The 922,746-nt window shown below is 71.6% G+C and carries 794 protein-coding genes, 10 tRNA genes, 3 rRNA genes, 1 other RNA gene, 34 pseudogenes and 1 CRISPR repeat array (2 of these 843 cut by a window edge); of the genes and pseudogenes, 513 read left to right on the forward strand and 329 right to left on the reverse strand.

Annotation, left to right across the window (positions count from 1 at the left end; translation table 11 throughout):
* Nucleotides 1-1,772: the 5' portion of a bifunctional diguanylate cyclase/phosphodiesterase gene (locus LJB74_RS14540; protein WP_259309216.1), read on the reverse strand. Its footprint begins 565 nt before the window's first position; 1,772 of the gene's 2,337 nt are visible here — the first part of the coding sequence; it begins with the start codon at nucleotides 1,770-1,772; the stop codon falls past the left edge of the window.
* A 121-nt stretch (nucleotides 1,773-1,893) separates the two neighbouring features.
* Between LJB74_RS14540 and LJB74_RS20920 the strand changes: the two are divergent.
* Nucleotides 1,894-2,244: pseudogene (locus LJB74_RS20920) on the forward strand (hypothetical protein); the annotation flags it as partial.
* A 210-nt stretch (nucleotides 2,245-2,454) separates the two neighbouring features.
* On the opposite strand, the pseudogene helR reads toward LJB74_RS20920, so the two are convergent.
* Nucleotides 2,455-4,684: pseudogene (gene helR, locus LJB74_RS14545) on the reverse strand (RNA polymerase recycling motor ATPase HelR).
* A gap of 294 nt (nucleotides 4,685-4,978) precedes the next feature.
* Here helR and LJB74_RS14550 point away from each other — a divergent pair.
* From LJB74_RS14550 to LJB74_RS14560, 3 genes are all read left to right on the forward strand, one after another.
* On the forward strand, nucleotides 4,979-5,587 hold the full coding sequence (locus tag LJB74_RS14550) for a TetR/AcrR family transcriptional regulator (RefSeq protein ID WP_259309217.1): 609 nt from the start codon (nucleotides 4,979-4,981) through the stop codon (nucleotides 5,585-5,587).
* Nucleotides 5,588-5,733: 146 nt separating this feature from the next.
* The gene (locus tag LJB74_RS14555; RefSeq protein WP_259309218.1) at nucleotides 5,734-6,270 is read left to right on the forward strand and encodes an FAD-dependent oxidoreductase; all 537 of its coding nucleotides are present in this window, start codon (nucleotides 5,734-5,736) and stop codon (nucleotides 6,268-6,270) included.
* Nucleotides 6,186-7,391, forward strand: a complete 1,206-nt coding sequence (locus tag LJB74_RS14560; RefSeq protein WP_259309219.1) for an FAD-binding protein — start codon at nucleotides 6,186-6,188, stop codon at nucleotides 7,389-7,391. The genes LJB74_RS14555 and LJB74_RS14560 overlap by 85 nt, the downstream gene beginning before the upstream one ends.
* 13 nt (nucleotides 7,392-7,404) lie before the next feature.
* Here LJB74_RS14560 and LJB74_RS14565 read toward each other — a convergent pair whose 3' ends face one another.
* From LJB74_RS14565 to LJB74_RS14575, 3 genes are all read right to left on the reverse strand, one after another.
* A complete protein-coding gene (locus LJB74_RS14565) occupies nucleotides 7,405-8,283 on the reverse strand; it encodes a dioxygenase (protein ID WP_259309220.1) in 879 nt (292 codons plus the stop codon).
* 67 nt (nucleotides 8,284-8,350) lie between these two features.
* Nucleotides 8,351-8,722, reverse strand: a complete 372-nt coding sequence (locus LJB74_RS14570) for a DoxX family protein (RefSeq protein WP_259309221.1) — start codon at nucleotides 8,720-8,722, stop codon at nucleotides 8,351-8,353.
* 39 nt (nucleotides 8,723-8,761) lie between these two features.
* Nucleotides 8,762-9,664, reverse strand: a complete 903-nt coding sequence (locus LJB74_RS14575) for an NADP-dependent oxidoreductase (RefSeq protein WP_259309222.1) — start codon at nucleotides 9,662-9,664, stop codon at nucleotides 8,762-8,764.
* A gap of 104 nt (nucleotides 9,665-9,768) precedes the next feature.
* Between LJB74_RS14575 and LJB74_RS14580 the strand changes: the two genes are divergently transcribed.
* Entirely contained in the window at nucleotides 9,769-10,272 is a 504-nt protein-coding gene (locus LJB74_RS14580) for a MarR family winged helix-turn-helix transcriptional regulator (RefSeq protein ID WP_259309223.1), read from the forward strand.
* 80 nt (nucleotides 10,273-10,352) lie between these two features.
* On the opposite strand, the gene gap is transcribed toward LJB74_RS14580, so the two are convergent.
* Entirely contained in the window at nucleotides 10,353-11,348 is a 996-nt protein-coding gene (gene gap, locus LJB74_RS14585; RefSeq protein ID WP_259309224.1) for a type I glyceraldehyde-3-phosphate dehydrogenase, read from the reverse strand.
* A gap of 138 nt (nucleotides 11,349-11,486) precedes the next feature.
* Between gap and LJB74_RS14590 the strand changes: the two genes are divergently transcribed.
* Both LJB74_RS14590 and LJB74_RS14595 read left to right on the forward strand, forming a co-directional pair.
* The gene (locus tag LJB74_RS14590; protein WP_259309225.1) at nucleotides 11,487-12,056 is read left to right on the forward strand and encodes a TetR/AcrR family transcriptional regulator; all 570 of its coding nucleotides are present in this window, start codon (nucleotides 11,487-11,489) and stop codon (nucleotides 12,054-12,056) included.
* A 42-nt stretch (nucleotides 12,057-12,098) separates the two neighbouring features.
* Nucleotides 12,099-13,802: an alpha-glucosidase gene (locus LJB74_RS14595; protein WP_259309226.1), complete on the forward strand. Its 1,704-nt coding sequence runs from the start codon at nucleotides 12,099-12,101 to the stop codon at nucleotides 13,800-13,802.
* A gap of 39 nt (nucleotides 13,803-13,841) precedes the next feature.
* Here the strand turns inward: LJB74_RS14595 and LJB74_RS14600 are convergent, their stop codons facing one another.
* The 4 genes from LJB74_RS14600 to LJB74_RS14615 all read right to left on the reverse strand — a co-directional run bounded on the left by LJB74_RS14600 (nucleotide 13,842) and on the right by LJB74_RS14615 (nucleotide 22,104).
* Entirely contained in the window at nucleotides 13,842-14,327 is a 486-nt protein-coding gene (locus tag LJB74_RS14600; RefSeq protein WP_259309227.1) for a hypothetical protein, read from the reverse strand.
* Entirely contained in the window at nucleotides 14,324-17,485 is a 3,162-nt protein-coding gene (locus LJB74_RS14605; RefSeq protein ID WP_259309228.1) for a DUF4157 domain-containing protein, read from the reverse strand. The genes LJB74_RS14600 and LJB74_RS14605 overlap by 4 nt, the downstream gene beginning before the upstream one ends.
* Before the next feature lie 91 nt (nucleotides 17,486-17,576).
* Entirely contained in the window at nucleotides 17,577-19,508 is a 1,932-nt protein-coding gene (locus LJB74_RS14610; protein WP_259309229.1) for an AAA family ATPase, read from the reverse strand.
* A 169-nt stretch (nucleotides 19,509-19,677) separates the two neighbouring features.
* Complete coding sequence (locus LJB74_RS14615) at nucleotides 19,678-22,104, reverse strand: glycoside hydrolase family 31 protein (protein WP_259309230.1); 2,427 nt, start codon at nucleotides 22,102-22,104, stop codon at nucleotides 19,678-19,680.
* A 137-nt stretch (nucleotides 22,105-22,241) separates the two neighbouring features.
* On the opposite strand from LJB74_RS14615, the gene LJB74_RS14620 reads away from it, so the two are divergent.
* The 4 genes from LJB74_RS14620 to LJB74_RS14635 all read left to right on the forward strand — a co-directional run bounded on the left by LJB74_RS14620 (nucleotide 22,242) and on the right by LJB74_RS14635 (nucleotide 26,989).
* Complete coding sequence (locus tag LJB74_RS14620) at nucleotides 22,242-23,246, forward strand: LacI family DNA-binding transcriptional regulator (protein ID WP_259310369.1); 1,005 nt, start codon at nucleotides 22,242-22,244, stop codon at nucleotides 23,244-23,246.
* A gap of 125 nt (nucleotides 23,247-23,371) precedes the next feature.
* Nucleotides 23,372-24,802, forward strand: a complete 1,431-nt coding sequence (locus LJB74_RS14625) for a GGDEF domain-containing protein (RefSeq protein WP_259309231.1) — start codon at nucleotides 23,372-23,374, stop codon at nucleotides 24,800-24,802.
* Nucleotides 24,803-25,057: 255 nt separating this feature from the next.
* Nucleotides 25,058-26,578, forward strand: coding sequence for an aldehyde dehydrogenase family protein (locus LJB74_RS14630; protein ID WP_259309232.1), 1,521 nt, complete (start codon nucleotides 25,058-25,060; stop codon nucleotides 26,576-26,578).
* Nucleotides 26,579-26,629: 51 nt separating this feature from the next.
* The gene (locus LJB74_RS14635) at nucleotides 26,630-26,989 is read left to right on the forward strand and encodes a DUF779 domain-containing protein (RefSeq protein WP_259309233.1); all 360 of its coding nucleotides are present in this window, start codon (nucleotides 26,630-26,632) and stop codon (nucleotides 26,987-26,989) included.
* A gap of 15 nt (nucleotides 26,990-27,004) precedes the next feature.
* Here LJB74_RS14635 and LJB74_RS14640 read toward each other — a convergent pair whose 3' ends face one another.
* The gene (locus LJB74_RS14640) at nucleotides 27,005-29,341 is read right to left on the reverse strand and encodes a glycoside hydrolase family 3 N-terminal domain-containing protein (protein ID WP_259309234.1); all 2,337 of its coding nucleotides are present in this window, start codon (nucleotides 29,339-29,341) and stop codon (nucleotides 27,005-27,007) included.
* 99 nt (nucleotides 29,342-29,440) lie between these two features.
* Nucleotides 29,441-30,432: pseudogene (locus LJB74_RS14645) on the reverse strand (NAD-dependent epimerase/dehydratase family protein).
* Nucleotides 30,433-30,576: 144 nt separating this feature from the next.
* Between LJB74_RS14645 and LJB74_RS14650 the strand changes: the two are divergent.
* The 3 genes from LJB74_RS14650 to LJB74_RS14660 all read left to right on the forward strand — a co-directional run bounded on the left by LJB74_RS14650 (nucleotide 30,577) and on the right by LJB74_RS14660 (nucleotide 33,390).
* On the forward strand, nucleotides 30,577-31,212 hold the full coding sequence (locus LJB74_RS14650) for a TetR family transcriptional regulator (protein WP_259309235.1): 636 nt from the start codon (nucleotides 30,577-30,579) through the stop codon (nucleotides 31,210-31,212).
* A 170-nt stretch (nucleotides 31,213-31,382) separates the two neighbouring features.
* Nucleotides 31,383-32,303 (forward strand): sugar phosphate isomerase/epimerase, encoded by a 921-nt coding sequence (locus LJB74_RS14655; protein ID WP_259309236.1) that lies wholly within the window; start codon nucleotides 31,383-31,385, stop codon nucleotides 32,301-32,303.
* Nucleotides 32,304-32,424: 121 nt separating this feature from the next.
* The gene (locus LJB74_RS14660; RefSeq protein WP_259309237.1) at nucleotides 32,425-33,390 is read left to right on the forward strand and encodes a 3-hydroxyacyl-CoA dehydrogenase family protein; all 966 of its coding nucleotides are present in this window, start codon (nucleotides 32,425-32,427) and stop codon (nucleotides 33,388-33,390) included.
* Between the two features lie 97 nt (nucleotides 33,391-33,487).
* Here LJB74_RS14660 and LJB74_RS14665 read toward each other — a convergent pair whose 3' ends face one another.
* The gene (locus LJB74_RS14665; protein ID WP_259309238.1) at nucleotides 33,488-34,264 is read right to left on the reverse strand and encodes a GntR family transcriptional regulator; all 777 of its coding nucleotides are present in this window, start codon (nucleotides 34,262-34,264) and stop codon (nucleotides 33,488-33,490) included.
* A 185-nt stretch (nucleotides 34,265-34,449) separates the two neighbouring features.
* Here LJB74_RS14665 and LJB74_RS14670 point away from each other — a divergent pair, with 185 nt between their 5' ends.
* Genes LJB74_RS14670 through LJB74_RS14680 form a run of 3 tightly spaced genes read left to right on the forward strand, consistent with a single transcriptional unit; the run spans nucleotide 34,450 to nucleotide 37,396 of the window.
* Entirely contained in the window at nucleotides 34,450-36,195 is a 1,746-nt protein-coding gene (locus LJB74_RS14670; protein ID WP_259309239.1) for a dihydroxyacetone kinase family protein, read from the forward strand.
* Nucleotides 36,192-36,659 (forward strand): ribose-5-phosphate isomerase, encoded by a 468-nt coding sequence (locus tag LJB74_RS14675; protein ID WP_259309240.1) that lies wholly within the window; start codon nucleotides 36,192-36,194, stop codon nucleotides 36,657-36,659. The genes LJB74_RS14670 and LJB74_RS14675 overlap by 4 nt, the downstream gene beginning before the upstream one ends.
* Nucleotides 36,656-37,396: a triose-phosphate isomerase gene (locus LJB74_RS14680; RefSeq protein ID WP_259309241.1), complete on the forward strand. Its 741-nt coding sequence runs from the start codon at nucleotides 36,656-36,658 to the stop codon at nucleotides 37,394-37,396. The genes LJB74_RS14675 and LJB74_RS14680 overlap by 4 nt, the downstream gene beginning before the upstream one ends.
* Nucleotides 37,397-37,499: 103 nt before the next feature.
* Here the strand turns inward: LJB74_RS14680 and LJB74_RS14685 are convergent, their stop codons facing one another.
* Both LJB74_RS14685 and LJB74_RS14690 read right to left on the reverse strand, forming a co-directional pair.
* The gene (locus LJB74_RS14685; RefSeq protein ID WP_259309242.1) at nucleotides 37,500-38,456 is read right to left on the reverse strand and encodes an SMP-30/gluconolactonase/LRE family protein; all 957 of its coding nucleotides are present in this window, start codon (nucleotides 38,454-38,456) and stop codon (nucleotides 37,500-37,502) included.
* Between the two features lie 93 nt (nucleotides 38,457-38,549).
* Nucleotides 38,550-39,311 carry an IclR family transcriptional regulator gene (locus LJB74_RS14690; RefSeq protein WP_259309243.1) on the reverse strand — a complete coding sequence of 254 codons (762 nt, stop codon included), beginning with the start codon at nucleotides 39,309-39,311 and terminating at the stop codon, nucleotides 38,550-38,552.
* Nucleotides 39,312-39,697: 386 nt separating this feature from the next.
* Here LJB74_RS14690 and LJB74_RS14695 point away from each other — a divergent pair, with 386 nt between their 5' ends.
* From LJB74_RS14695 to dgoD, 7 genes are all read left to right on the forward strand, one after another.
* The gene (locus LJB74_RS14695) at nucleotides 39,698-40,756 is read left to right on the forward strand and encodes an ABC transporter substrate-binding protein (RefSeq protein ID WP_259309244.1); all 1,059 of its coding nucleotides are present in this window, start codon (nucleotides 39,698-39,700) and stop codon (nucleotides 40,754-40,756) included.
* Nucleotides 40,757-40,850: 94 nt separating this feature from the next.
* On the forward strand, nucleotides 40,851-43,379 hold the full coding sequence (locus tag LJB74_RS14700) for an ATP-binding cassette domain-containing protein (RefSeq protein WP_259309245.1): 2,529 nt from the start codon (nucleotides 40,851-40,853) through the stop codon (nucleotides 43,377-43,379).
* On the forward strand, nucleotides 43,376-44,452 hold the full coding sequence (locus tag LJB74_RS14705; RefSeq protein ID WP_259309246.1) for an ABC transporter permease: 1,077 nt from the start codon (nucleotides 43,376-43,378) through the stop codon (nucleotides 44,450-44,452). Before LJB74_RS14700 ends, LJB74_RS14705 begins: the two co-directional genes overlap by 4 nt.
* Before the next feature lie 165 nt (nucleotides 44,453-44,617).
* Entirely contained in the window at nucleotides 44,618-44,851 is a 234-nt protein-coding gene (locus tag LJB74_RS20925; protein ID WP_396125177.1) for a 2-dehydro-3-deoxygalactonokinase, read from the forward strand.
* Entirely contained in the window at nucleotides 44,821-45,672 is an 852-nt protein-coding gene (locus tag LJB74_RS14710; protein ID WP_396125178.1) for a 2-dehydro-3-deoxygalactonokinase, read from the forward strand. Before LJB74_RS20925 ends, LJB74_RS14710 begins: the two co-directional genes overlap by 31 nt.
* A complete protein-coding gene (locus LJB74_RS14715; protein ID WP_259309247.1) occupies nucleotides 45,656-46,300 on the forward strand; it encodes a 2-dehydro-3-deoxy-6-phosphogalactonate aldolase in 645 nt (214 codons plus the stop codon). The genes LJB74_RS14710 and LJB74_RS14715 overlap by 17 nt, the downstream gene beginning before the upstream one ends.
* Nucleotides 46,297-47,445 (forward strand): galactonate dehydratase, encoded by a 1,149-nt coding sequence (gene dgoD / locus LJB74_RS14720; protein ID WP_259309248.1) that lies wholly within the window; start codon nucleotides 46,297-46,299, stop codon nucleotides 47,443-47,445. The genes LJB74_RS14715 and dgoD overlap by 4 nt, the downstream gene beginning before the upstream one ends.
* 97 nt (nucleotides 47,446-47,542) lie before the next feature.
* Here the strand turns inward: dgoD and LJB74_RS14725 are convergent, their stop codons facing one another.
* The 4 genes from LJB74_RS14725 to LJB74_RS14740 all read right to left on the reverse strand — a co-directional run bounded on the left by LJB74_RS14725 (nucleotide 47,543) and on the right by LJB74_RS14740 (nucleotide 51,838).
* Entirely contained in the window at nucleotides 47,543-48,058 is a 516-nt protein-coding gene (locus LJB74_RS14725; protein ID WP_259309249.1) for a mycothiol transferase, read from the reverse strand.
* Between the two features lie 131 nt (nucleotides 48,059-48,189).
* The gene (pntB, locus tag LJB74_RS14730) at nucleotides 48,190-49,572 is read right to left on the reverse strand and encodes a Re/Si-specific NAD(P)(+) transhydrogenase subunit beta (RefSeq protein WP_259309250.1); all 1,383 of its coding nucleotides are present in this window, start codon (nucleotides 49,570-49,572) and stop codon (nucleotides 48,190-48,192) included.
* Entirely contained in the window at nucleotides 49,572-51,131 is a 1,560-nt protein-coding gene (locus LJB74_RS14735; protein WP_259309251.1) for a Re/Si-specific NAD(P)(+) transhydrogenase subunit alpha, read from the reverse strand. Before LJB74_RS14735 ends, pntB begins: the two co-directional genes overlap by 1 nt.
* 458 nt (nucleotides 51,132-51,589) lie before the next feature.
* Nucleotides 51,590-51,838, reverse strand: coding sequence for a hypothetical protein (locus LJB74_RS14740; protein WP_259309252.1), 249 nt, complete (start codon nucleotides 51,836-51,838; stop codon nucleotides 51,590-51,592).
* A 111-nt stretch (nucleotides 51,839-51,949) separates the two neighbouring features.
* Here LJB74_RS14740 and LJB74_RS14745 point away from each other — a divergent pair, with 111 nt between their 5' ends.
* From LJB74_RS14745 to LJB74_RS14755, 3 genes are read left to right on the forward strand one after another with little or no spacing between them, the layout of a single operon-like run.
* Complete coding sequence (locus tag LJB74_RS14745) at nucleotides 51,950-52,354, forward strand: HNH endonuclease (RefSeq protein ID WP_259309253.1); 405 nt, start codon at nucleotides 51,950-51,952, stop codon at nucleotides 52,352-52,354.
* A 39-nt stretch (nucleotides 52,355-52,393) separates the two neighbouring features.
* Nucleotides 52,394-53,113 carry a DsbA family protein gene (locus tag LJB74_RS14750; protein WP_259309254.1) on the forward strand — a complete coding sequence of 240 codons (720 nt, stop codon included), beginning with the start codon at nucleotides 52,394-52,396 and terminating at the stop codon, nucleotides 53,111-53,113.
* Complete coding sequence (locus tag LJB74_RS14755) at nucleotides 53,110-53,277, forward strand: hypothetical protein (RefSeq protein ID WP_259309255.1); 168 nt, start codon at nucleotides 53,110-53,112, stop codon at nucleotides 53,275-53,277. Before LJB74_RS14750 ends, LJB74_RS14755 begins: the two co-directional genes overlap by 4 nt.
* A 10-nt stretch (nucleotides 53,278-53,287) precedes the next feature.
* On the opposite strand, the gene LJB74_RS14760 is transcribed toward LJB74_RS14755, so the two are convergent.
* Together LJB74_RS14760 and LJB74_RS14765 are read right to left on the reverse strand one after the other, a co-directional pair.
* Nucleotides 53,288-53,923, reverse strand: a complete 636-nt coding sequence (locus LJB74_RS14760) for a hypothetical protein (protein ID WP_259309256.1) — start codon at nucleotides 53,921-53,923, stop codon at nucleotides 53,288-53,290.
* A 67-nt stretch (nucleotides 53,924-53,990) separates the two neighbouring features.
* Nucleotides 53,991-55,736, reverse strand: a complete 1,746-nt coding sequence (locus LJB74_RS14765; protein WP_259309257.1) for a pyruvate dehydrogenase — start codon at nucleotides 55,734-55,736, stop codon at nucleotides 53,991-53,993.
* A 210-nt stretch (nucleotides 55,737-55,946) separates the two neighbouring features.
* On the opposite strand from LJB74_RS14765, the gene LJB74_RS14770 reads away from it, so the two are divergent.
* The 7 genes from LJB74_RS14770 to LJB74_RS14800 all read left to right on the forward strand — a co-directional run bounded on the left by LJB74_RS14770 (nucleotide 55,947) and on the right by LJB74_RS14800 (nucleotide 64,641).
* The gene (locus LJB74_RS14770; protein ID WP_259309258.1) at nucleotides 55,947-56,312 is read left to right on the forward strand and encodes a hypothetical protein; all 366 of its coding nucleotides are present in this window, start codon (nucleotides 55,947-55,949) and stop codon (nucleotides 56,310-56,312) included.
* Entirely contained in the window at nucleotides 56,309-56,674 is a 366-nt protein-coding gene (locus tag LJB74_RS14775; protein WP_259309259.1) for a GntR family transcriptional regulator, read from the forward strand. Before LJB74_RS14770 ends, LJB74_RS14775 begins: the two co-directional genes overlap by 4 nt.
* Nucleotides 56,675-56,763: 89 nt before the next feature.
* Nucleotides 56,764-57,411, forward strand: coding sequence for a bifunctional 2-polyprenyl-6-hydroxyphenol methylase/3-demethylubiquinol 3-O-methyltransferase UbiG (locus LJB74_RS14780; protein ID WP_259309260.1), 648 nt, complete (start codon nucleotides 56,764-56,766; stop codon nucleotides 57,409-57,411).
* 179 nt (nucleotides 57,412-57,590) lie between these two features.
* Entirely contained in the window at nucleotides 57,591-58,190 is a 600-nt protein-coding gene (locus LJB74_RS14785) for a SigE family RNA polymerase sigma factor (protein WP_259309261.1), read from the forward strand.
* On the forward strand, nucleotides 58,187-59,488 hold the full coding sequence (locus tag LJB74_RS14790; RefSeq protein WP_259309262.1) for a hypothetical protein: 1,302 nt from the start codon (nucleotides 58,187-58,189) through the stop codon (nucleotides 59,486-59,488). Before LJB74_RS14785 ends, LJB74_RS14790 begins: the two co-directional genes overlap by 4 nt.
* 413 nt (nucleotides 59,489-59,901) lie before the next feature.
* On the forward strand, nucleotides 59,902-64,308 hold the full coding sequence (locus tag LJB74_RS14795; protein WP_259309263.1) for a hypothetical protein: 4,407 nt from the start codon (nucleotides 59,902-59,904) through the stop codon (nucleotides 64,306-64,308).
* A 12-nt stretch (nucleotides 64,309-64,320) separates the two neighbouring features.
* The gene (locus tag LJB74_RS14800; RefSeq protein ID WP_259309264.1) at nucleotides 64,321-64,641 is read left to right on the forward strand and encodes a hypothetical protein; all 321 of its coding nucleotides are present in this window, start codon (nucleotides 64,321-64,323) and stop codon (nucleotides 64,639-64,641) included.
* Nucleotides 64,642-64,801: 160 nt separating this feature from the next.
* On the opposite strand, the gene mscL is transcribed toward LJB74_RS14800, so the two are convergent.
* From mscL to LJB74_RS14815, 3 genes are all read right to left on the reverse strand, one after another.
* On the reverse strand, nucleotides 64,802-65,257 hold the full coding sequence (mscL, locus tag LJB74_RS14805; RefSeq protein WP_259309265.1) for a large conductance mechanosensitive channel protein MscL: 456 nt from the start codon (nucleotides 65,255-65,257) through the stop codon (nucleotides 64,802-64,804).
* 38 nt (nucleotides 65,258-65,295) lie between these two features.
* Nucleotides 65,296-65,982, reverse strand: coding sequence for an SAF domain-containing protein (locus LJB74_RS14810; RefSeq protein WP_259309266.1), 687 nt, complete (start codon nucleotides 65,980-65,982; stop codon nucleotides 65,296-65,298).
* Between the two features lie 86 nt (nucleotides 65,983-66,068).
* Nucleotides 66,069-66,446 carry an FmdB family zinc ribbon protein gene (locus tag LJB74_RS14815; RefSeq protein ID WP_259309267.1) on the reverse strand — a complete coding sequence of 126 codons (378 nt, stop codon included), beginning with the start codon at nucleotides 66,444-66,446 and terminating at the stop codon, nucleotides 66,069-66,071.
* Between the two features lie 210 nt (nucleotides 66,447-66,656).
* On the opposite strand from LJB74_RS14815, the gene LJB74_RS14820 reads away from it, so the two are divergent.
* A complete protein-coding gene (locus LJB74_RS14820) occupies nucleotides 66,657-69,224 on the forward strand; it encodes a penicillin acylase family protein (RefSeq protein ID WP_259309268.1) in 2,568 nt (855 codons plus the stop codon).
* Here the strand turns inward: LJB74_RS14820 and LJB74_RS14825 are convergent.
* On the reverse strand, nucleotides 69,202-69,852 hold the full coding sequence (locus LJB74_RS14825; protein ID WP_259309269.1) for a 5-formyltetrahydrofolate cyclo-ligase: 651 nt from the start codon (nucleotides 69,850-69,852) through the stop codon (nucleotides 69,202-69,204). The two genes, LJB74_RS14820 and LJB74_RS14825, sit on opposite strands and share 23 nt — an antisense overlap.
* A gap of 118 nt (nucleotides 69,853-69,970) precedes the next feature.
* On the opposite strand from LJB74_RS14825, the gene LJB74_RS14830 reads away from it, so the two are divergent.
* From LJB74_RS14830 to LJB74_RS14855, 6 genes are all read left to right on the forward strand, one after another.
* Nucleotides 69,971-70,879 (forward strand): UTP--glucose-1-phosphate uridylyltransferase, encoded by a 909-nt coding sequence (locus tag LJB74_RS14830; protein ID WP_259309270.1) that lies wholly within the window; start codon nucleotides 69,971-69,973, stop codon nucleotides 70,877-70,879.
* Complete coding sequence (locus LJB74_RS14835) at nucleotides 70,876-71,310, forward strand: hypothetical protein (protein ID WP_259309271.1); 435 nt, start codon at nucleotides 70,876-70,878, stop codon at nucleotides 71,308-71,310. Before LJB74_RS14830 ends, LJB74_RS14835 begins: the two co-directional genes overlap by 4 nt.
* Nucleotides 71,249-72,124, forward strand: coding sequence for a gephyrin-like molybdotransferase Glp (glp, locus tag LJB74_RS14840; protein ID WP_259309272.1), 876 nt, complete (start codon nucleotides 71,249-71,251; stop codon nucleotides 72,122-72,124). Before LJB74_RS14835 ends, glp begins: the two co-directional genes overlap by 62 nt.
* Nucleotides 72,125-72,173: 49 nt before the next feature.
* On the forward strand, nucleotides 72,174-72,830 hold the full coding sequence (locus tag LJB74_RS14845; protein ID WP_259309273.1) for a GNAT family N-acetyltransferase: 657 nt from the start codon (nucleotides 72,174-72,176) through the stop codon (nucleotides 72,828-72,830).
* 75 nt (nucleotides 72,831-72,905) lie between these two features.
* Complete coding sequence (locus LJB74_RS14850; RefSeq protein WP_259309274.1) at nucleotides 72,906-73,946, forward strand: hypothetical protein; 1,041 nt, start codon at nucleotides 72,906-72,908, stop codon at nucleotides 73,944-73,946.
* 51 nt (nucleotides 73,947-73,997) lie between these two features.
* Nucleotides 73,998-74,073: transfer RNA gene (locus LJB74_RS14855), tRNA-Ala, on the forward strand.
* A 102-nt stretch (nucleotides 74,074-74,175) separates the two neighbouring features.
* On the opposite strand, the gene LJB74_RS14860 is transcribed toward LJB74_RS14855, so the two are convergent.
* Complete coding sequence (locus LJB74_RS14860) at nucleotides 74,176-74,745, reverse strand: XRE family transcriptional regulator (RefSeq protein WP_259309275.1); 570 nt, start codon at nucleotides 74,743-74,745, stop codon at nucleotides 74,176-74,178.
* 40 nt (nucleotides 74,746-74,785) lie between these two features.
* On the opposite strand from LJB74_RS14860, the gene LJB74_RS14865 reads away from it, so the two are divergent.
* Nucleotides 74,786-75,319, forward strand: a complete 534-nt coding sequence (locus LJB74_RS14865; RefSeq protein WP_259309276.1) for a GNAT family N-acetyltransferase — start codon at nucleotides 74,786-74,788, stop codon at nucleotides 75,317-75,319.
* Between the two features lie 13 nt (nucleotides 75,320-75,332).
* Here the strand turns inward: LJB74_RS14865 and LJB74_RS14870 are convergent, their stop codons facing one another.
* From LJB74_RS14870 to LJB74_RS14880, 3 genes and pseudogenes are all read right to left on the reverse strand, one after another.
* Complete coding sequence (locus tag LJB74_RS14870; protein WP_259310370.1) at nucleotides 75,333-75,794, reverse strand: methylglyoxal synthase; 462 nt, start codon at nucleotides 75,792-75,794, stop codon at nucleotides 75,333-75,335.
* An 82-nt stretch (nucleotides 75,795-75,876) separates the two neighbouring features.
* A complete protein-coding gene (locus LJB74_RS14875) occupies nucleotides 75,877-76,089 on the reverse strand; it encodes a hypothetical protein (protein WP_259310439.1) in 213 nt (70 codons plus the stop codon).
* Between the two features lie 260 nt (nucleotides 76,090-76,349).
* A pseudogene (locus LJB74_RS14880) lies at nucleotides 76,350-76,469 on the reverse strand (TetR family transcriptional regulator); the annotation flags it as partial.
* Nucleotides 76,470-76,545: 76 nt separating this feature from the next.
* Between LJB74_RS14880 and LJB74_RS14885 the strand changes: the two are divergent.
* Nucleotides 76,546-77,568, forward strand: a complete 1,023-nt coding sequence (locus tag LJB74_RS14885; protein ID WP_259309277.1) for an NADP-dependent oxidoreductase — start codon at nucleotides 76,546-76,548, stop codon at nucleotides 77,566-77,568.
* 25 nt (nucleotides 77,569-77,593) lie between these two features.
* On the opposite strand, the gene LJB74_RS14890 is transcribed toward LJB74_RS14885, so the two are convergent.
* Nucleotides 77,594-78,535 (reverse strand): DUF4349 domain-containing protein, encoded by a 942-nt coding sequence (locus tag LJB74_RS14890; protein WP_259309278.1) that lies wholly within the window; start codon nucleotides 78,533-78,535, stop codon nucleotides 77,594-77,596.
* Nucleotides 78,536-78,670: 135 nt separating this feature from the next.
* Here LJB74_RS14890 and LJB74_RS14895 point away from each other — a divergent pair, with 135 nt between their 5' ends.
* Nucleotides 78,671-79,075: a DUF1304 domain-containing protein gene (locus LJB74_RS14895; RefSeq protein ID WP_259309279.1), complete on the forward strand. Its 405-nt coding sequence runs from the start codon at nucleotides 78,671-78,673 to the stop codon at nucleotides 79,073-79,075.
* A gap of 175 nt (nucleotides 79,076-79,250) precedes the next feature.
* Nucleotides 79,251-80,723, forward strand: a complete 1,473-nt coding sequence (locus tag LJB74_RS14900; RefSeq protein ID WP_259309280.1) for a beta-N-acetylhexosaminidase — start codon at nucleotides 79,251-79,253, stop codon at nucleotides 80,721-80,723.
* A 53-nt stretch (nucleotides 80,724-80,776) separates the two neighbouring features.
* Here LJB74_RS14900 and LJB74_RS14905 read toward each other — a convergent pair whose 3' ends face one another.
* Nucleotides 80,777-82,672, reverse strand: coding sequence for a dolichyl-phosphate-mannose--protein mannosyltransferase (locus LJB74_RS14905; RefSeq protein WP_259309281.1), 1,896 nt, complete (start codon nucleotides 82,670-82,672; stop codon nucleotides 80,777-80,779).
* A 58-nt stretch (nucleotides 82,673-82,730) separates the two neighbouring features.
* Between LJB74_RS14905 and rsmI the strand changes: the two genes are divergently transcribed.
* Together rsmI and LJB74_RS14915 are read left to right on the forward strand one after the other, a co-directional pair.
* Nucleotides 82,731-83,567: a 16S rRNA (cytidine(1402)-2'-O)-methyltransferase gene (rsmI, locus tag LJB74_RS14910; protein WP_259309282.1), complete on the forward strand. Its 837-nt coding sequence runs from the start codon at nucleotides 82,731-82,733 to the stop codon at nucleotides 83,565-83,567.
* 164 nt (nucleotides 83,568-83,731) lie between these two features.
* Nucleotides 83,732-85,417: an EAL domain-containing protein gene (locus LJB74_RS14915; RefSeq protein ID WP_259309283.1), complete on the forward strand. Its 1,686-nt coding sequence runs from the start codon at nucleotides 83,732-83,734 to the stop codon at nucleotides 85,415-85,417.
* 133 nt (nucleotides 85,418-85,550) lie between these two features.
* On the opposite strand, the gene LJB74_RS14920 is transcribed toward LJB74_RS14915, so the two are convergent.
* Nucleotides 85,551-86,135 (reverse strand): isochorismatase family protein, encoded by a 585-nt coding sequence (locus tag LJB74_RS14920; RefSeq protein WP_259309284.1) that lies wholly within the window; start codon nucleotides 86,133-86,135, stop codon nucleotides 85,551-85,553.
* 78 nt (nucleotides 86,136-86,213) lie between these two features.
* On the opposite strand from LJB74_RS14920, the gene LJB74_RS14925 reads away from it, so the two are divergent.
* The 10 genes from LJB74_RS14925 to LJB74_RS14970 all read left to right on the forward strand — a co-directional run bounded on the left by LJB74_RS14925 (nucleotide 86,214) and on the right by LJB74_RS14970 (nucleotide 100,169).
* On the forward strand, nucleotides 86,214-87,398 hold the full coding sequence (locus tag LJB74_RS14925; protein WP_259309285.1) for an aminotransferase class I/II-fold pyridoxal phosphate-dependent enzyme: 1,185 nt from the start codon (nucleotides 86,214-86,216) through the stop codon (nucleotides 87,396-87,398).
* Nucleotides 87,399-87,839: 441 nt separating this feature from the next.
* The gene (locus tag LJB74_RS14930; RefSeq protein ID WP_259309286.1) at nucleotides 87,840-88,817 is read left to right on the forward strand and encodes a DUF559 domain-containing protein; all 978 of its coding nucleotides are present in this window, start codon (nucleotides 87,840-87,842) and stop codon (nucleotides 88,815-88,817) included.
* Between the two features lie 228 nt (nucleotides 88,818-89,045).
* Nucleotides 89,046-90,665 carry a methionine--tRNA ligase gene (gene metG / locus LJB74_RS14935; protein ID WP_259309287.1) on the forward strand — a complete coding sequence of 540 codons (1,620 nt, stop codon included), beginning with the start codon at nucleotides 89,046-89,048 and terminating at the stop codon, nucleotides 90,663-90,665.
* 3 nt (nucleotides 90,666-90,668) lie between these two features.
* Nucleotides 90,669-91,592 carry a TatD family hydrolase gene (locus LJB74_RS14940; protein WP_259309288.1) on the forward strand — a complete coding sequence of 308 codons (924 nt, stop codon included), beginning with the start codon at nucleotides 90,669-90,671 and terminating at the stop codon, nucleotides 91,590-91,592.
* A gap of 239 nt (nucleotides 91,593-91,831) precedes the next feature.
* On the forward strand, nucleotides 91,832-93,103 hold the full coding sequence (locus tag LJB74_RS14945; protein ID WP_310650856.1) for a ubiquitin-like domain-containing protein: 1,272 nt from the start codon (nucleotides 91,832-91,834) through the stop codon (nucleotides 93,101-93,103).
* A gap of 726 nt (nucleotides 93,104-93,829) precedes the next feature.
* Complete coding sequence (locus tag LJB74_RS14950; protein ID WP_259309289.1) at nucleotides 93,830-94,645, forward strand: transglycosylase family protein; 816 nt, start codon at nucleotides 93,830-93,832, stop codon at nucleotides 94,643-94,645.
* Nucleotides 94,646-94,693: 48 nt separating this feature from the next.
* Nucleotides 94,694-95,596 carry a 16S rRNA (adenine(1518)-N(6)/adenine(1519)-N(6))-dimethyltransferase RsmA gene (gene rsmA / locus LJB74_RS14955; protein ID WP_259309290.1) on the forward strand — a complete coding sequence of 301 codons (903 nt, stop codon included), beginning with the start codon at nucleotides 94,694-94,696 and terminating at the stop codon, nucleotides 95,594-95,596.
* Nucleotides 95,593-96,531: a 4-(cytidine 5'-diphospho)-2-C-methyl-D-erythritol kinase gene (locus LJB74_RS14960; RefSeq protein WP_259309291.1), complete on the forward strand. Its 939-nt coding sequence runs from the start codon at nucleotides 95,593-95,595 to the stop codon at nucleotides 96,529-96,531. The genes rsmA and LJB74_RS14960 overlap by 4 nt, the downstream gene beginning before the upstream one ends.
* 156 nt (nucleotides 96,532-96,687) lie before the next feature.
* Nucleotides 96,688-98,508, forward strand: coding sequence for an ABC-F family ATP-binding cassette domain-containing protein (locus LJB74_RS14965; RefSeq protein ID WP_259309292.1), 1,821 nt, complete (start codon nucleotides 96,688-96,690; stop codon nucleotides 98,506-98,508).
* Nucleotides 98,509-98,513: 5 nt separating this feature from the next.
* Complete coding sequence (locus LJB74_RS14970; RefSeq protein WP_259309293.1) at nucleotides 98,514-100,169, forward strand: hypothetical protein; 1,656 nt, start codon at nucleotides 98,514-98,516, stop codon at nucleotides 100,167-100,169.
* A 37-nt stretch (nucleotides 100,170-100,206) separates the two neighbouring features.
* Here LJB74_RS14970 and LJB74_RS14975 read toward each other — a convergent pair whose 3' ends face one another.
* On the reverse strand, nucleotides 100,207-100,728 hold the full coding sequence (locus LJB74_RS14975) for a MarR family winged helix-turn-helix transcriptional regulator (protein WP_259309294.1): 522 nt from the start codon (nucleotides 100,726-100,728) through the stop codon (nucleotides 100,207-100,209).
* A 73-nt stretch (nucleotides 100,729-100,801) separates the two neighbouring features.
* Nucleotides 100,802-101,400 (reverse strand): annotated as a pseudogene (locus tag LJB74_RS14980) (TetR/AcrR family transcriptional regulator).
* Nucleotides 101,401-101,516: 116 nt separating this feature from the next.
* On the opposite strand from LJB74_RS14980, the gene LJB74_RS14985 reads away from it, so the two are divergent.
* The 9 genes from LJB74_RS14985 (at nucleotide 101,517) to LJB74_RS15025 (ending at nucleotide 111,641) form a co-directional block, all read left to right on the forward strand.
* Nucleotides 101,517-101,588 (forward strand) — tRNA-Gln (locus LJB74_RS14985).
* Nucleotides 101,589-101,706: 118 nt separating this feature from the next.
* Nucleotides 101,707-103,383, forward strand: a complete 1,677-nt coding sequence (gene glmU, locus LJB74_RS14990; protein ID WP_259309295.1) for a bifunctional UDP-N-acetylglucosamine diphosphorylase/glucosamine-1-phosphate N-acetyltransferase GlmU — start codon at nucleotides 101,707-101,709, stop codon at nucleotides 103,381-103,383.
* Complete coding sequence (locus LJB74_RS14995) at nucleotides 103,380-104,360, forward strand: ribose-phosphate diphosphokinase (protein ID WP_259309296.1); 981 nt, start codon at nucleotides 103,380-103,382, stop codon at nucleotides 104,358-104,360. The genes glmU and LJB74_RS14995 overlap by 4 nt, the downstream gene beginning before the upstream one ends.
* Before the next feature lie 195 nt (nucleotides 104,361-104,555).
* Nucleotides 104,556-105,131, forward strand: coding sequence for a 50S ribosomal protein L25/general stress protein Ctc (locus LJB74_RS15000; protein ID WP_259309297.1), 576 nt, complete (start codon nucleotides 104,556-104,558; stop codon nucleotides 105,129-105,131).
* Between the two features lie 189 nt (nucleotides 105,132-105,320).
* Entirely contained in the window at nucleotides 105,321-105,929 is a 609-nt protein-coding gene (gene pth, locus LJB74_RS15005) for an aminoacyl-tRNA hydrolase (RefSeq protein ID WP_259309298.1), read from the forward strand.
* A 123-nt stretch (nucleotides 105,930-106,052) separates the two neighbouring features.
* Nucleotides 106,053-107,633, forward strand: a complete 1,581-nt coding sequence (locus LJB74_RS15010) for a sugar transferase (protein WP_259309299.1) — start codon at nucleotides 106,053-106,055, stop codon at nucleotides 107,631-107,633.
* Nucleotides 107,634-108,232: 599 nt separating this feature from the next.
* On the forward strand, nucleotides 108,233-108,811 hold the full coding sequence (locus LJB74_RS15015; RefSeq protein ID WP_259309300.1) for a glycosyltransferase: 579 nt from the start codon (nucleotides 108,233-108,235) through the stop codon (nucleotides 108,809-108,811).
* Complete coding sequence (locus tag LJB74_RS15020) at nucleotides 108,808-110,469, forward strand: CpsD/CapB family tyrosine-protein kinase (protein ID WP_259309301.1); 1,662 nt, start codon at nucleotides 108,808-108,810, stop codon at nucleotides 110,467-110,469. The genes LJB74_RS15015 and LJB74_RS15020 overlap by 4 nt, the downstream gene beginning before the upstream one ends.
* The gene (locus LJB74_RS15025) at nucleotides 110,466-111,641 is read left to right on the forward strand and encodes a glycosyltransferase (RefSeq protein ID WP_259309302.1); all 1,176 of its coding nucleotides are present in this window, start codon (nucleotides 110,466-110,468) and stop codon (nucleotides 111,639-111,641) included. The genes LJB74_RS15020 and LJB74_RS15025 overlap by 4 nt, the downstream gene beginning before the upstream one ends.
* On the opposite strand, the gene LJB74_RS15030 is transcribed toward LJB74_RS15025, so the two are convergent.
* Genes LJB74_RS15030 through LJB74_RS15055 form a run of 6 tightly spaced genes read right to left on the reverse strand, consistent with a single transcriptional unit; the run spans nucleotide 111,601 to nucleotide 118,482 of the window.
* Complete coding sequence (locus LJB74_RS15030) at nucleotides 111,601-112,128, reverse strand: glycosyltransferase (RefSeq protein WP_259309303.1); 528 nt, start codon at nucleotides 112,126-112,128, stop codon at nucleotides 111,601-111,603. The genes LJB74_RS15025 and LJB74_RS15030 overlap by 41 nt on opposite strands.
* A complete protein-coding gene (locus LJB74_RS15035; protein ID WP_259309304.1) occupies nucleotides 112,029-112,871 on the reverse strand; it encodes a hypothetical protein in 843 nt (280 codons plus the stop codon). The genes LJB74_RS15030 and LJB74_RS15035 overlap by 100 nt, the downstream gene beginning before the upstream one ends.
* Nucleotides 112,868-113,917, reverse strand: coding sequence for a glycosyltransferase family 4 protein (locus LJB74_RS15040; protein WP_259309305.1), 1,050 nt, complete (start codon nucleotides 113,915-113,917; stop codon nucleotides 112,868-112,870). The genes LJB74_RS15035 and LJB74_RS15040 overlap by 4 nt, the downstream gene beginning before the upstream one ends.
* Nucleotides 113,914-115,095 (reverse strand): glycosyltransferase family 4 protein, encoded by a 1,182-nt coding sequence (locus LJB74_RS15045; RefSeq protein WP_259309306.1) that lies wholly within the window; start codon nucleotides 115,093-115,095, stop codon nucleotides 113,914-113,916. The genes LJB74_RS15040 and LJB74_RS15045 overlap by 4 nt, the downstream gene beginning before the upstream one ends.
* 7 nt (nucleotides 115,096-115,102) lie before the next feature.
* Complete coding sequence (locus LJB74_RS15050) at nucleotides 115,103-116,425, reverse strand: O-antigen ligase (RefSeq protein WP_259309307.1); 1,323 nt, start codon at nucleotides 116,423-116,425, stop codon at nucleotides 115,103-115,105.
* Nucleotides 116,422-118,482, reverse strand: a complete 2,061-nt coding sequence (locus tag LJB74_RS15055; RefSeq protein ID WP_259309308.1) for a glycosyltransferase — start codon at nucleotides 118,480-118,482, stop codon at nucleotides 116,422-116,424. Before LJB74_RS15055 ends, LJB74_RS15050 begins: the two co-directional genes overlap by 4 nt.
* A gap of 156 nt (nucleotides 118,483-118,638) precedes the next feature.
* On the opposite strand from LJB74_RS15055, the gene LJB74_RS15060 reads away from it, so the two are divergent.
* Both LJB74_RS15060 and LJB74_RS15065 read left to right on the forward strand, forming a co-directional pair.
* A complete protein-coding gene (locus tag LJB74_RS15060; RefSeq protein ID WP_259309309.1) occupies nucleotides 118,639-119,670 on the forward strand; it encodes an NAD(P)-dependent oxidoreductase in 1,032 nt (343 codons plus the stop codon).
* Nucleotides 119,671-119,745: 75 nt separating this feature from the next.
* A complete protein-coding gene (locus tag LJB74_RS15065; RefSeq protein ID WP_259309310.1) occupies nucleotides 119,746-120,927 on the forward strand; it encodes a methyltransferase C-terminal domain-containing protein in 1,182 nt (393 codons plus the stop codon).
* Between the two features lie 20 nt (nucleotides 120,928-120,947).
* Here the strand turns inward: LJB74_RS15065 and LJB74_RS15070 are convergent, their stop codons facing one another.
* On the reverse strand, nucleotides 120,948-121,499 hold the full coding sequence (locus tag LJB74_RS15070) for a dTDP-4-dehydrorhamnose 3,5-epimerase family protein (RefSeq protein WP_259309311.1): 552 nt from the start codon (nucleotides 121,497-121,499) through the stop codon (nucleotides 120,948-120,950).
* A 223-nt stretch (nucleotides 121,500-121,722) separates the two neighbouring features.
* Here LJB74_RS15070 and LJB74_RS15075 point away from each other — a divergent pair, with 223 nt between their 5' ends.
* The 5 genes from LJB74_RS15075 to LJB74_RS15095 are packed head-to-tail and all read left to right on the forward strand — an operon-like array spanning nucleotide 121,723 to nucleotide 125,796.
* On the forward strand, nucleotides 121,723-123,135 hold the full coding sequence (locus LJB74_RS15075; RefSeq protein ID WP_259309312.1) for a glutamate-1-semialdehyde 2,1-aminomutase: 1,413 nt from the start codon (nucleotides 121,723-121,725) through the stop codon (nucleotides 123,133-123,135).
* Nucleotides 123,132-123,986 carry a sugar phosphate nucleotidyltransferase gene (locus LJB74_RS15080; RefSeq protein WP_259309313.1) on the forward strand — a complete coding sequence of 285 codons (855 nt, stop codon included), beginning with the start codon at nucleotides 123,132-123,134 and terminating at the stop codon, nucleotides 123,984-123,986. The genes LJB74_RS15075 and LJB74_RS15080 overlap by 4 nt, the downstream gene beginning before the upstream one ends.
* Nucleotides 123,983-124,621 (forward strand): PIG-L deacetylase family protein, encoded by a 639-nt coding sequence (locus tag LJB74_RS15085; protein ID WP_259309314.1) that lies wholly within the window; start codon nucleotides 123,983-123,985, stop codon nucleotides 124,619-124,621. The genes LJB74_RS15080 and LJB74_RS15085 overlap by 4 nt, the downstream gene beginning before the upstream one ends.
* 15 nt (nucleotides 124,622-124,636) lie before the next feature.
* Complete coding sequence (locus tag LJB74_RS15090) at nucleotides 124,637-125,314, forward strand: polysaccharide pyruvyl transferase family protein (RefSeq protein ID WP_259310372.1); 678 nt, start codon at nucleotides 124,637-124,639, stop codon at nucleotides 125,312-125,314.
* Nucleotides 125,314-125,796: a hypothetical protein gene (locus LJB74_RS15095; protein WP_259309315.1), complete on the forward strand. Its 483-nt coding sequence runs from the start codon at nucleotides 125,314-125,316 to the stop codon at nucleotides 125,794-125,796. Before LJB74_RS15090 ends, LJB74_RS15095 begins: the two co-directional genes overlap by 1 nt.
* A gap of 110 nt (nucleotides 125,797-125,906) precedes the next feature.
* On the opposite strand, the gene LJB74_RS15100 is transcribed toward LJB74_RS15095, so the two are convergent.
* Nucleotides 125,907-126,467 carry a hypothetical protein gene (locus LJB74_RS15100; protein WP_259309316.1) on the reverse strand — a complete coding sequence of 187 codons (561 nt, stop codon included), beginning with the start codon at nucleotides 126,465-126,467 and terminating at the stop codon, nucleotides 125,907-125,909.
* 13 nt (nucleotides 126,468-126,480) lie between these two features.
* Nucleotides 126,481-126,825 (reverse strand): annotated as a pseudogene (locus LJB74_RS20930) (glycosyltransferase family 2 protein); the annotation flags it as partial.
* 223 nt (nucleotides 126,826-127,048) lie between these two features.
* Here LJB74_RS20930 and LJB74_RS15105 point away from each other — a divergent pair.
* Entirely contained in the window at nucleotides 127,049-128,038 is a 990-nt protein-coding gene (locus LJB74_RS15105; RefSeq protein WP_259309317.1) for a glycosyltransferase family 2 protein, read from the forward strand.
* Between the two features lie 53 nt (nucleotides 128,039-128,091).
* Here the strand turns inward: LJB74_RS15105 and LJB74_RS15110 are convergent, their stop codons facing one another.
* The 9 genes from LJB74_RS15110 to LJB74_RS15150 form a co-directional block, all read right to left on the reverse strand.
* Nucleotides 128,092-128,769, reverse strand: coding sequence for a GNAT family N-acetyltransferase (locus tag LJB74_RS15110; protein ID WP_259309318.1), 678 nt, complete (start codon nucleotides 128,767-128,769; stop codon nucleotides 128,092-128,094).
* A gap of 27 nt (nucleotides 128,770-128,796) precedes the next feature.
* Nucleotides 128,797-129,936: a GNAT family N-acetyltransferase gene (locus LJB74_RS15115; RefSeq protein WP_259309319.1), complete on the reverse strand. Its 1,140-nt coding sequence runs from the start codon at nucleotides 129,934-129,936 to the stop codon at nucleotides 128,797-128,799.
* A 118-nt stretch (nucleotides 129,937-130,054) separates the two neighbouring features.
* Nucleotides 130,055-131,248, reverse strand: a complete 1,194-nt coding sequence (locus tag LJB74_RS15120; protein ID WP_259309320.1) for a glycosyltransferase family 4 protein — start codon at nucleotides 131,246-131,248, stop codon at nucleotides 130,055-130,057.
* Nucleotides 131,249-131,300: 52 nt separating this feature from the next.
* Nucleotides 131,301-132,281 carry a glycosyltransferase family 2 protein gene (locus tag LJB74_RS15125; protein ID WP_259309321.1) on the reverse strand — a complete coding sequence of 327 codons (981 nt, stop codon included), beginning with the start codon at nucleotides 132,279-132,281 and terminating at the stop codon, nucleotides 131,301-131,303.
* Entirely contained in the window at nucleotides 132,278-132,466 is a 189-nt protein-coding gene (locus LJB74_RS15130) for a hypothetical protein (RefSeq protein WP_259309322.1), read from the reverse strand. Before LJB74_RS15130 ends, LJB74_RS15125 begins: the two co-directional genes overlap by 4 nt.
* 25 nt (nucleotides 132,467-132,491) lie before the next feature.
* Nucleotides 132,492-133,130, reverse strand: coding sequence for a hypothetical protein (locus tag LJB74_RS15135; protein ID WP_259309323.1), 639 nt, complete (start codon nucleotides 133,128-133,130; stop codon nucleotides 132,492-132,494).
* Between the two features lie 19 nt (nucleotides 133,131-133,149).
* Nucleotides 133,150-133,968, reverse strand: a complete 819-nt coding sequence (locus LJB74_RS15140) for an ABC transporter permease (RefSeq protein ID WP_259309324.1) — start codon at nucleotides 133,966-133,968, stop codon at nucleotides 133,150-133,152.
* A gap of 5 nt (nucleotides 133,969-133,973) precedes the next feature.
* Nucleotides 133,974-135,191 carry an ABC transporter ATP-binding protein gene (locus tag LJB74_RS15145; protein WP_259309325.1) on the reverse strand — a complete coding sequence of 406 codons (1,218 nt, stop codon included), beginning with the start codon at nucleotides 135,189-135,191 and terminating at the stop codon, nucleotides 133,974-133,976.
* Between the two features lie 139 nt (nucleotides 135,192-135,330).
* Nucleotides 135,331-136,377 (reverse strand): glycosyltransferase family 1 protein, encoded by a 1,047-nt coding sequence (locus LJB74_RS15150; protein WP_259309326.1) that lies wholly within the window; start codon nucleotides 136,375-136,377, stop codon nucleotides 135,331-135,333.
* Between the two features lie 95 nt (nucleotides 136,378-136,472).
* Here LJB74_RS15150 and LJB74_RS15155 point away from each other — a divergent pair, with 95 nt between their 5' ends.
* Nucleotides 136,473-137,624, forward strand: a complete 1,152-nt coding sequence (locus LJB74_RS15155) for a glycosyltransferase family 4 protein (protein WP_259309327.1) — start codon at nucleotides 136,473-136,475, stop codon at nucleotides 137,622-137,624.
* Here LJB74_RS15155 and LJB74_RS15160 read toward each other — a convergent pair.
* Together LJB74_RS15160 and lhgO are read right to left on the reverse strand one after the other, a co-directional pair.
* On the reverse strand, nucleotides 137,597-138,262 hold the full coding sequence (locus LJB74_RS15160) for a phosphatase PAP2 family protein (RefSeq protein WP_259310373.1): 666 nt from the start codon (nucleotides 138,260-138,262) through the stop codon (nucleotides 137,597-137,599). The genes LJB74_RS15155 and LJB74_RS15160 overlap by 28 nt on opposite strands.
* 201 nt (nucleotides 138,263-138,463) lie before the next feature.
* Entirely contained in the window at nucleotides 138,464-139,651 is a 1,188-nt protein-coding gene (gene lhgO / locus LJB74_RS15165; protein WP_259309328.1) for an L-2-hydroxyglutarate oxidase, read from the reverse strand.
* A 211-nt stretch (nucleotides 139,652-139,862) separates the two neighbouring features.
* Between lhgO and LJB74_RS15170 the strand changes: the two genes are divergently transcribed.
* The 12 genes from LJB74_RS15170 to LJB74_RS15225 all read left to right on the forward strand — a co-directional run bounded on the left by LJB74_RS15170 (nucleotide 139,863) and on the right by LJB74_RS15225 (nucleotide 155,026).
* Nucleotides 139,863-141,014, forward strand: coding sequence for a GNAT family N-acetyltransferase (locus LJB74_RS15170; protein WP_259309329.1), 1,152 nt, complete (start codon nucleotides 139,863-139,865; stop codon nucleotides 141,012-141,014).
* 62 nt (nucleotides 141,015-141,076) lie between these two features.
* Nucleotides 141,077-141,754, forward strand: coding sequence for a DUF4038 domain-containing protein (locus tag LJB74_RS15175; RefSeq protein WP_259310374.1), 678 nt, complete (start codon nucleotides 141,077-141,079; stop codon nucleotides 141,752-141,754).
* Nucleotides 141,664-142,506, forward strand: a complete 843-nt coding sequence (locus tag LJB74_RS15180; protein WP_259310375.1) for a DUF4038 domain-containing protein — start codon at nucleotides 141,664-141,666, stop codon at nucleotides 142,504-142,506. Before LJB74_RS15175 ends, LJB74_RS15180 begins: the two co-directional genes overlap by 91 nt.
* A 125-nt stretch (nucleotides 142,507-142,631) precedes the next feature.
* Nucleotides 142,632-146,303 carry a transcription-repair coupling factor gene (gene mfd, locus LJB74_RS15185; RefSeq protein WP_259309330.1) on the forward strand — a complete coding sequence of 1,224 codons (3,672 nt, stop codon included), beginning with the start codon at nucleotides 142,632-142,634 and terminating at the stop codon, nucleotides 146,301-146,303.
* Nucleotides 146,304-146,440: 137 nt separating this feature from the next.
* Nucleotides 146,441-148,072: a diguanylate cyclase gene (locus LJB74_RS15190; RefSeq protein ID WP_259309331.1), complete on the forward strand. Its 1,632-nt coding sequence runs from the start codon at nucleotides 146,441-146,443 to the stop codon at nucleotides 148,070-148,072.
* A gap of 126 nt (nucleotides 148,073-148,198) precedes the next feature.
* Nucleotides 148,199-148,807, forward strand: coding sequence for a SurA N-terminal domain-containing protein (locus LJB74_RS15195; protein WP_259309332.1), 609 nt, complete (start codon nucleotides 148,199-148,201; stop codon nucleotides 148,805-148,807).
* 7 nt (nucleotides 148,808-148,814) lie between these two features.
* Complete coding sequence (locus tag LJB74_RS15200) at nucleotides 148,815-149,555, forward strand: YabN family protein (RefSeq protein WP_259309333.1); 741 nt, start codon at nucleotides 148,815-148,817, stop codon at nucleotides 149,553-149,555.
* Between the two features lie 209 nt (nucleotides 149,556-149,764).
* A complete protein-coding gene (gene eno / locus LJB74_RS15205; protein WP_259309334.1) occupies nucleotides 149,765-151,048 on the forward strand; it encodes a phosphopyruvate hydratase in 1,284 nt (427 codons plus the stop codon).
* 133 nt (nucleotides 151,049-151,181) lie between these two features.
* Nucleotides 151,182-151,889, forward strand: coding sequence for a septum formation initiator family protein (locus LJB74_RS15210; RefSeq protein WP_259309335.1), 708 nt, complete (start codon nucleotides 151,182-151,184; stop codon nucleotides 151,887-151,889).
* A gap of 32 nt (nucleotides 151,890-151,921) precedes the next feature.
* The gene (locus tag LJB74_RS15215) at nucleotides 151,922-152,440 is read left to right on the forward strand and encodes a DUF501 domain-containing protein (RefSeq protein WP_259309336.1); all 519 of its coding nucleotides are present in this window, start codon (nucleotides 151,922-151,924) and stop codon (nucleotides 152,438-152,440) included.
* A gap of 72 nt (nucleotides 152,441-152,512) precedes the next feature.
* Nucleotides 152,513-153,463 carry a Ppx/GppA phosphatase family protein gene (locus LJB74_RS15220; protein ID WP_259309337.1) on the forward strand — a complete coding sequence of 317 codons (951 nt, stop codon included), beginning with the start codon at nucleotides 152,513-152,515 and terminating at the stop codon, nucleotides 153,461-153,463.
* 129 nt (nucleotides 153,464-153,592) lie between these two features.
* Nucleotides 153,593-155,026, forward strand: coding sequence for an NAD(P)/FAD-dependent oxidoreductase (locus LJB74_RS15225; RefSeq protein ID WP_259309338.1), 1,434 nt, complete (start codon nucleotides 153,593-153,595; stop codon nucleotides 155,024-155,026).
* Between the two features lie 48 nt (nucleotides 155,027-155,074).
* Here the strand turns inward: LJB74_RS15225 and LJB74_RS15230 are convergent, their stop codons facing one another.
* Nucleotides 155,075-155,515, reverse strand: coding sequence for a MarR family winged helix-turn-helix transcriptional regulator (locus LJB74_RS15230; protein WP_259309339.1), 441 nt, complete (start codon nucleotides 155,513-155,515; stop codon nucleotides 155,075-155,077).
* 200 nt (nucleotides 155,516-155,715) lie between these two features.
* Between LJB74_RS15230 and LJB74_RS15235 the strand changes: the two genes are divergently transcribed.
* Nucleotides 155,716-155,789, forward strand: a tRNA-Leu gene (locus LJB74_RS15235).
* Nucleotides 155,790-155,811: 22 nt separating this feature from the next.
* Nucleotides 155,812-156,270 carry a hypothetical protein gene (locus LJB74_RS15240; protein ID WP_259309340.1) on the forward strand — a complete coding sequence of 153 codons (459 nt, stop codon included), beginning with the start codon at nucleotides 155,812-155,814 and terminating at the stop codon, nucleotides 156,268-156,270.
* 153 nt (nucleotides 156,271-156,423) lie between these two features.
* On the opposite strand, the gene LJB74_RS15245 is transcribed toward LJB74_RS15240, so the two are convergent.
* Entirely contained in the window at nucleotides 156,424-156,846 is a 423-nt protein-coding gene (locus LJB74_RS15245) for a MarR family winged helix-turn-helix transcriptional regulator (protein WP_259310376.1), read from the reverse strand.
* Nucleotides 156,847-156,965: 119 nt separating this feature from the next.
* Between LJB74_RS15245 and LJB74_RS15250 the strand changes: the two genes are divergently transcribed.
* Nucleotides 156,966-157,745, forward strand: coding sequence for an alpha/beta fold hydrolase (locus tag LJB74_RS15250; protein WP_259309341.1), 780 nt, complete (start codon nucleotides 156,966-156,968; stop codon nucleotides 157,743-157,745).
* A gap of 142 nt (nucleotides 157,746-157,887) precedes the next feature.
* On the opposite strand, the gene LJB74_RS15255 is transcribed toward LJB74_RS15250, so the two are convergent.
* The 7 genes from LJB74_RS15255 to LJB74_RS15285 form a co-directional block, all read right to left on the reverse strand.
* Nucleotides 157,888-158,856, reverse strand: a complete 969-nt coding sequence (locus tag LJB74_RS15255; protein WP_259309342.1) for an SRPBCC family protein — start codon at nucleotides 158,854-158,856, stop codon at nucleotides 157,888-157,890.
* Nucleotides 158,857-158,893: 37 nt separating this feature from the next.
* Nucleotides 158,894-159,232 carry a metalloregulator ArsR/SmtB family transcription factor gene (locus LJB74_RS15260; protein WP_259309343.1) on the reverse strand — a complete coding sequence of 113 codons (339 nt, stop codon included), beginning with the start codon at nucleotides 159,230-159,232 and terminating at the stop codon, nucleotides 158,894-158,896.
* 33 nt (nucleotides 159,233-159,265) lie between these two features.
* Nucleotides 159,266-159,877: a histidine phosphatase family protein gene (locus tag LJB74_RS15265; RefSeq protein ID WP_259309344.1), complete on the reverse strand. Its 612-nt coding sequence runs from the start codon at nucleotides 159,875-159,877 to the stop codon at nucleotides 159,266-159,268.
* A gap of 61 nt (nucleotides 159,878-159,938) precedes the next feature.
* Nucleotides 159,939-160,643 (reverse strand): response regulator transcription factor, encoded by a 705-nt coding sequence (locus LJB74_RS15270; RefSeq protein ID WP_259309345.1) that lies wholly within the window; start codon nucleotides 160,641-160,643, stop codon nucleotides 159,939-159,941.
* A gap of 7 nt (nucleotides 160,644-160,650) precedes the next feature.
* Nucleotides 160,651-161,979, reverse strand: a complete 1,329-nt coding sequence (locus LJB74_RS15275; RefSeq protein WP_259309346.1) for a sensor histidine kinase — start codon at nucleotides 161,977-161,979, stop codon at nucleotides 160,651-160,653.
* 22 nt (nucleotides 161,980-162,001) lie between these two features.
* Nucleotides 162,002-162,880 (reverse strand): ABC transporter permease, encoded by an 879-nt coding sequence (locus LJB74_RS15280; protein WP_259309347.1) that lies wholly within the window; start codon nucleotides 162,878-162,880, stop codon nucleotides 162,002-162,004.
* Nucleotides 162,877-163,845, reverse strand: coding sequence for an ABC transporter ATP-binding protein (locus LJB74_RS15285; protein ID WP_259309348.1), 969 nt, complete (start codon nucleotides 163,843-163,845; stop codon nucleotides 162,877-162,879). Before LJB74_RS15285 ends, LJB74_RS15280 begins: the two co-directional genes overlap by 4 nt.
* Nucleotides 163,846-164,101: 256 nt before the next feature.
* Between LJB74_RS15285 and LJB74_RS15290 the strand changes: the two genes are divergently transcribed.
* Both LJB74_RS15290 and LJB74_RS15295 read left to right on the forward strand, forming a co-directional pair.
* Nucleotides 164,102-164,932 (forward strand): Bax inhibitor-1/YccA family protein, encoded by an 831-nt coding sequence (locus LJB74_RS15290; RefSeq protein WP_259309349.1) that lies wholly within the window; start codon nucleotides 164,102-164,104, stop codon nucleotides 164,930-164,932.
* A gap of 269 nt (nucleotides 164,933-165,201) precedes the next feature.
* Complete coding sequence (locus LJB74_RS15295) at nucleotides 165,202-166,188, forward strand: acetylxylan esterase (RefSeq protein ID WP_259309350.1); 987 nt, start codon at nucleotides 165,202-165,204, stop codon at nucleotides 166,186-166,188.
* A 73-nt stretch (nucleotides 166,189-166,261) separates the two neighbouring features.
* Here the strand turns inward: LJB74_RS15295 and LJB74_RS15300 are convergent, their stop codons facing one another.
* Nucleotides 166,262-166,855, reverse strand: coding sequence for a TetR-like C-terminal domain-containing protein (locus tag LJB74_RS15300; protein WP_259309351.1), 594 nt, complete (start codon nucleotides 166,853-166,855; stop codon nucleotides 166,262-166,264).
* Nucleotides 166,848-167,726 (reverse strand): alpha/beta fold hydrolase, encoded by an 879-nt coding sequence (locus LJB74_RS15305; RefSeq protein ID WP_259309352.1) that lies wholly within the window; start codon nucleotides 167,724-167,726, stop codon nucleotides 166,848-166,850. Before LJB74_RS15305 ends, LJB74_RS15300 begins: the two co-directional genes overlap by 8 nt.
* Before the next feature lie 109 nt (nucleotides 167,727-167,835).
* Here LJB74_RS15305 and LJB74_RS15310 point away from each other — a divergent pair, with 109 nt between their 5' ends.
* Nucleotides 167,836-168,240, forward strand: a complete 405-nt coding sequence (locus tag LJB74_RS15310; protein WP_259309353.1) for an FKBP-type peptidyl-prolyl cis-trans isomerase — start codon at nucleotides 167,836-167,838, stop codon at nucleotides 168,238-168,240.
* 85 nt (nucleotides 168,241-168,325) lie between these two features.
* Here the strand turns inward: LJB74_RS15310 and LJB74_RS15315 are convergent, their stop codons facing one another.
* Entirely contained in the window at nucleotides 168,326-169,966 is a 1,641-nt protein-coding gene (locus LJB74_RS15315) for an MFS transporter (protein ID WP_259309354.1), read from the reverse strand.
* A 138-nt stretch (nucleotides 169,967-170,104) separates the two neighbouring features.
* Between LJB74_RS15315 and LJB74_RS15320 the strand changes: the two genes are divergently transcribed.
* Nucleotides 170,105-170,716, forward strand: a complete 612-nt coding sequence (locus tag LJB74_RS15320; protein WP_259309355.1) for a TetR/AcrR family transcriptional regulator — start codon at nucleotides 170,105-170,107, stop codon at nucleotides 170,714-170,716.
* A 135-nt stretch (nucleotides 170,717-170,851) separates the two neighbouring features.
* Nucleotides 170,852-172,123 (forward strand): methyl-accepting chemotaxis protein, encoded by a 1,272-nt coding sequence (locus LJB74_RS15325; protein ID WP_259309356.1) that lies wholly within the window; start codon nucleotides 170,852-170,854, stop codon nucleotides 172,121-172,123.
* 15 nt (nucleotides 172,124-172,138) lie between these two features.
* Here LJB74_RS15325 and LJB74_RS15330 read toward each other — a convergent pair whose 3' ends face one another.
* The 3 genes from LJB74_RS15330 to LJB74_RS15340 all read right to left on the reverse strand — a co-directional run bounded on the left by LJB74_RS15330 (nucleotide 172,139) and on the right by LJB74_RS15340 (nucleotide 173,903).
* Nucleotides 172,139-172,642, reverse strand: a complete 504-nt coding sequence (locus LJB74_RS15330) for a GNAT family N-acetyltransferase (protein WP_259309357.1) — start codon at nucleotides 172,640-172,642, stop codon at nucleotides 172,139-172,141.
* Between the two features lie 58 nt (nucleotides 172,643-172,700).
* Nucleotides 172,701-173,408 carry a HEAT repeat domain-containing protein gene (locus tag LJB74_RS15335; protein ID WP_259309358.1) on the reverse strand — a complete coding sequence of 236 codons (708 nt, stop codon included), beginning with the start codon at nucleotides 173,406-173,408 and terminating at the stop codon, nucleotides 172,701-172,703.
* A 114-nt stretch (nucleotides 173,409-173,522) separates the two neighbouring features.
* Nucleotides 173,523-173,903, reverse strand: a complete 381-nt coding sequence (locus LJB74_RS15340; protein WP_259309359.1) for a DUF5997 family protein — start codon at nucleotides 173,901-173,903, stop codon at nucleotides 173,523-173,525.
* 147 nt (nucleotides 173,904-174,050) lie between these two features.
* On the opposite strand from LJB74_RS15340, the gene LJB74_RS15345 reads away from it, so the two are divergent.
* Nucleotides 174,051-174,902, forward strand: a complete 852-nt coding sequence (locus LJB74_RS15345) for a LysR substrate-binding domain-containing protein (protein WP_259309360.1) — start codon at nucleotides 174,051-174,053, stop codon at nucleotides 174,900-174,902.
* Nucleotides 174,903-174,949: 47 nt separating this feature from the next.
* On the opposite strand, the gene msrA is transcribed toward LJB74_RS15345, so the two are convergent.
* The gene (gene msrA / locus LJB74_RS15350; RefSeq protein ID WP_259309361.1) at nucleotides 174,950-175,615 is read right to left on the reverse strand and encodes a peptide-methionine (S)-S-oxide reductase MsrA; all 666 of its coding nucleotides are present in this window, start codon (nucleotides 175,613-175,615) and stop codon (nucleotides 174,950-174,952) included.
* 220 nt (nucleotides 175,616-175,835) lie between these two features.
* On the opposite strand from msrA, the gene LJB74_RS15355 reads away from it, so the two are divergent.
* Together LJB74_RS15355 and ilvA are read left to right on the forward strand one after the other, a co-directional pair.
* Nucleotides 175,836-177,047 (forward strand): AI-2E family transporter, encoded by a 1,212-nt coding sequence (locus LJB74_RS15355; RefSeq protein WP_259309362.1) that lies wholly within the window; start codon nucleotides 175,836-175,838, stop codon nucleotides 177,045-177,047.
* Nucleotides 177,044-178,255 (forward strand): threonine ammonia-lyase, encoded by a 1,212-nt coding sequence (ilvA, locus tag LJB74_RS15360; RefSeq protein ID WP_259309363.1) that lies wholly within the window; start codon nucleotides 177,044-177,046, stop codon nucleotides 178,253-178,255. The genes LJB74_RS15355 and ilvA overlap by 4 nt, the downstream gene beginning before the upstream one ends.
* A 75-nt stretch (nucleotides 178,256-178,330) precedes the next feature.
* Here the strand turns inward: ilvA and greA are convergent, their stop codons facing one another.
* Nucleotides 178,331-178,816 carry a transcription elongation factor GreA gene (greA, locus tag LJB74_RS15365; RefSeq protein ID WP_259309364.1) on the reverse strand — a complete coding sequence of 162 codons (486 nt, stop codon included), beginning with the start codon at nucleotides 178,814-178,816 and terminating at the stop codon, nucleotides 178,331-178,333.
* Nucleotides 178,817-179,047: 231 nt separating this feature from the next.
* Nucleotides 179,048-179,458, reverse strand: a complete 411-nt coding sequence (locus LJB74_RS15370; RefSeq protein ID WP_259309365.1) for a DUF4307 domain-containing protein — start codon at nucleotides 179,456-179,458, stop codon at nucleotides 179,048-179,050.
* Between the two features lie 176 nt (nucleotides 179,459-179,634).
* On the opposite strand from LJB74_RS15370, the gene mca reads away from it, so the two are divergent.
* The 4 genes and pseudogenes from mca to LJB74_RS20935 form a co-directional block, all read left to right on the forward strand.
* Complete coding sequence (gene mca / locus LJB74_RS15375) at nucleotides 179,635-180,492, forward strand: mycothiol conjugate amidase Mca (protein ID WP_259309366.1); 858 nt, start codon at nucleotides 179,635-179,637, stop codon at nucleotides 180,490-180,492.
* Complete coding sequence (locus LJB74_RS15380) at nucleotides 180,492-180,752, forward strand: hypothetical protein (RefSeq protein WP_259309367.1); 261 nt, start codon at nucleotides 180,492-180,494, stop codon at nucleotides 180,750-180,752. Before mca ends, LJB74_RS15380 begins: the two co-directional genes overlap by 1 nt.
* Nucleotides 180,752-181,570 (forward strand): nitrilase-related carbon-nitrogen hydrolase, encoded by an 819-nt coding sequence (locus tag LJB74_RS15385; RefSeq protein ID WP_259309368.1) that lies wholly within the window; start codon nucleotides 180,752-180,754, stop codon nucleotides 181,568-181,570. The genes LJB74_RS15380 and LJB74_RS15385 overlap by 1 nt, the downstream gene beginning before the upstream one ends.
* Nucleotides 181,571-182,182 (forward strand): annotated as a pseudogene (locus LJB74_RS20935) (GDSL-type esterase/lipase family protein); the annotation flags it as partial.
* 111 nt (nucleotides 182,183-182,293) lie between these two features.
* Here the strand turns inward: LJB74_RS20935 and LJB74_RS15390 are convergent.
* Complete coding sequence (locus LJB74_RS15390) at nucleotides 182,294-183,010, reverse strand: hemolysin III family protein (protein ID WP_259309369.1); 717 nt, start codon at nucleotides 183,008-183,010, stop codon at nucleotides 182,294-182,296.
* A gap of 213 nt (nucleotides 183,011-183,223) precedes the next feature.
* Here LJB74_RS15390 and LJB74_RS15395 point away from each other — a divergent pair, with 213 nt between their 5' ends.
* Both LJB74_RS15395 and LJB74_RS15400 read left to right on the forward strand, forming a co-directional pair.
* Nucleotides 183,224-183,985, forward strand: coding sequence for an isoprenyl transferase (locus tag LJB74_RS15395; protein ID WP_259309370.1), 762 nt, complete (start codon nucleotides 183,224-183,226; stop codon nucleotides 183,983-183,985).
* 351 nt (nucleotides 183,986-184,336) lie between these two features.
* Nucleotides 184,337-185,710 carry a PhoH family protein gene (locus LJB74_RS15400; RefSeq protein WP_259309371.1) on the forward strand — a complete coding sequence of 458 codons (1,374 nt, stop codon included), beginning with the start codon at nucleotides 184,337-184,339 and terminating at the stop codon, nucleotides 185,708-185,710.
* An 84-nt stretch (nucleotides 185,711-185,794) separates the two neighbouring features.
* Here LJB74_RS15400 and LJB74_RS15405 read toward each other — a convergent pair whose 3' ends face one another.
* From LJB74_RS15405 to LJB74_RS15415, 3 genes and pseudogenes are all read right to left on the reverse strand, one after another.
* Nucleotides 185,795-187,210 (reverse strand): aspartate ammonia-lyase, encoded by a 1,416-nt coding sequence (locus LJB74_RS15405; RefSeq protein ID WP_259310377.1) that lies wholly within the window; start codon nucleotides 187,208-187,210, stop codon nucleotides 185,795-185,797.
* A 111-nt stretch (nucleotides 187,211-187,321) separates the two neighbouring features.
* Nucleotides 187,322-187,897 (reverse strand): annotated as a pseudogene (locus LJB74_RS15410) (carbonic anhydrase); the annotation flags it as partial.
* A gap of 172 nt (nucleotides 187,898-188,069) precedes the next feature.
* The gene (locus LJB74_RS15415; protein ID WP_259309372.1) at nucleotides 188,070-188,300 is read right to left on the reverse strand and encodes a DUF2892 domain-containing protein; all 231 of its coding nucleotides are present in this window, start codon (nucleotides 188,298-188,300) and stop codon (nucleotides 188,070-188,072) included.
* Between the two features lie 77 nt (nucleotides 188,301-188,377).
* Between LJB74_RS15415 and LJB74_RS15420 the strand changes: the two genes are divergently transcribed.
* A complete protein-coding gene (locus LJB74_RS15420) occupies nucleotides 188,378-188,785 on the forward strand; it encodes a rhodanese-like domain-containing protein (RefSeq protein WP_259309373.1) in 408 nt (135 codons plus the stop codon).
* A 120-nt stretch (nucleotides 188,786-188,905) separates the two neighbouring features.
* Here the strand turns inward: LJB74_RS15420 and LJB74_RS15425 are convergent, their stop codons facing one another.
* Genes LJB74_RS15425 through xseA form a run of 3 tightly spaced genes read right to left on the reverse strand, consistent with a single transcriptional unit; the run spans nucleotide 188,906 to nucleotide 191,416 of the window.
* On the reverse strand, nucleotides 188,906-189,868 hold the full coding sequence (locus LJB74_RS15425) for a carbohydrate kinase (protein WP_259309374.1): 963 nt from the start codon (nucleotides 189,866-189,868) through the stop codon (nucleotides 188,906-188,908).
* Nucleotides 189,865-190,140, reverse strand: coding sequence for an exodeoxyribonuclease VII small subunit (locus LJB74_RS15430; protein ID WP_259309375.1), 276 nt, complete (start codon nucleotides 190,138-190,140; stop codon nucleotides 189,865-189,867). The genes LJB74_RS15425 and LJB74_RS15430 overlap by 4 nt, the downstream gene beginning before the upstream one ends.
* A gap of 22 nt (nucleotides 190,141-190,162) precedes the next feature.
* Nucleotides 190,163-191,416, reverse strand: coding sequence for an exodeoxyribonuclease VII large subunit (gene xseA / locus LJB74_RS15435; RefSeq protein ID WP_259309376.1), 1,254 nt, complete (start codon nucleotides 191,414-191,416; stop codon nucleotides 190,163-190,165).
* A gap of 41 nt (nucleotides 191,417-191,457) precedes the next feature.
* Between xseA and LJB74_RS15440 the strand changes: the two genes are divergently transcribed.
* Nucleotides 191,458-192,534: a 4-hydroxy-3-methylbut-2-enyl diphosphate reductase gene (locus LJB74_RS15440; protein WP_259309377.1), complete on the forward strand. Its 1,077-nt coding sequence runs from the start codon at nucleotides 191,458-191,460 to the stop codon at nucleotides 192,532-192,534.
* Nucleotides 192,535-192,557: 23 nt separating this feature from the next.
* Here LJB74_RS15440 and LJB74_RS15445 read toward each other — a convergent pair whose 3' ends face one another.
* Complete coding sequence (locus tag LJB74_RS15445; protein WP_259309378.1) at nucleotides 192,558-193,892, reverse strand: DNA recombination protein RmuC; 1,335 nt, start codon at nucleotides 193,890-193,892, stop codon at nucleotides 192,558-192,560.
* Between the two features lie 163 nt (nucleotides 193,893-194,055).
* Between LJB74_RS15445 and LJB74_RS15450 the strand changes: the two genes are divergently transcribed.
* From LJB74_RS15450 to LJB74_RS15465, 4 genes are read left to right on the forward strand one after another with little or no spacing between them, the layout of a single operon-like run.
* Nucleotides 194,056-194,847 carry an ABC transporter ATP-binding protein gene (locus LJB74_RS15450; RefSeq protein WP_259309379.1) on the forward strand — a complete coding sequence of 264 codons (792 nt, stop codon included), beginning with the start codon at nucleotides 194,056-194,058 and terminating at the stop codon, nucleotides 194,845-194,847.
* Nucleotides 194,829-196,403 carry a hypothetical protein gene (locus tag LJB74_RS15455; protein WP_259309380.1) on the forward strand — a complete coding sequence of 525 codons (1,575 nt, stop codon included), beginning with the start codon at nucleotides 194,829-194,831 and terminating at the stop codon, nucleotides 196,401-196,403. The genes LJB74_RS15450 and LJB74_RS15455 overlap by 19 nt, the downstream gene beginning before the upstream one ends.
* Nucleotides 196,404-196,445: 42 nt before the next feature.
* On the forward strand, nucleotides 196,446-197,531 hold the full coding sequence (gene ychF, locus LJB74_RS15460; protein WP_259309381.1) for a redox-regulated ATPase YchF: 1,086 nt from the start codon (nucleotides 196,446-196,448) through the stop codon (nucleotides 197,529-197,531).
* A 54-nt stretch (nucleotides 197,532-197,585) separates the two neighbouring features.
* Nucleotides 197,586-197,924 (forward strand): hypothetical protein, encoded by a 339-nt coding sequence (locus LJB74_RS15465; protein ID WP_259309382.1) that lies wholly within the window; start codon nucleotides 197,586-197,588, stop codon nucleotides 197,922-197,924.
* Nucleotides 197,925-198,027: 103 nt separating this feature from the next.
* On the opposite strand, the gene LJB74_RS15470 is transcribed toward LJB74_RS15465, so the two are convergent.
* A complete protein-coding gene (locus tag LJB74_RS15470; protein ID WP_259309383.1) occupies nucleotides 198,028-198,672 on the reverse strand; it encodes a dihydrofolate reductase family protein in 645 nt (214 codons plus the stop codon).
* A 184-nt stretch (nucleotides 198,673-198,856) separates the two neighbouring features.
* Entirely contained in the window at nucleotides 198,857-199,861 is a 1,005-nt protein-coding gene (locus tag LJB74_RS15475) for a DMT family transporter (RefSeq protein WP_259309384.1), read from the reverse strand.
* A 41-nt stretch (nucleotides 199,862-199,902) separates the two neighbouring features.
* Here LJB74_RS15475 and LJB74_RS15480 point away from each other — a divergent pair, with 41 nt between their 5' ends.
* From LJB74_RS15480 to LJB74_RS15525, 10 genes are all read left to right on the forward strand, one after another.
* Nucleotides 199,903-200,400, forward strand: coding sequence for a MarR family winged helix-turn-helix transcriptional regulator (locus tag LJB74_RS15480; protein WP_259309385.1), 498 nt, complete (start codon nucleotides 199,903-199,905; stop codon nucleotides 200,398-200,400).
* Between the two features lie 500 nt (nucleotides 200,401-200,900).
* Entirely contained in the window at nucleotides 200,901-202,523 is a 1,623-nt protein-coding gene (locus tag LJB74_RS15485; protein WP_259309386.1) for an ABC transporter substrate-binding protein, read from the forward strand.
* Between the two features lie 151 nt (nucleotides 202,524-202,674).
* Nucleotides 202,675-203,601 (forward strand): ABC transporter permease, encoded by a 927-nt coding sequence (locus LJB74_RS15490; protein WP_259309387.1) that lies wholly within the window; start codon nucleotides 202,675-202,677, stop codon nucleotides 203,599-203,601.
* Nucleotides 203,594-204,541 carry an ABC transporter permease gene (locus LJB74_RS15495; protein ID WP_259309388.1) on the forward strand — a complete coding sequence of 316 codons (948 nt, stop codon included), beginning with the start codon at nucleotides 203,594-203,596 and terminating at the stop codon, nucleotides 204,539-204,541. The genes LJB74_RS15490 and LJB74_RS15495 overlap by 8 nt, the downstream gene beginning before the upstream one ends.
* On the forward strand, nucleotides 204,538-206,541 hold the full coding sequence (locus tag LJB74_RS15500; protein ID WP_259309389.1) for an ABC transporter ATP-binding protein: 2,004 nt from the start codon (nucleotides 204,538-204,540) through the stop codon (nucleotides 206,539-206,541). Before LJB74_RS15495 ends, LJB74_RS15500 begins: the two co-directional genes overlap by 4 nt.
* 133 nt (nucleotides 206,542-206,674) lie before the next feature.
* Complete coding sequence (gene typA / locus LJB74_RS15505; RefSeq protein ID WP_259309390.1) at nucleotides 206,675-208,603, forward strand: translational GTPase TypA; 1,929 nt, start codon at nucleotides 206,675-206,677, stop codon at nucleotides 208,601-208,603.
* A 4-nt stretch (nucleotides 208,604-208,607) separates the two neighbouring features.
* Nucleotides 208,608-209,675: a PIG-L family deacetylase gene (locus LJB74_RS15510; RefSeq protein WP_259309391.1), complete on the forward strand. Its 1,068-nt coding sequence runs from the start codon at nucleotides 208,608-208,610 to the stop codon at nucleotides 209,673-209,675.
* A gap of 5 nt (nucleotides 209,676-209,680) precedes the next feature.
* On the forward strand, nucleotides 209,681-210,115 hold the full coding sequence (locus LJB74_RS15515) for a hypothetical protein (RefSeq protein ID WP_259309392.1): 435 nt from the start codon (nucleotides 209,681-209,683) through the stop codon (nucleotides 210,113-210,115).
* Nucleotides 210,099-210,587: a flavin reductase family protein gene (locus tag LJB74_RS15520; protein WP_259309393.1), complete on the forward strand. Its 489-nt coding sequence runs from the start codon at nucleotides 210,099-210,101 to the stop codon at nucleotides 210,585-210,587. Before LJB74_RS15515 ends, LJB74_RS15520 begins: the two co-directional genes overlap by 17 nt.
* Nucleotides 210,588-210,681: 94 nt before the next feature.
* Nucleotides 210,682-212,859 (forward strand): VanW family protein, encoded by a 2,178-nt coding sequence (locus tag LJB74_RS15525; protein ID WP_259309394.1) that lies wholly within the window; start codon nucleotides 210,682-210,684, stop codon nucleotides 212,857-212,859.
* A 23-nt stretch (nucleotides 212,860-212,882) separates the two neighbouring features.
* On the opposite strand, the gene LJB74_RS15530 is transcribed toward LJB74_RS15525, so the two are convergent.
* A complete protein-coding gene (locus LJB74_RS15530) occupies nucleotides 212,883-213,113 on the reverse strand; it encodes a hypothetical protein (RefSeq protein ID WP_259309395.1) in 231 nt (76 codons plus the stop codon).
* 93 nt (nucleotides 213,114-213,206) lie between these two features.
* Here LJB74_RS15530 and fdxA point away from each other — a divergent pair, with 93 nt between their 5' ends.
* The 3 genes from fdxA (at nucleotide 213,207) to LJB74_RS15545 (ending at nucleotide 216,148) form a co-directional block, all read left to right on the forward strand.
* Nucleotides 213,207-213,533, forward strand: coding sequence for a ferredoxin (fdxA, locus tag LJB74_RS15535; RefSeq protein ID WP_259309396.1), 327 nt, complete (start codon nucleotides 213,207-213,209; stop codon nucleotides 213,531-213,533).
* Nucleotides 213,534-213,540: 7 nt separating this feature from the next.
* Nucleotides 213,541-214,662 carry a succinyldiaminopimelate transaminase gene (dapC, locus tag LJB74_RS15540; protein ID WP_259309397.1) on the forward strand — a complete coding sequence of 374 codons (1,122 nt, stop codon included), beginning with the start codon at nucleotides 213,541-213,543 and terminating at the stop codon, nucleotides 214,660-214,662.
* A 187-nt stretch (nucleotides 214,663-214,849) separates the two neighbouring features.
* Nucleotides 214,850-216,148 (forward strand): citrate synthase, encoded by a 1,299-nt coding sequence (locus tag LJB74_RS15545; RefSeq protein WP_259309398.1) that lies wholly within the window; start codon nucleotides 214,850-214,852, stop codon nucleotides 216,146-216,148.
* Between the two features lie 55 nt (nucleotides 216,149-216,203).
* Here the strand turns inward: LJB74_RS15545 and LJB74_RS15550 are convergent, their stop codons facing one another.
* Both LJB74_RS15550 and dapD read right to left on the reverse strand, forming a co-directional pair.
* The gene (locus LJB74_RS15550; protein WP_396125179.1) at nucleotides 216,204-217,103 is read right to left on the reverse strand and encodes a hypothetical protein; all 900 of its coding nucleotides are present in this window, start codon (nucleotides 217,101-217,103) and stop codon (nucleotides 216,204-216,206) included.
* Between the two features lie 51 nt (nucleotides 217,104-217,154).
* Nucleotides 217,155-218,129, reverse strand: a complete 975-nt coding sequence (gene dapD / locus LJB74_RS15555) for a 2,3,4,5-tetrahydropyridine-2,6-dicarboxylate N-succinyltransferase (RefSeq protein WP_259309400.1) — start codon at nucleotides 218,127-218,129, stop codon at nucleotides 217,155-217,157.
* An 85-nt stretch (nucleotides 218,130-218,214) separates the two neighbouring features.
* Here dapD and dapE point away from each other — a divergent pair, with 85 nt between their 5' ends.
* The 6 genes from dapE to LJB74_RS15585 all read left to right on the forward strand — a co-directional run bounded on the left by dapE (nucleotide 218,215) and on the right by LJB74_RS15585 (nucleotide 224,467).
* The gene (gene dapE / locus LJB74_RS15560; protein WP_259309401.1) at nucleotides 218,215-219,405 is read left to right on the forward strand and encodes a succinyl-diaminopimelate desuccinylase; all 1,191 of its coding nucleotides are present in this window, start codon (nucleotides 218,215-218,217) and stop codon (nucleotides 219,403-219,405) included.
* A 9-nt stretch (nucleotides 219,406-219,414) separates the two neighbouring features.
* Nucleotides 219,415-220,236, forward strand: a complete 822-nt coding sequence (locus LJB74_RS15565) for a TIGR00730 family Rossman fold protein (protein ID WP_259309402.1) — start codon at nucleotides 219,415-219,417, stop codon at nucleotides 220,234-220,236.
* A gap of 77 nt (nucleotides 220,237-220,313) precedes the next feature.
* Nucleotides 220,314-221,246, forward strand: a complete 933-nt coding sequence (folP, locus tag LJB74_RS15570) for a dihydropteroate synthase (protein WP_259309403.1) — start codon at nucleotides 220,314-220,316, stop codon at nucleotides 221,244-221,246.
* Nucleotides 221,243-222,487 (forward strand): hypothetical protein, encoded by a 1,245-nt coding sequence (locus LJB74_RS15575; protein WP_259309404.1) that lies wholly within the window; start codon nucleotides 221,243-221,245, stop codon nucleotides 222,485-222,487. The genes folP and LJB74_RS15575 overlap by 4 nt, the downstream gene beginning before the upstream one ends.
* A 187-nt stretch (nucleotides 222,488-222,674) precedes the next feature.
* A complete protein-coding gene (locus LJB74_RS15580) occupies nucleotides 222,675-222,842 on the forward strand; it encodes a DUF3117 domain-containing protein (RefSeq protein ID WP_259309405.1) in 168 nt (55 codons plus the stop codon).
* Between the two features lie 56 nt (nucleotides 222,843-222,898).
* Nucleotides 222,899-224,467 carry a M17 family metallopeptidase gene (locus LJB74_RS15585; RefSeq protein WP_259309406.1) on the forward strand — a complete coding sequence of 523 codons (1,569 nt, stop codon included), beginning with the start codon at nucleotides 222,899-222,901 and terminating at the stop codon, nucleotides 224,465-224,467.
* Nucleotides 224,468-224,531: 64 nt separating this feature from the next.
* On the opposite strand, the gene LJB74_RS15590 is transcribed toward LJB74_RS15585, so the two are convergent.
* Complete coding sequence (locus LJB74_RS15590) at nucleotides 224,532-225,191, reverse strand: O-methyltransferase (RefSeq protein ID WP_259309407.1); 660 nt, start codon at nucleotides 225,189-225,191, stop codon at nucleotides 224,532-224,534.
* A gap of 326 nt (nucleotides 225,192-225,517) precedes the next feature.
* Between LJB74_RS15590 and sigE the strand changes: the two genes are divergently transcribed.
* The 8 genes from sigE (at nucleotide 225,518) to LJB74_RS15630 (ending at nucleotide 232,812) form a co-directional block, all read left to right on the forward strand.
* The gene (gene sigE, locus LJB74_RS15595; protein ID WP_259309408.1) at nucleotides 225,518-226,096 is read left to right on the forward strand and encodes an RNA polymerase sigma factor SigE; all 579 of its coding nucleotides are present in this window, start codon (nucleotides 225,518-225,520) and stop codon (nucleotides 226,094-226,096) included.
* Nucleotides 226,093-227,073: a zf-HC2 domain-containing protein gene (locus LJB74_RS15600; RefSeq protein ID WP_259309409.1), complete on the forward strand. Its 981-nt coding sequence runs from the start codon at nucleotides 226,093-226,095 to the stop codon at nucleotides 227,071-227,073. The genes sigE and LJB74_RS15600 overlap by 4 nt, the downstream gene beginning before the upstream one ends.
* Nucleotides 227,070-228,503, forward strand: coding sequence for a S1C family serine protease (locus tag LJB74_RS15605; protein ID WP_259309410.1), 1,434 nt, complete (start codon nucleotides 227,070-227,072; stop codon nucleotides 228,501-228,503). Before LJB74_RS15600 ends, LJB74_RS15605 begins: the two co-directional genes overlap by 4 nt.
* A gap of 20 nt (nucleotides 228,504-228,523) precedes the next feature.
* Nucleotides 228,524-228,937, forward strand: coding sequence for a twin-arginine translocase TatA/TatE family subunit (locus LJB74_RS15610; protein ID WP_259309411.1), 414 nt, complete (start codon nucleotides 228,524-228,526; stop codon nucleotides 228,935-228,937).
* A 70-nt stretch (nucleotides 228,938-229,007) separates the two neighbouring features.
* Nucleotides 229,008-230,057, forward strand: coding sequence for a tryptophan--tRNA ligase (gene trpS / locus LJB74_RS15615; protein WP_259309412.1), 1,050 nt, complete (start codon nucleotides 229,008-229,010; stop codon nucleotides 230,055-230,057).
* The gene (locus tag LJB74_RS15620; RefSeq protein WP_259309413.1) at nucleotides 230,054-230,635 is read left to right on the forward strand and encodes a 2'-5' RNA ligase family protein; all 582 of its coding nucleotides are present in this window, start codon (nucleotides 230,054-230,056) and stop codon (nucleotides 230,633-230,635) included. The genes trpS and LJB74_RS15620 overlap by 4 nt, the downstream gene beginning before the upstream one ends.
* Before the next feature lie 9 nt (nucleotides 230,636-230,644).
* The gene (locus LJB74_RS15625; protein WP_259309414.1) at nucleotides 230,645-231,844 is read left to right on the forward strand and encodes a YihY/virulence factor BrkB family protein; all 1,200 of its coding nucleotides are present in this window, start codon (nucleotides 230,645-230,647) and stop codon (nucleotides 231,842-231,844) included.
* Nucleotides 231,829-232,812, forward strand: coding sequence for an endonuclease domain-containing protein (locus LJB74_RS15630; protein ID WP_259309415.1), 984 nt, complete (start codon nucleotides 231,829-231,831; stop codon nucleotides 232,810-232,812). The genes LJB74_RS15625 and LJB74_RS15630 overlap by 16 nt, the downstream gene beginning before the upstream one ends.
* Before the next feature lie 111 nt (nucleotides 232,813-232,923).
* Here LJB74_RS15630 and LJB74_RS15635 read toward each other — a convergent pair whose 3' ends face one another.
* From LJB74_RS15635 to sdhC, 4 genes are all read right to left on the reverse strand, one after another.
* Complete coding sequence (locus LJB74_RS15635) at nucleotides 232,924-233,694, reverse strand: succinate dehydrogenase iron-sulfur subunit (RefSeq protein ID WP_259309416.1); 771 nt, start codon at nucleotides 233,692-233,694, stop codon at nucleotides 232,924-232,926.
* On the reverse strand, nucleotides 233,694-235,535 hold the full coding sequence (gene sdhA / locus LJB74_RS15640; protein ID WP_259309417.1) for a succinate dehydrogenase flavoprotein subunit: 1,842 nt from the start codon (nucleotides 235,533-235,535) through the stop codon (nucleotides 233,694-233,696). Before sdhA ends, LJB74_RS15635 begins: the two co-directional genes overlap by 1 nt.
* A gap of 64 nt (nucleotides 235,536-235,599) precedes the next feature.
* Entirely contained in the window at nucleotides 235,600-236,064 is a 465-nt protein-coding gene (locus tag LJB74_RS15645; protein WP_259309418.1) for a succinate dehydrogenase hydrophobic membrane anchor subunit, read from the reverse strand.
* Nucleotides 236,064-236,444 (reverse strand): succinate dehydrogenase, cytochrome b556 subunit, encoded by a 381-nt coding sequence (gene sdhC, locus LJB74_RS15650; protein ID WP_259309419.1) that lies wholly within the window; start codon nucleotides 236,442-236,444, stop codon nucleotides 236,064-236,066. The genes LJB74_RS15645 and sdhC overlap by 1 nt, the downstream gene beginning before the upstream one ends.
* Before the next feature lie 207 nt (nucleotides 236,445-236,651).
* On the opposite strand from sdhC, the gene LJB74_RS15655 reads away from it, so the two are divergent.
* From LJB74_RS15655 to deoC, 11 genes are all read left to right on the forward strand, one after another.
* Complete coding sequence (locus LJB74_RS15655; RefSeq protein ID WP_259309420.1) at nucleotides 236,652-237,764, forward strand: mannose-1-phosphate guanylyltransferase; 1,113 nt, start codon at nucleotides 236,652-236,654, stop codon at nucleotides 237,762-237,764.
* Entirely contained in the window at nucleotides 237,761-239,053 is a 1,293-nt protein-coding gene (locus LJB74_RS15660) for an amidohydrolase (RefSeq protein ID WP_259309421.1), read from the forward strand. Before LJB74_RS15655 ends, LJB74_RS15660 begins: the two co-directional genes overlap by 4 nt.
* A gap of 148 nt (nucleotides 239,054-239,201) precedes the next feature.
* Entirely contained in the window at nucleotides 239,202-240,323 is a 1,122-nt protein-coding gene (locus tag LJB74_RS15665; RefSeq protein WP_259309422.1) for a BMP family protein, read from the forward strand.
* A gap of 180 nt (nucleotides 240,324-240,503) precedes the next feature.
* Nucleotides 240,504-242,084: an ABC transporter ATP-binding protein gene (locus LJB74_RS15670; protein WP_259309423.1), complete on the forward strand. Its 1,581-nt coding sequence runs from the start codon at nucleotides 240,504-240,506 to the stop codon at nucleotides 242,082-242,084.
* Entirely contained in the window at nucleotides 242,081-243,349 is a 1,269-nt protein-coding gene (locus LJB74_RS15675; RefSeq protein WP_396125180.1) for an ABC transporter permease, read from the forward strand. The genes LJB74_RS15670 and LJB74_RS15675 overlap by 4 nt, the downstream gene beginning before the upstream one ends.
* Nucleotides 243,346-244,647, forward strand: a complete 1,302-nt coding sequence (locus LJB74_RS15680) for an ABC transporter permease (protein WP_396125181.1) — start codon at nucleotides 243,346-243,348, stop codon at nucleotides 244,645-244,647. Before LJB74_RS15675 ends, LJB74_RS15680 begins: the two co-directional genes overlap by 4 nt.
* The gene (locus LJB74_RS15685; RefSeq protein WP_259309424.1) at nucleotides 244,644-245,072 is read left to right on the forward strand and encodes a cytidine deaminase; all 429 of its coding nucleotides are present in this window, start codon (nucleotides 244,644-244,646) and stop codon (nucleotides 245,070-245,072) included. Before LJB74_RS15680 ends, LJB74_RS15685 begins: the two co-directional genes overlap by 4 nt.
* A gap of 67 nt (nucleotides 245,073-245,139) precedes the next feature.
* Complete coding sequence (locus LJB74_RS15690; RefSeq protein WP_259309425.1) at nucleotides 245,140-246,438, forward strand: thymidine phosphorylase; 1,299 nt, start codon at nucleotides 245,140-245,142, stop codon at nucleotides 246,436-246,438.
* Nucleotides 246,435-247,391: a hypothetical protein gene (locus LJB74_RS15695; protein ID WP_259309426.1), complete on the forward strand. Its 957-nt coding sequence runs from the start codon at nucleotides 246,435-246,437 to the stop codon at nucleotides 247,389-247,391. The genes LJB74_RS15690 and LJB74_RS15695 overlap by 4 nt, the downstream gene beginning before the upstream one ends.
* Nucleotides 247,388-248,524: an adenosine deaminase gene (locus LJB74_RS15700; RefSeq protein ID WP_259309427.1), complete on the forward strand. Its 1,137-nt coding sequence runs from the start codon at nucleotides 247,388-247,390 to the stop codon at nucleotides 248,522-248,524. The genes LJB74_RS15695 and LJB74_RS15700 overlap by 4 nt, the downstream gene beginning before the upstream one ends.
* Nucleotides 248,525-248,708: 184 nt before the next feature.
* Entirely contained in the window at nucleotides 248,709-249,422 is a 714-nt protein-coding gene (gene deoC, locus LJB74_RS15705; protein WP_259309428.1) for a deoxyribose-phosphate aldolase, read from the forward strand.
* Nucleotides 249,423-249,562: 140 nt separating this feature from the next.
* On the opposite strand, the gene LJB74_RS15710 is transcribed toward deoC, so the two are convergent.
* Together LJB74_RS15710 and LJB74_RS15715 are read right to left on the reverse strand one after the other, a co-directional pair.
* Nucleotides 249,563-251,395, reverse strand: a complete 1,833-nt coding sequence (locus tag LJB74_RS15710; protein WP_259309429.1) for a phospho-sugar mutase — start codon at nucleotides 251,393-251,395, stop codon at nucleotides 249,563-249,565.
* Nucleotides 251,396-251,397: 2 nt separating this feature from the next.
* A complete protein-coding gene (locus LJB74_RS15715) occupies nucleotides 251,398-252,237 on the reverse strand; it encodes a purine-nucleoside phosphorylase (RefSeq protein ID WP_259310380.1) in 840 nt (279 codons plus the stop codon).
* A 98-nt stretch (nucleotides 252,238-252,335) separates the two neighbouring features.
* On the opposite strand from LJB74_RS15715, the gene LJB74_RS15720 reads away from it, so the two are divergent.
* The gene (locus LJB74_RS15720) at nucleotides 252,336-253,805 is read left to right on the forward strand and encodes an NAD(P)H-quinone dehydrogenase (RefSeq protein ID WP_259309430.1); all 1,470 of its coding nucleotides are present in this window, start codon (nucleotides 252,336-252,338) and stop codon (nucleotides 253,803-253,805) included.
* Nucleotides 253,806-253,932: 127 nt separating this feature from the next.
* On the opposite strand, the gene LJB74_RS15725 is transcribed toward LJB74_RS15720, so the two are convergent.
* From LJB74_RS15725 to LJB74_RS15755, 7 genes are all read right to left on the reverse strand, one after another.
* A complete protein-coding gene (locus LJB74_RS15725) occupies nucleotides 253,933-255,939 on the reverse strand; it encodes an endonuclease/exonuclease/phosphatase family protein (RefSeq protein WP_259309431.1) in 2,007 nt (668 codons plus the stop codon).
* A 17-nt stretch (nucleotides 255,940-255,956) separates the two neighbouring features.
* Nucleotides 255,957-257,291, reverse strand: coding sequence for an iron uptake transporter deferrochelatase/peroxidase subunit (gene efeB, locus LJB74_RS15730; RefSeq protein ID WP_259309432.1), 1,335 nt, complete (start codon nucleotides 257,289-257,291; stop codon nucleotides 255,957-255,959).
* Nucleotides 257,288-258,466: an iron uptake system protein EfeO gene (efeO, locus tag LJB74_RS15735; RefSeq protein WP_259309433.1), complete on the reverse strand. Its 1,179-nt coding sequence runs from the start codon at nucleotides 258,464-258,466 to the stop codon at nucleotides 257,288-257,290. Before efeO ends, efeB begins: the two co-directional genes overlap by 4 nt.
* Nucleotides 258,463-259,320, reverse strand: coding sequence for an iron uptake transporter permease EfeU (gene efeU / locus LJB74_RS15740; protein ID WP_259309434.1), 858 nt, complete (start codon nucleotides 259,318-259,320; stop codon nucleotides 258,463-258,465). The genes efeO and efeU overlap by 4 nt, the downstream gene beginning before the upstream one ends.
* A 213-nt stretch (nucleotides 259,321-259,533) precedes the next feature.
* Nucleotides 259,534-260,058: an NUDIX domain-containing protein gene (locus LJB74_RS15745; RefSeq protein WP_259309435.1), complete on the reverse strand. Its 525-nt coding sequence runs from the start codon at nucleotides 260,056-260,058 to the stop codon at nucleotides 259,534-259,536.
* A gap of 90 nt (nucleotides 260,059-260,148) precedes the next feature.
* Nucleotides 260,149-261,933 carry a biotin carboxylase N-terminal domain-containing protein gene (locus LJB74_RS15750; protein WP_259309436.1) on the reverse strand — a complete coding sequence of 595 codons (1,785 nt, stop codon included), beginning with the start codon at nucleotides 261,931-261,933 and terminating at the stop codon, nucleotides 260,149-260,151.
* A gap of 192 nt (nucleotides 261,934-262,125) precedes the next feature.
* Nucleotides 262,126-262,833, reverse strand: a complete 708-nt coding sequence (locus LJB74_RS15755; RefSeq protein WP_259309437.1) for a nucleoside triphosphate pyrophosphatase — start codon at nucleotides 262,831-262,833, stop codon at nucleotides 262,126-262,128.
* 71 nt (nucleotides 262,834-262,904) lie between these two features.
* Between LJB74_RS15755 and LJB74_RS15760 the strand changes: the two genes are divergently transcribed.
* On the forward strand, nucleotides 262,905-263,588 hold the full coding sequence (locus LJB74_RS15760; RefSeq protein WP_259309438.1) for a vitamin K epoxide reductase family protein: 684 nt from the start codon (nucleotides 262,905-262,907) through the stop codon (nucleotides 263,586-263,588).
* A gap of 13 nt (nucleotides 263,589-263,601) precedes the next feature.
* Here the strand turns inward: LJB74_RS15760 and LJB74_RS15765 are convergent, their stop codons facing one another.
* The 4 genes from LJB74_RS15765 to LJB74_RS15780 are packed head-to-tail and all read right to left on the reverse strand — an operon-like array spanning nucleotide 263,602 to nucleotide 267,869.
* The gene (locus LJB74_RS15765) at nucleotides 263,602-265,377 is read right to left on the reverse strand and encodes a DUF885 domain-containing protein (RefSeq protein WP_259309439.1); all 1,776 of its coding nucleotides are present in this window, start codon (nucleotides 265,375-265,377) and stop codon (nucleotides 263,602-263,604) included.
* Between the two features lie 46 nt (nucleotides 265,378-265,423).
* On the reverse strand, nucleotides 265,424-265,663 hold the full coding sequence (locus LJB74_RS15770) for an acyl-CoA carboxylase epsilon subunit (protein WP_259309440.1): 240 nt from the start codon (nucleotides 265,661-265,663) through the stop codon (nucleotides 265,424-265,426).
* A complete protein-coding gene (locus LJB74_RS15775; protein WP_259309441.1) occupies nucleotides 265,660-266,253 on the reverse strand; it encodes a hypothetical protein in 594 nt (197 codons plus the stop codon). Before LJB74_RS15775 ends, LJB74_RS15770 begins: the two co-directional genes overlap by 4 nt.
* The gene (locus LJB74_RS15780) at nucleotides 266,250-267,869 is read right to left on the reverse strand and encodes an acyl-CoA carboxylase subunit beta (RefSeq protein ID WP_259309442.1); all 1,620 of its coding nucleotides are present in this window, start codon (nucleotides 267,867-267,869) and stop codon (nucleotides 266,250-266,252) included. Before LJB74_RS15780 ends, LJB74_RS15775 begins: the two co-directional genes overlap by 4 nt.
* 154 nt (nucleotides 267,870-268,023) lie before the next feature.
* Here LJB74_RS15780 and LJB74_RS15785 point away from each other — a divergent pair, with 154 nt between their 5' ends.
* Both LJB74_RS15785 and LJB74_RS15790 read left to right on the forward strand, forming a co-directional pair.
* Entirely contained in the window at nucleotides 268,024-268,911 is an 888-nt protein-coding gene (locus LJB74_RS15785) for a biotin--[acetyl-CoA-carboxylase] ligase (protein WP_259309443.1), read from the forward strand.
* A gap of 14 nt (nucleotides 268,912-268,925) precedes the next feature.
* The gene (locus tag LJB74_RS15790) at nucleotides 268,926-270,185 is read left to right on the forward strand and encodes an adenylate/guanylate cyclase domain-containing protein (RefSeq protein ID WP_310650858.1); all 1,260 of its coding nucleotides are present in this window, start codon (nucleotides 268,926-268,928) and stop codon (nucleotides 270,183-270,185) included.
* Here the strand turns inward: LJB74_RS15790 and LJB74_RS15795 are convergent.
* Entirely contained in the window at nucleotides 270,158-270,883 is a 726-nt protein-coding gene (locus tag LJB74_RS15795; RefSeq protein ID WP_259309444.1) for an SOS response-associated peptidase, read from the reverse strand. The genes LJB74_RS15790 and LJB74_RS15795 overlap by 28 nt on opposite strands.
* A gap of 108 nt (nucleotides 270,884-270,991) precedes the next feature.
* Between LJB74_RS15795 and LJB74_RS15800 the strand changes: the two genes are divergently transcribed.
* On the forward strand, nucleotides 270,992-272,146 hold the full coding sequence (locus LJB74_RS15800) for a multidrug effflux MFS transporter (RefSeq protein ID WP_310650859.1): 1,155 nt from the start codon (nucleotides 270,992-270,994) through the stop codon (nucleotides 272,144-272,146).
* A gap of 85 nt (nucleotides 272,147-272,231) precedes the next feature.
* Here the strand turns inward: LJB74_RS15800 and LJB74_RS15805 are convergent, their stop codons facing one another.
* From LJB74_RS15805 to LJB74_RS15825, 5 genes are all read right to left on the reverse strand, one after another.
* Nucleotides 272,232-272,363 carry a molybdopterin oxidoreductase gene (locus LJB74_RS15805; RefSeq protein ID WP_259309445.1) on the reverse strand — a complete coding sequence of 44 codons (132 nt, stop codon included), beginning with the start codon at nucleotides 272,361-272,363 and terminating at the stop codon, nucleotides 272,232-272,234.
* A gap of 149 nt (nucleotides 272,364-272,512) precedes the next feature.
* Complete coding sequence (locus tag LJB74_RS15810; RefSeq protein ID WP_259309446.1) at nucleotides 272,513-273,013, reverse strand: hypothetical protein; 501 nt, start codon at nucleotides 273,011-273,013, stop codon at nucleotides 272,513-272,515.
* 144 nt (nucleotides 273,014-273,157) lie between these two features.
* Entirely contained in the window at nucleotides 273,158-275,932 is a 2,775-nt protein-coding gene (gene adhE, locus LJB74_RS15815; protein ID WP_396125235.1) for a bifunctional acetaldehyde-CoA/alcohol dehydrogenase, read from the reverse strand.
* A 180-nt stretch (nucleotides 275,933-276,112) separates the two neighbouring features.
* Nucleotides 276,113-277,753, reverse strand: coding sequence for a Na+/H+ antiporter (locus tag LJB74_RS15820; RefSeq protein ID WP_259309448.1), 1,641 nt, complete (start codon nucleotides 277,751-277,753; stop codon nucleotides 276,113-276,115).
* 150 nt (nucleotides 277,754-277,903) lie between these two features.
* Nucleotides 277,904-278,188, reverse strand: a complete 285-nt coding sequence (locus LJB74_RS15825) for a DUF427 domain-containing protein (protein ID WP_259309449.1) — start codon at nucleotides 278,186-278,188, stop codon at nucleotides 277,904-277,906.
* A 179-nt stretch (nucleotides 278,189-278,367) separates the two neighbouring features.
* On the opposite strand from LJB74_RS15825, the gene LJB74_RS15830 reads away from it, so the two are divergent.
* From LJB74_RS15830 to cas2e, 9 genes are all read left to right on the forward strand, one after another.
* Nucleotides 278,368-278,757 (forward strand): NIPSNAP family protein, encoded by a 390-nt coding sequence (locus tag LJB74_RS15830; protein ID WP_259309450.1) that lies wholly within the window; start codon nucleotides 278,368-278,370, stop codon nucleotides 278,755-278,757.
* A 224-nt stretch (nucleotides 278,758-278,981) separates the two neighbouring features.
* The gene (cas3, locus tag LJB74_RS15835) at nucleotides 278,982-281,948 is read left to right on the forward strand and encodes a CRISPR-associated helicase Cas3' (RefSeq protein WP_259309451.1); all 2,967 of its coding nucleotides are present in this window, start codon (nucleotides 278,982-278,984) and stop codon (nucleotides 281,946-281,948) included.
* Nucleotides 281,938-283,575 carry a type I-E CRISPR-associated protein Cse1/CasA gene (casA, locus tag LJB74_RS15840; protein WP_259309452.1) on the forward strand — a complete coding sequence of 546 codons (1,638 nt, stop codon included), beginning with the start codon at nucleotides 281,938-281,940 and terminating at the stop codon, nucleotides 283,573-283,575. Before cas3 ends, casA begins: the two co-directional genes overlap by 11 nt.
* Nucleotides 283,576-283,703: 128 nt before the next feature.
* Nucleotides 283,704-284,288 (forward strand): type I-E CRISPR-associated protein Cse2/CasB, encoded by a 585-nt coding sequence (gene casB, locus LJB74_RS15845; RefSeq protein WP_259309453.1) that lies wholly within the window; start codon nucleotides 283,704-283,706, stop codon nucleotides 284,286-284,288.
* Nucleotides 284,285-285,415, forward strand: a complete 1,131-nt coding sequence (gene cas7e, locus LJB74_RS15850) for a type I-E CRISPR-associated protein Cas7/Cse4/CasC (protein WP_259309454.1) — start codon at nucleotides 284,285-284,287, stop codon at nucleotides 285,413-285,415. The genes casB and cas7e overlap by 4 nt, the downstream gene beginning before the upstream one ends.
* Nucleotides 285,416-285,423: 8 nt before the next feature.
* The gene (gene cas5e / locus LJB74_RS15855) at nucleotides 285,424-286,128 is read left to right on the forward strand and encodes a type I-E CRISPR-associated protein Cas5/CasD (protein ID WP_259310381.1); all 705 of its coding nucleotides are present in this window, start codon (nucleotides 285,424-285,426) and stop codon (nucleotides 286,126-286,128) included.
* Complete coding sequence (cas6e, locus tag LJB74_RS15860; protein WP_259309455.1) at nucleotides 286,128-286,781, forward strand: type I-E CRISPR-associated protein Cas6/Cse3/CasE; 654 nt, start codon at nucleotides 286,128-286,130, stop codon at nucleotides 286,779-286,781. Before cas5e ends, cas6e begins: the two co-directional genes overlap by 1 nt.
* A gap of 261 nt (nucleotides 286,782-287,042) precedes the next feature.
* The gene (cas1e, locus tag LJB74_RS15865; protein ID WP_259310382.1) at nucleotides 287,043-287,726 is read left to right on the forward strand and encodes a type I-E CRISPR-associated endonuclease Cas1e; all 684 of its coding nucleotides are present in this window, start codon (nucleotides 287,043-287,045) and stop codon (nucleotides 287,724-287,726) included.
* A 4-nt stretch (nucleotides 287,727-287,730) separates the two neighbouring features.
* On the forward strand, nucleotides 287,731-288,132 hold the full coding sequence (gene cas2e, locus LJB74_RS15870; RefSeq protein WP_259309456.1) for a type I-E CRISPR-associated endoribonuclease Cas2e: 402 nt from the start codon (nucleotides 287,731-287,733) through the stop codon (nucleotides 288,130-288,132).
* Nucleotides 288,133-288,192: 60 nt separating this feature from the next.
* A CRISPR array of direct repeats spans nucleotides 288,193-292,003; the repeat unit is 28 nt; unit sequence GCCGTCCCCGCGCGAGCGGGGGTGATCC.
* A gap of 129 nt (nucleotides 292,004-292,132) precedes the next feature.
* Here cas2e and LJB74_RS15875 read toward each other — a convergent pair.
* Nucleotides 292,133-292,208 (reverse strand) — tRNA-Arg (locus LJB74_RS15875).
* 74 nt (nucleotides 292,209-292,282) lie between these two features.
* Nucleotides 292,283-292,942 carry a FadR/GntR family transcriptional regulator gene (locus LJB74_RS15880; RefSeq protein ID WP_259309457.1) on the reverse strand — a complete coding sequence of 220 codons (660 nt, stop codon included), beginning with the start codon at nucleotides 292,940-292,942 and terminating at the stop codon, nucleotides 292,283-292,285.
* A 72-nt stretch (nucleotides 292,943-293,014) separates the two neighbouring features.
* Here LJB74_RS15880 and LJB74_RS15885 point away from each other — a divergent pair, with 72 nt between their 5' ends.
* The 26 genes and pseudogenes from LJB74_RS15885 (at nucleotide 293,015) to LJB74_RS16010 (ending at nucleotide 319,769) form a co-directional block, all read left to right on the forward strand.
* The gene (locus tag LJB74_RS15885; RefSeq protein ID WP_259309458.1) at nucleotides 293,015-294,364 is read left to right on the forward strand and encodes an MFS transporter; all 1,350 of its coding nucleotides are present in this window, start codon (nucleotides 293,015-293,017) and stop codon (nucleotides 294,362-294,364) included.
* Nucleotides 294,351-296,033 carry an arginine--tRNA ligase gene (argS, locus tag LJB74_RS15890; RefSeq protein WP_259309459.1) on the forward strand — a complete coding sequence of 561 codons (1,683 nt, stop codon included), beginning with the start codon at nucleotides 294,351-294,353 and terminating at the stop codon, nucleotides 296,031-296,033. The genes LJB74_RS15885 and argS overlap by 14 nt, the downstream gene beginning before the upstream one ends.
* A gap of 5 nt (nucleotides 296,034-296,038) precedes the next feature.
* The gene (gene lysA / locus LJB74_RS15895) at nucleotides 296,039-297,412 is read left to right on the forward strand and encodes a diaminopimelate decarboxylase (protein ID WP_396125182.1); all 1,374 of its coding nucleotides are present in this window, start codon (nucleotides 296,039-296,041) and stop codon (nucleotides 297,410-297,412) included.
* Between the two features lie 173 nt (nucleotides 297,413-297,585).
* On the forward strand, nucleotides 297,586-298,917 hold the full coding sequence (locus LJB74_RS15900) for a homoserine dehydrogenase (protein WP_259309460.1): 1,332 nt from the start codon (nucleotides 297,586-297,588) through the stop codon (nucleotides 298,915-298,917).
* Nucleotides 298,917-299,987, forward strand: coding sequence for a threonine synthase (gene thrC, locus LJB74_RS15905; protein ID WP_259309461.1), 1,071 nt, complete (start codon nucleotides 298,917-298,919; stop codon nucleotides 299,985-299,987). The genes LJB74_RS15900 and thrC overlap by 1 nt, the downstream gene beginning before the upstream one ends.
* 17 nt (nucleotides 299,988-300,004) lie before the next feature.
* Nucleotides 300,005-300,954 (forward strand): annotated as a pseudogene (thrB, locus tag LJB74_RS15910) (homoserine kinase).
* 213 nt (nucleotides 300,955-301,167) lie between these two features.
* Entirely contained in the window at nucleotides 301,168-303,270 is a 2,103-nt protein-coding gene (rho, locus tag LJB74_RS15915) for a transcription termination factor Rho (RefSeq protein WP_259309462.1), read from the forward strand.
* 166 nt (nucleotides 303,271-303,436) lie between these two features.
* Complete coding sequence (gene prfA, locus LJB74_RS15920) at nucleotides 303,437-304,528, forward strand: peptide chain release factor 1 (protein WP_259309463.1); 1,092 nt, start codon at nucleotides 303,437-303,439, stop codon at nucleotides 304,526-304,528.
* Nucleotides 304,525-305,463, forward strand: a complete 939-nt coding sequence (gene prmC / locus LJB74_RS15925) for a peptide chain release factor N(5)-glutamine methyltransferase (RefSeq protein WP_259309464.1) — start codon at nucleotides 304,525-304,527, stop codon at nucleotides 305,461-305,463. The genes prfA and prmC overlap by 4 nt, the downstream gene beginning before the upstream one ends.
* A gap of 17 nt (nucleotides 305,464-305,480) precedes the next feature.
* Nucleotides 305,481-306,142 (forward strand): annotated as a pseudogene (locus LJB74_RS15930) (L-threonylcarbamoyladenylate synthase).
* Complete coding sequence (locus LJB74_RS15935; protein ID WP_259309465.1) at nucleotides 306,139-307,260, forward strand: glycosyltransferase family 4 protein; 1,122 nt, start codon at nucleotides 306,139-306,141, stop codon at nucleotides 307,258-307,260. Before LJB74_RS15930 ends, LJB74_RS15935 begins: the two are co-directional and overlap by 4 nt.
* Complete coding sequence (locus LJB74_RS15940; protein WP_259309466.1) at nucleotides 307,257-307,763, forward strand: hypothetical protein; 507 nt, start codon at nucleotides 307,257-307,259, stop codon at nucleotides 307,761-307,763. The genes LJB74_RS15935 and LJB74_RS15940 overlap by 4 nt, the downstream gene beginning before the upstream one ends.
* Before the next feature lie 86 nt (nucleotides 307,764-307,849).
* Entirely contained in the window at nucleotides 307,850-308,701 is an 852-nt protein-coding gene (gene atpB / locus LJB74_RS15945; RefSeq protein WP_259309467.1) for a F0F1 ATP synthase subunit A, read from the forward strand.
* A gap of 89 nt (nucleotides 308,702-308,790) precedes the next feature.
* Entirely contained in the window at nucleotides 308,791-309,021 is a 231-nt protein-coding gene (gene atpE / locus LJB74_RS15950) for a F0F1 ATP synthase subunit C (protein WP_259309468.1), read from the forward strand.
* On the forward strand, nucleotides 309,018-309,587 hold the full coding sequence (locus LJB74_RS15955) for a F0F1 ATP synthase subunit B (protein ID WP_259309469.1): 570 nt from the start codon (nucleotides 309,018-309,020) through the stop codon (nucleotides 309,585-309,587). Before atpE ends, LJB74_RS15955 begins: the two co-directional genes overlap by 4 nt.
* Complete coding sequence (locus LJB74_RS15960; RefSeq protein ID WP_259309470.1) at nucleotides 309,587-310,399, forward strand: F0F1 ATP synthase subunit delta; 813 nt, start codon at nucleotides 309,587-309,589, stop codon at nucleotides 310,397-310,399. Before LJB74_RS15955 ends, LJB74_RS15960 begins: the two co-directional genes overlap by 1 nt.
* A 69-nt stretch (nucleotides 310,400-310,468) precedes the next feature.
* The gene (gene atpA, locus LJB74_RS15965; protein ID WP_259309471.1) at nucleotides 310,469-312,097 is read left to right on the forward strand and encodes a F0F1 ATP synthase subunit alpha; all 1,629 of its coding nucleotides are present in this window, start codon (nucleotides 310,469-310,471) and stop codon (nucleotides 312,095-312,097) included.
* Nucleotides 312,098-312,099: 2 nt separating this feature from the next.
* A complete protein-coding gene (locus LJB74_RS15970) occupies nucleotides 312,100-312,993 on the forward strand; it encodes a F0F1 ATP synthase subunit gamma (RefSeq protein ID WP_259309472.1) in 894 nt (297 codons plus the stop codon).
* A gap of 85 nt (nucleotides 312,994-313,078) precedes the next feature.
* A complete protein-coding gene (atpD, locus tag LJB74_RS15975) occupies nucleotides 313,079-314,560 on the forward strand; it encodes a F0F1 ATP synthase subunit beta (protein ID WP_259309473.1) in 1,482 nt (493 codons plus the stop codon).
* A gap of 48 nt (nucleotides 314,561-314,608) precedes the next feature.
* Complete coding sequence (locus LJB74_RS15980) at nucleotides 314,609-314,893, forward strand: F0F1 ATP synthase subunit epsilon (protein WP_259309474.1); 285 nt, start codon at nucleotides 314,609-314,611, stop codon at nucleotides 314,891-314,893.
* 13 nt (nucleotides 314,894-314,906) lie between these two features.
* Entirely contained in the window at nucleotides 314,907-315,359 is a 453-nt protein-coding gene (locus LJB74_RS15985; protein WP_259309475.1) for a DUF2550 domain-containing protein, read from the forward strand.
* A 64-nt stretch (nucleotides 315,360-315,423) separates the two neighbouring features.
* Nucleotides 315,424-316,119 (forward strand): endonuclease NucS, encoded by a 696-nt coding sequence (nucS, locus tag LJB74_RS15990; protein ID WP_259309476.1) that lies wholly within the window; start codon nucleotides 315,424-315,426, stop codon nucleotides 316,117-316,119.
* Nucleotides 316,120-316,257: 138 nt separating this feature from the next.
* Nucleotides 316,258-317,703, forward strand: coding sequence for a GH1 family beta-glucosidase (locus LJB74_RS15995; RefSeq protein WP_259309477.1), 1,446 nt, complete (start codon nucleotides 316,258-316,260; stop codon nucleotides 317,701-317,703).
* A 55-nt stretch (nucleotides 317,704-317,758) separates the two neighbouring features.
* A complete protein-coding gene (locus LJB74_RS16000; protein ID WP_259309478.1) occupies nucleotides 317,759-318,064 on the forward strand; it encodes a hypothetical protein in 306 nt (101 codons plus the stop codon).
* 89 nt (nucleotides 318,065-318,153) lie between these two features.
* Nucleotides 318,154-318,888: an alpha/beta hydrolase gene (locus LJB74_RS16005; protein WP_259310384.1), complete on the forward strand. Its 735-nt coding sequence runs from the start codon at nucleotides 318,154-318,156 to the stop codon at nucleotides 318,886-318,888.
* A 17-nt stretch (nucleotides 318,889-318,905) separates the two neighbouring features.
* Nucleotides 318,906-319,769 (forward strand): alpha/beta hydrolase, encoded by an 864-nt coding sequence (locus LJB74_RS16010; RefSeq protein WP_310650860.1) that lies wholly within the window; start codon nucleotides 318,906-318,908, stop codon nucleotides 319,767-319,769.
* A 102-nt stretch (nucleotides 319,770-319,871) separates the two neighbouring features.
* On the opposite strand, the gene LJB74_RS16015 is transcribed toward LJB74_RS16010, so the two are convergent.
* Nucleotides 319,872-320,303, reverse strand: coding sequence for a hypothetical protein (locus LJB74_RS16015; protein WP_259309479.1), 432 nt, complete (start codon nucleotides 320,301-320,303; stop codon nucleotides 319,872-319,874).
* A 35-nt stretch (nucleotides 320,304-320,338) separates the two neighbouring features.
* A complete protein-coding gene (locus LJB74_RS16020) occupies nucleotides 320,339-322,567 on the reverse strand; it encodes a hypothetical protein (protein ID WP_259309480.1) in 2,229 nt (742 codons plus the stop codon).
* Between the two features lie 185 nt (nucleotides 322,568-322,752).
* Here LJB74_RS16020 and LJB74_RS16025 point away from each other — a divergent pair, with 185 nt between their 5' ends.
* The 6 genes from LJB74_RS16025 (at nucleotide 322,753) to rrf (ending at nucleotide 332,163) form a co-directional block, all read left to right on the forward strand.
* Nucleotides 322,753-324,312, forward strand: a complete 1,560-nt coding sequence (locus LJB74_RS16025; RefSeq protein WP_259309481.1) for a hypothetical protein — start codon at nucleotides 322,753-322,755, stop codon at nucleotides 324,310-324,312.
* The gene (locus LJB74_RS16030; RefSeq protein WP_259309482.1) at nucleotides 324,309-325,361 is read left to right on the forward strand and encodes a hypothetical protein; all 1,053 of its coding nucleotides are present in this window, start codon (nucleotides 324,309-324,311) and stop codon (nucleotides 325,359-325,361) included. Before LJB74_RS16025 ends, LJB74_RS16030 begins: the two co-directional genes overlap by 4 nt.
* A gap of 78 nt (nucleotides 325,362-325,439) precedes the next feature.
* The gene (locus LJB74_RS16035; RefSeq protein ID WP_259309483.1) at nucleotides 325,440-326,381 is read left to right on the forward strand and encodes a tetratricopeptide repeat protein; all 942 of its coding nucleotides are present in this window, start codon (nucleotides 325,440-325,442) and stop codon (nucleotides 326,379-326,381) included.
* A gap of 545 nt (nucleotides 326,382-326,926) precedes the next feature.
* Nucleotides 326,927-328,450 (forward strand): 16S ribosomal RNA (locus LJB74_RS16040).
* 413 nt (nucleotides 328,451-328,863) lie between these two features.
* A 23S ribosomal RNA gene (locus LJB74_RS16045) occupies nucleotides 328,864-331,969 on the forward strand.
* Nucleotides 331,970-332,046: 77 nt separating this feature from the next.
* Nucleotides 332,047-332,163 (forward strand): 5S ribosomal RNA (gene rrf / locus LJB74_RS16050).
* Together the 16S, 23S and 5S rRNA genes form the textbook arrangement of a ribosomal RNA operon.
* A gap of 176 nt (nucleotides 332,164-332,339) precedes the next feature.
* Here the strand turns inward: rrf and glgB are convergent.
* From glgB to LJB74_RS16065, 4 pseudogenes are all read right to left on the reverse strand, one after another.
* A pseudogene (glgB, locus tag LJB74_RS16055) lies at nucleotides 332,340-334,786 on the reverse strand (1,4-alpha-glucan branching protein GlgB); the annotation flags it as partial.
* A 1,021-nt stretch (nucleotides 334,787-335,807) separates the two neighbouring features.
* Nucleotides 335,808-336,089 (reverse strand): annotated as a pseudogene (locus tag LJB74_RS20940) (hypothetical protein); the annotation flags it as partial.
* 67 nt (nucleotides 336,090-336,156) lie between these two features.
* Nucleotides 336,157-337,901: pseudogene (gene treS / locus LJB74_RS16060) on the reverse strand (maltose alpha-D-glucosyltransferase).
* Nucleotides 337,898-339,947 (reverse strand): annotated as a pseudogene (locus LJB74_RS16065) (alpha-1,4-glucan--maltose-1-phosphate maltosyltransferase). Before LJB74_RS16065 ends, treS begins: the two co-directional pseudogenes overlap by 4 nt.
* Before the next feature lie 200 nt (nucleotides 339,948-340,147).
* Here LJB74_RS16065 and glgP point away from each other — a divergent pair.
* Nucleotides 340,148-342,718 (forward strand): alpha-glucan family phosphorylase, encoded by a 2,571-nt coding sequence (gene glgP / locus LJB74_RS16070; RefSeq protein WP_259309485.1) that lies wholly within the window; start codon nucleotides 340,148-340,150, stop codon nucleotides 342,716-342,718.
* Between the two features lie 63 nt (nucleotides 342,719-342,781).
* Here glgP and LJB74_RS16075 read toward each other — a convergent pair whose 3' ends face one another.
* Both LJB74_RS16075 and glgX (LJB74_RS16080) read right to left on the reverse strand, forming a co-directional pair.
* The gene (locus LJB74_RS16075; protein WP_259309486.1) at nucleotides 342,782-344,452 is read right to left on the reverse strand and encodes an FAD-binding dehydrogenase; all 1,671 of its coding nucleotides are present in this window, start codon (nucleotides 344,450-344,452) and stop codon (nucleotides 342,782-342,784) included.
* A gap of 16 nt (nucleotides 344,453-344,468) precedes the next feature.
* Nucleotides 344,469-346,718, reverse strand: coding sequence for a glycogen debranching protein GlgX (glgX, locus tag LJB74_RS16080; protein ID WP_396125183.1), 2,250 nt, complete (start codon nucleotides 346,716-346,718; stop codon nucleotides 344,469-344,471).
* Nucleotides 346,719-346,929: 211 nt separating this feature from the next.
* Between glgX (LJB74_RS16080) and LJB74_RS16085 the strand changes: the two genes are divergently transcribed.
* On the forward strand, nucleotides 346,930-347,730 hold the full coding sequence (locus LJB74_RS16085; protein WP_259309488.1) for an electron transfer flavoprotein subunit beta/FixA family protein: 801 nt from the start codon (nucleotides 346,930-346,932) through the stop codon (nucleotides 347,728-347,730).
* Nucleotides 347,731-347,794: 64 nt separating this feature from the next.
* Entirely contained in the window at nucleotides 347,795-348,787 is a 993-nt protein-coding gene (locus LJB74_RS16090; protein ID WP_259309489.1) for an electron transfer flavoprotein subunit alpha/FixB family protein, read from the forward strand.
* Between the two features lie 19 nt (nucleotides 348,788-348,806).
* On the opposite strand, the gene LJB74_RS16095 is transcribed toward LJB74_RS16090, so the two are convergent.
* Nucleotides 348,807-349,790, reverse strand: a complete 984-nt coding sequence (locus tag LJB74_RS16095) for a phosphotransferase family protein (RefSeq protein WP_259309490.1) — start codon at nucleotides 349,788-349,790, stop codon at nucleotides 348,807-348,809.
* Between the two features lie 37 nt (nucleotides 349,791-349,827).
* On the opposite strand from LJB74_RS16095, the gene LJB74_RS16100 reads away from it, so the two are divergent.
* From LJB74_RS16100 to LJB74_RS16110, 3 genes are read left to right on the forward strand one after another with little or no spacing between them, the layout of a single operon-like run.
* Nucleotides 349,828-351,033: a cysteine desulfurase family protein gene (locus LJB74_RS16100; protein WP_259309491.1), complete on the forward strand. Its 1,206-nt coding sequence runs from the start codon at nucleotides 349,828-349,830 to the stop codon at nucleotides 351,031-351,033.
* Nucleotides 351,033-352,190: a tRNA 2-thiouridine(34) synthase MnmA gene (mnmA, locus tag LJB74_RS16105; RefSeq protein ID WP_259309492.1), complete on the forward strand. Its 1,158-nt coding sequence runs from the start codon at nucleotides 351,033-351,035 to the stop codon at nucleotides 352,188-352,190. The genes LJB74_RS16100 and mnmA overlap by 1 nt, the downstream gene beginning before the upstream one ends.
* Nucleotides 352,187-353,212: a hypothetical protein gene (locus tag LJB74_RS16110; RefSeq protein ID WP_259309493.1), complete on the forward strand. Its 1,026-nt coding sequence runs from the start codon at nucleotides 352,187-352,189 to the stop codon at nucleotides 353,210-353,212. Before mnmA ends, LJB74_RS16110 begins: the two co-directional genes overlap by 4 nt.
* A gap of 7 nt (nucleotides 353,213-353,219) precedes the next feature.
* On the opposite strand, the gene LJB74_RS16115 is transcribed toward LJB74_RS16110, so the two are convergent.
* Complete coding sequence (locus LJB74_RS16115; RefSeq protein ID WP_259309494.1) at nucleotides 353,220-353,540, reverse strand: hypothetical protein; 321 nt, start codon at nucleotides 353,538-353,540, stop codon at nucleotides 353,220-353,222.
* A 111-nt stretch (nucleotides 353,541-353,651) separates the two neighbouring features.
* On the opposite strand from LJB74_RS16115, the gene ligA reads away from it, so the two are divergent.
* The 9 genes from ligA (at nucleotide 353,652) to LJB74_RS16160 (ending at nucleotide 362,900) form a co-directional block, all read left to right on the forward strand.
* Complete coding sequence (ligA, locus tag LJB74_RS16120; RefSeq protein WP_396125184.1) at nucleotides 353,652-355,922, forward strand: NAD-dependent DNA ligase LigA; 2,271 nt, start codon at nucleotides 353,652-353,654, stop codon at nucleotides 355,920-355,922.
* 31 nt (nucleotides 355,923-355,953) lie between these two features.
* Nucleotides 355,954-357,456 (forward strand): N-acetyltransferase, encoded by a 1,503-nt coding sequence (locus LJB74_RS16125; RefSeq protein WP_259309496.1) that lies wholly within the window; start codon nucleotides 355,954-355,956, stop codon nucleotides 357,454-357,456.
* A 105-nt stretch (nucleotides 357,457-357,561) separates the two neighbouring features.
* Nucleotides 357,562-357,984, forward strand: coding sequence for a pilus assembly protein CpaE (locus LJB74_RS16130; protein WP_259309497.1), 423 nt, complete (start codon nucleotides 357,562-357,564; stop codon nucleotides 357,982-357,984).
* Nucleotides 357,985-358,082: 98 nt separating this feature from the next.
* The gene (gene gatC, locus LJB74_RS16135) at nucleotides 358,083-358,379 is read left to right on the forward strand and encodes an Asp-tRNA(Asn)/Glu-tRNA(Gln) amidotransferase subunit GatC (RefSeq protein ID WP_259309498.1); all 297 of its coding nucleotides are present in this window, start codon (nucleotides 358,083-358,085) and stop codon (nucleotides 358,377-358,379) included.
* Nucleotides 358,379-359,893, forward strand: coding sequence for an Asp-tRNA(Asn)/Glu-tRNA(Gln) amidotransferase subunit GatA (gatA, locus tag LJB74_RS16140; protein ID WP_259309499.1), 1,515 nt, complete (start codon nucleotides 358,379-358,381; stop codon nucleotides 359,891-359,893). Before gatC ends, gatA begins: the two co-directional genes overlap by 1 nt.
* Nucleotides 359,890-361,404 (forward strand): Asp-tRNA(Asn)/Glu-tRNA(Gln) amidotransferase subunit GatB, encoded by a 1,515-nt coding sequence (gatB, locus tag LJB74_RS16145; protein ID WP_259309500.1) that lies wholly within the window; start codon nucleotides 359,890-359,892, stop codon nucleotides 361,402-361,404. Before gatA ends, gatB begins: the two co-directional genes overlap by 4 nt.
* 25 nt (nucleotides 361,405-361,429) lie before the next feature.
* On the forward strand, nucleotides 361,430-361,963 hold the full coding sequence (locus LJB74_RS16150; protein ID WP_259309501.1) for a GNAT family N-acetyltransferase: 534 nt from the start codon (nucleotides 361,430-361,432) through the stop codon (nucleotides 361,961-361,963).
* Complete coding sequence (locus tag LJB74_RS16155; RefSeq protein WP_259309502.1) at nucleotides 361,960-362,229, forward strand: hypothetical protein; 270 nt, start codon at nucleotides 361,960-361,962, stop codon at nucleotides 362,227-362,229. The genes LJB74_RS16150 and LJB74_RS16155 overlap by 4 nt, the downstream gene beginning before the upstream one ends.
* Before the next feature lie 20 nt (nucleotides 362,230-362,249).
* Nucleotides 362,250-362,900, forward strand: coding sequence for an NAD(P)-dependent oxidoreductase (locus tag LJB74_RS16160; RefSeq protein WP_259309503.1), 651 nt, complete (start codon nucleotides 362,250-362,252; stop codon nucleotides 362,898-362,900).
* A 14-nt stretch (nucleotides 362,901-362,914) separates the two neighbouring features.
* Here the strand turns inward: LJB74_RS16160 and LJB74_RS16165 are convergent, their stop codons facing one another.
* Complete coding sequence (locus LJB74_RS16165; protein ID WP_259309504.1) at nucleotides 362,915-363,919, reverse strand: LacI family DNA-binding transcriptional regulator; 1,005 nt, start codon at nucleotides 363,917-363,919, stop codon at nucleotides 362,915-362,917.
* 98 nt (nucleotides 363,920-364,017) lie between these two features.
* On the opposite strand from LJB74_RS16165, the gene ilvD reads away from it, so the two are divergent.
* From ilvD to LJB74_RS16215, 10 genes are all read left to right on the forward strand, one after another.
* Nucleotides 364,018-365,730: a dihydroxy-acid dehydratase gene (ilvD, locus tag LJB74_RS16170; protein WP_259309505.1), complete on the forward strand. Its 1,713-nt coding sequence runs from the start codon at nucleotides 364,018-364,020 to the stop codon at nucleotides 365,728-365,730.
* Between the two features lie 351 nt (nucleotides 365,731-366,081).
* Nucleotides 366,082-367,944, forward strand: coding sequence for an acetolactate synthase large subunit (locus LJB74_RS16175; RefSeq protein WP_259309506.1), 1,863 nt, complete (start codon nucleotides 366,082-366,084; stop codon nucleotides 367,942-367,944).
* A gap of 4 nt (nucleotides 367,945-367,948) precedes the next feature.
* Nucleotides 367,949-368,476, forward strand: coding sequence for an acetolactate synthase small subunit (gene ilvN, locus LJB74_RS16180; RefSeq protein ID WP_259309507.1), 528 nt, complete (start codon nucleotides 367,949-367,951; stop codon nucleotides 368,474-368,476).
* A gap of 7 nt (nucleotides 368,477-368,483) precedes the next feature.
* Nucleotides 368,484-369,617 (forward strand): ketol-acid reductoisomerase, encoded by a 1,134-nt coding sequence (gene ilvC / locus LJB74_RS16185; RefSeq protein ID WP_259310386.1) that lies wholly within the window; start codon nucleotides 368,484-368,486, stop codon nucleotides 369,615-369,617.
* A gap of 169 nt (nucleotides 369,618-369,786) precedes the next feature.
* Nucleotides 369,787-370,329 (forward strand): ASCH domain-containing protein, encoded by a 543-nt coding sequence (locus tag LJB74_RS16190; RefSeq protein WP_259309508.1) that lies wholly within the window; start codon nucleotides 369,787-369,789, stop codon nucleotides 370,327-370,329.
* Between the two features lie 93 nt (nucleotides 370,330-370,422).
* Nucleotides 370,423-371,484, forward strand: a complete 1,062-nt coding sequence (locus LJB74_RS16195) for a 3-isopropylmalate dehydrogenase (protein ID WP_259309509.1) — start codon at nucleotides 370,423-370,425, stop codon at nucleotides 371,482-371,484.
* 100 nt (nucleotides 371,485-371,584) lie between these two features.
* On the forward strand, nucleotides 371,585-372,709 hold the full coding sequence (locus tag LJB74_RS16200; protein WP_259309510.1) for a branched-chain amino acid aminotransferase: 1,125 nt from the start codon (nucleotides 371,585-371,587) through the stop codon (nucleotides 372,707-372,709).
* A 318-nt stretch (nucleotides 372,710-373,027) separates the two neighbouring features.
* A complete protein-coding gene (cimA, locus tag LJB74_RS16205) occupies nucleotides 373,028-374,644 on the forward strand; it encodes a citramalate synthase (protein ID WP_259309511.1) in 1,617 nt (538 codons plus the stop codon).
* Nucleotides 374,645-374,794: 150 nt separating this feature from the next.
* On the forward strand, nucleotides 374,795-375,844 hold the full coding sequence (locus tag LJB74_RS16210; RefSeq protein ID WP_259310387.1) for a biotin/lipoate A/B protein ligase family protein: 1,050 nt from the start codon (nucleotides 374,795-374,797) through the stop codon (nucleotides 375,842-375,844).
* Between the two features lie 127 nt (nucleotides 375,845-375,971).
* Nucleotides 375,972-377,309: an LCP family protein gene (locus LJB74_RS16215; protein WP_259309512.1), complete on the forward strand. Its 1,338-nt coding sequence runs from the start codon at nucleotides 375,972-375,974 to the stop codon at nucleotides 377,307-377,309.
* Between the two features lie 78 nt (nucleotides 377,310-377,387).
* Here the strand turns inward: LJB74_RS16215 and LJB74_RS16220 are convergent, their stop codons facing one another.
* The 8 genes and pseudogenes from LJB74_RS16220 to LJB74_RS16255 all read right to left on the reverse strand — a co-directional run bounded on the left by LJB74_RS16220 (nucleotide 377,388) and on the right by LJB74_RS16255 (nucleotide 386,162).
* Nucleotides 377,388-378,107: a YggS family pyridoxal phosphate-dependent enzyme gene (locus LJB74_RS16220; protein ID WP_259309513.1), complete on the reverse strand. Its 720-nt coding sequence runs from the start codon at nucleotides 378,105-378,107 to the stop codon at nucleotides 377,388-377,390.
* Nucleotides 378,108-378,112: 5 nt separating this feature from the next.
* On the reverse strand, nucleotides 378,113-378,610 hold the full coding sequence (gene ybaK, locus LJB74_RS16225) for a Cys-tRNA(Pro) deacylase (RefSeq protein WP_259309514.1): 498 nt from the start codon (nucleotides 378,608-378,610) through the stop codon (nucleotides 378,113-378,115).
* Nucleotides 378,611-378,619: 9 nt separating this feature from the next.
* Nucleotides 378,620-381,139, reverse strand: a pseudogene (locus tag LJB74_RS16230) (DEAD/DEAH box helicase).
* A gap of 118 nt (nucleotides 381,140-381,257) precedes the next feature.
* Nucleotides 381,258-382,613 (reverse strand): PAS domain-containing protein, encoded by a 1,356-nt coding sequence (locus LJB74_RS16235; RefSeq protein WP_259309515.1) that lies wholly within the window; start codon nucleotides 382,611-382,613, stop codon nucleotides 381,258-381,260.
* 121 nt (nucleotides 382,614-382,734) lie between these two features.
* A complete protein-coding gene (locus LJB74_RS16240) occupies nucleotides 382,735-383,700 on the reverse strand; it encodes an FAD:protein FMN transferase (protein WP_259309516.1) in 966 nt (321 codons plus the stop codon).
* Complete coding sequence (locus LJB74_RS16245) at nucleotides 383,697-383,945, reverse strand: hypothetical protein (RefSeq protein WP_259309517.1); 249 nt, start codon at nucleotides 383,943-383,945, stop codon at nucleotides 383,697-383,699. Before LJB74_RS16245 ends, LJB74_RS16240 begins: the two co-directional genes overlap by 4 nt.
* A gap of 109 nt (nucleotides 383,946-384,054) precedes the next feature.
* On the reverse strand, nucleotides 384,055-384,600 hold the full coding sequence (locus LJB74_RS16250; RefSeq protein ID WP_259309518.1) for a GNAT family N-acetyltransferase: 546 nt from the start codon (nucleotides 384,598-384,600) through the stop codon (nucleotides 384,055-384,057).
* A gap of 59 nt (nucleotides 384,601-384,659) precedes the next feature.
* Nucleotides 384,660-386,162, reverse strand: coding sequence for a glutamate synthase subunit beta (locus LJB74_RS16255; RefSeq protein WP_259309519.1), 1,503 nt, complete (start codon nucleotides 386,160-386,162; stop codon nucleotides 384,660-384,662).
* A 278-nt stretch (nucleotides 386,163-386,440) separates the two neighbouring features.
* On the opposite strand from LJB74_RS16255, the gene LJB74_RS16260 reads away from it, so the two are divergent.
* The 4 genes from LJB74_RS16260 to LJB74_RS16275 are packed head-to-tail and all read left to right on the forward strand — an operon-like array spanning nucleotide 386,441 to nucleotide 393,651.
* Nucleotides 386,441-389,314 (forward strand): ABC transporter permease, encoded by a 2,874-nt coding sequence (locus LJB74_RS16260; protein ID WP_259309520.1) that lies wholly within the window; start codon nucleotides 386,441-386,443, stop codon nucleotides 389,312-389,314.
* An 11-nt stretch (nucleotides 389,315-389,325) separates the two neighbouring features.
* Nucleotides 389,326-392,001 carry an FtsX-like permease family protein gene (locus tag LJB74_RS16265; RefSeq protein ID WP_259309521.1) on the forward strand — a complete coding sequence of 892 codons (2,676 nt, stop codon included), beginning with the start codon at nucleotides 389,326-389,328 and terminating at the stop codon, nucleotides 391,999-392,001.
* 4 nt (nucleotides 392,002-392,005) lie between these two features.
* The gene (locus tag LJB74_RS16270) at nucleotides 392,006-392,911 is read left to right on the forward strand and encodes an ABC transporter ATP-binding protein (RefSeq protein ID WP_259309522.1); all 906 of its coding nucleotides are present in this window, start codon (nucleotides 392,006-392,008) and stop codon (nucleotides 392,909-392,911) included.
* Entirely contained in the window at nucleotides 392,908-393,651 is a 744-nt protein-coding gene (locus LJB74_RS16275) for an ABC transporter ATP-binding protein (protein ID WP_259309523.1), read from the forward strand. The genes LJB74_RS16270 and LJB74_RS16275 overlap by 4 nt, the downstream gene beginning before the upstream one ends.
* A gap of 37 nt (nucleotides 393,652-393,688) precedes the next feature.
* Here the strand turns inward: LJB74_RS16275 and LJB74_RS16280 are convergent, their stop codons facing one another.
* Nucleotides 393,689-394,585, reverse strand: coding sequence for a 3-methyladenine DNA glycosylase (locus LJB74_RS16280; protein ID WP_259309524.1), 897 nt, complete (start codon nucleotides 394,583-394,585; stop codon nucleotides 393,689-393,691).
* Nucleotides 394,586-394,648: 63 nt separating this feature from the next.
* On the opposite strand from LJB74_RS16280, the gene LJB74_RS16285 reads away from it, so the two are divergent.
* The 7 genes and pseudogenes from LJB74_RS16285 (at nucleotide 394,649) to LJB74_RS16315 (ending at nucleotide 399,866) form a co-directional block, all read left to right on the forward strand.
* Nucleotides 394,649-395,374 (forward strand): maleylpyruvate isomerase family mycothiol-dependent enzyme, encoded by a 726-nt coding sequence (locus LJB74_RS16285; RefSeq protein ID WP_259309525.1) that lies wholly within the window; start codon nucleotides 394,649-394,651, stop codon nucleotides 395,372-395,374.
* Nucleotides 395,375-395,438: 64 nt separating this feature from the next.
* Nucleotides 395,439-396,288: pseudogene (locus tag LJB74_RS16290) on the forward strand (methyltransferase domain-containing protein).
* 22 nt (nucleotides 396,289-396,310) lie between these two features.
* Complete coding sequence (locus LJB74_RS16295) at nucleotides 396,311-397,096, forward strand: fumarylacetoacetate hydrolase family protein (RefSeq protein ID WP_259309526.1); 786 nt, start codon at nucleotides 396,311-396,313, stop codon at nucleotides 397,094-397,096.
* A gap of 72 nt (nucleotides 397,097-397,168) precedes the next feature.
* Nucleotides 397,169-398,674, forward strand: coding sequence for a glutamate--tRNA ligase (gene gltX / locus LJB74_RS16300; protein WP_259309527.1), 1,506 nt, complete (start codon nucleotides 397,169-397,171; stop codon nucleotides 398,672-398,674).
* A 2-nt stretch (nucleotides 398,675-398,676) separates the two neighbouring features.
* Entirely contained in the window at nucleotides 398,677-399,453 is a 777-nt protein-coding gene (locus LJB74_RS16305; RefSeq protein ID WP_310650861.1) for an HAD family hydrolase, read from the forward strand.
* A 171-nt stretch (nucleotides 399,454-399,624) separates the two neighbouring features.
* Nucleotides 399,625-399,696 (forward strand) — tRNA-Gln (locus LJB74_RS16310).
* Nucleotides 399,697-399,793: 97 nt separating this feature from the next.
* Nucleotides 399,794-399,866: transfer RNA gene (locus LJB74_RS16315), tRNA-Glu, on the forward strand.
* Between the two features lie 86 nt (nucleotides 399,867-399,952).
* On the opposite strand, the gene LJB74_RS16320 is transcribed toward LJB74_RS16315, so the two are convergent.
* The gene (locus LJB74_RS16320; RefSeq protein WP_259309528.1) at nucleotides 399,953-400,672 is read right to left on the reverse strand and encodes an IclR family transcriptional regulator; all 720 of its coding nucleotides are present in this window, start codon (nucleotides 400,670-400,672) and stop codon (nucleotides 399,953-399,955) included.
* 102 nt (nucleotides 400,673-400,774) lie between these two features.
* Here LJB74_RS16320 and leuC point away from each other — a divergent pair, with 102 nt between their 5' ends.
* From leuC to LJB74_RS16350, 6 genes are all read left to right on the forward strand, one after another.
* Nucleotides 400,775-402,184 carry a 3-isopropylmalate dehydratase large subunit gene (gene leuC / locus LJB74_RS16325; protein WP_259309529.1) on the forward strand — a complete coding sequence of 470 codons (1,410 nt, stop codon included), beginning with the start codon at nucleotides 400,775-400,777 and terminating at the stop codon, nucleotides 402,182-402,184.
* A 24-nt stretch (nucleotides 402,185-402,208) separates the two neighbouring features.
* The gene (gene leuD / locus LJB74_RS16330; RefSeq protein ID WP_259309530.1) at nucleotides 402,209-402,847 is read left to right on the forward strand and encodes a 3-isopropylmalate dehydratase small subunit; all 639 of its coding nucleotides are present in this window, start codon (nucleotides 402,209-402,211) and stop codon (nucleotides 402,845-402,847) included.
* Between the two features lie 104 nt (nucleotides 402,848-402,951).
* Nucleotides 402,952-403,656 (forward strand): HU family DNA-binding protein, encoded by a 705-nt coding sequence (locus tag LJB74_RS16335; RefSeq protein ID WP_259309531.1) that lies wholly within the window; start codon nucleotides 402,952-402,954, stop codon nucleotides 403,654-403,656.
* A 91-nt stretch (nucleotides 403,657-403,747) separates the two neighbouring features.
* On the forward strand, nucleotides 403,748-405,070 hold the full coding sequence (gene murA / locus LJB74_RS16340; RefSeq protein WP_259310388.1) for a UDP-N-acetylglucosamine 1-carboxyvinyltransferase: 1,323 nt from the start codon (nucleotides 403,748-403,750) through the stop codon (nucleotides 405,068-405,070).
* Nucleotides 405,071-405,188: 118 nt separating this feature from the next.
* Nucleotides 405,189-406,067: a lysophospholipid acyltransferase family protein gene (locus LJB74_RS16345; RefSeq protein WP_396125185.1), complete on the forward strand. Its 879-nt coding sequence runs from the start codon at nucleotides 405,189-405,191 to the stop codon at nucleotides 406,065-406,067.
* Nucleotides 406,064-407,122 (forward strand): NAD(P)H-dependent glycerol-3-phosphate dehydrogenase, encoded by a 1,059-nt coding sequence (locus tag LJB74_RS16350; protein WP_396125186.1) that lies wholly within the window; start codon nucleotides 406,064-406,066, stop codon nucleotides 407,120-407,122. Before LJB74_RS16345 ends, LJB74_RS16350 begins: the two co-directional genes overlap by 4 nt.
* 84 nt (nucleotides 407,123-407,206) lie before the next feature.
* On the opposite strand, the gene LJB74_RS16355 is transcribed toward LJB74_RS16350, so the two are convergent.
* Complete coding sequence (locus LJB74_RS16355) at nucleotides 407,207-408,358, reverse strand: PLP-dependent aspartate aminotransferase family protein (protein ID WP_259309532.1); 1,152 nt, start codon at nucleotides 408,356-408,358, stop codon at nucleotides 407,207-407,209.
* A 57-nt stretch (nucleotides 408,359-408,415) separates the two neighbouring features.
* On the opposite strand from LJB74_RS16355, the gene LJB74_RS16360 reads away from it, so the two are divergent.
* Nucleotides 408,416-409,558, forward strand: coding sequence for a D-alanine--D-alanine ligase family protein (locus LJB74_RS16360; RefSeq protein ID WP_259309533.1), 1,143 nt, complete (start codon nucleotides 408,416-408,418; stop codon nucleotides 409,556-409,558).
* Nucleotides 409,559-409,592: 34 nt separating this feature from the next.
* Here the strand turns inward: LJB74_RS16360 and LJB74_RS16365 are convergent, their stop codons facing one another.
* Nucleotides 409,593-410,123, reverse strand: coding sequence for a DUF3515 domain-containing protein (locus tag LJB74_RS16365; protein WP_259309534.1), 531 nt, complete (start codon nucleotides 410,121-410,123; stop codon nucleotides 409,593-409,595).
* Between the two features lie 54 nt (nucleotides 410,124-410,177).
* On the opposite strand from LJB74_RS16365, the gene LJB74_RS16370 reads away from it, so the two are divergent.
* The gene (locus LJB74_RS16370; protein ID WP_259309535.1) at nucleotides 410,178-411,167 is read left to right on the forward strand and encodes a thiamine-phosphate kinase; all 990 of its coding nucleotides are present in this window, start codon (nucleotides 410,178-410,180) and stop codon (nucleotides 411,165-411,167) included.
* A 6-nt stretch (nucleotides 411,168-411,173) separates the two neighbouring features.
* On the opposite strand, the gene LJB74_RS16375 is transcribed toward LJB74_RS16370, so the two are convergent.
* Complete coding sequence (locus tag LJB74_RS16375) at nucleotides 411,174-411,701, reverse strand: GNAT family N-acetyltransferase (RefSeq protein WP_259309536.1); 528 nt, start codon at nucleotides 411,699-411,701, stop codon at nucleotides 411,174-411,176.
* Nucleotides 411,702-411,934: 233 nt separating this feature from the next.
* On the opposite strand from LJB74_RS16375, the gene LJB74_RS16380 reads away from it, so the two are divergent.
* The 11 genes from LJB74_RS16380 to LJB74_RS16430 all read left to right on the forward strand — a co-directional run bounded on the left by LJB74_RS16380 (nucleotide 411,935) and on the right by LJB74_RS16430 (nucleotide 423,128).
* Nucleotides 411,935-413,536: a DAK2 domain-containing protein gene (locus LJB74_RS16380; RefSeq protein ID WP_259309537.1), complete on the forward strand. Its 1,602-nt coding sequence runs from the start codon at nucleotides 411,935-411,937 to the stop codon at nucleotides 413,534-413,536.
* Nucleotides 413,533-415,740, forward strand: coding sequence for an ATP-dependent DNA helicase RecG (locus LJB74_RS16385; protein WP_259309538.1), 2,208 nt, complete (start codon nucleotides 413,533-413,535; stop codon nucleotides 415,738-415,740). Before LJB74_RS16380 ends, LJB74_RS16385 begins: the two co-directional genes overlap by 4 nt.
* A gap of 98 nt (nucleotides 415,741-415,838) precedes the next feature.
* Nucleotides 415,839-416,657, forward strand: a complete 819-nt coding sequence (locus LJB74_RS16390; protein ID WP_310650862.1) for an ABC transporter ATP-binding protein — start codon at nucleotides 415,839-415,841, stop codon at nucleotides 416,655-416,657.
* Nucleotides 416,654-418,444 carry a DUF6297 family protein gene (locus tag LJB74_RS16395; RefSeq protein ID WP_259309539.1) on the forward strand — a complete coding sequence of 597 codons (1,791 nt, stop codon included), beginning with the start codon at nucleotides 416,654-416,656 and terminating at the stop codon, nucleotides 418,442-418,444. Before LJB74_RS16390 ends, LJB74_RS16395 begins: the two co-directional genes overlap by 4 nt.
* Nucleotides 418,441-419,061: a 16S rRNA (guanine(966)-N(2))-methyltransferase RsmD gene (gene rsmD / locus LJB74_RS16400; protein WP_259309540.1), complete on the forward strand. Its 621-nt coding sequence runs from the start codon at nucleotides 418,441-418,443 to the stop codon at nucleotides 419,059-419,061. The genes LJB74_RS16395 and rsmD overlap by 4 nt, the downstream gene beginning before the upstream one ends.
* 4 nt (nucleotides 419,062-419,065) lie before the next feature.
* Nucleotides 419,066-419,581: a pantetheine-phosphate adenylyltransferase gene (gene coaD, locus LJB74_RS16405; RefSeq protein ID WP_259309541.1), complete on the forward strand. Its 516-nt coding sequence runs from the start codon at nucleotides 419,066-419,068 to the stop codon at nucleotides 419,579-419,581.
* On the forward strand, nucleotides 419,578-420,084 hold the full coding sequence (locus LJB74_RS16410) for a hypothetical protein (RefSeq protein ID WP_259309542.1): 507 nt from the start codon (nucleotides 419,578-419,580) through the stop codon (nucleotides 420,082-420,084). The genes coaD and LJB74_RS16410 overlap by 4 nt, the downstream gene beginning before the upstream one ends.
* A 77-nt stretch (nucleotides 420,085-420,161) precedes the next feature.
* Nucleotides 420,162-420,719, forward strand: coding sequence for a YceD family protein (locus LJB74_RS16415; RefSeq protein ID WP_396125236.1), 558 nt, complete (start codon nucleotides 420,162-420,164; stop codon nucleotides 420,717-420,719).
* The gene (gene rnc, locus LJB74_RS16420; protein WP_259309544.1) at nucleotides 420,716-421,423 is read left to right on the forward strand and encodes a ribonuclease III; all 708 of its coding nucleotides are present in this window, start codon (nucleotides 420,716-420,718) and stop codon (nucleotides 421,421-421,423) included. Before LJB74_RS16415 ends, rnc begins: the two co-directional genes overlap by 4 nt.
* A gap of 18 nt (nucleotides 421,424-421,441) precedes the next feature.
* The gene (mutM, locus tag LJB74_RS16425; RefSeq protein WP_259309545.1) at nucleotides 421,442-422,356 is read left to right on the forward strand and encodes a bifunctional DNA-formamidopyrimidine glycosylase/DNA-(apurinic or apyrimidinic site) lyase; all 915 of its coding nucleotides are present in this window, start codon (nucleotides 421,442-421,444) and stop codon (nucleotides 422,354-422,356) included.
* Nucleotides 422,357-422,501: 145 nt separating this feature from the next.
* On the forward strand, nucleotides 422,502-423,128 hold the full coding sequence (locus LJB74_RS16430) for a response regulator transcription factor (protein ID WP_259310391.1): 627 nt from the start codon (nucleotides 422,502-422,504) through the stop codon (nucleotides 423,126-423,128).
* 93 nt (nucleotides 423,129-423,221) lie between these two features.
* Here the strand turns inward: LJB74_RS16430 and LJB74_RS16435 are convergent, their stop codons facing one another.
* The 5 genes from LJB74_RS16435 to LJB74_RS16455 are packed head-to-tail and all read right to left on the reverse strand — an operon-like array spanning nucleotide 423,222 to nucleotide 431,033.
* Nucleotides 423,222-424,967, reverse strand: coding sequence for a GAF domain-containing protein (locus LJB74_RS16435; protein ID WP_259309546.1), 1,746 nt, complete (start codon nucleotides 424,965-424,967; stop codon nucleotides 423,222-423,224).
* Entirely contained in the window at nucleotides 424,931-426,823 is a 1,893-nt protein-coding gene (cydC, locus tag LJB74_RS16440; RefSeq protein ID WP_259309547.1) for a thiol reductant ABC exporter subunit CydC, read from the reverse strand. Before cydC ends, LJB74_RS16435 begins: the two co-directional genes overlap by 37 nt.
* Nucleotides 426,820-428,520, reverse strand: a complete 1,701-nt coding sequence (cydD, locus tag LJB74_RS16445) for a thiol reductant ABC exporter subunit CydD (protein ID WP_259309548.1) — start codon at nucleotides 428,518-428,520, stop codon at nucleotides 426,820-426,822. The genes cydC and cydD overlap by 4 nt, the downstream gene beginning before the upstream one ends.
* A 13-nt stretch (nucleotides 428,521-428,533) precedes the next feature.
* The gene (gene cydB / locus LJB74_RS16450; protein WP_259309549.1) at nucleotides 428,534-429,562 is read right to left on the reverse strand and encodes a cytochrome d ubiquinol oxidase subunit II; all 1,029 of its coding nucleotides are present in this window, start codon (nucleotides 429,560-429,562) and stop codon (nucleotides 428,534-428,536) included.
* A gap of 13 nt (nucleotides 429,563-429,575) precedes the next feature.
* Nucleotides 429,576-431,033 (reverse strand): cytochrome ubiquinol oxidase subunit I, encoded by a 1,458-nt coding sequence (locus LJB74_RS16455; RefSeq protein WP_259309550.1) that lies wholly within the window; start codon nucleotides 431,031-431,033, stop codon nucleotides 429,576-429,578.
* Nucleotides 431,034-431,468: 435 nt separating this feature from the next.
* On the opposite strand from LJB74_RS16455, the gene LJB74_RS16460 reads away from it, so the two are divergent.
* The 13 genes from LJB74_RS16460 (at nucleotide 431,469) to LJB74_RS16520 (ending at nucleotide 445,065) form a co-directional block, all read left to right on the forward strand.
* A complete protein-coding gene (locus tag LJB74_RS16460) occupies nucleotides 431,469-434,633 on the forward strand; it encodes an Rne/Rng family ribonuclease (RefSeq protein ID WP_259309551.1) in 3,165 nt (1,054 codons plus the stop codon).
* A gap of 180 nt (nucleotides 434,634-434,813) precedes the next feature.
* Entirely contained in the window at nucleotides 434,814-435,122 is a 309-nt protein-coding gene (gene rplU / locus LJB74_RS16465; protein ID WP_259310392.1) for a 50S ribosomal protein L21, read from the forward strand.
* A gap of 66 nt (nucleotides 435,123-435,188) precedes the next feature.
* Nucleotides 435,189-435,443, forward strand: coding sequence for a 50S ribosomal protein L27 (rpmA, locus tag LJB74_RS16470; RefSeq protein ID WP_259309552.1), 255 nt, complete (start codon nucleotides 435,189-435,191; stop codon nucleotides 435,441-435,443).
* Nucleotides 435,444-435,554: 111 nt separating this feature from the next.
* Nucleotides 435,555-437,078, forward strand: a complete 1,524-nt coding sequence (gene obgE / locus LJB74_RS16475) for a GTPase ObgE (protein WP_259309553.1) — start codon at nucleotides 435,555-435,557, stop codon at nucleotides 437,076-437,078.
* Nucleotides 437,079-437,180: 102 nt separating this feature from the next.
* Entirely contained in the window at nucleotides 437,181-438,335 is a 1,155-nt protein-coding gene (proB, locus tag LJB74_RS16480; protein WP_259309554.1) for a glutamate 5-kinase, read from the forward strand.
* 80 nt (nucleotides 438,336-438,415) lie between these two features.
* On the forward strand, nucleotides 438,416-439,741 hold the full coding sequence (locus LJB74_RS16485; protein ID WP_259309555.1) for a glutamate-5-semialdehyde dehydrogenase: 1,326 nt from the start codon (nucleotides 438,416-438,418) through the stop codon (nucleotides 439,739-439,741).
* A 132-nt stretch (nucleotides 439,742-439,873) separates the two neighbouring features.
* A complete protein-coding gene (locus LJB74_RS16490) occupies nucleotides 439,874-440,017 on the forward strand; it encodes a hypothetical protein (RefSeq protein WP_259309556.1) in 144 nt (47 codons plus the stop codon).
* A gap of 22 nt (nucleotides 440,018-440,039) precedes the next feature.
* Nucleotides 440,040-440,645, forward strand: a complete 606-nt coding sequence (gene nadD / locus LJB74_RS16495; RefSeq protein ID WP_259309557.1) for a nicotinate-nucleotide adenylyltransferase — start codon at nucleotides 440,040-440,042, stop codon at nucleotides 440,643-440,645.
* The gene (locus tag LJB74_RS16500; RefSeq protein ID WP_259309558.1) at nucleotides 440,638-442,113 is read left to right on the forward strand and encodes a hypothetical protein; all 1,476 of its coding nucleotides are present in this window, start codon (nucleotides 440,638-440,640) and stop codon (nucleotides 442,111-442,113) included. The genes nadD and LJB74_RS16500 overlap by 8 nt, the downstream gene beginning before the upstream one ends.
* 69 nt (nucleotides 442,114-442,182) lie before the next feature.
* Entirely contained in the window at nucleotides 442,183-442,611 is a 429-nt protein-coding gene (gene rsfS, locus LJB74_RS16505) for a ribosome silencing factor (RefSeq protein WP_259309559.1), read from the forward strand.
* Complete coding sequence (locus LJB74_RS16510) at nucleotides 442,608-443,267, forward strand: histidine phosphatase family protein (protein ID WP_259309560.1); 660 nt, start codon at nucleotides 442,608-442,610, stop codon at nucleotides 443,265-443,267. The genes rsfS and LJB74_RS16510 overlap by 4 nt, the downstream gene beginning before the upstream one ends.
* Nucleotides 443,268-443,425: 158 nt before the next feature.
* Nucleotides 443,426-444,850 carry an FAD-binding oxidoreductase gene (locus LJB74_RS16515; RefSeq protein WP_259309561.1) on the forward strand — a complete coding sequence of 475 codons (1,425 nt, stop codon included), beginning with the start codon at nucleotides 443,426-443,428 and terminating at the stop codon, nucleotides 444,848-444,850.
* Between the two features lie 139 nt (nucleotides 444,851-444,989).
* Nucleotides 444,990-445,065: transfer RNA gene (locus tag LJB74_RS16520), tRNA-Ala, on the forward strand.
* 88 nt (nucleotides 445,066-445,153) lie between these two features.
* Here LJB74_RS16520 and LJB74_RS16525 read toward each other — a convergent pair.
* A complete protein-coding gene (locus LJB74_RS16525) occupies nucleotides 445,154-446,029 on the reverse strand; it encodes a hypothetical protein (RefSeq protein ID WP_259309562.1) in 876 nt (291 codons plus the stop codon).
* A 696-nt stretch (nucleotides 446,030-446,725) separates the two neighbouring features.
* On the reverse strand, nucleotides 446,726-447,133 hold the full coding sequence (locus LJB74_RS16530; RefSeq protein ID WP_259309563.1) for a hypothetical protein: 408 nt from the start codon (nucleotides 447,131-447,133) through the stop codon (nucleotides 446,726-446,728).
* A gap of 5 nt (nucleotides 447,134-447,138) precedes the next feature.
* Between LJB74_RS16530 and LJB74_RS16535 the strand changes: the two genes are divergently transcribed.
* A complete protein-coding gene (locus LJB74_RS16535; RefSeq protein WP_259309564.1) occupies nucleotides 447,139-447,528 on the forward strand; it encodes a hypothetical protein in 390 nt (129 codons plus the stop codon).
* A 26-nt stretch (nucleotides 447,529-447,554) separates the two neighbouring features.
* Here the strand turns inward: LJB74_RS16535 and LJB74_RS16540 are convergent, their stop codons facing one another.
* Nucleotides 447,555-447,689, reverse strand: a complete 135-nt coding sequence (locus LJB74_RS16540) for a hypothetical protein (RefSeq protein ID WP_259309565.1) — start codon at nucleotides 447,687-447,689, stop codon at nucleotides 447,555-447,557.
* 403 nt (nucleotides 447,690-448,092) lie between these two features.
* Entirely contained in the window at nucleotides 448,093-448,842 is a 750-nt protein-coding gene (locus LJB74_RS16545; protein WP_259309566.1) for a hypothetical protein, read from the reverse strand.
* A 264-nt stretch (nucleotides 448,843-449,106) separates the two neighbouring features.
* Between LJB74_RS16545 and LJB74_RS16550 the strand changes: the two genes are divergently transcribed.
* Nucleotides 449,107-449,598, forward strand: a complete 492-nt coding sequence (locus LJB74_RS16550; protein WP_259309567.1) for a SecDF P1 head subdomain-containing protein — start codon at nucleotides 449,107-449,109, stop codon at nucleotides 449,596-449,598.
* A gap of 41 nt (nucleotides 449,599-449,639) precedes the next feature.
* Here LJB74_RS16550 and LJB74_RS16555 read toward each other — a convergent pair whose 3' ends face one another.
* Nucleotides 449,640-450,377, reverse strand: a complete 738-nt coding sequence (locus LJB74_RS16555) for a Gmad2 immunoglobulin-like domain-containing protein (protein ID WP_259309568.1) — start codon at nucleotides 450,375-450,377, stop codon at nucleotides 449,640-449,642.
* Between the two features lie 156 nt (nucleotides 450,378-450,533).
* Between LJB74_RS16555 and LJB74_RS16560 the strand changes: the two genes are divergently transcribed.
* The 4 genes from LJB74_RS16560 to LJB74_RS16575 all read left to right on the forward strand — a co-directional run bounded on the left by LJB74_RS16560 (nucleotide 450,534) and on the right by LJB74_RS16575 (nucleotide 456,701).
* The gene (locus LJB74_RS16560) at nucleotides 450,534-450,983 is read left to right on the forward strand and encodes a hypothetical protein (RefSeq protein ID WP_259309569.1); all 450 of its coding nucleotides are present in this window, start codon (nucleotides 450,534-450,536) and stop codon (nucleotides 450,981-450,983) included.
* A gap of 2 nt (nucleotides 450,984-450,985) precedes the next feature.
* On the forward strand, nucleotides 450,986-452,707 hold the full coding sequence (locus LJB74_RS16565; protein ID WP_259309570.1) for a DUF5671 domain-containing protein: 1,722 nt from the start codon (nucleotides 450,986-450,988) through the stop codon (nucleotides 452,705-452,707).
* A 301-nt stretch (nucleotides 452,708-453,008) separates the two neighbouring features.
* The gene (locus LJB74_RS16570; RefSeq protein WP_259309571.1) at nucleotides 453,009-456,080 is read left to right on the forward strand and encodes a hypothetical protein; all 3,072 of its coding nucleotides are present in this window, start codon (nucleotides 453,009-453,011) and stop codon (nucleotides 456,078-456,080) included.
* 144 nt (nucleotides 456,081-456,224) lie between these two features.
* A complete protein-coding gene (locus tag LJB74_RS16575; RefSeq protein ID WP_259309572.1) occupies nucleotides 456,225-456,701 on the forward strand; it encodes a PPOX class F420-dependent oxidoreductase in 477 nt (158 codons plus the stop codon).
* Between the two features lie 36 nt (nucleotides 456,702-456,737).
* On the opposite strand, the gene LJB74_RS16580 is transcribed toward LJB74_RS16575, so the two are convergent.
* Nucleotides 456,738-457,265, reverse strand: a complete 528-nt coding sequence (locus tag LJB74_RS16580; RefSeq protein WP_259309573.1) for a hypothetical protein — start codon at nucleotides 457,263-457,265, stop codon at nucleotides 456,738-456,740.
* A gap of 115 nt (nucleotides 457,266-457,380) precedes the next feature.
* Between LJB74_RS16580 and LJB74_RS16585 the strand changes: the two genes are divergently transcribed.
* Entirely contained in the window at nucleotides 457,381-458,622 is a 1,242-nt protein-coding gene (locus LJB74_RS16585; RefSeq protein WP_259309574.1) for an NAD(P)/FAD-dependent oxidoreductase, read from the forward strand.
* Between the two features lie 56 nt (nucleotides 458,623-458,678).
* On the opposite strand, the gene LJB74_RS16590 is transcribed toward LJB74_RS16585, so the two are convergent.
* Entirely contained in the window at nucleotides 458,679-459,326 is a 648-nt protein-coding gene (locus LJB74_RS16590) for an NADPH-dependent F420 reductase (RefSeq protein WP_259309575.1), read from the reverse strand.
* A gap of 160 nt (nucleotides 459,327-459,486) precedes the next feature.
* Between LJB74_RS16590 and wecB the strand changes: the two genes are divergently transcribed.
* From wecB to LJB74_RS16615, 5 genes and pseudogenes are all read left to right on the forward strand, one after another.
* Nucleotides 459,487-460,848, forward strand: coding sequence for a non-hydrolyzing UDP-N-acetylglucosamine 2-epimerase (gene wecB / locus LJB74_RS16595; protein ID WP_259309576.1), 1,362 nt, complete (start codon nucleotides 459,487-459,489; stop codon nucleotides 460,846-460,848).
* 114 nt (nucleotides 460,849-460,962) lie between these two features.
* Nucleotides 460,963-462,882, forward strand: coding sequence for a hypothetical protein (locus tag LJB74_RS16600; RefSeq protein ID WP_259309577.1), 1,920 nt, complete (start codon nucleotides 460,963-460,965; stop codon nucleotides 462,880-462,882).
* A gap of 88 nt (nucleotides 462,883-462,970) precedes the next feature.
* Nucleotides 462,971-463,870: a VOC family protein gene (locus LJB74_RS16605; protein WP_259309578.1), complete on the forward strand. Its 900-nt coding sequence runs from the start codon at nucleotides 462,971-462,973 to the stop codon at nucleotides 463,868-463,870.
* An 85-nt stretch (nucleotides 463,871-463,955) separates the two neighbouring features.
* Nucleotides 463,956-464,075 (forward strand): annotated as a pseudogene (locus tag LJB74_RS16610) (LLM class F420-dependent oxidoreductase); the annotation flags it as partial.
* 76 nt (nucleotides 464,076-464,151) lie between these two features.
* Entirely contained in the window at nucleotides 464,152-465,039 is an 888-nt protein-coding gene (locus tag LJB74_RS16615) for a hypothetical protein (RefSeq protein WP_259309579.1), read from the forward strand.
* 449 nt (nucleotides 465,040-465,488) lie between these two features.
* Here LJB74_RS16615 and LJB74_RS16620 read toward each other — a convergent pair whose 3' ends face one another.
* The gene (locus tag LJB74_RS16620; RefSeq protein WP_259309580.1) at nucleotides 465,489-465,983 is read right to left on the reverse strand and encodes a hypothetical protein; all 495 of its coding nucleotides are present in this window, start codon (nucleotides 465,981-465,983) and stop codon (nucleotides 465,489-465,491) included.
* A 257-nt stretch (nucleotides 465,984-466,240) separates the two neighbouring features.
* Between LJB74_RS16620 and LJB74_RS16625 the strand changes: the two genes are divergently transcribed.
* Together LJB74_RS16625 and LJB74_RS16630 are read left to right on the forward strand one after the other, a co-directional pair.
* Nucleotides 466,241-467,014, forward strand: a complete 774-nt coding sequence (locus tag LJB74_RS16625) for an LLM class F420-dependent oxidoreductase (protein ID WP_259309581.1) — start codon at nucleotides 466,241-466,243, stop codon at nucleotides 467,012-467,014.
* An 11-nt stretch (nucleotides 467,015-467,025) separates the two neighbouring features.
* Nucleotides 467,026-468,813, forward strand: a complete 1,788-nt coding sequence (locus tag LJB74_RS16630) for a metallophosphoesterase (protein WP_259309582.1) — start codon at nucleotides 467,026-467,028, stop codon at nucleotides 468,811-468,813.
* Between the two features lie 17 nt (nucleotides 468,814-468,830).
* On the opposite strand, the gene LJB74_RS16635 is transcribed toward LJB74_RS16630, so the two are convergent.
* Both LJB74_RS16635 and LJB74_RS16640 read right to left on the reverse strand, forming a co-directional pair.
* Nucleotides 468,831-469,691, reverse strand: a complete 861-nt coding sequence (locus tag LJB74_RS16635) for an FAD:protein FMN transferase (RefSeq protein ID WP_259309583.1) — start codon at nucleotides 469,689-469,691, stop codon at nucleotides 468,831-468,833.
* The gene (locus LJB74_RS16640; RefSeq protein ID WP_259309584.1) at nucleotides 469,684-470,115 is read right to left on the reverse strand and encodes a hypothetical protein; all 432 of its coding nucleotides are present in this window, start codon (nucleotides 470,113-470,115) and stop codon (nucleotides 469,684-469,686) included. Before LJB74_RS16640 ends, LJB74_RS16635 begins: the two co-directional genes overlap by 8 nt.
* 96 nt (nucleotides 470,116-470,211) lie before the next feature.
* On the opposite strand from LJB74_RS16640, the gene LJB74_RS16645 reads away from it, so the two are divergent.
* Nucleotides 470,212-470,898, forward strand: a complete 687-nt coding sequence (locus LJB74_RS16645; RefSeq protein WP_396125187.1) for an iron dependent repressor, metal binding and dimerization domain protein — start codon at nucleotides 470,212-470,214, stop codon at nucleotides 470,896-470,898.
* Nucleotides 470,899-470,976: 78 nt separating this feature from the next.
* On the forward strand, nucleotides 470,977-472,326 hold the full coding sequence (locus tag LJB74_RS16650) for an MFS transporter (RefSeq protein ID WP_259309586.1): 1,350 nt from the start codon (nucleotides 470,977-470,979) through the stop codon (nucleotides 472,324-472,326).
* Here the strand turns inward: LJB74_RS16650 and LJB74_RS16655 are convergent.
* Nucleotides 472,225-474,105: a DUF853 domain-containing protein gene (locus LJB74_RS16655; protein ID WP_259309587.1), complete on the reverse strand. Its 1,881-nt coding sequence runs from the start codon at nucleotides 474,103-474,105 to the stop codon at nucleotides 472,225-472,227. The genes LJB74_RS16650 and LJB74_RS16655 overlap by 102 nt on opposite strands.
* 203 nt (nucleotides 474,106-474,308) lie before the next feature.
* Between LJB74_RS16655 and LJB74_RS16660 the strand changes: the two genes are divergently transcribed.
* The 6 genes from LJB74_RS16660 to holA all read left to right on the forward strand — a co-directional run bounded on the left by LJB74_RS16660 (nucleotide 474,309) and on the right by holA (nucleotide 484,025).
* The gene (locus tag LJB74_RS16660; protein WP_259310393.1) at nucleotides 474,309-475,364 is read left to right on the forward strand and encodes an acyl-CoA desaturase; all 1,056 of its coding nucleotides are present in this window, start codon (nucleotides 474,309-474,311) and stop codon (nucleotides 475,362-475,364) included.
* Between the two features lie 15 nt (nucleotides 475,365-475,379).
* Nucleotides 475,380-478,325: a leucine--tRNA ligase gene (gene leuS / locus LJB74_RS16665; protein WP_396125188.1), complete on the forward strand. Its 2,946-nt coding sequence runs from the start codon at nucleotides 475,380-475,382 to the stop codon at nucleotides 478,323-478,325.
* Between the two features lie 45 nt (nucleotides 478,326-478,370).
* Nucleotides 478,371-479,249: a DegV family protein gene (locus tag LJB74_RS16670; RefSeq protein WP_259309588.1), complete on the forward strand. Its 879-nt coding sequence runs from the start codon at nucleotides 478,371-478,373 to the stop codon at nucleotides 479,247-479,249.
* A 147-nt stretch (nucleotides 479,250-479,396) separates the two neighbouring features.
* Nucleotides 479,397-480,278 (forward strand): helix-hairpin-helix domain-containing protein, encoded by an 882-nt coding sequence (locus LJB74_RS16675; RefSeq protein ID WP_259309589.1) that lies wholly within the window; start codon nucleotides 479,397-479,399, stop codon nucleotides 480,276-480,278.
* On the forward strand, nucleotides 480,275-482,953 hold the full coding sequence (locus tag LJB74_RS16680) for a ComEC/Rec2 family competence protein (RefSeq protein ID WP_259309590.1): 2,679 nt from the start codon (nucleotides 480,275-480,277) through the stop codon (nucleotides 482,951-482,953). The genes LJB74_RS16675 and LJB74_RS16680 overlap by 4 nt, the downstream gene beginning before the upstream one ends.
* Nucleotides 482,954-483,005: 52 nt before the next feature.
* The gene (gene holA / locus LJB74_RS16685) at nucleotides 483,006-484,025 is read left to right on the forward strand and encodes a DNA polymerase III subunit delta (RefSeq protein ID WP_259309591.1); all 1,020 of its coding nucleotides are present in this window, start codon (nucleotides 483,006-483,008) and stop codon (nucleotides 484,023-484,025) included.
* A 151-nt stretch (nucleotides 484,026-484,176) separates the two neighbouring features.
* Here the strand turns inward: holA and rpsT are convergent, their stop codons facing one another.
* The 4 genes from rpsT to LJB74_RS16705 all read right to left on the reverse strand — a co-directional run bounded on the left by rpsT (nucleotide 484,177) and on the right by LJB74_RS16705 (nucleotide 486,343).
* Complete coding sequence (gene rpsT, locus LJB74_RS16690; protein WP_259309592.1) at nucleotides 484,177-484,437, reverse strand: 30S ribosomal protein S20; 261 nt, start codon at nucleotides 484,435-484,437, stop codon at nucleotides 484,177-484,179.
* A 145-nt stretch (nucleotides 484,438-484,582) separates the two neighbouring features.
* On the reverse strand, nucleotides 484,583-485,104 hold the full coding sequence (locus LJB74_RS16695; protein WP_259309593.1) for a type II toxin-antitoxin system PemK/MazF family toxin: 522 nt from the start codon (nucleotides 485,102-485,104) through the stop codon (nucleotides 484,583-484,585).
* A complete protein-coding gene (locus LJB74_RS16700; protein ID WP_259309594.1) occupies nucleotides 485,101-485,382 on the reverse strand; it encodes a hypothetical protein in 282 nt (93 codons plus the stop codon). The genes LJB74_RS16695 and LJB74_RS16700 overlap by 4 nt, the downstream gene beginning before the upstream one ends.
* Nucleotide 485,383: 1 nt before the next feature.
* Nucleotides 485,384-486,343: an SPFH domain-containing protein gene (locus LJB74_RS16705; RefSeq protein ID WP_259309595.1), complete on the reverse strand. Its 960-nt coding sequence runs from the start codon at nucleotides 486,341-486,343 to the stop codon at nucleotides 485,384-485,386.
* 152 nt (nucleotides 486,344-486,495) lie between these two features.
* Between LJB74_RS16705 and LJB74_RS16710 the strand changes: the two genes are divergently transcribed.
* From LJB74_RS16710 to LJB74_RS16745, 8 genes and pseudogenes are all read left to right on the forward strand, one after another.
* A complete protein-coding gene (locus LJB74_RS16710) occupies nucleotides 486,496-488,103 on the forward strand; it encodes a circularly permuted type 2 ATP-grasp protein (RefSeq protein ID WP_259309596.1) in 1,608 nt (535 codons plus the stop codon).
* Nucleotides 488,097-489,026: an alpha-E domain-containing protein gene (locus LJB74_RS16715; protein ID WP_259309597.1), complete on the forward strand. Its 930-nt coding sequence runs from the start codon at nucleotides 488,097-488,099 to the stop codon at nucleotides 489,024-489,026. Before LJB74_RS16710 ends, LJB74_RS16715 begins: the two co-directional genes overlap by 7 nt.
* 13 nt (nucleotides 489,027-489,039) lie before the next feature.
* Nucleotides 489,040-489,879, forward strand: a complete 840-nt coding sequence (locus LJB74_RS16720) for a transglutaminase family protein (RefSeq protein WP_259309598.1) — start codon at nucleotides 489,040-489,042, stop codon at nucleotides 489,877-489,879.
* Between the two features lie 138 nt (nucleotides 489,880-490,017).
* Entirely contained in the window at nucleotides 490,018-491,094 is a 1,077-nt protein-coding gene (locus tag LJB74_RS16725; RefSeq protein WP_259309599.1) for a 2,3-butanediol dehydrogenase, read from the forward strand.
* Nucleotides 491,095-491,308: 214 nt separating this feature from the next.
* Nucleotides 491,309-493,198, forward strand: coding sequence for a translation elongation factor 4 (gene lepA / locus LJB74_RS16730; protein ID WP_259310395.1), 1,890 nt, complete (start codon nucleotides 491,309-491,311; stop codon nucleotides 493,196-493,198).
* Nucleotides 493,195-494,435, forward strand: a pseudogene (gene hemW, locus LJB74_RS16735) (radical SAM family heme chaperone HemW). The gene lepA and the pseudogene hemW overlap by 4 nt, the downstream one beginning before the upstream one ends.
* Before the next feature lie 289 nt (nucleotides 494,436-494,724).
* On the forward strand, nucleotides 494,725-495,447 hold the full coding sequence (locus tag LJB74_RS16740) for a hypothetical protein (protein ID WP_259309600.1): 723 nt from the start codon (nucleotides 494,725-494,727) through the stop codon (nucleotides 495,445-495,447).
* Nucleotides 495,448-495,479: 32 nt separating this feature from the next.
* Nucleotides 495,480-495,935 carry a DUF2510 domain-containing protein gene (locus tag LJB74_RS16745; RefSeq protein WP_259309601.1) on the forward strand — a complete coding sequence of 152 codons (456 nt, stop codon included), beginning with the start codon at nucleotides 495,480-495,482 and terminating at the stop codon, nucleotides 495,933-495,935.
* 21 nt (nucleotides 495,936-495,956) lie between these two features.
* Here LJB74_RS16745 and LJB74_RS16750 read toward each other — a convergent pair whose 3' ends face one another.
* Complete coding sequence (locus tag LJB74_RS16750) at nucleotides 495,957-496,847, reverse strand: DUF3097 domain-containing protein (RefSeq protein ID WP_259309602.1); 891 nt, start codon at nucleotides 496,845-496,847, stop codon at nucleotides 495,957-495,959.
* A gap of 203 nt (nucleotides 496,848-497,050) precedes the next feature.
* Here LJB74_RS16750 and hrcA point away from each other — a divergent pair, with 203 nt between their 5' ends.
* The 3 genes from hrcA to LJB74_RS16765 all read left to right on the forward strand — a co-directional run bounded on the left by hrcA (nucleotide 497,051) and on the right by LJB74_RS16765 (nucleotide 500,073).
* Nucleotides 497,051-498,082: a heat-inducible transcriptional repressor HrcA gene (hrcA, locus tag LJB74_RS16755; RefSeq protein WP_259309603.1), complete on the forward strand. Its 1,032-nt coding sequence runs from the start codon at nucleotides 497,051-497,053 to the stop codon at nucleotides 498,080-498,082.
* Between the two features lie 65 nt (nucleotides 498,083-498,147).
* Nucleotides 498,148-499,272: a molecular chaperone DnaJ gene (gene dnaJ, locus LJB74_RS16760; protein ID WP_259309604.1), complete on the forward strand. Its 1,125-nt coding sequence runs from the start codon at nucleotides 498,148-498,150 to the stop codon at nucleotides 499,270-499,272.
* A 33-nt stretch (nucleotides 499,273-499,305) separates the two neighbouring features.
* Nucleotides 499,306-500,073, forward strand: a complete 768-nt coding sequence (locus LJB74_RS16765; protein ID WP_259309605.1) for a 16S rRNA (uracil(1498)-N(3))-methyltransferase — start codon at nucleotides 499,306-499,308, stop codon at nucleotides 500,071-500,073.
* 27 nt (nucleotides 500,074-500,100) lie between these two features.
* Here the strand turns inward: LJB74_RS16765 and LJB74_RS16770 are convergent, their stop codons facing one another.
* Nucleotides 500,101-500,637, reverse strand: a complete 537-nt coding sequence (locus tag LJB74_RS16770; protein WP_259309606.1) for a Gmad2 immunoglobulin-like domain-containing protein — start codon at nucleotides 500,635-500,637, stop codon at nucleotides 500,101-500,103.
* Nucleotides 500,638-500,837: 200 nt separating this feature from the next.
* Here LJB74_RS16770 and LJB74_RS16775 point away from each other — a divergent pair, with 200 nt between their 5' ends.
* The 21 genes and pseudogenes from LJB74_RS16775 (at nucleotide 500,838) to LJB74_RS16875 (ending at nucleotide 526,272) form a co-directional block, all read left to right on the forward strand.
* Nucleotides 500,838-501,935, forward strand: coding sequence for a PhoH family protein (locus tag LJB74_RS16775; protein WP_259309607.1), 1,098 nt, complete (start codon nucleotides 500,838-500,840; stop codon nucleotides 501,933-501,935).
* Entirely contained in the window at nucleotides 501,932-502,384 is a 453-nt protein-coding gene (gene ybeY / locus LJB74_RS16780) for an rRNA maturation RNase YbeY (RefSeq protein WP_259309608.1), read from the forward strand. Before LJB74_RS16775 ends, ybeY begins: the two co-directional genes overlap by 4 nt.
* The gene (locus LJB74_RS16785) at nucleotides 502,381-503,691 is read left to right on the forward strand and encodes a hemolysin family protein (RefSeq protein WP_259309609.1); all 1,311 of its coding nucleotides are present in this window, start codon (nucleotides 502,381-502,383) and stop codon (nucleotides 503,689-503,691) included. Before ybeY ends, LJB74_RS16785 begins: the two co-directional genes overlap by 4 nt.
* A 28-nt stretch (nucleotides 503,692-503,719) precedes the next feature.
* A pseudogene (gene era, locus LJB74_RS16790) lies at nucleotides 503,720-504,631 on the forward strand (GTPase Era); the annotation flags it as partial.
* 32 nt (nucleotides 504,632-504,663) lie between these two features.
* Entirely contained in the window at nucleotides 504,664-506,190 is a 1,527-nt protein-coding gene (locus tag LJB74_RS16795; RefSeq protein WP_259309610.1) for a S9 family peptidase, read from the forward strand.
* A gap of 74 nt (nucleotides 506,191-506,264) precedes the next feature.
* A complete protein-coding gene (locus LJB74_RS16800) occupies nucleotides 506,265-507,125 on the forward strand; it encodes a PP2C family serine/threonine-protein phosphatase (protein WP_259309611.1) in 861 nt (286 codons plus the stop codon).
* Nucleotides 507,097-508,098, forward strand: coding sequence for an FHA domain-containing protein (locus tag LJB74_RS16805; protein ID WP_259309612.1), 1,002 nt, complete (start codon nucleotides 507,097-507,099; stop codon nucleotides 508,096-508,098). The genes LJB74_RS16800 and LJB74_RS16805 overlap by 29 nt, the downstream gene beginning before the upstream one ends.
* A complete protein-coding gene (locus tag LJB74_RS16810) occupies nucleotides 508,098-509,687 on the forward strand; it encodes a serine/threonine-protein kinase (RefSeq protein ID WP_259309613.1) in 1,590 nt (529 codons plus the stop codon). The genes LJB74_RS16805 and LJB74_RS16810 overlap by 1 nt, the downstream gene beginning before the upstream one ends.
* The gene (locus LJB74_RS16815) at nucleotides 509,684-510,589 is read left to right on the forward strand and encodes a hypothetical protein (RefSeq protein ID WP_259309614.1); all 906 of its coding nucleotides are present in this window, start codon (nucleotides 509,684-509,686) and stop codon (nucleotides 510,587-510,589) included. The genes LJB74_RS16810 and LJB74_RS16815 overlap by 4 nt, the downstream gene beginning before the upstream one ends.
* A gap of 8 nt (nucleotides 510,590-510,597) precedes the next feature.
* Entirely contained in the window at nucleotides 510,598-514,173 is a 3,576-nt protein-coding gene (locus tag LJB74_RS16820; protein WP_259309615.1) for an Ig-like domain-containing protein, read from the forward strand.
* Nucleotides 514,166-515,239: a fibronectin type III domain-containing protein gene (locus LJB74_RS16825; protein WP_259309616.1), complete on the forward strand. Its 1,074-nt coding sequence runs from the start codon at nucleotides 514,166-514,168 to the stop codon at nucleotides 515,237-515,239. Before LJB74_RS16820 ends, LJB74_RS16825 begins: the two co-directional genes overlap by 8 nt.
* A complete protein-coding gene (locus tag LJB74_RS16830) occupies nucleotides 515,236-515,538 on the forward strand; it encodes a hypothetical protein (protein WP_259309617.1) in 303 nt (100 codons plus the stop codon). The genes LJB74_RS16825 and LJB74_RS16830 overlap by 4 nt, the downstream gene beginning before the upstream one ends.
* An 82-nt stretch (nucleotides 515,539-515,620) precedes the next feature.
* The gene (locus LJB74_RS16835; protein ID WP_259309618.1) at nucleotides 515,621-516,583 is read left to right on the forward strand and encodes a MoxR family ATPase; all 963 of its coding nucleotides are present in this window, start codon (nucleotides 515,621-515,623) and stop codon (nucleotides 516,581-516,583) included.
* Nucleotides 516,584-517,738, forward strand: a complete 1,155-nt coding sequence (locus LJB74_RS16840) for a DUF58 domain-containing protein (RefSeq protein ID WP_259309619.1) — start codon at nucleotides 516,584-516,586, stop codon at nucleotides 517,736-517,738.
* On the forward strand, nucleotides 517,735-519,672 hold the full coding sequence (locus LJB74_RS16845; RefSeq protein ID WP_259309620.1) for a transglutaminase family protein: 1,938 nt from the start codon (nucleotides 517,735-517,737) through the stop codon (nucleotides 519,670-519,672). The genes LJB74_RS16840 and LJB74_RS16845 overlap by 4 nt, the downstream gene beginning before the upstream one ends.
* An 8-nt stretch (nucleotides 519,673-519,680) precedes the next feature.
* On the forward strand, nucleotides 519,681-520,001 hold the full coding sequence (locus LJB74_RS16850; protein ID WP_259309621.1) for a DUF4129 domain-containing protein: 321 nt from the start codon (nucleotides 519,681-519,683) through the stop codon (nucleotides 519,999-520,001).
* 11 nt (nucleotides 520,002-520,012) lie between these two features.
* Nucleotides 520,013-520,912, forward strand: coding sequence for an FHA domain-containing protein (locus tag LJB74_RS16855; protein WP_259309622.1), 900 nt, complete (start codon nucleotides 520,013-520,015; stop codon nucleotides 520,910-520,912).
* Between the two features lie 233 nt (nucleotides 520,913-521,145).
* Entirely contained in the window at nucleotides 521,146-522,891 is a 1,746-nt protein-coding gene (leuA, locus tag LJB74_RS16860; RefSeq protein WP_259309623.1) for a 2-isopropylmalate synthase, read from the forward strand.
* Between the two features lie 50 nt (nucleotides 522,892-522,941).
* The gene (locus tag LJB74_RS16865) at nucleotides 522,942-524,573 is read left to right on the forward strand and encodes a diguanylate cyclase (protein ID WP_259309624.1); all 1,632 of its coding nucleotides are present in this window, start codon (nucleotides 522,942-522,944) and stop codon (nucleotides 524,571-524,573) included.
* Between the two features lie 71 nt (nucleotides 524,574-524,644).
* Nucleotides 524,645-525,376, forward strand: a complete 732-nt coding sequence (gene recO, locus LJB74_RS16870) for a DNA repair protein RecO (protein ID WP_259309625.1) — start codon at nucleotides 524,645-524,647, stop codon at nucleotides 525,374-525,376.
* On the forward strand, nucleotides 525,376-526,272 hold the full coding sequence (locus LJB74_RS16875; protein WP_259309626.1) for an isoprenyl transferase: 897 nt from the start codon (nucleotides 525,376-525,378) through the stop codon (nucleotides 526,270-526,272). Before recO ends, LJB74_RS16875 begins: the two co-directional genes overlap by 1 nt.
* Before the next feature lie 106 nt (nucleotides 526,273-526,378).
* Here the strand turns inward: LJB74_RS16875 and LJB74_RS16880 are convergent, their stop codons facing one another.
* A complete protein-coding gene (locus LJB74_RS16880) occupies nucleotides 526,379-527,293 on the reverse strand; it encodes a metal ABC transporter permease (protein ID WP_259309627.1) in 915 nt (304 codons plus the stop codon).
* Nucleotides 527,290-529,044: a metal ABC transporter solute-binding protein, Zn/Mn family gene (locus LJB74_RS20670; protein WP_310650863.1), complete on the reverse strand. Its 1,755-nt coding sequence runs from the start codon at nucleotides 529,042-529,044 to the stop codon at nucleotides 527,290-527,292. Before LJB74_RS20670 ends, LJB74_RS16880 begins: the two co-directional genes overlap by 4 nt.
* A 212-nt stretch (nucleotides 529,045-529,256) precedes the next feature.
* Here LJB74_RS20670 and LJB74_RS16895 point away from each other — a divergent pair, with 212 nt between their 5' ends.
* On the forward strand, nucleotides 529,257-530,642 hold the full coding sequence (locus tag LJB74_RS16895; RefSeq protein WP_259309628.1) for a glycine--tRNA ligase: 1,386 nt from the start codon (nucleotides 529,257-529,259) through the stop codon (nucleotides 530,640-530,642).
* A 102-nt stretch (nucleotides 530,643-530,744) separates the two neighbouring features.
* On the opposite strand, the gene LJB74_RS16900 is transcribed toward LJB74_RS16895, so the two are convergent.
* Complete coding sequence (locus LJB74_RS16900) at nucleotides 530,745-531,983, reverse strand: YibE/F family protein (protein WP_259309629.1); 1,239 nt, start codon at nucleotides 531,981-531,983, stop codon at nucleotides 530,745-530,747.
* 163 nt (nucleotides 531,984-532,146) lie between these two features.
* Between LJB74_RS16900 and LJB74_RS16905 the strand changes: the two genes are divergently transcribed.
* From LJB74_RS16905 to LJB74_RS16930, 6 genes are all read left to right on the forward strand, one after another.
* Nucleotides 532,147-533,097: an ABC transporter ATP-binding protein gene (locus LJB74_RS16905; RefSeq protein WP_259309630.1), complete on the forward strand. Its 951-nt coding sequence runs from the start codon at nucleotides 532,147-532,149 to the stop codon at nucleotides 533,095-533,097.
* Nucleotides 533,097-533,903 (forward strand): ABC transporter permease, encoded by an 807-nt coding sequence (locus LJB74_RS16910; protein WP_259309631.1) that lies wholly within the window; start codon nucleotides 533,097-533,099, stop codon nucleotides 533,901-533,903. The genes LJB74_RS16905 and LJB74_RS16910 overlap by 1 nt, the downstream gene beginning before the upstream one ends.
* Before the next feature lie 44 nt (nucleotides 533,904-533,947).
* Entirely contained in the window at nucleotides 533,948-535,087 is a 1,140-nt protein-coding gene (locus LJB74_RS16915) for a sensor histidine kinase (RefSeq protein WP_259309632.1), read from the forward strand.
* Nucleotides 535,084-535,704, forward strand: coding sequence for a response regulator transcription factor (locus LJB74_RS16920; protein WP_259309633.1), 621 nt, complete (start codon nucleotides 535,084-535,086; stop codon nucleotides 535,702-535,704). Before LJB74_RS16915 ends, LJB74_RS16920 begins: the two co-directional genes overlap by 4 nt.
* 104 nt (nucleotides 535,705-535,808) lie before the next feature.
* On the forward strand, nucleotides 535,809-536,999 hold the full coding sequence (gene dusB / locus LJB74_RS16925; protein ID WP_259309634.1) for a tRNA dihydrouridine synthase DusB: 1,191 nt from the start codon (nucleotides 535,809-535,811) through the stop codon (nucleotides 536,997-536,999).
* Between the two features lie 99 nt (nucleotides 537,000-537,098).
* Nucleotides 537,099-538,589: an alpha-amylase family protein gene (locus tag LJB74_RS16930; protein WP_259309635.1), complete on the forward strand. Its 1,491-nt coding sequence runs from the start codon at nucleotides 537,099-537,101 to the stop codon at nucleotides 538,587-538,589.
* Nucleotides 538,590-538,676: 87 nt separating this feature from the next.
* Here the strand turns inward: LJB74_RS16930 and LJB74_RS16935 are convergent, their stop codons facing one another.
* Both LJB74_RS16935 and LJB74_RS16940 read right to left on the reverse strand, forming a co-directional pair.
* Nucleotides 538,677-540,491: a glycoside hydrolase family 13 protein gene (locus tag LJB74_RS16935; protein ID WP_396125237.1), complete on the reverse strand. Its 1,815-nt coding sequence runs from the start codon at nucleotides 540,489-540,491 to the stop codon at nucleotides 538,677-538,679.
* 62 nt (nucleotides 540,492-540,553) lie between these two features.
* Nucleotides 540,554-541,567 carry a LacI family DNA-binding transcriptional regulator gene (locus tag LJB74_RS16940; protein ID WP_396125189.1) on the reverse strand — a complete coding sequence of 338 codons (1,014 nt, stop codon included), beginning with the start codon at nucleotides 541,565-541,567 and terminating at the stop codon, nucleotides 540,554-540,556.
* Between the two features lie 205 nt (nucleotides 541,568-541,772).
* On the opposite strand from LJB74_RS16940, the gene LJB74_RS16945 reads away from it, so the two are divergent.
* The 13 genes and pseudogenes from LJB74_RS16945 to LJB74_RS17005 all read left to right on the forward strand — a co-directional run bounded on the left by LJB74_RS16945 (nucleotide 541,773) and on the right by LJB74_RS17005 (nucleotide 559,408).
* Entirely contained in the window at nucleotides 541,773-543,014 is a 1,242-nt protein-coding gene (locus LJB74_RS16945) for an extracellular solute-binding protein (RefSeq protein WP_259309637.1), read from the forward strand.
* A gap of 125 nt (nucleotides 543,015-543,139) precedes the next feature.
* On the forward strand, nucleotides 543,140-544,759 hold the full coding sequence (locus LJB74_RS16950; RefSeq protein WP_259309638.1) for an ABC transporter permease subunit: 1,620 nt from the start codon (nucleotides 543,140-543,142) through the stop codon (nucleotides 544,757-544,759).
* 1 nt (nucleotide 544,760) lies between these two features.
* Complete coding sequence (locus tag LJB74_RS16955) at nucleotides 544,761-545,648, forward strand: sugar ABC transporter permease (protein WP_259309639.1); 888 nt, start codon at nucleotides 544,761-544,763, stop codon at nucleotides 545,646-545,648.
* Entirely contained in the window at nucleotides 545,645-547,504 is a 1,860-nt protein-coding gene (locus LJB74_RS16960) for a glycoside hydrolase family 13 protein (protein ID WP_259309640.1), read from the forward strand. The genes LJB74_RS16955 and LJB74_RS16960 overlap by 4 nt, the downstream gene beginning before the upstream one ends.
* A gap of 43 nt (nucleotides 547,505-547,547) precedes the next feature.
* Nucleotides 547,548-548,831 (forward strand): deoxyguanosinetriphosphate triphosphohydrolase, encoded by a 1,284-nt coding sequence (locus LJB74_RS16965; RefSeq protein ID WP_259309641.1) that lies wholly within the window; start codon nucleotides 547,548-547,550, stop codon nucleotides 548,829-548,831.
* Nucleotides 548,832-548,931: 100 nt separating this feature from the next.
* A complete protein-coding gene (dnaG, locus tag LJB74_RS16970) occupies nucleotides 548,932-550,932 on the forward strand; it encodes a DNA primase (protein ID WP_259309642.1) in 2,001 nt (666 codons plus the stop codon).
* Between the two features lie 208 nt (nucleotides 550,933-551,140).
* Nucleotides 551,141-551,224: pseudogene (locus LJB74_RS16975) on the forward strand (LacI family DNA-binding transcriptional regulator); the annotation flags it as partial.
* Between the two features lie 229 nt (nucleotides 551,225-551,453).
* Entirely contained in the window at nucleotides 551,454-552,158 is a 705-nt protein-coding gene (locus tag LJB74_RS16980) for a LacI family DNA-binding transcriptional regulator (RefSeq protein WP_259309643.1), read from the forward strand.
* 86 nt (nucleotides 552,159-552,244) lie between these two features.
* A complete protein-coding gene (locus tag LJB74_RS16985; protein ID WP_259309644.1) occupies nucleotides 552,245-553,507 on the forward strand; it encodes an extracellular solute-binding protein in 1,263 nt (420 codons plus the stop codon).
* A 43-nt stretch (nucleotides 553,508-553,550) separates the two neighbouring features.
* Nucleotides 553,551-554,537 carry a carbohydrate ABC transporter permease gene (locus tag LJB74_RS16990; RefSeq protein WP_259309645.1) on the forward strand — a complete coding sequence of 329 codons (987 nt, stop codon included), beginning with the start codon at nucleotides 553,551-553,553 and terminating at the stop codon, nucleotides 554,535-554,537.
* Nucleotides 554,534-555,352, forward strand: coding sequence for a carbohydrate ABC transporter permease (locus LJB74_RS16995; protein WP_259309646.1), 819 nt, complete (start codon nucleotides 554,534-554,536; stop codon nucleotides 555,350-555,352). Before LJB74_RS16990 ends, LJB74_RS16995 begins: the two co-directional genes overlap by 4 nt.
* Nucleotides 555,353-555,446: 94 nt before the next feature.
* Nucleotides 555,447-557,444 (forward strand): TIM-barrel domain-containing protein, encoded by a 1,998-nt coding sequence (locus tag LJB74_RS17000; RefSeq protein WP_259309647.1) that lies wholly within the window; start codon nucleotides 555,447-555,449, stop codon nucleotides 557,442-557,444.
* A gap of 23 nt (nucleotides 557,445-557,467) precedes the next feature.
* A complete protein-coding gene (locus LJB74_RS17005; protein WP_259309648.1) occupies nucleotides 557,468-559,408 on the forward strand; it encodes a glycoside hydrolase family 127 protein in 1,941 nt (646 codons plus the stop codon).
* A 111-nt stretch (nucleotides 559,409-559,519) separates the two neighbouring features.
* Here the strand turns inward: LJB74_RS17005 and LJB74_RS17010 are convergent, their stop codons facing one another.
* From LJB74_RS17010 to LJB74_RS17025, 4 genes are all read right to left on the reverse strand, one after another.
* The gene (locus LJB74_RS17010; protein WP_259309649.1) at nucleotides 559,520-561,028 is read right to left on the reverse strand and encodes an FGGY-family carbohydrate kinase; all 1,509 of its coding nucleotides are present in this window, start codon (nucleotides 561,026-561,028) and stop codon (nucleotides 559,520-559,522) included.
* Nucleotides 561,025-562,038 (reverse strand): zinc-binding dehydrogenase, encoded by a 1,014-nt coding sequence (locus tag LJB74_RS17015; protein ID WP_259309650.1) that lies wholly within the window; start codon nucleotides 562,036-562,038, stop codon nucleotides 561,025-561,027. The genes LJB74_RS17010 and LJB74_RS17015 overlap by 4 nt, the downstream gene beginning before the upstream one ends.
* 269 nt (nucleotides 562,039-562,307) lie before the next feature.
* Nucleotides 562,308-562,383, reverse strand: a tRNA-Asn gene (locus LJB74_RS17020).
* Between the two features lie 23 nt (nucleotides 562,384-562,406).
* On the reverse strand, nucleotides 562,407-562,934 hold the full coding sequence (locus tag LJB74_RS17025; RefSeq protein WP_259309651.1) for a hypothetical protein: 528 nt from the start codon (nucleotides 562,932-562,934) through the stop codon (nucleotides 562,407-562,409).
* Between the two features lie 110 nt (nucleotides 562,935-563,044).
* Here LJB74_RS17025 and LJB74_RS17030 point away from each other — a divergent pair.
* A tRNA-Ile gene (locus tag LJB74_RS17030) sits at nucleotides 563,045-563,118 on the forward strand.
* A 237-nt stretch (nucleotides 563,119-563,355) separates the two neighbouring features.
* On the opposite strand, the gene LJB74_RS17035 is transcribed toward LJB74_RS17030, so the two are convergent.
* Nucleotides 563,356-563,586: a hypothetical protein gene (locus LJB74_RS17035; RefSeq protein ID WP_259309652.1), complete on the reverse strand. Its 231-nt coding sequence runs from the start codon at nucleotides 563,584-563,586 to the stop codon at nucleotides 563,356-563,358.
* Between LJB74_RS17035 and LJB74_RS17040 the strand changes: the two genes are divergently transcribed.
* On the forward strand, nucleotides 563,585-564,442 hold the full coding sequence (locus LJB74_RS17040; protein WP_259309653.1) for a nucleotidyltransferase domain-containing protein: 858 nt from the start codon (nucleotides 563,585-563,587) through the stop codon (nucleotides 564,440-564,442). The two genes, LJB74_RS17035 and LJB74_RS17040, sit on opposite strands and share 2 nt — an antisense overlap.
* A 152-nt stretch (nucleotides 564,443-564,594) precedes the next feature.
* The gene (locus LJB74_RS17045) at nucleotides 564,595-565,806 is read left to right on the forward strand and encodes a L,D-transpeptidase family protein (RefSeq protein WP_259309654.1); all 1,212 of its coding nucleotides are present in this window, start codon (nucleotides 564,595-564,597) and stop codon (nucleotides 565,804-565,806) included.
* 29 nt (nucleotides 565,807-565,835) lie between these two features.
* Here the strand turns inward: LJB74_RS17045 and LJB74_RS17050 are convergent, their stop codons facing one another.
* From LJB74_RS17050 to LJB74_RS17060, 3 genes are all read right to left on the reverse strand, one after another.
* Nucleotides 565,836-566,450 carry a TetR/AcrR family transcriptional regulator gene (locus tag LJB74_RS17050; protein WP_259309655.1) on the reverse strand — a complete coding sequence of 205 codons (615 nt, stop codon included), beginning with the start codon at nucleotides 566,448-566,450 and terminating at the stop codon, nucleotides 565,836-565,838.
* A 13-nt stretch (nucleotides 566,451-566,463) separates the two neighbouring features.
* Entirely contained in the window at nucleotides 566,464-568,473 is a 2,010-nt protein-coding gene (locus LJB74_RS17055; protein ID WP_259309656.1) for a YhgE/Pip domain-containing protein, read from the reverse strand.
* A 116-nt stretch (nucleotides 568,474-568,589) separates the two neighbouring features.
* The gene (locus LJB74_RS17060; protein WP_259309657.1) at nucleotides 568,590-569,360 is read right to left on the reverse strand and encodes an ATP-binding cassette domain-containing protein; all 771 of its coding nucleotides are present in this window, start codon (nucleotides 569,358-569,360) and stop codon (nucleotides 568,590-568,592) included.
* 217 nt (nucleotides 569,361-569,577) lie between these two features.
* Here LJB74_RS17060 and def point away from each other — a divergent pair, with 217 nt between their 5' ends.
* Both def and LJB74_RS17070 read left to right on the forward strand, forming a co-directional pair.
* Nucleotides 569,578-570,063 (forward strand): peptide deformylase, encoded by a 486-nt coding sequence (gene def / locus LJB74_RS17065; RefSeq protein ID WP_259309658.1) that lies wholly within the window; start codon nucleotides 569,578-569,580, stop codon nucleotides 570,061-570,063.
* A 163-nt stretch (nucleotides 570,064-570,226) separates the two neighbouring features.
* Nucleotides 570,227-570,727, forward strand: coding sequence for a DUF3145 domain-containing protein (locus LJB74_RS17070; RefSeq protein WP_259309659.1), 501 nt, complete (start codon nucleotides 570,227-570,229; stop codon nucleotides 570,725-570,727).
* 151 nt (nucleotides 570,728-570,878) lie between these two features.
* Here the strand turns inward: LJB74_RS17070 and LJB74_RS17075 are convergent.
* From LJB74_RS17075 to LJB74_RS17095, 5 genes and pseudogenes are all read right to left on the reverse strand, one after another.
* Nucleotides 570,879-572,124: pseudogene (locus LJB74_RS17075) on the reverse strand (beta-ketoacyl-[acyl-carrier-protein] synthase family protein).
* Between the two features lie 102 nt (nucleotides 572,125-572,226).
* Nucleotides 572,227-572,475, reverse strand: coding sequence for an acyl carrier protein (locus LJB74_RS17080; RefSeq protein ID WP_259309660.1), 249 nt, complete (start codon nucleotides 572,473-572,475; stop codon nucleotides 572,227-572,229).
* A 162-nt stretch (nucleotides 572,476-572,637) separates the two neighbouring features.
* Entirely contained in the window at nucleotides 572,638-573,642 is a 1,005-nt protein-coding gene (locus LJB74_RS17085) for a beta-ketoacyl-ACP synthase III (protein WP_259309661.1), read from the reverse strand.
* Nucleotides 573,639-574,634, reverse strand: a complete 996-nt coding sequence (locus tag LJB74_RS17090) for an ACP S-malonyltransferase (protein WP_259309662.1) — start codon at nucleotides 574,632-574,634, stop codon at nucleotides 573,639-573,641. The genes LJB74_RS17085 and LJB74_RS17090 overlap by 4 nt, the downstream gene beginning before the upstream one ends.
* A 136-nt stretch (nucleotides 574,635-574,770) precedes the next feature.
* Nucleotides 574,771-575,943, reverse strand: a complete 1,173-nt coding sequence (locus LJB74_RS17095) for a CdaR family transcriptional regulator (RefSeq protein WP_259309663.1) — start codon at nucleotides 575,941-575,943, stop codon at nucleotides 574,771-574,773.
* A 148-nt stretch (nucleotides 575,944-576,091) separates the two neighbouring features.
* Here LJB74_RS17095 and LJB74_RS17100 point away from each other — a divergent pair, with 148 nt between their 5' ends.
* Nucleotides 576,092-576,757: a hypothetical protein gene (locus LJB74_RS17100; protein ID WP_259309664.1), complete on the forward strand. Its 666-nt coding sequence runs from the start codon at nucleotides 576,092-576,094 to the stop codon at nucleotides 576,755-576,757.
* Nucleotides 576,758-576,959: 202 nt separating this feature from the next.
* Here LJB74_RS17100 and aceE read toward each other — a convergent pair whose 3' ends face one another.
* Nucleotides 576,960-579,701: a pyruvate dehydrogenase (acetyl-transferring), homodimeric type gene (aceE, locus tag LJB74_RS17105; RefSeq protein ID WP_259309665.1), complete on the reverse strand. Its 2,742-nt coding sequence runs from the start codon at nucleotides 579,699-579,701 to the stop codon at nucleotides 576,960-576,962.
* 330 nt (nucleotides 579,702-580,031) lie between these two features.
* Between aceE and LJB74_RS17110 the strand changes: the two genes are divergently transcribed.
* The 7 genes and pseudogenes from LJB74_RS17110 (at nucleotide 580,032) to LJB74_RS17140 (ending at nucleotide 585,322) form a co-directional block, all read left to right on the forward strand.
* Nucleotides 580,032-580,454, forward strand: coding sequence for a DUF3052 domain-containing protein (locus tag LJB74_RS17110; RefSeq protein ID WP_259309666.1), 423 nt, complete (start codon nucleotides 580,032-580,034; stop codon nucleotides 580,452-580,454).
* Nucleotides 580,451-580,927, forward strand: a complete 477-nt coding sequence (locus LJB74_RS17115) for a peroxiredoxin (protein WP_259309667.1) — start codon at nucleotides 580,451-580,453, stop codon at nucleotides 580,925-580,927. Before LJB74_RS17110 ends, LJB74_RS17115 begins: the two co-directional genes overlap by 4 nt.
* A gap of 37 nt (nucleotides 580,928-580,964) precedes the next feature.
* Nucleotides 580,965-581,038, forward strand: a tRNA-Val gene (locus tag LJB74_RS17120).
* A 69-nt stretch (nucleotides 581,039-581,107) separates the two neighbouring features.
* Nucleotides 581,108-582,165, forward strand: a pseudogene (locus tag LJB74_RS17125) (zinc-dependent alcohol dehydrogenase family protein).
* Nucleotides 582,166-582,189: 24 nt separating this feature from the next.
* Nucleotides 582,190-583,425, forward strand: coding sequence for a Nif3-like dinuclear metal center hexameric protein (locus tag LJB74_RS17130; protein WP_396125190.1), 1,236 nt, complete (start codon nucleotides 582,190-582,192; stop codon nucleotides 583,423-583,425).
* On the forward strand, nucleotides 583,422-584,165 hold the full coding sequence (locus LJB74_RS17135) for a zinc ribbon domain-containing protein (protein ID WP_259309669.1): 744 nt from the start codon (nucleotides 583,422-583,424) through the stop codon (nucleotides 584,163-584,165). Before LJB74_RS17130 ends, LJB74_RS17135 begins: the two co-directional genes overlap by 4 nt.
* On the forward strand, nucleotides 584,162-585,322 hold the full coding sequence (locus LJB74_RS17140) for a bifunctional RNase H/acid phosphatase (RefSeq protein WP_259309670.1): 1,161 nt from the start codon (nucleotides 584,162-584,164) through the stop codon (nucleotides 585,320-585,322). Before LJB74_RS17135 ends, LJB74_RS17140 begins: the two co-directional genes overlap by 4 nt.
* A gap of 6 nt (nucleotides 585,323-585,328) precedes the next feature.
* On the opposite strand, the gene LJB74_RS17145 is transcribed toward LJB74_RS17140, so the two are convergent.
* Nucleotides 585,329-586,114, reverse strand: a complete 786-nt coding sequence (locus LJB74_RS17145) for a YaaA family protein (protein WP_259309671.1) — start codon at nucleotides 586,112-586,114, stop codon at nucleotides 585,329-585,331.
* Between the two features lie 47 nt (nucleotides 586,115-586,161).
* On the opposite strand from LJB74_RS17145, the gene rnpB reads away from it, so the two are divergent.
* Nucleotides 586,162-586,546: RNase P RNA component class A (gene rnpB / locus LJB74_RS17150), an RNA gene on the forward strand.
* A gap of 331 nt (nucleotides 586,547-586,877) precedes the next feature.
* Here the strand turns inward: rnpB and LJB74_RS17155 are convergent.
* The 7 genes and pseudogenes from LJB74_RS17155 to map form a co-directional block, all read right to left on the reverse strand.
* Nucleotides 586,878-587,393: a phospholipase domain-containing protein gene (locus LJB74_RS17155; RefSeq protein WP_259309672.1), complete on the reverse strand. Its 516-nt coding sequence runs from the start codon at nucleotides 587,391-587,393 to the stop codon at nucleotides 586,878-586,880.
* A 132-nt stretch (nucleotides 587,394-587,525) separates the two neighbouring features.
* On the reverse strand, nucleotides 587,526-588,878 hold the full coding sequence (locus tag LJB74_RS17160; RefSeq protein WP_259309673.1) for an alkaline phosphatase family protein: 1,353 nt from the start codon (nucleotides 588,876-588,878) through the stop codon (nucleotides 587,526-587,528).
* Between the two features lie 47 nt (nucleotides 588,879-588,925).
* A pseudogene (locus tag LJB74_RS20675) lies at nucleotides 588,926-589,360 on the reverse strand (hypothetical protein); the annotation flags it as partial.
* A 21-nt stretch (nucleotides 589,361-589,381) separates the two neighbouring features.
* The gene (locus LJB74_RS17170) at nucleotides 589,382-589,702 is read right to left on the reverse strand and encodes a DUF6191 domain-containing protein (RefSeq protein WP_259309674.1); all 321 of its coding nucleotides are present in this window, start codon (nucleotides 589,700-589,702) and stop codon (nucleotides 589,382-589,384) included.
* A 111-nt stretch (nucleotides 589,703-589,813) separates the two neighbouring features.
* A complete protein-coding gene (locus tag LJB74_RS17175) occupies nucleotides 589,814-590,584 on the reverse strand; it encodes an MBL fold metallo-hydrolase (RefSeq protein ID WP_259309675.1) in 771 nt (256 codons plus the stop codon).
* Between the two features lie 10 nt (nucleotides 590,585-590,594).
* On the reverse strand, nucleotides 590,595-591,398 hold the full coding sequence (ppgK, locus tag LJB74_RS17180; protein ID WP_259309676.1) for a polyphosphate--glucose phosphotransferase: 804 nt from the start codon (nucleotides 591,396-591,398) through the stop codon (nucleotides 590,595-590,597).
* Nucleotides 591,395-592,267 (reverse strand): type I methionyl aminopeptidase, encoded by an 873-nt coding sequence (map, locus tag LJB74_RS17185; RefSeq protein ID WP_396125191.1) that lies wholly within the window; start codon nucleotides 592,265-592,267, stop codon nucleotides 591,395-591,397. Before map ends, ppgK begins: the two co-directional genes overlap by 4 nt.
* A 159-nt stretch (nucleotides 592,268-592,426) precedes the next feature.
* On the opposite strand from map, the gene LJB74_RS17190 reads away from it, so the two are divergent.
* On the forward strand, nucleotides 592,427-592,621 hold the full coding sequence (locus tag LJB74_RS17190; protein ID WP_259309677.1) for an SPOR domain-containing protein: 195 nt from the start codon (nucleotides 592,427-592,429) through the stop codon (nucleotides 592,619-592,621).
* 84 nt (nucleotides 592,622-592,705) lie between these two features.
* Here the strand turns inward: LJB74_RS17190 and panB are convergent.
* Nucleotides 592,706-593,537 (reverse strand): annotated as a pseudogene (gene panB / locus LJB74_RS17195) (3-methyl-2-oxobutanoate hydroxymethyltransferase).
* A 98-nt stretch (nucleotides 593,538-593,635) separates the two neighbouring features.
* Nucleotides 593,636-595,291, reverse strand: coding sequence for an NAD+ synthase (locus tag LJB74_RS17200; protein ID WP_259309678.1), 1,656 nt, complete (start codon nucleotides 595,289-595,291; stop codon nucleotides 593,636-593,638).
* A gap of 115 nt (nucleotides 595,292-595,406) precedes the next feature.
* Between LJB74_RS17200 and LJB74_RS17205 the strand changes: the two genes are divergently transcribed.
* Together LJB74_RS17205 and LJB74_RS17210 are read left to right on the forward strand one after the other, a co-directional pair.
* Nucleotides 595,407-596,744: a glutamine synthetase family protein gene (locus tag LJB74_RS17205; RefSeq protein WP_259309679.1), complete on the forward strand. Its 1,338-nt coding sequence runs from the start codon at nucleotides 595,407-595,409 to the stop codon at nucleotides 596,742-596,744.
* Entirely contained in the window at nucleotides 596,741-599,824 is a 3,084-nt protein-coding gene (locus LJB74_RS17210; protein WP_259309680.1) for a bifunctional [glutamine synthetase] adenylyltransferase/[glutamine synthetase]-adenylyl-L-tyrosine phosphorylase, read from the forward strand. Before LJB74_RS17205 ends, LJB74_RS17210 begins: the two co-directional genes overlap by 4 nt.
* Nucleotides 599,825-599,916: 92 nt before the next feature.
* Here LJB74_RS17210 and LJB74_RS17215 read toward each other — a convergent pair whose 3' ends face one another.
* From LJB74_RS17215 to glnA, 5 genes are all read right to left on the reverse strand, one after another.
* Complete coding sequence (locus LJB74_RS17215) at nucleotides 599,917-601,731, reverse strand: ABC transporter ATP-binding protein (protein WP_259309681.1); 1,815 nt, start codon at nucleotides 601,729-601,731, stop codon at nucleotides 599,917-599,919.
* Nucleotides 601,728-602,807, reverse strand: coding sequence for an ABC transporter permease (locus LJB74_RS17220; RefSeq protein ID WP_259309682.1), 1,080 nt, complete (start codon nucleotides 602,805-602,807; stop codon nucleotides 601,728-601,730). The genes LJB74_RS17215 and LJB74_RS17220 overlap by 4 nt, the downstream gene beginning before the upstream one ends.
* A complete protein-coding gene (locus LJB74_RS17225) occupies nucleotides 602,807-603,850 on the reverse strand; it encodes an ABC transporter permease (protein WP_259309683.1) in 1,044 nt (347 codons plus the stop codon). The genes LJB74_RS17220 and LJB74_RS17225 overlap by 1 nt, the downstream gene beginning before the upstream one ends.
* Nucleotides 603,851-603,952: 102 nt before the next feature.
* Nucleotides 603,953-605,575 carry an ABC transporter substrate-binding protein gene (locus LJB74_RS17230; protein ID WP_259309684.1) on the reverse strand — a complete coding sequence of 541 codons (1,623 nt, stop codon included), beginning with the start codon at nucleotides 605,573-605,575 and terminating at the stop codon, nucleotides 603,953-603,955.
* A 291-nt stretch (nucleotides 605,576-605,866) separates the two neighbouring features.
* A complete protein-coding gene (glnA, locus tag LJB74_RS17235; protein WP_259309685.1) occupies nucleotides 605,867-607,291 on the reverse strand; it encodes a type I glutamate--ammonia ligase in 1,425 nt (474 codons plus the stop codon).
* 154 nt (nucleotides 607,292-607,445) lie between these two features.
* Here glnA and LJB74_RS17240 point away from each other — a divergent pair, with 154 nt between their 5' ends.
* Nucleotides 607,446-607,880: an RDD family protein gene (locus LJB74_RS17240; RefSeq protein WP_259309686.1), complete on the forward strand. Its 435-nt coding sequence runs from the start codon at nucleotides 607,446-607,448 to the stop codon at nucleotides 607,878-607,880.
* A gap of 9 nt (nucleotides 607,881-607,889) precedes the next feature.
* On the opposite strand, the gene LJB74_RS17245 is transcribed toward LJB74_RS17240, so the two are convergent.
* From LJB74_RS17245 to LJB74_RS17260, 4 genes are all read right to left on the reverse strand, one after another.
* On the reverse strand, nucleotides 607,890-608,603 hold the full coding sequence (locus LJB74_RS17245; protein ID WP_259309687.1) for a DUF4191 domain-containing protein: 714 nt from the start codon (nucleotides 608,601-608,603) through the stop codon (nucleotides 607,890-607,892).
* 52 nt (nucleotides 608,604-608,655) lie between these two features.
* Nucleotides 608,656-609,657, reverse strand: a complete 1,002-nt coding sequence (gene lipA / locus LJB74_RS17250; RefSeq protein ID WP_259309688.1) for a lipoyl synthase — start codon at nucleotides 609,655-609,657, stop codon at nucleotides 608,656-608,658.
* A gap of 103 nt (nucleotides 609,658-609,760) precedes the next feature.
* Entirely contained in the window at nucleotides 609,761-610,459 is a 699-nt protein-coding gene (gene lipB, locus LJB74_RS17255; protein ID WP_259309689.1) for a lipoyl(octanoyl) transferase LipB, read from the reverse strand.
* A 9-nt stretch (nucleotides 610,460-610,468) separates the two neighbouring features.
* Nucleotides 610,469-610,933 carry a MarR family winged helix-turn-helix transcriptional regulator gene (locus LJB74_RS17260; RefSeq protein WP_259309690.1) on the reverse strand — a complete coding sequence of 155 codons (465 nt, stop codon included), beginning with the start codon at nucleotides 610,931-610,933 and terminating at the stop codon, nucleotides 610,469-610,471.
* 78 nt (nucleotides 610,934-611,011) lie between these two features.
* On the opposite strand from LJB74_RS17260, the gene LJB74_RS17265 reads away from it, so the two are divergent.
* The 3 genes from LJB74_RS17265 to LJB74_RS17275 all read left to right on the forward strand — a co-directional run bounded on the left by LJB74_RS17265 (nucleotide 611,012) and on the right by LJB74_RS17275 (nucleotide 616,059).
* Nucleotides 611,012-613,231, forward strand: coding sequence for an MMPL family transporter (locus LJB74_RS17265; protein ID WP_259309691.1), 2,220 nt, complete (start codon nucleotides 611,012-611,014; stop codon nucleotides 613,229-613,231).
* A 41-nt stretch (nucleotides 613,232-613,272) separates the two neighbouring features.
* Nucleotides 613,273-614,313: a Gfo/Idh/MocA family protein gene (locus LJB74_RS17270; RefSeq protein ID WP_259309692.1), complete on the forward strand. Its 1,041-nt coding sequence runs from the start codon at nucleotides 613,273-613,275 to the stop codon at nucleotides 614,311-614,313.
* Between the two features lie 162 nt (nucleotides 614,314-614,475).
* Nucleotides 614,476-616,059, forward strand: a complete 1,584-nt coding sequence (locus LJB74_RS17275; RefSeq protein WP_259309693.1) for a protein kinase domain-containing protein — start codon at nucleotides 614,476-614,478, stop codon at nucleotides 616,057-616,059.
* Nucleotides 616,060-616,080: 21 nt separating this feature from the next.
* Here the strand turns inward: LJB74_RS17275 and LJB74_RS17280 are convergent, their stop codons facing one another.
* The 3 genes from LJB74_RS17280 to lpdA all read right to left on the reverse strand — a co-directional run bounded on the left by LJB74_RS17280 (nucleotide 616,081) and on the right by lpdA (nucleotide 620,273).
* Nucleotides 616,081-616,971 (reverse strand): TIGR01777 family oxidoreductase, encoded by an 891-nt coding sequence (locus tag LJB74_RS17280; RefSeq protein WP_259309694.1) that lies wholly within the window; start codon nucleotides 616,969-616,971, stop codon nucleotides 616,081-616,083.
* 129 nt (nucleotides 616,972-617,100) lie between these two features.
* Nucleotides 617,101-618,843 carry a 2-oxoglutarate dehydrogenase, E2 component, dihydrolipoamide succinyltransferase gene (gene sucB, locus LJB74_RS17285; RefSeq protein WP_259309695.1) on the reverse strand — a complete coding sequence of 581 codons (1,743 nt, stop codon included), beginning with the start codon at nucleotides 618,841-618,843 and terminating at the stop codon, nucleotides 617,101-617,103.
* 44 nt (nucleotides 618,844-618,887) lie between these two features.
* Nucleotides 618,888-620,273: a dihydrolipoyl dehydrogenase gene (gene lpdA / locus LJB74_RS17290; protein ID WP_259309696.1), complete on the reverse strand. Its 1,386-nt coding sequence runs from the start codon at nucleotides 620,271-620,273 to the stop codon at nucleotides 618,888-618,890.
* Between the two features lie 234 nt (nucleotides 620,274-620,507).
* On the opposite strand from lpdA, the gene LJB74_RS17295 reads away from it, so the two are divergent.
* Nucleotides 620,508-620,900, forward strand: a complete 393-nt coding sequence (locus tag LJB74_RS17295) for an oxidoreductase (RefSeq protein ID WP_259309697.1) — start codon at nucleotides 620,508-620,510, stop codon at nucleotides 620,898-620,900.
* A gap of 72 nt (nucleotides 620,901-620,972) precedes the next feature.
* Here LJB74_RS17295 and LJB74_RS17300 read toward each other — a convergent pair whose 3' ends face one another.
* Nucleotides 620,973-622,475: a leucyl aminopeptidase gene (locus tag LJB74_RS17300; RefSeq protein ID WP_259309698.1), complete on the reverse strand. Its 1,503-nt coding sequence runs from the start codon at nucleotides 622,473-622,475 to the stop codon at nucleotides 620,973-620,975.
* Nucleotides 622,476-622,515: 40 nt separating this feature from the next.
* On the opposite strand from LJB74_RS17300, the gene LJB74_RS17305 reads away from it, so the two are divergent.
* The 4 genes from LJB74_RS17305 to LJB74_RS17320 are packed head-to-tail and all read left to right on the forward strand — an operon-like array spanning nucleotide 622,516 to nucleotide 624,700.
* Nucleotides 622,516-622,875, forward strand: a complete 360-nt coding sequence (locus tag LJB74_RS17305) for a hypothetical protein (RefSeq protein WP_259309699.1) — start codon at nucleotides 622,516-622,518, stop codon at nucleotides 622,873-622,875.
* The gene (locus LJB74_RS17310; RefSeq protein ID WP_259309700.1) at nucleotides 622,872-623,375 is read left to right on the forward strand and encodes a hypothetical protein; all 504 of its coding nucleotides are present in this window, start codon (nucleotides 622,872-622,874) and stop codon (nucleotides 623,373-623,375) included. Before LJB74_RS17305 ends, LJB74_RS17310 begins: the two co-directional genes overlap by 4 nt.
* A 36-nt stretch (nucleotides 623,376-623,411) precedes the next feature.
* Nucleotides 623,412-624,473: a quinone-dependent dihydroorotate dehydrogenase gene (locus LJB74_RS17315; protein WP_259309701.1), complete on the forward strand. Its 1,062-nt coding sequence runs from the start codon at nucleotides 623,412-623,414 to the stop codon at nucleotides 624,471-624,473.
* Nucleotides 624,470-624,700: a hypothetical protein gene (locus LJB74_RS17320; protein WP_259309702.1), complete on the forward strand. Its 231-nt coding sequence runs from the start codon at nucleotides 624,470-624,472 to the stop codon at nucleotides 624,698-624,700. The genes LJB74_RS17315 and LJB74_RS17320 overlap by 4 nt, the downstream gene beginning before the upstream one ends.
* Here the strand turns inward: LJB74_RS17320 and LJB74_RS17325 are convergent.
* Nucleotides 624,697-625,704 carry a PLP-dependent aminotransferase family protein gene (locus LJB74_RS17325; protein WP_259309703.1) on the reverse strand — a complete coding sequence of 336 codons (1,008 nt, stop codon included), beginning with the start codon at nucleotides 625,702-625,704 and terminating at the stop codon, nucleotides 624,697-624,699. The genes LJB74_RS17320 and LJB74_RS17325 overlap by 4 nt on opposite strands.
* Entirely contained in the window at nucleotides 625,620-626,177 is a 558-nt protein-coding gene (locus LJB74_RS17330; RefSeq protein WP_310650864.1) for a GntR family transcriptional regulator, read from the reverse strand. The genes LJB74_RS17325 and LJB74_RS17330 overlap by 85 nt, the downstream gene beginning before the upstream one ends.
* A 62-nt stretch (nucleotides 626,178-626,239) precedes the next feature.
* Here LJB74_RS17330 and LJB74_RS17335 point away from each other — a divergent pair, with 62 nt between their 5' ends.
* Nucleotides 626,240-626,947, forward strand: a complete 708-nt coding sequence (locus tag LJB74_RS17335) for a YitT family protein (protein ID WP_259309704.1) — start codon at nucleotides 626,240-626,242, stop codon at nucleotides 626,945-626,947.
* Between the two features lie 89 nt (nucleotides 626,948-627,036).
* Here LJB74_RS17335 and LJB74_RS17340 read toward each other — a convergent pair whose 3' ends face one another.
* Nucleotides 627,037-628,053: an aldo/keto reductase family protein gene (locus tag LJB74_RS17340; protein ID WP_259309705.1), complete on the reverse strand. Its 1,017-nt coding sequence runs from the start codon at nucleotides 628,051-628,053 to the stop codon at nucleotides 627,037-627,039.
* Between the two features lie 78 nt (nucleotides 628,054-628,131).
* Nucleotides 628,132-628,737, reverse strand: a complete 606-nt coding sequence (locus LJB74_RS17345; protein WP_259309706.1) for a DUF3043 domain-containing protein — start codon at nucleotides 628,735-628,737, stop codon at nucleotides 628,132-628,134.
* A gap of 41 nt (nucleotides 628,738-628,778) precedes the next feature.
* Here LJB74_RS17345 and LJB74_RS17350 point away from each other — a divergent pair, with 41 nt between their 5' ends.
* Nucleotides 628,779-630,200, forward strand: a complete 1,422-nt coding sequence (locus LJB74_RS17350; RefSeq protein ID WP_259309707.1) for a dipeptidase — start codon at nucleotides 628,779-628,781, stop codon at nucleotides 630,198-630,200.
* Between the two features lie 88 nt (nucleotides 630,201-630,288).
* Here LJB74_RS17350 and nadA read toward each other — a convergent pair whose 3' ends face one another.
* A complete protein-coding gene (gene nadA, locus LJB74_RS17355; protein WP_259309708.1) occupies nucleotides 630,289-631,491 on the reverse strand; it encodes a quinolinate synthase NadA in 1,203 nt (400 codons plus the stop codon).
* A 74-nt stretch (nucleotides 631,492-631,565) separates the two neighbouring features.
* Between nadA and LJB74_RS17360 the strand changes: the two are divergent.
* The 3 genes and pseudogenes from LJB74_RS17360 to erpA form a co-directional block, all read left to right on the forward strand.
* A pseudogene (locus tag LJB74_RS17360) lies at nucleotides 631,566-631,967 on the forward strand (glycerate kinase); the annotation flags it as partial.
* 82 nt (nucleotides 631,968-632,049) lie between these two features.
* Entirely contained in the window at nucleotides 632,050-632,739 is a 690-nt protein-coding gene (locus LJB74_RS17365) for a glycerate kinase (RefSeq protein WP_259309709.1), read from the forward strand.
* Between the two features lie 164 nt (nucleotides 632,740-632,903).
* Nucleotides 632,904-633,254 (forward strand): iron-sulfur cluster insertion protein ErpA, encoded by a 351-nt coding sequence (gene erpA / locus LJB74_RS17370; RefSeq protein ID WP_259309710.1) that lies wholly within the window; start codon nucleotides 632,904-632,906, stop codon nucleotides 633,252-633,254.
* A 48-nt stretch (nucleotides 633,255-633,302) separates the two neighbouring features.
* Here the strand turns inward: erpA and LJB74_RS20680 are convergent, their stop codons facing one another.
* Nucleotides 633,303-633,680: a sulfurtransferase TusA family protein gene (locus tag LJB74_RS20680; protein WP_310650865.1), complete on the reverse strand. Its 378-nt coding sequence runs from the start codon at nucleotides 633,678-633,680 to the stop codon at nucleotides 633,303-633,305.
* Entirely contained in the window at nucleotides 633,677-634,843 is a 1,167-nt protein-coding gene (locus tag LJB74_RS17380; protein WP_259309711.1) for a cysteine desulfurase family protein, read from the reverse strand. Before LJB74_RS17380 ends, LJB74_RS20680 begins: the two co-directional genes overlap by 4 nt.
* Nucleotides 634,844-635,104: 261 nt before the next feature.
* Between LJB74_RS17380 and coxB the strand changes: the two genes are divergently transcribed.
* The 4 genes from coxB to LJB74_RS17400 all read left to right on the forward strand — a co-directional run bounded on the left by coxB (nucleotide 635,105) and on the right by LJB74_RS17400 (nucleotide 639,007).
* A complete protein-coding gene (gene coxB, locus LJB74_RS17385; RefSeq protein ID WP_259309712.1) occupies nucleotides 635,105-635,974 on the forward strand; it encodes a cytochrome c oxidase subunit II in 870 nt (289 codons plus the stop codon).
* The gene (gene ctaD / locus LJB74_RS17390; RefSeq protein WP_259309713.1) at nucleotides 635,974-637,710 is read left to right on the forward strand and encodes a cytochrome c oxidase subunit I; all 1,737 of its coding nucleotides are present in this window, start codon (nucleotides 635,974-635,976) and stop codon (nucleotides 637,708-637,710) included. The genes coxB and ctaD overlap by 1 nt, the downstream gene beginning before the upstream one ends.
* A gap of 2 nt (nucleotides 637,711-637,712) precedes the next feature.
* Nucleotides 637,713-638,111 carry a cytochrome c oxidase subunit 4 gene (locus LJB74_RS17395; protein WP_259309714.1) on the forward strand — a complete coding sequence of 133 codons (399 nt, stop codon included), beginning with the start codon at nucleotides 637,713-637,715 and terminating at the stop codon, nucleotides 638,109-638,111.
* Nucleotides 638,112-638,209: 98 nt separating this feature from the next.
* A complete protein-coding gene (locus tag LJB74_RS17400; protein ID WP_259309715.1) occupies nucleotides 638,210-639,007 on the forward strand; it encodes a GNAT family N-acetyltransferase in 798 nt (265 codons plus the stop codon).
* A 70-nt stretch (nucleotides 639,008-639,077) separates the two neighbouring features.
* Here the strand turns inward: LJB74_RS17400 and LJB74_RS17405 are convergent, their stop codons facing one another.
* From LJB74_RS17405 to LJB74_RS17425, 5 genes are all read right to left on the reverse strand, one after another.
* Nucleotides 639,078-639,704: a superoxide dismutase gene (locus tag LJB74_RS17405; protein WP_259309716.1), complete on the reverse strand. Its 627-nt coding sequence runs from the start codon at nucleotides 639,702-639,704 to the stop codon at nucleotides 639,078-639,080.
* Between the two features lie 122 nt (nucleotides 639,705-639,826).
* A complete protein-coding gene (locus LJB74_RS17410) occupies nucleotides 639,827-641,542 on the reverse strand; it encodes a cytochrome bc complex cytochrome b subunit (RefSeq protein ID WP_259309717.1) in 1,716 nt (571 codons plus the stop codon).
* The gene (locus tag LJB74_RS17415) at nucleotides 641,539-642,579 is read right to left on the reverse strand and encodes a ubiquinol-cytochrome c reductase iron-sulfur subunit (RefSeq protein WP_259309718.1); all 1,041 of its coding nucleotides are present in this window, start codon (nucleotides 642,577-642,579) and stop codon (nucleotides 641,539-641,541) included. Before LJB74_RS17415 ends, LJB74_RS17410 begins: the two co-directional genes overlap by 4 nt.
* The gene (locus LJB74_RS17420; protein WP_259309719.1) at nucleotides 642,576-643,355 is read right to left on the reverse strand and encodes a c-type cytochrome; all 780 of its coding nucleotides are present in this window, start codon (nucleotides 643,353-643,355) and stop codon (nucleotides 642,576-642,578) included. Before LJB74_RS17420 ends, LJB74_RS17415 begins: the two co-directional genes overlap by 4 nt.
* Before the next feature lie 73 nt (nucleotides 643,356-643,428).
* On the reverse strand, nucleotides 643,429-644,055 hold the full coding sequence (locus LJB74_RS17425) for a heme-copper oxidase subunit III (RefSeq protein WP_259310401.1): 627 nt from the start codon (nucleotides 644,053-644,055) through the stop codon (nucleotides 643,429-643,431).
* A gap of 319 nt (nucleotides 644,056-644,374) precedes the next feature.
* Between LJB74_RS17425 and LJB74_RS17430 the strand changes: the two genes are divergently transcribed.
* The gene (locus tag LJB74_RS17430; protein ID WP_259309720.1) at nucleotides 644,375-644,815 is read left to right on the forward strand and encodes a hypothetical protein; all 441 of its coding nucleotides are present in this window, start codon (nucleotides 644,375-644,377) and stop codon (nucleotides 644,813-644,815) included.
* Nucleotides 644,812-645,879, forward strand: a complete 1,068-nt coding sequence (trpD, locus tag LJB74_RS17435) for an anthranilate phosphoribosyltransferase (RefSeq protein WP_259309721.1) — start codon at nucleotides 644,812-644,814, stop codon at nucleotides 645,877-645,879. The genes LJB74_RS17430 and trpD overlap by 4 nt, the downstream gene beginning before the upstream one ends.
* A 26-nt stretch (nucleotides 645,880-645,905) precedes the next feature.
* On the opposite strand, the gene LJB74_RS17440 is transcribed toward trpD, so the two are convergent.
* Together LJB74_RS17440 and LJB74_RS17445 are read right to left on the reverse strand one after the other, a co-directional pair.
* Nucleotides 645,906-646,187: an Lrp/AsnC family transcriptional regulator gene (locus LJB74_RS17440; protein ID WP_259309722.1), complete on the reverse strand. Its 282-nt coding sequence runs from the start codon at nucleotides 646,185-646,187 to the stop codon at nucleotides 645,906-645,908.
* A gap of 7 nt (nucleotides 646,188-646,194) precedes the next feature.
* Nucleotides 646,195-647,997: a DEDD exonuclease domain-containing protein gene (locus tag LJB74_RS17445; protein WP_259309723.1), complete on the reverse strand. Its 1,803-nt coding sequence runs from the start codon at nucleotides 647,995-647,997 to the stop codon at nucleotides 646,195-646,197.
* 40 nt (nucleotides 647,998-648,037) lie between these two features.
* Between LJB74_RS17445 and LJB74_RS17450 the strand changes: the two genes are divergently transcribed.
* On the forward strand, nucleotides 648,038-648,268 hold the full coding sequence (locus tag LJB74_RS17450) for a hypothetical protein (protein ID WP_259309724.1): 231 nt from the start codon (nucleotides 648,038-648,040) through the stop codon (nucleotides 648,266-648,268).
* 97 nt (nucleotides 648,269-648,365) lie between these two features.
* Here the strand turns inward: LJB74_RS17450 and LJB74_RS17455 are convergent, their stop codons facing one another.
* Nucleotides 648,366-650,189: a long-chain fatty acid--CoA ligase gene (locus tag LJB74_RS17455; RefSeq protein ID WP_259309725.1), complete on the reverse strand. Its 1,824-nt coding sequence runs from the start codon at nucleotides 650,187-650,189 to the stop codon at nucleotides 648,366-648,368.
* Nucleotides 650,190-650,388: 199 nt separating this feature from the next.
* Between LJB74_RS17455 and LJB74_RS17460 the strand changes: the two genes are divergently transcribed.
* Nucleotides 650,389-651,333, forward strand: coding sequence for an ROK family glucokinase (locus LJB74_RS17460; protein ID WP_259309726.1), 945 nt, complete (start codon nucleotides 650,389-650,391; stop codon nucleotides 651,331-651,333).
* Between the two features lie 9 nt (nucleotides 651,334-651,342).
* Here the strand turns inward: LJB74_RS17460 and LJB74_RS17465 are convergent, their stop codons facing one another.
* The gene (locus LJB74_RS17465; protein WP_259309727.1) at nucleotides 651,343-651,879 is read right to left on the reverse strand and encodes a hypothetical protein; all 537 of its coding nucleotides are present in this window, start codon (nucleotides 651,877-651,879) and stop codon (nucleotides 651,343-651,345) included.
* Nucleotides 651,880-651,988: 109 nt separating this feature from the next.
* Here LJB74_RS17465 and LJB74_RS17470 point away from each other — a divergent pair.
* The 3 genes and pseudogenes from LJB74_RS17470 (at nucleotide 651,989) to LJB74_RS17480 (ending at nucleotide 655,435) form a co-directional block, all read left to right on the forward strand.
* Nucleotides 651,989-652,761 (forward strand): annotated as a pseudogene (locus LJB74_RS17470) (lysophospholipid acyltransferase family protein).
* Between the two features lie 110 nt (nucleotides 652,762-652,871).
* The gene (locus tag LJB74_RS17475) at nucleotides 652,872-654,086 is read left to right on the forward strand and encodes a pyrophosphate--fructose-6-phosphate 1-phosphotransferase (protein WP_259309728.1); all 1,215 of its coding nucleotides are present in this window, start codon (nucleotides 652,872-652,874) and stop codon (nucleotides 654,084-654,086) included.
* Nucleotides 654,083-655,435, forward strand: coding sequence for a class II 3-deoxy-7-phosphoheptulonate synthase (locus LJB74_RS17480; protein ID WP_259309729.1), 1,353 nt, complete (start codon nucleotides 654,083-654,085; stop codon nucleotides 655,433-655,435). The genes LJB74_RS17475 and LJB74_RS17480 overlap by 4 nt, the downstream gene beginning before the upstream one ends.
* Nucleotides 655,436-655,535: 100 nt before the next feature.
* Here the strand turns inward: LJB74_RS17480 and pknB are convergent, their stop codons facing one another.
* Both pknB and LJB74_RS17490 read right to left on the reverse strand, forming a co-directional pair.
* Nucleotides 655,536-657,533, reverse strand: a complete 1,998-nt coding sequence (gene pknB / locus LJB74_RS17485) for a Stk1 family PASTA domain-containing Ser/Thr kinase (RefSeq protein ID WP_259309730.1) — start codon at nucleotides 657,531-657,533, stop codon at nucleotides 655,536-655,538.
* Nucleotides 657,534-657,568: 35 nt separating this feature from the next.
* Entirely contained in the window at nucleotides 657,569-658,747 is a 1,179-nt protein-coding gene (locus tag LJB74_RS17490) for a LysM peptidoglycan-binding domain-containing protein (RefSeq protein ID WP_259309731.1), read from the reverse strand.
* A 207-nt stretch (nucleotides 658,748-658,954) separates the two neighbouring features.
* Here LJB74_RS17490 and LJB74_RS17495 point away from each other — a divergent pair, with 207 nt between their 5' ends.
* Nucleotides 658,955-659,377: an Rv2175c family DNA-binding protein gene (locus LJB74_RS17495; protein ID WP_259309732.1), complete on the forward strand. Its 423-nt coding sequence runs from the start codon at nucleotides 658,955-658,957 to the stop codon at nucleotides 659,375-659,377.
* A gap of 13 nt (nucleotides 659,378-659,390) precedes the next feature.
* Here LJB74_RS17495 and LJB74_RS17500 read toward each other — a convergent pair whose 3' ends face one another.
* Both LJB74_RS17500 and LJB74_RS17505 read right to left on the reverse strand, forming a co-directional pair.
* Nucleotides 659,391-660,512 carry a polyprenyl synthetase family protein gene (locus tag LJB74_RS17500; RefSeq protein ID WP_259309733.1) on the reverse strand — a complete coding sequence of 374 codons (1,122 nt, stop codon included), beginning with the start codon at nucleotides 660,510-660,512 and terminating at the stop codon, nucleotides 659,391-659,393.
* A 26-nt stretch (nucleotides 660,513-660,538) separates the two neighbouring features.
* On the reverse strand, nucleotides 660,539-661,135 hold the full coding sequence (locus LJB74_RS17505) for a hypothetical protein (RefSeq protein ID WP_259309734.1): 597 nt from the start codon (nucleotides 661,133-661,135) through the stop codon (nucleotides 660,539-660,541).
* A gap of 119 nt (nucleotides 661,136-661,254) precedes the next feature.
* Here LJB74_RS17505 and LJB74_RS17510 point away from each other — a divergent pair, with 119 nt between their 5' ends.
* The 12 genes from LJB74_RS17510 to LJB74_RS17565 all read left to right on the forward strand — a co-directional run bounded on the left by LJB74_RS17510 (nucleotide 661,255) and on the right by LJB74_RS17565 (nucleotide 670,978).
* Nucleotides 661,255-662,439, forward strand: coding sequence for a DUF4192 domain-containing protein (locus tag LJB74_RS17510; protein WP_259309735.1), 1,185 nt, complete (start codon nucleotides 661,255-661,257; stop codon nucleotides 662,437-662,439).
* A gap of 115 nt (nucleotides 662,440-662,554) precedes the next feature.
* Entirely contained in the window at nucleotides 662,555-662,953 is a 399-nt protein-coding gene (locus LJB74_RS17515) for a universal stress protein (RefSeq protein WP_259309736.1), read from the forward strand.
* 229 nt (nucleotides 662,954-663,182) lie between these two features.
* Nucleotides 663,183-664,709 (forward strand): RNA polymerase sigma factor, encoded by a 1,527-nt coding sequence (locus tag LJB74_RS17520; protein ID WP_396125192.1) that lies wholly within the window; start codon nucleotides 663,183-663,185, stop codon nucleotides 664,707-664,709.
* A 114-nt stretch (nucleotides 664,710-664,823) separates the two neighbouring features.
* Nucleotides 664,824-665,729 carry a tyrosine-type recombinase/integrase gene (locus LJB74_RS17525; protein WP_259309738.1) on the forward strand — a complete coding sequence of 302 codons (906 nt, stop codon included), beginning with the start codon at nucleotides 664,824-664,826 and terminating at the stop codon, nucleotides 665,727-665,729.
* Between the two features lie 227 nt (nucleotides 665,730-665,956).
* Nucleotides 665,957-666,259, forward strand: a complete 303-nt coding sequence (locus LJB74_RS17530) for a hypothetical protein (RefSeq protein WP_259309739.1) — start codon at nucleotides 665,957-665,959, stop codon at nucleotides 666,257-666,259.
* A 125-nt stretch (nucleotides 666,260-666,384) separates the two neighbouring features.
* On the forward strand, nucleotides 666,385-666,588 hold the full coding sequence (locus LJB74_RS17535; protein ID WP_259309740.1) for a hypothetical protein: 204 nt from the start codon (nucleotides 666,385-666,387) through the stop codon (nucleotides 666,586-666,588).
* The gene (locus LJB74_RS17540) at nucleotides 666,585-667,997 is read left to right on the forward strand and encodes a DUF3631 domain-containing protein (protein ID WP_259309741.1); all 1,413 of its coding nucleotides are present in this window, start codon (nucleotides 666,585-666,587) and stop codon (nucleotides 667,995-667,997) included. Before LJB74_RS17535 ends, LJB74_RS17540 begins: the two co-directional genes overlap by 4 nt.
* On the forward strand, nucleotides 667,994-668,260 hold the full coding sequence (locus LJB74_RS17545) for a hypothetical protein (RefSeq protein ID WP_259309742.1): 267 nt from the start codon (nucleotides 667,994-667,996) through the stop codon (nucleotides 668,258-668,260). Before LJB74_RS17540 ends, LJB74_RS17545 begins: the two co-directional genes overlap by 4 nt.
* A 146-nt stretch (nucleotides 668,261-668,406) precedes the next feature.
* Nucleotides 668,407-669,093, forward strand: coding sequence for a hypothetical protein (locus LJB74_RS17550; protein WP_259309743.1), 687 nt, complete (start codon nucleotides 668,407-668,409; stop codon nucleotides 669,091-669,093).
* Entirely contained in the window at nucleotides 669,090-669,536 is a 447-nt protein-coding gene (locus LJB74_RS17555; protein ID WP_259309744.1) for a hypothetical protein, read from the forward strand. Before LJB74_RS17550 ends, LJB74_RS17555 begins: the two co-directional genes overlap by 4 nt.
* A gap of 30 nt (nucleotides 669,537-669,566) precedes the next feature.
* Entirely contained in the window at nucleotides 669,567-669,845 is a 279-nt protein-coding gene (locus LJB74_RS17560) for a hypothetical protein (RefSeq protein ID WP_259309745.1), read from the forward strand.
* On the forward strand, nucleotides 669,842-670,978 hold the full coding sequence (locus LJB74_RS17565) for a hypothetical protein (protein WP_259309746.1): 1,137 nt from the start codon (nucleotides 669,842-669,844) through the stop codon (nucleotides 670,976-670,978). The genes LJB74_RS17560 and LJB74_RS17565 overlap by 4 nt, the downstream gene beginning before the upstream one ends.
* A gap of 537 nt (nucleotides 670,979-671,515) precedes the next feature.
* Here the strand turns inward: LJB74_RS17565 and LJB74_RS17570 are convergent.
* The 4 genes from LJB74_RS17570 to LJB74_RS17585 all read right to left on the reverse strand — a co-directional run bounded on the left by LJB74_RS17570 (nucleotide 671,516) and on the right by LJB74_RS17585 (nucleotide 674,288).
* Entirely contained in the window at nucleotides 671,516-671,986 is a 471-nt protein-coding gene (locus LJB74_RS17570) for a hypothetical protein (RefSeq protein WP_259309747.1), read from the reverse strand.
* 138 nt (nucleotides 671,987-672,124) lie between these two features.
* Nucleotides 672,125-672,799, reverse strand: coding sequence for a DUF2510 domain-containing protein (locus tag LJB74_RS17575; RefSeq protein ID WP_259309748.1), 675 nt, complete (start codon nucleotides 672,797-672,799; stop codon nucleotides 672,125-672,127).
* Nucleotides 672,800-673,357: 558 nt separating this feature from the next.
* Entirely contained in the window at nucleotides 673,358-673,744 is a 387-nt protein-coding gene (locus LJB74_RS17580) for a hypothetical protein (RefSeq protein WP_259309749.1), read from the reverse strand.
* A 343-nt stretch (nucleotides 673,745-674,087) separates the two neighbouring features.
* Entirely contained in the window at nucleotides 674,088-674,288 is a 201-nt protein-coding gene (locus tag LJB74_RS17585; protein ID WP_259309750.1) for a hypothetical protein, read from the reverse strand.
* Nucleotides 674,289-674,496: 208 nt separating this feature from the next.
* Between LJB74_RS17585 and LJB74_RS17590 the strand changes: the two genes are divergently transcribed.
* Complete coding sequence (locus LJB74_RS17590; RefSeq protein WP_259309751.1) at nucleotides 674,497-676,626, forward strand: type IIA DNA topoisomerase subunit B; 2,130 nt, start codon at nucleotides 674,497-674,499, stop codon at nucleotides 676,624-676,626.
* A 62-nt stretch (nucleotides 676,627-676,688) separates the two neighbouring features.
* On the opposite strand, the gene LJB74_RS17595 is transcribed toward LJB74_RS17590, so the two are convergent.
* Nucleotides 676,689-679,157 (reverse strand): DNA topoisomerase (ATP-hydrolyzing) subunit A, encoded by a 2,469-nt coding sequence (locus LJB74_RS17595; RefSeq protein ID WP_259309752.1) that lies wholly within the window; start codon nucleotides 679,155-679,157, stop codon nucleotides 676,689-676,691.
* A gap of 131 nt (nucleotides 679,158-679,288) precedes the next feature.
* On the opposite strand from LJB74_RS17595, the pseudogene LJB74_RS20685 reads away from it, so the two are divergent.
* From LJB74_RS20685 to LJB74_RS17615, 5 genes and pseudogenes are all read left to right on the forward strand, one after another.
* Nucleotides 679,289-680,725, forward strand: a pseudogene (locus LJB74_RS20685) (GNAT family N-acetyltransferase); the annotation flags it as partial.
* A gap of 439 nt (nucleotides 680,726-681,164) precedes the next feature.
* On the forward strand, nucleotides 681,165-682,052 hold the full coding sequence (locus tag LJB74_RS20690; protein WP_310650896.1) for an acetate--CoA ligase family protein: 888 nt from the start codon (nucleotides 681,165-681,167) through the stop codon (nucleotides 682,050-682,052).
* A gap of 47 nt (nucleotides 682,053-682,099) precedes the next feature.
* Nucleotides 682,100-682,675, forward strand: coding sequence for a DUF5998 family protein (locus tag LJB74_RS17605; RefSeq protein ID WP_259309753.1), 576 nt, complete (start codon nucleotides 682,100-682,102; stop codon nucleotides 682,673-682,675).
* Complete coding sequence (locus LJB74_RS17610; RefSeq protein WP_259309754.1) at nucleotides 682,676-683,842, forward strand: alkaline phosphatase family protein; 1,167 nt, start codon at nucleotides 682,676-682,678, stop codon at nucleotides 683,840-683,842.
* A gap of 9 nt (nucleotides 683,843-683,851) precedes the next feature.
* Entirely contained in the window at nucleotides 683,852-684,547 is a 696-nt protein-coding gene (locus LJB74_RS17615; protein WP_259309755.1) for a thymidine kinase, read from the forward strand.
* 99 nt (nucleotides 684,548-684,646) lie between these two features.
* Here LJB74_RS17615 and sepH read toward each other — a convergent pair whose 3' ends face one another.
* The gene (gene sepH / locus LJB74_RS17620) at nucleotides 684,647-685,720 is read right to left on the reverse strand and encodes a septation protein SepH (protein ID WP_259309756.1); all 1,074 of its coding nucleotides are present in this window, start codon (nucleotides 685,718-685,720) and stop codon (nucleotides 684,647-684,649) included.
* Between the two features lie 152 nt (nucleotides 685,721-685,872).
* Between sepH and LJB74_RS17625 the strand changes: the two genes are divergently transcribed.
* Entirely contained in the window at nucleotides 685,873-686,682 is an 810-nt protein-coding gene (locus LJB74_RS17625; protein ID WP_259310402.1) for an inositol monophosphatase family protein, read from the forward strand.
* A gap of 151 nt (nucleotides 686,683-686,833) precedes the next feature.
* Nucleotides 686,834-687,133, forward strand: coding sequence for a DUF4193 domain-containing protein (locus LJB74_RS17630; protein ID WP_259309757.1), 300 nt, complete (start codon nucleotides 686,834-686,836; stop codon nucleotides 687,131-687,133).
* A 44-nt stretch (nucleotides 687,134-687,177) separates the two neighbouring features.
* On the opposite strand, the gene LJB74_RS17635 is transcribed toward LJB74_RS17630, so the two are convergent.
* The gene (locus tag LJB74_RS17635) at nucleotides 687,178-687,663 is read right to left on the reverse strand and encodes a DUF3093 domain-containing protein (RefSeq protein ID WP_259309758.1); all 486 of its coding nucleotides are present in this window, start codon (nucleotides 687,661-687,663) and stop codon (nucleotides 687,178-687,180) included.
* Between the two features lie 42 nt (nucleotides 687,664-687,705).
* Here LJB74_RS17635 and dut point away from each other — a divergent pair, with 42 nt between their 5' ends.
* The 4 genes from dut to LJB74_RS17655 all read left to right on the forward strand — a co-directional run bounded on the left by dut (nucleotide 687,706) and on the right by LJB74_RS17655 (nucleotide 690,059).
* A complete protein-coding gene (dut, locus tag LJB74_RS17640; protein WP_259309759.1) occupies nucleotides 687,706-688,185 on the forward strand; it encodes a dUTP diphosphatase in 480 nt (159 codons plus the stop codon).
* 95 nt (nucleotides 688,186-688,280) lie between these two features.
* Nucleotides 688,281-689,033 (forward strand): DUF3710 domain-containing protein, encoded by a 753-nt coding sequence (locus LJB74_RS17645; protein WP_259309760.1) that lies wholly within the window; start codon nucleotides 688,281-688,283, stop codon nucleotides 689,031-689,033.
* Entirely contained in the window at nucleotides 689,030-689,395 is a 366-nt protein-coding gene (locus tag LJB74_RS17650; protein ID WP_259309761.1) for an OB-fold nucleic acid binding domain-containing protein, read from the forward strand. The genes LJB74_RS17645 and LJB74_RS17650 overlap by 4 nt, the downstream gene beginning before the upstream one ends.
* Before the next feature lie 4 nt (nucleotides 689,396-689,399).
* Nucleotides 689,400-690,059 (forward strand): DUF3159 domain-containing protein, encoded by a 660-nt coding sequence (locus LJB74_RS17655; RefSeq protein ID WP_259309762.1) that lies wholly within the window; start codon nucleotides 689,400-689,402, stop codon nucleotides 690,057-690,059.
* Here the strand turns inward: LJB74_RS17655 and LJB74_RS17660 are convergent.
* Together LJB74_RS17660 and LJB74_RS17665 are read right to left on the reverse strand one after the other, a co-directional pair.
* Nucleotides 689,992-690,666, reverse strand: coding sequence for a TrkA family potassium uptake protein (locus LJB74_RS17660; RefSeq protein WP_259309763.1), 675 nt, complete (start codon nucleotides 690,664-690,666; stop codon nucleotides 689,992-689,994). The two genes, LJB74_RS17655 and LJB74_RS17660, sit on opposite strands and share 68 nt — an antisense overlap.
* Nucleotides 690,666-691,313 (reverse strand): TrkA family potassium uptake protein, encoded by a 648-nt coding sequence (locus LJB74_RS17665; protein ID WP_259310403.1) that lies wholly within the window; start codon nucleotides 691,311-691,313, stop codon nucleotides 690,666-690,668. Before LJB74_RS17665 ends, LJB74_RS17660 begins: the two co-directional genes overlap by 1 nt.
* A gap of 82 nt (nucleotides 691,314-691,395) precedes the next feature.
* On the opposite strand from LJB74_RS17665, the gene LJB74_RS17670 reads away from it, so the two are divergent.
* Nucleotides 691,396-693,399 carry an APC family permease gene (locus LJB74_RS17670; protein WP_259309764.1) on the forward strand — a complete coding sequence of 668 codons (2,004 nt, stop codon included), beginning with the start codon at nucleotides 691,396-691,398 and terminating at the stop codon, nucleotides 693,397-693,399.
* 88 nt (nucleotides 693,400-693,487) lie between these two features.
* Complete coding sequence (locus LJB74_RS17675) at nucleotides 693,488-694,759, forward strand: class I SAM-dependent RNA methyltransferase (protein WP_259309765.1); 1,272 nt, start codon at nucleotides 693,488-693,490, stop codon at nucleotides 694,757-694,759.
* A gap of 6 nt (nucleotides 694,760-694,765) precedes the next feature.
* Here LJB74_RS17675 and LJB74_RS17680 read toward each other — a convergent pair whose 3' ends face one another.
* Nucleotides 694,766-695,254 carry a flavodoxin domain-containing protein gene (locus tag LJB74_RS17680; protein WP_259309766.1) on the reverse strand — a complete coding sequence of 163 codons (489 nt, stop codon included), beginning with the start codon at nucleotides 695,252-695,254 and terminating at the stop codon, nucleotides 694,766-694,768.
* Nucleotides 695,255-695,373: 119 nt separating this feature from the next.
* On the opposite strand from LJB74_RS17680, the gene LJB74_RS17685 reads away from it, so the two are divergent.
* On the forward strand, nucleotides 695,374-697,782 hold the full coding sequence (locus tag LJB74_RS17685) for an HAD-IC family P-type ATPase (protein ID WP_259309767.1): 2,409 nt from the start codon (nucleotides 695,374-695,376) through the stop codon (nucleotides 697,780-697,782).
* A 153-nt stretch (nucleotides 697,783-697,935) separates the two neighbouring features.
* The gene (gene acnA / locus LJB74_RS17690; protein WP_259309768.1) at nucleotides 697,936-700,704 is read left to right on the forward strand and encodes an aconitate hydratase AcnA; all 2,769 of its coding nucleotides are present in this window, start codon (nucleotides 697,936-697,938) and stop codon (nucleotides 700,702-700,704) included.
* Nucleotides 700,705-700,788: 84 nt separating this feature from the next.
* On the opposite strand, the gene LJB74_RS17695 is transcribed toward acnA, so the two are convergent.
* From LJB74_RS17695 to LJB74_RS17720, 6 genes are all read right to left on the reverse strand, one after another.
* On the reverse strand, nucleotides 700,789-701,481 hold the full coding sequence (locus LJB74_RS17695) for an NUDIX hydrolase (RefSeq protein WP_396125193.1): 693 nt from the start codon (nucleotides 701,479-701,481) through the stop codon (nucleotides 700,789-700,791).
* Entirely contained in the window at nucleotides 701,478-702,932 is a 1,455-nt protein-coding gene (locus LJB74_RS17700) for a GuaB1 family IMP dehydrogenase-related protein (RefSeq protein WP_259309769.1), read from the reverse strand. The genes LJB74_RS17695 and LJB74_RS17700 overlap by 4 nt, the downstream gene beginning before the upstream one ends.
* Before the next feature lie 65 nt (nucleotides 702,933-702,997).
* Nucleotides 702,998-703,906, reverse strand: coding sequence for a carbohydrate ABC transporter permease (locus LJB74_RS17705; protein WP_259309770.1), 909 nt, complete (start codon nucleotides 703,904-703,906; stop codon nucleotides 702,998-703,000).
* Nucleotides 703,903-704,985, reverse strand: coding sequence for a carbohydrate ABC transporter permease (locus LJB74_RS17710; protein WP_259309771.1), 1,083 nt, complete (start codon nucleotides 704,983-704,985; stop codon nucleotides 703,903-703,905). Before LJB74_RS17710 ends, LJB74_RS17705 begins: the two co-directional genes overlap by 4 nt.
* 81 nt (nucleotides 704,986-705,066) lie before the next feature.
* Nucleotides 705,067-706,350, reverse strand: a complete 1,284-nt coding sequence (locus LJB74_RS17715) for an extracellular solute-binding protein (protein WP_259309772.1) — start codon at nucleotides 706,348-706,350, stop codon at nucleotides 705,067-705,069.
* 71 nt (nucleotides 706,351-706,421) lie between these two features.
* Entirely contained in the window at nucleotides 706,422-707,453 is a 1,032-nt protein-coding gene (locus tag LJB74_RS17720; protein WP_259309773.1) for a LacI family DNA-binding transcriptional regulator, read from the reverse strand.
* Nucleotides 707,454-707,679: 226 nt separating this feature from the next.
* Here LJB74_RS17720 and LJB74_RS17725 point away from each other — a divergent pair, with 226 nt between their 5' ends.
* From LJB74_RS17725 to pflA, 5 genes and pseudogenes are all read left to right on the forward strand, one after another.
* The gene (locus tag LJB74_RS17725) at nucleotides 707,680-709,773 is read left to right on the forward strand and encodes a glycogen debranching N-terminal domain-containing protein (protein ID WP_259309774.1); all 2,094 of its coding nucleotides are present in this window, start codon (nucleotides 707,680-707,682) and stop codon (nucleotides 709,771-709,773) included.
* A gap of 101 nt (nucleotides 709,774-709,874) precedes the next feature.
* The gene (gene dxs, locus LJB74_RS17730) at nucleotides 709,875-711,785 is read left to right on the forward strand and encodes a 1-deoxy-D-xylulose-5-phosphate synthase (protein ID WP_259309775.1); all 1,911 of its coding nucleotides are present in this window, start codon (nucleotides 709,875-709,877) and stop codon (nucleotides 711,783-711,785) included.
* Between the two features lie 200 nt (nucleotides 711,786-711,985).
* Nucleotides 711,986-713,787: pseudogene (locus tag LJB74_RS17735) on the forward strand (pyruvate formate lyase family protein); the annotation flags it as partial.
* A 150-nt stretch (nucleotides 713,788-713,937) separates the two neighbouring features.
* Nucleotides 713,938-714,273, forward strand: coding sequence for a glycine radical domain-containing protein (locus LJB74_RS17740; protein ID WP_259310405.1), 336 nt, complete (start codon nucleotides 713,938-713,940; stop codon nucleotides 714,271-714,273).
* A gap of 59 nt (nucleotides 714,274-714,332) precedes the next feature.
* The gene (gene pflA, locus LJB74_RS17745; RefSeq protein WP_259309776.1) at nucleotides 714,333-715,172 is read left to right on the forward strand and encodes a pyruvate formate-lyase-activating protein; all 840 of its coding nucleotides are present in this window, start codon (nucleotides 714,333-714,335) and stop codon (nucleotides 715,170-715,172) included.
* Nucleotides 715,173-715,248: 76 nt separating this feature from the next.
* Here pflA and LJB74_RS17750 read toward each other — a convergent pair whose 3' ends face one another.
* From LJB74_RS17750 to LJB74_RS17770, 5 genes are all read right to left on the reverse strand, one after another.
* Nucleotides 715,249-717,375: a 3-hydroxyacyl-CoA dehydrogenase NAD-binding domain-containing protein gene (locus LJB74_RS17750; RefSeq protein WP_259309777.1), complete on the reverse strand. Its 2,127-nt coding sequence runs from the start codon at nucleotides 717,373-717,375 to the stop codon at nucleotides 715,249-715,251.
* Nucleotides 717,372-718,592 carry a thiolase family protein gene (locus LJB74_RS17755; RefSeq protein ID WP_259309778.1) on the reverse strand — a complete coding sequence of 407 codons (1,221 nt, stop codon included), beginning with the start codon at nucleotides 718,590-718,592 and terminating at the stop codon, nucleotides 717,372-717,374. Before LJB74_RS17755 ends, LJB74_RS17750 begins: the two co-directional genes overlap by 4 nt.
* Before the next feature lie 90 nt (nucleotides 718,593-718,682).
* Nucleotides 718,683-719,960, reverse strand: coding sequence for a ribonuclease D (locus LJB74_RS17760; RefSeq protein ID WP_259309779.1), 1,278 nt, complete (start codon nucleotides 719,958-719,960; stop codon nucleotides 718,683-718,685).
* Nucleotides 719,961-720,016: 56 nt separating this feature from the next.
* The gene (locus tag LJB74_RS17765; RefSeq protein WP_259309780.1) at nucleotides 720,017-720,514 is read right to left on the reverse strand and encodes a LuxR C-terminal-related transcriptional regulator; all 498 of its coding nucleotides are present in this window, start codon (nucleotides 720,512-720,514) and stop codon (nucleotides 720,017-720,019) included.
* A gap of 116 nt (nucleotides 720,515-720,630) precedes the next feature.
* Nucleotides 720,631-721,203, reverse strand: a complete 573-nt coding sequence (locus LJB74_RS17770) for a DUF3000 domain-containing protein (protein ID WP_259309781.1) — start codon at nucleotides 721,201-721,203, stop codon at nucleotides 720,631-720,633.
* A gap of 210 nt (nucleotides 721,204-721,413) precedes the next feature.
* Between LJB74_RS17770 and gndA the strand changes: the two genes are divergently transcribed.
* Nucleotides 721,414-722,868 carry an NADP-dependent phosphogluconate dehydrogenase gene (gene gndA, locus LJB74_RS17775; RefSeq protein WP_259309782.1) on the forward strand — a complete coding sequence of 485 codons (1,455 nt, stop codon included), beginning with the start codon at nucleotides 721,414-721,416 and terminating at the stop codon, nucleotides 722,866-722,868.
* Between the two features lie 122 nt (nucleotides 722,869-722,990).
* Here the strand turns inward: gndA and LJB74_RS17780 are convergent, their stop codons facing one another.
* Together LJB74_RS17780 and LJB74_RS17785 are read right to left on the reverse strand one after the other, a co-directional pair.
* Nucleotides 722,991-723,476: a hypothetical protein gene (locus tag LJB74_RS17780; RefSeq protein ID WP_259309783.1), complete on the reverse strand. Its 486-nt coding sequence runs from the start codon at nucleotides 723,474-723,476 to the stop codon at nucleotides 722,991-722,993.
* 9 nt (nucleotides 723,477-723,485) lie between these two features.
* A complete protein-coding gene (locus tag LJB74_RS17785) occupies nucleotides 723,486-724,325 on the reverse strand; it encodes a dihydrofolate reductase family protein (protein ID WP_259309784.1) in 840 nt (279 codons plus the stop codon).
* Between the two features lie 130 nt (nucleotides 724,326-724,455).
* On the opposite strand from LJB74_RS17785, the gene zapE reads away from it, so the two are divergent.
* The 3 genes from zapE to LJB74_RS17800 all read left to right on the forward strand — a co-directional run bounded on the left by zapE (nucleotide 724,456) and on the right by LJB74_RS17800 (nucleotide 728,932).
* Entirely contained in the window at nucleotides 724,456-725,553 is a 1,098-nt protein-coding gene (zapE, locus tag LJB74_RS17790; protein WP_259309785.1) for a cell division protein ZapE, read from the forward strand.
* Nucleotides 725,554-725,653: 100 nt separating this feature from the next.
* Nucleotides 725,654-727,477 (forward strand): GNAT family N-acetyltransferase, encoded by a 1,824-nt coding sequence (locus LJB74_RS17795; protein ID WP_259309786.1) that lies wholly within the window; start codon nucleotides 725,654-725,656, stop codon nucleotides 727,475-727,477.
* A 9-nt stretch (nucleotides 727,478-727,486) separates the two neighbouring features.
* Entirely contained in the window at nucleotides 727,487-728,932 is a 1,446-nt protein-coding gene (locus LJB74_RS17800; RefSeq protein ID WP_259309787.1) for a PQQ-binding-like beta-propeller repeat protein, read from the forward strand.
* 79 nt (nucleotides 728,933-729,011) lie between these two features.
* Here the strand turns inward: LJB74_RS17800 and LJB74_RS17805 are convergent, their stop codons facing one another.
* Nucleotides 729,012-729,728 (reverse strand): SDR family NAD(P)-dependent oxidoreductase, encoded by a 717-nt coding sequence (locus tag LJB74_RS17805; RefSeq protein ID WP_259309788.1) that lies wholly within the window; start codon nucleotides 729,726-729,728, stop codon nucleotides 729,012-729,014.
* A 102-nt stretch (nucleotides 729,729-729,830) separates the two neighbouring features.
* Between LJB74_RS17805 and LJB74_RS17810 the strand changes: the two genes are divergently transcribed.
* Entirely contained in the window at nucleotides 729,831-730,703 is an 873-nt protein-coding gene (locus LJB74_RS17810) for a helix-turn-helix transcriptional regulator (RefSeq protein ID WP_259309789.1), read from the forward strand.
* Nucleotides 730,704-730,776: 73 nt separating this feature from the next.
* Here the strand turns inward: LJB74_RS17810 and LJB74_RS17815 are convergent, their stop codons facing one another.
* From LJB74_RS17815 to LJB74_RS17870, 12 genes are all read right to left on the reverse strand, one after another.
* Nucleotides 730,777-731,592, reverse strand: a complete 816-nt coding sequence (locus LJB74_RS17815; protein WP_259309790.1) for an isocitrate lyase/phosphoenolpyruvate mutase family protein — start codon at nucleotides 731,590-731,592, stop codon at nucleotides 730,777-730,779.
* A 237-nt stretch (nucleotides 731,593-731,829) separates the two neighbouring features.
* Entirely contained in the window at nucleotides 731,830-734,241 is a 2,412-nt protein-coding gene (locus LJB74_RS17820) for an ATP-binding cassette domain-containing protein (protein ID WP_396125194.1), read from the reverse strand.
* Between the two features lie 34 nt (nucleotides 734,242-734,275).
* Complete coding sequence (locus tag LJB74_RS17825) at nucleotides 734,276-735,136, reverse strand: polyphosphate kinase 2 family protein (protein ID WP_259309791.1); 861 nt, start codon at nucleotides 735,134-735,136, stop codon at nucleotides 734,276-734,278.
* Nucleotides 735,137-735,175: 39 nt separating this feature from the next.
* Entirely contained in the window at nucleotides 735,176-737,032 is a 1,857-nt protein-coding gene (treZ, locus tag LJB74_RS17830) for a malto-oligosyltrehalose trehalohydrolase (RefSeq protein ID WP_259309792.1), read from the reverse strand.
* Nucleotides 737,029-739,545, reverse strand: coding sequence for a malto-oligosyltrehalose synthase (gene treY / locus LJB74_RS17835; RefSeq protein WP_259309793.1), 2,517 nt, complete (start codon nucleotides 739,543-739,545; stop codon nucleotides 737,029-737,031). The genes treZ and treY overlap by 4 nt, the downstream gene beginning before the upstream one ends.
* A complete protein-coding gene (gene glgX / locus LJB74_RS17840) occupies nucleotides 739,542-741,788 on the reverse strand; it encodes a glycogen debranching protein GlgX (protein ID WP_259309794.1) in 2,247 nt (748 codons plus the stop codon). The genes treY and glgX (LJB74_RS17840) overlap by 4 nt, the downstream gene beginning before the upstream one ends.
* Before the next feature lie 64 nt (nucleotides 741,789-741,852).
* Entirely contained in the window at nucleotides 741,853-742,644 is a 792-nt protein-coding gene (locus tag LJB74_RS17845) for a sirohydrochlorin chelatase (RefSeq protein ID WP_259309795.1), read from the reverse strand.
* A complete protein-coding gene (locus LJB74_RS17850; RefSeq protein ID WP_259309796.1) occupies nucleotides 742,641-743,339 on the reverse strand; it encodes an alpha/beta fold hydrolase in 699 nt (232 codons plus the stop codon). Before LJB74_RS17850 ends, LJB74_RS17845 begins: the two co-directional genes overlap by 4 nt.
* A gap of 160 nt (nucleotides 743,340-743,499) precedes the next feature.
* Nucleotides 743,500-744,237: an arsenite methyltransferase gene (gene arsM / locus LJB74_RS17855; RefSeq protein WP_259309797.1), complete on the reverse strand. Its 738-nt coding sequence runs from the start codon at nucleotides 744,235-744,237 to the stop codon at nucleotides 743,500-743,502.
* A gap of 139 nt (nucleotides 744,238-744,376) precedes the next feature.
* Complete coding sequence (locus LJB74_RS17860; protein ID WP_259309798.1) at nucleotides 744,377-746,308, reverse strand: ABC transporter ATP-binding protein; 1,932 nt, start codon at nucleotides 746,306-746,308, stop codon at nucleotides 744,377-744,379.
* Between the two features lie 82 nt (nucleotides 746,309-746,390).
* Nucleotides 746,391-747,677: an alpha/beta fold hydrolase gene (locus LJB74_RS17865; RefSeq protein ID WP_259309799.1), complete on the reverse strand. Its 1,287-nt coding sequence runs from the start codon at nucleotides 747,675-747,677 to the stop codon at nucleotides 746,391-746,393.
* A gap of 54 nt (nucleotides 747,678-747,731) precedes the next feature.
* On the reverse strand, nucleotides 747,732-748,439 hold the full coding sequence (locus tag LJB74_RS17870; protein WP_259309800.1) for a lysoplasmalogenase: 708 nt from the start codon (nucleotides 748,437-748,439) through the stop codon (nucleotides 747,732-747,734).
* Nucleotides 748,440-749,172: 733 nt separating this feature from the next.
* Here LJB74_RS17870 and LJB74_RS17875 point away from each other — a divergent pair.
* Nucleotides 749,173-750,483 carry a DUF6421 family protein gene (locus LJB74_RS17875; RefSeq protein WP_259310407.1) on the forward strand — a complete coding sequence of 437 codons (1,311 nt, stop codon included), beginning with the start codon at nucleotides 749,173-749,175 and terminating at the stop codon, nucleotides 750,481-750,483.
* A 64-nt stretch (nucleotides 750,484-750,547) separates the two neighbouring features.
* Here LJB74_RS17875 and LJB74_RS17880 read toward each other — a convergent pair whose 3' ends face one another.
* On the reverse strand, nucleotides 750,548-752,053 hold the full coding sequence (locus LJB74_RS17880) for an SDR family NAD(P)-dependent oxidoreductase (RefSeq protein ID WP_259309801.1): 1,506 nt from the start codon (nucleotides 752,051-752,053) through the stop codon (nucleotides 750,548-750,550).
* Between the two features lie 188 nt (nucleotides 752,054-752,241).
* On the opposite strand from LJB74_RS17880, the gene LJB74_RS17885 reads away from it, so the two are divergent.
* The 6 genes from LJB74_RS17885 (at nucleotide 752,242) to LJB74_RS17910 (ending at nucleotide 755,397) form a co-directional block, all read left to right on the forward strand.
* Entirely contained in the window at nucleotides 752,242-752,949 is a 708-nt protein-coding gene (locus tag LJB74_RS17885; RefSeq protein ID WP_259309802.1) for a YgjV family protein, read from the forward strand.
* A gap of 9 nt (nucleotides 752,950-752,958) precedes the next feature.
* On the forward strand, nucleotides 752,959-753,327 hold the full coding sequence (gene trxA, locus LJB74_RS17890; protein WP_259309803.1) for a thioredoxin: 369 nt from the start codon (nucleotides 752,959-752,961) through the stop codon (nucleotides 753,325-753,327).
* Between the two features lie 104 nt (nucleotides 753,328-753,431).
* Complete coding sequence (locus tag LJB74_RS17895) at nucleotides 753,432-753,695, forward strand: metal-sensitive transcriptional regulator (protein WP_259310408.1); 264 nt, start codon at nucleotides 753,432-753,434, stop codon at nucleotides 753,693-753,695.
* Complete coding sequence (locus LJB74_RS17900) at nucleotides 753,692-754,324, forward strand: class I SAM-dependent methyltransferase (RefSeq protein WP_259309804.1); 633 nt, start codon at nucleotides 753,692-753,694, stop codon at nucleotides 754,322-754,324. Before LJB74_RS17895 ends, LJB74_RS17900 begins: the two co-directional genes overlap by 4 nt.
* Before the next feature lie 306 nt (nucleotides 754,325-754,630).
* Nucleotides 754,631-754,978: a hypothetical protein gene (locus tag LJB74_RS17905; RefSeq protein WP_259309805.1), complete on the forward strand. Its 348-nt coding sequence runs from the start codon at nucleotides 754,631-754,633 to the stop codon at nucleotides 754,976-754,978.
* The gene (locus tag LJB74_RS17910) at nucleotides 754,975-755,397 is read left to right on the forward strand and encodes a hypothetical protein (protein WP_259309806.1); all 423 of its coding nucleotides are present in this window, start codon (nucleotides 754,975-754,977) and stop codon (nucleotides 755,395-755,397) included. The genes LJB74_RS17905 and LJB74_RS17910 overlap by 4 nt, the downstream gene beginning before the upstream one ends.
* Nucleotides 755,398-755,536: 139 nt before the next feature.
* Here the strand turns inward: LJB74_RS17910 and LJB74_RS17915 are convergent, their stop codons facing one another.
* From LJB74_RS17915 to LJB74_RS17950, 8 genes are all read right to left on the reverse strand, one after another.
* Nucleotides 755,537-757,267, reverse strand: a complete 1,731-nt coding sequence (locus tag LJB74_RS17915; protein ID WP_259309807.1) for an FAD-dependent oxidoreductase — start codon at nucleotides 757,265-757,267, stop codon at nucleotides 755,537-755,539.
* Entirely contained in the window at nucleotides 757,264-757,656 is a 393-nt protein-coding gene (locus LJB74_RS17920; protein ID WP_259309808.1) for a rhodanese-like domain-containing protein, read from the reverse strand. Before LJB74_RS17920 ends, LJB74_RS17915 begins: the two co-directional genes overlap by 4 nt.
* A 107-nt stretch (nucleotides 757,657-757,763) precedes the next feature.
* The gene (locus tag LJB74_RS17925; RefSeq protein ID WP_259309809.1) at nucleotides 757,764-758,285 is read right to left on the reverse strand and encodes a flavodoxin domain-containing protein; all 522 of its coding nucleotides are present in this window, start codon (nucleotides 758,283-758,285) and stop codon (nucleotides 757,764-757,766) included.
* Nucleotides 758,286-758,375: 90 nt separating this feature from the next.
* On the reverse strand, nucleotides 758,376-759,284 hold the full coding sequence (gene ligD / locus LJB74_RS17930; protein ID WP_259309810.1) for a non-homologous end-joining DNA ligase: 909 nt from the start codon (nucleotides 759,282-759,284) through the stop codon (nucleotides 758,376-758,378).
* Nucleotides 759,285-759,446: 162 nt separating this feature from the next.
* A complete protein-coding gene (locus LJB74_RS17935) occupies nucleotides 759,447-760,622 on the reverse strand; it encodes a GGDEF domain-containing protein (protein ID WP_259309811.1) in 1,176 nt (391 codons plus the stop codon).
* 93 nt (nucleotides 760,623-760,715) lie between these two features.
* Entirely contained in the window at nucleotides 760,716-761,759 is a 1,044-nt protein-coding gene (locus tag LJB74_RS17940; RefSeq protein ID WP_259309812.1) for an NAD(P)/FAD-dependent oxidoreductase, read from the reverse strand.
* Nucleotides 761,756-762,304 carry an isoprenylcysteine carboxyl methyltransferase family protein gene (locus LJB74_RS17945; protein ID WP_259309813.1) on the reverse strand — a complete coding sequence of 183 codons (549 nt, stop codon included), beginning with the start codon at nucleotides 762,302-762,304 and terminating at the stop codon, nucleotides 761,756-761,758. Before LJB74_RS17945 ends, LJB74_RS17940 begins: the two co-directional genes overlap by 4 nt.
* Before the next feature lie 3 nt (nucleotides 762,305-762,307).
* The gene (locus LJB74_RS17950; RefSeq protein WP_259309814.1) at nucleotides 762,308-763,378 is read right to left on the reverse strand and encodes a type III polyketide synthase; all 1,071 of its coding nucleotides are present in this window, start codon (nucleotides 763,376-763,378) and stop codon (nucleotides 762,308-762,310) included.
* A gap of 109 nt (nucleotides 763,379-763,487) precedes the next feature.
* Between LJB74_RS17950 and LJB74_RS17955 the strand changes: the two genes are divergently transcribed.
* Nucleotides 763,488-764,351 carry a UbiA family prenyltransferase gene (locus tag LJB74_RS17955; RefSeq protein ID WP_259309815.1) on the forward strand — a complete coding sequence of 288 codons (864 nt, stop codon included), beginning with the start codon at nucleotides 763,488-763,490 and terminating at the stop codon, nucleotides 764,349-764,351.
* On the opposite strand, the gene LJB74_RS20695 is transcribed toward LJB74_RS17955, so the two are convergent.
* From LJB74_RS20695 to LJB74_RS17975, 5 genes are all read right to left on the reverse strand, one after another.
* Nucleotides 764,341-765,357: a molybdopterin-dependent oxidoreductase gene (locus tag LJB74_RS20695; RefSeq protein WP_310650866.1), complete on the reverse strand. Its 1,017-nt coding sequence runs from the start codon at nucleotides 765,355-765,357 to the stop codon at nucleotides 764,341-764,343. The two genes, LJB74_RS17955 and LJB74_RS20695, sit on opposite strands and share 11 nt — an antisense overlap.
* Nucleotides 765,358-765,365: 8 nt before the next feature.
* The gene (locus tag LJB74_RS20700) at nucleotides 765,366-765,947 is read right to left on the reverse strand and encodes a hypothetical protein (RefSeq protein WP_310650867.1); all 582 of its coding nucleotides are present in this window, start codon (nucleotides 765,945-765,947) and stop codon (nucleotides 765,366-765,368) included.
* Nucleotides 765,940-769,398, reverse strand: coding sequence for an EAL domain-containing protein (locus LJB74_RS17965; RefSeq protein WP_259309816.1), 3,459 nt, complete (start codon nucleotides 769,396-769,398; stop codon nucleotides 765,940-765,942). The genes LJB74_RS20700 and LJB74_RS17965 overlap by 8 nt, the downstream gene beginning before the upstream one ends.
* 218 nt (nucleotides 769,399-769,616) lie before the next feature.
* On the reverse strand, nucleotides 769,617-770,483 hold the full coding sequence (locus tag LJB74_RS17970) for a Cof-type HAD-IIB family hydrolase (RefSeq protein WP_259309817.1): 867 nt from the start codon (nucleotides 770,481-770,483) through the stop codon (nucleotides 769,617-769,619).
* Between the two features lie 88 nt (nucleotides 770,484-770,571).
* On the reverse strand, nucleotides 770,572-771,387 hold the full coding sequence (locus LJB74_RS17975) for a DUF2202 domain-containing protein (RefSeq protein WP_259309818.1): 816 nt from the start codon (nucleotides 771,385-771,387) through the stop codon (nucleotides 770,572-770,574).
* Between the two features lie 162 nt (nucleotides 771,388-771,549).
* On the opposite strand from LJB74_RS17975, the gene LJB74_RS17980 reads away from it, so the two are divergent.
* The gene (locus LJB74_RS17980; RefSeq protein ID WP_259309819.1) at nucleotides 771,550-772,242 is read left to right on the forward strand and encodes a response regulator transcription factor; all 693 of its coding nucleotides are present in this window, start codon (nucleotides 771,550-771,552) and stop codon (nucleotides 772,240-772,242) included.
* Entirely contained in the window at nucleotides 772,242-773,678 is a 1,437-nt protein-coding gene (locus tag LJB74_RS17985) for a HAMP domain-containing sensor histidine kinase (RefSeq protein WP_259309820.1), read from the forward strand. The genes LJB74_RS17980 and LJB74_RS17985 overlap by 1 nt, the downstream gene beginning before the upstream one ends.
* On the opposite strand, the gene LJB74_RS17990 is transcribed toward LJB74_RS17985, so the two are convergent.
* On the reverse strand, nucleotides 773,584-774,138 hold the full coding sequence (locus LJB74_RS17990; protein WP_259309821.1) for a hypothetical protein: 555 nt from the start codon (nucleotides 774,136-774,138) through the stop codon (nucleotides 773,584-773,586). The two genes, LJB74_RS17985 and LJB74_RS17990, sit on opposite strands and share 95 nt — an antisense overlap.
* A gap of 145 nt (nucleotides 774,139-774,283) precedes the next feature.
* On the opposite strand from LJB74_RS17990, the gene LJB74_RS17995 reads away from it, so the two are divergent.
* From LJB74_RS17995 to gtfA, 4 genes are all read left to right on the forward strand, one after another.
* Nucleotides 774,284-774,607 (forward strand): rhodanese-like domain-containing protein, encoded by a 324-nt coding sequence (locus tag LJB74_RS17995; protein WP_259309822.1) that lies wholly within the window; start codon nucleotides 774,284-774,286, stop codon nucleotides 774,605-774,607.
* Between the two features lie 63 nt (nucleotides 774,608-774,670).
* Entirely contained in the window at nucleotides 774,671-776,047 is a 1,377-nt protein-coding gene (locus LJB74_RS18000; protein ID WP_259309823.1) for a rhodanese-like domain-containing protein, read from the forward strand.
* 80 nt (nucleotides 776,048-776,127) lie between these two features.
* Complete coding sequence (locus LJB74_RS18005; RefSeq protein ID WP_259309824.1) at nucleotides 776,128-776,949, forward strand: sulfite exporter TauE/SafE family protein; 822 nt, start codon at nucleotides 776,128-776,130, stop codon at nucleotides 776,947-776,949.
* A 246-nt stretch (nucleotides 776,950-777,195) separates the two neighbouring features.
* On the forward strand, nucleotides 777,196-778,701 hold the full coding sequence (gene gtfA / locus LJB74_RS18010) for a sucrose phosphorylase (RefSeq protein ID WP_259309825.1): 1,506 nt from the start codon (nucleotides 777,196-777,198) through the stop codon (nucleotides 778,699-778,701).
* Between the two features lie 108 nt (nucleotides 778,702-778,809).
* Here gtfA and LJB74_RS18015 read toward each other — a convergent pair whose 3' ends face one another.
* On the reverse strand, nucleotides 778,810-779,751 hold the full coding sequence (locus tag LJB74_RS18015) for a Gmad2 immunoglobulin-like domain-containing protein (RefSeq protein ID WP_259309826.1): 942 nt from the start codon (nucleotides 779,749-779,751) through the stop codon (nucleotides 778,810-778,812).
* Between the two features lie 117 nt (nucleotides 779,752-779,868).
* Nucleotides 779,869-780,510 carry a hypothetical protein gene (locus LJB74_RS18020; RefSeq protein WP_259309827.1) on the reverse strand — a complete coding sequence of 214 codons (642 nt, stop codon included), beginning with the start codon at nucleotides 780,508-780,510 and terminating at the stop codon, nucleotides 779,869-779,871.
* Between the two features lie 194 nt (nucleotides 780,511-780,704).
* Here LJB74_RS18020 and LJB74_RS18025 point away from each other — a divergent pair, with 194 nt between their 5' ends.
* The 6 genes from LJB74_RS18025 (at nucleotide 780,705) to LJB74_RS18050 (ending at nucleotide 785,403) form a co-directional block, all read left to right on the forward strand.
* Nucleotides 780,705-781,367, forward strand: coding sequence for a hypothetical protein (locus LJB74_RS18025; protein ID WP_259309828.1), 663 nt, complete (start codon nucleotides 780,705-780,707; stop codon nucleotides 781,365-781,367).
* Between the two features lie 285 nt (nucleotides 781,368-781,652).
* Nucleotides 781,653-781,844, forward strand: coding sequence for a hypothetical protein (locus LJB74_RS18030; protein ID WP_259309829.1), 192 nt, complete (start codon nucleotides 781,653-781,655; stop codon nucleotides 781,842-781,844).
* Nucleotides 781,845-782,035: 191 nt separating this feature from the next.
* The gene (locus LJB74_RS18035) at nucleotides 782,036-782,878 is read left to right on the forward strand and encodes an IclR family transcriptional regulator (RefSeq protein ID WP_259309830.1); all 843 of its coding nucleotides are present in this window, start codon (nucleotides 782,036-782,038) and stop codon (nucleotides 782,876-782,878) included.
* A complete protein-coding gene (locus tag LJB74_RS18040) occupies nucleotides 782,875-784,071 on the forward strand; it encodes a thiolase family protein (RefSeq protein WP_259309831.1) in 1,197 nt (398 codons plus the stop codon). Before LJB74_RS18035 ends, LJB74_RS18040 begins: the two co-directional genes overlap by 4 nt.
* A 4-nt stretch (nucleotides 784,072-784,075) precedes the next feature.
* Complete coding sequence (locus LJB74_RS18045; RefSeq protein ID WP_259309832.1) at nucleotides 784,076-784,768, forward strand: 3-oxoacid CoA-transferase subunit A; 693 nt, start codon at nucleotides 784,076-784,078, stop codon at nucleotides 784,766-784,768.
* Entirely contained in the window at nucleotides 784,765-785,403 is a 639-nt protein-coding gene (locus LJB74_RS18050) for a 3-oxoacid CoA-transferase subunit B (protein WP_259309833.1), read from the forward strand. Before LJB74_RS18045 ends, LJB74_RS18050 begins: the two co-directional genes overlap by 4 nt.
* Before the next feature lie 61 nt (nucleotides 785,404-785,464).
* On the opposite strand, the gene LJB74_RS18055 is transcribed toward LJB74_RS18050, so the two are convergent.
* Nucleotides 785,465-786,145, reverse strand: coding sequence for a glycoside hydrolase family 3 N-terminal domain-containing protein (locus tag LJB74_RS18055; protein WP_259309834.1), 681 nt, complete (start codon nucleotides 786,143-786,145; stop codon nucleotides 785,465-785,467).
* A pseudogene (locus LJB74_RS18060) lies at nucleotides 786,124-786,447 on the reverse strand (glycoside hydrolase family 3 protein); the annotation flags it as partial. The pseudogene LJB74_RS18060 and the gene LJB74_RS18055, both read right to left, overlap by 22 nt.
* A 485-nt stretch (nucleotides 786,448-786,932) precedes the next feature.
* On the opposite strand from LJB74_RS18060, the gene LJB74_RS18065 reads away from it, so the two are divergent.
* From LJB74_RS18065 to LJB74_RS18135, 15 genes and pseudogenes are all read left to right on the forward strand, one after another.
* On the forward strand, nucleotides 786,933-788,138 hold the full coding sequence (locus LJB74_RS18065) for a S9 family peptidase (RefSeq protein WP_259309835.1): 1,206 nt from the start codon (nucleotides 786,933-786,935) through the stop codon (nucleotides 788,136-788,138).
* A 53-nt stretch (nucleotides 788,139-788,191) separates the two neighbouring features.
* A complete protein-coding gene (locus LJB74_RS18070) occupies nucleotides 788,192-789,574 on the forward strand; it encodes an ABC transporter ATP-binding protein (protein WP_259309836.1) in 1,383 nt (460 codons plus the stop codon).
* A complete protein-coding gene (locus tag LJB74_RS18075) occupies nucleotides 789,567-790,772 on the forward strand; it encodes an ABC transporter permease (protein ID WP_259309837.1) in 1,206 nt (401 codons plus the stop codon). The genes LJB74_RS18070 and LJB74_RS18075 overlap by 8 nt, the downstream gene beginning before the upstream one ends.
* Complete coding sequence (locus LJB74_RS18080; RefSeq protein ID WP_259309838.1) at nucleotides 790,675-791,847, forward strand: cation:proton antiporter; 1,173 nt, start codon at nucleotides 790,675-790,677, stop codon at nucleotides 791,845-791,847. Before LJB74_RS18075 ends, LJB74_RS18080 begins: the two co-directional genes overlap by 98 nt.
* A gap of 224 nt (nucleotides 791,848-792,071) precedes the next feature.
* Nucleotides 792,072-792,704 carry an acetate uptake transporter gene (locus LJB74_RS18085; RefSeq protein ID WP_259309839.1) on the forward strand — a complete coding sequence of 211 codons (633 nt, stop codon included), beginning with the start codon at nucleotides 792,072-792,074 and terminating at the stop codon, nucleotides 792,702-792,704.
* Between the two features lie 54 nt (nucleotides 792,705-792,758).
* Nucleotides 792,759-793,513, forward strand: a pseudogene (locus LJB74_RS18090) (response regulator).
* Nucleotides 793,510-794,655, forward strand: coding sequence for a cell wall metabolism sensor histidine kinase WalK (locus LJB74_RS18095; protein WP_259309840.1), 1,146 nt, complete (start codon nucleotides 793,510-793,512; stop codon nucleotides 794,653-794,655). The pseudogene LJB74_RS18090 and the gene LJB74_RS18095 overlap by 4 nt, the downstream one beginning before the upstream one ends.
* A gap of 156 nt (nucleotides 794,656-794,811) precedes the next feature.
* Nucleotides 794,812-795,114, forward strand: a complete 303-nt coding sequence (locus LJB74_RS18100; protein ID WP_259309841.1) for an SHOCT domain-containing protein — start codon at nucleotides 794,812-794,814, stop codon at nucleotides 795,112-795,114.
* Nucleotides 795,111-795,698, forward strand: a complete 588-nt coding sequence (locus tag LJB74_RS18105; protein ID WP_259309842.1) for a hypothetical protein — start codon at nucleotides 795,111-795,113, stop codon at nucleotides 795,696-795,698. Before LJB74_RS18100 ends, LJB74_RS18105 begins: the two co-directional genes overlap by 4 nt.
* Nucleotides 795,699-795,880: 182 nt before the next feature.
* Nucleotides 795,881-799,648, forward strand: coding sequence for a helix-turn-helix domain-containing protein (locus LJB74_RS18110; RefSeq protein ID WP_259309843.1), 3,768 nt, complete (start codon nucleotides 795,881-795,883; stop codon nucleotides 799,646-799,648).
* 407 nt (nucleotides 799,649-800,055) lie between these two features.
* Nucleotides 800,056-801,156, forward strand: a complete 1,101-nt coding sequence (locus LJB74_RS18115) for an ABC transporter substrate-binding protein (protein WP_259309844.1) — start codon at nucleotides 800,056-800,058, stop codon at nucleotides 801,154-801,156.
* Nucleotides 801,157-801,161: 5 nt separating this feature from the next.
* Complete coding sequence (locus tag LJB74_RS18120) at nucleotides 801,162-802,940, forward strand: iron ABC transporter permease (RefSeq protein WP_259309845.1); 1,779 nt, start codon at nucleotides 801,162-801,164, stop codon at nucleotides 802,938-802,940.
* Between the two features lie 45 nt (nucleotides 802,941-802,985).
* Nucleotides 802,986-804,137: an ABC transporter ATP-binding protein gene (locus LJB74_RS18125; RefSeq protein WP_259309846.1), complete on the forward strand. Its 1,152-nt coding sequence runs from the start codon at nucleotides 802,986-802,988 to the stop codon at nucleotides 804,135-804,137.
* Nucleotides 804,134-804,952 (forward strand): COG4280 domain-containing protein, encoded by an 819-nt coding sequence (locus LJB74_RS18130; protein WP_259309847.1) that lies wholly within the window; start codon nucleotides 804,134-804,136, stop codon nucleotides 804,950-804,952. The genes LJB74_RS18125 and LJB74_RS18130 overlap by 4 nt, the downstream gene beginning before the upstream one ends.
* Complete coding sequence (locus tag LJB74_RS18135; protein WP_259309848.1) at nucleotides 804,949-805,149, forward strand: hypothetical protein; 201 nt, start codon at nucleotides 804,949-804,951, stop codon at nucleotides 805,147-805,149. Before LJB74_RS18130 ends, LJB74_RS18135 begins: the two co-directional genes overlap by 4 nt.
* Before the next feature lie 13 nt (nucleotides 805,150-805,162).
* On the opposite strand, the gene LJB74_RS18140 is transcribed toward LJB74_RS18135, so the two are convergent.
* From LJB74_RS18140 to LJB74_RS18150, 3 genes are all read right to left on the reverse strand, one after another.
* Nucleotides 805,163-805,771 (reverse strand): Chromate resistance protein ChrB, encoded by a 609-nt coding sequence (locus LJB74_RS18140; protein WP_259309849.1) that lies wholly within the window; start codon nucleotides 805,769-805,771, stop codon nucleotides 805,163-805,165.
* Between the two features lie 131 nt (nucleotides 805,772-805,902).
* Entirely contained in the window at nucleotides 805,903-806,712 is an 810-nt protein-coding gene (locus LJB74_RS18145; protein WP_259309850.1) for a hypothetical protein, read from the reverse strand.
* Between the two features lie 177 nt (nucleotides 806,713-806,889).
* Nucleotides 806,890-807,714: an NAD-dependent epimerase/dehydratase family protein gene (locus LJB74_RS18150; protein ID WP_396125195.1), complete on the reverse strand. Its 825-nt coding sequence runs from the start codon at nucleotides 807,712-807,714 to the stop codon at nucleotides 806,890-806,892.
* A gap of 295 nt (nucleotides 807,715-808,009) precedes the next feature.
* Between LJB74_RS18150 and LJB74_RS18155 the strand changes: the two genes are divergently transcribed.
* From LJB74_RS18155 to LJB74_RS18165, 3 genes are all read left to right on the forward strand, one after another.
* The gene (locus LJB74_RS18155) at nucleotides 808,010-808,885 is read left to right on the forward strand and encodes a MerR family transcriptional regulator (RefSeq protein ID WP_259310409.1); all 876 of its coding nucleotides are present in this window, start codon (nucleotides 808,010-808,012) and stop codon (nucleotides 808,883-808,885) included.
* Entirely contained in the window at nucleotides 808,882-809,496 is a 615-nt protein-coding gene (locus tag LJB74_RS18160) for a GyrI-like domain-containing protein (RefSeq protein ID WP_259309852.1), read from the forward strand. The genes LJB74_RS18155 and LJB74_RS18160 overlap by 4 nt, the downstream gene beginning before the upstream one ends.
* Nucleotides 809,497-809,683: 187 nt before the next feature.
* Complete coding sequence (locus tag LJB74_RS18165) at nucleotides 809,684-810,382, forward strand: hypothetical protein (protein ID WP_259309853.1); 699 nt, start codon at nucleotides 809,684-809,686, stop codon at nucleotides 810,380-810,382.
* 160 nt (nucleotides 810,383-810,542) lie between these two features.
* On the opposite strand, the gene LJB74_RS18170 is transcribed toward LJB74_RS18165, so the two are convergent.
* A complete protein-coding gene (locus LJB74_RS18170) occupies nucleotides 810,543-810,971 on the reverse strand; it encodes a nitroreductase family deazaflavin-dependent oxidoreductase (protein ID WP_259309854.1) in 429 nt (142 codons plus the stop codon).
* A gap of 209 nt (nucleotides 810,972-811,180) precedes the next feature.
* Between LJB74_RS18170 and LJB74_RS18175 the strand changes: the two genes are divergently transcribed.
* Nucleotides 811,181-812,212: an aldo/keto reductase gene (locus LJB74_RS18175; protein WP_259309855.1), complete on the forward strand. Its 1,032-nt coding sequence runs from the start codon at nucleotides 811,181-811,183 to the stop codon at nucleotides 812,210-812,212.
* Between the two features lie 52 nt (nucleotides 812,213-812,264).
* On the opposite strand, the gene LJB74_RS18180 is transcribed toward LJB74_RS18175, so the two are convergent.
* Nucleotides 812,265-813,122 (reverse strand): polysaccharide deacetylase family protein, encoded by an 858-nt coding sequence (locus tag LJB74_RS18180; protein WP_259309856.1) that lies wholly within the window; start codon nucleotides 813,120-813,122, stop codon nucleotides 812,265-812,267.
* Nucleotides 813,123-813,362: 240 nt separating this feature from the next.
* Here LJB74_RS18180 and LJB74_RS18185 point away from each other — a divergent pair, with 240 nt between their 5' ends.
* Nucleotides 813,363-815,132, forward strand: coding sequence for a SulP family inorganic anion transporter (locus tag LJB74_RS18185; protein WP_259309857.1), 1,770 nt, complete (start codon nucleotides 813,363-813,365; stop codon nucleotides 815,130-815,132).
* Between the two features lie 74 nt (nucleotides 815,133-815,206).
* Nucleotides 815,207-816,721, forward strand: a complete 1,515-nt coding sequence (locus LJB74_RS18190) for a CYTH and CHAD domain-containing protein (protein WP_259309858.1) — start codon at nucleotides 815,207-815,209, stop codon at nucleotides 816,719-816,721.
* Between the two features lie 41 nt (nucleotides 816,722-816,762).
* Here LJB74_RS18190 and LJB74_RS18195 read toward each other — a convergent pair whose 3' ends face one another.
* Together LJB74_RS18195 and LJB74_RS18200 are read right to left on the reverse strand one after the other, a co-directional pair.
* Nucleotides 816,763-817,494 carry a glutamine amidotransferase gene (locus LJB74_RS18195; RefSeq protein WP_259309859.1) on the reverse strand — a complete coding sequence of 244 codons (732 nt, stop codon included), beginning with the start codon at nucleotides 817,492-817,494 and terminating at the stop codon, nucleotides 816,763-816,765.
* Between the two features lie 144 nt (nucleotides 817,495-817,638).
* On the reverse strand, nucleotides 817,639-818,346 hold the full coding sequence (locus LJB74_RS18200; protein WP_259309860.1) for a DUF2993 domain-containing protein: 708 nt from the start codon (nucleotides 818,344-818,346) through the stop codon (nucleotides 817,639-817,641).
* A gap of 74 nt (nucleotides 818,347-818,420) precedes the next feature.
* On the opposite strand from LJB74_RS18200, the gene LJB74_RS18205 reads away from it, so the two are divergent.
* The 5 genes from LJB74_RS18205 (at nucleotide 818,421) to LJB74_RS18225 (ending at nucleotide 823,184) form a co-directional block, all read left to right on the forward strand.
* Nucleotides 818,421-819,812, forward strand: coding sequence for an MBL fold metallo-hydrolase RNA specificity domain-containing protein (locus tag LJB74_RS18205; RefSeq protein WP_259309861.1), 1,392 nt, complete (start codon nucleotides 818,421-818,423; stop codon nucleotides 819,810-819,812).
* Between the two features lie 18 nt (nucleotides 819,813-819,830).
* Complete coding sequence (locus LJB74_RS18210) at nucleotides 819,831-820,211, forward strand: YchJ family protein (protein ID WP_259309862.1); 381 nt, start codon at nucleotides 819,831-819,833, stop codon at nucleotides 820,209-820,211.
* Nucleotides 820,212-820,223: 12 nt separating this feature from the next.
* Nucleotides 820,224-820,847 carry a uridine kinase gene (locus LJB74_RS18215; protein WP_259309863.1) on the forward strand — a complete coding sequence of 208 codons (624 nt, stop codon included), beginning with the start codon at nucleotides 820,224-820,226 and terminating at the stop codon, nucleotides 820,845-820,847.
* Between the two features lie 208 nt (nucleotides 820,848-821,055).
* On the forward strand, nucleotides 821,056-821,607 hold the full coding sequence (locus LJB74_RS18220; RefSeq protein ID WP_259309864.1) for a MarR family winged helix-turn-helix transcriptional regulator: 552 nt from the start codon (nucleotides 821,056-821,058) through the stop codon (nucleotides 821,605-821,607).
* The gene (locus LJB74_RS18225; protein ID WP_259309865.1) at nucleotides 821,604-823,184 is read left to right on the forward strand and encodes an MDR family MFS transporter; all 1,581 of its coding nucleotides are present in this window, start codon (nucleotides 821,604-821,606) and stop codon (nucleotides 823,182-823,184) included. Before LJB74_RS18220 ends, LJB74_RS18225 begins: the two co-directional genes overlap by 4 nt.
* Here the strand turns inward: LJB74_RS18225 and LJB74_RS18230 are convergent.
* On the reverse strand, nucleotides 823,139-823,693 hold the full coding sequence (locus tag LJB74_RS18230; protein WP_259309866.1) for a Fur family transcriptional regulator: 555 nt from the start codon (nucleotides 823,691-823,693) through the stop codon (nucleotides 823,139-823,141). The two genes, LJB74_RS18225 and LJB74_RS18230, sit on opposite strands and share 46 nt — an antisense overlap.
* Nucleotides 823,694-823,825: 132 nt before the next feature.
* On the opposite strand from LJB74_RS18230, the gene cbiM reads away from it, so the two are divergent.
* Genes cbiM through LJB74_RS18250 form a run of 4 tightly spaced genes read left to right on the forward strand, consistent with a single transcriptional unit; the run spans nucleotide 823,826 to nucleotide 827,419 of the window.
* Entirely contained in the window at nucleotides 823,826-824,926 is a 1,101-nt protein-coding gene (gene cbiM, locus LJB74_RS18235) for a cobalt transporter CbiM (protein WP_259309867.1), read from the forward strand.
* The gene (gene cbiQ / locus LJB74_RS18240) at nucleotides 824,923-825,876 is read left to right on the forward strand and encodes a cobalt ECF transporter T component CbiQ (protein ID WP_259309868.1); all 954 of its coding nucleotides are present in this window, start codon (nucleotides 824,923-824,925) and stop codon (nucleotides 825,874-825,876) included. Before cbiM ends, cbiQ begins: the two co-directional genes overlap by 4 nt.
* A 22-nt stretch (nucleotides 825,877-825,898) precedes the next feature.
* Nucleotides 825,899-826,636 carry an energy-coupling factor ABC transporter ATP-binding protein gene (locus LJB74_RS18245; RefSeq protein ID WP_259309869.1) on the forward strand — a complete coding sequence of 246 codons (738 nt, stop codon included), beginning with the start codon at nucleotides 825,899-825,901 and terminating at the stop codon, nucleotides 826,634-826,636.
* A gap of 33 nt (nucleotides 826,637-826,669) precedes the next feature.
* Nucleotides 826,670-827,419, forward strand: a complete 750-nt coding sequence (locus LJB74_RS18250) for a dienelactone hydrolase family protein (RefSeq protein WP_259309870.1) — start codon at nucleotides 826,670-826,672, stop codon at nucleotides 827,417-827,419.
* Nucleotides 827,420-827,480: 61 nt separating this feature from the next.
* Here LJB74_RS18250 and LJB74_RS18255 read toward each other — a convergent pair whose 3' ends face one another.
* The 8 genes from LJB74_RS18255 to LJB74_RS18290 form a co-directional block, all read right to left on the reverse strand.
* The gene (locus tag LJB74_RS18255) at nucleotides 827,481-829,169 is read right to left on the reverse strand and encodes a long-chain-fatty-acid--CoA ligase (RefSeq protein WP_259309871.1); all 1,689 of its coding nucleotides are present in this window, start codon (nucleotides 829,167-829,169) and stop codon (nucleotides 827,481-827,483) included.
* 102 nt (nucleotides 829,170-829,271) lie between these two features.
* A complete protein-coding gene (locus LJB74_RS18260) occupies nucleotides 829,272-830,447 on the reverse strand; it encodes a 4Fe-4S dicluster domain-containing protein (protein ID WP_259309872.1) in 1,176 nt (391 codons plus the stop codon).
* Complete coding sequence (locus LJB74_RS18265; protein WP_259309873.1) at nucleotides 830,444-830,695, reverse strand: hypothetical protein; 252 nt, start codon at nucleotides 830,693-830,695, stop codon at nucleotides 830,444-830,446. Before LJB74_RS18265 ends, LJB74_RS18260 begins: the two co-directional genes overlap by 4 nt.
* On the reverse strand, nucleotides 830,692-832,419 hold the full coding sequence (locus LJB74_RS18270; protein ID WP_259309874.1) for a CoB--CoM heterodisulfide reductase iron-sulfur subunit A family protein: 1,728 nt from the start codon (nucleotides 832,417-832,419) through the stop codon (nucleotides 830,692-830,694). Before LJB74_RS18270 ends, LJB74_RS18265 begins: the two co-directional genes overlap by 4 nt.
* Nucleotides 832,416-835,157, reverse strand: coding sequence for an FAD-dependent oxidoreductase (locus tag LJB74_RS18275; RefSeq protein ID WP_259309875.1), 2,742 nt, complete (start codon nucleotides 835,155-835,157; stop codon nucleotides 832,416-832,418). The genes LJB74_RS18270 and LJB74_RS18275 overlap by 4 nt, the downstream gene beginning before the upstream one ends.
* A 46-nt stretch (nucleotides 835,158-835,203) precedes the next feature.
* Nucleotides 835,204-835,683: a DsrE/DsrF/DrsH-like family protein gene (locus LJB74_RS18280; protein WP_259309876.1), complete on the reverse strand. Its 480-nt coding sequence runs from the start codon at nucleotides 835,681-835,683 to the stop codon at nucleotides 835,204-835,206.
* A 32-nt stretch (nucleotides 835,684-835,715) separates the two neighbouring features.
* Nucleotides 835,716-836,141, reverse strand: coding sequence for a hydrogenase iron-sulfur subunit (locus LJB74_RS18285; RefSeq protein WP_259309877.1), 426 nt, complete (start codon nucleotides 836,139-836,141; stop codon nucleotides 835,716-835,718).
* Nucleotides 836,142-836,148: 7 nt separating this feature from the next.
* Nucleotides 836,149-836,409 carry a sulfurtransferase TusA family protein gene (locus LJB74_RS18290; protein WP_259309878.1) on the reverse strand — a complete coding sequence of 87 codons (261 nt, stop codon included), beginning with the start codon at nucleotides 836,407-836,409 and terminating at the stop codon, nucleotides 836,149-836,151.
* A gap of 727 nt (nucleotides 836,410-837,136) precedes the next feature.
* Between LJB74_RS18290 and LJB74_RS18295 the strand changes: the two genes are divergently transcribed.
* Both LJB74_RS18295 and LJB74_RS18300 read left to right on the forward strand, forming a co-directional pair.
* Nucleotides 837,137-837,883, forward strand: a complete 747-nt coding sequence (locus tag LJB74_RS18295) for an alpha/beta hydrolase (RefSeq protein ID WP_259309879.1) — start codon at nucleotides 837,137-837,139, stop codon at nucleotides 837,881-837,883.
* Nucleotides 837,884-838,016: 133 nt separating this feature from the next.
* On the forward strand, nucleotides 838,017-838,961 hold the full coding sequence (locus LJB74_RS18300) for a glycosyltransferase family 2 protein (protein ID WP_259309880.1): 945 nt from the start codon (nucleotides 838,017-838,019) through the stop codon (nucleotides 838,959-838,961).
* Nucleotides 838,962-838,963: 2 nt separating this feature from the next.
* Here LJB74_RS18300 and LJB74_RS18305 read toward each other — a convergent pair whose 3' ends face one another.
* Both LJB74_RS18305 and LJB74_RS18310 read right to left on the reverse strand, forming a co-directional pair.
* On the reverse strand, nucleotides 838,964-841,120 hold the full coding sequence (locus LJB74_RS18305) for a hypothetical protein (protein WP_259309881.1): 2,157 nt from the start codon (nucleotides 841,118-841,120) through the stop codon (nucleotides 838,964-838,966).
* Between the two features lie 14 nt (nucleotides 841,121-841,134).
* Nucleotides 841,135-842,130 carry a flippase-like domain-containing protein gene (locus LJB74_RS18310; RefSeq protein ID WP_259309882.1) on the reverse strand — a complete coding sequence of 332 codons (996 nt, stop codon included), beginning with the start codon at nucleotides 842,128-842,130 and terminating at the stop codon, nucleotides 841,135-841,137.
* A gap of 57 nt (nucleotides 842,131-842,187) precedes the next feature.
* Here LJB74_RS18310 and LJB74_RS18315 point away from each other — a divergent pair, with 57 nt between their 5' ends.
* Nucleotides 842,188-843,279, forward strand: a complete 1,092-nt coding sequence (locus LJB74_RS18315) for a glycosyltransferase family 4 protein (protein WP_259309883.1) — start codon at nucleotides 842,188-842,190, stop codon at nucleotides 843,277-843,279.
* Between the two features lie 105 nt (nucleotides 843,280-843,384).
* Here the strand turns inward: LJB74_RS18315 and LJB74_RS18320 are convergent, their stop codons facing one another.
* On the reverse strand, nucleotides 843,385-844,119 hold the full coding sequence (locus tag LJB74_RS18320; protein ID WP_259309884.1) for a CPBP family intramembrane glutamic endopeptidase: 735 nt from the start codon (nucleotides 844,117-844,119) through the stop codon (nucleotides 843,385-843,387).
* A 130-nt stretch (nucleotides 844,120-844,249) separates the two neighbouring features.
* Complete coding sequence (locus tag LJB74_RS18325; protein WP_259309885.1) at nucleotides 844,250-845,110, reverse strand: hypothetical protein; 861 nt, start codon at nucleotides 845,108-845,110, stop codon at nucleotides 844,250-844,252.
* A gap of 283 nt (nucleotides 845,111-845,393) precedes the next feature.
* On the opposite strand from LJB74_RS18325, the gene LJB74_RS18330 reads away from it, so the two are divergent.
* Both LJB74_RS18330 and LJB74_RS18335 read left to right on the forward strand, forming a co-directional pair.
* Complete coding sequence (locus LJB74_RS18330) at nucleotides 845,394-848,426, forward strand: EAL domain-containing protein (RefSeq protein ID WP_259309886.1); 3,033 nt, start codon at nucleotides 845,394-845,396, stop codon at nucleotides 848,424-848,426.
* A 79-nt stretch (nucleotides 848,427-848,505) separates the two neighbouring features.
* Complete coding sequence (locus tag LJB74_RS18335) at nucleotides 848,506-849,747, forward strand: hypothetical protein (protein WP_259309887.1); 1,242 nt, start codon at nucleotides 848,506-848,508, stop codon at nucleotides 849,745-849,747.
* Nucleotides 849,748-849,817: 70 nt separating this feature from the next.
* Here LJB74_RS18335 and LJB74_RS18340 read toward each other — a convergent pair whose 3' ends face one another.
* From LJB74_RS18340 to LJB74_RS18360, 5 genes are all read right to left on the reverse strand, one after another.
* The gene (locus tag LJB74_RS18340) at nucleotides 849,818-850,864 is read right to left on the reverse strand and encodes a kelch repeat-containing protein (RefSeq protein WP_259309888.1); all 1,047 of its coding nucleotides are present in this window, start codon (nucleotides 850,862-850,864) and stop codon (nucleotides 849,818-849,820) included.
* Nucleotides 850,865-851,010: 146 nt separating this feature from the next.
* Complete coding sequence (locus LJB74_RS18345) at nucleotides 851,011-851,634, reverse strand: TetR family transcriptional regulator (protein WP_259309889.1); 624 nt, start codon at nucleotides 851,632-851,634, stop codon at nucleotides 851,011-851,013.
* Nucleotides 851,634-852,530, reverse strand: coding sequence for an ABC transporter ATP-binding protein (locus LJB74_RS18350; protein ID WP_310650868.1), 897 nt, complete (start codon nucleotides 852,528-852,530; stop codon nucleotides 851,634-851,636). The genes LJB74_RS18345 and LJB74_RS18350 overlap by 1 nt, the downstream gene beginning before the upstream one ends.
* The gene (locus tag LJB74_RS18355) at nucleotides 852,527-853,369 is read right to left on the reverse strand and encodes an ABC transporter ATP-binding protein (protein WP_259309890.1); all 843 of its coding nucleotides are present in this window, start codon (nucleotides 853,367-853,369) and stop codon (nucleotides 852,527-852,529) included. The genes LJB74_RS18350 and LJB74_RS18355 overlap by 4 nt, the downstream gene beginning before the upstream one ends.
* The gene (locus tag LJB74_RS18360; RefSeq protein ID WP_259309891.1) at nucleotides 853,366-854,451 is read right to left on the reverse strand and encodes an ABC transporter permease; all 1,086 of its coding nucleotides are present in this window, start codon (nucleotides 854,449-854,451) and stop codon (nucleotides 853,366-853,368) included. Before LJB74_RS18360 ends, LJB74_RS18355 begins: the two co-directional genes overlap by 4 nt.
* A 163-nt stretch (nucleotides 854,452-854,614) precedes the next feature.
* Between LJB74_RS18360 and LJB74_RS18365 the strand changes: the two genes are divergently transcribed.
* The 4 genes from LJB74_RS18365 (at nucleotide 854,615) to LJB74_RS18380 (ending at nucleotide 858,233) form a co-directional block, all read left to right on the forward strand.
* Nucleotides 854,615-855,460, forward strand: coding sequence for a PhzF family phenazine biosynthesis protein (locus tag LJB74_RS18365; protein ID WP_259309892.1), 846 nt, complete (start codon nucleotides 854,615-854,617; stop codon nucleotides 855,458-855,460).
* Between the two features lie 53 nt (nucleotides 855,461-855,513).
* A complete protein-coding gene (locus tag LJB74_RS18370) occupies nucleotides 855,514-856,293 on the forward strand; it encodes an IclR family transcriptional regulator (RefSeq protein ID WP_259309893.1) in 780 nt (259 codons plus the stop codon).
* A gap of 129 nt (nucleotides 856,294-856,422) precedes the next feature.
* Nucleotides 856,423-857,046: a bifunctional 4-hydroxy-2-oxoglutarate aldolase/2-dehydro-3-deoxy-phosphogluconate aldolase gene (eda, locus tag LJB74_RS18375; protein WP_259309894.1), complete on the forward strand. Its 624-nt coding sequence runs from the start codon at nucleotides 856,423-856,425 to the stop codon at nucleotides 857,044-857,046.
* 83 nt (nucleotides 857,047-857,129) lie between these two features.
* Nucleotides 857,130-858,233, forward strand: coding sequence for a sugar kinase (locus tag LJB74_RS18380; protein ID WP_259309895.1), 1,104 nt, complete (start codon nucleotides 857,130-857,132; stop codon nucleotides 858,231-858,233).
* Nucleotides 858,234-858,276: 43 nt separating this feature from the next.
* On the opposite strand, the gene LJB74_RS18385 is transcribed toward LJB74_RS18380, so the two are convergent.
* From LJB74_RS18385 to LJB74_RS18405, 5 genes are all read right to left on the reverse strand, one after another.
* On the reverse strand, nucleotides 858,277-859,812 hold the full coding sequence (locus tag LJB74_RS18385) for a SulP family inorganic anion transporter (RefSeq protein ID WP_396125238.1): 1,536 nt from the start codon (nucleotides 859,810-859,812) through the stop codon (nucleotides 858,277-858,279).
* Nucleotides 859,813-860,058: 246 nt separating this feature from the next.
* A complete protein-coding gene (locus tag LJB74_RS18390; protein WP_259309897.1) occupies nucleotides 860,059-861,435 on the reverse strand; it encodes a ribulose-bisphosphate carboxylase in 1,377 nt (458 codons plus the stop codon).
* 10 nt (nucleotides 861,436-861,445) lie between these two features.
* A complete protein-coding gene (locus LJB74_RS18395) occupies nucleotides 861,446-862,207 on the reverse strand; it encodes an HAD family hydrolase (RefSeq protein ID WP_259309898.1) in 762 nt (253 codons plus the stop codon).
* A gap of 101 nt (nucleotides 862,208-862,308) precedes the next feature.
* A complete protein-coding gene (locus LJB74_RS18400; RefSeq protein ID WP_259309899.1) occupies nucleotides 862,309-863,532 on the reverse strand; it encodes a GAF domain-containing sensor histidine kinase in 1,224 nt (407 codons plus the stop codon).
* Entirely contained in the window at nucleotides 863,529-864,197 is a 669-nt protein-coding gene (locus LJB74_RS18405; RefSeq protein ID WP_259309900.1) for a response regulator transcription factor, read from the reverse strand. The genes LJB74_RS18400 and LJB74_RS18405 overlap by 4 nt, the downstream gene beginning before the upstream one ends.
* Nucleotides 864,198-864,373: 176 nt before the next feature.
* On the opposite strand from LJB74_RS18405, the gene rpe reads away from it, so the two are divergent.
* From rpe to LJB74_RS18425, 4 genes are all read left to right on the forward strand, one after another.
* Nucleotides 864,374-865,081, forward strand: a complete 708-nt coding sequence (rpe, locus tag LJB74_RS18410; protein WP_259309901.1) for a ribulose-phosphate 3-epimerase — start codon at nucleotides 864,374-864,376, stop codon at nucleotides 865,079-865,081.
* Entirely contained in the window at nucleotides 865,081-866,154 is a 1,074-nt protein-coding gene (locus tag LJB74_RS18415; protein ID WP_259309902.1) for a class 1 fructose-bisphosphatase, read from the forward strand. The genes rpe and LJB74_RS18415 overlap by 1 nt, the downstream gene beginning before the upstream one ends.
* A gap of 43 nt (nucleotides 866,155-866,197) precedes the next feature.
* The gene (locus LJB74_RS18420) at nucleotides 866,198-867,079 is read left to right on the forward strand and encodes a phosphoribulokinase (protein ID WP_259309903.1); all 882 of its coding nucleotides are present in this window, start codon (nucleotides 866,198-866,200) and stop codon (nucleotides 867,077-867,079) included.
* Nucleotides 867,080-867,172: 93 nt separating this feature from the next.
* Nucleotides 867,173-867,697, forward strand: a complete 525-nt coding sequence (locus tag LJB74_RS18425; RefSeq protein ID WP_259309904.1) for a flavodoxin domain-containing protein — start codon at nucleotides 867,173-867,175, stop codon at nucleotides 867,695-867,697.
* A gap of 101 nt (nucleotides 867,698-867,798) precedes the next feature.
* Here the strand turns inward: LJB74_RS18425 and LJB74_RS18430 are convergent, their stop codons facing one another.
* The 3 genes from LJB74_RS18430 to LJB74_RS18440 are packed head-to-tail and all read right to left on the reverse strand — an operon-like array spanning nucleotide 867,799 to nucleotide 869,974.
* The gene (locus tag LJB74_RS18430; RefSeq protein ID WP_259309905.1) at nucleotides 867,799-868,572 is read right to left on the reverse strand and encodes an ABC transporter permease; all 774 of its coding nucleotides are present in this window, start codon (nucleotides 868,570-868,572) and stop codon (nucleotides 867,799-867,801) included.
* Entirely contained in the window at nucleotides 868,572-869,354 is a 783-nt protein-coding gene (locus LJB74_RS18435; protein WP_259309906.1) for an ABC transporter ATP-binding protein, read from the reverse strand. Before LJB74_RS18435 ends, LJB74_RS18430 begins: the two co-directional genes overlap by 1 nt.
* Nucleotides 869,355-869,407: 53 nt before the next feature.
* Nucleotides 869,408-869,974 (reverse strand): TetR/AcrR family transcriptional regulator, encoded by a 567-nt coding sequence (locus LJB74_RS18440; protein WP_259309907.1) that lies wholly within the window; start codon nucleotides 869,972-869,974, stop codon nucleotides 869,408-869,410.
* Nucleotides 869,975-870,070: 96 nt separating this feature from the next.
* Between LJB74_RS18440 and LJB74_RS18445 the strand changes: the two genes are divergently transcribed.
* The 8 genes from LJB74_RS18445 to LJB74_RS18480 all read left to right on the forward strand — a co-directional run bounded on the left by LJB74_RS18445 (nucleotide 870,071) and on the right by LJB74_RS18480 (nucleotide 877,195).
* Nucleotides 870,071-870,676, forward strand: coding sequence for a helix-turn-helix domain-containing protein (locus tag LJB74_RS18445; protein WP_259309908.1), 606 nt, complete (start codon nucleotides 870,071-870,073; stop codon nucleotides 870,674-870,676).
* On the forward strand, nucleotides 870,673-871,977 hold the full coding sequence (locus tag LJB74_RS18450) for an MFS transporter (protein ID WP_259309909.1): 1,305 nt from the start codon (nucleotides 870,673-870,675) through the stop codon (nucleotides 871,975-871,977). Before LJB74_RS18445 ends, LJB74_RS18450 begins: the two co-directional genes overlap by 4 nt.
* Before the next feature lie 174 nt (nucleotides 871,978-872,151).
* Nucleotides 872,152-872,862 (forward strand): HAD family hydrolase, encoded by a 711-nt coding sequence (locus LJB74_RS18455; protein WP_259309910.1) that lies wholly within the window; start codon nucleotides 872,152-872,154, stop codon nucleotides 872,860-872,862.
* Entirely contained in the window at nucleotides 872,859-873,893 is a 1,035-nt protein-coding gene (locus LJB74_RS18460) for a phosphate/phosphite/phosphonate ABC transporter substrate-binding protein (protein ID WP_259309911.1), read from the forward strand. Before LJB74_RS18455 ends, LJB74_RS18460 begins: the two co-directional genes overlap by 4 nt.
* 9 nt (nucleotides 873,894-873,902) lie before the next feature.
* Nucleotides 873,903-874,727 carry a phosphonate ABC transporter ATP-binding protein gene (phnC, locus tag LJB74_RS18465; protein WP_259309912.1) on the forward strand — a complete coding sequence of 275 codons (825 nt, stop codon included), beginning with the start codon at nucleotides 873,903-873,905 and terminating at the stop codon, nucleotides 874,725-874,727.
* Nucleotides 874,724-875,524, forward strand: coding sequence for a phosphonate ABC transporter, permease protein PhnE (phnE, locus tag LJB74_RS18470; protein WP_310650869.1), 801 nt, complete (start codon nucleotides 874,724-874,726; stop codon nucleotides 875,522-875,524). The genes phnC and phnE (LJB74_RS18470) overlap by 4 nt, the downstream gene beginning before the upstream one ends.
* Nucleotides 875,521-876,354, forward strand: a complete 834-nt coding sequence (gene phnE, locus LJB74_RS18475) for a phosphonate ABC transporter, permease protein PhnE (RefSeq protein ID WP_259309913.1) — start codon at nucleotides 875,521-875,523, stop codon at nucleotides 876,352-876,354. Before phnE (LJB74_RS18470) ends, phnE (LJB74_RS18475) begins: the two co-directional genes overlap by 4 nt.
* On the forward strand, nucleotides 876,332-877,195 hold the full coding sequence (locus LJB74_RS18480) for a MurR/RpiR family transcriptional regulator (protein WP_259309914.1): 864 nt from the start codon (nucleotides 876,332-876,334) through the stop codon (nucleotides 877,193-877,195). Before phnE (LJB74_RS18475) ends, LJB74_RS18480 begins: the two co-directional genes overlap by 23 nt.
* A 141-nt stretch (nucleotides 877,196-877,336) precedes the next feature.
* Here LJB74_RS18480 and LJB74_RS18485 read toward each other — a convergent pair whose 3' ends face one another.
* From LJB74_RS18485 to LJB74_RS18495, 3 genes are all read right to left on the reverse strand, one after another.
* Nucleotides 877,337-877,900 carry a hypothetical protein gene (locus tag LJB74_RS18485; protein ID WP_259309915.1) on the reverse strand — a complete coding sequence of 188 codons (564 nt, stop codon included), beginning with the start codon at nucleotides 877,898-877,900 and terminating at the stop codon, nucleotides 877,337-877,339.
* A 155-nt stretch (nucleotides 877,901-878,055) separates the two neighbouring features.
* Nucleotides 878,056-878,877, reverse strand: a complete 822-nt coding sequence (locus tag LJB74_RS18490; protein WP_259309916.1) for a phosphoenolpyruvate hydrolase family protein — start codon at nucleotides 878,875-878,877, stop codon at nucleotides 878,056-878,058.
* Nucleotides 878,878-878,879: 2 nt separating this feature from the next.
* The gene (locus LJB74_RS18495; protein ID WP_259309917.1) at nucleotides 878,880-880,124 is read right to left on the reverse strand and encodes a Tm-1-like ATP-binding domain-containing protein; all 1,245 of its coding nucleotides are present in this window, start codon (nucleotides 880,122-880,124) and stop codon (nucleotides 878,880-878,882) included.
* A gap of 174 nt (nucleotides 880,125-880,298) precedes the next feature.
* Between LJB74_RS18495 and LJB74_RS18500 the strand changes: the two genes are divergently transcribed.
* Nucleotides 880,299-881,711: a PLP-dependent aminotransferase family protein gene (locus LJB74_RS18500; RefSeq protein ID WP_259309918.1), complete on the forward strand. Its 1,413-nt coding sequence runs from the start codon at nucleotides 880,299-880,301 to the stop codon at nucleotides 881,709-881,711.
* Between the two features lie 188 nt (nucleotides 881,712-881,899).
* The gene (locus tag LJB74_RS20705) at nucleotides 881,900-882,841 is read left to right on the forward strand and encodes a cold shock domain-containing protein (RefSeq protein ID WP_310650870.1); all 942 of its coding nucleotides are present in this window, start codon (nucleotides 881,900-881,902) and stop codon (nucleotides 882,839-882,841) included.
* Nucleotides 882,842-883,651: 810 nt separating this feature from the next.
* Here LJB74_RS20705 and LJB74_RS18520 read toward each other — a convergent pair.
* The 4 genes and pseudogenes from LJB74_RS18520 to LJB74_RS18535 all read right to left on the reverse strand — a co-directional run.
* Nucleotides 883,652-883,879: pseudogene (locus LJB74_RS18520) on the reverse strand (transposase); the annotation flags it as partial.
* Nucleotides 883,880-883,881: 2 nt separating this feature from the next.
* A complete protein-coding gene (locus tag LJB74_RS18525) occupies nucleotides 883,882-885,876 on the reverse strand; it encodes a tyrosine-type recombinase/integrase (RefSeq protein WP_259307424.1) in 1,995 nt (664 codons plus the stop codon).
* Nucleotides 885,873-886,931: a tyrosine-type recombinase/integrase gene (locus tag LJB74_RS18530; RefSeq protein ID WP_259307738.1), complete on the reverse strand. Its 1,059-nt coding sequence runs from the start codon at nucleotides 886,929-886,931 to the stop codon at nucleotides 885,873-885,875. Before LJB74_RS18530 ends, LJB74_RS18525 begins: the two co-directional genes overlap by 4 nt.
* A 61-nt stretch (nucleotides 886,932-886,992) precedes the next feature.
* A pseudogene (locus tag LJB74_RS18535) lies at nucleotides 886,993-887,403 on the reverse strand (transposase); the annotation flags it as partial.
* 345 nt (nucleotides 887,404-887,748) lie between these two features.
* Here LJB74_RS18535 and LJB74_RS18540 point away from each other — a divergent pair.
* The gene (locus LJB74_RS18540; RefSeq protein WP_168631449.1) at nucleotides 887,749-888,477 is read left to right on the forward strand and encodes a metal-dependent transcriptional regulator; all 729 of its coding nucleotides are present in this window, start codon (nucleotides 887,749-887,751) and stop codon (nucleotides 888,475-888,477) included.
* A gap of 11 nt (nucleotides 888,478-888,488) precedes the next feature.
* Here LJB74_RS18540 and LJB74_RS18545 read toward each other — a convergent pair whose 3' ends face one another.
* The 4 genes from LJB74_RS18545 to LJB74_RS18560 all read right to left on the reverse strand — a co-directional run bounded on the left by LJB74_RS18545 (nucleotide 888,489) and on the right by LJB74_RS18560 (nucleotide 891,830).
* Entirely contained in the window at nucleotides 888,489-888,722 is a 234-nt protein-coding gene (locus tag LJB74_RS18545; protein WP_168631448.1) for a hypothetical protein, read from the reverse strand.
* A 53-nt stretch (nucleotides 888,723-888,775) separates the two neighbouring features.
* Nucleotides 888,776-888,922, reverse strand: coding sequence for a hypothetical protein (locus tag LJB74_RS18550; protein WP_168631447.1), 147 nt, complete (start codon nucleotides 888,920-888,922; stop codon nucleotides 888,776-888,778).
* 87 nt (nucleotides 888,923-889,009) lie between these two features.
* The gene (locus tag LJB74_RS18555; protein WP_168631446.1) at nucleotides 889,010-891,319 is read right to left on the reverse strand and encodes a heavy metal translocating P-type ATPase; all 2,310 of its coding nucleotides are present in this window, start codon (nucleotides 891,317-891,319) and stop codon (nucleotides 889,010-889,012) included.
* A 193-nt stretch (nucleotides 891,320-891,512) separates the two neighbouring features.
* Complete coding sequence (locus tag LJB74_RS18560; RefSeq protein WP_168631445.1) at nucleotides 891,513-891,830, reverse strand: helix-turn-helix transcriptional regulator; 318 nt, start codon at nucleotides 891,828-891,830, stop codon at nucleotides 891,513-891,515.
* A gap of 365 nt (nucleotides 891,831-892,195) precedes the next feature.
* Between LJB74_RS18560 and LJB74_RS18565 the strand changes: the two genes are divergently transcribed.
* From LJB74_RS18565 to LJB74_RS18600, 8 genes are all read left to right on the forward strand, one after another.
* Nucleotides 892,196-892,864, forward strand: coding sequence for an NRAMP family divalent metal transporter (locus tag LJB74_RS18565; protein ID WP_259309919.1), 669 nt, complete (start codon nucleotides 892,196-892,198; stop codon nucleotides 892,862-892,864).
* Nucleotides 892,864-893,847, forward strand: a complete 984-nt coding sequence (locus LJB74_RS18570) for an NRAMP family divalent metal transporter (protein ID WP_259310413.1) — start codon at nucleotides 892,864-892,866, stop codon at nucleotides 893,845-893,847. The genes LJB74_RS18565 and LJB74_RS18570 overlap by 1 nt, the downstream gene beginning before the upstream one ends.
* Before the next feature lie 46 nt (nucleotides 893,848-893,893).
* The gene (locus LJB74_RS18575) at nucleotides 893,894-895,141 is read left to right on the forward strand and encodes a magnesium transporter MgtE N-terminal domain-containing protein (protein ID WP_255596441.1); all 1,248 of its coding nucleotides are present in this window, start codon (nucleotides 893,894-893,896) and stop codon (nucleotides 895,139-895,141) included.
* A 6-nt stretch (nucleotides 895,142-895,147) separates the two neighbouring features.
* On the forward strand, nucleotides 895,148-895,729 hold the full coding sequence (locus LJB74_RS18580) for a flavodoxin domain-containing protein (protein WP_168631442.1): 582 nt from the start codon (nucleotides 895,148-895,150) through the stop codon (nucleotides 895,727-895,729).
* A complete protein-coding gene (locus tag LJB74_RS18585) occupies nucleotides 895,726-895,956 on the forward strand; it encodes a hypothetical protein (RefSeq protein ID WP_168631441.1) in 231 nt (76 codons plus the stop codon). The genes LJB74_RS18580 and LJB74_RS18585 overlap by 4 nt, the downstream gene beginning before the upstream one ends.
* A 244-nt stretch (nucleotides 895,957-896,200) precedes the next feature.
* On the forward strand, nucleotides 896,201-896,797 hold the full coding sequence (locus tag LJB74_RS18590) for a recombinase family protein (protein ID WP_259309920.1): 597 nt from the start codon (nucleotides 896,201-896,203) through the stop codon (nucleotides 896,795-896,797).
* A gap of 7 nt (nucleotides 896,798-896,804) precedes the next feature.
* A complete protein-coding gene (locus tag LJB74_RS18595) occupies nucleotides 896,805-898,205 on the forward strand; it encodes a Mu transposase C-terminal domain-containing protein (RefSeq protein ID WP_259309921.1) in 1,401 nt (466 codons plus the stop codon).
* Nucleotides 898,202-899,020: an AAA family ATPase gene (locus LJB74_RS18600; protein ID WP_259309922.1), complete on the forward strand. Its 819-nt coding sequence runs from the start codon at nucleotides 898,202-898,204 to the stop codon at nucleotides 899,018-899,020. Before LJB74_RS18595 ends, LJB74_RS18600 begins: the two co-directional genes overlap by 4 nt.
* 59 nt (nucleotides 899,021-899,079) lie before the next feature.
* Here LJB74_RS18600 and LJB74_RS18605 read toward each other — a convergent pair.
* Nucleotides 899,080-899,736: pseudogene (locus tag LJB74_RS18605) on the reverse strand (transposase); the annotation flags it as partial.
* Nucleotides 899,737-900,018: 282 nt separating this feature from the next.
* Here LJB74_RS18605 and LJB74_RS18610 point away from each other — a divergent pair.
* Complete coding sequence (locus tag LJB74_RS18610) at nucleotides 900,019-902,544, forward strand: bifunctional lysylphosphatidylglycerol flippase/synthetase MprF (RefSeq protein ID WP_259309923.1); 2,526 nt, start codon at nucleotides 900,019-900,021, stop codon at nucleotides 902,542-902,544.
* On the forward strand, nucleotides 902,541-903,854 hold the full coding sequence (locus LJB74_RS18615) for an esterase family protein (RefSeq protein ID WP_259309924.1): 1,314 nt from the start codon (nucleotides 902,541-902,543) through the stop codon (nucleotides 903,852-903,854). Before LJB74_RS18610 ends, LJB74_RS18615 begins: the two co-directional genes overlap by 4 nt.
* A 52-nt stretch (nucleotides 903,855-903,906) precedes the next feature.
* On the opposite strand, the gene LJB74_RS18620 is transcribed toward LJB74_RS18615, so the two are convergent.
* From LJB74_RS18620 to LJB74_RS18635, 4 genes are all read right to left on the reverse strand, one after another.
* Nucleotides 903,907-904,050, reverse strand: a complete 144-nt coding sequence (locus LJB74_RS18620; protein WP_259309925.1) for a hypothetical protein — start codon at nucleotides 904,048-904,050, stop codon at nucleotides 903,907-903,909.
* A 100-nt stretch (nucleotides 904,051-904,150) separates the two neighbouring features.
* Nucleotides 904,151-904,369: a substrate-binding domain-containing protein gene (locus LJB74_RS18625; RefSeq protein ID WP_396125196.1), complete on the reverse strand. Its 219-nt coding sequence runs from the start codon at nucleotides 904,367-904,369 to the stop codon at nucleotides 904,151-904,153.
* A gap of 109 nt (nucleotides 904,370-904,478) precedes the next feature.
* Nucleotides 904,479-905,729: a magnesium transporter MgtE N-terminal domain-containing protein gene (locus LJB74_RS18630; RefSeq protein ID WP_259309926.1), complete on the reverse strand. Its 1,251-nt coding sequence runs from the start codon at nucleotides 905,727-905,729 to the stop codon at nucleotides 904,479-904,481.
* Between the two features lie 40 nt (nucleotides 905,730-905,769).
* Nucleotides 905,770-907,413 (reverse strand): NRAMP family divalent metal transporter, encoded by a 1,644-nt coding sequence (locus tag LJB74_RS18635; RefSeq protein WP_259309927.1) that lies wholly within the window; start codon nucleotides 907,411-907,413, stop codon nucleotides 905,770-905,772.
* Nucleotides 907,414-907,763: 350 nt separating this feature from the next.
* Here LJB74_RS18635 and LJB74_RS18640 point away from each other — a divergent pair, with 350 nt between their 5' ends.
* The 4 genes from LJB74_RS18640 to ftsW all read left to right on the forward strand — a co-directional run bounded on the left by LJB74_RS18640 (nucleotide 907,764) and on the right by ftsW (nucleotide 913,836).
* Nucleotides 907,764-908,144: a helix-turn-helix transcriptional regulator gene (locus LJB74_RS18640; RefSeq protein ID WP_259309928.1), complete on the forward strand. Its 381-nt coding sequence runs from the start codon at nucleotides 907,764-907,766 to the stop codon at nucleotides 908,142-908,144.
* Between the two features lie 126 nt (nucleotides 908,145-908,270).
* Nucleotides 908,271-909,062 carry a HEAT repeat domain-containing protein gene (locus LJB74_RS18645; RefSeq protein ID WP_259309929.1) on the forward strand — a complete coding sequence of 264 codons (792 nt, stop codon included), beginning with the start codon at nucleotides 908,271-908,273 and terminating at the stop codon, nucleotides 909,060-909,062.
* Between the two features lie 375 nt (nucleotides 909,063-909,437).
* Nucleotides 909,438-912,065, forward strand: coding sequence for a magnesium-translocating P-type ATPase (gene mgtA / locus LJB74_RS18650; RefSeq protein ID WP_259309930.1), 2,628 nt, complete (start codon nucleotides 909,438-909,440; stop codon nucleotides 912,063-912,065).
* A 520-nt stretch (nucleotides 912,066-912,585) separates the two neighbouring features.
* Nucleotides 912,586-913,836 carry a putative lipid II flippase FtsW gene (gene ftsW / locus LJB74_RS18655; protein WP_259309931.1) on the forward strand — a complete coding sequence of 417 codons (1,251 nt, stop codon included), beginning with the start codon at nucleotides 912,586-912,588 and terminating at the stop codon, nucleotides 913,834-913,836.
* A gap of 78 nt (nucleotides 913,837-913,914) precedes the next feature.
* On the opposite strand, the gene LJB74_RS18660 is transcribed toward ftsW, so the two are convergent.
* From LJB74_RS18660 to LJB74_RS18670, 3 genes are all read right to left on the reverse strand, one after another.
* Nucleotides 913,915-914,415, reverse strand: a complete 501-nt coding sequence (locus tag LJB74_RS18660) for a hypothetical protein (protein ID WP_259309932.1) — start codon at nucleotides 914,413-914,415, stop codon at nucleotides 913,915-913,917.
* Nucleotides 914,416-914,451: 36 nt separating this feature from the next.
* Nucleotides 914,452-914,658: a hypothetical protein gene (locus tag LJB74_RS18665; RefSeq protein WP_259309933.1), complete on the reverse strand. Its 207-nt coding sequence runs from the start codon at nucleotides 914,656-914,658 to the stop codon at nucleotides 914,452-914,454.
* 67 nt (nucleotides 914,659-914,725) lie between these two features.
* Nucleotides 914,726-915,385 carry a metalloregulator ArsR/SmtB family transcription factor gene (locus tag LJB74_RS18670; RefSeq protein WP_259309934.1) on the reverse strand — a complete coding sequence of 220 codons (660 nt, stop codon included), beginning with the start codon at nucleotides 915,383-915,385 and terminating at the stop codon, nucleotides 914,726-914,728.
* Between the two features lie 102 nt (nucleotides 915,386-915,487).
* On the opposite strand from LJB74_RS18670, the gene LJB74_RS18675 reads away from it, so the two are divergent.
* From LJB74_RS18675 to LJB74_RS18685, 3 genes are all read left to right on the forward strand, one after another.
* Complete coding sequence (locus LJB74_RS18675) at nucleotides 915,488-916,012, forward strand: OsmC family protein (protein ID WP_259309935.1); 525 nt, start codon at nucleotides 915,488-915,490, stop codon at nucleotides 916,010-916,012.
* Nucleotides 916,013-916,176: 164 nt separating this feature from the next.
* The gene (locus LJB74_RS18680; protein WP_259309936.1) at nucleotides 916,177-916,527 is read left to right on the forward strand and encodes a DsrE/DsrF/TusD sulfur relay family protein; all 351 of its coding nucleotides are present in this window, start codon (nucleotides 916,177-916,179) and stop codon (nucleotides 916,525-916,527) included.
* A gap of 28 nt (nucleotides 916,528-916,555) precedes the next feature.
* Complete coding sequence (locus LJB74_RS18685; RefSeq protein WP_259309937.1) at nucleotides 916,556-917,731, forward strand: cysteine desulfurase family protein; 1,176 nt, start codon at nucleotides 916,556-916,558, stop codon at nucleotides 917,729-917,731.
* Between the two features lie 74 nt (nucleotides 917,732-917,805).
* Here LJB74_RS18685 and LJB74_RS18690 read toward each other — a convergent pair.
* A pseudogene (locus tag LJB74_RS18690) lies at nucleotides 917,806-918,015 on the reverse strand (mercuric reductase); the annotation flags it as partial.
* Between the two features lie 226 nt (nucleotides 918,016-918,241).
* Between LJB74_RS18690 and LJB74_RS18695 the strand changes: the two are divergent.
* The gene (locus LJB74_RS18695) at nucleotides 918,242-919,036 is read left to right on the forward strand and encodes a hypothetical protein (RefSeq protein WP_259309938.1); all 795 of its coding nucleotides are present in this window, start codon (nucleotides 918,242-918,244) and stop codon (nucleotides 919,034-919,036) included.
* A 342-nt stretch (nucleotides 919,037-919,378) separates the two neighbouring features.
* On the opposite strand, the gene LJB74_RS18700 is transcribed toward LJB74_RS18695, so the two are convergent.
* Both LJB74_RS18700 and LJB74_RS18705 read right to left on the reverse strand, forming a co-directional pair.
* Nucleotides 919,379-920,320, reverse strand: coding sequence for a M56 family metallopeptidase (locus tag LJB74_RS18700; protein ID WP_259309939.1), 942 nt, complete (start codon nucleotides 920,318-920,320; stop codon nucleotides 919,379-919,381).
* Nucleotides 920,317-920,706, reverse strand: coding sequence for a BlaI/MecI/CopY family transcriptional regulator (locus LJB74_RS18705; RefSeq protein ID WP_259309940.1), 390 nt, complete (start codon nucleotides 920,704-920,706; stop codon nucleotides 920,317-920,319). Before LJB74_RS18705 ends, LJB74_RS18700 begins: the two co-directional genes overlap by 4 nt.
* Nucleotides 920,707-920,852: 146 nt before the next feature.
* On the opposite strand from LJB74_RS18705, the gene LJB74_RS18710 reads away from it, so the two are divergent.
* The 4 genes from LJB74_RS18710 to LJB74_RS18725 all read left to right on the forward strand — a co-directional run.
* Nucleotides 920,853-921,500: a DedA family protein gene (locus LJB74_RS18710; RefSeq protein WP_259309941.1), complete on the forward strand. Its 648-nt coding sequence runs from the start codon at nucleotides 920,853-920,855 to the stop codon at nucleotides 921,498-921,500.
* A complete protein-coding gene (locus LJB74_RS18715; protein WP_259309942.1) occupies nucleotides 921,497-922,003 on the forward strand; it encodes a phosphatase PAP2 family protein in 507 nt (168 codons plus the stop codon). The genes LJB74_RS18710 and LJB74_RS18715 overlap by 4 nt, the downstream gene beginning before the upstream one ends.
* Nucleotides 922,004-922,090: 87 nt before the next feature.
* Nucleotides 922,091-922,390, forward strand: coding sequence for a hypothetical protein (locus LJB74_RS18720; RefSeq protein ID WP_259309943.1), 300 nt, complete (start codon nucleotides 922,091-922,093; stop codon nucleotides 922,388-922,390).
* A 92-nt stretch (nucleotides 922,391-922,482) separates the two neighbouring features.
* A protein-coding gene (locus LJB74_RS18725; protein ID WP_259309944.1) for a response regulator transcription factor crosses the window boundary here: on the forward strand, nucleotides 922,483-922,746 show its 5' end (the start). It continues 411 nt past the right edge of the window; the window shows 264 of its 675 coding nt (coding positions 1-264); its start codon is at nucleotides 922,483-922,485; its stop codon lies off the right edge, out of view.

Below are 922,746 nucleotides of genomic sequence, written 5' to 3' on the forward strand. Positions count from 1 at the left end.
TCGAGGTCCAGCGGGCGGCTGATCAGGTAGCCCTGCGCGAAGTCGCAGCCCATGCCGCGGAGCAGCTCGAGCTGCTCGGCCGTCTCCACGCCCTCGGCGACGGCGAGGACTCCCACGCTGTGCGCCAGGGCGATCGTCGAGGCGACGATCGCTGTGTCGGCGACGCGGGTGCCGAGGCCGGACACGAACTCGCGATCGATCTTGATCCGATCGACCGGGAAGTGCTTGAGGTGCAGGAGCGAGGAGTACCCGGTCCCGAAGTCGTCGAGGTCCAGGCCGATACCGAGCGCCTTGATGGCATCGAGGGCGGCGCCGACGGCGCCGAGGTCGGGGAGCAGGACGGACTCCGTCACCTCGACGGTGACCGTCGCCGGCGCGCAGCCGGCGTCGTGCACGGCCTCGCGCAACATGTCCACGAGGCCAGGCTCGCTCAGCTGGCGAGCCGACACGTTGATGCTCACGGACCGGGGCCCGCTGACGGAACGACCCAGCTGCGCGGCCGCGAGGCACGCGTTCCTGGCGACCCAGCTCCCCAGCAGCACGATCTGCCCGGTGCGCTCGGCCACCTCGATGAACGACACCGGCATGAGCAGCCCGACGCCCGGCCGTTCCCAGCGGACCAGTGCCTCCACACCGGCCACGTCGTCGGTCGCCAGGTCCACGATGGGCTGGAAGTGCAGACGGAGCTCGTCGTGCACGATCCCGTGATGGAGATCGTTGGCCAACCGGAAACCGGTCGTCGCACCCGTGCGCATCTCCGGGGTGTACCAGACGGCGCGGTCGCGCCCGGTACCCTTCGCGGCGCGCAGCGCATCGAGCGCGGACGGGAGCAGGTCGTCGACGCTCGACGGTGGATCAGCGACCAGGCCCGAGCTGACGGTCAGTCGCACGTCGTCGTCGCCGGCCCGGAACGGGGTCTGGAGCGCCTTCGCTGCGCCGGCGAGCCACGACGAGAGCGCGGCGACGGGGTCGTCGACGTCGGCGACCCACACGAACGTGTCGGCCTGCCAGCGGCCCAGGATCCCGGGACCCTGTGCAGGCAGCAGCCGACGAGCGAGCTCGGAGAGGATCTCGTCGGCCACATCCGGTCCGTAGGTCTGGTTGACCAGGGCGAACGCATCGACATCGATCGCGGCGACTCCCCGCAGCAGCCCCGGGGGGACCGGCTGGGCCAGGCGGCGCTGGAGCCAGCGCCGCCCCGGCAGCCCGGTGAGCTCGTCGCGCTCCAGGACGCCCAGCAGCGGCCTCGGGTCGCTGGGTGATCCCTCCACGGGTGGGATCACCGACTCCGGCCCGGCGGCCGGGTCGAGGGTGGTCGAGGTCTCGCCCCCGGTGACGGTGCGCAGGATCGCCACCGCTCCGGCGAGGCCGCCACTGGCGCGGATCGGTGCGACCGTCACGGCGAGGGTGGTCCACGAGCCGTCGCGACGTTCCCAGCGGGACTCGAAGGGCGGCACGGCCTGCGTGCCGAGCAGCCGTTGCCAGACGGTGTCGAACTGCTCGCGGTGCGAGGGCGACAGGATCTGACGGGCGAGTGTTCCGACCGCCTCGGAGCGCTGCAGCCCGAGCAGGCGCTCGGCCGCGGGGTTCCACTCGCACACCGACCCAGTCCCATCGAGCACGACGGTGGCGTCCGGCGAGTGCTCGAGCAGCGTGGCGAGCTGCCGCCGCCTCGCCTCGCCGACGGAGGCCGCGGTGACGTCGGGGCGTCGGTGCCCGTCGGCCGGCGCCGCCGCGCGGCTGTCGGACGGGGTTTCCTCGCGATTCGCCATGCCGGGCTCCCGTTCGGGGCAGCTGGGACCGGGATCGTTTCGCGGTCCGACGGCTGACTGCTCGAACATACGCTCAGCCTGAGCTTCGCGCGGGCGACTCGCGTCGTGAGTATCGGTCGTCATGCTCGAGAGCGCACCGGGTGCCAGGATCCCGCAACGATGCCACGACCTGGGGAGGTGGGCGATCACGATCTCGACGGCGCCGCTCATCCTGCTGTCCGAGAACCGCCAGGACGACCGCGACCGGACCACTCTCGCGCGGGAGCTGCGGTCGCGCCGGCCGGGGGTCACCTCTCGGACTCCCGGATCGACCGTCCTCCGTGGTCGGTGGTCGCTACCCTCGACCCCTGGGTCGGTTCAGGGGGGCGTCCCTTCGCCCAGACTGCCATTGTCCGCGGCCGACGTTCGCAGCGCGAAGTTCCTCCCCGCCAGGTTTCGGGACGGGTACAGCCCGGACCAGGTGGACGCCCTCCTCGACCAGGTGGACGCCCTCCTCGACCAGGTGGCGGCGACGCTGGAGGGCACCGCCGCCTGCGCCTCGTGCTCTGGCGGTGTCGATGACGCGCCGAGCGATGTCGGCGCAGCTCGAGCTGGCACGGGCCTTCGAGAGGATCGCGACACCGGTCGCGCAGGGAGCTGGTCCGATGACCAGGGGGAGCCGTGCGCCCCACCGGGTCGCCGGTCATGGCTCGGGGATCCCGGGGGTCGTGAGGATCACGAGCTGCTGGGTCGCCCGGGTCATCGCGACGTACCGGTCGACAGCCCCCTCGATGCCGGCGCCGAACGTGTGCGGGTCGACGAGGACGACGAGGTCGAACTCGAGCCCCTTGGCCAGCTCCGGTGCGAGCGACGAGACCCGTGGTCCCGGCGGGAACGTCGGGTCCCCGATGACGCACGCGATCCCGTCCGCATGGGTGGCGCGCCAGGCGTCGAGGACGGGACCGAGGTCCGACGCCGGTCCGCGGCCGACAGGCACACCGGTGCGCCGGACGGACGTCGGCACGTTCGCGTCCGGCAGCGCCGCGCGGATGACGGGCTCGGCCTCGACCATGACCTCCGCGGGCGTGCGGTAGTTGAGCGTCAGCGAGGCCACGGTGCTCCGCGCGAGCCCGATCCTCGCGAGCCGTTCCGGCCAGGTCTCGGTGAAGCCGTGCCGGGCCTGGGCGCGGTCCCCGACGATCGTGAAGCTGCGCGACGGGCACCGCACGAGGAGCATCTGCCACTCCGCGTCGGTCAGCTCCTGCGCCTCGTCCACCACGACGTGGGCGAACGGCCCGGCGAGCAGGTCCAGCCCGGTGCGGGGTGACGTGACGTCCTCGGCCAGGGCGTGCTGCAGGTCCTGACCGCGCAGCATCGACATGACGTGCAGCTCGGAGTCGTCGGTCGCGATGAGGTGGTCCACGACGTCGGCCCTGCGCTCGCGGTCGGCGGCGTCGGCGGCCTCCTGGCGCCGTCGGCGCCGCGACGCCTCCGGATCGCCCAGGCGGTGGCGCGCCGCGTCCAGGAGCGGCAGGTCCGACACCGTCCAGGCGCTCGGGTCCTCGCGCTGCAGCGCCCGGAGCTCCCCGGGGGGTGAGCCACGGCGCGCACAGGCGCAGGTAGGCCGGTACCGACCACAGGTCGGCCACGAGCTCGGTCGCCTCCAGCAGCGGCCAGGCGCGCCCGAAGGCCCGTGCGAGGTCGCGGTTCGCCGCGAAGGACCGGCGGTACACCGCGAGCGGGTCCTCGACGCCCAGGCCGTACGCGTCGAACCCGGGCTCGTCCGGGTCGTCGCCCTCCTCGTCGTCGAGCTCGCTCCTGACCTTGTCCACCAGGATCCCGAGGAGCGCCTCCCACACCTGGTCACGGGCATCGTTGTGCGGGGTGCCCGGTTCCGCAGCCGCGAACGCCTCGGCCCAGTCGGCGGCGTCGAGCCGGACGTCGGCCCACGGCGTGACGACCTCGATCGACGACGTCGGTGGCTTCTCGTAGAACGCGACGGCGGGCTCGATCGACCCGACCATGCGGGCGTCCGCCTTGAGGCGCCGGACCTCCGGGTCCGTCTCCGCGCCGGCTGTCGCGCCCTCGGGGACGAGGTCGCGCAACGTGCAGGTCTGCACGCCCTCCTCACCGAGACTGGGCAGGACGTCAGAGACGTACGCGAGGTAGGGCTCGTGGGGTCCGACGAACAGCACCCCGCCCCGGCGATGCCCGAGGCGCGGGTCGGAGTACAAGAGGTAGGCGGTGCGGTGAAGGGCGACGACGGTCTTGCCCGTCCCCGGGCCGCCGTCGACGACCAGGGCGTCACGGGACCCGGCGCGGATGATGGCGTCCTGATCGGCCTGGATCGTGGCGAGCACGTCACGCATCCGCGGTGACCGACTGGCGCCGAGGCTCGCGACGAAGGCCGACTGGTCGTCGAGAGCCGCGTGCCCCTCCCACGCGTCCGCTGCGAAGACCTCGTCCCAGTAGTCGCTGATCCGGCCGCCGCTCCAGCGGTACCGACGGCGGCTCACCAGACCCATCGGGCGGGCGTGGGTCGCACCGAAGAAGGGCTCGGCCGCGGGGGACCGCCAGTCGATCAGCAGCTGCCGGCCCGCGGCGTCCTGGAGCCCCAACCGTCCGACGTAGACGGGTGCGGGGTCGTCCGCGGCGACCATGCGCCCGAGGCACAGGTCCAGCCCGAAGCGCCGCAGGGTGCGCAGGCGCGCGGTCAGCCGATGGACCTCCAGGTCGCGGTCGAGCGCCTGCTGGCCCGTGCCGCCCGGCGCCCTGCGCTCGGCAACGAGACGGTCGGACAGCTCGGCGATCGACTGCTCGAGGCACTGCGCGATGGCCGCGAAGTGCCGCTCGTCATCGGCGATGAGCGTCGGGTCGTCCTTGGCTGCGAGGTGGTCGGGGAGAGCGAACGCGCGAGCTGCTCGGGTGTCCACGTCACCGGCTCCGATCCGAGGTCGCGGTCAGACGCCCCGGACGGCTGGTCAGCACCCACCACCCGTCGTCCCCGCAGGGACCTTCTGTCACCACATGCATCGGCACCTCCGTCGTCCGCAGCTCCTGCCCAGGCCGGCGATTCTGCGCCACGAGCAGGGCCTTGCCGCAAGACCCCCACTGCGCTATATCGTGAAAGTGGAGGGACGCGGGAGGTCACCTCGCCGGCCACGACGTCACGGCCCTGGCGGACGGGCGGCGGCGCCGATGACGGGCGCCGGGCTAGTCTCCGGATCATGGCGCAGCGGCAGGACGCGAGGCGGAACCGGGAGCGTCTCGTGGTGGCCGCCCGCGAGGTCTTCCAGGAGAGCGGGGCAGCGGCGCCGCTCGATCTCGTCGCACGCCGTGCCGGTGTGGGTCGCGCCACCCTGTACCGCAACTTCCCCGACCGCGTCGCTCTGCTTGCCACGCTCTTCGAGGAACGGCTCGCAGAGCTCGAGGAGCTCGTCACCTCCTACCGCGGTGACGACGTCTTCGAGCGCCTTGTGGTCGAGCTCTGCCGGTACGAGCTCGGGATCCCCGGCTTCGGTGCGCTGCTGAGCGGTCTCGCGACCGTGGAGCGGTCAGCGCTGGCTCGGGTCGACGCTGCTGCCGAGAGTCTTCTGTCGCGGGCGCTCGAGCGCTCGGCCGGCGCCGGCCTGCTGCGTGCGGACCTGCGCGCCGGGGATGGGGTGATGATCGTCGCGATGCTCAACGGTGTCCTGATCGCGCACGCGGGGGAGGCGCCGCGGGAGGCTGTGGGCCGCGCGCTCGGGCTCGTGCTCGACGGCGTGCGCGCGCCGGCCCGGATCGGCGCCCCGGTTCCCGCCCCGATCCCCGGAGCGACCCACGACGGGCCGTCGTGACCGCGTGCGCCGTCTCGCTGGCCGCGGCCGGTCTCGCCACGGCTCGGCCGGTGCGCGCAGGTGGTCCTTGTCGGCTGTCGGTGCGGCCGTCCGAGCGCTAGCGTCGTAACGGACACGGTGTCCGGTACGCGCGGCTGGAGGTTCTCATGGACCAGGTGGATGTCGTCGTCGTCGGTGCGGGGACGGGGATGCTCGCAGCGATCACCGCGGCCGAGGAGGGCCTCCGGGTCCTCGTCGTGGAGAAGGCCGCGTACGTCGGCGGCTCGACGTCGCTGTCCGGTGGCGGCTTCTGGGTGCCGGGGAACTCGATCCTCGCCGAGAACGGCCAGCGGGACGACCCCGCGAGGGTGCGTACGTACCTGCGGGCCGTCACCAAGGGCGAGGTCCCCGACGAGCGATGGCGTTCGCACGTCGAGCACGGTCCGGCGGCGGTCGAGGTGCTGCGGCGACGGACCCCGCTGAGGTTCCAGTTCATGGCCGAGTACGCGGACTACTTCCCCGAGCTTCCCGGCGGCTCGGCGACCGGCCGGGCGTGCGAGCCCAGGCCGTTCGACCTCAAGCGCCTGGGACCCGACCGCGACCTCCTTCTCCCCCGACGATGGCGGCCCCGTTCCCGATGCCGATCACGGGTCGCGGCTACAAGTGGACCAACCTCGTGGCCAGGTCGCCCAAGGGGTTCGTGACCAGTGCCCTGGCAGTCGCCCAGGGCGTGGGCGGTGCGGCGATCCGACGTGAGTACGCGGCCGGTGGTCAGGCGCTGGCCGCGGGCCTCCTCGCGGGGCTGCGGTCGATGAACGTCCCGGTGTGGACCTCGAGCCCCCTCACGGACCTGGTGGTCGAGGACGGCCGGGTGGTCGGCGTCGTGGTCAACCACGACGGCAAGGACACCACCGTGAGAGCCCGCGCGGGCGTGGTCCTCGCATCCGGGGGCTTCGACCGGGACGCCGCGATGCGGCGGACCTACCAGTCGGAGTCGATCGACGGACGCTGGAGCCTGGGGGCTGCCGCCGACACCGGAGAGGTGATCCAGATCGCCGCGTCGCACGGCGCCGACCTCGCCTTCATGGACGCGGCCTGGTGGTTCCCGGTCATCCCGCTGCCGGACGGCACGACCGGTCCGATGCTCGCGGAGCGCTCGTTGCCGGGACAGATCATCGTCAACGGGCACGGCAGGCGGTTCATGGACGAGGCCGTGAACTACATGACCGCCGGCCAGCTGATCATCGCCAAGCACACCGCGGACGACCCGCACATCCCTGCCTGGATCGTCTTCGACCAGCGCTACCGCAACCGCTACCTCTTCGGCGGCGCGCTGTTCCCACGCCAGCCGCTGCCGCCGTCCTGGTACGACGCCGGCATCGCGAAGAAGGGGGCGACGGTCGCGGCGCTCGCGGACGCGCTCGGCATGCCCGACCTGCCGACCACGGTCGACCGGTTCAACCTGCTCGCGGCCGCCGGTCGTGACGACGACTTCGGTCGTGGCGACTCGGCCTACGACCGGTACTACGGCGACCCCAGGGTCAGCCCGAACCCGTGCCTGGGCCCGATCGACAGAGGCCCGTTCTACGCGGTCCAGGTGGTGCCCGGCGACCTCGGGACCTGTGGTGGTGTCCGGGCGGACGCGTTCGCCCGCGTGCTACGCCCGGACGGGTCGGTGATCCCCGGGCTCTACGCGACGGGGAACGCGGCCGGGAACGCATTCGGCCGGGTCTACCCGGGGCCGGGCGCGACCGTGGGTCAGGGGCTGAGCTTCGGGTACGTCGCCGCTCGGCACCTGGCCGGGAGGTTCGGCGCTATGGAGTAGCAGCGTCGGCAGGTCAGGCGACCTGGACCGAGCGGATCGAGTTGCCGAACCAGAACCGCTCGATCGCGGTGGTCGGCGGCGCCTCGGGGTCCGTGGCCGCGCCGAGCGTGAGCAGGAGCGGCACGTAGTGGTCGGCCGTCACGTGCGCGATCGCTGCGCCAGGTGCCTTGGCCCGGTAGTCGGTCAACGCGTCGACGTCGCCCCGGGCGAGGGCGTCGGCGGCCCACTGGTCGAAGGCGCGGGTGTGCCCGGCGAGGGCGGGGTCGGCGAACACCGCGAAGCTGTGGGTCATGAACCCCGACCCGATCACGAGGATCCCCTCGTCGCGCAACGGTCGCAGGCGCTCCCCGAGGGCGAACAGGGCCTGGGGGTCGAGCGAGGGCATGCTCACCTGGACCACCGGGACGTCGGCCGCGGGGAACATGGCCATCAGCGGGATGAACGCGCCGTGGTCCAGGCCGCGGCCGGTGTGCTGGTGCAGCGGTGTGGTGGAGCCGAGGGTGGCGGCGATGCGCTGGGCGAGCCGCGTCGCGTCGGGGGTGGGGTAGCGCAGCGTGTAGTACCGCGGGTGGAAGCCGCCGAAGTCGTAGTACAGCGGCGTGCCGGCTGCGCTCGCGGAGATCGCCACGGGGGCGTTCTCCCAGTGTGCGGACACCACCACGATGCCCCGCGGCTTCGGCATGGTCTGCGCCCAGGCGAACAGGTCGTCGAGCCACTGCGGGTCGTCGAGGACCGGTGGCGCTCCGTGGCTGAGGAACAGCGCGGGCAGCCGACCGTCCGCCGGCTCCCAGGTGCGCTGCGCGCGGGCCAGGGGGAGGACCCGCGCGAGCAGGTCGTCGTACGCCCCGGCCGGGACGGCGGGGTCGAACGGATCGTGGCTGGTGCCGGTCATGGTCGGTGCTCTCCTCCGCAGGTGATGGCGTCGCAGGCCGGGCCCGCGGACCCGGCCCGCGACCGTACTAGAAGCTCCAGGAGCCGAAGCGACCCCAGGCGATCACGACCGCGATCGCGAGCAGCACGACGTTGACGACGATCTGCTGCGGCTCCGAGCGGCGGGCGTGGGTGACGGCGGCGCCGACCATGACCAGGCCCAGGCCCACCGCGGCCAGCGGGGTCAGCACGGTCGCGATCCCGGTGGCGGCGGGCAGGATCAGCCCCAGGGCACCGAGGACCTCGACGGTGCCGATGAACCTGACCATCGGTGCCGAGACGTCGGCGACCCAGCCCATGGTCGTCTCGAGCCTCTCCTTCGGCTGGCTGAGCTTCATGCCTCCGGCGGCGAGGAACGCGAGCGCGAGCAGGGACTGCAGGATCCACAGGACGGTGTTCACGGGTCTCCTTCGAGAGGGGTGGTGGGTCGCGGGCCCTGCTCAGACCGTGAGGACGACCTTGCCCTGGGCGTGCCCGGCCTGGACGTAGGCGTGGGCCTCGGCGGCCTGCCTCAGGGGGTACGTGGTGTCGATCCGCGGGGTGTAGGAGCCGGCGGTCCCGAGCTCGGCGGCAAGGGCCAGGTTCGCGGGGGCGTTCGCCGCGCCCTGCACCATCGTGACGCCCAGCGCGGCGGCACCGAAGTCGGCGACGGTCGCGACCTTCGCCGGGTCGCCGACGATCGCGACGAGGTCGGCGAGCGAGCCGGACCCGGCGAGGTCCAGCGCGACGTCCACGCCGCCGGGTGCCACCGCGGCGACCCGGGCGGCCAGACCCTCGCCGTAGGTGACCGGCGTCGCGCCGAGCGAGCGCAGGAAGTCGTGGTGCCGCTCGCTCGCGGTGCCGATCACGGTCGCGCCGCGGGCGACGGCGATCTCGACGGCGGCCGAACCCACGCCGCCGGCGGCACCCTCGAGGAGGATCGTGCGACCGGCGAGGTCACCGAGCGCGTCGAGACCGGCGATCGCGGTCGTGGACACCAGGCCGGCGGCGGCCGCCTGCTCGACCGACCACGTGGAGGGGACGGGTGCCCAGGCGCCCAGCACCGCAAGATCCGACGCGCTGCCGGACACGGCGAGACCGAACACCTCGTCGCCGACCGTGACGCCTGTCGTGCCGTCGCCGACCTCGTCGACCACCCCGGCGGCGTCGCTGCCGGGGACGGCCGGGAACGTGGTCGGCATCATCTCGGCGAGGTACCCGGCGCGGATCTTCCAGTCGATCGGGTTGACGCTGGCGGCCCGGACCCGGATGCGGACCTGTCCGGGTCCCGCGTGCGGCTCGGGGGCGTCCTCGAGCGTCAGCACCTGGGGGTCGCCGTACTGGTGGAAGCGCACTGCGCGCATCGTGTCTCCTCCGTCCGGGTCCGGTGCTCGACCGTGACCGCGATTACTTGATATGGAAACCATCCTGACTGGCATTTACTTCCCGTGTCAAGTAATCTCGAGGCATGGACGACGACGCACCCCCTCGGTGGCTGACCGACGAGCAGACGCGGGCCTGGATCGCGCTCGTCTCGACGACTGTCTGGCTGCCCGCCGCGCTCGACGCCCAGCTCCAGCGCGACGCGGGCGTGAGCTTCGTCGAGTACACGGTGCTGTCGTGGTTGTCGATGCGCCCGGGGCGCGCGTCGCGCATGAGCGAGATCGCCGCGTTGGCCAACGTCCGGTTGTCCCACCTGTCCCGCATCGCTGCCCGGCTGGAGGGCCGCGGGTGGATGCGCCGCGAGCCAGATCCCGACGACGGCCGCGCGACGCTCGCGATCCTCACCGACGCCGGGTGGGACAAGGTCGTCGCGACCGCGCCCGGGCATGTCGCCGAGGTCAGACGTCTCGTGTTCGACGGTCTCACGCCGGCCCAGGTGGACCAGCTCCAGCAGATCGGCACACGCATCGTCCACGCCGCCCAGCCGGACCTGTGCCTGCCGGAGCCTGTCCAGGACGTCCCGGGCTGATCGCGGCGTGATCGCGTTCCGGTCGCGGCGTGCGGAGGGTCCGCCTCGTCTCCCGGGGCGGACCCTCCGTGCGCGGTTCCTCAGGCGTGGGCGATGAGCTCCGCGGTGTCGATCAGGCGGTTCGTGAAGCCCCACTCGTTGTCGTACCAGCCGAGCACCTTGACCGTCCGCCCGACCACCGTGGTCAGCGGCGAGTCGAGGATCACGCTCGCCGGGTTGCCGACGATGTCGCTCGAGACGATCGGGTCCGTGCTGTAGGCCATCACCCCGGCGAGCGGTCCGGCCGCGGCGGCGCGGAACGCGTCGTTGATCTCCTCGACGGTGACGTCGCGCGACGCGGTGACGGTGAGGTCGGTGATCGACCCCGTGAGCACCGGGACGCGCAGCGCGAAGCCGGACAGGCGACCGTCGAGCTCGGGGAGCACCTTGCCGATGGCCTTCGCGGCACCGCTGGACGTCGGGACGATGTTGTTCGCCGCCGCGCGGGCGCGCCGGAGGTCGCGGTGCGGGCCGTCCTGGAGGTTCTGGTCGGCGGTGAAGGCGTGGACGGTCGTCATGACGCCGTCGACGATGCCGACCGTGTCATGGAGCACCTTGGCCATCGGCGCGAGGCAGTTGGTGGTGCACGAGGCGTTCGAGACGACGTGATGGGTCGCCGGGTCGTAGGAGCCCTCGTTCACGCCGAACACGACGGTGAGGTCGTCCCCGGTGGCCGGGGCGCTGACGAGGACCTTCCGGGCGCCGGCCGCGAGGTGCTGCGCCGCGTGCTCGCGCGTCGTGAACCGCCCGGTCGACTCGACGACCAGCTCGACGCCGCGGTCGCTCCACGGGAGCCGGGCGGGGTCGCGCTCGGCGATCACCTCGATCCGCCGTCCGTCGACGACGAGGGCGTCGCCGTCCACCTCGACCTCGGCCGTGAGCCGGCCGTACGCGGTGTCGTAGCGGAGCAGGTGGGCGAGGGTCGCGGCGTCGGTGAGGTCGTTGACCGCGACGATCTCGAGGTCGCTGCCGCGCTGGAGGGCGGCCCGGAGGAAGCTGCGTCCGATCCGGCCGAAGCCGTTGATGGCGATGCGCACGGGGCGTGTCCGTTCTCTTCGTGGGCGGCGTCACGGACCGGGGCTCGCGGCCACCCGCACCAGACGGAACCGATCGGTTCCGTTTCTGTACGGTACCGATCGGTTCCGTCTGGTGCAAGGACGACGTAGCCTTCTCACGTGCCGACCAACGCCCGCGAGCGCCTCCTCGCCACTGCGGAGGACCTCTTCTACGCGCAGGGCACGCGCGCGACCGGGGTCGAGCAGATCCTCGCGGCGAGCGACGTCGGCCGCGCCTCGTTCTACCGGCACTTCACCAGCAAGGACGACCTGATCGTCGCCGTGCTCGAGCGTCGACGACAGTACTGGCGGGACGTCGTCGTCCCCGACGTCCGGGCGCGGGGCGGGCACCCGCTCGACGTGTTCGACCTGCTCGCCGACCGGCTCGAGGAGACCGGCTACCGCGGCTGCGCGTTCCTCAACACCCTCGTCGAGATCCCCGACCCGCAGTCGCCCGCGCACCGGTGCGCGATCGAGCACAAGGAGGACCAGCGGAGGCTGTTCGCCGAGCTGCTCGCCGAGAACGGCTACGCCGACGCCGACGGCCGGCTCTCCACCCGGCTGCTGATGCTCTACGACGGAGCGAGCGTCACCGGTCTGCGGGAGAGATCACCTCAGGCCGCGCTCGATGCGCGCGCGGTCGCAGAGCTCCTGCTGTCGGCCGCCGCGCACCGGCAGCCGGGGACCTAGAGTTCCGTGCGTGGACGGTCAGAAGCGACACGGAAGGTCGAGATGACGATCGACGAGACGCTCCCGGCGACCGCCGACCGGGCCGCTAGCCCGTGGTGGAAGGACGCCGTCGTCTACCAGGTGTACCCACGCTCGTTCCTGGACTCGAACGGCGACGGCATCGGCGACCTCAACGGCATCACCGCCAAGCTCGACTACCTCCAGACCCTGGGGATCGACGTCGTGTGGCTCAGCCCGCACTTCGACAGCCCGAACGCCGACAACGGCTACGACATCCGCGACTACCGCGCGGTGATGGCCGAGCTCGGCACCATGGCGGACTTCGACCGGATGCTCGCCGGCATGACGGAGCGCGGCATCCGGCTCGTGATCGACCTGGTGGTGAACCACACGAGCGACGAGCACCGCTGGTTCGTCGAGAGCCGCCGCGACCGGGACAACCCGTACCGCGACTTCTACATCTGGCGCGACGGTCACGACGGCGGCCCCCCGAACAACTACTCGTCGTTCTTCAGCGGCTCGGCCTGGGAGCACGACGACGCCACGGACCAGTACTACCTCCACTACTTCGCCGCCAAGCAGCCGGACCTCAACTGGGAGAACCCGACGGTCCGCGACGAGGTCGTCGACCTCATGCGGTTCTGGCTGGACAAGGGCGTGGCCGGGTTCCGCATGGACGTGATCCCGTTCATCTCCAAGCCGGACGGGCTCCCGGACCTGACGGCCGACGAGCTCGCGCACCCCGAGGTCGTCTACGCGAACGGCCCGCGCCTGCACGAGTACCTGCAGGACCTGAACCGACGGGTCCTCGCGCCCTACCAGGCGATGTCCGTCGGCGAGGCATTCGGCGTGGGACTCGACCAGGCGGCGCTGTTCACCGACGCGCGGCGCGGCGAGCTGAGCATGATCTTCCACTTCGACATCGTCCGCATGGACCGCGACGGCTGGCGGCAGACGGGCTGGACCCTCCCGCAGCTCAAGGCGCTCCACACGATGATCGACGGCGTGGCTGGCGAGCACGGGTGGACCACCAGCTTCCTCGGCAACCACGACAACCCGCGCACGGTCTCGCACTTCGGCGACGACAGCCCCGCCTGGCGCGAGCTCTCCGCCAAGGCACTCGCGACGATGCTGCTGACGCAGCGGGCGACCCCGTTCGTGTACCAGGGTGACGAGCTCGGCATGACGAACTACCCGTTCGAGCGGATCGAGCAGTTCGAGGACGTCGAGATCAGGGGCCAGTGGCGCACGCTCGTCCAGACGGGCGACGTCCCGGCGGACGAGTTCCTGGAGCACGTCCGCCGGACCAGTCGGGACAACGCCCGCACCCCGATGCAGTGGACCGCCGACGCCCAGGGCGGTTTCACGACCGGCACGCCGTGGCTCGCCGTCAACCCGAACCACGTCGAGATCAACGCAGCCGCGCAGGTCGCCGACCCGGACTCGGTGTACCACCACCACCGCCGGCTCATCGCGTTGCGCCGGGAGGTCCCCGCTCTCGTGCACGGCGCGTTCCTCGACGTGGACCCTGAGCACCCGACAGTGTTCGCCTACACGCGGACCCTCGGCGAGGACCGCTGGCTCGTGCTCGTCCACGTCGGCCACGACGTCCTCGACTACCGCCTCCCAGCCGGGCTGACGATCGTCTCGACGGCGTTGGACAACGGTGCGGGCCCGACCGCTGCGGCAGGCGCGCAGCAGGTGCATCTCGCGCCCTGGCAGGCGACGGTCTACCGGGTCGAGTAGCGCGAGGACGGCTGCGCCGGCGGACCGTGCCCGGTGCGATCAGCCGTCGAGCTCGGCCGCGAGCGCCTCCACCGGGGCGCGCCGCACCGCCGTCGACGCGGTCCGTGGGTCGGCACCGGCGAGCACGTCGTCGATCGCTCCCGTGTACTGCTCCGCCGCGGTCTCCACAGTGTCCAGGGCGGCGTCGAGGAGCGCCGCGAGGCCGTCCTCGTCGAGCACGAGCTCGCCGAGCACCACGCCGAACCGGACCGCGACGGCCCCGGTGGCCAGGTCGAGCTCGAGCGACGCGTCGACGAGGTCGGCAGTCGCCCGCACGACCAGCTCGCTGACGCCGGCGACGGTCACGGCCGGCACGAGCACCGGGTGGACGACGTAGAACGTCACGGCCCGGGCGACCGGCCGCACGACCGCGAGCACCTGCTCGGCGGATGCCGAGGAGACGTCGATCGTCGACAGCGCAGGGTCGACCTCGAGGCTCCGGCCGGCCCGCACGAGCGCAGCGGCGACCTCGTCGAGGAACGTCATGACCCGACCACCCCGGCGGAGGAGGCCGCCGCCATCACCTTGGTCCGGAGCGCCTCACGCAGGAACTCGATCCATTCGGGCGAGTTCCGACGCGGTGTCCGCTTGAGCTCGGCCTCGATGGCCTCGACCGTGAGGGCGTCGGTGAACTTCTTGATGTCCGGCGGGCTCGCCTGGTCCTTGAGCTCGAGGTCGCCGACCGCGCAGACCACGCCCGCCGGCAGGGACTCGCCGGTGCGGAGAGCGTTCGTCTTCTGCTGGAGCTTGCCGCGCTTGCTCGAGCTGAACATCTTCTGGATGCGCCACCCGAGACCGCGATCGGTCTTCGTGTTGGCCCCGAGCTTGCCGGTCTTCGCCTGCTCGTTCCGTTGGGTGGCCAGGTCGCCGGACTCGGTCCACGCATCCGCGATGCCGCCCAGGATCCCGGTGACCGGCTTCACCTTCTTCTTCATGTCCTCGAACACCGACTGCGGGTCGGCGTTGGTGTCCATGCCTGCGAGCACCACCGCGCGGATCTTCAGCAGCAGCGCGTCGTCGCTGGTCTGCGCCGAGTCGGTGTCCGGCTTCGCCTTCGGGTCGAACGGCTTGACCGGCTTCAGCTTGATCCGCTTGACGTAGTCGGCGGTGATCGGCTTGCCGTCGATCCGGTAGTTGCCGAGGAACATCAGCGCCGTCGGGTCGCCGGCGGCCGCCTTCATGATGATGCCGTCGACGGCCATCTTCGGGTGCCGGCGCAGCTCGTCCTCCGCGCCGCCCTCGACGTGCATGACGGCCGACTCCTTCTCTGCCTTCTTCGCCATGAGGTTGAGGATCTTGCTCGCGATGTAGTGCGCGATCTTGTGCAGGTTGTCGACCACCGTGGTCGCCGCCTTGATCGCCGCGGGGATGCCGAAGCCGCCCGCGGAGGCCACCTGGGCGACCGAGACGCTGAAGTTCATGATGTTCACTCCCAGCGACCAGCAGGTCTGCTCGAGGTGCTTGGTGTAGACCTGCGACACCTTCATCAGCGGGTACACCATGACGTTGACCTTGTCGGTGCTCCCGGCGCGGGCCTCGAACATGGACAGGTCGGTCTCGCGCTGGCGCATGCCGGCGGTCGCCACCTCGGTGACGCCGCGTGCCATCCCGAGGGCCGACGCCGCGATGTCGAGCCCGGGGATGACCTGCTTGACGCCCTCGGCGACGCCGCTGTCGATGAGCTTGGCCAGGTTGGCTGAGTTCTTCGCGACGCTGACCAGGCCGTTGAGGCCCGTCGCACCGGCCTTCGCCGCCTTGAGCCCCTCGTAGGGGTCCTTCGAGTCCCACGACTTCTCGATCGAGTCGACCATCTGGAACGCCGACTGCACCGCACTCATGAGGCCGGACAGGATGCCCGTCACCTGGCCGATACCCGTCTTCGCCTTGGTGGCGTCCGACTCCGGCAGGACCTGATCCTTCCAGGTCCGCTGTCCCGTCTTGAGCTGCTTGTCGGCGCGCATCCCCTGCTTGACCGCCGTGCCGACCCCCTGGTCGACGAACCCCGGCAGGTGGTCCGTGAACTCCTTGTCCTTGGTCACGCCCTGCTGGTCGCGCAGCGTCTTGTCCTGCTTGCTGCCCACCATGCCCGCGATGCCGCCGGAGATGCCGCCGACGATCGTCGTGCCGAGGTTGACCTTGCTGCCGACACCCGAGACTGCCTCCGAGGCCTCGGACGTGCCGGTGCCGCGACCCTTGGGCTGGGGGCCGATCCGCTGCTCCTCGGGCAGCAGCGCGAGGTTCGCCTCGAGCGACGAGGCATCGCGCTTCTTCTGCTGGTTGCGGGCCTTCACACGCACCTCGGCCTGCTGCCACGCGGCGAGGTCGAGTGCGCCGTCCCGCGGCGGGAACCCCGCGAGCTCCTTGGGTGCCATGCCCTTGCGGACCGCTTCCCAGGCCTCGTCCTGCGCGAGGGCCTCGGAGCGCTTCGGGTTCTGCGCCATGAGGTCGTCGCGGTGCGTGACCATGCGCTCGTACGCCTGCTCGATCGCCTTGGGCAGCATCTTCACCTTGAGCGTCGCCTTGTCGACCTCCTCCGCGGTCGCACCGGCCTCGGCCTCGGAGCGGGTCTGGCGGACCTGGATGACGAGTCGCTCCGCGGCGGTCTCGCGCGGCGGGCGGACGGCGTTCAGCTGCGGGAACTCGGTGTACCAGACCTGCTGGTAGGCGAGCTCGGCACGCTTCTCGTCGCTGCCCCCGAGCTTCTTGGCCTTCAGCTCCTCGAACACGGCCTTCTCGCGTTCGAGGGCCTGCTCGAACTCGGCGTGCAGGGACATCGCGCGCTTCTGCGGGCCGGACTGCTCCATCGGCACGTGACCGACGTCGTTGACCTTGCCGGCGACGGTCACGTCGGTGTCGCCGCTCGTGTCGTAGACCGAGTCGGTCAGCGTCGCGCGACCGGCCTCGCCCTTCTTGCGCGACTCCTTGAGCCCGGCCAGCTCGGCCTTCTCGGTCTTCTTGCTCTTCTTGACGGCGGCGGCGCGCTCCTGCTCCTTCTTCTTCTTCTCCGCCTTCGCCTGCTTCTCCTCGGGCGTCTTCTTGCGGAAGGGGTTGCTCAGCCGCCGGATGCTGTGCGGCTCGGTGAGCACGTGCGCGATCTCGTGGGCGAGCACCTTCTCGCCGTCGGGGGTGTCGGGTGCGAACCGCCCGGCACCGAAGAAGATGTCGCTGCCGGTGGTGAACGCCTCGGCGCTCATCGCCGCGCTGAGCCGGCCGGCCTTCGGGTCGTCGTGCACCCGCACGTGGCCCAGACCCGCACCGAACCCCGTCTCCATCCGACGGCGGACGTCCGGGGGCAGCGGCGTCCCGCTCCCGCGGGCGGCCTCGATCTCGGTGCTGCTCTCCGGGTCGAGGGCGCCGCCCTCGGCGCCGATGGTCGCGCCGGGCGTGGGTTCGCTCGAGCGGCGCAGGTGCCCGCAGCCGGACGTGTGGGCGTGCGGGCCCTCGGGCTCCAGCCGCGCGAGGGCCCGGTCCGCCATGCGGTCGGCGTCGTGCTCCGCGGAGTCGTCCGCACGCCCGACGGTCAGGCCGGCGACGGGGCTCGGTGACGACGGACCCGCGGTGGCCGTCGTCGGTGGTGCGGTCTCGAGGCCGGCGCCGGGCTGCGCCGAGGAGGGGACCAGGACGCGGGCGTCACGACTTCTCATGCTGACCTCCGGGAGTCTCCGTGCGCGGCCGGGCACAGTGCCCCCACCTGTTCATCGTGCCGTGGCGAGGTCCGCCGGGAATCCGTAGCCGCTACGCAGGTTCGCCGGTGCCCCAGCGGGCATCGCTGACACGGCGGCCGAGCTTCGCGAGCTCGCGAACGGTTGCCGTCCGGACGTCACGCATCCCGACCAACCGGCGCTCGGCGACCGCGTCGTACGCGGAGGCGAGGACGACGTTGCGGATGTCGCCGCCGGCCAGCTCGATCGATCCGGCGAGGAACGCGACGTCGACGGGGTCGTCCGGGTCGGTGCCCGGGAGCTGGTCCAGGTGGTGCTGCCACAGCAGCCGACGGGTCGGCTCGTCCGGGTCGGGGAAGTGCACCATGAAGTGCAGCCGCCGCGCGAACGCCGGGTCGAGGTTGCCGCGCAGGTTCGTCGCGAGCACCGTCACGCCCTCCGAGGCCTCCATCCGCTGCAGCAGGTAGGACACCTCCTGGTTGGCGTAGCGGTCGCGTGCGTCGGTCACCGAGGAACGACTGCCGAACAGGGAGTCGGCCTCGTCGAAGAACAGCACCGCGTTGAGGGACTCGGCCTGGGTGAACACCCGCTCGAGGTTCTTCTCCGTCTCCCCGATGTACTTGTCGACGACGCTGGACAGGTCCACCTGGAACAGGTCCATGCCGAGCGAGTCGGCCACGACGTGGGCCGCCAGCGTCTTGCCGGTGCCGGGGCTGCCCGAGAACAGGGCGGTGATGCCGGTGCCCTTGCCGCCCTTGCCCTGCAGGTCCCCGAGGGCCATCACCTCGTCGCGGTCGCGCGCCCACCCGATCAGCCGCATGACCTCGCGCCGGGTGTGCGCCGGGAGCACGAGGTCGTCGAGCGTGGCCGGGGTTCCCGAGGTGCGCAGCCGCGGGTCGCGGGTGCCGCCGAGGCGTCGCGCGGCGAGCCGGACATCGTCCGAGGTCACCGGCCGTCCGGCGCGCGCCGCGTCGGCCTCGGCCCGGCGCCCCACCGCGGTGATCTCCTCGGGGGTCATGCGCAACGTCAGCACGTCGCGGGTGGTCGCGGCCTCCCCGACGACCCGGTACCACTGGGCGGCGCGCTCGTCCTGGTCCAGCCGGGTGGCCATGACGGCGGGTGGCAGCGCCTCCGACCAGCGCGGGTCCCAGCCGGTGCGCCCGACGGCGACGACCGGTACCGCGGCGTGGAGGTCACCGAGCTGGTCCGCCGCGAGGTGCGCGCCTGCGAGCACGAGCACCGTGCCGCCGAGCCCGGCCTCGAGGACGAGCGCCTGGACGGTCCGCCGGACGAGCGCGGGGTCCGGGCCGAGGCCGGGGGTGACCGGCAGTCGTTCGAGGTCACCGACGAGGCAGACGACGTCGAGCTCACGGCAGGCGGCGACCGCGAGCGCCGTGCCGGCGGCGCCGACGGGGGAGTGCACCCAGATCAGGGGTTCGCCCGCATCCAGTGCCGCAGCGACGTCCGCGTAGCCGTCGAGGTCGACGGCCTCGGGGTCCCGCAGGACCGCGGCGGCCTCCGCGGAGACTCGGTGCGAGCCCAGGAGCCGGGCGGTGACACGGTCGGGCAGCCGCAGCCGGCGGGCGAGGAGCACGTCGTCCCCGTCGAGGGCGAGCAACCCGTACCGGACCAGCGGGCCGTCGGGCGCGAGGCGCTCGCGGGCGGCGGGGTCCACGACGGAGGCACCGACCAGCTCGAGCGCGAGAGCGACGGTGGGCCGCCCGGGACCGCTGTCTCCGGAGAGCAGGCCGCACAGCAGGTGGGCGGACGGGTGCAGCTCGGCGAGGAGCGCGACGAGCAGGAGGTGCTCGTCGACGGGTGCCAGGCCGAACACGTCGCGAACCGCGGCGAGGTGCTCGAGCGCCGGGGCGACCGGGTCGTCGGCGGTGAGGACGTCGAGCGCGGCGAGGGCCTGGTCGCGCGCGGGCCAGCCGACGCGGCGGTCCACTGCCGTGCGGAGGGCGGCATCGATGGCCGACGACGGCGTGGGGGCGGTCGTCGTCATGGTCAGTACTCTCGCGCGCCAGGGCGCCACGGGTCGAGGCCCACGCCGGAAGTCCGGTAGCGACTACGGAGGGGAACGCCGCCCGGTGCAGTCGAGAGGCCCGGTGCCGTCGAGAGGCTGGGTGCCGTCGAGAGTCCCGGTGCTGTCGGGGTGCCGCGGCGCGCCGGGGTCAGCAGGTCTCGGCCTGGGCGAGGAGCACCTCGGCGACGGCACTGGCGAGCGCGGGCTCGAGCTCGAGGGCCATCACCTGGGCTGCGCGGAGCGCGAGCGGCTGGGCGGTGGTCGCGATCTCGAGGATCCGGCTCTTGAGTGCGTACTCGATCTGGGCGCGGTCGAGCAGGGCGAACAGGCGCGAGCGGACGTCGTTCGCGGCCAGCCGGGGTCCCGGTCCTGCCTCGACGCCCGGCTCCACGCCTGCCCCGACGCCCGACCCGACACCCAGGTAGATCCGCAGCTCGGCGCGCACGGGCACGTCCGCCACGCCGACCTGCAGGCGGGTCGTATGCCGGCGGACGCTGACGGCGACGTCCCGACCGTCGACCGTGGCCGTCGGCGTGACGTCGCCGTCGAGGGCCGGGAAGGTCAGCGTCCAGTCGCGCGCCGTCGGCAGGTGCCCCACGTCTCCGGACGGAGGCAGCACCGTCACCGTGCCCGCACCCTGGTCGAACCGGATCGTCGTCCGTGACGCCGCCCCGTCGCGGGTGCCGTCGTCCTCGACGAGGTCGAAGGCCCCGTCGGCGCCGACGACCACGAGGACCTCGAGGTGTCGCGGGTTGACCGGCTCGTTCGCGGGGACCTGGTCGCCGTCGAGCGGGACGATCGCTCCGGCCCGTGCGAGGACCGGGATCGAGGTGAGGTCGCGGTGGAGGTGGATCTCGCGGTCACCGTCGTAGACGAGGTCGGTGAGCAGGTCGACCCAGCGGCCCTCGGGCAGCCATGCAGCGACCCGGCCCAGCAGGGTGCGCCGGTCGGCCGGCTCGGTGATCGCGGCGACGACGAGCTCGCTGCCGAACACGTACTCGTTCGGGACCCGGTAGGCCTGCGCGTGCTCGGGCCAGCGGTGGTACAGCGGCAGGACCAGCGGCGTCCCGTCGGCGGCTCGGTGGTTCATGGTGTGCAGGTACGGGACGAGCCGGTGCCGCAGCCGCAGGTGCTCGGTCATGATCCGCGCGGGTTCCGCGGCGAAGGTCCACGGTTCCTTGGTGGTGAACTCGTTCGCGCCGGAGTGCAGCCGCAGCACCGGCGAGAACGTGCCGAGCTGCAGCCACCGGGTCGCGAGCTCGTCGTCCTTGGTCCCGAAGAAGTGCCCGCCGATGTCGTGGCTCCACCAGCCGTAGCCGATGTTGCTCGCGGTCGCGGTGAAGTGCGGCTGGAAGGCGAGCGACGCCCAGGAGATCACGGTGTCCCCGGAGAACCCGACCGGGTAGCGGTGGCTCCCGGGTCCGGCGTAGCGCGAGAAGGTCAGCGCCCGGCGTCCGTCGCGGCCGTTGTCGAGGTAGTGGAAGTGGTTGAGCATCCACAGCGGATCGATGCCGGCGATGCGCGAGTGCGGTCCGGACTGCCAGTCGAGCCACCAGAAGTCGACGCCCTGGGCCTCGAGGTCGTGGTGCAGCACGTCGAAGTACGCGGCGAGGAACTCCGGGTCGGTCACGTCGAACGAGATCGGCTCGCCCGTGGACGCGTCCCGCCCGAGCGCGGCCGCCATGGCCGGGTAGGCGTCCTCGAAGGACCGCACGCCGTCGGCCGGGTGCACGTTGAGTGTCACGCGCAGCCCGTGCTCGTGCAGCCAGGCGAGGAGCGCCTGCGGGTCGGGGAACAGGTCGCGGTTCCACGTATAGCCCGTCCAGCCGCTGCCGTGCGACGGGTCGATGTCGACCAGGTGCCAGTCCATGTCGATGACGCTCACCGAGAACGGGATCCCCTCGTCCCGGAACCGCGTCATGAGCCGGACGTACTCGTCGGCCGTGTATGCGTAGTAGCGGCTCCACCAGTTGCCGAGCGCCCAGCGCGGCAGGACGGGGGTGCTCCCGGAGACGGCGTAGAACGCGTGCAGCGCCTCGGGGTAGTCGTGCCCGTAGGCGAAGACGTAGAGGTCCTGGCGGTCGCCCGTGCGCGGGGCGACCCAGCCGTCGGCGTCGAAGAGGAACGACTGCGAGTCGTCCACGACGGCGTACCCGTACCGCGACACGACGCCCGGCTCGAGGGGGATCGCCCCGTCGGCCGTGTCGAGGGTGCGGGCCGTGCCGCCGAGCTCGCCGCCCGTCGAGCCGTACCGCCAGACCGAGTGGTACGACGTCACGCCGCCGCCCACGGCGAGGCTCAGCCCGCTCGTCGTGAACGGCCCCTTGTCGTAGCTGAGCCGGAACCGCGCCGTGACGACCTCGAGGTGGTCGCCGTGGTCGCGCACCGTGAAGTCGGGCACGGGCAGCTCGCGGTGGAGGGCGAACGTGGACGCACGGTCCTCGAACCTGCCGTCCTCGGCGTACTCCAGGCGCACCAGGCCCTCGGTGAGGACGGTGATCCGGTAGCGGTCACCGACGACGACGGCCCGGGGGTCGGCGACGGGGTGGGAGTCGAGGCGGTCGACCGGCGTCATGCGGGGTTCTCCCTGGTCGGGCGGGGTGGAGCGCGAGACCTTTAACGCTAAACCGGCTACTGTGCGAGGGTCAAGCGCCCGGCCCGTGCCGGACCCCGGGGAAGGAGAGCCCGCTGCCTCGCATCACGCTCAAGGACATCGCCCACGAGGTGGGCGTGAGCGTCATGACCGTCTCCAACGTCGTCAACGGCAACCTCGACCGGGTCTCCCCGGAGACCGCGCGACGCGTCGACGAGGCGGTCGAACGGCTCGGGTACGTCCCGAACGCAGCAGCGCGCAGCCTCGCCGGGCAGCGCAGCCGGCTGGTGGGAGTCCTGGTGCCGGAGGCGCGCGACGACCGCAGCCTGCTCGCCAGCCCGCACCACGTCGACGTCATCGGCGCCGTCGAGGCCGAGCTGCGCCGCCACGACCACCACCTCCTGCTCCGCGCGGTCGCGACCCGCCAGGACGTGCTCGAGTCCGTCCGTCGATGGGGGCTCGACGGTGTCGTGGTGCTCGGCTGCACCGAGGCCGTGCTCGCGACGCTCGACCTGCCGTCCGGGGTGCCGGCCGTCGTCGTCGACTCGTACGCCGACGACCCCCGCCTCGGCTACATCCGGTCCGACGACCGCACCGGCGGCCGGCTCGCCGGCGAGCACCTGCTCGACCTCGGCCACGAGCGCGTCGCGTTCGCCGGCCCGCTCGGCTCGGGCAGCCGGGTGGTCCACGAACGCCTCGCCGGGCTGCAGGACGCGCTCGCGGACAGGGGGATCGACCCGGCCGCGGTGGTGACCCTCGACGCCCCGACGACCTACGCCGACGGGGTCACCACTGGCACCCGGATCGCCGCGGCGCACCCCCAGGTCACCGCCGTGTTCGCGACGGCGGACATCCTCGCCGCCGGTCTGTGCCGCGGGCTGGGCCGGGCCGGGCGGCAGGTGCCGCGCGACGTCTCGGTACTCGGGTACGACGACGCCGACCTCGCCGAGATGGTGACGCCGCAGCTCTCCACGGTGGCGCAGGACAGCGTCGGCAAGGGGGTTGCGGCCGCCCGGCTCGTGCTCGCGATGATCGACGGCGACGGACCACGAGCGGTCGCGCCGGGAGCCCTGACGCTCGTGCACCGGGAGTCCACCGGACCGCGCCGCTCGGTGACCGGATGACCCGCCCGCGCGGGTGCCGTCCACCCCATGACCGCCGATTGCGCGATGCCCCCGGGGGTGTCCGCGGTACCCTCTCAAGACCATCCGCGCGCTGCCGATGAGAGGACCAGGGGAGGCGCGAGGCCATGGAATCGTCGCAGGCACGCGCGGCCGGCCGCATCGGCGTGGTAGCCGGTGCCGTGGCGTGCGTGCTGGTGGCCCGGCTCGCCCTCGGTGACGCCGGTGCCCCGCTCGACGGCCTGATGGCGCTCGTGGCCGCCTGGGGTGCGCGGAGAGCGAGTCGTCTGGCGCGCACGACGCGCAGCAGGCGTGCATGGCGCTTCCAGTGGATCGCGCCGGTGGTCTGGGCGGTTGCGCCGATCGTCTGGATCACCGGCGCCCCGCCTGTCGTGGCGGCTGCGGCGCGCGTCGCGTTCCTCGTCCTCGTCGCCACCGCCTGGTGGCTCGCGTCCCACTCCGCGGACACCTGGTCGCGCGTGCGCCTCGTGGTCGACGGTGGTCTCGCCGCCGCCTCCGGGTTCGTCGTGGGTCGGGCCTTCCTGCTCCACCCTTCGGGGGACGCCGCCGGTGCCGAGGGAGTCGTCGCCGTCGCCCTTCCCCTGGGTGCCGTCGCGGTGGCCACGTTCCTCGTCGGCCTCGCGTTGACGGAGATGCAGGGCCGCCACCGCCTGATGCCGGCCGTGTACACCGTGGGAACGATGGTCATCATCTGGTCCGACGTGGCGCAGTCCAGGGGTAGCACGCCGCTCTGGGCCGTCGGCTTCGCCCTGTACGCCGTCGCGACCCGGACCTACCGCGGGACGTCGCGTCGTCGTGACCTGGTCAGCACGGGCTGGACGACGGCCTACGCACCGTACCTCCTGGTCGCCCCGGCGGCCCTGACGCTCGGCGTCCAGGGTGCGCACGGGACGATCCCCGGCCCGGAGATCGCGGCCGCGGTGGCGATGGTCGCGCTGCTGCTCGTCCGTCAGCACGTGACGTCGGCGGAGAACCGGGTCCTGGTGCATCGGCTCGCGACGACCGAGCGGCTCCTGCGGCACCAGGCCACCCATGATGCCCTGACGGGGCTGCCGGGCCGTGTCGTCCTGTGGGAGCGGCTCGAGGAAGCCGCCCGGCGCCGGACCACCGAGCCGTTCGCGGTCGCGGTCGTGTTCGTCGACCTCGACGACTTCAAGGCCGTCAACGACGGGCACGGGCACGCGGCCGGTGACCATCTGCTCGTCGAGACGGCGCGCCGGCTCCGGGGCGCCCTGGAGGACCTGGGCGGCGACGCGCTCGCCGTGCGCATGAGCGGCGACGAGTTCGCCGTCCTGCTCGTCGAGGGTGCTGCCGAGCGGGCCGCCGACGTCGCACGCCGGATCCTCATGGCGATCCAGCGCCCCGTGACCGTCAACGGGATCCAGATCACGGTGGGCGGCAGCGTCGGGGTCGCCTCGACGGAGAGCGGCGACCTCAACCCGTCGGCCCTGCTCCGGGCCGCCGACGTCGCCATGTACGACGTCAAGCACCAGGGGAAGGGCGGCGTCCGGGTGGCCGAGGACACGGGGCGACGCTGAGCCTCGCGGCCTCGCAGCGCCACGGCCTCGCGGCCTCGCAGCGCCACGGCCTTGCGGCCTCACAGTGCCGTCATCGCCCCCGCACCTGCGATGTCCAGCCCGCCGTCGTCGGCGCCTGGTCGGGGCGGTCGGGACGGGCGTTCCTCCGGTTGCCGCGGCCGATCCCCGGGTGTTCAGTCGAGGAGACGCTCGTCGCGGTGGGAGCCCGACACGATGCCGGCCCGCGACGTCGCGGTCGTGCAAAGGAGCACTGACATGAAGTACGTCCCACCAGGACAACCCGGAAGTATCGTCTCGGTCAAGCCGAGGTACGAGAACTTCATCGGGGGAGCATGGGTGCCGCCGACGAAGGGCAAGTACCGGGTCAACGTGACCCCCGCGACGGCCCAGCCGATCACCGAGGTCGCCGAGTCGACGCCGGAAGACGTCGAGCTCGCCCTCGACGCCGCGCACGCGGCGAAGGACGCCTGGGGTGAGGCCACCGCGACCGAGCGCGCCGTGGTGCTCAACGCCATCGCCGACGCGGTCGAGAAGAACGCGGAGATGCTCGCCGTCGCCGAGAGCTGGGAGAACGGCAAGCCGGTCCGCGAGACCCTCAACGCCGACATCCCGCTCGTCATCGACCACTTCCGCTACTTCGCCGCCGCGGCACGCATGGAAGAGGGTTCCTCGACCGAGATCGACAAGGACACGGTCGCGTACCACTTCCGCGAGCCGCTGGGCGTCGTCGGGCAGATCGTCCCGTTCAACTTCCCGCTGCTGATGGCGGCATGGAAGCTCGCCCCGGCGCTCGCCGCGGGGAACTGCTCGGTGCTGAAGCCCGCGTCGCCGACGCCGTGGTCGATCATGAAGCTGATGGAGGTCATCGCGGACGTCGTGCCGGCCGGCGTGATCAACGTCGTGACCGGACCGGGTGCGGAGATCGGCAAGGCGCTCGCGGCGAACCCGCGCATCGCGAAGATCGCGTTCACGGGCGAGACCGTGACCGGGCGCCTGATCATGCAGTACGCCGCGCAGAACATCATCCCGTCGACCACCGAGCTCGGTGGCAAGTCGCCGAACATCTTCTTCAGCGACGTGATGGACCACGACGACGACTTCCTCGACAAGGCGATCGAGGGCCTCGTGCTCTACGCGTTCAACAAGGGCGAGGTCTGCACCTGCCCGTCGCGGGCGCTCATCCAGGAGGACATCTACGAGAAGTTCATGGAGCGGTGCCTGGCCAGGATCGCGGCGATCAAGCAGGGCGACCCGCTCGACACCGAGACCATGATCGGCCCGCAGGTCTCCAAGCAGCAGATCGACAAGATCTCGTCGTACGTCGACATCGGCCGCGCCGAGGGCGCCGAGGTGCTCATCGGTGGCAAGCGCGCCGAGATGCCGGGCGACCTCGGCGGTGGCTACTTCTACGAGCCGACGGTGCTCAAGGGCGACAACAAGATGCGGGTGTTCCAGGAGGAGATCTTCGGCCCGGTGCTTGCGGTCACCACGTTCAAGGACGACGCTGAGGCGTTGGCGATCGCGAACGACACGCTGTACGGGCTCGGTGCCGGGGTCTGGACCCGCAACGGGAACCGGGCCTTCACGATGGGTCGCAAGATCAAGGCCGGTCGTGTGTGGACCAACTGCTACCACCAGTACCCGGCCGGTGCGGCGTTCGGCGGCTACAAGATCTCCGGCGTCGGTCGCGAGAACCACCGGATGATGCTCGACCACTACAGCCAGACGAAGAACCTGCTGGTCAGCTACAGCACGAAGCCGCTGGGCTTCTTCTGAGCCGACCCGTGCCGGCTCGTTCAGGGTCGGAAAGCAGGACCGAGGAGGGTGATGTCCGAGACGACGGTCCCGGCACGCATCACGGCCACCCCGGCGGCACGCGAGGCGATCGCACGCCTGTGTGCCGACCGGGGCGGCCCGGTGATGTTCGTGCAGTCCGGAGGGTGCTGCGCCGGCAGCACGCCGATGTGCTTCCCGTTGGGGGAGTTCATCCTGGGTGACGTCGACGTGCTGCTCGGCGACATCGACGGCTGCCCGTTCTACATCGACAAGCGGCTCGACGAGGCGTGGCACCAGGACGTGTTCCTGCTCGACGTCGCCGAGGGCGGTCCCGAGGACTTCTCGCTGCCGGCGGGGGAGGACCTGCACTTCGTCACGCTCTCGCCGGCGTGCGTCGTCCCGACGGACTGACGGCGGCTCCTGCGGTCACCCGAGCCGGCGGACGGTGTCCTCGTCCACGGTGAACGGTGCCCGCAGGAGCGCATCCGTGCGGCTCGACGGGCCGACGAGCAGCTCGAAGTCGCCGGGCTCGACGACGCGGCGTCCGTGCGCGTCCACGATCGAGCACGCGGAGAGCGGCAGCTCGACGGCCACGGTGCGGGACTCGCCGGGGGCGAGGTCGACCTGCCGGTACGCCTTGAGCTCCCGGTCGGCCCAGCTGGCCGACGTGACGAGGTCACGCACGTAGACCTGGACGGTCTCCCGGACCGGCCGGGTCCCGGTGTTGTGCACCGTCACCTCGGCACGGACGGTGCCGGTGCCGAGGGTGCCGGTGACGGACACGTCGAGCAGCCGCAGGTCGGTGTACGTGACGCTGGTGTAGGAGAGCCCGTCGCCGAACGCGAACGCGGGCGACTGCGTCAGGTCGGCGTAACGGTCCCCGTGCTGCCCACGGACCTGGTTGTAGTACGTCGGCTGCTGCCCGGCGTGCCGCGCGAACGAGATCGGCAGCCGACCCGACGGCTCGATCCGCCCCAGGAGGAGCTCGGCGATCGCCTGGCCGCCGCGCATGCCCGGGTTCGCCGCCCAGACCACGGCCGAGGCCGTGAGCGCCGATGTGGGGAGCACGAGGGGCTTGGAGGCGAGGAGCACCACGACCATCGGGGTGCCCGTCGCGGCCACCGCGTCGAGCAGGGCCACCTGACCGCCGACGAACTCGAGCGTCGCGGTGGAGCGTCCCTCGCCCACGAGCTCGATCCGGTCCCCGACCACGACGACGGCGACGTCGGCGGCGCGGGCCCGGGCGACCGCCTCGTCGAGGAGCGCCTGGTCCGGGCGGGAGGGCACGACCACCGGAGGTCGCGGCTGGCCGTCGGGGAAGGTCGCGCCGTCGGGGTCCGCGGCCAGCGTGAGGATGTCCGCGCCGCGTGCGTGCGTGACGCTCCACCCCTCCGGCACCGTCGCGCGCAGCCCGTCGAGGACCGTGGTGATCAGGTCGCGCGGCTGCCCGTCGGGGAGCCAGTCGACCTGGCCGGAGCTGCCCGCCCAGTCCCCGAGCTGGGTCTGGGCGTCGTCGGCCAGCGGTCCGAGCACGGCGATCGTGCGCGCTCGGCGGGTGGAGGCATCGGCGGGGTCGCCGTCCGGGCCCGCGCTGCCGTCGACCTGGCCCGCGCCACCGTCGAGCGGGAGCACGCCGTCGTTGCGCAGCAGCACGAGCGACCGCCGCGCGACCTCGAGGTTGAGCGCGGTGTGGCTCGCGCGGCCGACCACGGCCCGCTGCGCGGCGGCGTCGGGGCGGCGCGGGTTCTCGAACAGCCCGAGCTCGAGCTTGAGCGTGAGGATGCGGGCCACCGCGCGGTCGATCTCCGCCTCGTCGAGCAGCCCGCGCGCGACCGCCTCCTGGGCGCCGGCGAAGAACTGCGGCGTGGTCATCACGAGGTCGTTGCCCGCGCGGACGGCCGCCGCGGCGGCGCGGACGTGGTCGGGCTGGACGTGCTGCTCCCAGACCATCCGGCCGACGTTGTCCCAGTCGGTGACGAGCGTGCCGGTGTAGCCCCACTCGCCACGCAGCACCTCGTCGAGCAGCCATGCGTTGACCGTGATCGGGACGCCGTCCATCGTCTGGTAGCCGAGCATGAACGTCCGGCAGCCCTCGCGTGCCACGCGCTCGAACGGCGGCAGGAACCACGAGCGGAGCTTGCGACGGGAGAGGTCGGCCTCGGAGGCGTCCCGGCCGCCCTGCGTCTCGGAGTACCCCGCGAAATGCTTCGCGGTCGCGAGCAGCGCGGTCGGGTCGTCGAGACCGTCGCCCTGGTAGCCGCGGACCATCGCGGAGGCGAGCTCGCCGATGAGGAACGGGTCCTCGCCGAACGTCTCGCCGACGCGCCCCCACCGCAGGTCGCGGGCGATGCACAGGACGGGGGAGAAGGTCCAGTGCACGCCGGTCGTGGACGCCTCGACGGCCGTCGCCCGGGCCACCTGCTCGATCAGGTCGCCGTCCCAGGTCGCCGCCATGCCGAGCTGGGTCGGGAAGATCGTCGCCCCGTCGCAGAACGAGTGGCCGTGGATGCAGTCCTCACCGACCAGGAGCGGGATGCGCAGCCGCGACTGCTCGACGAGCCGGTGCGCGAGCTCGAGGCGCTCGGGCGAGGTGTGCAGCAGCGACCCGGCATGCATGACCGTGAGGTGCTCCTCGACGCCCTCCCGTGCGTCGAGCTGCATCATCTGCCCGACCTTCTCGGGGAGGGTCATCCGGGCCAGGAGATCCGCGACGCGGTCGGCCACGGAGAGGTTCGGGTCCTCGTACGCGAGGGGGGTGCTCATCGGCATGACTCCGTGGTCGTCGGTCGTCGGTCGACGGCCGGACCGCCGTCGTCGGGGTGGGCGCTGACCCGCGCGAGGGGAGCGGGGCGCGAGGGTTCGTCAGCGCACCCGGAACCGCTGGACGAGGTCGTCCATCAGGGCGTCCATCCGCGCGTCGACCCGGCGACGCGCCGGATCCCCGTCGTACCAGTCGATGATCTCGCGGGCGCCCTGCTCGAACGGGATCGTCGCCCGGAAGTCGGGGACGACCGTCCGCAGCTTGCTGTTGTCGAAGGTCATCGAGTGCGCCTTGTCGCCGAGCAGGCCGGCGCCCCAGGTCGGGTCTGCGGCGGCGATGACGTCCGAGGGCACGTGGACGATGCGCGCCTCGACGCCGGCCGCGGAGGCGAGCGCCCGGGTGATCTGGTCCCAGGTCGGGGCGTCGTCCGAGGTGATGTGGAACGCGTCACCGATGGTCCGGGGATGTCCGAGCAGGGGGACGAACCCCTTGGCGAAGTCGGCGTGGTGGGTCAACGTCCACAGCGACGTCCCGTCCCCGTGCACCACGACCTCCTTGCCGTCGCGCATCCGCTGCACGGCGGTCCAGCCGCCGTCGAGCGGGATCAGGGTCTTGTCGTAGGTGTGCGACGGCCGCACGATCGTCATCGGGAAGCCCGACTCGCGGTAGGCCCCGACGAGCACGTCCTCGCAGGCGATCTTGTCGCGCGAGTACTGCCAGTACGGGTTGCGCAGGGGGTGGACTCCACCACCGGCACGTGCGCCGGTGGCGTCTGGTAGGCGGAGGCCGAGCTGATGAACACGTACTGACCGGTGCGGCCGGTGAACAGGTCGATGTCGGCGCGGACGTGGTCGGGGGTGAACGCCACCCAGTCCACGACTGCGTCGAACTCGAGACCGGCGAGGGCCGTGCGCATCGAGGCCGGGTCGCGGACGTCGGCGCGCAGCACCGTGACCCCCTCCGGCAGCGGACGCGTCGTGCTCGTCCCGCGGTTGAGGACGTGCAGGTCGATCCCCCGCTCGACGGCCAGCCGTGTGCTCGCCGAGCTGATGGTGCCGCTGCCGCCGATGAACAAGACCTTGAGTGCGCTCATGCGACGAACGCTAGTCGCGAGTGTGCAGGTCGACGATCGACTCTCCGGACCGGCCCCTGAGAAGGTCCTGACGATCGACGCGCCCGAGCGGGTCGACTCTGGCACTTGGTGTCGAAAGCGCCCGGGCGACGCTACGCTCGGAGCGTGCCATCGACAGAGACGACCTTGCGTGACCGAGCCCGGCGAGCCGTCAAGGTCGAGCTCGTCGACGCGGCGCTGGACCTCTTCCGCGAGAACGGTTTCGACCAGACCACGATCGACGACATCGCCCACGCCGTCGGCATGTCTCGACGCAGCTTCTTCCGCTACTTCTCCTCCAAGGACGATCTCGTTCTCGGCACCTATGAGCAGTGGGCGGAGCGGCTCGCGCGGGCCATGGCGGAGAGACCGCTCGACGAGCCGGTGTGGGAGTCGCTCCGGCGGGTCTTCGAGATCGTCGTCGACCCGATGATCGGCGAGCCGGCGACGGAGCACAGCCTGGCGATGGACCGCATCGTGTTCTCGACGACCGCGCTCAAGGCGGCGTACCTCGAGAAGCTGGATCACGCGCAGGGCCGGGTGGTCGCGGTGGTCGGCAAGCGTGCACGGCTGCGCGGGGTGCCGATCGCCGAGCACGACGTCGCCACCCGTGCGGTCGTCGGCGCGGCATTCGCCTGCCTCCAGGTGGCGCATCGAGCGGTCCTCGACGCCGATGACGCGTCCGCCTACGGTCACGCGCTCGGCACAGCGATGGCGGCGATGGCGACGGTGGCCCAGGAGCGGTCCGCGACGCCCGAGTAGAGGATCCGGGCGGCCGCTCCGCCCGTCGCCGGCGGGCCCGAACGCGTGCCTCGCGACGTGGTCGCGGAAGGGGACGGCGCCTGGCGGGTCATCCCGGGCGCACACCATTGACCGTCTCAGACGCTCGGTATATCCTATAGGAACCACGATGACGAGGACCGAGGACGCTGATGTTCACTGCGGAGAACTGGCCGATTGCCTGCAACATGCTCTCGTTCGGGAGCACGGCTCCCGATGGGCGTCCGATCGCGGTGGCTCCCGCATCGGTCTGGGCCGCGCAGCTGCGTCAGGTGCGCGAGCTCGGGTTCGACTACATCGACCCGACCGACGGGTGGGTCCCGCTGGCGGCTCTGAGCGAGGCGCGGATCCGCGAGTTCGAGCAGGTGCTGGCTGACGAGGGCCTCGCGATCTCCTCGATCTCGATGACGCGGAACAGCGTCGTCGACGTCGAGCGCGGCGAGGAGAACCTCGCGATGGCGCACCGCCTGATCGACCTCGCCCCCCGGCTCGGCGCCACCGTCGTCAACACCGGTTTCATGCAGGCGGTGACCCCGGAGCAGCAGAAGGCGCTCTGGTTCTGGCTCGCCGAGGGGCACAAGGACGACCCCGCGCTGCGCCCGCTGGCCATCGAGCGCATCCGTGAGCTCGGCGAGCACGCCGCGAGGAACGGCATCCAGATCAGCCTGGAGATGTACGAGGACACCTACCTCGGTACCGCGGACGACGCGGTGGCCTTCGTGACCGAGGTCAACCACTCGGCCGTCGGGCTCAACCCCGACATCGGCAACCTGGTGCGCCTGCACCGGCCGATGCCCGGGTTCATGGAGATGTTCGAGAAGGTCCTGCCGCACGCGAACTTCTGGCACATCAAGAACTACCTGCGTGACGAGGACCCGCAGACCGGCTCCTACGCCTCCGCTCCGATGCCGCTCAAGACCGGCATCATCAACTACCGGGCAGTGATCCGCCGTGCGCTGGAGCTCGGCTACTCGGGCCCGTTCTGCTGCGAGCACTACGGCAGCGACTCGCTCGGCGTCTGCGCGGAGAACCGCGAGTACATCACCCAGGTGCTCACGTCCGCGTTGAGGTGACGGCGCGACCTCCGTGCCCACGAGGGGTACCCGGGGCGGGCCACCTGGTCACCCGTTCCTGCCGCCCCCGGTTGTCCCGTTCCACGTCCCATCCTGATCAGACCGAGTGGAGTCATCTGCCATGAGCATCCCCATCTCCCGTGTGACCGTCGTCGGCGCTGGCTACATGGGCGGTGGCATCGCCCAGAGCCTGGCGTTGGCGGGCTTCACCGTCCAGATCGCCGACGTCGACGTCGCCGCGTCGCTCAAGGGGCTCGAGCGCCTGCTCACCGAGGTGCAGGAGTTCGAGGCCGAGGGCCTGTACCCGCCGGGCAGCACCGAGGTGGTCAAGAAGAACCTCACGGCCGGCAAGACGATCGAGGAGGCCGTGGCCGACGCGGACTTCATCGAAGAGGCCGTCTTCGAGGTGCCCGAGGTCAAGCACGCCGTGCTCCGAACGATCTCCGAGTTCGCCCGCCCCGACGCCATCATCGGGACCAACACGTCGACCATCCCGGTCCATGAGCTCGTCCCCGCCGTGACCGGTCCGGAGCGCTTCCTCACCGTGCACTTCTCGAACCCCGCACCGTTCATCCCGGGGGTCGAGCTGGTCGCGGGCGAGGCCACGAAGCCCGAGGTCATCGCGGCCGTCAAGGATCTTCTTGCGCGTGCCGGCCGCCAGGGCGCGCAGGTCGCCGACACCCCCGGCATGGTCCTCAACCGGCTGCAGTACGTGCTCCTGAAGGAGGCGACGGCCATCGTCGAGGAGGGCGTCGCGACGGTCGAGGACGTCGACACGATCGTGCGGACGACCTTCGGCTTCCGGCTCGGGTTCTTCGGACCGTTCGCGATCGCGGACCAGGCCGGGCTCGACGTCTACGCCAACTGCTTCACGACGTTCGAGAACGCCTACGGACCGCGCCTGGCGACACCGAAGCTGCTGACCGACGCAGTCGCGGACGGTCGCAAGGGCACCAAGAACGGCAAGGGTCTGACCGGCGAGTTCGACGAGGAGACGCGGGCCGCGCTCATCGCCTACCGGAACAAGGCGTACTCGCGCATGGGTGACCTCCTGCGCGAGCTGGGCCCGGCGCCCAAGGGCGCCTGAGCGTAGCGGCGAGGCACGTCGCCTCGCTCTCGTCCGCCTGGACCGCGGCGGGGTCCTGCCAGGGTGCGGACCCGCCGCGGTGCCGGTCCGCGGTGGGCTAGCTCCCGTCGGCCTGCGGGTCGTTGTCGTGCGCGTGCAGGATCTGCTCGGTCGCCTTGTCCGCGAGCGAGCGTGAGCGGACCGCCGTGAGGTGTGCGCGCAAGGCCGCGCGCATCGCCACGGGGTCGTCGTTCTCCAGCGCGAGCAGGATGCGTCCGTGCTCGAGGAGTGCGTCGCCCATGTCGGTGAGGCCGAGCTCCACCGTCTGGCGCAGCCGGTGGATGTGTGATCCGAGGGAGTCGGCCATCTGCAGGATGAACCGGTTGTTCGCGTGGCGCATGATCGCGAGGTGGAAGGCCCAGTCGGCCTCGAAGTAGCGGCGGTACGCGGCGATGCGCTCGGCCTTGTCGGTCAGGGCGGGGGCTTCTCTGATCGCCTCCACCATCTCGCGATGGTGCGCCTGCGCGGCCTCGAGGAGCGGCTTCAGCGAGTCGGGCTCCTGGAGCGCGATGTCGAGCGCGCCGAGCTCGACGATCATCCGTGCATCGTTGAGCTGGCCGATCTCCTCGGTGGTGAGCGGCGCCGACACGCGGTAGCCACGGAGGGCGACCCGTGAGATCAGACCGGTGTGCTCGAGCTGTACCAGGGCCTCGCGGACCGGTGTGGGCGAGACGCCGAGCTCGCGGGCCAGGCCGTCGATGTTGAGGCTCGCCCCGGGGGCGAAGCGCTCGCCGAGCAGCATCTCGACGAGCTGGTTGAAGACGCCGTCCCGGAGCACCTTGCGGTCCACCTGGACGCGAGGTTGCGATCGCCAGGCGGGGGCCGATTCGCTCATGGTGTCACCTTACCGAACCCGGAATCCATTGATCCTCCACCGCGCATCCTATAGGATACGGGATTATTGACATCGTCGTCATACGGCTGAGGAGACCCCATGTCACGTGATCTGCGAACCAGCGCGGCAGGACGTGCCGAGAACGCGGGCCGTCAGTCGGTACGCGTCGACCCGTGGGGGGAGTCATGACCCGGCTCGTCAACTCCGTCGGCGACTTTCCCGTCGAGGCAGTACGCGGCTTCGCCCTCGCGCATGCGCGATACGTCCAGCAGGTGCACGGCGGAGTCGTCCGCTCGACCGAGTCGCCCGCCGGGCAGGTCGCCGTCGTCCTGGGTGGCGGCTCGGGCCACTACCCGGCGTTCGCCGGTTGGGTCGGACCAGGGATGGCGCACGGAGCCGTGTGCGGGAACGTGTTCGCCTCGCCGTCCGCCTCACAGGTCGAGTCCGTCGTCCGTGCCGCGGACAACGGCGGGGGCGTGCTGATCGGCTTCGGCAACTACGCCGGTGACGTCCTGCACTTCGGCCAGGCCGCCGAGCGGCTCCGGGCGGAGGGGATGGACGTCCGGATCGTGACCGTGACCGACGACATCGCATCCGACACCCCCGCGAACGCTGCCCAGCGACGCGGGATCGCAGGCGACCTGCTCGTGTTCAAGATCGCGGGCGCAGCGGCCGAGGCCGGTCTCGACCTCGACGAGGTCGAACGCGTCGCGCGCCGGGCGAACGCGCAGACCCGCTCCCTCGGGGTGGCCTTCGGCGGCTGCACGCTGCCCGGGGCGGACCACGCGCTGTTCGAGGTCGCCGACGGTGTCATGGCGCTCGGTCTCGGCATCCACGGCGAGCCCGGGGTCTCCGAGGCTCCGCTCGGCACCGCGGACGAGGTGGCCGACGCGCTGCTCGACGGCGTCCTCGCAGAGGAGCCGGAACGCGGCACGGACGGCTACGACGGCCGCGTGGCGGTCCTCGTGAACGGGCTCGGGGCGACGAAGTACGAAGAGCTCTTCGTGGTCTACCAGCGGATCGCGAAGCGCCTCGAGGAGCTCGGGCTGACGGCGGTGGACCCGGAGGTCGGCGAGCACGTGACCAGCCTCGACATGGAGGGGCTGTCCCTGACGATCACGTTCCTCGACGACGAGCTCGAGCGGTACTGGACCGCACCGATCGACACCCCGGCGTTCCGCCGCGGAGCCGTGACAGGTCGAGCGCCTCGCACCGCGGTGACCCAGACGGCCGAGGCCGCAGCGATCGTCCCGGGAACGCCGGAGTCGCAGGCGCTCGCCGGCCGGCTCGTCGAGGCCATCCGAGCGATGGCCGCGTGCGCCGTCGAGAACGAGGCCCGGCTCGGTGATCTGGACGCGATCGCCGGTGACGGCGACCACGGGCAGGGCATGGTGCTGGGAACCTCCGGTGCCGCCTCGGCCGCGCAGGCCGCGCAGGCCGCAGGTGCAGGCGCACGGACGCTCCTCGTGCGCGCCGGCGCCGCGTGGTCCGAAGGCGCCGGGGGCACCTCGGGCGCGTTGTGGGGAGCAGCGCTGACCGCGATGGGCAACGCACTGAGCGACACCGACGGTGCCGACCCGGACGCGCTCGTCGCCGGCGTCCACCAGGCCGCGGACGCGATCCTCCGGCTCGGCGGGGCGACGGCGGGGGACAAGACGATGGTGGACGCCCTCGTCCCGTTCGACGAGACCCTCGCCGCGGAGCGGGCCTCCGGCGCCTCGTTGGGCGACGCGTGGACCGCCGCCGCAGCCGCTGCCGCGACGGCCGCCGAGGCGACGGCCCGGATCGTCGCCCGTCGTGGACGCGCGCGGACCCACGGAGAGCACAGCCTCGGTCACCCGGACCCCGGAGCGACCTCGTTCGCCCTCCTCATGGCCGCGGTGGCGGCCGAGATCGACCCACCCACCCCGGAGAGCGGAGACCTCTCGTGACCTACCGCATCGCCATCGGATCCGACCTCGCGGGATACGAGTACAAGGAGGCGCTCAAGAAGGACCTCGAGAAGGACGACCGTGTGAGCGAGGTGATCGACGTCGGCGTCGCAGCCGGCGGCGAGACCGCCTACCCGCACGTGGCCGTCGCGGCCGCCCGGCTGGTGGCCGCTGGCGACGCAGACCGGGCGCTCCTGATCTGCGGCACCGGCCTGGGCATGGCGATCGCCGCGAACAAGGTCGCCGGGATCCGCGCGGCGACCGCGCACGACGGGTACTCGGTCGAACGCGCCGTGATGTCGAACAACGCCCAAGTGCTGACGTTCGGTCAGCGGGTCGTCGGCCTCGAGCTCGCGCGTCGCCTCGCCAAGGAGTGGCTCGGCTACGAGTTCGACGAGACGTCGCACTCCGCGGCGAACGTCGACGCTATCCGGTCCTACGAGCCGGGCCTCTCCCAGACATGACGACCTGGGTCGGCACGAGCTGGAAGATGAACAAGACGCTGAGCGAGGCGCGCGACTACGCACGGACGCTCGCGGCGACCGATCAGGGCCGCTGGCCCGGAGTCCAGCCGTTCATCATCCCGCCCGCCACCGCGCTGTCCGCCGTGAGCGAGGTGCTCGGACCGCGCTCGCACGTCCTCGTCGGGGCGCAGAACGCCCACTGGGAGGACGCCGGTGCATGGACGGGGGAGGTCTCCGTTCCGCAGGTGGCCGACGCCGGGGCGCAGATCGTGGAGATCGGTCACTCGGAACGGCGGGAGTTCTTCGCCGAGACCGACGAGACGGTCAACCTCAAGGTGAGAGCGACGCTGCGGCACGGTCTCACGCCACTCGTGTGCGTCGGTGAACCGGCGGACGTCTTCGCGAGCGGCGGGTCGGTGCCCTACGTGATCCGGCAGGTTCGCGCCGCCCTGGACGGAGTCGGTGACGTCAGCGCCGTGCTGGTGGCCTACGAGCCCATCTGGGCGATCGGCGCACGCGGCCGGCCGGCCGCGCCGTCCGACATCGGCGACGTGCTCGCGGCACTCAGGACCGAGTGGGGCGGGAGCGTCCGGGGGCTCCTCTTCGGCGGCTCCGTCGACCGCTCGAACGCGCGGAGCATCCTCGGTGTCGACGGAGTCGACGGGCTCTTCGTCGGACGCGCGGCATGGGAGGTCGACGGACTCCTCGAGCTGCTCGACCTCGTCGCCGGTCGCTGACCCTCACCGGACCCTCGCTGCCGGTCGCCTCGTCACCGGCGTTCTCGTCCCTCGGGCTGTCGACGGAGCGCATGCCGTCGACGGCCCGAGGGGTCGGCGTGGGTCAGACGCAGCCGCTGGTGTTGACGTACAGCGAGTAGATCGACTGGCTCGCCGCCATGAAGAGCCGGTTCCCCTTGCGACCGCCGAACGTCATGTTGGCGCACTGCTCCGGGAGAAGGACCTGCCCGATGAGCGTGCCGTCGGGGGCGAAGACGTGCACGCCGTCGTAGCCGTCGCCGCCGCCCGCGGCCGAGGCCCAGAGGTTGCCGTCGACATCGCAGCGGACGCCGTCGCTCGATCCGGGACCCATGTCCGCGAAGACCCGCCCGTTGCGCACGGTCGGCCCGTCGACGTCGAACACGTGGATGAGGCCGGGGGACGTGCCGGAGTCGACCACGTACAGCAGCTGCTCGTCGGGCGAGAAGCACAGGCCGTTCGGCTGCACGAGGCCGGTGACGACGGCCGTGAGGGTTCCGGTGTCCGGCGCGAGCCGGTACACGGCGGTCGGCAGCTCCGGTTCGGCGCGGTTCCCCTCGTAGTCGTACACGATCCCGTAGGTGGGGTCGGAGAACCAGATCGCGCCGTCGGTTGCGGTGATCACGTCGTTCGGCGAGTTGAGCCGTCGGTCCTGGAAGCGATCGGCGAGGACCGAGACGCTGCCGTCGTACTCGGTGCGCGTGACGCGGCGCTCGAGGTGCTCGCACGTGACGAGCCGCCCTTGACGGTCGCGCGTGTTGCCGTTGGAGAAGTGGGACGGAGACCGGAACGGCGTCACCTGGCCGGAGAGCTCGTCCCAGCGCCACATCGTGTTGCCGGGCACGTCGCTCCAGACGAGTGCGTGCTGGTCGCCGAACCACACGGGCCCCTCGACCCAGCGGAAGCCGGTGGCCAGGCGCTCGACCGCGGCGCTCACGATGCGGTAGCGGGAGAAGCGTGGGTCGAGGACCTTGACGGCGGGGTCCGGGTACCGGACCGGAGGATCGGTCCACCGTCCTGGCGGCTCAGCGTCGAACGCCATGATTCCCTCCTCGAACTTGTTGACTGGGCCCGGACCGTCTGGTCCGGGAACCCGCTCGTCGGGCCGGACGGACCGGCACGCCCGGGGGTGCGGTCACACGGCCGCGAGGCTCCCGTGCACGCCCCGGACCTCCCTCGAGATCGCCTCGCACGTCCTGATGAGGTCGGGGACCAGGTCCTCGAGCTTGGTCAGGTCGGAGATGGCACGCAGGGCCGTGATCGAGACCGCGCCGACGACCCCACCGGAGGCGTCTCGCACCGGGTAGGCGATGCAGTTGACGAAGTCCTCGAACTCGCCGTCGTCGACCGCCCAGCCGCGCCGCTGCGCGCGGTCGAGCTCGGCGAGCAGCGCGGCCTGCGAGGTGATCGTCGTCGAGGTGTACACCCGGTACTCCCACCCCTCGAGGAGCGCGAGGGTGCGCTCGCGGGGCAGGTGGGCGAGCACCGCCTTGGCCGCGCTCGCGGTGTGCAGCGGGACCGGCTTCCCGATCTCGCTGTAGAGCCGTACGGACCCCTTGGCCTCCACCTTGTCGATGTAGACGATGTCGACGCCCTCCAGGGCGGCGAGGTGCGTGGTGAACCCGGTGATGCCGGTGAGGGCTGCCAGGTGCGGGTGCGCGAGGGCTTGGAGGTCGAACTGGTCCGTGGCGCGCTGCGCGAGGCCGACCAGGCGGTAGCCGATGCCGTAGCGGCCGTCGGGTCGGCGGCGGGTCAGACCGCCGCTGGTGAGCGTCTGAAGCAGTCGAAGCGCGGTCGACCGGTGCACGTCGAGGAGGTCGGCGACCTCACCGAGCGTGCGCGGGCCGGAACTCACGAATTCCAGGATCTCGATGGCGTTCGACACCGTCTGAGCCACGTCGCTCTCCCCTCCCTGAAGCGTCACTCGCCGTTCGTGGCTTCGTCACCCGTCCGTCCGGCCGGGTCACGGAGCCGATCTCCCGAAGTGTACGTACGGCGCACGGCGGTGCCGGGATGCCCCGACATGCCCCGTCATGCCCTGTTCGTGCCCGCACGCACGGCGTCGCCAGCTCACCTCTTGACAGATGGCACGCCGTGCCACAGGATGTGCACGTACGGCATCAGTGTTGCACATGTTGCACCAACGTCGACAGTCTCCACGGCGACGACGCCCGCGAGACACCGTCGGCACCGGCATGAGAACGACTCTGTGAGCGGCACGATCGGCCGCACCTGATGCGTTCTGCTCCCCCGATCGACCATGACACAGTGAGGTGGCATCACATGAGATCCAGGCGCGAAGTGCGTGGGCGGCTGACCCTGGCAGTTATCGGCCTTGTGGCGGCGATCGTCCTGTCTGCCTGTGGCAGCAGCTCCAACTCCTCCAGTACGGCCGGCTCAACCTCCGGCACCGCGGCCAAGCCCGTCATCGCGCTCAGCAACTCGTTCATCGGGAACAGCTGGCGCAAGCAGATGGTCGCCGCGTTCACCGATGTCGCCACCAAGGCGAAGGAGAGCGGCGAGATCGCCGACTTCGTCGTGACGAACGCCGACGGGACCGTCGAGCAGCAGATCTCGCAGATCAACGGGCTCATCCTGAAGAAGGTCGACGTGATCCTCGTCGACGCCGCGTCGCCGACCGCCCTCAACGGCGTCATCACCAAGGCGACCAAGGCCGGCATCGCCGTCGTGACCTTCGACGGCACGGCGACCAGCACGGACTCGTACAACCTCAACTACGACTTCATCACCTTCGGTGCCCACATGGTCAAGGTCGTCGCGGACGGCATCGGCGACAAGGGCAACGTCCTGATCGTCCGCGGGGTCACCGGCACCGTGATCGACCAGCAGATGTACGACGGAGCCAAGCAGGAGCTCGCGAACCACCCGAACCTGAAGGTTGTCGGCGAGGTCTACGGCGACTGGGACGACGCGACGGCACAGTCGGCTGTCGCACGGCTGCTGCCGACGCTGCCGAAGGTCGACGGCGTCATCATCGACGGTGGCGGCTACGGCGTCGCGCAGGCCTTCGCGGCGGCGAACCTCCCGACCCCGCTGATCTACTTCGGGAACCGCGGCTACGAGCTCAAGTGGTGGGCCGAGCAGCTCGCCAAGGGCCCCTACCCGAGCGAGTCGGCCTCGACCGACCCGTCGATCAGCACCGCGGCGTTCTGGCTCGGCGTGAACGTGGCCAAGGGCGTCAAGGTCAACCACGACCTGAAGATGCAGTTCCTCACCATCACCGCGGCGGACCTCCCCACGTACAAGGACCTCCCCGTGGACGGGGTCGCCTCGATGGTCTACGACGACGCGTGGGTCAAGGCGAACCTGCTCAACCAGTAAGGAACCGGTCCCAGGGCGTTCACCGTGCCCCCGCACGGTGAACGCCCTGGAGGCCCCCTGAGCCCAGACACAAGGCGCAACGAGGAGCAGGACGATGTCGAGCGAGTCAGAGACGGTCCGCGCGGCGACCGGGGTCGCCACCGCGACCTGGGCGATCGACGTGGACCGGGTGAGCAAGTCGTTCGGGCTGACCCGAGCCGTCGACGACATGAGCCTGTCGGTGGCGCCCGGGCACGTCGTCGGCGTGATCGGGCCGAACGGTGCCGGCAAGAGCACGCTCATGCGGCTGGCCGCCGGTGAGGTCGCCGCCGACACCGGCCGCCTCACCATCGGGGGCGAGCCGGTGGACCTCAGCCACTTCTCACCGCGCCTGGCCCACGAGCGGGGCGTCCGGACCGTGCACCAGGAGCTCTCGCTGTGCACCAACCTCCGCGTGTTCGAGAACTTCCTGGTCGAGTTCGGCCGGGAACGCCGGGTCGGGCTGCGCGCCGCGATGAAGGAGCGCGCGGCTGCCGCGCTCGAGCTCGCATTCCCGGGAAGCGGGATCTCTCCCGACTCCGAGGTGTCCCGGCTCTCGCTCGCCCAGCAGCAGATGGTCGAGATCGCGCGCGCGGTCAGCAGCACGGACCTGCGGGTGCTGATCCTCGACGAGCCGACCTCGGCGCTCCCCGCGGACCGGGTCGAGCAGCTGCGTGACCTGCTCGCGACCGTGCGGAGCCGCGGCGTCGCGACGATCCTCATCACCCACCGTCTGACGGAGGTGCTCGACCTCACCGACAACGTGGTCGTGATGCGCAACGGCAGCGCGGTGTGGCGCAGCGCGACGGCGGACGTCACGCGCGACCAGCTCGTCGCGATCATGAGCGGTGGGACGGGGTTCGAGGTCGCCGAGAAGACCGCCGAGACCGCGACCACGACTGAGCCGGGCACCGACGGGCACCGACGTCTCCTCGAGGTGTCCGGACTGACCCGAGGACCGTTGCGCGACGTCAGCGTGCACGTCGACGCGGGGGAGATCGTCGGCATCTACGGACTCGAGGGCAGCGGACAGCGCGAGCTGCTGCGCACGGTCTTCGACGCGCGGCGCCGAGACCACGGCTCGGCCGTCCGCCTCGGCGGCGAGGTCTCGTTCGTCAGCGGTGACCGCCGACGCGAGGGCCTCTTCCCGCTGTGGCCGATCGCCGGCAACCTGACGCTCTCGAGCCTGCCGCGGCTCGCCCGTGCCGGGGTGATCAAGCGTGCGGCGGAGAACGAGTTCATCGCCCACTGGTTGACGCGGCTCGCGGTCAAGACCGCCGGCGCCGACGACCCGATCACGGCGCTCAGCGGCGGGAACCAGCAGAAGGTGGTCATCGCCCGAGCCCTGGGCACCGAGGCGGACCTCGTGATCCTCGACGACCCGACCCGCGGCGTCGACCCCCGGACCAAGGGCGAGGTGTTCGAGCTCCTCCGGGAGTCCGCGCACCGGGGCCGCGCCGGACTGATCTACAGCACCGAGGAGCTCGAGCTCCTGGCGTGCGACCGGGTGTACGTGCTGTCGGTCGGCGCGGTCGTGGCCGAGCTGTCCGGTGAGCAGCTCACCCGCGAGAACCTCGTCACGGCCGCGTTCCAGGGGCAGCGCCAGCTCGACAGGACGGCGGAGTCGGAGAGCGCAGCGGCACCCGACAGCGGCCTGCACCGCGTGGCGACCGCGATCCGGACCCGGATGCGCGGCCAACGCTGGCCCGTCCCGGTCGCGGTCGTCGCGGTCATGCTCGGCGTCCTGCAGACCCTGAACCAGGACGTGCTCGCAGCCAACGGGCTGAACCTGTTGATCGGTTCCAGCCTGCCGCTCGTGCTGGCGGCGATCGCCCAGATGTTCGTCGTGGCGGTGGGCGACATCGACCTCGGCCTGGGTTCGCTCCTGGGCCTGGTGAACGTGATCGGCGTGACGTGGCTGACGAAGAGCCCGTTGCTCGGAGCCCTGAGCCTCGTCGCCGCGGTGCTGGCGTACATGCTGCTCGGAGCTCTCGTGCACGTGCGGCGCCTGCCGGCCATCGTCGCGACGCTGGGTGCGTCGTTCGTCTGGCTGGGACTGGCGCAGACGGTGCTGCCGATGGTGGGCGGTGAGGCGCCGTCGTGGCTGATCGACGTCTACTCGCTCTCGTTGCCGGTCGTGCCGGAACCCGTCCTGCTCACCGTGATCGCAGCCGGCACCGGGTGGTGGGTGATGATGCGGACGCGGTTCGGCGTGCTGCTCCGCGGCTTCGGGAACAACTCGGTCGCCATCTCGACGGCCGGCTGGTCGACGTTGGCCATCCGGAGCATGGCGTTCGGGATCGCCGGGGTGTTCGGGGTGCTGGCCGGTCTCGCCCTGACGGCCGTGACCACGTCGGGCGACGCGAGCGCAGCGCAGTCCTACACGCTCCTCAGCGTCACCGCCGTGATCATCGGCGGCAGCGAGTTCATCGGCGGCGTCGTCGAACCCGTCGGCGTGGTCGCCGGTGCCGTGACGCTCTCGCTCGTCGGTGTGCTGCTGAGCCTGCTCGGCGTCGACCCCAACTTCACAGCGGCCGTCGAGGGCCTGATCCTGATCCTCGTGCTCGCCGGGCGCAGCCTGGCCAGGAAGGTGCGGACATCATGACGACGTCGAGTCGGATGCAGACGGCATGGGCGACGCGCGGAGCGTTCCTCAAGCGTGCGCCCTGGGTGTGGGCCATCCTCGGGTCGCTGATCGCCTGGGTGCTCATCGGGGTGGTCACGCAGCGGTTCTCGTTCGGGTCGCTGACGATCAACGCGACCGCCGCCTCGTTCCTCGCCTTCGTCGCGCTCGGGCAGATGCTCGTGATCACCGGTGGCGGCGGCGGGATCGACCTGTCCGTGCCGTTCGTGATCACCCTGAGCGCGTACTGGTCCTCCGGTGTCATGAACGGGAGCGACTCGCGGCTGGTGACCGGGATCGCCGTCGCCCTCGGGCTCGGGCTGGTGGTCGGGCTGACGAACGCCACGGTGATCATCGGGCTCGGCATGCCTCCGATCGTCGGCACGCTGGCGGTCGGCTTCCTCGCCGACTCCGCGGTGAACGTGTACGCGAGCCATGCCACGCAGGGTGCACCGAGCCCTGCCCTCGCGGACTTCGTGCGCGGGACGTTCCTCGGCGTCCCTCGGCTGGTCGAGATCGCCGTGCTCCTGACGATCGCCGTCGCGCTCGGCATGCGCTGGCTGGTGCGCGGGCGTCAGCTCGTCGCCGTCGGCCAGGGCGAGCAGGCGGCACGCCTGAGCGGTGTGCCGGTCGGGGTCATCCGGGCCGGGACGTATCTCGCGAGCAGCGTGCTCGCGGGGTTCGCGGGCCTCGCGCTCGCGGGCTACAACAACTCCGCGTTCCTCAACATGGGGCGCCCGTACCAGCTTGCGTCGATCGGTGCCGTCGTGCTCGGCGGCAGCCTCATCGCCGGTGGCCGGAGCACGGCCGTCGGCACGGCAGGCGGCGCGCTGTTCCTGACGCTCGTCCTGACGCTCATGCAGTCCTCGAAGCTCGACATCGGCATCCAGAACGTCGGGGAGGGCATCCTGATCATCGCCGTCCTCCTCGTGGCGGGTGGCGGCTCAGGAGGAGAGGCCCGCCGTGGCCGGCTGCGGCGCGGTCGACAGGGACCGGCGGTTCCAGCGGCCACCGGGGATCCGGTCGGCCCGTCACCCCAGGGCGCGCAGACGTGACAGCAGGCCGACGACCCTCCGGCCGGATGCCGGCCGAGCTGGTCCCGGCCGCACCGGGAACGACGAGCCGGGCGAGGGCGTAGGCCCCGCGGGCCGACGGCGACGCACGAACGGCGGCGGTGACGCCCGGCCCCCGCTCCCACGGCGATCAGACGGGATCAGGACATGACGGAACTGACGAGGGCACGTGCCGTCGCCCTGGACTGGGGCACGACCCGCTGCCGCGCGTACCTGCTCGGCGACGGCGGGACGGTGCTGTCGGAGCGGCAGAGCCCCTCGGGGATCATGGCCGTGTCCGCGCGTGCGGTCGCCGCCGGCACCCCGGCGCAGGAGGTGTTCGAGCAGGTCTTCGACGAGCTCTGCGGCGGGTGGCTGGCTGCCGCCCCCGGATCCCGGTGATTGCGTGCGGGATGGTCGGGAGCAACCGTGGGTGGGCCGAGGCCGCCTACCGCGAGGTGCCCGCGGACCTCGCGTCGCCCGGGCCGGCGCTCACGCAGGTGCGCACCAGCGCGGGCGTCGTCGTGCACATCATCCCCGGGCTGATCTCCTCGGCGGCGCTGCCCGACGTCATGCGCGGGGAGGAGTCGCAGATCCTCGGGGCGCTCGCCGGACCCGACGGCGTCGTCGCGGCCGACGGGACGAAGGAGCGGATCGTCGTCCTTCCCGGGACGCACTCGAAGTGGGTGCGGGTGGTCGGCACCACGGTGACGGCCTTCACGACCTGCATGACCGGTGAGCTCTACGCCCTCCTGATGAAGGACAGCACGCTCGCCCTCCTGGCGGAACGACCGGACCTCCCGGACTGGACCGCGTTCGACAAGGGGGTGGAGGTCGCGACGTCACCGGCCGGGAGCGGCGGGATCCTCACCACGGCGTTCTCCGCCCGCACCATGGTCCTGACGGGCATGCTCGCGCCGCACCAGGTGGGCGACTACGTGTCCGGCCTGCTGATCGGTCACGAGCTGGCCGGGATCGGGGCCGCCTGGCTCGAGGGGTACGCGAGCGACGTCCTCCTGTGCGGGAACGCGCAGCTCAACGAACGCTACCGACGTGCCCTCGCGCGTCGAGGTGTCCCGGCCGAGCTCGCCGCGCCGCGTGCGGCGGCCGCAGGGATGTGGCACGTCGCCGTGGCCGCCGGCCTGGTTCAGGACGAGGTCGTCGTCGACGACCGGCCCGGTGGTCGCGACGCGAGAAGGGGCGAACGTGAGAACGTCAACTGAGAACGCGGCCCCGCCGCTCATCGCGATCCTCCGCGGGGTGACGGAGCGAGAGGCGGCCGATGTCGGCCGGTGCCTCTACGACGCGGGGTTCCGGGCGCTCGAGATCCCGCTGAACTCGCCGGACCCGCTCCGGTCGATCGAGGCGTTCCGGGCGGCGGTGCCGGACGACTGCGCCGTCGGCGCCGGGACCGTGCTGACGGTCGAGCAGGTCCGGCAGTGCCGTGAGGCGGGGGCGGAGATGATCATCTCGCCGAACACCGATCCCGCGGTGATCCGCGAGACGGTGCGGCTCGGCATGGAGTCCTTCCCGGGTGCGGCGACCCCGACCGAGGCCTTCGCCGCCCTCGCGGCCGGGGCCCGGAGCATCAAGATCTTCCCGGCCGACCAGGTGGGCACGGCCGGGCTCCGGGCGTGGACCGCCGTCATCCCGCGCGGGACGGGACTGCTCCCCGTGGGCGGCGTGGACGCGTCGAACCTGGCGGCGTGGCGGGCAGCCGGGGCCACCGGGTTCGGGATCGGGTCCTCGCTGTATCGCGCGGGCCTCGAGATCGACGAGCTGCGCCGTCGTGCCGCCGGGATCCTCGCGGCATGGGCGGCAACGACCACCACCTCAGGAGGCACCGCATGAAGATCACCGCGCTGACCACCTACGCGGTACCGCCGCGCTGGCTGTTCCTCAAGATCGAGACCGACGAGGGGATCGTCGGATGGGGTGAACCGGTGCTCGAAGGGCGTGCCGCGACGGTCGCCGCCGCCGTCGAGGAGCTCTCCGACTACGTGATCGGCCAGGATGCCCGCAACATCGAGGACATCTGGACGGTTCTCTACCGCGGGGGCTTCTACCGGGGCGGACCGATCCTGATGAGCGCGATCGCCGGGATCGACCAGGCGCTGTGGGACATCAAGGGGAAGGCGCTGGGCGTCCCCGTGCACGAGCTCCTCGGCGGGCGCGTCCGTGACCGGATGCGGGTGTACTCGTGGATCGGCGGCGATCGCCCGGCCGAGACGGCGGCCGCCGCGCGCGATGCTGTCGATCGAGGCTTCACCGCAGTGAAGATGAACGGGACCGAGGAGCTGCAGTACATCGACACGTGGGACAAGGTCGAGCTCTGCCTCTCCAACGTCGCTGCCGTCCGCGACGCGGTGGGTCCGAACGTCGGCATCGGCGTCGACTTCCACGGCCGCGTGCACAAGCCGATGGCGAAGGTCCTGATCGCCGAGCTCGAGCCGTACAAGCTGATGTTCATCGAGGAGCCCGTCCTCAGCGAGAACGTCGACTCGATGCTCGACGTGCTCCGGAACACCCCGACGCCGATCGCGCTCGGGGAGCGGCTCTTCTCACGCTGGGACGTCAAGGAGATCCTGGCGAGCGGCGCGGTCGACATCATCCAGCCCGACCCGTCGCATGCCGGCGGGATCACCGAGACGCGCAAGATCGCCGCCATGGCGGAGGCCTACGACGTCGGGCTCGCGCTCCACTGCCCGCTCGGGCCGATCGCCCTTGCCACGTGCCTGCAGATCGACGCCGGCTGCCACAACGCGTTCATCCAGGAGCAGAGCCTCGGCATCCACTACAACACGTCGAACGACCTCCTCGACTACGTCGTCGACCCGGCGGTGTTCGCCTACGAGGACGGCATGGTGGCCATCCCGGACGGGCCCGGGCTGGGGATCGAGGTCAACGAGGAGTACGTCGTGGAACGTGCTCGGGAGGGGCACCGGTGGCGCAACCCGATCTGGCGTCACGCCGACGGGTCCGTCGCCGAGTGGTGAGCCGGTAGCGAGCGGCGACCTGCTGCCGAGTGGCGAGCCGGTACCGAGTCGTGATCCGGCGACCGGGTTGCAGCGCGTGCCGGCGACCAGGCGACGTTCAGTGCTCGCGCCGCGACAGCATCCCGCGGACGAAGGCCGCCTGCCCGGCGTGCTGGAGGTCGTCGGCCGTCACGCTGACGAGCCGCACGCCGAGGCTCACCGGCGGGTCCCAGGACTCGTCGACGATGCGGTCGAGGTCGGCGGGCTCGAGCTCGGCGAGCAGCGCGACGGTCTGCGCGTGCACGGCGTCGAGGTAGCCGGTCAGCAGCTCGCCGGACGACACGGTGACGGCGGCGACGTCGGCGGACCGGTGGCCGTAGCCGGTCGCGGCCGTCGGGAGCGGGAGGGCGAAGCGTTCCGCCCATCCCTGCGCCGTCCAGACCTGCTCGACGCCGAACGCGTCGGCGACGTGGTCGTCCTGGACCCGGGTCAGGTGCCACACGAGCCAGGCGATCGAGTTGGCGTCCTCGTCGACCCGGGAGGAGAGCTCATCGGGTGTGAGGCCCTCGACCACGCGGTGGACGACCTCGCGCACGCGCCCGAACTCGTCGATCAGCAGGTCTGCCACGTCCATCGTGCTCCGCCCCTCGCTCCACGCCGCTCCTGACCGTCACCTCACGGTAACCCTCGAAGGGCCGGATCCGAGGGCGCCAGTGTCGAGACACCGGCGCCCTCGCGCGTGGACCAGGAACCGCTGTGCGACGCCTACAGTGCCGCGAGGATGGCCTCGACCTGCACCTTCGCGTCGCCGAAGAGCATCGCCGTGTTCTCGCGGAAGAACAGCGGGTTCTGCACGCCGGCGTACCCGGTGGCCATCGAGCGCTTGAACACGATGACCTGCTTGGCCTTCCACACCTCGAGCACGGGCATCCCCGCGATCGGGGAGCTCGGATCCTCCAGGGCGGCGGGGTTGACGGTGTCGTTGGCCCCGATGACGAGGACGACGTCGGTCGAGGGGAAGTCACCGTTGATCTCGTCCATCTCCAGGACGATGTCGTACGGCACCTTGGCCTCGGCGAGCAGCACGTTCATGTGGCCGGGGAGACGACCGGCGACCGGGTGGACGCCGAACCGCACCGTGACCCCGGCGTGCCGGAGCCGGGCTGTGAGGTCCGCGACCGGGTACTGGGCCTTGGCGACGGCCATGCCGTAGCCGGGGGTGATGATGACGGAGCTGGCGTTCCTGAGCATCTCCGCCACCTCGGGCGCGAGGACCTCGCGGTGCTCCCCGTAGTCGACGTCGCCGGCGGCGACCGTGCCGCCCTCGACGCCGAAGCCGCCGAGGATCACGCTGATGAACGAGCGGTTCATCGCCCGGCACATGATGTAGGACAGGATCGCACCGGAGGAGCCGACGAGCGCACCGGTGACGATGAGCAGGTTGTTGTTGAGCATGAAGCCCGCTGCCGCGGCCGCCCACCCGGAGTACGAGTTCAGCATCGAGACCACGACCGGCATGTCCCCGCCGCCGATCGAGGCGACGAGGTGCCAGCCGACCAGCAGGGCGATCACGGTCATGACGGCCAACGGGACGACCGAGTTGGTGGCCAGGAACCAGCCCATCAGGCCGGCGGACACCACGAGGGCGCCGAGGTTGAGCATGTTGCGCCCGGGGAGCATCAGCGGCGCGCTCTTGATCTTCGCGGAGAGCTTCAGGTACGCGACGATCGAGCCGGTGAAGGTGACCGCACCGATGAGCACCCCGAGGAAGACCTCGACCTGGTGGACGGTCTCGGCCGGCTCGGTGATGAACGAGTTGTAGCCGACGAGCACGGCCGAGGCGCCGACGAAGCTGTGCAGCATCGCGATCAGCTCGGGCATCTGCGTCATCTCGACGGTGCGAGCCCGCCAGATGCCGATCGTGGCGCCGATCGCGAACACGAGCACGACCAGGATCAGCGTGACGATGATCGGCCGCTGGCTACGGTCCAGCGCGAGCGCGACGGTCGCGGCGAGGGCGAGGCCCATGCCGACCATGCCGATGATGTTCCCCTGCCGGGCGGAGCTCGGCTTGGACAGCCCCGCGAGGGACAGGATGAAGAGCACCGCGGCGATCAGGTAGACGCCTTGAACGAGAGACGTGAGCATCAGGCGTCCTTCCGGAACATGCCGAGCATCCGGTACGTGACCAGGAAGCCACCGAAGATGTTGATGCTGGCGACCGAGGCGGCGAGGAACGCGATCACGGTCACCAGGGTGTTGTCCGACCCGAGCTGGAGGAGCGCGCCGACCAGGATGATCCCGGAGATCGCGTTGGTCTGGGACATGAGGGGCGTGTGCAGCGAGTGCGACACGTTGGAGATCACGTAGTACCCGATGAACACGGCCAGGGCGAACACCGTGAAGCTCGTCTGGAACACCGTCGGTGAGTAGGTCATCGCGAGGGTCACCAGGACCACGCCCAGACCGGTCCACACCATGCGGCGCATCGACTTGCGCCTGGCCTCCTCGGCCTCGCGGCGGGCCTTCTCCACCGGGTCGACCGTCGGTGCGGCCGCCACGGCGGGTGCGGGTGCCGCGGCCGAGACCTGGATCGGTGGCGGCGGCCAGAGGATCTCGCCACCGCTCGCCACGGTCATGCCGCGCTGCACCTGGTCCTCCAGGTCGAGCACGAACGCCCCGTCCTTGGCCGGCGTGAGCAGCGTCATGAGGTGCACGATGTTCGTGCCGAACAGCTGCGACGTGTGCTGCGGCATCCGGCTCGTGAGGTCGGTGTAGCCGATGATGATCACACCGTTGTCGGTGACGATCTTCTCGCCCGGCACCGTGAGCTCGCAGTTGCCGCCGCCGGAGGCCGCGAGGTCGACGATCACCGAGCCGGGCTTCATCGCGGCCACCATGGCCGCCGTGATGGTCCGTGGCGCCGAGCCGCGCACGAGGGCGGTCGTGATGACGATGTCCGCCTTGGCGGACTCCTCGGCGTACATGGCCTGCGTCAGCTGCTCCTGCTCGGCGGTGAGCTCGCGGGCGTACCCGTCCGCCGACACCTCCTGCTGCGCCGTGGCCGCCTGGACGAACGTGGCCCCCATCGACTCGATCTGCTCGCCGACCTCGGGGCGAACGTCGAACGCGCGCACCTGCGCGCCGAGGCTCGCCGCAGCGCCGATCGACGACAGGCCCGCGACGCCGGCGCCGATGACGAACACCGTGGCCGGAGCGGTCTTGCCGGCTGCGGTCACCTGGCCGGTGAACATCCCGCCGTACTCCTCGGCGGCCTCGATGACCGCGCGGTAGCCCGCGACGTTCGACATCGTCGACAGCACGTCGAGGGCCTGCGCGCGCGAGATGCGCGGTACGGCGTCGAGGGCGAGCGCCGTCACGCCCCGCGCGGCGAGCGCGGCGACCAGGTCGCCGCGTGCGTGCGGGCTGAGCATCGCGACCAGGGTGCTCCCCTCGTGCAGGGAGGCGACCTCGGTATCCGACGGCGGGTTCACGGCCGCGACGAGGTCGGCTCCCCAGACGGTCGGCGCATCGCCGATGGTCGCGCCTGCGGCCTCGTAGACCGCGTCGGTGAAGCTGGCGCCGAGCCCGGCCCCGGACTGCACGACGACCTCGTGGCCGAGCTTGCGGAGCTGGGTGACCGTCTTGGGGGTCGCGGCGACGAGCCGTTCACCCGTGCGGGTCTCCTTGGGTATGCCGATGAGCATCAACTACTCCTCGTCCGGGTGCGCGCAGAGCACACCCCTGTGGTGAAAACAGGACGGCACGGACCCGCGGGCAACGCTGCCCTCGACGGGAAGATCACGCATCTGCGTCGCCATCGACGAGACCGCAACCCATTCGGCACCGAATGACCCTTTGTGACACGGACCGACGATAGTGGTGCCCTGACGAGCATGGATGGGCCGTTGGTCCAGACGCGCCGACGTGCGGGACCTCTCGACCCGCACACGACCACACCCTCTCCCGACCGCGGCCCCGACCTGCTCGTCCACGAGGCGCGGCCCGCGTTCAATGTAGACCGCGCGCCCGGTGCCGCAGCGAGCCGTGCGGGGGTGTCGCCGACGCGGCGGCGGAGCGCCCGATGCCCTGGTTGCGTCGCCGTCCTCGTTCCCGATCGCCTGGGTCCGTCACCGCCAGACCGTGGCGCCGCGTCGACCGTCGCTCAGCGTCGAGTCGAGCGCACGAAGCGATGCGCGGCATAGACCCCGACGACGAGGCTGATCACCGCGAAGACCCACTCTCCCGGTCCGGGGCCGACCGTGCAGGTGCTCTGACCGGCGGCGGCCCCGGCGTAGTCGACGCACTCACCACGCTGCACGCCGAGGAGCAGCGCGTCGAACACGATCAGGATCGCGATCAGGACGAGCCAGCGCCACTGCGGCCGCCGGTGTGAGAGCGGGGTGTCGGCCATCCGCCGACACTAGCCTCGGCGGCGGACCGGATGGTTCGAACCGGTCAGAACCGGGCCGGGCCCGGCGAGGCGCGCGACGGCGGCAGCGGCTGAGGTCCGTACGCTGGAACGGTGGCCGTCGACAGAAGTCGCAGGGCGCGGGCCGCACGCCGGCGCAGGCGTCGGATGGCGCGCGTCGAGCACGACCTCACCGACGAGCAGTGGACGGCGCTCCAGGAGGCGTGGGGCGGGTGCGCCTACTGCGGGGCGACGGATCGGCCGCTGCAGCGTGACTGCGTCCTGGCGCTCTCTCGTGGTGGGCGCTACACGCTCGACAACATCGCGCCGGCCTGTGGACCCTGCAACGCGAGCAAGTGCAACGACGAGGTCACGAGCTGGCTGCGGCGCAAGCACCTCGACGAGCGGGCGTTCCTCGTGCGGCACCTCGAGGTCTCGGCCGCGCTGGCCCGGAGGTTCGCCGTCGAGCCGGCCGGGCCTGCCGAGGCATCCGCGCCGTCGGAGCAGGGTGTGGGCTGACCGGACGGATACCGACAGCGATGGAATGTCGGAGCGTTCATGCCGGTTGGACCCGGCGTGAACATGACGGAGAACAGCCCGGTTGAGGTGCACATCTGGTCCGACGTCGCCTGCCCGTGGTGCTTCATCGGGAAGCGCCGGTTCGAGAGCGGCGTGCGGCAGTTCGGCGGGAAGGTGGAGGTCGAGTACCACTCGTACGAGCTCGCGCCCGACACCCCCGTGGACTACGAGGGCAGCGAGGTCGAGTTCCTCGCGGCCTACAAGGGTCTGCCGGAGTCGCAGGTCACGCCCGTTCTGGGCCACCTGACCGAGCTCGCCGCGGCCGAGGGGCTGAGCTATGACTTCTCGGCGGTGCGTCACACCAAGACGCTGCTGGCCCATCAGGTGATGCACCATGCCAAGGCCGAGGGCAAGCAGCTCGAGCTGGTCGAGCGGCTGTTCCGTGCGTACTTCGAGGAGGGCCGTCACCTCGGGCATGCCGACGGGCTCACGGCGCTGGCCGCCGAGGTCGGGCTCGACCCGGACGACGTGCGCCGGGTCCTCGCCGACGGCACGTATGCGCAGGCCGTCCAGGACGACATCGACCTCGCCCGGGAGATCGGGATCACCGGGGTGCCGTTCTACGTCATCGGCGGCCGGTACGGGGTGTCGGGCGCGCAGAGCCCGGAGGTCTTCGCGACGACCCTGGCCCGGGCGGTCGCGGACGCCGCGAGCGAGGCGTCGGCCGACGACGCGACGACGAGCGGACCGGCGCGATGAGCGCGACCCCGGGTGCGGACGAGGCTGTCGAGGATCGGCGGCCGGGCATCCGGCTGCTCGGGGGCCTCGAGTCGATCGGAGGTCTGGAGACGGTCGGCGACGAGGACGCGGGGCTGTGCGTCGACGGGGTCTGCGAGATCCCGGTGCGGGAACGGGGCCGCTGAGCCGAACCCCTCAGCGGTGGCCCTCGACATTCGCGCGGGTGGTGGTCCACGCCGTGGCGGTCGGGGTGACGACGGCACCGAGCGCGACTCCGGCGACCAGGGCCAGTGCGACGGCGCTCGTCCGGATGCCGCGTCCGGGCACCGGGCGCGCGGGGTCGGGGCGACGGACGTCCTTGGCGGCCAGGACGACGGTCTCGCGCACGTGGGCGAGGACGTGGATCGCGGTCAGACCGAACCAGATCACGAAGCTCGCCTTGTGCGCCAGGAGGATCAGCCCGGCATGGTCCGGTCCGACGACGATCAACCAGACACCGGTCCCGAGCAGGACCGCGGTCATGGCGATCAGCACCGGGCCGATCAGGCGGAGGATCGTGTGGGGCGGCCCGCGGCGGACGTACGGGGCCGCGTGGGTGTAGTAGCGGGCGAACCGGTAGCCCGTGGTCACGATCTTCAGCGCGACCGGGGGCACCAGCAGCAGCCCGATGAACAGGTGCAGCGTGATCAGCCCGCGGATGCTCAGGATCGTCAGACCCTCGGCGAACAGCAGGATCAGCAGCAGGACGCCGACCGTCCCGGTCAGCCGGCTGTTTCCCTCGACGCCCGCGTCGCCGGACCTCACGTCGGCGGCCTCAGCCCGATGACTCATGCCGGGAACGGTAGGCACGTTGGCTGGACGTTCGCTGGACGCGGGAGGCATCCGCGCGTCGGTGCACCTACAGCCGCGGCACGTTCCGGAGGTTCGAGCGCGCCATCGCCATGACCTCGCCCATCCCGCCGCCGAGGATCTCCTTGCTCATGGCGGCGGTGAACCCGGCGACCTGCTTGCGGGTGATCTTGGGCGGCAGGGACAGCGCCCGCGGGTCGGTGACGAGGTCGACGAGCGCCGGTCCCCGGTGGGCGAGCGCCTCCTGGATCGCGCCGCGGATGTCGGTCGGCTGCTCGACGCGCACCGCGTGGATGCCGACGGCCCGGGCGACCGCGGCGTAGTCGATCGCGGGGGAGTCGGTCGCGAAGCTCTGGAGACCCTCGACCATCATCTCCAGGCGCACCATGCCGAGGGTCGCGTTGTCGAACAGGATGATCTTGACGGGCAGGTCGTAGTGCTGCAGGGTCACGAGCTCGCCCAGCAGCATCGAGAGACCGCCGTCGCCGGCCATCGCGATGACCTGACGGCCGGGGAAGGCCTTGGCGGCGCCGATCGCGTGCGGCACGGCGTTCGCCATCGAGCCGTGCAGGAACGAGCCGATCACCCGGCGCCTGCCGTTCGGGGTGACGTAGCGCGCGGCCCAGACGTTGCACATGCCGGTGTCGACCGTGAAGACGGCATCGTCGGCGGCGACCTCGTCGAGCACCACCGCGGCGAACTCGGGGTGGATCGGCAGGTGGTGCTCGACGTCCTTGGTGTACGCGCCGACGACGGTGCCCATCGCCTTCGCGTGCTTGGAGACCATGGCCTCGAGGAACGTGCGGCTCGAGGCCTTGCGGACCAGCGGCAGCAGCGCGCGCACCGTCTCGCCGACGTCGCCCAGCACCGCGAGGTCCATCCGGGTGCGCCGTCCGAGCCGGGTGGGCTCGATGTCCACCTGAGCGGTGCGCACGCCCTCGGGGAGGAACTGGTCGTACGGGAAGTCGGTGCCGAGCATCAGGAGCAGGTCGGCACCCTCCATGGCCGCCTGGCACGCGCCGTAGCCGAGGAGGCCGCTCATGCCGACGTCGAAGGGGTTGTCGTACTGGATGTGCTCCTTCCCGCGCAGGCTGTGGCCGATCGGCGCGGCGAGCTTGTCGGCGAGGGCGATGACGTCGTCGTGCGCGCCGCGGGTGCCCGCCCCGGCGAAGATCGTGACCTTGCCGGCCGCGTTGATCGCGTCGGCGAGCGCCTGGACGTCCTCGGCGGCGGGGACCACGCGCGGAGCGTTCGGGCGGGTGAGGATGTCCGGTGCGGGGGCGGTCGTCTCGAGGTCGGCGACGTCTCCCGGCAGGGTCAGGACGGCGACGCCGGGAGCGCCGTAGGCGTGGTGGATCGCGCTGCGGATGACGCGGGGCGCCTGCTCGCCGTTCGAGATCATCTCGGAGTACACCGAGCACTCGGTGAAGAGCCGGTCGGGGTGGGTCTCCTGGAAGTACTGCGTGCCGATCTGGGTGCTCGGGATGTGCGAGGCGATCGCGAGCACCGGGACCCGGGACCGGTTGGCGTCGTAGAGGCCGTTGATGAGGTGCAGGTTGCCCGGTCCGCAGGACCCGGCGCAGACGGCCAGCCGCCCGGTGAGCTCGGCCTCGGCTGCGGCGGCGAACGCGCCGGCCTCCTCGTGCCGGACCTGCACCCACTCGATGCCCTCGGTGCGACGGACCGCGTCGACCACCGGGTTCAGGCTGTCGCCGACGATGCCGTACACGTGGCGGACCCCGGCGGCGACGAGCTGGTTGACGAGCTGATCGGCGACGGACTGCGCGCGGGACATGACGACTCCTCAGACGGAAACATGGGATGATTCCATTGTGCGCCTGGGACTGAAGTCCTGCTGACGGATTCGGGCCGGGTGTGACGGAGGAGACGTCCCTGAGGACGCCGACGCGCAACGGCTCACCGCGCCGGGCAGACGCCGGCCGCGCGGCCCGACCTGGTCCTGGCGGCCAGGCTCCTTGCCGGTGTCGCCTTGCTCGTCGGCGTCGTGGCTGTCGTGACCGGTCAGGGGCTTGCCCTCCTGTCGATCGCGCTCGCGGGCCTGGTCCCGGCGGCCTTCGCCGAGGCGACCCGGGCGGCGATCGTCGGGAGGCGACGGCCCGTGCTCTCCGACGGCGCGCGGGTCGTCGACACGCGGATCCGGGAGTTCGCCGGCGTGTCCGTCGCTCGGCTCCAGCTGGCGTCCGCCGTGCTCGTCGCGACCTGGATCCTGGCGATGATCCCCGGGCCCCACGCCGCTCCGGTGACGGCAGCGCAGGCGGTGGTGGTCCTCGGCGGAGCCCTGACCGCGATCGTCCTGCTGCACCGGGCCTCGCCCCGACCCCCGCGCCGGTGGCGAGGCGTGCTGCCGTGATCGTCCACATCGACGCGCGCTCGCCGGTGCCGGTCTTCGAGCAGCTCCGGTCCCAGATCGCCCGGCTGATCACCTCCGGTCAGCTCGGCGCCGGCACGAGGCTCCCGCCGATCCGCCACCTCGCGACCGACCTCGGGCTCGCGCGCGGAACGGTCAACAAGGTCTACGAGGCGCTCGCGCGGGACGGACTGGTCGCCTCCGCGGGCCGCCACGGCACCGTCGTGCTGGACGGCACGCACGCGACCGCCTCGGCGGAGGACCTCACGTCCGCCGCTGACTCCCTCGCGATGGTCGCGCGCCAGCTCGGCCTCGATCCCACGGCGGCGCACCGCGCGCTCGACGGTGCGTTCAGCCGGATCTGACATGCTGACCCGCGCGGCGCCGGCGGCTCCGGCGTCGGAACGGCCGGTGTCGGAACGGCGAGCGCGGTCGTCAGGAAGAGGGAGTCGACATGTCGGAGCTGACCGCTCAGGAGATCTGGGACGAGCGGTACCGGTCGCGTCCCGCCGTCTGGAGCGGCGTACCCAACCGCCACCTCGTCGGTGAGGCCTCCGACCTGCCTGTCGGGTCAGCCCTGGACGTCGGGGCCGGGGAGGGCGCCGACGCGATCTGGCTGGCCCAGCAGGGTTGGCAGGTCACCGCGGTCGACGTGTCCGTCGTCGCGCTCGAGCGCGGTGCGGAGCGTGCCGGCCGGGTCGGGGCGGACGTCGCCGACCGGATCGCGTGGACGCAGGCCGACCTCACCGCCTGGGAGCCTGGCCGCGAGGCCTACGACCTCGTCTCCGCCCAGTACATGCACCTCCCGCAGGCCCAGCGCGAGGAGCTGTTCCGGCGTCTGAGCGAGTCGGTCGCGCCCGGCGGTTCCCTGCTCGTCGTCGGTCATCACCCGTCGGACCTGGAGACCACGGTGCGACGACCGTCGTCCGCGGGTCTGCTCTACACGGGTGACGACGTCGCGGCCCTGCTGGATCCGGAGCAGTGGGAGATCGTCACCAACGCCACGGTCGGACGGACCGCGACCGACCCCGACGGCCGAGAGGTCACGATCCACGACGCCGTGCTGCACGCGCGCCGCAGCGTCTCGGACGCGGAGGCGTAGCCGAACCCTCGTGCGACGGCGGCGGGGCCGGCAAGATGCCGCTCGTCACCGCCCCCGTGGGGCGACCTGAATCCCGAGCCCTCGCCTACAACCCTGCGGCCCCGCCATTCGTCAGTATCGTGAGGGACGGCTCGCCGCACGCGCTCCGACGCGGGCGATGAGCGGGGGAGGGGCTCGCGATGCCAGAGAGTCACGGCGACGAGGTGCTCAGCGATCTGGTGCGTCGGCGTGGTCGCCAGCTGACGGGCTACGCCTATCTGCTCACCGGCGACGTAGCCTCGGCCCAGGACCTCGTTCAGGACGCGTTGGTCAGGGTGTTCGTGCGGACCCGGACCGGGTTCACCCCCGATGTCGCTGAGGCATACGTCCGACGCTCGATCGTCGGGGTGTACGTCGACGGGTTCCGTCGGCGCCGGAAGTGGGCGTCGGTGCGTCACCTCGTCGCGGTGGCAGAGGCCGGCGACGGCCCTGATCCGACCATCGCCGATCGGATCGACCTACGCGCCGCGCTGGCGACCCTCTCGCCGCAGGAGCGGGCCTGCGTGGTGCTGCGGTACTACGAGGATCTGACGATCGCGGCCGTCGCCGACCAGCTGCATCTGGCGCCCGGGACCGTGAAGCGATACCTGAGCAATGCCGTCCACAAGCTGCAGACCCGACTGGGGCCGATCGACCTGCCTGAGGTAGAGGAGACCGTCGCCGTCGTGTCACCCCGCCACGTCGGTGCGCCCGGGCCACCGTCGCAACCGTCCGGCACCTCGTCTGGGGGTCGATCATGAACTACGACCTGCATCGCGGCATGGACGACATGGCGGGCGATCCGATCACGGACCGCGAGCTTCCGCTGTCGCAGATCCTCGGGCGTCTGCATCATGCTCGTCGGGTACGCACGGCGCAGTACTCGATCGCCGGTGTCGCGGCCGCCGCTGTGGTCGCGCTGGCGGTCCTGGCGTCAGGCGTCGCACGCACGGATGAGCCGGTCCTCCCCATCGTCACGCCGAGCCCGAGTCCGACGTCGGGGCCCACCCTCACGCCCACGCCGACCCCCGAACCGGTGTTGACGCCCGGTTCGGAGCCGACACTCGTACCGACGACGTCTCCGACGACCGTCCTCCCGTCGGTGTGGGATCCGTCGCACGTGTGCGGGACGACCATCGATCTCCGCTCTCCGGCAGTGCCGTCCTACTTCCTGTGGTCCTACGGCTACGCGGGAGGGCAGGCGTCGTCCGATCCCAACGCCGAGTTCAGGACGGCAGTCACCGTGGTCCCGTTCGGGAGCGCGGAGCCTGTGGCACGAGCGCGCGTCGTGAACGTCGCTGCGGCGACCGGCGATGGCGTGACCCTCACGGTCAAGGGCCTGCCGACGGCGGCTCCTGACCCGGTCTCGCAGCTGCCGGCGGATCCGGACGGGTTCCCGGCCGCTGCTGACGTGCGACTCGCCTCGTGCGACGGGTCGCCGCTGAACGACGGCGCCGGAGAGGGTTACTACCTGGTGGTGACTGTCGAGGTGACGGCCACGTCGGGGCGCGTCGTCACGGTGGTCGCCTCGACCGGGCTCCACATCGGGGACATCCCGGTGGAGAGCCCCATGCCGGCACCTCAGGTGACGGGTGACAGGATCGCCGAGCTGAGCTCGGACCAGCGGGCCCTGGCGGGGCTGCCGACCTGCGGCGCTACCTACGACCGCGGGCCGGTGCCGGGTGCAGGGCTGAGCGTGGCGGGCCACGCAGCGTACGCAGGCAACCGGATCGGGGTGACGGTCACGCTGTCGAGCACCGGGATCGTGATAGCCGACGGCATGTTCGTGGGTCCGACCCTGACCGTGACCCAGCACGGGGTGGTGGTCGGGCAGACCCAGAACCTGCCGTACAGCCCGAGTGCGCTGCTGAGCTGGGGTCCCGGACAGACGTACGTGAGCTACGGGGCGCTCATCGACTCCGCATGCGACCCGATGGATGCAGCGCTCCCCTCCGGGGACTACGACGTCTGGGTGATGTACACCGTGTGGGACGGCCCGAGCCGCGTCACCGCGCCGCAGTTCTTCTACGGGGGGCCGTGGCCGGTCACGATCCCCTGACGTGGCGACCATCTCGGCGACCGACGACGCGACCGTGCGGAATGCGCGTCGACAGATCCGGAGCGACCCGGAGGAGTGCTGGGTGCCGGCGGGCGAGGAACTGTAACCTCGTCGAGACCGACATCAGGCGGCCTCCGAGGCTCGCTCCATCGCCTCACCAGGCACGATGCGCGAACCAGGACAAATTCACCCAAACGGTCGAGTCTGGACGTTTGACCAAGAGGGGTTCGAGCCGTCACACTCGTACCTGACAGTGCGCATCGCCTGCCCCCTGCGCGGTGCGCACTGTCTTCACGTCCGGCCCGGCTGACCGCTCGCCCTGAGGCCAGGAAGCACCGAGACACCCGGAGAAAACCCGGGGCTTCGGCGTGCCACGGCAAGCCCTGACCGCGATCACGACTAGCGTGCCAAGCGTGATCGTTCCCGCCCGAACCCCAGGATCGGGAGCCGACGGGCACCCGTCCGCCTCCTCGGACGGCGTCCCGGTCGCGCCACCCGCGGTCGTCGGCCCCCCGTCGACCGTCGAGATCGTCGACGGAGCCGTCGCCGGCTGGCGCGCTGCCCTCGTCGAAGCCGCCGGCGGTTCCACGCTCAGCGACGTCGACCTCCTGGGCGAGGCAGCGCTCGACCTCTCGGCCGCGCACCCCTCGGGCATCGCGCAGCTCTTCGCCGGCCGGGAGACCCGGCTGTCCAACCTGGTCCGCGAGGGCGCGGCCCTGGCGACCGCGAAGCGGCGTGCGCGTGCCGTCGGCGCGCGGGCCGAGCAGTATGCGCAGCGGTACGGGATCGCCCCGACCTACCTCGCGATCGGAGTGGCGACCTGGGTCGAGCGCAACGGCGGTGAGCACGGGGCCGACGACGTCGCCGCGCTGGCGTCGGTGACGCGCGAGCCGTCAGCTGCCGTGCCGGGTCAGCGCAGTGCGCCCACGATCTCGACCCAGTTCCCCGCCGTCACGACGCAGCAGCGCACCCCCGAGCACCCGGCACCGCGCCCACCGGCGGTCCGGACGGTCCGCGCGCCCGTCCTGCTGCGCCCGGTGGCCATGCGGGTGCGTGGGAGCGGCGGCAGCGACTACGAGCTGAGCCTCGAGCCCTCGCTCGAGGTCAACCCGGTGCTCGCGCGTGCGCTGCGGGGCCGAGGCGCCCTGCTCGACCCGGTCGCGCTCGCCCGCGGTGCGTTCGCCGGGTCGGGGTTCGACCCACGGACGGCGCTCGACCGGCTCAGCGCCCTCGGCGAGGCGATCCTCGAGGACTTCGAGCTCGTCGAGCGCCTCGTCGTGGGAACGTTCGTCCATCCGGGACAGGTGCTCGTCGACGACCTCGACCAGCTCGCCGGCACGCTCGACCGCCACGAGGTGGTCGCCGCTCTTGCCGGCGACCACGAGTGCCAGGAGGCACTGCAGGCTCCCTTGCCCGAGCGTGTCCGCGGGGACCGGGACCCGGCCGAGGAGCGCGGCGTCGGCGATCTCGACGCGGCTCAGCAGCACGTCCTCGACGTCCTGGCCTCGGGTGCGCACCTGTTCATCGACGCCCCGGCCGGGTGCGACATCCCCGGGACCGTCGCCGCGATCGTGTCCGATGCCGCGGCCCACGGGCGGAGCGTCCTCTACGTCCCCGGGCACCGGCGTGCCGCCGCGGCGATCGCGAGTCGCATGGCTGATCTCGGGCTGGACGACCTCGTGCTCGACGTCGCCCCCGACGCGGGCTGGCGCACGGCTGCAGCGCGACGGCTCCTCGGTGCGATGACGCTCGAGGCGACGGAGGTCGACCCCGGCTCCACCGAGGCCCTGCGCCGCGATCTCGTCATGCGCAGGGAACAGCTCCGTGGCTACGTGTCCGCGCTGCACGCCCCTCGTTCACCGTGGGGTGCGTCGGCGTACGACGCGTTGCAGGCCCTCGCCCAGCTGTCGTCCACACGCCCGGCGCCGAGCACCACGGTGCGGCTCGCGCCCGACGTCGCCCGCGTGATGGACCCCGACCGACGCGGCACCCTCGCCGGCGACCTGGCACGCGCCGCGTCGCTCGGCGCGTTCACCGTCCGGCCCGGGGACACCCCCTGGTTCGGTGCGGACCTGCGCACCGACGCCGATGCCGAGCGGGCGCTGGCCCAGATCGACATGCTCCTGACCACCGGTCTGCCGACCCTCTCCGCGCGGATCGCCCACGTCGCGGAGGCGACCGGGCTGTCGGTCGCGGTGACCGTCCACGCCTGGGTCGAGCAGCTGCACATGCTGGCCGGCATCCGGGGCGCCCTCGACACGTTCCAGCCCATGATCTTCGAACGGACGGCGGCCGATCTCGTGGCCGCGACCGCCAGCAAGGCCTGGCGGCAGGCGCACGGCATCGAGATGGGGCGCGTCGTGAGGCGGCGTCTGCGGCGCCAGGCGAAGGACATGGTCCGACCCGGCCGACCGGTCGCTGACCTGCATGCCGCGCTCGTCGAGGTGCAGAAGCAGCGCACCGTGTGGCAGGCGCACTGCCCTGCCGGCGGCTGGCCGCGTCTCCCGGAGGGGCTGGCGGCGATCGAGGCGGAGTGCCGAGAGGTGGTCGCGACCCTCGACGCCCTGGAACCGGTGCTCGCCGGGACCCCCGCCGGTGGGAACCTCCAGGACCTCCCGCTCGACGCCCTGCTGGACCGGCTGCGTCGCCTGCAGACGGACCGCGTCGCCCTGACGACCCTCCCGGAGCGCACCGCGCTGCTGCACTCGCTGCGGTCGGCCGGCCTCGGTGACCTGCTCGACGACCTTCAGCGGCGCCGGGTCGGTGCCGCGATGGTCGGGGTCGAGCTCGAGCTGGCCTGGTGGAGCGGGGTGTTCGAGCAGATCCTCTCGGCCGACCCCGCTCTCGCCGGGTACGACGGCAACGCCCTCGGACGGCTGTCGGCCGAGTACCAGGAGCTGGACCGTGCGCACGTCGCCGGCCTCGCCACCCCGGTCCGCAACGCGGTCATCGCCCAGGTCGGGACCGCGCTGCGCAACCACCGGGAACAGTCCGAGGCGTTGTTCGCCGAGCTCGTCGAGGAGCGCCTGACGAGCCTGCGCGAGACCGTCACGCGCTACCCGGACCTCGTCCGGCACCTGCGTCCGGTGCTGATGGCGGCGCCGATGCTCGTGCCGCAGGTGCTCCCGGCGAACCGCACGGTCGACGTCGTGGTGCTGGACGCGGTTCAGCACCTTCCCCTCGAGGTCGCGCTCGCGGCCATCGCCCGGGGGCGGCAGGTCGTCGTCGTCGGTGACGCACGATGCGCGTCCGGTTCTGCGGTGCGCGAGCTCGCCGCCGTGCTCCCACGCGTCGCGCTGCGCGCCGACGCGACGCGACGTGACCCGCACCTCACGGCGTTCCTCGCGGACCACGGCTACGACGGTGTCCTCTCGCCGACCCCGCTCCCGCAGTCCGAACCGCTGGTGCGTCTGGACGTGGTGCCCGGCACCGGCATGCCCGACGCGACCACGGGGTCGGTCGACAGCACGCGCGCGGAGGTCGACCACGTGGTCGACCTCGTGATCAGCCATGCGCTCACCAACCCCGACGAGTCGCTCGCGGTCATCACCCCGTCCGCCGTGCACGCCGACCACGTCCGTGAGGCGGTTCTCGCGGAGGTGCGTAACAACCCGGCACTCGCGGCGTTCTTCGACGCAGCCCGGCCGGAGCCTTTCGTCGTCGCCGACCTGGCAGGTGTCGCGGGTCTTCGCCGTGACGCGATCGTGCTCTCGGTCGGGTTCGGCCGCACCCCGCACGGGCGGGTCCTGCACCGCTTCGGTCCGCTCAGCGGCCCGGGCGGCGAGGCTCTCCTCCTCGACGCGCTCGGGGCGACGCGGCACCGGCTCGGCGTCGTCTCGTGCTTCGGCGCGGAGGACCTCGACCCGGAGCGCCTGCGCGGGGGTGGTTCGCGTCTGCTCGCCGACCTCCTCGTGTTCGCCGCAGCCAGAGGAGGCGCCGAGGAGGCGTCCGACTCCCCGGCGGCCCGTCGCGCGCACCAGGGCGTGAGCGGGACGATCTCACCGGACGACGGGGTCGATCGCCTGGTCCTGGACCTCGCCGAACGGTTGTGGCGGCACGGGTTGACCGTCGAGGTCGACTACGGGCTTCCCGGTGGCACACGCATCCCGCTGGCGGTCGGACACCCCGACCTGCCCGGCGAGCTCCTGGTCGCCGTGCTCACGGACGACGCGGCCTATGTCGCCGAGCCGAGCGTGCGCGTGCGGGACCGGAAGGTCGCGGACCGTCTGACAGCGCTCGGCTGGTCGGTGATCCAGGTCTGGTCCGCAGCGGCCTTCCTCGACCCGCAGGCGGAGGTGGACCGGATCCGACGCGTGGTGCACGAGCAGGTCGACGCCCGGCCGCGGATGGAGCCGGTCCCGACGGTCGCCGAGATGGACGGCGGTCGCCCGGAGGTCCCGGTCGACGAGGTCGTCGAGGACGTCGTACCTCCGACGACGGGCGCAGACGTCGAGGCCCCGACGGCCGGCGAGGTCGCGGAACCTGCGGCGGTCGGTGCTGAGATCGAGGAGCCGCGCGCGGCGGGGCCCCGTCGCCCCGGTGGCCGGGTGTCGGTGCCACCGGTCACGCGGTCGGCGACGGCCGAGCAACCGGTGCTCCCGTTCGTCACGGGCCCGCGTCCGCCCGTAGAGGCCGGTCTGCCGATCCGCGCGTACACCGACGACCAGCTCGACGACCTGCTCGCCTGGCTCCAGTCGGACGGTGTCGTGCGTGACCGTGAACAGCTCGCCCGCGCGCTGCGTGCCGATCTCGGCGTCACCCGGCGCAACGCCCATGTCGACGCGGTGATCGGTGCGGCCGTCCGCCGGGCGCTCGGATGAGTCGGGCCGCTGATGAGTGAGACGGCGGTGAGCGGGACCCCTGGGGAGCCGTCGTCGACCGACCCGTCGAGCGGGCTGCAGGACGCCGCCCCGGCGCAGGACGACGCGACCTCTTCCGGCGGTCAGCCGTCGGTCGCCCGCGCAGCGACGGATGCCCCGGTGAAGGAGGGCGATGCCGGAGCGGCCGGGACGGCCGGTCGGCGGCGGCATGTCGTGCCCGACGACGCGCCGGTGATACCGGACCGAAGTGCGGACGACTCCGACCTCGGGTGGGGCGACGGTCCGGACTCGAACGACGACCGCCTGCGACGGGACGTACCGCCGCACTGGTGACGGGCACGTGGGCCGGGCGTAGGTTCCCGTGCCGGACCTCGCGGCACGAACCTCGGCGGCACGGGGCGTGGCCGGACGTGTGCGACATCCGACACCGGACATGACAGGACCCGATCTCCCTGCGGAGACCGGGCCCCGTGCGCACGACGCTGTGCGCCGATCAGGACGTCGGTGGTCCCGCCGGACCGCTCGACCCGCCGGGGCCACCGACGTTGCGCTGGGCCAGCAGGTCGCGGATCTCCTGCAGCAGCACGACGTCCGCCGACGGCGGTTCGGGTGACGGGTCCTCCGGCTCGATCCCCTTCGCGCGACGATCGTTGATCGCCTTGACCGGGAGCACGATGAAGAAGTACACGGCCGTCGCGACGAACAGGAACTGGAGCACCGCGTCGAGGAACCCGCCCACGGAGATCGTCGCGTTGTTGATCGGTCCGATGTCCCAGACCTTCGCGAGGCTCGCCTTGCCGAAGACCATCCCGACGAACGGGGTGATGATGAAGGTCACGAGCGCCTTGACGACGGCGGTGAAGGCCGTCCCGATGACCACGGCAACGGCCAGGTCGAGGATGTTGCCGCGCATGAGGAAGGCCTTGAAACCGGCGAGAGCGTCGCGCATCCTGTGTCCTTCTGACGGGTCCTGGTGGCCGCCTCGGATCATTGCACAAAGACCGGGCTGAGGCTCGCCCACCCGACGGCGCCGGCGAGCGCGGTGGCCTCGTCCGGGGCCACCGCGAGTAGGACCACAGGCGAGGTGGAGTCGTCGGTGCCGAGCAGGCTCGGCGAGGTGACGCCGCGCCCGTCCGGCACGAGCTGCAGGACGAGCGCGCCCCGTGCGAGCCGCTCGCCGACCCCGGCTCGGCCGTCGAGCGTGCCGGCAGCCGCGAGCACGTCGACCCGGTCGCCGACGTGCACCAGGGAACGGACCCCGAGGTCGGCGAACCGCACCGGCACGACGACGGTGCCGGGTGGCCCCTGGGGTGCACCGTCGGCAAGCAGCGGGTCGACCACGGGGAGGCCCGCCGGGACGGCGATCGCGAGGGTGCGACCCGCGAGCTCGTCGACCGCGCCGTGGGCACCGTCCGGCACGGCGCCGTCCGGCATCGGCACGACCCGGAGGTCGGCGGGCGAGAGCTCCGTCCCGGCCGACAGAGCGTGACGGGTGAGGACGACCGACGTGCTCGGCTCCGGTGGCGGGGAGAGGTGGTCGACGACGATCCCGCCCGCTGCAGCGAGGGCGAGTGCGGCGAGGGCGAACCGGGCGCGCCACAACCGGGCGCGCCAGCGGACCGGGAGACGGCGGGGGTGGCGGGTTGGCCGACGGGCGGGCGCAGGAGAGGTCACCCGGTGACGCTAGGGACCGCGTGACGGTCGCGTCGGCCAGCAGGCGGCTCCCTGTGGAGTGCGCAGAGGCCTTGGTGTGCCTGTGGTCAGCTCGCTGCTGCGCCTGCGGTGGCCTTGGCCGTCGTCGAGCCGGACGTGCTGGAGCCGGACGAGGTCGCCCCGCTCGTCGTCGGGCTCGCAGGCGTGCCGGCCGACCCTGCGGAGTCGCCGGAGCCGGACGTCGAACCCGTCCCGGCACCGTCGGACTTGCGCGCGGGGTTCGCGGTGGTGCCCGCCGTGACGGCGCCTGCACGTGCGTCGTTGCGGTAGAAGCCGGACCCCTTGAAGACCACGCCGACGCTCGCGAAGACCTTGCGCAGGCGGCCGTCGCACTCGGGGCACACGGTCAGGGCGTCGTCCGCGAACGACTGCTGCACGTCGAATCGGTGCTCGCAGGCGGTGCACGCGTAGGCGTAGGTGGGCACGGGGTTCCTCCTTGCACGGGCACGGTGGGCGTCAGGTCGACGGGACGCGCGGTGCTCGTGCACCGGGCGATCGGCCTGGCACTCCTTCTCTCCGAGTGCCAACGATACCCGGGTGCCCCGGCATTCCCCGCCGGGCGGCCGGATCCGCATCGCCGAGGACGACCCGCGCGGGTCGGCCGCCGTGCTGCGCCGAACGGATACTCTCGCCAGGTGACCCGTCGACGTGCACTCCGTCTGTCCCTCGCGATCGTCGCCGGCGTCGTCGTCCTCGTCCTGGTGGTCGCGGTCGCGGCCGCGGCGATCGTGATCAGGCGTCCGTTGCCGCAGACCTCGGGGAGCCTGACGCTCGCGGGGCTGAGCGCCGACGCGACGGTGACGCGCGACGCCCGCGGCGTCCCGTACATCACCGCCGCCACCCCGGAGGACCTCTTCCGGGCGCAGGGGTACGTGCAGGCGCAGGACCGGTTCTTCGAGATGGACTACCGGCGGCACGTCACAGCAGGTCGGCTCTCCGAGCTCGTCGGGGCCAACTCCGATGCGCTCGCGGCGGACAAGGTGATCCGCACCTTCGGGTGGCGTCGGGTCGCCGAGCAGGAGCTGCCCCTGCTCGCGCCCACCACACGGGCGTACCTGCAGGCCTACGCCGACGGCGTCAACGCGTACCTCTCCTCGCGGAGCACCGCGTCCCTCGCGGTCGAGTACACCGTCCTCGGGCTGCAGGTGGACGTCACGCGCCCGGAACCCTGGTCACCCGTGGACTCGCTCGCGTGGCTCAAGGCGATGGCCTGGGACCTGCGCGGCAACTACGACGAGGAGCTCGCGCGCGCGGCCACCTACAGCTCGGTCCGCGACGTCGCCCGCGTCGACGAGCTCTTCCCGCCGTACCCGTACGAGCGCAACCAGCCGATCATCACCCCGGAGGCCGCGACCGCGACCACGGCAGCGCACGCGACGACGTCGGGCCTGGACCTCGCGTCCGCGGACCTGCAGGCCGCGATCGCGTCCGCGACGCAGGCGCTCGCCGCCGTCCCGCACCTGGTCGGGAAGGGCGACGGGGTCGGCTCCAACTCGTGGGTGGTGTCCGGGGCCCACACCGCGACGGGGTCACCGATCCTCGCGAACGACCCGCACCTGTCGATCTCCGCACCGGGGGTCTGGGCGCAGGTGTCGCTGCAGTGCCGCGACGTCACGGCGGCGTGCCCGTTCGACGTCAGCGGGTTCTCCTTCGCCGGGCTCCCGGGTGTGATCATCGGGCACAACGGCCGGCTCGCGTGGGGCCTGACGAACCTCGGCGCCGACGTCACGGACTTCTTCCTCGAGCGGGTCACCGACACGACCTACCAGCGTGACGGCACCCAGGTGCCGCTCGAGGTCCGCACCGAGACGATCAAGGTGAACGGCGGCGCGGACGTCCGCCTGACGATTCGCTCGACCGTGCACGGCCCGATCGTGTCGGACGTGCTGCCTCTCGACACGGTGGCCTCCGCACCGGTGCCGGAGGACGCGCCGTTCGGGCGCTACGCCGTCGCCCTCGACTGGACCGCGCTGACCCCGGGCCGGACGGCGGACGCGATCTTCGCGCTCGACACCGCCTCCGACGCAGCCGGTGTGAAGAGCGCTGCGGCGCTGTTCGACGTCCCGTCCCAGAACATCGTCTTCGCGACGACCTCCGGCGACATCGGGTACCAGGCGCCGGGCCGGATCCCGATCCGGGCGACCGTCCCCGGCGTCGTCCCGTCCGACGGCACGTGGCCGCGCCCGGGCTGGGACAGCGCCTACGACTGGAAGGGCTACGTCCCCGCGGCGGACATGCCCGCCGAGCTGAACCCGCCGGACGGCATCATCGTCGCGGCGAACCAGGCCGTGACCCCCGCCGGTACCGGGCCGTTCCTCACGTCGGACTGGGACTACGGGTACCGGGCACAACGGATCCGGACCCTGCTGACCGAGAGCATCGCCGCCGGGACCAAGATCACGACCGCGCAGACCAGCGCGATGCAGCTCGACGACCTCAACCCGTACGCGCAGATGCTCGTGCCGGCGCTGCTCAAGATCTCCCTGCCGACGGCGTTCGACGCCGACGGTCAGAAGCTCCTGCGCACGTGGGACATGCGGTCCGGCACGGACTCGGCGGCCGCGATGTACTTCTCAGCGGTATGGGCGAAGGTCCTCGAGCTGACCTTCTGGGACGAGGTGCCGGACGCGTACCGCCCGACGGGCGGCAGCCGCTGGCTGGAGGTCGTCCGCGGCCTCCTGGAGCGACCGAACGACCCGTACTGGGACGACCACAGCACGGTGGGTGTGGTCGAGGGCCGGGACGAGATCCTCGCCCGGGCGCTCATCTCCGCACGTCTCGAGCTCACGGCGTCTCTCGGCAAGGACCCGAAGGACTGGTCCTGGGGCCTGCTCCACACGGCGGCGCCCCAGCACCCCGTGCTCGGTGGACCGAGCGTCCCCGGCCTGATCCGTCGCCTCGTCAACCCGACGCCGCTCGCGGTGCCGGGCAGCGGGTCGATCGTCGACGCCACCGCGTGGGACGCCGCGAGCGGGTCGTTCACCGTCACGTCGGCACCGTCGATGCGCATGGTGGTCGACCTCAAGGACCTCGACCGTTCGACGTGGGTCACCCTGACCGGAACCTCCGGCCACCCGGGGAGCGTCCACTACACCGACCAGTTCCAGGCCTGGGCCGACGGACGGACGTTCCCCTGGCCGTTCACCCCGGCCGCGCAGACGGCGGCGGCCGATCAGCAGCTCACGCTGCGTCCCGCCTCCTGAGCCGCTGCCAGCCGTCGGGCGTGGCGACGGCGTCGACATGGCGGTCGTGCGACTCGTGCGGGAGTGGTCGCGTCCCGGCCTCGTAGACCTCTTCGGGGAACGTCAGCGCGATCACGAGCACACCGTCGCGCGCATGCTCCAGGGCACGGTCGTACCAGCCGCCGCCCTGACCGAGGCGCGCGCCCGAGGTGTCCACCGCGAGCGCCGGGACGATGATGACGTCCGCGTCGGCCAGCGCCTCGGGTCCGAGCCCGGGGCCCCCGGGCTCGGGCGGACGTCCGGGCGAGCGCTGCTGGAGGTCCTCCGGGCCCACGTACTCCGCCCAGTCCCGCTGGAGACCGCTGCCGAGGACGGGCAGCAGCACGCGGACCCCGCGCGCGGCCATCCGATCGAGGATCGGGAGGGTCCCCGGTTCGCTCTCGCGGGCGACGTACACCGCTGCGCAGCGCGCGTACCTGACCTCGGGGATCGTCTCCAGGACGTCGGCCAGGGCCTCGGCAGCCTGCTCGCGGCGACGACCCGACCGCTCGGCCCGGGTGCTCCGGATGCCCCGGCGGAGCCAGTCCTTGGCGTCCTCAGGATCGTGGATCTCGACCGGGCTGGGGTAGGGCTGCACATCTGCGGGCATGGTCACAGTCTCGCAAAGAAATCGGCGTGCTCGCGCATCGGCGTCCCGCATGCGTGTCCGCAGGCCCCTCACAGGGCGTCCCTGAGCGGATCAGGAGCGGCTTCGTTAGCCTTCGCAGATGACCATCCACAAGGCAGTCATCCCCGCCGCAGGACTCGGTACCCGATTCCTCCCCGCCACGAAGTCGACCCCCAAGGAGATGCTCCCGGTCGTCGACAAGCCGGCGATCCAGTACGTGGTCGAGGAAGCCGTGTCCGCCGGTCTCGACGACGTGCTCATGATCACCGGTCGCTCGAAGCGCACGCTCGCCGACCACTTCGACGCCGCGCCCGAGCTCGAGGCCGCGCTCGAGAAGAAGGGAGATCTCGAGCGGCTGGCTGCGGTCCGGGCGTCGACCGACCTCGCGGACGTCCACTACGTGCGGCAGGGCCAGCCGAAGGGGCTCGGGCACGCCGTGCTCTGCGCCAAGCACCACGTGGGCGACCAGTCGTTCGCGGTGCTGCTCGGCGACGACCTCATCGACTCCCGCGACCCGCTGCTCCCGGCGATGATCGCCCTCCAGGAACGCACCGGCGGCTCGGTCATCGCGCTCCTCGAGGTCGACCCCGACCAGATCCACCTGTACGGCTGCGCAGCCGTCGCACCGGTCCCGGACGGCGACGGCACGCAGTATCGCGAGGTCCGGGTCACCGGGCTGGTCGAGAAGCCGGCCCGGGCCGAGGCGCCGAGCAACCTGGCCGTGATCGGGCGGTACGTGCTCCACCCGGCCGTGTTCGAGGTGCTCGAGCACACCGCGCCCGGCCGTCACGACGAGATCCAGCTCACCGACGCGCTCGCGACCCTGGCCACGATGGCGCCCGAGGACGGCGGCGGCGTGTACGGCGTCGTGTTCACGGGCCGTCGCTACGACACGGGTGACCGGCTCGACTACCTCAAGGCCGTCGTCCGCATCGCGGCGGACCGCGAGGACCTCGGGCCGGAGTTCCGTTCCTGGCTCGCGGAGTTCGTGCCTACGCTCAGGTCGTGAGATCAGTCCAGGAGCAGCTCGCCGCCGTCCTCGAGGTGGCGACCCCGGTCGCGCCGCTCGACGTCGTCCTCGCGGACGCGGCCGGGTGCGTCCTCGCCGCTGACGTCACCGTGGCGACCGACATCCCCGCCGCGACCGTCTCGGCGGTGGACGGCTACGCCGTGCTGGCGGACGACACCGCCCTGGCCTCGCCGGACGACCCGGTCGTCCTCCCGGTCGCGCACGACGTCCTCGCGGGGGCGAGCCGGCCGCTCCGTCTCGCGCCGGGGCAGGCGATCCGGATCGCGTCCGGCGGCGTGCTGCCGATCGGCGCCGACACCGTGATCCCGGCCGGCGACACGGACCGTGGCGAGGTACGGGTCACGGTCCGTGGCCCTGCGGTGGCGGGGGGCGTACCTGCGCGGGGTCGGCTCGGACGCCGGGGTCGGTGAGGTCGCGCTCGCGGCCGGGACGCGGATGGGCGCCCGTCAGATCGCCCTCGCCGCTGCCCTCGGGCGCGGGCGGGTCAGGGTGCACCCAGCGCCGCGCGTGGTCGTCATCGCGGTCGGCGACGAGCTCGTGCTGCCGTCGGACCCGCTGCGGGAGGGGGCGCTGCACGACGCGAACAGCCACGCGCTCACCTCGGCGATCGCGGACGTCGGCGCAGCGGCGGTGCGCGTCGGCGTCGTGAGCGACGATCGCGCCTCGCTGCGCGAGTGCCTCCAGGACCAGCTCGTCCGGGCGGACGTGATCGTCCTGACCGGAGGGCTCAGCGAGTACGCCCGCGACACCGTCAAGGACGTCCTGGGCCCCCTCGGCACGGTGCGGTTCGACCATGTGGCGATGACACCGGGCGGACGGCAGGGTTTCGGCACCGTGCACGGCGACGTGCGTGCGGACGACGGCGACGACTCCCCGGGCGTCCCGATCTTCGCGCTGCCCGGTCATCCGGTGGCCGCCCAGATCTCGTTCGAGGTGTTCGTCCGGCCGGCTCTGCGGGCGATGGCCGGCGAGGTGGACCTCTACCGTCCGTCGGTCGCGGCGCAGTCGACCGACGGCTGGCCGTCGCCGGCCGGGGTGCGGCAGTTCGTCCCGGCGACCCTCGTCGGGAGCCCGGCGGACGGCTACCACGTGACCCCGATCGGCACTCCCGGCTCGCTGTCCCTGACGGCGTTGGCCCAGGCGAACGCGCTCGCGGTGATCCCCGAGCGTGACGTGGTCGTGCACCCGGGGCAACGGGTCCACTGCCTGGTCCTCGACGGGTGAGTCAGCGGCGGGTCGCGCGCGACTCACGGTACGGTCGGCGAGTGGTCACATGGTGACGGGGTGGCCGGTCCGCCTCGAGGACGGCGACGTGCGCCTGCGCCCGCTCGGAGGGCGCGACCAGGACGCATGGCTCGCCCTGAGAGCAGGGAACGCCGACTGGCTCGAGCCGTGGGACGCGACCTCGCCCGTCCCGGTGCTCGGTCCGAGGCCGTCGTTCCGGCAGTACGTGCGCGCGCTGCGGTCGCAGGCACGCTCCGGGACGGCGCTGCCGTTCGCCCTGGACTACCAGGGTGAGCTCGTCGGGCAGCTGACGGTGTCCGGGATCACGTACGGCTCGTTCCGCTCCGGGACGATCGGGTACTGGGTCTCCGAGCACGTCGCCGGCCGCGGGATCGTCCCGACGGCGGTCGCCCTGGCCGTCGACCACAGCTTCTTCCGGCTCGGGCTGCACCGGATCGAGGTGAACATCCGCCCCGAGAACGCGCCGAGCCTCCGGGTGGTCGAGAAGCTGGGGTTCCGCGACGAGGGGCTCCGCGAGCGCTACCTGCACATCTCCGGGGAGTGGTGCGACCACCGGAGCTTCGCCCTGACGACCGAGGACGTCCCGGGCGGACTCCTGGCGCGCTGGCACCGCGTGCAGGAGCAGGCCGCGCAGGAGCAGGCCGCGCAGGGGCACGCCGAGGCATCCGGCACCACGGCTGAATGACAGCCGTGTGATTCCGTGCCCGACACGCCGATCGCGCTTCCCGCGCGGCGTGTGCGGCTCACCTACCGTCAGGACGTGGGAGATTCTGCCAGTCTGACGGCGCTCGTCGTCGTCGGGCTGTGGATCGCCTACCTGGTGCCGCACAAGCTGCGGCACCGGCAACAGCTGCTCGAGTCACGAACGGACGACCGATTCTCCGAGTCGCTCCGTGTGCTCGCGGTGACATCCGGTTCCCCGTCGCCGCGCTCCACGGTTCTCCACGAGGTCGGCGCCCCGAGGCGGGTCGAGCTGCTGACACCGGGCCGGGGTGTCCCGGCAGGCCACAAGGGCGCCGAGGCGCCGAGGGGAGCAGGGGCCGTGGAGCGACCGCATGCGACCGGGGACAGGATCACCGCCGACGCAGCCCGCCGGGCGGCGCAGCAGCGCGCGGCGCATGCCGCCGCCGTCGCACGCCGAGGTGCCGCAGCGCGCCGTCGCGCCCTTCTGACGTCCGTCCTGCTCGTCGCGAGCATCGCCGGCTGGGTCGTCGCGAGCCTCACGACGCTCAGCCTCCTGCTCGCGGTGGTCCCGACGGTCCTGCTCGGTACCGTCCTCGTGACGGGACGGCGTGCCGTCGTCGCGGGCCAGGCCGCAGACGCGGCGTACGAGCGCCGTCGTCGCGAGTCGGCGGAGCGCGCATCCGGCACGGTTGCGCCGCGTCGGACGCCCGCAGTGGTGGGCCGTGCGGTCCACCCGTCGGACTCGCACACCGAGGTCATCGAGCGGATCTCCGCCGAGCTCGCCACCGAGTCCCGCGTTGCTGGCGGGGCCCGTGCCACCTCGGCGACGGCCGGCTCGAGCGCGGCGGAGGCCGACGCCACGCAGGAGGAGTGGGCGCCCGTGCCGGTCCCTCGCCCGACCTACACCATGAAGGCGTCGGCGCCGCGGCGGGAGCCGGTGCCGTTGAGCGACAGCGACTTCGCGCCCGTCGAGCCGGCCCGTGCGGCCGAGGTCGCGCCCACCGGCGCGTCCGGCGAGGACGACACGACGACGGTGCTGGCCCCGGCTCCAGGCACCGCGAGCGGAGGCATCGACCTCGACGCGGTGCTGGCACGTCGGCGGGCTGCGGGGGAGTAGCTCCCGGTTCTCGATCTACCGGTCGCGGGTGCTAGTCTTTCTTCCGCTTGAGGGGCTGTGGCGCAGTTGGTAGCGCGTCTCGTTCGCAATGAGAAGGTCAGGGGTTCGAATCCCCTCAGCTCCACCACATCGGGTCGTGCGCGACCCTGAGCAGGGAGAACGGGGCAGGAGCGAGAGCTCCTGCCCCGTTCTCGTTCGTCGGGGTCCGACGCCGCTCGCGACCCGGCACTCAGTCCGGTTGGCGGGTGAGGGCGACGAGGTAGCGGCACGGGCGCGTGGTGGGGTTGACGAACGTGCACGGCGCGGGTGCGCCGAGCTGGAGACAGTCGCCGGTCTCGAGCTCGTGGACCGTGTCGCCCTCGTGGAAGACCAGCCGGCCGTCGAGGACCCAGAGCTGCTGGTGCAGGAACGTGTAGGCCTCGGCGGGGTAGGCGACGCGTGCGCCCGGGGGCAGGGTGACCTCGACGAGCTCGAGCGGTCCGCCGGTGCCGGGCGACACTGCGCGACGGACGTAGCCGGTGGCCGGGTCGGTCCAGGTCGGCTGGTCGGCGGCGCGTGCGAGCCGGTGGTCGGGGGTGCCGTCCTCCGCGCGCGCCACGAGCTCGGACAACGTCATCCCGAGTGCTGCCGAGAGCCTCCCGAGGAGCACCGCGGTGGGCTGTGCCTGACCCCGCTCGATCTTGCCGACCATGGCCCGCGAGACCCCGGACCGCTCGGCGAGGGCGCTGGCCGACAACCCGCGTGCGCGTCGCGCCTCGAGCAGCGTCGAGGCGAGGGAGGTGGAGAGCGACGGCGCCATGATGGCCACTATAGAAGCGTCCGACGCTACTATCGGCGACATGACGTCTGTCCCCACCGTCATCCGTGGGGCCACCGCGCGTGACGGCGCCGCCTGTGCGGCGATCTACGCGCCGTACGTGACCGACACCGCGATCACCTTCGAGGTCGATCCTCCCGGGCCTGCCGAGATGTCCGCGCGCATCACCGCGGCGGTGCAGAGCCATGCCTGGCTCGTGCTCGAGGACGCCGGGCGGGTCGTCGGCTACGCGTACGGCAGCCCGTTCAAGGCGCGCGCGGCGTACCGCTGGACATGCGAGGTCAGCATCTACCTCGAGCCCGGCCGACGACGCACCGGTGCCGGGCGGACGCTCTACGAGGCGCTGCTCCCGCGGCTGGCCGAGCGGGGCTACCGCACGGCGGTCGCCGGCATGACGCTGCCGAACGACGCGAGCGTCGGGCTGCACACCGCGATGGGCTTCGAGCCCGCCGGCACGTACCGGCGCATCGGCTGGAAGCTCGACGCCTGGCACGACGTCGCGTGGATGCAGCGGACGATCCTCGACGGACCGAACCCGCCGGCAGAGCCGCGCTGACGCGACGGCCGGGTCAGCCCTCGACCGGTGCCGTCCCGTCCCAGCCGCGCGGCCCCAGGTCGGGACGGGCGTGCTGGTAGTCGCTGGAGAGCAGCGGGGAGGAGATCATCAGGTCGGCCGACGCGGTGTTGCACGCCATGGGCACGTTCCAGACGGTCGCGATGCGCAGCAGCGCCTTGACGTCGGGGTCGTGCGGCTGCGGCTCGAGCGGGTCCCAGAAGAAGATCAGCATCGTGATGAGGCCCTCGGCGATCTTCGCGCCGATCTGCTGGTCACCGCCGAGCGGGCCGGACAGGAACCGGGTGACGTGCAGGCCGAGCTCGTACTCGAGCATCGTGCCGGTCGTGCCGGTGGCGTAGAGCTCGTGGTGGGCGAGGGTGCCGCGGTTGTACTCGGCCCACTGCAGAAGGTCGACCTTCTTGTTGTCGTGGGCGACGAGCGCGATGTGGCGGGGGGTCGCGGGGATCACGGACATGGCAGGCTCCTGTCGGACGCCGAGCACGCAGGTGAGCCGACGATATCGGACCACCCGCGCCAGCCGCGGGCCGGGACACGGGCTACCGGTCGTCGGTCGCCCAGGACGTGATGTGGTGGCGGGCGGTGCCCAGGACCGCGTCCGCCTCGTGGCGGTCGATCCGGGCGAGCAGCATCGCGCTGATCGTGAGCGAGGAGAGGACGACCGCCTTCTCGTCGAGGTCCCCGGGCGTGCCGGCGGCCGCGAGCGAGTGGCGGAGGGCGGCGACGAGCTCGGCGCGGTAGCCGTCGACCACGAGGCGCGCGGCGGCGTCGTGACCGGCGAGTCCGGCGGCGCAGTTGACCAGCAGGCAGCCGCGCCGGGGGAGTCGTCGGGCAGCTCGGCGACCGCCGATCGCAGGCCGTCGACGTAGGCGAGCAGCCCGGTGGTGCCCGCGGTCGGGCCGAGCAGGACGCTCAGCCGCGGGCGGATCACGGTGTCGAGGTAGTCCTGGACGGCGGCGTCGAACAGGCCACGCTTGCTCCCGAACGCGTGGTAGAGGCTCGACCGGTTGACGCCGGTGGCGGACTCGAGGTCGGCGATCGACGTCGCCTCGTAGCCGCGGTCCCAGAACAGGTCCCGGGCAGCGGTCACGACCGCGGCGGTCTCGAAGGTCTGGACGCGTCCCACGGTCACCTCCTTGTCGCGACGGTCGTCCCGTGTGTGCCTATAGTAGACCGATCGTTTCAGAATTCAGCAAAGGATGGACGTCATGTCGTCGGTCGTCAGCACCCAGGTCCAGCTCGTCGCGCGCCCGGTCGGGTGGCCCGTGGAGTCGGACTTCCGCACGGTCCAGGTCGAGCTCGGCGAGCTCGCCCCCGGACAGGTCCGCGTCCGCAACGCGTTCCTGTCCGTCGACCCGTACATGCGCGGTCGGATGAACGACCGGAAGTCCTACACGCCGCCGTACGCGCTCGGCGAGACCATGACCGGTGGCGCGGTCGGGCACGTGGTCGCGTCCGCGTCCGACGACGTGCCGGTCGGCTCCGTCGTCGTCCACCAGCTCGGCTGGCGGGACGTCGCACAGGGCGACGCGAGCGCGTTCCGGGTGGTGCCCGAGATCCCCGGGGTCCCGGTCTCCGTCCACCTCGGCGTGCTCGGCATGACGGCCCTGACGGCGTACGTCGGTCTGCGCGAGATCGCCCACCTCGCACCCGGCGAGACGGTGTTCGTCTCCGGTGCGGCCGGCGCCGTGGGCTCGATGGTGGGACAGATCGCCCGGCTCTCGGGTGCCGGACGCGTGATCGGCTCGGCGGGATCGCCCGAGAAGGTCGCGCTGCTGACCGAGCGGTACGGCTTCGACGCGGCATTCAACTACAAGGACGGCGACCTCACGGGTCAGCTCGCCGCCGCCGCGCCCGACGGCATCGACGTGTACTTCGACAACGTCGGTGGCGAGCACCTCGAGGCCGCCCTCGACGCGTTCAACGACGGCGGCCGTGCGGCCCTCTGCGGCGCGATCTCCCAGTACAACGAGACCGGCGCCGCACCCGGCCCACGCAACCTCGGCAACCTCATCACGCGCGGGCTGACGCTCCAGGGCTTCACCGTCGGCCACTACACCCAGCACGTCCCGGCCTTCAGCGCTGCCATGACCGCGTGGCTCACGGCAGGCGAGATCGTGTACGACGAGACCGTGGTCGACGGCATCGAGAACGCGGTCGGTGCCTTCCTCGGGCTCATGCGCGGAGAGAACACCGGCAAGATGCTCGTCCGCATCGTGGCCGAGAGCTGATCTCACGCCACCGGGCAGGCCGCCGTCACCCCGCCGGGCTCGGTGCCTCGGCGGGGCCCGGAGGTGCGGCGTCACCGTGCGTGCCGTCCGTCCGGGCCTCGGCGTCGCGCGAGCCGTGACGACGTACCCGTCGGACCACCACGAGGGCGACCACCGTGATGAGGCCGGCGAACGCGAGCCACGGCAGCAGCACGCCGACGACGAGCACCACCGCGCGCAGCGCGACGACGAGCGACTGCCACCCGACGACGACCCCGTCCCAGAAGCCGTGCGGGCTCGCGGCTGCGGGGATCGCACCCGGTGCGGTGAGGTCGATGTCCAGCGTCGACAGCGCCACCTGTTCGGCCATCCGGGCCTGCTGCGAGAGCATCGTCTCGAGGTTCGACTGCCGCTCCTGCAGCGCCTGCTCGGCGGCGACGAGATCCGTGGTCGTCGTGACCTTCGCGAGGAGGTCCTCCATCCGGGCCACCGAGACGCGCATCGCCCGGATGCGAGCGTCGAGGTCCTGGGCGTCGGCCGTGACGTCCTGCGACGAGATCGAGATCTGACCGAGGTCGCCGATCGACCGGAGGTCGTCGATCATCGCGGTCAGCGAGTCCGCCGGGACCCGGACCGTCAGGTGCGCACGCGCCGTCTGGTCACCGACGGCGGCCGTCTCGGTGCGGCCGTCCACGCGACCGCCGGCCCCCTCGACGAGGGTGACGACCTGCTCGGCCGCCGCGCGCGGGTCCTTCACCGTGACCTGGACGCTGCCCGTCGTGATGACCTGGCGACCGGCGGCGTCGGCCGCGGTCTGCGCCGACGTGTCGCCTGCGGCCTTCGCCCCGTCGGCCGCCGGCTGCACCTGGCTGTTGCCCTCGACCGATCCGGCCGACGACGTGCTCGAGTTCGCCGAGCACCCGACGAGCGTGCCCGCCGCGATCAGGAGCGCGACGGCGAGGGCCTGCGACCTGGCGATTCGTCTCATGATTCGACGCTAGGCGTGCTGCCCTCGGCTCGCTCCCGGGTGGTCGGATCGTGACCGATTCGTCACTGATTCGGTGCCGTAACCTGCACGTGACCGCGTGCCGACGTCCTGAGGATCACCAGAGAGAGGCCGCACATGCCCACCACCGTCCCGATCGTCGCCGCCGTCCTCGCGACGGCTGCGGCACTCGTGCACGTGTACATCTTCGTTCTCGAGAGCCTGCGCTGGACCGCGCCCCGCACCCGAGCGACGTTCGGCGTCGCCACGGAGGCCGAGGCGCTCGTCACGCGCGAGCTCGCCTACAACCAGGGCTGGTACAACCTGTTCCTGGCGATCGGCACCATCGTCGGGCTCGTGCTCTCGCGATCCTCGGTCGACGCCACGCGCGCCGCCGGCATCGGGGTCCTGATGTTCGCCGCCGGGTCGATGGTCGCCGCCGCACTCGTCCTCGTGGTCCGCCGACCAGCCCTGGCACGTGCCTCGGCGGTGCAGGGGCTGCTGCCCCTCGTCGCCGTCGTGCTCACCGCTGTCGCCGGCTGAGCCGTGGTCGCGGACCGCCCCTGCCGGGCGTCATCCGATCGCATGACGGTGCATCACGTCACCCGCTCCGGTGTCCCTCGGACGGCGCAGCCGGTTCGTTGCGGGCGTTCCGAGGCGCCTACCGTGACCTGCACGTCTACCACTGAATCCGTCGCGAGAGCGAGAGTCACCCACCGTGCCTGAATCCCTGTCGATCGTCCCTGCGCCGCGCTACGTGGAGCTGGGTGACGGCCCCGGCCTCGCGCTCGGTGGGGGAGTCGGGCTGCTCGTCGGCGCGGACCCGGCCGAGATCGCCCTCGGGGTGTACGTGGCCCGGCTCGCCGAGCGCATCGGCATCGGGCCGGTCGACATGCTCGCGCTCGACGACGGACGCGACCAGCTCATCGAGCTGCGGCTCGACCCGGCCGCCGGACCGGCCGACTCCGACCCGGCGGAGCGGTACTCGGTCGTGGTCGACCGGCGCCGGGCCCTGGTGCGAGCACCGACGGTCGCCGGGCTGTACTACGGCGTCGTGACGCTGCGCCAGACGTTGCGCACGCACCCCGCCGGGTACGTGTACGCCCCGGTGCTCAGGGTCGAGGACGCGCCGCGGTACCCGTGGCGCGGCCTGAGCGTCGACGTGGCCCGGCACTTCTTCCCGGTCGAGGACATCGAGCTGGTGATCTCCCTCATGGGGTACTACAAGCTCAACGTCCTGCACCTCCACCTCACGGACGACCAGGGGTGGCGGCTCGACGTGCCGTCTCGCCCCGGCCTCGTCGAGCGGTCCGCGGGGTCCGCCGTCCACGGCGCCCGGGGCGGGTACTACACCGCGGGCGAGTACCGCCGGATCGTCACGTTCGCGGCGTCCCGCGGCATCACCGTCGTCCCCGAGGTGGACATCCCCGGCCACGTCAACGCGGCACTGCACGCGTACGGCGAGCTCACGCCGTCAGGCGAACCGACCGAGGCGTACACCGGGATCGACGTGGGGTTCAGCCGGCTGACCGCCGGGCTGCCTGCGACCGGGCCGTTCCTGCGGGACGTCTTCACCGACGTCGCGGCCATGACGCCGGGTCCGTACGTGCACCTCGGCGGGGACGAGGTCCCGACCCTCGACCCGGCCGAGTACGAGGCCCTCGTCGGCATCGCGCACGACGCGGTGCGCGATGCGGGGAAGACGGTGGTCGCCTGGCAGGAAGCCGCCACCGCCCCACTCGCGCCCGGGAGCGTGCTCCAGTACTGGGACCCGCGCGATGGGCACGAGGCGATCATCGCCGCCGCGGCAGCCGGCTGCCGGGTGCTCATGTCGCCCGGATCGCGGGCGTACCTCGACATGAAGTACGACGCGCACTACCCGCGCGGGCTCGAGTGGGCCGGCCACATCGAGCTGCGCGACGCCTACGACTGGGACCCGGGCGTCGTCATCCCCGGGCTGCCCCTGGAGTCGGTGGTGGGCGTCGAGGCCGCCATCTGGACCGAGACCCTCGCCACGGTCGATGAGCTGACCGAGATGCTCCTGCCGCGGCTCACGGCCCTCGCCGAGGTCGCCTGGAGCGTCCCGGCCCGGCGCAGCTGGGACTCCTACCGGCGACGCGTCGCGGCGCACCGCGACTACTGGGACCAGATCGGCGTCCGCTGGTACCCGTCACCGCACGTCAACTGGTAGCCGCGGCCGGCGGGCGCGGTCAGATCCAGGACGTGGTCAGATCCAGGAGGCGATCAGATCCAGCTCGGCAGCCACATGTGCAGGCGCCAGAACCAGTACGGCACCACCTGGGCCGTCCAGATCGGGTAGAAGAACACGCTCACCGCCACCACGAGCACCAGGAAGCCGCCGACCCACCACCTGCCCGCTCGCCGTCGCCTCGCACCGTCGGCCCTCGTCCCCAGGACGATCCCGATCACGTACGTCAGGGTGAGCACCATCCACGGCGCGAACGCGATCGAGTAGAAGGTGAAGATCGTCCGGTGCGCGTAGCCGAGCCACGGCACCCAGCCGGCACCGATCCCGACGAGGACGGCCCCGGCCCGCCAGTCGTACCGGCGGACGAGCCACACGAGCGCCACGACGATCGCCGCCGTCGCCGCCCACCAGATCAGCGGGTTGCCCAGGGACGTGATCGCCTGCGAGCAGCGGTCCGACCCGCACAGCGCCTGCGACGCCTGCGCGTCCAGACCGGACACCGACTCCGGGTAGTACATCGACGTCGGCCGCCACTGGACGAGCCAGCCGAGGGGGGACGCCGCGTACGGGTGCGGGGTCTGGAGCGTGTTGTGGAAGTGCCACATGTCGGCGTGGTACTGGAGGAGGGACCGCAACGCCGGGGGCAACCACTGGACGCCTTCCCCCGGGTTCTGCACGGCCCACTGGCGCATGTACGCACCCGGTGTGCGGAACCAGACCGTCCACGTCGCCAGGTAGGTCGCGAACGCGATCGACGTCATCGCCAGACCCGCCGGGACCGCATCGCGGGTGAGGGTCGTGAGGGCCCACCGGCGTTGACCGACCGCGCGTCGCGCCGTGAGGTCCCATGCGACGCTCAGCACCCCGAACACCGCCAGGAAGTAGATGCCCGACCACTTGGTGCCGATGCTGAGCCCGAGGAGCACCGCAGCCGTCACCCGCCACCAGCGCACCCCGAGGCGCACGCTCGACCACCGGACCTCGCCACCCGCGTCGATCACGCGTGCGGCCCCCGCCGCGAGCCGTCGCCGGGACTGCTCGCGATCGAGCAGCAGCGCACCGAAGGCCGCCAGGGCGAAGAACATGACGAACTGGTCGAGCAGCCCCGTCCGGGAGTGCACGATCGCCTCGCCGTCGACCGCGAACAGCCCACCGGCGATGACACCGAGCGCCGTCGACGCGAACAGCCGACGGGCGATGCGGGCGACCATCCAGACCGCGAGCGTGCCGGCGACCGCCACGCTGAACCTCCAGCCGAACGAGCTCGCGGGCCCGAACAGCTGCATGCCGAACGCGATCAGCCACTTGCCCACCGGCGGGTGCACCGCGTAGTCGGCCTGGGAGAGGAAGGTGTTGAGATGCCCGGCCTCGAACGCCGGGTTCGGGTTGTCGGGCCAGCGCGCCTCGTACCCGACCTTCAGGAGCGTGTACGCCTGCTTGACGTAGTAGGTCTCGTCGAAGACGAGCGCATGGGGTCGGCCGAGGTTCGCGAACCGGGCGACGCCCGCGAGCACGGTCACCAGGAGCGGGCCGAGCCAGCCCCACAGGCGGTCGTGGGCCGTCGCGCCGAGCAGGAGCCGGTCCTCCCCGAGGAGCCGCCCGAGGAGCCGACGCTCCGTGCTCACCGGCTCGGTCAGGCCCGGGCCACGCGGCGCGGAGCCGGACGCAGAGGACGTGTCGCCCGTGGTCCCGCCCGGAGCCGGGGCGCTGGTGTCGGTGTGCGCACCCACCACGAGGCGCTCACCGCCGCGTCCGCCGCCGGGGACGGTGTCCGCCGGCCCCTCGGCGACGTGACGGGCCCCGGACCCGAGGTGTCGGGTCGTGCCCGGAGCGTGGTCCGGGTCCGCTGCTGGCTGTTCCGGGTGGGTGGCGGGGCCCGGTCCTCCCAGGTCGCCGTCCACGGGAACCGGGTCCTCCGGGGTGCTCGTCACCGCGCCATCGTAGGGGGCGCTCCCTGAGCGGTCGACGAGAGATGGCAGGCTGGGAGCCATGACCGGTCGCCTCGTCCTCGCCGCCACCCCGATCGGCGACGTCGAGGACGCGTCGCTGCGGCTGCGGCGACTCCTCACCGAGGCTGACGTCGTCGCCGCGGAGGACACCCGGCGCCTGCACGCGCTGGCCACGCGCATGGGGGTGCGGATCGGCGGTCGGGTCGTCAGCTATCACGAGCACAACGAGAGCGCGCGCGCCCAGGAGCTGCTCGACGTGGTCGCGTCGGGCGGCACGGTGCTGGTGGTCACCGACGCGGGGATGCCCGCCGTCTCGGACCCGGGGTTCCGGGTCGTCGCGGCTGCCGTCGCCGCGGGGCTCCCGGTGACCGCGGCTCCCGGACCGAGCGCGGTCCTCACCGCGCTCGCGCTCTCGGGGCTGCCGACCGACCGGTTCTGCTTCGAGGGCTTCCTGCCCCGCAAACCGGGGGAGCGGTCCCGGGCCCTGCTCGAGCTCGCCGGCGAACGTCGGACGATGGTCTTCTTCGAGGCGCCGCACCGCTTGCACGCGATGCTCGAGGCGATGGTCGACGCCTTCGGCGGGGACCGACCGGCGGCCGTGTGCCGTGAGCTCACCAAGACGTACGAGGAGGTCCGGCGGGCGCCCGTGGCGGAGCTCGCCGCCTGGGCCGGTGCGGGCGAGGTCCGCGGCGAGATCTCCGTCGTCGTCGCAGGCGCGCCGCAGAGCGCAGCGACCCCGGTCGCGACGCTCGTCGTCGAGGTCCTCTCCCGGGTCGACGCGGGTGAACGACTCAAGGAGGCCGTCCGCGAGGTCGCCGAGGCGACCGGGACCTCCAAGCGGGACCTGTACGCGGCCGCGCTCGCCCGCCGGGGCTGAACGCGGCGACGCGGCGTCGCCGTGCGCGGTGCCGTGCCGACCTGTGGTCCAGCGCCGACCCACTGGACCCGGGTCGCACCGCGAGTGGTTCAGGACAGCCGCCAACATGCCGAAGAAGTCGTGACGGGTGTCGCGCGACACCCCACGACCCGAGGGACGGCACGATGCCAGGCACAGCAGGACTCGTACGGCGGACGTCTGCCGTCAGCCTGCTCCTCGACGACCTGATCGACCGCTCCGGCTTCGACGTGTGGGTCGCCGTCGGGACGTCGGAGGACGTGCCCGTCGTGCTCGGGACGACGCACCACGCCACCGCGTTCGGGTTCGACGACACCGTGCCGGCGTGGGCCTGGCAGCTCAGCGCGACGGTGGCGCGCGAGGGGAAGGCCGTCGTCCTTCCGCACCTCGACGAGGTGCCGACCGAACGCCGGAGGTTCGTCGCCGGGGTCCGGTCCGGTGCCCAGGGCGTCGTCGGGGTCCCCATCCGGACACCGGACCAGCGTCCGTTGGGCGTCCTGTGCGGACTGTCACGGTCCTGCCCCGACCTGGGTCTCGACGCCGTCGTCCCGCACGCCGAGGTCGTCGCGCGGGTCATCGGCACCGTGATCGCCCACGAGTCGGAGATCGCACGGTTGTCCTGGCGGCTGGACGACCTCGACGACGTCGAGCCACTGGCCCCCGAGAGCGCAGCACGCGCGACGACCTCCCGATCGATCGACCAGCAGCTCGAGACGGTGCGGGTCCACCTCGGGATGGATCAGGTGGTCGTCGGGCGGTTCAGCGACGATCGGCTCCAGATCGTGAATGCGGCCGCCGCGTTCGGTGTCCGCAGCCTCGCGGGGTTCTCGGAGCCGGACGAGGGCTCCCTGGCCCGTCTCGTCGCCGACGGGAAGGTCCCCGCGGCGATCGCCGACGTGACCCGGATCCCGGCGCTCGCCTCGGTCCGGGTCATCCTCGACCTCCAGATGCGGTCGCACCTCGGCGTGCCGCTTCGGCGCCCCGACGGCACCGTGGTCGGGGTGCTGTGCGCGATCTCGCACCAGGTGCGGGAGGACCTCGGTGCGCGCGAGATCGCGACCCTGAACACCCTCGGCCAGCAGCTCGTCGGGTCGCTCGCCGAGCAGGACCGTTCCCAGATCGAGGACCGCGCGTTCGCCCGTGACCTCCGGGACCTCATGGGTCGCGGAGGACCGCAGATCGTCTATCAGCCCGTCGTCGCGCTGGCGGAGCTGAAGCACGCCGGTGTCGAGGCCCTCTCCCGGTTCGCCGGGAGCGCGCGACCGCCTGACCAGTGGTTCGCGCGCGCCGCCCACACCGGCCACGGTCCTGAGCTCGAGCTGCGCGCGATCCGCAGCGCCCTCCGTGGGTTGTCCCATGCCCCCGGATTCCTGTCGCTCAACGTGTCACCGTCGACGATCGTGCTCCCCGACTTCACCGCCGGCCTGGCCGACCAGCCGCTCGACCGGCTCGTCCTGGAGATCACCGAGCACACCCAGGTGTCGGACTACGGGGCGCTCAGCGAGGTGCTCGCCCCGCTCCGCGCCGCCGGCCTGCGGATCGCCGTCGACGACGTCGGCGCCGGGTTCGCGAGCATGCGGCACGTCCTCGTGCTGGCTCCCGAGCTCATCAAGCTCGACCTGAGCCTCGTGCGAGGGATCTCGCACGACGTCCGTCGCCGGTCGTTGACTGCGGCGCTCCTGACGTTCGCCGCCGACCTCGGAGCATCGGTCGTCGCCGAGGGTGTCGAGACGGCCGGTGAGCTCGACTGCCTGAGGGAGCTGGGCGTGCACTTCGGGCAGGGGTTCCACCTGGGCCGGCCGGAGCCGCTGCGCGATCCCCAGGCAGCGTGACCGGCGGGCGGGGTGACCGTCGGGCTGGGTGATCCCTGGTCGGCGCGATCCTCACCGGCGATCGGCACCGAGGCTCGGGTCGGTCACGTCCGGAAGCGTCGGGCACTCGGCCTCGACGGGCAGGAGCTGACGGCTACACCGCGTCGGACGCCACGACCTCGACGCCTGCGCGGCGCAGCTCTTCTCGCGCCTGCTCGCCCTGCTCGGGGGTCACCGGGACGGTCAGGTCGGTCAGGACCCGGACGTCGAGGCCGAGTGCCCGGGCGTCGAGGGCAGTGGCCTTCACGCAGTGCGACTCGGCGATACCGACGACGTCGACCGCGGTGACGGCCTGCGCCTCGAGGATCGCCTCGAGCGACCGCCCGTCCTGGTCGGTTCCTTCGAACCCGGAGTACGCAGCGACGTAGGCGCCCTTCTTGACGGATGCGTCCGGGTGCAGGTCGGCCAGGGCCGGATGAAGCTCTGCCTCGGCGGTGCCTGCGACCCCGTGCGGCGGCCAGGTGTCGACGTAGTCCGGTTCCTCGCTGAAGTGGGGCCCGGGGTCGACGTGCCAGTCCTGCGTCGTCACGACCGTGACGTACCGGTCGCGGTGCCGTGCGGCGTAGTCGGCCACCGCGTGCGCCACCGCGTCGCCGCCGTCGACGCCCAACGACCCGCCCTCGCAGAACGTCGGCTGCACGTCCACGACCAGCAGCGCTCGTCTCGATGTGGTCGTCACGTGGACCTCCGGGGCTCGACCTGTGCAGAGGGTCCCAGTGTCGGCGTTCCGTGGGCCGGACGCACTACCGTCGTCCGCATGGAGTTCCGTCGCATCCCCGGCCTGCCGCCGTACGTCTTCACGATCATCGACTCGCTGAAGCTCGAGGCGCGCCGCGCCGGGCGCGACGTGATCGACCTCGGCTTCGGGAACCCGGACCTGCCGAGCCCGCAGATCGCCGTCGACAAGCTCGTCCAGGCCGCCCAGGTGCCGCGCAACCACCGGTACTCGTCGTCGCGCGGCATCCCCAAGCTGCGCCAGGCGGTCGCCGACCTCTACCTCCGACGGTTCGGCGTGTCGCTCGACCCCGAGACCGAGATCATCTCGACGATCGGCGCCAAGGAGGGCTTCAGCCACCTCATGTGGGTGCTCCTGCAGCCCGGCGACGCCGCGATCGTGCCGACCCCGAGCTACCCGATCCACATCTGGGGTCCGTACTTCGCCGGGGCGGACGCCCGCCAGGTGCCGATCGGCGACGGGACGGACGGCGCGGGGTACATCGACCGCGTCATGGAGGCGTGGGAGCTCGGCTGGCCCAAGCCGCGCGTCGTCGTGCTCTCGTTCCCGCACAACCCGACGACCACCACGGTCGAGCTCGCCGACCTGCAGCGGCTGGTCGACTGGGCGCGTGAGCGCGACGTCGTCCTCGTCCACGACCTCGCCTACGCCGACATGTGCTTCGACGGCTGGACACCACCGTCGATCATGCAGTGCATCGGTGCCAAGGAGGTCGCCGTCGAGCTCTACTCGATGACCAAGTCGTTCTCGATGGCCGGGTGGCGGGTGGCGTTCCTCGTCGGGCGGTCGGACGTGGTCGGTGCGCTCGCCAAGCTCAAGAGCTACCTGGACTACGGCACGTTCCAGCCGATCCAGATCGCCGCGACCGTGACGCTCAACGAGGCCGCGGACTACCCGACCGAGCTGAGCCCCGTCTACGAGTCCCGCCGCAACGCCCTCGTCGACGGGTTGGCACGCATCGGCTGGGACATCCTGAAGCCCCGGGGCACGATGTTCGCCTGGGCGCGGATCCCGGAGCCGTACCGCGACATGGGGTCGGTGGAGTTCGCCGAGCTGCTGGTGCGCGACTGCGACGTGGCGGTCTCACCGGGGACGGGCTTCGGCCCCGGTGGTGACGGCCACGTCCGCTTCGCCCTGATCGAGAACGAGCAGCGCATCGCCCAGGCCGTCCGTGGCCTCCGGAAGGGCCTCACCCGGCTCTCCTGAGCACCCGCCGGTCCCCTCCTGCGCGGCGCCGGTTCCGCAGGCCGCGCCACTCGACTCTGCCGCGATGCGCGCCGCACGTGGTGCTGATGTGGCTCGTGGTTCGGGTGGTGCGCCTCCTGCGCCACTCCGTTCACTCGAGCCACTCGCGCGGCGCGGAGCGTGCGAGTCGGCCGACGGGCGGGACCCTTCTGCTGGGGGCCGCGGGTGGGGCATGCTCGCCGGGTGCCGGGTGCCGGGTGCCGGGTGCCGGGTGCCGGGTGCCGGGTGCCGGGTGCCGGGTGCCGGGTGCCGGGTGCCGGGTGCCGGGTGCCGGGGACGGGGAGCCTGTCCAGCGGAGCGATCGCGTCGCGCGAACCGTGCACAGGACGACCCTGTCGGCAGTCGTCCACAGTGGATTGGTGGCGATGACGCTCCACTGGACCCCGCTGTCACGGTCTGATGATGGCGACCTCGACCTGGACCTGGACCTCGACCGCGACAACGACGGCGATGGTGTCGGCGACGACAACGATCGTGAATCGTCTCGCGGCCCTCGGCGGCTGCGGCCGCTTCGTGGAGATCGTCGAGGACTCCGCTGATCGCACTGAGCTGGATCGGGCGATCCCCTCGGGTGCCGTCCGACGCGTGCACCGCGGGTGCTACGCCCTTCCGGGAACCGACGCCGCCGTCGTCGCCGCGACGGTGTTCCGGGCGGTCGTCACGTGCGTCTCGGCGGCCGATCTGTACGGGCTGATCGTCCTCGATCGCCCCGATCGGGTGCACCTGTCCGTCCCGCGTCGACGAGGCACCAGCCGTCCGGGACTGCGGGACCACGACACCGTGGTGCTCCACCGTGAGGCATCCTCGCCGCAGCCGCAGCCGCAGCCGCAGCCGCAGCCGCAGCCGCAGCCGCAGCCGCTGTCGATGGCGCGCGTCGCCCCGCCGGCGTCCGCTCTCGCACGGGTACTCCAGTGTCAGCCGGGCGATCGTGCCGTGGTGACCGTCGACTCGGCCGTGAACCAGCGCCTCGTGACGGTCGACGAGCTGCGCGCTGCGCTTCCCCCGGGGGCGGTTCGTGCGCGCCTCGTTCTCGGGCTCGTGGATGGGCGGAGCCAGTCGCCCTCGGAGACCCTGGCGCGACTCGCCCTCCGCCGCGACGGCCTGCGTGTCGAGCCTCAGGTCAGGATCCCTGGTGTCGGGCGGGTCGATCTGCTCGTCGAGAGGTGTGTGGTCGTGGAGGCCGACGGGTTCGGCTATCACGCCGGTCGATCGCAGTTCCGCGAGGACCGCCGTCGTGACCGGGAGCTGGCCAAGCAGGGACGCGTCGTCCTTCGCTTCAGCTTCGAGGACATCGTGAGGGATCCCGGGAGACTCGTCGCCGACGTTCGTGCTGTGCTGGCCCGGACCGGCCGGCACCCGCGCTCCGCGCCGCGCGTGTGACTGGTGGGGCGGGAGTGGCCGGCGGGGCGCTACACCGACACCACCGGTCACTCACGTCACTCGTGCGGCGCGGGGCGCGGGCGTGGGCGTGGGCGGAGGGCGCGGGGCGCGGGCGGAGGACGCGGGCGGAGGGCGCGGGCGGAGGACGCGGGCGGAGGGCGCGGGGCGCGGGTGGGGGTGGGTGGGACGGCGGCGACCGTGGGTGCGGCACGCCCCTACGATGGGCGCATGTCTGCCCCCTCGTCCTTCTACCTGACGACGCCCATCTACTACGTGAACGACGCCCCTCACATCGGGCACGCGTACACGACCGTCGCGGCGGACGTCATCACCCGGTGGCACCGCCAGCGCCAGGAGCCCGTGTGGTTCCTGACCGGTACGGACGAGCACGGCCAGAAGGTCATGCGCACGGCGGACGCGAACGGCGTGAGCCCGCAGGAGTGGGCCGACCGCCTCGTGGAGAGCGCCTGGAAGCCCGTCCTGACCACGCTCGACGCGGCGAACGACGACTTCATCCGGACGACGCAGGAGCGCCACACGACTCGGGTACAGGCGTTCATCCAGGACCTGTACGACAAGGGCGAGATCTACGCCGGGTCCTACGAGGGCCCGTACTGCGTCGGTTGCGAGGAGTACAAGCTGCCCGGCGAGCTGGTCGCCGGGACCGGCGAGTTCGAGGGCCAGCAGGTCTGCGCGATCCACGGCCGTCCGGTCGAGATGCTCTCGGAGCAGAACTACTTCTTCCGCATGAGCGCGTACACGCAGCGACTGCTCGACTTCTACGAGGCGAACCCGACGTTCGTGCAGCCGGCGAGCGCGCGCAACGAGGTGCTCTCCTTCGTCCGCCAGGGGCTGCAGGACCTGTCGATCTCCCGCAACACGTTCGACTGGGGCATCCCGATCCCGTGGGACACGACGCACGTGCTGTACGTGTGGTTCGACGCGCTGCTGAACTATGCGACTGCCGTCGGGCTCGACAGCACGGATCCGGCGGACCAGGAGCTGTTCGCCCGGACGTGGCCGGCCGACGTGCACCTGGTCGGCAAGGACATCCTGCGGTTCCACGCGGTGATCTGGCCCGCGATGCTGATGGCGGCCGGCCTCGAGCTGCCGCGGCAGGTGTTCGCGCACGGGTGGCTGCTGGTGGGCGGCGAGAAGATGAGCAAGACGAAGCTGACCGGGATCGCCCCGAACCAGATCATCGACCACTTCGGGTCGGACGCGTTCCGCTACTACTTCCTGCGCGCGATCCCGTTCGGCCAGGACGGGTCGTTCTCCTGGGAGGACCTCGCGGCGCGGTACAACGCCGAGCTCGCGAACGGTTTCGGCAACCTTGCCTCGCGGGTGGCAGCGATGGTCGGCAAGTACTTCGACGGCGTGCTTCCGGTCGGGGGTGCGCCCGGCGAGGCCGAGGAGGCCGTGTCGGCCGTGGCCGAGACAGCCGTGGTCGACTCCGAAGCGGCGATGGACCGGCTCGCGCTGCACGAGGCGATCTCGTCGGTGTGGACCCTCGTGGAGGCCACCAACGGCTACCTCACCGAGCAGGCGCCGTGGTCCGTGGCCAAGGCTGAGGTACGGGACGACGGGACGTACTCGGCAGACGGCCGTCTCGCGACGATCCTCGTCACGGCCGCAGAGTCCCTGCGGGCGCTCGCGGTGCTGCTGCACCCGGTGATGCCGCGGGCGACCCAGTCTCTGTGGGAGCTGCTGGGTGCCGAGGCGGTGCTCGGGACGCTCGGCTCCCAGCCGGTGGCGGACGCCGCTCGGTTCGGTCAGCTTCCGGCGGGGACGGTCGTGACGAAGGGTGCCTCGCTCTTCCCGCGGCTCGAGGACCCGACCGAGGCCTGAGCCGTGGCGCGCTCGAGATCGCGTGACCGCAGCTGGCCTCCGGTCCCCGAACCGCTGCCGTTCCCGGTGGTCGACAACCACACGCACCTCGACTCGGTGGTCGGCTTCCCGGACGGGATCGACGACCTCGAGCCGCTCAACCTGGCCGATCACCTCGCCCGCGCGCGGGAGGTCGGCGTCACGCGTGCGGTGCACGTGGGCTGCGAGCTGCCCGCGCTGGCCTGGGTCGATCAGGTGGTGCGCGAGCATGCCGAGCTGCTCGGCGCGGTCGCGATCCATCCGAACGAGGCGACGCTGCACGCCGGGATCAGCGAGGAGACGCCCGACGGCCTCACCGCGCAGTTCCGCCCTCATCACGACGTCGACCTCGACGAGGCGATCGCGGCCGTCGCAGCCGTCGCCCGAGGGAACGACCGGGTCCGCGTGATCGGCGAGACGGGCCTGGACCACTTCCGGGCGGGCACGGCAGGACGCGCGGTGCAGCGGGAGGCGTTCCGGGCGCACATCGCGCTGGCCAAGGAGCTGGACCTCGTGCTCCAGATCCATGACCGGGATGCGCACGAGGACGTGATCGACATCCTGCGCCGCGACGGCGCCCCGGACCGCACGGTGTTCCACTGCTTCTCCGGCGACGAGGCCATGGCGCGGGTCTGCGCCGAGCAGGGGTGGTACCTGTCGTTCGCGGGTCCGGTGACCTTCTCCGCCAACGACGAGCTCCGCCGCGCGCTCCGTGCCGTCCCGATCGGTCAGGTGCTCGTCGAGACCGATGCGCCCTACCTCACGCCTCACCCGTACCGGGGGCGGCCGAACGCGCCGTACCTCGTCCCGGTGACCGTGCGCGGCATGGCGCAGACCCTGGACGTCTCCCTCGAGAGCCTCTGCCGCAGCCTGGCGGCGACGAGCGAGGCGGTCTACGGGGCCTGGTAAGTGGCTGCCAGGACACGCCGTGAGGTGGGCCGAACGGATGAGACGGGGGTGAGAGACCTCTCCTCGGGGACCTTCCGACTACCGACTCGGGTCACGGATCGGTTACGGTCGACTGGTCTTGTGTGCCGACGGGCCGGCTTCGTGCTCGATCCGACGGCCCCGGATGCCCCAGCACGTGAGAGTCGCAGAACCTGCCCGGCGCCTGACAGCGCAGCCCGACACCGAGAGGTCCCACGATCGTGACGTCCGACCCGGAGCGACCGGAGAGCAGGCGGGCCCGAGCCGCCGTGACCGGTCCCGAGGGGCGGGGCGGCGTGGTCGGGGCGGTGCGCGGGCTGGTCGCAGGCCGTCGCCCCGGTCCTCGGGTGGTGCGTCTTGCGGCGCAGGGTCTCGTCCTGGCGCTCGTGGCCGGCGGTACGAGTGCGTTCGCCGTGATGCACAAGTCCGTCACGGTCGACGTCGACGGGCACGACGTGCACGTCACCGCGTTCGGCAAGACGGTGCAGGACGTCCTCAAGGGCTCGGGCATCACCGTCGGGGCGGGCGACGCCGTGACCCCGGCGCTGTCGGCGACGGCCATCAACGGGGGCGACATCGTCGTGCGGCACGGTCGGGAGATCGAGGTCGTGATGGACGGCGAGAAGCGGTCCGTCTGGACGACGGCGCTCACGGTCGGTGAGGCGGTGCAGGACCTCGGCGTCCGGGACGGCACGGCGTTGCTGTCCGCGTCACGGTCCGAGCCGTTGGGACGTGCACCGTTGCGGGTCTCGACGGAGAAGACGATCCACCTCGTCGTGGACGGGCAGGTGATCGACGGCATCTCCAGCGAGCCGACGGTCCGTGGTGCCCTCAAGCAGATCGGCCTCGTGCTGAACGAGGGTGACCAGGTCTCGGTCCCGCTCGACGCCACGGCGGTGGACGGCCTGGTGGTGCTCGTGACCCGCGCCGCCCAGAGCGGTGACACGGCGACCGAGGCTGTCCCGTTCACCGAGGTCGAGGTCCCCGACCCGACGTTGTCCAAGGGGACGCGCCGCGTGAAGGTCGCCGGTCGCGCCGGCCAGAAGGTCGTCACGTACGCGACCAAGGTCGTCGGCGGTGCGGTGGTCTCGCGGACCCCGATCGCGACCAAGATCACCGTCGAGCCGATCACCCAGGTGATCCGCGTCGGCACGATGGCGGTGCCGAGCCTCGCGAACGTCGTGGTGGCACCCGGCAGCGCCCAGGACATCGGCCGTCAGCTCGCGGCGGCGCGCGGGTGGGGCGACAGCGAGTTCGCGTGCCTGCTGACGCTGTGGGACCACGAGAGCGGGTGGCGGGTCAACGCGAGCAACGCGTCGAGCGGCGCGTACGGGATCCCGCAGGCACTGCCCGGGTCGAAGATGGCGAGCGTCGGTGCCGACTGGCAGACGAACCCGGCGACGCAGATCACCTGGGGTCTGAACTACATCGCGGGGCGGTACGGGACGCCGTGCGGGGCCCTCGGGCACTGGCAGTCGTCGGGCTGGTACTGACCGGCCCAGATCCGGGACGGACCCGCTCGGGGCCGGGCTGCGCGAACGTCCGTAGGGCCGCGAGTTGGCGTCAGATCACGGATCGGTTACGGTAGTGCGTCACCCTTCAACGACGACGACGCCACCACTGGCTGTCGGACAGGGTGCGAGCAGTCGCGACGAGCCCCCGCTCGGACGGCTGTGACGGCCGGATCGGGGATCCGGGAACAGCGTGCGGGACCCCCCTCCGGGTCCGGCTGACACGAGCGACGACACCGTAGAGATCGCTGGACGTGCTGTGCGCCCGACGGGCGCGTTCCGCCCCCGTGCCCGGGTCCCCCGACGTCTGGATACCCGTGACCTTCCTCACCTCTGCCACCGGCGTGCTCTCCCGCGCCTCGTCCCTGATCCTCTCGACCCTCCGCCGTCTCCGCTCGCCGCTCGTGGCGCTGCGGGACAGGCTCCGCTCCCCCGCGACGCGTCGTCGTCGCCGGCCTTGCGGTCCTCCTCCTCGCCGGTGTCTCCGGCACCGCCGTCGCCCACGCGCACAAGACCGTCACGCTCGACGTCGACGGCACCGTCACGACGGTCACGACCTTCGCCGGGAGCGTCGACGGCGTCCTGCACGACCGCCACGTCGCGCTGGCCGCGCGTGACACCGTCGTCCCGGGCACCAGCAGCGCGCTCAACGACGGCGCCGAGATCGTCGTCCGGCACGCGCATCAGGTCGAGGTCTCGACCGACGGCGTGGTCGCCACCGTCTGGACGACGGCCCTCACGGCCGAGGAGGCTCTGCAGACGTTCGCGTCGAGAGGGAGCGACATCCGGCTCGTCGCGTCGCGCTCGTCCGCCGGCCGGGAGCCGCTCTCGCTGGGCCTGACGGTCGCCGGTCAGCTCACGGTCCAGGTCGACGGGACGTCGCAGGTGGTCGACGGCTCCAAGCGGACGATCGGCACGGTCCTGACGGACCTCGGTGTCACGCTGGGGGACCTCGACCAGGTCGAGGTGACCCATGACGAGGCCGGCGCGGTGACCGTCACCGTCAACCGGATCGTGGTGGCCGACGTCTCGCGCGTCGAGGCGGTGCCGTTCGCGACCGTCACGACCCAGGACGCGACGCGCTACACCGGGCAGAAGGTCGTGCGCACCGCCGGTGTCGACGGGGCCCGCACCATCGTGGAGCGGGTCACGACGACGAACGGTGTCGAGACGTCGCGCGTGCAGCTCTCCGCGGCGGTGACCTCGGCGCCCGTCGACCAGGTCGTCGCGGTCGGCACGAAGCCCCGCCCGGTGGTCGCACCGACGCCGGTCGGCGCGAGCGCGTCGTCGCTGAACTGGGCCGCGCTGGCCCGGTGCGAGTCCGGTGGCAACCCGACGATCGTGTCGCGGAACGGCCTGTACTACGGCCTCTACCAGTTCTCGCTGGGGACCTGGCAAGCCGTCGGCGGTGCCGGGCTGCCGTCCCAGGCATCTGCCGCCGAGCAGACCGCTCGCGCCCAGATGCTGTACGCGCGCTCCGGTGCCGGTCAGTGGCCGGTCTGCGGTGCGCAGCTGTTCCGCTGAGCCGACCGGCGGGCGGCGCGAGCCCTCACCCCCGATAGGCTCGTCGTCGTGACTGACACCCCAGGCGCCCTGCTGGGCCCGGCCGAGATCCGGGACCTGGCAGGGCGCTTGGGCATTCGTCCCACGAAGACGCTCGGTCAGAACTTCGTGATCGACGGCGGGACGGTGCGCAAGATCGTCCGCTCCGCCGGCGTGGTCGCGGGGGAGCGTGTGGTCGAGATCGGTCCGGGTCTCGGTTCTCTCACCCTCGGGCTGCTCGAGGCGGGCGCGAGCCTGGTGGCGGTCGAGATCGATCCGGTGCTGGCCGGGGCGTTGCCCGCGACGGTCGCCGCGCACCTCCCGGAGGTCGCCGGGACCGACCGCTTCACCGTCGTCACCGCCGACGCGCTCGAGGTCACCGAGCTGCCGGGTGCCGCGCCGACGGCCCTCGTCGCCAACCTGCCGTACAACGTGTCCGTCCCGGTGCTGCTGACGTTCCTCGAGCGGTTCCCGTCGCTCGAGCGCGTGCTCGTGATGGTGCAGGCCGAGGTGGCGGACCGGCTCGCTGCGCCGCCGGGGAGCCGCACGTACGGCGTGCCGTCCGCCAAGGTGGCCTGGTACGCATCGGCGCGCAGGACGTCCACGGTGGCGCGCTCGGTGTTCTGGCCGGTTCCGAACGTCGACTCCGCGCTGGTCCGGCTGGAGCGGCGGGAACCGCCTCGGACGACGGCGTCGCGTGCCGAGGTCTTCGCCGTGGTCGACGCGGCGTTCGCCCAGCGCCGCAAGATGCTCCGGTCGGCGCTCGGCACGCTCGCCGGGTCGGTCGAGATCGCCGAGGCCGCGTTGCGTGCCGCCGGTGTCGATCCGCAGACGCGCGGCGAGCGGCTCGACATCGAGGCCTTCACCCGGGTCGCTGAGGCGCTCGCCGCCGGCGCACCGACGTCCCGCCGACCTGGCACAGTGGGCACGTGAGCCTCCCCGTGACGCGTGCCGACCGTGAGGTCCGGGTGCGCGCGCCCGGCAAGGTCAACCTGTCCTTGCGGGTCGGCCCGCGTCGCCGCGACGGCTACCACCCGGTCTCGACGGTGTACCAGGCGGTGTCCCTCTACGAGGACGTGGTCGCGCGCCCCGGGGAGGGGTTCGAGGTCACGGTCTCCGGTCCGCACGCGGAGCGGGTGCCGACGGATGCGAGCAACCTGGCGCTGCGGGCCGCGCACCTGCTGGCCGACCGGGCCGGTGTCGTCGACGGTGTGCACATCCACCTGCACAAGGGGGTCCCGGTCGCCGGTGGCATGGCCGGCGGGTCCGCCGACGCCGCGGCCGCTTTGGTGGCCTGTGACGCGCTGTGGGACACCGGGCTGGCCCGTGAGGAGCTGGCCCGGCTTGCCGCGGTGCTCGGCGCCGACGTCCCGTTCGCACTGATGGGGCACGTCGCCGTCGGGTCCGGTCGTGGGGACCTGCTCACACCGGCACTCACCCGCGGCGAGTACCACTGGGCGTTCGCGGTCCGCGACTCGGGTTTGTCGACGGCCGACGTCTACCGGACGTTCGACGAGCTGGTGCCGGACGGCGCGAGCCTGGACGCCGACGCCGACAGCACGGTGCTGCGTGCGGTGCGTGCGGGCGACCCGGCGGCCCTCGGCGCTGCGCTGCACAACGACCTCCAGGTGGCGGCGCTCGAGCTCGCCCCGGAGCTCGCGGAGACCATCGACGTCGCGATCGACGCCGGGGCGCTCGGGGCGATCGTCTCGGGGTCGGGGCCGACCGTCGCCGCGCTCGCGCGCAGCCGTCAGCACGCGGTGATGATCGCGGCGGCGTTCACGGCGTCGGACGTCGCCGACTCGGTCGTCACGGCCGTCGGCGCGGTGGGCGGTGCGCGCGTCGTCCCGAGCGGCCTCCTCGACTAGCTCGCCCCCCGAGGCGGCGCACGTCCCGACCACCAGCACCGACCGACTACCAGCACCGACCGACCACCAGCACCGACCGACCACCAGCACCGACCGACCACCAGCACCGACCGACCACCAGTACCCACCCGACCAGCATCAGACGGACAGGACGGCATGGCACACCTGCTCGGAGCGGACGCGATCTCGCTCACCCTCGGTACCAGGACACTGCTCGACCGGGTGAGCCTGGGGATCGACGACGGTGCGCGGATCGGCGTCGTCGGACCGAACGGCGCGGGGAAGTCGACGCTCCTGCGGCTGCTCACCGGGCGCGGTGAGCCGGACGAGGGGCGTGTGACGATGGCCGGCGGCCTGGACGTCGTGCTCCTCGACCAGCGTGACGAGCTCCCGGCCGGGACAACGGTCCGCGAGCTCATCCACGGGACGGCCGACGAGCACACGTGGGCGACGGACCCCCGCATCCGGGACGTGCACGCGGGGCTGCTCGCCGACGTCGACCTCGCCGCCGACGTCGCGACGCTCTCCGGCGGACAGCGGCGGCGGACGGCCCTCGCGGCGCTCCTCGTCGGCGACCACGACGTGATCGCGCTGGACGAGCCGACCAACCATCTGGACGTCGAGGGTGTCGCGTGGCTCGCCGAGCACCTCAAGCGCAGGTTCGCCGGCTCGGGCGGGCAGGGGCGCGGGGCGCTCGTCGTCGTGACCCACGACCGCTGGTTCCTCGACGAGGTCTGCACGCGCATGTGGGAGGTCACCGGATCGGCCGGTGGTGGCGCGGTCGCGCAGTACGAGGGCGGGTACGCCGCGTACGTGCTCGCGCGCGCCGAGCGGGAGCGCAGCGCGGCCACGTCGGCGCAGAAGCGTGACAACCTGCTCCGCAAGGAGCTCGCCTGGCTCCGCCGCGGGGCACCGGCACGCACGTCCAAGCCGAAGTTCCGGCTCGACGCCGCGGCCGAGCTGATCGCGGACGAGCCTGCACCGCGGGACTCGCTCGAGCTCACCCGGATGGCGACGTCACGTCTCGGCAAGGACGTGCTGGACCTGGAGGACGTGACCCTCGCTTACCCGGGCAGCGACCCCCTGTTCCGGGACGTGACCTGGCGGCTCGGCCCCGGGGACCGCTACGGGGTCGTCGGCGTGAACGGGGCGGGCAAGACGACCCTGCTGCGGCTGCTGGCGGGTGAGATCGCCCCCGGCAGCGGCCGGGTCAAGCGCGGGAAGACCGTGAACGTCGCCCAGCTCACGCAGGACGTCGAGGAGCTCGGCGAGCTCGAGGACCTGGTGGTCGTCGAGGCCGTCGAACGTGAGCGGCGGTCGATCGTGGTCGGTGGCAAGGAGCTGACGGCCGCACAGCTCGTGGAGCGCCTCGGGTTCCCGCGCGAGCGGGCGCGCACCCGGGTCGGGGACCTCTCCGGCGGTGAGCGGCGGCGTCTGCAGCTCTTGCGGCTGCTCGTCGGCGAGCCGAACGTGCTGCTGCTCGACGAGCCGACGAACGACCTCGACACGGACACGCTCGCGGCGCTCGAGGACCTGCTCGACGGCTGGCCCGGGACGCTCGTCGTCGTGTCGCACGACCGGTACCTCCTCGAGCGGGTGTGCGACCGCCAGGTGGCGTTGCTCGGCGACGGCACGATCCGGGACCTTCCCGGCGGGGTCGAGGAGTACCTGCGCCTGCGACGCGCGGCACAGGCCGCGTCGGGGCCGCTCGCGCCCACCGGGCGCGTCGACGGGGCGCGGAACGACGACGCCGGTCCGAGCCAGGCCGAGGTGCGTGCGGCACGCAAGGAGCTCGCACGCCTCGAACGTCGGCTCGCGAAGATCGGCGAGCTCGAGCTGCGCCTGCACGAGCGGATGGCGGCCCAGGCCACGGACCACGAGGCCGTGCTCGCCCTGGACGCCGAGCTGCGGGCGCTCGCAGCCGAACGGGCCGAGCTCGAGGACGAGTGGATGGTCGTGGCCGAGGCGGCGGAGTGACCCGGGTGCGGTCGTGGTTCGCGAGCGACGCCGCACGCCTGCGGCTCGTGCTGGCCGTCGTGGCCGTCGCGACCTTCGCGATCAGGTTCGTCCCGCTGGTGGCGGCGGGCATGCTCCGCGCGGAGTACGGCTACGACGACGGCGTGCACCTCTCTCTCGCGGAGCACCTGATCGCCGGCCGGCTCCCGTACCGGGACGTGCTGTTCGTCCACCCGCCGGGCATCGTGCTCGCCCTCACCCCGGCGGCGGCCCTCGCGCGCGTGGTGGGCGACCCGTGGGCGCTCGCCGCGGGACGTCTGCTCGTCATGACGGTCGGCGTCCTGAACGCTGTCCTGATCGCGCGGATCCTGCGGCGGAGGGGACTGGTCGCGGCCCTGGTCGGCGGTCTGGGCTACGCGTTCTGGGGACCGGCGATCGCGGCGGAGCGCTCGATCTACCTCGAGCCCTTCATCGGGCTGGGTCTGCTGATCGCGTTCGCGGCCCTCGCGCGGCGGCACGACGCCCCGGCTCGTCCGGACGCGCCCACGAGCGGCAGCAGCACCCGGGATCACCGGCTGGCGGGCACCTCCGGCGTGCTCGCAGGGCACGGCATGCGCGCGGGGCGCGGCGTGCTCACGGAACACAGTGCTCTCGCGGTCGCCGGGATCGCCCTCGGGGTCGCGGCGACCTTCAAGGTGTGGGTCGTGCTGGACCTGACCGTGGTGGGTTTCCTGGTCCTGGCCCGTCACGGGGTGCGCGGGGCCGTCCGATGGGTCGGATGGGTGCTGGTCGGTCTCACGCCGATCGTGCTCCCGTTCGCGTGGGCGGCGCCGCGGGCGATGTGGGACGACGTCGTCCTCGCGCAGATCGGCCGCCCCCGGACCGCCGGGCTCCTGCACGAGCGGCTCGCGGAGCTCGGCCCCGCGGGAGTCGCAGGGGTGTGCGTCGCGCTGGTCGTGCTGGCGGCGGTCGCGCTCGGGATCGCCGGAAGGCGTCGTCGCGCGTCCGGCACCACCGGCTCCCGCCGTACCGGCGGGCTGCACATGAGGCCACCGTCGCAGTGGTCCGACCCGGCGTGGTGGGCCGTCGCCGGGGTGGTGCACCTGGCGGCGCTGGTCGGGGCCCCCAGCTACTACCTGCACTACACGGCGTTCCTCGCGCCGCCGGCGTGCCTGCTCGCCGGTGCCGCCGTCGGCGCGCTGAGCGCGCGCGCACGCCGCTCGTGGGGCGTGGTGGCCCGACGTGCGGGGGCCGGCGGTCTCGTCCTCGCGCTCGCCGGACTCGCGCTCACGTTCCCGGCGCTCCCGTCCGGACCGCGCGAGGACCGTGCCCTGCTCGCCGCTCTGACGCGGACGGGGTGCACGTGGTCGGAGAACCCGAGCTACCTCCTGGTGGCGGACGCGCAGACGCGGATGATCGCCGAGGGATGCCCGGGGCAGCCGGACCTCTTCGGGACGGTGATGACCGAGCGCGGCGGCTACCCGGTGCCGGGCATCGTCGACCCCTCGGAGAGCGTCGCGCAGATGGTCGCGAGGCAGGTCGCCGCGAGCCGGACGGTCCTGCTGCCGGTGGGGGGACCGGAGTCGTGGCTGGCGCCGGTCCTCGGGCAGGACGTCAGCGACGGGTTCACGCGCGTGGCCACGACGGGGGGCATCGCGGTGTGGCAGCGCGTGGGCGGCTGAGTCCTGACGCGCCCTGACGCGCCCTGACTCGGCGGGGTCAGACCGCGTCGAACGGCGCGACGAGCCGTCGGAGCAGCGAGGCGAGCGTCTCGCGCTCGGCCGGCTCCAGGGTGCCGAGCAGCCGGTGCTCGACCTCGAGCAGGTCGGCCATCGCCGCGTCGACGCCGCGGCGGCCCTTCTCCGTGAGCTCGACGATGACGCCGCGACGGTCGTCCGGAGCCGGCCGCCGCACCACGAGACCGCGCTGCGCGAGCCGGTCGATGCGGTTGGTCATCGTGCCGCTCGTGACGAGGGTCTGCGTCAGGAGGGCGCCGGGGGAGAGCTGGTAGGGGCGGCCGGCGCGTCGAAGCGCGGACAGCACGTCGAACTCCCACGTGTCGAGGTGGTGCCGGGCGAACGAGCCGCGACGGGCGAGGTCGAGGTGTCGCGCGAGGCGGCTCACCCGGGACAGGACGGTCAGCGGCTCGACGTCGAGGTCGGGGCGCTCCCTTGCCCACGCGGCGACGATCCGGTCGACCTCGTCGGCGCCGTCCGGCTGCCGGCTCTGCCGTGTCGTCATCCTGTGAGGTTACTCGACGTCGAGATACCCGGGCCGTGACCTCGGGCCCAGGTGGGCGCGGTGTCGCGCGCCGTCAGGACTCGTACGGCAGGGTCGGCCGGCGCTCCATGCCGGACAGCCCGTTCCACGCCAGGTTGACGAGGTGCGCGGCGACGTCGGCCTTCTTCGGCGACCGTGCGTCGAGCCAGTACTGCCCGGTGAGCGCCACCATGCCGACCAGCATCTGCGCGTACAGCGGTGCGGTGCGCGGGTCGAGCCCCCGGCGCTTGAACTGGTCGGCGAGCAGGTGCTCGACCTGTGTCGCGACATCGCCGATCAGGCTCGAGAACGTCCCGGTCGCCTGGGCGACGGGTGAGTCACGGACGAGGATGCGGAAGCCGTCGGTCGACGTCTCGATGTACGTGAACAGGGCGAGGGCGGTCCGCTCCACGAGCTGCTTCGGGTGCCCGCCGGCGGCGAGCGCATCTGTCAACGCCCCGGTGAGCGCCTGGATCTCGCGGTCGACGACCACCGCATAGATCCCTTCCTTCCCCCGAAGTGCTCGTACACGACCGGCTTGGACACCTCGGCGCGGGTCGCGATCTCCTCGACGCTCGTGCCCTCGAACCCCTTCTCGGCGAAGAGCCCCCGGCTGACCTCGAGGAGCTGTGCCCGTCGTTGGGCGCCTGTCATGCGGGAGCGTGTGGGTCGTTTCGGGTCCGAGGTCACCCGGCCATCATGACAGCGACGTCCACCGCCGTGGGGTGCTGGCAGACTTGTGACCCGGTCCCGACGATGTCGGTGGCCGTTCCGCCCTGGTGTAACGGCAGCACGCAGGCCTTTGGTGCCTTGCAGTCCGGGTTCGAATCCTGGGGGCGGAGCGCCAGGTCGGCGACCCGACCGGCTCATCGCCCTCCGGCGCGGCGGTAGAGTGCTCCTGCGCCAGATCCGCAGCCCGGGGCGTCCGACCTCGGGCAGATCCGTCGGGAGTCCCGCAACGTGACCTACCCCCGCCCCGCCGCCGTCGTCGTCCTCGCCGCAGGTGAAGGCACCCGGATGCGCTCGGCCACACCGAAGGTCCTGCACACCCTGGCGGGTCGGTCGATGCTCGGTCACGCCCTCGCCGCGGCGCGGTCGCTCGACCCCGAGAGGGTCGTCGTCGTCGTGCGCCACGGGCGCGAGGCGGTCGCTTCTCATGCGCTCGAGGTCGACGCGGACGTGCTGGTCGCGGACCAGGACGACATCCCCGGGACCGGGCGGGCCGTGCAGTGCGGCCTCAGCACGCTCGACGCCGCCGCGGACGCCGCCCTCGTCGGCGACGCCGCGCCGCCGGAACCGGTCGTCGGCGAGGTCGCCGGAGCCGTCGTCGTCATGGCCGGCGACATCCCGCTGCTCGACGGCGCGACGCTGTCGTCGCTGCTCGACGCTCACACGACCGGCGGCCATGCCGTGACGGTCCTGACCACGGAGGTCGAGGACCCGACCGGCTACGGACGGATCCTTCGTGACGGTGACGGCGGGCCCGACGTCACGGCGATCGTGGAGGAGAAGGACGCGGACGAGGCTCAGCGCGCGGTGCGCGAGATCAACTCGTCGGTGTACGTGTTCGACGCCGCCGTGCTCCGTGGGTGCCTCGGCCGGCTCGACCGGGACAACGCGCAGGGCGAGGTCTACCTCACCGACGTCCTGGCGTTGGCACGCGCGGACGGCGGGCGGGTGCGTGCAGTCCGTGTCGACGACCCGGTCCTCGTCGAGGGGGTCAACGACCGCGCGCAGCTCGCGGTGCTCCGCGCCGAGCTCAACCGTCGGATCCTGCGGCGATGGATGCTCGAGGGCGTCACGGTCGTCGACCCGGCGACGACCTGGGTCGACGTCGACGTCACGCTCGCACGGGACGTCACGCTGCTCCCGGGCACCCAGCTGCACGGTGCGACGGTCGTGGGCGAGCGGGCGACGATCGGGCCGGACACGACGTTGACCGACGTGGAGGTCGGCGCAGGCGCGACGGTCGTACGGACGCACGGCTCGCTCTCGGTGATCGGCGACGACGCGACGGTCGGTCCGTTCGCCTACCTCCGCCCTGGTTCCGTGCTCGGCTCGGGCGGCAAGATCGGGACGTTCGTCGAGGTCAAGAACGCCCAGATCGGCGCTGGGTCGAAGGTGCCGCACCTGTCGTACGTCGGCGACGCGACGATCGGTGAGCGGACGAACATCGGCGCGGCGAGCGTGTTCGTCAACTACGACGGCGTGAACAAGCACCGCACGACGATCGGCTCGTACGCCCGCACGGGTGCCGACAACATGTTCGTCGCACCTGTCACGGTCGGTGACGGCGCCTACACGGGTGCTGGCAGCGTGATCCGCCGCAACGTCCCGCCGGGCGCCCTGGGGGTCTCCCAGGGGGCGCAGCGCAACATCGAGGGCTGGGTCCTCCGTGCGCGTGCCGGCACCCCGGCAGCGCTCGCGGCGGAACGGGCCCTCGCGGCGGCGGACCCGCTCGACGGGCTCTCCCCGCAGGCGCGGGCCGAGCGTGAGCGCGCGGGCCGCGTCGCCGCCGCACCGACGCCACCCCCTTCGCTTCCGGATCAGCACCCTGAGCTCCCGGACCACCTGCCGACCGACGGCAGCCTGCCGGTCTCCGGCGCCGCTCCGACCACGAAGGACACATCACGATGAGCGGGATCATCTCCCACGACGGCGAGAAGCGACTGGTCCTGGTCGGAGGTCGTGCCCACCCGGAGCTCGCCGCCGCCGTGGCTGCCGAGCTCGGCACGGACCTGGTGCCGACCACCGCGTACGACTTCGCCAACGGTGAGATCTACGTGCGGTTCGGGGAGTCCGTGCGCGGCTGCGACACGTTCGTGCTGCAGAGCCACGCGGTGCCGATCAACCAGTGGATCATGGAGCAGCTGATCATGGTCGACGCGCTGAAGCGTGCGTCGGCGAAGACCATCACGGTCGTGGCGCCGTTCTACGGCTACGCCCGGCAGGACAAGAAGCACCGGGGTCGCGAGCCGATCTCCGCGCGCCTGGTTGCGGACCTGTTCCGCACGGCGGGCGCGCACCGGCTCATGAGCGTCGACCTCCACACCGCGCAGATCCAGGGGTTCTTCGACGGACCGGTCGACCACCTGATGGCGCTGCCGCTGCTCGCGGACTACGTCCGACGCCGTGTCGACAGCTCCCGGCTGACCGTCGTGTCCCCCGACGCGGGGCGGGTGCGCCTCGCCGACCAGTGGTCCGACCGTCTGGGCGCGCCGCTGGCGATCATCCACAAGCGTCGTGACCCGAGTGTCCCGAACCAGGTGAAGGTCCACGAGCTCGTCGGCCAGGTCGAGGGGCGGACCTGCGTGATCGTCGACGACATGATCGACACGGCCGGGACGATCGTGCAGGCGGCCGACGCGTTGTTCGAGAACGGCGCCGCCGACGTGATCGTGGCGTCGACGCACGCGGTGCTCTCCGGGCCCGCGGTCGACCGGCTGAAGAACTCGCGGATCAGCGAGGTCGTCGTGTCCGACACGCTGCCGATCCCGGAGGACCGGCGCTTCCCGCAGCTCACCGTCCTGTCGATCGCGCCGCTCGTCGCACGGGCGATCCGCGAGGTGTTCGATGACGGCTCCGTCACGTCGCTGTTCGACGGGCAGGCCTGAACCGCAGGGTTCGTCGCGGTGCCAGGGACCAGGTAGACTCCTCAGGTTGCCTCGGCGAGGGACGTCGGACGGTCTGGCCGGACCCGACTCCGTGATCGACTGGGTGGTCGCCTCCGCGTGCCCGTCCTGACTCCCGCGTCGAAGCCACCACCGACTCAGCAGCAGTTCACCACCACCATCGTCTTGGGAGTTCTCGTGTCCGAGGTCAAGCTCGTCGCCACCACCCGCACCGACTTCGGCAAGGGCGCCGCGCGCCGGACCCGCCGCGCGGGCCGCATCCCCGCCGTCCTGTACGGGCACGGCTCGGACCCGCTGCACGTCTCCCTCCCGGGCCACGAGACCTTCCTCGCGCTCAAGCACGCGAACGCGCTCTACGGCGTCGAGATCGACGGCAAGAAGATCCTCGCGATCATCAAGGACGTCCAGCGCGAGCCGGTGCGCCAGGTCATCGAGCACATCGACATGCAGATCGTCACGAGCGGCGAGACGGTCTCGGTCGAGGTGCCGGTGACGATCGTGGGCGAGTCGGCCCCAGGCACGATCCACTTCGTGGAGCTCCAGACGCTGAACCTGGAGGCCGAGGCGACGCATCTCCCGGATCACATCGAGGTCTCGATCGAGGGACTCGAGGCCGGCACGCAGATCCACGCCGGCGACGTCGTTCTCCCCACGGGTGCGGTTCTCGGCGACGACCCGACCGCGGTGGTCGTCACGATCGCCGTGCCGCAGGGCAGCGAGGAGCCGGCCGACGAGGCCGCCGACGCCGTCTGACCGCGACAGCGCAAGGCCGTCGACAGCACGACCCGACGACCTCTCCGGCGCCCGGTACCGTCAGGTGCCGGGCGTCGGTGCGTCCGGGAGCGGTCCGCGCCGACTGCCTCCGGGCCGAGAGGCCGACGACACCGACGAACCTGCGAGAGGATCACGGCGCCCCGCGCCCGGACCCTGTGAGGATGTGAGATGAGCGACCAGCCCTGGCTCGTCGTCGGGCTCGGCAACCCGGGGCCGCAGTATGCCGGCAACCGCCACAACGTCGGCCAGATGGTGCTGGACGAGCTGGGCGGTCGCTCGCAGACGTCGTTCGCGCTGCGGACCACGCGCGGGACGCGGTCGGGTGTCGCGGAGACGCGCCTCGGGGTGCTGCCCGGGGGTGCGCCGGGCGCGCGGGTCGTCCTGGCGAAGCCGGTCACCTACATGAACACCTCCGGTGGCCCCGTCGCGGCGCTCGCGCACTACTTCGGCGTCACGGCGGACCAGGTCGTGGCGGTGCACGACGACCTCGACATCCCGTTCGGGGAGGTCCGGCTCAAGCGCGGCGGCGGCGAGGGCGGGCACAACGGTCTGCGTGACATGTCGAAGGCGCTCGGGACCAAGGACTACCTCCGGGTCCGGGTCGGCATCGGGCGCCCCCCGGGGCGGATGGACGCAGCGGACTACGTCCTGCGCGACTTCGCTGCCGCCGAGCGCAAGGACCTCGGCTGGCTCGTCGATGCTGCTGCGGACGCCGTCGAGCTGCTCGTCACCGAGGGGCTCGAGAAGGCCCAGCTGCGGTTCCACACGAAGGCGTAGACCTGGGCGGGTCACAGCGCCGTCACAGTACTACGCGGAACGGGTGAAATCGGGCATTCAGTACATACACGGCGCGCTCTGAGCATTAGCCTCTTCTCATTCACCCGAGCAAGGGGAGGCGACGTGACGCTAGCGGCGGATCGGCGCCCGGGTCGAACCGGCGGAGAGCAGGACAGCCTCGACGCGGCCCTCGGCGTGCAGGCCTCGCGGGCCGAGGCGGCGGAGCGGCGCCGCGCGGCACTCGGTCGCCGCGTGTCGTGGGCGTCGAGCCGCCCCTTCGAGATCGACTCGGCGGAGCGGGAGCACGCCAGACGCGGCCAGAGCTGGCACGAGCAGGAGGTGACGTACCTCCTGTCGACGCTCGCGCGCGACATCGTGCTGTGCACCTTCGTCCCGACGACGGTGCTGTTCCTGATCCACGGGACCTCTGCCCTGCAGCTGTGGTGGGGCGTCGCGATCGGTCTGGTCTTCGTCGCGATGATCGCCGTCGAACGTGGCTACGAACGCACCGGTCTCGGCGACGGTCCGCTCGAGTTCGAGGCGGTGCTCCGCGGTGGCGGGCTCACCGCCGCTGCACTTGCGCTCCTCTCGGTCACCTTCAAGATCGAGGTGCCCCGCACGGTGATGTTCGGGGCGCTGCCGCTGGTGGTCTGCGTCCTGCTGTTCGCGCGTCACTTCAACCGGCGCGCACTGCACCGTCGGCGCGCACACGGCGACGCGATGAAGTCGACACTGGTGGTGGGCGACGTCGCCTCGGTGGACCGGGTGATCTCGGACCTCCGGAGCGCGCCCTACCACGGGTACAAGATCGCCGGGCTGTGCGTGCCGTCGCTCGATGTTCTCCCGCGCACCGAGGACGTTCCGCTGCTCGGTACCCTCTCGGACATCCCGCAGGTCGTGGTCGACGGGGGATTCGACGTCGTCATCGTGACGGGGGCAGAGCTGAGCGGCCAGGCGCTCCGCCGCCTCTCCTGGGCGCTGCAGCGCACGCAGGCAGAGCTGGTGGTCGCGCCCGGACTCGTCGAGGTGTTCGGACCGCGGGTCTCGCTCGAACCCACCGTCGGCCTGTCCCTCATCCACGTGCGCCACACAGAGTCGTCGAAGGTTCGAGTGCTCTGCAAGCGTGGCTTCGACATCGGCCTGGCGTTCGCTGCGCTGGTCGCCTGCGCGCCGCTGTTCCTGATCATCGGTCTCGCCGTCCGACTGACGAGCCGTGGACCGGTGTTCTTCCGCCAGACCCGGGTCGGCAAGGGAGGAACCACCTTCTCCATGCTCAAGTTCCGCAGCATGGTCGAGGACGCAGAGGCACGGCTCGCCGAGCTCCAGAGTCGCAACGAGGCGGAAGGCCCGCTCTTCAAGCTGGACGACGACCCGCGCGTCACGCGCGTCGGGAGGTTCCTGCGCAAGCACTCGCTCGACGAGCTTCCTCAGCTCATCAACGTGGTCCGTGGCGAGATGGCACTGGTGGGGCCACGGCCACCGCTCCCGCGGGAGGTCGAGCAGTACGGTGAGGCGATGCGTCGCCGCCTCCTCGTGAGGCCTGGAGCGACCGGCCTGTGGCAGATCTCCGGTCGGACCGAGCTCTCGTGGGAGGATGCCGTCAAGCTCGACCTGCGGTACGTCGAGAACTGGTCGATCGCCCTCGACCTGATGATCCTCTGGAAGACGGTCAATGTCGTGATCGGTGGTCATGGCGGTCGTTGAGCCGGTTGCGCTCGCGCACGACTACGCCACCCAGCGGGGCGGCGCAGAGCGCGTGGCCCTCGTCATGGCGGAGGCGTTCCCAGGCGCACCGATGTACACGACCCTGTTCGACAGGGCCGGGACCTTCCCGGAGTTCGGTGAGGTCGCGCTGCGCCCCGCGGGCATCAACCGGATCGGGCTGCTGCGTCGGCACCACCGGCTGGCGCTCCCGCTGCTGGCGCCCGCGGTCTCCGGCCGGCGCATCGAGGCCGAGGTGCTTCTCGCGAGCTCGTCAGGCTGGGCCCATGGATATCGGGGCGCAGAGCGGACCGTCGTGTACTGCCACGCGCCGGCACGGTGGCTCTACCAGCGGGATCGGTACCTCGGCGGCTCGTCGGGGTCGGGCGGCACGGACCGGATGCGCGGCGCTGTGGCGGGGATGGCGATCGGTGCGCTCGCCCCGGCGCTCCTGCGCTGGGATCGCCGCGCCGCTGCACGCGCCGATCTCTACCTCGCCAACTCGACCGTCACCCAGCGGGCCATCCGGGCCGCGTACGGCATCGAGGCCGAGGTCCTGCCTCCGCCCCCCCGCGATGCTGCCCGTCGGGGCGGAGACACCGGTGGCGGGGATCGAGCCCGGCTACCTGCTGTGCGTCGCGCGCCTCCTGCCCTACAAGAACGTCGACGTCGTGATCGAGGCGGCGCTGGAGCTCGGCCAGCGGCTCGTGGTCGTCGGGGACGGGCCGGACCGGGCGCGCCTCGAGCTGTTGGCGCGAGCGGGCGGAGAGAGTCGCAGGGGTTCGGCAGCCGTGACGCTCGTGGGGCGCGTCGATGATCCAGAGCTGCGTTGGCTGTACCACCACGCGGGCCTGCTCGTCGCAGCATCGTACGAGGACTACGGGCTCTCGCCGCTCGAGGCAGCAGCGTTCGGTCGACCGGCTGTGGTGCTGCGCGATGGCGGGTACCTTGACACTGTCGTCGAGAGTGTCACCGGCACGTTCTTCGATGCCCCGCACCCGCACCTCGTCGCCGCAGCGATCGAGGAGGCGAGCAGGCATGCGTGGGATGATGGGGCGCTGAGCTCGCACGTCGAGACGTTCGCGACCCCGCGGTTCGTCCACCGGCTCCGCGAGGTGGTCAAGGCGCAGCGCGGTCTCGTGGGCGGTGCGAGTGGCGTGGCAGGGGAGAGGAACCCGTGACAGTTCGGGAGTTCGTCCGCACGGTCGTCGCCGGGAAGTACTACGTGGTCGCGGCCGTGGTTCTCGTGGTCGCCGGCACGCTCCTGTACCTGGGCCGGCAGCAGACCGTGTACGAGTCCACCGCCGTCGTGCACCTGAACTCGGCCGATCCTGCGGCAGGATCGAGCCAGTCGACGGGGCCGGTGACGGTGACCACGGACCCGACGATCGTGACGTCCGAGCCGGTGGCGGCTGAGGCGGCCACGCTGCTCGGGACGTCCGAGGACCCGACGGCTCTCGCGGGATCGGTCCAGGCGATCTACAGCTCCAGCCTCCTCACCGTAGGAGTGAGCGCACGTGCGTTCACGCCGCAGGACGCGGTCAGCCGGGCCAACGCGTTCGCCCAGGCCTACGTCGCCTATCTACCGACCGTGCTCGACGGTCAGGTCGCCGTCCTCGACAAGCGCCGGGACGCGTTGCGCAGCCAGCTCGATGCCGTCGACACGCAGATCGCCGCCGCACCCAACGACCCGCTCGCAGGGGCTGAACGCACCAGCATCATCAACCAGTACCAGACGATCTCGGCGCAGCGCAGCGTCCTCGAGACGATCGTGACGCCCGGACAGGTGATGACGGCCGCGACGGGGGCGTCGCCGCTCGGTCTCTCCTCGACGGTTGCGCTTGCGCTCGCCGCGATGCTCGGACTGACGGTGGGGGTCGGGCTAGCGTTCGCGCGGCGAGGACTCGACATCCGGGTGCGCAGTGCCGCAGACGCATCGGGACTTGCCGGGTCTCCCGTGCTTGCGGAGCTCTACGGTGTCGGAGCCGCCGATCGGGAGTTCCGGCACAGTCGCTCGCTGCCGGTCTCGAGTCGGAGCGCGTCGCCCTACACGGAGTCCATCCGTGAGCTCCGGACGTCCGTGCAGGTGGCGATGGGAGCACTGTCGAACGCGGTGGTCGTCGTGACGGCGGCCGACCCGCACGCGCCACGCTCGTTCATCACGGCGAACCTTGCGGCGTCGTTCGCGCTGAGCGGGCGGCAGACGATCGCCGTGTCCGGGGACCTGCGGCGTCCCCAGCTCGAGCGGTTGCTCCCGCCACCTGAGGACTGGCACGGGGCGCCTCACGAGCTCCGCCCGACGCTCGTCCCGAACTTGAGCGTCTTCCCGATCCACGACGAGGAGATGGATCCCGCCGACTTCCTGGCGACCGATGTCGTGCGCATGATCGTCGAACGGTTGCGCGGCGAGGCGGCGGTCGTGGTGATCGATGCGCCACCGGTGCTCGCCGCCGCGGATGCCACGATCCTCGGCGGCTACGCGAACGGGGTGGTTCTCGTCGCGGCGGCCGGGAGGACCGACCGCGTCGTGCTGGCCGAGGCGGCTGACAGGTTGCGGGTCAACAACGTCCCGCTCGCCGGGATCGCACTTGCGGGTGTGAAGAGCGACCGGCGGATGCTCTACGCCTCGACGTACGACGTCGGGCAGCAGGAAGGTGAGGACGACCTGGCGATCGCGTGGTTGGACACGCCCTCGGGACGGGTCGCGGCGAACGACCTCGAGGAGCCCGGAGCCGGTGTTCGCGTCTCGGTGGCCGACGCCCCGACCGACCAGGTGCAGGACGCCGGTGACCGGGACGCTGAGGGTGCGAGCGGGCGGACCTCTCCTCGGCACCCATGACACCTGCCACGCCGTCGCTGCGGGTCCTGCTGGTCGACCACACCGCCGAGCTCGGCGGGGCGGAGCTCGCCCTTGTCCGCCTGTGTGCTGCGCTCGGGGACGATGTCGACGTGAGGTGCCTGCTGTTCCAGGACGGTGAGCTCCGGGTCGCCCTCCGAGACCTGGGGATCGAGGTCGACGTCCTCCCGCTCTCCCGGTCGGTGCAGTCCGTCGACCGGCGCCGCGCGGGGCGAGTCTCGTGGCCGAACGCGGCAAGGGCTGCGCAGGTCGTGCCGTTCTTGTGGAGGCTCACACGTCACCTTCGGCGCGAGCGACCGGACGTCGTCCACACGACCTCGCTCAAGGCCGACCTGCTGACCCTGATCCCGGCGGCCGTCACCCGGACTCCCCTGGTGTGGCACGTCCACGACAGGATCAGTCCGGACTACCTCCCCACGACCCTGGTGCGGTCGGTGAGGTGGCTCGCGAGGTTCCCCCGCGAGGTCGTGGTGAACTCCCGAGCGACTGCTGGGACACTCCCACGGTCGACGACGGTCGCCTACCCGGGCTTCGCCCCGGAGCAAGGGATCGTACCGTCGCGCGAGATCCCGGCGCGCGGCTCGACCCCGGTGATCGGCCTCATCGGACGGATCAGCCCGACCAAGGGGCAGCTCGAGTTCGTGCGTGCCGCGGCGGTCGTGCGGGAGTCCTACCCGCACGCGGAGTTCCGCATCATCGGCGCGCCGACGTTCGGTGCCGAGGAGTACGCGGCGGCGGTACGCCGGGAGGCGGAGCATCTCGGAGTAGCCGACCGGGTCACGTGGGTCGGTTCGGTCGAGGACACGGCGTCCGAGCTCGACCGGATGACGATCTGTGTGCACGCCTCTCCGGTGCCCGAGCCGTTCGGTCAGGTCGTGGTCGAGGCGATGATCCGAGGGGTGCCGGTCGTCGCGACCGCCGAAGGAGGTGTCCCGGAGATCCTCCGACCTGTGCACGAGCCGCTCGGGTCCCTCGTGCCGGCCGGTGACGTCGCGGCGATCAGTGCCGCCGTCCTGGAGATCCTCGACGACCCCCGGGCAGCGGCGGTCCGTGCCGAGCACGCACGGAGCGAGGCCTACCGGCTGTTCCCGATCGCGAGGACGGCCGAGGTCGTCACCGAGGTGTGGAGGCGGGCGGTGCGATCCGCTCGATGACGGCGCGCATCAGCGCTGCCTGATCGCGCCAGACCGGTATCGGCATCTCCGTCATGGTGGGGTCGTGCACGGTCGGCCCTGTGCGTGGAACGCCCGCGACGGGTACGAGGGCGCGGGCGACCGCCGTCGCGAAACCGTCTGCGTCGACAACGGTCAAGAGAGGATCGTTGCCGTCCCGGAACCCCGCGACAGGTGTGGCCACGACGGGCCTGCGGACGGCGCGGTACTCGTAGAGCTTGATCGGGTCGAGGCTCTCGGTGAAGTCGTTGACGACATGGGGGACGAGGAGGACGTCGGCGTGCTGAAGGTACGCCGGGATCTTGTCCCAGGGGCGCGGTCCGAGGATGACGACGCCGTCCTCCTGCAGGGCTCGATAGTCCTCGCGCGTCAGATCGACCACCGGCCCGACGAGGACCACCGATGCGGATTCGCCGAGCGTGCGTGCCGTGGCACGAGCCGCGTCGACGTCGAACCGGTCCGGATGCACGGTGCCGACGTAGACGGCGGTGGACCCGGGGGAAGGTCGGCAGGGCGAGCCTGGGGCGTGCGATAGCGGTCGAGGTCGACGCCGTTGGTGATGAGCGTCACCGTCCGGTCCGTGCTCTTCGAGGTGGCGAGATGTTCCGAGCAGACGGTGATCTCGGCGCAGCGCTCGAGGAGGATCCTCTCGTCGGCGACAAGACGCCGGTGCTCGTCGGGGGTCCGCTCGGCTGCGAGCCAGTCGTCGGTGATGTCGTAGAGCGCTGGCCACCCTGACTCCACGACGAGTGTCGCGGCACTCGGATCGTTCACCCACAGCACGGGTGCTCCGAGGTCGAGTCGCCGAGCCATCCGTCGGACGGCACGGGCGCCCCGGCGGTCGACGTGACGGTCGATCTTGCGAGGAAGCCACTTCGTCGGTTCGAACCGCCACAGGTGATCGGGTGCGACACCGTCGACGTCCGGGCCGGGCCGGAGCCCGCGTCCGAGGAACAGGCCACGACCTCGCCGTGACCGGTCTCCCCGTCGGATGGCGTGCAGGGGATCGTAGGCAGGCTCGACGAACACCACACAGAGCTCGGGGTCCGCCCGCAGGAGCTCGGCGACCAGGTACTGGTTGCGACGCCAGATCTCGTCCCAGGCCTCGAGGGAGACAAGAACGATGGCGTGGTCGACGGCACCGCTCGACCAGGAGTCGCGTCGGCGTCCCGGTCGGTGCGTGGCAGCGCGCTCCGACGTCCGCCGGGTCATGGCGCCCCTTCGGTCATCGGCAGGACGCTCCGGTACACGGCGTCGGTGGCGGCGACCTGTGCCGCGGGGGTGAAGTCGGAGAGCTGGACCGCGGCGGCCGCTCGTGCATAGGTGTCTCGGCGCTCCGGCGAGTGGGCGAGCTCCGCCAGCTGTGCGCCTGCGCGCTCGATGTCGGCGGGCGGGTACAGCCCGAGCGGGTCGACACCGCTGAGGAGCTCGAGATGGCCGCCGGCCGCTGCGGCGACGACGGGAAGGCCGCTCGCCATCGCCTCCAGGACCGTCAGTCCGAATCCTTCGATCGGGCACGACGCGAGGAGGAGACCGGCATGGGCCATGAGGTCCTCCACATCGGACCGGGCGCCGAGGAGTCTCGTCGCCGACCGAAGCCCCGACGCCGTGATGAGCCGGTCGAGCTCGTCTCGTTGACTGCCGTCGCCGGCGATGTCGAGCCGCCACCCGGATTCGACGAGACCGGAGGCGGCGAAGGCCCTGATCGCCAGGTCGGTGCGCTTCTCCGGCTCGAGTCGCTGCGCGACAAGGACCACCTGGTCGCGCGCGGATGCCTGCGGCGCGTCCCGTCGGCCGTCGATGCCAGGGTGGACGACCACGCTGGACCCGTCGACGTGGTCGGCGACGTAGTGGCTGATCGCGATCTGGGCCGCGACGCCGTGGCGCGCTATGGCACTCACGACACGTGCGGTCGGGCCGCGTCCGCGGTGGCTCGCGAAGTGTCGCGTGGTGACGACCGGTGGCACCCGCCCCGGGGCGAGCGATGCCAGGGTCGCAGCGATCTCCGCGGCCGTCATGTGCACGTGCAGGATGTCGGAGTCGGCAGCCGCGCGCCGAAGTGCCCGTGCGACTGCGAGCGTCGTCCGCGCCGGACGGGCCTCCACGGAGGAGGCACCGACGGCGGCAGTCATCCTCATCGGGTCTCCTCCGATGACCGTGACCGCATGACCTGCCGCGGCCTGCGCGCAGGCGAGCCGTGCGACGTGCCGCTCGACCCCCGCGAAGCCGTCGGACCGGACGGCGTGGGTGATCCTCATCCCGGCTCCTGAGTGGCGCGGTGCCCGTGGCGATCGGGAGGAGGGCCCTGCACCTCGCCGAGAGGCGCACGACCGAGGGAGGAGAAGAGGTCGAGGTAGCGACGTGACACCTCGCGCCACGAGTGTGCCTCGGCCGCGGCCCGGGCCGCGGTGGCCAGCTGGTCGGCGTCCATTCCCGTGAGCTCGCGAGCGGCGGCCGCGATGCGAGGGGCGAGCGGCTCGACGACGAACCCGTTGACACCGTCCGTGACGACCTGCGGCACGCACCCCACCGGAGTGGCGATCACCGGCATGCCGCAGGCAAGAGCCTCGAGGACGACGAGCCCGTAGGACTCGTAGCTGCTGGGGAACACGAAGATGTCGCAGGCACGGAACGCCGGGAGAGGGTCGTCGACCTGGCCGACGAGTCGAACGCGAGAGGCGAGCGCCCGGGCCTCCACCTGGGTCCTCAGGTGGTCGACCATGTCATCGGTGCCACCGACGACCACGAGGTGGAACCGGTGCGGGAGCAGGTCGAGGGCGTCGAGGACTTTCGGCAGGCCCTTGCGCTCATACTCGTGACCGACGAACAGCAGCCCGACGGCGTCGTCCCCGAGGTCCAGGTCAGCCCTCGCCCGCGCCCGTTCGGCGGCTGACGGCGGACGGTAGCCGTCGACGTCGACACCGTTCCCGATGACGACCGTGCGCGGTCGAAGCCGTGGGTAGGTGGCGCGCAGGGCGACATCCTCCTCGTCCACGAGGTTGACGACGACGCGATGCACCGCGGAGCTGTAGCGCACGGTGTCACGGGTGGCGATGAACAGGTGCATCGGGTTGCGGAGCATCCGCAGCACGTACCGGCCGCGCGCCCTCATGGCGGCCTGAAGGATCCCGTGGTTGACGTAGACGTCTCCGGCGAGAGCGTCGTTGTGGCAGATGGAGACCGTCCCGGGCGAGCGGCGCAGGCGACGCCGGGCAAGGTGGGTGCCGATCGTCGAGAACCAGATCACCCGAGCGGCGAGCGCCACCTTCCCTGTCACGCCGGGACCCGGAACCGGGATCCAGGCGCCGTGCGCGTCCTCGAGCGTGAACCGGCTGACGTCGTGCCCCTCGGCCTCCCACGCGGACTCGAGGTGGTGCGCGACGGCCCCGACACCCGTGCCCGGGCCGATCACCGGTGCGATCTGGAGGATTCTCATCGGTGACTCATCTTCTCTGTCCGTCGAGGCGCGCCAAGGTCGGGAAGACCACGGCTCGCAATCTCCCATGCGGCCGATTCTCCCGCGCATAGGCCTCCGCGCCGAGACACACCCCCACGATCACGAACGGTACCGAGACGACGACCGATGACCAGAACAGGTCGAACTGGCCCTGGATGAACCGCATGAGGAGCATCGTGAAGGCCAGGGTCCCGAATCGAGGGTTCCGGCGCCAGAGGATGGTGAGAGCACCGAGGAACAGCGCGAGGAATCCGACGAGGCCGACGAGGCCGACGGACGAGAGCACCTCGAGCTCGGCGTTCGGCGGTTGGAACCCGAACTGGGTCCGGCCCGCGACCCACCAGCGCAGGCCGACCCCGAACCACGGGCTGCTCTGCCACACCTCGAAGGCCTGCTGGTACCAGGTGAGACGCTGGTTGGCGGAGTTGAAGGCGTTGGTCGAGGCGAGCTGGTCCTGGATGGCCAGTGCGACCGAGTACGCCGCAGGGATGGCGGCGAGCAGGATGAGCCTGGACCTCTTGCGGTCCGGGTCGGTGCGCAGCGTGACGACCATCACGGCCACCGCGAGTCCGACCAGGGCCTGTCGGGCCTGCGATGCGACGACACCGAGACTGCAGAACCAGAAGGACGTCAGGGCGAACCTCGGCGACCACCCCACCCACGACGGTCGCACGTAGGCGACGAGTGCCGCGAAGGCGAGCACGATCCCGATGAAGTTCTTGTGCATCCCGAACGGCCAGTAGAGGTAGACGGGGCCGGTGTTGCCTGCCGCGAGCTGCGTGAGGGACGCGATCCCGGTCAGCGCCGCGATGGCGAGGCAGGCCACCATGAACATGGTCATGCCGATGCGTGCTCGACCGGACCTGCCGACCGCCCAGCCGACGACGAGGGCGCCCGCGACGGACAGCCACGCGTGGAACCACTCGACGGTGTTCTGGATGTACGGGTTGGCCACGACCGTGAACAGCGTGGTGACCTGGTAGAACCCCGCCAGCCAGAGCAGCGAGCGCATCGGACGGGAGTACGGCCGGGGTGCGAAGACCACGGCGAAGCAGAACCCCCCGAAGAGCGCGAAGTCGCTCAGGGACAGGTTGACGCTGTCGCCCCCGACGCGCTCGACCACCACCAGGAGGGGCATCGTCAGGATCGGGACGGCCGCGGGCTCGTAGATGGTGAGGCCGATCACGAGCACGAACGCCGCGACCACGACCGCGACCACCGAGCTGCGGGGCACGAGGGCGCCGACCAATGTGAGCAGAGCGGCGATCAGCGCCATCGCGGCGACCCACGCGACACGTCGACGGATCATGCGGGCCCCGGTCCGGGCACGCGCGGGGCCGTCGAGAGTCTCGCCTGTGCGCTGACGGGTCCGCCGACGTACAGCATCACCCTCAGCCGCGCTGCGGCGCGACGCTCACCCCGAAGCACGAGGACCCGCGCGGCGCTGCCGGCGATCGCGCCGGCCCGCGCGAGCTGCCAGCCCCACGCACCGTGGTGCTTGCGGAGGAACAGCTCCTGAGAGGCGTGGAAGTGCGTCATCCGTCGCACTGGATCGTCGCTCGTCGCGCTGCCCAGGTGCAGGGCGTGCGCTTCCGGCACGACGACGTGCCGCCAGCCGGCGCGCGTCGCGCGGTACGCCCAGTCGGTCTCCTCGGCGTACAGGAAGAAGCGCTCGTCGAAGGAGCCGACCTCCGCCAGGGCGTCGGCGTCGAGCAGGAGCACGGAGCCGATGACGAACGAGCGGTCCGCGGGCGTCCGGCGGAATCGGCCGAGCCCGACGGCTTCGATCCAGGTCCCCGCCGGTGACGGATATGGCCAGACCACGCGGGCGGTCGCTCCGGTGCCGTCGAGCTGGACCGGCCCTGCGCTGGCCGTTCGGACGGCAGCGTGCAGCCCCTGCTGGAGGACGCGGATGTCCTCGGCGGTGATGACCGCGTCGGGGTTGAGGAGCAGGACGTCCCTGCCGGGAGCCGCCCGGTGGCGAAGCGCGTGGTTGACCCCCGCGGCGAAGCCGCCGTTGTGGCCCGGGTCGAGGTAGTGGCCGCCGGCGCGTTCGGTGATCTCGCGGATCTCAGGCAGGGAGGAGTTGTCGACGACGGTGAGCGGGAACTCCTCGCCCAGCGGGGCGAGCGCGGCTCGGAGCAGGTCCGGGGAGCGGTAGGCGACGACGACGACCTCTGGCACCGGCAGCTCGGGCTCCGGTCGGCCGGTATCCGATCGGCTCGTCGGCGACGACGTCTGCAGCGCGGCCCGGTACATCTCGAGGTAGCGGCGCGCCACCTCAGGCCACGAGCAGTCGGCCGCGCGCCGCAGCCCCGAGGCTCGGAGCCGGTCCCAGAGCCCCGGTTCCTCGCCGACTCGCAGCAGCGCGTCGCACAGGGCGCGCGGGTCTCCGGGCGGGACGAGCAGCCCGGCCGCACCGACGACGTCGGGAAGGGCTCCGGACTCGCTCGCCACGACCGGCGTCCCGCATGCCATCGCCTCGACGGCGACACGGCCGAACTGCTCGACCCACCCCGGTGTCTCGAGCGACGGGACGGCGAGGACGTCCAGTCCCCGGTAGAAGGCAGGTAACGCGTCCTCGTCGAGCGGACCGAGAAAGGCCACCCGGTCGCCGAGCGGCCGGGCGAGCTCACGGAGGTCGTGGCCATCGGGGCCTGCCCCGGCGATCCGCAGGTGCAGCCGCTCGTCGAGGGAGGCAGCCCGAAGCAGCACGTCGACGCCCTTGTGGGCGGCGAGTCTCCCCGCGTAGCCGACCGTGAGCTGGCCGGTGTGCCGTCCGGCCTCGGGGAGGTCTGTCGACGGCTCGGCGGGTGGAGCAGGGCAGAAGCGGGCGAGGTCCAGGCCCAGCGGGATCACCTCGATCGCGCCTCGCATGCCTTTGGCACGCAGGACGCGGCCCGCCTCGACGTTGCAGACGGAGACCGCCGCGGCGCCGCGCAGAGCGCGGGCCTCGAGGTGTCGGAACGGCCACGGGTAGCGCTTCGCGATGTTCTGCGCGGAGTAGAGGGTGTACGGCGGCGGAGGCCGCCAGGGACGGACGAGCCGGGACGTTGCCCGCAGCGCGAGGACCTCGGCGGTTGCAAGGGCGAACGGCTCTTCGTGGATGTCGACGAGGTCCCACCGGTCCCTCAGGGCGCGCCACAGCGGACGGGGGTCGTAGACGAAGAGCGCCGGGTGACTGCCCCACGTCCGCACACCCTGGACGGGTTCGCCAGGTCCGGGGGTGAGCCTCACCGGACGGCCCCCCTCGTCCCAGACCGACGCCGAGAGCAGGTGGACGTCGACGCCCTGGGCGCGCAGCTCTCGCTCGCGCTGTCGCCATGCCGAGACGACAGCGCTGTGCGAGATCCGGAGCACCCTCACGCGGACAGCGTCCTCCCTGTCGACGGCAGTCTGATGATCGTAGGAGGAGCACCACGGACCTGCCGCGCCCAATGGGGTGAAATCTGGGCATCTCGCCGACTTCCGCCGATACGGTGCCACAATGAGGTGCGACATCCGGGATTGAAGGAGAGCGCTGTGCGAGTTCTGGTCGACGGAGATCGCGGGTACATCGGAAGCGTGCTCGTGCCATTTCTGATGGACCGCGGGCACGAGGTCGTCGGGTTCGACGCCGGGTGGTACGACGGCTGCGATTTCGGTACCCCACCCGGTGGTTACGAGCAGCGCACCGGCGACATCCGTGATCTCGTCCCCGGCGACCTCGAGGGGTTCGATGCCGTCGTCCACCTCGCGGCGATCTCGAACGACCCGATCGGTCATCTCAACCCCGACGTGACCTACGCCGTCAATGCGCGCGGTGCGGTGCACGTCGCGCGGGTGGCGAAGGAAGCAGGGGTCGAGCGATTCCTGTTCTCCTCCTCCTGCTCGCTCTACGGAGCAGGTGGGGACGCTCCGGTCGCCGAGGACGGGGCGTTCAACCCGGTGACGCCGTACGGGCAGAGCAAGGTCATGGCCGAGCAGGGGATCTCGGCGCTCGCGGACGACTCGTTCTCGCCCAGCTACCTCCGGAATGCCACGGCTTACGGCTCGTCGCCCCGCCTGCGCGCCGACATCGTCGTCAACAACCTCACCGGAACGGCCTTCACCCGCGGGGAGGTCCGGCTCCAGTCGGACGGGAGCCCGTGGCGACCGCTCGTGCACGTCGAGGACATCTCGCGGGCCTTCCTCGCGGTGCTCGAGTCGCCGCGGGACGCAGTCCACGACGAGGCGTTCAACGTCGGGCGCGACGAGGACGTGGTGCAGATCCGGACGATCGCCGAGCAGGTCAGCGAGATCACGGGTTCACCTGTCTCGTTCGCGCCGGGAGCGGGTCCGGATGCCCGCAACTACCGGGTCGACTTCACCAAGATCCGCACGAGGCTCGCCGCTTTCGACCCGAGGTGGACGATCCCGGACGGGATCCGAGAGATCTGGCGGGATGCAGGCGTGCGCGGCCTCACGGTCGAGGACTTCGAGGGCCCCAGATTCGTGCGGCTCCAGAAGATCCGGCAGCTCGCCGACGCCGGACGCCTCGACCTCACGGACCTGCGCATCCGCGCGGCTTCATGACCCGCACGCGTCCAGCTCGCCGCGATCGATCCACCGGGCCGTAGTCGGCGGGGCCCGTCTCTCGAAGGAGCACGCATGTCTGGCACGACGACTCGCCTGAACACCGACGACCTGCAGACACCGGACCCTCGCTGGGTGTGCCGGTGGTCCGGTCGGCCCGAGGGGTACGTGGTCCTCGACCTCGGCGACCAGCCTGCGGCGGACCTGTTTCCGTTGCCGGACGCCCCCGTACCGGATCCGGAGCACCCGCTCCGGATGGTGATCAGCACCGTGAGCGGGCTCGTCCAGCTCGAGACGGACCCGACCACTCCTGAGGAGCCTCGAGGCGTCGAACCGGCCGCGCTCGTCGCTCAGGCCGAGGCCGCCGTCGCCCAGGCCGTGGAAGCGGGTTTCGTCCGGCCGGGCACGCGGGTCTTGGAGTACCCGAGCCCGCACGGAGGTTCGTGGGTGAACCAGCTCGCCGCCCGTGACATGCACGAGGTCACGGACGGTGACGCCGAGCTCCTCGTCGACATCTTCGGCATGATGCATGACGCCGACCAGCGCGCCGCGCTCCTCGAGCGGGTGAGTCATCTGACTGCCGACGGTGTCCTGCTCATGCAGTTCCACACCGTCGCGGCGATCGTCCGTTCGGGCATCTGGAACGCGCTGCGCCATGGCCACTTCGCGTACTACTCCGTACCGGTGCTCGTCGAGATGGCGAAGGAGGTCGGCCTGGTCGCGGTCGGGGCGTGGGAGTACCCGCTGTACGGCGGCACGATCATGCTGGCTCTCGCCAAGGAGGGCTCGCCTTTCGGCGAGCAGGCGCCGTCCGTCACCGCGATGGTCGAGCGGGAGCTGGCCGAGGGCGCGACCGACCCGGCCCACGTCGCATCGCTCGGGACCGCCCTGAGAGACTCGGTCGCAGCGATCGAGGACTACCTTCGTGGCACGACCCAGGCGGGTCTCACGGTCGCCGGCTACGGGGCTGCGTCTCGCACATCGGCGCTCCTGCGGTCGGCCCACATCGAGAAGGACCAGGTCGTCGTGGTTGCCGATGCGTCGACCGCGAAGCACGGTCGGACCATGCCGGGCAACAGGATCCCGATCGTCTCACCCGCCGACCTCGTCGCCCTCACCCCCGACCGCGTGCTCTTGTTCGTCCCTGACCTGTTGGCCGAGGTGCGGGCGGCGCTTCCGGAGATCGAGGCCAACGGCGGTCGGTGGGTGGTCCTCGACCCGATGCCGCGCGAGGTCGAGCCGCTCGCCCGCGGGTGAGCCGGACGGTCGCCGTCGGCTCAGGCGACGCCGAGAGACGCCTTGAAGTCGACCCACGAGATGCCCTGCTTGTCCCGGTCGCTCACGACGGTGATCGGGGCCGGCCAGGGAACAGCGAGGTCGGGGTCGAGGTAGTTGACCGTGACGTCTTCATCGGGACCGTAGAAGTCGTCGATGCGGTAGACGAAGTCGGTGACCGAGGTGAGAGCCTGATAACCGTGGAGGAAGCCGCGCGGAATGTAGACCTGGGTGCAGACCTGGTCGTCGAGGAGGAACGTCTCCATGCGACCGAATGTCGGCGAGCCCGGTCGGGCGTCGATCGCGATGTCGAGCACCGCGCCGTGGGCGCATCGCACGAGCTTCGCCTCGCCCTTGTTCGTCCGCCCGTGCAGCCCTCGGATGACTCCCTGGTACGACCGGGACTGGTTCTCCTGCTTGAACCCTGCCGGGTCGATTCCGGCCTCCGCCAGGATGCTCACGTCGAGCGTGCGCGAGAAGTAGCCACGCGCGTCGCGGTGCGGAGTCGGTTGGAACACGACCAGACCAGGAATTGCCGTCGTCTTGATCTCCATCCGCCCAGTCTATGGCGCGGGGTCCTTCCCGCACCTGGGTGTCCTGGTGGATTTCGTGGCGGAGGGTGAAATGGTCGAGCTCCCTTCCCCCGGGCTTGGCGGGACGGGGAGACTGGGAGACGCAGGACAAAACGCACCAGCGACTCCTGACCCCAGGTGGCCGCGGAAATTCACCGACATGATCAGGAGAATTCACGCGATGGACAACACGGAGGAGCAGCGAATGCCTGATCGCACCGAGCCCGAGCAAGATCTGGCAGCAGGCGCTCCGAGGCGTCGCTTCAGCCGGTCCAACGACGCCCAGCGTCGGCTCCACGATCTCGTGCCCGGCGGCGCCCACACCTATGCCAGAGGCTCCGACCAGTACCCGGAGAACATGGCACCGGTGATCGCGCGTGGTGCGGGCGCACGGGTGGAGGACCTCGACGGGAACTGGTTCGTCGAGTACGGCATGGGCCTGCGTGCCGTGACCCTCGGGCACGGCTACGAGCCCGTCGTGGACGCCGTGGCGCGCGCGGCCCGCGCGGGCGTGAACTTCTCCCGTCCGTCGGTGTGGGAGCTCCGTGCGGCCGAGCAGTTCGTCGCGCAGGTTCCCGGTGTCGAGATGGTGAAGTTCGCGAAGAACGGCTCCGACGTCACGACCGCCGCTGTGAAGCTGGCGCGCGCGGCAACAGGCCGCGACCTGGTCGCGATCTGCGGGACGCAGCCGTTCTTCTCGACCGACGACTGGTTCATCGGAACCACCTCGATGGCGGCCGGCGTCCCTCAGGCGTACCGGGATCTCACGGTCACGTTCCGGTACAACGATCTGGACTCGGTCCGCCGTCTCCTCGACGCGAACCCTGGACGGATCGCCGCTCTCATCCTCGAGCAGGCCACCGCCACCGTCGAGCCCGCGCAGGGCTTCCTCGAGGGGCTGCGCGCGCTCGCCGACGTGCACGGGTTCGTCCTGATCTTCGACGAGATGATCACCGGCATGCGGTGGGCGCTGGGTGGCGCCCAGTCCGTCTACGGGGTCCGACCGGACCTGTCGACCTGGGGGAAGGCGCTCGGCAACGGGTTCTCGGTCTCGGCCCTCGCCGGCCGACGGGACCTCATGGAGCAGGGTGGGCTCAACACCGACGGGTCCAGGCCGTTCCTGCTCTCGACGACGCACGGTGCCGAGACGACCGGGCTGGCCGCCTACCTCGCCGTCGCGGACGCCTATGCCGCGCGCGACGTCGTCGGGATCATGGAGACCCAGGGCGAGAGGCTGCGCGCCGGGTTCGCCGCGGCTGCCCGCGACGCGGGGCTCGCGGAGCAGGTGACGATCATGGGGCGCCCCTCGTGCCTGGTCTTCGGGACGCGTGACCACGAGGGGAACCCGTCGCAGGCGTTCCGGACCCTGTTCATCCAGGAGCTGCTCGACCGAGGTGTGCTCGCGCAGTCGCTCGTGATCTCGGCCGCGCACACGGACGAGGACGTCGACCTGACCGTCGAGGCGGTCCGTGGCGCTCTCGCGGTCTACGCTCGCGCGATCGCGGCCGGCACGACCGACGGCTTCCTGCGGGGACGTCCGGTCGCCCCGTCGATGCGAGAGTTCGCGGCACCGCGGCGCCTCCCCGACACCGTGCCCGAGGAGGTGACCGAGCGATGAAGGTCGTCCTGTTCTGCGGCGGGCTCGGGATGCGGATGCGTTCGGGGACCGATCCTCTTCCCAAGCCCATGATGCCCATCGGGTCCCGCCCCGTGCTCTGGCACATCATGCGGTACTACGCGCACTTCGGACACACCGAGTTCATCCTGTGCCTCGGGTACGGGGCTCGCGCGGTCAAGGACTACTTCCTCGACTACCACGAGACGCATTCCAACGACTTCGTCATGTCCGACGGTGGCGAGAAGATCGAGCTCCTCGCGAGCGACATCAGCGACTGGCGGATCACCTTCGTCGACACGGGGATCAACACGGCGATCGGTGAGCGTCTGCGACGGGTACGCCGCTATCTCGAGGACGACGACGTCTTCCTCGCCAACTACGGTGACGTGCTGACCGACGCGCCGATGAACGAGATCGTCGCCGACTTCGTGAAGACGGACGCCGTCGGGTCGTTGCTGGCCGTGGACCCGCAGGACTCGTTCCACGTCGTGAAGATCGACCCGGACGGCAGGCTCACCGGGATCGAGCCCGTCGCAGAGCTCGAGATGCGGATCAACGGCGGGTACTTCGTCTTCCGTCAGGGGATCTTCGACTACCTCGGCGAGGGCGAGGACCTGGTCATGGACGCGTGCGTGAGAGCGGCCAAGGCCGGGAGGTTCCGCGCCGTGCGGTACGACGGCTTCTGGGCGCCCATGGACACCCTCAAGGAGCGATCCCAGCTCGAAGAGCTCGACCGGACGGGCGAGCGTCCGTGGGCGGTGTGGGACGAGCGCGTGCAGCGGCACGGCACCGGTTCCCTCGACGTCCCGACCATCGACGGTGAGAGTCGCCCGACCGCGGGGCCCCGATGATCGCGCTGGCTCTTCCACCCGGCCCTCTCGAGGTCCTGTGCCTCGGCGCCCACCCTGACGACATCGAGATCGCCTGCGGCGGGACGCTCCTCGAGCTCGCCGAGGCGCGATCGATCCGGGCGACCTTCGCGATGCTGACCGGGACGCCGGAGCGGCGGAACGAGGCCCGGTCCGCCGCCGAGGCCTTCGTGCCCGGCGCCGACGTCCGCATCTGGGATCTGCCCGACGGTCGGTTGCCTGCCCACTGGGGCGAGGTGAAGCTCGCTCTCGAGGAGCTCGCGTCGCAGGCCCGACCGGACCTCGTCCTCTGCCCGCGGCGTGACGACTCCCATCAGGACCACCGTCTCGTCAGCGAGCTCGTCCCGACGGCCTGGCGAGATGCCCTCGTCCTCGAGTACGAGATCCCCAAGTGGGACGGAGATCTCCGGCCTGTCACGCACTACGTCCCGGTGAGCGCGGAGAACGCGGAGCGCAAGGTGCGGCTCCTGACCGCTGCGTACCCGTCGCAGGTGGGGCGCGACTGGTGGAGCGACGAGACCTTCCTCGGGCTGATGCGGTTGCGCGGCATCGAGTGCCGTCGCCGGTACGCCGAGGGTTTCGTCGTCCGCAAGGCGCTCATGAGTCTCGGGGCGTGACCTGTGGCAGGTCGCGTGCGCCGCGGTGCCGGGCGACCTCTGCGGGTCGGTCTCTACGGGGGTTTCGGACTCGGGAACCTGGGGAACGACGCGACGATCAGCGTCGTGGTGGAGCACCTGCGGCGGAACCGGCCGACCGTCGACCTCCGGCTCCTCACCTATGCGGACGACCCCGACCTGGTCGCCCGACGCTTCGGAGTCACGACGGTCTCGTTGCTGCGGCCTCGGCAGGACCGGCCGGTCGGACGGGTGAAGAGGATCGTCGCCAGGCCGTGGCGCCTCCTGCGGCAGCTCGCGCACGTGTGGGCGGCCGTGCGGAGGGTCGATGCGGTCGTCGTGGCCGGCGGAGGTGTGTTCGAGGCTGAAGGCACGGCAGGGGTCAGTGGGTGGGTCGGGATGACCGGACTCCTCACCCTCTCGCTCGCCGCGAGCCTCGGCCGTCGCCACCACCTGGCTTTCGTCGGTGTCGGCGGAACGTACGCGCCACGTCGGCTGGAACGGTTCCTGGTGGCATCCAGCACCCGCCGCGCCGAGCACCGGTCGTTCCGCGACGAGGAGAGCAAGACGGCGCTCGGGCGGATGGGCGGAGCTGCTCAGGAGGATGTCGTCGGAGCGGACCTCGTGTTCGCCAGGGGGTGGTCGGCGCGGACGAGTTGCGTGCCGGGGATCGGGCGCGCATCGGCGTCGGCGTGATGGGCTTCTCGTGGCTCGACCCGAGTGTCCTCGCCACGGATGCGTACGTCGAGGCGCTCGTGGATGCGACCGTGTCGCTCGTGTCCGAAGGGACCGAGGTCGTGGTCTTCGGCGGTGATGCCGCCGACGATCCCGTCATCGAGGCGACCGCCGCAGGTGCGCGTGCCCGGCTCCCGGAGGAGGACCGCCGGCACGTGCTCGTGAGTGCCGCCCGGTCTCTGACGGACCAGATGAGCGAGCTCGCCACCGCGGACGTCGTCGCCAGCTCGCGGTTCCACAACGTCGTCGCCACCTTCCTCACGGAGCGGCCGGTCGTCGCCGTCGCCGACCGGGCGAAGGTGCGGCGGCTCATGGCAGCCGCGGGGTTGCAGGGACTACGTCGTCGAGGCGCGGAGCCTGACGGCCGGAGAGCTGCTGCGCGTCGTCGAGCAGGCGCGGCGGACCGACTCGTCGAACCGCCTCGCGGTGAGGCGCGCACGTGAGGGGCAGCACCTGCTCGCCCTCCGGGAGCTGGACGCGCTGGACTGCCTCATCGATGCGTGGAGCGCGGGCGCACCGGCGCGACCGGACGTGGCTGCGCGGGTCGGGACCGTCACGACGGAACCCTCTCCGCGGCGGCGGTGAGCCGCCTCCTGAGCGCGGTGACCGGTGCCGACGGCGCGAAGCGCACCGCCCACCCGATCTCGCGGGCCGCCGCGACGTAGGCGCCCTCCCGGGCGAGCTGCCGTGACGCGCGCACCGCGCTCCACGCGGCGAAGCGCGCGTTGGCGGCGAGGCTCGCCCGGTGGTCGGCCACGAGATCTTCGCGTCCCTTCTCCTGGGCGTTCCACAGGTGGAGGCGCACGACGTGGTCGATGCTCCGGCACAGCTCGCGGTGCCGCCGCGTGTTGTTGTCGCGGTGGTACCGGTAGTCGACGAGTGCCTCGTCGACGAAGACGAACGGGCCCTCGAGGGCGACCTTGAGGACGAGATCGAGGTCCTGCGCCCGACGGAACGCCGGGTGGAAGCCACCGACCCGCAGGAACGTCTCGCGCCGGACCATGACGCTCGGCAGGATGATCCCGGTCTGGCGGCGGAGCACCTCGTGGACGTCCCGCACCTGGTACTGGTCGGCGGCGACGAGCTCGTTCCCCTCGTCGTCGATCGTGCGCATCCCGCAGTAGCTGAGCACCGCGTCGGGAGTCCCCCTGGAGCGCCGTCACCTGGCGGGCGATCCGCTCCGGGTGCCAGCGGTCGTCGTCGTCCAGGAAGACCAGGAGGCTCCCGGCGGTCCGCGAGACCCCGTGGTTCCGTGCGACGGAGACCCCGGCGTTGTCCTGCCTGATCACGGTCACCTCGGGGAAGCGGTCGGTGATCTCACGCAGCGCCGTCGGATCGCTGGCGCCGTCGTCGACCAGGACGGCCTCGAGGTGCGGATAGGTCTGCGCCCCGATCGAGGCGAGTGCTTCCGCCAGGAAAGGACCGCCGCGGTCGGTCGCGACGACGACGCTCACGAGCGGGAGGGGATCCATGTCGGCGGACGGGACTTCAGGCACGGGGTCTCCTTGGTCGACGGGCGCGGGCCCGGCCGACTGGCGCGCATCGGACTCGCCTGCGACAAGGACCGTAGTCCACGTGAGGGGCGAGCGGCCGTCCGTCGTGGTCACGACCTCGTCCGACCCTTCCTGGCCGCCGCGGCCTAGGCTCGGTGGTGCCGACGCACCTGGCGACGGCTGGTCGGAAGGAGTGCCCGTGGTGCCCGAGCTCCCTGACAGGTCGGCCGGCCCTCTGGTGACGGTCGGTGTGCCGGTGTACAACGGCGAACGGTTCCTCGAGCGGACGCTTGCCGCCCTGAGGGACCAGGAGCTGGAGGACATCGAGGTCGTCGTCTCCGACAACGGGTCGGTCGACGGCACCGTCGAGATCGCCCGGTCGTTCGTGAGGGAGGACTCCCGCTTCACGCTCCTGCGGAGTGACACGAACCGCGGCGTGCCGTGGAACTGGAACCGGGTGCTCGCCCGCGCGCGAGCCCCGTTCTTCATGTGGAACGGTGCGGACGACATCGTCCGGCCCGGCCACCTCCGCCGGTGCCGCGAGGCGCTCCTCGCGTGCCCGGAGGCGAGCATCGGGTTCTCGCGCGTCGTGCTGATCGATGCGGAGGACACGGTGGTCGGGGAGATGGACGACCTCGACCTCGACTTCGTGCGACGTGGCCCGGCGGACCGGGTGGCGCTGTTCCTGGACCGGCACGTCTATCAGGTGATCGGCTTCGGTGGTGTCATGCGGACCGACGTGCTGCGGGCGATGGGAGGGCTGCCGAGCTTCTACGGTGGCGACATCGCGCTCGGCGTGAAGATGGCGATGCGTGCTCCGTGGGTCCAGGTGCCCGATCAGCTCTTCGTCTCGCGCCGTCACGATCAGCAGACCAACAAGGTGCAGGGCGGCGACGTCCTCACGCAGGTGCGCACGTACGACCCGTCGTGGCGCAGGCCGGTCGCCTTCCCCCAGTGGTTCCTCAACCACCGACTGGTCGTGGAGGCGGCGACCGCACCGGTACCTGCTCGCGAACGTGCGCGAGCGGTGGCCCAGGTCCTTCGACTCTGGACCGTGCGGAACTGGCGCTTCTTCCCGTTCGACGTGAAGCGCAACCTCATCCGGCTCACCACCGGCGAGTACGTGGGCGCCTACCGTCCCGGGCAACCGGGAAGGTCCGACGACAGCAGCGACACCGCGCACGGTGCGTGAGAGGTGGGCGTCGCGGCGGCCGACCCCACGGCCGCCGCGGGCCAGGTGCGGGTCTACGTCCCGCTGCGCCGCAGGTCGAGATCCTCGGCGCAGACACCGTGGGCACACACGTCGAGCCACTCGCTCGAGCCGTCCTCGTGACGCAGCGAGAAGGCTCGATGCAGGGTGCCCTCGACAGGGATCCCGCACCGGCGCGCGGTGAAGCACGCCGCATCGTTCCCGACGGCATGGTGGATCTCGACCCGTCTGATCGTGCCCGAGGCGAAGATCCAGTTCAGCGTCGCGCGCACCGCGCGACCAGCAGTGTTCCGCCCACGAGCACCGGGTAGCAGAGCTATCCCGAACTCCGCGGTCTCACGCCTGTCGCGCAGACGCCACAGCGTGATGTCGCCGAGGTAGGGGCCGCCGTCCGCCGACTCGATCGCGAGGGCGTACGGTCCGCGCTTCTCGCGGATCCGGCGGTCCTGGGAACGCAGCCAGGCATCGAACTCGGCACGCGTCGACATCGGGACGAAGTCGTCGTCCCACAGCTGCATGCCCCTGGAGTTCTCCAGCTCGAGTCGTGCCGCCGCGTCGCCCTCCGCGTACCGCCTGAGGTGGAGGTCCTCGCTGTACCACCCGTCTGCGGGGAACTCGGGGAGCGTGACATCGGCGTAGAACCCGAGTCGTCGTCGCAGGGCCTCCGCGGCAGCACGTCGGGCGACGAGCAGCGGACCGGTCTTCGACGTCATGCGTCCTCCAGCGGTGGTCGGCGGGCGTCAGTCGTGCGGTGCCCGGATGTGGTCGAGTCGGTGGCGAAGGTGCCCGAGCAGGCGTCTGGCGTCGAGCGCCCTCGAGAACGGCCACGGTCCCAGAGCCACCGTCAGCGACGTGATGCGGACGCGGTCCGGGTAGTGGCTCGTCTGATCCGGGAACCGGGAGGGGTCCATGCACATGTCGAGAGTCCGGATACCCTCGACACCCGCGAAGTGACCGGCGGCGAGAAGCCTGCCGAGGGTTCCGGGCGAGCGTCGCGCGGCGTCAGGTGCGTACGCGTCGTACCACCCGAAGACGGTGGACCCCGACCGCAGGTACAGCGCCATGTGGAGCGTGTCCGGTGCAGCCGACAACGTGAGCAGATAGGCCCCGTTCTTGGCCCGCAGGCCGTCGAACACGCTCGTGACCCACTCCGCGCCGCCGTCACGACGCGCGAACGCGGGACCGTCGCGGAGCGGATCTCCCTTCCACGTGCGCATCTCGAATGCCAGGTAGTCGCCCACCGCCGCGTCCGACTGCGCGAGCTCCGGCGCGGCCAGACCACTGTCGGCGGCCTCCTTCTCGAGCTGGCGCAGCTCCTTGCGCACCTTGCGGGCGCGATTCGCCGAGACGAGGTCGGACCAGCCGGAGATCTCCCGCTGGGTGTAGTCGACGGCGGCCCGGGCGTCGTTCCCCCAGACGTGGACGGCCAGTCGCTGACGGTGGATCTCGTCGGACAGGATGCGCCCGGCCGGACCGTCGACACTCAGCAGGTGCAGCACGATCGCGTGGCCCAGGAGCGCGCGGTTGTCGCGGAGCGCGTCGACGAGCTCGCGAGCGGCGCGGGGTGCGTCGCCGTCGTCGAGCAGGGGGGTGCCCAGCGAGGTGTACTCCTGGAGCGCCGGCCCCGCGTTCGACGCGTGACGCAACGGCCACCGGGAGTCGCCGGGTACGAGCTCCAGAGGAAGGACCGCGAGCCAGCGGTCCCGGTCCTCGACGACGAGGAGGTGGATCCCCTCGCCGGTCCCGAAGTACCGCTGTGTCGGCACGAGGAACTCGGGATCGTAGAACACGTTGGGCTCGACCGCCCGCGCGCTGAGATCGCGCCACGCACGCAGGTCAGCATCCGTGACGGTCGACACCGGAACGATCCTGCTCGTCATGCGTCACCCCGGTGCACCGGGGGCCAGAGCCCCAGTCCTGAGCGGCGCGGTCGTGGCCGCGGCCTCGTGGTGGACGCTACACGTGCCACGGTCGACGCGGTGGGAGCGGTGACCCGGGTCATAGCGACCCCAGAGCAGCGTCGAGGTCTGCGCGTGCGTGCACCCAGTCCCGTGACAGCGCGCGGGTGCGGCATGCGTCAGCGGTCCGACGACGGAACGGCTCGTCGTCGGCCAGCGCCCCGAGGACGTCCGCCAGCGCACCCGGGTCGCCTGCGGGAACCGACAACCCGGCGCCACCGAGCTGCTCCGGGATACCGCCGATCGCCGACGCGACGACGGCTGCGCCAGCTGCCATGCCCTCGAGCACGGTGAGGGGACACGGGTCGGGCCAGCGGGACGGCACGACGATCACGTCGGCCTCGCGGAGCAGCCCCGGGACCTGCGGGCGTGGGACGAAGGGGCGCACGCGGACACGCTCGCCGAGCTCTCTCGCTGCGCCGAGGACGGTGCGTTCGAACGGCGTCGGCCGGGCGTTCGCGTCGAAGCCTGCCGAGCCGACGAGGGTGAGGACGACATCGGGGCGGCCGAGCCGACGGACCGCCTCCAGCAGGACGTCGGCGCCCTTGTCCGCGATCATGCGGCCGACGAACATCACGTGCAGCCGGTCGTTGCGGGCGGGGTCCGGACGAGGACGGAACACGGTGGTGTCCACCCCGTTGAGCACGATCCGCACCCGCGACGCCAGGGAGGGGGGCAAGGACGGGAGCGTCTGCGAGGCGAGCGACTCGCTCACGCAGATGATCCCCGCGACCCGGTCCAGCGCGAGCCGCACCTCCCGGGGGGTGTACGAGCGCAGCAGCACGTTGTGGGCGTACAGCACCGCGCGGTGGCGGGGCGGGACCAGCGGCACGGCCTGCGGGGCGTTGTGCGCCAGCAGCGTCGACGTCGGCCACCCCCGCAGCCCCGTGAGTGCCGCACGCAGCTCCCTGCGGATGCCGGCGCGGGGCAGCCCGAGCCGGCCGAGGCCGGCGTCGAGCAGCCGCTGGGCCGGCAGCGGGGACCGTGCGTCGTACTCGAGGGCGTGGGCGCTGTCGTAGCGGTCGGGATAGGTCCCTCGTGCGACCAGGACGGCCGGGACCGGCGCCTCCTCCCGCCCTCCACGGCACAGCCCGTCCACCACCGTCGGGATGGCCGAGCCGGTCCGGGGTGAGAAGTGGTCACCCGGCGTGAGCAGATGGACCATCGGCGCGTCGCGGTCGATCGCGGGGCCGTGGGCGACGGCAGGAGCCGGTGATGCCGGCGGCGGGCGCATCCCGATCACCAGCACCGCATGGCACGGCGCGCGCTGCGCCGACGTGTGGAGCTCATGGTGTGCCCACGCCGGCGATGCGGTCGCGGCGCCGTGCGACGACGGCCGCCGGGAACCCCACCACGAGACCGACCAGCTCGACGACCGCTCGGGTCAGGACGACGAGGGCGCGCGCGCGGTCCATCGGGGAACGACCCTCGTCACCACGAAGACGGCGCACCGCCACGTCGATGTGCTGGCGCTGCACTCGCAGGGTGGTGCGGACGTACCGTCGCAGCAGTGGCGCGCCGAAGCCGAAGTTGCGCGCGAGCAGGACGACGTGGTTCCGCCTCGCGTAGTAGAGGTACCGACGATCGAAACGCTGCCCGACGTCGTAGGGCGCGGCGACGTGATGGACGACGGCGCGTGGGGCGAAGACGAGCCGCCCTCCCGCGGCGCGCACCCGGAGCGAGATGTCCGACTCCTCGCACAGACACGTGCCGGGGTAGTTCCCGCGGATCCCCCCGATCGACGTCAAGGTGTCCCGGCGGAACGACATCGTGGCTCCGAGCAGGTGGTCGACGTCGAGATCCCGTCCAGGATCGGCTCCGAAGTAGCCGGTCAGCATGCCGTTGGGGAGCAACCGTCCGATCTGGCCGAGGCCCGCGCTCTCCTCGCCGGGAAGGCCGTTGACGGCGCGCCCGCCGACACCCCACACGGTGGGATCCGCGTACGGGGCCAGGAGCTCGTCGGCCCAGCGTGGCTCGACGAACGCGTCGTCGTCGATGAACGCGACGATGTCGCCACGAGCGTGCGCGAGCCCGATCTGGCGGGACTCGGGCATCGTGCCCGGCCCGAGGTCGTTGCGCAGGTACAGCGCCTCGGGGAAGTCGCGGGTGACGAGCTCCCGCGTCCGGACGTCGGGCGAGGCGTCCACGACCAGCACCTCGCTGGCCGGTCGCTCGAGCTCGCGCAGGTGCTCGAGGCAGGTGCGGACGTAGTCCGGCCGGGCGTACGTGATGATCACGACGCTGAGCGTGGTCGGTGCGGTGGTCATGGCAGGTCCGCCAGCCGGTACCAGTCGTTGCGTCGGAGCGCGTTCGTGGCGACCGTGCGCCACGGATGGCGCGAGCGTTGCCGCCAGCGGCGCAGCACCTGGGGTTCGCTGTACGCCGCCGTGTGACCGGACCAGCCGAACTTCCGCTGCATGTCGTCGTCGCTGCGGACCCAGCTGTAGTGCACGATGCCGTCCTCCAGCGGAATGACCTCATGCACCACGGCGTCGCGAGGGTGGAACGGATCGGTGCTCCACGGGCGGAAGTCGACACGGTAGAGCGGCACGTCGGCCTGTCGGGCCAGGCGGAGAGACGTGCCCGCGCGCACCGCCACCGGTCCGGGGAAGCTCGCCGCCGGCCCCCCAGAACCTCCGTGAGGCCTCGAGGTAACGACCAGGTCCGACACGTGAGTACAACCATCGCGCGGGATAGTCCAGCCCAGCGGCGCCGACAGCGTCGGCACGTTCGAGCGCGCCGACGAACGTCGGCAAGGAGCCGAGGACCTCGTCGGTGTCGAGCTGCAGCACCCAGTCGGCGCCGTCGCCGGCCTCGTCGAGGGCGTGCTGTCGCTGATAGGTGTCGTTCTCCAACGGGTCGACGTCGGTCCGTGCGTAGTCACCCGGTGCCAGCACGCACTTGCCTGCCGCGTCGAGGTCGCGGATCACGGCAAGGCATTCGTCGACGGGAAGAGGTGTGCCGGTCCAGGAGCGTGCCGACCGGTCGTAGGACACGACGATCCGTTCGACCCGGTCGTAGTAGGCCGCGATGCTCTCCCGCAGGAAGTGCGGGTCGGCCGCGAGGACGTAGGCGTGCACCCGCATCGTCTGTGTCTCCTCACTCTCGTCGCCCACCGGCTGCCCTCTCGTTCCGCTAGATCACGTCCGCGAAGCCACGCTCCATCTTCTGGAAGACGAGCGTCCCGCCGAGGAACACCAGGAGCGAGACCAGGACGGAGGCGACGATCTGACCCGCGGTCGGGGCGCCGAGACCCAGCAGGCTCCAGCGGAGCTCGGCGAGCAGCCAGGTCATCGGGTTGCCCGTGACGAACCAGCGCAGCTGCTCGGGCATCGCCGAGACCGCGTAGGCGACCGGGCTGGCGTACAGCAGCACGTTGAGCACCCAGGGCAGCGCGTAGCCGACGTCCCGGTAGCGCACCATGATCGCCGAGGCGGCGAGCCCGACCCCGCTGCCCAGGAGCGCGATCAGGAAGACCCACACCGGCAGCAGCAGGATCTGCCAGCCGATGGTGATGCCGGCACCGGGGAGGAGGAAGGCAAGGAGCGCGAGCGCCACGAGGAAGTCCAGGAGGACCGAGAGACCCGCGGAGAGCGGGATGAGCATCCGGGGGAAGAACACCTTCGACACGAGGGCCTGGTTTGCGACGAGAGACGGTGCCGCACGCTCGGCGATGCCGCTGAAGATGTTCCAGCCGAGCATCCCGACGAACGCGAAGATGAAGTACGGCACACCCTCGGAGGGCAGCTTGGCGACCTGCCCGAAGATCAGGGAGAAGATCCCCGCCGACACGAGCGGCTGGATGAGCACCCACGCGACGCCGACGGCCGTCTGGCGGTATCGCAGCACGATGTCGCGTTGCGCGAAGCGGAACATGACCTCGCGTGCCGCCCACAGCTCGCGCCACGCGGGGAGGTTCAGGCGGCCAGGGGGAGTGATCACGGTGCGGGCCACGGCGGTCACCACTTCTCGTAGGTGAAGTCGGCCAGCACGACGCCCTGCGTGAACGCCTCGTCCGGGGTGATCTCCGGGTACGGCGTCGACGGCAGGACCTCGAAGCTGCAGGCACCCTCCCATGCGTCGAGCACACCCGTCTTGCACAGGAAGAGATCGACCGTGTACCGCCCGGGGCGCAGCCAGAGGTCCTTGATCGTCATGGCCGCGCGCTGCTCGTGTGCCGGGTCGAGCCACAGGCCGACGAGGCGGGAGTCGCACTGGGCGATCACGACACCGTTCGCGTCGTTGACGTGGCAGGAGACGTAGTAGCTGCCCACCATGTCGCGGTTGGCGGCGACGGCGAACTCGACGATCTTGTCCTGGGTGGGTTCGAGCACCTGGTCGGCGACCTTCGCGTCGACGAAGCGCAGCTCACCGGTGCCGGGCCGACGCGCGGCGTCGATCTGCTCGGTGGAGAAGTCGAGGAAGCTCTCGCGGTACCGGGCGAGGGCGTCGTCGACACTGCCGTGGAAGACCAGGCGTCCACGGTCGAGGAACATCGCGGACGTGCACAGGCTGGTGACCGTCTGCACCTGGTGCGAGACGTAGAGCACCGTGCGTCCGTCCCGGGCGACGTCACGCATCTTCGCCAGGGACTTGCGCTGGAACTCGGCGTCACCGACGGCGAGCACCTCGTCGATCGCGAGGATCTCCGTCTCCAGGTGTGCCGCCACCGCGAAGGCGAGCCGGACGTACATCCCGGAGGAGTAGCGCTTGACCTGGGTGTCGAGGAACTTCTCGACGCCGGAGAAGTCCACGATCTCGTCGAAGCGGCGCTGGATCTCCTTGCGTCGCATGCCCAGCAACGTGCCGTTGAGGTAGACGTTCTCCCGTCCGGTCAGCTCGCCGTGGAACCCGGTGCCGACCTCGAGCAGGCTGCCGATCCGTCCGGAGAGCTCGATGCGCCCGGCGGTCGGTGCGGTGATCCGGGTGAGCAGCTTGAGCAAGGTGCTCTTGCCCGCGCCGTTCCGACCGACGATGCCCACGGCCTCACCCCACGGGATCTCCAGGCTCAGGTCGTGCAGCGCCTCGAAGTTCTCGTAGGTGTTGCGGGTGAGCGGGTGCCGGACGCGTTGGACGACCGCCTCCGAGAGGGTCGTCGGACGGTTGGCGCGGTGATAGATCCTGTACGACTTCGACACCCCGCGCAGCGAGACGGCCGATGGCGCGGACTCCGACATGCGACCCCCAGAGGATGGACGCGACCGACGCCTTCGACGGCAACGGTCGCGACCTCAGGCTAGCCCGAGACCGGCTCGCGCCGACCCGGATCCGGACGAATTCACCCGTTTTGCCCAGGTGGCCCGAGTGCCCGGCGGCTCAGGAGACGAGCGATCGCCAGATGGCGGCGTGCGCCGCTGCGCTGCGCTCCCAGGTGAAGTCCGCCGCGCGGAGTCGTCCCCGGGCCACCATGGCCTCGATCGTCGGATCGCCCGAGATCGCCCAGACCAGTCCGTCGGCGATCCCGTCCGGGTCGGGCTCGACCAGGATCCCGGCGTCACCGCACACCTCGGGCAGCGCAGAGCGGTCGGCGGCGACGACGGGGACGCCGGCGGCCATGGCCTCGAGGGCCGGCAGCCCGAACCCTTCGTAGAGCGACGGGACCACGACCGCCTCGGCACCCGCGACGAGGCCCGGAAGGATGCTCGAGGAAACCCGACCGATCGGCAGCGCGCGGGCGAGCGGACCGAACAGGGCGTCGCGTCGTGCGCTCGGGGGACCGACGAGGACGAGCGTGACGTCGGGCAGCGCACCCTGGACGAGCTGCCATGCACCGGCGAGACCCTCGAGGTTCTTGCGCAGCGAGGACCCGCCGGCGTGCAGGACATAACGGCCCGAGACACCGAGCGAGGCGAGCACGTCGGGTCCCAGGGGCTCCGCACGGGCGAACCTCGGGTCCACGCCGTTGGAGATCGCGTGAGGGAGGGGGATGCCGAGCCTCTCGGCGACGTCGTGGGCAGCGAACGCCGAGGGGCACACGACGGCCGCCGCGCGGCGCGCCTCGGCGGCCGCGTGCGGCTCGGGTCTGGTCTCGTCGGGGAACCGCCACGCGACCGTGTCGTGGATCGTGAGGACCTCGGGTCCGGGTGCGGGCGGCAGCGAGAGCCCCATGCGGTGGACCACGTCGGCGCGCGGGTACAGCAGCGCCCCGACGGCGCGCCTGGTGCGTGCCGAGGCGTTCGCCAGGACGTAGGAGGGAACACGGACCGTTCCGGCGAGCGGCGAGCGCAGCGTGCGCACCACGCTGCGGCGCACCTGCCAGGTCGGGCCGAGCTCGGCGGGTGCGCGTGACGCGACCTCTTCCTCGTACACCTGCTGGCCCATGGGCACGGGGACGGCGTTGGTGGCGATCGTCAGGCGAGGCATGCGTGGCCCTCCGGTGCAGCGGATGGGGAATCCCGAGCCTAGCGGCGGATGGCGCGCTGCTAGCGTGACTCGCACGTCCGGACGAAGGGCACGCGATGGCACCGCGCACGATCGCGCTCGTGGTGAGCTCGTTCGTGCCGCGCGTCGGCGGGGTCGAGGAGCACGTGCTGCACGTCGCTCTCGAGCTGCACCGGCGCGGGCACCGGCCCGTGGTGTGGAGCGTCGACCAGGGGGACGAGGGGACGGTCGCCGAGGTCGGCGGTGTGCCCGTGCGCTACCTGCCGTGCCCGCTGCCTGCGCGCAAGGCGGCTGCGCTCGCGTCGTTCGCGTACCGAGCGCCAGCAGCCGCGGTCGCGTGGCGGCGGGCCTACGTGGGCGATCGTCCCGCGCTGCTGCACGTGCACTGCTTCGGCCCGAACGGTGTCTGGGCCGGTGCGCTGGCGGACATGACCCGGACGCCGCTGGTCGTCACGTCGCACGGGGAGACGACGGGCGACGCGCACGGCGTGTTCGACGTCTCGGGGCTCGCACGCGCCGCACTTCGTCGTGCGATGACCACCGCGGACGCCGTGACCGGGTGCTCGCAGGCGACCCTCGACGACCTGGAGGGGCGTTTCGGTCTCGCGACAGGTCGTGGACGAGTGGTCCCGAACGGCATCGACCTCGGCGTCGCCGCGTCGCGACCGACGGGATGGGCGCTACCGGACAGATACCTGCTGGCGGTCGGCCGGGCGGTGCGGACCAAGGGGTTCGACCTGCTCCTCGAGGCCGTGGCCCTGGCCCGGCTCCCGGAGGATCTCCACCTGGTGATCGCGGGCGACGGACCTGACCTGGCGCCGCTGCGCGCCTTCGCCGAGGCCCTCGGCATCTCGGGCACGGTGGTGTTCCCGGGCATGCTCACGCGCGGCGAGGTCGCTCACGTGATGTCGCACGCCGAGGCGCTCGTCGTGCCGAGTCGCGCCGAGGCGTTCGGCATCACCGTGCTCGAGGGCTGGCGGGCCGCGATCCCCGTCGTGGCCACCACACGCGGCGGCCCGCCCGAGTTCGTCACCGACGGCGTCGACGGACTCCTCGTGGACCCGGTCGACGTCCGTGCCCTCGCGGCCACGCTCGAGAGGCTCGCGGCCAACCCGGCGCAACGGGCCGCGCTTGGGGCAGCCGGGCACGCTCGTGTCCCCGACTTCTCCTGGCGTCGCGTCGTGGACGAGTACGTCGCGATCTACGACCGCACGCTCGCGGGTGGTTGACGCGCGCCGGGCGCGGGTAGTGCGCCGTCGTCGGGGCGACGGTCGCCGCCCTGACTCCTCGACAGTGCGGGGCCGCCGATCCCGCTGAGCCAGAGGACGGCTGCTGTCACGAGGAGGACGGTGAGGATCGAGCCGACGACGTCGCTGGGCCGGTGGGCGAACCCGACCACCGACGCGACGGCGGCGAGCACGGAGGCCCCGGCGGCCGTGACCGGGACGAGGGGAGGGCGCGGGCTGGGCCACAGGAGGACGGCGCCGACGGCGAGCGCTGCGACGACCGTGACGTGACCGGACGGGAAGGTGTTCTGCCGATAGCCGTCGTCGCCGAAGAACGGGCGGCCCAGCGTCGTCTTGAGCATCGCGGACATCCCGATGGAGACGGCGATGACGGCCGCGGCGGACGCGGTCTCGCACCAGGCGCGGCGACGCGTGGCGGCGATCGTGAGGAGACCCACGGTGATCGCCCCGAGAGGCAGGAGCCCCTGCCTCAGCAGCGCGGCAGGAGGAGCGAGCACCACGTTGAAGGTCTGCGCCCGCGCGAAGAGCATGCTGTCGAGATGCTGGCCGGACGGCGTCCGGACCCACCAGGTGTACAGAACCGCCAGCAGGCTGAGGAGCGTCAGGCACGCGGTGAGCATCGTCACCGGGTCGCGCTGCGGGCAGGTCCGCCTCGGGATGACTCGCACCTGCCCCCCTCGGTCGCGACGCCCCGTGCCGCCGGTCTCGCCGGTCGGCAGGAGTCCTTGGCCGAGCGCAGGACGCGGCAAGGAGGTAGCCACAGTAGGGCACGACGCCGGTCTCGACCACCGACCGCCGGACGGTCCCCCCGCATGTTCCGCCTATGCGTTGACGGCGTCCAGCTCGCGCACCACCCGCTGGGCGATCTCCAGGCTCGCGGTTGCCGCCGGCGACGGGGCGTTGATCACATGGACCTGGCGCGGGGCGCTACGGAGCAGGAAGTCGTCGACCAGGCTGCCGTCGCGGGCGAGCGCCTGGGCGCGAACGCCCGCCGGGGCGGGGACCAGGTCCGCCGCCGTGATCCCCGGCACGAGGTCCGCAAGGCTCGCCGCGAACCGGCGGCGTGACAGTGAGCGGAGCACCTCACGCGCCCCAGGTACGACGTTGCGTGCCCCCATGCGCCACAGTCCTGGCCACGAGAGCGCGTTCCCGACGTCGCGGACGTCGACGTCACGCCACGTGTAGCCCTCTCGGGCGAGAGCGAGCACCGCGTTGGGTCCGGCGTGCACACCGCCAGTGATCATGCGGGTCAGATGCACGCCGAGGAACGGGAACCGCGGGTCCGGGACGGGGTAGACCAGGCCGTTCACGAGGGTCGAGGCCTCTGGGGTCAGCTCGAAGTACTCTCCGCGGAACGGCACGATCCGCGCGCCCGGGTCGACACCCGCGGCAAGGGCGACGCGATCGGCGTGCAGCCCCGCACAGGCGACGAGGGAGTCCGCCCGGTGGGTGTCACGTGACGTGCGGACGACGACACCCGCACCGTCGGTCCGGGCGCCGACGTACTGCTCCGTGAAGCGGATCTCCCCGCCGTGGTCCGTCACGGTCGCCGCCAGCGCCCGACACACCCCGGTGTAGTCGACGCTCCCCGTGCTCTCGACGCGGAGCGCACCGACGCACCGGACGTGCGGTTCGTACTCGTGCGCCTCGTCCGGATCGACAAGGCGGGCCGGGACGTCGTTGGCCGTGGCCCGTGCTGCCAGGGCATGCAGACCGGGCAGCTGCCCGGGGTTCGTCGCGACCACGAGCTTGCCGCAGACCGACACGGCGACTCCGTGCTCGCGTGCGAACGCGACCATGGAACGCGCCCCGGCCGCCGCGAGGGTGGCCTTCAGGCTGCCCGGCGCGTAGTAGAGCCCCGAATGGATGACTCCGGAGTTGCGACCCGTCTGGTGCAGGGCGAAAGACGCCTCCTTCTCCAGCACGACGACCTCGTCGCCTCGCTCGGCGAGCCGGGCGGCGACGGCCAGACCGACGATCCCTGTTCCGACGACGATCACGCGTGCCATGGTCAGGCCTCCTTGACGGCGGATCGCATCCGGAGCCGCCGGTCCCTCGGACAGCATCAGGATAGGGCCCGTCGCGTGGGCCGATCGGCCGATTCGCCGCCCGTCGTACGCTGGTGGTTCGTGGCGCAGCGACTCCTGTTCTCGAGGTGTCACGGTCGACGCGCGTGGGGCGGGTGCGACGGTCAGCCGTAGCGACTGGCGAGGAGGACTGGTGAGGTCCGTGACGCAAGCGTTGTCCACGCTCGGTCCGTCCGAGATCGAAGCCTGGCGTGATCTCTCGCGGCGCGCCGTGGAACCCAACCCCTACTTCGACGTCGACTTCCTGCTCAGCGCCCACCGGTGGTTGCGCCCGGACACCGATCCCCTGGTGGCCATGGTCTCGGACGCCGGAGAGCTCCGTGCGGTCCTCCCGTTCGTGGAGCGACGGAACGTGAGGCATCTGCCGGTCGTCGTGCGCAGCACGTCGGCACCGCTCGGGGCGACCGTCGCCGACCTCCACCTGCCCCTCCTCGCGCCGGGTGACCTCGAGGCGGCCGGGGACGTGCTCCTCCGAGAGCTCGGCCGGTCCGTGCACGGACGGCCCGTCGTGGTCGAGTTCGGGGTGATCCGACTCGAGGGGCCCGTGTGGGGCGCGATCGAACGGGTTGCCTCCGCGAGAGGACGCCGACTCATGGTGCGCAGCGAGTCCGCCCGCGGCGCCGTGCGCCCGGTCCTGCGCGACACTGGTGGCGTCGCGCAGGGTGCTGTCGGCGTCGGCACCGACGCCCTCAGCCACCTGTCGACGTCGCGGCGGAAGTCCGTCGCCCGGTCGATGAGGGCGATCCGGTCCGAGCTCGGGCCTCTGACCTGGGTGGATCGGACCGGTGATCTCACGGCGGTCGACGACTTCGTCCGGCTCGAGGCAGAGGGCTGGAAGGGTGACCCGGGCGAGGGAGGCGAAGGCGTGGTCGCGGTCAGGGGCGGGGAGCGGTGGTTCCACGACGTGACGTCGAGGCTGCGTTCCGAGGGTCGGCTGCATGTGGGAGAGCTGCAGGCCGGCGGGAATCGCGTCTTCATGTCGGTCGACATGAGGTCGGGCGACCAGTGGTTCGGGATGCGTGACGTGTACGACGAGCGCTACGCGCGGTTCGGTCCGGGGACGATCGGTCGCCTGGCCGAGATCGCGTGGTTCCGGACCCAGGAGCTCCGGCTCTTCGACTCGTGCGTCAACCCGACCCGGTACCCCCATGCGGCGACGCTCTACCCGGACCGCGCGAAGGTCGGGCGGGTCCTGGTCGCCGTCAACCTCCCTGCCGCCGTCGGTCTCACCGTGGCCGAACGGGCTCGACGGGAGCTCAGACGGCGCACCGGGGAGGCATCGTGAGGGCGCGATCGTGCTCGGCGCGCCGAGCACGGTGGGCCCTCGCCGGGCTGTCGGCGACGCTGATGGCCCTCGCAGGCTGCACCGCAGGCCCCGACCCGACAGCCACGGGAACGAGCCCGGTCGCAACCGCCAGCACGGGTGCCGGCCTGGGCACCGACGCGCCGTCACCTTCGCTCTCGCCGTCGCCTTCGCCTTCGGTCGAGACGCAGACGCCCGCACCCGCTGCGAGACAGGATCCACCGGTCGTCGCGGGAGTGAGCGGGGACAGGCGATACCTCGTCGACCAGCGTGGAGCTCCGATCCTCCTCCACGCCGAGACGATCTGGGCGGTGACCAAGTCGCTGAGCGTGGACGAGACCGTCGAGCACCTCCGGCTCCGTGCGAGCCAGGGCTTCAACGCCGTCCTCGTCAGTCCCTTCCCCTGGATCGGGAAGCCCGGCGACTCCCGGTTCACCCAGGACGGACTCCAACCCTTCGACGGCTCCGTGGATCGGCTCGACCCGGCGTACTGGGCCAGGTTCGACTCGATCCTCGCCACGGCCCGTTCGCTCGGGATCACCGTCTTCATCGCTCCCGGGGAGCGGACGTCGGGTTCAAGGAGAACGGGTACGCCTACGACGCACGTCTGGCACGCTCGTTCGGAGCGGCGCTGGCGGCGCGATACCGCGGTGTCCCGGGGATCGTGTGGCTCCTCGGGGTGGACTACTACCGCGAGTACTGGACGACGTACGACCCGATGATGCGTGCCTTCGTCGAGGGGCTTCGCAACGGCGGCGACACGCACCCCGTGACGGTGCAGCTGGGCACCCCGTCGACGTCCTCCGACAGCCCCGGCCTCCGCGACATCGTCGATCTCGAGGCTGTCTACACCTATCGCCCGACGTACGCCGAGGTGCTCACGGCCTACGCGCGGGACGCCGGTCCGACGATCCTCATCGAGGCGAACTTCGAGGGCGAGAACAACGAAGGCGGGCCGCCGACCACGAACGCGACGCTTCGTCGTCAGACCTTGTGGACGCTGACGTCCGGGGGTGTGGGCGCCACCTACGGCAATCGGCAGGTGTGGCAGTTCGCGGACGGGTGGCAGCGTGCCCGCGACACGACGGCGGTCAAGGAGATGCAGGTCGAGTTCGACCTGTTCGACAGCATCGAGTGGTGGCGCCTCGTGCCGGACGCCCGTGGCGCGTTCCTCGTCTCCGGGCGAGGCGCCGACGTGACGACCGGGACGGAGAACGGCGGCTTCGCGGACGTGCTGGAGTCGGATCGTGCGACGGCGGCGATCTCGCCGGACGGGACGCTCGCGGTCGTCTACGTCCCGACGGCCCGGACGATCGGGATCGACAGGTCGCGGCTCGCCGCGTCCGTGTCCGCGTGGTGGGTCGATCCGACGACGGGCAGCCGGCGCGAGGCCGCGATCTCCGACAGGTTCACGACCCCCGGCACGAACGCGGCAGGCGCGGCGGACTGGATCCTCCTGTTCGGTCCGGCGTGATCGTCGGGCACCACGCGACCTGGCCCGGACCCCTCGCGGGAGCGCTCGTAGACTGACGTGCGCACCTCGGCTCCGGACGGATCCGAGGTGGTCGTGCTGCCGTCGCCGTGCTCTCGAAGGACATCATGGATCTCTCAGGCCTCCTCCCCGCCCTGCTCGTGGACCCGGGCGCCGCGCTCGCGGTCGAGCAGGTGCGCACGCGCGGCGCGGTGGACGTCGTCGGTCCGCGCGGTGTCCAGGCGCCGCTGCTCGCCGCTCTCGCCGGTGTCCGTGCACCCGTGGCCGCAGGGGCCGGACCGGCATCCGCTGCCGACGCCGGGCGACCGCTCGTCGTGGTGACGGCCACCGGCCGCGATGCCGACGAGCTCGCCGAGTCGCTCCGGTGCTACCTGCCGGCGGACGCGGTCGCCGTGCTCCCGTCGTGGGAGACGCTCCCGCACGAGCGGCTCTCGCCTCGCAGCGACACCGTGGCGCGTCGGCTCGCGGTGTTCCGCCGGCTCGCGCACCCGACGGCGGACGGTGGTCCGACCGGGGAGATCCGGGTGCTCGTCGTGCCGGTCCGCGCCCTCCTGCAGCCGGTCGTGAACGGTCTGGGCGAGCTCGAGCCGGTGCAGCTCGCGGTCGGTGACGACGCCGACCTGGCCGAGGTCGCGGACCGCCTCGTCGCCGCGGCGTACGCGCGTGTGGACATGGTGGAGCGCCGGGGCGAGTTCGCGGTCCGCGGCGGGATCCTCGACGTGTTCCCGCCGACAGAGGACCACCCGCTGCGCATCGAGTTCTGGGGCGAGACGGTCGAGGAGATCCGCTGGTTCGCGGTCGCCGACCAGCGCAGCCTCGAGGTCGCCACGCACGGGCTGTGGGCGCCGCCGTGCCGCGAGATCCTGCTGACCGACGACGTCCGTGACCGTGCGGCCGCCCTCGTCGACCGGCTGCCCGGTGCCGCCGAGATGCTGGAGAAGCTCGGTGCGGGTATCGCTGTCGAGGGGATGGAGTCGCTCGCGCCTGCGCTCGTGGACTCGATGGTGCCGGTGGTCGACCTCGTCCCGGCGGATGCGCTCCTGGTCGTGTGCGACCCCGAGCGGGTCCGGCGTCGGGCGCACGACCTCGTCGCGACGACCGAGGAGTTCCTCGCGGCGGCGTGGACGTCCGCCGCCGCCGGCGCGGCGACGCCGCTCGACCTCAGTGCGGCGTCGTTCCTGACGTTCGCCCAGGTGCGTGACAGTGCGGCGGCCCGAGGGCTGGGCTGGTGGACCCTCGCTCCGTTCGGGCTCGGCGCCTCGACGGCGGACGCCGGCGGTGGCCCGGGAGCCGACGCCGTGCTGGTCGACCCGGTGGCTCTCGACGAGGTGGACCAGAGCCTGACGATCGCCGCGCGCGACGTCGAGGGCTACCGCGGGGACGTCGGCCGGGCGATCGACGACCTCCGCACCCTGCAGCGCGCCGGATGGCGGCTGGTGCTCACGACCGAGGGGCACGGGCCCGCGCAACGGATGGTCGAGCAGCTCTCTGCCGCCGACGTCCCGGCGCGACTCGTCTCGGCGATCCACGACGAGCCCGAGGAGGGCATCGTCCTCGTGGTCCCGGCGAGCGCAGGCCCCGGCTTCGTCGCCACCGAGCTGCGGCTCGCGGTGTTCTCCGAGCAGGACCTCACCGGACGCGCCGGGTCGTCGACACGCGACATGCGCAAGATGCCCTCGCGCCGACGCAACACGGTCGACCCGCTCTCGCTCCGGCCGGGCGACCACGTGGTCCACGAGCAGCACGGCGTCGGACGGTTCGTCGAGCTCGTCCAGCGAACCCTCGGCACGGGTGCGGCGGCGGCCACGCGCGAGTACCTCGTGATCGAGTACGCGTCCTCGAAGCGCGGGCAGCCGGGCGACCGGCTGTACGTCCCGACGGACCAGCTCGACCAGGTGACCAAGTACGTCGGTGGCGAGTCGCCGGCGCTGAACAAGATGGGCGGGTCGGACTGGGCCAAGACGAAGGGTCGGGCCCGCAAGGCGGTCAAGGAGATCGCCGGTGAGCTGATCCGGCTGTACTCCGCGCGGATGGCGACGTCCGGGCACGCGTTCAGCCCGGACACCCCGTGGCAGCGCGAGCTCGAGGACGCGTTCGCGTACATCGAGACCCCCGACCAGCTCTCCACGATCGACGAGGTCAAGGCCGACATGGAGAAGCCCGTGCCGATGGATCGGCTGGTGTGCGGCGACGTCGGCTACGGCAAGACGGAGATCGCGATCCGCGCGGCGTTCAAGGCGGTCCAGGACGGCAAGCAGGTCGCCGTCCTCGTCCCGACGACGCTGCTCGTCCAGCAGCACCTCGACACGTTCGCGGAGCGGTACGCGCCCTACCCGGTGACGGTCAAGGCGCTCTCGCGGTTCCAGAGCGCGGCGGAGAGCAAGGAGGTGGTCGACGGCCTCGCCGACGGCACCGTCGACGTCGTCATCGGGACCCATCGGCTGATCACCGGGGAGGTGCGCTTCAAGGACCTCGGGCTGGTGGTCGTCGACGAGGAGCAGCGCTTCGGCGTCGAGCACAAGGAGACGCTCAAGCAGCTGCGCACCAACGTGGACGTCCTGGCGATGAGCGCGACGCCGATCCCGCGCACCCTCGAGATGGCGGTGACGGGGATCCGGGAGATGTCGACCCTCGCCACCCCGCCCGAGGAGCGTCACCCCGTGCTGACCTTCGTCGGGGCGTACGACGAGAAGCAGATCACGGCTGCCGTCCGGCGTGAGCTGCTGCGCGAGGGCCAGGTCTTCTACGTGCACAACAAGGTCGACTCGATCGAGCGGGCGGCAGCGCGTCTGAAGGAGCTCGTCCCGGAGGCCCGGATCGCGGTGGCGCACGGGAAGATGGGAGAGCACCAGCTCGAACGCGTGATCGTCGACTTCTGGGAGAAGAAGTTCGACGTCCTGGTCTGCACGACGATCATCGAGACCGGCCTCGACATCTCGAACGCCAACACGCTGATCCTCGAGCGTGCCGACCTGCTCGGGCTGTCCCAGCTCCACCAGCTGCGGGGACGGGTCGGCCGCGGGCGTGAGCGGGCCTACGCGTACTTCCTCTACCCGCCGGAGCGCCCGTTGACGGAGACCGCGCACGACCGTCTCGCGACGATGGCGGCCCACACCGACCTCGGTGCCGGGATCCAGATCGCCATGAAGGACCTGGAGATCCGCGGTGCGGGCAACCTCCTGGGCGGCGAGCAGTCGGGGCACATCGCCGGGGTCGGGTTCGACCTGTACATCCGGATGGTCGGCGAGGCCGTGACGCACTTCCGTGGCGACGAGCCGGAGGAGGTGCCCGAGGTCACGATCGAGCTGCCCGTCGACGCCCACCTCCCGCACGACTACATCGCGCACGAGCGTCTGCGCCTCGAGGCGTACCGCAAGATCGCGGCGGCGGCGGACGCGGCGGCGTTGGACGAGGTCAGGGCCGAGCTCGTCGACCGCTACGGGCCGATCCCCACCGCGGTGGCGCAGCTGTTCGACGTGGCGGCGTTCCGCAACACCGTCCGCGAGGTCGGGCTGGCCGACGTCACGGCCCAGGGCCGGTACGTCCGGTTCGCTCCGGTCGACCTCCCCGAGTCGGCCCAGCTCAGGCTCAAGAGGCTCTACCCGGGCACGGTGCTCAAGCCGGCGATCCGGACGATCCTGGTGCCGTTCCCGACGACGGCCCGGGTCGGCGGTACGCCACTGCACGGCGAGGCGATCCTGGCCTGGGCCCAGACGCTCGTCGACGCCGTGATCCGTGGCAGCGTGGCGGCGGCGGCCGAGGTCGGCGCACGTCCCTGACCTCGGGCGCGCGGGGCCGGCCGACACGGCGATCTTCACCCCGGTCGGGCTCGATTCTCGGCGTGCGATGCCGATAGGGGGAAGAGGGGACACCGGCGGCCGCGCGGACCGGTGCCACCCTGTCCCGGGAGGCCGGTATGGGTTCCGTCGTGCACGTGGCGGCGTACGTCGTCGCCGCGGCGATCCTGTGCGCCGTCGCCGCCGTCGTGTGGCACCGTCGGTCGGCGCGCGTCGCCATGGCCTCGTCGATGGGCGTGGTTCTCCTCGCCGCGGCGTGGTGGTCGCTCGCTGACGCCGTGATCGTCGCGCGACCGGACGATCCCGTGCCCGGGATCGCGGCGCTGACGACGTTCCCCGCGATCGGGACGATGGTCGCGGCCTTCGTGTGCCTCGGACTGAGCATGAACGGCTCGGGATGGCGCCCGAGCCGGGGGCTGCTCGTCGGTCTCGCCGTGGAGCCCGTCCTGGTGACGGTGGTCGCCGCGACGAACCCGTGGCACCTCGCGTTCTACCGCGGGACGGGTGCGGCGACACTGGTCGACCCGAACTCCTGGCAGCACGCGCCCCTCTTCTGGGTGCACAGCGCCTACAGCTACGTGCTGGTCGTCGTCGGCATCGTTCTGATCGCGCGGGGGTGGCGGCGGTCGCCGGCGCTGTTCCGCGGCCAACGGTCGAGCCTGATCGTCGGTGCCCTGGTGCCGGCGGCGTTGTGCGTCCTCAACCTGCTCGGCGTGACGGGGGAGTTCGGTGACCCGACGCCGCTCGGCTTCGCGGTCACGGCGGTCGTCGTCGCACACGCGATCGTGCGGCTGGACGTGCTCGAGCTCGCACCGGTGGCACGGGACGTCCTGTTCGCCACGATCGCGGACGCCGTTCTCGCGCTGAGCCCCGACGGGCGCGTCATCGACCTCAACCCGGCGGCGGAGCAGCTCCTGCGGACCACGGCTCCCGACCTGCCGCCGCAGCTGGTCGGTCTTCCCGTGCAGGAGCTGCTCGCAGGGTGGGGAGAGGTCGACGAGGCGAGCGCGAGCGACGACCCGACCGACACCTTGGTGACGCAGGAGGTCGACGGACGCCGGATCGAGCTCGCCGTGCGCCGGTCGGTCCTCCGGGACGGGTTCGGTCGACCGTTGGGCACGGTGCTCGTCGCCCGCGACGTCAGCGACGTCAACGCCCAGCATCGTCAGCTCGCCGATCAGCTCCGGACGATCGAGCTGCTCCGGCGCGACCTCGCGGAGCAGGCGAACCGCGACCCGCTCACCGAGCTCCACAACCGGCGCTACGTGATGGAGCACATCGGACCGATGCTGACCCGCTCGGGTCAGGTCACCCCCGTGAGCGTCCTGATGGTGGACATCGACCGGTTCAAGCGCATCAACGACCGGTACGGCCACCAGGTCGGGGACGGAGTCCTGGTCGCGATGGCGCACAGGCTCACGGCCGCCGTTCCGCCGAACGCCCTCGTCTCGCGCTGGGGTGGTGAGGAGTTCGTGGTGGTCCTGCCGGGTGCGGACGTCACGGAGGCGATCGCGGTGGCGGACCGTGTGCGTGACCGGTGCGAGGTGACGCCCTTCGAGGTCGGGCACGATGCGCACCAGTGCACCGTCAGCGTCGGGGTCGCCACGTTCCCTGTCGACGGGCTCACGGTCACCGACCTTCTCGAGGTGTCCGACCGGGCGCTGTACCTGGCGAAGCGCGACGGCCGGAACCTGGTGCGAAGCGCCCGGCCGGACGTCCCGAGCCGATCGGCAGGGTCCGGCGTCGGGTGAGGACCGGCGGACGCGCGTGGTCGGGGTCGTCGCCGTCCCCAGGGGTGGGGCCTACCATGGCACCCGACTCGACGGTGAGTGCATGCCGTCGCCCGCAGGTCGTCCACCAGCATCGGGAGAGAAACTGTGTCAGCACCCTCTGCTCCGGCCGGCGTCGTGCCCGTGCCGCCGACCCGTCCCGCAGCGAGGCGTCGCCGCCGCACGGTGACGGCGACCGCCGGGGTGGCGGTCCTCGTCGCGACCCTGCTCGCGGGGTGCACCGGGCAGCCGGGCGCCGCCGCCGTCGTCGAGGGGCGCGCGATCAGCGTCGCCGACGTGCAGCAGGCCACGGCGGAGCTCCAGCCGTACTTCCAGTCGGTCGACCAGAGCACGGTGCTCATGCTCCTGATCGGTGCGCCGACGATCGAGTCGGTCGCGAAGGACGCGGGGCTCGCGGTCTCGGACCAGCAGGCGATCGACCTGCTCGACAAGGCGGCCAAGAGCGCGGGTGCGACGACGACGCCGACGTTCGGTGCGCCCGCGATCGAGGTGATCCGGTTCTCCCTGGCGCAGAAGGCGATCGAGGGCGCCTCGAACGCGGCCACGCTCGTCAAGGAGGTCAACGACAGGCTGACCGCGCTGCATGCCGAGGTCAGCCCGCGCTACGGCACCATCGACCTGACGACGGGCACGGTCACACCGATCTCCTACGACTGGATCGTGAAGCCCGCGGCTGCCGGTACCAGCACGAAGTGACGGCACGGTGACGGCGTCCTCGGGGGAGGGGCTCCGGGAGCTCGTGACGGTCATGGACCGTCTGCGCTCGCCGGGTGGGTGCCCGTGGGACGCCGCGCAGACCCACGCCTCCCTCGTGCCGTACGCGCTCGAGGAGGCGTACGAGGTCGCCGAGGCGATCGAGACCGGTGATCGGCCGGGGATGCGCGAGGAGCTCGGCGACCTCCTGCTCCAGGTGGTGTTCCACGCCCGGGTCGCGCAGGAGCATCCCGACGACCCGTTCGACCTGGACGACGTCGCGCGTGGTCTCGTCGCCAAGCTCGTGCGCCGCCACCCCCACGTGTTCGGCTCGGACGCGGCGCCGGACGCCGAGGCGGTGCACGTGCGGTGGGAGCAGCTCAAGCAGGCGGAGAAGCGACGCGAGTCGGTGCTCGACGGGATCCCGCTGGCGCTGGGCGCGTTGGCCCGGAGCCAGAAGGTGCTGGCGCGCACGCGTCGAGCCGGGCTGGACGACGTGCTCGCGGCCTGGAACGTCGCGATCGTCGGCGGGCCGGCGAGCGGGACGACGGCCGACGACGCCGGGGTGGACCATGCCGGTGCCGACCACGCCGACGCCGACGACGCGCGCCGCATCGGCGAGCGGTTGCTCACCCTCGTGGCCGAGGCCGACGCGGCGGGCGTGGATGCCGAGACCGCCCTGCGCGAGACCGTGCGTCGTCTCGAGAGCGAGGCGCGACGGTCGGAGCGCTCGAGGTCCGGCACGGCATGATCGGGCCCGGTGACAGGATCGATGGCAGCGTCGTGGGCTGTCGTGGGCTGTCGTGGGCCGTCGTGAATGGTCGTGGACGGCTCGTCGTGCCTGCTCCCCGCGAGGCACAGCGCGGGCCGCGGGCTCACGGACCGAGGTCCCGTAGGCCTTCTCGGTGAAGCGCACTACGCTGAAGCCGCATACCCACCCGATCGCCAGAAGGAGCTTCCGTGGCCAGCATCGAGGCCGTAGGCGCCCGCGAGATTCTTGACTCGCGCGGCAACCCCACTGTTGAGGTCGAGGTAGCACTCGACGACGGCACCATCGCCCGTGCCGGTGTCCCCTCGGGCGCCTCCACCGGCGCGTTCGAGGCCGTCGAGCGTCGTGACGGTGACAAGTCCCGTTACCTGGGCAAGGGCGTCGAGGACGCCGTGAACGCGGTGATCGACGAGATCGCCCCCGAGCTCATCGGCTTCGAGGCGACCGAGCAGCGGCTGGTGGACCAGGCGCTGATCGACCTCGACGGCACCCCGAACAAGGGCAAGCTCGGTGCGAACGCGATCCTCGGGGTCTCGCTCGCGGTGGCCAAGGCTGCGGCCGACTCGGCCGACCTCCCGCTGTTCCGCTACGTCGGTGGCCCGAACGCGCACGTCCTGCCCGTCCCGATGATGAACATCCTCAACGGCGGGTCGCACGCCGACTCGAACGTCGACATCCAGGAGTTCATGATCGCGCCGATCGGTGCGACGACGTTCCGCGAGGCCCTGCGCACCGGCGCCGAGGTCTACCACTCCCTCAAGTCCGTGCTCAAGAGCGAGGGCCTCTCGACCGGTCTCGGCGACGAGGGCGGCTTCGCCCCGAACCTGCCGAGCAACCGTGCCGCGCTGGACCTCATCCTCGTCGCGATCGAGAAGGCCGGCTTCACCCCGGGCAAGGACGTCGGGCTGGCCCTGGACGTCGCGGCCACCGAGTTCTTCAAGGACGGCGCCTACCAGTTCGAGGGCAAGGCGACCGGCACTGACGAGATCATCGCGTACTACAAGCAGCTCGTCGCGGACTACCCGCTGGTCTCGATCGAGGACCCGCTGTCCGAGGACGAGTGGGCCGCTTGGTCGCAGCTTGTCGCCGAGGTGGGCGACAAGGTGCAGATCGTCGGCGACGACCTGTTCGTCACGAACCCGATCCGCCTCGCCAAGGGCATCGAGCTCAAGGCGGCGAACTCGCTGCTCGTCAAGCTCAACCAGATCGGCACGCTGACCGAGACCCTCGACGCCGTGACGCTCGCGCAGCGCAACGGCTACACCGCGATGGTGTCGCACCGTTCCGGCGAGACCGAGGACACGACGATCGCGGACCTGTCCGTGGCCATCAACGGCGGCCAGATCAAGACCGGTGCGCCGGCCCGTGGCGAGCGCATCAACAAGTACAACCAGCTGCTCCGGATCGAGGAGGAGCTCGACGACGCGGCCCGCTACGCCGGCCGCAGCGCGTTCCCGCGGTGGACGCGCGGCTGAGACGCGTTCTCCGTTCGTCCAGCGGAGGCCGGTGACCCGTCGGGGTCGCCGGCCTCCGGTGCGTCCGCCACCGGACACGTCGACGCGGCCACGGCTGCGCCGATCCCGGCCGACCGCGGGGCACAATCGAGGCATGCCCCTCGGTCGTCGTCCCGTCGCACCGCGCACGGGTGCGACCCCGCAGGCGCCCACGCCGCGGCCTCGGACGTCCGGCCGGGTGCCGGGTCCGCGCCCGAGCGGGCGAGGGGCGAGCAGCCGGCCCGGTCGGTCCACGTCCCGGGCGGCCGCCGCCGACGCCGCCACCCGACGCCCCGGACCGCGCGACGCAGGACCCGGCACCGCCACCCTCCCGCACCTGGTGACGGTCCGTGCCCTGGTGCTCGGCCTGGTGTGCGCGCTCGCGTTCATCCTGGTCTTCCCGACGTTCCGCGCGTACCTGGCGCAGGAGGCCCAGAACTCTCAGCTCCGCCGTGAGGTCGCCGCGGCCGAGGCGCACAACGAGGAGCTCACGGCTCAGCTCGCCCGCTGGAACGACCAGGCGTACGTGATCGCCCAGGCGCGGGAACGCCTCGCCTACGTCCTTCCCGGGGAGACCGCGTACCGGGTCGTCGACCCGCAGTCGGCGCCGGCCGTCACGACCCGCACCGGGGCGGCGGACCGGGCCTCGTCCGCCGCGGACGGGTCGACGGCGCCCTGGTACGCGAACCTGTGGGGGTCGATCCAGGCCGCCGGACAGATCCAGGGTGCGCCCGCGGCGACGACGTCGGGGGAGAATGGGTCCACCCCGGCGACCGACGGCACGCCCTCGACCCCCGGGGCAGGCGCCACAGGCGCCCCCTGACCGGATCCGCGCCGACGTCGAACGGACGTGCTGTGACTGCTGTGCCTGCGCCCTACGCCATCGGGGCGGACGTCGTCCCCCGTGACCTCGAGGTGCTGCGGGAGCAGCTCGGACGGGTGCCCCGCGGGGTGGTCGGGATCGCCGCGAGGTGCGTCTGCGGGCGACCGCTCGTGGTGCGCACGGCGCCGCGTCTCGATGACGGCACGCCGTTCCCGACCACCTACTACCTGACCTGCCCGCCGGCGGTCAGCGCGGTGAGCACCCTCGAGGCCGGTGGGCTGATGCGGGAGATGACGGAGCGGCTCGGTCGGGACGCCGAGCTGGCGGCCGCGCACCGTCGCGCGCACGAGGCCTACCTCGCCGATCGCGAGGAGCTCGGCCACGTCGACGAGATCGACGGGATCTCCGCGGGCGGCATGCCCACGCGGGTCAAGTGCCTGCACGTGCTCGTCGGCCACGCGCTGGCCTCCGGGCCGGGGGTCAACCCGCTGGGGGACGAGGCGCTCGCGCTGATCCGCGGCACCTGGCGTCCCGACCGCTGCACGTGCTGAAAGGCGCGACCCTGCACGGCGCCCGCAGGCCGGCGTTCGGGGGCCGACCTGCGGCGATGGGAGGATGACGCCATGACGCGTGTGGCAGCCATCGACTGCGGGACCAACTCGATCCGCCTGCTGGTGGCGGACGTCGACCCGGAACGCGGCACGATGACCGACCTCGTCCGGACGATGCAGGTGGTCCGGCTCGGGCAGGGGGTGGACCGGACCGGTCGGATCGCCCCCGAGGCGATGGCCCGGACCCTGGCCGCGACGCAGGTGTACGCGACGACGTGCGCCGATCTCGAGGTGGAGCGGATCCGGTTCGTCGCGACGTCGGCGTCGCGTGACGCGGAGAACCGCGACGAGTTCGTCGACGGGGTACGCGCCGCACTGGGTGTCGAGCCCGAGGTCGTCGCCGGCGACGAGGAGGCCCGCCTGTCGTTCCGGGGCGCCACCGGTGCGCTCGCGGGCAAGCACCGCGGCCCGTTCCTCGTGGTCGACCTCGGCGGCGGGTCGACGGAGATGGTCCTGGGGACCACGAGCCCGGTCGCGGCCTACTCGATGGACATCGGGTGCGTGCGGATGACCGAGCGTCACCTGCGCAGCGACCCGGTGACGGCCGCGGAGGTCGCGGCGGCATCCGCGGACGTGAGCGCGGCGCTCGACCGCGCGGCGGCAGTGGTCCCGTTCGGCCGGGCGGCGACCCTCGTCGGGCTCGCGGGCACCGTCACCACCGTGACGGCGCACGCGCTGGGTCTCGAGGCCTACGACCCGGCGCGGATCGACGGGTCGGTGCTCCCGGTGGACAAGGTGCTGGCGTCGTGCGCGAACCTGCTGCGCCGGACCCGCGCCGAGCGCGCGGCACTGCCGTTCATGCACCCGGGGCGCGTCGACGTGATCGGTGCGGGGGCGCTCGTGTGGTCGGCCATCGTGGCGCGGGTGCGTGCCGACATCGGGATCGCGGGGGGCAAGCTGTCGACGGTGGTCACGTCGGAGCACGACATCCTCGACGGGATCGCCTGGAGCGTGGCCGACTGACGGGAGGTCGGCTGCCGGGCCGGCGGGGTCGGGCGGGTCGGCTGGTCAGCGACGGTCGGGCAGGCGTTGTGCCCAGCATCACGCGCTCTCGATGATGCTGGGACCTTAGTCCTGCATTATCGTCAAGACATGCCCCAGAACTCGTCTTCCGGGGTCGCCGCCGACCCCACGCCCTCAGGCGCACCGGCTCCTCTCGTGACCCCGCGTCCCCGCAAGGTCCCCCGCGTGGTCGTCCTCGGTGGTGGTTCGGTCGGTCTGTACTCGGCCCGCCGGCTGCGTCGACGTCTCGGACGTCGCGAGGCGGCGATCGTCGTCGTCGACCCCCGCCCGTACATGACCTACGCACCCTTCCTGCCGGAGGCGGCCGCCGGGTCGATCGACCCGCGCAACGTCGTCGCCCCGCACCGTCGAGCCCTCAAGGGCGTCGACGTGCTGCAGGGCAAGGTCTCCGAGATCCGTCACGCCAGCCGCCAGGTCCAGATCGTCCCGGAGGAGGGCGAGGCGTACTGGATCACCTACGACCACCTGATCGTCGGTCTCGGGTCGGTCGCCAGGACCCTGCCGATCCCGGGCCTCGCCGAGCAGGGCATCGGCTTCAAGAACGTGGAGGAGGCCATCGCGGTCCGCAACCACGTCCTCAACCGGATCGACGTCGCGTCCTCGACGTGGGACCCCGAGCTGCGCCGGCGGATGCTGACGTTCGTGTTCGTCGGGGGTGGGTTCGCCGGTGTCGAGGCGCTCGCCGAGGTCGAGGACATGGCCCGGTCGGCGATGCGGTACTACGGCAGCCTCGGACGTGACGAGCTCCGGTTCGTGCTCGTCGAGGGGTCACCCCGGATCCTCCCGGAGGTGAGCGCCGAGCTCGGGGGGTACACGCTCGACGAGCTCCGCAAGCGCGACATCGAGATCCACCTCTCGACGTTCCTCACCTCGTGCGTGGACGGCCACGTGGTGCTCTCCAACGGCGTCGAGTTCGACTCGGAGACGATCGTCTGGACCGCCGGCGTCAAGGCCAACCCAGTCCTGCAGAACTCGGACCTCCCGCTCGACAAGCTCGGTCGGGTGACCTGCCTGGCGACCCTCCAGATCGTCCGCGAGGACGGCACGATCGTTCCCGACGCGTGGGCCGCCGGTGACTGCGCGGCCGTGCCTGATCTCTACCACCCGGGAACGTTCTGCCCCCCGAACGCCCAGCACGCCATCCGGGAGGCGAACCACCTCGGCGACAACCTGGCGCGGATCCTGCGCAGCGCAGAGCCGACCGAGTACAAGCACAAGAACGTCGGTGCGGTGGCGTCGCTCGGCATGTACAAGGGTGTGGCGCAGATGTTCGGCCGCATCAAGGTCCGCGGGCCCCTCGCCTGGGTGCTGCACCGTACGTACCACGTGTTCGCCATGCCGACCTGGAACCGGAAGGTGCGGATCATGGCGGGGTGGACCTGGGCCCTGCTGCTGCGACGTGAGGTGGTCTCGCTCGGGTCGCTCCACGACCCGCGTGCCGCGTTCCGCAACGCCGCCGTGCCGAGCACGCCGCAGTCGTCCGTCGGCACGCGCACGACGTGACGGACCGCTGGGCAGGGGTGGCGCCCGGCGGTGACGCGGTGATCGGGCTCAGTGCCGGTGCGCGTAGGCGTCGAGGTCGCCGTTGAGGCGCTGCAGCAGCGAGGCGAGCGTTGCGCGATCTGCAGGGGTCCAGTCAGCGAGGACATCGGCGTAGACCGCGCTCCGCACCTCGCGGGTGGCAGCAAGCTCGGCGATGCCGCGGGGGGTCGCGACGACGAGCGTGCCGCGGCCGTCGGCGGGGTCGCGCCGCCGCTCGACGAGCGATGCCGACTCCATCGCGACGACCTGCCGGGTGACGGTCGACGCGTCGAGCCGCAGCACCTCGGCGATCGTGCTGATGTTCGCGACCTGCTGCTGCTCGAGAACCGACAGCACCAGGTAGGCGGATCGCTCGAGCGTCGGCTCCAGCGCGGGTGTCCGTCGGCTGCGGTCCGCGAGGCGCAAGAGCATCGCCATCTCGCGTTCGATCGCCCCGGTCGTCTCGTCCATCGTCAGTGCTCCTCACCCGGCGGTGTCTGCTCCATGCACGCTACTGCCTGGGTGGCTGTGCCCGTATCCGTATGGCACCACTGGACGCGCAGAAACAGCCCGGTGCGGTGCGGGTCGGCGGATCCTGCTGTCGTGGTCGCGCCCGAGGGCGAAGAGCGGCATGATCGCGGGGTGCGTGCGCGGCGGCTCCGGGCGCGCGTGCCCTCGTAGCCCAACTGGCAGAGGCAGCCGGCTTAAACCCGGCACAGTGCGGGTTCGAGCCCCGCCGAGGGCACCCGGGGTGGTTGGATCGGGCCATGAGCGATCAGCGCCCCGCGATGCCGCCGGTGACCGACGAGCAGATCATCCGCACGTTCACGTTCATCACGATCGGGTTCTGCGGTGGGCTCGTGATGGTCCTGGGTCTCGGCGTGCTCGTCCTCGTCCCCGGCGGCGTGGTGCGCGCCCCTGGCCTGCTGCTCGGCGCCGTCCTCGGGCTGGTGTCGTGGTTCGGGTCGCAGTGGGCCACGAGCCGTGCGCCGTCCCGGTCCGTCCGTTCCCCGAGCCTGCGCTCCGGGAGTCCGGCCGGGACTCTCGCGTTCCGCGGCATCGTGGTGGCGGAGGTCCCGGCGCTCATCGCGCTGATCGTCGCGATCGCCGACGGCGCGGATGTCGGCTCGGTCGTGGTCGCGATCCCGGTCGCGATCGTGGCGATCATCGTCAACGCATCCGGTCCGGGCGCCATGCGTCGGCACCTGGACCTTGTGAGCGACTGAGGGCCAGCCCCTCCTCGGCGGCATCGCGGGCAACAAGGGGCCGAGACCACGGTCGGGGACCCGCCCGCGGCGCTCTCGTCGCGAGCGCGTCGGCAGACCTGGGCCGGGCGTGCTCCGCTGGTCGGCCCCACGGGTGGGCGCCGTGCGCCGAGGTCAGACGCCCGCGCCCGGTGCGTCGTCGACCAGGCGCGTCAGCATCTCGCCGAACGCTGTCCGTTCCGTCGCCGACAGGCGACCGAACGATGCCTGCAGGACGTTCTCGATCGCTGTCGTGCCGGCGGCGAGGACCTGCTCGCCCTCGGGCGTGAGCTCGGGACGGATCGCCCGTCCCGGTCCGGACCCGCGCCGGATCAGTCCGCGTGCCTCGAGCCGCGTCGCGAGCGTGCCGAACGCCTGGTCGGTCTGGAAGGTCAGGACCGCGAGGTCGTGCAGTGAGGCGCCCGGGTGTGCGTGGAGGTGGCGCAGCGCGTCCCACTGCACGATCGAGACGCCGAGGGGCTTGAGCGCCTCGTTGCCGGCGCGGTGGTGCTTGACCTGCAGGCGCTTCACCGCCTGCCCGAGCTGCTGGGGCGTCATCGTCACGTGCCGATCCTAGGACACGGTGACAAGATGGTTATATAAGCATGTTGATATACAATCGGCGACGTCCCGACCGTCGGCCCGGCGCCGACGGCGACCACCCGAAGGAGCGCGCCATGAGCACCGAGTCCGTCCTCGCCATCACCACCTCGCTCGGCGAGATCCCGGTCACCGTCAGCGCGCGCGGACGCGGGGCCCCGGTGCTGCTCCTGCACGGTGGGGCGGGTCCGGCTTCGGTCGCGCCCTTCGCCGACCTACTCGCCGAGCGCACCGGTGCCCGGGTGATCCTCCCGACCCATCCGGGATTCGGCGGCACGCCGCGCCCGGCGACGCTCGCGACGGTCGGAGCTCTCGCCGAGCTCTACCTCGGCCTGCTCGAGGCGCTCGACCTCCAGGGGGTGACCGTGGTCGGCAACTCCCTCGGCGGATGGATCGCGGCCGAGATCGCCCTGCGGCACCCCCCTCGCGTCCGCGGCCTCGCGCTGGTCGACGCGGTCGGCATCGACGCGCCGGGCCACGAGGTCGCCGACATCTTCGCACTCACCCCCGCGCAGATCGCCGAGCGTAGCTACGCCGACCCGTCGACGGCCGTCATCCCTGATGTGGCGGCGCTGCCGCCGGCCGCGCGGCAGATCGCACTCGGCAATCGCGAGTCGCTCAGGGTCTACGGCGGGGGCATGACCGATCCCGACCTGCGGGAGCGGCTCGGTCTGATCGATGTGCCCACGCTCGTGCTGTGGGGTGAGGCGGACCGGATCGCCGATGTCGACTACGGGCGCGCCTTCGCCGCCGCGATCCCCGGGGCGCGGTTCGTCCTGCTCGCGCACACCGGGCACGTGCCGCAGATCGAGACGCCTGGGGCGCTGCTGGACGCGCTTCGCGGGTTCGTCGGGTGAGCCGGCTCGTCCGATGAGCCGGCTCGTCCGACGAGCGGGCTTGTCCGGTGACTCGTGGCGGGTGTGCCGCGCACATGGCGCGCGGTGACGCGGGTCGAGCGCGGGGGCGTGCCCCGTCGCTCGACCCGGTCACCCTCGGCCGTCAGCCGATCAACGACTCGAGGCGCGCGTAGGACGTCTCCATCCCGTCGGTCATGCCGGTCGCGAGCACGGTGTCGCGGACGTCGGCATCCGGGTAGGTGATGAGCAGGGAGAGCAACGTGCCGTCCTCGACCGCCGTGAAGGTGAGCTCGTCGGTGGTCGAGGGGCCGTCGGTACCGATCATGACCCCGGTGGTCACGCTGCGGTGCGGGGGCCGGGACTCCAGGACGGTCCCGGTGAAGCCGAAGCGACCGCTGCCGTCGACCTGCTCCCACTCGTAGCGGTACGTCTCGCCCACCTCGGCTCCGATCTCGCACACCGGCATGGTCCAGCCCTCGGGGCCGAGCAGCCACCGGCGCATCAGTGCGGGCTCGTGGTGGGCGCGCCAGACGTCGTCGACACTGCCGCGGATGATCCGGCTGATGCGCACCTGCGTGTCGCTGAGGAGCTGCGTCGCGGTGCCGATACCGGCGGCGAACGACGCGAGATCGGCCAGGACGGCGTCGATCTGCCCCATGGCCTCGCTCATGCCCTGCTCCATGCCCATGCCGAGCAGCGTCTCGAGCTCCTCGACCGACGCGAAGAACGTCGTCGTGGTCACCCGGGACCCGTGAGGTGTCGCCTCGAAGGTGAAGACCATGCGCATCGCGGGCATCTGCTCGTTCGGGCTGCCGTCCGGGTTCGCGAACCCGTCGCGCACCTCGAAGCCGGCGAGCTCGTCGACCGACAACCACTCCCAGAAGCCGCGCGCCACGTCGCCGTCCGGTCCTGTCATCGCGTACTCGCTGCGACCGCCGACGTACCCGTCGTGCCGCGTGAACACGGCGGGATAGGTGGGCGGTCCCCAGAACCGCTCGAGCAGCCGTGGGTCGAGGTAGGCGTCCCAGAGTCGGCGTAGCGGGGCGTCGAAGTCGGCGACCACGGTCATCGTGAGGGCGTCGGCATCCTTGGTGACGGAGGTGATGGGCATCGGGTGCTCCTCGGGGTCTCGGTCCGGCGGTGAGGGTTCAGTCGCCTTCGGCGAGCACGGCGTCCAGTCGGTCGATCCGTGCTCTCCAGATCTGTTCGTAGGAGTCCAGCAGCGCCTGGGCGCGCCGGATGGCGTCGGGGTTGCCGCGGACGATCCGCTCGCGGCCGTGCGAGCGCTTGACCACCAGCCCCGCCCCCTCCAGCACGGCCACGTGCTTCTGGACCGCGGCGAAGGACATGTCGTACGACGCGGCGAGCTCGGAGATCGAGGCCTCGCCCGCCAGGGTCCGTCGCACGATGTCACGCCGCGTGGCGTCGGCCAGGGCTCGGAAGACCCGGTCGACCTCGGCATCGCTCAACTCGCTACGTACAACCATTTGGTTGCATATTCGCACCCGACGGGGCGTGCGTCAACCCCTCAGCAGGCGCGTTCCCTGCCATGACAACGCGTACCAGCCCGCCACGGGATCGCCGTCGAGGACGACGATGCCGGTGTTCACGAGCGCGTTCGAGGCCGCGAAGCCGGCGTCGAGGTTGTGGGCACGCGCGGCCGACCACGTCCGGATCATCGCGCCGTGGCTGACGACCACCGCCACCTCGGCGCCCGAGGCGGCCACCTCGGACACGACCGCGTCGAACCGGCCCAGCACCTCGACGCCGTCCTCGGCGCCGGGCATCCGCCGGGACACGTCGCCGTCGGCCCACGCGAGGGTCGTGCGAACGTAGGTCGTCACCGCCTCGTCGTCGGTCCGACCCTCGAGGTCGCCGGCGAAGATCTCACGCAGGCCGTCGCGGATCGTCACCGGGAGACCGCGATGACGCGCCAGCGGGGCAGCCGTCAGCTGGGCACGCGTCTGCGTCGACGCGTAGAGCACGTCGACCCGCTCGGCGGCGAGCTGGTCCGGGATCGCCGCCGCCTGCGCCTCGCCGAGGGGGGTGAGCAGCGGACCGGGGACGGCCGAGTCGAGACGGTTCTCGACGTTCGACGCCGTCTGGCCGTGGCGGATCAGCAGCAGACGCATGTGAGGGCCTCCGGGGGACGAGGAGCGTGGTGGCGACCGGGCAGGTTCAGGACGGGCAGGTTCAGGACGGGCGGACCAGGCCGGTCTCGTAGGCGAGCACGACGGCCTGCACGCGGTCACGGAGACCGAGCTTGGCGAGGATCCGACCCACGTGCGTCTTGACCGTCGCCTCGGCCAGGACGAACCTCTCGGCGATCTCGGCGTTCGAGAGCCCGTCGGCGAGCGCGCCGAGCACCTCGACCTCCCGCGCGGTGAGGCCGTGCAGGCGGGGGTCGAGCCCGTCCGAGCGGTCGGCCGCACCGGGACGCGGCAGGTGCTCGGAGAACATCTCGAGCATCCGTCGGGTCACGCGGGGCGACACGACGGCGTCGCCACTCGCGACCGCGCGGATCGCCCCGATGAGGTCCGCCGGTCGGGCGTCCTTGAGCAGGAACCCGCTCGCGCCGACACGGAGCGCCGCGAACGCGTACTCGTCGAGGTCGAACGTCGTGAGGATCATGACGCGCGTGGACGGCCACGACGCGACGATCCGCTCGGTTGCATCGATGCCGTTCATCCCGGGCATCCGCACGTCCATCAGGACGACGTCAGGTCGCAGCGCCGCCGCCATGTCGACGGCGGTCGCGCCGTCTGCGGCCTCGCCGACGACGTCCAGGTCGTCCTCGGCCTCGAGCACCAGACGGAACCCCATGCGCAGCAGGGCCTGGTCGTCGACGAGCAGCACCCGGATCGTGCCTGGGCGGGGAAGGGTCTCGGTGTCGGTCATCGGTCGGTCATGACTCCTGCCATCGCAGCTCGGCGTGCACACGCCATCCTCGTCGGTACGGCCCTGCCTCGATGTGCCCGCCGTACACGGCTGCGCGCTCGCGCATCCCGATCACACCACGACCGCTCCCGATCGGCAGCGGGGGACGGTTGATCCCACCGTCGTCCGTGACGTCCACCGTGACCTGGTCGGGGCCGCGCGCGATCCGGACCTCGACGTGACCGGCTCCCGGCGCGTACCGCAACGTGTTGGTGAGCGACTCCTGGACGATCCGGTAGACCGCGAGCTGCAGGCCCGCATCGGGCGGTAGCGGGCCACCCGAGGTCACGGTCTCGACCGGCAGGCCGGCGATGCGGAAGCCGTCGACCAGGGCCACGAGGTCCGGGCCGCCCGGCTGCGGATCGAGCGGTGCGGACTCCTCGGTCAGCACACCCAGCACGCGCCTCATGTCCGCGAGAGCGGTGCGACCGGTCGCCGAGACCTCGTCCAGGGCATGACGTGAGCGTTCCGGGTCCCGGGTGAGGGCGGCTGCGGCGCCGTCCGCCAACGCGACCATGACGGTGAGCGAGTGGGCGACGACGTCGTGCATCTCCCGGGCGATGCGAGCGCGTTCGGCGGCGACGGCGAGCCGTGCCTGCTGGTCGCGTTCCCGGGCGAGCTGGTTGCCCCGGTCGACGAGGTCGGCCACGTGCGCGCGGCGGTTGTGGACGCTGATGCCGATCGAGATCGCGATGAGGACGAGAAGCACGAGTGCGGTGATCGACGCGACCCGGAGCTCAGCGACCGACTCCCGGGGCGTGCTGCCCCCGGTCCACACGCTCGCCGTCGCGCCCTGCTGCGTCGGGCGCTCCCACAGGAGGACGGCTCCCGACATGACCGCGACGGACGCGACGGCGGTCACCCAGGCATCCCGAGGGGCCCGGGACGCGGCGACGGCGTAGACCACGAGCGCGACCCCGAGGTCGAAGCCGCTCATGGTGCCCGCCACCGCCGTCTGGCCGACGCTCAGCACGGTCATGCCGACGGCGACGGGCAACGGCAGCCGACGCCTCCACAGCAGGACGCCGGTCCCGGCGACGGCGAAGACCACCAGGGCGTCTCGCCGGGTCCCGGACTCGGTCAGGACCGCGTCGAGGACCGCAGGTGCGCCGAACCACAGCATCACGACGACGTCCATCACGACCGGACGACGCAGGAAGAATCGCCGGATCGGTCCGAGCCGCCGGGTGCTGAGCTCGGTGAACGGTCCCACCGACGGTCCACCGGTGACGTGCGGGGGCCGCGGGTCGGTGACGTCCCGACCCGCGGCCCCGGTCATGTCGGGCACGAGGTCCATGACCGACAGTCTGACGCGGTTCTCAGGCGTCGCGGCGGCGGAGCATCACCGCGGCGAGCGTGAGGATCGCCACGACGTAGCCCGCCAGGAGGCCGAGACCGGCCCACGGCTCCAGCGGCGTCGGGCCCGTGCCTGCCGGCGACTGGCTGGTCGCGGTGGACGTCGACATGATCCGTTCGCCGGCGTTGGTCGGCAGGTAGGGGCTCAGGTCACGCACCCACGACACCCAGTTGCCGATCACCAGCACGAGGATCGGGAGCAGCAGGGTCACGCCGAGCACGGTCGCGATGGCCGCGGCGGAGTGCCGGAGCACCGCACCGAGCGCGAAGCCGAGCAGAGCGATGGCCACCAGGTACAGCACGCAGCCGAGCAGGACCCGCTGCGTCGTGCTGTCGCCGAAGTCGACGGCCAGCCCGTGCGACGACAGCATCGGCTGGGTCACCAGGTAGGAGAGGCCGACGCCGACTGCGCTCACGACCGCGGTCGCGACGGAGAGCACGAGCGCCTTTGCCGCGAGCGCCGGCAGCCGGCGGGGGACCGCCGCGAGCGTGGATCGGATCATGCCGGTCGAGTACTCGCCGGAGATCGTCAGGACACCGAGGACGGCGAGCGTCATCTGGGCGAAGTAGTACCCCAAGGTCACGATCCCCGACCCGGCCATCCCGGTGTCGGCGGCGCTCATGTGCTGGCTGTCCATCGCGCTCGTCATGCCGAACGCCACCAGGAGGCTCAGCCCGACCATGACGACGAGCGTGATCGAGAGCGTCCAGACGGTCGAGCGCACCGTGCGGAACTTGATCCACTCCGAGGCGACCACGCCACCGAAGCTGAGGTGGGGGCCGTGCGAGGGGGCCTCGACCGCTCCTGCGTGGGTACCGGGGGACTGGGTCGTCGTGCTCATCGGTTCGCTCCTTCCGGCTCGGCGGCTGTGTGGGCACCCTCGTGGTCCGGGTGGATCCCGCTGGTCGTCGAGTGGTACTCGACCTCGTCCTTCGTCAGTGCCATGTACGCGTCCTCGAGAGAGCTCACGACCGGGGTCAGCTCGTGGAGCACGAGCTGGGCGCGTGCCGCTGTCTCGCCGATCAGCACGGCAGTGCTCCCGGTGATCTCCACGAGGCCGGGCTCGGTCGAGCTCACGGTCACGCCGGGCCCCTGGAGGAGCTCCACGAGCTGGGTCGCCTGGGGGCTGCGGACCCGCACCGTCGTGCCGGACGCCTGGGCGACGACCTCCGACACCGGGGCGTCCGCGATCAGCTTGCCGCGCCCGACCACGATCAGGTGGTCCGCGGTCACGGCCATCTCGCTCATGAGGTGCGAGGAGAGGAACACGGTCCGGCCCTCGGACGCGAGGTAGCGGACGAGGTTGCGTACCCAGAGGACGCCCTCGGGGTCGAGACCGTTGACCGGCTCGTCGAGGATCAGGGTCTTCGGATCGCCGAGCAGGGCCGATGCGATGCCGAGCCGCTGGCCCATCCCGAGGGAGAACCCGCCGACGCGCTTCTTGGCCACGGACTGCAGGCCGGTCATCTCGATGACCTCGTCGACGCGCGACACCGGGATGTGGTGGGTCGCGGCCATCGCGCGCAGGTGGTGGTACGCGCTGCGTCCGGTGTGGACGGCCTTGGCGTCGAGCAGGATCCCGACCTCGCGCAACGGGGAGTGGTGCTGCGCGTAGGGGCGACCGTTGACCTTGACGGACCCGTGCGTGGGGTGGTCCAGGCCGACGATCAGCCGCATCGTCGTCGACTTCCCTGCGCCGTTCGGCCCGAGGAACCCGGTGACCTTCCCCGGGTGCACGGTGAACGTCACGTCGTCCACCGCCGTCTTCGGTCCGTACCTCTTGGTCAGGCCGTGTACCTCGATCATCCTGTCCTCCAGCTCGTCGACACGCGTGCACAGACGAACCTACGGAGCGGCGCGCTCGCGCGGGACCGTTCCGAGGTTGATCTTCGGGACTGCTGTGCGTACGCCATGAGGACTACGCGATCCGTCCCCGGACGGGAACGTCCGGGGCCCGCGGCACGTTGCGTACAGTGAGAACAGGCCAGCGACAGTGCCCCGAGACGGTCGGTGCACCGAATCCGTGCAACGGGTTCACGACAGCCGCGACCAGGAGGAATCGATGAGCAACCCGGTCTTCGACAACAGCGCCATCTTCGGTGACCCGCGCAAGAAGCCCCGCGGTCGTGCCGCGCAGGGGACCGTGGCGACCGCCGGCTCGTACGGGACCGCGACGGCCGGGTACGACGCAGCGGCGCTGAACCAGATGTACGCCGCCCCGTCGGCGACGACCGCGGACACCGGGCGCCTCACCTACGACGACGTCATCATGAAGACCGCCGGCCTGCTGGCCGTGCTGGTCCTCACGGGTGCGGCCACCTGGCTCCTCGCGCCGGGGCTGTGGATGGTCGGCGCGGTCGTCGGCCTCGTGCTCGGGCTGGTCAACGCGTTCAAGAAGAGCCCCAGCCCGGCGCTGATCCTGCTGTACGCGGCCGCCGAGGGCGTGTTCCTCGGAGGCATCAGCGCGTTCTTCGAGACCAGCTACAGGGGAATCGTCGGGCAGGCCGTGCTGGCCACCCTCGCGGTGTTCGGGACCAGCCTCGTGCTGTTCCGCTCCGGCAAGGTCCGGGTGACCCCGAAGTTCACCAAGGTCCTGATGCTCTCGATGGTCGGCTACCTCGTGTTCTCGTTCCTCAACGTCGGCCTCATGCTGTTCGGCGTCGGCGGCGGCGCCTACGGCCCGTTGCGCAGCGGGCCGGCGGGGATCGTCGTCGGGCTCGTCGCCGTCGGGCTCGCGGCGATGTCGCTGGTCGTCGACTTCGACTCGATCCAGCGTGGTGTCCGCCAGGGGGTCCCCGCCAAGTTCGCCTGGTCGGCGGCGTTCGGGCTCGTCGTGACGCTGGTGTGGCTCTACCTCGAGCTGCTGCGGCTGCTGGCGATCCTGCGGAACTGATCGCCCGCCGCCGGTCGGCCACGGGAGCGCCGGTGTCCTTCGGGGCGCCGGCGCTCCGTCGTTCCCGGAGGTGGGCGACCCGGTCCAGGAGGGTGCAGGCGCGGTCCAGGAGGGTGCAGGCGCGGTGGTGACGTGCGGCGCGCCCGGCTGACAACCTCGTCCGCGGTCGGTGCCGGGGCAGGTCGGGCCGGTTGTCGCGCCAAGGCTCCACGGTGGCAGACTGTCCGCGCCGATCGACGACGACCGGAGCAGATCCGAGGAGAGTACGCATGCCTGTCAACGACCTGAGCCGCTCCGAGCTGGTCGCCTATCGACCGGAGCTGGACGAGCCGGCCGACTTCGACGCGTTCTGGACGAGCACCCTCGATGAGGCGAGGTCCTTCGATCTCGGGCTCGAGCTGACTCCTGTCGACGCCGCGATGACCATGGTCGAGCTCTACGACGTCACGTTCGCCGGATGGGGCGGCCACCCGATCAAGGGCTGGCTCGCACGCCCCGCCGGGGTCACCGGACCGCTCCCCGCGATCGTCGAGTACATCGGCTACGGCGGCGGGCGTGGCCTCGCCCACGAGCGGACCGGTTGGGCCGCTGCGGGCTACGTGCACCTGTACATGGATACGCGGGGTCAGGGCAGTGGCTGGGGCGACGGTGGCGACACCCCGGACCCGGTCGGGAGCAGCCCCTCGATGCCGGGCTTCATGACTCGAGGAATCCTCGACCCCCACGACCACTACTACCGGCGGGTGTTCACCGATGCGGTGCGGGCCGTCGACGCCGTCCGGGCGGTCCCGGGTGTGGACCCGACGCGGGTCACGGTGACCGGTGGCAGCCAGGGGGGCGGCATCACGCTCGCCGTGGCGGGACTCGTGCCCGATCTCGCGGCGGCGATGCCCGACGTGCCGTTCCTGTGCCACTACCGGCGTGCCACCGAGATCACCGGCAGCAACCCGTACGGCGAGATCACCGCATACCTCGCGGTGCACCGTGACCACGTCGAGCAGGCGTTCCGGACCTTCTCGTACCTGGACGGCGTGCACTTCGCCCGTCGTGCGACGGCGCCGACCCTGTTCTCGGTGGCGCTGATGGACCCGATCTGCCCGCCGTCGACGGTGTATGCGGCGTTCAACCGCTACGGCGAGCTCGGCGGCGACCCGGAGAAGACGATCGAGGTCTACGAGTTCAACGAGCACGAGGGCGGTCAGGGGCACCAGCGAGGCCGTCAGCTGCGCTGGCTGCGGGACCTCCTCCAGCGGTAGGGCGGCCGGGTCCGCGTCGTCGGGGACCGGAGCCGTCGGGCCACGGTCGCCGACGATGCAGTGCTACGGCGTGCTACGGCGTGGTGAGGGAACGGACCAGCGCGTCGACGAGGAACCGGAAGCTCTGGTCGACGTCGTCGGGCAGGCCGAACCCGCCGTCGAGCTCGAGCGCCACGAAGCCGTGCAGTGCCGCACGCACGGAGCGCACGGCATCGATCAGGTGCTCGGGCGCGACGTCGAACAGTCGCAGGATCTCGGCGACCGCCGTGACGCTGCGGGCAGCGGCATGCTGGACCTCGACGGCGTCGGGGTCGCGGGCCCACGACGACCCCTGCGACGCGTCGTAGCGCCCCGGGCTGCGCCGGGCGAAGGAGCGGATGGCCGTGGCGGCGGCACGGAGCTCCATGGCCCCGGCGGGGGTCCCGGGGGAGGCGGTGGCGACAGCCTCCTCGATCACGTCGGCCAGCTCGCGGACACTGGCGAGCGCGACCGCCCGTCGGAGCTCGGGCAGCCCCCCGATGTGCTTGTACAGGCTGGGGACGGCGACACCGGCGCGCGCGGCGACCGCAGCGAGCGTGAGGTCCGCGAAGCCGCGTGGACCCGCGTCGTCGACCACGGCGAGCGCGAGGTCGACCACCGCCTGGCGGTTGAGCCCGGCCCTAGCCACGAGGCGTGACCGTCCACCGGTCGGTCGTGCGCGGAAGGCCGGCGAGGAACTCCGTCGTCGCCGGGACGACCACGTCGGGCCGCTGCAGCTGGGGGTAGTGGCCGACCTCCGGGAGCAGCACGGGCGTGGCACCGAGGGTGTCGGCGATCCACTCGAGCTCGGCCGCGGGGTCCCGGAAGTCCGGGTCGAGGGCGCCGACGAACGCGAGCGACGGGGCGGTCACAGCGGTCAGGCGCGGTTCCACCACGCTGTGGTCGAGCTGGAGCGCGAGCGTGCGGAACGAGCGCAGCCGGCCGGGCTCGCGGAGGTTCGCGCGGATCGCGTCGGCGTGCTCGCCGAGCCCTGCCGGTTGCGTGCCTCGGTGCAGGCTGCGGTAGTAGCGCGCCCAGAATGCCGCGCCCCAGGGTCGGGCGAAGGCAACCCGGCAGAGCAGGTGGTAGAGGGCGCGGGCGGTCGAGCTCGTGCTGGGTTCGCGGAGCAGGGGGGCGAGCAGGACGAGGCCGGCGACCAGGTCCGGTCGCTCGGCGGCGGCCCACGCGGCAGCAGCGGCGCCCATCGAGTTGCCGACCAGGACGGCGGGTCCGCCGAGGTGCTCGACGAGGGCGAGGAGGTCCTGCCCGGTGGCGACGTCGCCGTGCGTCGTGAACGAGGTGTCGGAGTCCCCGTGCCCGCGGAGGTCGGCGACGACCACGCGGTAACCGGCGGCGAGAAGCGGGTCGGTGAGCTCGCGGTAGGTCGACCGGAGGTCGCCCATGCCGGGGGTGGCGACGACGAGCGGGCCGCTGCCCTGGTCCGTGTAGGCGATCCGGCCCTCGGGTCGGGACAGGAGGTGCACGTCGGCTGCGGTGGTGTCGTGGTGTCGTGTGGTCATGACCCCGAAGCTAATGGCATTAGCCATTGACGTCAAGGGTCGGCGCCGGGCGACGCCGCGTAGGGTGGTGCACCGCGGAACCCCGCCCCGAACTCCTGAGGAGATGCCCATGACCGTCCAGCTTCCCGAGGCCTCCGGCTCCTTCGGCGACAAGCCCGTCCTGACATTCCCCGACTCGGCGGCCCCCGCCGAGCTGGAGGTCGTCGTGCTCAGCCAGGGCGATGGCGCGATCGTCGAGGCCGGCGACGACCTCAAGGTGCACTACCTCGGGCAGACCTGGGGTGGCCGGATCTTCGACAACTCGTACGACCGCGGCGCGTCGATCAGCTTCCCGATCGGCATCGGCGCGGTGATCAGCGGCTGGGACGTCGGCCTGGTCGGCAAGCAGGTCGGCTCGCGCGTGCTGCTCTCGATCCCGCCCCACCTGGGCTACGGCGACCGCGGCATGCCGCAGGCAGGCATCAAGGGCACCGACACGCTCGTCTTCGTGGTGGACATCGTCGGCACCAACTGACCCCCGAACGCGTCAAGTGGAGCGATGTGCGAGCGACACGCTTGCGTGTCGCCGCACATCGCTCCACTTGACGGAGGGGGAGGGGTCAGGCGGCGGGGGTGCGCTCGCGGGTGCGGGTGCGCCGGTTCCGCTCCTCCGGGGGTTCGGTCGCCTCGGCGGTCACGGCCGCCGGGAGGGCGAGCGTTGCGGCGAGGCCGATCACCAGCACCCCTGCCGCGATACCCGTCGTGATCTTGCTCGCGTGCACGAGGGCCGCCTCGGCCGGAGCCACGGCGGCAGCCGTCTCCGGCCTGGCACGAAGCGACGGGATCGCCGCGCCGACGGTCTGGTGGACCATGCTGACGACCTGCTGCTGCGTCGCAGGTGACAGGTCGGTCGCCGCGAGTCGCTGGGACGTCTGACTCGTGACGTTCGCGATGAGCAGGCCGCCCAGCACCGCGACGCCGAGTGCCGAGCCGAGCTGACGGATCGTCGTCTGGAACCCTGAGGCCTGGCCGCTCTGGCTGACCGGGACGTCGACCAGGATCACGCTCGTCAGCTGCGCGGTCGCCATGCCGACGCCGAGCCCGTACAGGAAGAGCCAGGCTGCGATCACGACGCCGGAGACGCTCGTCGACAGGGTCAGCGCGAGCCCGCCGATCGCGACCGCCTCGAGGGCGAGCCCGAGTCGGACCACCGATCTCTGGCCGATGCGTGCGGTCAGCTGCGGGGTCGCACCCGAGATGAGGAACGTGCCGACCGCGAGCCAGAGGACGAGTGCTCCGGTCCCCAGAGCCGAGTAGCCCAGTGCGCCCTGCAGGAGCAGCGGCAGCGTGAAGAGCAGCCCGAACTCGCCGAGCGCGACGATCAGCGCCGCGATGATGCCGAACCGGAACGAGCGGATCCCGAGCAGCCTGAGGTCGACCAAGGTGATCCGACCTGCCTCGACCCGGCGGCGCTCGACGGCGACGAACATGCTGACGAACGCGAGCCCCAGGACGCCGACCACCGGCACCGGAGACAGGCCCCCGGAGCTCTGCGTCCACCAGCCGAGGTACTGGCCCTGGATGAGGGCGAACACGATCCCGCCGACGCCGAGGGTCGAGAGGAGCACCCCGGGCACGTCGGACCCCCGCTGCAGCGTGGTGTCCCGGGTCTCGTCGATGTACCGCGCGATGCCCAGCAGGGCGAGCAGCCCGAACGGGATGTTGAGCCAGAAGGCCCACCGCCAGCTCACGTCGGTCGCGAGCCAGCCGCCGACGAGCGGGCCGACGGCGGCCATCCCGCCGATCGTCGATCCCCAGATCGCGAAGGCGATGCCGCGCTCGCGGCCGGTGAACATCGCGTTGAGGGTCGAGAGCGTGCTCGGGAGGACCATCGCCGCGCCGAGACCCTGGATCACCCGGGCGCCGATCAGCATGGCCGGTCCGGTGGCCCCGCCGGCGAACAGGCTCGCCGCCATGAACAGCACGAGACCAGCGGCGAAGAGCTTCTTGCGCCCGTAGAGGTCCCCGAACCGTCCGACGGTCAGCATCAGCGAGGCGAACACCAGGGAGTACACCGCGTTCATCCACTGAGCCCCGGAGGCGTTCAGGCCGATGTCCTCGATCACGACAGGGAGGGCCACGTTGACGATCGTCGCGTCCATGATGACGAGCGAGACGCCGAGCGCGAGCGTGAGCATCGCGAGCCAGCGGCGACTGCCGCCGACCGTCGTCGTGGGTTCCGGGGGTGGGGTGGTCGTCACGGGTCTCTCTTCTCGCTCGCAGGCGGCGGGGTTCGCAGGCATCTCACCGCGCAATTTTTCTCGACACCAGAGACGGTAACATCCTGACAGTGGTGTCGGGAACTGGCCGAGTCCAGGTTCGTGCGCGACAATGGCGTCATGCCCCGCATCGATGCACCGACCGTCGTCGAGCACCACGCGATGCGCCGCGACGCGATCGTGTCGGCAGCACGGGAGACGCTCGTCGCCGCAGGTGCGTCCGCCGTCACCCCGGCCGCCGTCGCCGCTCAGGCGGGGCTCGCGCGAACGAGCGTGTACCAGTACTACCCGTCGACGGGCGCGTTGGTCGCGGCGGCGGTCGAGGCGATGTTCGCCGAGGCGAACGCCGCGCTGGGTGAGGTCGTCGCACGCGGGGACGACCCGCGCGAGCGGATCCACGGGTACGTGACGGCCGCCCTCCAGCTCGCCGCGCGGAGCCATGGCCCGTTCCACTCCGTGAGCATCGTCGACCTGCCCCCGATGTGCCGTGCCCGGGTGCGCGAGCTCCACGAGGAGCTCGTCTCACCGCTGCGCGCAGCCATCGAAGAGCTCGGGGTCGCCGACCCGGAGATCGTCGTCGGTCTCGCCTTCGGGGCCATCTCCGCGGCAGCGCAGCTCGTCGACCACGGCCAGCCCCTCAAGACGGCCGTCGAGAGCACGGTCCGGTTCGTCGACGCCGGTCTCGACTCCGCGCAGCGGGGTGGCGGGCGGGGCCGACTGTCCGTCGTCTGAGGGGCGGCTCAGCGCGACGTTGCGAATGCCCAGGTCAAATACCCATAGGGGTATGCCTCATCGCGTGGTTCCGTGCGCCGATGAGAAGGCCGCAGCGGACGAGTCGCCCGCGCACCCGCCGATCTGGAGCCGCAGATGTCTCGTCGGAAGCACACCGAGGTCCCGACCACCGACGACGCCGGGATGGCGTTCGTCGAACAGGTCTCCGGCACGATCGCGAGCCTCGGCGCGGAGACCAGCGCCATCACCGCGACGTCGAACCGGCTCGAGAACCTGACCCAGACCGGCGACGACCAGGCGCAGACGGTCGCGGCGGCCTCCGAGCAGACCAGCCACGTGATCGACACGGTCGCCAGCGCGGCCCAGGAGATGTCCGCGTCCTTGAGCGAGGTGTCGGAGCGCACGTCACGCACGTCGGCCGCAGCCCAGCAGGCGGTCGCCGACGCCGCTGAGACGATCGCCACGATGGGCGCGTTGGACCAGTCGTGCGCGGCCATCAGCGAGGTCTCCGAGATGATCGCGGGCGTCGCACGCCAGACGAACCTCCTGGCCCTGAACGCGACGATCGAGGCGGCGCGTGCGGGAGACGCCGGCAAGGGGTTCGCCGTCGTCGCGAACGAGGTCAAGGAGCTGTCCCACCAGACCAGTGCCGCCACGGACGAGATCAGCGCACGCATCGCCACGCTGACCGCCGACGTCGACCGGGTCGGCCAGGCGATCAGGGGGATCGCCGACACCGTCGCGCGCATCGGGCAGATGTCCGTCGAGGTCGCGGCGGCGGTCGAGGAGCAGACCGCCGTCACGGCGGAGATCGCCCGGAACGTGACCGAGGCGGCGATGAGCTCGAGCGGTGTCGCGCGCGCCGTCGCCCAGGTGCACGACGCAATGGTGGACATCCACCACGGCGTGACCCGTGTGCGGGGGATGGCCCGTCGACTGTCCGAGGACACCGTCTCGCTCAACTCGTCGATGGAGGCGCACCTGCGCGGTGAGATCCACCGCGCCGAGGTCACGGGCTCGGGGACCGCCGCCAAGCTGAAGGCCGCCGTGTCAGCGCACGGCGCCTGGAAGGCCCGCCTGCTCCAGGCCGCGATCGCCGGCTCCTCCGATCTCGATCCGTCCACGGTCGCCCGGGACGACGCGTGCGGGCTCGGGGCCTGGCTCCACCACGACAGCAGCACGTCGGAACGCCAGTCGCCGTACTTCGCGAGCATCCGGGACAAGCACGCCACGTTCCACCAGCAGGCCGCCGACATCGTGCGCGACGCGACAGGTTCGCGGCGGGCCGAGGCGACAACCGCGCTGGCGTTCGGTGGTCCGTTCGACGTGCTGTCGACCGACCTGATCTCGACGATCAACGCCTGGCGTGAGGAGCTCGACGTCGCCCCTGTCGCCGCGCGGGTGTGACACCCACCGGGTGGCTCAGGGCTGCGGGTCGAGCCGGCGCTTGAAGCCGACGTGCGACGGGACGAACCCGAGGCGCTCGTAGAAGCGGTGCGCCGACGTCCGCGACCGGTCGGACGTGAGCTGGGCAAGGGTCGCGCCACGCCGGACACCCTCGTCGCACGCCCACCGCATCATCGCCTCGCCGATCCGGCGGTCCCGATGGTCGCGTCGCACCCGGACCGCCTCGATCTGCAGGCGGGTCGACCCGGCGCGAGACAACCCGGGGATGAAGGTCAGCTGCATCGTGCCGATGACGGGGGCGCCGGGCGCGTCCGCGACGACGAGGAGCTGGGAGTCGTCGCCGTCGATGCGGTGGAAGGCCCGATCGTATGCCGCGAGGTCATCCGGCCGGGCTGAGTCGCCGCGCGAGGTGGCGAGCTGATCGGCCGCGATCAGGCTGATGATCGCGGGGACGTCGTCCACCGTCGCCCGACGGAGCATGACGGAAGAGTCGCCGATGGTCAGGGTCGCGAGCGTCATGGGGCCAGTGTGCCGCCCGCGAAGCACAGGGTCTCCGACGCCCGCGTCGGACGGCTCGTCAGGTCTCGAGGAGGCGGGCAAGCCGCGCCTTCTTCCGGTTCTCGCGGACGATCCATCGGACGTCCGGATCCGCGGCCTCGTCCAGGGCAGCGAAGGCCGGCAACCCCGCGACCGGGTCTCCCGCCACGGCGACGCTCCAGCAGTAGCCGAGGGCCTGGCGCAGCGTGCGGAGGTCCGGGTCCCGGCGCGCGATCGCCGGCCGGGCGCTGAGCAGACCGGTCGTGACACGACATGCGTCGAGAGCGGCGGCGGCCGTCGCCGGGTCCCGCAGGAGACGTGGCTCGCAGATGCCGGCGACGGCAGCGCGCTGCACCAGGGGGTTGGGGTCGGCCGCCCACGCGGCGACCACGGTCCGGAGCCGAGGGGCATCGGCGTCCCCGAGCCGCTGCAGGCCCATCGCGGCGCCCTCGCGGACGCGCCATCGCGGGTCCGCCGCCTGGGCCTGGAGCAGGGGGAGCAGCGCGTCGTCCTCCGCGTGCTCGGCGACGAGCCTGCCCAGCGCCGCCGCCGCGCACGAGGCGTGGTACTCGTCGTCGGACCCGACGAGGCTCAGGACCAGCCCGTCGGAGGCGACGTCGCCGAACGCGGCGAGGAGCTCGAGGTTGCCGCGTGATCCGGGGAGACCGGAGTGGGCGGTGAGGAACGCCGGGACGTCCGAGGGGTCGAGGGCGCGAAGGGCGTCACGATGATCGCTGCGGGCCGACACGTCCTCGATGCTGCCACTGTGCGGCCAGCGGTGTCGGGGTTTGCGTCCCGATGGTGAGGCGGTTGATGCGTCAGCCCTGTTCGGGTCGGGTCAGGCCTGGTCGGGTCAGTGCGGTCAGTCCTGTGCCGGGGTCGACCCGGACCGTGCACGCTCCGCATCGCGGGCCTTGAGACGGCGCTCCTCGCGTCGCACCTCGGCGAGGATCGCCCGCTCCTTGAAGAGCCACTCCGGCGGGTTGTCGAGCATCTCGGCGATCTGCGCGGTCGTCAGCGGCTCGGTGACCCCGCCGCGGGCGAGACCGGCGATCGACACGCTGAGCCGGGCGGCGACCTCCGGGCGGGGGTGCGGGCCGTTACGCCGCAGGTCGACCAGCCACTGCGGCGGGTTCGCCTGCAGGGCGTCGAGCTCGTCCCGGGACACGACGCCCTGCTGGAACTCGGCCGGGGTCGCCGGGAGGTACACGCCCAGCTTCTTGGCCGCAGTGGCGGGCTTCATGGTCTGCGGGGTCCGGGGGTCATCCTGCAAGGGTATCGACCCGGACGGCTGCCTTCGACCGTGGTGCGAACGGGCCGTGCGCCGCGTTGCCGGCGTGATCGTGCGGCCGTGGGCCGGTACCCTGACGCGACCTGAGGAGAGTGACGCATGGACCGCACGGAGAGTGGGACGCCCACGTTCCGCCTCGCGTACGCCCCGGGGGTCACCCCGTCGAAGTGGGCGCGCACGTGGGCGCAGCGGCTGCCCGACGTCGCCCTCGAGCTCGTCCTGGTTCCCGGTGCCGAGGCCGATCGCCTGCTCCGCGACGGGACGGTCGACGCTGCGTTCCTCCGGCTGCCGGTCGACGCCGAGGTCCTCAGCGCGATCCCGCTCTACGCCGAGACCTCCGTGGTGGTCGTCCCCGTCGAGCACCCGATCGCGGCGTTCGCGTCGGTGACGGTCGCGGACCTGGCGGACGAGGTGGTCCTGCACCCGCTCGACGACGTCCTCGACTGGTCCGCCCGACCGGGGGAGGCGGCCGTGCTGCCGGGGGAGCGGAGCGCGCTCGACCGTCCGGCGACCGTCGCGGACGCGGTCGCCCTCGTCGCGTCCGAGGTCGGGCTGGTCGTCGTCCCGCAGTCGCTCGCGCGTCTCCACCACCGCAAGGACCTCACCTACCGGCCCGTCGACGACGCCCCGCAGTCCCGGGTGGCCCTGTGCTGGCTCGCCGACCGTACGACGGACGAGGTCGAGGAGCTGATCGGGATCGTCCGCGGCCGCACCGTCAACAGCTCGCGCGGGCGCGCGGCGAGCACGCACGAGCCCGCGGAGGCACCGGCGCCCGTCCGCAGCACGACGACCGGCGCGGCCTCGTCACGGGAGCGCGACGAGACCGCCGACCGGCGCGCGGCGCAGCAGCGCAAGGCGCGCGCGACGGCGCAGGGCCGTGCGCAGGGGCACACGCGAGGTCAGTCCCGCGGGCAGGCCCAGGCGAAGGGGCGCGGGCGCCGAGCGCGCTGACCGTCGACCGCACTGACTGTCCAGCGGGCCGACGGTCGAGCGCAGGCTCAGGCCGGGACGGGGCAGGCGACGCCCGTCGAGTGCACCGGGCAGTAGCCGTTCGGGACCTTGTGCAGATACTGCTGGTGGTAGTCCTCGGCGTAGTAGAACGGGCCGGCGTCCGCCGCGCTGCGGAGCTCGGTGGTGATCTCACCGAAGCCGTTGGCGGCGAGCTGCGGGGCGTAGGCGTCACGGGTGGCGAGGACGGCTGCTTCCTGCTCGGGGGTCGTCCAGTACACCGCGGACCGGTACTGGCTCCCGCGGTCGTTGCCCTGCCGGAACCCTTGCGTCGGGTCGTGCAGCGTCCAGAAGGTCCGCAGCAGCTCGACGTGCGGCAGGACCGTCGGGTCGTAGGCGACGAGCACGGTCTCGGTGTGGCCCGTCAGGCTCGTGCACGTCTCCTCGTAGGTCGGGTACGGGGTGTACCCGCCCTGGTAGCCGGCCGCCGTCGTCACGACGCCGGGCAGGTTCCACAGCGCCTTCTCCGCGCCCCAGAAGCAGCCGAGGGCGAGCGAGATGACGGCGGTGCCCTCCGGCCACGGGCCGCGCAGCGGCGTCCCGAGCACCGCATGGGTCGCCGGCACCGGGTACGCGTAGTCGTCGCGACCGGGCAGGGCGCGGTCGGGGGTGACCATCGTCGAGCTCGCCGCAGATCCGAACAGCCATCCAGCCATGTGTGCCGCTCCTTCGTCCCGAGGTCGGTCCCCACGGGTCGGTGCGTACAACACCGCCCGGACCGCGACCTGTTCCCCGGTCGTGTCGTGCACCCGGTCGGCGTCGCGGTCGGGGAGAACCGCCTAGCCTGGGGCCTGTGAACGCGCACCCCACCGGACGCCGGTCCGGGCACGACCGGTCCGCCGACGACCTGCTGACCGGCCACCGGGAGGCGCTCGCATGACCGGCGAGCAGCGGTCGCCGTCGGACGTCGTGCCCTGGGCGGTGCGGGTCTCCGCGGCGTGGGCGTGGCGGTTCCTGCTCGTGGTCGCGTCACTCGCGGTCGGGCTCTACCTCATCACGATCCTCAAGGTGATCGTCGTCCCGGTCGCCGTCGCACTGCTGCTGACGGTGCTGCTGCTGCCGCTGGTCCGGTGGCTGCAGCGTCGTGCACGGTTCCCGCGCGCGGCGGCGTCGGGGACCGCGGTCGTGGGGCTGCTGGTCGTCGTCATCGGCCTGCTGACGGTGGCCGGGCGATCGATCGCCAAGGGGATCTCCGACCTGCAGACCCAGGCGGTCGCCGGGGTGCAGGAGCTCACCGAGTGGCTGTCCTCGAGCCCGCTGAACCTCACGGTCGCCGACATCACGGGGTACATCGCGAAGGCGCAGGCGTCGATCACCCAGAACAGCGGCGGGCTGGTCTCGAGCGCGCTGTCCGTGACGACGACCGTCGGTCACGTGGTCGCCGGCGCGCTCATCGCGATGTTCTGCACGTTCTTCTTCCTGCTCGACGGCCGCGCGATCTGGACGTGGCTCGTCGGGCTGCTCCCGTTCGAGGCGCGCGAGCGCACCCACCAGGCCGCTCGGCGCGGTTTCGTCACGCTCGGTGCGTACACGCGCACGCAGATCCTCGTCGCGCTCGTGGACGCCGTCGGGATCGGCATCGGGGCGGCCGTCCTGCGGGTGCCGCTCGCGCTGCCGCTCGCGATCCTGGTGTTCCTGGGATCCTTCATCCCGATCGTGGGTGCCGTGCTGACCGGCATCGTGGCCGTCCTCGTGGCGCTCGTGTCGCACGGACCGGTGGTGGCGGTGATCATGCTCGCCGTCGTGCTCCTCGTGCAGCAGATCGAGGGTCACGTGCTCCAGCCGTTCCTCATGGGGCATGCGGTCTCGCTCCACCCGGTCGCGGTGCTGCTGTCCGTCGCGGCCGGCTCCCTGGTCGCCGGGATCACCGGGGCACTGTTCGCGGTGCCGATCGCGGCGGTGGTCAACACCGTCGTGCTGTACCTGCACGGCCACGACAAGTTCCCGGAGCTCGGTACCGACGACCACGTCGCGCTGCGTCCACCACGCGCGGCGGTCGCCGGGACCGGCGCGGAGACGTCGGCCGAGCCGCCCACCGAGGGGTCCGACGGCCCCGCGGAACCCGCAACCGTAGGAGAGACCTCATGACCGCGCCGTTGACGCTCGCGGACTTCCGCGCCGCCGCCGAGCTGCTCACCGGGATCGCGGACCGGACCCCCGTGGAACGCAGCCGCGCCCTCGGCCAGCTGACCGGTGGCGACGTCTGGCTCAAGTGCGAGAACCTGCAGCGCACCGGCTCGTTCAAGATCCGCGGCGCGTACGTCCGGATGTCGCGGCTCTCTCCCGAGGAGAAGGCGCGCGGGGTCGTCGCCGCGAGCGCCGGCAACCATGCGCAGGGCGTCGCTCTCGCCGCACGTGAGCTCGGGATCTCGGCCGTCGTCTACATGCCGGCCGACGCCGCGCTGCCCAAGGTCGCTGCGACCCGGGGCTACGGCGCCGAGGTGCGCCTGGTCGGGGCGAGCCTCGACGAGGCGCTGCTCGCGGCGCGTGCCGAGTGCACCCGGACCGGCGCCGTCCTCATCCACCCGTTCGACCACCGTGACATCGTGATCGGTCAGGGGACCCTGGGGCTCGAGCTCGCGGAGCAGGTCCCGGACATGGCAACCGTGCTCGTGCCGCTCGGCGGCGGCGGGTTCGCCGCGGGGATCGCGTCGGCGCTTCACGAGCTCCGGCCGGACGTCCGCGTCGTCGGTGTGCAGGCCGCATCCGCGGCGGCCTACCCGGCGTCGCTCGCGGCCGGTCACCCGGTCGCGGCCGCGTCGATGCACACGATGGCGGACGGCATCGCGGTGGGGACACCCGGCGACGTGCCGTTCGAGATCCTCGGACGTCTCGACATCGAGGTGCGTACCGTCACCGAGGAGGACCTCTCGCGTGCCCTGCTGTTCGTGGCGGAACGCGCCAAGCTGCTCGTCGAGCCGTCGGGGGTGGCCGGCGTCGCGGCACTGATGGCTGATCCGGAGGCGTTCCCCGGGACGGTCGTGCCGGTCCTGTCCGGCGGCAACATCGACCCGATCCTGCTGCTCCGCGTCGTCCGCCACGGTCTCACGTCGGCCGGCCGGTACCTCCAGCTGCGGGTGCTGATCGAGGACCGGCCGGGTGCCCTCGCCGCGCTGCTCGCGCACCTGGCGTCGAGCGGCGGGAACGTCATGCACGTGGGGCACGTGCGGACGGCGGTCGACCTCGGGATCGGCGACGTCGAGATCGCGGTCCAGCTCGAGACGAAGGGGCCCGAGCACTGCGAGCAGGTCGTCGCCGATCTCCGCACCGCCGGGTACCGGGTCACCCTCAACTGACCCCGGACGTCAGGTGGGGCCGGGTGATCCCACCCGGCCCCACCTGACGGCGCGTCCCCGCGCGGCTTCTCGCGGTCAGCCCTCGAAGGGCTTGGCCGCGGTGATCGTCACCGTGATCGCGTTGCCGTTCGGTGCCGCGTACGTGACCGTGTCGCCCACGCTCTGCCCGTTGATCGCCGCACCCAGGGGCGACTTCTCGGAGTACACGTCGATGTCGGTCCCGCCGGCGACCTCGCGGGATCCCAGCAGGAACACCATCTCGTCGCCTGCGACGACCGCCGTGACGACCATGCCGGGCTCGACGACGCCATCGTCCTTGGCCTGGCCGATCACGGCGTTCTCGAGCTTGGCCTTGAGCTCGCGGATGCGCGCCTCGTTCTTGGCCTGCTCCTCGCGCGCCGCGTGGTACCCGCCGTTCTCCTTGAGGTCGCCCTCGTCGCGAGCGGTGGCGATCTTCTGCGAGATGTCGAGGCGTCCTGCCCCCGAGAGGTGCTCGTACTCGGCCTTCAGGCGGTCGTAGGCCTCCTGGGTGAGCCAGGTCGCGTGTGTGGTCTCAGCCACGTCGTCTCCTCTCCTGTCCGATGTCGTCCTTGCACACGACTGCGCCCGTGCCCTGCCGTCAGGGACGGGCGCCGCGTGCGTCCCGGTCGCGTCGACCCGAGGTCGCGCCGGTCCGGTGCCGTGCATGAATCCGTCAGGGTACCAATCCCTCGCCGACGAGAGAAAGCGACGGTGACGGTGTCCGGCCCGTGGGCCCCGGTCGGCCGGTCTCGGCCCGTCGACCCTGGTCGGTCAGCTCCCGGAGCTGACGACCTCGCAGGTGCTGACCTGGCCGGTCACCGCGAGCTCCTGCGTCGCGAGCGACACCGTGTAGCGCTGCGAGCGCTGCGCTGCGGGCCCGATCGTCACGGTCTTCACGCCCACCTCGGCGAAGCCGGAGCTCAGGGCGACGACGGTGCACCGGACGGTGCTTCCCGGCGCCTTGGTGACGTCGAACGTCACGTCGGTGCGGTCGGGGCCCTTCACGTCGTACCCGACCGGCGACCACTGCACCGGGTCACGGAGCACCCCCGAGCCGACCCAGGCGATCACCGCGACCGCAGCGACGATGAGCCCGATCAGCGCGAGCTGCGCGCGCCGTCGGCGTGCGGGTGTCGGCGGGCGCCCGTAGCGTCCTTCCGGGACCGTCGCGACGTCGTCCACGGGTCGTCCTCCTGTCGGGTGCGTCACTCGCGGCTCGACGACGGTCGTCGCCGGACCGCGGGTGCGGGATCATGGTGCAGGATCATTGTCTCTTGACGGCGACGCGGTCGGTACGCCCGGCCTCACGTCGTCGCGTAGCTGGAGAGGACCTCGTGAACGGAGAACCCTTGCGTCTGATGGCGGTTCACGCACATCCGGACGACGAGTCGAGCAAGGGCGCGGCGTCTGCCGCCCGCTACGCGGCCGAGGGGGTCGAGGTCCTCGTCGTCACGTGCACCGGTGGCGAGCGCGGTGACGTCCTCAACCCGTCCTTCGGCGAGTTCACGGGCACGATCGAGGACATGCGCGAGCTGCGCGCCCAGGAGATGGCGACCGCCGCCGCGGCCCTCGGGGTCCGGCAGACCTGGTTGGGGTTCGTCGACTCCGGTCTGCCCGAGGGCGACCCGCTGCCGCCGCTCCCGGAGGGCTGCTTCGCGCTCGTGCCGCTCGAGGAGGCCTCGGCGCCGCTCGTGCAGCTCATCCGCGAGTTCCGACCGCACGTGCTGACCACCTACGACCCGAGCGGCGGCTACCCGCACCCGGACCACATCATGTGCCATCGGGTCTCGATGGAGGCGTTCGAGGCTGCGGCGGACGCCGACCGGTACCCGGACCTCGGCGACCCGTGGCAGGTCGCCAAGCTCTACTACAACCACGGCTTCTCGATGGCACGGATCCGGTCCGCGCACGAGGCGATGACGGCAGCCGGGCTCGAGTCGCCGTTCGGTGAGTGGGTGGAGTCGCGGCGCGCGCGTGAGATCCCCGAGCGCGAGGTCACGACCCGCGTCGAGTGCGCGGACTTCTTCGACGCGCGTGACGCCGCGCTGCGCGCGCACGCGACCCAGGTCGACCCGGAGGGGTTCTTCTTCGCGATCCCGCGCGATCTCGAGCGGGCCACCTGGCCCTTCGAGGAGTTCGAGCTGGTGATCTCGCAGGTGCCGTCGGAGCTGCCGGAGACGGACCTGTTCGCCGGCCTGCGGACCGAGGTGGCGTGATGATCTCGACGCTGATCGTCGGTCTCCTCGGGGCCGCGACGCCGAGCCCGGAACCCGCGACCATCCCGCCCGCGGACATCACGAGCCCCGGGATCGTCGGCTTCATCTTCACGTTCGGGCTCGCGCTGGTGTGCGTCCTGCTGTTCCTCTCGCTCACGAAGCACCTGCGCAAGGTGAACCGCCGGGCCGCGCAGCTCGCGCAGGACGAAGCCGACGAGGATGCGCGGGGTGCCGGCGACGGTCCGGAGGCGTCCCGCTGATGTCGGACGGGCCGGGTCGCGCCACGGTGCGGGTGGCCGTCGCCCAGCTCGTGGTCCCGTCGGACCACGAGGCGGCACGCGAGGCGGCGCGCGGCGCGATCGTCGCAGCGGCGGACGACGGTGCGGACCTCGTCGTCCTGCCCGAGTACGCGTCGGGCTTCGACCCGCGAGGGGTCGGCCCGGAGCACGCCGAGCCGCTGGACGGTGCGTTCGTCTCGCTCGTCCGTGCGACCGCCGCAGCAGCCGAGATCGCGGTGATCGCGGGAACGACGGCGCCGGGCACGGTCGACGGGCGGGCGAGCAACGTCGTCGTCGCGGTCGGACCCGACGGCACCCTCCAGGGCACCTACCGCAAGGTGCATCTGTACGACGCGTTCGGCCAGCGCGAGTCGGACCGCCTCGAGGCGGGACCGGCCGACGCCGCTCCGCTCGTCCTCGACGTCGCAGGCGTCCGCTTCGGTGTCATGACGTGCTACGACCTGAGGTTCCCGGAGATCGCCCGGCGGGTCGTCGACGCCGGCGCCGAGGTGCTCGTCGTCCCGGCTGCCTGGGCCGCCGGACCGGACAAGGCTGCGCACTGGCGTGCCCTGACCGTCGCCCGGGCCATCGAGAACACGAGCGTGGTGGTCGCCGTGGGGCAGGCGGGCCGCGGGGTGACCGGCCGGTCGATCGTCGTCGGGGCCGACGGTGCGGTGCTCCTGGAGCTGTCCGACGCGCCGGCGCTCGCGGCCGTCGACCTCGACCGGGCGCACGTCGGCGAGGTCCGCCGCCGCAACCCGTCGCTCGTGAACCGCCGGTACACGGTGGTGTCGATCTAGATGGCGACGACGAGGAACAGGGTCCGCGACCGGGTCGTGCTGCCCGACGTGCGTCCCGACGTCCGTGTCAGCTTCCTCGGCGACTCGTACGTGGCCGGCTTCGGCGACGCCGAGCATCGTGGCTGGGTCGGTCGGATCGCCGGCTGGGCTCACGTGATCGGCTTCCCGATCACCGTCTACAACCTCGGCGTCCGGCGTGACACGTCCGCTGACGTGCGCAGTCGGTGGCAGGACGAGCTCCGGGTGCGGAGCGGGGACGCGGGCGAGTCGCGCCTGGTGCTCTCCTTCGGGGTGAACGACACGAGCCCGCGTGGCGGCAGCGGGCGACGGCCGACCCGGGTCGACGCCGACCGCTCGGTGGGGAACCTCGTCGCGATCCTCGAGGGCGCTGCGGCCGCCGGGATCCCGACGTTCGTGGTCGGACCACCGGCGGTGGCCGATCCCGCGCACAACGAGCGCATCGCCGCGATCGACGAGCGGTTCGCGACGGCGTGCGCGGTGCGCGGTGTCCCCTACGTCGCGGTGTTCGACCGTCTGCACGCCGACTCGATCTGGTGCACCGACATCACCTCGGGCGACGGCGTCCACCCGACCGCGACGGGGTACGAGAGGCTCGCGCGCCTGGTCGTGGGACCGTGGTGCGAGTGGCTGGCCGGCGGCCCCGGCAGCGCGGGTCGCGCGGCGGCACCCGACGGGTCCGCACGCCTGACAGACGTGCGGGGGTCAGGCCGACCCGTAGGCGGCCAGGCTCACCGCGATGTAGTGGCACGTGAACCCGACGACCGTGAACGAGTGGAACACCTCGTGGAACCCGAACCAGCGCGGGCTGGGGTTCGGCCACTTGGTCGCGTACACGACGGCGCCGAGGATGTAGGCGACCCCACCGCCGGCGACGAGCCAGACGATCGCCGGGCCGTTCGGGGCCTTGGCGAACGTCCCGAGGTACCCCATCGCGGCGGATCCGAGAGCGACGTAGATGGGTGTGTAGAGCCACCGGGGGGCGTCGAGCCAGAACACCCGCCCGAGCAGGCCGAGGAGCGCACCGGACCAGATGACCCAGAGCAGCACGGTCGCCGTCGAGGACGGGAGCAGCAGGACCGTCAGGGGCGTGTAGGTCCCGGCGATGATGGCGAAGATGTTCGAGTGGTCCAGACGGCGCAGGACACCGGTGACCTTCGGGCTCCAGCTTCCCCGGTGGTACACCGCGCTGATGGTGAACAGCAGGACCGAGGAGGCGGCGAAGATCCCCGTCGTCCACTTGGCCGTCGTCGTCGGGGAGAGCGTGACCAGGACGATCCCGGCCGCGAGCGCGAGCGGTGACATCCCGGCATGGAGCCAGCCGCGGAGCTTCGGCTTGACCGCGGCGACGACCTGCGTGGCCGCGTCACGGCCCTGACTGACGAGGTCGTGGCTCTGCTGCGGTGTGGGCTCGTGTGGCACGGGCGTCCCTCCGGGGGTGCGGGTTGCTCGACGGCCGAGAACCTACGAGATCGTAGGTTACCGCCGCGTAGGTTGGTGGTTCTCGGGATCTGATCCTGTCATCACACAACCTCTCCACGACGCGCGCCATCAGACCGCTCCGGTGGCCTCGGCGGCGTCCCCTCGGCGAGTAGCGTGTGAGCCAGATCCGATCCCGGTACGAAGGACCTCCGCGTGCGTCTGCCCCATCCGCTCTACGGCCTCTACGAGCGTCGGCTCGCTTCGTCGTTGAGTCCCGACCAGGTCCCGCGTCACGTGGGGGTCATCCTCGACGGGAATCGACGGTGGGCGAAGTCGTACGGCGAGTCCGCGGCGACCGGGCACCGACGCGGAGCAGGCAAGATCCTCGAGCTGCTGACCTGGTCCGAGGAGGTCGGTGTCGAGGTCGTCACGCTGTGGATGCTGTCCACCGACAACCTCTCGCGCTCGGAGGACGAGCTCCGGGAGCTGTTGAGCATCATCGAGGACGCCGTCGTCGATCTCGCCGCGAGCGGGCGGTGGCACCTGCAGGTGATGGGCTCCCTCGAGCTCCTCCCGGAGCCGTTCGTCGCGCGCCTCGACGAGGCCGTCGCACGGACCAGTGCGGTCAAGGGGCTGCACGTGAACATCGCGGTCGGGTACGGCGGCCGCCACGAGATCGCCGACGCCGTCCGCTCGCTCCTGCGGGAGCAGGCGGAGGCCGGGAGCTCGCTCGAGGAGCTCGCCGGGGTGTTCGACGTCGAGCACATCGCCGACCACCTCTACACGAAGGGCCAGCCCGACCCGGAGCTGGTCATCCGCACCTCGGGCGAGCAGCGGCTGTCCGGCTTCCTGCTGTGGCAGAGCGCGCACAGCGAGTTCTACTTCTGCGAGGCGTACTGGCCGGACTTCCGGCGGGTCGACTACCTGCGCGCGCTGCGCGCGTACGCCGCGCGCGAGCGACGCCTCGGCCGCTGACCGGGGATGACGCTCGCCCGGGGTGCGCTGACGTGGGGCCGGGTGGCCGGGCGGGGTCCGACGGCCCGCGCAGGGTCCGCTCCGGTGATCGTGTGACATCTGGGTGAACACCGCCGACGCGCCCGCGTGTCTCGCTGGACGTGTCACAGCCGGCGCGTAGCGTCCAGACGTGACGGACGGTATCCACCGTCCATCGGGAGGTCAGCCCATGGAGCATCTGCTCCGGGAGGAGGGCCGGACCCGGCCCCCCGTGGCCGACCGCCCCTCGTCCGGACAGCCGAGCGTCGGAGGCCCGCGGGCACCTGCGTGAGGCGGATCGCACGGCGCACCGCGCGCCGGAGGGAGCCTGCCATGGTCAGCACGGCACAGAAGGTGACAGACACGGACGCCTCGGCGTCGGGCGGTGGGGAAGCCGCCCCGGCGCGTCGGACGTACGTGCTGGACACCTCGGTCCTCTTGTCGGACCCCGCGGCGATCCGCCGCTTCGCCGAGCACGACGTCGTCCTGCCGATCGTCGTGATCACCGAGCTCGAGGCCAAGCGCCACCACGCCGAGCTCGGCTACTTCGCCCGCTCGGCCCTGCGGATGCTCGACGACCTGCGCATCGAGCACGGAACCCTCGATGCCCCGCTCCCGATCGGCGACGAGGGCGGGACGGTGCGTGTCGAGCTGAACCACATCGACCCGACCGTGCTGCCCTCCGGGTTCCGGCTCGGTGACAACGACAGCCGCATCCTGGCCGTCGCGGCAAACCTGGCCGCCGAGGGCTGCGACGTGACCGTCGTGTCGAAGGACCTGCCGATGCGCGTCAAGGCCTCGGCTGTCGGGCTGCACGCCGCCGAGTACCGCGCCGAGCTCGCGGTCGACTCGGGCTGGACCGGGATGGACGAGCTCTCGGTCGACGAGCAGCAGATGGCCGACCTGTGGGAGCACGAGTCCCTCGACCTCACCGAGGTGCAGGGGCTCGCGGCCAAGGCGCTGCCGTGCCACACCGGTGTCGTGCTGCACTCCACGCGCGGATCGGCTCTGGGACGGGTCACTCCGGACAAGCACATCCAACTCGTGCGCGGCGACCGTGACGTGTTCGGGGTGCACGGGCGCAGCGCGGAGCAGCGGATCGCGATCGACCTGCTCCTGGACCCGGAGGTCGGCATCGTGTCCCTCGGCGGCCGAGCGGGCACCGGGAAATCCGCGCTCGCGCTCTGCGCCGGGCTCGAGGCCGTGCTCGAGCGCCGTCAGCACCGCAAGGTGATGGTGTTCCGGCCGCTGTACGCGGTCGGCGGCCAGGACCTCGGGTACCTCCCCGGGGCCGAGGCGGAGAAGATGAACCCGTGGGCCCAGGCGGTCTTCGACACGCTCGGGTCGGTGGTCTCACGCGAGGTCGTCGAGGAGGTCATGGCGCGTGACCTGCTGGAGGTCCTCCCGCTGACCCACATCCGCGGACGCTCGCTGCACGACGCCTACGTGATCGTCGACGAGGCCCAGTCGCTCGAACGGAACGTCCTGCTGACGGTGCTCTCGCGGATCGGTCAGAACTCCCGGGTGGTGCTCACGCACGACGTCGCCCAGCGTGACAACCTGCGGGTGGGGCGGCACGACGGGGTCGCCGCCGTGATCGAGGCGCTCAAGGGGCACCCGCTCTTCGCCCACGTGACGCTCACGCGCTCCGAGCGGTCGCCCGTCGCGGCCCTGGTCACGGAGCTGTTCGAGGGGATCGAGGCCTGACGGCCGACGGCCTCGGGAGCACCGCGCAGGTCCGCGCGGGCTCCCGAGGCCGTCGTGGTCGGTTCGACCCGGTGGTGATCCGGCTCAGGCCTGGGGCGGGCGGGTCATCGACAGGACGTCGAGGGCCGCGTCGAGCTGGGTCTCGGTGACCTCCCCGCGCTCCACGAACCCGAGGGCGATCACGGACTCGCGCACCGTGAGCCCGTGGGCCACGGCGTGCTTGGCGACCTTCGCGGCCGCCTCGTAGCCGATCGCCCGGTTCAGGGGCGTGACGATCGCCGGCGACGACTCCGCGTAGGCGCGATCCCGGTCGACGTTCGCGGTGATGCCGCGCACGGTCTTGTCCGCGAGGGCGGTGGCGGCGTTCGCGAGCAGCCGGATCGACTCGAGGACCCCGAGCGCGATCACCGGGATCTGCACGTTGAGCTCGAACGCCCCGCTGGCCCCCGCCCACGCGACCGTCGCATCGTTGCCGATCACCCGAGCCGCGACCATCAGGACGGCCTCGGGGATGACGGGGTTGACCTTCCCGGGCATGATCGACGACCCCGGCTGCAGGTCGGGGATCGCGATCTCGCCGAGGCCGGTGTTCGGTCCGGACCCCATCCAGCGCAGGTCGTTGCAGACCTTCGTCAGGCTCACGGCGATCGTCCGGAGCGCACCGGAGAGCTCGACCAGACCGTCGCGACCGCTCTGCGCCTCGAAGTGGTTCCGGGCCTCCGTCAACGGCAGGCCGGTGTCCTCGACGAGCAGCGCGATGACCCGCTGCGGGAATCCGGCCGGTGTGTTGATCCCGGTCCCGACGGCCGTGCCGCCGAGCGGGACCTCGGCGGCGCGGGGGAGTGCCGCCTCGACCCGCTCGATCCCGTACCGGACCGCGGCGGCGTACCCGCCGAACTCCTGACCCAGGGTCACCGGGGTGGCGTCCATGAGGTGGGTGCGGCCGGACTTCACCACGGTCGCGAACTCGTCGGCCTTGGCCTCGAGGGCCTCCGCGAGGTGCGTGAGAGCCGGCACGAGCACGTGGACGACGCCCGACGTGGCCGCGACGTGCGCGGACGTGGGGAACACGTCGTTGGACGACTGCGACGCGTTGACGTGGTCGTTCGGGTGCACGTCCCGCCCGAGACGGCGTGAGGCCAGCGTCGCGATGACCTCGTTCGTGTTCATGTTCGACGAGGTCCCGGAACCCGTCTGGTAGACGTCCACGGGGAAGTGCGCGTCATGGGTGCCCGCGGCGACCTCGTCGGCAGCGGAGACGATCGCCGCGGCGATCTCGGCGTCGAGAACCCCCAGCTCGGCGTTGGCCTGGGCCGCGGCCTTCTTGATCCGGGCGAGCGCCTCGATGTGTCCCCGTTCGAGGCGGGTGCCCGAGAGGGGGAAGTTCTCGACGGCGCGTTGCGTCTGTGCGCGGTAGAGAGCATCCGCGGGAACGCGGACCTCTCCCATGGTGTCGTGCTCGATCCGGTAGCCGGTCCCGTCCTGTGCGTCATCGCTCATGGGCACATCATGGCAAAGGCCGCTGGGTGTCGACGCACTCCGCCCGCGGGTCAGCTCCCCCTGCGGCCCGAGGTCGCCGATGAGCTCGGTCAGGCGGGCCTCTCCCTCGGCGAGGTCGTACTCGAGCCCCACGATCGCGCACCGACCGGCGTCGACCGCCTCGGCGAGGAGAGCGGAGTAGCTCTGCAGCATCTCGACGGTGTGGCGCACGTGGTCGTGCCCCAGCGTCACCGCGTCGAAGTCCGCGGTCCCGGTGCCGCCGGGGTTGACGATGCTCGGGATCACCCGGTCGACGATCGCCCGGACGAAGCCGCGCGGGAGCTGCCCCGTCGTCAGCGCCTCGGCAGCCGCGGCGACAGCGCCGCAGTTGTCGTGACCGAGCACGACCACCAGCGACGCACCGAGGATGTCCACGCCGTACTCGATCGAGCCGATCACCGTCGTGTCGAGGACGTGCCCGGCGGTGCGGACGACGAACACGTCGCCGAGCCCCTGGTCGAAGATGATCTCGGCCGCGACCCGGGAGTCCGAGCAGCCGAAGATCACGGCGAAGGGCTGCTGCTCGGCACTGAGCTCGGCGCGGCGATCGACGCTCTGGGACGGGTGGTCCATGGTGCCGGCGACGAAGCGCGCGTTCCCGGCACGGAGGACCGCCCATGCCTCGGCCGGAGTGGAGGGTCGCTGCATGGGCCCATCGTGTCAGGTCCGCGCAGGGACGAGCGCGCGCCGACCATGACGCGGACACCGTCCGCGTCGGTGCCGGTGTTCTTGGCTCCGGCGCGGCGCGTGCTCGTGCCGGCACGAGGTCGTCAACCCCGGCGCGTGGTCCTCAGGGCCGGCGCGTGGTTCCGCGAGGCTCTCAGTGCTGGCGCGTGGAGGATTCGGCGGTGCGCGAGCGGGTGCTGAGCTTGAACGGCAGGTACAGCGGGCAGAAGCCGACGCCGCCGGTGCCGAGCATGACGGCTCCGAGCACGTAGAAGACCCACGAGATCGGCGCGGCGGGGCCGGTGACGACGCCGAGGACGACGAAGGCGGGAGCGGCGACGATGCTCCGCAGGATCCGGTCCGTGGTGCCCATGTTCTGCTTCATGGCGATTCCTCTCGTGCGGGACGGGTCCGACGGTGCCGGGCCGCGCTCTCCCTCGCTCCGATGATACCCTGGGGGGTATGCAGACACGCTCCCGAATCGCCTCGGTCGTCCTCGCAGCTGTCCTCGCCGTCGGGGGTCTCGCCGCGTGCTCAAGCGGATCGAGCGCCGTCACCGAGGTGACGACGTCGACGGCCTCCGAGGTGCTCGCCAAGCCGGGCATGTCCGTGATCGACGTCCGGACGCCCGCCGAGTTCGCGCAAGGACACATCCAGGGCGCCGTGAACATCGACGTCGAGGACCCGGCCTTCGCCACGAACATCGGCAAGCTGCCCAAGGACAAGCCGTACTTCGTGTACTGCCGCACCGGGAACCGTTCCGGCGTGGCCACCGCGAAGATGGCGGACCTCGGCTTCACCCAGATCTACGACCTCCAAGGCGGCATCACCGAGTGGCAGAACGCCGGCGGTGCGGTCGTCTTCAACTGAACTGGTCGCCCGCGGTCGTCGTGAGCTGAGCGATCGTCTTCGGCTGAGCAGTCGCTCGGCGGCGTGCCCGCCCGGTGGCTGACCTGGCCGAACCGGCCGACCGTGTTCTCAGGCGGGTTCTCAGGCGACGGTGAGCTCGGCCGCCCAGGGCGGGTTGGCGCCCGCGCGGGAGACCGTGATGCCGGCGATCTCGGCGCAGCGCTCCAGGATCCCGACGAGGGTCGCCTCGTCGATCCGGCCGACGGCGTCGCGATGGTCCGCACCGAGCAGGCCCGCGGTCCACAGCCCGTCGATCAGGCCGGACATGAACGAGTCACCGGCGCCGACGGTGTCCGCGACGACCACGCGACGTGACGGCACCTCGACCACGAGGCCGGCCGAGGTCACGGCGAGCACGCCCTCGGACCCGCGGGTCACCACCACCAGGCCCGGGCCGCGTGAGGCCCAGTCGGTGGCGATCGCGCCAGAGGCGATGCCGGGTTCGTACCACGCGAGGTCCTCGTCGCTGACCTTGACGACGTCGGCGAGGGTGACGAGGCGCTCGATGAGCTCATGGGCGCCGTCGCCGAGCAGTGCGGGCCGCACGTTCGGGTCGTAGGTGACGGTCGCCGAGACGCGTGCGCGCGAGAGCAGGTCGAGGACGGCCTTGCCGCCGGGAGCGAGGGCGGCGCCGATGGTGCTGCTGTGCACGACGACGACGTCGTCGAGCAGCCCGTCCGTCGCGGGCACCTGCCAGTCCAGGTCGAACGTGTACGTCGCTGCGCCGGTCTCGTCGAGGGTCGCGATGGCGACCGAGGTCGCCGCGGCACCGTCCGAGCCGTCGACCACGTGAACGGCGGACTCGGCGATGTGGTCGCGCAGCGCGGTCCCGCGGGCGTCCGGGCCGAACCAGGTGAGCAGGTCGACCGGTCGCCCGAGGCGCCCGAGGCCGATCGCGACGTTCATCGGGCTCCCGCCCGGGTGCTCGTCGACCGTGCCGTCGAGGCGGCGGACCACGTCGATCAGCGACTCCCCGACGACGAGGGCGCGCGGCGCGGCGGGCGGGGATGCAGGGATGTTCGGGGATGCCGGGGTGGTGGTCACGCGTCGGCCCTCCCGTCCGTCGTCCCGTCCGGGATCGTGCCGTCGTCGTCCTTCGCGCGGGCCGCGGCGAGCCGGTCGCGCGCGCCGTCGAGCCACTCCTGGCAGCGTGCGGCCAGAGCCTCACCGCGTTCCCAGAGCCCGAGGGACTCCTCGAGGGTCGTGCCACCTGCTTCGAGCGTGGTGACGACCGTCACCAGCTCGTCGCGGGCCTGCTCGTAGCTGAGCGAGGCGACGTCGGGCCGGGTGTCCTTCTGGCGTGGGGGTGTGGTCACGGAGCCATCTAACCAATCCTCGTCACCGTGGCGTGGGACCGACCGTCGCGGCGAGCTCTCCGCGGGCGACGCGGATCCGTAGCACCTCGCCCGCGCGTGTGTCGTCGGGGCTGCGGACCACCGTGCCGTCGGGCGTCTGGACGACGGCGTACCCGCGGTCCAGGGTCGCGGCAGGAGAGAGGGACCGCAGCTGCGCGGCCAAGCCGGCCACCCGGGTGCTCTCGTGGGTGACCACCTGGTCGACGGCGCGGCGCATGGCGTCGCGCCGGGCGCCGACGTCCTGCGCGCGGGCGACCAGGGCGTCCTCCGGCCGGGCGAGCACGGGTCGGGACCGGATCGAGTCGAGGCGGTCCTGCTCGCGGGCCAGCGTCTGAGAGATCGCCCGCCGGATGCGTGTCCTGAGCTGGACGGCGCGCGCACGTTCCTCGACGACGTCCGGGACGACGCGCTTGGCGGCGTCGGTCGGGGTCGATGCGCGGTAGTCGGCGACGAGGTCGAGCAACGGCGTGTCCAGGTGGTGCCCGATCGCGCTGACCAGGGGTGTGCGGCACGCCGCAGCTGCGCGCACCAGGGACTCGTTGCTGAACGGCAGGAGGTCCTCGAACGAGCCGCCGCCGCGTGCGACGACGATCACCTCGACACGCGGGTCGGCGTCGAGCTCGGCGATCGCGCGGGACACCTCAGGTACCGCGGACGGCCCTTGCACCGTCACGCGACGGATCTCGAACGCCACCTGCGGCCACCGGGCGCGGGCGTTGGAGACCACGTCGTGCTCGGCGTCGCCCTGCTGTGCGCACACGAGGCCGATGGTGCCGGGCAGGAACGGGAGGGGGACCTTGCGGTCGAGGTCGAAGAGCCCCTCGGCGGCGAGCACGGACTTCAGGTGCTCGATGCGGGCGAGCAGCTCACCCACCCCGAGCAGCCTGACCTCGTCGGCGGCGAGACCGAGCGAACCCTTCTTCGTGTGGAACGTGGGCCGCGCGTGCACCACGAGGTGCGAGCCGTCGCGCACCGACTCGGCGACCGGGCCGAGCGCCGCCGCCGGAACCGTCACGTTGAGGGACATGTCGAGGTCGGTGTCCCGCAGGGTCAGGAAGTAGAGCTGGTTCCACCGCTTGAGGTTGAGCACCTGCCCCTCGACCCAGACCGGAGGCATCCGCGCGACGTAGTCCGCGATCTTCGGCGCGAGGTGCCGCACCGGCCACGGGTGCTCCGCGGTCGTGTCGAGCGCCTTGAGCGGCAGCGCACGGGCTGTGTTCGCGGGGTCGTCACTCATCCCCCACAGCCTGCCCTATCCCCGTTGACTAGACTGACGCGGTGACCGACCCTGCAGGCTCGACAGCCACCTCGGCGACTCCGACCGACTCGGCGACGGCGCGATCCGCGGATCGCAAGCGGGTCCTCCTGGCTGCGCCCCGTGGGTACTGCGCCGGCGTGGACCGCGCGGTGATCGCCGTCGAGAAGGCACTGGAGCACTACGGCGCACCGGTGTACGTGCGCAAGGAGATCGTCCACAACAAGTTCGTGGTCGAGACCCTCGCGGCGCGTGGTGCCGTGTTCGTCAGCGACACCGACGAGGTGCCCGAGGGCGCGAGGGTCGTCTTCTCCGCGCACGGCGTCTCCCCGGCGGTGCACGCAGCGGCCGCGGCGCGCGGGCTGCGGACCATCGACGCGACCTGCCCGCTGGTGACCAAGGTCCACAAGGAGGCGGTGCGCTTCGCGTCCGACGACTACGACATCCTGCTGATCGGCCACAGCGGTCACGAGGAGGTCGAGGGGACGGCGGGTGAGGCCCCGGAGCACATCCAGGTCGTCAACTCTCCGGCGGAGGTCGACGGGGTGACCGTGCGCGACCCGGACAAGGTCGTGTGGATCTCGCAGACGACGCTGTCGGTCGACGAGACGATGGAGACGGTCAGACGGCTCCGCGAGCGGTTTCCGACGTTGCAGGACCCGCCGAGCGACGACATCTGCTATGCCACCCAGAACCGCCAGGTCGCGGTGAAGCAGCTCGCGGCCCGGTGCGACGTGGTCATCACCGTCGGCTCGGCGAACTCGTCCAACTCGGTGCGGCTCGTCGAGGTCGCACTCGAGGCCGGTGCGGGGGCGTCGTACCGGGTGGACCGCGCGAGCGAGATCGACGCGGCATGGCTCGTCGACGCGCGAACGGTCGGGGTCACGTCGGGTGCGTCCGTGCCGGAGATCCTCGTCCGGGACGTTCTCGACCTGCTCGCGTCGCAGGGGTTCGACGACGTCGAGGAGGTGCGCACGGCGACCGAGGACCTGATGTTCTCGTTGCCCCAGGAGCTCCGCTCCGACCTCAAGAAGACCGGGAGCGACATCGTGCGCCCGCGCCGCGAGCACCGTCGACAGCTCGACGTCACGGCGGGCTGAGCCGGTCGCCTCGCCCTCACCCATCAGGTGCCTGTCGTGGCCCGCTGACCGGGCGGTACGTCGAGGGCCACCATCTGCTCGGTGATCGACGCGACGAACTCCGGCGCCCGGACTGCGGAGAGCTGCGGGTCCGAGGTCGGCGGCGACGGCAGGTCGCCGTCGACGACGTGGAGATCGGCGAACCGCCGGGCGCTGACCAGCACCCTGGTCTCGAGCGACGAGACCGTCTGGTTGTACGCACCGGCCGCAGCGTCGAGCGCGCGTCCGAGCCGGGACACGTGCAGCCCGAGCGTGGCGAGCCTGCCGTGCAGCTCCTTGCCGAGGTCGAGCACCTGCTGGGCGTTCGAGGCCAGGGCGTCCTGGCGCCAGGCGTAGGCCACGGTCCTCAGCAGCGCGAGGAGCGTCATCGGGGTCGCGATGATGACGTTGCGCTCGAACGCGTACTCCACGATCGTCGCGTCCTGCTCGATCGCGGCGTGGAAGAAGGCCTCGGCGGGGATGAACATCACGACGAACTCCGGGGCCGGAGTGAACTGCTCCCAGTACCGCTTCGCCGCGAGGTCGTCGATGTGCTTGCGGACGTGGCGCGCGTGGGCGGCGAGGCGGTCGGCGCGCACGGCCTCGTCGGTGGTCTGCGCTGCGTCGAGGTACCCGAGGAAGGCGACCTTCGCGTCGACGACGACGTTCTTGCCGCCGGACAGCCGCACCACCATGTCCGGTCGCAGCAGGCCGTCGTCGGTGCGTGTCGACGCCTGCTCGACGAAGTCCACGTGCGCGAGCATCCCGGCCGACTCCACGACCCTGCGGAGCTGGAGCTCGCCCCAGCGACCGCGCACCTGCGACGACCGCAGCGCGGTGACCAGCTGTGCGGTCTCGCTGCGGAGCAGCTCCGAGGACTCGCGCATCGCACGAACCTGCTCCCCGAGAGCCGCCTGACCCGTCAGGCGTGCCGCCTGCGCCGACGTGAGCTCGGCCTTGACCTGGTCGAGCGTGCGGGCCAGCGGCTCGACGAGCTGGCGGACCGCGTCCTCGCTCCGCCCGAGCTCGGTCACCTGGGACTGCTGGCTCGCCGCCAGGCGCTGGTGCGCGAGCGCGAGGAACTGCTCGTTGTTGCTCGCGAGAGCGTCCGCGGCGAGCGCCCGGAACTGGTCGGAGAGCCGGTCCTGGTCGGAGCGGAGCGCGCCCAGGCGCTCGGCTGCGGTGGCACGCTCGGCCTCGAGCCGGGCCTCGGCCTGCGCGGCGCGGACCTGTGCGGCTCGAAGGCCCGTACCCGTGCGCGCCACGGCGAGCGACCAGCCGACGAGTGCGCCGGAGAGCACGGCGACGGTGACGACGAGGACGACGGTCGAGGTGGACATGGCACCACCGTGCCAGGGGGGTCCGACACCTGCGCCCGTGCGGCTCCGTGCCGGCTCCGCTCGGCGCCCGGACGGATCGCCCGACGGGACCGCGGCTGCGGCCGCCGCCGATCGACATCTCGTTCGGGCCTGATCCGCGGTGAACCGGCGTTAGCCTGCCCGCATGGCTTCCGATCCCTCGACGCCCGTCACTCCCGTCCCGCCGGCCCTCGCCCTCCGCGGGCTCTGGAAGCGGTTCGGCGAGAAGATCGCGGTCGGCGGGATCGATCTCGATGTCCCCGTCGGCTCGTTCTTCGGTCTCGTCGGCCCGAACGGCGCAGGCAAGACGACGACGCTCTCGATGTCGACCGGGCTCCTGCGGCCCGACTATGGGCAGGTCTGGGTGCACGGTCACGACCTGTGGGCCGATCCGCGCCGCGTCAAGGCGGTGCTCGGGGTCCTCCCGGACGGGGTCCGGCTCTTCGACCGTCTGACCGGTCTCCAGCTCATCACGTACTCCGGCCTGCTGCGTGGCATGGACCGCGAGGTCGTCGCCGAGCGAGCCACCGACCTGCTCGACGCCTTCGATCTGACCGCCGACGCGAGCACCCTGGTCATCGACTACTCGGCCGGGATGACAAAGAAGGTCGCCCTCGCCTGCGCCCTCGTCCACGCGCCCCGGCTGCTGGTGCTCGACGAGCCCTTCGAGGCGGTGGACCCGGTGTCCGCCGCGAACATCCGCGAGATCCTGGTGCGCTATGTGACGACCGGTGGGGGCACCGTGATCGTGTCCTCGCACGTCATGGACCTCGTGCAGCGCATGTGCGACCACGTGGCGGTGATCGCCGCAGGGCATGTCCTCGCCGCCGGCACCGTCGACCAGGTGCGCGGCGACGCGAGCCTCGAGGACCGCTTCGTCGAGCTCGTCGGCGGTCGCGCCTCGGGGGAGGGGCTCACGTGGTTGCACACCTCCTGAGACTCAAGCTCACGCTGCTCCGCAACGGCCTCAGACGGAGCGTCTGGCAGGTCGTCGGGCTCGTGATCCTCAGCCTCTACGTCCTGGGCGCCCTCGCCGCGGCGGCGGCCGGCCTCGTGGCGCTGAGCCTCGCCGGACCTGACCTCGTCCGGACCGTGCTCGTCCTGGCCGGGAGCCTGCTCGTCCTCGGCTGGTGGTTCGTCCCGCTCGTCGCCTTCGGTGTCGACTCGACCCTCGACCCGTCACGGTTCGCGACCTTCGCGATCCCGCGACGCCCCCTCCTGACCGGTCTTGCGGTGTCGGGACTCGTCGGGATCCCCGGTGCGGCCACGACTCTCCTGGTCCTCGGGGCCGCGCTGACGTGGTGGCGCAGCCCGGTCGCCCTCCTCGTGTCGGTGCCGCTCGTGCCGGTCGCGCTGGCGACGTGCGTCGTCGGGTCCCGCGCGGGCACCACGCTCCTCGCCCCGCTCATGGGGCGACGCCGTTACCGGGAGCTCGCCGCCGGGCTCATGATCCTGCCGTTCATGCTTCTCGGCCCGATCCTCAACGCGGTCACGACCGGGATCGCCGCGGGGAGGGACCTGCTCCCCGGGCTGGCCTCGACCGCGGGGTGGACACCGCTGGGGGCCGTGTGGGCGGCCCCGGCGGATGCCGTCGCCGGCCGGTGGGGGATGCTCGCGCTTCGCGTCGTCGTCGCGGTGGCGACACTCGCCGTGCTGGTCGCGGTCTGGGACAACGCTCTCGGACGTGCGCTCGTCACGCCCGCCACGACCTCGAGCGGCGGTGGCGGTGCGCGCACCCGGGGTCTGGGGGCCTTCGGCCGGTTCCCTGCGACACCGCTCGGTGCGGTCGCGGCACGATCCCTGACCTACTGGCGGCGCGACCCCCGGTACGCCAAGGCGCTCGTCGTCATCCCCTTGATCCCGCTGGTGATGTTCTTCTCGAGCGGAGGATCGGGTGGCGGGATGCTCCTGGCGGCGGGTCCGCTTGTCGCTCTCGTCCTGGGATGGTCGATCTCCGCGGACGTGGCGTACGACGGCACCGCCTTCTGGACGCATCTGGCGACGCCCCTCGACGGGCGCGCCGACCGCGCCGGACGGGTGATCGCCGCCGCGATCATCGCGGTGCCGACCGTGATCGCGCTCGTCGTGGCGGCGGTCGCGCTCGCAGGACGCTGGGATCTGCTCCCGGCGCTGCTCGGTGCGAGCCTCGGGCTGCTGCTCACCGCGTACGGTGGCGCGAGCGTGATCTCCGCGCGGGTCGTGTACCCGGTCGCCAAGCCTGAGGAGAACCCGTTCACGGCGCAGCAGGGCGGGTCGATGGCAGCGGTCGCGTCGCAGCTTCTCGGCTGGGCCATCGTCCTCGGTCTGAGCCTGCCCGAGCTCGTGCTCGGCGGGGTTGCCGCCGGTATCCACTCGACGCTCCTCGGGGTGGTCACGCTCGTCGTCGGGATCGGGTGGGGGACGGTCGTGGCCGTCCTCGGGATCCGGGTCGGCGGGCGTGCGCTTGACGCGGGCGCCCCGGACCTCCTCGCCCGCATGGTGGCGTTCGGCTGAGCGGGCCCCTGGCTCCCGGGTGGGCCCGTAGACTCGTGGCCCGTGGCTCTCACTATCGGCATCGTCGGCCTGCCCAACGTCGGCAAGTCCACCCTCTTCAACGCGCTGACTCGTGCGCAGGTGCTCGCGGCGAACTACCCGTTCGCGACGATCGAGCCGAACGTCGGCGTGGTCCCGCTGCCTGACCCGCGGCTCGCGGTCCTCGCAGAGATCTTCGGCAGCGAGCGGATCCTGCCGGCGACGGTGTCGTTCGTGGACATCGCCGGGATCGTCAAGGGGGCGAGCGAGGGTGAGGGGCTTGGCAACAAGTTCCTCGCGCACATCCGGGAGGCCGAGGCGATCTGCCAGGTCACCCGCGCCTTCGTCGACCCCGACGTCGTGCACGTCGACGGCAAGGTCTCCCCGAAGGATGACATCGAGACCGTCAACACCGAGCTGATCCTGGCGGACCTGCAGACCCTCGAGAAGACGGTCCCGCGGCTCGAGAAGGAGGTCCGCGCCAAGAAGGCCGACGCAGCCCTGCTCGAGGCCGCGCAGGGTGCGCAGAAGCTGCTCGAGTCCGGCCAGACCCTGTTCGCCGGAGCGGCCGCCGCGAAGCTCGACACCGACCGCCTCGCCGAGCTCCAGCTGCTCACCGCGAAGCCGTTCATCTACGTGTTCAACACCGACGACGCGGGCCTGGCCGACACGGCGATGCAGGCCGAGCTCCGCGCCCTTGTCGCCCCGGCCGACGCGATCTTCCTCGACGCCAAGTTCGAGTCCGACCTGGTCGAGCTCAGCCCGGAGGAGGCCGCCGAGATGCTGGCCGACAACGGGCAGGAGGAGTCCGGCCTCGATCAGCTCGCGCGCGTCGGCTTCCACACCCTGGGGCTCCAGACGTACCTGACCGCCGGACCGAAGGAGACGCGGGCCTGGACGATCCACCAGGGCTGGACGGCCCCGCAGGCCGCCGGTGTGATCCACACCGACTTCCAGCGCGGGTTCATCAAGGCCGAGGTGATCGGCTTCGACGACCTCGTCGCCGCGGGATCCGTCGCGGCGGTCCGCGCCGCGGGCAAGGCGCGCATCGAGGGCAAGGACTACGTGATGGCCGACGGCGACGTGGTGGAGTTCCGCTTCAACGTGTAGCCCGGAGCCTCGCTGTCCCCGCTGGCTGAGATCGGGTGTCGCTAGGGTGTGGGAATGCAGGGGCACATCGTCCGAGTGAACGTCGCCGGACGGGAGGTCGACGACGATGTCGACCTTGACGACGTCGACCGCTTCGACGTCGAGACGCTGACCGGTCGGTCCTACACGGTGCAGCGCACCTCATCGGTGCGATGGCGGCGCTGGACCTGGGATGTGCTGGTTGCCGCGTCACCGGACTCAGGTACGGACGGCGACCTGGGTGTCGTCGGGACCATCAAGCGGACCGGGTGTCGATGGTCAGGGTTCGCCTACGTGTTCCGTGTCCCCGGGCACCCGATGGATGGCGGGTCCCAGTCCACGCTCTGGAATGCCGTTCAGTCGCTGAGCAGATGACGGCAGACGTCGAACGGTCACGGCGCTCGGTGGAGTTCCGGTTCAGCTTGTGGTCGGAGTCCCGGTCCACCGACGTGGGCGAGGCGGCGCGACGGACGGAGTCCTACCGCCGGAACGTCAGGTGGATCGTGCCGCTCTCGGCCGTCTCGGCGGTGACGTCGTAGCGGGACTCCAGTCCGCGCAGGTCGTCCCAGAGCCGAGTGCCGCGGCCGAGGAGTATCGGCGCGATCGCGACGTGGAGCACGTCGACGAGCCCTGCCGTGAGGAAGTCGCGCGCGACGGTGGCTCCGCCGCCCACCCGGACGTCCTTGCCTGCGGCCGCCTCCGTCGCGCGGTCGAGCGCCTCGTGCGGCGTCGCCGAGAGGAAGTGGAACGTCGTGCCGCCGGTCATCTCGATCGACGGCCGTGGGGCGGTGTGCGTGAGGACGAACACCGGGACGTGGAACGGTGGTTCGTCGCCCCACCAGCCTTGCCAGTCGGGGTCGTCAGGGAAGTTGTGCAGGCCGAACATCCCCGCTCCCATGATCTCCGCGCCGATCTCGGCGAAGTACGACGTCGCATATCGGTCGTCCACGCCGGTCGTGCCGTCGCCCGAGGCGTCCTGCAGGACACGCTCACGGAAGGTCCTGGTCGAGACGTAGGCGTCGACCAGCCGCGGCCAGTCCTCGCCGAACGGGTTCTCCGGGGTCTGGTCCGTCGTGGTCGCGAAGCCGTCGAGCGAGATGTTGAGGTCGACACGTACAGCCATCGGTGCCTCCGTCGCGAGTGCCTGCGGATCGCGCTCACGATACAGACGGGTTCGGGGGCGGGCTACGGCTGCGACGGTGCGGGTGCTCCGTGGCCGGGCACGACGAGCTCCCGGGTCGAGGTGCGCTGCAGCTGGGCGCCGATCGTTCGGGGCGGGGCCGACGTGAGGAGCGATCTCGGGCGGGTCATCCCTCGATGCACGGGGTCTCGCGCGGGGGCAGAGGGTCGGCGAGAAGTCGGTGGTCAACCCGCGGCCGGACGCGAGCTGGTTCGTCTGCCGGTCCACGGCCCCCGCCCCGCAACCGCGACAGGTAGCCGCGCCGTGAGAGCCAGCCGGCCATCCGGACGGCGCTGGGCTGCCCGAGCAGGATCCCGACGAGCACGAGTGCGAGTCCGGCGAGCTGGAGCCCGGTGAGCGTCTCGGCCGCGATCACGGTGCCGAGGATCACGCCGGTGACGGGATTGAGGAGCCCGATGAGGCCGACCGCACCGGCGTCGAGTCGCGCGAGCCCGGAGAACCACGCGACGTAGGCGATCGCTGTCGCGACGACTGTGAGGTAGGCGAAGCCGGCGATCTCGCGACCGTCGAGGTGCGGCGGCGCCCCCTCGACGAGAGCGGCGACGGGCACGACGACGAGCCCACCTGCGACGAGCTGCCACGCCGTCATCGACAGCACGTCCTGGTCGCCGCGCCACCGCACGCTCAGGATGAACCCGACGGAGGACGTCGTCATCGCCGCGAGCGAGGCGAGCACCCCGACGGGGTTGAGACCGCCGACCCCGGTGAGGAGCATCGCGCACACCCCGATGAAGCCGAGGGCTGCCCCGACCAGCTGCGTCGTGCGTGGCCGCTGGGCGAGCAGCGGCCACGCGAGCAGCATCAACGCGGCAGGCGAGACGGCCATGAGCGTCGACGCGACGCTGGACGGCAGCGTGGTCGCTGCCACGTAGACGAGGACGAAGAAGCCGCCGATCGTGAGGGTGCCGAGCACGACGGACCGCCACCACCAGGACCCGCTCGGACGTCTCCGGGACACGGCGCACAGCAGGATGCCGGCGGGGACGGCACGGAGGACGGCGCCCCAGAGCGGGTGACCGGGTGGGAGGAGCTCCCGCGTCACGACGTAGCTCGCGCCCCACGCGACCGGGGCGATCGCGGTCACCGCGACCGAGCGCCAAGTAGTTTCCATGGAAGACACCCTACCTTCCAGGGAAGGTATAGTCGATCGTCGTGACGGACCGCACAGATCGCGTGGCGCAGTTCCAGGCCGCCTGGGCGCGCGAGAGACCCGACCTGGACGTGAGCCCCCTCGGTGTCATCGGCAGGCTCCACCGGCTCGGTGCGCGTCTCACGGACGAGCTCGTCGCGGTCTACCGCGAGTTCGGCCTGAACGAGGGCGAGTTCGACGTCCTCGCATCTCTCCGTCGGGCGGGCGCTCCCTTCGAGCGGGCACCCGGAGAGCTGGCCGAGCACACCATGGTGACGACGGGCGCGATGACCAAGCGTGTCGACCGGCTCGTCGCGATGGGTCTCGTGACGCGACGGCAGAGCGACGTGGACGGCCGGGGACGTGTCGTCGGCCTCACGGTTGCGGGGCGCGACCTCATCGACCGGGCGTTCACGGCGCACATGGCGAACGAGCACCGCCTGGTCGAGCTGCTCGCGCCGGACCAGCGCGCGCGTCTCGAGGAGATCCTCACCACCTGGCAGCAGTCGCTCGAGTCCTGACGCCCCAGGGTGGCGACCGGAGATCCCGGAAGCCCGAGCATCGGCGCGGTGAGCGCCGCACGTGGGGCTCGTGGTGGCAGTGGGGCAGATGAGGCATCACCTGCGCCTCTCGAGTCGCACCTGCACCACGTGCGGCGCTCAGCGCGGGGCCGGGTCTTCAGCGGCCGGGTGGGTGCGGCCGGCGAGGGAGGGTGATCGAGGGGGAGGCCGGGTCGTGGCGGGGGTCGGTGACGCGGTCGGTGCGGTTCCCCGGGGAGCGCGGCAGTGTCGTGGTCGGCGGATGTTTCGGGCAACCCACATCTCAGTGGGTGGATGTTACCGTCCAGTATCGATACGGTAACGATCGCTTGTGGTGGCCGGACGCATTCGGTGTGGCGGTCCCGGCATGACTAGCGTGGTGCAATCCCTTGGCTCCCGGCACAGGTGACGCGCACTCCGAACCTCGTTCGGAAGGCGCACATCGACTGCCGATCCGGCCTCTGTCTCCACCAGGAGGAACATTGAAGATCAGGCGAATTGGTGGCCTCACCGCCGCCATCGCAGTGAGCGCGCTCGCGCTCTCTGCCTGCAGCGGTTCGTCGAGCGCTCCCGAGACCACTGCGGCGGCGACCGGCCCGACCACGGGAATCGTGACGGTGAACGGCTCTGAGCCGCAGAACCCGCTCATCCCGACCAACACCAACGAGACCGGCGGCGGCAAGATCCTCGACCTCATCTTCGCGGGTCTGGTCTACTACGACGCCAAGGGTGCCCCGCACAACGAGGTCGCCGACTCGATCACGACGACGGACTCGCAGACGTACACGATCAAGATCAAGTCCGGCTGGAAGTTCACCAACGGCGAGGCCGTCACCTCGAAGAGCTTCGTCGACGCCTGGAACTACGGCGCCAAGCTCAGCAACGCCCAGCTGAACAGCTACTTCTTCGACAGCATCGAGGGCTTCAGCTACGACGTCGACTCCGACCTGACGGGTCTGAAGGTCGTCGACGACTCGACCTTCACCGTCACCCTCAAGCAGCCGGAGGCGGACTTCCCGCTGCGGCTCGGCTACTCGGCGTTCTACCCGCTGCCCTCGGTCGCGTTCAAGGACATGAAGGCGTTCGGCGAGAACCCGATCGGCGACGGCCCGTACATGTTCAAGGACGCCTCGGCCTGGGAGCACAACGTCAAGGCTGACGTCGTCCCGAACCCCGACTACATCGGCGGACGCAAGCCGATGAACGGTGGGGTCGAGGTCAAGTTCTACACGTCGCAGGACGCGGCGTACCAGGACCTGCTGGCCAACAACCTCGACGTCGACGACGCGATCCCGGACAGCGCGTTCGGTGTCTACAAGACCGACCTGGGCGACCGGGCGATCAACCAGGCCGCGGCGATCTTCCAGTCGTTCACGATCCCGCAGAACCTCGCGCACTTCACCGGCGAAGAGGGCAACCTGCGCCGCCAGGCGATCTCGATGGCGATCGACCGCAAGACGATCACCGACAAGATCTTCCAGGGCACCCGCACGCCGGCCAAGGACTTCACCTCGCCGGTCATCGCCGGGTACAACCCGAACCTCCCGGGTTCGGAGGTCCTCGACTACAACGTGACCAAGGCCAAGGAGCTGTGGGCCCAGGCTGACGCGATCTCGCCGTGGTCCGGAGCCTTCACGATCGGCTACAACGCCGACGGTGGACACCAGGCCTGGGTCGACGCGGTGTGCAACAGCATCAAGAACGCGCTGGGCATCGACGCGCACGGCAACCCGTACCCGACGTTCAAGGACCTGCGGACCGACATCACGAAGCGCACCATCAAGGGCGCGTTCCGTACCGGCTGGCAGGCCGACTACCCGTCGCTGTACAACTTCCTCGGCCCGATCTACGGCACGGGCGCCGGCTCGAACGACGGCGACTACTCGAACCCGAAGGTCGACCAGCTCCTCAAGGAGGGCGAGGCCGCGAGCTCGATCGACGCCGCGAACAAGAAGTTCGACCAGGTGCAGGAGATCCTCTTCAAGGACCTCCCGGCGATCCCGCTCTGGTACTCGAACGTGACCGGTGGCTACGCCACGACGGTGACGGACGTGCAGTTCGGCTGGAACTCGGTGCCGCTGTACTTCCAGATCAAGAAGGCCTGATCTCCGAGCTCTGACGGCTGGGGGTGGGGACCCACGCGGGTTCCCACCCCCAGCCGTGTCCGCGAAGTCGTCCTTTCCGAGGGGCGCGCACTAGAGTGACCCGCCGTCGGCGTTCGTCGGCCCGTCCCGATCCCTACGAGGAGGAGACCTGATGGCCTGGTACATCGGGCGCAGGCTCTTGCAGATGATCCCGGTATTCCTGGGTGCCACTCTGCTCATCTACTTCATGGTCTTCGCCCTGGCGGGCGACCCCATCGCCGCACTCGGTGGTGAGCGAGGTCTGAACCCCGCCGTCGCCGAACAGCTGCGCGAGCACTACCACCTGAACCAGCCGTTCCTGGTGCAGTACCTGCTCTGGCTCAAGGGTCTGCTGACCTTCGACTTCGGCACGTCGTTCTCTGGTCGCCCCGTGCGCGACGTGATGGCCGGCGCCTTCCCGGTGACGATCCAGCTGGCGTTCGTGGCCCTGTTCTTCGAGTCGGTGTTCGGCGTCATCGTCGGGCTCATCTCCGGCCTCCGCAAGGGCAAGCTGTTCGACTCGACGTTCCTGATCGTCAGCCTGATCGTGATCGCCATCCCGATCTTCGTGATCGGCTTCACGATCCAGCTGATCGTCGGAGTGAAGCTCGGCTGGCTCCCGCCGACGGTCGGCGGCAACGTCAACCTCAAGACCCTCCTGATGCCGGGGATCGTGCTCGGCTCGGTGTCGTTCGCCTACGTGCTGCGACTCACGCGGACGTCGGTCGCGGAGAACCTCAACGCCGACTTCGTCCGCACCGCCACCGCGAAGGGCCTGACCCGCGGGCGGGTCGTCACGGTCCACGTGCTCCGCAACTCGCTGATCCCCGTCGTGACGTTCCTCGGGGCCGACCTCGGTGGGCTCATGGGCGGCGCGATCGTGACGGAGGGCATCTTCAACGTTCCCGGTGTCGGGAACACCCTGTACCACGCGATCATCCAAGGTGAGGCACCGACCGTCGTGTCGATGGTCACCGTGCTCGTGATGGTCTACATCTTCGCCAACCTGCTCGTGGACCTGCTCTACGCGGCCCTGGACCCGAGGATCCGTTATGCCTGAGCACGACCGCCCCACGCAGGTTCACTTCTTCGCCGACCTCGACGTCGAGATCCTCGAGCAGGTCGACACCGTCGACGAGAGCGCACCGCCGTCGAGCCTGTGGCGCGACGCCTGGCAGAGCCTGCGCGTGCGCCCGATCTTCTGGGTCTCGGCAGTCCTGATCCTGCTCGTGGTGGTCGTCGCGGCGTTCCCGCACCTCTTCACGAGCACCGATCCGTCGTACTGCGACCTCTCGTCGAGCTACAACCCCTCGTCCCCGGGACACCCGTTCGGGTTCGACCGCCAGGGCTGCGACATCTACGCGAGAACCATCTACGGCGCACGCGCGTCGGTCATGGTGGGCGTTCTCACGACGATCCTCGTCGTCGTCCTCGGGTCCGTCATCGGTGCGCTCGCCGGGTTCTACGGCAAGTGGTTCGACTCGGTCCTGTCCCGCATCACGGACATCTTCTTCGCGATCCCGCTGGTCCTCGCGGCCATCGTCGTGATGCAGGTCTTCGCCTCGCACCGCAACGTGATCACCGTCGTCGTCGTCCTCGGTGTGTTCGGCTGGCCCCAGATCGCCCGCATCACGCGCGGAGCGGTCATGTCCGTGAAGAACTCCGACTTCATCACCGCCGCCACGGCGCTCGGGGTCTCGCGCTCGCGCAACCTGATCCGGCACGTGATGCCGAACGCGGCCGCGCCGATCATCGTGACCGCGACGGTCTCGCTCGGGATCTTCATCGTCGCCGAGGCGACGCTGTCGTTCCTCGGGATCGGGCTGCCGACGACGACCGTGTCCTGGGGCGCGGACATCTCGAAGGCGCAGGCCGCGTTGCGGAGCCAGCCGTCCGTGCTGTTCTACCCGGCCGGGGCGCTCGCCCTGACGGTGCTCAGCTTCATCATGATGGGTGACGCGGTACGCGACGCCCTCGACCCGAAGGCGCGGAAGCGATGACGGAGACGACCAGCTCGACCACCGGCGCGGAGCCGCTTCTCGCGATCCGCGACCTGGAGGTGTCCTTCACCACGGCGGGCGGCATCGTCCAGGCCGTCCGTGGTGCGGATCTCACGATCTACCCAGGGCAGACCGTGGCGATCGTCGGCGAGTCCGGCTCCGGCAAGTCGACGCTGGCGCACGCGATCATCAGCCTTCTGCCCGGCACCGGCAAGGTGACCGGTGGCTCGATCATGTTCAACGGCGTCGAGGTGACGAGTGCGAGCCAGCGCGAGATCATCGCGATGCGGGGCAAGCAGATCGGCCTCGTCCCGCAGGACCCGATGTCGAACCTCAACCCGGTCTGGAAGATCGGGTTCCAGGTCAAGGAGGCGCTCCGGGCGAACGGGATCGACGCGAGCCGGGTCACCCGGAACGCTCTGACGACCGGCCTGGTCAACGACGAGCTGAGCATCGACGTCGCGCCGAACGACGACGACCTCTACCTCGGCCGCAAGGCCAAGGCCGCGCTCCTGGCCGCGCTGCGCACGGCGGTCACGACCGCCAAGGGTGCCGAGGCCGCCACCGCGGCTGTCGACCGGGCCGGTTCGGCGCTCGTCGTCGGGGTGACCACGCGCAGCGAGGTGCTCGCCGTCCTCACGGAGGCGGGTCTCCCGAACGCCGAGGCGACCGTCGCGTCGCTCGTCAAGGGTGCGGACCTCACCGACCGTGTCGCCGGCCTCCTGAGCGAGGCCGGGCTGCCGGACGCCGAACGGCGTGCCAAGCAGTACCCGCACGAGTTCTCCGGTGGCATGCGCCAGCGCGCACTGATCGCGATCGGCCTCGCGGCCCGTCCGCAGCTGCTGATCGCGGACGAGCCGACGTCGGCGCTGGACGTGACCGTCCAGCGGCAGATCCTCGACCACCTGAACGGCCTCACGCAGGAGCTCGGCACCGCGGTGCTGTTCATCACGCACGACCTCGGCCTCGCTGCCGAGCGCGCGGAGCACCTGGTCGTGATGTACCGCGGCAAGGTCGTCGAGTCGGGCCCGGCGCTGCAGATCCTCAAGGCGCCGAAGCACCCCTACACGCAGCGTCTGGTCGCCTCCGCACCGTCGCTCGCCTCGCGTCGCATCCAGAGCGCGAAGGCCGCCGGCATCGAGGCGACCGACCTGCTCGCGCCGACGGGTGGCGAGGCCACCGCGAGCGCCGACCACGTGCTCAGCGTCGCGAACCTCACGAAGGTGTTCCGGTTGCGGGGCGCACGTCCCGGGTCGCACACCGACTTCAAGGCCGTCGACGACGTGTCCTTCGAGCTGCAGCGCGGGACCACGCTCGCCCTCGTCGGCGAGTCGGGTTCGGGGAAGTCCACCGTCGCGAACATCGTGCTCAACCTGATCGACCCGACCGAGGGGAAGGTGTACTTCGACGGGACGGACATGAGCACGCTCGGCGCGAGGGAGCTCTTCGACTTCCGACGCCGGGTGCAGCCGATCTTCCAGAACCCGTACGGTTCGCTCGACCCGATGTACTCGATCTTCCGCACGATCGAGGAGCCCCTGCGGACCCACCACATCGGCAACAAGGCCTCGCGCGAGAAGCGGGTCCGCGAGCTGCTCGACATGGTGGCCCTCCCGCAGACCACGATGCGGCGGTACCCGAACGAGCTCTCCGGTGGGCAGCGTCAGCGCATCGCCGTCGCGCGTGCGCTCGCCCTGTCACCCGAGGTGATCGTGTGCGACGAGGCCGTCTCGGCCCTCGACGTGCTCGTGCAGGCGCAGATCCTCACGCTTCTCAACGACCTGCAGGCCGAGCTCGGGCTCAGCTACCTGTTCATCACGCACGACCTCGCCGTCGTCCGCCAGATCGCCGACCGGGTGTGCGTGATGCAGACCGGGAAGGTCGTGGAGTACGCGACCACGGACGAGGTCTTCGACCACCCGCAGCGGGACTACACGCGCGAGCTCCTGGACGCGATCCCCGGGAGCAAGCTCGACGTGTTCGGGGCCGCGTCGGCGTGAGGCCATGAGGACCGTGGTGGCCGGCGGGGACGCCGGCCGCCACGGCGCCGGTCAGGTCGCGCGCTCCGGCGCGTAGAATAGGCGGCTGCGCCCCATGACGCGGCGCGCACCCCCTTCCAGGAATGAGTCCTTCATGTCTGTGCCTGCCGCCAAGCGCGTGCGCTCCGACCTGCGCAACGTCGCGATCGTCGCCCACGTCGACCACGGCAAGACCACTCTCGTCGACGCGATGCTCTGGCAGTCCGGAGCGTTCGGCGCGCACGCGCACGTCGACGAGCGCGCGATGGACTCCGGCGACCTCGAGCGCGAGAAGGGCATCACGATCCTCGCGAAGAACACCGCCGTGCACTACTCCGGGCCGGCGGCCGCGGAGTTCGGGCACCCCGAGGGGATCACGATCAACGTGATCGACACCCCCGGTCACGCGGACTTCGGCGGCGAGGTCGAGCGCGGCCTGTCCATGGTCGACGGCGTCGTGCTGCTGGTGGACGCGAGCGAGGGCCCGCTCCCGCAGACGCGGTTCGTGCTGCGCAAGGCGCTCATCGCGAAGCTGCCGGTGATCCTCGTGGTCAACAAGGTGGACCGCCCGGACTCGCGCATCACCGAGGTCGTCCACGAGGCGACCGACCTGCTCCTCGGGCTCGCGAGCGACCTGCACGAGGACGTGCCTGACCTCGACCTCGACGCGATCCTCGACGTCCCGGTGGTGTACGCCGCGGCGAAGGCCGGTCGGGCATCGATGAACCAGCCGGCCGACGGTGGCCTCCCGGACAGCGAGAGCCTCGAGCCGCTGTTCCGGACGATCCTGGAGAAGATCCCGGCCCCCACCTACGAGGAGGGCGCGCCCCTGCAGGCGCACGTCACGAACCTCGACGCCTCGCCGTTCCTCGGCCGCCTCGCGCTGCTGCGCGTCTTCAACGGCGAGATCCGTAAGGGCCAGATGGTCGCCTGGTGCCGGCACGACGGCACGACGCAGACGGTCAAGGTCACCGAGCTGCTCGAGACCCGTGCCCTCGACCGGGTGCCCACCGAGTCCGCCGGCCCGGGCGACATCGTGGCCGTTGCCGGGATCGCCGACATCACGATCGGTGAGACGCTGACCGACCCGGACGACCCGCGCCCGCTGCCGCTCATCACGGTCGACGACCCGGCGATCTCGATGACCATCGGGATCAACACGTCGCCGCTCGCCGGCAAGGGCGGCAAGAACCACAAGGTCACCGCCCGCCAGGTGAAGGACCGCCTCGACAAGGAGCTCGTCGGCAACGTCTCGCTGCGGGTCCTGCCGACCGAGCGTCCCGACGCCTGGGAGGTCCAGGGCCGTGGCGAGCTCGCCCTGGCGATCCTCGTCGAGCAGATGCGCCGGGAGGGCTTCGAGCTGACGGTCGGCAAGCCGCAGGTCGTCACGAAGCTCGTCGACGGCAAGGTCCACGAGCCGATGGAGCGCATGACGATCGACGTCCCCGAGGAGTACCTCGGGTCGGTCACGCAGCTGCTCGCCCAGCGCAAGGGCCGCATGGAGACGATGGCGAACCACGGCACGGGCTGGGTCCGCATGGAGTTCATGGTCCCGGCACGTGGGTTGATCGGCTTCCGCACGCAGTTCCTCACCGACACGCGCGGCACGGGCATCGCCTCGTCGATCGCCGAGGGGCACGAGCCGTGGGCGGGCCCGATCGAGACGCGGGTCAACGGCTCGCTCGTGGCGGACCGCGCCGGTGTGGTGACGCCGTTCGCGATGATCAACCTGCAGGAGCGCGGCTCGTTCTTCGTCGACCCGACGCAGGAGGTCTACGAGGGCATGATCGTGGGCGAGAACTCGCGCAACGAGGACATGGACGTCAACATCACCAAGGAGAAGAAGCTGACGAACATGCGGTCCTCGACCGCCGACAACTTCGAGAACCTGGTGCCCCCGCGTCACCTCACCCTCGAGGAGTCGCTCGAGTTCGCCCGCGAGGACGAGTGCGTCGAGGTGACGCCGGAGAAGATCCGCATCCGCAAGGTGATCCTCGACCAGTCCGACCGCGCCCGCGCGTTCGCCCGGGCCAAGCGCGCCTGAGGTCGTGACCGGCGGACTGCTCGCCGTCCACGCCCACCCGGACGACGAGACGCTCTCGACGGGTGCGTTGATCGCGACGTGGGCGGCGGCGGGCCTGCCGGTGACGGTCGTGACGTGCACGCGTGGCGAGCTCGGCGAGGTGATCCCTCCCGAGCTCGCCCACCTCGAAGGTGACGGCGACCGCCTCGCGACGCACCGTGTGGCGGAGCTCGGCGACGCGCTGCGCGCGCTCGGCGCAGACGGGGTCTTCCTCGACCAGGTGCCGCTCCCGAGCCGTGCGCTCGGCGATCGTGCGTTCGACGATCGTGCGTTCGACGACCGTGCGCTCGGCGATCGGGTGGTCGCGTCGCAGGACGGTCCGCCTCCTCGGTACGTGGACTCCGGGATGGCCTGGGTGTCAGCGGGCCTGGCTGGTCGCGCCGACGCTCTCCGGCCGGAGGCCCTCGTCGCGCGCCCGCTCGACGAGCAGGCCGAACGGCTCGCGGAGCTCATCCGGGAACGCCGGCCCGAGGTCGTCGTGACCTACGAGCCGGGCGGAGGGTACGGCCACCCGGACCACGTCAGGGCGCACCAGCTGACGATGCGCGCTGTCGAGCTCGCCGCCGCCGACCGGTCGGAGCTCACCGTGGGCACCGGAACCGCGATGCCGTCCTCCCCGCATGCCGTCGCGGCGGTCCTGTGGGCCGTCGTCGGTGCCGGCGCGCTCCGGGAGTCCTGGCGTGCGCTCGCGACGGCGCGCGTCGTCGCAGAGCTCCCCGAGCGTCCGACCCTCGTGCTGCCCGATCCTGCCGGACCGCTCCCGTCCGTCGCCGTCCCCGACGACGACGTCGATCTGACGGTCGACGTCCTGCCCGTGCTCGACCGCGTCCTCGGAGCTCTCCGGGCGCACCGCACACAGGTCCAGGCCATCGGGGTGGTGCGCGACGTCGCGACCGGCTCGAGGGTCCTCGGCTGCCACGCGCTGAGCAACCGGGTCCTGGCGCCGGTGCTGCACCAGGAGTCGTACCGGTTCGCACCAGGGCTTGACGGCGACCCGGCGTGCTGGCCCGCCGGGGTCACGCGGGTAACCTGACCGACGTGCTGAGAATCTCGTCCGTCGTGGTGACCCGTGTCGTCGGCTCGTTCGTGCTCGGTGCGGTCGTCGGCGTCCTCGGCACGGTGCTGCATCGGTCGGTACCCCCGTGGGGGCTGGTGCTGTGCCTGCTCCTCGTGCTCGCTGGTGCCGTAACGGTGCGGGCGTGGGGCGGCCTGATCGCCTTGCTGGCGTACGCCGTGGCGTGGGGAGGTGTCGTCTTCCTGCTGAGCATGCGCGGCCCGGGCGGTGACGTCCTGATCCCCGGCGGGACGGCGAGCTGGACGATCCTCGGGCAGATCTGGATCCTCGGCGCATGGCTTCCGATCGCCGCCGCCGCTTTCCTCCCGTCCCGATGGTTCCGCGACGCGCCGCCGCAGGTGTCGGGGCTCGCGAGCCTCGTCCCAGGAGGTGCGGACGGACATGAGCGCGACGCCTGAGGCGTTCCGCGCGGCGATCGCGCGACTCGCGACCGGGGTGGTCGTGGTCGCGGTGAACCATGGTGGGACGGATCACGCGATGACGGCGAGCACGTTGACATCGGTGTCCCTCGAACCTCCGATGCTGCTGTTCTGCGTCCACCGGGAGTCCCGGTTCCGCGACGCGCTCGACGAGGTCGACCAGTGGGCCGTGTCGGTGCTCTCGGACACGGGATCGTCGGTGGCGGACTGGTTCGCGTCCCCCGGTCGGCCGGTCGTGGGGCAGTTCGCGCAGGTGCCGCATCGCCGAGGTGCGCTCTCGGGTGCGGCGCTGGTCGAGGACGCCTCGGCCTGGTTCGAGTGCCGGACGGCCGCGATCCACCGCGCCGGGGACCACGACATCGTGATCGGGGACGTCGTGTCCGCTGCGACCGGTGAGCTCGGCGCCGGCGGACTGGTCCATCACCGCGGCCGGCTCCGACCCGTTCGCTGAGCAGGGTGCGACCTACCCCGCCGCAGAGGGCCTGACGCCTAGACTCTCGCCCTGCGGGGGGGTCCTCGCGCGAGACGGGCAGGAGACTGACGGGATGGCGACGGACGACGGGCTCGAGGACGGTTCGCCGACGGGTGACGCCCCGGCCGAACCGCTGGAGGTGTCGGGGGAGCTCGGCGAGGTCGAGGAGCCTGAGGCGGACGACGGCGCGGACGCGTCGGCGCCGGATCTCGTCATCGAGTCAGCCGATGAGGCGGAGCTGCCGGCCGAGCCAGAGTCGGCCGACGAGCCTGAGTCCTCAGCTGAGCCTGAGGTGATCGACGAACACGAGTCACCCGCCGAGCCGGAGTCGCCGGCTGAACCCGAGCCGTCTCCCGAGCCTGAGGCGATCGACGAGCCTGGGTCGCCCGTCGAACCCGAGCCGGATGCCGCACCTGAGGTGACCGCCTCGGGCCCGGACCTCGAGGCGACCGTGGTGATGAGCCGGGTGCCCGACGACGTCGTGTTCGCGCCCGCTCTCGAACGGTCCTCGCGCCAGGAGCCTGTGGACACCGCCGCGGAACCCGTCGTCCCGGCGTCGCCGCTCGCCGTCTTCGAGCCGGAGAAGCCGCGGCGGCGTGCGCGTCGCACCGTCCTGGCGACGCTCGCCGTCGCGATCGTGCTCGCGGGTGCGTACGTCGGGACCTGTTGGGCGTTCGCGGAGCGAGTGCCGCGGGGGACGACCGTCGCCGGGGTGGCCATCGGTGGGATGTCGGCCTCCGAGGCGCGGTCGGCCCTCGAGGCGAGGCTGACGAGCCTGGCGACCGAGCCGATCCCGGTCGAGGTCGGGGACAAGAGCACGACGCTCGATCCGGCCTCCTCCGGGCTGACGCTCGACGTGCAGGCCACCGTCGACTCGCTCACGGGTTTCGATCTCCACCCGGCGGCGCTCTGGACCCAGATCTTCGGGGCGGGTCCGTCGGCTCCCGTGAGCAGCGTCGACCCCACGTCGTTCACCGACGCGATGACCGCGCTCGCGGACTCCGTCGCGACTGCTCCCGTCAACGGGACGATCGTGTTCGTCGACGGTGCGCCTCACGCGACGGCACCGGTCGCCGGTACCGCGCTCGACGTCACGAAGGCGACCGACATCCTCCGGCGGCAGTGGCTCACCGCTGCGCGTCCGATCGCACTCCCGGTGACGTCGGTCGCCCCCGCGATCGGACAGGCCCAGCTCGACGCGGCGATGACGACGTTCGCCGCTCCCCTCGTCGCCGCACCGGTGGCGGTCGCGGTCGCGGACCAGGTCGCCCAGCTGCCCGCCTCGGTGCTGGCCGATGCCGCCACGTTCACCCCCGGGGACTCCGGTCTCGAGCTGACGCTCGACGGCGACAAGCTCGTCGCGGCGGTCGTGGCCCGGACGACGAACCTGCTCACGGCAGCGGCGAACGCGTCGTTCGCGTTCGTGAACGACGCACCGGTCGTCGTGCCCGGGGCAGCGGGGACGACGCTCGACCCGACCACGCTCGCGGACGCGGTCAGCACGGCGAGCCGGTCGACCGACCGGACCGCGCGGGTCGAGCTGGTGCCCACGCAGCCGGCGGAGTCGACGGCGGCGCTCGAGAAGCTCGGTATCAAGGAGATCGTCTCCGAGTTCGCGACGACGCTCACGAACGAGCCGGTCCGGACCAAGAACCTGGTGCGCGGGTCGGAGAAGGTCAACGGGAGCCTGATCCTGCCGGGAGAGACGTTCTCCATCAACAAGGTGCTCGCACCGGTCACCGAGGCCGGGGGCTACTTCCCCGGGCATCAGATCGAGAACGGGTTCTTCACGACGGGCATCGGCGGTGGGCTGTCCCAGATGGGGACGACGACCTACAACGCGGCCTACTTCGCCGGTTTCGAGGACGTCGAGCACCGGCCGCACAGCTACTACTTCTCGCGGTACCCGGAGGGGCGGGAGGCGACGGTCTTCCAGGGGCAGATCGACGTGCGCTTCAAGAACAACACGCCGTACGGTGCGCTGCTCCAGGCATGGGTCTCCGACAACCAGGTGCACGTGCGGGTCTGGAGCACCAAGTACTGGACCGTCGAGTCGACCACGAGCCCGCGGTCGAACATCGTGAACCCGACGACGGTGCACTCGACCGCTCCTGGGTGCACGCCGTCCGCAGCCGGCAACCCGGGCTTCAAGGTGACGGTGACCCGGAAGGTCTCGCTCGACGGCGTGGTGACGTTCACCGAGGCGAAGACCTGGCGGTACGACCCGCAGAACGCCGTGACCTGCGGCTGACGCCGCTGTCACTGACGCCGCTGTCAGGTGCGCGGTACCCGGGGCGCTCGCGGCGGGATGATCTTCCCGATGGCGATGTCCTCGGCGCGGACCTCCACGTCGCCGTGGCGGCTGCGTACCGTCACCCCGTCCGGTCCCGAGGCGAGCAGGTCGCCGAGCACGTCGGAGTACCCGCCCTCCGGCAGATGCCGTCGGACGACGACGCGTACCCCGAGGGGCCAGTCTCGCCACGGCTGGGAGGGGACGTGCGTCATGTGGACGCCGATGCTCGTGGGCCTGTCACCTGAGAGATACTAGGCCGGGGCGCCCGGCAGGGCGTCGCCTCGACAGGCCAGTGGAGGTCGACAGTGACGTATGTGATCGCTCAGCCGTGCGTGGATGTCAAGGACAAGGCGTGCATCGAAGAGTGCCCCGTGGACTGCATCTACGAGGGAGAACGGTCCTTGTACATCCACCCGGACGAGTGCGTGGACTGCGGGGCGTGCGAGCCGGTGTGCCCGGTCGAGGCGATCTACTACGAGGACGACGTGCCCGAGCAGTGGAGCGAGTACTACCGTGCGAACGTCGAGTTCTTCGACGACCTCGGCTCTCCGGGTGGTGCCGCGAAGATGGGCATGATCGCCAAGGACCACCCGATCATCGCGACCCTGCCGCTGCAGGTCGTCGGCGACTGATCCGTCCGTGGGCCTGATCACCGCGACCCTGCCCGACTTTCCGTGGGACACCCTGCTCCCGTACCAGCGGATCGCCCGGGCGCACCCGCGCGGCATCGTGGACCTGTCGGTGGGCACGCCGGTGGACCCGACGCCCGACGTCGTCCGTGAGGCGTTGGCGGCGGCGTCGGACGCTCACGGCTACCCGGCGACCCACGGCACCCCGGAGCTGCGGGAGGCCGTGGTCGCCTGGTACGCGCGCCGGCGCGGGGTGACCGGTCTCGACCCGGACGCCGTGCTCCCGACGATCGGCTCCAAGGAGATCGTGGCCTGGCTGCCGTCGCTCCTCGGGCTGGGCGACGGCGACGTGGTCGTGCACCCCAGGACGGCGTACCCGACGTACGACGTCGGTGCGCGCCTGGCCGGCGCGACGCCGTTGCCGGCCGACGACGTCGCAGAGTGGACCGGCGCGGTGCGGCTGGTCTGGGTGAACTCGCCCGGCAACCCGGACGGGACGGTCCGGTCGGTCGAGGAGCTGCGACGCATCGTCGAGGCGGCCCGGCAGGTGGGGGCGGTCGTCGTGGCGGACGAGTGCTACGCCGAGCTGGCCTGGGAGGAGCCGTGGGCCACGACCGGGGTGCCGAGCATCCTCGATCCGCGCGTGACGGGCGGTGATCCCACGGGCGTGCTCGCGCTGTACTCGCTCTCGAAGCAGTCGAACCTCGCCGGGTACCGGGCGGCGTTCGCCGCCGGAGACCCGGCGTTGATCGCGCGGCTCCTCGAGATCCGCAAGCATGCCGGCATGATCGTCCCGGGTCCGGTCCAGGCGGCGATGACAGCCGCTCTCGGGGATGACGTCCACGTGGCCGGCCAGCGCGAGGTGTACCGGCGGCGACGAGCGGTTCTCCTGGCCGGGCTGGCCGACGCCGGTCTGACCGTCGACGGGTCCGAGGCGGGCCTGTACCTGTGGGCGCGTCCGGAGGTCGGGGCCCAGGACTGCTGGACGACGGTCGCGGACATGGCGGAGCAAGGCATACTGGTCGCCCCGGGCTCGTTCTACGGGTCTGCAGGCCGAGGGCACGTACGGATCGCGCTGACCGCCACGGACGACAGGGTCGGCGAGGCCGCCGCGCGCCTGACCGGCGCATGACTGTGACATGAATCACTCCGGGTAAGGGACCTTCAGGCCCGCAAGGATTGGTCAAGGACTGGTAGGCGAAGGTACGGTCGGTCGAAGCCAACGACGGCTCACAACCGGCGGTCGATGTCGACATCGCAGCGAGAGACGCGTCATCCGCGCAGCACCGCGCGGTACCGGACGCCAGGAGAGGAACCGCATGTCCGAGTCCACCCAGGCAGTCGTTCAGCTCGTGGTGGACGGGCGGTCCCACGACCTGCCCGTCGTCCCGGCGACCGAGGGGAACAGCGGCATCGTCGTCTCCTCGCTCCTGCGGGAGACCGGGCTGGTCACCGTCGACCCCGGGTACACGAACACCGCGTCGTGCGAGTCCAAGATCACCTACATCGACGGCGACGCCGGGATCCTGCGGTACCGCGGGTACCCGATCGAGCAGCTCGCCGAGAAGTCGTCGTTCCTCGAGGTCGCGTACCTCCTCATCAACGGCGAGCTGCCGAGCTCGACCGAGCTCGACGCGTTCGTCGAGCGGGTCAACCGGCACACGCTCGTGCACGAGGATTTCCGGACGTTCATGGGGACGTTCCCCCGCAACGCGCACCCGATGGCGGTGATGTCCTCGGCGCTCAACGCGCTCGCGACTTTCTACCCGGAGTCCCTCGACCCGTTCGACCCGGAGACCGTCGAGCTGGCCACCGTCCTGATCCTCGCGAAGACCCGCACGGTCACGTCGTACCTCCACCGCACGCGTCGCGGCGAGCCGCTGCTGTACCCCGACTACTCGCGCGGGTACGTCGACGACTTCCTGCGGATGACGTTCGCGGTGCCGTACCAGCAGTACGAGCCGGACCCGGTCGTCGTGGACGCGCTCGACCAGCTGCTGATCCTGCACGCGGACCACGAGCAGAACTGCTCGACCTCGACGGTCCGGATGGTCGGCTCCAGCCACGCCAACATCTACGCCTCGGTCGCCGCCGGCGTGAACGCCCTCTCCGGCCCGCTGCACGGGGGTGCCAACGAGTCGGTGCTGAAGATGCTCACCGAGATCAAGGCGAACGGCGGTGACGCCACCGAGTTCATGACACGGGTCAAGAACAAGGAGGACGGTGTGCGCCTCATGGGGTTCGGGCACCGGGTCTACAAGAACTACGACCCGCGCGCCGCGATCGTGAAGAAGAGCGCCGATGCGGTGCTCTCGTCGCTCGGGAAGAACGACGAGCTGCTGGAGATCGCCCTCCGCCTCGAGGAGATCGCGCTCCACGACGACTACTTCATCGAGCGGAAGCTGTACCCGAACGTCGACTTCTACACCGGGCTGATCTACAAGGCGATGGGCTTCTCGGAGGCGATGTTCACCCCGCTCTTCGTGCTCGGCCGGATGCCGGGGTGGATCGCCCAGTGGCGCGAGATGATGCTCGACCCGCAGACGAAGATCGGCCGGCCCCGCCAGGTCTACACGGGCGAGGTCACGCGGGACTACGTCGACGTCGACGCCCGCTGACGGAGCCCGCCGGAGAGCGCTGACGGAACCCGTCGGCGGGCGCTGACGACACCGGTCAGCGAGCGGCGAGCGTGACCCGCACCTCGCCGACGGGCACGGTCGAGCCCGACCGCTGCCAGGTCCCGCGCGTGCGTGACCACTCCTGGTCGGCGACAGCGACCGTCGTCACCTGCTCCGCCCGGGCGACCGCCACGGACCACTGCGCGACCGACCACGCCTGACGCGATCGGACGTCGTCCGCGCCCGCCGCGGTCGTCACGGTCACCGGCAGACCGGTCGCGTCCGGGGTGCCGGGCGTCACCGGGAGCGCGCCGAGGTCGCGCTGCACCCGCGCGCCGAACCCCTCGACGCTGCCGGCGGCATCAGGCGCGCGCAGGTGGCAGGTCACGGCGGCGGGGGACCACCCGGTGAGTGCCGACGCCCACGCGCGGGCCTGCGCCTCGTGCTGGGCGTACGCCTCGGGGAAGGCGGACCGCTGGACCGCCTGGGCCGCCGCGGTGATCGCCATCGTCTCGTAGCCCGGCACCTTGACCAGGGCGTCGTAGAACGCGTTCGTCGCGTGGACCGGATCGACCACCTCGGCGGCGGTTCCCCAGCCCTGGGACGGTCGCTGCTGGAACAGCCCGAGCGAGTCGCGGTCGCCGTGCGTCACGTTCACGAGCTTGGACTCCTGCATGGCCGTCGCGATCCCGATCGTCGCGGCGCGGGCCTGGAGCCCGCGCTGCACCGAGATCGCCGCGATCAGTGCCGCGTTGTCGGCCTGCTCGGGGGTGAGGTACCAGCTGGTCCCCTCCGACGTCGCAGCGCACCGCACCTGCGCGACCGGAAGCACCTGCGAGCGGTTCAGGACGAGCACGATCGCGCCGACCGCGACGACGAGGAGTGCCGCAAGCCAGCCGACGGTCCTCGCGAGGCGTCCGCGTCGTCGTGCCGGCCTGCGTCTCACGCCCGCCATCGTGCCAGGTCGGTCTGTTCGTCGCCCCGACCCGACACGGACCGACCCGCGTCAGTTGGCGTGCAGAGCGGCATTCAGCTCGATCCCGGTCCCGGCGCGCACGACCGCCTCGACGCCCCCCGTGAGGGAGTTGCGGCGGAACAGGACGTTGTCGACACGGGCGAGCTCCCGGGCCTTGACGACGGTGCCGGTGAGGTCGGCGCCGGCGGTGTCCGTGAACCCGACGAGGGTGACCTTCGTGCCGGCGGTCACGTACAGGCCGGACTCGACGACGCAGTCGTCGCCGAGCGGGATGCCCAGGCCCGCGTTGGCCCCGAGCAGCGAGCGACGGCCGATCGAGACGACCTCCTTGCCCCCGCCCGAGAGCGTCCCCATGATCGACGCGCCGCCGCCGATGTCGCTCCCGTCCCCGACGACGACACCGGCGGAGATGCGACCCTCGACCATCGACACGCCGAGGGTGCCGGCGTTGTAGTTGACGAACCCCTCGTGCATGACGGTCGTTCCGGGGGCGAGGTGCGCGCCGAGCCGGACCCGGTCCGCGTCCGCGACCCGCACCCCGCTCGGTACGACGTAGTCGACCATGCGGGGGAACTTGTCGATCCCGAGCACGGTCACCGGCACACCGGTCACCGCACGCAGCCGCAGACGGGTGTCCTCGAAGCCCTCGACGGCGCACGGTCCACGATCGGTCCAGACGACGTTGGGGAGCACCCCGAAGATGCCGTCGAGGTTCTGGCCGTGCGGCGCGACGATCCGGTGCGAGAGGAGGTGCAGACGCAGGTACGCGTCGGCGGCGTCCGCCGGTGGTGCGTCGAGGTCGATCTCGGTGAGCACGACGTCGGTGCGCACGCGCCGGGCGTCGTCGTGACCGGCGAGGGCGGCGAGCTCGGACGGTGCGGTCCGGTCGGCGGGCGCAGTTCCAAGCGCGGGGCTCGGGTACCAGACCTCGAGGGTCGTGCCGTCGTCGGTCACGGTCGCCAGCCCGAAGCCCCAGGCGTCCCGCACGGTCGTCGTCTCCGTCATGGGAACGACCCTAACGGCCGTCGTGGTCGGGTGCCGCACGCGCCCGCGCCGCTCGGGCGACCGCCGTCTCGGTAGGGTCGGGGACGTGACTGCTCCCTCTGCCGCGCCCGTCCTGGACCTCGCTGCCGACCTCGTCGACCTGACCCGCGCCCTGTGCGACGTGCCGTCGGTGAGCGGCGACGAGCGGCTGCTCGCCGACGCCGTCGAGACTGCGCTCCGGGCGTACCCGCACCTCGAGGTGCTGCGGGACGGTGACACCGTGGTCGCCCGGACGCAGCTCGGACGCGAGAGCCGCGTCGTGGTCGCCGGGCACCTCGACACCGTCCCGATCGCGAGCAACCTGCCCACCCGGCTGCAGCCCGCCTCGACCGGACGTCAGGACCCTGGGGGCGCGCCCTCGACCTCCGGCGTGACCGGGACGGGTCCCGTCGGCGCCGCAGGATCCGTCGTCAGGGACGACGCCGAGATCTGGGGTCGGGGGACCGTCGACATGAAGGGCGGCGTGGCCGTCGCCCTCTCGCTAGCGGCCCGCCTCGTCGCACCCACGCGGGACGTCACCTGGGTCTTCTACGACAACGAGGAGGTCGAAGCCACGCGCAACGGGCTCGGCCGGGTCGCGCGGAACCATCCCGAGTGGCTCGACGGCGACTTCGCGGTCCTCGGGGAGCCGACCGTGGCCGGGATCGAGGGCGGCTGCAACGGCACGCTCCGCGTCGAGGTCCGGGTGCCCGGTGTGGCCGCCCACTCGGCGCGCGCTTGGACGGGCGTCAACGCGATCCACGGCGCGGGCGAGGTGCTGCGGAGGCTGAGCGCCTACGTCCCTCAGGAGACCGAGGTGGATGGGCTCACGTACCGCGAGGGCATGAACGCCGTCGGCATCCGCGGGGGGATCGCCGGCAACGTGATCCCCGACGAGTGCGTCGTGACGGTCAACTTCCGGTTCGCCCCGGACCGGTCGGTCGCGCAGGCCGAGGCGCACGTGCGCGAGCTGTTCGAGGGTTTCGAGGTCACTGTCGTCGACGCAGCTGCCGGCGCCCGACCAGGGCTCGACGCGCCGATCGCCGCCGACTTCGTCGCCGCCGTCGCGGCTCTCACCGGGACCGGCCCGGCGCCGAAGTACGGCTGGACCGACGTCGCGCGATTCAGCGAGCTCGGTGTCCCCGCGGTGAACTTCGGACCCGGCGACCCGCTGCTCGCGCACAAGGACGACGAGCGCTGTCCCGTCTGGCAGCTCCACGTGTGCCATGACGCTCTGCTGGCCTGGCTCACTGCATAGAGTCTGACCATGACGAGCGACGACGGACTGCCCCAGCCGGGTCAGGGGTACCGCAAGGGGCCCGTGCTGCTGCGCGGCAAGCAGATCCCGACGAAGACCACGGACCAGCGCCTGCTCGAGTCGGGCGGCGAGTCGGACTGGCTCCACGGGGACCCGTGGCGGGTGATGCGGATCCAGAGCGAGTTCGTCGAGGGGTTCGGTGCGCTCGCGGACATCGGCCCGGCCGTCAGCGTGTTCGGCTCCGCGCGGGTCCCGCGCGAGCACCCCGACTACCGCACGGGTGTGCAGGTCGGTCGTGGTCTCGTCGAGGCCGGCTACGCCGTGATGACCGGCGGCGGCCCCGGGATCATGGAGTCGGCGAACCGAGGTGCCCGGGAGGCCGGCGGGCTGTCCGTCGGGCTGGGTATCGAGCTGCCCTTCGAGCAGGGCATGAACGAGTGGGTGGACCTCGGGGTCAACTTCCGGTACTTCTTCGCCCGCAAGACGATGTTCGTCAAGTACGCGCAGGGGTTCATCGTGCTGCCGGGCGGTTTCGGCACGTTCGACGAGCTGTTCGAGGCACTGACCCTCGTGCAGACGCACAAGGTCATGGGCTTCCCGATCGTGCTCATGGGGTCGGAGTACTGGTCCGGGCTCCTGGACTGGGTCCGGGGGCCCGTCGTCGACCGCGGCATGATCAACCCGGCGGACATCGAGCTCCTCACGGTGGTCGACGACCCTGAGGAGGCTGTCGCAGTGGTGCAGGCGCGCGACCGGCAGATCCGCGCCCAGGAAGAGGCCGAGGCCGCGGCGCTCCGCACGGCGTCCGCCGCCTGGGAGCCCGACGCGTGACGAGGTGGACGCGTGACGAGGTGGGCACGTGACGAGGTGGGCGCGGTGACGGTGGCGCGACGTCTGCGGAGGGTGCGGTGACGGTGCACGAAGGCGACGCTCCCGTGCCGAGCGCCGGTGCCGTCCTGCGGCTCCGCGACCGTGAGCTCGGTCCGGACCGACCCGTCGTGATGGCGATCGTGAACCGCACCACGGACTCCTTCTACGCCGCCGCGCGGTACGGCGAGGACGAGGCCTTCGACGCCGCGGTGCGCGCGGCCGAGGAGGGGGCGGACATCGTCGACCTCGGTGGGGTGCGTGCGGGCCGCGGTGCCGAGGTCGACGCCGCCGAGGAGGCGCGACGGGTCGTCCCGCTGGTCGAGCGTCTGCGTTCCGAGGTCCCGGAGCTGCTGATCAGCGTCGACACGTGGCGGTCCGAGGTCGCCCGGCACGCGGTGCGCGCAGGTGCCGACCTCCTCAACGACACGTGGGCCGGGCACGACCCGGCGCTGGTCGAGGTCGCGGCGGAGGCCGGGGTGGGCGTCGTGTGCTCCCACACCGGGGGAGCGTTGCCGCGGACCGACCCGCTGCGGGTCGCGTACCCCGCACGACCGGGGGCGAGCGACCCGCGCGACGGCGTGCTCGACGACGTGCTCGCCACGCTCACGGCGGCAGCTGCGCGGGCGGTCGGCCTCGGCATCGACCCGGCGTCCGTGCTCGTCGACCCGACCCACGACTTCGGCAAGAACACCTGGCACTCGCTGCACCTGGTCCGGCGCACCGCCGCGTTGACCGCCCTGGGGCACCCGGTGCTGATGGCGCTCTCGCGCAAGGACTTCATCGGGGAGACCCTCGGGCTCCCGGCCGACGAACGCCTCGAGGGCACTCTCGCCGCGACCGCGGTCGCCGCGTGGCTCGGCGCGCGGGTGTTCCGGACCCACGACATCCGGGCGACGCGCCGCACGGTCGACATGGTCGCGGCGATCCGCGGTGACGTGGCGCCCCGGACCGCCGTGCGGGGGCTCGTGTGAGCGCGGAGGCGACGATCGCGGCCGGCGGTGACGTCGGATCACCGTCGAGGCTCTGGAACCGCCTGCCGTGGTGGGGTGCCGTCCTGGTGGTGTTCGGCGGAGCGCGGCTGTGGAGCGCCGTCGTGCTCCTCGTCGTGGCGCACCACCAGGCAGCGACGCTGTGGACCGCCGCCGACCCGTCGTACCTGCAGTACACGGGTGTCATGTGGGACGCGAGCTGGTACCGGCAGATCGCCGAGCACGGCTACCCGGCGACCTTGCCGGTCGGCGCGGACGGGCTCGTGCAGCAGAACGCGTGGGCGTTCTTCCCGCTGTTCCCGTTCCTGGTCCGTGGCGCCATGGCGATCACGACGGGCCCCTGGTACGTGGTGGCGCCGATCGTCGCGACCCTTCTCGGGGCGGTGGCGATGCTCGTGATCCACCGCCTGGTCGTGGTCGGCGCCCCCCGGGCCGTCGCCGCCCACCCCGGGTTGCCGCTCGCGACCGTGCTGCTGGTCTCGGTCTTCCCGTCGTCGGTCGTGCTGCAGACCGGCTACACGGAGTCGCTCGCGCTGCTCCTGATCGCGGGCTCGCTCACCGCACTCGTGCTGCGCCGGTACTGGCTCACGGCCCTCCTGGTGCTCGCCCTCGGGTTCACCCGGGCCGTCGCGCTGCCGATGGCCCTGGTCGTGGTCGTGCACGCCGTCGTGCGCTGGCGCAGGTCCCGGCGGGGAGAGGACCGGCTCCGCCGCGCGGACGTCGTCGGGCTCGGGGGCCTCGCCGTCGCGGCCGTGGTCTCAGGACTGGCGTGGCCGGCTATCTGCGGCTGGGTCACCGGGGTCCCCGACGCGTACCTGCAGACCCAGGGGTCCTGGCGCGGTGACCGGCATGTCGTGCCCTTCGCGTCCTGGGGCTACGCTGCGACGTTCTGGTTCGGTCGGTGGGCGCCGGCGGTCCTGATCATCGTGTCGGTGACCGTCGTCGTCCTCGTGCTCTCGAGGTCCTCGCGGCGGCTCGGACCCGAGCTGCTGACCTGGTCACCGGCCTACCTGGGCTATCTCGCCGCCGTGATCGAACCGGGTACCAGCGTCTTCCGCTTCCTGCTGCTCGCCTTCCCGATGGCGGCGATCACGGCGGGCCTCCCACCGGCGCGGTGGCGCCGACCCGTGCTGCTGGTCGTCGTGGTCGTCATGGCCGGTCTCCAGGTGCTCTGGACCTACCGGCTCTGGCGGCTGGTCCCGCCGTCGGGCTGGCCACCGTGAGCGTCGGCACCGCCCGATCGTGGGCCGGAGCGCACGTCCGGAGCGTCGGCTGCAGGTGAACCGTGGGTGCGGCGGTGAGCCGTGACCTAGAATGGCAACGGACATCCGCCCCCTCGACGCCGCCGCGTGCCTCCCTCGAGGTCCGTGCGGCCCGGGCCCGGTACGCACGAACGAAGGAGATCCCCCCATGGCTGCGATGAAGCCGAGGACCGGTGACGGACCCCTCGAGGTGACCAAGGAAGGTCGCGGGATCGTCATGCGTGTGCCGCTCGAGGGCGGTGGGCGGCTCGTCGTCGAGCTCAACGCTGTCGAGGCGAAGGAGCTCGGCGAGGCGCTGAGCTCGGTCGTCAGCTGACGGCGTTGGCACCTCGGAGCTCCGCGCGGCGGGCGGATGCACGTCGGCCGCTGCCGATGGTGACCTTCGCGCAGGGGGACGTCGCCGGGTGGTCCTCGCTGGTCGACTCCCAGGTCGATGCGCTCGCGGTGCCGGTCGCCCCCGCCGCCGACGGCGACGACGATGTCCAGCCGCGGACCGGGACCGCGGACGCAGCCGCCCGGTACGGCATCGACCTGGCACGACTCGCGGATCGCGCGGGGCTGGACGGCTCCGCCGGCGAGACCTACACGTTCCACCTGCCCCGGGCACTCGTCGCACGTGACCCGCTGCCGTGGGAAGGGCTGCCGGACCGACTCGTCCTGGTCGGCGTCGGGACGGGCTCGGACCGCGACCTGCGGCGGGCCGGAGCCGCGCTCGCCCGGGCGACCACGGGGCTTGCGCGGGTGGTCACCACCGTCGCCTCCGAGCCCGGACGCGGAGCGGCAGAAGCCGCCCGGAGCTTCGTCGAGGGCTTCCTCCTCGGCGCGTACACCAGCCCGACCTTCGGTGAGGCACCGGCCGGAGCACGCAAGCCCGAGACGGGTGCCGGGACGCCCGAGCTCGTGCTCCTCGGCAAGCACGAGGAGCTGGTCGCAGCGACGGCGGTCCGCGCGACCGCCTCGGCGCGTGCGACCTGGCTCGTGCGCGATCTTGCTGCGACGCCGTCGAACGTCAAGAACCCCCAGTGGATGGCGGAGCAGGCGACCGAGCTCTCCCGCGCGACCGGTCTGCGGGTCGAGGTCCTCGACGGCGACGCGCTCGCGGCCGGCGGCTTCGGTGGCATCCTCGCGGTCGGTTCCGGCTCCGCGACCCCGCCGCGGCTGGTGACGGTCGCGTACGAGCCGACGGCGGAGCACGTGGCGGACGCCGCGAAGCACGTCGTCGTGGTCGGCAAGGGCATCACCTACGACACCGGCGGGCTCTCGATCAAGCCGCGCGAGAGCATGCTCCCGATGAAGACGGACATGGCCGGAGCTGCCGTCGCGCTGGCGACGGTCCGGGCCGCGGCCGAGCTCGGCGTCGGGCACCGGGTGACCGCGGTGCTCGCGCTCGCCGAGAACGCGTTCGGCGGGGCGTCCTACCGGCCGGCGGACGTGCTCCGCACGTACTCGGGCACGACGGTCGAGATCCTCAACACGGATGCGGAGGGGCGCATCGTCCTCGCCGACGCCCTGGCGTACGCCGACGCGACGCTCGACCCGGACGTGCTGATCGACGTCGCCACCCTGACCGGTGCCGCGACCGTCGGCCTCGGCCGCACGCACGCCGCAGTCTTCAGCGAGGACGGCGGGCTCGTCGACGCCTTGGTCGCGGCAGGGGAGGCGACCGGTGAACGGGTGTGGCAGCTCCCGCTGGTGACCGAGTACCGCAGCGCCCTCGACTCGCCGGTGGCCGACATCCGGCACGTCCCCGGCGACTCGTCGACCGGTGCCGGCTCGATCACCGCAGCGCTGTTCCTCCAGACGTTCGTCGGCCGTCGGCACTGGGCGCACCTCGACATCGCCGGTCCGGCGCGGTCGACGGCCGCGGCCCACGAGGTTCCCCTCGGACCGACCGGCTTCGGCGCCCGTCTGCTCGTGCGGTTCCTGGAGAGCCTGGGCTGAGACCCTGCGGCGGCGAGATCAGGCCGCCGTGCCCGCGTTCAGGACGCCGTGCGGGTCGGCCGCCTCAGCGGCGGACGGCCACCAGGAGCCCGTCGCCGGACGGCAGCAGAGCGGGGACGAGACGATCGTCCTCGCGGACCGTGCGGCCGATCTCGCGGAGGATCGTCGTGACCTCGTCGCGTCGGGCCGGGTCGGCGACGCGGTCGTGCCAGAGCGCGTTGTCCACGACGAGGACCCCGCCGTGCCGCAGCAGCCGCAGCGCCTGCTCGACGTAGTGGGCCGCGGACTCCTTGTCCCCGTCGACGAGGACCATGTCGTAGCCGCCGTCGGTGAGGCGCGGAAGGACGTCCGACGCGCGCCCGGAGATCGTGCGCGTCCGGGTCGGGCGGATCCCCGCCTCGGCGAACGCGAGCTTCGCCGCGCGCTGGTGCTCGACCTCGACGTCGATCGTGGTGAGCACGCCGTCCTCGGGCATGCCCTCGAGGAGGTAGAGGGCACTGACCCCGGCACCGGTGCCGATCTCGACGACGGCCCGTGGCTGGAGCAGGGCCGCCAGCACGCGCAGGACCGCCCCGGCCCCGGGCAGGACCGGGGTGCATCCGAGCTCGGCGGCGCGGTCACGAGCGCGCAGCACGACGTCGTTCTCGGGAAGGTACTCCTCGCTGTAGGCCCAGCTGAGTGCCTTGTCGGTCGGGATGGGAGCCTCCGTGGATCGTCGTGACATCGCGCCGAGCCTACCGCCGCAGGTCGGGGCTGTCCCTCGGGTGCACAGGCGCGTGTGGGCAGCCGCCAGGTGGGTGCGCTCGCGCCTGGCCGACGGGGGCGCACGTGTCCGGCCGGGCCGGGAACGTCTGCGTCCACGCCGACGTTGTCACCAGCACACACCCAGGTCGTCGTCAGGCTGCGTGGGGGTGGGGGGAGGCGAAGATCACCGGGGAGTGCTCCGGCTGCGCGCGAACGAACCAGGTGTGGGCGCGGGCTGCGACACTGGATCCGCCGGGGGAAGAGACCCCGGCGGCCGGACCCGGACGTCGAGGAGATCGTGAGGGCATGGATGTGACCACCGAGGAGCCGTGGGTCGCTCCGTCGTGGGAGGACATCGTCCGTGAGCACTCTGCCCGGGTCTACCGCCTGGCCTACCGTCTGACCGGCAACCAGCACGACGCGGAGGACCTCACCCAGGAGGTCTTCGTCCGGGTGTTCCGGTCCCTGTCGACCTACGCCCCCGGGACGTTCGAGGGCTGGCTGCACCGGATCACGACCAACCTGTTCCTCGACCAGGTGCGGCGACGCCAGCGGGTGCGCATCGACCCGATCGGTGAAGACACCTCACGCATCGCGACCGCGGAGGGTCGTGGCACTCCCGAGCGCGGGTACGAGCACGCCAACCTGGATCACGACATCCAGCGCGCCCTGGACGCTCTCGCTCCTGAGTACCGTGCCGCGGTCGTGCTGTGCGACATCGAAGGACTCTCGTACGAGGAGATCGCGGTCACTCTCGGGATCAAGCTCGGCACGGTGCGCTCCCGGATCCATCGGGCGCGCGCTCAGCTCAGGTCGGCCCTGGGACATCGTGCGCCGGGACCGGTGGCCGCGTCGCCGCGTGACGACGCCGAGGTGGCGTCGTGACCCACCTCGGCTCCCTGACGAGCGCCCTGGTCGACGGTCAGCTCGACCCGGCGGCGGCCGAGCGCGCCCTCGCCCACGCGGCCGCGTGCCCGAGATGCGCGGCCGAGCTCGCCGCGGCGCGTGCGTCGCGCCGGGTCCTCAGCGGGATCGACGACGTAGCCCCCGCGCCTGACCTGACCGCGCGGCTGCTCGCCCTCGGCACCGGAGCGGACGGACCTGGCGGGCCTGGCCCAGCGGGGCCGCGGTTCCCGACAGCGAGCCTGCTCGCGCCGACGCAGCCGTTCCCGGCCGGCGGGATGCGCGGCGACGTCATGTCCCGGCACGGCACGCGACGCTGGGTCGCGAGCTCGGTCGTCGGTGTCGGCGCCGCTGCGCTCGCGCTGTTCGTCCTCGGGGACGCGCACGTGGTCGCGCCGTCGGACCGCCCGGCCGAGGCCATGGCGCTGCTGTCCCACGTGGAGGAGGCCGACACCGGGGGCGTCTCCGTGGCGTCGCTCCGCACCGGGTCCTCCGCCGCGGGCAGCGCGGACACCGTCGACGGTCTGAACCTCGCAGGCGGGCAGGGCGCGGTGCTCGCCTGGATGCACGCGAACGGCTGGCCGTGCCCGGGTGCGTTTCCGGCCGGAGCGTCGGTCACCGGGGTGCGACTGACCGGTGACGGCGTCCTCGAGGTCGACGTGGACACCCCCCGAGGGCAGTTCGTCCTCACCGAGCAGCGCGGGGTGCTGGACACGGCGCTCCTGGCCGGTGCGGACCAGGTGGACGTCGGAGGGACGAGCGCGTACGTGCTCTCACGCTCCCCGTGGCACCTCGCGTGGCAGTCGCAGGACACGGTCGTCGAGATCGTCTCGGACGCCGGTCGGGAGCAGGTCCAGCAGGTGGCGCGGACCATTCCGGCCGCAGCCTTCGACGACGCAGCGGCGGCACGGATCATCCGCGGCTGGCACACCGTGACAGGAGTTGTCGCCGGACCATGAGCACAGACGACCAGCAGCCCGTGCCTGAGATCCCCGATCGGTCGGACGCGGAGCCGGTGGCTGCCAACCCGTTCGCCCCGCCGTCTCGCCCGGCGCCCGCCCCCGGACCGTTCGAGGCTCGGGACGCGCACCCGGACCCGGCTCGCGGGCCGCAGCAGGGCCCGGGACCGGCGGGTGCGCATGCGGCGGCCCCGGGCCCCCGGACGTCGGCCGTGTGGCCGGGAGGACCGGATGCGTGGCCGAGTGCGGACGCACCGGGCGAGGAGTTCCCGTACCGAGAGTCCCGTCCTCCGACGCGTCGTGACGGCGCGGGACCGTCTCGTGCCGGCCGGGTCCGCCTCCGTACCGCGGCGTGGCTCGTCCCGGTGATCCTCGTCTCCGCGCTCGCCGGTGCCGGCGGGGCGATGCTCGCCGATCGGACCATCGACCAGGACGGGTTGCTCTCCTCGGCGGACCTCCCCGCGCCGGTGCTCACCGACGTGCCGTCGCGCGCTCCCGACTCGGTCGCCGGGCTCGCTGCGGTCGTCCTCCCGAGCGTCGTCGCGATCCAGGTGACCTCGGGCACCGGCACCTCGACGGGGTCGGGGATCGTGCTGCGGGCGGACGGCTACCTGCTGACGAACAACCACGTGATCGCCGAGGCCGCGACGACCGACGCGGCGATCACGGTGCTGTTCGCCGACGGGACGCAGGAGCAGGCCACGCTCGTCGGGCGTACCGCCGACTACGATCTCGCCGTCATCAAGGTCGCGAGGACCGGCCTCACCCCGCTCGTCCTCGGCGACTCGGACCAGGTCGTCGTGGGAGACCCGGTCATCGCGATCGGGGCTCCACTAGGTCTCCAGGGCACCGTGACGTCGGGGATCGTCAGCGCGAAGAACCGGCCGGTGTCGGCCGGGAGCACGACCGATACCGCCTTCATCAACGCGATCCAGACCGACGCGGCGATCAACCCGGGGAACTCGGGCGGACCGCTGATCAACGCGGCGGGCGAGGTCATCGGGATCAACTCGGCGATCGCCCAGCCGCCCGGGGCGACCGGCGGCTCTGCCGGCAGCATCGGTCTCGGCTTCGCGATCCCCTCCAACCAGGCTCGACGCACGGCGGAGCAGCTGATCGAGACGGGCAAGGCCACCTACCCGATCATCGGGGTCCTGCTCGACAGGTCGTACACGGGCGAGGGTGTCCGGGTCGGGTCGGCGTCCACCTCGGGCCCCGCGGCAGTGACCAAGGGCGGACCGGCCGACCTGGCCGGGATCGTGGCGGGCGACGTGATCCTCGCGATCGACGGTCGGCCGGTCACGGACCCGGACGAGCTGGTCGTGGCGATCCGCGCGAAGGCGCCAGGTGACGCGGTGCTCTTGAGGGTGCGGAGCGGGTCGGAGGTCCGCGACGTCCGAGTCGTGCTGCAGGAGGCGTCGAGTGACTGAGCGACAGGTAGCCTGAGCCGGTGTTCGACATCAACGGCGGCGAGGCGCTGATCCTCCTCGTGGTGGCGATCGTGGTCATCGGCCCCGAACGCCTGCCGCACTACGCCGAGCAGCTCGGCAAGTGGGCGCGGCAGCTGCGCGCGTTCATGCAGGACGCGCGGCGCAAGGTCGACGAGGAGCTCGGCGTCGACACCACCGACGTCGACTGGCAGGCACTTGACCCGCGTCGCTACGACCCGCGTCGCATCGTGCGGGACGCCCTGCTCGACGATCTCAACGACATCGGGGCGGCGCTGAAGGCCACCCCCACCGGCCGGACCTACACGAGCGGGGAGGCGGGGGCCGCCGGTGCCGGTGCTGGTGCCGCCGTCTCCGCGGACGCCCCCGGGCCGGTCGACCCGACGCCCGCGCCGTTCGACGACGAGGCGACCTGACGGCGCGGAGACGTCGTCGACCGTGCGATCCGTGTTCGGTTCTGGTTCGCGGACCTGCCAGAATGGCCGGATGGTCAACGCTGCACATGGCTCTGACGGAGCGGCGCGGGCTCGCATCTTCTCGGGGATGCAGCCCACCTCCGATTCCCTCCATCTCGGCAACTACCTGGGTGCGCTGACGCACTGGGTGGCGTTGCAGGACGACTACGACCCGCTGTACTGCGTCGTCGACCTGCACGCGCTCACGGTGGGACCGGAGCCGGCGAAGCTGCGTGAACGCACCCGGCGAACCGCTGCCCAGTACCTCGCGGCAGGGGTCGACCCGGCGCGGTCGATCCTGTTCGTCCAGTCGCACGTCGCCGAGCACGCCGAGCTCGCGTGGCTGCTGGGCTGTGTGACGGGGTTCGGCGAGGCCGGCCGGATGACCCAGTTCAAGGACAAGTCGGGTCGGTACGGCTCCGATGGGACGACCGTCGGGCTGTTCACGTACCCGGTGCTGATGGCAGCGGACATCCTCCTGTACGACGCTGCGCTCGTGCCCGTCGGTGAGGACCAGCGTCAGCACCTCGAGCTCTCGCGCGACCTCGCAGGCCGGCTCAACAGCAGGTACGGCGACGGGACCGCCGTCGTCCCCGAACCGCACATCGTCAAGGCGACCGCGAAGATCTTCGACCTGCAGGACCCCGCCTCGAAGATGAGCAAGTCCGCGGCCAGCCCGAACGGCATCATCGAGCTGTTCGACGACCCGGCGATCATCGCCAAGCGGGTCCGATCGGCGGTGACGGACGCCGAGCGCGAGATCCGGTACGACCCGGCGCTGAAGCCCGGCGTCTCGAACCTGCTGTCGATCTACTCGGCCCTGACCGGCCGACCGGTCCCGGAGCTCGAGGCGTCCTATGCCGGCAAGGGCTACGGCGACCTCAAGAAGGACCTGGCCGAGGTCGTCGTCGACTTCGTCCGGCCGTTCCAGGAGCGTGCGAACGCGTACCTCTCCGATCCCGCCGCGCTGGACGAGATCCTCGCCGAGGGAGCGGAGAAGGCGCGCGCGATCGCACGCGGGACGTTGGCCCGCATCTACGACACCGTGGGACTCCTCCCGGCGCGGGGGAGCCGGGCGTGAGACTCCCGGAGCGAGGGGCCGACCAGATCCGCATCGGGGTCGCCCTGACGGTCCCGGAGCCGTACGGCTCGGCGCTGCAGGAGGCCCGTGCGTCGTTCGGGGACCCGCTCGCACCGTTCATCCCTCCCCACATCACGCTGCTCGGACCGACGGTGGTCGACGAGAGCGACCTGGACGTGCTCGGGGTGCACCTGGCCGAGGTCGCCTCACGGTTCCGTCCGTTCGCCCTGCACCTCCGGGGGACCGGGAGCTTCCGCCCCGTGTCGCCGGTGGTGTTCGTCCAGGTGGTCGAGGGCATCTCGATCTGCGAGGACCTCGAGAGCGCTGTGAGGTCTGGGCCCCTCGCGCAGGAGCTCAGGTTCAACTACCACCCGCACGTGACGGTCGCTCACGAGGTCGACGAGGACGCCCTGGAGCGTGCGTTCGACGGTCTTGCGGACTTCGAGGCCTCGTTCGTCGTCGGCGGATTCCAGTCGTACCACCACGGCGACGACGGCATGTGGCGCCCTGAGAAGACCTACCCGTTCACCGGTCACGGTGTGTCCACCGGACATGCAGACCGTCAGGACGGCTCGTAGGGTCGAGTGATGTCCCGTTCCCACGGCCCGGCGCCCCACGCGTCGACCGCTCGGACGGCGGTCCGCGCCGTGAAGGCCGGCGCGGCCTGGCTCCGCGGGACGCGGATCGGTCGCGCGAACGCCCGGTTCGGGGCGGCGGGTGGTGGAGTCCTCACCGGCGGCATCGCGTACAGCGCGGTGTTCTCCGTCGCTGCTGCGCTCACGATCGGGTTCACGATCTTCACCGCCGTCCTCGGCGGCGATCACGCGCTCCGGGCCCGGGTCCTGGCGACGGTGTCGTCGTCGCTGCCCGGGCTGGTCGACACCGGGGACGGAGAGGGAGCGATCTCGCCACAGTCGCTGACCCTGTCGACCGGGTTCACCGTCGCCGGGGTGGTGGCGGTGGTTGTCCTCGTGGTGAGCGCGATCTCGTGGATGGCGGCGCTCCGGGTGGGGTTGCGGGCGATGTTCGGCCTTCCCACCGACGCGGGGAACGTCGTCGTCGGGAAGCTGCGCGAGGTCGCGGGCCTGGCGGCGCTGTCTCTCGCCGTCGTGGTGTCCGCGACGGTGAGCCTCGTCGTCACGGGTGCTGTGCAGTGGGCACTCGGTGCGCTCGGGCTGAGTGCCGATGCCGCAGGGATCGTGGTGGCGGTGGGCGTCGTGACCTCGTTGGTGGTGGACGGGCTCACCTTCGCCCTCCTCGTGGTGGTGCTGGCGGGCGTCCGTCCGCCGCGCCGCGACCTGGTCAGCGGCGCACTGATCGCCGGCGCGGCCCTCGGTGTCGTCCGTCACCTGGGGACGGCGGTGGTCGCCGGTGCCGCCGGCCGCAACGCGCTCCTGGCGTCGTACGCCGCGATCGTGACCCTCCTGGTCTGGGTGAACCTCGTCTCCCGCATCGTCCTGCTGTCCGCCGCCTGGATCGCCAACCCCCTCTCCCCCCGCCAAGTGGAGCGAAGTGCGAGTGACTCGCGGGCGTGTCGTGACGGAACGCTCCACTTGACGGAGGCGCGGACGTACGGACGGGGACGTTCGTCCGAACGGGCAGACGGGCGGCTCGGTGAGCCGGGGCGTGCTGAAGCGTCCACAGGGTGCAGGGCGGGATGGTCGTCTGCACCTGACGGGTGCGGGGTTCGCCGGAGCCCGCCGGATCCGACTTGTCTCGTCTCATGCCCGTCGCCGACGATCCTGGCCGTCCCGCTACCGCCTCGCTCGAGGTGCCGTGGCTCCTGAGGACCGCGCAGCTCGGCGCGCACCGCGTCAGCAGGGCTGCCGCCACCCGCGGAGAGCTGGTGTCGATGATGCACGGCATCTGGGGGCTGCCCGGGGTCCTGGCGTCGGACGCCGATGCGCGGATCGCAGCGGCGGCGCTCAGGCTGGTCCCGGACTGCGTGATCGGGGGGTGGGCGGCTGCGCGGCTGTTCGAGCGTGCGGCCGACCCGGACAGCGAGGCGACGGTCTTCACCGGCGAGGCGTGGTACGAGCATCGCGCGCAGGACCGGCGGGACCTCGGCGAGACCGCATGCGCCCGGGTGATGGTCTGCGCCCCGCGGGCCGCGAGGCTGCGGCCCGGTGAGCATGTGCGAGTTTTCCGTAGCGTCGTGCGGGCGGACGAGTGGACCGTGGTCGACGGCATCCCGGTCACGACGCCGGTGCGGACGGCGTTCGACCTGGCACGGCTGTGGCGCGAGCCCGCCGCGGTCGTCGCGCTCGATCGGCTGATCCACCTGGGGGTGGTAGATCTCACCGAGATCCGGGCGCTGACCGTTGCGCGGCATCGCTGGCGGGGTCGGCCATCAGCGCTCCAGGTCCTCGACCGGGTGGACGGCGGCGCGGAGTCGCCTCAGGAGAGCGCGCTGCGGATGCTGTGGCTCGACGCGGGCCTGCCGCGTCCGCGATGCAACTCCGTGGTCCGAGACCCGGACGGGGCGTTCGTCGCGCGGGTCGACCTGCTCGATCCCGAGCTCGGGGTTGTCGGGGAGTACGACGGCGCGCACCATGCATCAGCCGAGCGACGGGGTGACGACGCGCGCCGCCAGCAGGCACTCGAAGAGCTCGGTCTCGTCGTCGTGCGTGCGACTGCCACGGACCTCGCGACCGACCAGGCGGCGAGCGCGTGGCAGCGGCGCCTCAGGCGGGCGTACCGCCGTCAACGCGTGCGGCCCGACCACGTCCGACGCTGGCACGTGACCCCGCTCTGACGCCGCCCGGACCTGGACGGCCCGCCCCCACGCACCGCGTCAAGTGGAGCGATGTGCTCGCGACTCGCGGGCGAGTCGGAGCACATCGCTCCACTTGACCGAGGGAAGGGGTCAGAAGGCGCGCGTGATCATCGCGCGCTTGACCTCGGCGATCGCCTTGGTGACCTCGATGCCGCGCGGGCACGCCTCGGTGCAGTTGAAGGTCGTCCGGCAGCGCCAGACGCCCTCCTTGTCGTTGAGGATCTCGAGGCGCTGCTGGGCCCCGTCGTCGCGGCTGTCGAAGATGAACCGGTGCGCGTTGACGATCGCCGCCGGGCCGAAGTACTGCCCGTCGGTCCAGAACACGGGGCACGACGACGTGCACGCCGCGCACAGGATGCACTTGGTCGTGTCGTCGAACCGCTCCCGCTCGGCCGCGGACTGCAGGCGCTCACGGGACGGCTCGTTCCCGGTGGTGATGAGGAACGGCATGACCTCGCGGAACGACGCGAAGAACGGCTCCATGTCGACCACGAGGTCCTTGATGACCGGCAGGCCCTTGATCGGCTCGATCGTGATCGGCTTGTCGGGGTTCAGGTCCTTGAGGAGCGACTTGCAGGCCAGGCGGTTGCGTCCGTTGATGCGCATCGCGTCCGAGCCGCACACGCCGTGGGCGCACGAACGCCGGAATGTGACGGAACCGTCGAGGTCCCACTTGACCTTGTGCAGCGCGTCGAGCAACCGGTCGGTGCCGTGGACCGAGACCGTGAACTCCTGCCAGTACGACTCGCCTCCGTGCGTCTCGGGGGAGAAGCGGCGGATCCGCAGGGTCACGTCGAACGAGGGCACGGCACCGATCTCGGGCGCCGCGCCGGCGGACACGTCGGGAAGAGTCGCAGTCATCAGTACTTACGCTCCATCGGCTCGTAGCGGGTCATGGTCACCGGCTTGAAGCCGAGGACGACGTCGAACGTGCCAGGGGCGGCAGCCCCAGGCCCTCCGACCGTCGCGGGGGTGGTCTCGGCGTTCCCCGCCCGCGTCGCGCCGGCCCGTCGACGGTAGGCCATCGTGTGCTTCATGAAGCCCGCGTCGTCGCGCTTCGGGAAGTCCTCCCGGAAGTGCCCCCCGCGTGACTCCTCGCGCGCGAGGGCCCCGACGACGACGACCTCGGCGATGTCGAGGAGGAAGCCGAGCTCCAGCGCCTCGAGGAGATCCGTGTTGAACTGCCGGCTCTTGTCCTGGACCGACACGTTCCGGTAGCGCTCCTGCAGGGCGCGGACATCCGCGAGCGCGGTCGTGAGCGACTCGGCGGTGCGGAAGACCTGTGCGTTCGTGTCCATCGTCTCCTGCAGTGCGCGCCGGAGGTCGGCCACGCTCTCGCCGTCGGCCCGGTCGCGCATCTCCTCGAGCTCCGCGACGACGCCGTTCTGCGCCTGCTCGGGGAGCTCCAGCCAGTCGGCGCCGGAGGCGTAGGCGGCGGCGGCGATGCCGGCCCGCTTGCCGAACACGTTGATGTCGAGCAGGGAGTTGGTGCCGAGCCGGTTCGACCCGTGCACCGACACGCACGCCACCTCACCCGCAGCGAACAGGCCCCGCACCGTGTCCGTGTTGTTGCGCAGGACCTCGGTCTCGACGTTGGTGGGCACCCCGCCCATCGCGTAGTGCGCGGTGGGGTACACCGGGATGGGCTCGGTGTACGGCTCGATCCCGAGGTACGTCCGGGCGAAGTCGGTGATGTCCGGGAGCTTCGCGTCGATGTGCGCGGGCTCGAGGTGCGTCAGGTCGAGGAGGACGTAGTCCTTGTTCGGGCCGCAGCCGCGTCCGGCACGAACTTCGTTCGCCATCGACCGGGCGACGATGTCTCGCGGCGCGAGGTCCTTGATCGTCGGGGCGTAGCGCTCCATGAAGCGCTCGCCCTCGCTGTTCCGCAGGATTGCGCCCTCACCGCGGGCGGCCTCGGAGAGCAGGATGCCGAGCCCGGCGAGACCTGTCGGGTGGAACTGGAAGAACTCCATGTCCTCGAGCGGCACCCCGCGCCGGTAGGCGAGCGCCATGCCGTCACCGGTGAGGGTGTGCGCGTTGGAGGTCGTCTTGAAGATCTTCCCGGCGCCGCCGGTCGCCAGGACGACGGACTTCGCGCGGAACAGGTGGATCTCGCCGGTCGCGAGCTCGTACGCCACGACACCCGAGACGGCGACGTCGGCGCCGTCGTCGATCCCACCGGCGGTGAGGTCCTCGGTGAGGAGGAGGTCCAGCACGTAGAACTCGTTGAAGAACTCGACGTCCTGCTTGACGCACTGCTGGTAGAGCGTCTGCAGGATCATGTGCCCGGTGCGGTCCGCCGCGTAGCACGACCGGCGGACGGCAGCCTCACCGTGGTTGCGGGTGTGCCCACCGAACCGGCGCTGGTCGATCTTGCCCTCGGGCGTGCGGTTGAACGGCAGGCCCATCCGCTCGAGGTCGAGGACGGCGCCGATCGCCTCCTTCGCCATGATCTCGGCGGCGTCCTGGTCGACGAGGTAGTCGCCGCCCTTGACGGTGTCGAAGGTGTGCCACTCCCAGTTGTCCTCCTCGACGTTCGCGAGGGCAGCGCACATCCCGCCCTGCGCGGCGCCGGTGTGGGAACGCGTCGGGTAGAGCTTGGAGATGACGGCGGTCCGGGTACGGGTGGACGACTCGAGCGCAGCGCGCATGCCCGCACCTCCCGCCCCCACGATGACGACGTCGTACTGGTGGGTCTGCATCGGGGTCGATGCCTCCTGTGTGGCGAGAGGTCGGACGGGGCGGGCTACGGAGACGGTGCGGCGGTCAGCGCGGGCAGAACGAGGGCAGCAGGTCGGCCGGGCTGCCGGTCGGGCACGGGTTGAACGTGAAGATCACGAGGGTGCCGAGGATCACGGTGAAGGCGAACGCCACGTACAGGGCGATCTTCAGCGCGAGGCGCAGGCCGTCCCGCTCGGCGTAGTCGTTGATGATCGTGCGGACGCCGTTGGTGCCGTGGATCATCGCGAGCCAGAGCATCGCGAGGTCCCAGACCTGCCAGCGGAGGTCGGCCCACTTGCCGGCGACGAAACCGAAGTCGATCGCCTTGACGCCCTGCCCGGACATGAGGTTGACGAACAGGTGGCCGAAGATCAGGACGACCAGGATGACGCCCGACCCACGCATGAACGCCCAGCCGTACAGCTCGAAGTTGCCGCGCGTGGTCCTGCGACGCCGGTAGGGGTCGCGAGGGGCGGGGAGGCGCGGCGAGGTGGTCGTCTCGGTGCTCATCAGTTGCCCCCGAACACGTTCGAGAGCTGACGTGGCAGGAACCCGGCCATCGTCACGACGAACAGGCCGATCACGATCCAGAGCATGACCTTCTGGTACTTCGGGCCCTTCGCCCAGAAGTCGACGAGCACGATGCGCAGGCCGTTGAAGGCGTGGAACGTGATCGCGGCGACCAGGCCGGCCTCGCCGAGCCCCATGACGGGGTTCTTGTACGTGCCGATGACCGCGTTGTACGTCTCCGGCGACACCCGGACCAGCGACGTGTCGAGGACGTGGACGAGGAGGAAGAAGAAGATCAGGACGCCGGTCACGCGATGCGCGACCCACGACCACATGCCTTCTCGGCCTCGGTAGAGCGTGCCAGCCGGTGCAGTGGGCACTTGGGGGGCCTCCTGGCGAATGGGGCGGATAGGACGACGCCGTCCTCTGCGCGTCCACTCTAGTGACTTTGGTCCCCCCTTTGCCGCACCGGATCGTCGCGTGTGCGGTCAACGCGACGCATTGTGATGAACCCCACACATGGAGCGTGGCCACCGGTCGATCCCTGTCTGCCGTCGAGGTGAGGCGTCACCCCGTAGCCTGGCTCCATGCCTTCCTCGATCCCCGGCTTCCACGTCGTCATCCCCGCCGGTGGTGCCGGAACACGCCTGTGGCCCCTGTCTCGCGCCGGGCACCCGAAGTTCCTGCACGACCTCACTGGGTCCGGGCGCACCCTGCTCCAGCAGACGGTGGACCGGCTCCTGCCCCTCACGGGCGCGGGCGGCGTGATGGTCGTGACCGGTGAGCGGCACGTCGACGCGGTGCGCGGGCAGGTCCCGGAGATCGACGCGAGCGACGTGCTCGCCGAGCCGTCTCCGCGGGACTCGATGGCGGCGATCGGGCTTGCGGCGGCGGTGCTCGCCCACCGACACGGTGACGTCGTGGTCGGCTCGTTCGCCGCCGACCACGTCATCGACGGGACCGAGCTCTTCGAGAGCGCGATCCGCGAGGGCGTCGCCGCCGCGCAGGCCGGCTACGTCGTGACGATCGGGATCGCGGCGACGGGGCCGTCGACGGCCTTCGGCTACGTGCGCAGCGGGGAACTCCTCGGCATCGACGGCGGTCCGGGCGTCCGGCTCGCCGCGGGCTTCACGGAGAAGCCCGACGAGCAGACCGCGGCCGAGTACCTCGCGACCGGCGAGTACCGGTGGAACGCGGGGATGTTCCTCGTGCGCGCCGAGGTCCTGCTCGGTCACCTGGCCGTCCAGCTCCCGACGCTGCACGACGGGCTCCGGGCGATCGCCGCGGCGTGGGACACGCCCGACCGCGAGGCGGTGCTGGCGGACCGGTGGCCGACGCTGCCGAAGATCGCGATCGACCACGCGATCGCGGAGCCGGTGGCTGCTGCCGGCGGGGTCGCCGTGGTGCCGGGTGACTTCGGCTGGGACGACGTCGGCGACTTCGCGTCGCTGGCCTCACTCCTCCCCGGTACGGACGACGGCGCCCACGTCCTCGGCGCTGGCGCGCTCGCCTCGCTCGTCGACTCCCCGCGCGCCCTGGTGGTGACCGCCGCGGGGCGGCAGGTCGCCGTCCTGGGGCTGCCTGACGCCGTCGTCGTCGACACCCCCGACGCCCTGCTGGTCACGACGCTCGCGCATGCGCAGCAGGTCAAGTCCGTCGTCGACCGGCTGCGGACCGAGGGGCGGGTCGAGCTCCTGTGACGCACCCCGTCGACGACACCGGGGACGCGCGGGGAGCTGGCGACGACGCGGCCCTTCTCGCGCGGCTGGCGACGTCGGCGGCTGAGCTCCGACGGGAGCTGATCGAGATCCGGCGCGACCTCCACGCGCATCCCGAGCTCGCGCGGACCGAGCTGCGGACCACCGCGGTCGTCGCGGACAGGCTGCGGGAGGCGGGGCTCTCGCCGCGGCTGCTCCCGGGGAGCGGGCTCGTGTGCGACATCGGCCCCGGGTCGACCGACTCCGGGCGGCTCCGCGTCGCGCTGCGTGCGGACCTCGACGCCCTCCCTCTCCTCGAGACGTCGGGTGTGCCCTGGGCCTCGACGCACCCCGGCGTCGCGCACGCGTGCGGTCACGACGTCCACACGACCGCGGTGCTCGGGGCAGGGCTCGTCCTCGCCGGGCTGGCGGCGGACGGACTCCTGCCGACGGGGGTGCGGCTGATCTTCCAGCCCGCCGAGGAGGTCCAGCCCGGCGGGTCGCTCGACGTGATCGCCGCCGGGGGGCTCGATGGTGTGAGCCAGGTGTACGCGCTGCACTGCGACCCGAAGGTCGATGTGGGGCAGGTCGGCACCCGGATCGGCCCGATCACGTCGGCATCGGACGAGGTCGCGGTCACGGTGACGAGCGGCGGTGGGCACACGTCCCGCCCGCACCTCACCGGTGACGTGGTGTTCGCCCTCGGTCAGGTGATCACCCAGGTCCCGGCCGTGCTCGGGCGGCGCCTGGACCCGCGGTCCGGGGTGAACCTCACGTGGGGTGCGGTGCAGTCGGGGACGGCGCACAACGCGATCCCGTCGACGGGCACCGTGCGCGGGACGCTGCGGTGCCTCGACGTGCGTGCGTGGGAGCGCGCGTCGCAGGTCTTCCACGACGCCGTCGAGCAGGTCGTCGCGCCGTACGACGTCGAGGTCGAGGTGCGGCACCACCGCGGCGTGCCGCCGGTCGAGAACGACGAGCACGCGACCGGCGTGCTCGAGGCCGCGGCGCGGGACGTCCTCGGGCCGGGATCGGTGCTGCTGACGGAGCAGTCGCTCGGCGGCGAGGACTTCGCCTGGTACCTCACCCGGGTGCCGGGCGCGTTGGCACGGCTCGGCACGCGGACGCCCGGCGGGCGGACCTTCGACATCCACCAGGGCAACCTCGAGATCGACGAGCAGGCGATCGAGCTGGCGGTCCTGCTGCTGGCCAGGAGCGCTCTGCTCGCGGGTGCTGTCCCGAGCACCGGGACGGCGCGTCCCAGCGGTCGGTCCAACATTCCGACTGCATAACGAACGGTGGACAAACGCCCCCACCGCAACACATCGGACACACAGCGCTGACTAGTGTTCGCAGCATGCGAGCTGGGACGACGCCGCAGGTCGCAGGGGTTGTGCTCACCCTGCCACCGGTCGGCGCCCACCTCTCGGTCGACCATCGATGAACCAGGAGTTCTACGTGAAGAACATCATTCGTACGGCGGCATTCGCCGGGATCGCGGCGCTCGCGCTCGCAGCCTGTGGCAGCGCCCCGAGCACGACCACCCCGTCGGGGACGACCGGCAGCACGTCGAGCGCCGCTGCCGTGAACTACAAGGCGTGCATGGTCTCGGACGCCGGCGGCTTCCACGACAAGTCGTTCAACCAGTCGGGTGCCGAGGGCCTCGACAAGGCGAAGGCCGACCTCGGCATCACCGAGGTCAAGGTGGAGTCGACCGCATCGACCGACTTCACGCCGAACATCGACAACCTCGTCTCGCAGAACTGCAACCTGATCATCGGCGTCGGCTTCAACCTCGCCGGCGCGATCCAGACTGCCGCCAACGCGAACCCGAGCATCGACTTCGCGCTCGTCGACAGCGCCTTCTCCGACGCGGACTTCAAGCCGGTGACGTTGAAGAACGGCAAGCCCCTGCTCTTCAACACGCAGGAGGCCTCGTTCCTCGCGGGCTACGTCGCCGCGGGCATGACGAAGACCGGCAAGGTCGCGACGTTCGGCGGCATGCAGCTCCCGTCCGTCACGATCTTCATGGACGGCTTCTCCGACGGCATCGACCAGTACAACAAGGACAACGGGACGACCGTGAAGCTCCTCGGCTGGGACAAGGCCGCGCAGACCGGCTCGTTCACGGGTGACTTCGACAACCAGGCCAACGGCCAGAACCTCGCCAAGGGCTTCATCGACCAGGGCGCCGACATCATCATGCCGGTCGCCGGTCCGGTCGGCCTGGGCGCCGCGGCTGCTGCCAAGGCTGCGGGCAACGTCGAGATCATCGGCGTCGACGCCGACTGGTACAACACGGCTCCGGAGTACAAGGACATCGTCCTGACCTCGGTCATCAAGGAGATCGGCCAGTCGGTCTACGACACCGTCAAGCAGGGCATGGAGGGCAAGTACACCTCGGAGCCCTACGTCGGGACGCTCGCGAACGGCGGGATCAGCATCGCGCCGTTCCACGACTTCGACTCGAAGGTCCCGGCTGCGCTGAAGACCAAGGTCGACGAGCTCAAGAAGTCGATCATCGACGGCACCCTCAAGGTCACGTCGGTCAGCTCCAACTGACCCTCTCGACCCACTGCTGGACCGGCGCGGGGACGCGCTGACCAGCCACGTGACACAACTGCGTGAACCGATGGCCCGGGCAGGTCACCTGCCCGGGCCATCGGTCCGTGGGGTGCCGTGCCACCGGCCTCCCGCCCGGCTAGTGTGCAGCGACGGAACATGACGAAGGAGCAGTGCCGCGTGAAGCTCGAACTGCGGGGTATCACCAAACGCTTCGGCAGCCTGGTGGCGAACGACCACATCGACCTGGTGGTCGAGCCGGGCGAGATCCATGCACTCCTCGGGGAGAACGGTGCCGGGAAGAGCACGTTGATGAACGTGCTCTACGGCCTGTACGACCCCGACGAGGGCCAGGTGCTCATCGACGACGCACCGGTGACGTTCGCCGGTCCGGGTGACGCCATGGCGGCCGGCATCGGCATGGTGCACCAGCACTTCATGCTCGTGCCCGTGTTCACGGTCGCCGAGAACGTCGTGCTCGGGCACGAGCCGGTCCGTGGCGCACGGATGATCGACCTGCCGCGCGCGCGTCGGCTCGTCCGCGAGATCTCCGACCGTTTCGGGTTCGACGTCGACCCCGACGCGCTGATCGAGAACCTCCCGGTCGGTGCCCAGCAGCGCGTCGAGATCATCAAGGCGCTGTCGCGTGACGCGAACGTCCTGATCCTCGACGAGCCGACGGCTGTCCTCACCCCGCAGGAGACCGACGAGCTGATCGGCATCATGCGCCAGCTCAAGGAGGCGGGGACGTCGATCGTCTTCATCACCCACAAGCTGCGCGAGGTCCGGGCCGTCGCCGACGTCATCACCGTGATCCGGCGCGGGAAGGTCGTCGGCAGCGCGCCGCCGTCCGCACCGGAGACCGAGCTCGCATCGCTCATGGTCGGGCGGTCCGTCGACCTCGGCGTCACCAAGACGCCCGCGGAGCCCGGCGACGCCGCCCTGCGGGTGGCGGGACTGTCCGTGATCGACCATGCCGGTGTCCTGCAGCTCGACGACGTGACGTTCGAGATCGCCCGTGGCGAGATCCTCGCGGTCGCCGGGGTCCAGGGCAACGGCCAGACGGAGCTCGCGGGGGCCATCCTGGGTCTCCAGAAGCCCGTCGCCGGCTCGATCCTGCTCGACGGCACCGAGCTGGTCGGCACGGACGTGCGGGAGACCCTGCACGCAGGTGTCGGCTACATCCCCGAGGACCGATCCGACGACGGCATCATCGCGCCGTTCTCCGTCGCCGAGAACCTCATCCTCGACCTGCACGACCAGCCGCCGTTCGCCCACGGCATCTCGCTCGACCCGGCGAAGGTCGCGGCGAGCGCGGAGCGCACGGTCGAGGAGTTCGACGTCCGGCTGACCTCGATCCAGGACCCGATCAGCACGCTCTCGGGTGGCAACCAGCAGAAGGTCGTTCTCGCGCGTGAGCTGTCACGCCCGTTGCGGCTGCTCATCGCGTCCCAACCGACCCGGGGGCTCGACGTCGGGTCGATCGAGTTCGTCCACAAGCGCATCATCGCGGAGCGGGACAAGGGCACCCCGGTGCTGCTGATCTCGACCGAGCTCGACGAGGTCCTCGCCGTCGCGGACCGGATCCTCGTGCTGTACCGAGGTCGGATCGTCGGCATCGTGCCGCAGAAGACCGACCGCGACGTGCTGGGCCTCATGCTCGCAGGCGTCCCGCTCGAGGAGGCCCGTGTCCAGGCGGCCGAGCACCACACGGCCCTCGGCGCTGCCGACATCCACGCCACCGAGGAGGAGCTCTCGTGAGCGACACTGCACCTGCACCCGCACCCGCACCCGCACCCGTTGCCGCGCCCGGGGACGAGGCGCCTGAGCCGTCTCGGACCGAGACGATCCTGCGCGAGATGCTGGCGAGCAGCTGGCTCGTCACGACCCTGGCGATCGTGCTCGCCCTGGTGATCTCCGGCGTGCTCATCGCCGCGGCGGACACCACCGTGCAGAGCACGGCCACCTACCTGTTCGCCCGGCCGAGCGACTTCCTGTCCGCGACGTGGCACGCGGTCTCGGGTGCGTACGCCGCGCTCTTCCAGGGCTCGATCTTCGACACGAGCGCCCCGACCTTCGTCCGCGCGATCAAGCCGCTCACCGAGACCATGACGGTCGCGGTGCCGATCATCCTCGCGGGCCTCGGGCTCGGGATCGGCTTCCGGGCCGGGATGTTCAACATCGGTGCCCAGGGCCAGATCATCCTGGGTGCGGTGTTCGGGGGCTACATCGGGTTCGCCTTCTCGTTGCCGGTCGGGCTGCACCTGCTCCTCGCGGTGGTGGGGGCCGCGATCGGTGGTGGCCTGTGGGCCGGCATCGCGGGCTTCCTCAAGGCCCGGACCGGTGCCAACGAGGTGATCGTCACGATCATGCTCAACAACATCGCGATCTACCTGATCGGCTACCTGCTGACCACGTCGGCGTTCCAGCGCCCGGGGAGCAACAACCCGATCTCGCCGCCCATCAAGGCCTCTGCGCTGTACCCGAACCTGCTGGGTAGCCAGTTCCGGCTGCATGCGGGCTTCCTCGTGGCGATCGCCGCGACCGTGTTCGTCTGGTGGCTCATGGACCGCTCGACGATCGGGTTCCGGTTCCGGGCCGTGGGTGCCAACTCGAAGGCGGCCCGTACCGCGGGCATCTCGGTGAACGCGAACTACATCTGGGTGATGGTGATCGCCGGGGCGCTGGCCGGTCTTGCCGGGTCGGCGCAGGTCCTCGGGACCGAGAAGGTCCTCTCGATCGACGTCGCGGCGAGCTTCGGCTTCGACGCGATCACCGTCGCGCTGCTCGGACGCTCGAAGCCGTTCGGGACGTTCATGGCGGGGCTGCTCTTCGGCGCGCTGCGCGCCGGCGGGTTCGCGATGCAGGCCCGCACGGGCACCCCGATCGACATCGTCCTCGTCGTGCAGTCGCTGATCGTGCTGTTCATCGCGGCGCCGCCGCTCGTCCGGTCGGTCTTCCGGCTGTCGACGTCCCCAGGGAAGTCCCGGCGATCGCGCCGGACCGTCAAGGAGGTCGCTGCGTGAGCACCGTGACCGCATCGCCGCAGGGCACCGCCGCCCCGTCGTCACCCCGGAGCGCGCCGCTCCCTCCGATCAGCTGGCGCGCGCCGATCGTCTACGGCGCGCTCGGTGTCCTCACGTTCGTGGCGTTCGGCCTGCTGCCTGCCAGCGGGAAGTACACGACGTTCACCTTCTCGACCGGGACGGACTTCTTCTCGATCGCGCCGTTCCGGGTGCCGTCCAAGTCGGCGGCGATCGTGCTGACCGTCATCGCCATGGCCATCGCCGTCGTCTCCTACCTGGCGACCCGGAACCGACGTCACCTGGGAGCCTGGCTCCCGGCCGTCTTCGGGATCGTCGAGGTGCTGGCGCTCCTGACCTGGGCCGTCGCCGGCAAGTCGAACCCGCTCCCGGTGACCGGGCTGCTCGCCGGTTCGCTGTTCCTCGCGACCCCGCTCGTGTTCGGGTCGCTCTCGGGCCTGCTGTGCGAGCACTCAGGGATCATCAACATCGCCATCGAGGGGCAGCTGCTGGCCGGTGCGTTCCTGGCCGCCGTCGTCGGCAGCCTGACCGGCAACGCGTACCTCGGCCTCGTCGCGGCCCCGATCGCCGGGGTGCTGGTGGCCCTCCTGCTGATCCTGTTCGCCGTCAAGTACCGCGTCGACCAGATCATCGTCGGCGTCGTGCTCAACGTGCTGGTCGTCGGGGTCACGAGCTACCTGTTCTCGACGGTGCTCAAGGACAACGCGGCGACGTGGAACTCGCCGCCGCGCCTCGCGACCCTGTCGATCCCGCTGCTCTCCAAGATCCCGATCATCGGGCCGGTGCTGTTCCAGCAGAACGCGCTCGTGTACGTCATGTACGTCGTCGTCATCGTGCTGCAGATCATGCTGTTCCGGAGCCGATGGGGTCTGCGGATGCGGTCGGTCGGCGAGCACCCGCTCGCGGCGGACACGGTGGGGATCAAGGTCAACCGGACCCGCATGCGCAGCACCATGCTCGGCGGGGCCGTGGCCGGCCTGGGTGGCGCGTTCTTCACGGTCGCGGCCGGGCTGGCGTTCGGCAAGGAGATGACCGGCGGCAAGGGGTTCATCGCCCTCGCGGCGATGATCCTCGGACGGTGGAGCCCGAAGGGCGCGGTGGCAGCAGCGCTGCTGTTCGGGTTCTCGGACAACCTCCAGGTGGTCCTGGGGATCATCGGGACGCCGATCCCCAGCCAGATCATGCTGATGACCCCGTATGCGGTGACGATCTTCGCCGTCGCCGGACTCGTCGGCCGGGTGCGCGCGCCCGCGGCCGAGGGAATCCCGTACGTCAAGTGAGCAAGGACGGAGCCACGGTGACCGACACCCCGACGATCGACTGGGACACCCTGCGGACTGCCGCGACGGAGGTGATGGCGCACGCGTACGTGCCGTACTCGAAGTTCCCCGTCGGTGCGGCAGCACTGGTCGACGACGGGCGGGTGATCGTCGGCTGCAATGTCGAGAACGCGTCCTACGGGCTGACGCTGTGCGCCGAGTGCGCCCTCGTGTCGGCGCTGCACGTCTCCGGCGGCGGTCGACTGGTCGCCTTCACGTGCGTCGACGGCCAGGGGAACGCGCTCATGCCGTGCGGACGCTGCCGCCAGCTGCTGTGGGAGCACGGTGGCGCCGACCTGCTCGTCGACTCGGTGAGCGGGATCAAGCCGATGACCGAGGTGCTGCCGGACGCCTTCGGTCCGGACGACCTACGCGACCGGGCATGAGCCGGTCGCGACCCGGTCGCGAGCTGGTCGCGAGCCGGCTGCGACCATGTACGAGCAAGGAGCACGGATGAGCCACGAGGCATTCGACGCGGTCGACGTCATCGTCACCAAGCGTGACGGACGGCGCCTGAGCGACGAGCAGATCGACTGGGTGATCGACGCGTACACCCGCGGCGTCGTCGCCGAGGAGCAGATGTCCGCCCTCAACATGGCGATCCTGCTGAACGGGATGGACCGGTCCGAGATCGCGCGGTGGACCGCGGCGATGATCGCCTCGGGCGAGCGGATGGACTTCTCGGGCCTGTCGCGCCCGACCGCGGACAAGCACTCGACCGGTGGTGTGGGGGACAAGATCACCCTGCCTCTCGCCCCGCTCGTCGCCGTCTTCGGCGTGGCCGTCCCCCAGCTCTCCGGACGTGGCCTCGGCCACACCGGCGGCACGCTGGACAAGCTCGAGTCGATCCCGGGCTGGCGTGCGGCGCTCAGCAACGACGAGATGCTCGCGCAGCTCGAGAACGTCGGCGCGGTGATCTGCCAGGCCGGGTCCGGTCTCGCACCGGCCGACCGGAAGCTCTACGCGCTGCGCGACGTGACCGGCACCGTGGAGGCCATCCCGCTGATCGCCAGCTCGATCATGAGCAAGAAGATCGCCGAGGGTACCGGGTCGCTCGTCCTCGACGTCAAGGTCGGCTCGGGTGCGTTCATGAAGGACGAGGACCGCGCACGGGAGCTCGCGCGGACGATGGTCGAGCTCGGCACCGACGCCGGGGTGCGCACCGTCGCCCTCCTCACCGACATGTCCACGCCGCTCGGCCTGACGGCGGGCAACGCGCTCGAGGTCCGTGAGTCGGTCGAGGTGCTCGCCGGCGGGGGTCCGCCCGACGTCGTCGAGCTGACGATCGCTCTCGCCCAGGAGATGCTCGCCGCAGCCGGGCGCCCGGATGCGGACCCCGCGGCCGCGCTGTCCGACGGCCGCGCGATGGACGTGTGGCGCGCGATGATCGCCGCCCAGGGTGGGGACCCGGACGCGACCCTGCCGGTGGCCCGCGAGACCGAGCAGGTCCTCGCCCCGGCCGATGGCGTGCTCGTCGGGCTGGACGCGTATGCGGTCGGCATCGCCGCCTGGCGTCTCGGTGCAGGCCGTGCCCGCAAGGAGGACCCGGTCCAGGCCGGGGCCGGCGTCGAGATGCACGTCAAGCCCGGCGCCCTCGTACGCGCGGGCGACGTGGTCATGACGTTGCACACGGACACGCCGGAGCGGTTCGACCGGGCACGCGAGGCTGCGGTGTCGGCGATCACGATCGCCCCGGAGGGCTCCCGCCCGGCGTCGACACCGCTGGTGATCGACCGGATCGCTGCCGGATGACGTCGAGGGTGCAGTTCACCTCGCTGCTGCGGGGCCTCGGCATCGGCGGGGTGGTCTCCACCTGGAACGGCACGGCCGGAGCCGGGCCGGTGGCTCCTGGGACCTCGTCGGTCGGGACCTCGTCGATCGTCGACATCGAGGACGTGCTGCGACGCGCAGGAGCGGCCGGGGCGCCTGCTGCGGCCCGTGACGAGCTGCGCGACCTCTGGCCGTCCCTGGACGCCCGGACCCGCGCCCAGGTGGGCGCGCCGCTACGGCCGGCGGACGGCAGCGACGTCCTGCGGTGGGGGACCGCGGCCGCCCGGCAGACCGATGGGACGACGTGCGGGTCGGCGGTCCTGACGATGCTCGCGGCCGCGGGTGACCCGCTGCTGGCGCTCTGGCTCGCCGTCGGCTCGACGTGCGGTGGGTACCGTCCGCCGGAGCTCCAGGACGTCGACCTCGACACGCCGCCCGGCCAGGACCCCGACGCGGGGGCCGCCGCGCGGTTCGGGGCCGTCCAGGAGTCGATCAAGCGGAGGAGCAACCGCGGCGCCCTGCTCGGGTGCCCGTGGCCGGCAGCCCTCGGCACGCCACCGTGGGGGGCCGCCCGGGTGGCACGGTTCCCCGGTGTCGGGTACCGCTCGGTCCTCGTGGACGACACGCGGACGAGCGAGGTCTCGGCCGTGGTCTCCCGCGCCGCGCGGGCGCTCGACCACGGGGTCCCGGTCCCGCTCTACGTCGGCGGCGACCTGGGTTCCGGGATCGCGGCGGCCGTCCCCCGGCACGTCGTCCTGCTCACCGGACACGACGGCGACCGGGTGACGGTGTACGAGCCGTCGCAGGGGCGGGTCCACGACGTCGCCGTCGAGGAGCTCGTCCGGTCGTCGGGCCCGTCACCGGCGCTCGGCGGCTGGTCCCACGTCGACTGGGCGCTGCTGCCGGCGCGACCCGCGGATACGGTGGGCGCATGACCGTCGACACGGACCGGATCGCTGCGCTCCCCACGGTCCTCCTGCACGACCACCTCGACGGTGGCGTGAGACCGGGGACGATCGTCGAGCTCGCGGCGCAACTCGGCCAGGACCTGCCGACGACCGACCCGGAAGAGCTCCAGCAGTGGTTCGTCCGCGAGGCGGGCACGGTGGTGGTCGACGGTGTCGCGACAGGCTCGCTCGAGAAGTACCTCCAGACCTTCGCGGTGACGCTCGGGGTGATGCAGACGGCCGACGGGCTGCGCCGGGTCGCTCGTGAGGCGATCGTCGACCTCGCGGCGGACGGTGTCGCGTACGTCGAGGAACGGTTCGCGCCCGAGCTCCACACGATGCGTGGCCTCGGGGTGCAGGACGTGGTCGACGCGGTCCGGCAGGGCTTCGAGGACGGCGTCGCCGAGGCCGCAGCAGCGGGACGGTCGATCTCGGCCGGGATGCTGATCACGGCGATGCGCCAGAACGACCGGTGGGACGAGATGGCCGAGCTCGCGCTCGCGAACCGGGATCGCGGCGTGGTCGGGTTCGACATCGCCGGTCCGGAGCGCGGGTTCCCGGCGACGCGGCACCTGTCGGCGTTCCGACGGCTGCGCGACGCGAGCTTCCCGGTGACCGTGCACGCAGGTGAGGCCGACGGCCTCGCGTCGATCGCAGCGGCGGTGCACGAGGTCGGCGCGAGCAGGCTCGGCCACGGCGTGCGGATCATCGACGACATCGAGATCGTCGCTCCCGCGGAGGCGTCCGTGCTCGAGCAGGCAGAGACCGCGCGGCTCGGGAACCTCGCGCACTGGGTTCGCGACCACCAGATCGCCCTGGAGATCTGCCCCACCTCGAACACGCAGACCGGAGCGGCGCGGTCGCTGGCCGAGCATCCGATCACGCTGCTCGAGCGCCTGGGCTTCGCCGTGACGGTGAACACCGACAACCGCCTCCAGTCCGACACGTCGATGACGCACGAGCTGACCGGGCTCGTCGACGAGGCGGGCTGGTCGATCGCGGACGTCCGCGACGTGACCCTGAACGCGGCTCGGAGCAGCTTCCTCCACCACGACGAGCGGCAGGCCCTCGTCGCCCGGATCGAGGGCGCGGGTCGGTCGCCAGGACGGCACAGCGCATGAACCCGGCACAGCGCATGAACCCGGCACAGCGCATGGTCTCGGCACCAGGCCTGACCTCCGCACCAGGCCTGGCCTCAGCACCGGGTCTGATCCCCGTACGGTGCACGCCCGAACCGACGTGCACCCCCGCACCGACGTGCACCCCCGAACCGACACGTGGGACCACCATGAACGGAGACTCTCAGTGAGCAGCACCGCCAGCCTCGACCGGACCGAGCTCGCACGGCTCGTCGACCACACGCTCCTCAAGCCCGAGGCGACCGCTGCGGACGTCGCGGCGCTGATCGCCGAGGCGGTCGCGCTGGGGACGTACTCCATCTGCGTCTCGCCGTCGGTCCTCCCGGTCGAGGTGCCGGAGGGCTCCGGGCTCCTGGTCGCCACCGTGTGCGGCTTCCCGTCCGGGAAGCACCACAGCGCGATCAAGGCGGCCGAGGCGTCGCGCGCGGTACGCGACGGCGCCGACGAGGTCGACATGGTGATCGACCTCGGTGCCGCCACGTCGGGGGACTTCGCGAAGGTGCAGGCCGACATCGCGGCCGTGCGTGAGGCCGTCCCGCACCCCACCGTGCTCAAGGTGATCATCGAGTCCGCAGCACTGACCGATGACGAGATCGTCGGGACCTGCCGCGCGGCCGAGGCGGCCGGGGCGGACTTCGTCAAGACGTCGACCGGGTTCCACCCGGCGGGCGGCGCGAGCGTCCACGCGGTGAGCCTGATGGCGGCGACGGTCGGTGGGCGGCTGGGTGTCAAGGCATCGGGCGGCATCAGGACGGCGCACGCGGCGCTCGAGATGGTGGCCGCCGGAGCGACCCGCCTCGGGCTCTCCGGTACCGCGGCCGTGCTCGACGGCCTCGAGGGCGAGACCGCGGCGGCGTCCGGGTCGGACAGCGGGTACTGAACCGAGACCACGGGAGGTGCCGGGCAGCCCCACGCGGGCGCCCGGTCCACCCGATCTGAACCCGGCCTGCAGCCGTCCCCGTAATGGCGCGGGTGCGGCTGCAGGCCGCGGATCCTCCGGAGCTGTCACCCCGGCCAGGCCTAGATCCCGAGCAGCGCCGCCAGCTCCGCCTTGAGGTCGTCCAGTCGACGGCGGGCCGCACCGCGGGCCACGCCGACCGCCTCGTCCGACGCGTCGCGGGCGAGCGGCTCGATCACCTCGAGGTAGCACTTCACCTTCGGTTCGGTGCCGCTCGGCCGGATCACGACGCGGGTGTCGTCCGCCATCACGAAGCGCAGCCCCTCGGTGGGCGGGAGCCCGTCGGCACCGGTCGACAGGTCGACGAGAGTCGTCACCGGTGATCCTCCGAGCGTCGCCGGTGGCGACTGACGGATCCGATCGACGGTCGCGGGGATCTGGTCGAGGTCGGCGAACCGGGCGGAGAGCTGGTCGGTAAGGTGGAGGTCGTGCCGACGGGCCAGGTCGTCGAGCACGTCGAGGAGCGTGCGGCCGTCGGCCTTGAGGCGTGCGGCCAGCTGGGCGATCAGCAGGGCGGCGCTGATCCCGTCCTTGTCTCGAACGAGTGCCGGTGCGACGCAGTAGCCGAGCGCCTCCTCGTAGCCGAAGGCCATGCCCTCGACCCGGGAGATCCACTTGAAGCCGGTCAACGTCGCGGCGTGCCGGAGACCGTGATCCGCAGCGATCCGGGCCAGCAGACGGGAGGACACGATCGAGCTCGCGAGGAACGGCCGTGACGTCGCGTCGGACCCGGCGTCCGGGACCGTGGAGGAGAGCTGCGCGCCGACCAGCTCGCCCAGCAGCGCACCGACCTCGTCGCCGTGCAGCATGCGCCACCCCTCGGCACGCGCGCCGTCCGAGCCGTGGTACGAGCGCGCGCGGGGGTCGCGGACGGCGACGGCGCACCGGTCGGCATCAGGGTCGCTGGCGAGCACGAGGTCGGCGTTGGTCGCGTACGCGAGCGCCGTCGCGAGGTCGATCGCCCCGGGCTCCTCGGGGTTCGGGAACTGCACCGTGGGGAAGTCCGGGTCCGGGTCGGCCTGCTCGGGCACGAGCATGACGTCGGTGAACCCGGCACGTCGCAGCACCGTGGAGGCCACCCGCCCGCCGACGCCGTGCAGCGGGGTCAGGATGATCCGGAGGTTCCGCGGGCCGTCGTCCGCGAGTGCGACCACGGCCGCGACGTACTGCTCGACGAGGTCGTTGCCGAGCACGGTCCAGCCCGCGGTCGCGCGCGGGACCGCGGCGACCGACGGCACGCGGGCGATCTGGGCGGCGATCTCGGCGTCGTACGGCGGGACGATCTGTGCCCCCTGGCCGGCGTCGGTGACGACGCGGCCACCCAGGTAGACCTTGTAGCCGTTGTCCCGGGCCGGGTTGTGGCTCGCGGTGACCATCACGCCGGCATCGGCGTCGAGGTGCCGGACCGCGTAGGCGAGGACGGGTGTCGGCAGCGGTGACGGGAGCAGGAGTGCCTCGATGCCGACGGCCACCATGACCGCGGCGGTGTCCTCGGCGAAGCGCGCCGAGTGGTGGCGCGCGTCGTAGCCGATGACGATGCGGGGCCGGCGATCGGCCTGGGCGAGCGCGGTGTTCAGGTACGCGGCGAGGCCTGCGGCAGCGCGGATCACCACGGCACGGTTCATCCGGTGGGGGCCGCCGCCCATGATCCCGCGCAGGCCGGCGGTGCCGAACTCCAGGAGACCGCTGAACCGGTCGGCGAGCTCGGCGCGGGCCTCGGCGATCCGCGCGCGCTGCTCGGCCGCACCGGTGGATTCGCCGGTCGGGAAGTCCTGCACGGCGACGTCGAGGAGCGCAGCGAGCTCGTCGGCGGTCGACGGGTCGGGGTCGTCGACGACCCACGCACGCACGGCGTCGGCCAGCTCCGGCCAGGAGGTCGTGGCGGTGGCGGTCATGGTCAGATCCTCCGGACGATGTCGGCGAGAAGCGCGCTGATGCGGGGACCGGCGGCGGCGCCGGCCTCGATGACCTCGGCGTGCGACAGCGGTGTCGCGCTGATGCCGGCGGCCAGGTTCGTCACGAGCGAGATCCCGAGCACCTCGAGACCTGCGTGCCGGGCGGCGATCGCCTCGAGGGTGGTCGACATGCCCACGAGGTCGCCGCCGAGGACCCCGGCCATGCGGACCTCGGCGGGCGTCTCGTAGTGCGGGCCCCTGAACTGGACGTACACGCCCTCGGCGAGCCCCGGGTCGACCTCGCGGGCGATCGCACGCAGCCGCGTCGCGTACAGGTCGGTGAGGTCCACGAACGTCGCGCCCTCGAGGGGTGAGGTCGCCGTGAGGTTGAGGTGGTCGCTGATGAGGACGGGCGTCCCCGGACCCCACGCCGGGTTCAGACCGCCGCAGCCGTTCGTGAGGACGACGGCGCGTGCGCCGGCGGCTGCGGCGGTCCGCACGCCGTGGACGACGCGCCGGACGCCCTTGCCCTCGTACAGGTGGGTGCGGGAGCCGAGCACGAGCGCGTGCGTCACCTCACCGGAGCGGTGGTCCTCGATGCGGATCGACCGGATCGTGCCGACGTGCCCCTCGACGGCCGGCGCGGCGAACCCGGGCACGTCGGAGCTGACGACCTCCGCGACGGTCTCGCCGAGCAGGTCGGCCGCGCCGCCCCAGCCGGAGCCGAGCACGAGGGCGATGTCGTGCCGCGGGACGCCTGTGGCGTCCGCGAGATACGCCGCGGCCTCGCGTGCCACGTCGAACGGGTCGGTCGACGCGAGGTCGAGGTCGGGGGAGGTCATGTCCATGTGCCCGAGGCTAGCCCGCGCGCGGCGCGTACACCTGCGCAGACGCGGCAGGCGTCCAGGCATTCACCCGACCCGGCGGGGCGACAGGCAGAATGGGGCCCGTGACCACTCCTTCTCCCGTCCCGGCGCCCGCCGCCCCGGTGTCGGGCTCGCAGCCTGCGCACGTCGTCATCGTCGGGGGAGGACCTGGAGGGTACGAGGCCGCGCTGGTGGCGCGCCGGCTCGGCGCCGACGTGACGATCGTCGAGCAGGCCGGCTGGGGCGGTGCCGCGGTCCTCACCGACGTGGTGCCGTCGAAGACCCTGATCGCGACCGCCGAGTGGATGACGCTCGCGGAACGTGCCGGCGACCTGGGCATCGACGTGGCTGCCGACGTGACCGCGGGCACCTCGCCCCAGGTCGACCTCGCGGCGGTGAACGAGCGGGTGCTGGCGCTCGCGGCCGCGCAGTCCGCGGACATCCGCGGGCGGCTCGAGCGTGAGGGCGTGCGGGCGGTCGCGGGAGCGGCGCGTCTCGACGGACCCCACACGGTCGTCGTCCAGGAGCGCGGGTCCGTGACGGGGGCCGAGGAGATCCTCCCGGCCGACGTCGTGCTGATCGCCACGGGAGCGACGCCCCGCGTGCTGCCGACCGCCGTCCCGGACGGGGAGCGGATCCTGACCTGGACCCAGGTCTACAACCTGCGGTCGATGCCGGAGCGGCTGATCGTGGTGGGCTCGGGCGTCACAGGAGCCGAGTTCGCCGGCGCCTACCGGGCGCTCGGCTCCGAGGTCGTGCTGGTGTCGAGCCGCGACCACGTGCTCCCCGGGGAGGACGCCGACGCGGCCGCGCTGCTCGAGGAGGTCTTCACCGCGCGGGGGATGGAGGTCATGGCGCGCTCGCGGGCGGAGTCGGCGGTGCGGACCGCCGACGGTGTCGAGGTGACGCTCGCCGACGGGCGGGTGGTGCGAGGCTCCCACGTCCTCATGGCGGTCGGCTCGGTGCCGAGCACGCGGGGGATCGGTCTCGAGGAGGCCGGCGTGCGGTTGCGGCCGTCCGGTCACATCGAGGTCGACCGGGTGTCGCGCACGAGCGTTCGGGGGATCTACGCGGCCGGGGACTGCACCGGCGTGCTCCCGCTCGCCTCGGTCGCCGCGATGCAGGGGCGCACGGCGATGTCGCATGCGCTGGGTGACGCGGTGGCGCCGATGGTGCTGCGTGACGTCGCCGCGAACATCTTCACGGCCCCGGAGATCGCGACGGTGGGCTACAGCGAGGTCGAGCTGATCGACCAGGGCGTCCCGTACGTGACGACGAAGCTGCCGCTGGCCCGCAACCCGCGCGCGAAGATGCTCGGCCTGCGGGACGGCTTCGTCAAGCTGTTCGCCCACCCGCTCTCAGGGGTGGTGCTGGGTGGCGTTGTTGTCGCACCGCAGGCGAGCGAGCTCGTCTTCCCGATCACGCTCGCGGTGTCGCACCGGATGACGGTCGACGACATCGCGGCCGCGTTCACGGTGTACCCGTCGCTCTCGGGGTCGATCGCCGAGGTCGCCCGGATGCTGCACCGCGTCGACGAGGCCTGACCTCCGCGACCTGGCAGGTCCGGCCCGACCGACCGACCGGGCCAGCTGACCCGACTACGCTGACCACCCTGACCGCACGCGTGCTCCGCCGCGCGCTCGTCGATCGACCGGGACCGCCGGCGTCGGCTCAGGGGGCGACGGCGACCGTCGTGACGACCGGGAGGTGGTCGGAGGAGCGCGGGGCAGTGAGGACCTGCGCATCGGTGAACGTCACCTGCTGCCCGAGCACCCAGTCGATCCGCGCCACGGGCACGTCGCTCGGTGAGGTCAGCGCACGGGCACCGGCGGCGCCTCCGGCGACGTCGAGCGCGCTCAACCACCCGGCTCCGGTGAGGGTCTGGATCTCGACCGATCCCGGCTCGGCGTTGAGGTCGCCGCCGATCACGCGTGGCGTGGCGGTGGGCTGGGCGGCGAGCAGCGCGGCGATCTCCGACAACCGGGTCGCGGTGTTCTCCGAACGGTGCTGCAGGTGCACCGACGTGACCCGCAGCGGGGTGTCGCCGGCGAGCGTCACGGTCGCCGAGATCGCCGATCGCTGCTGCGGGCCCTCGCCGTACGGCAGGGCCGTGGTCAGGACCTCGGAGAGCCTCGACCGGGAGAGGATGACGTTCCCGAACTGCCGGTCGGCTGCCGGGACGAAGACCATCTGCATGCCGAGCCGGTGGGACAGCCAGGTGCCGACGTCCGCGCCGCCGCCCATGACCCACCCGCGGGAGACCTCCTGCAGGGTGACGACGTCCGGGTGCTGCGCCTCGATCGTGCGGGCGATCTGCTCGAGGTCGACCGATGTCGCGGGGGAGACCCCGTAGTGCAGGTTCCAGTCGAGGAGTCGCAGCGAGGCGTTCGTGCTCGTGGCCGGTACGGCGTCCGTCGGCGCGCAGGCCCACAGCCCCACCACGGCGAGCGCGACCGACGGGAGGACGAGCAGGCGGAGCGGGTTGATCGTGACCGGGACCCGCTCGGGCCGGATCGTGCCGGAGCCGGACGGTGCCCCCGCGGGACCGGTCGCCAGGCCGCCGGGCGGTGCCGGCGTGCGGAGCCGTAGCCCCGCACCGGCGACCGTGACCGCAGCAGCCACGACGACCCAGGTGTTCGGGAAGCCGAGCGGGACGTCGTAGTCGAGCTGGTAGCCGAGCAGCGGGAGGATCGTCCCGAGGCCGATCACGCCGCTGACCACGCCGGTCCGCGAGAGCGTCGGCGGAGCCGAGCGTCGACTCCCCAGCGCTGTCGCGAGGGCGACGGCCGCGGTCGCCTGGGCGACGACCAGGCAGACGAGCACCCAGGGCCCGTGCCACCAGAACGCACCGACGATCGCGAGCGGCAGCAGGACCGCGCTCGCGATGCGGAAACCGGACGTGAGCCGCGTCGGCGAGAGCAGCAGCAGGAAGCCGACGGCGGCGGCAATGACGAGGACCCCGCCTGCCCACGCGAGCCGGGCGCCGTCCTGGGAGGCGGCGAAGGCCGGGTTGGCCAGGATCATCGCCGCAAGCGCGAGATACGGACCGAGCACCCACAGGCGACGCGGGCGTCCGCCCACGACCTCCGTGCGGATCAGCCGTGCGAGCAGCACCGCCCCGACCACGAGCACGACCGTGACGGCCCAGCCGAGCACGCTGTGGCGCCAGTACGCGTCCCAGGTCCCGAGGGCGAGCTGCAGGCCGGTGCTCGTCCCGAGGCCGAGTGTCAGCCCGAGCGCCGCCTGGTGCCCGCCGTTCGGGCGGGCGGCGACGAAGGCCACCGTGAGCGTCAGGACGGTGACGCCGAGGGCGACGGTCGCGAGCCCGAGCCCGAAGCGGAGTCCGCCGTCGAGGGCCTGGACCATGAGCCGGAGCGCGCCGAGGGCGACGGTCCCGATCAGCACCGCACGTCCCGACGGGAATCCGGACACCCGTCCGGCGGCGGTGCGCGTCCCGGCGATGACCAGGACCACGACCGCGAGCAGGGCCGGTGCCGCGTAGGTCAGGACGGCTGCGGACGCTGCGGCGAGCGCTCCGGAGGCGAACGCCCGGTCGAGCAGCGCGCCGCTGGACCGGATGAGCTCGAGGACCAGGGTGGTCACGACGGCCAGCAGCGCGAGACGCGTCGCGACGCCGCGGTCCGGTGGGCTCGTCAGGTCGACCGTGTCAGTGCTCACGCCGGTCACGCTACCGCTCAGGCCAGCAGTCCCTCACCGATGAACGCGCCGTTCGGGCCTGCGAGATCGGCGTCCTCGGGTATCCCGCGCGGCACGGCCCACAGGCTCGAGCCGGTGTGGCGGAGGTACTCGGACAGTGCGTCGTCGCGGGCGAGCGCGGTCTGCATCGGGATGTAGTGCGTCCGGGGGTCGCGCACGTAGGCGAGGAAGACGAGCCCGGCGTCGAGGTGGCCGAGGCCGTCGGAGCCGTCGGTGTACGAGTAGCCGCGCCGGAGCATCCGGACCCCGTCGTGACGGCTCGGGTGGGCGAGGGCGACGTGCGAGTCGACCGGGACGAGCGGTGTGCCGTCCGGTCCCGTCGCCGCGAGGTCGGGCTCGGTGCGCTCGGTACCGCCCGAGAGCGGCGCACCTTCCTGCTTCGAGCGTCCGACGGATCTCTCCTGCGTGCGGAGCGACGTGCGGTCCCAGGTCTCGATCTGCATCCGGATGCGTCGCGCGACGAGGTACGAGCCGTCCGCCATCCAGTCGCCCGCGCCCGCGCCTGTGCCGGTGGTGCCGGTGGTGCCGGTGGCGCCGGGGACCCAGACGTGCGCAGCGAGCGCGTCGTCCTGCTCCGCCGTGAGGTTCGCGGTGCCGTCCTTGAAGCCGAACAGGTTCCGTGGCGTCGGCTGTGAGGTCGAGGTCGACGACGCGCGGCCGTAGCCGAGCTGGCTCCACCGGACCGCGGCGGTGCCGAAGGCGATCCGGGCGAGGTTCCGGATCGCGTGGACCGCCACCTGCGGGTCGTCGGCGCAGGCCTGGACCATGAGGTCACCACCGCACCGGCTCTCCTCGAGGGCGTCGCCCGCGAAGTGCGGGAGGTCCACGAGGGCGGCCGGGCGGCGGCCGGCGAGCCCGAACCGGTCGCGGCCGTCCGCGGTCTCGAACAACGTCGCGCCGAAGCCGAAGGTGAGGGTCAGGCGTGCAGGTGGGAGGTCGACGGCCTCGCCGGTGTCCGCCGGCGGCGCGTCGTCGAGGCCCGGTCCGCCGCCGGCCGGGAGCCCGCGCGTCAGGCGGTCCGCCGCGACCGTCCAGGCACGCAGCAGCGCGACGAGCGCGGTGCGGCTCGACGTCGTGACGTCCCAGCTCGCGAGGTGCAGGTGCTCCTGCGTCGGGGTGACGATGCCGGCCTGGTGACGTCCCCGGAAGGGCACGACGTCGCTGCCGGCGGTCGCGGCCGGGGCCGTGCGAGCCGTCGCGAGGCCACCGGCGAAGGCTCCGGAGAGTCCAGCGGCGGCGAGGCCGGCACCGAGCACCGTGCGACGGGTGAGACCTCCGCTGCTCCGGTCGGTCGTGGGCCGGTGCGCCGTCATCGTGGTGCGAGGACGGCGGCGGTCAGTCGCGACAGCGGCTCACCGAGGGCGTCGACGACGCGCGCGAGCGTCTGGACGTCGCTGCTGCTCAGGTCCGTGTAGGGCACGAAGCCCGTCGCCGTGCGGTGGGCGTCGAGCACGGCCTGGACGTCGCCGACGCGGCCGTCCACCAGGGTGGCGAGCTCGGGGTCCCGGGCGAGCGTGAGGTCGCGCAGCGCCTCGTAGGCGGCTGTCGCGCCGTCGAGGTTCGCCTGGACGTCCCACAGGTCGGTGTGGGACCAGGTCTCTTCCTCGCCGGTGACCTTTCCGGTCGCGATCTCCTCGAGCAGCGCGGCCGCGCCGTTGCCGATCTGGTCGACGCCGACGCTGAAGGTGTCGGCGTGCGTCCGGTCGACGAGGTCCTGGGTGTCGGCGAGCAGGAGGTCGAGATACCGCTCGCGCTCCTGCGCCGTGAGGGGCGTGTACGTGACTCCGCCGTTCGCCGCAGGGGTCGGCGGCCAGAGGTCCTTCTCGAGCCGGTGCCAGCCGGTCCAGTCGTCGCCGTCCGTGACGTCGGCCTCGCGCAGGTCCATCCGCGGGTCGAGGTCGCCGAACGCCTCGGCGACGGGTTCGACCCGTTCCCAGGGGGTTCTCGCGGTCGGGTAGAGGGTCCGCGCGCGCGCCGTGTCCCCCGAGCGGTACGCGTCGGCGAACTCGCGCGTCGCGTCGAGCAGCTGGCTGGTCTGGTCGCGCACGTAGCCGAGGTACGTGGCCCGTGCCTGGGCGATCGCGGGGTCGACGGTGGCCGGCGTGCTCGCTGCCGTGCCGGCCGTCACGGTGAACGGCGACCGGATGCCGTCGCCCGACATCCCCGGCACGCACGAGGCGAGGTAGGAGCCGGGCTGCACGTCCACGACGAGCTCGCGGGTGATCCCGGGGCCGATGTTCTCGGCCTCGCCGAGGACGGTCCGGCCGTCGGTGCCGAGCAGGTAGAACTCGGTCACGTCGCTGCCGTCGTTGGTCACCGCGAAGGTGAGGACGCCGGGGGCGGTGGCAGCGGGTGAGAGCGCGCAGCCGTCGTCCGTGGCGGTCACGGAGACGGTGCGGTCGTCGGCGGAGAGGGCCGCGGGGGCCGCGGAGCAGCCGCCGAGGACGGCGGTGAGCGCGGCGCCGACGAGGACCGGCCGCCGCGTCATCGGGCCGCTCCGGCCTGGGCTGCGACGGGTCCGGTGGTCGCCGGGCGCGGAGCGGCGAACCACACCGACCGCACGAACGTCGTGAGCACCGGCACGACGTACGCGACCCAGGCGGTGGCCTGGAGCCAGCTGGTCTCCGGGGAGAAGTTCAGCACGCCGGTCAGGAGCGAGCCGTACCAGCTGGTGGCGGGGACGACCGCCGAGACGTCGAAGGCGAGGGCGTGCTCTCCCGGGAGCAGGCCGGCCTCCTGGAGGTCGTGCACGCCGTAGGCGAGGACTCCCGCGGCGACGACGATGAGGAACACCCCGGTCCACGCGAAGAAGACGCGGAGGTTCAGCCGCAGTGCGCCACGGTAGATGAGCCACCCCAGCGCGACGGCGGTCGCCAGGCCGAGGGTCGCGCCGAGCAGCGGCTGGGCGTTCGACCCGGCGGCCGACGCGGCTGCCCACAGGAACAACGCCGTCTCGAGCCCCTCGCGACCGACGGCGAGAAGGGCGACGACGAGGACGGCGACGGGGCCGGCGGCGAACGCGCTGTCGAGGCGGTGCTGGAGGTCGGTCCGGAGGTGTCGCGCGGTGCGCCCCATCCAGAAGATCATCCAGGTCACCAGGGCGACGGCGGCGATCGAGAGGAACCCGCCGAGCGCCTCCTGCGCGGTGAACCCGAGGGTGCGCGGGCCGAGGCTGAGGAGGGCGCCGAACCCGAGAGACAGGAGCGCGGCGGTGCCGACCCCGGCCCACAGGAACGGGAGGTGGCTCCGGCGGTCGCTCTTGACGAGGTAGGCGACGAGGATCCCGACGACGAGGGCGGCTTCGAGGCCTTCGCGCAGGCCGATGAGGTAGTTGGCGATCATCGTGGCTTCCGTTGAGGGAGGGGATGGGGCTCGGGTCTGCCCGGGTCCCCGGGTCGAGGATGGACCGGAAAGGAAGGTGAGCCTTACCTAACAACGAGGACCCTACAACATGCTCGCGCCGCCCCAGGAGGGGGTGATGCCGCCGATCGGTGTGAGGCGCGTCACGCGCCGTCGTGCGGGGGTGCCCCCAGGCGCGCGATCATCGCGAGGGCCTCAGAGGCCGCCGTCGAGCCTCTCGAGCAGACCGGGCCACGCCGTCGCGAACGCCGGGAGAAGAGGGAGACCGGCGACGTCATCCCGGTCGACCCAGGCGATCTCGAGGCTCTCCGCATCCGTCGGCCGCGGTGTCACGACGCCGGCGACCTCGGCGAGCACCGTGGTGTAGCTCCAGGGACCGTGGTCGAGCACGTGGTCGCCGAGCACGCGGACCGCGTCCTGGTCGATCCCCGCCTCCTCCGCGGCCTCGCGCAGCGCCGCCTGCCGGACGGTCTCGTCGGGTCCCCGCGCACCACCCGGGATGCCCCAGGTCCCGCCCTGGTCGCTCCACAGCGCACGGTGCTGCATCACGACCGCCTCGACCCGGCCGACGGCGTCGCGCCGCGCGAGGAGCAGCCCGGCGGCTCCGTGCAGGCCCCAGTGCCGACGACCGCACGTGCACACGACCCAGCCGTCACCGGGGTGCGGAGGGCGCACCGGCGGGTGCGGGGACGTGGGGTCACCGTCCGAGGAGCGAGGCATGGCACGAGCGTGCCACGGATCACGCCCCTGCCCCAGAGACCGCGCTGCGTCGACTCGCGCAGCGCGCACCAGCGCGTCGCGCGGTCCAGATCAGTCGAGGATCTCGCAGATCATGGTCCCGGCGCTGATGCTCGCCCCGACGGCGGCAGCGAGCCCGCGCACCGTCCCGGACCGGTGCGCGAGGAGCGGCTGCTCCATCTTCATCGCCTCGAGCACGACCACGAGGTCGCCCTCGAGCACGGCTGCACCGTCCTCGACCGCGACCTTGACGATGGTGCCCTGCATCGGGGACGTCAGACCGGTGCCGAGCGCGGCGCTGAGGCGCGTCGTGGCACGTCGTACCGGCCGCCGCGCGACGGCACCGGGGCGCCCGCGCCCACCGCCGAGCGCCAGCCCCGCAGGGATCACGACCTCGAGCCGCTTGCCGCCGACCTCGACGACCACCCGCTCCATCGCCGCCGGCTCCTCGGTGGTCGCGGTGCCCGACGTCGGCTCCCCGGTGAGACCGGCGAGCTGGTCCGAGAACTCCGTCTCGATCCACAGCGTGTGCACCCGGAAGGGCTCGTCCGGGTCGGCCGGGACGAACGCCTCGTTCTCGATGACCGCACGGTGGAACGGGACGACGGTCGGGATGCCGGCGACCTCGAGCTCGGCGAGCGCGCGTCGTGCCCGCTCGGCGGCCTGCGTGCGCGTCGCGCCCGTGACGACGAGCTTCGCGATCATCGAGTCGAACGCGCCCGACACCGTGTCGCCCTCGACGACGCCCGTGTCGACGCGGACGCCAGGACCGGTCGGCAACGTGAGGGTCGTGATGCGGCCCGGCGCAGGCAGGAAGCCGTTGGACGGGTCCTCGCCGTTGATCCGGAACTCGAACGAGTGGCCGCGGGTCTCGACGTGGTCGTACCCGAGCGGCTCGCCGGCGGCGATGCGCAGCTGCTCGCGCACGAGGTCGATGCCGCTGACCTCCTCGGTGACCGGGTGCTCGACCTGGAGGCGGGTGTTGACCTCGAGGAACGAGATCGTGCCGTCCGCGCCGACGAGGAACTCGCACGTCCCCGCACCGACGTAGCCGGCTTCGCGCAGGATCGCGACGGACGACGCCACGAGCTCGGCGTTCTGCGCGTCCGACAGGAACGGTGCCGGCGCCTCCTCGACGAGCTTCTGGTGGCGGCGCTGCAGCGAGCAGTCGCGGGTCGACACGACGACGACCGTGCCGTGCTCGTCGGCGAGGCACTGGGTCTCGACGTGCCGCGGCCGGTCGAGGTACCGCTCGACGAAGCACTCCCCACGGCCGAACGCGGCGACGGCCTCGCGCACCGCCGAGTCGTACTGGCTGTCGATCTCCTCGACGGTGCGGGCGACGCGGAGGCCGCGGCCACCGCCGCCGAACGCCGCCTTGATCGCGACCGGGAGGCCGTGAGCGGCCGCGAACGCGTGGATCTCGCTCGCGTCGGACACCGGGTCCGGCGTTCCCGCGACGAGCGGCGCGCCGGCGCGCTGGGCGATGTGGCGTGCGCTGACCTTGTCGCCGAGCGCCTCGATCGCCGACGGCGGCGGACCGATCCACACGAGGCCGGCGTCGATCACCGCCTGGGCGAACGTCGCGTTCTCCGCGAGGAAGCCGTACCCGGGGTGCACCGCGTCGGCGCCGGAACGCCGGGCCACGTCGAGCAGCTTGCCGATGTCGAGGTAGGTCTCCGCGGCGCGGGCGCCGTCGAGGGCGTACCCCTCGTCGGCAAGCGTGACGTGCAGCGACTCCCGGTCGGAGTCGGCGTACACGGCGACCGAGGCGATCCGGGCGTCACGGCAGGCACGGACGATGCGGACGGCGATCTCGCCGCGGTTGGCGACGAGGACCTTCGAGATGACGGGCACGGCTCACCGTAACGCGACGGGCTGGGCCGATCACGCTCGACGCCGACCGCGCGGACAAGATTGGGGGAGTGCCCAAGCCGATGTCACCAGACTTGGAGGGTCACTACAAGATCGCTGAGCGTGGTGCGGGTCAGGCGGCGTGGCGTTGTGCCTGGTTGACAAAGGTTGCCGGTGGCGGCGCCCGTCGCGCCGTCAGGACGTCCAGAGGTCGGTGATCGCGACGCCGATCTCGCCGAGCAGCTCCCGGAGCAGCGGCAGGCTCAACCCGACGACGCCGTGGTGGTCCCCCTCGATGCCGGTGATGAACGCACCGCCGAGACCGTCGATCGTGAAGGCGCCGGCGACCGCGAGCGGCTCCCCGGTTCCGACGTAGGCGTGGATCTCGGCGTCGGAGACGTCGGCGAAGTGGACGATCGTGGAGGAGGTCGCGCCGAGCGTGCCGCGGGTCCCGCCGGCCTCGACGGCACGGTCATCGATCAGCCAGTGACCGGTGTGCAGGGTCCCGGTGCGCCCACGCATCGCCTGCCAGCGCGCGACGGCGTCGATCGCGTCGAGCGGCTTCCCGAGGACGACGCCGTCGAGCTCGAGCATCGAGTCGCAGCCGAGCAGGATGACCCCGGTGGACTCGTCGTCGGTGTCCGGGAGGATCCCGTCGACGGCTGCCGTCGACCCGGTGGCCTCGAGCGTGCCGTCGGACAGCCCGCGGGCGGTCGCCTCGACCTTCGCCTGGGCGAGCACGAGGACGGCGTCGGCCGGCGCGAGCGCTCCGAAGCGTGCGTGCGCCGCGGCGAGCACCGCGTCCTCGTCCACGCCGGAGACCGCGACGAGCGGGTCGATCCCGGCGGAGACGAGCGTCGCGCGTCGCGCGGGGGAGGCGGAGGCCAGCAGCAGTCGGGTCACGAGCAGCGAGGGTACGCGGCCGACCAGCGGGGGTGCTCGCGTGTCCGGCGTGCGACGGGTCAGAATGAGGCATGCCCAACGCGAGCCGTGCCGCACAGCGCCCTGCAGAACCGTCCGACCCGGACCTGGGGGCCGTGGAGGACGACTCCGCCGTCCCGACGGGCTGGCGTCACTCGAACCTCTGGATCTTCGGCGTGATGCTGGTCGCCGCCGCGCTGAGCCTGCTCGGGTCGCTCGTCCTGTCGAACGACGCGGTGATCCTGGCGGGGGACAAGAACGCCGCGCTGACGTGCAACGTCAACGCGGTGATCTCGTGCGGGACGGTCGGCGTCTCGTGGCAGGCCGCGCTGCTCGGCTTCCCGAACGCGTTCCTCGGGGTGGCGTTCGCCCCGGTCGTGATGACGATCGCGCTGGCCGGGATGGCCGGCGTGCGGTTCCCGCGGTGGTTCATGCTCGGGGCGCAGGTCATGTACACGATCGCCCTCGGCTTCGCCTACTGGCTGTTCTCGCAGTCGATGTTCGTGATCGGCGCGCTGTGCCCGTGGTGCCTGCTCGTGATGCTCGCGACGACCATCTCGTTCGCGACCCTCCTGCACGCGAACGTCCTGCAGGACAACCTCTTCCTCCCGAGGCGGCTGCAGCGTCGCCTCCTGGAGATCGTGCGCAGCGACGTCGACGCGTACCTGCTGGTCACCTGGATCGTGCTGCTCGCAGCGTCGATCCTGCTCAAGTACGGGAGCCGGCTGTTCGCCTGATCAGGTCGCTGGATCAGGTCAGTGCGTCGGCCAGCACGTCCAGCCCGACGGAGCCGAGGTCGAGCGCCCGGGCGTGGAAGGCGCGCAGGTCGAGCTCGCCACCCTGCGCCCGGGCGTCCTGCACGGCGCGGTCACGCACCTGCTCCCACAGGCGCTGGCCGACCTTGTACGACGGCGCCTGACCGGGCCAGCCCAGGTACCGGTTGAGCTCGTACCGCAGGACCTCCTCGGACATCGCGGCGTTGCCCCGCAGGAACTCCCAGGCCTTCGCGGCGTCCCAGGCACCGCCTCCGCCCAGGTGGGCCGGGAACGGCAGGCCGAGGTGGACGCCGATGTCGAGGACGACGCGTGCGGCGCGCAGCCGCTGGCCGTCGAGCATCCCGAGCCGGTCACCGGGGTCGTCGAGGAACCCGAGGTCCGCCATGAGGCGTTCGGCGTACAGGGCCCAGCCCTCGCCGTGGCCGGACACCCAGCAGCCGAGCCGGCGCCACCTGTTGAGCGTGTCGCGCCGGAACACCGCCTGCCCGAACTGCAGGTGGTGACCGGGGACCCCTTCGTGGAAGACCGTGGTCTTCTCGCGCCAGGTCGTGAACTCGTCGTCGCCGGCCGGGACGGACCACCACATGCGCCCGGGGCGGGAGAAGTCGTCGCTCGGCGGCGTGTAGTAGATCCCCCCGGAGTGCGTGGGGGCGATGCGAGCCTCGAGGGTCCGCACGGGGGCGGGGATGTCGAAGTGCACGCCGTCCAGCGCGGCGATCGCCGCGTCGGCTGTCTCCTGCATCCACGCGTGGAGCTCCCCGGTGCCGTGCAGCGCGCGGGACGGGTCGGCGTCGAGGACGGCGATCGCCTCGGCGACCGTGGCGCCGGGTCCGGCGATCTGCCGGGCGACGTCCTCCTGCTCCGCGACGATGCGCGCGAGCTCGTCGAGCCCCCACGCGTACGTCTCGTCGAGGTCGACGGTGGCACCGAGGAAGTGGCGCGACCAGAGCGCGTACCGCTCCCGCCCGACGCCGTCCGCCTCGGGGGCCTGCGGGGCGAGTTCGCTGCGCAGGAATGTCGCGAGCGTCCCGTACGCCTCCCGGGCCGCCTGAGCGCCGTGCTCGAGCTCGCGCCGGACGAGAGAGCACGCCGCCGACTCGTCGAGGGCGAGCGCCGCGGCGCGGCCCGAGGTCAGCGCCGTGAAGAACGACCGGGACGGGTCCGCGAGCTCCTCGGCCTCGGCGGACGCCTCGCGCACCTGACGGATCGCGGCGACCCGCCCGTCCCGCGCCGCCGCGCGCAACGACTCGCAGTAGCCGGTCACCGCTGCGGGGAGCGCGTGCAGTCGCTCGGCGATCGTGGACCAGTCGTCGGGGTCGGCGGTCGGCATGAGGTCGAAGACGTCGCGCAACGCCTGCACGGGTGAGGCGATCACGTTGAGGGAGGCGAGCTGCTCGTGCGCGTCGGCCAGCTCGAGCTCGAGGCCGAGTCGTTCGCGCATCGCCGCGACGGTCACGCGGTCCGTCTCGTCCTGGGGCTCTGCGGTCGACAGCGCGGCGAGGACGGCGCGCGCGGCGTCGAACCTGGCCGCGTGACCGTCGGGGGACAGGTCCGTCAGCTCGTGGTCGTGCCCGGGGATCCCCATCGACGTGGCCTGGATCGGGTCCAGCCGGGCCACCGTCGCGACGTACGCATCGGCGATCTCGTCGATGCGGGTCGTCGGGCGTCCGGCTGGGGTCCGGTCGCCCGTCGCCGGGGGCGTCCCCTCGGACGGGGTCGGGGCCTGGTGTCGCGGTGCTGGCGAGCTCATCGCCCGACCCTATCGCCGACGGCCGGAGCCTCGGGGTGAGGGCGGGTCAGTCGCGCAGGCTCCAGCGCCACGCGTCCGGGCCGTGCAGGGCGACCGTCCCCGCGCTCCCCGGCCGGCGCAGCCGACGCGCGTGGTCGGCCCAGGCGCTCGTGGCCGCCGCAGGGGGTGCGTCGGTGCTGCCCGAGGCTGCCACCAGACCGGCGACCAGGGCGGCGAGCTCGACGTCGTCGGGTGCTCCGCGCACGACCGAGACGTGCACGAGCGACTGGCCGGTCTCCTCGGTCACTCGTCGTCCTCCTCGTCCTCGTCGTCGTCCTCGAGGTCGTCGAACGGGGCGGGGCCGCCGCGTGTCGTCGCCCACTCGAGGACCTCGAAGCCCGCGCCGGTGAGCTGGGCCACGAGCGCCTCACCCCCGGCGTCGAGGAGCTCGAGCACGGCGTCCAGCGTCGAGCCGGTCGGTCCGGCCGTCGGGCTCACCACGAAGCCGAGGCTGAAGGTGTCGAGGTCGGCCTGCGGGCGCGGGGCGTCCGGGTCGTCCTGGGTCCACCGGTTCGTCCAGGCGAGGGTCGTGAGGTCCGGGTGCAGGCCGAGGAGCCGGTGGATCTCGTCGTACAGCGCGCCGTTGAGCGCACCGATGCGGCTCTCGAGGGCGAGCACCCGCGGGTCCTCGTCGGCGTCGTGCGCGTTGAACTCCGTCCGTACCCCGATCACGGTGTCGACGTAGCCGTGGAGCGCCGTCGCGAGCGCGTCCACCGCGTCGTGCATCGACGTGCCGTCGACCGCGGGTGTCCGGCCGATCGTGCTGTCCGACCGGTCCAGGTCCGGGTCGGGCACGCCTGCTGCCTCGTCCGGGTCGTGCTGCGGCTCAGGGATCACAGCGGGATGTTCCCGTGCTTCTTGGCCGGCAGGCTCGCGCGCTTGGTGCGCAGCGCGCGCAGGGCGCGGACGATCTGCGTGCGGGTCTCGGACGGTTCGATCACGGCGTCCACGTACCCGCGGTCGGCGGCGTCCCAGGGGTTGACGATCGCCTCCTCGTACTCGGCGGTGAGCCGGGCGCGCTCGGCGTCGACGTCGCCGCCGGCCGTGTCGACCGCGGCGAGCGCTGATCTCTGGAGGATGTTGACGGCCCCGCCGGCGCCCATGACGGCGATCTGCGCGGTGGGCCACGCGAGGTTGATGTCCGCGCCGAGCTGCTTCGATCCCATGACGATGTACGCGCCGCCGTAGGCCTTGCGGGTGATGACCGTGACGAGCGGGACCGTCGCCTCGGCGTAGGCGAAGATCAGCTTCGCGCCGCGACGGATGATCCCGTTCCACTCCTGGTCGGTGCCGGGGAGGAACCCGGGGACGTCCACGAAGGTCAGCACCGGAATGTTGAACGCGTCGCAGGTCCGCACGAACCGCGCGGCCTTCTCCGCGGCGTTGATGTCGAGGGTGCCGGCCATCCGGAGCGGCTGGTTCGCGACGATCCCCACCGGGTGACCCTCGACGTGGCCGAAGCCGATCAGCACGTTCTCCGCGTACAACGGCTGAACCTCGAGAAGTACGCCGTCGTCGAGGACGTGCTCGACGACCGTGCGCATGTCGTACGGCTGGCTGTCCGAGTCGGGGATCAGCGTGTCGAGGTCCCGATCCTCCTCGGTGACCTCGACCTCGACGGCGTCGACCGGGTAGACGGGCGGGTCGGTGAGGTTGTTCTGCGGGAGGTACGAGAGGAGCATCCGCGCGTAGTCGAGGGCGTCGTCCTCGTCGGTCGCGAGGTAGTGGGCGACACCCGAGCGCGTGTTGTGCGTCGTGGCGCCGCCGAGCTCCTCGAAGCCGACGTTCTCGCCCGTCACAGAGCGGATCACGTCGGGTCCGGTGATGAACATGTTGGACGTGCCGTCCGCCATGATGATGAAGTCGGTCAGCGCGGGGGAGTAGACCGCGCCGCCGGCGGACGGACCGAGGATCAGCGAGATCTGCGGGATCACCCCGGAGGCGGCGACGTTGCGGCGGAAGATCTCCGCGAACTGCGTGAGGCCGGCGACACCCTCCTGGATGCGCGCGCCGCCGCCACCGTCGCTGATGCCGATGAGAGGGACGCCGGTGCGCAGGGCGAGGTCCATCACCTTGGTGATCTTCTGCCCGTGGACCTCGCCGAGGCTGCCGCCGAACACCGAGAAGTCCTGCGAGTAGACGCAGACCTGCCGACCGTCGACGGTGCCGTGCCCCACCACGACGCCATCCCCGTGCGGGCGCTTCTTGTCGAGACCGAAGTTCGTCGAGCGGTGACGCGCGAAGGCGTCGAGCTCCACGAAGGAGCCCGCGTCGAGCAGGGCGTCGATGCGCTCGCGGGCGGTCTTCTTCCCGCGCGGGTGCTGTCTCTCGGCGGCGACCTGCTCGGAGGCGACGACCGCGGCGGCGTGCCGTGCCCGGAGATCGTCCAGCTTCGCTGACGTCCCGTGAAGGGTGGACGCGGGAGCGGGGTCGCCCGTGGTGGTCTCAGTCACACGACGAGACTAGTTGGTCGGCCCGTGCCGGGTGGTGGTGCCGCCGTACCGCAGGTCGGTGACTCGTCCGTCGGTTTCCCACAACGGCTCGCGGGCGCGTGCGACGCCCATTCGGGTGGCGCCCGGGTCGCCCCGGACGGGGCAGGATGGCGCCATGACGAGTCCCCCCGGCCGACCGTCGGCCCGCCCCGCGCTCCGGGTGTCGGTCCTGCGGGAGCTTCTTCTCGCCCCTGGTGGGCCACTCGCGCGGCTCGACGTCGTGGAGAGTTCCGGCTCGACGAACGCGGACATCGCCGCCACCCTCGCGCGCGACCCGGCCTCCTTGCCCGATCGCACGGTGCTGGTGGCCGAGCTCCAGACCGCAGGGCGTGGGCGGGCCGGCCGGCACTGGGAGGCGCCGTCGCGCTCCTCGCTCGCGGTCTCGTTCCTGCTCCGGCCCGGGCCGGGCGTGCCGCTCCCGACGTTCGGCTGGCTCCCGTTGCTCGCTGGTCTGGCGGGGGTGACGGCACTGCGGGGCACCACGGGCGTCGACGTCCGGCTCAAGTGGCCGAACGACCTCCTGGTGAGCTCTCCGGACAGGACGGAGCTCCCGGGCTGGGACACGGATCGCAAGATCGGGGGGATCCTCAGCGAGCTCGTGACGACGTCGGTCGGGCCGGCGGCGATCGTGGGCATCGGCATCAACGTGTCGCAGGAGCCCGACGAGCTTCCGGTCGAGTCGGCCGCATCCCTGCTCACGGCCGGTGCGGGGGAGATCGACCGCGAGACGCTGCTCGTGGCCCTCGTCGACGCGGTCGTCTCCGTCGACGCGCGGTGGCGGGAGGCGCACGGCGATGCGGTCGCGGCCGGCCTCGCCGACGAGTGCACGGCCGTCTGCGGCACGCTCGGGCGCAAGGTGCGGGTCGATCTCCCGGGTGACGTGGTGGTCGAGGGGCAGGCGCTGGCGCTCGGTCCGGACGGTTCCCTCGTGGTCGAGGAGACGTCCGGTCGCGTCCGTTCGGTCCTGGCAGGTGACGTGCGTCACCTCCGTGCGACCGCGTGAATTACGCTCAGGACGTGCCCGACGACGCCGGATCCCCTGACCGCCCCTCGGTCCCGGCAGCGCACGAGCCGGGGACCTCGACGGTGTCCGCCCTGGACGACCGGCTGCTCGGCGGTCCGCGTGTCCTGACCATGCGTCAGGTGGCGACGGATCTCGACGTCGAGCTCGACGTCGTGCGGCGGTACTGGCAGACGCTCGGTCTCCCGAGGGCCGACATCGACGACACGGTCCTGACGGCCGACGATGCCGCGGCGCTCGGCCACGTGCTGGAGCTCGTGCGGGACCACGGGCTCGAGATGAGTACCGTCATCACGTTGACGCGCGCCCTCGGTCACACCGCGGACCGGTTGGCCCTCTGGGAGGTCGAGGCGCTCGTCGAGGACATGGCCCGCCGGTACGAGCTCGACGACGTGAGCGCCCGGCTGCTCGTGCTCGACCGGCTCGCCGGGCTCGCCCCGCTCCTCGAGGCGCAGCTCGTCTACTCGTGGCGCCGGCACCTGGCGGCGGTCGCCGGTCGGTTCGCCGCCGAGTTCGCCGAGCTGCGTGCGCCTCAGACGGCCGACCGGCATGCGTTGCCGCTCCCGCGGGCGGTGGGATTCGCGGACATGGTCTCGTTCACGCGTGTGAGCGCCGGACTGGACTACACCGAGCTCTCGGCGTTCGTGCAGCGCTTCGAGACCGCGGCGCGCGACGTCGTGTCCGCTGCGGGCGGGCGCGTGGTCAAGACGATCGGTGACGCCGTGCTGTTCGTCGCGGACGACGTCGCCACCGGTGCCGATGTCGCGCTGGGCCTCGCCCGCGAGATCGGCTCCGAGGGCATCACGCCACCGGTGCGGGTCTCGATGGTGTGGGGGCGGGTGCTCTCGCGCTTCGGCGACGTGTTCGGGCCGCCGGTCAACCTCGCGGCGCGGCTCGCGGACGAGGCGCGACCTCGCAGCGTGCTGATCGACCAGACGACCGCGGACCATCTGGCCGGTGATCCGCGCTTCGTCCTCGTGCGGCAGGAGCCGCGCGAGGTGCAGGGGCTCGGCGCGATCGCCCCGGTGCTGCTCCGCTGGTCCGGCGACCAGGACGCGGTGCTCGACCGGGGTGCGGTGTTCGAGCAGGGTGCGCCGTTCGAGCAGAGTGCGGTGCTCGAGCAGAGTGCGGTGCGCGAGCAGAGTGCGGTGCGCGAGCAGAGTGCGGTGCTCGACCGGGGTGCCGTGTCCGATCAGGTACGGGTGTCCGATCAGGTGCAGGTGCCCGATCAGGGTGCGAGCGGCGCGAGCAGCTGAGGTCCGTCTGTCCCGACGCGGTTCACGGCGGTCGAGACCGGGACGGCGACGAGATCAGGCGGCGGCAGGCGGAGCAGGTCCGCGGCCGCAGGCGGGTCGACGGACGGGTCGAGCCAGAGGTCCCAGGTCTGCGGTCCGAGGATCACGGGTTGGCGATCGTGGATCGCTCGGAGCTCTCCCTGCGCGGCCGTGGTGAGGATCGTGGCGGTGACGAGCCACGGGTCGACGCCGTCCTCGGGTGTCCCGGGCGTCTTCCAGAACTCGTACAGTCCCGCGAACGCCAGTGGTGCGCCGTCCGCGGCGCGGATCGCGTACGGCTGCTTCGAGGTGGTGGTGCTGCCGGGCGGCGGCGCGGCCCACTCGTAGTACGCGTCGGCGGGGACGATCGCGCGTCGGCGTGCGAATGCCCGGCTGAACGACGGCTTCTCCTGGGCGGTCTCGGACCGGGCGTTGATCATCCGGGCGCCGACCGACGGGTCCTTCGCCCAGGAGGGGACGAGTCCCCACCGCGCGAGCCGCAGCGAGCGGACGACCTCGTGCGTGTCGCTGCTCTCACGCTCGACCACGATCCGGATCTGCTGGGTCGGCGCGACGTTCCACGAGGGTGGGAGCAGGCGTGCGTCGTCCGCGACCTCGGCGAGGGCGAACGCGTCGGCAAGGTCCTGGGCCTCGCGGAACGAGGCGAAGCGGCCGCACATGCGATCCAGTCTGCACCGGGAGCCGCGACGCGGGTCGTCCGGGCGCGACGCGGTCGCCGCGTCGAATCGATTCGACTTCCCCAGGTGGGCGTGGCACGATCAGCACTCGTGAGTGACGTCGGCGAGCCCCGGGACGACGCCCGCCGGACGACGCGCCCGAGCGCCAGGTACGTGCTGCTCCTGGGTTCGATGACGACGCTCCCGGCGATCTCGACGGACATGTACCTGCCGTCCCTGCCCGACGTCGCACGTGACCTGCACACGACGGCGACCGCCGCGCAGCTCACCATCACCGCGATGCTGGTCGGTGGTGCGCTCGGCCAGCTCGTGATCGGTCCGCTCTCCGACCGGTTCGGACGCCGACGGCCGGCCATGGTCGGCATCGCCCTGCACGTGCTCACGTCGCTCTTGTGCGCGATCGCGCCGAGCATCGTCCCGATGATCGCGGCCCGGTCCCTCCAGGGCTTCTTCAACGCCGCGGCGACCGTGTCCGCGATGGCGGTGATCCGGGACCGGTTCGTCGGCGCCGACGCGTCCCAGCTGTTGTCACGGCTCATGCTGGTGATCGGTGTCTCGCCGCTGTTCGCGCCGTCGATCGGTGGGCTGATCGCCGGTCAGGCCGGGTGGCGCGCGGTGTTCCTGGCGCTGGCCCTGGCCGGTGTCGCGCTGTGGGTCCTGCTGTGGCGGCGGATGCCGGAGACCCTGCCGGTGGAGCGCCGACGCGAGGGTGGCCTCCGGTCGGCGCTGGCCGGGTACCGCACCCTGGTGCGCGATCGCCACTTCGTCGCGCTCGCGGTGCTGCCTGGCCTCGGGATGGTGATCCTCATGAGCTACGTCGTCGGGTCACCGTTCGTGCTGCGTGAGGGGTTCGGTCTGTCCGCCAACCAGTTCGGGCTGCTGTTCGCCTTCAACGGCATCGCCCTGGTCGGCGGTGCGCAGATCAATGCCGCCCTCGTGCGCCGGGTCGCCCCCGTGCGCATCCTGCGCGTCGCGCTGCCGATCTCGTTGATGCTCACCGCGAGCCTGTTCGCCGTGGTGCATCTGCTCCCGCACGAGCTGGTGCCGCTGCTCGTCGTCCTGTGGCTCCTCATGGGGACGATCAACTTCGTCCCGCCCAACGCGTCGGCGCTCGCGCTCAGCCGTCACGGCGAGATCGCCGGAACGGCTGCGGCGGTCATCGGCTCGCTGCAGGCCGGTGTCGCCGGGGTCGTGAGCCCACTCGTCGGGGTGCTCGGGGGAACGCGGTCGCGATGGGGACCGTGATGGTCAGCGCCTCGGTGACGGCCCTGGCGGTGCTGATGATCGCCACGCCGGCGTACCGGCGCGGTGGGTGGTCGGCGGCCTGAGCTCAGCCGAGCCCGACGGCCCCGCCGATGCCGGCGAGCACGACGAGAGCGAGCGAGGACCAGGCGGCCACGACCCACCACTCGACGGGGTGAGGGTGCTCACCCTGCCGCTGGGCGATCCGGTGCGGTTCCATACCGGTGTCATCGGCACGATGACCGCCGACAACATCCCTTTGACCGGTCGTTCTCAGAAACTTCACCCGGTCGGCACAGGCGGGAGCCTCCCACCAGCATGTGCGGTGGACCGTGCGGAGGTGCGTCTGGCGAGTCGCGCCGGTCGGCGTCAGGCTGCGGCTGCTGCGGCCACCTGCTGACGCAGCTTCTCGACCTGGGTGGACAGTGACTCGAGGACCGTCTTGGCGGCGCCGTCGACGCCGGCGGCCGCGGCATCGAGCTGTGTCTTCGCTGCGGCGAGCGCGGAGTCGGCGCGCGTGAGCGCCGCGGTGGTCGCGGGGCTCGGGGTGGCGGTCTGGGCGTCGAGCGCGCTCCGGGCTGTCGCGATCGCGCTGCTCGCGGTGTCGACGGCGGCCCGGGCCGAGGAGTCCACGCCGGCGAGCGTGGTGCGCGCGTCGTTGATGGTCGTCGTGATCGAGTCGATCGAGGCCCGCGCCTCGTCGACGCGCGAGCGGACGCTGTCGACGGCGTTCTGGGCGGAGTCCTTGAGATCGGCGGCCTGGGAGCAGGCGCTCAGGCCGAGCGCGATGCCGATGGCGACGACGACCGACAGCGCGGCGGACCGTGTGGTGGGTCGAGTGGCACGGCGACCGGATGGGGACGGCCTCACGGGAGCTCCTTCGTCGTGGAGAGTCCCATTGTGCCGGACGGGGCGGGTCGCGCGGGTCGTCTCGCGGCTGCAGACAAGGGTGCGCCCCGCCCGATGGTGGGATCGGGCGGGGCGCACGGCGAGCAGACAACCGGTGTGAACCGGTCAGGACACGGACGCAGCCTCCGCCGGGGCGTCGTCCGCAGGTGCACCACTCACGGCACCGTGCTCTCGCACGTCCTGCTGCTCGCGGCGGCCACGGACGTCCTCGATGGACGTTCCGTAGTAGGCCGCAGTCATGAGGTCCTTCATGTCGGCCAGCATCGGCATCCGCGGGTTCGCGGGTGCGCACTGGTCCTCGTAGGCGCCCATCGCCACCTCGTCGAGGCGACCGATGAACTCCAGCTCGTCGACGCCCTGCGCCGCGAAGGAGGCGGGGATCCCGACCTTCGACCGGAGCGCCTCGACCGCGAGGGCGTAGGACTCGACGCCCTCGGCCGGGGTCGCGGCCGGCAGACCGAGCGACTGCGCGATCTGCTGGAACCGCTCCGGCGCGACGTAGTTCTCGTACTTCGGCCAGCTCGTGAGCTTGGTCGGAACCTTGCCGTTGTACCGGATCACGTGTGCCAGGAGGGTGGCGTTGGTCCGGCCGTGGACGAGGTGGAACGTCGAGCCGATCACGTGCGCCATCGCGTGCACGATCCCGAGGAAGGCGTTGCCGAACGCCATACCGGCGATCGTCCCCGCGTTGTGCATCTTCTCGCGGGCGTCCGCCGTCGCCGGGTCGGACGGGTCGCCGTTGACGCTCTGGGCGAGGTTGTCGAAGATCAGGCGGATCGCCTGGAGCGCCATGCCGTCGGTGAAGTCGTTCGCGTAGACCGAGACGTACGCCTCGGTGGCGTGCGTGAGGGCGTCGAAGCCCGAGTCCGCTGCGAGCGAGGCGGGCATCTTCGAGGTGAGGATCGGGTCGATGATCGCGACGGTCGGCGTGAGGGCGTAGTCCGCGAGCGGGTACTTCTTGCCCGACTCCGTGTCCGTGATGACCGCGAACGGGGTCACCTCGGCTCCGGTGCCCGACGTGGTCGGGATGCAGACGAGCTTCGCGAGGTCACCGAGGAGCGGGAAGGTGAACGCGCGCTTGCGGACGTCGAAGAACTTCTGCTTGAGGTCCGAGAAGTTCACCTCGGGGTGCTCGTACAGCAGCCACATGACCTTGGCGGCGTCCATCGGCGAGCCACCGCCGAGCGCGATGATCGTGTCCGGGTGGAAGGCGCGCATCTCGGCCGCGCCCTTCTTCACCGTGGTCACGGACGGCTCCGGCTCCACGGTGTCGATGATCTGCAGCGAGACCTTCTCGGGGCGGCGGCTCAGGACGTCGAGGATCTTGTCGACGAAGCCCAGGCGCGTCATGGTCGTGTCGGTGACGATCGTGACGCGGGAGATCCCCGCCATGTCCGTGAGGTAGCGGATCGCGTTCGGCTCGAAGTACGTCTTGGCCGGCACCTTGAACCACTGGAGGTTGTTGTTCCGTCGGCCGATCCGCTTGATGTTCACCAGGTTGACCGCCGAGACGTTGTTCGACACCGAGTTGTGGCCGTAGGAGCCGCAGCCGAGCGTGAGGGACGGGATGAAGGCGTTGTAGATGTCGCCGATGCCGCCCAGCGAGGAGGGTGCGTTCGCGATGACACGGACCGCCTTGACCCGGGAGCCGAACTCCTCGACGAGGGCGTCGTCCCTGGTGTGGATCGCGGCGCTGTGCCCGAGGCCGTCGAACGCGACCATCTGCTCGGCGAGGGAGATGCCGTGCTCGGTGCTCGCGGCACGCAGCACCGCGAGAACCGGGCACAGCTTCTCGCGAGTCAGTGGCTCGCTCGGCCCGACCTCGCTGACCTCGGCCAGGATGATCGAGGTGTCCTCGGGGACGGAGAACCCGGCCTGCTTGGCGATCCAGGCGGGCGACTGCCCGACGACCGGCGCGTTGAGCTTCGCCTCGCCGCAGTTCTTGCCCTTCGCCTCGACACCGAAGATGAACTTCTCGAGGAGGGCCTTCTCCTTCTTGTTCACGCGGTACGCGTGCAGGATCGCGAACTCCGCCATGGCCGCGTCGTAGATCTCGTCGTCGAGGATGACGGCCTGCTCGGATGCGCAGATCATGCCGTTGTCGAAGGCCTTCGACAGGACGACGTCGTTGACCGCGCGCTTGAGCTTGGCGCTCTTCTCGATGTAGGCGGGGACGTTGCCGGCGCCGACGCCGAGCGCGGGCTTGCCGCACGAGTAGGCGGCGCGGACCATCGCGTTGCCACCGGTCGCCAGGATCAGTGCGACGCCGGGGTGGTTCATCAGCTCGTTGGTCGCGGCGATCGACGGCGCCTCGACCCACTGGATGCAGTGCTCCGGGGCACCGGCCGCGACGGCGGCGTCCCGCACGACGCGGGCGGCGGCGACCGAGGACTCCTGCGCTGACGGGTGGAACGCGAAGATGATCGGGTTGCGCGTCTTCAGGGCGATGAGCGACTTGAAGATCGCGGTCGAGGTCGGGTTCGTCACGGGCGTCACACCGCAGATCACCCCGACCGGCTCGGCGATCTCGGTGATGCCGGTGATGTCGTCGCGGCTGATGATGCCGACGGTCTTGGTCGTCGCCATGCCGTGGGTCACGTGCTCGCACGCGAAGATGTTCTTGACGGCCTTGTCCTCGAAGACTCCGCGGTGCGTCTCGGCGACGGCGAGCTCGGCGAGGGCGCCGTGCTTGTCGAGGGCGGCGACGGCGGCCTTCTTGACGAGGTGGTCCACCTCCTCCTGCGTGAAGCGCCCGTAGGCCTCGAGGGCCTTGGTGGCGTTGGCCACGAGGCCATCGATCGGGCTCACGTCGCTGGAGCGAACCGCAGCGACAGAAGGCGTGGGCTTGGCTGTGCTCGTGCTCGAGGCGGAGGTCACCAGTAGCTCCCGTTGTCGTGATGGAGAGGGGGACGAGATCCCCGTTGACCTCGTGCACCACGCTAGGAGAGGTCCGCCCCGAAACTCTGTGCCCTTGGTCCTGCACGGAGACGACGGCGCGAGCGGGTGCCCGAGATCCGCACGATCATGCGGATCTCAAGGTCGACGGGGTGCGCCCGGCCCTCAGACCCTGTTGAGCCACGACGAGGACAGCTGCTCCTCCTCGAGGTCCAGCTCGCGGAGCATCCGTCGCATCACGACCTCGTCGACACGACCGGCGTCGCGCTCGCGCATGAGCACCACACGCTGCGCCTGGACGGTCTCCCGGCGCAGCTGCTGCAGGCGTCGACCGTGCTCGAGGGCGTCCGGGAGCCCGTGCTCCGGACCGCTCGACGGGTCGAGCGCGCTCGCGACGGCGCGCCCCCGCTGCTCGATCGCGCGCGTGAGCCCACGGGTGATCCGCTCCGCGGCCTCCGCACCGACGGCCCGCGCGAGCATGTCCGACCGGGTCCGGAGCACCTCGGCGGCCGCCCGGTTCGTCAGCACGCGCAGGCCCGCCTCCTGGCTCGCGTCCCTGGCGGCGTCCTCGGCGGCGCCGAGCCCGAGGGCGCGGATCACCCACGGAAGGCTCAGGCCTTGCATGAGCAGCGTGCCGATCGCCACGCCGTAGGCGACGAGCTGGAGCGTCGCCCGCGCCGGGAACGGGGTCGTCCCGCTCGTGACGGGGATGGCCGCCGCCGCGGCGAGCGTCACGACCCCACGCATCCCGGCCCACGACACGACCGCGGACTCCCGGGTCGAGAGCGAGTCACGCGGCGGACGGTGGCTCCCTGGCAGCCGCACGTTGTCCACCCAGGCCGTCGCGAAGACGTACAGGGGACGGATCGCCACCGCCGTCGCGAGCACCGCGAACGCGGCGAGCACCGCGGTGCGGACGCCCTGGTCCGCCGCGATCACGTCCCGGACCACCCACGGGAGCTGCACGCCGATCAGGGCGAACGTGAACGACTCGAGCACCAGGTCGAAGGTCGACCAGATCGGACCCTCGTACAGGCGGGTCGCGTAGCCGGCCTCGGGGGAGGAGTGGCCGAGGTACAGCCCCGCTGCGACGACGGCGAGCACCCCTGAGCCACCGATCTGCTCGGCACCCCAGTAGGCGGCGAACGGGGTCAGCAGGCCGAGCGCGGAGGCCACGACCGCGTCGTCCAGTTGCACACGCACCCGGTGCACGACGACGCCCACCGCCAGCCCGCACCCGACCCCTGCGACGACGGCGACCGCGAATACGCCGAGTCCGTCCGTGAGCGCGGTGGCGCCGGTCGACACGGCTGCGAGAGCGACCTTGTACAGCGTCAGGGAGGTCGCGTCGTTGATGAGGCTCTCGCCGGTGAGCACCGTGGTGGTGCGGCGGGGGAGGCCGAGCCGTCGGCCGACGGCGGTCGCCGCGACGGCGTCGGGCGGCGCGACCACGGCACCGAGCACCAACGCCGCCGAGAGCGGCAGGCCCGGGATCAGCCACGACGCCACGAGTGCGACGGCTGCCGCGGTGGCGAGGACGAGCCCGACGCCGAGGCGGGTGATCGAGTTGAGCGAGGCACGGAAGTCCTGGTACGAGCTGGTCAGCGAGGCCGAGTAGAGCAGCGGTGGGAGGACGAGCTCGAGGAGGACGTGCGGGTTCACCTCGATGCGCGGTACAGCGGGGACGAACGACACCGCGAGCCCGACCGCGAGCACGACGAGATGGGAGGGCCATCCGTAGCGGCGGGCGATCGCGGTGACCGCGACCGCCCCGGCGACCAGGACGAAGATCGTGACCTCGGACACGCCGCTCCTCGCCGCGGCGGGGTCGAGGTGGCCGCCGCGCGGCGAGTCTACGGCCGGGCGCTGGGCGGGGCCTTGGGGTTCAGGGTGCCCACGGACCGCTCGTGCCAGGAGCGGCCGCGGGCCGTCTGTGGCAGCGGACGACGACTCCCGTCAGGACGCGTCGACCGTGACCCCGCGCCAGAACGCGACATGGCCGGCGATCTGGCGTGCCGCGTCCGAGGGCTCGGGGTAGGACCACGCGACGTCTTTACCGGGGCGCCCCGCACCGGCCACCGACCAGTAGTGGGCTTGCCCCTTCCACGGGCACGTGCTCCGGGAGCTGGACTCCTCGAGGAGCTCCCACGCGACGGAGTCGGCGGGGAAGTAGTGGTTGCCCTCGACGACGACGGTTGCGTCGCTCTCGGCGATGACGATGCCGTTCCACGTTGCCCGCATGGCCCTGCTCCTTGCTGCTCGGTTGACGACCGCGATCACCACAGGGAACCCGCGAGTGGTGGCAGGTGATTCCCTTGCGTGCACGGCCAGCGAGCCCCGTTGCCGATCGTCGGGGTGCCGCGAAGGATGATGAGCCGGGCGGACACGAGCCGTCGAGCACTGCGGCGAGGTTCGCCGTCGTGGCGACTCCCATCCGCGTGCGCGGCCCGACGCAGGACGACAACGACGACGGAGCGAGTGACATGACACAGATCTACGAGCTGCGGACCTACACCGCCGAGCCCGGGCGGCTGGACGCCCTGCTCGCCCGGTTCCGGGACCACACGGCCGAGCTCTTCACCCGGCACGGGATGACGAACATCGGCTACTGGGTCACGGCTGACCAGCCCGACACTCTCGTGTACCTGCTGGCGCACGCGGACCCGGAGTCCGCGGCCGCATCGTGGGAGGCGTTCAAGGCGGATCCCGAGTGGCAGGCAGTCAGAGCGGCGTCCGAGGAGGACGGCCCGATCGTGCAGTCGATCACGTCGGTCTTCCTCGAGCCGACGGACTTCTCCGCGCTGCGCTGACGCGACTGTTCGGGTCCGCGCCCGACACGGCGTGCTGATGTCGAGAGACTCGGTCGGTCGCGCGCCCTGGCCCCACGCCGCGGGCACGGACGGGTGCGCGACGCGCCCGGGTCGGGCGCGGGGTGAGGACTCTCCGCAGTGCGGTTGGCTGACGTGCGCGTGTCGGGCGCCGGAGTTGTCGCGTTCGCGCCAGGATGGGTGGGATCACGCTTACGGGGGGCGTCGTGGACCGGTCGATCACGCAGGCTGTGTGGGCGAAGTCGGGTGTGGACGCGTTCGGCCGCGTCGACTCCTGGTTGCCGCTGTGGCAGCACCTCGACGATTCCGCCGAGGTCGCCGCCCGGCTGTGGGACGAGTGGCTCCCGTCCCAGGTGCGTGTGCGGGTGTGTGCCGGGCTCGGTCGGCCCGACGCGGAGGCGCGTCGCCTGGTGATGTTCCTGGCGGGGGTGCACGACCTCGGCAAGGCGACACCGGCGTTCGCCGTCCAGGTGCCGGAGTTCGCAGACCAGCTGACTCTGGTCGGCCTGACGGTTCCCCGCCTTCTTCCCGAGGAGCGCAGGCGACTCCCGCACTCTCTGGCGGGTGAGGTGCTGCTCGAACGATGGCTGTGCGACCGTCACGGGTGGTCGCGGGAGACCGCCGCCCAGCTCGGGGTGGTCGTCGGCGGACATCACGGCGTTCCGCCGGGCAAGAGCGCGGTCCTTCGCGCCGCTGATCACCCCGAGCTCTTCGGCACGGGGCGCTGGCCAGAGGCTCAGGTCGCGTTGATCGAGCGCGCTGCCCGCCGGATCGGCGTCAACCGGTACCTGCCGGCCTGGGGCGACCTGCGGCTGCCGCAGAGCGTCCAGGTCACCCTGACTGCGCTCGTGATCGTGGCGGACTGGATCGCCAGCTCGAGCGAGCTGTTCCCGCTGAGCCCGTTGGGAGCTCAACCTTCCGAAAGTGCTCAGCAACGCGCCACCCGCGCGTGGCAGGACCTGGAGCTTCCTCGTCCGTGGCGGCCTGCGGACACCGGGCTGCCGCCCGACGAGCTCGTGCGTTCGCGGTTCGGCTGGGGCGACGGTGCCGTCGCGAGGCCGGTGCAGCGAGCCGCTCTGGCGGAGGCACGCGCGATGGACGTGCCGGGCCTGCTGGTGATCGAGGCGCCGATGGGTGAGGGGAAGACTGAGGCCGCTCTTCTCGCTGCGGAGGTTCTTGCGGCGCGCTCGGGCGCGGGCGGGTGCTTCGTCGCGCTGCCGACCCAGGCCACCACCGATGCGATGTTCGACCGTGTGCTCGACTGGCTGGGCCGGGTACCGGATGCGGTCGTGGCCGATGATGCGCGCACTGCGGCCGGCCGGCGTGCAGCGTCAGTGGCGTTGGCGCATGGCAAGGCTTCGCTCAACAGTACGTTCCGAGAGCTCCGGATGGCCTCCGGGGCCCACCAGGTCGGCCTCGACGAGGGCGATCAGCCGTCTCGCACGCAACCGGTCCACGACTCGGTGGGAGGCCTCGACGGTGTCGTCCACCGGTGGATGACTGGCCGCAAGAAGGGCCCGCTTGCCGACTTCGTGGTCGGCACGATCGACCAGCTGCTGTTCACGAGCCTTCGTGCCCGTCACCTCGCGCTTCGCCACCTCGGGATGGCGCGCAAGGTGGTGATCCTGGACGAGATCCACTCCTTCGACGCGTACATGAACACCTACCTCCAGACCGCGCTCGAGTGGCTCGGCGCCCACGGGGTGACGGTGATCATGCTGTCCGCCACGCTCCCGTCGAGAGTGCGTGCCGAGCTCGTCGGCGCCTACCGGCGCGGCATGTCCTCGCCTGAACCCGTCGCCGATCGACCTGTTCGTATCGACTGGGCGGCACGTGCCGCGACGACGGGGACCACCCCCGCTGCCACGGCCGGGGTCGACGCGCCGACGAACCAGTCCGATGACGAGGTCGGCGACTACCCGGTCCTGACGTCCCTGCGCGGCGGTGAGGTCACACGCAGGACCGCACCACCGTCCGGGCGGAGCACTCGCGTGCGGCTGGAGACCGCACCGGACGACCTCGACACGCTCTCCGCCCTGCTCCAGGATGCGCTCGCCGAGGGTGGGTGCGCGCTAGTGGTGCGGAACACGGTCGCCCGGGCGCAGCAGACCGCGCAGGCGCTCGCCCAGGTCTTCGAGTCGGAGGTGCGACTCATCCACTCGCGATTCATCGGTCACCACCGGTTGGCGAACGACGCATGGCTCCGCGAATCCTTCGGTGCGCCGAATGGTGGCGAGGGCCGGCCTCCGCGTGCGATCGTCGTCGGCACGCAGGTCGTCGAGCAGTCCCTGGATGTGGACTTCGACCTCCTGGTCACCGATCTCGCACCAGCCGACCTGCTGCTGCAACGCATCGGACGGCTGCACCGGCACGAACGTGGCCTGGGAGAGCCATCGCGCCCCGCGAGGGTGCGCGACGCTCGCTGCGTGGTGGTCGGTGTCTCCGACTGGTCGACGACCCCGCCCGAGCTCGACCGGGGGGGACGGACGGTGTACGGCGAGCACGCGCTGCTGCGGGCGGCCGCACTGGTCATGGAGCGCACCGAGGTCGACGGCGTTCTTGACCTGCCCGGGGACATCGCACCGTGGGTGCAGCGTGCCTACGCTCCCTCGCCTGTTGGACCCGGCTCGTGGCAGGAGGCGATGGCGTCCGCTGCCCTCAAGGCCGACCGGCTGATCGCGGCCAAGCGCGAACGGGCGCGAGTGTTCCTTCTGGCGTCCCCGCGAGCGCCAGGTGTGCCGGTACTCGGCTGGGTCGACGGGAGCATCGGAGAAGCAGACGACACGGCCGCAGGGCAGGCTCAGGTGCGCGATGTCGATCAGTCCCTGGAGGTCCTTGTCCTCGAGCGGGACGACGACGGCCAGCTGCGGCTGCTGGACGGGATCCCGGACTTCGCACACAGGCTGGTCGACCCTGAGCGGGCTCCCGCCCCGGCGCTTGCCCGGGCGATCGCCGGATCTGCCGTGCGCATCGGCGGCTGGGCGGTGCGTGGCTCTGGTGCCGAGCGACTGATCTCCGGGCTGGAGAGGAACTACTTCCCGGCCTGGCAACGTGACCCGCTGCTCTCCGGACAGCTGGTGCTCGTCCTCGACCCGGCCGGGGTGTCATCGGTTGGTGACTGGGTCTTCCGCTACACCACCGTGCACGGTTTGGAGATGTCTCATGTCAGCTGAGACCAGCGCATCGTTCAACCTCGTCCATCGCCCCTGGATCCCGGTGATCCGGATGGATGGTGGCGTCGGTGAGCTGTCGATCCTCGATCTGTTCGACCAGGCTGCGGAGCTCCGTGAGATCACCGGTGACATCCCCACCCAGGTCTTCGCCATCCAGCGGGTCCTGCTGGCGATCCTGCACCGCGCCTGGAACGGGCCGGCGTCCGTCACGCACTGGACGTTCCGCCGTGACCACTGGGATGAGTCCCTGGACGAGGTGCGTTCCTACCTGACCGTCTTCGAGGACCGCTTCGACCTGCGGGGGCCGCGCACCCCGTTCTTCCAGGTCGCTGACCTGCACACCGCGAAGGACGAGCACTCGGGGCTCGAGAAGCTCATCGCCGATGTCCCCAACGGTCAGCCGTTCTTCACGACGAGGATTGGTCGCGGACTCGAGCGGGTCGGCTGGTCCGAGGCGGCGCGCTGGCTGATCCACGTCCACGCCTTCGACCCGTCGGGGATCCGGTCCGGCGCGGTTGGGGATCCTCGGGTCACCGGGGGCAGGGGATACCCGATCGGCCCGGGTTGGTCCGGCCAGATCGGCGGCGTGAGCCTCGTGGGCACCGATGTCCGCGAGACCCTGCTCCTGAACCTGCTGGTGCCGGACCGATCCGGGATTCGGACTTCCGAGCACGACGTACCGCCGTGGGAGCGGCTCCCTCTCGGCGTCGGGGTCGAGGGCTCGGAAGCGCGGCCACCGACGGGCCACCTTGACCTCTACACGTGGCAGTCCCGTCGGGTGCGACTGGTCGGCGACGATAACGGGGTCATCGGGGTCGTCCTGGCACAGGGAGACCGTGCCACCCCACAGAACAGACAGGCGCTCGAGCCGATGACTGCGTGGCGGTTCAGCGAGCCGCAGTCCAAGAAGCTCGCCGCACCGACGTACATGCCGCTCAAACACAATCCTGAGCGTGCCTTCTGGCGCGGGCTGGCGGCACTCCTCCCGGAGGTGGAGGCCCCGGATGCCTCAGGAGATCCTGCGCCTCGGCTGCAGCCGGCGCTCCTCAAGTGGGTGGGCGAGCTCCGATACGAGAACGCGCTCGACGGCGATGCGGTGATCCGAGTTCGTGCGACCGGCATGGCGTACGGCTCCAACGAGTCGATCGTCGAGGAGATCGTCGACGACGTGCTGTCCTTGCCGGTCGCGCTCCTGAGAGCAGACGACTCGCGCCTGCGAACAGTTGCCGTGGAAGCCGTCGAGCAGGCTGACAAGGCCGTTCTCGCGCTGGCGAACCTGGCGGGCAACCTGGCGGCTGCCGCCGGGGCCGGCGCGGTCGATGGTCCGCGGGACCGTGCACGGGAGGTCGCCTACGCCGGTCTGGATGCTCCGTTCCGCGCCTGGATCCTCACCCTGCGATCTAGCGAGTCCGCGACGGAGGCCTCGGCGCGGTGGCAGCAGCAGGTGCGCGCGGTCGTTTGGCGTCTGAGTCGGGAGCTGATCGCGGACACGGGTCCGGCTGGATGGATCGGGCGCGACGTCCGCCAGCGACATGTCGACACCAGCCAGTCCGATGCGTGGTTCCGCAGTCAGCTCCGGGCGGCGCTGCCCCGGGGATTCGTCGAGAGGGAAGTGAGGGACGCATGAGCGAGCAACCGTCGATGCCTCGGGTGGGCGACGCGCTGACCCCTCGACGAGGGGAAGAGCCAGACGGAGAGAGGCCGGAGTACCTTCCGCGGTTGGGTGAGGTCGGAACACTCGTGCACTCGCGCGTCGTGAAGCTTGCCGCAACCCAGCCGAGCTCGGGGACGACGGCCCTCCTCGCACGCTTGCGTCGCGCCGTCGGGAAGCCACCAGGGTGGGATCCCGACCTGTGGGAGCTGACCCTCTCGGAGGTGCCGGGCAGGGCCGTGTCCGACGCACCGACGGCCGAGGAGCGCGCCGTGCACACCGCCCTCACCCTGTACGCCGTGCACCAGCAGTCCAGGCCGGAGCCCATGCACATGCGCGGACATGGTCTCGGCCGGGCTGTCCGTTCTCTCGCGTCCGCGACCCAGGCGGAGTCGGCTGTCCGCCGCCGCTTCGACGCTGCTGCGACCGCCACGTCCTTCGACGAGGAGGTGCACCACCTGCGAGGCCTCGTTGCGCAGCTGCGGGCGCACCGGGTGCCGCTCGACTACGGGCTGCTCGCCGACGACCTGTACCAGCTCCAGGACCCCCGGAAGGTCGACGGCGTTCGCCTGCGATGGGGACGCCAGTACTACCGCATCGAACGTGATGACGCAGCGCACGCGTCAGCGCACACCACCGACCAAGGCCTCGACGTCGCGGCCGAGAACGCTAGAAGGGACGCATCATGATCCGCACGATCATCGACATCCACGCCATCCAGACCGTCCCTCCGAGCAACATCAACCGGGACGACACGGGGAGCCCGAAGACGGCCGTCTACGGCGGTGTGCGCCGTGCACGGGTGTCGAGCCAGGCATGGAAGCGGGCCACTCGCAAGGACTTCGAGACATACCTGGACCGATCGGACCTCGGGGTGCGGACCAAGAGAGTCGTCGAGCTCGTGTCCGAGGAGATCGCCCGGCGGGCCAATGACCTGGATGCGCAGCAGCGCGACGAGATCAGCTCCGCCGTCCTGAAGGCAGCCGAGCTGAAGCTCTCGAAGCCGCGGAAGGGTGAGACCGAGGAGGCCGGGTACCTCGTCTTCCTCGGTCGCCGTCAGGTGGAGTCTCTCGCAGCGCTCGGAGTGGACGCCTTCCGGGGTGCCGGCTTGTCGACACTGACCAAGAAGGCGGTTCAGTCTCTGGTCAAGGACCGCAACGCGATCGACGTCTCGCTGTTCGGTCGCATGGTCGCGGACGTAACCGACCTGAACGTCGACGCGGCGGCGCAGGTCGCGCACGCCATCAGCGTGCACGCCGTCGAGACGGAGTTCGACTTCTTCACTGCCGTCGACGATCAGAAGAACGCCGATGCCGAAGAAGATGCCGGGGCGGGGATGATCGGAACCGTCGAGTTCAACTCGTCGACCCTGTACCGGTATGCCACCGTCGACGTCGACGGCCTCCTGCGCAACCTGGGCGACGTCGAGGCGACCGTACGTGCCGTCGAGGCGTTCGTACGGTCCTTCGTCACCTCGATGCCGACGGGCAAGCAGAACACCTTCGCGAACCGGACCCTGCCGGACGCCGTCGTGGTGATGGTGCGCGAGGACCAGCCCGTCTCACTCGTCGGCGCCTTCGAGGAACCCATCACCTCGAGTGAGTCGAGCGGGCGGGTCGAATCCGCTGTGCGTGCCCTCGTCGCCTATGCGGATGAGGTCGGCAAGGCCTATGGGACCGCGCCGGCGACGGCATGGACCGTCGGGGTCGGGGACCGTGCCGCGTCCCTGGATCTTCTGTCGCCCCGCACGTCGTTCGACCAGCTCGTCCCGGCAGTCGGTGGGTTGGTGCGCGACCGTCTCGGGAGCGAGGCGTGACCTGCCTGGTGCTGCGGCTCTCAGGACCGCTTCAGTCCTGGGGTGTGTCCAGCCGTTTCGTTCGGCGCACGACGGAGAGCCAGCCCTCGAAGAGTGGAGTCGTGGGTCTGCTGGCCGCAGCAACCGGGCGGCGTCGGACCGACCCGATCGAGGACCTCCTCACGTTGCGGTTCGGTGTTCGAGTCGATCAGCCGGGTCGGCTGGTGCGCGACTTCCAGACCGCCCGAACCGTGGACGGTGCCCGCTCGATGCCGCTGTCGTACCGCTTCTACCTCGCCGACGCGGCGTTCCTCGCTGTCGTCGAAGGCGAGAACGACTTCATCGACCAGCTCGACGATGCCCTCCGCCACCCGGTGTTCCCGCTCTACCTCGGGCGTCGATCCTGCCCCCCGGCTGGCCCTCTCACGCTCGGCACGCGACGCGGCGCCTCTGTCGCGGACGTTCTCGGCACCGAACCGTGGCGAGCTGCTCCTTGGTGGCAGCGGACGTTTCGCTCTCCGACCGTGACACTCGAGACGGTCGTCGACGCGGAACCGGGCGCCGCGGACGGGGCGACCGTCGCCGATCTCCCGATCAGCTTCGACCCGGAACGGCGACTGTACGGACTGAGGACGGTCGAGCGTGGCACCGTGACCGTCGCCAATCCGACCTTCGTCGAGCACGCGCCCGACGACGACCCACACCAGCCGATGGCCGCGCTCGGAGGAATCTGATGCACCTGACGCAGTTCGAGATCAACCCGGCGCGACGCGGCGCCCAGAAGCTCCTCGGCTCGCCCCAAGCGATGCACGCCGCCGTCCTCGCCGGGTTCCCGGGTGACGACGTGGGTCGCGGGCGAATCCTGTGGCGCGTTGACTCCGGTCCTCGACACACCTACCTGTACGTGTCGAGCGTGCGCCGACCGGACCTGACCCACCTGGTCGAGCAAGCCGGTTGGCCCACGACCGCGACATGGTCCACCGGCGATCTGAGCGGTCTCCTGGATAGTCTGGCCGTGGGCCAGGAGTGGGGCTTCAGACTCACCGCCAACCCGACGCGATCCACCCGCGTCGGCGACCGCGAGCGTTCCCAGCGTGTCGGGTGCGTGACGGCCGAGCACCAGCTGGACTGGTTCCTCACACGGGTCGCGCGGTGGGGCATCAGGATCCCGACCAGCGGCGGTTCCCCTTCTGTGATGGTGAACCGGCGTGACGTGCGCTCATTCCGTCGGCAGGACGACCGCGTCACCCTCGCCATGGCCACGTTCGACGGTCGTCTCGAGGTCGTCGACCCTGACCTGCTCCGCGCGGCAATGGTCGACGGAATCGGCCCGGCCAAGGCGTACGGATGTGGACTCCTGACCTTGGCGCCCCTGGGCCGGGCCTGATGCCTGGCGGCGGGCCGCGTCCGGCGAGGGTCTCTGAGCTCCTGCGGGCCCAGGACCGCCTGACGTTCATCTACGTCGAGCATGCGGTCATCCACCGTGATGCGAACGCCATCACGAGCACGGACGCCAGAGGGACGGTTCACATACCGGCGGCGACGCTCGGAGCGCTCATCCTCGGGCCCGGCACGACCGTGAGTCATCAGGCGATGACGTTGCTCGCGGACAGCGGATCCACCGCTGTGTGGGTGGGGGGAGAGAGGCATCCGCTACTACGCCCACGGGCGCCCGCTCGCGCGCTCGACGCGGCTCCTGGACGAGCAAGCGCGCCTGGTCAGCAACCGGACCTCGCGGCTGGCCGTCGCTCGTCAGATGTACGCGATGCGATTCGCCGGTGAGGACACGTCGAGGTTGACGATGCAACAGCTCCGCGGGCGGGAGGGCGCTCGGGTCCGTGCCGCGTACCGCGCCGAGAGCGAACGCACCGGTGTTCGCTGGCGGTCACGCGACTACCGTCCTGACGACTTCGAGGCATCCGACCCCGTCAATCAGGCGCTCTCTGCGGCCAACACTGCGCTCTACGGTGCCGTCCACGCGGTTGTCGTCGCCCTCGGCTGCGCCCCCGGTCTCGGGTTCGTCCATACGGGCCATGACCGCCCATTCGTCTACGACATCGCTGACCTCTACAAGGCCGACACGTCGATCCCGGCCGCGTTCGAGATGGCGAGCCACGACCTCGGAGACATCGGCGCAACCACCCGCAGGCACATGAGGGACCGGATGAATGCCGAGCACATCCTCGAGCGCGCGGTGAGGGATATCCACACCCTGCTCCTCGGCGAGGTCGACGGCAACGACGCGTGGGGCGACGTCGAGGTGATCTCGCTGTGGGACGACAAGGCGCGGGCCGTTGCCGGTGGGACCAACTACGACGATCTCGACTGGTGATCCTGTGGTCGTCATCGTTCTGACAGCGTGCCCGACAGGTCTCCGCGGATACCTCACCCGGTGGTTCATCGAGGTCTCTCCCGGGGTGTTCGTCGGTCGGGTGCCGTCCCGGGTCCGCGACAAGGCCTGGGACCGCGTCGTCGAGATGATCGGGCACGGCCGCGCGCTCCTCGTCCATTCCGCGCCCGGGGAACAGGGGCTTGCGTTCCGCACCCACGGTCATGACTGGAAGCCGGTCGACTTCGACGGAATTCAGCTCATGATGCGAAGGAACCCGGGCGGAGCAGCGGTGGCCGGCGCCGGATCCGTGGCGCCGGAAGACGCGGGCAGCAGTTCGAACGCTCCACCCGGGTGGAGCTCTGCGGCACGCCGACGGAGATTCGGAAGGTCGAGCCCGCGCTCGTGAGTCGGGCAGCAAGTGAACAGCCAGCTGGGCATCGGCGTGTATCGTCGCAGGTCAGGAAGAGCCGTCCCCGCGCGAGCGGGGGTGATCCCAGGTCGAGGATCCGTGGCCCGCTCATGACTGCGCCGTCCCCGCGCGAGCGGGGGTGATCCCCGGTGACCACGCGCGCCGGCAGGGACGCGTAGGCCGTCCCCGCGCGAGCGGGGGTGATCCCTGGCTCTGAGCCGTCGTGAAGTCGGAGATCGAGCCGTCCCCGCGCGAGCGGGGGTGATCCCGGGAGCGCGGACAGACCGTCAGCCAGGTCACGGCCGTCCCCGCGCGAGCGGGGGTGATCCCGCAGGTCGGTGGTCATGCGGCGCTCCTGGGGTGCCGTCCCCGCGCGAGCGGGGGTGATCCGGGCTCAGACGAGCCCGCGCACGCGAACCTCGAGCCGTCCCCGCGCGAGCGGGGGTGATCCCATGCCCGCGATGTCCCGGGCGAGCCGGTCGAAGCCGTCCCCGCGCGAGCGGGGGTGATCCACTGTCTGAAGGTTGATCCCGAGCTTCTTTGCATGCCGTCCCCGCGCGAGCGGGGGTGATCCCGTGCCCCCGGTCGGGCTGCCGGTGACGGCGATGCCGTCCCCGCGCGAGCGGGGGTGATCCGAAGCCGCCCTCCCCGACCTCGGTCCTCCCGCAGCCGTCCCCGCGCGAGCGGGGGTGATCCCCGGACACTCCATGTCCCCGCTGGGAGGTAGATGCCGTCCCCGCGCGAGCGGGGGTGATCCTGCACGCGCTCCGACCACGACTGCGAGTCACCGGCCGTCCCCGCGCGAGCGGGGGTGATCCCTCGGTCGCCGACTCCACCTCGCGCATCTGGGGGCCGTCCCCGCGCGAGCGGGGGTGATCCTGGCGGCAAGAGCGTCCTCCGGCGAGACGTTGTGCCGTCCCCGCGCGAGCGGGGGTGATCCCGAGCCGTCGGCGTCCTGGACGGCCTGGCGCCAGCCGTCCCCGCGCGAGCGGGGGTGATCCGATCCTGGACTGGATGAACGCGAACCAGCCCGCGCCGTCCCCGCGCGAGCGGGGGTGATCCTCTGCCCGACCTGTCCAGCCTGGCCGACAAGTCGGCCGTCCCCGCGCGAGCGGGGGTGATCCCACGATCAACTACCGCAACAGCGGTGTGGAGGCGCCGTCCCCGCGCGAGCGGGGGTGATCCCGTCACCCCGGGCGACGATGCCGGTGTATGCCAGCCGTCCCCGCGCGAGCGGGGGTGATCCGGAGCAGTCGGCGGACCGTGGACGTCGAGTGCGGCCGTCCCCGCGCGAGCGGGGGTGATCCCTACAACGGCGACGTCCGCGCCGAGCTGCTCGCGCCGTCCCCGCGCGAGCGGGGGTGATCCCCCGAACGGTGTGGCGACCATGTCCGACGGGGCGCCGTCCCCGCGCGAGCGGGGGTGATCCCCGGGCGGGGCCGCTCACCCCGAGCCCGTCGACGCCGTCCCCGCGCGAGCGGGGTGATCCCCGGTGCAGGCGCACCAGGTCGAAGGAGCTGCAGCCGTCCCCGCGCGAGCGGGGGTGATCCCACCTCGTTGTCGGTGGTCCCCCAGATGACGCAGCCGTCCCCGCGCGAGCGGGGTGATCCCTGGGCGGCGGTGACCCCGCCGGGGCGCGCAGCGCCGTCCCCGCGCGAGCGGGGGTGATCCGGGCACGCGTCCGGGCACCAAGTGTCGCGGATCGCCGTCCCCGCGCGAGCGGGGGTGATCCCTGGTCCTGCTGTCCGTCATCATGGTCGGCCAGGCCGTCCCCGCGCGAGCGGGGGTGATCCGATGGCGCTGACGGTGGGGGGAGGTCGACAGGTTGCCGTCCCCGCGCGAGCGGGGGTGATCCCTCCTTGCCGTGCACGAGTCCGGCCACGTCGCTGCCGTCCCCGCGCGAGCGGGGGTGATCCCGAGACGACGGTCCTCCTGGATGCGGTTGCGTGGCCGTCCCCGCGCGAGCGGGGGTGATCCCGGGCGCGAGATCCCGCGCTGCTCGTACGCGTCGCCGTCCCCGCGCGAGCGGGGGTGATCCGTTCACTCGTGGGACCGGGTGCTCACGCAAGTGGCCGTCCCCGCGCGAGCGGGGGTGATCCGGACGTGACCTACGAGGTGTTCCGTGAGGGCGTGCCGTCCCCGCGCGAGCGGGGGTGATCCCGCCGTGCGCAACGCGCGCCTGAGGGCCCTGTCGCCGTCCCCGCGCGAGCGGGGGTGATCCGGTCGAGTCGACGACCTTGAGGTGCGCAGTGTTGCCGTCCCCGCGCGAGCGGGGGTGATCCGGCGCACGATGCGCCCACCTGGTGTGGCCGGGAGCCGTCCCCGCGCGAGCGGGGGTGATCCCTGCTCGTCGGTCATGTCACGGAGCAGCTGAACGCCGTCCCCGCGCGAGCGGGGGTGATCCCGGCACCGGAGCGGGGGCCGTGCAGGTCACGCTGCCTCCCCGCGCGAGCGGGGGTGATCCCGTCGTCATGCCCGCATCGTCAGCGTGGGGGTGGCCGTCCCCGCGCGAGCGGGGGTGATCCGAACGGTCGCCCACGGGACATCAGTCAGGAGCAGCCGTCCCCGCGCGAGCGGGGGCGATCCCGCCGCCCGGTAGGCTGCGGAGCTCGAGGATGCGCCGTCCCCGCGCGAGCGGGGGTGATCCCGGCCTGCGGGTAGCCACCACCTGCGAGGGCTGGCCGTCCCCGCGCGAGCGGGGGTGATCCACGGGCGCATCGTCGAGGCCGAGGGCAGCGGCGCGCCGTCCCCGCGCGAGCGGGGGTGATCCCACGTTCACGACCCGCAACCCGTGACCCGGGAGGCCGTCCCCGCGCGAGCGGGGGTGATCCGGCCCTCATGAAGGCCGTGCACGCCGAGATCATGCCGTCCCCGCGCGAGCGGGGGTGATCCCCACTTCGACGCGCGCACGAGCCCTCCCGGGAAGCCGTCCCCGCGCGAGCGGGGGTGATCCGACCACCGGGTCGACCTGGTGCGACGCGCAGCTGCCGTCCCCGCGCGAGCGGGGGTGATCCGATCGGGGCCCCCGCGACGAAGGATGGCCGCCAGCCGTCCCCGCGCGAGCGGGGGTGATCCCGACACCAGCGCGTCGACGAGGTCCCCGGGATGGCCGTCCCCGCGCGAGCGGGGGTGATCCCCGCGGCCGTGCGCTGTCCGCGCAGGACGCGCAGCCGTCCCCGCGCGAGCGGGGGTGATCCCTCGCGGAGATCAGCGATCTCCTTCGCAACGGCGCCGTCCCCGCGCGAGCGGGGGTGATCCCATCTTGAGCAGCACGGTGTGAGCCCTGTGCGCGGCCGTCCCCGCGCGAGCGGGGTGATCCCTGCTGCAACCCGGAGCCTTGGACCGAGTTGCCGCCGTCCCCGCGCGAGCGGGGGTGATCCCGCGATCTCGGGGCCGTTGATGACGGCCGTGAGGCCGTCCCCGCGCGAGCGGGGGTGATCCCGACGTGGTCGACAGTTCTCGTTCTGCCGGGTCGCCGTCCCCGCGCGAGCGGGGGTGATCCCATGCTCGGGTCCTTGAGGGCGGCGTCGAGCATGCCGTCCCCGCGCGAGCGGGGGTGATCCGCAGTCATGGAGCGCCTCGACCTGATGCGCAGCGCCATCCCCGCGCGAGCGGGGGTGATCCGGGATCATCGGCTCCTGACCCCAAGGGCGAGAAGCCGTCCCCGCGCGAGCGGGGGTGATCCCACGGTGGCCGCCGCCCTGGAGGCCGAGGCGCGGCCGTCCCCGCGCGAGCGGGGGTGATCCCATCGGTAACGCGATCAAGTACCTGTGGCGCGCGCCGTCCCCGCGCGAGCGGGGGTGATCCGTCGGGCTAGCGGCCCAGCCGAGTGGGCGTGAGGCCGTTCCCGCGCCAGCAGATGATTCGCTCAAGGCAACGGCCAGCGACACCTCCGCGTCTCTAGTCCGCGCGCGAGCGGTGACAGCCCTGGGCCATCGCCGCAGTGCCGCCAGGAACGACAACACCCCGACCCCCACCAGGGGGTCAGGGCGTGTGCTGGTGCCCGCGAAAGGATTCGAACCTTCGACCTTCTGCTCCGGAGGCAGACGCTCTATCCACTGAGCTACGCGGGCGCATGCCATGGTCTGGCACGGCCGCTCACACTACCAGCAGGGACCCGGCTCGTTGCACTTGAGTCCGTCCCCGCTCACTCCGCGTGGTCGCCGAGCAGCTCGGACAGGTACGTCGTCACCTCGCGTGCCGCCGAGGCCGCGTCACCGTTCGCGATCGCGTCAACCAGTCCGTCGTGGCTGTCGTCGCCGTGCTCGGGTGCGGTGAAGTTGAACCGGATGTTCTCGGTGATCGCGTCGAGCAGGTTCTCGTACAGGGAGAGCAGCACCGGGTTGCGGGCGGTGATCGCGATGGTGCGGTGCAGGTCGAGGTCCGTCGAGACCATCCGGTCGAGGTCGCCCTCGTGGTAGGCGGCGGCGCGCTCGTCGCGGAGCCGTCGCAGCAGGGCGATGTCCTTGTCGGTGCGCCGGCGTGCGGCGAGCCGGGCCGCCTCGACCTCGAGGCTCCGGCGCACCTCGACGACGTCGCGCTGACGGGCGTCGGCGATCTCGCGGCCGAACGTCACGGCCAGCTCGGACGCCGAGAGCACGTAGGTGCCCGATCCCTGACGGCGCTCGAGGAGCCCGGCGTGCACCAGGGACTGGACGGCCTCGCGCACCGTGTTGCGGCCGACGCCCAGGAGCTCGGTGAGCGCGGGCTCGGCGGGGATGCGGGAGCCGACCGGCCACTCGCCGGAGCTGATCCGGGAGCGGAGGCGGTGCACAGCAGCATCGATGAGACCGGTTCGACGAGTCATCCCAGGTATTCTCCGAATGTGAGGCGTGCTGCGAAGTCAACACCGTCCGGGCGCCTCGCGTCACCATTTCCGGTGACGAGCGCCACGAGCGGTCACCGTGGCGCGCCGCTCTCGGGCCGGTACGTCGTCCTCATCGGCATCGTCCTCGTCGCGCTGAACCTGCGGATCGCGGTCGCGGCGGTGTCGCCGATCCTCGACCTCGTCCGGTTGGACGTCGCGCTGGACGACGCGCAGGCGGGTCTTCTCGGGACGGTCCCGGTCATCATGTTCGCGCTGTTCGGCTCCCTGGCGCCGCTGCTCGCGCGGCGGTTCGCGATCGAGCCGGTGCTCGTCGTCGCGATGCTCGTCAGCGCCGGTGGCGAGATCGCCCGCTCGCAGGCGTCCGGGGCGGTGGAGTTCCTCGCCTGGTCCGCCGTCGCGCTCGCGGGGATGGGCATCGGGAACGTCCTGCTGCCGCCGCTCGTCAAGCGGTACTTCCCGGACCGGATCGGGCTGGTGACGGCCGTGTACTCGACGGCGCTCGCGGTGAGCACCATGGTGCCGCCGCTGCTCGCGGTCCCGGTCGCCCGGCAGATGGGATGGCGGGTGTCCCTCGGGGTCTGGGCCGTGGTCGGGGTCGCGGCGGCGCTCCCGTGGGTCGGCGTGATGGTGCAGTCGGCCGTCGCCCGGCGTCGGATGCGCGGGATCCTGGCGGCGGCGACCCAGCTTCGGCAGGGAGAGGCACCGACGCCCGCCAGGCCGGGACCCGCGCCGCTCGCCGGTGCACCCGTGGTCCCGACGGGCGCCGTCTGGCGCAGCCCGCTCGCGTGGGGCATGACGCTCATGTTCTCGATGAACTCGCTCAACGCGTACACGATGTTCGCCTGGCTTCCGCAGATCCTCGTCGACGCGGGCATCAGCGAGGCCGGGGCCGGCCGCTGGCTGGCCGTCTTCTCCCTGCTCGGTATCCCGACGTCTTTCGTCGTCCCGCTGCTCGCCACCCGGATGCGGAACCCGCTGGCGATCGTGATCGTGTTCGAGGCCTGCCTGGTGGCCGGCTACCTCGGGCTGATGCTGTCACCCGCCTCCGGGACCGCTGCGTGGACGCTCCTCGCCGGGCTCGGTCTCGGCACGTTCCCGCTCGCTCTCGCACTCATGAACCTGCGCACGCGGTCCGCGGCGGGCGCCGTGCAGCTCTCGGGCTTCAGCCAGGGGGTCGGTTACGCGATCGCGGGCGTCGGCCCCGTCCTCGTCGGCGTCCTGCACGCGGCCACCGGCGGGTGGACGGCGCCGTTCGTGTTGCTGTTCGTCTCGCTGGCCGTGCTGCTCGGCGGTGCGGTCGTGGCCTGCCGCCCGGTGATGCTCGAGGACACCTGGGAGCCCCGGACGGCCGCGTCGGACCCTGCCGTGGCGTCGGTAGGATCGACCGGTGACCCCCGCTGAGCTCTCCCTGGCCCTCCGCGCTGCGCTCGTGCGCGCCGTCGACGACGGAGCGGTCGACCTCGACCTCACCGCCCTGCCCGCCGAGCTGCACGTCGAGCGACCGCGCCAGCGCGAGCACGGCGACTGGGCGACGAACATCGCGATGCAGCTCGCGAAGAAGGCCGGCGTCGCGCCGCGCCTGATCGCCGAGGCCGTCGCGGTGCGCCTGCGCGAGACCCCCGGAGTGGCGTCGGTCGACGTCGCCGGGCCGGGCTTCCTCAACATCACCCTCGACACCGCGGCTGCGGGCGAGCTCGTCCGGTCGATCGTCGAGGCCGGTCCCGCCTACGGCCGCACGCAGGAGCTCGCCGGCGAGCGGGTGAACCTGGAGTTCGTCTCGGCGAACCCGACCGGGCCGATCCACATCGGTGGTGTGCGGTGGGCCGCTGTCGGCGACTCGCTCGCACGCGTGCTCCAGGCCGCCGGTGCCGAGGTCACACGGGAGTACTACTTCAACGACCACGGTGCGCAGATCGACCGGTTCGCCCGGTCGCTGCTCGCCCGGGCGCGCGGCGAGGAGGCACCCGAGGACGGCTACGGCGGCGCCTACATCGAGGAGATCGCCGGGGCGGTCGTCGCGGGAGAGCTGGCCGAGGGGCGTCCCGACCCCCGCACCCTGCCGGAGGCCGAGGCGCAGGAGGCCTTCCGCGCGGGCGGCGTCGACCGCATGTTCTCCGAGATCAAGGCATCTCTGCACGAGTTCGGCGTGGACTTCGACGTGTACTTCCACGAGGACGCGCTGCACGAGTCCGGAGCGGTCGAGCGCGCCGTCACCCGGTTGCGCGACCTCGGTCACATCTTCGAGGCCGACGGTGCGACGTGGTTGCGGACGACCGACTTCGGTGACGACAAGGACCGCGTCATCATCAAGTCCGACGGCGAGGCGGCCTACATCGCCGGTGACCTCGCCTACTACCTGGACAAGCGTGAGCGCGGGTTCGACCGCGTGATCATCATGCTCGGCGCGGACCACCACGGGTACATCGGCCGGATGATGGCGATGTGCGCGGCCTTCGGGGACGTTCCCGGGGTCAACCTCGAGATCCTCATCGGCCAGCTCGTCAACCTGCTCAAGGACGGCAAGCCGCTGCGGATGTCCAAGCGGGCCGGCACCGTCGTCACGCTCGAGGACCTCGTCGAGCTCGTCGGCGTGGACGCGGCGCGCTACTCGCTCGCCCGCTCGTCCGCGGACTCGAGCCTCGACATCGACCTCGACCTGCTGACCCGCGCGACCAACGAGAACCCGGTGTTCTACGTCCAGTACGCGCACGCCCGGACGGCCAACGTCGCACGCAACGCCGCCGACGCCGGGGTGCGCCGCGAGGACGGGTTCGACCCGTCGCTGCTCGACCATGAGAGCGAGGCCGTCCTCCTCGGTGCGCTGAGCGACTACCCGCGGGTGATCGCCCAGGCCGCGCGGCTGCGTGAGCCGCACCGCGTCGCCCGGTACCTCGAGACCCTCGCCGGCTCGTACCACAAGTGGTATGACCAGAAGCGCCGCGTGCTGCCGGTCGGCGACGAGGTCGTGACCGACGCGCACCGCACCCGGTTGTGGCTGAACGACGCGACGCGCCAGGTCCTGGCGAACGGTCTGGGGCTGCTGGGCGTCGGCGCACCGGACCGGATGTGAGCGCCGTGGCGGCCGACCGCCCCGGGGTCCCGGGTGAGGCGATCGACCTGACGAACCTCTGGTCGCGCAACGTCCGCAGGACCGGCGACGGCGTGCTCGAGGTCGCCGGCGTCGACGTCCTCCAGCTCGCCGCCGAGTACGGCACCCCGGCGTTCGTGATGGACGAGGACGACTTCCGGACCCGGGCCCGCGCGTACCGCGACGCGTTCACCGACGCATTCGCGCCCCTCGGCGTCACGGTCGACGTGTACTACGCCGGCAAGGCGTTCCTGTGCACCGCCGTCGCGCGCTGGGCGCACGAGGAGGGCCTGCGGGTCGACACCTGCACCGGCGGGGAGCTCGCGACGGCGCTGCGGGCGGGGGTCCCCGGCGCGCACATCGGGCTGCACGGCAACAACAAGTCGGACGACGAGATCGACCGTGCGGTCGAGGCGGGCATCGGCCGCCTCGTGCTGGACTCGTTGGGCGAGGTCGACAGGCTCGCCGAGGCCGGACGTCGCCACGGGCGGCGGGTCCCGGTGATGGTGCGGGTGACCACGGGCGTGCACGCGGGCGGCCACGAGTTCGTCGCGACCGCTCACGAGGACCAGAAGTTCGGTCTCTCGATCGCCGGCGGCCAGGCGATGGAGGGGCTGCTGGCGGTCCTGGAGCGACCCGAGCTCGAGCTCGTCGGCCTGCACTCGCACATCGGGTCGCAGATCTTCGACGCGTCGGCCTTCGAGGTCGCGACCGCCAAGGTGCTCGCGTTGCGCGCCGAGCTCGCCGACCGGACCGGGTACCTCGTGCCGGAGGTCGACCTCGGCGGCGGCTACGGCGTCGCGTACCTGCCGGGCGAGGTGACGGCCGACCCGGTCGAGGTCGCCCGGCGGATCGCGACTGTCGTCGGCAGCGACTGCGCCGCGCTGGGGACCCCGGTGCCACGGATCTCGGTCGAGCCCGGCCGTGCGATCGTCGCCCCGACGACGTTCACGCTCTACCGCGTCGGCGTCGTGAAGCCGGTGACGACGGACGACGGGACCGTGCGGACGTACGTCTCCGTCGACGGCGGGATGAGCGACAACCCGCGGCCCGTGCTGTACGAGGCCGGGTACACCGCTGAGCTCGCCTCACGCACCTCGGCCGCGGCGCCGGTGCGGGCGCGGGTCGTCGGCAAGCACTGCGAGAGCGGCGACGTCGTCGTCCACGACGCGGCGCTGCCGGCGGACATCGTCCCGGGAGACCTCGTCGCCACCCCGGTCACGGGCGCGTACGGCCGGTCGATGGCGAGCAACTACAACTCCGTCCCGCGGCCGCCGGTGCTCGCCGTCCGTGCGGGGACCGTCCGGGTGCTCGTCCGCCGCGAGACCGAGGAGGACCTGCTCGCTCTCGACGTCGGCTGAGCCCGCTCCGAATCGTCCGCGGACCGGTCACCGCCACCCGTATCCTGAGACGGCCCGCCCGCTCCGTGGTCAGGACGACGAGGATCGCCCGCAAGGACCACGCCGGGGGCGGTGGTCCGACGCCGGTCGTCGCGCGAGGACCGGCTCGACGATCGAGAAGAGGTGTCCACGCCGTGGCTGCAGCAACAGACGGGACCGTGCCCGCGCTCCGCGTCGCCGTGCTCGGATGCGGTGTCGTCGGGACCGAGGTCGTCCGCCTGCTGACGACCCAGGCCGACGACCTCGCCGCCCGGGTCGGCGCACCGCTCGAGCTGATCGGCATCGCGGTCCGCGACCTCGAGGTAGAACGCGACCCGGCGGTCGACCGCTCCCTGCTCACGACCGACGCCGAGGATCTCGTCACCCGTGCGGACATCGTGGTCGAGCTCATCGGCGGCATCGAGCCGGCGCGGAGCCTCCTGCTGCGGGCGATCGCCTCCGGGGCAGCGGCCGTCACCGCGAACAAGGCGCTGCTCGCCGCCGATGGACCGACCCTCTACTCCGCCGCCGACGCGGCCGGGGTCGACCTGTACTTCGAGGCGGCGGTCGCCGGTGCGATCCCCCTGGTCCGGCCGGTCCGCGAGTCGCTCACCGGCGACCGCATCCAGCGCGTGCTCGGGATCGTCAACGGCACGACGAACTACGTCCTCGACGAGATGGCCACGCGCGGCCTCGAGCTCGACCAGGCCGTCAAGCAGGCGCAGGAGCTCGGCTACGCCGAGGCGGACCCGACCGCCGACGTCGAGGGTTTCGACGCGGCGGCGAAGGCGGCGATCCTCGCGTCCCTCGCGTTCCACACCCGCGTCTCGCTCGCCGACGTCCACCGGGAGGGCATCACCGGGATCACCGCGGACGACGTCTCCTCGGCCGAGCGCACCGGGCACGTGATCAAGCTGCTCGCCATCGCCGAGCGCACCGACGGCGGGGTGATCGCCCGGGTGCATCCGGCGCTCGTCCCGCTGTCGCACCCGCTCGCCGGTGTGCGCGGAGCCTTCAACGCGGTGTTCATCGAGGCCGAGGCCGCCGGCGAGCTGATGTTCTACGGTCGTGGCGCCGGTGGTGCGCCCACCGCGTCGGCTGTCCTGGGCGACCTCGTGTCCGCCGGTCGGCACCGGGTGCACGGCGGGCTCGGACCGTCGGAGTCGAGCTACGCCGCCCTGCCGGTGCTGCCGATCTCGGGCGCGCTGACCCGGTACCAGGTGCGGCTCGACGTGGCGGACCGGCCCGGTGTCCTGTCGCAGGTCGCGGCGGTGTTCGCCGAGCACGGCGTGTCGATCGAAGGGGTGCGCCAGACGCAGGACCCCGCACGCTCGGTCCGCGCCGGTGAGCACCCCGAGTACGTCGCGTGGCTGATCATCAGCACGCACACCGCGCCGGAGGAGGCGCTCGCCGCCACGGTCCGCGCCGTCAGCACGCTCGACGTGGTCCACCGGATCACGTCCGTCCTGAGAGTCGAGGGAGCCTGATGGCCCACCAGTGGCGCGGCGTGATCGCCGAGTACGCCGAGTACCTTCCCGCGCACGTGCAGACCCGCGTCGTGACCCTGGGGGAGGGAGGCACACCTCTCGTGCCCGCACCGGCGCTGTCCGCGGCGACGGGCGCCGACGTCTACCTCAAGGTCGAGGGGATGAACCCGACCGGCTCGTTCAAGGACCGCGGCATGACGACCGCGATCTCCGCCGCGGCCGGGCGCGGCGCGCGCGCCGTCGTGTGCGCGTCGACGGGGAACACCTCGGCCTCGGCCGCGGCGTACGCCACGGCCGCCGGCATGCGCTGCGCGGTCCTCGTGCCGGACGGCAAGATCGCGATGGGCAAGCTCAGCCAGGCGATCGCCCACGGGGCGACCCTGCTCCAGGTCGACGGGAACTTCGACGACTGCCTCGTCGCGGCGCGCAAGCTCGCCGAGGCCTACCCGGTCGAGCTCGTGAACTCGGTGAACCCGGACCGCATCGAGGGCCAGAAGACGGGCGCGTTCGAGATCGTCGACGCGCTCGGCGACGCCCCGGACATCCACGCCCTCCCGGTCGGCAACGCCGGGAACATCACCGCGTACTGGAAGGGCTTCACCGAGTACGCGGCCGGCGGCCGCGCGACTCGCACGCCGGCGATGTGGGGCTTCCAGGCGGCCGGCGCGGCACCGATCGTGGCCGGTCACCCGATCACCGACCCGGAGACGATCGCCACGGCGATCCGGATCGGGAACCCCGCCTCGTGGACCCAGGCCGAGACCGCCCGCGACGACTCGGGCGGGCTGATCGAGGCGGTCACGGACGCGCAGATCCTTGCGGCGCACCGGTTCCTGTCGAGCAAGGTCGGCGTGTTCGTCGAGCCGGCGTCCGCCGCGGGTGTCGCGGGCATCCTCGCGCTCGCCGAGCAGGGCCGCGTGCCCGCCGGTGTGCGGATCGTCGTGACGGTCACCGGTCACGGGCTCAAGGACCCGCAGTGGGCGCTGCGGGACGCGGACGGTCGGGAGGTCGTCCCGGTGCGCATCCAGGCCGACGTCGTGGCGATCGCCGACGCCCTAGGCCTGGACTGAGCGGACGGCGCGCGGCGATGCGACTGGGTCATGACCACGTCCGGGTGCGCGTGCCGGCGACGAGCGCGAACCTCGGGCCGGGTTTCGACGCGCTGGGCCTGGCTCTCGGCCTGTACGACGACGTCGAGGTCCGGGCTCTGGGCACCGCGGAGGTGCGCGTCGAGGTGATCGGCGAGGGCGCCGGTGAGGTGCCTGACGGCGAGGACCACCTCGTGGTGCGTGCCCTCCGTGCGGCGCTCGACCTCGTCGGCGCGCCGCAGACGGGGCTGCACCTGGTGTGCCACAACCGGATCCCGCACGGGCGGGGCCTCGGCTCGTCGGCTGCCGCCGTCGTGGCGGGGGTGGTCGCCGCCCGTCACCTCATCGTGGATGCAGAGGCCCTCGACGACGACGTCGCGCTCGGGCTCGCCACGCAGATGGAGGGTCATCCCGACAACGCCGCCCCCGCCCTGCTCGGAGGGGCGACGGTCGCATGGACCGACCACGGCGTCCCGCACGCGGTGCCGCTCGAGGTGCACAGCGGCATCGTCCCGGTCGCCCTCGTCCCGGAGTCCCGGCTCGCGACACGCGTCGCGCGCGGTGTGCTGCCGACCGTGGTCCCGCACGCCGACGCCGCATCCCAGGCCGGCCGCGCGGCGCTCCTGGTGGAGGCGCTCGCCCGCCGACCCGAGATGCTGCTCGCCGCGACCGAGGATCTCCTGCACCAGCAGTACCGGGCCTCCGTGATGCCGGACTCGCTCGCCCTGGTGGACGCCTTGCGTCGACGGGGGGCGCGGCCGTGGTCTCGGGGGCGGGGCCGACGGTCCTGGTGCTGGCGCGCGAGACCGGGACCGGGGGCACCGACGCGGACGAGGCGATCGCTCAGACCTTCGGCGGCGCGATGGGCGGGTGGCGCCTGCTCCGGCTTGCCGTGGACCGCGAGGGTGTCCGTGCCAGCCGGGTCGGTGCGGTCCCGGGAGCGGGCTGATCGGTCCGTGCGCGGTGGTACGGTAGTCCTGCTCCCACGATCGTGCACCGGCTCCGGAATGACGGGCCGTGTCACCAGGGGGCACTCCAGCCCACGCCAGTCGACGTTGTCATACGCCGCGCGTGAGGCTCCAGCGATCCGGTCGATCTGTGCCGGGTCGTCGATCGCGGTCCGCATCTGAACGCCGGCCGCCGACGAGGGAAAGGGTCCTTCGTGACTGACACTGTCGAATCCACCACGCGCTCCGAGCACGGCACCGGTGGATCCGCCCGCGGCGCCATCTCCGCGATGCGCCTGCCCGAGCTCCAATCGCTCGCTGCCGAGCTCGGGGTCACGGGCACCTCCAAGATGCGCAAGAGCGACCTCCTGGACGCGATCAAGGAGCGGCGCGCCGGCGCGGCGCCCTCGGGTCGGTCCGCGGCGCGACGCACGGCCCCTGTGCCGGCCACCGTCGCGGTGGAGGCCGCCGGGCGCGTCGAACCGAACCACCAGGCCGAGTCGACCGGACGCGCGTCGTCGGGCGCCGAGGCGACGTCGAGCACCGAGAGGCCGTCGACGGCCGCGCCGAGCGGTCGTGCCGGGTCGAACGGCGAGCTCGATCTGGACACGCCTGCCGGAGCACGGTCGGGCGCCAGGACGACCACGCCCCCGGAGCACGGTGGCCCGGCAGGGGAGACTCGTGACGAGCGCGCCGCCCGCGCCGCCGCCGCCGTCGGCACCGTGGCAGCAGAGCGTCGTGGCTCGCGACGGTCCGGCCGCGGGGCAGGCGCGCCTGCCGGCGACGCTGCCGAGCTGACGTTGCCGCTCATCGTCGGGGCCCCCGAGCAGGTGCGCAGCGAGGCCCGTGCGGAGTCCGGGGAGAGCGGCGACGACCGTGGCGCTCGGCGCCAGAACGGCAGCCAGCAGCAGACCGCGCAGAGCAACCAGGCGCAGGCCAACCAGGCACCGGGCAACCAGCAGCAGGGTCAGGGCGTGCGCAACCGCCCGGCCGGTCAGGACGACGGCGACGAGGAGCGCGGCGGTCGTCGTCGTCGCTCGCGTGACCGGTACCGCGACCGCGACCGGTCGAAGCGCACGCGCGGCCCGCGTCCCGGTGGCAGCGAGCTCGTCGGCTACGACGAGGTCGAGATCGGCGAGGACGACATCCTGCTCCCGGTCGCCGGGATCCTCGACATCCTCGACAACTACGCGTTCGTCCGGACCTCGGGCTACCTTCCCGGTGCCAGCGACGTGTACGTCTCCCTCGGCCAGGTGAAGAAGGCCGGGCTGCGTCGGGGTGATGCCGTCACCGGTGCGGTTCGTCAGCCGCGTGAGGGCGACGTCCCGCCGCAGGGCAACACCGCACGGTCCAAGTTCAACGCCCTCGTGCGCCTGGACACCGTGAACGGGATGTCGCCGGACGAGGCGCGGAACCGCCCGGAGTTCGCGAAGCTGACCCCGCTGTACCCGCAGGCGCGGCTGCGGCTCGAGACCGAGCCGAACCAGCTGACCCCACGGGTGATCGACATCGTCGCGCCGATCGGCAAGGGCCAGCGCGGACTGATCGTCGCTCCGCCGAAGGCCGGCAAGACGATCATCATGCAGCAGATCGCCAACGCCATCACCACCAACAACCCTGAGGTCCACCTCATGGTCGTGCTCGTCGACGAGCGACCTGAAGAGGTCACCGACATGGAGCGGACCGTCAAGGGCGAGGTGATCGCGTCGACGTTCGACCGGCCCGCCTCCGACCACACGATCGTCGCCGAGCTCGCCATCGAGCGGGCCAAGCGTCTGGTCGAGCTCGGGCAGGACGTCGTCGTGCTGCTCGACTCGCTCACCCGGCTGTCGCGTGCGTACAACCTCGCGGCTCCGGCGTCCGGGCGCATCCTGTCCGGTGGTGTGGACGCGTCGGCGCTCTACCCGCCGAAGCGGTTCTTCGGAGCGGCGCGGAACATCGAGAACGGCGGCTCCCTGACGATCCTCGCCTCGGCGCTCGTCGAGACCGGGTCCAAGATGGACGAGGTCATCTTCGAGGAGTTCAAGGGCACCGGGAACATGGAGCTCCGGCTCTCCCGGTCGCTTGCGGACAAGCGGATCTTCCCGGCGGTGGACGTCAACGCGTCGGGCACCCGCCGCGAGGAGATCCTCATGCCGGCCGACGAGCTCAAGATCGTCTGGAAGCTGCGGCGCGTCATGGGTGCGCTCGACCAGCAGCAGGCCATCGAGCTCCTGCTCGGCAAGCTGCGCGAGACGAAGTCGAACGTCGAGTTCCTCCTCCAGGTGCAGAAGACGACGCCGTCGGGCAACGGTCATGGCGGTCACGGCGACACGTGAGCCTGACCGTGCCACCCGGCGTTGCCGAAGGGTCGCGCCGGGTGCCGACGGGCGGTGACGTGCGGCGCCGGCGTGCCGCTTGCGGGTGGGCACCGGGTGGCACGGCGACCGACCCGTCGCCCGAGCGCCCGACGCCGTCACCCCAGCAGGTCGAGGAGCCAGCCAGATGAGTGAGCCGTTCGCCGCAGCGATGCCGTTGCTGGCCGAGCACGCCGAGATCGAGCGCGCGCTCGCCGACCCGAGCGTGCACGCCGACGGCGGCCGCGCGCGGGCCCTCGGACGCCGGTACGCGGAGCTCCGCCAGGTCGTCGCGGCCTACCGGGCGTGGGAGCAGGCGAACGGCGACGCCGAGGCGGCAGCGGAGCTCGCGGAGGACGACGCATCCTTCGCGGTGGAGCTCCCTGAGCTGCAGGCGGCCGCCGACGAGGCCGCCGAACGTCTGCGGCGGGTGCTGATCCCTCGTGACCCGGACGACGGGCGGGACGTCATCCTGGAGATCAAGGCGGGCGAGGGCGGCGAGGAGTCGGCGCTGTTCGCGGGTGACCTGCTGCGCATGTACCTGCGGTACGCCGAGCGCCGGGGCTGGCGTACCGAGATCATCGAGGCCACCGAGTCGGACCTGGGCGGCTACAAGGACGTCCAGGTCGCGGTCAAGTCCCGCGGCGGCGCCCCGACGGACCCGGCCGATGGGGTGTGGGCGAACCTCAAGTACGAGGGCGGCGTGCACCGGGTGCAGCGGGTGCCGGTCACCGAGTCGCAGGGACGCATCCACACCTCGGCCGCCGGGGTGCTCGTGCTGCCCGAGGCCGACGACGTCGGTGAGGTCGAGATCGACGCCAACGACCTGCGGATCGACGTGTACCGCTCGTCGGGCCCCGGGGGTCAGTCCGTCAACACGACCGACTCCGCGGTGCGGATCACGCACCTGCCGACGGGGATCGTCGTGTCGATGCAGAACGAGAAGTCGCAGCTGCAGAACAAGGAGCAGGCGATGCGCGTGCTGCGCGCGCGACTGCTCGCCGCGCGGGCCGAGCAGGAGGCCGAGGCCGCCTCGGCGCAACGCCGCTCGCAGGTCCGGACGGTCGACCGCAGCGAGCGGATCCGGACGTACAACTTCCCCGAGAACCGGATCGCGGACCATCGGACGGGCTACAAGGCGTACAACCTGGACGCGGTCCTCGACGGCGACCTCGACCCGGTCGTGAGATCGGCGATCGAGGCCGACGAGGCCGCCCAGCTCGCGGTGCGCGAGGAGTGAGCGTCGCGCCGTCGCTGCGTCAGGCGTTGCGGGACGCCGCCGCGACGCTGGCCGACGCGGGTGTCCCCACGCCGGTGGTCGACGCCGAGCTCCTGGCGGCGTTCGCGCTCGGCCAGGAGCGCGGGCAGGAGGTGAGCCGCGGTGAGCTGCAGGCCGCGGCCGTCCTCGGTGCGCCCGTGCCGTCGGGGCTGGCGGCGCTCGTGCTCGCCCGCGCGCGACGCGTCCCGCTCCAGCACCTGACCGGTGTCGCGCCGTTCCGGGGACTCGATCTCGCCGTCGGGCCCGGGGTGTTCGTCCCGCGACCCGAGACGGAGCAGGTCGCCCAGCACGCGATCGACGAGGCCCGGTCGGTGGGAGCCGCACGCGGCCATGCCCTCGTCGTCGACCTCTGCACCGGGTCCGGCGCGATCGCTCTCGCTGTCGCGCACGAGGTCCCGACGGCCACGGTGCACGCCGTCGAGCTCGACGTCGACGCCCACCGCTGGGCGGCGCGGAACGTCGCACGTCGCCCCGACCGGGTCGTGCTGGTCCGGGGCGACGCACGGACGGCGCTGCGGGCGCTCGACGGCCAGGTCGACGTCGTGGTCTCCAACCCGCCGTACGTGCCCCCGGGTGCCGTCCCCGTCGACCAGGAGGTCGCCGACCACGACCCGGCGGTCGCCCTGTACGGTCTCGGCCCGGACGGCCTCGAGGTCCCGCGCGGGATCATCGCCGCCGCCGCGCGGCTGCTCCGCCCGGGAGGTCTGCTCGTGATGGAGCACGCCGAGGTCCAGGCCGTCGCCGCCCAGGAGGCCGTCCGCTCCACAGGCGCGTTCGAGCAGGTCGAGACCGCCGACGACCTCACCGGGCGCCCCCGCATGGTCGTCGCCAGACGCTCGTCCGGTGTCGCGAATGCCACCACCACCCAGTCGGACGTGGAACACTCGCGGACGTGACCGAGCACCACTCTTCGCTGCCAGAGCTCTGGGACGTCACCGACGCGAGCACCCGGGGCCCAGCTCTCGACGAGGCCGTCAACGCCGTCTCGCGTGGCGCCCTCGTCGTGCTCCCGACGGACACCGTCTACGGCATCGGCGCGGACGCGTTCGCCCCGCCCGCCGTCGCCGCCCTGCTCGCGGCCAAGGGTCGCGGGCGTCAGATGCCACCCCCGTCCTCATCCCGGACGTCCGCACGCTCGACGGGCTCGCGACGGACGTGCCGCCGGCCGTCCGTGAGCTCGTGGACCGGTTCTGGCCCGGTGGCCTCACCGTGATCCTCCGCGCTCAGCCGTCCCTCGCGTGGGACCTCGGCGAGACTGCGGGCACCGTCGCGCTGCGCATGCCGGACCATGACGCCGCGCTCGCGCTGCTGCGGCGGACGGGACCGCTGGCGGTGTCGAGTGCGAACCGGACCGGTTCCGCGGCCGCACTCACGGCGCAGGACGCCCGCGACCAGCTCGGTGCGTCCGTCTCGGTGTACCTGGATGCCGGACCTGTGACGGGCGGCGTCGCGTCGACGATCGTGGACGCGACCGGCGACGAGCTGCGCATCGTCCGGCTGGGGGCGATCGGGATCGAGCAGCTCCGCGAGGTCGCTCCGGTCGCCGAACCGGCGCCGCAGGAGCCCGCGGGGTGAAGGTCTACGCGCTCGTCCTCCTCATCGCCGCCTCCGTCACCTACGTGACCACCCCGGTCGCCCGGTGGGCCGCGCTCCGGGTCGGGGCGATCACCGCGGTGCGTTCGCGCGACGTGCACGCCGTGCCGACGCCTCGGCTCGGTGGCGTCGCGATGCTCGCGGGACTCGTGGTCGGGGTCGTGGTCGCGAGCCGGACGCCGTTCCTGGCAGGGGTCTTCGCGGACTCGCACGAGGCGTGGGGCATCCTCGGTGGCGCGACGCTCGTGTGCCTGCTCGGGGTGGCCGACGACATCTGGGACCTCGACTGGGTCACCAAGCTGATCGGCCAGATCCTCGGGGCGCTCCTGATGGCATGGCAGCACGTGCAGCTCACGTCGTTGCCGATCGGCGGGCTGCTCGTCGGGTCGAGCCAGATGTACCTGCTGGTCACGGTCCTGTTCGTGGTCGTGGCCATCAACGCCGTGAACTTCGTCGACGGTCTGGACGGTCTGGCCGCGGGGATGATCGCGATCGGCGGACTGGCGTTCTTCGCCTACACCTACCGGCTCACGATGGCGGCGAGCCAGACCGACTACGCGAACCTCGCGAGCCTCGTCGTCGTCGCGCTCGTCGGCGCGTGCATCGGCTTCCTGCCGCACAACTTCTACCCGGCGCGGATCTTCATGGGCGACTCGGGGTCCATGGTGATCGGGCTGACGATGGCGGCGGCGACGATCGTCGTCACGGGACAGATCGACCCGGCCGTCGTCTCCGAGCGGCAGTCGATCCCGGCCTACCTCCCGATCGTGCTGCCGCTCGCCGTGCTTCTCCTGCCACTGCTCGACATGGCGCTCGCGGTGGTGCGGCGCGTCGGTGCCGGGCACTCACCGTTCCACCCCGACCGCATGCACCTGCACCACCGTCTGCTCGCGCTCGGACACTCGCACCGTCGCGCGGTGATCATCATGTACCTGTGGACCGCGGTGGCGGCGTTCGGTGCGGCCTCGTTGGTCATCCTGTCCACCACCACCGCGCTGATCCTGCTCGGAGGTGGCACCGTCGTCTCCACCCTGCTCACCCTCGGCCCACTCCGTGGCCGGGTGCGGACCCCCGCCGTCCCGAGAGGACACGCGTCATGACGAGTGCCGGCAGCTCCGGCCAGGCCCCGGAGCCGACCCGCGACGACCGACCGTCCACCGCCGCCGACGTGTTCAGGATGGCGCTGCGGAGCATGCTGTGGCTGCTCGTGGTCCTCACGGTGGTGGGTGGTGCCACGGGCTGGGCCACGAGAGGGCTGCCGGGCGTCTGGGGGGCGCTGATCGGCGTCGGGATCACGCTGGTCTTCAGCGGGACCACCGTCGTGGCGATGCTCCGGACGGCGGAGTCGAGCGCGACGACCACCGCGGCGGTCGTGCTGGGCAGCTGGCTCGCCAAGATGCTCGTCGTGATCGTGGTGCTCGCTGTGATCAGGGACCAGGTCTTCTTTGACCACGCTGTGCTCGCTGCTGTCCTGGCCGTCGGGGTGGTCGGATCTGCACTCCTGGACTTCCGGGCGGTCCAGCGTGGACGCGTTCCCTATGTCGAGACCATGAGACGACCCGAATCGACCGACGGTCCAGGTCGGGAAGACGGCCGCAGATAGGTTACGCTTCACCCGATCCATGATGGCCAGGTGCCTCGAAGTCTTCGCGGCGCAGGTCCGAGTTCAGGACTCGCGCAATGTAGCGAATGCTCCAACGGCCCACTCACCCGCAGGAGTCTGCTCTGTTCACCGCTGCGACGACACAGCTTCTCGCCGCCTCTGGTGAGGGTGGCGGGTTCCAGCCGCCGTCGATCTCCGACTTCTTCCCGCCGCCGATCCTCTTCGCCGGGACCCCCTTCGAGTTCAACCGCATCCAGCTCGTACGGCTGATCGTGACCGCCGTGGTCGTCACGGTCTTCGTCGTCGGCGCGCGCCGCGCGAAGCTGGTCCCCGGTCGTGGCCAGAACATGCTCGAGCTCGTCCTGGACTTCGTGCGCGTGAACATCGCCGAGGAGGTCCTCGGTGTCGAGAAGGCCAAGAAGTACGTCCCGCTGCTGACCACGATCTTCGTCGCGATCCTCTCGCTGAACCTCGCCGGTGTGATCCCGGGCCTGAACATCGCGGGGACCTCGGTCATCGGGCTCCCGATCGTCTTCGCCGCCTGGGTCTTCGTGATGTACCTCGGCGCGGGTGTCCGCGCGCACGGTGTCGGGGGCTTCCTCCGGACGAGCCTGTTCCCGCCGGGTGTGCCTCCCTACATGTACGTCCTGCTGACGCCGATCGAGTTCCTCACGGTGTTCGTGATCCGACCGGCGACGCTCGCGATCCGGCTCGTGGCCAACATGATCTCGGGGCACCTCATGCTGGTCCTCGTCGTGTCGGCGACGGAGTTCTTCCTCGTCGAGGCAGGCCCCTCGCTCAAGGCGTACGGCCTGGTGACCTTCGGGGCTGCGCTCGCGCTCACGTTGTTCGAGGCGTTCATCGCGGCCCTGCAGGCGTACATCTTCGTGGTGCTGGCAGCGGTGTACCTGAACCTGTCGATCCAAGAGGAACACTGACCAGAACCTGAGCGGGGCATGCACGGCCCCCGAAGGCCACAAGACGTCGGTCCGGTCGGTCCGACGCACTACGGAAGGAACGAGTCATCGTGGACACCACCACACTTGCCGCGGTCTCCGGCAACGTCGCGACCATCGGTTACGGCCTTGCAGCGATCGGCCCCGGCATCGGCATCGGCATCCTGATCGGCAAGACGATCGAGGGCATCGCGCGTCAGCCCGAGGTTGCCGGACAGCTGCGCACGACGATGTTCATCGGCGTCGGCTTCGTCGAGGTGCTTGCCCTGCTCGGCCTGATCACGGGCTTCCTCTTCACATGATCGCGAGCGTCCTGACAGGCGGTGTCCTCGCCGCCGCGGAGGGCGAGGGGAACATCCTGGTGCCGGCCGGCTCCGAGCTGTTCTGGTCGGTCGTCTTCGTCGTCATCATCGGGCTCGCGTTCTACCGGTACGCGCTCCCGGGCTTCCAGAAGGTCCTGGACGAGCGGACCGCGCGGATCGAGGGCGGCATCGAGAAGGCCGACTCGGTCCAGGCCGAGGCCGACGCGGCGCTCGCCCGCTACACCAAGGAGCTCAACGAGGCACGCGCGGAGGCAGCACACATCCGCGAAGAGGCACGCATCGAGGGCAACGCCATCGTGGCGGACCTCCGTGCGAAGGCCCAGGAAGAGGCGAACCGGATCCTCGAGACGGGGCTGCGGCAGATCGAGGCCGAGCGTCAGCAGGTGATGGTGACGTTGCGGGCCGACGTCGGTGTTCTCGCGACCCAGCTCGCGTCGAAGATCGTCGGTGAGTCGCTCGACGACGAGGTCCGTCAGTCGCGCGTGGTCGACCGCTTCCTCGACGAGCTCGAGGCGAGCACGGCAGTCAGCACCAAGGGGAAGTGATGCGCGGAGCGAGCCAGGCGTCCTTGCAGTCGGTGCAGCACCGGTTCGAGCCGGTGCTGCGGGCCGCGGGCGGGCAGGCGGTCGTCCTCGGTGAGCAGCTGTTCACCGTGGTGGACGCGCTCGACGGTTCGGGCTCGCTGCGGCGCGCACTCACGGACCCGGCGACCGACAGCGAGGCCAAGGCCCACCTGGCCGAGGCGGTCCTCGCCAAGGCAGATCCGCGTGTGTCCTCGGTCGTCGCGGACCTCGCGCGTTCGCGCTGGTCGGCGGAGGCGGACCTCGCGGACGCCGTCGAGGAGCTCGGGTTCTCGGCGGTGCTCGCTGCCGCCGAGTCGGAGGGGGCCCTCCAGGCGGTCGAGGACGAGCTGTTCCGGCTCACCAAGGCGCTGGCGGGTCACCGCGAGCTGCGCCGGTCGCTCGTCGACGTGCGGGCATCGGCGTCGGCGCGAGCCGACCTGGTCGGCGCGCTGGTGGCCGGCAAGGTCCACGAGGCCACGTCGATCATGACGCGTCGTGCGGCCTACGCCCCGCGCGGTCGCTCGTTCGTCGTGACGCTGGTCCACCTGGGCGCGATGGCGGCGCATCGACGCGACAGGGTCGTGGCGTCGGTGACCTCGGCGACAGAGCTGTCGCCGATTCAGCTCGACCGGCTCGGCGCCATCCTGGAGCGCGCCTACGGGCGCACCCTCCAGCTCAACGTGACCGTGGACGCCGATGTGCTCGGCGGACTCAGGATCCAGACGGGCGCCGACGTCGTCGACTCCACGATGCTGGCGCGCCTCGCCGAGGCGCGCCGCGCGATCGCCACATGACGGATCGATCCGTCCGCAGACAGAACGTACGACGGCACCGTCCGGTGCAGTCACGACAGGAGAAGAGCAATGGCTGAGCTGACGATCCGCCCCGACGAGATCAGGGCCGCGCTGGACAGCTTCGTGAAGTCCTACGAGCCGTCCGGCGTCGCGACCGACGAGGTCGGGCGCGTCACCCTGGCAGGCGACGGCATCGCCCAGGTCGAGGGTCTCCCGGGCGCGATGGCGAACGAGCTGCTGCGGTTCGAGGACGGCACGCTCGGTCTCGCGCTCAACCTCGACGTCCGGGAGATCGGCGTCGTGGTGCTCGGTGAGTTCACCGGGATCGAGGAGGGCCAGGAGGTCCGCCGCACGGGCGAGGTCCTGTCGGTCCCGGTCGGCGACGGCTACCTCGGCCGCGTGGTCGACCCGCTGGGTCAGCCGATCGACGGCCTGGGTGACGTGGCGACGGAGGACCGTCGAGCGCTCGAGCTGCAGGCACCGGGAGTCATGGCGCGCAAGAGCGTCCACGAGCCGCTGCAGACCGGCCTCAAGGCGATCGACGCGATGATCCCGATCGGCCGCGGCCAGCGACAGCTGATCATCGGCGACCGCCAGACGGGCAAGACGGCGATCGCGATCGACACGATCATCAACCAGAAGGCGAACTGGGAGACCGGCGACCCGACGAAGCAGGTCCGCTGCATCTACGTCGCGATCGGTCAGAAGGGGTCGACGATCGCCGCGGTGCGCGGAGCCCTCGCCGACGCCGGTGCGCTCGAGTACACGACGATCGTCGCAGCCCCGGCCTCCGACCCGGCCGGCTTCAAGTACCTGGCGCCGTACACCGGGTCGGCCATCGGCCAGCACTGGATGTACTCCGGCAAGCACGTCCTGATCGTCTTCGACGACCTCTCGAAGCAGGCCGAGGCCTACCGTGCGGTCTCGCTTCTGCTGCGTCGGCCGCCGGGCCGCGAGGCCTACCCGGGTGACGTCTTCTACCTGCACTCCCGCCTGCTCGAGCGCTGTGCCAAGCTCTCCGACGCGCTCGGTGCGGGCTCGATGACCGGGCTGCCGGTCATCGAGACCAAGGCGAACGACGTCTCGGCGTACATCCCGACCAACGTCATCTCGATCACCGACGGGCAGATCTTCCTCCAGTCGGACCTCTTCAACGCCGACCAGCGCCCTGCGGTCGACGTCGGCATCTCGGTCTCCCGCGTGGGCGGGTCCGCCCAGGTCAAGGCCATGAAGAAGGTCTCCGGCACGCTGAAGATCGACCTGGCGCAGTACCGCTCCCTCGAGGCGTTCGCGATGTTCGCGTCGGACCTCGACGCGGCGTCGCGCGCCCAGCTCACACGGGGTGCGCGGCTGATGGAGCTCCTCAAGCAGCCGCAGTACTCGCCGTTCCCGGTCGAGGACCAGGTCGCGTCGATCTGGACGGGCACCAAGGGACACCTCGACGACGTCCCGCTCGAGGACGTCCGCCGGTTCGAGATGGAGCTGCTCGACTACCTGCGGCGCCACACCGAGGTGCTGACGACCATCCGGGAGACCGGGAAGCTCGAGGACGAGACCGAGGCGGCGCTCGCCGAGGGCGTCCTGACCTTCCGGGGCACGTTCCTCAAGGGCGACGGCACCCCGCTCGTCGGCCCGGCCGAGGACGAGCCGACGACCGCGGTCGAGCAGGAGCAGATCGTCCGTCAGAAGAAGGTCTGAGCATGGGTGGCCAGCAGCGCGTCTACCGGCAGCGGATCCGGTCGACCCAGTCGCTGAAGAAGATCTTCCGTGCGATGGAGCTGATCGCGGCCTCGCGCATCGGTCGCGCGCGGGCGAACGTCACGGCGGCGACGCCGTACGCCCGCGCGATCACGCGCGCGGTCTCGGCGGTCGCGACCCACGCGGACGTCAACCACCCGCTCACGTCGGACCGCACCGACACGAAGCGCGTGGCGATCCTCGTCATCACGTCCGACCGCGGGATGGCCGGCGCGTACTCGGCCAGCGCGATCCGGGAGGCGGAGAAGCTCGAGGCGAAGTTGACGGCCGAGGGCAAGGAGATCGTCCTCTACGCGGCGGGTCGGCGGGCGGTCTCGTACTTCACCTTCCGTGAGCGCCCGCTCGTCCGGTCGTGGACCGGCAGCTCGGACGCACCGACGGCGGCGATCGCCGAGGAGATCTCGGACACGCTGCTGGCGGCGTTCCTCGCGCCGGCGGACGAGGGCGGCGTCGGCGAGCTGCACGTCGTGTACACGCAGTTCGTCAACATGGTCACGCAGCGGCCGCGGGTGATCCGCATGCTCCCGCTCGAGGTCGTGGAAGGCGTCGTGGAGCCCGGGGCGGAAGCCCTGCCGCTGTACGAGTTCGAGCCGTCGGCGGAGGAGGTCCTCGACACGCTGCTCCCGCGGTACATCCGGACCCGTATCCACAGCTGTCTGCTCGAGGCGGCCGCGTCCGAGCTCGCGGCACGTCAGCGGGCGATGCACACGGCGACCGACAACGCGGAGGACCTGATCCGCATGTACACGCGGCTCGCCAACCAGGCACGCCAGTCCGAGATCACCCAAGAGATCAGCGAGATCGTGTCGGGCGCGGATGCGCTCGCCTCGTCATGACATCCGCCGCCCGTCGGGCGACACACCCACAGCAGCACGCACAGACACACCGGGGAACGCTCCGGTCGAGCGAAGCGAGAGACACATGACTGCCACCGCCACAGAAGCCGGCGTCGAGCACGAGCGCGGGCGCGGCGTGGGCCGCGTCGCGCGGGTCATCGGCCCGGTCGTCGACATCGAGTTCCCGTCCGACGCGATCCCGGAGATGTACAACGCGCTCACGGTCGAGATCGACCTGTCCGCCCAGGGCGAGGGCGAGTCGACGTCGAAGATGACCCTCGAGGTCGCGCAGCACCTCGGCGACTCGATGATCCGGGCGATCGCGCTCAAGCCGACCGACGGTCTGGTCCGAGGCGCCCTCGTCACCGACACCGGCGCCCCGATCAGCGTCCCGGTGGGCGACGTCACCAAGGGGCACGTCTTCAACGTGACCGGCGACGTCCTCAACGCCAAGCCGGGCGAGAAGATCGAGATCACCGAGCGCTGGCCGATCCACCGTCGCCCGCCGGCCTTCGACCAGCTCGAGTCCAAGACCGTCATGTTCGAGACGGGGATCAAGGTCATCGACCTGCTCACGCCCTACGTCGAGGGCGGCAAGATCGGCCTGTTCGGCGGTGCCGGCGTCGGCAAGACGGTCCTCATCCAGGAGATGATCTACCGCGTCGCGAACAACCACAACGGCGTGTCGGTGTTCGCCGGGGTCGGGGAGCGGACCCGTGAGGGCAACGACCTGATCGACGAGATGACCGAGTCGGGGGTCATCAAGCAGACCGCCCTCGTGTTCGGGCAGATGGACGAGCCGCCGGGCACGCGTCTGCGGGTCGCGCTCTCCGCGCTGACGATGGCCGAGTACTTCCGCGACGTCCAGAAGCAGGACGTCCTGCTGTTCATCGACAACATCTTCCGGTTCACCCAGGCGGGCTCCGAGGTCTCGACGCTGCTCGGCCGGATGCCGTCCGCCGTGGGCTACCAGCCGAACCTTGCGGACGAGATGGGCCAGCTCCAGGAGCGCATCACGTCGACGCGTGGGCACTCGATCACGTCCCTGCAGGCGATCTACGTGCCGGCCGACGACTACACCGACCCGGCCCCGGCGACGACCTTCGCCCACCTCGACGCCACGACCGAGCTGTCGCGTGAGATCGCCTCGCGTGGTCTGTACCCGGCCGTCGACCCGCTGACCTCGACGTCGCGCATCCTCGACCCGCGCTACGTGGGCAGCGACCACTACGAGACCGCGGTGCGCGTGAAGCAGATCCTGCAGCGCAACAAGGAGCTCCAGGACATCATCGCGATCCTGGGCGTCGACGAGCTGTCCGAGGAGGACAAGACCGTCGTCGGCCGGGCGCGTCGTATCCAGCAGTTCCTCTCCCAGAACACCTACATGGCCGAGCAGTTCACCGGCGTGCCGGGCTCGACGGTCCCGATCTCGGAGACCATCGAGGCGTTCTCGAAGATCGCCGACGGCGAGTTCGACCACATCACCGAGCAGGCGTTCTTCAACATCGGTGGCCTCGAGGACCTCGAGCGCAACTGGGCGCGGATCCAGAAGGAGTACGGCATCTGAGTGCCGTCGACCTGTCGCTGATCCGTTCACCACGACCAAGGAGGCCGAGTGGCTCACCTCGAAGTTGAGCTCGTCGATGCGGAGGGGCGTGTCTGGTCCGGCCAGGCCGCCATGGTCACTGCGCCCACCGTCGAGGGCGAGATCGGGATCCTGGTCGGTCATGAGCCGTTGCTCGCCGTGCTGCGTGCCGGTGAGGTCCGCATCAAGCCGGCCGAGGGTCCGACGATCCGTGGCACCGTGAACGGGGGGTTCCTCTCGGTCGACTCCGACACCGTGACCGTGGTGGCCGACGAGGCGATCATCGTCTCCGGCGCCGGTACCTCGACGCGCTGAGTCGGGGTCGTCCGTGCCGGAAGCCGCGATCTGGATCTCGTTCGGAGTCCTTGTCGCCGCGCTGGCGGTGGTCGTCGTCCTCGGCCTGACCAGGGTGCACTCGCTCAACAGGCGGGTGGGGTCGTTCGCCTGTGCGGTCCGACCTGTGGTGGTGGGGGGCACTCGCGCGACGCCGGGGCCGGAGGCGCTGGTCTGGTCGCAAGGTGTCGCGCACTACGGGGTCGGACGGCTGGACTGGTGGCGGATCTGGTCGCTGTCGCCGCGACCGGCACTGGTGTGGGACCGTTCTGACCTCGTGGTGCTGGGACGGCGGGGGATGGAGGCGGTGGGTCGGCCCGACCTCTTCGAGGTACGGTGCCGCCACCACGGCGACGAGTTCGAGCTCGCGATGTCTCCTGACGCCTATGCCGGGATGATGTCGTGGTTGGAGTCGGCGCCGCCGCGGTCCGGCGACCGCGTCATCTGACGTCCGTCAGGGTGGGGGCCGTCGGGGCACCGGCGGTGTCGACGAACGAGGAAGAGGACATCCGTTGCGTCTGGTGATCGCGAGCTGCTCTGCCCGGTACACCGGTCGACTCAACGCTCATCTCCCGTTCGCCACGCGGCTGCTGGTGGTCAAGGCCGACGGGAGCGTGCTCCTGCACTCCGACGGCGGCTCGTACAAGCCGCTGAACTGGATGAGCCCGCCGTGCAACCTCCACGTCGTGGAGCCGGACGAGGAGTCCCGCGGTCGCGGCGTCAGCCAGGTGTGGACGGTGCAGCATGCCAAGAGCGACGACCGGCTCGAGATCGAGCTGTACGAGGTCGTGCACGACTCGGCGCACGAGCTGGGTGTCGACCCGGGCCTGGTGAAGGACGGGGTGGAGGCGCACCTCCAGGAGATGCTCGCCGCACAGATCGACCTGCTCGGTGCGGGATCGACACTGGTCCGCAGGGAGTTCCCGACAGCGATCGGTCCGGTCGACATCGTCGCGCGTGACGCCACGGGTACCACGGTCGCGGTGGAGATCAAGCGGCGCGGCGACATCGACGGGGTCGAGCAGCTGACCCGCTACCTCGCGCTCCTCAACCGCGATCCTCACCTGGCACCCGTCCGAGGGGTGTTCGCGGCCCAGGAGATCAAGCCGCAGGCGCGGGTCCTCGCCGAGGATCGTGGCATCAGCTGTCTTGTCCTCGACTACGACGCGATGCGTGGGGTCGACGACGTCGACTCCCGGCTCTTCTAGCGAACCTCGCGCGCGGACGGCGCGTCGGAGGCTCGACGGCCACGCGCAGTCGCGGTATCGTATCGATTCGATCCTGAGTCCTGGCGGTGCGCCGTTCGACTCGGGAGCGCTCCCACGACAACGACGAGGATCCCCCGCATGACGAGCACACGTACCTCCGGCCGGACGTTCCCGGCAGGCTTCCTCTGGGGCTCCGCCACCGCCTCGTACCAGATCGAGGGGGCGGTCGCCGAGGACGGTCGCGGTCCGTCGATCTGGGACACGTTCTCCGCGACACCCGGGAAGGTCCTGAACGGCGACACCGGGGCAGTGGCGGACGACCACTACCACCGCGTGACCGAGGACGTCGCCACCATGAAGGCGCTCGGCCTGCAGGCCTACCGGTTCTCGATCGCCTGGCCGCGGATCCAGCCGACGGGCTCGGGAGCGGTCAACCAGAAGGGGGTGGACTTCTACTCGCGTCTGGTCGACCAGCTGATCGACGCAGGGATCGCACCGGTGGCCACGCTCTACCACTGGGACCTGCCGCAGGCCCTCGAGGACGCCGGCGGCTGGCCGGCCCGCGACACCGCACACCGGTTCGCCGACTACGCGGCCGAGATGGCGCGTGCGCTCGGAGATCGCATCTCGCTGTGGACCACGCTGAACGAGCCGTGGTGCTCGGCGTACCTCGGCTACGCGAGCGGTGTGCACGCACCGGGCCGGACAGATGCGGCGGCCTCTCTCGCCGCGGTGCACCACCTCAACCTCGGGCACGGGCTCGCGGGTTCGGCGATCCGGGCCGAGCTCGGCGAGACGACGCCGGTCTCGATCACGCTGAACCTGCACGTGATGTACCCGGAGGACCCGACGTCCGAGGCCGACCTGGACCAGGTGCGTCGTGCGGACGCCGTCGCGAACCGCGCCTTCCTCAACCCGCTGCTCGACGGCTACTACCCGGACGACCTGCTCGCCGACACCGCCCACCTCACGGACTGGTCGTTCGTGCAGGACGGCGACACGGACGCGATCAGGATCCCGATCGATCTGCTGGGCGTGAACTACTACGCGACGCAGAAGGTCCGTCGTTACGCCGGCGACGGCCCGCGCCAGCAGGCCGACGGTCACAAGGCCTCGGCCGGATCGCCATGGGTCGGTGCCGACGACCTCGAGTTCGTCGAGGTGCCCGGCCCCTACACGGCGATGGGCTGGAACATCGACCCGCAGGGACTGGTCGACCTCCTGGGCTCGCTGCACGCGTCGTACCCGGACCAGCCGCTGGTCATCACCGAGAACGGCGCCGCCTTCGCGGACGAGGTCAGCGCCGACGGTCGTGTCCACGACGCCGATCGCGTCGCCTACCTGCACGATCACATCGATGCCGTCGGTCAGGCGCTCGAGGCGGGCGTCGACGTGCGCGGGTACTTCGTGTGGTCGTTGCTCGACAACTTCGAGTGGGCCTGGGGTTACGACCGCCGGTTCGGGATCGTGCGGGTCGACTACGACACCCTCGAGCGCACGTGGAAGGACTCGGCGTACTGGTACCGCGAGCTCCTGCGGACCGGGAGCGTCCCGCCGGTCGAGATCGCCCCGACCCTGGGGTGAGGCCGCGGGCGGACGGCCGGTAGCCGGCCCGTCCGCCCGTCACCCACGGGGGAGAATGGTCACCGTGCCCAGCAAGCGACCCTCGCGCCGACGTCAGCTCGGACCGCCGCCTCCGCTCGACCTCGACCGAGCTCTCGGGGGCCGCCGCAGCGAGAGCGCGCCGGACGGCGAGTGGACCGTGCAGCGCGTGCGGGGGTCGGACAAGTCGTACACGTGCCCCGGGTGCCGGCAGGTCATCCCCGCCGGCCTGACGCACGTCGTCGCATGGCAGGCAGACGGTCTCCTCGGTCCGGTCGCCGCGCTCGAGGACCGCCGGCACTGGCACCCGGCCTGCTGGGAGGCCCGGGCGCGGCGTCGCTGATCCGTTCGGGCGACGGCGAGGAACGACCGACGGTCTCGGAGCCTCGTTAGGCTCGGACCGTGAGCACCTCTCCCGCCGAGATCCGGTCGATGACGATCCTGCCTGCCCGCCGTACCGACATCGAGCTGCACACGGCAGACGGGCTGACCCTCGTGGGTGAGCTCTCCCTCCCCGCCGAGCGTGCCCCGGTCGCGACGCTCATCACCCTGCACCCGCTGCCGACCCACGGCGGGTACATGGACTCGCACGTCCTCCGGAAGGCGGCGTGGCGACTGCCCGCACTCGCCGACCTCGCGGTTCTCCGGTTCAACACGCGCGGCACGTCGAGCCCGCGAGGCACCAGCGAGGGAGCATTCGACGGCGGCGACGCCGAACGCTTCGACGTGGCCGCGGCGATCGAGTTCGCGGAGTTCCACGACCTGCCGCACCGCTGGCTCGTCGGCTGGTCGTTCGGGACGGAGCTCGCTCTGATGCACGGTCACGACCCGGCCGTCGACGGGGCGATCCTGCTCTCGCCTCCTCTTCGTCGCGCCGGAGAAGAGGACCTGGCGGCGTGGGACACGTTCGGCAGACCGCTCGTTGCCCTGGTCCCCGAGTTCGACGACTACCTGCGTCCGGCCGAGGCCCGTGAGAGGTTCGCGCGCGTGCACCAGGCCGAGGTGATCGGCGTCGACGGAGCCAAGCACCTGTGGGTCGGTGAGGGCGCGGTCCGGCGGGTCCTCGACGAGATCGTCGCGCACGTCGTTCCTGACATCCCCGTCCCGCTGCCCGTGACCTGGGACGGCCCGGTCGCGACGGCGGACGCCGACGACCAGACCCGTTGACCGATCGGAGTCCCGCTGTGATCCCTGACGACCTGCTCGCCGTGCACCGGCTTCGCCCCGACGACCTCGGCAGCGGGGCGGTCCCGCTCGTCCTGCTGCACGGCTTCCCGCTCGACGGCCGCATGTGGGACGAGGTCGCGGCCCTGCTCCCGTCGGGCCGAGAGGTGCTCGCCATCGACCTCCCCGGTCTCGGGGGATCGCCGACGGGCGAGGACGTCGCGTCCGGCGTGCGCGCGGCCGGTGTCGAGGTTCCGCAGTCCCCGTCGCTCGAGGCAGCGGCCGAGGCCGTCTGGCTCACGCTGCAGCGACACGGGACGGAGCGAGCGGTCGTCGCGGGCCTGTCGATGGGTGGGTACGTCGCGATGGCGCTCCTGGAGCGCCACCCGGAGCTCGTCGCGGGTCTGGCCCTGCTCGACACCCGGGCGGAGGCGGACGGCGCGGAGGCCGTCGCCAATCGGCTGAGGATCGCCGACACCGTGATCCGCGAGTCCGACGTCGAGGCCGTGCGGCCGATGGCGACGTCGTTGCTCGGCGAGACCAGCAGGACGACCCGCCACGATCTCGTGGATCGCCTGCGGGCCTGGATCGACGACCAGTCGCCGGACGGCGTGGCGTGGTCCCAACGGGCGATGGCCGCACGGCCGGACCGCACGTCGGTGCTGCGGAGCTTCGCCGGGCCCGCGCTGGTGATCGTCGGTGACGAGGACACGGTGACCCCGGTCGAGACGGCACGGACGCTGCACGAGGACCTCGCGGGATCGGTCCTCGTCGTCGTGCCTCACGCAGGGCACATGACCGCCGTCGAGAGACCGGGATCGGTCGCGGACGCGCTCGCGGATCTCGCAGCGCGCGTCGACAGCAGGGCAGAGCCGTCCGACTGAGAGCGTGCTCGGTCGCCTCGGTCGCCTCGGTCGCCTCGGTCGCCTCGGTCGCCTCGGTCGCCTCGGTCGCCTCGGTCGCCTCGGTCGCCTCGGTCGCCTCGGTCAGTCCGGACGGCGGCTGCGGATGCGGTCGAGCGCCACGGAGAGCTCGATCGACTCGCCGTCACGCCCGCCGGCGCCCAGGACGAGCGGCGGGTCGCTCGGCGTGAGGATCGCGCCGCGGAGCCAGGCCGAGACCGACGGCGGCACCGACAACACGTAGAACTCGCCGTCGGTCCCGACGGCGAGGCTCTCGTTCCGCTTGAGGTACCAGCCGGTGAGCGAGGTGCGGTAGCGGTGGCGTCCATCGGTGCCCTGGGCACGGAGCGGCACCGGCGCCGGGCCGAGCTCGAGCGCCTCCCGGACGAAGTCGGCGAGCAGCGCGCGGGCCCGGCCGGACTCCGCGGCGCGACGTCGCTCGAGAGCGGCGTGGTGCGCGGAGGTCGTGGCCCGGCGGTTCTCCCGCCACGCCGTGCCGTCAGAGCCGGCAGCCAACCCGGACCCCCGCCGTCGTCGGTCGGACGGGCACGTCAGGCCTGCTCGGTCGTCGCCGCTGCATCGGCCGACGGCGCCTCGTCGGTCGGGCTCTCCTGCTCAGGCGCCTGATCCACCTCGGTCGTCTGCTCGTCGCTCGACTCGGTGTCGCCGGGGCCGTCAGCCACGGGTGTGGTCACGGCACCGGTCGGCTGCACGTCGTCGGGCGCGGTCTCGTCGTCGGCACGGTCGGTCTCGGCGTCGAGAGCCTGGGCCTGTGCCGCTGCGGCGGCAGACACCGGGGCAGGGCGACCCTTCGGGCGCGACGGGCTCGACGACGCGGCCGCCCCGACGGGCTGCTGGGGGCGTGCGGCGGCCTTCGGGCTGGTCCGGGCAGGCGCCGGGGCCTTGCTGGCGGCTGCGAACTCCGCCTCGGCCTTCTCGGCGCGTTCCAGGACCGACCGGTTCGGCACCGGGTCGTTGCCGAGGAGGTGTCGCAGCTCGTCGAGGTAGGACGTGATCGACTCGCGCTGGCGGTTGAGGTCCTCGACCTGCCGCTGTGCCGTGGTCCGCTCCCGTTCCGCCTCGGTCATCGACTCGGACAGTGTCTTCTCGGCGTGCTCGCGTGCCTCGGCGACCACCCGGTCGGCGTTCCGGCGGGCGTTCGAGAGCAGCTCCTTGGCGTGGGCATCGGCGTCGGACCGGATCTTCTCGGCCTGCTCGAGGGCCTTGGCGACGCGCTGCTCGGCCTCGGCGGCGTGCGCCTCGGCGTCGCGCACGAGCCGCTCGGTCTCCACCCGGGCCGTCTCGTGCCGTTCGGCGTCCGCACGTTCAGCCGCCTCGCGCCGGGAGGCGATGTCGACCTCGGCGTCGGCGAGCGCCTGCTGCGCCTGCTGCAGCAGGGCGTCGCTCCGCGCCTTCGCCGACGAGACCGTCTCTGCGGCGGTGCGGTTCGCTTCGGTGAGCTGGCGCTCCACCTCGAGCCGGGTGCTCTCACGGAGCTCGGTGACCTCCCGATCTGCCGTGGCCCGCTGCTCGGAGGTCTCCCGCTCGGCGAGGTCCCTCGCCTCGGAGGTCTCCCGTTCTGTCGTCGCCCGAAGGTGGTCGGTCTCGTGCGCGGCACGCTCGCGCAGCTCGGTCGTCTCACGTTCGGCGGTCGCGCGCAGCTCGGCGACGTACTGCTCCGCCTCCTCGCGAGTGGTCGAGATCTCCTGGTCGAGCTGGGCACGCTGAGCCGCTGCCTCGTCCGCGACCGCGGTGCGCAGCTCGGCGGTCTCGCGATCTGCCGTCGCCCGGACGAACGCGGCGTACTGGTCTGCCTCGGTCCGGAGGGCTGCGGCCTCGGTCATCGCGCGGTGGCGGCTGGCCGCTGCCTCGCGCTCGGCGGTCGCCGTGAGGTTGTCGGCGTACTCCTGTGCCTGGGCCCGCAGAGACGTCGTCTCGGCTGCGACGATCTGACGGGCGTCGGCGACCTCGGCGGCGGCGACCGAGCGGGTCATCGCGGCGTACTTCTCGGCGTCGGACCGCATCGCTGCCAGCTCCGCCTCGACGCGCTGACGCAGGGCCGTGGTGTCGGCGTCGGCGGACTGACGCAGGTCCTGCGCGTAGCGCTCGGCCTCCTCGCGCTGCGCCGAGGTCTCGGCCTCGGTCGTCGCGCGGAGCTCGGCGGCGGCGCGCTCGGTGCTGACGCGGAGCTCGGTGCTCTCGCGCTCGACGGTCGCTCGCAAGGTCCCCAGCTCGCGCTCGAGGCCGGTGCGACGCTCGCTCTCCTCGGTCGTGATGGCGCTCTGGATGCGGGCGGCCTCACGCTCCGCTGAGCTCACCAGCTCCTCGGCACGGCGCTCGGCAGACATCAGCGTGCTCTCTGCCTCGGACGCGGCCGAGCTGCGCACCTCTTCGGCCTCACGCCGAGCGGTGGCCAAGAGCTCGGCGACCTCGTTCTCCGCCCGTGCGCGCAGCTGTCCGGCCGCGAGCTTGGCCCGCGCGAGAGCGTCGGAGGCCTGTGCGTTGGCCTGCGCGACCACGTCGGACGACTGCTCCTCTGCGGAGCGGAGCAGCTGTTCGATCCGGGAGCCGAGCCCGGAGTAGGTCGGCCGTTCGGCCTCGCGGAGCTGGCGGTGCGCCTCGGAGAGCTCACCGGACACCTGCAGGGTCTTCGCGTCGAGCTGTTCGACCTGCGTGCGGGCGTCGGCGAGCGCCTTCTCGAGCGCCTCGAGCCTGGCGTCGACCTGCGTACGGTCGTAGCCACGCATGACGACAGGGAACAGCGAGCGGTCTTCGGGCACAACAACCTCCTGGACGCCGCCTGGCGTCGAACGCATCAATGCCGTCGGGCGTCACGACCTGCCGACCGGCGAGTTGTCCGCAGCCCAGGATATAGGGCGCCGGGAAGCGGTGCGGAGCGATCGTCTGGCTGCCGCAGCTCACCCGCTCGCCTATCCTTGATCGTCCCCTCAGAGAAGGATCGTGTGTGCGACAACGACTGACCGTCCTCGTCCTGGGCGTCCTGGGAGCGGTGCTGATCGCGCTCGGAATCGCCTCGGCGACGGTCTGGCGCGCCGACGACGTCCTGGTCGCGAGGGCCACGGCGGAGGCCGGCACGACGCTCCTGGTGACCGATCCTGGCGTCCTCTCCCTCGCCGGTCATCCGGTGACGGTGACGGCGAGCGCCCCGGGCACGGTCGTGGTCGCGATCGGTCGCGACACGGACGTCAACGGCTGGGTCGGGTCGGACCGCGTCACGCACGTGACCGGGCTGTCGAGCTGGCACACGCTCGCCACCGCATCGGCTGCACCGACGTCCGTGGCACCGACGGCGAGCGGACCGGCGACCTCGTCCGGCAGCTCCCCGACAGCGTCCTCGACGGCGAGCGCGCCCGCCGCCGATGCGTCGGCGCCGACGGCGAGCGCGTCGGCACCGGCAGCCGGCACTGCGGGGACGACCGCGCCCGGGCCCGCGCCGGATCCGGCGGGCTCGGACATGTGGATCGCCCAGGCGACGGGTGCCGGTCACGCGACGCTCACCTGGCCGACCGAGCAAGGGCGATGGATGCTCCTCGTCGCGTCGACCGGCGCGGATGCCGCCCCGCCGACGGTTCAGCTGGCCTGGCCGCAGACCGTGCGCACGCCGTGGCTGGTGCCGGGCGTCGTCGCTGGCTCGCTCCTGGTCGTCGTTGCGCTGTGGTTGTTCCTGCGTGGGCTGATGCGGTCGCGTGGCGGGCTGGCGGTCACCTGGAACGCGATCGAGACCGGCGAGCTCGTCACGGTCGGTGCGTCGGGCTCGGGTGACGGTGGCCGCGGTCGTGGCACCGACGCGCCCGCGGATGCGCCGCCGGCCGGTGGCGACGAGGCAGGTGCGCCACTCACTCGTCGACAGCTGCGTGAGCGCGAGCGGACGGCGCCGGTGCCGATCGTCGTGCCGAAGCTCTCGTTGAGGAGGCGCGGACCCGACGACCAGACCGACGAGCCCGTGACCGAGATCGTTGCCGGGACCGCAGCAGGAGCAGGGGTGCCGACGCCGGCCGAGCCCGCCACGGCCGCACCACGCTCGTGGGATCCGATCGCAGAGACCCCGGCGGCCGACCGTCCTGGCGCTGTGGGCTCGCCCGGTGCGAGCGGCGGCGCGCGGTCCGGTGCCGTCGACGGAAGCCCCGTGGAGCCCGCGCCGGGTGTGGCGGGCGCCTCCGCCAACGACCCCGACCGGCAGGACGGCGAGGCTCATGTCGATCATCCGGTGAGCCGCCGGTGGCGGCGGGAGCGACGCGCGGTGCCGCCGCAGGAACCCGACGTGGCGGCGGGGACACCCGTCACGCATCAGACCCCGGACGTCGAGCCCGCTGAGCGGCCGGCTGCCGATGCCGCTGGTCCGGTTGCGGAGGCACCGGCCGTGCCGGAGAACCCGTCGGCCGGTGCTCGCGCCGACGCCTGGCGACGGGCCTGGGGCTTCCCGGGCATCGAGGGGACCGGTTCCCAGCGTGACGCGGCTCCGGGTGCGACGACGGACGACACGGGGAACGGGGGACAACAGTGAGCTCGTCACGTGGTGCGGTGCACGTCCTGTCCGCCGCTCGTGCTCGTGCGGGGAGGCGGATCGCTCGACTGCGAGCCCCCGCGCTGGCCCTCGCGGTCGCGCTGACCGTCGTCGGGTGCGCACCGAACCTCCCGGCCGCACGGCCGGACCCGGTCCCCGCGGTCCCGCCGCCGGTCCTGTCGGTGGCGCAGTCGACCGCTGTGCTCAACTCGATCAAGACGGTGCTCGCGGCGGGGGACGCCAACCTCTCGGACGTCGCTCTCGGTTCACGACTGTCCGGCCCCGCTCTCGCGATCCGTTCGGCGGAGTACAAACTGGATCTCGGGACCGGGGGCGTGCGCGTGCCGACGATGCTCCCGATGACCGCGCAGGCGCTCATCACGCCGCAGACGACGACGTGGCCGCGGAACGATCTCGTGGTCACGGTGCAGCCGGACAACCTCCAGAGCCCGCGCCTCCTGGTCCTTCGTCAGGACAGTCCACGCGCGCAGTACAAGCTGTGGGGGTGGGCGCGCCTGCTCGCCGGGGTGAAGATGCCGCGGACGGCAGACCCAGCGATCGGGAGCCCGCCACTGGCGCCGGACGCGCCGGGCCTGGTCGCGGCCCCTCAGGACGTCGTCGCCCACTACGTCGACGTCCTGACGAACGGGACGGCATCGGCGTACGCCGACGAGTTCGAGCCCGACGAGTACCGCAACGGGCTAGCGAGCTCCTTGGCGCTGCTCCAGCAGGGCCTCGCTCAGGTCGGAACGGTCGCGGACTCGTACGCGGTGGCGCCGGGCGAGCTCGTGTCGATGGGGACCGCGGACGGTGGGGCGCTGGTGGTCGCAGGCATCACGACGCTCACGACCGCGAAGGTCACCGTCGCGGGCGCCAGCTTCACGCTCGGCGCGACCGAGGCTGCACTCGCGGGGACAAGTGCGGTGAAGCAGAGCGAGACGATCACCTGGTCCGACACGGTGGCGTTCTACGTCCCGCCGAGCGGCTCCGGGCAGCGGGTGACGGTGCTCGCCGCCGAGCACCAGCGAGTCTCGGTGGTCGCGCAGTGACCACGCGACGGCTGCCGAGCACCCGACAGCTTCAGGCACGACTCTCATCGACGACAGACTTCGCACCGGAGGATCACCGTGAGCCAACCGTCTGCACCGCGACCGCAGCTTGACGTCCGGGGCGCGATCGATCTCTCAGCGCTCCAGACCCCGCCGGCACCGGCCCCCGGCGAGCCCGGCGGGCTGCCGGCTGCAGGTGGCTACACCGTGGACGTCACGACGGCGTCGTTCGGGGACGCGGTCCAGGCGTCGACGACGTACCCCGTCGTCGTCCTGCTGTGGTCGCGGCGCAGCGCCCCGTCGATCGAGCTGGCACGTGACCTGGGACGCGTGGTCGAGGCCAAGGCCGGTGCGGTCCAGCTGGTCCGGGTCGACGTCGATGCGGAACCCCAGATCGCGGCCGCGTTCCAGGTCCAGGGCGTCCCCGCAGTAGTAGCCCTGCTGGCAGGTCAACCGATCCCGCTGTTCCAGGGCGTGGCGACCGCTGAGCAGCTCGTCGGGCTCATCGGGCAGCTCCTGCAGGCCGCGGCGACCAACGGCATCACCGGTGTCGCGCCTGCGGGGCCGGTGGCAGAGAGCGCACCCGAGGAGGAGGCCGAGCCGCCTCTCCCGCCGTTGCACCAGGCGGCGTACGACGCCATCGAACGGGACGACCTTCCGGCGGCCATCGCGGCGTACGAGCAGGCGCTCCGGGAGAACCCGCGTGACGACCTCGCGCGCGAGGGGTTGGCGCAGGTGCGCCTGATGGACCGGACCCGCGATCTGGACCCGGCCGCGGTGCGTGCACGAGCGGGCGCGTCACCGACGGATCTGACCGCGCAGCTCGAGGCGGCGGACGTCGACGTCCTCGAGGGGCACGTGGAGGAGGCGTTCGTCCGGCTGACGACGCTGGTGGCACGGTCGGCGGCGGCGGACAAAGAGACCCTGCGGATGCGCCTCGTGGAACTCTTCGACGTGGTCGGAGGCTCGGATCCGCGTGTTGTGAGTGCACGACGGGCGCTTGCGAACGCCCTGTACTGAGCCGATCGGGCCGGCGCCGATGCGGATTTGACGGTGCCTGGCCTCGCACGTAGTGTTCTCGATGTCGCCCGGCAGGGAGGAACGGACACCGGAAGCGCTCAGCGCTGAAGGATGGCTGGTCCCGCGGGTGGCCACCCCCTGGTTCACACCACAGAGCGACTCTGTCGCTCTCGTCGGTGCGTGTCCAGGCAGAGGAGCCGGACTCGCTGCAGGATCTCGCAAGGGATTTGACGGCGGGAAGACGCTCCGCTAAGTTAGAACGGTTGCCCCGAGACAGGCTGAAGAGCCAAGAACGGTGCGCGTCGGATCTTTGAGAACTCAACAGTGTGCCAAGTAGTTGATGCCAATTGCTTGCTTTTCTTGCGCGTGTCTCGTGTTGTGCGGGGTGTGTGTGGGGGGAGTGGGTGTTGGTTGGGAGTGTGCTTGTCCATCCCGTGGGCAGGTGTGCTTCTTGCCAGATTGAATGGTCTCCTGGGGTTGTTCCTGGGGGGCTTCTTCGTGTGTTTGTTTCCTCGCGTCTTCGGGTGTGGGGTGACTGATAGACATTTACGGAGAGTTTGATCCTGGCTCAGGACGAACGCTGGCGGCGTGCTTAACACATGCAAGTCGAACGGTGATGATGGGGCTTGCCCTGTCTGATCAGTGGCGAACGGGTGAGTAACACGTGAGTAACCTGCCCCTGACTCTGGGATAACCGTGGGAAACGACGGCTAATACCGGATATGAGACGTCCACGCATGTGGAGCGTCTGGAAAGATTTATTGGTCTGGGATGGACTCGCGGCCTATCAGCTTGTTGGTGGGGTAATGGCCTACCAAGGCGACGACGGGTAGCCGGCCTGAGAGGGCGACCGGCCACACTGGGACTGAGATACGGCCCAGACTCCTACGGGAGGCAGCAGTGGGGAATATTGCACAATGGGCGAAAGCCTGATGCAGCGACGCCGCGTGGGGGATGAAGGCCTTCGGGTTGTAAACCCCTTTCAGCAGGGAAGAAGCGAAAGTGACGGTACCTGCAGAAGAAGCGCCGGCTAACTACGTGCCAGCAGCCGCGGTAATACGTAGGGCGCAAGCGTTGTCCGGAATTATTGGGCGTAAAGAGCTCGTAGGCGGTTTGTCGCGTCTGCTGTGAAATCCTGAGGCTCAACCTCGGGCTTGCAGTGGGTACGGGCAGACTAGAGTGCGGTAGGGGTGACTGGAATTCCTGGTGTAGCGGTGGAATGCGCAGATATCAGGAGGAACACCGATGGCGAAGGCAGGTCACTGGGCCGCAACTGACGCTGAGGAGCGAAAGCATGGGGAGCGAACAGGATTAGATACCCTGGTAGTCCATGCCGTAAACGTTGGGCACTAGGTGTGGGGCTCATTCCACGAGTTCCGTGCCGCAGCAAACGCATTAAGTGCCCCGCCTGGGGAGTACGGCCGCAAGGCTAAAACTCAAAGGAATTGACGGGGGCCCGCACAAGCGGCGGAGCATGCGGATTAATTCGATGCAACGCGAAGAACCTTACCAAGGCTTGACATACACCGGAAAAGTGCAGAGATGTGCTCCCCGCAAGGTCGGTGTACAGGTGGTGCATGGTTGTCGTCAGCTCGTGTCGTGAGATGTTGGGTTAAGTCCCGCAACGAGCGCAACCCTCGTCCTATGTTGCCAGCACGTTATGGTGGGGACTCGTAGGAGACTGCCGGGGTCAACTCGGAGGAAGGTGGGGATGACGTCAAATCATCATGCCCCTTATGTCTTGGGCTTCACGCATGCTACAATGGCCGGTACAAAGGGCTGCGATACCGCAAGGTGGAGCGAATCCCAAAAAGCCGGTCTCAGTTCGGATTGGGGTCTGCAACTCGACCCCATGAAGTCGGAGTCGCTAGTAATCGCAGATCAGCAACGCTGCGGTGAATACGTTCCCGGGCCTTGTACACACCGCCCGTCAAGTCACGAAAGTCGGTAACACCCGAAGCCGGTGGCCCAACCTCTTGAGGGGGGAGCCGTCGAAGGTGGGACTGGCGATTGGGACTAAGTCGTAACAAGGTAGCCGTACCGGAAGGTGCGGCTGGATCACCTCCTTTCTAAGGAGCTCTGGCATGCGCACTGGTTGCGTGTGTCCAGGCCCATGCCTCGGCCGTATGTGTCGGGGGTGGTGCTCAAGGGTGGAACATCAACTATGGCTGCGCGTAGCGCTTGTCTGGTAGTACGTCGTGTCTCTTCGGGGGTGCGGGTGGAACCTGGGTGGGTGGTGGGTGTGGTCTGGCACGCTGTTGGGTCCTGAGGGATCCGGCTGTTCCCCGGGTGGGGGACGCAGGGTTGCTCGGGGCGATCTGCTTCGGTCCTTCGGGGTTGGGGTGGGTGGCTGCGCGGGTGTGCGTGGTCCGGGTGAACCGGTTCGGCTCCTTTGGGGGTTGGGTCAGGCGCCGGGGATCGCACGGTCCGCTCGTAGCTTGAGAACTGCACAGTGGACGCGAGCATCTTTGTAAGATTTTTGTGGCAAGTTTTTAAGGGCACAGGGTGGATGCCTTGGCACTAGGAGCCGAAGAAGGACGTTGTAGCCTGCGATAAGCCTCGGGGAGTTGGCAAACGAACCGTGATCCGAGGATGTCCGAATGGGGAAACCCCGCTGGAGTCATGTCCAGTGACCCGCACCTGAATATATAGGGTGTGTGGAGGGAACGTCGGGAAGTGAAACATCTCAGTACCGACAGGAAGAGATATTCCGTGAGTAGTGGCGAGCGAAAGCGGAAGAGGCCAAACCGATGGCGTGTGATAGCCGGCAGGCGTTGCGTGATCGGGGTTGTGGGACCTTTCAGTTGATTCTGCCGAGTCGACAGGGAGTCAGAAAGTCGCGTCATAGTCGAAGGGCATTGAAAGGCCCGGCACAGAGGGTGTGACCCCCGTAGACGAAATGGCGTGGCCTCCCGAGGGGGATCCCAAGTAGCACGGGACCCGAGAAATCTCGTGTGAATCCGCACAGACCACTGTGTAAGCCTAAATACTACCTAGTGACCGATAGCGGACAAGTACCGTGAGGGAAAGGTGAAAAGTACCCCGGGAGGGGAGTGAAATAGTACCTGAAACCGTGTGCCTACAAACCGTTGGAGCCTCCCTAGCAGGGGTGACAGCGTGCCTTTTGAAGAATGAGCCTGCGAGTTAGTGGTACGTGGCGAGGTTAACCCGTGTGGGGAAGCCGTAGCGAAAGCGAGTCCGAATAGGGCGATTCAGTCGCGTGCTCTAGACCCGAAGCGGAGTGATCTAGCCATGGGCAGGTTGAAGCGCGGGTAAGACCGCGTGGAGGACCGAACCCACTTGGGTTGAAAACCGAGGGGATGACCTGTGGTTAGGGGTGAAAGGCCAATCAAACTCCGTGATAGCTGGTTCTCCCCGAAATGCATTTAGGTGCAGCGTCACGTGTTTCTTGCCGGAGGTAGAGCTACTGGATAGCCGATGGGCCCTACAAGGTTACTGACGTTAGCCAAACTCCGAATGCCGGTAAGTGAGAGCGTGGCAGTGAGACTGCGGGGGATAAGCTCCGTAGTCGAGAGGGAAACAGCCCAGACCACCAGCTAAGGCCCCTAAGCGTATGCTAAGTGGGAAAGGATGTGGAGTTGCACAGACAACCAGGAGGTTGGCTTAGAAGCAGCCACCCTTGAAAGAGTGCGTAATAGCTCACTGGTCAAGTGATTCCGCGCCGACAATGTAGCGGGGCTCAAGCATACCGCCGAAGCTGTGGCATTCACGCATTAACCTGACTTCGGTCCAGGTGCGTGGATGGGTAGGGGAGCGTCGTGTGGGCAGTGAAGCTGCGGGGTGACCCAGTGGTGGAGCCCACACGAGTGAGAATGCAGGCATGAGTAGCGAAAGACGGGTGAGAAACCCGTCCGCCGAATGACCAAGGGTTCCAGGGCCAGGCTAATCCGCCCTGGGTAAGTCGGGACCTAAGGCGAGGCCGACAGGCGTAGTCGATGGACAACGGGTTGATATTCCCGTACCGGCGAAGAACCGCCCATGCCGAACCCGGTGATGCTAAGCGCCTGAAGCTGTCCGTATGTCCCTTCGGGGACGGTGATGGTGGAGCGCGCGACCCGAGCTGGTAGTAGGTAAGCGTATTAACAGGGGTGACGCAGGAAGGTAGCCCAGCGTGGCGGTGGTTGTCCACGTTCAAGGCTGTAGGGAGAGAGGTAGGCAAATCCGCCTCTCACATATCCTGAGAGCTGATGGTGAGCGCGAATGCGCGATATTGGGTGATCCTATGCTGCCAAGAAAAGCCTCGACGCGAGGTTCTAGCCGCCCGTACCCTAAACCGACTCAGGTGGTCAGGTAGAGAATACTAAGGCGATCGAGAGAATCATGGTTAAGGAACTCGGCAAAATACCCCCGTAACTTCGGGAGAAGGGGGGCCTGAGGCGTGAACCCACTTGCTGGGGGAGCGTTTGAGGGCCGCAGAGACCAGGGAGAAGCGACTGTTTACTAAAAACACAGGTCCGTGCGAAGTCGCAAGACGATGTATACGGACTGACGCCTGCCCGGTGCTGGAAGGTTAAGAGGACGGGTCAGCCGCAAGGCGAAGCTCAGAATTTAAGCCCCAGTAAACGGCGGTGGTAACTATAACCATCCTAAGGTAGCGAAATTCCTTGTCGGGTAAGTTCCGACCTGCACGAATGGCGTAACGACTTCTCCGCTGTCTCAACCGTGAACTCGGCGAAATTGCACTACGAGTAAAGATGCTCGTTACGCGCAGCAGGACGGAAAGACCCCGGGACCTTTACTATAGCTTGGTATTGGTGTTCGGTGCGGCTTGTGTAGGATAGGTGGGAGACTGTGAAGTCGGCACGCCAGTGTCGGTGGAGTCAACGTTGAAATACCACTCTGGTCGCTCTGGATATCTAACTTCGGTCCGTAATCCGGACCAGGGACAGTGCCTGGTGGGTAGTTTAACTGGGGCGGTTGCCTCCTAAAATGTAACGGAGGCGCTCAAAGGTTCCCTCAGCCTGGTTGGCAATCAGGTGGCGAGTGCAAGTGCACAAGGGAGCTTGACTGTGAGACTGACAGGTCGAGCAGGGACGAAAGTCGGAACTAGTGATCCGGCGGTGGCTTGTGGAAGCGCCGTCGCTCAACGGATAAAAGGTACCCCGGGGATAACAGGCTGATCTTGCCCAAGAGTCCATATCGACGGCATGGTTTGGCACCTCGATGTCGGCTCGTCGCATCCTGGGGCTGGAGTAGGTCCCAAGGGTTGGGCTGTTCGCCCATTAAAGCGGTACGCGAGCTGGGTTTAGAACGTCGTGAGACAGTTCGGTCCCTATCCGCTGCGCGCGCAGGAAACTTGAGAAGGGCTGTCCCTAGTACGAGAGGACCGGGACGGACGAACCTCTGGTGTGCCAGTTGTTCCGCCAGGAGCACGGCTGGTTAGCTACGTTCGGAAGGGATAACCGCTGAAAGCATCTAAGCGGGAAGCCTGCTTCGAGATGAGGTTTCCATGGGGCTTGACCCCGAGAGGCACCCAGCGAGACCACTGGGTTGATAGGCCGGATGTGGAAGTGAGGACTAACGACTCACGCAGCTGACCGGTACTAATTTGCCGACAACTTGACACACCTTTCAAGGTGCTACGCGTCCACTGTGCGGTTCTCGAGATACGATCGCGAACCGCGAATGAATATCTCCATAGAGTTACGGCGGTCATAGCGAAGGGGAAACGCCCGGTCCCATTCCGAACCCGGAAGCTAAGCCCTTCAGCGCCGATGGTACTGCACGGGAGACTGTGTGGGAGAGTAGGACGCCGCCGGACACCATTCAGAAATAGCCACCCCACGGGGTGGCTATTTCTGTTTCCGCACCAGCCGGCTACGGGGACTGACGCTGTGCCAGTCGTGCTCCGTGGTGGTTCCGTGGCGCGGGGATCGACAGTCGGCCCGACCCCAGAGGGAGCGCGGGCCGACGGCGGGCGAACGGTGCTGTGGGCCGTCAGTCGCCGTCATGACGGAGGTAGACGGCGCCGAGCGGTGGCACCCGGAGGGTCGCCGAGAACGGGCGACCGTAGCGAGGCACCGCAACGGCATGCACAGTGCCGAGATTGCCGACGCCGGAGCCTCCGTACGCCTCGGCATCCGTGTTGAGGACCTCGGTCCACGTGCCGCCAAGCGGGAGGGCGAGTTGGTACCCCTCGTGAGGGGTGCCGGCGAAGTTGACCACGACCGCGACGTGTTGACCCGTGCCGTCCTTGCGGAGGTACGCGAGGACGTTGTGGTTCGCGTCCTGGGAGTCGATCCACTCGAACCCTGCCGGGTCGTGGTCGAGGGCCCAGAGCGCAGGCAGTGCACGGTACACGGCGTTGAGATCTCGTGTGAGGCGATGGATGCCGGCGTGGCCGTCATCATCGAGGAGATGCCAGTCCAGACCGCGGGACTCGGCCCATTCGTCGGGCTGACCGAACTCGGAGCCCATGAAGAGCAGCTGCTTCCCCGGGTGGGACCACTGGTACGCGAGGAGAGCGCGGACCCCAGCGCGTTGCTGCCAGCGGTCTCCAGGCATCTTCGCCAGGAGCGAGCCCTTGCCGTGGACGACCTCGTCGTGGCTGATGGGCAGGATGAACCGCTCCGAGTAGGCGTAGACCATCGAGGACGTGGCCTCGTGATGGTGGTACTTGCGGTTGATCGGCTCCTCTGCGAGATAGCGCAGGGTGTCGTTCATCCATCCCATGTTCCACTTCAGCCCGAAGCCCAGTCCCCCGTGATCGGTGGGTGTGGTGACTCCGGGCCATGCCGTGGACTCCTCGGCGATGAGCATCACGCCGGGCGTCCGGCGATACGCCGTGGCGTTCGTCTCCTGGATGAAGGCGATCGCCTCGAGGTTCTCGCGGCCACCGTGGACGTTCGGCCGCCACTGGCCGGGGTTGCGGGAGTAGTCGAGGTACAGCATCGAGGCCACCGCGTCGACGCGCAGACCGTCGACGTGGAACTCCTCGAGCCAGAAGGTCGCATTGGCGACCAGGAAGTTGCGCACCTCGTGACGGCCGAAGTCGAAGACGAACGTCCCCCAGTCCGGATGCTCACCGCGGAGCGGATCGGCGTGCTCGTACAGCGGCGTGCCGTCGAAGCGGGCAAGTGCCCACTCGTCCTTGGGGAAGTGCGCCGGCACCCAGTCGACGATGACGCCGATGCCCGCCGCGTGCAGGGTGTCGACGAGGTACCGGAAGTCGTCCGGCGTCCCGAAGCGTGACGTGGGCGCGTAGTAGGACGTGACCTGGTAGCCCCAGGAGCCACCGAAGGGATGTTCGGCCACCGGCATGAACTCGACGTGCGTGAACCCCAGGTCGACGACGTAGTCGGCCAGCTGATGAGCGAGCTCGCGGTACCCGAGTCCGGGACGCCACGATCCCACGTGCATCTCGTAGATGCTCAGCGGGCCTGTGTGCGGATCCGTGGCGGCGCGACGGGCGAGCCAGGCATCGTCGGACCACTCGAACGTCGACTGCGTGACGATCGATGCCGTCGCCGGCGGGACCTCGGTGGCGCGCGCGAGCGGATCGGCCTTCTGGCGCCACGAACCGTCCCGGCCGAGGATCTCGAACTTGTAGCGCGCTCCGACGCCCACACCGGGGGCGAAGATCTCCCAGATCCCGCTCTCGCCGAGACTGCGCATGGCGTGCGTGCTGCCCTGCCAGAAGTTGAAGTCGCCCACGACGCGGACCGCGGCCGCATTCGGGGCCCACACGGCGAAGCTCGTACCGTTCACCTCGCCGAGGACGCTCGGGTACGTGCGGATGTTCGCGCCGAGGGCGGTCCAGAGCTGCTCGTGCCGGCCCTCGCGGATGAGGTGCTGGTCGAGAGCGCCGACCGTCGGGAGGAACCGGTACGGATCGTCCTGGAGCACCGGCGGGCCGTCGTAGGTGGTCTCGACACGGTAATCAGGGACGTCGGATCCGGGAACGACGGCGACCCAGATGCCGTCCTGCTCGTGCGTGGCATCCGTACGCCCACCCGGCGTGACGATGACGACAGCGGAGGCGAGGGGCCGGAGTGTCCGGATCGTGATCCCACCCGAGCCGACGTGCGGGCCGAGCACCGCATGAGGGTCGTAGTGCGTGCCGACCGCGACGCTGTGAAGCGTGCCGGGGTCGACGATGACAGGCGCGAGATCAGGCTGCGGCTCCATGTCCCTACCCTTCCACTCCTGCGCGCCGCACGCGTGACCTGGCGTACGTGGCGCGCGATGTCTGTGCGGTCGAGGCCGAACCGTGACCGATCCGTGCGGTGCGGGAGGCGGTGTGCCCCGCGCAGCGGCCGACGAGGACGTCCGTGGCCCGGTGTGACGAGCCGTCAGTCCGTCGGCGGTCCGAGGAGTCGGGTGAGGGCGGCTGCCGGGATCCGCGCCCAGGTCGGCCGGTTCCTGGCCTCGTAGACCGCCTCGTAGAGGGCGCGTTCCAGCTCGACCGCGCGAAGGATCTCGAGGGCGTCCGCCTCGGTGATCGGTTGCGCGGCGACGGCATCGTGTCCGGGGGTGCCCACGGCCTCTCGGTAGCCGCGCAGCAGCGCCTCGCGCGCCTCGAGGGTCCACGCCTCGTCGGCACCCCCCGACCGCGGCCGCGTAGTCGAACGACCGGAGGACGCCCGCGACGTCTCGGACCGGTAGGTCCGGTCGTGCGCGGGTCGCGATCGGGGCCAGGGGCTCGCCCTCGAAGTCCGTGAGGAACCACTCGTCACGGGCACGCAGGGCCTGCCCCAGGTGCAGATCGCCGTGGATCCGCTGCGCCGGCGGCACCGAGACGAGGGCGGCGGTGCTGTCGGCCACGGCCCGCACGGCGTCGGCGTAACCCGTGAGTGACGGCACCGCGTCGCACGCCCAGCCGAACCGGGAGGTGACGGCGTCGGCGACCACACGGGCCGAGACCGATGACGCATCCTCGGCGGACATCGGGATCGCCGATGCCAGGGCCGCGTGCATGCCGGCGATCACGGCACCGAGCTCCTCGGCGAGAGGCGCGAACGACCTCCCGTCGCCGGCCATGGCGCAGGCGAGCTCGAACCCGTCCTGGGCTTCGGGGACGAACCTGCTCAGGACCGCGAGATGCCCGACGGCGGGTGCGCCGTCGTCGAGCCAGCCGGCCTCCAGCCAACCCAGGGGCGCAGGCACATGCCACCACCCTGCGGCGGTGAGCGCCCGGGGGATCTCGACATCGGGGTTGTTCCCCGGAGACAGGGCCCGGAACACCTTGAGGATCGCGCCTCCGTCGGGACCGGGAAGGACCACGGAGGTGTTCGACTGCTCGCCGGCGATGACCCGTGGGTGCGCGGCGTCCAGCCCGATCGTGGAGGGTGGGGCGCTGCCGTCGGGGCCGACCGCGACCGCGAGCCACGCCCGGATGAACGCCGGGTCACCGCACCCGTCCCGCACGACGACCGGCGGCTTCCCGATCGTGCCGATCACCGCGGTGTCGTCGAGATCGCCGGCGCCGACCGGCTCCCGCAACGTCACAGGGACCTGGAGCACCGTGTCGAGAGCGCTCGTGCGTGCACGCAGGAGGACGACGTGGACGAGCGCGTCGCCGTCGGGATCGGTGAGTGCGATCGTCCCGACGCTCGTCACGTCGACGTCGTCACCCTTGGCAGGGAACCACCGCCGCTCGGGCAGCCAGGACCTCAGGAGGCCGACGAGTGCCGGGTCCGTGGCCGCGAGCGGGGTGAGGCGGCCTTCGTGTGGTGTGCTCGACGTCATCGGCCCTCCCAGGGCTCGGGGTGTGGTGCCGTGGTGGCAGGTCCGACCAGGGGCGGCCGTCAGCCCGTCACGGGGTGGTCACCCCGAGCCAGTAGAAGTCGCGGGAACCAAGGGTGAACGTGGCGGTCTCGTGGGCGGTCACCGGGGGAAGGGTGCGCCACCGAACACGTCGGTGAGGTGGGCACCCATGAGACCGGGCAGCGAGATGGTCGCCGACCTGGCCGTCGCGGCGAGGTTGGCGACGACCAGCACGGTCTCGTCGGCGGTGCGCCGGAGGAACGCGAGCACGGAGTCGTTGTCGCTCACGAGCTGGACGAACGCGCCGGCGCCGAGGGCGGGGTGCTGTCGGCGGACCGCGAGCATGCCGTGCACCCAGTGCAGCAGGGATGTCGGCTGGGCGAGCTGTGCCTCGACGTTGATGTTGTTGAAGTGGTGGACGAGCGACTGCACGACCGGCAGGTACAGCTTGCCCGGGTCCGCTGTCGAGAAGCCCGCGTTGCGGTCGGGCGTCCACTGCATCGGGGTGCGGACCGCATCGCGGTCGTGCAGCCAGATGTTGTCGCCCATGCCGATCTCGTCGCCGTAGTACAGGCATGGGCTGCCTGGCAGCGAGAGGAGGAGCGCGTGCGCGAGCTCGATCTCCTTGCGGGAGTTGTCGAGGAGGGTCGCCAACCGGCGCCGGATGCCGACGTTGGCGCGCATCCGTGAGTCGGGCGCGTACCAGCCGTACATCGCGGCGCGTTCCTCGGTCGAGACCATCTCGAGCGTGAGCTCGTCGTGGTTGCGCAGGAAGGTGCTCCACTGACCGCCGGCCGGGATCTCCGGGGTGTCGGCCATGATCTCGATGATCGCGGTCGCCCGCTGGTCACGCAGCGCGTAGTAGATGCGCGGCATGACCGGGAAGTGGAAGCACATGTGGCACTCGGGCTGCTCCTCCGTGCCGAAGTAGTGGACGACGTCCTCCGGCCACTGGTTCGCCTCAGCCAGCATGATCCGGCCCGGGAACTCGACGTCGATCATCGCGCGGAGCCGGGCCAGGAACGCGTGCGTCTCCGGGAGGTTCTCGCAGTTCGTGCCCTCGGCCTCGAAGAGGTAGGGCACGGCGTCCAGCCGGAACCCGTCGACGCCGAGCTGCAGCCAGAATCGGGCGACGTCCATCATCGCCTCGACGACGCGCGGGTTCTCGAAGTTGAGGTCCGGCTGGTGGCTGAAGAACCGGTGCCAGAAGAACTGCCGACGTACCGGGTCGAACGTCCAGTTCGAGGTCTCGGTGTCGACGAAGATGATGCGTGCGTCCGGGTAGCCCTCGTTCGTGTCGCGCCAGACGTAGAAGTCGCCGTAGGGCCCTTCAGGGTCGGACCGGGACGCGTGGAACCACGGGTGCTCGTCACTCGTGTGGTTCATGACCAGGTCCACGACGAGCCGGATGCCTCGGGCGTGTGCCTCGGCGATCAGCTCGGTGAACTCGGCGACCGTGCCGTACTGCGGTGCGATCGCGGTGTAGTCCGCGACGTCGTAGCCGCCGTCACGCAGCGGTGACGGGTAGAAGGGTGGCAGCCACAGGCAGTCGATGCCCAGCCACTGCAGGTAGTCGAGCCGGGCGATGAGGCCGCGCAGGTCGCCGCTCCCGGCGCCCGCGGAGTCCGAGAACGCCCGGATCATGACCTCGTAGAAGACCGCGGTGCGGTACCACTCGGGGTCGTCGGTGAGCCCGGTCCGCTCGATCGCCGGAACGACCGGCTGCCGCCTCGACGGCAGCACGATCTGCCCGGTGCTGGGCGCGACGCGAGCGGTGGGGGTGGTGTCGGTCACGAGGTCCTCACGTGGATGATGTGGGCGCACTGCACCCAGGGGTCGAGCCGGACGAAGGGTTCGCGCCCCCACGCGAACGTGTCGCCGGACAGAAGGTCATGAGCGATGAAGCGTCGGTCGACGTCTCCGCCGCCGAGGCCGAGCGCGTCGAGGTCGAGGCGCAGCGTGCCTTCGCGGGTCGTGTGCGGGTCCAGCGTGAGCACGACGACGATCGTGTCCTCCGCACCTGTCGGTGAGCTGGCGGCGGGCACGCGCTTCGAGAAGCAGACCAGGGCGTCGTCCGAGGTGCGGTGCACGGTGAGGTTGCGCAGCTGCTGCAGCGCGGGGTGGGCACGGCGGATCTCGTTGAGCCGCGTGAGCAGCAACGAGATCCCGACCTCCTCCGCGGCAGCCCAGTCGCGCGGCTTGTACTCGTACTTCTCGTTGTCGATCTGCTCCTCGACACCTGGGCGCGGGACACGCTCCGCGAGCTCGTACCCGGAGTAGATGCCCCACGACGGCGACCCCGTCGCTGCGAGGACGGCGCGCACGGCGAAACCGGCGACCCCGCCGTCCTGGAGGTACGGCGGGAGGATGTCGTGCGTCGTCGGCCAGAAGCTGGGGCGGAGCCACGAGCCGCCCTCACCCGAGACCTCGGCCAGGTAGCTCTCGATCTCCTTCTTCGTGTTGCGCCACGTGAAGTAGCTGTACGACTGGTGGAAGCCCACGAGGGCGAGCCCGCGCATCATCGGCGGCACCGTGAAGGCCTCGGAGAGGAAGATGACCTCCTGGTTCGACGCCCGGACCTCGGCAAGGAGCCGCTGCCAGAACGGCACCGGCTTGGTGTGCGGGTTGTCGACGCGGAACAGCGTGACGCCGTGGTCGATCCAGACGTGGATCACCCGGAGGATCTCGGCGTAGATCCCCTCGGGGTCGTTGTCGAAGTTCAGCGGGTAGATGTCCTGGTACTTCTTCGGCGGGTTCTCGGCATAGGCGATCGTGCCGTCCGCGCGGGTGGTGAACCACTCGGGATGCTCGCGCACCCACGGGTGGTCCGGCGAGCACTGGAGCGCCAGGTCGAGTGCGACCTCCAGCCCGAGGCCGCGCGCGGTGGCGACGAAGTCGTCGAAGTCGTCGAAGGTGCCCAGCTCCGGGTGGATCGCGTCGTGGCCGCCGTCCGGCGAGCCGATCGCGTAGGGCGATCCCGGGTCGCCGGGTTCTGGTGCGAGGGAGTTGTTGCGGCCCTTGCGGTAGGTCGTCCCGATCGGGTGGATCGGTGTCAGGTACACGACGTCGAAGCCCAGCCCGGCGATGGCCGGCAGACGCTCGGCTGCGGTCGCGAACGTGCCTGAGCGCCACCGCCCGGTGGTCGGATCGAGGACCGCGCCCTCGGACCGCGGGAACATCTCGTACCAGGCGGTGAAGAGTGCGAGTGGCCGGTCGACCACCAGCGGGTACGCCGGCGAAGGGCTCACCATGTCGCGCAGGGGGAGCGGTGCCCAGCGTCGAGACGACCTGGGGGGACACGGCTGCTGCGAGGCGTGCCTGAGGAGGGCGGGAGGTGTCGCGAAGCGCGGCGACGGCGTCGGTGAGCACACGCACCGCCGACGCGGCCAGCCCGCGACGGGAGGCCGCACGCGTGAGCAGGAGCGCCCCCTCGGTGAGCATCAGCTCGACGTCGATGCCGGCGCCGACCTTGATCGTCGCGTCGTGGCTCCACGTCGCGTACGGGTCGGACCACCCTTCGACGCGGAAGGCCCACGTTCCCGGGGAGTCCGGGACGAGCCGTGCCTCGAAGAGACCTCGACCGGGATCGACCGCGACCATCGGGGCAGACGAGTGGTCCTTGCCGTCAGGGCCGACGAGCACCGCGGTCGCCGCGACTGCGTCATGGCCCTCGCGGAAGACGGTGGCGCGGACGGGCACGGCCTCGCCGACGACCGCCTTGGCAGGGAACCGCCCGGACTCGGCGACCGGGGAGACGTCCAGGACCGGGATGCGGCCCAGGGGCACGGGCCCCGGGGCAGGGGGACGCGCCGGGCGTGCGGGGCGGGGCTTCGATGTCACGCCCCTGAACCTATCCAGAGCGTGGGGGTTGTGGCACCTGGCGGGCCCGGGCGCGCCGGTGCGTCTCGCGTGTCGATCTGGTGTCGTCGGTGCGTGTGTGGAGTCGCAGGGACGGAGGAACGCGCTGCAAGTTGCTGCAAGCCATCGCAAGAACGGTCGGGGTGGTGCAATTCGGGTGCGGTCTGCGTACGCTCGCGGATGTGAAAGCCATTCGTCGATTCACCGTCCAGACCGTTCTGCCCACCGCGCTCTCCGACCTCGACGAGCTCGCGCACAACCTCCGGTGGTCGTGGCACGCCCCGACCCGTGAGCTCTTCGCCGCGATGGACCCCGAGCTCTGGGCGGCGGTGTCGGGCGACCCGGTCGCCCTCCTCGGAGGCATCGCCCCCGAACGCCTCGCCGCGCTCGCCGCCGACGCGGTGTTCGTCGCGCGTGTCCAGGAGGCGCACGAGGACCTGCGCCGCTACCTGACCGAACCGCTGTGGTACCAGAGCGCCGGCGACGGGCTCCCCACGTCGATCGCGTACTTCTCTGCCGAGTTCGGCGTGACCGCCGTGCTTCCCCAGTACTCCGGCGGCCTCGGGATCCTGGCCGGCGACCACCTGAAGAGCGCCTCGGACCTCGGCGTCCCGATCGTCGGGGTCGGCCTGCTCTACGGCGGCGGCTACTTCAAGCAGTCGCTCACCCGCGACGGGTGGCAGCGCGAGACCTATCCCGTCCTCGACCCGAACGGGATGCCCCTGACCCTCGTGCGTACGGCCGACGATGCCCCGGCCCGCGTCGAGGTGCCCCTCCCGGGCGGCCGCACGTTGCGCGCGCAGATCTGGCGTGCGCAGGTCGGGCGGGTACCGCTCCTCATGCTCGACTCGAACATCGCCGAGAACGACGAGAGCGCGCGCAAGGTCACCGACCGGCTGTACGGCGGTGGCGGCGCGCACCGTCTCGAGCAGGAGCTGCTGCTCGGCATCGGCGGCGTCAAGGCGCTCCGCCTGTGGTCGGAGATCTCCGGGGCACCGGCCCCCGAGGTGTTCCACTGCAACGAGGGGCACGCCGGCTTCCTCGGCATCGAACGGATCCGCGAGCTCGTCGAGTCCGAAGGACTCACGTTCGAGGCCGCCCTCGAGGCCGTGCGCGCCGGGATCGTCTTCACGACGCACACGCCGGTGCCTGCCGGTATCGACAGGTTCGGGACCGACCTGATCAGCGAGTACTTCGGCGGAAGCGTCGAGCAGCCGGGCGTGCCGCTCGCGAAGGTGCTCGCCCTGGGAGCCGAGGACTTCGAGGGCGGTGACCCGACCGTCTTCAACATGGCCGTCATGGGACTGCGTCTCGGCAAGCGTGCGAACGGCGTGGCCCTCCTGCACGGCAAGGTGAGCCGCGGGATGTTCTCCCCCCTGTGGCCCGGTTTCGACGTCGACGAGGTGCCCATCACCTCGGTGACGAACGGCGTCCACTCACCGACCTGGGTCGACCCGCTCCTCCAGCGCGTCGCGGCGGAGCACCTGACCGCGGACGAGCGTGCGAGCGGGCAGGGGTGGCTGCGCTCGGACGCGATCGACGACGCGACGCTGTGGCGTGCGCTCAGCGACCTCCGGTCCCGGCTCGTCGACAACGTGCGGACCCGCGTCCGCAGCTCGTGGACCGATCGGGGTGCGTCACCCGCCGAGCTCGGCTGGGTCGACGAGGTGCTCGACCCCGACGTGCTGACGATCGGCTTCGCGCGCCGGGTGCCGACGTACAAGCGCCTCACGCTCATGCTCCGCGACCCGGAACGGCTCCGGCGCCTTCTGCTCGACCCCGATCACCCGGTGCAGATCGTCGTCGCCGGCAAGTCGCACCCCGCCGACGAGCAGGGGATCGGGCTGATCCGCGAGCTCGTCCAGTTCGCCGACGACCCGGAGGTGCGCCGGCGGATCGTCTTCCTCCCGAACTACGACATCGCGATGGCACGCACGCTGTACCCCGGCTGCGACGTCTGGCTCAACAACCCGCTGCGCCCGCTCGAGGCGTGCGGCACCTCCGGGATGAAGGCCGCACTGAACGGTGCGTTGAACCTGTCGATCCTCGACGGGTGGTGGGACGAGTGGTACGACGGCCAGAACGGCTGGGCCATCCCGACCGCCGACGGCGTCGACGACCCCGACCGGCGTGACGACCTCGAGTCCGCGGCGCTGTACGACCTGCTCGAGAACACGGTCGCACCGCGGTTCTACGACCGCGACTCCGCCGGGCTGCCGAACCACTGGCTCGAGATGATCCGGCACACGCTGGCGACGCTCGGACCCAAGGTCCAGGCGACGCGGATGGTGAAGGACTACGTCACCCGGCTGTACACCCCGGCCGCCCTGGCGACTCGGGCGCTCGACGGGCCCGGCCACGTCGGGGCGCAGGAGCTCGCGACGTGGAAGTCCCGGGTCAGGGCCGCCTGGCCGGGCGTGCGGGTCGACCACGTCAAGACCGAAGGCGTCGGCGAGGTCCCGCAGGTCGGCGACGTGATGAAGGTGAGCGCCTTCGTGAGCCTCGGCAATCTCACCCCCGCCGATGTCGAGGTGCAGGTCTGCTACGGCAAGGTGTCGGACGCGGACATGATCGCGCGGACCTCGGTCCTCCCGCTCGCGCACGTCGAGACCTACGAGGACGGGCGGTACGCCTTTGCCGCGCCGCTCGAGCTCGACACCTCGGGACCGTTCGGATACTCGGTGCGGATCGTCCCGACGCACCCGGGGATGGCCGGCGTCACGGAGCTCGGACTGGTCGCCAACGCCGGGTGACCCGTTGCACGACAACCACCAGTCCTCAGGGGCGGTCCGAACGGGCCGCCCCTGAGGCGCATCTCACCGGTGCACCGACAGGACCGAGCCGACGTCGCGGCCGACGGTGCGCCCCGAGAAGAGGCACCCCCCGAGGAACGTCCCCTCGAGCGCCCGGTAGCCGTGGATCCCGCCGCCCCCGAACCCCGCCGCCTCCCCGGCCGCCCACAGCCCCGTGACCGGACTGCCGTCGGTCCGCAGGACCCGACCGGAGAGATCCGTCGCCAGACCCCCGAGCGTCTTCCGGGTCAGGACGGACAGCCGCACCGCCAGGAGTGGGCCGTCGTCCGGCTCCAGGAGCGGGGCGGGGCGCGCCACCCGGATCAGGCGGTCGACGACGTAGCGACGTGCCGACGCCGCGGCCATGACCTGCAGGTCCTTGCCGAGACCGGTCCGCACCTGGAGGTCCCTCGCCGCGATCGTCGCCGCGAGGGACCGGGCATCGACACGGTCCGTCCCGGTGAGCGCATTCATCCCCGCGGCGAGCTCCTCCGGTGTGCGGGCCCAGACGAACTCGGGTGACAGCTCGGCGAACCTCTCCACCGGTCCGACGGCCCCCGGCAACGCCCGCTGCAGCACGGCACGGACGTCCTTGCCGGTGAGGTCCGGGTTCTGCTCCGATCCGGACAGCGCGAACTCGGTGCCGAGGATCGCCCGGTTGAGCACGAACCACGAGTGGTCGTCCCCGCGCTCGGTGAGGTGACGCAGGGCACCGAGCGTGTCGAAGCCGGGGAACAGCGGCGCGGGCAGGCGGTGCCCGTCGGCATCGAGCCACAGTGAGCTCGGGCCGGCCAGGATCCGGATGCCGTGACGCGACCACACCGGCGAGTGGTTCGCGACGCCCTCGGGGTAGTGCCACATCCGGTCGGCGTGCACGACCGCCCCGCCGGCCTCGCGCACGGCCGCGATCATCGAGCCGTCGACGTGGTCGGGCACGCCGGAGAGCATCCGCGCAGGCAGCGTCCCGTGGGCTGCGGGCCACGAGGCACGGATGAGCTCGTGGTCGGCGCCGATGCCACCGGACGTCACCACGACGGCGTCCGCACCGATCGAGAACTCGCCCACGACGTCGCGTGAGCTCGGCGCGCCCCGCTCGGGCGAGGCGTCCGAGGCGAGACGATCGCCCCGCACACCGATGACGCGACCGTCCTGCACCTCGAGCGCACGCACCCGGTGCCGGAACCGGACGTCGACGAGTCCGGCACGGTGCGCGTCGAGCAACGCACGGACGAACGGCTCCAGCAGACCCGGACCGGTGCCCCAGGTGACGTGGAACCGCGGGACCGAGTTGCCGTGGCCGTCGGCGAGGTATCCGCCGCGCTCCGCCCACTGGACCGCCGGGAACCACCGGACCCCGCGCGCGTGCAGCCAGCTGCGCATCTCACCCGCGGCGAAGTCGACGAACCCCTCGGCCCAGGCGCGGGACAGGTCGTCCGACCCGTCCGTCGCGAACTGGGCAGAACCGAGCCAGTCGGCGAGAGCCAGGTCGACCGAGTCGTGGATCCCGAGGCGTCGCTGCTCCGGGGACCCCACCATGAACAGGCCGCCGAACGACCACCAGGCCTGGCCGCCGAGGCTCGACCGGTGCTCCTGCTCGAGCAGCACGACACGATGACCGGCGCCGGTCAGCTCGGCTGTCGCGACGAGCCCCGCGAGACCGGCACCGACGACCACCACGTCGCTGCGCAGGTGCATGGACGCACCCTAGCTCTCAGGACTCCTGAGCGACGTACACCCGGACCGAGAGCGGTTCCACGGTCACCGCGCTGCCGTTCTCGGCCAGGACGCCACCGTTGGCCGACGCGACGGCGTCCCGCTCCGCCGGGTGCTCCCACGTGCTGTCCCACACCAGCTCCCAGGTCGTCGGCCGATCGTCGGCGAGCACGACCTCGGCCTCGTCGAGCGAACCGTTCACGACGACCAGGACCGCGGACTCGCCGGCGTCGGGGCTCACGGGCCGACCGGGGTGGGCAGGGGCGCTGCGCAGCATCTGCATCGTCCGGACCTGGGGGTCGTGCCACCGCCCGTGGTCCAGCGCGGTGCCGTCGGCGGCGAACCAGGAGAGGTCGCGCCGCGTGCCCTCGGCCCACGGGCGGCCGACGAAGAACCTGGTGCCCTGCAGCGCCGCATGGTCCCGTCGCAGCGCGAGCAGGTGGCGGGTGGTCGCGAGCAGGTTGCCCCGCCACTCCGTGAGGTCCCACTCGACCCACGAGACGGGCGAGTCGTGGCAGTACGCGTTGTTGTTGCCGCCCTGCGTGCGGCCGAGCTCGTCGCCGGCCGTGAGCATCGGCGTGCCGGCCGAGAGCAGGAGCGTGCTCATGAGGTTGCGGATCGACCGCCGACGCAGCGGGAGGATCTCCGCGCCGAGGGAGTCGACGCGGACCGGTCCCTCGAGGCCGTGGTTCCAGCTCCGGTTGTCGTTGCTGCCGTCCCGGTTCGCCTCGCCGTTGGCGTGGTTGTGCTTGTGGTCGTAGGCGACGAGGTCCGCCATCGTGAAGCCGTCGTGCGAGGTCACGTAGTTCACCGAGGCCATCGGGCCACGGATGCCGGGCGGCTCGCTGTAGCCGAACAGGTCCGCGGAGCCCGCCAGCCGGGTCGCAAGCTCGCGCACGCCGTGACCGGGCAACCCGTGGGCCGCCTGCGCCGGATCGGCGAGCCAGAACGATCGCACCGCGTTCCGGAACCGGTCGTTCCACTCCGCGAGCGGCGGCGGGAACCGGCCCGTCTGCCACCCTCCCGGACCCACGTCCCACGGCTCGGCGATGAGCTTGATCCCGTGCATGCTCGGTGCGGTCTGCAACGTCATGAGGAACGGGTGCCCGGGATCGAAGCCGTCCGCGCCACGGGCGAGCGTGACGGCGAGGTCGAACCGGAAGCCGTCGACCCCGACCGCCTCGGTCCAGTAGCGCAAGGAGTCGAGAGCCGTGCGGACCACCTGCGGACGGCGGAAGTCGAGGGAGTTCCCACAGCCCGTGACGTCGGCCAGGGTCGCCGGGTACCAGCCGTCGTGCAGGTAGTACGCCGGGTTGTCCAGGCCGCGCCACGAGAGGTGCTGGCCCTCGACCGGCCCTTCGGCCGTGTGGTTGTAGACCACGTCGAGAACGACCTCGATACCGGCCTCGTGCAGACGGTCGACCATGCCCTTGACCTCGGCGAGGACGGCCCCGGCGCCCGCCTCCCGGGCCGCAGCCGTGGCGTAGGCGGCGTGCGGCGCGAAGAACCCCAGGGTGTTGTACCCCCAGTAGTTCGTCAGACCCTTCTGCACGAGATGGGGCTCGGAGGCCGAGGCCTGGATCGGCAGGAGCTCGAGCGTGGTGACACCGAGGGACTGCAGGTGCGCGATCGTGGCCGGGTGCGCGAGGCCGGCGTAGGTGCCGCGGAGGTCCGCAGGAACCCCCGGGAACCCGATCGTCAGCCCCCGGACGTGCGCCTCGTAGATGACCGTCTGCGACCAGGGGACGTGCGGCCGCGGTGGCCGACGCGCCGCGTACCTGGTGTCGACGACGACGCCGAGCGGGACCGATCCGCGTGAGTCGCGCGGATCGGCCGGACCTGCGGGGTCACCGGCGAGGTCGTCGTCGACCACGTGCCCGTAGGTCTCCGGGCCGTACCCGAGCTCGCCCACGAGCCCGCGGGCATAGGGGTCCACGAGCAGCTTCGCGGGGTTGTGACGCTGTCCGGACGCCGGCTCCCACGGGCCGTGCACCCGGAACCCGTACCGCTGGCCGACCCGGACACCGGGGACGTGGGCCCACCACACACCGAGCTCGGGTCCGTCGAGAGGGACACGCCGCTCCGTCCACGTCGTCGGGTCGGAGGACGTCTCCGACCCGTCGATCAGGCACAGGTCGACCCCGGTCGCGTGGGACGCGAACACGGCGACGTCGATCCCGTCGTCGGACAGCCGGACGCCGAGACGCGGAACGGGGCGGCGACGGGGGCGCTGCGAGGGGGAGCTCACCCGGAGCATTGTCCCTCATCTCCGCTCGTCCTCCTGTGCCGGCCCGGGGCCGTCTCAGCATGCGGGTTCGCATGCCGCACGAGATCCGGCTCACGGCACGCCGCGCGGTAGCCTCTCGACCGGGAGCCCGGTCCACGCGCGTGTCGGTGCGGTCGGGACTGCTCGTCGATCGAGCGGGCACCGGGTGGTTCCCTGGACGGAAGGACGCAGGATGAAGATCGTGGTGTGCGTCAAGCACGTGCCGGACATCCAGTCGGAACGGACGATCGGCGACGACGGCCGCGTGGTCCGCGACGGTGGTGACGGGACACTCAACGAGCTCGACGAGAACGCGCTCGAGGCGGCCCTGACCCTCGCCGAGGCGCACGGTGGTGAGGTTGTCGCGCTCACGGTCGGACCTGCCGACGCGGTGGACGCGGTCCGTCGGGGCCTGCAGATGGGGGCCGACGAGGCCGTGCACGTCGTCGACGACGCACTCGCCGGCTCCGACGTGTTCGGCACGGCAGCGGTGCTCGCCGCCGCGATCCGGGTCATCGAGCAGGAAGGGCCGGTCGACCTCGTCGTGACAGGGATGGCGGGTCTCGACGGCCTGACGTCGATGCTGCCGGCAGCGCTCGCGGCCGAGCTCGGGCTCGCCCAGCTCACCCTCGCGAGCGAGATCGAGGTCGACGAGGGACCGGAAGGTCTCCGACTCACCGTCCGGCGAGAGCTCGACCACGCGACCGAGGTGCTCTCCGCAGGGCTGCCGGCGCTCGTGTCCGTGACCGACCAGGCGAACGAGCCCCGGTACCCGAACTTCAAGGGCATCATGGCGGCGCGGAAGAAGGCCGTGACGACGCTCGCGCTCGCCGACCTCGGTGTCGATCCGACCGCTGTCGGGTCGTCCGGTGCACGGACCCGCGTGCTCGCCGCCACGGCGCGTCCGGCCCGCGAGAACCGCGTGCTGATCACCGACGACGGTGAGGCCGGTCGCACGCTCGCGGCCTACATCGTGGACAACAAGCTCGTCTGACGGCACCGAGCCGTCCTCCCCGTGCGCCGTCCGGCGCCACCTGACTGCTACAAGGAGTGCACCGATGACCGGATCGCCCGCCGGGCCCGTCCTGGTCCTGCTCGACCACGCCGCGGACGGCACGCTCCGCCCTGCGGTGCTCGAGCTCCTCACGCTCGCCCGCGGGCTCGCGCCGGACGCGGTCGTGGAGGGCGTCTGGATCGGGGGTGAACCGGCCCTGGCGCTCGCCGCGCTCGGGGAGCAGGGAGCAGTCTCGGTGCACCATGTCGACGTCGGCACCGCCGACCCGCACCTCACGCCCGTGGTGGCGGAGGCGCTCGCGGCCGTCGTCGCGGCGACAGGTGCGCGTCTCGTGCTCGGGGTGTCGAGCTTCGAGAACAAGGAGATCGCGGCGCGGCTCGGGGTCGCGACCGGCGCCGGCGTCGTCACCGACGCCACCGGTCTCGAGCTCGACGACGACGGCGCGGCAGTCGCCGACAAGACGGTCTTTGCCGGGACGTGGAACACGCGGTGCGTCGTGACCGTGCCGATCGCGGTCGTCCTGCTCAAGGCCAATGCGGCTCAGGCCGAGCCCGCCTCCCTCCCGACGACTCCCGCGGTGGTGACCCACGTGGTCGAGGTCGGTGCCGGGGCGACGCGGCAGACGCTCGTCTCGCGGACGGAGCGCACGGCCTCCGGTCGTCCCGATCTCGGTGCGGCGCAGGTCGTCGTGGTCGGCGGTCGAGGGACGAACGGTGACTTCGGACCTGTCGAGGAGCTCGCCGACCTGCTCGGCGGTGCGGTCGGTGCCACCCGGGTCGCGACGGACGAGGGGTGGATCGACCGAGACGCGCAGGTCGGCCAGACCGGGGTGACGGTCGCACCGCGCCTCTACATCGGGGTCGGGGTGTCGGGTGCGGTGCACCACCGTGGCGGGATGCAGTCGGCGGGCACGATCGTCGCGGTGAACTCCGACCCCGAGGCGCCGATCTTCGAGATCGCGGACCTCGGGATCGTCGGGGACCTGTTCACCGTGCTCCCGCAGGCGGTCGAGGAGCTTCGGCGCCTGCGCGGCTGACCGGCGCCTGCGGTGCGGGTCAGGACAGCTCGCGGAGCCAGCTGAGCGCGGCGACGGCCTGGGCACGCTGGAACGCCCGGAGGTTCGGGATGCCGAGGGGGGCCGGCGCGAACGAGCCCGCCGCGAGGTAGCCGGCGAGACCGGCGAGCGCGGCACGCAACGCAGCTGGCGGGACACCCTCGGACGCGGGGTGCGCCCAGAAGATCTGCTGAGGATCGCCGCCGCCCTGCATCGCCACGCTCGGGAGCATGAAGGCGAGATCGACCCAGGCCGCTCCCTGCGCGGCATGTGGCCAGTCGATGAACCACGTGTGCGCGCCGTCGAGGATGATGTTGTCGGCGCGGAGATCCCCGTGGACCAGGGAGTCACCGGCAAGCGCCTGCAGCCCGTCCAGCTCCCACCCGGCGAGCTCGTCGATGTGCGCAGCCGCCCACGCCCCGAGCTCACCCACATCGACGGCGCTGGTGATCCGTGCGACGTCCGGGCTCCGCAGCATCGTGCGCCATCCGGTGAACGCCGGCGCCATCTCCTCCTCGTAGCGCGGCAGCGTGCACGGCTGCGGCAGCTCGACGTGCGCGAGCGCCGTGAGGGCGTGGAGCACCTGGGCGAGGTCCTCGTCGCGCCACGGCTGCTCCGGTGCGCGTCCGTGCGCGACCTCGAACGCCACGAGCACCCACTCGCCGTCGTCGTCCGACCAGAGCATCCGGGGGGCCGGCACCTCTGCCGGCAGGGCGCGGGCGACGCGGATCTCCCGACGGGAGAGGTCCGGCGAGTCCGGGTTCTGCTCGGGGGAGACCGCCTTGACGAACGCCTGCCTGCCGTCGGCGAACTCGAGCACGGCCGCGAACCCCGGGCTGAACCCGGTGGTGGCGCCGATCTCGGCGGTGACAGGGGCGCCGGCGAGCTCCGCGATCCGCGATCGCACGTGCCGAGGAAGGTCGCGCCAGTCCAGCCGTTGCCCGCTGAACGCGAGCGGGGGTGCCTGGGCGTCGTCGGCGGTCACGTCCATATCCTGCCAGGGCATTCGTAGACTGGAGTGCGTGACTGCCTATCTCGATCACGCGGCGACGACTCCGATGCGCCCGTCCGCGGTCGATGCGATGACGCAGGAGCTGACGTCGACCGGGAACCCGTCGTCGCTGCATGCGGCCGGCCGCGCGGCCCGGCGTCGCGTCGAGGAGTCCCGCGAGTCACTCGCGCTCGCGTTGGGCGCGCGTCCGAGCGAGGTCGTCCTGACGGGTGGCGGGACCGAGGCCGACAACCTGGCGGTCAAGGGGCTGTTCTGGTCCCGTCGCATCCAGGACCCCGCACGACGCCGGATCCTCGTGTCCGCCGTCGAGCACCACGCCGTCCTCGACCCGGCGTTCTGGATGGCCGAGCACGCCGGCGCCGAGATCGTCCTCCTCCCCGTCGACTCCCGTGGTGTCCTCGACCTCGAGGCGCTCGACCACGAGCTGCGCGCACATGGCGACCAGGTCGCACTCGTGTCCGTGATGTGGGCGAACAACGAGGTCGGGGCGTTGCAGCCGGTGACGGACGTCGTGTCGCTCGCCCATCGGTACGGCATCCCGGTACACAGCGACGCGGTCCAGGCCGTGGGGCAGGTCCCGGTGGACTTCGCATCGTCCGGTCTCGACGCGATGACCGTGGCCGGGCACAAGGTCGGCGGGCCGCACGGCGTCGGTGCGCTCCTGGCCCGGCGCGGCCTCGACCTGACCCCGGTGCTGCACGGTGGCGGCCAGGAGCGGGGGATCCGGTCCGGGACCCTCGACGCCCCGGCCACCGTCGCGTTCGCGGTCGCCGCGCAGCTCGCCGTGGCGGAACGCCCGGCCGCGGCCGAACGTCTCGCCGCGTTGCGCGACGACCTCGTCGCACGGGTCCGGGCCTGCGTCCCCGACGCGGTCCTGCGCGGCCCGGACCCCGTTGTCGACGCAGACCTCCGGCTGCCGGCCAACGCGCACTTCACGTTCCCCGGCTGCGAGGGCGACTCGCTGCTCTACCTGCTCGACTCCGCCGGCGTTCAGTGCTCGACGGGGTCCGCATGCCAGGCCGGCGTCCCGCGCCCGAGCCACGTGCTCCTGGCGATGGGCGTCGAGGAGGACGACGCACGCGGTGCGCTCCGCTTCACGCTCGGCCACACCTCGACGAGCCGGGACGTGGACGCCCTCGTGGAGGTCCTGCCCGGGGTCGTCGAACGCGCCCAGGCCGCCGGGCTGGCCGGCCGGACGACGGCAGGGTCACGCTGATGCGTGTCCTCGCGGCGCTCTCCGGCGGGGTCGACTCGGCTGTCGCCGCCGCACGTGCGGTCGACGCCGGACACGACGTCGTCGGCGTCCACATGGCCCTGTCGCGCAACCGCGACCAGTTCCGCTCCGGCTCGCGAGGCTGCTGCTCGATCGAGGACGCAGGCGATGCGCGGCGCGCGGCCGACGTCCTGGGGATCCCGTTCTACGTCTGGGACCTGTCCGAGCGGTTCGAGGACACCGTCGTGGCGGACTTCCTCTCCGAGTACGCGGCGGGGCGCACACCGAACCCGTGCGTCCGGTGCAACGAGCACATCAAGTTCGAGGCGCTCCTCGACAAGGCGCTCGCGCTCGGCTTCGACGCCGTGTGCACCGGTCACTACGCGCGGCTGGTCACGGTCGCGACGCCGGACGGTCCGGTGCACGAGCTGCACCGGTCGGCGAACCTGGCGAAGGACCAGTCGTACGTGCTCGCCGTGATGGGGGAGGAACGCCTCGGGCGGGTCCTGTTCCCGCTCGGCGACGTCGCGTCGAAGGATGAGGTCCGTGCCGAGGCGTCGGCACGCGGGCTGGGCGTCTCCGCCAAGCCCGACTCCTACGACATCTGCTTCGTGGCCGACGGCGACACGCAGGGGTTCCTGCGCGAGCGGCTCGGCGCGCGTCCCGGCGACGTCGTGGACACCACCGGGCGCGTCGTGGGTACCCACGAGGGCGCATACGCCTACACGGTCGGCCAGCGCCGGGGGCTGTCGATCGGGCACCCGGCGGCCGACGGCAAGCCGCGCTACGTGCTCCGGGTCGAGCCGGTGAGCAACACCGTCGTGGTCGGCTCCGGTGACCTGCTCGACGTCGACGTCATCGTCGCCGACGACGCGGTGCTGTTCGGCAGCTCGGCGGCGGTTCTCGGCGCCGGCGGTGCCGAGGGCGATCAGCCGGGCGAGTGGCTCGTGTGTCTCGCCCAGGTGCGCGCGCACGGCGACGCCGTCGCGGCGCAGGCCCGCTCGACGGCCGGTGGGCACCTCGAGATCACCGTGGACGGTCGGCTGCGCGGTGTCGCCCCCGGGCAGTCGGTGGTGCTGTACGACGGCACGCGCGTGCTCGCGCAGGCCACGGTGACCCGCACCTCGCGGCACGCGGCACCGGTCGCGGTCGCGGGGTGACCGGCGTCAGCGGGACGGGCTCCTGGCCCGCGTCCGACGTCCGTGAGGCGCAGGCGGTCGTCGTCGGTGAGCTCACATCCGCACCCGAAGGGGTTGAAGGGATCCCGTTCGCCGTGAACCCGCACGGCCGTGGACCGTGGGCTGATCCGGTCGGACGCGCGGCTGCGCTGCTCGTGGACATGCCGACCGAGCTCGGCGTGCACGGGTGGGCGCTCGCGGACCGGCCGGGGCGTGATCTCGACCGTGCGCGGTCCGTCGTCGGTGAGGACCTGGACGCGCTCGCCGTCGCCGCATTCGGCTATGCCGGCCGGATCGTCGTGCCGGTCGTCGGGCCGTTGACCTTGGCGGCGACGCTGTACCTCGCCCGCGGCGACCGCGTCGTCTCGGACACGGGTGCGGTGCGGGAGCTCACGGAGTCCCTCGGCGTCGGGATCGCCGCGCACGTCGACCGCCTCCGGGGCCACGTCCCCGGTGCGCAGGTCGTCGTCCTGGTCGACGAGCACGACCTCGCGGCGGTGATCGCGGGCGCCGTCCCGTCGTTCTCCGGCCGCGCGATGCTCCGCTCGGTGCCGGCACCCGCAGCGGCCGAGCTGCTGAGCATGCTCGTGGACGCGGCGCGGGAGGCGTCAGGGAGTCAGGTGGTCATCGACGTGGGGCCGGCCTGGACGACCGTCGGGACGGCCGTGTCGGCGGGGGCGGACGCCGTCGCCCTCGCGGTGGGACAGGTCGGACGCCAGGGGTGGGAACGGGTCGCCGAGACGGTCGAGGCCGGGATCCCGCTCTGGGCAGCGGTCCCCGGGCGCAGTGGGGCGAGCGACGGCCGCTCGGCGAGAACCGGGTCGCAGGCGCGCGTGCTGCACCGCCCCTGGCGCGAGGTGGGGCTGCCGGTCGGCGGCCTCGCGGAGGTCGTCGTCCTGCCGGACCCCGCGACGCCACCGGCAGGAGGCCCGGAGGGTGCCCGCCGCGAGCTTGCCGACCTCGTCGTCACGGCGCGGGAGCTCGCCGAGATCGCCGCCGGGTGATGTCCCTCTAGCCCGTCGTGTCGGTGCGCCACTTCTCGGCGTCGGTGGCGGTGTCGGGGGTGTCGGGTACGCGGGGTGCCGCGGGTGGTTCGGCGATCTGGTCGGCGTCCCACTTCGCCGCGTCGGTGGCGGTGTCGGGGGTGTCGGGTACGCGGGGTGCCGTGGGAGGTTCGCTGATCTGGTCGGCGTCCCACTTCTCGGCGTCGGTGGCGGTGTCGGGGGTGTCGGGTACGCGGGGTGCTGCGGGTGGTTCGGCGATCTGGTCGGCGTCCCACTTCGCCGCGTCGGTCGGGGCCTTGCCGGGTTCAGCCTTGTGCTTCGGCGTCATGGTGGAGACCTCCGTCGTGTCGAGTGTTTTTCACGTTACGCCCCTGTCCCGCCACACGCGATGGCATCGGATGCCGACCGGACCGGCGTTCCTCGCGGGAGCTGAGCCTCGATGGAGCGTGTCCGTGGTGGACGGCATGATGGACCGGTGACCACGAAGCCGCGCGCGGATGCCCCCGTGACCCCCGACGCCGCAGCCCGTCGACGCTGGGCGGAGCTGGTCGACGAGATCAGCGACCACCAGTTCGCGTACTACGTGCGTGACAGCCCGACGGTGAGCGACGGCGAGTACGACGCGCTCCTGGCAGAGCTGACGGACCTCGAGGCCGCGCACCCGGAGCTGCGCACACCCGACTCGCCGACGCAACGGGTCGGCGGCACGTTCTCCACGGAGTTCACCGCCGTGGACCACGTCGAGCGGATGCTCTCCCTCGACAACGCCTTCTCCGCCGACGACGTCGCCGCGTGGGCGGAGCGCGTGCATCGCGAGATCGGCGACACCGAGGTGCACTACCTGTGCGAGCTCAAGATCGACGGCCTGGCGATCGCCCTGCTGTACGAGAACGGTCGCCTGGTCCGTGCCGCGACGCGCGGGGACGGCCGGACGGGTGAGGACGTGACGCTCAACGTCCGGACGATCGAGACGATCCCGGAGGCCCTGGGCGGGGATCCCTCGACGCACCCCGAGCTCATCGAGATCCGTGGCGAGGTGTTCCTCCCCGTCGGCCCGTTCGAGGAGCTCAACGCGGCGCAGGTGGCGGCAGGGAAGGCCCCCTTCGCGAACCCGCGCAACGCCGCCGCCGGATCGCTGCGCCAGAAGGACCCTCGGGTGACGGCCTCCCGGCCCCTGCGGATGTACGCGCACGGGATCGGGGCGCTGCGCGGGGCCGGCGCCACCGCGAGCGAGCTCACGCGCCAGTCGCAGGCGTACGACCTCCTGGCCGGTTGGGGGGTGCCGGTCTCGGGTCACACCCGGGTGGTCCCGGGACTGACCGGCGTGCAGGAGATGATCCGGTACTTCGGTGAGCACCGGCACGACGTCGAGCACGAGATCGACGGGATCGTCGTCAAGGTGGACGAGATCGCCCTGCAACGGCGGCTCGGTGCGACGAGCCGGGCGCCGCGTTGGGCGATCGCCTACAAGTACCCACCCGAGGAGGTCAACACCCGGCTCCTCGACATCCGCGTCAACGTGGGGCGCACGGGGCGTGTGACCCCGTACGGCGTGATGGAACCGGTGCGCGTCGCCGGGTCGACCGTGGAGATGGCAACCCTGCACAACGCGAGCGAGGTGCGTCGCAAGGGCGTCCTGATCGGGGACACGGTCGTGCTCCGCAAGGCAGGTGACGTCATCCCGGAGATCCTCGGCCCGGTCGTCGAGCTCCGAGCGGGACGCGAGGCCGAGCTGCGCGAGTTCGTGATGCCGACCCACTGCCCGTCGTGCGGGACGCTGCTCGCGCCGGCGAAGGAGGGCGACGTCGACATCCGCTGCCCGAACGCGCGGCGCTGCCCGTCCCAGCTCCGCGAGCGGTTGTTCAACCTCGCGTCGCGAGGTGGCCTCGACATCGAGGCCATGGGGTGGGAGGCGTCGATCGCCTTGGTCGACCCGGAGCTCAACCGACCCGACGACGCACCCGGCGAACCGCAGACGCCGGTGCTCGAGAACGAAGGCGGGCTTTTCGACCTCACGGCCGACGACCTGGCCGACGTCCGCGTCTGGCGGGAGAAGAAGACGGCCGGTGTCGGGACAGGTGTCTGGGAGCAGGTGCCGTTCTTCTTCACCCGGGCGACCGCCACGAAGCCCTCCGTCCCGACGGCGACGACGGTGAAGCTCTTCGAGCAGCTCGAGCTGGCACGGACGCGGCCGCTGTGGCGCGTGCTGGTCGCCCTGTCGATCCGTCACGTCGGGCCGACGGCGGCGCGGGCGCTCGCGACCGAGTTCGGCAGCCTGGCCGCGATCCGTGCGGCGGACACCGAGTCGCTGGCGTCGGTGGCCGGTGTCGGACCGACGATCGCCGCCGCCGTGCAGGAGTGGTTCACCGGTGACGAGTCGGACTGGCACAACGAGATCGTGGATCGATGGGCCGCGGCCGGCGTGCGGATGACCGATGAGCGCGACGAGTCGGTCACGCGCACCCTGGAGGGGCTGACCGTCGTGGTGACCGGCTCGCTCGAGGGCTTCTCGCGGGACGGGGCGAAGGAGGCGATCCTCGCGCGCGGGGGCAAGGCGGCCGGGAGCGTGTCGAAGAAGACGGACTTCGTGGTCGTCGGCGAGAACGCCGGCTCGAAGGAGGCGAAGGCACGTGAGCTCGGTGTCCGCGTGCTGAGCGAGGCCGAGTTCGTCACGCTCCTGGACGGCGGCCCCGAGTCGCTGGGGACATGAGCGTCGGCGTCCGGGCACCGATACTGGTGCGATGGACCGACCCGTCAGCCCGATCGTGACCCGCACCGCAGAACCACGTCGCACGGCCGTCGTCGTGCGGACCGCGGCCACCGACTCGGAGGTCGCGGCGGCGGGCGCGCTCACCGCCGAGGCCTATCACGCGGACCGCCTGATCAACGACGACGACGAGTACGCGGACGAACTCCGCGACGCGGCCCGACGCGCGCGAGAGGCGACGCTGCTCGTCGCGGTGCTCCCTGGCCCCGACGAGGACGTCGTCGTCGGCACGATCACGCTCGCGCCGGCCGGCTCGTCGTACGCCGAGGTCGCCCGCCCGGGTGAGGTCGAGCTCCGGATGCTCGGCGTCGCACCCGAGGCCCGTCGGCGTGGCATCGCCGAGGCGCTGATGCGCGCGAGCATGCGCGAGACCGTCGCACTCGGTGCCGGCGCCCTGGTCCTGTCGACCCTCGACGCGATGACGACCGCCCAGCGCCTGTACGACCGGCTCGGCTTCCGGCGTGACCCGGAGCGGGACTGGGGTCACGAAGGTGTCGCCCTACGCGTGTACTCCTGGCACGTTCCGGAAGCGCCGAGCGTGCGGGTCGAGGTATCGACCTGGCGGCCGATCGAGGTGCGTGACATTGCCGGGTGGCAGGTGGGGCTGTCGGGCGGCTTCACCCGGCGCGCCAACAGCGCGGTACCCGCTCACGGACGCGTCGAGGGCGCACATCCCCTCGAGGTGACCCTCGACGCCGTCGAGCAGTGCTACCGCGAGGCCGGGCAGCCGTCGGTCGTCCGGGTGTGCCGTTCCTCAGGGGACGACACGCTCGACGGCGTGCTCGCCGCGCGGGGGTACGCGATCGCGTCGCGAACGTGGGTGATGGTGCTGGACCTGCCGCAGACGGAGGTCGCGGTCCGCCCGGGCGAAGAAACCGCCGATCCCGGCGAACCGGGCGGCATCGACCTGGACGGGACTGACCTGGACGGGATCGGCTCGGACGGGATCGAGCCGGACGGGATCGACTCGGACGGGATCGACTCGGACGGGATCGACTCGGACGGGATCGACTCGGACAACCTGGTCAGGGAGCCCTCCGAGCGGGACGACCGGACACCGGGCACGGAGCACCCGGACCTGCGGGTCACGCTCACCTCCGAGCCCGACGCGGCGTGGCTCGCGTGCTGGCTCGGGGTCAAGACGGGCGGACGACCGGCGGACATCGACGTCGCGCGGGCCATCGTGACGGGGTCACCGGCGGTGTATCTCGCTGCGTGGGACCGGGACGGCGTCGTCGGAGTCCTCCGGGCTGCGCTGTCGGACGAGTGGGTGGGCCTGTCGTGCCTCGCGGTGGACCCGCGCGCCCGCGGACGCGGGCTCGCCCGCACGCTGACCGCCGTCGCGCTCGAGACCGCGACCGGTCGGGGGGCCCGTCATGCGTTCCTGCAGGTCGAGGACGACAACTCCGGTGCCCGGAGGCTCTACGAGTCGCTCGGGTTCGTCCCTGCCGAGCGTTACCACTACCGCGAGCGGTGACGTGCGGTGTGAGCGCGGTGCGACTGAGCAGGGTGACTCCGGGATGACTGCGCAGGCTGACCGGCAAGTGTGACCGTCCGGCGGCGGTCGGCTGATACTGGACCGATGATCACCCCTGAGCTCGCCACCTCGCTCCAGCTCGCCGGCCTGCCGTGGCACCCCCGGCCGGGCGACCGCTTCGCCATCCCGCAGCCCGAGCTGCAGGACCAGGTGTTCACGATCAGCGACATGGTCGTCGAGCCGCGCGAGTACCCCACCGGCACCGTGCTCGGGTTCAACGGGACGACGGAGTGGGCGCTGGACTCGGTCGACCAGGACCAGGCGCTGTGGCTCCCGCGCGAGGACCAGCTGCGGGAGATCCTCGGCGCCACCTTCGTCCGGCTCGAGCGCACCGACGACGGCTACCGCGTCGTCGTCGCCGGCGACGGGAGCAGCGAACGTGCGCATGCGGCCGCGTCGGCCGCCGAGGCGTACGGACTCGCGGTGCTGGACCTCGTCAGCCGCGCGACGGGCGTCGTGCCTTCCTGACGGGCGTCGTGCCCTCCTGACGGAGGTCGTGCCTTCGTGACGGCCGTTCGCCCGGAGGGCCGGACCGACCGACCGGTGCACCCTCTAGACTCGTGGCCATGTCCACCCTCTCCCGCGACGAGGTCGCGCGCGTGGCGGCACTGGCCCGGATCGACCTGACCCCTGACGAGCTGGACCGGCTCGCGGGGGAGCTCGACGTCATCGTCGAGTCGGTCGCGCGGGTCAGCGAGGTCGCCACCCCCGACGTCCCGGCGACCAGCCACCCGCTGCCTCTGACGAACGTGTTCCGCGCGGACGTGCCCGAGCCGTCGCTGCCGATCGCCGACGTGCTCCGCAGCGCTCCGGCCAGCGAGGACGGCAAGTTCCTCGTCCCGCAGATCCTCGGGGAGGAGTGATGGGCGACCTGACACGGCTCAGTGCGGCCGACCTCGCCGCGGCGCTCACCTCCGGTGAGGTCTCGAGCGTCGAGGCGACCCAGGCGCACCTCGACCGGATGGCGGCTGTGGAGCCCGCGGTCCACGCGTTCCTCCACGTCAACGCCGACGATGCCCTGGTCACCGCGCGCGGTGTCGACGCGCGGCGGGCCGCCGGGGAGCAGCTGCACCCCCTGGCCGGCGTCCCGATCGCGGTCAAGGACGTCGTGGTCACCAAGGACATGCCGACGACGGCCGGGTCGAAGATCCTCGAAGGCTGGATCCCGCCGTACGACGCGACGCTCGTCACACGCCTCAAGCAGGCGGGCCTGCCGATCCTCGGCAAGACCAACATGGACGAGTTCGCGATGGGCTCGAGCACCGAGCACTCGGCCTACGGCAACACCCACAACCCGTGGGACCTCGACCGGATCCCCGGCGGGTCGGGCGGTGGCTCGGCGGCGGCGCTCGCGGCGTTCGAGGCTCCGCTGGCGATCGGCACCGACACCGGTGGGTCGATCCGGCAGCCCGCTGCCGTCACCGGCACCGTCGGGGTCAAGCCGACCTACGGCTCCGTGTCGCGGTACGGGCTCATCGCCCTCGCGTCCTCCCTCGACCAGGCCGGACCGGTCACGCGTACCGTGCTCGACTCCGCGCTGCTGCACGAGCTCATCGGCGGCCATGACCCGCGTGACTCGACGTCGATCGACGAGCCGCTCCCGGGGCTGGTCGCGGCCGCCCTCCGCGGCGCGACGGGCGACCTGACGGGCGTACGTGTCGGAGTCGTGACCGAGCTCAACGGCGAGGGCTACCAGCCAGGGGTGCGTGCGCGGTTCAGCGAGGCCCTCACGTTGCTCGAGCAGGCCGGGGCGGAGATCGTCGAGGTCTCGTGCCCACACTTCGAGTACGCCCTCGGTGCGTACTACCTCATCCTGCCGAGCGAGGCGTCGAGCAACCTGGCGAAGTTCGACGGCATGCGGTTCGGCCTGCGGGTCGAGCCTGCCGACGGTCCCGTCACCGCCGAGCGGGTGATGGCCGCGACGCGTGGCGCCGGGTTCGGCCCCGAGGTCAAGCGACGGATCATCCTGGGGACCTACGCGCTGTCCGCCGGCTACTACGACGCGTACTACGGCTCGGCGCAGAAGGTGCGGACACTGATCCAGCGGGACTTCGCGGCCGCGTTCACGCAGGCGGACGTCTTGGTCTCGCCGACGGCGCCGACCACGGCGTTCCGGCTGGGGGAGAAGCTCGACGACCCGCTCGCGATGTACCTCAACGACGTCGCGACGATCCCGGCGAACCTCGCGGGCGTACCCGGCATGTCGCTGCCGTCCGGGCTGTCCGACGACGGCCTCCCGGTGGGCTTCCAGATCCTCGCCCCCGCCAAGGCGGACGACCGGCTCTACCGGGTGGGCGCCGCCCTCGAGGCGTCGCTCGAGTCCGTCTGGGGCGGGCACATCCTCGATCGTGCCCCTGAGCTGGAGGTAGGCAAGTGAGCAGCCCGACGGTCGACCTGATCGACTACGACGACGCCATCGCACGGTTCGACCCGGTGATCGGCATCGAGGTGCACGTCGAGCTCGGCACGCGGACCAAGATGTTCTGCCCCGCGGAGGCCGTCTTCGGCGAGGAGCCCAACACCGCGGTCTCGCCGGTCTCGCTCGGGCTCCCCGGTGCGCTCCCGGTGGTGAACGGTACGGCCGTCGAGTACGCGATCCGCATCGGCCTGGCGCTGAACTGCTCGATCGCGGAGACCTGCCGGTTCGCCAGGAAGAACTACTTCTACCCGGACGTCCCGAAGAACTTCCAGACGTCGCAGTACGACGAGCCGATCGCCTACGACGGCTACCTGGACGTCGAGCTCGGTGACGGCACGATCTTCCGGGTCGAGATCGAGCGCGCGCACATGGAGGAGGACGCCGGGAAGAACACCCACGTCGGAGGGCTGACGGGGCGGATCCACGGCGCCGAGTACTCGCTCGTCGACTACAACCGCGCGGGGATCCCGCTGGTGGAGATCGTCACCCGGCCGATCACCGGCGCAGGGGCGCGTGCTCCTGAGGTGGCGCGTGCCTACGTGCAGACCCTGCGTGACATCTTCCGGACGTTGGGCGTGTCCGAGGCGCGGATGGAACGCGGGAACGTCCGGGCGGACGTCAACCTGTCGTTGCGCGACACGCAGGACTCGCCGCTCGGCACGCGAACCGAGACGAAGAACGTCAACTCGTTCCGATCGGTCGAGCGGGCCGTGCGCTACGAGGTGTCACGGCAGGCCGCGATCCTCGCCGCCGGCGGCACGATCACTCAGGAGACCCGGCACTGGCACGAGGACACCGGGACGACGACGGCCGGTCGCGTGAAGTCGGACGCGGAGGACTACCGGTACTTCCCCGAGCCCGACCTCGTGCCCATCGCGCCGAGTCGCGAGTGGGTCGAGGAGATCCGGTCCGGGCTGCCGGAGATGCCGGTCGCCCGACGCAACCGTCTACAGGCCGTGTGGGGCTTCGCGGATGCCGAGATGCGTGACGTCGTGAACGCGGGGGCGATCGACCTGATCGAGGCGACCGTCGCAGCCGGCACGGCGCCGGCGGCGGCGCGCAAGTGGTGGATGGGCGAGCTGGCGCGGACAGCGAAGACGGACCAGGTCGAGCTCGAGGAGCTCTCCGTCACGCCGACGCAGATCGCCGAGCTCCAGGGCCTCGTGGACTCCGGCCGTCTGAACGACAAGCTCGCACGTCAGGTCCTCGAAGGGGTCCTCGCCGGCGAGGGATCACCGGAGCAGGTCGTCGTTGCGCGCGCCCTGGAGGTGGTGTCCGACGACGGCCCGCTTCTCGAGGCGATCGATGCCGCGCTCGCGGCCCAGCCGGACGTGGTCGCGAAGGTCCGCTCGGGCAACCTCGGGCCCGTTGGTGCCATCATCGGCGCCGTCATGAAGGCGACGAAGGGCCAGGCGGACGCCGGCCGTGTGCGCGCCCTGGTGGTGGAACGGATCGAGACCGGCGCCTGACCACCGACCCCGACGAAGGAGCCTGATGGAGAAGCCGACGTTGCAGGGTGAGCTGATCCGGTTGCGCCCGATCGGCCCCGAGGATGTCGACGCCGTCTGGGATCTCGTGAGCGACCCCGAGAGCGCCAGGCTCACGGGCCGCACCGAGGTCTACACGCGGGAGATGGTCGCGGAACGGTGCGCGACGATCGCCGACCGGCCCGGCCGCATCGACCTCGCGGTCACGACGACCGGGTCGGACGAGATGCTGGGGGAGATGGTGCTCAAGCACATCGACCTGCAGTCCGGGACCGCGGACCTGCGGCTGGTCATGCGACCGCTGCACCGAGGGCGTGGTCTCGGTACCGAGGCGATCGGCCTGGTGCTGGACATGGCGTTCGAGGGGCTGGGCCTGCACCGGATCGGGCTGACGGTCCTGAGCATCAACACGCGTGCGATCGCGCTCTACGAAGGGCTGGGGTTCCAGACCGAAGGCCGCTTGCGTGAGGCGTTCCGGGACGGTGACCGCCGGTGCGACGGCATCGTCATGGGTCTCCTCGCCGACGAGTACCGACGGTGACGGCGGTGCGCCTCCCACGGGTCCTGACGGTCCCTGAACCGGAGATCGGTCGCGAGCTCGTCGTCCCGGAGGGGGTCCGGCTCGTCGAGTGGCCGATGACGGAAGACCTTCCGGCCGACCTCGCGGCTGAGGTCGAGGCAGTCATGGTTCCGCACTACGTCACCGGGTCGATGCTGGCGCGGCTCCGCTCGTTGCCCCGGCTCTCGCTCGTCCAGCTGCCGAGCGCGGGCTACGAGCACGCGGTCCGGCATCTCCCCCGGGGGTGACCCTGTGCAACGGGCGTGGGGTGCACGACGACGAGACCGCCGAGCTGGCGATCGGCCTGCTGCTCGCCTCGCTGCGCGACCTCGCCGAGTACGTGCGCCTGCAGGACGCCGGCGTCTGGGCGCCGCACCGGAGCGTGTCCCTCGCCGACCGTCGGGTCATGGTGATCGGGGCCGGGGCGATCGGGCACGCGATCGCCGCGCGGCTGCGCCCGTTCGCCGTGGACGTCGTGCGGGTCGGGCGCACCGGTCGGGACGACCCCGACGGGCACGTGCACGGGACGGACGAGCTCCCGGAGCTGGTGCCGACGGTCGACGTCGTCATCCTCATCACCCCGTTGACGGCCGAGACGACCCACCTGGTGGATGCGGAGTTCCTCGCGCGGATGCGCGACGGGGCGGTGCTCGTGAACGTGTCGCGCGGCAAGGTCGTGGACACCGACGCCCTGGTGGCCGAGCTCCGAGCCGGGCGGCTCCGCGCGGGCCTCGACGTCGTCGACCCCGAGCCGCTGCCGGCCGACCACCCGCTGTGGACGTCGCCCGGGGTGATCCTCACGCCCCACGTCGGCGGGTTCACCACCGCGACCCACTCACGGTTCGTGGCACTGATCCAGCGTCAGCTCGACCGGCTCTCCCAGGGGGAGTCGCCGCTCAACGTCGTCGGGTCGGTCTGACCGCGACCGCGCCGTCAGACCGCTCGGCAGGACCCGCGCTCGACGAGGGCGGTGGGGAGCCGGCGGTGCTTCGACTGGACCTCGGTCCGGTTGATCAGGTCGATCAGCAGCTTCATCGCCTCGTAGCCCATCTGCTGGATGGGCTGGCTGATCGTCGTCAGCGGGGGTGAGGTGAGCGCCGACTCCGGCACGTTGTCGAAGCCGATCACGGACACGTCGTCCGGCACGCCGAGGCCGAGCGAGCGCGCGACGTCCACCGTCCGGATCGCCGAGATGTCGTTGGCTGCGAAGATCGCGGTCGGCCGGTCCGTCATCGTCAGGAGCTCCCGCGCGGGCTGGTCCGCCGTCTCCTCGCGGTAGCCGGCCACCCGGATCAGGTCGGGGTTGACCGTGAGCCCGGCTGCGGAGAGGGCCTTCCGGTAACCCTCCTCGCGGAGGCGCGCCGACTCCAGGTCGGGTCGTCCACCGAGGAACCCGATCCGCTCGTGCCCGAGGCCGATCAGGTACTCCGTCGCGGTGATGGCACCGGCGAGGTTGTCGGAATCCACGGTCGGCAGCTCGCTCGGGCCCGTGTGCGGGTCGACGGCCACGACAGGGATCGAGTACTCGGCGTCGACGACGGTGGGCGTCACGAGGATGGCGCCGTCGATGAGCGTGCCGCTCAGCCGCGACAGGTACCGGCGCTCCCAGCCGGCGTTGCCACCGGCACGGCCGCCACCGGAGTAGGCGAGCAGCTCGTAGCCGCTTCCCCCGATCGCCTTGGAGAGTCCCTTGAGGAGCTCGGTGCTGAACGGCTCGAACTCGGCGACCAGGATCCCGATGACGTGCGTGCGGTGCGACCGGAGGCTCCGGGCGACGAGGCTCGACTCGTAGCCGAGCCGGTCGATGACCTCCTGGACGTGCGCGGCGGTCGAGACGGCGACCCCGTAGCGCTGGTTCAGGACCTTCGAGACGGTCGCGACCGAGACGCCTGCCTCGCGGGCGACGTCGTTGATGGTCACGCTCTGTGGGGGAGCCATAGGCAGACTCTACTGGTGTGATAAACGATATCGATAACGATTGAGGTGACGGGGGCGCCCTCGGCGCGTCGGCGTCGGTTGATCCTAGACTCTTCGGCATGGCTACGTCGTCGTCCGCAGACCCGATCGATCTCAAGCCGCGCAGCCGCCAGGTGACCGACGGTGTCGAGGCCACGGCCTCGCGCGGGATGCTCCGCGCCGTCGGACTCGGCGACGAGGACTTCGCCAAGCCGCAGATCGGCGTCGCGAGCTCGTGGAACGAGATCACGCCGTGCAACCTGTCTCTCGACCGGCTGGCGAAGGCGGCCAAGAACGGCGTCCACGCCGCCGGCGGCTACCCGCTCGAGTTCGGCACCATCTCGGTCTCCGACGGCATCTCGATGGGGCACGAGGGCATGCACTTCTCGCTCGTCTCGCGGGACATCATCGCGGACAGCGTCGAGACGGTCATGATGGCGGAGCGGCTCGACGGCTCGGTGCTGCTCGCCGGTTGCGACAAGTCCCTGCCGGGGATGCTCATGGCGGCGGCCCGGCTCGATCTCGCGTCGGTCTTCCTGTACGCCGGGTCGACCATGCCGGGCTTCGTCACCCTCGAGGACGGCAGCGAGAAGCAGGTCACCATCATCGACGCCTTCGAGGCCGTCGGCGCCTGCGCGCGCGGGCTGATGAGCACGGAGGACCTCGGTCGCATCGAGCGCGCGATCTGCCCGGGCGAAGGGGCCTGCGGCGGGATGTACACGGCCAACACGATGGCGTCGGTCGCCGAGGCGATCGGGATGTCGCTGCCGGGATCGGCCGCCCCGCCGTCGGCGGATCGCCGTCGCGACAGCTTCGCGGTGCGCTCGGGCGAGGCCGTCGTGAACCTGCTCCGGCTGGGCATCACCGCCCGGCAGATCATGACCAAGGACGCCTTCGAGAACGCGATCTCCGTGGTGATGGCCTTCGGTGGCTCGACGAACGCGGTGCTGCACCTCCTGGCGATCGCGCACGAGGCCGAGGTCGATCTGACGCTGGACGACTTCACGCGGGTCGCGGCGCGGGTTCCGCACCTCGGCGACCTGAAGCCGTTCGGTCGGTACGTGATGAACGACGTCGACCGCATCGGCGGCGTGCCCGTGGTCATGAAGGCCCTGCTCGACGCCGGCCTCCTGCACGGGGACTGCCTCACGGTGACGGGTCGGACCGTGGCGGAGAACCTCGCCGCGGTGAACCCGCCGGACCCCGACGGCAAGATCCTGCGGGCGCTGGACAACCCGATCCACGCGACGGGCGGCATCACGATCCTCAAGGGCTCGCTCGCCCCGGACGGCGCCGTCGTGAAGTCAGCCGGCTTCGACTCGGACGTGTTCGAGGGCACGGCACGAGTGTTCGAACGCGAGCGCGCCGCCCTGGACGCGCTCGAGGACGGCACGATCGTCGCCGGCGACGCCGTCGTCATCCGCTACGAGGGCCCGAAGGGAGGGCCCGGCATGCGGGAGATGCTGGCGATCACGGGTGCGATCAAGGGGGCGGGCCTCGGCAAGGACGTGCTGCTCCTGACGGACGGCCGCTTCTCCGGCGGCACCACCGGGCTGTGCGTCGGGCACGTCGCCCCCGAGGCCGTCGACGGCGGACCGATCGCCTTCATCCGCGACGGTGACCGCATCCGGCTGAACGTTCCCGAGGCGAGGCTCGACCTGCTCGTCGACGAGGCCGAGCTGGAGGAGCGCAAGACCGGATGGGCGCCGCTGCCGAACGCATTCACGCGTGGGGTCCTGGCGAAGTACGTCAAGCTCGTGCAGTCGGCGAGCACCGGAGCGGTGCTCGGCTGACACCGGTCGCGTCCGGCACGGCACGGTACGGCACCGGGTGGGCGTCGGATCGGCCCGACCCGTCTCGGCCCGGAACCGAGCGGGGATCATCGCCCGGGCGCTCGAAGTGTGGACGCGTGAACCATGATGTGAGATCGCAGGTCGTAGACGTGACATCGGGCTGCAGCGGGCGTAGTGTCCTTCGCGTGCAGACGATCGTGGTCGTAGTACTTCCGGGGCGCGCTGGCTGACCGCCAGAAGTCATCGGTCTCGTCAGCGCGCTCACCCCTCGCCTTGCCCTTCACGGGCCGAGGGGTTTTTTTGTGCCAGCACCACCTGCACCACCCGTGTACCGACGTCAGGGAGAATCCGATGGTCCAGGGCCCACACCCCGCGCCTCCACGCAGCGTGCCGCCGGCCGCTGCGAGCACCCGTCCGTCCGGTGAGCCGACGCGGCTCGCGCCGGTCGATGGCGTCGTCGCACCGGTCCAGGTCACCGGTGCCCAGTCGATCGTCCGGTCGCTCGAGGAGGCCGGTGTCGAGGTCGTGTTCGGCATCCCCGGCGGTGCGATCCTTCCGACGTACGACCCGCTGATGGACTCCACCCGGCTGCGTCACATCCTCGTCCGTCACGAGCAGGGCAGCGGTCACGCCGCCTCCGGGTACGCGCACGCGACCGGTCGCGTCGGGGTGTGCATGGCGACATCCGGACCCGGGGCGACCAACCTCGTGACGCCGCTCGCGGACGCCAACATGGACTCGATCCCGGTGGTCGCGATCACCGGCCAGGTGGCGGCCTCGTTGATCGGCACCGATGCCTTCCAGGAGGCCGACACCCTCGGCATCACGCTCCCGGTGACGAAGCACAACTACCTGGTGACCAACGCCGACGACATCCCGCGGGTGATCGCCGAGGCGTTCCACATCGCCGCGAGCGGGCGCCCCGGACCGGTGCTCGTCGACATCGCGAAGTCGGCCATGCAGGCGACGACGACCTTCTCGTGGCCGCAGACGCTCGACCTGCCGGGGTACCACCCCGTGACCAAGCCGCACGCGAAGCAGATCCGCGAGGCCGCTCGCCTGCTGGCGACCGCCCGGCGCCCGGTGCTCTACGTCGGTGGCGGGATCATCCGCGCCGGTGCGTCCGCCGAGCTGCGGCGGCTGACCGACGAGAGCGGCGCGCCGGTCGTGACCACGCTGATGGCCCGGGGTGCTCTGCCGGACTCGCACCCGCAGCACCTCGGGATGCCCGGCATGCACGGCACCGTCCCGGCAGTCGCTGCGCTGCAGCGCGCCGACCTGATCGTGGCGCTCGGGGCGCGGTTCGACGACCGCGTCACGGGGAAGCTCAGCTCGTTCGCACCGAACGCGACGATCGTCCACGCGGACATCGACCCGGCCGAGATCGGCAAGAACAGGGCCGTCGACGTGCCGATCGTCGGCGACCTGCGCGAGGTCATCGCGGACCTCCTGCCCGAGCTCGCGCGCGAGCACGGCCAGCACGGCAAGCCGGACCTCGAGGGCTGGTGGCGGCAGATCAACGAGTGGCGCACCACGTTCCCGCTCGGGTTCGACGAGCCGGAGGACGGGCACCTCGCGCCGCAGCACGTGATCTCCCGGATCAGCGAGCTGACGGGACCGGAGGCGATCTACGTCGCCGGCGTCGGCCAGCACCAGATGTGGGCGTCGCAGTTCATCCAGTTCGAGCGCCCGAACTCGTGGCTGAACTCCGGCGGTCTCGGCACGATGGGCTTCTCGGTGCCGGCCGCGATGGGGGCCAAGGTCGGCGCGCCGGACCGCACGGTCTGGTCGATCGACGGCGACGGCTGCTTCCAGATGACCAACCAGGAGCTCGCGACCTGCGCCATCAACGACATCCCGATCAAGGTCGCGGTGATCAACAACTCGTCCCTGGGGATGGTCCGCCAGTGGCAGACCCTGTTCTACGAGTCCCGGTACTCCAACACGGACCTGCACACCGGTCACGGCACCGCGCGCATCCCGGACTTCGTCAAGCTCGCCGAGGCCTACGGCTGCGTCGGTCTGAGGTGCGAGACGAAGGCAGACGTCGACGCCACGATCAAGCGGGCGCTCGAGATCAACGACCAGCCGGTCGTGGTGGACTTCACGGTCTCGCGTGACGCGATGGTCTGGCCGATGGTGGCTGCGGGCGTGAGCAACGACGACATCCAGTACGCCCGGGGCATCAGCCCGGCGTGGGACCGCGAGGAGTAGGACGATGGCTAGCAGGCACACACTCTCCGTCCTCGTCGAGAACAAGCCGGGCGTGCTGACGCGCGTCGCCGGGCTGTTCGCACGGCGATCGTTCAACATCCACTCGTTGGCGGTGGGACCTACCGAGCACGAGGAGTTCTCGCGGATCACCGTCGTGGTCGACGTCGAGGACCTCCCGCTCGAGCAGGTGACCAAGCAGCTCAACAAGCTGATCAACGTCATCAAGATCGTCGAGCTCGAGGACGCGTCCTCGGTCCAGCGTGAGCTCCTGCTGGTCAAGGTCCGCGCCGAGTCCGCGCAGCGCACGCACGTCCTCGAGGTCGTCGACCTGTTCCGGGCGCACGTCGTCGACGTCGTCCCGGACACCGTGACGATCGAGGCGACCGGGAGCCCGGGGAAGCTCAACGCGCTCCTCGCGGCGCTCGAGCCCTACGGGATCCGCGAGATCGTCCAGTCCGGCACGGTCGCGATCGCCCGCGGCTCGCGATCGATCACGGATCGGGCCCTCGAGCGGGTGACCCGCACGGCCTGACAGCCACCTGCCCGCGTCACCCAGGCGCGACACGGCACCCCCTGCACGACACGATGTAGTCCGCACGACACGACGACACCCTGCACGTCACGACGAACCAAGGAGATCCACGGTGGCTGAGCTGTTCTACGACGACGACGCCGATCTGTCCATCATCGCCGGCCGGAAGGTCGCCGTCATCGGCTACGGCAGCCAGGGTCACGCGCACGCGCTGAACCTGCGTGACTCCGGGGTCGACGTGCGTGTCGGCCTGCGGGCGGGCAGCGCGTCGATCGCCAAGGCCGAGGCCGAGGGGCTGCGTGTCCTGCCGGTCGTCGACGCGGTCAAGGAGGCGGACGTCGTCGTCATCCTCGCGCCGGACCAGGTCCAGCGGCACCTGTACCGTGACGAGATCGCGCCGAACCTGAACCCGGGTGCGGCGCTGGTCTTCGGCCACGGCTTCAACATCCGGTTCGGCTACATCAAGCCGGACGCGGGCCACGACGTCGTCATGATCGCGCCCAAGGGCCCGGGCCACCTGGTGCGTCGGGAGTTCGTCGACGGCCGGGGCGTGCCGGTGATCGTCGCGGTCGAGCAGGACGCCTCGGGCTCCGCGTGGCCGCTCGCGCTGTCGTACGCGAAGGCGATCGGCGGGCTGCGCGCCGCCGGCATCAAGACCACGTTCACCGAGGAGACCGAGACCGACCTGTTCGGCGAGCAGGCCGTCCTGTGCGGTGGAACGTCGCAGCTCGTCCAGTACGGGTTCGAGACCCTGACCGAGGCGGGCTACCAGCCTGAGGTCGCCTACTTCGAGGTGCTGCACGAGCTCAAGCTGATCGTCGACCTCATGTGGGAGGGCGGGATCGCCAAGCAGCGCTGGAGCGTCTCCGACACCGCCGAGTACGGCGACTACGTCTCGGGTCCGCGGGTCATCGACCCGCACGTGAAGGAGAACATGAAGGCGGTGCTCGCGGACATCCAGTCGGGTGCCTTCGCAGCGCGCTTCATCGCCGACCAGGATGCCGGCGCGCCCGAGTTCAAGGCGCTGCGGGCCAAGGGCGAGGCGCACCCGATCGAGGCGACCGGCCGCAAGCTCCGCAAGCTCTTCGCGTGGGTCAAGCCCTCCGACAGCGACTACGTCGAGGGAAGTGCCGGGCGCTGACCGAGTGGTCCGTGAGGGACGAGCGGCCCGGGAGGTCGAGCCGGGTGCTTCCCGAGTGTGGTGCTGGGGAAGTGCCGGGCGCTGACCGAGTGGTCCGTGAGGGACGAGCGGCCCGGACCTGACCTGCGCGTGCAGGACAGGTCCGGGAAGCCGAGGAGAGGTGGGCGATGTGTCGACGGACGACCAGGTCGAAGCCGACGCCGACGAGATCGCCTCGTTCTGGGAGCTCGCGCGTGTGCGGGCGGGGCTGGGCCGGCTCGCGGTGGTGACCGGGGCCGGGGCTGCGGCCAGCGTCCCGCCCCCTGCCTGGGCCTTCGGTGACACCCCTGAGGCGGCGGACACGCTCGTCGGCCTCGTCCTGACCGGGGCGAAGACGGCGACGGTGTCCCCGGTGGCGGAGTACGAGGCGTCGGGTGCGGCGTTCCCGTCGGTCGGCGACCTGGCGATCGTGCTCGACGGTCGGGCGCACCCCCGTGCGCTGATCCGGACGACCGGCGTGCGCGTCGCCCGGTTCATGGAGGTCGACGCGGCCCATGCGTGGGCCGAGGGCGAGGGTGACCGCAGCCTCGAGTCGTGGCGGGCGGTGCACGAGGAGTACTACCGACGATCGGCGAGGTCGGGGGGTGTCGAGTTCGGGCCGGACATGGAGCTCGTGCTCGAGACCTTCGAGGTGAGGTTCCCGCCGCGTTCGTCGCGCCCCGCACGTGGGTGAGCGGTGCGGGCCGGCCGGTTTGCCCCGGCCGGCGAGGATCAACCGGTGGGACAGTCGTCCCACTCGGTGGGACGGATGGATAGGATCGCGAGCATGACGCGCACCATCAACCTGGCAGTCGTCGCGGGTGACGGCATCGGCACCGAGGTCGTCGAGCAGGGCCTCCTCGCCCTGGAAGCGGCGCTCTCCGGCACCGACGTCCGGGTGAAGACGACCGACTTCGACCTCGGTGCGCGCCGCTGGCACGCCACTGGCGAGACGCTGACGGACGAGGACCTCGCGGAGATCCGCACCCACGACGCGATCCTTCTCGGGGCGATCGGCGACCCGGGCGTTCCGAGCGGTGTGCTCGAGCGGGGGCTGCTCCTCCGGCTCAGGTTCGCGCTGGACCACTACGTGAACCTTCGCCCCAGCAAGCTGTACCCGGGGGTGACCTCTCCGCTCGCTCACCCCGGTGACGTCGACTTCGTCGTCGTGCGCGAAGGCACCGAGGGCCCGTACGTCGGCAACGGGGGAGCGATCCGGGTCGGCACCCCGCACGAGGTCGCCAACGAGGTGAGCGTCAACACCGCGTTCGGGGTCGAGCGGGTCGTGCGGGACGCGTTCGCCCGCGCCGCTGCGCGACCGCGCAAGAAGCTCACCCTCGTGCACAAGCACAACGTGCTGGTGCACGCCGGTCACCTGTGGCGCCGGACGGTCGAGGCGGTCAACGCCGACTTCCCCGACGTCACGGTCGACTACCTCCACGTCGACGCGGCCACGATCTTCCTGGCGACCAACCCGTCGCGGTTCGACGTGATCGTCACTGACAACCTGTTCGGTGACATCCTCACCGACCTGGCGGCAGCGATCACCGGCGGCATCGGGCTGGCGGCCTCGGCGAACATCAACCCGGACCGGTACGCCGACGGGACGAGCGTCGCCCCCTCGATGTTCGAGCCCGTGCACGGCTCGGCGCCGGACATCGCCGGCCAGGGCAAGGCGGACCCGACCGCGACTGTGCTGTCGGTCTCGCTCATGCTCGACCACCTGGGTCTCGGCGATGCCGCTGCTGCGGTGGAGCGTGCCGTCGCGGCCGACGTCCTCGAGCGAGGCGACCGAGTACGGTCGACGACCGAGGTGGGCAAGGACCTCGCCGCGCGCATCGCCGGCTGATCCTCCCGGCCCGTCCGACGCGCCGCCTGCGCCCCCTCGGTCGTCGTCACCGGTACCGTCATCCCGTGCGCAGCGCGCAGGTCCAGTGAAAGGCCAGACCATGAGCTCGACGACCGACACCCCCCAGACCTCGACGGATGCCGCCGGCGCGTTCGTCGTCCACCCGTCCGCCGCACCGGCGACGGACGAGGTGCGGACGGCGGCCCTCGCCGCGCCCAAGTTCGGCACGGTCTTCACCGACCACATGGCACGGATCAGCTGGAGCCAGCAGGCGGGGTGGCACGACCGGAGGGTCGAGGCCTACGGTCCGCTGCAGCTCGACCCGGCATGCGCCGTGCTCCACTACGCGCAGGAGATCTTCGAGGGCCTCAAGGCCTACCGGCACGCGGACGGCTCGGTATGGACGTTCCGTGCGGGGGCCAACGCGGCGCGGTTCGCGTCGTCGGCCCGGAGGCTCGCGCTGCCGGTGCTCCCCGAGCAGGACTTCCTCGCGGCGATCGAGGCGCTCGTCCGCACGGACGTCGACTGGGTGCCGTCCGGCGACGAGATGTCGCTGTACCTGCGGCCGTTCATGTACGCCTCGGAGAACTTCATCGGGGTCCGGGCGACCCTCGAGGCCGAGTTCCTGGTGATCGCGTCGCCGGTCGGTCCGTACTTCGCCAGCGGTGTGCACCCCGTCTCGATCTGGGTGGCCGAGGACTACCACCGTGCGGGTGCCGGCGGGACCGGCGCCGCCAAGTGTGGCGGGAACTACGCCGCCAGCCTGGTGGCGCAGCAGGAGGCCTACACGCAAGGGTGCGAGCAGGTGTGCTTCCTCGACTCCGAGACGAACACGTATCTCGAGGAGCTCGGCGGGATGAACGTCTTCGTCGTCGGCGCCGACGGACGCGTCCTGACGCCCGAGCTGACCGGGTCGATCCTCGAGGGAGTGACGCGTTCCTCGATCATCCAGCTCCTGACGGACGCCGGACGGACGGTCGAGGAGCGCCGGATCTCGCTGGCAGAGGTGCGTGCCGGGCTCGAGACCGGCGAGGTCGCGGAGGTGTTCGCCTGCGGGACGGCAGCCGTCGTGACGCCGATCGGTCGGTTGGCCGGGAACGGCTTCGACCTGACCGTCGGTGACGGGACGGCAGGCGCGGTCACGACGGCGATCAGGGCTGAGCTCACCGACATCCAGTACGGGCGTCTGGCCGACCGCCACGGGTGGATGCACCGCCTGGTCTGACGTGTCCGACCCGTCCCGGGCCCCGGGGCGGTCGGGCCACCGTCGACGTGAGCGGGTGTCAGGTGTCGGTCGCCTGTTCACGTCGACGACGCGCTGTGGCATGATGACCCACGTGACGCAGTACCAGCTCATTATCGAGTAGCGCGTTCGGCACGAGCCGAGCGCGCAGACCTCCCGTACCCCGGGGGGTCTTTTTGTTGTCGGGCACCACCCCGTCCGCGACAGAGCCGATCACCCAGCCGGCACCACCCCCGTCGGCCTTCCCCGTCAGGAGAGGTGATCGGTGTTCGCCCTCACCTCGCACGAAGAGAGCCTCACGTGACCACGAGCACCAGCGAGCCGTTCCACGTCTACGACACCACGCTGCGCGACGGAGCACAGCAGGAGGGGATGAACCTGACCGTCCAGGACAAGCTCGCGATCGCGCCGTTGCTCGACGAGCTCGGGGTCGGGTACATCGAGGGCGGCTGGCCCGGGGCCATCCCGAAGGACACGGAGTTCTTCGCCCGGGCGGCGAAGGAGCTCGAGTTCAGGCACGCGGTGCTGACGGCGTTCGGAGCCACCCGCAAGCCCGAGAGCAGGGCCTGGGACGACGCGCAGGTCCGCGCCCTGCTCGACTCGCAGGCCGAGGTCGTCACGCTCGTCGCGAAGAGCGACATCCGCCACGTCGAGCGTGCGCTCCGGACGACCGGCGCGGAGAACCTGGAGATGATCACTGACACCATCAGGTTCCTCGTCGGGGAGGGGCGTCGGGTCGTGTTGGATGCCGAGCACTTCTTCGACGGGTACCGGTTCGACCCGGAGTACGCGCGCAAGGCGGTGTTCGCCGCGTTCGCTGCCGGCGCCGAGGTGGCGACCCTGTGCGACACGAACGGCGGGATGCTCCCGGACTGGGTCACCGCGGTGGTCACCGAGCTGACGGAGTCGATGAGCGAGGCCGGCGTGACCGGGCGCCTGGGCATCCACGCGCACAACGACTCCGGTTGCGCCGTCGCGAACTCGCTCGCAGCGGTGAACGCCGGGTGCACGCACGTCCAGGGGACCGTCAACGGCTACGGCGAGCGCACGGGCAACGCCGACCTCCTCACCGTGGTCGCGAACCTCGAGCTCAAGGGCGGGCTGTCGCTGCTGTCCGGCAACGGCCTCACCGAGGCCACCCGGATCGCGCACGCGATCAGCGAGATCACCAACATCTCCCCGTTCGCCCGCCAGCCGTACGTCGGCGCGAGCGCGTTCGCGCACAAGGGCGGTCTGCACGCGAGCGCGATCAAGGTCGACCCCGACCTCTACCAGCACATCGACCCGCAGCGCGTCGGGAACGACATGCGCATGCTCATCTCCGACATGGCGGGTCGTGCGTCGATCGAGCTCAAGGGTCGCGAGTTCGGGTACGACCTGTCCGGTCAGAGCGACGTCCTCACCCGGGTGACCACCAGGGTCAAGGATGCCGAGGCGCGCGGGTACACCTACGACGCGGCCGACGCGTCCTTCGCGCTGGTGCTGCACGAGGAGGTCGCGGGCGCACGCCCCGACTACTTCTCGGTGGAGAGCTGGCGCGCGATCGTCGAGCGAGTCGGCGGTCGCGGCGTCGAGGCGACCGCCGAGGCGACCGTCAAGCTGCGCGCGGGTGGTGAGCGGATCGTCTCGACGGGGGAGGGGAACGGCCCGGTCAACGCGCTCGACCACGCTCTCCGTCTCGCGCTCGGGCGGGTGTACCCGGAGATCGAGCACTTCGAGCTGATCGACTTCAAGGTGCGCATCCTCGACGCGATGCAGGGCACGGACGCGGTCACACGTGTGCTCATCGAGACGTCCGACGGCGAGTCCACGTGGAGCACGGTGGGGGTCGGACCCAACCTCCTCGAGGCCTCCTGGGAGGCCCTGACCGACTCCGCGATCTTCGGTCTGCTCCACGCCGGCGTCGAACCCCGCTGACCCAGTCGTCCCCGAGCCGCCCGTGCCCGCACCCCAGGACGCCGAGTGGAGCGATGTGCGGCGACACGCCCGCGTGTCGCACGCACATCGCTCCACTCGGCGGACCGGGGGACGGGGTGGCGAGAGTCGTAGGATGACTTGGTGACGACAGTGCGCGGTGAGTACAAGGTGCCCGGTGGCAAGCTGGTGGCCGTCGACGTCGACAAGGACGGCGGCCGGCTCGCGTCGGTCCGGGTCAGCGGAGACTTCTTCCTCGAGCCGGACGAGGCCCTGGAGCGGATCGAAGCGGCCCTGACGGGGCTGTCGACCGACTCGAGCGTGGCGCAGCTGACCGCCGCGATCGATGCCGCCCTCGACTCGTCCGTGACCCTCGTCGGGTTCACCACCGAGTCGGTCGCGATCGCCGTCCGGCGCGCGCTGGGCCACGCGACCAGCTGGAGCGACCACGAGTTCACGATCATCCACGAGGGGCCGCAGCCTCCGGTGCTGCATGCAGCCCTCGACCAGGTGCTCGCCGAGGAGCTCGCGGCGGGCCGTCGTGGACCTACGCTGAGGTTCTGGGAGTGGGTCGATCCGGCGGTCGTGATCGGGTCGTTCCAGTCGCTCCGCAACGAGGTCGATCCGGAAGGCGCCGCACGGCACGGCATCACGGTCGTCCGGCGGATCTCCGGCGGCGGGGCGATGTTCATGGAGGCCGGGAACTGCATCACGTTCTCCCTCGTCGTCCCGGCGTCGCTCGTCGACGGGCTGACGTTCGAGCAGTCGTACGCGTTCCTCGACGACTGGGTGCTCGGTGCCCTGGCCGACGTCGGCGTGACGGCCTCGTACGCCGGGTTGAACGACATCGCCTCACCGGCCGGGAAGATCGCCGGTGCCGCGCAGAAGCGCCTGGCGGGCGGGGCCGTGCTGCACCACGTGACCATGGCCTACGACATCGACGCAGACAAGATGCTCGAGGTGCTGCGCATCGGCCGCGAGAAGCTGTCGGACAAGGGCACGACGAGTGCGAACAAGCGGGTGGACCCGGTGCGCTCGCAGACAGGAATCCCCCGGGAGGCCGTCATCGACGCATTCACGCGCCACTTCCGCACGCGCTACTCCACCGTCGACGGAGCGCTCACCGTGGACGAGCTGAATCGGGCCGAGGCGCTGGTCGCGACGAAGTTCGGCACCCCGGAATGGACAGCCCGCGTCCCGTGAGCGGCATTCCATCCGACTCGTGCGGAACCTTCACGAATGGCGCGCGCAGTACACAGAAATCACCGGCAAGATCGTGAGTACCCGCGGCTCGTCCGCACCCCACGCGACCACTGGGAGTCCGTAGTCCATGCCCCGTTCTCCTCGGGCGTCGCGTGACGTCCCCTCGACGAGACACGCGCGACCCGCGACGTCCGCCGCACCGCGCCATGCGCGAACGATCAAGAACCACACCGTCCTGCGATCGGTCGCGCTGACCGCCACCGCGATCGTCGTGTTCGGTGCGTCGGGGGCGACGATCGCCGCCGCCCAGCTCCACGGGAACATCAAGACGGTCGGGAGCCTGGACGGGCTCATCGCGGCACCGACCGCCGCGGCGACGCCGACGGCCGCACCGACGGCGGCGGACCCCAATGCCGGCCATGCGCTCAACATCGTCGCGATCGGGTCGGACACCCGCTCGGGCGCGAACGCCACGATCGGTGGTGCGGATCCCGGTCAGAGGTCCGACACGACGATGGTCATCCACATCTCGGCCGACCGCAGCCGCATCGATGTCGTCTCGATCCCGCGCGACTCGCTCGTGAACATCCCGGCGTGCCACCTGGACTACAGCCCGACGGGGAAGATGTCGCAGCCGCAGAGGAACGTGATGTTCAACTCCGCCTACAGCATCGGGGCCTCGACCGGGGACACCGGCCTCGCAGCGGCGTGCACGATGTCGACGATCCAGACCATGACGGGCCTGACCATCGACGGCTTCGCGCTGGTCGACTTCGAAGGGTTCCAGCAGATGGTCACCGCGATCGGCGGAGTGCGCGTCTGCGTGCCGAAGCCGCTGGTCGACGGGGTCTACACCAGCCTCGACCTCTCGGCCGGCTGGCACGACCTGACGGGGTCCCAGGCCCTGGACTACGTGCGTGCCCGGCACGTCAAGGGTTCCGACGGGTCCGACCTCGAACGGATCGAACGTCAGAAGTCGTTCGTCGGCGCCCTCGTGCGCAAGGTGGACTCCTCTGCGGTGCTGTCGAGCCCCGTGTCGATCACCCGGTTCCTCGACGCCGCGACCAAGTCGCTCACGATGTCGAAGAACCTGGCGGACATCAAGAACCTCGTCGGGCTGGCCTGGAACCTGCGGCATCTCACCCCCTCGGACGTCCGATTCGTGACGGTGCCCGTCGGACCCGCGCCCAGTGATCCGAACCGCGTCGTCTGGACCTCGAAGGCGACCGAGCTGTGGAAGAAGCTCCTCAACGACCAGCCGCTCGTCGACACCCCCGCCGCCACCACTCCCGCCGCGACGGCCACGGCCCCGGCAGGCACGTCCGCCGGGAGCTCCGCCGCCGGGAGCAGCGCCGGTGGGAGCACGCCCGCCACCGCGGCGACGCAGCCGACGCCGGATCCGACGCCGAGCAGCGACTTCGCGCTCACGACGGGTGTCCAGGCACAGGCAGCCGTCTGCGGCTGACGTCGACCTCGGTCGGCGTGCCTGGTCACCGGGCCGTCCCCGGGAGTGAGGGATCGGGGGAGCGCGGGGCCCCGGGCGTCAGGGGGCGGGCCGCGCGCCGAACACCGCGGTGCCGACGCGGACCATGGTGGCACCCTCCGCGATGGCCGCCTCGAGGTCCCCGCTCATTCCCATGGACAGCTCGGTGGCGTCCGCGGTGCCGGCGGCGGCTGAGCCAACGGTCGCATCACGGATGTCACGGAGACGCGCGTAGCCCGACCGGACGATCCGCTCGTCCGTCGATCGGGCACCGACCGTCATGAAGCCGCGCAACCGGAGCCCGGGCAGCTCGGCGACGCGCGCCGCCAGGTCACCGGCGGCCGCAGGTGCCGTACCGAACTTGCTCTCCTCGCCGGACACGTTCACCTGCACCATGACGTCGAGCACACGACCCGCACCGAGAGCGCGGGTCGCGAGCCGTCGTGCGAGCTCGATCGAGTCGACGGTCTGGACGCACGTCGTCCAGGGGAGCACCTGGTTGACCTTGTTCGACTGCAGGTGCCCGATCAGATGGACCTCGGGGGAGAGGTCCGCCAGCCCCGGCCCCTTGTCGACGAGCTCCTGGACCCGGTTCTCGCCGATCAACGTCCCGCCGGCGAGGACCGCCGCACGAACCAGCGCGAGAGGTTGGGTCTTCGTCGCGAGCAGGACGTGGACGGTCCCGGGTGCGCGCCCGGCCGCATCGACGGCCTCCGCCACCCGGTCCCGGACCTCGGCGAGCCGGGCGGCGATGCCCCGGGCGGCGTCGGCGTCGACCATGCCGCTCAGTCCCGAGCGATCGGAGCGACGACCGCACCGGTGAGCCGGATGAGGTCGACCGGGCTCAGCTCGACGTCGAGGCCGCGCCGTCCGCCGGAGACGAACACCGTGTCGAACAGCTCGACCGTCTCGTCGAGCACGGTCGGGTGCGCGGTGCGCTGGCCCAGCGGAGAGATCCCGCCGACGACGTACCCGGTCGCCCGCTCCGCCGCGGCCTTGTCCGCCATCGCGGCCTTCTTGCCGCCCACGGCCGAGGCCAGAGCCTTGAGGTCGAGCATTCCCGCGACGGGGACGACGGCCACGGTGAGCTCGCCGTCGACCGTCGTCATGAGGGTCTTGAACACCTGCTCGGGCGGCACGCCCAGGACTTGCGCGGCCTCGAGGCCGTACCCGATGTCGCTACTGGGGTCGTGGTCGTACGTGTGCGCGGTGTGCGCGACGCCCGCTGCGTCGAGGGCGACGAGGGCCGGGGTCCCGCTCGGGGTGTGCTTCGCCTTGCTCACCGCTCCAGCCTAGAGCCGACCGACTGCGGTGATCCGGAGCGCCGGCTCTCCGGCGGCGTCCGACGCCGCGAGGTCGATGGTGACGTCGATCCGCCAGTCGTGGTCACCGGCCGGGTCGTCGAGCAGCTGACGGACCTCCCAGCGGTCACGGTGCGTCGTGATGATCATCAGGCCGGGGCCGCGGGCATCAGGACCGGTGCCGATGTCGGAGTGTTCGTCGTAGTAGGGCTCGAGGGCATCCGCCCACGCGTCGGCGTCCCATCCCGATCCCGCATCGAGGGCGCCGAGGGCGTCCCACCTCTCCCGTGCGGCGAGCTCGACGCGACGGAAGAGGGCGTTCCGGACCAGGGCGCGGAACGCGCGGACGTTCGTGGTGATCGGTCGGGGCGCGTCGTCGGGCTCTTCTCCGGTGACGACCTGGTCGTCCTGGTCGAGCACCGGGTTGGCGAGGCGCTCCCACTCGTCGAGCAGGCTCGAGTCGGTACGACGGACGAGCTCGCCGAGCCACTCGACGAGATCCGCGAGCTCCTCGGTCCGGGCCTCCTCGGTGATGCTCTGACGCAGCGCACGGTACGCGTCGGCCAGGTAGCGCAGCAGGACCCCTTCGGTCCGGTCGAGACCGTAGAACGACACGTACTCGGCGAACGTCATGGCGCGCTCGACCATGTCCCGGACGACCGACTTGGGGGACAGCACGTGGTCCGCGACCCATGGGTTCGTCTGGCGGTAGGCGAGGAACCCGGCCTCGAGCAGCTCGGCCAGCGGCTTCGGGTAGGTGACGTCCTCGAGGGCGGCCATGCGCTCGTCGTAGTCGTAGCCCTCGGCCTTCATCGCGGCGACCGCCTCGCCGCGCGCCTTGTACTGCTGCGCCGAGAGCACCTGGCGCGGGTCGTCGAGCGTGGACTCGATCACCGACACGACGTCGAGCGCATAGGTCGGTGCGTCGCGGTCGAGCAGGTCGAGCGCGGCGAACGCGAAGGGCGAGAGCGGCTGGTTCAGGGCGAAGTTCGGTGGGACGTCCACGGTGAGGCGGACGGTGCGCCCGCGGCCGTCCGGGCGCGGGACCCGTTCCACGACCCCGGCCGCCCGCAGCGACCGGTACACGGCGATCGCCTGCCGTACGTGCTTGGCGCGCGCGGCCTCGGGCTCGTGGTTCTCGGTGAGCAGGTGGCGCATGGCCTCGATCGGGTCGCCGTCGCGGGCCAGCACGTTGAGCACCATCGCGTGGCTGACGGAGAAGCTCGAGGTCAGCGGCTCCGGCGGGGCGTCGCGCAACCGCTCGAAGGTCTTGTCGGTCCAGTTGACCATGCCCTCCGGGGCCTTCTTGCGGACGATCTTCTTGATCTTCTTCGGGTCGTCGCCGGCCCGCTGGAGGAGCTTGCGGTTCTCGATCACGTGCTCGGGCGCCAGCACGATCACGTCGCCGACGGTGTCGAAGCCGGCGCGTCCGGCGCGTCCGGCGATCTGGTGGAACTCGCGCGCCGAGAGGTGCCGCATCCGCTCGCCGTCGAACTTCACCACGGACGTGAGCACGACGGTTCGGATCGGCACGTTGATGCCCACGCCCAGCGTGTCGGTCCCGCACACGACCTTGAGGAGCCCCTTCTGCGTGAGGCGCTCGACGACGCGCCGGTACCGGGGAGCATGCCGGCGTGGTGCACGCCGATGCCGTGCCGCAGCAGCTTCGAGAGGGTGCGTCCGAATCCCGAGGTGAAGCGGAAGTCCCCGAGCTCGGCCGCGATCAGGTCGCGCTCGGCCCGCGAGGCGAGCGGTGTGCTGAGCAGCGACTGCGCGCGCTCGACGGCGGCCGCCTGCGTGAAGTGCACGACGTACACCGGTGCGCGGTGCGTCTGCACGAGCTCGTCGAGGAGCTCGTGCAGGGGCTCGACCGCGTAGGTGAACGTGAGAGGCACCGGCCGTTCGATCGTCGTCACGACGGCGACGGGCTCACCGGTCCGCCGGGTGAGGTCCTCGGCGAAGAACCCGACGTCGCCGAGGGTCGCGGACATCAGCAGGAACTGCGTGTGCGGGAGCTCGAGCAGGGGGGACCTGCCAGGCCCACCCCCGCTGCGGGTCGGCGTAGAAGTGGAACTCGTCCATGACCACCTGGCCGACGTCGGCCTCGGCACCGTCCCGGAGTGCCATGTTCGCGAGGATCTCGGCGGTGCAGCAGATGATCGGTGCGCCGGGGTTCACGGCCGAGTCGCCGGTCATCATCCCGACGTTGGCCGAACCGAACTCGGCGACCAGGGCGAAGAACTTCTCGCTGACCAGGGCCTTGAGCGGCGCGGTGTAGAACGTGCGTCGGCCTTGCGCGAGTGCGATGAAGTGCGCCGCGGTCGCGACGAGGGACTTCCCGGAGCCGGTCGGCGTCGAGAGGATCACGTGCGCGCCCGTCACGAGCTCGAGCAGAGCCTCCTGCTGGTGCGGGTACAGCTCGAGCCCGGTTCCCGTGGCCCAGCTCGTGAACGCCTCGTACAGCGCGTCGGCGTCCTGCGGATCTGCGGGGACGAGGTCGACGAGGCGCAGGCGCGGGGAGACGGAGGGGGAGGGCACCCCTCATCCTCTCAGGGGAACGCGCATGACCATCGCGGTCGGGTCAGCCGGAGCGGTGCGCGACCGGCGGCGCCGAACGGGGATGCCCGCCTCAGCGGCGGAGGTCGTCGCTCGCCTGCGCGACCCTGGCGACAGGGACCCGGAGCCGCGCGGTGTCGTACGGCTGGGCTTCCGCGAGGCACTGCCGGGCGAGATTCCGCAGCGAGGTCAGCTGGTCGCTGCCGGCGCGGAGCTGGTCGTCGATCGGGCCGACGTGCGGTCCGAGCTGGCTCGACATCCCGTAGCGGGTCACGAGCAGCCGCCAGGTCGCGAGGAGATGCTGGAACTCGTGCAGACGTGCCTCGGCAACGATCACCTGGTCGGCCGCGTCACGCAGCTCGGCACTGGTGCCGGTGAGGGACGCGCTGACGTTCTCGGTGCCGTCCTCGAGGGCGCGGCACAGCTGGGGGATGTAGGCGAGCGCCTCCGGCGGTGCCTGGCCCGCGTGCACCTCCAGCGCGAACGACGTCACCATGTCGTCGTGGAGCCGGGCGAGCCCGATGCGGAACCGCAGCTCCATGACCCGGACGTGCACGTCGTCCAGTCGACGGGCCAACGCCTGGATCTGCGCCCGGAGGTCCTCGGCCAGGACCGACATCGCCGACGCCGTGCGCGCGAGCACGGGTGCATCTGCTGCGACAGTCGACGACGCCCGGGAGGCCGTCGCCGTCGCGGCGCTCAGCCCCGCGAGGGTGGTCACGACGTCCTGCGACGCGCTGCGCAGGTTGTCGGCGAGGTCCAGGTAGGCGTCGAGCCGGACGAGGAGGGACGACAGCTCGACACCGAGCGCGTGCGCGGCGCCGTGGAGGGCGCCGATCCCGCCGGTGAGGTCCGGCCGTTCCGTCGACAACCGGGTGAGCGCCGCCCGCGCCTCGATCTCGGCGGGCAGGACGTACCTCAGGAACTCGCCGTAGTCGGAGAACCCGAGGGGGGCGAGCCGGGCGACGAGGGCCTCCGCGCCGACGCGTGCGGCTCCGGCCTTGCTGAGTCCCGCCTCGCGGGCGTTCCGCTCGAGCGGGAGGACCTCGTCGTACACGCCCCGTGCGGCGGCCCACAGGTCCTGCCGGCACGGTGCACCACGAACCGACAGGAAGCCGTCGCCGAGCGGGGTGATCGTCGCGAACACCCAGTACGACGAGCCGTCGCTGGCGAGGTTCTTCACGTAGGCGACCATCGGGTGGCCGGCGAGGAGGCGGTCCCACATGATCGCGAACGCGCCGCCCGGCATCTCGGGGTGTCGCACGATGTTGTGCGGGGCGCCGATCAGCTCCGCGCGCGTGTAGTGGGAGAGGTCGCCGAACACGGTGTTGGCGCCGGTGATCACGCCGCGACGATCCGTCGTGGAGAAGAACAGCTCGTCGACCTGGACGATCCGGTCCGGGATGTCCGCGCGGGGCGGAGTCGGCATGGGTTCCTCCGTCGGGTCGGCCGGAGGCGGTCCTGCCGGCGCGACTACATCCTGCACCGACGCCGACGTGCCGGGTGGCGGCTTCGGCGGGCCATCTTCGGAGAGGGTGGCCCCGTCGCCGTCAGCTCGGCCAGCCGCCCGTCGTGACGACGCGGCCCTCACGGTCGACGAGCCGGGCCGCGACGTGGGCGTCCTCCAGCCAGTCGATCGCGTCGACGCCGTGCACGATCGCGCCGGTGCTGCAGGTGTTCGCGCGGGTCGCGCTCGGTGCGGCAACAGTCACGGTGCGCCAGGGGCCGCTCACCGGGGACCCCGTGGCCGGGTCGAGGATGTGGGAGATCTCGCGACCGCCACGCTGCCAGCGGCGGATCGTCGTGGTCGAGGTCGCGAGCCCGCCGGCGCCGAGGGTCACCTGCTGACCCGGGTCGCCGGCTCGCTCGGCCACCAGGATCTGCCAGTCGTCCTTGGAGCCGCCGATGGCGAGATCACCGCCGAGCTCGACCAGGACGTCGCAGCCGTAGCGCCCATGCAGCTCGGCGGCCGCCCGGTCGGCGGTCTGTGCCTTGGCCGAGGCGCCGAGATCGAGCGCGCACCCGGCAGGCACGGTCAGCAGTCCGGTGGCGCCGTCGAGCCGGACGTCCTCCCAGCGGGGCCGGTGCGCCGAGCGGGGTCCGACGTCTCCCGGGTCGTCCCTGACGAGGAAGATGTCCCGGTCGTAGCCGAGGTGCACGAGGTCGTGGCCGAGGGTCGGGTCGACGGCACCACCCGACCACGCGGCCTCGCCGAGGGCCGTGGCGACGAGATCGACGAGGGTGCGGGAGACCACGACCGGTCGGCCCGCGTGCGCGTTCGCGCGGCTGAGCTCGGAGTCGGGGCGGAACCTGCTCGACGCGACGTCGACGCGTCGCATCATGGCCCTCAGGTCGGTCGCGGCCGGGAGAAGGGCGTCCGGGTCCGTCACGACCAGGCGCACGGTGCAGCTCCAGTCCTGCCAGGTCGTCGTCGGGAGCTCCACCCCGCGGGGTCGGGTCGATCGGTTCTGCTGCGGGGGCTCGGCCGACCGAGTGGGAGCCTCGCGGGGCGTCATGATCCGTGGGTCCCGGCATTGCTCTGGGTGGTCGTGCTTCCGCTCGTGACCGACGACGCGCCCGCTGTCGTGCTGGTCGTCGAGCTCGTCGTGGTCGAGGTGGTCGTCCCGGTTCCGGTCGTGGACTGGCCGAGGCTGCCGGTGGTGGCCGTGACGCCGACGTACGCCATGACGCCGGCCAGCGCCCCGCCCAGGGCGATGTTGAGCGGGCGGATGAAGGGGTTCGGGTGTCGGTTGCTGCTCATGCCCCCACCATGGTCGCTCGCCCTGGAGGAGGGCCGGACGTTCCGTATGGACGGGCTGTGAACGGGTGGGCGAGCGCCGGACGGATCCTGCGTGCAGGCCTCGGTGACGTCAGGCGTGCCGGCCGGTCGGTGCGTGCACAGTGGGGAGGGTGCGCTGCATCTCGAGCTCGCGCCGGCTCGGCGCGAGGTCGTACGGCGCCGAGACACCTGTGAAGGTGAACCCTCGACGCTCGTAGAAGGCGATCGCGCGGGTGTTGTCCTCGTGGACGTGCAGCGACAGCGTGCTGCCGTGTCCACGCGCCCAGTCCTCGACCGCGTCGAGGAGGGCGTCGGCGACCCCGGCCGCGCGACCCCGACTGCCCGGCGCGACGTAGACACCGACCAGGAGCGGCCCCGTCGACCCGAAGCCGCCGAGGAACCCGCCCATGGTGCCGATCCACCGCCCCGTGATCGTGTCGATCGCCACGACGGCGGTCGTGCCGGGCCCGTCGCCCCGCGCGGCGCGGATGCGCCACTCGGGCTCGGGACGTGAGAGCGCCGCCTCGACCGTCTCGCCGTACGCCAGCGGGGTGTCGGCGAGCATCTCGAGGCGGAGGTCGCGGACGTTCTGCCAGTCGGCCTCGGAGGTGCGCCTGACGATGAAGGGCGGCGTCATGCGCCGAGGCTATGCCGAGGCGCGCCGTGCCCGCGACGGGATATCGCCAGCCTGGACCGCTACGCGCGCATCGCCGTCGTGGTCGCCGTCACCGGGGCGGGGAGCTCGGTCTTGCCGGACAGGTACGTGTCCACCGCGGCGGCCGCGGCACGCCCCTCGGCGATCGCCCACACGATCAGCGACTGACCGCGACCCGCGTCGCCCGCGACGAACACACCTGGGACCTCGGTCGCGAAGTCGTCGGACCGGGAGATCACACCGCGGGGTGTCAGCGAGACCCCGAACTGCTCGAGCAGGGGACCGTTCTCCGGACCGGTGAAGCCCATCGCGAGCAGCACGAGCTGTGCCGGGATCTCCCGTTCGGACCCGGCGACGGGTGTCGGTCGGCCGTCGACCATCGCGACGTCGGCGAGCCGGAGCGCGCGCACCTGGCCGGCGTCGTCGCCGAGCAGCTCCTGGGTGCTCACGGCGTAGATCCGCTCGCCGCCCTCCTCGTGCGCGCTCGTGACCTTGTAGAGCAGCGGGTAGGTCGGCCACGGCTGGGCGTCGGGCCGCTCCTGCGGTGGTCGCGGCATGATCTCGAGCTGGGTCACGGACCGGGCGCCCTGGCGGATCGCGGTCCCGACGCAGTCCGCGCCGGTGTCACCTCCCCCGATCACGACGACGTCCTTGCCCGTCGCGACCGGGAGCCCGGGCAGGTCGGCGTCGGCCAGCCCGGCGTCGTCGAGCGGGGTCCGGATGGCCACCCGGTTCGCCGGGGGCAGGTACTCCATGGCCTGGAGCACGCCGGTGAGCGCGCGTCCGGGCACCGGGAGGTCGCGGGGGGTGGTGGACCCGACGGCAAGCACCACGGCGTCGTAGCGCTCGAGGAGCTCGGTGCCGGTCACGTCGCGGCCGACCTCGATCCCGGGGCGGAACCGTGTGCCCTCGGCGCGCATCTGGTCGAGGCGACGGTCGATGTGCCGCTTCTCCATCTTGAACTCGGGGATCCCGTAGCGAAGGAGGCCGCCGATCCGGTCCGCCCGCTCGTACACGGCCACCGTGTGCCCGACCCGGGTCAGCTGCTGGGCGGCGGCCAGGCCGGCCGGACCCGAACCGACGACGGCGACGCTCTTGCCGGTGAGCCACTGCGGGACCTGCGGGGTGATGAGCCCGCGGTCCCAGGCCTCGTCGATGATCGAGACCTCGACGTTCTTGATCGTGACGGGTGGCTGGTTGATCCCCAGCACACAGCTCGCCTCGCACGGTGCCGGGCACAGCCGACCGGTGAACTCCGGGAAGTTGTTGGTCGTGTGCAGCCGGTCGGCGGCGTCGGCCCACTGCCCGCGCCAGGTGAGGTCGTTCCAGTCCGGGATGAGGTTCCCGAGTGGGCAGGCCGAGTGGCAGAACGGGACGCCGCAGTCCATGCAACGGCCGGCCTGACGCCCGAGGACCCCGAGGTCGTCCGGGTGGCCGGCGCGGTGCTCGTGCACCTCTCGCCAGTCGAGGATCCGCACCGGGACCGGTCGGTCGGTCGGCAGCTCACGCTCGCGCGTCGTCAGGAATCCGCGGGGGTCAGCCACGTTCCACCTCCAGGTTCCGGGCCCGGGCCACATCTGCCGCGGGATCGATCAGCACGCCATGGTGCGCGCCGTGGTGCGCGCCGCGAGGTGTCGTGCGCGATCAGGGCGGTGGGGTGCGACGAACGGTGGTCCGGCGCTCGTCACGCAGGTTCCGCGCGAGTCCCGAGGAGTCTAGGCCGAGGGTTCGGACCACTCGGTGGATCGAACGTCCCGACCTGGAGCACGACACCGTGTCGGGAAGCGCTGACCGCCGGTGCCGGGTACGGCAGACTGGCGCGATGGCGACGCTCGTACCCCGGCGACTCGCCTCCCGGCTCGCGGTCTACGCCGCGATCGGGCTGGTGGCGGCGGTCACCAGCGGGTTCGTGACCGCAGCCACGTCCGCTCTCGCGACGGCGCGGGTGACCGGCGCCAGGAGCCTCCTCGCCCACGCGCCCGCGGACGCGGCCTCGGTCGTCGTGACGACGCACCTGTCGGACTCGCCGACGGCGCAGGACGCCGCGGTCGAGGCGCTCGTCGCGCGACAGCTCGCCGGCGTGCCGGTCACCGTGACTCGTACCACGACGGCTGCGCCGCTGACGACCACCACCGGCCCTCGCGTGCTCGTCGGGTCCGACGCCGCGATCAGGTCCGTCGCGCACCTGGTGGCAGGCACCTGGCCGACGACGCCACCCGACGCCGGCACCGTGCCGGCAGCCGTCCAGGCGGACGCCGCTGCTGCGCTGCACCTGCAGGTCGGCGACGCGCTCGTGGTCCCTGGTCCTCCGGCCCCCGTGACGCTCGTGATCAGCGGGACCTGGCGGGCCGACGACCCCACCGCCGTCCGCTGGTACGGGGACTCCGCCGTCGCCTCGGGCTACTCGGACGGTGACCTGGGACCGTTCATCGTCGACGAGACCGCGATGGCGTCCCTCCCGACCAGCGTCTACGCGCGCTGGGTGATCGCGCCGGTGGTCCCGGAGACGACGGCGCGATCGCTGGCCAGGCTCGCGGGTGCTGCGACGGTCGACTCCCTGTCGACGGCGATCACGCGAGCCGGCTCCATCAGCGACCAGTCGACGACGGTCACCGGGGGCCTCGCCGCGACGGCCGCACGGGCGACCCGCGTCGTCCAGGCCGCCGCAGTGATCGCGATGCTCCCGACGCTCCTCGTCGGCATCGTCGCGCTGATCACGTTCGTCCAGCTGGCAGGCCTGCTCGCGTCCACCCGGACGGGCGAGACGACGACCCTGCGCGCGCGGGGCACCTCGGTCGGTCAGCTGACGCGGTGGGCCGTCGCGGAGTCCGCGGTCGTCGTCGTCCCCGCCGTGCTGGTCGGCTGGGTGCTGGCGGGCGCCGGGGCCGCCGCGCGTGGTCCGGTGGCTCTGGTCGCGCTGCTCGCGGTGGCGGTGACGAGCGCGCGCGCCCACGCCGCGGTGCGCGAGCTCGGACCGTCACGGGAGCGGTGGCGCGTCCTCGGAGTCCTGCTCGTCCTGGTCGTGCTCGTCGCGGCGGCCCTGGCCAGCTGGCAGCTCCGACTCGGCGAGGGCGGTGCGCTCGCGGGCTGGGCCGCACCGCTCACCTTGGTGTCGTTGTGCCTCGTCGGCGCCGGGCTGCTCGGCCCGATCGCGGCGTTGGTGGCACGTCGCCTCGCGTCGCTGCGGGCGCTGGCCCCGGTGCTCGCGGCCCGCCAGGTCGCGCGGCAGGTGCGCGTGTTCGCCGTGGTGACACTTGTCCTCGCGCTCGCGAGCGGTGGGGTGACCCTGGCGGCCGCGCTCGCAGCGACCGCGTCCGCCGTCGACGCGCGCACGAGCGCCTCGATGGTCGGGACCGACGTGCGCGTGCGGCTCGCCGTGCTCGGTGTGGTGTCCGGGCGCTCGGTGCCGATCACCGCGGCGCCCTACGCGGCCATCGCCGGCGTCGACAACGCCGCCGTCGTGCTGGCGACGACCGCGTCGATCGGCAGCGACCGCGTCGACGTCGTCGCTGCTGCCGCCGATGCGGTGCCGGCGGTCATGGTGGACGGCGCCGCGGTCGACGGCCACGCACTCCTCGGGTCGGCGCCCCGGGCCGCCCTGCCGACGCTCGCCGCGTCGGAGGTCGTGCTCGACGTCGCCGTGGACCCTGAAGCCGTCCACCGAACAGGGCAGGTCGCCGTGTCCGCGTGGGTGATGGACACGCAGGGTGCGCTCGCCCAGGTGGAGCTCGGCAGCGTCGAGGTCGCCGAGGCGGCACGTGGGCCGGTGCGGCTCAGCGGGGCGCTCCCGCCCGGTGCCGGGGCCTGGTCGCTCCTGGCGGTCGACGCCGATCTCGTGGGCTCGCCGGGGCGCGACCTGCAGGTGTCGTTCACCGGGGCCACCCCGCTCGACCCGGTCACCGTCTCGTCGTCCGCGACGCACGGCCGCTCGATGGCGGTGTCGGTGCCCGCGGCCCGGCTGCCGATCATCGTCTCCGACGCGCTCGCCCGTCGGAGCGACCTCTCCGTCGGCTCCCGGGTGACCGTGGACGTCTCTGCCGGGCTCCCGGTCAACGCCGTCGTCACCGGGACCGTCGCGCAGGTCCCTGGTGCCGGGAACCCGCTCGCCGTCATGGCCGACCTCCCGACGCTCGACGCGACGCTTCTCGCCGGTGGGGGACCGGTGCTCCAGCCGGCCGAGATCTGGATCGCGACGGCCGACCCGGCAGCCGTGAGCCGGGAGTCGTCGATGGTGTCCCGCGTGCCGAGCCACGTGACGACGGCGGCCACGGTGTCCGTCCGCCCGGTGCTGGACCCGGTCGGTCGGGTCATGTGGGCGGGTGTGCTCAGCTCGGCCGTGAGCGCGCTGATCGCCCTCGCAGCGGTGGCGGTGACCCTGGTGCGGAGCCAGCGGCACGGGACCGCCGTGCTCCGGGCGTCGGGGATGTCGAGCGGTGCGCAGATGCGGTTGCGTGCGGCGGAGCTCGTCGGCGTGAGCGTCTTCGGGATCGCCGTCGGCGCGCTGGCGGGGGTCGGCGCGGCCCGGCTGAGCGTCGCCGAGCTCGCCAGGGCCGCGGTGCCCGGGGCGCAGATCGCCGCGATCGTGCCCGGATGGGGCGCGACGGTCCTGCCCCTCACCTTCCTCGTGGCAGGTCTCGTCGTGATCGCCGGCGGTTACGTGTGGGCGGTCCGCAGGTCGACGGCGGGCGGCTCATGACGCGCTTCGGCATGATCCGACTCACCGCACGGACCGCACGGACCGCCGCCGGTCCCGGCGCGTTCCTCGCGCTGCTCGCCGTCGCGACCGCATGCCTCGTGGTCGCGGCCCCCGGCCCGGTCGAGGGGATGCTCACCGGTGCCATCCGGTACGACCTCAACGCGAACGCGAGCGCGGCGGAGCGCGAGGTCCGTGCCGACGGTGTCGGCGCGCTGCCGGTCGGTCCGTCGAGGGAGCCGTCTGCCGGCGGGCTGTCGCCGGGGGCCGACGCCGTCTGGGGTGCCCTGGAGGACCAGCTCGGCGAGCTGCACGCCTCGATGGGACCGACGCTGCGCGCCTCGGTCGGACCGGCCCAGTTCACGACGGTCACCGACGCGGTCACGGCCTCGACCCTGCCCGGCGAGCCTCCGGCGCAGGTGACCGAGCTCGCGCTGGGCGCCGATCCGCGCTTCGCCGACAGGATCCGGCTCGACTCCGGGCAGCTTCCCGACGTGGTCGTCGACGGCGGGGACGTGGACGTCGTGCTCTCGACGGCGTGTGCGACGGCCGCCGAGTGGCACGTCGGCGACCGTCGGTCCCTGACGACGCCGAGCGGTACCCGCGTCGTGCGGCTGAGCGGCACCTTCACCCCGCTGGACCCCACCGACCCGTTCTGGACGCACACGTCGAGCCTCGTCCGTCCGTCGGTCGTCGCCGGTGTGAGCGGCTCGATCGTGATCGTCCAGGGCTACGTCGCACCCGAGTCGTGGCCCGAGGTCGCGGCCATCGCCGCGCCGGTGCGCTCAAGCGTGTGGTTCCGCGTCGATCCGAGCACCGTCACGATGGCGAACGCGGGCGCGCTCGTGGCCGAGATGCGCGCGTTCGAGAGCCAGACCCACGTCGTCAACCGTGAGGCCGACCCCTCGCAGCTCGGTGTGCTCCGGTTCTCCACCCGGGCGCCGGTTTTCATCGACGCGTCGGTCCGGCGGGACGTGGTCAGCCTGCAGCTGCTCGAGATGCTCGCGGCCGGGCCGGCGAGCGCGCTGCTGGCCGCCCTGGTCCTCGCCGCGCGACTGTTCGCCCGTCGGCTCGCTGTCGCGTCACGCGTCATGTCCGCGCGTGGCTCAGGTCGCCTCCGGCTCCGCGTCGTCACCGCCGTGAGCGCGCTCGCGTGGCTGGTGCCGGGCGCCGTCGTGGGGGTCCTTGCCGGTCGCACGCTCGGTGGGACGGCACCGGCAGGCTGGACGGTCGCGATCACGCTCGCGATCACCGCGCTCATGCCCGGTCTCGTCGCGGCCGGCAGGCGGGACACCCCGGAGGCCGGGTCGTTCCGGGTCCGGGTGATGGTGGAGCTCGGCGTCCTGACGGTGGCCGCGATGGCGGTCCTCGTCCTCGTGCGGAACGGTGCCGCGACGGCGTCGAGCACGGTGTCGTTGAACCCGCTGCTCGTCGTCGGCCCACCGGTCGTGGCGCTCGCGTGCGCGATCGTGGCCCTGCGCATCCTGCCGGTCGCCCTGCGCGGGCTGGCGAGGCTCGGGCGACGACGCCTGGGGCTGACGGCGTTCCTCGGTGCGGCCCGGAGCGCCCGGACGGCGGCCGGTGGTGCGGCGACGATGATGGCGTTGTCCCTCGGTCTGTCGATCGCCGTGTTCTCGGGTTCGATCCTGTCCACGCTCACCACCGGGATCGAGACGTCGTCACGTCTCGCGTCCGGCGCCGACCTGCGGGTGAGCGCCTCCGCGCTCAGTGACGACCAGCTCCGGGCGATGGCCGCGGTGCCGGGGGTCCGCCGCCTCGCCGCCGTCTCCACCGACCGCGGCGTCGACCTGTCGGTCGGGGCGTCCCACGAGATCGTCAGCGTCCTGATCGTCGACACCGCGGCCCTGGACGTCGTGCAGGCGGGGGTGCCGGGCGGGATCGCCGTGCCGGCGTCGTTCACCCGCACCGACGGAGGCGCCGTCCCGGTGATCCTGTCGCGCCGCACCGCCGATCTGGTCGGCGGCGAGCGGCTCTCCCTCGGTGGTCACGAGCTGACCGTGGCCGCCGTCGCGCCGAGCGTGACGTCCCTGTCGAACAGCACGACGTGGATCCTGGTGGATGCTGCCGTCGCTCCTGAGCTCCTCGCCGGCATCCCGTCGCCCGAGGTCGCGCTCGCGCGGCTCGACGGCACCGCGGGGCCGGACGAGGTCGCGCAGGCGGTGCGTCGTGCGGTCGGGTCCGAGCCGACGGTCACGACGCCGGCGGCCCTGACCGAGGCCCGGACGGCGAGCCCCGCCTTCATCGGGCTCCGGCGCGCGACGGCGGTGGCGATCGCGCTCTCCGGGATCTCCGGCGCGTTCGCGATCGTCATGACGCTCGTCCTGGGAGCCGCTGCGCGGTCCCGGCTCTTCGCCGCCCTGTCCGCGCTCGGTGCCACCCGCCGCGACGAGCGTGCCCTGACGGTGTGGGAGGTCGCTCCGGTGACGGTCGCCGCCCTGGTCACGGGTGGTGGGGTGGGTGTCCTTCTGGCACGGATGATCGTCCCCGTCATGGATCTGCGGCCGTTCACGGGACTCGCCGGCACCGCGGCGACCGTGATCGACGTCCCGTCGACCGCGCTCTTCTCCGGGGCGTTCTGCGTCGTCGTCGTGCTCGCCGTCGCGCTGAGCACGGCGGTGCTCCGCGTGACGCGCGGTCGCCGCACCGTCCGCCCGATCGAGGAAGGATGACCCCATGACCGTTCCTGTCGCGCTCCGTGAGCCTGACATCCTCTGCACCGACCTCGTCCGGATCTACCGGTCGCACGGTGTCGAGGTCCAGGCGCTGCAGGGTCTCAACCTGCGGGTGGAGCCCGGAGAGCTCGTGGCGGTCGTCGGGGCGTCCGGGTCGGGCAAGTCGACCCTGCTGACCATCCTGTCCGGGATCGACCGACCGACTGCGGGTGGCGCACGGGTCGCGGGCCACGACCTCACGCTCATGGGGCCGCGCGAGCGGGTCGCGTTCCAGCGGCACCGGGTCGGGTTCGTCTGGCAGCAGGCCGCGCGCAACCTGCTGCCCTACCTCACGGCCGCCGAGAACATCGCTGCGGTGATGGCGATCGCGCGAACGGCCGGACCGCGGGTGCGAGCGCGTCGCACGGACGAGCTGATCGAGCTGCTGGGGGTCGGCGACGCACGGGACCTCCGCCCGGTCCGCATGTCCGGCGCCCAGCAGCAGCGCGTCGCGATCGCCGTCGCGATCGCGAACGACCCGCAGGTGCTGCTCGCGGACGAGCCGACCGGTGAGCTCGACGACGCGGCGAGCAGCGACGTGCTCGCCGCCATGCGCGCCGTGAACGTCGAGAGCGGCGTCACGACCCTGATCGTGACGCATGACCCGTCGGTGTCCCTGCACGTGCGCCGGACGGTGCAGATCCGGGACGGGCGGACGTCGACGGAGGTGCTGCGGACCATGCGGGTCGACGACGAGGGCGAGGAGCACCACACGGCCGAGGAGTTCGCGGTGATCGACCGGGTCGGTCGCCTCCAGCTGCCGGACGCGTACATGACGTCGTTGGGGCTCAAGGACCGCGTGCGGCTGGGGCTGGAGCCCGACCACGTGACCGTGCGACGCGACGACCGGACGGGTGAGGGCGCATGACGACGCAGGCCGACGGCATCGACGACCGCGACGACGGCGACGGCCGCGACGGCACGGTCGTCCTCGAGGCCCGGTCTCTCGTCCGCGTGTACCGGAGCGGCGCGGGTGACACGCACGCGTGCCAGGACGTGAGCCTCGAGGTGCGGGCCGCCGAGCTGCTCGTCGTCACCGGTCCGTCCGGAGCCGGCAAGACGACGCTGCTCAACATGCTGGGCACGCTCGACCGGCCGACGTCGGGGTCGGTGGCGATCGGTGGGGTCGACGTCGCCTCTCTCGACCAGCGTGAGCTGGCGACGCTCCGGCGCGACCGGCTCGGTTTCGTGTTCCAGTCCTTCGGCCTGATCGAGACCCTGACCGCGGCCGAGAACGTGGAGGTCCCCCTGCGGCTGCGGAGGGAACCGGCCGCGGTGCGCGACGCGCGGGTCGAGGAGGTGCTGGCCCTCGTCGGCCTCGAGGACCACGCGCGCCAGCGGGTCGACGAGCTCTCCGGCGGCCAGCAGCAGCGGGTGGGGATCGCGCGCGCTCTCGCGGCGGGCCCGAGCCTCCTGTTCGCGGACGAGCCGACGGGTCAGCTCGACAGCGGCAACGCCCGGATCGTGATCGACCTCATCCGCGACCTGGTGCGTTCGCAGGGGATCGCGGCTGTCGTCGCGACCCACGACCCCATGATCGTCGAGCGTGCCGACCGGGTCGTGCGTCTGCATGACGGGAGGATCGACCTGCGGGGAGCGGACGGCTGACCTGCTGGTCCGTCGTGCGGCCTGGGTCGCTCGGCCCTCAGCCTGCGAGGTCGTCGCAGGTGCGGATCAGCCGGTCCCGGAGGGTGGCGGACCGTCCGGCGAACTCCCGCTGCCGGGCGACGTACTCCGCCTTGCCCTCGGGGGTCTCCACGGCCACGGCCGTCTCGCCCAGCCCGGACAGGTCGTACGGGGAGGCCTGCATGTCGAGGAGCCGGATCTCGCCGGCCAGCGTGAAGCAGTCGAGCAGGAGGTCGCCGGGCACGGCGGGGCCGAGCTTGGACGCCCACTTGAACAGGTCCATGTTGGCGTGCAGGCAGCCGGGCTGCTCGTGCTCGACCTGGTTCTCGCGCGTGAGGTGCATGCTGTTGAGCGGGAGGGCGTCGGGGGTGAAGAACCGGTAGGCGTCGATGTGGCTGCACCGGATCGGGTGGGAGTCGACGACGGCGTCGGTGCCGGTCCGTCCGAGCCGGAGCGGGAGGGTGTGCCGGCGCCGCGTGTCGTCCTGGTGGTAGACCATGGCCCACTCGTGCAGCCCGAAGCACCCGGTCTGCGCCGGTCGGGATGCCGTCGCGGCGAGCAGCGTCCGCACGTAGCGCACGGTGTCGCCACGGTCGGCCAGGTAGGCGTCGACGTCCAGCCGCACGGTGCCGTCTGCGCCGGTGGTGTACCAGCGCCACGTGCTGTGCTCGGCGGGACCGCTCGGCGTCGGTTCGAGCACGACGTCCGGGCCGGGGTGCCAGCGACGCAGCAGCGAGGGCTTGACCCCGTAGTAGTCGTAGAGGAAGTCGTCGACCGGGTGCCGTGCGCCGGTGGTCCGGCGCGCGCTGTGCCCTGCCGTGAGCGCGTCGGCCCGATCGGCGTGCGCCTCCGCGAGAGGGAGCCAGGCGGCGGCGTCGAGGGTCAGCCACTCACGCGCGTGCGGCGGCGACGTCATGCCGCCAGGCTAGTGCCGACGACGTCGTACGGCCGCTCAGGGGGCTGTCGCATACTGGCCCGCATGACCGTGAACACCACCTTCGCTGCTCCTGCCGTACTGGTCGCCGACGTGCTCGCGCTGCGGCTGCGGCTCGAGGAGCTCCTGGATCGGCTCACCGATGATCAGGTCCAGACGGCGTCGCCGCTTCCGGGCTGGACGACGGGGCACGTGCTGGCTCATCTCGTCGGCGTCGGCAACGCCATCGCGCGACAGCTCGAGCATGCGCGTGCCGGTCGGCTGGTCGCGTTCTACGACGGTGGGATGCCTGCGCGGGACGCGGCGATCGAGGCCTCGGCCGGTGCACCGGCCGAGGACCACGCCCGTGACGTCCGGGCGGCCGCCCTGCGCGTCGAGTCCGCGCTCGCGGCCCTGGGCGCCGAGGGCTGGTCTGCTCCGATCCAGCACCGCAACGGGACGGCGACGGCGGTCGCGCACGCGTGGTGGCGTGAGCTCGGCATCCACCTCACGGACCTCGAGCTCGGGGTGACGAACGCCGAGTGGTCGCGGGCGTTGTGCGACCACGTCGTCCGCTACCTGTCCCCGCGGGTGCCGGAGGGGACGCGACTGGTGCTGCGCCCCACCGACGGTGGCGAGGGCTGGGAGATCGGCGCCGGCTCCGACGTCGCGGTCCGCGGTGCGGTCGGCGACCTCGTGGCGGTGCTGGCGGGCCGCGCGCCGGTCGGTACGCTCGTCGTGGAACGGGACGGCGAGCCTGGTGAGCTGCCGGAGCTCCTGCCCTGGCCGTGATCGAGCGATTCTCGATCACCGAGATGTGCTGTCTCACCTGGTGGTAACGGGCTAACGTGTGAGCATGGCGACACCAGACGCGACACCCTCTGCCCGGGACGCGGAGCGCGAGGAGCGCTACACCCACGGCCACCACGAGAGCGTGCTGCGATCGCACCGGTGGCGGACCGCCGAGAACTCGGCGGGCTACCTGCTCCCGCACCTGCGCCGCGGGCAGAGCCTGCTCGACGTCGGTTGCGGGCCGGGGACGGTCACGGTCGACCTCGCGCGTCGGCTCGCACCCGGAGAGGTGGTCGGCCTCGACAACGCCGCCGTGGTCCTCGAGGACGCGCGCGCTGCGGCCGCAGGGGCCGGGCTCGTCAACCTGCGCTTCCTCGAGGGGGGACGCCTACCAGCTCCCGTTCGAGGACGACTCGTTCGACGTCGTGCACGCCCACCAGGTGCTTCAGCACCTGACCGACCCGGTCGCGGCCCTGCGCGAGATGAAGCGGGTCGCGCGCCCCGGGGGGATCGTGGCGGTCCGCGACGCCGACTACGCGGCGATGACCTGGTACCCGCCGTCGGCCGCCCTCGACGAGTGGCTCGCGCTGTACCACGAGGTCACCCAGGCGAACGAGGCACAGGCGGACGCCGGTCGGCGGCTCCTGAGCTGGGCGCTCGCTGCCGGCTTCGACCCTGCCGGCATCATCCCCACGGCAGGCGTGTGGTCCTACTCGTCGCAGGAGGACCGCACGTGGTGGGGCACCCTGTGGGCCGATCGGTCCGTCGCGTCGGACTTCGCCCGGCAGGCGGTCGAGCACAACCTGGCGGACGACGTCGCGCTCGAGCACCTGGCGGACGGGTGGCGGGAGTGGTCCGAGCAGCCCGACGGCTGGTTCGCGATCCTGCACGGTGAGGTCGTCGCCCGCGTCTGACGGTGGCGCTTAGGCTTCTCCCGTGCGCATCGCCAGGTTCACCACCGGAGGAGACCCCCGCTACGCCGTCGTCGAGGGGGAGGCGGGCGCCGAGGTGCTCCACGTCCTCACCGGCGACCCGATCTACACCCCGGTGCAGAAGACAGGCGAGCAGGTCCCGCTCAGCGACGACGGCATGAGGCTGCTCGCCCCCGTCATCCCGCGCTCGAAGATCGTCGGCGTCGGACGCAACTACGTGGCCCACGCGCGCGAGCACGGGAACGAGGTCCCGACCGCGCCGCTGCTGTTCCTCAAGCCCAACACCGCCGTGATCGGCCCGGACGACCCCATCGTGCTGCCGGAGTACTCGCAGCAGGTGGAGCACGAGGCCGAGCTCGCGGTCGTCATCGGACGCATCACGAAGAACGTCTCCCCGGAGCAGGCGCTTCACCACGTGCTCGGCTACACCGCCGCGAACGACGTCACCGCACGGGACATCCAGCGCACCGACGGTCAGTGGACCCGCGCCAAGGGGTTCGACACGTCGTGCCCGCTCGGCCCGTGGCTCGTCATGGGGCTCGACCCGGACGACCTCGCCGTGAGTGCGCGCGTGAACGGCGAGACCCGTCAGCACGCCCGCACGTCCGACATGGTGTTCGACGTCCCGTTCCTCGTCTCCTACATCTCCGAGGTGTTCACGTTGCTGCCCGGCGACGTGATCCTCACCGGCACGCCGGCGGGCGTCGGTCGGCTCGAGCACGCCGACCGGGTGGAGGTCGAGGTCGAGGGGATCGGGGTCCTCATGAACCCGGTGGTCCGCCGGTCCTGAGCCCGGCCGACCTCGACCAGGGCGGAGCAGCCGCGGGCCGGAAGCCTCCGCCCGCTCGGTAGGCTGGAGCCCGTGAGCTCTCCCGTTGCTGGTTCCGACGTCCGCGTCCGTTTCTGCCCCTCCCCGACCGGGACCCCGCACGTGGGGTTGATCCGGACGGCCCTCTTCAACTGGGCCTACGCCCGCCACACCGGCGGCACGTTCGTGTTCCGGATCGAGGACACCGATGCCGCCCGGGACAGCGAGGAGAGCTTCCAGCAGCTGCTCGAGGCCCTGCGGTGGCTCGGCCTCGACTGGGACGAGGGCGTCGAGGTGGGCGGCCCGCACGCGCCGTACCGGCAGTCGCAGCGGATGGACCTCTACGCCGACGTCACCCGCCGGCTCGTCGAGGGTGGTTTCGCGTACGAGTCGTTCTCGACCCCCGAGGAGATCGAGGCACGCCATCGGGCCGCCGGGCGTGACCCGAAGCTCGGCTACGACGGCTTCGACCGGACGCTGACCGACGAGCAGAAGGCCCGCTACCGGGCCGACGGGCGCGAGCCGGTGCTGCGGATGCGGATGCCCGACGAGGACGTCGTCTTCACCGACCTGATCCGTGGGGACATCACGTTCCGCGCGGGCTCGGTTCCCGACTACGTGATCGTGCGCGCCAACGGGCAGCCGCTCTACACCCTCGTCAACCCGGTCGACGACGCCCTGATGGGGATCACCCACGTGCTCCGCGGCGAGGACCTGCTCTCGTCGACGCCACGCCAGGTCGTGCTCTACCGGGCGCTGCTCGAGCTCGGGGTCGCGACGGTCATGCCGCTGTTCGGCCATCTGCCGTACGTGATGGGCGAGGGCAACAAGAAGCTCTCGAAGCGTGACCCCGAGTCGAACCTGTTCCTGCACCGGGAGCGCGGCTTCACCCCGGAGGGGCTGCTGAACTACCTCGCGCTCCTCGGCTGGGGGATCGGTGCGGACCGGGACATCTTCTCGGTCGACGAGCTCGTCGCGGCGTTCGACATCGCCGACGTGAACCCGAACCCGGCACGGTTCGACCTCAAGAAGGCCGAGGCGATCAACGCGGCACACCTGCGGCTCCTGAGCCCGGAGGTCTTCCGCGAGCGACTGGTCCCGTACCTGCACGCGGCGGGGCTGGTCCCGGCCTCCTCGTACGCGGACCTCTCGGCGGAGCACCGCGCCCTCCTCGACGCGGGCGCGCCGCTCGCGCAGGAGCGCATGACGCTGCTCGGCGAGGCGCCCGGGATGCTCGGGTTCTTCTTCGTCGCCGACGACGCCGTCGAGGTCGAGGACGCGGCCCGGGGCGCGCTCCGGGAGGACGCCGCCGTGGTGCTCGACACCGCTCTGGCGACGCTCGAGACCGTCCCCGCGGCGCAGTTCACGACGGTCGCCACGCAGGAGGCGCTGCAGGCCGCGATCGTGGACGGGCTCGGGATCAAGCCCCGGTTCGCCTACACGCCGCTGCGGACCGCGCTGTCGGGTCGGCGGGTGTCGCCGCCGCTGTTCGAGTCCATGGAGATCCTCGGCAAGGAGTCGACGCTGACGCGGTTGCGGGTGCTCCGCGCGAGCCTGTGACGGTGCCACCCGACCTGCGCCAGCCCGCGCCGGTCGACGGTGTGCTGTTCGACATCGACGACACGCTGGTCGACACGCGGTCGGCGTTCCGCGGTGCGCTCGCCGCCGTGGCAGAGGTCTACCTGCCGGATCTCCCGGAGTCCGGGGCCGACCGGCTGCTCACGGTCTGGCGCGCCGACGTCAACGGCCACTACCGCGCCTACACGCGCGGTGACCTCGGGTACCAGGAGCAGCGTCAGGCGCGCGCGAACGAGCTCCACCGGGAGTTCGGCGGGCCGGTGCTCGACGACGCCGCGTACGCGGGGTGGTCGGTGGTGTTCGAGCGCGGCTTCGAGGACGCGTGGGCGGCCCACGAGGACGCCCTGGCGGCCGTCATGGCGCTGCTGGCGGCTGGTCTGCGGGTCGGCGCGCTGTCGAACGCGTCGGTGGCCTACCAGCGGCTCAAGCTGGAGCGGGTGGGCCTGCACGACCACGTGCCGATGCTCGTAGGCGTGGACACGCTGGGGTTCGGCAAGCCCGACGAACGGGTCTTCCTCGAGGCGTGCCGCCGGCTCGGCACCGATCCGGGTCGGACGGCGTACGTCGGTGACGAGCTCGACATCGACGCGCGTGCGGCACTGGCGGCCGGGCTGAGGGGGGATCTGGCTCGACCGGCCGGGCTCTCGTCGTGGCGGGCCGCTCGTGGAGGACGTCGAGGTCGCGCGTGCGGCGGGGGTGCCGGTGATCGGCTCGCTCGTCGAGCTGCCGGGGCTCCTGGGGCTCTCGGGCCCGCGCGGTGAGGTGCGCCGTACCGGCAGGGCGCGCGAGCAGCGGTGATGCCGTCAGACCGGTGGTGGCGCGGCGCGGTCGAGGGTGGTTGGACCCACCCCTCCGGCTCAGGTAATGTTTACCGCCGGTAGGGCCACTGGTTCTCCACGGTTGTGATCGTGGGAGCAGAGGTCGTACCCCCATGGGGTATGGTGTAATTGGCAACACAACGGTTTCTGGTACCGTCATTCTAGGTTCGAGTCCTGGTACCCCAGCGCGGAGCACAGCGCACGGTGGTCACGATCGATCGTGAACATCAGGTAGAGTGCTCACCCGTAGCGAGCGGGCCCGAGAGGGCCTGCAGGCTGCAAGGCCCCCGTTGTGTAGCGGCCTAGCACGCCGCCCTCTCACGGCGGTAGCGCCGGTTCGAATCCGGTCGGGGGTACAGAAGAAGGCCCGGACTCCTCGAGTCCGGGCCTTCGTCGTACCGGCAGTGGTTCGCGTGCCGGCAGTGGTTCAGCGGGTGAGATGTCACTCACCCGTGCGGCGCAGCACCTCGGTGAGCCGGTTCGCCGCCGCAGCGACGGCAGCGGCGTGGAGGCGTCCGGGCTGGCGCGACAGGCGCTCGACGGGGCCGGAGATCGACACCGCTGCGACGACGCGTCCGGACGGTCCACGCACCGGGGCCGACACGGACGCGACTCCCGGCTCGCGCTCGGACACCGACTGTGCCCACCCGCGGCGTCGGACGCCGGAGAGGATCGTCGCGGTGAACCGGGCGCCCTGCAGGCCGCGGTGGAGGCGGTCGGGCTCCTCCCAGGCGAGCAGGACCTGCGCGGCGGAGCCGGCCTGCATGGTGAGCGTCGCGCCGACCGGGATCGAGTCGCGCAGGCCGACCGGTCGCTCGGCCGCGGCGACGCAGATGCGCTGGTCGCCCTGGCGTCGGTACAGCTGTGCCGACTCGTTGGTGTGGTCGCGCAGGGCGGCCAGGACCGGGTTCGCGGCCGCGAGCAGACGGTCCTCCCCGGCGGCCGTGGAGAGCTCGGAGAGGCGCGGTCCGAGGACGAACCGACCCTGCATGTCGCGTGCGACGAGCCGGTGGTGCTCGAGCGCCACCGCGAGTCGATGAGCCGTCGGCCTGGCGAGGTGGGTCGCCGCGACGAGCTGTGCCAGAGTGGCCGGGCCGGCCTCGAGTGCACTGAGAACGGATGCGGCCTTGTCCAGAACGCCGACTCCGCTAGAGTTGTCCATAGGTCGATATTGCCGTCTCGCAGGCTGAGACGCAAGTGGCGCGACACGAAAGGCACCCCCAGAGACCCCTCCGGGTGCGTACACGTCGAAAGGACGAGAACCATGGCCGGCACGCTGGCAGAGAAGGTCTGGGACGCGCACATCGTGCGCCGCGGCAGCGACGGCGCGCCGGACCTCCTCTACATCGACCTCCACCTGGTGCACGAGGTCACCAGCCCGCAGGCGTTCGAGGGGCTGCGGCTCGCGGGTCGCCGTGTCCGCCGTCCCGACCTCACGATCGCGACCGAGGACCACAACACCCCCACGCTGGACATCGACCGGCAGATCGCCGATGTGACCAGTCGGACGCAGATCCAGACCCTGCGGAACAACGCGGCCGAGTTCGGGGTGCGGCTCCACTCCCTCGGCGACGCCGACCAGGGCATCGTCCACGTCGTCGGTCCGCAGCTCGGGCTGACCATGCCGGGTCTGACCGTCGTCTGCGGTGACTCCCACACGTCGACCCACGGTGCGTTCGGTGCGCTCGCGTTCGGCATCGGCACGAGCGAGGTCGAGCACGTGCTCGCGACCCAGACCCTGCCGCTCGTGCCGTTCAAGACGATGGCGGTCACGATCACCGGGGCGCTGCGCCCGGGGACGACGGCCAAGGACATCATCCTGGCGGTCATCGCGAAGATCGGCACCGGCGGCGGCCAGGGCTACGTCCTGGAGTACCGGGGCGAGGCCATCCGTGCGCTCTCGATGGAGGCGCGCATGACGATCTGCAACATGTCGATCGAGGCCGGCGCGCGCGCCGGGATGATCGCGCCCGACGAGACGACGTTCGCCTACCTGAAGGGGCGCCCGCACGCACCCGAGGGGGCCGACTGGGACGCCGCGGTCGAGTACTGGAGCACGCTGAGGAGCGACGACGACGCGGTGTTCGACGCCGAGGTCGTCCTCGACGCGAACGACCTCGAGCCGTTCGTCACCTGGGGGACCAACCCCGGTCAGGGGCTGCCGCTGTCGGCCAACGTGCCGATCCCCGAGGAGATCGCCGACGCGAACGACCGCGTCGCCGCCGAGCGGGCGATCGAGTACATGGCGCTGACGCCGGGGACCCCGCTGCGTGACATCGCCGTCGACACCGTGTTCATCGGGTCCTGCACGAACGGGCGGATCGAGGACCTCCGCGCGGTTGCCGAGATCATCGCGGGCCGGCGCAAGGCCGACAGCCTGCGGGTCCTGGTCGTCCCCGGGTCAGCCCGCGTGCGTCTGCAGGCCGAGGCCGAGGGCCTCGACAAGATCTTCCTCGACTTCGGTGCGGAGTGGCGCAACGCCGGCTGCTCCATGTGCCTGGGGATGAACCCCGACCAGCTCGCCCCGGGCGAGCGGAGCGCGTCGACGTCCAACCGCAACTTCGAGGGACGCCAGGGCAAGGGCGGCCGCACGCACCTCGTCTCGCCGCTCGTCGCGGCAGCGACCGCGATCCGCGGCACGTTGTCCTCGCCCGCCGACCTCGTCGACGCCTGACCGACCCCTGACAGGAGACGCATCATGGAGAAGTTCACCCAGCACACCGGCGTCGGGGTCCCGTTGCGGCGCAGCAACGTCGACACCGACCAGATCATCCCGGCGGTCTACCTCAAGCGGGTCACGCGGACCGGCTTCGAGGACGCGCTGTTCGCCGCCTGGCGCAGCGACCCCGCGTTCGTCCTGAACCAGGACGCCTACGCGAACGGTTCGGTGCTCGTCGCCGGTCCGGACTTCGGCACCGGGTCCTCACGCGAGCACGCGGTCTGGGCGCTCCACGACTACGGCTTCAAGGTCGTCATCTCGGCGCGGTTCGCGGACATCTTCCGCGGCAACTCGGGCAAGCAGGGGCTGCTCGCGGCCCAGGTGAGCCCGGAGGACGTCGAGCTCCTGTGGAAGATCCTCGAGTCGAAGCCGGGCACCGAGGTGACGGTCGACCTCGAGTCGCGCACCGTCGTGTGCGAGGACGTCGTGGTGCCGTTCCAGGTCGACGACTACACCCGCTGGCGACTCATGGAGGGGCTCGACGACATCGGGCTGACGCTGAACCACGAGGCGGAGATCTCCGCGTTCGAGAAGACGCGTGCGACCTGGCGGCCGACCACGTTGCCGGCCAAGCACCTTCCCTCGGTCGAGATCGTCGCGGCGCGTCCCATCGGCTGACCGCGTCGGCGGCGCGGTGCGGTGGACCGGCGGCAGCCTTCCCCTAGCGTGGGGGTGGCGCATCGACGTGTCCGTCGCCCGCGCCCGACCCGGGAGGTGCCGCGGTGAACAAGACCGAGATGCTGGCGGAGCTCGAACGACGGCTCGGGAGCCACGGGGCTGCGGTCTCGGCGCTCGACGCCGTGCTCGACACCCTCCAGGAGGCGGTCGCCGTGGGGGACAAGGTCACCTTGACCGGGTTCGGGACGTTCGAGCGCATCACCCGCCCGGCGCGGACCGGCCGCAACCCGCGGACCGGGGAGCCGCTCGAGATCGCCGCGACCTGGCTCCCGCACTTCAGGGCCGGCACCGGCCTGCGTGCCGCGGTGGCCGCCGGGACGACCACACGTCGGGCGGCGCGGGTCGCGGCCGCTCCGTCGACGCGACGCGCGGCGACGAGCGGCGCGCGAGCGGCCAGGACGACAGCGGATGCGACGTCGGACACCGCGACCGGCGCAGAGCCCGTCGCGACGGCAGGCGTCCCCGCTGAGCCGTCCGGTGCGACGGCTCCCGGCTCGACGGCACCAGGCAGCTCGAAGGCACCAGGCAACTCGAAGGCATCAGGCAAGAAGACCACGGGTGCGAAGACTCCGGGTGCGAAGACTCCGGGTGCGAAGTCACCGGGCAAGAAGACCTCCGGTGCGAAGGCACCGGGCAAGAAGACCTCGGCCAAGGCCCCGACCGGGAAGACGCCGGCAGCCAAGAAGTCCGTCGGCAAGAAGGGCGCTGCGAAGGGCTCGGCCAAGAAGTCCGGCGGCAAGGGCAAGTAGCACCGCTCGATCGGGACGTGCCAAGGTTGTGCCCGCGGCACGTGGCACGGGGTCACGCTGACAGTCAGGAGCACGGCCAGTGAGTGACCAGATGGGTGCGTCCGACGCGCTGCGCGTCAACGGGGGCCGTCCGCTCACCGGCGAGATCACGGTCCGCGGCGCGAAGAACTTCGTGTCCAAGGCGATGGTCGCGTCGCTGCTCGGCGAGAGCCCGAGCGTGCTGCGCAACGTGCCCGCGATCCGTGACGTCGCCGTGGTCGGTGGACTCCTCGAGCTGCACGGGGTCGGTGTCGACCTGGACGAGGACGCCGGGGTGCTGCGTCTCGACCCGAGCCGGGTCGAGACGGCCCACGTGGCCGACATCGACGCACACGCGGGGTCGAGCCGGATCCCGATCCTCTTCTGCGGCCCGCTCCTGCACCGTCTCGGCGAGGCGTTCATCCCGGACCTCGGCGGTTGCCGGATCGGCGACCGGCCGATCAACTACCACCTGGACATCCTGCGCCAGTTCGGGGCGGTCGTGGAGAAGCGGGACCAGGGCATCTACATCCACGCCCCGCAGCGGCTGCGCGGTACCAAGCTCACGCTCCCGTACCCGAGCGTCGGGGCGACCGAGCAGCTCCTGCTCACTGCGGTCCGCGCCGACGGGATCACCGAGCTGGCGAACGCCGCGATCGAGCCGGAGATCCTCGACCTCATCGCGGTCCTGCAGAAGATGGGGGCGATCATCTCCGTCGACACCGACCGGGTGATCCGGATCGAGGGCGTCGACCGCCTCACCGGCTACCGCCACACGGCGCTGTCGGACCGGATCGAGGCTGCCTCGTGGGCCTCGGCCGCGCTCGCCACCGGCGGTGACATCATGGTCCGTGGTGCGACCCAGCCGGAGATGACGACGTTCCTCAACACGTTCCGCAAGGTCGGCGGCGAGTTCGAGATCGACGACGTCGGCATCCGCTTCTACCACCCTGGAGGCGAGCTCCGGTCGATCGTCCTCGAGACGGACGTCCATCCCGGGTTCATGACCGACTGGCAGCAGCCTCTCGTCGTCGCGCTGACCCAGGCCACCGGGCTGTCGATCGTGCACGAGACGGTCTACGAGAACCGGTTCGGGTTCACCGACGCGCTGCGGCGCATGGGTGCCACGATCCAGGTCTACCGGGAGTGCCTCGGTGGGCGCCCGTGCCGGTTCGGTCAGCGCAACTTCTTCCACTCGGCCGTGGTCTCCGGACCGACGCCGTTGCGGGCCGCCGACGTCGAGGTCCCCGACCTGCGCGGCGGGTTCTCGCACCTGATCGCCGCGCTCACCGCGTCGGGGACGTCGACGGTGCACGGCATCGGGCTGATCGACCGGGGCTACGAGCGCTTCACGGAGAAGCTCGGCGCTCTCGGAGCCGAGTTCACGCGGATCTGACGGTCGGCAGGCGGCCGGGCCCGACGTCGACGCCGAGGCGGCCCGGGGACACGGGTCGGCGGGCGGATCGTCCGAGTCGGCGGGGCAATCGGCCCGCGCACCGGTAGCATCGACGATCGTGCCATTCGTCCCGCCTGACAACCGCACCTACCGTCGCATGGCCGCGGTGGTGCGGCCGGTCCTGTTCGCGATCACGCGACGCGACTGGCACGGCCAGGAGAACATCCCGGCGACGGGAGGGTTCATCGCCGCGGCCAACCACGTGACCAACCTCGACCCGCTGACGTTCGCCCACTTCCTGTACGACAACAGCCGGGCGCCGAAGATCCTCGCGAAGGCGTCGTTGTTCACGGTGCCCGTCCTCGGCGGGATCCTCAGGCGCACGGAGATGATCCCGGTGCAGCGCAACACGGCCTCTGCCGCGTCGTCGCTCTCCGCCGCGATCGAGGCGCTGGAGCGGGGCGAGTGCGTCGCGGTGTTCCCGGAAGGCACCCTCACGCGCGACCCCGACCTGTGGCCGATGGTCGGCAAGACGGGGGTGGCACGCCTGGCGTTGACCACGCGGGCCCCCGTCGTCCCGATCGCCCAGTGGGGCGCGCACCGGATCCTCGGCAGGTACAAGAAGCTCCTCAAGCCGTTCCCGCCGAAGAAGGTCACGGTGGTCGCCGGGCCTCCGGTGGACCTCTCGGACCTGTACGACCGCCCGCAGGACTCGGCGACGCTGCGCGAGGCCACCGACCGGGTCATGGACGCCGTCACGAGGCTCCTCGAGGAGATCCGCGCCGAGCAGGCACCCGCCGTCCGCTTCGACATGCGGGCTGCCGGCAAGTCGGTGCCGTCAGCCGGCGTCGCGGGCGACGGACCGGTCGCGACCGACGCGGACGGAGCCGCCGACGCGCAGGGACCGGCTGCCACCGAGGGGCCGGTCGGTACCGACGGACCGACTGCCACCGACGGACCGACTGCCACCGACGGACCGACCGAAGGCGCTTCGTGACGCCGTCGCCGGACCCCACGTCGACCGACGCACCCCCTCTCGACGCGGTACGACCGCTGCGCGCTGCGGTGCTCGGCACCGGGAGCTGGGGCACGACCTTCGCCGTGGTGCTCGCGGACGCGGGGTGCGAGGTCACGCTGTGGGGGCGCAACGCCGACGTGTGCCGCCAGATCGCCGACGAGCACCGCAACGAGGCCTACCTGCCGGGGATCACGCTCCCGGCGACGATCACCGCGACCACGGACCCGGCGGTCGCGCTCGACGGCGTCGACCTCGTCGCGGTGGCCGTGCCGTCGCAGGAGGCACGCCACACGCTCGAACCGATGCGTCACCTGCTGCCGCCGACGGCCGTGGCCGTCTCGCTCATGAAAGGGGTCGAGCTCAGCACCGACCGCCGCATGAGCGAGGTCGTCGCCGAGGCGTTCGCGATCCCGACGGACCGCGTCGCCGTCGTCTCGGGACCGAACCTCGCACGCGAGATCGCCGAGCGTCAGCCGACCGCGACCGTCATCGCCTCGAGCGACGAGCGGACCGCGCAGCTCGTGGCGCGTGCCTGCGCGTCGTCGTACTTCCGCCCGTACACGAACACCGACGTGGTCGGCGTCGAGCTCTGCGGCGCGGTGAAGAACATCATCGCGCTCGCGGTCGGCATCTCCCAGGGGCGCGGGCTCGGCTTCAACACGATGGCGACGGTGATCACGCGCGGGCTCGTCGAGATCACCCGGCTCGGGCTCGCGCTCGGGGCCGACGCCGAGACCTTCCCGGGCCTCGCGGGCATGGGTGACCTGGTGGCGACGTGCGCGTCGCCGCTGTCACGCAACCACACGCTCGGTCTGCACATCGGGCAGGGCCTCACGCTCGCCGAGGCGACCGTCGCGACGGGGGGAACGGCGGAGGGCGTCAAGAGCTCGCGGTCGGTGCTGGAGCTCGCCCGGTCGATCGGCGTCGAGATGCCGATCACCGAAGCCGTCGTCGCGGTCCTGCACGAGGGGCTCGCCGTCGACCAGCTCGCTGCTCTCCTGCTGGCCCGTCCGCACAAGGCCGAAGGGGTCTAGCGGCGCACCCCGGCACCCGCGGGACGCACCAGCGTGCCCGGGCTCCGGACCGACGCACCCGGCGCCAGGGCGACGTACCCCGCGCTACCGGAGCGAGCGCAGCGCGCGGTCGAGGTCGGCCCAGAGGTCCTCGACGTCCTCGATGCCGACCGAGAGGCGGAGCAGGTCGTCCGGGACGGTGATCGACTCGCTCGCGAAGCGCCGCCGTCGCTCGAGGCTCGACTCGACCCCCCCGAGGCTGGTCGCCGGCACCCAGAGCTGCACGGCCGCGACGACCGCACGCGCCCCCTCGGCACCGCCTCGCGGTCGCAGCCCGATGATCGACCCGAAACCGTCCATGAGCGCCGCCGCACGCGCGTGACCGGGGTCGTCCGGCAGGCTGGGGTGCCGAACGGCGACGACGGCCGGGTGCCCGTGCAGCCGCGCGGCCAGCTCCGCGGCGCTCGCCTGGGACCGTTCGACGCGGAGCGCGAGGGTCCGCATGCCCCGGAGGGCCAGCCAGACCTCCCAGGGTCCGGCGATCGCCCCGTGCAGGGTCCGGTACGCCCGCAGCCGTGCGGTGAGGTCGGCGTCCGTCGCGACCGCGGCACCGAGGACGACGTCGGAGTGCCCGGCCAGGTACTTGGTGACCGAGTGCACGACGACGTCCGCACCCCAGGTCAGCGGGCGCTGGACGAGCGGGGTCGCGAACGTGTTGTCGACACACACGAGCGCGCCGACCGCATGCGCGGCGGCCACGAGAGTCGGGATGTCCGCGACCTCGAGCATCGGGTTGGTCGGCGACTCGACCCAGAGCATCGACGCCGGACCCTCCGGGCCGTTCACCGCGGCGACGACGGCCTCGGTGTCGTCGATGTCGACGAGCGTCACGCGCACACCGGACCGCTCGGACAGGTCGGTCGCATAGCCGAGGGCGACCTGGTACGAGTGCCGAGGCATCACGAGGCGCCCACCAGGAGGGATCAGCGACATCGCCGCAGCGATCGCCGCCATGCCCGAGCCGAACACGACCGCAGGGCGTCCTGCGTCCTCGAGCCGTCCGAGCACCTCCTCGAACGGGTGCCAGGTCTCGGTGTCGATCCGCGCGTACAGCGACTCGTCGGGGCCCGGCGCGCCCGCGGACACGTAGGTCGACGACAGCACGACCGGTGCGTTCACCGGCGCCCCCTGCGCGCGGGCGGGTCGGCCGGCGACGACGGCGAGGGTGGCGGGGGAGAGCTCGGCGTCAGGGGTCACGCCGACAGGCTACCGATCCGACGAACGGGTGCGTGTGTGCCGGTAGGGTCGGGCTCGATGGAACACGAGACTGCACCCGTGCCCGCGGACCCGCGTCGCCCACGCGTCATGGTCCTGTTCGGCGGACGCTCCGGCGAGCACCCGATCAGCTGCGCGACGGCCGGCGGTGTGCTGCGCGCGATCGACCGCGACCGGTACGACGTCGTCGCCGTCGGCGTGACCCCGACCGGACGTTGGGTGCTGGTCGACGACGACCCGGACGTGTGGGGCATCATCGACGGACGGCTCCCCGAGGTCCTCGACTCGCCGGAACGCGTGCTCCTCCCCGCGTCCGCCGACGAGCGCGCGGTGCAGACCATCCGCGACGGCGAGGTGGCCGCGGCACTCGGTGAGATCGACGTCGTCTTCCCCCTGCTGCACGGGCCCTTCGGCGAGGACGGCACGCTCCAGGGCATGCTCGAGCTCGTCGACGTGCGCTACGTCGGCGCGGGCGTCCTGGCGTCCGCGGTCGGCATGGACAAGCACTACATGAAGCTGGTCCTGGCCGGGCAGGGGATCCCGGTCGGCCCGTTCACGGTGATCCGTCCCGGTGAGTGGGACCGCAACCCGGCGGCCTGGACCGCCGCGGTCGAGGCGCTCGGGCTGCCGGTGTTCGTCAAGCCGGCCCGGGCCGGTTCGAGCCTGGGCATCTCCCGGGTCACCGACCTGGCCGACCTCCCGGCCGCGATCGCGGAGGCCCGCCGCCACGACCCGAAGGTGATCGTCGAGGCAGGCATCGTCGGGCGGGAGATCGAGTGCGCGGTGCTCGGTGGCCGCGCCGGTGGCCCGCCCCGCAGCTCCCTGCCGGGCGAGATCGAGGTGACGAGCTCGGCGCACGGGTTCTACGACTTCGAGGCGAAGTACCTCGACGAGGCCAGCGTGCAGCTCACGTGCCCGGCCGATCTGCCGCCGGACGTCGTCGCACTGGTGCGGGACGTCGCCGAGCGGACGTTCGAGGCGATCGGTTGCGAGGGCCTCGCACGCGTCGACGTGTTCGTCACGCCCGACGGGGGAGTCGTCGTGAACGAGATCAACACCATGCCCGGGTTCACACCGTTCTCGATGTACCCGCGGATGTGGAAGGCGTCAGGGCTCGAGTACGCCGACCTGATCGACGAGCTCGTCCAGCTGGCGCTCGAACGCCCGACCGGGCTGCGCTGAGCCGGGCTGAGAGCCGGGTCCGCTGGGGGACCCGTCAGGTGCACGCACGCTCGGGGTGGACGACGGCGGCGGCCTGGCCCACCTCCATGAGGATCGCGTCCGGCTGATCCGCGGCCAGGCTCTGGGGGATGGTCAGCTCGACGGAGGGCGTTCGCCCGAAGGTCACGAAGACCCAGGTGCCGCCTGCGCGTGAACCGTCCGAGGTCACGACCCAGTCGACGCTCGTGCCGGCCGTGTCGGTGATCGTCACGCACGGGTCCGTCGTCGGCCCGAGGGGCGTGACGCCGCAGCGCAGCACGACCGACGACGTCGGGTCTCCCCACGCCGCGGTGCCCTGGCTCGTGGTCGAGATCCGGTGCAGGCCCGCGAGCGCCTCGGGCAGCGCGAGGATCACGCTGGCGCACACGGGGTTCGCGGCATCGGGGGCCGGCACCACGTGCATGCTCGGCGCGCACCCGGTGAGGCCCGCCGAGGCGATCACGGCGGACGCCGCAGCACCGGCCGGCGCCGAGGTCCACCGTCGCGGGCGCCGCCGCGAACGGCGGTCAGGTCGAGGCGCGGGCACCGCACCACGCTATCCCGTGCGGTCGACGGGTGCGGACGTCGGTAGCGTGTGCCCGTGGACGACGAGCAGACACGTGTGGCGGACCTGTCGGAGAACGACCTGCTGGGCAGGATCTTCCCGCTGCTCCCGACCGGTCCCCAGACGCTCCTCGGCCCCGGTGACGACGCCGCCGTGCTGGCAGCCCCCGACGGTCGCATGGTCGTGTCGCTCGACGTGCTGGTGGAGAACCGTCACTTCCGCCGCGAGTGGTCGACCGCGGCGGACATCGGCTGGCGGGCGGCGATGCAGAACCTCGCCGACATCGCCGCGATGGGGGCCCGGCCCACGGCCCTCGTCGTGGGCCTCGTCCTGCCCCCGGACCTCCCGGTGGGGTGGGTGACCGGTCTCGCCCGAGGGATGGCGGCCGCGTGCGCGCCGCACGACGTCGCCGTGGTCGGGGGAGACCTCTCCTCCGGGGACGAGGTCGTCGTCGCGGTCACGGTGCACGGCGACCTTCAGGGTCGGAAGCCTGTCCTGCGGTCGGGCGCCGTCGCCGGGGACGTCGTGGCGCTCGCCGGCGTGCAGGGTCGCTCGGCCGCCGGGATGGAGCTGCTCCGGTCCGGTCACCCGCGGGCGCACCTGGACCTCGTGGACGCCTACCGGCGGCCACGGCCGGCTCTCGCGGCCGGGCCCGCCGCTGCCGACGCCGGTGCGACCGCGATGCTCGACGTGTCGGACGGGCTGTTGCGCGACGCCGAGCGGCTCGCGCTCGCGAGCGACGTGGTGATCGACCTGCTCGACCCGACGGAGAGTTTCCGTGCCGACCTGACCGTGCTCGACGGCGCTGCCCGACTGCTCGGCACGGACCCGCTCGAGTGGGTGCTCGGAGGCGGCGAGGACCACGGCCTCCTGGCGACGTTCCCCGCCGATGCCGTGCTGCCCGCGCCGTTCAGGCCGGTCGGGCACGTCCGCAGCGCGGCCGGGTCGGAGCGTCTCGGGCTGGTGCTGGTCGACGGCTCGGTCCCGTCCGTGACGATGCGCGGCTGGGACCACTTCCGCGCGTAGCGCGGGTCAGCCTCGGCGGTAGCGGACCTCGAGCACCTCGGCGCCACCGATGACGTCGAGCCGTTCGGCACCGTCGGGAGCGAACCCGTGACGGCGGTAGAAGTGGCGCGCACGCTCGTTGTCGGCCATCACCCAGAGCGAGACCGTGACCCCGCTCGGGACCTCGTTGAGGAGGGTCCGCATGAGGTCGCGGGCGACACCCCGGCCCCAGGTTCCGGGGTCCAGGTAGATGGAGTAGATCTCGACGTCCCCGCGCTCGGCGTCCTCGTCGCGGCTCGGCCCGAGAGTCGCGAAGCCGAGGAGCTGCTGCCCGGACTCGGCGATCCACGTCCGGACGTTGTCCTGGGGGCCGGACCGGAGGTTCGCCTCCCAGCGACGCGTGCGATCGGCCTCGTCGAGCGCCGCGAGGTGCTCCGCAGGGACGATGCCGGCGTACGCCTGACGCCAGGAGCGGATGTGCACCGCGGCGATCCGCGCGGCATCGGGTACGGCTGCGTCGCGGATCTGCACGTCGTCGAAGTCGTCTTCTCCCATGAGGTCACCCTGCCACATCGATCGCCGGACGGGCAGCGGTCCGACGCTGTGAACAGCGGGCTCGACGTGCGTGTGCGGCGTGTCGCGCGCGACGCGCGTTTGGGTCGCGCGCGTCGTGGCGCCCAGAATGTCACCGTCGCGCGGCATCGTGGTCCGGTGGACGTCGGTGCCGGCCGGCAGCGGTCGCGACGACCAGGACGCAGCAGATGCTGACGCAGCAGAACGGGTGACGGGTGGACCAGCTGGACGCGGACGTGGTGCGGCGGTGGGCTGCGGACGCGACGAGCGCTCTCGGCTCGGCCCGTGCGCGCATCGACGCGGTCAACGTGTTCCCGGTGCCGGACTCCGACACGGGGACGAACGTGTACCTCACCGTGGCCTCCGGGGCGGAGGCGCTGACGCGAGGCCCTGAGGTGATGACGGTTGCGGATGCTGCGGTCACCTTCGCCAGGGGGGCGGTCGTCGGCGCCCGCGGCAACTCCGGGGTGATCGTGAGCCAGTACCTGGAGGGTCTGGCGCTGTCGTTCGAGGCCGTGCGGGGCACGGAGGTCGGACCGGTCGAGCTCGCCGGGGCCTTCGAGGCCGCGCAGCTCGCCGCCCGCGCAGCCGTCGCCGAACCGGTGGAGGGCACCGTGCTCACGGCCGCGACCCGCGCGGCCGGGGCGGCGCGCGCACGAGCCGACCGTGGCGGATCGCTCGCGGAGGTGCTCGTCGCCGCCGTCGACGAGGCGCACGGCTGCGTGCAGGAGAGCCGCGACCTGCTGCCTGCCCTCCGTGCGGCCGGCGTCGTCGACGCCGGGGCCTGGGCGTTCATGGTGCTGCTCGATGCGCTTCGGGTGTCCGTGGAGTGGCCGGGTCACGGCGGCCGGCCGACGGGGATCGAGACGGCGTCGTTCGACGGGATCGCGGCGTCCCCCGAGGCGGGGGAGCAGCGCACGGACGCCGGGGCGGAGCGGCCCCACGGCGGTGAGTTCGAGGTGATGTACCTGGTCGAGCCGGGCGCCGAGGAGAACGACGACCTCGGTGCCGTGCTCAGCGGACGGCTGCAGGCCGTCGGTGACTCCGTCGCGGTGGTCGGCGGTCACGGGGTCTGGCAGGTGCACGTGCACACCGACGACCCCGCCCGGGCGATCCTCGCCGGCGAGCTCGCCGCCCAGCGTCAGATCACTGTGCGAGACCTCGCCCTCCAGCTCCCCGGTGCCTCGCCCGCCGCGACCGGGCGCGGTTCCGGCGGCGGCCTCGGCGTCGTGGTCGGCACCCGCGCGCGCGGTCTGGTCGCGGACCTCGCCCGCACCGGTGCCGTCGTCCACCTGCTCACCGATCGTGCCCCCGGCGTCGACGAGATCGCGCGGGCGGTCGTGGACACGGGCTGCACCGAGGTCCTCGTGCTGCCGGGCGACGATGCCGCCCTCGCGGCGGCACGGCTCCTCGTCTCGGAGCGGGTCCTCACCGGGACCGTGCCTCGCGTGCACGTGCTGCCCGCTGTGGACGACGTCGCCGTCGTGGTCGCCCTGGCAGCCGTCGTGGAGAGCCGCGCCGAGGACGCGACCACCCGCGTCGGGATCGTCGACGATGCACTGCGCGGTCTGCGGACGATCGTCGTCGACGCGACCACCGCCGTCGAGGCGGTGATGACCGCGCTCGCGGACGGCGTCCCTCGACTCGTCACCGTCCTCGCCGGCGACCAGGTCGACACGGAGATGCTCGACGCGCTCGCCGAGGCGGTCGCGACGCGACGCCCTGCGTGCGAGGTGGTCGTGCTCGGTGTCGGGGTCGGCCGTACGGAGCTGGTGATCGGACTCCAGCCCCTCGTGGTGCCCGGGACCACGTCATGACCGAGCGCCTCGACGAGCCTCTCGCCCGCGTCCTGGGACCTCGCAGCGCGTCGCCGCTCGCAACGCTCGGTCTGCAGACCACGCACGACCTCCTGCGGCACTACCCGCGCCGGTACTCGACGCCGGGGTCCCTGACGGACCTCTCGCACCTCCCGGTCGGTGAGCACGTCACGGTGATGGCGCAGGTCACGCAGGCGACGGTGCGTCAGATGCGGTCGCGTGGCGGAGCGATGCTCCAGGCCGTCGTCTCGGACGGCACGCACCGGCTGAGCCTGACGTTCTTCGCCAAGCGTGCCGGTGTGCTGCGGGTGCACGAGGACAAGCTGCGTCCCGGGCGCACCGGTCTGTTCACGGGGGTCGTGAGCGACTACCGCGGCGAGCGTCAGCTCACCCACCCGGACTACCAGATCATCGGCGTCGACGCCGAGGACGAGGACGAGGCGCTCGTCGAGGCGAGCCGGCCGATCCCGATCTACCCGGCGAGCTCCGGGGCACCGTCCTGGCGCATCCAGCGGTGCGTGCGCACCGCGCTCGGCCCCCTGACCGCGGCCGATCTCCCCGACCCGGTGCCACCGGAGATCCGGGCGGCGCACCACTACCCGGACCTGCACCAGGCGCTGCTCGACGTGCACGAGCCGTACGACGAGGCGCAGTGGCGTCGTGGGCAGGCGCGGCTGCGGTACGAGGAGGCGTTCGTCCTGCAGGCCGCGCTGGCGCGTCGCCGCGCGCAGGCGGCAGGCGAGCCGGCACGCGCGCGCCCGACCAGGGACGACGGTCTGCTCGCGGCCCTCGACGCCCAGCTCCCGTTCGAGCTGACGTCGGGCCAGCGCGCCGTGGGCGAGGAGCTCTCCGCGGAGCTCTCCCGGACGCATCCGATGCAACGGCTTCTGCAGGGTGAGGTCGGCTCGGGGAAGACGGTCGTCGCGCTCCGGGCGATGCTGCAGGTCGTCGACGCAGGCGGTCAGGCGGCGTTGCTCGCGCCCACCGAGGTGCTCGCGGCGCAGCACGCGCGCACGTTGCGCGCCCTCCTCGGCCCGCTCGCCGAGGCCGGGTTCCTCGGCGGTTCCGAGCTCAGCACGCGGGTCGCCCTGCTCACCGGCTCCCAGGGTGCGGCGGCACGCAAGGAGAACCTCCTCGACGCGGCGAGCGGTCGGGCCGGCATCGTCGTCGGGACCCATGCGCTGCTCTCCGAGTCGGTGCAGTTCGCGGACCTCGGGCTGGTCGTGGTCGACGAGCAGCACCGGTTCGGCGTCGAGCAGCGCGACGCGCTCCGGGCGAAGGGCGACGGGGTGCCGCACCTGCTGGTCATGACCGCGACACCGATCCCGCGGACCGTCGCGATGACGGTGTTCGGCGACCTCGAGACGTCGACGTTGACCGAGGTGCCCGCAGGTCGGAGCCCGGTCGTCACGCACCTGGTGCCGGCGGACAACGAGGTCTGGACCGCACGTGTGTGGCAACGCGTGCGCGAGGAGGTCGACGCAGGTCGACGTGCGTACGTGGTCTGCCCGCGGATCGACCCGGACGACACCGGCACGGCTGGCGCCGTCGAGGACGGGGCGGAGCTGGTGCCGGCGGCGACCAAGGCGCCGTTGCGGGCCGTGCTCGAGGTCGCCGACGAGCTCCGTCGCCTTCCCGCCCTCGACGGGGTTGCGATCGCGGTCCTGCACGGCCGGCTGGCCGCCGACGAGAAGGAGCGTGCGATGGCCGACTTCGCGTCGGGCCGTGCGCAGGTGCTCGTCTCGACGACCGTGATCGAGGTCGGTGTGGACGTCCCGGAGGCGACTGCGATGGTGGTCCTCGACGCCGACCGCTTCGGTCTGTCCCAGCTTCACCAGCTGCGTGGCCGCGTCGGGCGAGGTGCCGACCCCGGGGTGTGCCTGCTCGTGGCCGACGTCGAGCCCGGGACCGACGCCCACACGCGGCTCCGGACGCTGGTCGAGACGACCGACGGGTTCGCGCTCGCCGCGGTCGACCTCGACCTCCGCCGGGAGGGGGACGTCCTGGGCGCGGCACAGTCGGGCGGGTCGAGCTCGTTGCGGCTGCTGCGGGTCACCCGCGACGCCGACCTGATCGCCCGTGCGCGGGCGGACGCGACGGCTCTGGCCGGCGTCGACCCGACGCTGTCGCGGTGGCCGGCCCTGGTCGCGGCGATCGACCGTCGGCTCGAGGGCGATCGCGAGGAGTTCCTCGAGCGCACCTGAGGCGTCGGGCGGTGCGGAAGGGGTCGTCGTGCGCCTCCCGGCGCCCGCCGACGGGCTGTTCGTCCACCGCGTCCAGCAGACACCCGTACCCTGGGCGCGTGCCGTCCGACGTCGTCATCCGTGCCCGGTCCCTCTCCGTCGGCTACGGGGGCGAGCCGGTGTGCGCTCCCGTGACCTTCACCGTGCGACCTGGCGAGGCCCTCGCCCTCGTCGGTGCGAACGGCTCGGGCAAGTCGACGATCCTGCGCGCGGTGCTCGGTCTCCTCGAACCGTCCGCCGGTGAGCTGAGCGTGCTCGGGCGCCCTGTCGACGAGCGTGAGGCGATCTTCCGGGCCGAGGTCTCGAGCGTGCTCGACGACGACGCCTACTTCCCGGCGCTCACCGTGGCGGAGCATCTGCTGCTGACCGCGCGCGGGCACGGGGTGCTGGAGGCGGCCGAGCTCGTCGACGAGCTCCTGGCCGAGTTCGGGCTCTCGTCGCATGCGAACGTGCTGCCCGTCTCACTGTCGTCGGGGCAGCGTCGGCGCCTGCTGCTCGCCGCCGGGTTCGCGCGTCCGCGCCGGCTGCTCGTGCTCGACGAGCCCGAGCAGCGGCTCGACCAGCAGATGCGCAGCGCGTTGGCCGAGCGGTTGCGGGCCGAGCGCGCGGCCGGGGGATCGGTGCTGCTCGCCACGCACGACGCGGTGCTGCTCGAGGCGGTCGCGACGCGCGCGGTGATGGTCGGGGACGAGGAGTCGGTGCTGATGTCGCCCGCCGACGCCGCGCGTGCGATCGGCAACGAGACCTTCGGGGGGACCGCCACGGGGACCGATCCCGACGAGGCGCCGGTCGGTGCCGCGGACGCGGCGGCCGGCACAGCCGGTCCGTCGACGCCGGCCGCGGCGGGCCAGTCCGGCAAGCGGAGGCGGCGTCGATGACGGCCGGTCCCGACGAGGACGAGGTCCGGCCGCTCGCCGTCCCGAGCCCACGGTCGATCCGCCGGTACACGCGTGCCGCCGCGAACCGGCACGGGGACACGACCATCGGTGCGTTGCTGAGCGACGTGTACTCCGCGATCCTCATGGCGGCGATCGGTCTCGGCACGGCGATCGGCGTCGCGACGACCCTTCGGGACTCGCTGCCCAAGGTGCCGGCTCGGCCGCACGAGGGCCTGCTGCTCCCGCTGACGACCCTCGCGGCTCTCGTGGTGCTCGCCCTGGCCGGGACCGCCCTCTCGCTCGCCGCGCGGCTCGGACCGGTCGGCGTCGGTGCGGCGGAGGCCCGGTGGTGGCTCAGCCTCCCGGTGCGCCGCCGGGGTCTGCTCCGACCGTCGGCGTGGCGGCTGCCTGCCACTGCAGCCCTCGTCGGTGGCCCGGTGGTCCTGGTCCTCGTGCTCTTCGCGCAGGAGGGCATGACCGGGTCCGCCGCGATCCGCACCCTCGTCGGTGGGCTCCTCGGAGCCGGTGCGATCGTCGTGCTCGCCGGGCTTGCCCAGACGGTCGGGGTGGACCGGCGTGTCACGGCCCGGGTCGGTGACGTGCTGCTCGGCCTGGTGCCGGTGCTGGGGCTCGCGGCGGCGCTCGGTGCGCGTGACCTGAACGTGGGACTGACCCCCTCGGTCGTGGTGCTCGTCGCGTTGGTGCTCGTCGCTGCTGCCGGTGGTGTGCTCCTCGACGGTCGGCTCGAGCGGATCCCGGTGCGCGACCTGCGCGACTCCGGCTCGGTCGCGACGCAGGCTGCCGGTGCGGTGGTCTCGCTGGACTCGCGCGAGCTCGGACGTGCGCTCGCCGACCGGATGACGAACGTGCGCAGGCGTCGCTCGCTCCGGTTCGGGTGGGTGTCCTCGCCGGTCCGCGCGCTGCTGACGGCCGACCTCGTCCTGTGGTGGCGTTCCCCGCGGCACGTCGTCCAGATCGTCGCGGCCGCGGCGGTGCCGGCGCTGGTGGCGGCGGTGAGCCGGCTCGACACCCCGTTCGCCCTCGCCTCGGCCTACCTCATCGCGGGCTACGTCGCGATGCTGGCCACCGCGGAGGGGGCCCGGCGTGCAGAGATGGCGCCGATCATCGATCGACTGCTCCCGCTCGGTGCACGTGAGGTGAGGCGGCTGCGCCTCGTCGTACCCGGGGTGCTCATGGGGGTGTGGACGCTCGCCGTTCTCGGCCCGATCGGGTTCGCCGACGGCGACCCGGCAGGCTGGCTCGCCCTTGCGGTCGCCGCCACCCCGGTCTGGGCCGGAGCGGCGATCAGGTCCGCGTACCGCCCGTCACCGGACTGGAGCGGCCCGCTCGCCGCGACGCCGATGGGTGCCATGCCGACCGGTGTGGGCAGCGTGCTCGTCCGCGGCCCGGACGTCGTGCTGCTCGGCATGGTGCCGGTGCTCATCTCGATCGGGATCGGTCGGGTCACCCAGACCCTCATCGTGGTGCAGGTCGTGTGCGCGTTCATCGCCGTGGCCGTCGGCAGCAGGTTGAAGGGGTTCTCGCTCATGGACCTGGCGGGGGAGGACCCGCGGGCCGCGGGTGCGGCGTCAGGCACGTCGAGCGGCGGGAAGGGCGGCACGTCGACCGGAGCGAAGGCCCGGACGGCAACGGCGGCGACGGCCGGGACCACGAGCGGGACGAAGGCCGGCGGGACGAAGGCCGGCGGGGCGAAGGCCGGCGGGGCGAAGGCCGGCGGGGCGAAGAGCGGCGGGGCGAAGAGCGGCGGGGCGAAGGCCGGCCGATGACCCGGATCGTCGCAGGCAGCGCTGGTGGTCGCGCGCTGCGGGTGCCGGGCAAGGGCACGCGGCCGACCAGCGAGCGGGTGCGCGAGGCGCTCTTCTCGCGGCTCGAGCACCTCGGCGCGGTCGCCGGCGCACGCGTTCTCGACCTCTACGCCGGGTCGGGCGCGCTCGGGCTCGAGGCAGCGAGCCGAGGCGCGCAGGCGGTGACGTTCGTGGAGGCGTCGCGCGCCGCGGCGGACGTCTGCCGCGCGAACGCCGCTCTCACCGGCCTGCCGGGTCTGCAGGTGGTCGTCGACCGTGCCGAGAAGTTCGTGGATCGCTCCTCGGGGCCGGGGTGGGACCTCGTGCTGATCGACCCGCCGTACGAGCTCGCGGAGGACGACCTCGCGCGGGTGCTCCGCTCGCTCGCCGGGGGGACGGGCGACGCGCAGGAGGCCGCGTCCTCGCTCGCGCCCGATGCGACGGTCGTCGTCGAGCGGTCGGCGCGGAGCCCCGAGCCGGCGTGGCCGGCGGGGTTGAGCCGGACGGACCAGCGCCGGTACGGGGAGACGGTTCTCTGGTTCGCGACACCCGATCCCGGCGTCGGGACGGTCGACCCGGGCGCGGCAGGCATACCCTGAACGCGTGAGCATCGCCGTCTGCCCGGGATCCTTCGACCCGATCACGCTGGGCCATCTCGACCTCATCCGTCGTGCACGGTCGATGTTCGACCAGGTCGTGGTCGGCGTGGCGCGGAACTCGACCAAACGGGCGCTGCTCGATCCGGAGGAGCGCGTCGCGCTGGCGCGTGAGGCTCTCGTCGAGGTCGGGCTGGACGCCGGCGTGCGGGTCGAGCAGGTTCCGGGGCTGCTGGTCGACTTCTGCCGCGGCGTCGGGGCCCAGGCGATCGTCAAGGGCCTCCGCGGTGGGGCCGACTTCGACGCGGAGCTCCCGATGGCGCTCATGAACCGGCACGTCGGGGGCATCGAGACGGTGTTCGTGATCGGCGACCCAGCCCTGGCCCACATCGCGTCGTCGCTGGTCAGGGATGTTGCGCGGTTCGGCGGACCGATCGACGACCTCGTCCCGACGGGGGCGCGGGAGGCGGTGCGCGCGGCGGTGCGGCGGCAGGGGAACGACGCAGGAGGCGAGCGGGGATGAACGACCAGAACCACGACGACGACAGGCGTGATCCCGAGGGACTGACCGGCATCCTCGAGGCGATCGAGCACGTGATCGTGTCCGCGCGCGCCATGCCGATGTCCTCCTCGGTCCTCGTGAATCGCGCCGAGCTGCTCGACCTCGTCCAGCAGGCGCATGACATCCTCCCGTCGCAGCTGACCGAGGCGGACGCCGTGCTTGCTGCGGCGAGCGCGGAGCACGACGCCGCTGCTGCTGAGGCGGAGCAGATACTGGCGTCGGCGCGCGCCCGGGCCGCCGAGCTCGTGGCGCACGAGCAGGTCGTCACCGCTGCCGAGGAGCGGGCGGAGCAGATCCTGGCCGAGGCGGGCGCGACGGCCGCCGAGCTCCGTCGCGATGCCGACGACTACTGCGACCGGCGGCTCGCCGACTTCGAGATCGACCTGGGCCGTGTGGTGGCGCAGGTCCAGGCAGGTCGCGCCAAGCTCGCTGCACGGCTCGGCCCGCCCGGTCAGTCGGGATGACGTAACATCACAAGGCTCGATCGACCTGCCGTGGAACCGGCACCCTGCATCGGAACGGAACCCGCGTCGTGTCTCACGTGAACCACCTGGACCCGCGCGACCCGCTCGTGCTCGACACCCACGAGCTCGGTCGCCGACCCGGGTCGATGCGTGCCCTGGAGCTCACGGTCCCGGCTCCCGCCGATCTGGGCACGGAGGTGATCGCCGTCCCGGCAGGTTCCGACCTCGAGCTGGACCTGCGACTCGAGGCCGTGATGGAGGGGGTGCTCGTCTCGGGCGACGTCCGGGCGACCGCGGTCGGCGAGTGCGTGCGCTGTCTCGACGAGATCACCGTCGACGTACAGGTCGAGATCACCGAGCTGTACTCCTACCCGGACCGCGCGCGGGTCGCAGAGGAGGACGGCGCCGACGAGGACGAGGTGCGTGAGCTCGACGGTGACCTCGTGGACGTCGAGCCGGCGATCCGCGACGTGCTCGTCCCGGCTCTGCCGTTCCAGCCGCTGTGCGCCCCCGACTGCCCCGGGCTGTGCGTCGAGTGCGGTGCGCGGCTGGCGGACGACCCGGAGCACACGCACGAGGTCCGCGATCCCCGGTGGGCGGCTCTCGAAGGCCTGTCGGAACCGACCGACTCATGACGGCTGCGGTCGAGGCGCTCGTCTCCGGCCTCGGGATCGACATCGACCCTGAGCTGCTGGTCCTCGCGCTCACGCACCGGTCCTTCGCGCACGAGGCCGGTGGGATCCCGACCAACGAACGGCTCGAGTTCCTCGGCGACACGGTGCTCGGGCTCGTCGTCACCGAGGCCCTGTACCGACGCCACCCGGAGCTTCCCGAGGGGGACCTGGCGAAGATGCGTGCCGCGACGGTCTCGCAGCGGGCGCTCGCGCGGATCGCGCGGTCGTTGCATCTCGGCGACTACGTGCTGCTCGGCAAGGGCGAGTCGCACTCGGGCGGGGCCGACAAGGACTCGATCCTCTCGGACACGCTCGAGGCGGTCTTCGGTGCCGCGTACCTGTGCCACGGCCTCGAGCCGGCCCGGGCACTCGTCGAGCGGCTGGTCGACCCGACGCTCGAGATGGCGGCCGACCTCGGCGCCGGCCTGGACTGGAAGACCTCGCTGCAGGAGCGTGCGGCGCTGCTCGGGCTGGGCGCACCGCAGTACATCTGCGAGGGCGAGGGCCCCGACCACGCCCGGACGTTCACGGCCACCGTCCTGCTGGACGGCCGGGCCTACGGCGTGGGGACGGGTGCGGCGAAGAAGCACGCGGAGCAGGACGCCGCCGAGGCTGCCTACCGGACGCTCGAGGCGGAAGCGGCGCGCTCGGCGAAGCGGTCCTGAACGCGCGGGCGAGCGGTCGTGCCTGAGCTCCCCGAGGTCGAGACCGTCCGGGACGGGCTCGCGCGGCACGTCGTCGGCCGTGTCGTGCACGGCGTCGACGTCTGGCGTGACGCGAGCGTGCGTCACCATGCGGGCGGGGCCGAGGACTTCCGCGAGCAGCTCGTCGGCGCGCGCCTCCAGGCGGCGGTCAGGCGAGGGAAGTACATGTGGCTGCCCCTGGGCGCAGGGGAGTCGTCGGGCGTGAGCGCCCTGACGGCGCACCTGGGGATGAGCGGCCAGCTGCTCGTCCGTCCCGCCGGCGAGCCACGCCCGGATCATCGCCACCTGCGTGTTCGCCTCGAGCTCGACGACGGCACCGCACTCGACTTCGTCGACCAGCGCACGTTCGGCCACCTCGCGGTGACGGAGCTCGTCCCGACCCCCGACGGGGCGCCCGGGGGCCACGGCTCTCCGCTCGCGCGGGTCCCCGGCTCGGTGTCCCACATCGCACGGGACCTGCTCGACCCGGCTGCCTCCCGCGAGGACCTCATGGCTGCGGTACGCGCGCGACGGACGGGGATCAAGCGTGCGTTGCTCGACCAGACGCTCGTCTCCGGCATCGGGAACATCTACGCCGACGAGGGCCTGTGGCGCGCGGGGGTGCACTACGCCCGGGCGACCGACGCGCTGCGCGGCTCGGACGTCAGACGCGTGCTCGACTCCGTCGAGGAGGTCATGCGTGCCGCGCTGGTGGCCGGGGGGACCAGCTTCGACGCGCTGTACGTCAACGTGAACGGCGCGTCCGGGTACTTCGACCGGTCCCTCGCCGTGTACGGGCAGGAGGGGCGGCCATGCCCCCGCTGTGGGTCTGCGGTGAGACGCGACGCGTTCATGAACCGGTCGTCTTTCACGTGCCCGGCCTGCCAGCGTCGACCGCGCCGGGGACGCTGGTGAGCACGGTCGCCGGGGAGACCGACGGACCCGGTGACACGCGGGTCGGAGGACGCCTGGCGACCAGGGCCGCAGGTGTCGTTACGATGCCCCTGTGACTGCCAGCAGCTCTGCGCCCCAGACGGACCGTTCCGCGTCGATCAGCGTGATGATCATCGACGACCACGAGGTCGTCCGTCGCGGGATCGCCGAGGTCATCGAGCGCGCCGACGGCATGACCGTCGTCGCCGAGGCCGCCTCCGTGTCCGACGGGATCCGACGAGCCGGCCTGGTGCACCCACAGGTCATGCTGGTCGACCTGCAGCTTCCGGACGGGACCGGGATCGACCTCATGAAGGCGGTCCGCGAGACCCAGCCGGGCGTGCGTGCGATCGTGCTCACCTCGTTCGACGACGACGACGCTCTCGCGGCCGCTCTCGAGGCCGGCGCCTCGGCCTACCTGCTCAAGAGCGTGCGCGGGGCCGAGATCACCGACGTCGTCCGGGCGGTGGCCGCCGGGCGCACGCTGCTCGACGAGCGCACCGTCACCCGGCGGCGCGCGGGTCACGAGGACCCCACGGAGAACCTCACGCCGAGCGAGCTCAAGGTCCTCGACCTCATCGGTGACGGGATGTCCAACCGTGAGATCGCCGAGCGGCTGGGCGTTGCCGAGAAGACCGTGAAGAACCACATCACGTCGCTGCTGTCGAAGATGGGCCTGCAGCGCCGCACCCAGGTCGCTGCGTGGGTCGCGGCCCGCAAGCACAGCGGGTGGCGCGCCGAGACCGGCGGCTGACGCCGAGGACCACACTCGGGACCGGTCGCACGACTCCCGCGCCCTCGGGCATGGCCTGTCGGCGAGCCTGGTCGACGCGTCCGGTCGACACACTCAGCCGAGCGGGGCCTGCCAGCTCAAGAGGGTGCCGCGCCCCGAGGGCGCGACGCCGATGCTGAACACCCCGGCGTGCTGCCGTGCCCGTGCCGCGAGGTTGTGCGTGCCGGAGTGGCGTTCACGCTGCGGGGGCAGCCCGGTGCCGTCGTCCTCCACCTCGACGAGGATCGTCCCGGTCGCACCCGTCCCCCGGACGCTGATCCGCACCGCGACCGACGAGGCCCGCGCGTGCCGGGCGGCGTTGGCCAGGCCCTCGCGGACGACGGCGACGACGTCGTCCGCGAGATCCGCGCCCACCCGCTCGTCGATCAGGTCGGCGGCGACGACGTCGGCGTCCGAGGTGCCCTGCTCGAGCGCGCGGCCGTCGAGCTCGATGACGAACGAGGGGGCGAACCCGAGCCCGGTGCGCGCGAGCGACGCCTCGCGGCGGAGGCGTTCGACGAGGCTCGTCGCGGCGTCCGGGTCGCGGAGCGCGTGCACGATCGATCGGATCTGCCGGACGGAGCCGTCGACGTTGTCGAGCGCGTCCTCGACGATGCTGGTCAGCTCCGTGGCATCCACCCCGCGGGCGGCGCGTCGGCGCACCGTCTCCAGCTGCATGCCGGTGGCGAAGAGCTGCTGGATCGCGAGGTCGTGCAGGTCGCGCGCGATGCGTTCGCGCTCGTCCAGGAGGGCGGCGATGTCCTGGGCGTGGCGCGCCTCGGCGAGCACGAACGCGAGGGCGGCCTGGGCGGCGAACGACTCCGCCGTGTCGAGGTCCGCCGAGGTGAACGGCGCCCCACCGACCTTGCGCATGAGGATGAGCACGCCGATGCCGTGACCTGCCGTCTGCAGCGGTGCGAACAGCGCCGGGCCGAACGCGCGCATGGGGACGACGCGGACCACACGTGACTGGGAGAGGGACGGGACGAGCAGCCCGCGGCCCTCGTCCATCACGGCCCACGACCGGCCGTCGCGGGGCATCACGGCACCGAGGAGGGACGCGGCGGCGTGACCGTCGACGAGCTCGAGCACGAGCTCCCCGCCGACGCCGGGCAGGGCGAGAGCCGCGGCGTCCGCACCGGCGACCTCCCGTGCGGTCCGGGCGATGTGCGCGAGCGCCTCCTCCTCGTCCAGCCCGGAGAGGAGCATCGTGGTGATCTCCTGACCGGCACGCAGCCAGTGCTCACGACGGGCGGCCTCGGCGTAGAGCTGGGCGTTGTGCACCGCGACGCCTGCCGCGGCCGCGAGTCCGAGGACGATCCCCTCGTCGGCCTCGGTGAACCCACCCGGCTTGTCCGCGAGGTAGAGGTGCCCGAACACCTGGTGGCTCACCCGCACGGACGCGCCGATGAACGACCCCATCGGCGGGTGGTTGGCGGGGAAACCGCGGAAGGCCGGGTGCTGGGTGAGGTCGTCCAGGCGGATCACGCCGGTGGCAGGGATCTCGCCGAGCACCCCGACGGCGCGTGGTCCGTGCGCGAGGAGCCGTGCGACCGCCTCCGAGACGCCCGCCTGCACGAACGTGGTCGACTCGCCGCGGCTGCCGAGGACGTTGATGGCCGCATACGCAGCGCCGGTCATGTCCGCGCACGTCTGGACGAAGCGCTGGAGCACGCTCGGCAGGTCGAGGTCGGCCGCAAGGGCGAGGACGGCCTCGAGGAGGTCGGTGAGGTCGGAGTCGTCCGCCCGCGACGGAGCGGGAGTCGTGCCCTGGTTCGCAAGGTTCACGATGGTGCCGCCGACCCCTGGTTCTCCCTCCATAGGGAGTCACGGTATCCCGTGTCGCGCTCGAGGAGCTCCGCGTGGGTGCCGCGCGCCTGGACGGCGCCGTCGGAGAGGACGATCACCTCGTCGGCGGCGTCGAGCGGGGTCAGGCGGTGGGTGACGACGACGACACCTCGGGCCGTGCCGGTGGACGCCGCCCCGTCGGTCGGGCCGCCGCGGAACGACCCACCCAGGAGGTCGCGCACGAGGGCGTCGGCCGTCTCGGCGTCGAGGTGCTCCGCCGGCTCGTCGACGAGAAGGACCTCGGCGGGGGACACGAGGGCGCGGGCGAGGAGCAGCCGTCGCCGCTCACCACCCGACACGTTCAGCGCGTCGGGTCCGAGGAGCGTCTCGACGCCGTCGGGCAGGGCGTCGAGCCAGTCGCCGAGACCTGCGCGGCGCAGCGCGGCGCGGGCCTCGTCGGGGGTCGTGGCGCCGTTGGCGACGCGGAGGTTCTCGAGCACGGTGGTCTCGAAGACGTGCGCGTCCTCCGCGGTCAGCACGACGGACCGGGCGACGTCCTCGCTCGACCGCGACGCGATCGCCACCCCGTCGGCGAGGAGCGAACCCGCGTGCGCGGGGAGCAGGCCCGCGAGCGTCAGGAGCAGCGTCGTCTTCCCGGTGCCGCTGGGCCCGACGATCGCGATCGACCGACCCGGGCGCACGTCGAGGTCGAGCCCCGTGACGACGGAAGGACGACCGGGCCAGCCGCAGGCGAGATCGCGGGCGACCAGCCCGCCGCGTTCCGTGGTCGGCGTCGTCTGCCCGGTTGTCGTCTGCCCGCTTGTCGTCTGCCCGGTCGCCGCCTGACCTGTGACGTCGGTGGCGACTGCCGCCGGGGTCGCTGTCGCGTTCGAGGGCTGACCCGGGTCGACGGCGTCGAGGAGGGCGATCACCCGCTCCGCGGCGAGCCGCGAGCGGAGCACCTGGACCGCGGCGGCCGGCAGCAGCGACGTCGCCTCGAAGGCGGCGAGCGGCGTGAGGACCACGACGGCGAGCTCGACCGGGGTGAGGGCGCCTCGGCCGACGGCGGGGATGCCGAGGAGCAGAGCCGCCACGACGGCGGCGCCGACGGCCAGGGTGCCCAGCGCCGCGGAGATCGCTGCAGGGCGCGCGCCGGTGTCGGTCGCTGCGGCCAGGCGGCGGTCGGCCTCCCGGAGCGCGTCGAGGTGCTCGGCCAGTCGACCGGAGACCGCGAGCTGGCCGGGGTCGTCGAGGATCGACAGGGCCGTCGCGGTCATGTCGGCACGTGACTGCGCGGCCAGGGCCTCGCTCCGGCGCGCCGCCCGGGCGGCCAGCACGGGTGCGACGACACCGGCGACGAGGAGGCAGACCGCGAGACTGATCCCGGCGGCGGGCAGGAACGCCCCCATCGCGAGCACGGTGCCGAGCCCGAGCACGCCGGCGACGCCCGCGGGCAGCAGACCGCGCACGACGACGTCCCCGACCGCGTCGACGTCGGCGCCGACCCGGGCGAGCAGGTCACCGCGGCGCAGGCCGACGAGGGACTCGGTGCGCCCGGCCGACAGGCGCGCGTACAACGTCTCGCGGAGCTGGGCCATGCCGCGCAGGGCGAGGTCGTGGGACGTGAGGCGCTCGGCGTACCGGAAGACGCCACGCCCGATGCCGAAGGCACGCACGGCGACCGTCGCGATGGACAGCTGGAGCACGGGTGGCATCTGCGAGGCCCGCGCGATGAGCCACGCGGACACCGCGGCGAGGGCCACCGCGCTGCCGAGCGCGAGGACGCCGAGCAGGACGGACAGCACGACCGTACGCGGGGACAGCTCGAGCAGGGCGATCGCACGGCGGAGGGGGTCCTGCGCGCGCGTGCGCGTGGCGGTGGTGCTCATGCCGGGACCTCCGACCCGAGGCTCGGGACGGCCGCGCTGCGGACCTCGACGACGCTGTCCGCGACCGCGAGGAGCGAGGCGCGGTGCGCGACGACGAGCACGGTCCTGCCGTCGGCGCGCAGGGAGCGCAGGGTGTCGAGCACGACCCGCTCACCCGAGGCGTCGAGGTGCGCGGTCGGCTCGTCGAGGATCACGAGCGCGGCCGTGGAGAGCATCGCGCGGGTCAGCGCGACGCGTTGCCGCTGCCCGACGCTGAGCCCGACCCCACCCTGTCCCACCGGGGTCTGCCAGCCGTGCGGGAGCGAGGCGACCACCGTGTCGAGGCCCGTTGCCGCGGCCGCGCGTGCCACGGCGTCGTCGTCGGCACCGGGACCGACCACCTCGCGCAGCGTGCCGGGTTCGAGCACCGGTCGTTGCGGCACCCAGGCGACCTGGGACCAGAACGACGGGGGGTCGATGTCCGCGAGATCGATCGTCGCCGCACCGGGCGCGGTGATCGTGACGCGTCCGAGGTCGGGCCGGACCAGGCCGAGCAGGACGTCGACGGTGGTGGTCTTCCCGGCGCCGCTCGGGCCGGTGAGCGCCGTGACCCGTCCGGGCGTGATCACGAGGTCGAGGTCGGCCGGGGCGAGGACGTCACGACCGGGCGCCCGCACGGCGACGCCGTCGAGGGCGAGCGTGCTCCGGTGCAGATCGGGGCAGGGCATCGTCCCGCGCTCCGGGGTCGGCGTCTCGAGGACCGCGAAGGCCTGGTCGGCTGCCGCGATGCCGTCGGTGGAGGCGTGGAACTGGGCGCCGACCTGACGCAGGGGCAGGTACACCTCGGGAGCCAGCACGAGGACGGCGATCCCGGTGACGAGCCCGATGTCGCCGTAGACCAGACGTAGACCGATCCCGACGGCCACCAGGGCGACCGAGAGCGTCGTCAGGAGCTCGAGGACCATCCCGGAGAGGAAGGCGATCCGGAGGGTGCCCATCGTCGCGCGCCGGTGGGCGTCGCCGAGCTCGCGCACCCGTGCGACGGGTCCCCGTTCACGTCCGAGGGCGCGCAGCGTCGAGAGCCCGGCGAGGAGGTCGAGGACCTGCGAGCCGAGACGTTGCATGACCCGCAGCCCGCGGGCGGACCGTCCTTCGGTGAGCCGGCCGACGAGCACCATGAAGAGCGGGATGAGTGGCAGCGTCCCGGCGATGATCAGGGCGGAGACCCAGTCCTGCGTGAGGACGACGACCAGGGTCGCCGGGGTGACCGTGACGGCGAGGACGAGCTGGGGCAGGTAGCGGACGAAGTACGGCTCGAGCGCGTCGAGACCGCGCGTGGCGAGGGTCACGACCCGGGGGCCGTCGCCCTCGGCGAGCCATCGTGGGCCGAGCGCCGCAGCCTTCGCGACGACCTGCTCGCGGAGCTCGGCGATCGTGCGTGCGGCTGCGCGGTGCGCGAAGCGCTCCTGGGTCCACGTCACGAGCGTGCGCGCGAGCACGACGACGGCGAGCCACCCGATGAGCACGCCGACGTGGGGGACGTCGAGGCTTCCCCCGAGCGTGGCGCCGTCGTGCACGGCGAGGCCGAGGGCGTGGGCGAGGAGCATGGCCTGGGCCACGACGAGCGCGGCTCCTGCGGCACCCAGGGCGGCGGTCAGGGCGATGTAGCCCCGGGCCGACCGGGCGTGCCGCAGGAGCCTCGGGTCAAGAGGCTTCACGCGTGCGAGCGTCTCACGCGCTCGTGTGCTCGAACGTCAGGCCGGTGTGCTCGGGGATGCTCGTCGTGCTGATGCGCTTGCGGAACACCCAGTAGGTCCACCCCTGGTAGAGGAGCACGACCGGGGTGAGGATCACGGCGACCCAGGTCATCACCGTGAGCGTGTAGCTCGACGACGAGGCGTTCGTCACGGTGAGCGAGTTCGCGGTGTCGAAGGCCGGCATGACGTTCGGGTAGAGCGAGCCGAAGATCAGGACGACGGCCCCGACGATCGCGACGGCGGACAGGATGAAGGCCCAGCCCTCGCGGCGCAGCCGCGTCGCGACCACGACCCCGACGAGTGCAACGGCGGCGAGGACCACCGCGGCCCACGTCCAGGTGTTCCGTGAGTAGGCGACCTGGGCCCAGACCGCGAACGCTCCGGCGACGACGACCGTGACCATCGACAGCTTCGCGGCGAGGGCGCCGGCACGTTCCCGGAGGTCGCCGTCCGTCTTGAGCGCGAGGTAGATGGCTCCGTGGGTGAGGAAGATCATCAGCGTCGTCGCACCGCCCAGCAGGGCGAACGGGTTGAGGAGCGCGAAGAACCCGCCGACGTACTGGTGCGCCTTGTCGAGCTCGACGCCGCGCACGAGGTTGCCGAACGCGACGCCCCAGAGGATCGAGGGGACCCAGGACCCGATGATGATCCCGAGGTCGGCGCGGCCACGCCAGGCCGCGTCGTTGATCTTGCCGCGCCACTCGAACGAGACGATCCGCATGATCAGCGCCAGCAGGATCAGCAGCAGGGCCAGGTAGAAGCCGGAGAAGAGGGTGGCGTACCACTCCGGGAAGGCCGCGAACGTGGCGCCACCTGCGGTGAGCAGCCACACCTCGTTGCCGTCCCAGACCGGGCCGATGGTGTTGATGAGGACACGACGTTCGGTGTCCTTGCGACCCAGGATCGGCAGCAGCATGCCGACTCCGAAGTCGAAGCCCTCGAGGACGAGGTAACCGGTCCAGAGGACCGCGATCAGCAGAAACCAGACGGTGGACAGCTCCATGACCTCTCCCGGCTCAGTAGGCGAACGACAGCGGCCGGTCGGCGGCGTCTGGGTTGTCGGGGTTGTCAGGGCTGACGTCCTTCTCGGAGTCCGCGACGCCCTCGATCGCGTACCGGTGGATGAGCTTGTACCAGACGACGGCGAGCGCCGCGTAGAGCAGGGTGAACGCGACCATCGAGATGATGATCTCGGCCGGGGTGACGACGGTGGACACCCCGCGTGAGGTCAGGAGCCACACGCCGTCGATGCCGGTCGGGTTCGGGGCGACGATCCAGGGCTGCCGCCCCATCTCGGTGAAGACCCAGCCGAGCGACGACGCGAGGAACGGGGTCGGGATCGCCCAGACGGCGAGCCGGGCGAACCAGCGTGAGGTCGGGAAGCGCCCCTTGCGCATGAGCCAGAGCGCTGCGAGGGACAGAGCCGCGCTCCCGATTCCGAGCCCGATCATCAGCCGGAACGACCAGTAGGTGACGACAAGGTTCGGCTTGTAGTCCTGGCCGGTGCCGTACTTCTGCTCGTAGCTCTTCTGGAGGTTGTCGACGCCCTCGAGGCGGCTGTTGAAGTCACCCGACGCGAGGAACGACGTCAGACCCGGGATCTGGATCACGTGGTTGACGCCGGCGCAGTCGTTGGTGAGGTCGCCGATGGCCAGGATCGAGAAGCTGGCACCGTCCGTGGTCTCGCAGAGTGCCTCGGCGGACGCCATCTTCATGGGCTGCTGCTTGAACATCAGCTTGGCCTGCTGGTCGCCGGTGACGAAGAGGCCGACGCCGCCGACCAGCATCACGATCACGCCGAGCATCACCGCCGGTCGGTAGAGGCCGGCGAGCTCGAGCTTCTTGCCGCGGGCCGCGCGGACCATGAGCCAGGCGGCGATGCCGGCGACGAAGGTGCCTGCGGTGAGCAGAGCGGCGGTGATCGTGTGCGGGAACGCTGCGAGGAGGGTCGGGTTGCGCAGCACGGCGCCGATGTCGGTCATCTGCGCGCGACCGTTCACGAGCTCGGCGCCGACGGGGTGCTGCATCCAGGAGTTCGCGGCGAGGATGAAGTACGCGGACAGGTTGGTCGCGAACGCGACGAGCCAGATGGTCGCGAGGTGGATCTTCTTGGGCAGCTTGTCCCAACCGAAGATCCACAGCCCCAGGAACGTCGACTCGATGAAGAACGCGGCGAGCGCCTCCATCGCGAGCGGCGCGCCGAAGACGTCGCCGACGAACCGGGAGTACTCGCTCCAGTTCATCCCGAACTGGAACTCCTGGACGATCCCGGTGGCGACACCGATCGCGAAGTTGATCAGGAACAGCTTCCCGAAGAACTTCGTGAGACGGAGCCAGCGCTCGTCCCCGGTGCGGTACCAGATCGTCTGCATGATGGCGATCAGCGGTGAGAGGCCGATCGTGAGCGGGACGAAGATGAAGTGGTAGACGGTGGTGATACCGAACTGCCAACGGGCCAGGTCGAGGGCTTCCACTCAGGTCTCCGGAGGGGTGTGACGATCGGGGCGGTGGGCATGGACGAGCATTGCGCAGCGCCTCGAACCTAGGGTGTGAAGGTCCTGTGCGCACTAGGACGAAGGTCCCTGATTCTGACGTCGCGTCGTTTCGTTTGACACGGGCGCGGGCCGTGCCGTCCGTCGCTCGGAACGGACCCTGTGCGATACTGAGCACGGCAATCAGGTGGCCACACCGCCCGGTTGCCACGAACGTGCTCGCCGCACCAGTGCGTCGCGCTCGCCAGGCGCCGCCGGCACCCAGCAAGAGGGTGAACGGCTGGCGATGGCGCCGGCCCACGTGTGCAGCCCGCCGCAACTGACGACTTCCGTCGCCGCGCGACAGCGCAGGCGACGACCGACCGCCCGTGGGACCGAGATGTGTGGACGGTGCCTCGGGCATCCAGGAGTACCCGAGTGACACTCGAGAACAGCCCCGCCAGCGAGTCAGTGAACGACGCTCCCCAGCCGGTGACCAAGCCCGCCCGGCGTCGTGCCGTGCGTTCCACGGCACCCGCTGGTGCGCCCGTCGTGATCGACTCGGCCCCGGTCGCGGTGGACGCCCCCGCCGCCCAGGCTGACGCCGCCGAGCAGGCCTCCGACGCCGGTCCCGCACCGAAGCGCTCGACCCGCAGTCGGCGCGCCGTGCGCGTGACCGCAAGCGCCCCTGCCAGCGCGAGCGCGACGGTCGACACGTCGACGACGGCCGAGGTCGTGGCCGAGAGCGTCCCGGCGGCGGATGCCGAGCAGCCGCCGAGCGCGGCGACGAAGCGGCGCGCTCGTTCCCGCACGGCACCGACGACGGTCGAGCCCGGCGCAGACGCACCGAAGACGCGATCGCGTCGGCGGGCGACGGCTCCCGTGGTTGCCGAGGTCGAGCCCGTCGCCCCCGACGAGGACGGCGTGGTCGAGGCGATCGACGAGGTCGAGGACGCCGAGCAGACCGAGGAGGTCCTGCCGGTCGAGCAGGTTCTGCCGGTCGAGACGGACGCGCCGCGTCGCCCGACCACGACCTTGCTGTTCCAGGCGCCGGACCCGACCGCGGCACGCCCGCGTCGGCGGCGTGCGTCGACCCCGGCGGGAAGCCCGGAGGCCGTCTCCGAGGCTGCCAGCGCGGTGCACGCCGAGCTCGCCGTCATCGCGGCAGCGCTCCCGGCCCCGGAGGCCGGCGCGGCCGAGCCCACGACGGAGCCCTCCTCGGACGAGTCCACCGTCGCCGCGGGCAGCGGACGCGCGCGGCGCTCACGTCGCGGTGGGCGTCGTACACCGGACGAGTCGACCGTGGTCGAGTCCGTCGTGACCGAGCCCGAGCCCGAGGACGACGAGAGCGAGCCGGACCTCGCCGAGACCGTCGAGGACGCGGAGACGGGCGACGGCGCACCGCGTCGTCGGCGCCGTCGCGGAGGCCGCGGTCGGCGCGGTCGCGCCTCCGGCGAGGGTGACGACGGCCAGAACCAGGGCGACGACGACGCCGCGACCGAGGATGACGAGTCGCCCGAGGGTGAGTCGTCCGAGGCCGTGGACGGCGAGGCCGGCGAGACCGGTGACGACGAGACCACGACCGGGAGCAGCCGTCGTCGTCGTCGGCGCCGTCGCAGCGGACGGGGTGGCGAGGGTGACGTCGAGCCGACGGGCGGCGGTTCCGCCGGGTCCGCGCGCGGGCGTCAGGCACGTCCGGCCAGCGACGAGGTCACCGCGCTGCGCGGCTCCACGCGCCTCGAGGCCAAGCGTCAGCGTCGCCGTGAGGGTCGCGACGCCGGTCGTCGTCGCACGATCGTCACCGAGTCCGAGTTCCTGGCCCGGCGTGAGTCGGTGGACCGGAGCATGGTCGTCCGTGAGGTGAACGGTCTGACGCAGATCGCGGTGCTCGAGGACGGCGTGCTCGTCGAGCACTACATCTCCAGCCAGTCGCAGGCGTCGATGGCCGGCAACGTGTACCTCGGGCGCGTGCAGAACGTGCTGCCGAGCATGGAGGCGGCGTTTGTCGACGTCGGCAAGGGGCGCAACGCGGTCCTCTACGCCGGCGAGGTCAACTGGGACGCCGCGGGCATGGAGGGGCAGCCGCGCCGGATCGAGCAGGCGCTGAAGTCGGGCGACTCGGTTCTCGTGCAGGTCACGAAGGACCCGATCGGCCACAAGGGTGCCCGTCTGACGTCCCAGGTGACGCTGGCCGGCCGCTACCTGGTGTACGTGCCGGGCGGCGGGATGACCGGGATCTCCCGCAAGCTCCCGGAGCCGGAGCGTGCGCGGCTGAAGAAGCTGCTCCGCGAGATCGTGCCGGACTCCGCCGGCGTGATCGTCCGCACCGCAGCCGAGGGCGCGAGCGAGGACGAGCTGCGCGCCGACATCGACAGGCTGCAGTCGCAGTGGGCCGCGATCGAGAAGAAGGCGAAGTCGGCGTCCGCCCCGGCGCTGCTGCAGGGCGAGCCCGACCTGGCGATCCGGGTGGTCCGCGACATCTTCAACGACGACTTCCGCTCGCTCGTGGTCCAGGGCGACCAGGCATGGGAGACGGTCTCCGGCTACATCGGCGCGATGGCGCCCGATCTCGCGGCGAAGGTGAGCCGGTGGACCGGGACGGGCGACGTGTTCGCGGAGCACCGCGTGGACGAGCAGCTCTCCAAGGCTCTCGGACGCAAGGTCTGGCTGCCGTCCGGTGGGTCGCTCGTGATCGACAAGACCGAGGCGATGACGGTCATCGACGTCAACACGGGGAAGTTCGTGGGCTCGGGCGGCACGCTCGAGGAGACCGTCACACGGAACAACCTCGAGGCTGCCGAGGAGATCGTGCGTCAGCTCCGGCTGCGCGACGTCGGCGGGATCATCGTCATCGACTTCATCGACATGGTGCTCGAGTCGAACCGCGACCTCGTGCTGCGGCGTCTGGTCGAGTGCCTCGGCCGTGACCGCACCAAGCACCAGGTCGCCGAGGTCACCTCGCTCGGCCTGGTCCAGATGACACGCAAGAGGGTGGGCCAGGGGCTCGCGGAGGCGTTCGGGGACACCGTCCCGGGGCAGGAGACCACCGGCGGGCGGTCCGAGGCGACACCGGAGACCGGCGGCGAGACCTCCGGTGACGGTCGGCGGCCCCGGCGCAAGCGCGGGAGCAGCAAGGAGGGCGGCGCCGCGAGCGACACCGTCGCGACCGTCGTCCCGGTGCTCCCGGAGGCCCGTGAGGCGGTCAAGGCCACGCTGGCGACGATCGCCGCCGCGGCCGCGCACGCCCACGAGCACGCTCACGACGAGGCGCCGCACGGCACCGACGCGACGGGCACGGAGGCGAGCAGCACCGAGGCGACCGGCACGGGACCGGTGAGCAGCGAGGCGCCGGCCGGCGAGACCACCGAGTCCGTCGCCTCGGAGAGCAGCACGCCCGTCGACGAGGCGCCGGCGGCTGTGGCGGCGTCCCTCGGGGAACACCTCGACGACGCCGTCGCGGAGGGCCGCGACGGTACCGACGGGGCCGAGATCGCCCTGGTGCAGGTCGATCCTCAGGTGTTCGAGCTCGACGGGGACGAGGACGGCGGGGACGACACCTCGGCCGCAGGTGGCGGTGAGGTGACCGACCCCGTCGAGGAGTGAGCCGGCGGGCGTCCCCGCGGTTTGACCCCGCGGGATGCAGTCCGTAACCTTGAGCGTCGGTGCGCATTGTGCGTACTGATCCTGTGTGCCCGCGGCCTCGGCCTCGTGTCGAGCTGTCCTCAGACCGCCGCGATGAGCACGCCGAAGACCAGATGTGACCGAGCAGAGATGAGCAGCAACGTGGTGTACGCGATCGTGAAGGCTGGCGGCCGCCAGGAGAAGGTCGCCGTCGGCGACGTCGTCGTCGTCGACCGTCTGGCTGCACAGGCCGGTTCGACCGTCGAGCTCGCTGCGATCCTGCTGGTCGACGGGGAGAAGGTGACCTCCGACGCGAGCGCGCTCGCCAAGATCAAGGTCACCGCGGAGGTCGTCCGGGACGAGAAGGGCCCGAAGATCGACATCCTCAAGTTCAAGAACAAGACCGGCTACCGCCGCCGTCAGGGCCACCGTCAGAAGTTGACGCGCCTGAAGGTCACCGGCATCAAGTGACGTCTTCCCGCGCCTGACGGGCGCGGAACCCCCTTCCTCCCCGAACAGCACGAAAGCAGGTCAGACATGGCACACAAGAAGGGCGCGAGCTCCTCTCGCAACGGCCGCGACTCGAACGCGCAGCGACTGGGCGTCAAGCGCTTCGGTGGCCAGGTCGTCAACGCCGGCGAGATCATCGTTCGCCAGCGCGGCACGCACTTCCACCCCGGCATCAACGTCGGCCGTGGCGGCGACGACACCCTGTTCGCGCTGGCTGCCGGCGCGGTGCAGTTCGGGACGCGTCGCGGCCGCAAGGTCGTCGACATCGTCACGGCCGGCTGAGCGGGCTCTCAGCACGCAGACCAGTCAGGTTCGGAGGGGCGCACCGGTGCGGTGCGCCCCTCCGCCTGTTCCCGGGACGGCGCACGCCATCCCCGTGTGAAGGAGGAGACCATGGCGACATTCGTCGACCGTGTCGTGCTGCACGCCACCGGCGGTGACGGTGGCAACGGCTGCGCCTCCATCCACCGCGAGAAGTTCAAGCCGCTCGCCGGCCCGGACGGCGGGAACGGCGGGAACGGCGGGAGCGTGGTCCTGGTGGTCGACCCGCAGGTCACGACCCTGCTGGACTTCCACCACGGGCCCCACCGGCACGCCCCGTCCGGGACCCAGGGCATGGGGGACCACCGTCAGGGGTCGATCGGGGCCGACCTCGAGCTGTCGGTCCCGGACGGCACAGTCGTCAAGGACCTGGACGGCAACGTCCTGGCCGACCTCGTCGGCGTGGGCACACGCTACGTCGTGGCCGCCGGCGGCCACGGTGGTCTCGGCAACGCTGCTCTCGCCTCACCACGGCGCAAGGCCCCCGGGTTCGCGCTGCTCGGAGAGCCGGGCATCCACCGGGACCTCGTGCTCGAGCTCAAGTCGATCGCCGACGTCGCGCTGATCGGCTTCCCGAGCGCCGGGAAGTCCAGCCTCGTCGCCGCGATGTCGGCCGCCCGGCCGAAGATCGCCGACTACCCGTTCACGACCCTCGTGCCGAACCTCGGCGTGGTGCAGGCGGGCGACTCGCGGTTCACCGTCGCCGACGTGCCGGGTCTGATCCCGGGAGCGAGCCAGGGCAAGGGCCTCGGGCTGGAGTTCCTGCGGCACGTGGAGCGCTGCGCGGTGCTCGTGCACGTGCTGGACTGCGCGACGCTCGAGCCGAACCGGGACCCGATCAGCGACCTCGACGTCATCGAGTCCGAGCTGGCGACCTATGCGGGAGACATCGGGATCGAGGGCGGGCGCATCCCGCTGACCGAACGTCCCCGCATGGTGGTGCTCAACAAGGTCGACGTCCCGGAGGCGCGGGAGCTCGCCGAGCTGGTCCGTGCCGAGATCGAGGCGCGGGGTCTGCCCGTGTTCGAGGTCTCCGCCGCGAGCCACGAGGGACTGCGGACCCTGACCTTCGCGCTCGCCGAGCGCATCGAGAAGGCGCGGCGCGAGGCCCCCGTCGCGGCACCGGCACGGGTCGTGCTGCGGCCCAAGGCCGTCGACGACGCCGGCTTCACGGTCACGCGCCGCGAGGACGCCGACCACGAGTACTTCCAGGTGCGGGGGGTCAAGCCCGAACGCTGGGTGCGTCAGACCGACTTCACCAACGAGGAGGCGATCGGCTACCTCGCCGATCGTCTGGCCCGCCTGGGCGTCGAGGAGAAGCTGTTCTCGGCCGGTGCGGTCGCGGGGGCCGAGGTGGTCATCGGTGACGGGCCGAGCGCCGTGGTCTTCGACTGGGAGCCGACGCTCCTGACCGGGTCCGAGCTGCTCGGCGGACCGCGCGGGACGGATGCTCGCATCGTCGAGCAGCTGCGTCCGACGCGCGCCGAGAAGCGCATCGAGTACAAGGACCGCATGGACGCCAAGGCCGAGGCCCGCGCGGAGCTGTGGACCGAGCGTGAGGCCGGGTTGTGGGTGGGTGACGAGAACGACGCCTGATCACTGCGTCGGGCGGAGGCCCGGCGTTGAACCGGCGTGGCGGCGCCGATCGGATGATCGACTGGTGGTCGCCGGCCCGGCGACCTGCCCGGACGCGCAAGAATGCGGAGCGTGAACACCCCGTTGGCCGGACGCCGCGACCTCGCGACGGCAGCCCGGATCGTCGTGAAGGTCGGGTCGTCCTCACTGACCTCTGACGACGGTCGACTGGACCCGGAGCGGCTGCGGGCGCTCGTGGACGTGCTCGCCGCGCGTCGCGCGGCCGGCGGGCAGGTCGTCCTCGTCTCCTCGGGTGCGATCGCCGCAGGGCTCGCCCCGCTCGGGCTCTCCTCGAGGCCGCGTGACCTCGCCACCGCGCAGGCGACGGCCTCGGTCGGGCAGGGGCTCCTCGTCGCCCACTACACCCGGGCGTTCGGGGAGCACGGACTGCGTGTCGGGCAGGTGCTGCTCACCGCGGAGGACACCATCCGGCGCGGTCACTACCGCAACGCTCAGCGGTCGCTGAGCCGGCTGCTGGCGCTCGGCGTCGTCCCGGTGATCAACGAGAACGACGCCGTCGTGACCGAGGAGATCCGGTTCGGCGACAACGACCGGCTCGCCGCCCTCGTCTCGCACCTCGTCGCCGCGGACGCGCTCGTGCTGCTGACGGACGTCGACTCGCTGTACGACGGTCCGCCGTCGCGGCCAGGAGCTCGGCGGATCGCGGAGGTCAGGAGCCCGGCCGACCTCGAGGGGATCGAGGTGACCTCCTCGGGGAGCGCGGTCGGCACCGGGGGGATGGTCACCAAGCTCGCCTCGGTGGCGATCGCGACGGGGTCGGGCATCCCTGTCGTCCTGACCTCGGCCGCGCAGGCGGCACAGGCCCTCGCCGGCGACGAGGTGGGCACCTGGTTCAGCGCGACCGGTCGCAAGCGGTCGACGCGGATGCTCTGGCTCGCCCACGCGGCGCGCACCAACGGGCGTCTCGTCCTGGACGACGGGGCGGTCCGCGCGGTACTCGGCGGCCGAGCGTCGCTGCTGCCGGCCGGGGTCCTGTCCGTCGAGGGGACCTTCGACGCGGGCGACCCCGTCGAGCTCGTCGGCACCGACGGGCAGGTGGTCGCGCACGGGCTCGTGGCGTTCTCGGCGGAGGACCTGCCCGAGCTGCTCGGCCGGTCGACCTCGGAGCTGCGGACCGCTCTCGGGCCCGGCTACGACCGGGAGATCGTCCATCGCGACGACCTCGTCCTGGTCCGCCGGGGGCGTCGCGTCACCTGACCGTTGCGTGCTCACCGCGCACGGTGCGGCACGTGGACCGCTCGGATGGCGGCCGGGAGTCGGGCGCTACCCTGGAGCGCATGACTCCTGCACCCGGGGCAGCCGCCGACTCGCCGGCCACCTCAGCCGCACCCCCGTCTGACGAGGTCCGTGAGGCCGTCCTGGCCGCCGCGCGACGGGCCCGCGTCGCCGCGCGGTCGTTGGCCACGGCCACCCGCGCGACCAAGGACGCCGCGCTGCGCACGATGGCCGACGCGCTGGTCCTGGCCGCCGACGAGATCGTCGCCGCGAACGCCGACGACCTGGCGCGTGGGCGCGCGAACGGGACGTCGCCCGGTCTGCTGGACCGCCTCGCGCTCACCCCGGAACGCATCGGTGCGATCGCCGACGCGTTGCGCGAGCTTGCCGCGCTCCCGGACCCGGTCGGGGAGATCGTCCGGGGGTCGACGCTCCCGAACGGCCTCCAGCTCGTCCAGCGGCGGGTGCCGATGGGGGTCGTCGGGATGATCTACGAGGCCCGCCCGAACGTCACGGTCGATGCCGCGGGACTCGCGCTCAAGAGCGGCAACGCGGTGATCCTCCGCGGCGGCGCGGCGGCGGCGCGCAGCAACGAGGTGATCGTGTCCGTCCTGTCGCGTGCGCTCGTGGAGGCCGGGCTGCCGGCTGACGCGGTGCAGTCGATCGACGCCTACGGTCGGCCCGGAGCCGTGGCACTCATGCATGCGCGCGGGCTGGTGGACCTGCTCGTCCCGCGGGGCGGGGCGGACCTCATCCAGACGGTCGTGCGCGAGTCGACCGTGCCGGTCGTCGAGACCGGGGTCGGGAACTGCCACGTGTACGTGGACGCGAGCGCCGAGGTCCCGATGGCCCTGGCGATCCTCATGAACTCCAAGACGCAGCGGGTCGGGGTCTGCAACGCGGCGGAGACGCTCCTCGTGCACCGTGAGGCTGCGGACGGGTTCCTCCCGGGGGCGCTCACGGCACTCGCCGGAGCGGGCGTCGTGATCCACGGCGATGAGCGGACCCGCGCGCTCGCACCCGACGGGATCGACGTGATCCCGGCGACCGACGTCGACTGGGCGACCGAGTACCTGGCCCTCGAGATCGCGGTCCGGGTGGTCGACGACCTCGACGCCGCGGTCGAGCACATCCGCACCTGGTCGTCGGGACACACCGAGGCGATCGTCACGCAGGACCTGCGCGCGTCCGAGCAGTTCATCGCGGGCCTCGACTCGGCGGCGATCATGGTCAACGCGTCGACGCGGTTCACCGACGGGGGGCAGTTCGGCCTCGGCGCCGAGATCGGCATCTCCACGCAGAAGCTGCACGCGCGTGGTCCGATGGGCCTCACGGAGCTGACCACGACGACCTGGATCGTGCACGGGCAGGGCCACGTTCGCGACTGAGGATCGCCTCAGCCGTGAGAGACTGGACAACCGTCGGGCGCGGCGACAGCGCCCCGACCGACTCATGACGACAACCCCCGAGCCTGGCCGCCGTCACACGGTGGGCAGGACGTCGAACACCTGGAGGTGGGCGTGCACGCAGCACTGCTGATGGCCGAGACGACGGTTCGTGAGCTCCCGGCCCCCGCGCCGGTCTACGGCATCGTGGCGTTCGGCCTGCTGATCGGTCTCCTGCTCGTGACGTTCGCCTTCCGCAGCGTCGGCACGCGTCACTGAGACCCCCGGAGGCTGCTGACCGATGGCGGAGCGTCGACCGAGACTCGGGGTGATGGGCGGGACGTTCGATCCCGTGCACCACGGCCACCTGGTCGCGGCGAGCGAGGTCGCAGCCCGGTTCGACCTCGACGAGGTCGTGTTCGTGCCGACGGGGAAGCCGTCGTTCAAGCAGCACCAGGCGGTGTCGCCCGCCGAGCACCGCTACCTGATGACGGTGATCGCGACGGCGTCGAACCCGCGGTTCACGGTCAGTCGGGTCGACATCGACCGTGACGGCACGACGTACACGGTCGACACGCTGCGGGACCTGAGAGCGGAACGCCCGGATGCGGACCTGTTCTTCATCACAGGTGCGGATGCGGTCGAGCAGATCCTGACGTGGCGTGATGCGGCAGAGCTGTTCACGATGGCGCACTTCGTCGCGGTCACCCGGCCAGGCCACCAGCTCTCGATCGCCGGTCTCCCGCAGGGGAGGGTGACGCTCCAGGAGGTCCCTGCCCTGGCGATCTCCTCGACGGACATCCGCGCAAGGGCAGGCTCGGGACAGCCCGTCTGGTACCTCGTGCCCGACGGCGTCGTCCAGTACATCGGCAAGCACGGTCTGTATCGAGGTCAAGACGATGAATGACCAGCCAGGAGAGCGGCGCCGCCGTCGCGAGCAGGAGCGTGCACGGGAGACCGGGAGCGTCGCGCAGACTCCGTCGGCACCGACCGCTGCCACTCCGCAGGACGAGACCCGACCGATGTCGCGCCGGGCGATGCGTGAGCGCGAACGCGCCGCGACCGGGGCGATCGCGGTCCCCGGCCTCACGCCCGAGGGGGCAGCGACGCCGTACCCCACCGGGGTGACCCGTGGACCGGCGGTGGCAGAGACCGGGCCACGGCCGACCGTCGTCCGTCGCCAGCCGGGCAGCGCGCCGAGCGGCGCCGCGCGTCCCGATCAGGACCGGGTCGCACCGGGCCGGCCGGAGCCCGCCGGGCCGACGTGGTCGTCCCGTGAGCCGGCCTCGGGGAGCACCCCGCACGCAGGCCGTCCGGGCGTCGAGGGCTACTTCCCGAGCGCGGAGACCGGCGCGGTGCCGACGACCCCCGCCTCGCCCGCCACGACCTCGCGGTGGCCGTTCGTCAGCGGTGGGGGTCGACCGTCCGTGCCGTCGGGCGAACCGGTGGAGTCGTCGGAACCGCACGGGCAGCCGGTGCGGTCCTCCGTCTTCGGTGGTGGTGGTGCCCGTGCAGCCGGCACGCCGACCCCGATGACGCGTCCGCCGCGTGACGCTGCGGCCCGACCGGTCCCGACGACTGCGACGACACCGTCGCCGGAGTCGACCGGCCAGGCGCCTCTGACCTGGCACGACGTCCGGGCGGCCGGAGGAGTCCCGTCACCGGCGACAGCCCCACGCGGACAGGCCGGACCCGCGGCCTCCGCACCTGCGCAGGCGACGCCGGTCCAGCCGGCCCCGTCGCCGATGCGCCCCACCCCTGCGGCGTCGACGCCGGCACCGCCCGCCGCGCGCCCGCCGCAGCCGGTGGCGCAGCCGCGCGCGCCGATCGGCTGGGGAACGGGGTCGGTCGAGGAGACACAGATCACCCCGGCGGTCGATCGTCCGACGTCTGCTGCGCCCGTGCCGACTGCTGCTCCGCCCTCGCCGGCATCCGCCCCGTCGGCATCCGCTCCGCCGGCACCGTCCCCCCAACCGTCCGCCTGGGCAGGTCCTCCCGCGGTGGCGGACGCCCCAGCAGAGGTCCCGATCCCGCAGTGGGGACCGGTGAGCGCCGGACCGGTCGCGCCCCAGGACCCGCATCCCCGCGGGGCGACGCCCGCCGCCGGTCTGGCGTGGACGCCCGACGCGGTTCAGCCCGCAGGTGACGTCGCCTGGGGCGGGATCACCGCCGACGACGCCGAGGACGTGGAACCCGAGGAGGAGCGCTCGTACTCGCTGCTGCACTGGCTCGTCCTGCTGTTCCTCGCACTGGTGCTCGGTGCGCTGATCTACCTGCTCGTGAACCAGGCGACGGGTGGCCCCGGTGGCCAGTCGTCAGCGAGTGCTCTTCTCGGCACGTCCCTCAGCCATGAGGTCCTGTTCCGGTCGTCCTGATCGGTCGGCAGTCCCGCGACGACGTTGCCGCGACCGGATCACGGTCGCACCCACCCCTCAAGGAGAACCGTGTCGGCCACAGACCGCGCCATCGAGCTTGCCATCGCCGCCGCCCGTGCGGCCGCGGACCGCAAGGCCGAGGAGATCATCGCTCTCGACGTCAGCGAGCAGCTCGTGCTGACCGACGTGTTCCTCATCGCCTCGGGCACCAACGAGCGGCAGGTGTCGGCGATCGTCGACGCCGTCGAGGAGGCGCTCTACAAGCTGGGCTCCAAGCCGCTGCGGCGTGAGGGCAAGTCGCAGGGCCGGTGGGTGCTGCTCGACTTCGGCGACATCGTCGTGCACGTCCAGCACTCCGAGGACCGTGTCTTCTACGCGCTCGAGCGACTCTGGAAGGACTGCCCGGTCATCGTCCTGCCGCCCGACGTCCACGGCCGGCCGGGCGGCGACGGACCGGACTCCGCTGCCACGGCGGAGGACGAGGTCGACGAGGCGTGAGCGCGGGTCGCGTCGTCCTGTGGAGGCACGCCCGGACCGGTCACAACGCCTCGGGGCGGCTGCAGGGGCAGATCGACATCGGCCTCGACGAGGTCGGCCTCTGGCAGGCGCGCACGTCCGCCGAGGCTCTCGCGGCCACCTTCCGCCCGACGGCCGTCGTGTCGTCCGACCTGACGCGGGCGCGCACCACCGCCGGCCTGCTCGCTGAGCGGACCGGCCACTCGGTGACGACCGACCCGCGCCTGCGTGAGCGGAGCTTCGGGCAGTGGGAAGGCCTGACGGGCGAGGAGATCGCCGCCGCGTGGCCGGACGAGTACGACGCCTGGCGTCGTGGCGCGGACCTCGTCGGTGTCGGGGCGGAGAGCCGGAGCGACGTCGCCGGCCGCACGGCCGCGTCGATCCGCGAGCACGCGGCGGCCTACGGTCCGTCGGACACGCTCGTCGTCGTCTCGCACGGCGCCGCGATCACCCTGGCCGTCACCGCGCTGCTCGACCTCTCGGTCGAGGGCTGGCGCGGGCTCGTCGGCCTCGACAACGCCCACTGGGCCACGCTCCGGCCGTCGATCCCCGACGCGGAGCCGTCCTGGCGGCTGACGGGGTACAACCTCGGGCCACGCGACACGGTCGAGGACTGGAACGCCGGACCGACGCACTGAGCGCGGGGGAGGACCGCGCGGCGATGGCGGTGCGGCGTTCGCGCTGTCCCGCGTTCGGGCGACCGTGACGACATCACCGTCCCTATTCCCTTCACGCACAGGGTGCGGCTGGTGTGGGATGGGGTATGGCCTCCCGACGTGCGTCGTCCACCCCGAGCATGCCCGTCTACGGTCACGACATCCCGGGCTCGGCCGCACGCGCCGCAGTCCGAGGCGCCGCCCCGCGACCGTTCTGGTTGGACGACCCGGACCGACCGTCGCCGCTGCCGCCGCTGACGGGTGCGGTGACCACGGACCTCGTCGTCGTCGGCGGCGGGTACAGCGGACTGTGGACGGCGCTGCAGGCCAAGGAACGCGACCCCGGCCGTGACGTGGTGCTCGTCGAGGCCCACCGCGTCGGCTGGGCGGCGTCCGGACGCAACGGCGGGTTCTGCGCCGCGAGCCTCACCCATGGCGACGCGAACGGCGAGCAACGGTTCCCGCTCGAGATGCCACTGCTCCGGCTGCTCGGGCAGCGCAACCTCGAGGGCCTCGTCGAGACGGTCGAGCGGTACGGGATCGACGCGCAGCTCGAACGCACCGGGACGCTCGACGTCGCGACCGAGGACTACCAGGTCGCGGACCTCGTGCGGCAGGCCGCGGAGTCGGACGGTGAGCTCGAGTTCCTGGACCAGGAGCAGGTTCAGCGCCAGATCGCCTCGCCGCTGTTCCGTGCCGGTCTGCGTGACCGCACGGGTGCGGTCATCCTCAACCCGGCACGTCTCGCCTGGGGGCTGCGCGACGCGTGCCTCTCGCTGGGCGTCCGGATCGTCGAGGGGTCGCCCGCGCGGAGGATCTGGCGGGACGGGGACCAGGTGGTCGTCGAGACCGACGGCGGACGGGTGACCGCGGCCCACGCGGCGCTGGCGACCAACGCGTTCCCGTCGCTGCTCAAGCGCGTCGACGCGTTCATCGTGCCGGTGTACGACTACGCGCTGATGACCCGGCCGCTCAGCGACGCCGAGCTCGCATCCGTCGGCTGGTCCGAGCGTGCAGGGCTGGGCGACGTCGGGAACCAGTTCCACTACGCACGCCTGAGCGCGGACAACCGCATCCTGTGGGGCGGGTACGACGCGATCTACCACCGAGGCGGTCGGATCAGGCCCGAGTACGAGCAGCGTCCGGAGACGTTCGAACGACTGGCGCACCACTTCCAGCTGACGTTCCCGCAGCTCACCGACGTGGAGTTCACGCACGCCTGGGGTGGGGTGATCGACACCTGCTCGCGGTTCTCCCCGTTCTTCGGGACCGCCCTCGGCGGCCGAGCGGCCTACGTCGCCGGCTACACCGGCCTCGGGGTCGGATCGACGCGGTTCGGCGCCAAGGTCATGCTCGACCTGCTGGACGTCCCCGAGCACGGCGAGACCGAGCTCACGATGCTCTCGATGGTGCGGCGTTTCCCGGTGCCGTTCCCGCCCGAGCCCCTGGCCTACCCCGTGATCGAGGCGACCCGGTGGTCGCTCGACCGCGCCGACCACACCGTGGGGCGACGCAACCTGTGGCTGCGGACGCTCGACACGTTCGGACTCGGTTTCGACTCCTGACGTGGTGCTGAGGGTGCTGTTGACGTCGCGCGGGAGCGCCGGTGCGGGTCGATGCGGGGGTGCGGGAACCGATTAGGCGAGGTCGACGTTCATCGCCTAGACTTCCTGACGCCCGCAAGGGTGGTGGTCGTCAGACCGCGGGGCTGTGGCGCAGCTGGTAGCGCACCTGCATGGCATGCAGGGGGTCAGGGGTTCGAATCCCCTCAGCTCCACCAGATAGGTCACGTTCAGACCCAGAGCACGGGACAGAGGGCGGTCGCTTCGGCGGTCGCTCTCTTCGTTTGCGCCGCCGCAGGAGCCGAGCTACTCCGGCGCAGCTGCTGAAGGGTCGTGTGGTCCGGGGCCGAGTCCGCCGTCACGGCCCGCGAGGCGAACTGCTCGGCCGAGCGCTTTGTCGAACAGCACGGGGTCGCTGAGCGTGACCTGGTGGCAGGTTCCGGGTGGCAGACCGTGAGTGCGTTCGACGTCTGCCCGTACAGCCGTCTGCCACCGGTGACGCATGACGAGGGCCACGGCCGCACTGGCAACGCTGACGCCTGCGACCGCCCAGCCGACGATCGGCCCGTCGATCATCCCGTACATCCACGACGCCAGTATCCCGAGCGCCGAGAGTGCGGCGACCAGCCCGGCGACCTGGGCATGAAGGAGGAGCCGGGCAGCCGCGGGGTCGAGGCGGGCTTGCCACGCGGCTGCCCGCGGCGATACGGGTGCGGGTGTCCTCGGCACCGCGTCGAGCCATCGGTGTACCTGGGGCAACCGCAGGAGGGCGAGCGGCACCCCGCCGCAGGTGAGCACCGTGAGGGCGACCCACCCCGAGCCGGCGGAGCGTTCGACCGCCGCGTCGATGCCACGCCACAGCGCGACGAGGAGCGTCGCCACCAGCGGGACCCGCAGCATGGCGGGTCGGCCGTTCCGCCAGAGCCGCCGACCACCGAAGACGAGGAGTGCCGCAGCAGCGACAAGCATCTCTCCGACGCCGAGGACTCCCCGTGCGGCGAGGCGGTCCATGCCGTTGTTCAGTGAGGGCATCTGTGTCCGCACCACGACGACGGCGGCCACGACGAGTACTGCAGCCAGCGCCACGGCCCAGCACACGATGATGAGGACCGGCCACGGCCGTCTGCCGTCGATGACCGGGAGTCGAGCCTTCCGTGGTCGCTGCGCCTGGATTCTCGCCACCGTTGCCCCCTGGGCTGGGACGATAGCACTGGCAACGCGACGGCGGTCGCGATGGTGGCGAGGTCGTCGAACCGGGCAGCGGGGCTGCCGGGCCGCGTCAGCCGGAGGGGCGATCTCCCTGGCAGGCCACGCCAAGATCCAGAGCAAGGGACAGGTGGACGATCTCTTCGGCGGGCACTCTCGTCGTCTGACTCGTCGAGAGTCCGGGGCGTCCGATCGATGGTCACGCTGGTGGAGCGCTCTTCCGTGAGCGACCGGAGCGCGATGCCACCTCGAGATGGGGCGTGGATGGCGGCGCTACGGTGGGGGAAACGTCCGATGGGGGCTGGTCGTGTCCGTCGAGAGCATCTTCTTGAAGACCGGTGATGGTCTGACCCTGCTGGAGCGGCGCGCGTACGACTCCGAGGCGCTCCTTCAGGCGGTGCTGGCTCAGTTCCCCGAGGTGCTCGCCGGGTCGACCACGACCGGCGATGCTGAGCCCGGACTGCTGCTGGTGGGTCGCGAGATGGGCGTCGCGAGCACCGGGGACGTCCCTGGTCCGTACAGTGTCGACCACCTTTTCGTGGACCGGACCGGGGTGCCGGTGCTGGTCGAGGTCAAGCGGTCGTCGAACTCCGAGATCCGCCGGCAGGTGGTCGGTCAGATGCTCGACTACGCGGCGGGCGCGGTGAAGGTCTGGTCGGTCGAGACCGTGCGTCAAGCCTTCGAGCGGACAGCAGGAGGCGCCGGGCAGGACCCGGCCGAGCTGGTGCGAGACCTACGTGCGGACATCGACGTCGAGGAGTTCTGGCGGGTGGTCGAGTCGAACCTTCGTTCGGGCCGCATCCGGATGGTCTTCGTCGCTGATGCGTTGCCCGAGTCGCTGGTGCGCATCATCGAGTTCCTCAACGAGCAGATGAGCTCGGCGGAGGTCCTGGGCGTCGAGGTGCGCCAGTACGTGGGTGGTGAGCACGTCGTGTACGTGCCGCGGGTGGTCGGGAACACGTCGGCGGCAGCCGCCGTGAAGTCGCCCGCGCGGGCGTCGCGATGGGACGAGGAGTCGTTCCTCGCGGCAGTCACCTCTCGCTGCACGCCCGCGGAGGTGAGCGTGGTCGGCAGGCTCATGAGCGATGCTCGCGAGCGGGGTGTCGGGCTGGTGTGGGGGGAGAGGGGCGACGCCGGGCGTCGCCGGCTGGTACTCGCTGAACGGGCGACCCACCGGGGTGTGGGGGCTCAATGCCGGCGCCGCCCCACCGTCCGGGCGGGCGTACGTGGTGCTCAACCTCGCGGACCTGGTCAACCACATCGGCACCGACCGCATCGAAGCGGCAGCGAGCGTTCTCGACCGCATCCCGAGCTTCGCGGGCAAGATCGTCGAGGCACGTGCGGACGATTGGCACAAGTACCCGTCCTTGTACCTCGCCGACGTCGCGACGAACCCGGTGCACGTCGAGACCCTCGTCGAGGGCATCCGGATGCTGACCGACCCGATGGCGTCCGCCACGGGTGGCGCGCCGTAGCCCGGCGGGCTCGGGGTGGCCTGCTGTCACGCGTGCGGCGCGGTCTGCCTCCTCGATCGGCGGACCACGAGTGCCACCAGGGCAGCGACGACGGCAGCCGGTGTCGCGACGATGGCCACGCCGAAGAGAACGTCCACCACGGTGGGAATGAGCGGATTCATCTCGGGCTCCTTCGTGCGATCGAACGTCGGCCGCCGTGAGCGGCGCCAACCGTCTTGTCGTCCTCCACGTCGTGACACGCACGATAGCCCGTCGATGTCATCGCAGGTCGGGAATGGGAACCATGGTCGATTGTCGGGTGCATTCATCCGATGGGATGAATGCGGCGATGCTGATCTCGGCGGGACCCATCTCGCAGAACGATCCCCGGCGGGCTCGAGAATCGACCCGGTCGCGCGTCGGACCGCTACGCCGTCGTTCTTGACGGCTCATCACAGCCGGAACGACGTCCTCGGGCCCCCGGGCGAGGTGGTGACGATCGGCGTACGGCCCGGCCCGAGGGATGAGGTCTTCGCGTCCGCGGTGGTTCACCTCGCCGGACGCGCCGTCGACCCCGCGGTGCCGTCAGCCCGCGCGGTCGGTCGCGGCCCGGGTCAGTGCGTGCACCCGGTCGGCGAGCGTCGTGATGTCCTCCGAGGTGAAGGCACCCTGCGCCTCGTCCGCGCCGATGGCCGACACCTCGGCCAGCCGACCGACGCCGTAGATCGACAGTCGTTGCGCCCACACAGGCAGTCCGGGCACGTCGGTGACGACGGCCGGCTCGACCGTCGGCGTGCCGCCGGACAGGCGGAGGTCGGCCAGAGCTGTCCGCAGGGCCACGGCGCCGGCCGAGGCGTCGAGCCAGGCGTTCCAGACGGGTGTGGTCGCGGTGCCGCGGCCCGCGATCCTGCGCCACGGGGCCCAGCGGGACGAGGAGGCGTCGACCACGACGACGACGCGGCCCGGACCGATGACGAGGTGCGACAGCGCGGACGAACCGTCGATCGTCCGGTCGTGGAGCGCAAGCCGGCCGGACCTGCGGAGCCGTCGCGCGACGTCGCGCTCGATGCGCAGCCGGCGTGTCAGCTCGTTGGTGCGGACGGTGAGGTCGAGGCGGACCACGACGGCGAACGCGGCGGCCGTCGTGGCGGCGAATCCCAGCGCGGCAACGGCCAGGTCAGCCCCTGCCGTGACCTGGGCGAGGCGCCGCGCCCACAGGATGGCGTTGAGGCAGGCGATGACGAACACCTGGCGGGCGACCCCGTTCCGGGACCGGTCGTCCGCGCGCGCGGCGTCGCGGCGGAGCCGGGTCGACGCGCCTGGTGTCACCGGCACCGGTCGGACCGCACGTGGAGGAGTCGAGGCCGCCCGGCGGCGCCGATCGGAACGCGAATCTGCGCGCAGATCATGATCAGCGAGCCCCCTTGGCGCATTTCCAGGACGAGTCGTCCGTTCGGTGGAGCATGCGGCACGACGAACCGTAGACCTGGGCGCATCTTCCCGACAACACATGGACGATCGTCCAGAATTCCGCGACGACTCATGAATGCGCTTCGTGATTCCGAAGACGCGGCGCTTGTGGTGCGCGATGCTGTTGTCATGAATACCCGACGGATCGAACGTCTCGCGACCATTCTTGCCGCTGCGGGCGTGCTCGCTGCGTGCAGCTCTCCGGGAAGTGCCTCGGCGCCGTCGCTCCAGCTCCGGCTCGTGACGTCGTCGACCGAGGGCGCGTGCGACGCACCGGCGCTCGCGACCGACGGCCCTGGAACGGCGTGCAGCGAGGATGGGACGACCACCTACCAGGTCGGGGCGTCCCTCGGCACGATCACCCCGACGTCCGTCACCCGCCCTGACGTCGGAGGCGGACTGGATCTCGACCTCGCGTTCGATCAGGCCGGCAGCGCGAAGCTGGGCGAGGTCACGGGGAAGGCGATCGGCAAGCAGCTGGCCGTCCTGATCGACGGTCGGGTTCTCAGCGCAGCACAGGTGGCGGACGCGATCACCGGCGGGACGGTGCGGATGGCCTTCGGGACGTCGGCCGAGGCCGCGCGGGTCGCGGCGCTGCTGCACGCGTCCGCCACGTCCTAGGTGACGTCACCGCACCTACGTCTGCTACGCAGGTGCGCCGATCACGAGACGATCACCGGAATCGCCGCGAAGTCGCCAGGGTCGAGCTCGTGCCCCACACCTCCGTGCACCAGGAGCGTGACGACGTCGCCCGGCAGCGCGCCGGAGAGGTCGAGAGAGGCTGTGAACGGTTCGGGTGTCGCCATGGATCCGCCCTGCGCGACGACCTTGTCGAGCCTCGTCACCTGGCCGGCGAGGAAGGCCTCGACGATGACGGTTCCCTCGAAGCCGCGGCCGATGCCCTCGACGGTGAGCGGGCCTGCCGGGACTGTGGTGCGGGGCGCGGGTGACGTGATCGCGGCATTGTCGTTGACAGCAGCGATCACGTACCAACCGTTCGCCGACCCGAGCTGGCGCAGCAGCAGGAGGCCGCGCTGCACGCTGGTCGCGTTGGCGCCCTCGCCGGAGAACATGACGGGCACCTCACCGCTCCGGGAGTCGCCCTGCTGGAATGCCCCGAGGGTTGCCGGGACACCGAGTGCGTGGGTGACGAAGTCGGCTGAGGCTGCCTCCGGGGTATCGAAGACGACACCCGCCGACGGCCAGACCGCCGGCTGCTCGAGCCCGACCGTGCTCGTCGGCGTCGGCGTCGTGGGTGCGCCAGGAGAACTCGGTGACGTGGGGGAGGAGGTGCTCGACGTCGGCGGCGAGGGGCTCTGACCCTCGCCGGTCGTGCAACCGGCGAGCGGCAGCATCCACGCGGTGATGGCGACGGCGACGGTGACGGCTTCGCGACGCACGAGACACCTCGATCCGGAGTGCGACCTCTCGTACGACTATCGTCCGCCTCCGGAGTGTCACCCGCGAGACGTGCGCCGAGTCCGAATCGCCGCAGGTGAGCGAACCAGGACCTTGTGCTCTTGCTGTGAACGATCTTCACCGCCAAGCGTGGAGGTATGCGCAGCGGGCCAGGGCGTGTGCTGGCAGTGCTCGTCGGCGCGATAGCGGTGCTCGCCGTGATCGCCGGTGTCGTGGTGGCGCACCGGCCGACGCCCACGCTGGACCCGGGCACCCCGGAAGCCGTCGTCCAGGAGTACCTGAGAGCCGTGCTCGCCGGTGACTACCCGGCTGCTGCCGCCACCCTCTCGCCCCGGTCCGGGTGCGACGCGAGAGACGTCGCCGCTGCCTACGTGCCGAGCCCGGTGCGGGTCGTCCTGGTGCGCAGCGCGATCGACGGTGACGTGGCCGTCGTGACCGTGGACGTCACCGAGGGAGCGGCGGACGACCTCTTCGGGGCCTCCGGGTACACGCACACGGAGCGCATCACCCTCGAACGCGATGCCGGGCAGTGGCTGATCCTGGGCTCCTCCTGGTTGTTGTCCCCGTGCGGCTCGACGAAGGAGTGACCATGGCGGCCCTCGGCCTGTTGTCCGGTCTTCTCACGCTCGCCGTCCCGGTGCTGCTGATCGTGTGGGCGGTGCGTCACGCCGGTCACCGGACCGGCGGGCCACGTGCCGACGCGCACAGCGTCCGGCGCTTCTTCCAGTACCTGCTGCTCTACGGGTTGTTGATCGTGGCCACCGTCGGGGTGTCGGACCTCCTCGGCCTGCCCCTCCAGGAGCAGTCCCTCGCGGGCGACGACAGCAGCCTGCTGGCGCGTGCGTTGACGTTCGTCGTCTTCGGCCTCCCGATGTTCGTCCTCCTCGCGGCGTGGTCGCGTCGTCACCTGCAGAGCGACCCGGACGAGGCACGGTCTCTCGGGTGGGCGTTCTACGCCACCGTCGCGCCCCTGACGGCCGTCGTCGTCGCGATGACCACCCTCCAGGGCGTCGCGGCGACGGCACTCGCGGGCCAAGGGGCCGACTGGCCCGGGCTCGTCCACGGTGCGGTGTGGGTGGCGGTCTGGCTCGCGCACCTGACCGTCGCGCGTCGGATGCTCGACGACGCCAGGCGGCAGGGGCAGCTGGTGCTCGGCGCATTGATCGGCCTCGGCACCTCGATCTCCGGGCTGGTCGCCCTGCTGGCGGCCGCCGTGGCCGCTCTCGTGCTGGAGCCGTCGACGACGGTGCTCGCCAACGACCCGCGCGCGCTCGCGGACGCGGCCGCGACCGTGGCCGTGGGCGTGCCCGTCTGGGTCGTGTACTGGGGGAGGCGCTTCGCGAGGGCCCGCCGGACCTCGCTGTGGTTCGCGTACGTGCTGCCGGTCGGTGTCGGTGGCTCGTCGATCCTCGCCGTCGTCGGAGCCAGCCTGACGGTGTACCAGGTGCTCGTGTGGACGGTGGGTGATCCTGGTAGCGCGTCGGCCGTGCAGCACTTCTCCGGGACCCCGACGGCCGGTGCGTGCGTCGTCGTGGGCCTGCTGAGCTGGTGGTACCACCGGCACGTCCTCGTCGCCGCCGCACCCGGTCGCACCGAGGTCACCCGGGTCTACGAGTACCTGATGTCCGGGATCGCTCTCTCCGCAGCGGCGGTCGGGGTCGCGCTCGTGGTGGTGGCTCTCATTGACGCCCTGCTGCCGGCGAGGGTCGAGATCGGGGCGGCCGTCACCAACCCGCTCCTCGCAGCGGTGACCCTCCTGGTCGTCGGCGGCCCGCTCTGGTGGGCCTACTGGTCGCACATCGGCCGGGTCGCCCGCGCGACGGGCACGGTCGAGCTCGAGTCCCCGTCGCGACGCGTCTACCTCGTCGTGCTGTTCGGCATCGGCGGGATCGCTGCCGTGGTGTCGGTGCTCGTCGCGGCATTCCTCGCGATCCAGGCCGTCCTGCGGACCGGCATCGACGCCGACGTGGTGCGCGACCTGCAGATCCCGGTGGCGGTGCTGCTCACCACGGCCGTGGTCTCCGGCTATCACGGTGCGGTCTACCGCGACGACCGGTCACGACTGCCGGCGGCCGGCGTCCGGCACGGTCCGCGCTACGTGCTGCTCGTCGGCGGGCCGGACGATGGCATCGGGCGCGCGGTCGCGCACCTCACGGGCGCCCGGGTGGACGTGTGGACGCGCGACGACGGGACGGCCGTTCCGTGGGTGGTGGAGGACGTCGTCGCGGCGGTGGAGGCGAGCCCGGCAGAGGCGATCACGCTCGTCGCCGGGCCGTCGGGGCTCGAGATCGTCGGCATGCACCGGATGTGACCGAGGGGCGGTCGCGTGGTGCCGCGGCCGACCTCTGGCCGAGACGTCCGGCCCGGGTGACGCGACGGAAGCAATGTCCGAAATGAGGCATATGGGTGAATAGGACCTTTGGTCCTATTTCGGTTCTGCTGTGAGACAAGTGTGGGTACTGCAGGACCAGGCGACCTCCTGCCAGAACCGGGACCATCGTCCCGGCGCTGAACCCCCTCTCTGCCAGGGGAACCACAGGGGGCCGGAGCGATCGCTCCGGTGCATGTCGACGTCGGCACCGTGGCCGCGGCGCCGACGAAGTGGAGGAGCCATGCGACGGAACGCCAACCTCGGAACGGTCGCAGCAGCCATCACGGCAGTGATGGTCGTTGCCGCATCGTCCGGTGCCGCAGCTGCATCCGGCAACGGACAGGGAGCTGGAGGTGGAGGGGGGTCCGGCGGGAGCCCGGGCACCTCCGTCGGCAGCGACGGCACGGGCGACGTCTTCGCTGACCTCCTGGTCGTCCTCCGCGACGTGCACGGAGTGCCGGTCCTCACGTCCTTCACGGTGGAAGGCGAAGAGGGACCGACCGTCGAGTACTGCGTCCAGCCCGTCTCGCCCACCGCGCTGCCAGGGCTCGATGCCACGTACACGACCGTGAACGAGGCCGACGGGCGCCAGGTCTACCGCATCCCGCTCATGGGTGAGCTCATCGAGGCAGGCGTCGTCGCCGACGACGAGGCCGAGGCCTGCGACGCGCAGCCCGCCTATGCGATGTACGTCTCCGAGGCCGAGCTCGAACGCCTCAACATGGCCAGGCAGCCGGCCGACGTGCAGACCAAGAAGCTCAACGAGGTCGCCATCCGGCTGTCGACGGCAGACGTGATCGGGCTCGACGGCGCCGGTCGCCTCACCACGGACGGGGTCGCGATCGACGCCTCGCCGGACCACGCGGCGATCTACGCCTCGCTCATGAGCAGCGGGAAGATCCCCGGCCTCGCATCGTCGCCTGCTCGGGTCGCGAGCTTCACCACCTGGATGCTGGCAGCCGCATCCGTCGGCACAGCAGCCGGGAAGGAGGTCCCTCTGACGATCGACTCGATCCAGTACTACAACAGGATCGTCGGTGTGCCGGCCGAGCACGTGCCGAGCGACACCTGGACCGTCGCGTTCCGTCAGACGGAGCCATCCAACGGTGAGTCGTTCGTGGACTACAGCTCCTTCAGCTACACGCGCGACGACGTCTACCAGGGGTGCGCCACCTGGCTCGACGTCCCGAGTCTGACGTGGAAGGTCAGCCCGATCTCCGAGGTCGTCGACTTCGCGGCACTGCCGCCCGTCGCCAACGACACGAACGGTGACGGCGTCGCCGATACCGTCACCGACATCGCAGGGTTTGCCCAGCTCGCGGACGACGTCCGCTCCGTGATCGTCTTCCTGCACGAGCAGGGTGTGATCCCGGGCTTCAGCATGGACTCGGTGGGGACGAACACGTGCGCCGCCCAGCGCGCCGCGCTGACCACTCCCGCCGTCGCCCTCGGTGGCGTTCCGACCACGCTCATCCAGACCGACACGGCTCCCGTGACGGCATCGGTGTACATGCCATGGGCAGGATCGACGATCGACACCGCACAGCTGCGGCTGACGGTCGAGGCCACGGACTCTTCCACGGGTCTGGCCCAGCCCTTCACCGACGCCGCGCAGCTCACCGCAGTCGCGGCAGATGGTGCGAACGCCGGTGAGGCGGTGGCCTTCGACCTGGTCGGCGGCGCGCTCGTCGGCCTCGTTCCCGCAAGCGGCTTCACCGTCGTACCCGGCTACAACGCCACGACCACGTTCGCTCTGACGGTGGCGGCGGGGGCTCCGGTCGGTGCCTACACGCTCACTCTCGACCTCGTGGACCTCGGCGGCGGCGCCACCCTGGCCACCGACGTCGTGACGACCGAGGTGCTCGACGCCGCCCTGACCGTGCTGTGGGCCGACACGACCGAGTACGCGGTCGAGGGCACCTTCGTCCCGATGACCGCGCGCCTGTTCAACCCTGACCTCGGCGGCACGGCTGCCGGGCAGCCGGAGGTGACCGGCGCGAAGCTGCGGGTCACGATCGACGCAGCCGAGGGTGCCTTCACACAGGCGTCGCAGGTGGCTGCGTGGTCCGACGCGGTGTCGATGCCGTTCTCGCTCGACGCGGGCGGGAACCTCGTCGGAACCTGGACGGTCCCCGTCAGCCCGCTCCCGGTGCCGTACGACCAGCTCACCACGTGGTACCTGAACGTGGCTGAGGGCGCACCGGTGGGTCTCTACACGATCACCGTCACCGCGCTCGACGGTACCGGGTCCGCAGTCAGCTCGGACATCACCGAGATGGCGGTCGCCGCAGCCACCAGTCATGAAGGTGGCAGTGGCGGCGGGAGCGGCTCCGGTGACACGGGGTCGGGCGGATCCGGCTCCGGTGAGACCGGTGAGACCGGTGGGACCGGCGACACCGGCGAGGACGAGGCAGTTCCACCGGTGGCCACGATCGTGGACGGGCCTGCGGAGCTCACGAGTGACACCTCGGTCGTCTTCACGCTGACCGCAGACCAGGACGGCGCCACGTTCACGTGCGTCCTCGACGGCGGTACCGCGGTGCCGTGCTCGAGCCCGCTGACCGTGGACCAGCTGACCGACGGCGTGCACACGTTGGCCGTCAGCGCCGTCGACCTCTCCGGGATCGTGGGACCTGAGGCCGTGTGGACATGGACGGTCGACACGGTCGCCCCGACAGTGGCGATCGTGACGGCGCCGGCGGTCGAGACGACGGCGGACGTCGCGACCTTCTCCTTCACCACGACGGGAAGCACCGGTGTGACGTGCAGCCTCGACGGGGCACCGGGCGTCGCGTGCTCGAGCACCGTGACCTACACGGATCTGGCGACCGGGTCGCACACCCTCGTGATCACGGCGGTGGACGGTGCCGGCAACTCCACGTCGTCCACGCACCAGTGGTCCGTGGTGACACCACCTGCGCCCTACGTGCCGGCACCGACCGGTGGACATGCGGGACGCACGACGAGCAGCTCCACCCTCCCGTCATGGCTCACGGCCCTGACGGGGAGGACCGGTTCGTCTGACGTCGGCTCGAGCCTGACGGGTTCGCGCGGGCAGACGACGGGCTCGGAGTTCGTGCGTGACGTGCTGACGCACGGCTCGACGCTGTCAGGTCTGGGCTCGCGCGGCAGCGGAGCCTCGGCGGCACCGATCACCCTCGGGTTCTGTGCCGTGCCGCAGCGTGGTGCGACGACAGCCGCCATCGCATCGGTCCAGGGCTACCGGAGCCTGCGGAACCTGCCGCTCGCTTCGCCGTGGACGACCCTCGTCGCTCGGCACGGGGAGTTCGCTCTCGCGGCGTGGCTCGCCTAGCAGGAGCAACCTTGTCGCGGATGTTCTCCTGCATCCGCGAGCCGGGGAGGTCGAGGACCACCCCGGAGAATCGAAGAGCAGTCGGCCCGCCTCGTCAGGGGCGGGCCGACTGCTGCGTGGTGCGGGCCCACCTAGGATCAGGTCATGGCCCGCACGATCGCGACGACACGTACGGTCGACCGCTCCGGCATGCTGGAGTTCACCCGGAACCGGCATCGCATGCTGCTGATGACCACCCGCAGGGACGGTCGCCCGCAGGCGTCGCCCGTGACCGGTGGCGTCGACACGGACGGGCGGATCGTCATCTCGACGTACCCCGGCCGTGCGAAGACCCTCAACATCGAGCGCGACCCACGCGTGTCCGTCTGCGTGCTGTCCGACGAGTGGGACGGGCCGTGGATCCAGGTCGACGGCGACGCCGAGGTGCTCCACGTGCCGGAGGCCGTCGACGGGCTCGTGGACTACTACCGGTGCATCGCCGGCGAGCATCCCGACTGGGACGAGTACCGCGCGGCGATGCTGGTCCAGGGGAAGTCGCTGATCCGGGTCACTCCGACGCGATGGGGACCGGTCGCGACCGGCGGGTTCCCGGCGGACGTCGCGGCTCGGCTCGACGGCTGAGCCGGGCGGCGGCGCCGACGGGTCGGCGTGGCCGGGTCAGCGGGTCTCGACGGCGTGGGCGAGGCGTCGCAGCGCGAGGTCCGACATCAGGGTGAGGCTCAGGTCGAGGAGAGCCCCGAGGCCGGGTGCGCCACGGGCGAACCGGACGTCCTCCGCCCAGACCACCAGGCACCGGTGGTGACCATCGGCCCGCACGACGAGGTGAGCCGTCCCGAGCAGCACAGGACCCAGCTTCTCGAACGTCGCCCAACGACCCCAACCCGGGTCGGTCGCTGCGTCACCGGCCGACCGCACGCTCGTGGTGACCATGCGGTCCACGACGACCACGGCGGAGCGGGCCACGATCAGGTCGCCGACGTGGGTCTCGCGGTCCGGTGCCTCCATGCGGGTCCGCGGGATCAGCTCCACGTGCCGGCGCAGGTTGCCGACAACGGACCAGACGAGGGGAGCCGGTGCGTGCACCAGCCGGCTCCGGACCACCCGCGGGCGAGCGGCGCCGCTCGGCGGGCGGCGAGGCTCCGGCAGGTCGGGTGCCGCAGGCGCTGACGGGCTGGGAGTCGGCATCGTTGATGGTAGAACACGCTCCGGTGGCCGATCGTCGCCGTCGGGTGAACGCTGGGCCGGACGGACGCCGCCGAGAGGGCATGCGTCGGGCGAGGGCGCGAGCGAGGAGGCCGTGATGGGGGCGAGCACGACGGACGTCGTCGTCGTCGGCGCAGGCCTGACGGCCGCGTTCGTCGCCGAGACGCTGCGCGACCGTGGGCACACCGGACGCATCACGCTGGTCGGCGAGGAGCCCCACCGCCCGTACGAGCGGCCGCCGCTGTCCAAGGGCCTGCTGACCGGGGCGACAGACCGTGAGGCGCTGTTCGTCCACGAGCCGGCGTGGTACCCGAGCCGCGAGGTCGAGCTGCTACTCGGAACCACCGTGGCGGCCGTGGACCGCAGCTCCCGCCACGTCGTCCTGGACGACGGCACGCGACTGCCCTACGGGTCGCTCGTGCTCGCGACCGGCGCTCGTCCACGGCTGCTCGACGTCCCTGGAGGGCCGTTGCGTGGTGTCCTCCAGCTGCGGAGGATCGAGGACGCCGAGCGGCTGCGGGGTGCGCTCGTCACCGCGACCCGGGTCGCGGTGATCGGCGGGGGGTGGATCGGGCTCGAGGTCGCGGCAGCGGCGCGGGCCGCCGGTGCCGACGTGACGGTGCTCCACCGTGGCGGCCTCCCGCTCGAGCGCGCCCTCGGGGTCGAGATGGCTCAGGTCTTCGCCGACCTGCACCGCGACAACGGCGTCGAGCTGCGACCGCGTGCCGAGGTCGTCGGGCTGCGGGGCGTCGACGCCGTCTCCGGGGTGATGCTCGCCGACGGGTCGTCGGTGAGCGCGGACGTGGTGGTCGTCGGGATCGGCGTCGATCCGTGCACGGATCTCGCACGCGCCGCGGGGCTCGCCGTGGGCGGCGCCGGGACGGACCGGGGGGTCGTCGTGGACGAGCACCTGCGCACGGCTGACCCGCACGTCTGGGCGGCCGGAGACGTCGCCAGCACGTTCAGCCCGCGCCTCGGGCGGTACCGACGGGTCGAGCACTGGGAGAACGCGCGGCGGCAGGGTGCGCTGGCGGCCGGGTCGATCCTCGGCGACGAGGCGATCGACGACCGACCCGCGTACGCGTTCTCCGACCAGTACGACCTGGGCATGGAGTACACGGGCGACGTCGCCGACCCGGCCCGCACCCGCGTCGTCGTGCGCGGGGACGTCCCGGGTCGGGAGTTCGTGGCGTTCTGGCTCGACGGCGCGCGCGTCGTCGCCGGGATGAACGTCAACGTGTGGGACGTGGCCGGCCAGATCGAGGAGCTTGTCGTCTCCGGCCGCGAGGTCGACGCGGGGCGTCTGGCCGACCCTGCTGTCCCGCTCGAGGAGATCTGACCCGGCGCGTGACGGGAGGGCCGACCAGGCCGTCCCGGCAGGTGACGCCCGAGGGGTCAGAGCTCCGCGTACCGCTTCGCCGCCGCCAGGGCGGCACGGAGCTGGTCCGCGTCGAGGGCGACGATGTAGCCCGGTGTGTCCCGCTGGATGCGCCACCCCTCAGCGAGGGGTCCGGCGTCGACGACGTCGTAGCCGAGCCCGTCGATCAGCGTCGCCACCGAGGCCTTCGCCTGCGTGTCGTCGCCGGCGATGGCCAGCGCGCGTCGACCCGGGGTGCCGGCCGGCGTCCCGGAGACCGCGAGATCTGCCGCCGTGATGTGGTTGAACGCCTTGACGACCTTCGAGGTCGGCAGATGGGCCTGAAGGAGCTCAGCGGTCGTGGTCCGCTCGGAGTCGAGCTCCGCGATCGCCCCGTCGCGCTGGGGGTAGTAGTTGTTCGTGTCGATCACGACCTTGCCGGCCAGGGGGTCGACCGGGACCTGCCGGTAGTTCTTCAACGGGATCGTCACCACCACGACGTCGCCTTCCTCGGCAGCCTCCTGCGCCGTGCCGGCACGCGCGTGGTCACCGAGCTCGGCGACGAGGTCGACGAGCGTCTGGGGTCCGCGTGAGTTGCTCACCACGACCTCGTACCCGTGCGCGACGGCCAGCCGGGCGAGTGTTCCGCCGATGTGGCCGCTTCCGATGAATCCGATTGTCGTCATGCGCACCCCAACCGGGCATGCCGCTACGGTGTTCCCGACCTTCCGGACCGGTCACTCTCCTGCGGGTCGCGCTACAGGTCGAGGGCCATCGTGTCGATCACGTGAGAAGAGCGTCCCGACCGAGCGCTGCACCCATCTCCGACGAGCTCAGGAGCCATTCGTGCCGAACCGACCGCACCAGCCCAAGGTCCTCGTCGTCGTCGGGACCCGGGCCGAAGCGACCAAGATGATCCCCGTCGTCCACGCGCTGCAGCGCGACGGCCGGTTCCGGCCCGTGATCATCAGCACCGGGCAGTACGCGGAGCACGTCGACGACCTGCTCCGCCAGGCCGACGTGATGAAGGACGTCGACCTGGGCGTCGGGCGGTCCGGCCAGCTGACGCTGAACCAGCTCTTCGCGAAGATCCTGCTCGGCATCGAGGAGGTCTACAGCTCGACGCAGATGCCTCAGGACATGGTCGGCAACGGGCACCGCACGCCGACGGGCGCCGTCGCGTGCCTCGTCGTCGGCGATGCGACCTCGGCCGTCGCGGCGGCGCTCGCGGCCTTCCACCTCCGGATCCCGGTCGTGCACATCGAGGCAGGCATGCGGACCGAGGACCGGTTCGCGCCGTTCCCGGAAGAGGCGAACCGCGAGCTCCTCGCGCGTCTCGCGGCGTTCCACCTCGCACCGACGAACGAGCACAAGCGGAACCTCGTGCTCGAGGGTGTGGACTACGAGCGCATCCTGGTGACCGGGAACACCTCGATCGACGCGCTCCAGTGGTCCGCGAACCGGAGGTCGCCGTACGAGGACCCGGCCCTGGCCGACCTCGAGGACGACGACACGACGCGCGTCGTCGTGGTGACCGCGCACCGTCGTGAGACGTGGGGTCGCGGGCTTGAAGGGATCGCCGAGGCGGTCGCCCGACTCGCGACGCTGTATCCCGAGACCCGGTTCGTCATCCCGCTGCACCCGGACCCGACGATGCAGGAGGCGATCCGGGCCCAGGTGACCGGGCTCCCGAACGTCACGCTGGTCGAGCGGCTGGGCTACGCGGGCTTCTCGCGCCTGCTCGCGCGGGCGAGCCTCGCGATCTCCGACGCCGGGGGGATCCAGGAGGAGGCGCCGGGCCTGGGTACGCCGGTGCTCGTGACGCGGGACGAGACCGAACGCACCGATGGTGTGGCCGCGGGCACGCTCGAGCTCGTCGGGACGAAGAGCGGGCGGATCGTCGCCGCGGCCCGCAACCTCCTCGACAGCGAGGAGGCCTACGCCGCACGGGTGGCACGGGTCAACCCCTACGGCGACGGCCACGCCGCCGAGAGGATCGTGCAGGCGCTCGGGCACATCGTGTTCGCGACGCCGGCACCGGCACCGTTCGGGAGCGGCATCCTGCGTGACGCCGTGCTCCGCCGGTTCGGCGACGTTCCCGGTCTGCTTCCCGAGGCGCCGCCGGCGGCCGACGAGGTCACGGGGCTGACGGTGCCGACCCAGCCGGAGCGGACGTCGACCGTCAGCCCGTCGGAGGCACCCGCCTGACCGACCGCAGCGGCACGACGTGCGGACGGGTCGTGCTGCGACCCGCGGACTCAGGTGCGGAGCGATCGACCCACCGCGACGGCGTCCGATCGACCGTCACCGGACGTGCCTAGAGTGGGACGCACCGTCCGTCGACCTGACAGGGGAACGCTCGTGCGAGCCGGGCTCGGGACCGCGATCGTCTTCGCCACCTGTCTCGGCCTGGCGACGGGGTGCACGGGGACGGTCCCCGCCGGGGAGGCGACCGCGGCGCCGGTGACGACGGCGCCGCTGGCCACAGCACCGGCGACGACACCGCCCGGTGCGGCCGACGTCGGCGGTCGTCCTGGTGCGACGGGAACCCCGGCCCGACCCGCGGCGATCACGCGAGCACCCGCCGGTGCCGCCGTCGTCGCCGATACCTCCGCGGCCGCGATGGTGCTCCGGGTGAGTAGCGAGTGGTGGGTCCAGGCGCCCGTCGTGGTCGTCGCGGCAGCGGACGACCCCGCCGCGCAGCTGCGTGCCGCCTCGGTGGCCGTCATGGTCGGGGCACCGGTGCTGCTGGCACGGCCGGACGGCACGGCAGGTCACGCCGGGGACGTCGCCGCGGAGCTGTCCAGGCTCGGTGCCGTGCAGGTGCTCACGGCGGGTGCGGTCGGCGACGGCTGGACGATGCCGGACGGGTCGAGGCCGGCGGTTCTCGCACTCCCGGACGCGCTTCCCGCGCTCGCGGGGGTTGTCGGGAAGCAGGTGGTCGACCGGTCGGTCACGCCGACGGACACGGTCCCAGCGGTGATCGGGCTCGTGCGCGGCGGGGCGACGGTCCTCGTCGCAGCCTCGGGCTCCGCGACCACCGAGCCGGCGACGCCCCCGCCGGCGCCCTCGGGCGGGTCGGCCGACGGGACTGCGGCTCCTCCCGCGGGCGCGGCGACGTCCTCGTCCGTGCCGGAGCCGATCGACGGGTTGCGTCGTGCCTCCGGGGGACTGGTGCCGCGCCGGGCTGTGCTCACGTTCCGTCCGGCGGAGGCCCTCACCCAGGCGGTGCTGCTCTCGGACGGGGACGCGTCCCAGGTCGCGGCGGTCGCCTCGGCGCGTGCTGCCGGTGTGGCGGTCGAGGTGGTCCCGGGTGGCGACCCGCGGACGTCCTCGACAGTGATCGAGGCGATCGCGCGGATCGCGCCGTCGTCCGTCCTTGCGCTCGGTCCGTCGTTCGGCACGGACGACGTCATGGCTGCGCGCGTCGCGACGGCCGCCACGGGCGTGCAGCTCCCGGGCGGCGGTCAGACGATCGAGCCGGGGAAGCGGTACGTCGCGCTCTACGGGACGCCGGGCACGCCGGGTCTCGGGATCCTCGGCGAGCAGGACGTCCCCGCGACGATCGCGCGTGCGGCGGAGATGGCGGCGCCGTACCGCGCGTTGACCGCGGAGACCGTGGTCCCGGCGGTCGAGATCATCGCCACGGTCGCCTCGGGCGGGCCCGGCGCCGACGGGAACTACTCCAACGAGCTGCCGGTCGCGTCGCTGCGGCCGTTGGTGGATGCCGCGGGTGCGGCGGGGGACTACGTGGTCCTCGACCTGCAGCCCGGCCGGACGGACTTCCTCACGCAGGCGCAGCAGTACGCGGAGCTGCTCGCGCTGCCGAACGTCGGGCTCGCGCTCGACCCGGAGTGGCGACTCGGGCCCGACCAGGTGCACCTGCGGCAGATCGGGTCCGTCTCGGTCGACGAGGTGAACGGTGTCGAGGCCTGGCTCGCCGACTTCACACGGGAACGGGCGCTGCCGCAGAAGCTGTTCGTGGTGCACGCGTTCAGCGTCCGGATGGTTCCCGGTATCGAGCGGCTCGACACCTCCCACGACGAGCTCGCGGTGCTGGTCCACGTCGACGGCCAGGGGTCGCAGCCGGCGAAGGCCGGGACCTGGGCGACGTTGCGCGCTGCGGCACCCCAGGTGCGGTGGTGGGGCTGGAAGAACTTCGTGGACGAGGACCACCCGATGCTCGACCCGACGCAGACCTACCAGGTGCAGCCGACCCCCGACCTGGTCACGTACCAGTAGGGTCCCAGGGCGGTCACCGCGGAATCGTGTCAACGTGAAGTTGAATCATCAACTACAATCGGGAGAAGCCGACACGAAGGACTGCCCGATGACCACGCCCCAGGACCTCCTCGCCCCCGAGACCTCGATGACCGCGGTGAGCCTGCTGGTCGGCGACCTCGACGCCATGACCGCGTACTACCGCGACGTGATCGCGCTCGACGTGCTCGACGTCGCGGCGCCGTCGGAGCAGCCGGGTGCGGGTCGCACGGGTGCGAGCGTCGTACTCGGCCGCCGCGGGACCCCGATCGTCGTCCTGCGCCACGCACCGGACCTGCCGCGAGCCGGCAGGGGCCAGGCCGGCCTCTTCCACACCGCGATCCTCTTCGAGGACCGCGAGGGGCTCGCCGCGGCCGTCGCCTCGGTCGCGACCCAGGTGCCGGGGTCGTACGTCGGCAGCGCGGACCACCTGGTCTCGCTCGCGTTCTACTTCACGGACCCCGAGGGGAACGGCATCGAGCTCTACTGGGACCGTGAGCGCACCGCCTGGCAGTGGGACGGTTCGAGGCCACGGATGGACACGCTTCCGCTCGACCCGAACGCGTTCCTCGGTGCGCACCTGACGGACGACGGCCTCGAGCACCCGCGCACCGGGAGCGCCGGGGTCGGTCACGTGCACCTGCAGGTCGGCGACGTCGACCTCGCGCGGTCGTTCTACGTGGACGCGCTCGGCTTCGAGGTGACCGGTCTGATGCACGGCGCGCTGTTCGTCGCGGCAGGCGGCTACCACCACCACATGGCGATGAACACCTGGAACAGTGCTGGCGCCGGCCCCCGCGCGTCCTCGCTCGGCCTCGGGGAGGTCGCGATCGTCGTCCCGGCGCGGGACGACCTCGGTGCGCTCGCCGCGCGGCTCACGCACCACGGCGTGGCCGTCCGCGACGACGGCGCCGCGCTCGCGTTCGAGGACCCGTGGAGCAACCTCATCCGGGTCTCCGCTGAGGGCTGACGCGACGCGCCGGGCAGGCCCGGGCGGTGCGGCGACCGGGCCGGTCACGTGCCTAGACTCGAACGACACGACCAGAGGAGTGACGGTGGCCGCACGCATCCGCATCGGTGTCCAGATCCAGCCGCAGCACGCCGAGTACGCCCAGATCCGCGATGCCGTGGCGGCTGCGGAGGACGCCGGCGTCGACGTGATCTTCAACTGGGACCAGTTGGCCCGCTAAAGGTGTCACGGCGCCGCTCCGGTTGCCACATCGATGTGCCGTGCCGGGGCATGATGCCGCTATGACGGACGATTCGATCAGTGAGGCGTGGCGCCCCCTCGGCTTCCAGGGTGACGCCGCCGCCGGGTACGACGCGCTTCATGACGGGGTGCCGATCTGGATGGCCGCTTCACTCTGGGACTGGATTCAGACTCAGTTCACCAGTACCGGGATCAGCCGTGCGTCCTTCGGCGGGAACGACCGCTACACGTACTTCAACGTCAAGCTCCTTCGTGATGCCGAGCGGATGTGCCGCTTTTCTGCTCCGTATGAAGAGACGCTGTTGTCCGTAGGCATGAGGACGCTGCGGAGTGCGGTGGAAGCCGCACATATCGAGATCCGGCTCGTGGACTACCTCCTGTCGAGGAACAATCGCCCGGATGCGAGTCTCGACCGATTGCTCCTAGAGTCGGGATCAGCTTGGAGGCTCGGGACGCGGGCGGGCAAAGTTGCGCTCGTTCGTCGCATCCCCGAGGGAGTGCAGGACGCGGCAGAGATGGTGATGGATCGAGCGGGGCACGCCGGTGAGCGGCTTGCGCAAGCCTGGGAGGCAACCTTCGGCGTCAGCCCCGACCCGTCGAAGGCGTACGGCCTCGCTGTGAAGTCCGTTGAGGATGCGGCAGCACCGGTCGTGACACCCGCCGACGTGAACGCGACGCTCGGCAAGATCATCAGTACAGTCCGCGACCAAGGGTCGTGGTCGCTTCCGATGACGCGAGAGCAGTCGAGTTTCCCGAGCGGCAGCACTCTCGTCGCGATGATGCAGACTCTTTGGACCGGCCAGAGCGATCGACACGGTGGTGAGCAGGACCGCATCGTACCGATCACCCAGGAGGCAGCCGAGTCGGCGGTGCTACTCGCGGTTCCCTTGGTCCAATGGTTCGGATCGGGCCTCGTGGCTCGCAGGTAGTGTCTGATCCGGCCGAGTCGCAACTCCGCCATGCGGGTGCATATCCGGGTGGCGAGAGGACGAGGAGCCTCGCCCGTCGTCTAGACGCATGTAGCTGAGGTTGAGTCCGGGCCTGCGGGCGAAGACTTCGAGCAAGGCCTGGACACGAAGGCAGGCTAGGACCACGATAGAGTGGTCCTAGCCTGCCGGGTCAGCGTCGCTAACCCGATGCCTGCCAAGTGCAGGCTGCGAACTGGAGTGTTCGAGCACTCCAGCCCGGATGCCCGCTCACGCGGGCCTCGGCTTGAGCCTTACGACGCAAGCCAAGTTCTTGCGATGGGCGCCCACTAACCGCCTCGGTCACTCAAGAGTGGGCGCCCTCGTCTATCACTCCGGCCATGATTTCCCCGCCTTCGAGGTCGACTGTTCCCGAGGGCGGTTGCCCGTCGGACGGCTTCGTTGGGTGGCCTTCACTCGACGCCCCAGTACAGACCGGCGTCGCTGTCAAAGCGAATGAGCCCGCGCTGTGCTGCTCGGGACAGTGCGTTATTGACCGCGTTGCGGGGGTTCGTCCAGCTTGACGGGATGAGGCCACGCGTCCCGAACTCCGCAAGAACGTCGTCGCGGGAGACCCCCCGCGCCATCGTGCGGACGACCTCGGCCGCGAGCTGGGTCGAACGAATCCGCTGCTTCTCATGGAGCGGCGGGATCTCAGGTACTGAGGTGGTCTGTTCGCTGAGGACGGTCTGGACAGGATCGCTCGGAGAAGGCGTCGGCGCTGATTCCGCCTCCTGAGCCCCGTCCCCTACTTCTGCGAGCAGCCGAGCGAACATTTCGCGGGTGGTGTTGAGTGCCCGCAGGTCACTCTCGGCTGTCAGGAGCTCCCGTCGAAGGCGCTGAATGTCGTCCGTGCGCTGCTCGATGGCCGCGTCGACTGCGCTCATGGTGAGACCCGGTTCGTTCATAAGAGGACCTTAGCACGTGATGGATGGATGTGATGGTACGGGTGTTATCGTGTCGTGTGACATCCCATGCGGCGCCAGAGACGGGGTTCAAGCAGGCTCAAGAGAGCGCGTACGCGATGGGTAGGCGGATCTCATGAAGCCGCGTTGTGGGTCCAGTTCTTCCCCCATCACTCCGGATGTGGGTAGCCGCGTGCCCCGTGGTGTACGCGCGGATCTCGACTAGCGTGGGAGGTGTTCGGGCCAAACCGGGAGGTCAGATGACGCGCCGCATCCGCATCGGTGTCCAGATCCAGCCGCAGCACGCCGACTACTCGCAGATCCGCGATGCGCTACGTCGAGTGGAGGACATTGGGGCGGATATTGCGTTCAACTGGGACCACTTCTTCCCCCTCTTCGGCGACCCGGACGGCAAGCACTTCGAGTGCTGGACGATGCTCGGTGCGTGGGCGGAGCAGACGAGCCGCGTCGAGATCGGTGCGCTCGTGACGTGCAACTCGTACCGCAACCCCGAGCTCCTCGCGGACATGGCGCGGACCGTCGACCACATCTCCGGCGGGCGGCTGATCCTGGGCATCGGGGCCGGGTGGTTCGAGAAGGACTACGACGAGTTCGGGTACGAGTTCGGGACCGCAGGATCGCGGATCGCGGACCTCGCCCAGGCGCTGCCCCGGATCAAGGCCCGCTGGGCCGCCTCGAACCCCGCACCGACCCGGCAGATCCCGATCCTCGTGGGTGGCGGGGGCGAGCGGAAGACCCTTCGCGTCGTCGCGGAGCACGCGGACGCGTGGCACAGCTTCGGCGACCTCGAGAGCCTCACCCGCAATAGCGCAATCCTGGACGAGCACGGCGTCGCCGTCGGCCGAGACGCGAGCGTCGTCGAGCGGTCCGTCGGGGTGTCGCTCCCACCGGCCGAGGTCGCCGCCGACCTCGTGGCCGCCGGGGTCACGCTGTTCACGATCGGCGTGGGGGGCCCCGACTACGACCTCTCCCTCGTCAGGCAGTGGGTCGCCTGGCGCGACGCTCAAGGCTGACCGGTGGCGCGGTGAGCGGGAGGACCGACCGCTGGGCGTCGCTCGCACGCCGTCGCGGGGTCACGCTCACCCGTACTCTCCGCTCGTCGGCCGCACGGGTCCGGGCCGTCGTGCTCGGGCCGGTCCGGCAGCGTCTGCGTCGTGGTCGGCGCTGGGTGCCGCTGCTCGTCGTCGCCGTGCTCGTCTCGCTCGTGTTCGGTGTCACGACGGCCTCGGCCGACCTGAGCCTCGGCCCGCACGAGGCGACCTACCAGGTCACGACCGACAGCACCGTCACGGTGGACCTCGGGCCGCTCGGCACGCTCGAGATCGACTCGCCGCTGCCGCTGTTCCTCGGTGCCCGGGTGATCGTGCACGAGATCCCGTCGAGCGTCACGCAGGTCGGCAGCGCCCACACGCTCGAGGCGCTGAGCTCTGACCTGCAGAGCTACCTGCAGTTCTTCGCGCGTCCCCAGGCGACGGTCGAGGCCGCCGCTCGGGCCCTCGTGCTCGATGCGCTGTGGCGTGCCGGGGTGGCCCTCGTCGCGCTCCTGGTCGGGTGGCTCGTGCTCGGCGCGCTCCTCGGCCGGGCCCGTCGTGCGGAGCTGGCACGCGCCGCGTCCGCGCACCGGCGCCGGCTGGTGGTCGGCGGCGTGGTGGCGCTGCTGGTTCTCGTCGCGGGCACCGCGAGCGGCGTCACCGGGTCCCGGACCAACGTCGACGCGACCCCGACGTCGGTGTTCGACGGCACGCCCCTCCAGGGGGCCCGGGTCACGGGCCGACTCGGCGGCGTGATCGACACGTACGGAAGCTACGCCGTCGCCGCCTACCGCCAGAACGAGGCCTTCTACGCCGCCGCCGACCACGCGATGGTCGCGGCCTGGGCGGCGCGCGCCCAGGAGATCGCGGACGCCCACACCGGGGCACCGGCCGTCCAGGCGCCCGCCGAGGACGCCCCCGTCGTCATGCTCGTGGTGAGCGACCTGCACTGCAACGTCGGCATGGCACCGCTGATCCACGACGCCGCGACGCTGTCCGGGGCGAGCATCATCCTCAACGCGGGCGACTCCACGATGGACGGCACGGCCGTCGAGAAGTACTGCATCGACACGTTCGCCTCGGCGGCGCCGAAGGACGTGGTGACCGTGGTCTCCGGCGGCAACCACGACTCTGAGGAGACCGCGGCGCAGGAGCGTGCTGCCGGCATGGTCGTCCTGTCCGGTGAGGTCGTGACGGTCAAGGGGGTGCGGATCCTCGGTGACAGCGACCCGAACGCGACCCGCGTGGGAGCCGGCACCTCGGCGGTCAGCGAGTCGTCCACGCAGGAGGGTAAGCGGCTCGCGGACGTCGCGTGCGCCGACAAGGACGGTGTCGACCTGCTGCTGATCCACACGCCGACGGTCGGCAACCAGGCGCTCGAGCAGGGGTGCGTCCCTGCCCAGGTCTCGGGGCACCTGCACACGCGGTACGGGCCGCTCCAGGTGGGCGACGGCATCCGCTACATCAGCGCGAGCACGGCGGGGGCGGTGAGCGGCCAGCCGACGGTCGGGCCGCTGCACGGCACCGCGGAGATGACCGTGCTCCGGTTCGACCCGGTGACCCGGGAGATCATGGACTACCAGGTGATCCAGGTGCACAAGGACACGACGGCGACGGTGGGGTACCGGTTCACGTGGCCGTCGACCCGCGGTCTGCCGGGGGTGCTCTCCGAGATCCTCGCCCCGCAGCCGACCGCCGTCACCGCGCCGTCGGCGGGCCCGACGACGGACCCGGCCGCCGGGACCGGGACGGCGGTTCCGACCACCCCGGCAGGTGAGTGAGACGTCGCCACACCCGGTCAGGCGGTGAAGATCTCCCCGGGCAGGTCCGCCGACCACTCGGCGCGCCCGTCCGGGCGGACGCGTGCGTAGGAGACGCCGAACTCCTCCACGAGGTCCTCCGGCGCGGCGAAGAACAGTGCCGTCGCGACACCGTCGGCGACCATCGCCGTCGGCGCCAGCGCCCAGGTCGCGAGCACGTCGTGCGTCGGCTGCCCGGTGCGCCCGTCGAGGACGTGGTGCACGCCCGGCGCCCACGTGCGCCGGTTCGGGGCGGACGCGCACAGGGCGGCCTCGTGGAGCACGACGACGCCGATGGCCTGCCGCGGGTCGCGGGGGTGCTCGAGCGCGACCCGGACCTCGTCACCGCCGCGATGACGCAGGTCGCCCCCGGCGTCGATCACGACGTCGGTCACCCCGGCGCCCGCCAGGACCTCGGCGACGAGGTCGACGAGGTACCCCTTGCCGGCGGCCCCCAGGTCGAGCAGCACCGGTGCCGACGTCGTCAGACGCGTCCCGTCCCAGTCGAGGACGTCGTCCCAGGCCGGGACGGCCGTCGTGCGACCGGTGGGACGGAGCGAGTAGGCCGCGTCGTAGCCGAGATCCGCGAGGGCGCGCCCGACGAGAGGGGTGACGGCGCCGCCGGTGGCGAGGTAGAGGCGCCGGTACAGGTCGAGCAGCGGGGCCGCGTCCGACGGGAGGACCCAGGTACCGGCCGACCTCGCGATCGTGCTGACGAGCGAGTCGGGACGGAACCGTGAGTACGCCTGGTCGAACGCCTCGATCCGGTTCGCGACCGCGAGCCTCACGTCGGGGTGGAGCGGTGCGGGGGTCGTGATCTCCCAGCGGGTGCCGATCGCCTCGAAGACGAGGTCAGCCACCGGCCTCGGCCTTGATCTTCGCCAGGGCGTCGTTGAACCCGCCACCCGTCAGCGACGACCCGGAGACCTTCGAGACGTGCAGGGTGTTGAGGTCCTTGCCGACGACCGCGGCGGAGATCCCCTGCGCGAACATGCCCTGGTAGATCTGACCGCTGGCGTCACGCGCCTGCGGAGTCACCGTGACGGCGGTGACGAGGTTCTTCGCGAGGGTGAGCTGCACCTCGATGCTCTCGGTGCCGCCGGGGGACTCGTACGTGCCGGTCGCGCTGTAGGTCCCGTCCGCGAACGCGACCGGTGTCGTCGAGCCGCCGGGAACGCTGCCGCCGGTGCTCGTCGTCGACGCGCCGGCGCTGCAGGCGGTCGTCGCCGCCAGGATCCCGATGCCGGAGAGCGTGACCAGCAGGGGTCGGGTCGGGCGTCTCACGTGGCCTCCGAGGGGTGAGGATGGGCGGCGGCGTCACGCCGCTCGGTCATGGTCCACCAGGCTAGTGTCCGAACCTGGGAGGGCGGTCGCCCGCCCATGAGGACGGGAGGTCGGCACGTGACGGAACCGGGCGAGGGCCTGACGCCGGTCGCGCAGGACTACCTCAAGGTCATCTGGTCCGCGGGGGAGTGGTCGGAGGCGCCGGTGACGACGACGCTGCTCGCACGGCGGCTCGGCGTCGGGGTGTCGACGGTCTCCGAGACGGTTCGGCGGCTCACCGACCAGGGGCTCGTCGAGCACGAGCCGTACGGCGCGGTCGCCCTCACGCGCGTCGGGCGGGAGTCGGCGGTCGCGATGGTGCGCCGGCATCGGCTGATCGAGACGTTCCTGGTCCGGCAGCTCGGGTACTCGTGGGACGAGGTGCACGACGAGGCCGAGGTCCTCGAGCATGCGGTGTCGAGCCTGATGGTCGAGCGGATGGACGTCGCGCTCGGTCGCCCGGACCGTGACCCGCACGGTGACCCGATCCCGTCGGCGGACGGCGAGGTCCGGGTGCCCGCCGCCCGGCGGCTCGGCGAGGTGGCGCCGGGACGCTGGCGTGTTGCGCGGATCTCCGACGAGGACCCGTCGCTGCTGCGCTCGTTCGCGGCGCTGGGCCTCGGTCTCGACGTCGCGGTGCAGGTGGGGGCCCGCACGGCGAGCGCCGTCGGGGTCGAGGTCGGCGGGCAGCGGCTCGAGCTCGACGAGCGTTCCTGCAACGCGGTGTGGCTCGTCGCGGAGTGAGACACCGGACCGGCACGGCAGGGTGTCGCGTACCATCGCCCTCGTGATCGAATCGATTCGACAGTCATCGGGCGACGCGTGACCGGCACGGACGTCCGTGGATCAGGTGCCCGCACCGGACTCGTCCTGCTGGCCCTCGCTGCCGGCGGCTTCAGCATCGGGACGACCGAGTTCGCCACGATGGGACTGCTCCCGTACATCGCCCACGACCTCGCCATCACGATCCCCCAGGCGGGCTACGTCATCACGGCCTACGCGCTCGGCGTCGTGGTCGGCGCGCCGGTCCTCACGTCGCTCGCCGCACGGGTCGACCGGCGCACGCTGCTGCTCTGGCTGATGGGCATGTTCACGATCGCGAACACGATCTCCGCGTTCGCGCCGAGCGCCGGGTGGCTCGTCGCCGCGAGATTCGTCGCCGGGCTCCCGCACGGGGCCTTCTTCGGCGTCGGTGCCGTGATGGGCGCAGCCGTCGTGGGCCCCGGGCGTCGCGGGCGTGCCGTGGCGATGATGATGGCCGGCCTGACGATCGCGAATGTCGTCGGTGTGCCGCTGTCCACGCTCCTCGGGCACGTCCTCGGCTGGCGTGCGGCGTTCGTCGCCGTCGGCGTCCTCGGGCTCGTGACGTTCGTCGGGCTGCGCTCCTGGCTCCCGAGCCTGCCGTCGCATGCCGAGGCGACCGTCCGCACCGAGCTCCGCGCGCTGCGGAACCCGCAGCTCTGGATCGCGTTCGGCGCGGCCGGCATCGGGTTCGGCGGGATGTTCGCCGTCTACTCGTACGTCTCGCCCCTGCTGACGCAGGTCACCGGACTGACCGAGACCACCGTGCCCCTGGTCCTCGCCCTGTTCGGTGTGGGCATGACCCTCGGCACCGTCGTCGGGGGGCGGCTGGCGGACCGGTCCGTCCTGCGCACGGTGTACCTGGGCTTCGCGACGACGATCGTCGTGCTGGTCGCGATCGCCGTCACGGCGAGGATCCCGGCTCTCGCCATCGCCGCGATCGTCGCACTCGGGGTGAGCTCGCAGATCCTCGGGCTGTCGCTGCAGACGCGGCTGATGGACGTCTCGCCGGCCGCGCCCTCGCTCGGTGCTGCGCTCTGCCACTCGGCGCTCAACCTGGGGAACGCCTCTGGCGCCTGGCTCGGCGGACTCGTCATCGCCGCAGGGCACGGCCTGGTCGCCCCCGCGTGGGTGGGCACCGGACTGACAGCGGCGGGACTGCTGGTCGTCGTGACGGTCGGACGGGCACCTGCACCGCATGCATCTGCACCGCATGCATCTGCACCGCGGGCACGTGCTCTGGCTGAGCGCTCAGCGGGGTCCGAGCCGTCAGCGCCGTCGGGTGCCGAACACCGTGCGCGTGATCTCGCGACCGAGCTGGGTGCCGACCGAGCGCAGGAACACGTCGAGCGGGTCCCCAGCGCGCCGTGAGCCGGCGGAGCGTGAGCTGGTCGAGCGTGAACCGGTGGAGCGGGCGCGCGGGCTCGGCCGGTCCATCTGGCGCTGGATGCGCTCCATCTCCTTCGCGCGCCGATCGGCCTCCGCCTGGGCCGCACGAGCGGCGTCGTCGGCGGCCGCGGTGGCCTCCGCCTGGGCGGCGCGGGCGGCGAGCAGCTCGTACGCCGACTCGCGATCGACCGGTGTGCCGTAGCGTCCGAGCAGCGGAGAGGCGGCGACCGTGGCGGCGAGGTCGGTGGCCGGTGCGGGCTGCATCGAGGACTGCGGGGCCCGCAGCCGCGTCCAGGCGACCGGTGTCGGTGCACCGTTCTCGCCGAGCACGGTGACGACGGCCTCGCCGGTGGCCAACGTCGTCAGCAGCTCCTCGAGGTCGTAGTCGGAGACGGGGAACGTGCGCGCCGCGGCCCGCAGCGCGGCAGCGTCGTCGGGCGTGTAGGCGCGGAGAGCGTGCTGGACCCGGCTGCCGAGCTGTGCCAGCACGTCGGCGGGAACGTCCTTCGGGGACTGGGTGACGAAGAACACCCCGACCCCCTTCGACCGGATCAGCCGCACCGTCTGCGTCACCTGGGTGAGGAAGTCCGTCGAGGCGCCGGTGAAGAGCAGGTGCGCCTCGTCGAAGAAGAACACCAGCCGCGGTGCGGCCGCGTCGCCGACCTCCGGCAGCACCGAGAACAGCTCGGCGAGCAGCCACATGAGGAAAGTCGAGAACAGTGCCGGACGGTCCTGGACCGCGGGCAGCTCGAGCGCCGAGATCGTGCCGCGCCCGTCCGCCGCGGTCCGCAGCAGTGCCTCGACGTCGAAGGCCGGCTCGCCGAAGAACACGTCGGCGCCCTGTGCCTGGAGCGCCACGATCTCCCGCAGGATGACGCCGGCCGTGGCCTGCGAGAGGCCGCCGATGCCCTTGAGCTCGGCCTTGCCCTCGTCGGAGAGCAGATGGGCGATCGTCGCCTGGAGGTCCTTGAGGTCCAGGAGGGCGAGGCCGTGGGTGTCGGCCCAGTGGAAGACCAGCCCGAGGCTGGACTCCTGAGTCGCGTTGAGCCCGAGCACCTTCGCCAGCAGGAGCGGCCCGAAGTCGGTGATCGTCGTGCGGACCGGGACTCCGACGCCGGCCCCTCCCAGCGTGAGGAGCTCGACGGGGTAGCCGCGCGCCTGCCAGTCCTGACCGACGCTCGAGGCGCGTGCGGCCACCTTCTCGTTCGCGGCCCCGGGGCGGCAGAGGCCGGAGAGGTCGCCCTTGAGATCCGCGACGAACACCGGGACGCCGGCGTCCGAGAGTCCCTCGGTCAGGACCTGCAGCGTCTTCGTCTTCCCGGTCCCGGTCGCACCGGCGACGAGGCCGTGCCGGTTGAGCATCGCGACGGGGATGCCGACCTGCGCCGAGGTGATCGGGCCGGCGGCGCTCATGAGAGCGCCCAGGGGAAGTGCGGGCCCGGCGAAGGAGTACCCGGCGGAGACCGTGGCCGTCCACGGGTCGGGGTCCCGTCCTGCGCCGACACCGGTACCGGCATCGGGACCGGGCGGCGGGTCGGTCACGGCAGTCGTCGCGGTCGGCGCCGTGTCGGTCGTGCCAGGATCTGCGGCCGACGAGGCCAGCTCGGCCGCCTCGAGCGCGGCCTGGGCGGCCTCGGCGACGGCCTGAGCCGCTGCAGCCTTGGCGAGCGCAGCCTCGGCCGCGGCGCGCGCTGCGGCGGCGCGCAGCGCGACGAGCGAGTCGGATGGCTCGAGGGGACCGGTCGACGTCGACTCGCTCATCTGCCGATGGTAGTCAGCCCATTGCCGGACGTGTGGTGCCCTGAGCGGAAATCCGCTTGCCGTCCAGACTTCCTACGGTGCCGTAGGTTACTGTGAGACGAACCGCTCGTTGCACGCGAACGCAGGCGGCTCCGTCCCCCCAGTTGAAAGCGTGACCCGTGACGAGTTCCCCCGCACCCCTGCCCGTCCTCGACCCGGAGACGATGTCGCCCCGGGATCGACAGACGAGCGACTTCACCGCCCTCACGAGGACGGTCCAGGAGGCGGGGCTGATGCGTCGCCGCTACGGCTACTACTGGACCCGGTTCGCGCTGCTCACCCTCGCGCTCCTCGGTTCGGGAGTCGCGTTCGTGCTGATCGGGCACTCGTGGTGGCAGATGGCTCTCGCCGCCGTGATCGCCCTGATCCTCGGGCAGGTGATGTTCCTCGGCCACGACGCCGCGCACCGGCAGATCTTCGTCTCCGGGCGCTGGAACGACTGGGCCAGTCTGGTGATCGCGAACCTCTACGCCGGCATGAGCTACGGATGGTGGATGCACAAGCACAGCCGCCACCACGCGAAGCCGAACCAGATCGACGCGGACCCGGACATCGACAGCGACGTCATCGTCTTCACGACCGAGAACATCGCCAAGGTCCGCACCGGCTTCGGGGCCTGGTTCGCCAAGCGCCAGGGCTACCTCTTCTTCCCGCTGCTGCTGCTCGAAGGCCTGAACCTGCACATCTCCGGGATCAAGACGATCTTCGGCCGTGGCCCCGTCAAGCGACGCCCCGTCGAGATCGCCTTCGTGACGCTGCGCCTCGGCGGCTACCTGGCCCTGGTGTTCTGGCTGCTCCCGGTCGGGATGGCGTTCGCGTTCCTCGCCGTACAGTTCGGGATCTTCGGCGTGTACATGGGCGCGAGCTTCGCGCCGAACCACAAGGGCATGCCGATCGTGCCGGCGAACTCACGGATCGACTTCCTGCGCCGTCAGGTGCTCATGAGCCGCAACATCCGCGGCGGTCGGTTCACGGACCTCTTCATGGGTGGCCTGAACTACCAGATCGAGCACCACCTGTTCCCGAGCATGCCGCGACCGAGCCTGCGCAAGGTGCAGCCGATCGTCCGGGAGTTCTGCGACTCGCGGAAGATCACCTACACCGAGACCGGCCTGGTCCAGTCGTACGGGATCGTCGTGCGCTACCTCAACAAGGTCGGGCTCGCCGCCCGCGACCCGTTCCAGTGCCCGCTCACGGCGGAGTTCCGGTCCGCTCGCTGACGCTAAACTCACCGGGTGACTGCGCAGGACTCGACGACGCCCACCCACCCCACCGACACGGCGCCGCAGAGTGGCGGTGAGGTGCCCTTCCGCTACACGAGCGCCCTCGCAGGAGAGCTCGAGCAGCGCTGGCAGGACACCTGGGACGCGCGCGGCACGTTCTTCGCGGCCAACCCGTCGGGACCGCTGACGGACGGCAGCGGCGCGCACGCCAAGACCCAGGGGCGCTCGTTCTTCGTGATGGACATGTTCCCGTACCCGTCCGGCGCCGGCCTGCACGTCGGGCACCCGCTCGGGTACATCGCGACGGACGTCGTCGGGCGGTTCCGGCGGATGCAGGGCGACAACGTGCTGCACGCGCTCGGGTACGACGCCTTCGGCCTCCCGGCCGAGCAGTACGCGGTCCAGACGGGCCAGCACCCCCGAGTCACCACGGAAGCCAACATCGTGACGATGCGGCGTCAGCTGCGACGTCTCGGCCTCGGCCACGACCCGCGACGGACCTTCGCCACCACCGACTCGGACTACGTCCGCTGGACGCAGTGGATCTTCCTGCAGATCTTCGACTCGTGGTACGACGTGGACGCGGTCCGGCCCGACGGTGGCACCGGACGCGCCCGCCCGATCGACGAGCTCGTCGCCGAGTACGCCTCGGGCCGTCGTGCCCTGCCCGAGGACGCCCCGGAGACCACCTGGGACGCCCTGAGCGACGTCGACCGCCGGCGGGTCGTCGACGCGCAGCGGCTCGCCTACGTCTCGGACGCCCCGGTCAACTGGTGCCCGGGCCTGGGCACCGTGCTCGCCAACGAGGAGGTCACCTCCGACGGTCGCAGCGAGCGTGGGAACTACCCGGTGTTCCAGCGCACCTTGCGCCAGTGGAAGATGCGCATCACCGCCTACGCCGACCGTCTCGCCGACGACCTCGACCTGATCGACTGGCCCGAGAAGGTCCGGTCCATGCAGCGGAACTGGATCGGCCGGTCCGAGGGGGCGCGCGTCGTGTTCGACGTCGCCAACGCGACCGAGACCGAGTCGATCGAGGTGTTCACGACGCGCCCCGACACGCTCTTCGGCGCGACGTTCATGGTCGTCGCCCCCGAGCACCCGCTGCTCGACGCCGTGCCGTCTGCCTGGCCCGACGGCACCCGGAGCACCTGGACCGGCGGCCACGGCACCCCCGTCGACGCGGTTGCCGCCTACCGGCGTGAGGCAGCGGCCAAGACTGCCGTCGAGCGTCAGGCCGACGCCAAGCAGAAGACTGGGGTCTTCACCGGCTTCCTCGCGCGCAACCCGGTCAACGGCCAGCTCATCCCGGTGTTCACCGCGGACTACGTGCTGATGGGCTACGGCACCGGCGCGATCATGGCCGTCCCCGGCGGCGACGATCGGGACTTCGCCTTCGCGGAGGCCTTCCACCTCCCGGTCGTGTACACGGTCGCACCGCCCGAGGGGTTCGAGGGCGGCGCGTACACGGGCGACGGCACGACGATCAACTCGTCGAACGACGAGATCAGCCTCGACGGCCTCGGCGTCGACGACGCCAAGCGGTCCGTGATCACGTGGCTCGAGGGACGCGGTGCGGGCACCGGCAGCATCACCTACCGCCTGCGCGACTGGTTGTTCAGCCGGCAGCGGTACTGGGGCGAGCCGTTCCCGATCGTCTACGACGAGAACGACCTGCCGCTCGCCCTGCCGGACGCGCTGCTCCCGGTCGACCTGCCGGACGTCCCCGACTACTCCCCGCGGACCTTCGCACCGGACGACGCGAACTCCTCGCCCGAGCCCCCGCTCGGTCGCAACGAGGACTGGGTGCACGTGACCCTGGACCTGGGTGACGGTCCGCGCGTCTACCGCCGTGACACCAACACGATGCCGAACTGGGCAGGGTCCTGCTGGTACTACCTGCGCTACCTCGACCCGTCGGACTCCGCGCAGGTGGTCTCGCCCGAGCTCGAGGCGTTCTGGATGGGCCCGGACCACAACCCGACGGCCGGGGTCGCCGGCGGCGTGGACCTGTACGTCGGGGGAGTCGAGCACGCCGTCCTGCACCTGCTGTACGCGCGGTTCTGGCACAAGGTGCTGTACGACCTCGGGCACGTCACGAGCCGCGAGCCGTTCCACACGCTGTTCAACCAGGGGTACATCCAGGCGTACGCCTACGCCGACGCGCGCGGGCAGTACGTCCCGGCGGACGAGGTCGTCGAGACCACGGCCGAGGACGGGTCGACGACGTACCGCTGGAACGGCGAGGAGGTGCAGCGCGAGTACGGGAAGATGGGCAAGTCGCTCAAGAACGTCGTGACCCCGGACGACATGTACGACGCCTACGGCGCGGACACGTTCCGTGTCTACGAGATGTCGATGGGCCCGCTGGACGTCTCGCGTCCGTGGGACACGCGGGCCGTCGTCGGGTCGCAGCGTTTCCTGCAGCGGCTGTGGCGCAACGTCGTCGACGAGGCGACCGGTGCACTCGTCGTCACGGATGACGAGCCCACCCTCGAGACGACACGCCTGGTGCACCGCACCATCGCGGACACGACCGTCGAGATGGAGGCGATGCGGGTCAACACCGCGATCGCCAAGCTCATCGTCCTCAACAACCACCTGACGTCGCTCGCCGCGACCCCTCGTGCGGCGGTCGAGCCCCTGGTGCTCATGCTCGCGCCGATCGCCCCGCACATCGCCGAGGAGCTGTGGGAGCGGCTCGGGCACACGGAGTCCCTCGCGCACCACGCGTACCCGGTCGCCGACCCCCAGTACCTGGTCGAGGACACGGTGACCTGCGTCCTGCAGGTGCAGGGCAAGGTGCGTGGCCGGCTCGAGGTCACCCCCGGCATCGCCGAGGACGAGCTCCGCGCGCTCGCGCTCGCCGACCCGGCGGTGCAACGGGCTCTCGATGGCCGGGACGTGCGCACCGTGATCGTCCGGGCACCCAAGCTCGTCAACGTCGTCCCTGCATAGCCGGGTGGTCCCGACGCGCCCGCCGCACGGAGACGTGACCCGAGGATGACCACCGGACCGATCCGGGTCGTCACGGACTCGACGGCGTCGGTGCCGCCGGACCTGGCCGCGCGGTGGGGGCTGACGGTCGTCCCGCTCACAGTCCGGTTCGGAGGGACGCACGGTCTCGAGGGGGTGGACCTGCCGGCAGCGGCGCTCGTCGAGCGGCTCCGCTCGGGTGACCCGGTCACGACGTCCCAGCCCTCTCCCGAGACGTTCGCCCGGGTCTTCGCGGACGCCGCCGACGCCGGTGCCCGGGCGGTGGTCTCGGTCCACCTCTCCGGGGCGCTGTCCGGGACGGTGAGCTCCGCGCAGCTCGGCGCCGAGAGCTGCCGGGTGCCCGTGGACGTGGTCGACTCGCGATCGGTGGCGATGGGTCTCGGCCTCGCGGCGGCCGCTGCGGCCGAGGCCGTCGAGCGCGGGGCGGACGTCGAGGCCGCGGCACTCGCGGCTCGACGTGCGGGGGAGGGCGCCGCGGCGTACTTCCTGGTCGACACGCTCGACCATCTCCGGCGCGGCGGACGGCTCGGGGCCGGTGCGGCCGCCCTGGGCACGCTGCTCGGGATGCGGCCGATCCTCACGGTGCGGGACGGCCACCTCGAGGTCCTCGAGAAGGTCCGCAGCCGCGCCGGGTCGCGTGCGAGGCTCGAGGCACTGGCTGTCGACGAGGTCGCGCGGCGGGGCAGCGCCCGGGTCGCGGTCCATCACCTCGGTGACGACGACGCGGCGCGTGACCTCGCGGACCGGCTCACGCGGGCGCTCGCCGACCGGCTCGCGGCGTGGCCCGGCGAGTCGAGCGGACGGGTCCTGGTGTCGGAGGCGAGCGCGGTGATCGGTGCCCATGTCGGCCCGGGACTACTCGCTGTGGTCGTCGGAGACCGCTGAGCCGCGCGACCACCACGGGTGCGGCCCGGGTCGAAGGTGGTGGGCCCAAGAGGTGACCGGACCACAAGGCGCGGACCGCTACTGACCGTCACGGGCGGGGAGCCACCTGTCGAGGCGGCGTGTGCGGCGGTTCCTAGTCTCGAGCCCATGCCGAGCCGGACACCGCGCACGACGGACGTCGGCACGACGCGTGAACGACGTCTCCGGGCGCTTGGGACGGCCTCGACGGTCTACTCGGCGGCCTACGGCCACCCTCTCGACCACGAGGCCCTGGATGCCGTCGACCGCCGGGTCCCGCTGTTCCGCTGGACCGTCCACCCGGTGTCCGCCGTGGTCGCCGGGCTCGCGGTGCTCGCCCTCGGCGGCGGGGTCCTGGTGTGGTCCGCGCGAGCCACTCCGTCGGACGGCGTCCCGCTCGGTGTGACAGCCGCGGCGGGTGGTGCCTCGGCCGGCGGCGGGCGGGAGGGGGCCGTGGCCGGCGGCGGGCCGGAGGAGGCCGCGGCCGGCGGCGGGCCGGAGAGCACCTCGGCCGGTGCCGCCTCGTCGGGTGGGAGCGGCACGTCCGCCGGGTCCGGCGCGACCGGTGTCCCCGCGGGAACGAGCGGCACCGGCGTCGTCGTGCACGTCGTCGGTCAGGTCGTGAGTCCCGGGGTGGTCCACCTGCCGACGGGGGCCCGGGTGACCGACGCCATCGCCGCAGCGGGCGGGGCGACGGCAGCGGCCGACGTGTCCGCGGTGAACCTCGCGCGGGTGCTCGTCGACGGCGAGCAGATCCTCGTCCCGCGACCTGGCGAGGTCGTGACGCCGCCGCAGCGGGTGGCCGAGGGGGCTGCCGACGCGCTGACCGACCTCAACAGCGCGACGCTCACCGAGCTGGACGCGCTGCCCGGCATCGGCCCCGTCCTTGCCCAGCGGATCCTCGACTGGCGGGCGGCGCACGGGCGGTTCGCGGACATCGAGGAGCTGGCGGAGGTCCCCGGGATCGGGGACAGCGTCCTCGCCGGCCTGCGGGAGCGGGTGCGCGTGTGACCTCGCCGCGTCCGACCTCGCCCCGGGCGGCTCGTCACGACGTCCGGCTGGTCCCGGCGGCCCTCGGCGCGTGGGGCGCGGCGGCGGGTGCGGTGGCGCAGGGCGACCCGGCGAGTCGTTGGCTCGTTCCGGTTGGCGGTGCGCTGGCCGTCGTCGCCGTCGTCCTTCTCGTCGTCGCGCGCAGGGCGGGTGAGCGTCCGGTCGGCGCCCTCGGGCTCGTCGCACTCGTGGCGGCGTCGGCCGGTGTCGTGGCTGTGTCGGTCGGTGCGCACGATCAGGTGCGGACGGCGGGCCTGCTGAGCGACCTGGTCACCGACAGGGCGACGGTCGCGGTCACTGGTCTCGTGGTCTCCGAGCCCGCGCCGCTGCCGCGCACCTCGGGTGCCGGCGGCGGGTCGGCGCCCGAGGGGCCGCGGTACCGGCTGGTCCTTCAGGTCGACACGGTCGCCGGGCGCGGTCGTACCGGACCGGCGGCGGCCTCCGTGCTGGCGCTGGTCGACGCAGACGTCTCGACCGCGCCGCGGTACGGCGCGCGCGTGCGGGCAGCCGGCAGGCTCGTCCCGACATCGCCGGGCGACCGGGAGGTCGCGCTGCTCGTCGTGACCCGGTCGCCCGAGGTTCGCGCCCCACCCGGCCCGGTCGACTCGGTGACCGGGCTCCTGAGAGGCTCGCTCGTCGAGGCGTCGGCCGGCCTTGGCGCGGACACCGCCGGACTGCTCCCCGCGCTCGCGGTGGGGGACACGACCGGTGTGCCGGAGGATCTCACGGCGGCGATGCGCGCGGTCGGCCTGACGCACGTCATGGCGGTCTCCGGGGCGCACTTCGCGATCGTCGGCACGTGCGTGCTCGGGCTCACCGCCGTCGCGAGGCTGCGACGGAAGGCGCGCGTGCTGGTGCTCGTCCCCGTCATGGCCGGTTTCGTGCTGCTGGTCCACCCGGGTGCGAGCGTTCTCCGGGCCGCAGGGATGGGCGCGGTGGCCACGATCGGACTGCTGCTGGGGAGACCGTCGCGGGCGCTCCCGGCCCTGGCCGCGACGGTGGTCGTCCTGGTCGTCGTGGATCCCTGGCTCGCACGGGACTACGGGTTCGTGCTCTCCGTGCTGGCGACGGCCGGTCTGGTCCTGCTGACGGGACCGCTCGCCGACCGTGCGAGACGGGTGGTCGGCCGGCCCGTCGCGTATGCGGTCGCGGTCCCGGTGGCCGCGCAGGTGGTCTGTGCTCCCGTGATCGTCCTGCTCACGCCGGGGGTCGCGACGCTGGCGGTCCCCGCGAACCTGCTCGCCGCGCCGGCCGTCGCCCCCGCGACCGTGCTCGGTGTGCTCACGGCGCTCGTCGCGCCGTGGTGGCCCGCCGCCGGCGCGATCCTCGCGCACGCGGCGGGCGTCCCGGTCTGGTGGATCGCCCAGGTCGCCCGACGCGCGGCCGCCGTTCCCGGTGCGACGCTCGGGTGGCCGAGTGGTTCCGGTGGCGCCGCGCTGCTCGCCGTCGTCACGGCCGTCCCACTCGTCCTCCTCCTGCGGGTGGCCCCGGCGCAACCGGACGACGTGCGCCCGCAGCACCGGTCCGGTGGGCGCTCGGGTAGGCACGCGTCGGCCCGGGCGCACCGGGCGCTGCTCGTCCTCGGCATCGGCGTGGTGGTGATCGTCGCCGCGACGGGGATCCTCCGGGCCCGGGTCGTAGCGGGGCGTGGCCTGGCGCAGGACTGGCGGGTCGTCGCGTGCGACGTGGGGCAGGGGGACGGGCTCGTGATGCGCACCGCACCGCACCACGCCGTGGTCGTCGACGTCGGGCCGGCCGGAGGGGGCATGCGCGCGTGCCTCGACCGGCTCGGCGTCACCACGATCGACCTGCTGGTGCTGACGCACTTCCACGCCGACCACGTGGGCGGCCTCGACGAGGTCCTGGGCAGCAGACCGGTGGGCCGTGCGCTCGTGAGCGCGCTGCGCGAGCCGACGGCCGAGGCCGCCGGTGCGCTGCAGAGCCTGGCGCAGGCCGGTGTGCCCGTCGACGCGCCGGTGATCGGAGCACCGCAGCCCGACGGGTCGGTGCCCGCGGAACCGACAACCGCATCCGCGCGGACGACGGCCATGACCGTGCGGACGACGGGAACGGTCGGTGACGTGCGCTGGACGGTGCTGTGGGCGCCGCCACGTGGCGGCTCGGGCTCGGTGCCCTCTGCGGCACCAGTGGTCGCTGCGGCATCGGTGCTCTCGACGGTGTCGGTGACAGCGGGGACAGTGGCGTCGCGTGACGGGGCGACCCGGTCGACGCGCGCAAGCGCAGCGGAGGAGTCGGCGCCGAACGACGCCGGCCTGGTGCTCCTCCTCGAAGCGCCGGACCTGCGCGTCGTGGATCTCGCCGACCTCGAGTCGGGGGCCCAGGACGCTCTCGCCGCGGCGCTGCGGCGCTCGGGTGCCCTCGGCCCGGTCGATGTCGTGAAGACCGCCCACCACGGCTCCGCGAACCAGTCGTCCGCTCTCGCCGAGCTGATCGACGCGCGGGTCGCTCTGGTCAGCGTCGGGCGGGACAACCCGTACGGCCACCCGGCTCGTGCAGCGCTCGACCTGTACGAGCACGCCGGTGCGACGGTGCTGCGGACCGACACCTGTCACGACATCGGACTGTCGGTGCGGGCCGGTGAGCTCGTCCTGCACGCCGGCTGCCGGCCACCGTGACAGCGAACCCACGCCGGACGGAACCGTCGGCGGTGCGTGGCAGGCTAGTGCCGTGCCTCCCGCGACCCGACGTCCCGCCAGCCGCAACACCGCTCCGGGGGCTCCCTTCCTCGGCTGGCAGGACGCGGCGCCGGCACCGGTGGTGCTCGTCTCCGGACCGGAGGAGCTGCTGGCCGAGCGGGCCGTCGAGCGCGTGATCGTGCTCGCGCGACAGCAGGACCCCGAGGTCGAGGTGACGCGCATCGATGCCGGTGAGTACGGGCGTGGGACGCTCGAGGTGGTCACCAGCCCGTCGCTGTTCGACGAGGCGCGGCTCGTCGTCGTGGACGGCGTCGAGCGGTGCACGGACGACCTGATCGCCGATGCGCTGGCCTACCTCGCCGAACCGGCCCCGGACGTGGTCCTCGTGCTCCGTCATGGTGGTGGGCAGCGGGGCAAGAAGCTCCTCGACGCGCTGCGCGGGGCGCAGGTGCCCACCGTCCAGTGCGACCTCGTCAAGAAGGACGCGGACAAGACCGCGTTCGTCACCGCGGAGCTGCGCCGCTCCGGTCGCCGTGCCGAGCCCGCGGCTGTCCGGGCGCTGGTGGACGCGGTCGGCAGCGACCTGCGGGAGCTCGCCGCAGCATGCGCGCAGCTGGTCGCCGACTCGACCGGGGTGATCAGCGCCGCGACGGTGGAGCGCTACTACGGAGGGCGCGTCGAGGCCTCCGGTTTCCACGTGGCCGATGCGGCTCTCGAGGGCGACCCGGGGCGGGCGGTCGCACTCCTGCGACACGCGCTGGCGACTGGTGTCGACCCCGTCCCCCTCGTCGCCGCGCTCGCGGCGAAGCTGCGCGTGCTCGCCAAGGTCGCCGCGACCCGCGGCCGGGGCCAGGATGCGGTACGCGCGCTCGGCCTCGCCCCGTGGCAGGTCGAGCGTGCCGCCAGGGAGCTCGCGCGGTGGACCCCGGAGGGTCTTGCCGAGGCCATCACCGCGGTGGCGCAGGCCGACGCGGAGGTCAAGGGACAGAGCCGCGACCCGCAGTTCGCCGTGGAACGGGCCGTCCTGCGGGTCGCTGCGGCGTCGCGCTAGCCGTACTGACCTGCAGCGCCCGGCACGCGGTGGTGGTGCAGCCGGTGCACCGCACCGGGTACGCAGAAGGCGCCACCCCCCGCGGGAGGTGACGCCTTCGTGGTGTCCGTCGTGACGCGCCCGAGACGGTGCGCCGACGACGGTACGGGGCTCAGAGCCCCGCGACGGCCTTCGCGAGCGCCGACTTCTTGTTGGCGGCCTGGTTGGAGTGGATGACACCCTTCGAGACTGCCTTGTCGAGCTTGCGCGACGCGGTGACGAGGGCGGTGGAAGCCGCATCCTTGTCGGCGGCAGCGATCGCCTCGCGAACCCGACGCACGTGCGTCTTGAGCTCGGACTTCACTGCCTTGTTGCGCAGACGGGCCTTCTCGTTGGTGCCGATGCGCTTGATCTGGGACTTGATGTTGGCCACGTGTGAACTCTCTTGTGCATTCGCCGAAGCGATCTGACAGGTCGTAGAGGACTCGCCAGCACCGGGACTGGGGCGTGGGGACACCCGCGGAGAGGAACTGGACCTGCGTCCGCCGACCTAGGCGGACACGCGATTTCCTACTCTATCAGGAGCGGGAGCCCGGTCGGGAACGTGCGATCAGGTCGAACTGCGCCCGATCCATGATCGCGCCCTCGCGACGCACGGCCTGCGGGTCGATGCGCAGCACCCGGTCCAGCCGCACCTCGCTGGGGCGTCTGCGGGCGTCCCACGCGCCGGCGCCGATGTCGATCCAGCGCGGTCCGGGGTGGGGCTCCCGGCGGGGCGTGGCCGTGTGGTCCTTGCTCGACAGCATGAGCCCGAGGAGCCACGGGCCGTCGCGACCGATCACCAGGACCGGCCGGTCCTTTCCGCGCGACGGGTCCTCCTCGAACGGGACCCAGGTCCAGACGATCTCGCCCGGGTCGGCGTCGCCGTCGAGACGCGGAGCGTACGACGTGCGGACCGTGCCGACGAAGTCGCCGGGAGGGCGGGCCGCCGTCCGGTCCCGACGGGGCGGGGTGGGCTCGCGCCGTGACGTCGTCCGGGTGGCACGCAGGGCGCGCTGCACGAGTGCGCCGAGCCGTCGGGTCCAGCGCGCGGTCGTCACGCGCGCACCCTACCCGGGCCGGGGGTCGGCGGCCGACCGCGACGTGGCAGGGGGCCCGCATCCCGGGGCGACCTCCCCGCGTCGTCCAGCGCGCGCCTGAGCAGGAGCTCGACGTGCGCGTTCAGGCTGCGCAGGTCGTCGGCCGCCCAGCGCTGCAGCGCGTCGTGGACCGCGGGGTCGAGGCGCAGCAGGACGGCCCGGCGTGCACGGGGTGCGCGCACACCGGGCCCCGGGTCGTCACCCGGCTCCCTGTCGCTCGGAGGCTGCTCGTCGGGCATGTCAGGTGTAGAGGCTGCCCGCATTGATCACGGGAGTGGCCCGGGCCTCGCCGCACAGGACCACGAGGAGGTTCGACACCATGGCCGCCTTGCGCTCGTCGTCCAGCTCGACGATCGACTCCTCCTCGAGCCGGCGCAGCGCGCCGTCGACCATGGTCACGGCGCCCTCGACGATCTTCTCGCGCGCGGCGATGATCGCGCCTGCCTGCTGCCGCTGCAGCATCGCCTGGGCGATCTCGGGGGCGTAGGCGAGGTGCGAGATGCGTGCCTCGACGACCTCGACGCCGGCGATCACGACGCGCGCGGCGACCTCGTGCGCGAGCTCGTCGGAGACCTGGTCGGTCGAGCCACGGAGGGTGGCCTCACCGGTGTCTGCGTTGTCGTAGGGGTGGCTCGTGGCCACGTGCCGGAGCGCGGCCTCGGACTGCACCTCGACGAACCCCTGGAAGCTCTCGACCGCGAACGTCGCGCGCGCGGTGTCGGTGACCTGCCACACGACGATCGCGGCGATGTTGACGGGGTTGCCGTCCGCGTCGTTGACCTTGAGCTCGCTCGTCTCGAAGTTGCGGACCCGGACCGAGACCCGCCGACGTGTCGTCAGCAGCGGGGTCATGACGAGCCCGGTGCGACGGACGGTGCCGACGTACCTGCCGAAGAGCTGGACAACCTTGGTCTCGCCGGGGCTGATCACGGTGACGCTCGCGAAGAGCACGAACGCCAGCAGCATGACCAGCACACCGAGGACGCCGAGCACCGGGCTCAGCGCGCCTGTCGTCGAGTCGGCACCGGCGAGCAGGCCGATGCTCGCGCCGATCGCGACCAGGCCGGCGAGGATCCCGATGCCGCCGTTGCGGACGCGCGCCGATCGCTCGGCGATCTCGACCCTGGTGCCGGCGTGGCCGACGGGCTCGCCGCGCGGTGACCCACCCACGGACTCCTGAGGGGTGACGTCGTCGTGCATCGGGAACCTCCTGGTGGGTCCGTGGTCGCGGGCCCGTGCGAGCGGCCGCCGTGGGCCGCAAGAAAGACGATATCAGTTTTCTGGAAATCTGATATCAGTTCGCGGTGGTCGCCCGTAACGTCCCCGTAGCACGGGCGGACTATGGTCCCGGCATGGCGGACCTCTTCGACGGCTACCCCGCGGGCGCCGCGTGGGACGAGGTGTTCGACCGCACCGGCGCGGTGCGGCCGGCCTACGCGCACGTGCGCGACACGCTCGTGCAGATGTCGGAGAGCGAGCTGCGCGGTCGCGCCGACGCCCTGGCGCGCTCCTACCTCAACCAGGGCGTCACGTTCGACTTCGCGGGGGAGGAGCGGCCCTTCCCCCTCGACGTCGCCCCGCGCGTGATCGACGGTCACGTCTGGGACGCCGTCTCTCCCGGGGTGGCGCAGCGGGTCCGGGCGCTCGAGGCGTTCCTGGCGGACGTCTACGGGCGCCAGCGGGCGGTCGCCGACGGCGTGGTCCCGCACTCCCTGATCACGTCGTCCACCCACTTCCATCGGGCGGCGCACGGGATCGACCCGCCGAACGGCGTCCGGGTCCAGGTTGCCGGCATCGACCTGGTGCGCGACGAGCTCGGGGACTTCCGCGTCCTGGAGGACAACGTCCGCGTCCCGAGCGGCGTGAGCTACGTCCTGTCCAACCGCCGCGCGATGGCGCAGACCTTCCCCGAGCTGTTCGCCGCGCTGCGCATCCGCCCGGTGTCCGACTACCCGCGCCGGCTCCTCGCCGCTCTGACCGCCGCGGCGCCCGCCGGTGTCGACGACCCGACCGTCGTGGTCCTGACCCCGGGGGTCTTCAACAGCGCGTACTTCGAGCACTCGCTGCTCGCCCGCACGATGGGCGTCGAGCTCGTCGAGGGGCGTGACCTGTTCTGCGCCGGCGGCCGCATGTGGATGCGGACCACCCAGGGGCGTCGCCGGGTCGACGTGATCTACCGCCGCGTCGACGACGAGTACCTCGACCCGGTCGCGTTCCGGCAGGACTCGCTGCTCGGGAGCCCCGGGCTCATGACGTGCGCCCGGCTCGGCACCGTGACGATCGCGAACGCCGTCGGCAACGGCGTGGCCGACGACAAGCTCGTCTACACCTACGTCCCGGACCTGATCCGGTACTACCTGGGCGAGGAACCGCTGATCGCGAACGTCGACACCTGGCGGCTGGAGGACCCGGGTGCGCTCGAGGAGGTGCTCGACAGGCTCGCCGAGCTCGTCGTCAAACCGGTCGACGGCTCCGGGGGCAAGGGGCTCGTGATCGGTCCCGCCGCGTCGCCGGCCGAGCTCGACCGGCTGCGTGGGCGGCTCCGTCGCGACCCGCGCGGCTGGATCGCGCAGCCCGTCGTCCAGCTCTCGACCGTCCCGACGCTCGTCGAGGACGGCCTGCGGCCCCGGCACGTCGACCTTCGACCGTTCGCCGTGAACGACGGCGAGAACGTCTGGGTCCTCCCGGGCGGGCTCACACGGGTGGCGCTCCCCGAGGGCGAGCTCGTCGTCAACAGCTCGCAGGGCGGCGGCTCGAAGGACACCTGGGTGCTCGGTGGGCACCCGCCTGTGCGGTCCACCCGGGTCGCGGAGCACCCGCAGGCCGTCCCGGTCGGCTCGTCGGTGCCGATCGACACGAACCCCGACGACCGGCGCGCCCAGTCGATGCAGCAGCAGCAGACCCTGCTGCCGCCGGACCTGCCATCGGATCGGGGCGACCGGGAGGTGGCACCGTGCTGAGCCGGATCGCCGAGTCGTTGTTCTGGATCGGCCGGTACATCGAGCGCGCCGACGACACCGCCCGGCTGCTCGACGTGCACGTGCAGAGCCTGCTCGAGGACCCGTGGGCCGAGGAGGACCTGGCGTGCCGGTCGCTGCTCTCGGTCATGGACTCCGCCGCACCACCTGCGGACGAGCCCGTCGGTCGCGCGCAGGTGCTCGCGATCCTCGCGTACGACCGTGAGTCACCGGCCGCGATCGCCGGCGCCCTGCTCGCTGCGCGCGAGAACGCGCGGCGTGCCCGCGAGGTGATCTCGACCGAGCTGTGGGAGGCGGTCAACGCGACGTGGAACCAGCTGCCGTCGCACCTCGACCCGTCCCGCCCCCACGAGTACTTCCGCTGGGTGCGCGAGCGTGCGGCCGTCGTCGCGGGGATCGTCGACTCCGCCACCGCCCGCGACGACACCTGGCGGTTCCTCGTCCTCGGTCGGTCGATCGAACGGGCGGACATGACCGCGCGACTCCTGACGATGCGGGCGCTCGCCGGCGCCGGCGGACCGACCTGGTCCTTGCTCCTGCGGTCGTGCGGCGCCCACGAGGCCTACCTGCGTCGCTACCGCGGCATCGACTCGGACGACAGCGCGGCCGGGTTCCTGCTCCGCGACCAGCTCTTCCCGCGATCGATCGTCCACGCGCTCGCCGAGGCCGAGGCGTGCCTCGCCGTCCTCGGCCCGCCCGGCGAGCGAGCGTCCGAGGACGAGGCGCGGATGCGGCTCGGGCATGCCCGTACGAGCCTCGAGTACCGGCCCCTGCGCGACGTCCTCGACCGGCTCCCGGCGAAGATGGAGACGGTCCAGCGCGCGTGCTCGGCGGCGAGCGACGAGGTGCGCGCCCGCTACTTCCCGTCCCGGGCGACGACGACCTGGGTGGGCGAGGCCTTGTGACGGAGGTGCGCGCATGAGGCGCCTGAGCGTGGTGCACACGACGACGTTCCGGTACGCCGGGGAGGTGACCGCCTCGTTCAACGAGGCGCGCCTGACTCCCGTGTCGGACCACGGGCAGACGGTGCTCGCGGCGACGCTCGACGTCGCGCCGTGCACGTGGCGGCACGACTACCGCGACTACTGGGGCAGCGCCGTCACGGCCTTCGAGGTGTCCGTCCCGCACGACACGCTCACCATCACGTCGAGCTCGCGGGTCGAGGTGCACCCCCCACGCGCTGCGGTCGCCGACGTGGGCTGGGAGGACCTGCGCAGCCCGCAGGTGACGGACCGCATGGCGGAGCTGCTGGCCGACACGCCGACGACGGCGGCGCCTGCCGACGTCGTCGCGCTCGCGGCGGAGGCCGCGCGCGGGCTCGCACCGGCCCGGGCCGCCGAGGCGATCTGCCTCCTGCTGCGGGACGAGCTCGAGTACGTGCCCGGGGTCACCGCGGTGCACACCCCGGCCGTCGAGGCGTGGGACGCGCGCACGGGCGTCTGCCAGGACATGGCGCACCTGGCTCTCGGCGCGCTGCGCAGCGTCGGCATCCCGGCGCGCTACGTGTCCGGCTACCTGCACCCGATGCGGGGCGCCGAGACGGGCCAGACCGTCACCGGCGAGTCGCATGCGTGGGTCGAGTGGTGGGCGGGCCAGTGGACGGGCTTCGACCCGACCAACCGGGCCCCAGCGGGGGAGCACCACGTCGTGCTCGCCCGCGGTCGCGAGTACCAGGACGTCGCGCCGCTGCGGGGGATCTACGCGGGTACGAGCACCGACGTGCTCGACGTCCAGGTGCACATCACCCAGGAGGCCTGAGGCGGCGCACCTGGCGGCGGGCACGAGCCCCTGCACCGAGGTCGATACCGGCCACCAGGACAGCGCGCGCCAAGGCGAGCAGGATCGAAGTTGACCGGGCGACCACTGCCCGGTCGTCACCATCAAAGGAGATGGACCATGAGAGCTGCGCGCTACTACGACCGTGGGGACATCCGTGTCGAGGAGATCGCAGAGCCTTTCGTCACCCCGGGCACGGTCGGCATCGACGTCGCCTGGTGCGGGATCTGCGGCAGCGACCTGCACGAGTACACGGAGGGGCCGATCTTCATCCCGCCCGCGGGGCATCCGCAGCCCATCAGCGGGGAGAGCGCACCGATCACGATGGGGCACGAGATGTCCGGCGTCGTCTACGCCGTCGGTGAGGGCGTCACGGATCTGGCTGTCGGCGACCATGTCGTCGTCGAGCCGTACATCCTGCACGACGACGTGGACACCGGGCCGGCGAGCCGCGACTACCACCTCTCGCGGGACATGAACTTCATCGGCCTCGGCGGAGGCGGCGGCGGGCTCGGCGAGAGGATCGTCGTCAAGCGCCGCTGGGCCCACCGCGTGGCGGACTCCGTTCCGCTGGACCAGGCAGCACTCATCGAACCCCTCTCGGTCGGCTACCACGCGGCCGAGCGCAGCGGCGTCACGGCCGGGGAGACGGTGCTGGTCACCGGAGCGGGCCCGATCGGGCTGCTGACCTCGGCGATCGTCAAGGCGCTCGGTGCCACGGTGATCATCAGCGAGCCGAGCCCGTTGCGTCGGCAGAAGGCGCTCGACTCGGGCGTCGCGCAGCACGTCCTGGACCCGCGGGCCGTCGACGTCGTGGCCAAGGTCCGCGAGCTCACCGGCGGCGCGGGAGCCGATGTCGGGTTCGAGTGCACCTCGGTGCAGCCTGCGCTCGACACCCTGGTGGACGCGCTGAAGCCGCACGGCGTGCTCGTGGTCGTGTCCATCTGGGGTCACCCCGGCGCGTTCGACATGCAGAAGATCGTGCTCAAGGAGCTCGACGTGCGCGGCACGATCGCCTACGTCAACTCCCACCCGGCGGTGATCGCCCTGGTCGAGGCGGGCAAGATCGACCTGGCCCCGTTCATCACCGGGAAGATCGGGCTGGACCACCTGATCGACGAGGGCTTCGACACCCTGATCCACCACAACGAGACGGCGGTGAAGATCCTCGTCTCGCCGTCGGGGCGGGGGCTCTGAGACGGTGAGGTGACGTCGGGACGGCCCGGCCCGTGGGATCATGGGCCAGGCCGTCTCGGCTGCCGGTGGTGCGGTCCTTCGTCAGAACCAGTCAGAACCAGTCAGAACCAGTCATGGCCAGTCATGACCAGTCATGACCACCACCGCCGCGCCGATCCCGGCGTCACCCCGTGCCGAACCTGTCGTCGACCTCGACCCTCCGGAGTACCTTCGCGTGTCCCCGATCCCCAGCGCCGACCAGCTCAGCCGCATCCGCCCGTCGGCCACGGCTCCTGAGCTCCTGCGCAACTTCTGCATCATCGCGCACATCGACCACGGGAAGTCGACGCTCGCCGACCGCATGCTCCAGCTCACCGGGGTGGTCGACGCGCGCTCGATGCGTGCGCAGTACCTCGACCGGATGGACATCGAGCGCGAGCGGGGCATCACGATCAAGTCCCAGGCGGTCCGCATGCCCTGGGCGGTGGTCGACACGTCCGGCGGGTCGACGCCGTACGCCCTCAACATGATCGACACCCCGGGGCACGTCGACTTCACCTACGAGGTCTCGCGCTCGCTCGCGGCGTGCGAGGGCGCGGTGCTGCTCGTCGACGCGGCGCAGGGCATCGAGGCGCAGACCCTCGCGAACCTGTACCTCGCGATGGAGAACGACCTCACGATCATCCCGGTGCTCAACAAGATCGACCTGCCGGCCGCCCAGCCCGAGAAGTACGCCGACGAGATCGCCGGCCTGGTCGGCGGCGACCCGGAGGACGTGCTGCGCGTGTCCGGCAAGACCGGCGCCGGCGTCCTGGAGCTGCTCGACCGGATCGTCGAACGCGTGCCGGCCCCCGGCGGTGACCCTGACGCGCCGGCACGGGCGATGATCTTCGACTCGGTCTACGACACCTACCGCGGTGTCGTGACCTACGTGCGCGTCGTCGACGGTCAGCTCAGCCCCCGCGAGCGGATCGTCATGATGTCCACCCGCGCGACGCACGAGCTGCTCGAGATCGGCGTGATCTCGCCCGAGCCGATCCCGACGGGTGGGCTCGGCATCGGGGAGGTCGGGTACCTCATCACCGGCGTCAAGGACGTGCGCCAGTCCAAGGTCGGCGACACGGTCACCAACGCGAGCAAGCCGGCCGAGACGGCGCTCGCCGAGTACCACGACCCCCGTCCGATGGTCTTCTCGGGGCTCTACCCGATCGACGGGTCGGACTACCCGTTGCTGCGCGACGCCCTCGACAAGCTCAAGCTGAACGACGCGGCGCTGCACTACGAGCCCGAGACCTCGGTCGCCCTCGGGTTCGGGTTCCGGGTCGGGTTCCTCGGGCTGCTGCACCTGGAGATCGTGCGCGAGCGGCTCGAGCGCGAGTTCAACCTCGACCTGATCTCGACCGCCCCGAACGTCGTCTACGAGGTCACCCTCGAGGACCGGTCGGTGCTGACGGTGACGAACCCGAGCGAGTTCCCCGGCGGCAAGATCGTCGAGGTGCGCGAACCGATCGTGAAGGCGACGATCCTCGCGCCGAGCGAGTTCATCGGCTCGATCATGGAGCTGTGCCAGGAGCGGCGCGGCACGATGCAGGGGATGGACTACCTGTCCGCCGACCGCGTCGAGCTGCGGTACGTGCTGCCCCTCGCGGAGATCGTCTTCGACTTCTTCGACCAGCTGAAGTCCAAGACCCGCGGTTACGCGTCGCTCGACTACGAGCCGTCCGGCGAGCAGGCCGCCGACCTCGTCAAGGTGGACATCCTGCTCCAGGGTGAGCAGGTCGACGCGTTCAGCTCGATCGTGCACAAGGACAAGGCGTACGCGTACGGCGTGATGATGACCGGCAAGCTGCGTGAGCTGATCCCGCGCCAGCAGTTCGAGGTGCCGATCCAGGCGGCGATCGGTGCCCGCGTGATCGCCCGCGAGACGATCCGCGCCATGCGCAAGGACGTGCTCGCCAAGTGCTACGGCGGGGACATCACCCGCAAGCGCAAGCTCCTCGAGAAGCAGAAGGAGGGCAAGAAGCGCATGAAGACCATCGGCCGCGTCGACGTCCCCCAGGAGGCCTTCATCGCGGCGCTCTCCTCCGACGCCTCGGGCGGCAAGGACACCAAGGACAAGAAGTGAGCCCGGCCCTGCCCGACGGCGAGCCCGCTCCGGAGGACGGCGCGCTCCCGGCGATGGTGGTGGACGGCGCGGCGACGCGGGACTTCGGGGTCTACCTGCACGTGCCGTTCTGCACCGTGCGCTGCGGCTACTGCGACTTCAACACCTACACCGCGACCGAGCTCGGCGGCGGCGCGAGCCGGGACGCCTACGCGTCGACCGCCCTGCGCGAGATCGCGCTCGGGGGCGAGGTCATGCGCCGCGCGGGACTGCCCGACCGGCCTGCTGCGACGGTGTTCGTCGGGGGCGGGACGCCCACGGTCCTGCCGGTCGCCGACCTCGCCATGCTGCTCGACGGAGTCCGTGACACGTGGGGGCTGGCCGACGACGCCGAGGTGACGACCGAGGCCAACCCGGACTCCGTGGGCCCGGACGAGCTCGAGGGGCTGGCCGCCGCCGGCTTCACCCGCGTGTCCTTCGGCATGCAGTCGGCGGTGCCGCACGTCCTGGCCACGCTCGAGCGCACGCACGACCCACGCCGGGTGCCCGACGTCGTGCGCTGGGCGCGGGACGTCGGTCTTGCGGTGTCCCTCGACCTGATCTACGGCACGCCGGGGGAGTCGGTGGACGACTGGCGTGCGAGCGTCGAGGCGGCACTCGCGACCGGGGTCGACCACGTGTCTGCGTATGCGCTGGTCGTCGAGCCGGGCACCCGGATGGCTACCCAGGTGCGCCGGGGGAGCTCACCCTGCCCACCGAGGACGACCAGGCCCTCAAGTACGAGATCGCCGACGACCTGCTCGCCGACGCGGGTCTGCACTGGTACGAGGTCAGCAACTGGGCGCGGACGACGGCGCACGCGTGCCGGCACAACCTCGCCTACTGGCGGGGCGCGGACTGGTGGGGTGTCGGACCCGGTGCCCACAGCCACGTCGGCGGGGTGCGCTGGTGGAACGTCAAGCACCCGCGTGCGTACGCGGCGCGGCTCGCGGACGGGCTGAGCCCGGCGGCCGGTCGTGAGGTGCTCGACGACGACTCCGCCCGGCTCGAACGGGTGATGCTCGGCGTCCGGCTCAGCGGCGGTCTGCCGCTCGGCGAGCTCGGGCCCGAGTCCCGGCGGGGCGTCGCCGCCCTGGTGGCGGACGGGCTCGTCGACGGTGGCGCGGCACTCGGCGCGGACGGCCAGGGGCGTCGCGTGCTCCTCACCCGTCGAGGGCGGCTCCTGGCCGATGCGGTGGTCCGGGCCCTCACCGACTAGGTGGGACACAGCCTGCTCATACGCAGGTCCTTGACACGACCTCCACATTTCGATTCTCTGTCAGCGGTGCGGGTGGTTCGACCGGAGTCACCTGCGATCGGACCGAAGGATGACCATGACCGAGAACGGACCGGGCGGCACGCCGCGCGACGAGAACGAGCCTCAGCAGCCTCCTGCGGGTGCAGTCCCGCCGCCCGGGGCGTACCCTCCGCCGCCTGGCGCGTACCCCCCTCCGCCCGCGGGCAGCTACCCGCCGCCCCCTGGTGGTGGCTACGGTCCCCCCGGAGCGATGCCGCCGGCACCTCAGCCCTACGGTGCCCCCGGCGGCCCGCAGGCGGTCGGTATCGGTGAGGCGTTCAACTACGGCTGGACCAAGTTCACCGCGAACGTCGGGCCGATCCTCCTGGCGGTGCTCGTCTACGGTGCGGTGATCGCCGTCATCGGTGGCGCGTTCTACTTCGCGCTCATCGCGTCAGCGGTGACGGCAGCGAACAACGACCCGTACGGCAGCTCGTCGGGGATGTTCGGTGCCGGCTTCGGCTTCGGGTCGATCGTCTTCTACATCGTGATCATCCTTCTCGGGTATTTGGCCCAGGCCGGGATGGTCCGCGGCGCCCTGCACATCACGTACGGCCGGCCGCTCGAGTTCAAGACCTTCTTCCAGTTCGACAACCTCGGGGGAGTCATCGGGGCGTCGCTGCTGATCGGCCTCGGCACCGGTGTCGGAGTGGTGCTGTGCGTCCTCCCGGGCATCGTGTTCGCGTTCTTCGCCCAGTTCGCCCTGTACTTCGTCCTCGACAAGCAGCAGGGCGCGGTCGAGGCGATCAAGTCGAGCTTCTCGTTGGTCAACAAGAACCTCGGGACGGTCGTCGTGCTCTTCCTTGCCGTCTACGTCGTGCAGGCCATCGGTGCGCTGGTCTGCGGTGTCGGCCAGCTGATCGCGTTCCCGCTCACGATGATCGCGACGGCCTACATGTACCGCCGCATGCTCGGCGAGCCCGTCGCCCCCTGACGGAGGCGTCCTGAACCGAGAGCAGCACACGCATGACGCAGGGGCCGTCGCCCCACCCCGGGTCGGGGTACCTCCACGGCGTGAGCGCCGGGTGGTACCCCGACCCGTCCGGTGACTGGCAGCTCCGCTGGTGGGACGGGGTCCTGTGGTCCGCGGACGTCGTCACCGGGACGTACCGCAGCCGGGAGCCGATCGGGCAGGTGGCGGTGCCGGCCGTCGAGCAGGTGCTGTGGGACGGCGAGGGGCACCGGTTGACGACGCACCGCATCTGGGTCCACGAGCCCGGCACCGGACGGCCTCCCGAGGAGCTGCCGCTCTGGACGATCGCCTCGGTCGACGCCACCGAGTCCCGGGTCACGATGTCGGTCGCGTACCCGGGCTACGGCGGTCGCGTGACGTACGTGATCCGCTCGGCGTCGGCACCGCTGCTCGGCGCCCTGGTGCACGCATGGGCCAACCGGAACCGTCGTGCCGCGATGCGGCTCTGACCGGAGGCCGCTCGGCGCCGGTCAGGGAGCGGTGACGAAGTCGATCAGCTCCTCGACCCGCCCGAGGAGCGACGGCTCGAGGTCCGCGTAGGACCGCACGGATCCCAGGATCCGTTGCCAGGCCCGTGCGACGTCCGCCTGATCCGCGGCCGGCCAGCCGAGCTCGCGGAGGATGCCGTGCTTCCACTCGACGCCACGCTCGATCGTCGGCCAGCCGGAGAGCCCGAGGCGTTCCGGCCGGACGGCCTGCCACACGTCGACATACGGGTGCCCCAGCACGACGACCGTCCCGCGAGGCGCGGCGCGCATGACCGCCTCAGCGATGCGACTCTCCTTGCTCCCGGGCACGAGGTGGTCGACCAGCACGCCGAGGCGACGGCCGGGCTCGGGTGCGAAGTCCCGCACCGCGTCCGGCAGGTTGTCGACACCGTCGAGCAGCTCGACCACCACGCCCTCGATCCGCAGGTCGTCGCCCCACACCTTCTCCACGAGCTCGGCGTCGTGCTTGCCCTCGACCCAGATGCGTGACCCACGGGCGACGCGTGCGCGTGCCCCGGCGACCGCACGTGACCCCGACGCGGTCCGGGTGGGCGCCGACGGCGCCGGCACCGGCCGCGGCGGCGTGAGCTCGACGGGTGCGCCGTCCACCCAGAAGCCCGGTCCGAGCGGGAACGTGCGGGTGCGTCCGCGCCGGTCCTCGAGGACGACGACGTGAAGACCGCCCGACTTCTCGACGCGGGTCACCGCACCGACCCAGCCGGTCGTGACCTCCTCGACCACCAGGCCCTGCTCGGCCGGTGTCGGCACCGAGCGGCGCGCCGTCCGATGGCCCGTCGTGGGCGTCGACAGCACGTCGGAGCCGTAGCGGTCGGGACGGTCCGGGCGCGTCGAGGCAGGGGGTCGGGACGTCACCCGGGAAGCCTAGGACGCGCACCGGCGTTCACCGAGGAGGCGGTGTGCGGGCGTCGTCCCCGACACGCGCGGCTCGGCCGCGTAGAATTGGCACTCGCCACCCCGGAGTGCCACCGGGAGGCGAGGAAGGCGAGCGACCGAACACGACCGCCGCACCGGGCAGATCACCCGGCGCGACACCGACACGACGCAGGGAGGTCACGGTGAGCGACGACCGCAGGCTCGACGTGCTGCGCGCGATCGTCGAGGACTACGTGGTCACGCGTGAACCCGTCGGCTCGCGCGCACTCGTGGAACGGCACTCCCTCGGGGTCTCGTCGGCGACGATCCGCAACGACATGGCTGCCCTCGAGGAAGGGGGCTACATCGTCCAGCCCCACACGTCGGCCGGTCGCGTGCCGACGGATCGTGGGTACCGGCTGTTCGTCGACCGGCTCGCAACCGTCAAGGCGATGTCGAGCCCGGAGAAGCGGGCCATCCAGTCGTTCCTCGAGGAAGCGGTGGACCTCGACGACGTGGTCGACCGTGCCGTGCGCCTGCTCGCGCAGCTCACCCAGCAGGTCGCCGTCGTCCAGTACCCGTCGCTCCGCCGGTCGGCCCTGCGTCACCTCGAGCTCGTCGACCTCGGCGAGCACCGGCTCCTGGTCGTCATCATCACCGACACCGGCCGCGTCGAGCAGCGCACCCTGGACCTCACGACGATCGCCCCTGCGCTCTCCGAGGAGACCGTCGCGCTGCTGCGGGTACGCCTCAACGTCGTCGCGACGGGCCGGCGGCTCTCCGAGCTCGTCGTCCCGCTCGGCGAGCTCGCGGAGGCGTTCCCGAGCACGGACCAGGCGCTGGTCCGGGCCGTGGTCCAGGTCGTCGAGGAGACGCTCGCCGAGGAGAGCGAGGAGCGTCTGGTGCTCGCCGGCACGGCGAACCTCGCCCGGACCGGTGCGCACGACTTCACGCACACGCTCGGCCCGGTCCTCGAGGCCCTCGAGGAGCAGGTCGTGCTGCTCCGGCTGCTCAGCGAGATGGCCGACGACGCCGCGAGCGTGTCCGTGCGGATCGGGCGCGAGACGCACCACGAAGGGCTGGTCGAGACCAGCTTCGTGACGAGCGGGTACGGCGGAGACGACGCCAGCCTCGCGCGGATCGGGTCGATCGGCCCGCTGCGCATGGACTACCCGGGCACGATCGCATCCGTCCGTGCGGTCGCCCGGTACCTCTCCCGGGTCCTCGCCGGGTGAGCCGCACTCCCGTGACCTCCGCCGGCCGCCGCCGGTCCACCCATGTCCCCTGCAGGAAGTGATCAGTGAGCGACTACTACCAGATCCTCGGCGTGCCGCGCGACGCGAGCACCGACCAGATCAAGAAGGCCTACCGCAAGCTCGCGCGTGAGCTCCACCCGGACGTCGCGGGCGAGGGCATGCAGACCGAGGACCGGTTCAAGGACGTCTCGCGTGCCTACGAGGTGCTCTCCAACCCGGAGAAGCGGCAGGCCTACGACATGGGGGCCGACCCGTCCGCACCTGGTGGCGGCATGGGCGGTGGCTTCGGCTTCCAGGACATCTTCGAGACGTTCTTCGGTGCGGCGCAGTCGGCCGGTCAGCGCGGCCCGATCCCGCGCGCACGTCGCGGCCAGGACGCCCTGCTCCGGCTCGACATCGACCTCGCCGAGGCGGCCTTCGGTGCGCACCGCGAGCTCCAGGTCGACACCGCGGTGCTGTGCCCGACGTGCGAGGGCTCGTGCTGCCGACCCGGGAGCTCGCCGCGCACCTGTGACGTGTGCGGCGGGCGAGGATCGGTGCAGCGGGTCGCCCGGTCGTTCCTCGGCCAGGTCATGACCTCCGCCCCGTGCGCCGCGTGCCACGGATTCGGCACCGTGATCCCGGAGCCCTGCACCGAGTGCGCGGGCGAGGGCCGGGTCCGCAGCCGTCGCACGCTCTCCGTCGACGTCCCGGCAGGCGTCGACACGGGGACCCGGATCAAGCTCACGGGGCAGGGCGAGGTGGGCCCGGCAGGTGGGCCGGCCGGCGACGTCTACCTCGAGGTCCGCGAGCGCAACCACGAGACGTTCGTGCGGCGCGGCGACGACCTGCACTGCACGCTCGAGGTGCCCATGACGGCGGCGGCGCTCGGCACCGTGCTCGAGCTGGACACCCTGGACGGGATGCAGGAGATCGACCTGCGACCGGGCACGCAGCCGGGTCAGGTCATCACGCTCAAGGGGCTGGGCGTCGGGCACCTGCACACCGGCGGACGGGGCGACCTCGACGTGCACATCGAGGTGCAGGTGCCCGCCCCGGAGGACGAGGAGCAGGTCGAGCTGCTGCGCCGTCTCGCGGAGCTGCGTGGGGAGCAGCGGCCGGAAGGGCGGCTCTCGGCGGTGCACCCGGGGGTGTTCGCCAAGCTGCGCGACAAGCTCAGCGGGCGTTGAGCGTGACCTGGCAGTCGACGTGACGGGAACGGCATGAGCGCGCCGGTGTTCCTCGCCGAGCAGGGGTCGCTGCACGGCGCGACGGTCGGGTCGACGTACCTGCTCGACGGTGCCGAGGGCCGGCACGCCGGCGTCGTGCAGCGACGCGCTCCCGGTGAGCGCGTGGACGTCGTCGACGGGGCGGGCGTGCGGCTCCGCGGTGTGGTGCTCGCGGTCGACGCGACGGGCGTGCACCTCGAGGTCCGCGAGCACGTCGTCGAGCCGGAGCCGGAGATCGGGCTGGTGCTCGTCCAGGCGCTCGCGAAGGGCGACCGGGACGAGCTCGCGATCGAGGCCGCGACCGAGGTCGGTGCCGACGAGGTGCTGCCCTGGCAGGCCGATCGGTCGATCGTGGTCTGGCGCGGCGACCGCGCGGCCAAGAGCCGGGCACGCTGGGTCGGCACCGTACGTGCGGCCTCGAAGCAGTCCCGCCGTGCGCGCATGCCGGTCGTGGGAACGGCGGTGGACGGCGCCGGGCTGGTCGCGCGTGTCTCGGACACCGTGGCCGGCGGTGGGACGGCCCTGGTGCTGCACGAGGACGCCCACCAGCCCCTCGCGACGGTCCGTCTCCCGTCGGCGCGCACCGGCGCCCAGATCCTCGTGGTCGTCGGTCCGGAGGGCGGCATCAGCGAACGCGAGGTGAGCGCCCTCGAGGGTGCGGGCGCCCAGACGGTGCGGCTCGGCCCGCACGTGCTGCGGACCTCGACGGCAGGACCGGTGGCTCTCGCCCTGCTCGCCCAACGGCTCGGCTACTGGGGATGACCGGTCCGCACGCCGACTGACGTGCCGTCAGGAGACGGTGAACGTCACCGTCACGAGGTTGTGCCGAGTCGTGCCGGACTCGCCGTTCGACATGTCCGGCTCCCACACGGCGACTGTCAGCGTCCCGGTCGGCACGGTCGCGGTGAACGTGAAGGGTCCCGGCGTGCCGTTCGCACCGGCGTTCGTGAAGCCGCTGGCCACCGGGGTGGTGCCGCCGGCCGGGACGATCTCCCAGTTCAGCGTGCCCTCGAAGGCAGAGCCGCTGCCGGAGATGGTGACGTCGGGTCCGGAGACCGTCGACCCCGGCATCGGCGTCGTGATCACGTTCACGCCGGCGGACGGCTGGTTCGAGGGCAGCGGCTGGTCGGTCGCCGTCGACTGCGGCGACAGCGTCGCCGTCGCCGGGGGCACCGTGGCCGTCGTCGGTGCGGCGGACGCCGACGTGCCGGTCGGCGTCGCACCGGTGCTCCCGGTGGACGCGCATCCGGACACGGTCGCCAGCGCGAGCAGGGTGACGATCCCGGCTGCGGCCTGTGCCCGTCGTCGGGCTCGGATCGTGCTCATGGGCAGTCCCCTCCTTCACGTCGTGGCACCGAGGAGCGACGCCTCGTGGTTCGCGAGTCCCTCGAACGTACCCCGATCCCTCTCCTTCAGGCGCGGCGACGCGCTCCGTGCCCGGACGCGAGTCGTCGGTAGACTCGACGACATCCCTGTCGGACGGCGACAGGCGTGACTGAAGGAGCGCAGCGGCGCAAGCCGAGCACATGGCGGAGAGCACAGCGTCACGCGGTCACGGCGACAGGTCAGCCGCACGTGTCGAGAACCGGATCACGGTGGCCCCCGAGGTGTCGATGGTCGAGCTCCTCGGCCGCGACGACGAGGTCCTCCGGGCGATCGAGGGCGGGTTTCAGGCCGTCGACATCCACGCACGGGGCAACCAGATCTCGCTCGCCGGCCCGGCCGGAGACGTCGCCCTGGTCGCCCGGCTGGTCGACGAGCTCGTGGAGATGGCCGCGAACGGTGCGCCGCTCAGTCCCGACGTGGTCACGCGTTCGGTGCAGATGCTCGCGAGCTCAGCGACCACCCGCCCCTCCGACGTGCTCTCGTTGAACATCCTCTCCTCGCGCGGGCGGACGATCCGACCCAAGACGACGGGGCAGAAGCACTACGTCGACGCGATCGACCGGCACACGGTCACGTTCGGCATCGGACCGGCCGGAACCGGCAAGACGTACCTCGCGATGGCGAAGGCGGTGCAGGCGCTGCAGGCGCGCCAGGTCACGCGGATCGTGCTGACCCGGCCGGCGGTCGAGGCCGGCGAGCGGCTCGGGTTCCTGCCCGGGTCGCTCAGCGAGAAGATCGACCCCTACCTGCGACCGCTGTACGACGCGCTGCACGACATGGTGGACCCGGAGTCCATCCCGCGGCTCATGGAGGCCGGCACGATCGAGGTCGCACCGCTCGCGTACATGCGTGGCCGGACCCTGAACGACGCGTTCGTCATCCTCGACGAGGCGCAGAACACGTCGGCCGAGCAGATGAAGATGTTCCTGACCCGCCTCGGGTTCGGGAGCAAGGTCGTCGTGACCGGTGACGTGACCCAGGTCGACCTGCCGCAGGGCGCGCCGTCGGGGCTGCGGATCGTCGAGCACGTCCTCGAGGGCATCGACGACGTCGCGTTCTGCCGTCTGGACTCGGGCGACGTCGTCCGCCACCGCCTGGTCGGCGAGATCATCGACGCCTACTCGCGCTGGGACAGCCGGCACGGTCACGACGACGGCCACGGGCCGAGGATCGTCCGGACGCCGCCGACCGGCGGGTCCGACACGCGGTCCACGACGGGGGAGGAGCCCACCCGATGAGCATCGAGGTCAACAACGAGTCCGGGGTCGCCGTCGACGAGGCGGAGTTCGCCGCGCTCGCGCGGTTCGTGCTCGACGCCATGCACCTGCACCCGCAGACGGACCTCTCGGTCGTCATGGTCACGGCCGACGTGATGACCGAGCTGCACGTGCAGTGGATGGACGAGCCGGGCCCGACCGACGTCCTGTCGTTCCCGATGGACGAGCTGCGACCGGGACGCGAGGGTGAGCCCACCCCGCCGGGGCTGCTCGGCGACGTCGTCCTGTGCCCCGAGGTCGCAGCGCGGCAGGCACGGGAGGCCGGGCACTCCACGACCGAGGAGCTGCTGCTGCTGACGACGCACGGGATCCTGCACCTCCTCGGCTACGACCACGCCGAGCCCGCGGAGGAGAAGGAGATGTTCGCGCTCCAGCGAACGCTGCTGCTCACGTTCCTCGCCGGCCGATGATCTCGGCACCCGTCGGCCTGCTGCTGGCCCTCGCCGCGCTCGGGATCCTGCTGGCGGCGGCCCTCAGCGCAGGCGAGGTCGCCGTACGACGGGTGACCCGCGCTGCGGTCGGCGACCTCCTGGCCGAGCGTCGACCGGGCTCGGTGCGCGTCCACCAGCTCACCGAGGATCCCGCCCGGACGGCCTCGTCCGCCGCGTTCGTCCGGATCATCAGTGAGATGGTCGCGAGCACGTGCCTCACGCTCGTCGTCGCGACGCTGCTCCCGACCTGGTGGATCGTCCTGCTGGTGTCCGCCCTGGTCTGCGCGGTCGTCGCGCTGCTCCTCGTCCGGCTCAGCCCGCGGACCCTGGGCCGGGACCATCCGGTCGCGACCCTCACCGTCCTGTCGCGCCTGCTGACCGCTGCGGTCGCCGTCACGGTGCCGATCCGTCGGCTCGTGCCGATCGCCGCGCACGACGGCGAGATCGACGAGGACGAGCTGCGCGACATGGTCCAGCGGGTCAGTGAGTCCGACGTGATCGACGGCAAGGAGCGGATGCTGTTCCGCTCGGTCGTCGAGCTGGGCGACACGTTGACGCGCGAGGTCATGGTGCCCCGCACGGACATGGTCGTCACCACGGCCGGCACGCCCCTGCGCAAGGCGCTGGCGCTGCTGCTGCGTTCCGGCTACTCGCGCATCCCCGTGATCGGCGACTCGGTCGACGACCTGCGTGGGGTGCTGTACCTGAAGGACGTCACGCGGCGTCTGCACACGGCGCCGGAGTCGGCGACCGAGCCGGTCTCCTCGGTCGCCCGACCCGCGGTGTTCGTCCCCGAGTCCAAGCCGGTCGACGACCTCCTGCGCGAGCTGCAGCAGGGGGCGTCGCACCTGGCGATCGTCGTGGACGAGTACGGCGGGGTCGCCGGCCTGGTGACGATCGAGGACGCGCTCGAGGAGATCGTCGGCGAGCTCGTCGACGAGCACGACCGGAGCGTCGTCCCGGTCGAGGACCTCGGTGCCGGCCTGTATCGTGTACCGGCCCGGCTCTCCAAGGACGATCTCGGCGAGCTCTTCGGGTTCGACGTCGAGGACGACGACGTCGACACCGCCGGTGGACTTCTGGCGAAGGCCATCGGGAAGGTGCCGCTCCCCGGGGCGACGGGCGACATCCACGGCTTGCACCTGGTCGCGGAACGTGCCGACGGGCGACGACGACAGGTCTCGACGCTGCTGGTGCGGATCAGCGACCCGCACGACCCCGACACCTCTCAGGAGCTCAGCGCTCTCGAGAGGCCCGACGACGAGCACCACGGAGCACACCGATGAGCACTGCCCCCCGACCCCGCCGGAGTCCTTCCGCGCGGGCTTCGCGTGCCTGGTCGGCCGACCCAACGCCGGGAAGTCGACCCTCACCAACGCGCTCGTCGGGCAGAAGGTCGCGATCACGTCGGGCCGGCCCCAGACGACGCGGCACACGATCCGCGGGATCGTGCACCGCGCGGACGCCCAGCTGATCCTCGTGGACACCCCCGGGCTCCACCGGCCGCGCACGCTGCTCGGTGAACGCCTCAACGACCTCGTGCGCGACACCCTGACCGAGGTCGACGTCGTCGGGTTCTGCCTGCCTGCTGACCAGAAGGTGGGCCCCGGCGACCGGTACATCGCCGCCCAGCTCTCCGAGCTCGCCAGCGGTCGCCAGGGACCACCGGTCGTGGCGATCGCCACCAAGGCCGACCTCGTCACCAAGGGACGGCTCACCGAGCACCTGCTCGCGATCGCCGCGCTCGGCGAGTGGGCGGACATCGTCCCGGTCTCCGCCGTCGACGGGTACCAGGTGGACGTGCTCGCCGACATCCTCGTCGGGCACCTCCCGGTCAACCCGCCCCTGTACCCGGACGGCGAGCTGACGGACGAGCCCGAGGCCGTGATGGTCGCCGAGCTGGTCCGCGAGGCCGCCCTCGAGGGTGTCCGCGACGAGCTCCCGCACTCGCTCGCCGTGGTCGTCGAGGAGATCGTGCCGCGCGAGGGAGGTGCCGACGACGGCCGGCCGCCGATGCTCGACGTCCGGGTCAACCTCTACGTCGAACGCGACAGCCAGAAGGCCATCGTGATCGGTCGGGGCGGGGCCCGGCTGAAGGAGGTCGGCAGCCAGGCGCGCCGGGGGATCGAGGCTCTTCTGGGCGCACGGGTCTTCCTCGACCTGCACGTCAAGGTCGCGAAGGACTGGCAGCGGGACCCCAAGCAGCTCGGCCGGATGGGCTTCTGAGCCGGCCGACGGTGAGCACGTAGGATCGCGAGGTGCCCTACCGGATCCTCACCCGCACCGTGGTCGGGCTGCTGATCCTGGCGATCTTCGGGGCGGTCACCGGTCCGCAGTGGAACCCGGTACCCCTGACGGACCCGATCCAGGTCCAGACCACCGACACCGCGATCGGGCATGCGCCGGCCGAGCAGCACTACGAGGTCCGTACCCGGATCGTGACGGTCCAGCTCGACGGCGGCACGGTCGAGGCGCAGATCAGCGAGCCGGTCGGGGCACCCGGCAAGCGGCCCGGCGTGGTGTTCGTGCACGGTGCCGGCACCGGCAAGTTCACCGTGGCCTTCCTGGCCCAGGCGCACGCGCTCGCGGCGGCGGGGATCGTGGCGATGGTGCCCAACAAGCGGCTCGAGAACTACACGACCCGGTACCGGAACTACGTCTCGATGGCCGGCGACTACCTGAGGTCGGTCGACCTGCTGCGCGCCCAGCCGGACGTCGACCCGTCGAAGGTCGGTGTGTACGGCGAGAGCGAGGGCGGCTGGATCATCCCGGTGATGGCCGCCGAGGACCCTGGGCTGGCGTTCGTCGTCCTCGTCTCGGCACCGATCGTCCCACCCCGCCAGCAGGCGGCGTTCGCGACGGACAACTACCTCCGCCGGACCGGGGTCCCGAACGGTGTGTTCCGGGCGATCCCGCGCGCGGTGGGGATCACCCCGCCCGGTGGCGGCTTCGACTACGTCGACTTCGACGTCGCACCGTACCTGCGCCAGATGCGTCAGCCGGTGCTGGTGGTGTACGGCACCGCGGATGCGTCGATGCCGATCGTGCAGGGCGCCCAGCAGGTCATCGAGGACACCGCGATCGCCGGGAACGAGGACTACACGGTGCGCTACTACGCCGGCGCGAACCACGGGCTCCGCGTGGACGGCACCGTGTCACCGGTCTTCCTGCGCGACCTCACGGACTGGGTCGGTGGACTCCCGGCCACGGCGGCGGCGTGGCCCCGGATCGCCGGCGCTCAACCCACGCAGACCTACGAGGCGGGCCCGGTCCCGGTCCCGCGGTGGCTGGGTGACGGAGACGTGATCGTGGCCTCGGTCGTCGGTTCCGCCGCCCTGATCCTCCTCGGTGCGGCCATCGAGCTCGTGGCCACCACGACGGTCGGGGCGGCGAACCGGAGACGGACCCGTCGGGGTCTGGCGCAGCTGCGGTCGAGGCGACTGGCCCCCGGCCTCGCTGCACCGCTCGCCGCGGTGTCCGGTGGCACCCTGGCCGCCGTCGTCGCCCTCGTCTGGTACCTCGTGACCGTCGCGAAGCTCGCCGTGAGCTACGAGAAGGACGCCTGGGTCGTGACCGGTGGGTGGGTGGCCGAGCGCATGCTCGGCATCGCCGTCGTCGTCGCGGCCGTCGTGCTCATCGACAGGATGCGGTCGGTGCGCCAGGTCCCTGGAGCGCGCCTCGCGCGGGGTACCCTCGCTTCGCTGGTGCTCTGGCTGCCGCTGACCGGAGTGGTCGTCCTTCTCGGTGTGCTGGCGTACTGGGGCATCTACCAGCTCGGGATCTGAGGGCGTCCGCATGCGCGGCGGCGAACGCGGCCGCGCGGGCACGGGGCGGGCGTCCGGACGGCAGGAGGAGCGGCGTGCGGACGACATGGGGGTCGGCCACCGACCGTGGGCTGTCACGTGACACCAACGAGGACGCCCTGCTCGCATCCGCGCCGGTGTTCCTGGTCGCCGACGGCATGGGGGGCGAGGCGGGCGGCGCCGAGGCGAGCCGGGTGGCCGTCGAGGAGTTCGCACGCCTCGTCGGCCAGGAGGTCGCCTCACCCGACGAGATCCACGCGTGCTTCCGGCGGACCGGGGAGCGTCTCGTCGCGGAGCTCGCCGGCACGCGCGCCGGCACGACGGTCGCCGGCGTGGCGGTCACGTCGGTCGGCGCGAGCGCGTACTGGCTCGTGTTCAACATCGGTGACTCGCGCGTGTACCGGTGGGTGGGCGGGGTGCTCGACCAGATCACCGTCGACCACTCGGTCGTGCAGGAGCTCGTCGACAGCGGCGAGCTGGCCGCCCATCTGGCCGACGGGCACCCGAAGCGGCACGTGATCACCCGGGCTCTCGGCACCACCGGCGAGTCCGAACCGGACTACTGGATGATCCCGGCCGGAGAGCACGATCGGCTGCTGATCTGCACCGACGGCCTGTCCCGGGAGCTCGGTCCGGGGTCCATCGCCGACGCGCTGCGCCAGTACCGCTCTCCGCAGGACGCCGCCGGCGGGCTCGTGAGCCGCGCGATCGCGGCAGGCGGTCGAGACAATGTGAGCGTCGTGGTCGTGGACGTGGCCTCAGGTGCCGATGACACAGACGTGACCGGACCGTCCCGGCACGATCGCGTCGCACCACGTCGTGCGGCGACGTGGGGGAAGACGCCGGGACCAGCGGTCCTGGCGAGACGAACGAGGGAGAGGGCGATCGATGATCATCCCCGAGTACACGCAGGGTGAGTGGTACGCGATCGTCGCGGAGGGGCTCGTCGTGATGCTCGACCCGTCGGCGCCCGCCGCTCTCGTCCGCGACTCCTGGGCGAACCTGCGTGGCGGTGGTGGCCTCGACGGACAGGTGGCGCTGTTCGAGCGGGTGCGCATCGACGACCTCCCGGACCTGGCGATCGTCGACATCGCCGGGGGTCGCGTCCGCGCGGTCGTCCGTGGCGGCGTCGAGGTCGAGGTGATCGCGCACGGCGCCCCGTCACTGCTCGGCGGCCACACGTCGGGCTCGTTGACCGAGCAGGTCGTCGAGGACGTCGAGCTCGTGCGGGTCCGCGCGGTGCCGACTGCGCGGGTCGACCGGCGCAAGAGGTCGGGGATCCACCTGCCGGTGCTCGCCGCCGTCGTCACGGCCGACGCGGTGCGGATCCAGCTCCGGTCCGCCGCGACCAGCAGCCAGGTCGACGAGCTGACGATCGAACGCCCGCGGGTCGGCGCGCCTGCGGCCGTCCTCGGCGACAGCGGCCGCCGCGACCCGAACGGGGGTCGCCTCGGCGGACGACGGGCGACCGACGTCCCCGCTGCCCTGGAGCCGCGTGCCTGGCCCGCCGAGCGGACCTCCGGTGACGGGGCCCGTCCGTCGTCCACCGGCGCACCGGCGCGGCTCCGGCTCTCGACCGGACTCGTCGTCGCGCTGGACCGTGCCGTGCTGCTCGGCCGGGCGCCACAGGTCTCGCGGGTCACCAATGCCGAGCTCCCGCGACTGGTCACGGTCGCAAGCCCGGAGCAGGACATCTCCCGCACCCACGCCGAGGTGCGGGTCGAGGGGGACGACGTCCTCGTCACGGACCTGCACTCGACCAACGGGGTCCTCCTCACCCCGTACGGCGAGCCCGCGCGTCGCCTCCACCCGGGTGAGCCGACCGTGCTGCGGCCCGGTGCCGTCGTCGACCTGGGAGAAGGGGTGACCTTCACCGTGGAGCGCGGATGATGAGTGCGTCGCGGGAGGCGCAGGACCCCCCGGTCATCCAGGGGTACGAGTACATCCGGGTCCTCGGGCTCGGAGGGTTCGCCGACGTCTTCCTCTACCAGCAGCTGCTGCCACGTCGACGCGTGGCGGTCAAGGTGCTGCTGTCCAGCTCCCTCGACGCGGAGTCGCAGCGCAGGTTCCAGTCCGAGGCCAACACCATGGCCCAGCTGTCCCACCATCCGTCGATCGTCACGATCCACCATGCCGGCATCGCGTCGGACGGCCGTCCGTACCTGGTCATGGAGTACTGCTCACGCCCCGGGTTGGGGGCCCGCTACCGGTCCGAGCGCATCGCCGTCGCGGAGGCGCTGCGCATCGGTGTGCGGCTCGCCGCCGCCGTCGAGACCGCCCACCGCGCCGGGATCCTGCATCGCGACATCAAGCCGGCGAACGTCCTGACGACGGACTTCGGCTGGCCGGCCCTGACGGACTTCGGGATCGCGGAGACGATCGGGCTCGCCGAAGGGTCGTCGATCGGCATGTCGGTCCCGTGGACGCCGCCGGAGCTGCTGGCCGACGAGCCGACAGGCGACGCGCGGGCGGACGTCTACTCGCTCGCCGCGACCGTCTACTCGCTGCTCGCGCGCAGGTCGCCGTTCGAGATCCCCGACGGCCCCAACTCGACCCCTGACCTGATCGCCCGGATCGAGCGTGCGGTGCTGCCCCCGACCGGGCGCGGGGACGTCCCGGACTCCCTGCAGCGGGTCCTCGCCCGGGCGATGGACAAGGATCCCGCCAGACGCTTCCCGTCCGCCCTGGCCGTCGCACGCGCGTTCCGGGAGGTCGAGGCCGAGCTCCACCTGCCGCAGACGGCCATCGACATCGAGGACGACCCCGCGCCGCCGGCCGCGACCGTCTCGGACGTCCTGCCTCCGCACGGCTTCCGCGAGGTGGACCAGTCCACCCGGGTGCGGCCCGTGGTGCAGGTCGATGCGGAGGGAGAGCAGACCCGCCCGCAGCCACTGGTCGCGCCGACGCCCGTCGTGATGCCCGACACGACCCACGTCGCGACGCCCGCCGCCGACGCCGCCGAGCCGGGCGCGGAGGCCGAGACGAGGCGTGCACGCCTGCGGGGGGCCGATGTCCTGACCGCTGAGCACGCGACCCGGCGACGTCTCCCGCGTGGCGCGAGCGGCATCGCCGCGGGGCTCGTCGTCGCCGGCGCACTGGTCGCGATCGGGATCGCGGTCAACGGTGCCGCGCACGCGCCGGCCCGCCCGCTCGGGTCGGGAGACCCCTCCACCACGATCGTCGTCGACGACGTCCCGAGCCCGACCGGGTTGACGGGGAGCCGCGCGGCGGACGGCTCGGTGACGTTCACCTGGACCAACCCGTCGCCCAAGCCGGACGACCACTACCTCTGGGGGCTGCGGACCGCGACGACGGAGCCGGTGCTCGCCCTCGTGTCGGCGCCGACGGTCACCGTCCCGGTCGCAGCGCAGCGCGGACCGACGCCGAGCACCCCGGCGGCGGAGGTCTGCATCGAGGTGTCGATCGTCCGGGCCGATGGTCGCGCGTCGGCGACGCCCGTCCTCGGGTGCGTGCGATGACGTCGTGGCCCGGCGCGGCAGCACACCTGCGACAGCGGTGGAGGGACGTCGTCCGGCCCGGCCGGAGCAGACGCCGCTGGACCTCGGCAGCGGCGGTGGTCGTGGCACCCGTGGTGCTGGGCGTGCTCGTGGTCGTCTACCCCGGATCGCCGGTCGCTCGGCTCGACCTGAACGACGGCGGCGTGTGGCTGACGAACGCGACGGCGCTCAAGCTCGGTCGGCTCAACTCCCAGATCGACGAGCTCAACGGTGGCGTCGTGACCTCCACCCCGACGTTCGACGTCCTGCAGGACGCCGAGGACGTCCTGCTCACCCAGAACGGGACCGTGGCGCGGGTCGACCCGGCCACGGTGACGCTCGGGCCGGCGACCTCGGTCGGGGCGACCGCGGTCGTGACCATGGCCGCCGGGACCGTGGTGTCGGTCGACCCGGTCGACGGCGCCACGCGCATCACCGGGATCGACACGCTCGACCGGCTCGGTACAGGGCGGGCGCCGGACCTCACCCTCGGGGAGGGCGGTCGGGCGGTCGCGGCCACGAGCGGCGCCGTGCTGGCGGTCAGGGCGGCCGATGGGCAGATCCGACGTCTCGTCAGGGCGGGGGGCACGGTCAGCGGACGGGCGGACGGGACCCTGGGGGACGGGGCCGCCGTCCGGCTCGACGCGCTCACCGCGGTCGGTGACGTGCCGGTCGGGCTGAGCGCGCAGACCCTGCTCCTGCCCGGTCGGACGGTCGACCTCTCGGCGCTCGGCACCGGCCTGGTCCTCCAGCAGCCCGGGCCACGCTCGGACGCGGTGCTCGTCTCCGGACGGACCGCGCTCGCGTCCGTGAACCTCGACAGCGGGGCCGTGACCCGGTACTCGACCGGGGGTCGGGGGCTCCGGCCGCTCCCGTCCTGGTGAACGGGTGCGTGCACGCCGCGTGGGCGTCGAGCGGCTCCAACTACCTGAGCATGTGCGCAGGTCAGGGGCCCGAGCTCGAGACGCTCGAGGGGCTGGCGTCGGACGCGACCATCGTGTTCCGGGTCAACCGGTCGGTCGTCGCGCTCAACGACTCCCGCCGAGGGCGGCTGTGGCTGCCGCTCGTGGACGCCAGCGCCCGGGAGCCGAACTGGCAGGACATCGTGCCCGAGACCGCGCCCGAGAACAGCAGCACGCCTGCCGACGGCAGCCGGACCCAGCAGACCCTCGCGACCGAGTGCACGCCACGGTCCGCGCCGCCGACGGCGCGCGACGACGCGTTCGGCGTCCGACCCGGGCGCACGGCGATCCTCCCGGTCATCGACAACGACTCGTCCTCGGACTGCGGGATCCTCGCGATCTCGGAGTTCGACGGCATCCCGGCGTCGTTCGGGACGCTCCAGCTGGTGTACGGCGGCCGTGAGCTGCAGGTCTCGGTGGCGGCGGGTGCGACCGGGACCGTCAGGTTCACCTACACGATCACCGACGGACGCGGGGCTAACGCACCGTCGACGGCGACGGTCGAGCTCACCGTGCACGGTGCGGGCGTCAACGCGGCCCCGGTCCAGCTCCGCATCGGATCCCTGGCGGTCGACCAGGGCGGCCAGGCCACCTATGCGGTGCTTGCGGACTTCGGCGACCCGGACGGCGACGACCTCCTGCTCCTGAGCGCCTCGGCCACCGAGGGGACGGTCAGGTTCCGTCAGGACGGGTCCGTGACCTACCTGGCGACCGGGAAGACCCTGGGCCGCACCCAGGTCACCCTGGCGGTCTCGGACGGCACGGACACCGTGACCGGTGTCCTCAACGTCGACGTGCGCCCGGCCGGCTCGGTCCCACCGGTGATCGACCCGGTGATGGCGGTGACCTACGTCGACGCACCCGTCACGATCCACCCGCTGGACTCGGTGCGGTCCACCTCTCAGGAGCAGGCGCGGCTCGCCGGCGTCGACGACGTCCCCGGAGCCACGATCACGTCCGACCTCACCGCAGGCACGTTCACCTTCAGCGCGGCCCGGCCGGGCACGTACTACGTCTCGTTCCTCGTGACCGCGTCTCCTCAGCAGGCGACGGGGCTCGCCCGGATCGACGTCCGCGAGTGGCCCGCGAAGCCGGACCCGCCCATCGCGGTGCGTGACCTCGCGCTGCTCCCGCCGGGTGGCGACGTCACGGTGAACCCCCTGGTCAACGATGTCGACCCGAGTGGTGGGGTGCTCCTGCTGCAGTCGATCGACGTCCCCGACGGGTCAGGCCTGCGTGTCGCGGTGATCGGGCACCAGCTCCTCGAGATCTCGTCGACCCGGGTCCTGGAGGCTCCGGTCCGCGTCGGCTACACCGTGTCGAACGGGGTGGCGGCGGCGACGAGCGAGGTCGTCGTCCAGCCCGTGCCGGCATCCGCCGCGCAGCAGGCGCCGGTGGTCGAGAACATCAGCGTCGCGGTGCGCACCGGCGGGGTCGTGACGATCCCGGTGCTCGACCACGCCGAGGACCCGGACGGCGACCGGCTCACCGTCGTCCGGCAGCTCGCGGAACCGCTCGGCCCCGGCCAGGGCCTGCTGTTCGTGACCGGCGACGTGCTCCGCTACCAGGCCACCGGCACGCCGATGACGGTCCACGCGACGTTCAGCGTCCAGGACACGGCCGGCAACGTCACGTCGGCGCAGCTCACGGTCGACGTCCACGCGTCCGACCCGACGACCAAGTCCCCGCCCCTGCCGCGCGACGTCACGGCCCGCGTCTTCCAGGGCGAGAACATCCGGATCCCGATCCCGCTCGTGGGCATCGATCCCGACGGCGACGGCGTCGTGCTCCTCGGTGAGGACAAGGCGCCGCTCAAGGGGCGCATCACCGGCGTCGGTGCGGACTGGATCGAGTACGAGGCGCTGCCGGGCGAGGTCGGGACGGACACCTTCACCTACGCCGTCGAGGACTGGGTCGGTCAGCGGGCCATCGGCACGATCCGGGTGGGCATCAGCCCGCGACCGCGCGATGCCGCACCGGTGATCGCGCGCGACGACGCCGTGACCGTCCGTCCTGGTCAGCAGGTCGAGGTGCGCGTCCTGGCGAACGACATCGACCCGAACGGCGGGGAGCTCACCCTGTCCGAGACACTCGGCCTCCCGGCAGGCGTCGACGCCCGCGTCGAGGGCCGCCGGATCATCGTGGTCGCCCCCGACACGGCCGGCGTGTACCCGATCGTCTACAGCGCCTCGAACGCCCGGGGGTCGACCGCGACCGCGGTGCTCATGGTGACGGTGGATCCGGCAGCGCCGTACCTTCCGCCGGTGGCGAGGGACGTCGTGGTGCCGGCGACCGACACGCTCAACCGGACGAGCGTCGAGGTCGACGTCCTCGCGGTGGCCCAGAACCCGAGCGGCCCGCTGAGTGACCTCGCCGTCTCGGTCCCGGCCTCTGCCTCGGCGGTGGCGCGTGTCGATGCCGCGGACAAGGTCGTCGTGACGCTCGTCGACCATGCGCAGACCCTCCCGTACCTGCTGACGAACACGAACCCGCAGGCCGGTGGCGTGAGCACGTACGCATTCATCACCGTCCCGGCGCTCGGTGACTTCCCTCCGGTGCGCCGCCCGAAGGCACCCGCGCTCAGGGTGGCGTCCGGCCAGCCGTTGACGATCTCCCTGGCCGAGCAGGTCCAGGTCGCCCCGGGCAAGGTCGCGCGGATCGCCGACCCGGCGGCGGTGACCGCGACGAAGTGGAACGGCGGTCCGCTCACGGTGGACCCGACGACGCTGACCTTCACCTCGGCGCCCGGCTACGCGGGTCCGGCGTCGATCACGGTCCCGGTCACCGACGGCGCCTCGGCGTCCGACCCCTCGGCGCGCACCCAGGTGCTCACGCTGCCGATCAGCGTCTACGCGGTCGACGACTACCCGCCGACGTTCGACCCGTCGGTGATCGAGGTCTCGCCCGGCGAGGCGGCGGTGTCGGTCGACCTCGCCGCGTTCACGACCGGGCCGTCGGACGCGAACGGCACCGTCGTCCCGTACGCGTTCCTGCTGACGTCGGCGGTGCCCGCCGGGTTCACCGCGACCCTCGAGGGGTCCGTGCTGCGGGTGAGTGCCGGCCAGAGCACGGCCAAGGGCACCACCGGCAGCCTGTCCCTGTCGCTCGGCTACGGGCGCAGCGGGACCATGGGCGTCCGTGTCGAGCTGCGGGTGATCGCGAGCTCCCGGCCGCTGGCCCGGGTCGCCGACCACGAGGTCCCCGACGGCGTCGAGGGGCAGGACCGCACCATCGCCGTGCTCGCCGGCTCGTACAACCCGTTCCCGGACACTCCTCTCACGGTGGTGTCGGCGGTCGTCGAGACGCCGGGGGGCGGGGACAGCGGTCGTGAGCGGGAGCAACGTGGTGGTCCGGCCTGCCGCCGGGTTCATCGGCACGATGATCACCCGCTACAGCGTCCGCGACGCCACCGGGGATCCCGATCGGGTCGTCGAGGGACGTGTCGTCACCGTGGTCCGCGGGCGCCCCGACGCCCCGACCGCACCGCGTCGCGTCGAGGTGCGTGACCACACCGTGGTCCTGGCGTGGGACGCCCCGGCGATCAACGGTGAGCCGATCACCGGGTACCGCGTGACCGCGACCCCGACGGCCGGGGGTGCGGCCGTGGTGACCGAGTGCGTCAGCACGACCTGCACCGTCGACACCCTCACGAACAACGTCGAGTACACCTTCACGGTCGCGGCGAAGAACGCCGTCGGGTGGTCGGACGACAGCCCGTCGTCGGTGCCGCTGCGGCCCGACACCCGACCGGACGCACCGGCGGCACCGACGCTCACCTTCGGCGACGGCCAGCTCACGGCGACGTGGCAGCAGCCGGCCAGTGCGGGATCACCGGTGACGTCGTACGCCGTCGAGATCAGCCCGAGCCCCGACAGCGGACCCGCCGCCCTCACCTCGACCGCGACGACCACGACCTTCACCGGACTGACGAACGGCAAGCAGTACACCGTCCGCGTCCGGGCGGTGAACCGGGCCCCGGACCCGAGCGACTGGAGCCCGGCGTCCGCCCCGATGGCTCCTGCGGCGCCCCCGGACGCGCCCGCCCCGACGGCGACGCAGCAGGACACCGGGTCGTTCGGCACCGGCACCATCACCGTGACCTGGACGACGCCACCCGATCACGGCGACACCGTCAGCGGCTACGAGCTGACGGTCGACGGAGGGGCCGCGCTGAGCCTGGACGGCACGACGCTCTCGTACCAGCTCCCCGACGCCCAGCGTGGCCAGACCTACACGTTCGCGGTGCGGGCCAAGAACAAGGCCGGCTGGTCGGCGTGGGGCGCCACGACGGGCGAGATCTGGAGCGCCCCCGGCACGCCGACCTCGGTGACCGCGACGGACGTGCGGGCCGCCGACACCCCGTGGGGCTCCGGCCAGCTGGCGCTCTCCTGGGTCGCACCGGCGGACACCGGCGGCACCGGGATCGCGATCGACCACTACGAGGTCGACGGGTACCCCACACCGGTCACCGGCACCACGTTCACGGCGACCGGCCTGATCGGGGGACCGCGACGACCGTCCGCGTGCGCGCGTGCAACACGAAGGCGGCGTGCAGCGACTGGGCGACCGTGACCGCGACCCCGACGACGGTCCCGCAGCAGCCGACGGTCACGGTGGACACGACGGTCGCCGGCGAGATCACGGTGCACTGGGGTGCGCAGGGCACCGGTGGCCTGGCGATCCGTGGCGTCCGGTACCGGATCGACGGGCTCCCGGTGGGCTGGCGCACGGTCCCCGCCTCAACTGACGGCGTGCGCGTGTCGATTGATCCCGGGGACCACACCGTCGAGGTGCAGGCCGACAACGCGCTCGGCTGGAGCACGACGACCGCCGTCGCGGTGACGACCACCGTCGCTGCACCGGCGGGGTGAGCGAGATCCACGTGCTCCCGACGAGCAGCGCAGCGTGACCGGCCGAGGGCGTGCCGCGGACGACCGAAGAGAGAGAAGTCGCATGACACCCGAGCAGAGCGCATGGTTCGCCGAGACGTTCGACATCCTGGTGGACAACGTCGGCCAGGCCGTCCTCGGGAACGAGCACGTCGTGCGGCTCGCGCTCACGGCGATGCTCGCCGAGGGGCACCTGCTCCTCGAGGACGCCCCCGGCACGGGCAAGACCTCTCTCGCGAAGGCGATCGCCGCGACGGTGCAGGGGACGCACGGCCGGATCCAGTTCACCCCCGACCTGCTGCCGTCGGACGTCACCGGTGTCACGATCTACGACCAGGGGACCGGTGCGTTCGAGTTCCACCCGGGGCCGATCTTCGCGTCGGTCGTCCTCGCCGACGAGATCAACCGGGCGTCGCCGAAGACCCAGTCCGCCCTGCTCGAGGTGATGGAGGAGTCGAGGGTCTCGGTGGACGGGGTGTCGCACACCGTCGGACGACCGTTCATGGTGATCGCCACGCAGAACCCGATCGAGCAGGCGGGGACCTACCGTCTCCCCGAGGCGCAGCTCGACCGGTTCCTCATCAAGACCTCGCTCGGCTACCCGGACCGCGCCGCGACGGTCGAGATCCTGGCCGGTTCGGCGGCCCGTGACAGGACCGCGAGCCTGCTCCCGAGGATCACCACCGTCGCCGTCGGCGAGATGGCCGAGCTGGCCGCCGGGGTCCATGTCGACGCCGCGATCCTGGACTACGTGGCGGCGTTGATCGAGGCGACCCGTGCCGACCCGCAGGCGGCCGTCGGGGTCAGCGTCCGCGGGGGGATCGCCCTCGTCCGGTGCGCGAAGGTGTGGGCGGCGTCGAAGCGGCGCACGTTCGTCGTGCCGGACGACGTGAAGGAGCTCGCGCTGCCGGTCATGTCGCACCGGATCGTCCTCGAGACCGAGGCGGAGTTCGCGGGGGTGACCGCCGCGGCGGTGCTGTCCCGGGTGGTCGCGCAGACGCCGCCACCCGTGGTTCGGGTGGACTGAGTGCGACGGCCGCGGCTGCCGGTCACGTCGACCGGCTGGGTGGTGCTGGCTGCCGGTGCCGGGGCGCTGGCGGTCGGGTGGCAGCGCGGCTGGGTCGAGGTGGCCACCGCGGGGGCGGTGCTGCTCGTCCTGTTCCTGGTGTCGCTCGTCTTCGCGGTCGGGCGCTCGTCGTACGCCGTGACGCTCGAGCTCGTCGACACGCGGGTGCGCATCGGTCAGCGTGCGCTCGGTCGTGTCGAGGTGGTCAGCACGGCGCGCAGGCGCCTCCTGCCGGCACGGGTCGAGCTGCCCGTCGGCGCGGGGTCGGCCACGTTCGCGTTGCCGTGGATGGTCCCGGGTGCCGTGCACGAGGACGTGTTCTCCATCCCGACGACGCGCCGTGGCGTGATCACCGTCGGACCGGTCCGGTCGGTGCGCGGCGACCCTCTGGGACTGCTGCGTCGACGCGTGCGGTGGACGGACACGATCGAGCTCTACGTCCATCCTGAGGTCGTCGCGCTCACGGGGGCGAGCGCCGGCGTCCTGCGTGACCTCGAGGGGCAGTCGACGCGCGAGCTGTCGAACAACGACATGTCGTTCCATGCGCTCCGCGTCTACGTCGCCGGGGACGACCGCCGCAACATCCACTGGAAGACCACCGCGCGGACCGGCCAGCTGATGGTGCGCCAGTACGAGGACACCCGACGGACGCACACGGCCCTGGCCCTCGCCACGTGCACCGAGGACTTCTCCGACGACGCCGAGTTCGAGCTCGCCGTCTCCGTCGCTGCGTCGATCGGGGTGGGGACCGTCCGCGACGAGCGCGGGCTGACGGCGTGCGCCGGGGAGTCGGTCCTCCGGTCCTCGAGCAGCGTGCTGCTGCTCGACGACTGCTCAGGGCTGGTCATGGGTGACGACCAGCCGCGAGTGGCCGACCTCGCGGCCATCTGCGCGCGCCGGGCCCCCGACGCGTCCGCCGTGATCGTCGTCCTGGGTTCGGTGGTGCCGGAGGCCGACATCCTTGCCGCCGTTCGCGTGCTGCACGGGGTGCGCACGGTCGTCGTCGGGTGCTCGGTCGGCGTGCCGCTCTCGGTCCGCACCCGCCGCGGGGTGTCGTTCGTGACGCTCGGCGACCTCGCCGACCTCCCCCAGGCGCTGCTGGCGGTGGGGTCGTGAACGCCGCTGCCCGGCCGAGCCCCCACCGGATCGGTCGCGCAGGTGCGCTCGTCGACGTCGTCGTGCTCGTCGGTGCGCTCGCCCTCGCCCTGACGCCTCTCGTGCCGGTGTTCGGGGCGGGACCTGCGTGGCGTGCGATCGCCGCCGGCCTGGCCCTCGGCACGGGGGTCGCCGCCCTCGGCGCGTGGCGGCGGTGGACCGGCCTCGGCGTGGTCGCGGTCCTGGTGCTCGTCTACTTCGGCATCGGTGGCGCCGTCGCCGCCCCGCGGATGATGACGGCCCACGTGCTGCCGAGCGGTGCCGCGCTCACCGGCCTGGCCGCCGGGGTCGTGACGTCGTGGAAGCAGGTGCTGACGCTCGACCCGCCGCTGGGCGACACCGGCACCGTGCTGGTCGCGCCGTTCGTCCTGGCACTGTGCGGTGCGGCGCTCGCGCTCGGTGCGGCGTGGCGCTCCCGGGCTCGAGGTGCGCGTGCGGCCGCTGCCCTCGTGCCGCCTGCCGTGCTCGTCGCCGCGGTGCTGCTCGGGACCGCGACCGCCGTCGTCCCGCTCCCGGTGGGGCTCGTGCTCTCGGTCGGGCTCGTCATCTGGGCCGCATGGCGTACCGGTGGCCTGCAGCCGCGCCGCGCACTGTCGCTGGTGGTGGTGATCGGCGTGGCCGTGGGGTCCGGCACGGTGCTCGGCCCGGTCGTGGGCGGCGAGTCGGCACGGTACGTGCTGCGCGACGAGATCACCCCGCCGTTCGACCCTCGCGACTTCAAGAGCCCGCTGTCCGCCTTCCGACGGTTCGTGAAGGAGCAGAAGGACACCGACCTGCTGACGGTCACCGGGCTGCCGAAGGGGGCGACCGTGCGGCTGGCCACGCTCGACGCGTTCGACGGGGTCGTGTGGAACGTCGCAGGAGGGCGCGCCGCCGAGGGCTCGGGGGAGTTCCGCCGGGTCGGCAGCACGATCGCGGAGACGGTGCGTGGGGAGCCCGTGACGGTCGGCGTGCAGATCCGCGCGCTGTCCGGGGTGTGGCTCCCGACCGTCGGCGACGCCACCTCGTTCCGTTTCACCGGTGCCGGTGGGACGGCCGAGCGACTGCGCTACAACGACGCGACGGGGGCTGCGGTCCTCACCGGCGGGCTGTCCGACGGGGTGTCCTACACGATCGACGCCGTGCTGCCGCCCGTTCCGGACGACACCGAGGTCGGTGGTGCGCCTGCGGCGAACGTGGTCCTGCCCCCGGCGGTGGACGTCCCGGACGTGGTCGGGGTGCGTGCCGCCGAGATCGCCCGGACGGCCGGTGCCCCCGTCCTGGTCGCGCGGAGCCTGCAGAAGGCCCTCGCCGACAAGGGGTACTTCAGCGACGGCCAGACCGACGCGGGCGAGTACCCGTCGCTCGCCGGTCACGGTGCGAACCGGATCGCGACGCTGCTCGGCGGGGGGCTGATGGTCGGCGACGGCGAGCAGTACGCCTCGGCGATGGCGCTGATGGCCCGGCAGATGGGGCTGCCCGCGCGTGTCGTCCTGGGGTTCGTCCCGACGGACGCCCAGGCCGGGGCACCGTCCATCACGTTCACCGGCGCGCAGGTCCAGGCGTGGGTCGAGATCGCGTTCGCCGGGTACGGCTGGGTGCCGTTCTACCCGACCCCGCCCGAGAGCCGGACGCCCCAGAAGGACACCCAGGCGCAGCAGCCCGAGGCCGACCCGCAGGTGCTGCAGCCGCCGCCACCGCCCGCGCCCCCGGTGAACGCGCCCAACGACGACCTCGAGCAGCCCCAGGTCGACGAGGCGCGTCACGCGGGCCAGGGGACATCGGTGTGGCACACGGTCGCCGTGGTGGGGGGCTCGCGGCGTTCCCGCTCGTGCTCCTCGTCCTGCCGGCGGCGCTGGTGCTCGGTGCCAAGCGTCGTCGGCTGCGGCGGCGTCACTCGGCACCGGACCCGGTGACCCGGGTCGTGGGCGGTTGGTCGGAGGTCCTGGACGCCGCGCGTGATCACGGTCGCCCGCCGCCGCCGCTGGCGACGCGCCGGGAGATCGCGCTCGCGCTCGCGGGGGACACCGGTGCGCGCGTGGCGACGGCGGAGCCTGCGGTCTGGCTCGCGCTCGCGGACCGGACCGACGAGGCCGTGTTCGGTGCACGTCCGCCGGACGACGCCGCGGTGGACGCGTACTGGGCGGACGTGGCGACGACGGTCGCAGCGCTGGACCACGGGATGTCGCGGTGGCGGCGGCTGCGGGCGAGGCTGTCCCTCGCCTCCCTCCGGCGAGTCCGCTGAGGGCGCACGCGATGCCGACCTCAGGAGTGCGTGGTGCGGGGCGGACCCGCCGCGTCGCAGCGAAGAAGCGTCTCGTCGCCGCGTGGCGTCGCCTCGGCGTGGTGCTGTCGGCGGCGGTCTCGGGCGGCCGTGTCGCTCCGCGTGCACGGTCGACCGCCTCGGACTGGACGACGCTTGCGTGGCGACCCGCAGACCTGACGGACCCGACGGACCTGACGGACCCGACGGACCTGACGGACCCGACGGACCCGACGGACCCGACGGGAACGACGGGGACGACGGGGACGACGGGGACGACGGACCCGACGAGCCCGACGGTCCCCACAAGGACGACAGCGGTGTCGGTGCACCGGCCGGACGCCGCTCCGGCCGATCCGCGGCCAGGCGCCGCCTCTGTGGGTCTGGTCCCGTCACCGCCGCGCCACGGACCCGAGGCACCGGTCGTCGCGGCCCGGCCGACCCCGGAGGTGATCGCGCGCGTGCCCGACTTCCCGGCGCCGGCGACGGACCCGCCGGCAGGGACGTCGCCGGGCGAGGGCGACCCGGGGCACCCGCGCGGGATCGGCGCGCGCGGCGCGGCATCGGTGCGGATCGATCTCTCCGACGGGCGCAGGATCACGATCCGGGGGACCGCGCTGCTCGGGCGTGACCCGCGACCGGCGGCGGGCGAGGGGGTCGCCCAGCTCATCACCGTCCGCGACCCGGCGCGGTCGGTCTCGTTGACGCATCTCGCGCTCGTGGTCGACGAGCGCGGTGCGTGGGTCGTCGACCGGGGGTCGACGAACGGCACCGTGGTCACGCTCCCGGACGGCCAGCAGGTGATCTGCGTGCCGAGCACCCGGGTGCGGGTGCGCAGCGGGGCCCGGGTGCTGCTCGGTGACGTCTCGTTCGTCGTCGCGCTGCCCGGGTGACGCGGGTGAGTCCGGCCGTTCGGCGACGTCAGGAGCCTGCGGGCGGCTTCCGATCCGTGGACGTGCTCGACAACGGGCGGGGGCCTGCGCGTACAGTGTCGACCGTGTGCTACGCGCAGCCTCTGCTGCTCCTTCGTCGCCGCGGCGAGTCCTTCTAGCCGGACTCTCGCCGCGGTGGTCGGTGTGCCGGCTGATGGATACCGACAGGACCCCGCAAGCGAAGGAACGACGCGATGACCACCAACGAACGCAACCCTCAGCAGCCCTCCGGCATGCCGGTGCACAAGTACCGCCCGTACCACGAGCAGTTCCGCGTCGACCTGCCGGACCGGACCTGGCCCTCGGCGCATGCCGTGAAGGCTCCGCGGTGGTGCGCGGTCGATCTCCGGGACGGCAACCAGGCGCTGATCGAGCCGATGAACCCGCAGCGCAAGCTCGAGATGTTCGAGCTGCTCGTCCGGATCGGCTTCAAGGAGATCGAGGTCGGCTTCCCGTCGGCGTCGCAGACCGACTTCGACTTCGTCCGGATGCTCATCGACGAGGACCGCATCCCCGACGACGTCGTCATCCAGGTCCTGACGCAGTCGCGTGAGCACCTGATCGAACGCACCTACGAGGCGATCGCCGGGGCGAAGCAAGCGATCGTCCACCTCTACAACTCGACCTCGACGCTGCAGCGCGAGGTCGTGTTCCGGTCCGACGAGGACGGCATCGTCGACATCGCCGTCTCCGGTGCCCACCTGTGCAAGAAGTACGAGGAGACGATCCCCGGCACCGACGTCTTCTACGAGTACTCGCCGGAGTCGTTCACCGGGACCGAGCTCGAGTTCGCCGTCCGCGTCTGCAACGCCGTGCTCGACGTCTTCCAGCCGACGCCCGAGCACCCGGTCATCGTCAACCTGCCGGCCACCGTCGAGATGGCCACGCCGAACGTCTACGCGGACTCGATCGAGTGGATGAGCCGGCACCTGCACTACCGCGAGGACGTGGTGCTGTCGCTCCACCCGCACAACGACCGCGGCACGGGCGTCGCCGCCGCGGAGCTCGGGTACCTGGCCGGGGCGGACCGCATCGAGGGGTGCCTGTTCGGCAACGGGGAGCGCACCGGGAACGTCTGCCTGGTGACGCTCGGGATGAACCTGTTCAGCCAGGGGATCGATCCCGAGCTCGACTTCTCGGACATCGACGGCATCCGCCGGACCGTGGAGCACTGCAACCAGCTCCCCGTCGGCGAGCGCCACCCCTACGGCGGGGACCTCGTCTTCACGGCGTTCTCCGGTTCGCACCAGGACGCCATCAAGAAGGGCCTCGACGCGATGGCGGTCGCTGCCGACGCGGCGGGTGGAACGGTCGACGACCTCGTCTGGGCCGTCCCGTACCTGCCGATCGACCCGAAGGACGTCGGGCGCAGCTACGAGGCGATCATCCGGGTCAACTCCCAGTCGGGCAAGGGCGGGATCTCCTACCTGATGAAGTCGGAGCGCGACCTCGACCTGCCGCGACGGCTGCAGATCGAGTTCTCGCACGTCGTGCAGAAGCACACCGACACGTTCGGCTCCGAGGTCACGGCCGACGACCTCTGGACGATCTTCTCCGACGAGTACCTCCCGGCGGTCCCGGGCGGACGCCTCGAGCCATGGGGAAGGTTCGCCCTGCGCGGGACGAGGGTCGAGAGCTCGACCGACGAGGCCGATTCCCTGGCCGTCGACCTGGTCGACGCGGGCGTGCCGCGAACCCTGCACGGGACCGGCAACGGCCCGATCGCCGCGTTCGTCGACGCGCTGGGGTCCATCGGGGTGACGGTCGCGGTGCTGGACTACGCCGAGCACGCGCTCGCGTCGGGCGGCGACGCGACTGCGGCCGCCTACGTCGAGTGCGCCGTGGGTGACGAGACGCTGTGGGGAGTGGGCATCGACCCGTCGATCACGACCGCCTCGCTCAAGGCGATCATCTCGGCCGTGAACCGTGCACAACGCTGAGGTACCGGGCCTTCGGGGCCGCGGATGAGACCTGGGGCGGTGGTCATGGCATGACCGCACCGCGCGACCTCGTCCTCGTCGGCGAGTTCGGTCCGTTCGACGCGCTCGCCGACGACGCCCATGCGGCGTACGTCGGGGGACGGGCCGAGCAGGCGGTCCTCCTGTGCCGCGCCCTGGTCGCGCTGTGCCGTGCCTCGGGGGACCGGTTGACCGAGCGGTACGCCTGGTTCATCGCCGGTCTGGGGCTGTGCGAGCTCGGGCGCTACGACGAGGCGTTCGGTGCGGCGGAGAGCCTGGTCGCCATCTCACCCGGCCGTTACCTGCCGTTCTGGAAGGCGAAGGCCCTCGCGCTGCGCGCGAACGCGAGCGCCGGGCGAGGCGATGCGGCCCGGGCGATCGACGACCTCGCCCATGCGCAGGTGCTGCTCGGAGAGCTGGACGGTCGGTCCTACAACCAGCTGTCCGGCGCGACGATCACGGGCATCGGGATGCGCAGCATGATGCTCTACGAGGCGAGCGACGACCTGCTGACCCGTGCTGCGGTCATGCTCGGGGGACGCGGTCGCGCGAACGTCCTCAGCGAGTCGCTGCTCACCCACGCCGAGTGGGGCTCGCTGCTGGTCCTCGTCGGTGACGACGACGGTGCCGCGCCGCACTTCGTGACCTGCTTGTCCCGGGCGACGCAGATGCGCCGGGCGCTCCAGGAGTCGGAGGGCGACCCGAGCCTCTCGGCCGTCGCGGAGTGGGGCCGGCTCTTCGCCCTCGAGATGCTCGGTGCCCACGGCGCCGTCGCGACGGCGTTCCGGCTGATCGTCGACGACATCCCGCTCGGCCCGCACCGGTCCGAGCGGATCCTTCGATCGCTCGCGTGCGGTCGCGCGCACGTCGCCCTCGGCGACCACCGCCGTGCCCGGGACTTCCTGACGACCGCGTGGGAGGCGGCGACCCAGACCAACCGGGTGATCTGGTCGTCGATGGCGGACGTCGCGCTCCAGGAGCTCGACGTGATCGAGCACGGGCCCCATCCGGCGCTCGAGCGGGCGTCGACCCGGTTCCAGCAGCTGCTTCGGCAGCGCTGGACCGAACGGTCGGCGTGGTTCGACGGGCTGGACGCACGGGTCCGTGCGCTGAGGCTCGCGAGCGAGGCCGAACGCGCGACGCTGCTCAGCCGTCAGGACCCGCTGACCGGCCTGTACAACCGTCGTGCGCTCGCCGACCGGCTCGCGGCGGCTCGCGGCGAGCAGTCCGCGGTGATGGTGGACATCGACCACTTCAAGCGGGTCAACGACACCCACTCGCACGTCATCGGCGACCAGGTGCTCATCGCGGTCGGCGAGATCCTGACGCGTACGGTGCGGGTCGAGGACCTGCCGGTGCGGTACGGGGGCGACGAGTTCCTCGTCCTGCTCCGCCCCGAGGTCGGCGTCGACCCGACGCACGCTGCCGAGGCGCTCGCGCTGCGCATCCAGCACGAGGCGCGCGCATTCGACTGGTCGACGATCGCCCCGGGGCTGCGGCTGTCGCTGTCCGTCGGAGTCGCTGCGACGAGGTCGCCGCGTGAGGTGATCTCCGAGGTCGACACGTCGCTCAGGCTGGCGAAGCAGGCCGGGCGGGATCAGATCATCGTGCGGATCCACGGGATCGGCGACGACGAGTACACGGTGTCGCGCGTCCCCGGCTGATCGACGGGTCGATGCGCGCGCACCGGGCGTGGGACCGTCGGGGCGGCCCGGACGGGGTGGATGATGGTCCGGTGAGCCTCTACCGTGACGAGGCGATCGTGCTGCGGACCCAGAAGCTCGGGGAGGCGGACCGGATCGTCACGCTCCTGACCCGCACCCACGGCAAGGTCCGTGCGGTGGGCAAGGGCGTCCGCCGGACGTCCTCACGTTTCGGGGCGCGGCTCGAGCCCTTCATGCAGATCGACGTCCAGCTGCACGCCGGGCGCAACCTCGACATCGTCACCCAGGTCGAGACCCTCGGTGCGCACGGTCGGGCGCTGAGCGAGGACTACGCCCTCTACACGGCCGGGGCCGCGATGCTCGAGACGGCCGACCGCCTCGTCGAGGCGGAGCACGAGCCGGCGGTCCCGCAGTACTGGCTGCTGGCCGGTGCCCTCCGCGCCCTCGCCCAGCGCGAGCACCTGCCGGGGCTCGTCCTCGACTCGTACCTCTTGCGCGCGCTCGCGATCGCGGGCTGGGCTCCGAGCTTCACGGAGTGCGCGCGCTGCGGGAAACCCGGACCGCACCACTCCTTCTCCCTCGGGCACGGTGGGGCGGTGTGCTCGTCGTGCCGGCCACCCGGGTCGACCTCGCCGGCCCCGGAGACGTTCGTGCTGCTTGCCGCCCTGCTCAGCGGCGACTGGGCGGCCGCGGAGGACAGCGACGACCGTCATCGACGTGAGGCGGACGGTCTGGTGTCGGCGTTCGTCCAGTTCCACCTCGAGCGCCAGCTGCGCTCCCTCCGCATGGTCGAGCGCGTCTGATGGCACGGTCCCGTCCGCGCTCCGAGCCGACGGCTCCGCACGTGGTGATCCCGCCCCCGCGGCACCCGAGCGGGGCGACGGCGCCTGCCGTCCCGCGCGAGCTCGTCCCGCAGCACGTGGCGATCGTGATGGACGGGAACGGGCGGTGGGCGAACGAGCGCGGCCTGCCACGCACCGCCGGTCATGCGGCGGGGGAGGCCGTGCTGCTCGACGTCGTGGCCGGGGCGATCGAGATCGGCGTCCGGCACGTGTCCGCGTACGCGTTCTCGACCGAGAACTGGAAGAGGTCCCCGGAAGAGGTCCGGTTCCTCATGGGGTTCAACCGTGACGTCCTGCGCCGTCGACGGGACACGATGCACGACTGGGGGGTGCGTGTCCGGTGGGCGGGACGCCGACCACGGCTGTGGCGTTCGGTGATCGCGGAGCTCGAGGAGGCCGAGCGGCTGACGCGGGACAACGACGTCTGCACGTTGACGATGTGCGTGAACTACGGCGGACGGGCCGAGATCGCCGACGCGGCGAAGGCGATCGCGCGCGAGGTCGCGGCCGGCCGGCTCGACCCCGAGAAGGTCACCGAGAAGACCGTCGCGCGCTACCTCGACGAGCCTGACCTGCCGGACGTCGACCTGTTCATCCGGTCGTCGGGCGAGCAGCGCATCTCGAACTTCATGATCTGGCAGTCCGCGTACGCCGAGCTCGCGTTCCTGGACGAGCCGTGGCCGGCGATCGACCGGCGTCACCTGTGGCGTGCGGTCGAGGACTACGCCCGTCGGGACCGCCGGTACGGGGCTGCGATCGACGCGCCCGTGGGGACCGGACGGGCGCGAGGCGGTGTACCGGTCGACGGTGAGTCGGGCAGCGGCGCGGCGGACGGTGGCACGCGACCCTGGTCGTGACCTGCGGGTCGTGTGCCGCTGGTCGTGACCCGTCGTCGTGGCGCCGGCTGCCGCGCCGTGACCCCACCGGCGACCGTGACGTGCGGACCGGTCTCGTCGTGTGCGGTCAGACCTCGACCGAGATGTCGTCCCGGGGCGCGTCGATGCGTCGTGCCCAGCCGGAGCGGCCTCGCCGGGCCCCGATCACCCGGCACCCGAGGTAGATGAGGAACGAGATCGTCGTGACGTAGGGGCTGATCGGGATACTCCCGCCGAGAGCGAGCAGGATGCCGCCGACCGCGCTGACGACGGCGAACACCACGCTGAGGACCGGGACCCACAGCGGTGACGCCGTCACTCGCACCGCGGCGGCGGCGGGGGTGACGAGCAGCGCGAGCACCAGCAGGGCGCCGACCACCTGGACCGCCATCGCGACAGCGAGGGCAAGCAGCACCATGAAGACGAGGGAGAGCGGGCCGGCGGGCACGCCGCGGGCTGCTGCGACCTCGGGGTCGACGCTCGAGAACATCAGCGGGCGCCAGATCACCGCCATGCCGATGACGACGACGGCCGAGGTGCCGAGGAGCCAGGCGAGCTGCGGGTTGTCCACGGCGACGATCTGACCGGTGAGCAGGCCGAACTTGTTGGCCGAGCGACCCTTGTACAGCGCGAGGAACAGCACTCCGAGGCCGAGCGCGAACGGCATGAGGACCCCGGTGATCGAGTTGCGCTCCCTGGCCCGTGAACCCATCGCCCCGATGATCACCGCCGCGACGAGCGAGCCGATGATCGCCCCGAGCGAGACGTTGACGGACGCGAGGAGCGCGGCGGCGCCGCCGGCGAACGAGATCTCGCTGACCCCGTGCACCGCGAACGCCATGTCGCGGTTCATCACGAACACCCCGACCAGCCCGCCGACGAGGCCGAGCGCTGCGCCGGCGATGAGCGAGTTGTGCACGAGGCCCAGGAGCTCGCCGTAGTTCTGGAACGAGAAGAGCTGGTGCCAGAAGTCCTCCGCCGGGACGACGGTCCACACGGTCATCGTGGCAGCCTCTCGATGTGGTGGTGCGTCTCGTTGGAGCCGCCGACGATCACGATCCGGTCGTGCACGCGGAGCGCGTCGACGGGGGTGCCGTACAGGCGGGTGAGGGTGTCGGAGGTCAGGACGTCGTCGGGCCGGCCGATCGCATGGCCGGCCGGGGCGACGTACAGGACGCGGTCGACGACCGGCAGGACCGGGTTGATCTCGTGCGTCACGAAGACCACGGCCGTGCCGTGCGAGCGGCGCCGGTCGTCGATCAGGTCCACCACCTGGCGCTGGTGACCCAGGTCCAGCGAGAGCAACGGCTCGTCGCACAGGAGCACGGCCGGGTCGGTGGCGAGCGCCTGGGCGATCCGCACGCGCTGCTGCTCCCCGCCGGAGAGGAGGCCCACGGGGACGTCGGCGTACTCCGAGGCCCCGACGGCGTCGAGCAGCTCGTCGACGCGTCGTCGGGTCTCACGTCGGTGGCGCAGGCCTGCCAGGCCCCACCGGTGCCCGTCGATGCCCATCCGGACGAGGTCGCGCGGCCGGACCGGGGTGATCGGGTCGACGAGCCGCTGCTGCGGCACGTAGCCGATCGCGCAGCATCGCTTCCCGGGCGTGTCACCGAGCACGCGCAGCCGTCCGGTGCTGAGCTGCTGGAGCCCGAGCAGGACGCGCAGCAGGCTCGTCTTCCCGGAACCGTTCGGGCCGAGGACGGCGAGGAACTCGCCGGGGGCGACGGCGAGGTCGATGCCCGACCACACGGTCCGGTCGCCGAACGCCAGTCCGGCGGCCTCGAGCTCGAGGACCGGCGCCTCGGCGTCCGTCGCCAGGCTGCTGGTGGTCTCGCGGGTCACTTCCCGAGCGCCGATGCGAGAGCGGCGATGTTCGCGGACATCCACGAGACGTAGTCCTTCCCCTGCGGCAGGGTCTCGGTCACCGGGACGACCGGGATCCCCGCGCTGGTGGCGGCGTCGAGCACCGCAGTGGTCTGGGGCCCGACGGCCTGCTCGTTGTACACCAGGGCGGCGACGTCGTGCTGGCTGAACAGCGCGAGGGTCTGCTGCATGACCGCGGGGGGGGACGTCGGACTGGGCCTCGACGGCGGAGGAGAACCCCGTCGGTGTCTTGTCCACGAGGCCCGCGGCGTCGAGCAGGTACACCGGGACGGGCTCGGTGATCGCGACCCCGGCGCCGGCGTGCGCCGCCTTGACCGCGTCGAGCTGCTGCTGCAGGCCGGCGACCTTCTCGGTGAAGGCCGCGGCGTTCGCCGAGAACGTGTCCGCGCGGGACGGATCGACGGTGCTCAGCGCCTTCGCGATCGCGGTCGCAACCTTGTCGACGGAGGGGAAGTCGTACCAGACGTGCTCGTTGAGCTGGCCGTCGACGGCGGTCTTCCCCGAGACCGTGACGGCGTCGACGACCGTCGCCTTGGTGCCGCTCGCGGCGATCATGGTGCCGACGAAGTCGTCGTAGCCGCCGCCGTTCTCGATCACCACGGCTGCCTTCGAGATCGCCAGCTCGGTCTGCGCGTTGGCCTCGTACGAGTGCGGGTCGGCGTTCGGGTCGCTGATGATCGAGGTGACGGTCACCGCGTTGCCACCGATGCTCTGGGCGACGTCGCCCCACACGTTGGTCGAGGCGACGACGGCGATCGTGCCGCCCGGTGTCGAGGAGGGGGTCGTGCCGGTGGAGGAGCATGCGCCGAGCGAGAGCAGGACGATCAGGCCCGTGAGCACCGGCACTGTCGTTCGGGGGGCGAGCCGCATGGGGAGAGACCTTTCGATCGGAGTCGGTGCTGGAGGGCGCGGCATCGTCGCCGTCAGATGCTAACGATAGCAGTTCTCATTAGCGACGTCCATTCGTGCCTCCGGTGTCCGCGCCTCCCGCCGGCGACCCGAGGAGGTTCGCCACCCCGGTAACCTGACCTGTCAGCCCACGGCACCCAGCCGCGGGGCACCGCACCCAGGAGTGATCACCCGTGGCCGCACCGTCTCGTCTCGACTCCGTCATCTCTCTCGCCAAGCGCCGTGGCTTCGTCTTCCCGTCGGGGGAGATCTACGGCGGCACGCGGTCGGCATGGGACTACGGACCGCTCGGTGTCGAGCTCAAGGAGAACATCAAGAAGCAGTGGTGGCGCACCATGGTCACCAGCCGCGAGGACATCGTCGGGCTCGACTCGTCGGTGATCCTGCCGAGGCAGGTCTGGGTCGCCTCGGGTCACGTCGGCGTCTTCACCGACCCGCTGACCGAGTGCCTCAGCTGCCACAAGCGGTTCCGTGAGGACCAGATGCTCGAGGAGTTCGAGGAGAAGAAGGGCCGCGCCCCCGAGGGTGGTCTCGCGGAGATCGCGTGCCCCAACTGCGGCACCCGCGGGAAGTGGACCGAGCCGCGCGACTTCAACATGATGCTCAAGACGTACCTCGGCCCGGTCGAGGACGAGTCCGGCCTGCACTACCTGCGGCCGGAGACCGCGCAGGGCATCTTCGTGAACTTCGCCAACGTCGTCACGACGAGCCGCAAGAAGCCGCCGTTCGGCATCGGCCAGATCGGCAAGTCGTTCCGCAACGAGATCACCCCGGGGAACTTCATCTTCCGGACGCGCGAGTTCGAGCAGATGGAGATGGAGTTCTTCGTCGAGCCCGGCACCGACGAGGACTGGCACCAGTACTGGATCGACACCCGGACCGCCTGGTACACGGACCTGGGCATCTCCGCCGAGAACCTGCGGCACTACGAGCACCCGAAGGAGAAGCTCTCGCACTACTCGAAGCGCACCGTCGACATCGAGTACCGCTTCGGTTTCCAGGGCAGCGAGTGGGGCGAGCTCGAGGGCATCGCGAACCGCACCGACTTCGACCTCACGACCCACTCGACGCACTCGGGTGCCGACCTGTCGTACTTCGACCAGGCCAAGAACGAGCGCTGGGTGCCGTACGTGATCGAGCCGGCCGCCGGCCTGACCCGCTCCCTGATGGCGTTCCTCGTGGAGTCCTACACCGAGGACGAGGCCCCGAACACCAAGGGTGGGGTCGACGTCCGGACGGTGCTCAAGCTCGACCCGCGGCTGTCACCGGTGAAGGCCGCGGTCCTCCCGCTGTCGCGCAACGAGCAGCTCTCCCCGAAGGCGCGCGACCTCGCCGCCGAGCTGCGCCGGGCATGGAACGTCGACTTCGACGACGCCGGGGCGATCGGGCGTCGGTACCGCCGCCAGGACGAGATCGGCACGCCGTTCTGCATCACCGTCGACTTCGACACCCTGGACGACCAGGCCGTGACGATCCGCCACCGTGACGACATGTCGCAGGAGCGCGTCGCCCTCGACCAGGTCTCCGGCTACCTCGCCGCCCGCCTGATCGGCGCCTGACCCCCGTTCCCTCCCGTCAAGTGGAGCGATGTGCAGCGACACGCCGGGGCGTGTCGCGCACATCGCTCCACTTGACGGGGCTCGGACGGCACGGGGTGCTTGTCAGTGGTGGGCGTGGGACAGGGGCTCGGCCACGCGGTGGCGTCGGCGGGTGCTGACCGGCTCGGACGTCGCCACGAGCGTCGCGATCGCGGTCGTGAGCGGGATCGCGAGGACCAGGCCGATCGAGCCGACGAGCGTGCGGACGATCTCCTCGGCGAACTGGCCGCTCGTCAGTGTCTGCACCAGGGAGAGCCGGTAGACCTGCACCAGCAGCAGGATCGGGAGCGACGCCCCGGCATAGGCGAACGCGATCGTGTAGACCGTCGAGGCGATGTGGTCCCGCCCGATCCGCATCGCGCGCGAGAACAGCACGCGTCTGCTCGCCTCCGGCGCCGACGACCGCAGCTCCCACACCGCCGAGGCCTGCGTGATCGTGACGTCGTTGAGGACACCGAGCCCCGCGAGCACCACGCCGCACAGGAACAGCCCGCGCAGCTGGTCCGCGCCGTCGGCCCCGATCATGGTGGCGAGCCGGTAGGAGTCCTCCGAGCTGACCCCCGTCACGTGGGCGGCGCTCGCGGCGATCACTCCGAGCCCGGCCGTGACCGCCAGACCGGCGACCGTCCCGACGAGCGCCGTTGAGCTGCGCCGCGAGAAGCCGTGCGCGAGGTACAGCACCGCGTACATGATCACGGTGGACCCGACGAGACCGACCAGCAGCGGGTTCTCGCCCGCCAGCAACCCGGGCAGGATGAACGTCCCGACGACGCCGAAGGCGATCGCCAGCCCGACCAGGGCGCGCAGGCCGCGCATGCGCGCGACGGCGATCGTGACGGCCGCGAAGGCGAGGGCGAGGGTCGCGAGCGGGAACGACCGCGCGAAGTCGTGCCACGCCCACACCTCGGGGTCCTGCCCCGACGCCGGGTAGTGCTCCACGACGATCGAGGTCCCGCGCGGCACGTCCTGCGCCGTGAGCATCGCGGTGGCCCAGATCGCGATCGGACGGCCGGTCGCCGGACCGCTCGTGACCGTCGCGTGCACGCGCAGGCACGGGACGGTCGTCGGGATCGTGCCGTCGGGCAGGCGGTTCTCGGTGGTGCCGGTGCAGCTCGACTCCTCGGTCGAGGTCACCTCCGCCGTCGGGTAGGTGACACCGACCTCGGTGATCTCGCGTGCGGCGGCCCGTGGCGCCCCGGGCCAGAGCGCCACCATGCCGATCAGAGCCGCGATGCCGACGGGGACGAGGACGGCCGCAAGCACCACGGTCGACCGTGCTGCGGTACCACTGCCGAGGCGCATAGCACCAGATTGTGCCGGTACCGGTTGAGTGCTCGGTGCACGCCCGCTCGGCATCCCGTGGTGCCGGGTGCGCGAGCTGCCGGGAGCGGCATGACAGATGTCATGCCAGGTCGATGACGGTCGCCCGGCGTCGACCAGCCGCGCACGCGACAGGATCGCTGCCATGACCACCACGCTGCCGGCACCTGCCGGACTCACCACCACGGAGCGCGCGATCGACCTGCGCGGCCTGACCAAGACCTTCGGCCCCGTGCGGGCCGTCGACGGCCTGGACCTCCAGGTCGAGGCCGGCGAGGTCCTCGCGTTCCTCGGCCCGAACGGTGCGGGCAAGACCACGACGATCGACATGCTCCTCGGCTTCTCCCAGCCGGACAGCGGCACCGCGCGGATCTTCGGCCTCGAACCGCGCGAGGCGATCGCCGCGGGGAAGGTCTCCGCCGTCCTCCAGAGCGGTGGTCTCCTCAAGGACCTCACGGTCGAGGAGACCATCCGGCTCACCGCCTCGCTGTTCGCTGTCGCCCGACCGGTCGACGAGGTCCTCGAACGTGCCGGGATCGCCTCGATCGGGGACCGCCGGGTCGGCTCGTGCTCCGGGGGCCAGCAGCAGCGGCTGCGGTTCGCGCTCGCCCTCCTCCCGGACCCCGACCTTCTCGTCCTCGACGAGCCGACGACCGGCATGGACGTCGAGGGGCGCCGTGAGTTCTGGTCGGCGATCCGTGCCGACGCCGCTCGCGGCCGCACGATCGTCTTCGCGACGCACTACCTCGAGGAGGCCGACGCGTACGCGGACCGGGTGGTACTCGTCCGGCACGGCCAGGTCGTCGCCGACGGCACCTCGGCGCAGGTCAAGAACCTCGCGGCCGGTCGGGTCGTCTCCGCGAGGATCCCGGGCGCACGGCCCGAGCAGCTCGCCTCGGTTCCGGGCGTCGACCGGGCCGAGGTCCGGGGCGAGCGGGTGCTGCTGCAGACACGTGACTCGGACGCCGTCGCCCGGTACCTCTTGACCACCACGGACGCGACCGACCTCGAGATCGGGGGCCTCGGTCTCGAGGATGCGTTCATCGCCCTCACCTCGGACCGCACGACCACCTCGACCCCTGACGGGAGCCTGTGATGAGCACGACCCTGAGTACCCCAACCGCCCCGGCACCCGAGGCGGCGCGAGCCACCGGGCTCCGTCGGCACGGCGGCGTGAACGCCACGTTCCTGGGCATCGAGCTGCGACGACTGCTCCGCAACCGCCGCACGGTCATCTTCACGCTGATCATGCCGCCGATGTTCTTCCTCATCTTCGGCACCTCCGGGAGCTACCGCACGACGTCGGCCGGCAACGGCAACGTCACGGCGTACGTGATGATCTCGATGGCACTGTACGGTGCGATGCTCGCGACGACGAGCGGCGGTGCGATGGTCTCGGTCGAACGCGCCCAGGGCTGGAGCCGCCAGCTCCGGCTGACGCCGCTGCGACCGTCGGCGTACATCGCGATCAAGGTGTCGATCGCGATGGTGCTGGGGCTCGCGTCGGTCGTCGTCGTCTACCTCGTCGGGCTCGCCGAGGGCGCTCAGGCCGACGTGTCCGTGTGGATCGTCACGGGCCTGACCGCCTGGATCGGCTCGATCGTGTTCGCCGCGTTCGGCCTGTTCATGGGCTACCTGCTCGCGGCCGAGAACGTCATGCAGCTGCTCGGGCCCGCACTCGCGGTCCTCTCGTTCGCCGGCGGGCTGTTCGTCCCGCTCGGGGACGGGGTCTTCGCGACGATCGGCAAGGTCACACCGTTGTACGGCCTCGCGGAGCTCGTCCGGGCACCCCTGGTCGGCACCGGCGTGACGTTCACGTCGGTCGCCAACGTGGTCGTGTGGGCGGCGGTCTTCGGGGCGGGCGCCGTGTGGCGGTTCCGGCACGACACCGCCCGGGTGTGACCCACTCCGGCCCAGGGCTCCGGGCGGGCGCTACGGTGAACGCCGTGAGCACCCGTCGGGAGCCCGATGCCGCGTTCGTGGCCGGTCGTACGCGGTGGACCCGCCACCTCGGTCCGCTGTTCGCGGCGATCTGGCTCGTGTACCTCAGCTACCCGTGGTCGGCCGCATGGTCGACGGCCCCCGGTCTCGCGCGTACGGTCTCGCTGCTGAGCGTCGTCGGCTTCGCTGCGGTGTTCCTCGCGGGCTTCTACCGGGTGCGCAGTCGCCGGCTCCGCGGAGCGGATGCCCCGCGCGACCGGGAGACGTGGCTCGTGCTGGCGGTCGAGGCCGCTCTCGTCGTGGGGATGAGCCTGGCCGCGCGCGAGGAGGCCCTCGCCGGCCTGGTGTTCATCGCGGTGTCGAGCGTGTTCTTCCTCGCGGTGCGTCAGGCGGTGCTCGTCGTCGCGGTGATGGTGGTCGCGAGTGAGGTGCTCCCGCGGCACCTGCGCGGCTGGACGCCGATCGACAGCCTCGGGCTGCAGATCGTCCTCGCGTCGGTCGCGGTGTTCGGGGTCACCCAGGTGATGGCCCGGAACGTCGACCTGGCCCGCGCGCGGACCGAGCTCGCGGATCTGGCGGTCGCCCGCGAGCGGGAACGGATGGCCCGCGACGTGCACGACATCCTCGGGCACTCGCTCACGGTGATCACGATCAAGGCCGAGCTGGCGGGCCGCCTGCTGCCGGGCGACCCGGAGCGTGCCGCGCGCGAGATCGCCGACGTCGAGTCCCTCGCCCGGGCTGCGCTCGTGGACGTGCGGGCGACCGTGTCGGGCTTCCGTGAGGTGAGCCTCGCGAACGAGCTCGCGTCGGCTCGTGTCGCGCTCGAGGCTGCGGGGGTCGACGCCCACCTCCCGTCGGCCGCGGACGACGTCCCCGAGGACCTGCGCGAGCTGTTCGCGTGGACCGTCCGTGAGGGGACGACGAACGTGGTGCGCCATGCGGCGGCCCGGACGTGCGAGATCACGCTCACGCCGTCGGGCGTGCGGGTCAGCGACGACGGTGTCGGCCCGGACGGACGGACGACGGGAGGGAACGGGCTCGTCGGGCTCCGCGAGCGCGCGGCCGCCGCCGGTGCGCGGGTCGTGCTCGGCCGCTCCGCCTCGGGTGGGTTCGAGCTGTGCGTCGAGCGAGGGGACGACCGATGAGCGACACGATCCGGCTGCTCCTCGCCGACGACCAGGCACTCGTCCGGGGTGCGCTCGCCGCGCTCCTCGAGCTCGAGGCGGACCTCGAGGTCGTGTGCCAGGTGGGTCGCGGGGACGAGGTCGTGGCGGCCGCCCGCGAGCACCGACCGGACGTGGCGCTGCTCGACGTGGAGATGCCGGGGCTCGACGGGATCGCCGCGGCGCGGGAGCTCCGGGCGGCCGTGCCCTCGTGCCGTGTGCTCGTCGTGACGACCTTCGGGCGGCCGGGGTACGTCAGACGCGCGCTCGAGGCGGGTGCGTCGGGCTTCGTGGTGAAGGACACCCCGGCGGCCCAGCTCGCCGATGCCGTCCGGCGGGTCGCCGCCGGGCTGCGGGTCGTGGACCCGACCCTGGCGGTCGAGTCGCTCGTCGCCGGCGCGAGCCCGCTGACCGAGCGCGAGCAGGACGTCCTGCGCGCCGCGGCCGACGGGGGGACGGTCGCCGACATCGCGCGGGCGACGCTCGTGTCCGAGGGGACCGCGCGCAACTACCTCTCGGCCGCGATGGGGAAGACCGGCGCCCGCACGAGGGCGGAGGCGGTGCGCATCGCGCGTGAGAACGGGTGGCTGCTCGGCTGACGCGCCCGCGACGACGGCGGGGGCCGCGCACAGGGGCCTGCCGGGGCCGGGTGCGCCCGGACCTGTTCGGGGAGTGCCTCCGGGCGTGGGGGGAGAATGGCGCGGTGACGACAGCGACCTCGCTCCCCGACCCCGCGACGACGGCCGGTCGTGTGCTCCCGCCGTTGCGGATCGGTCCGCTGACGATCGACACCCCGGTGGTCCTCGCGCCGATGGCGGGCGTGACGAACGCCGCGTTCCGGCGTCTGTGCCGGGAGTCGGGTGCCGGGCTGTACGTCGCCGAGATGGTGACCTCGCGCGCGCTGGTCGAGCGCGGCGAGGAGTCGATGCGGATCATCTCCCACGAGCCCGACGAGAAGCCGCGGTCGGTGCAGGTGTACGGCGTCGACCCGGCGACGGTCGGTGCGGCGGTCCGGCTGATCGCGAGCGAGGACCGGGCCGACCACGTCGACCTCAACTTCGGGTGCCCGGTCCCCAAGGTGACGCGCAAGGGCGGCGGGGCGGTGCTCCCGTGGAAGCGGGACCTGTTCACGTCGATCGTGCGGGCGGCCGTCGACGCCGCGGCGCCGTACGGCGTGCCGGTCACGGTGAAGATGCGCAAGGGGATCGACGAGGAGCACCTCACCTATCTCGAGGCCGGTCTGATCGCGCAGGACGTCGGCGTGGCGGCGGTCGCGCTGCATGCGCGGACCGCGGCCGACTACTACTCGGGTCACGCGGACTGGGAGGCCATCGCGCGGCTCAAGGAGACGGTGACCGAGATCCCGGTGCTCGGCAACGGTGACATCTGGTCGGCCGAGGACGCGCTCGCGATGGTGGCGCAGACCGGTTGCGACGGTGTCGTCGTCGGGCGGGGCTGCCAGGGGCGCCCGTGGCTGTTCGCCGACCTCGCGGCGGCGTTCGCGGGGTCCGACGCGCGCGTGCGCCCGGGGCTGCGGCACGTCGCCGGCGTCGTGCACCGGCACGCCGAGCTGATGGTCCAGCACATCGGCGAGGAGTCGCGGGCGCTGCGCGAGATGCGCAAGCACATGGCGTGGTACTTCAAGGGCTACGTGGTCGGCGGTGAGCTCCGCGCGGCCCTGGGGCTGGTCTCGAGCCTCGCCGAGCTCGAGGACCTGCTCGCGCGGCTCGACCTCGACCAGCCGTACCCGGGTGCTGCGGCCGAGGGTCAGCGGGGCCGGGCCGGGTCGCCCAAGCGGCCGGCCCTCCCGGAGGGGTGGCTCGACTCGCGTGAGCTGTCCGAGGAGTTCCGGGTGGCTCTGCACGAGGCGGAGCTGAGCGTCTCCGGGGGCTGAGGATCTCGCCGTCGGGCTCCGACGATCGTCTCGCCCGCCGGGCTGCAAGTTTCTGTACGCTTGCAGCGCGGTCAACGGCGACGACGGTAGGAGGAGCTGGTGCAGGGTGCTCGTGCGCGACTGAGGTGGTGCGGAGCGGCCGTCGCGGTCCTCCTGGTCCTGAGCGGCTGCGGTTCGGGTCGCGCCGCCCCTGGACCCGGTGATCCGGCAGGCACCCGCGACGTCGGTGTCCAGCTCTTCCAGTGGACCTGGAACGCGATCGCCCGCGAGTGCACCGACACGATCGGCCCTGCCGGGTTCGCCTGGGTGCTGACCTCCCCACCGCAGGAGCACGTGACCGGCTCCGCGTGGTGGACCTCGTACCAGCCGGTGAGCTACCGCGTCGAATCGCGGCTCGGGACCCGCGACGAGTACCGGTCCATGATCTCCACGTGCCACCGCGCGGGCGTCAAGGTCCTCGCGGACGCCGTGATCAACCACATGACGGGCAAGGACACGCCAGGGGTCGGCTGGGCAGGCTCCCCGTACTCGCACTACGACTACCCGGGGCTGTACTCCGACGCCGCCGGTGACTTCCACCACTGCGGGCTGACGCCGAACGACGACATCGTGAACTACAAGGACGCCACCCAGGTGAGGTTCTGCGAGCTCGTCAACCTCGCCGACCTCGCGACCGGGACGGCGCACGTGCGCAGCACGATCGTCGCGTACCTGAAGGACCTGCGGTCTCTCGGGATCGACGGGTTCCGGATCGACGCGGCCAAGCACATGCCGGTCGACGACATCGCCGCGATCGTCGGCCAGCTCCCGCGCGACACGATGATCGTCCAGGAGGTCATCCGCGGGGCAGGGGAGCCGATCACGCCCGAGCAGTACGTCGGGAACGGCAAGGTCGACGAGTTCGGCTGGGCCGTGGCCGTCAAGGGCCTGCTGACCGGCGGGACGGCGAGCCTCTACCGGGATCTCGGCCCGGCCTGGGGGTTCGTCGACTCTGCCGATGCGGTGGTCTTCGTCGACAACCACGACACCGAGCGCAACGGCACCACGCTGAGCTACCAGCAGGGGACGACCTACGCCCTCGCGAACGTCCTGCTGCTCGCCTCTCCGTACGGCACGCCGGAGGTGCACTCCGGGTACGCGTTCACGAGCAAGGACGCCGGTCCGGTGCAGGACGCCGACGGCCGCGTGCTCGATGCGACCTGTGCCGCAGGGGTGGGGCCGACGACGACCTACACCCCGGGCCAGTGGGTCTGCCAGCAGCGCTGGCAGGTGGTCGACGGCATGGTCGGGTGGCGGTCCGCCGTGGGTGACGCGCCGATGACGCACTGGTGGGACGACGGGTCCGACGCGTTCGCCTTCGGTCGTGGCTCCCGCGGGTTCGTCGCGGTCGACGCCGGCTCGACGCCGTTCTCGACGACTCTGCCGACCGGCCTCGCGCCCGGCACGTACTGCGACGTGATCACCGGCGCGCTCGTCGACGGGAGGTGCACCGGGACGACCGTCACGGTGGCCGACGACGGGAGCGCCGCGCTCGCCGTCCCGGCCGGGGGCGCGGTCGCGATCCACGTCGGCGCCAGGCAGGGGGGCTGACGCGCCTCACCCCGGTGTGCCGGCACGGCGCTGCACGGACGCCGCGCTGTGCGGCGCCGCGCAGCACCCGTGGCGGGGCCCGCAGGGTCAGGCGAGCGCGGCCCACACGGTCGCGTCGACGGGAACGGCCGTAGCTCCCGTCCCGTCGTCCGCCGGCTCGGCACTGCTCACGAGCACGCGTGCGCCGACCGGGAGGACCACGGGTGCGTCCCCGAGGTTGGTGACGACCAGGACGTCACCGTTCACCAGGGCGACGACTCCGGGCGCGTCGGACCACTGGTCGGCCCAGGCAAGGGTGCCCGAGCCGAGGCGGTGCTCGTGGCGCAGCGCGAGTGCCGACCGGTACAGCTCGAGCGTCGACCCGGGGACACCGGCCTGGACGTCCGCGGCGTAGGCGGACCACGTCGACGGCTGGGGCAGCCAGGCCCGGCCGGTGGTCGAGAATCCGAACGCCGGCTCGGAGCCGGACCAGGGCAGGGGCACGCGGCAGCCGTCGCGCCCCCGCTCGGTGTAGCCCGAGCGCCACCAGGCGGGGTCCTGCCGGAGGTCGTCGTCGAGGGCGGTGTGCTCGGGCAGGCCGAGCTCCTCGCCCTGGTACAGGTACGCCGAGCCCGGGAGGCCGAGCATGAGCAGCGTGGCCGCTCGCGCGCGCCGGAGCCCGAGGGCCTCGTCGGGCTGCTCGTCGCCGTGACCGATCCCGTTCGGGCGGGCGCCCGGCTCCGAGAGACCCAGGCGCGAGGTGTGCCGGACCACGTCGTGGTTCGACAGCACCCAGGTCGTCGGCGCCCCGACGGCGTCGCTCGCCTCGAGCGAGGCCGTGACGACGGCGCGCAGGGCGGCGGCGTCCCAGTGCGCCGTGAGGAAGGCGAAGTTGAACGCCTGGTGCATCTCGTCGGGCCGCACGTAGCGGGCCAGGCGCGCGAGGGGTTCGACCCACGCCTCGGCGACCAGCGCGCGGTCGCCGTCGTACTCGGCGAGCACGCGGTGCCAGGAGCGGTAGATGTCGTGGACGCCGTCCTGGTCGAACATCGGGCCATGGTGCGAGCCGTCGTCGGTGTCACCCGGCGCCACGCGCGTGGGGTCGGTCGCCCCGGCCGGGTCGTCGCTCGATCCGTCGATCATCGAGACGGCACCGTCCCAGTCGGGAAGACCGGGTGCCTTGACCATGCCGTGGGCCACGTCGACGCGGAAGCCGTCGACGCCACGGTCGAGCCAGAAGCGCAGGATGCTCTCGAACTCCTGGCGTACCTCCGGCTGGTCCCAGTTGAGGTCCGGCTGGCGCGTGTCGAACATGTGCAGGTACCACTGGCGGTCGCTTGCCTCGGCGCCGGGGCGCGTGTCGACCCGCGTCCAGGCCGGTCCGCCGAAGATCGACTCCCAGTTGTTCGGGGGCAGCTCACCCGACGTGCCCCGGCCGTCGCGGAAGTGGTAGCGGGCGCGCTCCGGGCTGCCGGGACCGGCGGTGAGCGCCTCCTGGAACCAGACGTGGTCGTCGGACGTGTGGTTCGGGACGAGGTCCACGATCACCCGCAGGCCGAGGGCATGCGCCCGGGTGAGCATGAGGTCGATGTCCGCGAGGGTGCCGAAGAGCGGGTCGACGTCGCGGTAGTCGGCGACGTCGTAGCCGGCGTCGGCCTGCGGTGACCGGTAGAAGGGCGAGAGCCAGATCGCGTCGACCCCGAGGGCGGCGAGGTGGTCCAGGCGTGAGGTGATGCCGGCGATGTCGCCCACGCCGTCGCCCGACGCGTCGGCGAACGAGCGCGGGTAGACCTGGTAGATGACGGCGTCACGCCACCACTCGGTGCCGGTCGGGCCGGCGTGCACCAGGGTGGTGGCGAGAGGGACGGGGGAGTGCACGGTGGTCACGGGATCCTGCCTCGATCGGGTGTGGTCTGGGGTCATGGGCATGGGTGGTCGTCGGACGCGGGCAGGGGTGGTCCATGCCCGTCCTCGGTCGGGGTCCGTCAGGAGGGGAGGGGCGCTGCGCCCGTCGACTCGCGGACGATCAGCTCAGGGTGGAACAGGAGCTCGGTGCGTGGCGAGCGGGTGCCGCCGATCTCCGCCACGAGCGCGGTCACCGCGGCATGCCCCATCGCCTGGACCGGTTGACGGACGGTCGTGAGCGGCGGGTCCGTGAAGGCGATCAGCGGGGAGTCGTCGTAGCCGACCACGGAGATATCCTCAGGGACCCGCAGACCTCGTGACCGTGCCGCCCGGATCGCACCGAGGGCCATCAGGTCGGAGCCGCAGACGATCGCCGTGTGCCCGGTGGAGATGAGCTCTGCGGCTGCGGCCTGACCGCCCTCGACGGTGAACAGCGTCGTGACGACGTGCCCCGTGGAGTCGGTCCCGAGGTGCCGCATGAGGTTGTCGCTGAAGGCCTTGAGCTTCCGTCGGGTGGGGACGAACCGGTCCGGGCCGACGGCCAGCCCGATCGTGCGGTGGCCGAGGGAGACGAGGTGGCGCACGGCGAGGTCCATCGCCGCGACGTCGTCGGTCGAGACCGCGGGGGCGTCGACGCCTTCGGCGAAGCCGTTGACGAGCACGATCGGGAGGCCTCGGCTGCGCAGGCGCTGGTAGCGATCGGTGCTGGCGGAGGTGTCGGCGTGCAGACCGGAGACGAACACGATCCCGTCGACCCCGTGCTCGATCAGCATCTCGACGTACTGGTCCTCGGTGGTGCCGCCGGGCGACTGCGTGCACAGCAGCGGCGTGTAGCCGCGCTCGGAGAGCATCGACTCGATCACCTGGGCGAACGCGGGGAAGACCGGGTTGGTGAGCTCCGGGACGACGAGCCCTACGAGGCCGGCCGAGCGCGTCCGGAGCTTCTCGGGTCGCTCGTAGCCGAGCAGGTCCAGGGCCGCGAGCACGGCCTGGCGCGTCTCGGCCGACACCCCTGCCTTGCCGTTGAGGACCCGGGACACGGTGGCCGTGCTGACGCCTGCCTGTTCGGCGAGGTCCGTCAGTCTGGTGCGCACACGCGTCAGCGTAGGGGACACGGGACCTCCTCATCCGGGACCGCCACGGGATGGACGGGACCGCCCTCTGAAACCGTTGCGTGAAAGTTACCGTAACGAGTTGCAGGAAGACCTGCAAGCGAGTTAGCGTCCGTTGCATCAAGGCCAGAGCCGGCGGGTGACCGTGAGGTGACGGCCCCATCCACCGATCTCTTGGAGACACACGATGCGACGGAGCATCTCTGTTGCGGCTGTCCTGGGCCTGTCCCTCGGTCTCGCCGCATGCTCGAGCTCGACGCCGTCGGGTACGGCGACCACGAGCGCAGCCCCCGCAGCGACCACCACCCTCACGGTCTGGGTCGACGACACTCGCGCCGCAGCCGTCAAGGCCGTCGCCGAGGAGTTCACGAAGGAGACGGGCACCCAGTTCCAGTTCGTCCAGAAGGACTTCGGGACGATGCGCGACGAGTTCATCGCCCAGGCGCCGACGGGCAAGGGGCCGGACATCATCGTCGGCGCCAACGACTGGACGGGCGCCCTAGTGCAGAACGGTGTGGTCGAGAAGGTCGACCTCGGCGACAAGGCGAGCGGGTTCCTCGACGTCGCGCTCAAGGGCATGTCCTCGGGCGGCCAGCTCTACGGCCTGCCGTACGCCTACGAGAACATCGGGCTCGTGCGGAACACCGCGCTGGTCCCCGACGCGCCGACCGGCACCTTCGACGACCTGATCGCCCAGGGCCAGGCCCTCGTCACCGCCGGCAAGGTGAAGTACCCCGTGCTGATCCAGCAGGGTGACACCGGCGACGCCTACCACCTGTACCCGATCGAGACCTCGTTCGGCTCCGTCGTCTTCGGCACGGACGCGAAGGGCGACTACGACGCCACCCAGTTCAAGCTGGGCGATCCCGAGGGCACCGCGTTCGCGAACTACGTCGCGAAGCTCGGCAAGCTCGGCATCCTCAGCAAGGACATCAACGGCGACGCCGCACGTGACCTGTTCGCGCAGGGCAAGGCGCCGTTCATGGTGACCGGCTCGTGGTACATCCCCGACTTCACCAAGGCCGGCATCAAGGTCGCGGTCAGCCCGATCCCGAGCGCCGGTGGGCAGCCTGCCGCGCCGTTCGTCGGCGTGCAGGGCTTCTTCCTCAGCTCGAAGAGCGAGAACAAGCTCGTCGCGCAGAAGTTCTTCAGCTACCTCGCGACCGAGGCCGCGCAGACCAAGCTGTTCGAGGTCGGGGGCCGTGTGCCGGCTCTCAAGGCGGCGGCCGACAAGGCCGCGACCGACCCGGTCGTCGGTGGCTTCGCGAAGGCCGGCGAGAACGGCCAGGTCCAGCCCTCCATCCCGGCCATGGGTGCCGTCTGGCAGGACTGGGGCCTCGCCGAGGTCGCCATCGCCCAGGGCGCGGACCCGGCGTCCACCTGGACCACGGCAGCGGCGTCGATCAAGGCGAAGATCGCCGCGAGCTGACCGGCTCTGCACCGCGGGTGGCCCGGCTCTCCGGAGCCGGGCCACCCGTCTGAGGGCCACCCGCCACCCGGCGCGCCGACCGCGCCGACCTCCCGATCGCCTGTTGCCTCGCCGCTGGAGTTTCGATGACGATGTCCACCGCTGTGCCCCCGGCACCCCCGACGACCCCGACCGAGACGTCCCGGCGTCCGCGTCCGGAGTCCCATGCACGCGGCTCGCTGACGATGGGGTACGTCGTCAAGCTCCTTCTCGTCGCCCTGGTCGACGCCCTAGGGGTCTACGGGATCTTCGCCGGGTCGGCGCACGAGTCGTGGGGGATCGTCGGGTTCCTCGCCTTCGCGCTCCTGCTCGTCAACCTCGTGTACTTCGTGCCGAGCCGCCGGCTGATCCCGGCGAAGTACCTCGTCCCTGGTCTGCTCTTCCTGCTCGTCTACCAGGTGTTCGTGGTCATGTACACGGGCTACACCGCGTTCACCAACTGGGGCGACGGGCACAACTCGACCCAGTCCGACGCGGTCACCGCGATCCTGTCGCAGAACGAGCGACGGGTGGACGGGTCGCCGAGCTACGGCCTGAGCGTCGTCGAGAAGGGGTCGAACCTCGGCTTCGCCGTGGTGGCCCCCGGGAAGACGCCGCAGGTCGGCACCGCGACCTCGCCCCTGACCGACGCGCCCGGTGCGACGGTCGCGAACGGTGTCGTCACCGCGCTCCCCGGGTACTCGGTCCTCGACTTCAACAGCATCGTCCAGCGCCAGCAGGAGATCACCGACCTTCGGGTGCCGGTCTCCGCGGACCCGAACGCCGGCAGCATCCGCACGACGGACGGCTCGGTCGGCTACCTCTACAAGAGCACCTACTCCTACGACTCGGCCACGGGTGTCCTGACCGGACCGGAGGGGACGTACCGCGCCGACGAGAAGGTCGGCAACTTCATCGATGCGAACGGCAAGAAGATCGAACCGGGGTGGAAGGTCGCCGTCGGGTTCAAGAACTTCACCGACGTCCTCACCGACAGCTCGTTGCGCGGACCGTTCGTCTCCGTGCTCATCTGGACGTTCGCCTTCGCGATCCTGTCCGTGCTGCTCTCGTTCGGGCTGGGACTCTTCCTGGCGATCGCGCTGAACCATCCACGCGTCCGTGGTCAGCGCCTGTACCGGTCGCTGCTGATCCTGCCGTACGCGATGCCGGCGTTCCTGTCGGCCGTCGTCTGGGCCGGCATGTTCAACCAGACCTTCGGGTTCATCAACACCGTGCTGCTCCGGGGTGCGTCGGTCCCGTGGCTGAACGACCCCTGGCTCGCGAAGGGCGCCGTCCTGCTCGTCAACCTGTGGCTCGGGTTCCCGTACATGTTCCTGGTCTGCACCGGAGCGCTGCAGTCGATCCCGGCGGACGCGATCGAGGCCGCGAAGATCGACGGGGCCTCCGGTCCGCGGATCTTCCGCTCGATCACCCTGCCGCTGCTGCTCGTCTCGACGGCACCGCTGCTGATCTCGTCGTTCGCGTTCAACTTCAACAACTTCAACATCATCTACCTGCTGACCCAGGGAGGTCCGCGTGACCTCACCGCCGGGGTCAACGTCGGGTCGACGGACATCCTCATCTCGTTCGTCTACAAGCTCGCCTTCCAGGGCGTGAACCGGCAGTACGGGCTGGCCTGCGCCATCTCGATCCTGATCTTCCTCATCGTGGCGTCGATCTCCGCCGCGACCTTCCGCAAGACCCGCGCGCTCGAGGAGCTGAACTGACATGGCCACCTCATCGGTCCACGCCGTCCGGACGTCCCGCGCACGCTGGTGGCGCGAGGTCGGCTGGCGGCATGTCGTCGGAGCGGCCGCGCTGGTCTTCGCGCTCTTCCCGATCATCTACGTGCTCTCGGCGTCGGTCAGCGTGCGCGGGACGTTGAGCGCCGCGAACTCGCTGTTCGGGACGTTCACCTTGGACCAGTACTCCAACCTGCTCAACGACCCGTTGCACCCGTACGTCGACTGGTTCGTCAACACGGTCGTCATCGCCTCGGTCACGGCCGTCGGCACGGTCCTGCTCGGCGCGGCCGCGGCCTACGCGTTCTCGCGGTTCCGGTTCCGCGGTCGACGCGGCGGTCTGCTCTCGCTGCTGCTGATCCAGATGTTCCCGCAGCTCCTCGCGTACGTCGCGATCTTCCTGCTGCTGATCGCGCTCGAGAACGTCTTCCCGATCCTCGGGCGGGACAGCCAGGTCGGCCTGATCATGGTGTACCTCGGCGGGGCGCTCGGGGTGAACACCTACCTGATGTACGGGTTCTTCAACACGATCCCGCGCGAGCTCGACGAGGCCGCGATGATCGACGGTGCCTCGCACGCGCAGATCTTCTTCGGCATGATCCTGCGCCTGACGGCACCGATCCTCGCGGTCGTCGGGCTGCTGTCCTTCATCGCGTCGTTCAACGACTACGTGCTCGCGTCGGTGCTGCTCAACTCCCCGTCGAAGCAGACCCTGGCCGTCGGCCTCTACGCGTTCGTGAGTCGCCAGTTCGCGCAGAACTGGGGCGTGTTCGCGGCCGGCGCGGTGCTCGCGGCGATCCCGATCGTCCTGCTCTTCCAGTTCCTCCAGCGCTACATCGTCTCGGGCCTCACCGCCGGATCGGTGAAGGGGTGAACGTCGGGAGCCGGTCGGGCGGGTCGGACGCACCGGTCGCCCACCTTCTCGACGAGCCGCACCACGACGGCTCCGAGGTCTACGTGCCGCAGCGCACGCCGCGGCTCGGCGAGGTCGTCCCGGTGCGGTTCCGGGTGCCGGCGTCGTGCGCCGAGCGCGCGGTGTGGGTGCGCACGGTGCGCGACGCCGAGCCGCGCATGGTGCCCGCGCGGCTCGACTCGCGGGACGAGCACGAGCGCTGGTACGTCGCCGAGGTGCCGGTGCACAACCCCGTCACCTCGTACCGGGCACTGCTCGACGAGCCGGGCGGGTACCGCTGGCTCAACGGACGAGGTCTGCACGCGCGCGACATCACGGACGCGGCGGACTTCCGGCTCACCGTCCACCCGCCTGCGCCGGCGTGGCTGAACGACGCGATCGTCTACCAGATCTTCCCGGACCGGTTCTCGCGCTCGGGCGCCCGGCACGACGCGCCGGAGTGGGCGGTCCCGACGCCGTGGGACGAGGCACCGGCAGCGCACGGGCGCTCGACGGCCGTGCAGTACTACGGCGGGGACCTGCCAGGGATCGAGCAGCGGCTGGACCACCTCGAGCGCCTCGGCGTCGACACGATCTACCTGACCCCGATCTTCCCGGCACGCTCGGTGCACCGGTACGACGCGTCGACGTTCGACTCGGTCGACCCGCTGCTCGGCGGGGACGACGCCCTCGCGTCGCTCAGCGCGGCGGTGCACGCACGCCGGATGCGGCTGATCGGCGACATCACGACCAACCACACGGGCGCCGGTCACGAGTGGTTCTCGCGCGCCCTCGCCGACCCGACGAGCGAGGAGGCGTCCTACTACTACTGGCAGGAGGCCGAGCCGGGCTACGTCGGCTGGTACGACATCCCGAGCCTGCCGAAGCTCAACTACCGGGCGCCGTCGCTGCGCCGGCGGATGATCGACGGGCCCGGTTCGGTGATCGGGCGGTTCCTCCGTGAGCCGTTCTCGCTCGACGGCTGGCGCGTCGACGTCGCGAACATGACGGGGCGGTACGCCGCGGACGACTTCACGCATGCGATCGCCCGCACGATCCGGCAGACGATGGGTGCGATCAACCCGGACGCGGTCCTCGTCTCCGAGCACTTCCACGACGCCGGGCCGGACCTGGCCGGCGACGGGTGGAACGCCAACATGAACTACGCGGCGTTCACCCGTCCGCTGTGGACGTGGCTCGTCGACCCGGGCACCCCGCTGGACTTCCTCGGGATCCCCACGCAGATCCCGCGCCGGGACGGGGCGGCCATGGTCGACACGATGCGCGAGTTCGGCGCCACCGTCCCGTGGCAGGTCACGGCGCACCAGTGGAACATGCTCGGGTCGCACGACACCCCGCGGATCAGGACCGTCGTCGGCGACCCCGCACTGGTCGAGGTCGCGGCCGGTCTGCTGTTCACGGTCCCGGGCACGCCGGTGCTGTTCGCCGGGGACGAGATCGGCGTCGAGGGCACGACGGGTGAGGGCGGGCGTGTCCCCATGCCGTGGGGGCACCCGGAAAGCTGGGACACCCGGACCTTCGAGGCCTACCGCGCGCTGATCCGGCTACGACGCTCGACCCGCGCCCTGCGCGAGGGAGGCATGCGCTGGGCCGTCGTCGCGGCCGACGCGGTCGCGTTCCTCCGCGAGACGCACGACGAGCGTGTGCTCGTGGTCGCGGCGCGGGGACCGTGGCCCGGTGCGGAGATCCCGCGGCACCTGCTCTCCCCCGACGCGGCCCCCGAGAACCTGTACGGCGGTGCGGACCTCACGGTCGGCGCCACCACGCTGAGGATTCCGGGCGACGGTCCGGGCGTCCAGGTCTGGCGGCTCGCCTGACCCGACGTCGGAGTGGGGCGTCGGAGCAACTAGGGTTCGAGACGTGCTGAACGAACCGGGAGACGGTCGGGCGGACGGGTACCTGGCGGTCGATCGCGAACGGTGGGTCACCGAGGCGCCCAAGTCGCGCGCGCGCACACCGTTCGAGCGGGACCGTGCCCGCATCGTCCACTCGTCGGCGCTGCGCCGGCTGGGCGCGAAGACGCAGGTCCTCGGCCCGTCCACCGACGACTTCGTACGGACCCGGCTGACGCACACCCTCGAGGTCGCCCAGGTGGGCCGGGAGATCGGCAAGGCGCTCGGCTGCGACCCGGACGTCGTCGACACCGCGTGCCTGGCGCACGACCTCGGGCACCCGCCGTTCGGGCACAACGGTGAACGTGCGCTCGCGGCGATGGCCGGCGGCATCGGAGGTTTCGAGGGCAACGCCCAGACCCTCCGGCTGCTCACCCGGCTCGAGCCCAAGATCGTGGACGGCGACGGTCGGGCGGCAGGCCTCAACCTCACGCGGGCGAGCCTCGACGCGTCGGTCAAGTACCCGTGGCGCCACGGCGCGGGTCCGGTCTCGCCGGAGGGCAGGCGGACCCCGAAGTTCGGGGTGTACGACGACGACAGCCCGGTGTTCGCCTGGCTGCGCGAGGGCGCGCCGGACGGGAGGCAGTGCCTCGAGGCGCAGGTCATGGACCTCGCGGACGACATCTCCTACTCGGTCCATGACGTCGAGGACGCCGTCGTGGGCGGGAAGTTCGACCTCGCGGTGCTCACGCAGGACGACGAGCGCGCGCGGATGGTCGGCGCGGTCCACGAGTGGTACGGGACCGCGGTCGGTGCCGATGCCCTCCTCGCCGCGGCCGACCGGCTCAACGAGGCCCGGCTGTGGGTGCACGGCTTCGACGGGTCCCGGCGCGCGCTCGCGGCGCTCAAGGACGCGACGAGCCAGCTCATCGGTCGGTTCGCGGGGTCGGCGCAGGCCGCGACCCGCTCCGCGTACGGCGAGGGTCCGCTCACCCGGTACGCCGCCAGCCTGATCGTCCCCACCGAGACCGTGGCGGAGATCCTCGTCCTCAAAGGGCTGGCGGTCGCGTACGTCATGGCTCCGCGCGAGCACGAGCCGCTGTACCAGCGCCAGCGCGAGGTCCTCGCGGATCTCGTGACGGTCCTCAGCGACCGGGCGCCGCTCGCTCTCGAGCCGCCGTTCGCCGCGGACTGGGCCGTCGCGCCGGACGACGCGGCCCGGCTGCGCGTCGTGATCGACCAGGTCGCCTCGCTCACGGACGTGAGCGCCGGTGCGTGGCACGCGAACCTGGTCAAGCCGCCGCGGCGGTGATCCGCGGGCGGGAGTCGGTGATGCCAGGGCAGTGTCCGGGCGGTGCCGCATCGCCGCCGAGAGCGCCGATCGTGCGGCCGATCCCACCTAGACTCGGCACGTGGCAGGACGGATCCGGCGGGAGGACGTGCAGGCGGTCCGCGAGCGCGCCCCGATCGAGGAGATCGTCGGCGAGCACGTCACGCTGAAGTCCGCCGGCGTCGGCTCGATGAAGGGCCTGTGCCCGTTCCACGACGAGCGGTCGCCGTCGTTCCACGTCCGACCCCAGGTCGGTCTCTGGCACTGCTTCGGCTGCGGCGAGGGCGGCGACGTCATCTCGTTCCTGCAGAAGATCGACGGTCTCGGGTTCGCCGAGGCCGTCGAGTACCTGGCGGGTCGGATCGGCCTGACCCTCCGGTACGAGGAGGGCGGTGCGCCGCGCCCTGGTGAGGACGGCAGCAGGCGCCAGAGGCTGCTCGAGGCCCATCGAGTCGCCGCGGCGTACTTCGCCGAGCAGCTCCTGACGCCGGCCGGCGCGGCCGGGCGCGCGTTCCTGGCCGAGCGCGGGTTCGACCGCGGGGCGGCGGAGCAGTTCGGTGTCGGGTATGCGCCGCAGGGATGGGACTCGCTCCTTCGGCACCTGCGGGGGCGCGGCTTCACCGAGTCGGAGATCACCGAGACCGGCCTCATGAGCCAGGGCAGCAGGGGCGTCTACGACCGGTTCCGTGGGCGACTGGTCTGGCCGATCCGCGAGGTGACGGGGGACACCGTCGGGTTCGGTGCGCGTCGCCTGTTCGACGACGACCAGGGGCCGAAGTACCTCAACACCCCGGAGACGGCGCTCTACCACAAGGCGCAAGTGTTGTACGGCATCGACCTGGCCAAGCGGGAGATCGCCAAGGCCAAGCAGATCGTCGTCGTCGAGGGCTACACGGACGTCATGGCCGCGCACCTCTCCGGCGTGCCGACCGCGGTGGCGACCTGCGGCACGGCGTTCGGCCCGGACCACGCGCGGATCGTGCGTCGGCTCGTCGGGACCTCCGGCGCCGGTGCCGGCGTGCAGCTGTCCTCCGGCGCCTCGGTCGGGGGCGAGATCATCTTCCTGTTCGACGGGGACGCCGCCGGGCAGAAGGCCGCGATGCGCGCGTTCGGCGAGGACCAGGCGTTCTCCGCCCAGACCTTCGTGGCGGTCGAGCCGAACGGGATGGACCCGTGCGAGCTGCGCCAGGCCAAGGGGCCCGACGCGGTGGGGGCACTCGTCGCGAGCCGGCAGCCGCTGTTCGAGTTCGTCATCCGGACCGCGCTGACGAGCTACGACCTGGGCACCGCCGAGGGGCGCGTCAACGCGCTCCGGGCGGCTGCACCGGTGGTCGCCGGTATCCGGGACACGGCGCTGCGGCCTGAGTACGGGCGGATGCTCGCCGGGTGGCTCGGCATGGACGTGGAGGGCGTTCAGCGTGCGGTCGCGTCGGCCGGTCGCGCCGGGGCGGGTGCGGGGCGTGGCGACGGTGTCCCGCGTGGCGACGGTGCGGCGCGCGGTGACGGCGGGTCACGCGGTGACGGCGGCGCGCGCGCTCCGGGTGGGGCCCGTGGCGTTGCGTTCCCCGGCCAGCGGGGAGGCGCAACAGGAGAGGCCCATCTCGACCCGGTGGCGCGCGTCGAGCGGACTGCGCTCGAGGTCATGCTGCAGCTTCCGCAGCTCGTCCCGACGGAGGTCGACGCCCTCGAGATCGATGCGTGCGCGGTCCCGGCCTACCGTGCGGTGCACGAGGCGGTCATCGCCGCAGGCGGTCTGGCTGCCGCGCGCGCTCTGGTCGCGTCCACGGGCTCCTCGAAGGCGTGGGTCGACGAGGTCCGCGAGGCGGCATCGGCGCCGATCGAGCCGCTCGTGACGGAGCTCGCCGTTGCGCCGCTGCCGGAGGACCGTCCCGAGGCCCTCGCGCAGTACGTCCGGAGCATCGCCCTCAAGCTGGTCGACGTCGGGCTCACGCGACAGGTCGCCGACGCCAAGGGGAGGCTCCAGCGCATGGACGCCGACGCCGATCCGGTGGCGTACCAGGAGGCGTTCGCGACCCTGATCGCGCTCGAGGGACGTCGGCGGCAGCTCCGTACCGAGGGCTGAGGGTCGGGCGGCAGCCCGGTCGTCGCCGAGGGTGCGCGCCGAGGGGCGTGGTGCGTTGCGCGGCGACGTCTGCCCGTTCCGTTCTGCCGAGGGCGCGCTTCTCGTCAACGTCGAATCGCTTCGATGCAGTGTTCATGGACAGGGTCTTGCAGATCGCCTGAATCGCGCCATATGCTTCGAACCGGTTCGACGATGAGCGGAGGCTCCGGTGGTCAACATTGGCGATGTCGCCCGTGCTGCGGGCGTCTCCCGCAGCACGGCGTCCTATGCGCTGTCCGGGAAGAGAGCCATCTCGGCGGAGGTCCGCGATCGCGTGGACGAGGCGGTCAAGGCGCTCGGCTACATCCCCAACGCCGGTGCCCGCGCCCTCGCGACCTCGCAGACGATGGTCCTCGGTCTGCTCGCCCAGTTCTTCGACGACGAGTTCGCTCCCGCGATGCTCCAGTACATCCTGGGCGTCACGGACACGGCGCGAGAGCTCGGCTACGACATCCTTCTCGTCACCGAGGCCGACGGCGCTCATGCGCTTCGCCGCATCACGGAATCGCGCATGGTCGACGGCGTGGTGCTCCTCAACGTCGCGGAGAACGACGTGCGACTCCCCCGCGCTGCGCGAGGCGCCGCAGCCGGGTGCGCTGATCGGCCTCCCGGCGGACTGCGCCGGTCTCGACGTCTTCGACCTCGACTTCCCCGAAGCGGGACGCATGATGGTCGACCACCTCCATGCCCTCGGTCACCGGGAGCTCGTGCTGATCTCGCAGCCCGAGCACGTGGTCTCTCGCGGCGGCGCGTACGTGTGGCGCCTGCGCGACGCCGCGCTCGAGCAGGCCCAGAAGCGCGGGATCGTGCTCCACGCCGTCTTCGGTGAGTCCCGCCAGCCGGCCGTCGGGCGGTCGGTGAACGCCGTGCTCGACGCCCACCCGTCGGCGACCGGGCTGCTCGTGCACAACGAGGCCGTTGCGGCAGCGCTGCCGTCGATCCTGCATGAGCGAGGGTTGGTCGTCCCCACCGATCTCTCGGTGATCGGCCGCTACTCCGACGAGTTCGCCCGGATCTTCTCGCTTCCGTTCTCGTCGATCGAGAGTGCGCCGGACCGGCTCGGTCGGATGGCTGTCCGCCAGCTCGTGCGTCGCATCGGCCTGCCTGAGGGGCGCGACGAGCCCTACGTCGTCCGGTTCATCTCTCCCGAGCTCGTCGATCGCGGGAGCACAGCGCCGCCGCGCTGACACGCGCGACGGAGAGCACGAGGTATCGCGCGGTCAGGAGCGGCGCGGTCGTCACGAAGGTCACCGATTCAAGGAGGAATACAGTGATGCGACTGGTCAAGTCCGCCCGTGTGGCGGCGATGGTGGGTGTGCTGGCCCTTTCCGGGGGAGCGCTGGCCGCGTGCAGTTCCTCCGGGAGCGGCGGCAGCAGCACGTCGTCCGCCGCGGGCGGCACCTACACGTGGTGGGACCCGTACCCCCAGCACGACGCCTCCTCCGACTGGGCGAAGCGCGTCGACACCTGCGGCACCGCTGCGGGAGTCTCGATCAAGCGGACCGCGTACGACACCACGGCTCTGACCAACCAGGCTCTGCTCGCGGCGCAGCAAGGGACGTCGCCCGACATCATCCTGCTGGACAACCCCGCCGTCTCGACGCTCGCCTCGACCGGGATGCTCAACACCACCGAGAGCCTCGGGCTCGACACCTCGAACATCGACCCGAACCTGCTCGCTGCCGGTGTGATGGACAACAAGACGTACGGCATCCCGATCGGTGCGAACACGCTCGCGCTGTACTACAACAAGACGATCCTCGATGAAGCAGGAGTGGACCCCGCCAGCATCAAGGACTGGGCTTCCCTGAACGCGGCGCTGGCCAAGGTGAAGGCCGCAGGCAAGAAGGGCATCACCTTCGCAGGGATCGGCACCGAGGAGGGGTCGTTCCAGTTCCTGCCGTGGTTCTGGGGTGCGGGGGCGAAGCTGACGAACCTCGACTCGAGCCAGGCGATCTCTGCGCTGTCCCTGTGGAGCGACTGGCTCAACAAGGGGTACGCACCGAACTCGGTGATCACCAACTCCCAGAACACGACCTGGGAAGAGTTCCTCACGGGGTCGTTCGCCTTCGGTGAGAACGGTACGTGGCAGGTCAACAGCGCCGCCAAGGCCAGCTTCCCGACGGGCGTCATCCAGATCCCGGCCGAGAACGGCGGCGCCGCGCCGGCTCCGACCGGAGGAGAGTTCCTCACGATCCCGGTCCAGAAGGACACCGCGCGCTACGCGACCACGAAGAAGATCGTCGAGTGCATGACCACGACCGCTGGTCAGGTCAAGACGGCGACGACGTTCGCCTACTACATCCCGCCGACCGCCGCCGGCCAGGCGCAGCTGCTGGCCGAGGACCCGAGCCTCAAGCCGTGGGTCGAGGCGGTCAAGGCAGCCAAGGGTCGGACGAGCGACAACCTCGGGACCAAGTACCCGAAGATCTCCGAGGCGATGTGGACGGCCATCCAGAAGGCGTTGAGCGGCTCGCTCAGCCCCGCGGACGCCCTTGCCCAAGCACAGCAGGCCGCCGCGAAGGCGACGAGCTGACGACCAGCTCGGAGCTGTGGTCGGGAAGGAGCAGGACACCCTCATGAGAGCGACTCAGACACCCGATGTCGGGTCGCCGGGAACGCCCGGGCGGGAGGCGACGATCACGTCGTCTCCCGCCTCGGGAGCACGGCAGGCCGGTCGACGCATCCGTTCCACGCAGTGGGCGGCCCTTGCCTTCGCGGCACCGTTGCTCGTCTACCTGGTGGCGTTCTACGCGTACCCCCTGTACCGCAACTTCGACCTGAGCGTGCACGACTACACGATCCGCGCGTTCGTGCAGGGGAACGCCAGGTTCGTCGGCCTGTCCAACTACGCCGACATCATCTCCTCGTCGACCTTCCTGCCGGCGTTGCGGAACACCGCGCTGTTCACGTTCGTCTCGATCGTGTTCCAGTACGGGATCGGCCTCGGGCTCGCCGTGTTCTTCCGGAACAACTTCCGACTCTCCGGGGTGCTGCGAGGGATGTTCCTCATCCCGTGGCTGCTCCCGCTGATCGTGTCCGCCTCGACATGGTCCTGGATGCTCAACAGCGACAGCGGGATCGTGAACGCGTTCCTGCAGGCTTTCGGCATCGGTCAGATCAACTGGCTCACCTCACCGGGGATGGCGCTGGTCTCGGTCATCATCGCCAACATCTGGCTGGGGATCCCGTTCAACCTCGTGATCCTCTACTCGGGGCTCCAGAACATCTCGCCGGACATCTACGAGGCCGCGTCCCTCGACGGTGCGAGCGGGTGGAAGAGGTTCTGGCACATCACGTTCCCGCTGCTGCGCCCCGTGTCGGCGATCACCCTGCTGCTGGGCCTGATCTACACGCTCAAGGTGGTCGACGTGATCTGGATCATGACGAGGGGCGGACCAGGTGACGTCTCGACAACCCTCGCCATCTGGTCGTATCGCGAGGCATTCGGGACCGGTCAGCCTGCGTTCTCGCCGGCCTCCGCCATCGGCAACCTCCTGATCCTCATCGCCCTCGCCTTCGGGATCCTGTACCTCTATCTCCAGCGTCGACAGGAGGAGTCATGACCGCGCGGCCGAGGGCGTGGAAGACCGCACTCGGGGTGTTCTTCACCGCCGTGATGCTCTTCCCCGTGTACTGGATGGTCAACGTCTCGTTCACGCAGACCAAGGACATGCGGCTGGACCCCCCGCACTGGTTTCCCTGGAACCCGACGTTCGAGGGGTACCAGGCGGTGTTCCACCAGCAGCTGCCTGCGCTGGCGACGAGCCTGCTGATCGGGTTCGGCTCCGTCGTGCTGACGCTCGTCATCGCGGCTCCTGCCGGCTATGCCCTCGCGAAGCTGCGGTTGCGCGGGGCCAGGCCGCTGAACTTCCTCCTCCTCGTCGCGCAGATGATCCCGGCCGTCGTGATGGCCATGGGTTTCTACGCGATCTACCTCCGGCTCGGGTGGCTCGACACGATCGTCGGGCTCATCGTGGCGGACTCCACCGTCGCCGTCCCGTTCGGCGTGCTGCTGTTCACCGCGTTCATGTCGGGTATCCCGGAGGAGCTGATCCAGGCGGCGAAGATCGACGGCGCGAGCACCTGGCGGACGTTCCGCTCGATCGTCCTTCCCGTCAGCCGCAACTCGATCGTCACGGTCTCGCTCTTCGCGTTCCTGTGGGCGTGGTCGGACTTCATCTTCGCCTCGACGCTGGATCGCAACGGCGAGATGATCCCGATCACCCTGGGTATCTACAAGTACATCGGGAACAACACGACCGAGTGGAACTCGATCATGGCGGCGGCCGTCGTCGCTTCGATCCCGGCGTCGATCCTCCTCGTGCTCGCCCAGCGGTACGTCGCAGCCGGTGTCACCGCAGGGGCGATCAAGGACTGAGACCGTAGCGTCCTGCCTCATCCTCCGACGCCGTCTCACGACCCGTCTGCCGAACATCTCTGCCCCGCCCTCATCATGACTGGAGCCCACGAGCATGGTCACGTTCAGCCCGTCCGGATCGGCACTCGAGATCCGGCACCGCCACGAAGTCCTGCGAGTCGAGGCGTGGGGTACGGACAGCGTGCGCGTGCGCGCGGCGCAGCACCGACTTCCGCTCGAGAGCCAGGGTGCTCTCGGTGTCGTGCCTCCGCCGACGGCGCTACCGGTGATGGCGTCCAGCGAGAGCTGGGCGACCTTCGTGAACGGTGAGATGACCGTCGAGGTGGACGTCGACACATCAGCGGCGTATCCCGAGCCGCTGCTCACCTTTCGCAGGACGTCGACCGGCGAGGTGCTGCTCGCGGAGTCCCGCGAGCATTTCTGGATGCCCGGCGCGCGGGTCTACCAGGGGAACAGGTCCGGCGCCTACGAGATCCACCAGCAGTTCGCGGCCTACCCGCACGAGCGGCTGTTCGGGATGGGTCAGCGCACGCACGGACGGCTGGACCTCAAGGGCTTGTCGCTCGACCTCGTCCAGCGCAACGCCGAGGTCAACATCCCGTTCATCCTGTCGAGTCGTGGGTACGGGCTGCTGTGGAACGTCCCGGCGGTCGGACGGGTCGAGTTCGCGGACAACATGACGCGGTGGTCCGCCGGACAGGCACGGGAGATCGACTACTGGGTGACCGCCGCGCCGAACCCGGCGGAGATCCTCGGGCGCTATGCCGACGTGACCGGTCACGTGCCCGACCTCCCGGCGTGGGCGAGCGGGTTCTGGCAGTCGAAGCTGCGCTATCTCGATCAGGAGGAGCTCCTGGGCGTCGCGCGCGAGCACCGTCGCCGCGGGCTGCCGCTGTCCGTCATCGTGGCCGACTACTTCCACTGGTCGGCGATGGGTGACTACCGGTTCGACCCGGCGGAGTGGCCTGACCCGCAGGCGATGGTGGACGAGCTCGCCGGCATGGGGGTCGAGCTCATGGTCTCGATCTGGCCGACGATCTCTCCGCTGTCCGAGCACTTCGCCACCTACCGGGACCGGGGTCTTCTCGTCGGCTCGGACCAGGGCCTCGAGTATCAGCAGACCATTCAGGACAAGGGCATGACGACGCCGATGCCCGTGGCGTTCTACGACCCGACGAACCCCGAGACCCGCACGTTCGTCTGGGACCTCGTCAGCCGCAGCTATGCGGACCTGGGCGTCAAGGTGTTCTGGCTCGATGCGTCGGAGCCCGAGCTGAACCCTGCGCACCCCGGGAACCTGGCGTTGTACGCCGGGCCGGGCGCCGAGGTGGCCAACATCTACCCGCGTGACAACGCCCGTCTCTTCGCGGAGGGGATGGCCAAGGACGGACGCGGCGAGACGGTCCTGCTGTGTCGGTCGGCGTGGGCGGGGTCCCAGAAGTACGGGGCTGCCGTCTGGTCGGGCGACATCCCCGCCACCTGGGACTCGCTCGACCGGCAGATCCGTGCCGGTCTCAGCATCGCGATCTCCGGGATCCCGTGGTGGACCACCGACATCGGAGGCTTCCATGGTGGTGACGCCAGCGACCCGGCGTATCAGGAGCTCATGATCCGCTGGTTCCAGTTCGGCGTGTTCTGCCCACTGTTCCGGCTGCACGGCGACCGTGAGCCGCGGACCCCGACGTCGTATGCGCAGACCGGTGGCCCCAACGAGGTCTGGTCGTTCGGTGAGCGGGCCTACGAGATCATCTCCGGGCTGCTTCACCTGCGTGAGCGACTGCGCCCCTACATCCACGAGCAGATGCGCGTCGCCTCGGAGCACGGGCTTCCGCCCATGCGTCCACTGTTCGTCGACTACCCCGACGACGAGACCGCCTGGGCAATCGACGACGAGTTCCTCTTCGGACCGGACATCCTCGTGGCGCCGATCTCGCGTCCGGGTCAGACCACCCGGCGCGTGTACCTCCCGAGCGGGACGGGCTGGACCGACGCGTGGACGGGAGCCGAGCACGCGGGCGGGAGCTGGGTCGAGGCCGAGGCGCCGCTGGACCGGATCCCCGTGTTCACCCGTGAGGGCTCGAACCTCCCCTGACGGCCTGAGACGGAGACGCGATCATGACGACACACGTGAACAGCGATGCCGGTGCGGCAACAGGGGGCCCGGTGGTCCCGACCCGCGGCGCGTGGCGGCCGCTCGACGTCGCTGCAGTTGCGGTGACTCGGGGGTTCTGGGGAGCGCTCCAGGAGACGAACGCGAGGGCCACGCTCGAGCACTGCGAGAACTGGATGGAACGCGAGGGCTGGCTCGCGAACTTCGACCGGGTCGCGGAGGGGCGGACGGATCTCGTCCGCCGTGGCTGGGAGTTCTCGGACTCCGAGGTGTACAAGCTGCTCGAGGCGCTCGCGTGGGAGTACGGGCGCACAGCCGACCCTCGCCTCGACACCATGATCGAGAGGTTGACGGCGCGCGTCGCTCGCGCGATGGACGACGACGGGTACCTCAACACGTGCTTCGGTCACGCGGGTCAGCCGCCGCGCTACAGCGACCTCGAGTTCGGACACGAGCTCTACTGCACGGGCCACCTGCTCCAGGCGGCGGTGGCACGGGTCCGAACGGTCGGGGAGGACGCCCTGGTGGCGCTCGCCCGTCGCACCGCCGACCACGTGTGCCGCACGTTCGCCCCTGGTGCCCTCGAGCGCATCTGCGGCCACCCGGAGATCGAGCTGGGTCTCGCCGAGCTCGGTCGCGCCCTCCACGTCGACAGGTACGTGGAGCAGGCGGCCGTGTTCGTCGAGCGGCGCGGGACGGGCATCCTCAGGAGCATCCCGCTGGGTCAGGCGTACTTCCAGGACGACGTGCCGGTGCGGGACGCGACCGTCCTGCGAGGGCACGCGGTCCGCGCGCTCTACCTTGCGGCGGCAGCGGTCGACGTGGCCGTCGAGAACGACGATGCGGAGCTGCTCGCTGCTGTCGAACGCCAGTGGGAGACGACGGTGGCACGTCGGACCTACGTGACCGGCGGCATGGGCTCTCGCCACCAGGACGAAGGCTTCGGCGACGACTGGGAGCTGCCACCCGACCGCGCCTACTGCGAGACCTGCGCGGGCGTCGCGTCGGTGATGGTCTCGTGGCGACTCTTCCTGGCGACGGGCGACGTCAGGTACGCCGACCTCATGGAGCGCACCCTCTTCAACGTGGTCGCGACCTCACCCCGGTCGGACGGGCGCGCCTTCTTCTACGCCAACCCCCTTCAGCAGCGGGTGGCCGGGCCGGTCCCGGACGACACGGTGGTCAGCCCGCGCGCGGAGGCGGGCACCCGCGCCGCCTGGTTCGACGTGTCGTGCTGCCCCACCAACGTCGCGCGCACTCTGGCCGCGTGGCAGACCTATGCGGCGGCCGTCGGCGAGCGGGAGCTCGTCGTGCTCCAGTACGCGGGTGGCCGGATCGGCGCGACGCTCGGCTCGGGTACGCGGGTCCTCGTCGAGGTGGAGACGGCCTACCCCGATGACGGCCTCGTGACGTTCCGGATCCTCGAGACCGGTGCCGAGGCATGGGGGCTTCGGATGCGAGTGCCGGACTGGGCGCAGGGTGCGCGTCTCGAGGACGGCTCCGGCTCGCGGACGGTCGAACCGGGCTTCGTCGTGGTGGACCGGCAGTTCACGGTGGGCGACGAGATCCGTCTGCACCTGCCGATGGCACCGCGCACCACGCGCGCGGATGCGCGCATCGATGCTGTGCGCGGCTGCGTCGCGTTCGAGCGCGGTCCGCTGGTGCTCTGCGCGGAGTCAGTCGACCTGCCCGACGGGCGTGACCTGGACGTGTGGTCCGTCGACACGGCGGTCGGCCCGTCGGAGCGGACGGGACAGACCTGGGTGCGGATCGCGAGACGGCCGGACGAGCCGAGCACGCGGTGGCCGTACGGCACGGTACCGGCGCCGGAGTCGGAGTCCGCAGGCGTCGAGGCCGAGTCCGCGGAGATGCGACTCGTCCCGTACCACTCGTGGGCCGAGCGGGGTCCCTCGGCCATGCGGGTGTGGCTCCCGGAGTGGCGCTGATCGGGACCGGGCCGGCCGGCCATCGACCTCTCGTGCCGGACGGGACGCCTCAGGCGGGACAACCCGGAGCGTCCCGTCCGGCTCGTCATGAGGGGCGGGGGAGAGGTCCGGTCAGGACGGGTCGCGCGAGGTCGCGGCGAGGGCTCCGAAGACGTCACGGAGCTGCGGGTAGAGCGTGATGTACACCGTGAAGAGCGCGTCGTAGGCGGAGGCGACGGTCGGGTCGGCAGAGACGTCCCAGCCGGGCGGTTCCGCCGCGGGCGCCGTCGGCGCTGCGGACGACCCGGCCCCGTCGAGATAGGCCTGGCCCAGGATCCCGGCCCCTGCCGCGCTGAGCTCACCGTCGGAGCACACGCGCACCTGCCGGTGGGTGATGTCGCTGAGGATCTGGACCCACAGGGGACTGCGTGCGCCACCCCCGACGAGCCTCAGCGACGTCAGCGGGACGCCTGTGACGTGCTCGAGCCGCTCGAGCTGGAGCCGGAGCTCGAACCCGACGCCTTCGAGGATCGAGCGGTACAGGTGCGCGCGCGTGTGCCGGCCGTGCCAGCCGATCGTCGCGCCACGGGCCAGCGGGTCCCAGTACGGCGTCTGAGCGGCGTTCCAGTACGGGAGGGTCAGCAGGCCTTCGGAGCCGGGCGGGAGGGCCGCCGCAGCGGCCTCCAGCTCGCCGGCCTCGGCCGTCGTGCCGCCGAACTCCTGCCGGCACCAGGTCGCGACGTAGGCGGCGGCGTTGAGCACGGTCTCGAGCGTGAAGGTCCCCGGCGTCACGCCGGCGAGCGTGCGGAAGGCTGGATCGGTCAGGTACGTGGACGACTGCGTGCCGAGCACCATCGACGTCCCGAGGTTGACGTAGGCGACGCCGGGACCGGTCACGCCCAGCGCGAGCCCGGCCGCCTGCCCGTCTCCGATCCCGGCGACGAGCGGCACCGGCCCGGGCAGCCCGATCGACGCCGCGGCCTCGGGCGTGAGCTGGGCGATGAGCTCCCCGGAGGGGACGAGGTCGGGGAGCTGGTCGGCGCGCACCCCGGCGAGCTCGAGCAGCTCGGGGGACCAGGTGAGGGCGTCGAGGTCGAACAGCCCGAGGGTGTCCGCGGAGGCGTGGCTCGTGGCCCAACGACCCGTGAGCTGCTCGGCGAGGTACGCCTGGACATCGCCGATGCGGGCGGCGGTGCGGAGCATCTCGGGCTCGTGACGGGACAGCCACGCGAGCTTGTACAGCGCGGGTGTCGTGTCCGGCGGCTTGCCGGAGACCGCGTGCACCGCGGGTGAGCCGAGCTCGGCGATCTCGGTGTGGGCACGTCCGTCGAGCCACAGGATCGCCGGGCGCAGCGGTGCGCCGGCTGCGTCGACGCACACGAACGTCTCGCGCTGGTGCGTCAGGCACACCGCGCCGACGGTCGCCGAGCCCACGAGTCGGCCGACCACGTCAGCGAGCGCGTCCCGCGTCGCGGTCCACCACTGCGCGGCGTCCTGCTCGTGCCAGGACGCCTGCGGCTGGTCGGTCCGCAGAGGGCGTGACGCCTGCGCGACGGCGGTGCCGGTCTCGTCGTACGCGACGGCCTTGGCGGCGGTCGTGGAGCAGTCGACGGCCAGGACGACCACGGTGCCGGCGCTCATGCGGACGGTGCCACGATCACCTTGAGACCGGTGCGCAGCGCGGCGACCTGGAACGCCTCCTGCGTCTGGTCCAGCGGGAACGTGTAGGTCACGAGGGACCGCACGTCCACGAGCCCGCGGTCCACCAGGCTGATGGTCCGCGGGTACATCTCCTTCATGCGGCGCGAGAGCTTGAGCGTCAGTCCCTTGCGTCGTGCCGTGGATGCGGGGAACGACGTGCGGTCCGTCCCCGGGATGCCGGCGAGGACGACGGTGCCGCCGGGCCGGACGACCTGGACGGCGACGTCGACGGCGTCATCGGTGCCGGCGACCTCGATCACGACGTCGATGCCGCGCCCGGCGGTCGCCGCGTCGACCGTGTCGAGGAGATCGGGGTCGGCCGGGTCGAGGACGACGTCGGCGCCGTGCTCGGCAGCAGCCGCGCGCCGGTGGGGGAGCGGCTCGACGGCGACGACGTGCGACGCCCCCGCCGCGCGGGCGAGCTGCACGACGCACAGGCCGATCGGCCCGCACCCGACGACGGCGACGGTTCCGGCCAGCCGCACGTGCGCGAGGTCCATCGCGTGCAGCGCGACGCCGAGGGGTTCGAGCATCGCGGCGTCGGCGTCGCTGATCGACTCGGGCACCGGGTGCACGAGCTCCGACGGCCAGGCGACGAGCTCACGCAGGCCGCCGTCGTTGTTCCCATGACCGGCGAACGCCACCGTCGGGCACAGGTTCCGGTTGCCCTCGAGGCACTCCCGGCACGTCCCGCACGGACGCGCGGGGTCGACCGCCACCCGGGTGCCCTCCTGCGGGCCCTCGGCGATCACCCCGGCGAACTCGTGGCCGAGGACGAGCGGCTGCGCGAGCACCGCGTCCCCGATCCCGCCCTCGGTGAACCAGTGCAGATCCGACCCGCAGAGGCCGACCGCGGTGACCTTGACGAGGACGTCGCCCTCGGCCGGGACGGGAGGAGACTCCGGTGCGACCCGCACGTCACCGAGACCGTGCAGCCGAGCCGCCCTCATGCGAGGCCCCGAGCGATGCGTGCACGTCTGGTCGGCGTGCTGTGCGCAGGTGACACGGTCGAGGAGCACGAGGGGGCGTGAATGGTGACCACCGAACCGTTCCGTAGCTGTCGAGACGTTGTGCCCCCCAGACTGCCACGGCGCAGGTCAGGTGCGCCGGGACGTCCGGCGCGGCGCGTGCGCGTCGGTGGCGGACGGGTGCCGTCAGGTCCGGTCTGCATCCTCCGGAGACGACGATGGCCCCCTCGAGAGGGGGCCATGCTTCGCGGTGGCTCCCTCGAGTGGACTCGAACCACTAACCGTCCGATTAACAGTCGGATGCTCTGCCAATTGAGCTACGAGGGATCGCGGGGAAAACTCTAGCAGCCTCAAGCGGGTAGTCCGGCCGCCCCCCGGACCCGCCGCTCAGCAGCGTCGACGAGGGCCGCGACGGCCGGATCGGCGAGGTCGGTGGTCCCGTCACCGATCACCTGTGACAGCAGCTCACCGTTCTCGTCGCGCCGCAGGGCGACCTTCACGACGCCACCGGCGGGCAGGCTCACGACCTCGCTGTGGACGACCGACGACTGGACCCTCTCCCGCAGGACCTGGGCGAACCGCAGGCTGTGCTCCGGGTCGGCCAGGGCGAGCGCGAGATCCTCCCCGGAGATCAGGTGCACCGTGAGGACGGCCGCATCCGCGTCCAGGGAGGCGCGATCGACGTCGGCCCACGGATGCCTCACGATCGTCGTGTCCGTCGCCGCAGCGTCGGGTGCCACGTGCAAGGCCGCACGGGAGGCCACGGCCCACGAGTCGTCCGTGAGTCGCGCCGAGGCCAGGACGCGGTCGCCACGGCGAAGGGCGAGCCGCAGGCGTACCGGCTCGGGCAGCGCGGGGTGACGCGAGAAGATCGGCATGGGCCCACGGTAGTTGACCGTGGGCGGCGTCGGTGCCGGGCTTCGAGGGCGCGGTGTCCCGTGGAGGTGCGAGACCTGCGCGGGCGACCGCGAGTACCCTGTGCGACGTCGGGGCAGTAGCTCAGCCGGTCAGAGCAGCGGACTCATAATCCGTCGGTCGTGGGTTCAAGCCCCACCTGCCCCACGATGCCCATGTACGGCTCCGCCTGATGCTGGACGTCTCGGTGTCGGCTGAGGGGTGACGGTGTTCCGGTTGACGCGTGACACCGGTTCCGGCTGATGCGTGGCGGTCCGTTCATGAGTCGGCGCGGAGCTGCTGGGTCTTCTGCGCGACGGTCTCGACCCCGACTCGCCTGTGACGCGTCGGCGTCGCGTGCTCGCGACGCCGCGTCGCGCGGACCGCGCGGCCAGGACGACCGGCCTATCCTCCGTGAATCTCCGGGTGACGCCTGGCCCTGATCCTGGAGTTGCGTCTCGACATCAGGGCTCCGACGACCAGCATGGCGATCACGATCGGCAGGGGTCCGGCATCGACATCCAGCTCATGCGCCGCGACGGCGACGATCATGTACACGCCGGCCCCGAGCGCCCCCATGACAACGGCGAACGTGGCACGATCCATGGCCGGTTCCGGCGCTTGCCCATGAGTCATGACGCCATCCTTCGTGCCGCCCCGAGCAAGAGGGCTCAAGGTTCAGCGTTCGTGTCGTGAGGCTCCGGTAGTGGTCGACAGCACGGTAGAACATCAGAGCGGTTGCGGGCACGAGACCGAGAAGGGCGGCCGCCGAGGCGAGGCTCTCGAGGTGATCGTATGGGCTGGAGTGCTCCGACGTGCCCATGACTTCGTGTCAGCCCGATTCCCCGCGGCGGACGGCGTGGTCCTTGGCGGCAGCAGCGCATCGGGCACCACGACACCCACGAGCGACCTCGACCTTCTCCTGATCGGTCCCGACGAGATGCTCGGCGGACGTGGATCGAGCCTCGCTGCGACGTACGAGCACGAAGGCCAACTGGTCGAGGTCTTCGCCTACACCGCTGACTCCTATCGTGTCTGGGCCGGACGCGAGGTGGCCGAGCACCGCCCGGTGATCCTCGTGATGCTGGCTGAGGGAGTCGTGCTGCGCGAGGCACCGGTCATGGCGGAGCTGCGTCGATGGGCTGCGGAAGTCCTCGCCGCAGGACCGACGCCGGATCGCCACGCGTTGGACGTGCGCCGGTACCGGCTCAGTGCGCTCCTCGACGACCTGACGGATGCGATCGATCCCACCGAGGTCGTGGTGCTCATGTCCGCGGTGTTCGAGGCGCTCGCTGAGCTCCTTCTCCTCGCGCACGGCCGGTGGCTCGGGTCCGGGAAGTGGCTGGTGCGGAGGCTCCACGCCTGGGATCCCGACACCGCGCGAGATCTGGGTGAGGCTCTTGTCGCCGGTGAGAGGGGCGCGCTGGTCGGCCATGCCCGTCGGCTGCTCGAGCCTCTCGGCGGGCCTCTGCAGGCGGGCATGGTGCGCTGACCTCACCGGACGTCGGCCGCCGCTTCGGCGCGTGTCGGGTTCGCCCCGCACCGCGGGCGTCACTGTCGGGTCCGCCACGCCGACGGGATGGCCCGAGGCCCGCGACGGCGTGGACAATGGTCTCGACAGGCGTCGAGGGGGGCACGGCAGCGATGGGACGACAGAACCGACCACGGGGGTTCCGGCTCGCCGTCGGCACCGCGGCCGCGGTGGCCGTCTCCGCCGTTGCTGTCGGCACGGTGATGGCGGCCCACGGGTTCTCGATCGAGTGGCTGGTCGGTGCCGCGGCCACCGGACCAGCCGCGACGGACGCGCCCGCCTCGACGGGGTCGGGTCCGAACGGGGTGCCGGCGCCCCCTACACCGACCGAGGTCCCGCTGCACGTCCTCGGCGTCACGCCGGACGGAACGACGCGACCGAGCGGCATGACGCCGATCGTGGTGCGCTTCGACGAGCCGGTCGCCACCGGTTCCGCCATGCCGCACCTCGAGCCGGCGATCGCCGGCACCTGGACCCGACCCGATCCGACGACGCTGCGCTTCGATCCCGCCGTCCCGCTCGTGCCCGACACGTCGCTGACCCTGACCGTCCCGGGCGGCGCCGACGGCCTCCGAGCGGTCGGCGGCGGCACGCTCGCCGACACCACGACGATCACGTTCCAGGTCGCGGACGGGTCGTTCACCCGGCTCCAGCAGCTCCTCGCCGAGCTTCACTACCTGCCGGTCGACTTCACGCCGACGACGCCCGAGGTGCTCACCGCAGCCGCGCAGGGAGCGGCGGCGTTCGACCCGCCGACCGGAGCGTTCGCCATGCGCTTCGCCGCGACACCGGCGCCCCTGGCCGCGCTGTGGCAGGAGGGCGTCGACACGGCGCTCACCCGGGGTGCGGTGATGGCCTTCGAGAAGGCTCACTCCCTCGCGATCGACGGCATCGCCGGTCCTGCCGTCTGGACGGCGCTGCTGCACGACGCGGTGGACCGGACGATGGATCCGCAGCCCTACAGCTGGGCCTGGACGACGATGACGCGCCCCGAGACGCTGAAGATCTGGGTCGACGGACAGTTCGTGCTCACCTCGCGGGCCAACACCGGGGTCGCGGCCGCGCCGACGCCGACAGGCAGCTGGCCCGTCTACCTGCGGTACCGCACCCAGACGATGACCGGCACCAACCCGGACGGCACGACGTACACGGACCCCGGAGTGCCGTACATCAGCTACTTCACCGGCGGTGACGCGATCCACGGGTTCCCGCGCGCCACGTACGGCTCCCCGCAGAGCGTCGGCTGTGTCGAGCTCCCCGCTGCGGCGGCCGCGCAGGTCTGGACCCTGATCGACTACGGGACGGTCGTCACCGTCACGTCGTGAGCCGACGCCTCGCTGTCGGACGGTCGTCCTCAGTGCGGGAGCAGCCCGGACGTCGTCGCGAGCACCGCGGCCCGCACGTCGGCGAACTCGCGCTCGGGCTGGAAGGCGAGCCACTCGAGACCGGCGACGAGGGTCGCCCCGAAGATCGCCGCACCGACCAGTGCAGAGTCGAGGTCGGGGCGGATCCGACCGACCACCTCGGCGAAGACCCCCATCGAGTCGTCGCGCACGAGCCGGATCGACTCCTGCCAGTGGCGACCGGTGCGGAAGATCTCCGCGGTGATGAGCTTCGCGAAGTCCGGGTGCGTGTGCACCTGGGTCAACAGCTCCGTGACCACGGCGTCGAGCGCGTCACCGCCCTCGAGACCCTCGCCGGCGGCACGGAGGTCGTCGGTGAGTCGCCCGACACCTTCCGTGATGATCGTCTCGAACATCTCGTTCTTCGACCCGAAGATGTAGAAGACGCTCCCCTTGGCGACTCCGGCTGCGGCCGCGATGTCGTCCACCGAGGTGGCGGTGAACCCCTGATCCGCGATCAGGGCCACCGCGGCGGCGATGATCTGCGCGCGGGTGTCGCCCCGACGGCCGCGGGCCGCCACCCGGTCGGGGGTGGCGGCTGCGGCGCGGAGGCGCGGCTCGGTCATGGGCCTCAGCCTGTCAGATCTCGAGCACCGGGTGCAGGCGCTCGAGCGACCACGTGCGCATCCGACCGGCACGCCATGCGGTCACCGCGAGCGAGGCCACGGTGAGTGCCCCGAGGTAGGCGACAGCCGTCCACACTCGCCCGTCCATCCCGCCGGTGATGACCTCGCGGAGCCCGGAGACGGCGTAGCTCATCGGGAGGAGCGGGTGGACGACCCGGAAGAACTCCGGCGTCGTCTCGACGGGGTAGGTGCCACCCGACGACGCGAGCTGCAGCATGAGAAGGGCGAGGATCACGACCTTGCCCGCCGCGGGGCCGAACACGGCGTTCAGCGCCTGCTGGAGCGCGAGGAACGCCGCCGCGATCAGGAGCGTGAAGGCGATGGTCCCGGCGACGCTCGACAGGTGGAGTCCGACGCCGTAGTGGATCACGGCGAGCATGATCGCCACCTGGCCGACGCCGATCGCGAGGGCGGGCAGGTACCCGGCGAGGGTTGTCCGCCATCCCGACGCGGGTGTCGCCAGGGCGCGCGGCGGCACCGGCCGGAGCAGCAGCCAGGTGATGAGTGCACCGACGAACAGTGCCAGCGGGATGAAGAACGGCGCGAAGCCCTCCCCGAACCCTTGCGCCTTGGCGACGTCGGTGGAGGCCAGCTGGACGGGGGAGCTGATGACGTCGGCCCGCTGGGTCTGCTGGCTCGCGGAGTCCTGGGGGATGGCGGTGGCGCCACCGGCCAGCGCGGTCGCGAGGCTCGCTGTGCCGGAGGTGATCTTGGTCGCGCCGTCGGCCACGGCGGTGGCGCCGGTGGCGAGGTCGGCGCTACCGGTGGCGAGCGTGCCCGTGCCGGCGGCGAGTCGCTGGGCTCCGGTCGCGAGGGTCGCAGTGCCGTCGGCGAGCGACCCGGCACCCGCGGCGGCCTTCGCAGTGCCGTCAGCCAGGGACTGGAGCCCGGTGCTGAGCGCGGAGCTGCCGTCGGCGACGGCGTGGGCGCCGGCATCGAGGGTCGTGAGCGAGGACGTCATCGTGGCGAGCTGGTCGGCGGTCGGCAGCGTGCTCTCGGTGGCCTGCAGGCCGTGGAGCAGTGCGACGGCGGTCGTGTCCCCGGCCGCGGCGTGCGCGGCGAGGTAGGTGCCGACCTGCCCGAGGCCCGTGCTGAGGGCGGGGAGCTGGTCGGCGAGTGCCGTGACCTCGTGGGCCGCCTGGTCGACACCGGTGGCCACCTTCGCGGCACCCGCCGTGAGGTCGGACGCCTTGGTCGCAGCGGTCCGTGCGCCGTCGGAGACCGTGGCGGTCCCGGTGGCGAGGTCGGCGGCCCCGGACGCGGCACGCGTGGCCCCCGCGGCGAGTGCGGTGGCGCCGCTGGCGGCGTCGGCGGCCCCGCGGGCGACCGAGGTCGCGCCAGAGGCGACGCTCTGGGCGCCGCTGGACAGGTCGCCGCTGGCGGCGCGGAGCGTCAGGGCGCCGTCGGAGGCGCGGGCGAAGCCGTCGCGTGCGGTGCCGAGGCCGACGAGCACGCGGGACACGGCCTGCTGGCTGACAGTGGCGGAGACGGCGGTCTGCACCTGGGACATCGCCTCCCGCCCGAGCGTGGACGCGAGGAACGAGTTGGCGTCGTTGTAGGTGACCATCAGCTCGGCCGCCGCCGGGTCCGTGCCCGCGGCCGACGCGATCTTCGCCGAGAAGTCGGATGGGATCGTCAGCGCGAAGTAATAGGTGCCGTCGGCCACGCCCTTCGCCGCCGTCGAGGCGTCGGCGACCACCCAGTCAAGGTCCTTCGAGGCGAGCAGCCGGGAGGTGACCTCGGTGCCGGCGGACAGCGTCGTGCCGTCCGTCGTCACGGCCGAGTCGGCGTTGACCAGTGCGACGGGAAGCCGGTCGAGGTTGCCGGTCGGGTCCCAGAAGGCCCAGAGGTACAGCGCGCCGTACAGGAGGGGGATGAGGAGCAGCGAACCGATGGCGACCTTGGGCAGCGTGCCGCGGCGGAAGCGGCGCAGCTCGGTGCCGGTCGAAGTGAGCGAGAGCATGGGGTTCCGTTCAGGGAGGGCGGGCCGTGACGGGGCCACCGCGGCAGCAGGGCCGGGCGGCAGCCGGGTCGGGCGGCGGTGCGAGTGGGTGGCTGTGCGAGCGGGTGGCGGTGCGATCAGGCGGCGGTGAGCGCGTGCGGACCGGTGCTCAGGTGGAGCTGGAGCGGCGACGTCGTCCAGGTCATGGCCGCGGCCTCACCGAGGGAGGACACCGAGGCGATGACGGTGGTGCCGGCGGCCGCGATCGCCTCGAGGCGCGTCCACACGACCTGACGCCGGACGCTGTCGCGCACCTGGTCGACGTCGTCGACCACGAGCAGGTCGGGTCGTTGCGCCATCGCGAGGCAGATGCGCAGGAGCATCACGTCGACCTCGTCGAGGTCCCAGATGAGGCTCGTCGTGCGTGGCAGCGGTCGGTCGCCCCACACCGGGCCGGCCAGGGTCGCGAGCTCCCGCTGCGTCACGCGTGGTGTGCGGCGGTACCACGGGCTGAGCCACGCGAGCCGCTCGCGGACGACGTCGGACACCCGGACCGACTCGTCGAGGTCGTCGATGCCGGCGAACCCGGCGATCGCCGCGCGACGCTGGACCTGGGTGCGGTCGCGTGGAAGGTCGTGCCCGAGCACGCGCAGCCGGGACGTGCGGTCCGGTGCCATCCGGCCGGCGAGCGTGAGCAGGAGGCTCGACCGCCCCGCCCCCTGGGGCCCCTGGACGACGAGCAGGGCGCCCGCCGGGACCTCGACGTCGACCGGGCCGTAGACCAGCCCGCGCTTCCCGTGCAGGCACAGGCCCGTGGCGACGACGGCCGGAGCCGGGCCGGGGGAGGTGCCGGGTGTCGGCAGCGCGGTGTCGTCCGTGGAGAGGTGGGCTGGGGTGGATGTGGACATCGGGACGTGGCCTCGTGGTCTCCGGCGCGGGTGCGAGCTCGCGCCACTTCTAAACTGACTGGTCAGTACAAAAGACTAGATCTGCGCTCGTGCATCCGCAACGCCGACGATGTCGCCTTGCTCACAGCGCGTATCCGGGCCCGATCGCGCGATGTGGTGCCGCGCCGACCGCCGGTCCCGGCACGCCGCGACGGGGTGACGTGGAATCATGGGCGCCATGGCGATTCGAGACATCAGAACGGTCGGCGATCCCGTGCTCCGGACGCCGTGCGAGCCGATCACCACGATCGACGCACGGGTCCGCTCCCTGGTCACGGACCTGGTGGACACGGTCGACATGGAAGGCCGCGCGGGGCTCGCCGCGAACCAGATCGGCGTCGGGCTGCGCGCGTTCTCGTGGAACATCGACGACGAGGTCGGCTACGTGCTCAACCCGACCATCGTCGAGCTGTCCGAGGACTACCAGGACGGTGACGAGGGCTGCCTGTCGGTGCCCGGCCTCTGGTACCCGACCAAGCGTGCCTGGTACGCGCGCGTCGTCGGCATGGACCTGGACGGGAATGAGGTCGTTCTCGAGGGCACCGAGCTGATGGCCCGTGCGCTCCAGCACGAGGTCGATCACCTGGACGGCATGCTCTACCTCGACCGCCTCGAGCGCTCGGTCCGGAAGAAGGCCATGCGGGCGGTCCGCGAACAGCTCTGACCGCCCCGGAGCGCACCCGGGGCGTCCGAACCGGCGGGTGCGCTGGTCGGACGGCACCGTCGTAGTGCATGCTGGTCCCAGCACGCCACGCATACCGTGCCACCCTCCCGTCAGGGATGAGGTCGTTGGGGAAGACGAACCTCGACCCGTCAGGAGGGACAACATGGCTGGTGCCATCACCCGTGGCGTACTTTTCGTGCACTCGGCACCCCGCGCGCTGTGCCCCCACATCGAGTGGGCCGCCGGCGGCGTCCTTGGCGCGCGCCTCAGTCTCGACTGGACCGAGCAGCCGGCGTCCCCGGGGCTGTTCCGGGCCGAGCACTCGTGGCAAGGCCCTCAGGGGACCGGGGCGCGCCTCACCTCGGGCCTGCGCGGGTGGGCGCACCTGCGTTACGAGGTCACCGAGGAGGCCAGCCACGGCGCCGACGGTGCGCGGTGGAGCCACACCCCCGAGCTCGGCATCTTCCACGCCGTCACGGACGTGCACGGCAACGTGATGATCCCGGAGGACCGGATCCGTGCGGCCATCGAGCACGCCGACGACCCGCGAGCGATGCGGGCCGAGCTCGATCTCGCGCTCGGGCAGGCCTGGGACGACGAGCTCGAGCCGTTCCGCTACGCCGGCGCCGGCGCCCCGGTGCGCTGGCTCCACCGGGTGGGCTGAGGCTCAGCGGGAGCACGCACCCGCAGGCGGCGACTCGGGGGAGGCCGCCGCCTGCGTGGTGGGTGGCTCGTGCGGGAGGGACGGGTGCGGTGAGAGACGGGTTCCGGTGCGCGGGTCGACCCTGGGTCGCACCGTCCGGTCCCGCGCGTCGTCAGGCGCTCGCGACCACCAGGGCGACGTTGTGGCCACCGAAACCGAACGAGTTGTTGATCGCGGCGATCTGACCGGTCGGCAGCGGGCGCGGCGTGTCGCGCACGAGGTCGAGCACGAGCTCCGGGTCCGGCTCGGTGACGTTGATCGTCGGCGGTGCACTGCGATCCACGAGCGCGAGCACCGTGAAGATCGTCTCGAGCGCCCCGGCCCCGCCGAGCAGGTGGCCGGTCATCGACTTCGTGGCGGAGAGCGCCACGCGGTCCGCATCGGCGCCGAGGACCTCTCGGACGCCTCGCGCCTCGATGAGGTCACCGACCACCGTCGAGGTCGCGTGCGCGTTCACGTGCACGATGTCCTCGGTGCCGAGCCCGGCGTCGGCGAGCGCGGCGCGCATGGCCGCGACCTGTCCGCGCCCGGAGGGCTCCGGTGAGGTGATGTGGTAGCCGTCCGAGCTCAGGCCCACGCCGACGAGCCGCGCGAGGACGGTCGCCCCGCGTGCAGCCGCGTGGGCGGCGCTCTCGAGGACCACGATGCCGGCGCCCTCGCCGAGGACGAACCCGTCCCGCTGGACGTCGTACGGGCGCGAGGCTCCGGCCGGGTCGTCGTTGCGCGTCGAGAGCGTGCGTGAGGCCGCGAACGCGGCGAGTGGCATCGGGTGGATCGCCGCCTCGGTCCCGCCGGCGATGACGACGTCCGCGCGACCGGTCCGGATCATCTCGCACGCGTACCCGATCGCCTCGGCGCCGGAGGCGCAGGCCGAGACGAGCGCGTGAGCACCGGCACGCGCACCGAACTCGAGCTCGACGTACGCCGCCGGCGAGTTCGGCATGAGCATCGGGACGGTCATCGGCAGGACCCGACGCGCCCCCTTCTCGCGCATGGTGTCCCACGCGTCGAGGGTCGTCCAGATCCCCCCCGATGCCGGAGGACACGACGGCGCCGAGACGCTCGGGGTCCACCTCCGGGCTGCCCGCGTGGGCCCAGGCCTCTCGCGCCGCGATGATCGCGTACTGGGCCGAGGGGTCCATCCGCTTGGTCTCCGGTCGCGGCAGCACGTCCACCGACGGGACCTTGAGCTGGGCCGCGAACGACACGGCGATCCCGTAGGTCTCCGCCCAGTCGTTCGGCAGCGTCCGTGCGCCGGACTCCCCGGCGAGAGCGGCGCGCCACGTGCTCGCCACGTCGCCTCCGAGCGGAGTCGTGGCTCCGAGGCCGGTGATCACTACATCGGGCACGTTGCTCATGACTGCTCCTTGCGGGCGTGGGCGAGGTCAGGGTGCGGCGCGGTCTCGATCGAGACGGCACCGCACCCCCGACCGTCGAGGTACCTGTCGGTGTGGTGCGGGTCAGCCCTGGGCGCCGACGATGAACGAGACGGCGTCACCCACGGTGGCGAGGTTCTTGACCTCGTCGTCGGGGATGCGGACGTCGAACTTCTCCTCCGCGAGAGTGACGATCGTCATCATCGACAGCGAGTCGATGTCGAGGTCGTCGGTGAAGGACTTCTCGGGCAGGACGGAGTCGGCAGGAAGGCCGGTCTCCTCGCTGACGATCTCGACCAGCCCGGCCAGGATCTCCTGCTCGCTGTACGCCATCGTTGTCTCCTTGGTGTCGGTACTACGCGATGTCCCCGCGGTCGGTGCTGCGGGCGGACCGGTCCGGTGACCGGTCCGACGGTGCCATCCGGCGGTGGTGCTGAGTGCCGGCCGGAGTCGATTGTCCTCGATCGCCGGGCTCCGTCCCAGCGGTGGCGCGCCCTACGGGAGGACGACGACCTGTGCGGCGTAGACGAGCCCGGCACCGAAGCCGATCTGCAGCGCGAGCGCACCGCTGGAGACCTGTCCCTCGCGGAGCAGGCGTTCGGTGGCCAGGGGGATCGACGCCGCCGACGTGTTGCCGGTGTCGGCGATGTCCCGGGCGACCACGACGGTGTCCGGGAGCTTGAGCTGCTTGATCATCTGGTCGATGATCCGCATGTTCGCCTGGTGGGGGATGAAGACGTCGATGTCGTCCGGTCCGACCCCGGCGGCCTCCATGGCCTGCTGGGCGATCGGAGCCATCTTGAACACGGCCCACTTGTAGACGCTCGGACCCTCCTGTCGCAGCGTCGGCCAGCCCGCGCCGTGGTCGCGGACGTCGAGCCAGGAGTGCGTCTGCCGGATGGCCTGCGCCTGGGAGCCGTCGGAGCCCCAGATCGTCGGGCCGATGCCCGGGGTGTCCGACGCGCCGATCACCACGGCGCCGCCGCCGTCGCCGAGCAGGAACGAGATCGACCGGTCGGTCGGGTCGACGAACTCGCTCATCTTCTCCGCGCCGATGACGAGCACGTGGCGCGCCGCTCCGGCCCGGACGAGCGCGTCGGCCTGGCCGATCCCGTAGCAGTACCCGGCGCAGGCCGCGGAGATGTCGTAGGCCGCGGCGGGCGTCGCCCCGATCCGGTCGGCGATGATCGCGGCACCCGAGGGTGTCTGGTGGAAGTAGGTGACGGTCGAGAGGATCACGGCGTCGATGTCCGCACCGGTCAACCCGGCGTTCTCGATCGCCGCCCGGGCTGCGCCCTCGGCGAGGTCGAGCACGTCGGTGTCGGCCCCGGCGCGACAACGGGTCACGATGCCGGTCCGCTGCCGGATCCACTCGTCCGACGAGTCGATCGGCCCGACGAGCTCGTCGTTGGTGACGACGAGCTCGCCACGGACACCGCCGAGCCCGAGGATGCGGGTGTGGGCAGGCCCAGTCGCCTGGGTGAGGGTCGGTCGCGTCACGAGTGGGTCTCCTGTGGGCTGGGGTGTCCGCCGGAGATCACGCCGGCGTGTCGGCGGACCAGGTCGCGGGCTGCGTCGAGATCGGACGGGGACTTGACCGCGACCGTCTCCACGCCTGGCAGGGTACGCCGCGCCAGACCGGTCAGCACTCCTGCCGGCGCGAGCTCGATCGCACCGGTGACACCGAGCGCGAGGAGGGTCTCCTGGCAGAGGTCCCAGCGGACCGGTGCGACGACCTGGGCCACGAGGCGCTCGAGGACGCGGGGCCCGCGACCGTGGGCGGTGCCGCCGTCGACGTCGGCGTACGTGCGCCCGTCCGCGTTCGACAGCAGGGTGAGCACCGGGTCCTGCGGTGCCAGCGCGGCGGCGACCGGGGCGAGCCGGTCGGCCGCCGGCTGCATGTAGGCCGTGTGGAAGGCTCCGGCGACCTGCAGCGGGATCACCCGGGCCTTGGCCGGCGGGGCCGCGGCGAGCCGGGCCAGCGCGTCGACGGACCCGGCAGCCACGACCTGGCCGCCGCCGTTGACGTTCGCGGGCACCAGTCCGGCTGCCTCGATCGCCGCCAGCACCTCCGTCGGGTCGCCGCCGACGACGGCACTCATCCCGGTCGGGGTCGTCGCGGCCGCGTCGGCCATGAAGGCAGCGCGTGCGGAGACGAGCGACACGGCCGCGGCGTCGTCGAGGACACCGGCGACCGCCGCCGCGCTGAACTCGCCGACCGAGTGGCCGGCAGTGACGTCGACGACCTCGCGGGCGTCGCGGCCGTCGAGCACCGCAGCGAGGGCGAGGAGCGATGCCGAGACGATCAGCGGCTGCGCGATCGCGGTGTCGCGGATCGTGTCCGCGTCGGAGACCGTGCCGTGCGTCCGCAGGTCCACTCCTGCCGCAGCCGAGAGGCTCGCGAGCCGGTCCTCCGCTCCCGGGAGGTCGAGCCACGGGGTGAGGAACCCGGGGGACTGTGAGCCCTGGCCGGGGCAGAGGATGGCGAGCACCCCACCACTGTGTCGAACTGCGCGACCCGGCCGCGGTCACGACGCGCACCAAGGATCCGGAAAGCGGTTGTCGGTTACCTACAAGCCGGGGCGGCTCGGGGAACGCGCACGTCGACGCGGACCTCGACGGGCGCGGTCACGCGATCGTGGCGCCGTCGAGCCGGCCGAGCGCGAGGGCGATCTGGAGCACGTACGCCTCGCGGGGGTCCAAGGGGTCCCAGCCGGTGACGTCGGCGACCCGCCGCAGGCGGTACCGGACCGTGTTGGGGTGCACGTACAGCGTGCGGGCCGCACCCTCGAGCGACCGGCCGCCGCCCAGGTAGGTCGAGAGCGTCTCCAGCAGGGAGCCGGTGCTCGCCAGCAGCGGTCGGTACGCCTGGTCGACGAGCTGGCGTCGCGCGGTCGTGTCACCGGTGAGCACCCGTTCGGGGAGGAGCTCGTCCGCCTGGACCGGTCGTGGTGCCTGGGCCCAGGCCGGTGCGGCGCGGAGACCGGCGAGAGCTGCCTGGGCGGACCGTGCCGAGTCGGCGAGGTCGTTGGCCTGCGGGCCGATCACGACGGGCCCGGGTCCGAACCGGGGGAGGAGCGACGTCGCTGCCGCCCGGAGGTCGCCCTCACCGCCGAGGAACACGATGAGACGGTCGCCCTGGATCCCGACGAGCGCGTCGTCGGCCGCACGCCTGGTTGCGCGACGCAGATCAGCGGCACGCATGTCGTCGAGCGGGGAGACGGTCGTGCCGACCATGACGAGCGTCGACCCGCGGCCGCTCCATCCGAGCGCCGAGACGCGGGAGCGGAGCGACTGGTCGGCGTCGCCCCGGACCAGCGCGTCGACGACGAGCGCCTCGAGGCGGGCGTCCCAGGCGCCGCGCACCTCGGCGGCGCGGGCGTAGACCTCGGCGGCGGAGAACGCGACCTCACGCGAGTAGCGCAGGACGGCCTCGCGGACCTCACGCTCGCCGCCGGGCGCGGCGAGCTCGTCCGAGTGTGTCTCGACCACGTTCACGATCACGCGCACGAGTTGCAGCGTGTGCTGCAACGAGATCGAGCGGGTGAGCTCGGGCGGCGCCGCGGAGAAGATGTCACCGACCCCGTGCGGCGGGGCCGCCGGGTCCGAGAACCAGCTGATGAACGCCGCGATCCCGGCCTGGGCGACGAGCCCGACCCACGAGCGGTCCTCCGCCGGCAAGGTCCGATACCACGCGAGGTCCTCGTCCAGGCGCCGCATCGCGGACGCGGCGAGCAGACCACTGGCATCGCGGACGCGGCGGAGGGTGTCGGCCTCGGTGCTCGTCGGGTGGTCCACCATCCCCTGAGCATACGGTCACGGTTTGTCGGTAGTCGACAAACTCCGTCGTGCGTGGAGGGCGCCGGGGCACCCCCGTCCCCGAGCGGCGCGGGCGAGACCTCCGCCTCATCGGCCGGTGCAGCGACGCCCTCTCGGTTATGGTTCCCTCATGGCACTCCTGCCCCGGCTTCGACACCTCATGCGACGTCCGTCGTCGGCGTCGAAGGTCGGTGCGCGTCGTCCGACCAAGGCAGCGCGCCGCGGAGACACCCTCCACGAGGACGCCGTGCGGTCCATGCTCGGGGACGACCCGAACAACGTGCGGGCCTTCCAGGCCCTCGCCGAGATCGTCCGACGGCGGGCCACGGGGCAGGTCTCCGACGACGACCCGTTGACTGCTCCGATCGACGACAGCGAGGTCAGGCGCGCCGCCGATCTCGCGGTGTGGTCCTTGGCCGAGGAGCTCGCCGGCAACCCGCGCGCCTGGTACCCGCTGATCGAGCTCGCCCGGCTGTCGGTGGGCGACGACCACGAGGGCACACTCCGTCGGCTGACCACGGCGGCAGAGCGGGATCCGTCAGGTGCCGCGCTCGCCGAGGGGCTGGCGGTCCTGCGCGAGGCGAACCTGCCTGTCGAGGCCCTCGGCCTCGGCGTCGGGCACTGGAGGCCGCGCGAGCACGTCCCCGAGGTCGCCCGGCAGATGGTCCTGGCGTCGCTCGAGGCCGACCGCCCGCTCGAGGCGAAGCAGCACCTGCGCACGCTCGAGGAGTACACCGACGCGCGCAAGACCGCGGACCTGCGCGCGGAGCTCACCCGCCTGATCGGCGACGCGTAGCAGCGAACGCCCGCTGTACCGGTGACAGGCCGGTGACTGCTCTCGGCGCTGGTGACCGGCGCCGCCGGCCGACCTTCGCGCAGCGGTGCGTCTGCGCGGGTGGTCGGCGCTCGTGCACGGGTGGCGCGGGCACCGGTGCACGGTCCCCGGACATGACGAACGGGCCCCACGGGGCCCGTTCGCCATGCGTCGTGCTGACGGGTCAGGAGTCCCCGCCCGCGTTGCCGGACGTACCGGCGGTGACGTCGTGCAGGCGGTACTGCTCGATCGCGCGAGCAGGGGCGTCCGCGGCGACCTTGCCGTCGCGGGCGAGCTGCTGCAGCACGCGGACCACGACCGACGGGCCGTCGATCTTGAAGTGCCGACGGGCGGCCGGTCGCGTGTCGGAGAAGCCGAAGCCGTCCGCACCCAGCGTCGCGAAGGTGCCCGGGATCCACTGCCGCACCTGGTCCGGGACGAGGTGGTCGAAGTCCGTCGTCGCGACGAACGGCCCCTCGGCACCGGCGAGCTTGGTCGTGAGGTACGCCTCGCGCGGCTCCTGCTCCGGGTGCAGGAACGCCTGGCGCTCGGCCGCGAGACCGTCGCGACGCAGCTCGTTCCAGCTCGTGACGCTCCACACCGCGGCGTTGACGCCCCAGTCCCGGGCCAGGAGCTCCCGGGCCTCCAGCGCCCACAGGATCGCCACACCCGACGCGAGGATCTGCGCACGCGGACCGTCGCCCTCGACCGGGGCGATGAGGTGGATGCCGCGGAGGATGCCCTCGACGTCCACGTCCTCCGGCTCGACCGGCTGCTGCATCGGCTCGTTGTAGACGGTCAGGTAGTAGATGACGTTCGGGTCGCGCCCGTCGTCCCCGTACATCCGCTGCAGACCGTCGCGCACGATGTGCCGGATCTCGTACCCGTAGGCGGGGTCGTAGTGCACGACGTGCGGCATGGTGCCGGCGAGCAGCGGCGAGTGACCGTCCGCGTGCTGGAGCCCCTCACCGGTGAGCGTCGTGCGACCTGCGGTCGCCCCCACCAGGAACCCTCGCGTCATCTGGTCGCCGGCGGCCCAGAACTGGTCACCGGTCCGCTGGAACCCGAACATCGAGTAGTAGAAGTAGAACGGGATCAGCGGCTGACCGTGCGTCGCGTACGAGGTGCCGACCGCCTGGAAGGCGGCCGCGGACCCGGCCTCGTTGATGCCGGTGTGCATGATCTGGCCGACCTCGGACTCCTTGTAGCTGAGGATGAGGTCGCGGTCCACGGCGAGGTAGTTCTGCCCGAGCGTGTTGAAGATCTTCGCGCTCGGGAAGATGGCGTCCAGACCGAAGGTGCGGGCCTCGTCGGGGATGATCGGCACGATCCGCGGGCCGATCTCCTTGTCCTTGACGAGGTCCTTGAAGAGCTGGACCAGGGCCATCGTCGAGGCGACCTCCTGCTGCCCCGAGCCCTTCGCCAGGCGCGCGTACACCGCGTCACCCGGGAGGGTGAGCGGGACGTGCGTGTCGCGGCGCTCGGGGACGAAGCCGCCGAGGGCGCGTCGGCGGTCGAGCATGTACTGGATCGCCGGGTCCTCCGCACCGGGGTGGAAGTACGGCGGGAGGTACGGGTCCGCGTCGATCTGCTCGTCGGTGATCGGGATGTGGAGCTCGTCGCGGAGCGCCTTGAGGTCGTCCCCCTTGAGCTTCTTCATCTGGTGCGTCGCGTTGCGTGCGGCGAAGCCCGAGCCCAGGCCGTAGCCCTTGATCGTGTGCGCGAGGATCACCGTCGGCTGCCCCGTGTGCGCGCTCGCCGCCGAGTACGCGGCGTAGAGCTTGCGGTAGTCGTGCCCGCCGCGCTTGAGCGCCCAGATCTCGTCGTCCGTCATGTTCTCGACGAGCGCCTTGGTGCGGGCGTCCCGACCGAAGAAGTGCTCACGGACGAACGCGCCGTCGTTCGCCTTGAAGGTCTGGTAGTCGCCGTCGAGCGTGGTGTTCATCAGGTTGACGAGCGCACGGTCCTTGTCGGCGTTGAGCAGGACGTCCCACTCGCGACCCCAGATCACCTTGATGACGTTCCAGCCGGCACCACGGAACTGTGCCTCGAGCTCCTGGATGATCTTGCCGTTGCCGCGAACCGGGCCGTCGAGGCGCTGCAGGTTGCAGTTCACCACGAACGTCAGGTTGTCGAGCCCCTGCTGACCGGCGAGCTGCAGCATGCCGCGGCTCTCGGGCTCGTCCATCTCGCCGTCGCCGAGGAAGGCCCACACGTTCTGCTGGCTGGTGTCCTTGATCCCGCGGAGATGCAGGTAGCGGTTGGTCCACGCCTGGTAGATCGCCGACGCAGGGCCGAGGCCCATCGAGACCGTCGGGAACTCCCACAGGTCGGGAGCGAGCCGCGGGTGCGGGTAGGACGGCAGCCCGCCACCGGGGTGGGAGAGCTCCTGGCGGAACCCGTCGAGCTGGTTCGCGCTGAGCCGGCCCTCGAGGAAGGCCCGGGCGTACACGCCGGGGGACGCGTGACCCTGGAAGTACACCTGGTCGCCGCCGCCGGGGTGGTCCTTGCCGCGGAAGAAGTGGTTGAGGCCGACCTCGTACAGCGTCGCGACCGACGCGTACGACGAGATGTGGCCGCCGACGCCGATGCCCGGCCGTTGCGCGCGCGTCACCATGACCGCGGCGTTCCACCGGATCCACGAGCGGTAGCGGCGCTCGATGACCTCGTCACCGGGGAAGTACGGCTCGTCGTGGACGCCGATCGTGTTGACGTACGGCGTGTTGAGCGACGTCGGGATCGCGACGTTGCGCTCGCGCGCCCGCTTCAGCAGGTTCAGCAGGACGTACCGCGCTCGCGGTCCGCCCTTGTCGTCGATCAGGCCGTCGAGCGACTCGACCCATTCACCGGTCTCGACCGGGTCGATGTCCGGGACCTGGCTCAGCAGGCCGTTGATGAGCGGCCCTCTCTCGTCAGTCGAAGCCACCTGCGCTCCTCGCCTTTCCTCCGCAGCGTTGGGCCGGTCGGCCACGATGCTGTCGTCAACCCGAACCGCCGCGTCGTGCACCGACTGGTCCGGTCGTCGGCTCATTGTCGGACGTCACCGGGCCGAAAGTCACACCGGAGGCGGTCGGTGACACGTGACGTCCGCGACAATGGCGCGTGCGACACGGAATCGACCACCACGCCGTGACCTCTTGTCAGACCGTGGTCGGGTGCGGTGGGCTAGCGTGTGCCAACAGTAAGCAGAGCGGCCGAGGGCGACGCGTCGTCCCGGGGCAGCTCGATCAGTGACTCGAAAGGAACAGGTCGCAACGTGGTATCCACCTCGGGCTCGGAGGCCGACTCGGCCGCCGCACGCCTCGGTCTCGTCCCGGGCCAGGTCGTCCAGGAGTTCGGCTGGGCAGACGACGTCGATGAGTCCCTTCGGGTCAGCATCGAGACCACCACGGGGAACGAGCTCGTCGACGAGGACTACGACGACGTCACCGACGTCGTGGTCGTGTGGTGGCGTGAGGACGACGGTGACCTCACGGACGCGCTCGTCGACGCCCTCACGGTGCTCGAGGACGGCGGTGTCGTCTGGGTCCTCACGCCGAAGCAGGGCCGCCCCGGCCATGTCGGGCACAGCGACATCGAGGAGGCGGCCACGACGGCCGGGCTCCATGCGACCAGCACGTTCGTGATCGCGGACGGGTGGTCGGCCACGCGGCTCGGGACCCGGGCGCGCGGACGGTGACGACCGCGGGCGGGCAGGTCGTGCTCCAGGTCGGCGACCTGGCGCCGGACTTCGTGCTCAACGACACGCACGGCACCCCGGTCCGGCTGAGCGAGCTCCGCGGCACGCCGGTCGTCGTGGTGTTCGTGCCGTTCGCGTTCTCGGGCACCTGCACAGGTGAGTTGTGCGAGCTGCGGGACAACATCTCGGTGTTCGACGACGCCGGCGTACGGCTCCTCGCGATCTCGTGCGACTCGATGTTCGCGCTGCGCGCCTGGGCGGAGCAGGAGCACTACACGTTCGACCTGCTCACCGACTTCTGGCCGCACGGTGCGGTCGCCCGGGAGTACGGGGTGTTCGCCGCGGACTCCGGTCTCGCCGTGCGTGGCAGCTTCCTGATCGACGCCGACGGGGTGATCCGCTGGTCGGTCGTCAACCCGCGCAGTCAGGCGCGGAGCCTGGCGGGCTACCTCGAGGCGCTCGCCTCGCTGTGACCCGGCGGTCGACCGGTAGGCTGTGCCACCGTCGCAGGGGCCTGTAGCTCAGTTGGTCAGAGCGCCGCGCTTACACCGCGGAGGTCGTCGGTTCGAGACCGGCCGGGCCCACGCACCACCGTCCGCCTCAGGGGTCGCCCCCGGCACGTCTCGACCCATCGATCTCCTGAAGGAGCTCCCGTGCGCGCCACCGTCATCCATGGTCCGTTCGACGTCCGCCTCGAGACGGTGCCGGACCCGACGATCGTGCTCCCGACCGACGCCGTCGTGCGCGTGGTCGCGTCGTGCGTGTGCGGGTCCGACCTCTGGGCCTACCGCGGCGTCCGGCCGACCACTCAGCCCCACCGCATCGGGCACGAGTTCGTCGGCGTCGTCGAGGAGGTCGGCTCGCAGGTGCGGACGCTGCGCCCCGGGCAGTTCGTCATCGCGCCGTTCTCGATCTGCGACAACACGTGCCCGCACTGCCGCAACGGCGTGCAGACGTCCTGCACGCAGCTCGCGTGGTGGGGCGAGCCGGACCACGACGGGGTGCCGAGCGACGCGGGCCAGGGTGAGCGCGTCCGCGTCCCGCTCGCCGACGGAACTCTCGTGGCGACGCCGGAACACCCGGGGAGGCGCTCCTGCCGAGCGTCCTCACGTTGACCGACGTGATGGGCACCGGTCACCACGCCGCCCGGTCGGCCGGAGTCGGACCGGGCTCGACCGTCGCGGTCATCGGCGACGGCGCCGTCGGCCTGTGCGCGGTGCTCGCGGCGCGGCGACTCGGTGCCGAGCGGATCATCGCCATGTCGCGTCATGCGAGCCGTCAGGACCTCGCGGTGCGGTTCGGTGCGACCGACGTCGTCGCCGAGCGCGGTGCGGAGGGCGTCGCGCACGTGCGGGACCTGCTCGACGGGCTCGGTGTCGATGCCGCGCTCGAGTGCGTGGGGACCAAGGAGTCGATGCAGCAGGCGCTCGACTCCGCGCGACCCGGCGGGATGGTCGGGTTCGTCGGGGTGCCGGCCGGCGGCCCGGAGCTCCCGGTCCAGCAGCTGTTCTCGTCGAACGTCGGCGTCCGTGGTGGTGTCGCGTCGGTGCGGTCGTACATCCCGGAGCTGCTCGAGGACGTGTGGTCCGGTGCGATCGAGCCCGGACTCGTGTTCGACCTCGTGCTCCCGCTCGACCAGGTGGCCGAGGCCTACGCGGCCATGGACGAGCGACGCGCGATCAAGTCGATGTTGCGGCCCACGGTCGACTGACGTCGCGGTCCCGCACCGGTACGCATGCGCGCGGCCGGTAACGTGCCGTCTGTGAACCAGCAGAAGACCGGCGCCCCGACGCTCGCCGACGTCGTGCGGATCCTCGAGGCCCACTACCCGCCCGGCGCCGCCGAGTCCTGGGATGCGGTCGGCACGGTCTGCGGCGACCCGCGCCAGACCGTCGAGCGGGTCATGTTCGCGGTGGACCCGACGGCCGAGGTCGTCGAGGAGGCGGTGTCCTGGGCCGCCGACCTGCTGGTCACCCACCACCCTCTGCTGCTCCGGGCGGTGCACTCCGTCGCCGCGACGACCTTCAAGGGCGCGATCGTGCACCGCCTCGTCCGCGCCGGTGTCGCGCTCCACGTCGCGCACACCAACGCCGATGCGGCGAGCCGAGGCGTCGCGGACGCCCTGGCCGCGGCGGTCGGGCTCGGCGACGTCCGCCCGCTCGTCGCCGCGCCGGCCGAGCCGCTCGACCAGGTCGTGGTGCTCGTCCCCGAACCCTCGACGGACGCGGTGATCGACGCCCTGGCGGCGGCGGGTGCCGGAGCGCTCGGCGAGTACAGCAGGTGCGCGTGGACCGTGGCCGGTGAGGGGACGTTCACCCCGTCGGAGCGTGCCGAACCGACGATCGGCTCGCCCGGGCGGCGTGAGCACGTGCGCGAGTCGCGTGTGGAGATGGTCGCGCCGAGGCGTCTGCGTCGTGACGTGCTGGCAGCACTGCGCGCCGCCCACCCGTACGAGGAGCCCGCGTTCCAGGTCCTCGAGCTCGCCGGGTGGGACGGTGCGACAGGTCTCGGCCGTGTGGGCCGACTGCCCGAGCCGGTGACGCTGCGCGCGTTCGCCGAGACCGTGGCGAAGGTCCTGCCGTCGACCGAGCAGGGTGTCCGCGTCGCAGGCGAGCTCGAGGCCGAGGTGTCGCTCGTCGCGGTGCTCGGCGGGTCGGGCGACTCGCTGTTCGACGCGGTGCGGGCCTCGGGCGCCGACGTGTACCTGACGTCCGACCTCCGGCACCACCCGGTCTCCGAGCTGCGCGAGCGGGCCGAGTTCGAGGCGCTCAGCGGCATGCGTCCGCGGGCCACGCCGTACCTGGTCGACGTCCCGCACTTCGCGAGCGAGTGGCCCTGGCTGGACGGCGCAGCACGTGACCTGCGCGCTGCGCTCGCCCGCGGCGGCACTACGGTGGAGACCCGGGTCAGCACGCGTCGCACCGATCCGTGGACAGCGCGTCTCGCCTCATCGGAAGGAACCACTCCGTGACCACCGCCCCTGCTGCCGATCAACGGCGACTTCTCGACCTCCAGGCGCTGGACACCCGCCTCGACCAGATCGCGCACCGGAAGAAGACGCATCCGCTGCTGGCACGGCTCACCGAGCTCGACAAGCAGGCCGGTGACCTCCACACCGCTCTCGTCACCTCGCAGACCGCCCGCGGCGACCTGCGCCGTGAGCTCGCGAAGTCCGAGGGGGACGTCGAGCAGGTGCGCAACCGCGCCGCTCGCGACCAGGCCCGCCTCGACTCGGGCACCGGCACCGCGAAGGACCTCCAGGCCCTCACGCACGAGCTTGCGGCCCTCGCGAAGCGGCAGGGCGACCTCGAGGAGATCGAGCTCGAGATCATGGAGCGTCTCGAGGCGCACGAGGCAGCGGTCGCCGAGCTCCAGCGGGCCTACGACGCGCAGGACGAGGCGCGTCGTGCTGTCGTCGCGGAGCGCGACGCGGCGTTCGCCGAGCTCGACGCCGAGGGTGCACGCGTGCGGTCCGAGCGCGACCAGATGGCGTCCGAGGTCGAGCCCTCGCTGCTCGCCCTCTACGAGAAGCTGCGCGCGCGTCTCGGCGGCCTCGCTGTTGCCCCGCTGCGGCACGGTCGCTCCGAGGCGAGCGGGCTGATGATCCCCGCGACAGAGCTCGCGCGGATCAAGGCGCTCCCGCCGGAGGAGATCGTCTACTGCGAGGACAGCGGCCGCATCCTCGTGCGCGGGGAGGACTCCTGGCTGTGACCGGCGGGGCCGGGGCGCGGCGGCTGGTCGTCGAGACGGACGGCGGCGCGCGCGGGAACCCCGGACCCGCCGGGTACGGGGCCCTCGTCCGGGACGCCGAGACCGGTCAGGTGCTCGCCGAGCGCGCCGACTTCCTCGGGGTCACCTCGAACAACGTCGCGGAGTACACCGGGCTGATCGCCGGGCTGACCGCGGCACGGGAGATCGACCCGACCGCGGTGCTCGAGGTCCGCATGGACTCGCGGCTCGTGGTCGAGCAGATGTCCGGCACCTGGAAGATCAAGAACGCGGACATGCAGCGGCTCGCCCAGCAGGCCCGTGACGTGGTCGGGGACGCACGGGTGACGTACGTGTGGGTCCCGCGCGCCGAGAACTCCGCCGCGGACGCCCTCGCGAATGCCGCGATGGATCGGCGGGGTGCGGTCTCCCGGGACCTGGCCCCCGTCACGGCCCCGACCCGTGGGGTCCACCCGCTCGAGCGCAGGCCGTCGGGCACCCCGATCCGGTTCGACGCGGACGAGCCCGTCACGGTCGTCCTGGTGCGACACGGCCAGACCCCGCTGACGGTGTCGAAGGCGTACTCGGGGTCGTCGGAGCCCGGACCGTCGCTCACCGAGCTCGGGCGTGCTCAGGCGGCCCGGGCGGCCCGGCTCGTCGATCGCGTCGGTCGGGACCTGTGGGGCGACGTGCCGTACCCGTCGCAGCTGATCGCCTCGCCGATGGTGAGGACGCAGGAGACCGCGGCGATCATCGGTGCCCGGATCGGGCTGAGCGCCACGACCGAGCCCCTCGTCGCTGAGTGCGACTTCGGGGAGTGGCAGGGCCTCACGGCCGTCGAGATCGAGGAGCGCTGGCCGGGGGAGCTGCGTCGCTGGCACGAGGACGCCACCGTGCGCGCACCCGGGGGCGAGTCCATCGAGGACGTCGGGAACCGGATGCGTGCCGGGCTCGAAGCGATCCGCGACGCCGGGGTCGACCGGACCGTCGTCGTGGTGAGCCACTCGGTGTCGGTCCGCGCGGCCGTCGGGGTCGCGATCGGGGCCCAGTCGTCCGCGTGGGCCCGGATCCGGGTCGCTCCCGCATCGGTGAGCATCATCCGGCTGTTCCCCGACGGCACCAGCGAGGTGTCCGTGGTCGGCTGCCCCAGCGAGACCTGACGGCCGTCAGCCGCGGACGACGAGCGTCAGGGTGCGCGGCCCGGTGCGGGTCGGAGCCGGTGCGAGCTCGACGTCGATCAGCGGCCCGCCGGTGAGCTCCTTCGCCGCGACGAGGAGCTCGTCGGCGTCGCGTGGGACGGGTGCGTCGCGCGTCATGAGGTGATGGGTGAGGACGCCACGGGTGTGCTTGGCGTGGTGCGAGACGACGCTGCGCACCCCGCCCAGGTCGCGGAGCACCCGGACCGTGACCCAGTCCGTGCCGCGTGGAGGGCGCCATGCGGCGACGTACCCGGCGGACCGGCAGTCGACGACCACCCCGTCGGCCGAGGCCGCGTCGAGCACCGGACCGAGCGGTTCCCTCCAGAAGCGGGCGAGCGGACCCACGCCGGGAAGGTCGACACCCATCGAGAGCCGGTAGGCCGGGATGAGGTCCTCGGGCCCGACCACCCCCCAGAGCGCCGACACGACCCGCACGTGCTGAGCGGCCCGTTCCCGGGCGGTGCCGGAGAGCCCGGCCAGGCCCGCCGCGCCGTACAGCACCCCGGTGTAGACGGTCGCGGCGCGATCGGCGGGGGCATCGCGCAGGTGCACGTTGCGCTCGACCTCGGACGCGGCGCCGGGACCGACGCCGAGGACGGTGGCGCCGTCGTCGCGTGCGCTGACGGCTGCCAGCGCATCGAGCACGCGACGACGCTTCTCGGCGAGCTCGGGGGCGGTGAGGGCGTCCAGCTCGACGGGCCGTCCTGCCGCGGGTGGGGTCTTGCCCTCGGACGGCGGGAGCAGAAGAAGCACGGGAGAACTCTAGGCCGTCGTCGGAGCCGGTACGCTGAACGCGCGGATGAGCTGGCCGGGCGACCGCGTGGGGCTCTCGAGCCTCCCGAGGAACGTCCGGGCTCCGTAGGGCAAGGTGGTGGGTAACACCCACCCGGGGTGACCCGCGGGACAGTGCCACAGAGAACAGACCGCCCCGTGCGGCCTTCGGGCTGGACGGGGTAAGGGTGAAACGGTGGTGTAAGAGACCACCAGCGTGCCGGGTGACCGGTGCGGCTCGGTAAACCCCACCTGGAGCAAGGTCAGACAGGGAGTGCTTGAGGGCGGCCCGCCCGAGCTCCCGGGTAGACCGCTGGAGGCGTGCGGCAACGTACGTCGTAGATGGATGGTCGCCACCTGCGCGGGGGTGACCGCGTGCAGGGACAGAACCCGGCGTACAGGCCAGCTCATCCGCACCTTATGGCCTCTGACCTGCGTGTTCGCCTTGTGGACGCGGGTCGTGGGGGCTCTCCGGGGGTTGCGGATCCGGACGAGCACGAGCCGGCCGGTCCACCCGTAGGTGCCGGTGTCCACGACGTCGGTGCCGTCCCGCCTCCACACGATGCGCGCGAACGCACATCGAGCCTCCGGAACGCGCGTGCATGTCCGGCGCTCACGACCACCTGACCTGCTCGTTCAGAGACGACGGGTCCCCTCGGCGGGACGTGCTGTTCACCCTTCACGTCCTGCCGAAGGGGACCTCGTCTCATGACCCCCGCGTCGCCAACCTCACCACCGAGCTCAGTTAGCCGCTGATACCGACACGGCCATCCTCGACTCGCCCGGTCAGGCGGCGGCGGTACGTGACATCCTCCGATGTCACGATCTGGATGTCGTACCAGCCGTGCAGGCTGGGCCAGCGGAGCGTGAGCGGCCGACCGGGGCGTACCACGTGGGTCTGTCGGCGGCTGACGTACTGCAGGGACTCGAGCGTCAGCGTCACTGCGGCCGACCCGGTGTTGTGCAGTGCGAGCACCACGTCGCCACCCTCCCTGCCCGTGGTGACCGTGGCGTTCACGCCCGCGGCAGAACCCGCCATCGTGCCCTTGACCTCGTACTGGAAGCGGTTCGGCCCGGAGACGACGAGGTCGAACGCTCCGTCGATCACCGGGACCTCGACGTCGAGCTCCCTGTGCACGTCATAGTGCTGCGGTGTGGTGAATCCTCCCGCGTAGCTGTAGAGGATGAAGTGCGTGGACTGTGAGCCGGAGTTCTTGAGCTCCAGCGCGAGGCCGGCGGCGCCGTGCGGCTTGACGGACACCGCGGGGCGATAAGGCAGCGGACGGGCGCGGCGCGTGCCGGACTCCTGAACCGGTGCGACCTGCGGTGTGGGCGGGGTCGGGTGCCAGCGGTTGATGGCCGCAGGGACCGGCCCGGGGTGATCCACCGTCGGCTACTTTCCCGCACGGTCGAAGTCGAAGACTCCGGTCAGGTCACCGCAGACAGTGCGCCGCCACGCAGAGATGTTCGGCTCGTGCACCCCGGTCCAGCGTTCCAGGAAGCGGATCACCGACGTGTGGTCGAACACCTCCGAGCTGACATAGCCGCCGATGGTCCAGGGTGAGATCACCGTCATCGGGACCCGCGGGCCCAGGCCGATGGGCAGTCCATCGAACCAGTCGTCACCGTTGCCGGACTCCGGCCGGCGCGGAACGGGCGGTGCGACGTGGTCGAAGTAGCCGTCGTTCTCATCGAAGTTCAGGAAGATGGCGGTGGTGGCCCACGTCTCCGGGTCGCTCGCGATCGTGTCGAGAAGCCGGTAGATGAAGTTCGCGCTTCCCACCGGGGTGGAGGCGCCAGGATGCTCGGAGTCTGCAGCGGAGGGAACGATCCAGCTGACCTGGGGGAGCTGGTCGGCGGAGATGTCCGCACGCAGGCGGTCCAGCAGAGTGTTCGGACGCCCGCGCCACATGGCCCGGTCGAAGAGCGACTTCTCCGCCTCGCTGAGCAGGTCGCGACCCCGCTGGAGGTCAGCCAGCAGGGCCTGCTGTTCCGCAGGGGACTTGCCGCCGAGGCTGTCGTAGAACTCCTCCGTCGTGCGCAGGTGACCCGGGACCGCGGTCAGCATCTTGTGACCGATCGCCTTGAAGGTCCGGAAGTACTCGACGGCGTTGTCGGTGAAGTTGTCCCAGTCCTGATAGATCTGCCAGGACACCCCTGCTTCCTGGAGCCTTTCAGGGTACGTGGTCCAGTCATAGCCGGCGTGGTCGTAGCTGTAGGCGGCATTGGTGACAGCCCGGGCCGCGGAGCCGGGCTCATTGCCGACCATCCCGGACCAGAGGTAGTTGCGGTTGGGGTTCGTCGAGCCGTTGATGGAGCAGTGGTAGGCATCGCAGACCGTGAAGGTGTCAGCAAGCTCGTACTGCAGCGGGAGGTCCACGCGTTCGTAATAAGTCATGGTCGACGGGCCCTTGGCAGGAATCCACTTGTCGATCCAGCCGTTGTCCCACGCTGCCGTCGTGCCGGTCCAGGAATGGTCCAGGCTGCCCACGTACTGGATGTCCGAGTCTGGTCGACCGGACAGCTCTGCGGCCTTTCGCAGCGAGAACGGCAGCACGGTCTCGCCGGTGGCAGTGGCCTGCTCGAAGACTGACTTCCCACTGGGCAGGCGCAGTGCAGACGTGTCTGCGAAGCCGCGGACTCCCCGCAGCGATCCGAGGTAGTGGTCGAACGACCTGTTCTCCTGCATGAGCACGATGACGTGCTTGATTGCTTTGAGACCACCGCGACGGGGGGGCTCCGCCATCGCTGCCTGAACCGAGGGGGGAGCAGCGAACCAGCGGCGGCGAGCGCCGTTGCTGTTGCCGCGGTGCCGAGGAACTGACGTCGGGAGAATTCCCTGCTGGACATCGTGCTGCCTTTCATCGACCTACGAATCCGATAATGATCGACCGTCGCGCGAAAGTGCCGCGCATCGACGATGCGACGCTGAGCTCCTGGAGAATTGATTACCCCTCGGTCATCAAACCGGGCAAACCCCCATGAGGGCACGGAGCCACCGCGCACTGATGAGGTTGGGGGTTGTTCTACAACGTGCATGAAATCTGGCATGAACACTGGTTGAACAGGTGTTCGGACCGGTGTGGGTGGCGCTCCGTGACCAGGAGGGTCCCGGTCAAGACCCTCCAGGACGCCGGCATCGAGCCTGGACACAGCCCTTCGTCGGGGGCTCGGCCCCGGACCGGGACGGGCGCGCGTGGCGCTCGGTCGCCGCGCGGCGCAGCTCATCCGCCCTGTACGGCCGGGTCTCTACGGCACGTCGGGCCGTGGCAACGGTTTGTCGACCACGGCGACGCCTGTGTCGAGGTCGATCGCGAACGGCGGCGCCTCGCCGGGGGACTGGTGGATGTCGAGCCGTTGGCGCTCCTGCTCGGCGACGAGCGTGCGGTGCCCCGGCTGGAAGACGTCGATCAGCTCACCGAGGGCGCCGGACCCCGCGGAACCGAGCGGCCGGGCACGACGTGACCGGTCCGGCAGGTGGCCACGCGCGTCGAGGAGGGCCACCACGCGGTCGATCACGACCAGGAGCGCGGCGACCCCGCAGAGGACGAGAACCAGCGGCCAACCCACCGCTTCAGTATGTGCTCCGGACCGACGACGTCGCGAGGGTGCGGCGCGCCGTGCGGTGGCCGGGCGTCGGGTGGTGATCGGGTGCCACCTGCATACCCGGCGCCGGTGCCGTCAGCGTTCTGCCGGAAGCGCGAGGCGAGGGTCGGCTGATCGTCGCCCGTCGACGAGGTCGTCGAGGTAGGTGCGGTCGGCCGCGAACCGTCGTGCGAGCTCTGCCGCGTCACCGACGTGGCCGTGCCCAGGGACGACGACGGCGACGTCGTGCGCGCGGGCGACCGTCTCGAGGCGGTCGAGCCCGGCGCGGTAGTCCGCGACCGCGTCAGCCGCGTCGACGTCGAGCAGCGGGATCTCGCGGTCCGAGAGCATGTCACCCGCCACCAGCACGCGCGCGGCCGGCAGCACGAGCGCCGCGTGGCCCCGCGAGTGCCCGTCGTGGTCCACCACCAGGATCTGTGGGCCGTCCCAGGGCACCGTGGCTGCACCGTCCGGGAGCGGCGTGAGCCGGCCGAGGAGCTCGAGGTCGTGACCCGGTGCGACGACCTCGGCCTCGGCCGCCGCTGCGGTGCGCAGGCTCGCGGCGAGGCTCGCGGTGCGTGCGGTCGCCCATCGCGGGACGTCCCCGAGCGACGACGCCCACAGCAGGTGGTCCCAGTGCGCATGCGTGCTGAACCCGGCGACCACGCGCCACCCGTGCTCGTGCACGGCGAGAGCGAGCGACTCGACCTCGGCGAGCGTGATCCCCGGGTCGACCACCAGGCAGGCGCCGTCGGGGGCGACCACGACGGTCGTCACGCTCGTCCAGGTCTCCGCGACCGACGTCCAGACCCCGGGGGCGACCTCGGTGAGCGGCCGCGCGTGCACCCCCGGTGCGGAGGCCGTCACGTCCGGCCCGTCAGACCTCGGTGCGGGGCTCGACCGGCACCGGGCCGGGACCCGCACCCTGTGCCGCGAGCGCAGCGGCTCCCACGATGCCGGCCGCGTTCCGCAGCTGGGCCGGCACGATCGGCGCCCGCAGGTGCAGCAGCGGGAGGAACTTCTCGTGGTTCTTGCTCACGCCGCCACCGACGACGATGAGGTCGGGCCACAGCAGGTCCTCGAGCACGCCGTAGTAGCGCTGGAGGCGCTCGGCCCACTGCTCCCAGCTGAGGTTCTCGCGGTCGCGGACGGCGTCGGAGGCACGGGTCTCGGCGTCGACGCCGTCGATCATCAGGTGACCGAGCTCGAAGTTCGGGACGAGCACACCCGCGACGATCAGCGCGGTGCCGATCCCCGTGCCGAGGGTCGTCATCAACGTGACGCCTCGCGTGCCGCGCGCGGCACCGTAGAGGACCTCGCCGTACCCGGCGGCGTCGGCGTCGTTGACGGCGACGACGGGGTGGCCGAGCGCATCGCTCAGCAGGAGCTCGATGTTCGTGCCGATCCAGGAGACGTCGACGTTGGCGGCGCTCCGGGCGACCCCGTGCTGGACGACGGCCGGGAACGTCACCCCGACGGGGGTGCCGGCCGGGAGGTCGAACGACTGCACGACCTGGGCGACCGTGCGGGCGACGGCGGCGGGGGTCGAGGGCTGCGGCGTCGGGATGCGCACCCGGTCGGCGACGAACTCCCCGGTCGTCAGGTCGACGGGGGCGCCCTTGATGCCGCTCCCGCCGATGTCGATCCCGAGGGCGACGGGGGTCTTGTCGTGGTTGCTCATGGCAGCGTCAGGATCTCCGCTCCGGTGTCGGTGACCAGGAGCGTGTGCTCGAACTGTGCGCTGCGCCGACCGTCTGCCGTCAGCACGGTCCAGTCGTCGTCCCACATGACCCAGTCCGGGGTGTCGAGGTTGAGCATCGGCTCGATGGTGAAGACCATGCCCGGTTCGATCACCGTGTCGTGCTCCGGCGCGGCGTCGTAGTGGGGGATCACGAGACCGGTGTGGAAGGCCTCGCCCACGCCGTGACCCGTGTAGTCGCGCACGACGCCGTAGCCGAACCGCTGGGCGTACTTCTCGATCACCCGCCCGATCACGTTGACCTGACGGCCCGGCACCACGGCCTTGATCGCCCGCGCGAGCGACTCGCGGGTCCGTTCGATGAGCAGTGCGGACTCCTCGTCGATCTCCCCGACGGCGAACGTGGCGTTCGTGTCGCCGTGCACCCCGCCGATGTACGCGGTGACGTCGATGTTCACGATGTCCCCGTCGAGCAGCACGGTGGAGTCCGGGATGCCGTGACAGATGACCTCGTTGACGGAGGTGCACAGCGACTTGGGGAAGCCGCGGTAGCCGAGCGTCGACGGGTACGCGCCGTGGCCGACCATGAACTCGTGCCCGATCCGGTCGAGCTCGTCCGTCGTGACACCGGGAACGATGTGCCGGCCGACCTCCTCGCGGGCCTGGGCGGCGATGCGCGACGCGACCCGGATCCGCTCGACGGTCTCGGGGTCGGGCGTGTTGCTCCCGGTGAACGGCGCCGGGCCCGGCCGGCCCACGTACTCGGGCCGCGGGATGGACGTGGGGACGCTCCGCCGTGGGCCGACGACGCCGGGGACCAGGCCGGGACGCGTCGCGTGAGTGGTCGACATAGGTGGCAGTCTACGGATCGACGCGTCGTCGCCGCCGGGACGACCGTGCGGGACCGTGGGTCCGTCGGCACGGGTGACCGGCTGACCGGTGGTGCGGGCGCGTCGCGGGTCTCCGTCGCACGCGCGACGGGAGGCCGGACCAGGACGACAGGAGATCGTGTGAGAAGGAACCGCGTACCGGGTGACCAGCCCGAGTTCTACTACGACGTCAAGACGGGCGAGGTGCTCGAGGGCAAGACCATCGGCTGGGAGAACCGGATGGGCCCGTACGCGACACGTGAGGCAGCCGCGCACGCGCTGGAGCGCGCCCGGGCGCGCACGCGCGCCTGGGACAAGGAGGACGCCGACGACTGACGCGTCGACGGACCAGCGGGCGACCCGGGTCGGCGAGCCGTCGGAGGGCCCTGCCGCGGCTCGCCGAGTGGCAGGGCGCCGACCTCACTCGAGGAACGAGTGCGCCGCGTCCGGGAACGTCCCGGTGCGGACGTCGTTCGCGTAGGCGCGTGCGGCGTCGCCCAGTGCGGCACCGAGCTGCGCGTACTGCTTCGCGAACTTGGGCGACCAGGACCCCATGCCGGCCATGTCGAGCCACACGAGCACCTGACCGTCGCAGTGCGGTCCGGCGCCGATGCCGATCGTCGGGATCTGCAGGATCTCGGTGACGCGCTCGGCGAGGGGGGGACGGCACCATCTCCAGGACGATCGCGACCGCTCCCGCCTCCTGGAGCGCCAGGGCGTCCTCGCACAGCTTCTCGGCAGCGACGTCACCACGACCCTGCACGCGCTTGCCGCCCAGGATGTTCTCGGACTGCGGGGTGAAGCCGAGGTGCCCGACGACGGGCATCCCGGCGTCGGTGAGCGTGCGGACCTGTGCGGCGACCCGGGCGCCGCCCTCGAACTTGACGGCGTGCGCGCCGGCCTCCTTGAACATCCGGACCGCGGTGGAGAGGGCCTGGGCCGGGGACGCCTCGTACGATCCGAAGGGCAGGTCGGCCACGACCAGCGCGCGGTGCGTCGACCGCGCCACGGCCCGGACCGCCGGGATCAGCTCGTCGACCGTCACCGGGATCGTGGTCTCGTGGCCCAGCATCGTGTTGCCGATCGAGTCCCCGATGAGCAGCATGTCGATGCCGGCCTCGTCGAAGATCCGGGCGGTCGGTGCGTCGTACGCGGTGAGCATCGTCAGCTTCTCGCCACGCTTCTTGGCCTCGCGCAGGTGCGGCACCCGGACCCGGGTCGCGGGACGTGGTGCTGGTGCGGTGTCGCTCATCGTTCCTGCTCTCTCGTGTGCCGACCTCGCGGGTCGGCCGGTGTGCCGTGCGGGTTCGTACGGGTACGTCCGGTGAGGATCCGTCCGGTGCGGACCCGTCAGGGCTCGCGCCACCTCGTCGTGATCGGCAGGCGCCGATCCCGGCCGAAGGCGAGCGCGGTGACCTTGGGCCCGGGCGGGTACTGTCGACGCTTCCACTCGGCGCGGTCGACCAACGTCACGACCGTGTCGACGATCTCGGGGTCGAAGCCCCGCTCGAGCAGCTCCGCCCGGCCTTCCGCGCTCTCCACGTAGGCGTCGAGCACGGCGTCGAGCAGGTGGTAGGCGGGAAGGCTGTCCTGGTCGACCTGACCGGGGCGGAGCTCGGCCGACGGCGGCTTCGTGATCGAGCTCTCGGGGATCGGCGGGATCTCGCCGGCATCGATCGCCGCGGTGTTCCGCCAGCGTGACAGCTCCCAGACGCGGGACTTGTCGACGTCCTTCAACGGTGCGTAGCCCCCGACCGCGTCGCCGTAGATGGTGGAGTACCCGACCGCCAGCTCCGACTTGTTGCCGGTCGCGAGCACCAGGTGACCTTCGGCGTTCGACAGACCCATGAGGATCATGCCCCGCACCCGCGCCTGGAGGTTCTCGGCCGCGACGCCGTCGAGGTGCAGCTCGCGGTCGAACGCCTCGACCATCGGGGTGATCGGCTGGACGCGATAGTCCGCTCCGATCCGCTTCGCGGTGTCGGCGGCGTCGTCCTTCGAGTGCGAGGAGGAGTGCGGCGAGGGCATCGACACCCCGACGACGTTCTGGCCCCCGATCGCGTCGGCGGCGATCGCGGCGACGAGGGCCGAGTCGATCCCGCCGGACAACCCGAGGGTGACCGAGCGGAACCCGTTCTTCCGGACGTAGCCCTCGAGGCCGGTCACCAGGGCCTGGTAGACCTCGGCGTCGGGCTCGAGAGGCGTCGCCAGGGTGCCCGTCGGCTGCGCCCCGTCGTCCGGCACGTCGCAGACCAGCAGGTGCTCGACGAACTGCGGCGCGCGCGCGACGACCTCTCCTGACGGGGTGACGACGAACGAGCCGCCGTCGAAGACGAGGTCGTCCTGGCTGCCGGTCAGGTTGACGTAGGCCACGGGCGCGTCGACCTCGCGTGCCCGCCGCGCGGCCAGCTCGGTCCGCACGTGCCCCTTGCCCTCCTCGAAGGGCGAACCGTTCGGGACCACGAGGAGGTCGAGGTCCATGTCGCGCATGACCGACACCGGTCCGCCGTCCTGCCAGATGTCCTCGCAGATCACGAGCCCGACGCGACGCCCACGGACCTCCACGACACACGGCGTGTCACCCGGGGTGAAGATCCGGAACTCGTCGAACACGCCGTAGTTCGGCAGGTGGTGCTTGTCGTAGCGTGCGAGCACCTCGCCGCCGCGCAGCACGACGGCCTGGTTGGTCGGGCGCGCAGGCGCGCCGGCGTGCTCACGGTGCGTGTCGGTCCCGAGGGTCCCCACGACGACGGTCAGCTCCGGCATCCCCTCGGTGACCAGCCGTGCGGCGACGTCCTGCAGGACCCGCTCGGCCTCGCGCCGGACCGAGGCCCGCAGCGCGAGGTCCTCGATCGGGTAGCCCGTGAGCGTCATCTCGGGGAACACGACCAGGTCGGCACCCAGGTCCGCGGCGGTCCGCGACCACGTGAGGACGGCCTGGGCGTTCGAGCGGAGGTCGCCGACGCACGTGTCGATCTGGGCCAGTGCGATGCGCAGGGTCGCCATGGCCGCAAGCGTAGGCGGTCGCCTCGGAGGACGTGGCGTCCACGGACCGGACAGCCCTGCGCGTCCGGTCGGACTTGTCGCCACGAGCGGCTCTTCATCAGGCAGGATGGGGGCCATGGACAGGCAGCAGGAGTTCGTGCTCCGTACGGTCGAAGAGCGAGACATCCGGTTCATCCGACTGTGGTTCACCGACGTGCTGGGCACGCTCAAGTCGGTGGCCATCGCCCCGGCCGAGCTGGAGTCCGCCTTCAGCGAGGGGATCGGGTTCGACGGCAGCTCGATCGAAGGGCTCACCCGGGTCTACGAGGCGGACATGATCGCCAAGCCGGACCCGACGACGTTCCAGGTCCTGCCGTGGCGGGGCGAGCACCACGGCACGGCGCGGATGTTCTGCGACATCCAGACGCCCGACGGCGAGCCGTCGATGGCGGACTCCCGCACGGTCCTCAAGCGCGCACTGGCGAAGGGGAGCGAGCAGGGGTTCACGTTCTACACGCACCCCGAGGTCGAGTTCTACCTGTTCGAGAACCCGGCCGACCCGGAGCTGCCGCTCGTCCCCGTCGACACGGCCGGGTACTTCGACCACGTCCCGCGCGGGACGGCCCACGACTTCCGGCGGGCCGCCATCAGCATGCTCGAGTCGATGGGGATCTCGGTCGAGTTCTCCCACCACGAGGCAGGGCCGGGACAGAACGAGATCGACCTGCGCTACGCCGACGCGCTGACGACGGCCGACAACATCATGACCTTCCGCACGGTCGTCAAGGAGGTCGCGCTCGAGCAGGGTGTCTTCGCCTCGTTCATGCCCAAGCCGATGGTCGACCAGCCGGGTTCCGGGATGCACACGCACCTGTCGCTGTTCGAGGGCGACCGGAACGCGTTCCACGAGCCCGGGGCACCGCTCGAGCTGTCGCAGGTCGCCCGCAGCTTCATCGCCGGGCTGCTGCACCACGCGGCGGAGATCACCGCGGTGACCAACCAGTTCGTGAACTCCTACAAGCGGCTGTGGGGCGGCGCCGAGGCGCCGAGCTTCGTCTGCTGGGGCCACAACAACCGGTCCGCCCTCGTCCGGGTGCCGATGTACAAGCCCGGCAAGGGCAACTCGAGCCGGATCGAGTACCGCGCGCTGGACTCCGCCGCGAACCCGTACCTCGCCTATGCCGTGCTCCTGGCCGCCGGCCTCAAGGGCGTCGAGCAGGGCTACGAGCTGCCCGAGGGCGCCGAGGACGACGTGTGGGAGCTGACGGACTCCGAGCGTCGGGCGCTCGGGATCGAGCCCCTCCCGCAGTCGCTCGACGGTGCGATCGCCGTCATGGAACGGTCCGAGCTCGTCGCCGAGACGCTCGGGGAGCACGTGTTCGACTACGTCCTGCGCAACAAGCGCCAGGAGTGGAACGAGTACCGCGGCCAGGTCACCCCGTACGAGCTGCGGCGGTTCCTCCGGGTCCTGTGACGACCGCCCGCACGGGGACCTGGGCCGGGCGACTCACCCGGCTCGGGTTCACCGACGCGCTCCGTGCCGAACGGATGCTGGCGGATCCGGCCCTGGTCGCGCTGCTGGGGGCACTGCCTGAGCTCCAGGACGTGTCCGAGCGGGCTCGTGCCGATCTCGCGCCCGTCGACCGGGAGTGGGCGGACGGTCTCCTGGTCGCGCTCGCGGACGTCGCCGACCCCGACCAGGCTCTCCTCGCGCTCGCGAAGCTTGCCGGGGTCGTCCAGGGCGAGCGGGTCGACGTCCTCGGCACGCTCCTGTCACGCGCCACCCCGGCCCGGAACAGGCTCCTGGCCGTGATCGGCGCGTCGGTGGCGCTCGGCGACAACCTCGCCGCGCACCCCGACCACCTCGACGTGCTCGTCGACGACACCCCGGGGACCGCGGTCACGGCGGAGGAGGTGCGCGCGGAGCTGCTCGTCGCCGTCGGCGCCGACCCTGCCGCTGCGGTCCCGGTCGCCGACCTCGACGGGACGGCCGGCATCGATGCGATGCGGCGGGCCTACCAGCGCCGGCTGCTGGCGATCGCGGCCACCGACCTCACTGCCCCGGACCCGCTCGACGTCCTGCCCGCCGTCGCCGCGGCGCTGGCGGACCTCGCCTCAGCCGCTCTCGAGGCCTCGCTCGCCCTCGCGCGCGCCGATCTCGACGACCACGGCGCGGGCGTCAGGCTCGCGGTGATCGGGATGGGCAAGTGCGGCGGACGTGAGCTCAACTACGTGAGCGACGTGGACGTGATCTACGTCGTCGAGCCCGACGGCGTCGACGAGGCCCACGCGATCACGGTCGGGACGAAGCTGGCCGCCGGGCTGGCGCGCGCCTGCTCGACGGCCGCGGGGGAGCCGGCGCTCTGGCCGGTCGACGCGGCGCTGCGGCCGGAGGGCAAGAACGGCCCCCTCGTGCGGACCCTCTCCAGCCACCAGGCGTACTACGAGCGCTGGGCGCACACGTGGGAGTTCCAGGCGCTGCTCAAGGCACGCCCGGTCGCCGGTGACGCGGAGCTGGGCCGGGCGTACGTCGAGGCCGTGAACCCGATGGTGTGGGCGGCCGTCGGCCGGGAGAACTTCGTCGAGGACTCCCAGGCCATGCGGCGACGCGTCGAGGACAACGTCCCGGTCGCGGAGGCCGACCGCCAGCTCAAGCTCGGCAAGGGCGGGCTGCGGGACGTCGAGTTCACCGTCCAGCTGCTGCAGCTCGTGCACGGGCGGGCCGACGAGTCGATCCGCAGCCCCGGCACGCTCACGGCCCTTGCCGCGCTCTCGGCGGGTGGGTACGTCGGGCGGTCCGACGCGGCCGAGCTCGCCCAGTGCTACCGGCTCCTGCGGTCGCTCGAGCACCGCATCCAGCTGTACCGGTTGCGGCGCACCCACCTGATGCCGTCGGCGCCGGCCGACCTGCGCCGGTTGGCCCGCTCGGTCGGCATGCGCACCGTCGGTGCCGACGGGCTCGACGAGCGGTGGCGCTCGGTACGGCGCCAGGTCCGGCACCTGCACGAGGAGCTCTTCTACCGGCCCCTGCTGCCGGCCATGGCGCAGCTGTCGACCGAGGAGGCGAGCCTCGCCCCCGAGGCGGCCCGCGCACGGCTGGCCGCGATCGGGTACACCGACCCGGCGGGCGCGATGCGGCACATCGCGGCGCTCACCGAGGGGCTGTCGCGCCGGGCCGCGATCCAGCGGCAGCTGCTGCCGGTGATGATCGGCTGGTTCGCCGACGGAGCCGCACCGGATGCCGGTCTCCTGGCGTTCCGCCGGCTGTCGGACGAGCTCGGCTCGACGCACTGGTACCTCAAGCTGCTGCGCGACTCGGGGACGGCCGCACGCCGGCTCGCCACGGTGCTCTCGACCTCGCGCTACGTCGCCGACGCGCTGACCCGGTCCCCGGAGTCGGTGGCGTGGCTGGCGGACGACGCCGAGCTGGTCGGCCGGAGCGCGCAGCGGCTCGGGGCGGAGGCCGACGCGATCGTGTCGCGGGCGACGGGGGCGGAGGCGGCCGCAACCGCCCTGCGGGCGCTGCGTCGGCGAGAGCTCGCGCGGACCGCCGCGGCAGACGTCCTCGGCGTCGTCACGAGCACCACTGCGGCCCACACCCTGACGGTCGCCGCCGACGTCGTGCTCGCCGGGGTGCTGCGCGCGGCGGAGTCCGAAGCACGTGCGGGGCTCGAGCGGTCGCCGACCCGGATGCTCGTGGTGGCGATGGGGAGGTTCGGCGGGAGCGAGATGGGGTACTCCTCGGACGCCGACGTGATGTTCGTCCACGACCCCTACCCCGGGGTGGACGACGAGGTCGCCCAGGAGTACGCGTCGACCGTGGCGAGCCGGCTGCGCTACCTGCTCGGGGCCGTCGGCCCGGAACCGGCGCTCGAGGTGGACGCCGCGCTGCGACCGGAGGGACGCAACGGTCCGCTCGTCCGGTCCTTCGACTCGTACGTGGAGTACTACGCGCGCTGGTCGTCACCCTGGGAGAGCCAGGCCCTGCTCCGCGCGCGGCCGGTCGCCGGCGACCCGGAGCTGGGTGAGCGGTTCGTGGCACTCGTCGACCCGCTGCGCTACCCGCAGGGTGGGCTCGACCCGTCCGTCGTCCGTGAGGTGCGCCGGATCAAGGCGCGGGTCGAGTCGGAGCGGCTGCCGAGGGGCGTCCACCCGAACCGTCACCTGAAGCTCGGTCGTGGCGGTCTGGCCGACGTCGAGTGGACCGTCCAGCTCCTCCAGCTCCAGCACGCGTTCGAGGTGCCGGGGCTGCGGACGACGGCGACGCTGGAGGCGCTCGAGGCTGCGGCAGCGGCCGGCCTGATCGCCTCGGACGACGCGACAGTCCTCACCGAGGCGTGGGAGAGCGCCTCACGCCTGCGCGACGCGATCGTGCTGTGGTCCGGTCGAACGGGTGGTGCGCAGGCCGACGTCCTCCCGCACGACCGGCAGGACCTCGCCGGACTGGCGCGCATCGTCGGTCTGCCGGCCGGGCACGCCGGCGACCTCGAGGAGGAGCACCTCCGCAAGGCACGCCGGGCCCGGGCGGTCGTCGAACGCGTCTTCTACGCCTAGCGGCGGCGACGCGCGGCGTTGACGTCGTTGCGCGTCCGCGCGGGCGACCCGGGTCGGCGGCGACCCCTGTCGTGGGAGCCGTCGCCGACCGGTCAGGACGCGACCGAGCCGGCGGCGAGAAGTGCCGCGCGCACCTCGCGCCGTTCCCGCTGAGCTGCCGGGTCCGGCACCGGGACGGCCGCGAGCAGCGCCCGCGTGTACGGGTGCTGCGGTGCGCTGAGGACCTCGGCCGTCGTCCCGACCTCGACGAGCTTGCCCAGGCTCATCACCGCGACGTCGTGCGCCACGATGTCCACGACGGCGAGGTCGTGGCTGATGAACAGGCACGCAAAGCCCATCTCGCGCTGGAGCTCCTGGAACAGGTGCAGCACCGTCGCCTGCACCGAGACGTCCAGCGCACTCGTCGGCTCGTCCGCGATGAGCAGGTCCGGTCCGAGGACGAGCGCGCGTGCGAGGCTCACCCGCTGACGCTGGCCGCCGGAGAGCTCGTGCGGGTAGCGCTTGGCGAACGCGGCAGGGAGCTCGACCGCCTCGAGCAGCTCCGCGACCCGCTTGTGCCGGGAGGCGTCCGTGCCGACCTTGTGCACCGACAGCGGCTCGGCGATGCAGGCCCCGACGCTCGCACGCGGGTTCAGGGAGGCCGCCGGGTCCTGGAACACGAAGCCGAACCGCCGCCGGAGGTCACGCAGGGTGTGCGGTGACGCGGTGCGCAGGTCCGTCCCGAAGACGTCGATGCTGCCACTGGTCGCCGGGACCAGGCCGACGACCGTCCGGCCGACGGTGGTCTTGCCCGACCCCGACTCGCCGACCAGGCCGAGCACCCGTCCGGGGGCGATCGTCAGGGAGACACCCTCGACGGCTCGCACCCGTGGGCTGCCGAGCCGGCCGGGGAACTCGACCACGAGGTCGCGGACCTCGAGGGCAGGGGTGCCGGACGACGACGCGGCCTCGCGGCCGGTCCCGCCGGACCCGGTGAACGAGGTGACCCGGGCAGCCGGGGCCTCGTGCCCGGCCCCGGCGAGGGAGTCGGGCGTGGTCGTGCCGGCCGGAGACGTGGGTGCGGCCCCGGCGTCGATGCCCGAGCGCCCCTGCCCGAGGTAGGGCACAGCGGCCAGCAGACGCTGGGTGTACGGGTGCGCGGGTGCCGCGAACAGCTGGGCGACGGGCGCCTGCTCGACGACCTGGCCGCGGTACATCACGACCACCCGGTCCGCGAGGTCGGCGACGACTCCCATGTTGTGGGTGATGAGGACGATCCCGGTGCCGAGACGGTCGCGCAGCCCGCGGAGCAGGTCGAGGATCGCGGCCTGGACCGTCACGTCGAGAGCCGTCGTGGGCTCGTCGGCGATGATGAGCTCGGGCTCGCAGGAGATCGCGATCGCGATCATCACACGCTGCTTCTGCCCCCCGGACAGCTGGTGGGGGTAGGAGTGGACGCGTCGCTCCGGGTCCGGGATGCCGACGAGGTCGAGCAGCTCGACCGCACGCTGGTGCGCCGCGCGGCGTGACATCCGCCGGTGCGCGCGGAGCGCCTCCATGACCTGCCAGCCGACCGTCCGGACCGGGTCGAGAGAGGTCGCCGGTTCCTGGAAGATCATCGCGATCCGGTCGCCACGGATCCGGCGCATCGACTCCCCACCGAGGCCGGTCAGCTCGACACCGTCGAGCCGGGCGAGCCCGCCGACCGTGGCGGTGCCCGGCAGCAGGCCCAGCAGGGCGCGTGAGCTCACCGACTTGCCGGATCCCGACTCGCCGACGACCGCGACGATCTCACCGGGCGCGACGTCGAAGCTGACCTCGCGCACGGCGTGGACGGGGCCGGCGTCCGATCGGAACGTGACGCTGAGGTGGTCGAGCGCCAGCATCGGGGTGCCCCCGTCAGGGGTGGTCGCGCTCGACGCGCTCATCGCCCGTCCTCCTGCTCGGTCGTCGTGGTGGCCGTCGACGTGCCGTCGGGACCTGCGACGGGGTCGGTGCCGGCCCCGTCGGGCTCGTCCGCCAGCAGGATCTCCTGCTCGTCCGCGGTGGTCGTCCCGGCGCCGCGTGTGCGCAGCATCGGGTTGAGGATGTCGTTGAGGCTCTCACCGACGAGGGTGACTCCGGCCACGACGACGACGATCGCGAGGCCCGGGTAGATGCCGGTCCACCAGATGCCGTTGGTCGCGTCGGACAGGGCCTTGTTGAGGTCGTACCCCCACTCGGCCGCGGCCGACGGCTCGATGCCGAAGCCGAGGAACCCGAGGCCTGCCAGGGTCAGGATGGCCTCGGACGCGTTGAGCGTGGCCAGCACCGGGATGGTCTGGGAGACGTTCGGCAGCACGTGGCGGAACATGATCCGCCCGGGCTTCGCCCCGGTGATCCGCGCGGCGTCGACGAACGGCTCGTGCTTGACCGAGACCGTCTGGTTGCGGACGACGCGGAAGTACTGCGGGACGAACACGACCGTGATCGACAGTGCCGCCGCGACGATGCCGCCGATCGGCGTCGAGCGCCCGCCGGTGATCATGATCGAGACGACGATCGCGAGCAGCAGGGACGGGAACGCGTAGAGGGCGTCGGTGACCAGGACGAGGACGCGGTCGACCTTGCCACCCACGTACCCGGAGATCACCCCGAGCGGGGCACCGACGGTGAGCGAGATCGCGACGGCGAGCACGATCACGGTCAGCGCGGTGCGCGCACCGAAGATCACCCGCGAGAGCACGTCCTGGCCGCCGACCGTCGTGCCGAACCAGTGCGCGGCCGACGGCGGCTGCTGCGTCCCGAAGATCACGCCGTTGGCACGGTCCGCATTGAAGCCGTACGGCGCGATCAACGGCGCGAAGACCGCGACGACGACGAACACGACGATGACGACGAGGCCGCTCAGCAGCATCGCGCGCTGGAGCCCGTGCGTGGAGCGGATCAGCGCGACACCGGGGAAGCCGCGCCGACGGGGCGGCGCCTCCAGGTCGGCGGTCTCTGTGGCGACGAGGGCGCTCATCAGTACCTCACTCTCGGGTCGACGAGTGCGTTGATGACATCGATCAGGAAGCTCGACACCGCCACGACGACGGCGATCGCGGTGACGATGCCCTGGACGGCGACGAAGTCGCGTGCGAGCAGGTAGTGCGAGAGCACGTAGCCGAGGCCCTGCCACTCGAACGTCGTCTCGGTGAGGATCGCGCCGCCGAGCATGATCGCGATCTGCATCCCCATGACGGTGACGACGGGGACGAGGGCGTTGCGGAAAGCGTGCTTGCGGACCACCAGCCGCTCCGGGACGCCGCGCGCGCGGGCCGCGGTGACGTAGTCCGTGCGCATCGTCTCGAGCAGGTTGATCCGGATGAGACGGATGAACACGCCGGCGGTCAGCAGCCCGAGGGCGAGAGCGGGCAGGATCGCGTGGCGCAGGACGTCGGCGATGTAGCCCGGATCCCCGTACAGGATCGCGTCGATGATCATCACGTTGGTCTTGGGGTTGACGTTGTTCAGCGCGATCTCGACGTTGGCCGAGGCGCGACCCGAGGCCGGCAGCCAGTTGAGCGTCGCGGAGAAGAGCAGCTTGAGCAGGAGGCCGACGAAGAACACCGGCGCCGCGTACACGAGCACCGCGAAGGTCCGGATCGTGACGTCGGGCAGCTTGTCGCGGTAGCGCGCGGCGAGCCGACCGAGCGGGATGCCGACGATGAACGCGACGATCAGCGCCCAGAACGTCAGCTCGAGGGTTGCCGCACCGTTGGTGATCAGCACCTCGCTGATCTTCCGGTGGTCGGTCAGCGCGGTCCCGAAGTCTCCGTGGAGGAGGTTGCCGAGGTACTCGCCGTACTGCTGAAGGATCGGACGGTCGAAGCCGGCCGCTGCACGCCGCGCGGCGAGCTGGGCGGCGGAGAGCCGCCCGCCCTGCGATGCGGTGATGGGGTCACCGATCACGCGCATGAAGAAGAAGACGACGGTGACCAGGATCCACACGGTCGGGACGATCAGCGCTAGGCGGACCAGGAGGTACCTGACCAGGGGACTGCGGGGAAGGATCTTGACGTTCATGGTGTCCGATCGTGGGGGCCGGCGGCCGGCCGCGACGACGCGGCCAGGACGTGACGGTGCGGGGGCCGCACCTGCGTGCGACCCCCGCCTCGTCCTCGGGTGTCAGCTCTTGCTGAGGACCGAGTACCGGAACTGGAAGGACGCGTTGAGCGTGTCCTTCACGCCGTTGACACCGTTGCGGGCGACGGCGACCTGCGCGCCCTGGAGGAGCGGGATGGTCGACAGGTACTTCGACGCCATCTCGGTCTGGATCTTCTCGAGCGTGGCGGCGCGGGTCGTCGGGTTGCTGTCGGTCCGCTCAGAGGCGAGCAGCGCGCTGATGTCCGCGTTCTCGAAGTGGTTGTTGAGGAAGTTCCCCTTGTCGAAGAACGGCGTCAGGTAGTTGTCGGCGTCGGAGAAGTCCGGGAACCAGCCGAGCTGGTAGACCGGGTACGCGTCCTTCGACCGTTCCTTCGCGTAGGTGACCCACTCGGTGGACTGCAGGTTGACCTTGAAGAGCCCGGTGGCCTCGAGCTGGCGCTTGACGGCCGCGTACTCCTGGTCCGAGCTCGGGCCGTAGTGGTCCGGGTTGTACTGGATGTCCAGGGTCACCGGCGTGCTGACACCGGCGGCGGAGAGCTCCTTGGTGGCGGCGGCGACGTCGGGCTTGGTGCCGTAGATGTCCTTGAACGGCGTGGCCGCACCCGGGAGGCCGGCCGGCACGTACGAGTACAGCGGCGTGTAGGTGTCCTTGTACACCTGCGTCGCGATCTCCTGCCGGTCGATCGAGTACGCGAACGCCTTGCGGATCGCGAGCTTCTGCTCCGGGGTGTTGCCGGGCATCGTGTTCATGTTGAACACGACGTACCGGATCTCGCCGCCGGGGCCGGAGACGACCTGGACGCCGTCCGTCGTCTTGAGGCTCTCGATGTCCGTCGGGGTCAGGCTCCGCGTGGCGACGTCGATCGCGCCGCTGGCGATGTCCAGCTTGAGGTTGTTCGAGTCCGCGTAGTACTTCAGCGTGATGCCGTCGTTCTTCGGCGTTCCCTGGATCCCGGAGTAGTCAGGGTTCTTGGCGAGGACGACGAGCTCGTTCTTCTTGTACGAGGTGATCGTGTACGGGCCGGCGAACGCCTTGGCGTCGACGATCGCGTTGTCGTCGAGGATCGCGTCGGCCTTGAAGACCTTCTCGTCGACGATCGGGCCGGCGGGGGAGGCCAGCACCTGGGGGAAGGTCTGGTCGTTCGGCGTCTTGAGGGTGAACGCGACCGTCTTGTCGTCGACGGCCTTGACGGACTCGAGGTTGCCGAGGAGCGAGGCCGGACCGTTGGGGTCGTTGATCGCGATCTGGCGGTCGAAGCTGAACTTGACGGTCGACGCGTTGATCGGGTCGCCGTTGGCGAACTTCAGGCCGTCGCGCAGGACGCACGTGTAGACGGTGTCCGAGGTGTACTTGCAGCTCTGCGCCGCGTCGGGCGCGAGCTCGGCACCGCCGGGCTTGAAGCTCATGAGGAAGGGGAAGACCTGGGTCTCGATGTTGAACGAGCCGTTGTCGTACGAGCCGGCCGGGTCGATCGCGGTGACCTTGTCGGTCGTGCCGACCAGCAGGGTCGAACCTGCGGCCGTGGTGCTCCCGCTCGTGCTGCTCGTGCTGTCGGTGCGGCCGGCACCGCACGCGCTCAGCGCGAGTGCCACCGTGGCCGCGGCGGCGACCGTGGTCACCAGGCGGTGTGTGCTCTTCTTCACAGATCGTCCTCTCGGGAGGCCGCGACCCGGGTCTCTGACCGGGTTGCGGTACGTGGACAGTAAAGCGAGTCCGTCATTTCGTACAGGTTCGTCACAGCATGGGCCATAACGAGGTAACGGTTCGACAGTCATTGGCTGAGAACGTGCATCTCACCGGGGGCACCGCGCCCTCGTGCGGCGACCTGGCGGCCCCACGGAGGAATGACAGAACCCGGCCATCGTGCGGATGGCCGGGTTCTGTCGTGCAGCTCGGTCACGCATCGTCAGCAGGTCGTGCCTGCCGGGCGTCGATCAGACGTCGTAGTAGAGCTCGAACTCGTGCGGGTGCGGGCGCAGCCGGATCGGGTCGACCTCGTGCGAACGCTTGTAGTCGATCCACGTCGCGATCAGGTCGGGCGTGAAGACGTTGCCCGCCGTGAGGAAGTCGTGGTCGGCCTCGAGGTTGTCGAGCACCTCGGCGAGCGAGCCCGGGACCTGCTGGATGAGCGCGTGCTCCTCCGGCGGCAGCTCGTAGAGGTCCTTGTCGACCGGCTCCGGCGGCTCGATGCGGTTCTGGATGCCGTCGAGGCCGGCCATCAGCATCGCCGCGAAGGCGAGGTACGGGTTGCTCGACGGGTCCGGCACGCGGAACTCGATGCGCTTGGCCTTCGGGTTCGACCCGGTGACCGGGATGCGGATGCAGGCCGAGCGGTTACGGGCCGAGTAGACCAGGTTGACCGGGGCCTCGAAGCCGGGGACCAGGCGGTGGTACGAGTTCACCGTCGGGTTGGTGAACGCCAGGAGCGACGGAGCGTGCTTGAGGAGCCCGCCGATGTACCAGCGTGCGAGGTCGGAGAGCCCGCCGTAGCCCTTCTCGTCGAAGAACAGCGGCTTGCCGTCCTTCCAGAGGGACTGGTGGACGTGCATGCCCGAGCCGTTGTCGCCGAAGAGCGGCTTCGGCATGAAGGTCGCGGTGCGACCGTTCGCGTGCGCGACGTTCTTCACGACGTACTTGAAGAGCTGCACCTTGTCCGCCGACTTGGCGAGCTCGTCGAAGCGGTAGTTGATCTCCGCCTGACCGGCCGTGCCGACCTCGTGGTGCGCGCGCTCGACACCGAGGCCCAGCGCGTCGAGCTGCAGCGAGATCTGGTCGCGGATGTCGGCGAACATGTCGACCGGCGGGACCGGGAAGTAGCCGCCCTTGTACGGGGTCTTGTGGCCGAGGTTGCCACCCTCCTCGACGCGGCCGGTGTTCCACGCGGCCTCGATCGAGTCGATGTACACGTAGGACGCGTTCTGCTTCGTCTCGAAGCGGACGTCGTCGAAGATGTAGAACTCCGCCTCCGGCGCGAAGAAGGCCGTGTCGGCGATGCCCGTCGACCGCAGGTAGGCCTCGGCCTTCGCGGCGACCTGGCGCGGGTCGCGGCTGTACGGCTCGTCCGTGTACGGGTCCACGATGTGGAAGTTGATGTTCAGCGTCTTCTCGACCCGGAACGGGTCGAGGTAGGCCGTCGAGATGTCCGGGATGAGCTTCATGTCGGACTCGTGGATCGCCTGGAAGCCGCGGATCGACGAGCCGTCGAACATCTGGCCGTCGACGAAGAAGTCCAGGTCGAGCGAGTAGGCCGGGACGTTGAAGTGCTGCATCACTCCGGGCAGGTCACAGAACCGCACGTCGACGAACTTGACGTCCTCGCTCTTGATGAACGCCAGGACTTCCTCTGGCTTGCTGAACATCCGCTGCTCCTCAGATCGGGTGTGCCCCTACCGGGCAGGTCGAGGCTACGGTCAGCCGGTTACTCCGCGATTTACCGCATGTTTCGGACATGTTACGTGGGGCCGGCCCACGTAACGATCGGAGTCTCACATCCGTCGCGGCTACCCTCGTGCGATGGCAACGCGAGAGGACATGGGGTCCTGGCTCGAGGGCGGACCGAGCGATGACAGCGCGACGCGCGGCTCACGCCTCGGGCTCCCGGAGACCGGGTCGGGCTCCCTCGCCCCGATCGGGCGACGGGTCGTGGCGCTGTTCGTCGACTGGGCGCTCTGCACGCTCATCGCGTCGGCGTTCCTGCGTGGGACGGCGCTGGGCCCGGTCGTCGTCCTCGGCGTCGAGTCCGTCGTCCTGGTGGGGACGGCGGGCGCGACGATCGGGCATCGGCTGCTCGGTCTGGTCGTCCGGACCCCCGACGGCGCACCCGCGGGACCGCTGCGCGCCCTCGTGCGGACGGTGCTGCTGTGCCTCGTGGTCCCGGCGGTCGTCTGGGACGCGGACGGCCGCGGCATGCACGACCGTGCGGCCGGGACGGTCATCGTCCGTCGATGACGCGTGCCGTCAGCGGCCGCGCATGCCCTTGCGGTCGGGACGCGCGCGCATCGGGTCCACGCCCTTCGGGACCGGCAGCCGTGTCGCACCGAGAGCGCGCATCCGCTTGCTGACCTCGGCGACCTCCTGCTTGGTCAGCGCCGGCTTGAGGCGCTGCACCGTCCGGGGGAGGGAGCGGAGCTCGACCTGTCCGGCCCCGTGTCCGACCTGGATCGTCGTGATCGGCACGGTCGGGAGCACGCGCGTCGTCCGCTTCCGCTCGCTCTCGAGCAGCTTGTCGACGCGTCCGGCGGGCCCCTCGCCGATCAGGACGATGCCGGGGCGTCCGACACCGCGGAAGACGAGGTCCTTGGTCCGCGGGTCCACCGCGACCGGCTCGTCACCGAACTCCCAGCCGCGCCGGATCGTCCCGAGGGCCGCGAGAGAGGCGCCGGGCTGGCCTTCGAGGCGCCCGTAGGCGGCCTTCTCCGCTCGCCGCGCCAGGATGATCGTCGCACCGAGGACCCCGAACGGCAGGCCCATGATCAGCCAGAACACGGGGCTGTTCGTGAAGATCCCGATGATCAGGAACACCACGAGCGTGCCGACGACGGTGGTCAGCATCCACCACAGGACCGAGGGGTCGACCTCGCGGGTCATCCGGTACGCCTGCCAGAGCTGGCGGTACCACCGGGGCTTCGAGGTGGACGGGCCGACGGACGCGTCGGAGTTCTTGCGGGCCATGGTCGGAGAGTCTAGTCGTGGATCGACCTCGGCCATCGCCGCTGCGACGCCTTCAGCGGGAGAGCAGGCTCCGGGCCTCCTGGCGGGAGCTCGTCGGCTCGGCAAGATGCGCGAGCGCAGCCGGGATCTCCTCGCCGCGGCGGCGCATGGCCTGGCCCCAGAGGCGCCCGGCGCGGTACGACGACCGCACCAGCGGACCGGACATCACCCCGAGGAACCCGATGCGTTCGGCCTCCTCGGCGAGCGCGACGAACTCCTCCGGGCGGACCCAGCGGTCGACGGGGTGGTGGCGGACCGACGGGCGCAGGTACTGGGTGATCGTGAGGAGGTCGCACCCGGCGCCGTGCAGCGCCTCGAGGGCCTCGACGATCTCGTCATAGGTCTCGCCCATGCCGAGGATCAGGTTCGACTTCGTCACGAGACCGGCGTCGTGCGCGGCGGTGAGAACCGACAGCGAGCGTTCGTACCGGAAGCCAGGTCGGATCGCCTTGAAGATCCGCGGCACGGTCTCGAGGTTGTGGCCGAGCACCTCGGGGCGCGACGCGAAGACCTCGGCGAGCAGGCCAGGCTCGGCGTTGAAGTCGGGGATCAGGAGCTCGACTCCGGTCCCGGGGTTGAGCGAGTGGATCTGGCGCACGGTCTCCGCGTACAGCCAGGCGCCGCCGTCGGCGAGGTCGTCGCGGGCCACGCCGGTGACCGTCGAGTACCGCAGCCCCATCGCGAGGACGGACTCGGCCACGCGACGCGGCTCGTCGGTGTCGAGGTCGGTCGGCTTCCCGGTGTCGATCTGGCAGAAGTCGCAGCGGCGCGTGCACTGGTCGCCACCGATGAGGAACGTCGCCTCGCGGTCCTCCCAGCACTCGAAGATGTTCGGGCAGCCGGCTTCCTCGCACACCGTGTGCAGCCCGCCGCTCCTGACCAGCCCCTTGAGCTCTGAGTACTCGGGGCCCATGGTGGCGCGCGTCCGGATCCAGTCGGGCTTCTTCTCGATCGGCGTCTCCGCGTTGCGGGCCTCGACGCGCAGCATCCTGCGTCCCTCGGGTGCAATGGTCACGATCGCCAGCCTACGTCAGGGGTCGTGGCCCGATCTCGCCCCGGAGGTCGTGGGGACGAGTGCTGCGTCACAGCGTCGGTGCAGCCTCCGACGTCGTCCCGGCTCAGGACGCGGGGAGCGCCGAGACGACAGGGTCGACGATCGGAGGCGCGATGAGCGGGGTGAGTGCCGCCTCGAGGTGCCTCTGCACGATCCCGACGACGTCGGCGATGCGGATCGGGTGGCCGGCCTCGAGCGAGAGCGAGGTGACGTCCGCGTCCGGGATGCCGCACGGCACGATCCTGGTGAACGCCTCGAGGTCGGCGTCGCAGTTGAGGGCGATCCCGTGCATGGTCACGCCCTTGGCCACCCGGACGCCGATCGCGGCGACCTTCCGGGCGCGCCGCGGTGAGGGCACGTCGGGGGCGTCGGCGGGGAACCAGACCCCGCTGCGGCCCTCGACCCGGATGGCGTCGAGCCCTAGGTCGGCGCAGGTGTCGATGAGGGCCTGCTCGAGCGCGCGCACGTAGCGCACGACGTCGACCGGCTCGGCCAGCCGGACGATCGGGTACGCGACGAGCTGGCCGGGGCCGTGCCAGGTGATCTTGCCGCCGCGGTCGACCTCGACCACCTCGGTGCCGTCGACCGGACGGTCCCACGAGGCCGTACGCCGCCCTGCGGTGTAGACGCTCGCGTGCTCGCACAGCAGGACGGTGTCGGGTCGGGTCCCGGTCTGGACCTCGTGGTGGACGGCGCGCTGCCTCTCCCAGGTCTCCCGGTAGTCGGCGTGCCGGGTTCCGAGGTCGAGCTCGACGAACTGCATGGCGCCAGGCTAACCCGCGGTGCTGGGCGTGCCCGGCGGTGCGTCGGGGACGTGGTCGTGGGCCGTGACCATCAGGGTGAGCAGCTCGCGGAGCTCGTCGACCTGTTCCGGCGTCAGGCCGCGCGTCGCCATCTCCTCGGCGGGGGCCGGGTCGGCTGCGTCCGCGAGCACCGAGCGCCCGGCCGCGGTGAGCGAGATCACGTGGCGGCGTCGGTCACCGGGATGGGCGATGCGCGTCACGTACCCGGTGCGCTCCATCCGCTCCAGGATGCGGCTCATGGTCTGCTCGGTGACGCCGGTCGCTGCGGCGAGCTCGCGCTGGGAGTGGTCTGCGTACGCCAGGATGACGATCACCGGGAGGCTCGCGTGGTTGAGGTCCCAGGCGCTGAGGTGGGCGTTCCACTCGCGCTCGACGCGCCTGGCGGCTGCCGCGAGCAGACGGCCGGTCGGCCAGGTGGCGATGTCGTCGGCCACTGAGGTCGTCTCCTCCGTCTCGGTCCCACGTGCGTATCGGCTCATGTGCTGCTGTTGCCGAACCCATGATCGTGCCTCATGATACTCAGCATGCTGAGTAATTCCCGAGGTGCCGTGCTGAGAGCCGTGCTCGTCGTCGTCGCGCTCGTCGCGTGGCTCGGCGTGGGCTCGGTCGGCGGCATGGCGCAGGGCAAGCTGAGCACCGTCCAGACGAACGACGCCGAGGCGTTCCTGCCGTCGAGCGCCGAGTCGACCCGGGCGGACGCGCTCGGCCGGGCCTTCGTCGACACCAAGACCCTGCCGGCGCTCCTCGTGGTCACGACGGCGCAGGGCGGCCCGGTGACCGCCGAGCAGACGGCCGCGGTCCGCACCGTCGCCGCGGGCCTCCCACGCCTGTCCCTCCCCGGAGCCGGTCCGGGGGACCCCACCACGATCGGCGACCTGCTGGCCGGGGACCCGATCGTCACGCCGTCGACGGACGGGCAGGCGCTCCTCGTGATCATCCCGGTGGCCTCGACGTCCGCGGCGACCCTGCTCGCGGACGGCACGAGCTCGACCGTCGCGCTCGTGTCCGCGGTCCGCGCCGCCGCTGCGTCCACCTTGGCCTCAGACGGCCTGCAGAGCTGGGTCACGGGCCCCGCGGGCTTCGTCGCCGACCTCGTCAACGCCTTCGGGGGGATCGACGGCATCCTCCTGCTCGTCGCCCTCCTCGCGGTGCTCCTCATCCTGGTGCTCGTCTACCGCTCGCCGCTGCTGCCGTTCGTCGTGATCCTCACCGCCGTGTTCGGTCTCAGCCTCGCCGGCCTCGTGGTCTACCAGCTCGCGCTGCACGGCGTCCTGGTGCTGAACGGCCAGGCCCAGGGGATCCTGTCGATCCTCGTCGTCGGCGCCGCCGTCGACTACTCGCTGCTCGTGGTCGCGCGCTACCGCGAGGAGCTTCATCGGGTCGACAGCCCGTACGACGCCATGCGCCGTGCCGTGCGGTTCTCGATCGCGCCGATCTCGGCCAGCGCGGCCACCGTCGCCGTCGGGCTCCTGTGCCTGCTGTTCTCCGACCTCGCGTCGAACCGCAGCCTCGGGCCGGTGGCCGCGATCGGGATCGCCTCCGCCTACCTGGCTGCGATGACCTTCCTTCCCGCGCTGCTCCTGGTCGGGGGACGGCGCGCGCGGTTCTACTTCTGGCCGCGCATCCCGCGATCGGGGCCCGCGATCACCCGACCGGAGACCGACGGCGCCGCGGCCGCCGGGGTATGGCCCCGGGTCGCCGCCGTCGTCGGCCGCCGCGCGCGACCGGTCTGGGTCGTCACGGCGCTCGCCCTCGCCCTCGGTGCGGCGTTCCTGCCCACGTTCCGTGCGAGCGGCACCAGTCAGACCGACGTCTTCCTCACCTCGGTCGATGCCGTCGCCGGCGAGAAGGTGCTGGCCCAGCACTTCGAGGCCGGGCTCGTCCAGCCGTCCTTCGTGGTCGCCCCGGCGACCGACCGGGCCGCCGTGCTCGCAGCCGTGGACGCGACGCCGGGAGTGGCCTCGGCCGCCGTCGTCAGCGCGGCGACGGCAGGGCCGCCCGGAACAGCTCCGTCGGACGCGGCGCCGACGGTCGTCGACGGGAACATCCGCATCGACGTGGTCACGACGGCCGCCTCGGACACGCAGGCGGCGGTCGCGACCGTCCGCGAGCTGCGGACGGCCGTGCATGCCGTGTCGCCGGACGCGCTGGTCGGCGGGGTCGCCGCGCAGTCCCTCGACTCGCAGCTCAGCGGGGAGCGTGACCTCCGGGTGATCGTGCCCGCGGTCCTCCTCGTGATCCTCCTCATCCTCATGCTGCTGCTGCGGTCCGTCGTCGCCGCGGTGCTGCTCATGGCCGCCAACGTCCTCTCGTTCGCGGCGACGCTCGGAGTCGCGGCGATCCTCTTCACCCACGTCTTCGGGTTCCCCGGAGCGGATCCCGCGGTACCGCTCTACGCGTTCTGCTTCCTCGTCGCGCTCGGTGTCGACTACTCGATCTTCCTGATGACGCGCGTGCGCGAGGAGGCTGCAGACGTGGGCACCCGAGTCGGCGTCCTGCGTGGGCTCGCCGTCACGGGCGCCGTGATCACGTCCGCCGGCGTCGTGCTCGCGGCGACGTTCGCCGCCCTCGGCGTGATCCCGCTGCTGTTCCTCGCGGAGCTCGCCTTCATCGTCGCGTTCGGGGTCCTGCTCGACACGTTCGTGGTCCGCAGCCTGCTCGTCCCTGCGCTCGTCCACGACATCGGGCGCCGGGCCTGGTGGCCGGGGTCGCTCGCGCGGGCCGCCGAGTGACACCGCCCGGACGGGTCGTCGCACCGACCTAGAGTGGACGCATGTCTCGACTGCGCGTGGCGATGGTGGGGTACGGCGACGCCGGGCGCGGGATCCATGCGCGTCTGCTGAGAGCCTGCGGAGACGTCGTGACGCAGGTCGTCGTCCGCGACCCGCAACGGGTCGCCGCAGTTCACGCCGACTGGCCCGGGGCGGTCGTGCACCCCGACGTCACCAGCCTCGTCACGGCGATGAGGGCGGGTGGAGACGTCGACGTGGTCGTCGTCGCGAGCCCGACGAGGCTGCACGCGGAGCACGTGGTCGAGCTCGTCGCTGCAGGTCGGCCCGTGGTCGTCGACAAGCCGCTCGCGACCGACACCGCGTCGGCGAGGGCCGTCGTCGAGGTGGCCGAGAGGTTCGGCACCGCGCTCACGGTGTTCCAGAACCGTCGCTGGGACCCCGAGCAGCTCACGCTGCGCGCCGTTCTCGCCTCGGGCGAGCTCGGTCGGGTCCACCGGTTCGAACGTCGCTGGGAGCGGTGGCGCCCCGTGCCCAAGGACCGCTGGAAGGAGAACGACCCGGTCGGTGGAGGCCTGCTGCTCGACCTCGGCGCGCACCTCGTGGACTCCGCGGTCCAGCTCTTCGGCCCGGTCGAGTCGGTCTACGCCGAGCTGCGCGCCGTGACGACCGCGACCGAGGACGACGTCTTCCTCGCGCTCCGGCACCGCGGCGGCGTGACGAGCCACCTGCAGGCCTCGGGGATCGCCGGGGCACCGGGGCCCCGCACCCGGGTGCTCGGGACCGGCGGTGCGTTCGTCGTCACGGAGTTCGAGGGTGAGGCCGCGCCGTTCCTCGTGGGCGGCGAGCCGTCGGGTGCCCTCGCCGCTCCTCAGGAGGGCTGGCTGGTGCGGGGGACGGCGACGACCCCGGTGGCGCGTGCGGTCGGCGGGCACGAGGACTTCTACCGGGCGGTCGAGAGCTGGGTGCTCGACGCCGGTCCGGTGCCGGTGGACCCGCGGGACGCGGTGCGCACGGCCGCGGTGCTCGACGCCGCACGTGTCTCCGCCGCCGGGAACGTCGTCGTGGAGATCGCCGGGGCCTGAGCCGCACGCCGCACGAGCGGTGCGGTCCGCGACGGGTGACGTCGGGCGATGATCGGCGGCGCGGCGCCACCGTGACGGCACACCGGACGAGCACCGGTCCTGTGGACAACCGCCGTGCGACCCGACAACCCGGTACGAATGGTGACCGTGCCCGACGACGTCATGCCAGCCGACCATGCCGCACGTCTCGCCGGTGCGGGCTGGAGCCCGGCAGGTCGACTCGGCACCGGGGCGCACGGCACCACCTGGGCGGTACGGCGGACCGACGAGACCGGCGGTCGCGCCGCGGTGCGTCACCTGGAGGCACGCGTCGTCCGGACCGGGACGTGCACCGAGCGGCTCGCGCTGCTCCGTGGCCTGGCGGACCCGCACGTCGCGAGGGTCCTCGACGTGGTGGACGACGGAGCGGACGGCCTCCTGGTCCTCGTCGAGGAGGTCTCGGGCCCGACGCTCGCCGCGCTCGTCGGCGCGCGCGGGCTGCTCACGCCGGGCGAGGTCGTCACGGTGGTCGCCGGTGTCGCCCGGGCACTGACGACCCTGCACGGTGCGGGACTGGTCCACGGGGACGTCGCACCGTCGAACGTCGTGATCGACATGTCCGGCGCGCCGGTGCTGATCGACCTGTGGGGCGCCGTCGGCGCGGACGGTGACCTCGGTACCCCGGGCTTCGCGTCGGCAGCGGTTCTCGGCGGATCCGTACCCGTCCCGGCCGACGACGTCCACGCCCTGGGCCGCCTCGGGCGGTGGGCCCTCGGGGAGCGCGTGTGCGCAGAGGGCGACCCGGTAGCGGAGGTGCTAGGGGCGGCGTGCGGCATCGGACCCGCCAGCCGGCTGACCTCGGTCGAGCTCGAGGCCCGGTGCTGCGCCGCGGCCCGACCCGAACCCGTCCTGCTCCCTGACCCGGCGGCTCTGGCACGCGCGGAGCTCCTCGGCGGCGCGCGGACCTGCCGTGCCGTCCTCCCGACGCGGCGCCGGCCGGCCCCTCCGCGAGGTGCGCCCCGAGCGCTGCGGAGAGCCGGGGGTGCGGCGCGCGCCGCCGGTGCGGCCCGGCGGGGTGCCGTGCCTCGTCGGAGCTCCTCGGTCGAGCGGCCGAGCCGCGGGGTGCACCGGGCGCGCGGGCCGAGAACGGCGACGCCGTTCGTCCGTGCGGTGCTGGCGATGGTGCTCGGGGTAGGCGCCCTGGTGCTGGGAGGTGGCGGCATCCTCCTGCACAGCACCGGAGTGCCCGACCGGCCGGTGCCGACAGCTGCCGAGGCGTCGTCGCACCCGACCGCGGGTGCCGGGCAGGCGCCGCCGCGCGACCAGGAGGTGCCGTCGACCACCGCCGCGCCCGTGGCGCAGCCCGAGCCGGGGGACGACCCCGTCCCGACCGACCCGGCGGAGGCCGCCCGGTACCTCACCACCGTCCGGGCGCGGCTGCTGATCAGCGGTGACCCCGGTCGCCTCGCCGAGATCGACGTGCCCGGTTCTCCCGCGTACGAGGCAGATCGTGCGATCGTGACCGGTCTCGGCGGGACGGTCGGCAGCATCGACGGCCTGACCTGCACGGTCGAGTCGACGTTGGTGGACGACGACGCAGCGGTGGCCCTGGTCGACGTGACCTATGCGCTGTCCGCCCACACCCGACGGGGACCGGACGGTGCGGTGATCGCGGCCGTGCCGGCCACCGCGCCGCAGACCGTCCGACTGACCCTGCACCGGACCGACGAGGGATGGCGGGTCAGCGACGTCGCGGCGGCGACCTGAGCGCTGTCGGAGCCGGTCGACTCAGCGACGGACGAGCCAGTCGGCTGCGTCCTCGATCGTCGGGTGGCGGAACGTGAACCCGTCGTCGGTCAGGGCTCGCGGGACGGCGCGAATCGACCCGAGCACCTCGCGTGAGAACTCCCCGAGCACGATCTTCAGGGCGAAGGCCGGCACGGCCACGACGGCCGGACGATGCAGCGCGCTCGCCAGGGCCCGTGCCACCGTGGCGTTGTCGACGGGGTGCGGGGCAGTCAGGTTCACCGCACCCTGCACGGACGACGTCAGCAGGTGCGCGATCGCCCGGACCTCGTCCTCGAGGGTGATCCAGCTCCAGTACTGACGCCCGCTGCCGAGGCGGCCGCCAAGACCGGCGCGCAGCAGCGGGAGCATCCGGGCCAGAGCGCCGCCGTGCGGGGAGAGCACGATCCCGCTCCGGAGGTGGGCGACCCTGACCCCTGCGTCGCGCGCGGCACCGGTCGAGGCCTCCCACTCGCGCACGACGGAGGCGAGGAACGTCTGGCCCCACCCGCCGGTCTCGTCGACCTCGTGCATGCCGGTGTCTCCGTACGCCCCGATCGCCGAGCCCTGCAGGAGCACGGCCGGGGGAGTGTCCGCACCGGCCATGGTGCGCGCCAGGAGGGAGGTCGTGCTCGTCCTGGACAGCAGCACGGTGCGCTTGTACGCCGGGGTGAGGCGGTGGTCCCCGACTCCTGCTCCGGCGAGGTTGATCACGGCGTCGGCGCCCGAGAGTGCGTTCGCAGCGAGGCGGCCGGCCGCCGGGTCCCACTCGATCTCGTCCGCGTGCGTCGCCGGTCGGCGGACGAGCCGGAGGACCTGATGGCCCGAGGCGCTCAGGTGCTCGACGACTGCCGACCCGATCAGCCCGTGCGAACCCGCGACGACGACGTCCATGGCGTCAACCTACGTCACGGACCCGGTGTCCCACCCTCGGCGCGGCCGACGTGACGGTGGGCGCAGACACGGCGATGCCCGGTCGGTGATCTCTCACCGACCGGGCACCGGAGTGACCAGCGGGTCGCGTCAGAGCCCGAGCTCGGACTCGAACGCCCCTTCTTCGATCCGGTTCTTGATCGCCGTCAGGTACCGCGCGGCGTCCGCGCCGTCGACCAGTCGGTGGTCGTAGGAGAGCGAGAGGTAGATCATCGAGCGGATCGCGATGACCTCCTCGCCGTCTGTGCCCTTCACGACGACCGGACGCTTGACGATCGTGCCGGTGCCCAGGATCGCCACCTGCGGGAGCGCCACGATCGGCGTGTCCAAGAGGGCACCGCCGGAGCCGGTGTTCGTGATCGTGAACGTGCCGCCCGTGAGGTCGTCCGGCCCGACCTTGTTGTTGCGGGTCCGGCCGGCGAGGTCGGCGATCTTGCGTGCGAGGCCGGCGAGGTTCAGGTCACCGGCGTCCTTGATCACCGGGACGACGAGACCGCGCTCGGTGTCGACCGCGATGCCGAGGTTCTCGGAGCCGTGGTAGACGATCTGGTCGCCGTCGATGCTCGCGTTGATCTTCGGGTAGGTCTTGAGCGCCTCGACCGCGGCGAGGGCGAAGAACGGGAGGAACGTGAGGTTCACGCCCTCGCGTGCCTGGAACTCGGCCTTCGCCCGGGCACGGAGCTTCGCCACCTTCGTGACGTCGACCTCCACGACCGTGGTGAGCTGGGCGGCGTTCTGCAGCGACTCGACCATCCGCTCGGCGACGATCTTCCGCAGACGCGACATCTTCTCGGTCGTCCCGCGGAGCGGAGACACGGGCGGCGCGGTGCGCGTCGGTGCGGGCGCCGCCGCAGGTGCGGACACCGCCGCTGCCTTCGCGGCCTCGGCCTTCGCCGCGGCGTCGAGCACGTCCTCCTTGCGGATACGTCCGCCGACGCCCGTCCCGGTGAGCGTGGAGACATCCACACCCTTCTCCGCAGCGAGCTTGCGGACGAGCGGTGTGAGGTAGGCGACCGCGTTGACGGCGCCGGCCGGGGCCGGTGCGGGTGCAGCCACCGGTGCGGGTGCCGCGACAGGTGCGGGTGCGGCGACAGGTGCGGGTGCGGCGACAGGTGCGGGTGCGGCGACCGGTGCGGGTGCAGCCACCGGTGCAGGTGCAGGTGCAGGTGCCGGAGTCGGTGCGGCGACGGGTGCGGCAGCCGGTGCTGCCGTCGCGGCTCCGGAACCGATCACCGCGAGCGGCGTGCCGACGCTCACCGTCTCGTCCTCCTGGACGAGGATCTGCTGGAGGGTCCCGGCGAACGGCGACGGGATCTCGGTGTCGACCTTGTCGGTCGAGACCTCGAGCAGGGGCTCGTCCATCGCGACCTCGTCGCCCACGGCCTTGAGCCACCGGGTGACGGTGCCCTCGGTCACGCTCTCGCCCAGTGCGGGCATCGCGACCTGCGCGCCGTCCCCGGAAGCGGGTGCCGGGGCAGCCGGTGCCGCCGCAGCCGCGACGGGAGCAGGGACATCGGCGACCGGTGCCGCTGCCACGGGCGCGGGGGCCTCGACGACGGGTGCCGGGGCCTCGGCGACGGGCGCCGCTGCGCCGTCACCCGAGCCGATCAGGGCCAGCGCCGTCCCGACGCCGACGGTCTCGTCCTCCTGGACGAGGATCTGCTCGAGCACGCCGGCGAACGGCGACGGGATCTCGGTGTCGACCTTGTCGGTCGAGACCTCGAGCAAGGGCTCGTCGACGGCGACGGTGTCGCCGACGGCCTTGAGCCAACGGGTGACGGTGCCCTCGGTCACGCTCTCGCCAAGGGCCGGCATCTGCACGGAGTCGGACATGACCGCGTGCCTCCTCACGAATCAGGGGGTTGTGGTCCCAGGGGTCAGTTGTGGGCGTGCAGGGGCTTGCCGGCGAGGGCGAGGTGCGCCTCGCCGAGTGCCTCGTTCTGCGTCGGGTGAGCGTGCACGAGCGACGCGACGTCGTCGGGGTACGCCTCCCAGTTGACGATGAGCTGGCCCTCGCCGATGAGCTCGCCCACGCGTGCGCCGATCATGTGCACGCCGACGACCGGTCCGTTCTTCTCGCGGACCAGCTTGACGAAGCCGGCGGTCGCGAGGATCTGGCTCTTGCCGTTGCCGCCCAGGTTGTACTCGAGCGTCTCGACGGCGTCGTCGCCGTAGGTGGCCTTGGCCTTGGCCTCGGTGAGGCCGACGGAGGCGACCTCGGGGTCCGAGTAGGTGACCCGGGGGATGCCCGACTCGACGATCGCCTGGGGCGCGAGGCCGGCGATCTCCTCGGCCACGAAGATGCCCTGGGCGAAGCCGCGGTGCGCGAGCTGGAGGCCGGGCACGATGTCGCCGACCGCGTAGATGTTGCCGACGCCCGTGTGCAGACGCTCGTTGGTGATGACGAAGCCGCGATCGAGCGTCAGGCCCTGCTCCTCGTAGCCGAGCCCGGCCGTGTTCGGCCCGCGCCCGACGGCGACCAGGAGGAGGTCGGCGTCGAAGGTCTTGCCGTCCTCGAGGGACACGTGGACACCGTTGTCGTCCTGCGTCACTCCCGCGAAGCGGACCCCGAGGTTGAATGCGATCCCGCGCTTGCGGTACGCGCGCTCGAAGGCCTTGCTCAGGGCCTCGTCCTCGTTCGGGACGAGGTGCGGCAGGGCCTCGATGATCGTGACGTCGACGCCGAAGGACTTCCAGACGCTCGCGAACTCGGAGCCGATCACGCCACCGCCGAGGACGATCACGGATGACGGGATCCAGTCGAGCTGGAGAGCCTGGTCGGACGTGATGACCCGACCACCGATCTCGAGACCGGGGAGAGAGCGCGCGTACGAGCCGGTACCGAGCACGATGTGGCGCCCCGTGTACCGCTGTCCGTCGACCTCGATCGTGTCAGGGGCGACCAGTCGGCCGTGCCCCTCGACGACGGTGATCTTGCGGGACTTCACCAGACCCTGGAGGCCCTTGTACAGACGGGCGATGACCGCGTCCTTGTACTGGTTGACGGCCGGCATGTCGATGCCCTCGAGCGTCGCGCGGACGCCGAACTGCTCGCTCTCGCGGGCGTTGTCGGCGATCTCCGCAGCGTGCAGGAGGGCCTTCGTCGGGATGCAGCCGTTGTGCAGGCAGGTCCCGCCGATCTTGCCGGACTCGATCAGGGCGACGGAGAGGCCGAGCTGGGCGCCGCGGAGAGCGGCCGCATAGCCACCACTCCCTCCGCCCAGGACGACGATGTCGAAAGCGGTGCCGTTCGTGTCGGCCACGTGCAACTCCTCAGGCGAGAGGTGTGGTGTCGGGTGTGCTCGCCGACCATCTTGTCACCCTCGCGTCACCCGGACGAACCAGCGGGCCCACGATCAGGTGTGATGCTGCGAACAGTCATCCCACGTATTTCGTCGCCGAGAGCCCGTGGGAGCGGTTCCCGCGGGCGGGTCCTGGACGGCCGGACCTCACCGGTCTCCCGGGCCGCGGACAGGTCTGGCAGCTACCCTGCCGCCATGGGTCTGTTCTCACGTCTGACGCGACGCCGATCTGGCTCGACGGAGGCGGCGCCGTCCTCGCGCGAGGCGCAGCAGGCGACCCTGGCCCACTTCCGTGAGTTCGTCAGCACCCGGCGAGGGGTCGAGGCCTACGTCGAACCCCGGACGAACGACACGCCGATGACGATGATGCTCGTCGCCGGCACGGGGGAGTGGACGAGGCGACGAGTGCCCGACCCCGGGACGGCGCGCCAGGTCGCCGAGTCGCTGGGTGTCCCGATCTACGACGTCCATCGCACCGGCTACCCCCAGCGTATGCGCGACTGGAACTCCCGTCAGCGCTCGCACGCCCGCGACGTGTCCCGGGGCTCGCGCGCCCGGGACGTCCCGCGCTCCCGCGACCTGCCCTGAGACGCGCGTCACCGCGGACCTGACCCGGGGCTCGCACGCCGCGGGACCTGACCCGGACGCCGCGCGCCGCGGCTACTTCGCCGAGGCGCGCGACTCGATCAGGGCCAGCATCGTCCGGACGCCGACGCCGGTGCCGCCGACCGGGGTGTAGCCATGGGCGGTCTTCTCGTTGAAGGCCGGACCGGCGATGTCCAGGTGCGCCCACGGCGTGGTCCCGACGAACTCCTGCAGGAACACCCCGGCGGAGAGCATGCCGCCCCACCGCTCGCCGATGTTCGCGATGTCGGCGACCTTCGAGGACAGCCCCGCGCGCAGCTCCTCGGGCAGCGGCATCGGCCAGAACTGCTCGCCGGCGGCGCCTGCGGCGGTGACGACCTCGGCCCGGACCGCCTCGGTGCCCATGACGGCCGAGACCCGGTGGCCGAGCGCGACGACCTGCGCACCGGTGAGCGTCGCGATGTCGAGGACGACGTCCGGCTTCTCCTCGGTGGCGGCGACGAGCCCGTCAGCCAGGACCAGACGACCCTCGGCATCGGTGTTCAGGACCTCGACGGTCGTGCCGCCACGGATCGTGATGACGTCGCTGGGACGCTGCGCGGATCCGGAGGGCATGTTCTCCGCCAGGCACAGCCAGCCGGTCACGGCGACCGGGAGTCCGAGGCGCGCAGCGGCGACGACGGTGTGGAGCACGGCGGCGGCGCCGGACATGTCCGACTTCATCGCGTCCATCCCCGCGGCCGGCTTGATCGAGATGCCGCCGGAGTCGAACGTGATGCCCTTGCCGACCAGCGCGACCTTGGCCGCCGGCCGCGACGGCGAGTAGGCGACCTTGACGAGTCGCGGACCACGGACCGAACCCTGCCCGACGCCGATGAGCCCGCCGTAGCCGCCTGCGGCCAGTGCCTTCTCGTCGAGGACGGTCACCTTGATGCCCGTCCCCTTGGCGGCTTCCTTCGCGAGGTCGGCGAACGCCGCCGGGTAGAGGTCGTTGGGTGCGGTGTTGATCAGGTCGCGCGTGGCGTTGACGGCGTCGGTGAGGATCTCCGCACGCGTGAGCGCGGCCTTGGCGGCCTTGTCCTTCGCGAGCGGCGTGACGACCTCGAGCTGGGCGACCGGCACCGCCTTGGCGGCGGCGTCGGTGGCCCGGTAGCGGGTGTACGCGTAGGCACCGAGCAGGGCACCCTCGACCACGGCCGCGAGCTGGGCGAGGTCGCCGCTCGGCAGGGCGAGCGCCACCGCGCCGGTGCCGGCGAGCTCGCGGGTCGCCGCACCGGCCGCGCGGCGCAGCGGCTCCGGCCCCCACACCTCGGCCACGTCCCCGAGTCCGGTGAGGACGACGACGGGTGCCGCCACGGACCCTCCCGACGGGACCTTGCGGACCTCGTCGACCGCTCCGGTGATGCCGAGAGCCCCGGCACCGGACGTCAGCACGTCGGTCAGGGCCGTGCGCAGCGCTGCCGGCAGCGCGTCACCGGCGACGAGCACCGGTCCGTCCGGCGTGGTCGCGGTGGCGACGACGACGGCGTCGGTCGTGAGGCGGGAAAGGTCGGCGGAGGTCAGCGTCAGTCGAGGCACGGTCAGATCCTAGTCCGGTGAGCGAGGTAGCCTCGGGCCCGTGATCCTGCCTCTCGCTCTCGCCGTCGTGGTACTGGCGGCCGTCCTCGCCTCCTGGGCCGCGCTCTGGGCGGTGCGTGACCGACCTGTCGTGCTCAACCAGCTCTGGGGCGCGGCGGTCGTCGAGGGGGCTCTGCTCGTGCAGCTCGTGGTGGCCGTCGTCATGTCGGCGCGGGGACCGGGGCCGGCAGAGCACGGCACGTTCTGGGGCTACGCGGCTGCGGGGCTCCTCATCCTTCCGCTCGCAGGGGCCTGGGCGTTCGCGGAGCGGACGCGCTGGAGCTCGGTGGTGCTGCTCGTCGCCGCGGTGACGGTGGCCTTCATGCAATGGCGGATGCTGCAGACCTGGGGGATCTCATGACCGAGCAGACCGAGCCGCGCGACGAGGCGGTCCCGCCGGCGGTGACCGTGGCCACGGACCCGAGCGGATCCGACGTGGCACCGCACGACGTGCCGTCGACGTCATCGGGGCCGGGGCGCGTGCTCGTCGCGGTCTACGGAGTGTTCGCGCTCGCTGCGACGGCCCGTGCGGGCTACCAGATCGCGACGAAGCTCTCCGAGGCCCCGCTCGCCTACCTGCTCTCGGCGCTCTCCGCCGTGGTGTACGTGGCGGCCACGTTCGCCCTCGCCCGCGGGGGTGCCGTCGCCCGCCGCATCGCCTGGGTGGCATGCAGCGTCGAGCTTCTCGGAGTCGTGTCCGTCGGGACGTTGTCGTTGCTCTCACCCCAGGACTTCCCCCAGGCGACGGTCTGGTCGGTGTTCGGGCAGGGCTACGGCTACGTCCCGCTGGTGCTCCCGGTTCTCGGTCTGCTCTGGCTCCGCCGGACCCGTCCCGATCGCACGTCGGCCACCGCGCTCTGACCCTGCGGGGCGCGTGCGCCCGCTAGGTTGGTGCGCGTGTACAGGCTCCTCTTCTCCCTCGTCCTGAGACGCCTCGACCCCGAGAAGGCCCACGAGCTCGCGTTCCGTGCGATCCGGGTGGCCGGTCGCACGCCCGTGCTCCACCGGCTGCTGTCCCGGGTCTTCCGGAGCGACCCTCGCGGTGGCGTGGAGGCCCTCGGGCGGTGGTTCCCCGCCCCGTTCGGCGTCGCCGCAGGGTTCGACAAGAACGCCGAGGCGGTCGAGGGCCTGACGATGCTCGGCTTCGGGTTCGTCGAGATCGGCACCGTCACCGCGCACGGGCAGCCGGGGAACGAGAAGCCACGCCTGTGGCGCGTGCTGGACCAGCACGCGATCCGCAACCGGATGGGGTTCAACAACGAGGGGGCCGTCGCGGTGGCGGACCACCTCCGCCGTCTGCGAGCCACACCGCGCGGCCGCGCGATGGTCGTCGGGGTCAACATCGGCAAGACCAAGGTGACACCTGCCGCGGAGGCCGCCGGCGACTACGCGACGAGCGCGGCGCTCCTGGCCCCCTACGCGGACTACCTCGTGGTCAACGTCTCGTCGCCGAACACCCCCGGGCTGCGGGACCTGCAGTCGGTCGACGCGTTGCGCCCGATCCTCGTCGCGGTGCGTGAGGCCGCCGACCGCGCCACCGCGGGTGCGGACCGCGTGCCGCTGCTCGTCAAGATCGCACCGGACCTCTCCGACGACGACGTCGACGCGGTCGCCGATCTGGCGCTCGAGCTCGGCCTCGACGGCGTCGTCGCCGTCAACACGACGATCGCGCACGACCTCGGGCCGGGCGGGCTGTCGGGACCTCCGCTGCTCGCACGCGGCCTCGACGTCGTCGCGCGGCTGCGGACGCGGCTGGGGCCGGGGCCGGTCATCATCGGCGTCGGCGGCATCACGACGCTGCCGGACGCCCGGGAGTACCTGGCCGTCGGAGCGACCCTCGTCCAGGGGTACACGGGCTTCGCCTACCGCGGGCCGTTCTGGGCCTCGCGGCTGAACCGCGGTCTCGCGACGGACGCCTTGCAGCGCGAGAGCCGGGGCCGGGCGGAGGTCGCGCTGTGATCCGCCCGCAGTGGGAGTGGGCGTTCGACGGTGCCGACGGGGTCGCGCTGGACCGCCCGGTCAGCCCGGCGTTCGCGAACCAGTACGACGCCGAGGAGTGGATCGGCGAGGTGTGGCGCGACCTCTCGGCGCAGGGTGTGCGCGTGGCGAGGCTGCTGAACGGTGGCGCGCAGGCGGCGCCGGCCCTCGTCGTCCCGCCGCTGGACGGGAACCACCGCTCGAGCTAGACGAACGCCCGGGTCGGGTAGGCGGTGGCCGGGGTCGCGGTGGGATCGAGCACGGACCACGACGCCGACACCGCACGGATGCCCCGGGTGAGCACCTCGGGCGTCTCCGTGAACGGCACCCGGAGGAACCGCTCGAAGCTCCCGTCGACCCCGAAGGCCGGTCCGGGGATGAGGCGGGCACCGTGCCGCAGTGCCAGCGCGGTGAGCGCCGAGGACACCGGGACGCCGAGATCAGCCCAGAGGAACAGCCCGCCTGCGGGGCGCGGGACCGTCCACTCGGGAAGCTGATCGGCCAGCAGCGCGAGAACCTGGTCGCGTCTCTCGCGGAGCATCGACCGACGCTCCGGAAGGATCTCGTCGTGCCGGTCGAGCAGGTGTGCCGTGACGAGCTGCTCGAGCACGGCGGTCCCGAGGTCGACGTGCGCGCGGGTGAGCGAGAGTCGAGTGATCAGGTCGGGGTGGGCACGCATCCAGCCGACCCGGAGACCGCCCCAGAAGGCCTTGGACGCCGACCCGACCGAGACGACGACCCCGGACTCGGTGCCACCGCCGGCGAACGGTGTCGGCGCCGCGCCGTCGAGCGTGAGGTCGCTCAGCGCCTCGTCACCGATGATCACGGTCCGATGGCGCACGGCCATCTCCCGGATGCGCGCACGACCGGCGTCGGACAGGCTCGTCCCGGTCGGGTTCTGGTAGTCGGGGATGAGGTAGACGAGGCGCGGTGAGACCTGACGGATCGTGGACTCGAGCAGGTCGAGGTCGGTCCCGTCCGGGCCCACCGGCACCGGAACGGGCCGCGCCCCGACGGCGCGGATCGCCGTGATGGCGTGCGGGTAGGTGGGGTGCTCGACGACGACGCGGTCGCCGGGGCCGACGAGCGCGTCGAGCAGCAGGTGCAGTGCGGACTGCGCGCCGCCGGTCACGAGGATCTGGTCGCGGGTCGTCGGGACGCCGCGCTCCCGGTAGCGCCGCGCGACGGCCTCACGGAGGACGTCCACGCCCATCGGCTCGTAGCCACGTCCGGCGAGGAACCTGGGCAGCGCGTCGAGGGCGGCCAGGTAGCCGGCGTGGAGCGAGGGCGGCGCGGGTGGAGCAGCGAGCGAGAGGTCCGCGATCTCGTCCGAGGGCGTACGCGAGAAGCCCGGGTAGGCCCGCGGGAGGCCGGTCGTCGCGCCGCCCGGCGCGGAGAGGTCCGACGGGGGAGCGTGGTGATCGTGCCGGAACCGCGTCGGCTCACCAGGAAGCCCTCGTCGCGCAGGAGCTGGTACGCCGCGCTCGTGGTCGTCCTGGACAGGCCGAGCACGACGGCGAGCTCGCGCTCGCTCGGCAGGCGTGTGCTGAGCGGGAGGGAACCGGCGAGCAGCGCTGCCCGGACGGCGTCCGCGAGAGCGGTGTACGCGGGGCCCGTCCGGTGCCAGCCGCCGAGGAGTCGTTCGAGCGCGCGAGGTGACATGTGGCGGTCAGGTGGGCGCGACATGTATCCACTCTTGCGGAGGTGGATATGGAATGCAAGGCCACTGCTGGCGGAGGATGCCAGTCATGACCGATGCCATCCCATCCATCACGGCCATCGTGCCGACCGACGCCGTGTTCGGCTCTCCGCGGATCAGCCGCGTCCACCCGCTGCGTCGCGGCGCCCAGCTTGCTGCCGGGCTCGTCCTGTACACCCTCTCGATCGCGCTGCTCGTGCGCGCCGGCCTCGGCACGATGCCGTGGGACGTGCTCTCGCAGGGTCTCTCACGGCACCTCGGCTGGTCGTTCGGCACGGTGACGCTCTCGGTGAGCGCGGTGGTGCTCCTGGCGTGGGTGCCGCTGCGGCAACGCCCAGGAGTCGGCACGATCGCCAACATGATGGTGATCGGGCTTCTCGTGGACCCGTTCCTCGCGCTGCTCGCACGCCTGCCCGAGAGGCTCAGCCCGGAGTCGGCCACGCTGCTCGTCGTGGCGGGGATCGCGCTCAACGGTCTCGCGACGGCCCTGTACGTCGGAGCCCGGCTCGGACCCGGACCGCGCGACGGCCTGATGACCGGCCTCGTCGCCCGTACCGGGTGGTCGTTGCGGCTCGTGCGGACCGGGATCGAGGTCACCGTCGTGAGCCTCGGGTGGGCGCTCGGCGGGACGGCGGGGGTCGCGACCGTCGCCTATACGGTGGCGATCGGCCCCCTCGTCCACCGGCTGCTCCCGCTGTTCACGCTCGCTCCGGTCGGTACGCGCAGAGCAGCACCCGTCGGATCCGAGCGCGAGTAGCGGCTCGGGTCCGACGGGCGACAGCCCCGATCGTCCCGGGTGTCGAGCGCGACGGGTTCAGGTCCGTCGAGCTCGACACCCGCGGGCGGTCAGGACGGGCGGGACGACGGTGAGGACGCCGCGGTCATCGAGGCGTCACGCACCACGGTGCCACCGAGGGCCTCGTCGATCCGGGCCAGCAGCTCGGCCGGGATCGTGACGCCGGACGCACGGACGTTCTCCTGCACCTGCTCGGGCCGCGAGGCGCCGATGATCGCGGCAGCGACGTTGGAGTTCTGCAGCACCCAGGCGACGGCGAGCTGCGCGAGCGTGAGCCCGAGCTCGTCAGCGATCGGCTTGAGCAGCTGGACCCGCTCGAGGAGCCCCGGGACCTGGAAGAACCGCCCGATCATGTCCGCACCGCCGCGGGTGTCCGTCGCGCGCGAACCTGCCGGCAGCGGGGCTCCCGGAAGGTACTTCCCGGTCAGGATGCCCTGGGCGACCGGTGACCACACGATCTGCGAGATGCCGAGCTCGCGGGACGTCGGGACGACCTCGGGCTCGATCACGCGCCAGAGCATCGAGTACTGCGGCTGGCTCGAGATGAGCTGGATGCCGAGCTGCTGGGCGAGGGCGTGACCGGCTCGGATCTGGTCGGCCGTCCACTCGCTGACGCCGATGTAGAGGGCCTTGCCCTGGCGCACGACGTCCGCGAAGGCCTGCATCGTCTCTTCGAGCGGGGTCTCGGTGTCGTACCGGTGCGCCTGGTAGAGGTCGACGTAGTCGGTCTGGAGCCGCTGGAGCGAGCCGTTGATGGACTCGAGGATGTGCTTGCGGGACAGCCCGCTGTCGTTCGGGCCCTTCGGGCCGGTGGGCCAGTAGACCTTGGTGAAGATCTCCAACGACTCGCGGCGCTGACCGCGGAGCGCCTCGCCGAGCACCGTCTCCGCCGCGGTGTTCGCGTAGACGTCCGCGGTGTCGAAGCTCGTGATGCCGGCGTCGAGAGCGGCACGGACGCACGCCTTCGCGGTGTCGTTCTCGACCTGCGAGCCGTGGGTGAGCCAGTTGCCGTAGGTGATCTCGGAGATCTTGAGCCCCGAGTTGCCGAGGTAGCGATAGGTGACCATGGATGTCACCCTACGTCGGCCCCGGGACGGCCCGGGTGGCCCGTCGGCCTGCGCGTCGGTGCCGCGCGGGACCGCCTGTCAGGACGGGTGCTCGCCGCGCTTGACCTGCGGTCGCGGCATGCGCGTGCGCCGGATCTGCGACGTGCGGCTCACCGTGTAGAGCACGAGCCCCTGCATCGACGTCGAGGGACCGAACTTCGCGATCAGGAGCTTGCGGAGCCGGCGCCAGAGCAGGACCTCGTCGACGACGGTGGCGATCACGAAGAGGTAGAAGGCGATCAGGATGCCCAGGTAGGCGTACGAGGACACCTGCTGGGCGACGATCTGCAGGATGAGGAAGCCGAGCACACCCGGCAGCATGTACTCGAGCATGGTGCGCCTGGCGTCGACGTAGTCGCGGACGAACCGGCGCACCGGTCCGCGGTCCCGTGCAGGCAGGTGGGCCTCGTCACCCGTGACCATGGCCTGGTACTCCAGGTCGCGGCGCGTCTTCGCGGCGGCGCGCTCCGCGGCGCGCACGGCCTTGCTGTTCCCCGTGCGGCCGGCCGGGACGAGCGGGCGCTTGTTGGCGGCCTCGGCCTCCTTACGGCGCGGCGTGGGGTGCCCCTTCCCCGAGGTCGTCGTCGACGTGACGTCCGACGGGGTGACGGTAGGGCTGGCATCGGTCTTGCGGCGAGAGAACACACCCCGAGGGTAGTCGAGCCGACGGAGTAGCGTGATCGCCCATGACCGACGCGCCCCAGTCCACGCCCGTGCCGACGTCTCCCGACGGGTCGCCTGCGCCCGGTCCCCGGAACACCGCGCACTGGCGTCAGCGGGTCTCGGAGGAGTTCGGGTCGATCAGGCGGGACCTCGAGGCGCTCGTCCGCATCCCCAGCATCTCCAACCCGGCGTTCGACCAGGCGGACGTCCGGGCGACGGCGGAGGCGGTCGCCGCGCTCCTGACCGACGCGGGGCTTCCGGAGGTCGAGATCCTCACGGCGACGGGACCCGACGGCCGACCGGGTGCGCCTGCCGTCGTCGCGCGCAGGCCTGCGGCGCCCGGTCGACCGACGGTCGTGCTCTACGCGCACCACGACGTCCAGCCCACCGGGGACCCGGCCGCGTGGGACACACCCCCGTTCGAGCCGACCGAGCGTGACGGCCGTCTCTACGGCCGCGGCGCCGCGGACGACAAGGCCGGCATCGTCGCGCACGTCGGCGCCCTGCGCGTGCTGGGCGACGCGCTCGGGATCGGGGTGACGGTGTTCGTCGAGGGCGAGGAGGAGATCGGCTCGCCGACGTTCACGTCGTTCCTCCACACGTACCAGGACAAGCTGGCGGCGGACGTGTTCGTGGTTGCGGACTCCGCGAACTGGCGGGTGGGCGTCCCGGCACTGACCACGTCGCTCCGGGGGCTGGTCGATGCCGAGGTCGAGGTCGCCGTGCTCTCCCACGCGGTGCACTCCGGCTTCTTCGGGGGCCCGGTGCTGGACGCCCTGACCGTGCTCGCGCGACTGATCGCGACGCTGCACGACGAGGCCGGCGACGTCGCGGTCGAGGGCCTCGTCGTCGGCCCGGACCCCACCGTCGACTACGACGAGGCCGACCTGCGTGCCGATGCAGCCGTCCTCGACGGTGTCCACCTGTCCGGCTCGGGACCGTTGACGGCACGGCTGTGGACCCGGCCGGCCCTGAGCGTGATCGGGATCGACGCGACGAGCGTCGCCGAGGCCTCGAACACCCTGGCGCCACGCGCGACCGCGAAGCTGTCCCTCAGGATCGCGCCGGGGCAGGACCCCGCCCTGGCGATGGCGGCGCTCCGTCGGCACCTCGAGTCCCACGCACCGTTCGGGGCCCGGGTGACCGTTCGCGACGGCGAGGCGGGCAAGCCGTACCAGGCGCCGGCGGACTCGGTGGCGATGCGCGCCGCGCGCGCGGCGTTCGCCGAGGCGTGGGGAGTCCCGCCGGTCGACATCGGCGTCGGCGGCTCGATCCCCTTCATCGCCGATCTCGTCGATCTCTTCCCGCAGGCCGCGGTGCTCGTCACCGGGGTGGAGGACCCGGACTCACGCGCGCACGGCGCCAACGAGTCGGTGCACCTCGGCGAGCTCGAGAAGGTCGTGCTCGCGGAGGTTCTGCTGCTGGTGCAGCTCGCGGAGGGCTGAACCGGCAGGCGTCGCGGGCGCGCTGGTCGGCGCTGTCGCGGCCTGCCGGTCGGCGCAGTCGCAGGGTCCGCAGAGGCCGGCGCGCCCGTCAGTACCCGGGCAGCGCGAGCATCTGGTCGAGAGCGACCCGCGCCCAGTGCGCGTCGTCCTCGTCGACCACCACCCGGTTGACGACCCGGCCGGCGACGAGCGACTCCATCGCCCAGACCAGGTGCGGCAGGTCGATGCGGTTCATGGTCGAGCAGAAGCACACCGTCGAGTCGAGGTAGTGCACCGTCTTGTCCGGGTGGGCGTTCGCCAGCCGGCGCACGAGGTTGAGCTCGGTGCCGATCGCCCAGGTCGACCCCGGCTCGGCGGCCTCGAGCGCCTTGATGATGTACTCGGTCGAGCCGACCATGTCAGCCGCGGTGACGACCTCGTGCGTGCACTCGGGATGCACGAGCACGGTCACCCCCGGCGCGGCCGCACGGATGTCGGAGACGTTCGTCGCAGAGAACCGCCCGTGCACCGAGCAGTGCCCGCGCCACAGGATCATCCGCGCGTCGCGCAGCTGCTGCGCCGTGAGCCCGCCCTGCGGCTTGCGCGGGTCGTACACGACGCAGTCGTCGACGGAGAGGCCCAGCTCGCGGACGGCGGTGTTGCGCCCCAGGTGCTGGTCCGGCATGAACAGGACCTTGCCGTTCCCGTCCGCCCCGCCGACCTGGTCGAAGGCCCACCGCAGCGCGACGTGGGCGTTCGACGACGTGCAGACGGTCCCGCCGTGCCGGCCGGTGAAGGCCTTGATCGCCGCGGTGGAGTTCATGTACGTGACCGGGACGGTGGTCGCGGCCACACCGACCTCGGTGAGCACGTCCCAGGCGTCCTCGACCTGGTGGATCGCGGCCATGTCGGCCATCGAGCAGCCTGCCGCGAGGTCGGGGAGGATCACCTGCTGGGTGTCCGAGGTGAGGATGTCGGCAGACTCGGCCATGAAGTGGACGCCGCAGAACAGGATGAACTCGGCCTCGGGGCGTGCTGCCGCCTCGCGCGCGAGCTTGAACGAGTCGCCGGTCACGTCGGCGAAGTCGATGACCTCGTCGCGCTGGTAGTGGTGGCCGAGCACGAACGCCCGGTCGCCCAGGGCGGCACGTGCCACGCGGGCACGTTCGACAAGGTCCGGGTCGCTCGGCGCCGGCAGGTCGCCGACGCACTCGACACCCCGCTCGGAGGCGAGGTCGACCCCGCGCCCGAGGAGCAGCAGCGCCGCCGACGGCGCGGGCTCGGTGAACGTCGTGCCTGGGTTGCTCGTCACCCGCCGATCATCCCATAACGCGTCCGGCCTCCCTCGGGGCGTCGGCTCCCGCAGGGCTGTGCCAGGATCGCGGCATGCGCATCCTGGTCGCCCCGGACTCCTTCGGCGGAACTCTCAGCGCCGGTCAGGCGGCCACGGCGATCGCCGACGGGTGGCGCCGGACGGCACCCGACGACCGGGTCGAGCTGTGCCCGCTGTCCGATGGCGGTCCGGGGTTCCTCGACACGCTCCAGACCGGTCTCGGCGGCACGCTGCTGTCGGTGACGGTCCCGTCCCCGCTCGGCGAGCCGGTCCCCGCCGCGGTGCTGGTCGTGGAGGCCGACGGTGTCCGTACCGCCTACATCGAGTCGGCGCAGGCCATCGGGCTCCCGCTCGTCCCGCTCGATCGCCGGGACCCGACCGTCACGACGACAGCCGGCGTCGGTCGGCTGGTCGAGGCGGCGCTCGACGCCGGTGCGGGGCGCATCGTCGTCGGTCTCGGGGGATCGGCGACGAACGACGCCGGCGCCGGCATGCTCGGGGTGCTGGGCGTCGGGCCCGGCGAGGCCCTCGGGGGCGGTGGTCTCCGCCTCGGGGGGGATTCGACCGGCCGACGTCGCGGGACTCGTCGATGTGCGGGAGCGGTTGTCCGGCGTCGAGCTCGTCGGCGCCTACGACGTGGACGTCCCGCTGCTCGGGTTGCACGGGGCGAGCGGTGGCTTCGCTGCCCAGAAGGGTGCGACACCGGAGCAGGCGCAAGAGCTCGAGCGGTCCCTCGGCCACTTCGCTCAGCTGGTCGGGCAGGCGCTCGGGACGGACGTCGGGCGTCCGGACCTGCTCGTCGGTGCGCCTCGCACCCCGCGGTTGTCGACGGCGCCGGGGACCGGTGCGGCAGGTGGGCTCGGGTTCGGTCTCGCGCTGCTCGGTGCTCGGCTGGTTCCCGGGTCGGCCGTCGTCGCGAGCGCGGTGGGACTGGCGGAGCGGATCGCGGGCGTCGACCTCGTCGTGACGGGGGAAGGCACGTTCGACTGGCAGTCCTTGCACGGCAAGGTCGTCCAGGCGGTGGCGGCCCGGGCACTCGAGGCCGCCGTGCCGACGGTCGTGCTCGCGGGGCAGGTCGCGCTCGGGCGCCGCGAGTGGAGCGCGGCCGGGATCGCCGGTGCGTATGCGGTCGCGACGTCGGACGACGAGATCGCGGCATCGCTGGCCGATCCGAGCGGCACGCTCGCCGATCGGGCGGCCCGGCTGGCACGGACGTGGTCGCGCTGAGGGACGTCGTCCGCCGGGTCGGGACCTCGGGTGCTTCAGGCCCGGCCGGTGCCGTCGTACCCTGAGGGGAACACCCGCGCCGTGCGCGATGTTGGTGGGACAGAAGGACCAGACAGACGACAGGCGTGCCCAGGGCACCTCGCGCGAGCAATGCGGAGACGACGATGAGCGAAACCACCGAGACCGCCACCCACGGCGTCGTGCTGAGCGACGTGGCCGCGGGCAAGGTCCGCAGCCTCCTCGAGCAGGAGGGCCGCGACGACCTCCGGCTCCGGGTGGCCGTCCAGCCGGGCGGGTGTTCCGGCCTGATCTACCAGCTGTACTTCGACGAGCGTGTGCTCGACGGCGACGCGATCCGTGACTACGACGGCGTCGAGGTGATCGTCGACCGGATGAGCGTCCCGTACCTCGACGGGGCGACGATCGACTTCGCGGACACGATCGAGAAGCAGGGCTTCACGATCGACAACCCGAACGCGGGCAGCGCGTGCGCCTGCGGGGGCTCGTTCTCCTGACCGGACGGTGACGTTCCGCTGACGGGCCCGCTGCGTGCAGCGGGCCCGTCAGTCGTCTCCGGCCAGCCGGACGGTGAGGCGGATCTCGCCGGCCGGTGACGCGGCCGGGGCGTCGTCGTCGACGACGGTGTGACCGCGCATGCGCGCCCACGCCGGAACGTCGTGGCGCGCCGCAGGGTCGGTGGCGATCACGGTGACGAGCGACCCGCCGGGCAGTGCCGCTGCCGCGCGGGCGATCATGATGACGGGCATCGGGCAGCGCACGCCGCGCGCGTCGACGATCGTCGGCGCACCTCTGGGGGTGACCGCGCCTGCCGGGCTGGCGGGGTCTGCCGGGCTGCGGGTGTCTGCCGAGGCGCCGGTGTCTGCCGGTGTGCCGGCGCCCGGCCGGTCGTCGTGCGGCTCGCCGCTCGTGCGTGGCGTCACAGCCCGTCCACCCCGAGCGCCGCGCGGACCGTTGCCACCGCCGTCGGGAGCACGTCGAGGAAGCGTGCGACGTCGGCGGCATCGGTGCGTCGTGGCACGGCTATCCGGACGTTTCCGTGGGTGAGCACGCCCATCGCTGCGAGGACGTGACTCGGCTCCAACGAGCTCGACGTGCACGCCGATCCTGAGGCCACCGCGAAGCCGGCCCGGTCGAGCTCGTTCACCAGTGCCTCACCGTCGACGTACAGGCACGAGAACGTGACGACATGGGGGAGTCGGGCCTCGTCGTCGCCGACGACCTCCACGTCGCGCACCCGGAGCGGGACCTCGGTGCGGATCTGCGAGACGAGGGCGCGGCGGTGGGCGTCCTCGGTGGCGGCATCGGACAGCGCGAGGTCGAGCGCGACTGCTGCGGCGAGCGCTGCCGGGACGCTGACCCCGCCGGGGAACCACAGGTCGTCGTCCTCGGGCCAGTCCGGCGCCCACCGGACGTTCGCGCGCACGGCGAGCACGCCGAGGGCGATGGGGGCTCCCCAGTCGCCCGCATCGCCGGCCAGGAGGTCCCACTCATGGGGCGTCGCCACCTGCCCGATGCTCGATCCTGCGTCGACGAGCAGCGGGACGCCGGCTTCGCGTGCCGCGGCGTGGACCTCCGGCACCGGCTGGAGGGTCCCGACCTCGCCGTTGGCGTGCTGGAGCGCAGCGAGCGCCACCCCGTCCTCGCGCACGCGCGCGGCGAACTGCTCCGGTGCGACCCGCCCGGTGCGATCGACCGGGACCAGGACCGTCGTGCCGTTCGCGGCGTGATCGGTCGTGACGAACTGCGCGGCGTGGAGGACCGCGGCGCGTTCGACCGCGCTCGCGACGACGTTCCGTCCGACCCGGCGACGACCGCGGGTGACCCCGCGGACAGCGGCGTGCAGCGCAGCCACGTGCGAGCCGGCCAGACGGAGCTCGCTCGGGTGGGCGCCGAGGTTCGCCGCGAGGGACTCGCGGGCGCCATCGAGCAGCATCCGGGCGCGGCGGCCCTCGGTGTGCAGGCGTCGCGGATCGGCCCAGCCCTGGTCGATGGCCTCGAGCAGCGCGGCGCGGGCCTGCGGATGGACCGGGCCGTGGCCGCCCACGTCCAGGACGACGCGCGGGCGCGACGTGGCGTCCGTCACACCGACCTCCGAGGGTGCTCAGGGCCCGGGCCGGGCACGGCAGGCGCGGCACTGGTCACGACCGCACCGTAGCGCGGCGCGCGCGGTGGCGACGACGCGGGGGCATGGACGCGTTGTGCTGACAATGTGTCGCCATGGTGGCGATGCGGGGCTCACATCGCGCGTGGATGACGCTAGGCTGCACTCGTCGAGGACGAAAGTCCCATACGACGTCGGTCCAGACGGGCCGGCGATCGCGGGACGTGACGTGAAAGGTCCCCCTTGCGCGCGCAACCACCAAGCAAGCACCGCCGGACCCGAGCCGGTATCGCGGCACTGGCCGCCGGTGCTGTCCTGCTCCTTGCCGGATGCTCCCAGGAGGCCCAGCGCGGGTTCCTCCCGGGAGTGCCCAAGGGCGAGACCCCCGTCACGAACCAGACCCTGCGCATCACGAACCTCTGGACGGGCTCGTGGATCGCCGCACTCGTGGTCGGTGTCATCACGTGGGGCCTGATCCTCTGGTGCGTCGCGGTGTACCGGAAGCGCAAGAACGACACGACGCTGCCGGTGCAGCTCCGGTACCACGTCCCGCTCGAGATCATGTACGTGATCCTCCCGATCCTCATGGTCGGGGTCCTGTACTTCTACACGAACCGCGACACCATCGCGATCCTGGACACGAGCGCGAAGCCGGACCTCACGGTGCAGGTCGTCGCCAAGCGGTGGAGCTGGGACTTCAACTACCTCGACCAGAAGGTGTACGAGACCGGGCAGCACGTGCAGCAGATCTCGGCGACGGGCTCTCTCGCGGACGCCACGACGCTCTACCTCCCGGTCGGCGAGCGGGTCGAGTTCCACCTGAACTCACGTGACGTCATCCACTCGTTCTGGGTGCCGGCGTTCCTCTTCAAGATGGACGCGATCCCCGGACGGACCAACGCCTTCCAGATCGTCCCCGAGCGCGAGGGGACCTACGTCGGCAAGTGCGCCGAGTTCTGCGGCATCGAGCACTCGGCGATGCTGTTCAACGTCAAGGTCGTCTCGAAGGCGGAGTTCGACGCCCACATCGCCGAGCTCAAGGCGAAGGGTCAGACAGGCGCACTCGGCCTCGAGTACGACCAGCTCCAGCACGTGCAGAAGGGTGCGAGCTGATGGCCGCGCAGATCGAGACCATCCCGGGGCTCGCCCCTCGTCGGCAGACCCTCGGGCGGACCGTCATCAAGTGGGTGACGTCGACCGACCACAAGACGATCGGGTACATGTACCTGATCACGTCGTTCATCTTCTTCGCGATCGGCGGGATCCTCGCGCTGCTGATCCGCGCCGAGCTGTTCGAGCCCGGGCTGCAGATCGTCCAGTCGAAGGAGCAGTACGACCAGCTCTTCACCATGCACGGCACGATCATGCTGCTGCTGTTCGCGACCCCGTTGTTCGCGGGCTTCGCGAACGTGATCATGCCGCTGCAGATCGGTGCACCGGACGTCGCGTTCCCAAGGCTGAACATGTTCGCCTACTGGCTCTACCTCTTCGGTGGGCTCATCGTCATGGCCGGCTTCCTCACCCCGCAGGGTGCGGCGTCGTTCGGGTGGTTCGCCTACGCGCCGCTCTCGAACACGACGTTCTCGCCCGGGGTCGGTGGTGACCTGTGGGTGTTCGGCCTCGCGCTGACCGGCTTCGGGACGATCCTCGGCGCCGTGAACTTCATCACGACGATCGTCACGATGCGCGCGCCGGGCATGACGATGTTCCGGATGCCGATCTTCACCTGGAACACGTTGGTGACGAGCCTGCTGATCCTCATGGCGTTCCCGCCGCTCGCGGCCGCACTGTTCGCGCTCGGCGCCGACCGGCGGCTCGGCGCCCAGGTGTTCAACCCGGAGAACGGCGGGGCTCTCCTGTGGCAGCACCTGTTCTGGTTCTTCGGGCATCCGGAGGTCTACATCATCGCGCTGCCGTTCTTCGGCATCGTGACCGAGATCCTGCCGGTCTTCAGCCGCAAGCCGGTGTTCGGCTACAAGGGCCTCATCTACGCGACCATCTCGATCGCGGCGCTGTCCGTCACCGTGTGGGCGCACCACATGTACGTGACCGGCGCGGTGCTGCTGCCCTTCTTCTCGTTCATGACCATGCTGATCGCGGTGCCGACCGGGGTGAAGTTCTTCAACTGGATCGGCACGATGTGGCGCGGCAAGCTCACGTTCGACACGCCGATGCTGTGGACGATCGGGTTCCTCGTGACGTTCCTCTTCGGTGGGCTCACCGGCGTGATCCTCTCCAGCCCGGCGCTCGACTTCCAGATCTCCGACACGTACTTCGTCGTGGCGCACTTCCACTACGTCGTGTTCGGGACGGTCGTGTTCGCGATGTTCGCGGGCTTCTACTTCTGGTGGCCGAAGTTCACCGGGCGGATGCTCGACGAGCGCCTCGGGAAGATCCACTTCTGGCTGCTCTTCGTCGGGTTCCACACGACGTTCCTGGTGCAGCACTGGCTGGGCGTGATGGGGATGCCGCGACGCTACGCGGACTACTCGCCCCAGGACGGCTTCACGACGCTGAACCAGATCTCGACGGTCGGGGCGTTCCTGCTCGCCGCGTCGACGCTGCCGTTCCTGTGGAACGTGTACACGACGTGGCGCAACGCACCGCTCGTGCAGGTCGACGACCCGTGGGGCTTCGGTGGTTCGCTCGAGTGGGCGACGAGCTGCCCGCCCCCGCGGCACAACTTCACGTCGCTTCCGCGGATCCGGTCGGAGCGACCGGCGTTCGACCTGCACCACCCCGAGGTCGCTGCGCTCGACCACGCACTGCCCGATGCGGAGCTGCTGGCTCTCGCCGGTAAGCGTGGCGGCGGGTCGGGGTCTGCCGGTGACGACGGGACGGGGAACTGACGATGAAGGTCGAATCGCGACTCTTCCTGTGGCTCGGGATCTTCTTCTTCCCGGTCGCCGGTGTCTACGCGTTCTTCAGCCACGTGGAGCCGGTCGGGTCGGCGGCGATCCTGCTGGTCGGCCTCCTCTGCGTGATGATCGGCGGCTACTTCACGCTGCTCGCGGGCCGGATCGACGCGCGCCCCGAGGACGACGAGCTCGGCGAGATCGACCAGGGGGCCGGCGACCAGGGTGTCTTCAGCCCCTGGAGCTGGTGGCCGCTGATCATCGCCGCCGCGGCGGCGCTCGTGTTCGCGGGTCTCGCCGTCGGGTGGTGGCTCTCGGCGATCGGCGGCGGGGTCGCCGTGATCGGTCTCACCGGGTGGGTCTTCGAGTTCTCCCGCGGGCAGCACGCGCACTGACAGCGGGCACGCACGCGGGGGGGGCCCGGCTGTGTGCTCGCCGGCCCGGCTCGAGGACGTGTGAGGACCGTCTGACGTCCTCTGCTACGGTCGCTCGCGTGCGCGTGTCCTCCCTGGGGTTCCAGACCGATCTGATGGTGCAGCGCCTCGAGGGGAGCCAGGTCGAGGACCACGGTGACCACCTGGTGGTCCGCTCTCCGCAGGAGCCCGGGTACTGGTGGGGCAATGCCGTCGTGCTGAGCGACGAACCGGCGGCGCGGATCGGCCGGGACTGGGAGAGCGTGTTCCGTCAGCACCATCCAGAGGCGCAGCACCGGGCGTTCGGCGTCGACGGCGTGGCAGGGGACAGCCTCGGCTGCGAGGAGCTCGTACGGCAGGGATGCGAGCTCGAGCTCAGCGACGTCATGACGGCGACATCGGTCCGCGAGCCTCCCCGTCCTCATCCAAGCGCCGTCTGCCGGCCGCTGGACCTCACGGACCCGCGGGACGTCGACGCGGCCCTCGCCGTCCGACTCGTGAACGGCCCGAGACCGCTGCCGGCCGGCTATGAAGAGTTCCTGGTCCGGCGGATGGACACGATGCGTGCGCTGCAGCTCGCGGGCCACGGTCGCTGGTTCGGTGCATTCCTCGGGGGAGAGATGCGGTCGGGTCTCGGGCTCGTGACGGACGGATCGGGCGTCGCGCGGTACCGGTCGGTCGACACGCGACCGGACTCCCGGGGCCAGGGGCTCGCGGGTACCCTCGTCCATCACGCGGCTGCCTACGGCTTCGACGTGCTCCACGCCCGGATGCTCGTGATCGTGGCCGACCCGGAGGACGTGGCGATCTCGGTGTACCGATCGGTCGGGTTCGCCACGGTGGAGAAGCAGGTCAGGCTCCAGCGCGCGCCGTCATGACGGCAGGCCCGGCCCCGACGGCCCTCGACGGGCTGCGGGACCGGGCCTGCCGGTCTGAAGCGGGTAGGACTCAGGCGGGGACGATGAGCCCCGCGGTCTGGGTGCGCGCACGCGTGAACCGCGCAGCGGCGTCCGCCCAGTTCACGATGTTCCACCACGCCTTGACGTAGTCCGCGCGGACGTTCTTGTAGTCCAGGTAGTACGCGTGCTCCCAGAGGTCGAGCACGACGATCGGCACGAGGCCGAGCGCGATGTTGCCCTGCTGGTCGTACAGCTGGACGATCACGAGCTTCTGGCCGATCGAGTCCCACGCGAGGATGGACCAGCCGGAGCCCTGGACGCCGGCGGCGACAGCGGCGAAGTGCTTCTGGAAGGCGTCGAACGACCCGAAGAACTCGTCGATCGCTGCCGCGAGCTCACCGGTCGGCTTGTCGCCGCCGTCGGGGGAGAGGTTCTCCCAGAAGATCGAGTGGTTGACGTGCCCACCGAGGTTGAACGCCAGGTTCTTCTCGAAGAGGTTCACGGCGTCGAAGCTGCCGGTCTCGCGGGCCTCCGCGAGCTTGGCGAGTGCGGCGTTGGCGCCCGTCACATAGGCCTGGTGGTGCTTGTCGTGGTGCAGCTCCATGATCGCGCCCGAGATGTGCGGCTCGAGGGCCGCGTAGTCGTAGGGCAGATCCGGAAGGGTGTAGTCAGCCATGGGCGATTGCCTCTCCTGCTTCGGGCCGCGGCGTGCCACGGCATCGTCGTCATTCAGGAAGTGCGGTGGTGCCGCGACCACGAGAGGTCGCCGACCACCACTCGTTCAACTCTGCCCGAGGGTCAGAGATTCCGCTCGTCGGGCCTGACCTGCGAGATCGGTGCGATCAGGTGCTGGCCGCCACCGACGGGCTTCGACTCGACCTGGGGCACGTCCGGGCTCGTCGCGAGCTGGTCGTGCGCTCCGTGCGACTGCGCCGCTGCGAGCTCGGCCGGGGTCACCGGCTCCACGCGGTCCTCGTAGAAGAACCGCGACACACGCTGACGGAACCTGTCCCGGCGGTAGCCCTTGCGGAGGACACCGCGGGAGTCCTCCGCCGGCGCGATCTCGAGCGGACGATGCGCGTCGTAGTTCACGCGGAGCCAGCGCTCGTGCTCGTCGAGCGGCTTGTGCACCTCGATGTACTCGCCGCTCGCGAACCGGACGATCGTCCCGGTCTCGTGACCGTGGAGGACCAGCTCGCGGTCCTTGCGCTGGAGTGCGAGGCACGTGCGCTTGGTGATCCAGAACGCGATCACGGGTCCGACGAACAGCATGACGCGGAACACGTTCGTGATGTCGTTGATCGACAGGTCGAACTGCGTCGCGATGATGTCGTTCGACCCGGCCAGCATGAGGATCAGGAAGGCCGTGAGCAGGGCGACCCCGGAGGAGGTCCGCACGGGCACGTTGCGCGGGCGGTCGAGCACGTGGTGCTCGCGCTTGTCACCGGTGGCGTACGCCTCGATGAACGGGTAGGCCGCCAGTGCAGTGAACAGGATGCCGGGCACGATCATCGCGGGGATGAGGATGTTGAAGGGGATCGTGAACCCGGCGATGACCACCTCGAGCTGCCCAGGGGTCAGTCGGAGCGCCCCTTCGAGGAACAGCATGTACCAGTCGGGCTGGGCACCTGCTGAGATCGGCGAGGGGTCGTACGGTCCGTAGTTCCAGACCGGGTTGATCGTGAACAGCGCCGCGAGCAGGGCGATCACACCGAAGACGATGAAGAAGAACCCACCGGCCTTCGCGACGTAGATCGGGAACAGAGGGAAGCCCACGACGTTCTTGTCGGTGCGACCGGACCCGGGGTACTGCGTGTGCTTGTGCAGCACCACGAAGAACAGGTGAAGACCGACCAGCGCGAGGATGAGCCCGGGGACGAGCAGCACGTGGACGGTGAACAACCGCGGGATGAGCTGGGTGCCCGGGAACTCACCGCCGAAGATGAAGTACGACATGTAGCTGCCGATGATCGGGATCGCCCGGACCACGCCGTCGGTGATGCGGAGCCCGTTGCCCGAGAGGACGTCGTCCGGGAGCGAGTAGCCGGAGAAGCCCGCGGCCAGGCCCAGGATCATCAGGACGAAGCCGATCACCCAGTTGACCTCGCGCGGCTTGCGGAAGGCGCCGGTGAAGAACACCCGCATCATGTGGGTGACGATCGCGGCCATGAAGAGCAGCGCCGCCCAGTGGTGGATCTGGCGCATCAGCAGGCCGCCGCGCACCTCGAACGACAGGTCGAGGGTGGACTTGAAGGCCTCGGACATCTTGACGCCCTGCATCGAGGCCCATGCACCGTGGTACACGGTCTCGTTCATGCTCGGGACGAAGAACATCGTCAGGAAGACGCCCGAGATCAGCAGCACGACGAACGAGTAGAGCGCGATCTCGCCGAGCAGGAAGGACCAGTGGTCGGGGAAGATCTTCCTCGCGAAGGTCTTGATCGCGCTGCCGAGGCCGGTCCGCTGGTCCAGGTAGTCGACGGGGCCGGGGAACGCCCGGTCGGTGGTCGTCACTTGAGGCGCTCCCAGAAGCTCGGGCCGACGGGTTCGTGGAAGTCGCTCTGCGCGACCAGGTATCCCTCGCTGTCGACCGTGATGGGCAGCTGCGGGAGGGGGCGCTTGGCCGGACCGAAGACCACCTTGGCACCGTCGGCGACGTCGAAGGTCGACTGGTGGCACGGGCAGAGCAGGTGGTGCGTCTGCTGCTCGTAGAGGGCCACCGGGCACCCGACGTGGGTGCAGATCTTCGAGTAGGCGATGATCCCGTCGTAGGACCAGCCCTCGCGGTCCGGTGCGATCTTGAGGTCGCGCGGGTCGAGGCGGACCAGCAGGACGACGGCCTTGGCCTTCTCCTCGAGCGGGTGCGCGGTCTTGTCGAGGCCGTCCGGGATGATGTGGAAGACGGACCCGATCGTCACGTCCGACGCCTTGACCGGCCGCCCGGTGGGGTCGAGCGTGAGCCGGGTGCCCTTCTTCCACATCGTGTGCTTGAACTTCGACACGTCCCAGTTGCCGCCGACGTTGCCGATCAGCGGGACGGCGATCGAGAGCGGGAAGAGCGCCAGGGCGGAGATCATCGCCCCCTTGAGGACGCCGCGACGCCCGATGGCCGAGTCGGCGACGCCTTCCTTGATGACCTCGACGGCCTGGACGCGCACCGGTTCCGGGCTGCGCAGCTCGTGGCGCTCCTCGGACTTCTCGTGGTCGTTCATGAGCGACTTCGCCCAGTGGACCGCCGCGAGCCCGATGCCCATGAGGGCGCAGAACAGCCCGAGGCCCAGGAGAAGGTTGGAGTTGCGGATCGACGACGGCGTACCGGCGGGCGTGACCGTGAAGTACGCGACGAGGAACCCGATCGTCCCGATGATCGAGATCAGGAACAGCACCACGACCTGGAGCTCGGCGCGCTTGTTCGCCTTCGGGTCCTGATCGCTCTGCCGCAGCCGGTGCTCCGGGTGCCCGGGGTCGCTGAAGTGCTCCGGGAACCCACCGGACCCGGTGACGGCGACGTCGGTGCCGCTCTCGGGGGCGTTCGAGTCGTGGGTGCTCACGAGGACTTCGCTCCGATCCAGACGGCGCAGCCGATCAGGGTGCCGATACCGAGGACCCAGGCCCAGAGACCTTCACTCACCGGGCCGAAGGCGCCGAGGTCGTTGACGCTCGTCGCGTTGCTGCGCTGGGCGACGAGGTACGCGATGACGTCGCGCTTCTCCTGCGGGGTGATGTTGTTGTTGTTGAACACCGGCATCGACTGCGGGCCCGTGAGCATCGCCTCGTAGATCACCGTCGGTGTCGCGTTGGCGAGCGGCGGGGCGAACTTGCCCTGCGAGAGGGCGCCGCCGGCACCGACCGCGTTGTGGCACATCGCGCAGTTCGTCCGGAACAGGGCCATGCCGTTGGCCTGGTTGCCCTTCGTGGGGTCGACCTGCTCGGCGGTGGGCACCGCAGGGCCCGCGCCGAGGGACGCCACGTAGGCGGCGAGCTGGGCGGTCTGCTCGGCGTCGAACGTCGGGGGCTTGGCGATCACCTGCGGGCCGGAGGCCGCCATCGGCATGCGACCCGTGCTCACCTGGAAGTCGACCGCTGCAGCGCCCACCCCGACCAACGAGGGACCGCTGGCGGTGCCGCCGGCGGCGGGACCGTGGCAGGTCGAGCAGTTGGCCTGGAACAGCTTCCCACCGGCGGAGATGTCGTTGGCGGTGGGCTCGGCGGCGTGGGCCGTGCTCGGTGCCAGTGCGGCATACAGGCCGCCGGTGGTCAGCAGCGCCAGCAGGGTGACCACCACCGGAGCGTTGCGATGGTGTCTGCGGGCCGCGAGTGCCTTCACGAAATTGTCCTCGTCTCGCATGGTGGAACGGGTGGAGGGGCGGCGTCGGTCACCGGCTCGTGACCGACGCGGGTCACTTCAGCAGGTAGATGACGATGAAGAGGGCGATCCAGACGACATCGACGAAGTGCCAGTAGTACGACACGACGATCGCGGTGGTCGCCTCGTGGTGACCGAACCGCTTCGCGGTGAACGATCGGCCGAGCAGGAACAGGAACGCGATCAGGCCGCCGATCACGTGCAGCCCGTGGAACCCGGTGGTCAGGAAGAACACCGATCCGTACGGGCTCGAGGAGATCGTGAGGCTGTCGTGGGCGAGCGAGGCGTACTCGAACACCTGCCCACCGATGAAGATCGCGCCCATGACGTACGTGAGGGTCATCCACTCGTTCATCCCCCACGTACGGACGGCCAGGATCGACCCGGTCCGCGCGGGCTGGAACCGCTCGGCGGCCCAGACGCCCATCTGGCACGTGACGGACGACAGCACCAGCACGGTGGTGTTGATCGCGGCGTAGGTCACGTTGAGCTTGCCGGTCTGAGCGGCCCACTCGGCGGGCACGGTAGAGCGGAGCGTGAAGTACATCGCGAAGAGTCCCGCGAAGAACATCAGCTCGCTGGCGAGCCACACGATCGTCCCGACCGAGACAGGGTTCGGTCGGTTGACGCTCACGTGAGGGGCGGTGTGGGGGGCAGCCATGGCGGTCGACACGTCGCCATTATGGCCGACAACTCGTCGAGATGGGACGTTAGGCCCATGTTTTGAGGTGGGCATATGTCACATCGTCATCTCCCGACGCTCACCACGCCTCCACACGGGGCCGCAACGTCTCCACACGAGACGGCCACGACGTCGGGCCCGGGCGTGTCGCGTGCGCGTGCTGGACGGCGTGCGACGGGTCCGGCGCGGCGCGGACGAGATCCGTCGGTGGTCGCCGGGTGGCGCTCGGCGCGCAACGGCCGCCGCTCGTGCCAAGATGCGTGGCGAGGGCGCACGGCGACGACGATGGAGAGCGACCATGAGCAGCGCAGAGTCCGGGCAGCACGACGCGGAGTCGATCGCGGAGGAAGGCCCGCGGATCCTGCTGTACAGCGACCACGTGGACACGCGCGAGCAGGTGCTGCTCGCGGTCGGACGGCGGCTCGGCAAGGGGCAGCCACCGATCCGCTGGGTCGAGGTCGCGACGGAAGCCGCGGTGATCTCCGCGATGGACGAGGGGCTGTTCGACCTGCTCGTGCTCGACGGAGAGACCGGCAAGGTCGGCGGGATGGGCCTGTGCCGTCAGCTCAAGGACGAGATCTTCGAGTGCCCGCCGGTGCTCGTCCTGACCGGTCGTCCGCAGGATGCCTGGCTCGCGTCGTGGTCCTACGCCGACGCCGTCGTCTCGCGCCCGCTTGACCCGATCGAGGTCCAGCGAGCCGTGGCCGATCTGCTCCGCGCGCCGGCTGACGCCGTATGACGTCGGGGCCCTCCGCGCAGCCGGCACCGACCTGGCCGGCCCTGCTGAACGCCCTCGTGTCGGGCACGGACGTCAGCGGCCCCGACCTGGCGTGGGCGATGGACCAGATCATGTCGGGTGACGTCTCCCCGGTGCGCATCGCGGGCCTGCTCGTCGCGCTCCGGGCGAAGGGCGAGTCCGTCGTCGAGCTCACGGCTCTGGCGGACACGATGCTCGCCCACGCGGTCCGGTTCGAGGTCCCGGGCCCGAGCATCGACCTCGTCGGGACGGGCGGGGACCGTATGCACACGGTCAACGTCTCGACGATGGCGGCGCTCGTCGTCGCCGGCACGGGTACCACCGTGGTCAAGCACGGGAACCGCGCGGCGTCGTCCTCGAGCGGGTCCGCCGACATGCTCGAGGCGCTCGGCATCCGGCTGGACCACACGGTCGATCGCGTCGCCGCCCTCGCGACCGAGGTCGGCATCACGTTCTGCTTCGCCCAGGTCTTCCACCCGTCGATGCGTCATGTCGGTGCTGCACGCGGTGAGCTCGGGATCCCGACGGTCTTCAACTTCCTGGGTCCGCTGACCAACCCGGCCCAGCCGCGCGCCACGGCCGTGGGTGTCGCGGACCTCCGGATGGCGCCGCTGATGGCCGGCGTGTTCGCGTCCCGCGGGACCTCGGCACTGGTGTTCCGCGGCGCGGACGGCCTCGACGAGCTTGCCGCGACCGGTCCGGCGCAGGTCTGGGAGGTGCGGGACGCTCACGTCGTCCAGCACACGATCGACGCCGCCCACGACCTCGGGCTCACGCCGATCACCCCCGCCGACCTGAGAGGCGCGGATGCCCGGCACAACGCCGACGTCGCGAGGCGGCTGCTGGCCGGAGAGCCCGGCCCTGTCCGCGAGACCGTTCTCCTGAACGCGGCAGCGGCACTGGTCGCCGACGGTCGCCTTCCCGGCACCGCGGACGGCGACCTCGTCGAGCGTCTGCGCGTCGCCATGGAGCACGCGGCCCGTGCTGTCGACGAGGGCTCCGCGGCAGCCGTGCTCGAGCGGTGGGTGGCAGCCTCCGCTGCGTGAGCGGACGAGACCGGTCGCGCCGGGGCTCAGTCCTCGAGGCCGAGGGCGAAGGCTGCGGCCAGGTCGTTCTTCGAGTACGCGCGGAACGCGATGAACGTCTCGGTCCGCTCGACCCCGGCGACCTTGCTGATCTGGTCGGCGATGACGTCGGCGAGCTGTTCGTGCTCGCGGACGCGGACGAGTGCGATCAGGTCGACCTCGCCGGTCACGGAGTACACCTCGCTGACGTGCGGGACCTCGGCGATCGCCGTGGCGACCTCGGGGATGCGGTCGGCGGCGGTGTGGATGAGCACGATGGCGGTCAGCATGGCCACATCATGCCGCGCCCACGCCCGCCGTGTCGTGACGCGACGGGCCCGAGCACGCAGCCGCGACGGCCTCGGCCGTCCGCGCCGTGCCGACGAAGCCCTGTGCGCCGGTCACCGGGCAGCTGAGCGGCGCATCGATCGAGACGAGCCGGACGCCCGGCCTGCCGAGCCAGGTGATCAGCAGGTCCGTCTCCTCGGGGTGGGCGGCGGTCGCCGGGGCCCGCGGTGCCGGTACGTGCTCCGCCGCGAGCCGAAGCGACTCGATGGCAGGACGCGGGTCGATCCGACCGTCGACGACGGCGGTCCCGGCGAGACGGCCGTGGCGGATGACCACGACCTCCCAGTCCCCGCGGTCGACCCTGCGCGCCGCCACGAGCTCGGCCGCGCGCGACAGCGGGGCGAACCGTTGGGCGCGCGCGGCTCCACGCAGGAAGCCGTCGAGGCGGTCGCGGACGGCGCCGGCCTCTTCGAAACGTTCCTCGGCCGACAGCGCGGCGATCCGTGCGGCGTGCGCCTCGACGACAGGACGGGTGTCGACCGTCATCGCCGCCCGCACGGCCGTGACGACGGTGGCGTAGTCGTCACGTGACTGCGCGCCCGTGCACGGCGCGCCGCAACGACCCATCCCGGCGAGCGCGCACGCACTCGCCCCTGGCGCGGCGACGACCGGCAGCCTCTCGCTGCACCGACGGATCGCGAACGCCTCGTGGAGGGCGTCCACAGCGGACTGTGCCGCCAGCCGGGAGGCGAACGGCCCGATGTACACGGTGCCGTCGTCATGCGCGGTGCCGTCGTCCTTGACGTCCCGGACCACGGAGAGGCGCGGGAACGGCTCCGACGTCAGCCGGACCCAGGGCATCCTCTGCGGGAAGCGGGACCGTCGGTTGTAGCGCGGGACGTGCTCGGCGATCAGCCGCAGCTCGCGGACCTGGGCCTCGAGGGTCGTTGCGCAGACGACCGGCGTGACCGACTCGGCGATGCGGATCATCTCGACCATCCGGCGGCGCTTCTCCGCGGCCGTGAAGTAGCTGCGCACGCGCGTCCGGATCGAGGTCGACGTCCCGACGTACAGGACCTCACGCCCCGGACCGAGGAACAGGTACACGCCCGGTGCGTCCGGGAGCCCGTCGGCGAGGGTGCGCTTGCGCCGGACGTCCTCGGGCACGGGATCGGTCGCCGTCGCGAGGTCCTCGAGGTGCGTGATGCCGAGCGGCGCGAGCCGGGCGAGCAGGGCGTGCAGCACGTCGACGGTGGCGCGGGCGTCGGACAGTGCGCGGTGGTCGGGGGTGACCGTGGCACCGAACAGCGCCGCGAGCGTGCCGAGCTTGTGGTTCGGGGCCTCGTCGCGCAGCACGACGCGCCGGGCGAGCCGGACGGTGTCGAGGACCTGGTTCCCCTGCCAGGGATGACCGGACTGGGCGAACGCCGCCTTGAGGAACCCGATGTCGAACGGTGCGTTGTGCGCGACGAGGACGCTGCCACGGATGAACTCCGAGAAGCTCGGGACGATCAGGTCGATCCGGGGTGCGTCGCGGACCATCGCCGTCGTGATGCCGGTGAGGGCGGAGATGAACGCCGGCACCGGGGTGCCGGGGTCGACGAGCGTCTGGAACTCGCCGAGCACCTCCCCGCCGCGGACCTTGACCGCCCCGATCTCGGTGATCGCGGACGACGCGGGCGTCCCGCCCGTGGTCTCGAGGTCGACGACGACGAAGGTGACCTCACGCAGCGGCGTCCCGAGGTCGTCCAGCGACGGCTGGACCGGCGTGCCCGGCACCGTGGTCGACGTCGTCGGGCCGATCGGAGTCATGGGCCGACCGTAGACCGGGGCGCCGACACACGGTGCCCGCGTGCGGGCGCACGACCGCGGCCCGGTGTCGGAGGGCGTCGCTAGCGTCGTCGGCATGATGATCGACTGCGGACGCTGCACGGCGCGCGGGGATGCATGCGCCGACTGCGTCGTGACCTTCCTGACCATCCCCGTCGGCGTCCCCGACCTCGACGAGGCCGAGCAGGGCGCCCTCGAGGTGCTCGCGTCCTCGGGGATGGTGCCGCCGCTCCGGATGATCCGGGCGGTGTGACCGTGCATGCAGGCACAGCGCCGCGAGGTATCTCGCCACCAGGTACAGCGCCGCCAGGCACAGCGCCGACCGGACCCTTCAGGTCAGCGGTGCGACCTCACTCCTGGGGGCCCCCGGTGCGCACGCCGTCGTAGAGCGCCTCGACCTCGTCGGCGAAGCCCTTGAGGACCTCCGCACGCTTGACCTTGAGCGACGGCGTCAGGTAGCCGTTCTCGACGGTGAAGTCGGTCGAGAGGATCGTGTACTTCCGGATCGACTCGGCGCGTGAGACGGCGGTGTTGGTGCGCGCGACCGCACGGTCGAGCGACGCACGGACGTCAGGGTCGTCGATCGCCTCCGAGAGCGGCATCGCCGGCTTGCCGTGCGCGGCGAGCCAGCCGGGGAGGCCCTCGGCGTCCAGGGTCACGAGCGCGCCGATGAACGGGCGCTGGTCGCCGACCACGACGACCTGGCTCACGAGAGGGTGCCCTCGGAGCCGGTCCTCGAGCACGGCCGGGGCGACGTTCTTCCCGCCGGCGGTGACGATGATCTCCTTCTTGCGGCCGGTGATGCGCAGGTAGCCGTCCACGTCGATGCTGCCCAGGTCACCGGTGCGGAACCAGCCGTCGTCGAACGCGGCAGCGGTCGCCTCGGGGTTGCCGTGGTAGCCCCGGAACACGTGCTCGCCCTGGACCTCGATCTCGCCGTCGTCGGCGATCCGCATCGCCGTGCCGGGGAGTGCCGGGCCGACCGTGCCGATCTTGACGCGTCCCGGACGGTTCACGACCGTCGGTGCGGTCGTCTCGGTGAGCCCGTAGCCCTCGAGGACGTTCAGCCCGACGCCGCGGTAGAAGTGCCCGAGGCGCTCACCGAGGGGTGCACCGCCGGAGATGGCCCACCGTGCCTGGCCGCCGAGCGCGGCCCGGATCTTCGACAGGACGAGCACGTCGGCGACCCGGTGCTGGAGCCGCAGCCACGGGCTCGGACCGCGCGGGTCGTCGAGAGCGCGGGAGTACACGATCGCGGTCTTCGCCGCGCGCTGGAAGATGCCGAGGCGACCGGCGATCGCGGCCTTCTGCTCGGAGGCGTTGTAGACCTTCTCGAACACGCGCGGGACCGAGAGGATGAACGTCGGTCGGAAGGTCGCGAGGTCGGCGAGCAGGGTCTTGGTGTCGGACGTGTGGCCGAGCACCACTCCGGCGGGCACGCACAGCACCTCGATGAAACGCGCGAACACGTGGGCCAGCGGCATGAACAGCAGCGTGCGTGAACCCGGGGCACGAACGACCTCGTCGAGGTCCAGCGCCGTGTTCACCGTGAGCACGGCGAAGTTGCGGTGCATCAGCTCGGCACCCTTCGGGCGTCCCGTCGTGCCCGAGGTGTAGATGATCGTCGCGACGTCGTCGAGGTCGGCGATCGCACGCCGGCGGGTGATCTCGGCGTCGGGCGTGCCGGCCCCGTCGGCCATCAGGGTGTCGATCGCCCCGTCGTCGAGGACGAGCACGTCCGACAGGGACGCGTGCCCCTCGCCGAGGGCGGCGACGGTCGCGGCATGCTCCTGCGTCTCCACCACGAGCAGCCGGATGTCCGAGTCCGTGAGGATCCACGCGACCTGCTCGGCCGACGAGGTCTCGTACAGCGGGACCGGGATCGCTCCGGCGGCCCAGGTCGCCCAGTCGAGGAGGGTCCACTCGTACCGGGTGTGCGACATGATCCCGACGTGGTCCCCGGGCTGGATCCCGCGCGCCACGAGACCCTTGGCGACCGCCACGACCTCGGCGTCGAACTCGCGTGCGGTGATCGGGATCCACGGGCCGTCCGGGGTGGTCTTGTGCTCGATCATCACACGGTCCGGTCCGGCGGCGACCCGCTCGGCGAGGAGGTTGTTGAGGTTCGAGGTCGGATCGAGCTCGACCAGGACCGGCGTGCGGAACTCTTCCATGCTGGCTCCATTGTCAGTCGAAGAAGGTGCAACGACTGTAAGGGACGTTCGGTCTCGATCGTCGCACACCGAGGTCGGTACCCTGTGCCTGCGGTCTCCGGGAACGAGAGACCGCGCTGCGTGTGTCGACGACTGCGTAGCCTGACCTCGGCACCTGCGCGGGGCCGGACCCTGACCCCCAGCTCATCCAAGGACAGACATGCACGCGATCGGTGTGGACATCGGCGGGACCAAGATCGCGGCCGGTGTGGTCGACGAGAACGGTGCGATCCTGGCGAAGTCGGTGCGGCCGACGGTGGCGGCCGACTCGGACGCGGTCGACCGCGCGGTCGTGGCAGCCTGCCAGGAGCTCGCGGCCGAGTACGAGATCTCGGCGATCGGGCTGGCCGCCCCGGGATTCATCAGCTCGGACCAGGCCACCGTGCTGTTCACGCCGAACCTCCCGTGGCGCGACCACCCGCTGCGCGACCGGGTCGCCGCGGAGTTCGGGTCGGACGTGCACATCGTCGTCGAGAACGACGCGAACGCGGCCGGCTGGGCCGAGTTCCGGTTCGGTGTCGGCAAGGACGTCGACGACATGCTCATGCTCACGATCGGCACGGGTCTCGGTGGCGCGGTGATCGTCGGGGGCACGCTCGTCCGGGGTGCGTGGGGTGTCGCCGCAGAGGTCGGGCACATGCGCGTCGTGCCGGACGGCATCCTGTGCGGCTGCGGCCACCGCGGGTGCTGGGAGCAGTACGCGTCGGGCAGCGCCCTGGTGCGGGAGGCACAGGCGGCGATGGTGCGTGAGCCGGGCCGCGCCCGGCGGCTGCTCGAGCTGGCGGGCGGCTCGGCGGCCGGGCTCGCCGGGCCGCAGATCACGGTCGCGGCGATGGAGGGCGACCCGCTGGCGATCGAGCTGCTCGCCGAGCTCGGGCGCTGGATCGGCGAGGGTGCGGCCTCCGTGGCGGCGGTGCTCGACCCGGCGATGGTCGTCGTCGGCGGCGGCGTCGGTGCAGCCGGCGATCTCCTCCTCGGCCCGACGCGGGACGGGTTCGTCTCGCAGCTCTCCGCGCGCGGCTACCGGCCGGAGGCCGCGATCAACCTCGCGGCGATGGGAAACGACGCCGGGATCGTGGGCGCCGCGGACCTCGCGCGCGTCTGACCCGGCCGATCAGACGACGGCGCCCGGGTCGTCGTCGTCGTGGTCGCGCCGGTGCGGCATCCGCCAGACGAGGAACGCGCACGAGGCGACGAACACGCCTGCGGTGACCCGCGCGACGATCGCCGGGACCGACCCGCCGATCACCACGAGGACCAGCAGCAGGATCGCGCCGCCGGCGGCACCGATCCACGCGAGGGTGAGCGCCGGGTTCCCGGAGAAGATCGGTCCCGGGTCGGGCGGCACGAAGTGCTCGTCGTCGTCGACCTCGGACTCCGCGCGGTCGATCTGCGCGGTCCCGTCCCAGTCGCGGCCGGTGAAGGCGGGGGAGGAACCAGGACGGTTGTCCGGGACCCCCGGCGCCACGCGGTAGGTTACCCGGGGAGATGATCCCGGGTCGTCGTCGTCCTCGTCGAGGGCGTCCTCGTCGATGCCGAGGTCTCCCAGCTCTGCCACGATCTCGGCCCATCGGGCCTCGTCGGAGGAGTCCTCCTCGGAGGAGTGGTCCTCCGGGGTGTCTCCGGGCGGCGGATCGTGACGTGCTGGCATACGGAGCACTCTAGAGTCGGAACACGACGGCATGTCCGCGGTCGGCCCCGAGCGCATGAGACGGAGCCGGCAGGCAGCGGCGAGAGGTGGCGGGTTGTTCTACTGGTTGATGAAGCGGGTGATGGTCGGTCCGCTGCTGCACCTGATCTTCAGACCATGGGTGCGTGGCGTCGAGCACGTCCCCGCCGAGGGCGGCGCGATCCTGGCGAGCAACCATCTCGCCGTGATCGACTCCTTCGTCCTGCCCCTCGTGCTCGACCGCGAGATCGTCTTCATCGGGAAGTCGGAGTACTTCACCGGGAGCGGGGTCAAGGGCCGGCTCAAGGCCGGGTTCTTCCGCGGTGTCGGCACGATCCCGGTCGACCGCAGCGGCGGCAAAGCCAGCGAGGCAGCCCTCAACACCGGGCTCAAGCGGCTCCAGGAGGGCGGCCTGTTCGGCATCTACCCGGAGGGGACCAGGAGCCCGGACGGACGCCTCTACCGTGGCAAGACCGGCGTGGCGCGTCTCGCCCTCGAGTCGGGCTCGCCGGTGATCCCGGTCGCGATGGTCGGCACCAACATCGCCCAGCCCATCGGGCAGACCATCCCGAAGCCGATCCGGATCGGCGTGGTCGTGGGGAGCCGCTCGACTTCAGCCGCTACAAGGGCATGGAGAACGACCGGTTCATCCTGCGTGCGGTGACCGACGAGATCATGTACGCACTGATGAGCCTGTCCGGCCAGGAGTACGTGGACGTGTACGCCGCGACCCAGAAGGCCCGGATCGCTGCCGGCGCGGCCGCACCGGAGACGGACGTCCCGCGTGCTCCCGGTGGTCGTGACGTCCCCGAGGTCCACCCTCCGGTACCGCCCGAAGAGGACGACGCCACCTCGCTAGGATGAGCGCGCCCGCCGCCCCGTGCCGGAGCGGCAGGACCTTGGGCCCGACGACGGGCACCGGATGGCCCCCCAGGCTGGTGCCATCCCCAGCAGATCAACGAGAGGTGTGTCTCATGTCGGTTCGTCGCGTCGCGCTCCTGACCGCAGGCGGCTTCGCCCCGTGCCTGTCCTCGGCCGTCGGTGGCCTCATCGAGCGTTACACCGAGATCGCCCCCGAGGTCGAGATCATCGCCTACCAGCACGGCTACCACGGGCTCCTCACCGGCAACTCGATCGTGATCGACGCCGAGGCCCGCGCGAAGGCCGGGATCCTGCACCGGTTCGGCGGCTCGCCGATCGGCAACTCGCGGGTCAAGCTGACGAACGCCGCCGACTGCGTCAAGCGCGGGCTGGTCGCCGAGGGGCAGAACCCGCTGCACGTGGCCGCGGAGCGCCTCAAGGCGGACGGCGTGGACGTGCTGCACACCATCGGTGGCGACGACACGAACACGACCGCCGCCGATCTCGCCGCGTACCTCGAGGAGAACGGCTACCACCTGACGGTGGTCGGCCTGCCGAAGACGATCGACAACGACGTCGTCCCGATCAAGCAGTCCCTCGGTGCGTGGACCGCGGCCGAGGAGGCCGCCGGGTTCGCCCGCAACATCATCGGCGAGCACCGTTCCGGCCCGCGCATGCTGATCGTCCACGAGGTCATGGGCCGGCACTGCGGCTGGCTGACGGCTGCGGCCGCGGCGGAGTACCGCCGCTGGCTGGACACCCAGGAGTGGGTCCCCAGCATCGGCCTCTCGCGCGAGCGTTGGGACATCCACGCGGTCTTCGTGCCCGAGCTGCCCCTCGACATCGAGGGTGAGGCGGCCCGGCTGCGCACGATCATGGACACGAACGGCAACGTGAACATCTTCCTGTCCGAGGGCGCCGGCATGCACGAGATCGTCGCCCAGCTCGAGGCGTCGGGGGCCGAGGTCCCGCGTGACCCGTTCGGCCACGTCAAGCTCGACACGATCAACCCCGGTCAGTGGTTCGCCAAGCAGTTCTCCAAGCTCCTCGGTGCCGAGAAGACCATGGTGCAGAAGAGCGGGTACTACTCGCGCGCGGCGGCGGCGAACCCCGAGGACCTCCGGCTGATCAAGTCGATGACGGACCTCGCCGTCGAGTGCGCGTTCAAGGCTGAGTCCGGCGTGATCGGTCACGACGAGGAGGACGGCGACCGCCTCAAGGCGATCGCCTTCCCGCGGATCGCCGGCGGCAAGGCCTTCGACGTCACGCAGCAGTGGTTCGTCGACCTGCTGTCCGACATCGGTCAGAGCCCGGTCGCGGCATCGTGAGCGTCGAGCCGGACCCGGACGTCGTCGCCGGCCTCGACCACTGGGAGAGCCTCGAGGTCGCCCAGCAGCCGACCTGGCCGAACCGGTCGGCCGTGGAGCTCGTGCGTGACCGGCTGGCAGCGGTCCCGCCGCTGGTGTTCGCCGGTGAGGCCGACGTCCTGCGGTCGCGCCTCGCCGCGGCCGCGCAGGGCCAGGCGTTCCTGCTCCAGGGCGGGGACTGCGCCGAGTCGTTCGCGGACGCGACCGCTGACAACATCCGCGACAAGATCAAGACGATCCTGCAGATGGCGGTCGTGCTCACGTACGGCGCGAGCCTGCCGGTCATCAAGATGGGTCGGATGGCGGGGCAGTACGCCAAGCCCCGCAGCTCGGACGACGAGACCCGTGACGGGGTGACGCTCCCGGCGTTCCGCGGCGACATCATCAACGGCTACGAGTTCAGCGAGGAGGTGCGTACCCCTGACCCGGACCGGTTGCTGCAGGCGTACCACACGTCCTCGTCGACCCTGAACCTCATCCGGGCGTTCACGACCGGGGGCTTCGCCGACATCCGGCGGGTGCACGAGTGGAACCGCGGTTTCATGGCGAACCCGGCGTACGCCAGGTACGAGGAGACCGCTGCCGAGATCGACCGTGCGATCCGCTTCATGGCGGCGTGCGGTGCCGACTTCGAGTCGATGCGGACGGTCGAGTTCTTCTCGAGCCACGAGGCGCTGCTGCTCGACTACGAGCGTCCGCTGACCCGGATCGACTCTCGGACGGGTCTGCCGTACGACTGCTCGGCCCACTTCTTGTGGATCGGTGAACGGACGCGGCAGCTCGACGGTGCGCACGTCGACTTCCTCTCGCGCGTGCAGAACCCGATCGGCGTCAAGCTGGGGCCGACGACGACCGCGCAGGACGCGCTCGCGCTGATGGAGAAGCTCAACCCCGAGGGCGTCCCCGGACGGCTGACGTTCATCACGCGACTGGGCGCGGGGAAGGTCCGCGACGTCCTCCCGACGCTCGTCGAGAAGGTCACCGCCGAGGGCGGCCCGGTCACGTGGGTCTGCGACCCGATGCACGGGAACACGATCACGTCCTCGACGGGCTACAAGACCCGCCGGCTCGTGGACGTCATGGACGAGGTCCGTGGGTTCTTCGAGGTGCACCACGCCCTCGGCACGATCCCGGGCGGCCTGCACGTCGAGCTCACCGGGGACGACGTCACCGAGGTGCTCGGCGGGAGCGAGGAGATCGACGAGGACGGCCTGGCGCTGCGCTACAAGACCCTCGTGGATCCCCGACTGAACCACCAGCAGTCGCTGGAGATGGCGTTCCAGGTCGTCGAGATGCTCCGGGGGCACTAAGCAGGGGTGAGGCACGTTCTCGGTTCGGACGACGACGGCTGGCTCCCATTGGGGGCCAGCCGTCGTCGTCGCCCGTGGTGACCGCGCGCCAAAGGCGACGTCAGACGAGCGTGAGTGTGATTGTTGTGGAGTTCTTGGGCACTGAGGTCTTTGGCGGGATGCTCTGCTTCAGCACCCGGCTGCCTGTGAGGCCAGGCCAGTAGTCCTGACGGACCACCTTGAGCCCCAGCGCCTCGAGCTCGGCCTGCGCCTTGTCGGCCTTCTGCCCGGTGACGTCCGGAACCACCACCATCTCCGGCCCCAGCGAGATGACCACCGTCACGGTGTCCGTCCGGTGCCCGGCGGTGCCGGGTGCCGGGTCTTGGCTCATGACGGCGCCTGCGGCGAACACGTCGCTGTAGGCAGGCGTGCCGACCGCCATCTTCAGCCCGGCGTTGGTGAGGTCCGACTCGGCCTGCTGCTGACTGGCCCCGACCACCGAGAAGATCGTCAGCGGCTCCGGACCGTCCGCGAGCGTGAGCGTCACCGTGGAGCCGCGCTTGAGCTCGGTTCCTGGCTTCTGGTCGGTCGCGAGGACGCTGCCGATCGTGGCGGTGTCGCTGTAGTGCTTCCCTGGGGCGTAGGCGTCCTTGAGCCCGGCCTTCTCGAGCGCTGCCTTGGCGTCCGCCTGCATGCTGCCGACGAGCCCGTCGGGGACCGTGACGAGATCGGGTCCCTTGGACACCGCGACGACGACCTCGCCGCCCTTGTGCACGCGGCCGTGGGGACTGGGTGAGGTGGTGACCACCGTCCCGGCGGTGGCGTCGTCGAAGACGTCGTTCTCGGTCGGCTGGAGGCCGTCGGACCGCAGCGCGGCGAACGCGGCATCCTTCTGCTGGCCGACGACGTCGGGGACGCTCGTGTAGGCACCCGGTCCGACGAGCATGTACAGGGCGACGGCGGCGACGGCCATGATCGCGGCGAGGGCGCCGAGGAGCAGCCGGAGCCGGTGGCGCCGAGGCGGTGCGTGCTCGTAGCCGGACGGGAGTCCTGCCGCTTCGAGGAACGCGGCGCCGATGGGCAGGGCGACGGTGCTGCCGTGCGGGTCGAGCTCGATCACGGTGGTCGCGTCGGGATCGACCGGGATCTCGACGGAGCGGGGCGTCGACAGCGCGCGTGCGAGCTCCTCGTCGTCGGGGTCGTTGTCGGTCTCGACGCGTGCCGGTGGCGCGGTCCACTCGGCACGCCGCGCCAGCGTGGCCGGGTCGAGGCCCAGACGGGTCCGGCGCACGAGGGCCAGTGCCGCTCCGGCATCGGTGGGACGGTCGTCGGGGGCGCGTGCGGCGAGGGAGGTCACGAGGTCGTCGATCTCGGCGGGGAGCCAGGGCACCATCGTCGAGGGTCCGGGTACCTGGGAGTTGACGTGCTGGAACGCGACCTGGATCGGTGTCTCGCCGGTGAACGGCTGGCGCCCGGTGAGGAGCTCGAAGAGCAGGATCCCGGTGGCGTAGACGTCTGTCCGGGCATCGCTGATCCCTTGAGCCACGAGCTCGGGTGCGAGGTAGGCGACGGTCCCGAGCACGGTGCCGGTCGTGGTCGAGGTGACCTCGGTCACGGCGCGGGCGAGACCGAAGTCGGCGACCTTGACCCGCCCGTCGGTCGCGAGGAGGACGTTCTCCGGCTTGATGTCGCGGTGCACCAGCTGCGAGCGGTGCGCGGCGGCGAGCGCGTCGAGGACGTCCTCGAGGATGCGCAGCGCGTCCTCGACCACGAGAGGTCCGTCGTCGGCGAGGCGACGACGCAGGTTGCCCCCGTCGATGTACTCCATCGTGAGGTAGCTGGTCTCGCCGTCGATGCCCTGGTCGTAGACCGCCACGAGACCGGGATGGGTGAGGCGTGCCGCGGACCGCGCCTCGCGACGGAAGCGTGAGATGAAGGCCGCACCGGCGGCGCCCTCGGCGAGGTGCCCGTGCATGACCTTGAGGGCGACGTCGCGGTCGAGCCGTCGGTCGATCGCGAGGTACACCGTGGCCATCCCGCCGCGAGCGATCCGGGAGACGACCTCGTACCGCCCGTCGACGAGCTTGCCGACGAGCGGGTCAGTCACGGTGGTTCCCACGACGGCAGTCTACGGGCGCCCCCTGCAGAACCGGCTCAGCGGAACCGCGACATGAGCGTCTGGACGTTGGCGACGTAGCGGCGGGTGTCCGGGTACATGCCGTTGCGCTGCACCGACGCGGCGCCCTGGTAGTACCCGGCGATCGCGGTCGAGAGGTCGGGGCTGGTGCGCACGAGCGCACGCAGGATCGCGACGCCGGCGACGACGTTGTCCTGGGGGTCCAGGAGGTTCAGCGATCGGCCGACCATCTGGGACGCCCACTCGCCGGACGACGGGATCACCTGCATGGTGCCGATCGCGTTCGCGGCCGAGACCGCGGTGTGGTTGAACCCGGACTCCTGGTACGCGATCGCGAGGGCGAGTGCGGGATCGACGCCCATCGACCGCGCCGTCGTGACGATCGTCGCCTTCATCTGGCTCGTGGTCGGCACGCCGATCTGCAGCAGCATCGCCTTGTTCGCGTTGGCGGCCGCCACGACGGCGTCGCTGTAGGTCCGCCCGGCGAACGTGTTGCTCACCAGGGTGACGGTGGAGGCACCCGCGGTCGGGATGGTCAGGACCTGGTCGATGCGGATGAAGGCGCGTGAGTCGAGCTTGTTCGCCGAGACTATCGCGGCGACGGTGGTCGAGTACCGGGCGGCGATGTGGCTCACGGTGTCGCCGCTCACCACAGTGTGGGTCGTCGTCGTCGCCGCCGTGGTGGAGGGGGAGGCCTGCGCGACGGTCGGCGTGGCCGTGGCACCCGCGGTCGGGATGGTCAGGACCTGGCCGATGCGGATGAAGGCGCGTGAGTCGAGCTTGTTCGCCGAGACGATCGCGGCGACGGTGGTCGAGTACCGGGCGGCGATGTGGCTCACGGTGTCGCCGCTCACCACGGTGTGGGTCGTCGTCGATGCTGCGGGTGGTGCTGACGGGACGATCGGCGCACGCGGGCCGGTCGGGATCGTCAGGAGCTGCCCGACCTGGATGCGTGACGCGTCCGCGAGCGCGCTGGCTTTGGCGATCGCCGCGACGGACACCCCAGTGCGCAGGGCGATCTGGCTCACGGTGTCGCCCGCCTTGACGACGTACGGCTCGTCGGCGTGGGCTGCGGTGGCCGATGCCGCGACCGTTGCGACCGCGACCGCGATCGAGACCCCGGCGCCGGACGCGAGACGCGTGCGCATGCCGCTCCGGGCGGCGTCGGTCGTGACAGCGCTCGTCGGTGGCGTCATGGCTGCTTCCCCTGGATCGGGTCGGGCGGTCGGGCGGTCGGACGGGAGCGTCGACGCGTCCGTCCGGTGAATGATGTGACGGGTGTGACTGGTGGTGCCTGTGTGACTGATGTGACAGTACGTGACTGTAGCGTGGCGCGAGAGGTGCGGCGAGGCGCGTCGACGAACTTCACCGGTGTAGTTCGCGGGACTGCGTAGGCTTGCGCCGTGAGCAGCGACAGCACCGACGCACAACGACCCCTCGACGGCCTCGTGAGCGAGTGGCTGACCGTCCCCGACGTCGCCGAGCGCCTGGGCATCGACGCCGGGAAGGTCCGTCGGCTGCTCCAGGAGCGCAAGCTCGTCGCGGTGCGCCGCGGCGACCCGGTCGTCGTGAGCATCCCCGCCGACTTCCTGGTCCCGGAGCATCTCGCGAACCCGGCGAACGTCCAGAAGCCGACGTCGGCGGGCTCGGCGATCCTCTCGTCGCTCGCCGGGACGCTGACGATCCTGGGTGATGTCGGGTTCAGTGACGCCGAGGCGATCCGGTGGCTGTTCACGGAGGACGACACCCTGCAGGCGACACCCCTGGCGGCGTTGCGGAGCGGACGCAAGACGGAGGTCCGCCGCAGGGCGCAGCTCGAGCTCTGACGCCGGACCCTCGTCAGGCCTGGCGGTCGACCGCCACGCGCGCGAGGCTCCGGAGCATGCGTCGCCCCTGAGGCAGGAGGTCGGCCGCGTCGAGCGCCCGGTGCGCCTCGGCGGTGAGCGTGTCGATGAGCCGCTCGACCTCGTCGACGGCGCCCGTGTCGGCGATGGCACGGGCGATCTCGCGGGCCCTGGCCTCGGTCATCGAACGATCACCGAGGTCGTCGAGGAGCATCGCCAGGGTGCGGTCGTCCCGGACGCGCAGCGCGTGGGCCAGTGCGCGCGCCACGAGCACCGTGCGCTTCCCCTCGCGGAGGTCGTCGCCGGCGGGCTTCCCGGTCCTGGCAGGATCCCCGAAGACCCCGAGGACGTCGTCGCGGAGCTGGAACGCCTCGCCCAGGGGAAGGCCGATCGTGGTGCACGCGCGTACGGCCTCCTCGGTGGCCCCGGCGAGCGTCGCACCGAGGGTGAGGGGATGCTCGACCGAGTACCGGGCGGACTTCGCGCGGATCACGGCGCGAGCGCGCTCCTCGTCGGCGATCGGGTCGGTGCCCCAGGGCTGGGCCTGGGCGAGCACGTCCAGGTACTGCCCGACGGTCACCTCGGTCCGCATGTGGTTGAACACGCGAAGCGCACCCGCAGCCGTCTCGGCGTCGAACGCGGTCATGGCCTCGGCGAACACCTGCTCGCTGCCGATCAGGGTCAGGTCGCCGAGCAGGATGGCTGCCGCGTCCCCGAACAGCGCGCCGTCCCCGCTCCAACCGTTGCGCAGGTGCATCGCTGCGAAGACGAGCTGGGCCGCCGGGAGGCCACGTCGGGTGTCCGAGCGGTCCATGACGTCGTCGTGGAAGAGCGCGGCGGCCTGGAAGAGCTCGAGTGCGGCACCGACGCGGAGCACCGCGTCGGCCGCCGGAGAGTCTGCCGACCCGCCGTGGGCGCGCCAGGACCAGTAGCAGAACGCGGCTCGCAGGCGCTTGCCCCCGGAGAGCATCTGGGCGATCGCGTCGACGAGCTCGTCCGCATCGGGGGAGATCGAGTGGAACGAGTGCCGGAGCGCACGGACATGAGCCTCGAGGTGGGCGTCGACACCGGCCCGGACTCCCTCGATCTCCACCAGGTCCGCAGGAGAGAGGTTCACGGACGACAGACTACGGTCGTCGCTGCTCACGAGGCGGCGTGCACACGGCCGCCGAGCGTCAGCGTCCTGATCCCGTCCCGGTCGAGGACACCGAGGACCAGGACCTCGTCGCCGTTCGACCGCGTGAAGGTGGCCTGCGCCGCGAGCGCCGCGTTCGTCTGGTCGGCCGGCGCCTCCGCGAACCCCGCTGCCGTGAGCGAGGTCCGGTACATCGTGAGGAGCTGCTCGGGGGTCAGCGACGTGCGGAGGTTGAGGCTGACCTGGATGTCCGTGGAGCCGGGGATCGGATCGGCGGCCGAGACGAGGATGTCCGCGTCGCTGGGGACGGGGATCAGGTCGACCGGGAAGCCGGGCGCGAGGGAGCCGACCGAGGAAGCGGACGAGGTGCTCTCCGGGAGGAGCGTCTCGGTCGGGTTCGGGGACGGCGCGACCACGACCGGAGCGGATGGCGTCGCCGCGCCCGACGGCGCGGTCGACGACGGGGGCGACGCCGTCGGTGCGGAGGTCGTGCACCCGGCCAGCGCCGCTGCTGCGACGAGGACGACCGCGACGGCACGCGCCCGACGGGTCACGCTGCCACGCAGTCCCGCGACATGACGTGCTCTCCACTCCTGCTCGGTCACGGCACCACGGTAACGGCCGTCCCGGGGTGATCCGTCCCCACGACCGCCCGTGCGTCGGCTCTTCACAGCTGTTCTGCTCCCGGGCACGGAGTCTTCACGATCCAGGCTGAGATCGATCCATGGCCACCACCACGATCCGCGTCCGAGAACCCCGCGAGCTGATCGCCCTGGTCCCGCACCAGCTCGGGTTCCAGCCGGACGAGAGCGCTGTGGTCGTGAGCCTCCGAGAGCCGCGAGGTCGGGTCGGGCTCGTGGCGCGGGTCGACCTCGACGACCTCTCCGACGCGTCCTGCGGTCCGCAGCTCGCCCGCACGTTGGTGACTCACCTGGTGCACGACGGCGCCGCGCATGCGGTCCTCGTGATCTACACCGCGGACGACGGAGGTCCCGGCCCCGACGCGACCGCGGCCGCAGGAGGAGGGCAGGATCGTCGCCCACCCGCGCTCCCGTGCCGGTCGCCGCGAACACGTGCGGCCGCGAGGCACCTGGCCGTGGCCGCCGAGCCGTACCTCGGCGACGTGGCGACCTGGGTCGTCGGTCCGGACGGCTACGGGGGCCTCGACTGCGCCTCGCCCGAGTGCTGCCCACCGGGTGGTCGTCCGCTGGCGGAGCTCGAGTCGACGGCCACCGGCGCCCACATGGTGCTCGCGGGCTCTGCGGTCGCAGCCCGACGCGCCGACCTGGCGCAGATCCGGGCGGCCGACGCCGACGCCCGGCGCCGCGCCGCTGCGGCACGCGTGCTGGCCGAACGGCGGCGCAGGGCGACGGACGCCGGCGACGCCGAGGCGGTGCGGCGCTGGCGCGAGGAGGCCATGGTGCTCTGGCGGACCGAGGTCGACGCCGGTCGGGACGGTCGCACGGGTGAGCACCCGCCGCGACTCGGGCGGATCGAGGCGGCGCTCGGTGATCTCCGCGTCCGGGACGCGATCCTCGTCTCTCTCGTCCCCGGCACCGGAGACCTGGCAGAACGCACCCTCCGCAGCACCGACGGCCGGCTCGACCGGGAGATCTCGTGCGCGATCGCGCGCATCGTCGACCCGTCCGGCGGGCTCGAGCCGCCCGAGGAGTGCGCGACCGTGTACCGGGCGACCCTCGAAGCCGTCGTGGCACATGGTCGCCGGCGAACCGAGGCGCCTGCCGTGACCTTGCTGGCAGTCCTCGCCTGGTGGCGCGCCGACGGGGCACGGGCGGCCGTGCTCGTCGAGCGGGCCCTCGCAGCGGATCCGGGATACCGGCTCGCGTTGCTGGTGCAGGAGGCGATCGACGCCGGGCTGTCACCCGGATGGGTCAGGCGCGGGTGGTGAGAGCGATGCCACGCGTCGAGCGTGGAGAGTGGTGGATCGTCGAACCGTTCGACCTCCGGTAGCGTCACATCTCCCGGCGTGTGTGCCGGGTCGATGGACAGACCGGGGAGGATCCATGGGCATCGTTGTCGGCTACCTGGCGACCGACGAGGGTCGCGCAGCGCTCGAGGCCGGAGCGGTGGAGGCGCTGCAGCGCGGGGTGCGCCTCGTCGTCATCGCCAGCGCACGTGCGTCGGCCGACGACGCGAAGCGGACCGAGCTCGAGGAAGAGCTCGCCCGTGTCGGGGCGGAGCTCGACGCCCGGGGTGTCGAGCACGAGCTGCGGCTCGTCGCGGCCGGGAAGGACGTCGCCGAGGACCTCATCGCAGCTGCGGTCGAGACCGATGCCGTCCTCATCGTGATCGGCCTCCGGCGGCGGAGCCCCGTCGGCAAGCTGATCCTCGGGTCGAACGCCCAGCGGATCCTCCTCGACTCCCCGTGCCCGGTGCTCGCGGTCAAACCCGTCCGCGCCTGAGCCGTCGCGACGCACCGCGAGCTGATGGTCGGCTGCGGCACAGAATCGGCCGCGCCTTTCGGGGAATCTCGCCGAACTGCGGTGCGTTGTGAAGCCAGAGGCGTCAGGTGTGACGCGCCCGAGCCGCGGGTTACCGGGTCCAATGCCCCTGCGTGACGCCTGCGGGCCGGTACAATATCGGTCTACCCGAATGAAAGATGTCGGGCCGTGTTCTGCCGAAAGGTTGTTTGTGACCTCCCTCCCCTCCAGCCCCACTCTCCCGCGCGAGTTCGAGCACCCTGCACTCCAGGAGCTCGTACGACGCGGTAGCGCCCACGGCCGCGTCGACGCAGCCTCGTTCCGCACCGCATGCGAGACCGCCCAGGTCCAGGACGCCAAGAGACTCAAGGCGGTGTTCCGAGGCCTCGCGACTGCCGGGATCACGGTCGACGAGCCGGTCGCCGTCGTCGCCAAGGTGGCTGCCGCCACCGCGCGGCGTGCGACGAGCGCGACGGCTGTCGCCGACCCGGCGCCGGCGAAGAAGAAGCCCGCGGCCCGCAAGGCGGCGACGGGCGCGACGTCGACGACCACCCGCGCGAAGGCGAAGACGACCGCCGCGGACGGCGACCAGGGGGACGACGTCGACGACTCGGTCGACGTCGACGACGTCGACCCCGCTGACGACGAGGTCGCCACCGTCGAGGTGATCGTCGACGAGGTGATCGTCGACGACGTCGCCGTCGACGACGTGGCTGTCGACACCAAGGACGCCAAGCCGGCCGCCGACGAGGCGGAGGACTCCGGGGGATTCACCTACTCGGACGCCGACGACGACGACGCGCCCGCGCAGCAGGTCGTCACAGCCGGAGCGACCGCCGACCCGGTCAAGGACTACCTCAAGCAGATCGGCAAGGTCGCCCTGCTCAACGCCGAGCAGGAGGTCGAGCTCGCCAAGCGGATCGAGGCCGGCCTGTTCGCCGAGGAGCGACTCAACTCCGGGCTCAAGCTCGACCCGAAGAGCCGACGTGAGCTCGAGTGGATCGCCGGTGACGGACGCCGTGCCAAGAACCACCTGCTGGAGGCCAACCTCCGCCTGGTCGTCTCGCTGGCGAAGCGCTACACGGGTCGCGGGATGCTGTTCCTCGACCTGATCCAGGAAGGCAACCTCGGCCTGATCCGTGCCGTCGAGAAGTTCGACTACACCAAGGGCTACAAGTTCTCGACCTACGCGACGTGGTGGATCCGCCAGGCCATCACCCGCGCGATGGCCGACCAGGCGCGCACCATCCGTATCCCGGTGCACATGGTCGAGGTCATCAACAAGCTCGCACGCGTGCAGCGGCAGATGCTCCAGGACCTCGGCCGTGAGCCGACCCCGGAGGAGCTCGCCAAGGAGCTGGACATGACCCCGGAGAAGGTGGTCGAGGTCCAGAAGTACGGCCGCGAGCCCATCTCTCTGCACACGCCGCTCGGTGAGGACGGCGACAGCGAGTTCGGTGACCTGATCGAGGACTCCGAGGCCGTTGTCCCGGCGGACGCGGTGAGCTTCACGCTCCTGCAGGAGCAGCTCCACCAGGTGCTCGACACGCTCTCCGAGCGCGAAGCCGGGGTCGTCTCGATGCGGTTCGGTCTCACCGACGGACAGCCCAAGACCCTGGACGAGATCGGCAAGGTCTACGGCGTCACGCGTGAGCGGATCCGTCAGATCGAGTCCAAGACGATGTCCAAGCTGCGTCACCCCAGCCGGTCACAGGTGCTGCGCGACTACCTGGACTGACACTAGAGCCGCTGTCGCGGTGCTACCGCAGGTCAGAAGCCCTTACGGGTGCCTGACACGCCGACAGTAGCACCGCACAGCGCTTCTAGTCCAGATATCCGCTACGATGAGTTTGTGGCGAAGCGACCCGCACCCCTGAACCTGGCATCCCTGCTGCCCTCGTGGGAGCTGTCGCTGCGCGCCGAGCGCAAGGCACCGTCGACCGTGAAGTCCTACGGCGACGCCGTGCGCGCGTTCCTGACCTGGTGCGTCGAGAACGGCCACACGCCCACCCTGGACAAGGCGCTCGTCAACGGCTTCACCGCCGCACTGCTCGAGGCCGGCCGCGAGGCTGCCACCGTCCGGTCCCGTCAGCTCGGCCTGCGCCGGTTCGCCGCGTGGCTCGTCGAGGAGGGCGAGACCACCACCGACCCGCTGCTCGGCCTGCGCGCACCCAAGCTCGACTCCAAGGTCATCGAGCCACTGACCGAGCCACAGCTCAAGGCGCTGCTCAAGGCCTGCACCGGACCAGACCTGCGCGAGCGACGCGACGAGGCGATCGTGCGCTTCATGCTCGAGACCGGCACCCGCGCGGGGGAGTGCGTCGCATTGACCGTGCCCGACGTCGACCTGTCGGCCGGGACCGCCGTCGTGCGGCGAGGCAAGGGCGGCAAGGGCCGGATCGTGCCGTTCGGACCGCAGACCGCCCGGGCGATCGACCGCTACAAGCGCACCCGCGCGCACCACCGCCTCGCTGCGACCCCCGCGCTGTGGCTGGGGGACCGCGGCAAGGAGTTCAGCTACGACGCGCTGCACAAGGCGCTCGGCGCCCGCGCGACCGCCGCAGGCATCACGGGCTTTCACCCCCACCTGCTGCGCCACACCGCCGCGCACCGATGGCTCGCCGCGGGCGGTTCCGAGGGCGGGCTCATGGCCGTCGCCGGGTGGTCCCAGCCCGACATGCTCATGCGCTACACCCGAGCCCGTGCATCCGAACGCGCCGCCACCGAGGCGCGTGACCTGAACCTCGGCGACATCTAGCGCTGTACGTTGCCGAAACTACAGCGGTGTGGTTCGATTGCGGACAAGAGAAGAAGCATGGGTAGCTAGCCCGAGGGGCTGAGCAGCACCGCGTACGCAGTGCTGATCCGACATGGAGTTCTCAGTGAGTACGGCGAGCGGCGAGACCGACATGGACGCCGAGCGACACGCACCGACAGAAGCGGTGATGTGCGCTCGGCTTCGACGTTTCCAGTCGGGAGACCGCCGTGACGTCCAATCGCTCACTCGCAGCATCAATCGCGGCCAACGAGTCCTGGTCGAACACCGCTGACCGATCCGCCCGCACCGCACCGGCTCGCGCCGCACTCATGGCCCGTTTCGAGCGCGAGGTCGACCCGGACGGCACGCTGCCGCCCACGGAGCGCGCCCGCCGCGCCGAGCACAAGCGCAAGGCGTACTTCGGCAGGCTCGCGCTCAAGAGCGCCAAGGCGCGCCGAGCCCGATCTGTAGTCGCCGAGGGTGAGGCCGCTGAGGCCGAGCTTGAGGTCCTGGGCGGTGGCGCTGCGTGAACGCCCCCAGGGAACGAGAAAGCCGCCCTGGCGGGGGCGGCTCCTCACTTCATGCGGCGAACCCCATCGTACTCCGTGAGGCTGTCGAGGCGCTTGCGGACGACCTCGGGTGGTACGAGGCCGGCGTGATGCACGGCATCGCGATGGGACGCCAGCAGGTTGTGGACGAGTGGCACGCCGTCCGTGCTGACGGCGGTCGGGTGGCACGGATGATCGCCCAGACCGAGCCGTACGACCAGCTTGCCGACCGACGCGGTCAGCACGACCGGGCTGTGGCCGCCCGCGCACTGCTCGCCGAACGCGGGATCACTCCGGCGGTGAGCGCATGAGCGTCGACCCGTACCTCGAGCTCGTCATTCCGCTTGAGGACCCTCCGGGCGATCATCTCCCCGACGCCTCAAGGCTGGTCGCCGTACCGGCGTGGCCACGCGTGACCGAGCCGGGCACCGTACCGGTCGAGACGATCGCCGCGCGGCACGCTGTCGAGGCCACGGAAGGGGCGCGACTGCTCGACGACGTCGAGACGTTCCTCTCGCGGTTCGTGGTCTACCCCGGCGATGCCGAGCGGATCGCGCACGTGCTGTGGATCGGTCACACATGGTTCATGGATGCGTGGGAGTCGACGCCGCGGATCGCGTTCCTGAGCCCTGAGCCGGGGTCGGGAAAGTCCCGGGCGCTCGAGGTCACCGAACCGCTGGTTCCGCGGCCGGTGCACGCCGTGAACACCACGCCCGCGTACCTGTTCCGCAAGGTCTCCGACGTCGCCGGCGTGCCGACGATCCTCTACGACGAGATCGATACGGTGTTCGGTCCCAAGGCGAAGGACAACGAGGACGTCCGCGGGATGCTCAATGCGGGGCACCGCAAGGGCGCCGTGGCCGGACGGTGCGTGATCCGCGGCAAGATCGTCGAGACCGAGGAGCTGCCCGCGTACTGCGCCGTAGCCCTGGCAGGCCTCGACGACCTGCCCGACACGATCATGACGCGATCGGTCGTCGTGCGGATGCGTCGGCGCGCACCGGGTGAGCAGGTCGAACCGTGGCGCCTGCGGATCAACGGCCCGGACGCCCAGGCGCTCGGAGACCGACTGCTCGAGTGGTCGAACGCCAACGCGCACCGCCTCGGGATCTCCTGGCCCGACATGCCGGAGGGCATCGAGGACCGCAACGCCGACGTCTGGGAGGCGCTGCTCGCCGTCGCCGACCTCGCGGGCGGCACCTGGCCCGACCTCGCGCGGCGTAGCGCTGTAGCGCTTGTAGCGGATACCCGGGGTCGCACGGTAAGCCTCGGCGTGACTCTCCTGCGAGACCTGCGGACCGTGTTCGTCGAAGCGCGGGCCGACAAGCTGTCGACGGAGACGATCCTCGACGCCTTGGTCGAGATGGATGAGTCGCCGTGGGGTGACCTGCGAGGCAAGCCTCTGGACGCGCGCGGGCTCGCCCGCCGGCTCGCGAAGTACGACGTCAAACCCAAGAACGTGAGGATCGACGGCAAGATCCCCAAGGGCTACGACGCGGCCGACCTCGCCGACTCGTGGGCGCGGTATCTCACACCTCAGTTCTCAGATACCCCCCCTAGGTATGTAGAGGTGGGGGATGACAATTCGGCCGTGGCACGGCAGGAATCCGCTACAGCCGCTACGCCGCTACACGACCTCACGTGCTCGGTCTGCCTCTCGCCGATGTTCGACCTCGGAGACGGCGCCACAACGCACCCGAATTGCGAGGCGACCTCATGACCACCCGCGCCGAGTTCCACACGCGGCTGGTCGTGCTCGCCGAGGCCGGGCATCCGACCCCATGCGTCGCAACTCGCACGAGCTGGTGGGTCAGCGACCTTCCCGACGACCAGGCGCGCGCCGTCGCAGAGTGCACCACCTGCGCCGTCCTGGGCCTCTGCGGGTCGTTCATCGACGCCAATCCGGAGCCCGCCGGGGTATACGCCGCGCGTACACCCATCGACCGCAACCCCCGCAAGCCCCGACAGGAGACCGCCGCGTGAACCTCTACCTCTACCCCTACCCGTGCCCGTGCACGGAAGACCCCTTCGGCGCCGATCTCCCCCCTGCCCGTTTCCACGCCGCCACCGAGGAGGTCTGACATGGTCAGCCCGCTCGTCAACTGCAACGCGATCGCGGTGTTCCTGCGATGAGCCGGACGATTCCCAAGGCGAGGCGCGGGGAGCTGGCCGAGCTCGTCCGGCTCTGGTACCTGAATCATGAGCAGTTCGCGCACGCGGGCCTCGCTCGCGAGTTCGACCAGCTCGACGTTCCGCCGTTCCGGGTCACCAAGTCAGGCACGCCACAAGATCCGCTCTTCACAGTTCGCCCGCAGACGCTGGGCGATGACGAGCTGGGCGGCGTCGTCCTGTACCGCTCGACCGCTCTCGCTCGGGTCGCGTCCTGGCATTCCTGGTCCGCTTCCTACGACGAGGCCCGAAAGCACGCCGTGCGGGTGCGGACCTTCGAGATGAATCGCCACATCCGTCGCGTCTCAGACCAGCACATGCGCGGGAACAAGAGCGAGCCGTACACCCTCTCAATTCCGTACTGGGTGAACAAGCTCGAGCCATTCGGCATCCTCCGAACCCGGACCACCCCGAAGCGAGCCCACGCCGCGGGACTGCGCTGGGTGCTCGATGCCCACGCGTCCAACAACATGTTCTACAAGTTGCCCGAGCACATGAACTACGAGTGGTACTTCACAAGCCCGGACCGTCTGCCCGCGAAGCTCGTCACCGTTTTCACCAACACCAGCCTCATGGACGTTCGGGAACCGACGCCGGACGAGCTGGCGAGATTCCCCACCAGGACGAACCGGGAGACCGCGTCATGACCACCCGCACCACTATCGCCCAGACACCCGAGGCACAGATACTCGGCGTCGACCGACCCGTCGCCGCCATCGTGGCCACCCGGGGCCGCCGGGTGACCGTGTGCTGCCCGTATTGCGGGCAGCTGCACGATCACGTCGTCGAGACTCCCGGCCGAGCCGAACGGCACGCCCCGGGCTGCGGCTTGACCCTCGCCGGCACGCAGCGTGTCACCGGCTACACGTTCACCGTGCCAACAACGAAGCAGGAGAAGGAGAACTCGATGCCAACCGAACGTACCGCGCAACTCGACATCGCGAGTGCCGTGTTCGCCGCCGCCGCCCGCGCTGTCCTGCCGCCCGACCGAGCCGTCCTCCTCGAGAGCGCGATCGACCCGGCCAAGTTCCTCACCCCCGAGGGCGCCGTCGACACCGCCAACATCGCCGCGTTCCTCGCTCTCTTCTGACCGCTCCACCCAACCCTGAAAGGCACTCACATGACCACCACACCGCTCGACAAGACCGGGCAGCTCGACGCAGCCCAGCTCACCGACGCCGCGCGTCACCTCGCCGCCCAGCTCGCCGCTGGCACCGACCCCGCGGCCGCGCTCGCCACCGCGGCCCGGAACAACGGGACGGCTGCGGTGGAGGTTGCCCGCGCGGCCGCCACCATGCTCCGCGCGGCTGCCGATGCGGCCGACTTGCCCACCACACCCAGCACCCGCGCTGGGCGCGCCTTGTTCGCGAAGACTCACACCACCGGAGGCACCAAGTGACCACGACCACCAAGCCGATCCGCGCCGCCCTCGACCAGATCCCCGGCTACACGCAGGCCGTCACCGCGAAAGCGACGCTCGCCAGGTGGACGATCCCGGCCCTGCCCGTGGACGCCGCCACCGAGGCCCTGTGGGCAGCCGCCCGGCGCGGTGACCCGGAGCCGCCGCCCGAGCTGGGGGCGATGTACGCGCAACAGGCGACGACCGCGCACGGCCTACGGGACGCCTTCGCGGCGATCCGCGACGCCCGCGCCGAGGCAACCGCAGGGGTCGACGAGGCTGTGCACGCACACCCTGACCGCGCACTCGCGTACCTCACCGCGCGCCTCGACGAGGTGATCGCAGTCGTCCGCGACGTCGATGACCGCCTGCCTGCCACGGTCGACGCCGAGGCTGCCGTCCGCGCAGGTGGGTCGGCCCTCGACGCCTGGAAGCTACTGGCCGCCGCGGTCGAGGACTACGACGAGATCCGCACCGTCCAGTGGGACGTCGTGCGCCGCGCCAGCCGGCCCGACCATCTGACCGACATCACGCAACTGCGCACGGCATGGCTGAGGACCGGCCTCCTCGCAGACGGCCTGGACTACGAGAATGCCTGGGTGGATCGTCGGGCCGTGGCCGCCGGAGCCACCCTCGAGGCCGGTTCCGACGGGGCGCTCAACTGGCTGGCGAACGACACCTACCGGCCCGTCATCAACCCCCCACCCCCGTCTGTCCTCCTGGCTCCCCCAGGGGGCCGACCTGCGGACGTATCCGGGCCTAGAGGCCGCAGACGCAGCGCGCGTCACCTGGCTGCTCGGCTGCAAGCCGTTGCCCTGGCCATCGACCAACGACGCCCGCACCTGGTGGCCGACACCCGACCGCGCCGCGTACCTGCGGTGGGCCGCCACCACGGCCCGGCCATGGGTCCCGACAGTCGAGCAGCTCGCCATCGCCGACGCCACCGGCCTCGCCGCGACGACCCGACTTGGCACTCGCGACCGTCTGCCGACGGCCTCCACACTCACCGCCGCCGCTTCCGCGCTCATCGAGCACCGCCGCGCCACCGGAGCCACCGAAGTCGCCGAAGTCAGCGGAGTCGCCGGGGTCACCAAGGTCAGCCGAAGAGATCGAGTGGCCTGACCGAGACCTGACCGTCGCCGGGGGGGAGGGGTGAGGGAGCCCGTCCCCCGGGGGTAAGGAGCCACGGAGAGGTGCTGCTGACTCTGGCGCGTACGGGTTCCGGTTGTCGCGGTCGTGGTCATACCTGGAGCCGCTAGAGATGGTGTGAAGGCCGAATCGACCCGCCGGGGTCACGAATGACCGGGGCACGCTGCTCGCCCCTCGGGCACCCTTGTGGTTTCCTGTAGTCGTTACGAATTTGCACCGCTGACCTGCGGGAACGCAACGAGCTGGAACGACCGCCCTTGTGGGCCGACGAAGCGGTCCCGCAGGTCATCCGAGGCCACAGGCGAGCTGCGCGGGCCGCAGGCTGGCCACCAAGCGTACGTAAGCCCAGAAACTCCAGACCTGTACCCGGCCCGAGCCGCAGCATCTCTCCGGGGCGGCTTACCTCTGGGGGGAGGGGCTCTGGTACCCCCTTGGGCCGATCATGCGAGCTCGGTCAGATGAGGCCAGGGTGCAACGCGCTTGCCCGGACAGGTCTCGACCAGCCAACAGTGGATCGTGCGTCAGCACATGTCGTAGCGCCAGGCTCCATCCTCGACGCGCCACGGCTGCCCGAGGACATCGATGTTGTGGTCGGAGTAGGTGTAGCTCGCTACGCCGCTATCCCCATTGACCGTGACCTCGACCGTCTCGAGTGTGGGGATGGCGTCCTTGTAGACCAGCTGCACGGCCATGAGGTTGCCGGTGTAAGTCGACAAGTCCGTCTTCGCCGCGCACCGTGCTGAGAGCGTCGCAAAGGCCTCGGTCGCGTCACCGGCGAAGAAGGCAGCCGAGTACGCGCGGACGGCCGCATCGAGCGAGGCTTCATCGAGCGTCGGGAGTGCCGATGGCGCGACAGTCTCGACAGGAGCGGCAGTTTGAACAGGTGTCTCCTTGCTCGTCTCCGTCAAGTTTGACGTCGGCGCGGACTCGATGCTGCATCCTGCGATGAGCAAGACGGGTAGAACGACGGTGAGTCGGGTAATACGTTTCACGTGAACGCTCCTTGGTGCAATCAACGGACGTTTCGGCCTTGCCCTGCTCGTGTCTGCTCCGTGGCCGACATCATGCTCTCGTGCACCACTGCACCGCCCTCAACCCAACCGGGCCAGGGGCCGCGCTGTGGGTGGAGGTTAGAGCCGGGACAGCAGCTCTGCTTTTTTCGCCTCGAACTCCTCGTCTGTGACCACGCCGGCGTCGCGCAGCTTGCCGAGCCGCTCGAGCAGCACGATCGGATCGTCGCCGCCGGCCGTGGCTTGCGCGCTCGCGGCCGCGGGGTGGATCCCTTCGTACTGCACTGTGGAGGTCGACGCCCGCACCTGGAGCCGTTCGCGCTCGGCGTGGGCGGCGGCGTTGATGGCCCGGACGCCCTCCCGGTGGTCGGGCACGTCTTCGATCGAGACGCGCTCGTCGCCCGCCGCGCGCCGGACCGTCAGGGTGATCGTCCCCAAGCCGCGCGCCTTCTGCTGGAACGACTGGGAGGCGTCCACGTCGTAGAGCTCGTGGATCGGGACCTGCTGGGATCGCGAGTGCAGCGTGCCCTTCTCGAAGAAGAGGTACTTGGCCGTGAGGCGGTAGCGGCCGACGCCGACGCCCGTCAGCGGCTTGCCGGTCGCCTGCCACAGAGTGTCTGGATCGGTCACCACGGCGGCGGGCGTCGCCTCGACGTGTGACCGTCTAGAGGGCGCCTTCTTCGCCGGTTGTGCCGCGGGGACCTGCTCGAGCTGCTCGGTCCACTGGGCGCCGTCCCACCAGCGGAGCAGTCCTGATCCGGCGGGGTCGGGGTGCCAACTCGGGGGTGTGCTCATGTCTTCTGTACCTCCTACGACGGGAGCGCTTTCGGGGTGGACCCCGAGGCGTTCGATCTCACTGGGAAGATCTTCGATCCGGTCGACACCGCGAGCGTATCGGCGGCACGGCCACCAGGGCGGCGAATGCATGGCGCAGAGCGGCGCTCGTGCGTTCGCGGGTGTCCGGCTGCCGGACACCCTTGGGGTACTCGCTGATCGAGTACCCCCGGGACATGCGACCGTCGCATACCCCGGGGGTCTCCACTGAGCGGAGGCCCCCGGGGCGTCCACGGCCATGGACGCCCCGGGGGCACGCGCTGAACGCGTACCCCCAAGGGTGTCTGTCAGACAGACACCCGATGACGTACGCCAGGCGTACCCCAGGGGTGTCGGTAGTGGCGACACCCCAGAACTCACCGACACCCTGTCGGTCAGTAGGGCTCTGAACTCACGGACATCTTGTCCAGGGGTAGACACGAGACGCCCACCCGATGACGTCAGCAGTGCTGACCCCATCGGGGGTACGCACTTCTGCGCACCCCTGGGGCGGCGCTCGTGCGTTCAGGGGTGAGGCGCTCAGTGCGTCGTCGGCTCCGGACCGAGCAGCAGCAGGTCCACCGCGTCGGCGATGTCGTCGGCGGATACGTCGGGGCTCACAAGGATGACCCCGAGGCGCCGCACGAGGGCGACGGCGACCGCGAGCTCCTCGACCTCGACGACGATGACCCCGAGCGCCCGCAGGGCGTCGAGGGGATCGTCCGCGCTGCGGATGGGCTTGGTTTCGTTCTCCCGCTCGCGGAAGTCACACACGCCGCTCGGCAGCACGAGGGCGTGCATGGTCCGACCGCCGCAGGTGCGGCAGACGAGTACACGATTGTGCGTGACGGTCGTGGCGTAGCGGGCAACCTTACGGACGTTGCCGCAGGTGCAGCACAGGGCGTCGATCTCGGTCCTGGTGCTCATGGTGCGTCTCCTCAGTCAAGGATATTTGCACCCATAGCGCTCCTGACTGACCTGCTGACCTGCACCGATGCACAGCGCATATCCGTCCAGAGTGCGCGACTACCTGGACTGAGACGCGCGGCAGCATCAACGGCGACGGCCCCCGGGAGTGATCCCGGGGGCCGTCGCCGTTGGTCGTCAGGTGGTGCGGCGCAGGCGCCGCCGGAGCGTGGTGTGCGGAGCTGCCCGCCATGGTGCGGAGCCGAGCGCATGCCGAGCCGGATGCTGCGGAGCCGAGCGCATGCCGAGCCGGCATGCCGAACCCACGGCTGTCCGACGGTCCGGACCCGTGGGGTCAGGACCGTCAGTTCGACCCGGCTCCGTGCTCGGCAGCCAGTCGGTCGGTCTCGTCCTGGACGTGCGTCGCCAGCTCAGCGAACTTCGGTGCGTGCTCCCGTGCGTGGTGCGCGCAGAACAGCAGCTCGCCGCTCGGCAGGACCACGCGGACGTAGGCCTGCGCGCCGCAGCGGTCGCAGCGGTCGGCCACGGTCAGCGGTTCGGTCATCGTCGCGTTCATACCGTCATACAACCATCCCGGCCGCCGAGTCTTCCCCGTGGCGAGGGTCGGTTCGCTACCCGCGTACTCCGAGGTCGGATATTCACCCGATCCGCCAGTCGCAGACAAGGGGTCGGACCCGCCTCCCGCGAGCGGCTGAGCCGGCCTCCCGTGTCGCACGCAGCGCGGCGTCCGACAGCGGATAGTCTCGGACATCGTGTCGACCGCATCTGCAGAGTCCTCGTACACCGCACGGCACCTGTCTGTCCTCGAAGGTCTGGAAGCGGTCCGCAAGCGTCCCGGCATGTACATCGGCACCACCGACTCTCGTGGGCTGATGCACTGCATGTGGGAGATCATCGACAACGCTGTCGACGAGGCGCTCGGGGGGCACTGCGACCAGATCCTGGTGACGCTGCACGCCGACTCGTCCGTGTCCGTCGACGACAACGGGCGCGGCATCCCGGTGGACATCGAACCCAAGACCGGGTTGTCAGGCGTGGAGGTCGTCTTCACCAAGCTCCACGCCGGCGGGAAGTTCGGCGGTGGCTCGTACGCCGCGTCCGGTGGCCTGCACGGGGTCGGGGCGAGCGTCGTGAACGCCCTGTCCACGCGGCTCGACGTCGAGGTCGACCGCGGCGGCAAGACGTACCGGATGACGTTCCACCGGGGCGAGCCCGGCACCTTCCACGACGGTCCCGGCGGACCGGACCCGGAGGCCAGGTTCGAGCCGTTCGTCGACAAGTCCGAGCTCAGCGTGGCAGGCCGCGCCGCGCGGGGGAGCCGCGGGACCCGGGTGCGCTACTGGTCCGACCCCCAGATCTTCCCGAAGACGGCGGTCTTCTCCTACGACGAGCTCGTCACGCGGGTGCGGCAGACGACGTTCCTCGTCCCGGGCCTGTCGATCACGGTGCGTGACGAGCGCGGTCTGCCGGGTACACCGGGGGCGGACGGCCCTCACACCGAGACGTTCGTGCACCACGGCGGCACCGTCGACTTCGTCGACTTCCTCGCACCGGACACGCCGGTGACGGACACCTGGCACCTGACCGGCTCCGGCTCGTTCACGGAGACCGTGCCGATCCTCGACGAGCGTGGCCACATGACCCCCCGCGAGGTCATGCGCGAGTGCGAGGTCGACATCGCGATGCGGTGGGGCACCGGCTACGACACCGAGATCCGGACCTTCGTCAACATCATCTCGACCCCCAAGGGCGGCTCCCACCTGGCCGGCTTCGAGGCCGGGCTGCTGCGGACGCTGCGGAAGGCCGTCGAGGCCAACGCCCGCCGGCTCAAGATCTCCAGCCGTGACTCGACCGAGCGGATCGAGAAGGACGACGTCATGGCCGGACTGACCGCCGTGCTGACGGTCCGGCTCGCTGAACCGCAGTTCGAGGGCCAGACCAAGGAGGTGCTCGGGACCGCTGCGGTCCGTGGCATCGTCGCGAAGGTTGTCGACACCGAGCTGAACGCCCTCCTCACCTCGCCCAAGCGGGACCTCAAGACCCAGTCGACGCTCGTCCTCGACAAGGTCGTCGCCGAGATGCGGGCGCGGCTCAGCGCACGCAAGCAGAAGGAGATCTCACGGCGCAAGAACGCCCTGGAGACGTCCTCGTTGCCCTCGAAGCTCGCCGACTGCCGCAGCGACGACGTCGAACGGAGCGAGCTGTTCATCGTCGAGGGTGACAGCGCCCTCGGCACGGCGAAGCTCGCGCGGAGCTCGGACTTCCAGGCTCTGCTGCCGATCCGCGGCAAGATCCTCAACGTCCAGAAGGCCTCGATCTCGGACATGCTCAAGAACGCCGAGTGTGCCGCGATCATCCAGGTGATCGGAGCCGGGTCGGGGCGGTCGTTCGACCTCGAAGCGGCGCGCTACGGCAAGATCGTGCTGATGACCGACGCCGACGTCGACGGCGCCCACATCCGCACGCTGCTCCTCACGCTCTTCTTCCGGTACATGCGACCGCTCGTCGAGCAGGGCCGCGTCTACGCCGCCGTGCCCCCGTTGCACCGGGTCGAGGTGATCGGTGCCGGGTCGAAGAAGAACGAGTACCTCTACACGTACTCGGAGGCCGAGCTCGCGACGACCCTCAAGCGTCTCGAGAAGTCCGGCCGCCGCTACAAGGACGACATCCAGCGCTACAAGGGACTCGGAGAGATGGATGCCGACCAGCTCGCCGAGACGACCATGGACCCGCGCCACCGCACGCTGCGGCGCGTGACGATGGACCACGCCGTGCAGGCGGAGGAGGTCTTCGAGCTGCTGATGGGCTCCGACGTCGCACCGCGGAAGGACTTCATCGTGGCCGGTGCCGACGGCCTCGACCGCAGCCGCATCGACGCCTGACACCGGTCCACGACGACACGACCGTCGGCCGGCCGCCAGATGGGATGAGGGCCCGGCGCGCGTCAGCCGATGGACTGCACCGGCACCGTGAGCGGGACGCCCGGGCCGTCGCGACGCTCGTCGACGGGTGGGAGCTCGACCGGCTGGCCCGCTGAGCCGGTCGCGACCGGAGGCATCGGCCCGACCCAGCCGAGGAGCAGGCTGTCCTCGCCCTTGAGGAACCGGTGGGCACGCACGCCACCCGTCGCGCGCCCCTTGGCGGGGTACACGGAGAACGGCGTCGTCTTCACGCGGCCGGCCTGGAGCCCCGGGAGCGTGTCCGACGACCCGGAGACGGTCACGACCGCGGACTCGCCGGTCGGATCCACCGCACCGAAGAACACCACCCGCTGGCCTGGGGCCAGCTTGATCCCGGCCATGCCGGCCGCAGCACGTCCCTGTGGCCGGACGGCGGCCGCCCCGAAGTGCAGGAGCTGGGCGTCGGAGGTGACGAACACGAGCTCGGCCGAGTCGTCGACAGGGGCCGCACCGGTGACCTCGTCACCCGGCTTGAGCGAGATCAGCTCCCAGGCGTCCTTGTTGCCAGGCACGTCACCCTGAGCGACGCGCTTGACGACACCGGCCGCCGTGCCCAGGGCAAGGGTCGGCGCGTCGGGCGAGACCGAGGTGAGCGCGACGACGGACTCGCCCGGCTCGAGGGCGATCACCTCGGACAACGGGACCCCGCCGGACAGGGTCGGTGCACCGTCGGTCGGTGGCAGCGCGGGCAGGTGGAGCACGGACAGCCGGACCATGCGACCGTGCGACGTGACCGCGCCGACGTCGGCACGCGCCGTGGTCGGCACCGCGGACCGCAGGACGTCGTGCTTGGCCCGTGCACCCGTGTCACTCGCGCGCAGCGGCTCGGTGGCGTCAGAGGTGCGTGCCAGGAGCCCGGTCGCCGAGAGCAGCGCCCAGCACGGCGTGTCCTCGATCTCGAGCGGGGTGGCGCTCTTCGGCTGGGCGGCCACCGGGCCGGCGCCGCCGGCGGAGTCGAGCAGGATCGTCCGGCGCGGCGTGCCGTGCATGCGGGCGGCCTCCGCCATCTCCTCGGAGACGACACGACGCAGGTGCTGCTCGTCGCCGAGGATCAGGCGCAGCTCGGCGATCTCCTCCTCGAGCTGCGTCTTCTCCTTCTCGAGCTCGATCCGCGAGAACTTGGTCAGACGTCGCAGCCGCAGCTCGAGGATGTACTCGGCCTGCGGCTCGGACAGGTCGAACACCTCGCGCAGCCGTGTGCGGGCGATCTCGGCGTCGTCGCTCGAGCGGATGACCTGGATGACCTCGTCGATGTCGAGGATCGCCACGAGCAGACCCTCGACGAGGTGCAGGCGCTCGAGCCGCTTGGCGAGGCGGTGGTTGCTGCGACGACGGATCACGTCGATCCGGTGGTCGACCCACACCCGCAGCAGCTCGCGCAGCCCGAGCGTGCGCGGCTGCCCGTCCACGAGCGCGACGTTGTTGATCGAGAACGAGTCCTCCATCGGCGTCGCACGGAACAGCTGCTCCAGGACCGCGTCGGGGTTGAACCCTGTCTTGACCTCGATGACCAGACGCAGACCGTGCGAGCGGTCGGTGAGGTCGACGACGTTCGTGATCCCGGTGAGCCGCTTCGCCTGCACGCCCTCCTTGATCTTCTCGATCACCTTCTCGGGGCCGACCAGGTACGGCAGCTCGGTGACGACGATGCCCTTGCGCTTCGCGGTGACGTTCTCGATCCGGGTGGTCGCGCGGGTGCGGAACGCCCCCCGGCCGGTCCGGTACGCGTCACGGACACCGTCCAGGCCGACGATCTTCCCGCCGGTCGGCAGGTCCGGTCCGGGGACGAACCGCATGAGGTCCTCGAGCGTCGCGTCCGGGTGCGCGATGAGGTGCCGGGCGGCCGCGACGACCTCGACCAGGTTGTGCGGTGCCATGTTGGTCGCCATGCCGACGGCGATCCCGGCCGCCCCGTTCACGAGCAGGTTCGGGATCGCGGCCGGGAGCACCTCGGGCTGGGTGAGCTTGTTGTCGTAGTTGGGGACGAAGTCGACGACGTCCTCGTCGAGCCCGGCGGTCATCACGACGGCAGCAGGGGACTGACGCGCCTCGGTGTAGCGCGAGGCGGCGGGGCCGTCGTCCAGCGAGCCGAAGTTCCCGTGACCGTCGACCATCGGGATGCGCAGCGAGAACGGCTGGGCGAGACGCACGAGCGAGTCGTAGATCGAGGCGTCACCGTGCGGGTGCAGCTTGCCCATGACGTCGCCGACGACGCGCGCGGACTTCACGTACGCGCGGTCCGGCCGCAGACCCATGTCCGCCATCTGGAAGAGGATCCGCCGCTGGACCGGCTTCAGCCCGTCGCGCGCGTCCGGGAGGGCCCGGGCGTAGATCACCGAGTAGGCGTACTCGAGGAACGAGCCCTCCATCTCGGTCCGGACGTCGATGTCGACGATCCGCTCCGTGAAGTCCTCGGGAAGGGCGTCCTGCGGGGCGGGCGTACGGCGCGCCATGGGGGAATCGTGCTCCTCGTCGTCTGCGGTCGATCGCGCACCATCATCCCCTGCGGCGCCGGGACGCGGTGGACGGCGCGCGGGGCCGGGTTGGCCGTACGCGCCGCGACCGCACCGCCTAGCCTGGTCCCATGCCATCGGTCGACGACGCGGGCACGACCGCGACCCCCTCCGTGTACCCCGCGGTCTGGGAGGCCGACGTGGTCCTGCGGGACGGCACGACGACGCATCTGCGGCCCATCCGGCCGTCCGACGCCGATGCGCTCCAGGCCTTCCACACCGCGCAGTCCGAGAGGTCGACCTACCTGCGGTTCTTCGCGAACCTCGACCGGCTGCCCGAGCGTGACCTGATCCGTTTCACCCACGTCGACCACCACGACCGGGTCGCTCTCGTCGCGGTGGCCCCGGGGGAGACGGGAGAGCAGATCATCGGTGTGGCGCGGTACGACCGGGTCGGCCCCGACGACGCCGAGGTGGCGTTCAACGTCGCGGACGCGCACCACGGGCGAGGCCTCGGCTCGGCGCTGCTCGAGCACCTCGCCGCCGCGGCGCGCGAGCGGGGGATCCGCCGTTTCACGGCCGAGGTGCTCCCGCAGAACGGCCGCATGATCGCCGTGTTCCGCGAGGCCGGCTACGAGGTGGCGCAGCGGCTGGACGACGGGATCGTGTCGGTCGGGTTCGACCTCGACCCGACGGACCGCTCGCTCGCCGTGATGGCGGATCGTGAGCACCGTGCCGAGGCCCGGAGCATGCTCGGGCTCTTCGGGTCGGGGACGGTCGTGGTCGTGTCGTCGCCGTCCTGCGCACCGGGCTCGGTGCAGGCGCTGCTGGCCCACCGGGTGCTGGCGGACCTCGTGGCGGCCTCACCGGGGCGCGTCGTGCACGTCGTCGGGCTGCCGGGCGTCCAGGTCGACGGGGTCCAGGTCTGGTCCGACCTTGCCGAGGTCCCCGGTCCGGTCGATCTCGCGGTCGTGTCGCTCCGGTCGCAGGAGGTCGGGGCTGCCGTCCGTGGTCTCGCCCGGCTCGGCACCCGCGGCGTCGTGCTGCTGTCGACGGGCTTCGCCGAGGACGGGCCGGCCGGGCTCGCACGCCAGCGGGAGGTGCTGCGGAGCGCGCACGCGGCCGGCATGCGCGTCATCGGCCCGGGCTCGTTCGGCATCTTCTCGAACACGACGGAGCCGGTGCTGAACGCGTCGCTCGCCGAGCACCTCCCCGTCCCGGGTCACGTCGGTCTCTTCTGCCAGTCTGGTCCGATGGCGGTCGCGATGCTCGCGTCGGTCGAGCGCCGGCATCTGGGGGTCTCGTCGTTCGTCTCGGCCGGGAACCGGGCCGACGTCTCGGGCAACGACCTCATGCAGTTCTGGCAGGAGGACGACGCGACGCACGTGGTCGGGCTCTACCTCGAGTCGATCGGGAACCCGCGGAAGTTCTCCCGGGTCGCGCGCCGCCTCGCGTCGGCCAAACCGGTGGTGGTCGTCACGGCGGGTCGTTCCGGTCAGGTGGTGCCGCCCGGCCACGCGGTCCGCACGACGCTCGCGCCCCGTCGCACGCTCGAGGAGCTGTTGCGCCAGTCCGGGGTGATCCGCGTCGACAACACGCACCAGATGCTCGACGTGGCCCAGCTCCTCGCGCACCAGCCGTTGCCCGCCGGACGCCGTGTCGGCGTCGTCGCGAGCTCGCCCTCGATGGCGGCGCTGGTCGCCGAGGCGGCCGGGGCGGCCGGGATGACGGTCTCCGGCGCGACGGCGCTCCTGGCCGAGGACGCCGACGCCGCAGCCGTGCAGACGGCGCTCCGGACGGTCTACGCGGACCCGGGGGTGGACGTCGTCGTCGCGGTGCACGTCCCGACCGTCGGGCCGGGGGCCGGTGTGTTCCTGCCCGAGCTCGCAGCCACCGCGGCCGGGTCCGGCAAGACGACGGTCGCGTGCGTGCTCGGGCGCTCGGGGATCAGGGACGACCTCACCGCGACCGACGCCACCGGCCGGTCCTGGACCGTCCCCCGCGTACGTGACGCCGGAGGATGCGGTCCTGGCCCTCGGTCAGGCCTCCCGCTACGCCTCGTGGCGCAGCGAGGACCGTGGTCGCAGCTCGCGCCCGGCCGACGTCGACACCCGCACCGCGCAGCGGCTCGTCCGCTCCTGGTTGCCGGCGGGGGAGTCCGGCATCGTCGGTCTCGATGCCGAGCGGACGGTCGAGCTGCTGAGGTGCGTCGGCATCGGTGTCGTCGAGTCGGTCGTCGTGCACGACGCCGACGAGGCGGTCGCGGCGGCCCGCCGGGTCGGCTGGCCGGTCGCGCTCAAGACGACGGTCCCTGCCCTGCGTCACCGTGCCGACCTCGGCGGCGTGCGCCTGGACATCGTCGACGAGCAGGTGCTCCGGGACGACGTCGAGCAGATGCTCGAGCTCTCCTGGGCGCGGCAGCCCGACACCGACGCCGCGACCGGACCGGTCGACGTCGACCCCGCGTCGGGGCGTGCCCCGCTCGAGGTCCAGCACATGGTCCCCGGCGGTGTCGCCTGCGTGCTCCGGACGTCCGAGGACCCGCTGTTCGGACCGGTCGTGAGCTTCGGCCTGGCAGGCGACGCGAGCGACCTCCTCGGCGACGTCTGCTATGGGATCCCGCCGTTGACCGACGTCGACGTCGCGACCCTCATCCGCATGCCCCGCGCCGCACCGCGCCTGTTCGGCTACCGCGGGCTCGCACCGATGGACCACGCCGCCCTCGAGGACCTCGTGGCACGGGTCGCTGCGCTCGCCGAGGACATCCCGGAGATCCGCAGCCTGGAGCTTCACCCGGTGGTCGTCGGGCTGCACGGCCTGCACGTCCTCGCGGCGCGCGTCCAGCTCGCGGCCGCGAGTCGTGCGGACGGGATGCGGCGGGTGCTTCCCGCGTGACGGCAGGGAGGCGCCGAGGACGTCGTCAGGATGGGAGGATGCTGGACGTGGCTTCCTCGTTCCCGCTCCTGCACCGTGATCTCGACCGCGCCGGGTACTACCCCGACCTCGTCGCCGACATCCTCGACATCGCGCTCGCCGGCGAGGCCGTGGTCGCCCACCTGGTCCACCCGGAGACGACGTTCGTCGCGAACGAGGTGCACCGGCACGTGACGGTGCTGGCGCTCACGGGGACCCGGCTCGTCGTCGCCCACGTCGACGAGCACCCCGCGGACTCCGAGCACCCGACGCCGAGCGCGTCGGCGACCACCGAGGCGGTGCCGCTGACCGAGCTGCGCTCCGTCGCGCTCACGCACGTCGTGGGATCTCCGGAGCAGCACCGCCCCGGTGACGTGCCCCTCGAGCTGACGCTGTCGATCGGGTGGGACGCGGTGCACCGGATCGACCTCGAGCCTGCGACGTGCCCGGACCCGAGCTGCGAGGCCGACCACGGCCTGACCGGTACCTCGGTCCCGGACGACATCGTGGTGCGCGTCAGCGCCGTCGCCGAGGGGCGCGAGGCCGTCGGTGCCGCGGTCGCGTTCGCGCGGCAGCTCACCGCCGCCACGGTGCGGGGCCGCTGAGTGTCCCGATCCACCCGTGCGGAGCTCGCTGCCGCGGGCCTCGTGCTGCCTGACTACCGCGGGTCCAACCTGTCCGCGGTCCTCCCGGCGGCGGCCGACGCGGCCGGGGCCACGGTCACCGGGGGCGCGACGGCGCGTGCGCTGCTGGGCCTGCCGCGAGCGAGCCGGGTGTGCGTCGTCCTCGTGGACGGGCTCGGCCGGGTCAACCTCGCCGAACGGTCCGGGCACGCGCCGTTCCTCCGCAGCATGCTCGCCGGCTCGCGGCGGATGACGGCCGGGTACCCGTCGACGACCTCCGCGTCGGTGGCGACCTTCGGCACCGGCACGTGCCCCGGACGGACCGGGCTGGTCGGCTACACCGTGCGCAACCCGACGACGGGCGGCCTGGCGAACATGGTGTCGTGGGAAGGGGCCGAGGCGCCGCGCGCGTGGCAGGTCGAGCCCACGGTGTTCGAGCAGATCGTCGCGGACGGGCATCGGGCGGTCTCGGTGGGCCCGGCACGCTTCGCCGGGTCGGGGATGACCGACGCGGCGCTCCGCGGTGCCGCGTACCGTCCGGCCGAGACGCTCGCGGACCGCGTCGACGCGACGGTCTCCGAGCTCGCGACCCCCGGCGTCGCCTACCTCTACTGGGGTGAGGTCGACAAGGTCGGCCACCACGAGGGGTGGGGCTCGTGGCAGTGGGGTCATGCCCTCGAGGAGGTCGATCGTGAGCTGGCGCGGCTCGCCCGGCTCCTTCCGCGGGACTCGCTGCTCCTGATCACGGCCGACCACGGCATGGTCGACGTCGATCCCCGCCACCGCTGGGACGTCGCCGAGGTCCCCGGGCTGCGTGAAGGAGTGGCCCTGGTCGCGGGAGAGCCGCGCGCGCTGCACCTCCACCTCGAGCCGGGTCACACCGCGGACGCGGTCGCGGACCGCTGGCGCGACGTCCTCGGTGCGTCCGCCGTGGTGGCCGTCGGCCAGGACGCGGTCGACGACGGCTGGTTCGGTCCGGTGGCCGAGCACGTGCGCCCCCGGCTCGGTGACGTGGTGGTCGCGACGACCGGGCGCGCGACCGTGGTCGACACCCGGACCCAGACCCCGGCGTCGCTCGGGCTGATCGGCGTGCACGGGTCGATGACGCCGCACGAGATGTCGGTCCCGTTCCTGTGGGACCGGCGGTGAGGAGGACCTGTGGCTGAGCTTGCCTTCTTCTCGGGCACGATGGACTGCGGGAAGTCGACGCTCGCGTTGCAGATGGACCACAACCATGCGGCCCGTGGTCGTGGCGGCGTGATCTTCACCCGCAACGACCGGGCCGGCACCGATGTGCTGTCGTCACGGCTCGGGCTGCGGGTGGACGCCTTCGAGGTGCGGGACGACACGAACTTCTGGGACGAGGTCGTCCGACGTCGGACGCGCGGGGACCGGGTCGACTACCTCATCTGTGACGAGGCCCAGTTCTACTCGCCGGAGCAGGTCGAGCAGCTGGCCCGGATCGTCGACGAGATGGGGATCGACGTCTACGCGTTCGGCATCACCTCCGACTTCCGCACCCGGCTGTTCCCGGGATCCGCACGGCTCGTCGAGCTCGCGGACCGCGTCGAGGTGCTGCAGGTCCGTGCACTCTGCTGGTGCGGGGCCCGCGCGACCCACAACGCGCGCACGGTCGGTGGTCGGATGGTCGTCGAGGGTGCGCAGGTCGTGGTCGGGGACACCGACCTGGCGGCCGCGGGCGACGAGGTCGGGTACGAGGTCCTGTGCCGCCGCCACCACATGCGGAAGATGACGGCGCAGTCGGCGCAGTCGGGCTCGACGTCCCCGGCGACCTTGGCGCTGGACCTCGGCGCCCTTCCCGCTCCGCCCACCGGTGGGCGGAGCGGTGACTGAGCGCTGCGGTGCCTGAGCGCTGCGGTGCCTGAACTGCGCGTCGCCGGTTCTCGGCGCCGCTGAGGCAGCGGCGGAGGAGGAGTCGCTCCGGCGTCCGGGTTACTCCGGCTTCGCGCCGAACACGATCTCGTCCCAGCTCGGCACGCTCGCCCGTCCCTTCCGTCCCGCGCGCGGGCGTTCGACGAGCGGCGCAGGCGTCTCGGCGACCGCCTCGTCCGGTGCCGGCGGCCGGGCGTCGTCCGGGAGGGGCGGTGAGACGGCAGGTGCGTCGACCAGGCCGAGGATGCGCGCACTGGCGTCAGCGTCGGCATCGACCGGGTGTGCGCCGGGGACCTGTGCCTCGAGCTGGGTGAAGTCGAAGGCATGCTGCGGTCCGAAACCCTCGAACTCGTCGCCGTCGTCCTCGTACTCGACCTGCTGGCGGATCCCCCTCTTGAAACGGAGGTCGTCGAGCAGGGTGGCCGTCGGGTCTGCCGGCTCGGGCTCGTCGGACGCGGGAGGCTCGTCGTCCACCGTGGAACCGACCGGACGGAGCACGCCGTCCGACTGGACGTCGAACACGACGTCCCGGACCGCCTCGAGGTGCCGCCGTTGGATCGGCTCGTCGGCGATCTCGGTCTCCGAGAGCCAGCGGGCCTCGTCCTCGAGCGCGTGCACCGAGCGGGCCTGCGTGTCGAAGGTCCAGCGGGCTGTGACGTCCACCTCGGCCACCGTGAAGGCCACGGCGACGGTCCACGGGCCGGACTGGTCGCGGTACGCGTCCCAGACCAGGGTCTCGGTGTCGACACCCCGGGCCGCGAGCCGGTCGGTCACGAGGTCGCCGAGAACGGGGGCGCCTGGGTCGCGCCCGACCCGGGTGGCACGTGCCTGGTCGACGATGAACTCACGCTCGGCGATCACCGGACCCTCGTAGCGACGGACGTGCTCGACGGGCACGCCGCACTCGTCGGACACCTCCTCGGCCGACGCCCCGGCGCGGATCCGCATCTGGATCTCCCGCGGGCTCAGGACGCTCGTCCGCTCGGCGCGCAGCTTCTCGAGCTGAGGACGGTCCCGGCGGACCGCAGCACGCAGCGTCTCGTCGATGCGCAGGCGGAACTGCTGGCCGTCCTGGGCCACCAGGACCAGGTGCTCCCCGTCGTCGTGCAGACCCACCAGTTCGAGCTCACCCATTCGGACCTCCCAGACCTCGGGTCTGAGCCTGCCACCGCGAGCGGGTGAAGCGGCGGAGGTGGCTCGGTGCGCCGCGCTGCTCCACCGAGGTGGGCCGTCGGGCAAGATGGACGACGTGACGACCCCCCGCGTTCCCCCTTCCCGACGACGCCCTGACCGACACCCTTGCGACGCTTGCCGCCCACCTGGCGGTGACCGCCGGGACCCTCATCCGCGACGGCAGGCCCGACGAGGTGGTGGTGGCCGACACGAAGTCCAGCCCGATCGACGTGGTCACGAAGATGGACACCGACTCGGAGCAGCTGTTGAGGCACCTCATCAGCGCTGCCCGGCCGCAGGACGGGATCCTCGGCGAGGAGGGCGACGCGGTGGTCGGGACGAGCGGCCTCACCTGGGTCGTCGACCCGATCGACGGCACGGTCAACTACCTCTACGGCCTGCCGGCCTACGCCGTGTCGGTCGCCGTCGTCGCCGGGGAGCCCGACCCGGCGACCTGGGTGCCGATCGCGGGCTGCGTGCACCGCGTGCCTGACGGAGCGACCTACACCGCGGGCCGGGGGCGTGGGGCCTACCTCGACGGGGCGCGGATCTCGGTGAACGATGCGCGCCCGTTGTCGCACTCGCTCGTCGGCACCGGCTTCGGCTACACGACCGAGCGTCGACGTGCCCAGGGTGCGGTCGTGGCGGCGCTCCTCCCGCGGGTGCGGGACATCAGGCGGATCGGGTCCGCGGCCCTGGACCTGTGCGCGGTGGCGTCGGGCCACCTCGACCTGCACTACGAGCGAGGGCTGAAGCCGTGGGACATGGCGGCCGGCCAGCTGATCGCGACCGAGGCCGGTGCCGTCGTGACCGGGCTCCATGGTCGGCCTGCGACCGAGCAGATGACGGTGGCGGGGCCGGCCGGCAGCGTCGCCGATCTCGTCCGTCTGCTCGAGGTCCTGGGGGCCGACGAAGGCCCGTAGCAGCGGCCTCCGGCGGGTCCGTTCGGGACGGGGGTGCGATCGGCCGGGAAATGAGGCACAATCCGTCAGCCACCGGGAACAAACCGGGGGCCGATCGCATTGATGAGCCGTACCACCACCACCGCCGATCCCCCGGAGTGTGACCTAGAAGATGGCAACCGACTACGACGCCCCGCGCAAGACCGAGGAGGACCTCGGCGAAGACTCGCTGCAGGAGCTCCAGGCTCGCCGGTCGGACAAGAACTCGGGAGTGGTCGACGAGGACGAGACGGAAGCGGCCGAAGGATTCGAGCTGCCCGGCGCCGACCTCTCGGGCGAGGAGCTCTCGGTCCGCGTGCTTCCCCGGCAGGCTGACGAGTTCACCTGCTCGGAGTGCTTCCTCGTTCACCACCGCAGCCAGCTGGCCTACGAGCGCAACGGCCAGCCCGTCTGCTCGGAGTGCGCCGCCTGAGCACCCCTGCGCGCCTGCCCTGACCGGCCGGCCACCGGAGCCCCTTACGCCCCGGTGGCCGGCCGATCGTCATCGGGCACCAGTGCGTCCGCGAGAGCGGTCGGCCACCTGGACGAGACGATCCAGTACGGGGTCGGGTCCGCGGGGTCGGTCACCTCGACCCGGACACCACCACCGACCCACGTCCGCAGGCACACGAACGCCCGCGCGTCGAGGTCGGGTCCCATCGCGCGCCGGACGCCGTCTCGGTCGAGCACCGTGACGGTGCCGAGCAGCTCGAGAGGGATGTGCGCGGAACCGGCGCGGAGCTCGCCGTCCGCGACCTGCACGCGCGGCGAGGACATGACGGCGACCACGGTCGCGACCACCAGGGCGATGGCGGCGACGACGACCGCCAGGGTCGTCCCCACCGGCAGCAGGACGAGACCGCACGCGACCGCCGCTGCCGGTACGACCAGCCAGCCGGCAGAGCCCGGCCAGAGCCTCTCGCTGAAGGTCGCGGGACTGTCGGGCGACGAGGTCGTGTGCACGGCACCAGCATCTCAGGTGCAGTGAGGCTAGAGTGCGACCCCGTGAGAACAGACGGCACGATCGACGTCCTGCTCCAGCTCCTCGACGAGGGTCTGCCTGTGCCTGCCTACGCTCATCCCGGCGACGCCGGCGCCGACCTGGTCACGCGGGTCGACGTCGAGATCCCGCCGCGCACGAGGGTCACGGTGCCGACAGGGGTCGCGGTCGCGCTGCCGGACGGCTACGCGGCGTTCGTCCACCCGCGATCGGGCCTCGCGTCGCGGCACGGCCTGACCATCGTCAACGCCCCAGGCACGGTCGATGCCGGCTACCGCGGCGAGATCAAGGTCACGCTCCTGAACACCGACGAGGTCGAGACGCTGCACCTGTCCCGCGGCGACCGGATCGCCCAGCTCGTCATCCAGCAGGTCGAGCGTGCGCGGTTCGTCCAGGTGGAGCACCTGCCCGGATCGCACCGGGGCGAGGGCGGTTTCGGGTCGAGCGGGGGCTGGCAGGCCGCGACCGGGACCACGAACGGATGACGTCGGTGCCCGTGCGCACGACCGGCTCGCGCGAGTCGGCCTAGACTTGACAATGTGTGTGCCGACGAGCGCACGCGTGAGTGAGGAGAGCACTGGTGGGTCTGTTCCGCCGCGGCGCAGCGAACGATGCAGCCGCTGACGACGCCGTGACCGAGATCGACACCCCCGACGAGGTCGCCGAGAGCGTCCCGGACGAGGGCGCCCCGGAGAACGTCCTGGTGCCTGAGCGAGACCACGGTCCGTGGGACGTGAGCGAGGTCGACGGCCTCGGCACGCGCGTCGACCTCGGGTCGATCTGGCTCCCCGGGGTCGTCGGCATGGAGCTCCGGATGGAGATCGACAAGGCCACCGAGGTGGTCAGCGCGGCCGCGGTCAACCTGGACGGGTCGGCCCTCCAGGTGCAGGCCTTCGCGGCGCCGCGCACCGAGGGCATCTGGGACGAGATCCGCGAGGAGATCGCCGAGTCGATCGTGAAGCAGGGCGGCTCGGCCGACGACCTGCCTGGTCCGTTCGGCCGCGAGCTGCTCGCGCGGCTCCCGGTGCGGACCGAGGAAGGCCGCACGGGCCACCGGCCGGCGCGGTTCGTCGGCGCCGACGGCCCTCGGTGGTTCCTGCGCGGCGTGATCACCGGTCGCGCTGCCGTCGACCCTGAAGCGGCGCGTGCGCTCGAGGCCGTCTTCGCGGACATCGTGGTCGACCGCGGTCAGGAGGCGCGTGCCCCGCGCGACCTGCTCGCGCTCCGCCTCCCCGGTCAGTCCGCGCCGGTCGTGCCTCAGGACCCCGAGGCGCGCCAGGCATCCGACCTCGACCTGCTGCGTCGCGGCCCCGAGATCACGGAGATCCGATGACGCTCAAGGAAACGCTGCACCGCGCCTTCGCCTCCCAGACGGAGATCGAGGCGGACGAGGAGCGGACCGAGTCGAAGCAGCAGGGGTGCATGGCGCTGAGCGAGCTCCCCGCGCGCAGCCACGTCACGGTGAGCGGCATCCTGCGGTCCGTCACGCTCCGCCCGCGGGAGGGCGTGCCCGCGCTCGAGGCCGAGCTGTACGACGGCAGCGGCACGATCGACCTCGTCTGGCTCGGACGTCGTGAGATCGCCGGGATCGAGCCGGGGCGCCGCCTCAAGCTCGAGGGGCGCGTGTGTGCGGTCGACGGTCGCCGGGTGATCTTCAACCCCCGGTACGAGCTGCGCCCGCGCCAGGGCGAGTGACCGGGTGAGCGAACGAGGCCTGCGGGCCATCGCGGCGGACGACTTCTCGGTGAGTGCCGCCGTCGGCGGGGTCCGCGGGCTGATCGAGTCGGTGCTGCCCGGCCTGGTGTTCGTCGTGGCCTTCGTCGCGACGAGCGACCTGTCCCTCTCGTTGATCGTCTCGATCGCGGGGGCAGCGGTGGCCGTCGTGCTCCGGCTCGTCCAGGGGACCCCGGTCACGCAGGCCATGTCGGGGATCCTCGGCGTCGGCATCGGCGTCGTCTGGGCCTGGCGCTCGGGGGAGTCGAAGAACTTCTTCGCGTGGGGACTGTGGGTGAACGCGGGCTGGTCCGCCGGCGCACTCGTCTCGATCCTGGCGCGCTGGCCCGGTGTGGGCGTCATCGTCGCGCTGGTCCGCGGAGACGGGATGGGCTGGCGGACCGATCCGGACGCCGGGGCCCTGCGGCGCGCCTACACCTGGGCGACGTGGATCTGGGTCGTGCTCTTCGGGCTCCGGCTGCTCGTGCAGGTCCCGCTCTACCTGGACTCCACGGTCGGCTGGCTGGGCACCGCGAAGCTCGTCATGGGTGTCCCGCTGTTCGCCGTCGGCCTGTGGCTCAGCTGGCTCCTGGTCCGGCCACGAGCAGGTGCTCCAGCTCCTTCTCGTCCGCCTCTCGACCCGTGACGAACATGAGCTCGTCGCCGGCCTCGAGGGTGTCGTCCGCGCTCGGCGCGATCGGCCGGTCGCCCCGGACGATGCACGCGAGCACGGTGTCCGTCGGCCAGACGACCTGACCGACCCGGATCCCGGCGATCGGGGAGTCGTCGGGCAGCGTGAGCTCGAGGATGTCGGCGCCGGACTGGTGGAACGTGAAGATCCGGACGAGGTCGCCCACCGCGACGGCCTCCTCGACCATCGCGGTCATGATCCGGGGCGTCGACACGGCGACGTCGACCCCCCACGCCTCGTCGAACATCCACTCGTTCTTGGGATTGTTGACGCGTGCGACCGTGCGCGGGACCCCGTACTCGGTCTTGGCCAGCAGCGAGATGACGAGGTTGGCCTTGTCGTCACCGGTCGCGGCGACGACCACGTCGCACTCGTCGACCTTCGCCTCGGTGAGGGTGGGCATCTCGCACGCGTCGGCGAGCAGCCACTCGGCGTCCGCGACGGAGGCGATCCGCATCGCCGACGGCTGACGGTCGATCAGGGTGACCTCGTGCCCGTGCCCGAGCAGCTCGCGCGCGATCGAGCGCCCCACCGAGCCGGCACCAGCGATCACGACGCGCATCAGGAGGCCTCCGGGGCTCGGGTCAGGGTGCGTTCGACCGAGGCGGAGTGCTCGGAGCGCATGAGGAGGTGCAGGTCGTCTGCCTCCTGCAGCACGCTGTCCTCCCCGGGCAGGACACCGTCGCCGTACCGGGTGAGGTACGCGACCCTGGCACCGGTGACCTCCTCGATGTGCCGGAGCGGCTTGCCGATCCAGCCGGGGTGCACGTCCACCTGGCACAGGCGCAGCTGGCCGGAGGCGTCACGGAACTCGTCGGTCGCGCCCATCGGGAGCAGGTGACGCAGCACCTGGTCCGCGGTCCATCGGACGGTCGCGACGGTCGGGATCCCGAGGCGCTGGTAGATCTCGGCGCGGTGCGGGTCGTAGATGCGGGCGACGACGTTCTCCACGCCGTACATCTCGCGCACGACACGCGCGGCGAGGATGTTCGAGTTGTCCCCGTCGGAGACCGCGGCGAAGCCGTTCGCCTCGTCGATCCCTGCCTGGGTCAAGATGTCGCGGTCGAACCCGAGGCCGGTGACCTTGTTGCCCGCGAAACCCGCATCGAGGCGCCGGAACGCGTCCGGATTCTGGTCGATGACGGCGACGGAGTGGCCGTGGCTCTCGAGCGACTGGGCGAGCGTGGCGCCGACTCGGCCGCATCCCATGATGACGAAGTGCACAACCGGAGACGCTACAGCGTCGGCGTCGTTGCGCGCTCGCGCTGTCCAGTGCTTAGCATGGTCGATTGTGTCCGACATCGCCGACGCCGCCAAACGCTTGCTGCTCGGCCGTCCGGTCCGCAGCGAGCATCTGGGGCACACCCTCCTGCCCAAACGCATCGCCCTTCCGGTGTTCGCGTCCGACGCCCTCTCGTCGGTCGCCTACGCGCCGGACGAGATCCTGCTGACCCTGTCGGTCGCCGGTCTCGCAGCGGTGTCGATCTCTCCGTGGGTCGGTGTCGCGGTCGTCGCGGTGCTGGCGACGGTCGTCGCGTCCTACCGCCAGAACGTGCACGCGTACCCGTCCGGCGGCGGCGACTACGAGGTCAGCACCGTGAACCTCGGCCCGACCGCCGGGGTGACCGTGGCGAGCGCCCTGCTGGTCGACTACATCCTCACGGTCGCCGTCTCGATCTCGTCCGGCGCCCAGTACGCCGCCGCCGCGATCCCGGCCCTTCGCGGCCACGAGGCGGTGTTCGCGATCTCCCTCGTCGTGATCATCGCGATGATCAACCTGCGTGGCGTGAAGGAGTCCGGGACCGCCTTCGCGATCCCGACGTACCTGTTCATGTTCGCGATCGGGTCGATGGCGGTCGTCGGCGTCGCCCGGCACTTCCTCGGCAACCTTCCGATGGCGTCGAGCTCGAGCTACGAGATGCTCGCGGAGCCGGGCTTCGAGCAGGGGCTGATGGGGATCGCCGGTGGCTTCCTCGTGCTGCGCGCGTTCGCCTCCGGCTGTGCCGCGCTCACCGGGGTCGAGGCGATCAGCAACGGGGTCCCGGCCTTCCGCAAGCCGAAGAGCAAGAACGCCGCGACGACGTTGCTCATGCTCGGTGGCCTGTCGATCGGCATGGTGATGTCGATCCTCATGCTCGCGCGGTGGACCGGGATCCACTTCGTCGAGATCCCGTCCGAGCAGCTCATGATCGACGGCAAGCCCGTCGGCCCCGGCTTCGTCCAGGACCCGGTGATCGCCCAGCTCTCGCACACGGTCTTCGGCTCGTTCAGCCCGGCGTTCTACCTGATCGCCGCCCTGACCGGGTTGATCCTCGTCCTTGCGGCGAACACCGCGTTCAACGGGTTCCCGGTGCTCGGGTCGATCCTCGCGAAGGACGGCTACCTGCCCCGGCAGCTGCACACCCGTGGCGACCGGCTCGCGTTCTCGAACGGGATCGTCACGTTGGCGATCGCCGCGATCACCCTGATCTGGGCCTTCGACGCGCAGGTCACCCGGCTGATCCAGCTGTACATCGTCGGGGTGTTCGTCTCGTTCACCCTCAGCCAGCTCGGCATGGTCCGGCACTGGACGCGGCACCTGGCGACCGAGACGGACGGCCAGGTGCGGGCGAAGATGCAGCGCTCACGCGTCATCAACGCCTTCGGCTTCCTCATGACCGCGACCGTGCTGATCGTCGTGCTGATCACCAAGTTCACCCGAGGGGCGTGGATCGCGATCCTCGCGATGATCTGCGTCTTCGTCCTCATGAAGTCGATCCGCCGGCACTACGACCTCGTGCGCCGCGAGCTCGCGCTCGGCCCGGACCCCGCCGCGGCCAAGGCCTTGCCGAGCCGGGTCCACGCGATCGTGCTCGTGTCCCACGTCCACCGCCCCACGATGCGCGCGCTCGCGTACGCGCGCGCCTCGCGGCCCCAGGTCCTCGAGGCGGTCAGCGTCGGTGTCGATCCCGACGACGTCGCCCGGCTGAGGGCCGAGTGGGAGGCGCTGGCTCTCCCGGTGCCGCTCAAGGTCCTCGACTCGCCGTTCCGCGAGATCACCCGGCCGATCCTCACCTACGTGCGGTCGATCCGGCGGGAGAGCCCGCGCGACCTCGTCGTCGTGTACATCCCCGAGTACGTGGTCGGTCACTGGTGGGAGCAGCTGCTGCACAACCAGAGCGCGCTGCGCCTCAAGGGCCGTCTGCTGTTCACCCCCGGGGTGGTGGTCGCCTCGGTGCCGTGGCAGCTCGTCTCGAGCGAGGGGCAGACCGGCCTCGAGGACCGCGTCCGAGGGGCGGCGCGTCGTGGCTTCTGAACGAGGCAGCCGGCCACGGACCACGGGCAGGCCCGCCGCACGGGACGGGCGCCCGGCGTCCGGCCGCCGCGTTCCGCGCCCGCGTCCCGTGACCGACGAGGTCCCGAGCGACGCGCCGCTGCTCGAGCTCGAGATCGGCCCCGTGGCGCACGGCGGGCACTGCGTGGCACGGCACGACGGACGCGTCGTGTTCGTGCGGCACACGGCCCCCGGCGAACGGGTCCTCGCACGGTTGACGCAGGCCGGTGCGGAGGCCTCGCTCTGGCGCGCCGACGCGGTCGAGATCCTCGAGCCCTCACCGGACCGCGTCCCGTCGGCATGGCCGGCTGCCGGGCCCGGGGGCGTCGGTGGCGGTGAGCTCGCGCACCTGGCGCTCGGCGCGCAGAGGCGGTGGAAGGAGTTCGTGGTCGCGGAGCAGCTCCGGCGGCTCGCGCACGACGATCGTGCCGTCGATGTGCACGGCCTCCCGGGTGAGGACGAGCGCGGCGGTCTGCGGTGGCGTACCCGGATCGACCTCGTCGTCGACGACGACGGCCGCGCCGGCATGCGCGGGTACCGGTCCCACCGGATCCAGGCGCTCGACTCGATGCCGCTCGCGGTCGAGGCGATCGGTGACCTCGAGCTCTTCGACCGGCGCTGGCCCGTCGGTGCGCGGATCGAGGCGATCGCACCCGTCGGCGGCGACCTCCCGGTGGTCCTGGTGGACGGGGTGCTGTGGGACCTCGCACGGCACCGTGCCGCCACCGGGGCTCAGGTGCGGACTGCGGTGCACGAGCTCGTGCCGGCTCGCGGACAGCAGTATCGGTACCGCGTCACGGCGGACGGCTTCTGGCAGGTGCACCGTGCCGCGCCCACCACCCTCGTCGAGGCGGTGCTCGACGGGCTCGAGGGGCTGGACCTCGACGGTGCGACCGTGGTGGACCTCTACTCCGGTGCGGGACTGTTCAGCGCCCCGCTCGCGGACGCGGTCGGTCCGACGGGCCAGGTCGTGGCCGTCGAGGGCGACGAGCGCGCCGTCCACGACGCGCGACGCAACGCGCACCTGCGACGCAACGTGACCCTGCTGCACGGCGACGTGTCCCGCGTGCTCGCCGACCCGGACGCAGACGCGTCCCTCGTGCACGCCGACGCGATCGTGCTCGACCCCCCACGGACGGGCGCCGGTCGGGCGATCGTCGGACAGATCGGTGCGCTGCGCCCGGACCGGGTCGTGTACGTCGCGTGCGATCCTGCGGCCCTGGCGCGGGACGTCTCCTACTTCGCCGAGGCCGGCTACGGCCTCACCGGCATCCGGGCCTTCGACCTGTTCCCGATGACGCACCACGTCGAGTGCGTCGCGGTGCTGGACCGAAGCGAGTGACCCGGCTCAGATCGCGCTGAGCTCGGCGTCGACGGAGGCGACCCACTCGCGGACGTGCTCGGGGTCGCGCCAGTCGCCGGACCGGGTCCGGGCCATCGCCGAGGCGGGGAAGCCGCGGGCGTCCGGGGCGAGGAACCCTCCGAAGGTCATGTGTCCCCGCGCCGCCACCAGATCCATGGCGGAGGCCACCTGGGGGATCGGTGGGAGGGCCCCGCTGCGCGCGGAGTCGTCGAGCGGGCCCGAGGTCACCAGCCAGGTGGGTGTCGCACGAAGGATCTGGGCGTGGCTCCTCACCCATCGGCGGGCGTCCCGGTGCCAGCGTCCGGCGCTGATCGAGCCCGCCACGACGACGGCGTCGTAGCCGGCGGGTGGGCCCGCCGTCCGTGCCGGCAGCGCGACCGCCTCGTGGCCGAGCCTGACGAACGCCTCGGCGATCATCTCCGCGAGACCCGCGGTGCCGTGGCGCGACGATCCGTACGCCACGAGGATGGTCACGGTCCGAGCATCCTGAGGTCGGCCGGTGGTGGCGAGGGTCGGAGGTCCCGGCACGCCGTCACCGTCCCCGATCAGGACGAAGATCGTCCCGAGGGGCGGGTCACCCCTAGGCTCGGGGCGTGGCAGACAGCGAGACGACACGGTCCGGACCGCCGCTCGCCGACGTCGTCGGTCTGACCGCGGACGAGGTCGCAGCGCGCGTCGCCGACGGTCGCGTGAACGACGTGACGAGCACGTCGTCGCGCAGTGTCGGTGCGATCCTTCGGGGGAACGTCTTCACGCTGTTCAACGGGATCCTCGGTGCGGCGCTCGTGGTCGTGCTGGTCGTCGGTCAGTGGCAGGACGCGCTGTTCGGCGGCGTGCTGGTGTTCAACGCGGCGATCGGCGTGATCGGCGAGTACCGGGCCAAGCTGGTCCTCGACCGCCTGTCGATCCTGAACGCACCCGACGCGCGCGTCGTCCGGGACGGCACCGAGACGTCGATCGACGTCCGCGAGATCGTCGTCGACGACCTCTTGCTGATCGGCGCGGGCGACCAGGTCCCGGTGGATGCCACCGTGCTCCGCCCGTCGGGTCTCGAGGTCGACGAGTCGCTCCTGACGGGAGAGTCCGCCGCGGTGGTCAAGAGTGCCGGGGACGACGTGCTCTCCGGCTCGATCGTCGTCGCCGGGTCGGCCACCACCCGCGTGCACCACGTCGGAGCGGACTCGTACGCGAACCGTCTGACGAGCTCGGTGCGGCGGTTCTCCCTGGTCAGGTCCGAGCTCCGCACGGGGATCAACCGGGTGCTCGTCGTCGTCGCCTGGATGATCGGCCCGCTGAGCGCGCTGCTCATGTGGAGCCAGATCCGGGCGCACGGCGGGTGGCAGGCCGCGCTCGCGGACGGGTCGTGGCGGTCGGCTGCGGTGTCCGGCGTCGCCGGTGTGGTCGGCATGGTTCCCGAGGGCCTCGTCCTGCTCACGTCGATCAACTTCGCGCTGGCTGCCGTGGTCCTGGCTCGGCGCCAGGTCCTGGTGCAGGAGCTCCCCGCGGTCGAGGTGCTCGCGCGGGTCGACGTGCTGTGCCTGGACAAGACGGGGACCCTCACCGACGGCACGATGGCGCTGGACCGGTTCGAGGACGTCGCGGTGGTTCCCGGTGCCCGCGAGGCGCTCGCCGCGATGGCCGCCGACCCCGAGGCCAACGTCACCGCTGCGGCGATCTCGACGGGGCTGGTGGGCGTCGTGCCTGCCCCGGTCGACGGTGCGGTCGCGTTCTCGTCGGCGCGGAAGTGGAGCGCCGTCCGGACCGCGACCGGCACCTGGGTGCTGGGGGCGCCGAGCATCGTCCTCGCGGCGGGGTCGGCGGGGTCGGCGTCGGTCCTCGAGCGAGCCGGTGCGATCGCGCAGGACGGGGCACGGGTCCTCGTGCTGTGCCGGGCCGAGAGCCTGCCGATGGCTGACGAGCCGGCGCTGCCGGCAGACCTCGTGCCGGTCGTGCTCGTCGTGCTGCGCGAGCACCTGCGGCCCGACGCGGCGACGACCCTCGCGTACTTCCGCGACCAGGGTGTCGAGCTGACGGTGATCTCGGGCGACGACCCGGCCACCGTCGCCGCGATCGCGACCGCCCTGGACCTGCGCGGGACGGGTGCGGAGGTGGTGGGGGTCGACGCGACCACCCTCCCGACCGACATCGCCGAGCTGTCCGCCGTGATGGCGACGGAGCACGTGTTCGGTCGGGTCACGCCCGAGCAGAAGCGTGCGATGGTGCATGCCTTGCAGCACGCGGGACGCACGGTGGCGATGACCGGCGACGGCGTGAACGACGCGCTCGCGCTCAAGGATGCGGACCTCGGGATCGCGATGGGGTCGGGCGCGGCCGCCACGAAGGCGGTCGCCCGGCTCGTCCTGCTGGACGGCAGGTTCTCGTCGTTGCCCGGCGTCGTCGGGGAGGGCCGGCGGGTGATCGCCAACATGGAGCGGGTCGCGAACCTGTTCCTCAGCAAGACGACCTACGCCGCGCTGCTCGTCGTCGCGAGCGTGCTGCTCGTGGTGCCGTACCCGTTCCAGCCGCGTCATCTCACCCTGGTCAGTGCGCTCACGATCGGCATCCCCGCGTTCTTCCTCGCGCTCGCGCCGAACGCGCAGCGGTACCTCCCGGGGTTCCTGCCGCGCGTACTGCGCCTCGCGGTGCCGTCCGGGGTGCTCATGGGTGGCGTCGTGTTCACGGTCCACCTGGTGCTGCGGTCGCGGGTCGCCGAGCAGGAGGCGCGATCGGCCGCGACGGCGGTCCTGCTGTGCTGCGGGCTCTGGTTGATCGGCGTGCTCGCCCGGCCGTGGCGGTGGTGGAAGGTCTCCTTGGTCGCCGTGATGGCTGCGGCGGGGGTGGGCGCGTTCCTCCTGCCGGTGGCGCGCGGGTTCTTCGCGCTGCACGTCCTCACGGCGGGGTCGGGTGTCGCCGTCCTGGTGGCCGGGGCGGTCGGCTGCGCGGGCATCGAGCTGGTGGGCCGGTGGCACGGTCGCGGCAGGTCGATGCTGCGTCCTGCATGATGGAAGCCCGTCGCACGCGCACGCGCGGCCGCTACGATGTATCTTGATGTCGAGATAATTGCGAGCCGCTCCGCCCTGGGGTGAGAGCGGCCTCGTCACCCGGCCCGACGGCCCTGCGTGCGTCGGGTGAAGCGCCAGCCGAAGGAGCCAGCAGTGAGCAGCGTCGACACGTTCGGGTCGAAGGGGACCCTCCAGGTCGGAGAGACCGCGTACGAGATCTACCGCCTCTCGGCCGTCCCGGGGACCGAGCGTCTCCCGTACAGCCTGAAGGTCCTCGCGGAGAATCTGCTGCGCACCGAGGACGGCGCCAACACGACCGCGGACCACGTGCGCGCGATCGCCGGGTGGGACCCGGACGCGCAGCCGGACACCGAGATCCAGTTCACGCCGGCCCGCGTCATTATGCAGGACTTCACGGGAGTCCCGTGCGTCGTCGACCTCGCCACGATGCGCGAGGCCGTCGTCGACCTCGGCGGCGACCCGTCCCGGATCAACCCCCTCGCACCCGCCGAGCTCGTGATCGACCACTCGGTGCAGATCGACGTCGCCGGACGCGCCGACGCGTTCCGACGGAACGTCGAGCTCGAGTACGAGCGCAACCGCGAGCGCTACCAGTTCCTGCGCTGGGGGCAGACGGCGTTCGACGACTTCAAGGTCGTGCCCCCGGGCACCGGGATCGTCCACCAGGTCAACATCGAGTACCTGGCGCGCGGCGTGATGACCCGCGAGGTGACGGTCGACGGCGCGACCGTGCTGCGGGCCTACCCCGACACGTGCGTCGGCACCGACTCGCACACGACGATGGTCAACGGCCTCGGCGTCCTCGGCTGGGGCGTCGGCGGCATCGAGGCTGAGGCCGCCATGCTGGGGCAGCCCGTGTCGATGCTTATCCCGCGCGTGGTGGGCTTCCGGCTCACCGGTCAGATCCCGGCCGGCGTCACCGCGACCGACGTCGTCCTCACGATCACGCAGCAGCTCCGCCAGCACGGGGTGGTCGGCAAGTTCGTCGAGTTCTACGGCGACGGCGTCGCGGCCGTGCCGCTCGCCAACCGCGCCACGATCGGCAACATGAGCCCGGAGTTCGGGTCCACCGCGGCGATCTTCCCGATCGACGCCGTCACGCTCGACTACCTGCGCCTCACGGGACGCAGTGATGAGCAGGTCGCCCTGGTCGAGGCGTACGCCAAGGAGCAGGGCATGTGGCTCGACCCGACGGACCCCGGGTACACCGAGCCGGTCTTCTCCGAGTACCTCGAGCTCGACCTCTCGAGCGTCGTGCCGTCGATCGCCGGGCCCAAGCGCCCGCAGGACCGCATCGAGCTGACCAACGCCAAGTCGGCGTTCCAGCGCGACCTGCCGACCTACGCCCCGGAGGTCCGCAACGGCGTCGACGAGGCGGAGCAGGAGTCGTTCCCGGCGTCGGACTCCCCGGCGGTGTCGACGACGCACCGACGCACGGTGACCGTGACCCCACCCTCCGGCGACAGCTACGAGCTGTTCCACGGCGCTGTGGCGATCGCCTCGATCACGTCGTGCACCAACACGTCCAACCCGTCGGTGATGCTCGCCGCCGGGCTCCTCGCCAAGAAGGCCGTCGAGAAGGGCCTCACGGCCAAGCCCTGGGTCAAGACCTCGATGGCGCCGGGCTCGAAGGTCGTGACCGACTACTACGAGAAGGCCCAGCTGTGGCCGTACCTCGAGAAGCTCGGCTTCCACCTGGTCGGCTACGGCTGCACCACGTGCATCGGGAACTCGGGGCCGCTCGCCGACGAGGTCTCGGCCGCGGTCAACGCGAACGACCTCGCGGTCGTGTCGGTGCTGTCCGGCAACCGGAACTTCGAGGGGCGCATCAACCCCGACATCAAGATGAACTACCTCGCGTCGCCGCCCCTGGTCATCGCGTACGCGCTCGCGGGGACGATGGAGTTCGACTTCGAGCACGAGCCCTTGGGTCGGGACGAGGCAGGGCAGCCGGTGTTCCTGCGGGACATCTGGCCGAGTGCCGACGAGGTCCAGTCGACGATCGACAGTGCCATCAACCGCGCGATGTTCACCACGGACTATGCCGACGTGTTCGCCGGTGACGACCAGTGGCGTGCGCTCCCGACTCCGGAGGGGAGCACGTTCGACTGGGACGGCGGGTCCACCTACGTCCGCAAGCCGCCGTACTTCGACGGCATGACGATGACGCCCGACCCGGTGACCGACATCGCCGGCGCCCGCGTGCTGGCCAAGCTCGGCGACTCCGTCACGACCGACCACATCAGCCCGGCCGGCGCGATCAAGGCCGACAGCCCCGCCGGTCGCTACCTCGCCGAGCACGGCGTCGAGCGTCGTGACTTCAACTCCTACGGCTCGCGCCGCGGGAACCACGAGGTCATGATCCGGGGCACGTTCGCGAACATCCGGCTGCGCAACCAGCTGCTGGACGACGTCGAGGGTGGCTTCACGTACAACTTCGTCACCGGCGCGCAGGACACCATCTACGACGCCGCGCAGGACTACGCGGCGGCCGGTACCCCGCTGGTGATCCTCGGCGGCAAGGAGTACGGCTCCGGGTCGTCGCGCGACTGGGCGGCCAAGGGCACGGCGCTGCTGGGCGTCAAGGCCGTGATCACCGAGAGCTTCGAGCGCATCCACCGCTCGAACCTCATCGGCATGGGCGTGCTCCCGTTGCAGTTCCCGGCGGGGGAGTCCGCGGCGAGCCTCGGGCTCGACGGCACCGAGACGTTCGACATCACCGGGGTGGCAGCCCTGAACGACGGCGTGACGCCCTCGACGGTGGCGGTCACGGCGACCCGGGCCGACGGGACGTCGGTGTCGTTCGACGCGGTCGTCCGCATCGACACCCCCGGAGAGGCGGACTACTACCGCAACGGCGGCATCCTGCAGTACGTGCTGCGCTCCCTCGTCACCGCCTGACCCTCACCCCCCAACCGGTCGAGTGGAGCGTTCTGCTGCGACACGCCCGCGTGTCGCTAGCAGAACGCTCCACTCGACCCGGTGTCAGGGGGTGAGGTCGATCGTCCGGTCGCGGTCCCAGGGCTGGGTCCAGGACAGGGCGTCGAACATCCGGTCCAGGACGATCGCGGTGAACCCCCAGACCACGAGCTCGCCGACGACGAACGCCGGCGCGCGCCAGGGGCGTCCGCCTCGGGCGCGGGCGGTGGAACCCCGGTTGTCCGGGTGGAGCAGGTCGGCGACCGGCACGCGGTAGACGTCGACCGTCTCGGCGTGGTCGACCGCCACGACGGGGGTCGGCCGGCGCCACCAGGCGGGTACCGGGGTGACGAGGTGGTTGCTCACGGCCAGCTCGAGCGCCGGTAGGGTGCCGAGCGTCTCGACGCCGGACGGGTCGAGCCCGGTCTCCTCGACCGCCTCCCGCAGCGCGGCGTCGACGGGCCCGGCGTCGACGGCATCGATCCGTCCACCGGGGAACGCGACCTGTCCTGCATGGTCCGTGAGGGTCGACGCCCGACGCAGCAGCAGCACGTCGAGATCTCGTGCCACCGGGGCAGCAGCGACCGTCGACGCGGTCGCGTCGAGCACCCCGAAGAGGACGAGCACCGCCGCCGGTCGCGGGTCGGCGCCCGGCACGCGCGCGCCCGTCGACGCCGGCCAGTGCGCGGGTGCCCGCGCGCACAGCTCGGCGAGCTGGGCGCGGGCGGACGCCGCGGACGGGGCGGCCGGAACCGTCACCAGCCCTCCGGGAGAGGGCGACCCTCCTCGTACCCGGCGGCGGACTGGATGCCGACGACGGCCCGATCGGTGAACTCCTCGAGGGTGCGTGCACCGACGTACGTGCACGCGGACCGCAGCCCGGAGGTGATGTGGTCGATGAGGTCCTCGACCCCGGGCCGGCGCGGGTCGAGGTACATCCGCGACGAGGAGATGCCCTCCTCGTACAGGGCCTTCCGGGCACGGTCGAATGCGGTTCCGCCGCTGCTACGTGCGGCGACCGCCCGGGCGGACGCCATGCCGAAGCTCTCCTTGTACAGCCGACCCGAGCCGTCGTCGTGCAGGTCGCCGGGGGACTCGTGCGTCCCGGCGAACCAGGACCCGACCATCACCTGAGAGGCGCCCGCGGCGAGGGCCAGCGCGACGTCGCGCGGGTGCCGAACCCCGCCGTCGGCCCAGACGTGCGCCCCGAGCCGGCGCGCCTCGGTCGCGCACTCGAGCACGGCGGAGAACTGCGGACGCCCGACGGCGGTCATCATCCGCGTGGTGCACATCGCGCCGGGGCCGACGCCGACCTTGACGATGTCCGCACCGGCCTCGATGAGGTCACGCGTCCCCGCTGCGGTGACGACGTTCCCCGCGACGACCGGGACGTCCGGGTCGAGGGACCGCACCGCGGCGAGAGCCTCGAACATCTTGCGCTGGTGCCCGTGCGCGGTGTCGACGATCAACGCGTCCACCCCGGCCTCGAGCAGCGCCGCGGCCTTCGCCCGGACGTCACCGTTGATCCCGACGGCGGCCGCGATCCGCAGCCGACCGTGTGCGTCGAGGGCAGGGTCGTAGATCGACGAGCGCAGCGCGCCGACCTGGGTCAGCACGCCGACGAGCTCGCCGTCGCGGACGACGGGGGAGAAGCGCCGCCGCGACGCGTGCAGCGCCTCGAACGCGGCCTCGAGCCCGTGCGGCCCACCCTCGGTGACGACGTCGAGGGTGATGACCGTGGGGTTCGTGGTCATGACGTCGCCGACCTGGGTGAAGCGGTCGACCCCCACGCAGTCCGCCTCGGCGACGACTCCCACCGGGCGGCCGTCCACGACGACGACGGCGGCTCCGTGCGACCGTTTGCCGATCAGGGTCAGCGCGGTGTGCACGGTGTCGTGCGGGGACACCACCACCGCACTCTCGACGACGGGGTGCTTGGCCTTGACGTCGGACACGACGTCGGCGACGACCTCGACGGGGATGTCTTGCGGGATCACGGCGAGACCGCCACGGCGAGCGACGGTCTCGGCCATCCGACGACCGGCGACGGCGGTCATGTTCGCCACGACCACCGGGATCGTCGTCCCGGTCCCGTCCACGGTCGTGAGGTCGACGTCGAACCTCGAGGCGACCTCGCTCGCCGACGGGACGAGGAAGACGTCACCATAGGTGAGGTCGCTGGTGGCGGTGTGGTCGGGGAGGAAGCGCATGGGCGAATTCTAGGCCGGGTCTCGTACGGGACCTGCGTCGTCGAGGCGGGCGCCTACCACGCCGTTCACCCCTTCTCCGCCCCTGCGCTGGTGTTCATGATGCGGCGCTGGAAGACGAAGAACAGCACGGCGACCGGCACCGTCATGATGGCGGCCGCGGCGAGCTTGAGCGGGTACTGGTTCCCGGAGCCGAGCTGGCCGGACGCGAGCTGCGCGACGCCCTTGGTGAGCGTGACGAGTCCGGGGTCGTTGGACGCGACGATGAAGTGGGACAGCTCGTTCCACGATCCCTGGAAGGACAGGATGGCGATCGTGATGAGCGCCGGGCGTGCCATCGGCAGCACGATCGACCAGTACACGCGGAAGGTTCCCGCCCCGTCGATGCGGGCGGCCTCTTCGACGCTGACGGGGATCGACTCGAAGAAGTTCTTCATGATGAACACTCCGGCCGCGTCCACGAGCAGGGGGATGATCATCCCGGCCCAGGTGTTGTAGATGCCGAGCTCCTTGATCACGAGGAACTTCGGGATCAGCAGGACGACACCGGGCACCGCCATCACGGCGACCAGGCCTGCGTAGACGACGCCCCGACCGCGCCAGTGCAGCCGGGAGAGCGAGTAGCCCGCGAGAGAGTCGAAGAACACGCGTCCGAGGGTGACGAACACGGTGACGATCACCGAGTTGCGGAACCACAACGGGAAGTCGGAGTTGAGGAACAGCTTCTGGTACGCGGCCGCCGTCCAGGTCCGGGGAGTCAGCGAGAGGGCGTTCGCCGTGGCTTCGGCGTCGGTCTTGAACGACGTCGCGACCTGGACCAGGAACGGGTAGATGTACAGCGTCGCGAGCGTGATCAGGAGCGCGTAGCTCAGCCCGGCGGCGATCAGGCGACGCCGTCGTCGGCGCCTGCTCGCAGCGAGGTGATCCGGTGTCGAGACGACCGGCCGGGTCGAGGCGGTCGGGGGCGCGACGGTCATCGTGCACTCCTCACGGTGCGGCGACGCTTCGGGCCGCGCTCTCGCAGTGCGGCACGCTGCACGGCGGTGAACGCGACGATGATGAAGAAGAGGATGAAGGCGATTGCGGCGCCCTGGCCCCACTGGAAGTCGGCGAACGCGGAGCTGTAGGACAGGTAGGCGGGGGTCATCGTGGTCTTGGCGGGGCCGCCCTTGGTCCCCGTGTAGATCTGATCGAAGACCTGCCAGGAGCCGATCAGGCCGAGGGTGACGACGGTGAAGACCGTCGGGCGCAGCATCGGGAGCGTCACGTAGCGGAACCGCTGCCACGCGGATGCGCCGTCGATGCTCGCGGCCTCTTCGACCTCACCGGAGATCGCCTGCAACGCTGCGAGGAACAGCAGCATGAGCGTGCCGGAGGTCGTGAAGATCGCCATGAGGATGAGAGCTGTCATCGCGACGCTCGGGCCTGCGAGCCACTCCCACCAGGAGACGCCGAGGAGCCCGTGGTTCGCCAAGGCGCTCGGAGCGGTGTCGACGCCGAGTGCTCCCAGCAAGAGGTGGATGAGACCACGTGGGTCGTTGAACCAGTTCGGGCCGTTCACGCCGATCTTCGCGAGGATCGCGTTGATCGCGCCGGTCGTGGAGAACAGGAAGAGCCACAGCACGGTGATCGCGACCGAGCTCGTCACCGACGGGAAGTAGAACGCCGTTCGGAAGAAGCCCTTGCCGCGCAGGATCTTGCGGTTGACCGCGATCGCGAGGAACAGCGAGACCGCGGTCTGGACGGGCACGACGAGGAGTACGTAGTAGACGTTGTTGCGAAGCGCGGCACCCAGGTCAGAGGTGGCGAGGCCGCCGCCGACCAGCAATGCGTTGTAGTTCTTGACCCCGACGAAGCTCACGCCTGCACCGAACGGGCTCCCGCGGCCGGACCAGTTGGACACGCTCACCCAGGCGGCCATGACGACCGGGACGACCAGGAACAGGCCGAGCAGGAGCAGCATCGGGCTGACGAAGAGCCAGCCGGAGGCGGCCTCGCGGCCGTGCGTACCCGATCGATGCGACCGCCGCCGCGGAACTGCTTCTGTTGCCACCATCAGTGGTCTCCTCTTGGCCTCGGGTGCGGCGCGCCCGCGGTGGGCGCGCCGCACCTGTGACAGGTGCGGGTGGACGCTGCGTCAGCCCGCGTTGATCGCTGCCTGCAGGTTCTTCTGCACCGACGCGAGGATCGCCTTCGGATCCGCGGTGGCCAAGCTTCCCAGCTGCGAGTTGAAGTCTGTGATCACTGCGGCCGAGCCCTTGGTGTTCACAACGTTCTTGGCGAAGGCAGCGGACGTGATGAACGCCGACATGTTCGGGTAGAGCTCGCTCCAGCCGGCGGCTGCCGACTTGATCGACGGCATGACTCCGAAGGCCTTGGCCGCGGCGAGCTGCTGGTCCTTGCTCGTCAGGAACTTCACGAGGTCCACCGCTCCGGTCTTGTTGCCCGAGTCGGCGGCGACGCCCCAGCAGTTGGTGAACTGGAGGGTGGCCTTGCCTGCTGGCCCGGCGGGCAGCTCGACGACCTTGTACTTGATGTTCGGGTAGTCCTTCGACATCGCGCCGGTGATCCAGTTGCCCTCGATGGTCATCGCTGCCTTGCCGGTCCCGAAGGCCTCGCCGCCCCAGCCCGTGCCCAGGTCCTTGGCGAACGCGGCCGTCTTGTCCTTGAGGAGACCCTTGATGTAGTTCAGACCTGCGAGGTTCTCGGGGCTGTCGACGGTCGCCGTCTTCCCGTCGGCGGACTCCATCGTCCCACCGGCCTGAGCCATGAAGACGTCCAGGCGGGCGTACTCCCCGCTGATCCCGAGGCCGACGTGCGCGGCCGTCGTGAGCTTCTTGGCGACCGACGACAGCTGGTCCCAGGTTGTCGGGATGTCCGCGTCGGTGAGCCCGGCGGCGGCCCAGTCGTCCGTGTTGATGACCAAGGCGAGCGTGGAGAAGTCCTTGGGCGCGCATACGAGCTTGCCGTTGTAGGTGAACTGGTCACGAAGGGACTTGTAGAAGTCGTCGGTGTTCGGCAGCTGGTCACCGTACGAGAGGAGCGAACCGTTCGAGGCATAGCCCTGCAGCGAGTCCGCGCCGACGTAGAAGACGTCGGCGGGTTGACCGGAGGCGAATCCCTGGGTGAGCTCCTGGCCCAGGTCGGAGGCCACCTTGACGGTGGCCTGGGTGCCGCTCTGCTTGGACCAGGCGGCGACCGCATCGGTGACCGACGTGGTCTCGGCATCGCCGCTCGAGCCGATGAGGACGGTCAGCGGCTTGCCGGGCGCCGCTGCGCCGGTCGACGACGCGGCGCTGGGCGAGGTGCCGCTGCCCGAGCTACCGCACGCGGCGAGGGCCAGCAGCGTCACGGCGCCGAGAGCGCCGACGGCGGCCTTGCGCCGACGTGATCGCAGCTGAGTACGGGTGGTGCCGTGCATGTCGTGCTCCTTCGTGGTGGGCGAACTGACAGCCCGGCACGGTGCCGGGTCCGAGCCAGAGAAGTGGTGGGTCAGGCTGGGCGATGCGTCGACTGGCGGACGACGAGGTGAGGCGCCAAGAGGATGTGGGAGTCCGCAGCGTCGCCGTCGCCCCCGCCGATCTGACGCATGACAAGGTCGAAGGCCCGCGCCGCAGCCTCGCTGAGCGGTTGCGCGACGCTGGTCAGCCCGATCGCTGCTGCGACGGGGGTGTCGTCGAAGCCGACAACCGCCAGCGGTGACTGCTGCCCGCGGCCGACGGTGACGGCTCCGAGAGCGAGGGAGTCGCTCGCGCAGACGACGGCCGTCGGGCTCTCGTCGGCGAGTAGGCGCTCCGTGGCCTGCGCGCCCTGGCGAACCCCGTCGTTCACGGCGGACGAGAGTCGCTCGAGACCAGCGTCGTCCGCGAGGCCCGCCGCCTGCATCGCCCTGGCCCAGCCGGCACGACGGTCGTCCCCGACGTCCGATCCGGCCTCCCAGCCGATGAAGCCGATACGGGAGTGCCCCTGCGCGACGAGGTGCTCGACCGCCGCGCGGGTACCGGCAGCACCGTCCACGTCGACCCAGGAGTGCTCGTCGGGCTCGTCATCGGTGACCCACGGGCGCCCGAACGTGACGAAGGGGATGGCATTCTCGGTCAGCCACCGTGTGCGCTCGTCCCCGTGGTGGGTCCCTGTCAGGACAAAGGCGTCGAGATCGGCCGAGTCGAGGAGCTCGCGGTAGCTCGTGATCTCACCGCGGTCGTCGGCTGCCGTGAACAGCATGATGCGATAGCCCCGCGACTGTGCCCGTTCGGTCAGCGCGTGCAGGAACCGGTCGAGAACTGCGCCGTTGATGCCGTCCTCGACCGGCTGGAGTCGCAGGCCAAGGATCTGTGAGCGGCGGGTGCGGAGCTGGCGTGCCGCACCGTTGAGGTGATAGCCGAGCTCGACGATCGCCGCCTGGACCCTTTCGAGGGTCTCCGCACGCACCACGTGCGGGGAGTTGAGGACGTTCGACACGGTTTGCCGGGAGACCCCGGCGCGCCGGGCGACGACCTCAAGGGTCGGACGGGTGTTGTCCACTACGGCTCCTGAGCAGCTCGAACGACGATGTTCCAGAATGGAACGATCAAATCGGCTCGTTTGCGAAATTTGATCGATCAAATCGGTGGTTCTATAGTTGCGACGCACCACCCCGCTGTCAAGCGTCCGGTACCAACCGGAAGACACGGTTCGGTCACGACGTCGGGTCGGACGAGCCGAGTGCCAGCGGTGATCGGCCCCCCACCTCTGCCCCAAGGAGACCGTGATGCACCTGCAGCCGATGTTGCACGACCTGCTCGTCGCGACGATGGCACCCACCCAGGCCTGGTCTGCAGCCGACGGACAGATACGGGCAAGGGGTGCGCAGGGTTGTTACCACGCCGACGTGCGGTTCCTGTCGCGGGCTGAGGTCAGCGTCGGCGGACGTGAACCGGAAGCGATCGCCTCGGGCTCGTCTGGAACCGGCTCGGTCGAGGTCGTCGCTCTTCTCCGTACCGTCGACAGCCCTGGGGCCGATCCGACAGTGCAGCTGCACCGGATCCGTGAGGTCCGTCCCGGCTCGGTGCGCGAAGTGCTCGAGCTCACGTGCGCGACCCGGGAGCCGGTAACCCTTTCGCTCGAGGTGGCGGTCGCGTGCGACCTCGCTGACATGGACCAGGTGAAGCAAGGGCGTTCGGGCACCAACGTGCCCGCGCGAGCCGAGGGAGACCACGGGCTCGTGTGGGAAGACACCGCGGGGACCCGCGTCGCGCTTCGCGCGCACGGCGCCGAAGTCGACGTGATCGACCCGCTTGCGCCGCGACTCGTGTGGCGTGCGACGGTGACCCCAGGTGCCGCGACGGTCCTTGGCTGGGAGGTCGTCGCGTCGGTGCCGAGCGGGCTCGTCGGACCACCGGCGACCACGGTTCCCGAGTGGGCGGTCCCTGCCGTGACCAGTGACGATCGCCGGCTCCCGGCGCTCGTCGACCAAGCGCTCGCTGATCTCGCGGGACTGCGGATGAGTGCCGCGTTCGCGCCGGACGACACCTTCCTCGCCGCAGGCGCGCCATGGTTCTTCACGCTGTTCGGGCGAGACTCGCTGTGGGCAGCGCGCATGCTGCTGCCGCTCGGTACTGAGCTTGCTGCGGGCACGCTACGCGTGCTCGCGGCCCGCCAAGGTGCCGTCGTCGATCACGACACCGCTGAAGAGCCGGGGAAGATCCTGCACGAGGTGCGGAACAAGTCGGTCGACCTCGGCGACGGTGGGCGCGCACTTCCGCCGGTCTACTACGGAACGGTCGATGCCACCCCACTGTGGGTCTGCCTCTTGCACGACGCCTGGCGATGGGGAATGCCGGCCCACGAGGTCGAGGCACTCCTTCCCGCGATGGAGCGGGCACTCGCCTGGATGACGGACCACGGAGACGCGGACGGCGACGGCTTCCTGGAGTACGCGGACCTTGGCGGTCGGGGTTTGGCGAACCAGGGATGGAAGGATTCCGGCGACTCGGTGCAGTGGCGTGACGGCAGCCTCGCAGCCGGACCGATCGCGCTGTGCGAGGTCCAGGGCTACGCGCATGAGGCCGCGATGTCCGGTGCTGAGCTCCTCGAGGCATTCGGACGACCGGGCGCGGAGCGCTGGCGCGGATGGGCAGCCGACCTTGCCTCGCGATTCCGGCAGCAGTTCTGGGTCCACGACGAGCGCGGCCGTTACCCGGCGATCGCGCTGGACGCGAACAAGCGTCCGGTGGACACCGTGACCAGCAATATCGGGCATCTGCTCGGGACCGGGCTGCTCGACCCCGAGGAGGAAGGGCTCGTGGCTGGGCGCCTCGCGTCGCCGGACATGGACTCCGGGTTCGGTCTGCGCACGATGTCGACCGAGTCCGCCGGGTACTGGCCGCTCCGCTACCACGGCGGCTCGGTCTGGGCACATGACACCGCGATCGTTGTTGCCGGACTCTCCCGCAGCGGCCACGGAGAGATCGCGGCGCAGCTCGCCGCCGGCCTTCTCGCCGCAGGGGCGGCACTCGACTACCGGCTCCCCGAGCTCTACTCCGGAGCCGACCGCGGTGCGTCCGGGATGCTCGTCCCGTACCCGGCGGCCTGTCGACCTCAGGCGTGGTCGGCGACCGCGGCCGTCGCCGTCCTCTCCGCCGCGCTCGGTCTACGACCCGACGTCCCGAACGGCACGCTGCACGTGTCGCCACCGTCGCCGTCACCGGTCGGCGCGGTCCGGGTCGACGGCTTGCGCCTGGGGGGTGGGTCACTCACTGTCGCCGTCGATTCCCACGGCGGGATTGTGGCTGTCGAGGCGGAGACGAATATCCGGATCGGTTTGCCGGGGGACATGGCCGGGGTGAGGTCGGCGACGAGATGAGGTAGCCCTACGCACTCCCCGCCTGCGCGCTCTACAGTGGAAGACTGCCATCCGGCGTCCGCATCCTGCGGCGACGTCGCCGTAGGAGGGAAGGCACGCGCGTGGGTCTGCTCGATCGCATCACGACACCGGCCGATGTCCGTCGGCTCGACCACCGCGAGGTCGTGCGCCTCGCGGCAGAGATCCGTGAGTTCCTGGTCGAGTCGGTATCCCGGACCGGTGGGCACCTGGGCCCGAACCTCGGTGTCGTGGAGCTGACGATCGCGCTGCACCGGGTCTTCCAGTCGCCGCGGGACACGGTCGTGTTCGACACCGGGCACCAGGCGTACGTCCACAAGCTCCTGACCGGGCGCCAGGACTTCAGCGAGCTGCGCAAGCGCGGCGGGCTGTCCGGCTACCCGAGCCGCGCCGAGTCGACCCACGACGTGGTCGAGAACTCGCACGCGTCGACGGCGCTGAGCTGGGCCGACGGCATCGCGAAGGCCAACGTGCTGCGCGGGTACAACGACCGGCACGTCGTCGCGGTGATCGGCGACGGCGCCCTGACCGGCGGCATGGCCTGGGAGGCGCTCAACAACATCGCCGAGGGTCAGGACCGGCGGCTGGTGATCGTCGTGAACGACAACGGCCGGTCCTATGCGCCGACGATCGGCGGTCTGGCGCACCACCTCGACACGCTGCGCACGACCAACGGCTACGAGAAGGTGCTGTCCTGGGGCAAGCACACGCTGCAGCGCACCGGTCTGCCCGGTCGGTTCGCGTACGACGCGCTGCACGGCCTCAAGAAGGGCATCAAAGACGTCGTCGCGCCGCAGGGCATGTTCGAGGACCTCGGCATCAAGTACGTCGGCCCGGTCGACGGTCATGACGAGACCGCGGTCGAGCATGCTCTCGTCCGGGCGAAGGCCTTCGGTGCACCGGTGATCGTGCACGTGATCACCGAGAAGGGGCGCGGGTACACGCCTGCCGAGCAGGACGTGGCCGACCGCTTCCACGCGGTCGGCAAGATCCACCCGGAGACCGGTCTGCCGCTCGCGCCGTCGCGGTTCGGCTGGACCTCCGTCTTCGCCGACGAGATCGTCCGGATCGGTCACCGACGTCCTGACGTCGTGGCGATCACCGCGGCGATGCTCGCCCCGGTCGGGCTCGCGCCGTTCGCGCAGGAGTTCCCGACCCGGACCTTCGACGTGGGGATCGCCGAGCAGCACGCGGCGACCTCGGCGGCGGGGATGGCGTTCGCCGGGCTCCACCCCGTGGTCGCGCTGTACGCGACGTTCCTCAACCGGGCGTTCGACCAGGTGCTGATGGACGTGGCGCTGCACAAGGCCGGCGTGACGTTCGTGCTCGACCGTGCCGGGATCACCGGGGACGACGGCGCGAGCCACAACGGGATGTGGGACCTCGCGCTCCTGCGGATCGTGCCGGGGCTCCACCTCGCGGCGCCGCGCGACGAGGCGACGCTGCGTGCCGCGCTCCGCGAGGCGGTCGACATCGACGACGCACCGAGCGTCGTCCGCTATCCCAAGGGTGCGCTCGGCGACCCGATCCCGGCGATCGACACGTTCGAGGGTGTCGACGTGCTCGCCCGGCACGGTGAGCCTGCGGGGGAGGGCTCGGGCACGGACGCAGGTCGCGCCCCCCGGGTGCTGATCGTCGGGGTGGGCCCGATGGCCCAGACCGCTCTCGAGGTCGCGTCGCTGCTCGCTCAGCACGGTGTGGGATCGACGGTGGCCGATCCGCGCTGGGTGCTGCCCGTCCAGCCGGCGCTCGTCAAGCTCGTCGGCGAGCACGATCACGTGGTCACGATCGAGGACGGGCTCGTCGACGGCGGGATCGGTGCGCTCCTGGCGCAGCGGGCCACCGAGGCGGGGCACCGGGTCGCGGTCCAGTCGTTCGGGGTCCCGCGGGAGTTCCTCGCGCATGCGAGCAGGGAGCAGGTGGTCGCCGCTCTGCGGCTGCGTCCCGCTGACGTCGCACGGGACGTGCTGACGGCTCTCTCGCCGGGAGAATGACGCGACGCCCTGCGCTCGTGCGGGACAGCCGCCGTGGAAAACGGTGGCGTGCGGTCCGGGCGTCGTCCGGGCGAGCCCGACGGGGGCAGGTGTGACGCACGTCGCTCGCTCCTGACAGTCCGTCAGGTACTAGGTCCCAATACATCCCATGACTTGCCTCGTAGCGTCGATGTCAACGGCGACGAACCGAGGAGAACACGATGTCAACCACCACAGTGCCAGCAGCCACCACCCATGGCGCCGAGGCCGGCGCCGCGACCACCACCGAGGCCTGGCGTAACTTCGTCGCCGGCCCGTGGTGCGACGCGATCGACGTCCGCGACTTCATCCAGCGCAACTACACCGAGTACACCGGGGACAGCTCGTTCCTGGCCGGTGCGACCGAGCGGACCCTGGGCATCTGGGCCAAGCTCACGGCGATGTTCCCCGAGGAGCGCGCCAAGGGCATCTACGACGTCGACACGCACGTCCCGGGCACCATCACCTCGCACGCTGCCGGCTACATCGACCAGGCGAACGAGCTGATCGTCGGCCTGCAGACCGACGCACCGCTCAAGCGCGCGATGATCCCCAACGGCGGGTGGCGGATGGTCGAGACCTCGCTCAAGACCTACGGCTACGAGCCGGACGAGCAGGTCAAGAAGATCTTCACGCAGTACCGCAAGACCCACAACCAGGGTGTCTTCGACGCGTACCCCCGAACGTCCGCGCCGCGCGCAGCTCGCACATCATCACGGGCCTGCCGGACGCGTACGGGCGTGGCCGGATCATCGGTGACTACCGCCGCGTGGCGCTGTACGGGATCGACGCCCTCATCGCCGGCAAGAAGATCGAGCGCGCCGAGCTCGACACGGAGCGCTCCGTCGAGGACGTCATCCGGGCCCGCGAGGAGAACGCGGAGCAGATCCGCGCGCTCCAGGAGCTCAAGGCGATGGCGGCGTCGTACGGCTGCGACATCTCGGGCCCGGCGACGAACGCCCGCGAGGCCGTCCAGTGGCTGTACTTCGCGTACCTCGGTGCAGTGAAGGAGCAGAACGGCGCGGCGATGTCCCTCGGCCGTACGTCGACGTTCCTCGACGCGTACGTCGAGCGCGACCTCGCCGAGGGCACGCTGACCGAGGACCACGCTCAGGAGCTGTTCGACGACTTCGTCATCAAGCTCCGCATCGTGCGGTTCCTGCGGACCCCCGAGTACGACGAGCTGTTCTCCGGCGACCCGACCTGGGTGACCGAGTCGATCGGCGGCATGGGCAACGACGGCCGGTCCCTCGTGACCAAGAGCTCCTTCCGGATGCTCAACACGCTGTACAACCTCGGCCCGGCCCCCGAGCCGAACCTGACGGTGCTGTGGAGCAACGAGCTCCCGGAGGGCTTCAAGAGCTTCTGCGCCCAGGTCTCGATCGACACGTCGGCCATCCAGTACGAGTCGGACGAGCTGATCCGGTCCTCGTGCGGCGACGACGGCGCGATCGCCTGCTGCGTGTCGGCCATGGAGGTCGGCAAGCAGATGCAGTTCTTCGGGGCTCGCGTGAACCTCGCCAAGACGCTGCTCTACGCGATCAACGGTGGGCGCGACGAGGTGAGCGGCAAGCAGGTCTCGCCGATCAGCCCGGTCGTCGAGGGCGACGTCCTCGACTACGACGACGTGCTCGGCAAGTTCGACCACCTGATGGACTGGCTCGCCGAGACCTACGTCGACGCGCTCAACTGCGTGCACTACATGCACGACAAGTACGCGTACGAGCGCCTCGAGATGGCGCTCCACGACAAGGAGATCCTGCGGACGATGGCCTGCGGCATCGCCGGCCTGAGCGTCGTGGCGGACTCGCTGTCCGCGATCAAGTACGCGACCGTCCGCCCGGTGCGCGACGAGACCGGCCTGATCGTGGACTTCGTGACCGAGGGCGAGTTCCCCACCTTCGGCAACGACGACGACCGCGCCGACGACATCGCGATCCAGATCGTGTCGATGTTCATGGAGAAGATCCGCAAGCAGAAGACCTACCGGAACTCGCTCCACACGCAGTCGGTCCTGACGATCACCTCGAACGTGGTCTACGGCAAGGCGACGGGGAACACCCCGGACGGCCGCCGCAAGGGCGAGCCCTTCGCCCCCGGCGCCAACCCGATGAACGGTCGCGACACCCACGGGATGCTCGCGAGCGCGCTGTCGGTCGCCAAGCTCCCGTACACCGACGCGATGGACGGCATCTCCCTGACGTCGACCGTCGTGCCCTCGGGCCTCGGCCGGACCCGTGAGGAGCAGGTGGCGAACCTCGTCGGGCTGCTCGACGGCTACAACCTCTCCGACGGGTTCCACGTCAACATCAACGTCCTCAACCGTGACACGCTGGAGGACGCGATGGAGCACCCGGAGAAGTACCCGCAGCTGACCATCCGGGTGTCGGGCTACGCCGTCAACTTCGTCCGGCTGACACGCGAGCAGCAGCTCGACGTGCTCTCCCGGACGTTCCACGGGGCGATCTGACCCCACCGCTCGATCGGGTCGCCCGTTCGGGTCCGTGAGCCAGCAGCAGGAGGTGCGTCATGAGCATCAGTTCACCGCAGCGTCCCGTCACCACGGGTCGTGACCGGAAGGAACCGCTCGCACTCGGGTCCACCGAGAAGCACGCCGCCGAGCTGGCCGCGACCCGGGCGGGCGACATCGGTCGTGTCCACTCGTGGGAGCTGGTCACGGCCGTCGACGGCCCGGGAACCCGGCTGACGCTGTTCCTCTCCGGCTGCCCGCTCCGGTGCCAGTACTGCCACAACCCCGACACGTGGAAGCTCCGCGACGGCGAGCAGCACACCGTCGACGAGGTCATGGAGCGGATCGGCCGCTACACCGGGGTCCTCCAGGCCATGCACGGCGGCGTGACGATCTCCGGCGGCGAGCCCCTGCTGCAGTCGGCGTTCGTCGCGAAGATCCTGCGCCGCTGCAAGAAGCTCGGGCTGCACACCGCCCTCGACACCTCGGGGTACCTCGGGGCACGCGTCACCGACGCGATGCTCGAGGACATCGACCTCGTGCTCCTCGACGTCAAGTCGGGCCTCGCCGACACCTACCGCGAGGTCACCGGCCGCGAGCTCGCACCGACGCTCCGGTTCGGGCGCCGGCTCGCCGAGCGCGGCACCCCGATCTGGACACGGTTCGTCCTCGTCCCCGGGCTGACCGACGCACCGGCGAACGTCGACGCGGTCGCCGACTACGTCGCGTCGCTCTCCAGCGTCGAGCGCGTCGAGGTCCTCCCGTTCCACCAGATGGGGCGGGACAAGTGGCGGGCCCTCGACCAGCCGTACCAGCTCGAGGGCACCCGGCCGCCGTCGCCCGAGCAGGTCGAGCGCGTCCGCGAGCAGTTCCGGGACCGCGGGCTCACCGTCTACTGAGCCCGCGTCGACCCCGCGACACGGCGCCAGGAGCGCAGCACGCCTGCCTGCTCAGGAGCGCAGCACGCCTGCCTGCTCAGGAGCGCAGCACGCTCGCGACCCCCGGCGCCAGCAGTCGGCGACCGATCACGCGCTCGCTGTACCCGGTGCGGTCGAGGTACGGCGTGATCCCGCCGAGGTGCAGCGGCCACCCGGCACCGAGCACCATGCACAGGTCGATCTGCTGGGGCTCGGCCACCACCTCCTCGGCGAGCATCAGTCCGACCTCCTCGGCCAGCCCGGTGAGGACCGCATCGAGCACCGCAGGTCCGTCGAGCGCCGCGTCGCGGACGCCGCCGAACGCCTCCTGGATGCTCGGGTCGACGGGCGGCTCGCCGTCACCCGTGCGCTCGGCCACCACGCGACGACCCTGCTCGGAGAGCGTGCGCAGGCCCGGTGACAGCGGGAACCGGTCACCGAGATCGGCGTGCAGCGACTCCAGCACGTGGAGCGCGACGGGCAGGCCGACGAGCTGCATGAGGGCGAACGGTCCCATCGGCAGTCCCAGCGGACGCAGTGCCGCATCGGCCGTCGCGACCGGGGTGCCGCCCTCGACGGCCGCGGTGACCTCGGCGAGCATGCGCAGGAGCAGACGGTTCACCACGAAGCCGGGCCGGTCGGCCACCAGGACGGCCGTCTTGCCCGCGGCCTTGGCGACCGCGAACGCCGTGGCCACCCCCTCGTCGGACGACGCCTCGGCGCGCACGACCTCGACGAGCGGCATCTGGGCGACCGGGTTGAAGAAGTGCAGCCCGACGACGCGCTCCGGGTGGCGCAGACCCTCGGCCATCGCCGAGACGGAGAGCGCCGACGTGTTCGTCGCCAGGACGGCCTGTGGTGACACCACGTCCTCGAGCTCGGCGAACACACGCCTCTTCAGGGCGAGCACCTCGGTGACGGCCTCGATCACCAGATCGGCCTGGGCGAGGTCGGCGAGGACGGTCGTCCCGCTGATCTGCCCGAGGAGCCGGTTCGCCGCGCGTTCGCTGAGCCGACCCCGCGCCACCATGGCGTCGACCGCGGTCCGGACCGCCGCAAGCCCCGCTGCGACACGCTCGTCGTCGAGGTCGCGCATCGTGACGGGGACGCCGAGGGTCCGTGCGAGCAGGAGCGCGAGCTGGGAGGCCATCAGGCCCGCCCCGACGATGCCGACGCTGCGCACCGGGCGCGCCAGGGCGGCGTCCGGCGCGCCGACCGGCCGCTTCGACGTCCGGGTCACGAGGTCGAAGGCGTACAGGCCGGCGCGGAGCTCGTCGGACATGATGAGCTCGGTCAGGACGTCGTCCTCGGCCGCGAACGCGGTGTCGCGATCGCGGTCACGGCCGGCAGCCACGAGCTCGAGGGCGCGGTACGGCGCCGGACGCGAGCCGTGCAGGCGGGCGTCGAGGACCGTCCGCGCCGCCGTGCAGGTCGTGTCCCACAGCTCGGGCGGGTCGAGCGGGCGACGCTCGACCTCGACCGTGCCCCGCAGGACGTCGGCGGTCCACGTGATCGACCGCTCGAGGAAGTCCGCCGGATGCAGCACCGCGTCGACGAGCCCGACGGACAGGGCGCTCGCGGCATCGGTCATCCGGTTGTTCGCGAGCGGCTTCGTCAGGATCAGGTCCAGGGCTCCGGCGACACCGAGCAGGCGTGGCAGGAGGTAGCACCCGCCCCAGCCCGGGACGAGCCCGAGGTACGCCTCCGGGAGCGCCAGTGCGCGCACGTCGGACTGCACGGTGCGGTAGTCGCAGTGCAGGGCGAGCTCGAGACCACCGCCCAGCGCCGCGCCGTTGACGTACGCGAAGGTCGGGACACCCATCTCGCCGAGCAGGCGGAACGTCGCGTGACCGCGCTCCGCCACGGCGCGGGCGGCGCCGTCGTCCCCGATCTGGCCGACGAGGGTGAGGTCGGCGCCGGCCGCGAGGTAGTACGGCTTCCCGGTGACGGCGACCGCGGCGATCTCGCCGGCCGCGGCGCGGCGCTGCTGCTCGACGAGCACCGTGTGCAGCTCCAGGAGCCCCGCGATCCCGAAGGTCGTCGGACGGGTGTGGTCGAGGCCGTTGTCGACCGTCACCAGGGCCAACGTCCCCAGGTCCGGGCCGAGCGGGACGTCACGGACGTGGGCGTGCGCGACGCGCTCGGGGCGCGCGGCACCCGACGGCGCCTGCGTGGACGTGCTCATGACTGCTCCTCGTCGTCCGTGTGGTGAGGGTTCTCCCAGATGACGGTGCCGCCCTGCCCGAGGCCGACGCACATCGTCGTGAGGCCGTAGCGGACCTCCGGATGCTCGGCGAACTGGCGCGCGAGCTGCGTCATCAGACGGATGCCCGAGCTCGCCAGCGGGTGGCCGACGGCGATCGCCCCGCCGTAACGGTTCACCCGAGGGTCGTCGTCCGCGAGCCCGAACGCATCGAGGAACGCGAGCACCTGCACCGCGAACGCCTCGTTGATCTCGACGAGTCCGATGTCGTCGATCGTCAGTCCCGCGAGCGCGAGCGCCTTCTGGGTCGCGGGGATGGGCCCGAGACCCATGAGCGCCGGGTCCACGCCTGCGTAGGCGAACGACACCAGCCGCATGCGCGGGGTGAGCCCGAGGTCCGCCGCGACGTCCTCGGCAGCCAGCAGGCACGCGGCCGCGCCGTCGGTGAGGGGCGCGGCGGTACCGGCGGTCACCCGACCGCCGGCCCGGAACGGTGTCGGAAGGCCGGCGATCTGCTCGACCGTGGTCCCGGGTCGCGGTGGCTCGTCGGCGGTCGCCAGGCCCCAGCCGCGATCGGGGTCCCGGAGCGCGACGGGCACGAGGTCCGGGGTGATCCTGCCGTCGCGCAGGGCCGCGTCGTACTTGGCCTGGCTCGCGACCCCGAACGCGTCCGCGCGCTCCCGGGTCAGCTCGGGGAAGCGGTCGTGCAGGTTCTCCGCGGTGCTGCCCATGACGAGCGCGTCGGACGCCACGAGCCGCTCGGCCAGGAACCGGGGGTTCGGCTCGGCGTCGGCGCCCATCGGGTGGTGCCCCATGTGCTCGACGCCACCGGCGATCACGACGTCCTGCATGCCCATCGCGACCGCCGAGGCCACCGCGGTGACCGCGGTCATCCCCCCGGCGCACATCCGGTCCACCGCGAAGCCGGGGACCGAGCTCGGCAGGCCGGCGAGGATCGCGACCGTCCGGCCGAGCGTGAGCCCCTGGTCGCCGCGCTGCGTCGTCGCGGCGATCGCGACGTCGTCGACCCGGTCATCGGGGAGCTCGGGGTGACGGCGCAGCAGCTCGCGGACGGCCTTGACCGCGAGGTCGTCCGCCCGCGTGTGCGCGTACAAGCCGTCGGGACGCGCCCGGCCGAACGGGGTCCGGACCCCTTCCACGAAGACGACGGAGCGGGCGCGGGCAGCCTGGTGCGGCATGGGACCTCCTGGCGGGACGGCGGTGTCCGGGCGCCACGAGCGGCGCGTCCGGACGACGGTACCTGCCGCAAGGGCCCAGGCCAAGAGGTGTTACTCGGGAGTAACATCCGCGGACGCGAGCGCGGCGCCCACGAGCTCCGCCTGCCACGGTCGGGCGCCACCGGCGAGCAGCGCTCTGGAGATCGACTCCTCGTCCCAGCGTTCCGGTGGCGTCCAGCACAGTCGGCGCAGGAGGTCCGGCTGGAGCAGGTTCTCGGCCGGGACGCGGTGCTCCTCGGACAGCTCGGCGATCACCGCGCGCGCGGCGGCGAGACGCGCGGCGGCGGCGGGATCGCGATCCGCCCAGGCCCGGGGCGGCGGCGGGGCGTCCGACCGCGGGCCACGGAGGGACGGCAGCTGGGTCTCGGGAAGAGCGAGTGCGCGGTCGATCGCCTGCTGCCAGAGGACCGCGCGGCGGCGGGTGCCCTTCCCGGCGAAGGCCGGCAGGTCGGTGAGGGCCGGCACCGACCGTGGCAGGGCCTGCGCCGCAGCGACGATCGCGTGGTCCGGCAGCACCCGGCCCGGGGCGATGTCGCGCTTGCGCGCGTTCTCGTCGCGCGTGTGCCAGAGCTCCCGGACGACGGCCACCCGCCGGGGGTCACGGACCGCATGCAGCCCCGAGACACGGCGCCAGGGGTCCACGCGTGGTGGCGGCGGGGGAGCGAGCCGTACGGACTCGAACTCCTGGGCGGCCCACTCGGCCTTGCCAGCGACCGCAAGGCGCTCGGCGATCACGGCACGGAGCTCGACGAGGACCTCGACGTCGAGCGCGGCGTACCGGAGCCACTCCTCGGGCAGCGGTCGGGTCGACCAGTCGACCGAGGAGTGCTCCTTGGCGAGCCCGAGACCGAGGAGCTCAGCGACGACCGCGGCGAGGCCGACCCGCTCCAGACCGAGGAGCCGCGCGCCGAGCTCGGTGTCGAAGATGCGACTGGGGCGCAGACCCTGCTCGGCAAGACCGGGCAGGTCCTGGGAAGCCGCGTGGAAGATCCACTCGACACCGACGAGCGCGTCCGAGAGCGCGGAGAGGTCCGGGAGCGCGATCGGGTCGATCAGCACGGTCCCGGCACCCTCTCGGCGCAGCTGCACGAGGTAGGTGCGCTGGCCGTAGCGGTAGCCGGAGGCCCGCTCGGCGTCGGCCGCGACGGGGCCGGTCGCGTCTCCGAACGCGGCGACGACCCGGGCGAGCTCCTCGGGCGTCGAGACCACCGGCGGGACGCCGTCGGCCGGCTCGACCAGCGGGACGACCTCCCGGACCTGGTCCGCGTCGGTGTCGTCGTCGTCAGGCACGAGGCCCGGGTCGGTCTGGGCGGTCGTGTCGTCCTGCATGAGGACCACCGTAAGCGCTGGCAGGGTGGTCGTGACGGAGGCGGAGCCGGAGGTGGTCAGCCCAGGAGGCCGGCGCGGAGCGCGATCGCGACGAGCTCGGCCCTGTCACCGGTACCGAGCTTCCGGGAGATCCGCGCCAGGTGGCTCTTGACGGTCAGGGCGGACAGCCCGAGCTCGTCACCGATCATCCGGTTGCTCCGGCCCTCGGACACGAGGCGGATGACACCGATCTCCCGGGCGGTGAGGTCGAGGGACGGCGGCCGCACGGACTCGGGGAGCCGCGGACGCGGGACGGCGAGCGGGCCGGTCACCGGCCGCATCTCGCTGACCACGGCGCCGCGCAGCCCGCTCGACAGCAAGGAGACGATCTCACGTCGGTTCGCGCGGCGGGCGAGGAGCACGACCTGGGGGGTGTCGCGGCGGCCGAGCCGACGGACGACCGCCTGGCCGTCGCCGTCGTGGAGCTCGCCGACGACGACGCACAGATGCCTCGAGGCCGGCTGCTTGCCCGGAGCCGACGTGGCCCTGACCTGCAGCAGCGGTTCGATCGACACGTGAGCTCCTGGAGGTCGACGACTGTTGTCTCTGTCATCGGCAGGAGCGTCGGTCCGCTTGAGCGGTCATCCGCGAACGACGGTCACGAGTAGGTCACGCCGGCCGGGTGCCGGGGTCAGTGGCGGGCGCCGAGCGACACGACCCCGTCCGGGAGCGGGGGGAGTCCCGCGCTGGTGCACAGCAAGGTGCTCCACGCCTGCAGGTGCGGGCCGAGGTCGGGGCCGTCGGCGGTCCACGACGCGCGGATCTCGACCTCGACCTCGTCCGGCCGCGCGGCCAACGTGCCGAAGCTCTGCGAGAGCACGCGCGTGACGGTCCCGCCGGCGGCGATCGGGGTGATCCCGGCATCGGCGATCGCGTCGGAGAACCAGGTCCACGCCACCGCGGCGAGGAGGCCGTCCGCGCCGACCTCGGCCTCCAGCGTCGCGCGGACGAAGGTGACCAGGCGGAACGTCCCCTCCCACGCCTCCTGCCCGGCAGGGTCGTGCAGGACGACGAAGCGCCCGGAGGCGAGGTCCTCGGTGGCGGGGCCGGCGGAGACGTCACCGGTCAGCGCGGCGGAGAACGGTGCGATCCTGCCCGGTCCGGGGACCTCTGCCAGGCGGACCTCCGGGCGCAGGCGGACGGCACGCAGGCTCCGGAGAGCCTCGAGGAAAGCGGCGGGGACCTCGCCCGAGCCTGCACTCATCACGACTCGGAGACTACGGCTCGGTGGCGGTCGTCTTGTGGTGTGGCACGCCGGGGCTCTGCGGAGAGTTCGCGGCTACCCTGAGGCTCCCGGGACCGGCGACCTGCACGGCGCCGTCCCGCGCGTCGGCGGCGGTGGTCGCTCGGGCCGACGACGGCGCGGGTCAGCGTCTGCGGCCCGCTGGTGAGACGGTGAAGGAGCACGCGGCGAATGTCTGAAGCAGCAGCAGGTCGGGTCGGTGTGGCCGAGATCGGTGTGACGGGTCTCGCGGTGATGGGACGGAACCTGGCGCGGAACTTCGCACGGCACGGGTACACCGTCGCAGTGCACAACCGGTCCTTCGCCAAGACGGCGTCACTGGTCGCGGACCACGGGGACGAGGGGACGTTCATCGCGTCGGAGTCGATGGCGGACTTCGTGGCCTCGCTCGCACGCCCCCGCAAGGTCGTGATCATGGTCAAGGCCGGCGGTCCGACCGACGCCGTGATCGACGAGCTCGTCCCGCTGCTCGACGAGGGCGACATCGTCATCGACGCCGGCAACGCGCACTTCCCCGACACGCGCCGTCGCGAGGAGGCGTTGCGCGCGCACGGGCTGCACTTCGTCGGGTCGGGGGTCTCCGGCGGCGAGGAGGGCGCGCTCAACGGGCCGAGCATCATGCCGGGCGGCTCTCCCGAGTCGTACGCGGTCCTCGGCCCGATCCTCGAGGACATCTCGGCCAAGGTCGACGGCGTCCCGTGCTGCACGTACATCGGCTCGGACGGCGCCGGGCACTTCGTCAAGATGGTGCACAACGGCATCGAGTACGCGGACATGCAGCTGATCGCCGAGGCCTACGACCTCCTCAAGCAGGGGCTCGGCGCCTCGGCGGCGGAGATCGCCGAGATCTTCGCCGAGTGGAACACCGGGGACCTCGAGTCGTTCCTCATCGAGATCACCGCGGACGTGCTCGCCCACGTCGACGCCGCCACCGGCCAGGCGTTCGTCGACGTGGTCCTCGACCAGGCCGAGCAGAAGGGCACCGGGCGGTGGACGGTGCAGAACGCCCTGGACCTGGGGGTCCCGATCACCGGGATCGCCGAGGCGACCTTCGCGCGAGCGCTGTCCGGGTCGGTCCCGCAGCGCACGGCGGGTGCGGCGCTGCCGGCCCTCGCCGGGATGTTCGACGTGACCGACCGCGCGGCGTTCATCGAGGACGTGCGGCTCGCGCTGTACGCGTCGAAGGTCGTGGCCTACTCGCAGGGCTTCGACCAGATCGCCGCGGCGTCGGCGGAGTTCGGGTGGGAGATCGACCGCGGCGCGATGGCACGGATCTGGCGTGGCGGCTGCATCATCCGGGCGCGGTTCCTGAACCGGATCACCGAGGCGTACGAGCGCGACGCGAACCTCGCACTCCTGCTGGCCGACCCGTACTTCACCGAGGCCGTGGCCGCGGGCGTGCCGTCATGGCGCCGGGTGGTCTCGCAGGCGGCGCTCAACGGGGTGCCGACGCCGGCGTTCTCCTCGTCGCTCGCGTACTACGACGGGGTGCGCGCCGCGCGGCTCCCGGCGGCGCTGATCCAGGCCCAGCGCGACTTCTTCGGCGCGCACACCTACCGGCGGACCGATCGCGACGGCACGTTCCACACCGAGTGGACCGGCGACCGGAGCGAGACCGCGCTCTGACGTCCCCGGCCGGACCACCGCGCCCTGCCGACGGTTCTCCGCGGCAGGGCGCGGTGCCGTGCGAACCAGGGACCGAGACGCGTCGATCAGCCCGGCGGTTCGGATCGGCCCGGCGGGTCGGGTCAGCCCAGCGAGCTCGTGCCCGAGTACAGGTGGAGGACCGGCACGTGGAGCTCGTCACGCGCACGTGACGCCCAGTCCAGGTGGAACGTGTCCTCGACCGCATGCGGGTACGTGATGACGGCGATCTCGCGGATGTCGTTGTCGGCCACCGCGGCGCGAAGTGCGGGGAGCGGGTCGTCAGCGACCACCTCACCGGTGGCCTGACGACCTGCCGCACGGAACGCCTCGAGGCTCGAGCTCAGCTGCTGCTCGGCGTCGGCACGCGCGTCACGGGGCTCCGGCTCCCGACCGAGCACGTCCGCCCACGCGTCGCGCAGCTCGCCGAGGCTGAGGTGGTCGATCAGCGACAGGAGCAGGTTCCGCTCGGTGTCCGCCGGGACGAGGACGTGGTACGCGAGCGTCTCTCCCTCGTGGAGCGAGAGCAGGTGCTCGATGTCGACGGGGGCGAGGGTGTCCTCCGTGAGGACGAGGATCGTGTCGGTCACGCGGTGAGCCTAGCCCGGCGGCGAGGTGGTCGACCACGACGACGGGTCACCCGACGGGTCGAGCGACCAGCGTCCCAGCAGGACGCCGTCCGCGTGGAGCAGATGGACCGGCCGCGCCGTGACCACCGGGGTGAGCCAGTCGGCGGCAGCGATGACACGTGGTGCCGGTCCGGCGACGACCAGAGGGCTCCAGGTCAGGCAGAGCTCGTCGACCAGTCGCTGGCGCATGAGCTCCCCGAGGAGACGCGGGCCGCCCTCGGCCAGCACCCGGCGCAGCCCACGATCGGCGAGGAGCCCCAGCCCGCGGGCGAGGTCGACCGTCGGGCCGTCTCCCGCGACGAGCACGCGGTCGGAGCCGATGCGGCGCTGAAGCGCGGGCAGGTCCGGGCGCCGGCTCGTCGTCAGCACGAGGGGTGGGTGCTCGGCGTCGAGGAGCCGGTCCGGCAGCGCACCCGTCGCACTCACGACCACGAGCTCGGGCCGGTCCTGCTGGCCGCGCGCGCGGCGTCCGGGCACGAGCCCCGCCGGGACCGCGACGTCGGTGTACCCCTCGTCCCGGGCCGTGCCGGCGCCGATCAGGACGACGTCGGTGACCGCACGCAGCACCGAGAACACGCGATGGTCCGCCGCGTTGTTGATCGACCCCGAGAGTCGGTCCGCACCGGTCGCGGCGCCGTCGAGCGTGCTGATCATGTTGGCGCGGACGTGCGCCGCGCGACGGCCCCCGGGCGACGGGACCGGGTGCGCGTACAGGGCGGTCAGGTCGGCCTCGTCCGCGGTGGGACGCACCTGGGTGCCGGCGCGGTGCCGCGGGAGGAGGACGTCGAGAGGTGGCGCGTCGACGAGCATGTGCCACCTCCCACGGGGTCGACCTCCGGGACGGGTGCCGGGGCCGTCCCAGGCTAGTCGGGAGCATCGCACTAGCCGGGACCATCGCGCCAGCCGGGACCATCGCGCGGCGGACGTAGGCTTGGACGCCGTGACCGTCGCCGCCCGCTCCGTCGAGACCGTGCCGTCGCGGCTCGTCGACCGGCGTCCCGTCGTCCCGGTCGACCGACTGGTGGCCGAGCTCGTGCCGCCGCGCCACTTCACGCGCGAGTCGTTCGACACGTTCCGACCCGATGCCGGCCACCCGTCCCAGCAGGCGGCGCTCGACCGGGTCCGGTCCGTCGCTGCGCAGCTCACCGGAGCGGGTCGCGGTCCGCGCCGACTGACGCTCGGGCGCCGGCGAACGCCGCCGCCCGCGGTGTACCTCGACGGCGGGTTCGGGGTCGGGAAGACGCACCTCCTCGCGTCCTTGGCGCGTGCGGTCGGTCCGCAGGACAGCGCGTACGGGACGTTCGTGGAGTTCACGAACCTCGTCGGCGCGCTCGGCTTCGCCGCGACAGTCGCGGCGCTCGGCGCGAAGCGACTGGTCTGCATCGACGAGTTCGAGCTGGACGACCCGGGGGACACGGTCCTGATGTCCCGGCTGCTGCGTGAGCTGGCCGACCGCGGCGTCGCCCTGGCCGCGACGTCGAACACGCTGCCCGGCTCGCTCGGGGAAGGGCGGTTCGCAGCCGAGGACTTCCTGCGGGAGATCCAGGCGCTGGCCGCCCGCTTCGAGGTCGTCCGCATCGACGGCGAGGACTATCGGCACCGGGTCTTCGCGGAGGCGCCGTCGACCGTGACGGACGGGCGGGCCGCCGAGGCCGCTGCGAGGACGCCGGGCGCCACGCTCGACGGCTTCACCGGGCTGCTCGGCCACCTGGCCACGATCCACCCCAGCCGCTACGGGGCGCTGCTCGACGACGTCGCGCTCGTCGCGCTGACCGGTGTCACGACGGTGACCCACCAGGACCAGGCCCTGCGGCTCGTCGTGCTCGTCGACCGGCTCTACGACCGGGACGTCCCGGTGCTGCTCGGCGGAGCGACCGGGCACGCCGTCTTCCCGGCCGAGATGCTCGCCGGCGGATACCGGAAGAAGTACCTGCGCGCCCTGTCGCGGCTCTCGTCGCTCGCCGTCGACGGCCAGGCGGCGGTGCCGCTCGCGAGTGCGCGCACGGACGCGGCCGCCGTGGACGAGGGCGCGGTCTGAGTCCTGGCGGTCTGCGGCGGCGCTGCCCGATGCCGACGCGGTCCGTGGGCGGGTCTCGGGGTCTGTACCGCGTGCAGATGTCTGACTACAGTCAGCGAACATGACGAAGGATCCTCGCGTCGACGGCATCCGCGCCTTCAACCGGACGGTCACCGAGCGCCTCGGAGCCCTGGAGGACCACTACCTCTCGCGTGACCGATCGCTCGGGATGGACCGCGTCCTCTGGGAGATCGGCAGGGCGGGTGCGGAGGTCCGCAGCCTGCGGAACCGGCTGCGACTCGACTCCGGATACCTCAGCCGCCTGCTGCGCGCGCTGGAGCGCGAGGGGCTCGTCACGGTGTCACCGTCGCCGGGTGACAGCCGCGTCCGCCGCGCCACGCTGACCCCGAAGGGCCTCGACGAGCTCGGCACGCTCGACGGGCTCTCGGACGAGCTCGTCGAGGAGATCCTGTCCCCGCTCACCGAGCATCAGCGTGACGAGCTGGCCCGTGCGGCGTCCACCGTGACGCGGCTGTTCACCGCCTCGGCCGTCACGAGCGCCCCCGCGGACCCGGCGTCGGAGCCGGCTCGGCGCGCGGTCGCGGCGTACTACCGGACCCTGGACGCACGCGTCGACGGGGGGTTCCGACCGGGAGCGACCCGTCACGTCCCCGACATGGCGATGCGCCCACCGTCCGGCCAGTTCCTGCTCGCGACCCTCAAGGGCGCGACCGTCGGATGCGTCGGCCTCGTGGTGCACGACGACGGGTACGCGGAGATCAAGCGGCTCTGGGTGTCCGACGAGGTGCGCGGGCTGGGACTCGGGCGTCGGCTGCTCGCCGCCGCCGAGGACGCTGCCGCAGGGCTCGGAGCGACCACCGCACGCCTGGACACGAACCGAGCCCTCACCGAGGCGATCCACCTCTACAGCACCGCCGGTTACGTCGAGGTCGCCGCCTTCAACGACGAGCGGTATGCGCACCACTGGTTCGAGAAACCCCTGCGCCGCCCGGCCGCGCCCCCGGCCTCGATCGGCTTCGTCGGGCTCGGGATCATGGGCCGGCCCATGGCCATGCGGGTCGCGCGCAGCGGCCTGCCGCTCGTCGTGTGGAACCGGAGCGCTCCGGCCGTCGACGAGCTGGCGGCGGCAGGTGCACGTCGTGCGTCGACACCGGCGGACGTGTTCGCCGAGTGCGAGACCGTGCTCGTGATGCTGCGCAACGAGGAGGCCGCCGACCACGTGCTGCGTGGGGCACCGGGCGGGCTGGCAGCGCTCGTGCGCGGGCGCACGGTCGTGAACATGGGGACCATGTCGCCCAGCTACTCGGCAGCCCTGGCCGCCGAGGTCGAGGCCGCCGGTGGCGCGTACGTGGAAGCACCCGTCTCAGGCTCGCGCCGCCCGGCCGAGGACGGGACGCTGGTCGCGATGGTCGCAGGACGCCCCGAGGTCGTGCGTCGCGTCGTGCCGCTGCTCGACCGGATGTGTGCGCAGGTGACCGTCTGCGGCCCCGTCCCGGCAGGGCTGACCATGAAGCTCGCCGCCAACGTGTTCCTCATCGCCCTCGTGACCGGGCTGGCCGAGGCCTTCCACTTCGGGCAGCAGCACGGGCTCGACCTGCACCAGCTCCGCGACATCCTCGACGCAGGTCAGATGTCCTCGCCGATCTCCCGCGTCAAGACGGCGAAGCTGGTCGACGCGGACCTCACGCCGCAGGCCGCCATCTCCGACGTCGCCATGAACACCGAGCTCATCGTCGCTGCCGCCGCGGAGGCAGGGATCGCGGCACCGGTCAGCGAGCTCAGCCGACAGCTGTACCGCCGGGCCGTCGAGCGCGGGGACGGGGCCCTCGACGTGATCGGGATCATCCGCACGATCGCCGCCGCCGACGACCACGGCGCTGCCGGGGCGACCGAGGGCGCGACGACGCCGAGCGCCCCTGTCTAGTCTGGGCGGATGAGGCTCGTCGGCCGGCACCGGCGGGGCGCTCCCGCGGTGATCGCGCTGGCGCTCCTGATCGCCGGGTGCACGGGTCCGTCCGGTAGCGCGACGTCGTCGCCGGCGGACGCGACCCGCACCGGTCGTCCGTCCCCGATCCCCACCGTGGCGGTGTCCCCGTCGCCATCCCCGACACCCAGCGGGGAAGCGGACATGTCCGACTGGCCGACGTACCACCGCACGCCCGACCGTGCCGGCGCCGTGGTCGGGCTCGCAGCCGTCTCCCACCTCGGTGCCGCGTGGACCGCTGCGCTCGACGGTGCCGTCTACGGTCAGCCGATCGTCGTCGGGAGCCTGGTGGTGGCCGCCACCGAGGGTGACACCGTCTACGGCCTCGACCGCGCGACCGGTGCGGTTCGCTGGACGAACCATGTCGGCACGCCTGCGCGGCTGCACGACCTTCCGTGCGGCAACATCGATCCACTCGGCATCACGGGAACGCCGGCGTACGACGCGAGCACCGGCTCGGTGTTCGTCGTCGCCGAGACGACCGGTGGGCAGCACACGCTCGTCGCCCTCGAGGTCACGACCGGCACGGAACGCTGGCGACGCTCCCTCGACGTCACCGGGCGGGACCGCCGGGCCGAGCAGCAGCGGGGAGCGCTGGCCGTCGCCAACGGCCGCGTCTACGTACCGTTCGGCGGCCTCTACGGCGACTGCGGAGACTACGTCGGCTACGTCACCGCCACCCCTGTCGACGGCGGGGGAGCGACCACCTCCTACGTGGTCCCGACCAGCCGCGAGGGTGGGATCTGGGCAGCGTCGGGTGTGGCCGTGGACCGCGGCGGGGACGTGTGGGTCGCCGTCGGCAACGGGGCGAGCACCGGCGGGACGTACGACGGCAGCGACTCCGTGCTTCGGCTCGCGCCCGACCTGTCCACGCGCCTCGACTACTTCGCCCCGACGTCCTGGGGGTCGCAGAACGCCCGCGACCGGGACCTCGGGAGCACCGGACCGGTCCTCCTCGACGGCGACCGGGTGCTCGTCTCCGGGAAGGACGCGGAGGTCTACCTCCTGGACGCGCAGCACCTCGGAGGGATCGGCGGACAGCTCGCGATGCTGCCCGGCTGCGCCGGCTACGGCGGCATCGCCTGGGACGCGGCGGTCCAGGCCGCATTCGTCCCGTGCCGGGACGGGCTGGCCCGGGTGAGCGTCGGGGCGACGACGCTGCGGCCCGACTGGAAGGCGGCCGCGAACGTCGCCGGCTCACCGGTGGTCGGCCACGGGGCCGTCTGGTCCGTGGATGCCGCCGCCGGGTACCTGTACGCGCTCGACGAGACCACCGGCGCGGTGGTCGCCGAGGCCGAGGTGGGTGCGACGAGCCGGTTCGCGTCACCGGTGCTCACCGGCGGGATCGTGCTCGTGCCCACGCTGGCGGGCGTCAGCGCGCTGATGGTGGGGTGAGCCGCGTCGGTGGCGCGCCCCGGCGCACACGGGCGTCGACCGGTCGCGGCGTGCGCGGGCGCCGGACGGCTGGCGCGGCCTACCAGCCGAGCTCGCCGTCGTCCTCCTGGAACGTGCCCGTCGGTCCGTCGGCGCCGATCAGGGCGAGCCGGGCGACGACGCGCGCGCTGAGCGCGGCCGGTCGGCCCGGGTGACTCCCCGGACCACCGCCGCCGAGCTCCGTCGCCGTGATGCCGGGCTCGACGGCGTTGACCTTGACCCGGGGACAGGCACGCGCGTACTGGACGGTGAGCATCGAGACCGCCGCCTTGCTCGCGCCGTAGGCGATCGCGACGAAGCGGGAGGCGGGGCGCGACGGCTCGTGGGTCGCCCAGAACGAGCCGAGCGCGCTCGACACGTTCACGACCACCGGGTTGTCGGACTGCTGCAGCAACGGCAGCGCCGCCTCGGTCACCCGGACGATGCCGACGGCGTTCGTGTCGAACACCTCGAGGACGCTGGGGCCGTCGAGCGCCTCGCTCATGCTGGCGCCGCTCGCGCGTCTGGCGATGCCGGCGTTGTTGACGAGGACGTCGAGCCCGGTGCCGGAGTCGGCGATCGTCGCGAGGGCTGCGGCCACCGAGGCGTCGTCCGTGACGTCGAGCCGGACGAACCGTGCGCCGAGCTCCTCGGCGGTGGCGCGACCGCGCACCTCGTCACGTGCGCCGATCCACACCGTGTGGTGCGCGTCGACGAGAAGTCGGGCGGTTTCCTTGCCGAGGCCCTTGTTCGCCCCGGTGATCAGTGTCGTGGTCATGCGGCCATCCTCGACAGCGTGCACGCGGACAGGCAGTCGTCCGCTGGTCGTAGGACTCGCAGGGCCACGACAGGACGTGCGCGCCGGGGTGAGACTGGCACGGTGCAGGGTGGGGAGTTCGGCAGGGCGGTCCGCCGCTGGCGCGAGCGCGTCACGCCGCAGGCAGTCGGCCTGCCTGTCGGTGGTCGGCGCCGCGCGGTCGGCCTGCGCCGCGAGGAGCTTGCCGGGCTCGCCGGCATCTCGACCGACTACCTGACGCGACTCGAACAAGGACGGGCGACCTCGCCGTCGGCGCAGGTCGTCGAGGCGCTCGCCCGGAGCCTGCGACTCGCCGACGCCGAACGTGAGCTCCTCTTCCGTCTCGCGGGTCTGTCCGCACCGGCCACCGGGCTCGTCCCCGCGCGGATCACGCCGAGCGTGCAACGGCTCCTCGACCGCCTGGCCGGCGTGCCGCTCGTCGTGTACGACGCGGCGTGGAACCTGATCGCCGCGAACGCTCCCTACGACGCGCTCATGGGCGAGACGTCGGCCCTGCGGGGGCGCGAGCGCAACGGCGTGTGGCGCACCGTCGTCGGCACCGGCTCGCGCGCCGTGCAGACGAGCGCCGAGCGCGAGGCACAGATGGCCCGGCTCGTCGCCGACCTGCGACTGACGGCGACGCGCTACCCCCAGGACCCGCAGCTGCGTCGGCTCGTGGCTGACCTGCGTGCCGCGAGCCCGGGGTTCGTCGAGCTCTGGCAGACCGCAGTCGATCCGGCGCCGGCCGAGCAGTCGCGGCACAAGGTCGTCGAGCACCCGGCTGTCGGCCGGATCGCGCTCGACTGCGACACGCTCGTCGTCGCCGGTGCCGATCTCCGGATCATGACCTACACGGCCGAGCCCGGGACGGAGGACGCCGACCGGCTCGAGCTGGCTGTCGTCCTCGGTACCCAGAGTCTCGTCGAGCATCGCGGCGCCCAGTCGCTCGTCGAGTAGCGCGACGCACCACGCGAGGTTGCGGTCGTCGTGCCTGGTCGGGTGGCCGGGTCGTGACCGTCGGGGTCGGCGATCACGCGCCGAAGCGTCGTTGCAGGTCGCCGTACGCGATCGCGCCGTCGAGGAAGCCCAGGCTGCCGGTGTCGAGCAGCTCTCGGCCGGCGCGCTCCAGGGTGCTGAGCGAGGCTCTCGCCAGGCTGCCGCCCAGGCTGACCCGCGTGACGCCGAGCGAGAACAGCGTGGGTACGTCGATGAGGTTCGCCAATCCGGCGACCACGTTGAGCGGCGCCGGGATGGCGGCGGCGAGCCGACGGATCGTGTCCTCCTCGACGACGCCGGGCACGAAGATGCAGTCGGCTCCTGCGTCGATGTACCGGAGCGCCCGCTCGACCGTCTCGGCGAACGCGTCGCCGCTCGTACCGGCGAAGTAGGTGTCCGTGCGGGCATTGAGCACGAAGGTCCCCGCGGGCGCCGCGGCCCGGGCGGCCAGGAGGCGGTCGACGGCCTCGTCGACGCTGAAGAGACTGCCCGTCCGGGCGTCCTCGAGGTTGCCGCCCACCACGCCGAGCTCCACTGCCCGGGCCACGGTGCGCGCGACGTCGTCCGCGGTGGCGCCGTACCCGGACTCGAGGTCCGCGGTCACGGGCACACCTACCGCGGCCACGATGCGACCGACCTGCTCGAGCATCGTGTCGCGGTCCAGCGGACCTCCGTCCGGGACCCCGGAGGACCATGCGATTCCCGCGCTCGTGGTGGCGATGGCCGGGAACCCGACCTGCTCGAGGATCCGGGCGGACCCGGCGTCCCAGGCGTTCGGGAGCACGAAGCCGGGGCCTGCGTGCAGGGCGAGGAGGGCGGCGGCCTTGTCGGTCGATGAGTCGATGCGCACCACCCCATGATCAGCGCTCGCGGGCTCATGCGACACCCCGGGCGGGCACGCCGACCCGTCGTAAGTCCGACCATCACGTCCCGACGCGTCGGGTGGTCGGGAGATGCCCGTGCGTCAGGCGCCAGGCTCCGGCCACGTTGCCGAGATCGTGAGTGTGAGGCGAGATCGTGAGGTGGGACTCACGATCTCGCCTCACACTCACGATCTCGGCGGAAGGTTGGGGGGAGGGGCGAGGGGTTAGTTGGCGGTGTAGGCGGCGAGGTGCTGGCCGGTGAGGGTGGAGCGGGCGGCGACGAGGTCGGCGGGGGTGCCCTCGAAGACGATCCGGCCGCCGTCGTGACCGGCGCCGGGGCCGAGGTCGATGATCCAGTCGGCGTGGGCCATGACCGCCTGGTGGTGCTCGATGACGATGACCGACGTCCCGGACTCGACGAGGCGGTCCAGCAGGGCGAGCAGCTGCTCGACGTCGGCGAGGTGCAGGCCGCTGGTCGGTTCGTCGAGGACGTAGACGCCGCCCTTCTCCGCCAGGCGGGTGGCCAGCTTCAGCCGCTGTCGCTCGCCGCCGGAGAGCGTCGTGAGCGGCTGGCCGAGAGTGAGGTACCCGAGCCCGACGTCGGCGAGCCGGGCGAGGATCGTGTGGGCCCGGGGCGTCCGCGCCTCGCCCGCACCGAAGAACGCCTCGGCCTCGGTGACCGACATCGCGAGGACCTCGCTGATGTCCTTGCCCCCGAGCGTGTACTCGAGGACCGCGTCCTGGAACCGTCTTCCCTCGCAGTCCTCGCACGTGGTCGTCACCGTGTCCATGAACCCGAGCTCGGTGTAGATGACACCGGCGCCGTTGCAGGTCGGGCAGGCCCCCTCGGAGTTGGCGCTGAACAGCGCGGGCTTCACACCGTTGGCCTTCGCGAACGCGGCACGGATCGGATCGAGCAGCCCGGTATAGGTGGCCGGGTTGCTTCGCCGGGAGCCCTTGATCGCCCCTTGGTCGATCGTCACCACTCCGTCGCGACCGGCGACCGAGCCCTGGATCAGCGAGCTCTTGCCGGATCCCGCGACACCGGTCAGGACGACGAGGACACCGAGCGGGATGTCCACGTCGAGGTCGCGCAGGTTGTGCGTCGCCGCTCCCCGGACCTCGAGGACGCCCGAGCGTGACCGCACGGCCTCCTTGAGGACGGCGCGGTCGTCGAGGTGCCGTCCGGTGAGGGTGCCGCTGGCGCGCAGCCCGGCGACCGTCCCCTCGAAGACGATCTCGCCGCCGGCGGCACCGGCGCCCGGCCCGAGGTCGACGACGTGGTCGGCGATCGCGATCGCCTCCGGCTTGTGCTCGACGACGAGCACCGTGTTGCCCTTGTCCCGCAGCCGCAGCAGCAGGGTGTTCATCCGCTGGATGTCGTGGGGGTGCAGCCCGATCGTCGGCTCGTCGAAGACGTACGTGACGTCGGTGAGCGACGAGCCCAGATGACGGATCATCTTCACCCGCTGGGACTCGCCGCCCGAGAGCGTGCCTGACGGTCGGTCGAGGGACAGGTAGCCCAGCCCGATCTCGACGAACGAGTCGAGGAGGTGTCCCAGACCGACGAGGAGCGGCGCCACCGAGGGCTCGTCGAGGCCGCGCACCCACGCGCTGAGATCGGTGAGCTGCCACGCGCACGCGTCGGCGATGCTGACGCCGTCGATCTTGGACGAGCGCGCCTCGGGGGTGAGGCGGGTGCCCTCGCAGTCGGGGCAGGTCGTGAAGGTGATCGCCCGCTCGACGAACGCGCGGATGTGCGGCTGCATCGCGTCGAGGTCCTTCGAGAGCATGGACTTCTGGATCTTCGGGATCAGCCCCTCGTAGGTGAGGTTGATCCCGTCGACCGTGATCTTCGTCGGCTCCCGGTAGAGGAGGTCGTGCAGCTCCCGCGAGGTGAAGGCGCGGATCGGCTTGTCCGGGTCGACGAACCCGCTGCCGCGGTAGATGCGGCCGTACCAGCCGTCCATCGTGTAGCCGGGGATCGTCAGCGCGCCCTCGTTGAGGGACCGGTCCGCGTCGTAGAGGGCTGTGAGGTCGACGTCGTTGACCGCGCCCCGACCCTCGCAGCGCGGGCACATGCCGCCGAGCTGGAAGAACGTCGCCTTCTTCGCCCGCGTCCGGTCACCGCGCTCGACGGTGATCGCCCCGCTCGACCTGACCGTCGGGACGTTGAACGAGTACGCCTGCGGTGACCCGATGTGCGGCACGCCGAGCCGGCTGAACAGCATGCGGAGCAGGGCGTTCGCGTCGGTGACGGTGCCAACGGTGGACCGCGGGTTCGCCCCCATCCGCTCCTGGCTGACGATGATGGCCGTCGTCAACCCGTCGAGGACGTCGACGTCCGGCCGGGACTGGGTCGGCATGAACCCCTGGACGAACGTGCTGTACGTCTCGTTGATCATCCGCCGGGACTCCGCCGCGATCGTGGCGAACACCAGCGAGCTCTTGCCGGAGCCCGACACCCCGGTGAAGGCGGTCAACCGGCGTTTCGGGAGCTCCAGGCTGATGCCCTTGAGGTTGTTCTCGCGCGCGCCGTGCACCCGGATCAGGTCGTGGCTGTCGGCCACGTGCGGTGCAGGAACCGGGCCGTGCGGTGCAGGAGCCGAGCCCTGCGGCTGGGCGGTCGTGCTCACCGTTCCTCCCTCTGCTGGAGCGTGGCGTTCCCGGTCAGGGGCGCATCGCGGCGAGCCGCGCCTTCTCCGCGTCGACGTCGAAGTCGGGGGGCGGCCACCCGAGGTCCAGCGACTCGAGCGCCTCGGTGAGCAGCTCGGTGACGGCCAGCCGCGCGAACCACTTCTTGTCCGCCGGGACGACGTGCCACGGCGCGGTGTCGGTCGAGGTGCGGTCGAGAACCGCCTGGTACGTCTCCTGGTAGGCGTCCCAGCGGGATCTCTCGTCGAGGTCGCCGGGGTTGTACTTCCAGTACTTGTCCGGGCGTTCGAGTCGCTCACGCAGGCGTTCGCGCTGCTCGTCGAGCGACACCAGGAGGGCGACCTTGACGATCACGGTGCCGGCCGCGACGACCTGCTCCTCGAACGCGTTGATCTCGTCGTAGCGGGGTTCCCAGACGTCCGCCGGGACGAGCTCGTGCACGCGCACCACCAGGACGTCCTCGTAGTGCGAGCGGTCGAACACGCCGAGCTGGCCGGGTGAGGGGAGGGCGTTGCGGATCCGCCACAGGTAGTGGTGCTCCCGCTCGACGGGCGTCGGCACCCCGAACGAGGTGTGCTGCACGCCCTGCGGGTCGACGAGGCCGACCACGTGGCGGACGATCCCGCCCTTGCCCGAGGTGTCCATGCCCTGCAGGACGAGGAGCACCGACCGGGTGCCGCCGGCGCGACCGTGCGCGTACAGCAGCTCCTGGAGATCGGACAGCCGGGTCGCACGGGCGGCGAGGTGGTCCTCGGCGTCGTCCTTGTCGCCGCGCCAGCCGGGCGTGCCTCCGGTGTCGACCTCGGAGATCCGGAAGCCCGGGCCAGGTCGCAGGGACTGGGAGGCCGGCGCCGCCCACCGTTCGTTCGTGGACATCGTGCCTCCAGCGGTCGAGTGGAGCCAGGCTAGCCCGGGTCAGGCGAGAACGGCGACGCTGCGTCCCGGCAGCAGGACGGTGGCCTCGGAGCTGCCGGGGCCGGGTGGTGTCACGGTGCAGCCCGACCACGACGCCTGGAGGTCGACCGGACCGGTCAGCGCGACCGGGACGCTCCGCTCGTGCTCCGAGAGGTTGACGACCACGCGGGCCGCACCGCGATGCATGACGATCCAGCCGTGCCACGGGACGGCCGCGGCGTCGGAGTGGACGGGCGGGAGCCCGGTCTCGTCGGCGAGCTCGCGCGGCGCGTCGTCGGCCTCTGACCGGACCGAGATCGCGGCGAGGTCACCCGACCCGAGGTCGGCCACGCTGCGGCGCAGCGCGATCAGCTGCCGGTACCAGTCCAGCAACCGGGCATGGGTGGGGTCCTCCGGCTCGGACCAGTCCAGGTGGCTGTTCGCGACGGTGGTGGGGGACTGCGGGTCCGGCACCTCGACCTCGGTCCCGTAGAGCGAGGTCCAGCTGTGCGACGCGAACTCGGACCGGCGACCCTCGCGCACGGCCTGGGCGAGCTCGGGCTCCGGGTGGTCCGTGAAGTACTGCCACCGGGTCCGGGCACCCCACTCCTCGCCCATGAAGAGCATCGGGGTGAACGGTGAGAGCAGCACGAGCGCGGCCTCGGCGGCCAGCGCGCCGGGGTCGAGGCGCTCGGACGGGCGGTCGCCGAGCGCCCGGTTCCCGACCTGGTCGTGGTCGGAGGCGAACACGACGAACCGGTGGCCGTCGGTCCCCGCGGGAACCGGTCGGCCCCAGGGGCGTCCGCGGAACGTCGACCAGGCGCCGTCGTGCACGAACGCGCCCGTCAGCGCGATCCGCAGGACCTCCGGCGAGCCGAAGTCCACGTAGTAGCCGTGCCGCTCGCCCGTGACGAGCGCGTGGATCGCGTGGTGGACGTCGTCGGCCCACTGGGCCGTCATCCCCCAGCCGTGCGCCGCCGTGGGCGCCACGGAGACCGGGTCGTTCAGGTCGGACTCGGCGATCAGGGACAACGGTCTGCCGAGGGCGTCGGCGAGCGCGGCCACCTCGTCGGACAGCTCGGCGAGCACGTGGCGCGGGGAGGCGTCGACGAGCGCGTGCACGGCGTCGAGCCGCAGGGCGTCGACGTGGAAGTCGCGGAACCACTGCACCGCGCTGTCGCAGATCCACCGCCGGACCTCGCGGGCACCCTCGTCGTCGAGGTTGATCGCGTCGCCCCAGGGGGTCTGGTGCGTCCCGGTCAGGTACGGCCCGAACGTCCCGAGGTAGTTGCCGGAGGGACCGAGGTGGTTGTGCACCACGTCCAGGCAGACTGCGAGCCCGCGGCCGTGCGCGGCGTCGACGAACGCCTGCAGGCCGTGCGGTCCGCCGTACGGCTCGTGCACCGCGAACAGGCTCACGCCGTCGTAGCCCCAGCCGTGCACACCGTTGAACGCCGCGACGGGCATGATCTCGACCATGTCGACGCCGAGCTCGACGAGGTGGTCGAGCCGGGCGATGGCAGCGTCGAACGTCCCCTCCGGGGTGAACGTCCCCAGGTGGAGCTCGTAGACGACGGCTCCGCGGACGTCCCGGCCGGTCCAGCCGGCGTCGGTCCAGGTGAACAGGTCGGTGTCGAGCACCCGGCTCGCACCGTGCACGCCGTGCGGCTGCCAGCGGCTGCGCGGGTCGGGTCGGGGGTCCCCGCCGTCGACCGCGTAGGCGTAGTCGGTGCCGTGCGGGAGGTCGACCTCGGCGACCCACCAGCCACCGACCGACCGGGCCATGCGCACGCGATCGTCCGGTGCGGGGGCGCCGGGACGGACGAGCTCGACCGCGTCCGCGGACGGCGCCCAGACGCGGGGCCGGACGGCACTCATGAGACGGCCCGCACGAGGAGCGCGACCGGGAGCCTGTCGAGCAGCGGGGCGAGTGGTTGGACGCCGCCGCGCACCTCACGATCGGTGAGGACGTCGTGCCACTCGCCCTCGGGCAGGGCGACCGTGTGCTCGCCCCACCCGCCGAGCCGGTCGAGGGTGACCGCCAACCGGGTCGCGACCACCACGACCTCGGCCTCGCCCGCGACCGTGCGCGCATACGTGACGGCGTGACCGGAGGAGTGGGCGAGGGCCACGAAGCCGGCTTCCGGGCCCACGAACGCCTCCGGGAGGTCACGGCGCGTCCGCAGCGCGCGAGACGTGACGACGAGCTTCTCGTCCGAGAGGTCCCGTGGACCGGCCCCGTCGTCCAGCCGCGCGAGCCGGGCGGCGATCGGTGCGATGTCGACCGGTCGACGGTTGTCCGGGTCGACGAGCGCGATCGACGTCACCTCGGTGCCCTGGTAGACGTCGGCGACGCCCGGCAGGGTGAGCTGGACGAGGGAGGTCCCGAGCGTGGCGGCACGTACCGCGTCGCGCGTGCGCAGCTCCCAGGCGGTCAGCAGGGCCACAACCTCCTCGTCGGCACGGGCCCGGCGCGCGAACTCGAGCACCGCGGCCTCGTACGCGGCGTCGGGTGCGGTCCAGGTCGTCCGGGAGCCCGCCTCACGTGTCGCCTTGACGAGGTAGTTGGCCAGTCTCGCCTCCTCGATCGGTCCGTCGTCGGACCAGGTCCCGGCGAGCGTCTGCCACAGGAGGTTCTCGGTCCGCCCGTCGAGCAGGGCGCTCCGGTAGGCGGCGGAGGCCGTGCGCAGGTGGTCGACGAGTGCCGACCACTCGGTCGGTACCTCGGACAGGACCCCGAGGCGGGCGCGGGTGTCGGCGCTGCGCTTGGTGTCGTGAGTGGACAGGGTCGTCATGCCGAGGGGGGCCTGCGCCTGGGCGCGTGCGGCCCACGACGCGAGCTCCGTCGGCGTCAGCGCGAAGCGGGCGGGCTCGCCACCGACCTCGCACAGGCCCACGAGGTGCGTCCAGCGGTAGAAGGCTGTGTCCTCGACGCCCTTGGCCATGACGGCACCGCAGGTCTGCTGGAACCTCACGACGAGCTCGTCGCGGCGCGCGCTGCGGGTGCGGCCCGCGCTGCCCGCCTCGCGGCTGAGCAGGAGGTCGACCAGCACGTCCATCGTCTCGCCACGTTCCGGGGACAGGCGTCCGCGGGCGATCCTCGCGGCGGTCTCGAGAGCGTCGGCGGAGTCCGGGTGCACGGGCTCGCCCGGGACGACGTACGCGCGGTAGCGGTCGAACGCGACGAGGAGCTCGACGAGGCAGTCGTGCAACGAGCGCCAGGTGTGGTCGCGCAGCCGGAGGTCCTCGCGGCAGATCCCGGCGGCGAGCTCGGTCAGGCGGTAGACCTCGGCGTACAACGCACCGTCCACGACCTCGCGCTTCGCGGCGTCGACGATCGACGGCAGCGCGTCGGACGTGTCGCCCGTGAGCCGGTGCATGACGGATCCGAGAACGGCGGCACCGCTCGGGTCGACGAAGGTCTGCTGGATCCGCCACAGCGCCTCGTAGCCGGTGGTCCCTGCGGTGTCCCAGTCGCCCGGCAGCTCCTCGTCGCCCTGGAGGATCTTCTCGACCGCGACCCACGTCCCGCCCGAGCGTTCGCGCAGGCGCGAGAGGTACCCCGCGGGGTCGGCCAGACCGTCGGGGTGGTCGATCCGCAACCCGTCGATCGTGCCGTCCGCGACGAGGGAGAGGACGAGGTCGTGCGTGGCGTCGAACACGTCCGGGTCCTCGACGCGGATGGCCGCGAGGGTCCCGACGTCGAAGAAGCGCCGGTAGTTCAGCTCCTCGTCGGCGACGCGCCAGTACGCGAGCCGGTAGTGCTGGCGTTCGACGAGCTCGCCGAGCGGGAGCGCCTCGGTGCCGGTCCGGACGGGGAACACGTGGTCGTGGTAGCGCAGGACGGTGCGCGGTTCGTCCTCACCGGGGATGAGAGTCTCGTCGAGCTGGAGCTCGTCGCGCGCGAGAACCGCACCGATCCGGTCTCCCAGGACGGGCATGAGCACCGCACCGTCGCCGGCCGACCAGTCGACGTCGAACCAGCTCGCGTAGGCCGACTCGGCGCCCTCGGCGAGCACCGACCAGAGCGCCCGGTTGTGCCACGCCGGCGTGGGGACGGCCATGTGGTTGGGCACGATGTCGAGGACGAGGCCGAGCCCGGCGGCATGGGCGGTCGCGGCGAGTCGCCGCAGCGCCGGGAGCCCGCCGAGCAGCGGTGCGATCTCGTGGTGGTCGACGACGTCGTAGCCGTGGGTCGAGCCGGGTGCGGCGCGCAGCACGGGGGAGAGGTAGACGTGCGTGACGCCCAGGTCGGCCAGGTACGGCACCCGCGCCGCGACGTCGTCGAGCGTGAGGTCGGCGCCGAGCTGGACCCGGTACGTCGAGACGGGAACGGGCCGCCCCGGTGCGGGCAGTCGCCGCGCCGGGGTCGTCGTCCGCGCATCCGTCACGAACGAGCCTTCCGCGCCGGGGCTGCCACCGACGTGTCCGGCAGGTCGGCCCCCGGGGCGACGGCCGGAGTCTCCGCGGGACTGACGGCGGTCGCAGGATCGGGTGCGGCGACCGGCGCGAGCTCCCGACGGAGCAGTGGCGGGCGTGTCAGCACGACGAGGGACCGGTGCTCGAGCACGACCTCGGCTCCTGCGCGGAACGCCGTTCCCGGCGTCACCTGGGAGTCGGTGTCGAACACGGCCGTCCACGCCTCGCCGTACTCGTCGGTCGGCAACGTGAACGCGAGCTTGTCGGGCTGGGCGTTGAACAGGACGAGGAAGCTGTCGTCGATGATCTCCTCGCCCCGGAGGTCCGGTTCCATGATCGCGTCGCCGTTGAGGAAGACCATGACGGCGCGCGCGTGGTCCTCGTGCCAGGCGGAGTCGGACATGTGCTCGCCTGCCGGCGTGAGCCAGGCGATGTCCCGGAGCTCGGACTCGCCGCCGTGCTCGGCCGAACCGGCGAAGAACCGGCGGCGGCGGAAGACGGGGTGCTCGCGGCGCAGGTGGACCACCGTGCGGGTGAACTCGAGCAACGCTGTGCGCGCGCTGTCGAGGTCCCAGTCGACCCACGCAAGACCGTTGTCCTGGCAGTACACGTTGTTGTTGCCCTGCTGGGTGCGGCCGAGCTCGTCCCCGTGGGCGATCATCGGCACGCCCTGGGAGAGCAGCAGGGTCGCCAGGAAGTTGCGCTTCTGGCGGGCTCGCAGCTTGAGGATCTCCGGCGCGGTGGTCGGGCCCTCGACCCCGCAGTTCCAGGACCGGTTGTGGCTCTCGCCGTCGTTGTTGCCCTCGCCGTTGGCGTCGTTGTGCTTCTCGTTGTACGAGACCAGGTCGGTCAGCGTGAAACCGTCGTGGGCGGTGACGAAGTTCACGGACGCGATCGGGCGGCGGCCGGTGTGCTCGTAGAGGTCCGAGGACCCGGACAACCGGCTGGCGAACTCGCCGAGGGTCGACGGCTCACCGCGCCAGAAGTCCCGGACGGTGTCGCGGTACTGGCCGTTCCACTCCGACCACAGGGGTGGGAAGCCGCCGACCTGGTAGCCGCCGTCGCCGAGGTCCCACGGCTCGGCGATCAGCTTGACCTGGGAGATGACCGGGTCCTGCTGGACGATGTCGAAGAAGGCAGACAGCCGGTCGACCTCGTGGAACTGCCGGGCGAGGGTCGCCGCGAGGTCGAACCGGAAACCGTCGACGTGCATGTCCTGCACCCAGTAGCGCAGCGAGTCCATGATCAGCTGCAGCACGTGCGGGGACCGCATGAGCAGCGAGTTCCCGGTGCCGGTCGTGTCGAAGTAGTGGGCCTGGTCCTCGTCGACGAGGCGGTAGTAGTTCGCGTTGTCGATGCCGCGGAAGCCCAGCGTCGGGCCCAGGTGGTTGCCCTCCGCGGTGTGGTTGTACACCACGTCGAGGATCACCTCGATGTCGGCCGCATGCAGAGCCTTGACCATGCTCTTGAACTCCTGGACCTGCTGGCCGCCGTCCGGGTAGGCCGCATAGCCGTTGTGCGGCGCGAAGAACCCGATCGTGTTGTAGCCCCAGTAGTTGGACAGCCCCTTGGCGATCAGGGACGGGTCGTTGACGAACTGGTGGACCGGCATGAGCTCGACCGCGGTGATGCCGAGGTCGGTGAGGTGCTCGATGACGGCGGGGTGGGCGAGCCCGGCGTACGTCCCTCGCTGCTCCTCGGGGACGGCCGGGTGCAGCTCGGTGAGACCACGCACGTGCGCCTCGTAGATCACGCTGTTGTGGTACTCGTGCTGCGGCGGGCGGTCGTGGCCCCAGTCGAAGAACGGGTTGACGACGACGCAGGTCATCGTGTGACCGAGCGAGTCGTCGTCGTTGCGCTGGTCCTCGTCGCCGAACTCGTACGAGAAGAGGGACGGGTCGCCGTCGACCTGGCCGTCGATCGCCTTGGCGTAGGGGTCGAGGAGCAGCTTCGCCGGGTTGCAGCGCTGACCGTTCGCGGGGTCGTAGGGGCCGTGGACGCGGAACCCGTAGTGCTGACCGGGTTGCAGGGCCGGGACGTACCCGTGCCAGACGAACGCGTCGACCTCGGGGAGATCGATCCGCTCCTCGGTGCCGTCCGGTGCGATGAGGCACAGCTCGACGCGTTCGGCCGCCTCGGAGAACAGTGCGAAGTTCGTCCCGGTCCCGTCGAACGTCGCACCGAGGGGATAGGGACGACCTGGCCAGATCTGCATGCGGACAAGACTGCCAGTCCGAACGCTCGGAGTCGTCATCATCGGTGCTGCTCTCGTGGTGGTCTCACGCCTGCGGACCGCCGAGCTCGCGCTCCGCAGCGATGTACCGGTCCAGCACGATCTCGGCCAGGCGCGGGTCCGGGGCCAGCGGGTCGGTGACGAGGTCGGCGCCGACCCGCCCGAGCCGGTCGTGGAAGTGGCCGGGTGCGAGCAGGTACGACGCGACGACGACGCGCGCCGCGCCGCGGGACCGTGCGGCAGCGACGGCGTCCGCCACCGTTGGCGCGGCGATCGCCCCGTAGCCGACCGTCACGTCCGGCTCGGTGCGCCCCGTCGGGTCACCAGCGCTCCGCACCGCGGTACGGAGGGCGGTGCGGAGCTCTGCGGCGACCGTCTCCACGGCGTCCCGGGCCCGGGGGTCGCTCGAGCCGGCGGCGGCGAGCACGACGGCGTCGTCGTCGGTGAGGCCGACGCTGCGCAACCGGTCGAGCAGGACGGCGACGAGCCGCGGGTCGGGGCCAAGTGGCGCGGCAGCCACGCCTGGTGCGCCGGTGGACCGCGACGTCACCGCCCGGGCGATGTCGACGTGGACGTGGTGCCCGCCGGACAGCAGCACGGGGACGACGACCAGGCTGCGGTCGGCGGGCGTGTCGGCGACCACCTGCGCGACCGACGGCTCCTGGACGTCGACGAACGCCTCGCGCACCTCGAGATCGGGGCGAGCAGCGCGGACGTCGTCCAGGATCGAGCGGATCGCGGCGCGACCGGCCCGGTCCGCGGTGCCGTGCGCGCAGCCGATCAGCAGCGGGGCCTGCGTGGCGGAGGCGGGCGAGCTGCGGTGGAGCGCGGAGCTCACGTCGGCGAGCCTGCGGTCGAACGGACGGACCCGTGGCGCGGTGAGCGCAGGTGGTGGAGCGCGTCGAGCAGGGCGCGGTTGAAGGCGATCGGCGCCATGCTGTTCACGTCGTGACCCGCACGAGGGATCACCGTGAGGAAGGTTCCGGGCCGTGCGGCGAGGAACCGCCGCTCCTCGACGCGGAGCGGGTCGAGGCGACCGTTGACGAGCCAGACGGGGACGAGGATCCGGCGCAGGTCGCCGAGCACGGAGTGCCCGCTGAGCGCGGTGAGCATGTCCGTGACGACGTGCCAGGTCCCACCGTGCGGTCGGAGCAGGCGGGCGACGTGGTGGGACACGCGGCGGTAGGCCGCGAGCGGCTTGCCACGGATCTCGGTGGAGCATCCGGACACCAGGACACCCGCGAGCTTGTCCTGGTGGTCAGCCGCGTAGGCAAGCGCCGAGTACCCGCCGAGCGAGAGACCGACGAGCAGGGGAGGGCTCGCGCAGCGGTCCACCGCGCGGTCGATGGTCTCGAGCGCGCCGGCCAGCGTGAAGCGCTCGCGGTCGCGGGTGCCGTGGCCGGGGAGGTCGACGGCGACGCAGTCGTGGCCCGAGAGGCCCATCGCGACGAGCTGGGCGGACCAGATGTCGGCGGACGTGCGCGTGCCGTGCACGAAGACGAGTGGACGGTCGATGAGGGGGCTTCCGATCACGGGGGAGACGACAAGCCTACGCGGTGGACCTGAGGGGACTCTGTGCGACGGCTGCGCGCCCACCGACCGGGTGCCTCCGGGCCCTCTCTGCTCAGGTGCGCACCAGCCTCGTGCTCAGGTGGGTGGCTGCCCCGTTCTCAGGCGCGGAGGGGCTCGGCGGTCAGGCGCGTACGGCGCGCACGATCGCCCCGTGCATGCCAGGTGCCACCTCGTGCGTGAACGTGACGGTGGCGTCGACGAACCCGGCTGCGGCGAGGCCGGTCAGGTACTCGGTGCGGGAGAGCGCACCGGCGATGCACCCGACGTGGCTTCCCCGCTCGGCACGGTCTGCCGGGGTGAGGTGGTCGTCGGCGACGACGTCCGAGATCGCGACCCTGCCTCCGGAAGTGAGCACGCGGTGCACCTCGTCGAGCACAGACGTCTTGTCGACCGAGAGGTTGATCACGCAGTTCGAGATCACGACGTCGACCGACGCGTCGGGCAGGGGGATCTCCTCGATGCGACCCTCGAGGAACTCGACGTTCGTGGCGCCCGCCTCGGCGGCGTTCGCACGGGCGAGGTCCAGCATCTCCGGGGTCATGTCGAGCCCGTAGGCGAACCCGGTGGGGCCGACCCGTCGCGCGGAGAGCAGGACGTCGATCCCGCCGCCGGAGCCGAGGTCGAGCACGCGCTCGCCGGCGTGCAGCTCGGCGACGGCGGTCGGGTTGCCGCAGCCGAGGCTGGCCAGGAGGGCGGGGGCGGGGAGCTCGGAGGCCTCGTCGACGCCGTACAGGATGCTGCCGAAGACGTCGACCGGTACCTCGGGGGACGTGCAGCACGAGGTTCCGCTGGACGCGGTGACCTGCAGCGCTGCTGTCGCGTAGTGGTGACGGACCTGCTCGACGATGTTCTCGCTCACGGCTGCTCCCGGTACGACGTGCGTGCGCGTGCCACGTGGGTGATCCGTCCGCCCGGCGGTTCACGCGCATCGATGGTTATCGATGTCTGAGGTTCGCACACGCATCGACGACTGTCAATGTCAGGTGAGGTGCGTCGCGTCAGGCCGACTGGTCGGCGAACTGGGTCCGGTAGAGCTCCGCGTAGAGCCCGTCGGCGGCGAGCAGCTCGGTATGCGTCCCGCGCTCGACGATGCGGCCACGCTCCACGACCGCGATGACGTCCGCGCGGCGGATCGTCGACAGCCGGTGCGCGATCACGATCGACGTGCGTCCCGTCATCGCCGCGTCCAGGGCGTCCTGGACGGCGGCCTCGGACTCGGAGTCGAGGTGCGCGGTCGCCTCGTCGAGGACGATGACCCGTGGGGAACGGAGCAGCAGGCGGGCGATCGCGATGCGCTGCTTCTCACCCCCGGAGAGCCGGTGTCCGCGATCGCCGACCATGGTGTCCAGGCCCTCGGGCAGCCGCCGGACGAGGTCGTCGACGTGTGCCGCCGCGAGCGCCCGGTGGAGCTGGTCGTCGTCGGCGGACGGGTCGGCGTACAGGAGGTTGTTCCGCACCGTGTCGTGGAACAGATGCGCGTCCTGGCTCACCATCCCGACCGCGACGTGCAACGAGGCCTGCGTCACCGACCGCAGGTCGCGACCGCCGATCCGCACGGATCCGGAGGTCGGGTCGTACAGCCGCAGGACGAGACCGCCGAGGGTCGTCTTCCCGGCTCCGCTCGGCCCCACGAGCGCGAGCATCCGGCCGGGCTCGACGGCGAGCGTGACGTCGTCGAGCACGTCGGCGTCGGTCGCACCGGGCACACCGGGCACACCGTCGTCGGTGGCCGCGTCGTCGCTTCCGGTGTCCGCACCGTCGCGACCGGGCCGGCGCTCCATCGACGCGAGCGAGACCTGCGAGACCTGCGGGTAGCGGAAGGAGACACCCGTGAGCTCGACGCCCAGTGGTCCGTCCGGCAGCTCCACCGCGTCAGGGGCGTCGGCCACGAGCGGTTCGAGGTCGAGCACCTCGAAGACGCGCTCGAAGGACACGAGCGCCGTCATGATGTCGACCTGGACGTTGCTCAGCGCGGTGACCGGCCCGTACAGCCGGCCGAGGAGCCCGGCGAACGCCACGAGCGTGCCGATCGTGACGGTCCCGCTGATCGCCAGCACACCGCCGACCCCGTACACGAACGCGGTCGCGATCGAGGCCATCGCCCCCAGGGCGGCGAAGAAGACCCGGTTGCTCATGGCGATGCGGACGCCGATGTCCCGCACCCGGCCCGCGCGGTCGGTGAACTCGGCGGCCTCGCGCTCCGGCGTGCCGAACAGCTTCACCAGGAGGGCACCCGCGACGTTGAAGCGTTCCGTCATCCGGTTGCCGAGCTCGGCGTTGAGCTGCATGCCCTCACGGGTCAGGCCGGCGAGGCGGCGCCCGACGCGGCGCGCGGGCAGCAGGAGCACCGGGACGACGAGCAGGGCGAACACCGTGATCTGCCACGACAGCGCGAGCATCGTGCCGAGCACCACGATCACGGACACGACGTTGGAGACGAGGCCGGAGAGCGTCGACGTGAAGGCCTGCTGCGCTCCGATGACGTCCGAGTTCAGCCGCGTGACGAGCGAACCGGTCTGGGTGCGGGTGAAGAACGCGATCGACTGCTTCTGGACGTGCGTGAACACGTCGTTCCGCAGGTCGAAGATGAGGCCCTCACCGATGCGGGACGAGTACCAGCGCTGGACGAGGTTCAGCACGGCCTCGGCGATCGCGACGACGGCGACGAGCGACGCGAGGACGATCACCAGCCGTTTGTCGCGACCGCCGACGCCGTCGTCGACGATCCTCTGCAGCAGCAGCGGGGTCGCGACGACCAGCAGCGACGCGACGACGACCAGGACGAGGAAGACGGCGACCTGGACGCGGTACGGACGGGCGTAGGCGAGGATGCGCCGCGCGGTCCCCGGAGTGAGGCGGTGACCCGTCACGCTGGCGTCCTGGCGGTACGAGCGCAGCGAGGCCCACTCGCCCCGATGGTTCATGGACATGCCCTGATCCTCACATCCTTCGGGGCAGGTCCTGGCATCGGGGCGGCGCCGTCCTCAGCCGGGACGGCTCGGTGGCGAGGACTCAGCGGCGACCCGCCGCCAGGTCGATGAGGTGCGGGAGGATCGTGTCCCCGGCGACCCGGAGCCCGTCGTGGAGGAACTCGTTCGTGATCCAGACGCGGGTGCTGCCGACGGCCTCCACCGTCTGCGTCGCGAGGTCGAGGTCGACGTACGGGTCGTCGAGGTACTGGACGGCTGCGACGGGGACCTCGTTGACGGCGAGGCGCGCCGGGTCGTAGAGCGCCGGCCAGTCCGTCCGTGCCGCGAGGACGTCGGCTGCGGCGCGGAACGGCCGCAGCGAGCGGTACTGCTCGAACATCCAGGGGAACATCATCTCGCCGGTGAGCTGCAACGGCCGGGCGTCGGTCGCCAGCTCGGGGCGCTCGTCGCGCACGCGCTGGGCGGCCCACGCCGACGCGCCGTGGCCCTGCTGGTAGATGCACTCCTGGAGGACCGCGTACAACGGGTTGTCGTCGAACCCGGTCGTCTGCTGCACCGCGGAGGTGAAGCCCTCCGACAGGGCCGGCTCGATCGTCGCCGACCAAGCGGTGTCGAGCAGCCAGTGCACCGACTCGAACCCGGTGCTCATCCCGAAGGACATCCCGAGCGCCTGGAGCCGCTCGACCGTGAACGGGTCACCGTTCGGGAGGCGGACGTCGCCGGCGGCGAGGTGGTCGGCGATCGCCGCCAGCCGGTCCTGGTCCTGCGGGTAGCGGCGGTGGAACTCGGCGTTGCGTCGCTCCATGCGCGGGTACGTGCGCCGGTAGACGGCCTCCGCGTCGGCGTCGATCCCGATCAGCCCACCGGTGACGTAGCACGCCGTGAGCGCCTCGGGCGCGGTCGACAGGTAGGCGAGTGTGAGGAAGCCTCCGTAGCTCTGGCCGAGGGTCGCCCACCGGGCGCCGCCGTACACCGTGCGTCGCACGTGCTCGGCGTCCGCGACGATCGCGTCCTGACGGAAGCACGCGAGCACGTCGGCCTGCTCCTCGGGGGACCCCACGGTGGCGATCCAGTGACCGTCGACGCGTGAGCTGCGTCCGGTGCCGCGCTGGTCGAGCAGGACGACGCGGTGGGTCTGCAGGGCGGTGGCCCACCAGCCCGAGGCCGTCGGGCGGGGACCCTGACCGCCGGGCCCGCCCTGCAGGAACAGCAGCAACGGGAGGTCCTCTCCCTTGCGTGCCGGGTCGACGATCTCACGGACGAAGACCGTCAGGGTCGGCGAACCGTCCGGCCGGTCCCAGCACAGGGGCACGGTGACCTCGTGCTCCCGGACGTGGATGCCGGGGATGGTGTACTCGGCGACGAGCATGGGTGTCGACCTTCTCTCAGGACGTCAGGACATCGTGCGGTCTCGGGAGCAGACTCAGGTGCTCAGGATCTCGACAGGAGCTCGGCGCCGGGCCTGTGCCACGACGCCCGAGGCGATCAGCACCTGCCCGACGACGTACGTGAGCATCACCCAGAAGCCGTGCTCGGGCACCGCGTACCACGAGGTGAACGCCTGCAGTGCGATCAGCGAGTCCGAGACGAGGAAGATCGCGGCGCCGATCGCGACACGCCGGTTCACCCCGGTCGCCAGTGCCGCCATCGAGACCAGGCACACCCCGTACACGACTGTCGGGACGAGGAGCGACCCGGTGCCGGGCGCGCACGCCGCAATGAGGGCGACGAGCGCGACGAGGTACGCGAGCGTGCCGATCGTCCCCGCACGGCGGCCACCTGCCCGGAGCAGCCCGAGGACCGACTGTGCACGGAACGGCCAGAACGCGGCGACGTAGCAGACCTGCGCGCACAGGAAGAACGCGACCATCACGAGGAAGCGCGAGCCCGACGGCGCGAGGTGAGGTGCGGTGTCCCCGAGCCAGGACGCGACCAGCCCCGCGAGGACGAGCCGGACGAGCCGGTCCCGCGGTGCGCGGACCTCCATGGCGACCCAGGCGGCGAGGAGCGGCATGAGGAACCACTGGGTGACGTCGGCGACGCGGCCGGCGGACGTCAGGTGTGCGCCGAGGTGCACCGCCGTCGTCGCGACGAGCAGGCCGGCCAGGACCCGGTTGCGGAGTGCGGGCATCGGTGCACCAGGACCTTTCTGTCGGGACGCCGATCCGGTCGGTCCTCGGTACCGTTGATCCGTCCGTGGCGTCAACGTAGCGTTCGATGGTCCGGTCGCGCTGCGGCCGGCGCGACGACACGTCGACGACCCGCCCACAAGGCTGTGAGGACGACTGATGACGATCTTCCCGACGGTGTACGTCCCGGAGCACGTGCGGTTCGCCGACCCGGCCGCCTGCGACCATCTCGCGACCCATGGCCTGGTCCTCGTCGAGCGTCCGGAGGAGGCCGACGTCGTGCTCGCGCTGGAGGGCGCGGACCACGCCGACCTGCGGCGCGCAGGTGCCGGGGTCGTCGTCCTCGCGGGGGACGTGGGCGTGGCCGACCAGCTTCTCGCCGAGCGTGGGATCGCGGTCCGTGCCGCGGAACGACCGGCCGTCGCCCGAACCGTCGCCCGTGTCGACGCGGACGCGGCGGATCGTCGGGCGGTGGACCTGCTGGCGTGGACAAGCTCCGCGCTCCTCCCGGTCACGGCGACGCTGCAGCTCACGGAGTCGTCGGTCGCCGTGCTGCGGGCGCCGATGCCGACACCGGACGGGCACGCGTCCGGGCAGGTCGTCGGGGCGGTCTCCGAGGGAGACGGTCGGGTCGTCGTCCTGGGGCTGGACGTCCTCGGCCATCCCGGGGGCGCCGAGGTGCTCCTCGACGCACTCGTCTGCGCGGCCCCGCCGCCTGCTGCCCCGTCGACCGGGGTGGACTCCCTCGCGCACGAGCCGGCCTGGCTCGACGTCAAGGCGGCCGTATCGGCGCTGCAGGAGCTCCAGGCGCCGGACGGTTCGGTCCCCGACCCGGGCGACCACGGGCGGGCGAGGGAGCTCGTCGCGACGGTCTCGGACGCCGTCCAGCGGCTCGCGCCGCTGCTCCCGCACGACGCGGAGTACCTGGCCGCGGTGGTCGACGACCTGGCCGCCTGGGCCGGGGATGGATTCATGGTGCCCGACTTCCTCGACTCGCTCGTCGCGTTCCACCCCGAGCGCGCGCGGGTCGACGGCCTCGCGCACCTGGTCGTCTTCCCGATGTACACCCAGAACGGGAGCCCGGACCGGCATCTCGAGGCGGTGCTGCTGCGGGTCCTGTGGCCGGAGTTCGTCGCCGCGCTCGAGGCGGGGGAGTTCTCGAACGCCCTGTTCGTCCCGGTCGCGTTCCTCGACTTCACGAGCGGCTACGACACGAACTCGGCGGTGCTCTTCCCGGAGACGGTCGCGACCCGTGAGACCCCCGTGTTCACCTGGGGCGCGATCTTCGCCGACCGCGAGGCCGCGCGGTTCCGGCGCGTCGTGGACGCCGCTGCGCGCACCTGCCGGCTGGCGCTCCCGCCCGACGCCGCGCGCCTCGTGGACGACCAGCACCTCGCCGAGGAGACGTTCGTCATGTGGGACCTGATCCACGACCGGACGCACATGCGCGGCGACCTCCCGTTCGACCCGTTCATGATCAAGCAGCGGATGCCGTACTTCCTGTACGCCCTCGAGGAGCTCCGGTGCGACCTCACGGCGTTCCGCCACGCGGTGCGGCTCGAGGCGGACGGCGTGCCCCACGCGCGGCTCGTGCAGTACGCCGTCGTCCTCGACCGGATCTTCCGGTTCGCGATCACCGGGAGCCGCGTCCGGAACTACGACGGCCTCGGCGGTCAGCTCCTGTTCGCGTGGCTGCACCAGCGCCGCGTCCTGCACTGGACCGACAACCGGCTGACGATCGACTGGCCGGATCTCCCCGACGCGGTGGTCGCCCTCGGTGACGCGATCGACGACCTGTACTGGCGCTCGATCGACAGGCCGAAGACCGTGCACTGGCTCGCCGCGTACGAGCTGGTCTCCGGGACCCTCGCACCGCACCCGGCGTCCGTGTGGGCGCACGGCGCGGCGGCGCTGCCGGTCGACGGCCCACCGAAGGGGCTGACCGACGCCGTGCTCCCCGACGAGTTCCCGCTGTCGATGTTCTACGAGGCGCTGCACCGGAAGATCGGCGGGGTGGTCGCGTCGACCGCGGGCCTCACGGGCTGAGTCGACCGCGCTGGGCCGGTCGCCAGCCGGTCGCCAGCCGGTCGCCAGCCGGTCGCCGGGCTGGTCACCAGGCCGCGGGCTGGTAGTCCTTGAGGAAGCAGCCGACGAGGTCCTCGCCCGCCTCGCCGCGCACGATCGGGTCGTAGACCCGGGCGGCTCCGTCGACGAGGTCGAGCGGGGCGTGGAAGCCCTCCTCGGCCAGCCGGACCTTCGTCGGGTGCGGTCGCTCGTCCGTGATCCACCCGGTGTCGACGCTCGTCATGAGGATGCCGTCCTCCGCGAGCTCGGCGGCGCTCGTCCGCGTCAGCATGTTGACCGCGGCCTTGGCCATGTTGGTGTGCGGGTGACCGGGGCCCTTGTAGCCGCGCGAGAACACCCCCTCCATCGCGGAGACGTTGACGACGTAGGTGCGCCGGGCCGTGGAGGCCTTCAGTGCCCCGCGCAGGCGGCTGACGAGGATGAACGGCGCGGTCTGGTTGCAGAGCTGGACCTCGAGCAGCTCCATCGGGTCGACCTCGTCCACCGTCGCGACCCAGCTGTTGGTGTGGTGCGTGTCGGGGACGAGGCCGCCGGCGTCGATCGACGTGCCGGCGACGAGCCGGCTCAGCGAGGCGGCCTCGGCGGTCAGCGCCTGGGCCGTGACGTCGGCCGCGCCGGCGATCGCGAGCGACGGGGACGTCAGGGTCGTCACGGAGCCGGCGAGAGCGCGGGGGTGCGCGTCGCTCGTGTGCCCGAGACTCGTGATCTGCGGCAGCGGGCCGTCGGGGAGCGGCGAGAGCTCGGCGTCGACGAGCCGTGCGTAGGAGCCCGGTGACCGTCGGACCGTCTGCGCGGCGTTGTTGATCAGGATGTCGAGAGGGCCCTCCGCCGCGACGGCGTCCGCGAGGGCGACGACCTGGGCCGGGTCGCGGAGGTCGATCCCGACGATCGAGAGACGGTCGAGCCACTCGGGGCTGTCGGCCAGGGCGGCGAAGCGTCGTGTGGCGTCCCGCGGGAAGCGGGTCGTGATCGTCAGGTGCGCGCCGTCGCGCAGGAGGCGCAACGCGATGTACATGCCGATCTTGGCGCGGCCGCCGGTGAGCAGCGCGCGACGACCGGTGAGGTCGGTGCGCGCCTCCCGCTTCGCGTGGTTGAACGCGGCGCACGACGGGCAGAGCTGGTGGTAGAAGGCGTCGACCTCGGTGTACGGCTGCTTGCAGATGTAGCACGGCCGCGCCCGCAGGAGCGTCCCGGCGCTCGCGCCGCGGGCCGAGGAGACCAGCGGGATCCCCTGGGTCTCGTCGTCGATCCGCCCCGGGCTGCCGGTCGCGGTCGCGGCGACGACGGCACGGTCCGCGGAGCTCACCGACTCGCGCTTCTCGGTGCGGCGCTGCTTCTTGACCGCCTTGAACAGGCCCGACGTCGCGCGGCGCGCGACCGCGTGGTGCGGGTGGTCGTGCGGGAGCTCGCACAGGGCGTCGACGACACGCAGGAAGGTCGCCAGGTCGGCGGGATCGATCCCCGCGGTCGTGGGGCCGTCGGGCTCCCCGGCGGGGGTGCGTGCGTCGGGGTGCGCCTGGGTGGCTGTCATGTGTCCTGCCGTCCTGCTCGGTCCGCCGGCTCCTCGCCCGGGACGCGCCGACCCCGGAGCATTCACGGGTGGGTGCGGGGGAGCGGACGGGGTGCGTGAGACGCGTTCTCGTGTCGTGGCACGCTCCGTGCCAGGGCCCAGACTACCGTCGGGCCCCGGGGTATCGGGTTCTCGACGGAAGGAACGACATGAGTCTGCTCGACCTCGTCGGCTGGGTGGGGTCGGCGATCCTGGTCTGGTCCCTGCTCCAGACGCGGATCCTGCGCCTGCGGCTCATCAACCTCATCGGCTCGCTGATCCTCGTCGCGTTCAACGTCGGCGTCGGTGTGTGGCCGATGGTCGGCCTCAACACGGTGCTCGTCGGGATCAACCTGTTCTACCTGCGGAGGCTGCTGCAGTCCCGGCACTCGACGGCCTCGTACGCGGTCGTCGAGGTCGCTCCGGACGACGCCTACCTCGACTACCTCCTGCTGCGCCACTCGGACGACATCCGCACGTTCGTCGCGGACTTCTCACCGACGGCGGCACGTTCCGGTGAGGCGTACCTGATCCTGCGTGAGGAAGAGACGGTCGGGTACGTGCTGCTGCACGACGCCGGCGAGGGGGTCGCGCAGATCGATCTCGACTACGTGACTCCGCGCTACCGCGACTTCACGCCGGGCGAGTTCGTGTTCCGCACGAGCCACCTCCTCGCCGACAAGGGCTACCGGCGGGTGGTGAGCGCACCGTGCCCGGTAGGCACGTACTACGCGGGGATCGGGTTCGAGCGCGTCGGCGAGACGTACCAGCTCGCGTTCCCCCGTCGTCCTGAGCGCGCCGGTTGGCGCCGAGAGCGCCGACGGGGAATAGTGCACTCACGAGATCGTTATACCCCCGAGGGTATTTGTCGACCGTGAGGAGCCAGCATGTCCACCGTCAACCTGACCGAGAGCGTCTTCGAGAAGACGGTCCTCGAGAACGAGATCGTTCTCGTCGACTTCTGGGCCGCGTGGTGCGGGCCGTGCCGGATGTTCGCACCGGTCTTCGAGAAGGCGTCCGAGACGCACACGGACATCGTGTTCGCGAAGGTCGACACCGAGGCCGAGCGCTCGCTCGCCGCCCAGGCGGGCATCTCGTCGATCCCCACGCTGATGGCGTTCCGCGACGGGATCCTCGTGTTCTCGCAGCCGGGCGCGCTCCCGGGCGAGTCCCTCGAGCAGCTCATCACCGGGATCCGCGGTCTCGACATGGACGACGTCCGTGCGAAGGTCGCGGCCCGCAGCGCCGTGTCCTGACCGATGAACCGATCCGACGCCCACGCACTCCCGACCGGAGGTTCACGGTGATCCAGCTGACCGACGGGGTATCCTTCGCGAGCGACGCGTTGAAGGGAGTCGGCATGGAGCTCGACCCGGCCGAGATGGGCAAGGTCATCAACCGACTCAAGCGCGCGCAGGGCCAGCTCGGTGCTGTGCTGCGCATGCTCGAAGAGGGCAGGAACTGCGAGGACATCGTCACGCAGCTCTCCGCGGTGAGTCGCGCGCTCGACCGCGCCGGGTTCGCGATCATCGCGACCGGGATGCGGCAGTGCCTCATCGAGTCCGACGGCCAGGAGACCCTGGACGTCCAGAAGCTCGAGAAGCTGTTCCTCTCGCTGGCGTGACCGTGCGGGGCGGGACGACCGGCTCGGCCGGCTGGGACGCGAGGTACGCCTCCACGGACCTCGTCTGGTCGCCGGAACCGAACGTGTGGGCGGTCGAGGTCCTCGAGGGGCGCGCACCCGGCTCTGCTCTCGACCTCGGCACGGGCGAAGGCCGCCATGCGTTGTGGCTCGCCCGGCTCGGCTGGGAGGTGACGGCGGTCGACTTCTCGGGGGAGGCGCTCCGCAAGGCGCGGGCCGTGCAGGCCGAGTCCGCCCCGCAGACCGCTGGGCGGATCACGTGGCTCCAGGCGGACGTGGTGCAGTACGTGCCGCCGCGTCGCAGCAGCTCGGCCGTGGTGATGATGTACCTGCACCTGGATCCCGTCTCGCGTCGCACCGTCGTCCGGAACGCGGCGAAGGCCCTTGCGGTCGGTGGCGTGCTCCTGGTCGTCGGCCACGACACGACGAATCCGGCCGAGGGGTTCGGCGGCCCGTCGGACCCGGACGTCCTGTTCAGCGCGACGGACGTCGTTGTCGACCTCGCCGGGTTGCCGGGCCTGACGATCCGGCGCGCCGAGCGCGTCCGGCGTCCGGTCAGGGACGGGCAGGTCGCCCTCGATGCTCTCGTCGAGGTCATCCGCAGCGCATGACAGGCGGCCTGCCGGGCGGTCACGGCAGGCATCGTCCCGCAGTCGTCCAGGCGTTCCGACAGGCGGACGCGACTGGCGATCCGATACCCCCCGGGGTATACTCGATACATCAGACACCACCACTGAGGAGTGAGCTATGTGTAGTCCGGCCCGTTGCAGCCGCTGTGGCAAGGTCACCTGGTCCGGCTGCGGCATGCACGTCGACGCCGTGATGGCGAACGTCGAGCCGTCGCAGCGTTGCACCTGCCGCTGATCCACCGACGGACCGCGGGCGCATCACGCGCCGTCGCGGACCGCAGTTCGGCGTTGACCGGACGTGAGGCGTTCCTGGAGCTGCTCCAGGAACGCGAACAGATGGCCCGTGAGCGGCTCAGCGCCGCCACGGGCCATCAGTCTCTCTGCCGGGTCCCGGCCGCGGCGCCGGGCCCGCGCCGCAGCGTGAAGTACCACGAAGGGGCCGCGATCGCCCTGGCCGACGTGCGCCGTGCGGTTCGCTCGGGAGCCGACGACGGCCTCCGGTCCGCGGTCGAGGCGGTGCGGACCTCGTGGCTCGCTCAGGCCGGTCTGCCCGGACGTTCCGGGCCGGCCTGGGCCGACTATCTCGAGGGCGGTCTCGATGCCCTCTCCCGGCTCGAGGAAGAAGACGTGCCATGAACCCGTTGCAGACCACCCCCCGCCCGATCCCTCCGCGGCGCCTCGTGGTCACGGGGCGCTGGCCGCGCCGGCGCATCCTCGTCGGACTCGCGGCGAGCCCAGTGGTCGGGGTCGGCCTTGCCCTGGCCGGTGGGGGACTGCCCGGTCCGGCGGGGTGGACGGCGCTCGTCGCCGTCGCGGCGCTGCTCGGTGGCGCGACGCTCGCGAGCTATGTCCCCGTGCCAGGTTCCGGTCGGCGGCTCGACATCGGGTGCACGCCGTGCGCCGTGGTCGCCGCGCTCACGCTCGTGGGTGCCGCGGGCATCCTCGGCGGGTCGCCGCATGCGGCGTCGGCGGCGGCCCTTGCGGTCGGCCTCGTCGCGTTCGGCCTCCTGCAGCGCATGACCGACCCGGAGAGCTGCCCCGTCCCCCCTCGGTGAGCCTCCCCGCCGGTTCGGCGAGCGAGGCCCCGGCCCCAGGTCGAGTCTGCAGCTCGAGGCCGTCCGTGGTACCGCGCTGAGCAGACGGCGGAGCGGCTGCCCGTGACCGGTCACCCGGTCCGAGCAGCCGCTCCGGTCCTCACAGGCCCTGGTGGACGGCCTGGAGCGTGAGCCACCCGCCCGACAGGTTCCGGGCCGTGAAGCCCTCACCCAGCAGGATCCTGGTGGCGAGATAGGACCGCACACCGCTCGCGCAGTGCACGCTGATGTCGCGACCGGCTGCGGCTTCCCGCACCTCGGCCAGACGCTCCCGCAGCTCGGTGTGCGGGATGTTGAGCACGCCGTCCAGGTGACCGTGCGCGTACTCGCCACGCGACCGGACGTCGAGGATCAGCGTGTTCGTGGCGGCCTCGTCGAGCTCCCACGGCTGCCACTGGGGCATCGTGCCGTTGAGGGCGTTCTGGGCGACGAACCCGAGCATGTTGACCGGGTCCTTGGCAGAGCCGTACGGCGGCGCGTAGGCGAGCTCGAGCTCGGCGAGGTCGTCGGCCGTCATCCCGGCCCGGATCGCCGTCGCGAGGACGTCGATGCGCTTGTCGACGCCGGCCCGGCCGACGCCCTGCACCCCGAGCAGCGTCCCGTCGAGGGCGAAGCTCGCGACCAGGTGGATCTGCTCGGCGCCCGGGTAGTAGCCGGCGTGGTCGCCCGGGTGGATGTGGACGACCTCGTGCGGGATGCCGGCGCGCCGCAGGGTCACCTGGTTGGCGCCGGTCGTGGCGGCGGTCAGGCCGAACACGCGGACGATCGCCGTGCTCAGCACGCTCGCCTGCGGTGTCGTCCGGTGACCGCACATCGAGTCCGCCGCTCGGCGTCCCTGACGGTTCGCGGGTCCCGCGAGCGGAACCGGACCGGTGGCCCCGGTGATCGCGTGCGTGATCTCGACCGCGTCGCCGACCGCCCAGATGTGCGGGTCGGACGTGCGCTGGTCGCCGTCGACCTTGATCGCGCCGGTCGGCCCGAGGTCGAGGCCCGCGTCGCGCGCCAGGGCGCTCGCCGGTCGCACGCCGACGTTGACGACCACGAGGTCGGCAGGCAGCGAGGTGCCGTCGGACAACGTGACCACCACCGCGCCGCTCGAGCTCTTGCCGTCCCACTCGTGCGCCGACTCGATCGGCACGATCGACTGGGCGGAGACCCCGAGGTGCAGGTGGACGCCGTGCGCCGTGAGCTCGGCGGACAGCAGGGGTGCGAGCTCGGCGTCGATCGGCGGCAGGACGTGGTCCGCGAGCTCGACGAGGTGCACGGTGACCCCGCGCGAGGTCAGCGCCTCGACGGCCTCGAGACCGATGAACCCGGCGCCGACGACGACCGCGTGGGGCGGGTCGTCGGTCGTCCGGGTCGCCAGCATCGCGTGGACGCTGTCGCGGACGGCGTCAACGTCGGGGATGGTGCGCAGCGAGTGGACCGCGGGGTGGTCGAGTCCCTCGATCGGCGGGCGGACGCCCACGGCGCCGGGCGCGAGGAGGAGCGCGTCGTACGGGAGGGTGTACGAGTCCTGCTCGGTCTGGACGGTGACCTGCTGCGCGGCGCGGTCGACGGCGCTGACCCGGTGGCCGGTGCGGACGTCGAGGTTGAGCGTCGACGCGAGCGAGGCGGCGGTGTGCAGGAGCAGCGACTCGCGCTTCACGATCTCGCCGGCGAGGTGGTAGGGCAGCCCGCAGTTCGCGAACGACACGTAGTCGCCCTGCTCGAGGACGACGATCTGTGCGTGCTCGTCCAGTCTCCGGGCGCGTGCGGCGGCGCTCATGCCGCCAGCGACGCCGCCGACGATGACGATGCGCCGGGGGGCAGGGGCGTTCGGCTCGCTCATCGACGCACCGCTCCGCCGGCCCGCTGCCAGGCAGCCATGCCGCCGGAGACGCTGGTCGCGTCGAAGCCGAGGCTGCGCAGGTGCTTGGTCGCGGTGCGGGAACGCATCCCGCTCGCGCACACGACGACGACGGTGCGGCCCTTGTGCAGACGCTTCGGGGCCTGGTCGATGTTGCCGAGAGCGATGTGGATCGCACCCGGGGCGTGCCCGGTCTTCCACTCGTTGGTCTCGCGGACGTCGACCATGGTGGCGCCGTCGCGGACGAGCTCGATCGCGCGTGCCGCAGTCACAGTCGGCTTGACGCGTCCGTCGTCGCCGCCGCCGCCGAAGAGGCTCTTGATGCGGTCGAGGAAGGACGTGGCAGGGGCCGGGCTGGGTGAGGTGGTCAAGATGTTCTCCAATCGTCGCTCGGTACAATACCCAGGGGGGTATCACCTATTCCCGACGAAGGGCCTAGACGAGCAGGCGTTTCGCGCCCTCGGTCAGCCTGATGCTGTCATGCCGTCCGGTGCGTCAGCTCCTCCGGAGTGGCTAGCGCACGGCCCCACGAGCGGGCCCGGTCGAGCTCGCCCGGGGCCAGCGGACCCTCCCGACCGGAGACGAAGAAGCTCTCCGGCGGTCTCGTGACGTCGAACCCGAGACGTGCGAGCCGTCGTCGTGCGGCGCGGGCGGCAGAACCCGGCACCTTCGGGCTGTTGATGCGGGTGTCGAACGCGACCGCCGCCACGCCCGCGCGGGCCGGGTGGAGCCGCTCCAGCCACTCCCGCAGACCCGCACCCGTGGTCGCATGCGGCTCGCTCCTGGCGACGGCGTTCGTCCGGGTGCCGATGCGGCTCAACCCGAACGCGTGCGTGGGCCCACCGACCACGAGGAGGTCCACGTCCGCCGACAGCTCCGCCGGGCTCGCGTCGACGTCCTGGACCTGGACGTCGGCCCTGGAGGCGAGGCCTTCGGCGACCGCCTCCGCCACGGCCCGCGTGTTCCCGAACGTCGACTCGACGATCACCAGCGCGCGCATCGACCACACCTCCCGTGGCATCGACCAGCCTCCAGCGTGGAGCGCGGCCCCGGCCGGCGGCGAGGGCCGAAGGACCTACCGACGCCCAGGTCACCCCGCGCCGAGCAGGTCCCCGACGTCGTCCAGGCGGGCCAGCACCTCCTGAGCGGAGAGCTGGCGCAGGTCGGGATCGTCGAGCTCGGCCCAGGTCCGTGGTGCGGCGACCGTCGGGAGCGCCCTGCCACGCAGGGAGTAGGGCGTGATGGTGGTCTTGGCCGGGTGGTTCTGCGACCAGTCCAGGAAGACGCGGTCCTGCCGCAGCTCCTTGCGCATCACCGCGACCACATGGTCCGGGTCGGCGGCGGCGAGCTCGCGCGCGAGGTCGCGGGCGTAGGCCCAGACCTGCATCGCCCGGCGTCGTCCGTCGAGCCGCGCGTAGAGCTGGAGCCCCTTGCTGCCCGAGGTCACCGGACGCGGGTCGAGTCCGTCGGCACGCAACCGCTCCGCGACCGTCCGTGCCACGGACGCGCACGCCGCGAGCCCGGCAGGCGGCCCAGGGTCGAGGTCGATGACCAGGCGGTCGGGGCGTCGGACCCCTCCGCGAGGGCCGACCGTCCACTGCGGGGTGTGGAGCTCGAGCACGCCGAGGTTCGCCGCCCACACGAGACCCGCGACGTCGTCGAGGAACGGCAGGTCGACGAGCGTGCCCTCGTCCGGTCCTCCCGGTGCTGCGTGGAGGAGCCGGTGCCGGAGCCAGCCCGGTGCGCCGCGCGGGACGTTCTTCTCGAAGAACCGCTCGCCGCCCACGCCGTGCGGGAACCGGACGCGGGTGACCGGGCGGTCACGGAGCTGAGCGAGCAGGGCGGGCGCGACGCCCGTGTAGTACGCGATCACGTCGGCCTTCGTCGTGCCCGTCTCCGGGTACATCACGCGCTCCGGGTGGCTCACGTGCACCTGGCGACCGCCGGCGTCGATGGTCGTCGCGCCGGCCGTCGTCCGGGTCGACCGGGCATGCGGCACGGTCAGTCCGCTCGGTCGCCGAGGACCGGCAGAAGCCACGTCGTCGTCATGATCTCAGCATGGCCGTCCGTGCGGGAGGGCGCGCGCCCAGCGCGGCTCAGCGCATCCGTCGACGATGATCCAGGGATGCGCGCCGCGGGCGGACGACCCCCGGGCGCGGCGTCAGGCGTGTGACGGCGCCCCGGCCCGGGCGAGGGCGACGGTCCGTCCGCCACGGGCCGCGCGTCGGCGCAGCTCCGCCGGGACGTCGGCGACGGTGGCGATCGGGACGGCCTGCTGCGGGGCTGCTGACAGCGGTGCGGTCGGAAGCAGTGGTGGCGCATCCGCGGTGTCGACCCGGAAGCGGTCGCGACCCGCGGCCTTCGCTCGATACAGGGCGGAGTCCGCAGCGGAGAGCACCGTCGTCGTGGTGCGTTCGCCGTCGATCATCGCGAGCCCGGCCGAGAACGTCACACCGGTTCCCGCGGCGATCCACTCGGTGCGGAGGGACGAGAGCGCGGCGAGGGCCTGGGCCGGATCGGTCCTCGTCAGGATGATCGCGAACTCCTCGCCGCCGTACCGCGCCGCGTAGTCGCGGCGGCGCAGGTGCTCGGTCAGTGTCGCGCCGAACATCTCGAGCACCGCGTCCCCGGCGGCGTGCCCTCGCGTGTCGTTGACGGTCTTGAAGTGGTCGAGGTCGCAGATCACGACGCAGTCGCCGGGTGCGACCGTGGCCAGCCGCGCGTCGAGGCCGCGGCGGTTGCCCAGGGCGGTCAGTGGGTCTGTCAGGGCGGCAGCCTCGAGGCGGCCGGTTGCTGCGCGCTGCTGGGCGACCATGTAGGCCAGAAGAGCGGCGATCGCCAGCCACACCGCGCCGTAGACGGCCAGCTGCGCCGCGCTGACCGAGCCGACCATCGCGGCGTAGGCAGCCCAGGCCAGCGGGACGACCGCGGCAGCCGACCGTGCGCCGTGGAACACCCCGACGTACACGAAGAGCAGCGGGATCACCCCGACGTACGCGTCCGCGACGCCCGAGGTCGTCAGCCCGATGATCGTGAGCGCCGCCAGCGCGGCGACGGGGAACGTCAACGAGGCCCAGTGCGGCAACGGAGCCCAGGAGACCCACAGGCTCGCGCCGACGACGAGCAGCAGGAGGCCGCACACGTCCGCGAGTGCGTGCCAGCTGACACCGGACGGACCGAGCAACGGAGCCGTCGCGACGATCATGGCGCCGGTGGCGAGGATCAGAAGCTGTCCGGCCTCGACGGCGAGATCGTCGGTCCGCAGCCACTCCGGCACGAGCCCACGGAGCGCGATGGCGCGTGCGGGCCGGGCGGCGGGTGCGAGTCGGTCGGTCACCTCCTCACCATCGTCCGAGGCGGGGCGGTCGCAAGGGAAACTCCGAAACGACGGGACAGGTTCCGCCGGATCAGCGCCGGGTCCGATCGCAGGTCAGCGAGCCAGTGCCTCGACGACCGTCGCGAACAACCAGGGCGCTGCCTGCGCGGCCGGGACGATCGCACGGCGCGCGGGTGACGTCGCCCACTCGACCAGCCCGGTCGTGAGGACGCGGTAGCTACGGGTCGCGGCGAGCCACGCACGCTCGTACGCGGCGCCGTCGTCGAGGCAGGCGATCGCCGCACGTGCTTGCGCAAGTCCGACCCGCAGGCCCTCGCCCGTCAGGGCGTCGACGTAGCCGGAGGCATCGCCGACGAGGCGGACCCGGCCAGAGGTGCGGGCGGTCGTCCGTTGTCGCAGGGGGCCGGCACCGCGGACCGCGGTGGTCGGTTCGCGACCGTCGAGCCGGCGCGAGAGCAGCGGGAACGACGCGAGTGCGGTAGCGAAGTCGACGCCGCGAGGACCGAGCATCGCGACGCCGACCTCGTTCTTCCCGATCGGGGTGACGTATGCCTCGGCGTCGGGTCCCCAGTGGACCTCGACCATGCTGCTCCACGGGGCGACCGCGAAGTGCCGACGCAGCCCGAAGCGCGGCGCGAGAGGCCGACGGGGCCACCCGGACACGGGGGCCTCGAGCCCGACCAGACGACGCACCGGCGAGTGCAGCCCGTCGCAGGCGAGGAGCCACCGGGCACGGACACCGGCGGCCTCGACGCCCGTCATCCCCTGGTCGACGCCGGTCACGCGGGAGACGACTCTGTCGACGCCGAGCTCGGCGCAGCGGTCCAGGAGCATCGCGTGCAGGACGGTGCGACGCACACCCCGACCGGGCACGCCACGAAAGGCATGATCCACGTGCCTGCGGTGGTCCCGGTAGCTGATGCCGGTGAGCGGAGTCCTGTCCGGATCCACGCCGAGCCGGGACAGCGCCGTGAGCGCGCCGGGCATCAGGCCCTCACCGCACGCCTTGTCGATCACGCCCACCCTCGGCTCGACGACCACGACGGACAGGCCGGCGAGGCGTGCCTCGATCGCGGCGGCGAGCCCGACCGGGCCGCCGCCGACCACGAGCACGTCCGCGTCGACGTCCGCGCTCATGTGCGTGCGACACCCTGCGACGACCGCCCGCCGGCGAGCGCGAGCGCCTGCTCCTCGGCGGGGATCCGGTAGCGAAGCAGCAGCACGGCGTTGAGCGCCGTGAAGGCGAGCGCCGTCACCCAGGCGGTGTGGACGAGTGGAAGGGCGAGTCCCTCGGCGACGACGGCGACGTAGTTCGGGTGCCGCAGCACACGGTAGGGGCCGCCGGTCACGAGCGGCAGACCGGGGACGACGATCACGCGGGTGTTCCACCGCGGCCCGAGCGTCGAGATGCACCACCAGCGCAACACCTGGCTCGCGAGTGCCACCGCGAGGGCGGGCCAGCCGAGCGCCGGGATGAACGGACGGTCTGCTCCCACCACCTCCCCGGCGCACGCGAGCAGGAGAGCGCTGTGGAGAGCGACCATCGCGGGGAAGTGGCCGCGGCCGTGCTCGGTGCCACCCTGGGCGAACGACCACGCGGCATGGCGCGCCGAGACCACGAGCTCGACGATCCGCTCGAGGGCGACCGCGCCGATCAGCAGCAGGTAGACCGTCGCCGACACGGCTCAGACCTCCTCGGGTCGGCGGAGGAGGACGACCTCGGCGCTGACGCCGGGGCCGAAGGCGAACAGCACCGCGAGTCCTCCGGGTGGTGGTGCCCCGTCGGCGAGCATGTCCGCGAGGACGTGCAGCACCGAGGACGACGAGAGGTTCCCGACTGCGGCGAGCGAGTTCCGGCTGCGGTCGAGCGCATGCTCTCCGAGCGCGAGCGCATGTCCGGCGGCGTCGAGGATCCGCGGTCCACCCGCGTGCGCGACCCACGCGGCCACGTCGGCGACCGCGGCCCCGTGGGGTGCCAGGAGGGTCTCGACGTCGGCCCGCAGGTGGGCCTCGACGACATCGGCAAGGCCGGCACCCAGGACGATCCGGAAGCCGCTGCCGCCGACGTCCCACCCGAGCATGCCGGTCGTGTCCGGGTAGACCCCGCTGCGAGTCCCGATGACGTCGACGCCGTCGCGCCCCGCGGCCCGACGATCTCCGACCATGACCACGGCAGCCGCACCGTCGCCGAACAGCCCGCTCGAGACCAGGTTGGCCGTGGAGTCGTCGCCGTGCTGGATCGTCAGGGAGCAGAGCTCGACCGAGACGACGAGGGCGACGTCGTCGGGGTGCCCCATCAGGTAGTCGTGCACGCGCGCGAGCCCGCTCGCTCCCGCGACGCAGCCCAGGCCGAACGACGGCAGACGCTTGACGTCCGGTCGCAGCCCGAGTCGCTCGACGAGCAGCGCGTCGACCGACGGCGCCCCGACGCCCGTGACCGTCGTGAACAGCAGGAAGTCGACGTCCGCCGGCGTCAGGTCCGCCGCCGTCAGCGCAGCTCGCACGGCGTCCTCGGCGAGATCCGCGCCGATCGTCTGGAACAGGTCGTTCGCGTCGCCGAAGCTGCGGAGACCGGCGTAGCGCGCGAGCGGCAGCGCGAGGTGGCGCGTCTGGACGCCGCTCGCCGCGTGGAAGCGGGCGAGCGCGGAGAGTCGGCCCGGGTCGGAGGACAGCAGGGGACCGATGCTCGCGGTGATCTCGGACTGCTCGTACCGGTGACCGGCGAGCACCGGTGCGACTGCGACGACACGGGACATCCGGGCATCGTGTCACGCGATGGCCGATCCGGCCCGAAGCGTTGCTAGTCTCGGCCACCAGGCGACGGGCGGTGGCACGAGGACCGGGCACGCCGAGGGTGAGGGGCGGATGCGCACGACGACCATCTCGCCGCGGGGGTTCGTCCTCGCGTCGCACCCAGGCCCCACCGTCGTCGTGACCGCGCTCGCCACTGGTCTCGCGGTCGGGGTCGGGTCGGTGCCCGGGACGAGCCTGCTCGTGGCCGGCGCGGTCCTGACAGGTCAGCTGTCGGTGGGCTGGTCCAACGACTGGCTCGACGCCGCGCGGGACCGCGCGGTCCGTCGGGCGGGGAAGCCGGTCGTGAGCGGGCTCGTCAGCGCGGCGGCTCTGCGCGCCGGCGCGCTCGCGGCCGTCGCCCTGTGCGTGGTCCTGTCCGTGTCGACCGGGGTCCTCCCGGGAGCGGTGCACCTGGTGGCCGTTGCGAGCGCCTGGGCGTACAACCTGCGGCTCAAGTCGACGGTGATGTCGTGGCTGCCCTACGCCGTGTCGTTCAGCCTGCTGCTGCTGTTCGTGGTCCTCGCGCAGCCCGGCCGGCACGCACCGACGTGGTGGGGGCTGCTCGCGGCAGCCCTGCTCGGTGTCGGGGCGCACGTCGCGAACGTGCTCCCGGACCTCGAGGACGACCGGGCGACCGGTGTGGAAGGTCTTCCGCACCGCCTCGGCCATACCCGTGCGACCGGAGTCGCTCTGGTCGCCCTCGTGGCGGCCACCGCCGTGATCGTGCTCGGTCCGCCGGGTTCCCCGTCGGGCCACGCCCTCCTCGGCGGGTGCCTCGCGCTCGTCCTGGCTGGCGTCGCCGCCGCGATCGCGCTCGTGCGGCCGCGCAGCGCGTGGCCGTTCCGGCTCAGCATGGCGGTGGCGGCGGTCTGCGTCGCGCTGCTCGTGGCCGCCGGGCCCGACCTCCTGGTCGCGTCGGGTGCCGTCACGCCCTGACGGTGACCTCGACCGAGTCCCACCCGGTCGCGCCGTCGGGGACGACGTCCGCCACGGCCCCCGTCTGCACGCCGTCGACCGCGTCCGTCGCGCGGACCGCGAGGGTGTGGGTGCCGGGTGTCGCGTCCCAGGTCCACGACCACTGCCGCCAGGTGTCGACGGAGTCCTCGGCAGCGAGCGTGACGGCGGTCCACGGGCCGTCGTCGACCCGGACCTCGACCGCGGTCACCCCACGGTGCTGGGCCCAGGCGGTGCCGCCGACCGCCACCGTGCCCGGAGCCACGACGGCCCCGGCCCGGGGCACCTCGATGCGGGACGACGTCTTCACCGGGCCGCGAGGCGACCAGCCGCGATCCGTCCAGTACGCGGTGCGGTCCGCGAAGCGGGTGACCTCGAGGTCGACGACCCACTTGGTCGCGGAGACGTACCCGTACAGCCCGGGGACGACCATCCGGACCGGGAACCCGTGGGCGAGGGGGAGCGGCTCGCCGTTCATGCCGACGGCGAGCAGCGCGTTCCGGTCGTCCGTCAGCGCGGTCAACGGGGTCGACGCGGTGAACCCGTCCACGCTGGTCGAGAGCACCATGTCCGCGGACGGGTCGGGCACCGCGCGGCTGAGCACCTCGCGGACCGGCAGACCGAGCCAGCGGGCGTTGCCGATCAGGTCGCCGCCGACCGGGTTCGAGACGCACGTGAGCGTCAGGTCCGCCTCGACGAGGTCGGCGGCGAGGAGCTCGGCGAAGGTCATCGTGACCTCGTGCGCGACGAGGCCGTGCACGCGGAGCGTCCAGGTCGCGGGATCGACGTCCGGGACGACGAGCGCCGTGTCGATCCGGTAGAAGTCGCGGTTCGGGGTGACGAACGGGACCACGCCCGCCGTCGCGGACTGCGCGCCGGCCGGCACCGCCGCAGCCGGCCGCGCGGGACGGGGAAGGACCACGGCGGCGCGGGCAGCGGTCGCCGCTCGGCCGAGGGTCCCCAGCGCCGTCCCGACTGCTGCGCTCACGGCCGCGATCACCGCGGCGCCACCGGCTGCGCGGAGGAACGCACGTCGATCCGGACCTGAGACGCCCGGCTCGGTCGGTCGCCCGTCGGCGCCTGCGCCGGGGGAACGTCGAGGTGGCGACCGAGCCGGCGGAGGGTGACGATCCCGGCCGCCGCACCCAGGACGCTCGGCAGGAACGCGGCCGCGCCCGCATCGGGACGGGTGACGGCGGCGGCGACCCCGACGGCCCCGAGAACGACCACGGCACCCGTCGCCGCACGCGGCGAGCGGCGCGCGAGGAGTCCGACACCCATGGCGACGGCCGTCAGCACGGCAGCGAGCCCGACGAACAGGGCAACCTTGTCCTGCGTGCCGAATGCGCGGATCGCCGCCTCCTTGAGCCACTGCGGCGTGCGGTCGACGACGGCACCGCCGACGGCGACCACCGGCGACGAGCCCGGTCCGACGACGGCCGCCACGAGGTGACCGACCGCCACGGTCACGGCTCCGGCCAGGACCCCGGCCCACGCAGCGAGGCCGCGCCGCCCGTGCCGCCCTGGTGCCCGCCGCGGCGCCTCCGGTGCGCGGCCCGCTGCGGTGTCGTCAGGCATCCGGCGCACCCGGGCGGTCGAGGTACCCGGCCGACCGGCCCAGGGCGACCTGCTGCGCGAGCAGCGCGTCGACGGCCGACGCCGGCCCGGGACGGGCCAGCAGGAAGCCCTGGAGCACGTCGGCACCCAGGTCGGTCACGGCGTCGCGCTGCTCCGTCGTCTCGACCCCCTCGGCGACGACGGTGAGGTCGAGGGCCCGGCCGAGGTTGATCACGCTCGCGATCAGCGCGGCACCGGTGGTCCCGGTGCCGATCTCCGCGACGTAGCTCGCGTCGACCTTGAGCGCGGAGACCGGGAGCCGCCGCAGGTAGTCGAGCCCTGCGTAGCCCGTGCCGAAGTCGTCGATCGCGAGACGGACCCCGAGGTCGGGCAGCGCGTCGAGGTCGCGCAGGGTCGAGTGCGCGGTGCTCAGGGCCTGCCGTTCGGTGAGCTCGATGCACAACCGGTCCGCCGGCAGACCGGTCTCCTCGAGGACGTCCGCGACCGACGCGGCGAACCCGTTCCGCCCGAGCTGACGCGTCGACACGTTGACCCACATCTCCGGTGCCCCGGAGCCGTACCGCTCCGACCAGACGGCAGCCTGGGCGCACGCGGCCTGCAGGACCCACAGCCCGAGGGGCACCATCAGGGCGCGGTCCTCGGCGACGTCGAGGAACTCGCCGGGCTCGAGCGGACCGCGCACCGGGTGGTCCCAGCGCAGCAGGGCCTCGACGGCGATCAGCCGGTGCGACCTCGAGTCGAAGCACGGCTGGTACGCGAGCCGCAGCTGGTCGCGCGCTCGTGGGCGCACGCCGGTCATCAGGGGCAGCGGCGCACCGGTCCACCCGGTCGCGACGGGCGGTGACTGGGACGTGAGGGCGTCGCGAAGGTCGGACTCGAGCTCGAGCTGGCGGACCGCGCGGAGCTGGAGCTCCGGGTCGGAGTGCTCGTAGCGTGCGCGGCCGTTCCCCTTCGCGCGGTACATCGCGATGTCCGCGATGCGCAGCAGGTCCTCGGGGCGGTCGGCGGGGTTGGTCGAGTGGGCGATGCCGATGCTCGCGGAGATCGTGACGAGCCGTCCGGCGATCGGCAGCTGGACGGCGAGCGCACGCGTGACCCGGTCGGCGACGGCCGTGACCTCCTCGAGCCGGCTGAGGTCCTCGCAGATCACGACGAACTCGTCGCCGCCCAGGCGCCCAGCCGTGTCCGAGTCGCGCATGCACGACGTCAGGCGGAGCGCGATCGCGACCAGGAGCTCGTCTCCTGCGGCGTGACCGAGCGAGTCGTTGACGTCCTTGAAGTTGTCGAGGTCGATGTACAGGACCCCGACGCCGGTGCCGTTCCGTTCCGCCCGGGCGAGCGCCTGCGCGAGGCCCTCGGTGAGGAGCGTGCGGTTCGGCAGCCCCGTGAGGGTGTCGTGCAGCGCGTTGTGCGTGAGCTCGGCCTCGGCGCGCTTCCGCTCGGTCACGTCGGCGACCTGCGCCACGAAGTAGTCGGGCGCGTCGTCCGCGTCCCGGACGACCGAGAGGCTGACGTTGGCCCACACGTCCTGCCCCGAGGCGTGGTTGTAACGGTGCTCGAGGCGTGAGCTGCCCACGGCTCCCTCGGCGAGGAGCCCGAGCGTGGACACGACGTCCGGGAGGTCCTCGAGGTGGGTGATGCTCTGGACCGTCGTGGCGAGGAGCTCGCGCTCGGGGTACCCCAGCAGCTCGACCAGCGCGGCGTTGACCTGGAGGAACCTGCCGAGCGCCCCGGGCCGCGCGCTCACCAGCGCGACACCGACCGGTGCGTTGTCGAACGCGAGCCGGAACCGCGCCTCGCTGTCCTCGAGCTCCTGCTCCTGGCGGAGCCTGGCGGTCTGGTCGGTCGCGACCACGATCAGACCGGTCGGCCCGGACTCGCCGTGGCGCACCGTGAGCGACACGAGGACGGAGCGGCGGTCGCCGGTGCGGGTCTGCATCGTCGATGGACGGGTCGCCGCGATCCCCGAGTCGACCAGGGCGCGGATCCGCTCTGCGAGCGGGAGACGAGGGTCCACACCCCACGTGCCGAGACTGTCCGCATCCGGGTGGGCGAACCGCGTGACGGGCGTGCCGATGACCTCGTCGGCGTTCCAGCCGAGCAGTCGTTCTGCGCCGCGGCTGAAGAGGTCGACCGATCCGTCGAGGCCGATCGCGATCACAGCCTGCTCGGTCGCGGCGCCGAGGATGTCGGACATGAGGTCGTGCGTCGCGCGGAGCCAGTGCGCGATGCGACGTGACTCGGTGACGTCGCGGACGCTCGCGACGACCACGGGTCCGGACGACAGGTCGACGGTCGCGAGGTTGACCTCGACAGGGACGAGGGTGCCGTCCTTGCGGAGCCCCGTGATGCCTGGACCGGTGATCATCGGTGCGGCGTGCGCCGTCGCGCTGAACCTCGACCGGTGCCAGCGGTGCGCCGCGACCTGCGCGGTCGGCACGAGCATCTCGATCGGGTGGCCGACGAGCTCGCCCACGTCGTACCCGAACAGGACGACGGCCTGGTCGTTGGCCTCGACGATCGTGCCGTCGGGAGAGCACACGACGAGCGCGTCGGGGACGGCGCGGAGCAGACCGGAGGCGCGTTCCTCGCTGGCTGCGAGCGCCGCGTGCTCGGCCTCGCGATCGGTGCGGTCGAGGACGACGGCGACGAGGCGGAGCGGCTCGCCGCGAGGCCCCAGGACGGCGGCGAGCGACGAGGCGCCGATCACGGACCTGTCGCCGGTCCCGAGGTAGCGGGTCATGAGGTGGCTGCTGACGGTGCGACCTGCGGCCAGGTCGTCGATGGCGTTCCGGACGGCTTCACGGTCCGCCGGTGCGACGAGCTCCTCGAGGCGGCGACCGACCGGGCTCCCGTCCTGGGTGAGGGCGGCCGCGGCGGTGTTGGCGTGGTCGACCACGCCGTCGAGCCCGAGCTCGAAGATCCCGACCGCCGCGTCCGCGAGCAGGGCGGCGGTCTGACCCTCGGTCGGGACGTGGCGGACGGCCTCGACCGCGCGGTCGCCGATCAGCGAGGCGACGTGGTTCGCGATCGCGGTCAGCAGCATTCCCGGGTCGGGGAGCGGGGAGTGGGAGCGCGGACCGGTCACCCCGAGGGCTCCCAGGACTGCACCGGTCGGGTCGAGGACCGGGACGACCGAGCCTCCGGAGGTGCCGTCCTCCCGGAGCGGGCCCCGCACCGTCCGGTCGGCCGTGGGGTCCCGATCGTCACGGCTCAGCGCCTCCGTCGACGCGGCTCGCTGGACGACCTGGCGGCACTGCGCGAGGACGCCGCGGACGGAGCGGAGCGTGCCGGTGTGCGCGACCACCTCCAGGACGCCGTCCCTCGTCAGGCACAGCACGGCGCCGTCGGTGTGGCACAGCCGGGCGGCGAGCGACGTGACGGCGGCCAGCGCCGCGCGGACGCCGGCGTCCGCGTCGGTTCGTCGCGCTACGGCGTCGTCGACGGTCATCGACCCCCCAGTCCCCGCGCCGGCGCCGTGGCGTCGGTCCGCGGGCCGGACCGCGCGGTTGGCTCATTCTGGTGGCGTTCTGTCCGGATTTCCACCGATGTAGCCCGGGTGAAATTCATCGTGTCGTGACCTGGTGCACGGTCGCAGCCCCGTGACCTGCCTGTTCGAACCGCAGGGCGCCAGGCGGGCCGGCGGTGAGCGCGGTCAGGGATCACGTGTCAGGTGGACCAGGTGAGGCCGAGAACAGAGGAGATCGTCCGGACGACGCCGTTCTCGGCGTTCGACGGCGCGACGTAGCGGGCCCGCTCGCGCAGCCGGGGATGGGCGTTGTCCATCGCGAACGAGTAGTCGGCCGCGTCCATCATCTCGAGGTCGTTGAGGAAGTCCCCGAACACCATGGTCTGCGCGGGAGTGACGCCCAGCGCCCGCTGCAGCGCCCGGATGCCCTCACCCTTGTTCGCGGTCGGGCTCATCACGTCCAACCAGTGCCGACCCGAGACGACGACCTGCTGCGTCGCGCGGAACGCCTCGAAGGCGGGCGCCGTCGTCTCCTCGGCGGACCCGAAGTCGTACACCGCGACCTTGAGCACCTCGTCGTCGACCTGCGTGAGGTCCTCGACCACCTCGAGGCTGAGGTAGTACTTGTCGACCTCCTCCCGGAACGGCGCATCGTTGCGCTCGATGTGCGCCGCACGCTTGCCGCACACCACGACGCCGATGTCCGCCCCCTGGGCGGCGAGGTCGCGCGCGGTCTCCACGAGACGGCCGACGACGCCGAGGTCGAGGCCGTCCGAGCTCACCTCGTGCCCGTCGCGGACCACGTAGGCGCCGTTCTCGGCGATGAAGACGACAGACCCGGCGACCTCGGCGAACCGTGCCCGAAGGTTGTCGTACTGGCGCCCGCTCGCCGGGCAGAACACGATCCCGCGGCGGTGGAGCTCGTCGATCAGCGGCCAGACGTGCTCGTGGAGCTCGTCGTCGTCGTCCAGGAGGGTGCCGTCCATGTCGGCCGCGATGAGACGGATGTCAGGAGTCGGGTCGAACACCGGTGGGCTGATCGGAGCGGGCGAGAGTGGGCGCGTCACCGCACCAGTGTCCCAGGTGGCCGACGGCGTCGGGCGCGCACGGCGATGCGCCCGGGCCCACCGAAGGGCCCGGGCGCATCGATCGTGGTCAGCCGCCGAAGGCGGTGAGGTGCTGCTCCGACCCCGCGAGCAGGTGCGTGTAGACGGCCGTCACGTCCGGCGCGTCGAGCGACGCCATCGCGGACTTCAGGTCGGAGATGTCGGTGGACTCGACCGTGCGCGCGGCCTCGTAGGCAGCGGTCACGCTCGCCGACCCGGAGGCCAGGAGGTCGTCGTACAGGGCCTGCGTGCTGGCGGACGCGAAGGTCCCGGCAGCCAGCCCGTCGGTCGGGTCGTCGATGCCGTAGCGCTCGAGCACGACCTGCACCTCGGTCAGGTGACGGGTCTCGGCCGCGGCGATCTGCGCGAACGGTCGGCTGCCGAACGCGTCGGCGAACGCGACGTAGAGGTCGTGGGCGAGCTTCTCCTCCTCGGCCATCGCGGCGAGCTCGGTCTTCTGCGCGTCGGTCAGCGTGCCGCTCTCGATTGTGCTCAGGTAGGCGGTCGTGCCGGCCCCGGCACCTGCCCCGCCGGCCATGGAGCCGCGGTACTGGGCACCTGCGCCGGCAGCCGAGGTGGCTGTCCCGGCGCCCTGCGCCGTGGAGCCGCGGTACTGCGCGCCCATCCCGAGCCCCAGCGGGGTGCCGTCGCACGTGCCGTCGCAGGACCCGTCCTGGAGTCGCGTGCGCAGCGTCGTGGCGTCGTCCGACCCTGCGGTCGTCTGCTGGGTGACGCGCCAGCCGCGTCCGACGGTGTCACCGTTCGAGGCGTCGCTCATGGTGGCGGCGAGGCTCGGGGTGGCGATGAGTGCGGCGGCGACCGCGCCGGTGGCGATCCCGGTGGCGATCCTGGTCCTGATGCGCATGATGTGCTCCTTCACGTGGTGGTCCTTCGGTACGACCCACACTGAGGCGCCGGTCTGCAGGGCATCTGCCGTCGATGTGCAGACGGTATGAAGATTGCGGCCCCCGGAGCGATCCGGCCCTGCGATCGGCCCTCGGCGCCCGCCGACGCGCCATGATCAGGTATGCCCACCGTGCTGGTCGTCGAGGACGAACGTGAGATCCGCGAGCTGCTCCGCCGCTACCTGGAGCGTGCGGGCCTGGCCGTGCTGACGACCGGCAGCGGTGCGGAGGCCGTCTCGCTGGTCACGACCGGCGCACCGGACCTGGTGGTCCTCGACCTCGGGCTGCCGGACGTCGACGGCCTCGACGTCCTGCGCGAGGTGCGTGACGGCCGTCGCGTCCCCGTGATCGTGCTGACCGCGCGCAGCTCGGTCGACGATCGCATCCGCGGTCTCGAGCTCGGTGCGGACGACTACGTGACCAAGCCGTTCAGTCCTCACGAGGTCGTCCTGCGCGTGCAGGCCGTGCTGGCCCGCAGCGGCGGGATGCCGTCGTCGGACGACCTCGTCACGTACGGGGGCGGGCGCCTGCGCATCGACGAGCCGCGTCACGAGGCCTGGCTCGACGGCCGCGCCCTCGACCTGACGCCGACCGAGTGGGGACTGCTCTCCGCCGTCGCCTCGGCTCCTGGCCGGGTCTTCTCCCGGTACGAGCTGGTCAACCGGGTGCGCGGGTACGAGTACGCCGGGTACGAGCGCACGATCGACTCGCACGTCCGCAACCTGCGGCGCAAGCTCGGTGACGCCGGCGCGGACGTGGTCGAGACCGTCCTCGGCGTCGGCTACCGGCTCGGGCTGCGACGGGACGAGCAGTGATGAGCGCCGGGCGCGCGGGGATGGGCCCGCTGGGGCGGCGACTTCTCCTGGTGTTCGTCCTGGTGGCGGTCTCGTCGGTGGCGGTCCTCACGGTCGCCGCGCTGATCGGCGTCGGCCAGGGGGTCGAGGCCGTGCAGCAGTCGGAGCGGACGCAGCGGACCGAGGCGGCGGCGGCCGCTGCCGGGACTGCGTACCAGGCTGCAGGAGGCTGGGACGGCGCGGACCTGAGCGGCAGCAGCGCGATCGCCCAGGCGGCCGGGGCCCGGCTGTTCGTGTTCGACGCGTCCGGCAGCGCCGTCCGGGTCGGCTCCGGCATGGGTCAGGGGGCCGGGGGACCCGGGCTGGGGGCGCAGAGCAGCGCGCAGGCCGGTGCGCTGAACGCCGTGACGGCGCCCGTCGTGGTCGACGGCACCACGGTCGGCTCGGTGCGCCTGATGTTCGGGACGTCGTCCGGCACCCGCGCGCGTGACGTCGCGTGGTCGTGGATCGCGGTGGCGGCGGCGGTCGCTCTCGTCGTGGCGGTGGCCGCGAGCTGGTGGGTGACGCGGTGGCTGACACGTCCGATCGACGCGATGACGACCGCGGCGCGCCGGTTCGCGGCGGGGGACCGCGAGGCGCGCACCGGCGAGGCCGGTCCAGGGGAGCTCGGCGAGCTCGCGCACGCCTTCAACGGGATGGCGGACACCGTCGCTCGGTCCGAACGAGACCGTCGGAACCTCACGGCCGACGTCGCGCACGAGCTGCGGACGCCGCTCGCCGTCCTCCAGGCCGGGCTCGAGGAGCTCCGCGACGGCCTGGTCGAACCGACCTCGGAGGGGCTCGCCGGTCTGCACGACCAGTCGTTGCGGCTCGGCCGGATCGTCCAGGACCTGGCGGAGCTCTCGGCGGCCGAGGCGCCCGGGGCCACGGCGACGCGCGACGACGTCGACCTGGCTCAGGTGGTCGCGGACGCGCTCGCGAGCCATGATCCCCAGCTCCGCGCGGCCGGGCTCGTCATCGACCGCGACCTCGCGGGGCCGGCGCTCGTCCGCGCCGACTCGGACCGTCTGCACCAGGCGGTCGGCAACCTCCTCGCGAACGCCGCCCGCTACTGCCGACCGGGGGACGAGGTCCACGTCGTGGTGCGGTCGGACGACGCCGAGGTCGTCCTGGTCGTGGCGGACTCCGGGCCGGGCCTCGCGGCGGACGAGCTCCCGCACGTCTTCGACCGGCTCTGGCGCGGGCGGGGCGCGGAGCACGTCGCCGGGAGCGGGATCGGCCTCGCGGTGGTCCGGGAGATCGTGGTGGCCCACGGCGGGACGATCGACGCGCAGGAGTCCGCCGGTGGCGGGCTGACGGTGACTATCCGGCTGCCGTCGGCTGCTGCGTCGACGCCGCCGGCCGCACGGGGCACAGGGTCTGACCACGCAGGCGGAACACCAGCGCGCCGGCCGTGAGCGCCACGGCTGCGGCCGCGAGGAACGGCTGCACCGGGGCGAACCACGTGAGGGCGCCGGAGTACCCGAGGGCGAGCAGGGCGAGCTTGTTGCACACCGGGCAGCCGACGGCGAACCAGGTGAGGACCCCGCCTGCGATGCCGAACCTGCTCGGCGCCGAAGCGCCGGCGTCGACCTCCTCGGGGGCGTCGCCCGGGCGGGCGCGGACGTACGTGGCTGCGAGCATGCCCGCGAGCAGGGACGAGACGATCCACACCGGGTAGCTCCAGGCCGTGACGGGCACGGCGCGGCCGAACACCGGGTTCGGGATGAGCACGGTCGGGATGCCGATCAGGAGGGCGAAGCCGACACTGAAGCCGGCGGCGGCCACGTACTGACGGGTGGTCCAGGACCGCAGCGCCTGCAGGCTCGCGTCGATCGAACGGCGGGGCTCGGTCCGGCTCGTGACGAGGGGGATCATGCGACCTCCAGGGCGGTGCGGCGGGTGCGACGGCAGGGCTGCCGTCCAGTGTCCCGGATCGGTCAGGAATGCCGACGACCGGTTCGTGCTTGTACTCTCCAAGATACCCCAGGGGGTATACCACCACACCCAAGGAGCTTGATCCATGTCTGAAGTCGTCGTTGACGCGTTCGCCGCGGCCCACGCGGACGGGGCGTTCGTCCTCGATGTCCGTGAGCCCTACGAGTACGTCGGTGGCCACGTCCCCGGTGCGCGCCTCATGCCGGTCGGCCACGTGCCGGCGCACCTGCAGGACCTGCCCCGCGACGAGCGCATCTACGTGATCTGCGCGAGCGGGAACCGGAGCCGCGGGGTGACCGACCTCCTGCGCCGCGCCGGGTTCGACGCCTACTCCGTGATCGGCGGGACGAGCGGCTGGATCGGCTCAGGTCGCCCCGTCGTCGCCGGCCAGCACCCCAACGCGGCCTGACGGCACGTCCGCCGCGGACACCACCGACACGTCTCCCTCACGCCTGAGAAGGAACTACTCCCCATGAGCCCCAGCATCATCGTGATCGACACGCCGTCCCTCGGCGACCGCAGCTACCTCGTGCACGACGGACAGGTCGGCTTCGTCGTCGACCCCCAGCGGGACACCGACCGGGTCCTCGCCGCCGCTGCCGACGCCGGCATCCGGATCACCCACGTGCTCGAGACCCACATCCACAACGACTACGTGACCGGCGGTTACGCCCTCGCCCAGCAGACGGGCGCGAAGTACCTGGTCAACGCCGACGACGTCGTCTCGTTCGACCGGGTCCCGGTGCGCGACGGCGACCTGATCGACGTCAGCCCGACGCTGCAGGTGCGCGTGATCCACACGCCCGGCCACACGTTCACCCACCTCTCGTACGCCCTCGAGGGCCCCGACCCGGTCGTGTTCTCCGGCGGATCGCTGCTCTACGGCTCCACCGGGCGCCCGGACCTGCTCGGCGCGTCGCACACGCACGAGCTCGCCCACCACCAGTACGCGTCGGCGCGTCGGCTCGCCGAGGAGCTGCCGGACGAGACCCAGGTCATGCCGACCCACGGGTTCGGCAGCTTCTGCTCGGCGACCACGACGACCGCCGGCGCCACCGGGTCGACGATCGGCCAGGAGAAGCTCTTCAACCCGGCGCTGAGCAAGGACGAGGAGGCGTACGTCGCCGAGATCGTCGCCGGGCTAGACGCGTACCCCGCCTACTACGTCCACATGGCCCCCGCGAACTCCGCCGGACCTGCGGACGTCGACCTCAGCGCGCCGCAGCAGGCCGACAAGACCGAGCTCCGCCGTCGGCTCGACGCGGGGGAGTGGCTCGTCGACCTCCGCACCCGGACCGCCTTCGCCGCCGGGCACGTGCCGGGGACGTTCAACTTCGGCCTCGACGGCCAGTTCTCGACCTACCTCGGGTGGCTGATCCCGTGGGGGACCCCGGTCACGCTGCTCGGCGACACGCCGGAGCAGGTGGCCGAGGCGCAGCGTGAGCTCGTGCGGATCGGCATCGACTCTCCCGCCGCCGCAGCCACCGGTGCGCCCGAGGACTGGACGGACGGCCCGCTCGGGCAGCTCCAGCTCGCGAGCTTCGCCGACCTGGAGCAGGTGCGCCACCACCGCGAGGTCGTCGTGCTCGACGTGCGGCGCCTGAGCGAGTGGCGCGAGTCGCACATCGACGGAGCGGTCCACATCCCGCTGCACGAGCTCCTCGAACGGCTCGCGGAGATCCCTCGCGCCGAGATCTGGATCCACTGCGCGGGCGGCTACCGTGCCTCGATCGCCGCGTCGTTCCTCCTCGCGAACGGGCACCACGTCGTCTCGGTCAACGGGTCGTTCGCCGAGAGCGCCGCTGCGGCCGGTCTTCCTCTGGTGTCGGAGCTGGTCGCCCAGGCCTGAACCCCCGCGACCTCCCGCCCGATACCGTCGCGGACGGCGCCGTCGCGGCGCCGTCCGCACCCCCACAGCAAGGACTCCACGTGCTCGCGCTCGTCATCCCCGTCGGTCTGCTCATCGGTCTCAGCCTCGGTGCACTCGGTGGAGGAGGGTCGATCCTCGCCGTGCCGGCGCTGGTCTACCTCTTCGGCCAGAGCTCGCACGCGGCGACGACGGGCTCGTTGCTCATCGTGGGGACGACGTCCCTCGTCGGCGCGCTCCCGCACCGGCGCGCGGGACGTGTCAGCCTCGCCAAGGGGGCGGTGTTCGGGATCCTCGGCATCCTGGGCTCGTACATCGGCTCGAGGTTCTCCACCGCGGTGCCTCAGGACGTCCTGCTCGCCGCCTTCTCGGTGCTGATCCTGTTCGTCGCGGTGCTGATGATCCGGCGGCAGCGCCGCAAGCCCGCCCGGGGCGGACAGCCGGCGGTGGATCCTGCGCTCGCGGACGCCCCGGTGATCACGTTCCGACCTGAGTTCACGTGCGACTGCCGCCGGGCGGTCCGGATCGTCCTCACGGCGACGACGGTCGGGCTCCTCACCGGGTTCTTCGGCGTCGGTGGTGGCTTCGCGGTGGTGCCCGCGCTCGTCCTCGCGCTCGGGCTCTCGATGCCGGTCGCGGTCGGGACCTCGTTGCTCGTGATCGGCATCAACAGCGTGACCGCGCTCGCGTTCCGGCTGGACCAGGGCCTCGACCTGGACTGGACGGTGATCGGGCTGTTCACGCTCTCGGCGGTCCTCGGAGGCCTCGCCGGCAACCGCGTCGTCTCGCGCGTCAACCCCGCGCGGCTCAGCCAGGCGTTCGCGATCCTGCTGGTGGCCGTCGCGCTGTACACCGCGGCGCGGAGCATCCCGCACCTGTTCTGAGGCTGCTGAGCCGGGTCCGCCCTCGGCGACGCGGGACGTCCACCCCTCGCGACCCTGGAGGCCTGCCCGCTGTGGTGCGGGGTGTCTGGGCGCCGGGCGAGTGCGCTACCGCGGTCGTCGCGGAGTGTGCCACGCTGCGGAGGTGGGCCGATCGGACCAGCCGGTACCGAAGCGCACCGGCTGGGTCGCACCGCGTCACGGGTCAGGTCGCGACGGTCACCCGCACGCACGACGAAGGGTGGGGTCATGGCACACGAGGGGCTCGGGCGGCGGGACGGCGTCCAGCTGATCGCCTACGCGGACCGCTTCGGCGGAACCCTTCCGGAGCTCCGCGGCGTGCTCGACGGACCCCTCGCCGGGGTGTTCGCGGGCGTGCACGTCCTGCCGTTCTTCACGCCCTTCGACGGGGCCGACGCCGGGTTCGACCCCGTGGACCACACCGCGGTCGACTCGCGCCTCGGGACCTGGGACGACCTCCGTGCGCTCGGTGCGGACTACACCCTCATGGTCGACCTGATCGTCAACCACGTCTCCGCCGACTCGACCGAGTTCCGCGACGTGCTCGCGCGCGGTGACGAGTCACCCCACGCGGCGATGTTCCTCACGATGTCCGACGTCTACCCCGATGGCGCCGACGAGGCCGAGCTCGTGGGCATCTACCGTCCGCGGCCGGGGCTGCCGTTCACGGTCCTCACGCTCGGCGGGCGACGGCGGCTCGTATGGACCACGTTCACGAGCCAGCAGATCGACCTGAACCTCGGCTCGCCTGCGGGTCGCGCGTACCTCGACCGGGTGCTGGCCACGCTCGCCGCGGGCGGTGTGTCGATGGTGCGGCTCGACGCGGTCGGGTACGCGATCAAGACCGCAGGGACGTCGTCGTTCATGACCCCGGAGACGTTCGCGTTCATCGACGAGCTGACCACCCGGGCGAGGGCCCTCGGGGTCGAGGTCCTGGTCGAGATCCACGCGCACTTCGAGCGGCAGATCGCGATCGGCTCCGTGGTCGACCGGGTCTACGACTTCGCCCTGCCGCCGTTGCTGCTGCACTCGCTCTACACCGGCGACGCCGCACCTCTGCGGCGGTGGCTCGGCGTCCGGCCCGCGAACGCCGTGACCGTCCTGGACACGCACGACGGCATCGGTGTGATCGATGTCGGCCCGGACCAGATGGCCGAGGGACGCCCAGGGCTGCTCACCCCGGAGCAGGTGCACGACCTCGTCGAGGGGATCCACGAGCACTCCGGCGGGCAGTCGCGGCAGGCGACCGGCTGGGCGGCCTCGAACCTCGACGTCTACCAGGTGAACTGCACCTACTACGACGCGCTGGGGCGCGACGACGCGGCGTACCTGCTCGCGCGCGCGATCCAGCTCTTCGTGCCCGGCATCCCGCAGGTGTACTACGTCGGTCTGCTCGCGGGCGCGAACGACATGGAGCTGCTCGCGCGCACCGGGGTCGGCCGCGACATCAACCGCCACCGCTACACGGTCGCCGAGATCGAGGCCGAGCTGGAGCGGCCAGTCGTCGCGGCGCTCGTCGGGCTGATCAGGTTCCGCAACTCCCACCCGGCGTTCGGTGGCGAGCCGAGCGTCGGTGGCGACGGCTCCCGACTCGTCCTGACCTGGACGTCCGGAGCCCAGACCGCGTCCCTCACGGCCGACCTCGGCTCCCACCGGGCCACGGTGACCTGGACCGGCCCGGACGGGACCACCCACGCGCACGCCGACCTGCTCGCCTTCGCCACGACCCCCTGACGCCCGACCCCGCCCCGCGATGTCGAGCAGAGAACCGGTCAAGTGGAGCGAAAGTGCGCGACACGCCCGCGTGTCGCGTCACTTTCGCTCCACTTGACGGAGTGCGGGTCAGGTGACGGTGAGGGTGCGGGAGTCGCTCATCGGGGTCCCGCCCTCGCCGCCCGAGGGATCGTCCTCGGTGACGACGACCGTGTACGTGCCCGGGTCGAGCGCGACCGTGAACGAGTACGGCGCGAACGTCTGGCCCTCCGAGGTCATCGTGAAGCCGGACCGGACCGTCGCGCCGGTCGTGTCGAGCACCTTCCACACCACGGTCGCCTCGAAGACGGCCGCATCACCGGAGACGGTGACGGGTGACGTGCTCGTGGCGCCCTCGGTCGGTCGGTCGATCTGGACCAGCAGGAGGACGTCGATCGGATCGGCACGGACGACCGGGGAGTCCCAGACCACGGCACCCCACAGCTCGCCGGCCGGGCTGCCGGCGATCGTCAGCATCACCGGCGCCGTCGGCTGCTCCGCCGCCGCCGTCACGGTGTAGACGAGCTGCTGGATCATCAGCGCTGCACCGGCGGAGCCGACGTTCGCGGTCCGGGCGTCGGACGACAGGTCGACGAGGAGCGTGCCGGCAGTCTGCTGCACCCCGAGGACGGTGGTCGCCGGGTTCCAGGTGGTCGCGTAGTCCGGATCGGCCGGACCCGCGATCATCGCCTCGACCGCCGCGCGGACCGCGTCGGCAGCCGACAACGTGCGGATCTCCCGGGCGAGCCGGAACCCCGTGCGGGTGTCGATCACGTAGTACACGGGCACGTCGACGGTCGCGCCCGTCGACGTCGAGGTCGGCGTGGAGGTCGCCGAGGAAGTGGGCGCGCCAGGAGTCGTGGCTGTCGCCGACGCGGATGGTGCGGCAGGCTCACCCGTCGTGCATCCCGCGAGCAGCGCGAGCGCCGCGATCACGGTCACGATCGGACGCGACCGGCGGGCGCGGGCCGCGACCGGAACGGGCCGTCGGGCGGTCGCTGCTCGACGACGGTGGAGCAGCATGCGGCGCATGGGGGCCTCCCCGGTGGGCGAACCCTCCCGGGACGCTCCTGGTGACGGCTCGCCCTCACCTCCAGTCTCGCACCACCCCCGGGACCGGGCCATGCGACCGAACCGTCGCCGATGCCGTCACGTGGGGTCGCTGAACAGCCAGTCGATCGCCTGCCGGGCGGTCCAGCCGTCCGGGTGCAGCGCCGCGAGCCGTCGTGCGCCGTCGAGATCGGCGCCGAGGGTGACGAGCGCGTCCTCGCTGTAGCCGTCGGCGCGGGTCTGGCCGAGGCCGATGTTGGCGGTCAGGGAGTTGCACAGGCACGCGCGGCCGTCGGTCTCCGCGGCGACGCCGCCCTTGCGGACGTGCAGGTGGACGGGCTCGGCGGGGCAGCGGTACCCGACCGCGCCGGTCTCGCGGACGAACGCCGTCCGGAGGTAGCCGAGATCGCACAGGCGCGGGCGATCGGCGCTGGTGACCGTCTCGGACAGGGTTCCCGGCAGCTGGGCGACCTTGAACGGGAATCCGGTCGGCGAGGCCAACGCGTCGGTGCGCACCTCGAGGGTGCCGTCGCGCAGGCGCTCATGGAGCTGGTCGCGCAGGGCAGGCGTGAGACCCGACTCCTCGGCCAGCGCGAAGAGCGTGCCGACCTGGACGCCGACGGCGCCGCTCGCCCGGGCGGCGGCGATCCCCTCGGGCGTGCCGTAGGACCCGGCGAGCCAGAACGGCAGGCCGACCTCGGCGACCTTCGCGAGGTCGGCGGCGTCCCGGGGGCCGAACACCGGTTGGCCGAGGTCGTCGAACGTCGGGCGTCCGCGGGGGGAGCGTTGTGCCCGCCGGCGCGGGGGCCCTCGACGACGAACCCCTCGGGGCGGATGTGGGCGTCGCGGGCCAGGTAGGCGGCGAGTGCGTGCGCCGAGACGATCGCGAGGAATGCCGGGCGCCGGAGCGTCGGGAGGTCTGCGCCGAGGAGCGCGTGAGGGTCGAGGTCCACCGTGTGGGTCCCGGCGTCGGCACCGCTGACGTCGACCGGCAGCCGCACCGGACGGTGCTCGGCGAGCTCGTCGAGCAGGTGGGGGATGTCGCGCGGGATGCCGGCCCCCATCAGGACGACGTCGACCCCGGCGAGCATCGCCCCGTAGGCGGCGGCCGGGGTGGCCATCTGCACCTTCTCGAGGAAGTTGATGCCGATCGGGCCGTCGTGACCGTGCTTCGCGAGCCATACCTCGACGAAGTTGGCGACCACCGCGAGCTCCTGCGCGGCCTGGTTCTGACGGAGCGCGAGCCGCGGGACGGGGGAGTAGGGGGTGCCGTCCGGGCGGCCGTCGGGCCGGAAGTACCGCTCGAGCACTCGCGCAGCGACCGCGGGGACGGGGAACGCGGCGAGGGCGCGCCGGACGCTGCCGTCGCTGTCGCCGTCCTGCAGGCGGCGGGCGACCACGAGGTCGAGCGCCGTGCCGGAGACCACCCCGAGGTTGCCGGTGCGGGCGACCTCGGCCGCGAGGCGCCACGAGGAGACCCCGACGCCCATGCCGCCGAGGATGACGGCGGGCCGGGGGAGGACGGGGGATCGGGTCGTGCGGGACGTGACGGTGGCGGCTGTCATGCGAGCACCCTCTCATTTCCTACGGTGGCGTAGGTTACTCAACCGTAGGTTACGCATGTCGGCGACGAACTGGGACCAAGGGCCTAGGGTCGCCGTCGCGCCGCGATGACCAGCCCGGACGGTCCACGATCGGATCGCAGCTCGGTGCGGACCATGCGCGGAGTGGTCGCCGACGCCCCGCGGCGGGCGCCCTGCTCGCGCATCGGTGCGCGGTGGAGGAGCGTGGACCCCACGGAGTGAGCACCTCCAGAGGAGGGCATCGTGCACGGAGGCCGAGGGTCTGACGGACCGCCACCTCGCAGGTCGTCGCACAGTGCCGTGCTGGGCGCCGCGCTCGGCGCGGGTGCGGGGTTCGTCGTCGGCGCCGTCGTCTACCTGCTCGTCGGCCCGGTCCTGGAGAGCAGCACCGGGATCGTGCGTGAGATGCAGGGGCTGCTCTGGAACCTCGTCCCGTTCCTGACCGTCGTCGGGGCGCTCGTCGGCCTGGTGCTCGCGCGCCGGCGTCGTTGACGTCGCGAGAGTGATCGCGCTATGTTCGATCTGAGAACATATGTTCGGCAGACGAACACTCGACGATGACTCGGTGCGGTTCTGCCCGAGCGCGCACACGGCGTCGACGGTGCTCCCGTCGATCGATCCGGACGCCGTGCTCGGGCGCCCGTGCTCCACGGGTGGAGCGCCTCGAGTCCCCTGGAGGACGCATGAGCGAGTCAACGGGTCGGACGCCCGACTTCGTCCAGTCGCTCGAACGTGGGCTGGCGGTGATCCGCGCGTTCGACGCCGCGCACCCGCAGCTGACGCTGAGCGACGTCGCGCGCTCGACCGGCCTGACCCGGGCGGCGGCGCGACGGTTCCTCATCACGCTGGTGGAGCTCGGCTACGTGCGGACCGACGGCCGCCTGTTCGCGCTCCGACCACGCATCCTCGAGCTCGGATACTCCTACCTCTCGAGCCTTTCGCTGCCGGAGGTCGCTCACCCGCACATGGAGACGCTCGTCGCCGAGGTGAACGAGTCCTGCTCGGTCTCGGTGCTCGACGGCGACGAGGTCGTCTACGTCGCTCGGGTCCCCACCCGCCGGATCATGACCGTCGCGATCAGCATCGGCACACGGTTCCCCGCCTACGCGACATCGATGGGTCGCGTCCTCCTCGCAGCGCAGCCGGACGCATGGATCGACGCCTATCTCGATCGCGTCGACCTCGTCGCGATCACGCCGCGCACCGTCGTGGACCCGGAGAAGCTGCGCACCACCCTCAGACGCACGCGGGAACAGGGCTTCGCCGTCGTCGATCAGGAGCTCGAGGACGGCCTCCGGTCCCTCGCCGTCCCGCTGCGCGACTCGCACGGCATGGTCGCCGCCGCGATGAACCTCTCGGCGCACGCCAGCCGGGGGAGCTCCGACGCTATCCGCAAGGAGCTCCTGCCGCCGCTGCTCGGCACCGCCCGGCACATCGAGGAGGACCTCGCGCGCGGCACGTCGCGGCCGGTCCCGGTGCGCGGGCAGACCACCGACGCCCCGCAGCCGGCAGAGGAGTCGATGTGACCGTCGACGCCTACCTCTACGACGCGATCCGGACCCCCTTCGGCCGGCTCGGTGGCGCGCTCGCGGGCACCCGACCGGACGACCTCGCCGCCCACGTGATCGCCGAGCTGCTGCGGCGCTCCCCGGCGCTCGACCCGGGGTCCGTCGACGAGGTCGTCCTCGGCAACGCCAACGGGGCCGGAGAGGAGAACCGCAACGTGGCGCGGATGGCCGCCCTGCTCGCGGGGCTGCCGACGAGCGTCCCGGGGACGACCGTCAACCGGCTGTGCGGCTCGAGCCTCGACGCGGCCATCATCGGGTCCCGGCAGATCGCGACCGGGGAGGCGGACGTCGTCGTGATCGGCGGGGTCGAGTCGATGAGCCGGGCGCCGTGGGTGCTCCCGAAGACCGAACGCCCGTACCCGACCGGGGATCTCGCCCTGGCGTCGACCACCCTCGGCTGGCGGCTCGTGAACCCGGCGATGCCTGCGGAATGGACGGTGTCGCTCGGCGAGGCGACCGAGCAGCTCCGCGAACGCCACGGTCTGGCGCGAGAGCGGCAGGACGCGTTCGCGCTGCGCTCGCACCGGCTCGCGGCGCAGGCGTGGGACGACGGGTTCTACGACGACCTCGTCGTCGCGGTCCCCGGCGTCGCGCTCGCCCGGGACGAGTCGGTCCGCCCGGACACGACCGCGGGCCGGCTCGCCGCGCTGCGCACCGTGTTCCGACCGGAGACGAGCGGGGCGACGGTCACGGCCGGCAACGCGTCCCCGCTCAACGACGGGGCGTCGGGGGCCGTCCTCGGGAGCGAGCGGGCGGCCGAGCTGCTCGGCAGGGCGCCGATCGCTCGCATCGCCGGGCGCGCGGCGCATGCGCTCGACCCGCAGCTGTTCGGCTTCGCGCCGGTCGAGGCGGCCAACACCGCGCTCGCCCGTGCCGGCATCACCTGGTCCGACGTCGCGGTCGTCGAGCTGAACGAGGCGTTCGCCGCGCAGTCGCTCGCGTGCATCGACGCGTGGGGGATCGACCCGGAGATCGTCAACCGCCACGGCGGTGCGCTCGCGATCGGGCATCCGCTCGGGGCCTCCGGCACGCGCATCCTCGGCACGCTCGCCCGTGATCTCGAACGGTCGGGGCAGCGGTGGGGTGTCGCGGTCATCTGCATCGGGGTCGGGCAGGGCCTCGCCGTCGTCCTCGAGAACGTCGCGGGCTGAGGCCATGGTGCAGATCCTCAGCACCGTCGACGAGGCGGTCGCGGACGTCCCGGACGGGGCCGTCGTGATGATCGGTGGCTTCGGCACGGCGGGCCAGCCGGTCGAGCTCATCGAGGCCCTGCTCCGGCAGGGGGCGCGTGACCTCACCGTCGTCAACAACAACGCCGGGAACGGCGACGTCGGCCTGGCGGCACTGATCGGGGCCGGACGGGTCCGACGGATCGTCTGCTCGTTCCCTCGGCAGTCCGACAGTCATCACTTCGACGCGCGGTACCGGGCCGGGGAGATCGAGCTGGAGCTCGTGCCGCAGGGGAACCTTGCCGAGCGCATCCGTGCCGCGGGTGCAGGGATCGGCGCGTTCTACACGCCGACCGGTTTCGGGACGCCCCTCGCGGAGGGCAAGGAGACCCGGGAGATCGACGGTCGCCACTACGTCCTGGAGTACCCGCTGCACGCGGACGTCGCCCTGATCAAGGCTCACGTCGGCGACGCGGTCGGCAACCTCGTGTTCCGCAAGACCGCCCGCAACTTCGGGCCGATCATGGCCGGCGCGGCGCGCGTCACGATCGCGCAGGTCTCGCGGATCGTGCCGGCGGGCGCGATCGACCCGGAGAACGTCGTGTCTCCGGGGATCCTCACGAGTCGCCTGGTCGCGGTGCCGGCGGCGCGCACGCCCGAGCCGGAGGAGGGCCAGTGAGACGTGGACTCGATCGGGACGAGCTGGCGGCGGTCGTCGCCCGGGACATCCCGGCAGGCTCGTACGTGAACCTCGGGATCGGACAGCCGACCCGCGTGTCGAACTTCCTCCCACCGGGAAGCGGCGTCACGCTGCACACCGAGAACGGCATGCTGGGGATGGGTCCGGAGGCGCACGGCGACGAGATCGACCCGGACCTCATCAACGCCGGCAAGATCCCGGTCACCGAGCTGCCGGGCGCGTCGTACTTCCACCACGCGGACTCGTTCGCGATGATGCGCGGCGGCCACCTCGACATCTGCGTGCTCGGCGCCTACCAGGTGTCCGAGCGCGGCGACCTCGCGAACTGGCACACCGGGTCGGACGACGACATCCCCGCCGTGGGCGGCGCGATGGACCTGGCGATCGGCGCCAGGGACACCTTCGTCATGATGAGCCTGCTCACGCGCGAGGGCCGCAGCAAGATCGTCCCGGTCTGCACCTACCCGCTGACCGGGATCGGGTGCGTGAGCCGCGTCTACACCGATCTCGCCGTGTTCCTGCTCGACGGCACAGGTGTCACGGTCCGGGAGACCTACGGCATCGGGTTCGACGAGCTCGCGTCCCTCGTCCCGGTACCGTTGCGGCGCGCCTGAGAGCAGGGTCGTCGGAGCGGTGCGTGGGCGCGGGGCGTCGTCGTCCGACCCTCGCACCCGCTCACCGCACGAGGTGCGCCTTCGCCCCGACGACCCGGGCTGCAGCGGCGTCGACGACGGCGGCGAACGCGGGGTCCGAGCGGGCTCGTTGCACGACCGCCGCGACCATCTCCGGCACCACGTCCGGGCTGTGCGAGGCGAGCACGATGTCGTTCCCTGCCTCGATGGCCTTCACGGCGCGGTCGCCGGGTGACCACCCGGTGACCTGCGCGGCTGCGGAGAGGTCGTCGGTGATCACGAGCCCGCGGAACCCGAGCGTGTCGCGCAGCAGGCCCTGGACGACGGCACGGGAGAAGGCCGCGGGCTGCGTCGGATCGATCTGCGCGTAGACGGCCGTCGACGTCATGACGAACGCGGCACCCGCGTCGATGCCCGAGCGGAACGCGGCGACCTGGGGGCTGGTGGCGGTCGTGGTGGTGTCGGTCACCCCTGTGGTCGTGTCGGTGTTGGCCGTCGCGCTGCCGAGGCCGGGGAAGTGCTTGATCGCGACGGCCACACCGGCCTGCTCCATCCCTGCGCTGAACGCGTTCGCGTGCGACGTGACGTCCGCGACGGTGAAGCCGTAGTTGCGCTGCAGGGCGCCGATCGGGGGTTCGTCGCGGCAGCCGCCGCGTCGGGCACCAGACCCATGACCGGCGCGAGATCGAGGTTCACCCCGGCCGAGGCGAGCTCCGTGCCCCACTGCACCGCGTGGCCACGCAGGACCTCAGAGGACAGCGTCGACTGGTCGAGGGCGCTCGGGATGTCGGAGAACCCCGGGCCGCGCAGCACCTGGACCTTGCCGCCCTCCTGGTCGGTCGCGATGAACATCGGCGTGCTGTGCGTCGTGGCCGGGCCGACGAGGCCGGTGAACAGCTCGACGAGGTTCTTGACCCGCTGCACGCCGGCGGTGGTGCGGCCCGCGAGGAACACGTTCCCGACGTGCAGGTCACGGACGACCTGGTCGCTGATCGCGGCGTGCGCATGCACGTCGACCCCGACCATGAACAGCTGCCCGACCTTCTCCTCGAGCGACCAGCCCGCCACCGGGTCCGGCGGGTTCGACGGTGAGGGAGCGGCGGTCGGGGTGGGCGTCGAGGGGGAGCTCGTCGCGGGAGGCGGCGAGCCTGTCGTCGACGGCACTGACGTGGCCGAGGAGAGAGGCGAGATCGGGGCGCGACCGATGGTCGGCGCGCACGCGGCGATCGAGAGAACGATGGTGACGGCGACGCAGCCGCGAGTGACGGAGCCGCTGAGAACAGTCAGAAGGTCTCCCAGGTACGGAGGTCTCGTCAGGCTACCCGACGGCCGTCGACGGGGCGTGCGCCACGGCCGTGGTCGGCGGTGCCGGCTGGGAGGGGTGCCAGGTCCGGTCGGTATGTTGACGCCATGCCACGACACGCAGCGGGCGACCGGCCGCCCCGTCCCGGCATGACCGGGCTGACCGGCACGGCTGCCGAGACGGTGGCGTGCCCGGCGGGTGCGGCGGCATGAGGCGGCTCGTGCGGCGGCGCTGGTGGATGCTGGCCGCAGTCGTTGCCATCGTCGCAGGGGCAGGCGTCGCGGCCACCGTGAGCGCGACCCCGTCGATCGTCACGCGGGACCGGATGGTGGCGGGTACTCCCGAGCAGGGGACACCGGTCGAGCTCGACACCACCCTGTACGTCCCAGCGCGCACGCCGGCCCCCGCGGTGCTGCTCGCCCACGGCTTCGGCGGGTCGAAGACCGACCTCGACGCAGAGGCGCGCTCGCTTGCCGAGCACGGCTACGTCGTCCTCACCTACACCGCGCGCGGCTTCGGGCGGTCCGGAGGGCTGATCCACCTCGACGCGCCGGACTACGAGGTCGCAGACGCGAAGGACCTGGTGTCCTACCTCGCGACGTTGCCGGAGGTGCTCACCGATGCCATGGGGGACCCGCGCGTCGGCGTCGCGGGGTCGTCCTACGGTGGGGCGCTCGCGCTCCTGCTGGGCGCGTACGACCCGCGCGTCGACGCGATCGGTGCCGACATCACGTGGAGCGACCTCACGCAGGCGCTGTTCCCGAACGGGGCAGGCCCGCAGCAGGGGGGTGCGACCGGGGTGTTCAAGAAGATGTGGGCCTCCGAGCTCTTCGCCTCGGCGTCGTCGCCCGTGCCGGGGACGTCGTCGGGAGCCTGCGGGAGGTTCGCGCCGGACCTCTGTGCGGCGTACCAGGAGGCGGCGCAGACCGGACAGCCGGACCCGTCACTGGTCTCCCTGCTGCGTGCGTCGAGCCCGATCGGTGTGCTGGACCGGATCACCGCGCCGACCCTGATCAGCCAGGGGGAGGACGACTCCCTGTTCACCCTTGCCCAGGCGGACGAGAACGCGACGGGCATCGCGGCGCACGGCACACCCGTGCGGGTGGTCTGGCGCTCCGGCGGGCACGACGGCGGGACGTCGACGGCCGATCTCGTGACGGCTCTCGAGGGGTGGTTCGACCCGGTGCTCCTGCACGGCGCCCGACCGGCCGGGTCGTTCGACATCGCCGTGCCAGGCACCGGGATCTCCTCGGCAACGGGTCGGGCCGTCGCCGAGACCCTGCACGCCACCGACGGCTACCCGAGCAGGCGGACCGACAGCGTCCAGCTCACCGGGGCGCCGCAGACGGTTCAGGCACCGGCCGGGGAGTCCCGGCGGCGATCAGCTCGGTCCCGGGGGTCGGCAGCCTGCTGACTGCCGCGGCATCGGTCGGCGGGTCGTCGAGGGTCTCGTCGATCCCCGGCCAGGTGGCACGCTTCGCCTCGGCCCCGCTCCCGACCGCGATGCTCGTCGCTGGTGGGTCCACGGTCACGCTCGACGTCACCGCGCTCGGCCCCGTCGGTCCCGTCGGCCCCGTCGGCCCTGCGGCCTCGGCACCTGCGGCGGCCGCCGGCACCGGCTCGGACCTCGCGACCGCCACCCTGTTCGCCTCCGTCCACCTGGTCGGTGTCGGGGGGACGGACTCGCTGCCGGCCGGTCTGGTCGCACCGGTCCGCCTCACCGGGCTCAGGCCGGGGGTTCCGCAGACGGTGACGATCACCCTCCCGTCGGTCGTGACCAATGTGCCCGCGGGGGACCGGCTCGTCGTCGAGGTCGGCACCACCGACCTGGCCTACGCGCTTCCGACGGCGCCTCGTGCGTACTCGATCGCGCTGACCGACGGCGTCCTCTCGGTCGCGACCGTCGACGGGCGGATCGTCCGCAGCGGGCACCCGTGGATCTGGTTGCTGACCGGTCTCGCCGCGATCGCGCTGCTGGTCGTGGGCGTGACGGCGGCCTCGGCCGGTCGCCGGCGCCGGCGGACGGCGGCACGCGATCTCGCCCACGTGCCGGTGGCGGTCGACGGCCTCGTCAAGCAGTACGGGGACGGCTACCGGGCTGTCGACGGCGTGACGTTCCGGGTCGAGGCCGGGCAGGTCGTCGGTCTGCTGGGTCCGAACGGGGCCGGCAAGACCACGACGCTCCGGGTGCTCATGGGGCTGATCCGGCCGACGTCGGGAACAGTCCGCGTGTTCGGTGAGCTCGTCGAGGCCGGGGCTCCCGTGCTCTCGCGGATCGGTTCGTTCATCGAGGGCCCGGGTCTGCTGCCGCACCTCTCGGGTCGGGACAACCTGCGGCTCTTCTGGGAGGCCACCGGGCGTCCGGCGGGCGACTCCCAGCTCGACACCGCACTCGAGATCGCGGGCCTCGGGGAGTCGGTCGACCGGCTGGTCAAGACCTACAGCCAGGGCATGCGCCAGCGGCTCGCGATTGCCCAGGCGATGCTCGGCCTGCCGGAGCTCCTCGTCCTCGACGAGCCGACCAACGGTCTCGACCCGTTGCAGATCGCGGAGATGCGCGAGGTGCTCCGGCGCTACACGACCACGGGGCGCACCGTCGTCATCTCGAGCCACCTGCTGGCCGAGGTGGAGCAGACCTGCACCCATGTCGTCGTGATGCACAAGGGCCGCCTGGTCGCGGTCGGCTCGGTCGCGGAGATCGCCGCCGCGGGCCGAATGCAGCTCGCCGTCGACGACCCCGCACGGGCCGTGCAGATCCTGGCGGCCGCCGGCGTGCCGGCCGAGGCGGTCCCCGCCCGGCGATCGCTCGAGGACATCTTCATCGAGATGGTGGGGCAGGACCATGACTGAGACCTCGATGGACGCGAGCAGGCCGTCGGACCGGCCGGCCCCGACCCGACGCGGTGTCCACGACCGCCTGCTGCAGATGGCGGAGGTGCACGACAACGGCTTCCGGCCGGAACGAACCCTGCGGCTGCGGGTGGAGTTCACCCGCCAGCTCCGGCGCCGCCGCACGCAGCTCGCGGCGGTCGTCCTGCTCGTGCTTCCGGTCATCATCGCTCTTGCGTTCCGCGTCAGCTCGCAGCCGGGAGCACCGGGTGGCGGCGCGCGCAGCGGGGGCGGCTCGGGGTCGGCCCTGGTCACGCTCGCCACCACGGGGGCGACCAACTTCTCGCTGTTCACGGAGTTCGCCTCGGCCGGGTTCCTGCTCGTCGTGATCGTCGCGCTCTTCTGCGGCGACACCGTCGCGAGCGAGGCGAGCTGGTCGTCCCTGCGCTACCTGCTGGCGATCCCGGTCCCGCGCTCGCGGCTCCTGCGACAGAAGCTCGTCGTCGCCCTGTCGCTCAGCGTCGCGGCGAACGTGCTGCTCCCGGCGTGGTCGTTCCTCGTGGGCGGGGTCTTCTTCGGCTGGGCGCCGGGGCGGTCCCCGCTCGGCGGCACGTTCAGCACCGGGATCGCCCTGCAGCGTCTGCTGATCGTGGTCGCCTATGCCAGCCTCCAGTCGCTCGTCGTGGCCGCGCTGGCGTTCATGCTGAGCGTGCTGACCGACGCGCCGCTCGGCGCGGTCGGCGGCGCGACCATGCTCGTGGTCGTGTCGAACATCCTCGACTCGATCACGGCGCTCGACCCGTACCGGCAGTACCTGCCCACGCACTTCCAGTACTCGTGGCTCGATGCGCTCGGTCCCGGCATCGTGTGGGACGACATGATGCGGGGGGACGGGTGTCGCTCTCGTCTACGCGGCGGTGTTCTTCGCCGTGGCGTGGTGGCGGTTCCAGCGCAAGGACGTCGTCAGCTGACCTCGGCCACCCGCGGTGGGCGATCCCGCCGTGCAGGTGACCGCCCACGGAGGACGATGGGGGCGTGCCTCACCTCTCGCGCCGATCCGGGCCTCGCGACGTGCGAGCCCGTGCCCGGCGCCGCCCGCCTGGCTCCGCGCGGGTCTCGCCATGAGCTTCGGCCTGCTCGCACTGATCTGCCTGGCGGGGATCGCCGGACCGCTGCTGGCGGTCTCCCGCCGATGGGGGCTGCCCGTCGTCGTCGGTGAGCTGACGGCCGGCATCGTGCTCGGGCCGATGGGAGCCGGCCTCCTGGACGCCGGCGAGCCGACGTTCGCGTTCATGGCGACCATCGGGTTCGCGCTGGTCATGTTCGTCACCGGCTCGCACGTCCCGGTCGCCGACCAGCGGCTTCGCCGCGCGCTGCCCGTCGGTGCGCTCCGCGCGACGGTGGTCGGCGTCGCCTCCGTGCCGGTGGCGTTCGTGCTGGCTGCCGTCTTCGGTACCGACCACGTGGCGTTGTACGCGGTCCTCCTGGCCTCGTCGTCGGCGGCGCTGATCCTGCCGATCATCGATGCCGTGCACCTGTCGGGCGACGCGGTCCTCGAGCTGTTGCCGCAGGTCGCGATCGCCGACACCGCGTGCATCGTCGCCGTGCCGCTCGCGATCGAGCCGGCGCACGCGGGCCGGGCCGCCGTCGGTGCCGTGGTCGTCGTGGCGAGCGCGGGCGTGCTCTTCCTGGCGCTGCGCACCGCGGAGCGGCGCGGGTGGAGAGTCCGGCTCCATCGGCTGTCCGACCGCCGCAAGTTCGCGCTCGAGCTCCGGATCAGCCTGACCGTCCTGTTCGGCCTCGCGGCCGTCGCGCAGGCCAGCCGGGTGTCGGTCATGCTGGCGGGGTTCGCGTGCGGGCTGGCGGTCGCCGGGGTCGGCGAGCCGCGGCGACTCGCCCGCCAGCTGTTCGCCGTCACGGAGGGCTTCTTCGGCCCGATGTTCTTCATCTGGCTCGGGGCCTCGCTGGACCTCCTTGCTCTGGCACGGCGACCGGCGCTGATCGGGCTCGGGCTCGCGCTCGGAGCGGGTGCCGTGGCCACGCACCTCGTGCCGCGCGCGTTCGGTCAGCCCGTCGCGATCGGTGGGATGGCTGCGGCACAGCTCGGGGTGCCCGTCGCCGCAGCGGCACTCGGGACTCAGGCGCACCTGCTGGCCGACGGCGAACCGGCTGCGCTGCTGCTGGGAGCGCTCGTCACGGTCGGGGTGGTGGCCGTCGCCGCGGGCCGGGCCGCCCGTGCCCAGGTCGCGGAGACCGGATCGGGCCCGTCGACGGGTCTCCAGCCGTCGTCGTAGGCCGTCACGGGGTCGGAGCGGCCGGAACGATCGTGCACCCAACATGCACATACGTGCACCCTGCACCTACCGATCGAGGCGGCCGGCATCGGCGTACCCGCCGGCGAGCACATCGGCGAAGGTGAGGTATGGCGAGCCATACCGCGATTCGTCGAACACCCGCTACTGTCTCGAAGTCAACACAGTCCGCCTGCTCGTCTGAGCGGGCGTGAACGAGGGGTTCAATGATGAGCAACGACGTTCAAGGCACTCGTGGTACGACGACCGTTCAGGAGCCGGCTGCAGCCGCACCGCCCGTTCCGTTCGCGGACCCGGGGGCCCTCGGGCTCGCGGCGTTCGCACTGACGACGTTCGTCCTCAGCTTCGTCAACGCCGGGCTCCTGCCGGCGACGGTGGAGCCCGTGGTGTTCGGCCTCGCGCTGTTCTACGGCGGTCTCGCCCAGTTCGCCGCCGGGATCTGGGAGTTCGCGAACCGCAACACCTTCGGCGCCACCGCGTTCTGCTCGTACGGTGCGTTCTGGATGGCCTTCTGGTTCCTCGCCCGGTTCACCGACCTCAAGGGCGCAGGCACCGACGCCGGCAAGGGTGTCGGGGTGTTCCTGCTCGCCTGGGGCATCTTCACGCTGTACATGACGATCGCCGCGCGGCGGACGAGCATGGCGGTCTTCCTCGTCTTCGTCTTCCTGACGTTGACGTTCTTCGCTCTCGCGATCGGTGACTACACGGCGACGACCGCGTTCACGCGGATCGGCGGCGTCCTCGGTATCGTGACAGCGCTCCTGGCCTGGTACGGATCGTTCGCCGTCGTGGTCAACTCGACCCACAAGCGGGTGGTCCTTCCGGTCGGCCCGCAGTAGCAGACCCCGCGGGCACGCGTGCCCGCAGCAGGGATCGGAGAGGACGGCGCCGTGGTGGCAGCAGATGACGCGACCACGGCGCCGTCGTCGTCTGCCGGGCGTCCCTTCCGTGCCCTGGTGGTCGACGACGAGCCGGCACTCGTCCGGGTGGTGGCGGCCTATCTCGAGCGCGACGGGTTCGAGGTCACCACTGCCACCGACGGGAGCGAGGCACTGCGGCTCGCCGCCCTCGAGAAGCCCGACGTCGTGGTCCTCGACGTGATGATGCCGGGGGTCGACGGGATCGAGGTGTGCCGACGCCTCCGGACGTTCAGCGAGGCGTACGTGCTCATGCTCACTGCGCGCGCGGAGGAGATCGACACGCTCGTGGGGCTGTCCGTCGGAGCCGACGACTACATGACCAAGCCGTTCTCCGCCCGCGTCCTCGTCGCGCGCATCCGCAGCATGCTCCGACGACCGCGGACGGTGGGAGCGGGCCCGGCAGCCCCGGCGGGCGGTCCCACCGAGCCTCCGCGGCGGTTCGGGGCGCTGGAGATCGACGTCGAGGCGCGCGAGGTCACGGTCGACGGTCGTCCGGTGGCCCTGACGCCCCTCGAGTTCGACCTGCTCGCGGTCCTGTCCTCACGTCCGGGCACCGCGTTCAGCCGCGCACGGCTGCGTGAGCAGGTCTGGGGGAGGGGTGGTTCGGCGACGACAGGGTCGTGGCGATCCACATCGGCCACGTGCGGCGCAAGCTGGGGGACGATGCTGCCGAGCCCCGGTACATCCGGACCGTGCGGGGCGTCGGCTACCGGATGGGGAGCGGATGAGGCGACGTCGAGGATCGACCGCGGCACCACTGGGTTTCGCCTGGCGACTGGGGGCCTCTCTCGGTCTGGTCGTGCTCGCCGGCGGTGTCACGCTCCTGGGCGTCGCGCTCGCCATCGCACCCCAGCTCTTCCAGCTGCACCTGCGCATGGCCGAGGGACCGCGCATCGAGCCGACCGTCCAGAACCATGTCGACGAGGCGTTCGCGAGCGCGATCCTCACGGCGCTCGGGATCGCCGTCCCGGTCGCCCTGCTCACGTCCTGGTTCGTCACCTGGATCGTGGCCAGGCGGCTCGGCCGGTCGGTCGCGACGGTCGCGAACGCCGCGGACCGCATCGCGCGCGGCCAGCTCGACGCTCGGATCACCACGCCGGCGATCGGACCGGAGTTCACCCAGCTGACCGAGTCGTTCAACGCGATGGCGGCCCGCCTCGCCGAGACGGAGTCGATGCGCCGCCAGCTGATCGGCGACCTCGCGCACGAGCTCCGCACGCCGCTCGCCGCCCTCGACGCCACGGTGACCGCGGTGGCGGACGGTGTCCTCCCCGTGGACGGCACGACGCTCGAGACCCTGACGGGGCAGACCCGCCGCCTGCAGCACCTCGTGGCGGACATGTCGGCCGTCTCTCGGGCGGAGGAACGCCAGCTCGACCTGCACCCGCGCGCCGTCGAGCTCGTGGCGGTCGCGGACGAGGCCGTGGCCTCGAACGCGGCACGGTTCGTCGCGGCGGGGATCCAGCTCGACCTCGAGGTCGACGGGACGTCGCCGGTGGTCGAGGTCGACACCCAGCGACTGGGCGAGGCGGTGGCGAACCTCCTCGACAACGCCTTGCGCCACACGGCCGAGGGTGGCCGGGTGACGGTGGTCGTGAGGACAGAACCCGACGTCGGGGTGCTCGAGGTGGTCGACAGCGGCGAGGGATTCGACCCGGGTGACTCGGGCCGGATCTTCGAGCGGTTCTACCGCGGCGACCTGTCACGGACCCGGAGCAGTGCAGGGACCGGGGTGGGGCTGACGATCGCCCGTGCGATCGTGCAGGCCCACGGAGGGACGCTCACCGCGGTCAGCGAGGGCCTCGGGACCGGAGCGACGTTCCGACTGGTCCTGCCGACGCGGGCGGCGCGCAGCTCGGACGGCGTCTGAGCCTCCGACCCGACAGCTCGACCGTCCCGCTCGCCGGTGCCGGTCGATCCGGTCGACCCGGACGATCTTCGTCGAATCTTTGCTGTTCCGCGTCGGTACCGATGCACGCCCGCGACAGGCTGAGGAGGACAGCAGGGGACAGGACGAGCGAAGGGGATGGACATGATGGGCTGGTACGGCGGAGGTATGGCGGGCGGCACCTGGGTCTTCATGGGGCTGTTCTGGGTCGTCCTGATCGCGGTGATCATCTGGCTGGTCGTCCGGCTTCTCCCCTCGGGGAACCACGGGAGCTCGGCGTCGCACCCGACGCCCCCCGCTCCCTCGGCACCCCTCCCGATGCCGCGAGCGGACTCGCCTCTCGAGATCCTCGACCGGCGGCTGGCACTCGGGGAGATCGACCTCGAGACCTACCAGGCCCACCGCGCGGCGATCATCGCCTCGCGCGGAGGGGTGCAGTGAGCGGACCCGCGCCGCGCGGCAGGCTCGTCGGCGCCCTGGTGCTGGCCGTGGCGCTGCTGGTGGGGTCCGTGGCCTGGGTCGTGGCGGCCAACGGGTTCCCGGACGCGCACGCCGCTGACCGGGGCCCGTGGTCGCAGGCGAGGTCGGACGGGAACGACGTGCCCAGTCTGCCGGGCACCGTCGTGCACGCGACGCTCGCGGACATGGGCGGATCGATGATGGGTGGTCGACGCGGTGCGGCGACCGGCGTGATGTGGCTGCGCCTCGACAGGAGCACGGTCCCGGCCGGCACGGTGTCCTTCGTGGCGACGAACCTCGGGACGGTGGATCACGAGCTGGTGGTGCTTCCGCTGGCGCCGGGTCAGCAGGTGGGAACCCGTACGGTCGGCGCCGACGGCACCGTCGACGAGACGGGGAGCCTCGGTGAGGCGTCCCTGTCGGACGGTGCGGGTGCCGGTGAGGGCATCGAGCCAGGTGCGTCCGGCTGGGTCACGCTGACCCTTCGGCCGGGCCGGTACGAGGTCGTCTGCAACATCGCCGGGCACTACGCCGCAGGGATGTCCACCGAGCTCACGGTGGTGTGAGGGAGACAGGGCGGGGCCAGGTCACACCCGGACGGGGCCGTCCGGCGGGCAACACGGGAGGGCGTCCGCGGGTCAGGACGGACTAGCCTGACGAGGCCGATGCCACGACGGACGGCATGTCGTCGCCGTGCGCCCGCCGCCGTGGGCGAGATGCGCCGGCACGCACTCGAAGGAGCCCGCCCGTGTCAGTGGACGACCGCCCCGACCTGTCTCCGGGCGACCTGACGTCACGCGAGGACCTCGCGCTCGCCCTGACGGTACGGCGCGAACGTCAGGGCATGACGGTGCGGGACATCGCCCGCGCAGCGGGACTGCCGGTGGCGACCGTCGGGGGCTACCTCACCGGCCGTCACCTCCCGCCGTTGGCGACGGTGGACCAGTTCACCCGGGTGCTGACCTCGCTCGGGGTGGCCGCGGACGAGCTCCCCGGGTGGGTCGCGGCGGTCAACCGCCTGCGTCGCGCACCTGGCCGACGGTCGGCGGCAACGCCTGCGCCGTACCGCGGACTGGCGGCCTACCAGCAGGAGGACGCGGCGATCTTCTTCGGGCGTGAGCTGCTGACGGAGAGCCTCGTGGCACGGGTGGTCGATGTCCCGTCGACCCCGCTCGTGGTGATCGGCTCCTCGGGATCGGGGAAGTCGTCGGTGCTCCGTGCCGGTCTGGCCGCACGGCTCGGCGCCCGCGGATCTCGTGTGGTGGTCCTGACCCCGGGCGCGCACCCGCTGGAGGTGCTCGATCAGGCACTTGCCCCGGGCGACGTCGAGGGCGGCGCGGTGGTCATCGTGGACCAGTTCGAGGAGGCGTTCGCCGCGGACGGCGCCCCGACGGAGGTGCTGGCGTTCGCCGACAGGCTCGATGAGCTGCACCGGAGCGGTGTCGTCGTCGTCATCGGGCTGCGGGCGGACTTCTTCGACCGGGCCCTCGAGGTCGAGGTGCTGGCGCACTGGCTCGGGGAGAACCAGCTGCTGGTCGGACCGCTGACCCCCGAGGCGCTGCGGCGCGTCGTGACGGAGCCGGCCCGGGCGGTGGGGATCGAGGTCGAGGATGCGCTGCTCGAGGTCCTGCTCGCGGATGCGACGGCGGGCTCGCCCTCGCCGACCGGGACCGGTCTCGACCCGGGCGTGCTTCCGCTCCTGTCGCACGCGCTGTACGTGACGTGGCTGACGTCGTCGGGCCGGCGCCTGACCCTTGCGCACTACCGGGAGGCAGGTGGGCTGGCCGGGGCGATCGCGATGACGGCGGAGGAGGTCTACGAGTCGCTCACCGAGGAGCAGCGCGATGCGGCGCGGCAGACGCTCCTGCGACTGGTGAGGGTGCGTGACGGTGCCCCGGACACGCGCCGTCCTGCCGATCGCGAGGAGTTCACGGCACAGGCGTCGCGCGACGTCGTGTCGGCGTGCGTCGATGCGCGGCTGCTGACCCTGGACCGTGGCCACGTGCAGCTCGCGCACGAGGCCGTGATCAATGCCTGGCCGCGCTTCCGGGCGTGGCTCGCGGCCGATCGAGACGGGCTCCGTGCGCACGGCAGGCTCACCGAGGCGGTGGAGCACTGGTCGGCGGCCGGGCGGGACCCGGATCTGCTCTACCGCGGGTCGGCCCTGGAGGTCGTGCTCGCCTGGGTCGACGACGTCGCCGACGATCGTGTGCTCACGCCCGCGGAGCGTGAGTTCCTCGATCGGAGCCAGGCCGCCGAGGCCGAGCGCTCACGGTCCCGTCGGCGCTCGACGCGTCGGTTGCGGGCCCTGGCGGCGGGCCTCGCGGTCCTGGCTGCGAGTACCGGGGGACTTGCGACGGTCACCGTGGTGCAGAGCCGTGCGGTGGCCCGCGCGCGTGACCTGGCGGTCTCGCGACAGCTCGCGGTGACGTCGACGTCGCTCGCCGGCACCGACACGGCACTGGCCGGGCAGATCGCCGTCTCGGCGTACCGGACCGCTGACACCGTGGAGGCCCGGACAGCCCTCCTCAGCGCCTCGGGCCGGGCAGGGGTCGCACGGCTCGCCGAGACGCGCAGCGTCGTGAACTCGCTCGACGTGAGCCCCGACGGGAACGTCGTCGCGCTCGCCACGGACGCGTCGTCGCTTGTCCTGTGGTCGTCCGGGTCCGTGGCGGGACCGATCACCTCGGTGACGGTGCCCGACAAGGCGCTCTACGCGGTGAGGTTCAGCCCGGTCGGTCACCTGATGGCGGCGGGCGGCGACGGCGGGCGCCTCGAGGTGTGGTCCATCGCTGATCCCGCGCACCCCGTCGCCGTCGCGGCGGGCGGCGCCGACGTCGGGGGAACGATCTACGACGTGGCGTTCAGCGCGGACGGCACGACGCTCGCGCTCGCCGACTCCGACGGGACCGCCCGCACGTGGCGGGTCGGTCCGGACGGGAACCTCACGGTGGGCGCGTCGCTGCCTGCACTCGAGGGCACGGCGCAGGCCGTGGCGCTCTCGACCGACGGGCGGGTCCTCGCCGAGGCCGGCTCGAAGGGCACCGTGTCGATGTGGGACGTGGCCGACCCGTCGCATCCTCGTCCGCTCGGGCCGTCGTTCACCGCGGCGGACGGTCCCGTCACCTCGGTCGCCATGAGCCCCGACGGGCATCGGCTCGCCGTCGGTGCGAGGGACGATCGGGTCCACCTGTGGCTGATCGGCGATCCCTCGCACCCGGTCGACGAGCGGACGCTCACGGGACCGACCTCCTGGGTCAACCACGTGCGGTTCAGCGCGGACGGGACGCTCCTCGCGGCCGCGAGCTCGGACAAGCGTGTGTGGGTCTGGAACGCCGCCACCGGGGTCGCGGTCCGGTCGTTGACGACGCCGACGACCGTGATCGGGGTCGGGTGGGCACCGGACGGTGCGCATCTGTACTCCGCCGGGGCGGCCGGGGTGCTGCGTGAGTGGACCTTCCCGGGCCCGGTGCTCGCCGGGTTCGCGTCGATCCCCGGCCAAGGTGTGTTCGGTGCGCACGTCCTGGCGACGGCGACGACGGACGGGGTGCGCCTGTGGGACGACACCCACCCCGACGACCCGGTCCTGCTGAGCCTGACCCCTCCGCCCGGCACGGCGCGGCTGGACGGGGCGGTGGCGATCTCCGATGCGCTCCACCGGGTCGTGGCCGGCGACACCAGTGGCGCGGTGCACGTCTGGGACATCAGCGACCCGTCGGCACCGCGATACGTCACGTCCGTGCGCGCCCACACCGACTGGGTCGAGTCGATCTCGTTCGACACGTCCGGCACGCGGATGTCCGTGACGTCCGACGACGCGTCGATCACCCTGTGGGACCTCTCTCACGGCGTGCCGAGCGCACCGACGTCGCGGCTCGGTGACCTGGGAGGCATGGTCTACGCCGCCGCGTTCTCCCCGGATGCGCGGACCCTGGTGGCGTCGGTCCTCAGCGGCCACGTGCTCCTGGTCGACGTGAGCGACCTGGCGCACCCGAGGCTGATCGGGACGCCGCTCACCGGTCCGGTGGGGTACGTCTACAGCGCGGCCTTCAGTCCCGACGGCCGCACGATCGCTGCGAGCGGGAACGACGGCACCGTCTGGCTCTGGGACGTGAGCGACCCCGCGCGACCGACCCGTCTGGGTTCTCCGCTCGTGTGGGCGGACGGGTACGCCGCGAACATCGCGTTCAGCCCGAACGGTCGGTGGCTCGCTGCGGGGATGACGGACGGCACGGTCCGTCTGTGGGACGTCTCGGTGCCGGCGCACCCGGTGCGCTGGGCGAGCCTCGCAGGGATCACGGGCACGGTGTACGGCGTGACGTTCTCCTCCGACAGCGCGTTCGTGAGCGGTGCGGGTGCGGACAAGACGGTCCGGATCTGGCGCACCTCGTTGCAGGCGGCAGAGACCTCCGTCTGCGCGAGCGCGGAGCGAGGCTTCCCGATCACCGCCGCCGAGTGGAGCAAGGTCGTCGGGGACGTGTCGTTCGCGGCTCCGTGCGGAGCCGCCGGCCGGTAGCCCGGGGTTCGGGCAATCGTCGGACAACCTCGCACGCGTGTGGGGCGTGCGCCTGGTGGTTGCGGCGTGGGCTAATGGCTGGGGGGCTCGTGCGGTACGGATCCGCCGGTCGACCGTCTGTGCGCGTCGTCGTTGAAGGCGCAGGAGGGTGACCGAGGCATGGACGGCCGGCGCGGGTGGTGCGGCCGCCGCAGGGGGGCGACCGCGCATCCGGCCTGCCTGCACGCCTGCCGCCCGGGGTCGCAGACGACGACAGGGCCGTCGCGGGCGAGGGCGTGAACCGACCACCCGGTTTGGTGAACGTTCATCCAAATGTCACCCATGTCACTTCTTGAAGCAACGACCGTGAGCAAGCGTGTGTAACGCCCGTTAGGTATCGAGTGTCACGTTGCTCCGGAGGAGACTTCATGTCCGTCCCGTCACGCCTCGCGCTCTACGCAGCATCCACCGCTGCTCTGGTTGCCGTCCTGTCCGGCTGCTCCGCCTCGGCGAGCGCCGCCCCCGCGTCCGGTGGCGCGTCTTCGACCTCGGCGGCGACGTCGCCCGCCGGCTCTGGCCCGGCACTCGTCGTCTACTCCGCGCAGGGGTACGACGGCCCCGTCACCAAGGCGTTCACCGCGGCCACGGGGATCCCCGTCAAGCTGGTCGACGACAGCACCGGACCGCTCCTCACCAAGGTCGCAGCCGAGAAGAACAACCCGCAGTGGGGGCTCCTGTGGGTCGACGGCGACACGGCGTTCGCAGCCCTCGACAAGCAGGGCCAGCTCCTCCCGTACACCCCGAAGGCGACTCTCACCGCCGCCGGTGCAGCGCTCACCCCGAGCGACCACGCGTACGTCCCGGTGAGCACCACGGTCATGGCGGCTCTCGTCTACAACAGCGCCAAGACGTCGACGGTGCCGACGAGCTACCAGGACCTGCTCTCGAGCACCTACGCGGGCCAGGTCGGCATGAACGACCCGTCCCAGTCCGGGCCGACGTACCCGTTCATCGCCGGGCTCATGAACCAGCTCGGCGGGCAGAGCAACGGGGTCGCGGCAGGGGAGGACTACCTGACGAAGCTCAAGAGCAACGGTCTGCACGTGTTTCCGACCAACGGTGACACCCTGCACGCGCTCGAGACCGGACAGATCACCTACGCCCTCATCCAGAGCTCGGCCGCAGCCGGCGAGATCGCGAAGGTGCCGGCCTCGGCCACGTTCGCCCCCAAGGTCGCCTACCTGCCGAAGGCCACCCTGCTCCCCGGGGTGATCGGCATCGACAAGGCCGCCCCTGCTGCGGTCCAGGCCGAGGCGAAGAAGTTCGTCGAGTTCGTCCTCTCGCCGGCAGGGCAGGCCGCGATGCAGGCCGGTGACCCGACCGGCGACTCGCTGTACTGGCCGATCGTCCCCGGCGTCAAGGCTCTGGCCGGGCTCCCGGCGATGCCGGCGTACCAGAAGATCGACCCGTACTTCTGGGGGCCGCTCGAGAACGAGGTCAACACGTTCTTCGACACGAAGATCAAGTAACCCTCATGGTGGCGGTCACGCCGCAGGTCCACGCCGGGGCGGGCGCGCAGGCCCGCCTCGGCGCGGTCCGGCTCGCTCTCTCCCGGGTCCGCAACGGCCCGTGGCTGATCTTCTGGATCGTCCTGGTCGCGATCCTCGTCCTGCCGATCCTGCTGTTCCTGGTCGTGGCGGTGAGCCCGCGCCTCCTGGGCCAAGGGGAGTCCTGGTTCACCCTCGACGGCTTCCGGCAGGTCCTGACCGGCGCCCTGGCTCGCGGGGCGGTCGACTCGCTCGCGGTCGGCACGACAGCGGGTGTCCTCGCGACGGCCCTCGGTGCCGCAGTCGCGTGGGTCGTCGTGCGGACCGACGTCGTGGGACGCCGGTGGTGGGCGGGCTCGATGTTCGCCCTCCTGCTCGCGCCGTCCTACCTGGTCGCGCTCGGGTGGGAGCGGCTGCTCGAACCCGCGGGGATCCTCGACCTCCTCGGGGTGCCCGACGCAGGGGCGCGCACCCTGCTGTACGGACCGGTCGGGGTCGTCGTCGTCCTGACGATGAAGGGCGTCCCGTTCGCTTACCTGGCGCTCTCCGGTGCGCTCCGTGGGCTCGGCGAGGAGTTCGAGGTCGCCGCGCGGGTGCACGGTGGCGGCCGCCTCGCCGCGGCGCGGATCGTCGCGGCCCTCGTCGCGCCGGCGTGCTGGTCCGCGTTCGCGATCGTGTTCGCCGAGTCCGTCAGCGACTTCGGTGTCGCGGCGACCCTGGCGAACGACGCCCACTTCCCCGTGGCGACGTACACCCTGTACCAGGCGATCGACAGCTTCCCGGTGCAGTTCCCGCAGGCCGCGGCGGTGGGGTGGGTGCTGCTCGCGATGGCCGGGCTCGCGCTCGCGGCCCAGACCCGGGCGCTCCGCGGGCGCAGCTACCGGGTGCTCGGCGGGCGGAGCCGACCGGCGCGTCGGCACCACCTCACCGGGCGGCTGCAGGTCGTCGTGGTGACGGGGCTGGCGCTGCTCGTGGCCGTCGGGCTGGGGGTCCCGACGGTCGGCGCCGTCGCGGCCTCGCTCGTCAACGGGCTCGGGTCGCTCGTCGGGGACCACCAGCTGACGCTGGCCAACTACAGCCGAGTGCTGCAGAGCCCCGCCCTGCGATCGCCGCTGCTCTACTCCGCGGGACTCGCCACGATCACCGCGACCGTCACCGCGGTGCTGGGGGTGGTCGCCGCCCGGATGCTCTCCACGCGAGGGGGGCGGATCAGCGGGAAGGTCCTCGACCTGCTGCTGCTCACGGCGGTCGCCCTGCCGGGCATCGTCTTCGCTGCCGGCTACATCTTCACCTACAACCTGCCGGTGGTGAACCGTCTGGGCATCCACCTGTACGGGACGACGGGACTGCTGGTCCTCGGCTACCTGGCGACGGCGCTCCCGTCCACCTCACGCGTGCTGCTCGGGAACGTCGGCCAGGTCCAGGAGTCGTTGCGCGAGGCCGGGCGGGTGCACGGCTCCGGGGCGGTCGCGTCGTGGTTGCGCACCGTCCTGCCGCTGCTCGCGCGCCCGATCCTCGCGGCGTGGGTCCTGACCTTCGCCGGGACCCTGCTCGAGCTGCCCGTCTCGCAGCTGCTGTACCCGCCGGGGCACGCCCCGGTGTCGGTGGGCATCACCAAGGCGCTCGCCAACTACGACTTCGGGGGCGGGACGGCGATGGAGGTCATCGCGATCCTGGTCGCGCTGTCGGTCGTCGGGCTCGTCTGGGCCCTGTTCAGGTTGCTGGCCCCGTCGGGCTGGCAGCGGGTGGGAGGAGGCACGTCATGAACGGTTCCGATCAGCGCGCAGCGGGGCACCACCTCGAGGTCTCGCGTGCCGTCAAGCGGTTCGGGGGGGACGACCGCCCTCGCCGGTGTGGACCTGACCGTCGAGCCGGGGGAGTTCCTCGTCCTGCTGGGGCCGTCGGGCTCGGGGAAGTCGACGCTCGTGCGTGCCCTTGCCGGGATCGAGCGGCTCGACGCCGGTCGCGTCCACCTGTCCGGGCAGGTCGTGGCGGACGGCAACCGTCACCTCGCGCCGGAGCACCGGAACCTGGCGATGGTGTTCCAGGACTACGCCCTGTGGCCGCACCTGACCGTCGAGGGGAACGTCGGGTACGCCCTGCGGCGTCGACGACTCGCCCCGGAGGACGCCCGGGCGCGCATCGGTGGCATCCTCGAGCGGGTCGGGCTCGGCCGGCACGGTGCGCGCTACCCGCACGAGCTCTCGGGCGGCGAGCAGCAGCGCGTCGCGCTCGCCCGCGCAGTGGTCGCCGAACCTCAGCTGCTGCTGTTCGACGAGCCGCTGTCGAACCTCGACGCGGACCTGCGCGAACGGTTGCGGGTGGAGATCGCCACCCTCACCCGGGAGTGCGGCGCGACCGCGATCTACATCACCCACGACCAGGCGGAGGCATTCGCCCTGGCCGACAGGATCGGGGTGCTCGATCAGGGCGAGCTGCTCCAGCTCGCGTCGCCCGAGGACGTCTACCGTCGCCCGGCGACGTCGTTCGTCGCGCGGTTCACGGGGGTGGCCGGAGAGCTGATCGGGACCGTCGTACGGTCCGTCGGCGAGACGGTGGAAGTGCGGGTGGGCGATCAAATCGTCCGGGCTCGGGGTCTGGGGCACCCGGTGGAAGGGGATGCCGTCCGGGTGGTTGTCCGCCCGGCTGCGACGAGCGTGACGGCGAGCGCCGGCGCGGGCGCGGGATTGCGGGCCGGTGTGCTCTCCGGCGTGGTGACCGACGTCGCCTACCGCGGTCGCGGGTACGACCACGTCGTCACCGCGGGACCGTGGGTGCTCACCGCGGTGCACGACGGGCAGGTGCATCCTCGCGGCACCGCGGTCGAGGTGGCCCTGGACCCGGAGCACTGCATCGCGTTCGTCGACGACGAGGCTCGCCGTTACATCGACGAACTAACGGCTGTTAGGCTCCAGGAGCCTCGCGATCGTGTGGCACCTGAGATGGCGAGGAGGCTCCCATGAGTGACACCGCCCTGTTCGTCGCCGTGTTCCTGGCATGCGTCGTCGAGGCCGTGGAGGCGTTGACGATCGTCCTGGCCGCCGGCACCGCGCGGGACTGGCGCTCGGCCATGACCGGCGTACTGGCCGGCCTGACGACCCTCGCGGTCACCATCGCCGCGCTCGGGCCGGCGTTGTCGTCCATCCCGATGAGCGGTCTGCGGCTGTTCGTCGGGGGCGTGCTCCTCGTGTTCGGCCTGCAGTGGCTCCGCAAGGCGATCCTGCGGGCGAGCGGGCACAAGGCCCTGCACGACGAGGCGCAGATCTACCTGACCGAGCTCGCGAACGCCGAGCGCGCGGTCACCGTGCGGCGTGGCGTGGTGGCGGACTGGTACGCCTTCACGCTGTCCTTCAAGGGTGTGGTGCTCGAGGGTCTCGAGGTCGCGTTCATCGCGCTCACGTTCGGCAGCAACCAGCACAACCTCCCGCTCGCGGTGCTCGCCGCGCTCAGTGCGGTGGTCGTCGTGACGGCGCTGGGGCTCGCGCTCAAGGCGCCGCTCGCCTCGGTGCCGGAGAACAGCATGAAGTTCGTCGTCGGGGTGATGCTGACCTCGTTCGGGATCTTCTGGGGGGCCGAGGGTGCCGGTGTCACCTGGCCGGGGTCCGATGCGGCGCTGCTGGTCCTGATCCCGGCGACCGGGGCGTATGCGCTCGTGCTTGTCTCGCTCTTCCGCCGCCAGGTCGACGAGCCGGCTCCGGCCGACGACCCCGCCCGTCTGGCCGAGAGTGCTCGTCTCACCGACAGTGCTCGTGCCACCGAAGGAGTGTCCGCTTCATGATCAGCAGGCTCCGCGCGTTCGGCGCGTTCTGGTACGACTTCCTGATCGGCGACGACTGGCGGGTCGCGCTGGGCGTGGTGCTCGCCCTCGCGGTGACCGCCGTCCTGAGCGGCCGCACCAGCATCCCGGCATGGTGGATCGTTCTGGTGGCCGTCGCCGTCCTGCTGCCCACCAGCGTCCGACGCGCGACGCGCTAGTCGGTCCGGCGGTTCAGGCGCCGTCGCCCTCTTCGAGGTAGACGCGGGCCGCGTACGCCTCGAGCGCCTGGGCGCACCCCTCGAGTGCCTCGTGCGCACTGGCCCTGGTCGACGCCCCGAAGACATCGCGGGCGAGCACCTTGCCGTACCAGTTGTTCAGCTTGACGAGCTCGACCTCGTTCTCCTCGAGCTCGCCGTAGGTGAAGTGCTCTGCCGTGTACTCCTTCTCGAGACCGGCGTGGAAGTCCACGCACTTGTCGAGGATCTCCTCGTACTCGCTGTCCCGCGCGGCCTGGAAGAGTGCGAGCACGTCCTGGCCGCCGACGAGGGCCGAGCAGGACATCAGGACGGCCGTCCCCTCCATCTCGAGGATCTCGCGGCGCAGCCGGCGCAAGGCGCGCTCGGCGGCGTCGCCGGACGGAAGGGCAGCGACGGAGTTCTGCACGTACACCGCCCCGAGCGACTTGAGGCGGCGCCACACCGCGGCGCGCAGTCGGCTGGGCTCGGACGGCACCCGGTAGATCAGCAGCAGCCACTGGTCCGGGTTCGGGGCGGCAGACGTAGCAGCGGCAGCAGGGGAGGCCGATGCGGCCGGAACCTTCGGTACCTCGGTGTCGCCCACCCGGTCAGTCTGCCAGAGGGGCACCGGGGTCTCACATCCGGCGCACTTGGACGACAAGTCCTCGATCGATCCCTCGGCGCGTCCCGCGATCGAACCTTGGGCGCGTCCCGCGAGCGGTTGCTCCGGCGACGTCATCGGGCCGGCCGGTCGTCGCCCATGCGCGAGGACGTCCGCGCGAGGAAGGCGACCGAGACGGCGATGAGCAGGATCAGCGTCAGGCTCACCGGCCCGGTCCCGAGGTCGAGGCCGCCCCGGGCCCGTGACACGCCGAGCCAGTCGGCGAACGAGGCACCGAGCGGGCGCGTGACGATGTATGCGAACCAGAATGCGACGACGGGGTCGAGGCCGAACCTCGCGTGGGCGACTGCCGGGATCGCAATGACGACGGCGAAGAGCACCCCGGAGTCCAGGTACCCCAGGTGCAGGGTCACGGCGGTCATGTCACCGGCCGCGGTGCCGAGCGCGAACGTCGTCATGACAGCGAGCCAGTAGAAGACCTCGCGACGCACGGTGACGATGCTGTGGATCGAGAGCGTGCCCTCGGCGCGGTACCAGAGGACGAACACCGCGGCGAGAGCCACCGCGAACGCCGTCGTCGAGACCAGGTACGGAACACCGAGCCCGACGTGCACGACGTCGGCCGCCATCGTGCCGAACACCCCGACCATCGACACCGCGAGCCAGTAGATCCACGGACGGTAGCGCGATGCCCGGAGCTGGAGCGCGATCGCGACCGCGAGGCCCACGGCGCCGAGGACGACGGCGAGCACGGAAGGCATCCGGTGCACGAGGAAGTCAGAGGTCGACTCGCCCATGCCGGTGGTCAGCGCCTTGGTCACCCAGAACGCGGCCGTCACCGCGGGCACCTTGCTCGCACCCTGGGGCACGGCGGTGCCGATGGCCGCGGGGGAGCGGACCTGCTGCGCGTCGTCGGCCGTCACGGGGGCATGCTGGCAAGTGTTCCTGTGACGGTTGCCGCCGTGCCGACTCGGCTGCGGTCGGGACTGTCTGATCGTCGGTGCAGGTGCAGGTGCAGGTGCAGGTGCAGGTGCAGGTGCAGGTGCAGGTGCAGGTGCCCGCGCCCCGGAACCGAAGCGGAGTCGATGCCCCGGGTGTCGTCACTCGCGGTGCGCGATGAGAGCGGACCTCACGCGTCGTTCCTCGTCGTCCGTCAGGCCGGCCTGTCGGGGTTCTGTGCGCTGGTTCTCGTACTCGAGGGTGTCGCGCAGCGTGTCCATCAGAGGGCGGGTCGTGAGGCCGGCGGCGCGTGCCCGGTCGGTGGTCATCGTGGCGAAGCCGCGCCATGCGGGATCGTCGATCCACAACGGCAGTGTGGCCGGCCCCATCCAGGCGCCGATCCCGAGCTCCGCGAGCGTCGCGGCGGGGACAGGCCGTGGTCGGGCGGTGCTCGTGGCCACGTGCGCGGCGGTGGCGAGGACCTCGCGGAACGTCGTCGTCGGGCCCGTGGCGTTGAACGTCCCGTCGAGGTGCTGCTCGGCGGCCGCGACGATCCAGGCGGCCAGGTCGCGCACGTCGATCAGCGCGCACGGGAAATCAGGGTCGTCGGGGACGATCACGTCGTCGCCGGTGGGGTGGGCGAACCGCCACGGCCAGTACCCGCTCCGTCCGGACACGTCACCCGGTCCTCCGATCAGCCCTGATCGCACGATCGTGGCGGAGACCCCGCTGGCGCGGACGGCATCCTCGCACGCCACCTTGGCCTCGCCGTAGGTCGACATGTCGGCCATCACGTCACTGTCGAGCGGCGCACGGACCGGAGCGTTCTCGTCCTGGTCGAGGGTGGAGAAGTCCGCGTAGACGTTGCCGGAGGAGATGAAGACCCAGTGCGACGTGCTCAGGTCGCGAACCGCCCGGCGGACGTGCCCCGGCTGCCGCGCCACGTCGATCACGGCGTCCCAGTGACGCTCGGCGACGGGCGCCAAGCCGTTCTGACAGTCGCGGTCTGCTGAGATCGATGTCGTGCCCGCCGGGGCGGGCGTGCTGCCACGCGTCAGGCAGGTCACGGCGTGCCCATGCTCGACCGCAGCAACCGCGATCGCGCGACCCAACAGGGCGGTTCCACCCAGCAGCAGCATCTCCACGTCCGCCAGTGAACCCGACGACCACCCGACCGACCTCGTGCGTTCGCGGACCGCGGAACCGTGCTGCCGAGCGACGGCCGGGGCGCTGCCGTCGTGCCCTTGCGTCTGACACGGTGTCAGAGTGTGTGCTGTGGACATGCCTCCCCACGGCGAGCGACTGCTGACGATCGGCGAGTTCTCACGGCTGTCCCAGCTGAGCGTCCGCATGCTTCGGTACTACGACGAGCACGACGTGCTGCGCCCGTCCCGGGTGGACCGCCACTCGGGCTACCGCTCCTACGCCCCGACGCTGCTGTTCGCGGCGCGCTGGGTGCGCGAGCTGCGCGACATCGGGCTCGGGGTCCACGAGATCGCGGCCTGCGTGCCGGTCCTCGACGACCCACGTGCCGTGCGCGCGGTGCTCGAGCGGCAACGGACGCGGCTCATCGCCGAAGCCGCCGACGTCGTCGACCGGATCCGGGAGGTGGACCACCTCGTCACCGCACTGGAGGGACCTGTCATGTCCGTCTCGATCACGCACCGCACCAACCCGGCTCGTGTCACCGCGTCCGTCCGCGACACCATCCCGACCTACGCCGACGAGGGCCGGCTGTGGGAGCGCCTCATGCCGGCGCTGTTCACCGCCGGGGCCACCCTCGCACCCGACGCGCGTGCCATCGCCGTCTTCCACGACGAGGACTACAAGGAGTCCGACTGCGACGTGGAGGTCCAGCTCGACGTCGCGGCCCCGTTCGCCGCATCCGGCGATGTCCGCTGCGTCGAGGTGCCCGCCCAGGAAGTCGCGGTCGCCGTGCTCAACGGCCCGTACGACGGCATCGGTGCCGTCATGGAGGCGGTGGGCCGATGGGTTCCGGAGAACGGGTACCGGTTCGCCGGCCCGATGTTCAACGTGTACCTCGTCTCGCCGCACGAGGACCCGGAGCCCAGCCACTGGGTGACGGAGGTGTGCGTGCCGGTCGCCCGCTTCGCCTCGTCGGACGTTCCCGGTGCCGCTGTACCCAATGCGCGATGACCGCGGACAACGACCTGCGACGCGATCATCCCCGGCTGTACCGCGCGCCTGATGTGCCCGTCCGGCTGACGGTCCCGCCGCTGCGCTTCGTGATGGTCGACGGGTCGGGTGACCCAAACACGTCACCGGGTTATGCGGACGCCGTCAGCATGCTCTACGCGGTGAGCTACGGCGTGCGCGGTCTCGTCAAGCAGTCCGGTGGCACACCATGGACCGTGCTGCCGCTGGAGGGTCTGTGGTGGGCGGACGACATGTCCGCCTTCATCGCCGGAAGCCGCGGCGACTGGCTCTGGACGATGATGATCGCCCAGCCCGAGGTGGTGACCGTCGATCTGATCGAGCTAGCCGTGTCGGCGGCGGTCGCCAAGGGTCGGGCGGCCGCGGCTGACCGGCTGAGGTTCGAGGCGTTCGACGAGGGCGACGTCGTCCAGGTCATGCACCACGGTCCGTACGCCGACGAGGGGCCGACCATCGCCGCGCTGCACGCGTTCGCCGCCGACCACGGGTGGGAACGGGTCGGGAAGCACCACGAGGTGTACCTCAACGATCCTCGTCGGGTGGCGCCCGCGGCGATGCGGACGATCCTGCGGCAACCGGTGGCCGCGGCCTGAGGCGCGGCACGGCGTCGACCTGCCGGTCGTGCGGGTCCGTCGGGGGACCGGATCGCAAGCGACTGTGGAGTTGCCGTCACAGCGCTACCGTGCGGTGTGACGGTCGGGACCGGGCGGAGTCGACCGGGATGCGTCGGCGTCGTGCGCGTCGTCGAGCGACGCGGTCGTGCGGGTGGTCGAGGGGGCGATGGCGTTGTCGTCTGGGGCTGGTTCCGTCGGCGAGGAAGCCGGGCGGGCGACGGGCGACCCCGCCGTTCCGGGTCCGACGGCGGCGGTCTCCGGGCTCGATGAGTCGGCGAGCGGGAGCGGGTCTCGCCGTCACCGGTGGCATCGGCGTCTCCTCGCGGCGGCGGCGGTCGCGGTGCTGGCGGGTGGCGCGTTCTGGTGGTTCAGCCCGCACCCGGCGATGGACCTCAGTGGCACGGACAACACGCTGGTGTGTGCCACGCGGACCACGGCGGGCGAGCGTGACGTCGTCCTGGGCAACGTCGCGTTCGCGCCCCCGAGAGTGGTGGACCTGCTGTCCGTCCAGCTCGTCGACCCGGTGAACATCACGCTCGTCGACGCGAAGATCGCTCCCACGGTCCCGCAACGAGGCGGCGGCGGGACCATCCCCGGACTCGCTCTCGGCTGGCCGCTGACGGCGGAGGACCGCGCCTCCTTCACGCTGGACTTCGCCGCCGAGCGAGACCTGGTCGGGGCGCATCTGACCGGCGAGGTCGCGGAGGCGCCGATCCTGCACCTGCAGGTGGGCGACCCGTCCCGGGACGCATCGTTCCGGTCCTGGCGCGTCGTCTACCGGATGGACGGGCGCCGCTGGGTCTCGACCTTCACCCACGCCTTCCGGATGCCCGGCGGCGTCACGTCCGCCCCCTGCACGTTGTGAGCGTGAGCCGACGCCGGACGTCTCGATGCCCTGGCCCTCGAGATCGTGAGTCATGGTACGAGATCGTCAGTCCAGACTGTCGATCTCGCACCGGACCGACGATCTCGCGATGTGGGTGTGGGGCCGTGGTGACCGTTCGGGGGGACGTGCGGCGTGGTCGTCAGACCCGGCGCAGCGCGAGGACCGGGATCGTGCGGACTCCCGCTGTCTTCTCCGCGTAGCCGGCGAAGCCCGGGTAGCGGCCGGCCTGCTCGGCGAAGAGTCGGTCACGATCCGGGCCGAGCACCTCGGTCACGGTGACCTCGTAGGTCTGCGTCCCGACCTCGACCTCGGTGCGCCCTGCCGTGAGGAGGTTGTGGTACCACTCCGGGTGCGTCGGCGCGCCGGCCTTCGACGCGAACACGTAGATCGTCGCGGGGTCCGCATCGTCGGCGAGGTACATCACGGGTGCGATGTACTCGCGTCCGCTCGAGCGCCCACGGTGATGGAGGAGCGTGAGCGGTGCGTCGGCGAACGGTCCGCCGACCTTGCCGGCGTTCGCGCGGAACTCCTCGATGATCTTCGCGTTCCAGTCGTTCGTCTCGGCCACGTCGCTCTCCCGTTCGCTGCTGTCCTCATCGGTCTGTGCCCGTGGTGGTCTGTGGTCCCCCGGTCGGCCCTGGAGTGCCCGGTCCGCTCACCGTGCCCAACGCGTCCGCGTGGTGAGAACTTCCGGCCGATTGCCCCGCCAGATGTGCGACGATCAAGCCGGCCAATCACTTCTGGCACTACATGTCGGACTATTCAGAAGGAATGCTCATGCGCTATCGCACTCTCGGTCATAGCGGGGCCGTCGTCTCCACCTACGCCCTCGGCACCATGACCTTCGGCAACGAGGCCGACGAGACCACCTCCCACGCGATCCTCGACGACTACGTCGCGGCCGGCGGGAACCTGATCGACACGGCTGACGTGTACACCGCAGGCACCTCGGAAGAGATCGTCGGGCGATGGCTCGCCGCGCACCCCACCGAGCGCGACCAGATGGTCCTCGCCACCAAGGGGCGTTTCCCCATGGGCGACGGACCCAACGACCACGGGACGTCCCGCCGTCACCTCCGCGTCGCGCTCGACGCGTCCCTGCGCCGACTCGGCGTGGAGCACATCGACCTCTACCAGATGCACGCCTGGGATGCGATCACCCCGCTCGAGGAGACCCTGCGCTTCCTCGACGACGCGGTGCGTGCCGGGAAGATCGGCTACTACGGGTTCTCGAACTTCCTCGGCTGGCAGCTCACGAAGGCCGTGCACGTCGCGCGCGCCCTCGGCTTCGCGCCGCCGGTCACGTTGCAGCCCCAGTACAGCCTGCTGGTCCGCGAGATCGAGTCCGAGATCGTGCCGGCGTCCCTCGACGCGGGCATCGGCCTGCTCCCGTGGTCTCCGCTCGGGGGCGGCTGGCTCACCGGCAAGTACCAGCGCGACACCGACCCGACCGGAGCGACGCGCCTCGGTGAGAACCCGAACCGGGGGATGGAGGCGTGGGAACCCCGGAACAAGCAGGAGCGCACCTGGCGCATCATCGACGCGGTCGGCGAGATCGCGGCGAACCACGGGGCCGACCACGCACAGGTGTCCCTCGCCTGGCTCGAGGCCCGTCCCGCGGTGACCTCGGTCATCCTGGGTGCGCGCACCCAGGCACAGCTCGCCGACAACCTGGGTGCAGCTGCCATCGCCCTCACCCCGGACGAGACCGAGCTCCTCGACACGGTGAGCGCACCGGTCCTCGGCGACTACCCGTACGGTGCGGGCGGCACCGCACAGCGTCACCGGTCGATCGTCGGCGGTCGCTGATGATGCTCGCGCGCTCACCGCGAGGTGAGCGCGCGAGCAGCTGCGGCAGGTCTCAGCCGAGCATCTCCCGCAGGTCGACGAACGTGTAGCCGCGTGCGGCCAGACCCTCGATGACGGCGGGCAGGGCGTCGGCGTCGAGGGTCGTGCCGTCGGTCGGGTTCGCACCGACGTGCATGAGGACGATCTGGCCCGGCTGCGCTGCATCCAGGACGCGCTGGAGCACCGTGGCCGCGTCGACGCCCCCGCTCGTGCCCTTCCACCCGAGCGTGTCGACGGTCCACCGGAAGGGGATGTACCCGGCAGCGTTGACGACCTGGATGTCGAGAACGGTGCGCGCGCCGTACGGGAACCGGAACAAGGGCTTCGCCGGTACCCCGGTGAGAGCGACGATCGACCGCTCCGCCGCGGCGAGCTCGGCCTGGATCTGGGCGGTCGTCGTGACCGTGAAGTCCGGGTGCGTGTCGCTGTGGTTGCCGATCGGGTGGCCCGCCGCGGTGATCGCCCGCACGGCGTCCGGGAAGGCTCGCGCGAACGCTCCGGTCACGAAGAACGTGGCGCGGACGTGGTACCGGGTGAGGGTGTCGAGGATCGGGCGCACACCTGTGTCGGACGCGCCCGCGTCGAAGGTGAGGGCGACGACCTGCCGGGTGGTGGGGAGGCGCGTGACGTCGATCCCTCGCCAGGCGTCGGGGATCGATGCAGGAGAGGGAGGTGGCGGCGCAGCCGAGGTCGGTGCGGGTGGCGCTGACGGGGTCGCAGTCGGTGGCGTGGACGGCGACGGCGCTGACGACGTCGCCCCGGCCGATGAGGTCGGCCCGACGGGCGACTGCGTCGAGCGGGCAGGGGAGGGAGAACCCTCGTCCGGTCCGGTGCATGCGGATGCGGTCACGATCACGAGTGCGGCGAGCATCGCGAGCACTGGTCGGTGCCGTGGTCGGGCAGCCACACGGTCGGCGGCTGCAGGCGCGCGACAGGTCCGGACCGGGATACCCCACGTCGCCGCGGTGCCCACTCCCGCTCACCCCTCGACGGCCGGCAGCGCGGCTGGCGATGCCGCCAGCACGACGCGCCCCGGCGCCCAGCTCCAGCGTGCGCCGTCGGGGCGCGCGCCGCCAGCGAAGGCCCACGTGCACCGCCCTAAGGTGGGGCCATGAGCGGGTCCGCGGGGCGCGGGTGGATCGACGAGCTCCTGCCTGGCATCGGTGTCGCACGGCGGTACGAGCGCGCCTGGCTCCGGCCCGACCTCACCGCCGGAGTGGCGCTCTTCGCCCTGGTGATCCCCGCCGGGATGGCCTACGCCGAGGTCGCCGGCCTGCCGCCCGTCACCGGGCTGTACGCGACCATCGTGCCGCTGCTCGTCTACGCGGTCATCGGCCCGTCGCGCGTGCTCGTGCTCGGACCGGACTCGTCGTTGGCCCCGATGATCGCCGCCGCGGTGCTGCCCCTGGCACTCGGGAGCACGGAGCGAGCGGTCGCCCTGGCCGGGCTCCTGGCCGTGCTGATGGGTCTGGTGCTCGTCGTCGGCCGGGTGCTGCGCCTGGGCTTCGTGACGGGCCTGCTGTCGCGACCGATCCGGGTCGGCTACCTCAACGGCATCGCCCTCGTGGTGATCGTCGGTCAGCTCCCCAAGCTGGTCGGGATGTCCGTCCCCGGCGGATCGGTGTGGGAGACCTTCGGTCAGACGGTCAGCGGCATCGCCGCCGGCAGGGCGAACGGTCCGGCGGTGCTGGTCGGCGTCGCGTCGTGGGCGGTCATCGTGCTCGCGCGACGGTGGGGCTCTCCCGTCCCCGGCGTGCTGATCGCGGTCGTCGGGGCGATCGTCGCCACTGCGGCGTTGCAGCTGGGTGCGCGCGTCCCGGTGGTCGGGGCGCTCCCGCAGGGCCTGCCGACGCCGGCGCTGACGGGGCTGCACCCTGTGGATGCGGCGGAGCTGCTCGCTCCGGCCGTCGGCATCGCCCTGATCGCCTTCGCGGACACCGGTGTGCTCTCCCGGACGCTCGCCGGCCGCCACGGCTACGTGGTCGGTGGCAACCAGGAGATGGGAGCGCTCGGCGTCGCCAACGTCGCGAGCGGGCTGCTCGGCGGGTTCCCGGTGTCCGGGAGCGCCTCCCGCACGCCCGTCGCGGTGCAGGCAGGCGCGCGCACCCAGCTCGCCGGCGTGGTGGCTGCGGGTCTCGTCCTCGTCTTCATGACGCTGCTCCCCGGGGTCACCGCGTACCTGCCGTCCAGCACGCTGGCTGCGGTCGTGATCGTCGCGGCGTCGTCCTTCGTGGATGTGCGTGCCCTCGTCCGCCTGGCGCGGATGAGCCGGAGTGAGACCGCGCTCCTGGTCGCGGCCTTCCTCGGTGTCGCGTTCATCGGGGTGCTCCAGGGCATCGTCGTGGCGATCGGCCTGTCGCTCGCCGCGTTCGTCCGGCGGGCCTGGGACCCGTACCGCGCGGAGCTCGTGCGCCTCGACGGGACGCCCGGGTACCACGACGTCAGTCGGCACCCCGCCGGTCGGCGCCTTCCGGGGCTCGTGCTCGCGCGTTTCGACGCGCCGTTGTTCTTCGCGAACGGTGCCGTCTTCGTCGCGTTCGTGAAGGAGCTCGTCGAGAGTGCGCCGCAGCCCGTGCGATGGGTGGTCGTCGCCGCCGAGCCGATCACCGGGATCGACACGACGGCGCTCGACGACCTCATCGAGCTCGACGAGTACCTCGATCGGCGGGGGACCGACCTGGTCTTCGCCGAGATGAAGGGACCGGTCAAGGACCGCCTCCTGCGCTTCGGAGCAGGCGCACGGTTCGGCCCGGAGCACTTCTTCCCGACGGTCGGCAGCGCCGTGAAGGCGTACCGGCGGAGGTTCCGGGCAGGCCCGGACGCGGACGGCCCGGAACGGCCCGACGGGACGGACGGCGCCGACGGTCCCCGGCCGGCGTAGGCCACTCGCTCGGTCGCCGGTTCCGCCACCGCCCGACCGGCGCCGGGACGCCGGGATGCGTATCGTCCGTGAGCATGGCGGTACATCGTGAGATCGAGGTCAAGCTCGGCGCTCCGGAGCACGGTGCACTGCCCGACCTGACCGAGCTCGACGGCGTCACGGCGGTCGACCCGCCGGTCGTCGTCGAGCTCGACGCGGTGTACCTGGACACGGTGGATCGGCGGCTGGCCGCCGTCGGCATCACCCTGCGCCGTCGGACCGGCGGCGCGGACGAGGGCTGGCACCTCAAGCTGCGCGTCGGCGCTGACGAGCGGGCGGAGATCCACGCGGCCTGGAGCGAGACCGACGTCCCCGACTACCTCGCGGCGTCGCTCCGCTCCCGGCTGCGCGGTGCGGCGGTGGTGCCGGTGGCGAGGGTGTCCACGCGACGCACGTTGCACCGCCTCCGGGACGCCGCCGGCCAGGTGGTCGCCGAGGTCGTCGACGACGAGGTCACCGCCCAGGACCTCACGGCAGCCGCCGGGGCCGAGGCGCTCCAGACCTGGCGCGAGTGGGAGGTCGAGCTCGTGGCGGGCGACCGGGCACTGCTGGCCGAGGCGCAAGGCTCGCTCCGGGCCGCCGGCGGAACCGTCCCGTGGTGGTCCTCCAAGGTGCTGCGGGCGCTCGGCGTGGAGTCGCCGGACGCCGCACGTCACGGTCGCCGTCGGGTCACGGCAGCGACGGTGCTCCGACTGTTCCTTCGCGCCGCACGCGACGAGCTCGCCTCCTGGGACGTCCAGGTACGCCGGTCCGAGCCGGATGCGGTGCACCAGATGCGGGTCACCCTGCGGGAGCTCCGCAGCGCCCTCGGGACGTTCCGGGACGTGCTGGACCACGAGCCCAGCGCGTGGGTGAGGGACGAGATCGGCTGGCTCGGCGGGGTGCTCGGAGCTGCACGGGACGCCGAGGTGGTCCGCGACCTCGCGATCGAGCTCGTCGCGGCCGAGCCACCCGGTCTGCTCCGTGGGTCGGTGGCCGCGCGGCTCGGAGCGGACCGTGCCGCAGCACACGGTGCGGCGATGGCCGACGTCACTCGCGCGCTCGACTCGGAGCGGTACCGGGTGCTGCTCGACGCGCTGGACCGCCTGGTGGCGGACCCACCGTTCACCGCGGTCGCGGCCGAACCTGCCGCAGACGTCCTGCCGCGTCGGGTGCGTCGCGAATGGGCCCGGCTCGACAGAGCCGTCGGGGCGGTGGACACCGCCTCCCCGGGCGAGTCACGGGACCGTGCCCTCCACGAGGCGAGGAAGGCAGCGAAGCGCGCGCGGTACTCCGCCGAGACGCTGGTGCCGGTCGTCGGCCGGGCGGCGATCCGGTCGGCGCGCGCCGCCCAGGAGCTGCAGACCCTGCTCGGGGACCACCACGACACCGTCACGGTCCGCGAGACCCTCGAACGGGCGGCGCTCGAGGCTGCGCGTGCCGGCGAGGACACGTTCACCTACGGGCGACTGCACGCCCTCGCCCAGTCGCGCGCCGAGATGCTCGAGCGGCGGCTGCCGGAAGTCGTCGAGCGCCTCGGATCGGGGCGCCGCCGCCGTTGGATGCGCTGACGCCGCCGGGTCTGCTGGCTGGGCGTGCTCGGCCGGCGTGCTCAGCGGGCGTAGAGCTCCACGAAGTTCGCCAGGATGCGGTGCGGCTGATCGACCGGGATCGTGCCCAGCCGGGCGACGACCGTGTCGATCTCGTGCGGTGCGAAGTACCCGGAGTCGCGGTACACCTCGACCCGGTGCACGACGCCGGGCAGGTCGAGCTCGGGGTGGAACTGGGTCGCGTACGCATGCGCGCCGACCCGGAACATCTGCACGGGGCACGAGGGCGAGGACGCGAGGAGGGTCGCGCCCGCCGGCAGCGAGCGACACGCCTCCTTGTGCCCGACGAACGCGGTGAACGCCTCCGGCAGCCCGGCGAGGAGCGGGTCGCCACGCCCCGACTCGGTGAGGTGGATCTCGACCGGCCCGACCGGTTCGGCGTAGGTGCGGTCGACGACACCACCGCGGTAGCGGCCGAGGGTCCCGACCCCGTAGCAGGCGCCGAGGAACGGCACCCCTCGGTCGACGATCTCAGGGACCAGGGCGTCGAGCTCGGCCTCGACGCGGCGCTGAGTGGGGCTCTTGCTCGCTTCAGGGTCGCTTGACGTGTACGGGCTGCCGCCGACGACGATCCCCGACCACTCCGCGAGGTCGAGGTCCGGCAACGGCTCCGCCTCGAGCCGCACACGACGCAGCGCGCCCTCGTCGAGACCGCCGAACCGGAGGAAGGCCGCGTACTCCGCATCGGCGACGTCGTCCTCGGCACGGGAGGCCAGCAGCAGGAACGGCTTCACGCCCCGAGGCTAGCCGTCGTCGGGGTGGCCGGCAGACCGGAGTCGGGCGGCCCTGGCAGCAGACCGGAGTCGGGCGGCCCTGGCAGCAGACCGGAGTCGCGCGGCCCGGCCTCGTGACCGCTCGCGCGGCAGGAAGCGGGTCGGTCAGCCTCGGGAGGAACCCATGAGGTCGGACAGCGCGACGTCCGCCGCCGTGAGCGTGACGCGGACGCCACCAGCCACGACAGCCGTGCCGGTGAGCTCGACTCCTGCCGGGAGCCCGTCGACAGGGACCGCGAGGTCGCTGAGCGCGGTGCGCAGGTCGGCGGGCATCGCGTCGACCGGGACGGCGACGCCGGCCAGCGTGACGGCGACCAGCTCCAGCCGTACCGCGCCGACCGTCGGGCGGGGCCGCAGGGTCGCACTCACGGGGAATCCGAGGACGGCGGCCGTGGCGACGAGCGTGTCACCGGCGGCCCGAAGGTCGAGGTCCAGCCCGGTCCGTTCGGCGATGAGCGATCGCACCGTCGCGAAGGAGAGCGTGGCATGCACGAGCGCACGCTGGACCGTGTAGGGGGAGGACGTGCCGACTCCGTGCGCCTCGAGGTCGACGGCGGAGACGGTGAGACCGTCGAGACGCGCGCCGTCGAGGTGCACGCGGACGTCGGTCAGCCGGCCCGCCACGAGCTGGTTGAGGAACGGGAAGCCGAGGACCTCCACCCGGGGGTCACCCACGAGGTCCGGGACGTTCGAGCGCACCTGCTGGACGACGGCGTCGTGGGCCTCGCCGGCGGCCACACGGTCGACCACCACGACCCCACCGACCACGAGGGCCAGCGCCACCATGCCGGCCGTGACTCCACGTGCACTCATGACGGCCACTCTACGAGCGCCTGACCAGGAGCGTTCGCGTGGCGGGGAGCCAGGGGGAGGCGGACGATCGGCACATGAGCACCGTCGACGCGAGCGTCAGGCTGAGCTTCCTCGGCGCTGCCGGGGTCGTGACCGGCAGCAAGTTCCTGGTCGAGCACGGCGATCATCGCCTCCTCGTCGACTGCGGGCTGTACCAGGGCGAACGCGAGTGGCGACGGCGGAACTGGGCGCCCTTCCCGGTGCCGCCGGACAGCATCGACGACGTCGTCCTCACGCACTGCCACCTCGACCACTGCGGCTACGTCCCCGCCCTCGTCCGGGACGGGTTCGCCGGACCGGTCTGGGCGAGCCGGGGTACCGCGGCGCTCGCGGCGATCGTGCTGCGCGACAGCGGCCACCTCCAGGAGCGGGACGCGGAGCTGGCGCGCGACGGCCGGTACTCGCGTCACGACCCGCCGCTGCCCCTCTACACGGTCGCCGACGCCGACCGTGCGATCACCCGGTTCCGTGCCGTCGACTTCGGGACGGACACCGCCCTGACCGAGCGGGCCGGCTTCGGTCTGACCCGTGCGGGACACGTGCTGGGCTCGGCCAGCATCCGGCTCCACGTGGACGAGGCGAGCATCCTGTTCTCGGGTGACCTCGGACGGACGGCCCACCCGTTGCTGCGCCCGCGCGAGACGCCGCCGGCCGCCCGCACGGTGGTGATCGAGTCCACCTACGGCGACCGGACGCACCCGGACCCGGGCGACCACCCGCACGCCGCGCTCGCGGACGCGATCCGTCGGACGATCGCTCGCGGCGGGTCCGTCCTGATCCCGGCGTTCGCGATCGACCGCACCGAGCTCGTCCTGCACGCACTGTCCGCGCTGCGACGGACGGGTCAGATCCCCGCGGTGCCGGTGTACGTGGACAGCCCGATGGCCCTCGCGGCGCTGGACGTGTACCGCGAGACGATCATGCGTGCCGAGTTCCGGCCCGACGTCGAGCCGACGATGTTCGATCTCCCTCTGCTGCGCACCGCGCGGTCGAGCGAGGAGTCGATGGCGCTCAACGACCCCCGGTCCCCGTGCCTCATCATCTCGTCGTCCGGCATGGCCTCCGGGGGACGCGTCGTCCACCACCTGCCGCACCTCCTCCCTGATCGACGCAACACGGTGGCGTTGACGGGCTACCAGGCGCGAGGGACCCGGGGGCGGGCCCTGCTGGAGGGCGCGCGCGAGGTGAAGGTGATGGGCCGGTACGTCCCGGTGCGGGCCGAGATCGTCAACGACGAGGAGTTCTCCGTGCACGCCGACGCCGGCGAGCTCCTCGGATGGTTGCGTGAGCTGCCGGAGCCGCCCGAGACGGTGTACGTCGTGCACGGTGAGCCAGAGTCGTCGGCGGCGCTCGCGGCGCGCATCCGCGAGGAGCTGGACTGGTGCGTCGTCGTGCCGTCCGCGGGGGAGCGGGTGCTGGTGAGCTGACGTGCGGATACTTGTCCGGTGCCCACGACGCCGTGCCCGTGCCTGACCGGTCGACCGTATGCCGAGTGCTGCGGGCAGTTCCACCGTGGCGACGCGCTCGCGCCGACCGCCGAGCTCCTCATGCGGTCGCGGTTCAGCGCGTACGCCGTCGGTGACGTCGCCTACGTGCGACGGACCTGGCACGCGACGACGTGCCCTCCCGAGCTCGAGCTCGACGACGCGCTGCGGTGGTACCGCCTCGACGTCCTCGGCACGACCGGTGGCGGACTGTTCGACGCGGACGGCACGGTGGAGTTCCGGGCGTTCTACCGTGCGCCGTCGGGAGCGGGAGTGCTGCACGAGGTGAGCAGGTTCGTCCGCATGGACGGGGAGTGGGTCTACCTCGACGCGATCGTGTAGCAGGGTGGTGGCGTGCACGTGCGACCCATGACCCCGGCAGGTGTGGTCGATCACCTGGTCGACCTGATCGCGTCGCGGTCCGAGGACCGGGTCCGGGTCCTGGTCGACGGTCATCCGTCGACACGTCCGGAGGAGCTCGCGGACGGCCTCGTCGATCCGCTCCGGGTGAGGGGGCGCCCGGTGGTGCGGGTGCATGCGATGGACTTCCTCCGCCCCGCGTCGGTGCGGCTCGAGCACGGGCGGACCGACGTCGACGCGTTCTACGACCAGGTCGACGTCCAGGCCCTCGCCCGCGAGGTCGTCGACCCGTGGAGCAGTGGTGGACGCGGGCGCTACCTGCCCTCGCTCTGGGACGCGCGAATCGACCGGGCCACGCGCGAGCCGGCGCGGGACGTCCCCGCCGGTGGGGTGCTCGTCGTGGATGGCAGCCTGCTGCTGGGGCGGTGGCTCGAGTTCGACCTGACCGTCCACCTGGCGCTCGGGCCGGCAAGCCTCGACCGCCGCACCCCGGCCGAGGAGGCGTGGACGTTGCCGGCCTACGCGCGCTACTCCGACGACGTCCGGCCCGAGGCGGTGGCCGACGTCGTGGTGCGCGCCGATGACGCGAAGCGGCCGGCCCTTGTCCTGCCCGACTGAGACGTCCGGGGGCTGGCGCCCCGTCGTGGCCGGTCCCGGCGGCGCGGGCGACGGACCTGCGCGGGTGACCGACCTGCGCGGGTGACCGACCTGCGAGGGTGCGGTCGACTTGACGTCCTGGCCGGCGCCGGGGTCAACTGGTTGCGTGATGCAAGTAAGTTCGGCTGCCGACCCGGCCACGCCCGGCGGCGTCGGCGGAGTCCGGTCCATGCCGGACCCGGCGCCGTCTGCGGCAGGAGCCCCTGGCCGGTCCCGGGCCTCCGACGCTCACGAGGCCGATCGCGCGAGGGACCGCGAGCTGGTCAGCGCGCTCTTCGCGGTGCTCATCCGCCTCCCGCACGTCCGCATCGACGAGCCGGTCGACAAGACCGGCCTGGCGATCCTGCACGAGCTCACCTGGTCGGGCACGACGCGCCCGTCCGACCTCGCCGCGCAGATGCACATCGACATCTCGACGGTCAGCAGGCACCTCCAGGCGCTCGAGGCCCAGCTCCTGGTGGTCCGCACGCGTGACCCGGAGGACGCCCGGGCGCAGCGCGTGGACGTCACGGATCGCGGCAACGAGGTGCTCGGCCGGTTCCTCGACGGTCGCTCCGCCTCGTTGCGCGCGGCGATCTCCCACTGGGCGGCGGAGGACACCGCCGCTCTGCGACACCAGCTGGGGCGTCTGGCCGACGACCTCGCAGCGACTTCTGCGTCGACGCGCCCGTGCGCCGTCGGCAGCACCACCCGGACCCACGACACGACGGAGACACCGTGAGCACCCCCACCCCCGACGCACCGGCTCAGCCCAGCGGCGTCATCCCCACCGCCTTCACGCACCGACAGATCATGGTGATCCTGATCGGGTTGATGACCGGCATGCTGCTCGCGGCCCTCGACCAGACGATCGTGTCCACGGCCCTGCCGACGATCGTCGGAGACCTCGGTGGCCTCGAGCACCTGTCGTGGGTCGTGACCGCCTACCTCCTGGCCTCGACCGCCTCGACGCCGCTGTACGGCAAGATCTCCGACCTGTACGGCCGCAAGCCGATCTTCCGGTTCGCGATCGTGGTCTTCCTGATCGGGTCCACCTTCGCCGGGGTGTCGACCAACATGGGCGAGCTCATCGCCGCGCGCGGCATCCAGGGGCTCGGCGCCGGTGGACTGATGTCGTTGGCCTTCGCGATCATCGGCGACGTGATCCCGCCCCGCGAGCGCGGGCGGTACCAGGGGTACTTCGGGGCGGTGTTCGCGGTCTCGTCGGTCGCCGGTCCGCTGCTCGGCGGGTTCTTCGTCGACCACCTGTCGTGGCACTGGATCTTCTTCATCAACATCCCGCTCGGCATCGTCGCCCTCGTCGTCACCGACCGGGCGCTGCACGGGCTGCGGCACGTGCGCCGTGAGCACTCGATCGACTACACGGGTGCGGTCCTGCTCGTCGTCGCGGTCAGCAGCCTGCTGCTCGGCCTCGTGCTCGGCGGCACCGACGGGTGGACCTCGCCGACGATCCTCGCGTACCTGATCGGTGGCGGGGTGCTGTCGGTCGTGTTCGTGTGGTGGGAAGGTCGCGCGACCGAGCCGATCCTGCCGCTGCGGCTCTTCCGGAACCGCATCTTCTCGGTGTCCTCGTCCATCGGGTTCATCATCGGCTTCGCGATGTTCGGTGCGATCGTGTTCCTGCCGATCTACCTGCAGATCGTCCGCGGGGTCTCGCCGACCCAGTCGGGTCTCGAGCTCCTGCCGCTGATGGCCGGTCTGTTCGTGACCTCGGTCGGGTCCGGGCGCCGGATCACGACGACGGGCCGCTACAAGCGGTTCCCGATCATCGGCACCGCGCTGACGGCCGTCGGGCTCGGCCTGCTCTCGACGATCGGCGCCGACACCCCGTACTGGCGCACCGCGCTGTTCATGGTGGTCCTGGGATCGGGCATCGGCCTCGTCATGCAGGTCCTGGTGCTGGCGATGCAGAACTCGGTCGACCTCAGCGACATGGGGGTCGCCACGTCGTCGGCCACGTTCTTCCGCTCGATGGGTGGCACGTTCGGCACCGCGATCTTCGGGACCGTGCTGGCGAACCAGCTCGCGTCACAGCTCGCGGAACGGCTACCGGCGGCGGCACTGAAGGGTGTCGACCCGTCGCGGCTGACCGGGTCGCCGCAGGTGATCGCGGCGCTGCCCCCAGCGGTCCGCGAGCCGGTGATCGCGTCGTTCGTGTCGGCGCTCGACGCCGTGTTCCTCACGGCGGTCCCCGTCCTCGTGGTGGCCTTCGTGCTGACCTGGTTCCTCCAGGAGATCGAGCTGCGGACCCATCACGGCGCGCCCGAGGAGTCGGTGGAGCCGTCGGTCACGATCTGAGCGCACGCGGCGCACTGGCCCGACATCGCGACGTGGGTCGCGTCGAGGACGAATCCGGTGCGGTCGCGGACCCGTGCCGTGACGTCGTCGAGGAGCTCGGGAGGCAGGTCGACGATCGCCCCGCACGAGCGGCACTGCGCGTGCAGGTGCTCGCCGCCGGCGCCGACCAGGTGGTACGCGGTCGGCCCGTGACCGAGGTGGATGTGCTGGACCACGCCGAGCGCGGTGAGCGTGTCGAGGGTGCGGTACACGCTGGCCCGGTGCACCCGAGCGTCGACGGCGGCGACCGCCTCGACGAGGGCGTCGACCGTGACGTGGGTGTGCTGGGCGGCCAGGGCCGTGAGCACGGCACGACGAGGGCGTGTCATCCGTTCGCCGTCGGCGCGGAGCCGGTCGGCGACGTCGGCGAGCACTCCGTCGAGCGCAGCGCCCGCGAGCACACCATCGAATGCGACGCCCGGCTCGAGGCCGGGGTCGGCGCGACGGGACGGCTCGTGCGGGGACCCCATCGCCCCATCATGGCGCGGATCGGGTGCGCGGAGTGCCGCCAGCCCCACCGCCGACGGTCCTCTTGCGAGACTGTCGCAACACGCTAGGCTCCGAGCCACAGGCGTGCAGCGTGGCGGCGAGGTGAGACAGGGATGCACATTCCCGACGGGTACCTGTCCCCGGAGACCTGCGCCATCGCCTACGCCGCGGTGGTTCCCGTGTGGATCGCCGCGTCGCGCCGGGTGACGGCGACCCTCACGACGGCGAGCGTCCCGGCGCTGGCCGTGTTCTCGTCCGTGAGCTTCCTGGTCATGATGATCAACGTGCCGATCCCGGGCGGGACGTCGGTGCACGCCCTTGGTGCGGTGGCCGTCGCGATCGTGCTCGGACCGTGGGCCGCGGTCATCGCGGTGTCCGTCGCGCTGGCGTTCCAGGCTCTCCTGTTCGGTGACGGCGGCGTCCTCGCCTTCGGGGCGAACGCCCTCAACATGGCGGTCCTCATGCCGTTCGTCGGTGTGTGGGCGTACCGGCTGGTCGCCGGGCGCTCGGCGCTCACCTCACGTCGGCGCCTCGTCGCGGCCGGTGTCGGCGGCTACGTCGGGATCAACGCCGCGGCCCTCGCCGCCGCCGTCGAGTTCGGTATCCAGCCCGGCTTGTTCCACACGGCGTCCGGTGCCCCGCTCTACGCTCCCTACCCGCTCTCGCAGACGATCCCGGCGATGGCCCTCGCCCACCTGACGATCGGGGGAGCGGTCGAGGCCGTGCTCACGGCCGGTGTGCTGGCGTACCTGGTCCGTGTCGACGTCCGTCGGCTCGTCCCGCAGCACCCGGGGGTACCGGTGCACGCGGGGCCGACCTCGCCTGCGCGCTCCCGGCTGGGCCGGCTCACACCGACCCGGGCCGCCTTGGGTGCCCTGGTGGTCATGGTGGTCGTGTCCCCGCTCGGGCTCCTGGCGCCGGGCGGCGCCTTCGGCGAGGACGCGCCGGGTGACCTGGACCTCGCCTCTCTCGGGCTCGCGGCCGTCCCGACGGGGCTGAACCGGCTGAACGGGTTCTGGAACCACACGGTCCTGCGCGACTACGGCTTCGCCGACGGGCAGAACGCGACACTCGCGTACTGGTTGTCGGCACTGGTCGGTATCGCGGTCGTGTGCTCCGCGGTGTTCGCGGTCGGGTGGCTGGTCGCGCGGCTCGGTCGGCGCCGCGAACCGGTGGCCGGTCCGGCGACGGACGGGCAGCAGGTGGAGCCGTGACGGCGCCCGCTCTCGTCCGGCGCACCTCCTCGCCCGGTTCCACGCCGGCGTGGTTGCTTGCCGTCGAGCAGCATCGTCCCCCGTGCACGCCGAACGGGCACCGTCGTCGACGGTCGTTCGTCACGAGGACGCTGCGAGGCGGCACCGACCTGATGCGTCAGGTCCTGTTCAGCGACGAGCTGGCGGCCCGGTCCGGGGTGCTGCAGCGGCTCGACGCGCGCGTCAAGCTCGTGAGCCTGGTGGCGCTGCTGCTGGCGACGAGCCTGGCGCACCACGTCGCGACGATCGCGGTGGTGTACGTCGGCACGCTGGTCCTCGGTCGGGCGTCGCGCCTCCCGGCGGGTGCCGTCGCGCGCCGCGTGTGGCTCTCCGTGCCGGTCTTCGCCGGGGTCGCGGTCCTGCCAGCGACGCTGTCGTTCGTGCGGCCCGGCGACGTCGTGCTCACGCTGTGGTCGTGGCACGGCGTCCCTCAGGGCGTCACGGCGCAGGGGCTGGCGACCGCGCTGCTCCTCGTGGCCCGGGTGGCCACGTCGATCTCGCTCGTCGCCCTGCTGACCCTGACGACGCCGTGGACCCGCGTACTGGATGCCCTTCGGGTCCTCGGGGTGTCACGCGTCGTCGTCCTGGTGGTCGGGATGGCGTACCGCTACCTGTTCGTGCTGCTGGGGGCGGTCACGGACCTGTTCGAGGCGCGCGCCGCGCGGACGATCGGCGCCCAGCGCCACGACCGGGCGGCGCGCGCGTTCGTCGGGGCGACGGTGGGCACGCTGTTCGGGAAGGCCCATCGGCTCACCGAAGAGGTCCACCTGGCGATGGTGGCGCGCGGCTACCGCGGGGACGTCCACGGGGTGCGGGCTGGTCGCGTGGGTGCCGCTGACGTCCTCGCATGCGGTCTTGCCGTGGCCGCGGCGGTGGCGGTGTGGGGAGGGGACCGGCTGCTTGGCTCCTGACGTGGTGCTCCGATGCCGTGACGTGACGTACTCCTACCTCGACCGGTTCCCTGCCTTGCGTGGTGTGTCTCTCGACGTCGCGCGCGGCGAGAGGGTTGCGGTCCTCGGGGCCAACGGCTGCGGCAAGTCGACGCTCCTGAAGGTCCTCGACGGGCTCGTGTTCCCGACGGCGGGGGAGGTCCACGCGTTCGGGACCCAGATCACCGAGACCGCGCTCGAGGACGAGCAGCTCTCGGCCGGCTTCCGTTCCCGCGTCGGCCTCGTCTTCCAGAGCTCCGACGCCCAGGTCTTCTCACCGACGGTCCTCGACGAGGTCGCGTTCGGCTGCCTCCAGCTCGGGATGTCGCGGGACGAGGCGCTCGCGAGGGTCGAGGACGTCCTGGCCATGCTGGATCTCACCGACCTCGCGGACCGGGCGCCGTTCCAGCTGTCCGGAGGGCAGAAGAAGCGCGTCGCGATCGCGTCCGTGCTCGTCATGAACCCCGACGTCCTGCTGTTCGACGAACCGACGGCAGCGCTCGACCCACGGACCCGGAGCTGGCTGATCGAGCTCGTCGTCGAGCTCGGCACGGCAGGCAAGACGATCGTGCTCGCGACGCAGGATCTCGACGCGCTCGAGCTCCTCGCCGACCGTGCCGTCGTGATGTCCGAGGACCACACGATCGTGCGTGACGGTCGCCCCACCGAGGTGCTCGACGACCGCGACCTGCTGCTGTCCGTCAACCTGATCCACGAGCGGACCCGGCTGCCCGGGCACTAGCGGTGCGGTCGGGTGGGCGGCATCGTGAGGTGCATGACACAGGTCACCCTCGCGGGTCCGCACGGTCCGCTGCCCGTCTACGTCGCGCGGCCCGACGGCGAGGGGCCCTGGCCCGGTGTGGTGGTCGTCCACGACGCGTTCGGGATGACGACGGACGTCCGTGCGCAGGCAGACTGGCTCGCCGACGCGGGGTACCTCGCGGTGGTGCCGGACCTCATGTCCTGGGGTGGGACGGCCCGGTGCCTCCGATCGCTCTTCGGGGAGCTCCGCAGACGTCAGGGGAGAGGTTTCGACGAGATCGAGGCGGCACGCCGGTGGCTCACCGAGCAGGACGGCTCGACCGGCCGGGTCGGCATCATCGGGTTCTGCATGGGCGGCGGCTTCGCCCTCCTGCATGCGCCGCGGAGGGACTACGCCGCGGCGAGCGTCAACTACGGGCAGGGCATCGGCACGCCGGACCCCTACGGTGCCGAGTTCCTCGCCGGGGCGTGCCCGGTGGTCGGGAGCTACGGCGGCGCCGACCGCAGCCTCCGGGGCAAGGCGAGACAGCTCGAGGCGACGTTGGCGTCACTCGGGGTCGAGCACGACGTCAAGGAGTATCCCGGCGCGCCCCACGGCTTCATGAACGACCACGACCCGGCCGAGATCCCGCCCGTGATGCGGATCATGACGCGCATGCTCGGCGCACACCACGACGCCGAGGCGACGGCGGACGCCCGGCGGCGCATCCTGTCGTTCTTCGGGACTCATCTGAGCGAGGAGTCGGCGGGGCACCGCGACTGACGCGTCGTGCTGTGGCCGACCGGCTGCGCGGGCCCGTGCCGGTCGACGCGGCGCACAGCGGTCAGAGCGTCGGGAGCACCCTGTCACGCACCTGCTTGCGGAGGATCTTGCCCAGCAGCGACCGCGGGGTGTCCTCGATCGGCACGATCCGCCGCGGCACCTTGTAGGCGGCGAGCAGCTCGCGGCAGTGGGAGCGGAGCGCCTCCTCGTCGAACACGGCGTCCGGCGCCAGCTCGACGGCCGCGACGACCATCTCGCCGCCGCGCTCAAGAGGCTTGCCGATCACGGCCGCGTCCGTCACCGAGGGATGGAGGCGCAGCACGGCTTCGACCTCGGACGGCGAGACGTTGAACCCTCCGGTGATGATGAGCTCCTTGGCGCGGTCGACGATGGTGGTGAAGCCGTCGGCGTCCACGGTCACGATGTCCCCGGTGCGCAGCCACCCTCCGGGCAGGAGCGTCGCCGCGGTCTCCTCCGGGTTGTTCCAGTACCCGGAGAAGACCTGCGGACCCTGGAGCAGGAGCTCGCCCGGCTCGCCCTGGCGGACCTCGACGGTCGGGTCGTCCTGGTCGACGACCTTCATGCGGGTGGACGGGAACGGGACACCGATCGTGCCGGTCCGACGCGTCGGGTGGAACGGGTTGCCGAGGGCGACCGGTGACGACTCGGTCATGCCGTACCCCTCGACGAGGAGGCCACCGGACATCGACTCCCACAGCTCGACCACGTGGTCCGGGAGGTTCATCGCCCCGGAGATGCAGAACCGGCACGAGCGGAGCGAGACGCCCTTCTCGCGGGCGGCCATCGCGGTGCGCTCGTAGATCGGCGGCACCGCGCAGTAGACCGTCGCGGGGGACTTCTTCATGGCGTCCAGGACGAGTGCCGGGTCGAACATCGGGAACAGGACGAGAAGTGCCTGCTTGCGGATCCCGTACGTGAGGTACAGCGTCATGCCGAACGCGTGGAACATCGGCAGGATCGCGTAGAAGATCTCCTTGCGGTACTCCGCGCCGTGCATCCACGCCTCGCCCTGCAGCGCGTTCGCGTAGAGGTTGAGGTGGGTGAGCATCGCTCCCTTCGGGTGACCGGTCGTCCCCGAGGTGTACTGGATCGCGGCGAGGTCGTCCACCGTCGGGCGAGGGTGCGCCGGGTCGAGCCGGCCGTGCGAGAGGAGGTCCGCCCACGAGATCGTCCCGGGCGCGGGGGCCGTCAGCGCGGCACGCGAGGCGCGCAGGCGCGGCACGGGCAGGTGCAGGGCCAGGCGCTTGAGCGGCGGGAAGGCCTGGAGCAGGTCGACCGCGACGACGTGGTCGATCTCGACGTCGGACGGGAACGACCGGACCGCGGCGACGGCCTTGTCCCAGGCGATGACGACGCGCGCCTGGTGGTCCTCGAATTGGTGCCGGAGCTCTCGCGCCGTGTACAGCGGGTTGTGCTCGACGACGACCGCACCCAGTCGCAGCACGGCGTAGAACGCGACGACGTGCTGCGGGCAGTTCGGCAGGATGAGCGCGACGCGGTCGCCGGCGCGCACGCCGAGGCGGTGCAGACCCTCCGCGGCACGGTCGACCTGCTCACCCAGCTCGGTGTACGTCGTCCGTCGACCGAAGAACTCCAGGGCCGGGTGGTTCCCCGCCTCCGAGACGGATCGCTCGAGCATCTCCACGAGCGACTCGGTCGGGAGCTCGATCTCGGCCGGGACACCCGGCTGGTAGTTCTTCACCCAGGGCTGCTGGTCGGTGGTCGCCATGAGGGCATCCTCCCGCGAATCGGTCGGTCGTGTGCGCGTGCACGCCGGCGCCGGCGGACGACGAAGCGCCGCGGACCAGGTCCGCGGCGCTTCGCGTGCGTGTCAGGCGGTCTGCTTCGACTTGTCCTTGGCCAGGGCGAAGAAGAACAGCGCGACCGGCCGGTACATCGCGTGGGCGAACTTGGTGAACGGCAGGAGCAGCATGAGCTCCATGGCCACCGCGACGTGGAACAGGAAGACCCAGTAGCCCCACGCCGGTGCGTCCGGCAGGTACAGCGCGACCTCGATGAAGAACCCGCTCGCCCCGGTGATCCAGAGCAGTATCAGCAGGAGCCAGTCCGACGCGGTGGACTGCGCCGCTGCCCGGTTGATGTGACGCGCACGGTTGACCATGAACATGCTCACGCCGTACACGAGGGAGATGCCGGCGATCGTGCCGAGCAGCCGCGACGGGTACCAGAGGGGGATCGGGGTGCCGGTCTCCTTGACCCCGGTGAGGGCCAGTCCCCAGTCGAGGATCGTCGCCCCGAGCAGCCCGAGGAAGCCCCAGATGGACAGTGCGTGGATCAACCAGCGCCGGCGGTACAGCGGTTCGGCCGGGCTGTCGTCCTTGCAGTCCTCGCGGTAGCGGCGTTGCCCCACCGACTCGATGCCGAGCGACGACCACAGCGCCGCGACGGACCGTCCGAGTGCTGCCCGCCCGCCGAGGGTCGAGGAGAGGGTGATCCCTTCACGTCGGGCGACCCCGCGAGCCATCGTGACGACGCCGACGACGCCGGCGATCACCATGACGACCATCACCGCGATGCCTGTCCAGTGGATGAGCTCCTCGGGGACGAAGTCGAACAGCGTGAGCGCTGCGGCGTCCTGCGGCCCGTGCGAGGCGTACATGAACACCGCGAAGAACGCCGCGACCGCGACCGCGATGAGCGAACCGATGACCGGCCGGGTGTAGAGGATCCGGGAGAGCCCGGTCGGGTCGTAGCTCGCCACGGCGTACCGACGAGCAGCCGCCATGAACTCACCCGGGTCCGCCTCGGTCGGGCAGCTGTCGGAGCAGAGCCCGCAGTGGTAGCAGGTCCACAGCTCCTTGCTCGAGAGCAGCTCGTCCTTCATGCCGACCTGCGCGTAGCGGATCATGCGGCGCGGGAACGTGCCGTCGTTGTCCGAGAGTGGACAGGTCGCGGTGCACGTCCCGCAGCTGAAGCACGCGGAGACGTCCGCGGCCCCGAACTTCTTGAGGTCCGAGAGAAGGTCGGTGTCGACGATCGTGGTCACGGGGCCACCTCCTGGTGGGCGTTCGCGTAGCGGAAGTAGCCGTCGTCGTCTGCGTCCTCGATCTCGATGAGGTGCCCGTACCGGCGCATCCCCATCACCCAGTACACGACCTCGTCGGTCGGACGATCGAGTGCCGCCGCGATCTCCGGGACGGTGAGCGGACCGTCCGCCACCGCCGCCAGGATCGGTTGGTGCATCAGCATCTCCTCGCGGATGACTTCCCGCGGGTCCCGCAGGGTGGTGCTCATGAGACCGGCTCCTTCGTCAGGCCCTCGATCGATGCCCGCATCTGGGCGTCGGTGTATCCGAGCAGGTCGATCGCGTCCTCGGTGCAGACCGGGGCACACCCGCCGCAGCCCTTGCACACCGCCGCGCTGATCGTGGCCACGTCGCGCCCGTCGCACATGATCATCGAGATCGCGTCGTACGGGCAGGTCGTCACGCACGCGGCGCAGCCCGTGCAGGCCTCGGTGTGGACCGTCGCGACGAGGGGGTCGAGCTCGGCGAACCCCTTCATGAGGATGCCGGCGCTCTGGGTCACCGCGGCGAGACCGGATGCGACCGACTCCGACGCGGTCTTGGGACCCTGGCAGGCGCCGGCGATCATCACGCCGGAGACCACCGTCTCCACGGGGCGGAGCTTCGGGTGGATCTCGTTGTAGAAGCCGTCACCGCCGACCGGGAGCTTGAGGAGGTCGGTGAGCCCCGTGTTGTCGCGCGGCACCATGCCGGTCACAAGCACGACCAGGTCGGCCGGGATCGTGAGTTCCTCGTTGCCGGTGAGGGCGTCGACGACGGTGACGGCGACGTGCCCGTCGGCGGTCCGTGCCACGGTGGGGGGCGTGTCGTCGGGGAACCGCATGTACACCGACCCGCGCTCGCGCGACTCGGTGTACATCAGCTCGTACTTCCCGTACGTGCGGATGTCGCGGTGCAGGTGGTACTGACGCACCCCGGTGTCGCGGGCGGCGACCTTGATCGAGGCATGCACCGTGGCCGAGCAGCAGAACTTCGAGCAGTACTCGTTCCCGCCCTCGGGCTGCCGGTTGCCGACGCAGTAGACGTACGCGATGGTCTTGACGCGCTTGCCCTGGTAGACGAGCGGACCGTCGGAGTTGTCGACGAGGGTCATGAAGTCGGGCAGCGTCAGGACGCCTTCGATGCCGTAGCCGAACTCGCCGGCCTCGGGCTCGTAGCTGTCGAAGCCGGTGGCGACCACGATGGTCCCGACCTCCGTCGTGACCAGCTCGTCCTGCCCCTGGATCCGCACCTCGGTGACGTAGTTGCCGAAGCTCCCGGACTTCGAGACCAGCTCGGCGTTGGTGAGGATCGAGATCGACGGCCGCTTGGCGATCTCGGAGACGAGATGGGCGATCTGCTCCTGGCCCGAGGAGTCGTGCGGGAACATCGCGCCGAGCTGTCCGACCCAGCCGCCGAGCGTGGGGGCACGCTCGACGATCGTGACCGCGAGCCCGATGTCGGCGAGGCCGATGGCGGCGCGCAGGCCCGCGACGCCGCCGCCGACGACCATCGTCCGCGGCAGGGTCTTGACGACGAGCGGCTCGAGCGGGGTCGAGAGCTTCGTCTTGGCGACACCGGCCCGGACGAGCCCGATCGCCTTCTCGGTCGCACCCTCACGGTCGTCGGTGTGCGCCCACGACGCCTGCTCGCGCACGTTGACCTGGGTGTACGCGTACGGGTTGAGGTCCGCCCGCTTCGCCACCCCCCGGAAGGTGATCTGGTGCAGCTTGGGCGAGCACGAGGCCACGACCAGACCGTCCAGCTTCTTCTCCTGGATGTCCCGGATCATCTCGTGCTGGGTACCGTCGGCGCACGCGAACATCGTGGTCTCGGCGACCACGACCTCGGGGTCGTCCTTGAACGCCTCGCGCACCTTCTCCACGTCGACGTAGTCGGAGATGTTGCCACCGCAGTGGCAGATGTAGACGCCGATGCGTCGGTCCTCACTCATGCCAGCACCTCCGCCGCGACTGCTGCGTGCTCGACGTGTCCCGCGTGCTCGAGGTGAGCCGCGACCTGGGCGACTGCGGCCCCTGCGTGCAGGATCGAGTCGACGATGTCCTTGACCCCGGCCGCGGTGCCGGCGACGAAGACGCCGGGGATGTCGGTCCGGCCGGGTTCGAGCTCGTCGTCGGGTTCGGCGACGTAGAAGTACTCGTCGAGACCGAGCCTCTCGCCGGTGAAGAGCTTCTCCACCTCGCGGTTCGGCTGGATCCCCACGGCGAGGACGACGAGGTCGTACTCGGCCTCGACGATCGCACCGCCGTTCTCGATGTCCTCGTAGCGGACGATGAGATCGCCGTTCTCCTTCTCGGTGATCTTGGCCACGCGCCCCTTGATGTACTCGGCGCCCATGTCCTTGGCCTGCTCGTAGAACTCGTTGTAGCGCTTGCCGGCGGCGCGGATGTCCATGTAGTGCATGGTCACGTCCGCGAGCGGCAGCGCGCCCATGATCAGCTGGTTCTGCTTGACGGAGTACATGCAGCAGACCTTCGAGCAGAGCGGGTTGCCGGACGTCTTGTCCCGGGAACCGGTGCACGAGACGTACGCGATGCGCTCGGGCACCTTCCCGTCGCCCGGACGGAGAACCGTGTTGAACGGGCGCGTCGGTGCGAGGAGGCGGTCCATCTGCATGCCGGTGATGACGTTGGCGTAGGTGCCGTAGCCGTACTCGGGCTTGAGATCGGCGGCGAAGAGCTTGTACCCGGTCGAGACCACGACCGCGCCGACGGTGATCTCCGAGACGACCTCACGCTTGTCGAACCGGATGGCGTCGGCCGGGCAGGCGGACACGCACTCCTGGCACTCCGAGCAGACGCCGCAGTCCAGGCAGCCGCCGGCACCGGCGCGGGCCTCGGCCTCGGTCAGCGCGGGTTCGAGCTCGTCGAAGTCGACGGGAGCGGGGGAGAAGCGGGTGTCCGGCGTGATGGGCTCGCGCCGGGTGTGGCTCTTCTGCCGTGCCAGCACCTCGGCCTTGTCGACCGCACCGAGCAGGTCGTCGAGGGCGGGGAAGGTGCCGAGCTCGCGGCCGTTGACCCAGTTGTCGATCATGTAGGCCGCGCGCCGACCGGCACCGACGGCCCGCGTGATGTCGGTCGCGCCGCTCGTGACGTCGCCCGCCGCGAAGAGGTACGGGACCTCGGTCTGCAGCGTCGTCTCGTCGACGGCGATCCGGCTGCCACGCTGGACGCTTGCCAGGTTCTCGAACGGGGTCGGGTCGGGAGCCATCCCGATCGCCGAGATCACGGCGTCGCAGGCGATCACGAACTCGCTCCCCGCGATCGGCTCCGGGCGGCGTCGTCCGGACGCATCGGCCTGACCGAGCTGCATGCGCTGGCAGCGGAGACCGGTGACGGCACCGGCAGCGTCGGTGACGACCGAGACCGGGGCCACGAGGTACTCGAACTCGACGCCTTCCTTCTCGGCGTCCTCGATCTCGGCCGCGTGCGCGGGCATCTCCTCGCGTCCGCGCCGGTAGGCGACGCGGACCTCGAGGGCACCGAGGCGCCGGGCCGTGCGTGCGGTGTCCATCGCGACGTTGCCGCCGCCGACGACGACCACGCGCTTCCCGGTGAGCTCGGGGGCCTCGTCGACGCGCACCTGCCGGAGGAAGTCGAGACCGGCGAGCACGCCGTCGGCGTCCTCACCCGGCACGCCGAGCGACGTCGCGCGCGGGGTGCCGGTGGCGAGCAGCACGGCGTCGTACCCCTCGGCCTTGAGGGCCTCGAGGTCGCTGATGGACGAGTTCGTCACGATCTCGACGCCGAGGGCGGTGACGTTGGCGATGTCCTGCTCGACGACCTCCTGCGGGAGGCGGTAGGCCGGCAGCGCGTGCCGCAGGAAGCCGCCCGGCTGGGCCTCGGCCTCGTGGATGCGGACCTGGTAGCCGAGCCGCGCGAGCTGCCACGCCGCCGTGAGTCCGGCCGGGCCGGATCCGACGATCGCGACGCTCTTGCCGTTGGGGGTGGGCATCTCGACGCCCGGTCCGTCCACCTCGGCGTAGTGACGATCGGCGGCGAACCGCTTGAGCCGGCGGATCGGGATCGTCCCCTCGAGGGCGCCGCGGGAGCACTCCGACTCGCACGGGGCGTAGCACGCGCGCCCCAGGGTCCCGACCAGCGGGGTCGCGTCGAGGACGAGCTGGAACGCCTCTTCGTACTTGCCGCTCCGGATCAGCGAGACGTAGCCGTGCGCCTTGATGCCGGCAGGGCAGTTGTCGATGCACGGCGACGTGCCGGCCCGCGTGATCACGGCCTTCTTCGGCACGGCCTGCGGGAACGCGATGTAGGCCGCGCGGCGTGCCACGAGGTCGGAGTTGAACTCGTCGGGCACCGCGACGGTGCAGGCGGTCTGGCACTCGTTGCAGCCGGTGCAGGCGGCCCAGTCGACGAACGTCGACTTCTCCTTCACGGTGGCGCGGAACGCACCGTTGCTCTCCCGCTTGACCCCCAGGACCTCGCTGTAGGTCTTGGTGGTGATGTTGGGGTGGTTGATGGTCGACGACATCTTCGGGCCGGAGATGCAGCTCGCGCAGTCGAGGGTCGGGAAGACCTTGCTGAGCAGGATCATCCGTCCGCCGACGCTCGCCTCCTTCTCGACGAGCAGGACCTTGTAGCCCATGTCGGCGAGCTTGATCGACGACTCCATCCCACCAATGCCACTGCCGATCACGAGGACGTCGTAGTCCATCGGTGACTCCAGTTCTGTGTTGTCTGCGGCGCGATCCTGCGACGCGCTAGATGAACAGGTTGACGTTCGCCTCGTCCGCGTCGCCCAGGTAGGAGGCGACTCCGGCGAACTCGAGGCCGTCGATCAGCTCTTCGGCGCGGAGGCCCATGATGTCCATCGACATCGTGCAGGCGACCATCTTGATGCCCTGCTCGCGTGCCGTGGCGATGAGCTCCTCGAGCGACATCACGTTCTGCTGGCGCATCATCCGCTGCATGAGCTTGGGGCCGGCGCCGGCGAAGTTCATGTGCGAGAGGGCGAGCCGCCCGGGACCCCGGGGCATCATCGCGGCGAAGGCCTTCTGCAGCGGGCTCTTGCGCGTCGTCGCGACCTTCTCCGGTCGCCGAAGGGCGTTGAGCCCCCAGAACGTGAAGAACATCGTGACGTCGTCATCCATCGCCGCGGCACCGTTGGCGATGATGAACGCCGCCATCACCTTGTCGAAGTCCCCGCTGAACAGGATGATCGTCTTGCGTGTGGTGTCCACCGTTCCGGCTTCCTTCTCTCGTTGATCGTCGGTCACGGGGTGACGTCGACGGGGCCCATGTCCACCAACATCTGCGAGAACTCCCGCATGTAGTTGACGAACGGTTCGGCGCACACCGAGCAGACGGCGGCCATCTTCAGCCGCTGGGGCTCGATCCCTCGGGCCTTCATGAGCTCCTGCGCCTGGGTGACGATGTGCGACGTGCGCTCGGCGCATTCGGGGAGCAGCGCGCACTCCTCGCCGTCCGAGGCGATGAACACCCCGTCGAGCCCGGTCTCGAACGCGTGCAGGATCCATCCGGGCTTGAGCCCGCTGCTGCACGGGACGCTCATCGTCGAGACGGTGGCCGAGTAGTGCAGGTGCCTGCTGCCGGCGAGGTCGATGCCCGGGTCGGAGATGTTGTTGGTCGAGAAGACGAGGATCCTCGGCGAGAACCCGGTGACGGTCGCGGTCGACACGATCAGGTCACTTCATCTTGCGGAGGTACAGGTGGAGGTACCCGGCATCGTCGAACGAGCCGAGGAACTCGTGCCCCATCTTCTTGGACCAGGCCGGGAGGTCCTTCAGCGTGCCCGAGTCGGTGGCGAGGACCTCCATCACACCGTTCACCGGCACGCCGCCGATGGCCTTCTTGGCGGCCAGGATCGGTCCGGGGCACGAGGTTCCTCGTGCGTCGACGACCTGGGCGATCGTGAGTGCCTTGAGCTCCTCAGCGGCGACCGTCATGGTGAATCCTCCTTGATAGGGCACGTGGTGGCGCGCCGTGGTGGTGGCTAGGTCCGGATCGATACGGGGCGTCGCGTGCGGGGACCGACCGAGACGTCCGATCTGCCGCCGTCGCGCCGACCGAGTCGTGCGGTGGGCGTCATGCTCAGGTCCACCGTTGGACCGGTACCGATGTGCACATGCCAAGGCTGTACCCCAGGCATCGGATGATTCAGGGTCGAACGTCCTACCCCCGGGGGTATGCCTTTTTCTACCCCTGGGGGTATGCCTCGCCTTACCTCGCAGGCGGGTGCTTCTGCACCTCAGAGGTTTGTCCTGGAGTACACCGGGGAGGTCGAGCAGATCGGCCTCCCCGGGTGCGATGTGCCTGGTGAACACGCACGTGCGACAGCTCTGAGGGTGGGTGGCGGCGCTCACCTGGCGGCGCCCAGGTCGCCGGCAGGCTACTGGTGGAGGCAACCGTCGCGTCGCGCGCGTGGATCGCGGCACCTAGCGTGGAGGTAGGCCCTGCTCCGGCGTGTCGGCGGCGTCCGCACCGGCGGCAGCGTCCTCGGGCGGGCGGGCGGGCGGGCTGGAGGGGAGGGCGACGGTGCGTTGGCGTCGGTGGTCGGGTCGTGTGGCCGGACAAGGTGCCGGGTGGGGCGCCGTTGCAGTCGCCACCCTCGTCGTCGCCCTGGCCGCAGGGTGCACGGGTGGAACCGGAGACACCTCCCCACGATCTCCGCGCGTGACCTACGACCCGGCGCAGTCCTCCCGCGTCTTCCTCCCCGACGGGGCCTCGGCGTCGCCGGCTCCGCTCGTGGTCCTCGTGCCGGGCGGCGGATGGGTCTCGGCCGATCCCACCGGGTTGACCGGCCTCGCGACGTGGCTCGCGGAGCGCGGCGCCGCGGTTGTCACGATCAGCTATCGCACGTCGTCCGACGACGCCTACTTCCCGGTGCCGGCCGAGGACGTCGCATGCGGGCTCGCCGACGCGGCCGCGCGCGTGCGTCGTGCCGGGATCGGTGTCGGAGAGGTGGTCCTGGTCGGTCACTCGGCTGGGGCCCAGCTCGCTGCCGTCGTGGCCCTCGATCCCGGCACGTACAGCGGTGGCTGCAGCGATCCTGCCGTCGTCCCGGACCGGCTCGTCGGCCTGGCCGGGCCGTACGACGTGACCCGGATCGACGGTGCGGTCGAGAGCCTGTTCGGGACCGGCACCCCGAGCGCCGACGCCCGACGCGCCGCGGACCCTGTCGCGGCGGCCGGTCGTCGCTCGGAGCTCGCCGTGCTGCTCGTGCACGGCACGGCGGACGGGTTGGTGCCGGTCGAGCAGACGCAGCGGTTCGCGGCGGCCCTCAGCGCAGGAGGCCACCAGGTGACCACCCGGTACCCCGACGGCGCGGGCCACGCGTCGGTCTACTCCGCGGGCGTCGCAGGTCCGATCATCGCGGACTGGCTGGGCCTGGGACCCGCGCCGACGCCGACCGACTCGTGACGCGGTTCCCCGGTGAGAGGCCTGAGGGGGCGGCGCCCGAGCGATGAGCGCGCTCGACTAGGCTGGCTCGACATCGTGCGCCCGCGTGCGCCGACCCGTCTCGACCCTTCAGGGCGTTGCCGACAGGACGTACATGAAGCTCTTCATCCAGGTTCCGTGCCTCAACGAGGAGGGGAGCCTCCCCGCGGTCCTCTCGTCGATCCCCGACCGGATCGACGGCATCGACGAGATCGTCATCCTCGTGATCGACGACGGCTCGACGGATCGCACGGTCGAGGTGGCCCACGAGCACGGCGTCACCCACGTGCTGCGCCACACGCGCACCATGGGCCTCGCCCGGTCCTTCCGGGACGGGGTCGACTACGCGCTCGCGCGAGGCGCCGACATCGTCGTCAACACCGACGGCGACAACCAGTACCCGCAGGACCGGATCGGAGACCTGGTGCAGCCGATCCTGGCCGGTCGGGCGGACATCGTCATCGCGGACCGGCAGACGCGCACGATCGCCGAGTTCTCGCCGTTCAAGAAGACCATGCAGCGCTTCGGCAGCTTCGTCGTCAACCGCGCGGCCAGCACGTCTCTGCCCGACGCGGCGAGCGGGTTCCGGGCCTACTCGCGCGCGGCCCTGCTCAGGCTGAACGTGGTCACGCAGTTCAGCTACTGCATGGAGACGATCATCCAGGCCGGGAACAAGCGGCTGAGGATCGCCAGCCTGCCCGTCGTCACGAACCCGAAGACGCGCGAGTCCCGCCTGTTCACGAGCGTGTTCCACCACATGGCGAAGTCGGCGTCGGCGATCATCCGCAGCTATCTGATGTTCAAGCCCTACGTGATCTTCGCGAGCCTCGGGGTCTTCTTCGGCGTGCTCGCTGCGATCCCGTTCGTCCGGTTCCTGATCCTCTGGGCCAGCCACGGCGACACCGCCGGCAACGTCCAGTCACTCATCTTCGGGTCGATCATGGCCGTCGCGGCGCTGCTGTCCCTCGCGCTGGGAGTCATCTCGGACCTGCAGCGCACCAATCGCGTGCTGCTCGAGGAGCAGCTCGAGCGGATCAAGGAGATCCAGTACCGGCGGTGACGTCACTGCGGCGGTGAGACCGTCCCGGCGTCGTCCAGCACCCCGTACCACAGCGAGCTCCTGCTCCAGCTGACCGACGTGGGCCGGCCCGTGAGCCGACGCGCCATCTCGCTCGACACCGTGGTCTCGACGGGGGTGCTCGGTTGCGTGGTCCACGGGATCATGCCGCGGTCGAAGCTCATGACGGCAACGGGTCCCGCACCCCAGGCCGCGCGGACCTGGGCGAGCTGCTCCTCGGTCGGGGGGGTGATGAACTCGACCACGTCGACGTCGCAGATGATGCGCAAGGTCGCCAGGTAGCGGAACGGGCTGCTGTGGATCCAGACCACGTGGTGCACGCCACCGCGGTCGAGAACGGCGCACGCACTCCTCGCCTGCTCGTAGCGTCCGCTGAGCTCGATCCGCCCGGCGAGCCCGTTCCAGGTCATCACCGGGAACACCGCGACCGCCACGGCCAGACCGGCCGAGACGATCAGCCGGAGGCGCTCGGGCCGCGGGCGCAGGCGACCCCGCCAGGACCGTAGACGCGCAAGCGCCCAGGTCGCGGCGAGGAGGAAACCGGGGATCGTCAACGGGACGAGACGACGCACCGCCCAGATCTGGTCGGGCGTGATGTTGACCCGGACGAGGTAGTACGCCGAGCCGACGACGACGACCGCGGTCAACGTGGCGAGGCGGGCATCCCGCTCGGCGATCGCCCGGCGGACCATGAGGACGAGACCGATGGCGCCGAGCGCGACGACCGTCCACCCGAAGTACCACGCGATCCAGCTGACGCTGAGCTCGTCGTAGCTGCGCTGCGGGTCGATCGGCAGCCCCAGGCTCGCCTGGAGGTGCGCGATGTCGTTCACCACCGGCGCACCCGAGCGGAGGTTCCGCTCGACGAGCCACCACGGCCGTGAGATCAGCGTCGTGAGCGCCAGTCCGAGGCCGAGCGCGGCCACGACGCCGGCGTGGCGGCGGTGACGGGCCAGGGGATTCCGGAGCCACCGGATCGGCGCTCCGGTCGTGCCGACCATGGCGATGCCGAGAGTGACGACGGTCAACGCGAGGAGCGAGGTGACGTTGGTCAGCTGCTCAGCAAGGTAGGCCGGGCTCTTCTCCCGGAGGTCCCAGTACCCGAGCAGCGCCAACGGGAGAGCGAGCGCCGCCGTGCGGAGCAACCCGCCCCGGAGGGCGGCCCGGCGGCGCGGGTCGACCGTCGCGAACGCGACCGCGCCGAAGGCGGCGAACACCGCGAGCACCCCGAGGGTCCCGTCGATACGAGCGGCCGCGGCCGTGCCGAGCAAGGCGCCCGTCAGCCAGAACTGCGAACGACGCAACGTGTGCGCGGCCGACATCGCTGCGGTGAGCCCCGCGAGCATGAACACCATCGCCAGCGGCTCGGTGTAGCCGGCGCGCGTGAACGCGAGGAACGGCAGCGACCCGGCGAGGGCGGCCATGGGCAGGAGCGCCCACCAGTGCCCGATGAGCCTCCGCGCTGCCGCGAACACGGTGACGAGGCCGACGCCGCCGATGACCAGGTTGCCGGCCAGCACGGCGCGGACGCCGCCGAGCCACCCCTCGGCCGCCAGCAGGCCGGGGAGCATCTTGTTCCCCTGCGCGTAGAGGAGGCCGTCGCGGAGGTCGAAGGCCTCCGTGCCGGCGTGGGCGGCGCTCACGGCGCCCATGACGTGCACCGCCGACCCGGCCGGGATCTCCGAGAAGGAGTGGGTCCGGAGCCAGATCGCCTGGAGCGTGAGGAACCCTGGGTCGCGGTTGACGACGACGTACGACGAGGCGTACCGGAGGTTCGCCACGACCCAGGCCAGCGAGAATGCGAGAGCGATGGCGCTCGCCAGGACAGCCGACCGGCTGGGGCGAAGCGGGTCGGGGAGCAACCGCCAGAGCGCCGCGACACCGACGACCGACGCGGGGAGGACCACGAGCGGCTCGAAGGTGTTCGTGAGGATCGCGATCAGGCACACGATCCCGGTCACCATGAGGACGACCGGGAGGCGATCCGGGAGCGACACCAGGAGCTGGACGAGACCGGGGTGTCGGAGCGTGTCCGGCTCCAGCCGCGAGCCCTGTCGAGGTGCGTCGCCGCGATCGGCGACGCCACCGGTCGTCCCTGGGTCGCCGGGCGCGGTGCCCTCCTGCTTCGCTGACCCGGTCATGTCGTCGACGCCCGTCATTCGGGGCTCGAGAGACGAGGTGGGGTCGTCGCCCGCGGCGCCCGACGGGTGTGCACGCGCTCCGCGAGGACGGCGACCGCCGCCGCGCCCGCATCGCCGAGCAGCATGAGGACGCGGCTCACCAGGGCCAGAGCCAGCGCGTTGTCGCGGTCGAGCGTCGGCGCCAGCGCGAGCACCAGGGCGGCCTCCCGCGCGCCGGCGCCCGCGGGCAGCACGACGATCACGAACCCGACGACCCACGCGAGGGCGTAGCCGCCGGTGGCGAGAGCGAACAGCGTGGTCGACGACGCCCCGAGCCCCAGCGCCATGAGCCAGATCTGCGCGCCGAACGCCAGCCACATGAGCACGCACCAGGCTGCCGCAGCTCCGATAGCCCGACCGGAGAGCAGCTCCTGCTCGCCGGGGCGACGCAGGATCCGCAGTGCCAGACCTGTCAGCCGGTTGAACACCGCAGGCACGAGCATGACCGCACCGGCGACGGCGACCAGCCCGAGCCACCAGTACGCCGCGAGTGCCCCGGGTGCCGATGCCGCCAGGCTGACGGCGGCCACGGCGATGCCGACGACGAGCCCGATCAGCATCTGGGTGACGGCCGCGAACCCGGCGCGCGCACGCGGGACGCCATACTCGTTCGAGAGCTCGGCCTGGGCGAGCAGCGGCCACACGCTTCCCGGCACGTACTTGCCGAGCTGGCTCAGGAAGTACACGCGCGCGGCGGCCGGCAGCGGCAACCGGGAGCCGAGCCCACCGAGGACCGCACGCCAGGACAGCATCGCACCCACGAGACCGAGCGCCACGAAGCCCAGGGCACCGAGGACCGCGCCCACGTCCAGCCGCGCGGTGCTACTGGTGATCCCGTCCCACCTCGACACGACGAACCCGGCCGCGAAGAACGCGACGACGGCGAGCGCACCCCATCGGAGCAACCGGGGAACGCGCGGGGGCCTCGGTGGCGACCCTGCCGGGGGAGAGTGCTGCTCGGAGACGGGCACCGCTGGATCCTAGTCGTCCCGGATGGCCGAACCCTTGTGCGGGTAGTGTCCTTCGCCGTGACCGGCGCCCTGTTCGTGACTCGCACCTTCCCGCCGGCCGTCGGTGGGATGCAGACGTTGGCGGCGGACGTCTGGGCCACGCTGCGTTCCGGCGCCGGCGTCCCGATGTTCCTGGTCTCGCACGGAGGGAGCTCACGGGGGCTCCCCTTGTTCATGGTCCGGGCCGTGGTCCGGACCGTGCGACTCACCGTGACGCGACAGGTCGACACCGTCGTCACCGGCGACGTGGTGATGTTCCTCGTGCTGTCCCCGCTGCTGCGGCTCCTCCGGGTCCGGCACGCCACGTTGGCGATGGGCAAGGACGTCGTGTGGGACCAGCCGCTGTACCGGCGCGTGGTCGCACGACAGCTGCCGAAGGCCCCGCTCGTGCTGGCGATCAGCGAGGCGACCGCGCAGGCGGTCCGCGAGGCCGGGGTCGCGGCGAGTCGTGTCCGGGTGGTGCGGCTCGGCGTGGAGGTGCCGGACCCGCCGGACGACGGTCGTTCGGCATCCCGCGCGGAGCTGACGACCTGGCTCGGCCTCGAGGGGGAACCGGTGATCCTGCTCGCGCTCGGACGGCTCGTCCGGAGGAAGGGCGTCGCCTGGTTCGTGCGGGAGGTCCTGCCGCGGCTCGACGGTGATCTGGTCTACCTCGTGGCAGGTGCAGGCGAGGACGAGGAGGCGGTGCGTTCCGCCGTGGCCGAGTCGGGGCAGGAGGCACGTGTGCGCCTGCTGGGCCGGGTGAGCGACAGCGAGCGCGAGATGCTCATGCGGGGCTGCGACGTCTTCGTGCAGTCGAACGTCGTGGTGCCGGGGGACATGGAGGGGTTCGGTCTGGTCGCCGTCGAGGCCGCGATGCGCGGAGCGCTCGTCGTCGCGTCGGATCTTGAGGGGCTGCAAGATGCCGTCGTGGACGGTGAGACGGGTGTGCTGATCGCACCGCTCGACGCAGCAGCCTGGGAACGTACGCTGACCGGGTTGGTCGCCGACCCGGGACGGACGCGGGACCTGGCGCACGGCTACGCGGAGGCATGCCGACGGCGCTACTCCCGTGAGCGCATGGGACGCGAGCTCGGTGCGGTGCTCGGGCTCCGCCGCTCGTCCGTCTAGGGCCTCGTCCGGCGGAGGGCGACCGGCGGGCGAGAAGTGCGGTCAGATGTCCGCCGTCCGCGAGCGCGAACCTCGCGACACCGGCCGACCTGCGTCAGTCGGGGCTCAGCCAACCATGCGCCAGGCGACAAGGCCGAAGAGCACACCCAGGCTGTTGGTGGCCCAGTGCATGCCGGCGCTCGCCAGGACGCTCCCGCTGCGACGGCGCAGCTCTCCGGCGACCACGCCCCCGAGCGCGGTGAAGACCACGATACCCGCGATGACCAGGATCCCGGCCGCCGCGCCCGCCCCCTTGACCACGTCGCCGATGCCATGGTTCGCCGTCGCGAGGTGGAGCGACGGCAGGATGTGCCAGAGCCCGAACAGCGCCGACGAGGTGAGCAGGACACGCCAGGTCGCCGCATGCCGCGACAGCATGCCCCACAGGACGGAGCGGAACGCGACCTCTTCGAGCAGGATCGTGCTGAGCGGGATGATCACGAACGCGGTGAGGAGGGCGCTGTGCAGCCCGAGGTGGTACCGCGCGTCCAGGAAGGCGGGGCGGGTCAGCGGGAGCAGGATCCCGATGAGATACACGACCGCCACCAGGGCGATCGCCCCCATGCCCCACTGCAGACCGGATCGGAGCCGATCACGATGCAGGCCCAGCTGCGACCAGGTCAGTCCGCTCCAGCGGGCGAACGCCAGGAGCGCGACCGCGGCGACCGGTCCCAGCCAGGTCGCGTTGGTGAGCAGGTGCTCGGCGAGGTTCACCAGCGCCAGCGCGGCGACCACGACTCCGGTCGCGGCGAGCGCAGGGACGCGACGACGCGTCGGGCCCCTCTGGGCGACGAGGGTCATCCGAGGGTGGCCTGGCTCTCGTGGATGCGCACCGGTCAAGTGTGGCAGCCGGACGTGACGGTGATCGTCGGTCGATGTGGGGGTCTTGTGAGGAGACCACGGCAACGGCCGTCGGCCGACGTGCCGGACGTCAGCGCGCGTCGGCCCCGAGCCGCAGGTCAGCGAGATCGGCGGGTGCCAGGACGTCACCGACGACGGCGGCGGCGACCAGCGCGTGCAGCGGGTGCAGCGCGGTCCGGAGCTGCACGAGGTCGGTGCCACCGTACGCACCGACGAACGCGGCGGTGACGTCGATCACGGCTCGGAGCTGTGCGAGCAGGCGGCCGGACGTGTAGGCCGCCCACGCGGCGCGATGCATCGACGTGGCCCACGCCCCAGCGACCCACTCGACCCGCGCGAGGCCGTCGAGCGAGACCCGGCCGCAGGACACGGCGCCGAGCAGCTCGACCACCTCTCCGCCGCGAGGTCCGTACAGGGCGGCCGCCGGGGCGGCGACCACGCCCTCGTGCGTGCGCATCGCACGCCACGGGCCGGCCAGGACCGCGGCGTGGTGAGTGGGCAGGTCGGGCCAGGTCCACCAGGCGCAGACCGCCCCGGCGGCGGCCGCGGCCGAGGCCGCGACGCGGCTGCCGCCGGCGATCACCACGCGCGGGGCGTCGGGCCAGCGCGCTGCGTCGGCGGCGACGAGCCGTGCGACGCCACCCACGTCGCCGAGCCGCGCCCGGGCGACCGTCGCCGCCGCAGGTGGACCGTTGCGGGTGACGGCCTCGAGGACGCGCGAGGCCGAGGGTGTCGCGGCGTCCATGAGCTCGGCCACTCCCCAGGCCAGAGCGGTCGGCACGGGGTCGGCATCCAGCGCGCACAGCCCCAGGTGGGTGACTCCCGTCTCGGTCAGGCGGAAGACGTCACCGAGCGTGCTGAGCAACTCGGGTGCGCTCGGGTGGCAGGCGGCGTCCGTGGCGAGGACGGTCGGTGACGACAGCGTGTACATGCCGTGCGTTCCCTTCCCGTCGGACGGTGCACGGACGGGCGCTGCGACCGCTCCCGTCCTGGGCGGGAGGTCGCGTCCCCTCGCGGGACCCGTCGGTCCTGGCTTCGACACTAGCCGCAGAATCCGGGCAAAGCAGGACGGATCACCCGTCCGGAGCATCGCGGCCCAGGTGGCGGACGGCCGCGAGGTCGCCCGCCATCATGTTCGCGGCCGTTCGGGTCGATAGAGAAGTGACGGTCCGTCGCTGACGGGCCAGCCCGACGTCCTGGGGAAGGGGCCGGTGGTGACCGACACCGCGACCGTGCTCGTGCTGACCCCGAGGTTGGGCGGGCGCGACGTCGGCGAGCTGCTCGCGGGACTGACGCGGGAGGTCGCCGGGGCCGATGGACGGCTGGTCGTCGTCGAGACGCTCCCGGAGTCGCCGCTGGACGCGACCGACCCGCCGGCGGTGTTCGACACCCGGGTCGCGTGGTCTCACGCGGATGGAGTCGTGTGCGTCGGCGAGGCGGTGGACCGGGCGTACCTCCAGCAGCTCCGAGACTCCGGACGCGTGGTCGTCGTGGCGACCGCACCCGTCGCAGGCTTCGACGCGCCGGCCGCGATGCCGGACAACCACGGGGGGACCTTCACCGCGGTCGAGCACCTCGTCGGGCACGGGCACACCCGGATCGGGTTCGTGGGCGACCTCACCGTTCCCGACGTCCGTGACAGGTACGCCGCGTACGTGTCGGCGCTCGAGACCTACGACCTGCCTGTCGATCCCGCGATCGTGCTCGGGGCGGCCGACGGCGCCGAGGCCGGTGGTGGGCGGGCGGCCCGCGACCTGCTCGCGAGCCCGCGGCCCCCGACGGCCCTGATGGTCGCGTCGGACCGCACCGCCCTCGGTCTCGTCCGGGCGCTGACCGACGCCGGCGCAGACCTCCCCGACGACCTGGCGATCGTGGCGTTCGACAACATCGATGCGGGGGCGTTCAGCGCACCGTCGCTGTCCAGCGTCAACCAGCGCCTCGACGAGGTCGGCGCGCTCGCCGGGCGGCTCGTGCTCGCCGGGATGCGTGGCGAGGCGGTGCCGAACGGTGTCTTCACCTCGCAGCCGGGGGTGCTCATGGTGCGTACGTCGTGCGGGTGCACGGCGGGCGGGACCCTCGGCCGGGTGGCGACGACCGGCCCGTCGCTCGACGTGTCCCCGGAGCTCTTGCGGGACGAGCTGCAGGACGTGCTCGTCACGGCGCTCCTCACGGGAGACGACATCGCCGACGGTCCCGCGCGTGATGCCGTGCTCGCGGCGGTCGCCGAGGCGGAGCGATTGCTCCTGTCGGGGGAGCAGGTGACCGACGCCGGGATCCGCTCGCTGCTGGTGACGCTCGGTCGTCTCACCTCGCGCCCGGAGACGCAGCGCCGGATCGTGGACGCCGTCGCGGACTACGCAGAGCGGGTCGCCGTGCCTGCCGGGCGCGGCGGCGGTGCTCCGGCCGCCGCGTCGGACCGTGTCACGGCAGCGTTGTGGAAGGCGCAGGCGGGTGCCTTCCTCCGCGAGGCGGAGGCAGCCGAGTCGGCGGTCGTCGAGCAGTACGCGGTGGACGCGGGGCTTCTCGACACCGGGAGCGCCGATCCTCGCGAGCTCCGGTGGCTCGCGGGGACCCACCTCACGGTCGGGTCGCTGGCCCTGTGGGAGGGGGACCCGGGCGCGGGTCTGCTGAGGATCGTCGGGATGTACGACCCGAGTGGAGCGGTGCCGGACCAGGTCGGCGCTCTCGTGGGTGTCGAGGCGTTCCCGCCGGAGCCGTTGATCGCCGCCGTCGACGCCGCGACCCGGCAGGTCTGCGTCGTCGTGCCGGTGCGCACGGCAACCAGCGACTGGGGGCTCCTCGCGGTGGTCGGGTCGGTCGACGTCACGTCCCCGCGCGAGACGTACCAGCACTGGGCGGCTCTGCTGTGCGCCGCGCTCGAGTCCCAGCGCCTGCAGCAGGAGGTGCGGCGCAGCGCGCTGTACGACCAGCTGACCGGGCTCCCCAACCGTCGGTTGTTCCTCGAGCGGCTCACGGCGGAGATCGCTCGGCAGGCGCGGTCGGGTGCGCCGTTCGCGGTGCTGTTCCTCGACCTCGACGGCTTCAAGCTGATCAACGACTCGCTCGGGCACCAGACGGGCGACCAGGTGCTCGCGGCGGTCGGCGACCGGATCGCGCACGAGCTCCGAGAGGTCGACACCGGTGCCCGGTTCGGTGGTGACGAGTTCGCGATCCTGCTCCCGGACACCGACCCGGCCGGAGCCCTGCTGGTCGCGCGCCGGGTCCAGGCGGCGCTCGCGCGGTCGTTCGCGCTCGACGGGCCGGACGTCTCGCTCCGATCGAGCATCGGCATCGCGACCAGCTGGGTCGAGTACGGGTCGGCCGAGGACATCCTGCGCGACGCAGACACCGCCATGTACCGCGCGAAGCTCGACGACCCCGGGACGATCGCCTTCTTCGACGACGCGATGCGCGCGCACGTGGTGCAGAAGCAGCTCCTCCACCTCGAGGTGCGACGGGCCCTCGAGGAGCACCAGTTCGAGGTCTTCTACCAGCCGATCGTGAACCTCACCTCGGGGCGGACCGACAGGTTCGAGGCACTGGTGCGCTGGCGGCACCCCGAGCGCGGCCTCGTGCTGCCGGACGAGTTCCTCCCGGTCCTGGAGGACACGGGCCTGATCGTGAGTCTCGGCCACTGGATCCTCGACGAGGTGTGCCGTCAGCTCGCGGAGTGGGGCCCGCGGGTCGTCAACGTCAGCGTGAACGTCTCGGACCGGGAGTTCTGGCACCAGGATCTGCTGCCCCACGTCCTCGAGGTGCTTCGCCGTCACCGGCTCACCCCGGACCGGCTCACGCTGGAGATCACCGAGGGGGTGCTGATGCGTCACCCGGCGATCGCGTTGCGCAAGATGCACGAGCTCCACGACGCCGGGCTCCGGCTGCACATCGACGACTTCGGGACCGGCTACTCGTCGCTGGAGACCCTGCACCGGTTCCCGGTCGACGCGTTCAAGATCGATCGGTCGTTCCTGCGCAGCCTCGCCAGCGGCGACCACACGGTGGAGCTGATGACGTCGCTCGTGGGACTGGGCACGTCGCTGGGGCTCGCGGTGGTCGCCGAGGGGGTCGAGACGGGCGAGCAGCTCGAGTTCCTCAAGAGCATCGGCTGCGTCACCGGCCAGGGCTACCTGTTCATGCCGGCGGTGAGCAAGGACCGCGCGTCGGATCTGCTGGACCGCAACCTCGCGGACGGGGCCGTGGGCGAGCGGGAGGTGGTCGCCGAGCACGGCGTGCTCGGCGAACGCTGACGAGGGCAGGACGAAAGGCCCTGGCGGCGGCGCCCGCGTGGCTTCGCGACTCGGGTCGGCGGTCGACTACCGTGCTCTGGTGGACATGAACCGGTACAGCGGAGCCCAGCGCAGATCGACGTCGTCCGGAGCCACCCGCAGGGCGCGCCGCGTCGCCGGCGTGGTGGCGTCCATGGTGCTCGCCCTGTCCGTCACGGCGTGCACCGCGGGCGGCCCTGCCCCCGCCACGCATGCGGCGGCTGCCGTGTCCGCGGCCGCGCCCACCGCCTCTGCGGCGCCGGTCGTCGCTGCGACCCCGAGCCCGTCGCCGTCTCCCGCATGGCCCCCGGCGGCCGCAGCGGGAACCCCTGCCGATCTGGCGCCCGGCTCGGACCCGAGCGTGCTGCCCGGCCCGATCATCATCGCCGACAAGAAGAACAACCGGCTCGTCGTCGTGAGCCCCCAGGGCCAGGTGCTGTGGCAGTGGCCCCAGCCGGGCGACCTCGCAGCGGGCCAGACCTTCACGATCCCCGACGACGTCTTCTTCACCCCCGACGGCAAGGACATCATCGCCACCGAGGAGGACGACTTCGTCATCACCGAGATCGACATCGCCACCCGCAAGATCGTCTGGCGCTACGGGACCCCCGGGACGCACGGGTCGGGCCCGAACCAGCTGTGGAACCCCGACGACGCCATGATGCTGCCCGACGGCACGGTGGTCGCCGCCGACATCAAGAACTGCCGTCTGGTGGACCTGTCCTCGTCCTCGCCGGGACCGCTGTGGACCCTGGGCCGGCTCGGCTCGTGCGCGCACAACCCGCCCGCCCGGTTCGGCAGCCCGAACGGCGTCTTCCCACTCCCCGACGGGCACTTCCTGGTGACGGAGATCAACGGGAGCTGGGTCGACGAGATCGACCGCACCGGTCACGTGTACTGGTCGACGCACCTGCCCGCGGTGACCTACCCGTCGGACAGCAGCCAGTACAAGCCCGGTCAGTACCTCACGGTCGGCTACACGAACCCCGGCCAGGCCGTGATCTTCGATGCCTCGGGCAAGGCCTTGTGGCGGTGGAACCCCAGCAGCGGCGCGGGCCGGCTCAACCACCCGTCGCTCGCCGAGGGGTTGCCCAACGGCGACATCATGCTCAACGACGACTTCAACCATCGCGTGATCGTGATCGACCCGACGCAGAACAAGATCGTCTGGCAGTACGGGCACAACGGCGTGGCCGGGAGCGGCCCGGGCTACCTGGACAACCCGGACGGGATCGACCTGGTCCCCCCGCACTCGTACGCGAACGCGGTCGGCACGACGCAGGCGACCCCGGGCTTCTGGTGAGCCGGGCGACCGCCTCGGTGTCGGGCCGGCGAGGGAACCGATCGGTGCCGTTCCGCGCGGACGGGGTGCGTCAGCGTGAGAGCTGCAGGCGCACGATCGTGTCGAGCGACGTGATCTTGCCGCCGACGTCCGCGATCTCGCCGCCGACGACGTAGGCCCCGTCCGCCAGCACGGCGACCGCCATGTCGGACGCCGGTGCCGGGAGCTCTCCGGCAGGGGTGGCCGTGACCGTCGCCGGGTCGAACCGGTAGACCGTGCCCTGGCGGGCGCGGCCGTTCGTGCCGCCCATCAGCAGGATCGTGCCGTCCAGGGTCGTGGCCGCCGCGTGGGCGAGCGGGGTCGGGAGGTGCCCCGCGACGGTCGTGGTCCCGGTGCTGAGGTCGACGCGCTGGATGGCGTCGGTCACCGTGCCCTGGTGCTCACCGCCGAAGACCCACAGCATGGTGCCGTCGGCGACGACGGCCGGGTACCGGACGGTCAGCGCGAGGTGCCCGACCACGTGGAAGGAGGCGCCGTCGGTCGTGGCGAGGATCTCGGGGAGGGCGGTGCTCCCGGTGTAGCCGCCGACGACGTACGCCGTCGTGCCGTCACCGACCACCGCGTCGTCCGAGCGGGCCTGGGGCAGGTGCCCGCTGACGGAGGCCGTCCCCCCGCTCAGCGCGACGGCCTGCACGGCCGAGGTGGACGCGGAGACGCCGCCGCCGATCACGACGGCCCGGCCCTGGAGCACCGCACCACCGGCGTCGTGCGTGGCCTGGGCGAGGTGGCCGACCGCGTGCACCGCACCTGTGCCTGGTGACACCGACAGGATGGTGGCGGTGGTGCTGGTCCCCGCGTCGAGGCCACCGAGCAGCAGGAGCCGGTCGCCTGCGGGCAGCGCCACGAGCCGGGACACCGTGGTGGGGAGCTTCGCGGCGAGCGGCGTGACGGTCAGCGTCGGCGCGCGCGTCGCGGTCGGTGCGGGGGCGGCTGGTGCGTGGGCAGCGGAGCTCACCGGAGCCGGGGTGACGGCGCGCACGGCGGCCGTGGGCGCTGAGGTCGAGCCGGTGCTGGCACAGCCGGCGGCGAGGACCATCACGGCCCCGACGCTCACGAGGACGCGGCGCTGCGGACGCATCAGTTCTCCGTTCGTGCAGGGGCGGGCCGGCACCGGGCGGGGGCGCGGTACGGGGACTGTAGCCGCCCCGGCCGTGAAGAGGCTGACCGTGCCCCGGGTCGAGGGCGGCTATGACGGTCGCCCGGGAGTCGCTCCGGCGCGGTGGGCTACGCCTGCGGCAGGTTCGTGCCCGTCGGCGTGGCGTCGAGCGGGCCGGTGAGGTAGTGCTGGACCACCGGTCCGACCGTCATGACGAGCTCGTCGGCGGTGGCGTCGCGGACCGCGGGTATGCCCAGGACGTAGCGGCCGAGCAGGAGCCCGCCCATCTGGGTCCCGACGAGGGCCGCGCGCAGCGCGCGGTGGTCGTGCGGGGCGAGGCGTCCGACCGCAGCGAGGATCGTGCGGCCGAGCAGGTCGCGCAGGACCCCGGCGGCGTGCTCGTGCGACATGCCGACGCGGAAGAGGGCCAAGAGCCTGCGGCGGGTCTCGGGATCCCCTTCCCACACCCCCAGCACCCGGCGGACGAGGGCCTCCCCGGCACGGTCGGGGTCCTGGTCGAGGCCGCTCAGCACGGCCTCCGGGTCGATCGGCAGCGCGAGCGCCGCAGCCAGCAGGCCCTCCTTGTTGACGAAGTAGTGGTGGATGAGGGCCGGGTCGACGTCGGCCCTGGTCGCCACCGCGCGCATCGTGGTGCGTTCGAACCCGCGTTCCGCGAACAGGTCGCCGGCGGCGGCGAGGATCGCCTCGCGGGCGCTCGCACCACCGGCCGGGCGTCGACCGCGCGGCGACATCATGGCCCCGTCGGGGTGCGGGCGAGCACCATCATGCGTTCCTCGAGGGTGGCCGGCACCGCGACCACCTCGGCGACCATCCCGGCAGCGGTCAGGACCTGCTGCACGCGGCCGGCGTCGGCGTCGGCGACACGCACGTCGCGCCCGGCGAGCATCGCCGGCTGGCCCGCCTCGGTGAGCACCGCGAACGCGCGCGCCCAGTCGTCCGTGCGGACGGCGACGGCCGTGGTCGTGCCGATGACGTCCGTCCGGCTGCCCTGCGCCACCAGACGCGCCTGCGACATCAGCAGCAGCCGGTCGCACTGCTCGGCCTCCTGCATGTTGTGCGTCGTCACGAGGACGCCGACGCCCTTCTCGGCCTGGTCGTGGATCGTGTCCCACAGCGAGGCGCGCGCGAGGGCGTCGACGCCGGAGGTCGGCTCGTCGAGCACGAGCACCTGCGGGTCGTGAGCGAGGGCGCACACGAACGCGAGCTGCCGCTGGAGGCCGAGCGGGAGGTCGGCGACCAGCCGGTCGGCGACTGCGCCGAGGGAGTCCGGCAGGATCGGCGGGGCGACACCGTACGCCTGGGAGCTGAACCGGATGTTCTCGCGTACGTTCAGGTCGCCGTAGAGCCCCAGGCCCTGCGGCACGTAGCCGAGGTGCGCGCGCCGCGCCCGGGACGGGGTGCCGCCGAGCAGCTCGACGGCACCCGAGGACGTGGAGATGAGCCCGAGCAGCATCCGGATCAGCGTCGTCTTCCCGGCGCCGTTGGCACCGAGCAGACCGACGACCTCGCCCGGACCGACGTCCATCGTGACGTCGTCGACGGCGACCAGGTCCCCGAAGGTGCGGCCGACCCGATGCGCCCGGAGCAGCACGCGGGGTCGGTTCCCGGTCAGGTGTGGGGCCGTCACGAGGCTCGCCGGTCCTCGTGCCGCTGGAGCAGCGACAGCGCGATCACCACGTCCTCCAGATCCGGGACGACGACCGTGCCCGTCGGTGCAGCGTCGCCCTGCCCGTACTCGCCTCCCGGCCAGTACTCGTGGAACTCGCGACCCCGCCGCCAGGCCCAGGCCCGCCGGTGCGGCGTCGCGGTGCGCGCCACCGTGCCGTCGAGCCGGGCGAGGACCTCGGCACGCGTGCCGACCGCGAGCGTCGGGCCGCCGTCGAGCGCGAGCAGGCCCGCAGCACGTTCGGCCTCGTCCAGGTACGTCGTCGACATGACGACGGCGGCACCGGCTGCCGCGGCCTCGGACACGAGCTGCCACAGGTCGACCCGGCTGACCGGGTCGACGCCCGTGCTCGGCTCGTCGAGCACGAGGAGCCGTGGGTCGTGCAGCATGGCCATGCTGAAGCCGAGCTTGCGTCGCATCCCACCGGACAGCTGTGAGGCGAGCCGGTCGGCGGCGTCCAGGAGGCCGGAGCGCGCGAGCAGCGCGTCGCGGCGGGAGGTCAGCGCCGCCCCGGACAGGCCGTAGATGCCCCCGACGAAGTCCATGTTCTGCGTGACCGTGAGCGCGGGCCAGCTCCCCGCGGTGGCCGGCAGGTAGCCGATCTCGTGCGGCGACGGCGCGTCGACCTGACCGTGCGCGAGCGCCAGCCTCCCGACCAGGGCGCGCAGCAGGGTGGACTTGCCCGCACCGTCACCGCCGACGACGGCGACCACGGAACCGGGCTCGACCTCGAGGGTCACGTCGTCGAGTGCGAGGGTGTCGCCGAACCGTACGGTGGCCGACCGGACCGCGTAGGTCACGACGCGCTCCCGGCCTCGCCGTCACCGTGCGCCGCGATCGCATGCGCGCCCACGTGCTCGTGGTGGCGTCGGCGACCGGGTGCGAGATCGCGCCTGAAGCGCAGGGTCGCCCCGCTGAACACCACGACGGCCATCACGGTGAGCATCACGAACGGGAGCCACAACGAGGCCAGGGAGGCGCCACGCAGCATGACGCCCTGGGAGATCATCGTGAAGTAGGTCAGGGGGAGCAGGTAGCCGATCCAGCGGACCCCGGCTGCCATCGCGTCCAGCGGGAAGATCATCCCCGAGAGCAGGATCTGCGGCAGCAGGAACATGAAGGCCGTCTGGATCGCCTGACCGGCGGTCTGCGAGATCGTCGAGATGAGGACACCGAGCCCGAGCACGACGAACAGGAACAGCCCGGCGCCGATCGCGAACACGGCGGCGTTGCCGGTGAACGGGACGTCGAACAGCAGCATCCCGAGACCGGTGATGACGATCATGTCGATGGACGCCACCAGGAAGTACGGCGAGATCTTGCCGAGGATCACGGTGGCCGGTCTGATCGGCATGACGGCGAGCTGTTCGAGGGTGCCGGTCTCACGCTCGCGCACCAGGCCGATGCTCGTGACGATCGTGCCGATGAAGGTGAGGATCAGGCCGATGATCGCGGGCACCATGACCCACGAGGTCTTGAGGTCCGGGTTGTACAGGACCTGGCTGGTGACCTTGTCGCCGAACGTGTTCAGGACCGAGACGATCGCCTGGGACGCGAACAGGTTGGAACCGTCGACCAGGGCGAGGGCGGGCTGCCGGTCGGCGACGACGGCGACGTCGACGGCGTTGTCCTGGAGCAGCTGCTCGGCGTCCACCTGGGTGTCGGCCGGTTCGATCACCGTGACGTCGAAGAACGACGACGGCAGCGTCGCGGCGAGCTGGGCGGCACCGGGGCCGACCACCGCGGCCGTGACCGACGGGACGCGGAAGTTCGCCGCGTAGCCGAAGATCACGAGCAGGAGCAACGGCATCCCGATGAGCATCGCGAGGGTGCGCCTGTCGCGGCCGAGCTCACGGAACTCCTTGACGATCATGGCTCGCATGGCTCCGACCGTAGGCCGGTGCCGTACCGACGTCAACGGATGGTGAATTCGGCACAGGCGCCCACCGATCCGGTGGAGGCCACCGACGGCGAGGTGGCCCTGGTCGTGCCCGAGGCGGCCGGGAAGACTGGCCCCGTGACCACCCCGACACCCCCCCGACGACGTGCTCCGCCTGGCCGCCTTCACGACCGATCCCGCAGGTGGCAACCCTGCCGGCGTCGTGCTGGACGCGGTCGGCTGGACGGACGAGCGGATGCAGGCGGTCGCGCGGGCGGTCGGCTATGCCGAGACGGCCTTCGTGGTGCGGGCGCCGCGCGAACGGCAGGGGGTCCGCTCGCTGGCGATCCGCTACTTCTCGCCGGCCGCCGAGGTCCCGTTCTGCGGGCACGCGACCATCGCCACGGCCGTCGCGCTCGCCGAGCGGCTTGGCGTCGGCGCCTTCGCCTTTGAGACCGCCGTCGGTCCGGTGCTGATCGACACGAGCGACTCGCCCGACGGGGTCGTGGCGTCGTTCACGAGCGTCGAGACCAGCGTGCGGGGTCTCCCGGGCGACGTCCTCGACGCCCTCCTGGACGCGCTCGGGCTGGGGCGCGAGGACCTCGACCCGGCCATGCCTCCACGCCAGGCGTTCGCCGGCAACACGCACCCGGTGATCGGGCTGCGGGACCGCGGCGTCTTCGACGCCTTCGTGGTGGACCCGGGCCCGCTCCGCCGGCTCATGGATGCGCAGGGGTGGCAGGGGACCGTGACGGTGGTGCACCGCACCGGGACGTCGACCTTCGAGGCGCGCAACCCCTTCCCGGTCGGGCCGATCAGCGAGGACCCGGCGACCGGTTCTGCCGCAGCGGCGCTCGGTGCGTACCTCCGGGCCGAGGGACTGGTGACCCCGCCGGTGCGGGTGCTGGTGCACCAAGGCCGACACGTCGGTCGCCCGGGCCTGCTGACGGTGGACATCCCGCCGGACGGCGGCATCGTCGTCCGCGGGACGGCGATCGCCATGACGGCCTGACGCGACCGCTCGACCCTGACGCCGGGGCCGCCGGTTCCTCCTACCCTGGGCACATGCCGGATGCGACCACGAGTCAGACCCCGCCCGTCGAGAGCATCGACCGTGCTCTCCTTGCGCTCCAGGAGCTGGCGCGCGTGGGGGCGCGGGGGATCGGACTGGCCGAGCTCGCCGCTGCGCTCGACCTGAACAAGACGACCGTCCACCGGACCTTGGCGGCGCTGCGGTTCCGGGGGTTCGTCAGCCAGGACCCGGTCTCGGGCGTCTACGCGCTGGGTCCTGCGGCGATGGCCCTGGCGGACGACTTCCTCAGCGACGAGAACCTGCCTGTGCTGCTGCACCCGGCCCTGATGGCGTTGGCCGACGCGGTGGGTGAGCTCGTGCACCTCGGGGTGCTGAGCGGGAGCCAGGTCCTGTACCTGGACAAGGTCGAGCCGGAGCGCCCGGTGCGCGTGTGGTCGGCGATCGGGCGACGCAGCGCCGCGGTGACGACCGCTCTCGGTCGCGCGATGCTCGCCTACCGACGTGTCGACAGGGCAGCGCTGGCCGAGTACCTGCGTGCCGCGGGGGACCGACCCGTCGACCCCGAGCGGGTCTGGGACGTCGTCGAGCAGGCGCGGGTGGTGGGGTTCGCCACCGAGGCCCAGGAGAACGAGGTCGGGATCAGCTGTGTCGCCGTGCCGCTGCTGCGGTCCGGCGTGGCGATCGCGGCCGTGAGCGTCACCGCGCCGGCCGAGCGGATGACCGCGGAGCGGGTGGCCTGGCTGCACGGCGTGATGTGCGCGGTGCTGCCGGCGTTCCTGCCCGCGGGTCTCGATCTCCCCGACGTGTCCTGAACCCTCCCCGCGCCGAGTCCTGAGGCCTCCCGGCACGCCGATCGGTCCTGTGGACCTCGCGCACCCCCACGTGTGACAATCGTTCCGCGTAGCGACACGATGGGTGCGCCTGACGAAACGGAACCCTCCATGGATGTGCTGTCGGCCCTGAGCTCGACCCGACTGGTCCCCGTCGTGGTCCTCGACGACGCGGCGCGGGCGGATGCGCTCGCCGACGCGCTCGTGCAGGGGGGACTGCCCGTCGCCGAGGTGACGTTCCGGACGTCCGCGGCGCGGGACGCGATCCGTGCCATGGCCGACCGCGGGGACATCCTCGTCGGCGCGGGCACCGTGCTCACCCCCGCCCAGGTCGACCAGGCGGTGGCGGCCGGCGCGCGGTTCGTCGTCTCGCCCGGGCTGTCGCGTGCCGTGGTCGAGCGTTGCCAGGACCACGGGGTCCTCGCGCTCCCCGGGGCGGTGACGGCGACGGAGGTGCAGGCGGCTCTCGAGCTCGGCCTGACGACCGTGAAGTTCTTCCCCGCCGGGACCTCGGGCGGCCCGGCGGCGATCAAGGCGCTCGCGGCGCCGTTCGGACAGGTCCGCGTCGTCCCGACAGGTGGCGTCGGCCCGGCGAACCTCGCCGAGTACCTGGCGATCCCGTCCGTCGTCGCGGTCGGCGGATCGTGGATGGTGCCCCGCGACCTGATCGCGGCAGGGGACACGGCGGCGATCCGGACGTTGACCGCCGAGGCCGTCGCGCTCGCGAACAGATGACGACGGAGCCGGTGCGCACCGGCCCGAACGGCACGACGTGGCGCACGTCGGTCGAGGGGAACTGATGACGAGGGGACTCGAGCATGGCTGACCTGAGGATCCGTCCGGCGGCGGAGTGCCGGTACGACGTCGTGTCACTGGGCGAGGTGATGCTGCGGCTGGACCCGGGGGAGGGCCGGATCCGCACGGCACGCTCGTTCCGGGTGTGGGAGGGCGGCGGCGAGTACAACGTCGCCCGCGGACTGCGGCGTGCGTTCGGGCAACGGGCGGGGGTCGTCACCGCGCTGGTGGACAACGAGATCGGGCACCTGGTCGAGGACCTCGTGCTCCAGGGCGGCGTCGACACCGCCCTCATCCGATGGGTGCCGTTCGACGGGATCGGGCGCACGGCCCGCAACGGGCTGAACTTCACCGAACGCGGATTCGGGGTGCGTGGTGCGATCGGGGTGTCCGACCGTGGCACCACGGCGGTGTCCCAGCTCGCGCCCGGCGACGTCGACTGGGACCACCTGTTCGGCGAGCTGGGAGTGCGGTGGCTGCACACCGGAGGGATCTTCGCCGCCTTGTCGGCCTCCACCGCCGACGTGGTGGTCGAGGCGGTGACGGCGGCGAAGCGGCACGGCACGGTCGTGTCCTACGACCTGAACTACCGTCCGAGCCTGTGGAAGGCGATCGGCGGCCAGGCCAAGGCACAGGAGGTCAACCGGGCGATCGCGCCGTTCATCGACGTCATGATCGGCAACGAGGAGGACTTCACGGCCAGCCTCGGGTTCGAGGTCGAGGGGGTCGACGAGAGTCTGAGCGTCGTGGCCGCTGACGCCTTCGGGGCGATGATCGCGACGGCCGTCGCGATGTTCCCGAACTTCCGGGTGGTGGCGACGACGCTGCGCACGGTGCGCACCGCGACGGTCAACGACTGGGGCGCGGTGGCGTGGTCGGCGGAGGACGGTCTCGTGGAGGCGACCCGTCGCGACGGGCTGGAGATCCTCGACCGCGTCGGTGGGGGCGACTCGTTCGCCTCCGGGCTGATCTACGGCCTGCTCGAGGGAGAGTCGCTCCGGACGGCCGTGGAGTACGGCGCGGCGCACGGAGCTCTTGCGATGACGACGCCGGGGGACACGACGATGGCCACTCGGGCCGAGGTCCTCAAGCTCGCCGCCGGAGGCGGAGCGCGCGTCGACAGGTGACGTGGGCGGTCAGGCGCCGCGCCCGGCTCTCAACGACCGGCTCTCAGTGACCGGCGCCCAGGTGACCGGCGAGGTGCAGGTGCCGCTCGGCGGAGGCGTCGTTCATGCCGATGATGGTCGCGTTCTTGCCCTTGGCGGCGTACTTGGTCACGATCGCGTCGAGCGTCGCGACGGTCGAGACGTCCCAGATGTGGGAGCCGGACATGTCGATGACGACGTTGGTCGGGTCCCCGACGTAGTCGAACTGGTAGACGAGGTCGTTCGAGGACGCGAAGAACAGCTCGCCGAGGACCGCGTAGACCCGGGTGTCCTCGTCGGGGTGGTCGATGTCGACGACCTCGGTGACGTGTGCGACGTCGCGCACGAAGACCAGCGCCGAGAGGACGACTCCGGTCAGGACGCCGTAGGCGAGGCTGTGCGTCAGGACGGTGACCGCCACGGTCGCGAGCATGATCAGCGTGTACCCGCGTGGCATGCGGCGCAGCGTGGCGGGACGGACCGAGTGCCAGTCGAACGTCCCCACCGAGACCATGATCATCACCGCCACGAGCGCGGCCATCGGCACCACCGCCACGACGTCGCCGAGGCTCACGACCAGGATCAGCAGGAACACGCCGGCGAGGAAGGTCGACAGTCGCGTGCGGGCGCCCGAGACCTTGACGTTGATCATGGTCTGCCCGATCATCGCGCATCCACCCATCCCACCGAAGAAGCCGGTGATGACGTTCGCGACCCCCTGCCCCCAGGCCTCCCGGGTCTTGGGCGAGTGGGTGTCGGTGACGTCGTCGACGAGCTTGGCGGTCATGAGGGACTCCATCAGCCCGACCAGCGCCATGGCGACCGCGAACGGCGCGACGATGCGCAGCGTGTCGACGGTCATCGGTACGTGCGGGAGCCCGAGCGTCGGCAGCGAGTCCGGCAGCTTCCCCTCGTCACCGACGGTCGGCATCGCGATCCTGGCACCGACGGTCACCGCCGTGAGCACGAGGATCGCGACGAGCGGCGCGGGTACCGCGGTGGTGACCCTGGGCAGGACGACCATGATCGCGATCCCGACCGCCACGGCCACGTACACCTGCCAGGGGACGTGCGTCAGGTACGGGAGCTGGGCGAGGAAGATGAGGATCGCGAGGGCGTTGACGAACCCCACCATGACGGCGCGCGGGATGAAGCGCATGAGCCGCGCCACGCCGAGGACCGCGAGCAGGACCTGGACGACGCCGCCGAGGATGACGGTCGCGATCAGGTAGTCGATGCCATGGTCGCGCACGACGGGCGCGACCACGAGCGCGACGGATCCGGTCGCTGCGGAGATCATGGCGGGCCGGCCGCCGAGGAACGCGATCGAGACCGCCATCGTGAAGGCGGCGAAGAGGCCGACCCGTGGATCGACCCCGGCGATGATCGAGAACGAGATCGCCTCGGGGATCAGGGCGAGAGCGACGACCAGCCCTGCCAGCACCTCGGTACGCAGCCGGCGAGGGGACCTCAGCGCAGCGGCGACCGAGGTCACGTCGTTCGCGGGCCTCGGGCTTGCGGGCTCTGCGCCGTGGGCACCGGAAGCCCGTCGTGGGCGCAGACGGGCAGAGAGGGGCGTCGTCACGGGGCTGGCTCCAAGCGTGCGGGTGCACGCGGGCGTGCCCAGAAGGTCAGGTGGGGGAGGGCGCGTCGTCACACCCCGCGTGACGGCGACCACATCCCGCCTGCTCGCGACGCACAGGGCGCGGCGGTCGGTGTGGCACTGCGCCACGCGTCGTCCCACTCTAGCGTCGCCCGGCGGCCCCGCCCGGTCGCGAGACGGACCGTCGGGGCGCGCCGGGCCTGCTCACGCCTGCGGCAGCCGCTCGCGCCACCCCGGGAAGATCGCGTCGGCGTCACCGGGGAAGGACGCGAACGCGCGGGCGAGCTCGTGGTGGGTCCTGGCCCACTCGACCGTGTCGGCGCCGGCCTTCCAGCCGTCGTAGGCCTGCCGGAGCGAGAGTGCACCGGCGGCGGGTCCGTCGAGGTGCCCGTAGGCGCCGCCGCCCGCGGTGCTGATGAGGTTGCCGTGCCCGAGGTTGGCGAAGAAACCGGGCAGGCGCAGGGCGTTCATGCCGCCCGAGATGATCGGGGTCGTGGCCTTGATGCCGTCCCACCTCTGGAGGTACACGGGACCCTGCGCCTCGTCACGTTCGATCATGTAGGCGATCGCGCGGTCGTCCGACCCGCCCTCCATCTTCCCGTAGCCCATCGTCCCGACATGGATCGCCGAGGCACCTTGCAGGCGCGCCATCTTGGCCAGCACGAAGGCCGTGTAGCCGCGCTTCGAGCTGGGGGAGGTGATCGCGCCGTGGCCGGCCCGGTGGTAGTGCAGGAACTGGTTCGGGTACTGGCGTCGCGCGGTCGTGACCATGCCGGGCCCGCCGACGTAGCCGTCGACCAGGAACGCGAGCTTGTTGGCGTCCGGTCCGAAGGTCTCGAGCGCGAAGTCGGCGCGCGCCAGCATCTCGTGATGGTCGTCCGCCGTGATGTTCATCGAGAACAGCTTCGCCTCGCCGGTCTCGTCCATCGCGCGTTTCATCGCGTCGTAGACCAGGGGGATCGTCTTCTTGATCGGCGAGAACACCTGGTTGCCCTGGGGCTCGTCGTTCTTGATGAAGTCCCCGCCCAGCCAGAACCGGTAGGCGGCCTCGGCGAAGGGCTCGGGTCGCAGCCCGAGCTTGGGCTTGATGATCGTCCCGGCGATGAACCCGCCGTCGGTGACCGGGCGTCCGAGGATGCGCCACAGGTCCTGGATGTTCATCGACGGCCCGTCGAACTGCCGGACGACCTCCGGCGGGACCCAGAAGTCGATCATCTTGGCGTGCGCGATGTCGCCCATGCCCTGGTTGTTGCCGATCGTCAGGGTGAGGAACGAGACCATCATCATCCGGCCGTCGGTGACGTTGCGGTCGAACAGGTCGAGCGGGTACGCGATCCGCAGGTCCTCGGTCGCCTCGTCGGCGTGGTAGACGAGGGCGTCGACACCCTTGGTGAAGTCATCGGTCGTGGAGACCTCGACGTTCGTGCCGGTCGAGGACTCCGCGGCGAAGTGGGCGGCGGCCTCGAGGTAGGCGACGCCTGCCTTCGGCTTCATCCGGTACGCGCACAGGATGTGCTTGCCACCGGCGATGAGCTCGGCCTCGCTCAGGCTCAGGTCCGCGTAGCGGTGTGACTGGTCCATGTGCTGCTCCTTAGTGGGGTGGTCCGGGTCGCGCGGGGGTGCCGGGGTGGTCGGTCACGGGCTGACGGGTGTCGTGGAGGGCGGTGAGGTCGGCGAGCGTCACCCCGGTGAGGTCGGGCAGGACGGCGAGCGCGCCGGTCATGTCGTCGCCCACCGTGTACGGGCTCCTGGTCACCACCGTCGGTAGGCCAGCGGTGACGGCGGCGTGCAGGCCCACCGAGGAGTCCTCGATGGCGAGGCACTCGTCGGGTCGTAGCCGGAGCCGCTCGACGACCCACAGGTAGATGTCGGGGGCGGGCTTCTTCCGCGGGACGACGTCACCTGCGCCGATGACCTCGAACCAGCCGGGCCCGTCCGGTCCGAGGCCGACCTCGAGCAGAGCGGTCACGTTCTCGGGGCTGGTCGTGGTCGCGACGGCGAGACGCATCCCGGCCTCGCGGGCCTCCGTCAGGAGCCGGGCCACGCCGGGCCGGAGTCGGACCCGGCCCGCCGACGCGAACGCGACGTAGCGCCGGGTCTTGTCGGCATGCAGTGCGGCGATGGCGTCGTCGGCATCGGGCCGGGACAGGAAGTCGCGGTCGTGCCGTTCGCAGAAGTGCCGGATGCGTTCCTTGCCGCCGGTCACGCCGAGCAGCCCGCCATAGAGGGCGACGTCCCAGTGCCAGGGCAGGCCGGCGTGGGCGAACGCCGCGTTGAAGGCAGGCCGGTGGCCGTCACGCTCGGTGTCGGCGAGCGTGCCGTCCACGTCGAAGACCAGCGCCTGGAGTGCCATGTGGGTGACGCTAGGCCGAGCCCGGGGCGGCGCACCTCACCCCCATGGGGGACGACAGGGGTGAGATCACCAGCGACCCGCACCGGCGGCCGGTGCCAGGGTCAGCCGGTCGGTTCCGGCGAGTGCACCACCGGCAGGTCGACGATCACGGTCGTGCCCCGTCCGGGCATCGAGTCGATCCGCAGCGACGCGCCGAGCAACGCGCACCGTTCGGCGATCGAGGACAGCCCGAAGTGCGCCCCCTCGGTGCCGTCGGCGCGTGCGGCGGTCCGGTCCGTCGGGGACTGGCGCACGTCGAAGCCGACCCCGTCGTCCGAGATGCCGAGGACGACGTCGTCCCCGACCCGGCGCAGGGTCACCGTGACGACGCTCGCGTGACCGTGGCGGATCGCGTTGCTCGTGGACTCCTGGGCGATCCGGAACAGCGCTGCTGCCGCATGGTCGGGGAGGTCGGCGAAGTTCTCCGCCGGTTCGCACACGGCTTCCATGACGGCGTCGGGTGCCGTCTCCGCGAGCGACTCGAGCGCGGCGACCAGGCCGAGGTCGTCGAGGACGAGGCTGTGCAGGCCGGTGATCGCCGCACGGGTCTGCGTGTACGCCCGGTCGGCCAGCGTCCGGGCGACACCGATCTGGGAACGAGCCTGGGCGAGCCGCGTTCCTTCGGGATATGGCGTCGCGCACTCCGCCTCGGCGGCCGCGAGCGACAGGTCTGCCGCGTTCAGGTGGAACGACATCGAGGCCAGCGCCGTGGTCACCCCGTCGTGCAGGTCCGACGCGATCCGCCGTCGCTCGGACTCCTGCGCGGAGATCGCCTGGGCGATGAGCCGGTCGCGGTCGTCGCGGTGCGCGTCGACGGCGTTGCGGAGGTCCATCACCTGCAGCCGCAGCCCGAGCAGGTCGGCGCACGGCTGCAGACCGGTCAGGTCCTCGTCCGTGTACGGCTCGTCGACGCTGCGGTGCACGCCGACCACTCCGAGGATCTGGCCACCGAGACCGCGGGCCGGGACGCACAGGCGTGCCACCGACCCGCCGTCGTCGAGACCGAGCAGGTGACGGTGGACCGGGTTGCGCGGTGCGTCGGACCCCAGGCGCATGCCGTGGCCGTTGCGGGCCACGAGGCCGGTGACACCTTGTCCGACGGCGACGACGAGCGCCGCCTGCGCGGCCGGATCGGGTGGGAACACCCCCCCGACGGTGAGCGTCTTCCCGTCGGAGAGCTGGATCACCGCTCCGCTCGACCGGGTCTGCTCCGCGAAGGCCTTCGCCAGGGCCCCGAGGTCGACGGCCACCGGGGACGCGAGGAGCTGCCACAGCGGAGACCTCACCGGAACAGCCCTTCTCGCAGGGCGAAGGCGATGGCCCCGCCACGGTCCTGGACGTCGAGCTTGCGGTACAGGCTCCGGATGTGGGTCTTGACGGTGTCCTCGGTGACGACGAGCGTCGCCGCGATCGCCCGGTTGGAGTGCCCGGAGACCAGGAGTGCCAGGACCTCGGACTCGCGCTGGGTCAGGCCGTGGTTGGCGCCGGGCCAGAACTCGCCGGACGAGATGCGTGCCGCGGACATGGCCACGCGGCCGGCCAACGCGGCGTCGATCGCGATCTCTCCCTCGGCGACTCGCAGGAGGTGCGCGACCAGCTCGGCGGCGTCGATCCGCTTGAGCACGTAGCCCCGGGCCCCCGCCCGGAGCGCCTGGAAGAGGTAGTGCTCGTCGTCGTACACCGTCAGCACGACCACCTTGATCGCCGGGTGCGTCTGCGCCAGCTCCCGCACCAGGTCCAGACCGCTGTCCCGGCCGATGCGTACGTCGCTGACCACGATGTCGGGGAGGGTCGCGTCGATCGCCCGACGCGCGTCGGCGAGCGTCGTCGCCGTCCCCACGATGGCCACGTCACGGTCGAAGTGGGCGAGCATCGCCGTGAGCCCGTGCAGCACCATCTCGTGGTCGTCGACGAGCACGAGCCGAAGTGCGCTACGACCGCCATCGGACACCTGCCCACCCTACGGCCGACGGTGGACCGGCGCCGGGTGCTCGTGGGGTCGATGTCGGTGCGGGACCGGACCCGCAGGCTCACCCCGCCAACCACCCCTGGGGGTGAGCCGCGCAGGACCGTGTCCGCGGTTCCCTTGCCGGGTCAGCGACGACGGCTCGCACCTGGAGGCACCACATGGCACCGCGCGTACCGCTCATCGTCCCGTCCGTCCTGCCGGCGGACGCGGCCCGGCTCGGCGCAGAGGTCGAGGACCTGTGCGCGGCCGGGGCCGACCGGATCCAGTGGGACGTCATGGACGGGGTCTTCGTCCCGAACCTCACCTTCGGCCCGGATGTCATCGCCGCCGCCCGGCGCCACAGCAGCGTCGGGTTCGAGGCACACCTCATGGTCGTGGAGCCGGACGCCCTCCTCGCCCGCTACGTCGATGCCGGGTGCGAGCTCGTGATCGTGCACGCCGAGACCGCCACCCACCTGCACCGGACCCTGCACCGCATCCGTGAGCTCGGAGCGCGCTCAGGAGTCGCGCTCAACCCGCACACGCCTGTCTCCGTGATCGAGAACGTGCTCGACGAGACCGACCTGGTGCTCGCGATGACCGTCAACCCCGGGTTCGGCGGGCAGAGCTACATCCCTGCGGTCGAGGCGAAGGTCCGACGCCTGCGGGCGATGATCGACGCGTCCGGCCTGCCGATCGAGATCGAGGTCGACGGCGGGATCACCGACGGCACGATCGCCGGCGCCGCAGCAGCGGGCGCCGACGTGTTCATCTCCGGGAGCTGGCTGTACGCGTACCCGGGAGGCAAGGCCGACGGTGTCCAGCTGCTGCGTGATCGCGCGGCGGCGGCTCTCACCCCCGTGACGGCAGACCTTGGGAGGCGATGATGCTCACCAACCGCACGACCCTCACCCAGTTCCTCATCGAGGAGCGGCGCCGGCACGCGCAGTCGCACGGCGACCTGAACGGCCTGATCCTCGACGTCGCCCTGGCCTGCAAGGCGATCTCACGGCTCGTGGCGGGCGGCGACCTCGCCGGTGTGCTGGGGGCAGCCGGCGCGACGAACGTCCAGGGCGAGCAGCAGCAGAAGCTCGACGTCCGCGCGAACGACTGCTTCCTGCGGGCCACCGAGTGGGGCGGCCATGTCGCGGGCATGGTGTCCGAGGAGATCGACGACCCCTATCTGCTGCCTGCGGTGTACCCGCGTGGCAAGTACCTGCTGGCCTTCGACCCTCTCGACGGCTCGTCGAACATCGACGTCAACCTCTCGGTGGGCAGCGTGTTCTCGATCCTCCGGGCCCCGCGTCCTGGGGCCGACGCCGTGGTCGAGGACTACCTCCAGGCCGGTCGGGAGCAGGTGGCCGCCGGGTATGCGATCTACGGTCCGTCCACGATGCTCGTGCTGTCGGTCGGCCGCGGGGTGCACGGCTTCACCCTCGACCCGTCCCTCGGCGAGTTCTTCCTTACCCACCCGGACATGCGGGTTCCGGAGACGGGGTCCGAGTTCGCGATCAACTCGTCGAACTACCGGTTCTGGGAGCCCGCCGTCCGTCGGTACGTCGACGAGTGCCTCGCCGGGAGCTCGGGGCCACGCGAACGGGACTTCAACATGCGGTGGGTCGCGTCGCTGGTGGCGGAGGCGCATCGCATCCTCAACCGCGGCGGGGTGTTCCTCTACCCGCGGGACTCCAAGAAGGCGGGCGCGGCCGGCCGGCTCCGTCTGCTGTACGAGGCCAACCCGATCGGCTTCCTGATCGAGCAGGCGGGCGGGCGGGCGAGCACCGGTCGCACACCCGTCCTCGAGGTCCAGCCCACCGAGATCCACCAGCGCGTCGGCTTCGTGTTCGGCGCCGCCGACGAGGTCGCCCGGATCGAGGCCTACCACGCCGAGCCCTCCGACGAGCCCGACCCGAGCATCCCGCTGTACGCCCACCGCGGCCTGTTCCGCAGCAGCCGCTGAACGATCCCGAGCAGCGTCACCAGCGCCATCAGAGGAGGACCCCATGTCGACGACGCACCCCGTCGTGGCCATCACCGGCTCGTCGGGAGCCGGGACCACGTCCGTCCGCCGCACCTTCGAACAGATCTTCCGGCGCGAGGGGGTGAACGCCGCCTACATCGAGGGCGACAGCTTCCACCGGTGGGATCGGCAGGAGATGAAGGCAGCCCTCGCGCACGCCCTCGAGGAGGGCGACCACACGCTCAGCCACTTCGGTCCCCAGGCGAACCTGTTCGCCGAGCTCGAGTCGCTGTTCCGGGACTACGGCGAGACGGGCAGCGGCCGGGTGCGGCACTACCTGCACGACATCGACGAGGCCGCGCCCTACCAGCAGGAGCCGGGGACCTTCACCGCCTGGGAGGATCTCCCGACGGGCACGGACCTGCTGTTCTACGAGGGGCTGCACGGAGCGGTCGTCACGGACGAGGTCGACGTCGCCCGGCACGTGGACCTCGCGATCGGTGTGGTCCCGGTGATCAACCTCGAGTGGATCCAGAAGCTCAACCGGGACCGGGTCCAGCGCGGCTACTCGACGGAGGCGGTCACCGAGACGATCCTGCGGCGGATGCCGGACTACGTGAACTACGTGACGCCGCAGTTCTCCCGCACCCACGTGAACTTCCAGCGCGTGCCGGTGGTCGACACGTCCAACCCGTTCATCGCCCGGACGATCCCGACCCTCGACGAGTCGATGCTGGTCATCCGCTTCGAGAGCCCTCGCGACATCGACTTCCCGTACCTCCTCTCGATGCTGCACGGGTCCTTCATGTCGCGACCGAACACGATCGTGTGCCCCGGCGGGAAGATGGATCTCGCGATGCAGCTCATCTTCACGCCGATGCTGTGGCGCCTCATGGATCGTCGACGGCAGGCCGGGGCCGCGTGACCCCGGGGTGCGAAGGGACTTCTGGCCCACGAGCGACGCGCAGACGAGGAGCACGATGAACGGTCAATCAGTCGCGAGCTGAAGGAGCGTGCCGTGCGGGTGCTGGTGGCAGTGGCCTCACGGCACGGTGGCACCCAGGAGATCGGCGAGGTCATTGCCGACGTGCTGAGGGGAGCCGGGCACGACGTCGACGAGGTCGAGCCTGGAGACGTTGCCCTGATCGACCCGTACGACGCGGTCGTCCTCGGCTCCGCGGTGTACAACGGGCGCTGGCTGCCCGAGGCGCGGGAGCTCGCTCAACGGGCTGCGACGCCCCTCTCCCGGCGCCCGGTCTGGTTGCTGTCCTCCGGTCTGGCTGCCACGCTGCCTGCCTCGGTTGCGAAGTCCTCGACGGAGATGCGCGACCTGGGGGAGCGCATTGCCGCCCGCGGGCACCGGAAGTTCGCGGGCCGGCTCAACCGCAGCGTGCTGTCGTTCGCCGAGCGGACGATCATCGCCGCGGCACGCGGTCGTGACGGCGACTACCGGGACCTCGACGCGGTCCGGGACTGGGCGCGCACGATCGTCGCCGAGCTCGAGGACGCCACGGCGGAGCAGCACCGCCTGCCGCTGCCGTGACCGGTGCGCCCGGTAGGTTCACGCGCGGCTGATCGCCGAGCGGAGCCGTTCCGGCGTCGGAGCCCCTGAGAGCCCATCGGGAGTCCGGCGGAACCGGCAGGTCAGACCACCTCGGCCCGGGTCCACCAGCTCGCGGTCGCCCAGAGCCCGAGCGCACCGACGAGCACGGGGAGCGTGAGCTGCACCCCGGTGACGCCCGACGCGAGCGCGGCACCGCCCATCCCGGACCACAGCCCGGGTACGGCCCACGGGAACCAGGCCCCGGCCCCGAGGACCGTCATGACCTGGGTGGCCACGACCACCCCGAGCATCGCCCCGACGGCGGGCAGGTACCCCCGGCCGACGCTCGCCACGAGTCCGAACGGCAGCGCGAGCAGCGTCGTGAGCACAGCGACGGCGACCGGCACCGCGAGCGCCCGCACGACCACCCCGACGCCGACCGGGGCGTCAAGCCCGACCATCGTGCCGAGCGGCACCGCCACGACGGCGGCCAGCAGCGAGACCGTCAGGCCCCAGCCCAGGACCACGAGTCCCTTCGCCCAGGCGAGCCGGGCCCGGCTCACGGGGAGCGCGTACAGCGATCCCACGGTGCCGTCCGAGTACTCCCGGCCGAACACCCAGGAGACCACGACGCCGACCGCGAGCAGCGCCCCGACCGACAGCAGCTGGGCCATCAGGCCGAGGTAGTCCGACCAGGACGACCCGGTGACCATCGTGCTCACCTTCGCGGTGAGCTGGCTGTCCCCGCCGAGGGTGTAAGCGGCCATGAAGCCGGCGGCCAGCGCGGGCATGAGGAGCACGAGGACGACGGTCGCAACCATGACGACGCGGGACCGACGCATCTTGAGCAGCTCGACGGCGAGAGCGGTACGCATCACCGCACTCCTTCCGGGACGTCGGGTTCGGCGGCGTAGACCATGTCGAAGAAGCGTCGCTCGACGTCGACGCCACCCGGGTCGAGCCGGCCGATGACGGTGCCGCGATGCATCACCGTGATCCGGTGGGCGACGCGCGCGACCTCATCCAGGTGGTGGCTGGAGACGAGGACGGCGGCGCCGCGCCCGGCCGCGTCGCGGAGTGCCTTCCGGACGACGAGGACCCCACGCGGGTCGAGGGCGTTCGTCGGTTCGTCGAGCACCAGCACGTCGGGCCGGTGCGCGAGGGCGCACGCGAGGCCGAGCCGCTGCCGGTTCCCGAGCGAGAGCACCCGGGCGCGACGGCCGGCCCACGGCGCGAGCGCGAGGGCGTCGACGGCCTCCGCTGCGGCTGCCTCGGCGTGATCACGGGTGAGCTGGTGGAGGCGGGCGGCGGACACGACGTTCTCGGTGACGGTCAGCTCCGGGTAGGCGAACGGCGTCTCGATGAGATGTCCGACGCGTGCCCAGTCGCCCGAGGTGCAGTCGGCCAGGTCGCGGCCGTGCACGAGGGCCGCGCCGGCGTCGGCTCGGACCATGCCGAGCAGCAGGCGCATGAGGGTCGTCTTCCCGGCACCGTTGAGTCCGACGAGCGCATGGATCTCACCGGCGGCGACCTGGAGGTCGACGCCGTCGACGGCGACGAGGTCGCCGAAGGCGCGGCGCAGGCCGCGTGCCTCGAGCGTGCCGGTGCCGGTGCGTGTGGGAGTGCGTGTGGGGGTGTGGTGGGTCGTGTCGGCCATGCTGGCTCCAGGGACGTGAGGTCGCGATGCAGGGGTGCGCGTTGCCGTTCCGGCTATGGCGAGGCGTCCGGGACGTGTGGCAGGGTCTCGAGGGCGGCGACGATGCGCGGGCCGAGCGGCCCGGCGTCGGGGTCCAGGCCCCAGTCGATGAGGGCCGCCATGATCGCCCCGAGGCAGGCCCCGGTCGCGACGACTGCCTCGAGGTGGGGCACGCCGGTGTCCTCGAGTGCGGCGGCGACGATGTCCTCGGTGGCCTTGCTGCTCTGCTGACTCGCGGCTCTCAACCCGGGGTGGCTGACGGCGAGCCGGATGCGGTCCCGCGTCTCGCCGACCGCCGGTTCGGGCATCTGACGCCAGGCGGCGAGCAGCCCTCGCCGCACCCGCTCGAAGGCGGGCAGCTCGGTCGGCTGGCACCGGACCGCCTCGGCGATCAGCGGGTCGTAGGGGTCGCCGACCACGACGGACTCCTTGGTCGGGAAGTGCCGGAAGAACGTCATGTGCGAGACGCCGGCGGCCGCGGCGATCTCGGCGACCGTCGTCTGGTCGTACCCGCGCTCGAGGAAGAGCCGCAGAGCCGTGCTCTGCAGCAGTGCCGTCGTGCGCTCGGCCCGTGTGCTCATCTCCGGAACGTTACTCAGTAACATTATGGTTGGCAAGAGAGTGATCGTTCGGCCGTGCGGGTATGTAAAGACATCTTTCTAAAGTAGTCTTGATATATGACCGATCAGAGCCCGCTGAGGTCCGTCCGGTTGACCGACCCCCGGGCGCTGCGCGCCTACGCCCACCCGACCCGGATGGCCCTCGTGGGCCTGCTGCGCCGGGACGGACCGCAGACGGCCACGCAGGCGGCCCGGGTCATCGGCGAGAGCGTCGCGAGCTGCTCCTTCCACCTCCGGCAGCTGGCGCGGTACGGCGTGGTGGAGGAGGCCGGCGGCGGCCGCGGACGCGAGAAGCCGTGGCGAGCGACCGCGATGCTCACCAGCTGGGAGGCGGTACCCGAGGACCCTGCCGCCGCCGCAGCCACCGAGGCGCTCCAGCTGGCTGTCGCCGAGCTGTACCTCGAGCAGACCGTCCGGTGGGTCCGGCGGCAGTCCCAGGAGCCGCCCGAGTGGCAGAGGGCAGCACAGTGCGGCGACAGCCTGCTCCACCTGACCGCCGCCGAGCTGCAGGAGCTGGGCGACAAGATCCAGGACCTGATGCGGCCCTACCTCGACCGCCTCGAGGACGCGGATGCGCGACCGGCAGGCTCCCGACCGGTCACCGTGCTGCACCTGGCGTTCCCGAATCGGCTCGCCGACGAACCGACGGGCTCGACCACGTGACCTCCCACGGCACGAGCGGCACCCTCGTGCTCGACCCCGGGCCACGGCGGCCCCGCTGGCTCCCGACCTTGCTGCGAGACGTGGCCTTCCGTCGCTACTGGACGGGGCAGACGGTGTCGAGTCTCGGCGACCAGGTGTCGGCCCTGGCGATCCCGCTGATCGCCGTCACCGTCGTGCATGCCGACGCCGCTCAGATGGGCTACCTCGCCGCCGCGACGTGGCTGCCGAACCTGCTCTTCGCGCTGCACGCCGGTGCGTGGGCGGACCGGCGTTCACGCCGACGTCGCGTCATGATCGCCGCGGACCTCGGCCGTGCCGCTCTCATCGCGACCGTCCCGCTCGCGTACGCCGTCGACGCCCTGTCGCTCGTCCAGCTCTACGTCGTGGCGTTCGCCGCCGGAACCCTGGCGGTTCTCTTCGACGTCTGCAACGCTCCGCTGTTCGTCGCCATGGTCCCCACCGACCGGTACGTCGAGGGCAACTCCCTGGTCAGCGGCAGCCGCGCGATGGCCCAGGTGGCAGGGCCAGGGATCGGCGGCGTCCTGGTCCAGCTGCTCACGGCCCCGTTGGCCCTGCTGGCCGACGCTCTCTCCTTCCTCGGCTCCGCCCTGTTCCTCTCGCGGATCGCGCCGGTCGAACCACCGGCCGCGGCCAAGGGCGACGGGCATCTCGCCGCCGGTCGGCGCTTCATCACCGGCTCGGCCATCATGAGGGCGGCCCTGGCAGCCACCGCCACCGTCAACCTCTTCACCTTCATGATCAGCGCCCTGTTCGTCCTGTACGCCACCGTCACCCTGCACCTCGGCCCCGGTCTGCTGGGCGGGGTGCTCGGAGCGGGGGCCGTCGGAGGGCTCCTCGGCGCGGTGCTCGCCGGACCGCTCGCCAGGCGCGTCGGCGTCGGCCGTACCTTCCTCCTCGGCTGCATCGTGTTCCCCGCCCCGATGCTGCTCATCCCGGCGGCTCACGGCCCGACACCGGTCGTCCTCGGCATGCTCGTCGCTGCCGAGTTCCTGTCCGGTGTCGGCGTGATGTGGCTGGACGTCGCCGCCGGGTCGATCTTCGCCGCCGTCGTCCCGGACGCCCTGCGTTCCCGGGTCTCGGGGGCCTACCGAACGGTCAACTTCGGGATGCGCCCGCTGGGGGCTCTCGCCGGCGGCTTCCTGGCCGGCGTCATCGGGATTCGGCCCACCCTGTGGGTGGCCGTCATCGGGGCGGTGGCGTCGTTCCTCTGGCTGCTGCCCTCACCGATCCCGGCGCTTCGCGAGCTCCCAGGCGCCGACCGGAGCGCACGGGTCGACTGACGTGCGGCGCGCCGGGACCGGTCCTGGCTCGGCGCGCGCCCACGCGCCAGCCGGTCCGCGCCCTCGCGTGATGGGTTCGTAACCAAGAGTTCACCTGGGCGTGGCCCATCCGTCCACGGAGTCCCTCTACAGTGGCCGCATCGTCCACGCGTAGAACCCCCGGAAGGCAGGCAGATGCGGCAGCCCACCGTCGTCTTCGACTTCGACGGCACGATCGCCCTCGGCCACGGACCCGTGCTCGCCTACGCACGCCACGTCGCTGCGCTTGCCGGCGACCCCGGACTGATGGAGGCGGCTCGCGTCGCTCTCGACCGCGTGGACGCCGGCGACGCGGTCTACCGCGACAGCTACGACGCGGTCCGCCAGGTGGCCCTCGAACGGGAGATCCCGGAGTCGGTGCTCGGGCCGGCCTACCTTGCCAGCCGCCACGAGCTGGGCAGCCGGACCGCACCCGTCGAGGCTCCCGTCGGCCTGGGGGAGTTCCTCGCCGGCCTGGCCCCCAGCGCACGGCTGGTCCTGGCGACCAACGCTCCGGAGATCCGCGTCGACCACGTCCTCGAGCTGCTGGGAGCCGCCGACCACCTGGTCGAGCGGCACTTCTCGATCGGCAAGCCCGCCGGGCTCGTCGCGATCGTCGCCGACCACCTGGCCGAGGGGCCGGTGCTCGCCGTCGGCGACATCTGGGCGTACGACCTCGCCCCGGCCGCCGAGCTCGGCGCTGACACGGCCCTCGTCGGGGTCACCGCACGTGGTGACGACCCGAGGCCCACGATGAGCGGAACGACCCTGGCCGACCTCTACGGCGCCATCACGAACTGGGCCGCGACCGCGGTGCCCGAACCGACGGCGCCGGACGGCGCCGGCCACCCCCAGGGAAAGGCATGACCGACATGCGCAAGACACTCATGGTGCCGGGCCTTCTGGCCGTCGCCGCACTCGCACTGGCGGGCTGCAGCACGAGTGGTGGCACGAGTGCCACCTCCTCGGGCGGGTCCTCGCCGACCGGTACCGCAGCCTGGCCCTCGTCGATCACCCTCGCGCTGATCCCCAACGAGAAGGTCACCGACCTCGTCACCTCCACGGCCCCGCTGACCGACTACCTGTCGAAGCAGCTCGGCATCACCGTCACCGGCGTGGTCACCAAGGACTACCAGGCTGCCGTCGAGGCGGTATGCGCCGGGCAGGCCCAGATCGCCATCGCCGACGCCGGCTCGCTCGCCGCAGCCCAGGACCAGTGCGGTGCCTTCCCGGTCCTCCAGGACGTGCGCTACGGCGCGTCGTCGTACGCGTCGGAGTTCTTCACCAACATCGCCCACGCCGGCAAGTACTGCACCGACACCCCTGTCGAGGCCACCTACGGCGCCAACGGGCAGAAGTACCTCTACTGCAACGGCGTCGCCAACGCCGAGGCCAACAAGGGGGTCGGGCCGATCGCCGTCGACGCCCTGAAGAAGATCACGCCCGGCACCAAGGTGGCCTTCGGCAACACGACCTCTCCGGCCGGCTACCAGCTGCCCGTGCTCGCACTGGAGAGCGAGGGCGTCAACATCGACAACCTCGACCAGGTCCCGGTGACCGGCAACGACAACCTGATCATGGCCGTCTACAACGGTGACGCCGAGGTCGGCTTCGCCTACTGGGACGCCCGCTCGGCCATCAAGTCCTCCGAGGTGAAGGACATCGGCTCGAAGGTCGTGGTCTTCGGCCTGTCCAAGATGTACCCGAACGGCGGCGTCGTGATCGGCAAGGACGTGCCCGCCGACCTCCGTGCGAAGATCACCTCCCTGATGGCAGGCTTCTCCAAGGTCGACCCGGACACGCTGAAGAACATCTTCGGCCAGACCGCGTGGGTGCCGGCGGACCCGGCGGCGATCGATGTGGCACGCCAGGTCAACGCCCGCTTCTCCGGGAAATGAGCACCCTCCATGCATGACGCGATCACTGCCCCGGAGGTGGGGGACCTTCCCCCCGCCTCCGGGCCGTGGCCCATCCGGCTGACCGATGTCACGGTGCGCTACCCCAACGGTGTGATGGGCCTGCGAGGTGTGTCGTTGGCGATCGAGCCGGGAGAGATGGTCTCCGTGGTCGGGCTGTCGGGCTCGGGCAAGTCGACCCTGATCCGCACCATCAACGCGCTGGTGCCGGTCACCTCCGGCACCGTGCAGGTGGGCCCCTACACGGTCAACGAGCTCCGCGGGCGCCGGCTGCGTCAGGTCCGGGGGAGCATCGGGATGATCTTCCAGGGCTTCAACCTCGCGGACCGCGCGAGCATCTACCACAACGTCCTCGTCGGGCGCTTCTCGCACACCCCGACGTGGAAGACGGTGCTCGGCGTGGCCAGCGCTCGGGATCGCGAGATCGTGATGAGCGCGCTGGACTCGGTGGGCATGCTCGAGAAGGTGTGGGGCCGCGCCGGGGCGCTGTCCGGCGGTCAGAAGCAGCGGGTCGCGATCGCCCGCGCGCTGTCCCAGCAACCCCAGGTCATGCTCGCGGACGAGCCCGTCGCCAGCCTCGACCCGCCGACGGCGCACACGGTGATGTCGGACCTGCGCCGCATCAACACCGAGCGCGGCCTGACCGTGCTGGTCAACCTGCACGTGATGGATCTCGCCCGGCAGTACACGACGCGGATGATCGGCCTGCGCGCCGGCGAGATCGTGTACGACGGGCCTGCCGCGTCGGCGACCGACGCCGACTTCGAGGCGATCTACGGTCGTCCGATCCAGACGCGCGACATCGTGGGGCAGTGATCGTGAGTCAGCTGTCCGTACCTGCTCGACCGCGCACGTGGCCGCGCGTCGCCGTCGTCGTCGGGGTGATCGTCGTCATCACGGTGCTGACGACGTTGCCTGCGCTCGGCGGGGTGCACATCGACCTGGCCGCGATCGCACGCAACTGGGACAACGGCTCGCAGCGGATCGCGAAGCTCTTCCACCCGGACCTGTCGATCCTGCCGCGAACCTGGAAGCCGTTGCTCGAGACGCTCGAGATGGCAGTGGTCGGCGCGGCGCTGTCCGCCCTGCTCGCCCTGCCGCTCTCGCTGTGGGCAGCTCGCCCGACCAACCCGAGCGCGAGCCGTGCTGCCGTCCGTGCCGTGCTCAACGTCATCCGGGCGGTCCCCGACCTGGTGTACGCGACCATCCTGGTCGCGATGGTGGGCGTCGGCGCGCTGCCTGGCGTGATCACGCTCGTGCTGTTCGACCTGGGCATCGTGGTCAAGCTCGTCTCCGAGGCCATCGACTCGGCCGACGCGTCGTACATGGAGGCCGGTCACGCTGCCGGCGGCACGCAGAGCCAGATCAACAGGCTCACGGCACTGCCCCAGACCTGGCCCGTCTACGCCAGCCAGGTGCTTTACTCGCTCGAGCTCAACGTGCGGGTCTCGTCGATCCTCGGCCTGGTCGGCGCCGGTGGGCTCGGTCGCCTCATCGACGAGGTCCGCGGCTTCTACCGCTACGGCGCCCTCTCGACGATCGTCCTGGAGATCCTCGTGGTGGTCATCGCGATCGAGGTCGCCTCCAACTACCTGCGCAAGAGGCTGCGATGACGGCCGCGACGCTCCCCATCGTGCGGCCCCCTCGGCGCGCGAGCCGCCTCGGCGTGCGCGCGGCGCAGCTCGTGGTCGGCGGTGTGGTGCTCGGGGCAGTCCTGCACCTGAGGATCAGCTGGTCCGACCTCGCCGGGCTCCCCAGCGACCTGCGCCACTACCTCGGTCTGATGTTCTCCAGCCCGAACTGGAGCCGGCTGCCAGCCGCGCTGTACCAGACGTGGGTCTCCGTCTCGATGGCGTGGGTGGGCGCCGTCCTCGGCGTGATCCTGTCCACGGTGCTGGGCATCCCGGCCGCAGCCGGGGTGAGCCCGCTGTGGGTGCGGCTGCCGCTGCGCGGGATCTTCGCCGTCCTGCGCGCCGTCCCCGAGGTGATCATCGCGATCATCATCCTCACCGTGACAGGCCTCACGCCGTTCACCGGAGCCCTCGCTCTGGCGATCGGTGGCATCGGCACGCACGGCAAGTGGACATACGAGACGATCGAGGCCGTTCCTGGCGGCACCGCCGAGGCGGTGAGCGCCGCAGGGGGCAACGTGCTCGAGGTTGCCCGCTGGGGACTGTGGACGGCCGCTGCGCCCGAGCTGATGTCGCTCGCGCTCTACCGGTTCGAGATCAACGTCCGCACGTCGGCGATCCTGGGGCTGATCGGCGTCGGCGGCGTCGGTGACATGCTGACCGGGTACACCCAGTACCGTCAGTGGGACAGTGTCGGGGTGCTCATCATCGTGGTGATCGCGGTCACGATGGTCATCGACGCGATCTCCGGGGCGATCCGCCGACGCATCATGAGAGGAGCCCGCACTCGTGACGTGGACGGGACCAGCTGACGCACCGCCGTCGGTGCGCATCGCCACGTTAGGACCGTCGCTGCAGCCCAGCGAACGGCGCGTGGCGGATGCGATCGCCGCGGATCTCGAGGGCTCGGTCGAGTGCACGGCCCAGCAGCTGGCCGACCTCGTCGGGGTGGGACGCGCCTCGGTGATCCGGCTGTCGCAGACCCTGGGGTACGAGGGCTACCCGCAGCTGCGCGTCGCGCTCGCGCGTGAGCCGGTGCTCGCCACGGGCCGGCAGCCCAAGGCCGGTGACGGCACCTCGCTGGGGACGCTGCGTGCCGGGATCGACACGTTCGGCCGCAGCCTGCCACGGATCACCGCCGCACTCACCGACGAGGCCGTCGTGGACTTCGTGACGGCGCTCGACCAGGCCAATCGCGTGGTGATCGCCGCGAACGGGCTCTCGGCGCCGCTCGGTCTGGACGCCGCCATGCGGCTCGGCGCGGCAGGGCGCCCCGCGGAGTACCTGCCGGACACGCTTGCCCAGGAGATCGCGGCGCGCCAGCTGTCGTCGCGCTCGGTGTGCCTGGCGCTCTCCGGCTCGGGGGCGAACCGGCTGACTCTCCAGGTGGCATCCGCGGCCCGGGACGCAGGAGCCCGCGTCCTTGCCCTGACATCCTTCGCCAACGCTCCGCTGGTGGCCGTGGCCACCACCGCGCTGATCATCCCCCCGATCATCGAGTCCTTCCGTGACGAGCTGCTGCACACCTCGCGAGCCGCGCTGACCTTGGTCAGCGAACAGCTGGTGGAGCTTCTGCTCGAGCATCGCGGTGAACGAGCGGCGGAGTCGCGCGCCGCGGTCCTCACAGTGCTCGGGCAGAGCCTCGGCGAGTAGGGCCGGGCGCGTGAGCCGGCGTCCGCCATTGGCGCCGTTGGGGAACGCGTTGGTGCACGTCCGGCCGGTCGCCCAGCTCGGTCGAGCGTCGGGGACGCCCGCACCGACGCGGTCGGTGCGGGCGTCCCCGGTACGGTCAGCTCACTTCACCTCGCGGGGGAAGGTGAACCAGATGTTGAAGAGCGCGAGGAGCACACCGAACACACCCATCGCGATGGCCCAGACCGCCGCCCAGATCGGTGCAGCGCCGCCCGTGACGACCTGCGGGAAGCTCCCGGAGAAGTAGACCGCCAGGACCATCGAGATCCCGTTGAAGAACGGCAAGGAGCCCTCTTGGAGGACCGCGAACCACTTCATCGAGTAGACCACCGCGGACATGCCGACGAACAGCGCGAGCATGACGGCGAGGTCACCCTGGGTCACGAGGCTGGGCAGGAAGTCGAGGTATGGGATCGCGGCCAGGATCAGTCCCGTGATGATGGCGGAGTACGCGAAGCTCGGCAGGATCGTCTTGATGGCCGACGGCTTCGCGCCGAGCGTGAAGTACTCCGCCCAGACGATGAACGAGACCCAGACGGCGAAGTTCCACGTGCCGAGCCAGAGTGAGAACGGTACGGAGATCAGGACCGTGGTGCCGATCGCCAACCAGAGCGGGATGGTCTCCTTGATCTGCTTGGTGTCGGGTTCAACGGTGGTTGCGGACATGACTCTGCCTCTCTGAAGGATCATGGGGTCGTTGCCCGGCGCGCGCACGCGCGTCGGATCTGCTCCGTCGCGTCGGCACGGCGGACTGACCTCGACGCGCGGAGCGAGGTCGGTCCACCCCGCGCGTCCGAGGTTCCTTGGTGTGGTGCGGGCGGTCAGAGGGTGAGGGCCTTGAAGCGGGCGGCTTGGGCCTTGATGGCGAGCTCGGTGGGCAGGCGTTCCATCGAGGACGCGCCGTAGAACCCGACGATCCCCTCGGTGTGGTCGAGGATGTACTGCGCGTCATCCGGCTCGGCGATCGGGCCGCCGTGACAGAGCACGAGGATGTCGGGGTTCACGCGCTTGGCGGCGTCGTGCAGCTCTTGGACCTTGACGGCCGCCTCGTCCAGGGTGATCGCCGTCTGGGCCCCGATGGTCCCGCTCGTCGTCAGGCCCATGTGCGGGACCAGGATGTCGGCACCGGCTCTCGCCATCGCCGTCGCCTGGTCGGTGTCGAAGGCGTAGGGCGTGGTCAGCAGGTCGCGCTCGTGCGCGAGGGCGATCATGTCGATCTCGAGGCCGAAGCTCATGCCGGTCTCCTCGAGGTTCGCCCGGAACACCCCGTCGATGAGTCCGACGGTCGGGAAGTTCTGCACCCCGGCGAAGCCCGCACGCTTGAGGTCGTCGAGGAACGGGCCCATGAGACGGAAGGGGTCGGTGCCGTTGACGCCGGCGATGACCGGGGTGTCCTTGACGACGGGGAGCACCTCGTTGCCCATCTCGGTGACGATCGCGTTCGCGTCGCCGTAGGCCATCAGCCCGGCGAGAGAACCGCGGCCCGCCATCCGGTACCGGCCGGAGTTGTAGATGATGAGCAGGTCGATCCCGCCTGCCTCTGCCGACTTGGCCGAGAGGCCGGTCCCCGCTCCGCCGCCGACGATCGGCTTGCCCGCCGCGACGGTCGCGCGCAGTCGGGCGAGTGCTGTGGTCCTGTCCATGATCATTCCTTCTCTGTGGTGGTCGTACCGGTGATGAGTGCGTGGAGGGCGTTCGCCGCAGCGAGACCGAAGCCCGGGTCGTTGATCCGGCAGTCGACGTCGGTGACGGGAATGCCGGTGCCGTCGAGACCTTGGTGGATCGCCGCGAACAGCGCTGCATCGGCTGCCGCGTCCTCGAAGGGGCCGTCGGCGACGTCGATCCCCGAGACGCCCTGGAGGGGCAGGAAGACGGCCACCGGACCTGTCGCAGCGGCGAGCTTCGTCGCGATGGACGTCCCGAGCGTGGCCATCTCGCTCGCGGACGTCCGCATGAGGGTGACCGTGGGGTTGTGCACGAGGAACCGCCGCCCGGCGAAGCTCGCGGGGATGGTCGCCTCCGGCCCGAAGTTGACCATGTCGAGCGCGCCGACGCTCACCACCTGAGGCAGACCCATTCGCCCTGCGGCCTCGAGGCGGTGCGGCCCGGCGGTCAGGACCCCGCCGACGAGGTCGTCGGCCAGCTCGGTGGTGGTCAGGTCGAGGACCCCCGCGAGGAAGCCGGCCTCGGCGAGCGCCTCCATCGCCTTGCCACCCGCGCCCGTGGCGTGGAAGACGAGAACCTCGTAGCCGAGCTCGGTCAGCCGGGCCCGCGCCTCGTCCACCGCAGGGGTGGTCAGGCCGAACATCGTGGCGCCGATCAGCGGCTTCTCGTCCTCGGCCGGCGCGTCTGCGGTCGCGGCGTAGTGCTTGGCCATCGCGGCGATCGCCGCGACGGCGTTGCCGAACACGCGCCGGGAGATCGAGTTGATCCCCGAGACGTCCACGACCGAGTACATGAGCGTCACGTCCGAGACGCCGACGTACGGGCTGACGTCGCCCGCGGCCATCGTCGAGACGAGCAGCTTCGGCACACCGACGGGCATCGCCTGCATGGCCTTGGCGGCGACCGAGGAACCCCCGGAGCCGCCGACGGCGAGGAGGCCATCCGCCTGGCCCTCGTCGACGAACCGCTTGACGAGCACGGCCGCGCCACGGGCCATGACTCTCATGCTCGCCCCGCGATCGCGTGCGGCGCGGAGCTCCTCGAGGTCGTCACCCGCAGCGGCAGCGACCTCGGCGGGAAGGACGTCGGCGATGCCGTGTCCGTCCGAGAACACCCCTGCATCGATCAGGAGCGTCTCGCATCCCTCGTCGCGGAGCCGGTCGCGCAACCACGCGTACTCCTCACCCTTCGTGTCGAAGGTTCCCAGCAGGATCACTGTTGCCATCGAAGTCAACCTCTCCGTCGGAGCGCAGTCTCCGATGACTGCCGCGTCCGTGCCTCAGCATCCGCGCGCGCACGGGTCGCCGCCCACGCCAGTTCGGCGCAAGTGGATCGCTGGGCCTCGACCGGTGCCCCCTAGCATCAGGACCAGCGCACTACCCGATCCGAGGAGGCGACCGTGCCCACCCGCTCAGCCGACTCGCACGTCGAGGTGGCGACGCTGTGCCGCCTGCTCGGCGACTGGCCGGAAGCCGGCCGCACGCTTCCCGACGCGCTGGCTGCGGCGATCGGGGAGCTCATCGACGAGAGCGTGCTGCGCGACGGTGCGATCCTGCCCTCCCAGCGTGTGCTGGCCGATGCGCTCGGGGTCTCCCGGGTCACCGTGGCCGAGGCGTACGACCTGCTGAGCGCCGAGGACCTCCTGGCGACTCGGCAGGGCTCGGGCTCGCGCGTCCGCAGTCGCACCGGAGTCGGGTGGTTAGGAGCGAGCAACGCGACCGAGGGGCGACTCGCCTCGCACACCGGGCACGAGAACCGCTCGATCGATCTCACGAGCGGCGCACTCCCGGGGCTGCCGATGGTCGCCGAGGCGCTCGCCTCGCTGCGCGAGGAGGACCTCGGTGACCTCGTCGCCGGGGACGGGTACTTCCCGGCGGGGCTGCCTGTGCTGCGCGAGGCCATCGCGGCCCGGTACACGCGCGACGGCTGGCCCACGGAGCCCGACGAGGTCCTGGTCACCGGTGGTGCCCAGCAGGCGGTCTGGCTCATCGCCCACACCTTCGTCTCCTCCGGCGACGAGGTCGTCGTCGAGGAGCCCACCTACCGGGGGTCTCTCGAGGCCTTCCGCGCCTGCGGCGCCCGACTCCTGCCTGTCCCCATGGGACCGACGGGCCTCGACGTCGCGCACCTCGCCCGGCTCCTGGAGAGCCGGCGTCCCCGCCTGCTGTACGTCCAGCCCATCGGGCACAACCCGACGGGGGTCAGCATGCAGAGCGCGGACCGTGGTCGGCTGGCCGAGCTGGTGCTCCGGCACCAGGTCCTCACCGTCGAGGACTCGTGCACGACGGACGTGCTCCTCGACCGGAGCACCCACCGGGCGCCGTGGGGCTCGCTCCTTCCGGGTGGCCCCGTGCTCACGGTCGGCACCGCCTCCAAGCTCCTCTGGGGCGGACTGCGCATCGGGTGGATCCGCGGCTCGCACGGCGCGATCGTCCGACTCACCGAGGCCCGCAAGGCCGTGGACATCGCCGGACCGGTGCTGGACCAGCTCGTCACCGCCCGGCTCCTGGCCAGGGCGGACGAAGCCCTTGCCCAGAGGCATGCCCAGCTGGCTGCGGCGCTCGATGAGGCGAGCCGCGTCCTCGCCCAAGTGCACCCGCACTGGACCTGGACGCCGCCCAGTGGCGGCACCGGGCTGTGGGTCGACACCGGCACGGACGCCGTCGCGCTCGCCGAGCGTGGACGACGGCGCGGGGTCAGGGTCGTGCCAGGGCCGACCTCCTCGGTGTTCGGCGGCTTCGGCACGCACCTGCGGCTTCCCTACTGGCATCCCGCCGACCAGTTCCGCGAGGGCCTGCTGCGACTGAGGTGAGCAAGGCCTCGACCTGACGTCGGCCGTCTGGGTGACGGCTCCGTCCTGGTCGGTCGAGGTGTGCGTGCTCATGACAGTCGCCACCGCACACTCCTGGGCCTGGTGCGACTCGTGCGGGCCGCAGTCGACGCGCGGCTCGGTCAAGGGATACTGGGTGCCAGCAACGTCCGCTCGACAAGGAGTCAACCGTGCCCCAGGGAACTGTCCGCTGGTTCGATGCTGAGCGGGGGTTCGGCTTCCTCTTCCTCGGGGACGGGACCGAGGACCTGTTCGTGCACGCGTCCGAGATCGTCGGCGGCGACGGGCCGAGGGTGCTCCGAGAGGGGCAGGTCGTCGAGTTCGAGCTGGGCGAGGGGGACCGCGGCCCGCAGGCGCGCCGCGTCCGGGTCACGGGGGATGTCGCCCCCGACGCGCCCGTGGGCGTGCTCGGCACGGTCTCCTGGTACGAGCCGGGCAAGGGGTACGGCTTCATCACGCCCGACGGCGGTGGCGCCGAGATCTTCGTGCACAGCTCGGCCATCGTGGGGGGCGGCGTGATCGCGGAGGGACAGCGGGTGGCGTTCCTGGTCGTCGACGGGGAGCGGGGGCCGCAGGCGGACCACCTGCTGCGGCTCGGGGCCGAGGCGGCTGGGCGACCTGTGGCGTCCGACGGAGCGGACGGCACCGTGTCCTGGTACGACGCGGACAAGGGTTTCGGGTTCGTGACTCCCGACGTCGGCGCCGACGACATCTTCGTCCACGTCCGGTCGCTCCCTGGGGGGCTGACCGAGCTCGTCGAGGGTGATCGCGTGACCTACGACGTCGGCCAGAGCGAGAAGGGGCTCCAGGCCCGGAACATCCAGCTCGTGCGCGGCTCGGCTCCACGGGACGCCCACGTGGCTCCTGCGCGCGGTCGGTCGGGCCCGCCGGCGGCGTCAGCCGGGCCTGTGCACGGCGGCGAGGGCGTGGTCGCGCGCTACGACGCGGAGCGCGGGTTCGGCTTCATCACCCCGGATGCGGGGGGCGCGGACCTGTTCGTGCACGTGTCGGTCGTCCGTGGCGCCGAGTCGCTGCAGGAGGGTGATCGGGTCCGGTTCAAGGTGCGGCAGAGCGATCGAGGACCGCAGGCCGACAGCGTCGAGCTGCTCTGAGAAAGGGATGGCCGGCGCGCGGCGCCGGCCATCTTCGGGGCCGTCGGTAGCGCGAAGGCTTGCTCGCGCCCGCTCGTGCGACGAGCCGGTGTCTCGACTAATGAGATGCGGCGCGTTCCCATGTGGGAGACGCGCCGCTGACCTGCACCAACATGGTGGGCGATACTGGGATCGAACCAGTGACCTCTTCCGTGTCAGTCATCGGAACGACGTCCGCCTGTGTCCGGCGGCGTCCGTCTGGGCTGGTCACGCAGGTTGCGCGTCCGCGGACGGACGTCCGCGGACGGGGCCGGTCGTCGGCGGGTTGCTACACGCGTTGCTGTCAGCGTCTCGGCCCTTGGGGTCGAGGTACCAAGCGGGTCGTCGTGCATGGTTATGCAGACGGGTCGTGCGGGCGGCTCGGGGCTGCACGGTCGTCGACAATCGCGACCTCGGTGGTGTCGCTGCACGGAACCCCACCGCGGTCGGCGGGCGCTGAGTGGGAGACCTGCCGTTCCCAACCGCATCGGGGCCCCCCGTGCACCGGCCGCGTTGACCCCCGCCACGTCTGGTGCCCGGGGTGTGATCGCGTCGTCGCGGCGGTCGAGTATCTCAGCGTCTCCGGGCAACGTTCAGTGCGCTCCCAGGTTGTAGGCGGATATTCGTCAACTGCGGGCAGCCCAGGCGGTTCGAATCGAGATCCGCACGGCGAAGCAAGGGGTGACCATGGACGTGGGGGTTGCCTCGCGCCTTGATGGCAGCTGGTTCAGGCTGCCGCGGGTCAAGTCCCCGGGGCGTGGTGTGTGACGGCTTCCGCGTGATCTTCGATGGTTAGGCGCTGAGCGCCGGGAGCTGGTCGGTGGTCACCTCCGGGGCGTTCTCGGGCAAGGCGGTCAGCCGTGATCGGCCGAGGACGTCCAGGGCGAGGTAGCGGCGTCCTTCGGCCCATTCGTCGTGCTGCTCAGCCAGCACGGCGCCGACGAGTCGGATGATGCTGGTGCGGTCGGGGAAGATCCCCACGACGTCGGTGCGCCGGCGGATCTCCCGGTTCAGGCGCTCGTTTAACCGGCTCTCGTGGGCGGGGCAAGGGCTGGGGGGTTCTCGGTGCGTGGGCGGAGCCGGTCGAGGTGGTGCTCGATGGCGGTCGCGGCGCGGTCGTGGCGGGCTGCTTCGGAGGCCCATCCTCGGGCTTCGGCGTCGGTCTGCAGGGCGCGGATGTCGGCGACCTGGTCGGTCAACGCTGCGGTGAACTCGGCGGCTGGGGTGAAGTGGTCGCAGGTCTCGCAGATGTTGGCGTAGGGGCAGGCGCCCTGGGCCTGGTGGCGCGAGCAGTACCCGTTCCCGAGCCGGGTCTTGAGCATCTCGGTGCCGAGCCAGGCGATCTTGTCGGGCACGATCGGGCGTCCGACGGGGGTCAAGGTGAGCTGGCGTCGGAGCTTGCCGATCGACTCGTCGTAGGCGGCGCGCAGGGTCGGGGAGGCCAGGGTGGCGTAGCGGATCGTCATCTCGGGGGTCACGTGCCCGAGCAGCGCCATGAGGGCTTGCAGCGACATGCCGGCGTTGGCAAGGGCAGTCGCGTAGGTGTGGCGCAGCTGGTGGGGGGTCACGACCAGCACCTGTGCGCCGGGGCCGTGCAACTGGGCGTCGCGGGCGGCGGTCAGCAGCCCGTTGCGCAGCCTCGTGGCGCCGAGCCGGTGGCCGTGCTCGGTGAAGAAGAAGTCGGTCGGTGCGCCGGTCCGCGGATGGGGCACGGGTCGGTGCTGCCCGCGGGTCGCGGCCCATTGGTCCAGAGCGGTGAGCGTGTCGTGGTCCAGGGGGACCATGCGTTCGGTGGCGAGCTTGCCGAGCGGGACACGCAGCCAGGTCCCGGCAGCGGCGTAGTCGACGACGGCGTCGAGCTCGAGGTCGAGCAGTTCCCCGATGCGCAGGCCCGCGCCGCGCAGCACGGTCAGCCCGGTGCGGGCGAACGGGTCGTCCAGTTGGGCAACGGCGCTCATCAGTGCGGCGTCGATGTCGGGTGCGAGGGCGCGGGGCAGGGGACGGTCGAGCTTGGGGATGTCGGCGGCGAAGACGAGTCGGCGGGCCGGTGCCTGGTCCCAGCCCCAGGCGGTGATGTCGTCCAGGAGGTTGCGTAGGGTCAGGACGGTGGAGGCGGCCACGGACCGGGAGATGGTGCGTCCGGTGCCGGCGGCGGCTCGTTGCCCTCGCCAGCCTCGGGTCTGGTTCCAGGCCAGGAAACCCTCGACGTGCTCACGGCGCAGGTCGGCGAAGGTTCGCAGGTCGCGGTGGTGGGTGGTGAGGTATTCCGCGACCGGCAGGAGGTCGTTGACCAGGGACTCGACTGACTTCGGGCGTAGCACGGTGGCGCGCGTGCGCACGTAGCGCCCGATCACCTCGCGGATCGGTTCGGCCATGGCGACGGCGTCCAGACGCTGCTCGAGGCTGCGGGCCCAGGGCCGTCGTCTGGGTGGGTCGTTCACGATGTGGGCCTGGAACAGGATCTGACGCAGGCTGGCCAGTCGGCACCGGTAGGCCTTCTTCGTCGAGGCTGGGATCGTCACGCTCGAGTGGAGTGCAGCGTCGAAGTCGTCGATCACCGCGCTCGTGACCTGGCTGACGGCGCCCCCGTGCCAGGCGAGGATCACCGCGAGGCACTCACCCAGCACGGTCTGGACCCATGTCTGGGTCCAGCCCAGTGTCGCGCCGCCCGTCCGGGCGGCGGTGAAGCCGCCCGGGTCTCGGGCTTCGATCGTGGCAGCGAGGCCGGTGAGGTTCTTCGCCCCGGCCAGGTCCAGGTCCAGGCGCACGAGCCCAGCGCCGATGGCGTGGACGAGGAAAGGCCATGCCCCGGTCCGGCGCAGGTCCTGCACCCGGACGCCGGTAGGCAGATCCATCCAGGCGGTCAGGTCGCCCGCGGTGGTCAGGAACGTGCGGGCGGCGCGCAGCCGGTCGCGTCGGGCCCGGTCGGACAGCTCGAGGGTATCCAGGTGATCGACGTAGTCCCCGAGAAGATCGTGGTCGCCAGCGGTCGCGATGCGCGCGACGGCGGCGCTCATGACCGTGCCCCGCTCATCACGGCCCGGGCGGCGGCGTACTCGGCCGCCAGGTGCTCGATCGACAGGTGCACGTAGGCGGCGGTGGTCTGCGGGCTGACGTGGCCCATCAGGTCCCGCAGCGCGAGCAGGTCGATCCCCGCTGCGGCGAGCTCGGTGCCGTAGGTGTGCCGCAACCTGTGGGGGCGAACCCGGATCGCACCGGAGGACGCCCGGTGGCGGCGGAACAGACTTCGCAGCGCCGCCTCACCCATCGGGCGCCCGGCGCCCGGGCCCCGCAGGACGACGAAGGCTTCCGGGGTGGCCAGACCGAGGGGCCGCTCCAGGCGAAGATAGGCGCCGAACTCGGTGAAGAAAGCCGCATCGATAGGGACGACGCGTTCCTTGGCGCCCTTGCCGACCACCCGCAGGCGCCGTCGGCCAGTATCGATGCTTTCCAGGAGCAGCCCGCGGACCTCGGCCGAACGCAGTCCGCCGAGCAGCATCGCGAGCACCATCGCCCGGTCCCGGTGAGTGCGCAAGCTCCCCAGGAACTCCTGGACCTGATCCATCGGCAGGGACTCAGGCAACTGGCGCGGTTGACGCACCAAGCGACCACCACCACGGGCACGTCCAGACCCGAGATGGCCGAGCAAACCCCCAGGTGCTGGCCTGGCTCCGGCGCCCCGCCGCGGCGTCGGGACCGGGTTCTGCGCCCGGGCCCCCGTCATCACCTGATACTCGAAGAACGCGCGGACCGCTGCGACACGCCGGTTCACCGAGGACGGCGCCGCGCCCGGGCGCCGCAACGCCACGACGCCGCCGGCCTGGCCCGGTCGGCGCACCCCTTGGACGTCGATCCACTCGAAGATGTCCGTCGGGCCCACGTCCGCCACCAACAGGTCCCGCCCACCGATGAACCGAGCGAAGTTCAACAGGTCGTAGGCGTAGGCCCGCACCGTCGCAGGCGAGAAGCCCCTGCCGGCCAGGTGCCCCAGGAACGCGTTCACCTCCCCGACGCCAACCCAGCCACCGCTCAACTCGTGCCCGCCGTCAGTACGTCGCACCCGCAATTCCATGACCCCTCCCCTCGCCAGCTCCCCGCAGGATCCGCCCGCCCCGACCCGAGCCCGGGCAGCCTCACGCCGCCAGCGCCAACGTGTCGCCCGAGAACCGGTTAACAGATATGGGGTTGTTGGACCAGATCTGGCGCCAGACCTCCTTGGGGAACGCGGTGAACGCGAGGAGGTCCTCCCGGGCGGCCTCGAGGTGGTTGCCGACCGTGGGGAGCTTGTCGGCGACGGCGTCCAGGAGCCGGTCGAACTGGGCGTGGACCGCGTCGGTGTCGACCTGGTCGCAGACGCTGTGGAGCATCGTCTTGACCCATGGCCAGGACGACTTGGGGCAGGTCGACATCAGGTTCGCGGCGTAGTGGGTGCGGCAGCGTTGCCAGCTGGCGCCGGGCAGGGTCGCGCCGATCGCGGCGACCAGCCCGGAGTGGGCGTCGGAGGTCACGAGCTTGACGCCGGTCAGGCCGCGGGCGGTCAGGTCTGTGACTTCTGCCGGTAGATGGCGGTGTTCTCTGGGCGACCGATGGCGGCTCGCTGTGCCGTCGATGCGGCGGCCGCCGCTCACTGGCGGTGTCCTGCTGGCTGTCTTCGGCGGGACATCGCGACAGACGGTGCTTGGTTAGCCGTTGCTGGGAATCGGACCGACGGTGAACCGCCCAATCAGTCCTTGGTATCACCCTAGCCAGTCCAGGTAGACGCCCGTGGTCCACGCGATGGCCCGGTGGCTCCGCGAGCAAGGCGGCGCCGATGATCAGCCCTTCCGGGTCCCTGTGTGCCACACCCAGGTGCGCGGGGTTGCTCGAAGTGGCGCCCGTAGGATCGGGACATGGGAGATCGACGTGCTTCGGAGATGGGGGAGAACTACCTCCGGATCATCTGGAAGGCGCAGGAGTGGCCTGGCAGTTCCGTGTCTACGAACGAGATCGCCGAGACTTTGGCGGTAACGCCCTCGTCGGTGTCAGCCAATCTGAAGAAGCTCGCCCGGGACGGATTGATCGACTACGAGCCGTATGGGCGCATCGGACTTACCCCCGCCGGTCACGAGATCGCCGTGATGGTTGTGCGTCGCCATCGCGTCTTGGAGACCTACCTGGTCGAGCGTCTAGGTCTCGGTTGGGATGAGGTGCATGTAGAGGCGCATGCCCTCGAGCATGCGGTGTCCGACCTTGTTCTGGACCGCATGGATGAGGTGCTCGGCCACCCTGCCCGCGACCCGCACGGAGACCCGATCCCTCGCTCCGATGGGAGCATCGAGCGCGCTGTGGGGTCCAGCTCCGCAGCGCGTCTGAGTGAGATCGACCCCGGCGCTCACGGATGTGTCATTCGCATCTCGGATCACGAGCCCGAAATTCTGCGGTATCTCGAAGCGCGGGAGATCAACCTCGGGACCCGTATTCACCTGGATGAGAGGAACCTGGCAGTTGGTTCCGTGTTGATCTCCCATTCAAGCGTGACGGGTGAGCGCGTGGGGGATCGCGTCGAGGTCGCCATCGGCGCGGCCGATGCGGTGTGGGTCAGCGTCGACTCATACCCTGTCGACCCTCCTGGTCGCTGATCAGGCTGCAACTACTCCGGCAGGATGTCACCCACGGGTAGCCCGGTGATCGCGTCAGTGGCGGCGGTCGCTCCATCGACAACGCTGGTCGCCTCGTCAACGAGGCCGGTTGCGGAGTTCGTGAAGTCCTGCACTACGGTCGTGGCCGACTCGCCGAGGGAGCCCAGGTCGGCTGGCAGCCCAGGGATCTCAAGCCCCACCGCCTCCTTCACACCGATGATTGCGTTCTTGAGCGCTTCCCACATGGGGTCCTCCGTCGTTGTCGGTCAGTACGGTCTGGGTATGGGGATGGGTGAGTTCAGGGTCTCCGGGTCATCTGGGCGCGCAGCCGTGCCAGATGGCGACGGTTCTCCGGCTTGGCCGCCTGCCGTCGGGCTTGGTCGATCACGGTGCGGCCCTGGGGGCTGCGGACGAATGCGGTCAGCTTCTGGATGAGGTTGGACATCGGGTTTCTCGCTCTCGGGTGGATTCGGCGGGCGTTTCAGGCGGCGGAAGCAGCGACCCACGGGTCGTGTCGGCCCACTGCTGCGGCTCAGTTGCCAGTGCTGCGTGCTCCGGTGGGCACGAGGCTGAACGCACCCTCTTCTTCCTGGGCGTTGTGCAGGCGTAGGACTGCGTACAGCCCGTAGAGCAGTCGTCGGAGCTCGACGACGTCTTCGGGTTGGACGGTGTCGTTGTCCAAGTTGGTAAGCAGTCGGCGCAGGCGGCTGACCTGGTGCTCGATTTCCGCGTGGGTGCGGCTGATCGCGGCGGTCGTGTCGGAACTGCCGAGGGCCCGGTCGACCAGCGGCACGAGCAGCGACTCGTCGGCCCGCTCGTGCGGGAGGAGTTCTCCCTCGAGACGGTCGAGCAGGGTGTGTGCCGGAGCGAGATCGCAGTTCTGCGTGGAGAGGGTGTCGGCCACGGCCCGGATCTGCTCGACGACGGCGAGCACCGCGTCGTGCTCGACCTTCAGTTCGTGCGCGATGGCGATGTCGGCTGACGGCATCGCGATCGTGTGGACCTTGCCGGGAAGGACGGCCCGCAGGGCGATGCCGATCGCGAGGATATCGATGACTTCCTGGGTGACCGCACCGGCCGCCGGCGGGAGCAACCCGACCGCTGCTGCGACCATCGCGACCAGCGACAGGCCCATACCCACCAGGACCGCCTGCAGGGCGATGCGCTTGGACCGGCGGGCGATGAGGATCGCATCGGCGAGGGCATCGAGCCGGTCGACTGTCAGGACGACGTCGGCGGCCTCCGATGACGCGGTCGCTCCCCGCGCGGCCAGGGCCACGCCGACCCCCGCGGCGGCCAGCGCCGGGGCATCGTTCACGCCGTCACCGACCATGATTGTCGCGGCGTGCGCGGCCTCGGACTCGATCGCGGCGAGTTTGTCGGCCGGGTCGCAGTCGGCCAGCACGGTATCGACCCCGACGATCCGCCCGACGGTGTCGGCGATGTCGGCCCTATCTCCGGTGACCAGGACGACCCGGCTGATGCCGGCCTCGCGCAACGTGCGGATCATTCGCGGCGCGTCGGACCGGATCGGGTCCTGGAGAAGGAACGCCCCCGCCGGTTCGCCGTCGATCGCGACGAACACGGTGAGTGAGCCGTCCAGGTCCGCGCGCCGGCGCACCTGACGCACCCATGCGGGCTGCGTGTCGCCGACGATCCACTCGGCCTTGCCCACTTGCACCTCGTGGGTGCCGACCCGCCCGCGCAGCCCGTACCCGTGCTCTTCCTGCACGTTCTCGGGCATCTCCAGCGTCAGGCCGCGGCGGGTCGCTGCGGTGACGATCGAGGAGGCGAGGACGTGCGGGGATACCTGGTCGAGCGAGGCCGCCAGGCGCAGGACCTCGTCGGCGTCCACCCGGTCGCTGGCTGTGACGACGTCGGCCAGGGTCGGCTGCCCCTGGGTCAGGGTGCCCGTCTTGTCGAAGAGCATGACGCGCCCGGCAGCCAGCCGCTCCAGCGCGCCGCCACCCTTGACGACAACACCGATGCGCGCAGCGCGGGACAGCCCGGACATGATCGCGATCGGTGCCGCAAGCAGCAGCGGGCACGGCGTCGCGACCACCAGAACGGCGACCGCGCGCACCGCGTCCCCGCTGAGTACCCACGCCACGCCAGCTAGCACCAGGGTGAGCGGGACGAAGACAACCGCGATCCGGTCAGCCGCGCGCACGAACGGCGCCGACGACGCCTGCGCTTGCTCCACGAGGCGCACCACACCCGCATAGGTGGACTCCGCAGCCACCGAGGTCGCGACGAGGTCGATCGGCGGCCCGGCGTTGACCACCCCGCTGCGCACTTCATCCCCTGCCGGTCGCTCGACCGGCAGGGACTCCCCCGTCAGCGCGGCTTCGTCCAGGATCCCACCCGACACGAGGCGCCCGTCGACCGGAACGACCTCCCCCGTGCCCACCAGGATCCGGTCCCCCCTGCAGACCTCGTCCACAGGGACCTCGACGACACTGCCCTCCAGCCGGCGCCGGGCCGTGCGCGGGGCCCGCTCTACCAGCAGGCTCAGCTCGCGCCGCGCCCGTGCCGCCGCCCTCGCCTCAAGCAGTTGGCCCGAGGCGAGCATCACCGTGATCATCGCGCCTGCGAACGGCTCGTCTACCCACAGGGCACCAGCCAGTGCGAGCAGCGCGATGACGTCGACGCTCGGCTGACGGCGCCGGATCGCGCCCGCCGTCCACGCGATCGAGAACGCCAGCCCGAGTACCGTCCCGGCAACCCACAGCGACTCCGAGAACGGCATGGCACCCAGCAGCCACGCCGCGCCGCCCCCGAGCAACAGCACGGTGGAGGAGACGAAAAGCAGTAGCTGCACACGACTGCGAATCCACGTCATCTGAACAGTCTGTGAACCCGCCCGGCTATGTGTCTACGCGCAAAGGAAGTTGTGGCACGCCTCATGAGCGATTGCACGGATCACCACAAATCGATCCAGGGCCTTCGCGTGCGTGCGCCTCGGCCATCGCAAGGGGATGGTGGCGCGCTCAGCGCGCAGCACTTGCGTAACTTGCCCCGCCCGTGTCGGGGGGTCAGTCGCGCAGGTCGAGGATGTGTTCGACGGCTTGGTGGACGAGGGTGACGATGTGGGGGTCGGTGACTCGGTAGAGCAGGCGTCGGCCATCGCGGCGTGCGTCGATCCATCCGGCCAGGCGCAGCTTGGCCAGGTGCTGGCTGATGCCGGCCTTGGTCCCGCCGACTGCGGCGACGAGCGTGGTGACGTCGACCTCGTCGTTGGACAGGATCCACAGCAGGTGCAGGCGGCCGGGGGCGCTCAGGAGAGCGAAGACTTCGGCGGCGTCCTCGAGGACGTCACGAGCCGGCGCGTCGCGGCTTGTCGGCTGGGTCATGACTGTCTCCGGATCGTCGAGTAAGGCAAGACTATAGTTGCGCAACCACTTGACAGTCCATGTACGGCGCGCTCTACTTCTCGTGTCGACCGGACGTCTCTGCGCGCCATGGCCGCGCCGGACCCGAAGAGGAGGTGAGGGGTATGAATCCCGGACATAGTTGCCCGCCCAGCGATCTCCCTTCATCGCCGGTCGGCCCGCGTCTCGGAGAGCTGTAACCCGCTTCCGTCACCATCAGGTCGGCCTCGCACGTGGCTCCTCGGCGTTGAGGATGTCCGCACCAGGTCGCGCGCCAGCATGCGTGCTCGTCCCCTCTTCCTTCTGCGCCGCCCTCGGGGTGCGCGCTGCTGCGCTTGGAGCATGTGATGACCGCTGAGACGACTGGCCGCAGCGCGGTTCTCGACAGCGCCCACGAGGGCGACATCCAGGGTGCGTTCGGCACGATCCGCCAAGGCGATGTCGCGCCCCGCACCCGGACCTCGATGCGCCTGAAGACACTGCTGGCGGTCATCGGTCCCGGCCTGATCGTGATGGTCGGCGACAACGACGCCGGTGCGTTCGGCACCTACACCCAGGCTGGTCAGAACTACGGCACACGCATGCTGTGGACGCTGCTGCTCCTGGTTCCGGTGATCTACGTCAACCAGGAGATGGTCCTGCGCCTGGGCGCGGTCACAGGCGTGGGACATGCACGGCTGATCCTGGAGCGGTACGGGAAGTTCTGGGGCGCGTTCAGCGTGATCGACCTGTTCGTCCTGAACGCGCTGACGATCGTGACCGAGTTCATCGGCATCAGCCTCGGTCTGACCTACCTGGGCCTGCCGAAGATCCCGGGCGTCTTCGCCGCCGCCGTCATCGTGATCGCGTCGGTCTCCACCGGGTCGTTCCGACGCTTTGAGCGCGTCAGCCTGTTCCTCGTCGCTGGCTCCATGACGCTGATCCCGATCTTCCTGGCGGTCCACCCGCCGGCCGGGCAACTCGTGCACGACTTCGTCGTCCCGGGCCTGCCCGGGGGTCAGAGCTGTCCACCGTGATGCTGCTGATCATCGCCATCGTCGGGACGACCGTCGCGCCGTGGCAGCTGTTCTTCCAGCAGTCGTACCTCATCGACAAGCGCATCACCCCCCGGTTCATCCGCTACGAGCGGGTCGACCTGTGGATCGGGATCCTCTTCGTGGTCGTCGGCGCCGGCGCGATGATGGCGTTCACCGCGACGGCGTTCGCCGGCACGCGCGGGCAAGGCAACTACACCGACGCGCTCGGCGTCGCCCAGGGGCTCGCGGCCCACGCCGGCCACTGGGCCGGGATCCTGTTCGCGATCGCCCTCATCGACGCGTCGATCATCGGTGCAGCCGCCGTGGGCCTGTCGACGTCCTACGCGCTCGGCGACGTGCTGGGCCTGCGCCACTCGTTGCACCGGCGCCCGTCAGAGGCCAAAGCGTTCTACGCGATCTTCGCCGGTCTGCTGCTCGTGTCCGCGGTGATCGTGATCATTCCGGGCAGCCCGCTGGGCCTGCTGACCGAGGGCGTGCAGACGCTCGCGGGCGTGCTGCTTCCCTCGGCCACGGTGTTCCTGCTGCTGCTGTGCAACGACCGCGGCGTGCTCGGACCGTGGACCAACGGGCGCGGCATGAACATCTTCAGCGGCGTCATCATCGCCGTGCTGGTCATGCTGTCCACGGTCCTGACCGCCAGCGTGCTGTTCCCCGGCATCACCTCGGTCCAGATCATCGCGATCTTCGTCGTCGGAACGGTCCTCACCGTTGTCGCCGGGGCGTACCTGGCCTGGACCGCACTTCGCCACCGGAACAAGGCGCCAACTGTTCCGGTCGATCCCGCGCGCCCCGCCGAGCCGGAGCTCGACCGCGCCACCTGGCGGATGCCTCCGATCGCACTGCTGAGCAAGCCCGTCATGAGCGCCGGTAGCCGGACCGGACTGGCGGTCTTGCGCGGCTACCTCCTGGTGGCTTCCGCACTCGTCGTCGTCAAGGTCGTCCAGCTCGCCATGGGCTCTTGACCACCTGCGCTACCGCGTACCGACCAGAAAGAGCACGATGACCAGAGTGACCGAACCCCAGCCCGCCCCCACGGGCCAGCTCCCCGGAGTCTTGCTGCTGTCCGCACTGCTGCGCCGGACGGCCGTCGACGGTGCCGGTCACGGCCTGGGCCGGCTCAGCGACATCATCGTGCGCCTGCGCGAGGGCGACTACCCCGCAGTGACCGGCTTGGTCGCCCACGTCGGAGGTCGCGACCTTTTCGTCCCCGCCAACGAGATCCTCGCCTGGGACGACCAACGCCTCGAGCTCGCCTCGGCCCGCCTGGACCTGCGGCCCTTCGAGCGCCGCACCGGCGAGGTCCTGCTGCGCCGCGACGTCCTGGGCCACCGACTGGTCGACGTCGAAGAACCCGGCCTGGTGACCGCGCACGACGTCCGGCTCTCCCGCACCGGCGACGGATGGGCCGTCAACGCGGTCGACATCCACCCGCGGGGACTACTGCGCCGGCGAGGGGGTCACACCTGGCGCGACTGGTCGGGGTTCGAGGCCCTGATCGGCCACGACGGCTCATTGCCCGCACGCACACCGATGGGTGGGCTGCACCGGTTGAAGCCTGCCGAGCTCGCGGACATCATCGAAGACGCCTCCGACAGTGAGCAGCACGAGCTGCTCACCCGCGTCCATGCCCACCCCGAGCTTGAGGCCGACGTCTTCGAAGAGCTGGACGAGGACCAGGCCTCCGACCTCCTCGAAGCCCGCACAGACCCGCAGATCGCCGACATCCTGGGACGGATGCGCGCCGATGACGCCGCCGACGCGCTGCTCGACCTGCCCCAAGAGCGGCGCCTGAGCGTCCTGGGACTGCTCCCGGACATCCAGCGGCAGAAGATCACCGTCCTGCTCGGCTACCAGGAGACCACCGCCGGGGGTCTGATGAGCGTGGACTACCTGCTGCTGCCCGCCACGACCACCGTCGCGGAAGCGCTCGGTGCCGTCCGGGCGGCCACGCAGATGCAGCACGAGGCCATCGTCGTCGTCTTCTGCCACGACGAGAACCAGCACGTCGTCGGGGCAGTGGGCCTGGTCGCCCTGGTCCAGGGCGACCCGCGTGCCACGCTCGACGTGTTGGCCGAACCCGACCCCGTGCACGTGCACCCCGACGCCGACCTCACCGAGATCACGCTGGCCATGGCCGACTACAACCTCCTGGTCCTGCCGGTCCTGGACCACGATGACCACCTCATCGGGGTCCTGACCAGCGACGACATCCTCGAAGCCGCCATCGCACCCGAATGGCGCCGACGGCGCGGGTAGCGGGCGATGAACACGATCGACGGACCGATCCTCGTCGTCTACGCGAGCAGGCACGGGGCGACCCAAGCAATCGCCGACCGCATCGCCACCACACTCACCGGTGCAGGGCACCGCGTGGACCTGCGAGCGGCCCACGAGCGGCTCGACGTGAGCGACTACGACACGTTCGTCATCGGGAGCGCCATTCACGGCAACTGCTGGCTCAGGGACGCCTCGGACTTCGTCGACCGCAACATCGACCACCTAACTACGCGCCCCGTGTGGCTGTTCAGCAGCGGCCCCCTGGGCACAGACACAACAGACGCCGCCGGGCGCGACCTGCGCACGAGCTCGGTGCCCACGGATGTCACCGAGTTCTCCCAGGCGATCCACCCACGGGATCACCGAGTCTTCTTCGGCGCACTCGATGCCGCCACCCTGAGCGCGAGCGAGAAGGCAGTGCGCAGACTGCCCGCCCTGCGAGGACTCATGCCTGAAGGCGACTTCCGCAACTGGGCTCAGATCGAGGCATGGGCACGCGACGTCGCCGCGCAAGCACGACAACCCGACCCCCCTACCGGAAGGACGAAGCCGTGCCACGATCAGTGAGGGGCAACACCAACAACCACGACGAAGCAGTCCGGGCCTTCAACGACGCAGGCCAGGGAACAGACCCGACCGAGATTCGCATCGCCCTCGCGGTTGCCCAGTATCACGCGACCATGGCGACCTACGAGACCGGACTGCAGATCGCCGCCCGGCTCGACGCACTCACAACCCTGCTCGCCAGCGCCCCGATACCCACCGCGACCCCTGACGCCGACGAAGGCACTTGAGGACTGCGGCCCGGGCGCGGTCCCCACCCCCCCATGGGGCACACCCGCTGCCAGGTCACCGCCCGCGACTGACCTCAAGGCGCGTTATCGACATCCTCCACCGTTTCGCATTCGAACGTTTCCGCTACATCGGCGCCGGGGTCGCGGTGAGGTCCGTAGCGGCCCGGATCGCGTAGCGGAACTCAGTGCCGAAATCTACGGTTCGGAACTTCCCGGCGGGGATGAGTTTCGCTACGCTCGATCGATGGGGCATCTCCTGGGGTATGCGCGCGTGTCCACCGGTGATCAGGACGCGGCGTTGCAGATCGACGCCCTGAACCAGGCGGGGTGCTACCGGGTGTTCGTCGACACGATCTCCGGTGCGCTGGAGCACCGCCCCGAGCTGGACAAGCTGCTGGACCAGCTGCGTCCGGGCGACACCCTGGTCGTGTGGCGTCTGGACCGTCTGGGCCGCTCGATCCGGCACCTGATCGACCAGCTGCAGGCCCTGGCCGACCGCGAGGTGGGGTTCCGGTCGCTGACCGAGGCGATCGACACGACCTCCCCGGGCGGACGGCTGGTCTTCCACGTCTTCGCCGCGCTGGCCGAGTTCGAGCGCGACCTCATCCGTGAACGCACCAACGCCGGCCTGGCCGCCGCAAGGGCCCGTGGACGCACCGGCGGGCGCCCCGCGGCACTCTCGGCGGACCAGGTCAAGACCGCCCGTCGGATGTACGAGGGCAAGGATATGACCGTCGCCCAGATCGGCGACGTGCTCGGCGTCAGCCGCACCACGATCTACCGGGCGCTGAACCGTCAGCCCGCCACGAGTCCACCACGCCGGTCACCAAGCCCCGTGTAGGTGAGGGGTGGACGCGGACGGGCGCTGGCGGATCCTCAGGCTGCACGTCGAGGACCAGGTCCCGCTCGCCGTCCTGGCCCGCAATCACGGGATCGGTCTGCGCACGCTGGAGCGTTGGCACGCCCGCTACCGCGCGGCCGGGCTCGAGGGGTTGGGCCGGACCATGCGGGCCGACGCCGGCGGGCACCATCTGCCCGCCGAGCTCATCGCGCTGATCGAAGGTCTCGGGCTCGCCCGGCCTCGCCCGTCGGTCGCCGCGATCCACCGCGCGGTCGCCAAGGTCTGCGCCGGGCAGGGGTGGCCGATCCCTTCCTACGCGGTGGTGTGGTCGATCATCGGCGCCCTCGATCCGGGCATGGTCACGCTCGCCCTCGAGGGTCCAGCGTCCTACCGGGACAAGTACGAGCTCGCGCTGCGCCGGGCAGCCGACCGACCCAACGCGATGTGGCAGGCCGACCACACGCTGCTCGACATCCTGCTCGTCGGCACGGACGGCAAGCCGGTCCGGCCGTGGCTGACGGTCGTCATCGACGACTGCTCGCGCGCGGTCTGCGGGTACAGCGTCTTCATGGACGCACCCTCGTCCATGCAGACCGCCCTGGCCCTGCGGCAGGCGATCTGGCACAAGCCGGACCCCGGCTGGCCGATGTGCGGGATCCCCGACGTGCTCTATGTCGACCACGGGTCGGACTTCACCAGCGACCACCTGACGCACACCGCGATCGACCTGCACATCCGCCTGATTCACTCCGCCGTCGCCCGACCACAGGGCCGCGGCAAGATCGAGCGGTTCTTCGGCACCGTCAACACCGAGCTCCTGGCCGCCCTGCCCGGGCATCTGACCGGCGGGCGCCCGTGGCCCACGCCGGAGCTTTCGCTCGCCGAACTGGACGCCGCCATCAGGTCGTTCGTCGCGGACTACAACGACCGGCCCCACAGCGAGCTCGGCACCTCGCCCCGAACAGCCTGGATCGCCGAAGGATGGCTGCCGCGCATGCCCGACAGCCTCGAAGACCTCGACGGCCTGCTGCTCACCGTGGCCCGACCCAGGACCGTGCGCCGCGACGGCATCCACTTCCAAGGACTGCGCTACATCTCACCGACGCTCTCCGGGTTCGTGGGCCGGGCGGTCGTGATCCGCTACGACCCCCGAGACATCACCGAGGTCCGCGTCTTCGACCACGACGACTTCCTGTGCAGAGCGGTCGACCAGGCGCACCACGGCGAGCAGGTCAGCCTCAAGGAGATCCAAGCGGCCCGCAACGCCCGCCGTCGCGCCCTGCGCCAGGGCATCAACGAGCGCATCGCCGTCCTCGCCGACCACAGCGCTGCTCCCGCGCCTCGACCGCCGCGCCCGCAGACGTCACCAGCCTCGAAGCTCAAGGTCTACCAGGAGGACCTGTCGTGAGTGATCGCTTCATCGTCACCAAGGAACACCGCCGCTTCATCGAGTTCGCCGACGCCGTACGACACGGCCACACCATCGGCCTGTGCTTCGGAGCCGCCGGCGTCGGCAAGACCGTCTCGGCCCGCCGCTACGCCCACTGGGACAAGGCCCACGACCTGCTCACCAACTGGGGCCCCCGCGCCGACAGTGACGCCAAGATCTACTCCGCCCTGGCCAAGAGCCGAACCGTCATCTACACCCCGGGAGTACTGACCACGCCCCGCCTGCTGCGCGACGACCTCGACCAGGCCGTCGACCGGACCAACATCTGCATCGCCCAGCACCTCGAGATCCCCGGGAACATCCCGCTGGACCGATGGGGCACACGGCGCATCAAGAACTACGTCCAGCTCATCATCGTCGACGAGTCCGAACGCCTCAGCGCCACCGGCCTCGAACTGCTCCGCGACCGCTACGACCGCGACAACATCGCCCTGATCCTCATCGGCATGCCCGGCCTGGAGAAGCAGTTCAGCCACTACCCCCAGTTCTACAGCCGCGTCGGCTTCGCCCACCACTACCGCCCCCTGGGCGACGACGAGATGCTCTTCGTCCTGCAACGACACTGGCGGGCGCTGGGCAAGAGCCTCGACCCCGACGACTTCACCGACGCCCAAGCCATCGCCGCAATCACGCGCATCACCCGCGGGAACTTCCGCCTCCTCGAACGACTCTTCCCCCAGATCGAACGCGTCCTGAAGATCAACGAGCTGCACACCATCACCAACGACGTCGTCGAGGCCGCCCAGAGCACCCTCGTCATCGGCGTCACCTGACCTCGCACCGCCATCCAACAACCGCAGAACACCGCCACCTATCGGCGAAGGTCACAGGTCAGGTCCCGGAAGAACGCCAACCACCCGGCCCCATCCTCGGCGGTGGAGACGTCGATCCCGAGGATCTCGCGGTGCCCGTCGGCGTTGACACCGGTGGCGACCATGACGGCGATGTTGACCACCCGCCCACCTTCACGGACCTTGACCGTCAGGGCGTCGGCGGCCAGGAACGTGTAGGGGCCGGCGTCCAGCGGCCGGGTCCGGAACGCGTGCACCTGCTCATCGAGGTCGGCGGCCATGCGTGAGACCTGCGACTTGGACAACCGGGTGATGCCCAACGACTCGACGAGCTTGTCCATCCGGCGGGTGGAGACCCCGAGCAGGTAGCAGGTCGCGACCACGGACGTCAGGGCCGCCTCGGCCCGGCGGCGCCGCTCGAGCAACCAGTCCGGGAAGTAGGTGCCGGCGCGCAGTTTGGGGATCGCCACGTCCATCGTCCCGACCCTCGTATCGAAGTCGCGGTGCCGGTAGCCGTTGCGGGTGTTGGCCCGATCCGGGGTCCGGACGCCGTACTCGGCCCCGCAGATCGCGTCGGCCTCCGCACCCATCAGGGCGTCGATGAACGTGGCCAACAGGTCACGCAGCAGGTCAGGCCTGGCAGCGTTCAGGTGCTCGTGCAGGAAGCGGGCAGGCTCGATACTGGGTCCAGCGGTCATCGCATGCTCTTCTCTCGAGTCGACTTGGTAGGTCTCTCGAAGAATCACGCGGTGACCGCCTACACGTCTACGCCGACGCCCCGATCATGGCCGGGCTCACACACCGCTCTGCGGGACGCCACTCTGCCGCGAGGGGTTCGTCGGATGCGTGTGTCGCGGGCGGGCGGCCTTCGACGTGCCGCACGTGGCGCCCCGCTCTCTCTCGTCCTTGTTGTGGCGTTGTGGTTGGTTGGCGCCGGAACGGGAAGCCTTCAGCACGTTCCGCGGCATCTGCGGTCCGCTGTGCTCCTTGACGGGGCCCACTCGCTCGGCCACCCGACATCACTTGTCCTGTCGTTCCTGTGGGCACCGGGGATGATCGGTTACGTGTGGGGCACGGTCGTGCTGCTCACCTTGGGGGCATTCGCCGAGAAGCTCCTCGGCACCGGACGTTACGCGGTGGCGTTGGTCACCACGCACGTGGTTGCAGCCTCCATGGTGACCGTGTTCGCGCTGCTGGTGGACAGGTTCGACCCGGTCTGGGTGAGCGCGTTCCTGACCGTCCGGTACGGCGGACCGACCCTCGGCGTGATCGGGGCCGTTCTGGCCGCCAGCGCGGTGCTGCCGACCTTGTGGCGGCGCAGGGTCCGGGTGGGCAGCATCACGCTCTTCGCGGCGATGGTGTTGTTCTACGGCGGTGGCCTCGCGGTTCTGCTCATGGCGGCCGCGGTTTCCGGGCTTGTGCTGGGTCGCGTGTTTCGCGCTACCCGAGTGGATGCCGGTCCGGTGGGCTCGGTTCACGAGGCTCGCGTCCTGGCGTCGGTCATCGTGGCGGCCACGGCCATCGGGCCGCTGTTGGCGATGCTTACCCCGGTGCCCACAGGCCCGTTCTCGACGCTAGGGTTCCTCGTCGCAGACGTGCGCCGGGCTCGGCCGGACGCCGTCGCCCGGCTGTGTGCTCACGCTCCGGCCTCGGTCGGGTGTGCGCTGGGGAATCTGAACCTGCACCCGAGTGTCGGGGCCACCGTGATGGCATGCCTACCCGTTCTGCTCTTGCTGGTGGTCGCTGACGGGTTGCGCCGCGGGCGCCGCATGGCGTGGATGGCCGCGCTGATCCTCGAAGGAGTTCTCGCCGGTGTGGTGGTCGCGCAGTTTGCCTTGACGATGCTCGACGCGGGACCGGTCCTGCCGATCACCTACCTCTCGGATGAGCAGCCTCTGCTCCTGCTCACGCAGCTCGTCCTCCCGTGCCTGGTCCCCGTGGCGATCGTCGTGGTGATCCTCGTCCTGGGCCGAGGGCTGTTCACCGTTCGGGCGCCGAAGGGAACCTTCCGCTCGTTGAGCCGACGCATCGGTCTCCTGCTCGCCGGATCTGCCGGGCTGTACGTGGGCACCGGCCTGATGGTCGCAGATCAGTGGCAGAGCCCCCCCACCGTGTGGTCGTTGCTGACCGACGTCCCGCTGCGGCTGGCGCCCTTCGAACTGACCATGGGTGCGCTGGCCGACTCCGTCCCGACAGGCCCCCTCGCGCGAGTGCTCTTCGCTTGGCTTGGTGTCGTGTTCTGGGCGTGCGCTGTGGTGATCGTCGTGCGCTCGTTCCGGAGGATCGCGCCCGCAAACCAGTCCGATCGCGAGCGTGCCACCGAGTTGTTCCTCGAGCACGGCGGCAGCTCGCTCGCGTGGATGGGGCTGTGGCAGGGCAACGACTACTGGTTCAACGCCAGCGGTACGAGCTACGTCCCGTACCGCCTGATTCAGGGAGTCATGCTGACGATCGGTGACCCCATCGGGCCGCCCGGAGACCGCGCGGACGTCGTGCGCGAGTTCACCACGTACTGCGAGTCGATCGGGGCGGCCCCGTGCTTCTACTCCGCCTCGGCTGATCTTGAGGTCGAGTGCGCACGCCTGGGGTGGCACAGCGTGCAGATCGCTGAGGAGACCGTCCTGGATCTGGGGTCGTTGGCCTTCACCGGCAAGAAGTTCCAGGACGTGCGCACCACGCTGAACGCTGCTGGGCGCGAGGGCGTGCACGTCGAGTGGATCGACTACCACACCGCTCCGCTGGCCACCGTCGTCCAGATCCAGGCGATCTCGGAGGAGTGGGTCGGTCAGCAGAGGCTGCCGGAGATGGGATTCACGCTGGGAGGGCTCGAGCAGCTGAGCGACCCGAATGTGCGGTGCTCCGTGGTCGTCGACGACGCGGGACGCGTGCATGCGGTCGCGTCGTGGTTGCCGATCGTCGAGGCCGGGTCGCTCATCGGGTGGACGCTCGACTTCATGCGACGACGCACCGACGCGTTCCGCAACTCCAGCGAGCTGCTCATCGCACGCAGCGCACTGGACCTCCAGAACGAGGGGTACCGGGTGCTGAGCCTGTCGGGCGCCCCGCTGGCCCGCGTCGACCAACGAACGGCTCAGCCTCCTGAGGCGGCAGACGTGGTACCGGTGCCCGCTGCGCTGGACCGGTGGCTCGAGCGCCTCGGCAACCGGTTGGAGCCGGTGTACGGGTTCCGCTCGCTGCACCGGTTCAAGGCCAAGTTCAATCCGCAGTACCGCCCGATGTACCTCATCTACGCCGACGCCGCGTCACTGCCCGCCATCGGCCGCGCAGTCGCGCGAGCGTATGTTCCCGAGGCCTCCCTCGGGCTGATCGTCCAGGTCGCCCACCGGGTCGTCTTCGGACGCACACCCGTTCCCGGCCGTCGCCCTTCGCCCACCCTGCGGTCAACGCAGCAGGTCGCTCCTACGCCCCACCCCGACCTGAGGACACCCGCGATGCCCCACACGCCCCTCACGCATGAGCGAGCGATCGCAGGTCGCGCACGATGAGCGGGCCCACCGGGTTCGTGATGCGCATGCAGGTGCTGACGCCTGCCGTGCTGTTCACCGCGTTCGCGCTCAGCGCTGCGGTGGTGCTGACCCTGCTGTCTCGCCGCACCCCCCGGTGGGTGGTCCTGGCGACGAGCGCACTACTCGCGGGCGCGGCGACCGGGGGGCTGACGTTGTGGATCATCGAAGGGCCGGTCAACTACTTCGGCACGCCTCTGGGATGGAGCACCCGCTGGTGGGTCGTGGCGTGCTTCGCGGTGCTCGGCCTGGCTGTGGCCAATGCGCGACGCTCGACCCTGCGGCGCAAGATCGGGGCCGTGCTCGGTTCGTTCGTCGTCGTGACAACGACCGTGCTGGGAATCAATGCGATCTACGGACTCGACCCCACCATCGGCTCCCTACTCGGAGTCGCGACCGTCGCCCAGCTGGCGCTGCCAGCGCCCTCCCCGAGCCAGACCCTCACGGCGGTCCCCGATCCTTCGCTGCCCCTGTGGAAGACATGGACGGCTCCGGCCGGCATACCGGCGAAGGGCAAGATCGGCACCGAGGTCATCCCCTCAACGGTCTCAGGTTTCGCCGCCCGCCCCGCCGGGATCTACCTGCCGCCGGCCGCCCTGACGGCCCACCCACCCGCGTTGCCGCTCGTGGTTCTGCTGATGGGCCAACCGGGAAACCCTGACCCCCACGCCGTGGCCGCGGTCCTTGACCGGTTCGCGGCCGCGAACCAGGGCCTTGCCCCGATCGTGCTGGTCGCCGACCAGCTCGGTGACCCGACCGTGGACACCTTGTGCCTGGACACCGCCTTGCACGGCAAGGTCGAGACGTACATCAACACCGACGTGGTCACGTGGGCCCGCACCCACCTGAACATCCTCGCCGACCGCGCTGCCTGGACGATCGCCGGCTACTCCAACGGTGGCCAGTGCGCGATCTCCTTCGCAGCGAAGCACCCGCAGATCTGGGGCAACGTCCTGGACATCTCGGGCGAGAAGTACCCGGGTGCCGAGCACCCTGCGGACGTCCTGAAGACGGTCTTCGCCGGCAACCAGGCGGCCTACGACGCACAGAAGCCCGTCGTCATCCTGTCCCACCACCACTATCCGGACACCACGGCGATCTTCACGGCCTCGACGAACGACCCGATCTACATCGCCGCCGCAAAGACAGTCGCGGCCGCGGCGGCTGCCGCCGGCATGCACGTCACTCTCCACGAGATCCCCAACGGCGGCCACGGCATCGGCGCCCTGAACGGAGGTTTCACCGAGGGGTTCTCAGTGCTCTACCCCCGGCTCGGGCTGAGCCGGCCGTAGCCGCTCCCGGACACCCCGCCGACCGGCCGACCCACCGATCGCCCGGGGTCCGTCATCCCGCTGCGGCGCTCCTCCGGGGTGCCCAGCGTCGCAGCAGCAGGTAGAGCTCGCGGCCGAGGCACAGCCCGAATGCGGCGTTGTCGACGACGCCCTGAGACTGGCGACGGGACCGTCGGCTGACGCCGGTACCGGTCATCGTCGCGGTGCTCCTGCCTGGTTGCGGGCGTGGGGGTCGTGTCCGACGTGCCCCAGCGTGCCCATGTGCATTTGAAATCGGCATGCGGTGGCGCACCACGTCAAGGCCGAGACGTGAAGATTCTCACCGGGCGAACATCGAAGGCCCTGGCCGCCTTCGGGTCCTTGGCCGACGTCGTGACCGCAACGGGGTTCTCGATGAGGATCGTCTGCGCAGGGATCACGTAGTCGATCGGCTGGTTGGCCCGCTGGGCCTCGATCGCGTCGTTCTCGTAGGTGATGAGCACGTCACCAGTGCCGGCGACGAACTGTCGTTGCACGGGACCCGCCACGGTCGGCTTGCTGTGACTTGATCTCCTGCAGCCTCCGAGCGCGTCGCCGCCCCACCTGGGATCGGCCCCGTTGGCCTCTGTGACATGTGGCGACCAGTCAAGCGCGCCTGCGGCGCCAGTGCTCGGGGATGGTCGCTTCCAGGACGTCGTCGATGGTCAGGACCCCGATGAGGTGGTCGTCGTGGTCCAGGACTGGCAGGACGAGGAGGTTGTAGTCGGCCATGGCTGCGGTGATCTCGGGGAGGTCGGCGTCGGGGTGCACGTGAACCGGGTGGGGGTCGGCGAGGTCGCCGATCAGCGCGCGCGGGTCGTTCTGCAGCAGGGTGATCACGCTGACGGCGCCCACGGTGCGCCGGTCGTCGTCGTGGCAGAACGTGATGACGATGGCTTCCTGCTGCAGGTGGGTCGCGGCTGCGATGGCGCGCAGCGCGTCGGCGACCGTGGTGGTCGTTGCCACGGACAGATACTCGACGCTCATGAGACCACCGGCGGTGGCTTCTTGGTAGCCGAGCAGGATGGTGATCTTCTGGCGTTGGGTCTCCGGCAGGAGCCCCAGCACGTCCTGGCGGCGGTCCTGGGGCAGGTCGAGGAGGGCGTCCGCGGCGTCATCGGAGCGCATGCGTGCGAGCACGTCGGCGACCTGGGCGTCCGGGAGGGCTTCGAGCAGGTCGCTGGCCTGGTCTTCGTCGAGTTCTTCGAACACGTCGGCTTCGAGATCGGGGTGGGCGTGGACGCGGCTGAGCAGCTCGTTCTGCTCGTTGTCGGAGGCCTCTTCGATGAGGTCGGCGATCTGGGCCGCCTTGAGGTGGCGCAGCCCGCCGAGCCGGGTGCGCGAGGGAAGTGAACCGTCGTGGCCGATCAGGGCCTCGAAGCCGCGCCAGTCGCGCCAGGTGTGCCCGGTGCGGCGCCGCAGCAGTCCGCGTGGGTGGATGTCCACCGCGGTGGCGACCCAGGTCTGGCCGGTGTGGGTGAGCTGGACGTCGTGCGCGGTGACCAGGCGCGGTTGTTCGACGTCGATCAGCCGGTGACCCAGGACGTCGCGGCGAAGCAGGACCTCCCCGGTTCGCCGTTCGAACGGTCGCAGGTCCAGGCGCGCGGAGGCCAGCTCGAGGCGTTGGTTGTCCCAGGCGAGGATCTCGGTGGCGGGGATGAACAGCTCGCGCCCGCCGATCTCGGCGACCAGCCCGGTGACGATCGGGTAGGAGTCGTCACGCAGGCGCACGATGATGTCGCTCAGGCGTCCGAGGCCGTGACCTGCGCCGTCCACCGCGGTGCGGCGCAGCAGCGCTGACAGCAGCAGGGTGCCGGTCAGGTGGGGGGCCGGGTAAGGATCGGTCACATCGGTCATGGGGCTCATCCTTGTCGATGTCGGGCGGTCGCGGGAGCGGTCAGTGGCCGAGGGCGAGCTGGACGACCTTGACCACGACCAGGGCCGAGGCCACCAGCAGGTACCCGCGCAGGACCGTCAGGCCGGTGCGGTTGCCGGCGCTGAGGGTGGGCCGGGTCAGCATCGCGAGCGGGGGCATCCGCCAGGTGGCTCGGTCCCGGGCGGGTTCGGGCGCCTCGGTGGAGGCGGCGGGTGTGGCGTCCTTGGGGTGGCGTCCGCTCCAGGCCAGGTAGGCGCCGGCCGCGAGGCTCAGGGCGGTGCCCACTGCCAGGATGACCAGGATCTGGCCGGAAGTGATCTGTGGGAACAGCACGCTGGCGGTCAGGATCGTCGAGAGCATCACCAGGACTGCGATGACGGCGCCGGCGAAAACGTTCATGGCGCGCCCGTTGACCCACGGGCCCAGGACGCCGCGGTCGTTGCACAGCAGCAGCAAGAAGACGGTTGCTGAGGGCAGCAGGACTCCGGCGAGGGTCTGCACCCCCTCGGTCAGCAGGCCCAGCGGGCTGCCGGGGATGATGACGATCACCGCGGAGACCAGCAGGAGCCCGGCGAAGATCGCGTAGAAGGCCTTGGCCTCGGACGGTCGACGGTGCAGGGAGTGGTGCAGGCCGAGCACGTCGCCCATCGCGTAGGAGGTCGACAGCCCCACGGCTGCGGCGCCGATGATCGAGGCGTCGATCAGCGCGATCGCGAACAGGATCCCGGCCCAGTGCCCGGCCGTCGCGGCCAGGCCCTCGGCGATGCCCAGGGCGTCGGTGTAGTTCCCGTGCCCGGGGGTCCCGGCGAACGCGGCCGCGGAGAACGCCATCATCGCGACCGCGCCCACCACGACGAACACGATGCCGAGCCACAGGTCGACCCGCTCGTAGGGGATGAACCGCGGCGTGATCCGCTTGTCGATGATGTACGACTGCTGGAAGAACAGCTGCCAGGGCGCGACCGTCGTGCCGACGATCGCGATGATCAACAGCATCACCGTGGACATCTGCGAGCCGGCTGGCATGCCCGGGACCAGGAAGTCACGGGCGACCTGACCCATCGGCGGGTGGACGAGAAGGAAGATGGGGATCAGCGTCAAGGAGCCGGCGACCAGGAGCAGGCTGACGCGCTCGAACCGGCGGAACGACCCGGTGGACACCGAGGCGATGATCACCAGGGCCGCGGCGATGACCCCGGGGACCTTGGGCAGGCCCAGGTAGGTCAGTCCGAGGCTGATGCCGATGAACTCGGTGACGATGGTCAAGGCGTTGAGGATGAACAGGTCGATGACGCTGAACGCTCCCCAGAACCGCCCGTAGCGCTCCAGGATCAGCCGGGCGTGCCCGACGCCGGTGACGGCACCCAGGCGCAGCACCATCTCCTGGTTGACGTAGATGACGGGGATCAGCAGCAGCAACGTCCACAGCAGTCTCGTGCCGTAGTTCTGGCCCGCCTGGGTGTACGTCCCGAAGGCACCGGCGTCGTTGTCGCCGACCATCACGATCAGACCGGGGCCGATGATCGCGAGCAGGGTCTTCAGCCGCAGCGAGACGCGGTTGCGCGGGGCGACGTCACCTTGACGGATCGTGCCCAGCGCACCCCGGATGTCCCCGAGGTGCGCGCTGTCCAGGACGGCGTCGCGGTCCGTGGTGTCGTTCGTCATGAAGGGCTCCAAGCACGCGCGTGCGCGCCCGCCAGGGCGCCGCGAAGATCGGGCAGGCAAGCGTGACCGTGTCACGCGGCAACGTCCTGGGCCGTCAGGACGCGGGGGAGAAGTCCGTACCCGGTAGCGGGATGTCGCTACGCGCTAAGGCAATCGGGACAGGCGGCCGTGTTCGAGCGGCAGGGACGTGCGGGGCAGGCGACTATGTCCGGGATTCATGTCCCACACCCCCTCAGGGCCTGGCGCGAACACGGCGCGCAGTCGTCGCGATCAGCACGCGTGATCGACAGCGCCAGTACAGCGCCCCGACCCCTGGACTGTCAAACCATTGCGCAACTATGCTCATGGCGATGTCACCGAACAGGGGACCGATAAGCGAGGCGGCCGGACGGAGTCTGCCGGACCGTGACGTCCTCGATGACGCTGCCGAGGTCTTCCAACTGCTCAGCGCTCCCGGGCGGCTCCAGCTGCTGTGGGTCTTGTCCAACGATGAGGTGGACGTGACCACGCTCGTGAGCGCCGTGGGCGGGACCAAGGCCGGCGTCAGCCAGCACCCCGCGAAGTTGCGTCTTGCCGGATGGCTCGACGCACGCCGGGACGGACGACGCGTCCGATACCGGGTCGCGGACCCGCACATCGTCACGTTGGTCCACCAGGCCGTCGAACACGTCCTGGACCTCCGAGCCGGCCCGGCGCTGGCGAGCGCCCCACAGTCGCCCGATCGAGACTGAGACCCTACGCGCCAGGACCGCCCTCGGAGGGAGGCGCGAGATCCTCGGTTCGAAACGGTGGGACCGTACGCCGCTGATGGGCAGCAGGACACGTGTGCAAGGCCGATCGAGACAGGAAGAACCGACATGGCGCGCCGCAAGTCTCTCGACGTGAAGAAGTTGGCCGTCAAGGGCGACGTGGAAGGTCTCATCAGGGCGCTGAGCGGTGCGCAGGACTGGCATGCGCGTTTCGACGCGGCCGGCGCGTTGGGCGCGGCCGGTGACGCACGAGCTGTCGATGCGCTGATTCGTGCGATCGGCGACGAGGACCCGTTCGTACGCGTGGCCTCGGTCGGAGCTCTCGCGGAGATCGGCGACGCGCGGGCGGTCACGGCGTTGATCGGTGCGCTCAGGGGCGAGGATGCCCGGGTGCGTGAGCGCGCGGCCCGCGCCCTGCCACTATTCGACATCTCACCGATCGGCATTCTGGTCGCTGCGCTGGACGACGAGGACGGTCTGGTGCGCGAGCGCGCGGCGCGCACGCTCGAGGTCCTTGCCGACGAGCGAGCCGTCGAACCGTTGATCGCGGTGCTCGGCGACCCGGAGGAGCCAGTGCGCGACGGCGCGATCAGCGCCCTTCGAGCGATCGGTGCCCCGGCTATGGGGCCGCTGGTCAAGGCCATGGGCGACCAGAACCCTCGCGTTCGCAGGTTCGTCGTGGGCGCCCTTCCGGTGGTTGGAGGCCGCGAGGCTGTTCTGCCGCTGATCGACGCGCTCGCCGATCACGACGCCTCGGTCCGCCGGGCCGCTGCGAGAGGCCTGCACACCGTCGGGGACGTCCGTGCCGTCGAGGCGCTCACCCGTGCCGCCGGCGACGCGGACGCGACCGTGCGCCGGGTGGCGGCAAAGACCCTCCGAACGTTGACCGGCGCCGCCTAGGCCATCTCGGCCAACGGCCCGAACGTTGACGTGGGCAGCGGCCCGAACGAGCCGAGGACACGGCATCCCCGGCGCCCGGAATGCCGCAAGGGGCTAGCGTTCCAGGCAGCGTGCGTGAGTTGTCGCGCCGTCCAGGTGTGGGAGACCGACGATGTCGATCGTGCGAAGGGAGCTCGGCAGGTCGCCGGATGGGTTCCGACGGACCTCCGACGGTGCGCCGGAACCGGCCCGGCTCCGGCCGGTGGGGCGCGTCGCGGTCGCGCCTGTTCTTGCGTCCGTCGATCGGCCCGGCCGTGCTTCGAGGTGGGTTGCGGCGCGTGCACGCGCCGTCCCGCTGGGCACGATCTCGGCGGCTCGGGAGTGAGGGCTGTCTCAGTGTCGCCAACGCCAGCTGGACCAGCGGCCGGGATCCTCGCGGCCGCGGCGGTGCCAGCCGCCGACGTGGCGCGGGGACTTGGCGTCGTGGAGGCCGATGGTCTCAGCGGTGCGGAGGTCACGAGGCGCCGGGTGCTGTTCGGCCCGAACGCGGTCTCCTCGCATCGCGCCCGGCTGTGGCCCGTGCTCTGGCATCAGCTGCGCTCGCCGCTGCTCGGCCTGCTGCTGGTCGCGGCGGGTGCGTCGTTCGTCGTCGGCGAGCGGACCTCGGCCGTCATCATCGCGGTGATCGTCGGGCTGTCCGTCGGGCTCGGTTTCGGGAACGAGTACCGCGCCGAGAAGGCCGCCGAGGCGCTGCACTCCCAGATCAGCCACACGGCCGCGGTCATCCGCGACGGGCGTCCGGGGATGGTGGACGTGACCACGCTGGTCCCGGGCGACGTGGTCGAGCTCCGCCTGGGTGCGATCGTCCCGGCCGACATCCGGCTGAGCGAGGTGCAAGGGTTGGAGTGCAACGAGTCGGTGCTGACGGGTGAATCGCTCCCCGTCACCAAGAGCACAGACCCGGTGCCGCCCGGCACCCCGCTCGCCGAGCTGTCCGGGTGCGCGTTGATGGGCACCGTCGTGCAGGCCGGTAGCGCCCTGGGAGTCGTGGTCGCCACCGGAGCCCGCACGGAGTTCGGCGCGATCGCGGCCGGGCTGCGCACCCACCAGCTCGACACCGAGTTCCAGGTCGGGCTCGGCCGGTTCTCGCTGTTCTTGGTGTACGTGGCGGGCGCGCTGACCGCGTCGATCTTCGTGATCAACGTGGCGCTGCACCGGCCGATCCTCGACGCTCTGCTGTTCTCCTTGGCGATCGCGGTCGGGATCACCCCGCAGCTGCTCCCGGCTGTCGTCTCGGCAAGTCTCGCCGCGGGGTCGCGTCGGATGCTCCGGCGCAAGGTGCTCGTCAAACGCCTCGTCTGCATCGAGGACCTCGGTGATGTCGACGTGCTGTTCACCGACAAGACCGGCACCCTCACGCAAGGACGGCTCGCCTTCGACAGGGCGGTACCCGTGGGCGACACCACACCCGACGTCGTGCTGCGGTGGGGTCTGCTGTGCACCGAAGGGGGCGCGCAGGACGAGCACGCGGTCGGCGGGAACCCGCTCGACCAGGCGCTGTGGGAGTCGCGTGCCGCGGCCGGCGGGCGAGACATCCTGGCCGGTTACACGCGGCTGGAGGTGCTGCCGTTCGACCACGAGCGACGCATGGTCTCCGTGCTCGTCCGCGACCCGGCGGGCGAGCTGACCCTGATCACCAAGGGGGCGCCGGAGACGGTCGTCGATCGCTGTGCCGACGTGCCCGCCGCAGCCCAGACCCTGCTGGAGGCGGAGTTCGCGGCCGGCAACCGGGTCGTCGCCGTGGCGACCCGACCGGCCACCAGCGCGCAGGCGCCGACGCCCGACGACGAGCACGACCTGCACCTGGTGGGCCTGCTCGTTTTCCTGGACCCGCCGAAGGAGGACGCAGCCGAGGCGCTGCGCCGGCTCGCGGCCTTGGGCATCGCGGTCAAGATCGTCACCGGCGACAACGCCACCGTCACGGGCAAGGTCTGCCGCGACCTGGGGCTGGACGAGGGCGGCGTGCTGACCGGCGCGGACCTCGACGCGCTCGACGACACGCAGCTCGCTGAGGCGATCGCGCGCACCACGGTGTTCGCCCGGGTGACCCCCGAGCACAAGGCCCGGATCGTGCGCGCCCAACGACGAAGCGGCGGCGGGGTCGCGTTCCTCGGCGACGGGGTCAACGACGCCCTCGCACTGCACGCCGCCGACGTGGGGATCTCGGTCGATCAGGGCGCCGACGTCGCCAAGGATGCCGCCGACGTGATCCTGCTCGAGAAGAACCTGCACGTGCTCGCCGACGGTGTCGCCGAAGGACGCCGCATCTTCGCCAACACCATCAAGTACGTCCTGATGGGCACCTCGAGCAACTTCGGCAACATGTTCTCCGCGGCGGGCGCGTCGCTATTCTTGCCCTTCCTGCCGATGCTGCCGTCCCAGATCCTGCTGAACAACCTGCTGTACGACACGAGCCAGCTGGCCATCCCCACCGACAACGTCGACGAGGAGCAGGTGCGCCGCCCGGCACACTGGGACATCGCGTTCATCCGGCGCTTCATGCTCTACTTCGGACCGCTCAGCTCCGTGTTCGACTTCGGCACCTTCGCGATCATGCTGTGGGTCTTCCACTCCGGGGCCACGCAGTTCCGCTCCGGGTGGTTCGTGGAGTCCCTCGCCACCCAGACCCTGGTCATCTTCGCGATCCGCACCCGCCGCGTCCCGTTCTTCCGCAGCCACCCGAGCCTGCCGATCGTCCTCGCCGCGCTCGGAGTGGTCACCGTCGGCACCCTGCTGCCAGCGACTCCGCTCGCCCACACGCTGGGATTCGCGCCGCTACCTGCGGGCTTCTTCGCCGCGCTGGCGGGGATGGTCATCGCCTACCTCGCCCTGATCGACACGGGCAAGCGGATCTTCTACCGCGTCGCACCGGCCGTCGCACCCGCACCGCGGCAGTACAGCCACCACCGGCACGTGCGCCGCCGCGCGGCCTACTTCAGCACCGCCACCCACGCACCAGGCTGACCTGCACGCCGGCCGTTGACACAACGACACCGAGTCTCCGGTCACGCCGGGAGGTCTGAAGGAGGGCGTGGGCGTGGGAGTCGGTGCGCACCGGCTCGGCGGGGGAGCGCTGTCCGGCGTTCGGTCGATACGGGCATCGGGTGCGCTGGTCCTGGCGGTGACGTCTGGCCTGGCGGGGCGAAAGTCCACCGTACCGGGGCTGACTGTCAGGACATGTTGGGGCGACACGCGTCGAAGGTTCGGGCCGTCGTGGTCGATCCGGTGACACTTGTGCCGTGAGGATTCGTGCGGGCAGCGTGATTGCCCTGGTGGGGGACACCGTTGAGGCTTTCGCCGGTGGGCTCACCGGCAGGTCGGGCCCGGCCCCGTGTCGAGCTGATCGAGGTATCGTCGGTGGCCGTGCCTGGGCGGATGTCACTGGCATGCCGACGTGACACGCCCGGTGACCCAGGCACCCACGAGTGCCGGTGGTCAGCGAGTCCCACGCGTGGGTGGGTTCGCTGGTGCACCTCGCGATCCGGTGACCCAGCCGGATCGCGGCTGGCGTCTTGGCTCGTGGAACAGTGCGGTCACGAGCTACTACGTGCTAACCGGGGCGACGACGGTGTTGGTCGTCATCGGACTGGTGATGGTGCTGTCGAGCTCGAGCGTCGGTTCGCTGTCGGCCGGCCAGTCTCCCTATGCGTTGTTCCTCAACCAGGCACAGTTCGCGCTCATCGGCGTGCCCGTGCTGGTCGTCGCCTCACGGGTTCCCGTGGGGGTCTTCAGGCGGGTCGCCTGGGTGCTCTTGGGGGCGTCAGCACTGTTCCAGCTCGCGGTGTTCGTGCCGGGGGTTGGTACCTCGGTTCAGGGCCATCGGAACTGGATACGGCTGGGCGGGTACTCCGCGCAGCCGTCCGAGGTCGTCAAGCTGGCCCTGGCGATCTGGTTGGGGGCGGTACTGGCGCGTAAGCGTCCGCTCCTGCACGACTGGAAGCACGCCCTCGTCCCGGTCGTTCCGGTTGCGGGCGCCATGATCGGTCTCGTGCTGCTGGGACATGACTTGGGAACGGCGTTGGTCATGTTCATCCTGGTCGCCGGTGCGCTGTTCGTGGCCGGACTCCCGCTTCGGATCTTCGCGGTCGCCGGCGTGCTGGCGGGGCTGGCGGTGACCGCGCTGACCATGGCCAGCTCGAACAGGGTCGGACGGATCTTCTCCTGGCTCAACGACACCTGTGACGGTCAAGGCGCCTGCTACCAGTCCAAGCACGGCATATGGGGGTTGGCGACCGGGGGCTGGGCCGGGCTTGGCTTGGGTGACAGCCGACAGAAGTGGGGCTACCTGCCCGAACGGCAGAACGACTTCATCTTCGCGATCATCGGCGAAGAGCTCGGCCTGATCGGAACGCTGCTCGTTCTCGCGCTCTTCGTGCTCATCGCACTCGCGATGGCGCGAATCATCCGCCGCCACCCCGACCCGTTCGTGAAGGCCGTGACCGGGGCCATCATGTGTTGGGTCATTGGGCAGGCGCTGATGAACATCGCCGGTGTGATCGGACTGGCCCCCGTCATCGGGGTGCCCTTGCCGCTGGTGTCGGCAGGGGGCTCTGCGCTGATCGCGACGCTGGCCGCGATGGGGGTGGTGATCTCCTTCGCGCGCACCGAACCGGGCGCCGCGCAGGCGTTGGCCGCGCGACCGAGTGTGATACGCCGATCGCTTGCCGTGGTCGGTCGTGCCCGATTCGCGCCCCTCGTGCGACCGGCACCCCGAGGACGAGCAACGGGGCGATGAGCAGGGTTCGCTGAGGTGCGGCGAGCCGACAGGGGGCCGTCTGGGTCGCGACAGGGGATCCAGGCGGGACCAGGGCTGCTACTTGAGGATGTTCACAGCGCGGGCGATGACGAGCGCGGTGGTGGACAGGGCGATCGCGCTCTGGGCCGACATGAGGCCCTTCGCCCACCGTGGCAAGGGCATCGTGTCCGTGGGTGAGAACGCGGTCGCATTGGTGAAGCTGACATACAGGTAGTCCCCGAAGCGCGGTTCCCAGTGCTCGGAAGCGAGGTGGTGCTGGGTCATCTGCGGGAACAGGAAGTCGGGATACGGGTTGAGGGCTGCCGCACGGGCGAAGGGTCCGCCCCGGTCCAGCTCCCAGTACCAGATGCCGAAGGCGATGATGTTCGTCAGGTAGATCGCCACCGCCGATGCCAGAAGGGGTGACGCCTGGTTCCCCGCTGTCCCGTTGATCAGGCCCATGTCGAGCAGGAGCGCACTGAACCCGTTGTCGAACGAGATGATCGCGACCAGCAGCAGGCTCAGGTATCGGCCTATCGGGGTATAGCGGGTGCGCCGCGTCGGGCTGAGGGCGATCAACGTGGCCAGCAGCGCGATCTCCAGCGAGGGCAGGAGTCATCTCGGGTGGATCAGCGTGAACTGTTGGGAGAGCAGGAGCTGCAAGCTGGCGGCGACGAGGATCGCCAGCGCCACCGGGATGCGGCTCTCATGAGCGGTGGGCCTGAGCCACGCCGGCAACGCGCGAGGATCCAGCCAACCCCGCGGTGAGGGCGCTGGACCACTCGGCGCGGCCAGGTGCGCCTCATCGCCGTTCTTGCTCATCGCCGCAGTGTGGCACGGAGGCCTTCCCCACGTGATGACGCCACGTGGGTCAGTGGGTAAGGGTTGGCTAGGACGCCACGGTGCGTCCGGCGTCGCGCCACTGGGGGTAGCCACCCTCCAGGCGTACGGCCTGGTAGCCGGACTCTCGCAGGCGGGTGACGGCGGTGGCGGCCATGACGCAGTAGGGCCCGCGGCAGTACGCGACGACGTTGGCGTCCGGTGGTAGCTCGGTCATGCGCGTGGCCAGGTCCGCGACGGGGATGTTGACGGCGCCCTCGACGTGACCGGCGGCGAACTCGCTGGGAGGTCGAACGTCGACCAGGACGACCTGCCCGGTGCGGGACATCTCGTCGAACTCGGTGAATGTGACCGGTCGGGTGCCGTCGGCCGCCCGGAAGAACGCGTCAGACAGGGCGGTGACCTCGGCGATGTGCTGCTCGGCAAGGGCGACCAGGGTGCGGTAGCCGGTCTCCACTGCCGGGTCGGCCAGGCGGTACACCCGGGAGGTGCCGTCCACCCGCCGGGTGACCAGTCCGGCCGAGGCGAGGATCTGCAGGTGCCGGGAGGTGTTGGCGAGGGTCGAGGAGATCTGCTGGGCCAGGGAGTCCACGGAACGCTCGCCCTGGGACAGGACGTCAAGGATCTCCACGCGCTTGGCGTGCCCGAGGGCGGCACCGATGCGGGCGAAGTGAGCGAACACCTCGTCCTTGAACTGACGGGCTTCCACGTCGCCTCCTCAATTGACACCTTGAACAGTACGCCGAGGCAACCGGCGGTCTGGTATCGTCTAGTATTCAATGGATTACTTGAATTACGGACGGAGTCGCGGATGAGGAAGAACAATCTCGACCTCGGGGTGCTGGCGGGCGTCGTGGAGCGCGGCCGGTCCGACCCCGGCGCCTTCACGATGCACAAGCGTGTCGACGGCGCCTGGAGCTTCGCCGCGGGCACCCCCGCCTTCACCGCGTCCATGGCCCATGGTGACCGGACGACCGCGCTCAGCGTGGACGTGGCCCCCGGGTTCGGCGGCGCCGGCCTGGCCCCGGACCCGCTGCAGTACATGCTCACCGGCCTGGGCGCCTGCTACGCGGCGACCGTGGTGACCGTGGCCGCGATGGAGGGTGTGGACCTGACCGGACTGAGCGTGGTGGCCGAGCAGGATGTTGACGTGGCCCGCGTGTACGACATGGGCGACCGGCCGCTGATCGAGCAGATCACCGTCACCGTGACGGTCGCGACCGACGTCGACGACCAGACGCTGGCGCGCTGGCAGCAGGCCGCGCGCGAGAAGTGCCCGTTCGCGTTCACCGTCATCAACGCTGTCCCGCTGCGCACGGTCGTCCAGCGCGCCTAGCCCGCGAGCCACGACCGTCACGAACCCGCGCGACGTCCTGCCGCGCGGCGCCGACCGGAACGGCTCAGCCCCCGCGAGCGGCTCCGCCGGCGCCACGACGGCCCGAACACCTCCATCCCCACCATCGCCGACCGCTCGGTCACCGACCCGAAGGAAGCACCCCCGTGAACGTCCTGATGATCATCAACGGCTCCGCCTACGGCCTGGACTCCACGTTCAACGCCATCCGGCTGGCCGGTTCCCTGTCCAAGCGCGAGGGCGTCGAGCTCACCGTGTTCCTCATGGGCGACGGTGTCACGGCCGCCATGAGCGGGCAGAAGACCGCCGACGGCTACTACAAGCTCGACCGCATGCTCGGCACGGTCACTCGCAACGAGGGTGAGATCTTGTGCTGCGGCACGTGCATGGACGCCCGCGGCATCCAGGAGCCCATGCTGATCGAGGGCTCACGCCGCTCCACGATGGAGGAGCTGGCCGACCGTACGCTGGCGGCCGACAAGGTTCTGGTCTTCTAGGCGCTGAACGGATCGGGGGTCGCTGCGCATGAGCGAACAACATCCGGGGTTGCGCGACCGTCCGATCTACCTGGACTACAACGCCACCACCCCGATCGACCCGCAGGTCTTCGCGGCGATGACGCCGTACCTGACCGTCGAGTTCGGCAACCCCTCCAGTGACCACGCCTACGGCCAGTCGGCGCACCGTGCCATGGACCAGGCCCGTTCGGCGGTCGCTGCGCTCGTCGGTGCGGCAGCGTCGGAGATCATCTTCACCGGCTCCGGCTCGGAGGCCGACGCCCTGGCCATCCGCGGCGCTGTCCTGGCCGCCCGTGCGGCCGGAACCGACCACCCGCACGTCATCACGCAGGTCACCGAGCATCCGGCCGTCCTGGCCGCCTGCCGCGACCTTGAGGTGCTGCACCACGTCGCCGTCACCTACCTGCCCGTGGACGCAACCGGGCGCGTGGACCCGGGCGCCGTGGAGGCGGCCATGACCCCCGACACCGTCCTGGTGTCGATCATGCATGCGAACAACGAGACCGGGACCATCCAGGCGATCGCCGACATCGCGACCATCACCCGCGCCCGCGGGATCCTCCTGCACACCGATGCCGCGCAGTCGGTCGGCAAGATCACCGTCGACGTCGACGACCTGGGTGTGGACCTGCTCACCGTCGTCGGGCACAAGATGTACGCCCCGAAGGGCATCGCCGCCCTGTACGTGCGCACGGGCGTGCACCTGCACCCCGTCGTCGCCGGCGGCGGGCAGGAGCACGGACTGCGCGCCGGCACCGAGAACGTCGCCTACGCCGTCGGGCTCGGCCGAGCCGCCGACCTCGCCGTCCAGGCTCTCGCCGGCGGTGAGACCGCACGGCTCACGGCCCTGCGCGACCTGCTCGAGCAACGGCTGCGCGACCACCTGCCCGGGCGTGTGCACCTCAACGGTCACCCGACCGAACGCCTGCCCAACACTCTCAACGTCCGCATCACCGGCGCCCCGGCTCTCGCGCTGCTCGACGCCATGCCAGCGGTCGCGGCATCGGCAGGCTCGGCCTGCCACGCCGGACGAGACGAACCCTCACCCGTGCTCACCGCGATGGGACTGCACCGGCAGGACGCGCTGTCCGCTCTGCGCCTGTCGCTGGGGCGCTGGTCGACCAGCCGGGAGATCGAGGCGGCCGCAGCCGCCATCGCCATCGCCACACCCGGACCGTCGTGACACCACCTGTCATCGCCCGTCAGCGGCGGCCGCGCAAGGCGTCTCTAGCGCCGAGCCGGTGAGCGATATCGGGGTCAGGCGGCGCAGCAGGAGAGCTTGGAGACGTCGGTGGCGAAGGACTGGGCGGCGATCTTGATGTCCTCGGCCATCGTCAGGTAGGGGCTCCACATGCCGGCGACCTGCTGGACGGTCATGGCGGCCTCCAGGATGGACACGCCGGCGAAGGCAGTGATCCCGACGATGCGTCCGGTGTCGGCGTCGGCGAGGATCTTGATGAATCCGCGGTCCCATTCAATCCTCGGGGACTTCGACCTCACCAACCCCGCACCCAACTCACCGGCGAGCGGTGTCCTCACCGGAAGTCCCACCCGATCACTCGTCGTGTTCTATCGCGACCGATCAGGTCGCGCGCCCCGGAGCGGCGCTCCACCGCCAGTGACCGACGGCAAGCCGGGGTCCTCACAGGGGTTCTCACAGGGTTCCTCCAGGAGGACCCCTCACGATGCGCGGGTGCTCTCGACCCTTCGCCTCGCGCCCTCGACGTCGTCGAGTGCGGTGCGTGTCGCGGAGGTCACGGCGGCGTTCTGGGTGATCAAGGGGCTCTCGACGGCGTTGGGTGAGTCGACGTCCGACTACCTGGTGTTCGCCGTCAATCCGGTGATCGCAGTCCTGGGAGCGTTCGTGGTGTTCGTGATCGCGCTGGGCCTCCAGCTCGGTCGCGGCCGGTACCACCCGGGGACGTACTGGTTCGCGGTGGTCCTGGTCGGCATCTTCGGGACCATGGCGGCCGACGTGGTCCATGTCGTGCTCGCGGTGCCCTACCTCTACTCGAGCATCGGCTACGCGCTGATCCTCGCCGCGGTGTTCTGGACCTGGTGGCGCGTGGAAGGCACGCTCTCGGTCCACGCGGTCACGACGTGGCGTCGCGAGCTGTTCTACTGGGCGGCCGTCGCCGCGACCTTCGCGACCGGGACCGCCGTGGGCGACCTGTCCGCGATCACCTGGCGCGTGGGCTACGCCGGTTCGGTCGCCGTGTTCGCGCTGGCGATCTGCGTGCCGGCCGCGGGCTACCGCTGGTGGCACTGGGGTCCGATCGCGAGCTTCTGGGTCGCCTACGTCCTGACCCGTCCCCTGGGCGCCTCGGTAGCGGACTGGACCGGCAAGCCGTCCTCCGTCGGCGGCCTGAGCCTGGGCGACGGCCTCATGAGCCTGACATTCGCATCGGCGATCCTCGTGCTGGTCACGCTGGTGTCCCGGCGAAGGGCATCAGCAGCGCCCATGATCGCCACAGACCCGTCGGACTGATCGCCCGATCCGCTCGTGACGGAGCCACTTCACGATGGTCCACCTCCGCTGGGACGCTCCGGCGGTACGTCGTTGCGACGGCGGTGTCACGTGGATGGCGCCATCTCGAGGGTCTTGGTTCGGTGACCACCCGAGCTCAGCTGCCGGCTCCGGCGATCGCCGAGCGCCTGATCGCCATGACGCGTCTCGCCGCTCCGAGTCACGCTCGTTGTCGTCGGTCAGGTGGCATCTTATTCTCGCCGCCAGGGTCTGGGACGGCTACGGTCTTCACGGCGTGGTCGATGCCTCCCACCGGAGGGCGGGACGGACTGGTTCTGGCGTCGGCTCCGGCGGGCGTAGGCGTCAGGCGTGCTGGGTGTAGCTGGCTTCAGCGGTTTCGAAGCGTCGTTCGGTCTGCTTGGCGGTGACGAGCGAGACCGCGCTGGTGACCAGGATCATGGCGGTCAGGGACGCCGCGAGGATCCGTCGATGCGGGGGAGGTGGTGCGAGCAGTGCGTGGGCTCGGGCGGCGACGTTCCCGTCGGCGCTGCCGAGCGCTCCGACGAGCGCGCGGCGATGTGCCGGGGCTGCCGCGCGCGCCAGGCCCGCGCGTGCCAGGGCGCGTGCTGCCAGCCGGCGGTCTCCGACCTCGGCCGCGGCGATCTCGTCGGCCTCGCGTTCGACTGCGGTGGCGATCGCGCGGGCGACGGGTCGCAGCAGGGGGTTTGCGGCTGCCGAGAGCTCGGCGACCTGCAGGTAGAGGTGGTGGCCGCGGGCCAGGTGGGCGGCTTCGTGGGCGAGCAGGACCCGTCGCTCGTCGCTCGACAGGGCGTGCAGCATGGCCGTGGACACGACGATGCGTCCGCGGATGCCGGGAAGGGCGTAGGCGTCGGGGTGCTCGTCCTCGATGACCACGAGTCCACCACCGGCATCGTCCAGATTCCGGCAGACGAGGGCGGCGGTGACGAGCTCACGGCCGCCGCGCAGGGCGCGTGCGGCGGCCGCGAGGACAAGGGCGGTCACCGTGGCTCCGGCGAACACGCCCGCGGCGGCGGGCACGTGCTGGCCGGTGTCGAGGGCTGCGACCGACCAGTGGCCGATGGCGCTCACGATCGGGACCCGGGCGAGCACGGCGAACGCGGCGACTGCCAGGGCGAACCCGGTCGCCAGCGCGCTGACCAGGGCGGCGGCCGTCAGGAGACGCACCGCGACGGCGGGAGGCAGCGTGCGCCCGAGGCGTGAACCGCTGAGTCCCAGTGCCGCGCTGGCGATCAACGGCCACAGCAGCAGGGCGTTGATGCTCATCGCGGCTCCGGGTGCTCGGTCGCGGCGAGAAGCGCCGCCAGGAGCTGCTCGTCCTCGGGTCGCAGCCCCGCGACGAACCGGGTGAGGACCCCGGCGCGATCGTCTCCGGCCTCCAGCAGCCGGCGCATGCGCTGGGCGGTCACCGACGACCCCATGGCCTGGGCGTCGCCGGCGACGGTGTACGTGTAGGCGCGCCCGATGTGCTCACGGACGAGCGCGCCCTTGCTGTGCAACCGCGTCAGCGTTGTCATCACCGTGGTGTACGCCAGGTCGCCTCCGAGCTCGGCCAGGACCTCGGCCACGGTGAGCGGATGGTCGGCGACCGCGAGGCAGGCCAGCACCTGGCGTTCCAGCGCGCCGCGCGGGCGAGCACCCGTGGTCGACATCGGGACCCCTCCTCGCGTGTACTACGATAATTTGTAGTACGACAATATTGGTAGTTGCCGGTAGGCACCAGGGTGCCATACCCACGCCCAGCCAACCCCACCGCGCACGCCCAGGCCGATCTCGTCAGCACCGGACAGGACGCACCATGCATCTCGCTGTCACCGCAGGACTGGTCTCCACCCTGCTGGACCCGCACGCCCTGCTCGCCAGCTTCGGCGCCCTCGGGGTCTTCCTCGTCCTGTTCGCCGAGACCGGTCTGCTGATCGGCTTCTTCCTTCCCGGGGACTCCCTGCTGTTCACCGCCGGGCTGCTGTGCACGACCGCGGCCACCTCGACCGTGCACCTGTCCCTGCCGCTGATACTCGTTGCGGGGGCAGCCGGGGCGCTCAGCGGTGCGCAGGTCGGATACCTGCTCGGGCGGCGCATCGGACCGGCGATGCTCGACCGGCCCGACCGGCCCCGCATGCAGCAGGCCGTCGTGCGCGCGTCCGGGGCCCTGGAACGCTACGGGACCGGCAAGGCGATCGTCCTGGCACGGTTCATCCCGCTGGTACGTACTGTGCTCAACCCTCTCGCGGGCACCGTGAAGATCCCGGTGCGGACCTTCACCCTGTGGCAGGTGGTCGGCGGCCTGGGCTGGTCGCTCGGTGTCACGCTCGCCGGCTACGGACTCGGCACCCAGGTGCCCAACATCGACCGATACCTGCTGCCGATCGTCGCGCTCGTCGTCGTCGTCTCCCTGATCCCCGTGGGGCTCGAGCTCCGCCGCACCCACCGGAGCTCCCTGTCATGAAGACACTCGTCGTGGTTCTCGCCCAGGTCCTGCCGCTGCTCGTCCCGGCGGTCGCAGCACTCGTGTGGTTCACCTTGCCCCGGGCAACCAAGATCGCACTGGGGCTCCAAGCCGTCATCGCCCTCGTCGTCGTCCTCGGCCTCATCCAGGTCGCCGCTGCCCTGCACACCGATCCGCGACCCTTCGCCGTCGACCCGTCCCTCACCCCGTTCTTCGCCCACCCGGCGGACAACGGCTTCCCGTCCGACCATACGGCTCTGGCCGCCACGGTCGCGTTCCTGGTGATGCGGTACCGCACACGCCTGGGCGTGATCCTGCTGGCCGCAAGCATCGTCGGGGGAGCCGCGCGTGTCGTCGCGCACGTCCACCACACCCAAGACATCGTTGCCGGCGCGCTCATCGCCGCCCTCGGCGTCGCCGTCGCGGCAGCCCTGTGGGGGTGGGTCCGCCCGCACCTGCCTCGACGCCTGGTATCCGAGCCAGACGCGGACCCGGTGGGCTGAACCGGTTGACAGGTCGTGTCAGGTTCCGTTCAGCCGTTGTCGCGCACGGTGAGGTCGTCAGCACGACATCAACTGGAAGGACTTCCCATGCAGATCAAGAAGATCGCGATCGGCGGCGCGGCAGCGACGACTCTCGGGCTCGCTGCGATGCTCGGGTCGGGGACCGCGTTCGCGTCGACCCCGTCGCCGGCGACACCCGTCGCCCCGTCGAGCAGCGTCCAGCAGGGCGCCTCGACAGCCCCCGACACCGGATCGGCGAGCGAGACGACCGGGGTGGAGGCTCCCGAGAGCGCAGCGTCGGGCGCCGAGTCCACGGTGTCCGACGGCCCTGGCGGCCACCAGGACCCCGCCGGCTCGGTCGACCACCAGTTCAACGGTCAGGAGTAACTGACGTAACGGGGGGACGGCCGTCGTGGCCGTCCCCCTGGGCGCGCGTAGGGTGTCCGCGCGTGCACTGCTGAGCTGGAGCGGAGACGACGGTGCGGGTTCTGGTCGTGGAAGACGAGCGTCCGCTGGCCGCTGCGCTGCGCCGAAGTCTGGAGTCCGAGGGCTTCAGCGTCGTGGTGGCCGAGAACGGCGTCGACGGTGACTGGCAGGCGCGCGAGCAGACGTTCGACGTGATCGTGCTCGACGTCATGCTCCCGGGCATGTCCGGCTATGACATCTGCCGCCACGTCCGCGCGCGCGACGACGCGACCCCCATCGTGTTCTTGACCGCGAAGGACGGGGAGTACGACGAGGCC

The sequence above is a fragment of the Cellulomonas sp. P24 genome, assembly GCF_024704385.1.
In the GTDB taxonomy this organism is placed as follows: Bacteria; Actinomycetota; Actinomycetes; order Actinomycetales; family Cellulomonadaceae; genus JAJDFX01.

Coding starts and splice junctions, on each gene's coding strand:
- LJB74_RS14885 (WP_259309277.1), top strand. CDS start 76,546: ATGTCGTCGGTCGTCAGCACCCAGGTCCAGCTCGTCGCGCGCCCGGTC.
- LJB74_RS16090 (WP_259309489.1), top strand. CDS start 347,795: ATGACCGGATCGCCCGCCGGGCCCGTCCTGGTCCTGCTCGACCACGCC.
- LJB74_RS16765 (WP_259309605.1), top strand. CDS start 499,306: ATGAGCGCGCCGGTGTTCCTCGCCGAGCAGGGGTCGCTGCACGGCGCG.
- LJB74_RS18000 (WP_259309823.1), top strand. CDS start 774,671: ATGAGCCCCAGCATCATCGTGATCGACACGCCGTCCCTCGGCGACCGC.
- LJB74_RS17515 (WP_259309736.1), top strand. CDS start 662,555: ATGGGCATCGTTGTCGGCTACCTGGCGACCGACGAGGGTCGCGCAGCG.
- LJB74_RS15500 (WP_259309389.1), top strand. CDS start 204,538: ATGACGGAGACGACCAGCTCGACCACCGGCGCGGAGCCGCTTCTCGCG.
- LJB74_RS16805 (WP_259309612.1), top strand. CDS start 507,097: ATGATCATCCCCGAGTACACGCAGGGTGAGTGGTACGCGATCGTCGCG.
- LJB74_RS18590 (WP_259309920.1), top strand. CDS start 896,201: ATGGGGCATCTCCTGGGGTATGCGCGCGTGTCCACCGGTGATCAGGAC.
- LJB74_RS15825 (WP_259309449.1), bottom strand. CDS start 278,188: ATGCGGGCAACGTGGAACGGCATCGTCATCGCCGAGAGCGACGCAACC.
- ilvD (WP_259309505.1), top strand. CDS start 364,018: ATGGCTACGTCGTCGTCCGCAGACCCGATCGATCTCAAGCCGCGCAGC.
- LJB74_RS16165 (WP_259309504.1), bottom strand. CDS start 363,919: ATGGCTCCCCCACAGAGCGTGACCATCAACGACGTCGCCCGCGAGGCA.
- LJB74_RS16430 (WP_259310391.1), top strand. CDS start 422,502: ATGATCATCGACGACCACGAGGTCGTCCGTCGCGGGATCGCCGAGGTC.
- atpD (WP_259309473.1), top strand. CDS start 313,079: ATGACTGCCACCGCCACAGAAGCCGGCGTCGAGCACGAGCGCGGGCGC.
- LJB74_RS17740 (WP_259310405.1), top strand. CDS start 713,938: ATGCTCGCGAGCGCGCTGTCGGTCGCCAAGCTCCCGTACACCGACGCG.
- LJB74_RS16990 (WP_259309645.1), top strand. CDS start 553,551: ATGAGAGCGACTCAGACACCCGATGTCGGGTCGCCGGGAACGCCCGGG.
- LJB74_RS17295 (WP_259309697.1), top strand. CDS start 620,508: ATGGGTCTGTTCTCACGTCTGACGCGACGCCGATCTGGCTCGACGGAG.
- LJB74_RS17915 (WP_259309807.1), bottom strand. CDS start 757,267: ATGAGCGAGCCGAACGCCCCTGCCCCCCGGCGCATCGTCATCGTCGGC.
- LJB74_RS14865 (WP_259309276.1), top strand. CDS start 74,786: ATGACGTCTGTCCCCACCGTCATCCGTGGGGCCACCGCGCGTGACGGC.
- LJB74_RS14765 (WP_259309257.1), bottom strand. CDS start 55,736: ATGTCCCGCGCGCAGTCCGTCGCCGATCAGCTCGTCAACCAGCTCGTC.
- LJB74_RS16950 (WP_259309638.1), top strand. CDS start 543,140: ATGACGATGTCCACCGCTGTGCCCCCGGCACCCCCGACGACCCCGACC.
- LJB74_RS18100 (WP_259309841.1), top strand. CDS start 794,812: ATGGACATGATGGGCTGGTACGGCGGAGGTATGGCGGGCGGCACCTGG.
- sigE (WP_259309408.1), top strand. CDS start 225,518: ATGGATGTGACCACCGAGGAGCCGTGGGTCGCTCCGTCGTGGGAGGAC.
- LJB74_RS15405 (WP_259310377.1), bottom strand. CDS start 187,210: ATGAGCGATGACGCACAGGACGGGACCGGCTACCGGATCGAGCACGAC.
- LJB74_RS18700 (WP_259309939.1), bottom strand. CDS start 920,320: ATGAGCATCAACGCCCTGCTGCTGTGGCCGTTGATCGCCAGCGCGGCA.
- LJB74_RS18185 (WP_259309857.1), top strand. CDS start 813,363: ATGAGCGGGTCCGCGGGGCGCGGGTGGATCGACGAGCTCCTGCCTGGC.
- ilvA (WP_259309363.1), top strand. CDS start 177,044: ATGACCGCGCCGTTGACGCTCGCGGACTTCCGCGCCGCCGCCGAGCTG.
- LJB74_RS17425 (WP_259310401.1), bottom strand. CDS start 644,055: ATGGCTGCCCCCCACACCGCCCCTCACGTGAGCGTCAACCGACCGAAC.
- phnC (WP_259309912.1), top strand. CDS start 873,903: ATGCATGACGCGATCACTGCCCCGGAGGTGGGGGACCTTCCCCCCGCC.
- LJB74_RS18115 (WP_259309844.1), top strand. CDS start 800,056: ATGTCCGTCCCGTCACGCCTCGCGCTCTACGCAGCATCCACCGCTGCT.
- LJB74_RS16485 (WP_259309555.1), top strand. CDS start 438,416: ATGACTCCTGCACCCGGGGCAGCCGCCGACTCGCCGGCCACCTCAGCC.
- dgoD (WP_259309248.1), top strand. CDS start 46,297: ATGAAGATCACCGCGCTGACCACCTACGCGGTACCGCCGCGCTGGCTG.
- LJB74_RS15765 (WP_259309439.1), bottom strand. CDS start 265,377: ATGAGCTCGCCAGCACCGCGACACCAGGCCCCGACCCCGTCCGAGGGG.
- LJB74_RS15550 (WP_396125179.1), bottom strand. CDS start 217,103: ATGGCGGGCGTGAGACGCAGGCCGGCACGACGACGCGGACGCCTCGCG.
- LJB74_RS18525 (WP_259307424.1), bottom strand. CDS start 885,876: ATGAGCGCCGCCGTCGCGCGCATCGCGACCGCTGGCGACCACGATCTT.
- thrC (WP_259309461.1), top strand. CDS start 298,917: ATGGCCCACCAGTGGCGCGGCGTGATCGCCGAGTACGCCGAGTACCTT.
- prfA (WP_259309463.1), top strand. CDS start 303,437: ATGAGTGAGCCGTTCGCCGCAGCGATGCCGTTGCTGGCCGAGCACGCC.
- LJB74_RS14615 (WP_259309230.1), bottom strand. CDS start 22,104: ATGACGCCGGTCGACCGCCTCGACTCCCACCCCGTCGCCGACCCCCGG.
- LJB74_RS17940 (WP_259309812.1), bottom strand. CDS start 761,759: ATGAGCGCGGACGTCGACGCGGACGTGCTCGTGGTCGGCGGCGGCCCG.
- LJB74_RS17055 (WP_259309656.1), bottom strand. CDS start 568,473: ATGCTCTCGCTCACTTCGACCGGCACCGAGCTGCGCCGCTTCCGCCGC.
- LJB74_RS16660 (WP_259310393.1), top strand. CDS start 474,309: ATGTCGCCCCGGGATCGACAGACGAGCGACTTCACCGCCCTCACGAGG.
- LJB74_RS17710 (WP_259309771.1), bottom strand. CDS start 704,985: ATGGTGGCAACAGAAGCAGTTCCGCGGCGGCGGTCGCATCGATCGGGT.
- LJB74_RS16075 (WP_259309486.1), bottom strand. CDS start 344,452: ATGCACCTGCGCAGCGACGTGGTGGTCGTCGGTGCCGGTCTCGCGGGG.
- LJB74_RS15970 (WP_259309472.1), top strand. CDS start 312,100: ATGGGTGGCCAGCAGCGCGTCTACCGGCAGCGGATCCGGTCGACCCAG.
- LJB74_RS14680 (WP_259309241.1), top strand. CDS start 36,656: ATGACGACCTGGGTCGGCACGAGCTGGAAGATGAACAAGACGCTGAGC.
- LJB74_RS14610 (WP_259309229.1), bottom strand. CDS start 19,508: ATGACGACGACCGCCCCCACGCCGTCGTCGGCCATCGATGCCGCCCTC.
- cas7e (WP_259309454.1), top strand. CDS start 284,285: ATGATCCGCACGATCATCGACATCCACGCCATCCAGACCGTCCCTCCG.
- LJB74_RS15160 (WP_259310373.1), bottom strand. CDS start 138,262: ATGCTCACCGCGTGCCTGACGCTCCTCAGCCTGCTGGCGGTTCTGTAC.
- LJB74_RS18395 (WP_259309898.1), bottom strand. CDS start 862,207: ATGGCACTCCAGGCGCTGGTCTTCGACGTGGACGGCACGCTCGCCGAC.
- LJB74_RS17405 (WP_259309716.1), bottom strand. CDS start 639,704: ATGGCTGACTACACCCTTCCGGATCTGCCCTACGACTACGCGGCCCTC.
- LJB74_RS14640 (WP_259309234.1), bottom strand. CDS start 29,341: ATGAGCACCCCCCTCGCGTACGAGGACCCGAACCTCTCCGTGGCCGAC.
- LJB74_RS15665 (WP_259309422.1), top strand. CDS start 239,202: ATGAACCAGGAGTTCTACGTGAAGAACATCATTCGTACGGCGGCATTC.
- mscL (WP_259309265.1), bottom strand. CDS start 65,257: ATGCGCGACGCTCTCGCCGGTTTCAAGGCCTTCCTCATGCGCGGCAAC.
- LJB74_RS18380 (WP_259309895.1), top strand. CDS start 857,130: ATGGCTGACCTGAGGATCCGTCCGGCGGCGGAGTGCCGGTACGACGTC.
- leuC (WP_259309529.1), top strand. CDS start 400,775: ATGGCCGGCACGCTGGCAGAGAAGGTCTGGGACGCGCACATCGTGCGC.
- LJB74_RS17950 (WP_259309814.1), bottom strand. CDS start 763,378: ATGTCCCGTGTCGTCGCAGTCGCACCGGTGCTCGCCGGTCACCGGTAC.
- LJB74_RS15270 (WP_259309345.1), bottom strand. CDS start 160,643: ATGACCGACACCGAGACCCTTCCCCGCCCAGGCACGATCCGGGTGCTG.
- LJB74_RS14790 (WP_259309262.1), top strand. CDS start 58,187: ATGAACTACGACCTGCATCGCGGCATGGACGACATGGCGGGCGATCCG.
- LJB74_RS16585 (WP_259309574.1), top strand. CDS start 457,381: ATGGGGGCGAGCACGACGGACGTCGTCGTCGTCGGCGCAGGCCTGACG.
- LJB74_RS17705 (WP_259309770.1), bottom strand. CDS start 703,906: ATGACCGTCGCGCCCCCGACCGCCTCGACCCGGCCGGTCGTCTCGACA.
- leuD (WP_259309530.1), top strand. CDS start 402,209: ATGGAGAAGTTCACCCAGCACACCGGCGTCGGGGTCCCGTTGCGGCGC.
- LJB74_RS17580 (WP_259309749.1), bottom strand. CDS start 673,744: ATGAGCACCAGGACCGAGATCGACGCCCTGTGCTGCACCTGCGGCAAC.
- LJB74_RS17270 (WP_259309692.1), top strand. CDS start 613,273: ATGTCTCGACTGCGCGTGGCGATGGTGGGGTACGGCGACGCCGGGCGC.
- LJB74_RS16575 (WP_259309572.1), top strand. CDS start 456,225: ATGGCCCGCACGATCGCGACGACACGTACGGTCGACCGCTCCGGCATG.
- LJB74_RS18320 (WP_259309884.1), bottom strand. CDS start 844,119: ATGACCCTCGTCGCCCAGAGGGGCCCGACGCGTCGTCGCGTCCCTGCG.
- LJB74_RS17490 (WP_259309731.1), bottom strand. CDS start 658,747: ATGACGCCACCGACGAGCGCTGTCACGACCGACGCCGCCCGGAGCGGC.
- LJB74_RS15585 (WP_259309406.1), top strand. CDS start 222,899: ATGGTGACCTTCGCGCAGGGGGACGTCGCCGGGTGGTCCTCGCTGGTC.
- LJB74_RS17460 (WP_259309726.1), top strand. CDS start 650,389: ATGCACGCGATCGGTGTGGACATCGGCGGGACCAAGATCGCGGCCGGT.
- LJB74_RS16945 (WP_259309637.1), top strand. CDS start 541,773: ATGCGACGGAGCATCTCTGTTGCGGCTGTCCTGGGCCTGTCCCTCGGT.
- LJB74_RS16270 (WP_259309522.1), top strand. CDS start 392,006: ATGACCGTTCCTGTCGCGCTCCGTGAGCCTGACATCCTCTGCACCGAC.
- LJB74_RS15625 (WP_259309414.1), top strand. CDS start 230,645: ATGTCCCGTTCCCACGGCCCGGCGCCCCACGCGTCGACCGCTCGGACG.
- LJB74_RS15025 (WP_259309302.1), top strand. CDS start 110,466: ATGACACCTGCCACGCCGTCGCTGCGGGTCCTGCTGGTCGACCACACC.
- LJB74_RS14595 (WP_259309226.1), top strand. CDS start 12,099: ATGACGATCGACGAGACGCTCCCGGCGACCGCCGACCGGGCCGCTAGC.
- LJB74_RS18035 (WP_259309830.1), top strand. CDS start 782,036: ATGAGCGAGTCAACGGGTCGGACGCCCGACTTCGTCCAGTCGCTCGAA.
- LJB74_RS15250 (WP_259309341.1), top strand. CDS start 156,966: ATGAGCACCGAGTCCGTCCTCGCCATCACCACCTCGCTCGGCGAGATC.
- LJB74_RS14575 (WP_259309222.1), bottom strand. CDS start 9,664: ATGCGCGCAGTGCGCTTCCACCAGTACGGCGACCCCCAGGTGCTGACG.
- LJB74_RS18615 (WP_259309924.1), top strand. CDS start 902,541: ATGAGCGGGCCCACCGGGTTCGTGATGCGCATGCAGGTGCTGACGCCT.
- LJB74_RS18545 (WP_168631448.1), bottom strand. CDS start 888,722: ATGTGGGAAGCGCTCAAGAACGCAATCATCGGTGTGAAGGAGGCGGTG.
- LJB74_RS16810 (WP_259309613.1), top strand. CDS start 508,098: ATGAGTGCGTCGCGGGAGGCGCAGGACCCCCCGGTCATCCAGGGGTAC.
- LJB74_RS16540 (WP_259309565.1), bottom strand. CDS start 447,689: ATGAATCCGCTCATTCCCACCGTGGTGGACGTTCTCTTCGGCGTGGCC.
- LJB74_RS17575 (WP_259309748.1), bottom strand. CDS start 672,799: ATGAGCACACCCCCGAGTTGGCACCCCGACCCCGCCGGATCAGGACTG.
- LJB74_RS17440 (WP_259309722.1), bottom strand. CDS start 646,187: ATGCTGACCGCCATCGTGCTCATCCACACCGCCGCCGACCGCATCCCC.
- ctaD (WP_259309713.1), top strand. CDS start 635,974: ATGGCCGCGCAGATCGAGACCATCCCGGGGCTCGCCCCTCGTCGGCAG.
- LJB74_RS16910 (WP_259309631.1), top strand. CDS start 533,097: ATGAGCACGACCCTGAGTACCCCAACCGCCCCGGCACCCGAGGCGGCG.
- LJB74_RS16670 (WP_259309588.1), top strand. CDS start 478,371: ATGACCACCGGACCGATCCGGGTCGTCACGGACTCGACGGCGTCGGTG.
- LJB74_RS18065 (WP_259309835.1), top strand. CDS start 786,933: ATGAGGCGGCTCGTGCGGCGGCGCTGGTGGATGCTGGCCGCAGTCGTT.
- LJB74_RS15190 (WP_259309331.1), top strand. CDS start 146,441: ATGGGTTCCGTCGTGCACGTGGCGGCGTACGTCGTCGCCGCGGCGATC.
- LJB74_RS17895 (WP_259310408.1), top strand. CDS start 753,432: ATGGAGCTCGACCCGGCCGAGATGGGCAAGGTCATCAACCGACTCAAG.
- LJB74_RS15325 (WP_259309356.1), top strand. CDS start 170,852: ATGTCTCGTCGGAAGCACACCGAGGTCCCGACCACCGACGACGCCGGG.
- LJB74_RS15420 (WP_259309373.1), top strand. CDS start 188,378: ATGCAGACACGCTCCCGAATCGCCTCGGTCGTCCTCGCAGCTGTCCTC.
- LJB74_RS16410 (WP_259309542.1), top strand. CDS start 419,578: ATGAACGACCAGAACCACGACGACGACAGGCGTGATCCCGAGGGACTG.
- LJB74_RS15635 (WP_259309416.1), bottom strand. CDS start 233,694: ATGACTGCGACTCTTCCCGACGTGTCCGCCGGCGCGGCGCCCGAGATC.
- LJB74_RS15545 (WP_259309398.1), top strand. CDS start 214,850: ATGTCCGAGTCCACCCAGGCAGTCGTTCAGCTCGTGGTGGACGGGCGG.
- LJB74_RS17430 (WP_259309720.1), top strand. CDS start 644,375: ATGAGCAGCGCAGAGTCCGGGCAGCACGACGCGGAGTCGATCGCGGAG.
- ybeY (WP_259309608.1), top strand. CDS start 501,932: ATGAGCATCGAGGTCAACAACGAGTCCGGGGTCGCCGTCGACGAGGCG.
- LJB74_RS15345 (WP_259309360.1), top strand. CDS start 174,051: ATGGACCGCACGGAGAGTGGGACGCCCACGTTCCGCCTCGCGTACGCC.
- LJB74_RS17795 (WP_259309786.1), top strand. CDS start 725,654: ATGACGAAGGATCCTCGCGTCGACGGCATCCGCGCCTTCAACCGGACG.
- LJB74_RS18325 (WP_259309885.1), bottom strand. CDS start 845,110: ATGTACACGCTGTCGTCACCGACCGTCCTCGCCACGGACGCCGCCTGC.
- LJB74_RS15785 (WP_259309443.1), top strand. CDS start 268,024: ATGACGAGTCCCCCCGGCCGACCGTCGGCCCGCCCCGCGCTCCGGGTG.
- LJB74_RS16655 (WP_259309587.1), bottom strand. CDS start 474,105: ATGAGCGAGTCGACGTCGACCGGTCCCCTCGAGCCATCCGACTCGCTC.
- rnc (WP_259309544.1), top strand. CDS start 420,716: ATGACGGCTGCGGTCGAGGCGCTCGTCTCCGGCCTCGGGATCGACATC.
- atpB (WP_259309467.1), top strand. CDS start 307,850: ATGCTCCAACGGCCCACTCACCCGCAGGAGTCTGCTCTGTTCACCGCT.
- casA (WP_259309452.1), top strand. CDS start 281,938: ATGTCAGCTGAGACCAGCGCATCGTTCAACCTCGTCCATCGCCCCTGG.
- LJB74_RS14995 (WP_259309296.1), top strand. CDS start 103,380: ATGAGCGGGATCATCTCCCACGACGGCGAGAAGCGACTGGTCCTGGTC.
- LJB74_RS17595 (WP_259309752.1), bottom strand. CDS start 679,157: ATGGCGCGCCGTACGCCCGCCCCGCAGGACGCCCTTCCCGAGGACTTC.
- LJB74_RS14915 (WP_259309283.1), top strand. CDS start 83,732: ATGCCAGGCACAGCAGGACTCGTACGGCGGACGTCTGCCGTCAGCCTG.
- cas6e (WP_259309455.1), top strand. CDS start 286,128: ATGCACCTGACGCAGTTCGAGATCAACCCGGCGCGACGCGGCGCCCAG.
- nadD (WP_259309557.1), top strand. CDS start 440,040: ATGGCGGAGCGTCGACCGAGACTCGGGGTGATGGGCGGGACGTTCGAT.
- def (WP_259309658.1), top strand. CDS start 569,578: ATGGCGATTCGAGACATCAGAACGGTCGGCGATCCCGTGCTCCGGACG.
- LJB74_RS18710 (WP_259309941.1), top strand. CDS start 920,853: ATGCATCTCGCTGTCACCGCAGGACTGGTCTCCACCCTGCTGGACCCG.
- LJB74_RS15465 (WP_259309382.1), top strand. CDS start 197,586: ATGCAGGGGCACATCGTCCGAGTGAACGTCGCCGGACGGGAGGTCGAC.
- LJB74_RS14625 (WP_259309231.1), top strand. CDS start 23,372: ATGGAATCGTCGCAGGCACGCGCGGCCGGCCGCATCGGCGTGGTAGCC.
- LJB74_RS15175 (WP_259310374.1), top strand. CDS start 141,077: ATGGCCCTCGCAGGCTGCACCGCAGGCCCCGACCCGACAGCCACGGGA.
- LJB74_RS14735 (WP_259309251.1), bottom strand. CDS start 51,131: ATGCTCATCGGCATACCCAAGGAGACCCGCACGGGTGAACGGCTCGTC.
- LJB74_RS15045 (WP_259309306.1), bottom strand. CDS start 115,095: ATGAGAATCCTCCAGATCGCACCGGTGATCGGCCCGGGCACGGGTGTC.
- LJB74_RS15565 (WP_259309402.1), top strand. CDS start 219,415: ATGACGAGCGACGACGGACTGCCCCAGCCGGGTCAGGGGTACCGCAAG.
- glnA (WP_259309685.1), bottom strand. CDS start 607,291: ATGTTCAGCAAGCCAGAGGAAGTCCTGGCGTTCATCAAGAGCGAGGAC.
- LJB74_RS15525 (WP_259309394.1), top strand. CDS start 210,682: ATGGCGACGGACGACGGGCTCGAGGACGGTTCGCCGACGGGTGACGCC.
- LJB74_RS18435 (WP_259309906.1), bottom strand. CDS start 869,354: ATGGCCGACACGACCCACCACACCCCCACACGCACTCCCACACGCACC.
- LJB74_RS15590 (WP_259309407.1), bottom strand. CDS start 225,191: ATGTCACGACGATCCACGGAGGCTCCCATCCCGACCGACAAGGCACTC.
- LJB74_RS18640 (WP_259309928.1), top strand. CDS start 907,764: ATGTCACCGAACAGGGGACCGATAAGCGAGGCGGCCGGACGGAGTCTG.
- LJB74_RS16250 (WP_259309518.1), bottom strand. CDS start 384,600: ATGACGCCGCCCTTCATCGTCAGGCGCACCTCCGAGGCCGACTGGCAG.
- LJB74_RS18580 (WP_168631442.1), top strand. CDS start 895,148: ATGAACACGATCGACGGACCGATCCTCGTCGTCTACGCGAGCAGGCAC.
- LJB74_RS18290 (WP_259309878.1), bottom strand. CDS start 836,409: ATGACGGTCGCCGCTGAGGAGCTCAAGGCACTCACGATCGCCCAGGTC.
- LJB74_RS17760 (WP_259309779.1), bottom strand. CDS start 719,960: ATGCAGGACGACACGACCGCCCAGACCGACCCGGGCCTCGTGCCTGAC.
- LJB74_RS16625 (WP_259309581.1), top strand. CDS start 466,241: ATGACGCGCCGCATCCGCATCGGTGTCCAGATCCAGCCGCAGCACGCC.
- LJB74_RS14975 (WP_259309294.1), bottom strand. CDS start 100,728: ATGACGACACGGCAGAGCCGGCAGCCGGACGGCGCCGACGAGGTCGAC.
- LJB74_RS17265 (WP_259309691.1), top strand. CDS start 611,012: ATGATACTCAGCATGCTGAGTAATTCCCGAGGTGCCGTGCTGAGAGCC.
- LJB74_RS20670 (WP_310650863.1), bottom strand. CDS start 529,044: ATGCGGCTCGCCCCCCGAACGACAGTGCCGGTGCTCACGGGCCTGATC.
- rsmD (WP_259309540.1), top strand. CDS start 418,441: ATGACCCGGATCGTCGCAGGCAGCGCTGGTGGTCGCGCGCTGCGGGTG.
- LJB74_RS16580 (WP_259309573.1), bottom strand. CDS start 457,265: ATGCCGACTCCCAGCCCGTCAGCGCCTGCGGCACCCGACCTGCCGGAG.
- LJB74_RS17805 (WP_259309788.1), bottom strand. CDS start 729,728: ATGACCACGACACTGATCACCGGGGCGAACAAGGGCCTCGGCAAGGAA.
- LJB74_RS15220 (WP_259309337.1), top strand. CDS start 152,513: ATGACGCGTGTGGCAGCCATCGACTGCGGGACCAACTCGATCCGCCTG.
- cydC (WP_259309547.1), bottom strand. CDS start 426,823: ATGAGCACCACCGCCACGCGCACGCGCGCGCAGGACCCCCTCCGCCGT.
- LJB74_RS14965 (WP_259309292.1), top strand. CDS start 96,688: ATGGCACACCTGCTCGGAGCGGACGCGATCTCGCTCACCCTCGGTACC.
- LJB74_RS15230 (WP_259309339.1), bottom strand. CDS start 155,515: ATGGACGAGACGACCGGGGCGATCGAACGCGAGATGGCGATGCTCTTG.
- LJB74_RS18265 (WP_259309873.1), bottom strand. CDS start 830,695: ATGAGCACCACCCTGCGGGACCCGCGGGAAGTCATCCGCGAGGAGATG.
- LJB74_RS16175 (WP_259309506.1), top strand. CDS start 366,082: ATGGTCCAGGGCCCACACCCCGCGCCTCCACGCAGCGTGCCGCCGGCC.
- mca (WP_259309366.1), top strand. CDS start 179,635: ATGGCGGTTCACGCACATCCGGACGACGAGTCGAGCAAGGGCGCGGCG.
- LJB74_RS14890 (WP_259309278.1), bottom strand. CDS start 78,535: ATGAGACGAATCGCCAGGTCGCAGGCCCTCGCCGTCGCGCTCCTGATC.
- LJB74_RS16195 (WP_259309509.1), top strand. CDS start 370,423: ATGACGCGCACCATCAACCTGGCAGTCGTCGCGGGTGACGGCATCGGC.
- LJB74_RS14705 (WP_259309246.1), top strand. CDS start 43,376: ATGACGACGTCGAGTCGGATGCAGACGGCATGGGCGACGCGCGGAGCG.
- pth (WP_259309298.1), top strand. CDS start 105,321: ATGAGCGACCAGCCCTGGCTCGTCGTCGGGCTCGGCAACCCGGGGCCG.
- LJB74_RS15310 (WP_259309353.1), top strand. CDS start 167,836: ATGACCGTCCAGCTTCCCGAGGCCTCCGGCTCCTTCGGCGACAAGCCC.
- LJB74_RS17160 (WP_259309673.1), bottom strand. CDS start 588,878: ATGGCGGAGCCCCCCCGTCGCGGTGGTCTCAAAGCAATCAAGCACGTC.
- LJB74_RS17550 (WP_259309743.1), top strand. CDS start 668,407: ATGAGCCGGACGATTCCCAAGGCGAGGCGCGGGGAGCTGGCCGAGCTC.
- LJB74_RS18180 (WP_259309856.1), bottom strand. CDS start 813,122: ATGCTCGCCGCACTCGTGATCGTGACCGCATCCGCATGCACCGGACCG.
- LJB74_RS16700 (WP_259309594.1), bottom strand. CDS start 485,382: ATGCCCGACGAGCAGCCTCCGAGCGACAGGGAGCCGGGTGACGACCCG.
- LJB74_RS15255 (WP_259309342.1), bottom strand. CDS start 158,856: ATGCCCATCACCTCCGTCACCAAGGATGCCGACGCCCTCACGATGACC.
- LJB74_RS14700 (WP_259309245.1), top strand. CDS start 40,851: ATGTCGAGCGAGTCAGAGACGGTCCGCGCGGCGACCGGGGTCGCCACC.
- LJB74_RS15495 (WP_259309388.1), top strand. CDS start 203,594: ATGCCTGAGCACGACCGCCCCACGCAGGTTCACTTCTTCGCCGACCTC.
- LJB74_RS18570 (WP_259310413.1), top strand. CDS start 892,864: ATGCTGCTGATCATCGCCATCGTCGGGACGACCGTCGCGCCGTGGCAG.
- LJB74_RS16815 (WP_259309614.1), top strand. CDS start 509,684: ATGACGTCGTGGCCCGGCGCGGCAGCACACCTGCGACAGCGGTGGAGG.
- LJB74_RS18620 (WP_259309925.1), bottom strand. CDS start 904,050: ATGACCGGTACCGGCGTCAGCCGACGGTCCCGTCGCCAGTCTCAGGGC.
- LJB74_RS18190 (WP_259309858.1), top strand. CDS start 815,207: ATGGCGGTACATCGTGAGATCGAGGTCAAGCTCGGCGCTCCGGAGCAC.
- LJB74_RS18715 (WP_259309942.1), top strand. CDS start 921,497: ATGAAGACACTCGTCGTGGTTCTCGCCCAGGTCCTGCCGCTGCTCGTC.
- LJB74_RS17130 (WP_396125190.1), top strand. CDS start 582,190: ATGCGCGCGGCCGGTAACGTGCCGTCTGTGAACCAGCAGAAGACCGGC.
- LJB74_RS17665 (WP_259310403.1), bottom strand. CDS start 691,313: ATGGGATGCGGCCGAGTCGGCGCCACGCTCGCCCAGTCGCTCGAGAGC.
- LJB74_RS16645 (WP_396125187.1), top strand. CDS start 470,212: ATGAGGACGGGAGGTCGGCACGTGACGGAACCGGGCGAGGGCCTGACG.
- LJB74_RS16905 (WP_259309630.1), top strand. CDS start 532,147: ATGACCACCACGCTGCCGGCACCTGCCGGACTCACCACCACGGAGCGC.
- LJB74_RS15305 (WP_259309352.1), bottom strand. CDS start 167,726: ATGACCACACGACACCACGACACCACCGCAGCCGACGTGCACCTCCTG.
- LJB74_RS20925 (WP_396125177.1), top strand. CDS start 44,618: ATGACGGAACTGACGAGGGCACGTGCCGTCGCCCTGGACTGGGGCACG.
- LJB74_RS15380 (WP_259309367.1), top strand. CDS start 180,492: ATGATCTCGACGCTGATCGTCGGTCTCCTCGGGGCCGCGACGCCGAGC.
- LJB74_RS16515 (WP_259309561.1), top strand. CDS start 443,426: ATGCCCGTCTACGGTCACGACATCCCGGGCTCGGCCGCACGCGCCGCA.
- LJB74_RS18340 (WP_259309888.1), bottom strand. CDS start 850,864: ATGCGTCCGCAGCGCCGCGTCCTCGTGAGCGTCGGGGCCGTGATGGTC.
- LJB74_RS15065 (WP_259309310.1), top strand. CDS start 119,746: ATGTCTGGCACGACGACTCGCCTGAACACCGACGACCTGCAGACACCG.
- LJB74_RS18645 (WP_259309929.1), top strand. CDS start 908,271: ATGGCGCGCCGCAAGTCTCTCGACGTGAAGAAGTTGGCCGTCAAGGGC.
- rpe (WP_259309901.1), top strand. CDS start 864,374: ATGGCACCGCGCGTACCGCTCATCGTCCCGTCCGTCCTGCCGGCGGAC.
- LJB74_RS16200 (WP_259309510.1), top strand. CDS start 371,585: ATGAGCTCGACGACCGACACCCCCCAGACCTCGACGGATGCCGCCGGC.
- LJB74_RS18230 (WP_259309866.1), bottom strand. CDS start 823,693: ATGGGGTCCCCGCACGAGCCGTCCCGTCGCGCCGACCCCGGCCTCGAG.
- LJB74_RS17885 (WP_259309802.1), top strand. CDS start 752,242: ATGAGTCTGCTCGACCTCGTCGGCTGGGTGGGGTCGGCGATCCTGGTC.
- LJB74_RS15880 (WP_259309457.1), bottom strand. CDS start 292,942: ATGACTCGTCGAACCGGTCTCATCGATGCTGCTGTGCACCGCCTCCGC.
- LJB74_RS18080 (WP_259309838.1), top strand. CDS start 790,675: ATGAGCTTCGGCCTGCTCGCACTGATCTGCCTGGCGGGGATCGCCGGA.
- sdhA (WP_259309417.1), bottom strand. CDS start 235,535: ATGCAGACCCACCAGTACGACGTCGTCATCGTGGGGGCGGGAGGTGCG.
- LJB74_RS17040 (WP_259309653.1), top strand. CDS start 563,585: ATGACGCCATCCTTCGTGCCGCCCCGAGCAAGAGGGCTCAAGGTTCAG.
- LJB74_RS17510 (WP_259309735.1), top strand. CDS start 661,255: ATGGCCACCACCACGATCCGCGTCCGAGAACCCCGCGAGCTGATCGCC.
- LJB74_RS15210 (WP_259309335.1), top strand. CDS start 151,182: ATGCCCCTCGGTCGTCGTCCCGTCGCACCGCGCACGGGTGCGACCCCG.
- LJB74_RS18300 (WP_259309880.1), top strand. CDS start 838,017: ATGAAGCTCTTCATCCAGGTTCCGTGCCTCAACGAGGAGGGGAGCCTC.
- LJB74_RS14600 (WP_259309227.1), bottom strand. CDS start 14,327: ATGACGTTCCTCGACGAGGTCGCCGCTGCGCTCGTGCGGGCCGGCCGG.
- LJB74_RS17860 (WP_259309798.1), bottom strand. CDS start 746,308: ATGTCCATGAACCATCGGGGCGAGTGGGCCTCGCTGCGCTCGTACCGC.
- LJB74_RS17080 (WP_259309660.1), bottom strand. CDS start 572,475: ATGGCGTACAGCGAGCAGGAGATCCTGGCCGGGCTGGTCGAGATCGTC.
- LJB74_RS15095 (WP_259309315.1), top strand. CDS start 125,314: ATGGGCTTCTCGTGGCTCGACCCGAGTGTCCTCGCCACGGATGCGTAC.
- trpS (WP_259309412.1), top strand. CDS start 229,008: ATGGTCAACGCTGCACATGGCTCTGACGGAGCGGCGCGGGCTCGCATC.
- LJB74_RS14845 (WP_259309273.1), top strand. CDS start 72,174: ATGGTGACGGGGTGGCCGGTCCGCCTCGAGGACGGCGACGTGCGCCTG.
- LJB74_RS18430 (WP_259309905.1), bottom strand. CDS start 868,572: ATGCGTACCGCTCTCGCCGTCGAGCTGCTCAAGATGCGTCGGTCCCGC.
- LJB74_RS17785 (WP_259309784.1), bottom strand. CDS start 724,325: ATGCTCGTCGACGCGCCACCTCTCGACGTCCTCCTCCCGCGGCACCGC.
- efeB (WP_259309432.1), bottom strand. CDS start 257,291: ATGACGGCGCACCGGCCCACGACCGACCGGAGCAGCGGAGGTCTCACC.
- LJB74_RS16920 (WP_259309633.1), top strand. CDS start 535,084: ATGAGCGACACGATCCGGCTGCTCCTCGCCGACGACCAGGCACTCGTC.
- LJB74_RS15320 (WP_259309355.1), top strand. CDS start 170,105: ATGCCCCGCATCGATGCACCGACCGTCGTCGAGCACCACGCGATGCGC.
- LJB74_RS15295 (WP_259309350.1), top strand. CDS start 165,202: ATGCCTGTCAACGACCTGAGCCGCTCCGAGCTGGTCGCCTATCGACCG.
- LJB74_RS15085 (WP_259309314.1), top strand. CDS start 123,983: ATGATCGCGCTGGCTCTTCCACCCGGCCCTCTCGAGGTCCTGTGCCTC.
- LJB74_RS18120 (WP_259309845.1), top strand. CDS start 801,162: ATGGTGGCGGTCACGCCGCAGGTCCACGCCGGGGCGGGCGCGCAGGCC.
- LJB74_RS14825 (WP_259309269.1), bottom strand. CDS start 69,852: ATGCCCGCAGATGTGCAGCCCTACCCCAGCCCGGTCGAGATCCACGAT.
- murA (WP_259310388.1), top strand. CDS start 403,748: ATGGGTGCGTCCGACGCGCTGCGCGTCAACGGGGGCCGTCCGCTCACC.
- LJB74_RS17540 (WP_259309741.1), top strand. CDS start 666,585: ATGAGCGTCGACCCGTACCTCGAGCTCGTCATTCCGCTTGAGGACCCT.
- LJB74_RS18555 (WP_168631446.1), bottom strand. CDS start 891,319: ATGACGTGGATTCGCAGTCGTGTGCAGCTACTGCTTTTCGTCTCCTCC.
- LJB74_RS18345 (WP_259309889.1), bottom strand. CDS start 851,634: ATGTCGCCGCGCGGTCGACGCCCGGCCGGTGGTGCGAGCGCCCGCGAG.
- LJB74_RS18045 (WP_259309832.1), top strand. CDS start 784,076: ATGGTGCAGATCCTCAGCACCGTCGACGAGGCGGTCGCGGACGTCCCG.
- LJB74_RS15110 (WP_259309318.1), bottom strand. CDS start 128,769: ATGACGTCGAAGACCGGTCCGCTGCTCGTCGCCCGACGTGCTGCCGCG.
- LJB74_RS18130 (WP_259309847.1), top strand. CDS start 804,134: ATGAGTGACACCGCCCTGTTCGTCGCCGTGTTCCTGGCATGCGTCGTC.
- LJB74_RS14555 (WP_259309218.1), top strand. CDS start 5,734: ATGGACCAGGTGGATGTCGTCGTCGTCGGTGCGGGGACGGGGATGCTC.
- map (WP_396125191.1), bottom strand. CDS start 592,267: ATGTCGACCACTCACGCGACGCGTCCCGGCCTGGTCCCCGGCGTCGTC.
- LJB74_RS16130 (WP_259309497.1), top strand. CDS start 357,562: ATGATCACCCCTGAGCTCGCCACCTCGCTCCAGCTCGCCGGCCTGCCG.
- LJB74_RS18075 (WP_259309837.1), top strand. CDS start 789,567: ATGACTGAGACCTCGATGGACGCGAGCAGGCCGTCGGACCGGCCGGCC.
- LJB74_RS14780 (WP_259309260.1), top strand. CDS start 56,764: ATGTCGGAGCTGACCGCTCAGGAGATCTGGGACGAGCGGTACCGGTCG.
- LJB74_RS18390 (WP_259309897.1), bottom strand. CDS start 861,435: ATGGACCAGTCACACCGCTACGCGGACCTGAGCCTGAGCGAGGCCGAG.
- LJB74_RS14635 (WP_259309233.1), top strand. CDS start 26,630: ATGTCCGAGACGACGGTCCCGGCACGCATCACGGCCACCCCGGCGGCA.
- LJB74_RS17240 (WP_259309686.1), top strand. CDS start 607,446: ATGGCAACGCGAGAGGACATGGGGTCCTGGCTCGAGGGCGGACCGAGC.
- sucB (WP_259309695.1), bottom strand. CDS start 618,843: ATGTCCGACTCCGTGCAGATGCCGGCCCTTGGCGAGAGCGTGACCGAG.
- LJB74_RS14760 (WP_259309256.1), bottom strand. CDS start 53,923: ATGAGTCATCGGGCTGAGGCCGCCGACGTGAGGTCCGGCGACGCGGGC.
- LJB74_RS17465 (WP_259309727.1), bottom strand. CDS start 651,879: ATGCCAGCACGTCACGATCCGCCGCCCGGAGACACCCCGGAGGACCAC.
- LJB74_RS14930 (WP_259309286.1), top strand. CDS start 87,840: ATGGCGACCTCGACCTGGACCTGGACCTCGACCGCGACAACGACGGCG.
- LJB74_RS16615 (WP_259309579.1), top strand. CDS start 464,152: ATGACGGACGATTCGATCAGTGAGGCGTGGCGCCCCCTCGGCTTCCAG.
- LJB74_RS15275 (WP_259309346.1), bottom strand. CDS start 161,979: ATGGACCTCGTGCCCGACATGACCGGGGCCGCGGGTCGGGACGTCACC.
- proB (WP_259309554.1), top strand. CDS start 437,181: ATGCGGAGCGTGAACACCCCGTTGGCCGGACGCCGCGACCTCGCGACG.
- LJB74_RS15155 (WP_259309327.1), top strand. CDS start 136,473: ATGGCACCGCGCACGATCGCGCTCGTGGTGAGCTCGTTCGTGCCGCGC.
- lhgO (WP_259309328.1), bottom strand. CDS start 139,651: ATGGCACGCGTGATCGTCGTCGGAACAGGGATCGTCGGTCTGGCCGTC.
- LJB74_RS18360 (WP_259309891.1), bottom strand. CDS start 854,451: ATGCGAGCCATGATCGTCAAGGAGTTCCGTGAGCTCGGCCGCGACAGG.
- LJB74_RS17965 (WP_259309816.1), bottom strand. CDS start 769,398: ATGACCGTCGACGACGCCGTAGCGCGACGAACCGACGCGGACGCCGGC.
- LJB74_RS16720 (WP_259309598.1), top strand. CDS start 489,040: ATGAGGCGCCTGAGCGTGGTGCACACGACGACGTTCCGGTACGCCGGG.
- ppgK (WP_259309676.1), bottom strand. CDS start 591,398: ATGAGCAACCACGACAAGACCCCCGTCGCCCTCGGGATCGACATCGGC.
- LJB74_RS17545 (WP_259309742.1), top strand. CDS start 667,994: ATGACCACCCGCGCCGAGTTCCACACGCGGCTGGTCGTGCTCGCCGAG.
- LJB74_RS15470 (WP_259309383.1), bottom strand. CDS start 198,672: ATGGCTGTACGTGTCGACCTCAACATCTCGCTCGACGGCTTCGCGACC.
- LJB74_RS18205 (WP_259309861.1), top strand. CDS start 818,421: ATGAGCACCGTCGACGCGAGCGTCAGGCTGAGCTTCCTCGGCGCTGCC.
- LJB74_RS17060 (WP_259309657.1), bottom strand. CDS start 569,360: ATGTCCACATCCACCCCAGCCCACCTCTCCACGGACGACACCGCGCTG.
- LJB74_RS16560 (WP_259309569.1), top strand. CDS start 450,534: ATGCGCAGCGGGCCAGGGCGTGTGCTGGCAGTGCTCGTCGGCGCGATA.
- LJB74_RS17750 (WP_259309777.1), bottom strand. CDS start 717,375: ATGAGCACGTCCACGCAGGCGCCGTCGGGTGCCGCGCGCCCCGAGCGC.
- msrA (WP_259309361.1), bottom strand. CDS start 175,615: ATGGCTGGATGGCTGTTCGGATCTGCGGCGAGCTCGACGATGGTCACC.
- LJB74_RS18250 (WP_259309870.1), top strand. CDS start 826,670: ATGACACAGGTCACCCTCGCGGGTCCGCACGGTCCGCTGCCCGTCTAC.
- LJB74_RS17335 (WP_259309704.1), top strand. CDS start 626,240: ATGACCGATGCCATCCCATCCATCACGGCCATCGTGCCGACCGACGCC.
- LJB74_RS16855 (WP_259309622.1), top strand. CDS start 520,013: ATGCCGACCTCAGGAGTGCGTGGTGCGGGGCGGACCCGCCGCGTCGCA.
- LJB74_RS15940 (WP_259309466.1), top strand. CDS start 307,257: ATGACGAGTGCCGGCAGCTCCGGCCAGGCCCCGGAGCCGACCCGCGAC.
- LJB74_RS16980 (WP_259309643.1), top strand. CDS start 551,454: ATGCGCTTCGCCGCATCACGGAATCGCGCATGGTCGACGGCGTGGTGC.
- LJB74_RS16085 (WP_259309488.1), top strand. CDS start 346,930: ATGAAGATCGTGGTGTGCGTCAAGCACGTGCCGGACATCCAGTCGGAA.
- LJB74_RS16280 (WP_259309524.1), bottom strand. CDS start 394,585: ATGACGTCGCCGCCGCACGCGCGTGAGTGGCTGACCCTCGACGCCGCC.
- dapD (WP_259309400.1), bottom strand. CDS start 218,129: ATGACGGAGACGACGACCGTGCGGGACGCCTGGGGCTTCGGGCTGGCG.
- LJB74_RS17910 (WP_259309806.1), top strand. CDS start 754,975: ATGAACCCGTTGCAGACCACCCCCCGCCCGATCCCTCCGCGGCGCCTC.
- LJB74_RS18630 (WP_259309926.1), bottom strand. CDS start 905,729: ATGACCGATGTGACCGATCCTTACCCGGCCCCCCACCTGACCGGCACC.
- LJB74_RS15340 (WP_259309359.1), bottom strand. CDS start 173,903: ATGAAGCCCGCCACTGCGGCCAAGAAGCTGGGCGTGTACCTCCCGGCG.
- LJB74_RS17700 (WP_259309769.1), bottom strand. CDS start 702,932: ATGCGCTTCCTCCCCGACCACACCGCCACCAGCGACCTCACCTATGGT.
- rsmI (WP_259309282.1), top strand. CDS start 82,731: ATGACCGGTCGCCTCGTCCTCGCCGCCACCCCGATCGGCGACGTCGAG.
- LJB74_RS16265 (WP_259309521.1), top strand. CDS start 389,326: ATGATCCGACTCACCGCACGGACCGCACGGACCGCCGCCGGTCCCGGC.
- LJB74_RS18540 (WP_168631449.1), top strand. CDS start 887,749: ATGGGAGATCGACGTGCTTCGGAGATGGGGGAGAACTACCTCCGGATC.
- gatA (WP_259309499.1), top strand. CDS start 358,379: ATGGGCGACCTGACACGGCTCAGTGCGGCCGACCTCGCCGCGGCGCTC.
- LJB74_RS18720 (WP_259309943.1), top strand. CDS start 922,091: ATGCAGATCAAGAAGATCGCGATCGGCGGCGCGGCAGCGACGACTCTC.
- LJB74_RS18085 (WP_259309839.1), top strand. CDS start 792,072: ATGATGAGCAACGACGTTCAAGGCACTCGTGGTACGACGACCGTTCAG.
- LJB74_RS16785 (WP_259309609.1), top strand. CDS start 502,381: ATGATCTCGGCACCCGTCGGCCTGCTGCTGGCCCTCGCCGCGCTCGGG.
- LJB74_RS17025 (WP_259309651.1), bottom strand. CDS start 562,934: ATGCCGATCTTCTCGCGTCACCCCGCGCTGCCCGAGCCGGTACGCCTG.
- LJB74_RS17770 (WP_259309781.1), bottom strand. CDS start 721,203: ATGAGTGCAGGCTCGGGCGAGGTCCCCGCCGCTTTCCTCGAGGCTCTC.
- LJB74_RS14630 (WP_259309232.1), top strand. CDS start 25,058: ATGAAGTACGTCCCACCAGGACAACCCGGAAGTATCGTCTCGGTCAAG.
- efeU (WP_259309434.1), bottom strand. CDS start 259,320: ATGATCGCCAACTACCTCATCGGCCTGCGCGAAGGCCTCGAAGCCGCC.
- LJB74_RS17755 (WP_259309778.1), bottom strand. CDS start 718,592: ATGCCGCACCAGGCTGCCCGCGCCCGCTCCGTCGTCTTCGTGGAAGGG.
- LJB74_RS15040 (WP_259309305.1), bottom strand. CDS start 113,917: ATGAGGATCACCCACGCCGTCCGGTCCGACGGCTTCGCGGGGGTCGAG.
- LJB74_RS15995 (WP_259309477.1), top strand. CDS start 316,258: ATGACGAGCACACGTACCTCCGGCCGGACGTTCCCGGCAGGCTTCCTC.
- LJB74_RS14685 (WP_259309242.1), bottom strand. CDS start 38,456: ATGGCGTTCGACGCTGAGCCGCCAGGACGGTGGACCGATCCTCCGGTC.
- lipB (WP_259309689.1), bottom strand. CDS start 610,459: ATGCAGTTCGTCGAGCTCGACCTCGGAACCCGGCACGCCGACTACCGG.
- LJB74_RS16900 (WP_259309629.1), bottom strand. CDS start 531,983: ATGCGCCTCGGCAGTGGTACCGCAGCACGGTCGACCGTGGTGCTTGCG.
- LJB74_RS15035 (WP_259309304.1), bottom strand. CDS start 112,871: ATGACCCGGCGGACGTCGGAGCGCGCTGCCACGCACCGACCGGGACGC.
- LJB74_RS17980 (WP_259309819.1), top strand. CDS start 771,550: ATGCCCACCGTGCTGGTCGTCGAGGACGAACGTGAGATCCGCGAGCTG.
- LJB74_RS15715 (WP_259310380.1), bottom strand. CDS start 252,237: ATGACCTCCCCCGACCTCGACCTCGCGTCGACCGACCCGTTCGACGTG.
- rpmA (WP_259309552.1), top strand. CDS start 435,189: ATGGCACACAAGAAGGGCGCGAGCTCCTCTCGCAACGGCCGCGACTCG.
- LJB74_RS16150 (WP_259309501.1), top strand. CDS start 361,430: ATGGAGAAGCCGACGTTGCAGGGTGAGCTGATCCGGTTGCGCCCGATC.
- LJB74_RS16260 (WP_259309520.1), top strand. CDS start 386,441: ATGGCGACGCTCGTACCCCGGCGACTCGCCTCCCGGCTCGCGGTCTAC.
- LJB74_RS16435 (WP_259309546.1), bottom strand. CDS start 424,967: ATGGAGGGAGAACCAGGGGTCGGCGGCACCATCGTGAACCTTGCGAAC.
- LJB74_RS17095 (WP_259309663.1), bottom strand. CDS start 575,943: ATGGTGGACCACCCGACGAGCACCGAGGCCGACACCCTCCGCCGCGTC.
- LJB74_RS17865 (WP_259309799.1), bottom strand. CDS start 747,677: ATGCTCGTCGCCGAGTACACCATCCCCGGCATCCACGTCCGGGAGCAC.
- LJB74_RS15080 (WP_259309313.1), top strand. CDS start 123,132: ATGAAGGTCGTCCTGTTCTGCGGCGGGCTCGGGATGCGGATGCGTTCG.
- glgX (WP_259309794.1), bottom strand. CDS start 741,788: ATGCAGATCTGGCCAGGTCGTCCCTATCCCCTCGGTGCGACGTTCGAC.
- LJB74_RS17455 (WP_259309725.1), bottom strand. CDS start 650,189: ATGGAAGAGTTCCGCACGCCGGTCCTGGTCGAGCTCGATCCGACCTCG.
- LJB74_RS16570 (WP_259309571.1), top strand. CDS start 453,009: ATGCGACGGAACGCCAACCTCGGAACGGTCGCAGCAGCCATCACGGCA.
- LJB74_RS16770 (WP_259309606.1), bottom strand. CDS start 500,637: ATGAGCACGATCCGAGCCCGACGACGGGCACAGGCCGCAGCCGGGATC.
- LJB74_RS17330 (WP_310650864.1), bottom strand. CDS start 626,177: ATGTCGCGCCCACCTGACCGCCACATGTCACCTCGCGCGCTCGAACGA.
- sepH (WP_259309756.1), bottom strand. CDS start 685,720: ATGGGTGAGCTCGAACTGGTGGGTCTGCACGACGACGGGGAGCACCTG.
- LJB74_RS15450 (WP_259309379.1), top strand. CDS start 194,056: ATGGCTTCCGATCCCTCGACGCCCGTCACTCCCGTCCCGCCGGCCCTC.
- LJB74_RS15385 (WP_259309368.1), top strand. CDS start 180,752: ATGTCGGACGGGCCGGGTCGCGCCACGGTGCGGGTGGCCGTCGCCCAG.
- LJB74_RS15805 (WP_259309445.1), bottom strand. CDS start 272,363: ATGGAACCGCACCGGATCGCCCAGCGGCAGGGTGAGCACCCTCACCCC.
- LJB74_RS17800 (WP_259309787.1), top strand. CDS start 727,487: ATGAGGCTCGTCGGCCGGCACCGGCGGGGCGCTCCCGCGGTGATCGCG.
- LJB74_RS15520 (WP_259309393.1), top strand. CDS start 210,099: ATGAGCGCGACGCCTGAGGCGTTCCGCGCGGCGATCGCGCGACTCGCG.
- LJB74_RS14755 (WP_259309255.1), top strand. CDS start 53,110: ATGAGCGCGACCCCGGGTGCGGACGAGGCTGTCGAGGATCGGCGGCCG.
- LJB74_RS18550 (WP_168631447.1), bottom strand. CDS start 888,922: ATGTCCAACCTCATCCAGAAGCTGACCGCATTCGTCCGCAGCCCCCAG.
- LJB74_RS17245 (WP_259309687.1), bottom strand. CDS start 608,603: ATGGCCCGCAAGAACTCCGACGCGTCCGTCGGCCCGTCCACCTCGAAG.
- pflA (WP_259309776.1), top strand. CDS start 714,333: ATGAGCATCAGTTCACCGCAGCGTCCCGTCACCACGGGTCGTGACCGG.
- LJB74_RS18565 (WP_259309919.1), top strand. CDS start 892,196: ATGACCGCTGAGACGACTGGCCGCAGCGCGGTTCTCGACAGCGCCCAC.
- LJB74_RS15655 (WP_259309420.1), top strand. CDS start 236,652: ATGCCTTCCTCGATCCCCGGCTTCCACGTCGTCATCCCCGCCGGTGGT.
- LJB74_RS18485 (WP_259309915.1), bottom strand. CDS start 877,900: ATGTCCGCAACCACCGTTGAACCCGACACCAAGCAGATCAAGGAGACC.
- LJB74_RS16320 (WP_259309528.1), bottom strand. CDS start 400,672: ATGGACAACTCTAGCGGAGTCGGCGTTCTGGACAAGGCCGCATCCGTT.
- LJB74_RS15330 (WP_259309357.1), bottom strand. CDS start 172,642: ATGACGCTCGCGACCCTGACCATCGGCGACTCTTCCGTCATGCTCCGT.
- treZ (WP_259309792.1), bottom strand. CDS start 737,032: ATGAGTGCCGTCCGGCCCCGCGTCTGGGCGCCGTCCGCGGACGCGGTC.
- LJB74_RS18275 (WP_259309875.1), bottom strand. CDS start 835,157: ATGGACTACGACGTCCTCGTGATCGGCAGTGGCATTGGTGGGATGGAG.
- LJB74_RS15475 (WP_259309384.1), bottom strand. CDS start 199,861: ATGGAAACTACTTGGCGCTCGGTCGCGGTGACCGCGATCGCCCCGGTC.
- LJB74_RS16995 (WP_259309646.1), top strand. CDS start 554,534: ATGACCGCGCGGCCGAGGGCGTGGAAGACCGCACTCGGGGTGTTCTTC.
- LJB74_RS14670 (WP_259309239.1), top strand. CDS start 34,450: ATGACCCGGCTCGTCAACTCCGTCGGCGACTTTCCCGTCGAGGCAGTA.
- LJB74_RS17050 (WP_259309655.1), bottom strand. CDS start 566,450: ATGACCGAGCCGCGCCTCCGCGCCGCAGCCGCCACCCCCGACCGGGTG.
- LJB74_RS18635 (WP_259309927.1), bottom strand. CDS start 907,413: ATGACGAACGACACCACGGACCGCGACGCCGTCCTGGACAGCGCGCAC.
- LJB74_RS17310 (WP_259309700.1), top strand. CDS start 622,872: ATGACCGAGCAGACCGAGCCGCGCGACGAGGCGGTCCCGCCGGCGGTG.
- LJB74_RS18460 (WP_259309911.1), top strand. CDS start 872,859: ATGACCGACATGCGCAAGACACTCATGGTGCCGGGCCTTCTGGCCGTC.
- LJB74_RS17650 (WP_259309761.1), top strand. CDS start 689,030: ATGACGCTCAAGGAAACGCTGCACCGCGCCTTCGCCTCCCAGACGGAG.
- LJB74_RS17585 (WP_259309750.1), bottom strand. CDS start 674,288: ATGACCGAACCGCTGACCGTGGCCGACCGCTGCGACCGCTGCGGCGCG.
- LJB74_RS15115 (WP_259309319.1), bottom strand. CDS start 129,936: ATGACGAGCAGGATCGTTCCGGTGTCGACCGTCACGGATGCTGACCTG.
- LJB74_RS14750 (WP_259309254.1), top strand. CDS start 52,394: ATGCCGGTTGGACCCGGCGTGAACATGACGGAGAACAGCCCGGTTGAG.
- LJB74_RS15645 (WP_259309418.1), bottom strand. CDS start 236,064: ATGAGCACCGAGACGACCACCTCGCCGCGCCTCCCCGCCCCTCGCGAC.
- LJB74_RS18455 (WP_259309910.1), top strand. CDS start 872,152: ATGCGGCAGCCCACCGTCGTCTTCGACTTCGACGGCACGATCGCCCTC.
- LJB74_RS18270 (WP_259309874.1), bottom strand. CDS start 832,419: ATGAGTGAGGACCGACGCATCGGCGTCTACATCTGCCACTGCGGTGGC.
- LJB74_RS17100 (WP_259309664.1), top strand. CDS start 576,092: ATGGCACTCCTGCCCCGGCTTCGACACCTCATGCGACGTCCGTCGTCG.
- LJB74_RS14740 (WP_259309252.1), bottom strand. CDS start 51,838: ATGGCCGACACCCCGCTCTCACACCGGCGGCCGCAGTGGCGCTGGCTC.
- LJB74_RS17955 (WP_259309815.1), top strand. CDS start 763,488: ATGCGCACGACGACCATCTCGCCGCGGGGGTTCGTCCTCGCGTCGCAC.
- LJB74_RS17015 (WP_259309650.1), bottom strand. CDS start 562,038: ATGAGGGCGGCTCGGCTGCACGGTCTCGGTGACGTGCGGGTCGCACCG.
- LJB74_RS18490 (WP_259309916.1), bottom strand. CDS start 878,877: ATGGACAGGACCACAGCACTCGCCCGACTGCGCGCGACCGTCGCGGCG.
- LJB74_RS16675 (WP_259309589.1), top strand. CDS start 479,397: ATGCCGAGCCGGACACCGCGCACGACGGACGTCGGCACGACGCGTGAA.
- LJB74_RS16875 (WP_259309626.1), top strand. CDS start 525,376: ATGGCACGGTCCCGTCCGCGCTCCGAGCCGACGGCTCCGCACGTGGTG.
- LJB74_RS18305 (WP_259309881.1), bottom strand. CDS start 841,120: ATGACCGGGTCAGCGAAGCAGGAGGGCACCGCGCCCGGCGACCCAGGG.
- LJB74_RS17825 (WP_259309791.1), bottom strand. CDS start 735,136: ATGTCCACGAACGAACGGTGGGCGGCGCCGGCCTCCCAGTCCCTGCGA.
- LJB74_RS14580 (WP_259309223.1), top strand. CDS start 9,769: ATGGACGACGACGCACCCCCTCGGTGGCTGACCGACGAGCAGACGCGG.
- LJB74_RS14560 (WP_259309219.1), top strand. CDS start 6,186: ATGGCGGCCCCGTTCCCGATGCCGATCACGGGTCGCGGCTACAAGTGG.
- LJB74_RS14660 (WP_259309237.1), top strand. CDS start 32,425: ATGAGCATCCCCATCTCCCGTGTGACCGTCGTCGGCGCTGGCTACATG.
- ligA (WP_396125184.1), top strand. CDS start 353,652: ATGGAGCGTGTCCGTGGTGGACGGCATGATGGACCGGTGACCACGAAG.
- LJB74_RS16000 (WP_259309478.1), top strand. CDS start 317,759: ATGGTCACCGTGCCCAGCAAGCGACCCTCGCGCCGACGTCAGCTCGGA.
- LJB74_RS20700 (WP_310650867.1), bottom strand. CDS start 765,947: ATGCCTGACGACACCGCAGCGGGCCGCGCACCGGAGGCGCCGCGGCGG.
- LJB74_RS18530 (WP_259307738.1), bottom strand. CDS start 886,931: ATGGAATTGCGGGTGCGACGTACTGACGGCGGGCACGAGTTGAGCGGT.
- LJB74_RS14925 (WP_259309285.1), top strand. CDS start 86,214: ATGGAGTTCCGTCGCATCCCCGGCCTGCCGCCGTACGTCTTCACGATC.
- LJB74_RS17275 (WP_259309693.1), top strand. CDS start 614,476: ATGCCAGCCGACCATGCCGCACGTCTCGCCGGTGCGGGCTGGAGCCCG.
- LJB74_RS18095 (WP_259309840.1), top strand. CDS start 793,510: ATGAGGCGACGTCGAGGATCGACCGCGGCACCACTGGGTTTCGCCTGG.
- LJB74_RS17000 (WP_259309647.1), top strand. CDS start 555,447: ATGGTCACGTTCAGCCCGTCCGGATCGGCACTCGAGATCCGGCACCGC.
- phnE (WP_259309913.1), top strand. CDS start 875,521: ATGACGGCCGCGACGCTCCCCATCGTGCGGCCCCCTCGGCGCGCGAGC.
- gatC (WP_259309498.1), top strand. CDS start 358,083: ATGTCCACCCTCTCCCGCGACGAGGTCGCGCGCGTGGCGGCACTGGCC.
- LJB74_RS16535 (WP_259309564.1), top strand. CDS start 447,139: ATGCTCGCGAGCGGGGTGTCGGGCTGGTGTGGGGGGAGAGGGGCGACG.
- xseA (WP_259309376.1), bottom strand. CDS start 191,416: ATGAGTGACGACCCCGCGAACACAGCCCGTGCGCTGCCGCTCAAGGCG.
- LJB74_RS16865 (WP_259309624.1), top strand. CDS start 522,942: ATGACCGCACCGCGCGACCTCGTCCTCGTCGGCGAGTTCGGTCCGTTC.
- erpA (WP_259309710.1), top strand. CDS start 632,904: ATGAGCGAAACCACCGAGACCGCCACCCACGGCGTCGTGCTGAGCGAC.
- LJB74_RS15745 (WP_259309435.1), bottom strand. CDS start 260,058: ATGCCTCGCTCCTCGGACGGTGACCCCACGTCCCCGCACCCGCCGGTG.
- LJB74_RS17205 (WP_259309679.1), top strand. CDS start 595,407: ATGGACAGGCAGCAGGAGTTCGTGCTCCGTACGGTCGAAGAGCGAGAC.
- LJB74_RS16530 (WP_259309563.1), bottom strand. CDS start 447,133: ATGAGCCTGCCGACCACGCTCACCTCCGCGGGCGTGCAGCGAGAGGTG.
- LJB74_RS16125 (WP_259309496.1), top strand. CDS start 355,954: ATGGACCGACCCGTCAGCCCGATCGTGACCCGCACCGCAGAACCACGT.
- mfd (WP_259309330.1), top strand. CDS start 142,632: ATGGATCTCTCAGGCCTCCTCCCCGCCCTGCTCGTGGACCCGGGCGCC.
- LJB74_RS14605 (WP_259309228.1), bottom strand. CDS start 17,485: ATGAGAAGTCGTGACGCCCGCGTCCTGGTCCCCTCCTCGGCGCAGCCC.
- LJB74_RS16935 (WP_396125237.1), bottom strand. CDS start 540,491: ATGACCCCAGACCACACCCGATCGAGGCAGGATCCCGTGACCACCGTG.
- LJB74_RS16710 (WP_259309596.1), top strand. CDS start 486,496: ATGGCGGACCTCTTCGACGGCTACCCCGCGGGCGCCGCGTGGGACGAG.
- LJB74_RS15125 (WP_259309321.1), bottom strand. CDS start 132,281: ATGACCACCGCACCGACCACGCTCAGCGTCGTGATCATCACGTACGCC.
- trpD (WP_259309721.1), top strand. CDS start 644,812: ATGACGTCGGGGCCCTCCGCGCAGCCGGCACCGACCTGGCCGGCCCTG.
- LJB74_RS17715 (WP_259309772.1), bottom strand. CDS start 706,350: ATGCACGGCACCACCCGTACTCAGCTGCGATCACGTCGGCGCAAGGCC.
- LJB74_RS18165 (WP_259309853.1), top strand. CDS start 809,684: ATGGCGTTGTCGTCTGGGGCTGGTTCCGTCGGCGAGGAAGCCGGGCGG.
- leuA (WP_259309623.1), top strand. CDS start 521,146: ATGACCACCAACGAACGCAACCCTCAGCAGCCCTCCGGCATGCCGGTG.
- LJB74_RS17445 (WP_259309723.1), bottom strand. CDS start 647,997: ATGACTCCGATCGGCCCGACGACGTCGACCACGGTGCCGGGCACGCCG.
- LJB74_RS14870 (WP_259310370.1), bottom strand. CDS start 75,794: ATGTCCGTGATCCCCGCGACCCCCCGCCACATCGCGCTCGTCGCCCAC.
- LJB74_RS16285 (WP_259309525.1), top strand. CDS start 394,649: ATGACCGTGAACACCACCTTCGCTGCTCCTGCCGTACTGGTCGCCGAC.
- LJB74_RS18155 (WP_259310409.1), top strand. CDS start 808,010: ATGCCTCCCCACGGCGAGCGACTGCTGACGATCGGCGAGTTCTCACGG.
- LJB74_RS17010 (WP_259309649.1), bottom strand. CDS start 561,028: ATGAGCGCCGGCACCGTGGTCGTCCTGGCCGTCGACTGCTCCACGACC.
- LJB74_RS18420 (WP_259309903.1), top strand. CDS start 866,198: ATGTCGACGACGCACCCCGTCGTGGCCATCACCGGCTCGTCGGGAGCC.
- metG (WP_259309287.1), top strand. CDS start 89,046: ATGTCTGCCCCCTCGTCCTTCTACCTGACGACGCCCATCTACTACGTG.
- LJB74_RS17225 (WP_259309683.1), bottom strand. CDS start 603,850: ATGAACGTCAAGATCCTTCCCCGCAGTCCCCTGGTCAGGTACCTCCTG.
- LJB74_RS15075 (WP_259309312.1), top strand. CDS start 121,723: ATGCCTGATCGCACCGAGCCCGAGCAAGATCTGGCAGCAGGCGCTCCG.
- LJB74_RS15490 (WP_259309387.1), top strand. CDS start 202,675: ATGGCCTGGTACATCGGGCGCAGGCTCTTGCAGATGATCCCGGTATTC.
- LJB74_RS16395 (WP_259309539.1), top strand. CDS start 416,654: ATGACGGCCGGTCCCGACGAGGACGAGGTCCGGCCGCTCGCCGTCCCG.
- LJB74_RS16275 (WP_259309523.1), top strand. CDS start 392,908: ATGACGACGCAGGCCGACGGCATCGACGACCGCGACGACGGCGACGGC.
- LJB74_RS17350 (WP_259309707.1), top strand. CDS start 628,779: ATGACCGACGCGCCCCAGTCCACGCCCGTGCCGACGTCTCCCGACGGG.
- LJB74_RS15260 (WP_259309343.1), bottom strand. CDS start 159,232: ATGGTTGTACGTAGCGAGTTGAGCGATGCCGAGGTCGACCGGGTCTTC.
- LJB74_RS15960 (WP_259309470.1), top strand. CDS start 309,587: ATGCGCGGAGCGAGCCAGGCGTCCTTGCAGTCGGTGCAGCACCGGTTC.
- LJB74_RS15225 (WP_259309338.1), top strand. CDS start 153,593: ATGCCCCAGAACTCGTCTTCCGGGGTCGCCGCCGACCCCACGCCCTCA.
- LJB74_RS15760 (WP_259309438.1), top strand. CDS start 262,905: ATGCCCAACGCGAGCCGTGCCGCACAGCGCCCTGCAGAACCGTCCGAC.
- LJB74_RS16550 (WP_259309567.1), top strand. CDS start 449,107: ATGAATACCCGACGGATCGAACGTCTCGCGACCATTCTTGCCGCTGCG.
- LJB74_RS17395 (WP_259309714.1), top strand. CDS start 637,713: ATGAAGGTCGAATCGCGACTCTTCCTGTGGCTCGGGATCTTCTTCTTC.
- LJB74_RS17045 (WP_259309654.1), top strand. CDS start 564,595: ATGGGACGACAGAACCGACCACGGGGGTTCCGGCTCGCCGTCGGCACC.
- LJB74_RS16005 (WP_259310384.1), top strand. CDS start 318,154: ATGACGATCCTGCCTGCCCGCCGTACCGACATCGAGCTGCACACGGCA.
- LJB74_RS14895 (WP_259309279.1), top strand. CDS start 78,671: ATGCCCACCACCGTCCCGATCGTCGCCGCCGTCCTCGCGACGGCTGCG.
- LJB74_RS18200 (WP_259309860.1), bottom strand. CDS start 818,346: ATGAGTGCACGTGGAGTCACGGCCGGCATGGTGGCGCTGGCCCTCGTG.
- LJB74_RS17475 (WP_259309728.1), top strand. CDS start 652,872: ATGTCGGTTCGTCGCGTCGCGCTCCTGACCGCAGGCGGCTTCGCCCCG.
- LJB74_RS18135 (WP_259309848.1), top strand. CDS start 804,949: ATGATCAGCAGGCTCCGCGCGTTCGGCGCGTTCTGGTACGACTTCCTG.
- LJB74_RS15285 (WP_259309348.1), bottom strand. CDS start 163,845: ATGATCGAGGTACACGGCCTGACCAAGAGGTACGGACCGAAGACGGCG.
- LJB74_RS18370 (WP_259309893.1), top strand. CDS start 855,514: ATGCCGGATGCGACCACGAGTCAGACCCCGCCCGTCGAGAGCATCGAC.
- LJB74_RS17555 (WP_259309744.1), top strand. CDS start 669,090: ATGACCACCCGCACCACTATCGCCCAGACACCCGAGGCACAGATACTC.
- LJB74_RS15700 (WP_259309427.1), top strand. CDS start 247,388: ATGACCGTCGACACGGACCGGATCGCTGCGCTCCCCACGGTCCTCCTG.
- LJB74_RS18560 (WP_168631445.1), bottom strand. CDS start 891,830: ATGACCCAGCCGACAAGCCGCGACGCGCCGGCTCGTGACGTCCTCGAG.
- LJB74_RS18160 (WP_259309852.1), top strand. CDS start 808,882: ATGACCGCGGACAACGACCTGCGACGCGATCATCCCCGGCTGTACCGC.
- LJB74_RS16725 (WP_259309599.1), top strand. CDS start 490,018: ATGAGAGCTGCGCGCTACTACGACCGTGGGGACATCCGTGTCGAGGAG.
- LJB74_RS18175 (WP_259309855.1), top strand. CDS start 811,181: ATGCGCTATCGCACTCTCGGTCATAGCGGGGCCGTCGTCTCCACCTAC.
- LJB74_RS15530 (WP_259309395.1), bottom strand. CDS start 213,113: ATGACGCACGTCCCCTCCCAGCCGTGGCGAGACTGGCCCCTCGGGGTA.
- cydB (WP_259309549.1), bottom strand. CDS start 429,562: ATGGAGCTGTCCACCGTCTGGTTTCTGCTGATCGCGGTCCTCTGGACC.
- LJB74_RS17325 (WP_259309703.1), bottom strand. CDS start 625,704: ATGGGCGTGGACGTCCTCCGTGAGGCCGTCGCGCGGCGCTACCGGGAG.
- LJB74_RS17985 (WP_259309820.1), top strand. CDS start 772,242: ATGAGCGCCGGGCGCGCGGGGATGGGCCCGCTGGGGCGGCGACTTCTC.
- LJB74_RS15605 (WP_259309410.1), top strand. CDS start 227,070: ATGAGCACAGACGACCAGCAGCCCGTGCCTGAGATCCCCGATCGGTCG.
- LJB74_RS16955 (WP_259309639.1), top strand. CDS start 544,761: ATGGCCACCTCATCGGTCCACGCCGTCCGGACGTCCCGCGCACGCTGG.
- LJB74_RS15050 (WP_259309307.1), bottom strand. CDS start 116,425: ATGATCCGTCGACGTGTCGCGTGGGTCGCCGCGATGGCGCTGATCGCC.
- LJB74_RS17870 (WP_259309800.1), bottom strand. CDS start 748,439: ATGCCCGCACTCCGCAACCGGGTCCTGGCCGGCCTGCTCGTCGCGACG.
- LJB74_RS15355 (WP_259309362.1), top strand. CDS start 175,836: ATGACCGGCGAGCAGCGGTCGCCGTCGGACGTCGTGCCCTGGGCGGTG.
- LJB74_RS16220 (WP_259309513.1), bottom strand. CDS start 378,107: ATGGTCGACGCCGACGCCGCCCGGGGCATCGCCGCCCGGCTCGCCGAG.
- LJB74_RS15290 (WP_259309349.1), top strand. CDS start 164,102: ATGAGCAACCCGGTCTTCGACAACAGCGCCATCTTCGGTGACCCGCGC.
- cbiM (WP_259309867.1), top strand. CDS start 823,826: ATGCACATTCCCGACGGGTACCTGTCCCCGGAGACCTGCGCCATCGCC.
- LJB74_RS14800 (WP_259309264.1), top strand. CDS start 64,321: ATGAGTGAGACGGCGGTGAGCGGGACCCCTGGGGAGCCGTCGTCGACC.
- gndA (WP_259309782.1), top strand. CDS start 721,414: ATGTCTGAAGCAGCAGCAGGTCGGGTCGGTGTGGCCGAGATCGGTGTG.
- LJB74_RS16360 (WP_259309533.1), top strand. CDS start 408,416: ATGGAACACGAGACTGCACCCGTGCCCGCGGACCCGCGTCGCCCACGC.
- LJB74_RS14665 (WP_259309238.1), bottom strand. CDS start 34,264: ATGAGCGAATCGGCCCCCGCCTGGCGATCGCAACCTCGCGTCCAGGTG.
- LJB74_RS15265 (WP_259309344.1), bottom strand. CDS start 159,877: ATGCGTCTGCTGCTGATCCGCCACGGCCAGACGGCGTCGAACGTCGAG.
- LJB74_RS15070 (WP_259309311.1), bottom strand. CDS start 121,499: ATGGAGATCAAGACGACGGCAATTCCTGGTCTGGTCGTGTTCCAACCG.
- mnmA (WP_259309492.1), top strand. CDS start 351,033: ATGCGTGTCCTCGCGGCGCTCTCCGGCGGGGTCGACTCGGCTGTCGCC.
- LJB74_RS17990 (WP_259309821.1), bottom strand. CDS start 774,138: ATGATCCCCCTCGTCACGAGCCGGACCGAGCCCCGCCGTTCGATCGAC.
- atpA (WP_259309471.1), top strand. CDS start 310,469: ATGGCTGAGCTGACGATCCGCCCCGACGAGATCAGGGCCGCGCTGGAC.
- LJB74_RS17005 (WP_259309648.1), top strand. CDS start 557,468: ATGACGACACACGTGAACAGCGATGCCGGTGCGGCAACAGGGGGCCCG.
- LJB74_RS14695 (WP_259309244.1), top strand. CDS start 39,698: ATGAGATCCAGGCGCGAAGTGCGTGGGCGGCTGACCCTGGCAGTTATC.
- LJB74_RS15720 (WP_259309430.1), top strand. CDS start 252,336: ATGGGGCCCGTGACCACTCCTTCTCCCGTCCCGGCGCCCGCCGCCCCG.
- LJB74_RS18255 (WP_259309871.1), bottom strand. CDS start 829,169: ATGGCGACCACCGACCAGCAGCCCTGGGTGAAGAACTACCAGCCGGGT.
- LJB74_RS17925 (WP_259309809.1), bottom strand. CDS start 758,285: ATGCGCGCGCTGGTGATCGTCGAGTCGACGTTCGGGAACACGCGGGCC.
- LJB74_RS17725 (WP_259309774.1), top strand. CDS start 707,680: ATGCACCTGCAGCCGATGTTGCACGACCTGCTCGTCGCGACGATGGCA.
- LJB74_RS15150 (WP_259309326.1), bottom strand. CDS start 136,377: ATGCCTCGCCTGACGATCGCCACCAACGCCGTCCCCGTGCCCATGGGC.
- LJB74_RS16740 (WP_259309600.1), top strand. CDS start 494,725: ATGCCGCCGGCACCTCAGCCCTACGGTGCCCCCGGCGGCCCGCAGGCG.
- LJB74_RS15710 (WP_259309429.1), bottom strand. CDS start 251,395: ATGACCGCCACCGCCACGACCTCCTGGCCGGAGCTGGCCGACGCCGTG.
- LJB74_RS17035 (WP_259309652.1), bottom strand. CDS start 563,586: ATGACTCATGGGCAAGCGCCGGAACCGGCCATGGATCGTGCCACGTTC.
- LJB74_RS16375 (WP_259309536.1), bottom strand. CDS start 411,701: ATGGGAGAAGACGACTTCGACGACGTGCAGATCCGCGACGCAGCCGTA.
- LJB74_RS17995 (WP_259309822.1), top strand. CDS start 774,284: ATGTCTGAAGTCGTCGTTGACGCGTTCGCCGCGGCCCACGCGGACGGG.
- LJB74_RS16620 (WP_259309580.1), bottom strand. CDS start 465,983: ATGAACGAACCGGGTCTCACCATGAGCGCAGTCGACGCGGCCATCGAG.
- LJB74_RS15580 (WP_259309405.1), top strand. CDS start 222,675: ATGGCTGCGATGAAGCCGAGGACCGGTGACGGACCCCTCGAGGTGACC.
- LJB74_RS15120 (WP_259309320.1), bottom strand. CDS start 131,248: ATGCGCCCGCCGCCGGCATCACCGGCTCCTGCCGTCGCCCACGGCCCC.
- LJB74_RS14785 (WP_259309261.1), top strand. CDS start 57,591: ATGCCAGAGAGTCACGGCGACGAGGTGCTCAGCGATCTGGTGCGTCGG.
- LJB74_RS17215 (WP_259309681.1), bottom strand. CDS start 601,731: ATGAGCGCGTCGAGCGCGACCACCCCTGACGGGGGCACCCCGATGCTG.
- LJB74_RS14725 (WP_259309249.1), bottom strand. CDS start 48,058: ATGGACGTGGCAGACCTGCTGATCGACGAGTTCGGGCGCGTGCGCGAG.
- LJB74_RS14830 (WP_259309270.1), top strand. CDS start 69,971: ATGACCATCCACAAGGCAGTCATCCCCGCCGCAGGACTCGGTACCCGA.
- LJB74_RS18440 (WP_259309907.1), bottom strand. CDS start 869,974: ATGAGCACACGGGCCGAGCGCACGACGGCACTGCTGCAGAGCACGGCT.
- LJB74_RS14860 (WP_259309275.1), bottom strand. CDS start 74,745: ATGGCGCCGTCGCTCTCCACCTCCCTCGCCTCGACGCTGCTCGAGGCG.
- LJB74_RS17560 (WP_259309745.1), top strand. CDS start 669,567: ATGACCACCACACCGCTCGACAAGACCGGGCAGCTCGACGCAGCCCAG.
- LJB74_RS16240 (WP_259309516.1), bottom strand. CDS start 383,700: ATGACGCCCCGCGAGGCTCCCACTCGGTCGGCCGAGCCCCCGCAGCAG.
- LJB74_RS15445 (WP_259309378.1), bottom strand. CDS start 193,892: ATGTCCACCTCGACCGTCGTCCTCGTCGTCACCGTCGCCGTGCTCTCC.
- LJB74_RS17070 (WP_259309659.1), top strand. CDS start 570,227: ATGGCTGGTGCCATCACCCGTGGCGTACTTTTCGTGCACTCGGCACCC.
- LJB74_RS18445 (WP_259309908.1), top strand. CDS start 870,071: ATGACCGATCAGAGCCCGCTGAGGTCCGTCCGGTTGACCGACCCCCGG.
- LJB74_RS18415 (WP_259309902.1), top strand. CDS start 865,081: ATGCTCACCAACCGCACGACCCTCACCCAGTTCCTCATCGAGGAGCGG.
- LJB74_RS16215 (WP_259309512.1), top strand. CDS start 375,972: ATGCCCCGTTCTCCTCGGGCGTCGCGTGACGTCCCCTCGACGAGACAC.
- LJB74_RS17220 (WP_259309682.1), bottom strand. CDS start 602,807: ATGAGCGCCCTCGTCGCCACAGAGACCGCCGACCTGGAGGCGCCGCCC.
- LJB74_RS17975 (WP_259309818.1), bottom strand. CDS start 771,387: ATGCGCATCAGGACCAGGATCGCCACCGGGATCGCCACCGGCGCGGTC.
- LJB74_RS15145 (WP_259309325.1), bottom strand. CDS start 135,191: ATGTCGGAGTCCGCGCCATCGGCCGTCTCGCTGCGCGGGGTGTCGAAG.
- LJB74_RS16235 (WP_259309515.1), bottom strand. CDS start 382,613: ATGCCGACTCCGCCCCGCGCGGACATCCCGGACCGGATCGTCCAGGTC.
- LJB74_RS16705 (WP_259309595.1), bottom strand. CDS start 486,343: ATGCACGACGACGTCACCCCTCAGGAGTCCGTGGGTGGGTCACCGCGC.
- LJB74_RS15100 (WP_259309316.1), bottom strand. CDS start 126,467: ATGCGCACGATCGACGACGAGGGGAACGAGCTCGTCGCCGCCGACCAG.
- LJB74_RS15795 (WP_259309444.1), bottom strand. CDS start 270,883: ATGTGCGGCCGCTTCGCCTCGTTCCGCGAGGCCCAGGACCTTGCCGAC.
- eda (WP_259309894.1), top strand. CDS start 856,423: ATGGATGTGCTGTCGGCCCTGAGCTCGACCCGACTGGTCCCCGTCGTG.
- LJB74_RS18495 (WP_259309917.1), bottom strand. CDS start 880,124: ATGGCAACAGTGATCCTGCTGGGAACCTTCGACACGAAGGGTGAGGAG.
- LJB74_RS14550 (WP_259309217.1), top strand. CDS start 4,979: ATGGCGCAGCGGCAGGACGCGAGGCGGAACCGGGAGCGTCTCGTGGTG.
- ilvN (WP_259309507.1), top strand. CDS start 367,949: ATGGCTAGCAGGCACACACTCTCCGTCCTCGTCGAGAACAAGCCGGGC.
- LJB74_RS14565 (WP_259309220.1), bottom strand. CDS start 8,283: ATGACCGGCACCAGCCACGATCCGTTCGACCCCGCCGTCCCGGCCGGG.
- LJB74_RS15400 (WP_259309371.1), top strand. CDS start 184,337: ATGGTCAGCACGGCACAGAAGGTGACAGACACGGACGCCTCGGCGTCG.
- LJB74_RS16835 (WP_259309618.1), top strand. CDS start 515,621: ATGACACCCGAGCAGAGCGCATGGTTCGCCGAGACGTTCGACATCCTG.
- LJB74_RS17200 (WP_259309678.1), bottom strand. CDS start 595,291: ATGGCGACCCTGCGCATCGCACTGGCCCAGATCGACACGTGCGTCGGC.
- LJB74_RS17340 (WP_259309705.1), bottom strand. CDS start 628,053: ATGGTCACCTATCGCTACCTCGGCAACTCGGGGCTCAAGATCTCCGAG.
- LJB74_RS18675 (WP_259309935.1), top strand. CDS start 915,488: ATGAGGAAGAACAATCTCGACCTCGGGGTGCTGGCGGGCGTCGTGGAG.
- LJB74_RS18685 (WP_259309937.1), top strand. CDS start 916,556: ATGAGCGAACAACATCCGGGGTTGCGCGACCGTCCGATCTACCTGGAC.
- LJB74_RS18220 (WP_259309864.1), top strand. CDS start 821,056: ATGCCGGACCCGGCGCCGTCTGCGGCAGGAGCCCCTGGCCGGTCCCGG.
- LJB74_RS16590 (WP_259309575.1), bottom strand. CDS start 459,326: ATGACGACAATCGGATTCATCGGAAGCGGCCACATCGGCGGAACACTC.
- typA (WP_259309390.1), top strand. CDS start 206,675: ATGTCTGTGCCTGCCGCCAAGCGCGTGCGCTCCGACCTGCGCAACGTC.
- LJB74_RS17280 (WP_259309694.1), bottom strand. CDS start 616,971: ATGGACGTCGTCGTCGCGGGTTCGCACGGGCTGATCGGGTCGGCAGTC.
- LJB74_RS17630 (WP_259309757.1), top strand. CDS start 686,834: ATGGCAACCGACTACGACGCCCCGCGCAAGACCGAGGAGGACCTCGGC.
- LJB74_RS15690 (WP_259309425.1), top strand. CDS start 245,140: ATGAGCCACGAGGCATTCGACGCGGTCGACGTCATCGTCACCAAGCGT.
- LJB74_RS15280 (WP_259309347.1), bottom strand. CDS start 162,880: ATGAGCACGACGACCCAGTCCCCCGGTACCCACGCAGGAGCGGTCGAG.
- LJB74_RS15240 (WP_259309340.1), top strand. CDS start 155,812: ATGAGCGATCAGCGCCCCGCGATGCCGCCGGTGACCGACGAGCAGATC.
- pntB (WP_259309250.1), bottom strand. CDS start 49,572: ATGCTCACGTCTCTCGTTCAAGGCGTCTACCTGATCGCCGCGGTGCTC.
- LJB74_RS14655 (WP_259309236.1), top strand. CDS start 31,383: ATGTTCACTGCGGAGAACTGGCCGATTGCCTGCAACATGCTCTCGTTC.
- LJB74_RS16775 (WP_259309607.1), top strand. CDS start 500,838: ATGGCGGAGAGCACAGCGTCACGCGGTCACGGCGACAGGTCAGCCGCA.
- LJB74_RS18015 (WP_259309826.1), bottom strand. CDS start 779,751: ATGCGCCGCATGCTGCTCCACCGTCGTCGAGCAGCGACCGCCCGACGG.
- obgE (WP_259309553.1), top strand. CDS start 435,555: ATGGCGACATTCGTCGACCGTGTCGTGCTGCACGCCACCGGCGGTGAC.
- LJB74_RS15415 (WP_259309372.1), bottom strand. CDS start 188,300: ATGAAGCAGAACATGGGCACCACGGACCGGATCCTGCGGAGCATCGTC.
- LJB74_RS16605 (WP_259309578.1), top strand. CDS start 462,971: ATGACCACGCCCCAGGACCTCCTCGCCCCCGAGACCTCGATGACCGCG.
- gtfA (WP_259309825.1), top strand. CDS start 777,196: ATGGCACACGAGGGGCTCGGGCGGCGGGACGGCGTCCAGCTGATCGCC.
- LJB74_RS16565 (WP_259309570.1), top strand. CDS start 450,986: ATGGCGGCCCTCGGCCTGTTGTCCGGTCTTCTCACGCTCGCCGTCCCG.
- LJB74_RS16500 (WP_259309558.1), top strand. CDS start 440,638: ATGAATGACCAGCCAGGAGAGCGGCGCCGCCGTCGCGAGCAGGAGCGT.
- LJB74_RS16245 (WP_259309517.1), bottom strand. CDS start 383,945: ATGAGCAGCAACCGACACCCGAACCCCTTCATCCGCCCGCTCAACATC.
- efeO (WP_259309433.1), bottom strand. CDS start 258,466: ATGACGCGGCGGCCGGTCCTCGTCGGCGCCGCGCTCACCGCCGTCCTC.
- LJB74_RS17880 (WP_259309801.1), bottom strand. CDS start 752,053: ATGACAGCCACCCAGGCGCACCCCGACGCACGCACCCCCGCCGGGGAG.
- trxA (WP_259309803.1), top strand. CDS start 752,959: ATGTCCACCGTCAACCTGACCGAGAGCGTCTTCGAGAAGACGGTCCTC.
- LJB74_RS16385 (WP_259309538.1), top strand. CDS start 413,533: ATGACCGAGCGCCTCGACGAGCCTCTCGCCCGCGTCCTGGGACCTCGC.
- LJB74_RS16115 (WP_259309494.1), bottom strand. CDS start 353,540: ATGACGCCGAAGCACAAGGCTGAACCCGGCAAGGCCCCGACCGACGCG.
- LJB74_RS15955 (WP_259309469.1), top strand. CDS start 309,018: ATGATCGCGAGCGTCCTGACAGGCGGTGTCCTCGCCGCCGCGGAGGGC.
- LJB74_RS16880 (WP_259309627.1), bottom strand. CDS start 527,293: ATGACCGTGTGGACCGTCGTCCCGGCGGAGGACTTCTGGCACCAGCTC.
- LJB74_RS18665 (WP_259309933.1), bottom strand. CDS start 914,658: ATGAGCAAGAACGGCGATGAGGCGCACCTGGCCGCGCCGAGTGGTCCA.
- LJB74_RS17660 (WP_259309763.1), bottom strand. CDS start 690,666: ATGCGCGTCGTGATCGCTGGTGCCGGCTCGGTGGGGCGCTCGATCGCG.
- LJB74_RS16745 (WP_259309601.1), top strand. CDS start 495,480: ATGACGCAGGGGCCGTCGCCCCACCCCGGGTCGGGGTACCTCCACGGC.
- LJB74_RS18705 (WP_259309940.1), bottom strand. CDS start 920,706: ATGTCGACCACGGGTGCTCGCCCGCGCGGCGCGCTGGAACGCCAGGTG.
- LJB74_RS15245 (WP_259310376.1), bottom strand. CDS start 156,846: ATGACGCCCCAGCAGCTCGGGCAGGCGGTGAAGCGCCTGCAGGTCAAG.
- LJB74_RS16985 (WP_259309644.1), top strand. CDS start 552,245: ATGCGACTGGTCAAGTCCGCCCGTGTGGCGGCGATGGTGGGTGTGCTG.
- LJB74_RS15695 (WP_259309426.1), top strand. CDS start 246,435: ATGACGTCGAGGGTGCAGTTCACCTCGCTGCTGCGGGGCCTCGGCATC.